General features: G+C 69.2%; 825 protein-coding genes, 7 tRNA genes, 1 other RNA gene, 8 pseudogenes and 2 riboswitches (1 of these 843 only partly in view). Of the genes and pseudogenes, 526 read left to right on the top strand and 315 right to left on the bottom strand.

Features of this window, described 5'->3' with window-relative positions; translation table 11 throughout:
• A protein-coding gene (locus RUR_RS32710) for a 2-oxoacid:acceptor oxidoreductase subunit alpha (protein WP_283139085.1) crosses the window boundary here: on the bottom strand, positions 1-343 show its beginning. Its footprint begins 1508 nt before the window's first position; 343 of the gene's 1851 nt are visible here — the first part of the coding sequence; the start codon lies at positions 341-343; the stop codon falls past the left edge of the window.
• Positions 344-695: 352 nt separating this feature from the next.
• The gene (locus tag RUR_RS32705) at positions 696-2144 is read right to left on the bottom strand and encodes a polysaccharide deacetylase family protein (protein ID WP_283139084.1); all 1449 of its coding nucleotides are present in this window, start codon (positions 2142-2144) and stop codon (positions 696-698) included.
• Between the two features lie 184 nt (positions 2145-2328).
• Between RUR_RS32705 and RUR_RS32700 the strand changes: the two genes are divergently transcribed.
• Genes RUR_RS32700 through nuoH form a run of 4 tightly spaced genes read left to right on the top strand, consistent with a single transcriptional unit; the run spans position 2329 to position 4849 of the window.
• Positions 2329-2700 (top strand): NADH-quinone oxidoreductase subunit A, encoded by a 372-nt coding sequence (locus RUR_RS32700; protein WP_283139083.1) that lies wholly within the window; start codon positions 2329-2331, stop codon positions 2698-2700.
• Between the two features lie 55 nt (positions 2701-2755).
• Positions 2756-3331 carry an NADH-quinone oxidoreductase subunit B gene (locus RUR_RS32695; RefSeq protein WP_428847039.1) on the top strand — a complete coding sequence of 192 codons (576 nt, stop codon included), beginning with the start codon at positions 2756-2758 and terminating at the stop codon, positions 3329-3331.
• Positions 3328-3912: an NADH-quinone oxidoreductase subunit C gene (locus tag RUR_RS32690; RefSeq protein WP_283139082.1), complete on the top strand. Its 585-nt coding sequence runs from the start codon at positions 3328-3330 to the stop codon at positions 3910-3912. Before RUR_RS32695 ends, RUR_RS32690 begins: the two co-directional genes overlap by 4 nt.
• Entirely contained in the window at positions 3902-4849 is a 948-nt protein-coding gene (nuoH, locus tag RUR_RS32685) for an NADH-quinone oxidoreductase subunit NuoH (RefSeq protein WP_283139081.1), read from the top strand. Before RUR_RS32690 ends, nuoH begins: the two co-directional genes overlap by 11 nt.
• 4 nt (positions 4850-4853) lie before the next feature.
• Here nuoH and RUR_RS32680 read toward each other — a convergent pair whose 3' ends face one another.
• Entirely contained in the window at positions 4854-5909 is a 1056-nt protein-coding gene (locus RUR_RS32680) for a helix-hairpin-helix domain-containing protein (RefSeq protein WP_283139080.1), read from the bottom strand.
• A 159-nt stretch (positions 5910-6068) separates the two neighbouring features.
• Between RUR_RS32680 and RUR_RS32675 the strand changes: the two genes are divergently transcribed.
• The 6 genes from RUR_RS32675 (at position 6069) to RUR_RS32650 (ending at position 12813) form a co-directional block, all read left to right on the top strand.
• Positions 6069-6710 (top strand): 4Fe-4S binding protein, encoded by a 642-nt coding sequence (locus tag RUR_RS32675; protein ID WP_283139079.1) that lies wholly within the window; start codon positions 6069-6071, stop codon positions 6708-6710.
• Complete coding sequence (locus RUR_RS32670; protein ID WP_283139078.1) at positions 6707-7249, top strand: NADH-quinone oxidoreductase subunit J family protein; 543 nt, start codon at positions 6707-6709, stop codon at positions 7247-7249. Before RUR_RS32675 ends, RUR_RS32670 begins: the two co-directional genes overlap by 4 nt.
• Positions 7250-7618 (top strand): NADH-quinone oxidoreductase subunit NuoK, encoded by a 369-nt coding sequence (nuoK, locus tag RUR_RS32665; protein ID WP_283139077.1) that lies wholly within the window; start codon positions 7250-7252, stop codon positions 7616-7618. It begins immediately after the preceding gene.
• Positions 7615-9426, top strand: coding sequence for an NADH-quinone oxidoreductase subunit 5 family protein (locus RUR_RS32660; RefSeq protein WP_283139076.1), 1812 nt, complete (start codon positions 7615-7617; stop codon positions 9424-9426). The genes nuoK and RUR_RS32660 overlap by 4 nt, the downstream gene beginning before the upstream one ends.
• A gap of 376 nt (positions 9427-9802) precedes the next feature.
• Complete coding sequence (locus RUR_RS32655) at positions 9803-11290, top strand: complex I subunit 4 family protein (protein WP_283139075.1); 1488 nt, start codon at positions 9803-9805, stop codon at positions 11288-11290.
• Entirely contained in the window at positions 11287-12813 is a 1527-nt protein-coding gene (locus RUR_RS32650) for an NADH-quinone oxidoreductase subunit N (protein ID WP_283139074.1), read from the top strand. The genes RUR_RS32655 and RUR_RS32650 overlap by 4 nt, the downstream gene beginning before the upstream one ends.
• Before the next feature lie 213 nt (positions 12814-13026).
• Here RUR_RS32650 and RUR_RS32645 read toward each other — a convergent pair whose 3' ends face one another.
• Both RUR_RS32645 and RUR_RS32640 read right to left on the bottom strand, forming a co-directional pair.
• Positions 13027-13611, bottom strand: coding sequence for a hypothetical protein (locus tag RUR_RS32645; RefSeq protein ID WP_283139073.1), 585 nt, complete (start codon positions 13609-13611; stop codon positions 13027-13029).
• Entirely contained in the window at positions 13608-13868 is a 261-nt protein-coding gene (locus tag RUR_RS32640; RefSeq protein ID WP_283139072.1) for a nitroreductase/quinone reductase family protein, read from the bottom strand. Before RUR_RS32640 ends, RUR_RS32645 begins: the two co-directional genes overlap by 4 nt.
• A 199-nt stretch (positions 13869-14067) precedes the next feature.
• Here RUR_RS32640 and htpX point away from each other — a divergent pair, with 199 nt between their 5' ends.
• Positions 14068-14925: a zinc metalloprotease HtpX gene (gene htpX / locus RUR_RS32635; protein ID WP_283139867.1), complete on the top strand. Its 858-nt coding sequence runs from the start codon at positions 14068-14070 to the stop codon at positions 14923-14925.
• A 1-nt stretch (position 14926) separates the two neighbouring features.
• Here htpX and RUR_RS32630 read toward each other — a convergent pair whose 3' ends face one another.
• From RUR_RS32630 to RUR_RS32620, 3 genes are all read right to left on the bottom strand, one after another.
• A complete protein-coding gene (locus RUR_RS32630) occupies positions 14927-15502 on the bottom strand; it encodes a pyridoxamine 5'-phosphate oxidase family protein (RefSeq protein ID WP_283139071.1) in 576 nt (191 codons plus the stop codon).
• A 12-nt stretch (positions 15503-15514) separates the two neighbouring features.
• Complete coding sequence (locus RUR_RS32625; protein ID WP_283139070.1) at positions 15515-15892, bottom strand: VOC family protein; 378 nt, start codon at positions 15890-15892, stop codon at positions 15515-15517.
• 368 nt (positions 15893-16260) lie between these two features.
• Positions 16261-16749, bottom strand: coding sequence for a YajQ family cyclic di-GMP-binding protein (locus RUR_RS32620; protein ID WP_283139069.1), 489 nt, complete (start codon positions 16747-16749; stop codon positions 16261-16263).
• 279 nt (positions 16750-17028) lie between these two features.
• Between RUR_RS32620 and RUR_RS32615 the strand changes: the two genes are divergently transcribed.
• Positions 17029-17113: transfer RNA gene (locus RUR_RS32615), tRNA-Tyr, on the top strand.
• A gap of 1389 nt (positions 17114-18502) precedes the next feature.
• Here the strand turns inward: RUR_RS32615 and RUR_RS32610 are convergent.
• Positions 18503-20041 carry a DUF7507 domain-containing protein gene (locus RUR_RS32610; protein WP_283139068.1) on the bottom strand — a complete coding sequence of 513 codons (1539 nt, stop codon included), beginning with the start codon at positions 20039-20041 and terminating at the stop codon, positions 18503-18505.
• 625 nt (positions 20042-20666) lie between these two features.
• Between RUR_RS32610 and RUR_RS32605 the strand changes: the two genes are divergently transcribed.
• Together RUR_RS32605 and RUR_RS32600 are read left to right on the top strand one after the other, a co-directional pair.
• Positions 20667-21764 carry a leucine-rich repeat domain-containing protein gene (locus RUR_RS32605; protein ID WP_283139067.1) on the top strand — a complete coding sequence of 366 codons (1098 nt, stop codon included), beginning with the start codon at positions 20667-20669 and terminating at the stop codon, positions 21762-21764.
• Positions 21765-22920: 1156 nt separating this feature from the next.
• Positions 22921-24567: a CBM96 family carbohydrate-binding protein gene (locus RUR_RS32600; RefSeq protein ID WP_283139066.1), complete on the top strand. Its 1647-nt coding sequence runs from the start codon at positions 22921-22923 to the stop codon at positions 24565-24567.
• Positions 24568-24762: 195 nt separating this feature from the next.
• Here RUR_RS32600 and RUR_RS32595 read toward each other — a convergent pair whose 3' ends face one another.
• Positions 24763-26151, bottom strand: coding sequence for a hypothetical protein (locus tag RUR_RS32595; protein WP_283139065.1), 1389 nt, complete (start codon positions 26149-26151; stop codon positions 24763-24765).
• Between the two features lie 675 nt (positions 26152-26826).
• On the opposite strand from RUR_RS32595, the gene RUR_RS32590 reads away from it, so the two are divergent.
• The 13 genes from RUR_RS32590 (at position 26827) to RUR_RS32530 (ending at position 34354) form a co-directional block, all read left to right on the top strand.
• Complete coding sequence (locus tag RUR_RS32590; protein WP_283139064.1) at positions 26827-27051, top strand: hypothetical protein; 225 nt, start codon at positions 26827-26829, stop codon at positions 27049-27051.
• A 56-nt stretch (positions 27052-27107) separates the two neighbouring features.
• Positions 27108-27314 carry a transposase gene (locus RUR_RS32585; protein ID WP_283139063.1) on the top strand — a complete coding sequence of 69 codons (207 nt, stop codon included), beginning with the start codon at positions 27108-27110 and terminating at the stop codon, positions 27312-27314.
• 107 nt (positions 27315-27421) lie between these two features.
• Positions 27422-27892: a hypothetical protein gene (locus RUR_RS32580; RefSeq protein WP_283139062.1), complete on the top strand. Its 471-nt coding sequence runs from the start codon at positions 27422-27424 to the stop codon at positions 27890-27892.
• 99 nt (positions 27893-27991) lie between these two features.
• On the top strand, positions 27992-28417 hold the full coding sequence (locus RUR_RS32575; protein ID WP_283139061.1) for a hypothetical protein: 426 nt from the start codon (positions 27992-27994) through the stop codon (positions 28415-28417).
• Complete coding sequence (gene cseB / locus RUR_RS32570) at positions 28417-29082, top strand: two-component system response regulator CseB (protein ID WP_283139060.1); 666 nt, start codon at positions 28417-28419, stop codon at positions 29080-29082. The genes RUR_RS32575 and cseB overlap by 1 nt, the downstream gene beginning before the upstream one ends.
• A complete protein-coding gene (locus tag RUR_RS32565; protein WP_283139059.1) occupies positions 29079-30281 on the top strand; it encodes a sensor histidine kinase in 1203 nt (400 codons plus the stop codon). Before cseB ends, RUR_RS32565 begins: the two co-directional genes overlap by 4 nt.
• A 557-nt stretch (positions 30282-30838) precedes the next feature.
• A tRNA-Thr gene (locus tag RUR_RS32560) sits at positions 30839-30911 on the top strand.
• Positions 30912-31071: 160 nt separating this feature from the next.
• Positions 31072-31145, top strand: a tRNA-Met gene (locus RUR_RS32555).
• A gap of 82 nt (positions 31146-31227) precedes the next feature.
• Positions 31228-31392, top strand: coding sequence for a 50S ribosomal protein L33 (gene rpmG / locus RUR_RS32550; RefSeq protein ID WP_101786011.1), 165 nt, complete (start codon positions 31228-31230; stop codon positions 31390-31392).
• 159 nt (positions 31393-31551) lie between these two features.
• Entirely contained in the window at positions 31552-31998 is a 447-nt protein-coding gene (locus RUR_RS32545) for a MaoC family dehydratase N-terminal domain-containing protein (RefSeq protein ID WP_283139058.1), read from the top strand.
• 1 nt (position 31999) lies between these two features.
• Positions 32000-32428, top strand: coding sequence for a MaoC family dehydratase (locus RUR_RS32540; RefSeq protein ID WP_283139057.1), 429 nt, complete (start codon positions 32000-32002; stop codon positions 32426-32428).
• Between the two features lie 28 nt (positions 32429-32456).
• On the top strand, positions 32457-33503 hold the full coding sequence (locus RUR_RS32535; protein WP_283139056.1) for a UDP-N-acetylmuramate dehydrogenase: 1047 nt from the start codon (positions 32457-32459) through the stop codon (positions 33501-33503).
• Between the two features lie 284 nt (positions 33504-33787).
• Positions 33788-34354 (top strand): TMEM165/GDT1 family protein, encoded by a 567-nt coding sequence (locus tag RUR_RS32530; protein WP_283139055.1) that lies wholly within the window; start codon positions 33788-33790, stop codon positions 34352-34354.
• Positions 34355-34729: 375 nt separating this feature from the next.
• On the opposite strand, the gene RUR_RS32525 is transcribed toward RUR_RS32530, so the two are convergent.
• Both RUR_RS32525 and RUR_RS32520 read right to left on the bottom strand, forming a co-directional pair.
• Complete coding sequence (locus tag RUR_RS32525; RefSeq protein WP_283139054.1) at positions 34730-37600, bottom strand: ATP-binding protein; 2871 nt, start codon at positions 37598-37600, stop codon at positions 34730-34732.
• A gap of 65 nt (positions 37601-37665) precedes the next feature.
• Positions 37666-37824, bottom strand: coding sequence for a hypothetical protein (locus RUR_RS32520; RefSeq protein WP_283139053.1), 159 nt, complete (start codon positions 37822-37824; stop codon positions 37666-37668).
• Between the two features lie 137 nt (positions 37825-37961).
• On the opposite strand from RUR_RS32520, the gene RUR_RS32515 reads away from it, so the two are divergent.
• The 5 genes from RUR_RS32515 to RUR_RS32495 all read left to right on the top strand — a co-directional run bounded on the left by RUR_RS32515 (position 37962) and on the right by RUR_RS32495 (position 43723).
• Positions 37962-39104, top strand: a complete 1143-nt coding sequence (locus RUR_RS32515) for a hypothetical protein (protein WP_283139052.1) — start codon at positions 37962-37964, stop codon at positions 39102-39104.
• An 85-nt stretch (positions 39105-39189) separates the two neighbouring features.
• Complete coding sequence (deoC, locus tag RUR_RS32510) at positions 39190-40134, top strand: deoxyribose-phosphate aldolase (protein WP_283139051.1); 945 nt, start codon at positions 39190-39192, stop codon at positions 40132-40134.
• A 9-nt stretch (positions 40135-40143) separates the two neighbouring features.
• The gene (locus RUR_RS32505; protein WP_283139050.1) at positions 40144-41586 is read left to right on the top strand and encodes an aldehyde dehydrogenase family protein; all 1443 of its coding nucleotides are present in this window, start codon (positions 40144-40146) and stop codon (positions 41584-41586) included.
• Positions 41587-41738: 152 nt separating this feature from the next.
• On the top strand, positions 41739-42614 hold the full coding sequence (locus tag RUR_RS32500; protein ID WP_283139049.1) for an aldehyde dehydrogenase family protein: 876 nt from the start codon (positions 41739-41741) through the stop codon (positions 42612-42614).
• 218 nt (positions 42615-42832) lie between these two features.
• A complete protein-coding gene (locus tag RUR_RS32495) occupies positions 42833-43723 on the top strand; it encodes an LLM class flavin-dependent oxidoreductase (RefSeq protein WP_283139048.1) in 891 nt (296 codons plus the stop codon).
• A gap of 267 nt (positions 43724-43990) precedes the next feature.
• Here the strand turns inward: RUR_RS32495 and RUR_RS32490 are convergent, their stop codons facing one another.
• The 5 genes from RUR_RS32490 to RUR_RS32470 form a co-directional block, all read right to left on the bottom strand.
• Positions 43991-45235, bottom strand: a complete 1245-nt coding sequence (locus RUR_RS32490) for a hypothetical protein (protein WP_283139047.1) — start codon at positions 45233-45235, stop codon at positions 43991-43993.
• A gap of 119 nt (positions 45236-45354) precedes the next feature.
• Positions 45355-47082, bottom strand: coding sequence for an arginine--tRNA ligase (gene argS / locus RUR_RS32485; RefSeq protein WP_283139046.1), 1728 nt, complete (start codon positions 47080-47082; stop codon positions 45355-45357).
• Positions 47083-47158: 76 nt separating this feature from the next.
• Positions 47159-48178: a phosphate acyltransferase PlsX gene (plsX, locus tag RUR_RS32480; RefSeq protein WP_283139045.1), complete on the bottom strand. Its 1020-nt coding sequence runs from the start codon at positions 48176-48178 to the stop codon at positions 47159-47161.
• A 4-nt stretch (positions 48179-48182) separates the two neighbouring features.
• On the bottom strand, positions 48183-48551 hold the full coding sequence (locus RUR_RS32475) for a hypothetical protein (protein WP_283139044.1): 369 nt from the start codon (positions 48549-48551) through the stop codon (positions 48183-48185).
• The gene (locus RUR_RS32470; protein ID WP_283139043.1) at positions 48548-50008 is read right to left on the bottom strand and encodes an alpha/beta fold hydrolase; all 1461 of its coding nucleotides are present in this window, start codon (positions 50006-50008) and stop codon (positions 48548-48550) included. Before RUR_RS32470 ends, RUR_RS32475 begins: the two co-directional genes overlap by 4 nt.
• Positions 50009-50326: 318 nt before the next feature.
• Between RUR_RS32470 and RUR_RS32465 the strand changes: the two genes are divergently transcribed.
• Together RUR_RS32465 and RUR_RS32460 are read left to right on the top strand one after the other, a co-directional pair.
• Complete coding sequence (locus RUR_RS32465; protein ID WP_283139042.1) at positions 50327-51646, top strand: KamA family radical SAM protein; 1320 nt, start codon at positions 50327-50329, stop codon at positions 51644-51646.
• 479 nt (positions 51647-52125) lie between these two features.
• On the top strand, positions 52126-53211 hold the full coding sequence (locus tag RUR_RS32460; RefSeq protein ID WP_283139041.1) for a hypothetical protein: 1086 nt from the start codon (positions 52126-52128) through the stop codon (positions 53209-53211).
• A gap of 65 nt (positions 53212-53276) precedes the next feature.
• Here RUR_RS32460 and RUR_RS32455 read toward each other — a convergent pair whose 3' ends face one another.
• From RUR_RS32455 to RUR_RS32435, 5 genes are all read right to left on the bottom strand, one after another.
• Positions 53277-53432, bottom strand: coding sequence for a hypothetical protein (locus RUR_RS32455; RefSeq protein ID WP_283139040.1), 156 nt, complete (start codon positions 53430-53432; stop codon positions 53277-53279).
• Positions 53433-53536: 104 nt separating this feature from the next.
• The gene (locus RUR_RS32450) at positions 53537-54916 is read right to left on the bottom strand and encodes an ABC transporter substrate-binding protein (RefSeq protein ID WP_283139039.1); all 1380 of its coding nucleotides are present in this window, start codon (positions 54914-54916) and stop codon (positions 53537-53539) included.
• 257 nt (positions 54917-55173) lie between these two features.
• Positions 55174-55695, bottom strand: a complete 522-nt coding sequence (locus RUR_RS32445) for a YbhB/YbcL family Raf kinase inhibitor-like protein (RefSeq protein WP_283139038.1) — start codon at positions 55693-55695, stop codon at positions 55174-55176.
• Positions 55696-55734: 39 nt separating this feature from the next.
• Positions 55735-56514 (bottom strand): ABC transporter ATP-binding protein, encoded by a 780-nt coding sequence (locus tag RUR_RS32440; protein WP_283139037.1) that lies wholly within the window; start codon positions 56512-56514, stop codon positions 55735-55737.
• A gap of 19 nt (positions 56515-56533) precedes the next feature.
• A complete protein-coding gene (locus RUR_RS32435; protein WP_283139036.1) occupies positions 56534-57472 on the bottom strand; it encodes an ABC transporter permease in 939 nt (312 codons plus the stop codon).
• Between the two features lie 526 nt (positions 57473-57998).
• Between RUR_RS32435 and RUR_RS32430 the strand changes: the two genes are divergently transcribed.
• The 5 genes from RUR_RS32430 to RUR_RS32410 all read left to right on the top strand — a co-directional run bounded on the left by RUR_RS32430 (position 57999) and on the right by RUR_RS32410 (position 63856).
• A complete protein-coding gene (locus RUR_RS32430) occupies positions 57999-59684 on the top strand; it encodes a peptide ABC transporter substrate-binding protein (RefSeq protein ID WP_283139035.1) in 1686 nt (561 codons plus the stop codon).
• 253 nt (positions 59685-59937) lie between these two features.
• The gene (locus tag RUR_RS32425) at positions 59938-60867 is read left to right on the top strand and encodes an ABC transporter permease (protein ID WP_283139034.1); all 930 of its coding nucleotides are present in this window, start codon (positions 59938-59940) and stop codon (positions 60865-60867) included.
• Positions 60860-61810 carry an ABC transporter permease gene (locus RUR_RS32420; protein ID WP_283139033.1) on the top strand — a complete coding sequence of 317 codons (951 nt, stop codon included), beginning with the start codon at positions 60860-60862 and terminating at the stop codon, positions 61808-61810. The genes RUR_RS32425 and RUR_RS32420 overlap by 8 nt, the downstream gene beginning before the upstream one ends.
• A gap of 8 nt (positions 61811-61818) precedes the next feature.
• On the top strand, positions 61819-62856 hold the full coding sequence (locus RUR_RS32415; RefSeq protein WP_283139032.1) for an ABC transporter ATP-binding protein: 1038 nt from the start codon (positions 61819-61821) through the stop codon (positions 62854-62856).
• The gene (locus RUR_RS32410; protein WP_283139031.1) at positions 62840-63856 is read left to right on the top strand and encodes an ABC transporter ATP-binding protein; all 1017 of its coding nucleotides are present in this window, start codon (positions 62840-62842) and stop codon (positions 63854-63856) included. The genes RUR_RS32415 and RUR_RS32410 overlap by 17 nt, the downstream gene beginning before the upstream one ends.
• 289 nt (positions 63857-64145) lie before the next feature.
• Here RUR_RS32410 and RUR_RS32405 read toward each other — a convergent pair whose 3' ends face one another.
• Complete coding sequence (locus tag RUR_RS32405) at positions 64146-65339, bottom strand: S8 family serine peptidase (protein WP_283139030.1); 1194 nt, start codon at positions 65337-65339, stop codon at positions 64146-64148.
• The gene (locus RUR_RS32400; RefSeq protein ID WP_283139029.1) at positions 65333-65959 is read right to left on the bottom strand and encodes a hypothetical protein; all 627 of its coding nucleotides are present in this window, start codon (positions 65957-65959) and stop codon (positions 65333-65335) included. The genes RUR_RS32405 and RUR_RS32400 overlap by 7 nt, the downstream gene beginning before the upstream one ends.
• Positions 65960-66304: 345 nt before the next feature.
• On the opposite strand from RUR_RS32400, the gene RUR_RS32395 reads away from it, so the two are divergent.
• Positions 66305-66610: a DUF3263 domain-containing protein gene (locus RUR_RS32395; protein ID WP_283139866.1), complete on the top strand. Its 306-nt coding sequence runs from the start codon at positions 66305-66307 to the stop codon at positions 66608-66610.
• Between the two features lie 405 nt (positions 66611-67015).
• On the opposite strand, the gene RUR_RS32385 is transcribed toward RUR_RS32395, so the two are convergent.
• From RUR_RS32385 to RUR_RS32375, 3 genes are read right to left on the bottom strand one after another with little or no spacing between them, the layout of a single operon-like run.
• Positions 67016-68479, bottom strand: a complete 1464-nt coding sequence (locus RUR_RS32385) for a serine/threonine-protein kinase (RefSeq protein ID WP_283139027.1) — start codon at positions 68477-68479, stop codon at positions 67016-67018.
• Between the two features lie 45 nt (positions 68480-68524).
• Positions 68525-69952 (bottom strand): alpha,alpha-trehalose-phosphate synthase (UDP-forming), encoded by a 1428-nt coding sequence (locus tag RUR_RS32380; protein ID WP_283139026.1) that lies wholly within the window; start codon positions 69950-69952, stop codon positions 68525-68527.
• 30 nt (positions 69953-69982) lie between these two features.
• On the bottom strand, positions 69983-71449 hold the full coding sequence (locus RUR_RS32375) for a serine/threonine-protein kinase (RefSeq protein ID WP_283139025.1): 1467 nt from the start codon (positions 71447-71449) through the stop codon (positions 69983-69985).
• A gap of 41 nt (positions 71450-71490) precedes the next feature.
• Between RUR_RS32375 and RUR_RS32370 the strand changes: the two genes are divergently transcribed.
• From RUR_RS32370 to groL (RUR_RS32350), 5 genes are all read left to right on the top strand, one after another.
• Entirely contained in the window at positions 71491-72051 is a 561-nt protein-coding gene (locus tag RUR_RS32370) for an RNA polymerase sigma factor (protein WP_283139024.1), read from the top strand.
• 103 nt (positions 72052-72154) lie between these two features.
• A riboswitch (SAM riboswitch) is annotated at positions 72155-72293 on the top strand.
• Positions 72294-72307: 14 nt separating this feature from the next.
• Entirely contained in the window at positions 72308-73600 is a 1293-nt protein-coding gene (thrC, locus tag RUR_RS32365; RefSeq protein ID WP_283139023.1) for a threonine synthase, read from the top strand.
• A gap of 39 nt (positions 73601-73639) precedes the next feature.
• Positions 73640-73915 carry a MoaD/ThiS family protein gene (locus RUR_RS32360; RefSeq protein WP_283139022.1) on the top strand — a complete coding sequence of 92 codons (276 nt, stop codon included), beginning with the start codon at positions 73640-73642 and terminating at the stop codon, positions 73913-73915.
• Between the two features lie 520 nt (positions 73916-74435).
• Positions 74436-74636 (top strand): cold-shock protein, encoded by a 201-nt coding sequence (locus RUR_RS32355; protein WP_283139021.1) that lies wholly within the window; start codon positions 74436-74438, stop codon positions 74634-74636.
• Between the two features lie 303 nt (positions 74637-74939).
• Positions 74940-76565: a chaperonin GroEL gene (gene groL / locus RUR_RS32350; protein ID WP_283139020.1), complete on the top strand. Its 1626-nt coding sequence runs from the start codon at positions 74940-74942 to the stop codon at positions 76563-76565.
• A 69-nt stretch (positions 76566-76634) separates the two neighbouring features.
• Here the strand turns inward: groL (RUR_RS32350) and RUR_RS32345 are convergent, their stop codons facing one another.
• From RUR_RS32345 to RUR_RS32330, 4 genes are all read right to left on the bottom strand, one after another.
• The gene (locus RUR_RS32345; RefSeq protein ID WP_283139019.1) at positions 76635-78755 is read right to left on the bottom strand and encodes a HelD family protein; all 2121 of its coding nucleotides are present in this window, start codon (positions 78753-78755) and stop codon (positions 76635-76637) included.
• 341 nt (positions 78756-79096) lie between these two features.
• Entirely contained in the window at positions 79097-80740 is a 1644-nt protein-coding gene (locus RUR_RS32340; RefSeq protein ID WP_283139018.1) for a DNA repair helicase XPB, read from the bottom strand.
• Positions 80733-83072, bottom strand: a complete 2340-nt coding sequence (locus RUR_RS32335; RefSeq protein ID WP_283139017.1) for a helicase-associated domain-containing protein — start codon at positions 83070-83072, stop codon at positions 80733-80735. The genes RUR_RS32340 and RUR_RS32335 overlap by 8 nt, the downstream gene beginning before the upstream one ends.
• Before the next feature lie 50 nt (positions 83073-83122).
• Positions 83123-83767: a TetR/AcrR family transcriptional regulator gene (locus tag RUR_RS32330; protein ID WP_283139016.1), complete on the bottom strand. Its 645-nt coding sequence runs from the start codon at positions 83765-83767 to the stop codon at positions 83123-83125.
• Between the two features lie 206 nt (positions 83768-83973).
• On the opposite strand from RUR_RS32330, the gene RUR_RS32325 reads away from it, so the two are divergent.
• Positions 83974-84372 (top strand): cold-shock protein, encoded by a 399-nt coding sequence (locus RUR_RS32325; protein WP_283139015.1) that lies wholly within the window; start codon positions 83974-83976, stop codon positions 84370-84372.
• A gap of 13 nt (positions 84373-84385) precedes the next feature.
• Here RUR_RS32325 and RUR_RS32320 read toward each other — a convergent pair whose 3' ends face one another.
• Positions 84386-85843, bottom strand: coding sequence for an MFS transporter (locus tag RUR_RS32320; RefSeq protein ID WP_283139014.1), 1458 nt, complete (start codon positions 85841-85843; stop codon positions 84386-84388).
• A gap of 205 nt (positions 85844-86048) precedes the next feature.
• Here RUR_RS32320 and RUR_RS32315 point away from each other — a divergent pair, with 205 nt between their 5' ends.
• Positions 86049-86858 carry a DUF3027 domain-containing protein gene (locus RUR_RS32315; protein WP_283139013.1) on the top strand — a complete coding sequence of 270 codons (810 nt, stop codon included), beginning with the start codon at positions 86049-86051 and terminating at the stop codon, positions 86856-86858.
• A gap of 31 nt (positions 86859-86889) precedes the next feature.
• Complete coding sequence (locus tag RUR_RS32310; RefSeq protein WP_346349088.1) at positions 86890-89715, top strand: sacsin N-terminal ATP-binding-like domain-containing protein; 2826 nt, start codon at positions 86890-86892, stop codon at positions 89713-89715.
• A 57-nt stretch (positions 89716-89772) separates the two neighbouring features.
• Here RUR_RS32310 and RUR_RS32305 read toward each other — a convergent pair whose 3' ends face one another.
• On the bottom strand, positions 89773-89997 hold the full coding sequence (locus tag RUR_RS32305) for a DUF2530 domain-containing protein (protein WP_283139011.1): 225 nt from the start codon (positions 89995-89997) through the stop codon (positions 89773-89775).
• A gap of 221 nt (positions 89998-90218) precedes the next feature.
• Here RUR_RS32305 and RUR_RS32300 point away from each other — a divergent pair, with 221 nt between their 5' ends.
• The 3 genes from RUR_RS32300 to RUR_RS32290 all read left to right on the top strand — a co-directional run bounded on the left by RUR_RS32300 (position 90219) and on the right by RUR_RS32290 (position 93431).
• Positions 90219-91640, top strand: coding sequence for an NCS2 family permease (locus RUR_RS32300; protein ID WP_283139865.1), 1422 nt, complete (start codon positions 90219-90221; stop codon positions 91638-91640).
• A 106-nt stretch (positions 91641-91746) separates the two neighbouring features.
• On the top strand, positions 91747-92190 hold the full coding sequence (locus RUR_RS32295) for a MarR family winged helix-turn-helix transcriptional regulator (RefSeq protein ID WP_428847038.1): 444 nt from the start codon (positions 91747-91749) through the stop codon (positions 92188-92190).
• Between the two features lie 2 nt (positions 92191-92192).
• On the top strand, positions 92193-93431 hold the full coding sequence (locus RUR_RS32290) for an MFS transporter (protein ID WP_283139864.1): 1239 nt from the start codon (positions 92193-92195) through the stop codon (positions 93429-93431).
• A 401-nt stretch (positions 93432-93832) separates the two neighbouring features.
• Here RUR_RS32290 and RUR_RS32285 read toward each other — a convergent pair whose 3' ends face one another.
• Together RUR_RS32285 and RUR_RS32280 are read right to left on the bottom strand one after the other, a co-directional pair.
• Positions 93833-94321 (bottom strand): SRPBCC family protein, encoded by a 489-nt coding sequence (locus RUR_RS32285; RefSeq protein ID WP_283139009.1) that lies wholly within the window; start codon positions 94319-94321, stop codon positions 93833-93835.
• 91 nt (positions 94322-94412) lie between these two features.
• Positions 94413-94913, bottom strand: a complete 501-nt coding sequence (locus tag RUR_RS32280; RefSeq protein WP_283139008.1) for an SRPBCC family protein — start codon at positions 94911-94913, stop codon at positions 94413-94415.
• A 1036-nt stretch (positions 94914-95949) separates the two neighbouring features.
• Here RUR_RS32280 and RUR_RS32275 point away from each other — a divergent pair.
• Entirely contained in the window at positions 95950-96588 is a 639-nt protein-coding gene (locus RUR_RS32275; RefSeq protein ID WP_283139007.1) for a DedA family protein, read from the top strand.
• 213 nt (positions 96589-96801) lie between these two features.
• Entirely contained in the window at positions 96802-97872 is a 1071-nt protein-coding gene (locus RUR_RS32270) for a hypothetical protein (RefSeq protein ID WP_283139006.1), read from the top strand.
• Between the two features lie 421 nt (positions 97873-98293).
• Here RUR_RS32270 and RUR_RS32265 read toward each other — a convergent pair whose 3' ends face one another.
• Positions 98294-99769 (bottom strand): FGGY-family carbohydrate kinase, encoded by a 1476-nt coding sequence (locus tag RUR_RS32265; RefSeq protein WP_283139005.1) that lies wholly within the window; start codon positions 99767-99769, stop codon positions 98294-98296.
• Positions 99770-99953: 184 nt separating this feature from the next.
• Here RUR_RS32265 and RUR_RS32260 point away from each other — a divergent pair, with 184 nt between their 5' ends.
• Positions 99954-100904 (top strand): DUF4352 domain-containing protein, encoded by a 951-nt coding sequence (locus tag RUR_RS32260; protein WP_346349086.1) that lies wholly within the window; start codon positions 99954-99956, stop codon positions 100902-100904.
• 216 nt (positions 100905-101120) lie between these two features.
• A complete protein-coding gene (lhgO, locus tag RUR_RS32255; protein WP_283139004.1) occupies positions 101121-102314 on the top strand; it encodes an L-2-hydroxyglutarate oxidase in 1194 nt (397 codons plus the stop codon).
• Positions 102315-102333: 19 nt separating this feature from the next.
• Here lhgO and RUR_RS32250 read toward each other — a convergent pair whose 3' ends face one another.
• Both RUR_RS32250 and RUR_RS32245 read right to left on the bottom strand, forming a co-directional pair.
• Complete coding sequence (locus RUR_RS32250) at positions 102334-103005, bottom strand: Crp/Fnr family transcriptional regulator (protein ID WP_283139003.1); 672 nt, start codon at positions 103003-103005, stop codon at positions 102334-102336.
• Complete coding sequence (locus tag RUR_RS32245; RefSeq protein WP_283139002.1) at positions 103002-105065, bottom strand: adenylate/guanylate cyclase domain-containing protein; 2064 nt, start codon at positions 105063-105065, stop codon at positions 103002-103004. The genes RUR_RS32250 and RUR_RS32245 overlap by 4 nt, the downstream gene beginning before the upstream one ends.
• A gap of 439 nt (positions 105066-105504) precedes the next feature.
• Here RUR_RS32245 and otsB point away from each other — a divergent pair, with 439 nt between their 5' ends.
• Positions 105505-106326 carry a trehalose-phosphatase gene (gene otsB / locus RUR_RS32240; RefSeq protein ID WP_283139001.1) on the top strand — a complete coding sequence of 274 codons (822 nt, stop codon included), beginning with the start codon at positions 105505-105507 and terminating at the stop codon, positions 106324-106326.
• A gap of 106 nt (positions 106327-106432) precedes the next feature.
• Here the strand turns inward: otsB and purL are convergent, their stop codons facing one another.
• The 4 genes from purL to purS all read right to left on the bottom strand — a co-directional run bounded on the left by purL (position 106433) and on the right by purS (position 110649).
• A complete protein-coding gene (gene purL, locus RUR_RS32235; RefSeq protein ID WP_283139862.1) occupies positions 106433-108670 on the bottom strand; it encodes a phosphoribosylformylglycinamidine synthase subunit PurL in 2238 nt (745 codons plus the stop codon).
• A 103-nt stretch (positions 108671-108773) separates the two neighbouring features.
• Positions 108774-109457 (bottom strand): phosphoribosylformylglycinamidine synthase subunit PurQ, encoded by a 684-nt coding sequence (gene purQ, locus RUR_RS32230; protein WP_283139000.1) that lies wholly within the window; start codon positions 109455-109457, stop codon positions 108774-108776.
• A 184-nt stretch (positions 109458-109641) separates the two neighbouring features.
• Positions 109642-110037, bottom strand: coding sequence for an ATP-binding protein (locus RUR_RS32225; protein ID WP_283139861.1), 396 nt, complete (start codon positions 110035-110037; stop codon positions 109642-109644).
• 369 nt (positions 110038-110406) lie between these two features.
• A complete protein-coding gene (gene purS, locus RUR_RS32220; protein ID WP_283138999.1) occupies positions 110407-110649 on the bottom strand; it encodes a phosphoribosylformylglycinamidine synthase subunit PurS in 243 nt (80 codons plus the stop codon).
• 465 nt (positions 110650-111114) lie between these two features.
• On the opposite strand from purS, the gene pdhA reads away from it, so the two are divergent.
• The 11 genes from pdhA (at position 111115) to RUR_RS32160 (ending at position 134170) form a co-directional block, all read left to right on the top strand.
• A complete protein-coding gene (gene pdhA, locus RUR_RS32215) occupies positions 111115-112215 on the top strand; it encodes a pyruvate dehydrogenase (acetyl-transferring) E1 component subunit alpha (protein WP_283138998.1) in 1101 nt (366 codons plus the stop codon).
• A complete protein-coding gene (locus tag RUR_RS32210) occupies positions 112212-113201 on the top strand; it encodes an alpha-ketoacid dehydrogenase subunit beta (RefSeq protein ID WP_283138997.1) in 990 nt (329 codons plus the stop codon). The genes pdhA and RUR_RS32210 overlap by 4 nt, the downstream gene beginning before the upstream one ends.
• Before the next feature lie 4 nt (positions 113202-113205).
• Positions 113206-114537, top strand: coding sequence for a dihydrolipoamide acetyltransferase family protein (locus RUR_RS32205; RefSeq protein WP_283138996.1), 1332 nt, complete (start codon positions 113206-113208; stop codon positions 114535-114537).
• Between the two features lie 297 nt (positions 114538-114834).
• Positions 114835-116418 carry a chymotrypsin family serine protease gene (locus RUR_RS32200; RefSeq protein WP_283138995.1) on the top strand — a complete coding sequence of 528 codons (1584 nt, stop codon included), beginning with the start codon at positions 114835-114837 and terminating at the stop codon, positions 116416-116418.
• Positions 116419-116431: 13 nt separating this feature from the next.
• Complete coding sequence (locus RUR_RS32195; protein ID WP_283138994.1) at positions 116432-117943, top strand: hypothetical protein; 1512 nt, start codon at positions 116432-116434, stop codon at positions 117941-117943.
• A 26-nt stretch (positions 117944-117969) separates the two neighbouring features.
• Positions 117970-121389, top strand: a complete 3420-nt coding sequence (locus RUR_RS32190; RefSeq protein ID WP_283138993.1) for a DUF6603 domain-containing protein — start codon at positions 117970-117972, stop codon at positions 121387-121389.
• Positions 121386-124568: a hypothetical protein gene (locus RUR_RS32185; protein ID WP_283138992.1), complete on the top strand. Its 3183-nt coding sequence runs from the start codon at positions 121386-121388 to the stop codon at positions 124566-124568. Before RUR_RS32190 ends, RUR_RS32185 begins: the two co-directional genes overlap by 4 nt.
• Before the next feature lie 425 nt (positions 124569-124993).
• Positions 124994-130180 carry a hypothetical protein gene (locus tag RUR_RS32175; RefSeq protein ID WP_283138991.1) on the top strand — a complete coding sequence of 1729 codons (5187 nt, stop codon included), beginning with the start codon at positions 124994-124996 and terminating at the stop codon, positions 130178-130180.
• Positions 130181-130296: 116 nt separating this feature from the next.
• Positions 130297-132114 carry a hypothetical protein gene (locus RUR_RS32170; protein ID WP_283138990.1) on the top strand — a complete coding sequence of 606 codons (1818 nt, stop codon included), beginning with the start codon at positions 130297-130299 and terminating at the stop codon, positions 132112-132114.
• Positions 132115-132149: 35 nt separating this feature from the next.
• A complete protein-coding gene (locus tag RUR_RS32165) occupies positions 132150-132461 on the top strand; it encodes a Dabb family protein (RefSeq protein ID WP_283138989.1) in 312 nt (103 codons plus the stop codon).
• A gap of 305 nt (positions 132462-132766) precedes the next feature.
• A complete protein-coding gene (locus RUR_RS32160; protein ID WP_283138988.1) occupies positions 132767-134170 on the top strand; it encodes an acyltransferase family protein in 1404 nt (467 codons plus the stop codon).
• A 259-nt stretch (positions 134171-134429) separates the two neighbouring features.
• On the opposite strand, the gene RUR_RS32155 is transcribed toward RUR_RS32160, so the two are convergent.
• From RUR_RS32155 to RUR_RS32145, 3 genes are all read right to left on the bottom strand, one after another.
• Complete coding sequence (locus RUR_RS32155; protein ID WP_283138987.1) at positions 134430-135182, bottom strand: DUF4097 family beta strand repeat-containing protein; 753 nt, start codon at positions 135180-135182, stop codon at positions 134430-134432.
• A 498-nt stretch (positions 135183-135680) separates the two neighbouring features.
• Positions 135681-136376, bottom strand: a complete 696-nt coding sequence (locus tag RUR_RS32150; protein WP_283138986.1) for a response regulator transcription factor — start codon at positions 136374-136376, stop codon at positions 135681-135683.
• On the bottom strand, positions 136346-137686 hold the full coding sequence (locus RUR_RS32145; protein ID WP_283138985.1) for a sensor histidine kinase: 1341 nt from the start codon (positions 137684-137686) through the stop codon (positions 136346-136348). The genes RUR_RS32150 and RUR_RS32145 overlap by 31 nt, the downstream gene beginning before the upstream one ends.
• A 339-nt stretch (positions 137687-138025) precedes the next feature.
• Between RUR_RS32145 and RUR_RS32140 the strand changes: the two genes are divergently transcribed.
• Together RUR_RS32140 and RUR_RS32135 are read left to right on the top strand one after the other, a co-directional pair.
• Entirely contained in the window at positions 138026-138403 is a 378-nt protein-coding gene (locus RUR_RS32140) for a hypothetical protein (protein WP_283138984.1), read from the top strand.
• An 84-nt stretch (positions 138404-138487) separates the two neighbouring features.
• Positions 138488-138832: a hypothetical protein gene (locus tag RUR_RS32135; protein WP_283138983.1), complete on the top strand. Its 345-nt coding sequence runs from the start codon at positions 138488-138490 to the stop codon at positions 138830-138832.
• 188 nt (positions 138833-139020) lie between these two features.
• On the opposite strand, the gene RUR_RS32130 is transcribed toward RUR_RS32135, so the two are convergent.
• A complete protein-coding gene (locus tag RUR_RS32130; RefSeq protein ID WP_283138982.1) occupies positions 139021-140136 on the bottom strand; it encodes a serine hydrolase domain-containing protein in 1116 nt (371 codons plus the stop codon).
• Positions 140137-140339: 203 nt separating this feature from the next.
• On the opposite strand from RUR_RS32130, the gene RUR_RS32125 reads away from it, so the two are divergent.
• Positions 140340-141050 carry a GbsR/MarR family transcriptional regulator gene (locus tag RUR_RS32125; RefSeq protein WP_283138981.1) on the top strand — a complete coding sequence of 237 codons (711 nt, stop codon included), beginning with the start codon at positions 140340-140342 and terminating at the stop codon, positions 141048-141050.
• Positions 141051-141192: 142 nt separating this feature from the next.
• Here the strand turns inward: RUR_RS32125 and RUR_RS32120 are convergent, their stop codons facing one another.
• Positions 141193-143022, bottom strand: a complete 1830-nt coding sequence (locus RUR_RS32120; protein WP_283138980.1) for an acyl-CoA dehydrogenase — start codon at positions 143020-143022, stop codon at positions 141193-141195.
• 144 nt (positions 143023-143166) lie between these two features.
• Here RUR_RS32120 and RUR_RS32115 point away from each other — a divergent pair, with 144 nt between their 5' ends.
• From RUR_RS32115 to RUR_RS32105, 3 genes are all read left to right on the top strand, one after another.
• Positions 143167-143949 (top strand): class I SAM-dependent methyltransferase, encoded by a 783-nt coding sequence (locus RUR_RS32115; protein ID WP_283138979.1) that lies wholly within the window; start codon positions 143167-143169, stop codon positions 143947-143949.
• A gap of 4 nt (positions 143950-143953) precedes the next feature.
• Positions 143954-144020: riboswitch (guanidine-III (ykkC-III) riboswitch) on the top strand.
• A 48-nt stretch (positions 144021-144068) separates the two neighbouring features.
• Positions 144069-144392 (top strand): DMT family transporter, encoded by a 324-nt coding sequence (locus RUR_RS32110; protein ID WP_283138978.1) that lies wholly within the window; start codon positions 144069-144071, stop codon positions 144390-144392.
• A gap of 65 nt (positions 144393-144457) precedes the next feature.
• Entirely contained in the window at positions 144458-144838 is a 381-nt protein-coding gene (locus tag RUR_RS32105) for a VOC family protein (RefSeq protein ID WP_283138977.1), read from the top strand.
• A 66-nt stretch (positions 144839-144904) separates the two neighbouring features.
• On the opposite strand, the gene RUR_RS32100 is transcribed toward RUR_RS32105, so the two are convergent.
• The gene (locus tag RUR_RS32100; protein WP_283138976.1) at positions 144905-145357 is read right to left on the bottom strand and encodes a hypothetical protein; all 453 of its coding nucleotides are present in this window, start codon (positions 145355-145357) and stop codon (positions 144905-144907) included.
• A gap of 74 nt (positions 145358-145431) precedes the next feature.
• Between RUR_RS32100 and RUR_RS32095 the strand changes: the two genes are divergently transcribed.
• Positions 145432-145884 carry a GNAT family N-acetyltransferase gene (locus RUR_RS32095; RefSeq protein WP_283138975.1) on the top strand — a complete coding sequence of 151 codons (453 nt, stop codon included), beginning with the start codon at positions 145432-145434 and terminating at the stop codon, positions 145882-145884.
• 72 nt (positions 145885-145956) lie between these two features.
• On the opposite strand, the gene RUR_RS32090 is transcribed toward RUR_RS32095, so the two are convergent.
• Together RUR_RS32090 and RUR_RS32085 are read right to left on the bottom strand one after the other, a co-directional pair.
• The gene (locus RUR_RS32090; protein ID WP_283138974.1) at positions 145957-147981 is read right to left on the bottom strand and encodes a molybdopterin-containing oxidoreductase family protein; all 2025 of its coding nucleotides are present in this window, start codon (positions 147979-147981) and stop codon (positions 145957-145959) included.
• Positions 147982-148104: 123 nt separating this feature from the next.
• Positions 148105-149649 carry a M28 family metallopeptidase gene (locus RUR_RS32085; protein WP_283138973.1) on the bottom strand — a complete coding sequence of 515 codons (1545 nt, stop codon included), beginning with the start codon at positions 149647-149649 and terminating at the stop codon, positions 148105-148107.
• Positions 149650-150017: 368 nt separating this feature from the next.
• Between RUR_RS32085 and RUR_RS32080 the strand changes: the two genes are divergently transcribed.
• The 3 genes from RUR_RS32080 to RUR_RS32070 all read left to right on the top strand — a co-directional run bounded on the left by RUR_RS32080 (position 150018) and on the right by RUR_RS32070 (position 153830).
• On the top strand, positions 150018-150869 hold the full coding sequence (locus RUR_RS32080) for an SPFH domain-containing protein (RefSeq protein ID WP_283138972.1): 852 nt from the start codon (positions 150018-150020) through the stop codon (positions 150867-150869).
• Positions 150862-151041, top strand: coding sequence for a type II toxin-antitoxin system antitoxin (locus tag RUR_RS32075; protein ID WP_283138971.1), 180 nt, complete (start codon positions 150862-150864; stop codon positions 151039-151041). Before RUR_RS32080 ends, RUR_RS32075 begins: the two co-directional genes overlap by 8 nt.
• Before the next feature lie 389 nt (positions 151042-151430).
• Positions 151431-153830: a lysylphosphatidylglycerol synthase transmembrane domain-containing protein gene (locus RUR_RS32070; protein ID WP_283138970.1), complete on the top strand. Its 2400-nt coding sequence runs from the start codon at positions 151431-151433 to the stop codon at positions 153828-153830.
• Positions 153831-153836: 6 nt separating this feature from the next.
• Here the strand turns inward: RUR_RS32070 and RUR_RS32065 are convergent, their stop codons facing one another.
• Both RUR_RS32065 and RUR_RS32060 read right to left on the bottom strand, forming a co-directional pair.
• Positions 153837-154355 (bottom strand): GNAT family N-acetyltransferase, encoded by a 519-nt coding sequence (locus RUR_RS32065; protein WP_283138969.1) that lies wholly within the window; start codon positions 154353-154355, stop codon positions 153837-153839.
• Positions 154348-155550, bottom strand: coding sequence for a L,D-transpeptidase (locus tag RUR_RS32060; RefSeq protein WP_283138968.1), 1203 nt, complete (start codon positions 155548-155550; stop codon positions 154348-154350). The genes RUR_RS32065 and RUR_RS32060 overlap by 8 nt, the downstream gene beginning before the upstream one ends.
• Positions 155551-155813: 263 nt before the next feature.
• On the opposite strand from RUR_RS32060, the gene lepB reads away from it, so the two are divergent.
• The gene (gene lepB / locus RUR_RS32055) at positions 155814-156566 is read left to right on the top strand and encodes a signal peptidase I (RefSeq protein ID WP_346349085.1); all 753 of its coding nucleotides are present in this window, start codon (positions 155814-155816) and stop codon (positions 156564-156566) included.
• Positions 156567-156571: 5 nt separating this feature from the next.
• On the opposite strand, the gene RUR_RS32050 is transcribed toward lepB, so the two are convergent.
• Positions 156572-158029: a hypothetical protein gene (locus RUR_RS32050; RefSeq protein ID WP_283138967.1), complete on the bottom strand. Its 1458-nt coding sequence runs from the start codon at positions 158027-158029 to the stop codon at positions 156572-156574.
• Positions 158030-158137: 108 nt separating this feature from the next.
• Here RUR_RS32050 and RUR_RS32045 point away from each other — a divergent pair, with 108 nt between their 5' ends.
• Positions 158138-159490: an MFS transporter gene (locus RUR_RS32045; protein ID WP_283138966.1), complete on the top strand. Its 1353-nt coding sequence runs from the start codon at positions 158138-158140 to the stop codon at positions 159488-159490.
• Here RUR_RS32045 and RUR_RS32040 read toward each other — a convergent pair.
• The 6 genes from RUR_RS32040 to RUR_RS32015 all read right to left on the bottom strand — a co-directional run bounded on the left by RUR_RS32040 (position 159398) and on the right by RUR_RS32015 (position 162376).
• Positions 159398-159919: a hypothetical protein gene (locus RUR_RS32040; RefSeq protein WP_283138965.1), complete on the bottom strand. Its 522-nt coding sequence runs from the start codon at positions 159917-159919 to the stop codon at positions 159398-159400. The two genes, RUR_RS32045 and RUR_RS32040, sit on opposite strands and share 93 nt — an antisense overlap.
• 164 nt (positions 159920-160083) lie before the next feature.
• The gene (locus RUR_RS32035) at positions 160084-160584 is read right to left on the bottom strand and encodes a hypothetical protein (RefSeq protein ID WP_283138964.1); all 501 of its coding nucleotides are present in this window, start codon (positions 160582-160584) and stop codon (positions 160084-160086) included.
• Positions 160581-160994 carry a hypothetical protein gene (locus tag RUR_RS32030; protein WP_283138963.1) on the bottom strand — a complete coding sequence of 138 codons (414 nt, stop codon included), beginning with the start codon at positions 160992-160994 and terminating at the stop codon, positions 160581-160583. The genes RUR_RS32035 and RUR_RS32030 overlap by 4 nt, the downstream gene beginning before the upstream one ends.
• Complete coding sequence (locus tag RUR_RS32025; protein WP_283138962.1) at positions 160991-161479, bottom strand: MauE/DoxX family redox-associated membrane protein; 489 nt, start codon at positions 161477-161479, stop codon at positions 160991-160993. Before RUR_RS32025 ends, RUR_RS32030 begins: the two co-directional genes overlap by 4 nt.
• The gene (locus RUR_RS32020) at positions 161479-162162 is read right to left on the bottom strand and encodes a hypothetical protein (protein WP_283138961.1); all 684 of its coding nucleotides are present in this window, start codon (positions 162160-162162) and stop codon (positions 161479-161481) included. Before RUR_RS32020 ends, RUR_RS32025 begins: the two co-directional genes overlap by 1 nt.
• Before the next feature lie 64 nt (positions 162163-162226).
• On the bottom strand, positions 162227-162376 hold the full coding sequence (locus tag RUR_RS32015) for a GPGG-motif small membrane protein (protein ID WP_283138960.1): 150 nt from the start codon (positions 162374-162376) through the stop codon (positions 162227-162229).
• 74 nt (positions 162377-162450) lie between these two features.
• On the opposite strand from RUR_RS32015, the gene RUR_RS32010 reads away from it, so the two are divergent.
• Together RUR_RS32010 and lipB are read left to right on the top strand one after the other, a co-directional pair.
• Entirely contained in the window at positions 162451-163062 is a 612-nt protein-coding gene (locus RUR_RS32010) for a DUF1707 SHOCT-like domain-containing protein (protein ID WP_283138959.1), read from the top strand.
• Positions 163063-163129: 67 nt separating this feature from the next.
• Positions 163130-163789, top strand: a complete 660-nt coding sequence (gene lipB / locus RUR_RS32005; protein WP_283138958.1) for a lipoyl(octanoyl) transferase LipB — start codon at positions 163130-163132, stop codon at positions 163787-163789.
• On the opposite strand, the gene RUR_RS32000 is transcribed toward lipB, so the two are convergent.
• From RUR_RS32000 to lysA, 10 genes are all read right to left on the bottom strand, one after another.
• Positions 163786-165306: a PucR family transcriptional regulator gene (locus RUR_RS32000; protein ID WP_283138957.1), complete on the bottom strand. Its 1521-nt coding sequence runs from the start codon at positions 165304-165306 to the stop codon at positions 163786-163788. The two genes, lipB and RUR_RS32000, sit on opposite strands and share 4 nt — an antisense overlap.
• Entirely contained in the window at positions 165303-166343 is a 1041-nt protein-coding gene (locus RUR_RS31995) for an S-methyl thiohydantoin desulfurase family protein (RefSeq protein ID WP_283138956.1), read from the bottom strand. The genes RUR_RS32000 and RUR_RS31995 overlap by 4 nt, the downstream gene beginning before the upstream one ends.
• 41 nt (positions 166344-166384) lie before the next feature.
• Entirely contained in the window at positions 166385-167470 is a 1086-nt protein-coding gene (locus RUR_RS31990) for an S-methyl thiohydantoin desulfurase family protein (RefSeq protein WP_283138955.1), read from the bottom strand.
• A 184-nt stretch (positions 167471-167654) separates the two neighbouring features.
• The gene (locus RUR_RS31985) at positions 167655-169217 is read right to left on the bottom strand and encodes a hydantoinase/oxoprolinase N-terminal domain-containing protein (RefSeq protein WP_283138954.1); all 1563 of its coding nucleotides are present in this window, start codon (positions 169215-169217) and stop codon (positions 167655-167657) included.
• A complete protein-coding gene (locus RUR_RS31980) occupies positions 169214-169444 on the bottom strand; it encodes a hypothetical protein (protein ID WP_283138953.1) in 231 nt (76 codons plus the stop codon). Before RUR_RS31980 ends, RUR_RS31985 begins: the two co-directional genes overlap by 4 nt.
• Complete coding sequence (locus RUR_RS31975) at positions 169441-170775, bottom strand: purine-cytosine permease family protein (RefSeq protein WP_283138952.1); 1335 nt, start codon at positions 170773-170775, stop codon at positions 169441-169443. Before RUR_RS31975 ends, RUR_RS31980 begins: the two co-directional genes overlap by 4 nt.
• Positions 170776-170826: 51 nt before the next feature.
• A complete protein-coding gene (locus tag RUR_RS31970; protein WP_283138951.1) occupies positions 170827-171246 on the bottom strand; it encodes a hypothetical protein in 420 nt (139 codons plus the stop codon).
• Positions 171247-171251: 5 nt separating this feature from the next.
• Entirely contained in the window at positions 171252-171500 is a 249-nt protein-coding gene (locus tag RUR_RS31965) for a hypothetical protein (RefSeq protein ID WP_283138950.1), read from the bottom strand.
• Between the two features lie 170 nt (positions 171501-171670).
• Positions 171671-173956 (bottom strand): FdhF/YdeP family oxidoreductase, encoded by a 2286-nt coding sequence (locus tag RUR_RS31960; protein WP_283138949.1) that lies wholly within the window; start codon positions 173954-173956, stop codon positions 171671-171673.
• A 27-nt stretch (positions 173957-173983) separates the two neighbouring features.
• A complete protein-coding gene (gene lysA / locus RUR_RS31955) occupies positions 173984-175249 on the bottom strand; it encodes a diaminopimelate decarboxylase (RefSeq protein ID WP_283138948.1) in 1266 nt (421 codons plus the stop codon).
• 155 nt (positions 175250-175404) lie between these two features.
• On the opposite strand from lysA, the gene RUR_RS31950 reads away from it, so the two are divergent.
• Genes RUR_RS31950 through RUR_RS31930 form a run of 5 tightly spaced genes read left to right on the top strand, consistent with a single transcriptional unit; the run spans position 175405 to position 180344 of the window.
• Positions 175405-176286, top strand: coding sequence for an ABC transporter substrate-binding protein (locus RUR_RS31950; protein ID WP_283138947.1), 882 nt, complete (start codon positions 175405-175407; stop codon positions 176284-176286).
• Entirely contained in the window at positions 176283-177185 is a 903-nt protein-coding gene (locus tag RUR_RS31945; RefSeq protein ID WP_283138946.1) for an amino acid ABC transporter permease, read from the top strand. Before RUR_RS31950 ends, RUR_RS31945 begins: the two co-directional genes overlap by 4 nt.
• Complete coding sequence (locus RUR_RS31940; RefSeq protein WP_283138945.1) at positions 177182-177964, top strand: amino acid ABC transporter ATP-binding protein; 783 nt, start codon at positions 177182-177184, stop codon at positions 177962-177964. The genes RUR_RS31945 and RUR_RS31940 overlap by 4 nt, the downstream gene beginning before the upstream one ends.
• Positions 177964-179556 carry an N-acyl-D-amino-acid deacylase family protein gene (locus RUR_RS31935; protein ID WP_283138944.1) on the top strand — a complete coding sequence of 531 codons (1593 nt, stop codon included), beginning with the start codon at positions 177964-177966 and terminating at the stop codon, positions 179554-179556. Before RUR_RS31940 ends, RUR_RS31935 begins: the two co-directional genes overlap by 1 nt.
• On the top strand, positions 179553-180344 hold the full coding sequence (locus RUR_RS31930) for a serine hydrolase (RefSeq protein ID WP_283138943.1): 792 nt from the start codon (positions 179553-179555) through the stop codon (positions 180342-180344). Before RUR_RS31935 ends, RUR_RS31930 begins: the two co-directional genes overlap by 4 nt.
• 98 nt (positions 180345-180442) lie before the next feature.
• Here RUR_RS31930 and RUR_RS31925 read toward each other — a convergent pair whose 3' ends face one another.
• Positions 180443-181366 (bottom strand): LysR family transcriptional regulator, encoded by a 924-nt coding sequence (locus RUR_RS31925; RefSeq protein WP_283138942.1) that lies wholly within the window; start codon positions 181364-181366, stop codon positions 180443-180445.
• A gap of 204 nt (positions 181367-181570) precedes the next feature.
• On the opposite strand from RUR_RS31925, the gene RUR_RS31920 reads away from it, so the two are divergent.
• Positions 181571-182464 carry a serine hydrolase gene (locus tag RUR_RS31920; RefSeq protein ID WP_283138941.1) on the top strand — a complete coding sequence of 298 codons (894 nt, stop codon included), beginning with the start codon at positions 181571-181573 and terminating at the stop codon, positions 182462-182464.
• Positions 182465-182473: 9 nt separating this feature from the next.
• Here the strand turns inward: RUR_RS31920 and RUR_RS31915 are convergent, their stop codons facing one another.
• Entirely contained in the window at positions 182474-183289 is an 816-nt protein-coding gene (locus RUR_RS31915) for a phosphatase PAP2 family protein (protein ID WP_283138940.1), read from the bottom strand.
• A gap of 346 nt (positions 183290-183635) precedes the next feature.
• Here RUR_RS31915 and RUR_RS31910 point away from each other — a divergent pair, with 346 nt between their 5' ends.
• The 11 genes from RUR_RS31910 (at position 183636) to RUR_RS31855 (ending at position 193305) form a co-directional block, all read left to right on the top strand.
• Entirely contained in the window at positions 183636-185963 is a 2328-nt protein-coding gene (locus RUR_RS31910; protein ID WP_283138939.1) for a Tex family protein, read from the top strand.
• Between the two features lie 170 nt (positions 185964-186133).
• Positions 186134-186634: a type II toxin-antitoxin system PemK/MazF family toxin gene (locus RUR_RS31905; RefSeq protein ID WP_283138938.1), complete on the top strand. Its 501-nt coding sequence runs from the start codon at positions 186134-186136 to the stop codon at positions 186632-186634.
• Positions 186635-186748: 114 nt separating this feature from the next.
• Positions 186749-186997, top strand: coding sequence for a hypothetical protein (locus RUR_RS31900; RefSeq protein WP_283138937.1), 249 nt, complete (start codon positions 186749-186751; stop codon positions 186995-186997).
• Between the two features lie 224 nt (positions 186998-187221).
• Positions 187222-187689, top strand: coding sequence for a fascin domain-containing protein (locus RUR_RS31895; protein WP_283138936.1), 468 nt, complete (start codon positions 187222-187224; stop codon positions 187687-187689).
• A gap of 197 nt (positions 187690-187886) precedes the next feature.
• Positions 187887-188420 carry a fascin domain-containing protein gene (locus RUR_RS31890; protein WP_283138935.1) on the top strand — a complete coding sequence of 178 codons (534 nt, stop codon included), beginning with the start codon at positions 187887-187889 and terminating at the stop codon, positions 188418-188420.
• A gap of 145 nt (positions 188421-188565) precedes the next feature.
• Positions 188566-189150, top strand: a complete 585-nt coding sequence (locus RUR_RS31885) for a fascin domain-containing protein (protein WP_283138934.1) — start codon at positions 188566-188568, stop codon at positions 189148-189150.
• A gap of 180 nt (positions 189151-189330) precedes the next feature.
• Positions 189331-189714: a toxin-antitoxin system YwqK family antitoxin gene (locus RUR_RS31880; RefSeq protein ID WP_283138933.1), complete on the top strand. Its 384-nt coding sequence runs from the start codon at positions 189331-189333 to the stop codon at positions 189712-189714.
• Between the two features lie 78 nt (positions 189715-189792).
• The gene (locus RUR_RS31875) at positions 189793-190233 is read left to right on the top strand and encodes a hypothetical protein (protein ID WP_283138932.1); all 441 of its coding nucleotides are present in this window, start codon (positions 189793-189795) and stop codon (positions 190231-190233) included.
• Positions 190234-190259: 26 nt separating this feature from the next.
• Positions 190260-190895 (top strand): DedA family protein, encoded by a 636-nt coding sequence (locus RUR_RS31870; RefSeq protein ID WP_283138931.1) that lies wholly within the window; start codon positions 190260-190262, stop codon positions 190893-190895.
• 254 nt (positions 190896-191149) lie between these two features.
• Positions 191150-192016 (top strand): GNAT family N-acetyltransferase, encoded by an 867-nt coding sequence (locus tag RUR_RS36740; RefSeq protein ID WP_346349084.1) that lies wholly within the window; start codon positions 191150-191152, stop codon positions 192014-192016.
• Positions 192017-192366: 350 nt separating this feature from the next.
• On the top strand, positions 192367-193305 hold the full coding sequence (locus RUR_RS31855) for a phosphotransferase (RefSeq protein ID WP_283138930.1): 939 nt from the start codon (positions 192367-192369) through the stop codon (positions 193303-193305).
• 97 nt (positions 193306-193402) lie between these two features.
• On the opposite strand, the gene RUR_RS31850 is transcribed toward RUR_RS31855, so the two are convergent.
• Together RUR_RS31850 and RUR_RS31845 are read right to left on the bottom strand one after the other, a co-directional pair.
• Complete coding sequence (locus RUR_RS31850; protein WP_283138929.1) at positions 193403-193948, bottom strand: flavoprotein; 546 nt, start codon at positions 193946-193948, stop codon at positions 193403-193405.
• Positions 193949-194311: 363 nt separating this feature from the next.
• Positions 194312-194887 carry a TetR/AcrR family transcriptional regulator gene (locus tag RUR_RS31845; RefSeq protein WP_283138928.1) on the bottom strand — a complete coding sequence of 192 codons (576 nt, stop codon included), beginning with the start codon at positions 194885-194887 and terminating at the stop codon, positions 194312-194314.
• Positions 194888-194981: 94 nt separating this feature from the next.
• Between RUR_RS31845 and RUR_RS31840 the strand changes: the two genes are divergently transcribed.
• Together RUR_RS31840 and RUR_RS31835 are read left to right on the top strand one after the other, a co-directional pair.
• Positions 194982-196163: a cytochrome P450 gene (locus RUR_RS31840; protein WP_283138927.1), complete on the top strand. Its 1182-nt coding sequence runs from the start codon at positions 194982-194984 to the stop codon at positions 196161-196163.
• 327 nt (positions 196164-196490) lie between these two features.
• Complete coding sequence (locus RUR_RS31835) at positions 196491-197573, top strand: pyridoxal-phosphate dependent enzyme (protein WP_283139859.1); 1083 nt, start codon at positions 196491-196493, stop codon at positions 197571-197573.
• Positions 197574-197651: 78 nt separating this feature from the next.
• Here RUR_RS31835 and RUR_RS31830 read toward each other — a convergent pair whose 3' ends face one another.
• Together RUR_RS31830 and RUR_RS31825 are read right to left on the bottom strand one after the other, a co-directional pair.
• Positions 197652-198143 (bottom strand): YfbM family protein, encoded by a 492-nt coding sequence (locus RUR_RS31830; RefSeq protein WP_283139858.1) that lies wholly within the window; start codon positions 198141-198143, stop codon positions 197652-197654.
• Between the two features lie 316 nt (positions 198144-198459).
• Complete coding sequence (locus RUR_RS31825) at positions 198460-200160, bottom strand: HNH endonuclease signature motif containing protein (RefSeq protein WP_283138926.1); 1701 nt, start codon at positions 200158-200160, stop codon at positions 198460-198462.
• 1401 nt (positions 200161-201561) lie between these two features.
• On the opposite strand from RUR_RS31825, the gene RUR_RS31820 reads away from it, so the two are divergent.
• The gene (locus RUR_RS31820) at positions 201562-201861 is read left to right on the top strand and encodes a 4a-hydroxytetrahydrobiopterin dehydratase (RefSeq protein ID WP_283138925.1); all 300 of its coding nucleotides are present in this window, start codon (positions 201562-201564) and stop codon (positions 201859-201861) included.
• Positions 201862-202209: 348 nt separating this feature from the next.
• Positions 202210-205098 carry an AfsR/SARP family transcriptional regulator gene (locus RUR_RS31815; protein WP_283138924.1) on the top strand — a complete coding sequence of 963 codons (2889 nt, stop codon included), beginning with the start codon at positions 202210-202212 and terminating at the stop codon, positions 205096-205098.
• Between the two features lie 29 nt (positions 205099-205127).
• Here the strand turns inward: RUR_RS31815 and RUR_RS31810 are convergent, their stop codons facing one another.
• The 6 genes from RUR_RS31810 to RUR_RS31785 all read right to left on the bottom strand — a co-directional run bounded on the left by RUR_RS31810 (position 205128) and on the right by RUR_RS31785 (position 211514).
• On the bottom strand, positions 205128-206513 hold the full coding sequence (locus RUR_RS31810; protein ID WP_283138923.1) for an alpha/beta hydrolase: 1386 nt from the start codon (positions 206511-206513) through the stop codon (positions 205128-205130).
• Between the two features lie 357 nt (positions 206514-206870).
• Positions 206871-208571, bottom strand: coding sequence for a sodium:solute symporter family protein (locus tag RUR_RS31805; RefSeq protein ID WP_283138922.1), 1701 nt, complete (start codon positions 208569-208571; stop codon positions 206871-206873).
• 8 nt (positions 208572-208579) lie between these two features.
• Positions 208580-208825 carry a DUF3311 domain-containing protein gene (locus RUR_RS31800; protein WP_283138921.1) on the bottom strand — a complete coding sequence of 82 codons (246 nt, stop codon included), beginning with the start codon at positions 208823-208825 and terminating at the stop codon, positions 208580-208582.
• A 71-nt stretch (positions 208826-208896) separates the two neighbouring features.
• The gene (locus tag RUR_RS31795; RefSeq protein ID WP_283138920.1) at positions 208897-209082 is read right to left on the bottom strand and encodes a YbdD/YjiX family protein; all 186 of its coding nucleotides are present in this window, start codon (positions 209080-209082) and stop codon (positions 208897-208899) included.
• Entirely contained in the window at positions 209079-211187 is a 2109-nt protein-coding gene (locus tag RUR_RS31790) for a carbon starvation CstA family protein (protein ID WP_283138919.1), read from the bottom strand. Before RUR_RS31790 ends, RUR_RS31795 begins: the two co-directional genes overlap by 4 nt.
• A gap of 120 nt (positions 211188-211307) precedes the next feature.
• Positions 211308-211514, bottom strand: coding sequence for a DUF3311 domain-containing protein (locus RUR_RS31785; protein WP_283138918.1), 207 nt, complete (start codon positions 211512-211514; stop codon positions 211308-211310).
• Positions 211515-211660: 146 nt separating this feature from the next.
• Here RUR_RS31785 and RUR_RS31780 point away from each other — a divergent pair, with 146 nt between their 5' ends.
• Genes RUR_RS31780 through RUR_RS31770 form a run of 3 tightly spaced genes read left to right on the top strand, consistent with a single transcriptional unit; the run spans position 211661 to position 214106 of the window.
• Positions 211661-213196 carry a sodium:solute symporter family protein gene (locus RUR_RS31780; RefSeq protein ID WP_283138917.1) on the top strand — a complete coding sequence of 512 codons (1536 nt, stop codon included), beginning with the start codon at positions 211661-211663 and terminating at the stop codon, positions 213194-213196.
• A complete protein-coding gene (locus RUR_RS31775; RefSeq protein ID WP_283138916.1) occupies positions 213196-213825 on the top strand; it encodes a SigE family RNA polymerase sigma factor in 630 nt (209 codons plus the stop codon). Before RUR_RS31780 ends, RUR_RS31775 begins: the two co-directional genes overlap by 1 nt.
• Entirely contained in the window at positions 213822-214106 is a 285-nt protein-coding gene (locus tag RUR_RS31770) for a hypothetical protein (protein ID WP_283138915.1), read from the top strand. The genes RUR_RS31775 and RUR_RS31770 overlap by 4 nt, the downstream gene beginning before the upstream one ends.
• A 142-nt stretch (positions 214107-214248) precedes the next feature.
• On the opposite strand, the gene RUR_RS31765 is transcribed toward RUR_RS31770, so the two are convergent.
• Entirely contained in the window at positions 214249-216357 is a 2109-nt protein-coding gene (locus RUR_RS31765; protein WP_283138914.1) for an FG-GAP-like repeat-containing protein, read from the bottom strand.
• A gap of 399 nt (positions 216358-216756) precedes the next feature.
• On the opposite strand from RUR_RS31765, the gene RUR_RS31760 reads away from it, so the two are divergent.
• Complete coding sequence (locus RUR_RS31760; protein WP_283138913.1) at positions 216757-217626, top strand: universal stress protein; 870 nt, start codon at positions 216757-216759, stop codon at positions 217624-217626.
• Positions 217627-217713: 87 nt separating this feature from the next.
• Here RUR_RS31760 and RUR_RS31755 read toward each other — a convergent pair whose 3' ends face one another.
• The 4 genes from RUR_RS31755 to paaI all read right to left on the bottom strand — a co-directional run bounded on the left by RUR_RS31755 (position 217714) and on the right by paaI (position 220467).
• Positions 217714-218016, bottom strand: coding sequence for a hypothetical protein (locus tag RUR_RS31755; RefSeq protein ID WP_283138912.1), 303 nt, complete (start codon positions 218014-218016; stop codon positions 217714-217716).
• Between the two features lie 108 nt (positions 218017-218124).
• Positions 218125-218742 carry a TetR/AcrR family transcriptional regulator gene (locus RUR_RS31750; protein WP_283138911.1) on the bottom strand — a complete coding sequence of 206 codons (618 nt, stop codon included), beginning with the start codon at positions 218740-218742 and terminating at the stop codon, positions 218125-218127.
• 25 nt (positions 218743-218767) lie between these two features.
• Positions 218768-220054, bottom strand: a complete 1287-nt coding sequence (gene paaK, locus RUR_RS31745; protein WP_283138910.1) for a phenylacetate--CoA ligase PaaK — start codon at positions 220052-220054, stop codon at positions 218768-218770.
• Positions 220051-220467 carry a hydroxyphenylacetyl-CoA thioesterase PaaI gene (gene paaI, locus RUR_RS31740; protein WP_283138909.1) on the bottom strand — a complete coding sequence of 139 codons (417 nt, stop codon included), beginning with the start codon at positions 220465-220467 and terminating at the stop codon, positions 220051-220053. The genes paaK and paaI overlap by 4 nt, the downstream gene beginning before the upstream one ends.
• A 102-nt stretch (positions 220468-220569) precedes the next feature.
• Here paaI and paaN point away from each other — a divergent pair, with 102 nt between their 5' ends.
• The 8 genes from paaN (at position 220570) to paaE (ending at position 228064) form a co-directional block, all read left to right on the top strand.
• Entirely contained in the window at positions 220570-222267 is a 1698-nt protein-coding gene (gene paaN, locus RUR_RS31735; protein WP_283138908.1) for a phenylacetic acid degradation protein PaaN, read from the top strand.
• On the top strand, positions 222260-223450 hold the full coding sequence (locus tag RUR_RS31730; RefSeq protein WP_283138907.1) for a thiolase family protein: 1191 nt from the start codon (positions 222260-222262) through the stop codon (positions 223448-223450). Before paaN ends, RUR_RS31730 begins: the two co-directional genes overlap by 8 nt.
• Positions 223451-223458: 8 nt before the next feature.
• A complete protein-coding gene (locus RUR_RS31725; protein WP_283139857.1) occupies positions 223459-224313 on the top strand; it encodes a 3-hydroxyacyl-CoA dehydrogenase family protein in 855 nt (284 codons plus the stop codon).
• Positions 224314-224391: 78 nt separating this feature from the next.
• Entirely contained in the window at positions 224392-225351 is a 960-nt protein-coding gene (paaA, locus tag RUR_RS31720; protein WP_283138906.1) for a 1,2-phenylacetyl-CoA epoxidase subunit PaaA, read from the top strand.
• Entirely contained in the window at positions 225348-225632 is a 285-nt protein-coding gene (gene paaB / locus RUR_RS31715) for a 1,2-phenylacetyl-CoA epoxidase subunit PaaB (RefSeq protein ID WP_283138905.1), read from the top strand. The genes paaA and paaB overlap by 4 nt, the downstream gene beginning before the upstream one ends.
• A gap of 7 nt (positions 225633-225639) precedes the next feature.
• On the top strand, positions 225640-226494 hold the full coding sequence (paaC, locus tag RUR_RS31710; RefSeq protein WP_283138904.1) for a 1,2-phenylacetyl-CoA epoxidase subunit PaaC: 855 nt from the start codon (positions 225640-225642) through the stop codon (positions 226492-226494).
• Complete coding sequence (gene paaD, locus RUR_RS31705) at positions 226488-226991, top strand: 1,2-phenylacetyl-CoA epoxidase subunit PaaD (RefSeq protein WP_283138903.1); 504 nt, start codon at positions 226488-226490, stop codon at positions 226989-226991. The genes paaC and paaD overlap by 7 nt, the downstream gene beginning before the upstream one ends.
• Complete coding sequence (gene paaE / locus RUR_RS31700; protein WP_283138902.1) at positions 226991-228064, top strand: 1,2-phenylacetyl-CoA epoxidase subunit PaaE; 1074 nt, start codon at positions 226991-226993, stop codon at positions 228062-228064. Before paaD ends, paaE begins: the two co-directional genes overlap by 1 nt.
• A gap of 188 nt (positions 228065-228252) precedes the next feature.
• On the opposite strand, the gene RUR_RS31695 is transcribed toward paaE, so the two are convergent.
• From RUR_RS31695 to RUR_RS31675, 5 genes are read right to left on the bottom strand one after another with little or no spacing between them, the layout of a single operon-like run.
• Positions 228253-229278 carry an N-acetylglucosamine kinase gene (locus RUR_RS31695; RefSeq protein ID WP_283138901.1) on the bottom strand — a complete coding sequence of 342 codons (1026 nt, stop codon included), beginning with the start codon at positions 229276-229278 and terminating at the stop codon, positions 228253-228255.
• Complete coding sequence (locus RUR_RS31690) at positions 229275-230342, bottom strand: carbohydrate ABC transporter permease (RefSeq protein WP_283138900.1); 1068 nt, start codon at positions 230340-230342, stop codon at positions 229275-229277. Before RUR_RS31690 ends, RUR_RS31695 begins: the two co-directional genes overlap by 4 nt.
• A 4-nt stretch (positions 230343-230346) precedes the next feature.
• A complete protein-coding gene (locus RUR_RS31685; RefSeq protein ID WP_283138899.1) occupies positions 230347-231276 on the bottom strand; it encodes a carbohydrate ABC transporter permease in 930 nt (309 codons plus the stop codon).
• A 44-nt stretch (positions 231277-231320) separates the two neighbouring features.
• Complete coding sequence (locus RUR_RS31680) at positions 231321-232721, bottom strand: ABC transporter substrate-binding protein (RefSeq protein ID WP_283138898.1); 1401 nt, start codon at positions 232719-232721, stop codon at positions 231321-231323.
• A gap of 33 nt (positions 232722-232754) precedes the next feature.
• The gene (locus tag RUR_RS31675; RefSeq protein ID WP_283138897.1) at positions 232755-233498 is read right to left on the bottom strand and encodes a GntR family transcriptional regulator; all 744 of its coding nucleotides are present in this window, start codon (positions 233496-233498) and stop codon (positions 232755-232757) included.
• Positions 233499-233639: 141 nt separating this feature from the next.
• Here RUR_RS31675 and RUR_RS31670 point away from each other — a divergent pair, with 141 nt between their 5' ends.
• The 4 genes from RUR_RS31670 (at position 233640) to RUR_RS31655 (ending at position 237653) form a co-directional block, all read left to right on the top strand.
• Entirely contained in the window at positions 233640-234290 is a 651-nt protein-coding gene (locus RUR_RS31670; RefSeq protein ID WP_283138896.1) for a polysaccharide deacetylase family protein, read from the top strand.
• Complete coding sequence (locus tag RUR_RS31665; RefSeq protein ID WP_283138895.1) at positions 234287-235294, top strand: Gfo/Idh/MocA family protein; 1008 nt, start codon at positions 234287-234289, stop codon at positions 235292-235294. Before RUR_RS31670 ends, RUR_RS31665 begins: the two co-directional genes overlap by 4 nt.
• A complete protein-coding gene (locus RUR_RS31660) occupies positions 235291-236310 on the top strand; it encodes a zinc-dependent alcohol dehydrogenase (RefSeq protein ID WP_283138894.1) in 1020 nt (339 codons plus the stop codon). The genes RUR_RS31665 and RUR_RS31660 overlap by 4 nt, the downstream gene beginning before the upstream one ends.
• 65 nt (positions 236311-236375) lie before the next feature.
• Complete coding sequence (locus tag RUR_RS31655; protein ID WP_283138893.1) at positions 236376-237653, top strand: 6-phospho-beta-glucosidase; 1278 nt, start codon at positions 236376-236378, stop codon at positions 237651-237653.
• Between the two features lie 47 nt (positions 237654-237700).
• On the opposite strand, the gene RUR_RS31650 is transcribed toward RUR_RS31655, so the two are convergent.
• Positions 237701-238393, bottom strand: a complete 693-nt coding sequence (locus RUR_RS31650) for a DJ-1/PfpI family protein (protein WP_283138892.1) — start codon at positions 238391-238393, stop codon at positions 237701-237703.
• Positions 238394-238492: 99 nt separating this feature from the next.
• Here RUR_RS31650 and RUR_RS31645 point away from each other — a divergent pair, with 99 nt between their 5' ends.
• From RUR_RS31645 to RUR_RS31630, 4 genes are read left to right on the top strand one after another with little or no spacing between them, the layout of a single operon-like run.
• Complete coding sequence (locus RUR_RS31645; protein ID WP_283138891.1) at positions 238493-239452, top strand: GlxA family transcriptional regulator; 960 nt, start codon at positions 238493-238495, stop codon at positions 239450-239452.
• 47 nt (positions 239453-239499) lie between these two features.
• Entirely contained in the window at positions 239500-240093 is a 594-nt protein-coding gene (locus tag RUR_RS31640; protein WP_283138890.1) for a cadmium resistance transporter, read from the top strand.
• Between the two features lie 42 nt (positions 240094-240135).
• A complete protein-coding gene (locus RUR_RS31635) occupies positions 240136-240795 on the top strand; it encodes a hypothetical protein (RefSeq protein WP_283138889.1) in 660 nt (219 codons plus the stop codon).
• Positions 240796-240847: 52 nt separating this feature from the next.
• Complete coding sequence (locus RUR_RS31630; RefSeq protein ID WP_283138888.1) at positions 240848-241180, top strand: SCO4225 family membrane protein; 333 nt, start codon at positions 240848-240850, stop codon at positions 241178-241180.
• A 2-nt stretch (positions 241181-241182) separates the two neighbouring features.
• On the opposite strand, the gene RUR_RS31625 is transcribed toward RUR_RS31630, so the two are convergent.
• Entirely contained in the window at positions 241183-242559 is a 1377-nt protein-coding gene (locus RUR_RS31625; RefSeq protein WP_283138887.1) for a DHA2 family efflux MFS transporter permease subunit, read from the bottom strand.
• Between the two features lie 56 nt (positions 242560-242615).
• Here RUR_RS31625 and RUR_RS31620 point away from each other — a divergent pair, with 56 nt between their 5' ends.
• Positions 242616-243251, top strand: coding sequence for a TetR/AcrR family transcriptional regulator (locus RUR_RS31620; protein WP_283138886.1), 636 nt, complete (start codon positions 242616-242618; stop codon positions 243249-243251).
• 54 nt (positions 243252-243305) lie between these two features.
• Here RUR_RS31620 and RUR_RS31615 read toward each other — a convergent pair whose 3' ends face one another.
• Complete coding sequence (locus tag RUR_RS31615; RefSeq protein WP_283138885.1) at positions 243306-243614, bottom strand: DUF4326 domain-containing protein; 309 nt, start codon at positions 243612-243614, stop codon at positions 243306-243308.
• A gap of 135 nt (positions 243615-243749) precedes the next feature.
• On the bottom strand, positions 243750-245852 hold the full coding sequence (locus tag RUR_RS31610; protein ID WP_283138884.1) for a glycoside hydrolase family 6 protein: 2103 nt from the start codon (positions 245850-245852) through the stop codon (positions 243750-243752).
• A gap of 267 nt (positions 245853-246119) precedes the next feature.
• Here RUR_RS31610 and RUR_RS31605 point away from each other — a divergent pair, with 267 nt between their 5' ends.
• The 5 genes from RUR_RS31605 to RUR_RS31585 all read left to right on the top strand — a co-directional run bounded on the left by RUR_RS31605 (position 246120) and on the right by RUR_RS31585 (position 250142).
• Positions 246120-246623: a SigE family RNA polymerase sigma factor gene (locus RUR_RS31605; protein WP_283138883.1), complete on the top strand. Its 504-nt coding sequence runs from the start codon at positions 246120-246122 to the stop codon at positions 246621-246623.
• Positions 246624-246625: 2 nt separating this feature from the next.
• Positions 246626-247696, top strand: coding sequence for a hypothetical protein (locus RUR_RS31600; RefSeq protein WP_283138882.1), 1071 nt, complete (start codon positions 246626-246628; stop codon positions 247694-247696).
• A 243-nt stretch (positions 247697-247939) separates the two neighbouring features.
• Positions 247940-248206 (top strand): putative quinol monooxygenase, encoded by a 267-nt coding sequence (locus RUR_RS31595; protein ID WP_283138881.1) that lies wholly within the window; start codon positions 247940-247942, stop codon positions 248204-248206.
• 344 nt (positions 248207-248550) lie between these two features.
• Positions 248551-249054 (top strand): SigE family RNA polymerase sigma factor, encoded by a 504-nt coding sequence (locus RUR_RS31590; protein ID WP_283138880.1) that lies wholly within the window; start codon positions 248551-248553, stop codon positions 249052-249054.
• Positions 249055-249056: 2 nt separating this feature from the next.
• Positions 249057-250142 (top strand): hypothetical protein, encoded by a 1086-nt coding sequence (locus RUR_RS31585; protein ID WP_283138879.1) that lies wholly within the window; start codon positions 249057-249059, stop codon positions 250140-250142.
• Between the two features lie 154 nt (positions 250143-250296).
• On the opposite strand, the gene RUR_RS31580 is transcribed toward RUR_RS31585, so the two are convergent.
• On the bottom strand, positions 250297-250896 hold the full coding sequence (locus RUR_RS31580) for a TetR/AcrR family transcriptional regulator (protein WP_283138878.1): 600 nt from the start codon (positions 250894-250896) through the stop codon (positions 250297-250299).
• Between the two features lie 88 nt (positions 250897-250984).
• Here RUR_RS31580 and RUR_RS31575 point away from each other — a divergent pair, with 88 nt between their 5' ends.
• From RUR_RS31575 to RUR_RS31565, 3 genes are all read left to right on the top strand, one after another.
• Complete coding sequence (locus tag RUR_RS31575) at positions 250985-252160, top strand: DUF418 domain-containing protein (protein ID WP_283138877.1); 1176 nt, start codon at positions 250985-250987, stop codon at positions 252158-252160.
• A gap of 427 nt (positions 252161-252587) precedes the next feature.
• Positions 252588-253712, top strand: a complete 1125-nt coding sequence (locus RUR_RS31570; RefSeq protein ID WP_283138876.1) for a sensor histidine kinase — start codon at positions 252588-252590, stop codon at positions 253710-253712.
• Positions 253709-254365, top strand: a complete 657-nt coding sequence (locus RUR_RS31565) for a response regulator (protein WP_283138875.1) — start codon at positions 253709-253711, stop codon at positions 254363-254365. Before RUR_RS31570 ends, RUR_RS31565 begins: the two co-directional genes overlap by 4 nt.
• Here the strand turns inward: RUR_RS31565 and RUR_RS31560 are convergent.
• A complete protein-coding gene (locus tag RUR_RS31560; protein WP_283138874.1) occupies positions 254338-254958 on the bottom strand; it encodes a DUF2306 domain-containing protein in 621 nt (206 codons plus the stop codon). The two genes, RUR_RS31565 and RUR_RS31560, sit on opposite strands and share 28 nt — an antisense overlap.
• A gap of 162 nt (positions 254959-255120) precedes the next feature.
• Here RUR_RS31560 and RUR_RS31555 point away from each other — a divergent pair, with 162 nt between their 5' ends.
• Entirely contained in the window at positions 255121-256107 is a 987-nt protein-coding gene (locus tag RUR_RS31555; RefSeq protein ID WP_283138873.1) for an NAD(P)-dependent alcohol dehydrogenase, read from the top strand.
• Positions 256108-256175: 68 nt separating this feature from the next.
• Positions 256176-256946, top strand: a complete 771-nt coding sequence (locus tag RUR_RS31550) for an alpha/beta fold hydrolase (protein WP_283138872.1) — start codon at positions 256176-256178, stop codon at positions 256944-256946.
• A gap of 105 nt (positions 256947-257051) precedes the next feature.
• On the opposite strand, the gene RUR_RS31545 is transcribed toward RUR_RS31550, so the two are convergent.
• The 7 genes from RUR_RS31545 to RUR_RS31515 form a co-directional block, all read right to left on the bottom strand.
• Positions 257052-260288 (bottom strand): NACHT domain-containing protein, encoded by a 3237-nt coding sequence (locus RUR_RS31545; RefSeq protein WP_283138871.1) that lies wholly within the window; start codon positions 260286-260288, stop codon positions 257052-257054.
• 130 nt (positions 260289-260418) lie between these two features.
• Complete coding sequence (locus tag RUR_RS31540) at positions 260419-260649, bottom strand: hypothetical protein (protein WP_283138870.1); 231 nt, start codon at positions 260647-260649, stop codon at positions 260419-260421.
• A 466-nt stretch (positions 260650-261115) separates the two neighbouring features.
• Positions 261116-262048: a uracil-DNA glycosylase family protein gene (locus RUR_RS31535; protein ID WP_283138869.1), complete on the bottom strand. Its 933-nt coding sequence runs from the start codon at positions 262046-262048 to the stop codon at positions 261116-261118.
• Positions 262049-262488: 440 nt separating this feature from the next.
• Complete coding sequence (locus RUR_RS31530; protein WP_283138868.1) at positions 262489-263163, bottom strand: alpha/beta hydrolase; 675 nt, start codon at positions 263161-263163, stop codon at positions 262489-262491.
• A 327-nt stretch (positions 263164-263490) separates the two neighbouring features.
• Positions 263491-264162: a hypothetical protein gene (locus tag RUR_RS31525; RefSeq protein WP_283138867.1), complete on the bottom strand. Its 672-nt coding sequence runs from the start codon at positions 264160-264162 to the stop codon at positions 263491-263493.
• Between the two features lie 569 nt (positions 264163-264731).
• Positions 264732-266633, bottom strand: a complete 1902-nt coding sequence (locus RUR_RS31520; RefSeq protein ID WP_283138866.1) for a multicopper oxidase family protein — start codon at positions 266631-266633, stop codon at positions 264732-264734.
• Between the two features lie 264 nt (positions 266634-266897).
• On the bottom strand, positions 266898-267146 hold the full coding sequence (locus RUR_RS31515; RefSeq protein ID WP_283138865.1) for an aldo/keto reductase: 249 nt from the start codon (positions 267144-267146) through the stop codon (positions 266898-266900).
• 104 nt (positions 267147-267250) lie between these two features.
• Here RUR_RS31515 and RUR_RS31510 point away from each other — a divergent pair, with 104 nt between their 5' ends.
• Positions 267251-267892, top strand: a complete 642-nt coding sequence (locus tag RUR_RS31510; RefSeq protein ID WP_283138864.1) for a TetR/AcrR family transcriptional regulator — start codon at positions 267251-267253, stop codon at positions 267890-267892.
• A 121-nt stretch (positions 267893-268013) separates the two neighbouring features.
• Here the strand turns inward: RUR_RS31510 and RUR_RS31505 are convergent, their stop codons facing one another.
• Positions 268014-269459 carry an FAD-dependent monooxygenase gene (locus RUR_RS31505; RefSeq protein ID WP_283138863.1) on the bottom strand — a complete coding sequence of 482 codons (1446 nt, stop codon included), beginning with the start codon at positions 269457-269459 and terminating at the stop codon, positions 268014-268016.
• 51 nt (positions 269460-269510) lie between these two features.
• Between RUR_RS31505 and RUR_RS31500 the strand changes: the two genes are divergently transcribed.
• The 4 genes and pseudogenes from RUR_RS31500 (at position 269511) to RUR_RS31485 (ending at position 271564) form a co-directional block, all read left to right on the top strand.
• Complete coding sequence (locus tag RUR_RS31500; protein WP_283138862.1) at positions 269511-269714, top strand: helix-turn-helix domain-containing protein; 204 nt, start codon at positions 269511-269513, stop codon at positions 269712-269714.
• Between the two features lie 8 nt (positions 269715-269722).
• Positions 269723-270208 (top strand): Clp protease N-terminal domain-containing protein, encoded by a 486-nt coding sequence (locus tag RUR_RS31495; protein ID WP_283138861.1) that lies wholly within the window; start codon positions 269723-269725, stop codon positions 270206-270208.
• Positions 270209-270433: 225 nt separating this feature from the next.
• Positions 270434-270652 (top strand): annotated as a pseudogene (locus tag RUR_RS31490) (response regulator transcription factor); the annotation flags it as partial.
• 207 nt (positions 270653-270859) lie between these two features.
• Positions 270860-271564 (top strand): GNAT family N-acetyltransferase, encoded by a 705-nt coding sequence (locus RUR_RS31485; RefSeq protein WP_283138860.1) that lies wholly within the window; start codon positions 270860-270862, stop codon positions 271562-271564.
• Positions 271565-271607: 43 nt separating this feature from the next.
• Here RUR_RS31485 and RUR_RS31480 read toward each other — a convergent pair whose 3' ends face one another.
• The gene (locus RUR_RS31480; RefSeq protein ID WP_283138859.1) at positions 271608-272774 is read right to left on the bottom strand and encodes a sensor histidine kinase; all 1167 of its coding nucleotides are present in this window, start codon (positions 272772-272774) and stop codon (positions 271608-271610) included.
• A gap of 62 nt (positions 272775-272836) precedes the next feature.
• A pseudogene (locus RUR_RS31475) lies at positions 272837-273487 on the bottom strand (response regulator transcription factor); the annotation flags it as partial.
• Between the two features lie 200 nt (positions 273488-273687).
• Between RUR_RS31475 and RUR_RS31470 the strand changes: the two are divergent.
• Genes RUR_RS31470 through RUR_RS31455 form a run of 4 tightly spaced genes read left to right on the top strand, consistent with a single transcriptional unit; the run spans position 273688 to position 277203 of the window.
• Positions 273688-274209 carry a hypothetical protein gene (locus tag RUR_RS31470; RefSeq protein WP_283138857.1) on the top strand — a complete coding sequence of 174 codons (522 nt, stop codon included), beginning with the start codon at positions 273688-273690 and terminating at the stop codon, positions 274207-274209.
• Positions 274206-275273 carry a peptidoglycan-binding protein gene (locus tag RUR_RS31465; RefSeq protein WP_283138856.1) on the top strand — a complete coding sequence of 356 codons (1068 nt, stop codon included), beginning with the start codon at positions 274206-274208 and terminating at the stop codon, positions 275271-275273. The genes RUR_RS31470 and RUR_RS31465 overlap by 4 nt, the downstream gene beginning before the upstream one ends.
• Complete coding sequence (locus RUR_RS31460) at positions 275270-276001, top strand: ABC transporter ATP-binding protein (protein WP_283138855.1); 732 nt, start codon at positions 275270-275272, stop codon at positions 275999-276001. Before RUR_RS31465 ends, RUR_RS31460 begins: the two co-directional genes overlap by 4 nt.
• Positions 275998-277203, top strand: a complete 1206-nt coding sequence (locus tag RUR_RS31455; protein WP_283138854.1) for an ABC transporter permease — start codon at positions 275998-276000, stop codon at positions 277201-277203. The genes RUR_RS31460 and RUR_RS31455 overlap by 4 nt, the downstream gene beginning before the upstream one ends.
• 392 nt (positions 277204-277595) lie before the next feature.
• On the opposite strand, the gene RUR_RS31450 is transcribed toward RUR_RS31455, so the two are convergent.
• Entirely contained in the window at positions 277596-278273 is a 678-nt protein-coding gene (locus RUR_RS31450) for a macro domain-containing protein (protein ID WP_283138853.1), read from the bottom strand.
• A 296-nt stretch (positions 278274-278569) separates the two neighbouring features.
• On the opposite strand from RUR_RS31450, the gene RUR_RS31445 reads away from it, so the two are divergent.
• Entirely contained in the window at positions 278570-280174 is a 1605-nt protein-coding gene (locus RUR_RS31445; RefSeq protein ID WP_283138852.1) for an ADP-ribosyltransferase domain-containing protein, read from the top strand.
• Positions 280175-280269: 95 nt separating this feature from the next.
• On the opposite strand, the gene RUR_RS31440 is transcribed toward RUR_RS31445, so the two are convergent.
• A complete protein-coding gene (locus RUR_RS31440; RefSeq protein WP_283138851.1) occupies positions 280270-280647 on the bottom strand; it encodes a VOC family protein in 378 nt (125 codons plus the stop codon).
• A 106-nt stretch (positions 280648-280753) separates the two neighbouring features.
• Here RUR_RS31440 and RUR_RS31435 point away from each other — a divergent pair, with 106 nt between their 5' ends.
• The 4 genes from RUR_RS31435 (at position 280754) to RUR_RS31420 (ending at position 286232) form a co-directional block, all read left to right on the top strand.
• A complete protein-coding gene (locus tag RUR_RS31435; RefSeq protein WP_283138850.1) occupies positions 280754-281146 on the top strand; it encodes a hypothetical protein in 393 nt (130 codons plus the stop codon).
• A gap of 1 nt (position 281147) precedes the next feature.
• Complete coding sequence (locus RUR_RS31430) at positions 281148-283634, top strand: DUF4132 domain-containing protein (RefSeq protein WP_283138849.1); 2487 nt, start codon at positions 281148-281150, stop codon at positions 283632-283634.
• 200 nt (positions 283635-283834) lie between these two features.
• The gene (locus RUR_RS31425; RefSeq protein WP_283138848.1) at positions 283835-283960 is read left to right on the top strand and encodes a hypothetical protein; all 126 of its coding nucleotides are present in this window, start codon (positions 283835-283837) and stop codon (positions 283958-283960) included.
• A gap of 619 nt (positions 283961-284579) precedes the next feature.
• The gene (locus RUR_RS31420) at positions 284580-286232 is read left to right on the top strand and encodes a carbohydrate-binding protein (RefSeq protein ID WP_283138847.1); all 1653 of its coding nucleotides are present in this window, start codon (positions 284580-284582) and stop codon (positions 286230-286232) included.
• A 311-nt stretch (positions 286233-286543) separates the two neighbouring features.
• Here RUR_RS31420 and RUR_RS31415 read toward each other — a convergent pair whose 3' ends face one another.
• The 9 genes and pseudogenes from RUR_RS31415 to RUR_RS31380 form a co-directional block, all read right to left on the bottom strand.
• A complete protein-coding gene (locus RUR_RS31415; protein WP_283138846.1) occupies positions 286544-287467 on the bottom strand; it encodes a hypothetical protein in 924 nt (307 codons plus the stop codon).
• 708 nt (positions 287468-288175) lie between these two features.
• Positions 288176-288922, bottom strand: a complete 747-nt coding sequence (locus tag RUR_RS31410; RefSeq protein ID WP_283138845.1) for a DUF2071 domain-containing protein — start codon at positions 288920-288922, stop codon at positions 288176-288178.
• Between the two features lie 156 nt (positions 288923-289078).
• Positions 289079-289753 carry an AAA family ATPase gene (locus tag RUR_RS31405; RefSeq protein ID WP_283138844.1) on the bottom strand — a complete coding sequence of 225 codons (675 nt, stop codon included), beginning with the start codon at positions 289751-289753 and terminating at the stop codon, positions 289079-289081.
• Positions 289750-290256 (bottom strand): hypothetical protein, encoded by a 507-nt coding sequence (locus RUR_RS31400; protein ID WP_283138843.1) that lies wholly within the window; start codon positions 290254-290256, stop codon positions 289750-289752. The genes RUR_RS31405 and RUR_RS31400 overlap by 4 nt, the downstream gene beginning before the upstream one ends.
• A 1078-nt stretch (positions 290257-291334) precedes the next feature.
• The gene (locus RUR_RS31395; RefSeq protein WP_283138842.1) at positions 291335-291958 is read right to left on the bottom strand and encodes a LysR family substrate-binding domain-containing protein; all 624 of its coding nucleotides are present in this window, start codon (positions 291956-291958) and stop codon (positions 291335-291337) included.
• A 90-nt stretch (positions 291959-292048) separates the two neighbouring features.
• Positions 292049-292282, bottom strand: a pseudogene (locus RUR_RS36895) (LysR family transcriptional regulator); the annotation flags it as partial.
• Positions 292283-292631: 349 nt separating this feature from the next.
• On the bottom strand, positions 292632-292886 hold the full coding sequence (locus RUR_RS31390; RefSeq protein ID WP_283138841.1) for a Txe/YoeB family addiction module toxin: 255 nt from the start codon (positions 292884-292886) through the stop codon (positions 292632-292634).
• Positions 292883-293143: a type II toxin-antitoxin system Phd/YefM family antitoxin gene (locus tag RUR_RS31385; protein WP_283138840.1), complete on the bottom strand. Its 261-nt coding sequence runs from the start codon at positions 293141-293143 to the stop codon at positions 292883-292885. Before RUR_RS31385 ends, RUR_RS31390 begins: the two co-directional genes overlap by 4 nt.
• 197 nt (positions 293144-293340) lie before the next feature.
• Positions 293341-294072: an AfsR/SARP family transcriptional regulator gene (locus RUR_RS31380; protein WP_283138839.1), complete on the bottom strand. Its 732-nt coding sequence runs from the start codon at positions 294070-294072 to the stop codon at positions 293341-293343.
• 425 nt (positions 294073-294497) lie between these two features.
• On the opposite strand from RUR_RS31380, the gene RUR_RS31375 reads away from it, so the two are divergent.
• The 6 genes from RUR_RS31375 (at position 294498) to RUR_RS31350 (ending at position 297966) form a co-directional block, all read left to right on the top strand.
• Positions 294498-295268 carry a hypothetical protein gene (locus RUR_RS31375; RefSeq protein ID WP_283138838.1) on the top strand — a complete coding sequence of 257 codons (771 nt, stop codon included), beginning with the start codon at positions 294498-294500 and terminating at the stop codon, positions 295266-295268.
• An 8-nt stretch (positions 295269-295276) separates the two neighbouring features.
• On the top strand, positions 295277-295951 hold the full coding sequence (locus tag RUR_RS31370; protein ID WP_283138837.1) for a hypothetical protein: 675 nt from the start codon (positions 295277-295279) through the stop codon (positions 295949-295951).
• 105 nt (positions 295952-296056) lie between these two features.
• Complete coding sequence (locus RUR_RS31365) at positions 296057-296443, top strand: hypothetical protein (RefSeq protein ID WP_283138836.1); 387 nt, start codon at positions 296057-296059, stop codon at positions 296441-296443.
• 150 nt (positions 296444-296593) lie between these two features.
• Positions 296594-296791, top strand: a complete 198-nt coding sequence (locus RUR_RS31360) for an antitoxin (RefSeq protein ID WP_283138835.1) — start codon at positions 296594-296596, stop codon at positions 296789-296791.
• A gap of 469 nt (positions 296792-297260) precedes the next feature.
• A complete protein-coding gene (locus tag RUR_RS31355; RefSeq protein ID WP_283138834.1) occupies positions 297261-297731 on the top strand; it encodes a hypothetical protein in 471 nt (156 codons plus the stop codon).
• A 109-nt stretch (positions 297732-297840) separates the two neighbouring features.
• A complete protein-coding gene (locus RUR_RS31350; protein ID WP_283138833.1) occupies positions 297841-297966 on the top strand; it encodes a hypothetical protein in 126 nt (41 codons plus the stop codon).
• Here the strand turns inward: RUR_RS31350 and RUR_RS31345 are convergent.
• Positions 297956-298168 carry an ArsR/SmtB family transcription factor gene (locus RUR_RS31345; RefSeq protein WP_428847055.1) on the bottom strand — a complete coding sequence of 71 codons (213 nt, stop codon included), beginning with the start codon at positions 298166-298168 and terminating at the stop codon, positions 297956-297958. The two genes, RUR_RS31350 and RUR_RS31345, sit on opposite strands and share 11 nt — an antisense overlap.
• Before the next feature lie 74 nt (positions 298169-298242).
• Positions 298243-299400 carry a hypothetical protein gene (locus RUR_RS31340; RefSeq protein ID WP_283138832.1) on the bottom strand — a complete coding sequence of 386 codons (1158 nt, stop codon included), beginning with the start codon at positions 299398-299400 and terminating at the stop codon, positions 298243-298245.
• 621 nt (positions 299401-300021) lie between these two features.
• Here RUR_RS31340 and RUR_RS31335 point away from each other — a divergent pair.
• Together RUR_RS31335 and RUR_RS31330 are read left to right on the top strand one after the other, a co-directional pair.
• Entirely contained in the window at positions 300022-301068 is a 1047-nt protein-coding gene (locus RUR_RS31335; protein ID WP_283138831.1) for a hypothetical protein, read from the top strand.
• A gap of 36 nt (positions 301069-301104) precedes the next feature.
• Positions 301105-301299, top strand: a complete 195-nt coding sequence (locus tag RUR_RS31330) for a hypothetical protein (RefSeq protein ID WP_283138830.1) — start codon at positions 301105-301107, stop codon at positions 301297-301299.
• A 204-nt stretch (positions 301300-301503) separates the two neighbouring features.
• Here RUR_RS31330 and RUR_RS31325 read toward each other — a convergent pair whose 3' ends face one another.
• On the bottom strand, positions 301504-302808 hold the full coding sequence (locus tag RUR_RS31325; protein ID WP_283138829.1) for an alpha/beta hydrolase family protein: 1305 nt from the start codon (positions 302806-302808) through the stop codon (positions 301504-301506).
• A gap of 525 nt (positions 302809-303333) precedes the next feature.
• Between RUR_RS31325 and RUR_RS31320 the strand changes: the two genes are divergently transcribed.
• Both RUR_RS31320 and RUR_RS31315 read left to right on the top strand, forming a co-directional pair.
• On the top strand, positions 303334-304485 hold the full coding sequence (locus RUR_RS31320) for a sensor histidine kinase (RefSeq protein WP_283138828.1): 1152 nt from the start codon (positions 303334-303336) through the stop codon (positions 304483-304485).
• Positions 304482-305162, top strand: a complete 681-nt coding sequence (locus RUR_RS31315; protein WP_283138827.1) for a response regulator — start codon at positions 304482-304484, stop codon at positions 305160-305162. Before RUR_RS31320 ends, RUR_RS31315 begins: the two co-directional genes overlap by 4 nt.
• A 438-nt stretch (positions 305163-305600) precedes the next feature.
• Here RUR_RS31315 and RUR_RS31310 read toward each other — a convergent pair whose 3' ends face one another.
• Complete coding sequence (locus RUR_RS31310) at positions 305601-306164, bottom strand: hypothetical protein (protein ID WP_283138826.1); 564 nt, start codon at positions 306162-306164, stop codon at positions 305601-305603.
• A 1079-nt stretch (positions 306165-307243) separates the two neighbouring features.
• Here RUR_RS31310 and RUR_RS31305 point away from each other — a divergent pair.
• Both RUR_RS31305 and RUR_RS31300 read left to right on the top strand, forming a co-directional pair.
• Positions 307244-307552, top strand: coding sequence for a hypothetical protein (locus RUR_RS31305; protein WP_283138825.1), 309 nt, complete (start codon positions 307244-307246; stop codon positions 307550-307552).
• 375 nt (positions 307553-307927) lie between these two features.
• Positions 307928-311638 carry an NB-ARC domain-containing protein gene (locus RUR_RS31300; protein WP_283138824.1) on the top strand — a complete coding sequence of 1237 codons (3711 nt, stop codon included), beginning with the start codon at positions 307928-307930 and terminating at the stop codon, positions 311636-311638.
• A gap of 310 nt (positions 311639-311948) precedes the next feature.
• Here RUR_RS31300 and RUR_RS31295 read toward each other — a convergent pair whose 3' ends face one another.
• The gene (locus tag RUR_RS31295; RefSeq protein ID WP_283138823.1) at positions 311949-312419 is read right to left on the bottom strand and encodes an NUDIX domain-containing protein; all 471 of its coding nucleotides are present in this window, start codon (positions 312417-312419) and stop codon (positions 311949-311951) included.
• Positions 312420-312462: 43 nt separating this feature from the next.
• Positions 312463-313677, bottom strand: a complete 1215-nt coding sequence (locus tag RUR_RS31290; protein ID WP_283138822.1) for a helix-turn-helix domain-containing protein — start codon at positions 313675-313677, stop codon at positions 312463-312465.
• A 302-nt stretch (positions 313678-313979) separates the two neighbouring features.
• On the opposite strand from RUR_RS31290, the gene RUR_RS31285 reads away from it, so the two are divergent.
• The 8 genes from RUR_RS31285 (at position 313980) to RUR_RS31250 (ending at position 320859) form a co-directional block, all read left to right on the top strand.
• Entirely contained in the window at positions 313980-314267 is a 288-nt protein-coding gene (locus RUR_RS31285; protein WP_283138821.1) for a hypothetical protein, read from the top strand.
• 161 nt (positions 314268-314428) lie between these two features.
• A complete protein-coding gene (locus RUR_RS31280; protein ID WP_346349083.1) occupies positions 314429-315217 on the top strand; it encodes a GntR family transcriptional regulator in 789 nt (262 codons plus the stop codon).
• Positions 315218-315414: 197 nt separating this feature from the next.
• Positions 315415-315780, top strand: coding sequence for a plasmid replication, integration and excision activator (locus RUR_RS31275; RefSeq protein WP_283138819.1), 366 nt, complete (start codon positions 315415-315417; stop codon positions 315778-315780).
• On the top strand, positions 315777-316094 hold the full coding sequence (locus RUR_RS31270; RefSeq protein WP_283138818.1) for a hypothetical protein: 318 nt from the start codon (positions 315777-315779) through the stop codon (positions 316092-316094). The genes RUR_RS31275 and RUR_RS31270 overlap by 4 nt, the downstream gene beginning before the upstream one ends.
• A 95-nt stretch (positions 316095-316189) precedes the next feature.
• Positions 316190-317620 (top strand): FtsK/SpoIIIE domain-containing protein, encoded by a 1431-nt coding sequence (locus RUR_RS31265; RefSeq protein WP_283138817.1) that lies wholly within the window; start codon positions 316190-316192, stop codon positions 317618-317620.
• Positions 317607-319283: a replication initiator gene (locus tag RUR_RS31260; protein ID WP_283138816.1), complete on the top strand. Its 1677-nt coding sequence runs from the start codon at positions 317607-317609 to the stop codon at positions 319281-319283. Before RUR_RS31265 ends, RUR_RS31260 begins: the two co-directional genes overlap by 14 nt.
• Positions 319280-319519 (top strand): excisionase family DNA-binding protein, encoded by a 240-nt coding sequence (locus RUR_RS31255; RefSeq protein ID WP_283138815.1) that lies wholly within the window; start codon positions 319280-319282, stop codon positions 319517-319519. Before RUR_RS31260 ends, RUR_RS31255 begins: the two co-directional genes overlap by 4 nt.
• Complete coding sequence (locus tag RUR_RS31250; protein ID WP_283138814.1) at positions 319519-320859, top strand: tyrosine-type recombinase/integrase; 1341 nt, start codon at positions 319519-319521, stop codon at positions 320857-320859. The genes RUR_RS31255 and RUR_RS31250 overlap by 1 nt, the downstream gene beginning before the upstream one ends.
• A 90-nt stretch (positions 320860-320949) precedes the next feature.
• On the opposite strand, the gene RUR_RS31245 is transcribed toward RUR_RS31250, so the two are convergent.
• Positions 320950-321023, bottom strand: a tRNA-Gly gene (locus RUR_RS31245).
• A gap of 113 nt (positions 321024-321136) precedes the next feature.
• On the opposite strand from RUR_RS31245, the gene dcd reads away from it, so the two are divergent.
• A complete protein-coding gene (dcd, locus tag RUR_RS31240) occupies positions 321137-321712 on the top strand; it encodes a dCTP deaminase (protein WP_283138813.1) in 576 nt (191 codons plus the stop codon).
• 21 nt (positions 321713-321733) lie between these two features.
• On the opposite strand, the gene RUR_RS31235 is transcribed toward dcd, so the two are convergent.
• The 3 genes from RUR_RS31235 to RUR_RS31225 form a co-directional block, all read right to left on the bottom strand.
• Entirely contained in the window at positions 321734-322516 is a 783-nt protein-coding gene (locus tag RUR_RS31235) for a hypothetical protein (RefSeq protein ID WP_283138812.1), read from the bottom strand.
• Positions 322517-322817: 301 nt separating this feature from the next.
• Entirely contained in the window at positions 322818-323651 is an 834-nt protein-coding gene (locus RUR_RS31230; protein WP_283138811.1) for a hypothetical protein, read from the bottom strand.
• A gap of 240 nt (positions 323652-323891) precedes the next feature.
• Entirely contained in the window at positions 323892-324725 is an 834-nt protein-coding gene (locus tag RUR_RS31225; protein ID WP_283138810.1) for a hypothetical protein, read from the bottom strand.
• A 443-nt stretch (positions 324726-325168) separates the two neighbouring features.
• Here RUR_RS31225 and RUR_RS31220 point away from each other — a divergent pair, with 443 nt between their 5' ends.
• The 3 genes from RUR_RS31220 to RUR_RS31210 all read left to right on the top strand — a co-directional run bounded on the left by RUR_RS31220 (position 325169) and on the right by RUR_RS31210 (position 327815).
• Positions 325169-325786: a DUF47 domain-containing protein gene (locus tag RUR_RS31220; RefSeq protein WP_283138809.1), complete on the top strand. Its 618-nt coding sequence runs from the start codon at positions 325169-325171 to the stop codon at positions 325784-325786.
• Position 325787: 1 nt separating this feature from the next.
• Positions 325788-326792, top strand: coding sequence for an inorganic phosphate transporter (locus RUR_RS31215; RefSeq protein ID WP_283138808.1), 1005 nt, complete (start codon positions 325788-325790; stop codon positions 326790-326792).
• A 339-nt stretch (positions 326793-327131) separates the two neighbouring features.
• On the top strand, positions 327132-327815 hold the full coding sequence (locus RUR_RS31210; protein ID WP_283138807.1) for a lysophospholipid acyltransferase family protein: 684 nt from the start codon (positions 327132-327134) through the stop codon (positions 327813-327815).
• A gap of 3 nt (positions 327816-327818) precedes the next feature.
• On the opposite strand, the gene mshD is transcribed toward RUR_RS31210, so the two are convergent.
• Positions 327819-328724, bottom strand: a complete 906-nt coding sequence (mshD, locus tag RUR_RS31205; RefSeq protein ID WP_283138806.1) for a mycothiol synthase — start codon at positions 328722-328724, stop codon at positions 327819-327821.
• 135 nt (positions 328725-328859) lie between these two features.
• Between mshD and RUR_RS31200 the strand changes: the two genes are divergently transcribed.
• The 6 genes from RUR_RS31200 to RUR_RS31175 all read left to right on the top strand — a co-directional run bounded on the left by RUR_RS31200 (position 328860) and on the right by RUR_RS31175 (position 343420).
• On the top strand, positions 328860-330596 hold the full coding sequence (locus tag RUR_RS31200; protein ID WP_283138805.1) for a bifunctional metallophosphatase/5'-nucleotidase: 1737 nt from the start codon (positions 328860-328862) through the stop codon (positions 330594-330596).
• A 660-nt stretch (positions 330597-331256) separates the two neighbouring features.
• Positions 331257-332129 (top strand): DUF4132 domain-containing protein, encoded by an 873-nt coding sequence (locus RUR_RS31195; RefSeq protein ID WP_283138804.1) that lies wholly within the window; start codon positions 331257-331259, stop codon positions 332127-332129.
• On the top strand, positions 332126-336949 hold the full coding sequence (locus RUR_RS31190) for a DNA-binding protein (RefSeq protein ID WP_283138803.1): 4824 nt from the start codon (positions 332126-332128) through the stop codon (positions 336947-336949). Before RUR_RS31195 ends, RUR_RS31190 begins: the two co-directional genes overlap by 4 nt.
• A 68-nt stretch (positions 336950-337017) precedes the next feature.
• Complete coding sequence (locus tag RUR_RS31185) at positions 337018-338163, top strand: ATP-binding protein (protein ID WP_283138802.1); 1146 nt, start codon at positions 337018-337020, stop codon at positions 338161-338163.
• Positions 338160-341615 (top strand): vWA domain-containing protein, encoded by a 3456-nt coding sequence (locus RUR_RS31180; RefSeq protein WP_283138801.1) that lies wholly within the window; start codon positions 338160-338162, stop codon positions 341613-341615. The genes RUR_RS31185 and RUR_RS31180 overlap by 4 nt, the downstream gene beginning before the upstream one ends.
• Positions 341612-343420: an SWIM zinc finger family protein gene (locus tag RUR_RS31175; RefSeq protein ID WP_283138800.1), complete on the top strand. Its 1809-nt coding sequence runs from the start codon at positions 341612-341614 to the stop codon at positions 343418-343420. The genes RUR_RS31180 and RUR_RS31175 overlap by 4 nt, the downstream gene beginning before the upstream one ends.
• Before the next feature lie 80 nt (positions 343421-343500).
• Here the strand turns inward: RUR_RS31175 and RUR_RS31170 are convergent, their stop codons facing one another.
• Positions 343501-344214 carry a winged helix-turn-helix transcriptional regulator gene (locus RUR_RS31170; RefSeq protein ID WP_283138799.1) on the bottom strand — a complete coding sequence of 238 codons (714 nt, stop codon included), beginning with the start codon at positions 344212-344214 and terminating at the stop codon, positions 343501-343503.
• Positions 344215-344375: 161 nt separating this feature from the next.
• On the opposite strand from RUR_RS31170, the gene RUR_RS31165 reads away from it, so the two are divergent.
• The 10 genes from RUR_RS31165 (at position 344376) to RUR_RS31125 (ending at position 350157) form a co-directional block, all read left to right on the top strand.
• A complete protein-coding gene (locus tag RUR_RS31165; RefSeq protein WP_283138798.1) occupies positions 344376-344636 on the top strand; it encodes a MoaD/ThiS family protein in 261 nt (86 codons plus the stop codon).
• 46 nt (positions 344637-344682) lie between these two features.
• Entirely contained in the window at positions 344683-345363 is a 681-nt protein-coding gene (locus tag RUR_RS31160; RefSeq protein ID WP_283138797.1) for an LmeA family phospholipid-binding protein, read from the top strand.
• Between the two features lie 47 nt (positions 345364-345410).
• Positions 345411-345926: a sigma-70 family RNA polymerase sigma factor gene (locus RUR_RS31155; protein WP_283138796.1), complete on the top strand. Its 516-nt coding sequence runs from the start codon at positions 345411-345413 to the stop codon at positions 345924-345926.
• Complete coding sequence (locus RUR_RS31150) at positions 345923-346675, top strand: anti-sigma factor family protein (protein ID WP_283138795.1); 753 nt, start codon at positions 345923-345925, stop codon at positions 346673-346675. The genes RUR_RS31155 and RUR_RS31150 overlap by 4 nt, the downstream gene beginning before the upstream one ends.
• A 10-nt stretch (positions 346676-346685) precedes the next feature.
• On the top strand, positions 346686-347093 hold the full coding sequence (locus tag RUR_RS31145) for a TlpA family protein disulfide reductase (RefSeq protein WP_283138794.1): 408 nt from the start codon (positions 346686-346688) through the stop codon (positions 347091-347093).
• A gap of 42 nt (positions 347094-347135) precedes the next feature.
• The gene (locus RUR_RS36890; RefSeq protein WP_428847054.1) at positions 347136-347225 is read left to right on the top strand and encodes an Ms5788A family Cys-rich leader peptide; all 90 of its coding nucleotides are present in this window, start codon (positions 347136-347138) and stop codon (positions 347223-347225) included.
• A 53-nt stretch (positions 347226-347278) separates the two neighbouring features.
• The gene (locus RUR_RS31140; protein WP_283138793.1) at positions 347279-347701 is read left to right on the top strand and encodes a DUF4395 domain-containing protein; all 423 of its coding nucleotides are present in this window, start codon (positions 347279-347281) and stop codon (positions 347699-347701) included.
• Positions 347702-347715: 14 nt separating this feature from the next.
• A complete protein-coding gene (locus RUR_RS31135) occupies positions 347716-348555 on the top strand; it encodes a sulfurtransferase (RefSeq protein WP_283138792.1) in 840 nt (279 codons plus the stop codon).
• Positions 348552-348857, top strand: coding sequence for a DUF1416 domain-containing protein (locus RUR_RS31130; RefSeq protein ID WP_283138791.1), 306 nt, complete (start codon positions 348552-348554; stop codon positions 348855-348857). The genes RUR_RS31135 and RUR_RS31130 overlap by 4 nt, the downstream gene beginning before the upstream one ends.
• A 178-nt stretch (positions 348858-349035) precedes the next feature.
• Positions 349036-350157 (top strand): hypothetical protein, encoded by a 1122-nt coding sequence (locus RUR_RS31125; RefSeq protein WP_283138790.1) that lies wholly within the window; start codon positions 349036-349038, stop codon positions 350155-350157.
• On the opposite strand, the gene RUR_RS31120 is transcribed toward RUR_RS31125, so the two are convergent.
• The 3 genes from RUR_RS31120 to RUR_RS31110 are packed head-to-tail and all read right to left on the bottom strand — an operon-like array spanning position 350110 to position 352156.
• A complete protein-coding gene (locus RUR_RS31120; protein WP_283138789.1) occupies positions 350110-350982 on the bottom strand; it encodes a hypothetical protein in 873 nt (290 codons plus the stop codon). The genes RUR_RS31125 and RUR_RS31120 overlap by 48 nt on opposite strands.
• Complete coding sequence (locus RUR_RS31115) at positions 350979-351563, bottom strand: hypothetical protein (RefSeq protein WP_283138788.1); 585 nt, start codon at positions 351561-351563, stop codon at positions 350979-350981. The genes RUR_RS31120 and RUR_RS31115 overlap by 4 nt, the downstream gene beginning before the upstream one ends.
• Positions 351560-352156 carry a hypothetical protein gene (locus RUR_RS31110; RefSeq protein WP_283138787.1) on the bottom strand — a complete coding sequence of 199 codons (597 nt, stop codon included), beginning with the start codon at positions 352154-352156 and terminating at the stop codon, positions 351560-351562. Before RUR_RS31110 ends, RUR_RS31115 begins: the two co-directional genes overlap by 4 nt.
• A gap of 211 nt (positions 352157-352367) precedes the next feature.
• On the opposite strand from RUR_RS31110, the gene RUR_RS31105 reads away from it, so the two are divergent.
• The 4 genes from RUR_RS31105 to RUR_RS31090 all read left to right on the top strand — a co-directional run bounded on the left by RUR_RS31105 (position 352368) and on the right by RUR_RS31090 (position 359784).
• On the top strand, positions 352368-354395 hold the full coding sequence (locus RUR_RS31105) for a hypothetical protein (protein ID WP_283138786.1): 2028 nt from the start codon (positions 352368-352370) through the stop codon (positions 354393-354395).
• 115 nt (positions 354396-354510) lie between these two features.
• Positions 354511-357597: an ATP-binding protein gene (locus RUR_RS31100; protein ID WP_283138785.1), complete on the top strand. Its 3087-nt coding sequence runs from the start codon at positions 354511-354513 to the stop codon at positions 357595-357597.
• A gap of 230 nt (positions 357598-357827) precedes the next feature.
• Complete coding sequence (locus RUR_RS31095) at positions 357828-359075, top strand: MurT ligase domain-containing protein (RefSeq protein ID WP_283138784.1); 1248 nt, start codon at positions 357828-357830, stop codon at positions 359073-359075.
• A complete protein-coding gene (locus RUR_RS31090) occupies positions 359065-359784 on the top strand; it encodes a type 1 glutamine amidotransferase (RefSeq protein ID WP_283138783.1) in 720 nt (239 codons plus the stop codon). Before RUR_RS31095 ends, RUR_RS31090 begins: the two co-directional genes overlap by 11 nt.
• On the opposite strand, the gene RUR_RS31085 is transcribed toward RUR_RS31090, so the two are convergent.
• On the bottom strand, positions 359778-360140 hold the full coding sequence (locus tag RUR_RS31085) for a DsrE family protein (RefSeq protein WP_283138782.1): 363 nt from the start codon (positions 360138-360140) through the stop codon (positions 359778-359780). The genes RUR_RS31090 and RUR_RS31085 overlap by 7 nt on opposite strands.
• Positions 360141-360334: 194 nt before the next feature.
• On the opposite strand from RUR_RS31085, the gene RUR_RS31080 reads away from it, so the two are divergent.
• The 5 genes and pseudogenes from RUR_RS31080 to RUR_RS31060 all read left to right on the top strand — a co-directional run.
• Positions 360335-360826 (top strand): heme-binding beta-barrel domain-containing protein, encoded by a 492-nt coding sequence (locus RUR_RS31080; protein WP_283138781.1) that lies wholly within the window; start codon positions 360335-360337, stop codon positions 360824-360826.
• 5 nt (positions 360827-360831) lie between these two features.
• On the top strand, positions 360832-361143 hold the full coding sequence (locus RUR_RS31075) for a DUF2470 domain-containing protein (protein ID WP_283138780.1): 312 nt from the start codon (positions 360832-360834) through the stop codon (positions 361141-361143).
• A 348-nt stretch (positions 361144-361491) separates the two neighbouring features.
• Complete coding sequence (locus RUR_RS31070; RefSeq protein WP_283138779.1) at positions 361492-361923, top strand: Fur family transcriptional regulator; 432 nt, start codon at positions 361492-361494, stop codon at positions 361921-361923.
• 9 nt (positions 361924-361932) lie between these two features.
• Entirely contained in the window at positions 361933-362934 is a 1002-nt protein-coding gene (ygfZ, locus tag RUR_RS31065) for a CAF17-like 4Fe-4S cluster assembly/insertion protein YgfZ (protein ID WP_283138778.1), read from the top strand.
• Positions 362935-363051: 117 nt separating this feature from the next.
• Positions 363052-363195, top strand: a pseudogene (locus RUR_RS31060) (ferredoxin); the annotation flags it as partial.
• A 52-nt stretch (positions 363196-363247) separates the two neighbouring features.
• Here the strand turns inward: RUR_RS31060 and dtd are convergent.
• Positions 363248-363673: a D-aminoacyl-tRNA deacylase gene (gene dtd, locus RUR_RS31055; RefSeq protein WP_283138776.1), complete on the bottom strand. Its 426-nt coding sequence runs from the start codon at positions 363671-363673 to the stop codon at positions 363248-363250.
• A 133-nt stretch (positions 363674-363806) separates the two neighbouring features.
• Between dtd and RUR_RS31050 the strand changes: the two genes are divergently transcribed.
• Together RUR_RS31050 and RUR_RS31045 are read left to right on the top strand one after the other, a co-directional pair.
• Positions 363807-364703 carry an asparaginase gene (locus tag RUR_RS31050; RefSeq protein ID WP_283138775.1) on the top strand — a complete coding sequence of 299 codons (897 nt, stop codon included), beginning with the start codon at positions 363807-363809 and terminating at the stop codon, positions 364701-364703.
• 41 nt (positions 364704-364744) lie between these two features.
• Positions 364745-365434, top strand: coding sequence for an SGNH/GDSL hydrolase family protein (locus RUR_RS31045; RefSeq protein WP_283138774.1), 690 nt, complete (start codon positions 364745-364747; stop codon positions 365432-365434).
• Here RUR_RS31045 and RUR_RS31040 read toward each other — a convergent pair.
• The 7 genes from RUR_RS31040 to RUR_RS31010 all read right to left on the bottom strand — a co-directional run bounded on the left by RUR_RS31040 (position 365421) and on the right by RUR_RS31010 (position 369531).
• Positions 365421-365726, bottom strand: coding sequence for a DUF2516 family protein (locus RUR_RS31040; RefSeq protein WP_283138773.1), 306 nt, complete (start codon positions 365724-365726; stop codon positions 365421-365423). The genes RUR_RS31045 and RUR_RS31040 overlap by 14 nt on opposite strands.
• 82 nt (positions 365727-365808) lie before the next feature.
• The gene (locus tag RUR_RS31035) at positions 365809-366180 is read right to left on the bottom strand and encodes a hypothetical protein (protein ID WP_283138772.1); all 372 of its coding nucleotides are present in this window, start codon (positions 366178-366180) and stop codon (positions 365809-365811) included.
• Positions 366146-366601, bottom strand: a complete 456-nt coding sequence (locus RUR_RS31030) for a helix-turn-helix domain-containing protein (RefSeq protein ID WP_283138771.1) — start codon at positions 366599-366601, stop codon at positions 366146-366148. The genes RUR_RS31035 and RUR_RS31030 overlap by 35 nt, the downstream gene beginning before the upstream one ends.
• A gap of 81 nt (positions 366602-366682) precedes the next feature.
• The gene (locus RUR_RS31025) at positions 366683-367591 is read right to left on the bottom strand and encodes a M56 family metallopeptidase (RefSeq protein ID WP_283138770.1); all 909 of its coding nucleotides are present in this window, start codon (positions 367589-367591) and stop codon (positions 366683-366685) included.
• Positions 367588-367947, bottom strand: a complete 360-nt coding sequence (locus tag RUR_RS31020; RefSeq protein ID WP_283138769.1) for a BlaI/MecI/CopY family transcriptional regulator — start codon at positions 367945-367947, stop codon at positions 367588-367590. Before RUR_RS31020 ends, RUR_RS31025 begins: the two co-directional genes overlap by 4 nt.
• A gap of 40 nt (positions 367948-367987) precedes the next feature.
• On the bottom strand, positions 367988-368755 hold the full coding sequence (locus tag RUR_RS31015) for a class I SAM-dependent methyltransferase (RefSeq protein ID WP_283138768.1): 768 nt from the start codon (positions 368753-368755) through the stop codon (positions 367988-367990).
• A gap of 20 nt (positions 368756-368775) precedes the next feature.
• Positions 368776-369531, bottom strand: a complete 756-nt coding sequence (locus tag RUR_RS31010; RefSeq protein WP_283138767.1) for an SDR family oxidoreductase — start codon at positions 369529-369531, stop codon at positions 368776-368778.
• 94 nt (positions 369532-369625) lie between these two features.
• Between RUR_RS31010 and mshA the strand changes: the two genes are divergently transcribed.
• From mshA to RUR_RS30995, 3 genes are read left to right on the top strand one after another with little or no spacing between them, the layout of a single operon-like run.
• Positions 369626-370909 (top strand): D-inositol-3-phosphate glycosyltransferase, encoded by a 1284-nt coding sequence (gene mshA / locus RUR_RS31005; protein ID WP_428847037.1) that lies wholly within the window; start codon positions 369626-369628, stop codon positions 370907-370909.
• Positions 370906-371394, top strand: a complete 489-nt coding sequence (locus RUR_RS31000) for a type III secretion system chaperone family protein (protein ID WP_283138766.1) — start codon at positions 370906-370908, stop codon at positions 371392-371394. Before mshA ends, RUR_RS31000 begins: the two co-directional genes overlap by 4 nt.
• Before the next feature lie 43 nt (positions 371395-371437).
• Positions 371438-372181 (top strand): phosphoglyceromutase, encoded by a 744-nt coding sequence (locus RUR_RS30995; protein ID WP_283138765.1) that lies wholly within the window; start codon positions 371438-371440, stop codon positions 372179-372181.
• On the opposite strand, the gene phoU is transcribed toward RUR_RS30995, so the two are convergent.
• Entirely contained in the window at positions 372162-372833 is a 672-nt protein-coding gene (phoU, locus tag RUR_RS30990; protein WP_283138764.1) for a phosphate signaling complex protein PhoU, read from the bottom strand. The genes RUR_RS30995 and phoU overlap by 20 nt on opposite strands.
• A gap of 112 nt (positions 372834-372945) precedes the next feature.
• On the opposite strand from phoU, the gene RUR_RS30985 reads away from it, so the two are divergent.
• Genes RUR_RS30985 through RUR_RS30975 form a run of 3 tightly spaced genes read left to right on the top strand, consistent with a single transcriptional unit; the run spans position 372946 to position 375641 of the window.
• Entirely contained in the window at positions 372946-374115 is a 1170-nt protein-coding gene (locus tag RUR_RS30985) for a sensor histidine kinase (protein WP_283138763.1), read from the top strand.
• The gene (locus RUR_RS30980) at positions 374112-374801 is read left to right on the top strand and encodes a response regulator transcription factor (protein ID WP_283138762.1); all 690 of its coding nucleotides are present in this window, start codon (positions 374112-374114) and stop codon (positions 374799-374801) included. Before RUR_RS30985 ends, RUR_RS30980 begins: the two co-directional genes overlap by 4 nt.
• Before the next feature lie 12 nt (positions 374802-374813).
• Positions 374814-375641: a putative RNA methyltransferase gene (locus tag RUR_RS30975; RefSeq protein WP_283138761.1), complete on the top strand. Its 828-nt coding sequence runs from the start codon at positions 374814-374816 to the stop codon at positions 375639-375641.
• A gap of 561 nt (positions 375642-376202) precedes the next feature.
• Here RUR_RS30975 and RUR_RS30970 read toward each other — a convergent pair.
• Positions 376203-376790 carry a copper chaperone PCu(A)C gene (locus RUR_RS30970; protein ID WP_283138760.1) on the bottom strand — a complete coding sequence of 196 codons (588 nt, stop codon included), beginning with the start codon at positions 376788-376790 and terminating at the stop codon, positions 376203-376205.
• 105 nt (positions 376791-376895) lie between these two features.
• Positions 376896-377564 (bottom strand): hypothetical protein, encoded by a 669-nt coding sequence (locus RUR_RS30965; RefSeq protein WP_283138759.1) that lies wholly within the window; start codon positions 377562-377564, stop codon positions 376896-376898.
• A 258-nt stretch (positions 377565-377822) separates the two neighbouring features.
• Between RUR_RS30965 and RUR_RS30960 the strand changes: the two genes are divergently transcribed.
• Positions 377823-378308: a CarD family transcriptional regulator gene (locus tag RUR_RS30960; RefSeq protein WP_283138758.1), complete on the top strand. Its 486-nt coding sequence runs from the start codon at positions 377823-377825 to the stop codon at positions 378306-378308.
• A 2-nt stretch (positions 378309-378310) separates the two neighbouring features.
• A complete protein-coding gene (gene ispF, locus RUR_RS30955; protein ID WP_283139855.1) occupies positions 378311-378793 on the top strand; it encodes a 2-C-methyl-D-erythritol 2,4-cyclodiphosphate synthase in 483 nt (160 codons plus the stop codon).
• 267 nt (positions 378794-379060) lie between these two features.
• On the opposite strand, the gene RUR_RS30950 is transcribed toward ispF, so the two are convergent.
• Positions 379061-380047 (bottom strand): DUF2637 domain-containing protein, encoded by a 987-nt coding sequence (locus RUR_RS30950; RefSeq protein WP_283138757.1) that lies wholly within the window; start codon positions 380045-380047, stop codon positions 379061-379063.
• Positions 380048-380230: 183 nt separating this feature from the next.
• Here RUR_RS30950 and RUR_RS30945 point away from each other — a divergent pair, with 183 nt between their 5' ends.
• From RUR_RS30945 to RUR_RS30925, 5 genes are all read left to right on the top strand, one after another.
• Positions 380231-380620 (top strand): PPOX class F420-dependent oxidoreductase, encoded by a 390-nt coding sequence (locus RUR_RS30945; RefSeq protein WP_283138756.1) that lies wholly within the window; start codon positions 380231-380233, stop codon positions 380618-380620.
• Positions 380621-380680: 60 nt separating this feature from the next.
• The gene (gene cysS / locus RUR_RS30940; protein ID WP_283138755.1) at positions 380681-382072 is read left to right on the top strand and encodes a cysteine--tRNA ligase; all 1392 of its coding nucleotides are present in this window, start codon (positions 380681-380683) and stop codon (positions 382070-382072) included.
• 10 nt (positions 382073-382082) lie between these two features.
• Positions 382083-383081 (top strand): 23S rRNA (guanosine(2251)-2'-O)-methyltransferase RlmB, encoded by a 999-nt coding sequence (gene rlmB / locus RUR_RS30935; protein WP_283138754.1) that lies wholly within the window; start codon positions 382083-382085, stop codon positions 383079-383081.
• Positions 383082-383107: 26 nt separating this feature from the next.
• Positions 383108-383180 (top strand) — tRNA-Thr (locus RUR_RS30930).
• Positions 383181-383556: 376 nt separating this feature from the next.
• A complete protein-coding gene (locus tag RUR_RS30925; RefSeq protein WP_283138753.1) occupies positions 383557-384426 on the top strand; it encodes a hypothetical protein in 870 nt (289 codons plus the stop codon).
• 420 nt (positions 384427-384846) lie between these two features.
• Here the strand turns inward: RUR_RS30925 and RUR_RS30920 are convergent, their stop codons facing one another.
• Positions 384847-385515: a hypothetical protein gene (locus RUR_RS30920; protein ID WP_283138752.1), complete on the bottom strand. Its 669-nt coding sequence runs from the start codon at positions 385513-385515 to the stop codon at positions 384847-384849.
• Between the two features lie 229 nt (positions 385516-385744).
• Between RUR_RS30920 and RUR_RS30915 the strand changes: the two genes are divergently transcribed.
• From RUR_RS30915 to RUR_RS30905, 3 genes are all read left to right on the top strand, one after another.
• On the top strand, positions 385745-387760 hold the full coding sequence (locus RUR_RS30915) for a sensor histidine kinase (protein WP_283138751.1): 2016 nt from the start codon (positions 385745-385747) through the stop codon (positions 387758-387760).
• Between the two features lie 13 nt (positions 387761-387773).
• Positions 387774-388406, top strand: coding sequence for a response regulator transcription factor (locus RUR_RS30910; RefSeq protein ID WP_346349082.1), 633 nt, complete (start codon positions 387774-387776; stop codon positions 388404-388406).
• 237 nt (positions 388407-388643) lie between these two features.
• Positions 388644-389480 carry an alpha/beta fold hydrolase gene (locus tag RUR_RS30905; RefSeq protein WP_283138749.1) on the top strand — a complete coding sequence of 279 codons (837 nt, stop codon included), beginning with the start codon at positions 388644-388646 and terminating at the stop codon, positions 389478-389480.
• A gap of 25 nt (positions 389481-389505) precedes the next feature.
• Here RUR_RS30905 and RUR_RS30900 read toward each other — a convergent pair whose 3' ends face one another.
• A complete protein-coding gene (locus RUR_RS30900) occupies positions 389506-389793 on the bottom strand; it encodes a hypothetical protein (RefSeq protein ID WP_283138748.1) in 288 nt (95 codons plus the stop codon).
• A 474-nt stretch (positions 389794-390267) separates the two neighbouring features.
• Between RUR_RS30900 and RUR_RS30895 the strand changes: the two genes are divergently transcribed.
• From RUR_RS30895 to RUR_RS30880, 4 genes are all read left to right on the top strand, one after another.
• Positions 390268-391800: a glycosyltransferase family 2 protein gene (locus RUR_RS30895; protein WP_283138747.1), complete on the top strand. Its 1533-nt coding sequence runs from the start codon at positions 390268-390270 to the stop codon at positions 391798-391800.
• 79 nt (positions 391801-391879) lie between these two features.
• Positions 391880-392926 (top strand): energy-coupling factor ABC transporter permease, encoded by a 1047-nt coding sequence (locus RUR_RS30890; protein WP_283138746.1) that lies wholly within the window; start codon positions 391880-391882, stop codon positions 392924-392926.
• Positions 392863-393693, top strand: coding sequence for a cobalt ECF transporter T component CbiQ (gene cbiQ, locus RUR_RS30885; protein ID WP_346349081.1), 831 nt, complete (start codon positions 392863-392865; stop codon positions 393691-393693). The genes RUR_RS30890 and cbiQ overlap by 64 nt, the downstream gene beginning before the upstream one ends.
• A complete protein-coding gene (locus RUR_RS30880) occupies positions 393690-394427 on the top strand; it encodes an energy-coupling factor ABC transporter ATP-binding protein (protein ID WP_283138744.1) in 738 nt (245 codons plus the stop codon). The genes cbiQ and RUR_RS30880 overlap by 4 nt, the downstream gene beginning before the upstream one ends.
• Here RUR_RS30880 and RUR_RS30875 read toward each other — a convergent pair.
• A complete protein-coding gene (locus RUR_RS30875; RefSeq protein WP_283138743.1) occupies positions 394421-395449 on the bottom strand; it encodes a potassium channel family protein in 1029 nt (342 codons plus the stop codon). The genes RUR_RS30880 and RUR_RS30875 overlap by 7 nt on opposite strands.
• Positions 395450-395537: 88 nt before the next feature.
• On the opposite strand from RUR_RS30875, the gene RUR_RS30870 reads away from it, so the two are divergent.
• From RUR_RS30870 to RUR_RS30860, 3 genes are read left to right on the top strand one after another with little or no spacing between them, the layout of a single operon-like run.
• Entirely contained in the window at positions 395538-395882 is a 345-nt protein-coding gene (locus RUR_RS30870) for an STAS domain-containing protein (protein ID WP_283138742.1), read from the top strand.
• A gap of 54 nt (positions 395883-395936) precedes the next feature.
• Entirely contained in the window at positions 395937-396710 is a 774-nt protein-coding gene (locus tag RUR_RS30865) for an SDR family NAD(P)-dependent oxidoreductase (protein ID WP_283138741.1), read from the top strand.
• Between the two features lie 50 nt (positions 396711-396760).
• A complete protein-coding gene (locus RUR_RS30860; protein ID WP_283138740.1) occupies positions 396761-397390 on the top strand; it encodes a rhomboid family intramembrane serine protease in 630 nt (209 codons plus the stop codon).
• A gap of 63 nt (positions 397391-397453) precedes the next feature.
• Here RUR_RS30860 and serC read toward each other — a convergent pair whose 3' ends face one another.
• Together serC and RUR_RS30850 are read right to left on the bottom strand one after the other, a co-directional pair.
• Positions 397454-398563 carry a phosphoserine transaminase gene (gene serC, locus RUR_RS30855; protein WP_283138739.1) on the bottom strand — a complete coding sequence of 370 codons (1110 nt, stop codon included), beginning with the start codon at positions 398561-398563 and terminating at the stop codon, positions 397454-397456.
• A 644-nt stretch (positions 398564-399207) separates the two neighbouring features.
• Complete coding sequence (locus tag RUR_RS30850; RefSeq protein WP_283138738.1) at positions 399208-400314, bottom strand: citrate synthase 2; 1107 nt, start codon at positions 400312-400314, stop codon at positions 399208-399210.
• A 151-nt stretch (positions 400315-400465) separates the two neighbouring features.
• On the opposite strand from RUR_RS30850, the gene pdxH reads away from it, so the two are divergent.
• The 4 genes from pdxH to RUR_RS30830 all read left to right on the top strand — a co-directional run bounded on the left by pdxH (position 400466) and on the right by RUR_RS30830 (position 405615).
• Complete coding sequence (pdxH, locus tag RUR_RS30845; protein ID WP_283138737.1) at positions 400466-401131, top strand: pyridoxamine 5'-phosphate oxidase; 666 nt, start codon at positions 400466-400468, stop codon at positions 401129-401131.
• Complete coding sequence (locus RUR_RS30840) at positions 401121-402374, top strand: MFS transporter (protein ID WP_283138736.1); 1254 nt, start codon at positions 401121-401123, stop codon at positions 402372-402374. The genes pdxH and RUR_RS30840 overlap by 11 nt, the downstream gene beginning before the upstream one ends.
• 277 nt (positions 402375-402651) lie before the next feature.
• A complete protein-coding gene (locus RUR_RS30835) occupies positions 402652-403353 on the top strand; it encodes an iron-dependent transcriptional repressor DtxR (protein WP_283138735.1) in 702 nt (233 codons plus the stop codon).
• 45 nt (positions 403354-403398) lie between these two features.
• The gene (locus tag RUR_RS30830) at positions 403399-405615 is read left to right on the top strand and encodes an ATP-binding SpoIIE family protein phosphatase (RefSeq protein ID WP_283138734.1); all 2217 of its coding nucleotides are present in this window, start codon (positions 403399-403401) and stop codon (positions 405613-405615) included.
• A gap of 4 nt (positions 405616-405619) precedes the next feature.
• Here RUR_RS30830 and RUR_RS30825 read toward each other — a convergent pair whose 3' ends face one another.
• Positions 405620-405784 (bottom strand): hypothetical protein, encoded by a 165-nt coding sequence (locus tag RUR_RS30825; RefSeq protein ID WP_283138733.1) that lies wholly within the window; start codon positions 405782-405784, stop codon positions 405620-405622.
• A gap of 372 nt (positions 405785-406156) precedes the next feature.
• Positions 406157-406636 carry a MerR family transcriptional regulator gene (locus RUR_RS30820; RefSeq protein ID WP_283138732.1) on the bottom strand — a complete coding sequence of 160 codons (480 nt, stop codon included), beginning with the start codon at positions 406634-406636 and terminating at the stop codon, positions 406157-406159.
• Between the two features lie 181 nt (positions 406637-406817).
• Between RUR_RS30820 and RUR_RS30815 the strand changes: the two genes are divergently transcribed.
• The 3 genes from RUR_RS30815 (at position 406818) to RUR_RS30805 (ending at position 410823) form a co-directional block, all read left to right on the top strand.
• The gene (locus RUR_RS30815) at positions 406818-408611 is read left to right on the top strand and encodes a hypothetical protein (RefSeq protein ID WP_283138731.1); all 1794 of its coding nucleotides are present in this window, start codon (positions 406818-406820) and stop codon (positions 408609-408611) included.
• Positions 408612-408623: 12 nt separating this feature from the next.
• Positions 408624-409607, top strand: coding sequence for a class F sortase (locus RUR_RS30810; RefSeq protein WP_283138730.1), 984 nt, complete (start codon positions 408624-408626; stop codon positions 409605-409607).
• Positions 409608-409677: 70 nt separating this feature from the next.
• Positions 409678-410823, top strand: a complete 1146-nt coding sequence (locus RUR_RS30805) for an acetyl-CoA C-acetyltransferase (RefSeq protein WP_283138729.1) — start codon at positions 409678-409680, stop codon at positions 410821-410823.
• A 102-nt stretch (positions 410824-410925) separates the two neighbouring features.
• Here RUR_RS30805 and RUR_RS30800 read toward each other — a convergent pair whose 3' ends face one another.
• Both RUR_RS30800 and RUR_RS30795 read right to left on the bottom strand, forming a co-directional pair.
• Positions 410926-411165, bottom strand: a complete 240-nt coding sequence (locus tag RUR_RS30800; RefSeq protein WP_283138728.1) for a hypothetical protein — start codon at positions 411163-411165, stop codon at positions 410926-410928.
• Positions 411166-411501: 336 nt separating this feature from the next.
• The gene (locus tag RUR_RS30795; protein ID WP_283138727.1) at positions 411502-412032 is read right to left on the bottom strand and encodes a TlpA family protein disulfide reductase; all 531 of its coding nucleotides are present in this window, start codon (positions 412030-412032) and stop codon (positions 411502-411504) included.
• A 148-nt stretch (positions 412033-412180) separates the two neighbouring features.
• On the opposite strand from RUR_RS30795, the gene RUR_RS30790 reads away from it, so the two are divergent.
• From RUR_RS30790 to RUR_RS30775, 4 genes are all read left to right on the top strand, one after another.
• Complete coding sequence (locus RUR_RS30790; protein WP_283138726.1) at positions 412181-412936, top strand: IclR family transcriptional regulator; 756 nt, start codon at positions 412181-412183, stop codon at positions 412934-412936.
• Positions 412937-413000: 64 nt separating this feature from the next.
• Positions 413001-413720, top strand: a complete 720-nt coding sequence (locus RUR_RS30785; RefSeq protein ID WP_283138725.1) for a lipoate--protein ligase family protein — start codon at positions 413001-413003, stop codon at positions 413718-413720.
• Positions 413721-413949: 229 nt separating this feature from the next.
• Positions 413950-414576 (top strand): class I SAM-dependent methyltransferase, encoded by a 627-nt coding sequence (locus tag RUR_RS30780; protein ID WP_283138724.1) that lies wholly within the window; start codon positions 413950-413952, stop codon positions 414574-414576.
• Between the two features lie 154 nt (positions 414577-414730).
• The gene (locus RUR_RS30775; protein WP_283138723.1) at positions 414731-416806 is read left to right on the top strand and encodes an ATP-binding protein; all 2076 of its coding nucleotides are present in this window, start codon (positions 414731-414733) and stop codon (positions 416804-416806) included.
• Positions 416807-416935: 129 nt separating this feature from the next.
• Here RUR_RS30775 and RUR_RS30770 read toward each other — a convergent pair whose 3' ends face one another.
• Both RUR_RS30770 and RUR_RS30765 read right to left on the bottom strand, forming a co-directional pair.
• Entirely contained in the window at positions 416936-417955 is a 1020-nt protein-coding gene (locus RUR_RS30770) for an adenosine deaminase (RefSeq protein ID WP_283138722.1), read from the bottom strand.
• A 145-nt stretch (positions 417956-418100) separates the two neighbouring features.
• The gene (locus RUR_RS30765; protein ID WP_283138721.1) at positions 418101-419333 is read right to left on the bottom strand and encodes a pyridoxal phosphate-dependent aminotransferase; all 1233 of its coding nucleotides are present in this window, start codon (positions 419331-419333) and stop codon (positions 418101-418103) included.
• 178 nt (positions 419334-419511) lie between these two features.
• Here RUR_RS30765 and RUR_RS30760 point away from each other — a divergent pair.
• The 49 genes from RUR_RS30760 to truA all read left to right on the top strand — a co-directional run bounded on the left by RUR_RS30760 (position 419512) and on the right by truA (position 460441).
• Positions 419512-419584 (top strand) — tRNA-Trp (locus RUR_RS30760).
• Between the two features lie 138 nt (positions 419585-419722).
• Positions 419723-419968, top strand: coding sequence for a preprotein translocase subunit SecE (secE, locus tag RUR_RS30755; protein WP_283138720.1), 246 nt, complete (start codon positions 419723-419725; stop codon positions 419966-419968).
• A gap of 60 nt (positions 419969-420028) precedes the next feature.
• On the top strand, positions 420029-420748 hold the full coding sequence (gene nusG, locus RUR_RS30750) for a transcription termination/antitermination protein NusG (RefSeq protein ID WP_283138719.1): 720 nt from the start codon (positions 420029-420031) through the stop codon (positions 420746-420748).
• Between the two features lie 115 nt (positions 420749-420863).
• Positions 420864-421295 carry a 50S ribosomal protein L11 gene (rplK, locus tag RUR_RS30745; protein WP_283138718.1) on the top strand — a complete coding sequence of 144 codons (432 nt, stop codon included), beginning with the start codon at positions 420864-420866 and terminating at the stop codon, positions 421293-421295.
• Between the two features lie 145 nt (positions 421296-421440).
• The gene (gene rplA, locus RUR_RS30740) at positions 421441-422163 is read left to right on the top strand and encodes a 50S ribosomal protein L1 (RefSeq protein ID WP_283138717.1); all 723 of its coding nucleotides are present in this window, start codon (positions 421441-421443) and stop codon (positions 422161-422163) included.
• A gap of 201 nt (positions 422164-422364) precedes the next feature.
• Positions 422365-423189 carry an SCO4651 family lipoprotein gene (locus RUR_RS30735; protein WP_283138716.1) on the top strand — a complete coding sequence of 275 codons (825 nt, stop codon included), beginning with the start codon at positions 422365-422367 and terminating at the stop codon, positions 423187-423189.
• Between the two features lie 290 nt (positions 423190-423479).
• A complete protein-coding gene (rplJ, locus tag RUR_RS30730) occupies positions 423480-424055 on the top strand; it encodes a 50S ribosomal protein L10 (RefSeq protein ID WP_283138715.1) in 576 nt (191 codons plus the stop codon).
• Between the two features lie 94 nt (positions 424056-424149).
• Positions 424150-424536: a 50S ribosomal protein L7/L12 gene (gene rplL, locus RUR_RS30725; protein ID WP_283138714.1), complete on the top strand. Its 387-nt coding sequence runs from the start codon at positions 424150-424152 to the stop codon at positions 424534-424536.
• Between the two features lie 1043 nt (positions 424537-425579).
• Positions 425580-426035 (top strand): hypothetical protein, encoded by a 456-nt coding sequence (locus RUR_RS30720; RefSeq protein WP_283138713.1) that lies wholly within the window; start codon positions 425580-425582, stop codon positions 426033-426035.
• The gene (locus RUR_RS30715) at positions 426029-426586 is read left to right on the top strand and encodes a hypothetical protein (protein WP_283138712.1); all 558 of its coding nucleotides are present in this window, start codon (positions 426029-426031) and stop codon (positions 426584-426586) included. The genes RUR_RS30720 and RUR_RS30715 overlap by 7 nt, the downstream gene beginning before the upstream one ends.
• 537 nt (positions 426587-427123) lie before the next feature.
• Positions 427124-430591 carry a DNA-directed RNA polymerase subunit beta gene (rpoB, locus tag RUR_RS30710; RefSeq protein ID WP_283138711.1) on the top strand — a complete coding sequence of 1156 codons (3468 nt, stop codon included), beginning with the start codon at positions 427124-427126 and terminating at the stop codon, positions 430589-430591.
• Positions 430592-430613: 22 nt separating this feature from the next.
• Positions 430614-434486, top strand: coding sequence for a DNA-directed RNA polymerase subunit beta' (locus RUR_RS30705; RefSeq protein ID WP_283138710.1), 3873 nt, complete (start codon positions 430614-430616; stop codon positions 434484-434486).
• Between the two features lie 2860 nt (positions 434487-437346).
• The gene (gene rpsL / locus RUR_RS30700) at positions 437347-437721 is read left to right on the top strand and encodes a 30S ribosomal protein S12 (RefSeq protein ID WP_283138709.1); all 375 of its coding nucleotides are present in this window, start codon (positions 437347-437349) and stop codon (positions 437719-437721) included.
• 1 nt (position 437722) lies between these two features.
• A complete protein-coding gene (gene rpsG, locus RUR_RS30695; protein WP_283138708.1) occupies positions 437723-438193 on the top strand; it encodes a 30S ribosomal protein S7 in 471 nt (156 codons plus the stop codon).
• A 48-nt stretch (positions 438194-438241) separates the two neighbouring features.
• Positions 438242-440332: an elongation factor G gene (fusA, locus tag RUR_RS30690; RefSeq protein WP_428847036.1), complete on the top strand. Its 2091-nt coding sequence runs from the start codon at positions 438242-438244 to the stop codon at positions 440330-440332.
• Between the two features lie 165 nt (positions 440333-440497).
• The gene (gene tuf, locus RUR_RS30685; protein ID WP_283138706.1) at positions 440498-441691 is read left to right on the top strand and encodes an elongation factor Tu; all 1194 of its coding nucleotides are present in this window, start codon (positions 440498-440500) and stop codon (positions 441689-441691) included.
• Between the two features lie 262 nt (positions 441692-441953).
• Positions 441954-442262 (top strand): 30S ribosomal protein S10, encoded by a 309-nt coding sequence (rpsJ, locus tag RUR_RS30680; protein WP_283138705.1) that lies wholly within the window; start codon positions 441954-441956, stop codon positions 442260-442262.
• Between the two features lie 15 nt (positions 442263-442277).
• Complete coding sequence (gene rplC, locus RUR_RS30675; RefSeq protein WP_283138704.1) at positions 442278-442931, top strand: 50S ribosomal protein L3; 654 nt, start codon at positions 442278-442280, stop codon at positions 442929-442931.
• A complete protein-coding gene (gene rplD, locus RUR_RS30670; RefSeq protein WP_283138703.1) occupies positions 442928-443578 on the top strand; it encodes a 50S ribosomal protein L4 in 651 nt (216 codons plus the stop codon). Before rplC ends, rplD begins: the two co-directional genes overlap by 4 nt.
• Entirely contained in the window at positions 443575-443877 is a 303-nt protein-coding gene (gene rplW, locus RUR_RS30665) for a 50S ribosomal protein L23 (protein WP_283138702.1), read from the top strand. Before rplD ends, rplW begins: the two co-directional genes overlap by 4 nt.
• Before the next feature lie 75 nt (positions 443878-443952).
• On the top strand, positions 443953-444789 hold the full coding sequence (gene rplB / locus RUR_RS30660) for a 50S ribosomal protein L2 (protein WP_283138701.1): 837 nt from the start codon (positions 443953-443955) through the stop codon (positions 444787-444789).
• A gap of 12 nt (positions 444790-444801) precedes the next feature.
• Positions 444802-445080, top strand: a complete 279-nt coding sequence (gene rpsS, locus RUR_RS30655; RefSeq protein ID WP_012887835.1) for a 30S ribosomal protein S19 — start codon at positions 444802-444804, stop codon at positions 445078-445080.
• A 71-nt stretch (positions 445081-445151) separates the two neighbouring features.
• Positions 445152-445520, top strand: a complete 369-nt coding sequence (rplV, locus tag RUR_RS30650; RefSeq protein ID WP_283139854.1) for a 50S ribosomal protein L22 — start codon at positions 445152-445154, stop codon at positions 445518-445520.
• Positions 445520-446362, top strand: a complete 843-nt coding sequence (gene rpsC, locus RUR_RS30645) for a 30S ribosomal protein S3 (RefSeq protein ID WP_283138700.1) — start codon at positions 445520-445522, stop codon at positions 446360-446362. The genes rplV and rpsC overlap by 1 nt, the downstream gene beginning before the upstream one ends.
• 5 nt (positions 446363-446367) lie before the next feature.
• A complete protein-coding gene (gene rplP / locus RUR_RS30640) occupies positions 446368-446787 on the top strand; it encodes a 50S ribosomal protein L16 (RefSeq protein WP_283138699.1) in 420 nt (139 codons plus the stop codon).
• Positions 446787-447023, top strand: a complete 237-nt coding sequence (rpmC, locus tag RUR_RS30635) for a 50S ribosomal protein L29 (RefSeq protein ID WP_283138698.1) — start codon at positions 446787-446789, stop codon at positions 447021-447023. Before rplP ends, rpmC begins: the two co-directional genes overlap by 1 nt.
• The gene (gene rpsQ, locus RUR_RS30630; protein WP_283138697.1) at positions 447016-447294 is read left to right on the top strand and encodes a 30S ribosomal protein S17; all 279 of its coding nucleotides are present in this window, start codon (positions 447016-447018) and stop codon (positions 447292-447294) included. Before rpmC ends, rpsQ begins: the two co-directional genes overlap by 8 nt.
• 76 nt (positions 447295-447370) lie before the next feature.
• Positions 447371-447739, top strand: coding sequence for a 50S ribosomal protein L14 (gene rplN / locus RUR_RS30625; protein ID WP_283138696.1), 369 nt, complete (start codon positions 447371-447373; stop codon positions 447737-447739).
• Positions 447740-447750: 11 nt separating this feature from the next.
• Positions 447751-448017 (top strand): 50S ribosomal protein L24, encoded by a 267-nt coding sequence (gene rplX, locus RUR_RS30620; RefSeq protein ID WP_283139853.1) that lies wholly within the window; start codon positions 447751-447753, stop codon positions 448015-448017.
• Positions 448017-448586 (top strand): 50S ribosomal protein L5, encoded by a 570-nt coding sequence (rplE, locus tag RUR_RS30615; RefSeq protein WP_283138695.1) that lies wholly within the window; start codon positions 448017-448019, stop codon positions 448584-448586. The genes rplX and rplE overlap by 1 nt, the downstream gene beginning before the upstream one ends.
• Positions 448587-448630: 44 nt before the next feature.
• Positions 448631-448816, top strand: a complete 186-nt coding sequence (locus RUR_RS30610; RefSeq protein WP_283138694.1) for a type Z 30S ribosomal protein S14 — start codon at positions 448631-448633, stop codon at positions 448814-448816.
• Between the two features lie 118 nt (positions 448817-448934).
• Entirely contained in the window at positions 448935-449333 is a 399-nt protein-coding gene (rpsH, locus tag RUR_RS30605; protein ID WP_283138693.1) for a 30S ribosomal protein S8, read from the top strand.
• 19 nt (positions 449334-449352) lie between these two features.
• The gene (gene rplF, locus RUR_RS30600) at positions 449353-449913 is read left to right on the top strand and encodes a 50S ribosomal protein L6 (RefSeq protein ID WP_283138692.1); all 561 of its coding nucleotides are present in this window, start codon (positions 449353-449355) and stop codon (positions 449911-449913) included.
• Positions 449914-449915: 2 nt separating this feature from the next.
• The gene (gene rplR / locus RUR_RS30595) at positions 449916-450296 is read left to right on the top strand and encodes a 50S ribosomal protein L18 (RefSeq protein ID WP_283138691.1); all 381 of its coding nucleotides are present in this window, start codon (positions 449916-449918) and stop codon (positions 450294-450296) included.
• 37 nt (positions 450297-450333) lie between these two features.
• On the top strand, positions 450334-450966 hold the full coding sequence (gene rpsE / locus RUR_RS30590; protein WP_283139852.1) for a 30S ribosomal protein S5: 633 nt from the start codon (positions 450334-450336) through the stop codon (positions 450964-450966).
• A 2-nt stretch (positions 450967-450968) separates the two neighbouring features.
• Positions 450969-451151: a 50S ribosomal protein L30 gene (gene rpmD / locus RUR_RS30585; protein WP_283138690.1), complete on the top strand. Its 183-nt coding sequence runs from the start codon at positions 450969-450971 to the stop codon at positions 451149-451151.
• 2 nt (positions 451152-451153) lie between these two features.
• Positions 451154-451609 (top strand): 50S ribosomal protein L15, encoded by a 456-nt coding sequence (gene rplO, locus RUR_RS30580; protein ID WP_283138689.1) that lies wholly within the window; start codon positions 451154-451156, stop codon positions 451607-451609.
• Positions 451610-451739: 130 nt separating this feature from the next.
• Positions 451740-453050: a preprotein translocase subunit SecY gene (gene secY / locus RUR_RS30575; RefSeq protein WP_283138688.1), complete on the top strand. Its 1311-nt coding sequence runs from the start codon at positions 451740-451742 to the stop codon at positions 453048-453050.
• Positions 453050-453703: an adenylate kinase gene (locus RUR_RS30570; RefSeq protein ID WP_283138687.1), complete on the top strand. Its 654-nt coding sequence runs from the start codon at positions 453050-453052 to the stop codon at positions 453701-453703. Before secY ends, RUR_RS30570 begins: the two co-directional genes overlap by 1 nt.
• A 117-nt stretch (positions 453704-453820) precedes the next feature.
• The gene (map, locus tag RUR_RS30565) at positions 453821-454693 is read left to right on the top strand and encodes a type I methionyl aminopeptidase (RefSeq protein WP_283138686.1); all 873 of its coding nucleotides are present in this window, start codon (positions 453821-453823) and stop codon (positions 454691-454693) included.
• The gene (locus RUR_RS30560; protein ID WP_283138685.1) at positions 454656-455084 is read left to right on the top strand and encodes a DUF1707 SHOCT-like domain-containing protein; all 429 of its coding nucleotides are present in this window, start codon (positions 454656-454658) and stop codon (positions 455082-455084) included. Before map ends, RUR_RS30560 begins: the two co-directional genes overlap by 38 nt.
• A gap of 528 nt (positions 455085-455612) precedes the next feature.
• Entirely contained in the window at positions 455613-455834 is a 222-nt protein-coding gene (infA, locus tag RUR_RS30555; RefSeq protein ID WP_093171747.1) for a translation initiation factor IF-1, read from the top strand.
• Positions 455835-455887: 53 nt separating this feature from the next.
• Entirely contained in the window at positions 455888-456001 is a 114-nt protein-coding gene (rpmJ, locus tag RUR_RS30550) for a 50S ribosomal protein L36 (protein WP_003956441.1), read from the top strand.
• A 179-nt stretch (positions 456002-456180) separates the two neighbouring features.
• Positions 456181-456561, top strand: a complete 381-nt coding sequence (gene rpsM, locus RUR_RS30545) for a 30S ribosomal protein S13 (protein ID WP_283138684.1) — start codon at positions 456181-456183, stop codon at positions 456559-456561.
• A 45-nt stretch (positions 456562-456606) separates the two neighbouring features.
• Positions 456607-457011, top strand: coding sequence for a 30S ribosomal protein S11 (rpsK, locus tag RUR_RS30540; RefSeq protein ID WP_283138683.1), 405 nt, complete (start codon positions 456607-456609; stop codon positions 457009-457011).
• Positions 457012-457025: 14 nt separating this feature from the next.
• The gene (gene rpsD / locus RUR_RS30535; protein WP_283138682.1) at positions 457026-457652 is read left to right on the top strand and encodes a 30S ribosomal protein S4; all 627 of its coding nucleotides are present in this window, start codon (positions 457026-457028) and stop codon (positions 457650-457652) included.
• A gap of 138 nt (positions 457653-457790) precedes the next feature.
• Positions 457791-458807 carry a DNA-directed RNA polymerase subunit alpha gene (locus RUR_RS30530; RefSeq protein WP_283138681.1) on the top strand — a complete coding sequence of 339 codons (1017 nt, stop codon included), beginning with the start codon at positions 457791-457793 and terminating at the stop codon, positions 458805-458807.
• Positions 458808-458915: 108 nt separating this feature from the next.
• Positions 458916-459497, top strand: coding sequence for a 50S ribosomal protein L17 (gene rplQ / locus RUR_RS30525; RefSeq protein ID WP_283138680.1), 582 nt, complete (start codon positions 458916-458918; stop codon positions 459495-459497).
• A gap of 95 nt (positions 459498-459592) precedes the next feature.
• On the top strand, positions 459593-460441 hold the full coding sequence (gene truA / locus RUR_RS30520) for a tRNA pseudouridine(38-40) synthase TruA (RefSeq protein WP_283138679.1): 849 nt from the start codon (positions 459593-459595) through the stop codon (positions 460439-460441).
• 63 nt (positions 460442-460504) lie between these two features.
• On the opposite strand, the gene RUR_RS30515 is transcribed toward truA, so the two are convergent.
• The 3 genes from RUR_RS30515 to RUR_RS30505 all read right to left on the bottom strand — a co-directional run bounded on the left by RUR_RS30515 (position 460505) and on the right by RUR_RS30505 (position 463873).
• A complete protein-coding gene (locus tag RUR_RS30515) occupies positions 460505-462187 on the bottom strand; it encodes a hypothetical protein (protein WP_283138678.1) in 1683 nt (560 codons plus the stop codon).
• Between the two features lie 67 nt (positions 462188-462254).
• On the bottom strand, positions 462255-463058 hold the full coding sequence (locus tag RUR_RS30510; protein WP_283138677.1) for a hypothetical protein: 804 nt from the start codon (positions 463056-463058) through the stop codon (positions 462255-462257).
• Positions 463059-463102: 44 nt separating this feature from the next.
• Positions 463103-463873 carry a CAP domain-containing protein gene (locus RUR_RS30505; protein ID WP_283138676.1) on the bottom strand — a complete coding sequence of 257 codons (771 nt, stop codon included), beginning with the start codon at positions 463871-463873 and terminating at the stop codon, positions 463103-463105.
• 379 nt (positions 463874-464252) lie between these two features.
• Between RUR_RS30505 and rplM the strand changes: the two genes are divergently transcribed.
• The 3 genes from rplM (at position 464253) to glmM (ending at position 466628) form a co-directional block, all read left to right on the top strand.
• The gene (rplM, locus tag RUR_RS30500) at positions 464253-464696 is read left to right on the top strand and encodes a 50S ribosomal protein L13 (protein ID WP_283138675.1); all 444 of its coding nucleotides are present in this window, start codon (positions 464253-464255) and stop codon (positions 464694-464696) included.
• 67 nt (positions 464697-464763) lie between these two features.
• Positions 464764-465291, top strand: a complete 528-nt coding sequence (rpsI, locus tag RUR_RS30495) for a 30S ribosomal protein S9 (RefSeq protein WP_283138674.1) — start codon at positions 464764-464766, stop codon at positions 465289-465291.
• Positions 465291-466628: a phosphoglucosamine mutase gene (glmM, locus tag RUR_RS30490; protein ID WP_283138673.1), complete on the top strand. Its 1338-nt coding sequence runs from the start codon at positions 465291-465293 to the stop codon at positions 466626-466628. Before rpsI ends, glmM begins: the two co-directional genes overlap by 1 nt.
• Positions 466629-466679: 51 nt before the next feature.
• Here glmM and RUR_RS30485 read toward each other — a convergent pair whose 3' ends face one another.
• From RUR_RS30485 to coaA, 6 genes are read right to left on the bottom strand one after another with little or no spacing between them, the layout of a single operon-like run.
• The gene (locus RUR_RS30485) at positions 466680-467396 is read right to left on the bottom strand and encodes an ABC transporter permease subunit (protein WP_283138672.1); all 717 of its coding nucleotides are present in this window, start codon (positions 467394-467396) and stop codon (positions 466680-466682) included.
• 25 nt (positions 467397-467421) lie between these two features.
• A complete protein-coding gene (locus RUR_RS30480) occupies positions 467422-468360 on the bottom strand; it encodes an ABC transporter ATP-binding protein (RefSeq protein WP_283138671.1) in 939 nt (312 codons plus the stop codon).
• Positions 468357-469232, bottom strand: a complete 876-nt coding sequence (locus RUR_RS30475) for an ABC transporter permease (RefSeq protein ID WP_283138670.1) — start codon at positions 469230-469232, stop codon at positions 468357-468359. Before RUR_RS30475 ends, RUR_RS30480 begins: the two co-directional genes overlap by 4 nt.
• Entirely contained in the window at positions 469225-470151 is a 927-nt protein-coding gene (locus tag RUR_RS30470) for an ABC transporter ATP-binding protein (RefSeq protein ID WP_283138669.1), read from the bottom strand. Before RUR_RS30470 ends, RUR_RS30475 begins: the two co-directional genes overlap by 8 nt.
• A 54-nt stretch (positions 470152-470205) precedes the next feature.
• A complete protein-coding gene (locus RUR_RS30465; RefSeq protein WP_283138668.1) occupies positions 470206-471192 on the bottom strand; it encodes a DUF389 domain-containing protein in 987 nt (328 codons plus the stop codon).
• 18 nt (positions 471193-471210) lie between these two features.
• Entirely contained in the window at positions 471211-472149 is a 939-nt protein-coding gene (gene coaA / locus RUR_RS30460; protein ID WP_283138667.1) for a type I pantothenate kinase, read from the bottom strand.
• A gap of 78 nt (positions 472150-472227) precedes the next feature.
• Between coaA and glmS the strand changes: the two genes are divergently transcribed.
• The 14 genes from glmS (at position 472228) to RUR_RS30390 (ending at position 485782) form a co-directional block, all read left to right on the top strand.
• On the top strand, positions 472228-474069 hold the full coding sequence (gene glmS / locus RUR_RS30455; RefSeq protein ID WP_283138666.1) for a glutamine--fructose-6-phosphate transaminase (isomerizing): 1842 nt from the start codon (positions 472228-472230) through the stop codon (positions 474067-474069).
• 104 nt (positions 474070-474173) lie between these two features.
• Positions 474174-475598: a PhoX family protein gene (locus tag RUR_RS30450; protein WP_283138665.1), complete on the top strand. Its 1425-nt coding sequence runs from the start codon at positions 474174-474176 to the stop codon at positions 475596-475598.
• A gap of 39 nt (positions 475599-475637) precedes the next feature.
• Positions 475638-475988 (top strand): holo-ACP synthase, encoded by a 351-nt coding sequence (locus RUR_RS30445; RefSeq protein ID WP_283138664.1) that lies wholly within the window; start codon positions 475638-475640, stop codon positions 475986-475988.
• Positions 475985-477472, top strand: coding sequence for an NAD(P)H-hydrate dehydratase (locus tag RUR_RS30440; RefSeq protein ID WP_283138663.1), 1488 nt, complete (start codon positions 475985-475987; stop codon positions 477470-477472). Before RUR_RS30445 ends, RUR_RS30440 begins: the two co-directional genes overlap by 4 nt.
• Before the next feature lie 12 nt (positions 477473-477484).
• Positions 477485-478624 (top strand): alanine racemase, encoded by a 1140-nt coding sequence (alr, locus tag RUR_RS30435; protein ID WP_283138662.1) that lies wholly within the window; start codon positions 477485-477487, stop codon positions 478622-478624.
• A 10-nt stretch (positions 478625-478634) separates the two neighbouring features.
• A complete protein-coding gene (locus RUR_RS30430) occupies positions 478635-479690 on the top strand; it encodes an alpha/beta fold hydrolase (RefSeq protein ID WP_283138661.1) in 1056 nt (351 codons plus the stop codon).
• Positions 479690-480160 carry a tRNA (adenosine(37)-N6)-threonylcarbamoyltransferase complex ATPase subunit type 1 TsaE gene (gene tsaE / locus RUR_RS30425; protein WP_283138660.1) on the top strand — a complete coding sequence of 157 codons (471 nt, stop codon included), beginning with the start codon at positions 479690-479692 and terminating at the stop codon, positions 480158-480160. The genes RUR_RS30430 and tsaE overlap by 1 nt, the downstream gene beginning before the upstream one ends.
• 124 nt (positions 480161-480284) lie before the next feature.
• On the top strand, positions 480285-480824 hold the full coding sequence (locus RUR_RS30420) for a hypothetical protein (protein WP_283138659.1): 540 nt from the start codon (positions 480285-480287) through the stop codon (positions 480822-480824).
• Between the two features lie 12 nt (positions 480825-480836).
• The gene (locus RUR_RS30415) at positions 480837-481397 is read left to right on the top strand and encodes a class F sortase (RefSeq protein ID WP_283138658.1); all 561 of its coding nucleotides are present in this window, start codon (positions 480837-480839) and stop codon (positions 481395-481397) included.
• A 4-nt stretch (positions 481398-481401) separates the two neighbouring features.
• Positions 481402-482070: a tRNA (adenosine(37)-N6)-threonylcarbamoyltransferase complex dimerization subunit type 1 TsaB gene (tsaB, locus tag RUR_RS30410; RefSeq protein WP_283138657.1), complete on the top strand. Its 669-nt coding sequence runs from the start codon at positions 481402-481404 to the stop codon at positions 482068-482070.
• Positions 482071-482096: 26 nt separating this feature from the next.
• On the top strand, positions 482097-482528 hold the full coding sequence (gene rimI, locus RUR_RS30405) for a ribosomal protein S18-alanine N-acetyltransferase (RefSeq protein WP_283139851.1): 432 nt from the start codon (positions 482097-482099) through the stop codon (positions 482526-482528).
• Between the two features lie 202 nt (positions 482529-482730).
• Positions 482731-483783, top strand: a complete 1053-nt coding sequence (gene tsaD / locus RUR_RS30400; RefSeq protein WP_283138656.1) for a tRNA (adenosine(37)-N6)-threonylcarbamoyltransferase complex transferase subunit TsaD — start codon at positions 482731-482733, stop codon at positions 483781-483783.
• A 74-nt stretch (positions 483784-483857) separates the two neighbouring features.
• Complete coding sequence (locus RUR_RS30395) at positions 483858-485084, top strand: sensor histidine kinase (RefSeq protein WP_283138655.1); 1227 nt, start codon at positions 483858-483860, stop codon at positions 485082-485084.
• Positions 485085-485125: 41 nt separating this feature from the next.
• Positions 485126-485782: a response regulator gene (locus RUR_RS30390; RefSeq protein WP_283138654.1), complete on the top strand. Its 657-nt coding sequence runs from the start codon at positions 485126-485128 to the stop codon at positions 485780-485782.
• Here the strand turns inward: RUR_RS30390 and RUR_RS30385 are convergent, their stop codons facing one another.
• The 4 genes from RUR_RS30385 to RUR_RS30370 form a co-directional block, all read right to left on the bottom strand.
• Positions 485783-486574: a GNAT family N-acetyltransferase gene (locus RUR_RS30385; RefSeq protein ID WP_283138653.1), complete on the bottom strand. Its 792-nt coding sequence runs from the start codon at positions 486572-486574 to the stop codon at positions 485783-485785. It abuts the gene before it with no gap.
• A 66-nt stretch (positions 486575-486640) separates the two neighbouring features.
• Positions 486641-487657, bottom strand: coding sequence for a hypothetical protein (locus RUR_RS30380; RefSeq protein ID WP_283138652.1), 1017 nt, complete (start codon positions 487655-487657; stop codon positions 486641-486643).
• 160 nt (positions 487658-487817) lie between these two features.
• Entirely contained in the window at positions 487818-489008 is a 1191-nt protein-coding gene (locus tag RUR_RS30375) for a class I SAM-dependent methyltransferase (RefSeq protein WP_283138651.1), read from the bottom strand.
• Between the two features lie 19 nt (positions 489009-489027).
• On the bottom strand, positions 489028-489528 hold the full coding sequence (locus RUR_RS30370) for a MarR family winged helix-turn-helix transcriptional regulator (RefSeq protein WP_283138650.1): 501 nt from the start codon (positions 489526-489528) through the stop codon (positions 489028-489030).
• A gap of 261 nt (positions 489529-489789) precedes the next feature.
• Here RUR_RS30370 and groES point away from each other — a divergent pair, with 261 nt between their 5' ends.
• From groES to RUR_RS30350, 4 genes are all read left to right on the top strand, one after another.
• Entirely contained in the window at positions 489790-490101 is a 312-nt protein-coding gene (gene groES / locus RUR_RS30365) for a co-chaperone GroES (protein WP_283138649.1), read from the top strand.
• Between the two features lie 108 nt (positions 490102-490209).
• Complete coding sequence (gene groL, locus RUR_RS30360; RefSeq protein ID WP_283138648.1) at positions 490210-491832, top strand: chaperonin GroEL; 1623 nt, start codon at positions 490210-490212, stop codon at positions 491830-491832.
• Positions 491833-492178: 346 nt separating this feature from the next.
• On the top strand, positions 492179-492820 hold the full coding sequence (locus RUR_RS30355; protein ID WP_428847053.1) for a sigma-70 family RNA polymerase sigma factor: 642 nt from the start codon (positions 492179-492181) through the stop codon (positions 492818-492820).
• Between the two features lie 32 nt (positions 492821-492852).
• Positions 492853-492978, top strand: coding sequence for a hypothetical protein (locus RUR_RS30350; RefSeq protein WP_283138646.1), 126 nt, complete (start codon positions 492853-492855; stop codon positions 492976-492978).
• On the opposite strand, the gene RUR_RS30345 is transcribed toward RUR_RS30350, so the two are convergent.
• The gene (locus tag RUR_RS30345; RefSeq protein WP_346349080.1) at positions 492953-493339 is read right to left on the bottom strand and encodes a DUF5319 domain-containing protein; all 387 of its coding nucleotides are present in this window, start codon (positions 493337-493339) and stop codon (positions 492953-492955) included. The two genes, RUR_RS30350 and RUR_RS30345, sit on opposite strands and share 26 nt — an antisense overlap.
• A gap of 43 nt (positions 493340-493382) precedes the next feature.
• Complete coding sequence (locus tag RUR_RS30340) at positions 493383-494393, bottom strand: helix-turn-helix transcriptional regulator (RefSeq protein WP_283138645.1); 1011 nt, start codon at positions 494391-494393, stop codon at positions 493383-493385.
• A gap of 438 nt (positions 494394-494831) precedes the next feature.
• Here RUR_RS30340 and guaB point away from each other — a divergent pair, with 438 nt between their 5' ends.
• The 4 genes from guaB to RUR_RS30320 all read left to right on the top strand — a co-directional run bounded on the left by guaB (position 494832) and on the right by RUR_RS30320 (position 500741).
• The gene (gene guaB / locus RUR_RS30335; protein WP_283138644.1) at positions 494832-496310 is read left to right on the top strand and encodes an IMP dehydrogenase; all 1479 of its coding nucleotides are present in this window, start codon (positions 494832-494834) and stop codon (positions 496308-496310) included.
• A 65-nt stretch (positions 496311-496375) separates the two neighbouring features.
• A complete protein-coding gene (locus RUR_RS30330) occupies positions 496376-497494 on the top strand; it encodes a GuaB3 family IMP dehydrogenase-related protein (RefSeq protein WP_283138643.1) in 1119 nt (372 codons plus the stop codon).
• A 270-nt stretch (positions 497495-497764) separates the two neighbouring features.
• Complete coding sequence (gene nagA, locus RUR_RS30325; RefSeq protein ID WP_283138642.1) at positions 497765-498901, top strand: N-acetylglucosamine-6-phosphate deacetylase; 1137 nt, start codon at positions 497765-497767, stop codon at positions 498899-498901.
• A 109-nt stretch (positions 498902-499010) separates the two neighbouring features.
• Positions 499011-500741 (top strand): glycerol-3-phosphate dehydrogenase/oxidase, encoded by a 1731-nt coding sequence (locus RUR_RS30320; protein WP_283138641.1) that lies wholly within the window; start codon positions 499011-499013, stop codon positions 500739-500741.
• Positions 500742-500755: 14 nt separating this feature from the next.
• Here the strand turns inward: RUR_RS30320 and RUR_RS30315 are convergent, their stop codons facing one another.
• The gene (locus tag RUR_RS30315) at positions 500756-501430 is read right to left on the bottom strand and encodes a response regulator transcription factor (RefSeq protein WP_283138640.1); all 675 of its coding nucleotides are present in this window, start codon (positions 501428-501430) and stop codon (positions 500756-500758) included.
• The gene (locus RUR_RS30310) at positions 501427-502599 is read right to left on the bottom strand and encodes a sensor histidine kinase (protein ID WP_283138639.1); all 1173 of its coding nucleotides are present in this window, start codon (positions 502597-502599) and stop codon (positions 501427-501429) included. Before RUR_RS30310 ends, RUR_RS30315 begins: the two co-directional genes overlap by 4 nt.
• Positions 502600-502720: 121 nt before the next feature.
• Between RUR_RS30310 and RUR_RS30305 the strand changes: the two genes are divergently transcribed.
• Positions 502721-503713: a DUF418 domain-containing protein gene (locus tag RUR_RS30305; RefSeq protein ID WP_283138638.1), complete on the top strand. Its 993-nt coding sequence runs from the start codon at positions 502721-502723 to the stop codon at positions 503711-503713.
• 84 nt (positions 503714-503797) lie between these two features.
• On the opposite strand, the gene RUR_RS30300 is transcribed toward RUR_RS30305, so the two are convergent.
• Entirely contained in the window at positions 503798-506719 is a 2922-nt protein-coding gene (locus RUR_RS30300; RefSeq protein ID WP_283138637.1) for a M36 family metallopeptidase, read from the bottom strand.
• Positions 506720-507212: 493 nt separating this feature from the next.
• Between RUR_RS30300 and RUR_RS30295 the strand changes: the two genes are divergently transcribed.
• Complete coding sequence (locus tag RUR_RS30295) at positions 507213-509735, top strand: NB-ARC domain-containing protein (protein WP_283138636.1); 2523 nt, start codon at positions 507213-507215, stop codon at positions 509733-509735.
• A 45-nt stretch (positions 509736-509780) separates the two neighbouring features.
• Here RUR_RS30295 and RUR_RS30290 read toward each other — a convergent pair whose 3' ends face one another.
• From RUR_RS30290 to RUR_RS30280, 3 genes are read right to left on the bottom strand one after another with little or no spacing between them, the layout of a single operon-like run.
• Entirely contained in the window at positions 509781-510401 is a 621-nt protein-coding gene (locus RUR_RS30290) for a response regulator (protein WP_283138635.1), read from the bottom strand.
• Positions 510398-511627 carry a sensor histidine kinase gene (locus RUR_RS30285; RefSeq protein ID WP_283138634.1) on the bottom strand — a complete coding sequence of 410 codons (1230 nt, stop codon included), beginning with the start codon at positions 511625-511627 and terminating at the stop codon, positions 510398-510400. Before RUR_RS30285 ends, RUR_RS30290 begins: the two co-directional genes overlap by 4 nt.
• Before the next feature lie 14 nt (positions 511628-511641).
• The gene (locus RUR_RS30280; RefSeq protein WP_283138633.1) at positions 511642-512784 is read right to left on the bottom strand and encodes a DUF418 domain-containing protein; all 1143 of its coding nucleotides are present in this window, start codon (positions 512782-512784) and stop codon (positions 511642-511644) included.
• Between the two features lie 195 nt (positions 512785-512979).
• Between RUR_RS30280 and RUR_RS30275 the strand changes: the two genes are divergently transcribed.
• Complete coding sequence (locus RUR_RS30275) at positions 512980-513420, top strand: NUDIX domain-containing protein (protein WP_283138632.1); 441 nt, start codon at positions 512980-512982, stop codon at positions 513418-513420.
• A 37-nt stretch (positions 513421-513457) separates the two neighbouring features.
• Here RUR_RS30275 and RUR_RS36885 read toward each other — a convergent pair whose 3' ends face one another.
• The gene (locus tag RUR_RS36885) at positions 513458-513595 is read right to left on the bottom strand and encodes a phosphatase PAP2 family protein (protein ID WP_428847052.1); all 138 of its coding nucleotides are present in this window, start codon (positions 513593-513595) and stop codon (positions 513458-513460) included.
• A gap of 232 nt (positions 513596-513827) precedes the next feature.
• Between RUR_RS36885 and RUR_RS30265 the strand changes: the two genes are divergently transcribed.
• Positions 513828-517037, top strand: a complete 3210-nt coding sequence (locus tag RUR_RS30265) for an NB-ARC domain-containing protein (RefSeq protein WP_283138630.1) — start codon at positions 513828-513830, stop codon at positions 517035-517037.
• 170 nt (positions 517038-517207) lie between these two features.
• Here the strand turns inward: RUR_RS30265 and RUR_RS30260 are convergent, their stop codons facing one another.
• The 3 genes from RUR_RS30260 to RUR_RS30250 form a co-directional block, all read right to left on the bottom strand.
• Positions 517208-517936 carry a hypothetical protein gene (locus RUR_RS30260; RefSeq protein WP_283138629.1) on the bottom strand — a complete coding sequence of 243 codons (729 nt, stop codon included), beginning with the start codon at positions 517934-517936 and terminating at the stop codon, positions 517208-517210.
• A gap of 14 nt (positions 517937-517950) precedes the next feature.
• The gene (locus RUR_RS30255) at positions 517951-518697 is read right to left on the bottom strand and encodes a hypothetical protein (protein WP_283138628.1); all 747 of its coding nucleotides are present in this window, start codon (positions 518695-518697) and stop codon (positions 517951-517953) included.
• Positions 518698-519156: 459 nt separating this feature from the next.
• Positions 519157-521322, bottom strand: a complete 2166-nt coding sequence (locus RUR_RS30250) for a beta-propeller domain-containing protein (RefSeq protein WP_283138627.1) — start codon at positions 521320-521322, stop codon at positions 519157-519159.
• Between the two features lie 115 nt (positions 521323-521437).
• On the opposite strand from RUR_RS30250, the gene RUR_RS30245 reads away from it, so the two are divergent.
• From RUR_RS30245 to RUR_RS30235, 3 genes are all read left to right on the top strand, one after another.
• Positions 521438-522997, top strand: coding sequence for a succinic semialdehyde dehydrogenase (locus tag RUR_RS30245; protein ID WP_283138626.1), 1560 nt, complete (start codon positions 521438-521440; stop codon positions 522995-522997).
• 84 nt (positions 522998-523081) lie between these two features.
• Positions 523082-524635: a glutamine-hydrolyzing GMP synthase gene (guaA, locus tag RUR_RS30240; protein ID WP_283138625.1), complete on the top strand. Its 1554-nt coding sequence runs from the start codon at positions 523082-523084 to the stop codon at positions 524633-524635.
• A gap of 62 nt (positions 524636-524697) precedes the next feature.
• Positions 524698-525255, top strand: coding sequence for a hypothetical protein (locus tag RUR_RS30235; RefSeq protein ID WP_283138624.1), 558 nt, complete (start codon positions 524698-524700; stop codon positions 525253-525255).
• Between the two features lie 4 nt (positions 525256-525259).
• Here the strand turns inward: RUR_RS30235 and RUR_RS30230 are convergent, their stop codons facing one another.
• On the bottom strand, positions 525260-526024 hold the full coding sequence (locus RUR_RS30230) for a polysaccharide deacetylase family protein (RefSeq protein ID WP_283138623.1): 765 nt from the start codon (positions 526022-526024) through the stop codon (positions 525260-525262).
• Between the two features lie 328 nt (positions 526025-526352).
• Between RUR_RS30230 and RUR_RS30225 the strand changes: the two genes are divergently transcribed.
• Genes RUR_RS30225 through RUR_RS30215 form a run of 3 tightly spaced genes read left to right on the top strand, consistent with a single transcriptional unit; the run spans position 526353 to position 534070 of the window.
• On the top strand, positions 526353-529880 hold the full coding sequence (locus tag RUR_RS30225; protein WP_283138622.1) for a bifunctional glycosyltransferase/CDP-glycerol:glycerophosphate glycerophosphotransferase: 3528 nt from the start codon (positions 526353-526355) through the stop codon (positions 529878-529880).
• An 11-nt stretch (positions 529881-529891) separates the two neighbouring features.
• Positions 529892-530620 (top strand): class I SAM-dependent methyltransferase, encoded by a 729-nt coding sequence (locus RUR_RS30220; protein ID WP_283138621.1) that lies wholly within the window; start codon positions 529892-529894, stop codon positions 530618-530620.
• Between the two features lie 21 nt (positions 530621-530641).
• A complete protein-coding gene (locus RUR_RS30215) occupies positions 530642-534070 on the top strand; it encodes a bifunctional glycosyltransferase/CDP-glycerol:glycerophosphate glycerophosphotransferase (RefSeq protein ID WP_283138620.1) in 3429 nt (1142 codons plus the stop codon).
• On the opposite strand, the gene RUR_RS30210 is transcribed toward RUR_RS30215, so the two are convergent.
• Positions 534065-535525: a stealth family protein gene (locus RUR_RS30210; protein ID WP_283138619.1), complete on the bottom strand. Its 1461-nt coding sequence runs from the start codon at positions 535523-535525 to the stop codon at positions 534065-534067. The genes RUR_RS30215 and RUR_RS30210 overlap by 6 nt on opposite strands.
• Positions 535526-536021: 496 nt before the next feature.
• Between RUR_RS30210 and RUR_RS30205 the strand changes: the two genes are divergently transcribed.
• Positions 536022-536822 (top strand): CDP-alcohol phosphatidyltransferase family protein, encoded by an 801-nt coding sequence (locus RUR_RS30205; RefSeq protein ID WP_283138618.1) that lies wholly within the window; start codon positions 536022-536024, stop codon positions 536820-536822.
• A gap of 111 nt (positions 536823-536933) precedes the next feature.
• Positions 536934-537914: a sulfotransferase family protein gene (locus tag RUR_RS30200; protein ID WP_428847035.1), complete on the top strand. Its 981-nt coding sequence runs from the start codon at positions 536934-536936 to the stop codon at positions 537912-537914.
• Here RUR_RS30200 and RUR_RS30195 read toward each other — a convergent pair.
• The 10 genes from RUR_RS30195 to RUR_RS30155 form a co-directional block, all read right to left on the bottom strand.
• On the bottom strand, positions 537911-539053 hold the full coding sequence (locus RUR_RS30195; RefSeq protein WP_283138616.1) for a glycosyltransferase: 1143 nt from the start codon (positions 539051-539053) through the stop codon (positions 537911-537913). The genes RUR_RS30200 and RUR_RS30195 overlap by 4 nt on opposite strands.
• Positions 539050-541803 (bottom strand): bifunctional glycosyltransferase/CDP-glycerol:glycerophosphate glycerophosphotransferase, encoded by a 2754-nt coding sequence (locus tag RUR_RS30190; protein WP_283138615.1) that lies wholly within the window; start codon positions 541801-541803, stop codon positions 539050-539052. The genes RUR_RS30195 and RUR_RS30190 overlap by 4 nt, the downstream gene beginning before the upstream one ends.
• Before the next feature lie 185 nt (positions 541804-541988).
• Complete coding sequence (locus RUR_RS36880) at positions 541989-542252, bottom strand: HepT-like ribonuclease domain-containing protein (RefSeq protein ID WP_428847051.1); 264 nt, start codon at positions 542250-542252, stop codon at positions 541989-541991.
• A 108-nt stretch (positions 542253-542360) separates the two neighbouring features.
• Positions 542361-542657 (bottom strand): nucleotidyltransferase family protein, encoded by a 297-nt coding sequence (locus RUR_RS30185; RefSeq protein WP_283138614.1) that lies wholly within the window; start codon positions 542655-542657, stop codon positions 542361-542363.
• 94 nt (positions 542658-542751) lie between these two features.
• Complete coding sequence (locus tag RUR_RS30180) at positions 542752-543633, bottom strand: SRPBCC family protein (protein ID WP_283138613.1); 882 nt, start codon at positions 543631-543633, stop codon at positions 542752-542754.
• Positions 543634-543702: 69 nt separating this feature from the next.
• On the bottom strand, positions 543703-544566 hold the full coding sequence (locus RUR_RS30175; RefSeq protein WP_283138612.1) for an FAD binding domain-containing protein: 864 nt from the start codon (positions 544564-544566) through the stop codon (positions 543703-543705).
• Entirely contained in the window at positions 544563-546914 is a 2352-nt protein-coding gene (locus RUR_RS30170) for a xanthine dehydrogenase family protein molybdopterin-binding subunit (protein ID WP_283138611.1), read from the bottom strand. Before RUR_RS30170 ends, RUR_RS30175 begins: the two co-directional genes overlap by 4 nt.
• A complete protein-coding gene (locus tag RUR_RS30165) occupies positions 546911-547402 on the bottom strand; it encodes a (2Fe-2S)-binding protein (protein ID WP_283138610.1) in 492 nt (163 codons plus the stop codon). The genes RUR_RS30170 and RUR_RS30165 overlap by 4 nt, the downstream gene beginning before the upstream one ends.
• A 251-nt stretch (positions 547403-547653) precedes the next feature.
• Positions 547654-547833 carry a hypothetical protein gene (locus RUR_RS30160; RefSeq protein WP_283138609.1) on the bottom strand — a complete coding sequence of 60 codons (180 nt, stop codon included), beginning with the start codon at positions 547831-547833 and terminating at the stop codon, positions 547654-547656.
• Positions 547820-549190 (bottom strand): PspC domain-containing protein, encoded by a 1371-nt coding sequence (locus RUR_RS30155; RefSeq protein WP_283138608.1) that lies wholly within the window; start codon positions 549188-549190, stop codon positions 547820-547822. Before RUR_RS30155 ends, RUR_RS30160 begins: the two co-directional genes overlap by 14 nt.
• Before the next feature lie 142 nt (positions 549191-549332).
• Between RUR_RS30155 and RUR_RS30150 the strand changes: the two genes are divergently transcribed.
• The 3 genes from RUR_RS30150 to RUR_RS30140 are packed head-to-tail and all read left to right on the top strand — an operon-like array spanning position 549333 to position 551892.
• Positions 549333-550514, top strand: coding sequence for an ATP-binding protein (locus RUR_RS30150; protein WP_346349079.1), 1182 nt, complete (start codon positions 549333-549335; stop codon positions 550512-550514).
• The gene (locus RUR_RS30145) at positions 550511-551149 is read left to right on the top strand and encodes a response regulator (RefSeq protein ID WP_283138607.1); all 639 of its coding nucleotides are present in this window, start codon (positions 550511-550513) and stop codon (positions 551147-551149) included. The genes RUR_RS30150 and RUR_RS30145 overlap by 4 nt, the downstream gene beginning before the upstream one ends.
• 32 nt (positions 551150-551181) lie before the next feature.
• The gene (locus tag RUR_RS30140) at positions 551182-551892 is read left to right on the top strand and encodes a CPBP family intramembrane glutamic endopeptidase (protein ID WP_283138606.1); all 711 of its coding nucleotides are present in this window, start codon (positions 551182-551184) and stop codon (positions 551890-551892) included.
• A 364-nt stretch (positions 551893-552256) separates the two neighbouring features.
• On the opposite strand, the gene RUR_RS30135 is transcribed toward RUR_RS30140, so the two are convergent.
• Complete coding sequence (locus RUR_RS30135) at positions 552257-552976, bottom strand: PIG-L deacetylase family protein (protein ID WP_283138605.1); 720 nt, start codon at positions 552974-552976, stop codon at positions 552257-552259.
• Between the two features lie 117 nt (positions 552977-553093).
• On the opposite strand from RUR_RS30135, the gene pcrA reads away from it, so the two are divergent.
• The 5 genes from pcrA to RUR_RS30110 all read left to right on the top strand — a co-directional run bounded on the left by pcrA (position 553094) and on the right by RUR_RS30110 (position 559683).
• Positions 553094-555298 (top strand): DNA helicase PcrA, encoded by a 2205-nt coding sequence (gene pcrA, locus RUR_RS30130; RefSeq protein WP_283138604.1) that lies wholly within the window; start codon positions 553094-553096, stop codon positions 555296-555298.
• A gap of 143 nt (positions 555299-555441) precedes the next feature.
• Complete coding sequence (icmB, locus tag RUR_RS30125; protein WP_283138603.1) at positions 555442-555849, top strand: coenzyme B12-dependent isobutyryl CoA mutase small subunit; 408 nt, start codon at positions 555442-555444, stop codon at positions 555847-555849.
• A gap of 174 nt (positions 555850-556023) precedes the next feature.
• Complete coding sequence (gene sucC, locus RUR_RS30120; RefSeq protein ID WP_283138602.1) at positions 556024-557202, top strand: ADP-forming succinate--CoA ligase subunit beta; 1179 nt, start codon at positions 556024-556026, stop codon at positions 557200-557202.
• Entirely contained in the window at positions 557202-558077 is an 876-nt protein-coding gene (sucD, locus tag RUR_RS30115; protein ID WP_283138601.1) for a succinate--CoA ligase subunit alpha, read from the top strand. The genes sucC and sucD overlap by 1 nt, the downstream gene beginning before the upstream one ends.
• 112 nt (positions 558078-558189) lie before the next feature.
• Complete coding sequence (locus RUR_RS30110; protein ID WP_283138600.1) at positions 558190-559683, top strand: cell division protein PerM; 1494 nt, start codon at positions 558190-558192, stop codon at positions 559681-559683.
• Between the two features lie 3 nt (positions 559684-559686).
• On the opposite strand, the gene RUR_RS30105 is transcribed toward RUR_RS30110, so the two are convergent.
• The gene (locus tag RUR_RS30105) at positions 559687-560109 is read right to left on the bottom strand and encodes a hypothetical protein (RefSeq protein ID WP_283138599.1); all 423 of its coding nucleotides are present in this window, start codon (positions 560107-560109) and stop codon (positions 559687-559689) included.
• Between the two features lie 100 nt (positions 560110-560209).
• Between RUR_RS30105 and purN the strand changes: the two genes are divergently transcribed.
• Together purN and purH are read left to right on the top strand one after the other, a co-directional pair.
• Positions 560210-560806, top strand: coding sequence for a phosphoribosylglycinamide formyltransferase (gene purN / locus RUR_RS30100; RefSeq protein WP_283139848.1), 597 nt, complete (start codon positions 560210-560212; stop codon positions 560804-560806).
• A 2-nt stretch (positions 560807-560808) separates the two neighbouring features.
• Positions 560809-562380: a bifunctional phosphoribosylaminoimidazolecarboxamide formyltransferase/IMP cyclohydrolase gene (purH, locus tag RUR_RS30095; protein WP_283138598.1), complete on the top strand. Its 1572-nt coding sequence runs from the start codon at positions 560809-560811 to the stop codon at positions 562378-562380.
• 497 nt (positions 562381-562877) lie between these two features.
• Here the strand turns inward: purH and RUR_RS30090 are convergent, their stop codons facing one another.
• A complete protein-coding gene (locus tag RUR_RS30090) occupies positions 562878-564407 on the bottom strand; it encodes an MFS transporter (RefSeq protein WP_283138597.1) in 1530 nt (509 codons plus the stop codon).
• A gap of 30 nt (positions 564408-564437) precedes the next feature.
• Positions 564438-564998, bottom strand: a complete 561-nt coding sequence (locus RUR_RS30085) for a TetR/AcrR family transcriptional regulator (RefSeq protein ID WP_283138596.1) — start codon at positions 564996-564998, stop codon at positions 564438-564440.
• A gap of 167 nt (positions 564999-565165) precedes the next feature.
• Between RUR_RS30085 and RUR_RS30080 the strand changes: the two genes are divergently transcribed.
• Together RUR_RS30080 and RUR_RS30075 are read left to right on the top strand one after the other, a co-directional pair.
• The gene (locus tag RUR_RS30080; RefSeq protein ID WP_283138595.1) at positions 565166-565333 is read left to right on the top strand and encodes a hypothetical protein; all 168 of its coding nucleotides are present in this window, start codon (positions 565166-565168) and stop codon (positions 565331-565333) included.
• Positions 565330-566175: a bifunctional methylenetetrahydrofolate dehydrogenase/methenyltetrahydrofolate cyclohydrolase gene (locus RUR_RS30075; protein ID WP_283138594.1), complete on the top strand. Its 846-nt coding sequence runs from the start codon at positions 565330-565332 to the stop codon at positions 566173-566175. The genes RUR_RS30080 and RUR_RS30075 overlap by 4 nt, the downstream gene beginning before the upstream one ends.
• Before the next feature lie 57 nt (positions 566176-566232).
• Here the strand turns inward: RUR_RS30075 and RUR_RS30070 are convergent, their stop codons facing one another.
• Positions 566233-566844: an FHA domain-containing protein gene (locus RUR_RS30070; RefSeq protein WP_283138593.1), complete on the bottom strand. Its 612-nt coding sequence runs from the start codon at positions 566842-566844 to the stop codon at positions 566233-566235.
• Positions 566845-567015: 171 nt separating this feature from the next.
• Between RUR_RS30070 and RUR_RS30065 the strand changes: the two genes are divergently transcribed.
• The 5 genes from RUR_RS30065 (at position 567016) to RUR_RS30045 (ending at position 573319) form a co-directional block, all read left to right on the top strand.
• Entirely contained in the window at positions 567016-568137 is a 1122-nt protein-coding gene (locus RUR_RS30065) for a citrate/2-methylcitrate synthase (protein ID WP_283138592.1), read from the top strand.
• Positions 568138-568222: 85 nt separating this feature from the next.
• Positions 568223-568498 (top strand): DUF3017 domain-containing protein, encoded by a 276-nt coding sequence (locus tag RUR_RS30060; protein ID WP_283138591.1) that lies wholly within the window; start codon positions 568223-568225, stop codon positions 568496-568498.
• A gap of 139 nt (positions 568499-568637) precedes the next feature.
• The gene (locus RUR_RS30055) at positions 568638-569855 is read left to right on the top strand and encodes an NADP-dependent isocitrate dehydrogenase (RefSeq protein WP_283138590.1); all 1218 of its coding nucleotides are present in this window, start codon (positions 568638-568640) and stop codon (positions 569853-569855) included.
• Positions 569856-570408: 553 nt separating this feature from the next.
• The gene (locus tag RUR_RS30050) at positions 570409-572238 is read left to right on the top strand and encodes a serine/threonine-protein kinase (protein ID WP_283138589.1); all 1830 of its coding nucleotides are present in this window, start codon (positions 570409-570411) and stop codon (positions 572236-572238) included.
• 136 nt (positions 572239-572374) lie between these two features.
• Positions 572375-573319 carry a hypothetical protein gene (locus RUR_RS30045; RefSeq protein ID WP_283138588.1) on the top strand — a complete coding sequence of 315 codons (945 nt, stop codon included), beginning with the start codon at positions 572375-572377 and terminating at the stop codon, positions 573317-573319.
• Here the strand turns inward: RUR_RS30045 and RUR_RS30040 are convergent.
• Together RUR_RS30040 and galE are read right to left on the bottom strand one after the other, a co-directional pair.
• Complete coding sequence (locus RUR_RS30040; RefSeq protein ID WP_283138587.1) at positions 573231-574166, bottom strand: hypothetical protein; 936 nt, start codon at positions 574164-574166, stop codon at positions 573231-573233. The two genes, RUR_RS30045 and RUR_RS30040, sit on opposite strands and share 89 nt — an antisense overlap.
• A 69-nt stretch (positions 574167-574235) precedes the next feature.
• A complete protein-coding gene (gene galE, locus RUR_RS30035) occupies positions 574236-575210 on the bottom strand; it encodes a UDP-glucose 4-epimerase GalE (RefSeq protein WP_283138586.1) in 975 nt (324 codons plus the stop codon).
• Positions 575211-575278: 68 nt separating this feature from the next.
• Here galE and RUR_RS30030 point away from each other — a divergent pair, with 68 nt between their 5' ends.
• From RUR_RS30030 to RUR_RS30020, 3 genes are read left to right on the top strand one after another with little or no spacing between them, the layout of a single operon-like run.
• A complete protein-coding gene (locus RUR_RS30030) occupies positions 575279-576568 on the top strand; it encodes a hemolysin family protein (protein ID WP_283138585.1) in 1290 nt (429 codons plus the stop codon).
• 59 nt (positions 576569-576627) lie between these two features.
• Positions 576628-577635 (top strand): tryptophan--tRNA ligase, encoded by a 1008-nt coding sequence (gene trpS / locus RUR_RS30025; protein WP_283138584.1) that lies wholly within the window; start codon positions 576628-576630, stop codon positions 577633-577635.
• A 24-nt stretch (positions 577636-577659) separates the two neighbouring features.
• A complete protein-coding gene (locus RUR_RS30020) occupies positions 577660-578613 on the top strand; it encodes a YihY/virulence factor BrkB family protein (protein ID WP_283138583.1) in 954 nt (317 codons plus the stop codon).
• A gap of 102 nt (positions 578614-578715) precedes the next feature.
• Here the strand turns inward: RUR_RS30020 and RUR_RS30015 are convergent, their stop codons facing one another.
• Positions 578716-579930 carry a D-alanyl-D-alanine carboxypeptidase family protein gene (locus tag RUR_RS30015; RefSeq protein WP_283138582.1) on the bottom strand — a complete coding sequence of 405 codons (1215 nt, stop codon included), beginning with the start codon at positions 579928-579930 and terminating at the stop codon, positions 578716-578718.
• Between the two features lie 195 nt (positions 579931-580125).
• On the opposite strand from RUR_RS30015, the gene RUR_RS30010 reads away from it, so the two are divergent.
• The 3 genes from RUR_RS30010 (at position 580126) to RUR_RS30000 (ending at position 584448) form a co-directional block, all read left to right on the top strand.
• The gene (locus RUR_RS30010; RefSeq protein WP_283138581.1) at positions 580126-581703 is read left to right on the top strand and encodes an acyl-CoA mutase large subunit family protein; all 1578 of its coding nucleotides are present in this window, start codon (positions 580126-580128) and stop codon (positions 581701-581703) included.
• Between the two features lie 329 nt (positions 581704-582032).
• Positions 582033-583214 (top strand): glutamate--cysteine ligase, encoded by a 1182-nt coding sequence (locus RUR_RS30005; protein ID WP_283138580.1) that lies wholly within the window; start codon positions 582033-582035, stop codon positions 583212-583214.
• Positions 583201-584448, top strand: coding sequence for a M20 family metallopeptidase (locus RUR_RS30000; protein WP_283138579.1), 1248 nt, complete (start codon positions 583201-583203; stop codon positions 584446-584448). Before RUR_RS30005 ends, RUR_RS30000 begins: the two co-directional genes overlap by 14 nt.
• A gap of 80 nt (positions 584449-584528) precedes the next feature.
• Here the strand turns inward: RUR_RS30000 and RUR_RS29995 are convergent, their stop codons facing one another.
• Positions 584529-586454, bottom strand: a complete 1926-nt coding sequence (locus RUR_RS29995) for a Xaa-Pro dipeptidyl-peptidase (RefSeq protein ID WP_283138578.1) — start codon at positions 586452-586454, stop codon at positions 584529-584531.
• 381 nt (positions 586455-586835) lie between these two features.
• On the opposite strand from RUR_RS29995, the gene RUR_RS29990 reads away from it, so the two are divergent.
• The 5 genes from RUR_RS29990 (at position 586836) to RUR_RS29970 (ending at position 592243) form a co-directional block, all read left to right on the top strand.
• Entirely contained in the window at positions 586836-587846 is a 1011-nt protein-coding gene (locus tag RUR_RS29990) for a BMP family lipoprotein (RefSeq protein ID WP_283138577.1), read from the top strand.
• A gap of 84 nt (positions 587847-587930) precedes the next feature.
• Positions 587931-589457 carry an ABC transporter ATP-binding protein gene (locus tag RUR_RS29985; RefSeq protein ID WP_283138576.1) on the top strand — a complete coding sequence of 509 codons (1527 nt, stop codon included), beginning with the start codon at positions 587931-587933 and terminating at the stop codon, positions 589455-589457.
• Positions 589454-590563 carry an ABC transporter permease gene (locus tag RUR_RS29980; RefSeq protein WP_283138575.1) on the top strand — a complete coding sequence of 370 codons (1110 nt, stop codon included), beginning with the start codon at positions 589454-589456 and terminating at the stop codon, positions 590561-590563. The genes RUR_RS29985 and RUR_RS29980 overlap by 4 nt, the downstream gene beginning before the upstream one ends.
• Positions 590564-590570: 7 nt before the next feature.
• A complete protein-coding gene (locus RUR_RS29975; RefSeq protein WP_283138574.1) occupies positions 590571-591842 on the top strand; it encodes an ABC transporter permease in 1272 nt (423 codons plus the stop codon).
• Positions 591839-592243 (top strand): cytidine deaminase, encoded by a 405-nt coding sequence (locus RUR_RS29970; RefSeq protein ID WP_283138573.1) that lies wholly within the window; start codon positions 591839-591841, stop codon positions 592241-592243. The genes RUR_RS29975 and RUR_RS29970 overlap by 4 nt, the downstream gene beginning before the upstream one ends.
• On the opposite strand, the gene RUR_RS29965 is transcribed toward RUR_RS29970, so the two are convergent.
• Positions 592192-592611, bottom strand: a complete 420-nt coding sequence (locus tag RUR_RS29965; RefSeq protein ID WP_283138572.1) for a MarR family transcriptional regulator — start codon at positions 592609-592611, stop codon at positions 592192-592194. The two genes, RUR_RS29970 and RUR_RS29965, sit on opposite strands and share 52 nt — an antisense overlap.
• A gap of 87 nt (positions 592612-592698) precedes the next feature.
• Between RUR_RS29965 and RUR_RS29960 the strand changes: the two genes are divergently transcribed.
• The 6 genes from RUR_RS29960 to RUR_RS29935 all read left to right on the top strand — a co-directional run bounded on the left by RUR_RS29960 (position 592699) and on the right by RUR_RS29935 (position 598235).
• Positions 592699-594126 (top strand): MFS transporter, encoded by a 1428-nt coding sequence (locus tag RUR_RS29960; protein WP_283138571.1) that lies wholly within the window; start codon positions 592699-592701, stop codon positions 594124-594126.
• A gap of 29 nt (positions 594127-594155) precedes the next feature.
• The gene (locus RUR_RS29955; protein ID WP_283138570.1) at positions 594156-595442 is read left to right on the top strand and encodes a thymidine phosphorylase; all 1287 of its coding nucleotides are present in this window, start codon (positions 594156-594158) and stop codon (positions 595440-595442) included.
• 68 nt (positions 595443-595510) lie between these two features.
• Complete coding sequence (locus RUR_RS29950) at positions 595511-596143, top strand: AMIN-like domain-containing (lipo)protein (RefSeq protein ID WP_283138569.1); 633 nt, start codon at positions 595511-595513, stop codon at positions 596141-596143.
• 17 nt (positions 596144-596160) lie between these two features.
• Positions 596161-596517, top strand: a complete 357-nt coding sequence (locus tag RUR_RS29945) for a cupin domain-containing protein (RefSeq protein ID WP_283138568.1) — start codon at positions 596161-596163, stop codon at positions 596515-596517.
• A gap of 54 nt (positions 596518-596571) precedes the next feature.
• On the top strand, positions 596572-597654 hold the full coding sequence (locus RUR_RS29940; protein ID WP_283138567.1) for an adenosine deaminase: 1083 nt from the start codon (positions 596572-596574) through the stop codon (positions 597652-597654).
• On the top strand, positions 597651-598235 hold the full coding sequence (locus RUR_RS29935; protein ID WP_283138566.1) for a PH domain-containing protein: 585 nt from the start codon (positions 597651-597653) through the stop codon (positions 598233-598235). Before RUR_RS29940 ends, RUR_RS29935 begins: the two co-directional genes overlap by 4 nt.
• Here the strand turns inward: RUR_RS29935 and hisS are convergent.
• From hisS to RUR_RS29915, 4 genes are all read right to left on the bottom strand, one after another.
• The gene (gene hisS, locus RUR_RS29930) at positions 598191-599582 is read right to left on the bottom strand and encodes a histidine--tRNA ligase (protein WP_283138565.1); all 1392 of its coding nucleotides are present in this window, start codon (positions 599580-599582) and stop codon (positions 598191-598193) included. The genes RUR_RS29935 and hisS overlap by 45 nt on opposite strands.
• A gap of 67 nt (positions 599583-599649) precedes the next feature.
• Positions 599650-601272 (bottom strand): phospho-sugar mutase, encoded by a 1623-nt coding sequence (locus RUR_RS29925; RefSeq protein WP_283138564.1) that lies wholly within the window; start codon positions 601270-601272, stop codon positions 599650-599652.
• Positions 601273-601279: 7 nt separating this feature from the next.
• Complete coding sequence (locus tag RUR_RS29920; protein WP_428847034.1) at positions 601280-602077, bottom strand: purine-nucleoside phosphorylase; 798 nt, start codon at positions 602075-602077, stop codon at positions 601280-601282.
• A 29-nt stretch (positions 602078-602106) separates the two neighbouring features.
• Positions 602107-602559 (bottom strand): gamma-glutamylcyclotransferase family protein, encoded by a 453-nt coding sequence (locus RUR_RS29915; RefSeq protein ID WP_283138563.1) that lies wholly within the window; start codon positions 602557-602559, stop codon positions 602107-602109.
• A 61-nt stretch (positions 602560-602620) separates the two neighbouring features.
• On the opposite strand from RUR_RS29915, the gene RUR_RS29910 reads away from it, so the two are divergent.
• On the top strand, positions 602621-604009 hold the full coding sequence (locus RUR_RS29910) for an NAD(P)H-quinone dehydrogenase (protein ID WP_283138562.1): 1389 nt from the start codon (positions 602621-602623) through the stop codon (positions 604007-604009).
• Here the strand turns inward: RUR_RS29910 and RUR_RS29905 are convergent.
• From RUR_RS29905 to RUR_RS29890, 4 genes are all read right to left on the bottom strand, one after another.
• Entirely contained in the window at positions 603996-605084 is a 1089-nt protein-coding gene (locus RUR_RS29905; protein ID WP_283138561.1) for a pentapeptide repeat-containing protein, read from the bottom strand. The two genes, RUR_RS29910 and RUR_RS29905, sit on opposite strands and share 14 nt — an antisense overlap.
• A 99-nt stretch (positions 605085-605183) precedes the next feature.
• Positions 605184-605999, bottom strand: coding sequence for a hypothetical protein (locus RUR_RS29900; RefSeq protein ID WP_283138560.1), 816 nt, complete (start codon positions 605997-605999; stop codon positions 605184-605186).
• Positions 606000-606155: 156 nt separating this feature from the next.
• Positions 606156-607496: a hypothetical protein gene (locus tag RUR_RS29895; RefSeq protein ID WP_283138559.1), complete on the bottom strand. Its 1341-nt coding sequence runs from the start codon at positions 607494-607496 to the stop codon at positions 606156-606158.
• Between the two features lie 187 nt (positions 607497-607683).
• Complete coding sequence (locus RUR_RS29890) at positions 607684-609438, bottom strand: acetyl/propionyl/methylcrotonyl-CoA carboxylase subunit alpha (protein ID WP_283138558.1); 1755 nt, start codon at positions 609436-609438, stop codon at positions 607684-607686.
• 440 nt (positions 609439-609878) lie between these two features.
• On the opposite strand from RUR_RS29890, the gene RUR_RS29885 reads away from it, so the two are divergent.
• Complete coding sequence (locus tag RUR_RS29885; protein WP_283138557.1) at positions 609879-610151, top strand: WXG100 family type VII secretion target; 273 nt, start codon at positions 609879-609881, stop codon at positions 610149-610151.
• A gap of 52 nt (positions 610152-610203) precedes the next feature.
• On the opposite strand, the gene RUR_RS29880 is transcribed toward RUR_RS29885, so the two are convergent.
• Positions 610204-614610, bottom strand: a complete 4407-nt coding sequence (locus tag RUR_RS29880; RefSeq protein WP_283138556.1) for a type VII secretion EssC family protein — start codon at positions 614608-614610, stop codon at positions 610204-610206.
• Positions 614611-614954: 344 nt separating this feature from the next.
• Here RUR_RS29880 and RUR_RS29875 point away from each other — a divergent pair, with 344 nt between their 5' ends.
• The 9 genes from RUR_RS29875 to RUR_RS29835 are packed head-to-tail and all read left to right on the top strand — an operon-like array spanning position 614955 to position 621047.
• Positions 614955-615647: a hypothetical protein gene (locus tag RUR_RS29875; protein WP_283138555.1), complete on the top strand. Its 693-nt coding sequence runs from the start codon at positions 614955-614957 to the stop codon at positions 615645-615647.
• 1 nt (position 615648) lies between these two features.
• Entirely contained in the window at positions 615649-616428 is a 780-nt protein-coding gene (locus RUR_RS29870; RefSeq protein ID WP_283138554.1) for a hypothetical protein, read from the top strand.
• A complete protein-coding gene (locus RUR_RS29865; RefSeq protein ID WP_283138553.1) occupies positions 616425-617714 on the top strand; it encodes a TadA family conjugal transfer-associated ATPase in 1290 nt (429 codons plus the stop codon). The genes RUR_RS29870 and RUR_RS29865 overlap by 4 nt, the downstream gene beginning before the upstream one ends.
• Positions 617702-618604, top strand: a complete 903-nt coding sequence (locus tag RUR_RS29860) for a type II secretion system F family protein (RefSeq protein ID WP_283138552.1) — start codon at positions 617702-617704, stop codon at positions 618602-618604. Before RUR_RS29865 ends, RUR_RS29860 begins: the two co-directional genes overlap by 13 nt.
• On the top strand, positions 618601-619500 hold the full coding sequence (locus tag RUR_RS29855; protein WP_283138551.1) for a type II secretion system F family protein: 900 nt from the start codon (positions 618601-618603) through the stop codon (positions 619498-619500). Before RUR_RS29860 ends, RUR_RS29855 begins: the two co-directional genes overlap by 4 nt.
• A gap of 23 nt (positions 619501-619523) precedes the next feature.
• On the top strand, positions 619524-619733 hold the full coding sequence (locus RUR_RS29850; protein WP_283138550.1) for a hypothetical protein: 210 nt from the start codon (positions 619524-619526) through the stop codon (positions 619731-619733).
• Positions 619730-620212 (top strand): TadE/TadG family type IV pilus assembly protein, encoded by a 483-nt coding sequence (locus RUR_RS29845; protein ID WP_283138549.1) that lies wholly within the window; start codon positions 619730-619732, stop codon positions 620210-620212. The genes RUR_RS29850 and RUR_RS29845 overlap by 4 nt, the downstream gene beginning before the upstream one ends.
• On the top strand, positions 620203-620625 hold the full coding sequence (locus RUR_RS29840) for a TadE/TadG family type IV pilus assembly protein (RefSeq protein WP_283138548.1): 423 nt from the start codon (positions 620203-620205) through the stop codon (positions 620623-620625). The genes RUR_RS29845 and RUR_RS29840 overlap by 10 nt, the downstream gene beginning before the upstream one ends.
• A complete protein-coding gene (locus tag RUR_RS29835) occupies positions 620622-621047 on the top strand; it encodes a pilus assembly protein TadG-related protein (protein WP_283138547.1) in 426 nt (141 codons plus the stop codon). Before RUR_RS29840 ends, RUR_RS29835 begins: the two co-directional genes overlap by 4 nt.
• A gap of 3 nt (positions 621048-621050) precedes the next feature.
• On the opposite strand, the gene RUR_RS29830 is transcribed toward RUR_RS29835, so the two are convergent.
• Complete coding sequence (locus RUR_RS29830) at positions 621051-622460, bottom strand: FAD-binding oxidoreductase (RefSeq protein ID WP_283138546.1); 1410 nt, start codon at positions 622458-622460, stop codon at positions 621051-621053.
• Between the two features lie 185 nt (positions 622461-622645).
• Between RUR_RS29830 and RUR_RS29825 the strand changes: the two genes are divergently transcribed.
• The 3 genes from RUR_RS29825 to RUR_RS29815 all read left to right on the top strand — a co-directional run bounded on the left by RUR_RS29825 (position 622646) and on the right by RUR_RS29815 (position 627092).
• Complete coding sequence (locus tag RUR_RS29825; protein WP_283138545.1) at positions 622646-625423, top strand: AfsR/SARP family transcriptional regulator; 2778 nt, start codon at positions 622646-622648, stop codon at positions 625421-625423.
• 80 nt (positions 625424-625503) lie between these two features.
• Entirely contained in the window at positions 625504-626133 is a 630-nt protein-coding gene (locus RUR_RS29820) for a hypothetical protein (RefSeq protein ID WP_283138544.1), read from the top strand.
• Positions 626133-627092 (top strand): hypothetical protein, encoded by a 960-nt coding sequence (locus tag RUR_RS29815; RefSeq protein ID WP_283138543.1) that lies wholly within the window; start codon positions 626133-626135, stop codon positions 627090-627092. Before RUR_RS29820 ends, RUR_RS29815 begins: the two co-directional genes overlap by 1 nt.
• Positions 627093-627294: 202 nt before the next feature.
• On the opposite strand, the gene RUR_RS29810 is transcribed toward RUR_RS29815, so the two are convergent.
• The 5 genes from RUR_RS29810 to RUR_RS29790 all read right to left on the bottom strand — a co-directional run bounded on the left by RUR_RS29810 (position 627295) and on the right by RUR_RS29790 (position 632304).
• Positions 627295-627792 carry a methylated-DNA--[protein]-cysteine S-methyltransferase gene (locus tag RUR_RS29810; protein WP_283138542.1) on the bottom strand — a complete coding sequence of 166 codons (498 nt, stop codon included), beginning with the start codon at positions 627790-627792 and terminating at the stop codon, positions 627295-627297.
• Between the two features lie 29 nt (positions 627793-627821).
• Entirely contained in the window at positions 627822-629255 is a 1434-nt protein-coding gene (locus RUR_RS29805) for an AlkA N-terminal domain-containing protein (protein WP_283139846.1), read from the bottom strand.
• Between the two features lie 60 nt (positions 629256-629315).
• Positions 629316-630269, bottom strand: a complete 954-nt coding sequence (locus RUR_RS29800; RefSeq protein ID WP_283138541.1) for an NYN domain-containing protein — start codon at positions 630267-630269, stop codon at positions 629316-629318.
• A gap of 91 nt (positions 630270-630360) precedes the next feature.
• A complete protein-coding gene (locus RUR_RS29795; protein WP_283138540.1) occupies positions 630361-630612 on the bottom strand; it encodes an acyl-CoA carboxylase subunit epsilon in 252 nt (83 codons plus the stop codon).
• 93 nt (positions 630613-630705) lie between these two features.
• Positions 630706-632304, bottom strand: a complete 1599-nt coding sequence (locus tag RUR_RS29790; protein WP_283138539.1) for an acyl-CoA carboxylase subunit beta — start codon at positions 632302-632304, stop codon at positions 630706-630708.
• 162 nt (positions 632305-632466) lie between these two features.
• Between RUR_RS29790 and RUR_RS29785 the strand changes: the two genes are divergently transcribed.
• The 3 genes from RUR_RS29785 (at position 632467) to RUR_RS29775 (ending at position 637623) form a co-directional block, all read left to right on the top strand.
• Positions 632467-633243 carry an ABC transporter ATP-binding protein gene (locus tag RUR_RS29785; RefSeq protein WP_283138538.1) on the top strand — a complete coding sequence of 259 codons (777 nt, stop codon included), beginning with the start codon at positions 632467-632469 and terminating at the stop codon, positions 633241-633243.
• On the top strand, positions 633219-634766 hold the full coding sequence (locus RUR_RS29780) for a hypothetical protein (protein WP_283138537.1): 1548 nt from the start codon (positions 633219-633221) through the stop codon (positions 634764-634766). The genes RUR_RS29785 and RUR_RS29780 overlap by 25 nt, the downstream gene beginning before the upstream one ends.
• Before the next feature lie 166 nt (positions 634767-634932).
• Positions 634933-637623, top strand: coding sequence for a phosphoenolpyruvate carboxylase (locus tag RUR_RS29775; RefSeq protein WP_283138536.1), 2691 nt, complete (start codon positions 634933-634935; stop codon positions 637621-637623).
• Positions 637624-638799: 1176 nt separating this feature from the next.
• On the opposite strand, the gene fdhD is transcribed toward RUR_RS29775, so the two are convergent.
• A complete protein-coding gene (fdhD, locus tag RUR_RS29770; RefSeq protein ID WP_283139845.1) occupies positions 638800-639654 on the bottom strand; it encodes a formate dehydrogenase accessory sulfurtransferase FdhD in 855 nt (284 codons plus the stop codon).
• Positions 639655-640072: 418 nt separating this feature from the next.
• Between fdhD and RUR_RS29765 the strand changes: the two genes are divergently transcribed.
• From RUR_RS29765 to RUR_RS29730, 8 genes are all read left to right on the top strand, one after another.
• Positions 640073-640900, top strand: a complete 828-nt coding sequence (locus RUR_RS29765; RefSeq protein WP_346349076.1) for a biotin--[acetyl-CoA-carboxylase] ligase — start codon at positions 640073-640075, stop codon at positions 640898-640900.
• A 43-nt stretch (positions 640901-640943) separates the two neighbouring features.
• Complete coding sequence (locus tag RUR_RS29760) at positions 640944-641459, top strand: PH domain-containing protein (RefSeq protein WP_283138535.1); 516 nt, start codon at positions 640944-640946, stop codon at positions 641457-641459.
• Positions 641460-641551: 92 nt separating this feature from the next.
• On the top strand, positions 641552-642637 hold the full coding sequence (locus RUR_RS29755) for an S-(hydroxymethyl)mycothiol dehydrogenase (RefSeq protein ID WP_283138534.1): 1086 nt from the start codon (positions 641552-641554) through the stop codon (positions 642635-642637).
• Positions 642637-643272: an MBL fold metallo-hydrolase gene (locus tag RUR_RS29750; RefSeq protein WP_283138533.1), complete on the top strand. Its 636-nt coding sequence runs from the start codon at positions 642637-642639 to the stop codon at positions 643270-643272. The genes RUR_RS29755 and RUR_RS29750 overlap by 1 nt, the downstream gene beginning before the upstream one ends.
• A 100-nt stretch (positions 643273-643372) precedes the next feature.
• On the top strand, positions 643373-643552 hold the full coding sequence (locus tag RUR_RS29745; protein WP_283138532.1) for a (2Fe-2S)-binding protein: 180 nt from the start codon (positions 643373-643375) through the stop codon (positions 643550-643552).
• Positions 643553-643567: 15 nt separating this feature from the next.
• Entirely contained in the window at positions 643568-644050 is a 483-nt protein-coding gene (gene bfr / locus RUR_RS29740; RefSeq protein WP_283138531.1) for a bacterioferritin, read from the top strand.
• A gap of 215 nt (positions 644051-644265) precedes the next feature.
• Positions 644266-644934 carry a response regulator transcription factor gene (locus RUR_RS29735; RefSeq protein ID WP_283138530.1) on the top strand — a complete coding sequence of 223 codons (669 nt, stop codon included), beginning with the start codon at positions 644266-644268 and terminating at the stop codon, positions 644932-644934.
• Complete coding sequence (locus RUR_RS29730; protein ID WP_283138529.1) at positions 644935-646203, top strand: ATP-binding protein; 1269 nt, start codon at positions 644935-644937, stop codon at positions 646201-646203.
• A 4-nt stretch (positions 646204-646207) separates the two neighbouring features.
• Here the strand turns inward: RUR_RS29730 and RUR_RS29725 are convergent, their stop codons facing one another.
• The gene (locus RUR_RS29725) at positions 646208-646813 is read right to left on the bottom strand and encodes a GtrA family protein (RefSeq protein ID WP_283138528.1); all 606 of its coding nucleotides are present in this window, start codon (positions 646811-646813) and stop codon (positions 646208-646210) included.
• A gap of 234 nt (positions 646814-647047) precedes the next feature.
• Between RUR_RS29725 and RUR_RS29720 the strand changes: the two genes are divergently transcribed.
• Both RUR_RS29720 and purE read left to right on the top strand, forming a co-directional pair.
• The gene (locus tag RUR_RS29720; RefSeq protein ID WP_283138527.1) at positions 647048-648205 is read left to right on the top strand and encodes a 5-(carboxyamino)imidazole ribonucleotide synthase; all 1158 of its coding nucleotides are present in this window, start codon (positions 647048-647050) and stop codon (positions 648203-648205) included.
• 47 nt (positions 648206-648252) lie between these two features.
• Positions 648253-648729, top strand: a complete 477-nt coding sequence (gene purE / locus RUR_RS29715) for a 5-(carboxyamino)imidazole ribonucleotide mutase (RefSeq protein WP_283139843.1) — start codon at positions 648253-648255, stop codon at positions 648727-648729.
• Positions 648730-649135: 406 nt separating this feature from the next.
• Here the strand turns inward: purE and RUR_RS29710 are convergent, their stop codons facing one another.
• Positions 649136-650494: a UDP-glucose dehydrogenase family protein gene (locus RUR_RS29710; RefSeq protein WP_283138526.1), complete on the bottom strand. Its 1359-nt coding sequence runs from the start codon at positions 650492-650494 to the stop codon at positions 649136-649138.
• A 63-nt stretch (positions 650495-650557) separates the two neighbouring features.
• Here RUR_RS29710 and RUR_RS29705 point away from each other — a divergent pair, with 63 nt between their 5' ends.
• Complete coding sequence (locus tag RUR_RS29705; RefSeq protein WP_283138525.1) at positions 650558-651721, top strand: acyl-CoA dehydrogenase; 1164 nt, start codon at positions 650558-650560, stop codon at positions 651719-651721.
• Positions 651722-652463: 742 nt separating this feature from the next.
• On the opposite strand, the gene RUR_RS29700 is transcribed toward RUR_RS29705, so the two are convergent.
• Positions 652464-653498, bottom strand: a complete 1035-nt coding sequence (locus RUR_RS29700; protein WP_283138524.1) for a ParA family protein — start codon at positions 653496-653498, stop codon at positions 652464-652466.
• Positions 653495-654670 carry an ATP-binding protein gene (locus RUR_RS29695; protein WP_283138523.1) on the bottom strand — a complete coding sequence of 392 codons (1176 nt, stop codon included), beginning with the start codon at positions 654668-654670 and terminating at the stop codon, positions 653495-653497. Before RUR_RS29695 ends, RUR_RS29700 begins: the two co-directional genes overlap by 4 nt.
• 319 nt (positions 654671-654989) lie before the next feature.
• On the opposite strand from RUR_RS29695, the gene RUR_RS29690 reads away from it, so the two are divergent.
• Positions 654990-655793, top strand: coding sequence for a PIG-L deacetylase family protein (locus RUR_RS29690; RefSeq protein ID WP_283138522.1), 804 nt, complete (start codon positions 654990-654992; stop codon positions 655791-655793).
• Between the two features lie 83 nt (positions 655794-655876).
• On the opposite strand, the gene RUR_RS29685 is transcribed toward RUR_RS29690, so the two are convergent.
• Positions 655877-656356: an HAD domain-containing protein gene (locus RUR_RS29685; protein ID WP_283138521.1), complete on the bottom strand. Its 480-nt coding sequence runs from the start codon at positions 656354-656356 to the stop codon at positions 655877-655879.
• A gap of 185 nt (positions 656357-656541) precedes the next feature.
• Here RUR_RS29685 and RUR_RS29680 point away from each other — a divergent pair, with 185 nt between their 5' ends.
• Both RUR_RS29680 and RUR_RS29675 read left to right on the top strand, forming a co-directional pair.
• Positions 656542-656832, top strand: a complete 291-nt coding sequence (locus tag RUR_RS29680) for a DUF6247 family protein (protein ID WP_283138520.1) — start codon at positions 656542-656544, stop codon at positions 656830-656832.
• Entirely contained in the window at positions 656814-657074 is a 261-nt protein-coding gene (locus tag RUR_RS29675; RefSeq protein WP_283138519.1) for a hypothetical protein, read from the top strand. The genes RUR_RS29680 and RUR_RS29675 overlap by 19 nt, the downstream gene beginning before the upstream one ends.
• On the opposite strand, the gene RUR_RS29670 is transcribed toward RUR_RS29675, so the two are convergent.
• The 3 genes from RUR_RS29670 to RUR_RS29660 all read right to left on the bottom strand — a co-directional run bounded on the left by RUR_RS29670 (position 657052) and on the right by RUR_RS29660 (position 659042).
• On the bottom strand, positions 657052-657420 hold the full coding sequence (locus RUR_RS29670; protein WP_283138518.1) for a hypothetical protein: 369 nt from the start codon (positions 657418-657420) through the stop codon (positions 657052-657054). The two genes, RUR_RS29675 and RUR_RS29670, sit on opposite strands and share 23 nt — an antisense overlap.
• 38 nt (positions 657421-657458) lie before the next feature.
• Positions 657459-657998 carry a hypothetical protein gene (locus RUR_RS29665; protein WP_283138517.1) on the bottom strand — a complete coding sequence of 180 codons (540 nt, stop codon included), beginning with the start codon at positions 657996-657998 and terminating at the stop codon, positions 657459-657461.
• An 825-nt stretch (positions 657999-658823) separates the two neighbouring features.
• Positions 658824-659042: a hypothetical protein gene (locus tag RUR_RS29660; protein WP_283138516.1), complete on the bottom strand. Its 219-nt coding sequence runs from the start codon at positions 659040-659042 to the stop codon at positions 658824-658826.
• A 375-nt stretch (positions 659043-659417) separates the two neighbouring features.
• Here RUR_RS29660 and RUR_RS29655 point away from each other — a divergent pair, with 375 nt between their 5' ends.
• The 3 genes from RUR_RS29655 to RUR_RS29645 all read left to right on the top strand — a co-directional run bounded on the left by RUR_RS29655 (position 659418) and on the right by RUR_RS29645 (position 662452).
• The gene (locus tag RUR_RS29655; protein ID WP_283139842.1) at positions 659418-660044 is read left to right on the top strand and encodes a thermonuclease family protein; all 627 of its coding nucleotides are present in this window, start codon (positions 659418-659420) and stop codon (positions 660042-660044) included.
• A 105-nt stretch (positions 660045-660149) separates the two neighbouring features.
• On the top strand, positions 660150-661640 hold the full coding sequence (locus tag RUR_RS29650) for an AAA family ATPase (RefSeq protein ID WP_283138515.1): 1491 nt from the start codon (positions 660150-660152) through the stop codon (positions 661638-661640).
• 167 nt (positions 661641-661807) lie between these two features.
• Positions 661808-662452: a class I SAM-dependent DNA methyltransferase gene (locus RUR_RS29645; protein WP_283138514.1), complete on the top strand. Its 645-nt coding sequence runs from the start codon at positions 661808-661810 to the stop codon at positions 662450-662452.
• A 9-nt stretch (positions 662453-662461) separates the two neighbouring features.
• Here RUR_RS29645 and RUR_RS29640 read toward each other — a convergent pair whose 3' ends face one another.
• Positions 662462-663991 carry an LCP family protein gene (locus RUR_RS29640; RefSeq protein WP_283138513.1) on the bottom strand — a complete coding sequence of 510 codons (1530 nt, stop codon included), beginning with the start codon at positions 663989-663991 and terminating at the stop codon, positions 662462-662464.
• 101 nt (positions 663992-664092) lie between these two features.
• Between RUR_RS29640 and RUR_RS29635 the strand changes: the two genes are divergently transcribed.
• A complete protein-coding gene (locus tag RUR_RS29635; protein ID WP_428847033.1) occupies positions 664093-665124 on the top strand; it encodes a glycosyltransferase family 2 protein in 1032 nt (343 codons plus the stop codon).
• A 356-nt stretch (positions 665125-665480) separates the two neighbouring features.
• Here the strand turns inward: RUR_RS29635 and RUR_RS29630 are convergent, their stop codons facing one another.
• Positions 665481-667538 (bottom strand): hypothetical protein, encoded by a 2058-nt coding sequence (locus tag RUR_RS29630; RefSeq protein ID WP_283138512.1) that lies wholly within the window; start codon positions 667536-667538, stop codon positions 665481-665483.
• Positions 667535-669022 (bottom strand): bifunctional cytidylyltransferase/SDR family oxidoreductase, encoded by a 1488-nt coding sequence (locus RUR_RS29625; RefSeq protein ID WP_283138511.1) that lies wholly within the window; start codon positions 669020-669022, stop codon positions 667535-667537. Before RUR_RS29625 ends, RUR_RS29630 begins: the two co-directional genes overlap by 4 nt.
• 239 nt (positions 669023-669261) lie before the next feature.
• Between RUR_RS29625 and RUR_RS29620 the strand changes: the two genes are divergently transcribed.
• The 6 genes from RUR_RS29620 to RUR_RS29595 all read left to right on the top strand — a co-directional run bounded on the left by RUR_RS29620 (position 669262) and on the right by RUR_RS29595 (position 675157).
• Positions 669262-670779 carry a CDP-alcohol phosphatidyltransferase family protein gene (locus RUR_RS29620; protein WP_283138510.1) on the top strand — a complete coding sequence of 506 codons (1518 nt, stop codon included), beginning with the start codon at positions 669262-669264 and terminating at the stop codon, positions 670777-670779.
• A 106-nt stretch (positions 670780-670885) separates the two neighbouring features.
• Positions 670886-671500, top strand: coding sequence for a DUF5941 domain-containing protein (locus RUR_RS29615; RefSeq protein WP_283139840.1), 615 nt, complete (start codon positions 670886-670888; stop codon positions 671498-671500).
• Positions 671501-671537: 37 nt separating this feature from the next.
• Complete coding sequence (locus RUR_RS29610) at positions 671538-672272, top strand: phosphocholine cytidylyltransferase family protein (protein WP_283138509.1); 735 nt, start codon at positions 671538-671540, stop codon at positions 672270-672272.
• Positions 672273-672277: 5 nt separating this feature from the next.
• The gene (locus RUR_RS29605) at positions 672278-673321 is read left to right on the top strand and encodes an iron-containing alcohol dehydrogenase family protein (RefSeq protein WP_283139839.1); all 1044 of its coding nucleotides are present in this window, start codon (positions 672278-672280) and stop codon (positions 673319-673321) included.
• Positions 673299-674069: a CDP-alcohol phosphatidyltransferase family protein gene (locus RUR_RS29600; protein WP_283138508.1), complete on the top strand. Its 771-nt coding sequence runs from the start codon at positions 673299-673301 to the stop codon at positions 674067-674069. The genes RUR_RS29605 and RUR_RS29600 overlap by 23 nt, the downstream gene beginning before the upstream one ends.
• 200 nt (positions 674070-674269) lie before the next feature.
• Complete coding sequence (locus RUR_RS29595) at positions 674270-675157, top strand: glycosyltransferase family 2 protein (protein ID WP_283138507.1); 888 nt, start codon at positions 674270-674272, stop codon at positions 675155-675157.
• A gap of 6 nt (positions 675158-675163) precedes the next feature.
• Here RUR_RS29595 and RUR_RS29590 read toward each other — a convergent pair whose 3' ends face one another.
• From RUR_RS29590 to RUR_RS29575, 4 genes are all read right to left on the bottom strand, one after another.
• Positions 675164-675925 carry an acetoacetate decarboxylase family protein gene (locus RUR_RS29590; protein WP_283138506.1) on the bottom strand — a complete coding sequence of 254 codons (762 nt, stop codon included), beginning with the start codon at positions 675923-675925 and terminating at the stop codon, positions 675164-675166.
• 60 nt (positions 675926-675985) lie between these two features.
• A complete protein-coding gene (locus RUR_RS29585) occupies positions 675986-678040 on the bottom strand; it encodes an acyltransferase family protein (RefSeq protein WP_283138505.1) in 2055 nt (684 codons plus the stop codon).
• Positions 678041-678061: 21 nt separating this feature from the next.
• A complete protein-coding gene (locus RUR_RS29580) occupies positions 678062-679642 on the bottom strand; it encodes an LCP family protein (protein ID WP_283138504.1) in 1581 nt (526 codons plus the stop codon).
• A gap of 112 nt (positions 679643-679754) precedes the next feature.
• Positions 679755-681203 carry a phospholipid carrier-dependent glycosyltransferase gene (locus RUR_RS29575; protein ID WP_283138503.1) on the bottom strand — a complete coding sequence of 483 codons (1449 nt, stop codon included), beginning with the start codon at positions 681201-681203 and terminating at the stop codon, positions 679755-679757.
• Positions 681204-681240: 37 nt separating this feature from the next.
• Here RUR_RS29575 and RUR_RS29570 point away from each other — a divergent pair, with 37 nt between their 5' ends.
• The 4 genes from RUR_RS29570 to RUR_RS29555 all read left to right on the top strand — a co-directional run bounded on the left by RUR_RS29570 (position 681241) and on the right by RUR_RS29555 (position 686515).
• Positions 681241-683244: a hypothetical protein gene (locus RUR_RS29570; protein ID WP_283139838.1), complete on the top strand. Its 2004-nt coding sequence runs from the start codon at positions 681241-681243 to the stop codon at positions 683242-683244.
• A gap of 80 nt (positions 683245-683324) precedes the next feature.
• Positions 683325-684227 carry a hypothetical protein gene (locus RUR_RS29565; RefSeq protein ID WP_283138502.1) on the top strand — a complete coding sequence of 301 codons (903 nt, stop codon included), beginning with the start codon at positions 683325-683327 and terminating at the stop codon, positions 684225-684227.
• 27 nt (positions 684228-684254) lie between these two features.
• The gene (locus RUR_RS29560; RefSeq protein ID WP_283139837.1) at positions 684255-685157 is read left to right on the top strand and encodes a glycosyltransferase family 2 protein; all 903 of its coding nucleotides are present in this window, start codon (positions 684255-684257) and stop codon (positions 685155-685157) included.
• A gap of 194 nt (positions 685158-685351) precedes the next feature.
• The gene (locus RUR_RS29555) at positions 685352-686515 is read left to right on the top strand and encodes a glycosyltransferase family 4 protein (RefSeq protein ID WP_283138501.1); all 1164 of its coding nucleotides are present in this window, start codon (positions 685352-685354) and stop codon (positions 686513-686515) included.
• 309 nt (positions 686516-686824) lie between these two features.
• On the opposite strand, the gene RUR_RS29550 is transcribed toward RUR_RS29555, so the two are convergent.
• On the bottom strand, positions 686825-687778 hold the full coding sequence (locus RUR_RS29550; RefSeq protein WP_283138500.1) for a lysylphosphatidylglycerol synthase transmembrane domain-containing protein: 954 nt from the start codon (positions 687776-687778) through the stop codon (positions 686825-686827).
• 520 nt (positions 687779-688298) lie between these two features.
• On the opposite strand from RUR_RS29550, the gene RUR_RS29545 reads away from it, so the two are divergent.
• From RUR_RS29545 to RUR_RS29510, 8 genes and pseudogenes are all read left to right on the top strand, one after another.
• Positions 688299-688985 carry a Tox-REase-5 domain-containing protein gene (locus RUR_RS29545; protein ID WP_283138499.1) on the top strand — a complete coding sequence of 229 codons (687 nt, stop codon included), beginning with the start codon at positions 688299-688301 and terminating at the stop codon, positions 688983-688985.
• Positions 688986-688999: 14 nt separating this feature from the next.
• A complete protein-coding gene (locus RUR_RS29540) occupies positions 689000-689728 on the top strand; it encodes a hypothetical protein (RefSeq protein WP_283138498.1) in 729 nt (242 codons plus the stop codon).
• A 267-nt stretch (positions 689729-689995) separates the two neighbouring features.
• Positions 689996-690715 (top strand): annotated as a pseudogene (gene rhuM / locus RUR_RS29535) (RhuM family protein); the annotation flags it as partial.
• Between the two features lie 73 nt (positions 690716-690788).
• Positions 690789-691076: a hypothetical protein gene (locus RUR_RS29530; RefSeq protein ID WP_283139897.1), complete on the top strand. Its 288-nt coding sequence runs from the start codon at positions 690789-690791 to the stop codon at positions 691074-691076.
• Between the two features lie 121 nt (positions 691077-691197).
• Positions 691198-692010, top strand: coding sequence for a class I SAM-dependent methyltransferase (locus tag RUR_RS29525; RefSeq protein WP_283138497.1), 813 nt, complete (start codon positions 691198-691200; stop codon positions 692008-692010).
• Entirely contained in the window at positions 692007-692978 is a 972-nt protein-coding gene (locus RUR_RS29520; RefSeq protein WP_283138496.1) for a lysylphosphatidylglycerol synthase domain-containing protein, read from the top strand. Before RUR_RS29525 ends, RUR_RS29520 begins: the two co-directional genes overlap by 4 nt.
• A gap of 25 nt (positions 692979-693003) precedes the next feature.
• Positions 693004-694131, top strand: coding sequence for a glycosyltransferase family 4 protein (locus RUR_RS29515; RefSeq protein WP_283138495.1), 1128 nt, complete (start codon positions 693004-693006; stop codon positions 694129-694131).
• A 22-nt stretch (positions 694132-694153) separates the two neighbouring features.
• Positions 694154-695095, top strand: coding sequence for a DNA-3-methyladenine glycosylase family protein (locus RUR_RS29510; RefSeq protein ID WP_283138494.1), 942 nt, complete (start codon positions 694154-694156; stop codon positions 695093-695095).
• Between the two features lie 15 nt (positions 695096-695110).
• Here RUR_RS29510 and RUR_RS29505 read toward each other — a convergent pair whose 3' ends face one another.
• Positions 695111-695311 carry a hypothetical protein gene (locus RUR_RS29505; protein WP_283138493.1) on the bottom strand — a complete coding sequence of 67 codons (201 nt, stop codon included), beginning with the start codon at positions 695309-695311 and terminating at the stop codon, positions 695111-695113.
• Between the two features lie 212 nt (positions 695312-695523).
• On the opposite strand from RUR_RS29505, the gene RUR_RS29500 reads away from it, so the two are divergent.
• Complete coding sequence (locus tag RUR_RS29500) at positions 695524-698124, top strand: bifunctional FO biosynthesis protein CofGH (protein WP_283138492.1); 2601 nt, start codon at positions 695524-695526, stop codon at positions 698122-698124.
• Positions 698125-698920: 796 nt separating this feature from the next.
• Here the strand turns inward: RUR_RS29500 and RUR_RS29495 are convergent.
• Positions 698921-700243 carry a coenzyme F420-0:L-glutamate ligase gene (locus RUR_RS29495; RefSeq protein ID WP_283138491.1) on the bottom strand — a complete coding sequence of 441 codons (1323 nt, stop codon included), beginning with the start codon at positions 700241-700243 and terminating at the stop codon, positions 698921-698923.
• Positions 700240-701187 (bottom strand): 2-phospho-L-lactate transferase, encoded by a 948-nt coding sequence (cofD, locus tag RUR_RS29490; RefSeq protein ID WP_283138490.1) that lies wholly within the window; start codon positions 701185-701187, stop codon positions 700240-700242. The genes RUR_RS29495 and cofD overlap by 4 nt, the downstream gene beginning before the upstream one ends.
• Positions 701188-701411: 224 nt before the next feature.
• Between cofD and RUR_RS29485 the strand changes: the two genes are divergently transcribed.
• From RUR_RS29485 to RUR_RS29440, 10 genes are all read left to right on the top strand, one after another.
• Positions 701412-703070, top strand: coding sequence for a hypothetical protein (locus RUR_RS29485; RefSeq protein WP_283138489.1), 1659 nt, complete (start codon positions 701412-701414; stop codon positions 703068-703070).
• A 247-nt stretch (positions 703071-703317) separates the two neighbouring features.
• A complete protein-coding gene (locus RUR_RS29480) occupies positions 703318-703560 on the top strand; it encodes a WhiB family transcriptional regulator (protein ID WP_283139836.1) in 243 nt (80 codons plus the stop codon).
• A gap of 171 nt (positions 703561-703731) precedes the next feature.
• On the top strand, positions 703732-706815 hold the full coding sequence (locus RUR_RS29475; protein WP_283138488.1) for a glycosyltransferase family 2 protein: 3084 nt from the start codon (positions 703732-703734) through the stop codon (positions 706813-706815).
• Complete coding sequence (locus RUR_RS29470) at positions 706812-708269, top strand: DUF5719 family protein (protein WP_283138487.1); 1458 nt, start codon at positions 706812-706814, stop codon at positions 708267-708269. Before RUR_RS29475 ends, RUR_RS29470 begins: the two co-directional genes overlap by 4 nt.
• An 89-nt stretch (positions 708270-708358) precedes the next feature.
• Positions 708359-708745, top strand: coding sequence for a metallopeptidase family protein (locus RUR_RS29465; protein WP_283138486.1), 387 nt, complete (start codon positions 708359-708361; stop codon positions 708743-708745).
• A 121-nt stretch (positions 708746-708866) separates the two neighbouring features.
• Positions 708867-709241, top strand: coding sequence for a DUF3499 domain-containing protein (locus tag RUR_RS29460; protein ID WP_283138485.1), 375 nt, complete (start codon positions 708867-708869; stop codon positions 709239-709241).
• A 64-nt stretch (positions 709242-709305) separates the two neighbouring features.
• On the top strand, positions 709306-710664 hold the full coding sequence (locus RUR_RS29455; protein WP_283138484.1) for a phosphomannomutase/phosphoglucomutase: 1359 nt from the start codon (positions 709306-709308) through the stop codon (positions 710662-710664).
• 5 nt (positions 710665-710669) lie between these two features.
• Complete coding sequence (locus RUR_RS29450; RefSeq protein ID WP_283138483.1) at positions 710670-710843, top strand: Trm112 family protein; 174 nt, start codon at positions 710670-710672, stop codon at positions 710841-710843.
• A complete protein-coding gene (locus RUR_RS29445; protein ID WP_283138482.1) occupies positions 710840-711967 on the top strand; it encodes a bifunctional phosphoglucose/phosphomannose isomerase in 1128 nt (375 codons plus the stop codon). Before RUR_RS29450 ends, RUR_RS29445 begins: the two co-directional genes overlap by 4 nt.
• Before the next feature lie 35 nt (positions 711968-712002).
• Positions 712003-712932, top strand: a complete 930-nt coding sequence (locus tag RUR_RS29440) for a cation diffusion facilitator family transporter (RefSeq protein ID WP_283138481.1) — start codon at positions 712003-712005, stop codon at positions 712930-712932.
• Positions 712933-712988: 56 nt separating this feature from the next.
• On the opposite strand, the gene RUR_RS29435 is transcribed toward RUR_RS29440, so the two are convergent.
• On the bottom strand, positions 712989-714473 hold the full coding sequence (locus RUR_RS29435) for a Fic family protein (RefSeq protein ID WP_283138480.1): 1485 nt from the start codon (positions 714471-714473) through the stop codon (positions 712989-712991).
• Between the two features lie 94 nt (positions 714474-714567).
• A complete protein-coding gene (locus RUR_RS29430; protein WP_283138479.1) occupies positions 714568-714939 on the bottom strand; it encodes a MerR family transcriptional regulator in 372 nt (123 codons plus the stop codon).
• Positions 714940-715046: 107 nt separating this feature from the next.
• Here RUR_RS29430 and ahcY point away from each other — a divergent pair, with 107 nt between their 5' ends.
• Both ahcY and RUR_RS29420 read left to right on the top strand, forming a co-directional pair.
• Positions 715047-716477 carry an adenosylhomocysteinase gene (gene ahcY, locus RUR_RS29425; protein ID WP_283138478.1) on the top strand — a complete coding sequence of 477 codons (1431 nt, stop codon included), beginning with the start codon at positions 715047-715049 and terminating at the stop codon, positions 716475-716477.
• A gap of 74 nt (positions 716478-716551) precedes the next feature.
• Positions 716552-717802, top strand: coding sequence for an adenosylhomocysteinase (locus RUR_RS29420; protein WP_283139835.1), 1251 nt, complete (start codon positions 716552-716554; stop codon positions 717800-717802).
• 121 nt (positions 717803-717923) lie between these two features.
• Here the strand turns inward: RUR_RS29420 and RUR_RS29415 are convergent, their stop codons facing one another.
• Entirely contained in the window at positions 717924-718562 is a 639-nt protein-coding gene (locus RUR_RS29415; protein WP_283138477.1) for a DUF305 domain-containing protein, read from the bottom strand.
• 184 nt (positions 718563-718746) lie between these two features.
• On the opposite strand from RUR_RS29415, the gene RUR_RS29410 reads away from it, so the two are divergent.
• Positions 718747-720216: an LVIVD repeat-containing protein gene (locus RUR_RS29410; protein ID WP_283138476.1), complete on the top strand. Its 1470-nt coding sequence runs from the start codon at positions 718747-718749 to the stop codon at positions 720214-720216.
• A 615-nt stretch (positions 720217-720831) separates the two neighbouring features.
• Here RUR_RS29410 and RUR_RS29405 read toward each other — a convergent pair.
• Positions 720832-721677, bottom strand: a complete 846-nt coding sequence (locus tag RUR_RS29405; RefSeq protein WP_283138475.1) for an RDD family protein — start codon at positions 721675-721677, stop codon at positions 720832-720834.
• Between the two features lie 45 nt (positions 721678-721722).
• Between RUR_RS29405 and RUR_RS29400 the strand changes: the two genes are divergently transcribed.
• Positions 721723-722718, top strand: coding sequence for a stage II sporulation protein M (locus tag RUR_RS29400; protein WP_283138474.1), 996 nt, complete (start codon positions 721723-721725; stop codon positions 722716-722718).
• Between the two features lie 7 nt (positions 722719-722725).
• Here the strand turns inward: RUR_RS29400 and RUR_RS29395 are convergent, their stop codons facing one another.
• From RUR_RS29395 to RUR_RS29375, 5 genes are read right to left on the bottom strand one after another with little or no spacing between them, the layout of a single operon-like run.
• Positions 722726-724021: a DUF58 domain-containing protein gene (locus RUR_RS29395; protein ID WP_283138473.1), complete on the bottom strand. Its 1296-nt coding sequence runs from the start codon at positions 724019-724021 to the stop codon at positions 722726-722728.
• A 19-nt stretch (positions 724022-724040) separates the two neighbouring features.
• Positions 724041-724994, bottom strand: a complete 954-nt coding sequence (locus RUR_RS29390) for an AAA family ATPase (RefSeq protein ID WP_283138472.1) — start codon at positions 724992-724994, stop codon at positions 724041-724043.
• The gene (locus tag RUR_RS29385; protein ID WP_283138471.1) at positions 724991-726139 is read right to left on the bottom strand and encodes a DUF4350 domain-containing protein; all 1149 of its coding nucleotides are present in this window, start codon (positions 726137-726139) and stop codon (positions 724991-724993) included. The genes RUR_RS29390 and RUR_RS29385 overlap by 4 nt, the downstream gene beginning before the upstream one ends.
• Positions 726136-726741: a DUF4129 domain-containing protein gene (locus RUR_RS29380; RefSeq protein WP_283138470.1), complete on the bottom strand. Its 606-nt coding sequence runs from the start codon at positions 726739-726741 to the stop codon at positions 726136-726138. Before RUR_RS29380 ends, RUR_RS29385 begins: the two co-directional genes overlap by 4 nt.
• Entirely contained in the window at positions 726738-727916 is a 1179-nt protein-coding gene (locus RUR_RS29375; protein ID WP_283138469.1) for a hypothetical protein, read from the bottom strand. The genes RUR_RS29380 and RUR_RS29375 overlap by 4 nt, the downstream gene beginning before the upstream one ends.
• 340 nt (positions 727917-728256) lie before the next feature.
• Here RUR_RS29375 and mtrA point away from each other — a divergent pair, with 340 nt between their 5' ends.
• The 6 genes from mtrA to RUR_RS29345 all read left to right on the top strand — a co-directional run bounded on the left by mtrA (position 728257) and on the right by RUR_RS29345 (position 735133).
• On the top strand, positions 728257-728934 hold the full coding sequence (gene mtrA, locus RUR_RS29370; RefSeq protein WP_283138468.1) for an MtrAB system response regulator MtrA: 678 nt from the start codon (positions 728257-728259) through the stop codon (positions 728932-728934).
• Positions 728935-728957: 23 nt separating this feature from the next.
• Positions 728958-730598 carry an MtrAB system histidine kinase MtrB gene (gene mtrB, locus RUR_RS29365; protein ID WP_283138467.1) on the top strand — a complete coding sequence of 547 codons (1641 nt, stop codon included), beginning with the start codon at positions 728958-728960 and terminating at the stop codon, positions 730596-730598.
• Entirely contained in the window at positions 730595-732367 is a 1773-nt protein-coding gene (locus RUR_RS29360; protein ID WP_283138466.1) for an LpqB family beta-propeller domain-containing protein, read from the top strand. Before mtrB ends, RUR_RS29360 begins: the two co-directional genes overlap by 4 nt.
• Before the next feature lie 4 nt (positions 732368-732371).
• Positions 732372-733043 carry a ComF family protein gene (locus RUR_RS29355; RefSeq protein WP_283138465.1) on the top strand — a complete coding sequence of 224 codons (672 nt, stop codon included), beginning with the start codon at positions 732372-732374 and terminating at the stop codon, positions 733041-733043.
• Between the two features lie 620 nt (positions 733044-733663).
• A complete protein-coding gene (hpf, locus tag RUR_RS29350; RefSeq protein ID WP_283138464.1) occupies positions 733664-734338 on the top strand; it encodes a ribosome hibernation-promoting factor, HPF/YfiA family in 675 nt (224 codons plus the stop codon).
• Between the two features lie 102 nt (positions 734339-734440).
• On the top strand, positions 734441-735133 hold the full coding sequence (locus RUR_RS29345; protein WP_283138463.1) for a response regulator: 693 nt from the start codon (positions 734441-734443) through the stop codon (positions 735131-735133).
• A gap of 19 nt (positions 735134-735152) precedes the next feature.
• On the opposite strand, the gene RUR_RS29340 is transcribed toward RUR_RS29345, so the two are convergent.
• Positions 735153-736316, bottom strand: a complete 1164-nt coding sequence (locus RUR_RS29340) for a winged helix-turn-helix domain-containing protein (RefSeq protein ID WP_283138462.1) — start codon at positions 736314-736316, stop codon at positions 735153-735155.
• Between the two features lie 45 nt (positions 736317-736361).
• A complete protein-coding gene (locus RUR_RS29335; protein WP_283138461.1) occupies positions 736362-736613 on the bottom strand; it encodes a hypothetical protein in 252 nt (83 codons plus the stop codon).
• A 171-nt stretch (positions 736614-736784) separates the two neighbouring features.
• Between RUR_RS29335 and secA the strand changes: the two genes are divergently transcribed.
• Positions 736785-739592, top strand: a complete 2808-nt coding sequence (gene secA / locus RUR_RS29330) for a preprotein translocase subunit SecA (protein ID WP_283138460.1) — start codon at positions 736785-736787, stop codon at positions 739590-739592.
• 56 nt (positions 739593-739648) lie between these two features.
• Here secA and RUR_RS29325 read toward each other — a convergent pair whose 3' ends face one another.
• On the bottom strand, positions 739649-740254 hold the full coding sequence (locus tag RUR_RS29325; RefSeq protein ID WP_283138459.1) for an Rv3235 family protein: 606 nt from the start codon (positions 740252-740254) through the stop codon (positions 739649-739651).
• 146 nt (positions 740255-740400) lie between these two features.
• Here RUR_RS29325 and RUR_RS29320 point away from each other — a divergent pair, with 146 nt between their 5' ends.
• Positions 740401-742011 (top strand): dolichyl-phosphate-mannose--protein mannosyltransferase, encoded by a 1611-nt coding sequence (locus tag RUR_RS29320; RefSeq protein ID WP_283138458.1) that lies wholly within the window; start codon positions 740401-740403, stop codon positions 742009-742011.
• A gap of 1 nt (position 742012) precedes the next feature.
• Here RUR_RS29320 and RUR_RS29315 read toward each other — a convergent pair whose 3' ends face one another.
• Both RUR_RS29315 and RUR_RS29310 read right to left on the bottom strand, forming a co-directional pair.
• Positions 742013-743404 carry a PTS transporter subunit EIIC gene (locus tag RUR_RS29315; RefSeq protein ID WP_283138457.1) on the bottom strand — a complete coding sequence of 464 codons (1392 nt, stop codon included), beginning with the start codon at positions 743402-743404 and terminating at the stop codon, positions 742013-742015.
• A gap of 41 nt (positions 743405-743445) precedes the next feature.
• Positions 743446-744195, bottom strand: coding sequence for a GntR family transcriptional regulator (locus RUR_RS29310; RefSeq protein ID WP_283138456.1), 750 nt, complete (start codon positions 744193-744195; stop codon positions 743446-743448).
• 160 nt (positions 744196-744355) lie between these two features.
• Here RUR_RS29310 and RUR_RS29305 point away from each other — a divergent pair, with 160 nt between their 5' ends.
• The 7 genes from RUR_RS29305 to nagZ all read left to right on the top strand — a co-directional run bounded on the left by RUR_RS29305 (position 744356) and on the right by nagZ (position 750546).
• The gene (locus RUR_RS29305; protein ID WP_283138455.1) at positions 744356-745390 is read left to right on the top strand and encodes an SIS domain-containing protein; all 1035 of its coding nucleotides are present in this window, start codon (positions 744356-744358) and stop codon (positions 745388-745390) included.
• 16 nt (positions 745391-745406) lie between these two features.
• Positions 745407-745643, top strand: a complete 237-nt coding sequence (locus RUR_RS29300) for a PTS sugar transporter subunit IIB (protein WP_283138454.1) — start codon at positions 745407-745409, stop codon at positions 745641-745643.
• Positions 745644-745647: 4 nt separating this feature from the next.
• Positions 745648-746097 (top strand): PTS sugar transporter subunit IIA, encoded by a 450-nt coding sequence (locus RUR_RS29295; RefSeq protein WP_283138453.1) that lies wholly within the window; start codon positions 745648-745650, stop codon positions 746095-746097.
• Between the two features lie 8 nt (positions 746098-746105).
• Positions 746106-746735, top strand: a complete 630-nt coding sequence (locus RUR_RS29290) for an HAD family hydrolase (RefSeq protein ID WP_283138452.1) — start codon at positions 746106-746108, stop codon at positions 746733-746735.
• Positions 746736-746811: 76 nt separating this feature from the next.
• A complete protein-coding gene (locus tag RUR_RS29285; protein WP_283138451.1) occupies positions 746812-747069 on the top strand; it encodes an HPr family phosphocarrier protein in 258 nt (85 codons plus the stop codon).
• 26 nt (positions 747070-747095) lie between these two features.
• Positions 747096-748766, top strand: coding sequence for a phosphoenolpyruvate--protein phosphotransferase (gene ptsP / locus RUR_RS29280; RefSeq protein ID WP_283138450.1), 1671 nt, complete (start codon positions 747096-747098; stop codon positions 748764-748766).
• 49 nt (positions 748767-748815) lie between these two features.
• Entirely contained in the window at positions 748816-750546 is a 1731-nt protein-coding gene (nagZ, locus tag RUR_RS29275; protein ID WP_283138449.1) for a beta-N-acetylhexosaminidase, read from the top strand.
• An 86-nt stretch (positions 750547-750632) separates the two neighbouring features.
• Here the strand turns inward: nagZ and RUR_RS29270 are convergent, their stop codons facing one another.
• Positions 750633-751832, bottom strand: coding sequence for an acyl-CoA dehydrogenase family protein (locus RUR_RS29270; protein WP_283138448.1), 1200 nt, complete (start codon positions 751830-751832; stop codon positions 750633-750635).
• A gap of 34 nt (positions 751833-751866) precedes the next feature.
• Between RUR_RS29270 and RUR_RS29265 the strand changes: the two genes are divergently transcribed.
• The 4 genes from RUR_RS29265 to pruA all read left to right on the top strand — a co-directional run bounded on the left by RUR_RS29265 (position 751867) and on the right by pruA (position 755462).
• Positions 751867-752499, top strand: a complete 633-nt coding sequence (locus tag RUR_RS29265; RefSeq protein ID WP_283138447.1) for an HAD family hydrolase — start codon at positions 751867-751869, stop codon at positions 752497-752499.
• Positions 752500-752582: 83 nt separating this feature from the next.
• Positions 752583-753089: a DUF6912 family protein gene (locus tag RUR_RS29260; RefSeq protein ID WP_283138446.1), complete on the top strand. Its 507-nt coding sequence runs from the start codon at positions 752583-752585 to the stop codon at positions 753087-753089.
• A gap of 44 nt (positions 753090-753133) precedes the next feature.
• A complete protein-coding gene (locus tag RUR_RS29255; protein ID WP_283138445.1) occupies positions 753134-753766 on the top strand; it encodes an HAD family hydrolase in 633 nt (210 codons plus the stop codon).
• 67 nt (positions 753767-753833) lie between these two features.
• Positions 753834-755462: an L-glutamate gamma-semialdehyde dehydrogenase gene (gene pruA / locus RUR_RS29250; protein ID WP_283138444.1), complete on the top strand. Its 1629-nt coding sequence runs from the start codon at positions 753834-753836 to the stop codon at positions 755460-755462.
• A gap of 74 nt (positions 755463-755536) precedes the next feature.
• Here pruA and RUR_RS29245 read toward each other — a convergent pair whose 3' ends face one another.
• The 10 genes from RUR_RS29245 to RUR_RS29200 all read right to left on the bottom strand — a co-directional run bounded on the left by RUR_RS29245 (position 755537) and on the right by RUR_RS29200 (position 766026).
• Positions 755537-756136, bottom strand: a complete 600-nt coding sequence (locus RUR_RS29245) for a PIN domain-containing protein (RefSeq protein ID WP_283138443.1) — start codon at positions 756134-756136, stop codon at positions 755537-755539.
• A 31-nt stretch (positions 756137-756167) separates the two neighbouring features.
• Entirely contained in the window at positions 756168-756623 is a 456-nt protein-coding gene (locus tag RUR_RS29240; protein WP_283138442.1) for a helix-turn-helix domain-containing protein, read from the bottom strand.
• Positions 756624-756752: 129 nt separating this feature from the next.
• Entirely contained in the window at positions 756753-757418 is a 666-nt protein-coding gene (locus RUR_RS29235; RefSeq protein ID WP_283138441.1) for a hypothetical protein, read from the bottom strand.
• Positions 757419-757433: 15 nt separating this feature from the next.
• Positions 757434-759047 carry an FAD-dependent oxidoreductase gene (locus RUR_RS29230; protein WP_283138440.1) on the bottom strand — a complete coding sequence of 538 codons (1614 nt, stop codon included), beginning with the start codon at positions 759045-759047 and terminating at the stop codon, positions 757434-757436.
• Positions 759044-760120 carry a LacI family DNA-binding transcriptional regulator gene (locus RUR_RS29225; RefSeq protein ID WP_283138439.1) on the bottom strand — a complete coding sequence of 359 codons (1077 nt, stop codon included), beginning with the start codon at positions 760118-760120 and terminating at the stop codon, positions 759044-759046. The genes RUR_RS29230 and RUR_RS29225 overlap by 4 nt, the downstream gene beginning before the upstream one ends.
• Before the next feature lie 34 nt (positions 760121-760154).
• The gene (locus RUR_RS29220; RefSeq protein WP_283138438.1) at positions 760155-761579 is read right to left on the bottom strand and encodes a DUF4127 family protein; all 1425 of its coding nucleotides are present in this window, start codon (positions 761577-761579) and stop codon (positions 760155-760157) included.
• Positions 761576-762433: a carbohydrate ABC transporter permease gene (locus RUR_RS29215; RefSeq protein ID WP_283138437.1), complete on the bottom strand. Its 858-nt coding sequence runs from the start codon at positions 762431-762433 to the stop codon at positions 761576-761578. Before RUR_RS29215 ends, RUR_RS29220 begins: the two co-directional genes overlap by 4 nt.
• Entirely contained in the window at positions 762430-763344 is a 915-nt protein-coding gene (locus RUR_RS29210) for a carbohydrate ABC transporter permease (RefSeq protein ID WP_283138436.1), read from the bottom strand. Before RUR_RS29210 ends, RUR_RS29215 begins: the two co-directional genes overlap by 4 nt.
• A 4-nt stretch (positions 763345-763348) precedes the next feature.
• The gene (locus RUR_RS29205) at positions 763349-764650 is read right to left on the bottom strand and encodes an extracellular solute-binding protein (protein WP_283138435.1); all 1302 of its coding nucleotides are present in this window, start codon (positions 764648-764650) and stop codon (positions 763349-763351) included.
• A gap of 11 nt (positions 764651-764661) precedes the next feature.
• A complete protein-coding gene (locus RUR_RS29200; protein WP_283138434.1) occupies positions 764662-766026 on the bottom strand; it encodes a hypothetical protein in 1365 nt (454 codons plus the stop codon).
• Positions 766027-766207: 181 nt separating this feature from the next.
• Here RUR_RS29200 and RUR_RS29195 point away from each other — a divergent pair, with 181 nt between their 5' ends.
• From RUR_RS29195 to RUR_RS29170, 6 genes are all read left to right on the top strand, one after another.
• Entirely contained in the window at positions 766208-767746 is a 1539-nt protein-coding gene (locus tag RUR_RS29195) for a hypothetical protein (RefSeq protein ID WP_283138433.1), read from the top strand.
• 52 nt (positions 767747-767798) lie between these two features.
• Positions 767799-768767 carry an acetylxylan esterase gene (locus tag RUR_RS29190; RefSeq protein ID WP_283138432.1) on the top strand — a complete coding sequence of 323 codons (969 nt, stop codon included), beginning with the start codon at positions 767799-767801 and terminating at the stop codon, positions 768765-768767.
• Positions 768768-769079: 312 nt separating this feature from the next.
• Complete coding sequence (locus tag RUR_RS29185) at positions 769080-769799, top strand: HAD family hydrolase (protein ID WP_283139834.1); 720 nt, start codon at positions 769080-769082, stop codon at positions 769797-769799.
• A 48-nt stretch (positions 769800-769847) separates the two neighbouring features.
• A complete protein-coding gene (locus RUR_RS29180; RefSeq protein WP_283138431.1) occupies positions 769848-771773 on the top strand; it encodes an acetoacetate--CoA ligase in 1926 nt (641 codons plus the stop codon).
• A 173-nt stretch (positions 771774-771946) separates the two neighbouring features.
• The gene (locus RUR_RS29175; protein WP_283138430.1) at positions 771947-773452 is read left to right on the top strand and encodes an AAA family ATPase; all 1506 of its coding nucleotides are present in this window, start codon (positions 771947-771949) and stop codon (positions 773450-773452) included.
• Between the two features lie 392 nt (positions 773453-773844).
• Positions 773845-778833 (top strand): NAD-glutamate dehydrogenase, encoded by a 4989-nt coding sequence (locus RUR_RS29170; RefSeq protein ID WP_283138429.1) that lies wholly within the window; start codon positions 773845-773847, stop codon positions 778831-778833.
• Between the two features lie 46 nt (positions 778834-778879).
• Here the strand turns inward: RUR_RS29170 and RUR_RS29165 are convergent, their stop codons facing one another.
• Positions 778880-779887: a DUF8094 domain-containing protein gene (locus tag RUR_RS29165; protein WP_283138428.1), complete on the bottom strand. Its 1008-nt coding sequence runs from the start codon at positions 779885-779887 to the stop codon at positions 778880-778882.
• 95 nt (positions 779888-779982) lie between these two features.
• On the opposite strand from RUR_RS29165, the gene prfB reads away from it, so the two are divergent.
• The 11 genes from prfB to RUR_RS29110 all read left to right on the top strand — a co-directional run bounded on the left by prfB (position 779983) and on the right by RUR_RS29110 (position 791242).
• Complete coding sequence (prfB, locus tag RUR_RS29160; protein WP_283138427.1) at positions 779983-781098, top strand: peptide chain release factor 2; 1116 nt, start codon at positions 779983-779985, stop codon at positions 781096-781098.
• Between the two features lie 389 nt (positions 781099-781487).
• Positions 781488-782177 (top strand): cell division ATP-binding protein FtsE, encoded by a 690-nt coding sequence (gene ftsE / locus RUR_RS29155; protein WP_283138426.1) that lies wholly within the window; start codon positions 781488-781490, stop codon positions 782175-782177.
• A 24-nt stretch (positions 782178-782201) separates the two neighbouring features.
• Positions 782202-783107, top strand: coding sequence for a permease-like cell division protein FtsX (ftsX, locus tag RUR_RS29150; RefSeq protein ID WP_283138425.1), 906 nt, complete (start codon positions 782202-782204; stop codon positions 783105-783107).
• A 91-nt stretch (positions 783108-783198) separates the two neighbouring features.
• Positions 783199-783666: an SsrA-binding protein SmpB gene (smpB, locus tag RUR_RS29145; RefSeq protein ID WP_283138424.1), complete on the top strand. Its 468-nt coding sequence runs from the start codon at positions 783199-783201 to the stop codon at positions 783664-783666.
• On the top strand, positions 783667-785535 hold the full coding sequence (locus RUR_RS29140; RefSeq protein WP_283138423.1) for a penicillin-binding transpeptidase domain-containing protein: 1869 nt from the start codon (positions 783667-783669) through the stop codon (positions 785533-785535). It abuts the gene before it with no gap.
• 785 nt (positions 785536-786320) lie between these two features.
• Positions 786321-786706: a transfer-messenger RNA gene (ssrA, locus tag RUR_RS29135) on the top strand.
• Between the two features lie 263 nt (positions 786707-786969).
• On the top strand, positions 786970-787221 hold the full coding sequence (locus tag RUR_RS29130; protein ID WP_283138422.1) for a LuxR C-terminal-related transcriptional regulator: 252 nt from the start codon (positions 786970-786972) through the stop codon (positions 787219-787221).
• A gap of 229 nt (positions 787222-787450) precedes the next feature.
• Positions 787451-787828, top strand: a complete 378-nt coding sequence (locus RUR_RS29125; RefSeq protein ID WP_283138421.1) for a type II toxin-antitoxin system RelE/ParE family toxin — start codon at positions 787451-787453, stop codon at positions 787826-787828.
• The gene (locus RUR_RS29120; RefSeq protein ID WP_283138420.1) at positions 787825-788145 is read left to right on the top strand and encodes a helix-turn-helix domain-containing protein; all 321 of its coding nucleotides are present in this window, start codon (positions 787825-787827) and stop codon (positions 788143-788145) included. The genes RUR_RS29125 and RUR_RS29120 overlap by 4 nt, the downstream gene beginning before the upstream one ends.
• A 907-nt stretch (positions 788146-789052) precedes the next feature.
• Complete coding sequence (locus tag RUR_RS29115; RefSeq protein ID WP_283138419.1) at positions 789053-789763, top strand: lytic polysaccharide monooxygenase; 711 nt, start codon at positions 789053-789055, stop codon at positions 789761-789763.
• Between the two features lie 252 nt (positions 789764-790015).
• Positions 790016-791242 carry an extracellular catalytic domain type 1 short-chain-length polyhydroxyalkanoate depolymerase gene (locus RUR_RS29110; RefSeq protein ID WP_283138418.1) on the top strand — a complete coding sequence of 409 codons (1227 nt, stop codon included), beginning with the start codon at positions 790016-790018 and terminating at the stop codon, positions 791240-791242.
• A gap of 178 nt (positions 791243-791420) precedes the next feature.
• Here RUR_RS29110 and RUR_RS29105 read toward each other — a convergent pair whose 3' ends face one another.
• The 3 genes from RUR_RS29105 to RUR_RS29095 all read right to left on the bottom strand — a co-directional run bounded on the left by RUR_RS29105 (position 791421) and on the right by RUR_RS29095 (position 793011).
• Positions 791421-791609: a hypothetical protein gene (locus RUR_RS29105; RefSeq protein WP_283138417.1), complete on the bottom strand. Its 189-nt coding sequence runs from the start codon at positions 791607-791609 to the stop codon at positions 791421-791423.
• Between the two features lie 29 nt (positions 791610-791638).
• Positions 791639-791821, bottom strand: coding sequence for a hypothetical protein (locus tag RUR_RS29100; RefSeq protein ID WP_283138416.1), 183 nt, complete (start codon positions 791819-791821; stop codon positions 791639-791641).
• A 125-nt stretch (positions 791822-791946) separates the two neighbouring features.
• Positions 791947-793011, bottom strand: a complete 1065-nt coding sequence (locus RUR_RS29095) for a S1C family serine protease (RefSeq protein WP_283138415.1) — start codon at positions 793009-793011, stop codon at positions 791947-791949.
• 226 nt (positions 793012-793237) lie between these two features.
• Here RUR_RS29095 and RUR_RS29090 point away from each other — a divergent pair, with 226 nt between their 5' ends.
• The 7 genes and pseudogenes from RUR_RS29090 to pgfA (RUR_RS29060) all read left to right on the top strand — a co-directional run.
• Positions 793238-794098, top strand: a complete 861-nt coding sequence (locus RUR_RS29090) for a hypothetical protein (protein WP_283138414.1) — start codon at positions 793238-793240, stop codon at positions 794096-794098.
• 70 nt (positions 794099-794168) lie between these two features.
• Positions 794169-796373: an acyl-CoA dehydrogenase family protein gene (locus RUR_RS29085; RefSeq protein ID WP_283138413.1), complete on the top strand. Its 2205-nt coding sequence runs from the start codon at positions 794169-794171 to the stop codon at positions 796371-796373.
• Positions 796374-796793: 420 nt separating this feature from the next.
• Positions 796794-798389, top strand: coding sequence for an MmpA family trehalose lipid delivery protein (locus tag RUR_RS29080; protein ID WP_283138412.1), 1596 nt, complete (start codon positions 796794-796796; stop codon positions 798387-798389).
• Between the two features lie 111 nt (positions 798390-798500).
• Positions 798501-798632, top strand: coding sequence for a hypothetical protein (locus RUR_RS29075; protein WP_283138411.1), 132 nt, complete (start codon positions 798501-798503; stop codon positions 798630-798632).
• Positions 798633-798775: 143 nt separating this feature from the next.
• Positions 798776-799969 carry a glycosyltransferase family 4 protein gene (locus RUR_RS29070; RefSeq protein ID WP_283139833.1) on the top strand — a complete coding sequence of 398 codons (1194 nt, stop codon included), beginning with the start codon at positions 798776-798778 and terminating at the stop codon, positions 799967-799969.
• A 1-nt stretch (position 799970) separates the two neighbouring features.
• Positions 799971-803957 (top strand): alpha-(1->3)-arabinofuranosyltransferase domain-containing protein, encoded by a 3987-nt coding sequence (locus RUR_RS29065; RefSeq protein WP_283138410.1) that lies wholly within the window; start codon positions 799971-799973, stop codon positions 803955-803957.
• Positions 803954-804802 (top strand): annotated as a pseudogene (gene pgfA, locus RUR_RS29060) (cell envelope lipid trafficking protein PgfA); the annotation flags it as partial. The gene RUR_RS29065 and the pseudogene pgfA (RUR_RS29060), both read left to right, overlap by 4 nt.
• A gap of 30 nt (positions 804803-804832) precedes the next feature.
• Here pgfA (RUR_RS29060) and RUR_RS29055 read toward each other — a convergent pair.
• Together RUR_RS29055 and RUR_RS29050 are read right to left on the bottom strand one after the other, a co-directional pair.
• Positions 804833-805585: a class I SAM-dependent methyltransferase gene (locus RUR_RS29055; protein WP_283138409.1), complete on the bottom strand. Its 753-nt coding sequence runs from the start codon at positions 805583-805585 to the stop codon at positions 804833-804835.
• Positions 805582-806808: an acyltransferase family protein gene (locus RUR_RS29050; protein ID WP_283138408.1), complete on the bottom strand. Its 1227-nt coding sequence runs from the start codon at positions 806806-806808 to the stop codon at positions 805582-805584. The genes RUR_RS29055 and RUR_RS29050 overlap by 4 nt, the downstream gene beginning before the upstream one ends.
• A 140-nt stretch (positions 806809-806948) precedes the next feature.
• Here RUR_RS29050 and pgfA (RUR_RS29045) point away from each other — a divergent pair, with 140 nt between their 5' ends.
• Genes pgfA (RUR_RS29045) through dprE2 form a run of 4 tightly spaced genes read left to right on the top strand, consistent with a single transcriptional unit; the run spans position 806949 to position 810866 of the window.
• Positions 806949-807890 carry a cell envelope lipid trafficking protein PgfA gene (pgfA, locus tag RUR_RS29045; RefSeq protein WP_283138407.1) on the top strand — a complete coding sequence of 314 codons (942 nt, stop codon included), beginning with the start codon at positions 806949-806951 and terminating at the stop codon, positions 807888-807890.
• Entirely contained in the window at positions 807887-808798 is a 912-nt protein-coding gene (locus RUR_RS29040; protein WP_346349075.1) for a decaprenyl-phosphate phosphoribosyltransferase, read from the top strand. Before pgfA (RUR_RS29045) ends, RUR_RS29040 begins: the two co-directional genes overlap by 4 nt.
• Positions 808795-810123, top strand: coding sequence for a decaprenylphosphoryl-beta-D-ribose oxidase (gene dprE1, locus RUR_RS29035; RefSeq protein ID WP_283138406.1), 1329 nt, complete (start codon positions 808795-808797; stop codon positions 810121-810123). The genes RUR_RS29040 and dprE1 overlap by 4 nt, the downstream gene beginning before the upstream one ends.
• Positions 810120-810866, top strand: coding sequence for a decaprenylphospho-beta-D-erythro-pentofuranosid-2-ulose 2-reductase (dprE2, locus tag RUR_RS29030; RefSeq protein WP_283138405.1), 747 nt, complete (start codon positions 810120-810122; stop codon positions 810864-810866). The genes dprE1 and dprE2 overlap by 4 nt, the downstream gene beginning before the upstream one ends.
• A gap of 5 nt (positions 810867-810871) precedes the next feature.
• On the opposite strand, the gene RUR_RS29025 is transcribed toward dprE2, so the two are convergent.
• Positions 810872-811567: a TetR/AcrR family transcriptional regulator gene (locus RUR_RS29025; RefSeq protein WP_283138404.1), complete on the bottom strand. Its 696-nt coding sequence runs from the start codon at positions 811565-811567 to the stop codon at positions 810872-810874.
• A gap of 77 nt (positions 811568-811644) precedes the next feature.
• Here RUR_RS29025 and RUR_RS29020 point away from each other — a divergent pair, with 77 nt between their 5' ends.
• On the top strand, positions 811645-812679 hold the full coding sequence (locus RUR_RS29020) for a hypothetical protein (protein WP_283138403.1): 1035 nt from the start codon (positions 811645-811647) through the stop codon (positions 812677-812679).
• A gap of 183 nt (positions 812680-812862) precedes the next feature.
• Here the strand turns inward: RUR_RS29020 and RUR_RS29015 are convergent, their stop codons facing one another.
• Both RUR_RS29015 and RUR_RS29010 read right to left on the bottom strand, forming a co-directional pair.
• The gene (locus RUR_RS29015) at positions 812863-814458 is read right to left on the bottom strand and encodes a lysylphosphatidylglycerol synthase domain-containing protein (RefSeq protein ID WP_283138402.1); all 1596 of its coding nucleotides are present in this window, start codon (positions 814456-814458) and stop codon (positions 812863-812865) included.
• Positions 814459-814477: 19 nt separating this feature from the next.
• Positions 814478-815398, bottom strand: coding sequence for a LysR family transcriptional regulator (locus RUR_RS29010; RefSeq protein ID WP_283138401.1), 921 nt, complete (start codon positions 815396-815398; stop codon positions 814478-814480).
• 75 nt (positions 815399-815473) lie between these two features.
• On the opposite strand from RUR_RS29010, the gene RUR_RS29005 reads away from it, so the two are divergent.
• On the top strand, positions 815474-816001 hold the full coding sequence (locus tag RUR_RS29005; protein WP_283138400.1) for a cysteine dioxygenase family protein: 528 nt from the start codon (positions 815474-815476) through the stop codon (positions 815999-816001).
• A gap of 604 nt (positions 816002-816605) precedes the next feature.
• Here the strand turns inward: RUR_RS29005 and RUR_RS29000 are convergent.
• Positions 816606-817955 (bottom strand): M20/M25/M40 family metallo-hydrolase, encoded by a 1350-nt coding sequence (locus tag RUR_RS29000; RefSeq protein WP_283138399.1) that lies wholly within the window; start codon positions 817953-817955, stop codon positions 816606-816608.
• A gap of 216 nt (positions 817956-818171) precedes the next feature.
• On the opposite strand from RUR_RS29000, the gene RUR_RS28995 reads away from it, so the two are divergent.
• Together RUR_RS28995 and ald are read left to right on the top strand one after the other, a co-directional pair.
• Positions 818172-819557, top strand: a complete 1386-nt coding sequence (locus RUR_RS28995) for an aspartate aminotransferase family protein (RefSeq protein WP_283138398.1) — start codon at positions 818172-818174, stop codon at positions 819555-819557.
• Positions 819558-819662: 105 nt separating this feature from the next.
• Positions 819663-820781 carry an alanine dehydrogenase gene (gene ald / locus RUR_RS28990; protein ID WP_283138397.1) on the top strand — a complete coding sequence of 373 codons (1119 nt, stop codon included), beginning with the start codon at positions 819663-819665 and terminating at the stop codon, positions 820779-820781.
• 213 nt (positions 820782-820994) lie between these two features.
• On the opposite strand, the gene RUR_RS28985 is transcribed toward ald, so the two are convergent.
• The 3 genes from RUR_RS28985 to RUR_RS28975 form a co-directional block, all read right to left on the bottom strand.
• Positions 820995-821198, bottom strand: coding sequence for a hypothetical protein (locus tag RUR_RS28985; RefSeq protein ID WP_283138396.1), 204 nt, complete (start codon positions 821196-821198; stop codon positions 820995-820997).
• Between the two features lie 97 nt (positions 821199-821295).
• Positions 821296-821958 (bottom strand): response regulator transcription factor, encoded by a 663-nt coding sequence (locus RUR_RS28980; protein ID WP_283138395.1) that lies wholly within the window; start codon positions 821956-821958, stop codon positions 821296-821298.
• The gene (locus tag RUR_RS28975; RefSeq protein WP_283138394.1) at positions 821955-823061 is read right to left on the bottom strand and encodes a sensor histidine kinase; all 1107 of its coding nucleotides are present in this window, start codon (positions 823059-823061) and stop codon (positions 821955-821957) included. The genes RUR_RS28980 and RUR_RS28975 overlap by 4 nt, the downstream gene beginning before the upstream one ends.
• Positions 823062-823209: 148 nt before the next feature.
• Here RUR_RS28975 and ggt point away from each other — a divergent pair, with 148 nt between their 5' ends.
• Together ggt and RUR_RS28965 are read left to right on the top strand one after the other, a co-directional pair.
• Positions 823210-824997 (top strand): gamma-glutamyltransferase, encoded by a 1788-nt coding sequence (gene ggt / locus RUR_RS28970; RefSeq protein ID WP_283138393.1) that lies wholly within the window; start codon positions 823210-823212, stop codon positions 824995-824997.
• A gap of 210 nt (positions 824998-825207) precedes the next feature.
• Complete coding sequence (locus RUR_RS28965) at positions 825208-826593, top strand: polymorphic toxin-type HINT domain-containing protein (RefSeq protein WP_283138392.1); 1386 nt, start codon at positions 825208-825210, stop codon at positions 826591-826593.
• 415 nt (positions 826594-827008) lie between these two features.
• On the opposite strand, the gene RUR_RS28960 is transcribed toward RUR_RS28965, so the two are convergent.
• From RUR_RS28960 to RUR_RS28945, 4 genes are all read right to left on the bottom strand, one after another.
• Complete coding sequence (locus RUR_RS28960; protein ID WP_283138391.1) at positions 827009-827689, bottom strand: permease-like cell division protein FtsX; 681 nt, start codon at positions 827687-827689, stop codon at positions 827009-827011.
• A gap of 12 nt (positions 827690-827701) precedes the next feature.
• Entirely contained in the window at positions 827702-828067 is a 366-nt protein-coding gene (locus RUR_RS28955; protein ID WP_283138390.1) for a hypothetical protein, read from the bottom strand.
• 352 nt (positions 828068-828419) lie between these two features.
• Positions 828420-829907, bottom strand: coding sequence for a flavin-containing monooxygenase (locus RUR_RS28950; protein ID WP_283138389.1), 1488 nt, complete (start codon positions 829905-829907; stop codon positions 828420-828422).
• Between the two features lie 155 nt (positions 829908-830062).
• Positions 830063-830230, bottom strand: coding sequence for a hypothetical protein (locus RUR_RS28945; protein ID WP_283138388.1), 168 nt, complete (start codon positions 830228-830230; stop codon positions 830063-830065).
• A 115-nt stretch (positions 830231-830345) separates the two neighbouring features.
• Here RUR_RS28945 and RUR_RS28940 point away from each other — a divergent pair, with 115 nt between their 5' ends.
• A complete protein-coding gene (locus RUR_RS28940) occupies positions 830346-831086 on the top strand; it encodes an SURF1 family protein (protein WP_283138387.1) in 741 nt (246 codons plus the stop codon).
• Positions 831087-831134: 48 nt separating this feature from the next.
• Positions 831135-831446, top strand: a complete 312-nt coding sequence (locus RUR_RS28935; protein ID WP_283138386.1) for a DUF3817 domain-containing protein — start codon at positions 831135-831137, stop codon at positions 831444-831446.
• Here the strand turns inward: RUR_RS28935 and RUR_RS28930 are convergent.
• The 5 genes from RUR_RS28930 to RUR_RS28910 form a co-directional block, all read right to left on the bottom strand.
• Positions 831443-831634, bottom strand: a complete 192-nt coding sequence (locus RUR_RS28930; RefSeq protein ID WP_283138385.1) for a hypothetical protein — start codon at positions 831632-831634, stop codon at positions 831443-831445. The two genes, RUR_RS28935 and RUR_RS28930, sit on opposite strands and share 4 nt — an antisense overlap.
• 170 nt (positions 831635-831804) lie before the next feature.
• On the bottom strand, positions 831805-832653 hold the full coding sequence (gene pstB, locus RUR_RS28925; protein ID WP_283138384.1) for a phosphate ABC transporter ATP-binding protein PstB: 849 nt from the start codon (positions 832651-832653) through the stop codon (positions 831805-831807).
• A 5-nt stretch (positions 832654-832658) separates the two neighbouring features.
• Positions 832659-833549, bottom strand: coding sequence for a phosphate ABC transporter permease PstA (pstA, locus tag RUR_RS28920; protein ID WP_283138383.1), 891 nt, complete (start codon positions 833547-833549; stop codon positions 832659-832661).
• Positions 833550-833577: 28 nt separating this feature from the next.
• A complete protein-coding gene (gene pstC / locus RUR_RS28915; protein ID WP_283138382.1) occupies positions 833578-834510 on the bottom strand; it encodes a phosphate ABC transporter permease subunit PstC in 933 nt (310 codons plus the stop codon).
• A 5-nt stretch (positions 834511-834515) separates the two neighbouring features.
• Positions 834516-835505, bottom strand: coding sequence for a PstS family phosphate ABC transporter substrate-binding protein (locus tag RUR_RS28910; RefSeq protein ID WP_283138381.1), 990 nt, complete (start codon positions 835503-835505; stop codon positions 834516-834518).
• Between the two features lie 197 nt (positions 835506-835702).
• On the opposite strand from RUR_RS28910, the gene RUR_RS28905 reads away from it, so the two are divergent.
• On the top strand, positions 835703-836224 hold the full coding sequence (locus RUR_RS28905; protein ID WP_283138380.1) for a low molecular weight protein-tyrosine-phosphatase: 522 nt from the start codon (positions 835703-835705) through the stop codon (positions 836222-836224).
• Here the strand turns inward: RUR_RS28905 and hisN are convergent.
• The 3 genes from hisN to aroA are packed head-to-tail and all read right to left on the bottom strand — an operon-like array spanning position 836210 to position 839296.
• Positions 836210-837013, bottom strand: a complete 804-nt coding sequence (gene hisN / locus RUR_RS28900) for a histidinol-phosphatase (protein ID WP_283138379.1) — start codon at positions 837011-837013, stop codon at positions 836210-836212. The two genes, RUR_RS28905 and hisN, sit on opposite strands and share 15 nt — an antisense overlap.
• 34 nt (positions 837014-837047) lie before the next feature.
• Positions 837048-838055 carry a ribosome small subunit-dependent GTPase A gene (gene rsgA / locus RUR_RS28895; RefSeq protein ID WP_283138378.1) on the bottom strand — a complete coding sequence of 336 codons (1008 nt, stop codon included), beginning with the start codon at positions 838053-838055 and terminating at the stop codon, positions 837048-837050.
• Entirely contained in the window at positions 838025-839296 is a 1272-nt protein-coding gene (gene aroA / locus RUR_RS28890; RefSeq protein WP_283138377.1) for a 3-phosphoshikimate 1-carboxyvinyltransferase, read from the bottom strand. The genes rsgA and aroA overlap by 31 nt, the downstream gene beginning before the upstream one ends.
• 114 nt (positions 839297-839410) lie before the next feature.
• Here aroA and RUR_RS28885 point away from each other — a divergent pair, with 114 nt between their 5' ends.
• Both RUR_RS28885 and RUR_RS28880 read left to right on the top strand, forming a co-directional pair.
• On the top strand, positions 839411-840181 hold the full coding sequence (locus tag RUR_RS28885; protein ID WP_283138376.1) for an SOS response-associated peptidase: 771 nt from the start codon (positions 839411-839413) through the stop codon (positions 840179-840181).
• A 45-nt stretch (positions 840182-840226) separates the two neighbouring features.
• Positions 840227-840562, top strand: coding sequence for a TraR/DksA family transcriptional regulator (locus RUR_RS28880; RefSeq protein ID WP_283138375.1), 336 nt, complete (start codon positions 840227-840229; stop codon positions 840560-840562).
• Between the two features lie 10 nt (positions 840563-840572).
• Here RUR_RS28880 and RUR_RS28875 read toward each other — a convergent pair whose 3' ends face one another.
• Entirely contained in the window at positions 840573-841334 is a 762-nt protein-coding gene (locus RUR_RS28875) for a methyltransferase domain-containing protein (RefSeq protein ID WP_283138374.1), read from the bottom strand.
• A gap of 264 nt (positions 841335-841598) precedes the next feature.
• Here RUR_RS28875 and RUR_RS28870 point away from each other — a divergent pair, with 264 nt between their 5' ends.
• The 6 genes from RUR_RS28870 to RUR_RS28845 all read left to right on the top strand — a co-directional run bounded on the left by RUR_RS28870 (position 841599) and on the right by RUR_RS28845 (position 846777).
• Positions 841599-842210 carry a sigma-70 family RNA polymerase sigma factor gene (locus RUR_RS28870; protein WP_283138373.1) on the top strand — a complete coding sequence of 204 codons (612 nt, stop codon included), beginning with the start codon at positions 841599-841601 and terminating at the stop codon, positions 842208-842210.
• Positions 842207-842479, top strand: coding sequence for a mycothiol system anti-sigma-R factor (gene rsrA / locus RUR_RS28865; protein ID WP_283138372.1), 273 nt, complete (start codon positions 842207-842209; stop codon positions 842477-842479). Before RUR_RS28870 ends, rsrA begins: the two co-directional genes overlap by 4 nt.
• 43 nt (positions 842480-842522) lie before the next feature.
• Positions 842523-843455: an NAD-dependent epimerase/dehydratase family protein gene (locus RUR_RS28860; protein ID WP_283138371.1), complete on the top strand. Its 933-nt coding sequence runs from the start codon at positions 842523-842525 to the stop codon at positions 843453-843455.
• 346 nt (positions 843456-843801) lie between these two features.
• Positions 843802-845133 carry an HD-GYP domain-containing protein gene (locus RUR_RS28855; protein WP_283138370.1) on the top strand — a complete coding sequence of 444 codons (1332 nt, stop codon included), beginning with the start codon at positions 843802-843804 and terminating at the stop codon, positions 845131-845133.
• A 50-nt stretch (positions 845134-845183) separates the two neighbouring features.
• Complete coding sequence (locus RUR_RS28850; protein WP_283138369.1) at positions 845184-846461, top strand: HD-GYP domain-containing protein; 1278 nt, start codon at positions 845184-845186, stop codon at positions 846459-846461.
• Positions 846462-846558: 97 nt separating this feature from the next.
• Positions 846559-846777: a biotin/lipoyl-binding carrier protein gene (locus RUR_RS28845; RefSeq protein WP_283138368.1), complete on the top strand. Its 219-nt coding sequence runs from the start codon at positions 846559-846561 to the stop codon at positions 846775-846777.
• On the opposite strand, the gene RUR_RS28840 is transcribed toward RUR_RS28845, so the two are convergent.
• The 3 genes from RUR_RS28840 to RUR_RS28830 are packed head-to-tail and all read right to left on the bottom strand — an operon-like array spanning position 846774 to position 849683.
• A complete protein-coding gene (locus RUR_RS28840; RefSeq protein WP_283138367.1) occupies positions 846774-847154 on the bottom strand; it encodes a thioesterase family protein in 381 nt (126 codons plus the stop codon). The two genes, RUR_RS28845 and RUR_RS28840, sit on opposite strands and share 4 nt — an antisense overlap.
• Positions 847151-848164, bottom strand: coding sequence for an LLM class F420-dependent oxidoreductase (locus RUR_RS28835; protein WP_283138366.1), 1014 nt, complete (start codon positions 848162-848164; stop codon positions 847151-847153). The genes RUR_RS28840 and RUR_RS28835 overlap by 4 nt, the downstream gene beginning before the upstream one ends.
• 37 nt (positions 848165-848201) lie before the next feature.
• Positions 848202-849683, bottom strand: coding sequence for a carotenoid oxygenase family protein (locus RUR_RS28830; protein ID WP_283138365.1), 1482 nt, complete (start codon positions 849681-849683; stop codon positions 848202-848204).
• A gap of 199 nt (positions 849684-849882) precedes the next feature.
• On the opposite strand from RUR_RS28830, the gene RUR_RS28825 reads away from it, so the two are divergent.
• Positions 849883-850848 carry a winged helix-turn-helix transcriptional regulator gene (locus RUR_RS28825; protein ID WP_283138364.1) on the top strand — a complete coding sequence of 322 codons (966 nt, stop codon included), beginning with the start codon at positions 849883-849885 and terminating at the stop codon, positions 850846-850848.
• Between the two features lie 105 nt (positions 850849-850953).
• Positions 850954-852648, top strand: coding sequence for a class I adenylate-forming enzyme family protein (locus tag RUR_RS28820; RefSeq protein ID WP_283138363.1), 1695 nt, complete (start codon positions 850954-850956; stop codon positions 852646-852648).
• A 46-nt stretch (positions 852649-852694) separates the two neighbouring features.
• On the opposite strand, the gene RUR_RS28815 is transcribed toward RUR_RS28820, so the two are convergent.
• The 4 genes from RUR_RS28815 to RUR_RS28800 are packed head-to-tail and all read right to left on the bottom strand — an operon-like array spanning position 852695 to position 859179.
• Positions 852695-854083 carry a serine/threonine-protein kinase gene (locus RUR_RS28815; RefSeq protein WP_283138362.1) on the bottom strand — a complete coding sequence of 463 codons (1389 nt, stop codon included), beginning with the start codon at positions 854081-854083 and terminating at the stop codon, positions 852695-852697.
• The gene (locus tag RUR_RS28810) at positions 854080-855600 is read right to left on the bottom strand and encodes a serine/threonine-protein kinase (RefSeq protein ID WP_283138361.1); all 1521 of its coding nucleotides are present in this window, start codon (positions 855598-855600) and stop codon (positions 854080-854082) included. The genes RUR_RS28815 and RUR_RS28810 overlap by 4 nt, the downstream gene beginning before the upstream one ends.
• The gene (locus tag RUR_RS28805) at positions 855593-857542 is read right to left on the bottom strand and encodes a protein kinase family protein (protein WP_283138360.1); all 1950 of its coding nucleotides are present in this window, start codon (positions 857540-857542) and stop codon (positions 855593-855595) included. Before RUR_RS28805 ends, RUR_RS28810 begins: the two co-directional genes overlap by 8 nt.
• A complete protein-coding gene (locus tag RUR_RS28800; RefSeq protein WP_283138359.1) occupies positions 857539-859179 on the bottom strand; it encodes a serine/threonine-protein kinase in 1641 nt (546 codons plus the stop codon). The genes RUR_RS28805 and RUR_RS28800 overlap by 4 nt, the downstream gene beginning before the upstream one ends.
• Positions 859180-859523: 344 nt before the next feature.
• Between RUR_RS28800 and RUR_RS28795 the strand changes: the two genes are divergently transcribed.
• The 5 genes from RUR_RS28795 to RUR_RS28775 all read left to right on the top strand — a co-directional run bounded on the left by RUR_RS28795 (position 859524) and on the right by RUR_RS28775 (position 866430).
• Entirely contained in the window at positions 859524-860210 is a 687-nt protein-coding gene (locus RUR_RS28795; protein ID WP_283138358.1) for a response regulator, read from the top strand.
• Positions 860191-863379 (top strand): DUF4153 domain-containing protein, encoded by a 3189-nt coding sequence (locus RUR_RS28790; protein WP_283138357.1) that lies wholly within the window; start codon positions 860191-860193, stop codon positions 863377-863379. Before RUR_RS28795 ends, RUR_RS28790 begins: the two co-directional genes overlap by 20 nt.
• Before the next feature lie 110 nt (positions 863380-863489).
• Positions 863490-864485, top strand: coding sequence for a 3-oxoacyl-ACP synthase III family protein (locus RUR_RS28785; RefSeq protein ID WP_283138356.1), 996 nt, complete (start codon positions 863490-863492; stop codon positions 864483-864485).
• Positions 864486-864490: 5 nt separating this feature from the next.
• The gene (locus tag RUR_RS28780) at positions 864491-865237 is read left to right on the top strand and encodes a glycosyltransferase family 2 protein (protein ID WP_283138355.1); all 747 of its coding nucleotides are present in this window, start codon (positions 864491-864493) and stop codon (positions 865235-865237) included.
• Positions 865234-866430 carry a cytochrome P450 gene (locus RUR_RS28775; protein WP_283138354.1) on the top strand — a complete coding sequence of 399 codons (1197 nt, stop codon included), beginning with the start codon at positions 865234-865236 and terminating at the stop codon, positions 866428-866430. The genes RUR_RS28780 and RUR_RS28775 overlap by 4 nt, the downstream gene beginning before the upstream one ends.
• Here the strand turns inward: RUR_RS28775 and RUR_RS28770 are convergent.
• Positions 866399-867919, bottom strand: a complete 1521-nt coding sequence (locus RUR_RS28770; protein WP_283138353.1) for a class I adenylate-forming enzyme family protein — start codon at positions 867917-867919, stop codon at positions 866399-866401. The genes RUR_RS28775 and RUR_RS28770 overlap by 32 nt on opposite strands.
• A 174-nt stretch (positions 867920-868093) precedes the next feature.
• On the opposite strand from RUR_RS28770, the gene RUR_RS28765 reads away from it, so the two are divergent.
• From RUR_RS28765 to RUR_RS28740, 6 genes are all read left to right on the top strand, one after another.
• Positions 868094-869035, top strand: coding sequence for an NAD-dependent epimerase/dehydratase family protein (locus tag RUR_RS28765; RefSeq protein ID WP_283138352.1), 942 nt, complete (start codon positions 868094-868096; stop codon positions 869033-869035).
• A 110-nt stretch (positions 869036-869145) separates the two neighbouring features.
• Positions 869146-870711: an N-acyl-D-amino-acid deacylase family protein gene (locus RUR_RS28760; RefSeq protein WP_283138351.1), complete on the top strand. Its 1566-nt coding sequence runs from the start codon at positions 869146-869148 to the stop codon at positions 870709-870711.
• 167 nt (positions 870712-870878) lie between these two features.
• Complete coding sequence (locus RUR_RS28755) at positions 870879-872075, top strand: alanine racemase (RefSeq protein WP_283138350.1); 1197 nt, start codon at positions 870879-870881, stop codon at positions 872073-872075.
• 115 nt (positions 872076-872190) lie between these two features.
• On the top strand, positions 872191-873402 hold the full coding sequence (locus tag RUR_RS28750) for a hypothetical protein (RefSeq protein ID WP_283138349.1): 1212 nt from the start codon (positions 872191-872193) through the stop codon (positions 873400-873402).
• Between the two features lie 155 nt (positions 873403-873557).
• Positions 873558-875144, top strand: coding sequence for a murein biosynthesis integral membrane protein MurJ (gene murJ, locus RUR_RS28745; RefSeq protein WP_283138348.1), 1587 nt, complete (start codon positions 873558-873560; stop codon positions 875142-875144).
• Positions 875145-875277: 133 nt separating this feature from the next.
• Entirely contained in the window at positions 875278-876360 is a 1083-nt protein-coding gene (locus tag RUR_RS28740; protein WP_283138347.1) for a DegT/DnrJ/EryC1/StrS family aminotransferase, read from the top strand.
• 7 nt (positions 876361-876367) lie between these two features.
• Here RUR_RS28740 and RUR_RS28735 read toward each other — a convergent pair whose 3' ends face one another.
• The 4 genes from RUR_RS28735 to RUR_RS28720 all read right to left on the bottom strand — a co-directional run bounded on the left by RUR_RS28735 (position 876368) and on the right by RUR_RS28720 (position 880052).
• Positions 876368-877729, bottom strand: a complete 1362-nt coding sequence (locus tag RUR_RS28735) for a tetratricopeptide repeat protein (protein WP_283138346.1) — start codon at positions 877727-877729, stop codon at positions 876368-876370.
• Between the two features lie 444 nt (positions 877730-878173).
• Positions 878174-878584: a YybH family protein gene (locus RUR_RS28730; RefSeq protein ID WP_283138345.1), complete on the bottom strand. Its 411-nt coding sequence runs from the start codon at positions 878582-878584 to the stop codon at positions 878174-878176.
• Entirely contained in the window at positions 878581-879477 is an 897-nt protein-coding gene (locus RUR_RS28725) for an SRPBCC family protein (protein WP_283138344.1), read from the bottom strand. Before RUR_RS28725 ends, RUR_RS28730 begins: the two co-directional genes overlap by 4 nt.
• Entirely contained in the window at positions 879474-880052 is a 579-nt protein-coding gene (locus RUR_RS28720; RefSeq protein WP_283138343.1) for an ArsR/SmtB family transcription factor, read from the bottom strand. The genes RUR_RS28725 and RUR_RS28720 overlap by 4 nt, the downstream gene beginning before the upstream one ends.
• Positions 880053-880199: 147 nt before the next feature.
• On the opposite strand from RUR_RS28720, the gene RUR_RS28715 reads away from it, so the two are divergent.
• Positions 880200-881753: an MFS transporter gene (locus RUR_RS28715; protein WP_283138342.1), complete on the top strand. Its 1554-nt coding sequence runs from the start codon at positions 880200-880202 to the stop codon at positions 881751-881753.
• Between the two features lie 64 nt (positions 881754-881817).
• On the opposite strand, the gene RUR_RS28710 is transcribed toward RUR_RS28715, so the two are convergent.
• Positions 881818-882195, bottom strand: a complete 378-nt coding sequence (locus RUR_RS28710) for a response regulator transcription factor (RefSeq protein WP_283139831.1) — start codon at positions 882193-882195, stop codon at positions 881818-881820.
• Between the two features lie 171 nt (positions 882196-882366).
• Here RUR_RS28710 and RUR_RS28705 point away from each other — a divergent pair.
• Positions 882367-882438, top strand: a tRNA-Arg gene (locus RUR_RS28705).
• Positions 882439-882883: 445 nt separating this feature from the next.
• Complete coding sequence (locus RUR_RS28700) at positions 882884-883792, top strand: phosphotransferase family protein (RefSeq protein WP_283138341.1); 909 nt, start codon at positions 882884-882886, stop codon at positions 883790-883792.
• Positions 883793-884006: 214 nt separating this feature from the next.
• Here the strand turns inward: RUR_RS28700 and RUR_RS28695 are convergent, their stop codons facing one another.
• Positions 884007-884846, bottom strand: coding sequence for an alpha/beta hydrolase (locus RUR_RS28695; RefSeq protein ID WP_283138340.1), 840 nt, complete (start codon positions 884844-884846; stop codon positions 884007-884009).
• A gap of 286 nt (positions 884847-885132) precedes the next feature.
• Here RUR_RS28695 and RUR_RS28690 point away from each other — a divergent pair, with 286 nt between their 5' ends.
• The 6 genes from RUR_RS28690 (at position 885133) to RUR_RS28665 (ending at position 890672) form a co-directional block, all read left to right on the top strand.
• Positions 885133-886404, top strand: a complete 1272-nt coding sequence (locus RUR_RS28690; protein WP_283138339.1) for an AAA family ATPase — start codon at positions 885133-885135, stop codon at positions 886402-886404.
• Entirely contained in the window at positions 886401-887012 is a 612-nt protein-coding gene (locus RUR_RS28685) for a DUF4276 family protein (RefSeq protein ID WP_283138338.1), read from the top strand. Before RUR_RS28690 ends, RUR_RS28685 begins: the two co-directional genes overlap by 4 nt.
• A gap of 479 nt (positions 887013-887491) precedes the next feature.
• Positions 887492-888325 carry a fumarylacetoacetate hydrolase family protein gene (locus tag RUR_RS28680; RefSeq protein ID WP_283138337.1) on the top strand — a complete coding sequence of 278 codons (834 nt, stop codon included), beginning with the start codon at positions 887492-887494 and terminating at the stop codon, positions 888323-888325.
• Between the two features lie 34 nt (positions 888326-888359).
• Entirely contained in the window at positions 888360-889523 is a 1164-nt protein-coding gene (locus tag RUR_RS28675; RefSeq protein ID WP_283138336.1) for an amidohydrolase family protein, read from the top strand.
• The gene (locus RUR_RS28670; protein ID WP_283138335.1) at positions 889520-890305 is read left to right on the top strand and encodes an HpcH/HpaI aldolase family protein; all 786 of its coding nucleotides are present in this window, start codon (positions 889520-889522) and stop codon (positions 890303-890305) included. The genes RUR_RS28675 and RUR_RS28670 overlap by 4 nt, the downstream gene beginning before the upstream one ends.
• Positions 890292-890672, top strand: coding sequence for a cupin domain-containing protein (locus tag RUR_RS28665; RefSeq protein ID WP_283138334.1), 381 nt, complete (start codon positions 890292-890294; stop codon positions 890670-890672). Before RUR_RS28670 ends, RUR_RS28665 begins: the two co-directional genes overlap by 14 nt.
• A 15-nt stretch (positions 890673-890687) precedes the next feature.
• Here the strand turns inward: RUR_RS28665 and RUR_RS28660 are convergent, their stop codons facing one another.
• The 3 genes from RUR_RS28660 to fdxA form a co-directional block, all read right to left on the bottom strand.
• Positions 890688-891530 (bottom strand): IclR family transcriptional regulator, encoded by an 843-nt coding sequence (locus tag RUR_RS28660; RefSeq protein WP_283138333.1) that lies wholly within the window; start codon positions 891528-891530, stop codon positions 890688-890690.
• 195 nt (positions 891531-891725) lie between these two features.
• A complete protein-coding gene (locus RUR_RS28655) occupies positions 891726-892697 on the bottom strand; it encodes an NAD(P)/FAD-dependent oxidoreductase (RefSeq protein ID WP_283138332.1) in 972 nt (323 codons plus the stop codon).
• On the bottom strand, positions 892694-893008 hold the full coding sequence (fdxA, locus tag RUR_RS28650) for a ferredoxin (protein ID WP_283138331.1): 315 nt from the start codon (positions 893006-893008) through the stop codon (positions 892694-892696). The genes RUR_RS28655 and fdxA overlap by 4 nt, the downstream gene beginning before the upstream one ends.
• A 215-nt stretch (positions 893009-893223) precedes the next feature.
• Between fdxA and RUR_RS28645 the strand changes: the two genes are divergently transcribed.
• The 5 genes from RUR_RS28645 to RUR_RS28625 are packed head-to-tail and all read left to right on the top strand — an operon-like array spanning position 893224 to position 897669.
• A complete protein-coding gene (locus tag RUR_RS28645) occupies positions 893224-894564 on the top strand; it encodes an aromatic ring-hydroxylating oxygenase subunit alpha (RefSeq protein WP_283138330.1) in 1341 nt (446 codons plus the stop codon).
• Positions 894561-895088, top strand: coding sequence for an aromatic-ring-hydroxylating dioxygenase subunit beta (locus RUR_RS28640; protein ID WP_283138329.1), 528 nt, complete (start codon positions 894561-894563; stop codon positions 895086-895088). Before RUR_RS28645 ends, RUR_RS28640 begins: the two co-directional genes overlap by 4 nt.
• Before the next feature lie 13 nt (positions 895089-895101).
• Positions 895102-896319: a Dabb family protein gene (locus RUR_RS28635; RefSeq protein ID WP_283138328.1), complete on the top strand. Its 1218-nt coding sequence runs from the start codon at positions 895102-895104 to the stop codon at positions 896317-896319.
• Positions 896283-897464: a zinc-binding metallopeptidase family protein gene (locus RUR_RS28630; RefSeq protein ID WP_283138327.1), complete on the top strand. Its 1182-nt coding sequence runs from the start codon at positions 896283-896285 to the stop codon at positions 897462-897464. The genes RUR_RS28635 and RUR_RS28630 overlap by 37 nt, the downstream gene beginning before the upstream one ends.
• 28 nt (positions 897465-897492) lie before the next feature.
• A complete protein-coding gene (locus RUR_RS28625) occupies positions 897493-897669 on the top strand; it encodes a hypothetical protein (protein ID WP_283138326.1) in 177 nt (58 codons plus the stop codon).
• On the opposite strand, the gene RUR_RS28620 is transcribed toward RUR_RS28625, so the two are convergent.
• Entirely contained in the window at positions 897645-898424 is a 780-nt protein-coding gene (locus RUR_RS28620) for an IclR family transcriptional regulator (RefSeq protein WP_283138325.1), read from the bottom strand. The genes RUR_RS28625 and RUR_RS28620 overlap by 25 nt on opposite strands.
• Positions 898425-898963: 539 nt before the next feature.
• On the opposite strand from RUR_RS28620, the gene RUR_RS28615 reads away from it, so the two are divergent.
• The 14 genes from RUR_RS28615 to add all read left to right on the top strand — a co-directional run bounded on the left by RUR_RS28615 (position 898964) and on the right by add (position 913816).
• Positions 898964-899731, top strand: a complete 768-nt coding sequence (locus tag RUR_RS28615) for an ABC transporter permease (protein WP_283138324.1) — start codon at positions 898964-898966, stop codon at positions 899729-899731.
• A gap of 61 nt (positions 899732-899792) precedes the next feature.
• Positions 899793-900590 carry an ABC transporter permease gene (locus RUR_RS28610; protein ID WP_283138323.1) on the top strand — a complete coding sequence of 266 codons (798 nt, stop codon included), beginning with the start codon at positions 899793-899795 and terminating at the stop codon, positions 900588-900590.
• A 27-nt stretch (positions 900591-900617) separates the two neighbouring features.
• Entirely contained in the window at positions 900618-901400 is a 783-nt protein-coding gene (locus RUR_RS28605; protein WP_283138322.1) for an ABC transporter ATP-binding protein, read from the top strand.
• Between the two features lie 120 nt (positions 901401-901520).
• The gene (locus RUR_RS28600) at positions 901521-902555 is read left to right on the top strand and encodes an ABC transporter substrate-binding protein (RefSeq protein WP_283138321.1); all 1035 of its coding nucleotides are present in this window, start codon (positions 901521-901523) and stop codon (positions 902553-902555) included.
• Positions 902556-902592: 37 nt separating this feature from the next.
• On the top strand, positions 902593-903993 hold the full coding sequence (locus RUR_RS28595; protein ID WP_283138320.1) for a dihydroorotase: 1401 nt from the start codon (positions 902593-902595) through the stop codon (positions 903991-903993).
• A complete protein-coding gene (locus RUR_RS28590; protein ID WP_283138319.1) occupies positions 903983-904618 on the top strand; it encodes a cysteine hydrolase family protein in 636 nt (211 codons plus the stop codon). Before RUR_RS28595 ends, RUR_RS28590 begins: the two co-directional genes overlap by 11 nt.
• Position 904619: 1 nt before the next feature.
• Complete coding sequence (locus RUR_RS28585) at positions 904620-905087, top strand: (2Fe-2S)-binding protein (RefSeq protein ID WP_283138318.1); 468 nt, start codon at positions 904620-904622, stop codon at positions 905085-905087.
• Positions 905072-908455 (top strand): molybdopterin cofactor-binding domain-containing protein, encoded by a 3384-nt coding sequence (locus RUR_RS28580; protein ID WP_283138317.1) that lies wholly within the window; start codon positions 905072-905074, stop codon positions 908453-908455. The genes RUR_RS28585 and RUR_RS28580 overlap by 16 nt, the downstream gene beginning before the upstream one ends.
• Entirely contained in the window at positions 908448-908657 is a 210-nt protein-coding gene (locus RUR_RS28575) for a hypothetical protein (protein ID WP_283138316.1), read from the top strand. The genes RUR_RS28580 and RUR_RS28575 overlap by 8 nt, the downstream gene beginning before the upstream one ends.
• Positions 908650-909162: a thiamine pyrophosphate-binding protein gene (locus tag RUR_RS28570; protein ID WP_283138315.1), complete on the top strand. Its 513-nt coding sequence runs from the start codon at positions 908650-908652 to the stop codon at positions 909160-909162. Before RUR_RS28575 ends, RUR_RS28570 begins: the two co-directional genes overlap by 8 nt.
• Entirely contained in the window at positions 909159-909752 is a 594-nt protein-coding gene (locus RUR_RS28565) for a thiamine pyrophosphate-dependent enzyme (RefSeq protein ID WP_283138314.1), read from the top strand. Before RUR_RS28570 ends, RUR_RS28565 begins: the two co-directional genes overlap by 4 nt.
• Entirely contained in the window at positions 909749-911209 is a 1461-nt protein-coding gene (locus RUR_RS28560) for an amidohydrolase family protein (RefSeq protein WP_283138313.1), read from the top strand. The genes RUR_RS28565 and RUR_RS28560 overlap by 4 nt, the downstream gene beginning before the upstream one ends.
• 222 nt (positions 911210-911431) lie before the next feature.
• On the top strand, positions 911432-912583 hold the full coding sequence (locus RUR_RS28555; protein ID WP_283138312.1) for an exonuclease domain-containing protein: 1152 nt from the start codon (positions 911432-911434) through the stop codon (positions 912581-912583).
• Positions 912584-912796: 213 nt separating this feature from the next.
• Positions 912797-913816 (top strand): adenosine deaminase, encoded by a 1020-nt coding sequence (gene add / locus RUR_RS28550; RefSeq protein ID WP_283138311.1) that lies wholly within the window; start codon positions 912797-912799, stop codon positions 913814-913816.
• A gap of 54 nt (positions 913817-913870) precedes the next feature.
• Here add and RUR_RS28545 read toward each other — a convergent pair whose 3' ends face one another.
• The 5 genes from RUR_RS28545 to RUR_RS28525 form a co-directional block, all read right to left on the bottom strand.
• On the bottom strand, positions 913871-915313 hold the full coding sequence (locus tag RUR_RS28545) for a VCBS repeat domain-containing M23 family metallopeptidase (RefSeq protein ID WP_283138310.1): 1443 nt from the start codon (positions 915311-915313) through the stop codon (positions 913871-913873).
• A gap of 96 nt (positions 915314-915409) precedes the next feature.
• On the bottom strand, positions 915410-916240 hold the full coding sequence (locus tag RUR_RS28540; RefSeq protein WP_283138309.1) for a helix-turn-helix transcriptional regulator: 831 nt from the start codon (positions 916238-916240) through the stop codon (positions 915410-915412).
• 240 nt (positions 916241-916480) lie between these two features.
• On the bottom strand, positions 916481-917311 hold the full coding sequence (locus RUR_RS28535; RefSeq protein WP_283138308.1) for a helix-turn-helix transcriptional regulator: 831 nt from the start codon (positions 917309-917311) through the stop codon (positions 916481-916483).
• A gap of 192 nt (positions 917312-917503) precedes the next feature.
• Entirely contained in the window at positions 917504-917758 is a 255-nt protein-coding gene (locus RUR_RS28530; protein WP_283138307.1) for a hypothetical protein, read from the bottom strand.
• A 394-nt stretch (positions 917759-918152) separates the two neighbouring features.
• Positions 918153-920459 (bottom strand): FG-GAP-like repeat-containing protein, encoded by a 2307-nt coding sequence (locus RUR_RS28525; protein ID WP_283138306.1) that lies wholly within the window; start codon positions 920457-920459, stop codon positions 918153-918155.
• A gap of 337 nt (positions 920460-920796) precedes the next feature.
• Between RUR_RS28525 and RUR_RS28520 the strand changes: the two genes are divergently transcribed.
• Complete coding sequence (locus tag RUR_RS28520; RefSeq protein WP_283138305.1) at positions 920797-921402, top strand: DUF6461 domain-containing protein; 606 nt, start codon at positions 920797-920799, stop codon at positions 921400-921402.
• Positions 921403-921760: 358 nt separating this feature from the next.
• Here RUR_RS28520 and RUR_RS36875 read toward each other — a convergent pair.
• Positions 921761-922311, bottom strand: a pseudogene (locus tag RUR_RS36875) (protein-L-isoaspartate O-methyltransferase family protein).
• Positions 922286-922746: pseudogene (locus tag RUR_RS28515) on the bottom strand (hypothetical protein); the annotation flags it as partial. The pseudogenes RUR_RS28515 and RUR_RS36875, both read right to left, overlap by 26 nt.

Here is a 922746-nt window from a genome sequence, read left to right as displayed (position 1 = left end):
TCCGCTTGGTGAACTCGTCGGTGTTCGCGATGATGTCCGCTCCGCGCGGCACGTCGGCGAGGTTGGCCTTGAGGGCCGCGGGGTTCATCGCGACGAGGACGTTCGGCGCGTCACCCGGCGTCAGGATGTCGTGGTCGGCGAAGTGGAGCTGAAAACTCGACACCCCGGGGAGGGTTCCGGCGGGGGCCCGGATCTCGGCGGGGAAGTTGGGGAGGGTTGAGAGGTCGTTGCCGAACTCCGCGGTCTCCGCGGTGAAGCGATCACCGGTCAGCTGCATGCCGTCGCCGGAGTCACCGGCGAACCGAATGATCACGCGATCGAGTTGCTGGACCTGTTTCGTCACAGAACAGTCCTCCTCGACGCGCCAGGGCGCCCGTTGTCGTGCCCAGTGTGGAAGGCGCGGTCGCTCTTCCTGATTCTCATGGTAGATCCCTGAGGGCCACGCGGGTTGTCGCGTACCGCCATTGAATGAGTCACTTGACTTCGTTCTATCTCGCGAGCTACCCAAGATCCTTTGGGCGGCGACGGTTTATGGGCGTAAGGCCCATTCGGGACTCCGGGGCACACCGATGACAACGACGGTCATAGGTGTGGAGTCAGCGACACAGCATCGCTGCTTGTCGACATAGGTCAACATGCAGCCGAGAAAACAGGACGATTCTGGTCACGGGTTCACTATATGTCGTGCCTGATGATCACTCGTCGACGGGGATGTTGCGATCACGCGGTGCGGGCGGGACATTTGAGCGATATGTCTGACCTGGGAGAAGATCGCGGGAGCCGTACAACTCGGGCACGGTCACGAGACGATAGTCCTGCCGGGTGAGGAGCCGCAGGATGTGCGGGACGGCGTCGACCGTGGTGCGGTGGATGTCGTGCATCAAGACGATCGAGCCGGGCTGCGCGTGCGTCACCGCCTTGCGGGCGATCGGGCCGGGGCTCGGATTCTCCCAATCCCGCGTGTCCACGTCCCACAGCACGAGCGAGAGCCCGAGGCGCGCCGCGGCCCCGGCGACCCGGTCGTCGTAGGCGCCGTACGGCGGGCGCAGCATCGTCGAGCCGTGGCCCGTCACCCGGGCGAGCGCGTCCTCGGTCCGCGCCAGCTCCCGGTCGGCCTGCTCGTCGGAGATCTCGGTCAGCCTGGGATGGGACCAGGTGTGGTTGGCCACCGCATGACCCTCGTCCAGCATCCGGCGGATCACCTCGGGGCGCTTCTCGGCGTTCTTGCCGAGCACGAAGAAGGTGGCCCGGGCGTTCCACTCGGCGAGCGTGTCGAGCAGCCGCTCGGTATGGGGTCCGGGCCCGTCGTCGAAGGTGAGCGCCACACACCGCGCTCCCGCGCAGTCGGTGTCCCCGGTTCGATCGGCGGGGTTCGGCACGACCTGCGGCGGGGAACCCGCGGCGGCGTCGCGGGCGCTCCGGCCGAGCGGGGACAGCAGCGGATCGGCGTCTTCCCGCGGCACGGCCACCATGAGTCTTCTCTCCGTCCCGGATACCGATGGGTCGTTGTCGAACTCCACGATCACGTTACCCTGACGGCTGAACGCGAGGGAGTCCATCGCCGGTGAATCCGGCCCGAGCCCGCGCAGCGCGAGGTCCCGCTGCCGGCTCGGGAGCTTCTCGCGCAGCGCCCGTTCCACCAGCTCGGTGAGACGGTCGAGCCCGTCGGGCCCGGCCAGGAGTTCGCCGGTGCCGATGGTCCGGTCGGCCGCCCGGTCGTACCAGACGGTTCTGGCGGCGGAACGACGTCCCTCTTCCCGCACCTCGCGGGTGCGCAGCCGGACCCCGATGGTCCGCTCGGAGTACGCGGTCAGTTTCCAGGCGACGAGGAGCTCGGCGGGGGTGGTGCGATCGCCCGTACGGAACCTCCCCACGTGATCGTGGACCCGCCGGGTGAGTTCGCGGGTGAGCTCGGGGTCGTCGCCGAAGGCGGGGTAGGCGGCGTGGACCCGCCGGGTGGAGGACCGGTCGTCGACCGTGCGGACGGCCAGGTCGTCGACCGCGGCCGGGTCGACGGTGTTGATCATCGTGGGCTCGGGCGGCACCGAGGTCCCCGCCTGCCCGGAATCCGAGGACGCCGCGCTTCCGCAACCGGAGGCGAGGAATGCGGAGAGCACGCCGGCGAGGACGCGGAATCGGGGCATGCGTGAAGGTTAGACGTGGGATGTCCCTATTTATGGTTATTTACGGTTCCTTGGGAGTCTAAGATCTAATTTTTTGAATTCTCTAGGTTTAAGATCGATTACTCTCTGTATTCTGTGGTGGATGGTGGATATCCCACTTCGGGGTGCTGGGTTACCCTCGGGACGGGACGACATGGAGGCGCCCATGGACGGATATTTCGGTTCTTACGCAGTTGTCGCCGTCTTGATCGTCATCGGCGTGGTGATCTACGTGGGCGCGCTGACGATCAACCGGCTGCTGAGCCCGATCCGCCCGAGCGCCGAGAAGCTGCTCACCTACGAGTGCGGCGTCGACCCGGTGGGCGAGGGCTGGGCCCAGACGCAGGTCCGGTACTACGTCTTCACCTACCTCTACGTGGTGTTCGCGGTGGACGCGGTCTTCCTCTTCCCCTGGGCGACGGTCTTCGCCGACCCCGGGTTCGGGCTCACGACCCTGGTGGAGATGTTCGTCTTCCTCGGCTTCATCGCCCTGGGCATTCTGTACGCCTGGCGCAAGGGAGTGCTGTCCTGGACCTAAGGCCCAGGTCAGGGGTGGGATGGATTGCATGCCTAGGAAGAGCGAGAATGCGGGTATGGCGCCGACCGATCTCCCGATGCCCAGCATGGGCCCACTCTCCCGGGTGGCCCCCAAACCCATGCGCTTCATCCTCAACTGGGGCAGACGCTATTCGCTCTGGGTGTTCAACTTCGGCCTCGCGTGCTGCGCGATCGAGTTCATCGCGACCTCGATGAGCAGGCACGACTTCATCAGATTCGGGGTCATCCCCTTCGCCAACGGGCCTCGGCAGGCCGACCTCATGGTCGTCTCCGGCACGGTCTCCGACAAGATGGCGCCCGCCGTACGGCGCCTGTACGAGCAGATGCCCGAACCCAAGTACGTCATCTCCTTCGGCGCCTGCTCCAACTCCGGCGGGCCCTACTGGGACTCCTACTGCGTCACCAAGGGCGTCGACCAGATCGTCCCCGTCGACGTCTACGTCCCCGGCTGCCCGCCTCGCCCCGAGGCACTGCTGAACGGGATCATCCGGCTCCAGGAGAAGATCGCCGCGGAGTCGCTGCCCGAGCGCTACACCTGGGCCCGCAGCCACTCCCCGTCGGGGGAGACCCTGCTCCGGCCACCGCTGAACCCTCCGGAGGCACCGGTATGAGAGACGCCCTCACCGAACGCTTCGGCGACGACGTCACGATCACCGAGTCGCTCGGCCAGGTCTGCGCCGACGTCGGGCCCGAGCGCTGGGCCGAGGCCGTGGGCCTGGCCAGGGAGCTCGGCTTCGCCTTCTTCGACTGGCTCACCGGGGTCGACGAGGACGACGACTTCGGCGTGGTCGCGCACGTGTACGACCCGACGGCCCACGAGCACCTCCTGCTCCGGACCAGGGTGCCCAAGGCCGACCCCCGGCTCGACTCGGTCACCGAGATCTATCGGGGCGCGAACTGGCACGAGCGGGAGACCCACGAGATGTTCGGCGTGATCTTCGAAGGCCATCCGGACCTGGCGCCGCTCCTGCTCCCCGACGGGTTCGAGGGTCACCCGCTCCGCAAGGACTTCGTCCTCGCCGCCCGGGTCGCCAAGGCCTGGCCGGGGGCGAAAGAACCGGGCGAGTCCGGGCACGGCGCCCCGAGCCGACGCAGGATGACGCCACCCGGGGTGCCCGCCGACTGGGGCCGGAGCACTCCCGCCGAACCCACGGAGCGAGCGGCACGGCCCAGGAGGGGCGATGACTCTTGACCTCGTTCTCCGGATAGCACTGATCGTCGGCGCGTTCCTCCTCCTGCCGCTGATCGTCGGGCAGACCGAGCACAAGGTCATGGCGCACATGCAGGCCAGACTGGGCCCGATGTACGCGGGCCGCTTCCACGGCTGGGCCCAGCTGATCGCCGACGGCGTGAAGTTCATGCAGAAGGAGGACGTGGTCCCGGCCGCCGCGGACCGGCGGGTCTTCACCCTCGCCCCCGCCGTCGCCCTCGTGCCGTACCTGGTCGTCCTGGTGGTGATCCCGGTCGGTCCCGGGCTGGTCGGCCGGGACCTGGACGCCGGGCTCTTCTTCGTCCTGGCGGTGATGGGCGTCGGGGTGCTCGGCGCGGTGATGGCCGGCTGGTCGTCGGGCAACAAGTACTCGGTGCTCGGCGGGATGCGGGCCGCGGCCCAGCTCACCTCCTACGAGCTGCCGCTGGTCCTGGCGGCCTCCAGCGTGGCGATGGCCGCGGGGACGCTCTCCCTGCCGGGGATCGTCTCGGCCTGGCAGTGGTGGTGGCTGCCCTGGCAGGCCATCGGCATGGTCGTCTTCTTCATCGCGGGCCTGGCCGAGCTGCGCCGGCCGCCCTTCGACATGCCGATCGCCGAGTCCGAGCTCATCATGGGGCCGTTCACCGAGTACACCGGGATCAGGTTCGCCCTGTTCATGCTCTCGGAGTACGCCGGGATCGTCGTTCTCTCCGCCCTGACCACGGTGCTGTTCCTGGGCGGCTGGCACGGGCCGCTGCTCCCCGGGGTGGTCTGGACCCTAGTGAAGATCTTTATTTTGGCATTTATCGTGATCTGGGTGCGGGTGTCGTATCCACGGCTCCGCGAGGACCAGCTCCAGCGGCTCGCCTGGGCATGGCTGGTGCCGCTGGCCCTGCTCCAGCTGGCGCTGACCGGCGTGGTGAAGGTCGCCTTCCTGTAGCCGGTCAGGGCAGGTAGATCGTGTACTCCTCCAGCTCGGCCGTGAGGTTGGGCGGGAGGGCGGCGGTGACGGAGAGCTCGTCCGCGGAGATGAACGGGCCCACCGACTCCCGGAGCGACACGATCTTCTCGGCGATCTCCGGGGTGATGCTGGGCAGGCTGGTGAGCGCTTCGGCGGAGGCGTGGTTGATGTCGATCAGCCCGCCGTCGTCGTAGCTGCGCGGCAGATCGGGGCGGCCGATCCGCAACTCCCGGGCGAGCGCGCCGTCCTCGGCGACCAGCCGCCGCGCCTCGGCCCGGAGCTCCCGCCGGTACTGCGCCAGCGCCAGCGCCCGCTCGTTCGGCGAGTGACCCTTCTTCGGCTTCTTGATCCCGAACACCTCGCGGCGGACCCCCAGGGCGTGCGTGGTCCCCAAAGCCACGATCGCCAAACTGAGAACGGGGGCGACTTCGTCGTACCGGCTGTCGGCGATCGCGAACCAGATCACCATGATCAGGCTGTAGCCGAGGGTCACGGCCGCGTTGAGCCACGATTTGTTCTTGATCGCCGCGAACAGGAAGGTGAACGGGGTACCGAAACCACAGGTCATCAGCGGGGAGAACGACCAGAGGAGGCTGAGCGCCTTCTTGCCCCACTCGTCGTCCGGCGGCGGGACGTACGGCAGGTTCGGCGGATACTGCTGCGGACCCCGCTGGCCGGGATGACCGGTGAACGGCCGCTGCGGCGGGCCCTGATAGGGGCCGCGGTGCGGTGTTCCCGCAGGTCCTTTGGGGTGTCGTTGCTGAGGGTCCTGGTAAGGTACAGGCCTCGGCCCACCCGCCCCGTCCAGGCCGAACGCCCGGGTGCCCGGGTCGTGGGGGAAGCCGGTGGTGCGGTGGTCCGGTCCCGGCGCGTACGGACGCTGGCCGGGCCGGCTGTCCCTGGCCGGTCCCGCCCCCGCCCGCCCGGCCGGTCCTTGGCCGGGCATGCCGTGGCCGTGGCGTCGCTGATCGTACGCAGAGTCCTCGTCGTACCGGTCGCGTTCGTCCATGGCGCCGGGCTCTTCGTCCGATTCGCTCATAGGGGGCATGGAATGAAGAATACGAACTTCGGCGCGATAGCGCGCGTGATCCCGCGTGCGGGTTATTCCCCGATCGCCAACCGTACGTCATGATGTTGAACCGTGGCGCGCATACCTGGATCGGGACTCGCCAAGGGACTGGCCGTTACGCTGAAGCACTTGACCAGGCGGTCGGTGACTCGGCAGTACCCGGAAGTCCAACCGGAGCTACCGGCGCGGAGCCGGGGCGTCATCGCGCTGGTGGAGGAGAACTGCACCTCCTGCATGCTGTGCGCGCGTGAATGCCCCGACTGGTGCATCTACATCGACTCGCACAAGGAGACCCTGCCCTCCCCGGAAGGGGGCCGGGCCAGGACCCGCAACGTCCTCGACCGTTTCGCCATCGACTTCTCCCTCTGCATGTACTGCGGGATCTGTATCGAGGTGTGTCCCTTCGACGCGCTCTTCTGGTCCCCCGAGTTCGCCTACTCCGAATACGACATCCGCGACCTGCTCCACGAGAAGGACCGGCTCGGCGGCTGGCTGGAGAGTGTCCCGCCGCCCCCGGCCCACGATGAGAAGGCGGAGCCGGCCAAGGAGCTCCAGGTCGCGGCCCGGCCACCCCGGCCCGCCCGCGACGCGGGAGCACCGGCGGCGGCACCGGCCAGGGAGCGTCCGGTACGGGAGCCGCGGGCTGCCGCCGTACGCGCCATCAAACCGCCGGGCAGCCTGCCGAAACGACCGGATCCGGATCCGGATCCGGAGGGCAACGGCAGCGGCCCCCGGCCCACCCGGGGTGAGCCACCGGAGAACGTGACATGAACCTGGACGCCGTGCCCTCCTACCTCACCCCCACCGGACAGGAGATCGTCTTCCTCCTGCTCGGCGCGGTCGCGGTCGGCTCGGCGCTCCTGGTCGTCACCACCCGCCAGCTCGTGCACGCCGCGCTCTGGCTGGTGGTGACCTTCGGCGCCCTGGCGGGCTGCTATCTGGTGCTCACGGCCGAGTTCGTGGCCTGGGTGCAGGTGCTGATCTACGTGGGCGCGGTGGTGGTGCTGCTGCTCTTCGGCATCATGCTCACCCGGGCGCCGATCGGCCGCTCGCCCGATCTGGACTCGGGGAACCGGGTGCTCGCCGCCGTGGTGGCCCTGGCCACCGCGGTGCTCCTGGTGACCGTGGTGATCGACGGATTCCGTACGGCGTACGCGCCGCTCACGGAGGTCGACGGAGCGGCCAAGACCATCGGCTCCAGCATCTTCCGGACCTGGGTCCTGCCGTTCGAGGCGCTCTCGGTGCTGCTGCTGGCGGCGCTGATCGGCGCGATCGTGCTGTCCCGCACCGACATCCGGGGGAGGGACTGAGTGCACATCGTCTACCCGCTGGTGGTCTCCGCGCTGCTGTTCTCCATCGGGATCTACGGCGTACTCGCCCGACGTAACGCCATATTGGTGCTGATGTCGGTTGAGCTGATGCTCAACGCCGTCAACCTCAACCTGGTCGCCTTCGACGTGTGGTTCGCCGACCGGCTCCACTCGGGACAGGTGTTCACCCTCTTCATCATCGTGATCGCCGCCGCCGAACTCGGCGTCGGGCTCGCGATCGTCCTCGCGGTGTTCCGGAACCGGCGCAGCGTCGAGATCGACCGGCTTCAGGACCTCGCCGAGCCCCCCGGCCCCGGCGAGGAGCCCGAACCGGACGCCGCGCAGGAGCTTGAGGAGACCCGGTCATGACCGCGGCGCCGGCGGCGATCGTCGGCCTGCCGTTCCTCGCCGCCCTCACCGGCCTGCTCCTCGGCAGGAAGATCTCCCCGATCCCGGTGGCCGTGATCCCCACCGCGATCGCCTGTGCCTTGGCGATCTGGGTCGCCGCCGTCGGCGCGTCCGGCGCGGGAACCCTCACCCTCATCCGGACCGGCGGGATCCCCATCGAGGTCGGCCTGGAGGTCGGCCCGCTCTCCGCCCTGATCGGGGTCCTGGTCACCGTCGTCGCGCTCGCCGTGCAGATCTACTCGATCGGCTACCTCAAGGGCGACCCCCGCTACTCCTCCTACGCCGCGTTCATCAGCCTGTTCACCAGCGCGATGCTGCTCGTGGTGTACGCGGCCGACCTCCTGGTCCTCTACGTGGGCTGGGAGATCATGGGCTTCTGCTCGTACGCCCTGGTCGGCCACTGGTGGGAGGACCGGGCCAACTCCCGGGCCGCCGTCAAGGCGTTCCTGGTCACCCGCCTCGGCGACGTCGGCTTCCTGTTCGGAATCTTCGTCCTGGGGTTCGCGGCGGACTCGTTCCGCATCGCCGACATCCTCGCCCAGGTGCCGCAGATGTCCGCGGTCACCCTCACCGTCGGCGCCCTGCTGCTGCTCGCCGGGGTCGCGGGCAAGAGCGCCCAGGTCCCGCTGCACACCTGGCTCCCCGACGCGATGGCCGGCCCCACCCCGATCAGCGCCCTCATCCACGCCGCCACCATGGTCGCCGCGGGCGTCTTCATCGTGGCCCGGCTGCACCCGGTGTTCCTGGCCGCGCCGATCGTCTTGGGCACCCTCGCGGTCATGGCCGTGCTCGGCATGCTCGGCGCCGCGCTGGCCGCCCTCGCCGCCGACGATCTGAAACGGGTTCTCGCCTACTCCACGGTCAGCCAGCTCGCGGTGATGGCGGCGGGGCTGGCGGTGGCGGACTCGATCCGGCCCGCCGTGTTCCACCTGATCTCGCACGGCGCGTTCAAGGCGCTGCTCTTCCTCTGCGCCGGGGCGGTCATCCACACCGTCGGCTCCAACCTCATGTCCGACATGGGGGGACTCGCCCGTGCGCTGACGGTCACCTTCCCGGCGATGACCATCGGCTTCATGGCGCTCGCCGGACTCCCGATCGCCAGCGGGTTCTTCAGCAAGGACGCGATCCTGGCCACCGCCGAGCACACCGCGCTCGGCGACGGCGGCGCCCCCGTCGCCCCGGCGATCGCCTGGCTCGTCTTCGCCGCCCTCCTGACCACCGCCGCACTCACCGCCGCGTACGCCGGCCGGGCCTGGCTCAGGACCTTCTTCGGCGAACGCCGTACCGAACACGCGGTCCACGAGGCGCCCCCCACCATGCGGTGGCCGATCGTCGTCCTGGCCGTCCCCGCGCTCCTGCTCGGCTTCGCGGGCCTGGCCGTCCCGGAGCTCCGCCCCGAACTCCTCTCCTCGGTGCTCGGCGTCGCCGCGGCCGGCCTCGGCCTCGGGGTGATCTACCTGGTCTGGCGCGGCGACCGGGCGCTCGACCCGGCCCGGCTGCTCGGGCCGCTCCGCCCCGCCTGCGAACGCGCCTTCTACGTGGACGAACTGTACGCGGCGCTCTTCGTCCGCCCCGTGCTCGCCGCCGCCCGGCTCACCGTCGCCGCCGACCACACGGTGGTGGACGGGGCGGTTCGCGGGAGCGGCCGGGCCGCCGTCTCCCTCGCCGGCCTCCTCAGGCTCCTCCAGCGCGGCAACGTGCAGACCTACGTCACCGGGGTCTTCGCCGGAGTCCTCCTGATCGTCGTCGGTGTGGTGATGCTCGGATGAACCACCCATTCGACACGGGCTTCGCCGCCCATCACGTCACCCCACGACTCGGGCCCGGCGGGTGGGGCGCCGCGGTGCGGGGGTTCGCGCGCCCGCGCCGTACCGGTGGAGGCGCCGAAGCCGTTCCGTGCGGTGCGGGTGAAGCCGGTGTTCCCCCCGCCGCTTCAGCCGACTGCGGCCCCGGTCGGCTCGGGTGGTTCATCGGGTCCGCCTGCTCACTCACCCGCCCGGTTGCCCCCTGCCTCAGGCTTGACGGGCCGGGGGCCGCGGTGCGGGAGTTCGCGTGCTCCCGCCGTACCGGCAAATCGTCCGGTACGGGCTGCGCCCCCCGCTCACTCGGCGGGGTTCCGGCCGCTGTGACGAAGGTGGTGGCGGGATGACCTGGTTGCCGATCGCGCTGCTCGCCGTACCCTTGGCCGGTGCGGTGTTCCTGACCCCGCGGCAGACGACGCGGTTCGCCCGCCTCGCCGGGCTCGTCTTCTCCGGGGTGACGCTCGCGCTCGCGCTGATCCTCGCCGCGGTGTTCGACTACGGCGCCGCGGCTCGGGCCCAGTTCCAGGTCGACCTGGCCTGGGTGCCGGGGCTCGACCTCCGGTTCCACCTCGGGGTGGACGGGATCTCGCTGCCGCTGATCGTGCTGACCAGCCTGCTGACCTTCCTCTGTTTCATCGTGCCCCTCGCCGGGAAGCAGGGGTCGCCGCGGGCGTTCGCCGCGCTGATCCTCCTCCTGGAAGTCGGGATGATCGGCACGTTCCTCGCGCTCGATCTGCTGCTGTTCTTCGTGTTCTTCGAAGTCGTGCTGATCCCGATGTACTTCGTGATCGCGCGCTGGGGCGGCCCCGGGCGCCGGCGGGCCGCGACGAAGTTCATCCTCTACACGCTCCTCGGCTCCGCGGTGCTCCTCCTCGGCCTCCTGGTGATCTGGTCGTTCACCGGATCCTTGGACATCGTCGCCCTGGCCTCCGCAGGCGGTGCGGGGATGTCGCCGGTTGTCCAGATCCTGGCGTTCGTCGCGGTCGGGCTGGGACTCGCCGTCAAAGTCCCCATGTGGCCGCTGCACACCTGGCTGCCCGACGCGCACACCGAGGCACCCACCGTGGGCTCGGTGCTGCTCGCCGGGGTGCTCCTCAAGATGGGCACGTACGGCTTCGCCCGGATCGCCATCCCGATCCTGCCCGACGGCGCCGCCGCCGTGGCGCCCTGGCTCGGCGCCCTCGCCGTGGTGGGCATCGTCTACGGTGCCCTCGCCTGTCTGGCCCAGCGCGACCTCAAACGGATGATCGCGTTCTCCTCGGTGGGCCACATGGGGTTCGTCCTCCTCGGTCTCGCCTCCCTGACCCCCGTCGGCATCAACGCCGCCCTGTTCGGGAACATCGCCCACGGGCTCATCACCGGACTCCTCTTCTTCGTGGTGGGCGGGATCAAGGATCGGTACGGCACCTCCGACATCACCGCGCTCGGCGGCGGCATGCTCGCCCGGGCTCCCCACCTGGGGTCGGTGCTCACCTTCGCCTGCGTCGCCTCACTCGGCCTGCCCGGGCTCGCCGGGTTCTGGGGGGAGATGCTCGCCCTCCAGGGCGCGTTCGACCCGGCCGAGGGGCTCTCCCGGCCGCTCTTCCTGGTCTTCATGGCGATCGGGGGGATCGGGACGTTCCTGACGGCCGCCTACTTCCTGGTCATGCTTTCCCGGGTGACCCACGGCCGGGCGTCCACCGCCGCCCAGGGCCCGTTCGGCGACGTGGCCCGGCACGAGTGGCTCGCCTGGACCCCGCTGGTCGCCCTCACCCTGGTCTTCGGGCTCTGGCCGTCCGCACTCCTCACCGTCACCGACCCCGTCGTCCGCACCTTCCTGGGGGCGCCGTGATCCAGTCCATCGACTACGCGGCGATCGCGCCTCCGCTGATTCTCGCGATCACCGCCGGGCTCGTGCTGCTGGTGGATCTGCTGCTGCCGAAGTCCGCCGGGATTTCCCGCCGTACCGCGGTCTCGGTGCCGGCGCTCGCGGGAGTGATCGCAGCCCTGGTCGCCGTCGTGCTGCTCGCCTTGGGCGAGGACCGGAGCACCTTCTGCGTCCCCGAAGGGCTTCGCGTCGAGGGGTTGGCGTCCTGCTCCTACGTGGCCGACAACCTCTCCCTGGTGTTCGCCGGGGTGGTGCTCGCCGCGGCGGTCGTGGTCATCCTCCTTTCCATGGGGGAACGCGGGGTTCCGCAGGGGGAGTGGTACTTCCTGCTGCTCTGCGCGCTCACCGGAGCCGTCACACTCCCCGCCTCCCGCGACCTGATCACGCTCGTGGTGGCGCTGGAACTGCTGTCGCTGCCGGTCTTCGCCCTCACCGCGCTGAAACGCCACGACGGGAAGGCGGGGGAGGCCGCGCTCAAGCTCTTCCTCGTCTCGGTGGTCTCCACCGCGATCACCCTCTTCGGCATCTCGCTGATCTACGGGGTCACCGGCGGGGTGCACCTGGACTGGATCGCCGCGGCACTGCCCACCGACCGGAACGTGGTCGTCTTCGCGGGCGGTTCCCCGGAGGCCGCGGCCATCGCCGAGCGGATCCTCGGCGTGGTCGACCTCGGCCTGGTGATGGTCCTCGCCGGCTTCATCTTCAAGATCGCGGTGGTTCCCTTCCACTTCTGGGCGCCGGATGTCTACCAGGGCGCGCCGATCCCGGTGGCGGCGCTGCTCTCGGTCATCTCCAAGGCCGCGGGGTTCGCCGCGGTCTTCCTCGTGCTGACCAAGGCGTTCGCCGGGCTCGCCCACCTCTGGGCTCCTCTGGTGGCGGTGCTCGCCGCGCTCACCATGACCGTCGGGAACCTGCTGGCGCTCCGGCAGCGGCACGCCGTACGGCTGCTCGCGTGGTCGTCGGTGGCGCAGTCGGGCTACATCCTCGCCCCGCTCGGGGTCGCCGGGGAGCGTGAACTGTCGACGGTGGTCGCCGCCTCCACCGCCTACATCCTGATATATGCGGCTATGAACATCGGGGCTTTCTCGATTGTGACGCTGGTGGCCCGAGCCCGGCCCCGCGACCACCTCGACGACTACCGCGGGCTGTACGGCACCAACCCGGTGGCAGCCCTGGCCATGGCGTTTTTCCTGGTGTGCCTGGCCGGGCTGCCGCCGGGGCTGGCGGGCCTGTTCGCCAAGGTCGTCGTCTTCCGAGAGGTCGTGGTGGGCGATCTCGGCTGGCTCGCCGTGGTCATGGCCGTGAACACGGTGATCGGTCTCTACTACTACATGGCCTGGGCGGCCAGGCTGTTCGCACCTGCGGAACCCGGCGTCAGCCGTACCAGACTGGTCTCCGCACCAGTCGGCGTGGCCGTCGCCGTCGCCGTTGTGATCACCGGGGTCTTCTCCTTCGCCCCCCAGCTCGCGTTGTCCGTCCTGAACTGAAGCGGAGTGGTTTGAGCGGTTCAGGATGGAGCATCATCTCGGCCGGGAGTCCGACCGGCTCGCGACATTCCCCATCGGCGGCCCATCGGCTGGGTAGGCGTAGCCTGCGGCCGGTCGGTGTGCCTGGCCGCCGCGGCGTGACAGGTGCGTTGTCACCTGGCACAGCCCGGCTCTGTCAAGCGCCCCGGAATGGTGCCGGGCACATTGGCCGGCTCAGAGCAGCCGGATTCCCTTGACGATCTTGTCGAGTTCGGGAACGAGCGACGGGCTGGCCATCACGGTGATCACGACTCCCTTTCGCGCGACCCAGCCGACGTACCGTCCGCGGCCGAGCGCGCCGTCACCTTCCTTGGTGAGCACCTTGCGACCGCCGATCTTCGCGGTCTTCGTATGGGTGAACGTGCCAAGGATGATCGGGGCGTCCTTCAGCCGTGAGAGCTTGTCGGCGTCTTTCCAGCAGACCACTCGCACCCACAGATTTCTGTTCTTTGGATCCGCATCCTTACGGTCGTTGTTCCAGACATAGCTGTAGTCGCTGATGCCGTCGCCTTTGTTGATGAGGGTCGATCCGTGGGAGAAACCCTTTGGAATGTGGTTGACGCGGACTCCGGCGATGGCGGTGGCACCCCTCGGCGGCCGGTCGACCGTGCCGTCATGGGACCGCTTGACCTCTGCCTTGGTGGGGGTAGGGCAGCCCGCGGGTTTGGTCGCGGCCGCGTGGGCGGGCGAGACAATCAGCGTCCCGGCCGAAACGAGGGACAGCACTGCTAGAGCGAGTGCTTCCTGAGTTCTTCTCATGGTCGGTTGGATGCGCCTGCGACGGCAAAAGTTCGCGCTCTCCGGCGATCGAGATCGCGGGTGTCGAACCGGTCCGCGAGATCGATGTTCCGTCGATGCGCGTCGGCAGCCCTCGGTGCCGTCCCGGCCGGTGCGTCCGCGCCGACCGGTACCGGTATACGGCGGTCGGTTCCGCGCTGGTAGTCGGCATGATCCGGGTGTACGTCCACCGCCTCGCGCCACCAGAGGGCCTTCTCCCCCGAACGCCCCGGCCCCACCGTCGGTGCGAGTCGTCGACCAAGTGATCTGCGTTGCGGGAACTCCCCGTGGCGCGATCTACAACCGCCTCAACCAACCGTTTCGGGAACGTCCGACCTGGGCTCATACGTTGTGCCTAAGCAGAGTCTCTGCGAGCGGCCCGTCGGGACGCCTCCGATCGACCACCGGATCGATCCTGAGTTCGGAGAGGAGGAGGCGATGCACCACCACAGCGGGTTGCGGACAGCGATTCTTCTGGGGGTGATGTCCGCGCTGGTCATCGCGGTGGGTGCCTGGCTCGGCGGCGGGTTCGGGCTGCAGATCGCGCTCGTCCTCGCCTTGGCGATGAACGCCGTCGCCTATTTCTTCGCCGACCGGATCGCGCTGACCGCGATGCGTGCCCGGCCGGTCAGCGAGGTGGAGCAGCCCGTGCTCTACCGCATCGTCCGCGAGCTCTCCGTTTCGGCACGGCAGCCCATGCCGCGACTCTATGTGTCGCCCACGATGCAGCCGAACGCCTTCGCCACCGGGCGTAGCCCGAGAAAAGCCGCGATCTGTGTGACGGTGGGCCTGGTGACCCTGCTCGACGAACGTGAGCTGCGCGGCGTCGTCGGACACGAGCTCGCTCACGTCTACAACCGTGACATCCTCCTCTCCTCGGTCGCCGGCGCCCTCGCCACCATGATCACGTGGTCGAGCTATGTCGCGGTGTTCTTCGGCGGCTCCGACGACGAGGAGGGCCCCGGGTTCCTCGGCGCCCTCCTGCTGATGATCCTCGGGCCGGTGGCCGCCGGCATGATCCAGATGGCGATCTCGCGCTCCCGGGAGTTTCAGGCCGACGAGTCGGGCGCCCGGCTCACCGGGGATCCGCTGGCGCTGGCCTCCGCGCTACGCAAGATCGAAATGGGTGCTCGGGCCCGGCCGTTTCCCTCGGGCAACGCCCGGCTCGCGTCCGCGAGTCACCTCATGATCGCCAACCCCTTCCACGGGCACGGGATCGCCCGCCTCTTCTCCACCCATCCGGCGACGGCCGAGCGGGTCTCGCGGTTGGAGCGGATGGCCGGTTACCGGCGCTGAATCACGAGCGCTGGTTCACCGGATCGGTTTCCGCGGCGGAGAGCGCGGGGATGCCGTCGATGCTCTCCCGGTTGTTCTTGGCGCGATATGCCCGCTTCTCCTGCGTCTCCTTCCGCTCCGACCAGCGGTCGAGCAGATCGCGATCGCTTTCATAGGTCATGAGCGGCACGGAGAACCCGCAGGAGTCCGTGATGAGGTGGACGTCGACCACGATGATCGATCGGACCCCGGGGTGCGGGCCGAAGAGCCCGAGCAGGTCGGTCCACCCCTCGCACGTGGGGGTGACCGTGCGCCCTCGGCCGTACAGTCTTAGGATCTTCGGCGGTCCGGAGAAGGCACAGAACATGACCGTGATGCGGCCGTTCTGGCGGAGGTGGGCGATGGTCTCGACGCCGCTGCCATCAAGATCGAGGTAGGCGATCGTGCGGTCGTCGATGACCCGGAAGGTGTCCGCGTAGCCCTTGGGCGAGACGTTGACGTGGCCGCCATCGGTGGGGGCGGTCGCCACGAAGTACATCGGCTGCTCGCGGATGAACTCGCGCAGCCGCTCGTCGAGTGCGGGGTAGGTTTTTCCCATACGTTCCCCTTCTTAATGATCAGGGGTATTTGAGTAGTCTTCCCAATACGCTTCCACCACATATCCATCGGGATCAAGGCATTTGAAGCTGGCGAATCCTGGCTCGTCGCAGTGCTCTATCACCATGACGCCGTCGCCGGTGACCCGTTGGAACAGGGCGTTCACCTCGGAGGCATCCGCACACGTAAAGCCAAAATGGGCAAATCCCGACATGGGGGCAGGTCCGTGGTGCTCATTGATGGCAAGATCGAACCCGTCGGCATCACGAATGATCACTGTGCCGTCGTCGTACTCGGTGGCCGGACCGTCACCGAATCCGAAATAGGTCTCATAGAACCGGCGTGAACGCCGCCGGTCACGTACGGCGAGTGCCAAGTGCTTGAGTCTCATGTTGGTAACGCTAACCCTGTCCACTTTGAGGCGTCTATGCATTATTCGCCGGTGCGGATGGGTGGTTGCCTCAACGTCACCAGACGTGGTGCCTGCGCACCTGGCCTGGGGTTTCGGCTGTTTCGGGTGGGGCTGGTGGGGCGCATGTTCCGGAATATCTGAAATATCGGTTATGGGGTGGGAGTCGGGCTTGCCCATGCTTGATTGCGTACCTGCGGTAGCCGGACGGCGTCGGTCAGGTAGTTCGGTTCAGGCTCGCCCGGTCGACGAGGTGCTCGCGGGTCAGGTGGGGGGAGGGGCCCGAGGCTCGGGACGGACCTGGCTCGCCTGCGGCACAGGTCATGGTCGGAGCCTCGGGACGCCCCTCGTCACCGGTAGTTGACAAACTGCAGGGCGACGTCGAGGTCCTTGCCCTTGAGCAGGGTGATCACATCCTGCAGGTCGTCCTTCTTCTTGGAGCTCACCCGCAGCTCCTCGCCCTGAATCTGGGCCTTGATCCCCTTGGCTCCCTCGTCCCGGATGATCTTCGCGATCTTCTTGGCGTTCTCCTGGTCGATGCCCTCCTTGAGGCCGATCGTCAGCCGGTACTCCTTGCCGGAGAGCTTCGGTTCCCCCGCATCCAAGATCTTCAGCGATAGGTTCCGCTTAATGATCTTCTCTTGGAGGACGTCCAGGACCGCCTTGGCGCGCTCCTCGGAGTTCGCCTTGACCTCGATGTCCTTGCCCGACCACGCGATGGAGGCCCCGGTGCCTTTGAAGTCGAACCGGTGGCCGATCTCCTTGACCGTCTGGTTCAGGGCGTTGTCGACCTCCTGCCGATCGATCTTCGAAACGATGTCAAAAGATGAGTCCGCCAAAGTACAAACCCCTCTGAACTGCTAAGGCGCCTGCCCACGGGGCAGGCGGCATCCTGCGTCACCTGTTCCTCTGGCCTTCGCACCGACTTTAGCGGGAGTCAAAGGCCCCGCGTATCAGCAACCCATCGGCCAAAGGCCGACCCCGCCACCGGTCCGTCAGGCACCTGACCTGGGACAAGACCCTGGAGACCGAGCAGAGCGGGCTACGGCCAAACTGAGTTCACGCAAGGTCCGGAAGTCCGCTATCCTTCTACCTGCCACCGCGAAAGCGGACAGCACGGCAGGTTGCCCGAGTGGCCAAAGGGAGCGGTCTGTAAAACCGTCGGCTCAGCCTACGCAAGTTCGAACCTTGCACCTGCCACCAGGCAAGTTGGAGCCCCTGACCAGTGGAAACGCTGGCAGGGGCTCTTTGCTGTGTGGCCGACTATCGCCAGCCGTAACCGGCTGTCTACGGTTGGTTGTGTCGTATTTGTGTCGGCGTCCAGGTGGCGCCCTGGAGGAAATCGGCGATGCGCCGCCGGTTGATATCGTCACGGTCAGTGACGACCTTGGCATGCAAGGGGAGTAGGACGGCAAAGCAGTGTCCCGCCCACTCCGCAGCCTGCTGCGGGTCGGCTCTGGCATCGAGTTATGTGCTCACACACGTGCCGGGCGCGGTGATTCACCGACCGCAGCCGAGGATTCGTGTGGGATGGTCTTCGATCGACGAGGGCTCGCCGGTCGTGTGGGAAATCGGCCTTGACAGCGCTGAAGGCGCGTTTACTATTTTTTTAGGAAACTTTCTTAATAGTGTGCACCATCCTCGGGGGAATTCCGTAGCACGCCCAATCTGCTGGAGGCGAGCACAGATGCACATGAGAAAGCACGCGGCAGTCCTTTCCGCCGCAACCCTCGTCGCTACCGCCGCGCTCTTCGGGGCGTCTTCTCCCGCCCAGGCCACCACCTCCCCCGGCTGTACAGCCGGGCAGTATCCCGGGACCCAGATCTACTGGGGCCACTGCACCAACGCTGCCAGCCGATACCGAGTCGTGGTCAGGTTGACGTACCCCTATCCCTCGGGTGGCTCGTACGAAACGTGGGGTCCCTGCGTGTACAACGGACAGTACTCTGAGGTCACAGTCCCCCTCAGTCCCCCCGTCACAGGGGTATGGATCAACGGCTGCCCTTGACGCCGCCTCCCTCCACCGTGCCCGGCAACATCTTCGGTGCCCTGGGCGCCTTTGCAGCCCCGCTCCTTGTCGCTCATGCCGCTGAGCGACAAGGAGCGGGTGACCGAGATGTTCCGTGGAGAGGGACGCCGGACGACAAGACCCTCGTCCGCGTCAACGAGTAGAGGGCGTCCTACGCAGGGCGGTTGGTTCCGGCGAGGCGGGCTTGGAGGGCTGACTTGACGGCGGGCCATTCGGCTGCGACCACCGAGAACATGGCCGAGTCACGCACCAACCCCGCTTCGCCGGGCGCCCATGAGGGCGACCAAAGGCACCGCAGGCGGCACGTCCGCCCAGCTCAAGAAGGCGGCTGCCTATCTGCCCAAGCACGTCGACAAGTAGAGGATGCCGGAAGGTCGTGATCGATAAGCCCGCTGGGCCCGTACCGTGACGCTTGTGAGCGTAAGCTCGGCTGGCCCACGACGCCCTTCTGGAGTTGTCGACTCACCCCATCGGCCGTACAAAGCTCGCTCGGCGCGTCGCGGCTCCGTTGGACGGCCGTCCCGCCGTGAGCGGCTCACGGCGGGGCAGCCGATCTCAACAGGTCAGTTCTTCTGTGCCTTCACTGGTGCGCAGTACGGGCAGGCAGGGGCGGGGTCGACGCAGACCTTGACGCTGTCGCCGTTGTTGGACGGGTCGAGGTCGAGCTCGTTGCCGTCGGCGGTCGCGGTGTTGACGGTTTCGGCGACCGCGGTGGCCTTGGCCCTGATCGTCAGCGTTGCCGTGGCTCCGGCGGCGAGGTTGCCCACCGTCCAGGTTCCGCCGGCGTAGGAGCCGGTGGAGGGCGTCGCCGACAGGAGGGTGAGTCCGGCGGGCAGGGCGTCCTCGACGACGACTCCGGTCGCGTCGTTCGGTCCGCCGTTGCGGACGGCCACGTGGTAGGTGACCAGGCCGCCGACGGTGACCCGGGTCTGCTCCGCGGACTTGACCACGCTCAGGTCCACGGCCGGGTTCACCTCGGTGACGGCCTCGTCGCTGGTGGAGGTCAGCGGCTCGGGCTCGGGGCCGAGCCGGTTCTCGTAGTCGACGGTCCCTTGGTTGGTGACGGTACGGCCTGCGGCGGCCCGGCCGACCTTGACCTGGAACTGCACGGTGGAGCCCCCGGGGAGGACGTCGCTGTTGGGCAGTTCGCCTCCGGCCGTGGCGGTGGCCCCGTTACCGAGGGTGAAGCCGACCTTCCCGGTGGCGGGGTCGAACCAGGCCTGGTCGTCACCGCTCTGGTCGGTCTTGGCGCCGGCGTTCGGGCCGTTGACGACCTGGAGCGAGCCGGGCACGAACGTGGTCCCCGCCGGGACGGCGTCGGTCAGCCGGACGTTCCCCGCCGTGTCTCCGCCGTCGTTGACGGCGGTGAGCCGGTAGGTGATCACATCTCCGACGTTCACCGGCCCCTGCGGACTCGCGGTCTTGGTCACGATGACACAGGGCGCGGTGCCGAAGAAGACGTCGTCGAGGAAGTTGCCGATGGCGGCATTCCCGCCCGCCGCGGAGATGGAGCGGAAGGCGAATCGGGTCGTCGTCTGCCCGGCGGGCACGGTGTAGGTGCCCGAGTAGGTGCCCCACCTTGTGTTGCCGTCGGACATGACGGCCTGCTGCACGGGGCTTCCCGGAGCCCCGATGTCGAGGGCCATCCTGTCGGTGCCGAGGCGGCCGCGGTGGGACAGCCGCCAATACAGTTTCTGCCCCGGCGTGGTGGAGCGATCCTGGTAGAGGGTGGCGACCTGGGTGGCGTTCAGCTCGGCGAACTGGTCGCCCTCGATGGGCGGGACGCCCATCCGCCTGCTCCAGAGCTCGATCAGATGATCGGTGGAGGTCGTCCGCCAGCCCGGCACCGAGTTCGGGCCGCCCTGTGAGGCATCCGGGAACGAGGCCCACGGCACACCGGTGACGACAGGTGCCTCGAAACCGCCGTTGATCAACGCCACCCGATCCGGACAGTCGGCCGGGTTCGGCGCGGCCTGCGCGACCACACGTGCCGCATCCGCCGGGAGCGTGGCGCCGGCCAGCGCCACATCGGACAGGGTCAGCGGCAGGGCCACCGTCGCAAGAACGGTGACCGGATAACACATCCGAAGGATGCGTCTCATGAAGGAGTTCCTCTCGTCGGGTGGAAACAGGCGCCGTCCGCGGCGCCGCACGGAGTCTCGCCCGACGAGATCGTCTGGACCGGGGTGACACGGCTCGCCCGGCCAACAATTGGCAGGAGCTTGCGCTCTACGGAACCTCGACGGCAAGGCGCCGTGCCCTAATCGACCTCCCAGACGGCGGTGGGCCACCGAGATCACCGGGTGGCGGGAGCCAACCTGGGCAAGGTCGAGGAGGCCCGGGCGGGGTACGACGCGGACGGTCGACGCCCCGCCCTGCGTGATCGCGTACGGGACTTGCGTCCCCCGTGACAATGATTCGCAAGTCGATCGCCAGTGAGGGCTCGTAGCCTCGTTCTCGGTTCCCGCCTTTGGCGTAAGGAGACCCCGGGGGCGGGAACCGAGGAAACACGGGCAGGGCCGCGGGTTCACGCACGCAATCGGGTCTTTGGCCGGTGGCCATCCCCTCGAAAGGTGGCTTGAGCCTGCCTTGCCGTGCCGATCGCATGCTTCCAGTGGTCGGCAAGCTGTTCCCCAGTGCCGGTCCTTAGCCTCGTTCCGGAGCACGCCCGGCGCGATGCGATGCGGGCGGACCCGCCGGATGGGGACGACGAGGAGAAAGATCTTGATGGAGTCCGGGAGCGGCCAGACGATCGCCAACGAGAGGGCCAACGCGTGCCTGCGCGACGGTTCGACGACACTCGACCTGTCCCGGCTCGGCTTGGCGGCGGTCCCCGAGGCGCTCGTCGACCTCACTCACCTGACCGCGCTCAACCTGGGACACAATCAGCTGGTCGATGTGCCCTCGTGGCTGGGCAACCTGACCAAGCTCACCGAGCTCCACCTGGACTTCAACCGGCTGGCCGCCGTACCGGAGGGGCTGCGAAACCTCGTCAACCTCACCGTGCTCAACTTGCAGGCCAATCAACTGGTCACCGTGCCCGAATGGCTAGGTGGGCTCACCTGGCTTCACTTGGGCCACAACGAGTTGGTCGACCTGCCGGAGTCGCCGGGGGACCTCACCGGTCTCACCTCGCTCTACCTGAGCCACAATCGGCTGGCCGCTGTGCCGGAGTGGCTGGGGAACCTTTCCAACCTCAAGCTGCTCGGCCTGCAGGCCAATCAGCTGGTCGCTGTGCCCGGCTTCTTGGGGAACCTCACCGCGCTTACCGGGCTCTACTTGAGGAACAACGAGTTAATCGATCTACCGGAGGCGCTGGGGAATCTCACCGCCCTCACCGCGCTCGATTTGCGGGGTAACCGGCTGGTCGCCATGCCGGAGTGGCTGGGAAACCTCACCGAACTCGACTGGCTCGACCTGCGGGAGAACCGGTTGGTCGCCTTGCCCGAGTCGTTGGGGAACCTCACCAAGCTCTACCGACTCCATCTGGACCACAACCGGCTGACCCGCCTGCCTGAGTCGTTGGGGAACCTCACCGAGCTCAACCGACTCGACCTGAGCCACAACGAGCTGGCGGCCTTGCCCGAGTCCCTGGGAACGCTCACCCAGCTCAGGAGACTCGACCTGGATCACAACGGGCTGACCGCTCTGCCTGAGTCCTTGGGAAACCTCACCGCCCTCGACTGGCTCCATCTGGACCACAACCGGCTGACCGCTCTTCCGGACTCGTTGGGGAGCCTCATCGACACCGCTCTCACCGTGGGCTACAACCGGTTCGTCGCCTTGCCTGAGTCGCTGGGCCATCTCTCCGTACTGGATCGGTGATCGGCGGTCCGTCTTCCGAGTCCGGTACGGCCCAAAGCCAGGCGCGTGCTCTGTCGCCGGTCAGCGGGGGAACCGAAGCCGCCACGCGTCACATGATGGAGTGTCTCCCCGGCTGCCAACCCAGCCTTCCCCTGCCGCCTCATCGACAGTTATCACTATTAGCCGGTCCGACAAAAATGTCGAGGCTACTGGCTCCTTACTGGATCACAGAAAATCGCCCATCTTCAAGACCAGCCATGCGTGCTCGTGGCACCGCGCCAGCGACTCTTGTCCGGGGGCTGCCCACGACCCCCGCGCCCAGTACCCACTGCCGCTGTTTTCCTCGCAGTAGGCACCTGCTCGGGCGTACCTAGTGCGACATGAAGCCCATGCCTTGCCGCCTTGCGTTCCTCGCGGGTCTGACCAAACCCTGCAATCGTTCTGTATTGCCTGCGCGGCAGCAGGGGCAGGTGTGGTGAGCACCATTCCTCCGATTGCCATGAAAACCGCCGAGGTCAGGGCTGCAAGCTTTCTACCTGTATGGATTGTGATACTCGATGCGCGCATGAGCGTCCTCCCTATGTAGCGGTGTCCAGGTGCTGACTGCGAGCAAAATCCCTTGCAGCGAATACCCTTATCCTATTTCGGGAGAGGCCGCTGGCTTTGAATTCTTATACTAGGAGTTTGAGCTCCAACCGAACGAGCGATCTATGGAGCACAGGGGTGACGTCCCCCTCCACGGTCAGGCAGCCGGCGTCCGTGTGGCGATCGGCGTGCTTAGGAATCAGGCCGGAGACATCACCATCGACCTTTGGGGTCGAGCCAGGGTGCGTGGGCGGCGACGCTCGGCGCGACCCGTCGACCCTTTCCGGCGTTCGTCGCGCTACCAATGAGTTTTCCCTGAGAACACCAGTCGGCTAGGCCATGCCCGGGTGGTGAAGATCCTTACAAGTCCGATTCTCTAGTAGCGGATCCGGTCGCGGGACCGTTCCCGGGGTGGCACTTCGGGGCCTGGGCTGCTCAAAACTAGAATATATGATGTGAAGAACCACCTAGCGAGATGATTTATATCCCAACGTGATTATCAACCGGATATTTCACCGCTTGGTAAGTGTGCGGCTCCCTGGTGGGTCATGCTTGGCACCACTCGAAGTCGGCTCAAAATCGTGGAGTGAGGATGACAGGTGCCATAAGGGCCCGAAGAACTCATCTGATCGCGGGTACCGCTGTAATCGCACTCGCCGGTGTGGTGGTGCTCCCGGTCGCAGACGGTGAGGCCAGGGCTCAGCAGGCCGAGGCTGTCGTCAAGGCGGAAGTGACGCAGGATACCTATGTTTCCTCGTACGACCCGGCCAAGGGCAAAGGCGCCGACCAGGTGATCAAGTCCGGACCGTCGCCGGAGAACCGCCTGGGCTTGGTGAAGTTCAACGTGTCCGGCTGGCCGAAAGGCGACGGCTGCGAAGTCGCCGCCAAGCTGCGGCTCTGGCCGGGAAGGCTGCTGAAGTCGAAGGCTCCGGCGCAGACGCTCGCCGGGACCACCTCGGTCCACAAGGTTGGCGGAACCTGGACGGAGAGCACAACCTGGAACCCGGCGGCGAGCCGGCCCAAGCTCGGCCAGGAGATCGGCACCGCCACCGGGCTCGCGGCCGGAACGCCGGTGACCTTCGACGTCGCCGCGGTCGTGCAGGGCGACGGCGAGGTGTCTTTCGCGATCGTGCACCAAGGAACCGCGGAGGAGATCGAGTTCGCCTCCGGCGAGGCCGCCCAGGCCGACCGGCGTCCACAGCTGAAGATCACCTATCAGACCTCTCCGACCTGCGGGGGCGGGGACGACGGCGGTGGAGGCGGCGATGCGGTGATGTGGGGCCTCTACCGGTCGGGCAACGCCGACATCGGCAAATACGAAGGCACCGCGATCAAGAACACCGGCGACCGGGAGCAGTGGACGGTCTCCCGCAAGTTCGACGCGTTCCGTCGCTACTACAGCTTCTCGCAGGTCACCGGGACTTCACCCAAGCAGACGCTCAACTGGTTGAAGCCCCGCGACATCGAACTCGCCCGCGAACGCACCCTGTTCATGGCGATGGAGAACGCCTGCTACGGCGAATGCCCCACCACCTTCAACGGCGTCCGCCTGCCGGCCCCCGTGTCGTTCACCGGCTCGAACGTCCCCACCGACTTCCAGGGCAAGTGGTGGCATCCCAAGGATGTGGCCTCCGGTGGCCTAGACCCCCTGCTGAAGGCCGCCGCCCAGAAGGTCAAGTCCTTCCCCGGCCGGGTCATGCTCGACATCTCCGGCGAGATCGACAGCCAGACCGAGTGGATGGGCGACACCGCGCAGCGCCGGGAATGGCTCGCCGGCTACAAGGCGATGTGGCAGCACATCCACCGCCTTTTCGCCCGGGAAGGCGTGACGAACGTCACGTGGAACCTCGTCGTCGGTGGATTCGCGCGGGACAACAAGATTTACACCGAGTCCTACCCGGGTGACGCGTACGTCGACTGGATCTCCTGGGACCCGTACGACAACAGCTGCCGGAAGGGCTCCGCCTTCGGGACCTTCAACACCTTCTACGCCAAGCTGGAGAACGGGCTCCTTCCCGGGGGAAGCAACAACAAGTACGGGATCATGGAGTACGGCTTCGGCGCCGCCTGCCAGGAGACGTATCTGAAGAACATGGCCGCCGACCTCAAGCGGCTGCCCAAGATCAGGGCCGTCCTCTACTTCGACCGCGGCAACATGCCGTACACCCTCAGCGCCGCAGGCTGGAAGGCTTTCGGCCAGTCCGGCACCGACGCCTACTTCAAGGCCGCGAGCCGGTAACAGGCGCCTACTCCGTCTCCACAGCCCACGAGGGATCGGATCCTTCAAGGCCCAAGAGGGATCGGAAGGCGCGCTAGCAGACCGGGCACCTACGACCTTTCGCCCAATCGGCCCTTGACCGGCGACGATGCGGTCAAGGGCCGATTCCATGCTCCGGTACGGCTACCGCGGCCTTCCCTATCGGCCAATCCGTGATCAGCTTCGGGTGAGCACCCGGGTGATGCTGGCGATCACCGCGGTGGCGAACAGCCACCCCAGCACGATCATGGTCGCGGCCACCCACTGCGCCAGGCCCTGATGCTTGAAGGCGCTCTCCTGCCCGAGATTGATGATCGGCAACAGCACATCGGCCGCGTACAGGACCGGCTGGTAGTGCGGGTGCTCGCCCGCCTTGATCGGCATCGGCCGGTTCATCGCGAAGTACACGCTGCCCAGCAGCCACAGTGCCAGCATCCACAATGCGCCCCGCCCAGGCCGGTATCCGTACCCGACCAGCCCGTCGAGCGCATACCCCCAGAATCGTGCATACAGCGGCCGCGACCGACGATGATGCCGCTGCTTCGCAAGCAGCACCCGCCGAGCCTCCTCGTCATGCCCCTGCCGCCGGTAGTAGGCCGCCAACTGCTCGTACGGCTGCGCCAGGTACTCATCCCCACCCCGCCGCAACCACCGCAACCGCTTCTTGGCAGGCAGATCCGGTTCAAGATCGTCATACACGAGTTCATTCAAATAGAGCTCGGTCGGCCAGGAAGCGGGGCTGTCGAACAGGGTCCCGACCCGCATGCTGTTGAGGTCGACGCTCCCCTTGGTGGCAAAGCCCTCTGTCAGCCACAACGATCCGGCTTCAGCCTCACCACAGCGCAGAGCGGATCCGCCGGGGTTGGTCAGGTGCGCGCTGCTGAAGCCGAGTTGGCCGGTGATGCGGGCGCCCAGGAGACCGATTTCGCCTTCCGCTCTGAACCCCTCTTGACAGTACATGTCGCCTTCGACGGTGAGTCCGTCGGCGTTGAGGGCCGACCCGCCGGGGTTGGTCAGGTGGGCGCTGCTGAGGTCGAGTTGGCTGGTGATGCGGGCGCCCGGCAGACGGATTTCACCTGCGGCCTTGAACCCTTCCCGGCAGTACATGTCGCCTTCGACGGTGAGTCCGTCGGCGTTGAGGGCCGACCCGCCGGGGTTGGTCAGGTGGGCGCTGCTGAGGTCGAGTTGGCCGGTGATGCGGGCGCCCAGGAGACCGATTTCGCCTTCCGCTCTGAACCCCTCTTGACAGTACATGTCGCCTTCGACGGTGAGTCCGTCGGCGTTGAGGGCCGACCCGCCGGGGTTGGTCAGGTGGGCGCTGCTGAGGCCGAGTTGGCCGGTGATGCGGGCACGGGCTAGGTCGATGTTTTGTGCCCGGCAGCCGTGCAGCCCGAGATGACCTTCGATCCTCGCGTCGTTTGCTTCAAGTCCGGGAAAAGTGCTTTCGCGGAGGTTCACTGTGCGAGTGGCTGACCAATCCAGGACTATCGGATGCTCAAACCAGCAATTGACCAGCCAGCAGGGATATTTCACGGTTGCTTGGGCGAGATTGAGTTCGTCGGTCACCCCGGCGCCTACCAGATGTAGCCCAGCCACTCGTCCGGGAGTCGGCTGTACATCGGATAGCAGGAGAGCCATGATGACCTCGGCTCTGACTCGTCGTTTGGCTCTCCAATCGCCACCTCGTTGCGGATCGTCCTGTTCCGGATCCCCGGTCCGCAGATCGACCACTTCGCCCCGGGGGAACGCCTCGCACACTCGGCGTTCTGTTTGTGACAGTTTTCCGATTTCCCAGCCAGGGATGAACGACGAACCATCCGACATGACGTCATTCTCAGTGAATCGACGAAAAAGAATTAGATCGACTTGATTACGGTTATGTTCGAGGCGTCAACGGTGTCCGCTGGGGATGTCTCCGGCTGGGCTCGCAAGCCATGGGTCGGCTGGGCTGACGCCAGGTGAGAGGTAATCCCGGCTGTGCCCGTACAGGACTCTTTATCCAGGTCAGGGCCGCCGATCGAATCGGGACGGCTAATCGATCGGGTCCTCTGCGGGCCGTGCCGTCATCGCCGGAGATCGTTCCGGTGTCGACGGCGACGATGCCGTACCCGGTGGTCGGCTCTTGGGCAGGAGACGGTTCCCGATAGGTGATCTTCTGTGCCCGGGCCGGTGCGCGGATCGCCATGCCGGGTGGTTGAGGCGGAGCCCGGGGTGGGGGGCAGATGTGCCAGCATCGGGGCTGTGGGTACTGATCCGGAGCGGGCGCGGGAAGCGATCATTGAAGAGATCATGGACGCGCTGGCGTTCGGGGTCCTCGGGCAGCAGGCTGAGACGTATGTCATCGAGCGGCGTCCGGACGGGTCGATGGTGGCCGGCTTCCAGATGGCGGGGCAGGACTACGAGATCTCGATATCGAGCCGGGCGGCCCGACAGGAAGACGGCAAACCAACCGATGAGGTGAAATAGCGACACTCGGCGTGCCTAACCAGGAAAAATCCGATCAACGGTTAGCCTGGCACACCATGTGGGTTGGGCCGGACGGTATAGAGATCAAACCGGTGGCGGGCCGTGCCGCGCTCCGGGTGCTCCGGTACGGCAGGGTCCTGGCCGACTGTACGAATGTGGACCAGATCCGCACCTTCGTCGATCTGGCAGACCTCTGTGAGGTCGTCTCGCTGAGCGAGTGGCGGGCGCGGCGGGAGTCCCGCCTGCGGGAGTTCTCCTCCTAAACATGTTCAAACCGCGCTGACCTCGATGGGCGGCTGTTACAAAGCCGCCGGACCATCGAGGGGAAGGCGGTTTAGTTTTCCTCGTGGAGCAAACACGGGGAGGAACAATGAAGAAGCACACAGTGATCGGCGTTCTCGCGCTCGCCGTTTTCAGCGCCACGGGCTGCCAGGTTGAGGCGACGTCGGCGACGCCCCGGAACGAGACGCCCGCCGCGGAGCCGGCCCGGACTCCGGCCCTTCAGGCGATGCGGGCCGGCCAGGTCTATGTCTTCAACTTCTGGAAGAACGAGCGGGGGGCGACGCATACGCAGCCGAAGGGCTTGGTCGTCTCCGAGTTCACGACGCTCAACGATGTGGTCTGGAGCGAGTGGGGTTCGGATCGGGCGGTGGCGAAGGGCCTGGTGAGTGGCGTCTGGTGTCTGCCCGGCTGCTTGGACGACCCGTATTCGGCCACGGTGACCCTGTCGCAGCCGGTTTCGGTGAAAGGCCGCTTCTACTACAGCCGGTACAAGATCGACACCCGGCTCCCGGCCGGCGTCACCACCAACGATCTCGAAGGGCCGCTGCAGACACCGTGATGAGGTCGGCGTGGCCCCACGTGGGGGCTGGGGCCACGCTGACCGGACCACTCATGGCCGGATGGTTGTATGAGGTGACAAAGCGTGACGAGGAGGGTCGTGAAGCGTGCTGTGATCGCGCTCGCCGGATTGCTGCTGGCCGGATGCGGTGATGCGAGCGGGATTCGGGTCGAGGGCCCCGCCCCCAGTCCGCCGAAGCAGATCGGCCCGGTCTACGTCAACGCCTATCTGGGTCATCCGCTGCAGCGGCCCAAGGGTTTCGCGCTCACCGAATTCACCTCGATCGGCAAATTGCGGTGGAACTCGTGGGGAGGGGAGACGGCAGTAGGGGTAGGACAAATCAGTGGGAGCTGGTGCATTCCAGGCTGTCAGGAACGCGGTATTCCGGCCACGATCACGTTGAGCCAGATCACCTGGCGTGAGCGGGTCGGGTACTACAGCCGATTCACGCTTGACGCACCGAGCCTTCCCAAAGACGCCGACCCCGATCTGCAGAACTCTGCGCTTTTCGTTCCGGAGAGCTGATGACCCGCATACTCCTGGTCGAGGACGACCCGGTGATCCGTGAGGCGACCCAGATGGCCTTGGAGCGGTACGGCCTGCGGGTGCGGACCGCAGCCGACGGCCTCGATGGGCTCGAGGCTTTTCGCGAGGAAAGACCGGATGTGGCGGTCCTCGATGTGATGCTTCCCCATCTGGATGGGGTCAGCCTGACCCGGAGGCTTCGCGAGGAGAGCCAGCTCCCGATTCTCCTGATCTCCGCCCGCTCCGACCCGATCGACGTGGTCAACGGGCTGGAGGCGGGCGCCGACGACTACGTCACCAAGCCCTTCGACACCTCGGTCCTCCTCGCGCGCATCCGCGCGGTCGTCCGCCGGGCCACGCCCGTACCGGCCGACGAGCACTCCGTACTCGCCTTCGGGGACCTGAGGGTGGACACCGGCGCGATGGAGGTACGGCTCGCGGGCGCCACGCTCGCGCTCACCCCCACCGAGCTGAAACTGCTTCTGGAGTTCGCCTCGGCGCCGGGGATCGTCCTGACCCGGGAGAGCCTGCTGCACCGGGTGTGGGACTACGCGTTCGACGGGGACACCCGGGTGGTGGACGTCCACGTGCAGCGGCTCCGCGCCAAGGTCGGGAAGGAACGGATCAAGACCGTCCGCGGCTTCGGCTACAAGCTGAGGCGGTGAGATCCGTGGGGTTGCGGGCGCGGATCGCGCTCTCCATGGTCGGCCTTGCACTGCTCGGGGTGACCGTGCTCGGCCTGCTCGTCCACACCCGGGTGGCCGGGGCGCAGCTGCACGAGGCCAGGGCCGCCCTGGACCGGCGGTTGGTCGAGACGGTTCACGCCGATCTGCAGGGCCAGGCCACGGAGCTGTCCGACGCCGGACTGCCGGCACCGCTGCGGGCCGAGGTGGTCAAGGGAGGCAGCAGGCTGACCTATCTGGACGGGTCCACACTCTGGGCGGCGACCAAGGTCGGGGACCGGGTGGTGGCGCTCTCCCGCCCGTACGCGCCGGAGCGGGCGGCGCTCGCCGATCTCGACCAGGCGCTGATCTGGTCCGGCGTCGTCGCGGCGGCGCTCGCGTCGCTGGCCGGGTTCGCGATCGCGACCGGCCTCAGTCGCAGGATCCGGCGGGCGGCGGGTACGGCGACCCGCGTGGCGGCCGGTGACCTCGCGGCCCGGGTGGGTCGTTCCGGACGTGACGAGGTCGCCCTGCTGGGCCGTGCCCTGGACCGGATGGCCGACTCCCTGCAGGCGCGGCTGGAGGCCGAGCGCAGGGTGACCGCGGACATCGCCCACGAGCTGCGTACCCCGGTGACCGGTCTGGTGACGGCGGCGGAGCTGCTGCCCCCGGGCAGGCCGTCGGAGCTGGTCCGGGACCGGGTCGCGGTGCTGCGGCGCCTGGTGGAGGACGTGATCGAGGTGGCCCGGCTGGACACCGCGACCGAATCCGCGGACGTCTCCGAGTTCCGGCTCGGGGTGCTGGCCCGGCGCGTGGCCGGTGACGGTCCCGGCGAGGTCAGGGTGATCGAGGATGCGGTGGTGGCCACCGATCGGCGCAGGGTCGAGCGCGTCCTGGGCAATCTCCTCGCCAACGCGCGACGCCACGGAGCCGAGCCGGTCGAGGTGGTGGTGGAGGGGGCGCGGGTCACGGTCCGGGACCACGGCCGGGGCTTCTCCCCGGAGCTGCTGGCCGACGGCCCGCAGCGGTTCCGTACGGGTGCCCGCGAGCGGGGCAGTGGCACCGGTCTCGGCCTCACGATCGCGCTGGGTCAGGCCCGGGTGCTCGGCGCGACCCTGTCCCTTTCGAACGCCGAGGACGGCGGAGCCCTGGCGACTTTGGATCTCTCCGCGTCCGCCGTGTCGGCCGACGAACTCCAGTGATTTCCGACTTGTCGGGTCATCCGTTCGGCGAGGGTCCCACCCACCTGGACGAAGTGCAGTGTGTCGTACGGGCTGAGCCCGTCCCTTCGGCTGGTCTGTGGTGATCGCAAGGTCGGCCCGTAAGCCCGGCTTTCGGGTGATCGCCGGGATCGGCCCGGCCCTGTGCCCCGGCATCGGGTGATCGTTGCGCTGTCCGCACCCGCCGGGGTGCACACACCGCAACGATCATCTGTATCCCGTGTCGGTCACCGCGCCCCGGGTCGGGGGTGGTCGCCGGGATCGGCCCGGCCCTGTGCCCCGGCATCGGGTGATCGTTGCGCTGTCCGCACCCGCCGGGGTGCACACACCGCAACGATCACCCCGAACCTCGCGCCGATCACCGCCACCGCCGGCGGGGGTACGGGCCGGCGGATGCGTTTTGCCGGACCGGAGTGGGCCGTATTCGGCGATGACCTGCGGCGATGTTCCGGCTCGGCGGGGATCGGGGGGCGGGGTACGATTGATTTCGTCAAGAGCGTCAGATCCGTGTATGCTCGCGGTGCGCGCTGATGAAGCCCGCCCCCTTAGCTCAGTCGGCAGAGCGTCTCCATGGTAAGGAGAAGGTCTACGGTTCGATTCCGTAAGGGGGCTCGCCCATAGATCCCGGTTCACACCTTGTGACCGGGATTCGTTGGTTGTTAGAGGTTGCCCGTTGGGCATACTTGTGGCGTGACCGGTCCGGGAAAACCTGGTGCGTGGCACCTCCCCGGGTCCGGTATCCTTGCGTGGCCGGTTGTTTATGGCCGTGCATGGCGGAGTAGCTCAGTCAGGCAGAGCAAGCGGCTCATAATCGCTGTGTCGCCGGTTCAAGTCCGGCCTCCGCTACCGCCCTAACCGGGTCGCCCAGATCATCTGGGTGACCGGTCTGGGTTTGTCCACTGTCCCAAACGTAGAAAGGCACTCCCACGTGGCTGCCACCGACGTTAGGCCGAAGATCACGCTGGCCTGCCAGGAGTGCAAGCACCGCAACTACATCACGCGGAAGAACCGGCGCAACGACCCGGACCGGCTTGAGCTGAAGAAGTACTGCCCGAACTGCCGGACGCACCGGGCGCACCGCGAGACCCGCTAAGCGAGCACGAGCTCGCCGCACGCGCTCCCCGCTGCGGGGAAGCCGTTCGGCGAGCTGCGGCCTGGGGTCCGCGTCGCCGAGGTGATGAGCGTCGGCCACTTCCCGTTCTGTTACCGTCGGCTCGTCACCTCTGTGATTCGCAAAGGAGCACGGGCATCGATGGCACTCAACCGTGAGTTCGTGGGGCGGTCGTCTCCCCCGTCCGACCCCTACGAGGTCAGCCGGGTCAAGATCAGGGAGTTCGCCACCGCGATCGGCGACCCCAACCCGATCTATGTCGACCGGAAGGCCGCCGAGGCCGCCGGCCACCCCGATGTCGTCGCGCCTCCCACGTTTCCCATCGTCTTCGGCATGGTGGGCGGATCCGACTTCCTGGCGAACCCCGAGCTCGGGCTGAACTACGCCATGGTGGTCCACGGCGAGCAGCGGTTCGAGTACAACCGCCCGATCTACGCCGGTGACGTCCTCACCTTCGTCACGACCATCACCGGGATCCGCAGCCTCGGCAAGAACGAGCTGCTCACCGTCGAGACCGAGGTCAAGGCCCTGGACGGCGAACACGTCTGCACGTCGTACAACACGCTCGTCGAGCGCGGGGGAGCCTGAGATGGCGGCAACGATCAAGTACGACGAGGTCCAGGTCGGCCAGGAGATCCCCCCGGTCGAGTACCCGGTCCGCCGGGTCGACCTGGTGAGGTACGCCGGCGCCTCCGGGGATTTCAACGTCATCCACTGGAACGAGCGCGTCGCCAAGTCGGTGGGTCTTCCCGACGTGATCGCGCACGGCATGTTCACCATGGCGCAGGCCGGCCGTTTCGTCACCGACTGGGCCGGTGACCCCGGCGCCGTCGTCTCGTACGGCGTGCGCTTCTCCTCGATGGTGGTCGTCCCCGACGACGACAAGGGCGCTGTGATCACGGTGAGCGGCAAGGTCGAGTCCAAACTCGACGACAACCAGGTGGTCGTCGCTCTGACGGCGACGGCGGGGGAGTCCCGGGTGCTTTCCCGGGCCCGCGCCACGGTCAGGCTGGCGTAGCCGCCGCACGGCGGCTCGGGGGAGCGAGATGGTTGTCGGTTCTGAGGGCGTACGGCTGGCGCCGTACACCACGCTGCGGCTTGGCGGTCCGGCCGGTCGGTTCGTCGAGGTCGCCGCGGAGGCCGAGCTCGTCGCGGCGGTCGCCCACGCCGACCGGGAGGGCGAGCCGGTGCTCGTGCTCGGCGGCGGGAGCAACGTCGTCGTCTCCGACGCGGGGTTCCCCGGCACCGTGGTCCGGGTCGCGAGCCGTGGGGTCGAGTTCGGCCGGGACGGCGATCGGGTGCTCGTCACCGCCCAGGCGGGGGAGGATTGGGACGCGCTGGTGTCCCGCTGCGTCGAAGAGGGGCTCTCCGGTCTGGAGTGCCTTTCCGGTATCCCCGGTCTGGTCGGCGCGACCCCGGTGCAGAACGTCGGCGCGTACGGGCAGGAGATCGCCCAGACGGTCGCCTCCGTCCGGGTGTTCGACCGGCGTTCCGGGGAGATCATCATCATGTCCGGGACGGAGTGCGGATTCTCCTACCGCCACAGCATCTTTAAAGCGGATAAAGACCGATATGTCGTGTTGGCGGTGGGCTACTCCTTGACCCGTTCCGCGGAGTCGGGTCCCCTCCGCTACCAGGAGCTGGCCACCCTGCTCGGGGTAGCGGCCGACGACCGGGTGCCGCTCGGCGCCGCGCGCTCCGCCGTACTCTCCCTCCGTCGGGGCAAAGGGATGGTCCTGGACGAAACCGACCCCGACACCCGGAGCGTCGGCTCGTTCTTCACCAACCCCGTCCTCACCCCGCCCCAGGCCGCCGAGCTGGAGCTGCGAGCCCCGGGCTTCCCCCGCTGGCCCGCCGGGGAAGGCGTCAAGGTGCCCGCCGCCTGGTTGATCGAGCAGGCGGGCTACCCCAAGGGGTACAGCCGTGGGCGGGCCCGCATCTCCGGCAAACATCCCCTGGCGCTGACCAATCCCCACGGTGAGGCGACGGCGGCTGAGCTGCTGGAGCTGGCGCGTGAGGTCCGCGACGGGGTGGCGGAGAAGTTCGGGGTCCGCCTGATCAACGAGCCGGTGCTCATCGGCATGGAACTGTGATCGGGGCAAAAGCAACCGGGGCGTCCATACCCCATCGGCATGGCCGGTGGATGTCCGGCTCCGAATCGGCAGGGTAGAGTGAAGTCACCCGAGGGGGAGTAGTCCCAATCGTGTGATCGACATGCTGGCGCGTTTCGCGCCCGGTCACGCGGGCCCGTGTCACACGGGCGGACGAGACCTTCGGCCTGGTAGGCATTGACATATGCTGCCGGGCCGAAGCGTTGAGTCCGGCAAGGACGTCGCTCCAGGTCCGTCAGCTTGGACGAAAGAGCTGGTGCACCCACGTGGAAGCCTTCCTCCTCAGTCTCGGCGTCATCTTCGTGGCCGAGCTGGGCGACAAGAGCCAGCTGATGGCTCTCACCTTCGCCACCCGATTCCGGACCGTCACGGTCCTCGCCGGAATCACCATCGCCACCTTGGTGGTCCACGCGTTCAGTGTGCTCGCCGGCGGGCTGCTCGGTGCGGCGATCCCCGCCGAGCCGGTCTCGATCCTCGCCGGCCTGGCGTTTCTCGGCTTCGCCGCCTGGACGTTGCGCGGTGACACGCTCGACAGCGACGAGCAGAGCAAGGCGGCGCGGGCCACCGGTTCGGCCCTGGTCGCGGTGACGGTCGCGTTCTTCCTCGCCGAACTCGGCGACAAGACCATGCTGGCCACGGTCACCTTGGCGACCAAGGAGGAGTGGTTCGGCACCTGGCTGGGGTCCACGGTGGGCATGGTCGCCGCGGACGCGCTCGCGATCGTCGTCGGACGTCAGCTGGGCAAGCGCCTGCCGGAGCGGATCGTCAAGTACGGCGCCGCGGCCAGTTTCGTGATCTTCGGTGTGATCCTCATCCTCCAGGGCGTGCTCTAGAGCGTGCGGTACGGGCTGCGCCCGTCCGGCCGAGAGGGCTTTCGGCGCCGGCCCGGCCACCCGTTGCCAGGTGATCGCTGTGTTGTGTGCACCTTCCGGGGGTCACGTATCACATGGATCATCCGGCGTGAGGTATGGGCGGTGTACTTCCGGGGTCTTACCGGGCGCGCCCCCTCAGTGATCGTTTTGCCCGGACGCCCGGTATCAGGTCATCGGTGCGGACCTCGTGGCGGGTGGGCACCGCAACGATCATCCCGAGCGCGTGGGGCCGTGGCCGCCCGAATCCCGATACAAGGTTCAGGTCTTGCGCGCGAAATGTCGTAAGGCGGGTTGCGCCGGAGTCGGCGCGAGATCAGGCGCAGCCCGTACCCGGCGCTACGGGAGGCTGGGGAGGCCGATACGGTGGGCGGCGGCCGCGGCTTCGCCGCGGGTGGAGACGTTGAGCTTGGCGAGGATGTTGGAGACGTGCACGCTCGCGGTCTTGGCGGAGATGAACAGCTCGCCCGCGATCTCCTTGTTGCTCCGGCCTTCGGCGACCAGCCGGAGGACTTCCAGTTCCCTGGGGGTCAGCGGGTATCGCTCGACCGGCTGTGCGGCGCCGTTGAGCGAGACGCCGACGCGGCGGGCCAGCTCGGCGGCCTCCTGCGCCAGCGGGCGGGCACCGAGCCTGCTCGCGATCTCGTGCGCGGTGCGCAACCGCACGTCGAGCCCGTCGCGGGCTCCCGCGCTCGCGGCCTGAGCTGCGGCTTGGACGAGTGCCTGGGCCTGGTCGAACGGACGGTTGATCTTCGCCCAGGCCGCGGCCGCCTGGTCGAACCTCTCTCGGTACACCAGGTTGTAGGCCTGGTCGACCGGTCCCTTGGCAGGGGTCAGCGCGGCGACCTCGTCGGCTTGGCGTCGTACGGCACGCGCCTGGTCCGTCTGGGGGCCCGCCAGGTCACAGGCGGCCTTGATCTGAATGAGGAGCCGCCAGCCCAGTCTGATCGCGCGGAGACCGCCCCCGTGGGTGAGAATCCGCTCCGCGACGTCGAGTGCCTCGGTGTACTCACGCCGGATCACGTGGAGGGCGATGAGCAGCCTCGCCTGATGCCGGTTGGAGGGGGAATGGGTGTCTGGGGAGATCAACCCGTCGGCGACTATTCGTTCCGCCGTCTCGATGTCTCCCCGGCTAACCGCGATGTCCCCTCGGATCTCCAGCAGGTAGCCGCGATGTTGCCGTACCGGGGCGGAATCCAGCGCCGCCTCGATGACCGCGACGGCCTCGTCCCAGAGGCCCAGCGCCTCCAGTGCTTCGGCGTGGTTGGCGGCGATGAAGGTCCCGTGGACGCGGTGCCGCCCGTATTTCTTCGCCAGGGACATGCCCTCTTCGGCGATCTTTATCGCCTCTTTGGCCCGGCCCAGCTGGATCAGCGAGTCGGCGGAGTTTCCGATCGCCCGAAGGATCATCCGGCCTGAGCCGACGCGTTCGGCGGTGACCTGGGACTGCAGGGTCACCGCGAGCGACGCCTCGTGGTCGCCTTGGACCGTCAGCACAAGCGCCCGATTGCTCAGCAGGTCGTTCTCCAGTTCGACGTCGCCAAGCTCCCGGGCGATTGCCAACGCCTCCTCGTTGAGCGCCTGCCCTTCCTCGATGTCACCCCGAATGATGAGGAACGCGGTGAGATGACTGAGGACGACGGCCCGGGTCTCCCCCGGATGAGGGACGAGCTGTTCCGCCCGGCGCAGGTCGGCGAGCTCTTCGGCCTTTTTCCCCCGGTGGCTTTTTAGGTTGGCCCGGCGTACCAGCAGGAGGGCGACCCGCTCGGGTTCGACGGTCTCGTCCAGCTCACCGAGCGCGCCTTTGATGAAGGCCAGCCCGCGGTCCACTTCGCCGCTCGTGTGCGCGGCGACGGAGGCCATCTCCAGGACCCTCGTATGCCCGACGCCGGTGCGTTCGGCGGCGTCGGGCACCCTTTCCCAGAGTTCAAGCACCCGTTGGAGCAGTTTCATCTGCTCGGTGTGGGCGAGCGCTTTGGCGGCTTTCCCGGCGGCTTGCCAGGCGGCGGTGAGGGCACGGGGGCAGTCGTGCGCGGCGTGCCAGTGGTGGGCGATGTCGATGGCCGCCCGGCCGACCTGGACGAGGGAGCGGTCTTTCTCGATCTCCTCGGCGAACCGGCTGTGGATCCGGACGTGCTCCCCGGGGAGGAGGTCGCCGTGGAGCGCCTCCCGCATCAGGGCGTGGCGGAACGCGTACCCGTCGGCGTCGACGACCAGGACGTTGGCGGTGACCGCGGGGCGGAGCGCCTCTTCGAGGTCGCCGTCGGCGAGGCCGGTCACGGCGGCGAGCAGGGCGTGGCTGAGCCGTCCGCTCGCGGTGGAGACGACCCGGAGCACCCGCTGGGTCTCGTCGGGGAACTTCTCCATCGAGTCGATGATGAGGTCGTGGAGGGAGGCCGGCAGGGTGTGGTCACCGCCGTCTTCCACCAGGGCCTCGACGAAGAGGGGGATGCCCTCGCTCCGGCCGTAGATCGTTTCGGTCAGGCGGGACTCGGGCGGGTGACCGAGGATGCCGGCGATCTGAGCGCCGACCTCGCTCTGGGTGAGCCGCGGCAGGTCCAGGCGGCGTACGGAGCCGAGGCGGGCGAGCTCGGCGAGGACGGGCCGCAGAGGGTGGGTGCGGTGCAGCTCGTCGGAGCGGAAGGTCACCGCGATCAAGGTCCGGGTCGAGCCGAGGTTGCGGGCGAGGAAGGCGATGAGGTCCCGGCTGGACCGGTCGGCCCAGTGCGCGTCCTCCAGGACGAGCAGGAGCGGCCGCTGCTCGGCGAGGCGTTCCAGCAGCATCAGCAGGTGCTCGAAGAGCCGGGAACGCACGGCGTCGGGGTCGCTGTCCTGGGCGGGCTTCCCGAACTCGGGGAGGAGCCGGGCCAGGTCGCGGTCGGCGCCCTCGGGAAGGAGCGCGGCCACCTCGGCGGCTCCGGTCTCCCGGACCAGCTGGCGGAGCGCGGCGGTGAAGGGGGCGTAGGCCAGGCCTTCGGTGGACAGCTCCACACAGCCGCCGATGAGGACTCGGGCGCCGGACGCCCCCGCCTGTTCGGCGAATCTTGTGATCAACCGGGTCTTACCGGCTCCCGCCTCACCCCCGATGAGAACGGTCGCGGCGGTCTTCTGTTCGAATGCTTGGTGGCCGGCGTCCGCAAGTGCGGTGAGCTCCGTCTCCCGTCCGACGAAGACGGGGCTCACCATACGTCCCATCATGTCGTCCAGCATGTCACGCCTTTCCCCCGGTTCTCGCCCCTATTTCTCCGCGGAGTAAAAGGTTGGCGAGGATGGATTTAGGCGAGATGTGTACGACGGAGGGTGCTCCACAGCCGGCTGTGCGGCTTCTTGGCGTCCTGGTTCACGGAGTCGCGGGCCAGGCGGTACTCCTCGGCCTCACGGATCAGGCTGCTCAGTCGGTCCTGTTGGATCCGGTAGTGCATTTCCGGTGTCATTTTCGGTCCCCTTCAGGTGTTCTTGACTACCTAAAGCTTCGTTCTAAGGACATCGATCACACATCGGGCAGATGCCTTATCTGTGCGGGTAGGTTGGGCTAATACCGCGTCTAAGCAGGGATAAGAGGGGGCTAGGTATGTCGCGGCTCCGGGGCTTCGCCCTCCTTGCAGTGGCCGCCGTAATCACCGGATGCGGTGAGGTCCGTACCGCCGACCGGTCACCCGCCGACACGCGAGCGGGCTCGGTCACCTCGGTGACGGCACCGGTGAGCCCACCGGGGTGGCACCTCGTCCACCGGGAACCGATCGAAGGCGGCGGAGAGATGATCGACGTCGTCGCCGGGGGCCGGCACAACGCGTGGATCACCACCGCCAACGGCCGGCCGCTGCGCCGGGACGGTACGGCGTGGCGCCCCGGTCCGCTCCCGCCCGGCCAGGTGGTCGCACCCGACCTCCTCCGCTACACACCGGGCGGCGACCTCTGGGGATTCTCCTCCGCGGGTGCCTGGCGGTGGCACCGCGATCGGTGGACGGCGCACGACTACAAGCCGGACCGGGAGGAGTACGTGGTCGACGCCGCCGTACTCGGCACCCGCGACGTCTGGCTGACCACCACCAAGGCGCTCCGGCACTGGGACGGGCGCCGCTGGCGGACCGTGGCCGCGCCCGCCCCGGTAAACCTGTTCGCCGGGACGGCGGGCGACGACCTCTGGGCCGTGAGCGGACCGGGCTACCACGGCTCGGGCGACCAGAGGTCGACGCAGCCGACCATGTGGCACTGGAACGGGAAGACGTGGACGCGGGTGCCGTCGCCCGCCGTACCGCTCGCGGAATCCGCCGGGAACCGGCGGGTGGTGGCCGAGGTGAACGACGTCGTGGCGCTGGCCGAGGACGACGTGTGGGCCGTCGGCGCGGTCACCGAGAACGTCTGCTGCGACGAGTGGAAGTCCCATCGGGCGATCGTGCTGCACTGGGACGGGAAGTCCTGGCGGCTCGTGGAGACCGGCGCCGGTCCGGTGGAGCTGCGCAAGGTGGCCCCGGACGGCTCCGGCGGGATCTGGATCACCGCGCAGCCGGCCGGCCGCTCCGCGTTCCTCCTCCATCACGCCAAGGGGCGGTGGACCCGGCACGGGATGCCCATGCGGCCGGGGGAGCCGGAGATCGAGCTCAAAGGGATCGCGAACGTCCCGGGCACCAAGCGGATGTGGGCGGTCGCCGAGACCGTCCCGCCCGGCGCCGGGGCGTATCAGGGTCTGATCTTCGGCTACCGCACGCCCTGAGTTGGCGTTAGTTGACGAAACGGCGGGGGTCGGCTCGGCCGGTGCTGGTTTGGTAAGAGCACTCCTGGTCGGCGATGCTGTGAGGGTGTCAACGACCACTTCGCTCGTGGACGTCGCCTCATCGGAGGCCGCGTTGCGCGCTTTCCTGCACGGACTGCCCGGAGTCGACCAGGTCGGCGCCGACCAGCGTGCCGCCATGCTCGCGACCCGATCCATCAAGACCACGGCGAAGCGCCAGGCGATCGACCTCGCCGTCTCCATGGTCGACTTGACCACGCTGGAGGGTGCCGACACCCCGGGCAAGGTCCGGGCGCTCTGCGTCAAGGCCCGCCACCCGGACGTCGCCCAGCCGGACGTCCCCCGGGTGGCGGCGGTCTGCGTCTATCCCGATCTGGTGGCGGAGGCGGTCACGGCGCTGCGGGGGAGCGGGGTGAAGGTCGCCTCGGTGGCGACCGCCTTCCCCAGCGGGCGTGCCACGCTCGACGTCAAGGTGGCCGACACCGTCCACGCGGTCGCCGAAGGCGCGGACGAGATCGACATGGTGATCGATCGCGGAGCCTTCCTGTCCGGCCGGTACGGCAAGGTCCACGACGAGATCGTCGCGGTGAAGGCCGCCTGCGGCGACGCGCATCTGAAGGTCATCTTGGAGACCGGGGAGCTCGCGACCTACGACAACGTACGGCGGGCCTCCTGGCTCTCGATGCTGGCGGGGGCCGACTTCATCAAGACCTCCACGGGCAAGGTCTCGCCCGCGTCGACCCTCCCGGTGACGTTGATCATGCTGGAGGCGGTACGGGACTTCGCCGCGGCGACGGGCCGCAAGGTCGGGGTCAAGTCCGCGGGCGGGATCCGCACCGCGAAGGACGCGATCAAATACCTGGTCCTGGTCAACGAGACGGCCGGTCCGGACTGGCTCGACCCCGGGCTCTACCGGCTGGGCGCGTCCAGCCTCCTCAACGACCTGCTGATGCAGCGGCAGAAGATGGCCACCGGTCATTACGCCGGGCCCGACTATTTCACCCTCGACTAGGAGCGTGCGATGACAGACGCCTTGTTTGAGTACGCTCCGGCGCCGGAGTCCCGCGACCTCGTCGACATCAGATCCTCCTACGGGCTCTTCATCGGCGGCGAGTGGGTGGATTCGCTCGGTGACGAACGGGGCAAGTCAATCAACCCGGCCACCGAGGAGGTCCTCGCCGAGATCGCCTACGCCGGTCAGCCCGACGTGGACCGGGCGGTGGACGCGGCGCGGAAGGCCTACGACTCGGTCTGGTCGCGGATGCCGGGGAGCGAACGGGCGAAGTACCTCTTCCGTATCGCCCGCGTCATCCAGGAGCGGGCCCGCGAGCTCGCCGTGCTGGAGTCGATCGACAACGGCAAACCGATCCGCGAGTCCCGCGACATCGATCTCCCGCTCGTCGCGGCGCACTTCTTCTACTACGCGGGCTGGGCCGACAAGCTGGGTTACGCCGGGTTCGGCCCGGAGCCGCGGCCGCTCGGGGTCGCCGCCCAGGTCATCCCGTGGAACTTTCCGCTGCTCATGCTGGCGTGGAAGATCGCACCGGCGCTCGCCTGCGGCAACACGGTCGTGCTCAAGCCCGCGGAGACGACCCCGCTGACGGCGCTGCTCTTCGCCGAGATCTGCCGGCAGGCCGATCTGCCGCCCGGCGTGGTCAACATCGTGACGGGCGCCGGGGGGACGGGCCAGGCGCTGGTGACCCATCCCGGGGTCGACAAGGTCGCCTTCACCGGCTCCACCGAGGTGGGCCGCCTGATCGCCCGCGGTGTCGCCGGCACCCGCAAGCGCCTCACCCTGGAGCTGGGCGGGAAGGCCGCCAACATCGTCTTCGAGGACGCCCCGATCGACCAGGCCGTGGAAGGCATCGTCAACGGGATCTTCTTCAACCAGGGCCACGTGTGCTGCGCGGGTTCCCGGCTGCTGGTGCAGGAGTCGGTCGAGGCGGAGCTGCTGGCGGCGCTGAAGCGCCGGTTGGGCACGCTGCGCCTGGGCGACCCGCTGGACAAGAACACCGACATCGGGGCGATCAACTCGTCGGCTCAGCTGGAGAAGATCAGGTCGCTCTCCGCCGAGGGCGAGGCCGAGGGCGCGGCCCGGTGGTCTCCGCCCTGCGTCCTGCCGGACCGGGGTTTCTGGTTCCCGCCCACGCTTTTCACCGGGGTTTCGCAGTCGCATCGGATCGCCCGAGAGGAGATCTTCGGCCCGGTGCTCTCCGTGCTCACCTTCCGGACCCCCGCGGAGGCGGTGGAGAAGGCGAACAACACGCCGTACGGGCTTTCCGCCGGGGTTTGGACGGAGAAGGGGTCTCGCATCCTCTGGATGGCGGCCAGGCTCCGCGCCGGGGTCGTCTGGGCGAACACCTTCAACCGGTTCGATCCGGCCTCGCCGTTCGGCGGATACAAGGAGTCCGGGTACGGCCGGGAGGGCGGCCGGCACGGCTTGGAGGCCTATCTTGAGGTCTGACCGCCGGTGTGGGCGCCGGAGCATTTCCTGGGCGAACTGCTGGGTTCCGGAAAAGCGCCCGATCCGCGTAGCCCGTACCCGATTGCCGGGGGTGGCCCGCTGCCGCATACGACGCATGTCGCAGATTGTGATTATTCGGAAGGGTACGGGCGATGAGTGAGCGTCTGGCGGTGCGCAAGACATACAAACTGTTCATCGGCGGGGCTTTCCCCCGTTCCGAGAGTGGAAGGTCCTATGTCGTGACCTCCGCGAAGGGCGACTTCATCGCCAACGCCGCCAGGGCCTCCCGCAAGGACGCCCGGGACGCGGTGGTCGCGGCCCGTAAGGCGTTCGGCCGCTGGTCCGGCGCCACGCCGTACAACCGGGGCCAGATCCTGTATCGGATCGCCGAGATGCTGGAGGGCCGCCGGTCCGAGTTCGCCGACGAGTTCGAAGGGACGGTACGGCGGACTCGCGGCAAAGACGGCAAGGACGCGGCGAAGCGGGCGAGCGACGAGGTGGACGCCGCGATCGACCGGCTCGTCTGGTACGCGGGCTGGTCCGACAAGATCGCCGCGGTGCACGGTTCGGCCAATCCGATCGCGGGCCCGTACTTCAACTTCTCCCAGCCCGAACCGGCCGGTGTGGTCGCCGTGCTCGGCCCCACCTCACTGCTCGGCCTGATTTCGACCGTCGCCCCGGTCGTGGTGACCGGCAACACCTGCGTGGTCGTCTGCGAGCGGGCTCCCCTGGCGGCGATCACGCTCGCCGAGGTGCTCGCGGTCTCCGACCTGCCCGGCGGGGTGGTGAACATCCTCACCGGCCACCTGGCCGAGCTGGCGCCCTGGCTCGCCTCGCACATGGATGTGAACGGGATCGACCTCACCGGCGCCGACGAGCGGCTCGCCGCCGAGTGCGAGGTCGCCGCGGCCGGGAACCTCAAGCGGGTGCTGCGGCCGGGACAGGACGACTGGTCGGCCGATCCGGGCGTCGGCCGGATGACCGCGTTCCTGGAGACCAAGACCGTCTGGCACCCGATCGGCGTCTGACCCGGCACGAGGTGGCCGCGGATCGGGCTGGGACGGCTGGGTCCGCGGCTACCCCTGGCGCCGGGAATCGGGTCGGGGTATAACCCGCTGTGGGGTTCTGCCGGATGATCGCGCCGGGCCGTCCGGGCCCGCGCGGTCGGCGTGGCCGACCACGACGTGAGTGACCGCCGAACACTTCGATCGGGAAGAAGGTTGCTATGGGGAATGTTGCCTCGGGTATGAATGACTCTGGTCGTCCGGTTGAATTCGGATATTTCCTCGTCCCGAACGCGGCGGATCCGCTGCTCGACACGGCCCGGACGGCAGACCGTCTCGGCCTTGACCTGATCGGCGTTCAAGACCACCCCTACCAGCGGCGCCATATCGACACCTGGACGCTGCTCAGTATGATCGCCGCGACCACGGAGCGGATCCGGGTCTTCCCCGACGTGGCGAACCTGCCGCTGCGCAGCCCGGCCGTCCTCGCCAAGTCCGCGGCGACCCTGGACCTGCTCAGCGGGGGCCGGGTGGAGCTGGGACTCGGCGCCGGGGCGTTCTGGGATGCGATCGAGGCGTACGGCGGACCACGGCGCGCACCGGGCGAGGCGGTGTCGGCGCTGGAGGAGGCCATCGCCGTCATCCGCCTGATCTGGAGCGGCGAACGCAACCTCAAGTTCGACGGCGACCACTACCGGCTGGCCGGAGCGCAAGGCGGGCCCGAACCCGCCCATCCCATCGGGATCTGGCTCGGAGCCGTGGGTCCGCGGATGCTCAAGGTCACCGGCGCCCTCGCCGACGGCTGGGTTCCCTCGTCGTCGTGGGCGACCCCCGACCGGCTGCCCGTGTTTCACGCGGCCATCGACGAGGCGGCGGAGGCGGCCGGTCGCTCCCCGGCCGACATCCGGAGGATCTACAACGTCAACGGCACCGTCACCGACGGGGCGAGCGAGGGCTTCCTGCACGGACCCGCGGATCAGTGGGCCGACGAGCTGACCGACCTGGCGGTCGGGTACGGCATGGACACCTTCGTGTTCTGGGGGGAGGGCGACCCGGACGTCCAGCTCCGACGCTTCGCCGAGGAGGTGGTCCCGCTGACCCGGGAACGCATCGCCGCCGAGCGGGCTTCCTGACGGTTCCGTACGGCCTGTCGCCGGTGATCGTTGTGCTATGCGCACCCGGAAAGGCGCGCACACCACAACGATCACGGGTTCAGACGGCTCGGGGCCCCCGCTTGAGGAGGAGCTTGATCGCCGCGAGGTCTTCCTCGGCCTGCCCGCGATGGAGCCTGGAATCCATCGCCGCCGAGCGGGCTTCCTGACGGTTCCGTACGGCCTGTCGCCGGTGATCGTTGTGCTGTGCGCACCCGGAAAGGCGCGCACACCACAACGATCACGGGTTCAGACGGCTCGGGGCCCCCGCTTGAGGAGGAGCTTGATCGCCGCGAGGTCTTCCTCGGCCTGCCCGCGATGGAGTCCGGACTCCACGAGATGGGCACGGAAGTGCTCGGCGGCCTCGGTCGCCCGCTTGCCCAGGCGCAGGACTCGCCGAGCGGCCCGCTCGGTCGCCTCCCGGTGCCGGACACCGTGGTGCCAGAGGAAGAACGAGCTCACCGCGGCCAACGCGAGCCCGCCGCCGACGAGCAGCCACTCCTGGAACGGGAGCGCGATCAAGGCGCAGATCAGCCCGAGCGTGATGTAGATCCAGTCGAGGCGGCGGGCCCCCACCACCGCGGACCGGGGTACGTCGAGGAGGATCCTGCGCTCCGCCTCCGCCAGGGTGCCGGCGACCGGGCCGTCCTGACGCAGACCGATCCGGTGTCCGTCGACTCGGACGGCGATCTCCTCAGGCGGCGGCGCACCCGCGATCTGGGCGAGACGCTCGGCCCCGCTGCGCAGCGCGGGCGCGGCGACGTGCAGCGCCACCACGGCGAGCCGGGGATCGGCGCCCGGCCTGAGGTCGTCGGCGAGCAGGGTGTGCAGCGTCCCCACCGAGATTTCGGGTTCGTCGTCGATCAACGCCTGCAGCGGGTCGGCTCCGGGGCGGCCCGGAGGCTCGCCCCCCACATCGGTGATCTCTTCGCATCTCTTCCGCAGCGCGGCGAGGCGTTTCGCGGCGGTGCCCGGTTCGGCGAGGGCGGGGACGTCGGTCAGCGCCGGGGGCAGCGGGACGGTTTCCACCGGCGGGATCAGGGCGTCCAGCCACGGCTCGGAGTCGGACGGGGAGACCGCCCCGAGCCGGCGAAGCACGAAGATCTGCCCGGCGGGACCGTAGGCGCCCTGGGCCGCGCTGATCCAGATGGCGCGCTGCTCACGGGTGACCGCCGGGTCGGCGGGGAGCCCGCCGAAGGCCGTACCGAGCCAGGAGGCGTGTACCCGGTCCCCTTTGCCGCAGGCCGCGAGCACCAGGCAGAGGAAGAGAGCGGTTCTGCGCTCGTCCCGGCGACCGGCTACGGCCAGGGGCGCAGCCGGGTCCTCACCGCGGACCACCGAGACGACCGCCTCCACCGCAGGCCCGAGCCAGTGGCCCGGGATGTCCGGCAGATCGACGGGCTGGGCACTGCTCGGATTCGCGATGAGCGAGGCGAGTACGGCCGAGACGCGGAGGCGTAACTCCGCGATGTCGTCTGAAGTGGTCAGTTTCATGCGCGGATCGGGCCGCTCCTTCCAAAGGCTGCGCTTAGCCTATCCAGGCTTAACCGCTCCACTTCCGAAATGACGCGCGTTCACTCCCACACGTGTCGGTGTGGGAGTGAACGGTGGTTCTACATGCGTTCCGGGATCGGTACCCCGAGCAGCCCGAGGCCGGTCTCCAGGACGCCGAGCGTGAGCGCCGTGAGCGCCAGGCGGGAGGAGAGCACCGGCTCCGGTGTGTTCAGGACCTGACATTTCTCGTAGAAGGCGGTGTACGCGCTGGCCGTCTCGTACAGGTAGGCGCAGAGCCGGTGCGGTTCGGAGGTCTCGCCCACCTGCCGTACGGTCGCGCCGAAGCCGAGCAGCTGGAGCGCGAGCGCCCGCTCGGTCGGGTCGCCGATCTCAATGGTCCCGCGCGCCTGCTCGGGGTCGAGCCCGCCCTTGCGGAAGATGGACCTGATCCGGGTTGTGGCGTACTGCAGGTACGGGCCGGTGTCGCCGGTGAGCGCGAGCATCCGGTCGAAGTCGAAGACGTACTCGCTGTCGTGGCTGACCGAGAGGTCGGCGTACTTGACGGCGCCCATGCCGACGGTCCGCGCGATCTTCTCCCGGTCGGCTTCGCCGAAGTCCCGATCGGCGATGACCGCCGAGGCGCGTTCGACCGCCTCGTCCAGCAGCGCGCTCAGCTGCACGCTCTCACCGGAGCGGGTGCGGAACTTGCGCCCGTCCGCGCCGAGCACCATGCCGATCTTGATGTGTTCGGCGGAGGCCGCGTCGGTGAGCCAACCGGCCTGCCTCGCCGCAGCGAAAATCATCTGGAAGTGGAGTGCCTGGTCGGCCCCGACCACGTAGAGCATTCGGTCGGCCTTGAGGTCGCGGACCCGGTAACGCACGGCCGTCATGTCCGTCGTCGCGTAGCCGTACCCGCCGTCGCTCTTGCGGATGATCAGGGGCAGCGGCTGGTCGTCCCGGCCGGTGAAGCCCGGCGGGAAGACGCAGAGGGCGCCCTCGCTCATCGTCGCCACCCCGAGGCGTTCCAGCTCGGCGCAGGTCTCGTCCAGCATCGCGTTGTACATGCTCTCGCCGGCGAGGTCGGCGTCGGTGAGGGTGACGCCGAGCTGCCCGTAGACCCGGTTGAAGTACTTGACGGTCTCGTCGATGAACTTCTGCCAGAGCCGCAGGCTCTCCGGATCCCCGCCCTGGAGCAGCGGAACCCGGCGGCGGGAGCGCTCGGCGAAGACCGGGTCGGCGTCGAACTTGGCCCGGGCCTCCTGGTAGAAGGCGTTGCCCTCACCCGCGGCCAGGCGGGCGAGCGTGCTCTTCTCGCCGAGGTCGAGGAGGTGCTCGATGAGCATGCCGAACTGGGTGCCCCAGTCCCCGATGTGGTTCTGCCTGATCACCCGGTCGCCCAGGCGTTCGTGCACCCGGGCCAGGCAGTCGCCGACGATCGTGGTGCGCAGGTGGCCGACGTGCATCTCCTTGGCCGCGTTGGGCGCGGAGTAGTCGACGACCACGGTCTCGGCCGGGGTGTTCGGCTCGATCCCCAGCTCGGGGTCGGTCAGCTGCCGCAGCGCGTGCGCGGCGATCCAGTCGTCGCGCAGCGTGAGATTGACGAACCCCGGTCCGCTGATCTCGATGCTCGCGCAGACGTCCTCGGCCTTGATCGCGTCCACCAGCGCCTGCGCCACGTCCCGCGGGCTTCGTCGCACCCGCTTGGCCAGGCTCAGCGCCACGTTCGACTGGTAGTCGGCGAACTGCGACGGCCGGATCAGCGGGTCTGCGTCGGCGTACTCGGATCCGAACGCGGAGCCCAGCGCCTGCTGGACACGCTCGGCGAGCACAAGCTGCGGATCGAACATAAGCCAAGCGTACCGGCACATCCTATGGTGATCATGCAGTAACCGATCATTTACGTGATGAGCGCGCGACGCCGCGCTACCAGAGGCGGTGATGAGCCCGAGGGGTGGCCGTGATCCGCTCCAGGATCCGCTCGTCGACGAGGGCCTGGGCGAGCAGGCAGGCGGAGGCGATCCCCTTGGCCCGGGAGCGGCCGTGCGCGATCACCACGGTGCCGTTCAGCCCGAGCAGTACGGCGCCGCCGTGCGTCTCCGGGTCCATCCGCTGATAGAGCTCCCTCAGCCGTCTGCGCTGCAGCGCCGCGCCGAACCGGGCCAGGGCGCTCTCGTCGATCGACTCCCGGAGCTCGGCGAGGGCGTAGCGGACGGCGCCCTCGATCGTCTTCAGGACCACGTTGCCGGTGAAGCCGTCGGTCACGATCACGTCGACCTTGCCGGAGAGCACGTCGTCGCCCTCCACGTTGCCGGTGAAGTCGATCGGGGCGGCGGCCAGCAGCTCGTGCGCCCGCCGTACCAGCTTGTTCCCCTTCACCGCCTCCTCCCCGATGGTGAGCAGCCCCACCCGGGGCCGTTCCACCGCGAACGCGGCCTGGGCGTAGGCCACCCCGAGATGGGCGAACTGCACGAGCATCTCCGGTTTGGCGTCCGCGTTCGCCCCGGCGTCCAGCAGGACGGTACGCCCAGGCCGGGTCGGGAGCACGACGGCGATCGCCGGTCTGAGCACCCCGTGCAGGCCGCGCAGGCGCAGCCGCCCGGTCGCCACCACCCCGCCGGTGGAACCGGCGGAGACCACCGCCCCGGCGTCGCCCCGGCGTACCAGATGGCAGGCGACCGCGATGCTCGACCGGGGCCGGCGCAGGCTGGCCAGGGCGCCCTCGTCCATCGCGAGCACCTCCTCGGAGCGGACGATCGGGATCTCCCCGGTGGCGTCGTGCCGGGCCAGCAGCGGGTGGATCCGATTCGGCGTCCCGACGAGCACCACGGAGAGACCGTGGTCGCGTACGGCCGAGACGGCGCCGGCCACGACCTCGTCGGGGGCGTGGTCCCCACCCATGGCGTCCACGGCGATGGGCAGCCGTCGTGACGTGGGCTCAGGCAACGGTTCACCTCGACGGGGACGCGGGAATGACGGTCGGGCAGCCGTGGCCCAGACAGTTCTTGCTGATGACGGTCTTCCCGTCGAGGCGGACGACGAACTCCTGGCGGGGGTCGCGGGTGTCCGCCCGGGTGGCCGTTCCCCGGACTTCGACCCGGCCGCGCCGGTCCGCGCACGTGACGTGGACGGTCGCCTCGGTGCTCGCGGCGTCGAGCCGGCAGGTGAGACCGTCCGGCGTGTGCCCGAGCGCCCGCAGCTCCTCGACGACGCCGTCGGTGACGGCGGTGCGGAAGGAAACCTCCGAGGCGAGCCGCGACGGGTCCGCGCACCCGGTGGCCGACGCGAGCAGAGCCAGGATCGCCGCCGCCTTTCTCATGATCCGGCCATCTCCCTCACCGCGGCGGCGACGAGGTCGGGGCGCTCGACGTGGACCATGTGACCGGCCTCGGCCACGATCCGCTGCCGGCCCGCCGGGACCAGCTTGGCCAGTTCGGCGTGGCAGCGTCGCCACGAGATCTTTGAGCCCGCTGTGATCACGGTCAGCTCGACCGACGGCATCTCATGATTTTTCCGGAGTTCATGCAGGTCTTGTGCCATCTGCGCGTATGCAGCGAATTCTCGGCCAATGGAGTTGACGGCCGCACGTGAGCCGTACGCGCGTTCGACCTCCGCGATCGGGGTCGTCGTGATCAGGCGCCGCACCGGCGGCGCCAGGAGCTGCGGCAGCCCGGTCACGGCGAGCGCCCCGGTGAGTGCGCGGGTGAACCCCGCGACCAGCGGGTGCACCGGGGGCGGTGTGGATTCGCAGCTGGGGTCGACCAGAACAAGACCTCTCACTAGATCCGGAAATATCCGGGTAAACGCTTCGGCTGGGAAGGCTCCCATGGAGTGGGCCACGACGATCACCGGCGCGCCTGCCGTACGGGCCAGCGCCGCGAGCCGCTCGGTCTCGGACCGCAGGCTCGGCGGCTCGGCCGGCAGATCGCTTCCGCCGATTCCCGGGCGATCGAACATGATCACCTTGTGTTCGGCGGTCAGGAGATCGGCGACCCCCCGCCAATCCGCGCAGACACCGGCGACCCCGCTGGTCAGAATCACCGGAGGCGTGCCCGCGCCCTCCCGTCGTACGTCGAGCGTCACATCTCCGACAAGTTCCTGAGGGTACGGCTTACGCCGGTCGGCGCGCAGCGCGATCGCGATGAGAAGCAGCCAGAAAGCGAAGATTCCCACCTGAACCCGCTGGAAGGCGCCGATCCAGCCACCGGTGAAGATCAATACGAAGACGATCGCCGACACCGCCGCCTGGATCAGGCACAGGGCGGGCCCGAAACGCCGGACGACCGGCCACCACCCGTACCTGATGGCGGCCAGGGTGAGGGCGAACATGCAGACGAGCCCCCCGGCGGTCGCCAGGCTGCTCGTCACCGCGTGGGCCTGGTGGCCGAGCGACAGCCGGCCGGCCCGTTCGAGCAGCGCGCAGTGGGTGCTCAGGCTCACGGCGCAGTCCATCGAGGCGAACGTGGCGTCGACCGCGGTCATCGTCCCGAACAGCGTGAGTCCGGCCCACCCCGCGGTGGCGGCGGGCCTGCGGCGGAGCCGGCGGAGCGCCATGACGGCCACGACGGCGGCGAGGGTGCCGGCGAGCAGGTCGGCCGTGGCGAAGAAGGAGGAGTACGGTTGGTCGTTCGCGAAGAGTTCGCTCACATAGGAGCGCGCCGAATTCAGCCGGGCGTTCAGCGCCTCCTCGGCCACCCAGGAGCTGTAGGCGATGGCGGCGAGCACGGCCAGTGTCGGCACCGCGTACGGGACCACCCCCGGTGACCTGCCATCCATCCCGTATCCCCCTGAACGTCCGGTTCAACAGTAGTGCGGGTGCTTGACCTGCCGTCACCGGTGTGCCGATCGCCGGAGCCCGGTCGTGCGGGACGCGTCGTACGCCCTACGGCCAAGGTATGTCGCGATCCATGATGACCCTAGTCAGGAAGATTCGGACAAAGCATGCGAAACCACTCATGCTCACTGTGCTTCGTAGTGTAGAAAGGAATAGGACGCGCTAAAGCCTCACTCGGTTTACGACCAATACATAACAGGATCATCACTAATTGTGGCTGTGGCTGGCCGTAACCCCTTCAGGCCACTGAGGAGACGCTGGTGACCTTGCTCTTCGACGCCGCGCAGCGGGAAACCCCGACTACCCCCCGATTCCGTGCCTACACCTCGAAGCATCTCGACGAACTCCTGGTTCGCGCGGGCTTCGACCTTGAGGCCCGGCTGGCGTTACGCGCGGTGGCGACGGTGTTACCCTTCCGTACCAACGCCTATGTGATCGAGCGGCTCATCGACTGGACGGCCGTTCCCGACGATCCGATCTACCGGCTGGTCTTCCCCCAGCAGGACATGCTCCCCGCCGACGACGTCGCCCACATCGCCGGCCTGCTCCGGAACCAGGCGTCGCGGGCCGAGGTCGAATCGGCCGCCCACCGGGTGCGCGCCAAGCTCAACCCGCACCCGGCGGGGCAGCTTCAGCTCAACGTCCCAAAGCTCGCCGACGAGCCGCTGCCCGGGGTACAGCACAAGTACCCGGAGACCGCCCTCTTCTTCCCCAAGCAGGGACAGACCTGCCACGCGTACTGCACCTACTGTTTCCGGTGGGCCCAGTTCGTCGGCGAGCCCGATCTGAAGATGGCCTCGGACGACGTCGAGCGCTTCGTCGCGTACCTGCGCGCGCACCCGGAGATCACCAGCGTCCTCATCACCGGGGGAGACGCGATGATCATGACGGAGTCGGTGCTCGCCCGGTACGTCGAGCCGTTGATCGAAGTCGAGCAGCTGGAGTCGATCCGGATCGGGACCAAGTCGCTGTCCTACTGGCCGCAGCGTTTCGTCACGGACTCCGACGCGGACGACACGTTGCGGCTCTTCGAGCGGGTCGTGGCGGCCGGCAAGAACCTCGCCTTCCAGGCGCACTTCACCCACCCTCGGGAGATGGAGCCGGACCTGGTGGAGACGGCGGTCCGGCGCATCCTCGACTCGGGCGCGGTCATCCGCACCCAGGCCCCGCTGATCCGCTCCATCAACGACGACGCCCAGACCTGGGCGACGATGTGGCGGCGGCAGCATGCGATGGGCATGGTGCCGTACTACATGTTCGTCGAACGGGACACCGGACCACAGGACTACTTCGCGGTTCCGCTCGCCCGGGCGTACGAGATCTACCGGGAGGCGCTCGCCTCCGTTTCCGGGCTCTGCCGCACCGTGCGCGGACCGTCCATGTCGGCCACTCCGGGCAAGGTCTGCGTGGACGGCGTCGCGGAGATCGCGGGCCGGAAGGTCTTCGTTCTCCACTTCATCCAGGCCCGTGATCCCGCATTGGTCGGCAGGCCATTCTTCGCGGAGTACGACCCTGCGGCCACATGGCTCTCCGACCTGCGTCCGGCGTTCGCGGATCGATTTCCGCACGAGAGTTCCTGACATTCGCGTTCTTGCCTGAGGCGTTCGCTTGGCCACGGCTGTGTGCACCCGGTAAAGCGAGCGCCTTCGGAGCCAAAAATCTCGATTCCCGACCCTGCGGGAATCGCTGGATCCTCGGAGCCGCCGGGAGAGATCGTTGTGGTGACTACGCAGGCCTATCTGTGTAAGACCAGGACGAACCCCAGCAATCAGCTGGGTCGTGATCTCCCGGGGTTTCGTAGGTAATGCACCCTATGTGGGTTATGCAGGACTGGCTGAATTCCCGGATGGTAAAGGGATTCACATGTCCTTCAGGGAATGCCTTCCCTCCCTTGATCGGGCCGTCGATGGTGATACAAACGTTGACGTAGCTGAGTTCGGCGGCGCGCCGTATTGGATTTCCTGAGCGGTGCTCGCCGGCACACGGGGCTCTTAGATCCGCGATTCACGCCGACTTTGCCAAAAGGCGAACAGCGGCCGAGCGGACCAGGAAGGCAATCATGAATCGAGTTGTTCAATCGGCGATTGCCGTGGCGACCTTCAGCGCCTCGGTTGCCATCGCCGTACCGGCCGGGGCCGCGACCGCCCCGGCGTCCCATGCCGACGCCCGTATCGCCACGGTGAGCCAGGCACTCGCGACGAACAACGGCGACGACCCGATCCGCAGCCTGCTCGGCGGTCTGCTGGGTGGGGGTGCCGGCGATCCGGTCAGTCAGCTCCTCGGGGGCGCCGGATCACCGCTCTCCGGCGTCACCGGCACTCTCGGTGGGGTACCGGGATCGGTTCCGGGCGGCGACCTGACCGGTGGTCTCGGCGGGGTCACCGGCGGCCTGGGCGGTGTCACAGGTGGTCTGGGTGGTGTCACGGGTGGCCTGCCTGTTTCGGGGTTGCGGGTGGCCGGCGGGGACGACGGTTCGCTCGACGCGCTGATCAGGGAGATCAGGAAACTTCTCAACGGTCTCCTGGACGGGATCACAGCGGACAACCTGCCCACGGGTGACCTGACCGGCCAGCTCGGCGGGGTCACGGGGGGCCTGGGTGGTCTCACGGGTGGCCTGCCTGTTTCGGGGTTGCGGGTGGCCGGCGGGGACGACGGTTCGCTCGACGCGCTGATCAGGGAGATCAGGAAACTTCTCAACGGCCTGCTGGACGGGATCACAGCGGACAACCTGCCCACGGGTGACCTGACCGGCAAGCTCGGCGGTCTCACCGGTCAGCTTGGCGGCGTGACCGGAGCCGCCGGTGCGGTCACGGGGTCGTTGCCGACGGGCAATGTGGCCAGTCTCGCCACGGTGACGGGCGGCCTGCCCGCCGGTGACCTCACCGGCGTTCTCGGCGGCCTCGCCCGTACCGCCGTCCCGATGGTCGAGGGCGGGCCCCGGCCCACCGCCCCGGCCGACAGCAAGATCGTCCAGGTCCCGCCGGTCGTGCCGCAGCCGGAGCTGCCCAAGGCACCGCTGACGGTGACCGAACCGAAGGTCGTACCTCCTTCCGCTGAGTCGCTCGCCCCGGCTCAGGATGCGGGCGTGTCCGCCGCCGACCAGGTTTCGGGTCCGGCGGAGGGCGCCGTGACGGCCGGCGAGTAGCCGGTACGGCGGTACGCCCGATGTTCCGGTGGTCGGTGCCTTGCCAGGGCACCGACCACCTGTCGTCAGGGCTGCCGTACACAGGTCCTTCTGGCGATCTGAGCTTGAAGTCGCGCCATCTGCCAGTGCAGCTCGATAAGCTGTTCGATGAGGACATGGTGGGGAAGTATGGACGGGTCCTCGGCAGCCAGGCGATCGATCGCGTCGGATAGCTCGAGCATCGCACACCTCTGGAAGAGCATCTCCATCGAACTTATGTTCGAAGCATAGGGTATGCCGGGCCTTCTCGGGTGCGGTTTGCGATAACAGCCGGTCGCCGGGCGTGTCAACCGCCGACCAGGCCCCGGCTGCGCCAGCTCTCAAAGATCTTTCTCATCTGCCGGTCGGTGTCCAGGACGGCCACCTTGGCTGTCTCCTGGCCCCGGGCCACCCGGGCCATCATCTTCGGGAGCAGGTGAAGGCTGAAGACCTCGCCGATCGCCGGGTTCGCGGGCCCGGGATGGCCGAGGTTGACGGTCCAGTCGGAGGCGCTCTTCAGCAGGGCGAGTTTGCCCGCCGGTTTGGCGCCGAACGGATCCCGGTCCAGCCATTCCGCGAGCCGGGGAACCAGCGACGGCCAGGCGGGCAGGTCGCAGAGCTCGGAGTTGTAGACGGCCGCCGGGGAGTTGGCGGTGTGGTGCAGCAGGAACTCCTTGGCCGTGTCCACGGCCTGAGAGTACTTGGGAACGATCCAGCTGTAGACCAGGTGCGGTGCGGCGAACGCCTTTTGCGGTCCACGCAGAGCGGGGAGGAAGAAGACGTCCTTCGCCACCTCGGGATTGACGCTCTGCGCGGTACGCCAGGCGGTGATCGAGTTCATGATGTAGGAGAGGTCCCCGCCGGTCAGACCGCGGTTGTTGGAGGTCGCGTTCCAGGTGAAGACCTCGTCGGTCATGGTCCGGCGATACAGGGTGGCCATGAACTCGACCGCGTCCACGGCCGCGTCGCCGTAGAGGGTCACCCGTTCCTCCTCGTCCTGCTCGGCGGCGCCGTACGACCAGAGCAGCGCCCGGGCCGCCATGCCGGAGTCGATCTCGGGCGCGAGGCCCAGTCCGAGGCGGACGCCCGCGCTCTGCTTGATCCTGGCCCCGCCTTCGAGGAGCTCGTCCCAGGTGGTCGGACCTCCGGTCAGGCCGACTGCGGACCAATGGGAGGAGCGGTGGTTTCCCGGATCGGGTGACCAGCCGGGACAGAACGCGTAGTGTCTTCCGCTGCGCGGGTTGAAGCCGGACTTGCGGCACAGCTCCCGCTGGGCTCCCCATCGCCGGTTCGCCTCCTGGACGACGTCCTTGAGGTCGTGCACGACGGGTTCGTACTGGGAGAGCGGGCCGATGCCCTGGATGAGGTCGTGGCCCCGGCCGGCCTGCAGCTGAGCGGCGATCCTTCCCGGCAGCTCGTCCGCGGAGACCTGCTCCACCCGGACGGTGACGCCGACCCGCCGACCCCAGTCCTGAGCGAACCTCGCGAACCACTCGTTGTGCCGGTTGATCAGGTGGGACCACATGAGGATGGTGAGGGAGCCGGAGAGCTTGGTCCGCGGTTCGGTGAAGACGAGCTGCGGGCCCGAGTCGGCCAGGCCGACGGCGCCGCAGGAACCAAGGGCGAGGCCACCGCCGGCGAGTCCCGCCGCTCGGAGGAACCTTCGCCGGTTCATGGAACTGGTCATGACAGATTCCATGAAAATATGTTAAGACGCATTGTGAAGTTAAATGTTGTGGGTTTGTTGCACCTCGATGATTTTTGCAGGAAGTTGTCTAGAGAAGAGATCACACCTTGAGGTTACGTAGCGTGCCGAGATTGTCTAGATCTGTTACGCGACGATAACGGAAGGGTTTGGATCCCTCGGGGCCGATCAACGAAGAAGAGGCCCGGACCGGCACCCCGACGTGGGATTTCGCGGTCCGAGCCCCTTCCGGTGACGGCTCAGTGCCCCCAGACCGGGACGAGGTAGCCCCGGGCGAGGGTGTTGGCTGTGATGGTGAAGCCCACCACGGCCGCAGAGGTGTCCGAGTCCAGACCGAGTTTGTCGCATCCGAGCGCGTGTACGGCGAACACGTAGCGGTGCGGCGGCCCCGGCGGGGGTGCGGCACCGCCGTACTCCATGGTGCCGAAGTCGTTCCGGGCGTGGGCCGCGCCCGCGGGCAGGCCGACCCCGCCCCCCGCGCCGGTGGGGAGCTCGGTGACGTCGGCGGGCAGGTCGAACAGCAGCCAGTGCCAGAATCCGCTGCCCGTGGGGGCGTCGGGGTCGAAGCAGGTCACCGCGAAGCTCTTGGTCTCCGCGGGGAACCCAGACCAGCGTAGATGCGGGGACAGGTTCTCGCCCGGCATGCCCCACCCGTTGAAAAGATGCCGTGACCCGAGTCGCTCCCCGTCGGCGATGTCGTCGCTTTCAACGGTGAGCGAGGGAACCGGAGGCAGATATTCATAGGGGATCGGGGGACGCATGGAACCTCCGTTTGTCCGAGAAATCCGAGAAGAAAGACATCAAGCCTTGTTGTAGGCCTCGAGCACGGCCTTGGGGTCGCCGTCCATCAAGATCTTGCCGCTGTCCAGCCAGATCACCCGGTTGCAGGTCTCCTCGATGACGTCCAGGTTGTGGGCGACCAGAAAGACCGTACCGGCTTCCTTGCGCATTTGCTTGATGCGTTCCTGGCTCTTCTTCTTGAATTGCCGGTCACCGGTGGCCAAAGCTTCGTCGATCAGCAGAACGTCGTGACTTTTGGCCGAGGCGATGGCGAAGCGCAGGCGGGCGCCCATACCCGAGGAATAGGTCCGCATGGGCAGCTCGATGAAGTCCCCGACGCCGGAGAACTTCACGATCTCGTCGTACTTGCTCTTGACCTGGGCGGGTGTCATGCCCATCGCGTAGCAGCCGAGAATCACGTTGCGCTGGCCGGTCAGGTCGCTCATCAACGCCGCGTTGACCCCGAGCAGCGAGGGCTGACCGTCGGTGTAGACCGCTCCCTCGTGCGGGGGGAGGAGGCCGGCGATCGCCCGGAGCAGGGTCGACTTGCCGGATCCGTTGCGTCCCACGATGCCGATGGCGTCACCGTGGTAGGCCACGAACGAGATGCCCTTGATGGCGTGGACCTCGCGCATCTGGGGCCGGCCCTGACGCTTGAGGATGCGCATGAACGCGCTCGCCGCGTTGCCCTTCTCCCGCTCGGTCGCCGCACCGTAGACGCGGTAGACGATGTGGAGATCGTCGACGATCACGGTGGGCGCACGGTTGGCCGCGTTCGCGTCCTGCGGAGTTTCGGTCATGGGGGCCACCTTGGTCAGCTCAGCCACGGCCGTACCTCTCTTCGGCCCGCCAGAAGTACCAGAAACCTACAACAAGCGCGAAGACTGCCCAGAAAAGCGCGAACAACCAAATGCGTGTCATGTCCGGTGGCGGACCATATCCGGGTTTTGGCACCCGGTAGCTGGTGATCAGCAGACCTCTCATTAAGTCGATGAAGACCGTCGCCGGGTTGAACTCCAGGATCCAGGAGACCCACTCCGGCGCGTGGGCCTGTTTGAGCCGGGACGGGATGCTGAAGAAGACCCCCGAGGCGTACAGCCAGGTACGCATGATGAACGGGAGCAGCTGGCTGACGTCGCGCAGCGTCGCGCCGACCCTCGCCATGGCGAGCCCCGCGCCCATGTTGAAGAGGGTCTGCAGGGCCAGCGCCACCGGAACGAGCAGCCAGTAGAACGTGGGCGTTTCCCCGGTGATCGGGATGATCACCATGAGCACCGCCATCGAGACGATCAGCTGCTGGAACTCCTGCAGCGTGTACGCGAGCGGCAGCGCGGCCCGCGGGAAGTGCAGCGCCCTGATCAATGACAGGTTGCTCGCGATCGCCCGTGAGCCACCCATGACGGATCGCTGGGTGTAGGTGAAGACGAACATCCCGGTGATCAGAAAGGCTGCGAAGTTGTCCACGTCACCCTGGGTGCCGAGGATGATGCCGAACATCACAAAGTAGATCGCGGCGTTGAGGAGGGGGGTGAGTACCTGCCACAACTGGCCGAGCATCGAGTCGCTGTACTTGGAGATGTTTCGCGACGTGGCGTAGGTCCGAATGAAGTGCCGGCGCTCCCACAGTTGATGCAGGTAGGGACCGATGGCAGGTCGCGCGATCGCGCGTTTCAGTCCGTGGTGCTCGGCGAGTTGGGCCAGCGACCCCTCCGGTAGCGGAGTGGAGCCGCCCGCCACCGCGGTATCCGACTGGCTCATGGCATGGACTCTATTGGATGTCGGCGCATGAGATGCCGCGGAAGGTGGTGGTCGTCGGCTGGAACTCCAGGTGGGGCGCGCGACGGCGACCTCCGTGGAGTCCTCAGGTCAACGGTATCCCATTTCCAGGCGTGTCGACGCGCGAAAGTGGATCTTTAGTGGGCTGGATCGTCATCACAGCAGGTCACCGCCCGCACACATAATACTCAGGGGGTAGCAAGTGTTGCACAGTCTGCAATATTGGACATACGGCTTATCTGGTTGTTTATGCCTTGATAAGACAAATCGGGGGAATGGCCGTCATGCCTATGACGTCGGGCCCGCAGGTGTGTGACCGAACTGCAATGCGCCGGAGACGTTGGTGTGAGACGTAGTGGGGGATAGTCGCGGTCGACTGGCAGGCGTCAGCTGGTTCGACCGCTTATGCGAACTTTCGAGACCGGCCGATCGGAGGTCTCGGCGGTTCAGGTATCGGGCGATGTACGGCAGAACGCCAACGCTCACCTGAGAGGGAGGAAAAACCCGGATGCGTGTACGTAAAGGCGTACAACTTGTCGCCGGCGCGGCGCTTCTGTCAATGGTCGCCGCCGCCTGTGGTGGGGGCGATGTCGGGGCGACCAAAACAGAAGGCCCAGCGGCCGGTACCGGCGCGCGTGCGGACGGCACGGTCTTCATTCGCGGCTGTGAGCCGCAGAACCCGATTGTGCCCGGAAACATCAACGAGACCTGTGGTGGCAAGGTCGCCGACGCGCTGTTCACCGGTCTGCGGGAGTACAACCCCGACACCGCGCAGCCCGAAGACGCGATGGCCGAGTCCATTCAGACGACGGACAACAAGACCTTCACCATCAAGATCAAGCAGGGCTGGAAGTTCCACGACGGCACCGAGGTGAAGGCGAAGAACTTCGTCGACGCCTGGAACTTCACCGCGTACTCCCCCAACGCCCAGCTCGGTTCCTACTGGTTCGCCGACGTCAAGGGCTACGACAAGGTGAGCACGACCGACCCCGACGGCGAGGAGGGCCCGAAGAAGGCTCCGACGCCCGCGACCGACAAGCTGGAGGGTCTGAAGGTCGTCGACGACTACACCTTCACCGTCGAGCTCAAGGCGCCGCAGGCGATCTGGCCGTTCAAGGTCGGATACACCACCTTCTCGCCGCTGCCCGACGCGTTCTTCAGCAGCACCCCGGCCGAGTTCGGCAAGAAGCCGGTCGGGAACGGCCCGTTCAAGTTCGAGAGCTGGCAGAACAACGTCCAGATCACGGTCGCCACGAACGCCGACTACCCCGGTGAGCGCAAGAGCAAGGTCAAGAAGATCGTCTACAAGATGTACCAGGACGACAACGCGGCCTACGCCGACCTGATCTCCAACAACCTGGACTTCCTGGAGGTCGTCCCGCCGTCCGCGCTTACGGGCGACAAGTGGAAGACCGACCTCGGCGACCGCGCGATCTCGGGCGAGCAGGGCGTCATCCAGACGCTCACGTTCCCGCTGTACAACAAGGAGTTCGGCGGTAACGCGGACTTCCGCAAGGCGATCTCGCTGTCGATCGACCGGGTGACGATCACCGACAAGATCTTCAACAAGGGCCGCGTGCCGGTCGACGGCTGGTCCATCCCGCTGGTGAACGGATACAAGGCGGGCGCCTGCGCCGGCTTCTGCACCTTCGACCCGGCCAAGGCCAAGGAGCACCTGGCCAAGTCCAAGGCGGCCGGCTACAACCCGCCGGCGGAGTACCCGCTCTGGTACAACGGCGACTCGGCGCACAAGGAGTGGACCGAGGCCGCCTGCAACAGCATCAACCAGGCGCTCGAAGTCAAGTGGTGTGTCGCCCGGCCCATGCCGACCTTCGACGAGCTCCGTGACGCCGTCACCAGCCGCAAGATCAAGGGTATGTTCCGCACCGGCTGGCAGATGGACTACCCGCACCTGGAGAACTTCCTGACCCCGCTCTACGAGACCGGCGCCTCCTCCAACGACGGTGAGTACAGCAACAAGGAGTTCGACGCCAAGCTCGACCAGGCCGACCAGACCACCGACCCGACCGCGGCCACCACGCTCTACCAGGAGGCCGAGGCGCTGCTGGCCGAGGACCTTCCGGCGATTCCGCTCTGGTACTACGGTCTCCAGGCGGGTTACTCGACCCACGTGAAGAACGTCAAGGTCACGCCGTTCGGTGAGCTCGACCCCACCTCCATCGAGATCAAGTAACCCTTCCGGGGGTTTTCCTGGCCAAACAGGCTGAATAAGGAGCGAGGCTGGTCCCCGGAAAGGGACCGGCCTCGCCGCCTGCTTGTTTACCGCCTTTTGGCTGCCAGTAACCACAGACACCGTACGACTTCTCGTCTACGGTGATGTCAGCTCCCGGAATCGAGAGGCTCCTCGATATTCGTGGCGGCGATCCCGCCGCTATTGACGTGGAGTCTTCTCGTACGACGTCTCGTCGTCAGACTGGAGGGTGCAAATGGGTCGCTACACGATTAGGCGCCTACTGCAACTCATACCGGTGCTATTAGGCACCACGTTTCTCATCAACTTCATGGTTTGGCAATTGCCGGGCGGCAACCCCTTCGCCAACCGATGCGGGGATCGTCCGTGCCCCGAGGCGTTTGTCGCGGCCATGACCGAGCAGTTCGGGCTCAACGACCCGTTCTGGCTCCAGTACCTGAAGTACTTGACCAATGTCCTTCAGGGCAACCTCGGGGTGAACTTCAACCAGGTCCCGGTCATCGACCTGATCAAGCTCGCTTACCCCACGACCATCAAGCTCGCACTGCTGGCCGTCGCCATTGAGGCCGTCGTGGGCATCGGTCTGGGAGTGATCAGTGGGCTTAAGAAAGGTGGCTTCTTCGACAGTTCAATCACAATATTCACTTTGTTCCTGCTTTCGCTACCGGTTTTCGTCACGGGCTTCACGCTCCAGTGGATCCTCGGCATCCAGCTCGGGATCATCAACCCCACGGTGTCCGCGGGGGCGCCCTGGAGCGAGCTGATCGTGCCGGCCATCGTGCTCGCCAGCCTGAACATGGCGTTCACCACCCGGCTCACCCGGACCAGCATCGTGGAGAACTTCCGGGCCGACTACGTGCGGACGGCGGTGGCCAAGGGATTGCCGCGCCGCAGGGTGGTGGGCATCCACCTGTTGCGCAACTCCGCGATCCCCGTCGTCACCTTCCTCGGCACCGAGATCGGTGCGCTGATGGGCGGGGCGATCGTGACCGAGGGCATCTTCAACATCACCGGTATCGGCGGCCTCCTCTTCGGGAGCATCGGCCGACGGGACTACACGGTGGTGGTTCCGGTCGCGACACTGCTCGTCGTGGTGTATCTCCTGGCCAACCTGCTCGTCGATCTTCTGTACGGCGTGCTCGACCCGAGGATCCGCTATGAGTGACCCGGTAACCATCCAGACGGCCGGCGTGGCGGCGGGCGGCGAGGTCCAGGAGACCACGGCGCCGGGGAGCGGCAAGCCGCGGAGCCTGTGGCAGGACGCGTGGGCGGAGCTGCGCAAGCAGCCGCTCTTCTGGATCTCGCTCGCCCTGCTCGCCGTGTTCATCGTCATGGCGATCTTCCCGCAGCTCTTCACCGGGAAGGACCCCGCCTTCGCGGAGCTGAGGAGAAGCCTGGAGCCGCCGAGCGCGGCGGCCTGGTTCGGCTACGACCTGCAGGGGCGCGACGTCTACGCGAGGACCATCTACGGAGCCCGCGCCTCGGTGGTCGTAGGGGTGCTCACCACGGTGCTGGCGGTACTCGTCGGTGTGATCATGGGGGTTATCGGCGGGTTCGCCGGGGGCTGGGTGGATTCGCTCACCTCCCGGATCGGAGAGATCTTCATCGGAGTGCCCTACCTGCTCGGCGCCATCCTCATCCTCTCGACCGTCGCGCCCGCCCAGGAGAACCCGGGAGCCGTCTTGATCACGGCGGTGGTCATCATCGTGCTTTCCGTGCTGAGCTGGCCGATCGTCGCCCGAATAGCCAGATCCTCGCTGCTCAGCGTCAAGCATGCGGACTACGTGCTGGCGGCGCGTGCCCTTGGGGCCAGTCCCGGGCGCATCATCTTCCGGCACCTGCTCCCGAACTCGCTGGCGCCGATCATCGTGGTGGCCACGATCAGCATGGGCAGCTACATCAGTGCGGAGGCGACGCTCTCCTTCCTCGGCGTGGGGCTGCGGGCACCGGTCATCTCCTGGGGTATCGCCATCGCCGACCACACGGACTATCTCCGTACGGCCCTGCACGCCATGCTCTTCCCGTCGATCTTCCTCAGCGTCTGCGTGCTGGCGTTCGTCATGCTGGGGGACGCCGTCCGGTCGGCTCTCGATCCCAAGTTGCGGTAGGGGTACCCATGACGAAAGCAGTCACCGAGCCGGTCTCCTCCGGCGATCGGCCATACTCCGGATCGCTCCTTGAAGTGGAAGACCTCCAGGTGGAGTTCCGGACCCAGGCGGGTGTCGCGAAGGCGGTGAACGGCGTCACCTACAGTGTCGACGCCGGCGAGACCCTCGCGGTGCTGGGGGAGTCGGGCTCGGGCAAGAGCGTGACCGCCCAGACCATCATGGGCATCCTGGACATGCCTCCGGGCGTGGTGCGGGGCGGGCGGATCCGGTTCCGCGGGGTCGACCTCCTGACGATGCCGGAGGCCGAACGCCGCAAGATCCGCGGCGAGGGCATTTCGATGATCTTCCAGGACGCCCTGTCGGCGTTGAACCCGCTTTTCCCGGTGGGCTGGCAGATCGGGGAGATGTTCCGCGTGCACCGCGGGCTCTCCAAGAAGCAGGCCTACGCCAAGGCCGTGGAGCTGATGGACCGGGTCCGGATCCCGGCCGCCAAACAGCGGCTCAGGGACTTCCCGCACCAGTTCTCGGGCGGTATGCGGCAGCGCATCATGATCGCGATGGCGATCGCGCTGGATCCCGAGGTGCTGATCGCGGACGAGCCCACCACGGCGCTCGACGTGACCGTGCAGGCCCAGATCATGGACCTGCTCGCGGAGCTGCAGCGGGAGAGCAACATGGCGCTCATCCTGATCACGCACGACCTCGGGGTCGTGGCGGACGTGGCACACAAGATCGCTGTGATGTACGGCGGGCGGATCGTCGAACAGGCATCGGTGTTCGACCTCTACGCCAAGCCCGCACATCCCTACACCAAGGGTCTGCTGGACTCGATCCCCCGGGTGGATCAGAAGGGCCAGGACCTCTTCGCGATCAAGGGAATCCCCCCGAATCTCCTCCACATGCCGTCGGGCTGCGCGTTTCACCCACGCTGCGTCTTCAAGCGGGACAACTGCACAACCGATGTGCCGGCTCTTCTGACGGTGGAGGGGCCACGGCGGAGCGCTTGTCACTACTCCAGGGAGGTCCTCGATGGCGTCGCAGGATGATGTGATTCTTGAAGTGCGCGACCTGGTCAAGCACTTCCCGCTGACCCAGGGGATCGTTCTCAAGCGGAGCATCGGGGCGATCAAAGCGGTGGACGGGGTCGATTTCGACCTGCGCCGCGGCGAGACGCTGGGTGTGGTGGGCGAATCCGGCTGCGGTAAGTCCACCCTGGCCAAACTGCTGATGGCGTTGGAGCGTCCGACCTCGGGCTCGGTACGCGTCCACGGGGAGGACATCGCGTCCGCCCGGGGTGCGGCGTTGAAGCGGATGCGACGCAACATCCAGATGGTGTTCCAGGACCCCTACACGTCCTTGGACCCCCGGATGACGGTCGGCGACATCGTCGGGGAGCCCTTCGAGATCCATTCCGAGGTGGCGCCCAAGGGCGATCGGCGGCGGCGGGTACAGGAACTGCTGGAAGTGGTCGGGCTCGACCCCGAGCACATCAACCGGTACCCCCACCAGTTCTCCGGCGGTCAGCGGCAGCGGATCGGCATCGCCCGGGGGCTCGCCCTCCAGCCGGAGATCATCGTGTGCGACGAGCCGGTCTCGGCGTTGGACGTCTCCATTCAGGCACAGGTGATGAACCTGCTGGACCGGCTGCAGAAGGAGTTCAACCTGGCCTACATCTTCATCGCCCACGACCTTTCCGTGGTCCGTCACATCTCCGACCGGGTGGCGGTCATGTACCTCGGAAAGATCGTGGAGCTGGGGGCCGACGCCGAGATCTACGACCATCCGACGCACCCCTACACCCAGGCGCTGCTGTCGGCGGTCCCGGTACCCGACCCCCGCGGGCGGGAGAACCGGGAGCGCATCATCCTCACCGGCGACGTGCCGTCACCGGCCAACCCGCCGTCGGGGTGCCGATTCCGGACCCGGTGCTGGAAGGCCCAGGAGATCTGCTCCGTCGAGGAGCCGCTGCTCCAGGTGCGTGAAGGAAGCGGGCATCCCAGTGCCTGTCACTTCGCCGAGGTCCACGACGTGGTCCACGTAGCCTGACAAAGACCTGCGAAAGCCCCGCCTCGCGCGGGGCTTTCGTATGCGTTCCCCTGGAGCCGGGTCCATCGGTAGGAGCTTCCCGGAATCCTTGACGCCGACCGCTACAGGGTGCCTCGGAGCCCCGTGTCGGCGATCGGAGGGTTGAGCGGGATCAGGGATTCGGAACCCATCCCGGGTGCCGGGGCCTGCTCGGGACCCGGAAGACGGCCGAACGGCGACCCCCGTCCGCGGGCTCCCGCACGACGGTGACGATCGTCCCGGGCGGCCCCGCGACCTCGGTCGCCTCCGGTCAGCGACGGTGGGCGTAGTGGCGTTCGGTCAGGACGGCGCCGGCGGCGAGCAGGGCCGCGAGCAGGACCAGGGTGAGGCCGAGGACGCGGCGGGAGATCGGAGCGCTCCGGGTGGGGCCTCCGCCGAAGTACTCGGTGTGTTCGGACGCGGTGATCACCGTGGTGCCCGAGTCGTCCCAGCCCGTTGCACTTCGTTCGGCCATCAGCCCGGCCGTGTCGACCGCCCGTTCGGCGTTGACCAGGCCATGGCCGTACTCCGCGTCGTGTCCTCCCTTGGGGCGCCTGACGGTGCTGCGCTCGATGGCCCGCCGGACCTCCAGGGGGGTCAGTTCGGGAAAGCGTCCGCGGATCAGGGCCGCGACCCCGGCGACGTGGGCCGCGGCCGCGCTCGTGCCGTCGCCGACGACGTAGGAGTCGGCGCCGTCGGCGCTGACGATCTGGGTGCCGGGGGCGACCACGGAGAGGTAGCCCTGACGGTTGGAGAACGGCGCCCGGCGCAGGTTCCGGTCGACCGCTCCGACGGCGATGACCCCGGGATAGGCCGCGGGGAAGTTCTTTCTGTTGGCGTCGGCACCGTCGTTTCCGGATGAGGCGACGAGGACCGCGCCTTTGGCGAGGGCGTACTGGACGGCCTCCTCCTCGTCGGCGCTGCCGTCGTAGACGCCGCGGCCGCCTCCGAGGGACATGCTGATGACGTCCGCGCCTTGATCGGCCGCGTAGCGTATCCCGGCGGCCACCGCGTTCTCGCTCTGCCGGCGGGCCTGCTTGGTCTGCCGGAGCGGGTCGCCGTTCTCCAGGGTCACCCGAATGGAGAGGATCTTGGCGGCGGGCGCGATGCCGATGACGCCGCGGGCCCGGCCGGGTCCGTGGCCGCGGCCGGCGATCAGGCTCGCCATCGCCGTGCCGTGATGGCCCCAGTACCGTCCGGCGCGCCGCGCGCCGCCCACCAGGTCGGGTCCGGGGATGACCGCGCCGAGCAGGTCGGGGTGGCGTTCGTCCACCCCGGTGTCGAGGACGGCGACCACCACGTTCTCCCCTCGGGCGTGTTTCCACGCGGCCGGGACGCGGAGTTCGGCGAGGGGCCACTGCCGGAGGCGGACCGCGCTCGCCACGTCGTCGGCCGCGGCCGCGCACGCGGGCGCCAGGAGCGCCACGGCGGTCAGCGCGATGCCCGCGACGGCTCGGGTCAGCATGGTGCGGTGATCCGCCGGTAGAGCGCTGTGGCGAGTGTGTCGGCCACGTCGGACAGTCGCAGGTCGGCCCGGTCCGCGGGGGAGTAGAGCCGGCTGTCGGCGTAGCCCGCCGCGGTGAGCACGAGGTACCGCTGGCTTCCTCCGGCGACTCCGCCGGTGACGTAGTGCTTCTCGGTGAACTCGTCGGCGGGGCCGCCGCGGAAGGCCACCGGCCGTACGGTCGACGGCCGGTCGCCGGGACGCTGCCGGCGCGGCAGGGGGACGTTCGTGCCTTCGGCGAGTACGACGATGCCGGTGGTGACGACGTAGGTCTGGGTGCTGTCGGCGTAGGTGGCACGGAGCACGCTCACGCAGCCGAGCCGGCCGAGGAGCCTGGCCACCGGCGGCTGGAGCGCCGTCCGGCAGGGCGCCTCGGCGGCGATCCCCGCGCGCAGGTAGGTGGCGGTCGCACCCGATCGGGTTACCCCGGGGATGGCCTCGGGGAAGATCCGGTCCACCGGCCAGGAGCGCCATCGCTCCCGGATGGCCGGGCCGGTCGGCGCCGTGCCGACCATCAGCGCGCTGAGGCAGATCACGATTGAGAGCACCGGCAGACGGGTCAGCGCCGTCGTCAGGGTCACGACACCGACCTCCTCAGCCGGCTCGGGGGGTGCCAACGGTCATTGTGGCACTTGTCCGCAGTCCGGCTAAGACGTTTCAGTAAACGGGTCGTTACGTCCGGTGATGACATGGCCTCCGGGGATCCGGACCGGGCTCCGGGAGACGCCGTGATCGCCGGATCGCGGCGCGCCGCATCCGGAAGACCGGTCATGCGATCACACGAACCGCCGTGAACACCCCCTTATTGGCGACTACCATTGCGTCGGGCCGACCGGTGCGACTTGACCGACAGGCCGCTATATGAGGAGGAGAGCGTGGACACTGCATCGGTACGTGGTGACAGTGCCGGCCTGAAGAATGCCCCCCTGGCGGAGCCTCCCTCGGATGATCTTTCTGATCAGGAGGACTCCCCCGAGTTCGGTGGATTGTCGGAGCGTGAGCGGGAACTGCTCGCCTTCGAGGGGCAGTGGTGGCAGTACGCGGGCGCGAAAGAGCAGGCGATTCGTGAGTCGTTCGACATCTCGGCGACTCGCTACTACCAGCTGCTGGGGGAGTTGATCGAGCGCCAGGACGCACTTGAGTACGACCCGATGCTGGTCAAGAGGCTGCGCAGGACACGCGCGGCTCGGCAGCGGCAGCGGGCCGCCCGCCGGTTCGGGATCCAGACCTGACCCGAGCGGGGTCGTCGGCGGCGCGAGACACGGCAGGTCTCCGAAGAGTTCCACGGCAGGGTGACATGATTCCGCCAGCCTGGGTATATAGCGGAGAGTCGCATAGGTGAGGAGAGAGCGAATCTCTGACCTCTGCGTCCTGCCCTGACCCGCGTTGATCGCTCACGCACTGTGGTGAGGATCGTGTCGCGTCAAGGCGAGACGGCCTGACCCTCCGGAGGAGCGGTGCTGACCTTCGATCCAGAAGGCTTGTCGCGGGCCCAGCGCGCGGGCCGGGCATGCGCGGTGTGCCGCAAGCGATGGCCTCGGCCGAGGGTCGAAGTCGGCTTCCTTCCGGACGGCCGGCCGGTTTACGTCTGCGAGGACTGCGCGAACGCGATCATCCTCGACCTGGAGGAGATCACTCTAGGCCTGTACCACGACGATCGAATCCAGGATGCGCGTCGTGAGGTCGGCCCCCCGAGGTTGCCTGATCCACACGTACACGGCCAGACCCCGGCTTGAGTCCCGCCACACCACCTCGCTGATCAGCACGTTCCCCGGGCAGCCGAAGCGTGCGACGACCCCGGCGAAGTCCTGCCTGCGGTGTTCCCGTACCGGCTCGGCCCGGCAGGCCCGGTAGTCCTGGCGGTTGAAGGGCGCGGTCCCCCCGACGTCACGGGAGACTCCGGCGTGGAGAGCGGGGAGGGTGCCCGCCGGGTCGTCGAGGGAGCCGAGTGCCGGTGACACGGCCACGGCGGGTCTGCCCGTGCCGTCCGTAAGCCCGATGGAGCCGGGGTTCCAGCCGGCGCCACTGCGCTGACCGGCCCATTCGGCGGGGACCTCGACCCTCAGCAGGCCGTCGTCGCTCATCACGGTCTCGAAGCCGGGCGCCGCCGGGTCGAGGATGAAGAACGCGGCGGCGGTGAGGGCGGCCGCCGCGACGGCGCCCACGAGCCCGGTGACGAGCCGCCGCCGTTTCCCCGAGAGCCGGGGACGGTCCTGCGGGTGCGGAAGCGTGTAGGCCGCCGAGCGCTGCCGGGTCTCCCCGACGTCGGCGGGGGTACCAGGCGGGGCGGGGAGGCCGGTGGCGACCGTGGCGTCGACGATCTCGGCCAGCGCGTCCGCGAAGGCCCCGGCCGAGGGCCATCGATCCTGCGGCTCGGGTTCCAGCGCCCGCATGACGGCCTCGTCCACGCCTTCGGGGAGCCCGGGAACGATCGCGCCGGGAGGGCGCCGTACGGCGGCGCTGAGGGGCGCCGTTCCGGTCAGCAGCTGGTAGACGACGGCGCCCACTCCGTGTACGTCGGCGCGGCCGTCCAGGTTCGCGCTGGGCCGGCCTTGCTCGGGGGCCATGTACCGCGGGGTTCCGGCCGAGATCGTGTGCCCGGAGACGTCGGTGGTGGCTTTGGCGATGCCGAGGTCGGCGAGCATGAGACGTTCGCCCTGGGGCACCGAGGAGAACAGGATGTTGGAGGGCTTGATGTCCCGGTGGACGACCCCGAGATCGTGGAGGACCTCGGCGGCCCGGGCGATCTCGATGCCGAGCCGCAGGGCCTCCTGCGGGGGGTGGGGCCCGTCGGCCATCCGGTCCTTCAGGGTCCCCCGATCCGCATAGGTCATGACGAAGTACGGTCGTCCCGACGTCTCCCCGATGTCGTAGACCTGGACCAGCCGGGTCGACTCCGCCCGTCGCAGGAATCGGGCCTCGCGGAGGAAACGATCCCGGATGTCGACGTCGTCGACCCACTCCTCGGCGAGGATCTTGATCGCGACAGCCGATTCGAGGGCGTCGTCGTAGCCAAGCCAGACGGTGGCGAATCCCCCGGATCCCAGCGGGCGGGAGACGGTGTAGCGCCCGACGCGGTCAGGACTTTCGGGGGAATCCACCACTGAATCATGACGTACTCGAAAAATGACTGGGAAGGGATTCGGTCACCCCAGCGCGGCGAGTTGGTCCGCGAACCACCGCTGCGGCGACATGGCGGCACCGGCGGCGGCCAGCCGGCGGCACCGCTCGATCCGCTCCGGCTCCGGCATCGTCAGCCCGGCGTGCAGTGCGGCCGCCGTCTCCGAGACGTCGTAGGGGTTGACCAGCAGCGCGTCCGCGCCGAGCTCGGCCGAGGCGCCCGCCTCGTGGGAGAGGACCAGGGCGCATCCCCGGTCGGAGAGGATCGGCCCTTCCTTGGCCACGAGGTTCATCCCGTCCCGGATCGGGTTGACCAGCAGGACGTCGGCGAGGCGGCAGGCGGCGAGGGATCGGGGGTAGTCGTCGAAGACGTTGAGGATCAACGGGTTCCAGTCCTCGGTGGCGAACTCGTCCTCGATCTCCTTGGCGAGACGCTGGACCGAGGCCATGTACTCCCGGTACTCCGGTAGGTCGTGGCGGGAGGGGTAGGCGAGCGCGAGGTGGACGACCCTGCCGTGCCACTCCGGGTGGGTCGCCAGGAACTCGCGGTAGGCGGCGAGGCCGCGCACGATGTTCTTGGACAGCTCGGTGCGGTCGACCCGGACGATCAGGCTGCGGTCGCCCACCTGGTCGCGGAGGGATTCCACCCGGGCCTCGACGTCGGCCTCCCGCGCGCGTTCGATCAGGGCGGGGCCGTCGACCCCGAGCGCGTGGACGCCGATGTCGGTGGTCCTTCCCTCCCAGGTGACGGTACGGCGTTCGCGGTCGACCTCGGCTCCCAGCAGGACCTCACAGCAGCTCATGAAGGCGTCGGCCCAGCGCCGGGTGAGGAAGCCCGCGTGATCCGCGCCCAGCACACCGGTGAGGACGGCCCTGCCGACGTCGGCGGGGAGCAGCGCGAAGTACTCCGGCGGGGCCCAGGGGGTGTGGGAGAAGTGCGCGATCCGCAGATCGGGCCGAATCTCGCGCAAAAGGACCGGCGCCAAGGTCAGGTGATAATCCTGAATCATCACCCTGGCGCCCGGGTCGGCATTGGCCGCGAGTGCCGAGGCGAAAGCCGAATTGTATTCCTCGTAGGATGCCCAGTCGCGCCGGAATTGGCTGTCGAAGTGCGGGGAATTCGGGGTGTCGTAGAGAAGGTGATTGACGAACCACAGCGTGGAGTTCGCGATCGCATTGTAAGCCCGATGAAATGTCACCGGGGGGATGTCCAGCATCAGAACCGGGCCGGTTTCATAGCCGGCCGTGTCCAACCGGCCGTTGAGCGAACGCCGTACCGCGCTCCTGTCCCCGTCGGAGAGGGCGGCGCAGACCCAGAGTACGTCCGTGTCCTTCGCCACGGAGGCGAGCCCGGAGACCATTCCACCGCCGCCTCGACGCATGTTCAGCGAGCCGTCTTCCGCCAGGGAGAAGGAGACCGGTCCGCGATTCGCGGCGACCAGGATGGCACTCATGGACTCGCTCCATTCATCAAGAGATCTTTATTAAGGATCGAACTCGATACTGCTCAAGATTTCCTTGATCTGGTCTGTCGCATTCAATGGTGCCTTGATCTGAACGTAGACATTGGCTCCCTCTTTACGGAGCCCCGCCTCGCTGAACACCCTGTCGGCGCAGGTGAAACGTATTTCGACGACATTCCACGACAGGGCCTTGTACTTACTTTCCTCCCGCTCGCAACCGGCGTGCTCGATGTTACGCGGCGGCAGTTTCGTGTCGGACGTCGCACCCACGAAAACGAAGGGCTCGTCCGGCCCGGTGTCGGGGAGGTCGCCGATCGCGGTGCCGACCAGGAAGGCCGGCCGCTTGGACGCCTTGTCGTTCAAGCCGCTCTCGGCGGGCCGCCATCCGGTGTTCTTGATCTCCGCCGCCCACGAGGTGGGGACCGTGGCCCGCAGCCGCCCGGTCGTATCGGAGACCGTGACATCGGGTCTCTGGCCGGGGAGCAGGAAGCTGTTGATCATGACGAACGTGAATGCGAGGGCGGCCGGGATCGCCAGGGCGGCGAGGACGAATCCGCGCCTGCTCCGCCCCCGGGTTGTCTTCCGTACGGTGGCCGTCCGCCCGGGCGGGGCGGACGGATGCGGATCGGCGGTGGCGGGCGGTTCGGCGGCCGGCTTCGCCGGGTGGGCGGGTGCCGGCCGGTCGAACGGCGGGGTCAGCCCGGATTGGAGCCGCGCCAGCTCGTCGGCGAAGTCCGCCGCGCTCGCCCAGCGGGAGTCACGGTCGGGGGCGAGGGCCCGCATGATCGCCGAGCTCACCGGCTCCGGGACCCCCGGCTGGAGCTGGCCGGGGGTGGGCCGCTGGCCGTGGGGGGCGGGAACCCGTCCGGTGACCAGGTGATAGGTGACGGCGCCGAGCGCGTGGATGTCGGCACGGGGGTCGATTCCCCCATAGGGCACGCCCTGCTCCGGGGCCATGTATCCTGCGGTGCCCGCGGCGACGGTGAACCCCGAGGCCCCGGCCATGGCCTTGGCGATGCCCAGGTCGGCGAGGAGTATCCGTTCCCCGCCCTCGGGGGTGGAGGCGAACAGGACGTTCGACGGCTTGATGTCCCGGTGGACGATGTCGAGTCCGTGCAGGACCGAGGCGGCCCGGCCGATGAGCTCGCTCAACTGGAGCGCCGAGGCCAGCGGCAGACCGGTGGGGGGAATCCGCTCCTGCAGCGTGCCGCGATCCGCGTACGTCATGACGAAGTAGGGGCGGCCGTCGGGGAGTTCACCGATGTCGTAGACCCGGACGAGTCTTCCGGAGTCGGCACGCCGGAGGATCCGGGCCTCTTCGATGAACCGCTCGCGCACGTTCAGCTCGTGGGACCAGTTGTCGGCGAGGACCTTGATTGCGACCGGGGATTGGAGAACTTCGTCGTATCCAAGCCACACTGAGGCGAAACCGCCGGTTCCTAACCGGCGATCTACCCGATATCGGCCAATCGTCCTAGGGGTGGTCACCCCCGTATGATGTCCTAGTCGGACGGCCGGTGGGATGCGGGATGCTATACGACAACGAGGTCGAGAACCTGGCGCGGGAGGCCGCCCAGGGTGATCAGCGAGCCCTCGGCGAGCTGCTGCGCCGGATCGAACCCGGTGTCATCCGGCACTGCGCACGCCTGCTGCCGTACCGCATGGACGCGGAGGAAGCCGCCCAGGACACCCTTTTCGCGGTCGCCAGGAACATCGGCCGGTTCGAGGGGCGGGCCCGCTTCAGCACCTGGCTGCACATCGTGACCGCGAACTGCGCGCGCTCGACCTACCGCGGCCTCAAGCGCAGACATTCCGAGCAGGCGGAGGAGCTGCCGGAGAACCGGCCCGACCCCCGCCGGGTGAGCGTGATCGCCGGGTCGCGCCTCGATCTGCTGGACGCGATCGAGGCGCTGGAGGCGGACAAACCGGAGCTGGCCCAGGCCCTGATCCTCCGGGACATCGGGCAGCTTGAGTACAACGAGGTGGCGGAGCACCTGGGGGTGCCGCTCGGCACCGTGAAGTCGCGGATCCACCTCGCCCGCAAGTTCATCCAGAACGCCTTGGGGGAGGCCTACGGCACGCCGCTTTAAGACGGGTCGTCTTAAAGAGCGAGACGGGGTAAGCGTGACTCCGAGGATGAGAGGTACAGTTCTAGGGACTTGTACGGCATCCGTACGGTGACAACTTCATATGTGCTCATCCAGAGGGGTGGAGGGACCGGCCCTGCGAAGCCCCGGCAACCCTTCCGGCGCGCGCTCGCACAAGCGAGGTCCGCCCGGGACAGGTGCCAATTCCGGCCTGTGGCCAAGGTGGTCGCGGGCGAAGATGGGGGAAAGGCCTCGCTTCATGGCTGTCGCCAGGGTAGAAAACCGCACCAAGACCTTCGGTCCCGCCGTCGACCTCTCCTGTCGGGAATGCGGGCAGACCTACGACCTCGGGCCGAGCTTCGCCTGTATCGAGTGCTTCGGTCCCCTCGAAGTGAAATATCAGTGGGACGACTCCGCGGACGCTCCGCCGGTGAGCCCGGTGACGCGGGAGCAGATCGAGGCGGGTCCGCCGAACATCTGGCGGTACCGCGGGCTCCTCCCCGTCCCCGACGACGTCCTGGACAAGGTCAACCTCGCGCCCGGCTGGACCAAGCTGGTCCGGGCCCGCAACCTCGGCCGTGAGCTCGGCATGCGCGAGCTGTACGTGAAGGACGACTCGGGGAACCCGACCCACTCGTTCAAGGACCGCGTGGTCGCGATCGCGGTCGAGGCCGCGCGGAACTTCGGCTTCCACACGCTCTCCTGCTCCTCCACGGGCAACCTCGCCGGCGCCGTCACGGCCGCCGCGGCGCGGGCCGGGCTCGACGCCTGCGTCTTCATCCCGGCCGACCTCGAAGAGGCCAAGGTGGTCACGGCGGCGGCGTACGGCGGCCGCCTGGTCGGGATCGAGGGAACCTACGACGATGTGAACCGGTTCTGCTCCGAGCTCATCGGAGACGAGGCCGGCGAGGGCTGGGGTTTCGTCAACGTGAACCTGCGGCCCTATTACGCGGAGGGTTCCAAGACCCTCGCCTACGAGATCGCCGAGCAGCTCGGCTGGCGGATCCCCGATCAGCTCGTCGTCCCGGTGGCCTCGGGCTCCCAGCTCACCAAGATCGACAAGGGGCTGCGTGAGCTGATCAAGCTGGGGCTGGTCCCGGCGAAGCCGTACAAGATCTTCGGGGCGCAGGCGACCGGATGCTCTCCGGTCTCGGCCGCCTACAAGGCCGGTCACGACGTGGTCCGCCCGGTCAAGCCCGACACGATCGCCAAGTCGCTGGCGATCGGCAACCCGGCGGACGGGCCGTACGTGCTCGACATCGCCCGCCGCACCGGGGGCGCGGTGGAGGACGTCGACGACTCCGTGGTCGTCGACTCCATCAGGCTGCTCGCCCGGACCGAGGGCATCTTCGCGGAGACCGCGGGCGGGGTGACCGTGGGCGTGCTCCGCAAGCTGCTGGAGTCCGGCCGCCTCGACCCCGACGCCGACACCGTGGTCCTGAACACCGGTGACGGTCTGAAGACCCTCGACGCGGTCACCTCCTGGGCGCGTCCCGCCGCTGTGATCCGGCCGTCGCTCGAAGCCTTTCGCGGGGCGGTCGCCGGCGCCTGATCCCGCGCGCTAAAGAGTGATTTTCGAAAGGTTATTAAAATGAGTGTTTCTGTCAGAATCCCCACGATTTTGCGGACTTATACCGCTGGTGCGGCTGAAGTCAGCTCCGAAGGGGCGACCCTCCGTGAGGTACTCCAGAAGCTCGAAGCCGATTATCCCGGCATTGGGGCGAGGATCCTCGATGACAAGGGCGCGATCCGGCGATTCGTCAACGTATACGTGGGCGATGAAGACGTCCGTTTCAGCGACGGGCTCGAGACCGCCACTCCCGACGGGTCACAGGTATCGGTGATCCCGGCCGTCGCCGGCGGCTGAGCGCCGAACTCGCACATCGCCATACGGGCCACCCGACGATTGTTCGGGTGGCCCGTTGTCGTTTCCCGGGCACATTCCGTGTCGGCTCGGACCTGGGCCCGGCGGGAGGTGGAGAGCGGGTGGCGAAGCGGGTTGTCCCCGTCCGGCGCCGGGGGCAGACTGTCGTCATGGAGGCGGATCTCGGCCACGGGCACACAATGCAGGGCTATTGCCGGTAGATTCCGTTGTTGTTCCCGCAGCTTGCGGGCATTTATGAGTAAGGCTCGGGAATGCCGGGGGCAAGTACGCATCGGCAAACATCACTCGCGCGGAATATTGCCCCCCTGCTGTTTCTCAACCAGATCAAGTAGGAGTTTTGTAAATCACTCTGTTGCCCCATGGTGTGCCACGGGTATGGTCAATGACGGTCGCCGTCGCTGAGCCCGCGCACTGAATTGTCCGTGCATGTCTCCGGCGCGACGGCCACGGGTCCCGCGAGGGCATGGGCGGGGTTCGGAGCCCAGTAAGAGGAGTTCGAAAAGTGGCGCAGGGCACCGTCAAGTGGTTCAACGCGGACAAGGGCTATGGCTTTATCGCGGTCGACGGTGGTAAAGACGTGTTCGTCCACTACTCCGCGATCCTGGCGGACGGCTACCGATCGCTGGAACAGGGTCAACGAGTCGAGTTCGAGATCACGCAGGGTCAGAAGGGACCGCAGGCGGAAGCGGTGCGCACCGTCTGAGGTCGATCCCGACGAGCGAGAGGAACCCGGTCCCGATGTCTCGGGGCCGGGTTCCTCGTGTCCGGTACCTGTACATAAAGGGAATATGGGCCGTTCAGGAGGCGTCGTGCTTGCACTCGACAGGGTAGAGTGCTAAACAGTTCGTTGGCACTCTCCTGGTGAGAGTGACAAACGTGGATCGGGGCGATGGGGCCTTGGCGGAGCTTCGGCGTATGGTGCCGGCGCGACCGCAGGACCCACATGCCGTCGCGGGCGTCGACTCGGTCCAACGCAAGCCACCCTGTAACTGGGAGGTCTGTCCGTATGGCAGCCAAGATGATCGCGTTCAACGAGGAAGCGCGGCGCGGTCTCGAGCGCGGTATGAACCAGCTCGCCGACGCCGTAAAGGTGACCTTGGGTCCCAAGGGCCGGAACGTCGTGCTGGAGAAGAAGTGGGGCGCCCCCACGATCACCAACGACGGTGTCTCGATCGCCAAGGAGATTGAGCTCGAGGACCCGTGGGAGAAGATCGGCGCCGAGCTGGTCAAGGAAGTCGCCAAGAAGACCGACGACGTCGCGGGTGACGGTACGACCACGGCCACCGTGCTCGCCCAGGCTCTTGTGCGTGAGGGTCTCCGCAACGTCGCCGCCGGCGCCAACCCGATGTCCCTGAAGAAGGGCATCGAGGCCGCCGTCGAGCGGGTCAGCGAGGAGCTCAGCAAGATCGCCAAGGACGTGGAGACGAAGGAGCAGATCGCCTCCACCGCCTCCATCTCCGCCGGCGACACGCAGATCGGCGAGATGATCGCCGAGGCGATGGACAAGGTCGGCAAGGAAGGCGTCATCACCGTCGAGGAGAGCAACACCTTCGGGCTGGAGCTTGAGCTCACCGAGGGCATGCGCTTCGACAAGGGATACATCTCCCACTACTTCGTCACCGACCCGGAGCGGATGGAGACGGTCCTCGAGGACCCGTACCTCCTGATCGTCAACTCCAAGATCTCGGCCAACAAGGACCTGCTGCCGCTGCTCGACAAGGTCGTGCAGTCCGGCAAGCCGCTCGTCCTCATCGCCGAGGACGTGGAGGGCGAGGCCCTGGCCACCCTGGTCGTCAACAAGATCCGTGGCCTCTTCCGCTCCGTCGCGGTCAAGGCTCCGGGCTTCGGCGACCGCCGCAAGGCCATGCTGGGTGACATCGCCACCCTCACCGGCGGCCAGGTCATCAGCGAGGAGGTCGGCCTCAAGCTGGAGAGCACCACCCTCGACCAGCTCGGCCGTGCGCGTCAGGTGATCGTCACCAAGGACGAGACCACCATCGTGGACGGTGCCGGCGACGCCGAGCAGATCGCCGGCCGGGTGAACCAGATCCGCGCCGAGATCGACAACACCGACTCCGACTACGACCGCGAGAAGCTGCAGGAGCGCCTCGCCAAGCTCGCCGGCGGCGTGGCCGTCATCAAGGCGGGCGCGGCCACCGAGGTCGAGCTCAAGGAGCGCAAGCACCGCATCGAGGACGCCGTCCGCAACGCGAAGGCGGCCGTCGAGGAGGGCATCGTCCCCGGCGGTGGCGTGGCCCTGATCCAGGCCGGCGTGAAGGCGTTCGACAAGCTGGAGCTCGCCGGCGACGAGGCCACCGGTGCCGCCATCGTGAAGAAGGCGCTGGAGGAGCCGCTCAAGCAGATCGCGGTGAACGCGGGCCTTGAGGGTGGCGTCGTGGTCGAGCGCGTCCGCAACCTGGAGGCCGGCAAGGGCCTCAACGCGGCGTCCGGTGAGTACGTCAACATGTTCGACGCGGGCATCATCGACCCGGCCAAGGTGACGCGTTCCGCTCTGCAGAACGCGGCGTCCATCGCGGCGCTGTTCCTCACCACCGAGGCCGTCATCGCCGAGAAGCCGGAGAAGGAGAAGGCTCCCGCGATGCCCGGTGGCGGCGGAGACATGGACTTCTAAGTCCGGTCGTCCGACTCGCAACACCTTTTAAGAGGGTGGCTCCGAACCCGGAGCCACCCTTTTGATCTTTCAGCGGAGCCGAGCGGGGAGTTCCTCGGCGTGCACGACGGTGAGCGAGGTCACCGCCCGGGTGAGGACGACGTACAGGCGGGCGAGCCCGGCCCGCGCGGTCTCGGTCCCCTCCCCGGTGAGCGCACGCTCCGCGTCGACGATCCGGGCGGGCTCGGCCACGACCACATGGTCGTACTCCAGGCCCTTGGCCAGGGTCGCCGGCACGAGCGCCAGGCGGTGGTCCCCGCCGTCGGCGTCGATCACAAGATGCTCCAGCCCGGCGTCGGTCAGCGCCGCGGACAGCTCCGGGATCGCGGGGTCGGCGGCGATCAGCCCGACGGACCCGGGCAGGCGGATCCGGTCCCGTACCGCCGCGAGCACCTCCTCGACGAGGACGGGCGTCCGCCGTACCCGCAGCGAACCCGCCCCGGGCCGCAGGGATCGGGGCGGGGCCAGGGTCGGGGCGATGGCGGGAAGAAGCCGGGTGGCGAAATCGAGCACCTCGCGCGGCACCCGGAAACCGAGGACGAGCTCGGTGACCGCGCCGTCCCGGCCCAGGTGCCGCAGCACGTCGGTCCAGGACCGCGCCGACCAGGGGGTGGTGCCCTGGGCGAGGTCGCCGAGAACGGTCGCCGACCCGTTCGCGCAGCGCCGCCCTAGTGCCCTGAGCTGCATCGCGGAGAGGTCCTGCGCCTCGTCCACGATGAGGTGACCGAGGGAGGCGGGCCGGTCCATCAGGCCGGCGAGTTCGTCCAGGAGCGCGGCGTCGGCCGCACTCCACCGGGCGGCGCGAAAGGAGCGGTACCGCGGCACGCCGGGCTTCCGTTCCGGCCAGACCAGGGTGTTCTGTTCCTCCGCGTCCAAGACGCCCTTGGCGGCCCGGGCGAGGAACTCCCGGTCGCCGAGCACGCGGAAGAGCACCTGTCCCGGGGTGAGTTTGGGCCAGACCCGGTCGATGAGCGCCTTCACCGGCTTGGACCTGGCCACGGCGTCCTGAACCCGGTCGTCGGGGGCTTCGCCGCGCTGTTCCATCCGGACGAGTACGGCGTGCGCGAGCCGCTGGGCGAGGCTGGTCCGGCCCGGGTTGTACCGGGTCGTGCCGCGGAGCGAGGTGACGATCTCCCGTACCTCGTGGTCGGCGACCCGGTAGCGGGCGGCGCCCTTGACGATCGTCAGTCCTTCCTCGGGTTTGGCCAGGTGCAGCCAGAGCGCCGTGCGGAGCACCTCGGCCATGCGGGCGTCGCCTTTGAGCGCCGCGACGGCGGGTTCCTCGGCGGTGGTGTGCGCGCCGAGCAGGCCGTCAAGGGTGGTCTGGTCCACGCGGATCTCGCCGAGTGCGGGCAGGACCGAGGAGATGTACGAGAGGAAGGCCTGGTTGGGGCCGACCACGAGCACGCCGGAGCGGCTCAGCCGCTCGCGGTGGGTGAAGAGCAGGTACGCGGCGCGGTGCAGCCCGACCGCGGTCTTGCCGGTGCCCGGCGCGCCTTGGACGCAGACGGTCTGGGCGAGGTCGGCGCGGACGATCTCGTCCTGGTCGGGCTGGATGGTCGCGACGATGTCGCGCATGGGGCCGGTGCGCGGGCGCTCGACCTCCTCGGTGAGGATCTTCGACGGCCCGAGGGAGCCGCCTCGGTCGAGTGGTTCGTCCTCGAAGGAGGTGAGTTCGCCGCCCCGGTAGCCGAATCGGCGGCGGCGTTCCAGCCCCATCGGATCGGCCGGGCTCGCCCGGTAGAAGCCCTGGGAGATCGGGGCGCGCCAGTCGATCACCAGCGGCCTGCTGTCGTGATCGTGGACGTGCCGCCGCCCGACGTGGACGGTCTTGGGAAGGTCGGCCGGGTCGCCGGCGTGGTCGAGGCGGCCGAAGAACAGGGGTGTGTCGGGGTGGTCGGCGAGAGCCGCGACCCGCTGGTCGAGCAGTGATTGGAGGACCTGCCGGGTGACCCAGTCGGCGGCGGCGTCGGCGGACAGGGCTTGGGCGTGCTCCCGCATCGTGCGCAGGGCGGCCCGCGAGGCGGTGAGATGCCGCTGTTCCGCCTGGAGGATGTCGGAGTTGTATCGCTCAGTGGGATCGGTATCCGTCAGAGGAGAAGATTCTCTAGAATTTCCGGATATGTCAGGGGCGAGACGTTGCGAGGACATGCGACAGTGACTCCTGATCTAAGACAGCGAAACCGCCAAGCCTACTCGCGTGCGGACGGTCGTGTACGGCTGCCGCTCGCGCCTTCTCGCGTGTACGGGGGGCGTCCCGGACACTCAGGAAGCGAACGATGCAGAAAAAGACTTCAAATTCTGCATACCTCGTGAAAAATCACGATCTTAGGGGTACATCAGCAACCGAGGGGGTGGGTGTAGTGATGCACTATTCAGATCGCGCCGCAGGCATCTCCTGGACCTAATCCGCGCCGATCTTTCGGGATTCGCGGCACCGGTCCGGTGAGATCCGACCCGGTTCTCCGGCACCGTCGTCGGGAGGAGACGAGTCAGGAGTCCAACACCGCGTCAGCGTCGATGATCTTGTAGGCATACCCCTGCTCGGCCAGGAACCGCTGCCGATGCGCGGCGAACTCCTGGTCGACCGTGTCCCGGGCCACCACGGCGTAGAAACGGGCACCTCGTCCGTCGGATTTGGGCCGGAGCACCCGGCCCAGCCGCTGGGCCTCCTCCTGGCGTGAGCCGAACGTGCCCGACACCTGAATGGCGACGGCGGCCTCGGGGAGGTCGATGGAGAAGTTCGCGACCTTGGAGACGACGAGGACGCCGATCTCGCCGGAGCGGAATCGGTCGAAGAGCGCCTCACGTTCGCGCACCCGGGTCTCCCCTTTGACCACCGGGGCGTCCAGCTGGGCGCCGATCTCGTCGAGCTGGTCGATGTACTGCCCGATCACCAGCACCTGCTCGCCCGCGTGCCGCCGTACCAGCGCCTCGGCCACCCGGGTCTTGGACGGGGTGGTCGCGCAGAACCGGTAGCGCTCCTCGGTTTCGGCCATCGCGTAGGCCAGCCGCTCGTCGTCGCCGAGGGTGACCCGCACCTCGACGCAGTCGGCCGGGGCGATCCAGCCCTGGTTCTCCATCTCCTTCCACGGCACGTCAAACCGTTTCGGCCCGATGAGGGAGAAGACGTCGCCTTCGCGGCCGTCCTCCCGGACCAGGGTCGCGGTCAGCCCGAGCCGGCGGCGGGCCTGGAGGTTCGCGGTCATCCGGAAGATCGGCGCGGGGAGCAGGTGCACCTCGTCGTAGAGCACCAGCCCCCAGTCCCGCGCGTCGAACAGCTCCAAGTGGCGATACTGGCCCTGCCGCTTGGTCGTCATCACCTGATAGGTGGCGATGGTGACCGGCTTGATCTCCTTCTTCGTCCCGGTGTACTCGCCGATCTCGCTCTCGGTGAGGGAGGTCCGCTTGAGCAGCTCGGTCTTCCACTGGTGCGCGGAGACGGTGTTGGTGACGAGGATGAGCGTGGTCGCCGAGGCGTGCGCCATGGCCGCCGCCCCCACGATCGTCTTGCCGGCCCCGCAGGGGAGCACGACCACCCCGGAGCCGCCGTGCCAGAACGCGCTGGCGGCGTCCCGCTGGTAGGGCCGCAGCTCCCAGTCGTCGAAGGAGAGGGAGATCGCGTGGGCCTCGCCGTCCACGTACCCGGCGAGGTCTTCGGCGGGCCAGCCCAGCTTGAGCAGCGCCTGCTTGAGCGGGCCGCGCTCGGCGGCGTGCACGACCACCGAGTCGTCGTCGATCCGCCGTCCGAGCATGGGCTGGATCTTCTTGGCCCGCAGCACCTCCTCCAGCACCGCGCGGTCGGTCGAGGTCAGCACGAGCCCGTGCACGGGGTGCTTCTCCAGCCGGAGCCGACCGTATCTGGCCATGTTGTCGGCGACGTCGACCAGGAGCGCGTGCGGTACCGGGTAGCGGCTGAACGTCAGAAGCGCGTCGACGACCTGCTCGGCGTCGTGTCCGGCGGCACGCGCGTTCCAGAGCGCGAGCGGGGTCACCCGGTAGGTGTGCACGTGCTCGGGCGCGCGCTCCAGCTCGGCGAAGGGCGCGATCGCCTTGCGGCACGCGTCCGCGTCCGGGTGGTCGACCTCAAGGAGCAGTGTCTTGTCCGATTGGACGATCAGCGGCCCGTCAGTCACGTGGTTCTCCCTCGTCCACCTCGGCCACCCCGGTGATCCGGTGGAGGGCGAAGCGGTGTACGGCGGCGCGGGTGGCATCGTAGGCGGTCAGGAAGCCGCCCTCAAGCCTGGCAGGCTCCAGGATCCGGCTCGTGGCCTGCCCTTGGGCATCCAAGTAGCCTATCCACACGCGTAGTCCCGACGAAATCGCCGCCTGAAGGGCCGCGAGCGCCTCGGCCGCGGCGGAGCGGGGGAGCCCTCCCGTCGGCGCGGGGATGGGGCGGCGTATCGCGTGCTCGGCCTCGTCCCCGGCCCGCAGGGCCCGTACGGCCGCCGCGACGAGTTCGGGACCGGGCGGGGCCGGTCGGGTCGCCCCGGGCGGGGGGACGGGCTCGCCGCGGCGGGACTCCAGCCGGCTGACGAGCAGGTCCCCGTCGAGGGATTCGGCGACCGGGGCGTAGCCCATGGAGCGCAGGGCGTCCACCAGGACGTCGCGGGAGGACCGGGAGGCGATCACGGTGGGCGCCAGGCGGCGGAGCCGGAGCACCGGCGACCTGCGGTCCGCGATCAGCTGGTCCAGGATGACCGGGTCGTCGCAGCGGATGTAGGCGGAGGCGCCGCCCACCCGGACCTGCCCGTGTCTGCGGGAGACGTCCTCGACCAGGTAGCGAAGCGGCTGCGGCACGGGGGTGCTCGAGTGCTTCTCCAGCATGCTCAGCAGGTCGGAGGCGCTCTGCCCGGCGTCCAGCGCACGCCGTACGGACTCCTCCCCGAACCGGTAGACGGTGGCGCCGCCGGTCGACTCGACGTCGGCGGCGAGGGCGAGCGCCCGCCCCAGCTCGGTGGTGAGCGGACCGGGGGCGACCGCGGTGAGGTCGGCCTGGAGGAGCACGTGCTCGACGGGCTCGGGGAGGAGGGGGGCGAGGACGGCGGCCGCGTCCGATTCGGCGAGCAGGGCACGGCCGTGCCCGGAGAGCCCGCCCAGCCCGGTCACCCCCAGCTGCTCGGCTTCGCGCAGGGTGAACTCGATCATCTGGTCGCGGCGGGGGTCCCGATGGCGGGGATGCTCCCAGGAGATGCGCTCGTGGAGCGACTCGGCGGTGGGGACGACCCCGTGATCCGCGGCGGCGAGCGCGCGGAGGGCGACGGCCCTGGTGGCCGGGGCGACCGTCCGCTGAAGCGCGGGGTGGAGGGCGTACACGGGCCGGTCGCGGTCGTCCCGCTCCCCGATCAGCGCGGGGACCCGTTCGGTCGTCAGCCAGGTGGCGGCGAGGACGGCCCAGCGCTCCGCGACGGTCCGGACGGACCAGGAGTCGTAGCCGGGGGTGGGCAGCCACTCCCCGTCGACGGTTCCGCTCGCGGCGATCAGCCCGGCGGCGTAGGCGAGCTCGATCCACAGGCCGGCGGCCCAGTCGGGCACGTCCAGGAGGACCGCGGTCCTGCGCAGGTCGCGGACGCCGAGCCCCCCGGTTCTGAGCACGCCGGGCGGGTCGGCTCCCCAGAGCTCGCAGAGCTCTTCGACCGCGCGGACGGCGGTGAACGCCTGTCCCGCCGCGGTCCGGTCGATCAGCTCCGCCTCGCGCCGGCGGCCGTCCACGGCCGGAGGCCGGGCGGGGAGCGTCCGGTGGATCCGGCCGCCGCGGAGCCAGAGCCCGACCTCGCGGGGGAGCACCACGGTGTCGTCGTCGACGGCGGCGATCAGCCCGCGGGCGAGGAGCGCCTCGATCGGGGAGGAGGCGGTGGCGATCCGGACCGGGCGCATGGCGTTGCGGATCGTGCCGAGCGGCGGACCCCAGGCCAGGTTGTCCAGCGCCTCGCGGGCGGCGGGGCCGACGTCGGCCACCAGGCGGGCGACGCCGAGCGGGTCCTGCAGCATGCCGACGAGGTCGTCGTGGCCGACGTCGGCGAGGATCGTCTCCCGCCGCTCCCGCGGATAGTGGGCGAACGCCTCCTCGGCCGGCGGGCCGAGCCCGGCCGGGCGGGGGAGCGCCTGGTGGAGCCCGGGGGCGGGGCGGAGGGCGTCGTCCTCGCTGTAGACCAGGGCCCAGGTCCCGAGCCGTCCCAGGGCGGCGTCGAGGGCGTCGCCGACGGGTTCGCCGCCGGTGCGCAGCGAGGCGGCCAGGTCGGTACGGGAGAGCGGGGAGGGCAGGACGAGCAGGGCTTCGAGCACGGCGATGGAGAACGCGTCCAGCCGGTCCAGGGCGCGGTCGAGGGCGGACCGGGAGGCGGCGCGGGCGGCGAGGGCGTTCAGATGGGTGGGGACCGGAGTGATGAGTTCCGGACGTGCGGCGACGAGGGCGCACAGGTCGTCGTCGGTGCGTCCTCGCAACCAGGTGGCGAAGTCCGTTTCCATCTCCGCAAGCCTAAGCGGGCTTATCACACGCCACTGTCGCCCATGATGACTTATTCACCTACGGTCCCTACCTCGACGGCGGTCTCCACCCCGGCGGCGCGCGCCTGGCCGAGCAGTCCCAGGGCCAGGCTCACCCAGGCGGCGACGAAGCGCTCGGCCTCCACCCGGCCGGGGGGTTCGGTCACCGTCTCCTGGAACATCCAGTAGTGCACCACCGACCCGCCGAGCACCGCGCTGATCGCCTGCCAGTCCGCCTCGACCTCGGAGTACTCCGGCTGGGCCTTGAACCAGGCCGCCATCGCATCGTACATCGGCTGGAGCATGCCCTCCCTGATGATCTCGACCAGCTCGGGGAACCGGCCGAGATCGCGGAAGAGGACTTGGTTGATCTTGCGGTGCCGCACCATCGCGGCGAGGCCGTCCTCGCAGATACGGCGGAGCCGGGACTCCAGGGTGCCGTCCGATTCACCCCTTGCCGCGCAGACGGCGTGCAGGCCTTCTGCATGGGCCGTATGGGCGTCTATCACCGCGACGAGCACTTCGTATTTCGAACGAAAGTGGCGATAGAGCCCGCCCGCGCCCGGGGAAAGGCCGGAGGCGGCTTCGATGTCGGCCACCGAAGTCACCCAGTAGCCCCGCTCGGCAAAGAGCCGGAGCGCCTCCGTGAGGATCCGCTCAGGCGACGATTTGGTCATATGTTCGTACTCTAATCAGGAGGGTGTCCCACTTGTGGTGGTGAGGAATAGGTGGTCGGGTAGGCGCCGGACAGCCACATCAGGACGTAAACTGTATTCCCCTTGCTATTACGGGTACTTTTGGTGCTGAGCTGTGGTCGCTGGACACTCTGTGGGGAATTAACCTTGCTTCCAACATTCACGACGGTCTGAACGAGGTCACCCCTGTGCCGAGTGGCAAGGTCAAGTGGTATGACGCCGACAAGGGTTTCGGCTTCCTCACCCGCGATGACGGCGGTGAGGTCTTCGTGCATTCCTCCGCACTGCCGAGCGGCGTGGAGTCCCTCAAACCCGGGCAGCGGGTTGAGTTCGGCGTGGCCGAGGGGCGCCGTGGGCAGCAGGCCCTCTCGCTGCGCGTCCTGGAGCAACCCCCGACGCTGGCCAAGGCGCCCAAGGCCAAGGTCAAGCGGAAGAGCACCGACGAGATGGTCGTCATCGTCGAAGATCTGATCAAACTCCTGGACGGCATCTCCAACGCCTACCAGCGGGGCAAACACCCCGATCCCAAGGACGCCAAGAAGGTCGCCGCGGTGCTTCGCGCCGTCGCCGACGACCTCGACGCCTGAGCCGGTCCGCCGATCACTCGTTCCCCGCCCAGGTGGGATTGGGGAGCGGCCGGGTGTGCCCGTCACGGGAGGGGTCCGGGGCGACCGGACCGGGTTCGGTGACCGCGTCCGGTGACACCGGGTGCCGCCGAGGCTCCCGTCCCGTCGGCTTCTCCCGTTCCGGTACGGCCTGCGGCGGCTCGGGCACCACGTCGGGTACGGCCACGGCCTGGCCGCGGCGCGGCTCGCGTTCGCCGGCCCGGGTACGGCGCACGCGCCGGACGAGCAGCAGGACCAGGGTCCCGCCGAGCCCCACGGCCATGGTCAGCAGCCCGGGGGTCCCGTCGGGCAGGAGGGAGAGCCCGAGCCCGAGCAGCCCGCCGAACACCCAGGCGATCTGGAGCAGCGCCTCGGAGACCCCGAAGGTCGACGAGCGGACCTCTTCCATGATCTCTCGTTGCACGATCGCGTCGAGCGCGACCTTGGCCAGCGACTGGGCGACGGCTCCGGCGAGGGCGACGATGAGCGCGGCCACCAGGCCGAACGTGAGCCCGGTGACGGTCGCGACGACGGTCGCGGCGCCCAGCGTGGTCAGCACGATCACATGGGGGGCGTGGGAGCGGAACCAGGAGCCGACCGCGGTGCCGAAGACGGCGCCGAGTCCCGCCGCCGCGGCGAGCAGGGCCAGCGTGATCTTGGGATCCAGCCCCGGGAGGTGACCCTCCTGAACAAGAAAGAGCATGAATAGCAGCAAAAATCCGGAAAAGACGCGGAGTGCGGCGTTGGCCCGCATGGCTTCGCCGACGACCGGCCCGAGGTTGAGCATCGTCCGCCACCGCCCGCGTCCGTCCGGGGCCGGGGGCTCGGCGTCGGGGGCGTCCACATGGCGCGGCAGCCGTACCGCGAACACGCCCGCGGCGATGAAGACCGCCATCGCGATCCGCAGCACCCAGTCCGGCCCGATCAGGGCCGAGAGCCCGATGGAGAGCGGCGCCGCGACCCCCGCGGCGACCAGGGCCGCCAGTCCCACCCGGGAGTTGGCGGTGACCAGCGGGATCTCGGCGGGCAGCACGCTCGGCATGATCGCGGCCCGGGAGACGTTGAACGCCTTGGACAGGACGAGTACGGCGAACGCCGCGGGGAACAGCGCCACCACGTCGTTGTGCTGGACGGCGGCGGCCATCCCCCAGCAGAGCAGACCCCGGGCGATCAGGGTGCCCGCCATGACGAACCGGCGACCGGACCTGAGCCGGTCGAGCGCCGGACCGACGAACGGTGCGACGAACGCGAACGGCGCCATGGTGATCAGCAGGTAGAGCGCCACCTGCCCCCTGGCCTCGTCCACGGGCAGCCCGAACAGGAGCGTTCCCGCGAGTGCCAGGGTGACCAGGGCGTCACCCGCGCTGTGCACCGCGGTCAGCTCGATCAGCCGCCCCAGCCCGGTGCGGCCCGCGCCGCCGGCATGGGTGACTCGCCGCGTGGCCCGTCCCACCTTGACGGTGGCGCCGACGGTCGTCTTCCCCGCGGAGCGGCTGGCGTTAGCAGTGGATCTGCCAATTCTTGTTATGATTTGGATCGTGGAGACGGCCCCCGCTCTCACCCGATCCCACGCACTCATGCCTCCTAGTCTTACCTCCAGGGCCGAACAGTTTGCGCCTTGGGTGCGCGCAGCGGTTGGGATAGGTGAGAATTAACAGGTGAGCCGCACTCGTACCCGCACAATCCCCATCGATCAGGCGTGCGCGTCCGCCGTCGACCTCGCGCGCGCCTCGGCCGAGGAACTGGCCTGGCCGAACGAGGTCGGGGAACACCTGGGCCTGGACGGTGAGGGCGATCGCGTGGTCACCCACTACTTCGCCTGTACCGATCGCGCGTACCGGGGCTGGCGGTGGGCCGTCACCGTGACCCGCGCCGCCCGGGCGAAGAACGTGACGGTGAGCGAGAGCGTGCTCCTTCCGGGCGGCGGGTCGCTGCTGGCTCCGGCGTGGGTGCCGTGGAGCGAGCGGCTGCTCCCCGGCGACCTGGGCGTCGGCGATCTCCTGCCCACCTCGGCCGACGACGATCGGCTGGCGCCGGGGTTCACCGACACCGCCGAAGACGGCGATCAGCAGATGTTCTTCGAGTACGGCCTCGGCCGGGCCCGGGTGCTCTCGGCCATCGGCCGGGATCGCGCGGTGCGGCGCTGGCACGCCGGGGAGGCGGGCCCGCACACCCCGATCGCGCGGACGGCTCCGGCGCAGTGCTCGACCTGCGGCTTCTACTGGCCCCTCGCCGGATCCCTGCGGCTGGGTTTCGGCGTGTGCGCCAACGAGTACGCCCCGGACGACGGCCGGGTGGTCTCGGCCGACCACGGCTGCGGCGCGCACTCCGAGGCGGTGGTGATCATGCCGACCCCGGAACACACGACCCCCATTCTCGATGACCACGACCTCGGCTACGACCTGGTCAGCCAGGACGCCGGCGGTTCGGTCGATGGCGCTGGATTTGAGCCTCTTGGACATTCCTGACCCTTTTGCCACTTCTAACCTTCGGGAGCGGGTGCTCACCTCGTGGGCGGCCTCTCCCGCCCGTTTCCGGGAGGACGCGAACGCCGAGGAGGACTACGCGCTGGGTGGCTACCGCCACCGCCTCGTCGTCGAGCTCGCGCAGAACGCCGCGGATGCGGCCCGCCGGGCCGGTGTGCCCGGCCACATCAGATTCACCCTCACGGGCGGCGTGCTTGAAGCCGTCAACACCGGGGCCAAGCTGGACGCGGCCGGAGTCGAGGCGCTCTCCACCCTGAGGGCCTCCGACAAGCGGGACGAGGCGTCGGTCGGTCGATTCGGCGTCGGATTCGCCGCCGTGGTCGCGGTGAGCGACGAACCGTCCATCGCCTCCGCCGACGGGGTTCGCTGGTCCCGGAGCGAGGCGGCCGAACTGGTCGCGGCCCGGCCGGAACTCGCCGTGGAGCTGGCCCGCAGGGAGGGCCACATCCCGCTCCTGCGGCTGCCGTTCCCCGCCTCCGTCGCGGTCCCCGAGGGGTTCGACACGATCGTCCGGCTTCCGCTGCGGGACGAGGCCGCCGAGGCCGCGGTACGCGGCATGCTCGCCGAGGTCGGCCCCGGCCTGCTGCTCGCCCTCCCCGACCTGGCGCACGTCGAGATCGAGGTGGACGGCGAGCGCCGCGTCGTCGAGCGCGGGCGCTGGCAGATCTTCACGGCCTCGGGGGAGATCTCCGCGGACCTGCTCGCCGACCGCCCCACCGAGGAGCGGGCGCGGCGGAGCTGGCAGATCCGCTGGGCGATCCCGGTGGACGAGGCCGGCGACCCGACGGCCCTGCCGTCCGCCGTGCCGCCCGTCGTGCACGCCCCGACCCCGAGCGGCGAGCCCCTCGGCCTCCCGGCGTTGCTGATCGCCTCGCTGCCGCTCGCCCCCGACCGCCGGCAGGTCGCCCCGGGCCCGCTCACCGACTTCCTGATCGAACAGGCGGCGGTGCTCTACGTCGACGCGCTGACCGCGCTCCCGTCCACCCCCCGGCTGCTGAAGCTGGTCCCGGGACACCTGGGCGCCGGTGAGATCGACGCGGCGCTCCGCCGGGAGATCCTCACCAGGCTGCCGCAGGCCCGGCTGCTCCCCGGCGACCTCGCCGGGCGCGACGCGGTCGTGGTGGACGGCACGCCCGAGCTGATCGGCCTCGTCCGCGAGGTCGTCCCCGGGCTGCTGCCGTGGGGCTGGCCGTTCCGCGACCCGGCACTCGGCCGGCTCGGCGTCAGCCGTACCGAACTCTCCGAGGTCATCGACCTGATCGCCGGACTGCGGCGGCCCGCGTCGTGGTGGCGGTCCCTGTACGACGCCCTCGCGGGCGCGGACCCCGAGGCGGTCGCCGCGGTACCCGTGCCGCTCACCGACGGCCGGGTCGTCCGCGGGCCGCGCGGTGCCCTCATCCTCTCCGCCGAGTCCGGCGGGGTGGACCCGGAGGCCCTGGCCCCGCTCGGCCTGCGCATCGTCGACCCCGAGGCGGCGCATCCGCTGCTGGAACGGCTGGGCGCGGCCCAGGCCACGCCGAGGACCGTCCTCGTCAACCCGATCACCCGGGCCCAGGTGGAGGGCTCCCTGGACTCCGGGGACCCGGTCGCCGAGGCGGTGCTTCCCCTGGTGGCCGCGGCCGGGCTCCGCCCCGGCGAGGAGCCCTGGCTGGCCGACCTGGCCCTGCCCGACGCCGACGGGGAGCCCACGGCCGCCGGCGAGCTGCTGCTGCCCGGCGGCGAACTCGACGGGCTGCTCGACCGGGACGCCCCGTTCGGGCTCGTCGACGCCTCCTACGTCGAGCGGTACGGCGTGGACGCGCTCGTCGCGGTCGGGGTGCTCGACGGCTTCGCGGTCGTCCGCGACGAGGACGTCCTGCTCGATCCGCACGACTGCGACCACGATCTCGACCTGGAAGAGGAGTGGCTGGAGACCATCACCCTCAAGGAGGACGACCCGCCGCTCTGCCGTGACTTTCTCGCCGTCCGCGACCTGGAGTACGTGGCGGACTGGCCGGCCGCGCTGGAGCTCCTCGCCAAGCCGCCGCTGCGGGCCGCGCTCACCCCGGTCCAGCCCGACGTGCCCTCCTACACCGCGTGGTGGCTCCGCAACCACCCGGTGCTGGACGGCCGACGCCCCGACTCCCTCCGCCTGCCGTCCGGTGACCCGCTCCTCGCGGGACTGTACGGCGAGGCGACGGGGATACCGGAGTGGTTCGCCGGCCTGATCGGGGTGCGCACCTCCCTCGCCGACCTGCTGGCCGAGGTGGACGGCCCGGCCGAACTGCTGGACCGCCTCGGCGACGACTCCCTGGTCGTGACCCGGGATCAGCTCCGGGCGATCTGGACGGCGCTGGCCGCGATCGACCCGGCCCGGATCTCCCCGCCCACTCTGGTCCGCTGCGTCCACGACGGCCAGGTGATCGTCGCCCCGGCCACCGACGCGGTGGTGGTGGAGGCGCCCGACCTGCTCCCGCTGCTCGACGCCTACGGACTGGTGCTCGCCTCGTTCGACCACGCGGAGACCCTGTCGGAGATGCTGGACCTCCCGCTCGCCGGGGAGGCGGTGGCCGCGGAGATCTCCTCCTCCGGTGTCACCCGGCCCGTCCCGGAGGTCGTACGGCTCCTGCTGCCCGAGGCTCCCGCGGAGTACGTCGAGCACTCGCCCCTGCTCGTGGACGACGTGTCCGTGCCGTGGCGGTTCGCGGAGGGTGTGGTGCACGCCTGCGGGGACGAGGGTTTGGCCAGGGGGCTGGCCTGGGCGTGCGGGCGCTGGAACATGCGCCTGCCCGTCGCGGCGCTCCTGCGCGACCCGGCCGGTGCCTCCGCGCTGCTGGCCGAGGCCGACCTGGACCACTGACGCCGCGGCTCCGGCGGGGCGGGCTCGCAGGGCTCAGCCTCGCCGGGGGCGTTCACTCTAGGCTTTCGGGGTTTTCCGATCGCGGCGTCTGACGTACAGGAGTCCGAAGAAGCCGAGGGCGATGCCGGTGGCGCAGGTCCAGATCCACCAGCGGTGGGTGTGGTCGAGGTCCGCGGCGAGGAGGACGAGGAGGGCGACCGACCAGAGGGCGATCCCCACGGTGATCGCGCGCACGTCGTTGGTCTTCAGTGGCGGTGGATCGGGTAGACGTGGCTGTTTCACGCTTCTCAGCGTAGTGACGGCAAGCCGGGGCCGTGTGCCGACCAAGGGGTCTCATCGGACTTGCCCCCCAAACCCAACAATCCGGACATATCGTGTAAAATCTGACAGTCAACTGGATGTCGGGTTCATAACGACTTCTTTCCTTCGCCAAACTTCTCTTGGAATCTGTGCTGGTGAGTGACACCAAGACCCCTCCACGCTCCGGCCTAGACCGGTTCTTCATGATCTCCCAGCGGAGATCGACAGTGGCCCAAGAGGTACGGGGCGGAATCGCCACGTTCTTCACGATGGCCTACATCGTCGTCCTCAACCCCATCATCATCGGCACGGTCGCCGACAAGACCGGGCAGTACCTCGGCGACGGCGCCGTACCGAACCTGCCGCTGGTGGCGGCGGCCACCGCGTTCGTCGCGGGAGTCATGACGATCGCCATGGGTTTGGTGGGACGAGTCCCCTTCGGCATGGCCGCCGGACTCGGTCTCAACGCCTTCGTCGCCTTCGGCATCGCGAGCCAGATGTCCTGGGAAGACGCGATGGGCCTGGTCGTCCTTGAGGGCATCGTCATCGGAATCCTGGTGATCACCGGATTCCGGGTCGCCGTCTTCAACGCGATCCCGCCTCAGCTGAAGACGGCGATCAGCGTGGGGATCGGGTTGTTCATCACGTTGATCGGCTTCGTCCAGGCCGGGTTCGTCCGGCCGAGCGCCGCCGGTCCGCCGCTCAAGCTGGGTGAGCTCGGCAACGGGTCGCTCACCGGCTGGCCCACCCTCGTCTTCGTCCTCGGCCTGCTCGCCACGGTCTTCATGATCGCCCGCAAGGTCAAGGGCGGCATCCTGATCGGCATCGTCGGCACCACGATCCTCGCGGTGGTCGTCGAAGCGATCGCCAAGCTGGGGGTGAAGACCCCGGACGGCAAGAACCCGGACAGCTGGGGGCTGAACGCGCCCAAGCTTCCGGAGAGCGTGATCGACTCGCCCGACCTCTCGCTGCTGGGACAGTTCAGTCTGTTCGGGGCCTTCGACGCGGGCAAGGTCGGCGTGGTCGCCGCCCTGCTCCTGGTGTTCACCCTGATGCTCGCCGACTTCTTCGACACGATGGGCACCATCGTGGGGGTGGGCTCGCAGGCCGGCCTGGTGAAGAAGGACGGCACGATGGACCGGACGCGGGAGATCCTGCTCGTGGACTCGGTCGCGGCCGCGGCGGGCGGCGCCGGGTCGGTCTCCTCGAACACGACCTACGTCGAGTCCGCCTCAGGCGTCGGAGAGGGCGCTCGGACCGGTCTGGCCAGCGTGGTCACCGGTGTGCTCTTCCTCCTCGCGATGTTCTTCGCGCCGCTCACCGAAATGGTGCCCTCGGAGGCCGCGGCGCCCGCTCTGGTGGTCGTGGGCTTCCTGATGATGAGCCAGATCCGTGAGATCGACTTCTCCGACTACGAGGCGGCGATCCCGGCGTTCCTCACGATCGTGCTCATGCCCTTCACCTACTCGATCACCGCGGGAATCGGCGCGGGCTTCGTCTCCTATGTGGTGATCAAGGCGCTGCGCGGCAAAGCCCGTACCGTCCATCCGCTGTTGTGGCTGGTCGCGGCGTTGTTCGTGATCTATTTCACCCTCGAACCGTTCAAGGGGCTGCTGGGTCTCTAGGCGGTCGGCAAAGGCCCGGGCACCCCGCCCGGGCCTTTGTCGTTTGATTTTCATCGAGAACGGGAATAGACCCCCGCCAGCAGATAGTTAGCCTAGGTAATGAGTCATGCAAACGATGCCCACGAACCCCCGCTCCGACGCCGAACTGGCCTCCGCCCTGCGCATGTCCCTAGCCCGGCTAACCCGCCGGTTGCGGAAACAGACCGCGGTCGGAGCGCTCACCCCCACCCAGCTCGCGACCCTCGCCACCGTCGACCGTCACTCCGGTATCACCCCTGGAGAACTGGCCGAACAGGAGAAGGTGCAACCGCCCTCGATGACCCGCGTGATCGTGGCACTCGAGGAGCTCGGCCTGCTCCAGCGCGGCCCGCACCCCCGGGACCGGCGGCAGGTGAGCCTCACGCTGACCGATCAGGGCAAGGAGCTGCTGAAGGCGGAGCGGCGGGGCCGGGAGGCGTGGCTGGCGCAACGCCTGAAGGAGCTGACCCGCGAGGAGCGGGCGATTCTCCGGCAGGCGGCGCCGATCCTGGAGCGGCTCAGCAAAATGTAGGGATCTTCCGGTCGCTGCGGAACCGGAACTACCGGCTCTTCGCCTCCGGTCAGGTCGTCTCCAACGCCGGAACCTGGATGCAGCGGGTCGGCCAGGACTGGCTCGTCCTGGAACTCAGCGGCGGCAGCGGTGTGGCGCTCGGTCTCACCACCGCGCTCCAGTTCACCCCGATGCTGCTCTTCGGCCTCTGGGGCGGCGTGCTTGCCGACCGGTACCCCAAACGGCGGCTGATGTTCATCACCCAGTCGGTGATGGGCACCCTCGCCCTGATCCTCGCGGTGCTCACCCTCACCGGTGTGGCACAGGTGTGGCACGTGTGCGTGCTCGCCCTCGCGCTCGGGCTCGCCTCCGTCGTCGACATCCCCGCCCGGCAGACCTTCGTGGTGGAGATGGTCGGCAGGCGGGACCTCCCCAACGCCATCGCCCTCAACAGCTCGATCTTCAACCTGGCCCGGGTCGTGGGCCCCGCGCTCGCCGGGATGCTGATCTACTGGCTGGGCGGGACGGGACCGGTCTTCCTCCTCAACGCCGGGTCGTTCGCCGCGGTGCTGCTCAGCCTCTGGCTGATCCGCCCCGCCGAGCTGCGCACCCCGGATCCGGTCCCGCGGTCCAAGGGGCAGCTGCGCGCGGGCCTGCGCTACGTGCGGGACCGGCCGGACTTGCTCATGCCGATCCTGCTCGTCGCCTTCGTCGCGACCTTCGGGATGAACTTCTCGATGACCACGGCGCTGATGGCCAAGGAGGTCTTCGGCTCCGGCGCCGACACCTTCGGGATCGCCTCCAGCGCCTTCGCGGTCGGCGCGCTCGCCGGGTCGCTGCTCGCCGCTCGCCGGGTACGGCCCAGTCCGCGGATGCTCATCGTGGCCGCGACCGCGTTCGGCGTCCTGGAGATCGTCACCGGTTTCGCGCCCACCTTCTGGTCCTTCCTGCTGTTGCTGATCCCCACCGGTATGGCGCTGCTCACGGTCAACACCGCGGCCAACGCCATCGTCCAGCTGGGCAGCGCGCCGGAGATGCGCGGCCGGGTGATGGGGCTGTACGTCCTGGTCTTCACCGGCGGCACCCCGCTCGGCTCCCCACTCGTCGGCTGGGTGTCCGAGCTGTTCGGCGCCCGCGCCGGTGTGATCCTCGGCGGCGCCGCCTCCCTCCTCGGCGTCGGCATCGCCCTGCTGCTCACCCGGATGATCTCCAAGCGTTCAGCGCGCCTCCCCGGGCAGGAGCCCGCCCCGCGCACCGCGTGACTCCTGGGCGGTTCCCCCTGAGGGGAGCCGACTCGGTCCGGTGACCGACGGTTTCGCCGTGATACGCCCTAGACACCCTGGGACCGCTGGTTCCGCGGTATCGGCTCCCGTGCGCCGGAGCGGACCTTGGGTCGTACCGGACGCACCGCGCCACCGGTGCGGCTTGCTGTCGCCGACGGGCTTGATCCCCGCAAAGCGTCGCGGCGGCTCCCCATGTCGTCGACGGTTTCGTTGTCGTTGACCTAGGCCGTGCGCGGACCCGGGGCAGGCCGCCCCGACGGCCGTCGCCACGACCGTCGTGCGGTTGCCCCGGGGCCGGGTGGCTGGGATCGGTCGGCGATCCTCTCCGCATCGACGTGGAAGATGCGCCGCGGCACCGGATGGGACGCGAGGTGCGGGGGTCAGGCGATCAGCGCCGCGTCCATCCCTTTGAGCACCATTTCCCAGGCGTGGACTGTTCCGTAGACGTTGATGAAATCGTCCATGTGCTGCCGGTTGTAGAAGATCGAGCGCACCTCCATGCGGGTGCCGCCACCACGCGCGGTGAGCTGCACGGCGATGGTGGCGGTCGGAAAGCCGTCGAGCCGCGAGCCGTCCGCGTTGGCCAGGCCGTCGATGTAGGAGAGGGACGTGGGGGCGGTGGCGTGGATGACACGCAGCAGCGCGAGCCCGGACTGCCCGCCCGGGGCGGTCATGGAGTAAACGATGTCGCCGGCGGTGGTCAACTCATGCCGCTGCACGCTTCCCGTGAAGGGCGCCGGAATCAACCAACGTGCCAGTTTGCGTGGGTCCGCCCATAGCTGCCAGGCCTGCTCGGGGGTGGCGTTGAGGTCGACGGTCAGGGTGAGGAGGAGGCGAGCGGGGTCGACCTGGGTGCTTGTCAGGCTCATCGGTGGGGTCCTTTCGTCAGACTGGGCTTATGTGGGCCGGACTCCTGTCGCGAGGGGCACGCGTGGGAGGTGATGACGACAGGCACGCGGCTCAGCCGTAGACGAGGACACTGACCATCTGCTCGCCGAGCTTTCTCAGGTTCTCGTAGTAGTTCGTGTCCAGGGCCTTCTGCATCTGCGCCGCGGAGTCGAAGACCGCATGCACGGTCACTCTGCTCTGGGGGTACGAGGCCGAGGTGGAGATGACCACGAGGTCCAGGTAGTACGTGACGGTCGGGAGGCTGGTGTCCAGCGTGCCCTCCGCGTTGGCGTGGCCGTCGATGTAGACGAGCGACTTCTGGTGGACGGCCGAGACGACCCGCCACGCGCCTCGTCGCACTTTCCCGTCCGGAGTGTGCACGGTGTAGGCGACGTTGCCGCCGGGGGTGAGGTCGTGGCGTTCCACGACCACCCCGTTGTTCGGCACCCACCAGCGCTCAAGCTTGCGCGGATTGGCCCATAGGTTCCAGATTCTGTCGGCCTCATGCCAAAGATGGGAGCCAAAGCTGGCGGTGAGGCGCTGGGAGTTTTTATCGGTGTAGACAGCGCTCAACGGTTATGCCCTTTCGTCCGGTGTTCCGTAGGTGACCGAATTCCGCCGCGGGGCAGGATTAATCCACTCCGCGACGGTGGATCTCACGTACATCGAGCACGCGCAGCACGACATCGGGGACAGTACGCATAATTCGCCCCGGTCGGCGGCGCTCACGGGCAGTCGGTTCGCCGCTGTGACATCGCGGCGACGCGCATCGGGCCGACCTCTCCCGGCCGCAGCGTCGAAGTCCCGCAAGGGGGGCGGGCTCAGCGAAGGCCGGCGTCGGCCGGCATGCGGAACAGTTGGTCAGCGGTCTTATCAACCAGTTCATCCCTGCGCTTATTTTGTAACGCGTCAGTTGCCCACTGTAAAGACGTAAATCCAATGAGAGGGCGACAAAGTTAGAGATAGGCGGGCAAGGCAAATCTGGCACCTCCTACCCCCAAATGCTCATCGAATAATTAGTCACCTCAATAGGCATTTAAACCCCCGCAAGTGCCCGAATTGGGGCATGAGCCCGCCGACATGCCCGGCGCGACGAATCACGCCGGGAGTGACCTTTCGGACATCCACCCCACCGGTTCCGCAGCGCACGGCTCAGGGCCGTTGCCCGACCGGCCGGTGCGCACCGTCGAATCGGCCCCCGAGGGCCTTCCCGTTCCGGTACGGCCTACGGCCCCGAGCCGTGCGCGCCCCGCGATGATCGCCGATCGGTACGGCCCGGGGCGGCTCCCTCCGAAAGGGGAGCCGGACGCTCCATCCGCGGCGGACGGTCCATGCGGTGACCAGGGGCTTCGCCGAGATGCGCCGCGGACGTCCTGGGACCGTCGGCCATTTCCCTGGCTCTCAGGTATCGGACTGGGTGCGACAAAAGTATGAGCCTGGTCTGGACGATGGGACGATGTGGCGCCCGTGTCCCGATTCCTAAGCTCTGCACGGTAAGCCCTGGGAGACCCCAGGGGATGACGCGCCGATCCGCCGGTGAACACGACACCGGCGGATCGGCGGTCACCGACATGGGGAAACGTGGTTCCCCGCATTCTGGGGGGCATCCGTGACGCAGGCCATTCTGGACATCCTTCAGGATGTGATGTCCTCACCCTGGATCTACCTGGGGATCTTCCTGGTGTCGGTGCTCGACGGGTTCTTCCCCGTGGTGCCCGCGGAGACGTCAGTCATCACCGCCGGGGTGTTCGCCGCCTCCACCGGGTCGCCGAACCTGGCGCTCGTCATCGTGGTGGCCGCGCTCGGCGCCTTCGCCGGCGACCACATCTCCTACACGCTCGGCCGTACCTCCAACAACCGGCTCCGCAACGGGAAACGCACCGGGAAGGTGTTCGCCTGGGCGGAGCAGGCGCTCGCCGAGCGTGGTGGGCTGGTGCTGGTCGTGGCGCGCTACATTCCGGGCGGCCGGACCGCCTGCACCCTCACCATGGGCGCGGTCGCCTATCCGCGGCACCGGTTCGCCCTTTTCGACGCCCTCGCCTGCGCCTCCTGGGCGGTCTACTCGGGCCTGATCGGCTACGTGGGCGGCGCGGCCTTCGAGCACGACCCGATCAAGGGTCTGCTGCTCGGGCTCGGCATCGCCCTGTCGATCACCGCGGTGGTCGAGGTGGTGCGGTACATCCGGCGCCGGCGCGCCCAGGCCGACGGGCGGGATGAGGAGAAGGTCCTGGTCGGTCCGCGTGACTGATGCCACCTGCGTACACGACACAAGTGAGTCGTCCACAGCGGATAGGCTCGTGTTGTGGATCGCCCCCGTCGCTGGCTCCTCCCCACCGTGCTGGCGTTGCTCGTACTCATCGTGGTGTTCGGCACCCTCGTCTCCGGCTGACCGGAGCGTGCCGGACGCCTGCCCGCGGGCGTCGTCGGCGTACCCGCTGGGACATGAGGGCATGATGTTCGCATGAGATACCGATCGGGGGTCGTGGGGCCGGCTCTGGTCCTGCTCGGTGTCATCGGGCTCGGTGTCGCCGGATCGCCGGGGGTCGCGCTGGCCGACAAGCCACGCGCCGAACGGGACCGGCTCCTGTTCACCTTCAAGGATCCACGGATCACCGAATCGAGCGGCCTCGCCGTCTCGAACCGCCACCCGGGCATCGTCTACACCCACAACGACAGCTCGGCGTCGGCGCGGTTCTTCGCGGTCGGGCCCGACGGGCGGACCCGGGCGAGCTACACCGTGGCCGGGGCGACGGCACGTGACTGGGAGGCGATGGCGGCTTCCAAGGATCCGCGGACAGGACGGTCGTACCTCTGGTTCGGCGACATCGGCGACAACCTGAAGACCTGGCAGAACATCTCCGTCTACCGGGTGGAGGAGCCGGCCGCGCTGCGCGGCGGGGTCGTCCGGGCGGTCCGTTTCCGCTTCCGTTTCCAGGACGGGCCGCGCGACGCCGAGGGGATCATGGTCCATCCGGTCACAGGTCGCCTCTACGTGGTGAGCAAGGAGTGGAACGGCGGCGTCTACGCCGCCCCGTCCCAGCTCCGCACCGACCGGGTGAACGTGCTGCGCCGGGTCGGCTCGGCGCCGCTCATGGCCACGGACGCCGCCTACGCCCGCGACGGGCGGACCTTCGTCATCCGGACCTACTTCTCCGCGTCGGTCTACAGCGCCCCGGACAAGCAGGTCGCCAAGGTGTCGATGCCGAGTCTCAAACAGTCGGAGTCGATCGCCTACTCGGCCGACGGGCGTGCGCTACTGGTCGGATCCGAGGGCGTGAACAGCCCGCTCTGGCGGGTTCCGCTCCCGGCCGAGGCGCTGCCGAAGCCCCTCGCCGGATCGCGTGAGTCCTCGGTCACGCCGTCCGACACCCCGTCCCGCAGGGCCGACGCCACTCGGCGGAGCTCCTCGGGTGAGGCGTCCGGGCCCGCGGCGTCGACCGGCGGCCTCTCCGCCGTACCCGTGGTGCTCTGGGTCTTGGTCGCCGCCTTCTCGATCGGCGTGATCGGCCTCCTCGCCCGCCGAGCCAGATGATCTTTAGGTACCGCGGACCGCCGGGATCGGCCCGGCGCAGCCCCACTTGCCCGGCGCCGGGTGATCGTTGTGCCGTCCGCACCTCCGGGGGTGCACACATGGCAAGGATCACGTGAACGGCGTACGCGGCTTCATCAGGTACCGGACTTCTCGACTGCCCTTGAAGTCCGGCCCGCTCCGGATGATCGTTGCGGTGTGCGTCTTCGGTGGGGTGCGGACGGCGCAACGATCACGTGAGCGGGGTACGGCTGTGCCGGGTCGATCCCGGCGGTGTGCCCGAGGCCCGGCCTCTGCCGCCCCTTCGGGGCCGGGGTGATCGTTGCGCTGTACGTCCCGGGTGGGGTGCGGACGGCGCAACGATCACCGGGTGGCGGGAGAGGGCTGCGCGGGGCCTTTGCCCGTCGGGTGTGGTCGGCCGGTTTCAGCAGGGGCGGCGGGCGAGGGTGTGGGCTATGTCGGCGGTGGCTTCGTGGAGGCGGCGGTAGAGGCGGTAGTTCTCCTCGTGGAGTTCGGCGGCGTCCGGGTCCGGGGTGATCTGCTCCTCGTAGGTGTTCCAGACGGTCTCGGGGGAGGCGATGCCGACGGCCCGGGCGGCGAGCAGCGCGTCGCCGTACGCCGCTCCGATCGTGTGCCGGGGGAGCAGCTGGGGGAGCCCGGCGACGTCGGAGACGATCTGCGGCCAGAGCCCGCCCCGGGTGCCGCCGCCGACGGCGACGAGCCTGCGTTCGCGCTCCCCGGCCGCCCGCATCGTCTCCAGGTTGTGGCGGAGGCCGTACCCGGTCGCCTCCAGGGTGGCCCGGTACAGGTGGGCGCGGCCGTGCCGGAGGGTGAGGCCGATCAGGGTGCCGCGGGCGTCGGGGTCGAAGAGCGGGGTGCGTTCCCCGGCGAAGTACGGAAGCATCAGCAGGCCTTCCGCGCCACGGGGGACGCCCCGGGCCTCCTCGATCAGCGTGGCGTGGCCGGTCCCGGTGAGTTCGCTCAGCCAGTCGGTGATCGCGCCCGAGGTGGCCATGCCGGCGCCGAAGTTGTAGGTGCCGGGTTCGACGCCGACGGTGCCCCACAGGTGCGGGGAGGTACGGCGGCGGCTCAGCATCTGCAGCAGGAACATCGTCGAGGCGTACATGACCATGACGTCGCCGGGTTCCCGGACGCCCACGCTCACCGACTCCGCCCAGGCGTCGATGGTCCCCGGGGTCACCGGCGTTCCTGCGGGCAGCCCGGTCTCCGCAGCCGCACGAGTCGTGATAAATCCGGCTATCTCGGTGGGCCAGAGGAGGCGGGGAAGCTCGATCCCCGGCGCGATCTCCTCGGCCCACGCGGAGATCCAGCTGTGGTCCAGGGTGTCGTAGAGCGGGGTGCACTGGCTGGCCGAATGGTGGTCGAGTACATACTCACCGGTCAGCCTGTGCACGAGAAACGATCCCGCCATCAGAAACCGCCGCGTCCGGTGCCACACCTCCGGCTCGTGTCCCCGCACCCAGGCGAGCTTGGGGCCCGCGGCCTGCGAGGTCAGCGGCGAGCCGCAGCGGCGCAGGATCTCGTCGGACCCGTACCGCCGGACGATCTCGGCGATCTCCCGGCCCGCCCGGGTGTCGACGCCGTAGAGGATCGCGGGCCGGAGCGGCACCCCGTCCGCGGTGACCGGGAGTACGCACGGTCCGAGCCCGCTCACCGCGACCGAGACCACCCGGCTCCCCGGCACCTCGCGCAGCAGCTCGGCGGCGACGGCGCGGAAGCCGTCCCACCAGACCGCCTCGGCGTCCTGCTCGGCCCAGCCCGGCTGCGGCCGGCTGACCCCGTGCGGGTGCCGGACGAGGGCGAGGATGTCGCCGTCGACCGTGGTGAGAACCCCCTTCGCCCCGGAGGTCCCGATGTCGATCCCGAGCAGCGTGTCCACACTTGATCCTCTCAGCCCGCCGGCTCGTTCCGTCAGTCGACGGAGGAGGCACCGACGATCCCTTCCCTCTGGAATCAGCCGGATGTTCTTGGGCTCAACCCAGGTTGTCCACACGGGTGAAATGTGACGTCCGATCGGTCAACCAGAAGATCACGCGGGGCGTCAGTGCATCGTCGGGGACGTCATGTTCGGTCAGTCAGAGACGAGAGAGCCAGTGGGCCAGCCTCCGTACGACGGGCACGACCCGTACCAGCAGCCGCAGTATCCGGCTGGGTACGGCTATTCACATCCTCAGCAGTACCCGGACCAGTATCCGGGCCCATATGGCTATCAGCCGCCACCACCGCCACCGCCTCGATATGTGCCGGGGACCGCGTTCTGGCTGCTTGCCGTGGCACTCCCGCTGGGTCTGCTGATGAGCTGCGCGGCGTTTTTCACCGCGGTGGGCTTCGGTGATCAGGAGGTGGTGACGAGTCCGGATCTGGCGGCGCCGGCCGCCCCCGCGCTTCCTGCGCCCATCCCTCCGGCTCCGGTCGTATCGACCTCCGATCCTGCGCCGGTCGCTCCGGCTCCGGTCGTTTCGACTTCCGATCCCGTACCCGCAGCTCCGGTTCCGGTTCTTTCCACCGCCACCACCGTGAACCCGCCTCCGCCGCCGGCAGCCCAGCCTTCCCCGCAGCCTTCGACCCGGCCGTCAACCCAGCCTCGGCAGCCTCAGCCCGCCAGAGTCGGTGCCGCTCTCACCCTCAGAGGTCGTGACCCGAATCTCCGGGTTTCGGTGACTCTTACACGCGTGATCCAGCGCGCCACCACCGACAACCAGTTCATGGCGGCAAAGGCCGGCTTTCGGCTTGTCGCGGTGGAGTTGGTTCTGCACAACATCAGCCAGGTTGTCTTGTCGGACTTGCCCCGTTTGGGGGCCGATCTGATTGATGAGCGTGGTCAGCAGTACCAGCCGACCTATGCCGATGTCACCGAGGGACAGTCCTTGCCGTCGATCACGGTCAGCCCGGGTGACAGTAGACGGGGTCTGATCGTCTTTGAGTTTCCGGAGAACGCGAAGCCAACGAAGTTCCAGTTCGAGCTGAACGGTGGTTTCGCCTCTCAGACAGGTGAGTGGGTGATCGATCCCTGACCGCTTAGGTCGTGCCCGGCGGTTGCGGGGGGAGGCGCCGAACGTAAGGCAGCGGAAAGGAGTTAGTTGGCGGGCTCGCTTTGTCAGCGGTTGCGGAGGGCGCTAATTTCGTGGAATGCGTGAATTCGTGACCCGAGGCTGCGGGTTCGCCGGGCCATCGGGTCCCCCCTCGGGGCGAGGTCCGTCGCGGCGCCGTACCGGGAAAGCCGGACCGGCATGACCACGCGCCGGATCGGGGTCATCGGGGCGGGCATCCTGGGCCTGGCGGTCGCCAGGGAGCTCACCCTGGTCCACGGCGCCGAGGTGACCGTGCTGGAGAAGGAAGGCGACATCGCCGCCCACCAGACCGGCCACAACAGCGGGGTCGTGCACGCGGGCATCTACTACGAGCCCGGCTCCCTCAAGGCCCGGCTGTGCCGCGAGGGCGTCGGGATGCTGCGCGAATACTGCGCCGAGCACGCGCTGCCGTACGACGAGGTGGGCAAGCTGGTGATCGCCTCGCGCTCCGCCGAGCGCGGCGGGCTGCGCCGCATCGCCGAGCGGGCCCGCGCCAACGGCGTCCCCGGCATCGTCGAACTCGACGCGGTCAGCCTGCGGGACGTCGAGCCGCACGCGATCGGGGTGGCGGCCGTCCACTCGCCCCACACCGCGATCACCGACTTCGCCGCCGTCGCCCGGAGCTTCGCCGAGGAGGTGGTGGCCGGGGGCGGCCGGGTGCTGCTGGGCCATCCGGTACGGGCGATGCGGGAGACCGTCTCCGGCGCCGAGTTGATCGCCGGGACGCGCCGGTTCGCCTTCGACGGGGTGATCTCCTGCGCCGGGCTCGGCAGCGACGAGGTGGCCCGGCTCACCGGACGTCAGGGAGAGCTGAGGATCATCCCGTTCCGCGGGGAGTACTACCGGCTGACCGAGTTCGCGAAGGACTACGTCAAGGGCCTGATCTACCCGGTCCCCGACCCGAGGTACCCGTTCCTCGGCGTTCACCTCACCCGCAGGATCGACGACGAGGTCCTCGTGGGGCCCAACGCGGTGATGGCGCTCGCCCGGGAGGGGTACCGCTGGGGGGTCATCCGGCCCGGTGACCTCCGGGAGATCCTCGGTTTCCCCGGTACCTGGCGCCTGGCGCGACAGCACTGGAAGACCGGGATCCACGAGGTGTACGGGTCGCTGATGAAGCGCGCCTTCCTGGCCGCCGCCCGCCGCTACGTCCCCGCGCTCCAATCCGCCGACCTGGTCCGGACCACCGGCGGGGTACGGGCACAGGCCGTCGACCGCGGTGGACGTCTCCTCGACGACTTCGCCATCGACGTACACGGGAAGATCACGCTGATCCGCAACGCCCCCTCACCCGGCGCCACCTCCAGCATGGCCATCGCCCGGCACATCGTGAACACCATCCCCAAGCTCTGATCGCGGATGCGCGCACGGTTCAGCGGGCGCGGGAACGCAACCTGTCCAGGTCGCGGATGATCACGCGTCTGCGGCCGGTTTCGATCAGGCCGCGGTCGCGAAGGGATCGGAGCGCCTTGCTCACCGCTTCCCGGGAGGCGCCGACCCAGCCCGCCAGCTCGTCCTGGGAGATCGGCAAGGAGATCCGCAATCCGGCGGGCACGCGTTCGCCGAACCGTTCCGCCAGCTCCACCAATCGGGTGGCGACCCGGCCGGTCGCGTCGGTGGCGCCGAACTCGATCCTCTTGCGGTCGGCGTCGCGCATCCGGGCCACCACGAGCCGCAGGAGCAGCAGGGTGACCCGGCCGCGGTTCTGCAGGTAGCCGGCGAAGGCGGCGACGGGAACGACGAGGCCGGAGGCGGGCTCCAGCGCGGCGACGTCCGCCGACCTCGGCTCACCGTCGATCGCGGAGAACTCGCCGAGCAGCGAGCCCGGTCCGCGGATCGCCAGGATCACCTCGACGCCGCTCTCGGTGAGGGAGCAGACCTTCACCCGGCCTTCCGTGAGGATCAGCACCGAATCCGCGGCGTCGCCCTCCCGGATGAGGGTCTCGCCGCGCTCCCAGCGCCGCCGACGTCCAAGCCGGTGCAGGTCGGCGAGCTCGTCGGGGGTGAGCTGGGCGAGGAAGCCCTCCGGTTCGGGAACGGTCATGGCAGTGCCTCCAGGACGTAGGCGTGGACCGGATGTTCCTTGCCTTTCAGGGTGAGCCGTCCCAGTGGGGTGACCGATGCCGCGCCCAGTCCCGCGTAGGTGGACGCGCCGATGACGACGGTGCCCGGCTCGGCCAAGGCCTGCAGGCGCGCCGCCACGTTGACCGCGTCACCCATGGCGTTGAAACCGCGGAGCTCGGGGCTGCCGATGTTGCCGACGAGGGCGGGGCCGGTGTTGACGCCGATGCGGAAGCGGGGGTAGTCGGGCCGCTCGGCGGCGATCTCCGCGGTGGCCCGCTGCATCGCCAGACCGGCGCGGGCGGCCCGCAGCGCGTGCCCGTGCTGTCTGGCCGGGGCGTTGAAGAGGGCGAGGAGGGCGTCCCCGACGAACTGCACGATCGTTCCGCCGTTGCCGAGGATGCAGGGGACGGCGGCGGTGTGGTAGCGGTTGAGCATCTCCACGATCTCGGCGGGGGAGACCCGTTCGGAGAAGGTGGTGAAGCCGCGCAGGTCGGCGAAGAGCGCCGTCACCTCCACCAGCCCGCCGCCGAGCGCCGCCTGTTCGGGGTCGGCGAGGAGGGCGGCGGCCACGTCGGGGGACATGTACCGGCGGAAGAGCGTGGTGAGCTCCTGGTAGAGCCGGGCGTTCTCCAAGGCGATGGAGAGCTGCCCGGCGAGCAGCACGGCGAGGGCCTGGTCCTGCCGGGTGCCGCCCACCGGGACTTCGAGGACCCCGGCCGGCTCGCCTTTGACGGTGAGGGGGTGGAGTTCGACGCCGCCGCGCACCTGGACACCGGAGAGCTCGCTCAGGCCGTACGTCCCGTTCGTCGTCTTCACCCTCCCCTGGTGCACCAGAGAGACCCGGACGTCCCCGTACGCCTGCCGTGTCCTGGTCACCGCCTCGGCGAGGAACTCCTCGGGGCTGAGCCCGACCCTGGCCCGCCAGCCGACCTCGACCAGCGCGGAGAGGCGCTCGGAGAGCTCGCGTTCGGCGGCGAGGGCCTCGCCGGCGCGGTCGAGGACCGCGGCCTGGCCTTCGGTGAGGCCGAAGCGACCGGCCAGCCGGGGGGCGACGGGCGGCCCCGGTTCCGGGCGGCGCCGCAGGTGGTCCACGACCTCCTCCAGCGCGGCGGCGTACTCCTGCCGGATCCGGCGGTGGGTGGCGGACAGGGTCACCGCGTCGAAGATCCCGGCTCCCGAGCCCTCCCGGCGGAACTGGATGAAGGCGCTGTACCCCACGAAACCGAAGGCGAACAGCAGCAGCAGGTGCCATTCCCACCAGGACAGATGCCAGTTCCGGGCGAGAACCCCGGCGATCATGGTTTCGGCGAGGAGGGCATAGGCGGTGATCAGGCTGATCAGCATCGCCGCGGGGCGTCGCCGGTGCACCAGCAGGAGCCGGAAGGCGGCCACGGCGTAGAGCGGCACGGTGAGCAGGCCGAGCCAGGTGAGCGGGGCGTCTCCGGCGGTGCCCAGCGGGGAGATCCCGGGGAGGGCGGCGATCCCCCAGCCGACCAGGAGGAGGCCGCAGGTCCGGCGGATCCAGACGAGTTTGGCGAAGTCCACCCGGCCCAGGCGGAGCGAGGAGGCGACGGCGAGGACTGCGGCCACGGCGAGCCCGACCGGCTGGGCGAGGTCGAACCCCAGGTTGGGGGTGGAGATAAGGATGCCCGGGGTGGCCAGCCCGTGCAGCAGGAAGAAGCCGGAGCTGACCAGGAAGGTGAGGGAGACCAGGAAGAGACGGGCGTCCCGGCGCCGCCGGGCCGCCTCGCCGACGGCGTAGCCGAGCACGACGTTGAGCAGGGCGACCGCGTTGATCAACCAGAAGTGGCTCGGCGGGTGCAGCCACCGGGCGTCCAGCTCCGGCCGGGAGATCAGCAGCCAGAGTCCGAGCAGCGGCAGCGACAGGTGCAGGAGCCAGACGATCGCCCGGATCGGGGTCGTCGTCGAGGGCGGGTACGGCTCACGCGGGGCCGTCCCCGCCACGTGGAGGTCGTCGGGCTCCGGCCTTCGGATGGGTCTGGTGTTCCCTCCCGCATCGGCGATGTCCGGGTTGGCCACACTGACCTCCGGGTTTCGGCTTGTGGCGCAGAGGTTCCCTTCGAGTATCGCGTTCCACGGGTGCCCAGACCAGCGATTATCGCCCTGCCGGGTGTCCGTTCCGACCTGTGTTGTGCATGTCCCAGTGGAAGGGTCCGTTCTGCTAGGAGCGGAGTCCCCAGCCCGATACCGAGTGATCGTTGCGCTGTCCGCACCCTGTTGGGGGTCCACACCACAACGATCATCTGGGGATGTACGGGTTGCGCCTATGGCTGTGGTCGGTGTCTGGTGATCGTTGTGGTGTCTGCGCCCTGGAGGGTGCGTAGAGCGCAACGATCACGGGGCGGCGTACGGGCTGTGGCTGCCGGTTCTTTCGCCTTCGACGACCCGGGATGTACGGCAAGGAACGGGCAGGAGCCCCAGAAGCGGTGGGCGGCACGCCTCGGGGTACGGTGCCGACATGAGTCCTGTGGAACCGCGGCGTCCGGGGCGAGCCCGGCTGAGCCGCGAGGAGGCCCTTCGGATCGCCGCCTCGCGGGGGGCCGAGAGTGGCTTCTTCTTCGACTTCGACGGGGTGCTCTCCCCGATCCAGAACGATCCGGCCACCTCGCAGCCGGTCCCGGGTGTCCTGAACGCGCTGGCGCAGCTGGCCGAACGCAGCCCGCGGGTGGGCATCGTCTCCGCCCGGCAGGTGGAGTTCCTGCTCACCAGGGTCGGCGAGGTGCCGGGGCTGGCGCTGTACGGCCTGTACGGCCTGGAACACGCCGTGGTCGGCGGCGAGATCACCATGAACGCCGAGGCGGTCTCCTGGATCCCGGCGATGGAGGAGCTCGTCCGGGACGCGCTGGCCGAGCTCCCCGACACGGTCAAGGTGGAGGACAAGCGACTCTCGGTGGCGCTGCACTATCGCACCGCCCCCGAGCTGCGGGGGACGGTGGAGCGCTGGGCGCGGCAGAAGGCGTCGAGCCTGGGGCTCGGCAGCCAGACCGGGCGGATGGTGGTCGAGCTCAAGCCGCCGGTCGACCGGCATAAGGGGACCGTTCTCCGGGAGGAGGTCTCCGGTCTCGCCGCGGCGTGGTTTTTCGGGGACGACGTCGCCGATATTCTCGCTTTCCGGACCCTGATGGAGATGGAGGCGGAGAATCCGGAATTCATCGGGGTCCGGGTGGCGGTGGCGAACGAGGAGACCGGTGCGGCGGTTGCGGAGGCGGCCGACTTCACGATCGACTCCCCTCGGGATCTCGTCTCGTTTATCGAGGAAATCGTCGCGCGATTAAATTAGCTGGATAAATCTGTTTATTGCTGGAAATTTGATCAGGCTCACTGCCTGAATACCATAAAGGACAGGCGCCGACCACACGCCTGTCCTTTATGGCAATTCCTGTCCTTTAGGCGAAGATTGCCGGAAGGGTTCCTTCGTAGGTGGTACGGAGCTCCGTCAGCGGGATCTCCAGCACCTCCTCCACCACCAGGCTCTCGCCACCCGTCTCGCCCAGCGCGCAGGCCGGAACACCGCGCTTGGCGCAGAGCTCGGCGAAACGGTCCCAGGAGCCAGGGCGCACCGCAACCAGGGCTCTGGCGGTGGACTCGCTGAACAACTCGGTGAACGCGTCCGCCGTCCCCGGCAGGATCACGCGGCAGCCGTACCCGCCGATCAGGCACGCTTCGGCGAGGGCGACCCCGAGTCCCCCGTCGGAGAGGTCGTGCGACCCGCTGAGCAGGCCGGAGGCGGCGGCCTCCACCAAGACCTCGGCGAGCAGGCGCTCGGACTCCAGGCGCACCGCCGGCGGGAGGCCGCCGAGGTGCCCGTGCGCGACGTGCGCCCACTCCGAGCCGCCGAACTCCGCGTCGGTCTCCCCGAGCAGGACCACCCGGGCCCCCGGCTCGGTGAACCCCGGCCGGACCCGATGCGACACGTCGTCGATCACGCCGAGCACCCCCACCACCGGGGTCGGGTTGATCGCGGTCGAGCCGGTCTGGTTGTAGAAGCTCACGTTCCCGCCGGTGACCGGGACCCCGAGCGTCTTGCACGCGTCGGCCAGGCCGCGGACCGCTTCGGCGAACTGCCACATGACCTCGGGGTCCTCGGGGGAGCCGAAGTTGAGGCAGTTGGTGACCGCGAGCGGCCGGGCGCCGCCCGTCGCGACGTTGCGGTAGGCCTCGGCCAGGGCGAGCTGCGCCCCGGCGTACGGGTCGAGCCGGGCGTACCTGCCGTTCCCGTCGGTGGCCAGCGCGATGCCGCGGGTCGTCACCCCGTCCGGGCCCGGCCCGTCTCCCGGGAGCCCCGGGACCACGTCCGCAATGCGGATCATGCCGGAATCCGCAGGGGTGGCGAGCACGGTGTTGCCCCGGACATACCTGTCGTACTGGGAGGTCACCCATTCCTTGGAGGCGATGTTCGGCGCCCCCAGCAGCTGCAGCAGGGCGGCGCGCAGGTCCGTCGGCCGGGCCAGCCGGTCCGGGGCGTCCTCGTTGAGCGCGGCCTGGGTGAGCGGCTCGCTGAACGGGCGGTCGTAGACCGGGCCCTCGTCGGCGGCGGTGCGCGGCGGCAGGTCCACGATGGTCTCGCCGTGCCAGGTCATGATCAGGCGCCCACCCCGGGCGGCCTCCTCGGGCGTGACGTCGGTGACCTCGCCGATCACGGTCGCCGGGACGTCCCACTTCCGGCAGATCTCCATGAACGCCGCGACGTTGGCCGGGGTGACCACCGCCATCATGCGCTCCTGGGACTCGCTCATGAGGATTTCCTCGGGACGCAGCGTCTCGTCCCGGAGCGGGACCGCGTCCAGCCGTACCGTCATCCCGCCGGTGCCCTTGGCGGCCAGCTCCGTGGTGGCGCAGGAGACGCCGGCCGCGCCCAGGTCCTGGATGCCGACGACCACGTCGGCGGCGAACAGCTCCAGGCAGCACTCGATCAGCAGCTTCTCCATGAAGGGGTCGCCGACCTGGACGCTGGGGCGCTTGGCCGCCGACTCCTCGTCGAAGGTCGCCGAGGCGAGCACCGAGGCCCCGCCGATGCCGTCGGGGCCGGTCCTGGCGCCGAACAGGATCACCTGGTTGCCCGGCCCGGGGGCGGTGGCGAGCTTGATCTGGTCCTTGCGCAGGACCCCGACGCAGAGGGCGTTGACCAGGGGGTTTCCGATGTAGCAGTCGTCGAAGACGACCTCGCCGCCGATGTTGGGCAGGCCCAGGCAGTTGCCGTAGAAACCGATCCCGCCCACCACGCCGGGGAGCACCCGCCGGGTGTCGGGCGCATCCGCCGGGCCGAACCGCAGGGTGTCCATGACGGCGACCGGCCGGGCGCCCATCGACATGATGTCGCGCACGATCCCGCCGACGCCGGTGGCCGCACCCTGGTGCGGCTCCACGTAGGAGGGGTGGTTGTGGGATTCGATCTTGAAGGTGACCGCCCACCCGTCGCCCACCTCGACCACGCCGGCGTTCTCCCCCATGCCGACCAGGAGCGCGTCGGAGGCGGGGGCCTTCGCCGCGAACTGCCTCAGGTGGACCTTGGAGGACTTGTACGAGCAGTGCTCGCTCCACATCACGCTGTAGATGGCGAGCTCGCTGCTGGTCGGGCGGCGCCCCAGGATCTCGCGGACGCGCAGGTACTCGTCCTGCTTCATACCGAGCTCGGCGTACGGCTGAGGCTCGTCAGGGGTCTGTTCGGCGCGCTTGACGGAGTCCGTGCTCACGATCGCGTTCCTTCTGTCCTTCCCGGGCGGGCGTTCATGCGTTGACGAGTTTTTTCAGAATCGAGGTGAAGAAACCGAGTCCGTCCGTACCGGGAGCGCCGATCAGTTCCTCGACCGCGTGTTCCGGATGGGGCATCAAACCGACGATGTTCCCGGCTTCGTTGGAGATTCCGGCGATGTCGTTCATCGCGCCGTTCGGATTCTCGCCGAGGTATCGGGCGACCACGAGTCCACCGCGTTCCAAGGCGTCCAGCGTCGCCGCGTCCGCCACGTAGCGACCCTCCCCGTGCTTGATGGGGATGACGACTTCCTGGTCTTTGGCGTAATCGCTCGTCCACGCCGTGGAGTTGTTCTCAATTCGCATGCGCTGGTCCCGGCAGACGAAGTGCAGGGTGCCGTTTCGCGGCAGGGCGCCGGGCAGCAGGTGGGCTTCGCACAGAATTTGAAAGCCGTTGCAGATGCCGAGCACGGGAAGCCCGGCCCGGGCCGCGGGGATCAACTCCGTCATCACCGGGGCGAACCGGGCGATGGCGCCGCCGCGGAGGTAGTCGCCGTAGGAGAAGCCTCCCGGCAGGACTACCGCGTCGACGGCCTTGAGATCGTGGTCGTCGTGCCAGAGCGGCACGGGAACCGCCCCGGCGAGCCCCACGGCCCGTGCGGCGTCTCGATCGTCAAGGGAGCCGGGAAAGGTGATGACGCCCACCCGGGCAGAACTCATGTGTGTCCCTCCACGCGCCTGCGCCGCGCCCCGTCTCACGTGCGGAGCGGGAGTCTGCGGCGGGTCGTCCCAGGTTATCGGGTGGCGGGTGGTGCGGGGGTCCGGGGCCGCGGAACCGGTGTGCGCACGGTGCGGACCAGGGCGATTCAGGCGCCGGATCGGGTCGCCGGGTCGGGTCGCCGGGTCAGCGGGAGGCGCCGGCGAGCTCGCGCTCCAGCAGCGGCAGCGGGGCGTCGTCCTGCCAGTCGAGTTGTTTCTTCAGCCAGACGGTGGTGCCGACCCCGGGGGTGGAGTCGAAGGTCACCTCGTCCACGACGGCCTTCATGATCTGAATGCCCCGGCCGTTCTCGGCCTCGGGCGGCGGGTAGTGGTCGGGGATTTCGGGCAGGCCCTGCCCGTGGTCGGCGACGGCCAGGACGCAGCGCCCCATGCCGACGTTGGCGATGACCTGGTAACGCAGCGTCGGACCCCCGTGCCGGACGACGTTGGCGCAGGCTTCGGACGCGGCGAGGAGGATATCGGACACGCATCCCTCGGTCACGCCCAGTGACCGCAGGGCGTCCCCCAGAACCCTGCGCACCACCGGAATTCCGATTGCCTCCCGTGGCAGCGCCAACGAGAACTCAATATCCACCGGCCCCTCCCGGCGTAGAACGGTCACGTATGGAAGGTTTCCCCGTAAGAATCGGCCTAACCGCTAAATCACGCGGTTGTTATTTACTGTTATGCAAGTTGTGGTAATGATGTTTGCTCAACGTTACATTGTGGACATTTTCTGGCGGGCTGAAGACGGCGCACGGTATTAAGATCGGCGCAGGTCACAGCGATTTCCGCGAGAGAAGGCCGGGGAATGCGTCGACGGCCTTCGGCCGGGCATCGGCCCGAAGAGTGAGCAAAATCATAGTGCGGTTTCCCCGCCCGTGGCGGCGGGGAACGCGGCCCGGGCGGCTTACTCCACGTGGAGGGTGAAGTCCTCGATGACCGGGTTCGCAAGCAGGGTCTCGGCGATCTTGCGGACCTCGGCGAGCGCGGCCTCGTCGGCGGGGCCCTCCAGCTCGACCTCGAAACGCTTGCCCTGCCGGACGCCGGTGACGCCGTCGAATCCGAGCCGGGGCAGCGCCCTGGCGATCGCCTGGCCCTGCGGGTCCAGGATCTCCGGCTTGAGCATGACGTCGACGATGACGCGCGCCACGGGTTCCTCCAGGTACGGCGAGACGGGTTCGGCAGGTAAGCGTATCGGCCTCGCGCCGCCGACCCGGCACCACACGCGGGTTCGTCCGGCCGGGGGCACGTCCGGCCCGGATTCGCCCGGGTCGCCCGGCGCGGGAGACTGGAAGGGTGAGACAGCGACCAACGGCGATTGCGGACGCAACCTGGTGTGCGGCCGGGGTGAACGGGAAGTTGAAGAGGATGACGACGGTGATCGACTCGGCGGGGGCGGGGGCCCCGTACGGGTCCGGTCCGAAGCCGCCGGGCGGGAACTCGACCGAAGGTCCGTACCATGCCGCTGCAAATCGGGCATACCCATATAGAGCTGATTTCTGCCAACATGACGGCAGACGCCGCCGTCGCTCCACCCAGAGCGGGGTCGGCGTGGAAGTCGGCCGGAACCGACGGAGACCCCGTTAGCGACGGCCCCGACGCACAGGAGCGGCACGTGACCATCGACGCCTCTCGTGGTGCTGACGCACCCCCTGAGCTTGTCCAACTGCTCACCCCAGAGGGGGAGCGGCTGGACCATCCCGACTACCACATAGAACTCACCGACGACGAGGTCAGAGGTCTCTATCGGGACCTTGTCCTGGTCCGCCGGGTGGATTTGGAGGCCGTCGCGCTGCAACGGCAGGGCGAACTCGGCATCTGGGCCTCGCTGTTGGGGCAGGAGGCGGCCCAGATCGGCTCCGGACGGGCGCTGACCGACCGGGACATGGCCTTCCCCACCTACCGGGAGCACGGTGTGGCCTGGTGCCGGAACGTCGACCCCGTCAAGCTGCTGGGACTCTTCCGCGGCGTCAACCACGGCGGCTGGGACCCCACCGAGCACAACTTCCACCTGTACACGATCGTCATCGGCAGTCAGACCCTGCACGCCACCGGTTACGCGATGGGGGTGCAGCGGGACGGGGCGGACGCCGCCGTGATCGCGTACTTCGGGGACGGGGCCACCTCGCAGGGCGACGTGAACGAGTCCTTCATCTGGGCCTCGGTGAACAACGCGCCGATCGTCTTCTTCTGCCAGAACAACCAGTGGGCGATCTCCGAGCCGCTGGAGCGGCAGACCAGGATCCCGCTCTACCGGCGGGCCTCGGGCTTCGGCTTCCCCGGCCTGCGGGTGGACGGGAACGACGTCTTCGCCTGCCTGGCCGTGACCAGGAAGGCGCTGGAGGACGCGCGGTCCGGGCAGGGGCCGACCCTGATCGAGGCGTTCACCTACCGGATGGGGGCGCACACCACCTCCGACGACCCGACCCGGTACCGGCTCGCCAGCGAGCTGGAGGCGTGGAAGCTCAAGGACCCGATCGAGCGGGTCAAGGCGTACCTCTTCAAGAACCAGATCGCCGGCCAGGACTTCTTCGACGCCGTGGACGAGGAGGCCAAGGCGCTCGGCAGGGACGTGCGGAGGCGCTGCCTGGAGATGCCGGACCCGAATCCGCTGGCGATCTTCGACCACGTCTACGCGGAGCCGCACGCGCTGATCGACGAGGAGCGGGCGCAGTACGCCGCCTACCTCTCCTCGTTCGAGGGGGAGGGTCGATGAAGACCGCGACGCTGACCATGGCGAGGTCGATCAACGAGGGGCTGCGCCGGGCCATGGAGGAGGATCCCAAGGTCCTCATCATGGGCGAGGACGTGGGCAAGCTCGGCGGGGTCTTCCGGGTCACCGACGGGCTGCAGAAGGACTTCGGCGAGGACCGGGTGATCGACACCCCGCTGGCGGAGTCCGGCATCATCGGCACCGCGATCGGCATGGCCATCCGCGGCTACCGCCCGGTCTGCGAGATCCAGTTCGACGGCTTCGTCTTCCCGGCCGCGAATCAGATCATCACCCAGCTCGCCAAGATGCCCATGCGCTCGCTCGGCGCGCTCCGGCTCCCGGTCGTGGTCCGCGTCCCCTGCGGGGGCGGCATCGGCGCGGTCGAGCACCACAGCGAGTCCCCCGAGTCGTACTTCACCCACACCGCCGGGCTGCGGGTGATGGCCTGTGCCAACCCACTCGACGCCTACACCATGATCCAGCAGGCCATCCGGCTCGACGATCCGGTGATCTTCTTCGAGCCCAAGCGCCGGTACTGGGAGAAGGCCGAGATCGACCTCGGCATGGACCTGCGCGAGGCGTGGCCGGTCGACCGGGCCAAGGTGGTCCGCGAGGGGACCGACGTGACCGTGCTCGCCTACGGTCCGATGGTCAAGACCGTGCTGGACGCGGCCGCCGCGGCCGAAGGCGAGGGCAGGTCCCTGGAGGTGGTCGACCTCCGCTCCCTCAACCCGCTGGACACCGAGACCGTCTTCCGGTCGGTGCGCAAGACCGGCCGGTGCGTCGTCGCGCACGAGGCCCCCACCTACAGCGGATTCGGTGCCGAGCTCGCGGCCCGCATCACCGAGCACTGCTTCTACTCCCTGGAGGCCCCGGTGCTGCGGGCGTGCGGTTTCTCCACCCCCTACCCGCCTTCGCGGCTGGAGGAGCACTACCTGCCCGACCTGGACAGGGTGCTGGACGCCGTCGACCGAAGCTTCGGGTGGTGAGCCGATGATCAAGGAGTTCAAGCTCCCCGACGTAGGCGAGGGCCTGACCGAGGCCGAGATCGTCAAATGGCATGTGCGCACGGGTGACACGGTCGAGATCAACCAGACGATCGTCGAGATCGAGACGGCGAAGGCGATCGTCGAGCTGCCCAGCCCGTACGAGGGTGTGGTGACCGCGCTGCACGTCGCCGAGGGGCAGACGGTCGACGTGGGCACGCCGATCATCGCCGTGGACGTCTCGGGGGGCGAGTCCGCCCCGCCGCCCGCCGCGGACACGGTCCCCGCTCCCCGGGACCGGACGCCCCCCGCCAAGGAGGAGCGGCAGCCGGTCCTCGTCGGTTACGGCGTGAAGGCCGGAGCCACCACCAGGCGTCCCCGCAAACCGGCCCCGGGGGCGCCGGCCGAGCCGGTACGGCCGATGGAGCCCGTGGCCGTCACGCCGCCGTCCGCGGTGGCACGGCCGGAACCCACCGCCGTCCAGGCGGCCGTACTCGCCAAGCCGCCGGTCCGCAAGCTCGCCAAGGACCTCGGCGTCGATCTCCGGGCGGTCGTCGGCACCGGGCCGCAGGGCAGCATCACCCGGGACGACGTCCGCGGGGCGGTGGGTCCGGCCGCCGTGCCCGCCTTCCGGCCGGGTGCCGGCCGGGAGGAGCGCATCCCGATCAAGGGCGTGCGCAGGCACACCGCGGCGGCCATGGTGGCCTCGGCGTTCACCGCCCCGCACGTCACCGAGTTCCTGCAGGTCGACGTCACCGAGACCATGGAGGCGGTACGGCGACTGCGCGGCCTCGCCGAGTTCGAGGACGTCAAGGTCTCGCCGTTGCTCCTGGTGGCGAACGCCCTGCTGGTCGCGGTAAAGCGGTACCCGATGGTCAACTCGTCCTGGGACGGGGACGACATCGTGGTCAAGCACTACGTGAACCTCGGCATCGCCGCCGCCGTGGACCGGGGCCTGGTGGTGCCCAACATCAAGGACGCGCACACCCTCTCCCTCCCCGAGCTGGCCCGCGCCCTCAACCTGCTCACCGAGACCGCGCGCGCCGGCCGTACCCAGCCCGCCGAGATGTCCGGCGGCACGATCACGATCACCAACGTCGGGGTGTTCGGGGTGGACGCCGGGACCCCGATCATCAACCCGGGGGAGGCGGCGATCCTGGCCGTCGGCCAGATCAGGAAACTGCCGTGGGTGGTGGACGACGAGATCAAACCCCGCCAGGTGTGCACCCTCGCCCTCTCCTTCGACCACCGGGTCGTGGACGGGCAGCTGGGCTCGTACGTCCTGCGGGACGTGGGGGCGATGCTGGAGGACCCGCTCCGCATGCTGGTGTGGGGCTGAACGCCTGTGCGGGGCCGAATGCTCGTGCGGGGCTGACGCCGCCCGCGTGACGTGGGCGCCGAACGCCGGTGGAACGGGCCGGGAGAGATCTTCTCCCGGCCCGTTTCTACGTTATTCATCCGGTTTTGTCCGGATGGATGCTCAGCACGCTCCGCGAAAACCTGGTGACAACCTGCTGACAGACGCCGGACGGCGATGTCTAATCGGAGAAGCTTGAGCGAGACGGGGCGGCGCCGCAACGCCGTGATCGACCGGCTGGACCGGTGGTGGCTTTGACGGCGAGTAGGGGGCCGCGCAATGCCCGACGATGCCCGACTAATCGAGATCAAGGACCGCGCGGCCTCGCGGTTTCTCGCCCTCCCCGGGGTGACCGCCGTCGGCATAGGCGGCCGGGAGCGCGCCGGACGGCCCACCGGTGAGCTGGTCATCAAAGTCTTCGTGCAGCGAAAGCGCCCTGCCGCCGAGCTCGCCGCCGGGGAGCTGATCCCGGCGTCGTTCGAGGGCGTCGGCACGGACCTGGTCGAGATGGGGGAGCAGGACCTGCTCGGCAACCCGCCGCCGCCTCCCGGCAAGCCGGAGGTGCCCGACATGGACACCGACACGGCCCGCCGGCGTCCCCTGCTCGGGGGCTGCGCGGTCATGGCCGATCTGACCTGGGTGGGCGACGGCACGCTTGCCTGTCTGCTGAAGCACCGCACCGATCCGAGCAAGGTGTACGCGCTGACCAACTGGCACATCATCGGGGACGGCGACGGCGGCGCCAGGTCCGTGGTCGGGGCGACCAAGGTCGGCCAGCCCACCAATCAGGACTCCGTCACCAAGTGCTGCTCCTCGATCGTGGGCAGGTACGCCGGGGGTGCGCTCGACACCACGCGTGACGCGGCGCTGATCCAGCTGAACCCGGGCACCGAGTGGCAGGCGGACATCCTGGACATCGGCGCGGTCCGCGGGATACACAAGATCACCCAGGCGGAGGCGGCGACCCAGACCTACCCGGTGCGCAAGCGCGGTATCCGCTCCCGGCTCACCGGGGGGACCGTCCAGGCGATCAACGCCACCACCAATGTGGCCGGGGTCAGCGTCACCAACACGATCCTGGTCAAGCCCCACCCCAACGACGGCGTTCCGGGCGGGACGCAGATCTTCTTTGCTCAGCACGGCGACTCGGGCAGCGCCCTGGTGAACGCCGCGGCCGAGGTGGTCGGGCTGGTCTTCTCCGCGGTGCTGAGGCCGGGGCAGCCGGGGCGGGGCAACGCGACGGCGGTCGCCATCGACGTGGTGATCAGCCGGTTCCAGGCGGTGGAGGGCATCCCCGTGGAGGTGGCCACCGCCGCCGTTCCCGGAATCGTCAACACCGTGCCCGGCGCCGCCGCGGTGGCGGTGCCCGCCGAGCTGGCTCAGGCCCTCGCCGGCCACCGGGCCGCCGAAGCCGTGTCGGCGCCCGCCGAAACAGCGCAGGCGCCCGCCGCCGCCCGATGGCCGCCGGGTGTTGACCCCCCGCCGCCCGCGCTCTTCGCCGGGCTCCAGCGGGACCTGGATCGCTCCACCGCCGGGCGGCACCTGATCAGGCTCTGGCTGAGTCACCAGCGTGAGCTGCTCGACCTGGTGAACCGCAACCGCCGGGTCACCGTCGCCTGGCACCGGGGTGGCGGCCCGGCGCTGTTCCAGATGTTGATCCGGATGCTGAGCCGGCCCGAGCTCGCGCTCCCGCACACCCTGGACGGCGAACCGCTGCCCGAGCGGCTGGACCGGCTGCATCAGGTGTTCGCCCGGTTCGCCAGTCCCGCGCTCCGGAGGGACCTGGATCAGGCCCGCAGGCTTCTGCCCGACCCGTCCGGGCGCACCTATCCACAGATCATCGACGCGCTCGGCGCAAGCTGATCAGGAGGCCGACGTGCCAAGCGACGAAGACATCGACGCGATCAAGAGGCGGGCCACCCCTGCGCTCCTCGCCCTTCCCGGGGTGGTCGCCGTCGGGCTCGGCAGCAAGGAGGTGGGCGGGGAGCCCACCGGCGAGCTTGTGATCAAGGTGTACGTCCGGGAGAAGCTTCCGGCCGCCCTGGTGTCGGCCGGTGAGCTCATCCCCGAACGGATCGAGGGCGTGCCCACCGATGTGATCGAATCCGGGGACATCGTGCTGCTCGCCGCCCCGACGGGTGTGATCCATCCTGAGCTGCTGGAGTACGACGACACACGTTTCCGGCCGCTGATCGGCGGGTCGCAGCTGGCGGTGGAGTCCAGCGGATACGTCGGCACCCTCGGCTGTGTGCTCCGGCACACCGCCGACACCGCCAAGCACTACGCGCTGACCAACTACCACGTGATCGCGGCACCCGACGTTCCCGCACCGGCCGTCGGCGTCACCAAGGTGGGACAGCCGGTCGGGAGCGACAGCTGCACCAAGTGCTGCAGCGACATCATCGGCCGGTACGCGGGCGGCGGGATGACGGGGGACCGGGACGAGGCCCTGGTCCAGCTGGCCCCGGGCACGGAGTGGCTCGCGGAGATCACCGAGATCGGTGTGATCAAGGGCAAGTACACGATCACACCCGCCGACGCGCAGCCGGGCACCTATCCGGTCCGCAAGCGCGGAGCCCGCACCAAGCTGACCGGAGGGAAGATCAGCTCACTGCGGGCCTCGACCACCACCGCCGACAACGTACTGATGATCACCCCCAATCCGCCGGTCCCGGCCCCCGCGCCGGGAACGATCGTCTTCTTCGCCTACGAAGGGGACTCCGGCTCCGCGCTCGTCAACGACGACGACAAGGTGGTGGGGCTGGTCTACGCCCGGACCACCCTCGGACTCGGCCTCGCCCATCCGATCGCCGGGGTGCTCGCTAGATTCGGCGCGATCGAACACCTGCCCGTGGACGTCGCCACCGCCACCGCCCCCGGCCAGGTCCAGACCGTGCCGGGAGCCGCCCTGGTCGCCGTACCGCCCGAGGCCGTGGCGGCGCTCACCGGGGCGGCGGCCGTCGGCCCGGTCTACGCCCCGGCCGCCCAGCCCTGGTTCACCGGTCCGGCCCCGCCGGGGTTCTCCTCCCTCCAGGGCGATCTGGACCGCTCGGCGACCGGGCGGTTCTTCATCACCTTCTGGCTGGAGCACCAGGAGGAGCTGCTCCGGCTGGTCAACCGCAACCGGCGGGTCACCATCGCCTGGCACCGCGGCGGTGGCGCGGCCCTCTTCCAGCTGGCCACCCGGATGATCTCGTATCCCGATCTGGCGCTTCCGCACACGCTGAACGGACAGCCGCTGGCCGAGTGCCTGGACCGGCTGCAGGAGGTGTTCACCAGGTTCGCCGGGACCCGGCTCGCGGCCGACCTGGCCAGAGCACGGGCACTCCTGCCCGATCTGCCCGGCCGCACCTATCCACAGATCATTTCGGCGCTCGAAGCCGGGTGACCCCCGACACCGTGTGAGGAGATGCCGTGGCCGAGCAAGCCGGTTCCCTGGAGCGGCTCGCCCTGGAGTTCGCCCATGTGCTGCGCCGGATCGCCGGACGGCTCAGCGACGAGAAAGCCCTGGATACCTTTGAGGAGCTGGGTGTCCGCTTCCCCGACGAGTTCCTCACCGAACCGGCCATCAGGGCCGCCCGGACCACGATCATCACGGTCACCGCCGAGCTGGACACTTTGATCGTCCGGCTGGGCGACGCGATCGAGGGTGGGGACGCCGCGGCCATGGCCGCGGCCGGACTCGCCCTGCTCACCCAGTGCGGGCGGGTCGGCGCCGCCTTCCCCGAGCTGGCCGGGGCGATCCAGAGCCGGGGACCCACCCTGCCCGGGATCACCCCTGCGCAGATCGCCGAGCTGGTCGACGGGCTGCCCGGCAAACTGACGGACCTGCTCGTCGCCGACCTGCTGGAGCTCTCCTCCGCCGCAGCGGCGGTGCTGGCGGTCTTCGGCGTGCTGGAACGGACCTTCCAGCCGGGCACCTCCCCGAGCCGCCCGCCGCATGAGCGGCTCGCCGTCCACCTGGACCGGCTCCTCCCGGCGATCACCGACCCGGCCGGGCATCTACGGGAACTGTACGGCTGGGGTACGGCGGGCTTCGACGCGCTCCGCTTCCTCACCGTGCTGGAAGGGGCGCTCGGCCGGCTTGGGCTGCCGGTGCTGCTCATCCCACCCGGGCCGGGCACCCCGCCCAGGCTGCAGATGTTCGCCCTCGACCTCACCCCCACCCCGGACGGCACCGGGCTCGCGGTGGAGGTGGTGCTTCCCGGCTCGCTCGACACCGAGTTCGAGTTCCCGGTCTCACCGCCGACCTGGACCGCGCGGATCGCCGTACACGGCGCCCTCGCCGCGGCCACCCAGGGCTCCATCCGGCCGCCCTTCCACATCGAGCTGACCCCGCCCTCCGGGCGGCTCGACGCGACCTTCACCGTCGGGCTCCGGGCGGCGCCGGACAGCCCGTTCCTGGTGCTCGGCCAGGCCGGCGGGAGTCGTCTGGAGTTCGGCGCGTTCAGCCTGGACGCCGGGGTCGCCCTCGGGTTCGACACGGCCACCGGCCGGGCCGTCGGCGGGCCGGCGCTCAAGGGCGAGGTCACCGGGGGGCGGCTCGTCATCGACGTGGGCTCCGGAGACGGGTTCATCGCCACCGTGCTCGGGGGCGCCCGGATCGAGTCCGCGTTCGACGTGGGCTTCGCCTTCGACCCCGTCACCGGCCTGCGGTTCGACGGCAGCGGCGCGCTGGAGGTCTCCCTCCCGGTCCACATCGAGCTCGGCCCGGTCGAGGTTCAGGCGATCCACCTGCTGGCCAAGATCGCGGGGCGTACGGTGCCGCTGGAGTTGTCGGCCGGTCTGTCGATCTCCCTCGGGCCGATCAAGGGCAGTGTCGACCGGCTCGGCGTCCTGGTGGAGCTCGGGTTTCCCGAAGGGGGCGGCAACCTCGGCCCCGCCGACCTGGGCTTCGCGTTCAAGCCGCCGAACGGGGTGGGTCTCTCCATCGACGTCGGGATACTCACCGGCGGCGGTTACCTGAACATCGATCCGGAGCGGGGGGAGTACTCGGGGACGCTCGAACTGGAGCTCGCCGGCTTCTTGGCGATCAAGGCGCTCGGATTGATCACCACCCGGATGCCGGACGGCTCCAAGGGGTTCTCCCTGCTCCTCGTGCTGACCGCCGAGTTCGCCGGGGGCGGGCTGCAGCTCGGGTACGGCTTCCGCCTGCTCGCGGTGGGCGGGCTCGTCGGGCTCAACCGGACCATGCGGCTGGACGCGCTGGCCGAGGGGGTGCGCAGCGGGGCGATCGAGTCGGTCATGTTCCCCACCGACGTCGTGGCCAACGCGCCCCGCATCCTCAGCGACCTGCGCGCCTTCTTCCCCCCGCAGGAGGGCCGGTTCCTGATCGGCCCGATGCTCAAGATCGGCTGGGGTACCCCCACGCTGATCAGCGTCTCGGTCGGCGTGATCATCGAGATCCCCGGCAGCATCGCGATCGTGGGCGTGCTCAAGGTCGCGCTCCCGGTGGAGGAAGCCCCGATCATCGTCCTCCAGGTGAACTTCCTCGGCGCCGTCGAGCCCGACAAGCAGCGGCTCTGGTTCTTCGCCTCGCTGTTTGAGTCCCGGGTGCTGACCATCACGATCGACGGGGAGATGGGGATCCTCATCGCCTGGGGCGACAACCCCAACCTGGTGCTCACCGTAGGCGGCTTCCACCCGTCGTACACCCCGCCGCCGCTGCCCTTCCCGGCCCCGCGCAGAGTCTCCTTCGACCTGCTCAACAGCGGCATCGGCCGGATCACCGTCTCCGGCTACTTCGCGGTGACCAGCAACACCGCGCAGTTCGGCGCACGGGCCGAGATGTACTTCGGATTCAGCGCGATCAGCCTCAAGGGCCACATCGCGTTCGACGCGCTGTTCCGGTTCTCCCCGTTCTCCTTCCTCATCCAGATCTCCGCCTCGGTCTCCCTGCGCGTGTTCGGCGTCGGCGTCTTCAGCATCAGGCTCGCCTTCAGCCTGGAGGGGCCCACCCCGTGGCGGGCCCGCGGCAGGGGTTCCATCTCGTTCTTCTTCTTCGACGTCTCCGCCGACTTCGACATCACCTGGGGAGAGGAGCGCGACACCGCCCTGCCCGCGGTGGACGTGCTGCCCATCCTCGCCGCGGAGTTCGCCAAACTCGAAGGCTGGCGGACCTTCACCCCCGGCGGCGCGGGCGCGCTGGTCAGCCTGCGGCAGCTCCCCGACAGCGAGGACGACCTGATCCTGCACCCCCTGGGAACCCTCTTCGTCCGGCAGCGCGCGGTCCCGCTCGACCTGCGGCTGGACAAGATCGGCTCACAGCGTCCGCGGGACGTGGGCCAGGTGAGCGTGACGGTCGCCGGCAGCGGGCTGATCAAACGGGCGGACGTGGACGAGCAGTTCGCGCTCGCCCAGTTCCAGGAGATGGACGACGCGGCCAAGCTCTCCCGGCGGCCGTACGAGCCCCAGCACGGGGGTGTGGAGCTGGCGGCGGACGGCGGTGCGATCGCCTCCAGCCGGGCCCTGCGGCGCAGCGCCCGCTACGAGCAGATCATCGTCGACACCGTGCCGAGCCCGGCGCCCGAGCGGTTCGTCAACTATCCGGCGGGGTTGTTCACCCACCTGCTGAACGGCAACAGCGTCAGCCGCTCGGTACTCGCCAAGAGCCAGGCCGACCGGCGTCAGCCGTTCCAGGACACGATCCGGATGTCCGGAGAACGGTTCTCGGTCGCCTCCGTCCGCGACAACATCGCCCTGGGCGAGTCGTTCGGCAGCGAGACGGCCGCCCGCGACGACCTCGCCGCCCGCGTCGCCGCCAACCCGCGGCTCGCCGGAACCCTGCACGTCATCCCCAGCGTGGAACAGAGAGTCGTGGTGAGTCCGGAATGAGCGCCTACTCGTTTCTGCCCTGGCTTCGACGTGGCATCGCCACCCGGATCACCGCCGACCCCGGCACCTCGGCCAGAGCCGGGGTGTCCGTCACACTCCGGCTCACCGGCACCCCTGTCTCCGGCGGTGCCCCGCTCACCCGCGATGTGACGCAGACGGTCCAGCTCTACGGCCCCGGCGACGTCGTGGGCGTCGACCCCAGGGCGGTCGTCCGTATCGAGCCCCGGCATCAGATCACCGACTTCGAGCCCGACTACCTCGCGCACATCGAGTTCTACGACGAGGACTTCCCGTGGCGGTACAGCCCGGCCCCGCCCGATGCGACCACCAAGCGGCTCCGCCCCTGGCTGGCCTTGATCGTCCTCCGCGAGGACGAGTTCACCGACGGCTCCGCGCCGGATCGCCCGCTTCCTTTCGTCACCCTCACCGACCTGGCCCTGCTTCCCCCGGCCGATCAGCTCGGGGCCTGGGCCCACGTCCACGTCAACCGGTCCGTCACCGGCGGTGACACCGAGGCTCCGGACGTCGCCGCCGCGCTCACCAGGCTCCAGGCGGTGCTCACCGAGAACCCCGACCTCGCCTCGTCCCGGATCGTCTGCCCGCGCCGCCTCGAATCCGACACCGTCTACCACGCGTTCCTTGTGCCCGCGTTCGAAACCGGGCGGCTCGCCGGGCTCGGACTCGACCCGGCCCGCTCACCCGGCGCGCTGCACGGGAGCTGGGTTCCCTACCAGAACCGGCCGGAGTCGCTCCGGCTCTGCCACTACCACCGCTGGCGGTTCCGGACCGGGGGCGCGGGCGACTTCGAGTCGCTGGTACGGCTGCTCAAGCCGCGGACCCTGGGCGCCCGGGTGGGCAACCGGGACATCGACGTACTTCGGCCCGGGGCCAATCTGCCCGCGATCGACGACCACGAGCTGGGCGGAGTGCTCCGGCTCGGCGGCGCGCTCAAGGTCCCCGACACCGCGCTCAGCCCGGAGGAACTCGCCGAGGCGCAGAAGTACGAGAATTGGGACCAGCCCTATCCCCACCCGTTCCAGCGGGCGCTCGCCGCGTTGATCAACCTCGCCGACGACTACGCGACGGAGACGGCTCTCACCGCCAACCAGGGTTTCCACGCGCTCGTCGCCGCGGAGCCGGGCGCGGACGTGCCGCCCGGCGGGGACCCCGATCCGCTGATCACCCCGCCGCTGTACGGCCGCTGGCACGCGCTCACCTCGCGGCTCCTGCTCGACCGGCAGGGCGCCCCCGTGGAGAACGACGACAACTGGGTCCACGAACTCAACCTCGACCCGCGCTTCCGGGTCGCCGCCGGGCTCGGCACCAAGGTGGTCCAGGCGCGGCAGGAGGAGTTCATGGCCGCCGCCTGGGCCCAGCTCGGCGAGGTACTGGAGGCGAACCGGCGGATCCGGGCCGCCCAGCTCTCCCGCGAGGTGGCCTTCGTCCTGCACTCGGCGCACCTGAGGCCGCTCGCCGAGGTCGCCCCCGGCCGGGCCCTCGCCGTCACCGCCCTCGCCCACTCCCGGCTGAACGACAGCGAGCTCACCGTGTCGTCCCGGGTGGCCGAGAGCACCGTGGCCGGCGCCCCGCTCTCCGCCGCGATGCGCCGTACCACTCGTCCCGGATCCCGGCTCATCCGCGGCCTCCCGTTCGGCGAGGAACCCCCGGAGCTGCTGCTGAGCAAGATGAACGCCGGACAGGTCCAGGCCGCCCCGCCCAAGACGGCCCCACCCGGCGTGGTCACCGTGGAGCGGCTGGACCGGGAGCTCAACCCGCCCCCACCGCCCCCGCCGCGCCTGCAGCGGCTGGTCCGGCGGTTCGCCGGGCCGTCCTCCACCGCGGACACCCCCACGGATCCGGTGGACCTGCTGCCGAAGAGCCCGGACTTCGTCGTCTCCCTCCCGGGCGAAGGGGTGACCCCGACCGCCGGCGCCCACGACAGCCCCGAGGCGATCCGGTTCAAGAACGGGCTTCGCGAGATCTACCGCGGCCTGCGGGAGGCGGCCGAGGCGGGGGCGGTCCCCGCCCGTACCGCGCTCAACCTCACCGAACTCGGCGAGCTGACCGACACCGGGCTCGACCCGGATCTGACCATCCCCCGCCGGGTGGCCGGCGGCATCTTCCTCCCCTCCCGGTTCCGGCCGTCCCCGGGGCTCGGGCTGCTCGCGGGCGGGTCCGAGCCGCTCACCGAGGTGATGGCCTACCCGGTGTTCGACGTGCCGATGTACCGGCCGCTGCTCGACCTGTCCGCCGAGTTCTTCCTGCCGAACATCAACCTCGTCCCGCAGAACAGCATCACCCTGGTCGAGACCAACCAGCGGTTCATCGAGTCCTACCTGGTCGGCCTCAACCACGAGATGGCGCGGGAACTGCTCTGGCGGGAGTACCCGACCGACCAGCGCGGCACGCCGTTCCGGCAGTTCTGGGATGTGAGCACGGTGCTGCCGAGGCCGGGGGAGCATCCCGCGCTGCGCCGGGAGCGGCTCCGCGACATCCCGCCGCTGGACCGCTGGGAACCCGACTCGGCGCTCGGCGACCACGACCACCGCGAGGCCGGGGGAGCCCCCGAGGACGAGCTGGTGCTGGTCATCCGGGGCGAGCTGCTGAAGCGGTATCCCACCGCGGTGATCTACGCGCATCGCGCCGCCTGGCGGATGACCGGAAACGTGATCGATCCGACCAAACCCCGGTTCCTGGCGCCGCTCACCCCCGCTGAGGAGGCCGATCCGCCGCCGACCAAGGTGCTGATGCCGCTGTACGAGGCCAAGGCCGACCCCGACATCACCTTCCTCGGCTTCGACCTCACCGAGGAGGAGGCCCGCGGCGGCACCGGCCAGAACCCGGCCGACGACCCCGGCTGGTTCTTCGTGATCAAGGAGCGGCCCGGCGAACCCCGCTTCGGCCTCGACGCGGCGAGCTCCGGCCCACTCCAGGTGTGGAACGACCTGGCCTGGCCGGACGTGCTGCCCGCCGGGGCGAGTCACATCACACTCGACCCGGGCACCACCCCCCGCACCCTCACCGACCCGGGGGTCGGCCATATCAAGAAAGAACAGTACGACGAGGACAGGAAGCTCACCTGGCACAAGGACATCAGCGCCTCCGACGTCGCCTACATCCTCTACCAGGCGCCCGTGCTCATCGCCGTCCACGCCAGGGAGATGCTCAGCCATGAGTGAGTTCGGGGAGCGGTGTACGGCGGCTCGCCGGGAAACCGGCTTCCGCTGCCAGGCACCTCGCTCCACACCCGGTCACCCCCGGCGAAAACCCGCGTATGCCGGGACCGGAACAGCCGCGGTACGGACGACTCGGCGCACCTCCACGCGGTGGCCGGGGTTGCCCGGTGAGCGGGCCGTGGTCGGATCGCCGCGGTTCGGGATTGCGGCCTGGCCGTGCCCGGGGATGTCTCGGTCGTCGGGTTCGACGACTCACCGCTGGTCGCCTTCGTCGACCCCCGCTCACCACGGTCCGCAAGCGGAACCGGTTCCGGCCGCCGGAGGCGGTGCCGGGTCCGTGGACACGCGGGCTCGACGCTCATGGATACAGCGTGCCGGGAACCGGGTTTCCTCAGTCGTCGCCGTCCACGCCAGGGAGATGCTCAGTCATGGGTGAGTTTGAGGAGAGGCGTACGGCGGTCCGCCGGGCTGTGGACGTCGCGGCCCGGGCCAAGGAGGAGGCGGCGCTGGCCGCCGAGCGTGTCGCCCGGGTCACCGCGGTGCGGGACAGGTACATGCGGTTCGCCGAAGGGGACGGTGCCCGTGACTTCGAGGGCGACCTCGACGTCGAGCTGCGCCGGGCACAGGACGACGCCCGGGCCACGGCGGAGCGTTCCGCCCGGCTCACGGCCGAGGAGTCCGACGCGCTCACCGCCTTCACCGCCCTGGCCGACCCCAGGCAGGAGGCGGAGCAGATGAGCGACGCCTTCCCGGTGCTGCTCGGCCCGGTCCGGGTGGAGACCCGCTTCACCGCGACCGAACTGCTCATCCGGATCTTCCCCGACGACTGGGCCGTCGACGCCCACGAACCCCGGCCGTCGGAGTCCGAGCTCGGCGCCGTCAACCGCTATCGGCGCGTCTGCCATCGGGCCGACCCGATCACCCGGCTCGCCGCCTGGCGCGACCTGACCGACCGGATCGGCCCCGGCCGGGCCGCCTGGCTCCTCGCCGAACAGGGCACCCGCGACCTCGCCGACCCCGAAACCACCCCGCCCGGCGAGGTCGAGCCCGCACCCGCCTCCTGGACCCGGGCGGCCAGGGCGAAGCTGCTGCCGGACCGGTTCGTCGTCGTCGGATTCGCCGGCGGCGCACAGGTCGTCTCCCAGGTGGGCGCGGCCGTCCCGGACAACCTCGTGGTCAGCCCGGACCCGTCCGCCGCCGACCAGCTCCGCCCGGTCGACGGCGGACTGCACATCCCCCAGGATCTGCGCTGGCTGACCGACTTCACCCGCGCGGTCGAGGTCGGCATGGGCTTTCGGGTCCCGCTCACCGAGCAGATCCGCGGCGGTCTGGACCGGCTGCTCGTCCTCGGACTCCGCCTCAAATCGGATCCGCAGGAAGCCAAGGCCGAGCTGGAGACGCACCTTTCCCACCTGCTGCGCAGCCCCGCCGGGCTGAGTCTGATCCCGCAGGGCACCCCCACCAACAACACCGAGCAGGCTTCGGCGGGGACCGATCCCGGTCAGGAGAGCGAGGCGCTCTTCCTCCGTCGGCTCGCCCCCGCGGACTCCGCGGGGGCCGTCGGCGACTGGACCGCGACGACCGACGGGCAGCGGTTCGCCGAACTCCTCGGCATCGATCCCGCCGTGCTCGACGACGTCCCCGGCGCGGACGGCACCGACCAACGGGAGGCGAGGGCCGCCGCCGTCGCGTTGTGGCCGGCCACCTGGGGCAACCATCTCAAGACGCCGGCGCATCCGGCGCTCTCCCCGGAGACGGTCGAGAAGACCAGGGAGTTCTTCACCGGCCAGGTGAGCGGACGCGGCCCGGTACCGGCGGTGCGGATCGGGCGTCAGCCGTACGGGATCCTCCCGACTACCGCGTTCTCCCGGCTCGTCTACCCGGAGACGGCGACCCATCGGCGGGGGTTGCAGACCCTGCTGGCCGCGGCGGCGGCCGACTGGGCCGAGCTCGCCGAGGACGTCCCGCACCTGGGCGCGGAGGGGGACGGACACCGGCTGCTCCTCGGCATCCTCGGTCTCCACCCGACCTCGGCGGAATTCCACCACCGGTACGCGCAGAGCGTCGAGGACCTTTTCAACCGGTACAACCTCAACGGGAGCGGAGGCCGGGTCCTCACCGCGCTCACCCGGTTGGAGATGCCGGCCAAGATCCGTTCTGTGCTCACCCGGCTCGGCTATCCCGCGGCCGGACCCGACCCCGCGCTCAGCCGGAGACTCTTCACCGGGGTGCAGTATCCGCTGCATGGGCCGCTCGTGGACGACCTGCCGCTCTCGGAGAGCACCCCGATCCGGGCGTACACCGCAGACGGGAAGAACTATCTCGCCTGGCTCGCCGAGTACGGGCGGACCGCGCTGGACACCGTGCGCAACGAGACCGGTTTCGCCGACGACCGGCCCCCTGCGGCCCTGCTCTACCTGCTGCTGCGACACGCCGTACTCCTCGGCTGGGCGGACACCGCCCGGCTGCTCGCCGCGGCGGCCGGTGGGCTTACCCCGGCCGAGCTGGCGCTCAGCTACGCCGATCCGCTCTTCATCCACGTGAGCGAGCGCACCGAGATCAGCGAGAGCGGGTACCGCCGGCTCTACTCGCCCGACCCGGCCGTGACCGGCGCCCCCGACCGGATCGTGGCCGACTTCATCCCCGGCGTCCTCGGGACGCACCCGGCCACCCGCGGGCTCGCCGACCAGCTCACCGCGATCGAGCTGCTGCGCGACGTCCCCACCGCCAGGCTGGAGCGGGTCCTCGTCGAGCACCTGGACTGCTGCGCCTACCGGCTCGACGCCTGGCGGCTCGGACTGGCGAACGAACGGCTGGCCGAACTCCGGTACACCGGGCAGGCCGCACCGGTCCGCGGGCTGTACCTCGGCATGTACGGCTGGCTGGAGGACGTCCGGCCGCGTACCGTCCAGCCGACCCCGGTCACCCTCACCGGTGAACTCGCCCAGATCTTCACCCCGCCCGGCGCCGGCCCGCTCGTGCACGACCCGGCGGGCGGCGGGCACATCCACGCGCTCTCGCTCAACCACGCGGCCACCGCGGCGATCCTGCGTGCCGGATACCTCGCCGACGCCTCCTCGGCCAACCCGGGCACGCTCTCGGTCAACCTCAGCTCCGAACGGGTCCGGATCGCGCTCTCCTTCCTGGAGGGAATCCGCGGCGGGCAGCCGCTCGGCGCGCTCCTCGGGTACCAGTTCGAGCGGGGCCTGCACGACCGGCACGACCTCGCCGAGGTGGACGTGTTCATCTCCGCGCTGCGGCGTGAGTTCCCCCTGGTGTCGGGGAAGCTGGGCACCCAGCCGCCCCCGCCGGGCACCCCGATCGAGTCGATCGAGGCCCGCAACGTCGTGGACGGGCTCGCCCTGGTTCAAGAGGTGACCAGGTCGGGAGAGACCGAGTATCCGTTCGGCCGGTCGGGGCTGCCCCCCGCGGACGGCACCCAGAAGCTCGCGATCAACGCGGAGGTGGCACGGCTCCTCGACATCGAGGACGCCCTCGCCGACCTCGCCCTCGCCGAGAGCGTCCACCAGGCGGCGCTCGGCAACTCCGAACGGGCCGCCGCCACCCTGGACGCCTACGCCAAGGCGGGGTTCCCGCCCGACCCCGCGGTGGTGGAGACCCCACGGAGCGGGGTGTCCCTCACCCACCGGCTCAGCCTCCACCTCAGGCACGACGCCGACCCGGGCCACGGGTTCCGCTCCCCGCGGGGGAAAGGCGAACCGGCCGTCGACGACTGGCTGGACGATCTGCTCCCCTCCGACCACGACGTCGCCGTCCGGGTCACCTGGACCGACCCGGTCAGCGGGGCGCCGCGGAGCGAGACCGTCACCCAGGACGACCTCGACCTGGGCTCCGTCGATCTGCTCGCGCTGGTCCGGCCGACCGACGAGACGGCGATGACCGACCTCGACGACCGGATCGTCGGCGAGGTGGTCACCCGGCGAAATCCCCGGCCGGACGCCGTACTCGCCATCGAGCACACCCGCCGGGTCGACGGCAGGATCACGTTCTTCGAGCTCTCGCCGCTGATCGCGGCGGCGCGCACCCTGCTCTCCACCTCCAGGGCCCTGCGGCCGAGCGACCTGTCCCGTCCCGCGAGCGGCGAACTCGTCCAGCCCGGGCTCGACGACGCGGTGAGCCTCGACCGGGATCGGCCGGTCGAGGTCCGCAGGGAGCTCCGCGACCTCCGGGACGAGCTCGCCGATTACATCGCCGACCTCGCGCCCCTCGTCGCCGACCCGGCCGGCCGCCGCGCCCAGCTGCTGGCCGGGGTGGACGTCTTTCTGACCCGGCTGGCCAAACTCCTCACCACCTGTGGAAACTTCGGCCTGGTCCGCAGCGGCTGGGGGGAGCTGACCGCGTGGCGGCGGACCGGATACCTTGACGTGCTCGCCGCCGTGGACGAGGCCGCGGACCGGATGGCCGCCTCGCTCGCCGCCGCCGAAGCGATCCTGGAGGTCTACGACGACCTGCCGTCCGCCACCCCGGCGGCCGAACGCTTCCGCCTCCTCCAGCAGGCCGAACGCCTCCTGACCACGACCCCCACCAGCCCGCGCCCGAACAGCCCGTCCCAGTTGCGCACCATCGTGCGAAACCGGCGCAACGCCTTCGACAACCGGCTGGACCGGCTGCGGGACATCGCCTCAAGCTCCCGCACCACGATCAGCGGGCTCCTGGCGGATGTACGCGAACTCCTGCCCATAGGCGCGTTCGACGCCGTCGGGCTGGACCTCGCCCCGCACGAGGACAGGGTGATCGCCTTCTGCGCGGATCTGCTCGGCCGGGCGCGAGCCGTACACGCCGAGATCCTCACCAGGCTCGCCGCCGCCGACGCGGCGATCACCGCTTACGACGCGGCCGGCACCGGGCCGGAGCGGGTGGCCGCCGCCACCGAGGCGCTCAAGGCCATGCTCGGCGCGGACGCCCTGGTCTTCCCCTCCTGCAGTCCACCGGGCCCGGTGATCACGGAGTGGCGCAAGGCGCTTCAGGAGACCGAGTCCGGGCGGCCCACCCGGCATCTGAGCCGGGACTTCCCCGTGGACGACTGGCTGCACGGAGTGGCGAGGGTACGGGACAAGGCGCGGCTCTGGGAGCGGATCACCCTGCTCGCCGCCGCGTTCGGCCGGGACGAGCCCGAGCTCACCCCCGTACAGTTCCCCTTCACCCGGGACTACCCCTGGCTTGGTCTGGAACTGCCCGAAGGGCACACCGTCGACGACGACCGGTTGCTGTACACCGCGCACTACACCGAGCAGATCAGCAGCGGTCATCCGGTGTGCGGGGTGCTGCTCGACGAGTGGACCGAGGTGATCCCGGCGGCCGAGGAGACGACCGGGATCGCGTTCCACTACGACCGGCCGGGATCGGAACCGCCGCAGGCGTTCTTGCTGGTCGTCCCACCTCGCCGGACCGGGAAATGGGCGTGGGAGGACTTGGTGGCCGCGCTCGGGGAGACCCTCGACCTGGCCAAAGCACGGGCCGTGGAGCCCACTCAGCTGGACGACTCGGCGTACGGGCAGCTGCTCCCCGCCACCGTGCTGACCGCCACCAGGCAGCCCATCACGATCTCCACCGACCTGGTCCGGAACAACCTCGCCGAGGACGACGATGGGTGAGCCGTCCACGACGGCCCTGTGCCGACGAAGACGCGATGGGAGGGGGCATGGGATGGAGCCGGCTCCGCCCGTACCGGATGTGTTCAGGGTTCGTGGAGGCTTGACCGGAGGCGACGATGAGTGAGCCGATTCGTATCACCGACATCCGGGCGGCGATGGCCGAGCGGACCTTCCCGACCGTCACCGTGTGGAACCGGGTGGAGGGGCGGCCGAGGACCACCGAGTTCGGGCGGGCGTTGCGGGCCGAGGTCCGGGACGCGTTGTGGCAGCTCACCAGGCAGTGGCAGTTCGGCGAGTTCCGCGGCGAGGACGCGGGATCGCCGGTCACCGCCCAGTACCACCTCAACACCACCCGGCCGACCCGCTTCCGGGCCGGAGACGCGCCTCCGGCGGACCTCCCCGGCGATCCGCTGGAGGCGGTCGTGGAGCGGCGGCCGGTGCCGTTCACCGTCGGCGCCGACCCGGTGAGCCTCGACCTTCGGCTGATCCTCGGCCGCCGCTGGCTGAAGATGATCCATCGATCGCTCCGGGACGAGTTCACGGAGCACTATGCGATCAAGCCGCCCGACCCGGCGGCCGCGGCCGACACCGCGATCGTCTCCGACCCGCAGACCTGGGCCGGAGTGGCCGCGGTGGCCGGGCGGGCGATGGACGGTTACCTGCTCTACCGGCACCTCAAAGCGGGCGGACGCCCGTACGACGGCATGCACGTCCCGCACGGGCACAAGGACGAGCTGGACGAGGCGGCGCCGCTCTTCGTCGCCTGGTTCGAAGGTCTGATCACGCAGCCCGGCGGCCCGGCCGCCTGGGATCCGCAGCGGCTTGAACACAGGTTCGCCCTCGGTGCGCCGACCGCCGACGGGGAGCGGGTGCTCACCGCGGAGGAATACCCCGGGGGCCGGCTCGACTGGCACGCGTTCTCCATCGACACGGACGCGCCGCCGCTCGGCGCGGCCGACCCGTCGGTGCGCGCCTCGGTGACCCGGACGGTCCTGCCCGGACCGGTGGGGTACTCCGGCATGCCGCACCCCAGGTTCTGGGCGTTCGAGGACGGGCGGACCAACTTCGGCGCGATCACGCCCGACACCACCGACCTGGCCCGGCTGCTGTTCTGCGAGTTCGCCCTGGTGTTCAGCAACGACTGGTTCCTGCTCCCCTGCGACCTGCCGGCGGGGACGCTCGCGGCGCTGAAGGGGCTCGCGGTGACCGACGTGTTCGGGCAGCGTTTCTGGATCACCCCGGCCGGGTCCGGGGCGGACGACGACTGGCAGCGCTGGTCGATGTTCAACCTGACGATCGCCGGCACCGCCCCGGTGACCGCGGACACCGGTGTCTTCCTCCCCGCGAGCGTGCCCAAGACGGCCGAGGGACCGCCGCTGGAAGAGGTGGTGCTCATCCGCGACGAGAACGCCAACATGGTCTGGGGGGTCGAGCGGACCGTCCCGATCGTGCTTGGGGAGGGGCGCCGGGGCGCCGAGACCGCGGCGGAGACCCTCGCCCACCGGCGTCGGCTGCTGCCCCCGGTCACCCCGCCCGAGCCCGCGGCGGTGATCGCGTATGAGGCGATGAACACGGTGCCGGAGAACTGGATCCCGTTCATCCCGGTTCACCTGCCCGGGGACAACCGGGAGATCCAACTCCAGCGGGCCGCGCTGCCCCGTGTTCTGCCCGGCGGACCCGTCCCGCCCGAGAAGGTACGGCCGCGGACCAGCCTGCTCCGGGACGGGCTCGACGTCACTCCGCAGCACGCCTACTTCGTCCACGAGGAGGAGGTGCCGAGGGCCGGGACCAGGGTCGTCCTCGCCTTCAACCGCACGCGGGGGCAGGACGGCCGGCCCGTGGTGTGGCTGAGCGCCCACCGCACCACCGGCCGTGGGGAAGGATCGAGCGGACTCGCCTTCGACCGGATCGCCGACACCCCGCCCGCCCCGTAGCCCGGCCCGGGATACCATCGCCGGGGCAGCGGCTCATGAGCGAGGGAGATGCGATGATCCGGCACGTGGTGTTGTTCACCTGGGCCGATGAGGCCACTAACGAGCAGCGGAAGACGGTCGCCGCGGAGTTGTCCAAGCTCCCGGGGATCATCGAGCAGATCCGGGACTACCGGCTCGGCGACGACCTCGGGATCAGCCCCGGAAACCAGCAGTTCGCCCTCGTCGCCGACTTCGACGACGTCGAGTCCTTTCTGGTCTACCGGGACCACCCCGCGCATCAAGCGGTCATCCGTGACCACATCAAGCCGATCCTGGCGTCCCGGGCGGCGGTCCAGTACGAGCTTTAGGACCTGCTCTCGGCGTTCCGAGACCCGGCTTGGTCCGAACGGTGATCACGCCTCCTGCCACCGCGGGCACCTCGCCCGCCTACGCAGGAGCCCAGCGGTATGGACCTGAACCGCCCTTTGCGGCCTGCTTGAGCTGTGTGCGGCGACGAGTTGCAGGCACGGGGAGCATCCGGCCAGTAGGTCTGGAATGAGCTCACGCCAAGCCGGCCCCACCCGCGCTGCTCCATCAGCTCCGACACCGCGCCCAACGTCGCAGGGCTTTCATCCGCCGGTGACCTCTACGTCTGCTGGGGAACATCCAGGACATGGGCAGGACGTTTCGAGAGATCCGGCGGCTCGCGGAGCAGACGCCGCCATCGAGGGAACGGTTCATCGACCTGCTGCGAGCCGTGTCGATCGTCGCGGTGGTCCTCGGGCACTGGCTGGTGACGGTGATCGGCTACGACGAGAACGGCGAGTTGATCGGCCGTTCGGCGCTGCCGGACCTGCCGTGGGCGCAGCCGCTCACCTGGTTGGTCCAGGTGATGCCCGTGTTCTTCTTCGTCGGCGGATACGCCAACGCCGTCTCCCTGGCCGCGGAACGACGCCGTGGAGGGAAGGCCACCGAGTGGCTTATCGCGCGGAGCGGTCGGCTGGTCCCGCCGACCACGGCCCTGGTGCTGGTGATGGGAGGCGGCGCGTTGGTGGCTCGCCTCTTCGACGCCGATCCCGCCAGGGTCCGCATGATCGTCTGGCTCGCCTCGATCCCGTTGTGGTTCCTCGTGGTCTACCTGATCGTGGTCGCGCTGACCCCGCCTATGTACGCCCTCCACCGCCGGTACGGACTCGCCGTCCCGCCGGTGCTGGTGGGGCTCGTCGCCGCGGGCGATGTGGCACGCCTCCTCGGCCATGACTTCTGGGGTAACGGCAACTTCCTGTTCGGCTGGCTGGCCATCCACCAGATGGGTTTCGTCTGGCGGGACGGGCTGCTGCCGGCCCGCCCTCGTGTCGCCGTACCGCTGCTGCTCGCCGGGATCGGCGTGCTGCTCCTCCTTACCCTCGTCGGCCCCTATCCGATCAGCATGATCAATGTGCCCGGCGAGCGACTGCACAACATGTCCCCACCGAGTCTGGCTCTGCTCGCGGTCGCCACCGCCCAGCTCGGCGTGGCGCTGCTGTTGCGGGATCGGACCGAGCGATGGTTGCGGCGCACCAGCCGGTGGAAGGCAGTGGTCGCCGTCAACTCGGTGATTATGACGATCTTTCTCTGGCACATCTCCGCCGTGATCCTGCTTGTCGCCGCGCTGCACGTGGCGGGCCTGCTCCCGACCCCCGAGGCCGGATCGGCCGCGTGGCTGGCCTGGCGGATCCCGTTGCTGGTCATGCTCAGCGCCGTCCTGGCGCTGCTCATCGCGATCTTCGGCCCGGTCGAGGTGCGCGGTGCAGAGCGGTCCCGCCGCCGCTCGCTCCCCACACCGGCCGGCCTGGCCCGCATGGTGTCCTGTCAGGCTGTCCGGCTACCGCTGACCATCGCGGGATTCGCAGGAGTCGCCTTCGCCCTGCTCTCCAACAGCCTGTGGCCGAGCACCGCTCCAACCGCTTCGGGGATGCCGTGGGCCGCGCTGATCACCTACCTCGCCTGCGCGGCGGTCCTGCGTCTGCTGCGCTCGACACCTCCCGCCGCGGAGACCGAACGCTCCACTCCCCATCCTCCACCCCGCCTGGTCTGACCACTCGAACACGCGACCTGCATGAGGTCCAGTCCGGTGTTCTCCACGATCCGGCGTTCGGCCGCGATGCGGGGGAGCCGGGATGCGCGTGGGCAGAACTCGGCGGAGCGGACGTCGGTGAAGACACACAGGCCGCTCCAGTCGCCGTTGACCTCGATGGTGCTTTCCGTCACGCGACCCCAGGGCGTAGGGACCCGCATGGCCGATGGTGTGAGAGGAGGGCGAGGCGACCTCACCTTCTTCCTCGATATCGCTGTGGTCAACAGGGGAACAAGGTCGCGTCACCCTCGGCGGAGTGCAGTTTCACCACGTTGCGGCTCCGACTGTCGTGGGGCACCCGCGACCCGCCTTGGCCCGTGCCGCTGTCGATCGAGACCTGGTACCGCTGTCCGGTGGTCGGAACCTTGACCGTGATGTCCCCGGCGTTGGACGTGATGTCGACGAGTTGCGGCGCCGCCGTGAAGTCGACATCCACGTTTCCGAGGTCCGACGACGCCCGCAGGGTGCGGGATCGGACGTTCGAAACCGTGATCTCGCCCTCCTGAGTGGTGATGCTGAGATCCCCGGTCATCGCGTCGGCGCGGACGGGTCCGCTGCCGCCTTCGACGACGACGGAGCCCGAGAGGCCGGAGAGGTGATACTCGCCGTCCCCGGAACGCACGACCAACGACAGATCGCCCGGCACACTCACCTGATGTCTGCCACCGCAGTCGAGGACCAGCCCGGAGCAGTTCACGCTGAGCTTCAGCGTGTCACCGTCGAGCGTCCACGACGAGTTGCCCGGTTCGGCCGCCGTCCCGCTGAGCCACCGCTGGACATGGATGCCGGAGCCGTCGCCCGGCAAGACCTTGAGTTCGACCGAGCGGGCGTCTATGACCAGTCGATTCCCGCGGAGGTTGAAGGACTTCTCCTCGGAGGCGGTGTCGCCGGAGCCCTTGCCGGCGCAGGCGCTCAGGGCTATCAGGGTCACGGTCGCCGCCGTGGTGTAGGCGAATGCTCGGCGGATGTCCATGAGTCGCTCTCCTTGGCTCACGATGATCCACCGGGCGGGGTGGCGGGCATAAGCGGTGCGACGGGCGGGGGGCACCCACGGAGTTCCGCGTAAACGTGTCGGCCCGCCTGCCCGGGGACTTTGCTTCCTTCAAGGCAATCACGGAGCCGGCACATCATCACTATGCCCAGCTATCGGAATACAGGTAGGTCTAGGCATACCCCGATTGCCGCTTGCACTTCAGAATTCGCGGCAATCGCTCTGTTTCGCATTCCGGCGAGTCGCCGGGGCCGCCTTGACACGGTGTGTGCGTACTAACTCCCTGACGTTCACAGCGCCCTTCGGTCTTAGGTCTACTGCCAACGGCTCCAGTTAATCGCCGTGCTCATTTACGTCGATCGGCACAACGGGATTCGACCGGATTATCAAGTTCTTCCAGCCCGAAGCACAGTGATGAATTCGATGGGTCGGCCTGCAAAACGTGCTCAGCCAGACAAGAAGCCGACATCGGGCAACATTTCATATGCCGGTGCCCGGCGCTTCACCATCCGTTGTCGCTTTGAAGTAGGCGAGCACGGCCAGTACGCGCCGGTTGGTGTTGTCGGTCTGTGGCAGGCCGAGCTTGTCGAAGATGTTGCCGATGTGTTTGCCGACGCCCGCCTCGGAGACGACCAGCCGCCGGGCGATCTCGGCGTTGGAGTGGCCCTCGGCGATGAGGGCGAGGACCGCACGTTCGCGCGCGGACAAGGAGGCGAGAGGGCTGCTGCGGTGACGCACCCACTGGCTGATCACCTGGGGATCGACGACGGTCTCGCCGGCGGCAACCCGGCGCAACGCGGCCACGAACTCCTCGACGTCGACCACCCGGTCCTTGAGCAGGTAGCCCAGGCCCCGGCCGTCCCCGGAGTCCAGTAGGTCGGAGATGTAGCTGTACCGAACGTACTGGCTGAGCACGACCACAGCCAGCCCGGGGTGTGCGTGCCGGAGCTCCACGGCGGCTCGCAGCCCCTCGTCGGTGAACCCCGGGGGCATCCTGATGTCGGTGACCACCAGATCGGGTGAGTGCTCGGCGACCGCGGCCTTGAGCGCCGCGGCGTCACCCACCGCCCCGACCGTCTCGAACCCGAACCTTTCAAACAGGCCGGCGAGCCCCTCCCGCAGCAGGACCCCGTCCTCGGCCAGGACTACCCGGATGACAGCTGTTTCTGAGGGCATGGAATCTCCACGTGCAGGAGTGTCGGTCCGCCGGCCGGGCTGCACAACGACATCCGGCCGTCGATCACGGCGACCCGATCGGCCAGGCCGGTCAATCCGGTGCCGCGGTCCGGGTCGGCCCCGCCGCGGCCGTCGTCGCGGATTTCGACGCCGAGCACACCGCGGCGATGGCCCACGGTCACGGTCGCGCCGGTCGCGCCGCTGTGCTTGGCGATGTTGGTGAGGGCCTCGGCCACCACGAAGTAGGCCGTGTTCTCGATCTGGGCGGGTGGTCTGCCCGGCAGGCTCGCCCGGACGGTCACCGGGATGGGGGACCGGTCGGCGAGCTCGCCCAGTGCGGCGGGGAGCCCGAGGTCGGTCAGGATCTGCGGCTGGATCCCGTGAACAAGCTCGCGTAGCTCGGCCATCAACCGCTTGGCCTGGTCATGCGCAGCGGTGATCGTCTCAGCCGCGGGCGAGCCGGGCGGCAGGTCGAGCCGGGCCAGCCCGATCTGCAGGGTGAGACTGACCAGCCGCTGCTGGGCGCCGTCGTGCAGGTCGCGTTCGATCCGCCGGCGCTCGGCCTCGAAGGCGTCCGCCAGGCGGGCGCGGGAACGTGACACCTCGACCAGCTTCGCGCGCAACCGGTCACCTGTCTCGCACAGGAGCGTTCGCGCCACCGTGGCATGCCCGCCCGCCAGCAGCGTATGCATGTACGGAACCAGAGCGAGCAGCAGGACTCCGATCACGACGTACGGCAGAGTCTGCTCCACGGTCGCGGCCTCGCCGAACGCCAGGGCCACGGAGCCACCGCCCGGCCGTTGCGCCAGGATCAGCAGCGGACTGGCGACAAAGGTCCCGGCCACCAGCACGGCGCCCAGCGCGGTGACGGACAGGACGGGTGCCACGGTGGCCAGCAGGCAGGCGTAGCCGACCTCGCGCCACGTCGCCGGTGAGGCGTAGTGAGCCCGCAGCCGCCGCACCGGTCCGCCGGACGGCACGCTGTGGCTGCGGGCACCGATCGGGCGGTCGTCCACCATACGCAGCCGCCTGCGCTCCAGCGCGGCCACCGGCGTTGCGATCAACGGTCCGAGCGTGACGATCAACAAGCCCCCGAGGAGGATCAGCAGCACGATCGCGTCGAGCCGGTGGTCGCCGGCCGCCAGCCGTATCGCCAGCACCATCCAGGGGACCGCCAGCACGGCGGCAGGGAGCATCGCCACCGGTATCGTCGTGATCAAATAGCCCGCCGCCCGCCACGGCCACCTGCTGATCAGCAGCCTGCGCCAGGTCACCGCCTCCAGCAGTGCCTGCGGCTTTCCTGTGCGCACGTAAATCACCCTAACCCGATTTTCCCGGTCGGGTGGCGACGAGACGGGCTCTTGTCGCCGAGTTGCAAAACTTGCCCGGGCGGGGCGTAGGGCTAGGCATACCTCAATTCCGGTGCCTGCCTGTAGTGCCGGAACATATGCGGCGTGATTTCCTAATGCCGCGGCCGCCGTGCCGACGAGCGACGCGGAACCGCGGACGGTCCCAGGCCGTCGCGCGGCGCATGCCCCGGCAGTCCGGCGGCCGATCCCGCAGTCTGCACGATTAGTGGGGGGACCTCACTCGATATGGAGTCGACATCACCGCAATTTCACGATTACGGCAGATTCGGAAGCGCTGACGTGACCGGTTCGCTTTCTCGTGAGCAGATCCGCGCAGCCGCGGAAACCTACCGTGATCTCGGTCCCGCCTACCGGGATGCGGTGATCGACTCGTTTCTCGACCGGGTTGGCCGGGAGATCGACGCGCGGCTGGCGTCCATACAGGCCGATCAACCGCCCGCTCGGTCCAAGCGGAGGCTGGCCGGGTCGCCCAGGTCGCTGGCGATCTGGTCCCTGATCCTGGGGACCCCGATCAGCGCGATCGCCGTCGGAGCCGGGGAGCGGCCGGCCGGGGTACTCGGGCTGACCGTGGTCTGGATCGCCATCTCGGCCATCAACATCGCCTACGCTGTGGGCGACACGACGAGATCCCGCCAATCCCAGAGCCGCCGGCGGTGAGACGGGGGCATCGCACGATGCTGCTGGAGTATCCAGAACGGCCTGGAGACCTTGCTCGGCTCATACCCTCGGACGTTCCAGGCGGTGGGCGCCGAATGGGCGACCGGTGTCGCCGTCACGGCGCTGTCCGGAGTGGGGCCTCTGGTACGGATGGCCGTCTCGGCCGACGTCCCCGGCATGGCGGCCTGGGCGGGCGGCGCGCTGTTCATCCCGTCGTTCGCGCTCGTGCTCGGCACGCTCAGCCGTACCCACCGCATGTTCCGAGCCGTCTACGCCGCGCTCAACCGGGTGGCCTTCGTGGACTACATGGGCGTCGTCCTTCGGAACGGCCTCCCGGCGGGGCAGTCGCCGCTGCTCACAGCCGGACTTGCGCTCGCTCTACCGGCGCTCACGTTCGCTGTCCGCGCGGTGCGGCACGCCACGCGTTGATCCCGTACCCACATGGCGGGGTCCAGCTCACCGGCATGTGACCGGGTGGACGTGGACGGGTCGATGATCCGAGCCCGTCCGGCCGGCTCCAGGGCGAAGTCCTGCCGCATCTTCGCGTGGTGACGGGAAAGTCGGAGGACGACGGCACCGGATAACGCCGGATGGCTCGTATCAGATGAGGGGTGGGCCTATCGGGATGTGCGCGGGCAGAACTCGGCGGAGAGGACGTCGGTGAAGACGCCGAGGCCGCTCCAGTCGCCGTTGACCTCGGTGGCGAGCAGGTGCTTGCCGTCTCGCGCGCCCATGGCGTAGGTCCACGAGCCGTAGGTGGCCCCGCCGTTGCCCCAGACCCAGACGCCGCACGGGAGCTTCTGGGTGAAGACCCCCAGGCCGTAGCGGGTGTCGGGGATCCACGGGGGCCCGCCCGTGGTTTCGACGGTGGTGAACATCTCCTTCTGCTGTGCGGCGGGGAGCAGCCGTCCGCCCAGCAGCGCGCCCATGAATCGGTTGAGGTCGCCGAGGGTCGAGACCATGCCGCCCGCGGACCAGGTCGCGGATTGGTTCATGGCGGTCGCGTCGTGGATCGTGGGATCGGGCTCTTGGGAGAAGAGCGTGGAGTAGTGCACGGGGTGCGGTCCCCGGATCTTCGCCTCGGTTCCGGGCAGGTAGGTCCCGGTGAGCTTCAGCGGCCGGATGATTCGCCGGGTGACCTCCGTGCCGAAGCCACGGCCCGTCGCCTTCTCGACGATCATCGCGGCCAGGATGTAGTTGGTGTTGGAGTAGGCGAAGCCCGTACCCGGCGGGAGGTGACGCGGGTTGCGCATCGCGATCCGCACGAGTTGCTTCGGGGTGTAGGTGTCGTAGCGGTGCTCCAGCCAGGCCGTACCCTGCGCCTTGGCGAAAAGCTCCGGGTCGTTGACGTAGTTGAAGATCCCGCTGGTGTGGTTGAGCAGCTGCCGGACGGTGATCTGGGTGCCGTCGTGGCCGTTGCCCCGCACGAGCCCGGGGAGCCAGCGCTCCACCCGGTCGTCCAGGCTCAGCTTGCCCTCGCCGGCCAGTTGCAGGACCACGGTGGCCGTGAACGACTTGGTGGCGCTGCCGATCCTGAAGCGCTCGTCGGCCCGCCTCTCGCGACCCGTCTCGGTGTCGGAGAATCCCGCCGAGCCGAACCATCGCTCGCGCCCGTCGCGCACCTCGGCGGCGATCCCGGGGGCGCCGTACCGGGTCAGGGCCTGATCGAGTGCGGCCTGGACGTGGGTGGGGTCCGTCGCCAGCACCGTGGCGAGGAGAAGGGATTTGATCACGCCGAATCCTCTGGTAGACGAGATATTACGTGTTCGCTCGATCGCAAAAGCTACTTTGCTTTCAGTTATTCGTCAACATAGATCGTCGTGTTTATAAAGGTTATTGCAATGATGATGTAGGCAAATGCAAAATGGACTTGCAATGAGATGTCAGCGAACGCAATACTGGTGATCCGACGGGAAAGGCGGGAGGCAGATCACCGATGCCGGGTGGCAGGCTGACTCAGCGGGAACGCGAGGACATCGCCGGGGGGCTGGCCGATGGCCTCACCTACACCGAGATCGCCAGGCGCCTGGACCGGCCGATCTCCACAATCACCCGCGAGGTGATCCGCAACGGCGGGGCGGGGGGCTACCACGCCGGCCGGGCCCACCAGGCGACCGTGCTCCGAGCCCGCCGGGGCAAGGCGGCCACACCCCGTCCGGCGCCCGCGGTCACCGCCGAGCACGGCCGGGACCCGGAGACGATCCGCAGGCTGGAGGAGCGCTTCACCGCCATGCTCGTCGACACCGGCTTGCCGCGTACGACCGGCCGGGTGCTCGCCTGCCTGTACCTGACCGACGACGGCAGCCTCACCGCCGCCGAACTCGTCCGCCGCCTCCAGGTCAGCCCGGCGTCCGTCTCCAAGGCCGTCGGCCAGCTCGAACAGCAGAACCTGATCCGGCGCGAGCGCGATCCCCGGCGGCGGCGCGACCGGTATGTCATCGACGGAGATATCTGGTACCAGTCCTGGCTGGCCAGCGCCCGGAAGAACGCCATGCTCGCCGACGTCGCCCACGGCGGCGCCGAAGCCCTCGGCCCCGCCACCCCCGCCGGAGCCCGGCTCCGGGACATGGGTCGGCTCCTCCGGCACCTCAGCGAAGACATGATCCGCGCAGCCGAGCACCGGCACGGCACCGGGGAAGTCCGTTAGCGGACTCCGCCGCACAGGCGGGGTACGGCGGTGCCGGATGAGCTGTGGAGTCCATACCCGCCTGAACGCGGAGCCCGTACCAGGTGAGGGGCAGGCGAATGCCCGCCCCGGGAGAATTGGGGCGGGCATCGCTCAGGTGGATTCAGAACGCTTCTTCTGGAAGGTCCATGAGATCCAGCCGGGTGTTCTCCAGGATCCGGCGTTCAGCCGCGATACGGGGGAGCACGGTGGTGGCGAAGAACGACGCCGCCCCGACCTTGCCGGTGTAGAAGGCGCGGTCGGCGGCGGAGACCTCACCGCCGAGGGCGGTCAGGGCGATCTCGGCCTGGCGGAGCAGGAGCCAGGCGATGATCAGGTCGCCGAGCGCGAGCAGCAGCCGGGTGCTGTTGAGGCCGACCCGGTAGATCTCCTTCGGTGCCTCCAGCGAGCCGAACGACCAGGTGGTCAGGGTGTCGATCATCGCCTTCAGGTGTCCGGCGGCCTCGGCGAGGAGGGCGCGCTCCTGCTTGAGCCGGCCGTTCCCGGCCTCGGAGTCGGCGAACTCGACGATCCGGCGGTGGAGGGAGCCGAACGCGGCCCCGTTGTCCCGCAGGATCTTCCGGAAGAACAGGTCCAGGCCCTGGATGGCGGTGGTGCCCTCGTAGAGCGAGTCGATCTTTGCGTCCCGGATGTACTGCTCGATGGGGTAGTCCTGCAGGTAGCCGGATCCGCCGAGGGTCTGCAGGGAGCGGGAGAGCAGTTCGTAGGAGCGCTCCGAGCCGACCCCCTTGACGATCGGGAGCAGCAGGTCGTTGATGAGCTCGGCTTCGCGGTCGACGCGGCCCTCCGCGGCGGCCAGCTGGACCGCGTCCTGGAAGGTCGCGGTGAACAGGACGAGCGCCCGCATGCCTTCGGCGTAGGACTTCTGCAGCATCAGCTCGCGCCGTACGTCGGGGTGGTGGGTGATCGTCACCCGCGGGGCGGTCTTGTCGGTCATCTGGGTGAGGTCGGCCCCCTGCACCCGGGTCTTGGCGAACTCCAGCGCGTTGAGGTAGCCGGTGGACAGGGTGGCGATCGCCTTGGTCCCGACCATCATCCGGGCGTGCTCGATGATCATGAACATCTGCTTGATGCCCTCGTGCACGTCGCCGATGAGCGTGCCGACGGCGGGGTGCTTGTTGCCGAAGGTGAGTTCGCAGGTGGTGGAGACCTTCAGGCCCATCTTCTTCTCGACGCCGGTCACGTAGACGCCGTTGCGCCCGGTGGTTTCGCCCGTCTCCAGGTCGACGAGGTATTTGGGGACGAGGAACATCGACAGGCCCTTGGTCCCCGGGCCGTGCCCCTCGGGGCGGGCGAGGACGAGGTGGAAGATGTTCTCCGCCATGTCGTGCTCGGCGCTGGTGATGAATCGCTTCACGCCTTCGATGTGCCAGGTTCCGTCAGGCTGCGGTACGGCCGTGGCCAGGCCCGCGCCGACGTCGGATCCGGCGTCGGGCTCGGTCAGCACCATGGTGGCGCCCCACTCCCGTTCGATCGCGAGTTCGGCGAACCGCTTCTGGTCCGGGGTGCCGATCTTGTGGAGGACCAGGGAGAACGCGGGGCCGCAGGAGTACATCCAGACCGCCGGGTTGGCGCCGAGCACGAGTTCGGCGAGCGCCCAGGCCACGCTGCGGGGGAATCCGGGGCCGCCGAGCTCTTCGGGGAGGTCGACGTTGGCCCATCCGGCGTCGACGAACGCGGCGAAGGACCGTTTGAACCCGTCAGGCATGATGACCGAGGCGGTCGCCGGGTCGAAGACCGGAGGGTGCCTGTCGCCTTCTTCGAACGAATCGGCGAGTACCCCGGTGGCGAGCCGGTTCACTTCGTCGATGATGCCCCGGACGCTTTCCTCGTCGAGATCGGCGAACGGTCCGCTGCCGAGGACGTCGCGTCGGCCGAAGACCTCGAAAAGGTTGAATTCGAGGTCGCGCACGTTGCTTTTGTAGTGGCCCATCAGGGTGCTCCTTGGCCCGGTCTGCCGTTCGTACTGACGAGTAACCTAACTCCTATGCTACTCGCCGGTAACCCTTCTTGCCACCTCTGATGGGCTATGGGCTTTTAGGCTGTTTCCATGGAGATTGATGGACCTTCTGGTCGGTTGGGCGCTCGTTGGCAGGCCGAACTGGCGGGCTGGGGGATCCCCCAGGCGATCGTCGACGCCGCCCCCCGATCGCCCTGGGGACACCGGCCGGACAACTTCATCCGCCGTACCGAGGGCTTGGTCGAGGCGCCGTCCGGGCCGCTCTACGAACGGGCCCGCGAGGCGCTGCCCCCAGGCGGGAGCGTGCTCGACGTCGGGGCCGGTACGGGCGCCGCCTGCCTGCCGCTGGCGAAGGAGGCCGCGGAGATCGTCGCGGTCGACGTCTCGGCCGTCATGCTCGGGGAACTCGCCGCGAGGGTGCCCCCGGGCGTCGGACTGGTCGCGGTCGAGGGAAGCTGGCCCGAGGTGGCCGACCGCACCCCGGCGGCCGATGTGGCGGTGTGCTCGCACGTCGTCTACAACGTGCCCGATCTGGTGGGATTTCTCACCGCACTCACCGGGCACGCCCGGCGGCGGGTCGTGCTGGAACTGAGCGAACGCCATCCGATGACCTGGCTCAACCCGCTCTGGGAGCACTTCCACGGGCTGGACCGGCCCGACAGCCCGACCGCCGAGGACGTGGCGGAAATCGCTCGATCCCTGGGATACCGGGTCCGATCGGCCGTCTCGGCCGCCTCCGACGACCACTATCACTCGCTGGAGGAACTGGCCGACCGCGTCTGCGTCCGGCTGTGCCTGCCCGCCGATCGCGCGCCCGAGGTGGCGCGGGTCGCACGGGAGCTCGGGATCTGGCCCGCACCGCGGGCGCGCTGGGTGACGCTCTGGTGGGATGTGCTATAGCTAGAGCAGGTACCCGATCGGTGCCCCGGACGAGGAGTGAGCGCCGTACCCGGAAGGAAAGACGACGCTCGGGACACGTGGGTGAAAGTCACCCGCGTTCAGACGCGAACGGGGCGGTCATGGCCTGGGTGCTTCTTATCATCGCCGGACTCTTCGAGATCGCCATGGCGATGTCGCTGAAACTCAGCGACGGCTTCTCCAAGCTGCTGCCCTCCGTCGGGTTCTTCGTCTTCGCCGCGCTCAGCTTCGGACTGCTGAGCGTGGCGTTGAAGCAGCTGGAGGTCGGTACGGCCTACGCGGTGTGGACCGGGATCGGCGCGGCGGGCACCGCCGTCGTGGGGATCCTGGTCATGGGCGACAACGCCTCGGCGCTCAAGCTGATCTCGCTGGCGCTGATCGTCTTCGGGGTGATCGGTCTGAACCTCGCGGGGGCGGCGCACTGAGCCCGGGCACGGTCGTCGCGAAACCTGCTTGACGTGATTGGTGGTGTCGATGTTGGCTGTGGGCCATGATGGGGATTCATGCGGTCACCTTCGACTGCGCGCAGCCGTACCGACTGGCGGCCTTCTGGCAGGCGGCCACCGACTGGACGCTTGATCCGGAATCCGAGCCCGGCGACGACGAGATCCGGCTCATCCCGCCCGGCGGGCCGCAGGTGCTGTTCATCCGGGTGCCCGAAGGAAAGACGGCCAAGAACCGCTTCCACCTCGACGTGATGCCGACGGACGGCAGAACTCGGGACGAAGCGGTCGAGCACCTGCTCGCCTTGGGCGCCACTCAACTCCAGGACCACCGGAGGGCGGACGGCACCGGCTGGGTCACCCTGCTCGACCCGGAAGGCAACGAGTTCTGCGTCTGCCGGAGCCAGGCCGAGCGCGACGGCGCGTGAGCCGGGCGCCGCCCTTCTCCGGGAGGACGACGGCGCCCGGATCACGCGCCGGGCCGCCACAGGTCCTCACGAGTTCCGGGCGCGTCCCTTCACGGCGACGCCGAGGAGACCGACGACGAGGTAGACGAGCGCACCGCCCCACAGCGCGTCGAACAGGCTGCCGAAGATGCCTTCGCCGTCCAGGATCAGCTGGATGGGGTAGGTCACGGCCGCCGTCGCCGCGGCCGGCAGGAGCGCGAACCGCCACGGATGTTTGAGCGACCAGGCCCGGGCGTTCCTGGTGACGCGGTCGATCCCGGACGCGCCCGGGTTGAACAGCGCACCCGCCGCCGCCACGATGAAGAAGAGACCGGCGCCGAGGCTGAGCGCGCCCCCCGGATCGGCGCCGGAGAAGACCAGCCCGATCAGCATGTTCACCGCGGCCACACCGCCACCGGTGAACGCGGCGAGCTTCCACGGCGCGCCACGCAGCGCGGCCCCGGCCAGTGACATTTCATCGCTTCTCGATAGTTCTGTCATGACTTCATGCTGCCTCGCGCGGCGGCGTGAGCACATAGGGGAAGTCCCTGATCGACCCCCGATATGGTTCCCCCATGTCTGTGGTGTTCCGCGAGGCCAAACGTGAGGACGTTCCCAGGATCGTCGCCCTGCTCGTCGCCGACCGGCTGGGCGCGGAACGGGAGACGGAGGCCGATCTCGGCGTCTACCTGGACGCCTTCGACGCGATCGCCGCCGACCCCCGCAACGAGCTCATCGTGGCCGAGGTCGGCGGCGCCGTCGTCGGGACGATGCAGCTCACCTACATCCCCGGGCTCTCCCGGAGGGGATCCGAGCGGCTGCTGATCGAGGCGGTCAGGATCGACTCCATCCTGCGCGGCCAGGGCCACGGCCGCGCCATGATCGACTGGGCGGTGGGGCGGGCCCGCGCTCGTGGTTGCCGGTTGGTCCAGTTGACCAGTGACAAGACCCGGGGTGCGGCCTTGCGCTTCTACACCTCACTCGGCTTCACCGCCTCCCATGAGGGGTTCAAGCTCGCCCTCGACTAGCACCCATCCGACGTGCAGCAGGTTCCGGTGGCCGCCGTACGGCCGTACTCGATCATCGGTTGCCGGGCTCGGTCAGAGTGGGGCGATCTCCACGCGGTTGTCGTGGTAGACGGCACCGCCCAGATCGGCGGTCCGTTCGTCGACGGTGGCGTTGACGTTCGTGCCGCCGGGGCTGAACTTGGGCCAGTGGCCCTTGGGGGAGGCCGCCACCCCGGGCCGTACCCGATCACTGATCTCCACCTCGGCCTCGAACGATCCTCGGTCGTTGAACACCCGCACCCGCTGCCCGGGGGTGAGACCCCGGGCGGAGGCGTCGTCCGGGTGGACCATGACGTACGGCCCCTTGGCCCGGCGGCGCAGCTCGGGGTTGTTGCCGAACGTGGTGTTGAGGAAGGTGTGCGAGGCGGCGGAGATCAGCGTCAGCGGGTAGTCCGGCGGGTCCGCCGGGGGGACGAAGTCCGGCATCCGGTCCGGGCCGTCGCCGGTGACGAACTCCATCCGGCCCGAGGCGGTCGGGAACCCTTCGGCGTACGGGAGGAAGGGCCGGGGCAGCGCCATGCGCACCCAGCCCTCTTTGCGGAGCCGATCGAGGGTGATCCCCTCCAGCGCGGGGTGGCCGGAGCCGAGGGCCTGCTCGGCGAGGGTGAGGTCGTCGTCGAAGAGCGCCGGCTCGGTGAGCCCCAGCCGGCGGGCGAGCCTGCGGAAGGTCTCGGCGGTGGGGAGGCACTCGCCGGGCGGCGCGACCGCCGGTTCGTTCCAGGTCAGGTAGAGGTGTCCGTACCCGTCGTGCAGGTCCCGGTGCTCGATCTGCGTCGTGGCGGGCAGGACGATGTCGGCGTAGTCGACGGTGTCCGTCGGGAACTGCTCCACCACCACGGTGAAGAGGTCCTCGCGGAGCAGCCCTCGACGGATCTTGTTTTGGTGGGAGGTGCTGCCCATCGGATTGGCGGCGGTGACCCAGAGCACCTTGACGGGCGGGTCGTCCAGGTCCAGCAGCCCCTCGCCGAGCCGGGTCATCCGCAGGGTCCGGACCGGCTTTTCCAGCAGATCGTCCCGGTACAGCGCCGTCCGGTCGAGGGGGCTGTGCCCGCTGGTCGAGTAGACGACGCCCCCGCCCGGGTACCGCCAGTCCCCGGTGACCCCCGCGATGGCGGCGATCGTCCGCAGCGCGGCGCCCCCGCCCGCGTGCCGCTGCAGGCCCATCGTGGCCCGGATCGCGGTGGGCCTGGTACGGGCGAGCCGGAGCCCGAGGCCGACGATCCGGTCCACCGGGAGATCGGTGATCCCGGCGACGCGAGCGGGCGGGAACTCCATGATCCGCTTTCGGAACTCCGTCCAGCCGTGGGTGTGCGCCTGGATGAACTCCCGGTCCTCGGCCCCTTCGGACACGACCACGTGCAGCAGGCCCAGGGCGAGCGCGGCGTCGGTGCCGGGGAGCGGCGCCAGGTGCTCGTCGGCCTGGTCGGCGGTGCGGGTGCGGATCGGGTCGATCGCCACCACGTGGGCTCCGGCGTGCCGGCCGTCCTGGATGAACTTCCACAGGTGGTGGCCGGTCGTCAGGGTGTTCGTCCCCCAGAGCAGGATGAGCTTGGATTCGGCGAAGAGTTCGGGATCCATGCCACCGGGTGAGCCCTGGACTCGGCGGAGCCCCTCGTTGCCCGCCTGGGAGCAGATGTCGGCGTCGTGGTGGGAGGCGCCGAGCACGTTCCACAGGCGGCGCCCGGCCATACCCTCCAGGCCCTGCAGGTAGCCGAGGGTTCCCGTGCCGGAGTACGGCCAGACGGCCTCGCCGCCGAACTCCTCGATCACGCCGGTCAGCCGCTCGGCGATCTCGTCGAGCGCCTCGTCCCAGCTGATCCGTTCGAACGTGCCCGAACCCTTGGGCCCGGTCCGGCGCAGCGGATGGAGAATCCGATCCGGCGCCTGGGTGTGTTCGAGATAGCGGTTGACCTTCACGCAGAGCGCGCCCCGGGTGTACGGATGCTCGGGGTTGCCGCGGAGCCGTACCGCGCGCCCGTCCTGGACGGTGACGACCCAGGCGCAGCCGTCCGGGCAGTCGAGCGGGCAGGCGCCGAGGACCTTCAACTCCGAGCTCATGCCAGTGACGGTAGCTCATGCCCGATTTATCCGGTAACCACCTGTGCTGGGGTGTTGTCCCTGATCGGGACGGACGGGAACGGCCGCCCGCCGGCTGCGGGCGGCCGTCGTGGCGATCCGGGGTTACGAGGTCAGGCCGCCGTGGTCGTCGTGACCGGCCTCGGCCGAGCGGAGGCCGGCCGCCGGGCGGGCCGCGCCCTGGCCGGGGAGGTTGTAGGTGTAGGCGAACACCACGGCCGCGGTGGCGATCGCACCGGTGTTCACGGCGAGCGCCTTGTCGCTGATGTTGGCGATGGTGTCGCAGGCCTGGTGGTAGCAGAGGTCGTAGGCGTCGCCCACGGTCCCGCCGAACAGGGCCACCTCGGCCGCGGTCTTGGCGCCGTCGGCACCGGTGAACAGGCCGCCTGACGGGATGCCGACGGCGATGAACGGGCCGTAGTCCGAGCGCCCGGTGAAGTCGGTGCCGATCCGGGGCTGGCGGATCGTGTCGAAGTACTTCTCGTAGACCTTCTCGATCTGGTCGGATCCGGGCGGACCGGCCGGGGAGCCGACGTTGTCGGAGTTGTCACCGTCGTAGATGCCGAAGATGTAGTTGGTCGAGCCGACCATGTCGTAGTTGAGGTAGAGCGCGATCTTGGCCTGTTCGGCGGGGGAGAGCGCGCCGACGTAGTGCTCGGAGCCGACCAGCCCGACCTCTTCGGCACCCCACCAGGCGAACCGCATCCGGTTCAGGGTCGGGAGCCGGCCGCCCAGCTTCAGGGCGACCTCCAGCAGGGCCGCGCTCCCCGAGCCGTTGTCGTTGATGCCGGGCCCGGCGATCACGCTGTCGAGGTGGGCGCCGGCCATGACGACCTTGTCGGCGCGCCCGTACCTGCTCTCGGCGATGACGTTGTTCGTGATCCGCGGCTCGCTCTCGGTCGTCGTCTGGAGCCGGATCGTGGCGCCGGCGAGGCCGGCGAGCTCGTTGCCGACGGCGAAGCTGGCGCCGATCACCGGGACCGGGTGCGGCGATCCGCCGTTGCCGCCGAAGGCGGCCGTACGGCCCGGCTGCCCCTCGTTGAAGATGATCACGGCGCTGGCGCCCGCGGCGACGGCGTTCTGCGCCTTCGCCTCGAAGGTGCAGGTACCCCGCTGGATCAGGGCGACGTTGCCCGGGGTGAACCCGGCGAAGTCACTCGCCTCACAGCCGCTCGTGGAGCCCGGGGTGGGCGGCGGCGGGAGGATGACGTCGACCGCCTGGACGGTTCCGGTCACATTGCCCGAGCCCGAATAGTCCAGGGTGGTGAAATCCCCGGCGGGGTTCCCGCCGGTGTGTGTGTAAGTCCGGGCGGTGGGGGTGAGCCGCTGGAATGTCGGGGTGGCCAACTCGCGGTAGAAGTTGAATTCAAACGGCTGGAGGGTCACGTTGTACCCGGCCGCACGGAGTTTTCCGGCCACATAGTCAACGGATGCGTCGTAGCCGGGGGTGCCTGAGGCACGGGTGCCCCCGTTGGCGTCGGCGATGGCCTGGAACGCCTGGAGGTGGCGCTTGACCTGTGATGCTTTGATGCCCTGGCTGAAGGAGCGAGGATCGGGGGCCGCGTTTGCGGGGACGGCCGATCCCACACTGAGCATGAGGGCGGTGACCGCGGTGGCGGTGGCGAACAAGCCCTTTTTGGGCAGGCGCATTTACACTCCTCTAACAGGTCCGAATCCCACATGTATCCGCAGTATTCGTGCTGGGTGGAACGTAACCGGAACAGTCTTGATGAGGAAGACCTTGAGCATATTCCGTTAAAAACAGGGATTTGCGAATCATGTTCCGGTGGTTTGTCCCCCGGCTCACTGCATAAGTCCGAATTGGGAAATAGTTGGTAGATATCACCCAAACGTCGACCCTTTGGTGGCTGAGAGTGATGATATGGCAACAAGCTGTTGTTGGTTGGGTGTTGTGGGTTTTCGGGGGTGTAGGTGACCTACACCACCTTCGGCGCCCCTTCCCATGACCCTTGCCAGGGGCTATCTTGGTGATATCACTTCGATAGCTAGGAGAACTCATGGAGACCCGCGCGTTCCGGTTGCCCGGTTTCGTGTTCGTGGCGTTGTTGCTGGTGGTCGCCGGCGCGGCGTGGGGCGTTGCCTTTCCGTTCGGGCCGGAGGCGCTCGCGGTGGCGGGCGGGGTGGTCGTCGTGATCATCGCCGTCGTGGCCAGCGGCTTCATCGTGGTCAATCCCAACGAGGCAAGCGTGGTGCAGTTCTTCGGGCGCTACGTCGGGACCGTGAGCGACGCGGGCTTCTACTGGGTCGTGCCCTTCTCGGCCCGGCAGAAGGTGAGCCTGCGGGTGCGGAACTTCGAGACCGCCAAGCTCAAGGTGAACGACGCGGACGGCAACCCCGTGGACATCGCCGCCGTCGTCGTCTACCGGGTGGTGGACACCGCGCAGGCCTCCTTCGGCGTCGACAACTACGAGGAGTACGTCGCGATCCAGTCCGAGGCCGCGGTGCGGCACCTGGCCACCAGCTACCCCTACGACGCCCACGAGGAGGAGCGGGCCAGCCTGCGGGACGGCGCCCACGTCGCCGAGGAGCTCACCGCCGAGCTTCGCGAGCGGATCAGCCTGGCCGGCGTCGAGGTCCTGGAGACCAGGATCACCCATCTCGCGTACGCTCCGGAGATCGCCCAGGCGATGCTCGTCCGCCAGCAGGCGACCGCGGTGGTCGCGGCACGGTCGAGAATCGTGGAAGGCGCGGTCGGGATGGTCCAGCTGGCGCTGGGCCGACTCAGGGATGAGGGTGTGGTCGAACTGGATGAGGAGCGGAAGGCCGCCATGGTCTCCAACCTGCTGGTCGTGCTCTGCGGTGACCGAGCCGTGCAGCCGGTGGTGAACACCGGCAGCCTCTATGCCTGAGCGTAAGAAGCTGCTTCTCCGCCTCGACCAGGCGATATACGACGCCGTGGCGAAGTGGGCCGCCGACGACCTGCGTAGCGTCAACGCACAGATCGAATTCGCACTGCGACTGGCGCTGCGGCAGGTCGGCCGGGAGGTGACCAAGCGGGAGGAGCCGGAGCCCGAGGAGTGAAAGCCGCTCCCGAGATCGCCGAGACCCCGCTCACGATTCGGTGCGATGCGGGGTTTCGGCGTGTCCGTCACCGGGTTTTGGCGTTATACCCCAGGGAAGTTCGCGATTTCTCTCGACAAGGTGGGTGAGATCCCCACCAACGGGGTACCGGCGCAAAAAGATCAACTTACACAACGTATTGGGGTGGATGTCGTGTCCCCATTCACCGGGAATTTGACGCAGGATGGGGAGCACCTGCCGGAGGCGTCTCGGTGGGACGGGTGTTGTGGGAGGAAGGATGGCGAAGGCGGGGTGCCGTGGTGACACCTGGTGCCCGGGGAAGGACTAGACGGGGGGTGACACCCAAGAGCGCACTGGCGGTGAGGGAGATACGGACACGTGAGGAAACGGTGACCTCCGGCGTTCCCGAACAGGGGACGGTCGTCGTCGTCGAACCCGTCCTGCCCCGGCGTATCCGGCGACCGTCCGACGCGCTGCGGTTCCTCATCACCGTGGTGGCGCTGGCGATCGCCCTCTTCCTGCCCGTGGTGGCGCCGGGGACGTTCAGCGGCCTGGAGAGCGACGTCGCCGAGGGCACCCGTCAGGCTCCGAGCGTGCTGGTGTCGCTGGGCGGTTTCCTCGGCGGCATCGTGGTCCTGATGGTCCCGGTGGCGTTCGCCGTCGACCGGGTGCTGCGCCGGGACGGCCTGCGGGTGGTCGGCGGCCTGATCGCCGCCACCCTCGCCTTGCTGGTGTCCCTGGTCATCGACTGGTGGCTGCTTTCCCTCAACCCCGAGGTGCCCCTGGTGAACGCGCTGACCCGGGAGCCGCAGGGCGGGGGTCAGCTGACCGAGCCGGTACACACCATGATCGCTTCGGTGATCGCCTACGTCACCACCGTACGCGTCGGCCGCTGGCCGCGCTGGCAGGCCGTGATGTGGACGGCGATCGCCCTGGACATGGTCGCGATCCTCGCCGCGGGCCGGACCACCCCCCTCGCCCTCATCGTCACCTTCCTGATCGCCCGCGCGGTCGGATACACGACCCTGTACCTGGTCGGCAGCCCGAACACCCGGCCGCCGGGGGGCGCGGTGGTCGCGGCGCTGCGGCGGCTCGCCCTGCCCCCGGTGAGCGCCCGGCGGATCGAGGACGACGCCGAAGGCAGCCGCCGCTACGCCGTACGGATCGCCGACGGCCGGCAGCTCGACGTGACCGTGCTCGACCGGGACCAGCAGGTCGCGGGGATGCTCTACCGGATCTGGCGGTGGATCAGGCTCAACTCGGCGGCCCGGCGCCGCCCCGTCCGCCCGCTCCGGCGGGAGCTGGAGCGGGAGGCGCTCATGGCCTACGCCGCCGCGGCCGCGGGGGCGCACACCAAGCGGCTGGTGGCGACGAGCGATCTGGGCGCGGACACCGCCATGCTCGCCTACGAGCACGTGGACGGGGAGATCCTCGACAACCTCCCCGACGAGCGCCTCACCGACGAACTGCTCCGCCAGATCTGGCACGAGGTGCGGGTCCTGCATGCGGCGCGGCTCGCCCACCGGCGGCTGGTGGGCGACAGCATCCTGGTCGACGACACCGGGCAGGTGCGCCTGCTCGACGTCCGCTCCGGCGAGATCGCCGCCGGCGACATCGTGCTCCGGATGGACGTGGCCCAGCTGCTCACCTTCCTCGCGATGCGGGTCGGGCCCGAGCGGTCGGTACGGCTCGCCGCCGACGTGCTCGGCGCGGACACCCTCGCGGGGGCGGTTCCGCTCCTGCAGTCCGTGGTGCTGGTCCGGAGCACCAGATCGGCGCTGCGCAAGGAGAAGGACCTGCTGTCGCGGATCCGCGAGCAGGTGCTGGCGCTCGTCCCCCAGGTCGCCGTCGAACCGGTCAAACTCGAACGGTTCCGGCCGCGTACCGTGGTGAGCATCATCGCGCTGGCCCTCGGCGCGTACTTCCTGCTCTCCCAGCTCAGCCAGGTCGACCTCCGCGCGACCGTCACCACCGCCCAGTGGGGCTGGGGGCTGGTCGCCGCGGTCGCCGCCGCGGTGAGCTACCTCGCCGCCGCGTTCATGCTCCGCGGATTCGTCCCGGAGCGGCTGCCCCTGTTCAAGACCGTCCTCGCCCAGCTCGCCGGGTCCTTCGTCAAGCTCGTCGCGCCCGCGGCGGTGAGCGGGGTCGCGATCAACACGCGCTTCCTCACCCGGATGGGGGTGCCCTCGGGCCAGGCGGTCGCCAGCGTCGGCGCCTCCCAGCTGACCGGTCTCGTCTTCCACATCGCGCTGCTGTTCACCTTCGCCTACATCACGGGGCAGGAGAGCACGCCCTCCCTCGCCCCCTCCCGCGGGGTGATCATCGGGATCCTTGCCGTGGCGATCCTGGTCGTGGTGGGGCTCGCCATCCCCCGGCTGCGCCGTTTCACCGCCGCCAAGGGCCGCGCGCTCTTCGCCGGGGTCATCCCGCGGCTCCTGGACGTCCTGCAGTCACCGCGGAAGATCCTTGAGGGGTTCGGCGGGACGCTGCTGCTCACCATCGCCTTCGTGGTGTGCCTGGACGCGTCCATCCGGGCTTTCGGGGGGTCGATGAGCTTCGCCTCGGTGGCCGTCGTCTTCCTCGCCGGCAACGCGATCGGCTCGGCGGCGCCCACCCCCGGCGGACTCGGCGCGGTCGAGGGGGCCCTGGTCCTCGGACTCACCCTGGCCGGGCTGCCCGGGCCGACCGCCACCTCGGCCGTGCTCCTCTTCCGGCTGCTCACCTTCTGGTTTCCGGTCCTTCCCGGCTGGGCGTCCTTCGCCTATCTCCAGCGGCACCACGCGATCTGATCGGGCTCACCAGCGCTGGGCGAGCACCATCCCATGCCAGTTGTCCACGGCGAACGGCGCTTCGCGGACGAAGCCGGCGCTTTCGTAGTACCCGACGAGTCTCTCCTGCGCCCCGGCCCAGCAGTCCACCCGGAGCAGGCGTACCCCGAGGTCCTCGGCCTCCCGCCTGGCCCGATCCAGGAGCGCCCGACCCACCCCCAGCCCGGCCCGGCGCCGGTCGGTGACGAGCGCCTGGACGTAGAGTTCCGGCTCGGCCGCCGGGGGCGCGTACGGCACCGGGGGCCCCACGACCATCGCGCCCGCGGGAACCCCGGCGACCTCGGCGATGCGGAGTCCGCCGCTTTCGGCCCACCGGTGGGCGGCGGCGACCCGCTCGGGGCGCCGCGAGAACGGGACCTCACCCCATTGCCCGGTCTGTCCCCGGGAGACCAGCCAGGCCACGGCACGGTCGAACATGGCCAGGACCAGGTCGGCGTCCCCGCCGTCGCCGTTCCGGATGGTCAGGTCGTCGCGTCGGTCAGGCATTCAGCGCGCTTCCTTTCAGCCACTCGCTCCATGGTTTCTCCCAGTACATCCAGCCGTTCTCCCACTCCTGCGCCAGGGGGCGGTCGGTGCCCTTGACGTCGACGATGTCGCCGGGCTGGGACATCTCGTAGAACCATTTGGCGTCCGTCGGGTGGGCGTTGACGCAGCCGTGGCTGACGTTGGCCCGGCCCTGGGACCGGATCGACCAGGGGGCGGCGTGCACGTACTCGCCGCGGCTGGAGATCCGCACCGCCCAGCCCACCTGCCTGTCGTACCACCCGTTGTCGCCCTTTTTACGGCCGGGGGCCCGCATCCGGGTGGGGTTGCCCTTCTCCATGGTGAGGTGGACGCCGGCGGCGGTGGTGTACTCGCGGGTGGTGCCGTTGCCCAGGCTCACCTTCATGGTGCGGACCTTCCGGCCGTCCCGCCGGACGACCATGGTGTGGGTACGGGCGTCCGCGACGCTCCGCTGATCTGCGCCGATCTTGAAGGTCCAGGTCAGGTCCTCGGTCCCGTAGACCTCTTTGGCGGCTCGGACCCCGGTCATGTGGGCGATCAGCCTGACGGTCTGGTGGGCGGGCCAGTACCGCTTGGTCCGGTACACGACCCGCCTGCGATCCATCCAGTACCACGAGCCCTCGACCGGCTTCTCGGCGATCACCTCAAGGGCCCGCTCCACCTCGGCCTGGTTGTAGACCTCGCGGGAGAAGTGCAGGACGATCGGCAGGCCGACGCCGTACGTCTTGCCCTCGTTGGCGGCGAGCACCCAGTCGAGCGAGGCCGCGATGGTCTGGCTCGGTTGCTGGGTACGGAATGCGCTGGTCACGGTGACGGGGGTTCCCGCGGTGTTCGTCGCCCGGGCCGATACCGTGTACTGGGCGCCGGGGGCGAGCGTCCAGGTGGACCGCCATGTGGTGCGGTCCGCGCTGTAGCTTCCCTCGACCGCCTTCCCGCCGGTGCTCACCGTGACGTCGACGAGGGTGCCTCCGGTCGCGCTCACCGTCACCCCGCGGTCGGGCCGGGCCGCCGCGGTGCCGTCCGCCGGGACCACCGCGATCCGGGTGTCCGGCTTGGCGGGCTGCGGCGCCGCCGTCGGGGCGGGGTCCGGGCCGGAGTCGGACTGGCACCCGGAGGCGAGCAGCGTGACCAGTGCGATGATGACCGCCGTCACGGTACGGAGACCACGAAACGTCATCGGATCACGGCGTGACGGTGAGCGGCGGTTCATGGGCGCCTCCGAGGGGGATGGGGTGGGAGCGGGGATGATTGTTACCGGTTACCTGCACCGTAGGACGCTGTCCTGGCAGGAAAAGTTGGGTACTCGGTGGATTTATGCTGTTGCGGCGCTCGCGGTTGCCGGTCCTGTTGGGCATCGTGAGAATGGGGACGCCGCGGAGCTATCCGCCGGTCTCGAACGTTGAGGTGGTTGTGACCGCGGAAGGTAGGCAGGCCGACGACATGCGTGAAGCCATCGACGACAGGAATGAGCAAGAGGTCGACGAGGAAAAGGGGAAGAAGAAGCGAAAAAAGGAGAAGAAGGGATCTTTCCTCAGGGAGCTCCTGATTCTCGTGCCCGTTTCGCTCGGCCTCGCCTTGTTGATCAAGACTTTCGTGATCCAGGCGTTCTGGATTCCCTCGCCGTCGATGGAGAACACCCTGCTTGAGCAGGACCGGGTCCTGGTCAACAAGCTGGTGTACCTGACCCGGGACATCGAGCGGGGGGACATCGTGGTGTTCTCCGGTGAGGGTTCGTGGGATCGGAATCCGGACGTGGCCTCGGTCGACTCGGGCAATCCCGTTTCGGCCGCCCTGAACTGGGTCGGCGTGCTGTTCGGGCTGGTGCCGGGGGAGAAGGACTACATCAAGCGGGTCATCGGGGTCGGCGGGGACGTCGTCAAGTGCTGTGACGCGCAGAATCGCATCACGGTCAACGGTGTACCCCTCGACGAGGGGGAGTACCTCTTCCCGGGGAACGTGCCGTCGGAGAAGTTCTTCGAGGTGAAGGTGCCCGAGGGGCGGCTCTGGGTGATGGGCGACCACCGGGACCTCTCCCAGGACGCGCGCTACCACCAGGAGGTGGGCGACCCGGGGGCCGGGACGATCCCCGAGGACGCGGTGATCGGCCGGGCCTTCGTCCGGATGTGGCCGTTTGCCCGCTGGGGGGTGCTGGACATCCCCAAGACGTTCGGCCAGCCCGGCCTGAAGAAGTAGCCGGGTCAGCCGCGCCGGAGCACCCGGGCCGCCCCGGTGATCAGGGCGGTGGCCAGGATCCAGCCTGACGCGATCAAGGCGTAGGCGAGCCAGGGCGTCCAGCCCACCGGGTCGAAGGCGCCGCGCTGCCCGAACGCGTTGATCGGGATGAGCAGGTCCAGGGTGTAGGCGAAGGCGTTGAACCGCGGGGACTCGGCGGGCTTGATGGGCCGGGGCTCGACGAGGGTGAACGTGACGGTGCCGGCGGTGAGCAGCAGCGCGAACCACACGCAGGCGAGCCACGGGCGGTAGCCGTACCCGACCGTCACGTCGAGGACCCGGCCCCAGAACCGGCCGCCCGGGCGCAGCGTCGCCCGCCTGGCCCGCAGCTTGGCCAGCTGGGTCCGGCGGGCCAGCTCCTCGTTGCCGTCCCTGATGTACCAGGCGGCGAGTTGCTCGTAGGGCTGCGGCCGAAACCCTTGGGGGTCGCGGGCCACCCAGCGGACGCGGTCCTCGATCCCGTTTCCGCGCAACGCCTCGTAGACGGCCCCGTTGAGGCGGAGTCGTTCGGGCCAGACGGCGGGGTCGTCGAAGATGATCCCGATCTTGGAGTAGACGAGGTTGACCGTGCCCTCGATCGGCGTGGCAAAGTGCAGGACAAGCTCCCTGGCCTCCAGGAAGGCGCACCTCAGGTCGCCCTGGAGCTCACCGTCCCGGAAGGAGAGAGTCCCGTTCACCCGGGCGCCGCGGAGCCCGATCGCGCCTTCGGCGGTGAACCCCTCGGTGCACTCCATCACGTCCTCGACGATCAGGTTGTCCGCGAGGAGGGCGTCGCCGCCGGGGTTGCGCAGGGTGGTGCCCCGGAGGAACAGGCCTCCGTTCATCCGCGCGCCCACCAGCCGGACTCCGCCAGATATGTCGGCATTATCAAGGAAGGCCCCTGCCTCCACGACGAGTGAGCCGGAGAAGATCGCCCATTCGCCGAGGTTGCGCACCGTGGTGCCGAGCATGCGCAGGCCGCCGTTGATCTGGGCTCGCGGCAGCCGTACCTCACCGGAGATCTCCGAACCGGAGAGGCTGAGATGTCCGTCCATCCGGACGCCGCCCCCGCAGAAGCCGGGCATGCGGGAGTTCACAATCCGGATGGTCTTCGTTGTGGACTCGGTGAAGTCCGGTCGTCCCTCCAGTTCGCAGCGATCCAGACTGAGTTCGCAGCCGATGGATCCTCCCAGGATGGTCAGGGTTCCGGTGACGCGGGCGCCGCGCAGCCGTACGGCGGGCACCTGGCCGGGCGCGGCGTCCCGGACCCCCAGCAGGAGCGAGGCGATCAGTTCGGCGCGGACGGGTTCGCCGTCGAGTTCGACCCAGGCTCCGGTCGGGTAGGCGTCCCAGACCTTGCGTTCGGCCGGGCTGAGGGAGTCGCCGGGGGAGTCCCTCCGGAACGTGGGGAGCAGTCGCCCAAGTATGCGCGGTATGTCTGCCACCTCTGGATCATTGCGCTTTTCCAGGGAGGCCGGGAGATATCGACTTGTCGGGTTCTGTTAGGTTTATTTATGGTTTATCCGTAATTCGCGACATGGCGCTGTCTCGCCGTGCTCGCTGGGGGAGCGGGTTTCGGGGGGTTCGTGGAGACGGCGGCCGGTGTGACCACGGCGACGCCCGCGCTGTGGTCGCGGAACTTCTCTCTGTACTTCGGCGCCCGGACCGTCGCTCTGGCCGGCGACTCGATGATGCCGGTCGTGATCTCGATCGGCCTGCTGGGCGCGGGGTACGGCGCCGGCGGCGTCGGGGCCGCGCTCGGCGCATGGATGGCGGCGTCGATCCTGTTCATGCTCTTCGGCGGGGTGCTCGCCGACCGGTTCAGCCCGCGCAGGATGATGGTCCTCGCCGACCTGGTCCGCGTGGTCACCCATGGGATCATGGCCTTCGCCTTCATCTCCGGCAAGCCCGTGCTCTGGCAGATCATCTGCCTTGAGATCGTCAGCGGGGTCGCCTCCGCCATGTTCCAGCCGGGCACCGCCAGCCTCATTCCCCAGGTCGCCCGGGACGTCCAGGGCGCCAACGGGGTGCTCCGGATGTCCGACGCGCTCTCCCACATGACCGGTCCGGCCCTCGCCGGCGTCCTGGTGGTCCTGTTCGGCGGGGCCGGGTGGGTGATCGGGATCACCTCGGTCACCTTCCTGCTCAGCGCGCTCCTGCTGCTGGCCCTGCGGGTGAGGCCGCCTTCGGCACCCCTCGTCCGCACCTCGATGCTGCGCGACCTCGCCGAGGGGTGGCAGGAGTTCTCCTCGCGGACGTGGCTCTGGGGGGTCATCGTGATCTGGACGGTGCACGGCCTGATCGTCTTCGGGCCGAGCCTGCCACTCATCTCCGCGATCACGGTGCCCCGGCTCGGCGAGTCCGTCTACGGTCTGGTGATGGGCGCGTTCGGCGCGGGAAGCCTGGTCGGCGGGCTGCTCGCCATGCGGCTTCGGCCGTCGCGGCCGCTGGCCGCCGGGGCGGTCGCCATGTTCGCCTTCGCCCTCTACCCGCTCGGTCCCGCGCTGGGGTTCCCGGCGCCCGCGTTGGCGGCGTCCTTCTTCGCCGCGGGGATCGGCGCGGCGTTCTGGGGCGTGATGTGGGCGACCAGCGTGCAGACCCAGATCCCCGCACCGGTGCTGAACCGGGTGCACGCCTACGAGGTGACCGGCTCCAACGCGGCGATTCCCCTCGGCCAGGTGCTGGCCGGACCGGTTGCGCTGGTCGCGGGTGTGGAGGAGTTGCTCCTGGTCGGGGCGGGGGTCGCCCTTGCCGTACCGATGCTGCTGCTTTCGGTACCCGCGATCAGGAACCTGCGCCGGATCGAGTTCGGCTCAGCCGAGCAGGAGAAGCGTGAGCGAGACGAGCGTGACGACCGTGATCGCGACGGTGATCGCCCGGAGCCGGTCGACCGGGCCGCGCAGTGAGCCGAGCAGCGCGGTCAGCGCCCGTCCGGCGCCGAAGCAGGCCCCGATGAGCAGGGCCGCGGGCAGGTCCGGCCGGGCGAAGAGCAGCCCGGCGGCGAGCACGTAGGGCGCGGTGGAGGAGACGTAGGTGCGGACTCCGGTGCCCAGCTCGAAGCCGAACCGGAGCGCCCCGCGCCGCACGTCCCGCTGCAGCACCGCCTGCGGGATCTGCCGGGCGTTCTGGGGCAGGGCGATCCGGAGAACCCCCGCTTCGCGGAGGACGCCGAGGGCGGCGGCGAGCACGGGCGGCCAGGCCCGCCAGGGGCCGGGGAGCGGTTCGGTGAGCCCGGACAGCGCCCACAGGGCCGTACCGCTCACGGCACCGCCGACCAGGAGCCCTCCGCTGAAGAGGGCGAGCACCGAACCCCGCCAACCTGACGAGAACAACACGTAGTTGCTGTTAAGCGTTCAAACCGAGCCGGATAGGGCGTAGCCTGCGAGGGCCGCCAGCACCGCCCAGCACAGGAGCGGGCTTTTTTGGGCCGAGGCGGCCAGGGCGACACCCCCCAGCAGCGCCAGGGGGGCGAAGGAGAAGAGGCTCCGCAGCCGGGTGGCTAAAATACCGGCCTCCTGCAGCGGACGGTCGCCCGGCAGATCGTCCGGGACCACCAGTGGCCGACCCGCCGGTACCCGTCGTGGCACCGGTAGGTGACCCCGCCGCGGCATCGCCCGCAGGGCCCCGAGTAGGCCCAGAGCCAGCCGTCGTAGACCCCGGAGGCGCACTGGTTCGGCCGCAGCCGGAAGTCGCCCCGCCGGCGATGCCAGCCGTCGATGTCGCAGCAGTCCAGGCAGACCCGGCTCGGCCCGCATCCGGGGCTGCAGTTGTGGTCCGTCGCGTACGAGGGGCACGGGTAGGGCAGGATCCGGTACCCCGCGGCGAAGGCGGTCCTGGCCGCGGGGAAGACCGTCAACGCGACCAGCCCGAGGCTGGTGGCTCCGGCCAGCGCCACCCGGAAGATCGAACGCCGGCTCACCGGGGCGGGGAACCGGACCCTCCGGTGCGCCTTGACGGCCCCCTCCGGCCAGGCTCCCCGCAGCGGCATGATCCCCGTCACGGCACCGGCTCCAAGGCCTTGCCGACGAGTTCGTGTACGGCGTCCGCGGACCCGAGCGGTCCGGCGGCGCGGACCCGTCCCGCCGCGTCGAGGACGACGCCGAAGGGCGCGACCGGGATCGAGTGCCGGTCGAACAGGCCGGGATCCTCGTGGGCGAACAGGGCCCGGACCGGCAATGCCCGTACTTTTGCGGATTCGGCGAGGACTTCGGAGCAGACCGGGCATCCCTCATCCAGGAAGAGCAGGAGCGCCGGGCCGGTGAACCCCGGGAACGCGGTGCCCGGGGCCGGCCCCAGCGCGCTCGGCGCGCCCGTCAAGGCGTGCACCTGGCGGATCAGCCCGGACACCACCAGGCCGAGGAGGAGGATGGCCACCCAGGTCAGCAGGACGGCGGTTGTCGTGAAGCTCACGGTGCACGGACCTCCATGGCCGAGGGCAGATGCCACAACAGGGTCGCGAAGGCCAGCCCGGCGATCAGGGTGATCGCGAGCTCGGAGGCCGTCCGCGCGGGCAGGAGCGGGCCGGAGAGGGCGAGCACCGCCAAGGCGCCGGCGCGCCACGCGGTCCAGCGGCTCACCGGGTGCCGGTCGGCGGAGCAGCCGCAGGGGACGGCGCCGCCCGTACGCAACGTGAGCAGGGTGTAGAGGGTGAACGCCGCCATCAGCGCGGCGGCGGCCACCGTGATCGGGTGGAGCCACAGGGAGCCGGAGAGCAGCGCGTGCACCCCGCCGAGGCCGATCGCGGCTTCGGCGAGCATCGTCGCGACGGCGGCGGGGACGGCCAGGGCGGCGGGGATCACGGCGTGCGCCCGGATGGCGGCGGTCAGGGCGGCCGGTCGACGCAGGTGGCCGAGGGCCGACCCCAGGCAGACCACGCAGACCGCGGCGGCGAGCACTAGAACCCCGCCGTCACGGTGAGGCGGTCCGCCAGCTGCCGCATCCGGGGCACGGCGTGGGCGTGCGGCAGGACCGTGACGCAGGTGGTCTCGTTGACCAGGACGAAGTAGGGGTCACCGCTGGTGAGGGTGTCCTGGAAGAGCTCGAAGGCCCGGGTCGCCGTGCCCTTCCAGGTGGGGAGCCGCTTGGCCGTCCGCCCGTTGAGGGTGGCGATCTCCAGGAGGCCGATCTCGGGCACCTCCTTGAGCAGCTCGGCCGACTCGGCGAAGGTGCCCGTTCTGGGCAGGATGGAGAGGCCGTCCTCGTGCTCTCTGATGGTGAGGCAGGAGAAGAGCCGGACGGCGTCGGCCGTCCCGGCGTGGTAGAGGTGGGTGCCCAGGCTGTGGCGCTTGCCTTCCCAGACCGCGGCGAGGATCCGTTCGCTCAGGCCGCGGTCGCCGACCTGGGTGTATCCGATGCGCAGCCGTCCGCCCTGGGTGGTGAAGCCCTCGCTGAAGGCGAGGACCCCCATGTCCCGGGCCCAGGCCCGGCCGAACGCCAGATCCCCCGAGGTGAACTCGTGGAGCCGGTCGCCGAGGGAGACCTGTACGACGGACGTGGCGGGCGACCCCAGATCGAGGGGGCCCCGCACGTCGAACCGGTGCCCATCAAGGGCTCGATGCGCCGCACTGTTGACCACCATGCCTCATGTCTACCCCTTTGACCTGGGATTTCATGGGAACGACGCGCCCGGTGGACGGTACGGACTAGACGTCGAAGATGCTGATGCCCCCGGGACCGACCAGGAAGCCGAGGACGATGAGGACGATGCCCCAGAGGAACTCCCGCTTGGCCAGGATCGAGTAGATCCCGGAGATGACGAGGATGACGGCGATGATCCAAAGCAGTGTAGCCATGGGTCTCGTCTGCCCTGGTTTTTCGATAGCTAACGGATACCGCAGAATTGGATGTACCCCGCTATCGTGCAGATATGGAGAATTCGCCGCAACGCCGTGAGGCGTGGCTGGAAATGCGGGCCTCCGACGCCGATCGGGATCGCACGATTCAGATACTCGGTGAGGCGCTCGCCATGGGACGGCTCACCGTCTACGAGCACTCCGAGCGTCTGGACGCCGTCTACCTGGCGAAGACCATCGGCGAGCTTGAGCCGATCACCCGGGACCTGCCGCAGGTCGCCGGGGAGCGGAAGACCCCGGTCGCTCCGGCGGTGGACCCCGACGGCTCCGCCGACGGGACCGACACGATGATCGCGGTGTTCGGCGGGACGCGGCGTACGGGCCGCTGGCGGGTGCGGCGCCGGAGCAAGGTCGTCACGGTCTTCGGCGGGGTGGATCTGGACATGACCTCGGCCGTGTTCGACGCACCGGTCGTCGAGATCAAGATGACCGCGGTCTTCGGCGGGATCAACATCACGCTTCCCGAGGGGGTCGAGGTCCGGAACGAGGCGATCGGGATCTTCGGCGGGATCGACGCCCAGCAGGACGACGATCCGCCGCTCGGCGCCCCGGTTTTGGTGATCAAGGGGTTCGCCCTCTTCGGTGGGGCGAGTATCGCGCCTAAGCGGAAGAGCAAGAAGACCTAAGAGACATTTGACTGTTTTGTCCGTCGTAAGCTCTGGGTGGAACCTGTCAACGGGGAAGGAGCCCGGCATGCGGGAGCGGCGGCTTTCTCTGCTCGACGACGACCTGGTGGAGTACGAGCAGGCCATGGCGCGCATGGCCGAGCTGGTGAAGCGCCGGCAAGAGGACGCGATCCCCGACACCCTCTGGCTGCTCAGCCACCACCCGGTCTTCACCGCCGGGGCCCGGACCCTCGGGCAGCACCTGCCCGCACCCGAACACGGGATCCCGGTCATCGCCACCGGCAGGGGCGGGCAGCTCACCTACCACGGCCCCGGCCAGCTCGTCGGCTACCTCATCGTCAAGCTCCGCCGGGACGAGGGCGTCGTCGACTACGTCCGCGAGGTCGAGAACCGCCTCGTCCTGGCGTGCGACAAGCTCGGCGTGGCGGCCGAACGCCGGGAGACTCCCCCCGGGGAGCAACTGCTCACCGGGGTGTGGACCCGGCGTACCGGCCGGAAGATCGCCTCGATCGGGATGCGGGCAAGCCGGGGCGTCACCAGCCACGGGTTCGCCATCAACCACGACGGCGACCTCACCCCCTGGGACTGGGCGGTCGCCTGCGGCATGCCCGCGACCGACACCACCTCCATCGCCCGGGAGCTCATCGAGGAGGGACGGGAGGTGCCCGGCGCCGCAGACCTGCGCCTGGCCATCCGCGACGCCTTCGACGTGGTGCCCCAGCCCTAGCCCACCCTGATCGCCCGGCAGGCCAGCTGCAGCGCGAGTCTGTCGTCCGGGGTGGCGAGCGCCGTGCCGAGCAGCGACTCGGCCCGCCTGACCCGCTGGCTCACCGTGTTCCGGTGCAGGCCGAGCCGCTGCGCCGCCTCCGAGGGGGAGCACCCGCAGTCCAGATAGACCTCGATCGTGCGCAGCAGTCCGGGCTCCCCCAGCAGCGGATCGAGGATTTGCCGGGCGTAGTCCCGGAAGGCCGCGGAGCCGTACCACCCGAGCAGCAGCCGTTTCGCGCCGAGCTCGTCCACATGCTTCACCGTCCCGGGCTCGCCCGACGACGCCGACACCACCGCCGCCTGCCTCGCCTCGGCGAGCGTCGAGGAGATCCCCCGGGGCCCCTGCGCGGGCTGTCCGATCCCGGCGACCAGCACCGGCCGGTTTCCCCCTCGACGGAAGGAGGCGAGCGCCGACCGGACCGCCGCGGGCAGCTCCCGGCCCCAGGCCGGCGAGGGGCTGGTCACCCAGGTCGACCAGCCTCCGGCCAGCTCGGCCACCGGTCCGGCCACCCCGTGCGCGGCGAGCTCGCCGGTGAGCCGCTCGGTCACCGTCGGCGGATGCCCGGCCTCCCCGACGACCGCGATGTGGATCCCGCTGTGCCAGCCCTCCAGCCGCCAGCCGAGCTTGGCCGCCTGCTCGTTGAGGTAAATCGGGACCTCGCCCTCCACATGGAGGAGCTCGGCGAGGACCTGGCTCCGGCGCCGCGCGTCCCGTTCCGCCGCGAGCCGTTCGCCGGCCAGCCACGCGGTCACGTACGCGCTCGCCGGACGGAGTACGGCCAAGGCGGCGTCCCGCCAGAGCGGCCCGCCCGCGGCCGCCTCGCAGACCACCCAGAGGTCACCGGCCGGGCAGGCCGCCACGTTCAGCGAGCCGGCGCGCTCGGCGAACTCGGCCGACGCCTCCGCGAGCAGATGCCCGCACTCGGGGGCGGGGCCCGCGATCGCCGATCCGCCCGAGGTCACCAGGGCGGTACGGCCGCGCAGGCTCACGTCCACGGCGGCGAGGATCCGGGTCAGGTCTCCGGCGGCGGCGTGCAGCCTGCGGGTCGCCAGGTTGAGCGTACGGGCCAGCGTGATCTCCGGTCGGCGTACCAGGGCGAGCAGCCGGCAGGCGAGGACGGGCGGGCTCAAGCCCTCCGCCACGGTCAGCACCGGAAGCCCGAGCCGGTCGGCGAGCCGGCCGGTCGACATGGCGGCGTGCGCCCGTCCCCCGGCGACCACGAGGAGCCGGCCCGAGCGTCCCCGGAGTCGGCGGCACACCAGCTCCACCAGGTGCTCGGTATGGGTGAGCCCCCCGGCGCCGGTCAGGTCGAGCACCGCGGCCGCGCCCGGAGGCGCGCTGTCCAGCTCCCGCCCGCCGGTGACAAGGATCACCTCGCGTACGGCCGAATCCAGCCCGGAGGCCCCGCCGAGCAGCTCCCCGGCCCGCAGGGAGTCGTCGGCGAGCAGGTCGCGGACGGTGACGGTCGTGCTCACATCCCCTCCGGGAGGTAGAGGCCGAACGCGGCCGGGCCCGCCAGCGCCCGCCCCGCCGGTTCGTGCCAGCGCGCGGGCGCCGGGAGCCGGAGGACGTCCACGTGCCGGCCGGGGGTCAGCCGGTCGGCGGAGACCGGCTGCCAGCTGCGGGTGTCGACCAGACTGATCAGATCGGGGACACAGCCGACGATCGACCCGTCGTCCAGGGCGAGCAGGAACTCGTCGGCCAATTCGATGCGCAGCGTCCGCTCCCGGTCGCGGGTGTGCTCCAGGGTGGCGACGCCGAGCCCGTACGGCGTGCGCTGCCGCACTTGAAGGACGGCACCGGAGAAAAGGATCTCACCGCCCTCGGCGGACAGCCCCGCCCTGGCCCGGGTCCGCTGCGCCGTGCGCAGCATCCGGCCCAGGCGGATGGCCCGGCTGAACGAGCCGGTCAGGGCGGCCCGCTCGACCTGCCCGGCCCGCATCGGGTAGAGGGCGCTGGCCGCCCAGGCGCCGAGCGCGGGCAGGGCGGCCCGGGCCAGCCGCTCCACCGCGGCGTTGTCACCCGAGCCGATGATCACCGTGTCGCCCGAGGGGTCGACCAGGACGGCGGGCGCCGCAGGCACCTCGGACAGGGTGAACACGGTCTGGTCGAGCCGGGGGAACGCGCGGCCCATCCCGTCGGCGTCGACCAGCGGGAGGTCGAGCCAGGCCGCCACCGCGACCGGGATCAACGCGTTGAAACCGGCCGCCTCCATGCCTTGGACGGCGGACGCCCGTACCCCCAGCCACCGCTCCAGGGTCCGCACCGCCGTGACGAACTCGTCGCCGCCGGGGAGCCGCTCCAGCATCACGGTGATCGCCCCGATGGCGGCCACCGTGATCACCCAGTCGTCCGGGTCCAGCTCGGACGGGGCGACCAGCCGGACCGGCCCGTACCGCTCCAGAACCCGGCGGACCAGGATCGCGGCGGAGACGGTGTCGCCTCCGCCACCCGAGCCGAGCAGGGTGGCTCCGGCCGCCAGATCCGCCAGGTCGGCTGAGGCGATCTCCACGGGGTTCAGCCTAGAGCCGCCCGGCGGATCGGCCCACCCGGTTACCCGAGGGTCTCCACGGGGACGTAGGGGTCGGTGAGCCCGAAGGCGGACGGGCCGAAGACCGCCAGCGCCGCCGGGGAGCGCATGATCGGCGGAGTGGAGATCGTGTACACGGTGATGCGCTGGCCGTAGCGGAGCGACTCGGTGGTGACGGGCTCGGCGGTCTCGGAGTCCAGGGTGCAGATGAGGTCCGGCACGATCGCGCGGACCTGTCCGTCCAGCCGGGCGACGAGATGCTCGTTCTGGAACGTGATCACCAGCGTGCCGCCCCCGTCGAACCCCTCCAAGGTCACCTGGCCGCGGGCGAAACCCTCGATCGTCCGTCGCTCAACGTCCACCACCTTGCCGCGGAACAGCACCGCCCCATAGGTGTAGATGGTGTCGGCGAGGGTCGCGGTCAGCGCGGCGAACGGGTCCTCGTGCCGCTCCCGCGCCTCGCGGAGCGCACGGCCGATCGTCCGGCAGAGGCTGAGCGTGCCCGGGATCGCGGTACGCCGTACCGTCGCCGCGTCCATCGGATAGTCGCAGATGTAGGCGGCGCCGCCCATCCGGATCGTCAGGCCGCGGGCCAGCCACTCCATCCGGACGTTGTCGTCGGTCTCGATGATCGCGGTGTCCCCGTGGTCCCCGGCGATGGACATCGGCGTCCCCGGTACCCCGTACACGTTGAACGTCTCCATCTGCAGCTCGGGGAAGGCCCGCCCCATCCCGTCGGCGTCCACGATCGGCAGGCCGAGCTGCGCCCCGAGCAGCAGCGGCATCATCGAGTTGATCCCGCCGCACTCGATCGGCATCGTCGCCGAGGCCCGCCGGCCGAGCCGCCGCTCCAGTGCGGTCAGCGCGGCGCGGCCGCCCTCCCCGCTCGGCAGCTTCTCCACGAAGACCGTGGGGGCGCCCATCATCGCCGACGGCAGCACCAGGGCCTCGTCGGGCAGCTCGTCCACCCCGATGATCTCGACGCGGTGACCCGCCTTCAGCTCCTGCTCCACCAGGAGCCTGCCGATGTACGGGTCGCCGCCACCGCCCGTACCCAGAACCGCGGCTCCGCGGGCGGTGTCCCGCAGGCCTTCCAGCGTCAGCTCCATCGCAGTCCCTCCCCGTCGCGATCTTCCGCGGACCGGTGCCCCGCGGCGGCGACGGGGGACGGAGGCCCCGGTCGCGGCCACGGGGCTCCGGGTTCCCCGGATCTCACCGACCGTGCGCCCGAGACGCTCCATGAGACCCGGCGTCCGGCGGGGCCGGCCGGCCCGCCGGAGGAATTCGGCTGAATCACGCGCGTGCCACCTCAAGCTCCCCGACGGCCTTGACCCTGATGCGGACCGCGTTGCCGGGCAGGTAGGCGATCGGCACCTCGTCCACCTCCACGATCTGCGCGCTCTCCGGCCGCGCGCCCGCGGCGACGGCCTTGTCCAGCGCCTCCGCCTTGGCGTGCTCCAGGACTTCCTCCCGGGTCAGCACGCCGATCGCGAAGATCCGGTCCACTTCCCCGCCGACCTGCGCGATGGCCGCCCCGATGGCGTTCGCCACCGCGAAGTGGTCGGGCCGGCGGACGTCGGGGAAGCCGGGCAGCTCGTCGGGGAGCAGGATCGACCCGCCGCCGACGACCACCACCGGCAGCGGAGCCGCCGAGGTCCGCATCCGGTCCACGATCTCGGCCACGTCCCGGGCGATCCGCGCCAGGGTCGCCCGGACCGCGCTCCGATCCAGGTGCGCCACCAGACCCGGGTCCCCGATCTCGGCGAGCCCGCCGGCCACCGCCAGGTCCGTCGCGGTCAGCGTGTCTCCCCCGAAGACCAGCGCGCGCCGCGTCAGCTCGTACCCCACGCTGTCCGGCCCCACGGCCGTCCCCCGGACCCTGCTCCCGCCGCCGATGCCCACCGAGAGCACGTCCGGCATCCGGAAGTTGCTGCGGACCCCGCCGAGGTCGACCTCGGTCGCCGACTCCCGGGGGAAGCCGCGTGCCAGCACGCCCACGTCCGTGGTCGTGCCGCCGATGTCCACCACCGCGCAGTCGGCGAGGCCGGACAGGAAGGCGGCGCCGCGCATCGAGTTGGTGGGGCCCGAGGCGAACGTCGCCACCGGATAGCGCCGGGTGTACTCGACGTCCATCAGCGTGCCGTCGTTCTGGGAGAGGAACAGGGGTGCGTCGATCCCCACCGTCTGGAGCGCCGTGCCGAAGGCGTCCACGATCCCGTCGGCCAGGTCCCGCAGGCAGGCGTTGATGATCGTGGCGTTCTCCCGCTCCAGCAGGCCGATCCGGCCGATCTCGTGCGAGAGGCTGATGTGCACCTCGGGCAGCTCGGCGCGGAGCACGTCCGCTGCGAGCTGCTCGAACTCCGCGCTTACCGGGGAGAACACCGAGGAGATCGCGACGGATCGGACCCCCTTGGCGTGCAGGTCGGCCGCGACCTTCTTGATCTCCTCCGGATCGATCGGCGCGATCACCCGGCCGTCGAACTCGTGTCCACCGTGGCAGAGGTAGCCGTGGTCGCCGATCGCCAGGCGGAGCCGGTCCGGCCAGTCGACCATCGGCGGGAGCGCCCGGGTCGCCGGGAGCGCCAGCCGGATCACCGCGGTCTCGGTCAGCCGGCTCGCCTCCACGATCGCGTTGGTGAAGTGCGTGGTTCCGATCATGACCGCTTGGATCTGCCCCGGGGCGAACTCCCGCGCGCTCGCCAGGCCGCGCAGCGCGGCCACGATCCCGGAGGTGACGTCGTCCGTGGTGGACGTCTTCACCTCGGCCAGGACCGCGGTCCCGTCCATCAGCACGGCGTCGGTGTTGGTGCCGCCGACGTCGATCCCGATGCGCAGCGTCCGCTCGATGCGCGTCACGGCGCCTCCTCTCTCCGGTCGACCCCTTCCAATCGTTCTCCGGTACGGCCTGCGGCCGGGTTCCCGCCGGCTCCGGGGGTCGGCCGGGTACGGTTCGCGGCGGGGTGGGTGCCGCGGGGGCCGTACCCGGCCGGGCTCTTGGGGTTCCCGGCAGATCGCCCGGTACGGCCTGCGGCGCCCGGGCCGCGTGCGCCGTACCGGATCGGCCGGGGGAGGCGGGCGCTCACGCGGCGGACACCGCCAGGACGCGGGGTTCGCCGATGCCCCGGATCAGTCCGAGGCGGCCCAGTGCGGCGTAGGCGACGAAGGCGAAGACCAGGGCGTTGAGGGCGGGGATGCCCCACTCCACGTAGTAGCCGATGAGGAACGCGGCGAGCCAGACCGCCAGGGTGGCCGGCACCCAGGTGGGGGCGTGCTCGGGGAGGCGCCCCGACTCCCGGGAGGCGGCGAGGATCGGCCGCCACCGTCGCACCACGAAGTACTCGGCCACCATGATGGCGGCGACCGGGGTCACCGCGACGCTCAGCAGGACCAGGAAGTCGATGAAGCGGCTGAGGATCCCCACCGCGGACAGGACCGTGCCGACGGCCCCGAAGACGACGGTGACCAGCACCCGGTTGACCCGGACGCCCAGCACCGAGTCGATCATCGTGACGATGCCGAGCGAGGAGGAGTAGAGGTTCCAGTCGTTCACCTTCAACGTGGAGGCGATCAGGATGAGGGTGCCGATCGCGCCGCTGGTGGTGCTGACGATCTGGGTCACATCGCCGGTCCGGAGCGCGTGGGCGAGGAGCACCCCGATCAGGGCGATGACGTACTCGCCGAGGGTGATGCCGACCAGGGTCTGCTTGACCACGTCGCCGACGCTCCGGTTGAACCTGGTCATGTCGGGCGTGATGACCGCCCCGACGATGAAGCCCCCCGCGACGAGCGTGGTGGCCGCCGGGATGGTCAGAATCACCCCGGCCGGGTCGGAGGCGACCAGGTCGCCGAGGGGGTGCCGGGAGAGCTCCACGGAGATCGACCAGCCCGCGAGGGCCAGGAACGCGGGGACGGTGATGTAGGCGGTCCACGCCATGGACGCGAAGCCGTACACCACGATGACGATCACGGCCAGCCCGGCCACGATCGCCCACACCCAGACCGGCGGACCGCCGAGCAGGGATTTCAGGCCGTCGGCGAAGACCGCGTTCTGCACCCCGAACCAGCCGATGAGGGCGATGGCGAGCACCAGGCCGATCAGGCCCGACCCCATCCGGCCGAAACCGGTCCACCGGGCGAGCACCGAGGTGGACATCCCCTCCCGCATCCCGGCGATGCCGACGAAGATCGCGACCACCTCAAGGATGATCGCGCCGAGGGTGATGGCGAGGACGGCGTCCCAGAAGGTCATGCCGAGGCCGAGGGTCGCGCCGAGCAGGAACTGGGAGAGGGCCGAGAGCTGTCCGAACCGCTGGACGGCGACGGTCATCCAGGAGTAGCGGGCACCGGCGGGGACGCGCTCCAGCGCGTAGTCGTCGTGGCCGATCGGGGTGCCGCTGGTCGTGGGGTGAGGCATCGGGTCCTCCACGTGCCGTGCCGGATGCCCGCACGGTAGACCAGCGGAAGGTCATCCAGATATGGGCGATTCGCACAGGCTTGTGTGGGTGGATGTGCGATCTGCCCTGCGGCCGGGGGCGTCGGGGGCGAGCGGCTCCGGATCGGGTGCCGGGTGCTCCCGGGCGTCGAGTTCGGCGGTGGTGCGTGACACCTCCGCGACGTCGAAGGGGATCCGCACCATCGGGCCGGGCTGCCGGAGCGAGGGATCGCCGGCCAGCCGTTCCGCGAGCGTGGCCCGCGCCGCCATTTCCCCTGCGGACTTCTCGATTTCCCCGTGTACCAAATTAATCGCGCTTAAGCTGATATGTCCGCCGTGTCCGTTAATAAGGTTTTCTATCCGGGGAAGGCATCGGTCAAGAACCTCGGAGAGCTGGGCGAGTTCGATCGCCAGATGCCGGACATTGTGGGGATCCACGCCGATAAAGGTCATCGTGGTCACTCCTTGCGATGGATGTGGCTCGCTCGGAGCAGCACCTCGTCGACCTCCGCGGACACCGGGCCGTCGAGGAAACCGGCGAGCGCCGCGCGTCGCTCGGCGAACTCCTCTTCCCACTGCCGGGTCGGTGAGCCGACCCAGGTCTGCGTGCCGAGCCACGCCTCGACCCGGTGCACCGCCACGTTGATCTCGTCGACGAGCTGCTGGATCACCGCGACCGCGGCCTGAACCGCCTCTGGATCCGCCATCGTCCCCCCACCCCGAGAAACGGTGAATCATCGCTTACCCGGTAACGTACGTCATTCCCCCGCCGAGGAAACATCTCTTCACAGATTAGCGGAGGATGGAAAATCAATTGTTCGATTTATATGTACGAATGTACATAAATCCTCGTGAATAATTTATACTGGCTGGCCCGCTATTCGGCTTCCTGTTCGATTCCGTGCGCCGGCACCAGCCGTACCACTACAGATTTCGAGGTCGGCGTGTTACTGACCTCGGCCGTGCTGTCCAGCGGGACCAGGACGTTGGTCTCGGGGAAGTAGGCGGCGGCGCACCCCTTGGCCGTCGGGTAGGCGACGATCCGGAAATCGGGGGCCCGCCGCGGGGCGTCGTCCGCGTGTTCACCGATCAGATCCACCCGCTGCCCGTCGGCGAGTCCCAGCTCCACCAGGTCGGCGGGGTTGACGAAGACCACCCGGCGTCCCTGCCGGATACCCCGGTACCGGTCGTCCAAGCCGTAGATCGTGGTGTTGTACTGGTCGTGCGACCGGACGGTCTGCAGCAGCAGCCTGCCCTCGGGGACGCGCAGGACGGTGAGTTCGTTGACCGTGAAGTTGGCCTTGCCGGTGGCGGTGGGGAAGGTACGGCTGTCGCGCGGCCCGTGCGGCAGCACGAACCCGCCGGGACGCCGTACCCGCGCGTTGAAGTCCGTGAAGCCGGGCACGACCCGGGCGATCCGCTCCCGGATCAGGTCGTAGTCCCCCTCGAATTCCCGCCAGGGCACCGAGTCGCCGACCACCCGCTCGGCGAGGCGGCAGACGATCGCGACCTCGCTGAGCAGGTGCGGTGAGGCCGGTTCCAGCGTGCCCGAGGAGGCGTGCACCGCGCTCATGGAGTCCTCGACCGTGACGAACTGGGGGCCGCCCGCCTGATGGTCGGTTTCGGTACGGCCGAGGCACGGCAGGATCAGCGCCCGCTCCCCGGTGACCGCGTGCGAGCGGTTGAGCTTGGTGGAGACGTGCACGGTGAGCCGGCACCGGCGCATCGCCGCCTCGGTGACCTCGCTGTCGGGGGTGGCGCGGATGAAGTTGCCGCCGACCGCGAAGAAGACCTTGACCTTGCCGTCGCGCATCGCCCGGATGCTCTCCACCACGTCGTAGCCGTGGTGCGGGGGCGGGGTGAAGCCGAACTCGGCGCCGAGCGCGTCCAGGAAGGGGCGCGGGGGCTTCTCGTTGATGCCCATGGTCCGGTCGCCCTGCACGTTGCTGTGCCCACGGACCGGGCACACCCCGGCGCCCGGCTTGCCGACGTTCCCGCGGAGCAGGAGGAAGTTGACGATCTCCCGGATGGTGGGCACCGAGTTGCGGTGCTGGGTCAGGCCCATCGCCCAGCAGACCACGATCCGGTCGGCGGCCAGGACCAGCTCCAGCGTCTGTTCGATCTCGGCCCGGCTCAGCCCGGTGGCTTCGAGCACGGTGTCCCAGCCCGTGGTGGTCACGTCGGCGGCGAACGCGTCGAAGCCGTGGGTGTGCTCCGCGACGAATCCGGCGTCGACGGCGTCGCGCTCCAGCAGGAGCCGGTTGAGGGCGCGGAAGAGCGCGAGGTCCCCGTTCAGCCGGATCTGCAGGAACAGGTCGGAGAGCCCGGTGCCCTTCCCGAGCACCCCGGAGGGCCGCTGCGGGTTCTTGAACCGGATCAGCCCGGCCTCCGGCAGCGGGTTCACGCTGATGATCTTCGTTCCGCCGCGCTTGGCCCGCTCCAGGCAGGTGAGCATCCGGGGATGGTTGGTGCCGGGGTTCTGCCCCACCACGAAGACGAGGTCGGCCCGCTCCAAATCCTCCAGGGACACGCTGCCCTTGCCCACGCCGAGTGTCTCGGTGAGCGCGGATCCGCTGGACTCGTGGCACATGTTCGAGCAGTCCGGCAGGTTGTTGGTGCCGTACATGCGGACGAGGAGCTGGTAGAGGAAGGCGGCCTCGTTGCCGGTGCGCCCCGAGGTGTAGAACGCGGCCTCGTCGGGCTCGATCGCCGCGAGCTCCTCGGCGACCAGGTCGAACGCGGCGTCCCAGCCGATCGGGGTGTAGTGGGTGGCGCCGGGGGCGAGGTACATCGGCTCGGTCAGCCGTCCCTGCTGCCCCAGCCAGTGGTCGGTCCGCTCGGCGAGCTCGGCGACCGGGTGCTCGGCGAAGAACTCCGGCCCGACCCGGCGCAGGGTGGCCTCCTCGGCGACGGCTTTGGCGCCGTTCTCGCAGAACTCCGCCGTGGCGCGGTGCTCGCCCTCCGGCCAGGCGCACCCGGGGCAGTCGAAGCCGTCCTTCTGGTTCACCTTCAGCAGGGTGCGCACGCTGCGCCGTACCCCCATCTGCGCCTGGGCGTGGCGCAGCGACACCAGCACGGCGGGGACTCCGGCGGCTTGCCGTTTGGGTGGTGTGACGCGGAGACCTTCATCGGAGAAGTCGTCCTTAGGGGCTTTCCTGCTCATAGACGCATCATCCCCCCATTAGGGCGTTCATGGGTACAGGCGGAGCAGGTCCTCCTCGGTCTCCCGGCGGACGACCACCCGGGCGGCGCCGTCCCGCACGGCGATCACCGGCGGGCGGGCGACATGGTTGTAGTTGCTCGCCATGGAGCGCTGGTACGCCCCCGACGCGGGGACGGCGAGCAGGTCGCCGGGACGCAGGTCGCCGGGGAGCGGGATGTTGCGCACCAGGACGTCACCGCTCTCGCAGTGCTTGCCCACCACGGTCACGACGGACTCGGCGGCGTCGGACTCCCGCGAGGCGAGCACCGCCGTGTACGGGGCGCCGTACATCGCCGGGCGGGGATTGTCGCTCATACCTCCGTCGACACTGACATATCGGCCTTTGACCGTGCCGACCTCGTACAGCGCGACCGTGGACGGACCGGCGATCGACCGGCCGGGCTCGACCGCGAGCCGGACGTCGCCCGGCAGCGCCTCCCGCAGCGCCGCCACCAGCTCGGCCGGACTCGGCGGGCGCGGGTCCTCCGGCCGGTAGGCGATGCCGAGCCCGCCCCCGAGGTCGAGGGTGGGCAGGCGCACGCCGTACTCCCGCTCCACCTCGGCCAGCAGACCCGCCATCCGCCGGGCCGCCGCGGCGAACGAGGTCGTGTCCAGGATCTGGGAGCCGATGTGGGAGTGCAGGCCGACGAGCTCCAGCGCCGGTTCGGCCAGCACCCGGCCCGCGGCCCGGAGGGCCAGGCCCGCGCTGAGCGAGAAGCCGAACTTGGAGTCCTCCCCGCCGGTGGCGATCGAGGCGTGGGTGGCGGCGTCCACCCCGGGCGTGACCCTGACCATCACGCGCTGCCGGACGCCGAGCCCGGCGGCGAGCGCGGCCAGCCGGTCGATCTCGGTGAACGAGTCGGCCACCACGCAGCCGACCCCCGTCTCGACCGCCCGGCGCAGCTCGGCCGGCGACTTGTTGTTCCCGTGGAAGGTGATCCGCTCGGGGGGCATCCCGCCCGCCAGGCCCACGGCGAGCTCCCCGCCGGTGCACACGTCCAGGCGGAGGCCGAGCTCGACGAGCCAGCGCACCAGCTCGGGACAGACGAACGCCTTGCCGCCGTAGTGCACGTCCCCGTCCGGGAGCGCGTCGAGCCACTCCCGGCAGCGGGCGCGGAAATCGGCCTCGTCGAGGAGGTAGGCGGGCGTCCCGTACTCGGCCGCGAGCGCCCGCACGCCGATCCCGCCGATGCGGAGTTCGCCGTCCACGCGCTCCGCCGTGTACGGCCATGCGTGCTCAAGGACCTGGGTCATGGGGTGACGGTACGGGCTGCGCCGGGCCGGGCCGGGCGAGCATCGAAAACTTGCTCGCTGAGGCTCACAAGCGGTCACGACGGTTGGGCGGGTGACCGAGCGTTGTCACCATATGGCCCATTGTCGCGAAATATGCCGCGAAAGTGGGAGAATCCATGCGAAAGAACCTGGTCACCGCGATTGGCGCGGCACTCGCCCTGTCCGTGGTCGTCAGCGGGTGCGGACGTTCGTCGTCCAGCGAGACGAAGACGGGCGACACCCCCGCCGCGGCGGCGAAGACCGCTCGCGACCTGGTGCCCGACAAGATCCGCCAGTCCGGTGAGCTCCGCGTGGCCACCTCCGAGGGGTACCCGCCCATGGAGATGTACAAGGAGGGCACCCGCGAGCTGACCGGCGTCGACCCCGACCTCGGCAAGGCCATCGCCGACAAGCTCGGGCTCAAGTTCACCATCACCAACGCCGCCTTCGACGGGCTCATCCCCGGGCTGCAGGGCGGACGCTGGGACATCGTGCTCTCCTCGCTCAGCGACACCGAGCAGCGCCGGGCCGCCGTCGAATTCGTCGACTACTTCAACGCCGGTGGCGCGATCATGGTGAAGAAGGGCAACCCCGAGGGCATCAAGACCATCACCGACCTCTGCGGCAAGAAGGTCGTCCTGGCCAAGGGCAGCTCCAACCTTGCCATCGGCCAGCGCGCCAACGAGAAGTGCGCCGAGAAGATGGAGATCCTGCAGAGCGAGGACGCGCCGACCGGCCTGCTCAGCGTGGAGTCCGGCCGGACCGTGGCCACGATCGTGGACTCGCCGGTGGCGGCGATGTACGCCAAGCAGAGCGGCAAGTACGAGGTCCTGCCCGAGCAGTACGACGCCGGGCCGTGGGGCATCGCCATCGACAAGCGCAACACCGGCCTGCGGGACGCGGTCGCCAAGGCGATGCAGGAGCTGCTGGCGAGCGGGGAGTACACCAAGATCCTCGAAAGCTACGGCGTCGGCGCCAACGCGGTCCCCGCGATCACGGTGAACACCAAGGCATGGTGACCAAGACGCCGGACGCGGAGACCATCCGCGCGGTGCGCCCGCCCCGTCCCGGCCGCTGGGTGGCGGCCGGGGCGGCGGTCCTCGCCCTGGTCTGGCTCGCCTACACGATCATCGTCAACGAGAACCTGCACTGGGACGTCATCGGCGGCTACCTGACCGACGACCGGATCCTCGGCGGGCTCTGGGTGACGATCCAGCTCACCGTGCTCTCCATGGCCATCGGCCTGGCGCTCGGCGTCCTCACCGCGGTGTTCCAGCTCTCCGACAGCCCGGTGCTCCGGGGGGCCGCGGCCCTGTACACCTGGTTCTTCCGCGGCACCCCGCTGCTGGTCCAGCTGATCTTCTGGTTCAACATCGGCCTGGTCTTTCCCGAGATCAGCTTCGGGATCCCGTTCGACGGGCCCAAACTGATCGAGTTCCAGGCCAACGAGCTGATCACCCCGTTCACCGCCGCGCTCCTCGGGCTGGCGATCAACGAGGGCGCCTACATGGCGGAGATCGTCCGGGCCGGCATCCGGGCCGTGGACCCCGGCCAGCGGGAGGCGGCCGAGGCGCTCGGCATGAGCCACACCCAGGTGCTGCGCCGCGTCGTGCTGCCGCAGGCGATGCGCGTGATCATCCCGCCGACCGGCAACCAGTTCATCTCGATGCTGAAGACGACCTCCATGGTCTCGGTGATCGCCGGTGCCGAACTGCTCACCGTGGCCCAGCGGATCTACCTGGAGAACTTCGAGGTCATCGCCCTGCTCATCGTGGCCTCGATCTGGTACCTCGTGCTCACCACGATCGCCAGCGTCGGCCAGCACTTCATCGAGCGGCGGTTCAACCGCGGCTACGACGGGCTCACCCGGCGGGTACGCAAGAACCTCAACCCCTTCGGCTTCAGGAGCACCGCATGACCGAGGCGATGGTGCGGATCTCGCAGGTCCGCAAGAGTTTCGGCTCGCACGAGGTGCTCCGGGGCATCAGCCTGGACGTCCCCGAGCGCGGGGTGGTCTGCGTGGTCGGCCCCTCCGGGTCCGGCAAGTCGACCCTGCTTCGCTGCGTCAACCGGCTGGAGACGATCACCGCGGGCCGGATCTGGGTCGACGGGGAGCTCATCGGCTACCGGGAGCTCGACGGGCGCGGTTCCCGGCGCCGTGGCCTGTGCCTGCTCAAACCGGCCGAGTTGTGCAAGCAGCGGGAGAGCATCGGGATGGTGTTCCAGCGCTTCCACCTCTTCCCGCACCGCACCGCGCTGGAGAACGTGATGGAGGGGCCGGTCACCGTCCAGCGGGTCAACCGGGTGGACGCCGAACGGCTGGCCCGCCGGCTCCTCGACCGGGTCGGCCTCGCCGACCGGGCCGACTACTACCCGGCCCAGCTCTCCGGCGGCCAGCAGCAGCGGGTCGCGATCGCGCGCAGTCTCGCCATGAGCCCCAAGCTCATGCTGTTCGACGAGCCGACCAGCGCGCTCGACCCGGAGCTGGTCCAAGAGGTGCTCACGGTCATGCGCGACCTCGCCGCGGACGGGATGACCATGATGGTCGTCACGCACGAGATGGGCTTCGCCCGGGAGGTCGCCGATCACCTGGTCTTCATCGACGGCGGCGTGATCGTCGAACAGGGGCCGCCCCGGGAGGTCCTCGGCAACCCCCGGCACGAGCGCACCCGGGCCTTCCTCGGTCAGGTGGTCTGATGCGCCTGGACCTGCTGGTGCGCGGCGGGACGGTGGCGGACGGGACGGGCGGGCCGCTCCGCCGCGCCGACGTCGGGGTGGTGGACGGACGGATCGTCCTCCTTCCCGGCGACTCACCCGTCGTCGAGGTCGAGCGGACCGTGGACGCCACCGGGGCGATCGTGGCCCCCGGCTTCATCGACGTGCACACCCACTCCGACGCGGTCACCCTGCTGGGTGCGGCCGGCCACGAGCTGTCGCGGGCTTCGGTACGGCAGGGCGTGACCGTCGAGATCTGCGGAAACTGCGGGATCAGCCTGTTTCCCGCGCTGCCGGAGCGGATGGCTCCGATGCGCCGGCAGAGCGAGGCCCAATTCGGCGAACAGATCGGGATATTTCAGAGTTTTGAGGATTTTGTACGGGCGCAGCGCGCCGTACCCCGGGCCAACCACCTCGTCTCCCTGGTCGGGCACGGAACCCTGCGCGCCGGGGTGATCGGGTACGCCGACCGGCCGGGTAGCCCCGACGAGCTCGCCCTCATGTGCGACCTGCTCGACCGGGCACTCACCGCCGGGGCGGCCGGGCTCTCCACCGGGCTCATCTACACCCCCGGCACCTACGCCGACACGAGCGAGGTCGTCGCCCTCGCCACGGTGGCGGCCCGGCACGCGAAGCCGTACGTCACGCATCTGCGCGATGAGATGTCCCGCGTCGAGGAGGCACTGGAGGAGGCGATCGCGATCGCCCGCCTCAGCGGCGCGGCGCTGCACGTCTCCCACCATAAGACCGCCGGCAAGCACGCCTGGGGCCGTACCGCCCGCACGATGCCGAGGCTCGCCGGGCTGCGGGCCGCCGGGATGGACGTCACCTGCGACGTCTACCCCTACACCGCGGCCAGCACCTCGCTGTCGGCGATGCTCCCGCCGTGGGCGAACGACGGGGGAATCGACGCGCTGATCACCCGGCTGCGCAGCCCGGAGCAGCGGGAGCGGATGCGCCAGGCGATCCGCGAGGGCGTCGCGGGCTGGGAGAACACCGTGGGGAACGGCGGCTGGGACCGGATCTCCGTCGCCTGCGCGCCCCGGCATCGCGCCGCCGAAGGCCGTACCGTCGCCGAGATCGCCGTCGAGCGCGGATCCGACCCGCTCGACGTGGCGGCCGAGCTGCTGATCGCGGAGCGGGGCGAGGTCACGATCATCAGTCATTCGATGCGGGAGGACGACGTCCAGCGGGTCCTGACCGGATCCTTCTCGATGATCGGCTCGGACGGCGTTCCCAAACCAGGTCATCCGCATCCGCGCTGGGCCGGAACCTTCGCCCGGGTGCTCGGGCGATACGTCCGGGACCTCGGGCTGCTGACGATCGAGAGCGCGGTCCACAAGATGACCGGGATGGCGGCGGAACGCTTCGGTCTCGCCGGGCGGGGTGTGATCCGGGACGGCGCCCACGCCGACCTCGTCGTCTTCGACCCCGGCCTCGTCGCCGACGGCGCCACCTACACCGATCCGCTGCTGCCCCCCGGCGGGGTGAGAACCGTCGTCGTCGCCGGTGAGATCGTGGTCGCCGACGGCGCCGACACCGGACGACACCCGGGAAAGGTGCTGAGCACGTGATCGATCTGGCACAGGTCGCGGAGAACTGCCCGGGCACGCTCGCCGTCGCGGTCCACGGCCGCCGCGGGGTCAACGACGACCTGGAGCTCCCGCTCGCCAGCGTCGGCAAACTCCTGCTGCTCGCCGAGACCGCGATGGAGATCGACGCGGGCATCCTGGATCCCGAGGAGGAGGTCGTCCTCCGGGACGAGGACTACTGCGGCGGCTCCGGCCTGCTGACGGCGCTCTCCGCGCGACGCTGGTCCATCGGGGACCTCGCGCTGCTCACCGCCGCCGTCAGCGACAACACCGCCACCAACGCGCTGCTCCGGCACGTCGGGCTCAACCAGGTGAACGCCGGGGCGGCGGCCCTCGGGCTCTCCCGGACCCGGCTGCTCGACCGGATCCGGGACCACCGGGGTCCGGGGGACGCGGTGACGTTCGCCCTGGGCACGGCGGGGGAACTCGCCCGCCTCGCGGTCATCGTCGGCGGCGAGGACCCGTGGGCGCGGATGCTGCTGGGCTGGATGGGGGCCAACACCGACCACGGCCTCGTCCCCGCGCTGCTCCCGCACGACCAGGAGGCGAAGGTCCGCCCCTCGCCGGTTCCGCCGGGGACCGTGTGGGTCGCGAACAAGACCGGGACCGACACCGGGACCCGTGCCGATGTGGGGGTCATGGCCGGGCCCGCCGGGCAGGTGGGCTACGCCGTACTCGCCCACGGGGAGCCGGGGAGTGAGTACGGGCTGGTCGCCGCGGTACGGCAGGCCGGTCTGGCGATCGCCGAGAACGTGGGGCACACCTTCTGATCGTTACGGGCTGGGCCGGCTTTTGCGGGCCGTTCGCCGTTCGACGCGGGGCCGCGGGTGCCGTATCCGACGGTCCCGGGTCGGCGCCCGGCCGCGGGTCAGCGCAGGTGGGGGCTGAGCGAGTGCTTGATCTGGGCGGAGGCGTTGCGCATGTAGGCGACGAACGGGCGCAACGCCGGATTGGGGTTGGTCGGCCGCAGGGCGACGCCGATCCGGCGGAACAGCTTGGGCGCGTCGAGTCGGCAGACCTGGATCCCGGTGGCGCCGTGGACGCCGAGGCTCGGGACGAGCGCGACGCCCAGCCCCGCCCGAACCAGGCCCAGGGTCACCTCGTAGTGGTCGCTGCGGCAGCGGATCAACGGGGTGAACCCCTCCAGGGCGCTCGCGCGTTCCAGAATCGAGGTCGGGGTGCTGGTGCCGAACGTCGTGATCCACGGCTCGGCGGCGAGGTCGGCCAGCCGGACCCGGGCGCGGAGCCCCGCCGCGTGCCCGGCGGGCACCACCAGGAGCTGCGGCTCATCGAACATGTAGGCCACCTCCACGCCCTCCGGTGGTCGCCACGGGTCGAGCGCGTGCTCGAAAACCACGAGAACGTCCAGGTCGCCGCGTTCCAGATCGGGCATGAGCTCGTGGGGTTGTCCCTCGGCGAGGTCGAGCTGGATGCCGGGGTGCCGGGCGGCGAAGCGGGAGAGGGCGAGGGGGATCAGCCGGTAGCCGGCCGAGGCGAAGAACCCGATGCGCAGCTGTCCCGCGTCGGCGCGGGCCTGGGTGAGGAGGTCTTTCTCCGCCGACTCGATGATGTCGAGGACCTCCTGGGCGCGGACCGCCAGGCGCCGCCCGGCGGCGGTCAGCCGGAGGCTCTGCGCGCCCCGTTCCACCAGTCCGACTCCGGCCTCGTCCTCCAGCTTGGCGAGCTGGTGGGAGACGGCGGACGGTGAGAGCTGCAGGTTGCGCGCCGCCCCGGCGATACTTCCGGTGCGGAAGACCTCCAGGAGGACACGCAGTCGGTGGCTGCTCAGCACCTTTCACATCCTAGTGAGGCTTTTAGCAGCAATTATCCCTTGGAGTGATCAAATGGCTACATTTACCTGCTTGTCCGGGTATGTGATGTATGGCATTTTATCGGGCACCGCACCGGAAATCCCGGTGTGTCATCCGTACGGCTACCAGCGACTCGGGTGACGCACCGGTCCTCGTTCGCGAGATCTGGTAGGGATTGTCGGGTGATGTCATACGCATTGAAGATCACCCTTGTGGCGGTGCTCGCCACCGGAGGCGTTGTGGCGAACCCAGCGGCCGCCGCGGCGAAACCGGTGATTCCTCCCGGTGTCAAAGCTGGATATGTCGTCTTTGATCGGTCGACGGGGCGGGTCGCGGTCCAGCACGACGCCCGCGCGACGTTCCGCTCGGCCTCGGTGGTCAAACTCCTCATCGCCCTGGACCGGCTGGACCGCATCCGGCCGGACGCCACGGTGTCCGCCGCCGACCACGCGCTGCTCAAGGCGATGCTCCGGTCCAGCGGCGACGGCGCGGCGACCGCTCTCTGGACCAAGGGCGGGAAACGGGCGATCGTCCAGCGGATGCGGGCCAAACTGGGCCTGAAGGACACCCAGCCCCCACCCGCCGCCAAGCCGGGGTTCTGGGGATACACCGCGATCAGCGCGGCGGACGTCGTGACGACCTACCGGTACCTGATGGAGCGGACCCACCCGCGGAACCGCGAGATCATCCTCGGCCATCTGCGCAAGGCCACCCGCTGCGGTCTCGACCACTTCGACCAGTACTTCGGCATTCCCGGTGCGTTGCCCCGGCCTTGGGCGATCAAGCAGGGCTGGTCGGGCTTCGGGTCCGTACCTCCGGTGCGTTGCCCGCAGAGCCGTACCGCCACCAAGACCGCTTTCACCTTCGGTGCTTCCCCGGTCTCCACGGTCACGGCCGCCGCGGCGCCCGACCTCGGCCTCGGCCGACCGGTCCTGCACACCACCGGCCTGGTGGGCAAGGGCGACCGGTGGATCGTCGTCGTGCTCAGCCTTCATCCGGCCGGCGGCTCCTGGAGCGGTGCCGTTCGCAGGCTCACCACGCTGACCGGGCAGGTGTACGGCGCCCGCGGGGGAGTCTGAGCCCGCCGGTCAGCGCCACTCCCGCGGCGGCCGATCCGTGTTCTGCGACTGGGCCGAGGGTTCCAACGACCCTCCTCTCCGGCGTTTCCCGCCACCGCCGCCCGCGGAGAGCAGCGGGGCGAGCAGCGGGACGGGCCGCAGCCGTTCCACGAGCCGGGTGGCCCGTACCTCGAACATCAGGATGACGGCCGACACGACCACGCAGCCGATCAGGAAGCCGACGATGACGTCGTGGGGGTAGTGCACCCCGATGAAGACACGGGAGAAAGCGGTCGAGACCGCGATGAAGAAGGCGGGAACGCTCATCGCCCGCCAGAAGAAGAAGATCCCCATGGCTGCGGCGCCCGCGACGGTCGCGTGATTGCTGGGGAACGTCCAGTCCTCCATCGGAGGACACTCGGCCACGGTGACGATGCTGCGAAACGTCCGGCACGGCCGGTTCGTCGCGAGGAAGGTCTTGATCGTCTCACTCACCAGGTACGCGGCGCCCGCCCCCACCGGTGCGAGCAGGGAGAGCGCCACCTGGTGCGCGTCCTTGCGCCGGGCCAGCCACCACCCCACGATCATGATCACGGCAAGCAGCACCACCGCCCCGCTGGTGAAGAACGCGGTGAACGACTGCAACCACTTCGGGGTGAGCGAGGCGAAAGTGACCACGTCGAGATACCAGTCGACGCTGAAGCCCGGAACGTTCTCCACCGGGCCTGGCTCCGGCGAAAGCCCGGTGGCCGACGCGGGGGCCGCCACGGCCACCCCGCCAAGCGTGATCACGCCCACCGTGGCCGCGGTGACCAGTGCCGCGCGCCGCGGTTCCATCGTCCTCATCCGTCAACCCCTGGTATATCCGTCGCTACGTCCTGCACAGTCGAAGTGACCAGCTTAGAGACCTGCCACGCACCCCCACACGGCACTTTCGGCCATCATCACCCCTGAATTCGGCCTGGCTGGGGACCTGGGCGCCCCCGGTGCGCGTCGCAGCAGCCGATCAACAGCCCGGTCGGCCACGTGGCCGCATTCACGTTACCTCGCCGGTGTTTCACCGTGGGCCGGTGTTTCCCGGCGGCGGTCCTGAAGCCCAAGGGGCGGTCTTGTCGGTGGTCGGGGGGACAATGGGTGGCGGGCTCCGGGAGAATCGATCCCCCCACTCGCAGGGAGAAGACGGACCAGAACTGTGACGATGTCTATTCATCGGCGGATCGCCGACGAGCTTGGCGTGCGCGAGCACCAGGTGGACGCCGCGGTCGAACTGCTCGACGGCGGGGCCACCGTGCCATTTATCGCCCGTTATCGGAAGGAAGTGACAGGGACCCTCGACGACGCGCAGCTGCGTACGCTTGAGGAACGGCTACGTTATCTGCGCGAGCTGGAGGAGCGCCGGGCGGCGATCCTGGAGTCGATCCGATCCCAGGGCAAGCTCGACGACGCGCTTGAGGCCCGGATCATGGAAGCCGATTCGAAGGCTCGGCTGGAGGACATCTACCTGCCGTACAAGCCCAAACGGCGTACCAAGGCACAGATCGCCCGGGAGGCGGGGCTGGAGCCGCTCGCCGACGGGCTCCTCGCCGACCCCTCGGTCGACCCGCTCGCGGCGGCCGCGGCCTTCGTGGACCCCGACAAGGGGGTGGCCGACGCCGGTGCGGCGCTGGACGGCGCCCGGGCGATCCTGGTCGAGCGGTTCGCCGAGGACGCCGACCTCATCGGGGCGCTGCGCGAGCAGATGTGGTCCCGCGGGCGCCTGGTGTCCAAGGTCCGTGAGGGCAAGGAGGAGGCCGGGGCGAAGTTCGCCGACTACTTCGACTTCAGCGAGCCGTTCGGCAAGCTCCCCTCGCATCGGATTCTGGCGATGTTCCGCGGCGAGAAGGAGGAGGCCCTCAGCCTCGTCCTGGAGCCCTCGGACGAGACGCCGGACGGCCCGAGCGACTACGAGCTCCGGATCGCCCGCCGCTTCTCGATCTCCGACCGTGGCCGACCGGCCGACCGCTGGCTGACGGACACGGTCCGCTGGGCCTGGCGTACCCGCGTCCTGGTCCACCTCGGCATCGACCTGCGGATGCGCCTGTGGCAGGCCGCGGAGGAGGAGGCGGTGCGGGTCTTCGCCACCAACCTGCGCGACCTCCTGCTCGCCGCCCCCGCCGGAGCCCGGCCCACGATGGGTCTCGACCCGGGGCTGCGAACCGGGGTGAAAGTCGCGGTGACCGATACGACGGGCAAGGTCGTGGCTACCGAGACGATCTACCCGCACGAGCCGCGGCGCCGGTGGGACGAGTCCCTCGCGGTCCTCGGCAGGCTGGCCGAGCTCCACCGGGTCGAGCTGATCGCGATCGGCAACGGTACGGCCTCGCGGGAGACCGACAAGCTCGCCGCCGATCTGATCAAGCTCCGTCCCGAGCTCAAGCTCACCAAGATCGTCGTTTCCGAGGCCGGTGCCTCCGTCTACTCGGCCTCCGCGTACGCCTCGCAGGAGCTGCCCGGCCTCGACGTCTCGCTGCGCGGCGCCGTGTCCATCGCCCGCCGGCTCCAGGACCCGCTCGCCGAGCTGGTCAAGATCGATCCCAAGTCGATCGGCGTCGGGCAGTACCAGCACGACCTCTCCGAGGTGAAGCTCTCCCGCTCCCTCGACGCCGTGGTCGAGGACTGTGTGAACGCGGTCGGGGTCGACGTCAACACCGCCTCGGCGCCGCTGCTCACCCGGGTCTCGGGCATCGGCTCGACCCTCGCCGACAACATCGTGGCCCACCGTGAGACCAACGGCCCGTTCCGCTCCCGCAAGGCGCTCAAGGACGTGGCCCGGCTCGGCCCCAAGGCGTTCGAGCAGTGCGCCGGCTTCCTCCGCATCCCCGCGGGGGACGACCCCCTCGACTCCTCCAGCGTGCACCCCGAGGCGTACCCGGTTGTCCGTCGGATCCTGCAGACCACCGGCCACGAGATCGGCACCTTGATCGGCAACGGTACGGCGCTGCGCGCGATCAGGCCGGGCGACTTCACGGACGACACCTTCGGTCTGCCCACCGTCACCGACATCCTCAAGGAGCTGGAGAAGCCGGGACGGGACCCGCGTCCGGCGTTCAAGACCGCCACCTTCAAGGAGGGCGTGGAGAAGATCGCCGACCTGAAGCCCGGCATGATCCTTGAAGGCGTCGTCACCAACGTCGCGGCCTTCGGCGCCTTCGTCGACATCGGGGTGCACCAGGACGGACTCGTCCACGTCTCCGCGATGTCCCACAATTTCGTGAAAGACCCGCGCGACGTGGTGAAGTCGGGTGACATCGTCCGGGTGAAGGTGCTGGAGGTGGACATTCCACGCAAGCGCATCTCGCTCACCCTGCGACTGGAAGACCAGGCCACCTCAGGCCGAACCGAACAGCAGCGAGGGTCCGGCGGTGGACGCCGGGACAACCAGCGGCGCGGATTCCAGCCCAAGCAGCAGGACCGCGGCGGATCCCCCGGCGGCGCGTTCGCCGAGGCGTTCCGCAAGGCCGGCCTCGACCCGAAACGCTGAAACGGGTGCGGCGCCCAGGTCCGGGCGCCGCACGCCGTACCGTCTCAGATCCGGGCCTCTCCCCGGATCGAAGACCTGGCTGTTTGACCGGCCTCCGAAAGCTCGGGAGTCTCATGTCCTAGGGGCCCGCGGTTCGCGGGTCCCCGGACCTGAAGGTGAGGTGCCTGTCGATGGAGGCCGGGGTTCTCCCGCTGCTGGTGGCTGCGATCGCGCTGACCGCCCTGGGAATTCTGGTCTTCTTTCTCCGGCGTGTGTCGGCCGGATTCCGCCCTCGTCTTCACGCACAGCCCCCGTCCGATTGGCGGGGTCGCCCCGCGCCCGGTCAGATCTGGTTCGCCGAAGTCCCGTTTGAGGAAGGCGGCGGAGCCAAAGATCGGCCGTGCCTGGTGCTGCGGACCCACGCGCGGAGCGCCGAGGTCCTCAAAATCACAAGTCGCAATCAGAATTCCGCGCACAGCCACAAGCTCATCCCCATATCCTCGACCGGCTGGAACAGCCGTTCCCATGGCGGTACGAGCTGGGTCGATGTTTCCCGGTCCTATCATCTGCCGGCAACGGCCTTCAGAAGGCTCGCCGCGCGTGAATGCGATCCGAAGACCTGGGCCCAGGTCAGGCGCAGGCATCCTGTCGGCTGGGTTTACCGGCACGGCTCCGGATTCCAGGCGGATTAGCGTACGTCGGCGAATTAAGTCGCCCGGGAATTCTTTCGGGAACTCCATTAATTTGCCCCACTGTTTGTTGCCGCAATCTCATCGGGCTCATCTTTTTGAATTCTCCATAGATTCTTGCAGCTCAAGGTCTATTCGTACGCCAGGCTGTCGCAGAATTTTGAAGATGAGATTGAATCGGTTGATCGACATGGCGTGCCGGATCCCGGCGGGCTTTCCGCAATCGGACTATTGACAAAATTGGCGACAGGAGGGATTGTCTCTCTAGTTAATGCGGCGCCAACTCTCCGGCAAGGACTGAGATTGACGCAAGAGATTTCCGCAGTCCGTGCACCGGGAGAGGTTTGGCTGTTCGCGGCAGGTTGAGCAGTCCATATCTGCAAACGAAAAGCGGTGCCACCGGAGACGCCTACTTGCGATCCATACCGGCCCGGAGTCGTTTTCGGAAATTCCGACCGAGAGGAGTGAAGGTGAAGCGCGTACACCTTCCGAGTAGGGCACGTCGCCTATTCCACGGAGCGGTGGCGGCGGTTTCGGCTGCGCTGGTGCTCGGTATGCCGGCACCCGCCGGGGCTTCGGGAGCTTCGCAGGTGATCCCGATCTCCCAGCTGGTCGGTTCAGGAGTCCAGTCGGCGTCGTCCTGCACGTCGAATGTCTCCATCAAGTCGCTCGCCAACGGGAAGTACGTCACGGCGGAGCTGGGGAACTCCGGCGCGTGGTACGGGATGCTGGCCGCCCGGGCCACCGCCGTCGGAGGCTGGGAGCTCTACACCGTCTGCGTCGGGTCCTACACCACCATTCAGTCCCAGGCCAACGGCCTGTACGTCGCCGCGGAGCTGGGGTTTCCCAACGCGTTCAACGGGACACTGCGGGCCCGTTCGTCCGCGGTCGGACCGTGGGAGCAGTTCCGGTTCGAGAGCTGTGGGACCGGGTGCGTGGCACTCAAGTCACTTGCAAACGGTCTCTACGTCGCGGCAGAGCTCGGAAACGCCCACGGATGGCACGCGATGCTCCGGGCTCGCGCCGGGGGTATCGGCGCTTGGGAACAGTTCCAGTGACATGCGGCGTCCCCGGCTTCGATTCGTCGTCGGGTGGGTCCGATCGGGGTCGGACAACGGCGACACGGTAATCGCCGGGTTGTGAACCGTGACGGCGTGGTGCCGTTACAAGTCTTCCTTTGGATAGCAGACACCAGGAGTGAAGGTTGAAGCACGCACGGCTTCGGCGTGAGGTACGTCGAGTTTTTCAGGGAGCAGTGGCGGCGGTGGCCGTGCTTGCGTTCGGCGTACCCGCGCAGGCCGCGACGTCGTCCGTGCCGGCGGGAATCTCCATCTCCCAGATTCTCGCCTCCGGAGTCCGGCAGTCGGCCTGTATGCAGAATGTCACTTTCACCTCCCAGGCCAACGGCCGGTTGGTTTCGGCGGAGCTGGGGAACGGCGGCGAACTTCACGCGATGTTGCGGGCTCGCGCCACGGCTATCGGAGAGTGGGAGCTCTACACCGTCTGCATCGACGGGGCGAACTCCTTTCTCTATTCCCAGGCCAATGGGGCGTACGTTTCGGCGGAGCTGGGGAACGGCGGTGGATTGAACGGGATGTTGCGCGCCCGCGCGTCCGAGCTCGGTGCATGGGAGCGGTTCTCGCTGGAGAGCTGCGGAACCGGGTGCGTGGCGATTCGATCCAGTGCCAATGGGCTGTATGTCTCCGCGGAGCTGGGGAACGGCGGTGGGCTGCATGGGATGCTGCGCGCCCGCGCGTCCACGGTCGGTGCATGGGAGCGATTTCAATGACCGGTGAAGTCTTCGGATTCCGCCGTGGTCGGCAGCTCGGCCGCCGGATCGCATAACCGCGTCGAGGTAATCGCTGGGCTGTGAACCATGACGGCGCAGGAGTCCGTTGTGGAGGCCTTCTTCAGGTACCCGAAAGGAGCACAACATGAAGCACGTCGGTTTGTCGCGCGGCATGCGAAAGCTCTTCCAGGTGGCGGTGGTGATGTCGGTGGCGCTCGGTCTCGGGACATCGGCCGCGGCCGCGACGTCGGCGACCGTACAGACGATTCCCATCTCCCAGCTTGTCAACTCCGGCCCGCTGCCCCCGTCGCCCTGCACCTCGAACGTCACCATCAAGTCGCTGGGCAGCGGCTACTACGTCAGGACGGATGTCGGGGGCGCCGGTTACTTCCACGCGATGCTGCATGCCGTCGCCTCCGCCGTCGGCAACCAGGACCTCTACACCGTCTGCCAGGGGCTGTACACCACCATCCAGTCTCAGGCGAACGGCATGTACGTGGCCGTGGAGCCGACCTACCCCCGGATCTACACCTCGATGTTGCGGGCCCGCTCGTCGGCGGTCGGAGCGGCGGAGAAGTTCGCGCTCCACAGCTGTGGGACCGGGTGTGTGGCCATTAGGTCGTACCTCAATGACACATATGTTGCGAATGAGTTCTGGTACAGCGGTACCTCGCACGCGATACTGCGGGCGCGCTCCGGGGGTATCGGGCAGTTCGAGAAGTTCCAGTGACCTGCGGCGTCCACGGCGGCAGCCGGTGACGAGAGCCGGATGTCCGGTGGATCCGATGGAGGCCACCGGACATGAGGGTTAGATGTTACTTATATAAGCGATCCCTGATATTCTCGGGTTCGGAGAGGGCCGACGGGCGCTGTACCTCGGGCCACGGACCTAGTCAGGGGGAGCGGGACAATGGCGACCGAGAAGCCGGACGGAGAGGCCCCCGTGTCCGGGCTGGTGGAAGAGCGCTTCAAGGACGGGAAGCTGTCCGGGGTCGGCCACTACCTGGACGGCGAGAAGTCAGGCGAGTGGAAGTACTACTACCGCAACGGGCGGCTGAAGGCCGCGGGGAAGTACTCCCACGGCAAACTCGACGGAAGCTGGGTGTGGCACCGCGAGAACGGCAACCCGCTGCAGGCCGGTGACTTCGACGACGGCGAGCAGGTCGGACTGTGGCGTCGCCACCACCCCAACGGACAACTGCTCGACGTCGGGGAGTACGTCACGGGTAAGAAGACCGGCGAATGGCGGCACTTCGATGCGGACGGCAACCTTCTTCGCACCAGGCGGCACTGAGGAGCCCGTACCCGGCGGGGAACGTCGAGCGGGGACGTAGGCTGTCGGCCGGGGATCGGTGCGACGGATGAGGTTGGCATGCTCGATGACAAGACGCAGGAGACGCTCCGGCGTCTCCTTGATCTCGCCGAGCATCCGGCCACGCCCGCGACCGAGCGGAGTCTGGCCCTGGCCCGGATCCGGGCCATGGTGCTCTCCCCCAAGGTCGACGGCCGTCCGGTGAACGGGATCGAAGCGCAGATCCTGCAGAAGATCAGACCGCTCACCCGATGGGTCGACGAGGAACTCGTATCGGAAGTCCACGGCGATCTCTACACACTCAGTGCCCGGCATATGGTGATCAGAGAGGCGGCGGAGGAGATGGCGGAGCTGCTCACCCGCTGGACGAGCGTGGCCCCGCAGAAGCGGCACCGGTACGGCGACGCGGTCCGGGCGGCGGCGTCACGGCTCGTCTACCTCCTGGAGCGCGGTGATCTTCTCCGGACGCAGTCCTGGCGGAACCGCCGGGCCGCCAAGTAGCCGGGTCGCCCATTGGGGGAACGCGAATGGTTGCCATGGTCGAGGCACTGCTGGGCTTTCCCTATGCGCTGATCCTGCTGGGCATAGGACTGATCGCGTTCGCCGGCTCGATTGTCGGGTTGAACGTGCTGCTCCCGAACGGGACGGCGGTGGTGATCCTCGCGACCACGGCGACCGATCCGCTGCGGTTTGCGATCATGCTCGCCGTCGTCGCGGTCGCGGTGTCCGGCGGGGATCATGTGGACTACTGGCTGGGGCGCAGGTACGGCGGGCGGGTGCGGGAGACCCGCCTGGTCGGCTGGATCGGCAGGAGTCACTGGGATCGCGTGCTGGGCTTGCTGGAACGGTACGGCCCCGCGGCTCTGCTGGTCACCCGGCTGATTCCGGTGGTCCGCACCGTGACTCCGGTGGCGGTGGGCGCCTCGCGAGTGCGATATCTCCGATTTCTCCCTGTATCTCTACTCGGGGGGCTGATGTGGGGAAGCCTGTATGTCGGTATCGGGGTGTTCGCCGGGGCGTCCGCGCAGTATGTCGAGCGGCAGGTGGGGCGGGTCGGCGGCATCGTCCTGCTGATCATCGTGATCGCCGCGGTGCTCGCCTGGAGCCGATATCGCCGCCACCGCGTCCGGGTCGCCCGCGAATCAGGCGAGGGATCGCCGTAGGTGACGAATGAACAGTGGCGCGTGAGCATCGCCGCGGCCTGCGGCCGCCGTTCTCAATATGCCGAAATATCCGCTCTTACGGGATATCGCTGGTAGATACGGTCTAATACCTCATTGTGGATGGGCAGTGACTTGTCGGCTTGACGGCTGATACGAGGGAATGCCCCGATAGTTCTCGTGCGCTTGGTACTCTGCGTGACTGATCGGCAAACTGATGAACCGGTGCGGCGACTCGGACGGGGTGGATGCGCGGTATGGACGGTATGACGCAGCGGACGGTGGACGACCACGCTCAGACCTCCGGCCCCGAACTGCTGTTCCGCCCGGCGACCTCGGCTGATGTGCCGGCGCTGGTCGACCTGGTGAACTTCGCGTATCGGGGTGACGGCGGACGACAGGGGTGGACCACCGAGTCGGATCTCCTGGCGGGACCACGTTGCGACCCCGAGGGCTTGGCGGAGGTCATGGCGAAGCCGTACACCATGGTCCAGGTCGCGGAGCGGGCCGGAGAGCTGATCGGCTGCTTCGAGCTGGAGCGGGTCAACGCGGATGACGCCTATTTCGGGATGTTCGCCATCAGCCCGGCGGCGCAGGGCGCCCAGGTGGGTACCCGTGTCCTGCGGGAGGCCGAGCGGATCACGGTGGAGTGGGGGTGCCGCCGGATGGTGCTGAAGACCCTCGTGCAGCGTGAGGATCTCGGTGATTGGTACGAGCGCCGCGGCTACCGCCGCAATGGAGAACTGACCCCGTTTCCGTACGGCGAGGAGAGGTTCGGCGTTCCGACGCGGCCCGACCTGCAGTTTGAGGAGCTGGAGAAGGTCTTTCCGGTGACGAGGACGCCCGCGTCCCTCGCCGAGGTCCGTGATCGCATCGACGCGATCGACGCCGAGTTGATCGGGTTTCTCGCCCGCCGCCAGGATCTGGTCCGGGCCGCCGCGGGATTCAAGCGCGACGAACAGGGCGTACGGGATCCGGAGCGGGTGGAGCGGGTCGTGGCCGGAGCCAGGTCGAAGGCGGAGGCCGTAGGGTTGGCCCCGGAGGTCGCCGAGGCCGTCTGGCGTTCCATGATCTCCGCGTTCATCGAGCTGGAGCTGGCCGAACATCGAAGCACGGCCGGCTGACAGGCGCTTCCCCGGCACATCGGCGGTCTCCGGCGGGGCGGTACAGCCCGGCGGTTGTGTCGTCTTGTGTGATCGGCGGCTACCGGGAGCCATGAATCGAGATGAGGCAGAGACGATCTTCGATTCGCGGGTTCTGTCGTAGGCCTATGCCGGGATCCTGAAGCAGGATCGGGTGCGCACACGATTGTCCTCATCCACGACTTCACCCCCGTTCGGGACCCGGTGGTCGCGTTTTGGAGCGGGGAAGTGTTTCATGGCGATTTCGCGATGGATCGGGATCGCTATGCCGACGGGCTTGGGGCGAAAATCGATTGCGCCGGCAGGAGGGCCCGGCGATAGCGTCATGTGCTGTGTCCGTCGAAACCGAGAGCCGGCATCCGCCTGCGTCCGGTGTCCGGATCTCGTGGGATGACGTGCATCCGCCTGTTCGCAGCGGAGTCGAGAGGTTCCTCGGCGGCAAGGTGATCGAGGCGGCCACTCAGCACGGGGGCTTCTCGCCGGGTGCGGCCGTACGGCTTCGGGTGGACACCGGGCGACGTGCGTTCGTCAAAGCGGTCAGTCCGGCACAGAACGACGTGGCGGTCCGTCTCTACCGGGCCGAGGCCAGGGCCACGGCCGCCTTGCCGGAGGCGGCGCCCGCACCCAGGCTTTTGGACACCTTCGAGCTTGACGACTGGGTCACCCTGATATTCGAGGACATCGACGGGCGTCATCCGATGAACCCGTGGCGCCGCGACGAACTCGACCGGGTGTTCGCCGAGTCGGAGCGCATGCCGGTGATGTCGGCTTCGTCGGGGTGCGCGTTTCCGATGATCGCCGAGGAGTTCGACTCGGCGTTCCGCGGTTGGCGCAGTCTGATCGACTCGGACGTCTCCGGCCTTGATCCATGGGCGTCCCGGCATTTGGACGGGCTGGTCGAGCTGGAAACCGGCTGGGCGGCGGCTGCGGCGGGCGACTCGCTGGTCCACGGTGACCTGCGTGCCGACAACATCCTGCTGACCCCCGATCGCGTCTACTTCGTCGACTGGGCTTATCCGTGCGTGGGTGCGCCCTGGTTCGATCGGCTGGCCATGGCACCATCGATCGCGATGCAGGGCGGTCCGCCTCCCAGGGAGCTGATCGCCGATCCCGACCCGGCCATCACCCGGGTGGTCGCGGCTTTCGCCGGCTTTCTGGTGTGGCAGAGTCGCCTCCCCGATCCGCCTGGGCTGCCCACCGTGCGGTCGTTCCAGCGGGCTCAGGGCCTTATCGCGCTGGACTGGCTGCGTGAACGGACCGGCTGGGACTGATCGGGCCGGATAGTCTTCGTCGGCTTAAGCCGGTATGACGATTGTCTGGCAGACCAGGAACGTCACCCTAGGCAGGTGCGTAGCCGTACAGAACTGATCATTTATGGGGCTTTGCCGAAAGGCGGGCGAGCTCCGTGAGCGTGAGGTGCCAGGGCGGAGGGGCGGCCTCGCCGTTTGGCGGGTGCGGCTCGAACGCGCCCGGTCCGAGCAGGATGGACACGCCCTCCTCGCGTAGCCGGTCCACACTCTGCCGGAAGGGGAGCCGTCCCGCGAGCGCGCTGTTCACGAACGGGAGTACCACGACGGGGATGCCCAGGCCGACTGCTTCGGCGAGCACCCCGAGGGCGTAGGTGTCCGCGATGCCCTGCGCGAACTTGTTGATCGTGTTGAAGGTCGCGGGGGCGACGATGACGGCGTCCGCCCGGGGCGGTTTCGGCTCATCGGGGGAGCGGTATCGGCTCCGGATCGGACGCCCGGTGAGCCGCTCCAACTCGGGCACGTCGATGAAAGCGAGTGCAGCCGGAGTCGCGACCACCTGGGGAATCCAGCCGTGCTGCCGGGCAAGTCCGACTAGCGTCCCGATCTCGCCGGCGGGCCCGGCCCCGCAAACGACGAGATAGAGCACCTTTCCGGCAGAGGTCATGCGGCTACTCCTGGGGACGAAAGTGGCTGTGGGTACTCTTCGTGGATCTGAGACACCTCTTCATCGGATACCGACGCAAAGATCCTAGGTAACGGTCGACCCTTTCACCGATACACCAGGACGTGCTCGGCCAGGTGTCCGTGGTCGAGAGGCTGAGGGCGGCCCGAAGAAGGCGCGAGCGCCGGAAAGCGGTTTCTACGTTGACCGTACGATTCCCGTACCCGGCATTGCATCTGGTCTCCGTAAGCCTGGCCTTGAACCCAGGCCCGTGCCAACGGCCGCTGCCCGCCGCGGATGGTGCTCGCTTGAACCCCACAGGCCGTACCGCTTTCTCCTGCCACCTTCTTCGGCCGTCGGCAGACGTCAGGTTTGGGCGGCTTGGATGACGCCTTGGATGGCGAGGTTGATGCGGTCGGCCGCCGTCGGCAGGTCGGGTTGACCGGCGTCGAGCCAGGCGATGACGGCTTCGATGGTGAACGCGGGGATGACGGCCGACGCCCAGTCCAGCCAGGGACCGGCGGGGACGCGCCGGGCGAGGCTCCGCCGGGTGAGTTCGGTGGAGAGCCTGGTGATGTTGTCGGTGAACTCGCGGAACTCGGGTTCGCGGGCGGCGTGCCGGAACAGGAGCCGGAACCCGCCCGGGTCAGTGGCGGCCGCGTCAAGCAGCGCGACAAGGGAACCCTCGTCGTACTCCTCGCCTCGCACCTCCTCCAGGACGCGGAGACAGGCACGGTCGAGGACGGCCCGGTAAAGATCGGCCTTGGAGTCGAAGTGCCGGTACAGCAGGACGCGGGTGATCGCCGCCTCGGTGGCGATGTCGTCCAGGCTGGTGGCGCTGTATCCGGTCCGGGCGAAGGCTTGGGTGGCCGCGTCCAGGATCTGCTCACGTCGTTCGGCTCGCGGCAGACGGCGGATCGGTGCCTGCCCGGTGGTGCTCATCACGCTTAGTCACGCCTCTTGTTTACTTAAAGATGTACATGTAGCTTTGTTAACTGCCAAGTATATAAACGGGGAATGTCGGGAGTAGATGGGTATGTCACTACCTATTCAGCTGCCTTTCGAGCAAGCGCACCCCCTTGAACTTCCGCCGAGGCTGCGGACCCTCCGGGAGCAGGGACCGGTGCACCGGGTCCGCACTTCAGTCGGTCATGAGGCATGGCTGGTCACCGGCTATCAGGAGGTCCGGTCCCTGCTCGCCGACGACCGGTTCGGCCGCTCCCACCCCGAGCCGGACAAAGCGGCACGGATGGGTGAGTCACTGCTGTTCGGCGGCCCCATGGGGAACCACGAGACCGAGAAAGCCGATCACGCCCGGATGCGCTCGCTGCTCCAGCCCCACTTCTCACCAGGGCGGATGCGCAGGCTACGGTCGCGCGTCGCGACGCTCACCACCGAACTCCTGGACGAGCTCGCCAAGAACGGATCGCCCGCCGACCTGCACCAAGCGATCGCGCTACCGCTGCCCATTCTGGTGATCTGCGAGCTGCTCGGCGTTCCCTATGAGGATCGAGCCGAATTCCGTACCTGGTCGGAGGCCGCAGGAGACGTCACCGACAGGGAGCGCTCCTCCTGGGGGCTCAACGAGCTGTACGCGTACGGTTCGCAGCTGGTTGTCCGTAAACGCGCGGAACCTGGAGACGACGTCATCTCCCGGATGTGTCTCGCCGGAGAGATGGCGGACGATGAGATCGCCATGATGTCCATGGGGGTCCTGTTCGCAGGACATGAGACCACGGTGGTGCAGATCGGGCTGGGGACCCTTCTGCTGCTGACCAACCCGATTCAGCGTCAGGCCGTGCTGGACGATCCCTCCATGATCGGCGCAATGATCGAGGAGATGCTCAGGTCGCCCACCAAGAGCGGAAACGGCGGTGGCATCCCGCGCTACGCCCATGCCGACGTCGAAGTCGGCGATGTGCTCATCCGTTCCGGCGAACTGGTCATCCTGGACACCAGCGGCGCGAACCACGACCCGGCGGAGTTCACCGACCCGACTCTGTTCGACATCCACCGGTACGGCGCCGCCCATCTGACCTTCGGCCACGGCCCGCACTACTGCATCGGCGCGCCGCTGGCCAGAATCGAACTCCAGGAAGTGTTCTCGCAGCTCATCCCGCGATTCCCCACCCTGCGCCTGGCGGTGCCGATCGAAGACCTCCGGATGAGGCACGACACCTTGACCGGCGGCCTGGTCGAGCTCCCGGTCGCCTGGTGACCCATCGCCGGGTACGGCCTGCGGCAGCCGCTCTTCCCGTCGACCCGGTGGCGGTCCTGCTGACCTGAAGGCACCTGGACCGTCCGGGCAGACAGGCGTTCGCGTTCTCCGGTTTTCCGGAGGACGTCTTCCGGGGACGTTTTCTTAAGAGGTGTCCCGCGATGGGTCGGCACCGGCGACATATGACCTGGCCTGCTCCGAGCGGGCTCGGAACAAGAGGCTCCGGAGTCGGCCGGGTGAGTGCCGTACAGCACGTGAACTTGTGTTTCCCTGGTAGGCGCTTTGGTCGACACCGGACGCGGCTGCGTTCCCAGTACTGTCCGGCACATGAGTGCGGTTCATCCCCACGTATGGGCGGCTGACGCGATCAGGCGCGTACGGGCAGACGGGCCAGGTCTCACGCCCACACCGCTTCGGCCGCTTCGCATGCCTGCGCTTGAAGGCATCGAGATCTACCTCAAGGACGAATCGACGCTCCCCACGGGCAGCATGAAATACCGCCTGGTTCGTGCCATGTTCTGTCAGGCGGTCGCCGACGGGGCGATCAGAGCAGGCACGCCCGTTTTCGCGGCTACAGGCGGGGCGGTCGCGGTCGCCGGAGCCCTGTTCGCCAAGCTGCTGGACGTGCCGTTCACCGCGGTCGTGCCGGCGAAGACTCCGGCGGAAGTCCTGGACCGAATCGAGCGCGAGGGTGGGCAGTGGCAGGTGGCAGAGCAGCCACCCGCGGCGATTCAGGAGGAGACCCGTGCTTTGGCCGCGCGCTACGGCGGCTACTTTCTGGACCACTTCACCGACGCTGAACGGGCGGTAGCCGGTTGGGACGGCCCGACGATCGCCGACGAGATCTTCGGTCAGCTGGAAGGCGAGCCGAATCCTGTCCCGGAGTGGATCACGACCGGTGCGGGAACCGGTGCCACATCGGCGGCGATCGGGCGTCACCTGCGGCGACACGGCCACCTGACCCGGCTGGCCGTGGTGGACCCGGAGAACTCCGCCTACTTCCCGGCGTGGGCCAGCGGATGCGACGACTACACCACGGGGATGCCGTCGCGTATCCCGGGCATCGGCCGACCGCGCATCGAGCCCGGCTTTCTGCCGACGGTGATCGATCTGGTGATTCCCGTACCGGACGCCGCTTCGATCGCGGCGATGCGGTGGCTGCGCAGTACGGTCGGCATAGAGGCTGGACCGTCGACCGGCACTAATCTGTGGGGTTTATGCCATCTGGTGTCGCGAATGCGCGCCGCCGGGGGACAGGGCAGTGTCGTCGCGCTCATCGGGGACGGTGCCGAGTTCTACCGGTTGACGCATCTGAGTGCGGAGTGGGTTCGCGCGCGTGGTCTTGATCCCGCACCCTACGAGGCCGAGCTCGAGTGCTTCGCCCGTACCGGGGAGTGGTCGGCTGGGTGATCCCATGCTGGGTACACAGTGATCTGTGCCGATCGGAGTCTCTTGGGGTGGTGATCGGGGTTTCTGAAAGGCGCCGTTTCAATCGATCCACACGATTATGGCCTCGCCGTATCGAGCGGCAGCCTTGAAAAAGGGCACAATCGGCTGAAACCAGCTTTGTACCCATACGAGCGCATCGGGCTCGTCCCACATCTGCGGGTAGATCTCAGCTCGGGTCAGGTCAGCCGGATCGGTATCTTCAACAAGATCGTTGAAGGAGATCTTGGCTAGCGCATCGGCAGCGAGCTGAACCTGCTCAGCGTCCAAATACTTCGGTGGTTCATACCCCCAGTCCTCATCGGTGAAGGTCTGCTCCCCATAGACGATGTCCACCGGAAAGCCGACCTGCTCAAGGAGGAAGCCGATCGCATGCCACGCTTTGTGGGTCGTGAGATAACGGGCATCGAACGGTCGTCGCTGTACGTCGTCCTCCGCATCCATGACCGCCTCGGCGAAACCCACGGCCCATTCCGGGTCCCCGATCGCCTGAGCCAGTTGGGCGGTCGTTACCCGTAGATAGTTCCCATTCATGCTCACCGGCTCAGGGTAGGGAGGTCTCCTGACAGTTCACTTCGTAGGTGAGGGATAGCGGCTCGATCCCACATGCGGATCAGGTCTTGGCAGTCCCCAGGACATCAGCCAGTCCGGCTCATCCCACAGGGGGCGTGAAGGGCAAGCTTGTTCAGGACCGTTGGTCCTCCACGAAGCCGTTCCACCCTCACCGTTCCACCCTCACAGACGTGGAGAACGGGGCCCGAGTGAGGGTACGCCGCCGTGTACCCACGTACGGGCCCATAGGTCTCGCCGGCCGCGATCCCGTCGGATGGGGCCGGTCGCCGGGGCCGGTTCAGGCGGCGTGTTTTCGCATCCAGGGTGGCCGGAGGATCCGGTACACCACCGTCCCGTCCGCCTTGCGGACGATCTCATAGGCACCGGGATGGTCGGCCTTGTGCCGGTTGTGGAACCCGCACACGCAGGCCAGATTGGTGATGTCGGTCGGGCCGCCGAACTCCCACCCCTCGACGTGGTCCACCTCGCACGCCCGGGACGGGACGTCGCACTCGTCCACCGCGCAGGAGGCGTAGCGGACCGCCAGCACCCTGCGCTGGGCATCGGAGGCGAACCGGATTCTGTGTCCCAGGTAGAGCGGCCTGCCGTCACCGGCGAGCAGCAGCACCGAAACCCCGTGGTTGAGGGCGATCCGCCTGGCCTGGGCCGCGCTGAGCGGCGTGCCGTCTGCCAGGCGGGCGTCGACGATCTCCCATCGGCCCGTGCCAGCGGGACCGGTGACCGCACCAGCACCGGCGCCGGGGGCGACCCGGAGGCCGGGCGGGGTCCGGGGATCGGCGGCGTTCCCGGTGTCGGCTTCCGATCCGGGTTCCCGGGCGGGCCCGCCGCCATCTTCCCGGGCTGGCCCGTCGGCCTTTCCGCTCTCACCGGTGAGAGGCCGCGCCGCCTTGGAACGCGGGGCACATCCCGGCGACGGCCCGGTTCCGGCCGCCTCCCCGGTCCCGGCCGCGGTGCCCCGCCCAGCCGCCTCCGGGGAACCGGGGGCGAACACGGGGGCGCGGCCGGACCGCCGGGCAAGGGGAACCACGTCACCGGACAGGGAACCGGTCACGGCTCCCTGCGGGCTTTCGCCCGCACCTGCGGCGGCCGTGCCAGACGAGGACGCGGCACCGTCGCACGACCTCCCCGCCCCACCCGGCGGTGCCGGGCCGTCCGAAGGCGGCGCGACACCACCGGATTCGACCCCGGCCCCGGTGCCCGCCAACGTGATCACGACGACGGCTTCCTGGCCCCGCCCGTCCCGGGTCAAGAAGGTGCGCAGGGCGGCGGCGTTGCGCCTGCCCCGCGTCCCCGCACCGGCGGAGGCCGTCCGGGAGGTCAGCGGGTCCAGCTTGGACTGCAGAAGCTGCTTCAGCTCGGGGTCCAGCCACCCGTTCACCCACGCCCCGCCGTCCGGGGAGTCGTTCACCTCAAGCCAGGAATCGGCGTACCCCCTGCGGGTGTCGCCGTCGGGGGAGTCGCCCCGCACAGTCTCGACGATGCGCTCCCCCGCCTTGCGGACCTGCTCCACCGTCCCCCCGGCCTCGGCCAGTCTCAGCAGGATCCCCTCCGCCGCCGCGGTGTCCGCGTCGTCCAGGTGCCTGACCGCACGGCAGATCGCCGCCGCGTACCCCGCAGGAAGCCGATGCCCCTCAAACCGCTCGGCCACCTCCGGCAGCCGGCGCAGGGTCCGGGCCAGGGCCAGCCGGTCGGCGGCCACCGCCGTACGGGTCCCAAGCCCGGTGGCCAGCCACGCCCCCGTCCCGGCGAAGCCGTGTGCCTTGGCCTGCCCGCAGGAGTCGATGCGCTCCACCAGCGGGGCCAGCGCCACCTCCACCGCGTCGGCCACGTCCCCCAGCAGCGCCGCCCGCTCCATGCAGGCCGCACCCGAGCCGGGGACGGGAAGCCGGGCGCACGCGGCGGCCAGCCGGAGTGTCGCCTCCAGCACCTGCTGTGGCGTGGCCGTGGCCGGGTCCACGCTCACCGTCTCCGATTCCATACGGACAGTGTCGCATCGGCCACCGACAGTTTCCGAAGGGTTCGCCTGGAGGAGAACCGGCCCTCACTGTGAACCCGCAGCCGCCTCGGCCGGACCGGGCTCCCGATGCCGGATCGACCGCTACGCAGCTGCCGGACCCACCCAGGCAAACGAGGAAACCACCGGCAAACCATCCTGGACCGGGGCGACGGTACGCTCGCCAGGCCACCTGCTCACACCGGTCCGTGCCGGGGCGGCCGGGGCCGTACCCGCTCATCCCTCAGCCGTGCAGCCGCAAAAGGGCAGGCATTACTCCACCCGGATACGACCGGCGCCCAGGCCACCCGGCGGGTTCGCAGCCGTCACGGTTCCCCGAGCCGGAAGTCGGGACGCAGCAACCGGCGCCAACCGAGGGGCCAGTCTGCCGGACACCTGCCCCGGGCAAAGCCCGCCTCTCTTGGCACCGACGTCCCCACCCCGCATGGCCTCACCGGCGTACCTGGAACCGGACCGCGCGGTCGGCACCACCGTCGCAGGGCCGGAGAACAGGTTTCCGCAGTTGGCGACCGGATCGGCGCGGGTGTCGGCGGATTCCGTCCACCCCGGGCCGGCAAGCCGGCTGGCTCCCGCCGGGCGCTGTTTACGGGTACCCGCCCCGTTCGCGTGGCGGGCTACATTTGTCCGAGCACACTTGAATTCGCCGGAAAGAACGGACCGATCCTGGCTATGTCGGAAATGTCCAAATCTTCGAAAGTAAGGAGAAACCGCTCCCACCCGCGGTAAACGCCCAGGTCATTCAGTCTGCTCCCCGCGCACGCGGGGATGGTCCCTCTCCTGGTCGGTCCCGGCCGACGCACCCGCTCTGCTCCCCGCGCACGCGGGGATGGTCCCAAAACACTCGGACCCGGGTCACTCACCGTGGCCTGCTCCCCGCGCACGCGGGGATGGTCCCTCCTCGGGATCCTCCAGCTCGTCCAGGGCCTTCTGCTCCCCACGCACGTGGGGATGGTCCCCCGGTGGGTGCGCTACAAGGTCTGCTTACCACTCACAGCGATGGCCGGCTCCGCTAGGTCATCCCTACGCCACTGCGGCAAGTTCTGCTGCTTGCCGGGTGGCTATGGCGGCGATAGGCGAGGGTTCACGATGGGGGTGTTTCCCGGCGTGTGAGCCGGGGCTGGCGTCGGTGATCGCGGACTAAGACGGTGATCATCGCGATGAGAAGGGAGACGGCGCCGACCAGAACAACGAGGAGGAGCAGGGCGAAGGGTACGTGGATCATGGGGCTCCTCTCAGCCGGCCCGATCGTATGAGGCTAGCCGGTGGCGGTCGGTGATTTCGGGCGGGGGAGGGGGAACGATGGGGGCGAGCACTGTGATGTACTCGCGTTTTGGTCGTCTGTTAGCTGAACCGGGGAGGCTCGCCATGGTCGAGCGATTGGCTGAGAGTGACATCAACGAGCGTCTCGCGGACATCCCGGAGTGGAGCCGGATCGGGAATGAGATCAGCCGGACGGTCAAGGCGCCGACCTTCCTCGAAGGTATCGCGATTGTGGACGAGGTGGCGGTGGCGGCGGAGAAGGCCAAGCACCACCCGGATATCGATATTCGCTGGCGGGACATCACTTTCCGGCTGACCACCCATGATGCGGGTAACGTCTTGACCGAGCTGGATTTCAGGTTGGCCGAGACCATCGACACGATCGCGACCAGGCGGGGCGCGTAGCGCAGGACGCCTGCTCGGAGTCTGTGTACACGGGTCGGGGCTTCCATCCGGGCTTGTGGCAGTCGTACGGGCTTGGCGGCCGACGCCTCAGTGGTCGAGTGATACGACAAACCACCCATCTCTCATACTGATCAATTCAGCCGATGCCGTGTAGTATCCCGACTTAACATGCCGAGTCGGGGCCTACGGACATGTCCACGAAGCTTATCCCGGAGATGATATTCCCTCCCTCAAATATCAAATCAATGCACTAATTGAATTCTTGTCCCTTATGGGAGCCTATGTTACCTATGGACGGCTTTTGGGTTGTTTGGTGGTATTGATGAGGCTCTTCGTAAGGGGGCCGTCATGCACTTCGCGGTACTAGGACAGGTAGAGGTCAGCGTCGACGGGGTCGCGCTCCCGTTGCGAGGTCCGAAGCAGCGAGCGATGCTGGCCGTGCTGTTGTGCAATGCGAACCGGCCGGTCACCTCCGACATGCTCACCGAGGCGCTCTGGGGCGAGTCGCCCCCGCGGAGCGCCGTCGACAATCTCCGGCTCTACGCGAGCCAGCTGCGCCGCATGCTCGGCTCGGATCGGCTCGTGCACCGGCATGGCGCCTACGTGCTCACGGTTGAGCCGGAGGAACTGGACGCCCACGTTTTCCAGGAGCTCGCTGAGCAGGGGGCCGAGGCGCTTCGCCGCGGCGAGCGGCGGCTCGCCGCCGACTTGCTGGATCGGGCGCTGAGGCTGTGGCGTGGCCCGGCCTACGCTGAGCTGGAAACCACCGATGAAGCGCAACGGCTTGAGGAGCTGCGGCTGGTGGCTCTGGAGAACCGGATCGACGCCGACATCGCGTTGGGGCGGAACGCCGAGCTCATCCCGGAGCTTGTCGGGCACATCGCGGCGCATCCGCTGCGGGAGCGTCCGCGTGGACAGCTGATGTTCACCCTCGCCCAGAGCGGTCGGCGGGCCGAGGCGCTCACCCTTTACGCGGGCACCCGGAGTCTGTTCGCCGACGAGCTGGGGGTCGAGCCGGGGGCTGAGCTGCAGGAGCTGCACCTGACGATTCTGCGTGGGGAGGATCGGGCGCCCGCACAGCTGCCGCTCAACATCGCCGACTTCACCGGCAGGGACGCGCAGGTCGCGGAGTTGACGGGTTACGTCTCCGCCGACGGGCAGGCACCGGTGATGGTGATCTCAGGCATGGGCGGTGTCGGCAAGTCGGCGCTCGCGGTCCATGTGGCTCACCGGCTGCTCGGTTCCTTCCCGGACGGTCAGCTCTACGCGGACCTGCACAACGCCTCGCCCGCTTCGGTGCTGAGCGGTTTTCTGGCCGCGCTCGGGGTGGCCGGGTGGAGTGTGCCGGAGGACTTGTCGGCGCGGGCCGCACTGTTCCGCAGCCACCTGTCCCGGCGCAAGGTGCTGATTCTCCTCGACAACGCCACCAGCGAGCAGCAGGTCCGCTGGCTGCTGCCGGGTAGCCCGAGTTGTGTGGTTCTGGTCACCAGCAGGGCCAGGCTCTCCGGCCTGGAGGGGGCGTGCCTGGTCGAACTCGATGTGCTTCCATCCGCTGACGCCATGGCGCTTTTCACCCGAGTGGTCGGGCGAAAACGGGTGGAGGAGGAATCCTCGGCTCTCGCCGAGATCGCCGAACTGTGCGGACATATGCCGCTTGCCGTGCGTATCGCCGGGGCTCGGCTCGTCGCCCGGCCGCTGCGGACCCTGGACTGGCTCGTCCGGCGGCTTCGGGACGAGCACAGCCGGCTCGACCAGCTCGTGGCCGGCGATCAGGCGGTACGGGCGAGCATCTCCCTCAGCTACGTCGGGCTGTCGGAGCGGGCGCGCCGCCTTTTTCGGCTGCTCGGTCTGCTCGACGCGCCGGACTTCGCCGCGTGGGTCGCGTCCGCGTTGCTGGCGTGTTCTTTCGAAGAGGGCGAGGCGCTCCTCGACGAGCTGGTGGAGGCGCAACTCCTGAGCGCGTTCGGCGTCGACGCCATGGGGAATCCCCGATACCGGTTTCACGATCTCGTACGGCTGTTCGCCCGCGAAGGCGTCTCCGACGACCCCGAGGCGGTGGCCCGGGCTCTCGGCGCCTGGCTCGGCCTGGCCGAACGGGCGATGGAGGACGTCCCCGGCCCCTGCTACGCGATCATCCATGGGTCGGCCGCCAGGTGGGACCTGCCGCAGCACGTCGTCGAGGAGTATCTCGGGGACGCGATGGCCTGGTTCGAGGATGAGAGGCCGGCGCTGCTCGCGGCCGTACGGCAGGCGTGCGCGCGCTCGCTCGACGAGTACGCCTGGGATCTGGCGGGCTCGATGGAGCGCTATTTCGACGTCCGGGGGTTCTACGACGACTGCTGGAGCGTCAACGGGATGGCGCTGGAGTTGTGCCGGAAGAACGGCAACAGACTGGGTGAAGCGGTCATGCTCCGCGGACTGCTCGACATCACCACCTGGACGGGCGCACGGCACGAGGGTCCCGCCATGGTCGCGCTCAATACCAACGCCGAGCAGCTCGCGGACATGTTCCGCGAGATCGACGAGCCGCGGGGGCTGTCCGACGCGCACGCCATGCGGGCCTGGGGGCTGGTGGCGACCGGGTTGGCCGGCGAGGGTCTGGCGGAGGCCCGTACGGCGTTGCGCCTGGCGGAGGAGAGCCGTCACCTGGGCGGGGAGGCGCGGGCACACCTCGCGCTGGCGGTGGCCTACGGGAAGTCGGAGGTCGACAAGGCGATCAAGCATCTGCTCAACGCCCTCCGCCTCGCGGAGGAGATGGGCAACCAGCGATTCGAGGCGACCGCGCTGCAGTTCCTCGGGCTCGCCTACACCGAGGCCCGGCGGTTCGAGGACGGTCACGCCTGCCTGAGCCGGTCCATGGAGATCTGCCACAGATCCCCCGACCCCTCGTCCGAGACCTGGACGCTCGTCTCCCTGGCCAAGCTCTACGCGCGGCAGGGGGATATCCGGGCCAGGCGGGTGGCGGAGGCGGCCGAGTCGATGAGCAGGGAGTACACCCTGACCCATCACCTGGCCGATTCGCTTTTCATCCTGGGAGCGCTCGATTTGGCGGCCGGTGCGGTCGATTCGGCGATCGGGCGCCTGGAGGAGTCGGTGGCGTTCTGGCGTACCCGGGGATGGTCGGAGTTCCACGCCCAGACCCTCCTGGTGCTCGCCGAAGCCTACGCCGCACGGGGGGATGAGGCTGCGGCGGAGACCTGCCGCGAGAAGGCGCGGGCTCTCACCGATCGGCCGTGAACCGGGCCTCACCGCTTCGCCTGGACCCTTCATGTGGCCGAGTGGTGGAACGCCGCCAGACGTGACAGGTGGATCGGCGAACCCGCGTGGCTCGTGACCACCGAGACCGGGGGGTCCCACTGGGTCAGGTCGCCGCAGGCGGGGTTTCGGTGGCAGGTCTTGTACCGGTAGAGGTACCCGTTGAGCAGGGTGAGGAAGGCGTTGTGCTCGATACCCGGGGTGCCGGACGGCTGGGGCTTCGGATATCGGATCTTGTGTGGCGCCGTCATGTTCACCCCGCTGATCGCGCTGATGGACTCGTCGTCGTCCGCGCTCATCAGCGTCCAGTCCGTGCGCTGATCCCCCTGCGGGTCGTCGTCCAGCCATACCAGGAACGCGGAGTCCGGGGTCATGTCCCGGCACTGGGCCCAGAGGGGGCCGCACGCCCGAGCCAGGTTGCTGCCGCCGTGCGGGGTGGCCATGGTGATCGCGTCTTCGATGTAGAGGTACGGGGGCCAGCCCGAGAGCTTCTGCTGGGAGCCGGTGAGCGCCGCCCGCAGGATGAGCCCGCCCATGGAGTGGCCGACGACGTCCACGGAGATCCCCCGGCTGGAGTAGCGATTGTAGATCTCCCAGGCCAGCCTGTTCCCGAGATGCCGGAGTCCGGTGTTCCGGTTGCCGTGTTCGATCATGATGTCGCAGGCGGAGTCGCCCGCGTAGTAGCCGACGGTGTGGAACGTGCCGGTGGCCTTGGGGGAGTCGCCGTTGCGATAGTCGTCGAGCGCGGTTCCCCAGTAGGACTGGCAGTTGTGGGCGGGGCTGGTGCCGGAGGGGTCGTAGCCGTGCACGAAGTAGATCGGCTTGTCGAGGGAGTCGTCCCGGTGCCGCTGGTTCGCCCGGAACCTCTCCCAGGAGCCGATCCCGGTGGCCCGGGCTCTGAGCATGCCGTGGTCGGCTCCGGCGTAGGAGACCTCCGCCGAGACGTATCGGCCGTTGGCCTCGGACCGCAGCGACCAGGTTCCGTCGGAGTGCACCTCCACGAGGAACCGCTCCCACGATTCGATGGCCGTGTGGCGGGCCCGGAGCATGCCGTGGTCGTCCCCGGCGTAGTCGAGTTCGGCGGAGACGTAGAGGCCGTTGGCCTCGGACCGGATCCCGAAGGCACCGCCGCCGGCGTTGATCAGCCGGAAGATCTGCCACTCACCCACCACGTCGGAGCGGGAGCGGAGCATGCCCCTGTCCATGCCGGGGTACGGGAGCTCGGCCGTGATGAACCGCCCGTTCGCCGCCGAGCTCAACGTGAACACCATGGTGTCGTACGGGGTCGGCGAGGTCGAGGCCGCGGTGGCCGGGCCGTTGGCCGTGACCAGGCAGGTCGCGAGCAGGCAGGCGGTGAGAGCCATTGAGGCGATGAGCAGCCGGGGGGCGCTGTGCATCGAGGTGACTCCTTGAGGTGGACGATCCCGTCGGGGCCATTAAGGGACAGCCGTGCATAGCCTCCGTATGGACGACACGCGTTCTGCTGTTACCGGGTGGTTCCGCGCTGCCGAACGGTCGAAGGGGGGTCCAAGGCGAGGCGGCACCGTCGCGGCCGGTGTCGTTCCCGCGTGGTGGCCTCTCGATCACGATCCCCCGATGATCGAGCCGTACCGCCCCGCCTGGACCGGGATGCCTGGCACTAGGGCGTTAAGCACCAGGCAGACCCCCTTCAAATGAGCTCTGACGCCACCTATTAAGCAGGCAGCCTGTATAAGGTCCGTATATTTTGGTGCGCGAGCCGCCTTCGTTGCAGGTCAGCCCGGGGTATGCAGGTGCTTGACCGGGTATCCGACTTCATGGTGAAGGTCGGCGGACAAGGGTGGGCGAACGTTCGGCCCGGCGGTGTGGACGTCTGCGAGGTAGTCCTCGGGGGAGGTCTGGTCGGGGTCGGCGCCCCGGCCGGTCGCGCGAAGCACCACGGTCACGGCGACGCCGACGGCGATGTTCAACGCGCACGCGGTCAGGGCGACGTAGCCCAGCCGGCCGTCGCCGAGGAGCGGGATCTCCGCGAGCGCTCCGCCGAAGTTCCTGCCGGTCCCGGGGTTGACGATCCCGTACGCGGTGAACGTGCCGTACGCCATCCCGGTGACCCACCCGGCCAGGAGTGCGCCGGGCCGGAACCAGCGGGTGTACAGCCCGAACACGATGGCGGGAAACGTCTGCAGGATCCAGATCCCGCCGAGGAGCTGGAAGTCCAGGGCGAACCGCTTGTCCAGGAAGAGGACGAAGGCCAGCGCGCCGAACTTCACCAGGATGGACGCCCACTTGGAGACGGACAGCTCCTTGCGCGGGCCGGCCTGCGGGTTGACGAGGTCGCGATAGACGTTCCGGCTGACGAGGTTGGCGGCCGCGATGGACATCACCGCGGCGGGGACGATGGCGCTGATCACGATCGTGGCCATCGCGATGCCGGTGAACCAGCTCGGGAACAGGTCCGCGAACAGCTGGGGGACGACGAGCTGCGGGTTCGGCCGGCCGTCCACGCCGATCGGCCGTACATCGGTGGCGATCGCGAGGAAGCCGAGGAGCGCGAAGAGCCCGAGCACCAGGGTGAAGGCGGGGAGCAGGCCGGCGTTCCGCCGTACCGTGTTCCGGCTTTTGGCGGCGAGCACGGCGGTGACGGTGTGCGGATAGACGAGCAGCGCCATCGCCGACCCCAGGGCCAGGGTGGCGTACGGCCAGTAGCCGGCGGGCCCGGGGATGAAGACACCGCCGGGCTGCCCGGTCCGCGGGTCGGGCGTGGTCATCTTCTGCTCGGCGGCGTGGGAGATCGTGCTCAGCCCGCCCGGCCAGGTGAGCACGATGATCACAATCGCCAGCACCGCCAGGAAGAGCAGGACGCCTTTGAGGACGGCGATGAGCGCCGGGGCCTTGAGCCCGTTGACGTAGGTGAAGACGGTCAGGACTGTGAAGGCGACGGCGAGCGGGAGATCGTTGATGAGCGGGTCGGTGCTGCCGAGCCCGAGGACCTCGAACACGGCTTGGACCCCCACGAGCTGCAGGGCGATGTACGGCAGGGTGGCGAGGAGGCCGGTCACGGCCACGGCCAGGGTCAGCCCTCTGCTCCGGTAGCGGCCGTGCACGAAGTCGGCCGTGGTCACGTAGCCGTGTCGCCGGGACACCGACCACAGGCGCGGCATGAGGACGAAGAACAGCGGATAGACGATGATCGTGTAGGGGACCGCGAAGAAGCCGCCCACCGCCCCCGAGGTGTACATCGCGGCCGGTATCGCGATGAAGGTGTACGCGGTGTAGATGGTCCCGCCGAGCAGGAACCACGCGGAGACGGTGCCGAAGCCCCGGTCACCCAGCCCCCACTCGTCCAGCGCGTTCGCCGGGCCGCTGATGTGCCGCCCTCGCCGCCCCTGGACCGCGGTGAAGCCCAGGACGGTCACGAGCACGAAGGCGAGGGCGAGGATGGCCAGGGCGGTTGTGTCGACGTTCTGCCAGTTCATCGGGTTCCTCAGCCCTTGTGGCGGGTCGTGTGGAGGTAGGCGCACCACGTCAGGCCGGAGGAGATGACCACCCAGGCGAGCTGGTACCAGTAGAACGCGGGAAGGCCGAGCAGCCGCGGATCCGACTCCGCGTAGCCGCCGACCCAGAGCAGCGCGGGGAAGGGGAGCCAGATGGTGACCAGGCTCACCTTCGCCCAGAGGCCGGGTGGTTTCGGCCTGCCCGGTCGAGCCGGGGACGGCGGGGGGACGGCCACGTCGCCTCCTTCGGGATGGCCCCCGTCCGCCTGCCGCGGGCGGACGGGGGTGTGGGGGGTCGGCGGTTCCGTCAGCAGCACCGGCTGCCGGGGTCGGCGTCCTGCCGGTCGATGCGCAGCCGCTCGTACTCCCGCCGGGACAGCAGCGGCCCGTGCGGATCGGCGCGGTGCCGGTCGAGGTATCGGTCGTACTCGTTCACACCGGTGAGTTCGCGCAGGTACCAGCGGGTGAACCGCACCATGTCCCGCAGGCTCACGGCGTTTCGTCCTCGGTACGGCCCACGCCCGCGTGGGCGAGTTCCCGCCGCTCGTCCGCCGTGGGGAACAGGCCCGCGGGGGCGACGATCCGGGATTCGACGTAGGGCGCCTCGGTCAGCGGGAGCGGGGCGCGAGCCCGTATCGCCCGGAAGCAGACGAGCGCGGCGTTGGCGATGACGACGACGACCAGCAGCGCGAACAGCGCCGCCAGCACCCCGTCGACGGTGGAGTTGACCACGACCGCGTGCATGTCGTCCAGACTCTTGGCCGGGGCGAGCACCTTTCCTTCGGCGAGCGCGTCGGCGTACCGCTCACGCTGGGCGAAGAAGCCGATCCTCGGGTCGGAGTGGAAGACCTTCTGCCAGCTCGCGGTGAGGGTGACCGCCACGTCCCAGGCGAGTGGGATACCGGTCACCCACGCCCACTTGAGTTTGCCCGCCTTGATGAGCAGCGTGGTGGCGAGGGTGAGGGCGATCGCGGCCAGCAGCTGGTTGGCGATGCCGAACAGCGGGAACAGCTGGTTGATTCCGCCGAGCGGGTTGGTGACACCGGTGTAGAGGAAGTAGCCCCAGGCGAGTACCACCACCGCGCTCGTGCCCCACAGGCCCGGCTTCCAGCTGACCCGGCCGATCGGCTTCCAGACGTTGCCGAGGGTGTCCTGCAGCATGAACCGGCCGACCCGGGTGCCGGCGTCCACGGTGGTGAGGATGAACAGCGCCTCGAACATGATCGCGAAGTGGTACCAGAAGGCCTTGAACGCGGCGCCGCCGAAGACGGCGGAGAGGATGTCGGCGATTCCGACGGCCAGTGTCGGGGCTCCGCCCGTACGCGCGATGATGCTGCCTTCCTCGACCGCGGCGGCGGCCTCCCGCAGCGCGTCGGGGGTGATGGTGAAGCCGAAGCCCGCGACCGCCGCGGAGGCGCTCTCCGCGGTGGTGCCGAGGACGCCGACGGGGATGTTCATCGCGTAGTAGAGGCCGGGGTCGAGGATCGAGGCGGCGATCAGAGCCATGATGGCGACGAACGATTCCATCAGCATCGCGCCGTACCCGACCAGGCGGATCTGCGACTCCTTCTGGATCATTTTGGGGGTGGTGCCGGAGGCGATGAGGGAGTGGAAGCCGGAGAGCGCACCGCAGGCGATGGTGATGAAGACGAACGGGAACAGGGAGCCGGAGAAGACCGGCCCGAGGCCGGTGAGGGCGAAGTCGGTGACGGCCTCGTTCTGCAGCTGGGGTGCCACGATGATCACGCCGATCGCGAGCAGGCCGATCACGCCGATCTTCATGAACGTGGAGAGGTAGTCACGGGGTGCCAGCAGCATCCAGACCGGCAGGACCGAGGCGAAGAAGCCGTAGATCACCAGGCAGATCACCAGGGTCTGCGGGCTGAGCGTGAACGCCTCCGCCCAGGAGGAGTTCTGCACCCAGCCGCCGCCCACGATGGCCAGGAAGAGGAGGACGACGCCGATCACGGATGTCTCGATCACCCGCCCTGGTCGTAGGATCCGCAGGTAGAGGCCCATGAACAGGGCGATGGGGATGGTCATCGCGATGGAGAAGGTACCCCAGGGGGATTGGGCGAGGGCGTTCACCACGACCAGGGCGAGCACCGCGAGCAGGATGATCATGATGGCGAAGACCGCGATGAGCGCGGCGGCGCCGCCGACCGGGCCGATCTCGTCCCGGACCATCTGGCCCAGGCTCTTGCCGTTCCTGCGCATGGAGAAGAACAGGGTGACCATGTCCTGGACCGCACCCGCGAAGATCACTCCGACGATGATCCAGATGGTCCCCGGCAGGTAGCCCATCTGGGCGGCGAGGACCGGCCCCACCAGCGGCCCGGCCCCGGCGATGGCGGCGAAGTGGTGCCCGAGCACCACCCGGCGGTCGGTCGGGTGGAAGTCGACCCCGTTGTCCAGCCGTTCGGCCGGGGTCGCCCGGGTGTCGTCGGCCCCCAGGACCCGCTTGACGATGAACCGCGAGTAGAACCGGTATGCGATCGCGTACGAGCCGAGGGCCGCGGCCACCAGCCAGATCGCGGAGATCTTCTCGCCGCGGGACAGGGCGATCACTCCCCAGGCGATCGCGCCTACCAGAGCCACTCCTGTCCAGATGAGTATGGATTTAAGAGATTTAGGACTTTTTTGGAGCATGGCAAGATCTCCTCGGATCAGGGCATGGCAAAGCAGAGCGGGATTGCAAGAATCCAGATTTAGGGCGTTTTACGGGCGATCTCGGTCACGCCGTAACACGTAGGCGATGGCCATGAACACCACACTCCCGGGTATCCAGGCGAGCTGATACCAAAAGAAAAACCGCATTCCGCCCAGCTGAGGGGCGTCGACGGGAAACCACGGAACCCAGATCAGCGCCAACACCGGCACCAGCAGACAGACGTCGGCGATGATGCGCCGTACGGGCTTCGCCATCGTGGCCTCCAAGGTTTCCCGGTCTCGCTCAAGGGTTGCGGGTACGGGCGATCTGGTTTACAGCAGATTTCCGGGGAGTTTCCTGTCAACCAAACACACGGGCGGGGCAACGTAGGGGTAATACGCGGTGCTTTGGGCGGTGGCCGATGCTTGAACCGATCAGTGCGACGACCTTCTTGGCCGTGCTGGGAGGCACCTCACTGCTCGCGATCGCCGCACGCCGGTTCCGCGCCCCCGCGGCCCTGCCCACCTTGGAGAGCTGGGCCTTGGCGGACCGCCGGTTCGGGACCACGGTGACCTGGTTCCTGCTCGGCGGCTCCATCTACACCGCCTACACCTTCGCCGCCGTCCCCGGATTCGTGTACGGCGTCGGCGCGCTCGGCTTCTTCGCCGTGCCGTACACCGTGATCGTCTATCCGCTCGCGTTCGTCCTGCTTCCACGGCTCTGGTCCATGGCCAGGCGGCACGGCTACATCACCGTGGCCGACTTCGTGCGCGGCCGGTACGGCTCGCCGGCCCTCGCCCTGGTCATCGCGATCACCGGGGTGCTGGCCACCATGCCCTACATCGCGCTCCAGCTGATCGGCATCCGCTCCGTGCTCACGGCCGGCGGGCTCTACCCGCGCGGGATCCTCGGCGACCTCACCCTGGTCGCCGTGTTCGCGGTGCTCGCGGTGGCCACCTACCGGCACGGCCTGCGCGCGCCCGCGGTCATCTCGCTGATGAAGGGTGCGGCGATCTTCGGTTCGATCCTCGCCGTCACCCTCCTGGTCCTGGACCGGCTCGGGGGCCCCGGGCCGATGTTCGCCCGCGCCGAGCAGGCTCTCGCCGGGATGACCTCGGCGCAGGCCTCGCTCACCCTCGACTCCAGTCAGTTCCTCGTCTACGCCACCCTGGCCCTCGGATCGGCCATGGCGCTCCTGCTCTACCCGCACATCCTGACCGTCACCTTCGCCGCCTCCAGCGCGGACACCCTGCGCCGGGCCACCGTGATCCTGCCCTCCTGGACGGGGGTGCTCGCGTTGTTCGCCACGCTCGGGGTGGCCGCCCTGGCCGTCGGCGTGCAGGCGCCGCCGGGCAACGGCGAAGCCGCCGTACCCCTGTTGATCAAGGAATTGATGCCCGCGGCCCTGTCCGGGGCGGTCTTCGGCGCGCTCACGGTGGGCGCGCTGGTCCCGGCCGCGGTCATGTCGGTCGCGGTGGCGACTCTGTTCGTCCGCAACATCTACGTCGAGTGCTTCCACCCGACGGCCACCCCGAAGCACCAGACCCGGATCGCGCAGATGGTCTCGCTCACCGCCAAGCTCGGCGCGGTGGTCTTCGTCTTCGGTCTTCGCGACCAGGACGCCATCAACCTGCAGTTACTCGGCGGAGTGTGGATTTTGCAGACCTTTCCCGCCGTCGCCATCGGCGCGTTCACCAGACGTCTCCATCCGCAGGCCCTGCTGGCAGGCTGGGCGGTCGGCATGGTCGCCGGCACCCTCGCGGTGGTTTACAGCGGTTTCTCGTCCCTGGTCCCGGTCGGTCTGGGCGGTGAAGGCTTCCAGCTCTATCCGGCGGTCCTCGCCCTTGTCCTGAATTTGGTGGTCGTCATCGGACTCACTCCGATATGTGATCGTTTATCGGTGCGACATCCGGAGCGGCCGACCCCGGTGCCCCCAGAAGCGGGGACGGTGGTGTGATGGCCATCCAGCCGGACGTCCGGCCACACGCGCTTTACCCCGTGCCGGATGTCGGTGGGCCGGTCGAGACGGGCCGGCCGGTCAAGCAGCCGCCTTTCGCCGCCCCGGACATCGGCGAGCCGGTCGAGGCCGACCAGCCGGTCACGGGCCGCGAAGCCGTACTCACCCAGCTTTTCGCCACGCACTACACGAGCCTCCTCCGGCTCGCCGTACTCCTCGGCGCCGACGACGCCGAGGACATCGTCGCCGAGGCCTTCTGCCAGCTGCATCGGAGATGGAACCGGTTGCGTACGGCGGACGCCGCGCTGCCGTACCTGCGCTCGGTGGTCTGCAACCTCACGCGGATGCGCCTGCGCCACCTCCAAGTGGTCCGCAAACACGCGGATCAGTCAAACGACCTGGAACACTCGGCCGAAAGCGTCGCCCTGCTCCGCGACGATCAGAAAGCGCTCATCGACGCCCTCCAGCAGCTCTCGGTCCGCCAGCGGGAGGCGCTCGTCCTGCGCTACTGGCTCGGCCTCCGGGAGAGCGATATCGCCACGGCGATGGGGATCTCCTGCGGTGCGGTCAAGGCGCACACCAGCCGGGGCATGGCGACCCTCACCAAGATCCTGCAGGAGCGGCGATGACCGGCCCGGCCAGCACCGAAGATCAGCTTCGGGAAGCCCTGGAGCAGCTCGCCAGCGGAGTCCGGGCCCATCCCGACGCCTACCGCCGCGTCCAGCGGGAATGGCGGCGGCGCGAACGCAAGCGCCGGATCATCCTCGCCGTCGTGGTGACCCTCGTCTTCGCCCTCGCCGACGCCGTGGGTCTCTGGGCGCTCAACCAGTCGTCCCAGAACTCCCCCCAGGTCGTCTTCAACGACCCCGCACCACCCCAGCCTTCCCCGCCTCAGCGCATTCCACGGTGAAACCGGCTCCGGTCAGCGGCGTTCGTGCTCGTCGCCCGTCACCGAGACGCCTACGCCGCATGGGGGATGGGGCCGCGGCGGAGAGCTGACCCATGGGGCGCAGGCCCTCATGGGTCAGCCGTGAACCGGGCGTGCGTTCCTGTCAGTCGGTTGAGTGGTGGAACGCCGCCTTGCGCGACAGATAGACCGGTGATCCCATAGTGCTCGTGATCACCGAGACCGGGGGCGTCCACTGACTCAGATCAGCACAAGCAGGGGTGTATTCGCAAACTTTGTACCTGTAGCTGTGTCCGTTGAGCAGAGTCATGAACGCGTTGTGCTCGATCCCCGGAGTGCCGGGGGGCTGGGGCTTCGGGTATCGGATCTTGTGCGGCGCAGGCATGTTCACTCCGCTGATCGCTTTGACGCTGTCGTCGTCGTCCGCGCTCATCAGCGTCCAGTCCGTGCGCTGATCCCCCTGCGGGTTGTCGTCCAGCCACACCAGGAACGCGGAACCCGGGGTCATGTCCCGGCACTGCGCCGTGGTGCAGGCCAGGGCCCAGTCACTGCCGCCGTGCGGGGTGCTCAGGGTGATCGCGTCCTCGATGTAGAGGTACGGGGGCCAGTTCCCGAGTTTCTGCTGGGCGCCGGTGAGCGCCGCCCGCAGGATGAGCCCGCCCATGGAGTGGGCGACGACGTCGACGGAGATGCCACGGCTGGAGTAGCGGTTGTAGATCTCCCAGGCGAGCTTGTTCCCGAGGTGCTGAAGGCCGGTGCCCCGGCCACCTCTCTCGATCATGATGTCGCAGGAGGTGTTGGCCCCGTAGTAGCCGATGGTGTGAATGGGGCCGGTCGCATTGGGGGCGTCGCCGTAGCGGTAGTCGTTGATGGTGGTGTTCCAGTAGGACCGGCAGTCATGGGTGGGTTCGAGGCCGTCGGGGTCGTAACCGTGCACCAAATAGATTGGCTTGTCGAGGGAGTCGTCCCGGTGCCGCTGGTTCACCCGGAATTTCTCCCACGTGCCGATCCCGGTGGCCCGAGCCCGGAGCATGCCCTTGTCGTCGCCGGTGTAGTCGAGTTCGGTGGAGACGTAGCGCCCGTTGGCCGCGGACCGCAGCGACCAGCTCCCGTCGGAGTGGACTTCCACGGAGAACCGCTCCCACGACTCGATGGCCGTGTGGCGGGCCCGGAGCATGCCGTGGTCCGCTCCGGCGTAGTCCATTTCGGCGGAGACGTAGAGCCCGTTGGCCTCGGATCGGATGCCGTACGTCCCGTCCCCGGCGCTGATCAGCCGGAAGATCTGCCACTCACCCACCACATCGGAGCGGGTACGGAGCATCCCCTTGTCGGCTCCGGGATAGGGGAGCTCGGCTGTGACGAATCGTCCGTTCGCCACCGAGGTCAACGTGAGGACCATGTTGTGCCGAGGGTCGGTAGGCGGAGTGCCGGGCGGGTTTCCGGGAGGCGTTGATCCCCCCGACGCCGACGGGGTGAGCACCAGGTTGTCGTAGTTTTCCCAGCCGCTGCCGATGTTGCCTGCGTAGGTGAATCCGCCGGTGCCGGTTCCGTTGAAGCGTGCGAGGTTGCCGTCGGATTTGCGGATGGCGAGCAGATCGCGTTTACCGTCGCCGTTGAGGTCTGAGCCGGCGGCGAGCTGGTCGTAGTTTTCCCAGCCGCTGCCGATGTTGCCTGCGTAGGTGAATCCGCCGGTGCCGGTTCCGTTGAAGCGTGCGAGATTGCCGTCGGATTTGCGGATGGCGACTAGGTCTGCTTTGCCGTCGCCGTTGAGGTCGCCGGTCGCGGTGAGGTTGTTGTAGTTTTCCCAGCCGCTGCCGATGTTGCCTGCGTAGGTGAATCCGCCGGTGCCGGTTCCGTTGAAGCGTGCGAGATTGCCGTCGGATTTGCGGATGGCGAGCAGGTCTGCCTTGCCGTCGCCGTTGAGGTCGCCGGTCGCGGTGAGGTTGTTGTAGTTTTCCCAGCCGCTGCCGATGTTGCCTGCGTAGGTGAATCCGCCGGTGCCGGTTCCGTTGAAGCGTGCGAGATTGCCGTCGGATTTGCGGATGGCGAGCAGGTCTGCCTTGCCGTCGCCGTTCAGGTCGGGGCTGGCGGCGAGCTGGTCGTAGTTTTCCCAGCCGCTGCCGATGTTGCCTGCGTAGGTGAATCCGCCGGTGCCGGTTCCGTTGAAGCGTGCCAGGTTGCCGTCGGATTTGCGGATGGCGAGCAGGTCTGCCTTGCCGTCGCCGTTGATGTCCGCAGAAGCAGGAGAGGTCATGGACAGAAGGGAATAGGCGGCGAGTGTCGTAATTGCCGCAAACCCGGAAACAAGGCGACGACGCCGCAGCCGGGGCGAGTTGTTGTACATCGAGGTCGACTCCCTGAGGATCAACGATGCCATAGGGATATTAAGGAGCAGCTATGTATAGCGTCCGTATAAAGCAGGTGCAACGACACCGTTGAGGCGCCTGATGAGTCATTCGGTGATCACGGCGTCGCCGCGCCCGCATGACGATCGTCCCGGAATTCGTGTGCCGTGCTCCGTCCCCGAAGACCCCCGCCGGGTAGAGACGAAAGTCCCTGCTCCGCCACAAGCTTTCCGGGACCTCCGGCCCTGTCGGCGGATATCACGCCGCGGATTGGATAGGCGACAGGAAGGACAATCGCTGGAGGAAGCATGTCGAAGCCGGTCATCGTCGGGGCGGACGGGTCGGAGGCCGCCACCGCGGCGATCGAATGGGCCGCCGACGACGCGGCTCGCGCCGGGCTGCCGCTGCGGATCGTCACCGCCGTGTACCGCAGCCCGCACGACGCCCCCAAGTTCCCCGGGCCCCGCTGGGCGGACAAGGTGACCAGGACCGCGGACGAGGTCCTCGCCGACGCGGAGACGACCGCCAAGACCAGGCAGCCGGGGATCGAGGTGACGCGGTCCCTGGTGGAAGGCGGAGCGGCCGACGTCCTCCGCGACCAGGCGGAGGAGGCGGCCGAGCTCGTCGTCGGCAGCCGGGGGCTGGGCGGTTTCGCCGGGGCCGTCCTCGGTTCGGTGAGCCTGCACGTGGTCGGGCACGTGCCCGCGCCGGTGGTGGTGGTCCGGGAGACGCCGGAACACGTGTACGGCGAGATCGTGGTGGGTGTCGACGACTCCGACGCCTGCGAACCGGCCCTCGCCTACGCGTTCGAGCAGGCCAGGCTGCGCGGCGCCGGGCTCCGGGCGATCCATGCCTGGCACTTGCCTGTCCAGGTGTTCGCCCCGGGGATGGCCCCCCAGGTCCCCTATGACTACGACATGGAGGATCTCCGCATTGCGGAGCACAACATCGCCACAGCCAAGCTGGCGCTCTGGGAGGTGAAATACCCGGAGGTGACCGTGACGGTGCAGGCGCCCTGCGCCCATCCGGTCGAGGCGCTCACCGAAGCCTCCGGGACCGCCGATCTGCTCGTCGTCGGCTCCCACGGCCGCGGCGGATTCGCCTCCGCGATCCTCGGCTCGGTCAGCCGCGGCGTCCTGCATCACGCGAGGTCCGCCGTCGCGATCGTAAGGGCTTAGCCGGATCAGCCGTTGGCGACTACCGGCCTTGCCCGGTGGCGGTATGCATACGGGCGGGTCCTCAACGTGGACCCAGCCGGTGCGGCTCTACAGCATGGTCATGAGGGCCAGTACCGCGACGGCGGCCATGAGTAGGCCGTAGACGACGACGCCGCGCTTGTTGCGCCACAGTAGGGCGGCGAGCAGGCCGATCACCGGCCCGCCGAGACCCAGTATCAGGGCGCCGGTCCCGAGCGCTCTGGCGAGCTGGAGGTTTTTCGCCTCGGCACCCGCCAAGGCGAAGCCGAACTCCAAGGTCAGCATCAGGAGAACGAGTGAGCCCGCCAGCCAGACGACGCCGATCATGACAAGCCCCGCGCGGCCTCGGCGGTCGGTGCCGTTGGGCTTCATGATCCGCAGTGTAGGCCCGGACGTCGGTCCCAGCGGCACATAAGGCTTGATATTCGGCTTATCGGGGAGCGGCCTTGGGTTGCCGAGGGGCCGTACGGAGCGTTCTCCTCATCGAGAACGGCTGCGGAGCCCGTCGAAGAGCAGGGTGGCGAGGGCGTCGGCGACAGTGGGGACGGGCAGGGCGCCGGTCGGCTGGTACCACTCGACGAGGGAGTTGACGGTGCCGAAGAGGAGCCTGCTGATCAGCCCGGGGTCGATGTCGGCGCGGACGCCTCCTTCGGCCGCGGCTTCGGCCACCAGTTTGGCGACGCGGTGGTCGAATTGGCGCCGCCGGGCCAGGGCCCGCTGTTCCACGGCGCTGTTGCCGCGGACCCGGAGCAGCAGGGTGACGTAGGGGAGTTCGCCCGCCAGGACTTCGACGCTGCGCCGTACCGTCTGCTCCAGTCGGGCGGTGGCGTCGGCCTGCCGTTCACGCTCTTCGTCGAGTACGGCGAACAGCGCGTCCAGGGCCCGGTTGACGGCGAGTTCCAGCAGTTCGTCCTTGCCGGACACGTGGTGGTAGATGGCGGATTTGCTGATGCCGAGCCGCCGGGCCAGCTCCTCCATGCCGGTGCCGTCGTAGCCGCGTTCGTTGAAGACGCCGACCGCCACCTCCAGCAGGGAGTCGCGGTCGTAGCCCGGCCGGCCGCGACGGGCGCCGGTACCTGAAGAGGACATGGAACTCATGCGGGCATTGTGGCAAACATGCCGATCACTGCCCGCGGAGGTCGTGGACACGGCGGAGTTTGCCCACGGACCGTTCGAGGGTGTCGACGTCGACGATGGTGACCTCCACGCTCACCCCGATGCCGTCTTTGACCTCCTTGGCGATGGACGCCGCGGCGGCGGACCGCTGCACGGGGTCGCTGTCCGGCCGGGCTTCGGCCCGTACGACCATGTGGTCCATCCGGCCTCGGCGGGCCAGTTCCAGCTGGAAGTGCGGTGACACGCCGGGGGTGCGCAGCACGATCTCCTCGATCTGGCTGGGGAAGACGTTCACCCCACGGAGGATGATCATGTCGTCGGAGCGTCCGGTGACCTTCTCCATCCGCCGGAATCCGGGCCGGGCGGTGCCGGGGAGCAGGCGGGTCAGGTCCCGGGTGCGGTACCGGATGATCGGGAGGGCTTCCTTGGTGAGCGAGGTGAACACCAGTTCGCCCTTGTCCCCGTCGGCCAGTGTCTCATCGGTGAACGGGTCGACGACCTCGGGGTAGAAGTGGTCCTCCCAGATGTGGAGGCCGTCCTTGGTCTCCACGCATTCCTGGGCGACGCCCGGCCCGATCACTTCGGAGAGGCCGTAGATGTCGACGGCGTGCAGGCCGGCCCGTTCCTCGATCTCGCGGCGCATCTCCTCGGTCCACGGCTCCGCCCCGAAGATGCCGATCTTCAAGGAGGAGGTCGCCGGGTCGACGCCTTGCCGCTCGAACTCGTCGATGAGGGCGAGCATGTAGGAGGGGGTGACCATGATGATCTCGGGCTTGAAGTCCTGGATGAGCTGGACCTGGCGGGCCGTCATGCCCCCCGAGGCGGGGATCACCGTGCAGCCGAGGCGTTCGGCCCCGTAGTGGGCGCCGAGTCCGCCGGTGAACAGCCCGTAGCCGTAGGAGACGTGGATCTTATGCCCCGGACGGCCTCCGGCGGCCCGGATGGACCTGGCCATGACGTCGGACCACATCGCCAGGTCGCCCTCGGTGTAGCCGACGACGATCGGTTTGCCGGTGGTCCCGCTGGAGGCGTGCAGCCGCCGGACCCGCTCCATCGGGACGGCGAACATCCCGAACGGGTAGGTGTCCCGCAGGTCCGCTTTGGTGGTGAAGGGGAACCGGGCCAGGTCGCCGAGCGTCCGGCAGTCCTCGGGCCCTACCCCGGCCTCGTCGAATTTGCGCCGGTAGAGCTCGACGTTGTCGTAGGCGTGCCGGAGCGTGTCCCGGAGTTTGCGCAGCTGATGGTCGCGGAGCTCCTCGCGGGTCATCCGCTCGCCCGGGTCAAGGGGGTTCATGGGGATTTCCTCTCCACGCTGTTGAGGGTACGGCTACGCCCGCGGAAGTGCGCCACCGGTTCGTCGCCGCGCCTGACCGTCACGTCGTAGAGGCCGCTCCGGCCGAAGCGGGTAAGCTCCCGCGCTTCGGCCAGCAGGACGTCCCCCTTGCGGACAGGCGTGATGAAGGCGATGTCGGCGCCCGCCGCGACGGTCACCGGTCCGTGGCTGTTGCACGCGCAGGCGAACGCGGTATCCGCCAGCAGGAAGATGTATCCCCCGTGGGCGATGCCGTGGCCGTTCACCATCGTCGAGGTCACCGTCATCTGGAGCAGCGCCGTGCCCTCGCCGGCTTCGAGCAGCTCGATCCCCAGAGCCTGGGACGCCACGTCCATGGCGAACATCCGCTGGGCCGGGCCCTGGGTAGTCGTCATGAAACCTTCGCCATCCTTGTTAACTGACCGACCATTCGGTTAGGTTTGTTGGGGAATCCAGTAATCCAGGACTCAGAACCTTCTGTCAAGAGGTGCAGCCACATGTCGCAACGGACCGACTTCTTCACTCGCCATCAGGAGCTGCTGGACAGAGCAGTCGAAGCGACCCGCAGTCGCGATCACTGGTCGCCCTATCCGGAGTCGCCGAGCAAGTCGGTGTACGGCGAGGACGCGCCGGAGCGGGGCGAGCAGGCGTTCAAGGCTCAGCTCGGCAACCCCTTCACGCTGGAGGGACATCCCGGTGACGGCTGGGTGCCGGCGACGGAATCCTCCCCGTACGGCTTCGAGCTGGGCGTCACCTACCCGCGGGTCACCCCCGACGAGGCGGTGGCCGCGGCCAAGGCGGCCACTCCCGCCTGGCGGAACGCGGGGCCCGACACGCGGGCGGGCGTCGCCGCAGAGATCCTCTCCCGGATCAACGCCGCCGGCTTCGAGATCGCGCAGGCCGTTCAGCACACCACCGGCCAGGCTTTCGTGATGGCCTTCCAGGCGGGCGGCACCCACGCCCAGGACCGCGGCCTCGAGGCCGTCGCCTACGCCTGGGCCGAGCAGAAGTACCACGCCGGCTCGGTGCGGTGGAGCAAGCCGCAGCGCAAGGGCGGCCCGCTGGAGCTGGACAAGCGGTTCACCGCGGTCGGGCGCGGGGTGTCCCTGCTGATCGCCTGCAACACCTTCCCGACCTGGAACGGCTACCCGGGTCTCTTCGCCAGCCTGGTCACCGGCAACCCCGTGATCGTCAAGCCGCACCCCCGCGCGGTCCTGCCGCTCGCGGTCACCGTGCGGATCGCCCGCGAGGTGCTCGCCGAGGCCGGGTTCGACCCCAACCTGGTGCTGCTGGCCGCCGAGGGCCAAGACGAGCGGACCGCCGCGACCCTGGCCACCCACCCGGACGTGCGCATCGTGGACTTCACCGGGTCGACCGCCTTCGGGGACTGGCTGGAGGAGCACGCACGTCAGGCCGTTGTGTACACGGAGAAAGCCGGGCTCAACACGGTCGTCCTGGACTCGACCGACGACTACCGGGGGCTCCTCGGCAACCTCGCCTTCTCCCTGGCCCTGTACAGCGGCCAGATGTGCACGACCCCGCAGAACCTGCTGGTTCCCCGGGACGGCTTCGCCACGGACCAGGGGGTCAAGACCCCCGACGAGTTCGCCGCCGACCTCGGCACCGCTCTGGACAAGCTGCTCGGCGACCCGCAGCGCGCCGCCGGGGTGCTCGGCGCCATCGTCAACGACGGGGTGCTGCGGCGTCTGGACGAGGCCGGGGCCGCGGGCCGTACGGTGCGTCCGTCCGCCGCGGTCGACCACCCGGACCACCCGGGCGCGACCGTCCGCACCCCGCTGCTGGCCCGGCTCGGCGCCGACGACACCGAGGTGTACACCTCCGAGTGGTTCGGCCCCGTCACCTTCGTGATCGACACGGCTTCCACCGAGGAGAGCCTGAACATCTTCCGCGAGACGGTCCGGCGGCACGGCGCGCTGACCGCCGCGGTCCACTCGACCAGCGAGGACGTGCTGGCGGCGGCCGAGGAGGCCGCACTGGACGCCGGCGTCCACCTGTCGGAGAACCTCACCGGCGGGATCTTCGTCAACCAGTCCGCGGCCTTCAGCGACTTCCACGGCAGCGTGGCCAACCCGGCCGCCGGGGCCACCCTGTCGGACCCGGCCTTCGTGACCGGCCGGTTCACCACCCTGCAGTCCCGCCGCCCGGTTGTCGTCGCGGGGGGCGTCGATGTCTGAGGTGTTCCTGGTCGACGGGGCGCGGACGCCGGTGGGCCGGTACGGCGGCGCGCTGGCCGCCGTACGCCCCGACGATCTGGCCGCCCTGGTGGTGGGGGAGTCGGTACGGCGCGCGGGCGTGCCCGCGGAGGCGATCGACGAGGTCGTGCTCGGTGCGGCCAACCAGGCGGGCGAGGACAACCGGGACGTGGCGCGGATGGCGGTGCTGCTCGCGGGCCTGCCGCACACCGTGCCCGGCTACACGGTGAACCGGCTGTGCGCCTCCGGGCTCACCGCGGTGGCCTCCGCCGCCCAGGCGATCCGCTCCGGTGAGGCGGAGCTCGCCGTGGCGGGCGGGGTGGAGTCCATGACCCGCGCGCCCTGGGTGATGGCCAAGCCGGGGACGCCGTGGGCCAAACCCGGCGAGATCGCCGACACTTCGCTCGGCTGGCGGTTCACCAACCCGCGCTTCGCCGACGTCGACGGCGGGAAGGCCACCCTGTCCATGGGGGAGACCGCCGAGGAGGTGGCCGCGCTCGACGGCATCACCCGGGACGAGTCAGACGCCTTCGCCCTCCGCAGCCATCGGCGGGCCCTCGCGGCTCAGGAGGCCGGACGGTTCACCGCCGAGATCGTGCCGGTCCCGGTGCGCGACGGCGAGGTAACCCGCGACGAAGGCCCCCGGGCCGACACGAGCCTGGAGAGACTCGGGCGGCTGCGGACCATCTTCCGGTCCGGCGGCGTGGTCACCGCGGGCTCCTCCTCCCCGCTCTCCGACGGTGCCGCCGCCCTGGTGCTGGCGAGCGAGGACGCCGTACGCCGGTACGGGCTCACGCCCCGGGCCAGGATCGTCACCTCGGCCTCGGCCGGGGTGGAGCCGCACATCATGGGTCTCGGGCCGGTCCCCGCCGCCGAGAAGGCGCTGGCCCGGGCGGGCCTGAGCGTGGACGATCTGGGCGCCGTGGAGCTGAACGAGGCGTTCGCCGTACAGGCCCTCGCGGTCATCCGGCGTCTCAAGCTGGACGACGCCCTGGTCAACGCCGACGGAGGCGCCATCGCGCTGGGGCATCCCCTCGGCTGCTCCGGCGCCCGCATCCTGCTCACCCTGCTGGGCAGGTTGGAGCGGGAGGGCGCCCGGCACGGCCTGGCCACCCTCTGCGTCGGCGTCGGCCAGGGTGTCGCGATGATCGTGGAAAGGGTGTGAGCGCCCCGATGACGGGTGTGCCGAAAAGCGTCGGTGTGATCGGCGGCGGGCGGATGGGCGCGGGTATCGCCCAGGTGTTCGCGGTCGCCGGTGCCGAGGTGACGGTGATCGAGAGCGACGAGAAGGCCGCCGCGGCGGCACGGGACCGGGTCGCGCTCGGCCTGCGGCGCGCGGCGGAGCGCGGTGCCCTCGCCGAGGGGGTCGAGCCGGTCCTGGAGCGGGTCCGTACGGCCTGCGGGGTGGAGTCACTGCCTCAGTCGGCCGACCTGGTCGTGGAGGCGGTGCCCGAGGACGCCGCGCTGAAGACCCGGATGCTCACCGCGGCCGAGGCCGCGGTGGGCGCGGACACCGTCCTGGCCACCAACACCAGCTCGCTCTCGGTCACCGCGCTCGCCGCCGTACTGGAGCGTCCGGGTCGATTCCTCGGGATGCATTTCTTCAACCCGGTGCCGGCGTCCGAGCTGGTCGAGCTGGTCGTGGCCCCGGAGACTGCCGAGGAGACCCTGGGCCTGGCGCGGGATTGGACCCGCCTGCTGGGCAAGAAGGACGTGGTCGTCCGGGATTCGCCGGGGTTCGCCAGCAGCCGGTTGGGGGTGCTGCTCGGCCTGGAGGCGATCCGGATGGTCGAGGAGGGGGTCGCCGAGCCGGAGGCGATCGACGACGCGATGCGGCTCGGGTATCGCCACCCGATGGGCCCGCTCAAGCTGACCGACCTGGTGGGCTTGGACGTCCGCCTGGCGATCGCCGAGTACCTGCACAGCACTCTGGGCGACCGCTTCGAGCCGCCCCGGCTGCTGCGCGAGAAGGTGGCCCGGGGCGAGCTGGGCCGCAAATCCGGACAGGGTTTCTACGCATGGTCGTGACCCACCCCCTTGTCAGAGGGGACAAAGTGCGCAAAACTGAATTACTGAACGAATGGTCGGTAAGAAAATGGGGGAGTGATGACTGAGCACGCCGCCGACGGCCTCCAGGGACACTTCGAGGAGACGATCCGCCGCGATCAGCGGATCGAGCCCCGCGACTGGATGCCCGACGGCTACCGGGACACCTTGATCCGGCAGGTCGCCCAGCACGCCCACTCGGAGATCATCGGCATGCAGCCGGAGGGGGAGTGGATCACCCGCGCCCCTTCGCTCCGCCGCAAGGCGATCCTGTTCGCCAAGGTGCAGGACGAGGCCGGCCACGGGCTCTACCTGTACTCGGCGGCCGAGACGCTCGGCGCCGACCGCGACGACCTCACCGAACGGCTGATCAGCGGGCGGCAGAAGTACTCCTCCATCTTCAACTACCCCACGCTGAGCTTCGCCGACGTGGGCGTGATCGGCTGGCTGGTGGACGGGGCGGCGATCTGCAACCAGGTGCCGCTCTGCCGCAGCTCCTACGGGCCGTACGCGCGGGCCATGGTCAGGGTCTGCAAGGAGGAGTCCTTCCACCAGCGCCAGGGCTACGAGCTGCTGATGACCATGATGCGCGGCACCGAGGGGCAGCGGGCCATGGTGCAGGACGCGGTGGACCGCTGGTGGTGGCCGTCGCTGATGATGTTCGGCCCGCCGGACGGTGACTCGCCCAACTCGGCCAGGTCCATGGCCTGGAAGATCAAGCGGCACACCAACGACGAACTGCGGCAGCGGTTCGTCGACATGACGGTCCCGCAGGCCGAGAAGCTCGGCGTGACCCTGCCCGACCCCGAGCTGCGCTGGAACGCCGAGCGCGGCCACCACGACTTCGGCACCCCCGACTGGGACGAGCTCAAGCGGGTCATCCGCGGCGACGGCCCGTGCAACGCCGAGCGGATGGAGCGGCGGCGGACCGCGCACGAGGACGGAGCCTGGGTGCGCGAGGCGGCCACCGCCTACGCGGCCAAACGAGCGGCAAAGGGCCGGGAAGGACGGGCGGCGTGAGCAAGGACTGGCCGCTGTTTGAGATCTTCATCCGCGGTAGGCGGGGACTCAACCACGTGCACGTGGGGTCGCTCCGGGCGCCCGACGAGCAGATGGCGCTCATGCACGCCCGGGACCTCTACACCCGGCGCAACGAAGGCGTGAGCATCTGGGCGGTGCGGTCGGACGCCATCGCCGCCTCCACCCCGGACGAGAAGGATCCGTACTTCGCGCCCAGCGGTGACAAGGTCTACCGGCACCCGACCTTTTACCAGATCCCCGACGACGTGCCGCACATCTGAGGCCTCCATGAACGACGATCACGTATATCTCTCCCTCACCGAGGGCGACGCCGGCGGCGACGCCCGGTGGGCGTTCGGCACGGGTTTCGAGGACCCGCTGCACGGCGTGGACACCACCGTCCCGGACGGCGTCGACCGGGACGCCCTCGCGGCCTACTGCCTGGCCCTCGGCGACGACGCGCTGATCAGCTCGCAGCGGCTGGCCGAATGGTGCACCCGCGCCCCCGAGCTGGAGGAGGAGGTCGCCCTCGCCAACATCGGCCTCGACCTGCTCGGCCAGGCCAGGCTGTTGCTGTCCCGCGCGGGACAGGCGGAGGGGGCCGGCCGGGACGAGGACGCCCTCGCCTACTTCCGCGACCCGGCGGACTTCCGCAACGTCCGCCTCGCCGAGCTGCCGAACGGCGACTTCGCGTTCTCGATCACCCGGCTGCTGGTCCTGTCCAGCTGGCGGCTGGCGCTGTTCGCCCGGCTCACCTCGGCCGCCGACCCCGTTCTGGCCGCCGTCGCCGCCAAGGCCGTGAAGGAGCTCGCCTACCACCGCGAGTACGCCGCCCAGTGGGCGCTGCGGCTCGGCGACGGGACCGAGGAGTCCAGGGCCAGGATGGTACGGGCCTTCGCCGAGATCGCCCCCTGGCTGGCCGAGCTGTCCGCCGCGGAGGCCGGGTTCGGCGTCGAGCCGGGGGCCACCGCGCAGGACGTGGCCGCGGTGCTCGCCTCCGTCGCCGCCGAGACCGGCCTGACCGTGCCCGAGGCGACCCCGGTGCCCGGGTCGGGGCGGGACGGCGAGCACACCGAGCACCTCGCGCCGCTCCTGGCCGAGCTGCAGAGCGTGGCCCGGGCCCACCCGGAGGCGACATGGTGACCGCCCCGGGGCTGCTCCGCGCCCGCGAGGTCGCGGCGGAGGTCGTCGACCCCGAACTCCCCATGCTGACCCTCGCCGACCTCGGCGTGCTCCGCGACGTGGCGGTGGACCCCGACGGCGCGGTCACGGTGAGCCTCACCCCGACCTACTCCGGCTGCCCCGCGATGGCGGAGATGCGGGCCGCGGTGACGGCCAGGCTCCAGGCGGCGGGGTTCGCCGACGTCCGCCTGCGGACCGTGCTCAACCCGCCGTGGACCACCGACTGGATCACCCCGGCCGGTCGGCGCAAACTCGCCGAACACGGTATCGCCCCACCCGGCCGGGCCCCCGGGCCCGTCCCGGTGGCGCTCACCCTCACCCGGAGAGCCGCGGTGCCGTGCCCCCGCTGCGGCTCCGCCGACACGACGGAGACGTCCCGGTTCGGTGCCACCTCGTGCAAGGCCCTCCGGCGCTGCCGGAGCTGCCTGGAACCCTTCGAACACCTGAAGGAGATCTGATGGGCGTGCGTTCACGTCCGGTCTTCCACCCGCTTCGGGTGGCCGCCGTCGAACGGCTCTGCGACGACGCGGTGGCCGTCACCTTCGACGTCCCCGCCGGACTCGCCGAAGCGTACGCCTTCGCCCCCGGTCAGTCGCTCACCCTCCGCCGCGAGGTGGACGGGCGGGACGAGCGGCGGTCCTACTCGATCTGCGCCCCGGCCGGCGCCCCACCCCGGATCGGCGTGCGCGCGGTCCCCGGCGGCCTCTTCTCCGACTGGCTGGTCCACGAGGTACGGCCGGGCGACGTGCTCCAGGTGCTGCCGCCCACCGGGCGGTTCACCCCCACGCTGGACACACCCGGGCACCACGTGCTGCTCGCCGCGGGCTCCGGCATCACCCCGATGCTCTCCATCGCCGCCTCGGTCCTCGCCGCGGACACCGAGTCCACGGTGACCCTGCTCTACGGCAACCGCCGTACGGACACCGTCATGTTCGCCGACGAACTCGCCGACCTGAAGGACCGCCACCCGGGACGGCTGCAGCTGGCCCACGTCCTCTCCCGGGAATCCCGGGAGGCCGAGGTGCTCTCCGGCCGTCTCGACGCCGAGCGGCTGACCCTGCTCGTCGACGCCCTCCTTCCCGCGGGCGCCGTCGACCACTGGTGGCTCTGCGGGCCGTACGGGATGGTGCGGGACGCCCGGGACGTGCTGGAAGGACTCGGCGTGCCGGAGGAGCGGATCCACCAGGAGCTCTTCTACGCCGACGACGTGCCGCCCGAGCCGATCCGGCACGCCGACGAGGCACCCGCCGGGTCGGTCGTCCAGGCCGTCGTGGTGCTCGACGGCCGTACCACCACGTGCGCCCTTCCCAGGGACCGCACCGTGCTGGAGGGCGCCCAGCGGGTCCGGCCCGACCTGCCCTTCGCCTGCAAGGGCGGCGTCTGCGGGACCTGCCGGGCCCTGGTCACAGACGGCGAGGTGCACATGCGCCGCAACTTCGCCCTCGACCGCGCCGAGATCGACGCCGGGTACGTCCTCACCTGCCAGTCCATCCCTCTCTCCGACACCCTCACCGTCGACTACGACCGGTAGGGCGTCCGGCCTGGGGATTCTCGGCCGGAACCGGGGTCGGATCGGCGGGGTCGGAGACGTGGCCGGACCGGCGCGGGCCGTCAAGTCCCGGCCCGCGCCGATCACGGGTTCCCGACGGCGCGGGCATGGGGTTGCGCCGCCGGGGGTCTAGACCGCACGTGGCGGTGGTCAGGCAACGTTCTGGCAGGTCACGTCCCCGTACCGGCGAACGAGGCAGCCGAGGGGATCTCCGTCGTCCCGGTGATCGAGGCCGTGATCCCGAGGCGGTCCAGGCCAAGCAGGCCGGCGCCGAGGACGGGCGGGACGGTCAGCCGGGCGATCCGGGCGGCGGGGACGGTCCGATGGACTCCGGCCTGGAGCAGATCGAACAGCGGGGTGTAGCCGGTGCGGAAGACGCCGCCGCTGAGCACGACGTCCACCTCGAGATCCACCAGGTCGAGCCTGCGGGCGAGGGCGCCGGCCATCGCGGTGAGCTCGTCTGCGAGCCTGGCGACGATCGCATGTGCCACGTCGTCGCCGCCGTACGCCGCCTCGAACACGATCGGCGCGAGCTCGCCGAGCCGGTCGGCCGAGATCCGGTCCGCGTAGAGCTCCGCGACGAGGGCGGCGGGCGACGGGCAGCCGAAGTGCCGGGGGACCAAAGTCTCCAGGGTCGTCGGGGCGCCCCGGCCGTCCTCGGCGCGGACGGCCGCGATATGACCGGTCATGCCGATGCCGTAGCCGCCGCCCCAATCACCGGAGATCTCCCCCAGCGCGGGGAATCCGGAGCTCCGCCCGTCCGGGGCGACGCCGACGGCGTTGACCCCCTCGCCGCAGATGAGGGCGATGCCCCAGCCCCGCGGGGCGCCGGCGCGCAGGGCGGCCAGGCAGTCGTTGACGACCACCGTCCGCTCGGTCGCGCCGAGCCCGCCGATGGCCGCTTCGAGCCGGCGGACGTCGTCGGGGTAGTCGGCCCCGGCCAGTGCGTACACGCCGATCGGCGCCACCGGGCCGCGCTCGGCGTCCTGCCCGGCCTCCCGGGCCACCTGCCGGAGGAGCTCGTCCAACCTGCGCATCCCCTCCTCCATTCCGACGGCCTGATGGGAGACGGTCGGGCCGCGGACGGAGGAGAGGAGCCGGCCGTCCGCGGCGATGAGGCAGACGTCGGCCTTGGAGTTACCGCCGTCGACCGCGAGCACGGCCGGTGCGGTGGGGTGAAGGGCGGGTGTGGTCACTTCTCGACTCCGGTGGCCATGATGCCGCGGACGAAGGTGCGCTGGAAGAAGACGAACAGGACCACGGGAACCGCGATCGTCATCATCGTGCCGGCCTGGATGTAGGCGGGGTTGGTGTAGAACAGGCCGTTGAAGGCGGCCAGCCCCACCTGGAGCGGCTGCAGGTCCGGCTGGCCGGACAGGTAGATCAGCGGGGTGAAGTAGTCGTTCCAGGTGTAGACGAAGTTGAACAGGGTGACCGCGGTGATCGCCGGCCAGGCCTGCGGCACGATCACCGAGACCAGGGTGCGCAGCGGTCCCGCCCCGTCGATCGAGGCCGCTTCGTCCATCGCCCGCGGGATGGTCATGAAGTACTGGCGGAGCAGGAAGACGTTGTAGGCGTTGCCGAAGAACGTCGGGACGAGCAGCGGAAGCCAGGTGCCCACCCAGCCGATCTGCGCGTACACGGTGTACGTCGGGATGAGCGTGACCGCGGTGGGCAGGAAGACGGTGGCGATGAGCAGGGTGAACAGCGGCCCCCGGCCGGGGAACCGGAACCGTGCGAAGCCGTACGCGACCAGGGTGCACGAGATCACGGTGCCGATCGTGCTGATCACCGCCAGGGCGACGGTGTTGAACAGCAGCCTCGGGTAGTCGATCAGCCCCCACACCTCCGCGTAGTTGGACCACTTGGGGGCGAGCGTCCAGCTCGGTTCGAGGTTCCGCCAGGAGCCCTGCCAGGTGATCGGTCCACGTCCGGGGTTGTCGGGGTCGATGAACTCGCTCTCGGTACGGCCCTTCTTCACCAGGGCCAGTTCGCGCTCCTCGCCGTCGATCGGGACCCGGTAGACGTCGTAGGTCTCGCCGTCGTGGGCATAGGTCCTGGGGTCGGACGGCAGGACCGGGGAGTACGCCTGAGAGATCTGCTCCTTGCTCTTCACCGACGACAGGGCCATCTGCGCCAGCGGCGACAGGATCGCCGCCACGACGGCGAACATCGCGATCGTCATCAAGGCGACCCGGATCTTCCGGGCCACGTCCGCCCGTTCCATGACGCGGCGGGCCCGCAGGCTCTGTGAGGTCACCGGATCACCTTTCGCCCGCGTAGTGGACCCAGTGCCGCGACACCCGGAACAGCAGGAGGGTCACGACGAGGGTGATGACGAAGAGCAGCCAGGCGAGCGTCGAGCCATAGGACATCTCCTGGTAGGTGAAGAAGGTCTGGTACAGGTAGAGATTGAAGAACCGGGTCGCGCCGGCCGGGTCACCGGTGCCGTTGAAGAGCACCAGGGGGACGAGGAAGTACTGCATGACCTCCACCACGGCGAGGATCATCGTGTAGAAGAGCACCGGCGACATCATCGGGATGGTCACGTGGCGGAGCTGCCGCCACCAGCCCGCCCCGTCCAGGCGGGCCGCGTCGTACAGCTCGGTGGGGATCCCGCGCAACCCGGCCAGGTTGATGATGATTCCGGCGCCCAATCCCCAGAACCCCATCATCACCAGGCCGGGGATGACCCAGGTGGGGTCGTTCAGCCAGCTCGGCGGGGAGATGCCGATCCAGCCGAGCGCGCGGTTCACCCAGCCGTTGTCGACGAGCATGTTCTGCCAGATCAGCGCGCTGGCCACGAACGGCACGACGTACGGCATGAACAGCAGGACCCGCATCAGGGAGCTGCCGCGGATGCTCTTGCTGTTGACGGCCAGCGCGAGCAGGAACGGGACGACGATCACGACCGGCAGCCAGAGCAGTGCGAAGCGGAAGGTCACTCCGAGGGAGGACCACGCCTGCTCGTCGCCGAGGAGCCGCCGGTAGTTGTCGAGGCCGACGAAGGCGATCGGCTCCTGCTGGTTCAGCGAGATGTTGAGAAACGTGAAGACGAAGGTGGCGGCCATCGGGATCGCGGTGAAGGCGAGGAAGCCGATGATCCAGGGGAGAATGAACAGGTATCCGTGCCGGGCTTCCCGACGGGCCATCAGTGTCATCGGGATCCGCCTGCGGGTGCGGATGGCGGTCATCGGGAAGCCTTTCGGGAGGAGACGACCTTCAGGGGGAGTCGGGGCTAGCCGTTCCAGACGGTCTGGATCTCTTTCTGCAGCTTGGCGAGCTCGTCGTCCATGTTCAGCCCAGGCTGGGTCATCCATCGGCTCCGGTATGTCCCCAGAATGGTGATCGTCTGGTTGTACTTGGTGGTATGCGACTCGGAGTGCGGATTGTCAGCGAACTGTACGCTGTCCTTCGTCACCTGCCAGTCGACGGTGTTGGTGAACTGGGTGGCCAGTGTGGTGAAGAAGGCGTCCTGGTCGGCGGTGCGGGCGGGCATCGCCCCGTACGCGGTGAGCAGCTCTTTCGAGGCCTTGCCCACCAGGTAGCTCAGGAACTCGAACGCCTCTTTGGGGTGCTTGCTCTTGGCCAGGATCCGGAAGGTGTCCGCGCTCGTGGGTGAGGTGGTCTTCCCCTTGTGCGAGGGCATCGCGGCGAGGTTCCAGTCCTTGCCCGCCCCCGCGACGCCGTACGTCGTCCAGAGGAAGTTCGCACTCATCGCGACATGCCCGGAGAAGAAGGCGGCGCCTTCGCCGTTGAACTGGTCGGTCTCGAAGACCGGCCCGGTCATGATGAACTTGTCCTTCCACATGCCGTCGTAGAAGTAGCGCCAGGCATCGGCGTACGAGTCCGGGATCTTCACGGTCTTGCCGTCACCCGAGTCCAGCGTTCCCGCGCCGAACGCGGCACCCTGGTAGCGCAGGTCGTCGCGGGACGGCTCGAAGCCGTACTGCACGATGTTCTTTGGGTCGAAACCGGCTTCGGTGGCGTCCTTGCCGTTCTTGTCGACGGTGAGTTTGAGCGCCAGCTCCTTGAGGGTTTCGTAGTTCCACTCCGACTCGCGGCCGTCCGGCCACTTGTATTTCTCGCCGTACTTGTGCGGCGGCTCGTTGAGTCCCGCCTCCTCGAACATGTCGGCCTTGTAGAACATCATCGAGGGGTAGATCGCGAACGGGATGCCCTCCTGCACCTCACCGATCTTGTACAGGTCCACCGACCCGGCGGCGAACGGACTGAGGTCGAAACCGCTCTCCTTGATGAGGGGTCCGAGGTCGAGCCACTGGCCGTGGAAGGCGGCGGCCCCGCCGATGCCGACCGGGCCGGCGATGTCGGGGCCGTTCCCGGAGGCGATCTGGGTGGACAGGGTGTCTCGGGCGTTGTTGTAGCTGACGACCTCCAGACTCACCTTGATTTTGCGCTGGCTCGCGTTGAAGTCGTTGACGACCTTCTGCTGCGCTTTCACCTGTTCGGCTTGCTCGCCGGTGCCGAGGCAGCAGAACCAGCGGATCTCCACCGGGGCGGTGTTCGAGTCGGCGCTCTTGCCCGCACCCGTGCCCGTGCCCGGGTCGGATGAGCAGGCGGTGAGGGCGAGTACGGTCGCGGCCAGGGCGGGGAGGAGCCGCGATCGGATCCTGTTCATGGGACTCCTTCAGGGGTGGGTGTCACCGGGGGGTCAGGGGCGAAGGATGTTTCTTTCAAAGGACAGCCGGGCTCGGTCGCCCCGGACGTAGCTCCGGGTCAACTCGACCGGCTGGTCGTCGGAGTCGAACGCGACCCCCTCCACCAGGAGCGCCGGACGGGAGGAGGGCTGGTTGAGCAGGCGCGCTTCGTGGGATCGGAGCGTCACGGGTTCGATGACCTCGCGGGAGCGGACGATCTGGGTCCCGTATCGTTCGGCGAGCAGCGCGTACAGGGAATTGCGTTCCAGGTCGAGTTCGAGCAGGCCGGCGAACCGCTCACCCGGCAGGTAGACCTGTTCCAGGATCAACGGCTCTCCGTTGGCGATGCGGAGTCGTTCCAGGTAGATGGTCGGCGCCTCCAGGGTGAGGCCGAGCGCGGCGCCCACCACCTCGCCCGCCGGTTCCGTCCGGGACTCCACCAGAGCGGTGGCCGGGTCCATGCCGTGCATGTGCATGAGGTCGGCGAAGCTCTCGCTCCGGCCGAGGTCGACCTCGAGGCGGGGGTGCAGGACGAATGTGCCGCGTCCCCGGGTGCGTTCGAGGCGGCCCTCCCGGGCCAGCTCGTCCAGCGCCCGCCGTACGGGGATGAGGCTGCACCCGTACCGGCGCGCCAGTTCCCGCTCGGGTGGCAGTCGGTCGCCGGCCTGCCATTCCCCCTCGTCGAGCGCGGTGCTGAGGTCGAGGTAGACCTGGTGGTGCAGGGGGGTGGGACCGGCCTCAAGTCGATAACGGGCCATGTCGGGCGTGGTTCCTTCCGGGGGCCAGAGGACGCAACCCTCTTGCCAAGCGGTTGCTTGATGATAATGTTGTTAGCAATATTCGTCCCGGCCATCACCCCTGTCAAGGACGACTTCTTCGAAAACGGAGGTACCGCAGACGTGGCGGAGTCCCCCGAGCCCCCCGAGTCTCCCGAGCCCACAACGGCCCGACCGTCACCCTGGCGGGTCGCGCTGACCTTCGACGTGGAGCACGCGGATCGCCCCAACCACCCGGACGGGACCGAGGCCGTCCTCGACACGCTCGCCGAGCGCGACGTGACGGCGACCCACTTCGTCCAGGGCCGCTGGGCGCAGGCACACCCGGTGCTCGCCAAGCGTTTGGCCGCCGACGGCCACCTCATCGGCAACCACTCCCACCACCACGCCCGGATGACCTGGCTCTCCCCCGAAGGCCTGGCCCGTGACGTACGCGCCGCGGAGCAGGCCATCCGCCGCATCGTCGGGCACGACCCCCGGCCCTGGTTCCGCTGCCCCTTCGGCGACGGCACCGACGACCCGGACGTCCTGGCCGGTCTGGACAGGCTCGGCTACCGGGAGTGGAGCTGGCACGTGGACTCCCTCGACTGGCAGGTGAAATCCACCGGCCCGGCGGTCGCCCGTACCGTCGTCGAAGAGGCGACGGCGCACGGCGACGGCGCGGTCGTGCTCTTCCACCCCTGGACCAACGCGACCCGGCGGGCGTTGCCACAGGTCATCGACGGCCTGCGCGCGGCCGGTGCCCGCTTCGTCCGGATGGACGAGCTCGCGTGACCCGCCCGCGCCTCGCCATCGCCGGAACCGGATACATCGCCGACTACCACGCCCGGGCGGTCGCCACCGCCGGTGGCGAGCTGGTCGCCGCCGTCAACCACCGCGCGCAATCCCTGGACGCGCTGGGGGAGCGGTACGGCTTCCGCCGCCGATACCTCGACCTCGACCACCTCATCGCGGACGGCGAGGTGGACGCCCTGATCGTCGCCACCCCGAACGCGCTGCACGCCGAGCAGACGGTGCGGGCCCTGGAGGCGGGTCTGCCGGTGCTGCTGGAGAAGCCGATGGCCATGACGGTGGCCGAATCCCGGGCGATCGCCGCCGCGGAGCGCCCGGACGCCAAGGTCATGCTCGCCCACTGCCTCCGCTTCGACCCGCAGGTCCGCTGGATACGCGACCTCGTGCGGGACGGGACACTCGGCCGGCCGGTGCACACCACGGCGCATGCGATCCACGCCGGGTTCGGGCCGGAGGGCTGGTTCGCCGACCCCGCGCTGGCCGGCGGCGGGGCGATGATGGATCTCGCCGTGCACGCCATCGACCTCAGCCGCTTCCTGCTCGGCGACCCGCAGCCGGTCAGCGTCACGGCGCGCTGCGGCACCCACTACCGCGATCTGCCCGTGGACGACACGGCGATCCTCATGATCGTCTGGGACAACGGGGTGACCTCCGGGGTGGAGGCCGGCTGGTGGCACCCGCATGCGCCCGGGCCGACGGGCAGCATCCGCGTCAGCGGCACCGACGCCTACGCGCAGACCTTCCCCGGCATGCTGGTACGGCCCGAGGCCGAGCCCGAGCGGGTGGCGGCGTTCCCGGCCGAGCTCACCGAACCGGCGCTTCAGCACCGGTACGACGAGCAGATGCGCGCATTCCTGGAAACCGTCGCCGGTCAGGACGAACCGGCCCCGGACTCGGCGGACGGCATCACCTCAATGGAGATCATCGAAGCCGCCTACGCGAGTTCGGCGAGCGGCGAGACCGTCCACTTCGGGAGGGGTCAATGAAGTCCTGGTATGTCGAGTTCCCCGCCCCGCACACCGTGCACGTGGCGCGGGAGGACGTCGCGCCGCCCGGCGAGGGGGAGGTCCTCTGCCGCTCGACGCTCTCGCTGATCAGCCCCGGGACGGAGCTGGCCTGCCTGCGCGGCGAGTTCGACCCGGGCTCCAACTGGGAGGAATGGGTGCAGTACCCGTTCCGTCCCGGATACAGCATGGCCGGAGTCGTGGAACAGGTCGGCCGGGGCGTCACGGGGTTGCGGCCCGGCGATCGGATCCAGAGCTACGCGCCGCACCAGGAACTCGTCACGCTTCCGGCGGGTGAGGTACGCCGCATCCCCGACGAGGTCTCCGACGAGGAGGCGGTGTGGGTGCCGCTGGTGGTCACCGCCGCCGCCGGAGCCGCCCGAGCCGCGATCACCATGGGGGAGACCGTCGCGGTCCTGGGGCTCGGCCCGGTCGGGCAGCTCGTCGTCCAGTACGCCGTCGCCCACGGGGCGTCCCGCGTCGTGGCGATCGACGTCGACGCCCGGCGGCTCGACATGGCGTCGGCCCACGGCGCCACGGACACGTTGGCCATGACCGCAGCCGACGCTCTGGAGGCCGTCGGCGAGCTCACCGGGGGCCGCCTCATCGACGTCGTCTTCGAGGTCACCGGCAGCAACGCGGTGCTCTCCCAGGCGGTACGGCTGGCGCGGCCCCTCGGCCGGATCGTGCTGCTCGGCGACACCCCCACCCCGTCCCGGCAGACGCTCGGGGCAGGCGTGGTGAGCAACTCGCTGACGATCCTCGGGGCACACGCCGCCCTCGTCTCCGACGACCCGGCCGCCGGTCCGCTCAACCGCGACGCGGTGACCGGGTTGTACTTCCGGCGCCTGGCCTCCGGCGCCTTCAACACCGCCGACATGATCGCCGGGCGTGCGTCGCCCCTGGACGCGGAGGGCACGTATCAACGCCTCCGCGACGGGTCGGCCCCGGTCGGCGCGATCTGCTTCGACTGGTCGGCGATCCCGATCGGCGACTGACCCCGACGAACAACGCGTGGCCGGGACCCCTGTCCCGGCCAGGCCACGGCAAGACTGGAGGAACGTTGACCGTCAAGATCGTTGTCATCGGCGGCGGCAGCACGTACACCCCGGAACTGATCGAAGGGTTCGCCACCCGCGGGGACCGCCTGCCGGTCGGCGAGCTCGTCCTGCACGACACCGACCCCGTACGGCTTGAGATCATCGGCGGGCTGGCCCGGCGCATGCTCGACCGGCTCGAATGGCGGGGGCGGCTCACCCTCACCGGCAACCTGGACGCCGCCCTCGACGGTGCCGACTTCGTCCTGGTGCAGCTGCGGGTCGGCGGACAGGCGGCCCGGCACCTCGACGAGACGATCCCCCCCAAATGGGGCACCATCGGGCAGGAGACCACCGGAGCCGGTGGCCTGGCCAAAGCCCTGCGGACCGTGCCCGTCGTCCTCGACATCGCCGAACGCGCCGACCGCCTCGCCGCGCCCGGCCACTGGCTCGTCGACTTCACCAACCCGGTCGGCATCGTCACCCAGGCGCTGCTCGACGCCGGCCACCGGGCGATCGGGCTGTGCAACGTCGCCATCGCCTACCAGCGGCAGTTCGCCGAGTACTTCGGGGTCGACCCGGAGCGCGTGGAGCTCGAACACGTCGGGCTGAACCACCTGACCTGGGAACGGGCGGTCCGGGTGGACGGCGTCGACCGGCTGCCCGAGCTGCTCGCCAACCGGGCCGAGACCATCTCCGCCGAGATCGACATCCCGGCGGAGCTGATCCGGGCCGTCGGCGCCATCCCGTCCGGGTACCTGCGGTACTACTACATGTTCTCCACCGTCCTCGCCGAACAGCGCGGCGGTGCGAACAACCGGGCCCAGGAGGTCAGCGACATCGAGCGCCGCCTGCTGGAGATGTACCGCGACCCCGGCATGACCCAGAAACCGACACTCCTCGCCAACCGGGGCGGCGCCTTCTACAGCGAAGCCGCCGCACAGCTCGTCGCGTCCCTGTACGACGGCCGCGGCGACATCCAGGTCGTCAACGTCCGCAACAACGGCGCGCTCCCCGACCTGCCCGCCCACGCGGTGGTGGAGGTGCCCGCGCGGATCACCAAGGCCGGCGCGCTGGCCCTCCCGACGGCACCCCTCGCCCCCGGTCTGCGCGGTGTCGTTCAGCAGGCCAAGGCGTACGAGGAACTCGCCATCCGGGCGGCGCTCAGCGGCGAGCGCGGCGACGCCTTGGCCGCCCTGATGGCCAACCCGCTCGTGCACGGGTGGGACACCGCCGTCCCGCTCCTCGACGAGATCCTCAACGCGAACACCTCCCACCTGCCCCGCTTCGCGCACGCCCACTGAGTCGCGGCGGCGCTCCCAAGGTCGTGTGCGGGTACGGCCTTGGGGGCTCAAGCCGTCAGGCGGGCCAGGATCTCCGGGTGGTCGGCCAGGGCCGATTCCACTAGGGCCTGCATGAGGGGTTTGAAGGACTCCAGGTCTACCCGGGACCAGTCGATGCCGCCCAGAGGTGGCTCCGGGTCGTACTCGATGAAAAGCTGAATGTCGCGGGCGGTCTGCTCTCCTGCAAGGCGTTCCACCAGGTGAAGGGCCATGTCGATCCCGGCGGACACCCCGGCGGCGGTGAGCGTCGGCCCGTCCTCCACCCAGCGTTCGGTGACCGGGGTGGCGCCGAACTTGGGCAGCAGGTCGCGCATGCCCCAATGGGTGGTGGCCTTGCGGCCGTCGAGCAGACCGGCGGCGCCCAGCAGCAGGGAGCCGGTGCACACGGAGGCGACGACCTCGGCCGTCCGCGCCGCCTCCCGGATCCAGGTCAGCAGCGACTCGTCGGCGAGGGCGGCGATGGTGGGCGTGGTCCCGCCGGGCACGATCACCACGTAGGGATCGGTGACCTCGTCGAACAGGTGGCTGGGTGCCAGCTTCACCGGGGTGTCGGTGCCTACGGGGGTCAGCTCCGCGCCGACCACGACCACCTCGAACGACGGGTCGATCTCGGGCAGCGTCGACATCACCTGCAACGGCCCCACCAGATCGAGCGGGGTGATACCGGGGTAGAGCACGAAAGCGATCGTCTTCTTCGTCATGCTCTCACCATCGGCTCCCAGGCTTGGCTAAGGCACTCAAGAATGCCGACATAGTCCGAAATCTTGGGATCCAAGTCACTCCGACGTAGGGTGGGGCTCGTGGAAGCTCGACGCGTGGTCGTCGTGGGGTACCAGGCGGCCGAGCTGCTGGACATCGCCTGCGTGACGACCAGCCTGACCGTGGCCAACGGACTCGGCGCCCGCCCGGCGTACGCCGTAGGCGTGGCCACGCCCGGCGGCCGTACCATCACCTGCTCCTCAGGTCTGGCCCTGCGGAGCGGGCACTCCCTGGAACGACTCCGCGGGCCACTCGACACCCTGGTCGTCTCCGGCGGGTCCGGGCACAAGGCCGCGGCGGAGAACCCGCGGATCGTCGCGCACGTCCGCCGCCTCGCCAGGGAGAGCCGCCGGACGGCCTCGGTGTGCACCGGGGCGACCGTGCTGGCCGCCGCCGGTCTGCTCGACGGCAAGCGTGTCACCACACACTGGTGGTACGCGGCGGAACTCGCCGGGGCCTACCCCCAAATCGAGGTGGACCCCACGCCGATCTACATCCGCGACGGAAGCGTCACCACCGCGGCCGGGGTCACCAGCGCCCTGGACCTCACCCTCTCCTTCATCGAGGAGGACCACGGCGCCGAGCTGGCCCGAGCGGTCGCCCGTGGCCTGGTCACCTACCTGCACCGGCCCGGCAACCAAGCCCAGATGAGCATGTTCACCACCGCCTCGGCCACCACGAACAGCCTGGTCAGACGGACCGTCGACCACATCGCCGCCCACCTGGACGGGGACCTGGGCACCGCAACCCTGGCAGCGGGCGCGGGAGTGAGCGAACGGCACCTGACCCGCCTGTTCGTCGAACACCTGGGGGAAACCCCGGGACGTTTCGTACGGAACGCCCGTACCGAAGCGGCGGCCCGTCTTCTGACCGGCACCTCGTCACCCCTGGCGAGCGTGGCCGCCCGCTGCGGCTTCGGGTCCGCCGAGACGCTCCGTCAGGCGTTCACCGCCCGGTACGGGACATCCCCGTCCCGCTATCGGGCGACCCTGCGGGCGTGAGGTCTCTGGGTGGGCACTTCGCTGTTCACGCCATACCCTGATCGATCGTGACAGAGTTCGCCGGCACCGTCCTGGCCGCGGCCGGTGTCTTCGCCGGGACCAACGTGGACGACCTCATCGTGCTGACGGTCCTGTTCCTCGCGGCACGCGCCGGTGGTCGACCGCGCCCCTGGCAGATCTGGGCCGGTCAGTACACCGGCATCGGCGCTTTGATCGCGATCTCGGCCATCGCGGCACTCGGCTTGACGATCGTGCCCGACCGATGGGTGGGACTGCTCGGCCTCATCCCGATCGCCCTCGGCGTCCGCGGTCTCGTCGGGGCGAGCCGCGCCCGGGCGGACGGCGACGAACCGTCCGCCGTCGTGGCCACCGGGCTGCTTTCCGTGGCCGGGGTCACGATCGCGAACGGCGCGGACAACATCTCCGTCTACACCCCGATGTTCCGTACCATCGGCCTGACCGACAGCCTGATCACCGTCGCGGTGTTCGCCCTTTTGGTCGCCGCCTGGTGCCTGGCCGGCTCCTGGCTGGGCTCCCACCGCAAGATCATCAAAGCCGTGGAACGGTACGGCCACTGGCTGGTACCCGCCGTCTTCATCCTCATCGGCACCACCATCCTCCTCGACTCCACCCTGACCTAACCCCCATCCGATACGGGCTCCGCCTGCGAAAGACCGTGCGCGATGGGCGTGGACTCGGGCGACATTCATTCGGTTGACGGTTGGAGGTTGTTCTCAGTGGATAACGGTCGTGCGGTGTCTCCTCGGCAGGAAGATCTACTGCTTGATCCCGAGTACCAGGCCCGTGCAGCTAGTGGGAAAGCGGCGCCGGTGGAGGGTGGGCCCTGGGAGGCGGGGTCCGAATTGGTCGAAGGCTATCTCCGCAGGGTGGTCGCCGATTTGCATCGAGGTCCTGAGCTCCTCGTTCACCACGCCGAATTCGATAATTACGGCTCCGGCTATGCGTCCTACGTCGATGTGCTTTTGACCCGGCGCGACGGCACCGCCCGCCGGGTCGGACCGGGCGGGGGGATCGAGGTTCAAGGGATCACACTCCTGCTGTGCCGCCTCGCCCCCGTCGCTTGCGTGATGACCGGTGAGCGCACGGATGATTCCAGCGGTGGAATGCGCTCCATGCCGACGGCCGAGCGTGCGGCCCGGATGCCGCTGCGGGGCTGGGATCGGGGTTGTGAGCAGGTCACCAGGGTATTGGAGCGCCACGGGATCACATGCGCCGATCCTGAGCTGCTGCGTCGACGGGCTTTGCCGGATCTTAGGGTCGACGGCGTTCTCGGGGATCCGCCGTACCTTGTTTACGACGTCTGGTTCCATTGGGCAGACTGATCATGCGAATGAGTTTTCGGATGTCACATTGGATGCCAAGGGGGCAGCACCGATGCGTAACAGGACTCGCACTGATCGGCGCGGACGGTTCGCGGCGCTTGTCGCAGGTGGCTATGGCGTGGTGGTGCTGGCGCTTGGTCTCTATTCGGCGGTGATCCTGCTCACCGTGCAGGATCCGATTCTGCTGTCCGGTGTCGCTCTCATCGCGGTGACCGTGCCTTTGGGGTGGCTCATCGCATGGCTCTGGGATCTACTGCTCATCGACGTCGCCGATCCGCTTCTCCTCATGGCGCTGCTGACCCTCGCGGGGCTGTTCCAAGCGTGGCTGCTCTGGTACCTCCTCCGACGCTTCCGCTCGGTGAGGGTCGGCCCCGATCAGCGGTGACGTCAGGCCGACAGGGGGCGCCGTGCCGGGAGGAGGAGCGCGGGAATCAGCGTGAGGACGGTGAAGCCGAGGATCCACTGGAACGTGTCCGCGTAGGCGGCGGCCGGCAGGCCGGGGTACCGGGTGGTCTGCTCCAGCAGGATCGCGGTCAGTACGGCTGCGCCGACCGAGGCGCCGACCGTCTGGACGACCGTGACGGCGCTGGTCGCACCGGGGATCAGAGCAGGGGGCAGGCCGTGGTAGGCGGCGGTGGACACCGGGACGGCGACGGCGGCGATTCCGATGCCCCAGATGAGGAGCGAGACGGCCAGGATCAGGTCGGGGGTGTTCGCCGTCACCTGGGTGAAGGCGAAGATGCCAAGGGCGGTGACGGCGATTCCGGACAGCACGACCGGCCGGGCGCCGATGCGGTCGGTGAGTTTTCCGATGAAGGGCAGGGCGAGCATGGTGCCGAGACCTTGGGGGGCCAGGAGCAGCCCGGCGGCGAGGGCGCTGTGGCCGCGGACCTCCTGGTGGTACAGGGGCATGAGGATCAACGCCCCGAAGATCGACAACCGGGACAGGAAGCTGAGCACCGAGGCGGTCGCCAATCCGCGGTACGTGAACAGCCGCAGGTCGAGCAGAGGGGTGGGGGCGCGAAGCGCGTACAGGACCGAGGCCGCCAACAGTGTCGCGCCGGCGACCAGCGGGAGGGTCCAGCCGTCGGCCGTACCGGTCAGGGACAGGCTGTAGACGATCAGCGCGATGGCGGGGGAGAGCAGCGCGAGCCCCGGCAGATCCAGGCGGCGCCGCTCCCGTCGGCCGTCGTCGGGAATACCGCGACGGGAGAGCAGGAGCGCAGCGAGGCAGATGGGCACGTTGACGTAGAAGATCCATTGCCAGCCGACACTCTCGACGATCAAGCCCCCGAGCAGGGGCCCCACGATGGGGGCGACCTGTGCGGGCACGGTGGCGACGGCCATCACCCGACCCCGGCGCTCCGGCCCGGCGGCCTGCATGAGGATCATCATGCTCAGCGGCACGATCATGCCGCCGCCGATCCCCTGTACGACACGGAACACGACCAGGCTCTCCGACGACCAAGCGGTTCCGCAGAGCGCTGAGCCGGCCAGGAACACGGTGATCGCGAACAGCCACATCGCCCGGCTGCCGAATCGCTCGGCCAGCCGGCCGGTCAGCGGGAGAACCATTGCGATGGACAGCAGGTATGCGGTGTTGACCCACTGAACCGTGGTGACGGAGACGCCGAAGGCACGGGTCAGATCCGCCAGCGCGACCGTGACCATCGTCATATCCAGCATGGCGGTGATGGAGCCGAGGACGACAACGGCGCTGAGCTGCAGTATGGCCCTATCGAGCCGGGTGGAGGCTTCACTCATGGACATAAACTACACCGTGCAGTGTAGTTGACTACACTGCACGGTACAGTAAGTTCATGATGGACAGCTCGCCCCCGCTCCGTCAGGGGTCACCGGCCAAGCGGGCCGCAATCGTCGGCGCCGCACTCCAGGTCTTCCTACGGGAGGGATACGCGCGCACGAGCGTCGACGCGATCGCCGCAAGCGCCGGAGTCTCCAAGCGCACGATTTACGACTACTACGGAGACAAGGAACAGTTGTTCCTCTCAACCCTGAAAGACACTCAAAGTGCACAGACGGCGGCGTTTCAGCGGCTGCTGGAACGCACACTCGGCCATGTCGACGACATCGAAGCCGCACTGACCGCCTTCGGCCGGGAGTTCGCCACCGAGATCGCGCGATCGGCGGAGCGGGCAGCCGTCATGCGCCTAATGATCGCGGAAGCGTCGCACTTCCCAGCGCTGCTGGAGCCGACCCCGGAGAACCACTCCGTTCAGCACGCACTCGCCGACCGGCTGGCCGAGCTGGACAAGCAGGGGCTGCTCGACACCCCGGATCCGATGGAGGCCGCCGAGTTTCTGGGCTTGCTGGTCACCGGCCGGGTGAACCACCGCACCTGGTACGGAGCCGTACCCCTCGGCGACGCGGAGATAGCCCGGCTGGTCGAAGGCGGTATACGTATCTTTCTACGTGCGTACCGGGCGGATGCCTGACCAGCCCGGCTGCGATCGGTGTATTGGAGGGGCGGCAGCCGTATCCGCTTCGGTTCAGGGGTCCTCGCCGGCGGCTACGGCGAGCAGGACGTCTCCATGGCACGGATGATCAAGGGAACACCAGCAGGCGAGATCGTGTCCGGCGAGTTCGGTACGGGCACGGGCGACGAGTTCGGGGTCGTTTGCGAGGTATTGCCGGTACATCTCCACGGCTTCCGCGCGGTCCTTGGCCTCCTTGCCGGGGCGGAACACATTGTGGAACGGGCTCGCCTTCAGCCCTGGGGCGGCGCGGCCCACATAGATCGCACCCTCCGGCACGCGGCCGTGGTACAGATCCCCCTCGACTTGGACTCGCCGGGGCATGGCATCCTCCTCTCTCCGCTGTTCGCCCCCGAAGATCTCACGGACGATGCCGGAAGGCCCGCCACGACTCGGCCGATTGGCGCAAGGTTTGGCGGACTCGCGCCGCATGCGCCGTACCGGAACCCGGGGCGGAGACTAGCGCAGCGGCGGCACGGCGTCCTTGGCCCGTTGCAGGGCCAGCCGGGCCCACCAGTTACCGGCGTGGGGGGCGATCACGCCGTAGAGCGGGTCCCGCTCACGGCCGGTGCCGCGTGGGCAGCGACCGCTGGACAGGCCGGGCGGGCGGATCCACAGGTAGGCGTCGGCCAGCCCGTGCGGGGTGCGGGTGGTGGGGCGGAGCCCGACACCTCGTCCTGGCGGGTTGCACCACACTTCAGGGTCCTGATACCTGCCTGACGGCGGCGTCCACTCCCCCTTGCCGTTTCTGGCGGTGTCGATCACGAAACGGGACAGTCCGGGAGCGGCGTCGGGAACAGCGGCGATCTCGAGGTCCGTGCAGCCGCGACCCCCGTTCGACGCCATGGCATGGAGGCATTTGGAGAGTTTCACGCCGTATGCCAGGAGCAGGGTGGTCGGCTGGTGGTTGTACACGTTGAGGGCGAAGCCGTCGGCCTTGCTAACCCCCGCCCTGATCAGCCGAGCCGCCATGAGCTCGCGAGTGGGCCAGCCGTCCATGCTTCCGTCCAGGTAGACCGAGGTGTGCGGCAGCTTTCCGAGCCGCTCGACGGCGCCGTTCAGTTCTCGGTACCTCGCCGCCTCCGCATCCGCGTCGCCCAGGGGGCAGTTCTCCGAACGCGGAGGCAGGGCCAGGCTGTTGGGCTCCAGGATGACGACGGCCCTGCGGTCGCCGATGGCTTTGGCGACGGCGTCGATCCAGACACGGTACTCGGCCGAGTCCGCGGCGCCGCCCTCGGCGCAGCTCCGCAGCGGGATACGATCGGTGACCAGGATCGGTACGGCGTTCCGCCGCTCCGCCGCGCGCACGATGGCCGCGACCTGGCGGCCCACCTGCGCCGCGGTCGAGCGCTCCAGCCAGAGCGCCAGCGGGACCTCGGCTAGGGCCCGCATGAGTGCGGCGTCGCCCGACCGCCCGGCACGCTGCCAGGCCTCTGCCTGGCGCGCGGCGTCTCCGTTCGGGCTTGTATAGAGCCGTACCGCGGTGTCGTGCAGCGGATTGCCGGTATCGGCGGTGTCGGCGATCGTGGTTTGCGAGGAGTTTCCGCCGGTGCTTTCGGATATGGCGCTCGGTGTCGGCGATGTGCTTGGTCCTGACTGCGGGACTTGGACGGCGAGCATAGTGCCTGTGACGGCGAGTACGGCTGCCGCGGCGAGGCCGCCGAGCAGCCGGACCCGGCGGGTCGTGCCGGTGCGGGAGGCCGGGAGACGCTGGACCGTCCCCGGCTGCTCGGCGCGCGGCTGGACAGGCTGCCCGGTGAGGGCGTCGAGCAGCTCCTGAGCACTGGGCCGACTTGCCGGATCCTTGTTCAGGGCCAGGGCGACGAGCTTGCGCAGGGCGGGTTCGACCCCGGAAATGGCGGGCTCGTCGTGGGCGAGCCGGTACAGGATCGCGGGGATGGAGTCCTCGCCGAACGGAGGGCGTCCGGTGGCGGCATAGGCGACCAGGGATCCCCAGGAGAACACGTCGGAGGCCGGGGTCAGCAGCTCGCCCTTGGCCTGTTCGGGTGCCATGAAGGCGGGCGTCCCGAGGATGATGCTGCTTAGGTGGGCATCGGGTTCGGCCAGTTGGGCGATGCCGAAGTCGATCACCTTCGGTCCCACCGGCGACATCAGGACATTTCCGGGTTTGAGGTCGCGGTGGATCACGCCGGCGCCGTGGATCGCCCGCAGCGCGACGGCCACACTGACTGCGACGGCCTCCAGGTTGGCTCCGGAGAGCGGACCCTGACCGTCGACGACCTCTCGGAGGGTCGGACCGGGAACATACTCGGTGACCAGGTAGACGATGTCCCCCGTCACATCGGCCGCCAGGACTGCGGCGGTGCAGAAGCGGGCCACCCGGCGCGCCGCGGCGACCTCACGGGCGAAGCGCCGGCGGAAGTCGGTGTCGGCGGCGAGTTTCCGGTGCAGCAGTTTGACGGCGACCTCACGACCATCCGGATCACGGGCAAGGTAGACGGCGCCCATGCCGCCCTCGCCCAGCCGGCGGACCAGGGTGTAGTCGCCTACCTGCCGGGGATCGTCGTCACCCAGCCGGTGATCCTCGCCGTCCCCTGCCATGGCTCCCCACCGATCAGCCACCGGTTCGTTCTCTAAGTCTGACATTCCCGATACCGTCGAGTCAGGAGAAGTTCGCGCGAGATTGATGCGTGCATCCCGGCAAGTCGCGTGACCTGTCGGCGGCCCCGCGTTCGGTACGGCTTCGCGGGCGCAGCCCGTACAAGACCTCACAAGCCCACGGCGGCAGACCTGCGCCGGGGTGGGGGCAACCTTCTTCGGGGCTGTCGGCGTAGTAGGGGCGACAGTCAACCCGAAGGAGGACCGCGAATGGCGGATCGATCGGAGTACGACTCCTTCGTCGCCACGGCATGGCATCGGTTGCTCCGTACCGCCTACCTGCTCACGATGGACTGGCCGGCGGCCGAGGATCTTGTTCAGACGGCGCTGATGAAGGCCTGGCAGGTCTGGCCGCGCATCGGCGACCAGCCCGAGGCGTACGTGCGCAAGATCATCGTCAATGTGCATGTGTCGTGGTGGCGACGGCGGTGGCGCAAGGCGGAGATCACGACGGGGGCGCCACCGGATCGCCCGCAGTCGTCCGATCACATGGAGCAGGCGGATGAGCGCGAGCTCGTCTGGCGGGCGCTGGGCCGGCTGCCCGCCCGGCAGCGGGCCGTGGTGGTCCTGCGGTTCTTCGAAGACATGACCGAGGCGCAGACGGCGGACACGCTTGGCTGCGGCATCGGGACCGTCAAGAGCCAGACCAGCAGGGCGCTGGCCAGGTTGCGGGTCGACGAGTCGGTCACATCCACACTGGTGAGAAGGGGGTAGGCATGCCCATCGGTCAGCGAGATCTGCGTGAACTCCTGGAGGCACGCAGCCGTCCCGCGCTTGATCGCCCGATTCCGTGGGCGGCGCTGTGCGTCAAGGAGAGTGCCGTACGGCGCCGCCGATTCACCGCCTTCGGCGCAGCCGTCGCCGTGGCCGGTGTCACCGCCGTGGCGGTGGCGGCATCGGGAACCCTGGCGGGTTCCGACAAGGCCCGTCTCGGTACGTCGGACGCCTCCCTCTCCGGCACGGCGACTGTCGCCGACGGCCTTCCGGCTGAGTACACGGAGGAGGACGGGACGGTTTACCGAAGGGTGGCCACCGCGACGCTCGACGGCCCGCGCGAGAAGTCGGTGAAGGTCCATGTGGCGGTGAGTGGCAAGCCGCTGGCCATCCTGTCGGACTGTCCGCGGGACCATCACTCCAATCTGGTGCGAATCGAGGCAAGGGCGGAAGGTGCCTCCAAGCCGCTCTCACGTTCACCCGATGTGGCACTCGGATGCGATACCGAAAGAGCGGTCGACGTGGGGCCGATCCCGGCCGGAGTGCGCAGGGTGTCGCTCAGCTTCGGCGCCACCCTGCAGAGGGATAGTGGGCAACACGCGAAGGTGGAACGATGGCGATTCGGCGTATACGAGTGGACACCGCCGGCAACGATGAAAGCCCCGCCTCCAGTACTCGAGCCACCCGCTGTCCGCAAGAACAAACGGGGCGAGACGGAAATGACCTTGATCGGGAAGAAGAGCGTCACGTGGCCGAGTAGCCGTGAAGTGACGATCACTGTTCCGAACACGGGCAAGCGAATACTCGTCGTGGTCAACTGCCGAGGTGACATCGTCAACCGGCTTACCGTCGAGAGCAGGGTGAACAGACGTCCTCTCTATGACCTCGGCAACTGCCGCGACGGGTTCCCTACTAGCATCGGGGGAACGATCCCGGAAAAGGTGCCGAGCAGCGAGAAGACGGTGACCTTCCAGATCCGGCTGGCGCCCGGTGTCCCCGAGTATCTGCGGCGCCCGGGGACGATTACCCTGGCCCTCTTCGAGATGAATGAGGATGCGAGGTTCGAGAGATAGCCGCCGGACCGAACTTCACCGGTGCCGACCTCAGGCAAACGCCCCCAGGGCTTTTTGCGCAGGGTTTCGGCACCTCTGGACAAGGGGCACGTCAGTGACGTGCCCCTTGTCCGCTTAGTGGGTGCCGTCGGCGGCTGATCTCCCGAGAAGGTCTGACCAAACGGGTGGCTGGACGGCGATGACTTTTCACCGGGGCCAAGGTCGGAACAGATGACCGAGACTCCGCCTGAGTGAGGAATCAGCATGATCATTGTTTCCGGAAAGCTGTACGTCGACGATCGTGACGCCTACCTGGCCGGGTGCCGCCGGGTGGTCGAGCAGGCGCGAACCGCGCCCGGCTGTCTCGATTTCGCCCTCTCGGCCGACCTGATCGAGGCAGGCCGAATCAACGTGTACGAGTGCTGGCGGTCGGCGGAGGACGTGGAGCGTTTCCGCGGCACAGGTCCGGAGCCTGAGCAGGCGGCGCAGATCCGCGACGCCGAGGTACACACCTACCAGGTCACCGGGTGACGTCACCGCCGTCCGAGCAGTCGTCGGCGAACCTGTACAAGCGTCCGACCCAGGCCCGTTGCCGATCAGGGTCGACGTCGAGCTCATAGGTCCCGAGCGCTCCCACAGCCCACCCGGTACGAAGTAGCGGGCGGCGTGGTCGGTCCCCGGCGTCCCCACCAGTCCGTTCTCGACCTCTGGTTCCACTGGGCGCACTGATCGCGCGGCCGTAGGCCGTACCGGACAGCTGCGGGCATCATGGCGGTACGGCTGCAACTTGAAAGGCCGGGATCGCGGCCTTAGGCAACCTTCTTCGGTGCTGTCGGCGTAGTAGGGGCGACAGTCAACCCGAGGGAGGACCGTGAATGGCGGATCGGTCGGAGTACGACTCCTTCGTCGCCACGGCATGGCATCGGTTGCTCCGTACCGCGTACCTGCTCACGATGGACTGGCCGGCGGCCGAGGATCTCGTGCAGACGGCGCTGATGAAAGCCTGGCTGGCCTGGCCGCGCATCGGCGACGAGCGCGAGGCGTACGTGCGCAAGATCATGGTCAATGTGCATGTGTCGTGGTGGCGAAGGCGGTGGCGCAAGGCGGAGATCACGACGGGGGCGCCGCCGGATCGCCCGCAGCCGGTCGATGACATGGGGCAGGCGGATGAGCGCGAGCTCGTCTGGCGGGCGCTGGGCCGGCTGCCGGCCCGGCAGCGGGCCGTGGCGGTCCTGCGGTTCTTCGAGGACATGACCGAGGCGCAGGCGGCGGACACGCTTGGCTGCGGCGTCGGGACGGTCAAGAGCCAGACCAGCAGGGCGCTGGCCAGGTTGCGGGTCGACGAGTCGGTCACATCCACATTGGTGAGAAGGGGGTAGACATGCCCAATGATCAACGAGATCTCCGTGATCTGCGTGGTCTCCTGGAGGCAGGCAGCCGTCCCGCGCTCGACCGCCCGATTTCGTGGGCGGCGCTGTGTGTCAAGGAGGGTGCGGTACGGCGGCGCAGGTTCAGCGCTTTCGGCGCAGCCGTCGCCGTGGCCGGGGTCACCGCCGTCGCCGTGGCGGCGTCGGGAACCCTGGCGGGTTCCGACAAGATCCACCTGAGTACGTCGGGCGTCTCCCTCTCCGGTACATCGGCCGCCGTCGACGACGGGTTCCCGGATCAGTACACGGAGGAGGACGGCACGGTTTACCGAAGGGTGGCCACGGCAACGCTTGACGGCCCGAGCGAGACATCGACGGAGGTCGATGTGGAGGTGCGGGGCAAGCCGCTGGCCGTGCTGCTGGACTGCCCGTCGAGCAACGCGGGGCCGGCGGTGACGGTCTCGGCACAGGTGGATGGCTCCACACGGTTCAGGGTGCCCAGGCCTTTGCTGTACACCGGATGCGAGACCAAGCGAGCGGTCGACGTGGGGTGGATCCCAGCAGAGGCGCAGAAGGTGTCACTCAAAATCGACGCTCTCATGCTCAAAGGGGAAGCCGACCGGGATCAGCTGAAACAATGGCGATTCGGCGTGTACGAGTGGACGCCTCCGGCCACGTTGAAAGCCGCGCCCAAAGCGGTTGAGCCGCCCGCTGTCCGCAAGTACCCTGGTCAGGCCAGTTCAACCTTGATCGCGAAGAAGAGCATCACTTGGCCGGACAGCCGTGAAGTGACGCTCACGGTTCCGAAACCAAATCAGTCGATTCTTGTCGATGTCAACTGCCAAGGCAGCATCGCCCACCGAATCAAAGATGAGCTCCGGGTGAACGGTCGTCTGATCAATCTCTTTAGCTGGTGCTCGTATTCCCGTGCGAGGCTAGGAGGGGGATTTGTACTGTACAAGGACCAGCTGGGCAACAAGAAGACCGTGACCATCAAGATTCGGCTGGTGACCGATATCCCTGATTACCGGAAGCGCTCGGGAACGGTGACTCTGGCCGTCTACGACTACCCTCGTAGTTCTCCGCCGACCGCAAAGTAGCCTTCGGACCGAATTTGCCGGCGTCGACCCTAGGCAAACGCACGCAGGCCTTTGACGCAGGGTTCGGCTCACACCTCTGGATGAGGGGCACGTCGTCGACGTGTCCCTCATCTGCGTCTCGGGGTCGTCTCCGAGAGCCGGTTCTGAGCGGGGACTAGCAGCCGGGCTTCAGGCCGATGGCGGGGAGGATGGCCTGGTCGACGATGGCGGCCAGGTCGTCGTCGCCGGGGGGCGTTCCGGTGTCGAGCAGTCGCTTGATGACCAGGGCTTCGCCGATGTCGGCCACGATCGGGGTGAGCAGGTGGGCGGGGAATCGGCCGTGGTCGGCGTAGTGCCGTAGCACCGTGCTGGTGAAGGTGCCGCCCCGATGGGAGAAGACCTTCTCGAACAGCTCCTGGGATATCTGCGGGGTGCGCTGCGGGTCGGTGAGGATGGCCGAGACCGCACGGCCCGCCGGGCTGACCGCCCAGGTGGCCATGAGCTGAAGTGATCGGATCAGGTCGCCGCGCAGGTCGTCGGCTCCCAGGGTCGGTTCTTCGACCGGGTGCAGGTGGTAAAGCGCGTCCATGAGCACGTCCACCGGATCGGACCAGCGGCGGTACAGCGTGGTCCGGGCGGCTCCGGCGCGTTTGCCGATCCCGTCCATGGTCAGCCGGCCGACGCCGTACTCGGCCACTTCTTCGAGCACCGCGGTGTAGATCGCGTTCAGCAGTTCCTCGCCGCGCCGCCGGGTTCGGCCACCCGGATCACTCAATTGCCATCCCCTTGCTTAGGTACACGGCTGTAGCTTAGCCTAAATCCTGCAAGCTACAGTCGTGTACCTTATTTTCCGGGGGATACCCATGTCCGTCGCCCCATCGGCCACGCTTCGGCGGGCCGTACCGCTTGCGCAGCGATCCCTGGCCCCTGATCTGGCCCGAGGCCTGATGCTGCTGCTCATCGCGCTGGCCCACGCGCACATGTACCTGTCCGGCCACCAGGCGGGCTTCCGCGGGTACGCCCTGGACGGCAGCCCGCTCGACCGGCTGGTGGCCGGTGTCCAGATCCTGCTGGTGGACGGCCGGGCGCTCCCCATGTTCGCCGCGCTGTTCGGGTACGGGCTGGTCCAGCTCGCGAGCCGCCAAGCCGCCGCGGGCCGAAGCCGGGCCCAGATACGCCGGGTGCTGCGGGCCCGGAGCCTTTGGCTCCTGGTCTTCGGGTTCTGCCACGCCACCTTGCTGTTCTTCGGCGACATCCTCGGCGCGTACGGACTCGTCGGGCTGGTGCTCGCCGGATTCGTCTGGCGCCGTGACCGGGCGCTCCTCTGGGCGGCCGGGGTCGGTCTTGTCCTGCACGTCGTCGTCCTCGCCGTGTTCGGGATGTTCACCGTGTCCGCCGAGAAGGGCGACACGCCCGCCGCGATCGCCGACCCGATCGAGGCCGCCGTCACGCGGCTGATCGGCTGGTCCGCGTTGACGCCCACCTTCTTCACCGTGAGCGTCGTCTCCGCCTTCCTCTTCGGCATCTGGGCCGCTCGCCGCCGTCTGCTGGACGAACCCGGTTCGCACCGCGCGTTGCTGTCCAGGGTGGCGGCGATCGGCCTGGGCATCGCCATCGTCGGCGGGTTCCCGCTGACCCTCGTCGACACCCGGCTCTGGGTACCGTCCGCCACCGTCTCGGTGGCCGCGTACGCGGTGCACAGCCTCACCGGCATCGCCGGAGGCCTCGGCTACGCGGCGCTGATCGGGCTTCTCGCGGACCGCATTCAGCGCCGGACCCCGGGACGGGTGGTCTCGGCCCTCGTCGCGTGCGGCCAGTGGTCGCTCACCTGCTACCTGCTGCAGTCGGTCGTGTTCGTCGCGGTCTTCGCCCCGTACGCGGGCGGTCTCAGCACCCGGGTCGGCGACGCGGCCGCCTCCGGCATCGCCGTGCTCACCTGGCTGGCCACCGTGATCCTCGCCGCCCGCCTGGCTCCCCGCGGACGGAGAGGACCGGCCGAGAACCTGCTGCGACGACTGACGTACGGTCCCGCGCGGTAATCACGAAGGATGTAGCCGGGGAGACTCACGGTTTCCAGGAGCCGGGCCAGAACTACCTCCATCGGTGCTCAATGAGTGGGGAGACGCCTACGAACCGCTGGGTGGGTGACCCGGCCGTTGCCGACGGGGGCTTCGGCCTCGAACTCCTCCTCGACTCCATTGCCACCCGAATCCCCGCACCCACCCGTTAGGCGGTCTCACCCCCATAGATCCGGTACGGGCTGCGCCGGCTTCAGCCCGTACCGCATCGTTGTCGGTCACGCCGTGGACCGCGCGAGCTACGCCGACTCGCTCGGAAGACGGGGCATCCTCGGCGGAATCGGCGGCCACATGGCGCCGAATGCCACCGTGGGACCCTGACCTTGCACAGATTTGGGCAGATGCGGTCGAGATCGTACGGAGGGGCGGGTGGGCGTACGATGGGCGAGTGCACGGTCTTGCCCGCTCCGTGTGGTACGAGCCCGCTCCCCCCAACCCGCCGAAGCGGGTGTGGCGCGACTGGGCGCTCGTGGCCGTGCTTGTCCCGGCCGCGCTGCTTGAAGGGTTGCTCCGGCCCGACCTGCGCTGGCCGGCCCTCTCGGTGGCGATCACGATCGCGCTGGTGCCCACGCTGCTGTGGCGCCGGACCCGCCCGCTGCTCGCGGTGGTGGTGCCGTTCGCCGTCACGGCCGTCGTCTCTGTGTTCACGGTCGGCGAGCAGATCGAGACGTGGACCATGGCGTTCCTGCTCATCATGGTGTACGCGCTGTTCAGATGGGGATCCGGGCGTGAGACGGCGATCGGTCTGGCCGTCATGGTCGGCTCGGTCCTGCTCTCGCTCGGGCTCGATCGGATCGCGCCGGCCGACGTGGTGGCCGCGTTCGTCGTGATGTCCGTGGCCATTGCGCTGGGTGCGGCGTTCCGCTACCGAGCCCGGGCGCGACTGCGCGAGCTCGACCAGGTCAAGCTGCTCGAACGCGAACAATTGGCCCGCGACCTGCACGACACGGTGGCCCACCACGTCTCGGCCATGGCGATCCGGGCACAGGCCGGCCTGGCCATGTCGCAGACGCCCGGGGCCGCAGACGAGGCGCTGCGGGTGATCGAGGCCGAGGCGTCGCGAGCGCTCGCCGAGATGCGCGCCATGGTGCACCTGCTGCGCCACGACGGACCGGCCGAGCTGACGCCCGGTAGACCCCTCGCCGACCTGTGGGAACTAGCCGATCATCACAATTCCGGTCCGGCGGTCGACGTGGAGGTCACCGGTGACCTCGACGGGCTGCCCGCGTCGGTGGAGGCCGCGATTTACCGCATCGCCCAGGAATCCGTCACCAACGCCCGGCGGCACGCCCGCAACGCCACCCGCATCGAGGTGCGAGCCGAGGCCGACGTTACGGCGGTCCGCCTGCGGGTGAGCGACGACGGCGAGCACGTCCCCCGTACCCCGTCCTCCGGGTTCGGCATCGTCGGAATGGCCGAACGGGCGGGCCTGCTGGGCGGCACCTGCCAAGCCGGTCCCGACCCCGGCGGCGGCTGGACCGTCACCGCCGAGCTGCCGCGGGCGGCGTCATGAGCATCAGGGTCGTCGTCGCCGACGACCAGGAGATCGCCCGCACCGGACTGCGGATGATCCTCGACGCCCAGCCCGGTATCGAGGTGGTCGGCGAGGCCGCCGACGGGTGGCGGGCCGTCGAGCTGGCCCGCCGGCTACGCCCCGAGGTGTGCCTGTTCGACATTCGCATGCCGCGCCTCGACGGCATCGAAGCCACCCGCATCCTGGCCGGCCCCGGCGTTCCCGACCCCGTCGCCGTGGTCGTCATCACCACGTTCGACCTCGACGAGTACGTCTACGCCGCGCTGCGGGCCGGGGCCCGGGGGTTCCTGCTCAAGGACGCCGGCACCGACATGCTCACCCAGGCGGTTCGCGCGGCCGCCACGGGAGATGCCCTCATCGCGCCGAGCGTCACCGCCCGGCTGCTGCGCGCCTTCGCCGGCAGCGGTCGCTCCGTACCTCCCTCGCAGCCGATCGACCCGCTCACCGAGCGCGAGGAGGAGGTGCTGGTCACCGTGGCGCGCGGCCTGACCAACACCGAGATCGCCGAAGAGCTGCACATCTCGCCCAGCACGGTGAAGAGCCACATCGCGAGTCTCATCGCCAAACTGGGTGTGCGGAACCGGGTGGAGATCGCCATGTGGGCCTACGAGACCGGCCGCGTCAGGCGCTGACGCCGTACCCCCCATTCGGCCACGGCCAGGTTGATCACCCAGGCGGATCCCGTCAACAGCGTTGTGGGGAACGGGTCGGGAGGGCCGGCGATCGCGCTCGCCGACGCCAACAGGATCAGCTGGGTGCCGGCGCCGAGGCCGAGCGCGAACCCGCGAGCCATCCAGGCGCGGTGCCGGGCGACGTCCCGGCGCCGGATCGCGGCGTACGCCAGCACGATCGAGCCGGCCATCAGCGAACCGGCCGCCAGCCGGAACCCGGTGAGCAGCGGCCCGTCCTCCCGCGCGTGCGCGACGGCCAGCCAGAGTCCGGTGAGCGCCACGGCCAGCCCGCACACCACGAGCAGCCGCCCCGCCGCACGGTGCCATCCGGGTCTGCGGGCGCGCAGCCCCGGCGCGAACTGCAAGCCTCCCAGCAGCGTGTACGGCGCGGCCGCGAGGGCGTGCAGCAGCACCGGCAGCGGAGGCGCCGACCCCGTGTCCGCGGCGGACACGGAGAGGGCGGCCGCTCCGGCGGCCAGGGGAGCCGCGCCCAGCAGGATCAGCCCGGCGGGCACGAGCCGGCCCGCCGGACGCCTGGTCGTCATATGAGTCATGGCCCGATGGTGACTGCGGGAAGACGCCGGCTCATCGGCGTGACGGCCGGACCGGTATCCGCCGATCGGCGGGCTTGGCCGTCGTACTTTCGGCCGTTCCGCCGCCTTGGCGACCGGGGCGACACTGACGGTCCCGAAGCCACAGCGGATGAGGAGACTGCGATGAAAGCGTTCGTTCTGCGCTCGTTCGGCACGCCGGAGACACTCGCCCTGGAGGATATCGAAATCCCGACGCCCGGAGCCGGTGAGGTACTGGTCAAGGTGCGGGCCACCTCCGTCCAGCCCTACGACTGGCACATGATGCGGGGCGAGCCGTACGTCGCCCGGCTGATGGGCGACGGGCCGGGCCGGCGCCGACCGAAGATCACCATCCTGGGTGCCGACGTGGCCGGGCAGGTCGAGGCGGTGGGACCGGGTGTGGAGGGGCTGCGGCCTGGCGACGAGGTGTACGGGATGCCGAAGCAGGGGGGATTCGCCGAGTACGCGTGCGTCGCCGTGAGCGATCTGGCGCCCAAGCCGGCCGGCCTGTCGTTCGAACAGGCGGCGGCTGTTCCGCTGGCCGCCCTCACCGCCCTGCTGGCGCTCCGCGACGACGGCCGGATCGAAGCCGGGCAGCGGGTCCTGGTCAACGGCGCGTCAGGGGGCGTGGGCACGTTCGCCGTACAACTCGCCAAGGCGTTCGGTGCCGAGGTGACGGCCGTGTGCGGCCCCCGCAACACCGGCCTGGTCCGCTCACTGGGCGCCGACGAGGTCATCGACCGCACCAAGGAGGACTTCACCCGCGGCGGCCGGCGCTTCGACCTGCTCGTGGACACCGCCGGCGGCCGTCCCGTCTCGGCCTGTCGGCGGACACTGGTCCGCGGCGGCGCGTATGTCATAGTCGGCGGGCCAGGTGGGCGGTGGTTCAGCCCGATCGGCCACTATGTCAGCGCGCTCGCCACCGATCCCTTCGTATCCCAGCGGACCGCCATAACGAACGTGATCCGCTCCACCGAAACCCGGAACAACCTGCTGACCCTTACCGGGCTCATCGAGGAGGGCCGAGTCCGCCCGGTCATCGACAGCTGCCACCCCTTCCACGAGATCCCATCGGCCCTCGCCTACCAGGAACGAGGCCACGCCGCCGGCAAAGTCGTCATCACCGTGTGAGCCGGCCGGTGTCGCGGGATTGTCGGTGGTGCCGGGTAACGTCGGTGGTCGGCGGACGGAGGGTTGCCATGGCGACGGTGACGTCACGTGACGGGACGAGGATCGGATTCGAGCGGGTCGGGGCGGGACCGACGCTCATCCTGGTCGACGCGGCATCCGGGTTCCGCGGGTTCGGGCCGATGGCCGTGCTCGCCGGGTACCTCGCCGACGGTTTCACGGTGGTCACCTACGATCGGCGGGGTCGCGGCGAGAGCGGCGACACCCTGCCGTACGCGGTGGAACGGGAAGTGGAGGACCTCGGGGCGTTGATCGAGGCGAACGGCGGGTCGGCGTTCGTGCACGGCTTCTCCTCAGGCGCTTCCCTGGCCCTGCTCGGAGCGGCGGCCGGACTGCCGATCGAGAGACTCACCCTCCTCGAACCACCGATCGTCCTCGACCAGCCGCCGCAGGAGGACGACCTCGCCGCCGAGATCGACGAACTGATCGCCGCCGGTCGCCGGGCCGACGCGGTCGTCCACTTCAACACCTGCATCGGCGTCCCCGCCGAGATGATCGAGGGAATGCGGGAGGCCCCCTACTTTCCGCTGCTGGAAGGCATCGCCCACACCCTCGCCTACGATTGCCGGATCACCCCCGCCGTCACCCGCTCAGTCCTGGAGTCCGTCACCGTCCCCGCCCTGGTCGTCAACAGCGAATCCAGCGACGACCGCCTCCGCACCTGGGCCGCGCAAGCAGCCGCCGCCCTGCCCCAAGGCCGCCACCTGACCCTAAAAGGCGAATGGCACGGCGTCCCCAACGAAACCCTGGCCCCCGCCCTGATCGACTTCTTGAATGGGTGAAGATGGCTTTGCGTTCGCTGGATAATCGTGGAGCGGCTACTTTGGATCTTGAGCCCAGGAATTCTCCTGGATTCGCGGTGGATTTCCAAATATTCTGATCACTGCTCAGTGAATCAGTTTCTTGGGCCGCTTGTTAAGTAAGTGGCTATTTCGCACTTCCTGGCCGGATTTGATATAGACTCTCAAGTTTTCATTCTTGGCCAGTGGGGCAAGGTCGAGATTCGGTGTAGAGTTGTTTATCCATAGTTGGCGTAGGTTGCTCAGATCGGCCAATGGTGAGAGATCTCGAATCTCGCGGCAGTTGCTGAGGCCAACGGCTCTCAACTTCTTAAGGGCGGTGAGGGGGCTAAGGTTCCCCACACGCGTTCCGCCGAGATCCAGTGAGGTGAGTGTGGTGCATCCCGAAATGGGGGAGATGTCGTGGAGACTTTTCGTACCCCAGAGATCGAGTTGTAGTAGATTTAGTTTAGAGAGTACGGCCAGATTGGACAGATGCTCGTAGTGCCGTAGATGCAAGGCTTTGAGCAGGGGGATTCTCTGGGTTAACTCGTGGAGAGAGTCTATTGCCAGTGGCACGCGTGAGAGACTAAACGAAACCAAGCGGTTGAGTGCCGGCAGCATTTCCCAATCGGTCAGCAGGCCGGCATTCACGATAGTGAGATGTTTTAGATTTTCTAAGCTGTTTAGTGGGGTCAGGTCGGTCAATTTGTGTGCCTGATAAAGGTGTACGTTCATCAGTTGGTCGAGCTTTGAAAGAAATCCGATCTCATCCATGCCTCCTGTGCTTATGCTAGTCAGATTGCTCAGGTGGCGGACAATCTGCAGGGCCTCCTTGGAGGCAGGGAGTATGAAGAGGACTTTAAGTGACTCTTGATGGGATAATAATGGGGTCAGGTCTTCTGTGTGGGGTAGATAAATGCTTATCGCGTTCTGTGGGGCGATATAAGGAAGCGCCTCAAGCTGTCTGGTGGTATGAATCGGCAGGGAATTGGATTGTGCCTTGATGGAAGAGAGCACGCGCTTGGCATAGAGCTCGGGATCGAAGTATCGCCAGCCCGTGATCAACTCATCTTCGACTTCCGGCCTTCCATCGGAAGCGTAGCGAGCCAGCAGATCGAGGGCATGGGGTCCATTGATCAACCAGGCTGTTCTGACCGAGGCACGGGCGGAGGCCGATGAGAGCCGACTGAGATCTCTGGGTAACCGGTCAAGCACCACCTGGCCAGCGAGCGCCAGCGACCGTGCTGAAGCCGTGTCACGTGGCGGAATTAGGGCTTGCAAGCACTCGTCCACTCTTCCGCGCAATCGGTCGGGCACTGACGGCAGAGTCTCCAGACATGCGCAAACCAGCACCTTAAGTCGTCTGGCTTGTCTAGGCTCATTCGCTATACGGGAGAGCAGGCCGCTGAGAAGCGCTTCCCTAATTGGCCCGTTTGCGTGCCCAGCCGCCATCACCACGACCTCGCGCCACTGATCGCGGTTAGCGTAAAGCACCAATGGCTCGATGTCGCCGTCCTCGGCCGCGGCCCGCGCGGTCAGGTACTCCTGTACGGTCCGGTGGACGAAGTCGATACGTCCGTCCACCGGCTCTCGGATCACTCCGCTGCGGTCGATCAGGTAATCCAGGACCTGGGCACCGGTGGCCTGGACGCGCGGCATGGCTGCCACGACCTTTTCCACCCGGGCCAGCGCCGCCGACTTGGCGAGCTCAACCCGGTTGGTCACGGAGAGCTGCCAGGCCAGCTCCTGCAGAACCTGGATCTTCTGGGCACGGTCCAGGTGTACGTCCCCATAGCTGGGAATGGTCCGTTCCGCATCGCGCCGTTCCAGTAGCATCTCCAACGCCGCCGCGTACAGACTCATTCGGTCGGGTGGCAGCTGCGACGAGCGGTCGAGGTTGAGCGCGCACAACATGGAGGCGAGCAGTGGTGTCGCCCCCAGCGCCCGAAGGTGGGGGGCGTTGTCGAGGTGTGAGAGAAGCCTGGCTTGGACGACGGGTAGCTGTTCGGCCGAACACGGCAGATCTGATCTGGTTCTGATCGCTTCATGCCAATGCTCGATCAGCGCCCGGGTATCCGAAGGAGTCATCCGCTCCATGAACGCGGGTGAGAACCCCTCCTCGTCCAGCCACGCCGAGGCGGCGGCTGACGGGCGACTCGTGATCACCACCCGGATGCCGGGGAACTGGGTCAGCAGTCCGTGCAGCCATGGGCGGATCGCCTTACGCTGGTTGCCGGTGAGCTCGTCCACACCGTCGATCAGCAGCAAGGCACGCCCCGACGCCAGTTGCCGGTGTGTCCAGCCGGCCGGCATGAGCCCGGCCAGCGCCCCGGCCGTGAGATCGAGGAACTGCTCGGGCCTGGGCAGCTCGCGGTCGGCGTAGCTGCGGAGCTTGATCAGGTAGGGTACGCAGCCATTCCATTCGGCCAGCTCCCCGGCGAACCCGCCCCGGGCGGCTGTGATCGACAGCCAGCGCAGCAGCGTGCTCTTGCCACCCCCGGCTTCTCCCCGGAGCAGCATTCTGCGTCCTTGCCCGAGGGCGCTCTCCACTCGCATGGTCGCTGGCTCGTTTGCTGCCTCGTGCCAGGACCCGGGGTTCACCCTGCTGCGCATGGCCGAGACGGTCAGGCTTATGTAAGCCACGCTCAGGGAGGTGCGTGGCAGAAACCGCTCAACCCGGATGCCCAGCAATTCAAGGGTGTCCAGGGTTTGTGAGACGTGTTCGAGGTAGCGGCGGCGGAATTCGGCGTCGTGGTCCGTACCGTCGGGAGCGTCAAGTGTCCGGACCGGCAGTCGTTCGAGTACCGCGGCGATCTGTTCCCCCACGCCGGACAGCCGCGCGAGCATTTCCGCTGCCGCGCGCGGCTGAAACTCGGGTAGCTGGCGAACGATTCGGACCAGGCAGTCACAGCATTCGTCCAGGACCACCTCGTAGAGCCGGGATGCCGCCTCACCGAGGTCTTTGGGGATGGGCAGACTCTCGCGAACGGCCTGCGCGAGCCGTACATGATCGGCGTCGGCGGCGAGTAGGGCGTGGTCGGAGAGGTCCGCTTGCTGGAGGGTTTCGGTCACCTCGGCAACCACAGCCTGACGATCGTTGTCGCCGAGACCGGGGAACTCATGCGCGCAGACCTTCAGCACGCGCGCGGTAACCGCATCCGCGATGTCCTCGATCTGGCGTTGAGCCTTGCGGCGTACCAACTGGTCGGGGAAGCGGGAGCGCATCAGATCGACGAGATCCCTGTTACGGTTCTCGGCACTCGATCGGGAGGTGAGCCAGGTGCGCAGAGCCTGCTCTCCCACCGCCTTACCCAACCCCAGGACAGCTGCTTCTACGGCCACCACGACATTGTCGCTGGATATCCCCAGAATTTCTGGTGCACTTGGAATATCCGAAATATTGCAATGAAAACCGCTTTATGGTGAGTCCATATTGGTCAGGCTTCGGTCGTTAACCACAGTGGTGACGCTGTCAGCACGCGATGGATACGGCGTCCACGGTGACGGTGTGCGAGCCGGGACCGGTGTCGACGAGCCGGACGGTCAGGTCGGTCGCGTCGGCCACCGCGACCGTGTGGGTCACCCATGAACCGCGGTGAGTGAACTGATCGATGACCAGGTCGACGATGCTGTCCCCGACGGCGTTGTCCGTCTCGAACAGCCGGTAGACGGCAGGACCTCCCGCGTGTGGAGAGTCCGGCACATGGACGGCGACGGAACACCGGGTGGGTCCCGCCACACCCGGTCGGACCTGCCACAGATAGGACTCCCGCCAGCGCAGCGGGAAGGTGAAGCCGTCACTCCGGGCGGTGACCTTGGTGTAGTAGATCCGGCCGACGCATCCTGCCAGGCGAGAGTAATCACAACCGGGCCGACCATCAGGCCGATCACCTCCAAGCCCGTCGCGCGGGCCCTGCCGGTTTTCGGGGGTGTACGGTCCTCCGGCGGGGACATGGATGAACCGGCCCGTCGGCCCGACTGCCTGGACCTGAGGTGATCGGATCGGGGTCCGGCCGATATTGTGGATCCGTCAGCACCTGGACCGTGGTGCTGCACCATTCCCCGTGTTCGCGAATCACCTGGAGAAGAAGCCCCGGTTCGGCTAGTACGAACCCGAACTCGTCGAATCTACTCAACTCGACCAGACAGGTGGTGAATCCAATGCTTGATCAGAAAGTTCGCGCCCATGTACGGACTCGTTGAGTCATCTGATCGCGCATCGCATTGTACTGGCGCGCCCTATGCCCGTTAGCACCGGAAGGATGCGGAAAACCGTACAGAATCCGGTCAGGTAAGACAGTCGTGAGCTCCACAGCCTCGCGCGCGCCCTTGCCCAACGGGATCACCAGAGCGTCGGGAACCATCTCCAAGTTCTTGTTGAGGACCTGACGGGCGAATGCTTCGAGCACAGGATGCCGATCGACTTGCGGAGAACCGGAGTAGTTTGCGCCTTTGATGAAGACCGCGTGGCAAATGGCCGACGTGCTTGCGAGAAGATCGGTCCGGTCGTCGAATAGCTGTGCTGTGCTGTTGAGTCCAAGCACCCCGTCAAGTCCGATCCCGTCCAGCATGGAGATCATGTTGGTGCGCATCGAACCGGCGAAACTTCCTACTTCGTCTGCTTCCTTGAGCGCCTCATTGAGGGTTTTGCCGCTCTGTAGTGCGCGGGCAGTAGTCTTGAGGGCTAGATGCATCTGATGGCGGCCCGGCGTGAGGCCGACAAGCATCACTCGAGCGCTGACATTCACCCAGTCGAAAGGAACGAAGTAGATCTCCAGCTTGTGGTCTTCGTAGAGAAGCAGCTCGGGGGTGGTGATCTGTTTCTCGGTGATATCCGGTGAAATCTTCCGAAGCTTATCTTCAAACGTCAAGCTGCACCATGCCGGGCTGATGCGGCCCCCGGCCGAAGCTGCGATGTAGCAGATGTGCTCAGACTTGAGAGATGCGTTGGCACGAGTTTCGTGGTGGTCCGAAGGCTTTGAATGACACACATGTCCTACTATGCCGCAGTTATGCGGTGATGCTTGCCGAACGATGGTGGGGATCGCTCTGACCTGCAGAAGGATTGCCTGGGTCTTGATCGCTGGGTGGGTGGTACGCATATGCCAAAGGGTGAAGCACCCACTCCAGCGGGAACCGCTGGCACGACGGCGACCTGCCCGGCACGACGGCGATATTCGTCCGTACTTCGGGTCAGATCCGGTGGGCCGTGCTGGTTAACTCACGCAACGACGGCAACCTCGACGGGATGCGTACCGACATCGACCAGCTCAGGCGAACGGTCACCGGACGCATCACCGACTGGCCGGCAACCGACCTGTTCTGATGAGTGGCCTGCATTGGGTCAGTCGCTGCGCACCCTTTCGGAACGCACTGCCTCAAGCGGTAGGTACCCGCAGGTCCGGGCAGCTTCAGGGCTTGCGCCTTTTCTGGCCCGTACCAGAGTCTGGCGTCCATCAGGGGATGGCACCCCACCACTTGGCCTTCTGGAGCCGGCTAGCTCGCCAATGACCGCAGGAATCCTGGGAGGGGGACCGCGATGTTAGTGGGCGCCGAGTAGTCCTTGCTCGGCGGCGTACGCCTCCAGGCGGTCCACCAGCTCGTGTGGGCGGCTTAGCGCGGGGGCGTGCCCACCGTCGATCTCGTCGGGGGTGATGCCCAGGCGCTCCCGGGCGACGCGGCGGAGGAAGCCGACGGGGAACATACGGTCGTCACGGCAGATCAAGACCCGCGTGGGGACGTCGGGCCAGGCCTTGAGCGGCGATGGTTCCCTCATCCGGGCCCCAGACTGGGCGGGCGCCCGCTTCAGCGCCTCGGCGGCCAGATCCGGCGGGACATCCTGGTAGAAGAGGGCGATGTCATCGTCGTAGCCGTCCTGCACCTCCTGGTCGTATCCCGTATGGGCCGAGTAGTCGGCGGGCGCCTCTCCCGGTGCGGGGATCATGGGCGCGACCAGGACGAGCAGTCGCACCGCCACCCGGTCGCAGACGAGCGGGGCCGTGAAACCGCCGAGCGAATGCCCGACGACGATCAGATCGGTCCGGTCGACGATCGCCTTGGTCACGGTGTCCGTGTACTCGGGCAGGCCGGCCGAGTCGTCGTCGCAGGGAAGGTCTGGCGAGACGGTGTCGTGGCCTCGTGCATGCAGTTCGGCCTCCACCAGATGCCAGTACCAGCCGACATCGCCGGCACCGTGAATCAAGACGAAAGTGGCCATCTTGCCTTCTTCCGCTGCTCAGATCCCGAGCCGTCACCTGCCGTCTGGCTCCGGATGAATCGACGGGCGGGCCGCAGTTCCTGCTTCGCGGGTGAGCTTAGACGGCGGTACCGACATTTTCTGCCGGGTTCGGCCAAGGCCTGAGGCGATGTGTGGCCGAAGCCGATGGGGCTGGAGCAGCGAGCGACGTAGGTCGTGAGTTGGCGGAGCCGGGTCGGTGTCAACGGAGCGGTTGACGGTCGGCTTCATCGCGGGGACACGTGCCCCTGAGGATGCCGTGGAACTGTGCTTCGACCTGTGCACGGGATGGTGCCTGCCGGTGAGGCATCACCAGAACAGGTCATAGGTTCGGCGATCCCGTAAATCATCGTAAATGGCACGTAGCCACGGCTGACGTACTTCCGGCAGCCGTTCCAGCGTGCCGAGGAACACGTACCGGTCATGATGGAACAGCCTGCTCGGCAGCAGGGGTAGAGGGTCATCGCGGTAGACGCCCTCGGGCAGCCTTCGCATGGCGGGTAGAAGCCGCCGACTGTCGTTGAAGGCCAAGTACATCCACACATCGGCGGCTAGCGGCACCACTGCCTCCGCGTCGGATGCCCATATCTCACCGGTCTGCGGGTGAAGCGGGACCAGTTCGATGTCTGCCACTGTGGAAGATAAGCCCGGTCCAGCGAGAGCCAGACTCTTCGCCGGCGGTTCCGGAGGAAGCAGGGTGTCGAGCGCTCGGCGGAACACGTCGGCCAGGAGTCCATCGGGGACGGTCACCCGCACTCCCTCCGACACCGCCAACAGATGGGCCAGGGCCACTGCAGTTGCCGCTTCCCAGACCGGGCTCCACCACCCTTGGGATTCGAGTGGTGGTCTTTCCGGCAGCACCTTCTGTAGTTCCTCCCAGCCGAGTACCGGACGGGGCGCGTCGACGACAATTGGGCGTACGGCCTGCGGCTCCAGCCACACCACCTGCCAAAGCGCGCAGTCGTCCACTCGAGTGGCCACAGCGCGCCCGCACTGTGCACATGCCAGGTTCGGGCCGTCCCGGCCGTCGAGGCCTATGCAATAGCCGTCGCATTGGTCGGGAATCCAAACGGTGCCGCGGATATCGCCCGGAGCTACGCTGACGGTTCCCGTCGGTCCATATGACAGGGAGTGCACCGGCGCATACACACCGCGGGAGGCTGCTTCCTCTTCCCCGACTTCCTCCCATGACCGGAACGGCGGCCCGGAGGGCCATGGGTTCAGCGCGTAAGTCCCGGACTCCATGAGCACGGGGAGCAACTCATGGAAGACGGACTGATAGGTGTGGGCGGGGAGCGCAATCTGCGACAGCGGCGCCGTCAACTCTGCACCACAGTCCGCGCACGTGAAAACAACCAGATGTCCTCCCACGCTGCTCTGCTGTTTCTAGATCATCCTGCCCTAAGCTCAATTCTGGCGCGTGGCAATGGGGACTTATGAAGCGAACGGGCCGCTGTCCGTGGATCCCTCCACGGTGTCACCGGCGGCGGGTTGGGATCCCGCCCCGAGCGATTTTCCGCGTATTCGCCGTACAGGGTGATCTGCCGGGGTCAGGGGCTGATGCGGTACGGGCGCATCATCTCGTTGTCCTCGTGTTCCAGTAGGTGGCAGTGCCAGACGAACAGGCCTGGCCGGTCGAATAGGGCGACGATTCGCGTGGTCTCGTTGGGATAGGCGATGACGGTGTCCTTCGACCCGGTCTCCCAGCGTTCCGGGGGACGTGGGGCTCCGCCGAACGGCTGGCGGTCGGCGACTCTGAACTCCACCTCGTGGACGTGGATCGGATGCGCGTCCGTGGTGAAGTTGTGGAACTCCCAGGTCTCCACCGCGCCCACCCGGGGGTTCTCGGTCACCGGGTCGGACCACATCTGCGCTTTGACGGCCCCCTCGGCCGTACCGAGGAACAGCGCGGAGGATCCACCGCCGGGAATGGCCGACGACATGCGCTCGATCAGCGCGAGTTTCCGTGTTCGGGTGGGTGTGCCTATCGGCCGTACAGGCGGCAGGTCGAGCCGGTCGGGGGGAACGGTCGTGTCCTGTCCGGTCAGTCGGCCCACGGTGAACTTCATGACCTGGCCTGTGGTGGCGGGGTCGGCGTACCCGGCGGTGGAGCTGAACGCCCCGTCGGGAGCCTCGTTGATCAGGTAGAGCGGGGTGCCTTCCCGTACGCCGGTGAAGTCGACGATCACATCGGCTCGCTCGGCCGGCGCCAGCAGGAGGGTGTCGAGCTCCACCGGGGCCGTCAGGAAGCCGCCGTCCGAGCCGATCTGCCAGAACGGCAGCGCCGCGGGCACCGGGCGTTTCCCGTGCGGGTTCGTCACCAGCTTGAGTGTGAGGAAGCGGGAGTTGCAGCCGTTGAGGAACCGTAGCCGGAAGCGGCGGGGTTCCACGGTGAGGACCGGCCAGGTGCGGCCGTTCACCATCATGGCGGTGCCGAAGAACTCGGGGTTCCAGATGGGCGGCACGTCGCTGCGTGGGATGTACGGCCCGGCGAAGCGGTCGAAGGCCATGCGGCTGTCCGGGTAGGCGAGCGAGCCGTCCGCGGCGAACGACCGATCCTGGATGACGACGGGTATTTCGTAGTATTTCGTGCCTTGCGGGTCGCCGAACGCCGGTGTCGGCCCGGGCAACACGCCGGCAGGGAGGTCGTCGGCGCCGCCGCGCAGCAGGTAGAAGCCGGCCAGCCCCGCATACACGTTGAGCCTGGTGATCCCCAGGGTGTGATCGTGGTACCACATGGTGGTGGCGCGCTGGTTGTTCTCGTAGCGGAACACCGCGGCGCCCAGCCTCCAGGAGACGCCGTACTGGGTTGTGAACATCTCCGCGAAATCTGAGTATTTCGACCCTTTTGTCGCATAGCCCACAGGGATGTCGCGCGCGGCAGGCAGGTACCAGGCCTCGGGGAAGCCGTCGCTGTGCTCCGCGCTCCGCCCGCCGTGCAGGTGGGTGACGATCGGGACCGGCCCGCGATAGCTGCCCGGGGTGGTGGGGAACGAGGGGCGTGAGTCCCGTTTGGCGCGTCCCCCGCCGGGGTTGGCCCAGTGCAGCGTCGGATCCACGGGAAGCAGGTGGGGCAGGGCGTCACCGTTCTTGTCGAGGAGTTCGTTTACCCAGGTGACCTGGACGGGGCGGCCGAATCTCGCCTCCAGGGTGGGGCCGGGCGTCCCGAAGATCCCCTTGGATCCGTAGCCCCAGACCGTGGTCGGCGGGTTGCCGGGCGGCAGGATCTGCTGCCGGAACCGCCGGATGCCGACGACGTAGCGGTCCACCGCTTCGCCCGCCGAGGAGGAGGCGGGCATCACCGGTGGAACCGCCAGCGGTGTGACGTATTTGTCGATGGACGCCGGATTCAGCATGCCGCCGGGCACTTCTCCAGACCGCGATGCCGCGGCGCCGCCAAGGAGCAGCACCCCGCCCGCACTGGCCTTCAGAAGATTCCGTCTCGTGATCACGCAACCCCCGATGGTGACCATATGGACCTGGTTACCCTGCTTCTACCCATCCCCGCAGGTCAATCCGGTTCCTTCGGTGAGATCTATGCGGCAGGGGGTGCTGAGAGTTCGCCGATCGGTGGGTTGAGCCGGGCAAAGCCCTCTTGACGCTGGTAGGGGAAGTACGGGTAGGGGGCCGTCTTTCTGCTTGCCGTATCGAGTTTCGCCATCTGCTCAGAGGTGAGGGTCCAGCCGACGGCGCCGAGGTTCTGGCGGAGTTGCTCCTCATTGCGGGCGCCGGCGGCCCTTGATCGCTGAGCCCAGTACCTCTTCGGAAGCGCCGTTGGAGTAGACGTCGGCCGTGTCGAACATCGTGACCCCGGCGTCGAGGCAGATGTCCACGAGGTGGCGCGCTTCCCGTGCTTGGGTGTTTCCCCAGGCGCCAAAGAGCGGTCCTTGGCCGCCGAAGGTGCCGGCGCCAAAGCTCAGCGCGGGAACCATGAGTCCGGAAGCGCCCAATCGCCGGTATTCCATGGTGGATCCCCCTTCACCCGCGGGGCGGGTTAACGGTTCTAGAGTTTCATTAACATGGATGAGCATAATGGATGCAGGCAGGTTAACGGAACAGGAGTCCCATTATGGAGCTGAGTCCCGGGACCATCCGCCCTGGAGGTCGTACGGCACGGGTGCGGGCAGCCGTACTCCAGGCGGCTGGGGACGCTTTGGCGGAGGCCGGCTTCGCCCAGCTGGACCTTGCCGACGTCGCCCGCCGCGCCGACGTGGGGAAGACGACCGTCTACCGGCGGTGGGGTACGGTGACCGGGCTTGTGGCCGACCTGCTGACGGACATGGCCGAGCAGTCGCTGCCCCGCACCGAGACGGGCTCGCTCCTCGGCGACCTCAAGGCCAATGCCCGGCTCGTGCAGCGGACCTTGGCCGACCCGCGGCAGGGGGCGCTGTTCAAAGCGTTGATCGCAGCCGCCACCTGTGACGCGAAGACGGCCGAGGCCCTCCGCCGCTTCTACGCGATCCGGATCCGGGAGTGGGCGCCGTGCGTGCGGCAGGCCGTCGATCGGGGCGAGGCACCGGCGGGCACCGACCCGCACGAGGTGATCCGTGCCGTCTCCGCCCCTCTCTACTATCGCCTGCTGGCCGATGGCGGACTCCTCGACAAGGCCGCCGCGGATCGGGCCGCCGAGGCCGCTGTGGCCGCGGTACGTGCGGGAGCGTTCCTGCGGGACGGGCGAGATCCCGGCTCCGCCCGTTCCGGCGCGGTGTGACCTCGCTGTTCCGGGCCGGTCGGTGCGCCACTGCCGACCGGGCGGGGTCAGGTGTACGGCTGGTGCGGCAGGCGACCGGGATGCCCCAGGCCGTACGCCGACACCTGATCTCTTCAGCCGGTCATCGGCGGGCCGGGGGCGTGAACCATGCGTTGACTGCTGCCGATAGGCCCTCGGCGCCGGCCCAGGCCACATAGCCGTCCGGGCGGATCAGCAGGGTGTCGGCAGGCGGGTTGTCACACTCCGCTCTGACGAGGTCGATCCAGTCGCCGGCGTCGTCGTCGAGTACGGCGCCGCCCCCGAGATCGAGGAGTACGGGGCGGGCCCGGTGCATGAGCTCGGCCACGCGCTGCTCGCCGTTCTCCGTGGTCAGCGTGAGGTTAGGGACCAGGCGGCCGACCAGGGGATGGTCCGCTTCGCCGTACCGGCCGGGGCTGCGTAGCAGCTCGGCGAGGTGGCGGAGCGGCTGCTCGTAGGCGAAGATCTCGGCGAGGAGCGTGCGCAGGGCCTCGCCGTCCTCGCCGGATAGACGGTCGAGCAACGCTTGGGCGCGGGTCTGCATGAGGGTGCGTTCGGCCAGGGGCCGCCGTTCCTCCTCGTAGCTGTCCAGTAGGCTCTCGCTTCCTCGGCCGCCGAGGCACGCGGACAGTTTCCAGCCGAGGTTGATCGCGTCCGTCATGCCGACGTTGAGCGCCGAGCCGCCTGCCGGGAACAGGTGGGCGGCGTCGCCGGCCAGGAACACCCGGCCCGCACGGTACCGTTCGGCCAGCCGGGCTTGGGTCACCGTGCTCGACAGCCAGATCGGCTCACCCAGCGGCAGGTCCCGGCCGAGTACCCGGCGGACGGCCGTCTGGAAGTCGGCGAGCGTGACCGGCTCTGCGGGAGGGGTTCTCTCTTCGCGTACCCCGACGACCTGGACACCCGGTTGGAGCGAGGTCAGGAGCAGGCGCCCGGTGCGGGTGTGGTTCCAGCCCGGTTGCAGCCCGGCCATGTCGGGATGGTCGAAGACCCCGGTCGTCCGGGCGGTGGTGAAGTGGCCCAGCCACATCATCTCCTTGTCGGTCGTGCCGGGGAAGCCGATGCCGGCCAGTTCCCGGACCAGGCTGTGACCGCCGTCGCAGCCCACCGCGTAGCGGGCGCCGAGCCGGAAATCCGCCCCCTCAAGGAGCACTCGGGTCTCGTCCTGGGTGAGTGAAGTCAGCTCATGGCCCCACCGGATCTCCACGCCGAGCTCGGCGGCGCGCTCGCCCAGCAGCCGTTCCAGCCGGGGCTGCTGGATCAGCAGCATGCGGAGTTCGATGTCGTCCACTCCGGCGAAGCGCAGCGGGACCGGGCCGAAGGGGAATCCCGGCGGGGTACCGCAGAACGGACTGCCCGCGCTCAAGCGGTCGAGCAGCCCGCGGTACTCCAGCAGCTCGACGATGTGGCCGCCCAGCCCGTTGGCTCTGGGCAGTTCGCCGGGTTCGGTTCTCTTGTCCAGCACGATCGGACGGGCGCCGGTCAGGCTCAGTTCGCAGGCCAGCATGAGACCGACGGGCCCCGCTCCAATGATCACGATCTCTTCCATGGTTGTCAGGCTAGATTGACAAACGAAGCGCTGTCAATCTAGCCTGACACTGTGGAGCTGGAAGAACTGTCCGAACGCATCAGATCCAATGACCCCGCTCTGGGGCTTCGTGCCGTAGGGGCACTGCACCGGCTGGCCGAGCAGGTGGAGGCCGTCTCGGTCACGCTGGCCAGAGAGCAGGGGTGGACCTGGGAACAGATCGGTGACGCGCTCGGTGTGTCACGGCAGTCCGTGCACGCCAAGTATGGGAAGTGAGGAGCGCCATGTTCGGTGCGGAAAAGAGCCCGTTCGCGGTAGCGATCAAGGCGGCCGCCGAGGAGGCCAGGCAGCGCGGCGACCGCCGTATCGGGACCGAGCATCTCCTGCTCGGGCTGCTGCGCAACCCCGATTCCACCGGTGCCCGCGCGCTCGGCGTGGACTTGGCCGCCGCGCAGACCGCCCTTGCCGAGCTGGACAAGGCGGCACTGCGCGCGCTCGGGTTGAACGTCGGCGCGGTACCGCAGGCCAGACCGCGCAAGCACCCCGCGGTGTCGGCCACCACGCTCACCACCAGCGCCCGGGCCGCCATCACTCAGGCGATCAAGGTCACCAAACGGAAGGACAGAGACACCCAGGCGCCCGTTCAGGTCCTGCTGGCGCTGCTCGCCCAGCGGCGACCGGACCCGGTGGCGGACCTGCTCGATCACCTGGGCGTGGATCGCACCGCCGTACGGACGGAGATCGAGTCAGGCGGCGGCCACGCACGATGACGGGTACGCCGAAGGCCACGTGATCGCCACTGATCATCCGGACTTGGGGAGCGGCTTCGGAGGCGGGTCACGAGGGGGAGCGGCCGGTTGGTGTACGGCCCTGGGCCGCCCGAGCCGACGGGGTCGGCCCCACCCGGGACGGACGCCTGACCTCTGGGCGGATGAAAGTACACCGTGGGGAGCAGCTCTGCACCGTTTGGCAAGAGCTCCGGGCCGATCGCCGGGGATCACGCCCTGGAGGTGCTGACCGACCGCGAGCGCGAGGTGGTCGGGCTGGTCGCGCGGGGGCCGTCCAACGAGCAGATCGCCGAACGGCTGGTGATCAGCCCGCTCACCGCCAAGACCCACATCACCCGATCGCTTGCCAAACTGAACGTTCGCGACCGCGTCCAGCTCGTCATCCACGCCTACGAGACCGGTTTGGTCCGTACAGGCCGCGAGTGATCACCGTTGGCCGTACCATCCGTCTGCCGACCCACGGTCGGGATCGGTGGTTCCGGTTCCCGACCTCGATGGGCCGGGCCCGATGGCCGTAGATCGCCTCGAGAAGGGACCGTCGCTGTGTCATCCCGCGCAGATGCTCTGGAGTCCAAGGATCAACTCATCACCGTCTGGACCGCTCTGGTGCAAGACCGAGGCGGGGAGGTCAGCATGGACGACGGTGTCAGCCGCATGTGGGCCGACAGCGCCTTCGGGTTCTGGAACACCGTGACCCTGACCGGTGCGGACATCGCGTCGGAAGCCCTCGGCGACCAGCTCCGGCGGGCCGCGTCCTTCATGAGGTCCAAGTCGCGGCCCGGATACCTATGGATCTTCGAGGAGCTGCTGAGCCCCCAGGCGAGAGAGGGCCTGTTCCGTCATGCCGCCACGGCCGGGCTGGAACTGGCGTTCTCAGGCCGCGGTATGGCCGGCGACTTGTCCATCCCCGAGCCGTTTCATCCGGAACTGGAGTTCCGGCGTGTGGAGACCGACGAGCAGCTCACGGTCTACGGCGACATCAACGCGCGTGCCTACGGCATGCCGCCCGAGGCGGGCAGGGACGCCCTGGCCGGCTCCGGACTCTGGCGCAGCGATATCCACGCCTACCTCGGATATCGCGACGGGCGGCCGGTGACCTGCGCGGCCACCATCGCCGGCCCTGATTCGATCTTCCTGGCACTCGTCGCCACCCTGCCCGAGGAAATGCGCAGAGGGTACGGCGAAGCCGTCACCCGCAAGGCGATTCACGAAGGCGCCAAGCGGTCCGGGCACCGGCGTCTGGTCCTGCACGCCACGCAGGCCGGGCAGCCCGTGTACGAACGCATCGGCTGCCACGCCAACACACCTATCCACTTCCTCCAGCTCGCCCAGGCCTGACCGGAGCACATCGGCCGCACCGGGCCGGTTAGGGCGATGCTCGTCAGGGAAAGCGAACGCGCACGGTGAGGCCGCCCCCGGGGTTGGCCTCGGCGGTGACGGCGGCGCCGTGGGCTCGGGCGATGGAGGCGACGATGGACAGGCCGAGCCCGGAGCCCTCGCCCGCCGTGTGCCGGCGTTCATGGAGGCGGCGGAACGGCTCGAAGAGCAGTGGGGCCTGGTCGGCGGGCACGGGCGACCCGGTGTTGACGATGGTGAGCATACGGTCCGGGGCGGTGAGGGTCATCCGTACGGTGCCGCCCCGCTCGTTGTAGTGCAGGGCGTTGCCGAGCAGGTTGCGGACGAGGTGGGCGAGCAGCACCGGGTCGCCCTCGACGGTCGTCGGCGCGGCCGTGATCTCGACCGAGACGCCGCGTTCTTTCGCCTCGTCGGCAAGTTCGGCGGCCACGTTCGTCGCGGTCCGGTCCAGCGCGACCGGTTCGGGTCGCTCCAGTCCCTCGTCGGTGGCGGCGAGCAGCAGCAGCGACTCGATGAGGTGCCGGCTGTGGTCGGCGACCTCGATGAGCTTGCCGCGGATCCACCGCACCTGTTCGGGGTCCGGGTCGAGCAGGCCGATGTCGGCCGCCGCCCGCTGGACGGCGAGCGGGGTCCGCAGTTCGTGTGCGGCGTTGGCGGCGAACCTTCGCTGGGCGGTGACCAGTTGCTCGATCCGGTCCAGCATCTGGTCGAAGGTGTCGGCCAGTTCCTTCAGCTCGCCGGGCGGGCTCTTCAGGCCGATGCGCTGGTGGAGGTTCTCGCCGGAGAGCTTTCTGGCGGTGGCGGTGATCACGCCGACCGGGCGCAGCACGCGGCCCGCCATCCACCAGGCCAGCAGCACTGAGAATGCGGCGAAGACGGCGAGTGCGATGCCGGAGACGGTGAGCAGGCGGCTGAGCGTGGCGTCTGCGGCGGCCCAGACCATCATGGTCTGGGCGTACTTTCCGGCCTGGTCCAAGGGGATCAGGTTGCCGGGGCGGGGTTCGGTCGTGAGCGGGACGAACCGGATGTCCGAGTGCACGCCCGAGAAGGCGCTGCCGATGCGGTTGTCGAGCCCGTCCTGGACGAAGGAGTAGATGACCGCGACGAGCACGAACGCCGCGCCGAGCAGCAGGCTGCCGTACAGGACGGTGAGGCGGGCACGCTCGGTGGCGGGGCGCAGCCGGCGGATCATTCGCCTGCCTCCGGATCGGCCGGGGGTCGCTCGCCGTCCTCCGGCTCGGCCGGGGTGGCGGCGATGCGGTAGCCGGCGCCGGAGACGGTCTCCACGACCGGCGGGTCGCCGAGTTTGGCCCGCAACCGGCTGAGTGCGACCCGTACCGGATTGGTGTTGTAACCCGCGTACTCCTCCCACACCTGCTCGATGAGGTCCTCGCCGCTGACCACCGCGCCGTCGGCCCGCATCAGGGTCTCCAGGACGGCGAACTCCTTGCGGGTGAGCGTGAGCCTGCGGCCGTGCCGTTCGGCTTGGCGGCGTGCGGTGTCGAGGACGATTCCGGCCCGCTCGATGACCGGGGGGAGCGCCGGTCTGGCACGCCGGCCGAGCGCGAGGACCCTGGCCAGGAGCTCGTCGTACGCGAACGGCTTGGTGAGGTAGTCGTCGGCACCGAGGCCCAGGCCCGCGACCCGGTCGGGGACGGTGGTGGCGGCGGTGAGCATCAGGACGCGGGTGAGCAGGCCGTCGGCTACCAGTCGGCGGAGGACTTCGTCGCCGTGCAGGCCCGGTAGATCGCGGTCGAGCACGAGAACGTCGTAATCACCGAGCTGCGCCTTGCGCAGCCCACTGAGGCCGTCGAGGGCGATGTCCACTGTGATCGCGTCACGGCGCAGACCCATGGCGATCATCGTGGCCAGGAACTCCTCGTCTTCCACCACCAGTACGCGCATGTCATATGTCTACCTGAAGCGGACATTTCGCCGTTGTTACGCAGGCATGCGCGCCTGGGCCGACAGCGGCCCGCACCAGGGCTCGGACCGGCTGTAAGAGAAACGAAACAGCCCCCTCTGCGACTCTCTCACCAGCTGCGATCACGCGGTGCCGACACTGCGCCCGCCGTCGTGCACCCCTGTCCGTGAGGAGAAACACAATGAGGAACCACAGGCTCCCCCTGATCCTGGCGTCCGGTCTCGCCGCCCTGGCCATGTTCATCACCGGCTGCGCCCAATCGTCTGGATCGGACGGAGGGGCGAAGGGGACGGTCACGACGGACGGTAACGGAGCGGGCGACAGTGAGGCCATCGACAGTGCGGCTGTCGACAAGGCGCAGGCACGGCGTTCCTGCCTGCGAAGCAAGGGTATGGACGTGCCCGACCCGAAGCCGGGCACGAATCCGAACGCCGAACTGCTCATGCCGCCCGCAGACGCCTCTCCGGAAAAGTGGCAGAAGGCGCTCAATGAGTGCAGCGGCGCAGGCAGCGGGGGTCAGAGCGACCCAAGCGGCCAGCAGTCGCTGGACCAGCAGGTCAAGATCGCGGAGTGTGTGCGCGCGAAGGGCTTCGACATGCCCGACCCCGAGCCGGGACCGGCGGGGATGACCGGCCAGTTCATGATCCCGCAGGGGGCCGACCCGGAGAAGTTCATGAAGGCGCTGAACGAGTGCGCCGCATGAGGGGCCGCACCATAGCCGTCACCGTGGCGGCGGTCGCGGCCGTGGCGGGTGGCGGCTTCGCCGTCACGAGCCTGGCCGACCGGTCGGACGCCATGGACTCCGGGCAGCGGCAGACCGGGCTGCCATCGGCCACCGCGCCGATCGTTGACGGCGATCTGGTCAGCAGCGCCAGCGTGGACGGCACCCTCGGCTACAACAAGCAGAGCAAGGTCAACTCGGGTGCGGCGGGCACGGTGACCTGGATCAGTGTCGCCGGTGCCAAGATCAGGCGAAACGGCCGGCTCTACGCCGTCGACGGCAGGAGCGTACGGCTGATGTATGGAACCGAGCCCATGTACCGGTCGCTCAGAAACGGGAACTCGGGCAACGACGTCCGGCAGCTGAAGCGGAACCTGCGGGCGCTCGGGTACGGCGGCGGCCTCGTCGCCGACAACAAGTTCACGCCCGGCACGGCCGACGCGGTCAAGCGGTGGCAGCGGGCGCACGGGCTGAAGGCGACCGGCGAGACCGGTCCCGACCAGATCGCGTTCGCGCCCGGTGCGGTGCGGGTGCAGAGCGCGGACGCGGCCGTCGGCGACCGGACCGCGCCCGGGCAGCGGTTGCTCACCACCACCGGCTCGGCCCGGGTCGTACGGTTGCAGGTGAAGGTGGCGCAGGCGGTGCTGGCCAAGGTCGGCGTGAAAGTGCGGGTGCAGCTGCCGGACGGAACCGCGACCGGCGGCACCGTCTCCTCGGTCGGGTCCACCGCGAAGGCCGGTAGCGACCCCAACGACAGGACTCCCCGGATCGCCGTCGTGGTCACGTTCGATGACCCCGGCAAGGTCAAGGGCTTCGACAAGTCGCCCGCCACGGTGCGGCTCAAGGGTGAGACCCGCAAGAACGTACTGAGTGTGCCGGTCGGGGCGCTGCTCGCGCTGGACGACGGTTCGTTCGGGGTGCAGGTCGTCGAGAACGGCAAGGCCCGCGAGGTGAAGGTGAAGCTCGGCATGTTCGCGCAGGGCCGGGTGGAGATCTCCGGCGACGGGCTGCGGGGCGGCATGCGGGTCGGGGTGCCGTCGGTATGAGCACCGTCATCCGAATCGCGCCGCCGGTGGTCGAACTCGCCGGTGTCACCAAGGAGTACCCCGGCGGCGTCGCCGCGCTGCGCGGGGTGGACCTGACCGTCGAGCGGGGTGAACTCCTCGCGATCGTCGGGCCTTCGGGGTCGGGCAAGTCCACGCTGCTCCACATCGTCGGCACCCTCGACCTGCCGACGGCGGGGTCCGTGCGGATCGCGGGGTACGACGCTGCTGCGCTCGGCGACCGCAAGCTCTCCGCGCTGCGGGCCCAGCACATCGGGTTCGTCTTCCAGGCGTTCCACCTGGTGCCCGGCATGAGTGCCCAGGACAACGTGGCCGAGGGGCTGCTGTACTCCGGGCTGCCGCGCGCCGAACGCCGCAGGAGGGCGGGTGACGCACTCGAACGGGTGGGGCTCGGCGAGCGGTTGAAGCACCGGCCGCACGAGCTGTCCGGCGGGCAGAAACAGCGGGTCGCCATCGCGAGGGCGGTTGTCGGCGAGCCCGATCTGCTGCTCGCGGACGAGCCGACGGGTGCGCTCGACTCGGCGTCCGGCGAGGCCGTGATGGAGCTGCTCCATGAACTCAACAAAGAGGGCGCCACCATCGCCGTCATCACCCACGACACGGAGATCTCCGAGATGCTGCCCCGCCAGGTCAGGATCCGCGACGGCCTGGTCGTCGAGGACGTCGGCAACCCCGTGGCGGCTTCCCTCTCGATGGGGGACGCCCGGTGAGCGGGCGGCGGCCGGCCCTGAAGCCGGCCCGGCTGACTCCCCGGGACGTGCTGCACACCGGCTCGGCCGGGATGCGAAACCGCCCGATGCGAGTGGTGCTGTCCGCCCTGGGCATCGCGATCGGCATCGCCACGATGATCGCGGTGGTGGGCATCTCCGCGTCCAGCAAAGAGCAGCTCCTTCAGGAACTCGACAGGCTGGGTACCAACATGCTCGTCATCACCGCGGGCGAGGACCTCCTGACGGGGAAGAAGGTGCCGCTGGCCAAGGACGCGGCGGGCCGGGTGGCGCGGATCGACGGCGTGGAACACGTCGGCGCCACCGGCCTGCTCCCCTTTTCGGTACGGCGTTCGGACAAGATCTCCGACGACATCACCGGCGGCATCGCCGTCCAGGCCGCGAGCGAGGACCTCCTCACCACCCTGCGGGCCCGCATGATGAGCGGCACCTGGCTGAACGGCGCCACCGGCAAGTACCCGTCCGTCGTCCTGGGCGATGTGGCCGCCAAGCGTCTAGGCATCACCGCGGCGGGCCAGCAGGTCTACATCAATGGGCAGTACTTCACCGTGCTCGGCATCATCGGCCCGTTGCCGCTGGCCCCCGACATCGCCCGCTCCGCGCTGGTCGGCTGGGACGTGGCCCGCTCCCAGCTCGGCTTCGACGGCCGCCCCACGACCGTCTACGAGCGCTCCGCCGACGCGCGGGTCGACGCCGTCCACGCCCTGATTCCGCGCTCGGTCGACCCGCAGACCCCGCGCAACGTCAACGTCAGCGACCCCTCGTCCGGGCTCCAGGCCAAGGCCGCCGTGGAGGGGGCCTTCAGCAACCTGCTGCTCGGTCTTGGGGGAGTGGCTCTTCTGGTGGGCGGCGTGGGTGTCGCCAACACCATGATCATCTCGGTTCTCGAGCGTCGTTACGAGATCGGGCTCAGGCGCTCGATCGGCGCCACCCGTGGCCAGATAAGGATCCAGTTCATCACCGAGTCGCTGCTGCTGTCCGGGCTCGGCGGCGCCGCCGGCATCGTCCTGGGCGCCGTCGCCACCGGCGTCTACGCGGCGAGCAGCGGCATCCCCTGGGTGATCCCGCTGTGGGCGGTCGGCGGGGGCTTGGCCGCCACGCTCGTCATCGGCACGGTGGCCGGCCTCTATCCCGCGGTCCGCGCTTCCCGCCTCTCCCCAACCCTGGCGCTGCACGCGAGCTGACCGGCCGCGCCCCGAGGCGTCCGCGCGTATTTCCTCCAAAGCCCGCATACGCGCGGCCCCTCCGGGCCAACGGAGTCCCTGCCCCCGAGCTTGCCCGCAAAGCTGGCCATCACCTCGGGCAAGAACCAGAGTAGGTGGCCCTCTTGCCGTAACAGCAGGGAAACAGGGGCGGCGGGTGCATTGTCCTCGCCCGGCTGGGCGCAATCCTAGGGGCGCCGAAGACCCTGGGAAGAAGGCTCACCCTTGTGAGCAGAGACGAACCAGGTCCAGCTCGTCAGCCTCGCCTACGAGAGCGGCCTGATCCGTCCAGGCCGCGAGTGGCCGCCTGCGGCCGTACCTTCCGGTTATGCCGTGGTGTAGGTGTGTGTACGGCCGTACGGTGTGACGCCTCGTCAGCTGCGGGAGCGCGGAGAGGTGGGCGGCTTGATCCGGACCCGCTCCTCCTCGGGGCGGCTCTCGATGTCGCCCAGCTGCTCGCGGAGCGTCTGCCGCAGGTCGTCGTAGTCCTCGAAGTAGTAGTCGTTGAAGAGGGTGTAGCCGGTCCACATCAGGTTCGCGCACACGCGTGCCGGTACTCTGCCCGTCGCCGCGCCCATGCCGACCAGCGCCACCGACCCGATGCTGTCCGCCTCCAGCGCGTTCTGCATGTGGATGGCCTGGAAAGCGGCGGCGCACGCCAGAGCCACGTTCAGCGTTTGGCTCACGTTCTCCGCCGACTCCACCATGGTCGGGGTCGAGATCAGGAACTTCGGGTTGGTCGCCCCGGACGGCACGCACACGGCACTTCCCACCGGCATCGATCCCCCGAACCGAGCGCCGATCGCCTGCTTGACGCGCAGCTGGATTCCGGCTCCCAAATGGCGCTTGACGACCGCGTCGACGCCGCCGTTCATGTCTCCACCGGAGTTGGTCGGGCTGACCCAGGCGTCGACGTGCTGGTCGAGGATCGACCCCTTGAGGATCTCAATCTCGGGGGTGTCGGCGAACGCCGCCCGCCAGGCCTGCACCACCCGCGCGTTGACGTCCACCAGTACTACCTTGCGCAGCGGCTTCACACGCTTGATGGCCATGGCTCACTCCAGTCGAGGGGAAGGGCGTTTTCGACAGTCCCGAAGGTAGCGGACGGCGCCGACAAACAGATCTTGGCGTGAGATCTATCGGCGATCTTGGCGGTTGCGCACATACCAACCCAGGGCTAGCCTGCCGTGAGTCTTCCGCGGATCAGATCTTGAAGTAGCCGATGCCTGCGGAAGGAGAGCCCACCTTTGCCGCCGGCCACGTCCGGCGTCGCATTCGTGCGGCATATTCCCGCCCCTGATCACCCGTGCCGTCGCCGGCACGGAGTACCCCCACCCGGGAGCCCCCGATGAGCGACACCAGCACCCCCACCCCGCCCGACCCGAACGACCCGCTGGCCTTGGCCGAACTGTTCAAGGGCGGCGGGGAGCCGTGGCTGCCGCTGCTGAAGCCGGTCATCGAGGCGCAGCCGGACGCGGCCACCTTCATCGGCCCGGGCCGCAGCCCGCAGGTCGTACCCGTCCGGGAACTCACCTTCCAGGCGCTCAAGCCCAACCCGCCGCACAAGTGGAAAGTGGTCGTTTTCGGCCAGAACCCCTACCCCAGGGCCGAGAGCGCCACCGGCATCGCCATGTTCGACAACACCTTCCACGACTGGAAGGACAGCCAGTTCGGCCGGGTCGTCTCCATCCGCTGCATCATCAAGGCGGCGGCGATGTGGAAGCACGGCATCCCCAAGAAGACCCCGATCGCCGACATCCGCAAACTGCTGAAAGAGCACGAAACCGTACAGCCGCCGGAGTGGTTCCAGGCGATGCTCACCCAGGGTGTGCTGCTGCTCAACGCGGCGCTCACCGCCAGTGGCGACGGGGCGATGGCCACCGACCGGCACACCGCGTTCTGGCGGCCGGTCGTCGAGGCGCTCATCGAGGAGATCCTGAGTGCCAAGCAGAACGCCGACGTGGAAGACCGGGGTGTGGTCTTCGCCTGGTGGGGGGCACACGCCCGGAGCCTGAAGTCGCTGGTGCTCCGGCTTCAGAAGAAGTACCCCGACGTGGAGGTCCGGCACATCGACCACCCCAACCCGGCGGCGCAGGGCGACATCTTCTGCGACGGGAACCACTTCGCCGACGTGAACATGGCGCTCAACGCGCTGGGAGCCGACGAGATCGACTGGCTGCCGAGCAAGGGGTGGGACGAGCTCGCGGCGCAAGCCGACGGGGCGGACTCGGGCACGGCCGAGCGGATGCGGGCGTTCATCGCCTCGACGATGGAGTTGCACCAGCTCTACCTCGAACGACTTGCCAGCGTCAAGGACGAGGGGCTGGTCCTTCCCGCGATCAGCGGCGTGTTCGACACCCCGTTCATGGACTTCCGCGAGGCCGTCGCCCCGGTGGCCAAGCTGCTGTCGGGCCTCGACTGGTACGTGGAGAAGTCCCACGTGTTCGGCAACAAGCAGGCGGGCAACCTGTCCGCCGACGAGGTCGCGGCTCTCTACCTCTACACCTGTGAGTCGGCGTTCTATCGGCAGATCAACGCCACCCTCCGCGACCCGGACCGCACCAAGATCGTCCCCTACTTCGCCTATTTGCGACTCCTGTTCTCGGCCGTGTCGCGGCTGCCGGTCCGCACGGAGCCGCTGTGGCGCGGGGTGCCGCTGGACATGCGGGCGCAGTACCCCCTCGGCCGTACCGTGACCTGGTGGGGCGTGTCCTCGTGTACGTCGGAGCTCGGCGTGGCCAAGGCGTTCCTCGGCAGCCGCGGCAAGCGGACGCTCTTCGAGGTGCTGCCCAAGCGGGCCGTGGGCATCCGGAGCTTCTCCGCCTTCACCGGCGAGGAGGAGTTCATCCTCGCCCCCGGCACCCAGCTCAAGGTGACCGACGTGAAGACCGAGCGCGGCGGCCTGTGCACCGTCCAGCTCACCGAACTGGACGAGCAGTACCTGGTGGCGTGACGTCCTTTACGGCGTGCGCCTGTCGGCGCACGTGACATCCGTCCTGGGAACAAGGCCCGGGTCCGGCTCCAACTTCCGGACCTGGGCCTAAGCGGCTACGGCGTCCACAGGCAGAACGGGTGTCCGGCGGGGTCGAGGTAGACCCGTACGTCGTCTTGGGGCTGGTACTCGGCGAGCGTCGCCCCAGCCGCGAGCGCGTGGGCTCCGGCGGTGTCGAGGTCGCCCACCTCGATGTCCAGGTGCATCATCATCTGCTGGTCCCCGGGGCCGGCGGGCCAGGTCGGCCTGACGTAGGCCGGGTCGGTCTGAAACGACAGCCCGGCTCCTCCGCCGGGCGCGCGGAGCGCCACCCAGTCGGGTTCGTCCATCCTTCTCGCCCAGCCGAGCAGCCGCTGGTAGAAAGCCGCCAGCTCACAGGCGTCGGGTGCGCTGAGCACCGTCGCCGTCAGCGTCATCTGCGGTGCTTCGGCCATGCTCTCTCCCCAGCTGGGCTGAACCTGGTGTTACCGGTCGGCTGTTTGTCGGTTCCCCCTGATATCGATGATCTTCACACATTCCCGATGATTGCGGAGCCGCGTGATGGCAACGGTCACCTTCAGGGACGAGACGGCGGTGGGGAAGCCGATCGAGGAGTTCACCGTGCCCGATCTGCCGGAGAGTATTTCGGCACGGGAGCTGGTACGGCTGCGCGTCCGCGAGGAGGTGGCCCGCTACAACGCCGATCCCACGGCCCGGTTCACCGGCCTGGTCCGTCCCGTGGACGCCGAGGTGGAGTTGAACGGCTACCGGATTGGCGACCGGCGGCGCATCGACTGGGAGAAACAGACGGACGCCGCCGAGCGGGCCTTCCGGCGCAACGGGTTTATGCTGCTCGTGGGCGAGCGCCAGATCGAGGATCTGTCCGAGACGATCGATCTGACCGCCGACCCTGTCGTGTCGTTCATCAAGCTCGTCCCGCTGGTCGGCGGCTGACATGAAAGAGATCGACGAGGAAGGCAGCGCCTACGCTCACCTGCTGCACCAGGGAGATGACAGGGAGGCGTACCGCCGCCTTGACGTGCTCTTCGAACGAGGGCTGCCACCCGGGCCGGACACCGACTGGCGGTTGTACGGGCACTGGGCGCAGCTGAAGCTGAGCCTGGGGAAGGAAGGCGGGCATGAGCACGATGAGCGAATCCTGCGACTGATCCGCTCGGTGGCCGAACTCGACATCGACTGGGCACGCGAGGACGTGAGTGATCTCGTGTGGCGGGCGCAGGCACTGGTCCTATGCGGCCACACCCGCTATGAGGAGGTCTTCCGGCTCCCGCTCGCGGCGGCGCGCCGCTTGGGCTTCCAGGAGCGCCGCGAGGTCCTCGAATGGCTGAAGGAGAAGCCGCTGAATCCCCACTTCCGGATGCCGGCGTGGGATGCGCGGGCCGGCCAGGTGCGGGAGGCGCTGGCCGGGCAGCTGGACGAGCTGTTCACGGAACCGGCCGAGCACGGCCCGGCCGGTGCGGTGCGGAGCGTGATCTGGGAGTGCGACCCCTTCGCGCGGATGCTGGCCGAGGAGTACGGCCCGCGCCTGGCCGCACCCGAGGTTCTGCCGTTGCTGCGTCACTGGAACACCGCCCGGTCCACCAAGCCGAGCGGAAAATGGCTCCGGACCGCCGGCACGCTGCTCACGCCTGACGTGGTTGCTCTGGTCCGGGAGATCCTCACCCGGCTGAAGGCCTACCGGGAGCGGAAGATCAGCCGGCGCGACAACCACGGTCACGAGTGGACGGAAACCGTCTTCCTACACGCGCGCACCATCATTCCGGTACGCGGCATGATCTGGACGTGTGAGGTGATCGAAGATCGGTGGGTGCCCTCGCTCCTCGGCGATGTCGCGTTGACCTGCGGCACGGGAAGCAATGGGATGGGCTCGACGTGCCGCAGCGAGACGGTCACCAATGCCGCCGTCGGAGTCCTGGCCCGCCGTGGCGGGCTGGAGGCGATCGTGCCGCTGGCCCGGGTCCAGGCAAAGGTCCGCGCGAGGTCCGTGCTGGCCAACGTGGCACGCACGTTGGACGCGGTGGCCACCGAGGCCGGGCTGACCCGCGATCAGCTGCTGGACCGGACTGTGCCGGCTTTCGGTTTGGGCCCCGACGGGGTGCGTGAGGAGAAGATCGGCGATTATCGGGTACGGCTGAGCGCCGACGGTCCTGCACTGCGGTTTCTCAACACGTCGGGCAAGGCCGTCAAGTCGGCTCCACAGGCGATCCGCAAGGACCCGGCGCTGGCCGAGCTCAAGATCACGCTGAAGGAGCTCAGACAGACACTCGCGGCCGAGCGGTTCCGGCTGGAGCAGGCGTTGATCAAAGAGCGCACCTGGAGCTGGCAGGAGGTGACCGAGTACTTCCTCGACCACCCGGTCACCGGCCTGTACGCCCGTGCCCTGGTCTGGCAGGTTTCGCCGGGCCCGGCCGGGCTGCCGTTCAGGACCGAGTCGGGCTGGGAGCTCGCCGACCCGCAGGGCCAGCGCACCCGGCCTGACCCTGACGCCCGGGTCGGGTTCTGGCACCCGATCCACGCGAGCGCGGACGAGGTGCGGGACTGGCGCGACCATCTGCTGGAACACGGCGTACGCCAGCCGTACAAGCAGGTCTTCCGCGAGGTCTACCTGCTGACCCCCGCCGAGGAGCGGACCCGCACTTTCTCCAGCCGGTTCACCGGGCATGTGATGCGCTACGGACAGGCCAAGACACTACTGAACCAGCGCGGCTGGACGGGTCTGGCGATCGGCCACTGGGACTACGAGTGCGGCGGAGATCGAGGGGAGGCGCTCAGGGAGCTGTCCGGCTGGCGGGCACGATGGGGGATGCATGTCGCTTCGGACCCGGAGGCCGACGGCTGGGACACCGCCTCGCTCTGCGCCGGTGAACAGATCACCTTCTACCGGAACGGGCCGCAGGAGGTCTCCGGCCACGACATGGCGGGCAACCGGATCGCCCTGGAGGGCGTGCCCCTGACGGAGGTGCCGCCGCTGGTGCTGTCGGAGGTGCTGCGCGACGCCGACCTGGCCGTCGGCGTCGCCTCGGTCGGCCTCGACGCGCAGGCCGTCGGCGGGCACGAAGACTACTGGCACTCCTACGGGTTCGGCGAGCTGTCCGAGACCGCCCGGATGCGGCACGACGTGCTGGTCAGGCTCCTGCCCCGGTTGAAGATCGCCGATCGGGTGGAGCTGACCGACCGGTTCCTGCGCGTACGCGGGAACCTGCGGACCTACCGGATCCATCTGGGCTCCGGGAACATCCTGATGGAGCCCAACGACGCCTACCTGTGCATCGTGCCCGGCAACGATCGCGACGCCACGTCGGTCTTCCTGCCCTTCGAGGAGGACGGCGGCATACTGTCGATCATCCTGTCCAAGGCGTTCCTGCTCGTCGCCGACACGACGATCACCGACCCGTCGATCACCCGCCAGCTCGTCATGTGAACGGCCACCTGGACACCAGGTTGAGCACGTCGCAGGTCGGCGGATGAGCTTTGGTACGGCGGGGGCTGGCATCCCGCGAGGGGCAGGGGTGGCCCTTCCGGTGACGATCCTGTCGCCACAAGTCGATCACAAGTCGAACGCAAAGGTCCGCCGCGATGCTTGGTGACAGGAAGCGAGCCGTGTCGTAGGAGGCAATCGCGTTGAGATTCGTTTCACCACGATCTCGGGAGCGCGGACGCGACCAGGTCATGGCCGACCACTCACACCACGGGGACGAGAACGGCAAGGCGCGGTACCGGTACTCCACCGTGTCGTTCGCCGGCTGATCTCACCCGTCTCCGACTTGATCGCCGGCCGGTGCGGCGGCCGGCGATCAAGCTATCCGGCGCCACGGCCGTACCACGACAGGCTCCACCAGGAGCCGTTCTTCCTCGCGGTGAAGCCGCGACTTCCCTGATGCACCGGCGCGGGTCACCAGGCGGGAACCACACGGATCCTTCTTAAGGACCGGGGTCCCGAAGGTGCTCGCGGAGACCGGATCGGCGTACGGCCTTGGGCCCGTACCGCATCCCGTCGCCCGGGACGAAAGCGATTGTACGGTGCGATCCGGCTTGGTGACCTGGGGGTTTGCTGAAGGATTCGGGTGAACTGTCGGTGTGGGAGGGGTCGGTTCAGGCTCTTGCAGGCCCCTATTGTCAGGGCTACAATCAACTATTAGTAAAGTTTCCTAATGATAAAAGTGCCTGTTTCTTCGCATTCGGCGAGGCCGCCCCTGAACGCGTCGGCGGCCTTATCCGTCCATATGCCGGCCAAGCGGTGCCGACCTGATGTCGGCACGATCGGGCCCGGCGGATATACGCACCACTGGCTGCGGCCGATTCCGTCCGTGTAGGGCGGCCGCAGGCGTGCACGACCCCCCAACCCCCCACCCCCCGGAAGTGTGACGTGAGATTTCGTGTCCTCATCCTCGCGCTGATCGCCGTCCTCGCGACGGGCATGGGCGCCCCGGCGCCGGTCTACGCCGGTGCGCCGCAAGCGAGCGTCCAAGCGCTCGCGCCGGCCTGGGCCCCCTACACCGCCTACACCGCGGGCACCGTGGTCACCCACAACGGCGTCGATTACCAGTGCCTGCAGAGCCACACCTCCCTGCCCGGCTGGGAGCCCGACCGGGTCCCGGCCCTGTGGCGGGTCGCCGGGCCCGGTGACAACGTGGCACCCACGGTCCCGACCAACCTGCGCACCACCGGTACCACCTCCAGCAGCATCTCGCTGGCCTGGAACCCCTCCACCGACAACGTCGGTGTGACCGGCTACGAGGTGTACCGCGGCACGACCCTGGTGACCACCGCCACCGGCACCACCTACACCGACACGGGCCTGGCACCCTTGACCACCTACACCTACACCGTGCGCGCCCGCGACGCCGCCGGCAACCGTTCGGCCGCCAGCGCCTCGGCCTCCGGGACCACGCTGGGAGGCTCCGGTGTGCCCGGCCAGCCCGGTACGGCCTCGGCGACCACGACCACCAGCAGCATCAGCCTGACCTGGGGCCCGTCCAGCGGCACCGTGACCGGCTACCGCGTCTACGAGGGCACCGCGCAGCGCGCGCAGGTCACCGGGACCAGTGCCGTGATCTCCGGCCTCGGCGCCTGCGAGACGCACAACTACACGATCAAGGCCTACAACGCCTCCGGTGAGTCGGCGGGCCGTGACGTGAGCGCCACCACCGGCGGCAACTGTCCCAACCCGACCAAGCTGCCCGGCGCCCCGTACCTGTACATGGGCTGGGGCAACCCGCCCAACCCGGGCACGGTGATGGACGCGACCGGCATCAGGTCGTTCACGATGGCCTTCATCCTGGCCCAGGGCGGCTGCACCCCGGCCTGGGACGGCCAGCGTCCGCTGGGCGGCGGCACCGACGCCTCGGCGATCAACACGATCAAGTCCAAGGGCGGCAGCGTCGAGATCTCCTTCGGCGGCTGGAGCGGCAACAAGCTCGGTACGGCCTGCACCACCCCGCAGGCCTTCGCCCAGGCGGTCCAGCAGGTGATCAACGCGCACGGCCCGGCCGTGGTCGACTTCGACATCGAGAACTGGGACGAGCTGGAGAACTTCACCGTCCAGGACCGGATCCTCAACGCTTTGAAGATCGTCCGGCAGAACAACCCGAGCGTGAAGATCGTCGTCACCATCCCGACGTTCAAGACGGGCCTGAGCGCCTCGGGCGTCCGGCTGGTCACCCAGGCCAGGGCGCTGGCCGTCCCGATCGACAACTTCACGATCATGCCGTTCAACTTCGGCGGCACCAACATGTACCAGGACACGGTCAACGCCTCCGAGGGGCTGAAGAACACCCTGAAGAGCGTGTACGGCTGGACCGACGCCCAGGCCTACGCGCACATGGGCATCTCCGGCATGAACGGCCTGTCCGACCAGGGAGAGCCCACCACCCCGGCCACCTGGACCCAGATCCGTGACTGGGCCAAGGCCAGGGGCCTGACCAGGCTCGCCTTCTGGTCGACCAACCGTGACCGGGTCAACGGCGGCGGCGTCCCGCAGGCCGAATGGGAGTTCACCAGAATCACCGCGGGCTTCTGACAGCCGCGAACGGAGGGGGCGGGTCAAACCCCGTCCCCTCCGTCTTCCTGCCCCGATGCCGTTCTCCCCGAGAACGGAGTCGGTGTACGGCCTCAGGCCCGTACCGCATTCGTGGTAACCGCCACGGGATCAATCTTCCTCTTCCGGCGTCCGGCGGATCGGGGGTTCTGCGCGCCCGGAGAGACCTGCGCCTCGATACCGGATCGATGGCAGGCCCCTTGCTCCCTTTCGATGGTCGGCCGGGACACCAAGGGCCGGTACTTGGAACCGGCTTGTCAGGTGTTGGGGTGGCCCGGTGTATGCGTGGGTCGCTACAACCTTCGCCCCGCCGCGATGGCCAGCTCCACGAGAGTCTCTGCGGAGATCGGCCGGATCGTCTCCGCGGCTGCCAGAAGGGTGGTCTCATCGGCGCCACCGCTTCGGAGCGTCAGCAAGGCACCGTTCCTGCGTACGAATACGACGATCCACCGCTGCGACCCGTCGCCGTCCAATGTGTGGCGGACCCATCGATCCCGTGAGGCTGCACGGCAGGGCTCACCCCTGAGTTTCCGCTCGTGCGTCATCTTGCACGCCCGCGCGGCGGATGCGACCGAGCCCCGGATCATGCCCACCGAGATGCCCAGATGGCTCCAGCCCACCTTCTCCGCACCGGGGGGCAGGTAGTACAGCGAGATCGTCGGCTCGTCCACGTGACGCAATCCCGGCACATGGGCCGAGGCGAGCTTGTACCCCGGGATATCCGGCGCGACCAGGGGCAGTCCGGACAGTTCGATGCCGCGTGCCAGGTGCCGGCGCAAGACGGCCTTCTCCAAGGGAATCGCCAGCGCCCAGACGGCGATGAGCACGACGAGCGCCACGAGCCTGGACCACCACCGTCTCGTGGCGGCCAGTGCCCAAGCGGCGACGGCGAACCCGGCCACCGCCGCCGACAGGTGCACCCAGCCGAGCACGGAGCGGTGCAAGCCGTAGACGGTGGGATCGGGCACGATTCTCCACAGGGCCTGGCCCAGGGCGAGCGTGGCGATCCCGCCGACGAGCGCGACGAGGGGCCAGCGGCGGAATCCGGCCAGGGCCACCATGGCCGGGCCGGTCAGGACCACCGCCGGCACCAACGAATAGGGCCCGCGCCCGCCCGCATGCTCGTCCCATTGATCGGTCCTCGCCCATACGACAGCCTGCACGATACCGACCACAAGCCCGACAAGTACCCCCTTGGCCAGTTCCCGCTCCCTCATGCGGCAATGGTCCCGAGCCCGTCTCCCGTTTCACCCGACTTTCCAGCAACTCCGCACACTTTTACAACCAGGCCCTGGTGCGGATGTCTTGTCGGCGACGTCGACGAGGATGCGTTCGCCGCCGTCAATGGGGCGGAACGCGGTTCCGATGTCGTCAGGGGGTCGGTTCTCATATGTCGTCGACGACACGGCGGAGCATGCTTGGCTATGCCTCTGTTCCGGGATCCGCTTCGGCTCGAAGATATCGGCTCCAGATCTGGGCCTTGCGGTAAGGCCCGCACCCGTTGGTTTCGTACTGAGGAGCGTCGAAGGTGACCCAGTGACAATTCCCCAGGGGACGCGTGAGGATGTTGAACGGGCTCAGGCGCGCCCATGGCGTCGATCGTCCCCAGAAACTCGCTCTGCCACGGCCCGTCCAGGATCGGGTCTCGCAGCACCATGACCCGGCTTCCCGGGGCCAGGGCATTCGTCGGCCATGACCGATTCAGCGGACGGCCGAGGAGGTGTTCGACGGCTTCCCGGTCTCGCGTGCTCGCCGGTTCGTCAGCGGCGGGGGTGGAAGTCACATGCTCATCTTCCTGTACGACCGTCATGGTCCGGATGAGCGGCTTGCACCCGTTGCTCCACATAATCGTCCGATTGTCACAGTTCCGTGCAGGATCAACGAGGATGAGGACCCATACGGCGCCTGCCATGCTCGCCCATGCCTCAAGCGGACGGGTGGAAGCGCCGGGGCGGGGTGTGGATGTCGAAGTGGAGCCGAGGCTGGATCAGGACCGAGTGCGGTGGCGTCTCCGAGGTGATCAAGCCGAGGCGTTCGAAGACCGGAAACCTTGCGGAGACGGCCGCGAAGTATCGCGGGCGCATCGGCGGATGCCAAATGCTGTAGGTGCCCACCCGCTGGTTTCGGCGCCGGTACCAGCCTTGAGTGGGATGGGTGAGCAGTTCCATCCAGTGCGATTCGCCGGTGAACCCGTCCAGCCGTTCGGGTGGCTCGGGGAGTTCGGCCGCCTCGCAGGCGGTGTCCCCGGCGTTCAGTCGCCAGCGCGCCGGGGCGCGGTTCCACTCGGCCTCGATGCGAATGCGCTCGCGCTTCCAGGGCATGCCCCATACATGCTGGGGGATCGCGACCACGGGGTGGTCCAGGCTGGTGCCGAAAAACCACACACCCGGCTCGCCGTTCGCGGTGACGTAGGCGCGGTAGTTGATCTGTCCACAGGTGATGGCCGCCGGTGGGAAGAACCGGAAGTGAAAGTCCCGGTCCCGGAACGCGACGGCGGAGACAAGGGCGCCGCGGCCGTCGTCGAAGGCCAATTCCGTTGGGGTGAATCCGGTGGGAAGGTGCCGGGCGAGCGCGTCGGCGGGCACCCGGTAGCTGACGATCGCGAAGTCGTCCAGCTCGGTCCGCGCGTGATACCAGCGTGGACGCGGCCGGGGCGTGCCGCGAAAGCTCATGCCCGGAAGGGTACAGCGCCTGGTCCTGGACCGGCAGCTGTGTTTGCGGGCCTTCACGCTGTGCGCGGGTGACGGGGATTTGGCTTGGGGGCTTCCTCGAATCGACTACCTGACGGGAGCGTACGGACCAGGTTCGAGAAGGTCAGGTCGGTGGTTTCAGGAGACCGGCTGCTCGGTGGACCAGGAACGGATGTGGTTCTCGATCGTTGTCGTGCGATGCTCGACGTCGCCAGGCGGGATGTCGATCAGCTCATAACCGTGCGCACGGTAGACCTGTTCGTGCACGCGGGCGAAGTCCAGCGAATCCTTGAAGGAGATCCTGCGCGCCGCGGTCGCCGCCACGAAACCGATCGGGCGCACCAGGAAGACCCGCCGATCGTAGATGTTCTCGCTCACAATGCGTTCGACCTCTGCCGCGAGCGTCGGAGAGATCGGATGTCGCAGATAGTGGGCCAGGGCCAGGGTGCAGATCGGAGAGCGATCGTAGATCTGGATCGCCGCTCTCGCCGCCTCCTGCCGCTGCCTCTGCACGTCAACGATCACGTTGAGAAAATCGATGTCTTTCCACGGCTCGTCATGGCCTTTCGCCTGTCGCTCGGAGATGACGTCGGTGGCCGCTTCGTCGATCACCGTGTGCCCGCGCTCTCTCAGTTCGTCGACGATCGTGGTCTTGCCCGCACCTGGAGCACCCGTAAGGACGTACCGGCCGGGTCGGGGCGAATGCGGTAGCCCGGCCCTGCTGACAGTGGCGCTCGTCATCCGCCCATGTGCCGGACATCGGGAAGCCGGATGGGCAAGATCGTCGTGCATCCTCATGCTGCCTGCGTTCATCGGACAATCCTCCTGAACGATTGAGTGGTGGTTCCGTCGGGCCGGTACTCAAGCCGGTGACGGAACTCAGTGGGAGGCAGCGGGAACACCGCTTGATGAGCACCGGCGACCGGCGGCCCGAGACCCCGGGGCAGGACGCCGAAGTAGTCGACCAGGACCATCCGGTCGCAGGGGAGGGCAAGTAAATCCACGATGAGGAAGCCGATCGTCTCTCCGTGCGGGTCGGCCATCGACTGGAATATCTCCCTAGCCGATCGGCCCGCCCGGATCTGTTCGGGCGCAGCGCCGAAGAGGCGCGGATGCGGGTGCTCCCGCTGCGTGCTTCGAGTCACCCAACCGTGTTCCGCTCGGTCACCATTGTAGATCAGGACGTTGTGTCGGCGGGCCAGAGCCTCAGTCAATGTGCTCTTGCTGGTTCCTGTTCCGCCGACGATCCAACGCACGTGAGCCAGAAGCTCAATGAACGCCCTATCGCCGCCTGCGGCAGCAAGGGGAAACGTCATGCAAACGAGTGTCGAGCTACATTCCCCACGATTACAGGCTTGTACTTAGTGCGCCATTCCCGGAGCCTGAAAGAGAAAAGGCGTCACGATTCGTTTGCACCCGAGGTACGGGTGGCTTGCGAAGCTGATCCTTACCGCGCCAAGTCCGGTCGTTTAGGGAGCTCGGCGGCAGGGATTTGATTAGCTTTGGATATGGATGGTCATTCGCGGGCAGTTGTCGAGCCGGCCGTAGTAGCCCACGGGCGAATACAGTCCAGGGATAATCAGCGCGCTTACCTTGCCGGATCCGCGACCGACGACATGACCATTTTGCTTGTCCACGACCTTCCACCTGATCTCGCCTTCACCGCAGATGGGGTTATTGAACGGCCACGGTGATTCCCAGGTATTGACCTTCACGTAGTGGTCTCTCGGGTTGGGCGGGATAGTTCCTGTGGAGCAGGTGGTCCAGCCGAAGGGAACGGTGCACTCGGCAGCAGCCGCGAAGGCTGGGGTCGCTGGGCCCGCAACCAGGAGTACTGCGGCGCTCGCGGTCGCGAGGCCTGTCGCGCAGAGCCTTCTTACGGTGTTCATCGGTCTCCCATAGAGGTTCGTTCTCATACTCTTTTGCGGACCTTTCTCGCTTTTATTCGTTTCCCGTCCTCCGATACGCAAGTGTGGTGGGAGACGTGATAGTGGAATTGGCGAGTCTTCTGAGCAGGCTCATCTTTCCGTGACCTAATCCCATCAAAACGCCGCCGGATCCCCTGTCGGAACAATCTCACACCCTAGCCACAAGGTGCCAGGGCTTCGGCTATAAGTAAGATGTCGGGATCGATTGACTATTGGTTATTGATGTAATTGGCGGCACGAGAGTTGGGAGAAGACGGTCCTGTCGAAAGATCAACTTCATACGGCCACGACCTTTGGTGGTCGGGCAAGCTCAAGCACCACCGAGGCATAGAAAGTCGCACCCTCAACTTCATTGAACATATGGGGCAGGTAGCTCTGCCTGCAGATCATCCAAGACGACCCAGGGCGGCGCCCGACATCTTTTCGTCAGGCGCCCTCTTGGTCATATGTTTCACTGCGAGTTCTTTCAGTTGCGCTGTAGTACGGCGCGTGCCGCTTGAAGCAGAGCGGCAACAGGGGGATGGTCCTGGTCGGTGAGCCAGGCCAGGGACGACGTGGAGAGGGGTAGGTCCGTAACATCGACGTACGCGACGCCACGGCGGGTGTAGTCGTGGCGAGCTTCGGCGGGCAGGAAGGCGATGGCCTGGCCACGGGCGACAGCCGACAGGAGCGCCTCCATGTCCCCGGCCGCGGGGCCGTAGCGTACGGGCCTGCCGTCGGGGCGGGGGTTGACCGTCCAGTAGTCCCACCACTCCCGCAGCTCCGGGATCGGGACATCGACCACCACGCGGTCGGACAACTGGGCCAAGGTCAGCGGCGCCTGAGCGACCAGTGGGTCGTCGGCGGGCAGACAGGCGACGCGGGGCCCCGTCGCCAGGTGCAGGCTTCGCAGGCCGGGCGGGAGAGGCGGCCGGAGGAACGCGGCGTCGACCTCTCTGCGGTGCAGGACGTAGGTTTGCTCGACGAAGTTTATGGAGCGGATCTCCACGGTGATATCGGGGTGCTGGGCGGAGAGTTCGGCGAGGATGGCGGTCACGTAGGGCATGAAGGCTTCGCCGCCGATGGCTCCGATCCTCAGGCAGCCTCGCACTTGCCGAGCATGGGTGGCGGCGATCCCTCGAAAGCGGTCCATAGCCGCCACGACGTCACGCGCTTCGGATACCAGAGCCCGGCCGGCGGCTGTGAGATCCACGCGACGGGAGGAACGCTGCACCAGGTTGACATCCAGTCGGTCCTCCAGCGTCTGGATCTGTTGGCTTAGCGCCGGCTGTGTCAGGAACAGCCGCTGGGCCGCGCGGCCGAAATGGAGTTCTTCGGCCAGCACCAAGAATAGCCGCAGTTGGTGAAGGCTGGGCTCGCGGGAGGGGGTCCCGTCTAGAGAGCGCCGCCCCTCGCTATCGCCACCGCGATCCATAAAGCGAAGTGTAAATACTAATCTACGGATTTCGTGGTGAATTGATTCACTTAATCGTTTACGTAGGAAAGGTACTACTCTACGTTGCCGACACTCTGGACAGTCTGTTTGAGAACATACATTTCGCTCTCTCCCGGAGCCATCGGCCACTCTCACGAACGGATGGATGAGTGAATCTACGCGATGTAGATGGCCTTTCCGGTCAATCAAGATCGGAGATACAACCAGGCTTGATCGGCAGAGCGGGTACTCCGCCACGAAGGCCCTGGCAGGCCCCTTGCATGGCGGACTTCCTGCGCCTGCCAGGAGTTTCGGTCCGAGAAGCGTGAAACGTCCGTCGGTGCTGCACTCAGTAGTGATAACGGGCCTGAAGAATGATCAGCTCGTCGTCACGTGGGAGGTAGACAAGCCGGTGTTCTTCGGTGATCCTTCGGGACCAGGCTCCCTGGAGGGCGTGTTTGAGCGGCTCGGGTTTGCCGATGCCTGCATACGGATCGCGCAGGGCGTCTTCGATGAGCCGATTGATCCGTTTCAGGACCTGTCGGTCGGTGGAGAGCCAGGAGGTGTAGTCCTCCCAGGCTTCGGGAGTGAAGGAGAGCTTCATGCTTGGTCGTCGACGTCAATGAGCTCGCGGATTTCGTGACGGCCTTCGAGGGCGTGCTGGTAGGAGGCGATGAGCCTGCGCATGTTGGCCGGTGAGCGCAGGAGGTGCGCCGTCTCCTTCAGCGCTTCGTACTCGGCGGCGGGCACGAGGTAGGCGCGATTGTGCTTGGCGACGATCTCCACGGCCATGCTGTCTTCGTTCACCTCGTCGATGAGAGGGAAGAGTCGGCGCCGGGCTTCGCTTGCGGTGATCGACATCGGAGACCTCCACCTAATCTGGTACCAGATATTGTACCATTCTGATGGTAGATGGAAACGCTGTGCTCACTGTACGCAGTTCGCTTCGGCCACCCGCAGGTGCGTCAGTTCTGATTCGAGAAGCACCGGCTGTACGGGTACGGCCTGAGTCACGGATGGCCTCGCTGCAGCAGGAAGGGCTTAACACCTGACGGCCCTCAAACCGCTTTCACTCGGCCGGTGCCGAAGGGGTACAGCTGCTGGATCGCCGCGACGATGTCCGGTGCCGGAGGTACTCCGAGCTCCCGGAGCAGAATTCGGCTGAACTTTTCATACTGGCGCAGCGCGCTGCCGGGGTCGCCGCGGCGGGCGTGGATCTCCAGGAGAATGCGGTTCGCGCTCTCCGACCACGGCTCGGTCTGCACCGCGGCCAGGCCGTACGGCAGAGCCTCGGCCGGTCGGCCAAGGGAGAGCAACCGGGCGGCGGCGCTCTGCAGCGCCTGGGCGGTGAGCATGCGCAGTCGCTCACGGCTGTCGACGACCCAGTCATCGGACCAGCCGGCCAGCAGCGGGCGGTCGACGTCGGCGGGCGGGCCGGTCAGCTCCCCGGCGGAGGAGCCCAAGCCGTAGATGGTGTCGTTGATCCAGCGCGTCAGCATCTCGACGTCCACCCCCGTGCCTTCGGAAAGGCTGAGGACGTCACCGTCGCACTCCACGACATCACGCGTTTTCCTGGACAATCTGGACAGGGTTGTGCGGAGGTTGGACAATGCCTGTTGCTCGGTCCGGTCGGGCCAGAGCAGCCCGGCCGCCTGCGAGCGGGACATCGCCCCCGTGATCGCCAGTGCCGCGACCAGTCTGGCCACCCCATAGGACAGTTGCAGCGCAGAGCCCCCGCGGAGCAGCCGGAACGGCCCCATGAGTCGAAGTTCGTGGACTGTCTCAGCCACTCTCGCCTCCTTCTCACGGCTCCTTCCCGCTTGAGCGTATCCAGGCCTATGTGGAACGGCGGGCAGAAGTCGCGGCCACGTTTATGTGCCGCGTCCGAAGTGCGATAGGGGCTTACGAGTGGCGGTTCGATACGTCAATGCCAGCCGCAGGTGACGTGTCGGTGCCCTATCCGAGACCGTCCTGTCGCGCCGACTGGCCGCGAATGCCCGGTCTCCGGGCGGCGAGGCGCCCTCTGCGCGTGTGGTGGAGGCGGCATCGTTGCGCGGCTGTCCCACGTCGGTGCCGATGCGTCACACCCCGGCTACGTGACTGTCATGCCCGCACGCTTCCGCGTGCCGCGGACGACAGGGTTCGTCGGCGGTACGGAAACGGGTGGCCGAGTTCACTGGCGGTGATCAGTCCACTCAGATCCGCAGGGGGAACGATGAGCACCCAGTCCACTTCCGACCCGTCCACGTTCGTCGACGCACTGAAGCTGCCGCCGATGCCGCCGAAGCTTCAGGCCGCAGCGGCGGCCACGGAAACGGCACCGCAGACCACCGGCGAGAGCGCCTCGGTCGTCGGCAATTCGATGGTGGCGTTCACCGCCGACGTCTCCCCCCAGCACAAGGACGACCTGCTGAACTCATTCGGCCTGGCGCAGCTCTCAGCCGTCGCGCAGGGGGCCAATCCGGAGGCCGACCCACTCGGCTATTACCGCAAGGTCGTCACCGTGCTGACCAACATCGGCTATACAGGTCAGTCGATCAACTTCGCGAACTACTCCACCCAAACCGCCACCGTCAAGATCGACCAGGTCGTGCTTGAGATCATGGCCGCGTTGGTCACCGCGCCCGAGCTGGAGCTCGTCAAGGCGGCCCTGACATCGCTGAAGGCCTCGGCCGACGCCAACGGAGCGCCGTGGCAGCTGTACAACAGCCAGTCCACGTCCGACAACAACGGGAGCTTCTCGATCGGTCTGGCCAACGAGACCAACAACAACGTCGCCGTCAAGTTGTCCGCCTTCCACTTCGCCGGCAGCCAGACCGCGACCAAGTTCCTCTGGATGTCCTACTCGGCGTCGTCGGTGAACATCCAGGACGGCCAGACCACACTGGTCCTCAACGACTCGGTCTACAAAGGGGTCCGGAACAGTGTGCTGCAGAAGATGAGCAGCCATGCGAGCAGCTACATCGACAACCTTCCTTCTCTCTAGGCAAGCCGATGGACACCACGACCGCGCTGCTCGTGGACGGCGCCTTCCTGCTGGTCGACGGCGCGCTGACGCCGCAGCAGGACCAGGACGTCGTCAACTCGGTACTGCTGGCCAGGCTCGTCGCGGCGCAAGCCGCGGCGGCCGACGGCGGCAGCTATGCCAATGCGTTTCAGCGGGTACTCGGCAACGTCGGCTGGACCAGCACCGGCATCGCCAAACGCAGCACGCAACTGGACTGCGCCAAGGGCTCCAGGGGCCCCAAGAGCGGCAAAGGCGTGGGGCCGGCGCCCCTGACGATCATCGCGCAAGGGATGACCGAGCACCTGTCCGACGATCTCGTCAGTCGGCTGGTGACCGAGGTCTCCGGCCTGGAACAGGCGGGTCCGGCGGTCCGCCAGGCATGGGTGACCGCGGCGAATCAGGCGCAGACCCAGGCGTGCCTGCTGATCGTCGCCGTAGCGGTCAACGACGTTCCCACGCTTGTGTACGACTACAGCGAACTCACGCCGGTGAAGCAGGCCACGGGATATCCGTGGTCCCCGGTGACGGAGCCCGGCACGCTGACCGAGTTCAGCGGTACCGCCGCGATGAACCGGACGGTGCTCACCGCCGACTTCAGCGCCGCCCTGGCGGCCAAGGTGGCACAGGCACGCCCAGCCGCGGTCATCCCACTGCAGCCGTGACCCGGGGACCGCTCACCGGAACGGTACACATCACTCCGATCCGCAGGTAAGGGGGCTCATCGCGATACGGCACGACGCAGAAAGTGGCACAGAAGGGAGAGAGCAATGCAGCTTACCCAGCAGTCAACACCCGCAGCCGCCCAGGATCTGCCCGCAGCGGACAACACGGTCGTAACCGGTCCTATGGGTGACTGTGTTTCCGTGATCGTGCTCTGGAATCCGAACGGCGCCGGTCAATACCAGAACGTCCGCGGCTACCACGGGTCCGGCGGATTCCAGGCCATCAATCTGCCCTCGCTGTTCGCCGGGGTGCCCAACGCCGTGGGTACCCGCATCGTCGGCTGCTTCACCGCTCAGTCGCTGTCGTCGAGAGACCTCCAGCGATTCCAGGAGTACTGCGCGGCGCACTACGCCAACGCCGGGTCCGCCGTCGCGCAGGGAGGCGGCAACTATCGCGTGGACAGAACCGGCGCGTGGGCCGTCCAGCAGTGATCTCGGCGTCTCCCGGATGTTCTCCGACAGGACCTCCGTCATAGCTCTGCCGCTTCCGCGGACCGGGGCGGAGATGGAGGCGGCCCCTTTCGGTCACGCCGCCTGGACAGATCACGACATCGACCACGTCTAGCAACGAGGAGACGGTTCATGGGAGTCGAAGACTGGCTGAAGAAGGCCGAGAACGTAGCCAAGGAGCACACCACCGAGGCTGACGAAGTCCTGAAGGACGCCGAGGAGTTCGTCGAAGACCGTACGGCGCACAAGTACGACAAGCAGATCGAGGAAGGGGTGGAGGCAGTCGAGCACACCTTCAGCGACGACGAAGGGAAACCCGAGCAGACGTAGAGCCAGAGGTCCTCGGGCTCACCGGCGGCGATCGGAACGGCCGACGAGGCAACTGCAGCCCAGGGTGCCGCCCGAGCACGCCTCTCGATATCAGCTCCGGCGCCGGCAGGTTACTCACCTGCCGGCGCCGGGCCGGTCGAGTAGATCGATCAATAGACCGAAGTCCGCCGCTACATGCGTTTCGTGCCTCGGCCAATCGCACACGTGCTGCACAGCAGCAGCGCCGGTGGTTCTCTGGACAGCGAGTCGGGAAGGGTGGTCACGTGCGCTCCAAGCGAGATCCCAGAGATCAACAAGTGGGGACGACTAGGTTCTCGCCATGAGAAAGCGATCTTCTCTCCTCATCGTCCCGGCTGCAGTCGTCGTACTCGTGGCTCTTCCTGCAGCCTCGGCCACGTCGGGACTTTCAGTGGCAGAGGCTTCTCCGGGTCTGTCGGCTTCTCAGGCCGAGGTCTTGTCCTTCCGGGGTATGAACCTGAAGCTTCCCGTCGGCTGGAATGCGCACCGTGACGGGGACCGCGTCGTAGTGGCGACCGGAAAGTGCAGGAATCCGAAGCCATTCGCCCCGAACTGTCAGGGATTCTGGGTGTTCGGCCCGAAGGCGATCACCAACGTTCCGGTCGGGGGCGGTTCCATCACCTACACGGGCAAGGAGCAGTTCCATCCCTTCAGCGGCGTGGTTTCCTGCCCGTTCAACGCCAAGGCCGGCTGGTACCCCGGCGAAGGGAAGGCCACCTCGACAGGTCTGCGCCAGGTCGGACACGGCCACAAAGCGAAGTACGCCACCTGGCCCAACCAGTGCGTGACGAACAACAGTGGTCGGCGGACGGCGAGCTTCACCCAGCGAGAGTGGTTCCTGCCCACATCGAAGATCCTGGTGGTGGACGTCTGGAACACCCCGGGGCTGTCGGATGTGCTCAAGCGCGCGACCTGGAGCTGACCCCGCCGCATGCCCGGTCGACAGATGGGCGTGGGGCCAGTTGACCCTATGATCACGCCCTGCTCGCCTCCCGAGTGCAGGCCATCATGGCGGCGGCATTCGCGGCGAGTTGCAGGCCGACATCATTCGGAGACAGCCGGGCGGCGGCGATCCCGATCCGATCACCACGCTGACCGGCGCGCCGGTGCCGATGAACTCGGCCGGCGCGCGGCGGGCCAGGGAACTCACCGGCTGATCGATCCGGGTTTGAACAGCTTTCCCAACCGCTCCGGCGTGCAGGGGATCACCCAGTGGTACACCCAGGTCCCGCGTCGTTCGGAGCCGATCAGCCCGGCCTCTCGCAGCACTTTGAGGTGATGGGAGATGGTCGGCGCGGACAGGTCGAACTGCGGGGTCGGCTCGCACACGCACGCCTCCCCGCCCTCATGCGCGCCGATCAGGGACAGCAGGCGGGAACACCGGGAGTACGGACGCGCGGGCCCGAACGCCGGGCCCGCGCTTCACAACTTGTTCATTGCGCGTCGATATGGGCCGTCACGCTCCCGATCCTGTTCCGCCCACTGGGCGAGTACACGGTTATCCCTTGACTGTGGAGGTTTATGCACCCGCTGTCGTCCCTGTCCGTCGCGTAGACGTTCTCGGTGTACACGACGCCTTGCTGGGCGATGTTCGTACCGCCTCGGGATACTTGAATGCCAAAGTGAGGGAAGCTGATCCATCCGTCGTCGGTGCTTCTGCCCTGCACCCATCTGGTGTTCACGCCGTTGACGTCGGCCCTGTCGGCCGTCATGGTCCCCTGCCCGCCGGCGCCGTTGGAGACCGCCACCCCTTCACCGGTGAAGGTGATACGCCCGCCGGCCACGCTCGCCGTTCCCTGGACCCATGGCGTGAAGATTCCGGTGCTGACGGTGAGCGTGTCCAGGTTCAGGACGGGATTGCGCACCTGAACGGTTGTGGTGAGGAAGTGCTGCTGCAGTGGAGTGGTACGGGAGGTGGCGACGAGAATGTAGGTGGTGGCCCGCACCGGGGCGTCGGCCGGTGACCAGGAGTACGCGCCCCGGGTGACGACCGCCTGCCCGGCCGGGGACAGGATCGTGTAGTCGAAGTCGTCGGATCCCTCCCAGCTCAGCACGATGTTCGTCCCGGCGTTCACCATGGTGTCGTTCGGGCGGAAGTTTCGCGGTGCCGGGATCTCCTTCGGAGCGGTCTTCACCAGCGCCACCGCCGCGAAGCTGTTGCTCAGCTGCCCCGTCTTGGTCCTGCTGGTCTTCTCGGTCACCTTCAGTACGGCCAGTCCGGTGGCGGGGGCGACGACGACGTTCCCCAGCGTCAGCACCAGGTGATCGCCGGGGGCGAAAGCGGCTCTGCCGCCGGAGGCGGTGGCCTCGAAGAGGTTGGAGCCCTGCGGTCCCGGCCGGACGTTCACCGGCGACCGGGTGCCCGACCGCGTGCCGTACTCGCCCGTGGGATTGATCTTATTGAAGTCCGAGGTGAGGTCGCCGGCGCCGCTGCCGACGGGCACCTCCACTTTGATCGAGGACCAGTATGCAGTCTGCTGTCCGGTGTTGGTGGCGACCAAGTAGACCGTTGCCGTGGACGGGGACCGCCCGGGTGCCGACGCCTCCAGGGGCGCAGGGTCGGTGATGAGGGTGTAGGTCAGCATGGTCATGGGTCACGACTCCTTCTCTTGGAGGACGGCGCAGGCCGATGAACTGCTCACTACGAGAGGCCCGGGCCGAGCAGGACAGAGCGCGATACAGGTGACACCTTCGAAACCCGCTGTTTGTAACGCTCCACAGCAGATCACTCCTTGATCCAAACGCCGCCGGGAGAGCGCGACAAGGGTCCACAAGGAGGCCATAACAGGAGCTTTTCCGCGATGTTCTTAGCGTCTTGACAAGCACGTGGTACCGGTGCCGCACCGGACGCTCCGCGAATGCCTGTCACCCGTCAGGACCAATGCTCGGAGGATCACGTCGCCCACGGAGCTCACCCGTTCGATCCGCAAGGCGTAATCCCCCGGCGCCTGGGTGACGAAGGTCGCCGGCCGTATCTGTCTCGACCTGCTCGGTTCGGTACGGGACCGGCGGGGCCGGAGTTCCCTCTCGCCTGCGGGGTCGCGTCAGGGTCAACCCCGGCTTGACTGCCGGGGTTAACCCCCGGTCGTGTCCAGGGACGTACCGGATGGCGATGGAATGCGCATTTGCCTAGGTTGGTGGACCAATCGGCATTGGCCAAGGTGGGCTCGTCCAGATGACTACGACCCCCTGATCCTCGTCTGGAGTGCCCGTTGACCATCCTTGCAACATGTCTGAGCGCGATGCGCGGCTGGCACCGCCCGCTGGTGGCGAACGCCACGCTCTTGTTCGCCGTGACGTTGGTCTCCGCGGTCGGTCTGCTCGTCGACGATCGCCTGCTCATGGGCGAATCGGTCTGGGTGAAGCCGATGAAGTTCGGCTTCGCCATGGGGGTGTACGGCCTGACGCTGGCGTGGCTGCTTAGCCGGCTGAGCAAGGGCAGACGATTCGGCTGGTGGCTCGGCACCGTTTTCGCGGTCGCCGGTCTGCTGGACGTCGGTGCCGTTGTGTATGCCGCCGCGCACGGCACCTTCAGCCATTTCAACACCAACGCCGAGCCTGTCGCTCAGACTGTGCGGACGGTGTTCTCCATCGGCGTCATGCCGCTCCTGCTGATCACTTTGATCATCGCGGTCCTGGTTCTGATCCAACGCACCGGTGACCGTGCCATGACCCGTGCCCTGCGCGCCGGGCTCGGGCTTGCCGTCGCCAGCATGGTCGTGGCCCTCTGGCTCAGCAACTCCGCAGGCCGAGCACCCCGCACGGTGACCGACGCCAACGGCAACCAGGTGTCCATGCTGGGCGGCCACGGCATCGGCGACCCCGACGGCAACGGAATGTTCCTCACCAACTGGAGTACGACCGGCGGCGACCTTCGCGTACCGCACTTCGTCGGCTTGCACGCCATCCAGGTGCTGCTGCTCATCACCGCGATTCTGGGTGTACTCGCGGCCAGTCATGGCTGGCTCCGAGACGAGCGGGTCCGGGCCCGGCTGGTCGGCGTCGCCGGCCTCGGCTACACCGGTGTGTTCGCAGTGCTCACCTGGCAGGCGAAGCGCGGCATACCGGTGACCCGTCTCGATGGGCAGACACTGATCGCCTTCGCGGGGGTAGCGGTGTTCACACTCGTGGCGGCCGCCGCAGTGGTCGTCGCCGCGCGTCGGCGGTCTGCATCGCCTGCCGACGCGATGCCCGCCCGGATCTCCTCGGCCGCATCTGCGGATGCCTCGCCGTCGCCCCCGGCCAGATCCCGCTCGTAACGCTGAAATCCGATAGAGGTCGTGACAGGTAGGAAGATGGGTGCGTTGCCCTGCTCGTCACGTGACGAGCAGGAACGTACGGTCAACGGCCGGCCCGGCCTGGTGGTTCAGCACGAAGGCGTCACCGTGACGGTGATGGCCTTCGACGTCGCAGGCGACAGGATCAAGCACATCTGGGCCGTACGCAACCCCGAGAAGCTCCGGCCGTGGGCGGTACGGGCACAGCACTGACCAGGTATTGCAGATCACGCTGGGTGGCGATCTTGGAGTTGCCGCTTTTTCCCCGCCCGACCGACCTGCGGATCGACCAAGAGCAGGCCCGTACAGATCCAGTCGGAACCCACATCACCCAGGCCGCATGCCGCTGTACGGGAGCCGGCTGAGCCCGTAAGAGAGAATCAAGATCAACCGCATGGGTACGCGACAGACAGCGTCCTACTGGCAGGTTCTCGTCTCGACCGAGCAGTGCTTGACCTCGGGGTAGCGGGTCGAAGGCTTGTCCAGCAGGGGTTGGGGCCGCCTACGCAGGTGCAGGTCGAAGAAGGCCGCGACGTACCCGCGGGTGATGTCCACGGCGCGGATACCGGAGATGTCGGCGCCGACGTCGATACCGACCTGGTCGAGCAGCACGCCGAAGTCGGTGAAGGACGTATGCTCGGCCCCGGTCACCAGGAGCCAGCGCTTCCAGCCGTTCAGCTGCTTCCAGTCACGTTCCCAGGTGGCGGCCGCCTCTCCCTGACCCGGGGTGTAAGTGGCGGGCTTGCCCAGGAACAGGAACGGCCGCGACAGTCCGCCGTCCGGGATCCGGACCTCCGTGGTGCCGTCCATGTTGACGCCGGCACGTACCCGGGAGTCTTTGAGCATGGTCGCGATGGCGCTCGCCCCTCCGACGGAGTGACCGGCCATCGCGATACGCGACGGGTCGATCAGCCGGGCTCCCTTCCATTTCGTGTTCGACCCGATCAACTGGTCGAGCACGAAGGAGACGTCGGACGCCCGGCCTTGCGCCAGTTTCTCCCACCACGCCGGGGTCTTGTCGATCTCGCACGTGACGCAGGTGGTGACCCGTCCGTCGGGGAAGGTCGTGGCGACGTTCTCGTAGGTGTGGTCGATCGTGGCCACCACGTAGCCGCGGCTCGCCAGATCCTCGCCCAGCGCCGTGAGTTCGGTCCGGGGCTTGCTGTGGCCGGGGGAGAGCACGATGAGGGGGAGACCGCGCTTGCGGCCTGCCGGGCCGGCGTCGGTGAAGGCGTTGGTCCGCGTCTTGCTCAGCGCGTCGGGCGGCACGCTGGTGATTCCTCCGCTTTTCAGAAGGAGTTCGGACTCCTTGGGAGTCATGTACGGGGCCCGCTTGCGGCCCGGCGACTTGGCCGGGTACCACAGGGAAACCATGAGCTCCCGGGCTTTCACCGAAGGGACCCAGGGGTCGGAACGGGAGGTGTCCTTCAGGTACAGGGACGTGGTGCCGACCGGATGCGAACCCGTCGGCTTGGGCAGGTAGAGCGTGCTGCCCAATGCCGGCTCGGACGAGGCAGGCGCGGACTGCGCGGACGCGGTCGATGTGGTGGCCATGAAGGCAAGCAACCCTGCGGCGACCACACTGCTGCGCAGGATCCGGCTCCTTCTGCCCCGGGAGGTGCTTCGCCCTGCGGCGGACGCCTCTCTCCCGGCGGTGTACGACGGCGCGCCCGCGCCGCCGTACCGCATGCCCGTATCCACCGGCCCTGTCACATGACCCATGAACGTGTCCGTCCTTCCGATTGAGACAGCCGCTTTGACGGGGAAGTCCCGCGTCGGCCTGATGGCAGGGACGAGGCTAGAGGCGGTCGATATCCACGCGCGTCGGCCGTTGTACCTGTATTGGAGGCTTCCGCAGAACGACCCGCCCGCGGCCTCATCCCTGCGATGTACTCCCAACGGCCACCGCCGTGGTCACTGACGACGATGTGCGGTAGGTCATGCGAACGTGACAATGTGCTGGTGGCAGCAGACGAACGACGGCTTTGGCGACAATACGTGCGGGACATATTGCGGCCGGAACCGCGAATCGCCCGTCCGTCTTACCGGGCTCTCGCCGCCGACGCGCTGCTCGCGATCATCTTGACCGTTGCCGCACTGATGGCGGCGGAGGGCCTCCCGGGCCCGGCCTATCGCGTCGACGTGCAGTCGCACCCTCTGATCGAGTCGTTGCAACTAAGGCCTGCTCCGGTGGTTCCGTCTCCTCCGGCGGTGCCCTCTCCTCCAGCAGTTCCGTCTCCTCCGGCGGTGCCCTCTCCTCCAGCAGTTCCGTCTCCTCCGGCGCTACCGCACACGAGCATCGACGTCCGGTCGCCTGCCCCGGCGCAGATCCACCCGCCGACCGGTGCCGCCTCCAATGAGTACGGGCCGCCCGCGCTCCTGGTGGCGCTGACCGCCTTACCGCTGGCGGCCCGGCGCAGATATCCGCTCGCCACCTTCTGGGCGGTGGTGTTCGCAGTGCTGGCCACGAACGGCGGCGAGACGTGGATCACCGTGCTGACCTGCGCGATCGCCGGCTACAGTGCCGTCGCCCACAGCCGCAACCGAGTGCCCGCAGTGGCCGGCCTCCTGCTCGCGGCCGTGCTCGCCGGCGTCGTGGACCGAGACGTCGTGGCCGGCCTCCCCGGTCTCCCCGGTTGGCTGGGGCCCTACGTCGTCCTGCTGAGCGCCGGGGTCTGCGCGAGCGTCATCCGGTTCTTGCGCCGGAGCCGGGATCGGCTCACCGAGCTCCGGCAGGCCCAGGAGGACGCCATGCGGAAGGCGGTCGAGGCCGAACGTTCCCGGATCGCCGCCGAACTCCACGATGTGGTGACCCACAATGTGAGCGTGATGGTGATCCAGGCGGGCGCGGCGCGCAAAGTGATGGACGCCGAGCCGGAACTGTCCAAACAGGCGCTGCTCGCCATCGAAAGCAGCGGTCGAGCCGCCATGGCCGAACTGCGCAACGTCATGGGCCTGCTCGCCGGGGCGGAAGGCGGGCGCACGGACAGCCGGGACGACGGGCTTGAACCGCAACCCGGACTCGACCAACTCGGCGGCCTCATCGAGCGGGTACGCGCCACGGGGATGTCGGTGGACGTCGCACTCTCCCCGCCGGACTCCCTGCCCGACGGGGTCGGCCTCACCGTCTACCGCGTCGTGCAGGAGGCTCTGACCAACACGATGAAGCACGCGGCCGGAGCGGCGGCGTCCGTCGCGATCGGCCACAGCGGCGACTGGCTGGAGATCGAGGTCACCGATACCGGTGGCGTTCCGGGCCCCCAGCCGCGGGCCGGCAACGGCCGCGGGCTGATCGGGCTGCGTGAACGGCTGGCCGTCTACGGCGGAACCCTGGTCGCCGGGGCCGGCACCGGAGGCGGATATCGGGTCACGGCCCGCATTCCATGGACCGCCGTATGAGCGGGCCGCTGCGCGTGGTCATCGCCGACGACCAGACGCTGGTCCGCACCGGGTTTCGGATGATCCTCGCCGCCGACGGCATCAAGGTGACGGCGGAGGCGGCCGACGGAGCCGAAGCGGTCGCCGCCGTGCGGAGCACCCGGCCGGACGTCGTGCTCATGGACATCCGGATGCCGCGGATGGACGGCATCGAAGCCACCCGTCAGATCATGCGTGGTGAGGTGAACGAGACCCGCGTCGTAATCCTGACCACTTACGATCTCGACCACTACGTCTACGCCGCTCTCACCGCCGGCGCCAGCGGCTTCCTGCTCAAAGACGTCAGCCCCGAGCACCTGGTGGCCGCGGTACGTCTGGTGCGCACCGGCGACGCCTTGCTCGCGCCGACCATCACCCGCCGCCTAATCGAGCGTTTCGCGCCCCGTGACGAGGTGAAGGCCGACCTCCACCGCGATCTGTCCGAGTTGACGCCTCGAGAACTGGAGGTGCTACGCCTGCTCGCCACCGGCCTCAGCAACGCCGAACTGGCCGATCGGCTGACTCTCAGCGCGGCGACGGTGAAAACCCACATCGCCCGCATCCTGTCCAAACTCGGCCTCCGCGACCGTGTCCAGGCCGTCGTGCTGGCCTACGAAACCGGACTGATCTCCCCAGGCGGCCCATCGGCCGCCGGCTGACCGACCCTGACGATCAACCGCACGGGCATGCAACGGGCACGAAGGACAAAGAACCAATCTAGGATTGATCGTTCCCGACCCCGACCCGGGCAAGGGGGAGCGCGAGGGGGACGGAGTCCCCTCTCGCCTGCGGGGGTCTGGGGGTCGTCCCTCAGATAAACGCAAAAGCCCTGCGAAGGTGGCCGGAGGTCACCGAGCAAGGCTAACCGCGAGCGGGTGACGGGAATCGAACCCGCACTGTCAGCTTGGGGAGTCTCCAACGCGCCTGGACACTGACCTGGCGAAACGCTGACCTGCGGGGGAGCGGGGAGAGTGACTATGATTCCCCGTGAGTCCCCTTGTTCCCTCTGCTGCCGGGCACGCAACGGGCACGACATCCGGACTCGGAGTGCTCCGTGGTAGACCGACCCTGCCTCTCCTATGACTTACGACTGCCGGTCAGCTCCCCTGCTGAAGGGTCGGCCGCCAGAACTGGAACTTGTAGATCTCGGCTCGGTAGATGTCACGAGGAAAGTCGCTCTCCCGATCATTCTCCAATGTCTTGTGCTGTGCCCGAATGAGCCAGGTGGCATCCCGGTGACCCAGGTCAAGAACCTCGTGCACACCCCACTCCGTGTTGTAGAACTCCCTGAGCTGGATCTTTCCCGACCGAAAGAAGATCTCGCCGGTCCATGAGTGATCCCAAGCCGACTCAGGTGCGGGAGGTTGACCACTCCAAAGTTCAAGCCGGACATGTGGTGTGATGTCCTGGGGAGTAATGCAGACCAGGGCGTTGGGGCCGATCTCGATCCAGTCCTCTTGCCGCCCCATCCATTCCTGCTCCCACGGGGCCGTCTCCTGGTAGTTGATGACCGCACCGTCGACGACCATCCAGCGGTCGTCATGGGCCTCCTCCAACAGGTAGGTGATGAGTTCTCCCAGCGATCTCAGCCTCTTCTCGGTTTGATGCGCGTGGATCGATCGGTATGTCTCGAAGTGGAGTGAAGCAGGCGAGTACGACAATTTCTGATCATCGATACGAGAGCCTGTACCGCCAGAGGATGAGGTATCCGGTGCGCCGGGGCTAAGGAACAAAGTCCCGGACCATCGATCGGCAAATTCGCCGAGATCGCGAAAACGACCAAGATCATCCGTACGGGCACGTGACGGGCACGGCGTGGACAGGAACCATTCCTGGAGCGACCCTGACCAAAGCACGGAGTGAGTCCCCCAGGGGAGCGCGAGGGAACGGAGTCCCTCTCGCCTGCGGGGGTCTGGGGGTCGTCCCCCAGATAAATACAAAGACCCTGCGAAGGTGACCGAAGGTCGCCGAGCAGGGCCTACCGCGAGCGGGTGACGGGAATCGAACCCGCACTGTCAGCTTGGGAATTGCAACGATCATGCCTCGTAGGGGTGCTGATCTGCGGCTGGGCGCGGTCGTGGGTGACCGTGGTTGCCCCTTCGTTCTCCTGTCTAATCGCACGCTAATCGCATGGCGATCATGTGTCCCTGTCCTGGTCCGGGCTCCTGCCCGCACGTTTCCCTGTCTGATCATCCCGTCTGCCGTCGACCCGCCTGAAGGGCGAGCGGGCCAGGGCCACGGGGTCAAGGTGGAGCGCCCTGCCGGACGAACGACCTTGGCCCCGTGGCCCTGGTCTGCTGGGCTTGTCCGGGTCGATGGCGGGCGGGACGATCAGGCCCACCTCAGCCACTGACCAGCCAGCGGCCACGCACCCGGGTTGGCGATCATCCCGGAGTCTGAGCGCCCCCGCCGGAGGCATGCCCTTCTTCGCCGCGCCACACGGGTCGATCGAGTTTGCCAGCAATGTCGGGGCCGAGTCGCAGGAGACGCATCCGCTTCTGACCGGTGTCGGTCATGTCGTACGGCCTGGGCACGGTCGCACGTGGGAACGGCGCCCAAACCGCATTAGCAGCTCTGAACTCCTCACCCGTCCAGATCAGTTCCACCTGGGCCAACAGGGCGCGGCGGTCCAGATGGAACGGGACCAGACGGTGCTGGATTGCAACTAGAACTGCAACCAAGGACTGGAGCCTTGTCATCGGGTGATCATGTTTGGGCGCGGAGGTGACAGGTTGTACCGATGGAGTCTTCCGAGTTCCGGGCGGCGAAGCAGCGTCTGATGAGTGAGGCGTTCCCCAGCAGTGGAGGCTACCTCGACGGTATGTCGATGGATCTTGATGCCTATCTGTGGCTCTCACCTGTGGTCAGGGAAGTAAAGGTCCGCCATACCAGTGACACGAACAGCCTGATCGTGGCCACCTGCGTACCCATCCGCAGACGCTCGGAGGCGGAGATCGGGGCCAGTCTCGAACAAGTCTGGTTGCAGGATCTCAGTTACCGGTACTTCGAGGCCCATGGTCACCTTGGCGGAGGGGCGAGTACAGCTTGACGTGATAACGCAGATCGCTCTGAACGGCTTCTATGTCTTGGCCACCATTGTGGCCGAGACGTCGAGGTCACACGCTGCTCGGTGAGCTGGGGCTGAGGAACGAAGTCCCGGACCGTCGATTGCCCCCGACTACCGACGGTGATCGACCATCCTGAGGCGATCGTCGGGGCAGTACTGGTCTGCTGCCCCCTGTCCTGATCGAAGGATCTCCGCCTTGCCGTTGGCGGGGTGACGGCCTGGACCAAGGTTGACGGCCGATATCGATTTACGGTGCCTGTCTGGCTATGCCCTGCGCAAGGTCGGGCCACTGGGTACGTTGAGACTCGATAATCGGGATGTTGGTCGGTCGGAGGCCGCCATTGTCGAGGTGGGGATATGACTCGTCGTAAGCGTGCCGCGCATGCAACCGCCGGGGTGCTGGTCGTGCTCACCATCGCAGTCGGTTTGCCAATTAATGTGGTCAGTGACTATTTTCCTTCGACGGTCACCGATCACCAGATGGTGTGGATCACCGGTCTAGTCGCGGTGACTGCGATAGCGGTGTACTTGACGTGGTTGGCACGCCGGATCGCCGAACGACGCATGCGAGGAAAACTGTTCCAAGTGCAACCCATGCCAAAGGGATGGGTTCCCCGTAATGAGCTAGATGCGGTGGTGCGAGCTTTAACAGGCCCGGGCAGCAGAACTGTGGGAGTCACAACCGCACTGTGGGGGGCTGGCGGGTTTGGCAAGACGTCGCTAGCGGTGGCGGCTTGTCACGATCGCCGAGTGCGCCGGTTTTTCTCCGGCGGAATCGTGTGGGCCACGATCGGTCAGGACCGCACCGATACTGAAAACGCGGACGTGATCCGTGGCATCTGCGAAACGCTGTCGGCCGAGGTACCGCAGATGACAGATCTGAAGCAGTTGTCGCATCATCTGGCCGAGCTGATGGCCGAGCGAGGCCGGATGCTACTAGTCGTTGACGATGTCTGGACCGGTGTCCAGCTAGAGCCGTTTTTAGCGGTGTCGCAACAATCACGACTGTTAGTGACAACCCGTCGGCCGCGAACACTTCCCGATGGGGCGACCAAAGTTAACGTAGACGCGATGACGCCTACGGTGGCGGCTCGACTGCTGGGCCGCAACCTGCCGGTCATCCAGACGGACCTACGGCGGCAGCTGTTGGAAGTGACGGGAGGATGGCCGCTGCTGCTGGCGTTAGCCAATGCTCGGCTGGTCGAGGACGTTAACCAGGGCGCGCAGGTGAACGCTGCCTCCAAACAGGCTATTGCTCGATTGCGCCAGGCGGGGCCGACAGCGCTGGACATCACCGACAGCGGGCAGCGGGAGACCACGGTCAAGGCGACCATCGACTACAGCTTGGAGGCATTGCACACGGAGAAACGGGAGCGATTCCTGGAGTTGGGGATCTTCGCTGAAGACGTCGATGTCCCGCTCGATGTGGTGGCGCTGTTGTGGCAAGGGACGGCGAGCCTAACCTCGGAACAGTCCCAGCGGTTGTGTGAGGAGCTGGCGGGGCTATCACTGGTGTCGTTGCGGTGGGAGGAAGGCCGACAGCGAGTGGTGGCATTGCATGACGTGGTGCGGGACTTTATCCGTTCTAAGGACGGTCTGGGGCCAGAGCAGATGACTCAGGCCAACCGGGCGTTGATCAACAAAGCAGCTGAGCTAGTGGCCGCTGACGAAGGAAGAATCGGCGATTGGTGGCGGCTACCGGATGGACATTTCCTATGGGATCAACTTGTCTATCATTTGGCCGAAGGGGGCCTTGAAGCGGCATTGAATGTGCTAATCACCGATGTGCGCTGGGTACTCGCTAGGCTGGCTAAATCAGGAGCCCTCGCTTTAGAAGCTGATCTTACTTTCTCACAGGATCCCGGAGCGGTTAAGACTCGTCGACTGGTCGCACAGGTAGGCCATCTACTGAGCGACCTGGAATCTGGCGAACTTTCCGAAGGGAATCGATTAACCCATTTGATTGTCCTGCCGAATTTTCAGAAGCAGATATCCGAATTGCGCGAGAAGTATGGGCCGTTTCTGCTGCCAGCTTGGCCGCTTCCAGAAAGTAGGAACTCTGCCGTAATTCGAACTTTGAATGGTCATTTCGACACGGTAGCTACAGTGAAGATTGCCGTGGACGGGAAGTGGCTGGCCAGCGCTGGCGACGACCGGGTAGTGCGATTGTGGAATGTCGATGGCAGTTTACGCACAGTCTTAGAGGGGCACACCAGCTTAGTAACTGAGGTGGCGATTGCTGCCGACGGTTCCTGGCTGGCCAGCGCCTCTGGTGACAGAACCGTACGGTTGTGGAATGCCGACGGCACCCAACGTGCGGTTCTAAAGGGCCACACCAGTTGGGTGAATTCGGTGGCGATTGCTGCCGACGGCTCGTGGCTGGCAAGTGGTTCCCATGATGGGACAGTACGGTTGTGGAATGCCGACGGTACCCAACGTGCGGTTCTGGAAGGCCACACCAACGAGGTGCATGCGGTGGCGATTGCTGCCGACGGTTCCTGGCTGGCCAGCGGCTCATATGACCATACGATTCGGTTGTGGAATGCCGACGGTACCCAACGTGCGGTTCTGGAAGGCCACACGAACGAGGTGAATTCGGTGGCGATTGCTGCCGACGGCTCGTGGCTGGCAAGTGGTTCCCATGATGGGACAGTACGGTTGTGGAATGCCGACGGTACCCAACGTGCGGTTCTGGAAGGCCACACCAACGAGGTGCATGCGGTGGCGATTGCTGCCGACGGTTCCTGGCTGGCCAGCGGCTCATATGACCATACGATTCGGTTGTGGAATGCCGACGGTACCCAACGTGCGGTTCTGGAAGGCCATACCGGACCGATAGTTGCGGTGGCGATTTCTGTGGATGGGGCGTGGCTAGCAAGCGGCTCCGCCGATGAGACGGTTCGGTTGTGGGAGGCCAATAGCCATGTACCTGCGGCCGCGGAGGGCCACACTGATTGGGTGAATTCGGTGGCGATTGCTGCCGACGGCTCGTGGCTGGCAAGTGGTTCCCATGATGGGACAGTACGGTTGTGGAATGCCGACGGTACCCAACGTGCGGTTCTAAAGGGCCACACCAGTTGGGTGAATTCGGTGGCGATTGCTGCCGACGGCTCGTGGCTGGCAAGTGGTTCCCATGATGGGACAGTACGGTTGTGGAATGCCGACGGTACCCAACGTGCGGTTCTGGAAGGCCACACTGGACCGGCGAATGAGGAGATGATTTCTACGAATGACGGTCAGTATTTAGTCTTGGATAGGCAAGCTGACGCAGTGAATTCGGTGGCGATTGCTGCCGACGGCTCGTGGCTGGCAAGTGGTTCCCATGATGGGACAGTACGGTTGTGGAATGCCGACGGTACCCAACGTGCGGTTCTGGAAGGCCACACTGGACCGGCGAATGAGGAGATGATTTCTACGAATGACGGTCAGTATTTAGTCTTGGATAGGCAAGCTGACGCAGTGAATTCGGTGGCGATTGCTGCGGATGGTTCGTGGCTGGCAAGTGGTTCCCATGATGGGACAGTACGGTTGTGGAATGCCGACGGCACCCAACGTGCGGTTCTGGAAGGCCACACCAACTGGGTGCATGCGGTGGCGATTGCTGCCGATGGCTCCTGGCTGGCCAGCGCCTCTGCTGACGAAACAGTACGGTTGTGGAATGCCGACGGCACCCAACGTGCGGTTCTGGAAGGCCACACCAATGGGGTGCATGCGGTGGCGATTGCTGCCGATGGCTCCTGGCTGGCCAGTGCCTCTGCTGACGAAACAGTACGGTTGTGGAATGCCGACGGCACCCAACGTGCGGTTCTGGAAGGCCACACCAACTGGGTGCGCGGAGTGGCGATTGCTGCCGATAGCTCCTGGCTGGCCAGCGCCTCTGACGACGGGACAGTGCGTTTATGGAAAGCTGATGACGCAAACAGATGCATTACAGTAGTGCGTCTCATACCTAGCATATGGGGGGCGGCAATTTTTGATCCGGATATTGTGGTTGCTTGCGGATTCTCGGGTGTATATAAATTCTCCATCTCAACCCCAAAGAATAAGAGTGATTACAGACATCGCTAATATGTAGTGTGCAGATCAGCAACAAACCATAATGCTTGGGTGGACGCTCATATCTTTCGCGACCTGAGACGCTGGCGGCTGGGACCGGCCCCCAGGCCGCATGCCCGGCCGCCGAGCGGGCGCAGGGCCGCGAGGCGGCGCGGAGCGTCGCCCTTGATCCCTACAAGAACAATTCGGCAGTCTGCCGCGATGCAGGTCACGGGACTTCCGGCTTAGAGCAGACGGAAACCGTCGTGGTGGCGGACGGCGGTCATCTGATCGTCACGCATGGCGTCGATGACCCGGACAGCGAAGGCTTCGGACGCGGAGATCATTCCGGCAGTTGCTCGCCGTGTTCCAGGTAGAGGGTGCGGCCCAGTCTGCGGGCGGTGACGGCGGCAGTGACCCGGTGGGCGAGGCGTTCAATGAGTAGCTGGGCGAGTTCCTCGACGGGGTGGAAGCCGAATCCGGTGAGTTCGGCCTCAAGGGTGATGCGGTCGACGACGGCGGGGGTGAGTGTCCCGCCGTCGAACACGAACAGGACCTTGTCCCCTTCGGCGGGATGGGGTGCCCAGTCGACCACCAGCAGGTCTCCGATGGGCGGCTGGATGCCGAGTTCCTCGTGAACCTCGCGTACGCAGGCTTGAAACGGTGTCTCCCCCGGCTCCACATACCCACCTGGGATGTCCAGGTGTTCCTTGTAGGCGGGCTGGAGCAGGAGGACACGGCCGCGGTCGTCGAAGAAGAGCGCTCCGGCTGCGGCTCTGGCGTGGGCCATGGGCGGGGTCTGCGCGTCGCTCATGATCTCGACTCTAGGGGAATCCCCCGGCGGAGAGGGGCTTGGCTCAGATGATGCGGAGCCGGCGGCCGAGATCGGCCATGCGGTGGCTGGGGCGGCCTTTCTGCCTGCGGATCCAGGTGGTGACGAGCTGGCGGCTGATGTAGTGGTGCCGTATCTGCTCGGGTGCGATGTGCTCGGCTTCAAGGAGCGCGTCAAGGGCTTCGTCCACCCGGTTGCGCAGACTGTAGGCCTGGGCGACCGCGATACCGTGCCGGGCACGCCGTTCGATCGGCAATCCCGTGGTGTCGAGCCCGGGGCCGATGTCCAGAGCGATTTGGACGTCTCCCAGTTCGATGGCCGTGGCGACCCGGTGGATGGCGACGTTGGTCGGCCCGAACGCGGTGAAGGCGTGGTTGGCGTCATGGCCGAGACGTCGCGCCGACTCGTCGGCTTGGGCGAGGAAGTCCCGGGTTATCGCCCGGTCTTCGGCTCTGGCGGCTGCCATCGATCCGGCGAGGAACAGGGTTCCGTGGACCGAGAGCAACGCCGGTGAGGCCTGGCCGAGATCACCGTCCAGGAGAGCGGCGGCGTCGGCGGTGAGCTGGGTGGCGGCTTCGTAGCGGCCGTTTGCCAGCAAGGCGTGGGTGACCGATCGGAGCAGGGAAGCGGTGACGATCTGATCGCCGGATTCCCGTGCGGCGTGCAGCCCGCGTTCGGCGGCAACCCACGCAAGATCACTTTCACCGATCTTGACCAGGATGGTCGCGGCCGAATGGTAGGCCTGGCCGAGCAGGCTCAAGGCTTTGAGCCGCGTGTCACCGCTACACGCGTGCACGGCGGCCTGTGCCTCGGCGAGTACCGGGGGCAGACGGCGTACGACAAGCCCGTATCTGGAGGCCTGGTATGCGTGCCACAGATCGGCGATCTCGCGTCGGATCTCGTGCAGGTCCGGCGGCTCCCCGGTGTCGATCACAGCCGCCAGGGGTGCGAGCTGGCGATAGTCGGTGATGGCGGCGCGTAGCGCGGGGACGGTCTGCCGGCCGCTGTCCGCGGTCCACTCCAGCAACCCCGGCTCGGCCAGAAGATCGGCAAGGGAGACGTCGAGCGTCGTGGCCAACGACTTGATCACCGAGAGGCGATCGAGGTCTATCCGGTTGTTCTCCACCTTGCTCAACCAGTCGGCGGTACGGCCGACAAGCCCGGCGAGTACCTCCTGTGAAATCCCCCGGCGCTGCCGGTACCAGGCGATCCGTTCGCCGATGGTGAGGTGATCCGTCATTCCCCGCATGGTGGAAAGCCTCGCTTGTTTTGTGGGGGAACCCCGGAATTCTTTTCCGGGGTGGCATCGCCGACGGGTTCTAGTGTCACCACAGATCGAGGTTCCGTCTATCGCGTAGAGGGTGCAGTGGACTCAGCCCGTAATGAGAACACCGACACACGACCCTGCCCCGGATGCCGGGGTCGCGGGTGGCGCTATGCCCATGTCGGCGGAACTCACGGCAAGCGGGTCCTTGACGGGCGGCCTGAACCGGCGGCACGGGTCGACTGCTTCGACTGCGCAGGAGAGAAAGGGGTGATCAAGTGAGCTGGGTGTTTCCCGGAACCGGTGGGGTTGCTCCCGCGGCAATCCCCCTGGACCAGCTTCGGGCGCGTCTTGTCGGTCACGAGCGGGTACACGCCGAACTCCGGCCGGATCTGGACGCACTCTTGGTGCATGGTCCCTTCCCCGCGCTCCCGCTGCTGGTCTTCGTCGGGTACGGCGGTGCGAGCTTTTCATGGCAGAGCGGGGAGAAACGCCACCCTCTCGGCGACGTCACCGGGGCTGCGGCCGAGATAGCCAGATACATCAACCGGAACGCCTCCAGGTGAGGGACTAGGCGGGCGCGGCGGCGAGGTGAAGTCCTGGTGCGGGGATCGGAGAGTCCGATTTAGGATGCTCCCCCGCCGTCGCGCCTAAAACTCCGGCGGTGCATCCCGGCACACCATCCGTCATGGCAGAGCGAGGGTAGGCGGGCTCCGGAAGTCGCCTGATGTTACCCTCGGGCTTGTCAGGTCATATGGACGCAGGTTGGATGGTTGTCATGGCAACGCGAGACGTGGACACCTTGAAGTACGAGAGAGTCTTGCATGTCCTGCGTTCCCGTATCCAGGACGGAACCTATCCCGCCGGCGGGATACTGCCTTCCCAGCATCGGCTTGTGGCCGAGTTCGACGTGTCCCGGCCCACTGTGATCGAGGCCCTGCGGCTGCTTCGTCAGGAAGGCTTGATAGAGACGCAGACCGGGCGCGGATCGTTCGTCCGGGGCAAGGCGCCTGTGCTGGCCGCTCAGTCTGCCAATCCTGGGCGCCGACTTCTCGACGTTTCCGAAGTCGATTCCTCCGCTGATCTTCTCCAGGCGGGCCTTGTCGTCGCTCCTACGCGAGTCGCCGTCTTGCTCGAACTCCCTCCGGGAACCAAGGTCTTTCTGCGGCAATACCTGATCCGTGACGAAGACGGACCGGTGGAGCTGGTTTCAGCCTGGTTCCCCCTGGAGTTGGTGACGGGGACCAAGCTTGCATCCCCTGAACCGTTGGACGAGGGGATACGGCGGCACCTGTACGGCCGGAAGCGGCTCCGGCTTGACTACGCCGTCGAGCGGACGTTGTCACGATCGGCCGTGCTCGATGAAGCGTCGTCATTGGGGATCGATCCGGGTGCCCCGGTGCTGAATGTCGTTGTCACAGGTCACGATGCGCAGGGGAAGGCATGGCAGTTGGTTGACGCCGTACTTCCTGGTGATCGGCATGAACTGAGGAACGTATATCCCCTCACGCAGTAGATCCTAACAAGTAGGACTTCTAGCCAAACTTGACAGGACAGGTTCTCTTGGGTACTTTCATGGCAGAGCCTGATAGGTCAGGTTCTGAACAAGATGATTCCTGGCAGGTTAGGGGTAGATGGCGTATGGCTCTTCAGGGTCCGATTCCGGTGAGTTTCGAGATGGTGTTCCCATACGGCTGCTACCTCGTGGGGGAGGTGGAGCAGGTCAAGGACTTCGATGCCAGTAAGAACGGGCGGACGGTGTTCGCGAAGGACAAGGTGACCGGTGAGCCGGTGTGGCAGGTTCCGGTGATGGATGCCGACCCGGCGGTTAAGGCCGGTGCCAAGACGGTATCGGTCAAGATCGTCTCTGCGGTTCAGCCGGTCCCCCCGGCTTCGCTGCCGGGGCTGCCGTTCACGCCGGTGGAGTTCGCCGAGATGACGGTGACTGCGTACGTGAACCAGAGCTCGGGGCGGCTGGCCTGGTCGATCCGGGCGCGGGAGATGCGCGCTCCCCGTACCGCCTCGGCTCCGGCGTCGGCGCCGGTGAAGGGTTCGGCCGGTAAGGACGTGGCGGCGTGAGCGGGCGCGATCCCTACACCTACGTGACGGCCTCCCTCAAGAAGAAAGAAATGCATCTCGAAGTGAGCTTCTACACCCCGGATCTGGTGGCCAACGCATGGGTGATCGAGGACCGGCGGCCGTACCTGAGCTTGCGCAGCGATGAGGCGGCGGTCTCGGTCTCCTCGGCCGGCGGCGGGCCGGTCAGCGCGCGAGACGTGACCCTGGCGCGGGAGATCTACAACGCGGCTGCTCGGTACCTGGCCGACTGTGAGCGGCTGTACGCAGAGCAGGGATCCGGGGCGCCTGTCGCGGTGGAGCCGGACGCGGCCTGATCTCGGGTGGGGCCACGGGAAGCGCCAACTTCCCCTGGCCCCCGATCACTTCTCTCTCCCAAGACATCCCGATCTTTGAAAGAGGTGTTCAGTTTATGCTGCGCAAGCTTCCCGGGGACTACACCAAGGATCTGGTGTCGACCACTCCGACGTCGGTCGTGTTTCAGCCGACCGTGGTCAAGACCCCCCGCTGGCTGACGGTGCTGTCCCTGCTGTGGCGGGCCTGCTCGGGCCTGGTCGGCTCGATGCTGGCTCACCCGATCGTGTGGGGGCTGGCCGTCGTGCTGGCCGTGCTGGTCTGGTACACGGGCTGGCTGGTGTCCCTGCTCGTGGTGGTCACAGTGGTTGCCGGGCTGCTGGTGTGGCGGCGCCTGGACCGTGTCCGGTTCGATCGGTGGATCGGGTGGCGCTTGCTGGGGTTCTGGCGGTGGCTGTGGGTCTATCGCCGTCACTGGCAACCGGTCATGGTCGTCTCGGGGCTTGCCGCCCGTGTCGGCGGACGCGAGTACCTCCCGACCCTGGTCAAGGTGCGCTGTACCCCAGTGGCCGACGTGGTGATGGTCAAGATGCTGCACGGACAGCCGCTGTCGGACTGGGAGAACCGCAGCGAGCATCTGGCGCACGGGTTCGGCGCCCGGTACTGCCGGGTCCGTTCCCTCAAGCCGGGTACGGCGCTGCTGACGCTGCCGCATACCGATCTGCTGGCGCCGGTGGTTCCCGCGCTCCCCATCCCGGACTCGGTTGATTTGGAGGCGGTGCCGGTGGGGCGGCGTGACGACGGCCAGACGCTGAAGCTGAAGGTCCACGGAACCCATGTGCTGATCGTCGGTGCCACGGGCGCGGGCAAGGGGTCGTGGCTGTGGTCGACGGTGCGGGGGATGCTGCCTGCGATCCGGGACGGCTTGGTGCAGGTGTGGGCGCTGGATCCCAAGCTGATGGAGCTGTCCTACGGAATGGGCTTGTTTCATCGGTACGCCTCCTCGCCTGACGACTGCGCCGAGCTGCTGGAAGACGCGGTGGAGGTGATGCAGAAGCGGGCGGCGGAGATGGCGGGAAAGGTGCGTGATCACACGCCTTCGCCGGAGTCGCCGTTTCTGCTGGTGATCGTGGATGAGGTGGCGTTCCTGACCGCCTACCAGCAGGACAAGGGTCTCAAGGCGCGGGTGAACGCGGCTCTGGCGACGTTGACCACGCAGGGCCGTGCGGTCGGGGTGGGGGTGATGGCGGCTCTTCAGGACCCGCGTAAAGACGTGATCAGCATCCGGAACCTGTTCCCGGACAAGATCGCATTGCGGTTGGACGAGTCGGAACAGGTCGACATGGTCTTGGGGGACGGGGCGCGGGATCGGGGGGCGCTGGCTGACCGGATCTCACCTCGGCCGCAGATCGGGGCGGGTGTCGGGTACCTGCGGCTGGAAACCGATCCCGAACCGGTGCGGGCACGCGCGGCCTACGTCACCGATGCCGATATCCGGCAGATGGAGGCCGAGTACGGGACTCGGGGGATGCCTGATGACGATCTCTAACCCGGCCTCGGCGACCCTTGGACCGATCACCACAGCGGGCGCGTCGGCTCAGCGGCTTCCCCGGGCGGTGCGGGCGGCGATGCCGGTGGCCCTGGACGTCGTCGTGGAAGCCGCCAAACAGAACGGGGTGTGCACCCGTCCGCTGGAGTTCGAACGCCTCGACCTTCACGGCGGCCGGACCGAACGGGTGCTGATCCCCTGCGGCGCCAGGCTGGCAAGCGTCTGCGAACCCTGCGCCAGACGGGCCGCGACCCTGCGGCGGGCACAGTGCCGGGAAGGCTGGCACCTGGAGGCCGAACCGGTCGCAGACCGCGACGTCCCCACCGACCGTCAAGTGTTCCTGGCAACGGAGCGTGCCGACGCGCAACAGCTCCTCGACCGTGCACACCAGGACGGCGGCGACACGGCGACCTACCAAGAGGTCGTCGAGCTGCTGGACGGCGACCTCAACGCCGCTGGGGTACGGGGACGGCTGGCCCTGGAGGCTCCGGCTCGGAGGGCTCGGTCGACCCGGCGTCGCCAGGATGCCCCCGATCTGCCTCGGCGGCGGGTCGAACCCCGCACGGTCGGCCGGACCTACACCGGTGCGGACGGGCGCGGGTACCGGCCGAGCCTGTTCATCACCCTCACCTGCGACACCTACGGCAAGGTCCGATCGGACGGGACACCGGTCGACCCGGACACCTACGACTATGTGAGAGCGGCAAGGGACGCGATCCACTTCCCCAAGTTGATCGACCGGTTCGTGCAGAACCTGCGGCGGGTCGCCGGTTTCGACGTCCAGTACTTCGCCACTGTCGAACCGCAACGGCGGCTTGCTCCCCACCTGCACCTGGCGATGCGGGGGACCATGCCCCGGGCCGACGTGAAGGCGGTGGCTGCGGCGACCTACCACCAGGTGTGGTGGCCATCTGCGGACGTGGTCCGCTTCGCGGGGGATCGCCTGCCGGTCTGGGCGGACGGTGCCGGCTACCTCGACCCGGACACCGGTGAGGTCCTGCCCACCTGGGATGAGGCTCTTGACGACCTCGACGACGACCCTGATGCGGTACCGTTCCACGTCGTCAAGCTCGGGCCTCAGGTCGACGTCAAAGGGGTGCTTGCCGGGTCACCGAATGCGGGCCGGTGTCTCTCCTACCTGTCCAAGTACCTGACCAAGTCGGTGGCCGATTGCCACGAACCGGGCACCGACGCTCAACGGCGTCACGTGGAACGGCTCATGGACGTGCTGCGGTATGAGCCGTGCTCGCCCTCCTGCCCCAACTGGCTGCGCTACGGGGTGCAGCCCAAAGACCCTAAGCCGGGGATGGCTCCGGGCCGGTGCCGCGGTAAGGCGCACAAGCCCGCGCACCTGGGCTATGCAGGGCGGCGGGTGCTGGTGTCCCGTAAGTGGTCCGGCAAGACGTTGGCAGAGCACAAGGCCGACCGTCGCGCCTGGGTCCTGGAACAGCTCGGCCTTGCCGCCGCACCGGACCACGACCCGGACCGGTTCCTGTGGCGGCCGGTCGAACCGGGAAGCCCGAAAGCCTCCCCGTTGGCGGCTCGACTGCTGCGCGCTCTGGCGGATCGACAACGATGGCGCGCTCAACTCCAGGCCGCACAAGCAAGAGCAGATGGCCAACCCCCAAGCGATGTTTCCGGGGCTCGAATGGAGGCGGCATGACCGTGAGGGATCTTCCGGCCGACTCATCAGATGATCCACTTCTGACAGTCGATCAGGTAGCGCAACGGCTCAACACGTCGACTCGGTTTCCTCGGCGGCTGATTCAACAGCGACGGATTGAGTTCGTCAAGGTCGGACGGCACGTCCGTATTCGTACCTCGGTGCTGGACGCCTACATCACGGAACACAGCGTCGAGCCCCTTACCTATGACAACGTGATGAGGAAGGCAGCCTGATGGCCAATAGGAAAGGGCACCGACGCTTCGGCAGCATCCGCAAGCTACCTTCCGGCCGCTACCAGGCCAGTTACATCGGTCCGAACGGTCAGCGTTACAACGCGCCGGAGACATACGAACACCAGGGCGATGCTGAACGCGCGCTGTCGCTGATCGAGGCACGAATCATCACGGGGGAGTGGACTGATCCTGAGCGCGGGAAGATCAAACTCGGGACCTACGCGGAGACGTGGATTGCTCAACGTCCAGGTCTTCGACCACGAACCGTTGACCTCTACACATGGCTGCTCCGCAAGCACATCGCGCCGTACCTCGGGCCTGTCGCGCTCGGCAAGCTGTCGACTTCAATGATCCGGCAATGGCGGTCCGATCTCCTCGACAGGGGAGTGTCGGTAAGCATGGCGGCGAAGGCATATCGGCTGCTGCGGGCTGTGCTGATGACGGCGACGGATGACGACAGAATCCTGACCCGCAATCCGTGCCGGTTACGGGGCGCCGGCGATGAACGGGCGGCGGAACGTCCGGTTCTCTCGGTTGCTCAGGTTTTCGAGCTGGCCGAATGCGTGGGGCGGCGTCCTGTCGGCAGTATCAGGGGCGAGAAGGGAGGCGACGGATTTCGGGTCCGTTTCCAGCGGTATGGCCAGATGAGGACTCATCCTGAGATCTTTGCGACGAAGGCTGATGCTGAACAGGCACGCTGGAAACTGATCGATACAGGGAGCGCGGATTTCACGCATGATCGCCGTTTCCGGGCGCTGATCCTGCTCGCGACCTTCGCAAGCCTGCGGTGGGGCGAAATCACTGCACTGACACGTAGCGACATTGACTTGGACGCATGCACGGTTCGAATCCGGGTGGCGTTCACCGAGCGGTCTACCGGACAGATGGTGCTCGGTCCTCCTAAGTCCGAGGCAGGGCGGCGGGTCGTCGGTATCCCGCAAGCGATCATTCCGGCGCTCAGAGAACATATGAGTATCTACGTCAAGGCGGATCCGGACGCTCTTGTCTTCCCGGGCGTCAAGGGCGGTCCGATGCGACGTAGCGGCTTCAACAAGCTGTCCGGCTGGATGCACATCGTCCGGGCGATGGGCCTGGAGGGTCTGCACTTTCATGACCTTCGGCACACGGGCAACATGCTTGCGGCGGAGAGCAAGGTCGGGCTGAAGGACCTGATGGCTCGGATGGGGCACGACAACGTACGGGCGGCGATGATCTATCTGCATGCCGTACGCGGGGCGGACTCCACAATCACGAACGCGATCAACGACAGACTTAACGATCACCAGGCGGACGATGATGATGAGGACGGTGCGGCCGGTCTGCTTGTTCCGGCGGGCTAATCGCACGCTAATCGCACGGAAGATCATCTAGTCCGGTAAAAAGATCAAGGCCCGGGTCGGGACTCAACCCCTGACCTGGGCCTTTGTGGGTGGAGCGGGTGACGGGAATCGAACCCGCACTGTCAGCTTGGGAAGCTGATGTTCTGCCACTGAACTACACCCGCGTGCGCCGTACTGAAGGAAACGGCTGCGGGTAACACTCTAGCGGACTCTGCGGATGTGTGCGCCCCATGAGATGTGCTGAGGGCACCCGTCTGGCGTTGGTAGGTTGCTGAGCGTGCTGCTCTCCGACCGTGATATCCGTGCCGAGCTGGAGGCGGGGAGGGTCAAGCTGGATCCGTTGGATCTCGGCATGATCCAGCCGTCCAGCGTCGACGTCCGTCTTGACCGTTACTTCCGGGTATTCGAGAACCATCGGTACCCGCATATCGACCCTGCGATCGAGCAGCCCGATCTGACTCGGCTGGTGGAGTCGATGGACGATGAACCGTTCATCCTGCATCCGGGGGAGTTCGTGCTGGCGAGCACCTATGAGCTGGTGACGCTGCCGGACGATGTCGCGGGGCGGTTGGAGGGGAAGAGTTCGCTGGGCCGGCTGGGGCTGCTCACCCACTCGACCGCTGGGTGGATAGATCCCGGTTTTTCGGGACACGTAACGCTGGAGTTGTCCAACGTCGCCACCCTGCCGATCAAGCTCTGGTCGGGCATGAAGATCGGGCAGCTCTGCCTCTTCCGGCTGAGTTCACCGGTGGAGCATCCGTACGGCTCCGCGGCGTACGGTTCGCACTACCAGGACCAGCGTGGGCCGACTCCGTCCCGGTCCTACCTGAACTTTCATCGGACCAAGATCTGAACCGGCCCGCCGTCGAAGCGGTCAGCCGGCGCGTAGCCTGTTCACGGTCTCCTGGATGGATTGAGACAGGCTCCCACCGAGTTCGTCGCTGGGAGTGACGAGGTGGGCCGGAGGAGCGGTGATGTCGGCCGGAGTGCCCCAGTTTCGGAAGCGGATGTCATTGGTGACAACAATCTGGAATTTCGAGACCGGGCCATACGAGGTATGGAAGCGCTTGGGCAGGTTGTCCTTTCCAAGCCAGAGAGTCCAGTTAATCTGATCCGTTGAGATTTCCGGGGAACGCTTGGTACCGCGGTAGCTGTTCGTCTTCCTGTCGAACGTCGCCTTGGCGAGGAGGTTTTTGAGCGTTCCTGGGGCAAGGATGTCAAAATGGATGGCGGACCAGGAATCCTTCGCACTCTCCTCCACCGGGCTGCTCACCCATTCGACATCTGGGCGGATAAGGGAGTTAAGGCCGCTGTCTCGAACATAGACGGTGCCGTCGACCACGATGGTCCGGGTGGGTCTTCTCTCTATCCTGTCGGAAATCTGGGTCTTGTCGAAGGAAGAAATCCCTGTCCTGGACAGCTTGATTACGCCGCTCGATTCATGTATCGATGCACTAAGGGTTTTCTCCATAAAGACCGTCGCATACGTTTCTGTCTCGTTGAACCGTACCCCGGCTCCCTTGGCGAATTCCGCGTTGAGCGCTGCGATGACCGCGCCGGGGGTGGGGATCGGGTTAGATGGGCCCGAAGATGCGTGAGCGGTGCCCGCAATCGGCACCAGCACGGCTACTGCCGTGAACATGATCCAACGCCTCATGAATCATCATGCTGCTTGCCCAATGTTACCAACGAGGACATAAAAAGATCTCGTTCTGTGCAACCAGGAGATTGAGCATAGAAATACAAGCTCGACACGGAGTAATCAGGGCATGGCATAAGGTATATCCCTGATCACTGGAAGATCGGAAATCCCCACTGCCTCCGGTGGCACATCCGTACGATTCCGCATCGAGGGCCGACACCGTCGCAGTCCTCCCTGAACTTTCATCGGACCAAGACCTGACACCGCCTGCCGTCGGAAACGACCGCGAACGGCAGGCGAAGCGGGAAGTGGTATGTCAGGGCCGGCTGAAGGGGATGGACAGTCGGGGAAGACCCTCCCTTTCGTTTCCGGGGACAACCAGGTGGGCCGGCGGCTTGGTGATGTCGATCGAGGTGCCCCAGCTTTGGAACCGGGTGTCGCCATGGGTGATCAGGCGGCCGGTACCGTCGATCAGGGTCGTCGAGGTTGTCAGGCGCTTGGGCAGGTTGTCCTTCCCAAGCCAGAGTTTCCAGTTGACCTTGGCCTTCAAGTCTCGAGGCTTGACCTTGATCGCGGATCCCGGTGCCAGCACGGTTCCGAGTGCGATGGTGCCGGAGAAACTGTTCGACTCCTTGTCGAACTTGGCTTTCGCGAGCAGGGTTTTCAGCATTTCCGGCCTGAAGAGGACAACCGGGCCCTGGGACCAGTAATCGGGTGGGATGAGCCTGGTGGGAAGGCTTATCCATTCCGCGTCCCCGATGTAGAGCTCGTTGAGTGCGCTGCCCCCGAAGTACGCGGTGCCGCCGACCAGGACGGTCCGGATCGTCACCGCGTCGTTCTTGGTGAAGTAGGACGCCAGGGTCACGTCGGCGGAGGAGACCCCGGTCCTGCCGAGATTGACCACGCCACTCATCTTCAAGGTCGAGGCCGATGCGGCACCACGCTTGGGTTTCGCGGTGGTTGTCACGGTTTCGCGGAACCGGACCCCGGCGCCTTGGGCAAATCGCTCCTGGAGCGCGATGAGGGGGGCGATCGAGGGCGCGGTGACTGCCGGCTCCGGGCCAGGTGGGCCGGTGGGGGGCGATGCGTAGGCGGCATTGCCGAGGGGCATCAGCACAGCCGCCGCCATGATCGCAATCCAATGCTTCATATCTTGATCTTGCCTGGCAGGCGGACCTCTTGACATTACGGATTCATGTCATTCAGGAAGAAAATCACAATGAAGCCGATAGTCGGCCTAAGCCTTATACGTGTCATACAAGGCATATATCTCACCGATCTGGTGGAGTGTCGACCGGTATGTACTCCGCGGTATCGCAGGGGACCCGCGGGCTCGCCGACCGGGAACCGCCTGCCGTCGACGCTGCACAACGGCAGGCGGAGCGGTACGTCAGAGCCTGTCGAGCGGGCCTGGGGGAAGCGGGAGCTCCGCCAGGTCGTCGATGGAGGAGACCAGGTGCGCGGGGGGAGCGGTGATGCTGACCGGGGTGCCCCAGCCCCGGAAGTGGATGTCGCTGGTGTTCACCAGGTTGCCGAGCTTCTTATCGACGATCAGCGTCATCGAGGTCTTCAGACGCTTGGGCAGGTGGTCCTTCCCAACCCAGAGCTTCCAGTCGATTTTCGTCGTGGAGAGGACCGATTTGGTGAGGGGGAGGTTGGCCTGCGGAGACAGGGCCTTGCCGAGCGGGATGGTGCCGCTGTAGCTGCTCGTCTTCTTGTCGAACTTGGCCTTGGCGAGCAGGCTCTTGAGCGTCCCCGGAGCGAGAAGGTCAACCGCGCTGTTGCTCCAGAGGTTTACCGAGAGTCCCTCGACGGGCGTGCTCACCCATTCCACATTCGTGGGGAGCAGTTCGGCGAAGAGGCTGCCCCGCAGGTACGCGGTGCCGTCGACCAGGATGGTCCGGAAGGTGGTCTTGCCACTCCCCGGAATGTCGAACGCCAGGGTCGAGTCGGAGGCGGAGACCCCCGTCTTGGTCAGCCCGACCACGCCGCTCGCTTTGTAGACCGCCTGCGACTTGAGGCCCCGCTTCGTGGCGAAGCCCGAGGTCACGGTCTCGCTGAATCGTACTCCGGCGCTCTTGGCGAACTGCGCGTCAAGCGCCGCCACCGGGGCGGGGGTCGCGGTGACCGAGGCCGCGGGTTTCGGTGCGGGCGGCGCCGCGTAGGCGGTGCCGCCGAGGGGGACCAGCACGGCCGCCGCCGTGATCGTAATCCAACGCTTCATACATATTGATCTTTCCGAACTATCAGACCCGTTGATGTCACGAATCCATCTCATTCAGTGAAATTGTGGTCGGCGAATGGCCGTGACGGGCTCGACGGGTGATCACCTAAGAACGTGATATATGCCACATGGCGCATATATCACATCAAATGACTGCCGGTCCCTTGGCTGCGGGCAGTCAAGGTGGGAGAACCGCCGGCGGTCGCCCGGCCAGCGACGAGGCTCCGGAACACCCCGGCGGCTCTGGACTCGCGTGTTGAGTTTGTCAAGATCATGTTAAGTCCTCGGCAAGTCAGCCGACTCTCAGGTATCTCCGTGGAAAAACGGGGCATGCGTGTGGTGAGCAGTAGGCGACACGCAGGGGTGTAGGTACCGAAGTTCGCATTTCTGCTGGTTACCCGTAGCATCCTCTGCGGACAGTCCCCGCACATCTGGAGATCGACGTGCGTCTGCGTCTCACCCCACGTGAGGACAGCTACTACGAGTTGTTCGCCGAGACCGGCAACAACCTCGTGACCGCCGCTCGGCTGCTGGTGGAGATCATCAGCGACGGTGCGGACCGCGAAGGCCTGGCGGAGAAGATGCGCGCCTGCGAACACGCCGGCGATGAACGCACCCATGCGATCATGCATCGTCTCAATGAGAGCTTCGTCACGCCGTTTGACCGTGAGGATATCTACCGACTGGCCTCCAACCTCGATGACGTCATGGACTTCATGGAGGAGGCGGCCGACCTGATCGTGCTCTACCAGGTCGACCAGCTTCCCAAGGAAGTGGTGCGTCAGGTGGAGGTCCTTGAGCGTGCCGCCGAACTGACCGCGGCGGCCATGCCCCGTCTGCGGTCCATGAAGAATCTCAAGGAGTACTGGGTCGAGATCAACCGTCTGGAGAACCAAGCCGACCAGGTCTACCGGCGGCTGCTCGCACGGCTCTTCAGCGGAGAGTACGACGCGCTCATGGTGCTCAAGATGAAAGAGGTCATCGACGCGCTGGAGCACGCCGCGGACGCCTTTGAGCACGTGGCGAACACCATCGAGTCGATAGCGGTCAAGGAAAGCTAACTTGGAGCTTGCCATCTTGATCGGCGTCGTCGTCGTGGCGCTGATCTTTGACTACACCAACGGCTTTCACGACGCGGCGAACGCGATCGCGACCTCGGTGTCGACGCGTGCCCTTACCCCTCAGATCGCGCTGCTGATGGCGGCGGTGATGAACTTCCTCGGCGCCCATCTGGGCACCCAGGTGGCGCAGACGGTGGGGAAGGGCATCATCGACACTCCGGCGGGCGTCCACGGTCTCATCGTGGTTTCCGCGGGTCTGGTCGGCGCGATCACCTGGAACATGATCACTTGGTACTACGGGCTCCCCTCGTCCAGCTCCCACGCCTTGATCGGGGGACTGGTCGGCGCGGCCATCGCCTCGGCGGGGGTCGACGCGGTCAAGTGGGTCGGCGTCTTCGAGAAGGTCGTCATCCCGATGATCCTCTCGCCGCTCGTCGGGTTCCTCCTGGCCGGAGCCATCATGGTGGCTATTTACTGGATCTTCCGTCGGGCCAATCCCGGTAAGGCCAACCGCGGCTTCCGCTACGCGCAGACCGCATCAGCGGCCGCGATGGCGCTGGGCCACGGCCTCCAGGACGCCCAGAAGACCATGGGGGTTATCTTTCTCGCACTTTTCACCACGGGGTATGTAAAAGCAGATGATCCCATTCCGCAGTGGGTCATCCTCGCCGCCGCCGGTGCGATCTCCTTGGGGACGTACGCCGGAGGCTGGCGCATCATGCGAACACTCGGGCGCAGGATCATCCACCTGGACCCACCTCAGGGATTCGCGGCGGAAACGGCGGCTTCCACCGTTCTGTACGGGGCCGCGATCGGCCTCGGCGCTCCCATCTCCACCACTCACACGATCACCAGCGCGATCATGGGCGTCGGCGCCACCAAGCGCCTCTCCGCCGTTCGCTGGGGCGTGGCCGGCAACATCGTGACAGCCTGGATCTTCACCATCCCCGCCGCGGCGCTGGTGGCCGCCGTCACCTACTACATCCTCAGCTGGATCCTCGAGTAACCATCGAACCCCTGGTGGATCGTCTCTGCACGGGAGGTCCACCAGGCGCGGTGCTCCCAAGTCACTACATTTCCCTTCTGTACGGCCGCTACGGCGCCGATCGCGGCCCCTTTGGCATCCCAGCCGTACGGGGCCAAGCCCCGGCCGCCCAGGGCCGTAGGACGCCCATGCGGCGCCGCGGCACCGCGTCGAGCTCGAGCGCTCCACGGCCGTACGGTGAACAGGCTCCACGGCCGTACGGAGAACAGGCGGTGTCCCGGCCGGATGAACGTCGCGGTGACGCCGGGTTCGCAGGAGTAGGTCATAGGATGAACCGGGCGTGATCCGAGGGGAAATCCAATGGTCTATTGGTTGCTCAAATATGTTTTCATCGGGCCCGTCGCCCGGCTTGTCTTCCGGCCGAAGGCGGAAGGCCTGCACCATATCCCCGAGGAGGGTCCGGCCATCCTCGCCGGAAACCACCTTTCCGTCTACGACCCGGTATTCCTCTCGCTTGTCGTCAAGCGGCGGATCTATTATCTCGCCAAGCTTGAGTACTTCACCGGAAAGGGCGTGCTGGGTTTTCTTTTCGGCAGGGTCGTGGGGGAGGCGGGCGCGATCCCGGTGGACCGTTCCGGCGGAAAAGCGGCGACGACCTCGCTGGACATCGCCGGGCGGGTAATCGAGAAAGGCCGGTTGTTCTGCCTCTACCCGGAGGGCACCCGGTCACCGGACGGGCGTCTGCACCGGGGGAAGACCGGGGTGGTCCGGCTCGCGCTGCGGACGGGTGCCCCGGTGATTCCCGTGGCGATGTTGAACACGCATGAGATCCAGCCGCCCGGCAGAATCCTGCCGAAGATCAGGCGCGCCCGGGTGCGGATCGGGGAGCCTTTGGACTTCTCCGCCCACCGGGGGCAGGCCGGGGATCCGGCGACGGAACGGCGGCTCACCGATGAGGTGATGAACGCCCTGCAGAAAATCTCCGGCCAGGAATACGTCGATGTCTACGCCAAGCGCAAGCCGGGCGGATCCGCGACCTCGTGACGTCTAACGGCGGTACATGACGTCGGTGTCCCACACGGCGAACCCCAGCGACTCGTAGAGCCGGACGGCCGCCCCGTTCTCCTCGTCGACGTAGAGCAGCACCTGCCCGAGCCCGCGGGAACGCAGGTGGGCCAGGCCGGCGAGGGTGAGGGCGCGACCGAGCCCGCCGCCTTGCTCGTCCGGGTCCACGCCGACGACGTAGACCTCGCCGATCGGCTCGTGCCCATGCTCGCCCTCCGCCCCGTGGATCTTGGTCCAGTGGAAGCCGACGAGTCGTCCGTCCCGCTCGGCGAGGAAGAACCCGGCCGGGTCGAACCAGGGCTCCCCCTCCCGTCTCCCCAGGTCGGCCGAGGTCCAGGCGCCCTGCTCGGGGTGGGTGGCGAAGGCCTTGGCGTTGAGCCGGAGCCAGGGCTCCTCGTCGGCCCCGGGCCGGAAGACACGCAGCCGTACCCCGTCCGGGAACACCGGCTCGGGCAGGTCGGCGAAGAGCGAGCGCCGCATCTGGTGCAGGGTCCGGATCTTGGCGAAGCCCAGTCCGGCGGCGAGGCGTTCCGCGCCGTCGTGCCGGCCGTGGGCCCAGAGCCGGAGTCGTCCCCCGGTGAGCTCCAGGACGGCCCCGGCGAGCCCGCGGCCGTACCCCTTCCTCCGGTGGGCCGGATGGACGACCAGTTCGCCGCTGGGACCCTCCACCGGGTCGGTGGGGTCGACGTGGGCGTACCCCACGACGGCGCCGGTCTCCTCGTCGACGGCGAGTACGGCGTACGCCTGGGGGTCGCCGCCGTACCTCAGGTGGAGCATGACGTGTTCGTTGAGGGGCCGGACCCCGTCGGCGGCGGTCGCCGCGTCGACGAGGGCGAGGACTTCGGCGGTCTCGGCCGGGTTCAGGCGTTCTCTGGTCACTGTTCGCACAGGACTAGTTAAGTCTCCCAGGGTTCTCGATCATGACAAGGGGGCAACTTAGGCAAAGAACGCCAGTTCCATCACCAATTAATCGTTGTCTATATGACATTTCACACCTGAACCTGCCGTCTAGGGTCGTAGGTCATGACGTCTCGATCCCTCACTCGGGTGGTCCTCGCCACCGCGTTGGCCGCCTCTGGGCTCGCGCTCGCGACCGTCCCCGCCACCGCGGCGGGCCCCGACGCCGCGACAAGCGGTCACTCGACACCCCAGACGGTGCCGGTACGGCTGCTCGCACTCAACGACTTCCACGGCAACCTGGAACCGCCCACCGGATCATCCGGCCGCATCGTGAACGAGGCCGGCGCGACCGTCGAGGCAGGTGGCGCGGCCTACATCGCCGCACACCTGAAGGCGCTGCGCGACGAGAACACCCTCACCGTGGCGCAGGGGGACATGATCGGCGGAACGCCGCTGATCTCGGCCGCCTACCACGACGAACCGAGCGTCGAGTTCCTCGACAAGATCGGCGTCACCGCGTCCGCGGTCGGCAACCACGAGTTCGACGAGGGCTACCGGGAGCTGCTCCGCATCATGAAGGGCGGCTGCCACCCGGTCGACGGCTGTTCGCCCGCCGGGCCCTGGAAGGGGGCCGGGTTCGACTACGTCGGCGCGAACGTGCTGCTGAAGAAGTACAACCTCCCGGCGATCCCCCCGTTCACGGTCCGCAAGGTCAACGGCGTCAACGTCGCGTTCATCGGCGCGGTCACCAAGACCACCCCGACGATCGTCACCTCCGACGGCATCAAGGACATCAAGTTCATCGACGAGGTGGAGGCGGTCAACAAGGCCTCCAAGGTGCTGCGTCTGCTCGGGGTGAAGGCCCAGGTCGTCCTCGTGCACGAGGGTGACCAGGTCCACGCGGGACAGAGCCCGGACGCCTGCTCGGCCCAGCCGAGCGCCGGCTACCGGATCGCCACCCAGTCCGACGCCGAGATCGACCTCGTGCTTGAGGGCCACTCCCACCAGGCCTACATCTGCACGGTCAAGGACCCCAAGGGCAACGACCGGATCTACAGCCAGGGCTCCTCGTTCGGCCGGGTCATCACCCAGGTGGATCTGCTGGTCGACAAGCGGACCCGGGACGTGGTCCGATCCTCGGTCCGCGCCGACAACCACGTGGTGACCCGAACCATCACCCCAGATGCCGAAATTTCGGCGTTTGTGCAGACCTGGAAGGACCGGGTGGCCCCGGTGGCCAACCGTCCGATCGGTAACATCACCGCGGACATCCGCCGCAGCCAGGCGCCCTCCGGCGAGTCGGCGCTCGGCAACCTGATCGCGGACGCCCAGCTCGCCTCGACCAGGACCGGCGGCAACGCGGTCATCGCGCTGATGAACCCCGGCGGGGTACGGTCCGACCTGAACCACGCGCAGAGCGGAAGCGAGGGCGACGGGGTCGTGACGTACGGCGAGGCGTTCACCGTCCAGCCGTTCAACAACCTCATGGGCGTGGTCACCATGACCGGTGCCCAGCTCGACGCACTGCTCGAACAGCAGTTCCAGCCGCAGCCCACCGGGACGATCCTGGAGCGCATCCTGTCGCCGTCGTCCTCCCTCCGCTACACGATCAACCGTTCCCAGCCGGTCGGCTCCCGGGTCTCCGACATCAAGATCGACGGGGTGCCGGTCGCCGACACCACCTCCTACCGGGTGGCCGCCAACAACTTCCTCCTCGGCGGCGGAGACGCGTTCAGCGTGTTCACCCAGGGCACCGACCTGTGGAACGGCCCGCTGGACATCGACGCCCTCGCCGCGTACCTCACCGCGAACTCCCCGATCTCCCCGCCCGCGACCGACCGCATCACCGTGGCGGGCTGACGACGCACTTCCCGGAGGGGCGAACCACACCAGGTTCGCCCCTTTTGGCGTCTCACCCCGGTCCGGTACGGCCTGCGGTGGCTCGCGGGGATACGGATTAGGCTGCCGACGGCCAGGCGAAGCCCGTATGTCCGGTAAGGACGGCGTGCTCGTGACTTCGGCCGTCGAGCGTTCCGGCGAAGCCCGTACCGGATGGGTTGCGTGGAGGGCGGGCCGGAGTTAAGGCAGGTCCGGTACGGCCTCCGGCGGGCTCGCGGGGATGCGGATGAGCTGAGCTCGCCTGCCGGGGGCCAGGCGAAGCCCGTACGTCCACCGATGTCCGGGGAGGGAGGTGTTCGGGTTTTCGGCCGTCGAGCGTTCCGGCGAAGCCCGTACCGGATCGGTCTTCTGGAGAGCGGGCGGGTCCGGTACGGCCTCCGGCGGGCTCGCGGGTCGCCGGCGCCTTGGCCAGGTGGCTGGGCTCCGGAGCCCGGCGTGACGTTCCCGCAGGTGTCAGCGGGGCGCGATGGCGCCCGGATTCTGGCGAAACAGTTGGGCGATCGCCGATGGTTCGTCCGCATATGGGTTTTGTCGGAAGACGGCGCTACGGTTCCCCGCATCACTCCACCGGCGGATGCCGTGGGCGGAGTGGATCCTCACGACATGAAGGGCTGAGCAACGTTGGGATGGCTGGCAGCGGGCGACGGTTATGAGATCGCTCTGATCGACGGCAAGGTGGCGGCGCGCCCCACCGGCGGCCGTTCAGCGGGGAAATTGCTGAAAAGCATGCCGAAGGCGCTCCGTGACCATGCCGAAGTGGATCGACTCCGCCGCCTCGCCGAATGGCTGGATCGCCACGCGCAGGACTGCGTGGCCCAGGTCGACGCCTGGATGGTCTCCTCACTACCGATTCCGGTCGAGGTCCTCACCTCGGTGTGGCCGGACGAGGCCTGGCGGCTCGCCCTGCGGGACACGGTGGTGGTCGGCGCCGGCCCCGATGACGTCGGGCTGCTGCGCGGCGTCACCGGCGCCGGTGAACTTCAGCTCGTGAACCTGGACGGGGAGACCGTCCGAATCGCGCCCGCGACCGTCACGATTCCCCACCCGGTCCTGCTGGAGGACCTGGAGGACCTGCGGGAATTCGCCGCCGAGCTGAACGTGACCCAGAAGGTCGAGCAGATCCACCGCGCCACCTGGCGTAAACCCGGCGAGCCGCTCGCCGGAAAGCACCAGGTGGAGACGTTCATCGGTGGCACGTACTCCTCCAGGTTCGGCCTGGCGGCACGTGCGGTGAACAGCGGTTACCGGGTGAGCGGAGGGTACGCCACCTGCCGCGTCCGGGACGGGGAGCACGTGGTGGAGGCCGCCGTGTGGATCGGCGAGCCGTACTACTACGACGACGAGGCGGAGACGGGTGCGCTCGCCTGGCACGGTCCGGACGGCAGGCGGCTGGATTTGGCCGACGTCGGCCCCGTCGCCTGGTCGGAGGGAATGCGCATGGCGGCATGGCTGTACGCGGGGCGCAGGGTCGAGGAAGAGGAGAGCCGGGCATGAGCGGATCTGTGGTGAAGGCCGGTGGCATTCTTCCGCCGGGGGCCGAGGCGGAGGCGCGGGCGGCCGACGCGGTGCCGATGACGGCGCGCTCCTATCGCCATGCGGGACTCGACGACCGCGTGGTGGTCAGGCTGGCCGCGGCGGAACTGGGCCCCGCCGAGGACGCGGCCACCGCGTTCCTGGGTTTCGAGGCCGCCGCGGAGCCGGTCGCGGTCGGGTTCGGGCACCGCAAGGCGCTGGGGTTCCCCGAGTGGATCCTCGTCCACCATCCGCAGGACGGCAACGGCGCGCTGGCCGTCGTGCCCGAGCTGGACCGGGCGGCGCGGCAGGCTCGGACGAAGCCGAAGGCGGCACTGGATTCCTACCTGGCGATCGCGAAACGTCTCGCCGCATCGGTTCCGCATTTCCTGCCCACCTTCTACGAGCAGGCCGGGCGGGTTTTCCTCTCGGCGGAGAACGCGCGCTATGCCGCGCAGTTGTTCGGGCTGGCCCGCCGCGCGGAGAGGGAACACGGTCTGCCCGTCGACGAGGAGCGCCTCGACTCGGTCTTCCTGGAGTTCGCCCTGGCGGGTGCGCTGCCGGTCAAGGTCCTGGCCGACTATGCCAAGGAGTTGACGGCGAGGGTCCCATCCGAGGAGGCGTTGCGGCGCTTCGCCGATCTCTGTACGCAGCGGACGGCGGGTGGTCTGCCGCCGTCCCCGCAGATCTCCAAGGAGCTTCGGCGGATAGCGGTCGCGGCCGGTCCGGCCGGGGTCGCGGCAGAGGAGGAGTTCCTGCGTGTGCTCCTCTTCCAGCCGGGGACACTGCGGGCGTCCGCCGGTTGGTGGAGGTCGCAGCAGAAGGAGATCATCGCGCTTGCCCGCAAGGACGAGGCGGTGCGGATCCATCTGCTGGGGATCATGCCGGCTGAGTCCGACGATGAGCTTGTCGGCATCTGGCTGGACATGCTCGAACAGGGCGGTGCGACCGCCGCGCTCGTGGATGCCGAGGCTCCGGGCCGGCCGAAGGACGGGACGGCCGGCTGGCTGAACCGGTTCCTCGCCTTCCGCATGCGCGGCCGGCGTCACGTGAGCGCTCTTCCGCTCCTGTCCGACCTGGTGCGGCGGGCCGCCGATGTGCTCCGCGCCGAACTGCGCGGTGGAGGTATCCAAGCGCCGGGCGACATCGATCTGCTTGACCTGATGCTGGAGTTGGAGATACCGGTCGTCGTGTCGGACCACGGCTATCAGGCGGCCATCGAACCGTGGGCGACATCGGAGGGGCGCCGGGATCTGACCCTGCTGGCGGCCGACCCCCGTTTCATCAAGGGTTTTCATCAGGCGCTGAGCAGTCTGCAGTACGACGCCAGAATGGAGAACCACCTGCGGTTGCTCGCCGGCAGTCCCGGAGGCGCCACGCTGGTGGCCTCCTGGGTTCGCGAAGTCGCGGATGCCGCCACGGAGGGGGGCCTGCCCTCGCTGCCCGAGCAGCTGGAGGAGCTGTCGTGGATCCCCGGTGCGGCGCTCGGCCTGGCCGAGGCCGAGGTGCGGAGGGTGCTCGACGCCGATGTCGCGCAGGCGCTGGCCCGCACCCTGCGCACCGGGCTCATGGACGAGTTCACCTGGCCCGCGTGGGAGGAGGCGTTGGCCGACCTGGTCCCCGCCGACAACCCGGCGGCCCTGCTCGTCGCCGACGCGTGGCCGGGCCCGATCGTGGCCGGTGGACGTGAGGTCCGGGTGCTCGGCCGCGACGGTCCTCTGCTCACCCACCAGCTGCGTGTCACCGGCATAAGCCGTAGGGGCGAACCGGGCTTCCACCTCGTGGACGGGCAGCTGCTCGTCTTCTGGGAGGACGAGGGCGACGAACGGATCAAGGGCTACTGGCATGAAGACCCGGGCAGGGTGCTCAACCTCGACACCAAGGGGGTGAAGCCGCAGACCGCCGTCAGTATGTACTGGTTCCGGGACAACCTGCCGCCGGCCTATCCCGCTCCCGGCGGCGGGCGGGTGACCACGGCCGGAATTCTGCGGGCCGGCGACGCCTCGGCGGGCTCGGGCCTGCACCTGATGGGCGACGGGGTTTCCTTCTGGATCTGGCAGGGCGAACGCCCCGATTGGACCCTGCACGAGTACGACCCGGCGACCGGGAACGTCGGCCGGGCGAGCCTGCCGGCTTTCCTGGCCGACGCCGACGCCGCCGCGCCGGAGGGCGCACAGCGTGTGTCGGGCTTCACGGTGCCCATGTCGGCCGACTCCCCCGATTTCGCCGATTCCCCGGTGGGCCGGCCCACCGGCGGGGTTTACGCGCTGCACGTCGCCCGGCTCGCGGACGGCACGCTGAAGGCACAGGACGCGGCGGGGCGGACCGTCGCCGTTCCCGGGAGCGACGAGCGGATCCTGAGGCTGGTGATGTTCCCCGGATCGGACCGGCCGCGGGTTCTGATGTCGAGAGGGACCTGGCACCTGTCACTCCTCGACGAGGAAGGGGTGTGCACGGCGACGTTCAAGCGGGACGGTGTTCCCGGCCTCTACGCGGACGCCACCCGCCTGCTGCCGCCGCCCCGCTACTGGCACCACCTGCGGCCGTGCGACCCGCAGGGGTCGGCGGCACTGCGCCGCGTCGACGCCGAGACGGCACGCGGGCTGCTGGCCGCGGTGCCCGTCGTTCGGAGCGGGCCCGACGACGTGGCGTGGGTCGCCTCCGTACTGCCTGAAGTGACCTCGGCCAAGTTGCTTGCCGGTATCGCGGCGGTGGTGCGCCTCGCCGCCGAGCAGGTCCGGAACCGGGCCGAGGTCGTCAAGAGGATCGAAGCGTCGCTCACACCGGGGAACGCACCGCGGTTGGTCGCCGGCCCCGGCGACGACGCGATCGCCGCCGCCCTCGCCGGGCTGGTCGACGTGAACGGGTACTACGCCAAACCGGAGGCGTACGGGCTGACGCAGATCGCCGCGCTGGCGGATGCCGCCCGGGAGGGAGGCGCGACCGATTGGCCGTGGGGTGAACAGGTGTTTCCGTTCTCCGCGGCCCCCGCCCCTGAACTGCCGCGGACGGGGTTTCGGTGGTGGCGTGCCCTGGAGGTGCTCCCGGCCGTCGTCTACCGGGCGGTTTCCCCGGCCGTCGCCGCCGAGCACTCCGAGGCCGCCGAAGCCCTCATTTCGGCCTTGGCGGGGCTCGGCGGTGTGGAGGGGCGGTGGCGGCTGCTCACTCTCGGCCTCACCGCGCAGGCCGCCGAGGCGGGTCAGGATTTCCGGTGGCGGCCCGGGCTGATCCCGTCCGGCGGACCGGCGCTGTTCGCGCTGCTGGAGCATGGGAGAGATCGCGGCGCCGATGTTTTCACGGTCCTGGTCCACGACCCGGAGGGCGGGGCCGAGCCGCCCGCCCCGTTCGTCGTCAGGGACGACCGGCCCGCCTTCCCCGGGCTTGGCGCGGAGGTGCTCGCTGCGTTCGTACGGGTACGGGCGGACGGCCCCATCCCGTGGCGGCCCGAGGCAGCCGAGGAGTTCGCCCGTCTTACCGGGGTCACCCAGACCGTCGCAAAGCTGATCATCGCCGGTGCCCCCGACGGGCTCACCGCCGAGGCGCGGGCCGTTCTCGGGGTGAAGGCGGCCGACGCCCGCTTCGCCGAGGGGGAACTGGGGCGTTGCGAGGAGAGGTTCCTCGCCCAGGTCCTCTCCGCCCTGGTGCCGGAGGACCCGGCCGAGCTCCGGACCGCCGGGCCGCGGGTGGCCGAGGCGGCGGAGATCTGGAACGGAAAGTTCGGCAGGCGGCTGCCCGTACCGGAAGAGCTGCTGTACGCAGTCCCCAAGTCCCTGAGCCGGCCGCTTCTGCGGGACGTTCTGGAGCCGGAGCGTTCGCGTGGGCTGACCCGCGATCTGCAGTGGAGGATCGAAGGGGATCGCGCCAGGTCCGACGGCGACGACGGGTTCACCCCCGCGACGCTGAGCCATGCCGTGCCGATGCTCGCCTGGCTCGCTCACCGGCTTCCGGTGGGCGACCCGCTGCGGGACCGGCTGCCCGCGGGCCTCGCCGCGGTGCGGGCGAGGCTGTCGGCCCCCGGGATCCTCCTCTCGCTGGACAACTATGTCGATCTCGAGCGTTTTCGTGAGGTCGCAGGCACCCCCTGTGAGACGACGCCGCTCTACGAGCGCTACGGCCCCGTCATCCTCGCCTTGGCCGACCTGATGCCGCTCCCGGCACTCGATTACGCCCGCTTCACCGAAGAAGGACTCGACGATCCGCACGTGCGGTTGCTCCTGTCCATGCTCCAGGAGTCACATCCCTTCCCGGTGGTGCTGGACGCCGTGCGGCTCGCCCACGACGACGCCTTCGCCTCCCTGCTGGAGAACCCGGGCGACCCCGCGGCGGGACAGCGGGACGAAGCGGGTGTGTGGTGGCCGCAGGACCCTTCCCGCTCCGTTCCCGACGTCGTCGTGGAAGCGGCCAAGACGTACGGCGTGAGTGAGGACGCCGCCACCCTCTACCTGATGCTGCTGGCCATGCCCGACCCGGCTGACCGGAACACCCGGCGCTGGACCGGGTGGAAGCCCGCCCGGTTGAAGGCCGCCCAAGCCGAATTGGCGGGCGGCGACCTGATCGTGGACGGCACCCGGCGAGGGGCGGGCCGCTCCATGTTCCTCCCGGGCGCGTGGAACGACGCGGTCGGCATGGAGCAGTGGAAGACCCCGCTGTTCGCGTCGGTCGGCGGGGAACGCGCGCATCTGGGGACCACCGTGCCCACCGAGCCGATGGCCGACCTGTACCGGAAGGCGTGGCAGCGGGTCCAGGACGGGGACACCCCCCGCTTCGGGACCCTCGACACCCGGCCGAACCGCCGCCGCTGACCTGGCCATGCCATGCGGGGTCGCCCACCGCGGCGGCCCCGCCCCACTTCACATCCAGAAGGACATCGATGACAGCGATTGCCGAAGAGCGGGCACCGACCGCCCGCCAGATCGTTCCCGCCGAGGAGCGCCACGCCGACGAGCTGGCCTTTCTCGCCGCCGCAGACGGCGGCCCCCGCCCGCCCGGCTGGGCGCTCACCCCACGCGCCGTGGTCACCTTCATCTGCGGCAGCGGCGGGGAGAGCGTCGGCGCCCCCGGGGTGCCGTCCCGCGTCATCCCCGTCAAGTTCGTCGGTGAGCGTTCCCTCGTCGAGCGGTGCGTCGTCACCCTGGCCGGGGAGCGGGGCCTGCTGCTCACCGGCGAGCCCGGCACGGCCAAGTCGATGCTGTCGGAGCTATTGTCGGCCGCGGTCAGCGGCACCGGCGCCCTCACCGTGCAGGGCACCGCAGGGACCACCGAGGACGCCTTCCGCTACGGCTGGAACTACGCCATGCTGCTGGCCCACGGCCCCAGCTCCGACGCCCTGGTCGCCTCGCCGGTGCTGACCGCGATGCGGACCGGCCGGATCGCCCGGATCGAGGAGATCACCCGGTGCCTGCCGGAGGTGCAGGACGCGCTCGTGTCGATCCTGTCGGATCGGCGGCTCAGCGTGCCCGAGCTTTCCGGCACCGATCACGCCACCGTCTCGGCGGCGCCCGGCTTCACCGTCATCGCCACCGCCAACCTCCGCGACCGCGGCGTGTCGGAGATGTCGGCCGCGCTGAAGCGCCGCTTCAACTTCGAGACCGTCGACCCCATCGCCGACGCCGACGCCGAAACCGCGCTCATCCGCGGCCAGGCCACGGCCGTCGTGGAACGGGCGGGAGCGGCGTTCTCCGTCGACGACGCCGTGCTGGACGCGCTCGTCACCGTCTTCCGCGACCTGCGTACCGGCCGCTCCGGCGAAGGCTGGGACGTCGAACGGCCCGGCACCGTCATGTCCACCGCCGAAGCCGTCCAGGTCGCCGCCTCGATCGGTGTCGCCGCCGCCTATCTGCCCGCCGGGGACCCGCTCGACCTGCTTCCCGGCCACCTGCTCGGCGTGGTCCGCAAGGACGACCCGGCCGACCACGGCCGCCTCCTCGGCTACTGGGACGGACCGGTCCGCCGCCGGGCCGAGGACGGCGCCGCCCTGTGGCGCCGTCTCTGGGACGCGAGGAAGCACCTTCAGTGACGACTCTTCGCCTGGATCCCGCCGCCGAGCTGGAAGGACTGGCCGCCGGGACCAAACCCCACCTCATCGGGGTACGCCACCACAGCCCCGCCCTGGCCTCGGTCATGCCGGCCATGCTGGCGGAGGCGGCCCCCGATGTGATCTGCGTCGAGCTCCCCGCCGACTTCGACCGGTGGCTGCCCCATCTCGCCGACCCGGGCACCCGCGCCCCCGTCGCGTTGGCGGGGGCCTATCCCGACGGCGGCCTCGCGTTCTACCCCTTCGCCGATTTCTCCCCCGAGCTCGCCGCCGTTCGCTGGGCCTACGCCCACGGGGTGCGGGTCCGCTGCTGCGACCTGCCCCTCACCGCCACGGCGGACGGCGCCGCGGACCAGGCGGTGCAGGGGCCGCAGATCACCTTCGCCGCGGCCCTCGCGGCCAGGAGCACCGGTCGCGACGGCGACGACATGTGGGACCGCGCGGTGGAGGTCCTCGCACCGGGATGCGCCCCCGAAGCCGTACGCCGTGCCGGACTCGGTGTCGGATGGGCGTTACGCCGCGATGCGGAGGCCGCGGGCGGCGTACCGACGCGTGATCTCGTCCGCGAGGCGTACATGCGGAAGGTGGTCGCCGAGGCGGCGGCCGACGGCTCCCGCGTCACCGCTGTCATCGGGGCCTTCCACGCACCCGCCCTGACCGCTTTCCCAGGTGATGAGGTACCGCCTGAGGCGCGCGGGGAGGTGGTGACGTCCCTGGTGGCGTACTCCTTCGACCTGCTCGACTCCCGCTCCGGCTATCCGGCGGGCATCCGCGACCCGAGGTGGCAGCAGCAGGTGTACGCCGCGGGCGGCGACCCGGCCAAGATCGAGGAGGCGGCGGCCCACGTTGTCACCGCCGTCTGCCGAGCCCTGCGGGACGCCGGGCACACCGCCGGCACCGGCGAGGCCGCGGAAGCCTTGCGCGTCGCCGGCGATCTGGCCCGGCTCCGCGGCCTGCCCGCCCCGGGCCGCGGGGAGATCGTCGAGGCGATCACCACGGTGCTGGGCCAGGGGGAGCGGCTCGGTCGCGGCCGGGCCCTCGCCCGCGCGATGGAAGGCGTCCTCGTCGGCACCGAGCGCGGCCGTACCGCCCCCGGAACCCCTCGATCCGGCCTCGGGCCCGCGGTCGAAGCCGACCTGGAGGCCCTCCGGCTGCCCCGCCCCGACGAGCCCGGTCCCAAAGAGGTCAGGCTCAATCCGCTGGGATCCGCCCTGGACACACGCAGAGAACTGCTGCTGCACCGGCTCGCCGCATGCTCCGCCGGATACGGGGAGCAGCTGGAGGTGGCCGGTACCGGCGACGGCACCGCCCTCACCACCAAATGGCGGCTGGCCTGGACCGTCGCCGTCCCGGCCCGCCTCGACCTGGCGGGGGTCCGCGGCGTCACCGCGGCGCAGGCCGCCGAAGGCGCGTTGCGGGCGGCGTACCGCAGGGAAGGGGCGGACGGCGTCACCTGCGGGCTGCTGCTCCGGCAGTTGGAGGCCGCCGCCCGTTGCGACCTGCCCGGGCTGCTCGCCGACCTCGTCGCGGAAGCCGAGACCCTGCTGCCCTCCGCGGCCACCCTCGCCGAACTCGTCGTCGCCCTCGACCTGCTGGAAGCGGTCGGACGCGGCCACATCCCCGGGCTCACCGCCGACGAGCGCGTCGGCCGCCGGGTCCGGGCACTCGGCGACCTGCTCGTCGAGACCGCCGTGGCGGGCATCCCCGGGCTGGCGGGCAGTGACCGCCCCGAGGACGCCGTGGCGCTGGCCGGTCTCGCCGGGCGGGCCGCGGAGGACCGGCTCGGCCTGCGACTCGACGAAAGCCTCGCGGAACTGTGCCGCACCGGCTCGCCGCTGATGCAGGGGGCCGCGACCGCGGCCCGGGTCATGCTGGGCCTCGACGACTCGGCCGTCATGGGGGGACGGGTCGCTGGCTGGGTCGACGTCGCCACCCGGCCCGAGACCCGCCGGGCTCTCACCGGACGGCTCACCGGTCTCCTCGCCGCCGCCGGGCCCTTGCTCCATGCCGCCCCGTCGGCGCTGCGGCCTCTGATGGAGCGGGTGGAGAACCTGTCCGACGAGGGTTTCCTGGCCCGGCTGCCCGCGCTCCGGGGCGGCTTCGACATCCTCGGGCCCGCCGCCCGCGACCGCGTCCTCGCCGAGGTGCAGGACCGGCTCGGCACCCGCCCCGATCTCACCCTCACCGCGTCGCCCGGCATGCTGGCGACGTGGCATGGGGCCGATGCGGCGGGGCGGGCCGTTCTGGCGGCCCTGAATCTGCCGCTCCCGGTGGCGGAGGCGGCGGAGCCGACGCCTTCCCCGGCGCCGACGAGGGCGCCGGCCGTACCGCGCCGCATCGCCGCCGTCGATCGGTGGCGGTTGCTACTGGGGCGGGAACGGGGCGGCCTGCCCGCGTCCTGCCGCGGGTACGGGCGAGCCCTCGACGAACTGTACGGGGCGGGGAGCGGCGAAGGCTCCCAGGATCTGGGTGCGGGGACGGAGGCGTCGTTTCCGTCCGCCCGCGACTGGTCGGAGGAACTGCAGGCCCTGTTCGGCGCCGACGTCAGGGAGGAGGTCCTGGCCGACGCGGCCGCCGCGGGCCGTCTGGACGTCCTGGCCGAGCTCGACCCGGCTGCGGCGCGGCCTTCGGTCGAGCTGCTGACGGCGGTCCTCACCCTGGCCGGCGGGCTACCCGAGCAGCGGCTCGCCGCGTTGCGGCCACTCGTCCGCCGTATCGTCGAGGAACTGGCCCGGGAGCTGGCGACCACGCTGCGGCCCGCGCTGAGCGGCCTCGCCACCCCCCGCCCGACCCGCCGCTCCGGCGGGCCGCTGGACCTGCCGCGCACGCTCCGCGCCAACCTCGCCCACGCCCGCCGTACGGCCGACGGGCGGACGGTCGTCGTGCCCGAGCGGCCGGTGTTCAAGACGCGCGCCCGGCAGCAGGCCGACTGGCGGATGATCCTCGTGGTCGACGTCTCCGGCTCCATGGAGGCCTCGGTCATCTGGTCGGCGCTCACCGCGTCGATCCTCGCCGGAGTGCCCACCCTCTCCACGCATTTCCTGGCGTTCTCCACTCAGGTCATCGATTTCACCGACCACGTCAAAGATCCGCTCTCCCTCCTGCTCGATGTGAAGGTGGGCGGCGGCACCCACATCGCCGCAGGGCTCGCCCACGCCCGCTCACTGGTCACCGTGCCCAGCCGGACCCTCGTCGCCGTGGTCAGCGACTTCGAGGAAGGGGCACCCCCTGAAGGCATGCTGGGCGAGGTGCGGGCCCTGGCCCAGTCAGGGGTGCACCTGCTCGGATGCGCCGCCCTGGACGACCGGGGAGCCCCCCGCTACTCGGTGCCGACCGCCCGCAGGCTCGCCGCCGCGGGCATGCCGGTGGCCGCGCTCAGCCCCCTCGCCCTCGCCCGCTGGGTGGGCGACCGTCTCCGTGGAGAACGCGCGTGACCCCACTGATCCCCGCCGCCCCGCAGGTGGTCGCAGACGCGGTCGAGAGCCTCACCGGGCGGCTGAAGAAGAAACTCGACGGCGCGGTCGAGCAGGTCGCCGCCCTGCCCCGGCGGCAGGACGGCGGCACCGTCCACATCGGCTGGGGAGAGGACGCCGTCGTCACCCTCGACCCCGCCGGCGGCGCCGCGATCACCACGGGTGAACAGGCCACCTGCTCATGCCTGCTGGCCCCCCGCTGCCTGCACCGGGCGGCCGTCCTCAGCGCCTGCCCCATCGCCGACGACATCCGCACGGACGTGGCTCCCGACCTCGCGCAGCAGACGGCCGCGCCGTCATCGGCGGAGGAAACCTCCGCCGATGACGCGGAGAAGACCCCGGAGCTCACCGCCAAGCAGCGGGAGGCCGCGGCGGCGCTCTGGGAGGTCGCCTCCGCCCTGCCCGACGCGGGACTCCCCGGGGCCGGAGCCGTCCTCCAGGCGGAACTGCTCCGCGCCGCACACGGCGCCCGGCGCGCCGGATTGCCCCGGGCCGAAGCCCTCACCCTCACCCTGGTCACCGGCATCCGCAACATGCGGGACCGCCGCACCGGGCACCGTCTCGCCGACCTCACCACCACTCTCTGCGATCTGCTCCTGCTCACCCACCGCCTCGCCGCCGGGGAGAACCGGCCCGACCTGGTGGGCACGGTCCGCCGCCCCTACCGGGAGAGCGACGGCGGCCTGCGCGTCCACGGGCTGTGCTCGGAGCCCGTGGCCACCGCGTCCGGCTACGGGGGAGTCGTCACCCACCTCATCGCCGAGGACGGGCGCCGGTACACGATCGCCGACGTGCGGCCCGGCATGGCTTCCCGGGCCCGCGGCGCCCGTACCTCCACGGTGGCCCTGGGCAGCGCCGTGATCAGCCACGCCGAGCTCAGCCGAGGAGGGCTCCTCATCGCCGGAGCCACCGTCTCCGCCGACGGCAGGCTCGGCGCCGGGCAGGGCGTGCGGGCCACCCCGCTGGCCTGCCTCCCGTGGACGGAAGGGGCGGCGGCCGGGCTCTTCGCCAAACCGCCGGCCCGGGCCGCCGCCGAAATCCTCGACGACGAAGGCCCGGGACTCCTCGGCTGCGACGTGGAGATCCTCGGCGCCGAGGGCGACCGGCTCGTCACGCGTCTCCTCGGCGGCACCGGAGAACCCGACGGCCCGATCGTTCACCTCGTGGCCGCCAACCCCAACCCCGCCCTCGCCCACCAGGGAAACCTGCGGATGCTGGCCGGAGCCGCCGGAACCCGGATCCGCGTTCTCGGCACGCTCGACCCGGCCCGCTCCGCCACCCTGCTGCCGCTCGCCGTCGCCCCGGTCCCCGGCGCGGAGAACACGCTCACCCTGCCCGCCGACTGGAAGGGGCACGCCGACCTCGGCTACGACCTGATCCAGATGGCGCACCTGCCGCCGGGGACCCACGGGGTGCCGCAAGCGGTGGAAACCGGTCCGGACCCGCTTGCCGAAGCACCCCTGTGGCGGGTGAGGCGCCTCGTGGAGCTGGGGGTCTCCGCAGGCCGCCGGGGTGTCGCCGAAGCCGGGCGGGGAGTGGACGCACGCTCCCACGACGCGCCGCTGCGCCGGGCCGGGTTCGCCACCGGCGCCGAGCTCGGCCGGGCCCTCACCGCCGAGGCCGCCCGGCGGACCCGCGACGTGTTCGGGCGTTCGACCGGCGGCGATCGGGGGGAGTACGCGCGCACCTGGCTGGCCGCCGCCCTCTATGTCAGGGAGGTGGAGCGGGACCTGGTCAGAGCGTCCTGGGGGGAAGGCTCGCCTTGAGAGCCGTCCGGTCGGCGCCGTTCTCGCCCCGGCCCGCGGACGGGTGACCGTCTTACCCGTGCGGCCGGCGCATGCCGTGGTCAGGCGTGGGTGTCGACGGCCGGTTCGGGGTGCTCGCCGCCGCGGTCGGGGACGAAGCGGTAGCCGACGTTGCGGACCGTGCCGATCAGGGATTCGTACTCGGCGCCCAGCTTGGCCCGCAGCCGCCGTACGTGCACGTCGACGGTCCGGGTGCCGCCGAAGTAGTCGTAGCCCCAGACCTCCTGCAGCAGCTGGGCGCGGGTGTAGACCCGGCCGGGGTGCTGGGCGAGGTACTTGAGGAGCTCGAACTCCTTGAAGGTGAGGTCGAGGATGCGGCCCCGCACCCGGGCGCTGTAGGTGGCCTCGTCGATGGTGAGGTCGCCGCTGCGGATCTCGTCGGGGCCCGCTTCGGCGGTGAGCTGGGCGAGCCGTCCGATCGCCAGGCGGAGCCGCGCCTCGACCTCGGCGGGGCCCGCAGTGTCGAGCAGCACGTCGTTGACGCCCCATTCGGCGGTGAGGGCGGCCAGACCGCCCTCGGTGACGACCACCAGGAGGGGGCAGGTCATCCCGGTGGTGCGCAGGAGGCGGCACAGGCTGCGCGCCTGGGCGAGTTCGCGGCGGGCGTCGACGATGACGGCGTCGGCGGGTTCGACGTCGATCAGGGCGGAGGCCTCCGCGGGGGCGACGCGGACGGAGTGCAGCAGGAGCCCCAGCGCCGGCAGCACCTGTGCCGACGGCTCCAGCGCGTTGGTCAGCAACAACAGGTTGCTCACAGCGCCTCCTCAGCCTGAGCGTGCGGACCTGGTGTCGCGTGCGCACAACGCCGTACAAACGCAACAAGGACCCGGGGGCGGCTTTGCCCAGGTCCCTCAGTAGGTCAGGATATCCGAGAGGGCTGACGCAGCCACGTGACGTCCACATGGTGGGAGGGTTCATGCGACGAGGGACGATCCGCTACTGGGCCGCGGCCAAGGACGCGGCGGGTGTGGCGGAGGAGCCGTTCGCCGCGGACACCCTTGCCGAGGTGCTGGCGGAGGCGGTACGGCGACACGCCGATTCGCCGGAGTTCTCCAGGGTGCTCCGCCGCAGCTCGATCCTGATCGACGGCGATCCGGTGGGTCTGCGGGCACCTGCGGACATCATGGTGAAAGACGGGGCGACAGTTGAGGTTCTGCCCCCCTTCGCGGGCGGGTAGCACGGGTAATGTCGGATCGAATGATCTTCTCGCCCGAGGGAGACAGATGCGTAAGCTGATCGTTGTCTTCATCCTCTTCGTGGGTGTGCTGGCCGTGGTCGACCGGCTCTTGGTGGACGCCATCGAGAAGGACATCTCCCGTGAGATCGCCGCGAGGTTCAATCTGAGCGAGCAGCCCGAGGTCGTGATCGAGGGCATCCCCTTCATCACCCAGGCGGTGGCCGGCCGCTACGACGAGATCACCGTGACCATCGGGCCGGTGGCCCGGGACGGCATGCGGCTGCAACGGGTCGAGGGGAAGCTGTACGGCGTCACCGCCCCGCTGTTCCGTCTGATCACGAACGCGGCCGAGGTCGACGTCCGGGCGGAGCGGGCGACGGGGACCGTGCTCGTCTCCAAGGACGTGCTCGCGGCGAGGGCGCCCCGGGGGGTCACGCTGGAGAGCTCCGACGGGGAGCTGACGGCCGCCGGGCAGGTCACGGTCGTCGGGCGCCCCGTCCAGGTCAAGGCGGCCCTCAAACTCGACGTGGTCGCGGGCGGGATCCGGGTCACCCCGGTCAACGTGCAGTTCGCGAACGGGATCCCGGTTCCGGGGGTGGATCGGCGCCTCGCCTTCACGATCCCGGTGCGCAACCTCCCCCTGGGGTTGAAGCTGACCGAGGTGCGGAGCACGGCCAAGGGCTTGGAGATCAAGGGCGAGGCGACGAATCTTCCGCTCCGCGGATAACCGGGCCGATCGGTGAACCGCCGGGCCCGCCCGCACGTGTTTACGATGTGGGTCAGGCCGGAACCGCCGACGAGAGTCTGATGCGGGCGCTCTTCGATGATCATGCCGGGCCGCTGTTCGGATACGTCCTGCGTCTGACGGGGGACCGTCAGCGGGCCGAGGACGTGGTGCAGGAGACGCTGCTGCGCGCGTGGCGCAACCCCCGGGCGCTCTCCGGCCGTCCGATCCGCCCGTGGCTCTTCACCGTGGCCCGTAACATCGTCCTCGACCTGCATCGGGCCCGCCAGGCGCGTCCTCCGGAGACCGGGGACGACGCGCTCGCCGTACTCCCCGCACCGGAGGACGATCTGAACAGGGCGCTGGATTCGTGGGCGGTCGCCGACGCGCTCGGCGCGCTCCGGCGGGAGCACCGCGCGGTACTCGTGGAGGTCTACTACCGGGGGCGCTCGGTCGCCGAGGCGGCGGCGGAGCTGGGCATCCCTGCGGGGACGGTGAAATCCCGGACCTACTACGCGCTCCGGGCGTTGAAACTGGCGCTGGAGGAGCGGGGGCTCGCGCCGTGAGAAAAGCCTGTGACGATGTGAGGCTGCTGCTCGGCGGCTATGTGCTGGACGCCGTCGGGGCGGGCGACCGCGCGATCGTCGAGGCGCATACCCGGATTTGTGAGTCATGTCGGGCGGAATTGGCCGAGCTGGCGGCGCTCCCCGCCTTCTTGGGCATGGTCACCGAGCGAGAGCTGGAGCAGGCGGTGAGCCCGCCGCCGGAGCTGCTGGAGCGCGTCGTCGGCCTGGCCTCCCGGGAGCGGGGCCGCCGTCGGTTTCGTTCCCTGGTCGCGGTGGCGGCGGCCACGGTCGTGGCGGCGTCGCTCGGCGCGGTCTGGGCGATCTCGGGCGAACACCGGGAGACGATCCGGGCCGTTCCCGCCGTGTCCCCGAGCGTGCGGACGCCCGTGCCCACCCGCACCCCGGAACCCTCGGTGACGATCGACGCCCGAGACCAGGCGACCAACGTCTCGGCCCGGCTGCGTATCAGTCCCACCCCGGGCGGGACCGCGGTCGAGATCCGGCTCACCGGGGTCCCGGTGGGCACCCGGTGCAGCCTGATCGCCATCAGCAAGGACGGCGGCCGGGAGCGGGCGGCGAGCTGGCGGTTCGGCAAGGGCGACTATCGGGAGAACGGAACGTTCGTCGGCCGGACCGGGTTCGCCGGTGATCAGCTCGCCGCTTTCGAGGTGCTCTCCACGAAGGGGACCAGAATCCTCTGGATTCCGGTGGGGTCACGCTGGAATGGCGGCGGCGGCTCCGGGGGTTGACAATGGTGGCATGTCCGGATGGGTGGCGTTGGCAATCACGGTGGTGCTCGGATCATTGATTGGTATTGTCCGGCTGCGCCGTGACGGAAGGCTGAAAGTGATCGACGCGGAGTGCTTCACCGCAGACGACGGAGTGGTACTTGGGGAGCGAGCCACCCTTATCCAGTTTTCTAGTGCTTTTTGTCAGCCTTGTCGGGCTACGCGGAGAATTCTGAAGGATGTTGCCGATTCTGTGGCGGGTGTGACACATGTGGAGATCGACGCGGAGTCGCACCTCGACCTGGTCCGGCGGTTCAACGTGCTGCGCACTCCGACGGTTTTCATCCTGGACGCGGGGGGCCGGGTTGTCCGCAGAGCCTCGGGCCAGCCGAGGAAGGCGGATGTTATCGCGGCGCTCGGCGCGGCGATCGTCTCGTGATGCGGTTGGGATGTGACAGATGCTCAGTCGGCGGGTAATGTCATGGCCATGCATCCCATGACAGAGCTTCTCACCAAGAGGCGCGCGGTTGATTTCTGCCGCGTCGCCGGCATGCTCTGTCGCACGGCCTGAGGGTGATCTAAACCCGGTCCGGAAAGCACTGCGTCCCTCTCTAGGAGCGTGCGATGCAAGTCGACCCCCGTGCAATGCGATTCACAGCGGCCGTGACGACCGCGGTTCTCGCGGTTGTTCTCGTCACCGGATCCGGCTGGTTGCTGGTGGCCCAAGCCGCGGTGTTCGCGATTGCGGTGGTCTTCGGAATGCGCGCTTCGCCGTATGGCTTTCTCTTCAGGAAATTCCTGCGACCCCGTTTGACGCCACCGAGTGAGATGGAGGCGGAGGCGCCCCCACGATTCGCTCAGGGCGTAGGGCTGCTCTTCGCGGTCGCCGGGATTCTCGGGTACTTCACAGAGATCACATCACTGGCCGTCGTCGCCACCTCCGTGGCGTTGCTGGCCGCCTTCCTCAACGCGGCTTTCGGCTTCTGCCTAGGCTGCGAGACATATTTGATCATTAGACGATTCCTGCCTGCTGGCAAAACCGCGTAAAACGGAGGTTTCCCATGAGCCGTTCCGCCGTACTGGTGGACGCCGACTGGGTCGAGGCCCACTTGGACGACTCTGGCATTGTGCTTGTCGAGGTCGACGAGGACACAAGCGCCTATGACAAGGGTCACATTCGTGGCGCCGTCAAGGTCGACTGGAGGAAGGACCTGCAGGACCCGGTCCGCCGCGACTTCGTGGACAAGACCGGCTTCGAGGCCCTGCTCTCCGCTCGGGGGATCGGCAACGACGACCTCGTCGTGCTGTACGGGGGCAACAACAACTGGTTCGCGGCCTACGCGTACTGGTACTTCAAGCTTTACGGCCACCAGAACGTCCGTCTGCTCGACGGTGGCCGCAAGAAGTGGGAACTGGACTCCCGCGAGCTCGTGAAGGACGTTCCCGAGCGTCCCGCGACCCAGTACGTCGCCCAGGACCAGGACCTCTCGCTCCGCGCCTTCCGCGACGAGGTGATCGCGGCCATCGGCAAGCAGAACCTGGTGGACGTCCGGTCCCCCGACGAGTTCACCGGCAAGCTGCTCGCCCCCGCCCACCTGCCCCAGGAGCAGGCGCAGCGCGGTGGCCACATCCCCACGGCCCGCAGCATCCCCTGGTCCAAGGCGGCCAACGACGACGGCACGTTCCGCGCCGACGACGAGCTCCGCGACCTCTACGCGGGTGAGGGCGTCGATTTCAGCAAGGACACCATCGCCTACTGCCGCATCGGCGAGCGTTCGGCCCACAGCTGGTTCGTGCTGCACGAGCTGCTCGACCTGCCGAACGTGAAGAACTACGACGGATCATGGACGGAATACGGTTCGCTGGTGGGCGTGCCGATCGAGCTGGGAGAGGCGCGATGAGTACGGCTGTAGGATGCGGAGCACCGGAGCAGAGTGTGACCCTCCCGATCGGAGTGGATCTGTCGTCGCAGTCCGTCATCCAGGGACGGGTGACGGGGAGCGGTGGGACGGCCTACGCCCGTCTCCTCGACTCCACCGGTGAGTTCACCGGCGAGGTCGTCGTCTCCGACGAGGGCGTGTTCCGCTTCTTCGCGGCGCCCGGGTCGTGGGTCGTCCGGATCATCGCCGCCGGTGGCCGTACCGCGGACGTCGTGGTCGAGGCCAGGCTGGGCGAGGTCTCGCAGGTCGAGATCGAGGTGTGATCCGGCGCCGTCCGGATCGATGAGCTAAGCGTGTGGGAGCGTTCTGGCGCGGAGTGCTCCCGGACGCGCAGGCGCGGAGAGGTCGGTCGTCCCCGGTCGGGGCGCCGGCCTCTTGGCGTGTTCAGGCCCTAGTCAAGATCGACGATCAGAGGCGGAGGGGACCGATAGCATGCGGCCGGTGTCCGGATCGTCGCCGTGGTCGGTACCTCTCCGCGCCCTGCTCCTCTCGGGTCGTTTCGTCCTCCCGCTGACCATCTGGTTCAGCGCCGGGTACGTCGGCCGTACCTGGCTGGCCATGGGCGGGGCCCGGTTGGAGGCCGTCCCCGCGGCCAGGCTCCGGCTGGTCGCGCTGACCTTGCTGTTCTGCCTGCTCGCCATGGCCTGTCTCATGGTCACGGTCGGCATGTTGCGGAGCATGCACCTGCCGGTGAACGGGGATTACCCGCAGAGCCTGGACCGGGCGGTCGTCCCGTTCACGGTCATCGCCCTGGTGTGGGGGCTCCCGGCGGCCGACGCCCGGGCCTACCATGCCCGGCAGGAGGAGGCCGGTGTGTTCACGGGCCTCGCCGGGCTGAGCCTGTGGTTCGCCGTCGCCGTCGTGTCCTCGGCGGTCGCCCTCTGCATCGTCCTCACCCAGTGGTATCGGCTGCGCGGCAACCGGGTCGCCGCCACCGGCGCGGTCTTCTGCAAACTGACGATCACCGTCTTCGGGCTGATCGCCCTCGGTCATCTGCTCGCCGGCCCGTTGACGTGGCTCGGCGACCGGGTCGTGGTGGCCGGCGCGGGGGAGATCCTCGGCCTGCTCGGGCTGGACGCGCCGCGGAACCCGTGGGCGCAGGTCCCGCCTTACGTCCGGGACGGGCTGCTGCTGCCGCTGATCTGGCTGACCACCGCGATCCTGGTGTACGGGGCTCCGCCCGGCTCGGGGCGCAGGCACGGGTCCCGGGGCCGGCACGGCGCCGGGGCGGCCTCCCGCGGCGCGGGTGTCCTCGCCGGTCTCCGGCTGCTTCCGCGGATCGGCGTCGCCCTGCTCGGGTTGTTCGTCCTGTGCTACGTGGCGGTCAAGGTCGGCGCGGATTACGCCGAGCGCGGGGTGATGCATCTCATCGGGAACGAGCATCCCCAGCTGTTCTGGAACGTGATCGACATCCCGCTCTCCTTCGCCAAGGATCTGATCGTGACCGTGCTGACGCTGGGTCTGCTCGGCGCCGTCTGCGAGTCGGCCGTATGGCGGCATGTCCCCCGGGGGAGGTCAGCGGGCGAAGCGGAGCCCCGTCGGGTCGTGCGGGTAGGCCCGTGACCGGATGACGAGCTCCACGTCGCGGGCGACTTTGGCGGGGACGGCGGAGACGAGCTCGAACCGCCCGGCCCGGCCGGTGCGCAGGGCGAGCGGCCGTCGGACGATCTCGGCGGTCCACGCCTTCCCGGTGGAGTCCCGCACCTCCAGATCCCTGGGCATCGTCGCGGCGGTGACCCCGCTCCGGTCGAGGGGGACCACGTCCAGCTTTATCAGCAGCCAGGTCCGCGCGGGGCCGGGTGGGCTGGCCGGGGGGTTGGGCAGCGGGCCGACCGAGGCGCGCCACCGGGCGCCGTCGAGGAGACCTTGGCCGCCCGTGGCCACGGTGTGCAGGGCCTCGGCCGGGAGCGCCGCCCGGTAGGAGGTGAGCGTCGTCCACCAGTTGAACCCGACGCCTCCGGCGATGAGCGCCGCCACGGCGAGCAGCTGGAGGCCGAACCGGAGTGGTCTGCCGCCGCGACGCGCGGCGCGCCTGAGGCGACGCGCACCGGGTTGCGGGCGCGGGGGGCGTGCGACCCGCACCTGAGTCTTGGCCCGCGCCCGGGACGCGGTCCGAGCCGGGGGTGTGGTGTACACCGGGGGCGGCGTGTGCTCCCGGTGGAGTGGCGGCGTGGTGGCGGGCGGCGGAAGGAGGGCGACGGGCGCGGCGAGGGGTACGGGTCCGTCGACGGGGACCGCGGCCAGGGGCTGGGTCTGCGGGTCCTCGGGGGGCGGCCACACCCGCTGATCCGGTCGCGGGGTCCGTTCGGTCTCCGGGTGGGCGGCGTGTCGTGGCCGGGGCGGGGTGAACCAGGCGGAGGCGCGGGGTTTCGGGCGCGGGCGGATCATCCGATCACCACGGTGTTCTCCCGGGCTTCGGCCGCCATCCGGGTAGCCCCGGCCTCGTCCAGGCCGAGGTCGAGCTCGGCCTGGGGCAGGAGCCGCTCACCGAGCGGGTTGACCGCCGCCTCCATCACGATGATCTTCGCGCCGCGGAGCGCCGAGGCGGGCACCTCGAAGACGTAGAACCCCGACCGCCACCAGCTGGGCTGGAGCGACTTGGCGCTGAGCGTTCTGGCCGGGGAGACCTTGTCGGTGTGGTCGTAGCGCAGGCCCGACGCGGTGCGCAGATAGGCGGTACGCAGCGTGGTGACGCGCTTGAGGGAGGTGGCCCCCACCATCGCGATCAGGAAGAGGTGCTCGGTCTCCACGGTGACGGACCGGCCGTCGAGGTTTCGGTAGGTGACGGATCCGGCGCTCTCCAGGCGTTCCAGCCGTACCGCGAAGTTTTCGGTCCGGATCACTTCGCGGAAGCCGCCGGTGACGCCGAGGGGCGCGGTCCGCTCGGCGGGGCTCAGCGCGTGCGTCTGCGCGAACACGGCTCCCCCGATCAACGCCAACCCGATCACCAGGCCCAGGAGCCGCTTCATGTCGCCCTCGGGGTGAGCAGGACCTGCGCGATCACTTTCCTCGCCGGACGCCAGCGCCGCGCGGCGTCCACGCTCCGGCCGCGGTCTTCGTAGGTTCCCACGTCCACCCGCAGCCGGGTGGGCGGGGTGGCGCCGGAACGCAGCTCGTAGGCGAGGACCACCCGCGCCATCAGGTTCGGGTGCAGCTGGGTGGAGAGCCCGTTCCTGCCGCGTACGGCGACACGCGGGGTCTGGGCCATGGCGCCGGCCTTGAGAACGTCGTTCAATGTCTGTACCGGCACCGTGCGGTCGGAGAGATTGGTGACCTTCAGGTGAACCGTCAGCACTCGACGGAGGGGATCGGAGATGCCGGGTTGACCCTGACCTACGGTCGCGGCGACGAACTCGGTCCTGAATCGCCCCTGGTCGACGATCGCCCCGCGTTTCAGCTGGAGCGGTGGGCGCGGCTCGGACCGTTCGAACCCCCCGGACACGACGACGGCGCCAAGCGTGATCGCCGCGGCGGCGAGGACCACGGGGAGGAAGACCCTCCGGCGTCGGCGCCGCCGTACCCCTCTCCGTGAGCGTGCGCCGGTGCTGGGGGATGACGTCATGGCATGGCATGCTAACGGGCGCTCAACGCCTGACTCGTGGTATTCATCCCCTTGGTAGAGGTATCCATCCCTATTGGTAGCGGAAACGCGGTCGACCTAAGGAGCGGGAGCGAGCGTGGTGCGTCCTCTTTGCCAGAACCCTGCCCGATTGAGCGTTCCAACTCATACGCTGTCCCGAGGGCAAGGCTGAAGTCTGTACGGAGGTCTCGAGGTGGCCGAGGTGCAACCCGAAGACCGCGCGCAGCATAGCCGGCTCCAGGCCGACCGGATCTACCTGGGCTGGCAGTATTCGCTGCTGTACGCGGACCCGGGCCCGCCCCCACGACGTCCCACGCCCGGCCGGACCCCTGAGGCGCCGAGCCGGTGGGGGCCGCGGGAACGCCGAGCCGAGGATCTGCTCAACCGGCCGGTCAAGATGTTCCGGGGCCTCATGGCGGCGCTGGGCCTGCTCTTCGTCGTGCTCTTCCTCACCGACATGCTGTTCTGGCCGTTCGCCCTGCTCGGGTTGCTGGCGACCCTGGGGGTCGGGGGCATCCTGACCTTCATGGTGGGGCAGGGGGAGCGCGCGGTGCGGTCGCAGATCGCCGACGAGGAGGCCAAGCTCGAACGGCGCCGCCGGGACCGCGACCGGGAGCTCCACGTCGCCCAGGAGGAACACGCGCGGCGGTATCGCGAGTGGGAGGTCCGCCGGGACGCCTTCGACACCCAGCACAGCTGGTACGCGGTCGCCGTACCCGACGAGATCGACCGGGTCGACGTGGTGGGCGGCACGCTCAACGGGTGGTCGGCGCTGGTCACCCTGCTCGGCGCGACCCGGCTCTACTCCGGCGGGCACCTCACCGTCCTGGACCTCTCCGAGGGGTCCGTCGCGGGCGACCTCATCGAGCTGGCCCGGCGGGGCGGGGACGAGCCGCTCGTCTGGGTGCTCCCCGTCGACCTGCCCCGGCTCGACCTCGGCGCGACCCTGGAGCCCGCGGCCTTCGCCGACGTCCTCGCCCAGGTGGTGAGTGTGAGCGAGGACGCGACCAGGGACCTCTCGTTCGACAACGCGATCCTGGAGCGGGTCCTGGAGGTCCTCGGCGAGCACGCCACGATCAACCAGGTCACCGCCGCGCTCCGGGCGCTCGCCCAGGTCGGCGACCCGCGGGACGACCTGCGCAGCGGCCTGCTCACCGTCGCGCAGCTGGAGCGGATCGGCACCCTGTTCGGGCGGGGCGCCGTCGACCGGGTGGTGATCGAACGGGCGTGGGCGATGGAGGCCCAGCTCCGCAAGCTGGAGACGCTCGGCGCCCAGGCGGTCCGCCTGCCCCCGGCGCGGCTCCGGGTGGTCTCCACCGACCGGCAGTCGGGGATCTTCGGCAACCGGGTGCTCGGCACCTATGTGGCGACGGCCCTCACCCACATTCTCCGCCAGTCGCCTCCGGTGGACCGCCCGTGGCAGCACACGATCATCGTCGCGGGGGCGGACAAGCTCCGCGGCGACGTCCTGGACCGGCTGATGGACGCCTGCGAGTCCTCGGGTTCCGGCCTGGTCCTGACCTACCGCTCGTTCACCCCGGCGGTCCGGGAACGGCTCGGGCGGGGCCACGCGGCCGTGGCCTTCATGCGGCTCGGCAACGCCGACGACGCCAGGGTCGCGGCCGAGCACATCGGCACCGAGCACCGGCTGGAGATCGCACAGCTCACCGAGGCCTGTCCGGTCGGCGACCACGTGGCCGAGCCGTACGTCTCCACGGTCTCCGGCGAAGCCCGTACCACCGGCGGGGACGGCCCCTGGCTCGGGCTCGGGCGGCTCGGCAACGGACGGGACACCCTGCCCGAGGACATCACCTCCTCGGGGTGGGGCCGGCAGGGCGCCGAGGAGCTCTCCCAGACGATGCAGCGGAGCCGGGAGTTCATCGTCGAGCCGCACGAGCTCCAGCAGCTGCCCACCACCTCGGTGATCGTCACGCACGCCACCGCCACCGGGCGCCGGGTGCTCCTCGCCGACTCCAACCCCGCGATCCTGACCTTCCCCGGGACCACGCTGAGCGAGTTCGAGGAGACCAGGAGGGCCGCGCTGCCCGGCCCGCGGCCCGGGACCGAGCCGAAGGACGGACCCCGGCGCAGGCACGCCCGAGACGAGGCCGGCGACCCCGGCCTCACGGAGATCCCGGAGGTGCCGGAGGACCCGGATGAGCGCCCGCCGCCCAACCTCGGGCCGCCGCCGCGCCGACTGGACTGGCGCCGGGGCCGCTGACGCATACCCCAGACGTCCTTGATCGTCGGTACTTGTGCGGTAAGCGCATCGCAAACCCTTGTGGCATAAGGCTTTGCGACTTGATATGCAGACAACCGTGTCTTCAGCTTCTCGTATGCCGAACCCCTTGTGCGGACCGTGGTATCGCATCCAGGCCATCACGGCCCCCTCCCGGAGCGCCTCCGCGGAGTGGGACTTCGTCACGGTGCTGCCCGCCGTCCTGTCCGCGGCCCAGCGGAGCCGCCCGTTCGTCATCGGCTGGCTCTCACGCGGGGCCGGTGCTCCCCTGGAGCTGATCACGAACGCGGGCCCGCTCACCCCGCCCCGGCCGCCGCGGCGGGCCCGGATGGTCAACGCCGAGCCGGACCCGGGGCCGAACTCCGAAGGGGTCCGGGGGACGAGCCGGCCGCTGCTCTTCCCCGGTGGGGCGCGGGGCATCCTCATCGGCGACGACTGGCTCGACGACCTCGCCGACCTGGTGTGGACCCCCTGTCCGGGCCGTCAGGCGCCGCCGCTGCAGAGCCGCAGGGAGCCCGAGGGCGACGAGGTCAAGCGCCCCACGCTGTTCGAGTCGACGCTCACCACCTTGATGAGCAGGCCGTTCGGCTGGGTGGTGGTGGCCGAGCCGACCGATCTGCTGGACAGCGAGGTGAGTCATCTCCGCACCCAGCTCAACGTCTCCCGGCAGTTCGCCGAGGCGTCGGAGCGCTACCGCTTCGACACGGAGCGGGCGGAGCGGCGGATGCAGGAGCTGGACGCGTTCCGGGAGGCGGGGCTCTGGCACGTCCGGGTGCTCGCGGGCGCCGCCAACCCCGACGAACTCCGGCAGATCGCCCCGGTCCTGGTGGGTTCGGTGGAGATGAGCCATCACCCGTACCGGCTGCGCAGCGCGCTCTCCGGCCCGTCCCGCACCCAGCTGGCCGAGCCGGTCTACACCTTCGCCGAGGCGCTGCACGTGGGCGTCCGGGACCCGGCCGACGAGGCGGTGTCGCCGTTCGCGGCGACCGCGGGCGCCCTGGTCGCCCTCGCCGGGCTGCCCAGGCGCGAGGTTCCCGGGCTCCGGGTGCTGGACAGCGGCTTCTTCGACGTGACGAGCGAGTCGGAGGGGCGCGACCCGGAGGACCGCCTGATCGACCTGGGGGAGATCCTCGACGGGCAGGACCGGGCGGTCGGGGTGTTCGGGGTCCCGCTCTCCACCCTCAACCGGCACGCCTTCGTCACCGGGGCGACCGGCAGCGGTAAGTCGCAGACCGTACGGCATCTGCTGGAACAGCTCACCCGGGCCGGTATCCCCTGGCTCGCCATCGAGCCGGCCAAATCCGAGTACGCCGCGATGGCGGGGCGGCTCGACTCGGTCGCCACGGTGACGGTGATCAACCCCTCGGCGCCGGACGCCGTGCCGCTCAGCGTCAACCCGCTCGCGCCGGAGCCGGGCTACCCCGTACAGGCACACATCGACATGGTCCGGGCGCTCTTCCAGGCGGCCTTCGACGCCGAGGAGCCGTTCCCGCAGATCATGTCGCTGGCGCTGCAGCGCGTCTACGAGGCCAACGGCTGGGACGTGGTGACCGGAGGGGGGATCCCGGGCGCGGCCGTCCAGCCCGCCGTGCCCACCCTGGAGCAGCTGCAGACGCAGGCGCTGGAGGTCATCCAGGAGATCGGGTACGGCAAGGAGGTCCAAGCCGACGTCGAAGGGTTCATCTCGCTCCGGCTGAGATCGCTGCGCGTCGGCTCGGCGGGCCGGTTCTTCGAGGGTGGTCACCCGGCCGACATCGGCGGGCTCCTCCAGCGCAACGTGGTGCTGGCGATCGAGGACGTCGCCAACGACGAGGACAAGGCGTTCCTCATGGGGACCTTGATCATCCGTATCGTGGAGCACCTGCGGATGCGGGCCCGGCAGGAGCGGGCCGGCGGGCTGCGTCACGTCATCGTGATCGAGGAGGCGCACCGGCTGCTCCGCCAGCGAGGGTCTCAGCGGGCCTCCTCGCACGCCGTGGAGCTCTTCGCCGGGCTGCTCGCCGAGATCAGGGCGTACGGCGAGGGCATCGTCGTCGCCGAGCAGATCCCCACCAAACTCGTGCCGGACGTGGTGAAGAACACCGCGCTCAAGGTGGTCCACCGGCTGCCCGCGGCCGACGACCGGGAGCTGGTCGGCGCGGCGATGAACCTCGGCGAGGGACAGTCCCGCCAGGTGGTCTCCCTGGAGCCGGGGGTCGCCGCGGTGTTCGCCGACGGGATGGACCGTCCGCTCCGGGTCCGGGTCCCGTTGGGGGAGGGCCGGGAGCGGAACCTGCCGGGGCCGGTGCCGCCGATCTGCGGCCGGCGGAGCGCCGCCTGCGGGCAGCAGTGCCGGGACGGCCGGGCCTGCTCGCTGTACGAGCTCCGGGAGGCCGATCTGCTGGCGAGCGCCCCGGAGTGGGCCTGGCTCCGCGTCTGGACCGACGCGGTCGTCCTGGCGTTCTGCGCCAACCGCCCGCTGCCCGGGGTCCCCCGGGTCCTCGCCGACATCTGGGCGGAGCTGCCCGACCGCCGGCGGGAGTGCCTGCTCGCCACCGTGATCGAACGGGCGGTCGCGCGCCGCGCCTGGTCCCTGCGGACCTGCTTCGACCCCGGGCTGCTCACCGAGCAGGTCTGCCGGACCGCCACGCTGCTGCTCACGGGGGACGACGGGACCGACCGGCGCCCCGCGGGCGAGCGGCAGGGGGCGGCGTGGGTCATCCCGCAGATCCGCTGGCTGCACGAGGTCGACCGGCTCTTCCCGTACGGCCATCCGGCGCCCGACCTGCGCAGCCCGGCGCCGCCGATGGAGTACCCGCTGTTCGGCCTGGACCCGGCGGGCCGGCCGTACACCGGGGAGGGGAACGGGCGGCGCTCCGACGGATCGGCGTCCTCCCGGCCGCAGCCCCGGGCCGAGCTGCTCGGGCATCGGGCCAAGGCGCTCCGGCACCACCCGCTCTCCATGGAGGTCGACCGGAATCGCGCCCTCGCCTGGCGGGCGATCCTCGGGGACGACGAACACGAGAGCATCCAGGCCGACGTCGCCGCGGTGGCGATCGGGGTGGAGCCCCGGGACCGGGTCCGCCACGTGGCGCAGACCATGGGCGCGGCCTGGCTGGAGACCGTGCTGTCGTGGCCGCACCGGTTCGTGCTCCCCTTCGAGGACTCCGGCGACGCCACCGAGCTCTCCTTCTCCGACGGGTAAGGCCGGGCCTCTCAACGGTGGTCGGCGCCCGTGCTCCTGTGATCCTTGTGCTGTGCGCACCCTCCGGGGTCGCAGATCACGACGATCGTCCGGGGCCTGTGGCTTGGGTCCGGCCACGCGTGATCGTTGCGGTGTGTGTGCCCTCTGGGGGGCGCAAACCACAACGATCATGTGGCGGCGGTCGGCGTCCGGCGCGACGCGGGACGCAGAGAGGCGGCTAGGATCGCGACATGACTCAGCTTCCGTTGCGGGCTCAGCTCGCGGCTGCCCTCGGCCGTACCGCAGCGGCTCTGTCACGGGCCACAGGGCGCGGTGACGGCTCCGTTATCGGGGGACGTATCGGCCTGGTTTTCGAACCCGACCTCCTCCGCCAGCTGGCGGCGGACCGCAAGCTGGTGTTGGTCAGCGCGACGAACGGCAAGACCACCACGACCCGTCTCATCACCTCGGCCCTGGCCGAGCTGGGCGGCGTCGCCACCAACGCCTTCGGGGCCAACATGCCGGCGGGTCACGTCTCCGCCCTGGCCGAGGACGCCGAGGCGCCGTACGCGGTGCTGGAGGTCGACGAGAAGTACCTCCCCGAGGTGCTGAACACCACGGGGGCGAGCGTCGTCTGCCTGCTCAACCTGAGCCGGGACCAGATGGACCGGGCGGCCGAGATCTGGCTGCTCGCCCAGAAGTGGCGCAACGCCTTCGCCGAGGTGCGCACCCATGTGATCGCGAACGCCGACGACCCGCTGGTGACCTGGGCCGCGTCCACCGCCTCCAGCGTGACCTGGGTGGCGGCCGGGCAGCGGTGGCGGGACGACTCCTGGTGCTGCCCGGTCTGCGGCGGACCGCTGGACCGCAGGGACGACGACGCCGACTGGGCCTGCCGGGAGTGCACCTTCCGGCGCCCCGAGCCGACCTGGGTCCTGATGGAGGACCACGATCTGGTCGTCGACCCGCGGGGGGCGCGCTGGGCGCTGGAGCTCCGGCTGCCCGGCCGGGCCAACCAGGCCAACGGCGCGATCGCGCTGGCGACGGCGGAGGCGTTCGGGCTGCCCCCGGCCAGGGTGCTCGGGCGGCTGCGGGACGTGCGCTCGGTGGCCGGGCGCTACACCAGCGTCGAACGGGACAACCGGGAGATCCGGCTGCTGCTCGCCAAGAACCCGGCGGGCTGGCTGGAGGCGTTCGGCGTCCTCGATCCGCCGCCGGTCCCGGTGATCCTCGCGGTCAACGCGCAGGGCCCGGACGGGCGGGACACCTCCTGGCTGTGGGACGTCGACTATCGGGTGCTCCGGGGGCGTCCGGTCCGGGTCACCGGGGAGCGCCGTCTGGACCTGGCCCTCCGGCTCGACATCGCGGGCGTGCCGTTCGAGCTCGCCCGGGACGTCGACGACGCCGCGGCCACGCTGCCCGTGGGGGGCAAGGTCGATGTGATCGCCAACTACACCGCGTTTCAGCAGATTCGAGCGGAGTTCGGCCGTGCAGTCTGACAAGTTACGACTGATCTGGATCTATCCGGACCTGTTGAGCACGTATGGGGATCAGGGCAACGTGCTCGTCCTCGAACAGCGGGCCCGCCGCCGGAACATCCCGGTCGAGACCGTCTACGTCCGATCCGCCGACCCCATCCCGGAGCAGGGGGACGTCTACCTGCTCGGCGGGGGCGAGGACCGGCCGCAGATCCTGGCCGCGGCGCGGCTCCGGCGGGACGGCGGCCTGGGCCGGGCGGTCGAGCGCGGCGCCTCGGTGTTCGCCGTCTGCGCCGGGTACCAGCTCATCGGCACGGTCTTCGGCGGCGAGGAGGGCCAGCCGGTGGAGGGGGTCGGGCTCATCGACATCGGCAGCCGCCGCGGTGAGCGCCGGGCGGTCGGCGAGATCGTCGCCGAGGTCGACCCCGAACTCGGCGTGCCGACCTTGACCGGTTTTGAGAACCATATGGGCGTGACCGACCTCGGTCCCTCGGTCCGGCCGCTCTCCCGGACGGTCGTGGGGACGGGCAACGGGGACGGCACCGAGGGGTGTTACAGCGGGCGCGTCCTCGGTACCTACCTGCACGGGCCGGCCCTCGCCCGTAACCCCGGCCTCGCGGACCTGCTCCTGAGCTGGGCCATGGGTGTCGAAACCCTGCCGCCGATCGACGACACCTGGCACGAGCGCCTGCGCGACGAGCGCCTCGGCACCGTCCTCGGCCGTCAGTAGACCAGCGCCTGGGCACCCTCGGCGATGCACTCCTCGACGAAGGTCGGGGCGCCCGCGATGCGCACCCCGGCGATCACGTCCTCGGGGCCGATCTCCCGCCTGGCGGCGCATTGGGTGCACAGGGTCACCTGGCCGGCCGCCAGGACCGCGTCGAGCAGGTCGGCGAGGGGCACCGCGTGCGGGAGGGCGAGCTCCTTGGCCCGCCCGGGCAGCGCGAACCACGAGGACTCCCCGCTGAGCCAGAGGGATACCGGGACGCCGCTCGCCAGGGCGGCCGCCGCCACCGTGAACGCCTGATTGCACCGCTCCGGGTCGTCGGCCCCCGCGGTCACCTTGATTACCAGTGATCGTGCCATATGGGCACCCTAACGGCTGTGGATGAGGGGACGTATGTCCCTTGAGGTCTGTCGGGGCCATCATCTCAGCTAAGCGACCATTTCTTGAAATGTCGCCTTTGTTGGGACTAGCTGGATCGGTGACGACGCGATCGGCCCCGGGGAACGGGGTCATACCGCGCGCCGGGTGCCGGATCCCTCTAGGCTCACGTGCCATGCACGAACCCGAGCCCCATCCCGACCTCGAACACCTCGCCTTCCTCCTCGGCCGCTGGGAAGGCGCGGGGGTCGGGGGGTACCCCACGATCGAGAGCTTCAACTTCGGCCAAGAGATCGTTTTCGGCCACAACGGGAAACCGTTTCTCAGCTACCTGAGCCGGACCTGGCTCCTCAACGAAGCGGGAGACCGGGTGCGCCCGCTCGCCACCGAGTCGGGTTTCTGGCGCCCGCGACCCGACCGCCAGGTCGAGGTGTGCCTGGCCCACCCCACCGGGATCGTCGAGATCTATCTGGGCGAGGTGGTCTTCCACAAGATCGAGCTCCGTACGGACGTCGTCGCGCGGTCGGCGTCGGCCAAGGAGTACAGCGCCGGGCACCGGCTGTACGGCCTGGTCAAGGGTGACCTCATGTACGCGTACGACATGGCCGCGGCCGGGAAGCCCCTCCAGTCCCACATCTCCGCGCATCTGAAGCGGGTGGGAGACTGAGCGGTATGGAGACGCTGTTCACCCCCGACGTGGTCGACGCCGTCAGACGGCACATGAACGACGACCACCGTGACGACGCGCTGCTGATCTGCCGATCCCTGGGCGGGCGGCCCGACGCGACGAGCGCGGAGACGACGGGGGTGGACGCGGCCGGCATCGAGTTCGCCGCCGCGGTTCCGGAGGGCACGGTGACCTTGCGCGTGCCGTGGAGTGAGCCGGTGACCGAGCGCCGCCAGGTGCGCCTGGAGGTCGTCCGGATGTACCGGCAGGCCTGCGCCGCCCTCGGCGTCACCCCGCGGGCCGCCGCAGAGCACTGAGCTCGGCGTGAGGGCCGGCGAAACCGCCTCGGGTTCCCATCGCAGGCGATAGGAGACCCCTGGGCGTGCTCCTCCCGTACGGGAGGGCCGGTCGGACCAAAGGTGCGTGCACTCACCTTCCGGCAGCCCAGGGGCCGGTGGCGTCTTGGATTCGCCGGACGTCGCCTTGACGTCTGTGGGTCCAGAGTCAGCGCGTCCTAGCGGACCGCCACCTCGCAAGTCCAATAACTGTCAACCATGTTTTCGGACCACCTCCTTTCGGCGTACCTAAAACCTATGCGGCGGCGTTTCGCCCGGCAAGTGATTTCCCGGGCACCCGTTCTCCGCCCGTCGCCATAGACTCTTGGCATGGCCGAGACTGCCCACGAGTCGTGGCATGAGGAGCTGCGGGCGCGCGGCTACCGCGTCACCCCCCAGCGCCAGCTTGTGCTGGAGGCGGTCGCCGAGCTGGTGCACGGCACCCCCGAGGAGATCTGCTCCCGCGTTCAGCAGACCGCCCGCGGGGTGAACATCTCCACCGTCTACCGGACCCTCGAACTCCTCGAGAAGGTCGGGATGGTCACGCACACCCACCTCGGGCACGGTGCCCCCACCTACCATCTGGCGACCGAAGCGGACCACAGCCATCTGGTCTGCCGGGGCTGCGGCGAGGTCACCGAGGTCCAGCCCGAGTCGGTGGCGAGTCTGGTCGATCGGCTCCGGGCCGACCTGGGGTTCGAAACCGACGTCCGGCATCTCACGGTCTTCGGCCGCTGCCGGGCGTGTCAGACCCCGGGATAGGCTGAAGGGGTGGACAGCCCAGACAGCCCTCTGCTCACCCTTCCGGGCGCGGTGCGCGCGGAGTCGCCGAACGATCACGTCGCCGCACACTACGGCGATCCGTACGGCGAGCAACGCGCCCTCGTCCGCGGTGAGGCGTGGGTGGATCGCAGTGATCACGGCGTGGTGCGGATCTCCGGCGCGGACAGGCTGAGCTGGCTCAACAGCCTGAGTTCGCAGAAGGTGGACCGGCTCTCGCCCGGCGAGCGCGCCGAGACGCTCATCCTCGACCTGCAGGGCCGGGTCGAGCATCACCTCACCCTGGTGGACGACGGTGAGGCACTCTGGATCCACGTCGAGCCCGGTACGACCGAGGCCCTCGTCGCCTACCTGGACTCCATGCGGTTCATGCTCCGGGTCGAGGTGGCCGACCTCACCGCCGAGTACGCGCTGGTGAGCGGGTCGCCCGCGACCTTGGCACCGATCCCGGGCGCCCCCGAGGGGATCGCGATCGGGGCCGACACGCTGGTTCCCCGGGCGGAGCTGCCCGAACTGGCGGGCCGGTTGCGCTGGGCCGGTCTGTGGGCCTACGAGGCGCTGCGGATCGAGGCGCATCAGCCTCGGCTCGGCCGGGAGACCGACCACAAGGCGATCCCGCACGAACTCGGCTGGATCGGCCGTGCCGTCCACCTCTCCAAGGGCTGCTACCGGGGCCAGGAGACGGTGGCCCGCGTCCACAACCTCGGTCATCCGCCGCGCCGCCTGGTCTTCCTCCACCTGGACGGCAGCGTCGACACCCTGCCCGAGCACGGCGCACCGGTCGAGTCGGACGGCGTCCAGGTGGGGTTCGTCGGCTCGGCGGCCCGGCACCACGAGCTGGGGCCGATCGCGCTTGCCTTGGTGAAGCGGACCGTCCCGGTGGACGCGACCCTGATGGCGGGGGGCGTGCCCGCGAACCAGGAGGTCATCGTCCCGCCGGACGCGGGACGCAATGTCCAGATCGACCCGGCTCTTCGCCGCAGCATCCGCTGACGGGCTCCCGGCCCGGGAGTGGCGGGTGGACTTCGCCGGGTACGGCCTCAGGCGGCCCGGGGCAGCCGACCGGGCCGTACGGTCGTCTCCGCAGGTCGCCCGTGATGCGTCGGGGCCGGATTGTGCGTGCTCACCGCGCCGAACATCTTCGATCAAGACGAGGGCGACGGCAGGGTGGTGCTGCTTATCACCTCTACCAAGCCGAAAGACATCGCGGCCGTGACGCAGGCGGCCCGGCTGTGCTGCCGCACGGCGACTTGACGACCGGGTCCGGCGCAGCCCGTACCGAGTCGGGTGTGCCCGGGGTGATGGGTCAGACGTCGACGACCAGGGTGATGGGGCCGTCGTTGACGAGGGAGACCGCCATGTCGGCGCCGAAGACCCCGGTTTCCACCCGGGCGCCGAGGGCGGTGAGCTCTTTGACGACCGCATCGACGAGCGGTTCGGCCTGCTCCCCGGGGGCGGCGGCCTGCCAGGTGGGGCGGCGGCCTTTGCGCGTGTCGCCGTACAGCGTGAACTGACTGATCACCAGGAGGGGCGCGCCGAGGTCGGCGCAGGACTTCTCCCCGGCGAGGACGCGCAGCCCCCAGAGTTTGGCCGCGAGGCGCCGGGCTTCGCCCAGGCCGTCGGTGTGGGTGACCCCGACCAGGACGAGGAGGCCGGGGCCGTCGACGGATCCGACGACGGTCCCGCCGACCGAGACCGAGGCCGAGCTGACTCGTTGAACGACTGCGCGCATGGGGAGGGATTCTCCCAGGTGCCGGTGGGCTACCGTGACGCGACGCCCGAAACGGGGGCGAACAAGCACTTTCGCCTATCATCCTCGGGGAGCCGATCCGGGACCGGACGCTCCCGCGCGAGAAGAGGGACAGATGATCGTCGAAGTGATTCGGTCGGGGTTCGTGGAGTCCGTCCACCACGCCCGGATGATCGGGTTTGACGCCGCCGGAACGGTGGCGCTGCTCCGCGGGGACGCGGAGCGGCTCGTCTCCCCGAGGTCGGCGATGAAGCCGCTGCAGGCCGTCGCGATGGTCCGGCACGGGCTGGGGCTGCGCGGGGAGCTGCTGGCGCTGGCCGCGGCGAGCCACTCGGGCGAACCGTTTCACGTGACCGGGGTCCGGCGGATCCTGGCCGAGGCGGGCCTGGACGACGGCATGCTGCGCTGCCCGCCGGCGCTTCCGTTCGATCCCGAGGCGGCGGACGACGTGATCCGCGGGGGCGGGGCCGCGAGTCCGGTCTATATGAACTGCTCGGGTAAGCACGCCGCGATGCTCGCCACCTGTGTTCGCAACGACTGGTCGCCGGAGGGGTACCTCGCCCCCACGCACCCGTTGCAGCGGGCGATCCGGGCGACGGTCGAGGAGTACACCGGGGAGCTGGTCGCCGCCACCGGGGTGGACGGCTGCGGTGCGCCGCTGTTCTTCGTCTCGCTCGCCGGGGTGGCGCGGGCCTACCGGATGCTGGTCCGCCTGGGCGAGGGGGAGGTCGCCGACGCCATGCGCGCGCACCCGGAGTGGACGTCGGGGACGGAACGCGATGAGAACCGCCTGATGCGGGCGGTCCCCGGGCTGCTGGTGAAGTCGGGCGCCGAGGGGGTGGTCGCCTTCGCCCACGACGACGGGCGGTGCGGGGTGGTCAAGGTGGAGGACGGCGCCAAGCGCGCGCAGACCCCGTTCTCCGTGGCGGCGCTGCGGGAGCTGGGGTTCACGGTGCCCGATCTGCACCCGAATGAGATCAGAGTTCGGCCCGAGGCGGCCCCGGCTGGGTAGAATTCCACCTCTGATCTTGAGGGCCGGGAGGCGTGAACGCGGTGAGGGTTGTTCCGCTCCTGGTCACGGCTTGCCTGCTCACCATGGTGATCGGCTGCGGCGCCACGCCTGAGCGGTCCGGTGCCGGGCCGGAGCGGTCCCGGCCGCAGGTGGTCATGTTCATCGGCGACAGCTTCGCGAGCGGCTGGGGGAGCGTCCCGCCGGAGCGGAGCTATGCGACGGAGACGGCGCGCCGGCTGCGCTGGCAGATCATCGTGGCGGCGGCGCCGGGTACCGGTCTGGTCGCCCGGGGCAGGGTCGGCAAGGACTTCAGCCAGATCTTCGAGCGGGAGCTCGCCTGGCGGCCCCGGCCCGATCTGCTGGTCGTCTCGGGTGGGCACAACGATCGGCGGCATCCCCCGGAGAAGGTGGCCGCGGGGACGACCCGGCTGCTGGAGCGGATCCGGCACCGCTGGCCTCGGGTGCCGGTCGTGCTGGTCGGCCCGATCTGGATCGGGGACGCCCCGGCGGCGGGGAGGCGGGTGCGGGACGCCATCGCGGGGGTCGCCGTCCGGGCGGGGGTGCCGTTCATCGATCCGATCGGCGAAGAATGGATCAAGGGTGATCCGCGGGCGGGGACCGGGGAGGCGGCGCAGCTCGCGCTCAAGGACGGGGTCCACCCGACCGCCGAGGGGCATATGCGCCTCGCGGAGTGGCTCTCCGCCGGGGTACGGCGGGTCACCAGGAGCTAGAGCCGCCCTTGCCGATCTGCTTCACCGCGGGCCAGACGTCCACCCGGTAGATCGTGGTCGCGATCACCGCGGCGATGGTGAAGATGCTCAGCGCGCTGATGTACTGCACGGCGGCGGCGAGCCCGAAGAGCGTGGCGAAGCCGAGGATGATCAGCCAGATCTGCTTGGTCTGCTTGCCGGCGTACGCGAACGCCTGAGCCGGTCTGCGGGCCGCGTCGATGAGCGCCCAGACCGCGAACCCGAACACGGCGATCGCCAGGAACCAGAAGATCAAGTCCAAAACATCGTGCATCATGGCTCCATTTCACTCGGCGGTTTCAGAGTACCCAAAAGGACCCGCCCCCGGCGACGAGGACGGGTCCGGTGATCGGGCGTCAGCGCTCGGTCTTGCGGGTGCCGGAGCCGACCTTCTCGTTGGTCTTCTTGGCCGGGCCGATGGTCCTGGGCTCGGCGGTACCGCGGCCGGATTCGCGGAGCTTCTTGACCGTGGGGTGCTCACCCATCCGGTCGACGACCTTCTTGCCGCGGTGGGCGAGCTCGTCGTAGAGCTTGGTGGCCTTCTCACCGATGGTGTGCGCGTAGTCGCGGGCCATCCCGGGCAACTCCTTGGTCCCGCGGCGGCTCTGGAGCCTGTGCAGATGGCCGGGGATCTCGCGGATCTTCTCATAGGCGAGGTCGCCCGCGCCGGCGACGGCGTGGAAAGCCTTGGTCTCAGTGATCTTCTTGACTTCGGTGGCGATGGTCATGGTGCTGTCCCTCCGTGGTTTCGCTCTCCTGCTCGCGCAAGGGGTCGGCGTCGTCCCCGTCTTCAGACCCCCCGGACTTCGCGTCGTTCTCCTTGCGGAACGATTCGTAGATGTCGATCAACACCTGGCGCTGGCGCTCGGTGATGGTTCCGTCCGCCCGGAGCGCGGTCAACACGTCGCTGTCGGGCTCGCGGTTCTCCAGGAACCCGGCCTGGACGTACAGTGCCTCGGCTGAGATGCGCAGTCCTTTGGCGATCTGCTGCAGGATCTCGGCGCTCGGCTTGCGAAGGCCCCGCTCGATCTGACTCAGGTAGGGGTTGGACACGCCTGCCTGAGCGGCGAGCTGACGGAGGGAAATCCTCGCCTGCGTCCGCTGCTCACGGATGTACTCCCCGATTGAGCCGACCTTGGGTAGTTCCATACCCTCAGTCTGCGTCACTATGCTTGCAATTGCAAACTAAATTGCTAGCTAGAGCAAGCACAAGGCTGTGAGAATCGTCACTCAGGTCGGGATCAGCCAGAGGATGGGCGCGGAGATCGTCAAGGCGAAGGAGACGATGAGGATCGCCAGCCGGAGGGACCTCGGCAGCGCGGGTGCCGGGACGAGCAGGCGGTTCACCCGGGTGATGACGGCGTGGTTCTCGGCGCCCATGCCCAGCGCCCCCTGCGGGACCGGAGCACCCCCGGCGGCGCCGAACCGCAGCAGCGCGGTGGCGAGCAGCCGCGGCGACGAGGTACGTCTCGCCCAGTCGTCCGCGCACATCTCGATCAGCAGGTCGACGGAGGACTGCGCCTCCCGAACCAGGTCCGACCAGGGGAGGGCGCGCCGGAGCGCGGCAAACGGCAGGGCCACCAGGTCGTGCCGCTCCCGGCCGTGGGCCATCTCGTGTGCCAGCACCGCGGTGAGCTCGGCGGGTTCCAGCAGCCGGAGCGTGCCGGCGCTGATCACGACCTGTGAGCGCAGGCCGGGGACGCAGTAGGCGGCGGCGCTCGGATGGTCGAGCACCAGGACGCCGGGCACCCCCGGATCGCCCCGGCCGACCAGGGAGAGCAGCAGGCGATGGCGGCGCCGGGCCCGGATGACCTGGACGGTGGCGACGATCATGACTGCGATGAGGAGCGACAGCAGCGTCAGCCCCGCGCTGAGCGCGACCCCTTGGGACGGGTACGGCTCGAAGGGGAGCCGTCCGGTGACGATCAGCACCAGCCCGGACGCCACGCTCTCGCCGTACGGGGCGAGCCCGTACCCCAGCAGGGCACCCGTGGTGGCCAGACCCCAGGTGAGCCCGACCGACTGCCACAGAATGATCGCCGGCCGCGGATCCTGCCACGGCCAGCGCGCCCGTACCAGAGCCTCGGCCACCAGCCCGCAGACGATCGCGAGCACGGTGAGCGCCAGCGCAGTGATCATGGCTCGCTGTGCAGGCCGGAGAGGGCTCGGCGGAGCGCCTCGGCCTCGGGGCCGGAAACCGATCGAACGAAGTGCGCCAATGCGGCGTTTCGGTCTCCGGTGAGGTCGAGGGCGCCGAGCATGAGCTCGGCGACGTAGGCGTCCCGGCTCTCGGCGGGGTGGTACCGCCAGGCGCGGCCGTCCCGCTCCCGGCGCAGGAACCCCTTGCGCGTCAGCCGGTCGAGGACCGTCATGACCGTCGTGGGCGCGAGGTCCCGGTCGGCCATGGCCTTACCGACCTCACGCGCGGTGAGCGCCTCGCTGTGCGCCCAGAGCACGTCCATGATGTGTCGTTCGAGCTCACCCAGACCTTTCACGTGGTCAGTCTAACCTGCGTAGTACGACCCCCTGTAGAGCTCATCCCCCCACCGCCGACCAGGCAAAGGTGATCTCACCCAGCCGCCACCTCCGCCGCCCGCCCAGCGGAGGCCGTACGGCCACCGGCCTGGTCCCGGCCAGCAGTTCGGCGGTGGCGATCCAGCGGGCCCTGACGCCGTGGGACCGGAACGGCGCGCAGACCGCCCATGCGTGGTCGAAGGCGGTGAGCAGCTCGTGGATCGGCTCACCGGGGACATTGCGGTGGATCAGCACCTTGGGCAGGCGCTCGGCAAGCTCCGACGGGCGGTCCAGATCGGCCAGGCGGGCCGCGAAGGTGATCGTCTGCGGGCCGTCGGCGTCCACCGTCAACCAGGAACAGCGACGTCCGAGCTCGTCACAGGTGCCCTCCACCAGCACGCCGCCCGGGGCGAGGCGGTCGCGCAGGCCGTACAGGGCACGCCACGCCTCCTCCTCCCCGTACTGGCGGAGCACGTTGAACGCGCGGATCAGCGTCGGCGGCCGGGCCACCGGCAGCTCGAAGCCGCCGTGGACGAAGGTCAGCCCAGGGCGCTCGGCCGGCTTGGCCGCGGCGACCCGCTCGGGATCGATCTCCACCCCGACCACCTCGACCGCCGGGCAGACCGCCCGCAGCCGGTCGAACAACTCCACGGTGGTCGTCGGGGCGGAGCCGTACCCCAGATCCACCACGAGGGGGCGGTCGGCGGAGCGCAGCAGCCCCCCGTGGACGGCGGTCAGCCAGCGATCGGAGCGGCGCAGCCGGTTGTACCCGGTCGTCCCCCGCGTCACGGCTCCGATCGGCCGCATCCTCAGTCGCCGGCCCCGACCCGGTGCACCTTGTGCTGGGCGGCCTGGGCCCGCGGCCGGAGCACCAGCCGGTCCACGTTGACGTGGGAGGGCCTGGTCACACACCAGGCGATCGCGTCCGCGACGTCGTCGGCCACGAGAGGCTCCGCCACCCCCTGGTACGGCAGCGCGGCCGTCTCCGCGTCACCCCGCGCCCGGTTGAGGGAGAACTCCTCGGTCCGCACCATCCCCGGGCAGATCTCCACGACCCGGACCGGCTCCCCGCACAGCTCCAGCCGGAGCGTCTCGGTCACGGCCGTCTGCGCGTGCTTGGCCGCGCAGTACCCGCCGCCGGTCTCATAGGTGATCAAGCCGGCCGTCGACGTCACCATGACCAGCACCCCGTCCCCCGAGGCGATCAGCTTGGGGAGCAGCGCCTTGGTGATCCGGAGCGTGCCGAGGACGTTCACCTCGTACATCCACCGCCAGTCCGCGGGTGAGGACTCGGCCACCGTCTCCACCCCGAGCCCGCCCCCCGCGTTGTTGACCAGCACGTCGCAGGTGGCGACGGACTCGGCGAAGGCGCGCACGGAGTCCTCGTCGGTGACGTCCAGCGTGACCGGGCGGACCCCCGGCACCTCCTCGGCGAGCTGCTCCAGCCGGTCGCGGCGCCGGGCCGCGGCCACGACGTCGTACCCCTCACGGGCGAGCCGCCGCGCGGTCGCCTCGCCGATTCCGCTGCTCGCCCCGGTCACCACCGCGGTCGGTTTCCTCGTCACACCCCGCAATCCTGCCAGAGCCGCCGCCTGCGCCGGGGAATCCAACCGGACCCACCGTGGTTGTACCTCCCTTGGAGCCGTGGAGGTGGTATTGGTGCCGAGACTGGCGCCCCTGGTCAAGAGGGTCGCGACGATTAGTTTGCACACTTCCCCCCTAGACCAGCCGGGGACCGGTGACGCGGGAGGCATGAACGTCTACATCGTCGAGGTGGCCAAGCGCCTCGCCGGACTCGGCGTAGAAGTCGAAATCTTCACCCGTCAGACAGCCCGTGACCTGCCGGCCACCGTCGAGCTCGCCCCCGGCGTCCTGGTCCGCCACGTGACCGCGGGGCCGTACGAAGAGCTGAGCAAGGAGTCCCTCCCCGGCCAGCTCTGCGCGTTCCTCTCCGGGGTACTGCGGACCGAGGCGATGTACGAACCGGGCCGCTACGACGTCATCCACTCCCACTACTGGCTCTCCGGCCAGGTCGGCTGGCTCGCCAAGCAGCGGTGGGGGGTGCCCCTCGTCCACACCATGCACACGATGGCCAAGGTGAAGAACCTGCTGCTCGCGGAGGACGACCGGCCCGAACCCGCGGTACGGGTCCTCGGCGAGGACCAGGTCGTGGACGTCGCCGACCGGCTCGTCGCCAACACCCAGGCCGAGGCCGAGGAGCTCATCCACCTGTACGGCGCGACCCCCGAACGGGTCTCCGTCGTCAACCCCGGGGTGAACCTGTCGGTGTTCCGGCCGGGGTCCGCGGCCGAGGCCCGTGACCGGCTCGACCTCCCCCGGGACGCGATCGTCCTGCTCTTCGTCGGCCGGATCCAGCCGCTCAAAGCCCCCGACCTGCTGCTGCGCGCCGTCGCCCGGCTGATCTCGGCGGACCCCGCCCTCCGCTCACGCCTGGTCGTCGCCTGCGTCGGCGGACCCAGCGGCAACGGACTCGCCCGGCCCACCCACCTCACCGAACTCGCCGAAACGCTCGGCATCGCGGATCTGGTACGGCTGGCGCCGCCCTGTCCGCAGCACGAACTCGCCGACTGGTACCTCGCCGCGGACCTGACGGCCGTCCCCTCGCACAACGAGTCCTTCGGCCTGGTCGCCCTGGAGTCGCAGGCCTGCGGCACCCCGGTGGTGGCGGCCGCGGTCGGCGGGCTCCGCACCGCCGTACGGCACGGGGTGTCCGGCGTCCTCGTCGACGGACACGACCCCAGGGAATGGGCCCGCGTCCTGCGCAGGCTCATCGACCGGCCCGAATGGCGCGGGTCGCTGTCCCGCGGCGCGGTGGCCCACGCGGCGGCCTTCGGCTGGTCGGCGACCGCGGCGCGGCTGTCGGAGGTGTATACCCGTGCCATGACGGCGACGCATCGACTGCCCACGGCGGTCAACCGGTGAACACCGAAGAGATCATCGAAGCGGCCCTTTCGGACGCCGAGCTGTCCTACGAGCATCCGCGGCCGGGAGCGTTCCTGGTCAAACTGCCCGGCAGTCACCGCCTCACCACCATGACCTGGCTGATCGTCGGCGAGCAGGCCCTGCACATCGAGGCGTTCTTCTGCCGGCGGCCCGATGAGAACCACGCCGAGTTCTACCGCTGGCTGCTCACCAAGAACGGCTCCATGTACGGGGTGCACTTCGCGCTCGACCCGGTCGGCGACGTCCACCTGGTCGGCCGGGTCCCCCTCGGCTCGGTGAACGCCGACGAGATCGACCGCATCCTCGGATGCGTCCTCACCTACTCCGACGAGTCCTTCGACCGGGCCCTGGAACTCGGATTCGCCTCGGCGATCCGGCGGGAGTGGGCCTGGCGGCGGGAACGGGGGGAGTCCCTCGCCAACCTCCAGGCCTTCGCCTCGCTCATCGAGCGTCCCGAGGGCTGACCGCGGGGAAGTCCCGCCCCGCCGGGTCGCTAGGCTGGTCGGCATGGCGACTTTGGTGCTGCTACGGCACGGCGAAAGCGTGTGGAACGCCGAGGGACTGTTCACCGGCTGGGTGGACGTCGGGCTGAACGACAAGGGTGAGGGCGAGGCCGCGCGGGGCGGCAGGCTCCTGGTCGACGCGGGGGTCCACCCCGACGTCGTGCACACCTCCCTGCTCAACCGCGCGATCCAGACCGCCGACATCGCGCTCGGCGCGGCGGACCTGCTCTGGCTCCCGGTCCGCCGGTCCTGGCGGCTCAACGAGCGGCACTACGGCGCGCTCCAGGGCAAGAACAAGGCCCAGACCCGCGCCGAGTTCGGCGACGAGCAGTTCATGCTCTGGCGGCGTTCCTACGACACGCCTCCGCCGCCGCTCGCGGACGACGACGAGTTCTCCCAGGTGCACGAGGCCCGTTACCGGAGCCTGCCGAACGAGCTGATCCCGCGGACCGAATGCCTGGCCGACGTCGTCGACCGGATGCTCCCGTACTGGTACGACGCGATCGTCCCGGACCTCGCCGCAGGCCGTACCGTCCTGGTGGTCGCGCACGGGAACTCGCTGCGCGCTCTGGTCAAGCACCTGGACGGGATCGGCGACGAGGAGATCGCCGGGCTGAACATCCCCACCGGGATCCCGCTCCGGTACGACCTCGACGAGAACTACCGGCCGCTCAAGCCCGGCGGCGAATACCTGGACCCGGAGGCCGCCCGGGCGGCGATCGAGGCCGTCAAAAACCAGGGGAAGTGACCGCCGCGTCCGCGGCGTGCGAGCCGGTGACCAGGTAGACCACGCTCTGGGCGATCCGGACCGCGTGGTCGGCGTACCGCTCGTAGTACCGCCCGGTCAGGGTGACGTCGACGGCGGGCTCCACCCCGTGTGGCCAGTCCTTGGCCAGCAGCCGGGTGAGGAGCTCGCGGTGGAGTCCGTCCATGGCGTCGTCGTCGGTCTCCAGCTCCAGCGCGGTCGCCACGTCCCGGGTCCGGACGACGCTGCCGGCCTTGGCGACGAGACCCTCGGCGATCCGGCCCATCTCCCGGATCGCCGGGTGGAGCTCGGGGGGGACGGCCGAGTCCGGGTACCGCAGGCGGGCGATCTTGGCGACGTGCTCGGCCATGTCGCCCATCCGTTCGAGGTCCGTCGCCATCCGCAGGGCGGTGATCACCATGCGGAGGTCGCGGGCCACCGGCTGCTGGCGGGCCATCAGCTCCAGAATCGATGCCTCGATCTCGGTGAAGAGCCTGTTCACCTCCGTGTCCCCGGAGATCACCGCCTCCGCGGTACGCAGGTCCGCGTCGAGGAGCGCGGTTGTCGCGTCGGCCATCGCGGAGCGGACCAGGGCGGCCATCTCCACCAGCCGGTGGGTGAGAGCGTCAAGCTCGTCGTGGTAGGTGTCACGCATGCCGTCAACGTAAGCCGGACCGGGTGAACGAGGCCCGACCCTGAGATGAACTCTCCGGGAATGCAAAGGTCAGAGGCTAATCGGCCCTTTTTCAGCACCTACCATCGAGGATGTGAGCGCTGAGCTTTTCGCCGGGCTGGCCGCGTTGACCGGATTCGCGATCGGGGTCGTCGCGGTGCTCGCCGTCCGCCAGACCGAAGGCGTCCCGCAGGACCTCCCCGGTGACGAGGAGGCCGCGATACTCCCGCACGGGATCGCCTCCGTCCTGTCCGTCCTCCCCTCCTCGGCCGTCGTGCTCGACCGCCACGACCGGGTACTCCGCTCCAGTTCGGCCGCACGCGCGTTCGGGCTGGTCCGCGGTGACCACCTCATGGCCGCCGAACTGGTGGCCCTGGCCCGGCACGTCCGCAGGGACGGCGAGATCCGGGAGAGCGAGATCGAGGTGCCCGGGCAGCGGTTCGGAAAGGAGCCCACGACCTTCGCGGTCCGGGTGGCGCCGCTCGGCTCGCACGGACAGGTGCTGGTGCTCGCCGAGGACCAGACCGAACGGCGCCGCGTCGAAGCCGTCCGGCGGGACTTCGTGGCCAACGTGAGCCACGAACTCAAGACGCCCGTGGGGGCGCTCAGCCTGCTCGCCGAGACCGTGCAGGGCGCCGCCGACGACCCGGAGGCCGTACGGCGCTTCTCCGGCCGGATGCGGTACGAGGCGGCGAGGCTGACGTACCTCATCCAGGACATCATCACCCTCTCCCGCATTCAGGGCGGCGAGCCCATCCCCGTCCCCGGGGCGGTCGGGGTGGACGGCGTCATCCACGATGCGATCGACCGGTGCGTCACCCGGGCGGCGGCCAAGCAGATCACCCTGGTCGCCGCGGGGACCGACGGGCTCCGCGTCTGGGGCGACGAGGACCTGCTCGTCACCGCGCTGCGCAACCTCATCGACAACGCCGTCGCCTACAGCCCCGAGCTGACCCGGGTCGTGGTGAGCGCCCGGCGGATCGGCGACCACATCGAGATCAGCGTCAGCGATCAGGGCATCGGCATCCCCGAGAGCGCCCAGCAACGGATCTTCGAGCGCTTCTTCCGGGTGGACGCCGCCAGGTCGCGCGCCACCGGCGGCACCGGACTCGGTCTCGCCATCGTCAAACACGTGGCCGTGGCGCACGCGGGTGAGGTGACGGTCTGGAGCAAGGAGGGCTCCGGGTCGACGTTCACCCTCCGCATCCCCGCCTACGGCACATCGGACCTGCCTGAACACATCCCGTTGGAGGCTGTGACGTGACCCGCGTACTCGTCGTGGAGGACGAGGAGTCGTTCTCCGACGCCCTCTCCTACATGCTGCGCAAGGAGGGCTTCGAGGTGGCGGTCGCCGCGACCGGCCCGGACGCGCTGGAGACCTTCGACCGGTCCGGCGCCGATCTCATCCTGCTCGACCTGATGCTTCCCGGGCTGCCCGGGACCGAGGTGTGCCGGGCGCTGCGGATGAAGTCCAAAGTCCCGGTGATCATGCTCACCGCGAAGGACAGCGAGATCGACAAGGTGGTCGGGCTGGAGCTCGGCGCCGACGACTACGTGACCAAGCCGTTCTCCTCGCGGGAGCTCGTCGCGCGGATCCGGGCGGTCCTGCGGCGCCGGGGCGACGAACAGGAGAGCGGGCTCGGCGTGCTCGCCGCCGGTCCGGTCCGGATGGACGTCGACCGGCACACCGTCGCCGTCTCCGGCAGGCCGATCCAGCTGCCGCTGAAGGAGTTCGAGCTGCTCGAAGTGCTCCTGCGCAACGCCGGGCGGGTACTCACCCGAGGCCAGCTGATCGACCGGGTCTGGGGCGCCGACTACGTGGGGGACACCAAGACCCTCGACGTGCACGTCAAACGGCTCCGCGCCAAGATCGAATCCGACCCCTCCAGCCCCCGGCACATCCTCACCGTCCGCGGACTCGGCTACAAGTTCGATCCCGCCGAGGGCTGACATCATGGACGTATGCTGCGCGACGTCATCCCGTACCTGATCTGCCCGGTCTGCGGATCCGAGACGACCCTCGCCGGCGAATCGGTCCGCTGCGCGGGCGGGCACGTCTTCGACGTCGCCCGGCAGGGGTACGTCAACCTGCGCGGCCCCGAGCGTGGAGCCGGAACCGGCGACACCGCCCCCATGGTGGCCGCGCGGGAGGGCTTCCTCAACGCGGGCCACTACGCGCCCCTCGCCGAAGCGCTCACCGCCGGGCTCCCCGAACACGGGCTGATCGTCGACGCGGGGGCCGGCACCGGCTACTACCTGAGCGCCGTCCTCCGGGACCGTCCCGGACGGATCGGTCTCGCCGTCGACAGCTCCAAGTACGCCCTCCGGCGCGCCGCCCGGGCCCACGAGCGCATCGGGGCCGTCGTCGCCGACGTCTGGCGACCACTCCCCGTCCGTACGGCGTCCGCGGCGGCCGTGCTGAACGTCTTCGCCCCACGCAACGGCGCCGAGTTCCACCGGGTGCTCCAGCCCTCCGGCGTCCTCGTCGTGGTCACCCCCACCCCGAGGCACCTGCGGGGACTCGTCGAGACGCTGGGCCTGCTCACCGTCGACGAACACAAGGAGACCAGGGTCGGCGACACCCTGGCCGGACACTTCACCTCCGCCGGCGCGAAGACCCTGGAGGTCCCGCTCAAGCTCGGCCGGGAGGAGGTCACCGCGATCGTCGCCATGGGGCCGAGCGCCTGGCACACCGACCCCGCCGTGCTAGCCGAGCGGATCAAGGCCCTCCCCGGCACCGTCGAGGAGACCGCCTCCTTCCAGATCACCTGTTTCCACCCGATTCCCTGACCGGCTCGCCTGGTGTGGCGACATGTCGGTTGATGGGGTTGTACGGCCATGCGTGGGTGCCTGAGCGGATTTGAGAGGACTGTACGGCCGACACGGCGTCAGCCGTACCCGGAGAAGACGCGTTGTCCGGAAGGGGCAGGCGTGCGCCACCTCGGCCGTACGGAACCGCACATCCCCTCAAACCGGGACGCCACCAAGGCCGGCCCGGTCAGCGACTCTTCCGCCGTACGGAATCGAGCGCCCCTCCCTCAAGCTCGGTTCGGCGCAACCCGTATCCCCGGGTGATCGTTGCGGTGTGCGCGCCGCGCAGGGGTCGCAGAGCGCGACGATCATGCGAACGGTGTACGGGTGGGGTCGCTTGGGCCGGGGATGTCGCCGGGATCGGTCCGGCGCGGCCCGTACCCCGGTGATCGTTGCGGTGTATGCACCGCGGAGGGAGCGCAGAGCGCAACGATCACCTGTACGAGGTGAGGGTTGACTGTGACCGGCCCGCTGTGTCGGCCGTACACATGGAAAAGGACGCCGTCCACTGGAGAGACGGCGTCCTTGACGGGCAAAGCCTTAGTGCGCGGCTTCGGTGGCCTCGGCGGTGGGGGTGGCCGACGGCGTCGGGCTCGGTACGGGCGAGGGCGCGCCGGGCAGTGGCGGGAAGGTGGCGAACTCGCGGCTCCGCGGGATCACCGGAACGTGCAGGGTGATCTGCCCTGCCTTCTCGAAGTTCAGGGTGAGCTGCGAGGACTCACCGCCACGGTGGGCGGGCGCACCGGCGAGGAAGACCTCGAAACTCTGCGCGCCGACGCTCACCGGCTTCTCCACGGGCGCGGTGATGGGGGCGCTCGGCGAGCCGGTCTTCTCGGCGCCGGCCACGGTGAACCGGTCGTCGGCACCGCTCTTGTTGATCACGGTCAGGTAGACCGGGATGGGTGATCCGGCGGTGTGCGTCTGTCCGGGGGTGGGGCCGAGAATGAAGGCGTTGAGCACGCTGATCCCGCGCTCCACCTTGTTGGCACCTTCCGTCGGGTGGTACGGCTTCAGGGTTTGGGCGTCGAACCCCGCGCCGCAACCGGCCAGCGCCGGAGCGACTACGAGGGCTGCGGCGATGGCGATGGCGCCACGACGGCTACCGGTGCGTCGGCTGGGGCGGAACACGGCTGGATTTCTCCTCGCTGAGGGTAGGGGAACACCATCAGACAAGATAGCCGTGCTGGGGGGATGGTCTGTGACCGGGCCGTGCGATTCGGCATGCGCGTCGGGTCAGCTCGGCGTGACCGCGGTCATGACGGGGGCCCACGGCAGGCGCAGACGCCGCAGCTGTCCGCTGAGGGATCGTTTCGTGTGGAGATTGTGGAGAATGGCGCCGACCACCCCGTCACTGTGGATGAAGACCGCCGTGGGCCCGGTGCGCGGGTAGGCGGTGACGATCCGCCCGGACGGGTCGCTGATCACCGTGGTGCCGGGGCGGCTCAACGGGTGCCGGGTGACGAGGTAGAACGGGATCCCCTCGGCGTGGGCCTGCGTCCGCAGGTCGTCGATGACGGGGTCGCATCGACAGTCCGGCGGGACCAGGAAGAGCACGGCGGGCCGCAGGTGACGCACCCAGACGTTTGAGGCGCCCATGCGGAGCTGGAGATCGGGCGGTTTCTGGCCGGTCCGGGTGGTGGTCACCGGGTTGCCCTGCTTGGGGGTGAAGGTGATCAACATCGTCGCGGAGATCGCGATCAGAAGGGCCACCGTGGCGACGATCGGCCCGATCGGTCCCTTGACGCCGATGCGCTCACGGAGGTGCCGCAGCCGGTCGGCCCGCCGGCGATGGCGGAGCTCCCGCTGGTAGGCGCGGACCTCGGGTTCGAGCTCGCGCGCGTCATCTGGGATTTCGATATGAATGGGAGGTAGACCTGAGTCATCATGATGTGGACCGTTCACGATAGTTACCTCCCAGGTCAGGTTAATGACGGCGGGATCTTTTAAGTATGAACAGCACGTGTCGGACAGCACACAGCGGGTTGGTCGGCCAGCCGTTTCGATCTCGATTCGATGACGGTTTGAGTGGGGCGACAGCATCAAGTCGGGCACCTGTCAAGTGATAAGTTGCCGTCTTGACCTGCACTTATGTCCTTTTCGCTGTTTCGAGGGGCGAGAAGGGCGTGGTACCCTTGAACCAGCGGAAGGGGTACTTGTCACATGACTTTCCAGGTCGGCGACACCGTCGTCTACCCCCACCATGGGGCTGCTCGGATCGAAGCCATCGAGACTCGCACCATCAAGGGTGAGGACAAGATCTACCTGGTCTTGAAGGTCGACAAGGGCGACCTTACCGTTCGAGTGCCTTCGGACAACGCCGAACTCGTCGGTGTACGTGATGTCGTAGGTCAAGAGGGGCTTGAGAAGGTGTTCGACGTGCTTCGCGCGCCGCACACCGAAGAGCCCACCAACTGGTCTCGTCGCTACAAGGCGAATCTCGAAAAGCTTGCCTCCGGCGACGTCAACAAGGTCGCGGAAGTAGTCCGCGATCTCTGGCGTCGCGACAAGGAGCGCGGCCTGTCCGCCGGTGAAAAGCGGATGCTGGCCAAGGCTCGCCAGATACTCGTCAGTGAACTGGCGCTGGCGGAGAAGACGAACGAAGACAAGGCGGAAGCCCTGCTCGACGAGGTGCTCGCCTCCTCTTGAGCATGTCGATGCCACAGGTGGGCGTCGGAGTCGACGTTCACCCGTTTCAATCGGGACGTTCACTCTATTTGGCCGGTCTGCACTGGCCTGGAGAGGACGGGCTCGCAGGCCACTCGGACGGAGACGCGGCCGCTCACGCCGCGTGCGACGCCCTGCTTTCAGCCAGCGGCCTAGGTGACCTCGGCGGACTGTTCGGCACGGCCGATCCCCGTTGGAAGGGTGCCTCGGGCACGATACTGCTGGCGGAGGCCTCCCGTAAAGTGCGGGAGGCCGGATTCGCAATCGGGAACATCGCGATACAGGTGATCGGCAATCGGCCGAGGCTCGCTCCTCGGAGGACCGAGGCCGAGCAGGCCCTCTCCGAGGCGGTGGGGGCGCCGGTCACCGTCGCGGGCACCACCACGGACGGTCTCGGTCTGACCGGTCGCGGCGAAGGTGTGGCCGCCATCGCGACGGCGCTCGTCATGCGCACGATTTCCCGCTGATTTCGCGCAACCTTTTACCTATTTGCAGCGTCACTTATGGTGAATCTGCATTCCCACACCCTTCGCCGTGTATGCCCGGTAGTGGGATGTAGTCAGACTCGGGAAGGGCACACCCCTTCACCTGAGAAGGGCGGCGACTCATCCGGCGCGGACTGAGTCGCCGCCCACACCGTTTTGAGCCCGTCCCTTCAGCCTCGTCGGCTGTTTCCCGCCCCTGCCCTCGAGACAGGAGCGGGCCGCTTGGAAGCCGTACAGACGCTTGTGTGGTCAGTCCAGGGGAGGGACGGGGGAGCTTCGGACCCGCTCCAGCGGGGGTTTGCCCGGGGCGTCCGGCGTGTGGCGCCGTACCGGCTCCTCCACATCCGGTTCGACGGGCTCCGGGGTCGGCGCGGGGAGCAGGTTCACCGGGGAGGTCGCCGCCTCGTCCCCGGGTGGACTCGGTGGCTCGTCGGCCTGCTCCACAGCCGGCTCCCGGGCGGATTCATCCGGGTAAGGGATGAGATCGGGGTTCTGCGAGGTCGGTTCCGCGGCCTCGTGCAGCGCCGGTAGCGGCTCCCCGGCCCAGACGATCGGGTCCTTCTCCTCATGCGGCTCCGACGGCTCCTCGGGGTACGGGGCGACTTTGACATCCGGCCAGACATGGGCGAAGTAGACGTTTGGCGGATCTTCGGGTTTCGACGGCGGACGGTCCCAGATCGGCGAAGGAAGAGGGGATTTATCCACTTCAAGCGTCGGTACGGGCACCGCGGGAAGATCGGGTGCCGTGACCGGGATCGGGACGGGCTCGGGGTCGAAGGGCACGATGTCCTCGATGCCGGTCGAGGCGGAACGCACCGGTCGAACGTGGCGGAACATGAGGAGCCACAGCCAGAGGCCGACCGCGAGCAGCACCCAGGGGAGGACCGCGACGACGACCGGCCCCGGCGGTGCGCTCGCCACGCCGCCGAGTGAGCTGTAGACGCTCGCGGAGACCGCGGTGGCGAACATCAGGATGAGGACGAACCACGCCTGGATGCGGATCGGCAGCGAACCGGTCCGGACGACCACGACCGTGATCAGGGCGACGCCGAGAAGCGCGTCGAAGGCGGCGGGATAGAGGAAGGCCAGGTCGGGGCGGGCTTCGCCGGCGAGGGCGAGGGCACGGAGGCTGTCGAACGAGACAATGCAGGCGGCCACGGCCAGTGCGCTCACTCCGAGACCGACGAGGGCGAGAGCCAGGCGCTGAATCGTGGACGAAGGGGGATTCGCGTCCATAACGCCTGCGAGCCTACTCACGCTTCCACCAGGGGCCGGGCAACCGAGACCTTTTGGCTATGCGTGTCGCGATATCTCAATCTGTATCGAGTTTGTTGCAGAGGGAAGTGGAAATGACCTGACTCGGGCGTGTGACCTGCGGTGATGGCAGGCGTGCCCTTCGGGGATCACTAGGGGGAGACCATGACCGAGCTCAGCCCAAACGCGCGGGCGCTCTTCGACGCGAAGAACTTCGTCACGCTCTCGACCCTCAACGAGGACGGGTCACCGCAGACCTCGGTGATCTGGGCGAAAACGGACGGGGACGACCTGCTCTTCTCCACGGTGAAGGGCCGCCGCAAGTACGGCAACCTCGCCCGCGACCCCCGGCTGAGCGCACTGGTGATCGACCCGGCGAACCCGTACAAGTACATCGAGGTGCGCGGGCGGGCCTCCCTGGCCGACGACCCGCAGGGGGAATTGATCCAGGAACTGTCACAGAAGTACATGGGACAGGCCTATCGGTTCGACACCCCGGAAATGGAACGGGTCATTGTCCGTGTTTCGCCGGAGAAAGTGATTGTTCACGGCTGACGCCACGCGATCATCCCGAGTACGCATTACAGCAGGGGTCTGAGGCACTAGCCTGGGTATGTGAGCTTGCACCTCTACGACACCATCACGCGGACCACCCGGGAATTCGTCCCGCTGCAGCAGGGCAAGGTGGGAATCTACCTGTGTGGTGCCACCCCCCAGGCGGCCCCGCACATCGGACACCTGCGATCCGGTGTCAACTATGACGTTCTGCGTCGATGGCTGATCCGTTTGGGGTACGAGGTGGCGTTCTGCCGCAACGTCACCGACATCGATGACAAGATCCTCCGGCGGGCGGAGGAGACCGGTACGCCGTGGTTCGCCGTGGCCGACCACAACATGCGCGCCTTCACCTGGGCCTACGACACCCTCGGCTGCCTGCCGCCGACCGTGGAGCCCCGCGCCACCGGGCACGTCACCGAGATGATCGAGCTCATGCAGCGCCTGATCGACCGCGGTCACGCCTACGCGGCGGGAGGCGACGTCTACTTCGACGTGCGCTCCTGGGTCGAGCGGTACGGCGTCCTCTCCAACCAGCGACTCGACCACATGCGCGCGGCCGGTGACACCGACACCGACGGTCTCAAGCACGACGTCCGCGACTTCGCCCTCTGGAAGGGTGCCAAACCGGGCGAGCCGACCTGGCCGACCCCGTGGGGCGCCGGCCGCCCCGGCTGGCACCTGGAGTGCTCGGCGATGGCCACCAAGTACCTCGGCTCCGCCTTCGACATCCACGGCGGCGGCATGGACCTGATCTTCCCGCACCACGAGAACGAGATCGCCCAGTCCAACGCGGCCGGCGACCCGTTCGCCCGCTACTGGGTGCACAACGGGCTGCTCACCGTACGCGGCGAGAAGATGAGCAAATCCGTCGGAAACGTCTACTCGATGCCCGACCTGCTCGCCAAGGTGCGCCCCGTCGAGCTCCGCTACTACCTGGCCACCCCGCACTACCGCTCGGTCATCGACTTCTCCGACGAGGCGCTCACCGAAGCCGCCGCCGGCTACCGCCGCATCGAAGGCTTCGTCACCCGGGCCACCGAGGTCGTCCACGACGTGAGCCCCGCCTTGGAGCTTCCCGAGGCGTTCGTCACCGCGATGAACGACGACCTCGCCGTCCCGCAGGCCGTCGCCGCCGTCCACGACGTCGTCCGCGAGGGCAACGTCGCGCTCGCCTCCGGCGACAAGGATCAGGTCGCCCGGCACCTCGCCGAAACCCGAGCCATGATGGACGTGCTCGGTCTCGACCCGGGCTCACCCCAGTGGCGCTCCGCCACCCACGACCTGCGCGGCACCGTCGACGCCCTCGTCTCCGTCGCCCTGGAGCAGCGCCAGGCCGCCCGGGCCCGCCGGGACTACGCGGCCGCCGACGCCATCCGCGACCAGCTGACCGCCGCCGGAATTGTGGTGGAAGACACCCCACAGGGTCCGCGCTGGGAAATTCACCGATAGGCTCGTACGTATGCGAGCAGGGGGTCCACGGCGGCCGTCCAAGAAGAAGGGACCTTCGAAAGGCACAGGCGGACACGTCCGCCGCGGCCTGGAAGGCAAAGGCGCGACTCCGAAAGCCTCAGACCGGCACTGGTTCGAGGACAAGCAGCGCGCCAACCGTAAGGCGACCGCCGAACACCGCGAGGGCCGCGGCATGTCGCCACGAGACGGCGCCACCGAAGGCGGCCGTACGGCGCCACGCGGCGCAAGCCGTACACGATCCGGCGAAGCCCCCGAAATGGTCGCCGGCCGCAACCCCGTCGTCGAAGCCCTCCGCGCCAAAGTCCCCGCCACCGCGCTCTACATCGCCCAGCGGATCGACAACGACGACCGGATCCGGGAAGCCATCAAACTCGCCGCCGACCGGGGAATCGCCCTCCTGGAATCCGCCCGGTCCGTGCTCGACCGGCTCACCGACGGCACACACCACCAAGGCATCGCGCTCCAGATCCCGCCCTACGAGTACGCTCACCCCGACGATCTCGTCACCTTCGCCCGGGACGCCGCCGAACCGCCCCTGATCGTCGCCCTCGACAGCGTCACCGACCCACGCAACCTCGGCGCCATCGCCAGATCCGCCACCGCGTTCGGCGCCCACGGCCTGCTCATCCCCTCCCGCCGCTCAGCCGGAGTCACCGCAGGAGCCTGGAAAACCTCCGCAGGCACCCTCGCGAGCATGCCCGTCGCCCGAGCCGTCAACCTCACCCGGGCCCTCGAGGCATACCGCGAAGCCGGACTCTTCGTCATCGGCCTCGACGGCGACGGCGAGGTCGAAGCCGCAGACCTGCAACTCGCCGACGGTCCCCTCGTCGTCGTGGTCGGCTCAGAAGGCCGAGGCCTGTCCCGCCTCGTCCGCAACTCCTGCGACCAGCTCGTCAGCATCCCCATGCGCGCCGCCGCCGAATCCCTCAACGCCGGAGTGGCCACCGGAATCGCACTTTACGAGATCGCCAGGCGACGACGCCGCTGAGTAGCCGCTAGAATCGACGTAAACACGCCGGCGTAGCTCAATCGGCAGAGCATCTGTCTTGTAAACAGAAGGTCAGGAGTTCGATTCTCCTCGCCGGCTCGTGCGGCTCACCGTGCTCAAAAGCCCCGCTTTGGCGGGGCTTTTTTCGCTGTGGCTCGTAGTGCCTTTCCGGGGGGACGACCCCCCGGAGCCCCCCGGTGTGGCGGCTTCGCCGCCACCTTGTGGATGTGGTTACTGTGCTCGACGCCCTGACGGGCGTCGACGCTCTTGGTGTGAGCCCCGCCTTGGCGGGGCTTTTCGCTGTGGCTCGTCGTGTTTTTCCGGGAGGGTGACCCCCCGGAGCCCCCGGTGTGGCGGATTGGCTGCGACTTTGGCTGTGGTTGGGGCGGCAGGCTTCGAAATGGCGCCGTGGAGTGTCAATGGCGGCCGATACCTTGTGTCGACCCACGCGACACGACATGAAGGAGTGCTCATCGTGACGTCCGAGACGGACCCGGCGACCGACCTCAGCGGGTGGGATGCCGCGCTGGCCGGTGCCTTCGAGATACTGCTCGGTGGAAGTCCGGCCGCCCACCCCGCCGCCAGGTACGGGGTGTACTACGCCTCGGACCCCCTAGACGAGTTCCTGTTCCCGAATCCCTGGGCCACCTCTGACGCGCTGTCAGGTCGGGAGCCGAGGCACCTTCCGGATCCGGACGGTGAGTACCCCTTCTCCCCTTGGGCATGGCGGTTCGACCTGAGTGAGTCGTTGTTCTGCTTCGACGCCGACCTCCTGGCAGGAACGGGACCGTGGGGTGACGGCGGGCACAAGGGTCCCCGGCCGTTCGACGACGTCTTCGTCGCCGACCTGCGGACCGTTTCCTCGGTCGATGAAGCCGGTGAAGTGCTGGTGCACGGTGCGGAGTTGGGACCGCTCCTGGGGCGCCATGGGGTCGACCTGACCAGCAAGAAGTCCAAGAAACTGAACGGCTGGCTCACCGTGCTGCTGCGCGTCGCCACCGATGGCACTCTCACCGATGCGATGCGGGCCGCCACGTTTTCCGAGCGTGGCCCAGAACACCTGGTGTCGATTCACGACATGACGTACGTCCGCTCCGCCGACGAGCCTTGGGAAAAAAGGCTGGCCGCGGTTGCGCACCCCGCACTCCGCGACCATCTCCGCATGCTCTGCCTCACCGAGTTCGACGCGCGCAGCGAGGGCGGCTTCTACTGCGGCACCGACCACTGGCCGTGGATCGATGTCCTGGAAGCGGTCGGCTGTTCACTTGTTGCGGGCTGGGGGTTCGGCGAGTCACAGGCCGGTACCGCCGTCGTGCGATTGCCGGACAAGCCAGGCGTGCGCTGAGCACGCCGCTTCATCATCTCTGGTTTCCGGCATCAGGTCTCTCGATACCGGGGGCGGCTTACTGTGCTAGAAAGCCCCGCCTTGGCGGGGCTTTTCGCTGTGGTTCGTAGTGTTCTCCCGGGAGGGCGACCCCCCCCGGAGCCCCCGGTGTGGTGGCTTCGCCGCCACCTTGTGGATGTGGTTGTTGTGTCGGACGCCCTGGCGGGCGTCGGCGCGTTTGGTGTGGGCCCGTCAGTGGCGGGGCCTTTGTGGCTTGCAGTGCCTATTCAGGGGACGATTCCTAGGACGTCCCCTGAAGCCCCCGATGCGGCGGTTTCGTTGCCGTCTGTGTTGTAGCTGGATTGGGGCTCGCCGCCTTGGTGGGTGGCTTTGCCAGAGGTGGGGTTGGCGCGGTTCTTCGTTAGAGGGCGGGTTCCTCTGTCAGCGACGTAGCTGCCGGGGGACGGTCAGCTCCGGACGCAATGCGAGCAGGACCCCCAGCATGCCGTACCCGACGATCAAGTAGCCGGCGCCGACCCATCGGCCGACGGGTTCGCCGAGCGCGAAGAGCGACGGGATGGACACGAACGCCCAGCTCTCCGCGACCAGAACCCACCACCGCACGATTCCACTCCACCGGCCCTCGAACACGATCTTCATGCTGATCACGAACATGCCCACCATCGACAGCGGCCAGAAGAGGTCGATCACCGCCAGCCATGTCGCATCGCGCATGTCGAGGGGCAGGATTCCGTGCAGCAGTGACCACAGGCAGGCCGGGATCAGCAGTCCAAGCTCGACTTTGAGCATGATCATGGAGACGCGTGATGTCCCGGTCGCCCGGGTTCGCATCTGCACCGTGACCAGCGCGATCAGGCCGAACTGGAAGATCAGCGCGGTGAGGTTGTTGATTCGCGAGCCCAGCCCGTCACCGTTGGGGCCGACCACGAAGTTGACCGCCGCCCAGGGCACCGTGCAGGCCGTCAGCGTAAGCCCGAGGCGGCGGATCGTCCGGGCCGTGATCGGGACATGGCGGTCGGTGGGTAGGGTGTCGGCGGCCCCGACATCTGTTCGTGCCCTGGCGGGTGTGTTGGTGATATGTGCGTCCATCGTCGGTTGGTTCCTTTCCACGGGGACGCCGGTGCGCCGCCCGGGTCCCACCATCCGCGTCCTCGGCCCCGGCTACGCAGGGTCGGCGGTCCCGAGCTCGGTCCTCGATGTTTCCCGATCCGGTCGGGACGGTAGTCTCGGGACAATCGGGACACTCCTGGCGAGAATGCAACTTGTGGAGAACGTGACACCGCGCGGTCCGACGGCAACGCGCCACCTGGCAGGCACGTTGGCTGTCGCCGCCGTCGCACTGGCCATCGGCACGATCCTTCTGGACATCCGCAACCGCGGGGTGGAAGTGCCGAGCGGTGCTGGGTTCGAGTCGGGCTGGACGCTGGCACTGACCGGTCTCGCGCAGGTGCTGCCAGGCGTTCTTCTCCTCCGGCGGCTGCCACGGCACTCGGTCGCCTGGGTCCTGACCATCTCCGGCCTGGCCTGGGTCCTGGACGGTTTCGCCGTCGGCTGGGCCACGTACGCGATCTACGTGGCGCCGGGCACGCCGGGTGCCTCGGCCGCCTACTGGTTCTATGCGCGGTTCGGCGCGACGCTGCTGCTCGGGCTGCCGCTGCTGATCCTGATGTTCCCCGGCGGGCGCCTGCCGACGGCCAGACTGTGGCGCGGGCTTTCCGTGATCAGTCTCGCGCTGACCGCGCTGCTGCCGGCGGTGATGATGGTGGTGCCGCAGTCGGTGTTGGCGCGCTACCTCGCCACGCCGCTGCCTCCCGAGATCGCGCGGCTCGCGTTCGACCCGTTCGGCATCGAACTGCCGTACGGCTTCTGGCTGCCGATCCTGAAGATCGCGTACACCGGGGTGGTGGTGAGCCTGGTGGTGCCGTTCGCGGTCATGGTCCACCGCTACCGTTCCGCCGACCCCGACCGGCGGGCACAGATCCGCTGGCTGATGTGGGCCGCGCTCGTGGACATGTTCGTGCTGCTGGTGGGGTACGTGCTGCCGCCGGAGCTCTCCTCCGGGGCCACGCTCGGTCTGGCGATCGCGCTCACCTCCTCCGCCGTGGTGGTCGCGGTGACCAAGTACCGGTTGTACGACATCGACAGGTTGCTCCCGGCGACAGCCCTGTACGGCATACTCGCCGTATTGGTGATCTTGGTGGATGTAGCCGTGTTCACCGCCGTCGGCACCGTGCTCGACGAGCGAAACTCCGCGCTCGCCGCGCTCGCGATCGTCGCGGCGGTCTACCTGCCGCTGCGAACCTGGCTGGTGCGGGTGATCCGCCGACTGGTGCGCGGATCGCGGGAGGATCCGTACGCGACGGTGTCGACGCTGGCCAAGCGGCTCGAACTGGCCACCGACCCGGATGCGCAGCTCGTCGCGGTGGCACGAACGCTTGCCGACGCGTTCCGGCTGTCCTACGTCCGGGTGGAGATCGAGCGCCCGGGAGGAAAGCGCTCGGTGGTGGAGTACGGCTCACCGCGAGGCCCGTCGGTGTCGCTGCCGGTCGCGTACCGTGCCGAACAGGTCGGGAGACTGGTGTTGTGCCGGACCGACCTGACCGAACGGGACCAGCAGCTTCTAGGCGATTTGGTACGCCAGGCGGCCGCGGCGGCACGCGCTTCGGAACTCAGCGCCGACCTGCAACGTATCCGCGCCCGGCTCGTGGTCACCCGTGAGGAGGAACGTCGCAGGCTGCGGCGGGACCTGCACGACGGGCTGGGCCCGAGCCTGGGTGCGGTGGCGTTGCGGATCGAGACCGCCCGGAACCTGACCCGCACGTCACCCGCCGAGGCCGACCGGATGCTCGACCAGACGGCCACCGAGGTCGCCACCGTCATGGCGGATATCCGGCAGATCGTGCACGACCTGCGTCCACCCGCACTCGATGAACTTGGTTTGCTGCGGGCGGTCCGGCAGCAGGCGGACCGTTTCCGATCGAGCGGCCTTGAGGTCGTCGTCACCGGCGACGAGTCGCTCGACGCGCTGCCGGCCGCGGTGGAGGTGGCGGCGTACCGGATCGTGTCGGAGGCGTTGACGAACGTCGTCCGGCATGCGAATGCCTCGCGCTGCGACATCACCCTGAGGGTGAACGCGGGAGTGCTCGACGTCCTGGTACGCGATGATGGTGTGGGAATCGGAGCGGATGTCATAGCCGGTGTAGGGATGTTCTCGCTCCGGGAGCGGGCGGCCGAGCTCGGCGGTGACTGTGAGATCACCTGCCCGGCCGAGGGCGGAACACTGGTCCATGCGACCGTTCCGCTGGAACAGGTATCGGAGGTGGTAGATGTCTGATGAGCCGATCCGGGTGTTCCTCGCCGATGACCACCCGGTGTACCGGGACGGCCTGGCGACGCTGCTGAGCTCGATGTCCGGCATCGAGGTGGTGGGTACGGCCGGTACCGGGCTGGAAGCGGTCGAGCTGGCCACGGAAGTACAGCCGGACGTGGTGGTGATGGACATCCGGATGCCTGGGCTGGACGGGATCGAGGCGACCCGGCGGATCGCCGCGCACAGCCCGCACATCGGGGTGGTCATGCTGACGATGTCCGAGGAGGATGCCACCCTGTTCGCCGCGATGCGGGCCGGGGCACGCGGCTACCTGTTGAAGGGCGCGAATCAGGCCGAGATCGGGCGGGCGATCACCGCGGTCGCCAACGGCGAGGCAATCTTCGGCCCCACGGTCGCGCGCCGCGTGGCGGAGTTCCTGACCAATGGGCCGGCGGCCTCCAAAGATCACGTGTTCCCGCAGCTCACCCCACGTGAGCGTGAAATCCTGTCCCTGATCGCGGCCGGAAGGTCGAACGCGCAGATCGCATCGTCACTGTTCCTGTCGCAGAAAACCGTGCGCAACAACGTCTCGAACATCTTCGCCAAGCTGCACGTCGCCGACCGCGCCGAGGCCATCATCCAAGCCCGCGACGCCGGCCTCGGCCGCTGATTCTTCCGGTGCGTATGTCTGGGTGTCGGCGGTCGATGGCGACCGATCCTGGTTGAGCGCCAAGACTACGAAGCCCCAGTCCGAGCCTTGATCGTTTTGTACGGCCGATGGCGGCGGCGTGGCTCACCAGGCAAGCCGGGTGGGCCGGTGTAAGAAATCTTGCTTGGGAGCGACGATTCCGGCTCACGGCTGCAGTCTCCTCTTTGAAACACCACAGCGCTGGTCCAGGAGGCTGCGATGAACCACTCGACGAACGTCACCACCGGGTCGCTCAAGGTCCCCGATGGGACTCTGTACTACGAGGTACGGGGCCAGGGCCCCCTCGTGGCGCTGGTGGGGGCGCCGATGGACGCCAGGGCGTTCGCGCCGCTGGCCGATCTGCTCGCCGCAGAACACACGGTGCTCACCACCGATCCGCGGGGCATCAACCGCAGCACCCTCAACGATCCTGAGCAGGACTCGACCCCGGAGCTACGGGCCGACGACCTCTCCCGGCTGCTGACCCATCTGAACGCCGGCGAGGCCGCGGTCTTCGGGTCCAGTGGGGGTGCGGTCACCGCGCTCGCCTTCGCCATCGCTCATCCCGGGCAGGCGCATACGGTGATCGCGCACGAACCTCCGCTGGACGAACTACTGGCGGATCGTGCGCAGCTGCATGCCCAGACCGAGGACTTCATCGCCACCTATCTTGCCGGTGACGTGATCGGTGCATGGGCGAAGTTCATGGTCACGGCCAACATCCAACTCCCCGAGGGTGCGTTGGAGATGATGTACGGCGGGGAGCGCGACCCTCAGCAGGTCGCCGATGAGCGCCGCTGGTTCGCCCACGAGATCCGGGGGACCACCCACTGGCGGCCCGACTTGGACGCGCTGCGGTCGGTGAGAACCAGGATCGTGATCGGAATCGGGGAGGACTCGACCGGCGAGCTCTGCGACCGTACGTCAACCGCACTCGCCGCGGAACTGGGCATCGATCCGGCAATCTTCCCCGGCGGCCACATCGCCTTCGCCGACGACCCCAAGGCTTTCGTCCCTCGACTGCGTGAAGTTCTTCGCGCCCTACCGCGCGACTGAGCCGGCACGGCTTTACGGGGGCGGCTCAGCTCTGGGGTGGATGTGATGGGGGAAGAGAGTCCCCGTTGATGTCAAGGGCCCGCCGGACGGCTTGGGTGGTGGCGTGTTTGACGTCGCCGGGGGCGGTGTCCACGGGGGAGTCTTTGATTCGGGTGACTGCGATGCGTAGAGCGGGAGCGTTGGCGGGAAGCCGTTTCAGGGCGTCTTGGGCGCCTTCGACGGCTTCCTGGGCCAGGTGGGCGTCGTAGGAGCCGCCGTACCGGGCATTGGGGCCGTGTACGTCCATGCGCCAGGCGAACGCCTGGTCGGTCACCGGTGCCACCTCGTGTTCGGAGGCCGGGGTCACCTCGACGGTGACTTCGGCCCAGTGGGCGGTGGCGTGGGCCTGATGGGCTAACCGGAATGTGGCTCTTATGGGGGCGTCGGATACCCAAAGTGGGTCGGTGGCCATCTCTCCAGGGCCGATTGAATGATGGGCTATTGCTTCATTGACCTGGGCGAACGTCCATTCTTTCGGCATCCGTGCTCTGTCGGTTACGGGTCCGGGAGCAGGCGGCCATGCGGGACGCGGTGAATGTGCATAAAGCCTGGAAGATAGGTTAATGCGCGGTATGTAGGACCTCGGCGGCAGTCGGGTGGTCGCTGAAACGGGGCACAAGGTTGTGTTAAGGGCGCTAGTGTGGCCACCACACCGGTGGACGGGCACCCGCGAGGGGCACCGGTTTCCAACGATCATCGATGCTCCCACGGCGGGAGGCGCCTTCGTGCGCCTGGAGGAGGGATCCGGGTGGCCGCACCCTCGGTCTCGGTAATTGTCGCTGTTTACAATGTGGAGGATTTCCTCGGCGAATGCCTCGACTCGGTGCTTGGGCAGAGTATCGGGCGGGGGAACCTTGAGCTCATCGCCGTCAACGACGGCTCAACTGACGGCTCCGCCGCCATCCTCGATGACTATGCCACGAAAAATCCAGAAGTAACGGTCATCCATCAGCCGAACTCCGGGGGGCCGGGGGCGCCGCGGAACGTCGCGCTGGATCGGGCCAGGGGAGACTACGTCTTCTTCCTCGATTCCGACGACTATCTCGGCTCGGAGGCGCTGGAGCGCATGGTCGCGATGGCCGAGCGGAACGGGTCCGACGTCGTCCTGGGGAAGATGGTCGGCACGGGCGGACGTCAGGTGCCGGAGTCGATGTTCCGTCAGAGTCGCGACAAGGCCGACCTTTACCGGCACAACGTGTACAACACCTTGTCTCCCACCAAGCTCTACCGCCGGGCGTTGATCGAGCGGCTCGGGCTTCGTTTCCCCGAGGGCCTCCGTACCGGTGAGGATCAGCCTTTCACCGCGCTCGTCTACTTCAACGCCGAAGCGATCTCGGTGGTCGCCGACTACGACTGCTACTACGCGACCCGCCGGCCCGGACATGTCAGCCTGACCCAGGCAGGCAGCGATCACCTGGAGCGTCTCCCGCAGGTCGCCGAGATGATGGAACTGGTCGCCAAGCACGTCGAGCCGGGGGAAAACCGGAATCGCCTTTTGTTGCGACATATCCGGCAAGAGATCGTCAGCCGCTTCCAGGCCCGCTGGCTCGCGATGGAGGAGCCGGACAAGGAGCGGGTCTTCCAGGAGAGCAGGCGTCTGCTGGACCGCTGGCACAACGAGTGGATTCAGGACCAGCTCGCGCCCTGGGACGCCCTGCGGGCCCACTGCGTGGCGAACGGGCTGCGCAAAGAGCTCGAGGACATCGCCCACTGCTCGGCCGAGGAGGCGGAGTCGTCGGCGATCGTGGACGACAAGCAGGTCTTCGCGAACTACCCGCATTTCCGGAAGTCCGCGATCCCCGATGAAATGTACGAGCTGACCAAGCGGATCAAGACACGCTGCTCGCTGGAGCACGCCAAGGTCGACGGCTCGGTCGTGGTTCTCCGCGGGACCGCATATCTCACCGTTATCGGCGCGTATGACACCACCGTCGACATCGTCGTACAGTCCCGGGACAAGCAGAAGAAACGTCGGGTTTCCGCCGTGATGGAGCCGACACCGGACCTCACGGAAGGTTCCTACGCCTACCCGGCCGCGGCGTTCACCGCCCGGATCGCGGACTGGCCGCTCGGCACCTGGGATCTGTTCGCGGTCGTCGGGTCGCAGGGGCTGGAGCGCCGGGTGCGGCTGGCCACGCCCGAGGACGAACCGGAGAACGGCCGGGGCACGATCCGGCTTTTCACCACGGGACACGGCAATCTCAGCGTACGGGTGACCCCGAAGGTGTCCTTCCTGCGGAAGGTCGTCCGAAAGCTCCGGAAGATGCTCTCCCGGCGTTAGATCGATCTGTTGCGAGTTATTTGCAGGTGCCAGCACGTGTTCTAAAGTTGCCGGTGGATCACACTCCACGGAGGCTGCCGTGCACGTGCCCGATGGATTCTTCACCGTTCCCGTCTCCGTCTCGGCCGCCGCGGTGGCGGTGGCCGGCGTCACCGTCTGTCTGCGGGGCGCGCGGAAAGAGCTCGACGACCGGACCGCGCCGATGGCCGGTCTGGTGGCCGCATTCGTGTTCGCCGTACAGATGCTGAATTTTCCCGTCGCCGTGGGGACGAGCGGCCATCTGCTCGGGGGTGCGCTCGCCGCGATACTCGTCGGCCCTTACACCGGGGTCTTATGTATCGCGGTGGTGCTGCTCGTCCAGGCGCTCTTCTTCGCCGACGGCGGGCTCACCGCGCTCGGCGTCAACATCGGATTGTTGGGGATCGTCACGGTTCTGGTGGGGTACGGCGTATTCCGGCTGGTCACCCGGTTCGCCCCGAGAAGCCGGGCCGCGATCGGCATCGGCTCCTTCACCGCCGCGTTGATCTCGGTCCCGGTGTCCGCGCTCGTCTTCACCCTGCTCTACGCGGTGGGCGGCACGTCCTCGATCGAGATCGGTACGGTCGCCACGGCGATGGTCGGCGTGCACACCCTGATCGGGATCGGCGAGGGCTTGATCACCATGGTCGCGGTGTCGACCGTGCTCGCCGTCCGCCCCGATCTCGTGTACGGCGCACGCGCGCTCGCCCGGCCGCTTCTGCTCCGTCGGGCCGACGGCTCGCCGATACCCGCGGACGCGGAGCGGGCCGAGCCGCGGCGCCGTACCAGGCCCGTCCTGATCGGCGGGGTCGTGATTACGCTGCTGCTCGCGGGTGTGGTCGGCTTCTACGCGTCGAGCTCACCGGACGGGCTGGAGCGGGTGGCGGCCGACACCGGCTTCGACACGCAGGCGAAACCACATGATCTCGCCGATTCCCCACTTGGGGACTACGGCGTCAAGGGCGTGGAGAACGAGCGGATCTCGGTGGGCCTGGCCGGTGTGATCGGGGTGACGATCACGCTCCTGGCAGGCGGCGGTGTCGCGTGGGCCGCGCGTCGCCGTACCGAACATCGGCGGCGGGCGGGCAGGTCGGCCGCGGACGCCTGATCGCGATGGGGGCGGGGCACGCACACGGGCGGCTCTATCGGGCCGGGGACTCGATCGTGCACCGGCTGCCCCCGCAGTGCAAGCTGGTCGCGGTGGTCGCGTTCACCTTGGTGGTGGTGGCCACCGACCGGGAGAGGTTTCCGGCGTTCGCCGGGTATGCCGCCCTGTTGATCGTGGTGGCGGCGGTCGCGGGGATCCGGCCGCCGTTCATCCTCCGGCGGATGACGGTCGAACTGCCGTTCGTCCTGTTCGCGGTGGCGCTCCCGTTCCTGTCGCCGGGGCCGCGGGTCGAGGTGCTCGGCGTCTGGCTGAGCGTCGACGGCCTGCTGGCCGGCTGGAACATTCTGGCGAAAGCGACACTGGGGGTGGTCGCCTCGATTCTGCTCGCCGCGACCACCGAGCCGCGGATACTGCTGCTGGGTGCCGCGAGGCTTCGGCTGCCCCAGCTCATGGTGCAGATAGCCATGTTCATGCTGAGATATGCGGATGTGATCGTTGAAGAGATGCGGCGGATGAAGGTGGCCCGGGAGTCCCGCGCCTTCGCCGCCCGGAACCTCAAGCAGGTTCCGGTGATCGCACGGTCGGCGGGGGCGCTCTTCATCCGTTCCTATGAGCGCGGGGAGAGGGTGCATCTGGCGATGCTCAGTCGCGGCTACACCGGGACCTTTCCCGTTATAGACGATATTTCCGCATCAAGGTGGCAATGGGGGATAGCGGGGACGCTGCCGCTCACCGCGCTGGCGATCCTGGCCGGGAGCCTGCTGTGAACGCCTTGCGCGTCTCCGGGCTCGCCTACGCCTACCCGGACGGAACCCAGGCCCTCTTCGGCGTCGACCTCTCCCTCGAACGCGGCGAGCGGGTCGCCCTGCTCGGGCCGAACGGCGCGGGCAAGACCACCCTGGTGCTGCACCTCAACGGCATTCTCACCCCCGGCGCCGGGCAGGTCCACGTCGGCGGGCTTGAGGTCGGGCCCGCCCGGTTGCGTGAGATCCGGCGGCGGGTGGGGCTGGTCTTCCAGGATCCCGACGATCAGCTTTTCATGCCGACCGTACGGGAGGACGTGGCGTTCGGCCCGGCCAACCTGGGTCTACGCGGGTCCGAGCTTGAGCGGCGGGTGAAGGTCGCGCTCGCCAAGGTCGGCATGGCGCATGCGGCCGATCGGCCGCCGCACCACCTCTCCTTCGGACAGCGGCGCCGGGTCGCCGTGGCGACGGTGCTCGCGATGGAGCCGGAGATCCTGGTCCTGGACGAACCGTCCTCGAACCTCGACCCGGCGTCACGCCGCGAACTCTCCGAGATCTTGAAAAATCTGGATGTGACGGTGTTGATGGTCACGCACGACCTGCCGTACGCCCTGGAGATCTGCGAAAGATCCCTCATTCTTTCCGGCGGGGTCGTCGTCGCCGACGGCCCGACGCCCGAGATCCTCGCCGACGGCGAACTTCTCACCCGCCACCGCCTCGAACTCCCGTACGGCTTCGCGGTCCCAGGCGCTCAGTAGACGGAGTCGACGACGACGAGACGGTCGCCGGGGAGCAGACGGGCGGCGCGGAGGTCGTCGTAGTGCATGATCTCCCCGTCCCGCACCACCGCCAGCACGATCTGCGAACACTTGCTCGGTGGCTCCCCGACCTCCCCGGGCAGGATTTCGCGTTCGTGGAGGTCGAGTCCTTTGCCGGTGACCAGGAGGTCCTCGATCACCGAGATCACGGCGGGGCTCTCGGTCGCGACGCCCATCATCCGGCCGGCGGCCTCGGACGAGGTGATGACCTCGTTCGCCCCGCTCTGCCGGAGCAGCGGGTCGTTCTCGGCTTCGCGGACCGCGGCGACGATGGTGGCGGTGGGGTTGAGCTGGCGGGCGGTGAGGGTGGCGAGCGCGGCGGTGTCGTCCCGCTGCACCGCGATGATGATCTGCTTGGCCCGGGGTACCTCGGCTTGCTTGAGCACTTCGCTCCGGGTGGCGTCACCCACCACTCCGGTCAGGCCCTCGGTGTTCGCCAGGGAGATCACGGTGGCTCGCGGGTCGATGACGACCAGGGATTCGTGGGTACGGCCTGCGGCCAGGAGCGCGCGCACGGCGCTGCGTCCCTTGGTGCCGTATCCGATGATCACGGTGTGGTCGTGCACGCGGGACCTCCAGCGGGTGATTCTGATCTGTTCCTGGGTACGTCTGGTGAGGACCTCAAGGGTGGTCCCGACCAGGATGACCAGAAAGACGACACGGAGCGGGGTGATGGCGACGATGTTCACCAACCTGGCCATGTCGCTCACCGGGGTGATGTCGCCGTAACCGGTGGTCGAAACGGTTACGGTGGCGTAGTAGAGGGCGTCGAGTAGGGAGACCTTGTTGTCGGCGTTGTCTCGGTACCCATCGAGATCAAGCGCAACCAGGAGGAACACGGTACCGAGGACGATTCCCGCGTAGAACAGGCGTCGCAGCACCGCACGAAGCGGCCCCATCTTGATCTGCGGCAGCCGTACCCCCTGCGGGGCGGTCCCCTCGGCCTCAGCCTCTTCGTTCACACCGTGAGCTTAGGGGTACGGGAGATATGGACGGATGAATGGTAAGGATTGCATGCCGGAAGTGCCGCGAACCGCAGAGGAGAGACCGTTGAGACTGCGGTTGGCCAGGCGCGTCGACGACGGGGTGGTCGTGCTGACCGTCGCGGGGGAACTCGACCTGTTCACCGCCCCGATCCTCCGCCAGGAGGCCAAGGAAGCCATCAAACAGAACGGCGCGCACCTCGTCTTCGACCTGGAGGGGCTGGAGTTCATGGACTCAAGCGGCCTCTCCGCGCTTATCGAGACCTGGCGTCAGGCCGTGGCCGCAGGCGGCGGGTTGTGCCTGGCCGCCCCCCGGCACGCTGTGGCCAAGCTGCTGCAGACCACGGGCCTCGATCGCAGGTTCAAGATCTATCCCGACGCCGAGGCCGCCGTCGCGGCCCGGCAGGCCTGAGTTTTCGCCGGGCCGCCGCCGAGTCCCGTTCGGTCTCCGGGTTATGGTCCGGTCATGAACCTGAACGGAACAGCAGCAGTCGTCTCCGGTGGAGCCAGCGGCCTGGGTGAGGCCACGGTACGCGACCTCGCGGCCCACGGCGCGACCGTCGTCGTCGCCGACCTGAACGAGGAACGGGGCAAAGCGCTCGCCGACGAGGTGGGCGGAGTCTTCGTACGGACCGACGTCGTCGACGAGAACCAGGTGGCGGCGGCGGTGGACGCCGCGGTGGCCACGGGTAAGCCGCTCCGTGTCATCGTCAACAGCGCGGGCATCGCCGTCGCGGCGCGGACGGTCGGGCGGGACGGATCCCCGCACAGCCTGGCGGAGTACCGCAGGGTGATCGAGATCAATCTGATCGGCACCTTCAACCTGATGCGGATCGGCGCCGCGGCGATCGCCAAGACGGAGCCGGTGGACGCGGACGGGCAGCGCGGTGTCGTGATCAACACGGCGTCGGTCGCCGGGATCGAGGGACAGACCGGCCAGGTCGCCTACTCGGCCTCCAAGGGCGGGATCATCGGCATGACGCTGCCCGCCGCGCGCGACCTCGCCGCGGTCGGCGTCCGGGTGCTCACCATCTGCCCGGGGATCATCGAAACCCCGATCTACGGCAGCGGTCCCGAGGCGGAGGCGTTCAAGGCCAAGCTCGCCGCCCCGATCCCGTTCCCCAAGCGGATGGGGCGGGCCGACGAGTTCGCGCAGCTGGTCCGCTCGCTCGTGGAGAACGACTACATGAACGGCGAGGTGATCCGTTTCGACGGGGCGATCCGGTTCCAGCCCAAGTGAGTCCGCTCAGCGGTGTCGCGCGATCGGTCCCCGCTGCGTACCGTGAAGTCATGGGTCTTCCTCCGAACCACCGTTCCGACCTGGCGACAGGGTTTGTGGGCGCCGTGCGTGTCGCGGTCCTCGTGGCTCTCCTGGTCGCGGGGTTGTGGGCACTTGAGATCTTCGATTACGCCACCGGCTCCAGCCTGGACGGCTTCGGCATCAGGCCGCGCTCGTTGGACGGATTGCCGGGGATCGTACTGGCACCCTTCCTCCACTTCGGCTTCGACCATCTGATCGCCAACTCGCTCCCGCTGCTCGTTCTGGGGTTCTTCGCGGCGATGCGAGGGATCGGCAGGTTCCTGCTGGCGAGCGTGGTGATCATGCTGGTCAGCGGCGCCGGGGTCTGGCTGATCAGCCCGAGCGACAGCGTGACGATCGGCGCGAGCGGCATGGTGTTCGGGTACTTCGGCTACCTGGTCGCCCGGGGTGTGTTCGACCGGCGGACGGTCGACATCGCGCTCGCCGTCGTGTCGGTGGTGCTGTACGGCTCGCTGATCTGGGGCGTTCTCCCGTCCCAGCAGGGCGTGTCCTGGCAGGGCCACCTGTTCGGGCTGGTCGGCGGGGTGCTCGCGGCGTGGGTCATGCGCCGGCAGGCCGTCCGGCCTGTGCCGGGGACCGGCTCTCCCTACCTGGGGTGAGACCGGTATCGGCCGAGACGGTCGTCTCGGCCGATACCCGGTTCCGCAGCTGCGTGATTACGGTCAGAGGTTCTCGATCACGTGGTCGATGCACCGGGTGAGCGCCTCGACGTCGTCGGGGTCGACCGCCGGGTACATTCCGATCCGCAGCTGGTTGCGGCCCAGCTTGCGGTAGGGCTCGGTGTCGACGATGCCGTTGGCCCGCAGCGCCTTGGCGATCTGCGCGGCGTCGATTTCGTCGCTGAAGTCGATCGTGCCCACGACGTTGGAGCGCTGGGCCGGGTCCTGCACGAAGGGCGTGGCCACGGCGGAGGCGTCGGCCCAGGAGTAGAGCCGCCGGGCGGATTCCGCGGAGCGGGCGACGGACCCCTTGAGCCCGCCGAGGTTCAGCATCCAGTCGAGCTGGTCGGCGAGCAGGTAGATGGTCGCCAGCGCGGGCGTGTTGTACGTCTGGTCCTTGACCGAGTTGTCGATCGCCGTCGGCAGGCTGAAGAAGTCGGGGACGTACCGCCCGGTGGAGGCGATCTCGGTCACCCGCTCCAGCGCCGCGGGCGACATGAGGGCGATCCACAGGCCGCCGTCGGAGGCGAAGCACTTCTGCGGCGCGAAGTAGTAGCAGTCGTACTCGCTCGCCTCGACCGGCAGGCCGCCCGCGCCGGAGGTGGCGTCGACGAGGACGAGGCCGTCGGCGGCGGGGCGGACGATGGGCATCGCCACACCGGTGGAGGTCTCGTTGTGGGTCAGGGCGTAGACGTCGACGCCCTCCTCGGCCTGGGCGACCGGGTGCGATCCCGCCTCGGACTTGATCACGGTCGGGTCGTCCAGCCACGGGGCCTTGCGGACGGCCGAGGCGAACTTGGACGAGAACTCGCCGAACTGAAGGTGCTGGGACTTGCTCCGGATGAGACCGAACGCGGCGATGTCCCAGAAGGCGGTCGCGCCGCCGTTCCCCAGGACGACCTCGTAGCCGTCGGGGAGGTCGAAGAGGTCGCGGAGCCCGGTGCGGACCCGGCCCACGAGTGATTTGACCGGTTTCTGGCGGTGCGATGTGCCCATGAGCTTCGCGCCCTCTGCGGCGAGGGAGGCGAGTTGCTCGGGGCGTACCTTGGACGGCCCGCAGCCGAAACGGCCGTCGGCGGGCTTGAGCTCTTGCGGAATCACGATGTCAGCCACTCGCCCAAGCCTATCGACCTGCCTAGATGGTTCGTCCCGGGGTCCGGATTCTGAGATCTGACGTTCCATGATGATTATGTACTTAGTATGAAAAATCCGGATTAATCGCTCGGTGGGGATGCCGGATTACGGCCTTCGGTATTTCCCCGGGAACGGGAATCAGGTGCCGTCTAAACCGTGGACGGACCTGCCTGTCCGACCTTTCGGCACGAGCGTCCACAATGGTGAAGCACCCTGTGGAAAACCCTTTGCAACGGTCGACGGCCGCACTGCGGATGCCGTACGACCTGGAAGAAGATCGTACGCGCATCCACGTGGCGCGGGCCGGTCCGCGAGCGGACGCCGGACCCGCGTGGCGCCTTACCGGGCCGGCGGCGGACGGGGAAGGAACGACCTGATCTGATTTCAGTGATCAGGTGATCGGGTCGGCGCCGCGTGCCCGGGAATTTCAGAGACGCTGATTTAAAAAGACTATTCAAAGCGAGCTGTGAATTACATCACGCGAACATCACGGACGATCCGCGTAATGGTCGGAAGGGGATTTCACCTATGACTCTGAGTCGGTGACCCTGGGTCACTTTGGCGACTCAGAGTCATAGTCTGAAATCTCGTCGATCCCGTATCCGGTCCGGGGGACGGAAGGCCTAGAACCTGTCGACGACCTCGTCGGCGCCGGGCACCTCGCGCACGGAGCGCAGCGGTGGGCCCACATAGGTGGCGCTGGGGCGGACGAGCCTGCCCGTACGCTTCTGTTCGAGGATGTGCGCGGCCCAGCCGGCCGTTCGCGCGCAGGTGAACATCGACGTGAACATGTGCGAGGGGACTTCGGCGAAGTCCAGAATGATCGCCGCCCAGAACTCCACATTGGTGGCGAGCACCCGGTCGGGCTTGCGGGCGTGCAGCTCGGCGAGGGCCGCGTTCTCCAGCGCGACCGCGACCTCGTAACGCGGCGCGTTCAGCTCCTGGGCGGTACGGCGCAGCACGCGGGCCCGGGGGTCCTCGGCCCGGTAGACCCGGTGGCCGAAGCCCATGAGCCGCTCGCCGCCGTCGAGGGCCTGCTTGACGTAGACCTCGGCGTCGCCGATCCGCTCAACCTCTTCGATCATGTGCAGGACGCGGGCGGGGGCGCCGCCGTGCAGCGGGCCGGACATGGCGCCCACGGCACCGCTCATCGCGGCGGCGACGTCGGCACCGGTGGAGGCGATCACCCGCGCGGTGAAGGTCGAGGCGTTCATGCCGTGTTCGGCGGCGGAAGTCCAGTAGGCGTCGATCGCCTTCACATGCGCGGGATCGGGTTCGCCGCGCCATCGGACCATGAAGCGCTCGACGATGGTCCTGGCCTCGTCGACCCGCCGCTGGGGCACCATCGGCAGGCCGAGCCCGCGGGCGGACTGGGCGACGAAGCTCAGCGCGGTGACGCTGGCGCGCGCCAGGTCGTCCCGGGCCTGATTCTCGTCGATGTCGAGCAGCGGGCGCATGCCGTACGCGGGCGCGAGCATGGCCAGCGCACTCTGCACATCCACCCGGATGTCCCCGGAATGGACGGGGATGGGGTACGGCTCCGCCGGGGGCAGACCCGGCTGGAACTTGTTGTCCACGAGCAGACCCCAGACGTGTCCATAGGAGACACGACCGACGAGTTCCTCGATGTCAACGCCCCTGTAACGAAGGGCACCTCCTTCTTTGTCCGGTTCCGCGATCTCAGTCTCGAAAGCTACGACGCCTTCGAGACCGGGTTTGAAGTCGGACATACCCGGCCGCCTCCTCTGCTAGAAGCCTTGATGTCAAGATACCGGCGGCTCATATTCAACCCCCTGCCTTGTCGTCTCTGTTGGCCGGACCCCCGAAACGCGCCGGGGGCACTGCGGATCGCCTCGGCCGAACCGGGAAGAATACGGTCCCGTGGAGAGTCTCGACGACGTGGAAGTGCCGAATCTGACGGCACTTCGCCGTACTTACGAAGGAACGCCGCTCAACGAGGCCGATCTGGCCGCGGATCCGGTGACGCAATTCACAGCCTGGTTTTCCGAGGCGCTCGCCGCGGGGCTGACCGAACCGAACGCGATGGTCGTGGCGACCGCCACGCCGGACGGCCGCCCGAGCGCCCGTACCGTGCTGCTCAAGGGTTTCTCCGCCAAAGGGTTCGTCTTCTACACGAACTACGAGTCCCGCAAGGGCCGGGAGCTGGCCGCCAACCCCCGGGCGTGTCTCCTCTTCCCCTGGCACCCGCTCAAGCGCCAGGTGCTCGTCGAGGGCGAGGTGACCCGGCTCTCGCCGGAGGAGACCGCCGTCTACTTCCATTCCCGCCCGTACGGCTCGCGCCTGGGCGCCTGGGCTTCGCCCCAGTCCACCGTGGTCTCCTCCCGCGAGGAGCTCGACGCCCGCTACGCCGAGCTGGCCGCGCGCTGGCCGACCGAGGAGGCGGTGCCCGTACCGGACTTCTGGGGTGGGCTGCTGGTGGCCCCGGACACGTTCGAGTTCTGGCAGGGACAGATCAACCGGTTGCACGACCGGTTCCGATATCGACGATCGGCGGACGTCTGGACGGTGGAGCGCCTTGCTCCTTAACCTCATCCGGCGGCAGGCGGTCGACGTACGGCCGCTCCGGCACCCGGCGTTCCGCCGGCTCTGGTTCGGACAGAGCGTCTCGTTCATCGGTTTTCAACTCACCTCGACCGCCATGGCCGCCGAGATCTACGCGATCACCGACTCGTCGTTCTGGGTCGGGATGCTCGGCCCGGCCAATCTGATCCCCCTCATGGTCTTCGGGCTCTGGGGCGGGGCCGTCGCCGACGCGGTGGACCGCCGCAAACTCCTCATCGTCGGCGCGGTCGTCGCCTGGGCCGCGACCCTGGGCCTCCTCCTCCAGGCGGTGCTGGAGCTCCGCCAGGTCGGCCTGCTGCTCCTGCTGGCCGCGCTGCACTCCGCCGGTTTCGCGATCACGGCGCCGACGCGCGGGGCCATGGTCCCCAGGCTGGTGCCGCTGGAGGCGGTTCCCGCGGCCAACACCCTGAACTTCCTCGCCGGGAGCCTGGGCACGGTGCTCGGGCCGCTGCTCGGTGGGGTGGTGCTGGCCGGCGGCGGTTTCGCCCTCGCGTACGGGATCGACGCGGTGCTCTTCCTGGGCGGGCTGTACGCGGCCTGGCGGCTGCCCCCGATCCCTCCGCTCGGTGAGACGACCCGCCCCGGGATGCGGTCGGTGATCGAGGGGCTCCGCTTCCTGACGAAGCAGCCCGTGGTGCTGATGTCGTTCGTCGTGGACATCATCGCGATGGCCTTCGCCCTGCCCAAGGCGCTCTTCCCCGAGATCACGGAGCAGCGTTTCGGCGGGTCGGAGATCGCCTTCGGTTGGCTCAACGCCTCCATCGCGCTCGGCTCGGTCATCGGCGGCCTCGCCTCGGGCTGGGTCGGACGGGTACGGCGCCAGGGGATCGCCCTCACGCTCGTCATCGCGTTCTGGGGCCTGTCGGTGGCCGCCGCGGGACTCGCCCACGAGCTCTGGCTGATGGTGGCCCTGCTGGCCTGTGGCGGCGCGGCGGACATCGTTTCGGCCGTGTGGCGGCAGACGATCCTGCAGACGCACGCCCCGGACGAGATGCGGGGGCGGATGCAGGGCGTGTTCACCGTCGTGGTGGCCGGCGGCCCGCGACTCGGCGATCTTCGCGCCGGAACGACCGCCGTGGCCTGGGGGGCCGGGCCGGCGTGGGTGGGCGGCGGGCTGGTGTGCGCGGTACTGGTGTTGATCGTGGGACTGGCCGTGCCCGCCTTCCGTCACTACGATGCGGGCAAGCGCACGGAACCACCGGGGTGATCTTCCGGTCGTCGGACCGTTCACCGCAGGGTACGGGCCGGACGTCATCCGTATCCGGGTAAGACTCGCGCGAGCCGCCGTACCCTGGCATGCTCGTGGGACACGTCGAAGACGATCACTGTCGGCCCGTCCGGAATGATTCGGGTAGTCGGGCGGTTGTCCGTGGTCATAACCGTAGTTCTGCTGGATGATTGAGACCCGGTGAAGGTTGCCCGGGTAAGTCGTTCTCAGTCGGGAGGTTCTCCGACGTAGCATCGAGACAGGACGGGAGGAGCCGTTGACCGCACATGGCCTGATCGACACTACGGAGATGTACCTCCGTACGATCTACGAGCTGGAAGAAGAGGGGATCACGCCCCTGCGCGCCCGCATCGCGGAGCGACTCCAGCAGAGTGGCCCCACCGTCAGCCAGACCGTCGCCCGGATGGAGCGGGACGGGCTCGTCAAAGTGGAGGGCGACCGGCATCTCGCGATGACCGATCTCGGTCGTGTCCTCGCCACCCGGGTGATGCGCAAGCACCGGCTCGCCGAGTGCCTCCTCACCCAGGTGATCGGCATGCCGTGGGAGGACGTCCACATCGAGGCCTGCCGCTGGGAGCACGTCATGTCGGAGGCCGTGGAGTCCAGACTCGTCACCCTCCTGGACAATCCGACGGTCTGCCCGCACGGCAACCCCATCCCGGGTCTGGCCGAGCTGGGGGTGGAGGAGCACGCGGTAAAGGAATCGCTGGTCAGCACGATGACGGATGTCGCGGGGACCGAAGGGGTTCGCGTAATAGTCCGCCGGATTAGTGAACAAGTGCAAAGTGATCCTGCTGTGATGCTTAAACTCAAGCAAGTTGGGATACAACCCGGACGCGAGGTGACGCTCGTGGCGGGCGACAACGGTGTGCGGGTGATAGGTGACGACGAGGCCAGTAGCACCTCCGTGGATTTGCCGCGGGACGTCGCTGTGCATGTGTTTGTCGCCAAGCGTTAGACCGTTTCGCCCGATGGCATTCGGTCACGGCAAGGCGGCAACTGAATGAAGCGTTGGGGGGATGTGTCCCACGACACGGCGGACCAGCTCTCGGCTATGGCGGTGCTGGACCAGACGGATATGGCCGTGGTGGTGACGGATCGTTTCAGTAACGTTCTGTACTGGAACCCTTTCGCAGAGCGGCTTTTCGGGCGGGTTGACGACGACTCCTCGTCCCCCGCCCTGGCCCTCGGTATCGCGGAGAAGGATCAGCCGCTCGCCGTGGAGCTCGCCACCCACGTCCTGCGGGGCGGGGTGTGGGAGGGCACGTTCGACGTCGTCCGCGGCGACGGTTCGGTGATCTATGTACGGGCCCAGGCCGTACCGCTCCGGCACCCGGAGGGCGCCGTCACCGGCATCGTGATCATGGCCCGGGAGGCGATGCGCAGCAACGAGCGGGAAAAGGACCGCTTCGGGCTGCTTGAGCGGATCGGCGAACGCCTGGCCAGCTCCCTCTACCTGGAGGAGACGCTCAAACGCGTCGCCGAGATCCTGGTCCCCCAGTTCGCCGACCACTGCTTCATCGAGCTCAAGGAGGGGGAGCGGTTCGTCCGCCGCGTCTCCACCCACGTGCCCGGCTGGTCGCCGCCCCCGGGCACCTGGCGGCCGATCGGCGCCCACATCGAGTATCCGCCGGGACACTACGCCGACACCGCGGTCCGCCGGCAGGAGACCATCCTCGTCGAGGACTTCGCCAAGACCGTCCACGGCTACGAGACCACCGACGAGAGCGCCCGGCTGTGCGGTGAGATCGGGATGACCTCGGCCATCGTCGCCCCGCTCTGCGCCCGCGGCGAGGTGCTGGGGCTGATGTACCTCGGGCTCTCCAACCTCACCCGGCGCAGCTCCCCGCACTACGACACCTTCGACCGCGACTTCGCCGGCGCCATCGCCACCCGGGTCGCGCTCGCCGTGGACAACGCGCTCCTGTTCGAGGAGGAACGGCGTACCGCCGAGTCCTTCCAGCGGCACCTGCTTCCCCGGGAGCTGCCCCCCCTGGACGGCCTGGAGATCGCCGTCCGCTACTGCCCGGCCTCGCCGCTCGTCAGTCACGGCCAGGGCATCCAGACCCAGGTGGGCGGGGACTGGTACGACGTCATCGAGCTCAGCGCGGGCCGGGTCGGCATCGTCATCGGCGACGTCGAAGGCCGGGGGGCGCGGGCCGCGGCCGTCATGGGCCAGCTCCGTGCGGCGCTCCGGGCCTTCGCCCAGGACGACAAGTCCCCGGCGGACATCCTGGCCAGGCTGGACGAGTGGACCCGGACCATCGCCAACCCCGAGCGGGACCTGTACGGCGCCGACGTCAGCAACCCGCCGATCGTGACCTGCCAGTACCTGATCTACGACGCCTGGTCGCGGGAGCTCTCCTTCGCCAACGCCGGGCACGCGCCACCGCTGCTCCTGGTCGACGGCGAGGTCGACGAGCTGGAGATCGGCGAGGTGGGCCAGCCGCTCGGGGTGCGGCTCAACGCCATCCACGCCGACCTCGTCTACAAGGAGGAGACCCGTCTCCTTCCGCCCGGTTCCACCCTGCTGCTCTACACCGACGGCCTGATCGACCGGCGTCCGATCCGCGACGCCGAGGTCAAGGTCTACAGCGACGAGGAGTCGCTCGGCCTGCTGAAGAAGGCGCTGGTCCGGATCGGCGACTCCCCGGTGGAGGACATCGCCGACACGATCACCCTCGCGGTGCCCGGCGAGATCGACGACGACATGGCGATCCTGGTCGTCCGGTCGGTCGCCCAGGAACTCGACGTCGCCGAGCGCACCTTCCCCGCCGAACCGATCATGGTGGGTGAGGCGCGGCACATGGCGGCCCAGGCGTTCACCGACTGGATGGTCCCCGAGGAGCGCGCCGAACTCGCCTGCCTGCTCGTCTCCGAAGTGGTGACCAACGTGGTCCTGCACGCGGCCGGGGCACCCGCCCCCTCCAGGGGGTTCGGCTTCGACGCGGCGATGGACGAACCGTGGGACGACGAGGAGCAGGAGGAGGCGCCCTACCCCGGTAAGGAGTTCACCCTCCGGCTCCGGCGCGGCGCCGAGTCGGTCTGGGTGGAGGTCTTCGACCAGGACCTGCGGCTGCCGCGGATCCGCTCCGCGGGCGAGAACGACGAAGGCGGGCGCGGACTCTACCTCGTCGACCAGCTCGCCAACCGGTGGGGCTCCCGACCGACCCGGGAAGGCAAAGCCGTCTGGTTCGAAATCCCCACCAAGCTCCGCTGAGGCGCTACCGGTCGAACGTCTGGCCCCACAGGGCCAGCATGACCAGCACGAACACGATGATGATGCCCGCGTAGCCGACCTTGGGGAGCCGGAAGAACCTGGCGACCTTGTTGACCAGCCAGCAGGCGAGCAGCGCCAGGAAGATCAGAAGGATGATTCCGCCGTCCACCGCAGGCCTCCCGGGCAACTCGACTCCCTGACGCCAGTATGTGCCCTGCCCCGCCCGGATGGGGCGGGAAAACCCCGCGGGCACGCCGGTACGGCCGTCAGGCGGCTTCTTCTGCCGCCCCGATCCCGGCGGTTGCCTCCAAACCACGGCGTCTCCAGGATGAGTACGGCCTGAAGGCGCATGATCTGTCGTGCAGGGTGCTCCCGGCAGGCTCGGTGGAGTCCTTCAGGTCGGGTACGGCCTGAAGGCGGCCGGTCCGTCACGCAGGGGTCTCCCACCCCGCCTCGGCGTCTTCGCGGTGGGTACGGCCTCAAGGCGGTGATCCACCGCCGAGTACGGCCGCCAGGCGGGTTCCGGCAGATCGGTCGAGCCTCAGGCGGATTCGGCGTTCTGCGGGTTCGGCACGGAGACCGGCGGAGACTGGGCCGGTACGGTGTGCGCGGACGCTTCCCCGCGCAGGGTGTCGCGGATCCGCCGTAGCGTCGCGACCTTCTCCTCCAAGGCCCGCATCTTCTCCGTGACGACCTCGACGGCCTCGTGGTACTGCCGGCCCGTCATTCCCTGACCGCCGGTCAGCCCCTTGAGCAGCTTGATCTCCTCCAGGCTGAAGCCCAGCTCCTTCAGCGAGAGCGCCGTCTCCAAGTACGCGCGATAGTTCGACGGATATTTTCGCGTACCCCCCGGAGACCTCTTCGGTTCGGGGAGGATACCCAGCTCCTCGTAGTAGCGGATCGTCCGGCAACTCACCCCGGCCGAACGGGCGAGCTCCCCGATACTCACCAGATCCTGGCTGGTCAGCTCGTTGCCACCGCCGGATTCCCAGCCCTGTTCAGCGGTCCCGTGCTCCTTCATGCAGCCTCCCCCAGAGCGGTCCCCACCCAGTCGAGCCTAGGTCTCAGCGGCAACGAAGGTGCGACTTGTTCCCACGCGCAACATCATGAAAACGTAAGATGTCCACCAAATTGTGACCATGAACTGCCATCGTTGTTCGCCGGGTGTAGGGACTCCTAGGCTGCGGGAAACGGAGAGCACAGTGTTCAAGTCGAGAGCGTGGCGCGGCATCGTCGCGACGGCATCCGCGCTGAGCACGGCCGGACTGACCACCGCAGTAGCCGTTTTCACCTTGGGCGCCACCCCGGCGGTAGCCGTCGCGGCGGCGGAAGTGACATACAACTGTGTCTCCACTGGGCTGAGCGATCCTGTGCCTGTAGCTCAGACAGTCAAGTTGAACGTCGAACTCATTCCCCCTGCGGCGGGAACAGTCCGCAAGGATTCGCCTTCCACGGTGACGTGGAAGGCGACCTACGTTGCGGGCGATGAGCTGGTGGCTCCAGTCGACCTTGCGGCGAACGCAGCCAAGGTTGACGCGTCCATTGACTTTGCATCGACAAGTGACGGCACCACACAGCCGAAGGTCGGTGACTCCAACGGAACCGCCTTGCCAAAGGGCACGATCATTCCGCTCCCCAGTGAACTGGTAATTCCGTTCACCCCGTTGAAGACCGGGAACATAGTCATTTCACCAGGGAAGTTTCGCGTCCATGTGACCGCCGGAGGTGAAACCCCGCTGGCCGGAATCGTCACCTGTGAGGACACGACCGCTCCGCCTACCACGACGATCACTGTGGAACCTGCTCAAAGTGATCCAGGACGCTATTCGTGTGAGCGAAACAGATCGCTTGGAACAGGGCAGACCAGCCATGACTTCACCATCACCCTTACCCCGAAGGCGACATCGGTGCGGAAGGGTGCGAACGTAGAGATCGATTGGCAGGCGACCGGCTCCCAGCTGACCACTCCGATAGACCTTGGGACGGGTGCGGCAAGGCTGAAGGTGAAGATGGGTACGGCGACGTCGGGCAATCCGACTCCGAGTACCGTCTACGACACTCTGCTCACCGGCACATCCGACGCGGGTGACAACCTGCCGTTGGGCACCAAGCACACCCTCAAGATTCCGACCACGAACGCGACCGTCGGCACCCTCGTGGTCACGGCAGGTGAGTTCACCATCGAGACGGTCGCGGCGTCAGGGGGCACACCGGCGGGCAGTATCGTGTGTACCCGGACAGGCACGGGTACGTGGCCGAGCGCCTCGGTCCAGATCACCAACTCGGGTTCCCAGACCGGGAACCTGACATACACCTGTACGCCTTCCTCCGGGTGGGGTGTCTCCGATGACTACGACGTGGACGTCACGCTGACCGCCACGAACACGTCGGTGGCCGCGGGAAGCAACGCCGTGGTTCGATGGGCCGCGGAGGCCGATCTGCTGACGGCGCCGGTGCAGTTCCCGGCCGGCAGCACAAAGGTCGTCGCCGATCTCAACCTGACCGGTGCCGAGGGGACCAAGACGGTGAACTCCGAAGGAGCCGCGAACACGAGCGCCATCGCGGAGGACGCGGAGATTCCGCTCGTCAGCAGGGACACCAATGTCGCGTTGACGAAGAGCGGGACGACGGTCATCACGGCAGGCAAGTTCGTCGTGCAGGTCTCCGGGAGTGGTGTGAGCGGAAGCATCTCCTGCACGATCAAGTCGGGTACCGCACCGAACGTCTCGATCACGGTGACGGGTGCCCCGACGGTTACGGTGTCGCCGACCAGCACGGTGACGGTTACGCCGTCCCCGGCTACGGCGACCGCGACGGTGACGAAGGGTGCGCAGGTCCGGCGGACGCCGAAGGACGGTGTGGCGACCGGTGGCGGTGGCGAGTCGATGCCGTCCGGCACGCTCCTGGTCACGATCGGGGCGGCGCTGGCCCTCGCGGGTACGCTGGGCGGCCTGGAGGTGCGGCGTCGTCGGATCCAGCGGGCGAGCGGGCGCTGATCGGGGTAGCTCATGAGTGATCAGCCGAGCGGTCAGACCCCGGGAGCCGAGGGGGTTCAGGGGCAGCCGCTAACGCCGGAGCAGGCCCAGGCCGTATTCGCCTATCAGCAGGCGGTCGCCGCGCAGTACGCGCAGCAGGGCCGGCCGCTCACCCCCGAGCAGGTCATGGCCGTGATGCAGATGGTGATGGCCGGGCAGGCGCAGCAACAGCAGCAGATGCTCGCCCGGCAGCGGATCTCCGGTGGCCGGGTGGACGGTGGCCGGGTGATGCAGTGGGCGCTGGGCCTGGCCGCGGTGGCGGGTGTGGCGATCGTGATGGTCGGTTTGATTTTCACGCTGTCGCCGACGGTCCAGGAGGTGGTGGGGTCCGGTATCCCCGGTCCGGGCCCTGGGCCGGCGAGTCAGGGACCGGTGCCGGAGCCGCTGAATCTGGCTCCGACGGTGGGGCCGGGCGGTGAAGGGGTTCCGTTGACCCAGGCGGAGCTGACGGCGCCGCCGCCGGTGGCGGTGGCGCCGCCGATCAAGCCGATCGGCCCGGCGGCCCCGGCCCGGCTGGTGATCTCGAAGATCGGGGTGAACGCGCCGATCGACACGATGGGATTGACCGCCAGGGGCGAGATCCAGACACCTTCGCTGAACCGGCCGAACCTGGTCGGCTGGTACAAGTACGGGCCTCAGCCGGGCGAACGGGGGCCGTCGGTGGTTCTGGGCCACAAGGACACCCGAACCAAGAGCGCGGTGTTCAGCAAGCTGGGTTTGATCCGGCGGGGTGACACCATCAAGGTCATCCGTGCCGACGGGGTGACGGCCACTTTCACCGTGGACGGCGTCGAACAGGCGAGTAAGAGGATTTTCCCCACCTCGCGGGTGTACTCCAATCGGAAGAACGCCGAGCTCCGGCTGATCACCTGCGGTGGCGTGTACAACCCCAGAACCCACAGCTACACCGACAACATCATCGTCTACGCCACCCTCACCGACGCCAAGCGCGCCTGATCCCGCGATTTGGGGCGGGTGTAGCCTGACCGAATAGCGTTCGGTTTTCCTCCCAGGCTCTGGAGGCGTGGTGGCAGAGGCGTACATCGTCGGAGCGGTTCGAAGCCCGGTCGGCAGGAAGAAGGGCGGGCTTTCCGCGGTCCACCCCACCGATCTCGCCGCCCACGTGCTGCGGGCGTTGATCGATCGGACCGGGGTCGATCCCGCCGCGGTGGACGATGTGATCATGGGTTGTGTCATGCAGTTCGGCCCGCAAAGCATGGACATCGCCAGGAACGCCTGGCTTTCCGCGGGGTTGCCGGAGAGCGTGGCCGGGGTGACGATCGACCGCCAATGCGGCTCATCCCAGCAGGCCGTACATTTCGCAGCTCAAGGGGTGTTGTCCGGCACCCAGGACCTGGTGGTCGCCTCCGGGGTCGAGTCGATGAGCATCGTGCCGCTCGCTTCGGCGGTCACCGTGGCGCTGGAGAAGGGGATGCCCTTCCCCTTGGGCGAGAAATGGGTCGAGCGGTACGGCACCCAGGAGATCTCCCAGTTCCGCGGGGCCGAGCTCATGTGCGAGAAGTGGGGCTTCAGCCGGGCCGAGCTGGAGGAGTACGCCTACGAGAGCCACCGGCGGGCCGCACGGGCGATCGCCGAAGGCCGTTTCGCCGACCAGATCGAACCGCTGGCGGGCGTCGTCCACGACGAAGGCCCCCGACCGGAGACGACCCCGGCGAAGATGGCCGAGCTGAAGACCCTCCGCGAGGAAGGGAAGATCACGGCGGCGACCGCCTCCCAGATCTCCGACGGCGCGGGCGCCCTGCTCATCGCCTCCGAGGCCGCGGTGGCCGAGCACGGCCTCACCCCGCGGGCGAGGATCGTCACGCTCAGCCTGGTCGGCGACGACCCGGTGTACATGCTGACCGCGCCGATCCCGGCGACCCGCAAGGCGCTGCGCAAGGCGGGGCTGAGCATCGACGACATCGACGTCGTCGAGATCAACGAGGCGTTCTCCCCGGTGCCGATGGCCTGGCTCCGGGAGCTCGGCGCCGATCCGGCCAAGGTCAACCCCAACGGCGGCGCACTCGCCCTCGGCCATCCGCTCGGCGCCACCGGCGCGATCCTGATGACCAAGCTCCTGCACGAACTGGAGCGCACCGGCGGACGCTACGGCCTGCAGACCATGTGCGAAGGCGGCGGCCAGGCCAACGTCACCGTCATCGAACGCCTCTGACCCCGGATCCGGTACGGCGTTCGCGGCGTGATCTTCTCGCCGGAGCCCGTACCGCACGCCGTGGCCCGCCCCGTGGGAGCGGAGCGGGCCCACGGCCCCGGGTCACTTGGGACGGTGCTGCCGGCGGGTCATCTGACGGGGTGGGACCGGGGGCGGCTGGAAGCGTCGCTGGTCCTGGCCTCGGTTTCTGAGGTGCTGGGGGAGTTGGGCCCGCATCTTGGGGCGTTCGGGACGCTGCTCCACCTCGGGGGCGGGAGCGTCGTCGTCGGCCTGGGGAAGCTCAAGATGCTCGGGCAGAGAGATATCACCCGTGTGGTCTTCGGGCTCGGAAACGGGAAACAAAACGGACTCCTTACGCAAACGTTGTGCGGCTTGGCATGAGTTGCGATCACCATGCATGCCAGACGAATCACTCAGCAGCCGCAGTGGACGGGCGGACTACGGGCGGCGTCGCCTCGTGGAACACGAGACTGGGCGGCCGGGACGGCTGAGGTGGGCGGATCGGGCTGAACCGATCAACGCCGACTTAGTTACGCATGCGCATGGACTGACACTAACCCGTCGAGGCGCCGGGAGCAAAGCCCGATTCCCGGAGGCAGGCCCGGAAGGCGATGCTCCGCCGCCCCGGCCCGGCCGGGTGCGGCCGGGCCGGGGCGGCGGTTGCGCTGCGGCAGCAGATCACTGTTTGAGCAGCTTGTCGACGTGTGCCGCGAGCGTGGTGATGACGAGTGGCCCGGACACCCGGGTGAGGCTCCCGTCGGGTTTCACGAAGACAAAGGTCGAGTCCCCTGCCACGCCGAGCCGCTGCCGGACCTCGCCCTGTTCGTCGGCGATGTGCGTCACGTCTGCGGTGTCGGTGCGCTTGACGAAGCCCGCCATCGACTCCCTGTCGTCGCGTCCGCCGACGCCGACGAACGTGACGCCCCGCGGGGCGTACCGGGCGATCGCGGAGCGGACCGCCGGGGCTTCGGCCGCGCAGGAGGCGCAGTAGGGGGACCAGAACCAGAAGACCACGTGCTTGCCGGCCAGGCTCTCCCCGTCGAAGTCCTCCCCGGCGACGGTCTCGGCGGTGAACCGCAAGGCCGCGGCGGCGGCCGGGGCGGCGCCCGGCGGTCGCTCGGCGACGGCGCGTGTGGTGCTCGCCCCGCTGCACGCCGTGGCCATCAGGCCAAATGAGACGATCAGGCCGACGCCTAGTTTTGTGAACATGCATCCCCCCGAATGCGCTGAATCCTTGTGATCAGGCTAGACGGCCGGGCCGCACATGGGGCTTGACACACGGTCGGCGACCCGCCGGTGTGAGCAATTGCGCGATTCCGCTTGACCGTGGAACGTTCGACGCGGTGCACTGATCGTGATGGAGGGGGAGTCCAAGCCGACCCTGATCTCCTCGGTGCAGCGTGCGTTGCGCTTGCTGGAGGCGGTGGCCGGCCATGAGAGCGGCGCGCCCGCGAAACTGCTCGCGCGTCAGGCCGGCTTGCCGCTGGCCACCACGTACCACCTTCTCCGCACGCTTCTGCATGAGGGATATCTCCGGAAAACCGATGAAGGATGCTACGTAATCGGTGAGCGGGTCGACACGCTGCACGGGCAGAGCCGGACCCAGGCCCTGCTCTCGCGGGTTCATCCGGTGCTGAGCGGGCTCCGGGACGAACTCGGCATGGCCGTCTACCTCTCGCTCTACCTCGACGGTGAGATCCGGGTCGTCGACGTCGCCGACGGACCTCGCGCCCCGCGGGTCGACCTGTGGGTCGGGGTCGAGGACTCCGGGCACGCCACGGCCCTGGGCAAGTGCGTGCTCCGCCAGCTCGGTACGGACGAACGTCGTGACTACCTTTTCCGGCACCCGCTCTTCGATCTCACCCCGAACACGATCACCGAGGTGCGTGACCTGCTCCGGCGTCTGGACGACGGTCCCGGGACCGTCGTCTACGACAACGAGGAGTACGCCCTCGGGACCGCGTGCGCGGCCGTGCCGGTCGGCGACGGGAAGGTCGTCGGGGCTCTCGCGGTCTCCACCAAACCGAGTCGGCTGGGCCGGGCCGAATCGCTCCCGCGGCGGCTGCAGGTCGCCGCGGAGCGGCTAAGCCGGACGATTCATATCACCATGTGAAAAGGCTGCACTTGCAGCCCTATGCAATGCACCCCATCCTGCGAATCCAGGAGGGCTACGCCGCATGATCGATGTACTGGTGGACAACACCCTGGATCCGGTTCGCAATCTCGCGCTGGATGAGGCGCTCGCGCGCTCGGCCTCGTCCACGCCGGTGATCCGGATCTGGCAGAGCTCCCCCTGCCTGATGGTGGGCAGGTTCCACCGCCTCACCCGGGCCGTCGACCTGGTCGCCTGCGCCCGGGACGGCCTGCCCGTGGTCCGCCGGGCGGGCGGCGGAGAACCGTACTACAGCGGTCCGGGCAGTCTGCACGTCAGCCTGACGACGCCGCGCGGCCGCACCGGGTTCCCCTCCTTGGCGCCGATGCTCGCCGACGCGGTGGCGTGGCTCGGGGCCGTCATCACCAGCGACCTGCTCATCGACGGGCACAGGTTCGCGTCGACCTCGGCGATCCGGACCCGCGGGGCGGTGCTTGAGCACGCCACGGTGCAGGTGACCACCCCGTCGTGGCTGCTCGGACGGTATCTCTCCCCGCTGGTGGACCGTGATCCCCTGACGTCGGTGGCCCGGCCGGGGCTGTCGGTGGACGCCGACGTGATTCGCGAATCACTCATGACCGTGGTGCACGCGCACTACGGCGGGGCGTACCCCCGGCACCCCGACGACGCCGAACACAACTGGCAGGAGCGGTTGATCAGGGTAAAGTACGGTGACCCGCTCTGGCACGTCACGGGTCGTGGATGGCGCAGGCGTACCGGCGCTCCACGCCACTCCCGGTCGTGAACCGGCGCGTCGGTCGGCCGCGTTGATTAGAATCTCCGCGGTCAAGATGCCCTGCGCATAATCGGGTGAGCAGGGTAGGAGAGGCGGCGATGTGTCGCTCTAATCAACCGTCTGGGCAGAATGCATGTCAGGTTATGACCGCGTAGTGCAACCGGCCGCCGGTGACGGCGCCCTTGAGAACCACCTCGGCGGGGATGAGGCCAAGAACTACAGGCAATACGAATTCGACATGGTCGCACCGCACGTCGGGCGATCGTTGCTGGAGATCGGTTCGGGGCTCGGCCACTTCGCCGAGCAGTTCCTGCCCCGGCTGGACCGGCTGGTGGTCAGCGACTTCGACCCGTACTGCGTGGAGCAGCTCCGGTCCCGTTTCGCCGACCGGGACGACGTCGACGTGCTGCAGTTCGGCCTGCCGACCGACATTCCGCTCCACGACCCGGTGGACACCGTGGTCATGATGAATGTGCTCGAACACATCGAGGACGATGTGGCGGCGTTGAAATCGCTCGCCGCGGTGACCAAGCCCGGCGGCCGTATCGTCATCTGGGTTCCCGGCTATATGCAGCTTTATGGGGATTTCGACCGAAAAGTCGGTCATGTTACGCGGTACACGCCGAAGACGCTGCGGGCCACCGTGGTGGGCGCCGGCCTCCGCCCGCAGATCCTCAAGCCGATCAACTTCCTCGGCGGCATCGCCTGGTGGCTCGCGGTGCGCAAGGGCGGCGTCGGCTACCCGGACCCGCGTCTGGTCAAGATCTACGACCGTACGGTCGTACCGACCACGCGTTTCCTCGAAAAGCTGTTCCGTCCCCCGTTCGGGCAGACCGTATTCTGTGTCGCCCGCGTGCCCAAATAGCGGGAAATTTCTGACTAGTCGGAAATGACGTTAGACAAGCCCCGGTTCCGGCCTGATCCATTCGCTCCGTACGGCATTTCGCCCACGTATAACATGCGTAAAGAGAGCCTCACGGAGAGATAGCGGTCAGGCCGATCCAGGGGGGAGCACGCTCGTGGGCGGAGCCGACGGCAACCTGCCGGTTCAGCGAACCGGTTTCGTCGGGCGAGGACGAGAGCTCAAGGCGATCGCGCAGCTGCTGGAGGTCTCCCGCCTGGTGACGGTGACCGGCATCGGCGGCGCCGGGAAGTCCCGGGTCGCCGTCGAGGCCGCCGACCGGCTGCGGGAGCGGTTCCCGGACGGGATCTGGCATGTGGACGCCTCCCGGCTCCGGCATGAGGACCTGCTCGTGCACATGGTGGCCGCGGCCCTCAAGATGCGGGACCAGTCGGCGCGCTCCGAGATGACCAGCCTCGTCGAGTTCCTTGAGGGCAGGACGCTCCTCATCGTCCTGGACAGCTGCGAGGTCATGTCCGACGCCTGCGCCGAGCTCGTCGACGAGCTGCTGCGGAGCACCTCCGGGGTGAGTGTGCTGGCCACCGGACGCAGGCTCCTGGACGTCCCCGGCGAACTCTCCTACCTGCTCCCGCCGCTCTCGCTTCCCCCGGCGGAGGATCCGTCGGCAGAGCAGGTGCTCCGCTCGGAGGCGGGGGAACTCTTCGAGCAGCGGGCCCGGGTCGCCGCCCGCGACTTCACCGTGAACGAGGAGACCGCTCCCCTCGTCGCCGACCTGTGCCATCGGCTGGACGGGATCCCGCTCGCCATCGAACTCGCCGCCGTCCAGCTGCGGACGCTCTCGCTGCGGGAGATCCTCGCCCGCATCGGGGAGGACCGGCTCGACCTGCTCACGGGCAGCCGGCGCGGCACGGACCGGCATCGGACGCTGCGCGCCGCGATCGGCTCCAGCCATGAACTGTGCGAACCGCAGGAGAAGCTGCTCTGGGCGCGGATGTCGGTCTTCTCGGGGGATTGCGGTCTCGCCGCCCTTGAGCAGATCTGCTCGGACGACCGGCTCCCGGGCGATCAGATCCTCCCCGCCGTCCAGGGCCTGGTGGAGAAGTCCATCCTCATCCCGGTGCAGGGCCCGCTCGGGATCCGATACCGGCTCCTGGAGACGGTCCGCGTCTACGGCGCCGAGTGGCTGAAGCGGCTGGAGGAGACCGAGACGCTGCAGCGGCGCCACCGCGACTACTACCTCCGCCTCGCCGTGCGCGGAGACCAGGCGTGGTCGGGGCGCGGCCAGCTGTACTGGTATGTCCGGATCCAGCAGGAACACGCCAATATCCAGACCGCGCTGGAGTACTGCCTCGACAACCCGGGTGAGGTGCTGGTCGGGCTGGACCTGGTCTCCTCGCTCTGGTTCCTCTGGGTGGGATGCGGATGGTCCCGGGTCGGGCGCCGGTATCTGGAACGGGCGCTTGAAGCCTCGCCCGAGCCGAGCGTGCCGCGCTGCCGCGCGCTCTGGGTCTACTCCTACGTCGTCAGCGGCCAGGGCGACATCGAGACCGCGCTGCGGATCGCCCAGGAGTGCAGCCGCACCGCGGGCCGGATCGGCGACTTCCGGTCGGTGCTGTTCGCCCGGAAGATGATGGGGACCGCGGCGTTCCTCAACGGCGAGCTGTACGACGCGCTGAGCAACCTCGGCGCCACGATCGCCTCCAGCAGCGTCGACCAGGATCTCAACCCGTGCCTGCTCCCGGCCACCGTGGAGCTCGCGCTCACCCTGACCGCCCTCGGCGAGGCCGAGCAGGCCATGTCCGTGCTGGAGGACTGCATCCTCACCTGCGAGCAGCGCGGCGAGCTCTGGCTCAGGTCGTATGCCTACTACGCCAGGGCCCGAGCCCAGCGCGCCACCCGGAGCCTGGTCGACGCGGCGGAGAGCACCCGGGCCTCGCTCCGCATCAAACAGCGCTTCCACGACGTTCTCGGCGTCTGCCTCAACCTCGAACTTCTCGCCTTGATCGCTTGCGACCAGCTGGACGTACGGCGTGCCGCCACGCTGCTCGGCGCGGCCCAGGCGAACTGGCGGAGCTTCGGCCTGCCCCTGATGGGCTCCGCCTCCTTCGGCGCCGAGCACGAGCAGTGCGTGAAGGAATGCCTGGCGATCATGGGGGAGGAGCGCTACCAGGACTGCTTCGAGGAGGGCCAGGCGATGAACCTGGACGAGGCCATCACGTTCGCGATCGAGTGAACCTCCCTCCCCGGTCGCACGTCCGCCGACGGGGCGGGGTGACGGTGGCCGGTACGGCCTGGGGCGTGGTTCTGCGCCGCGGCAGCCGTAACGGATCCCGGTCTTGACCGCCGGATGAGGCGGTACGGCCTAGGCGCCGCCGGTCAGCCAGGCGTCGACCCCGGCCAGCAGCTCCCGCCGCAGCTCGGTCGGCGCGGCCGAGGCGCGGATCGACATCCTGGCGAGTTCGGCGAGTTCGGCGTCGCTGAAGCCGTACACGTTCCGGGCCAGCTCGTACTGGTCCAGCAGCCGCGAGCCGAACAGGAGCGGGTCGTCGGCGCCGAGCGCGACGGGGACGCCGGCGTCGAAGAGCATGCGGAGCGGGACGTCCTCGGGCCGCTCGAACACGCCGAGCGCGACGTTGGACAGCGGGCACACCTCGCAGGTGATCTCCCGATCGGCCAGCCGCCGCATCAGCCGGGCGGACTCGTGCACGCGGACCCCGTGCCCGATCCGGTCCGCATGGAGGTCGTCGAGGCACTCCTCGATGCTGTACGGGCCCGCCAGCTCGCCCCCGTGCGGCGCGGTGAGCAGCCCGGCCCGGTGGGCGATGCGGAAGGCGCCGTCGAAGTCGCGGGCGCGGCCCCGGCGCTCGTCGTTGGAGAGGCCGAACCCGACCACCCCGTGGTCGAGGTACTGGACGGCGAGCCGGGCGAGCGTCTTCGCCTCCAGGGGGTGTTTGGTGCGGTTCGCCCCCACGATGAGGCCGATCCCGATCCCGGTCTGCTCGGCGGCGAGCCTCGCCGCGTCCAGAAAGAGCTCAAGGGTGGCCGTGAGACCGCCGAATCGGTGGGCGTAACCCGACGGGTCGACCTGGATCTCCAGCCAGCCCGATCCCTCCGCCACCTCGTCCTCTGCGGCCTCCCGCAGCAGTCTGCGCACGTGGCCGGAGGTACGCAGGGCCGATCGCCCGATGTCGTACAGGCGTTGGAATCGGAACCAGCCCTTGGCGTCGGTCGCCCGCAGCCGTGGCGGCCAGTCCTCCGCGAGCGCGTCGGGGAGATGGAGCCCTTGGTCCTTGGCGAGCTCGATCAACGTCGAGTGGCGCATGGAGCCGGTGAAGTGCAGGTGCAGGTGGGCCTTGGGCAGATCGCGGAGCGGGCGTGACATGACCTAAGCCTGCCGTAAAACGGTCAGGCGAGGCGGGTGGTTTGGGGTCTTCCGGGACCGGTGCGACCTCGGTCCCGGAGCCGGCTCCGGGACCGAGGGGCGGAAGGAGCACTCCCGCCGAAACGGATCTCGCATGGGTACGGCGTCAGCGGGCCTCGGACAGCAGCTTGGCCGCGCGGCTCACACCCTCGACGAGGTCGTCGTCGCCCAGGGCGTAGGAGAAGCGGAAGTATCCCGGCGTGCCGAAGGCCTCACCGGGGACCACCGCCACCTCGGCCTCCTCCAGCGTCAGCTCGGCCAGCTCGGCGGAGGTCTGCGGACGCTTGCCGCGGATCTCCTTGCCCAGCAGCTCCTTGACGGACGGGTAGACGTAGAACGCGCCCTGCGGCTCGGGGCAGACCACGCCGGGGATCTCGTTGAGCATGCGGACCATGGTCTGCCGGCGCCGGTCGAAGGCGGTGCGCATCTCGGCCACCGCCGACAGGTCGCCGCTCACCGCGGCCAGCGCCGCCATCTGGGCGACGTTGGAGACGTTGGAGGTGGCGTGGGACTGCAGGTTGGTCGCCGCCTTGATCACGTCGGTGGCGCCGATCATCCAGCCCACCCGCCAGCCGGTCATCGCGTAGGTCTTGGCGACGCCGTTCAGCACGACGACCTTGTCACCCAGCTCGGGGGCGGCGACGGCGATCGAGGCGAACTCGGCGCCGCCGTAGACGAGGTGCTCGTAGATCTCGTCGGTGACGACCCAGAGGTCGTTCGCGGCGGCCCAGCGGCCGATCTCGGCCACCTGGGCCGGGGAGTAGACCGCACCGGTCGGGTTGGACGGCGACACGAAGAGCAAGATCTTGGTCCGCGGCGTCCTGGCCGCCTCCAGCTGGTCGACCGTGGCGAGGTAGCCGGTGGACTCGTCGGTGACCACGTCCACCTGGACGCCCCCGGCCAGCTTGATCGCCTCCGGGTAGGTCGTCCAGTACGGCGCCACCACGATGACCTCGTCGCCCGGGTCGAGCAGGGTCGCGAAGACCTCGTAGACGGCCTGCTTGCCGCCGTTGGTGACGAGCACCTGGGCGGGGTCGACCCGCCAGCCGGAGTCCCGCAGGGTCTTCTCGGCGATGGCCTGCTTCAGCTCGGGCAGCCCGCCGGCCGGGGTGTACTTGTGAAAGCGCGGGGTGCGGCAGGCCTGGACGGCCGCCTCGACGATGTAGTCCGGCGTGGCGAAGTCCGGCTCGCCGGCGCCGAATCCGATGACGGGCCGCCCGGCCGCCTTCATCGCCTTGGCCTTGGCGTCCACGGCGAGGGTGGCTGACTCGGAGATCGCTGAAATACGCGCTGAAATGCGGGGACGTGCTACCGCCTGCCCGTCGGGTGAGTGCTCCATGGCTCTATCGTTTCAGACGGCCGTGGCGGACTCAGCGCCATATCCAGGATCCGGACGAGGCCGAGTTTCGCCGATGTCGCGTTCCTGGTTCGACGTGACGCGTTTCTGCCCGTACACTTCAGCATCTAGTGGTTCACTTGCGGCTCTCGCCTGTCCGGGAGTTTGTGGATCACGGCTTAGGGCAATGGCGCAATTGGTAGCGCACCGGTCTCCAAAACCGGCGGTTGGGGGTTCGAGTCCCTCTTGCCCTGCGAGATGCGGTCCGCGCACCGACGACAGCGCGCCGACAGTGTTGACTTGGACTGTGTCGCGCGGCGTCCGCGCCGATGGTGAACCCAGGAACAGGCGCGCCGGCACATGCGACGGATACGACTGGATCAGGTGAGGACATGGCGACCGACACGCGCGACGTGACCGCAGACAAGCCCGACAAGCCGAGTACGGGTAGCAAGCGGACGTCTCCGGCGCTCTTCTATCGGCAGGTCGTCGCGGAGCTGCGCAAGGTCATCTGGCCTACGCGCAAGGAGTTGGTTACTTACACCGTCGTGGCCCTGATCTTCGTCTTGATCATGGTCGGCATCGTGTCCGGGCTAGACTTGGTGTTCAGTACAGGTGTGCTGGAGATTTTCTCCTAAACCGGCACCGCAATCCCGATCACAGAGCAAGAGCAATCGACGGAAAGAGAAACAGTCACCGTGTCTGAGTCCCCACAACCGGCCGACGACTCCCGCGAAGCGTGGGAAGAGGAGTCGGAAGAAGCGGTCGTAGCGGGCGCCGACGAGGGTGCGCAAGGCGAGGCCGACACGGCGGACGAGGCTGAGCCCGCCCCCGTCGTCGACCCGATCGCGGAGTTCGCACGCGAGCTGCGCGCGCAGCCCGGTGAGTGGTATGTCATTCACTCCTACGCCGGCTACGAGAACCGGGTGAAGTCCAACATCGAGAGCCGCACGCAGTCGCTCAACATGGAGGACTACATCTTCCAGGTCGAGGTTCCCACCCACCAGGTCACCGAGATCAAGGGCGGGAAGCGTCAGCAGGTCAAGGAGCGCGTCCTTCCCGGCTATGTACTGGTCCGCCTGGACCTGACGGACGAATCGTGGGCCGCCGTGCGCAACACGCCGGGGGTCACCGGGTTCGTCGGTCTCTCCAACCGGCCCAGTCCGCTCAGCCTGGAAGAGGTCGCCAAGCTACTCGCGCCCGAGCCGGAGGAGCAGAAGGCCACGGCGGCGGCTCCCCGCTCGACCGTCGACTTCGAGGTCGGCGAGTCCGTGACCGTCATGGACGGTCCGTTCACGACCCTGCCCGCCACGGTCAGCGAGATCAACACCGAGGCGCAGAAGCTGAAGGTCCTGGTCTCGATCTTCGGTCGAGAGACCCCGGTCGAGCTGTCGTTCAACCAGGTCACCAAGATCTGACGCCTAGACTCGATAAGCGTCCCACACCAGTGGGGTAGGCCGGCCGCCGCTTCGGCGGGCGGGTCGGCCTTTCACATGCGCGGAAAGGCCCGCGCAGAAGGACCCGGAGAGAACCATGCCTCCAAGAAAGAAAATAGCCGCGATCGTCAAGGTCCAGCTTCCGGCCGGCCAGGCGACGCCCGCTCCCCCCGTCGGTACCGCGCTCGGTCCGCACGGTGTCAACATCATGGACTTCGTGAAGCAGTACAACGCTGCCACCGAGGCCCAGCGGGGAAACATCATCCCCGTTGAGATCACCATCATGGAGGACCGCAGCTTCACCTTCATCACGAAGACGCCGCCGGCGCCTGAGTTGATCAAGAAGGCCGCGGGCGTGGACAAGGGTAGCGCCGTCCCGCACAAGACCAAGATCGGCTCGATCACCAAGGCTCAGCTCCGCGAGATCGCCGAGTTCAAGCTGAAGGACCTCAACGCCAACGACGTCGAGGCCGCCGAGAAGATCATCGCCGGTACCGCGCGCTCCATGGGCGTCACCGTCGTCGACTAGTACTTTCCGGCCGAGCCCGCGGCAGCCGTACCTCACCCGGTAAGGAAGACCGCGTCGTCGGCCAGGGGCGCGTACCCGCGTCTCACCCGGCACAACGTGGCAGGGCCGGCGCTGGCCCACACCACAGACTCCCTGAGGAGGAGTAGTGAAGCGCAGCAAGAGCTACCGCAAGAGCGCGGAGCAGGTGGACAGGACCAACCTGTACAGCCCACTCGAGGGCGTACGGCTGGCGCAGAAGACTTCCGTCACCAAGTTCGACGCCACCGTGGAAGTGGCGCTCCGGCTCGGTGTCGACCCCCGTAAGGCCGACCAGATGGTCCGTGGGACCGTCATCCTCCCGCACGGCACCGGCAAGACCGCCCGGGTCCTGGTCTTCGCGACCGGTGACCGTGCCGAGGAGGCCCGCGCCGCGGGCGCCGACATCGTCGGAGCCGACGAGCTCATCGACGAGGTCGCCAAGGGTCGTCTCGACTTCGACGCGGTCGTGGCCACCCCCGACCTCATGGGCAAGGTCGGCCGGCTGGGCCGGGTCCTCGGTCCCCGTGGCCTCATGCCCAACCCCAAGACCGGTACGGTCACCCCGGCCGTCGCCAAGGCCGTCACCGACATCAAGGGCGGTAAGATCGAGTTCCGGGTGGACCGGCACGCGAACCTGCACTTCGTCATCGGCAAGGTCTCCTTCGGGGAGCGCCTGCTGCTGGAGAACTACGCGGCCGCCCTCGACGAGGTGATCCGGATCAAGCCGTCGGCGGCCAAGGGCCGTTACCTGAAGAAGGTGACGTTCACCACGTCGATGGGCCCCGGAATCCCGGTCGACCCCAATGTCACCCGCGCCATGACCGCCGAGCTGGACGAGGTCGCGAGCTGACCTCCCGCCGCTGAGCGACAAGAGGCACACCCCGAGCGGGGGTGTGCCTCTTTTGGGATCCGGGGACCCGGCGGTACACCGACGGCGGTAGGAGCCCGTACAACGATCTAGTCCTTTCGGCCATTTGAGATCCCTTCCTATGGATGATGCCGGGCCGGTCGCGATCCGGTGTCATAGAGGTAACTCTGGAAGGACGGTTCAATGCGCAGACGCACTCTCGCGCTCGTGGTCGCCGGTGCCGCCACGATGGTCACGCTCACAGCCTGCGGCTCCACCACGACAAGCCTGGGTGAGATCACGCTCTCGGCGTCCGAACAGCTGGTGGACAGCTCCAACAAGGTCCAGCAGGTCGGTTCCTACAAGACCGACGTCGTCGCCGACCTCACCCACCCGAGGGAGGGCTCCGGCACGCTGACGGGCAGCGTCGTCTATCAGCAGAAGCCCGACCTGAAGGTGGACCTGAAGGTCGACTCCGCCTCCTTCGGCGGGCAGAAGCTCCCCGGCGGCGTTCGCCTGATCGTGCTCGGGGACACCGCCTATGCCGACATCGAGGCGCTGCGGCAGGTCACGGGCCTGACCAAGGGCAAGCCCTGGATCAAGGTGCCGCTGAATGGCGACGCCGGTCCCGCCAAGGAGGTGCTCGACCGGCTGCAGCAGATCGACCTGCTCACCGTGACCAAGATGATCACCTCGTCCCGGGACGCCAAGGTCGTCGGGGAGGAGACCGTCGGCGGGGTGGCCACCCGGCACTACAGCGGGACCTTCCCGGTCGACGAGGCGCTGAAGCTGGTCGCGCCCGAGCGCCGGGAGGCGACCGGGCTGAAGGGCCTGGAGAACGTGACCTTCGACATGTACGTCGACGGTGAGGGCCTGCCGCGCAAGCTGGTGCTCAAGGGGGCGCACGCCGACGCCAAGCTCGACCTGACCCTGCTGTTCAGCGGGTTCAACGAGCCGGTCGAGATCGCCGCGCCCCCCGCGAACGAGGTCGGCGACGCCAAGGATCTGGTTCCGGGGCCCTCCAGCTAGGAATCCGGTCAGTCCTAGAGCGATGATTTCCCCCGCCCCGGTGAGCGATTGGAGTTCTTGCGCTCACCGGGGTACTCTTGCTACAGCCAAAGACCGCCGGTCGTCGCCGGGCGAACTCGCTCGGTGGCCGAAGGTTCTCATGGAGAACGGCCTGCGTAGGTGTGATGAGAGCTTCAAACGTGAGTGTTGTGCGTTCAGCCGTACAGCATCTCTCTGCCGTGAGCCCCGCGCGCCTGCGCTCCGGGGCTTTTTTCATGGGTCTTCACCGGTGGCACATCGGAAGGAGGCCCATGGCGAGGGCGGACAAGGTGACCGCGGTCGCCGAGCTCAAGACAGCGTTCGAGAGCTCGCAGGGCGCCGTGCTGACCGAGTACCGCGGGCTCACCGTGGCGCAGCTCAAGCAGCTGCGCACATCTCTCGGTGACAATGCGAATTTCGCCGTGGTGAAGAACACGCTGACCAAGATCGCGGCCAACGAGGCCGGGGTCACGGAGCTGGACAACCTGCTCCAGGGCCCGTCTGCGATCGCGTTCGTCAAGGGCGACGTGGTCGAGGCCGCGAAGGGTCTGCGGGACTTCGCCAAGGCCAATCCCCTGTTGGTGATCAAGGGTGGCGTCATCGACGGCAAGTCGATGAGCTCCGAAGAGATCGCCAAGCTTGCCGACCTTGAGTCCCGCGAGGTGCTCCTCGCGAAGCTGGCCGGCGCGATGAAGGCGAAGATGGCGCACGCCGCCGCCGTGTTCAACGCGCTGCCCGTCAACATGGCTCAGCTCGCCGAGGCCCTGCGCGTCAAGCGCGCCGAGGCCGAGGGCGGCTCGGCTCCCGCCGACGAGGCGGGCGCGGGGGAGAGCGCATCGGAAGGCTGACCCTTGAGGCCGCGCACCCATGTGCGCGATCGACGGGCGAGGCCACGCGGTCCCAATAACTTTAGGCATTACCTGTAACGGAGGAACCACCACCATGGCGAAGCTCAGCACCGACGAGCTGCTCGACACCTTCAAGGAGATGACCCTCCTTGAGCTCTCCGAGTTCGTGAAGCTGTTCGAGGAGACCTTCGACGTCAAGGCCGCCGCTCCCGTGGCCGTCGCCGCCGCCCCCGCGGGTGGCGGTGCCGCCGCCGTCGAGGAGGAGGAGCAGGACGAGTTCGACGTCATCCTCGAGGCCGCCGGCGAGAAGAAGATCCAGGTCATCAAGGAGGTTCGTACCCTGACGAGCCTCGGCCTCAAGGAGGCCAAGGACCTGGTCGACGGCGCGCCGAAGCCGCTGCTGGAGAAGGTCAACAAGGAGGCCGCGGCCAAGGCCAAGGCCGCCCTTGAGGCCGCCGGCGCCACCGTCACCGTCAAGTGACGCGTCGCACCCACTGATTCATGTCGCCCGGCCGGGCGGCGGGATTCGACGACGGGTGGTCCCCTGCACGGGGGGCCACCCGTCGTCGTTGTCCGGGGCCCGCACAGGGGCCGGTGCGGGGGACACGCCCCAAGAGGGCCTCAGGCCCGTACATCGCCCTGTACGGGAGTCCGCCGACCCGGATGGGAGTGGGGGGCGGCGGGACGGGCCCAGGGGGCCGGTGCTTGGCCATGGGGCCCGCGCCAGGGTGGCGCCGTCCGTGCGGGTGCTCCGCCGGTGGGGGAGTCCGTCGTTCGGCCGGGATCGGCTTCTCCGTACGCGATGACGTTCGAATTTCCAGGTGTCGGGTGATTCCCCGAACAGTGCAATACCACCTGATGAAGTCACCCGGAGGCGGGGGCGAACTCGCTTCGGGGAAGTGGATTCGCACCGCACAGATCCCACCCGGCTTTTCCGACGGCCTGCGGCGGCGCTGAATCGGGACGACTCCGGTGATGGCCATTGCGCGGCCCCACGTGTGTGGGCTTCGCGGCCGGACCGTTCGGTCGCGCCGGTGAAACACCGTCGCCCGCCCGCGTGCCCAGGTCGGTCACCGGCCGTGACGGACGAGGGGTTCTCGCAGCTTGTCACGGCTCTCACCGGGCTTGTCCCGGGCTCGCCGATGCTCGGGCCCCGTCCGCCCGGGCGACCCGGGTGTCGCCGGGCCCGGGGTCCGTCGAATCGGTTCGGACGGTCGGCGCTTTTCCCGGATTTCGATATTCGCATCCAGCGGATTTCGATCCGGATGGCCGGGCCGATGTCACGAGGATTGTCATTCGAGGCGGGTCGCGCCGAGCAATTCATCGTGTATGCGGAATCGGTGTACGGTTCAGCCTTCCGCGTCTGGAAAACAGCGTGGGTTCTCTGGCACCGTTCTAGATGGCGGCCTGCGTGGCGGTGTTACGCCGACGACCGCCATCGGACGCGATGGGAGAGAGCGCAGGGAAATGAATCCTTATGAGCCCGTTCATCCTTTAAGGAATCCACGCGCGATCGTCTTGATCGTGCTCGGTTCCCTCCTCGCGGTGCTGACGGCGGCCGTCGTCTTGGTCGGGTTGGCGCTGAACCGGGCCAAGGCCACCGAGACCGAGCGCGCCTTGGTCGTCCAGGCCGCGGGACGGCACGCGGTCGACCTGCTGAGCATCGACTATCGGACGGTGGATCGGGACATCGAGCGGATACTTCGGTCGTCCACCGGCGGTGCCCGGCAGGAGTACGGCGACAAGGCCTTCAAGGAGACCATCCTCAAGAACAAGGCCATCGAAACCGGGCTCCTTCGCGCCTCCGGTCTCGTCTCGTTCGACGGCGACGCCGCGGAGGTGCTGGTCGTCGCGGACGCCACGATCCGCTGGCAGGGTCAGAAGGTGAAATCGGAGGACCGGCTCTACCGCTGGCGCATGCAGGTCGTCAAAGTCGGGGACCGCTGGCTGGTCGCGAAGTCGGTGGACGTCGGGTGGTGATCGGGGTGTGGCTCTGGGCGGCCGTCCGCCGCACGCTGACCTTCAGGCGCGCCCTCGCCCTGATGGTCGCGGCCATTGTGGGCCTGGCGGCCTGGGCCGTGCTCATGTACCGGGATCTCCAGTGGATTCAGAGCGGACGCGTCGCCGGTGAGGCGGCACTCGACGCGGCCCGTTCCTACGTCCCGGACCTGCTCTCCTACCGCTACACCTCCATCGAGGCCGACCTGGCCCGGGCCAGGGGGCACACCACCGGCGACCTCGCGGTCGAGCACCGCAAGCTGCAGTCGGTGCTCGTTCCGGAGGCGAAGAAGACCAAGGCGAGCGTGCGGGTCACGGTGGCGGGCGCCGCCGTCGAGCGGGCCGGGCCCGAGCTGGTCGACGTGCTCGTCTTCATCAACCAGCAGACCGAGAAGATCATGGAAGGGGACACGCGGCCGACGTGGCAGCGGACCTTGAACCGGGTACGGGTCACCATGGTCAAGGTCGGGGATCGCTGGCTCGCCGCCAACATGGACGCCCTCCTCGGCGGCGGCCCGGTGTCCAGCCAGTGAGCCAAGCGCTTGCTGGAACCAATCGGCGAGCCGAGCGGCGAAGGGCCCGCTGAGCAGCAAAAAGGGGCGTGTTATTAAATTGTTAGCAAAGACTAGGGTTACGGATGTCCCCCTTGGGGGAACTTCCTGACTCGTCAGCGTCGATCGTCGGCAAGGGTTTCTCCTGTTTTTGTAGTGGCGTGTGAGTCGGACCGGGTCGTAGGCAGCGGCGACCCCCGGCGCGCCGCGAAGCGGCAACAGAAGAAAAACCCAGCTTGTCGGCCATCGGTTAGTCGAAATGTCGGCCCTCGGGCTTGACGTTTCCGCCAGGACGAGCGATGCTGCGGGCAATGTGGAGCGCATAGTGGGGACTGACTTGAGAGTAGTGGGCCATTCGGCTACACTGCCCCTTTGCGCTGCCCTTTGACGACCCATGATCGTGTACGTGTGCTCCGCTGGTCGAAACCGTCGTGTTTTCACTGGTTGGGTATCCCGTGTGTTCCGGGTCGTCTGGCGTGCGTGTAGTCAGTCCGCCGCGAGCCCTCGGAAGGACATCTGTTGGCAGCCTCGCGCAACGCCTCCGCCGTACCCGCCGGTCCCCGTCGTGTCTCTTTCGCACGCATCACGGAGCCGCTCGAAGTTCCTGATCTTCTTGCCCTGCAGACCCAATCGTTCGACTGGTTGCTGGGAAACGAGAAGTGGAAGGGACGGGTTGACGCGGCTCGTCAGGCCGGGCGCAAGGACGTCCCGGCCCAATCCGGCCTCGAGGAGATCTTCGAGGAGATCAGTCCCATCGAGGACTTCTCCGGGACGATGTCGCTGTCGTTCCGCGACCACCGGTTCGAGCCGCCCAAGTACTCCGTCGAGGAGTGCAAAGACAAGGACATGACCTTCTCCGCCCCGATGTTCGTCACGGCGGAGTTCATCAATAACACCACGGGTGAGATCAAGAGCCAGACGGTGTTCATGGGCGACTTCCCGCTCATGACCCCGAAGGGCACCTTCATCATCAACGGCACCGAGCGTGTCGTGGTCTCGCAGCTCGTTCGTTCCCCCGGCGTCTACTTCGACCGGTCGATCGACAAGACCTCCGACAAGGATCTCTTCAACTGCAAGGTGATCCCGTCGCGGGGCGCCTGGCTTGAGTTCGAGATCGACAAGCGCGACAGCGTAGGTGTCCGCATCGACCGCAAGCGCAAGCAGGGCGTGACCGTCCTCCTCAAGGCGCTCGGCTGGGACGACGCGAGGATTCTGGAGCGGTTCGGCCAGTACGAGTCCATGCGGGCCACGCTGGAGAAGGACCACACCTCCGGCCAGGACGACGCGCTGCTCGACATCTACCGCAAGCTCCGCCCGGGCGAGCCGCCGACCAGGGAGTCGGCGCAGACCCTGCTGGAGAACCTCTACTTCAACCCCAAGCGGTACGACCTGGCCAAGGTCGGTCGTTACAAGATCAACAAAAAGCTCGGGGTCGACGCAGACATCAACCAGGGCACGCTCACCGAGGACGACGTCGTCGCCACGATCGAGTACATCGTCCGGCTGCACGCCGGCGAGTATGAGATGCCGGGTGCCAACGGGCCGGTCGTCGTCGAGACCGACGACATCGACCACTTCGGCAACCGTCGTCTGCGCACGGTCGGCGAGCTGATCCAGAACCAGGTCCGCCTGGGCCTGGCCCGGATGGAGCGGGTGGTCCGCGAGCGGATGACCACGCAGGACGTCGAGGCGATCACGCCGCAGACCCTGATCAACATCCGGCCGGTCGTCGCCTCCATCCGCGAGTTCTTCGGCACCTCCCAGCTCTCGCAGTTCATGGACCAGACCAACCCGCTGGCCGGCCTGACGCACAAGCGGCGTCTGTCCGCGCTCGGCCCCGGTGGTCTGTCCCGTGAGCGGGCGGGCTTCGAGGTCCGTGACGTGCACCCGTCCCACTACGGCCGGATGTGCCCGATCGAGACGCCGGAAGGGCCGAACATCGGTCTGATCGGTTCGCTCTCCTCCTACGGCCGGGTCAACTCCTTCGGGTTCGTCGAGACGCCGTACCGCAAGGTGGTCAACGGCATCGTGAGCGACCAGATCGACTACCTGACCGCCGACGAGGAAGACCGTCACGTCATCGCGCAGGCGAACACGCCGCTGGCGACCGACGGTTCCTTCGCCGAGTCGCGGGTCCTGGTCCGCCGTAAGGGCGGCGAGATGGAGCTCATCCGTCCCGACGAGGTCGACTACATGGACGTGTCGCCGCGCCAGATGGTGTCGGTGGCCACGGCCATGATCCCCTTCCTGGAGCACGACGACGCCAACCGCGCGCTCATGGGCTCGAACATGCAGCGGCAGTCCGTGCCTCTGCTCAAGAGCGACTCCCCGCTCGTCGGGACCGGCATGGAGTACCGTGCCGCGACCGACGCCGGAGACGTCATCAACGCGGAGAAGGCCGGTGTGGTCGAGGAGGTCTCGGCCGACTACATCACCGTGATGAACGACGACGGCACCCGCACCACCTATCGTGTCGCCAAGTTCAAACGATCCAACCAGGGCACCTGCTTCAACCAGAAGCCGATCGTCGCCGAGGGCGACCGGATCGAGGTCGGCCAGGTCATCGCCGACGGCCCGTGCACCGACCAGGGCGAGATGGCCCTCGGCAAGAACCTCCTGGTGGCGTTCATGCCGTGGGAGGGCCACAACTACGAGGACGCGATCATCCTGTCCCAGCGGCTGGTCCAGGACGACGTCCTCTCCTCGATCCACATCGAGGAGCACGAGGTCGACGCCCGCGACACCAAGCTGGGCCCCGAGGAGATCACCCGCGACATCCCGAACGTCTCCGAGGAGGTCCTGGCGGACCTGGACGAGCGCGGGATCATCCGGATCGGCGCCGAGGTCGTCCCCGGGGACATCCTGGTCGGCAAGGTCACCCCCAAGGGCGAGACCGAGCTGACGCCGGAGGAGCGGCTGCTGCGCGCGATCTTCGGGGAGAAGGCCCGCGAAGTCCGCGACACCTCCCTGAAGGTGCCGCACGGTGAGATGGGCAAGGTCATCGGGGTCCGCGTGTTCAGCCGGGACGAGGGCGACGAGCTCCCGCCGGGTGTGAACGAGCTGGTCCGGGTGTACGTGGCCCAGAAGCGGAAGATCACTGACGGCGACAAGCTGGCCGGTCGGCACGGCAACAAGGGCGTCATCTCCAAGATCCTCCCGGTCGAGGACATGCCGTTCCTGGAGGACGGCACCCCGGTCGACATCATCCTCAACCCCCTCGGTGTGCCCGGCCGGATGAACGTCGGCCAGGTGCTGGAGACCCACCTCGGGTGGGTGGCCGCACGAGGGTGGGACGTCTCGGGGATCGAGGAAGCCTGGGCACAGCGCCTGGTGGAGGTGGGGGCCGAGCGGGCCGACGCGTTCACCAACGTGGCGACCCCGGTGTTCGACGGCGCCCGCGAGGAGGAGATCACCGGTCTGCTCGGGAGCACCCTGCCCAACCAGGACGGTGACCGTCTGGTCGGCGTCAACGGAAAGGCCAAGCTGTTCGACGGACGCTCGGGCGAACCGTTCAAGGACCCGATCTCGGTCGGCTACATCTACATTCTCAAGCTGCTTCACCTCGTCGACGACAAGATCCACGCGCGGTCGACGGGTCCGTACTCCATGATCACTCAGCAGCCGCTTGGCGGTAAGGCGCAGTTCGGTGGTCAGCGCTTCGGTGAGATGGAGGTGTGGGCCCTTGAGGCGTACGGCGCCGCCTACGCACTTCAGGAGCTCCTCACCATCAAGTCTGACGACGTGCTGGGCCGAGTGAAGGTCTACGAAGCCATCGTCAAGGGCGAGAACATCCCCGAGCCGGGCATCCCTGAATCCTTCAAGGTGCTCATCAAGGAGATGCAGTCGCTCTGCCTCAACGTCGAGGTGCTCTCCAGCGACGGCATGTCCATCGAGATGCGTGACACCGACGAGGACGTGTTTCGCGCGGCGGAAGAGCTCGGCATCGACCTGTCCCGGCGTGAGCCGAGCAGTGTCGAAGAGGTCTGATTCTTTAGCGAGGGGATAACAAGTGCTCGACGTCAACTTCTTCGACGAGCTTCGGATCGGCCTCGCGACCGCCGACGACATCCGTCAGTGGTCCCATGGCGAGGTGAAGAAGCCGGAGACGATCAACTATCGGACCCTGAAGCCGGAAAAGGACGGGCTCTTCTGCGAGAAGATCTTCGGTCCCACCCGGGACTGGGAGTGCTACTGCGGTAAGTACAAGCGCGTCCGCTTCAAGGGCATCATATGTGAGCGCTGTGGCGTCGAGGTGACTCGCGCCAAGGTGCGTCGTGAGCGGATGGGGCACATCGAGCTGGCCGCTCCGGTCACCCACATCTGGTACTTCAAGGGCGTTCCGTCGCGCTTGGGCTACCTCCTCGACCTGGCCCCGAAGGACCTGGAGAAGGTCATCTACTTCGCGGCCTACATGATCACGTATGTCGACGCCGAGACGCGTGACCGGGACCTGCCGTCCCTGGAGGCCAAGATCTCCGTGGAGCGGCAGCACATCGAGCAGCGCCGCGACGCCGACATCGAGGTCCGCCAGAAGAAGCTCGAGTCCGACCTGGGCGAGCTGGAGCAGCAGGGGGCCAAGGGCGACCAGCGCCGCAAGGTCCGTGAGGGCGCCGAGCGGGAGATGCGTCAGCTGCGCGACCGCGCCCAGCGGGAGCTCGACCGGCTCGAAGAGGTGTGGAGCCGCTTCAAGAACCTGAAGGTCCAGGACCTGGAGGGCGACGAGCTGCTCTACCGCGAGATGCGGGACCGGTTCGGCCGCTACTTCCGCGGTGGCATGGGTGCCCAGGCCATCCAGGAGCGGCTGGTCTCCTTCGACCTCGCCGCCGAGTCGGAGAACCTGCGGGAGACCATCCGCAGCGGCAAGGGGCAGAAGAAGGCCCGTGCTCTCAAGCGGCTCAAGGTCGTGTCCGCGTTCCTCAACACCCGGAACTCGCCCAACGGCATGGTTCTCGACTGCATCCCGGTGATCCCGCCGGACCTGCGGCCGATGGTCCAGCTGGACGGTGGCCGGTTCGCCACGAGTGACCTGAACGACCTCTACCGGCGTGTGATCAACCGGAACAACCGCCTCAAGCGGCTGCTCGACCTCGGCGCGCCCGAGATCATCGTCAACAACGAGAAGCGGATGCTCCAGGAGGCCGTCGACGCGCTGTTCGACAACGGCCGTCGTGGTCGTCCGGTCACCGGTCCGGGCAACCGTCCGCTCAAGTCGCTGTCGGACATGCTCAAAGGTAAGCAGGGCCGGTTCCGCCAGAACCTGCTCGGCAAGCGTGTGGACTACTCCGGGCGATCGGTCATCGTGGTGGGCCCGCAGCTCAAGCTCCACCAGTGCGGCCTTCCGAAGCAGATGGCGCTGGAGCTGTTCAAGCCGTTCGTCATGAAGCGGCTGGTCGACCTGAACCACGCGCAGAACATCAAGAGCGCCAAGCGGATGGTCGAGCGGGCCCGTGCGGTCGTGTGGGACGTCCTCGAAGAGGTCATCACCGAGCACCCGGTGCTGCTCAACCGTGCGCCGACCCTGCACCGCCTGGGTATCCAGGCGTTCGAGCCGCAGCTGGTCGAGGGCAAGGCCATCCAGATCCACCCGCTCGTCTGCACCGCGTTCAACGCGGACTTCGACGGTGACCAGATGGCCGTCCACCTGCCGCTCTCGGCGGAGGCCCAGGCCGAGTCGCGCATCCTGATGCTGTCGACCAACAACATCTTGAAGCCGGCGGACGGCAAGCCGGTGACGATGCCCACGCAGGACATGGTCATCGGGCTGTACTGGCTGACCACGTTGAAGGAGGGCGTGACCGGTGAGGGCCGGGTCTTCGGATCCATCCCCGAGGCGATCATGGCCTTCGACCGTCGTGAGCTCGACCCGCAGGCCAAGATCGAGGTACGGCTGAAGGACTCGCCGCCGCCCCGGGGCTGGATCGCGCCGGACGGCTACGAGCCCGGGGACAGCTACCGGCTGGAGACCACCCTCGGTCGCTGCCTGTTCAACGAGACGCTCCCCGCCGACTACCCGTTCGTCAACTACGCGGTGAGCAAGAAGCAGCTCTCGCTGATCGTGAACGAGCTGGCGGAGACCTACCCGAAGGTCCAGGTGGCCACGGCCCTCGACGCGCTCAAGGACGCGGGCTTCCACTGGGCGACCCGGGCCGGTGTCACGATCTCGATCGAGGACGTCGTCGCGCCGCCGAACAAGGCGGAGATCCTGGCGGCCTACGAGAAGCGGGCCGACAAGGTCCAGCGCGAGTACGAGCGTGGTCTGATCACCGACGACGAGCGCCGTCAGGAGCTCATCGAGATCTGGACCCACGCGACCGCCGACGTCGCCAGGGACATGGAGGAGGCGTTCCCCGCGACCAACTCCGTCTGGATGATGGTCAACTCGGGTGCGCGTGGTAACCCCATGCAGGTCCGCCAGATCGCGGGTATGCGTGGTCTGGTGTCCAACACCAAGGGCGAGACCATCCCCCGTCCGATCAAGTCCTCGTTCCGCGAGGGTCTGTCGGTGCTGGAGTACTTCATCTCCACGCACGGTCAGCGGAAGGGTCTGGCCGACACCGCCCTGCGGACCGCCGACTCGGGTTACCTGACCCGTCGTCTGGTGGACGTCGCCCAGGACGTCATCGTCCGGGAGATCGACTGTCAGACGGACCGGACGGTCACCCTGCACGTGGGCGAGATCGACCACGAGGGCAAGCTGGTCAAGGCGCAGAACGCCGAGAGCAATGTGCACGGCCGCATCGTGGCCGAGGACATCGAGGTGGACGGCAAGGTCGTCGTCACCCGGGGCACCGACATCACCGACCAGGTGGTGACGACCCTGGTGGACCTGGGGATCTCCGACGTCCGGACCCGCAGCACCCTGGTGTGCGAGGCCAAGATCGGCGTCTGCGCCACCTGCTACGGCCGTTCGCTCGCGACCGGCAAGCTGGTCGACGTCGGTGAGGCGGTCGGCATCATCGCCGCCCAGTCGATCGGTGAGCCGGGGACCCAGCTGACGATGCGGACCTTCCACACCGGTGGTGTGGCGGGTACCGACATCACCCACGGTCTGCCCCGTGTCCAGGAGCTGTTCGAGGCGCGTGTGCCCAAGGGCGTCGCCCCGATCAGCGAGGTCGAGGGCCGGGTCCGGGTGGACGAGACCGACAAGTCCCGGAAGATCATCATCACTCCGGACGACGGTTCGGAGGAGGTCGCCTACCCGGTTTCCATGCGGTCGCGCCTGAAGATCGGCGACGGGGACCGCGTGGTGGTCGGCCAGCAGCTGATCGCCGGTGCCGTCAACCCGAACGAGGTGCTCCGCATCCTCGGTCCGCGGGCGGTTCAGCTCCACCTCGTCGCCGAGGTTCAGGAGGTCTACCGCTCTCAGGGTGTGTCGATCCACGACAAGCACATTGAGATCATCGTCCGGCAGATGCTCAAGCGCGTGAACGTTCTGGAGTCGGGCGACACCAGCCTGCTCCCGGGCGAGCTCGTCGAGCGTCCGCGGTTCGAGAACGTCAACCGTGCCTGTGTCGCCGAGGGTGGCAGCCCTGCGGCCGGTCGTCCGGTCCTCATGGGTATCACCAAGGCGTCGCTGGCCACCGAGTCCTGGCTCTCCGCGGCCTCCTTCCAGGAGACGACGCGAGTCCTGACAGACGCGGCGATTCACGCCAAGTCGGACCCGCTGCTCGGCCTGAAGGAGAACGTGATCATCGGAAAGCTCATCCCGGCCGGTACCGGTATGCCGCAGTACCGCAACATCCGGGTGGAGCCCACCGAGGAGGCGCGGGCGGCCATGTACACGGTCGGCGGCTACGACGGGACGACCGACTACACCTTCGGCACCGGTACGGGCGAAGCCGTGCCGCTGGAGGAGTACGACTTCGGGCAGTACGGCCGCTGACGCTCCGCCGGATTCGCACCCCCGGGTGAGTCGCCCGGAGGCCGCCGGTCGGCCGCGAGGTTCGCGGAAGGGCGCTTGGACCTGACCTCAGGTCCAAGCGCCCTTCACCTTTTATGCAGCGAATTCGGGATGCTTACATGTACGGGTATTGCGATAACAATTACGGATTGCGAATCACTCGGAGCACGGTCGGCTGATTGGACATTGCACGAAGTAGGGTAGATCTCATCAAGAAAGGCGCAATATCCCGACAAGTCGAGGGTATGAGCGGCGTAGGCGCGTGTTGTCGAGGTTGCCGAGGACCTATTGGATACGCGCAAGGAGATTGAATGACTACACAGAGTGGTGGAGGCGAAGCGTTCCCCGAGTCACCGAAGCGGGGGACCGATCCCACTGACTCCCCGGACAGCCGCCGAAGTACCCCGCAGGACGCCGTTGCGACATGGAGCCGGGTACGGGCGGAGCCGGCCTCGCCTGACGAGCCGGAATCGGAGGAGATGGACAACCTCGGCATATCGCGCTGGCCGACCCAGTCCTTCGCCACGCAACCCGGAGTCCAGGCCGCCGGAGTCGACGACGGCGAACTGACGATCTCCCTCGGCAGCCTCCCCGCCGGCATCGACCGGGAAGGCCGCATCCTCCACGACGTGCCGGTCGCCGGACCGTCGCTGAAATCCGGCGATTCGGAGTCTGCGGCGGGGCTGGCGGGCCAGGCACCGTCTGGACCGGTCCCGACGGGTTCCCCGCCCGCGCCTCCGACGCCGATGGCGCCGCCTGGGGCTCCGGCGACGGCACCCCCGAACCCCGCTCCGCCGGGTTCCGGGTCGTGGCCGGCGCAGCCCGTAACGGCTCCGTCGGGGTCGACGCCCCCCGGTTCGGCGGGCGGCCACGGGCATCCCGGAGCTGCGGAAACCGGTGGAGCGGGTCGGCCGATGGGGTCGTGGCCCGGTCAGCCTGCCGTTCCCGGGGGGACGTACGTTCCGCAGGGTCCGGCGGGGCCGGTTCCGCCCGGCCCCGGGATGGCTGCGCCGGAGCCTTCTGCCGCAGGTCAGGGATGGCCTGCTCCCCCTTCCGCGGGGTCGTGGCCGGGTCAGCCTGTGGTGGTTCCGGGGGGGACTCAGGGTCCGGCGGGGCCGGTTCCGTCCGGCCCCGGGATGGCTGCGCCGGAGCCTCCTGCCGCAGGTCAGGGATGGCCCGCTCCCCCTTCCGCGGGTTCGTGGCCCGCCCGGCCGGTGGCGCCTCCCCCCGGCCCCGTGCCTCCCGGTTACGCAGGTGGGCACATCTGGTCAGGATCTGAGGGAACCGGTTCGTCCGCGGGTTCGTGGCCCGCGCACCCGGTGTCGGCGCCCGCGCCCGGGTCCGTTCCGCACGGTGGCGGGTCGTGGCCCGCGCACCCCGTGTCAGCGGCGGCGCCTGAGTCGGTTCCGCCGGGTTCGGGGTCGTGGCCCGCCCATCCGGTGGCGGCTTCCCCGAGCCTGGGTTCGTGGCCCGCGCAGCCCGTACCGATGCCTCCACCAGGGGCTGCTCCCCATCCCGGGGATTCGGGGGCGGGGCGGGTACGGCCGGTTTGGGAGAACTCCCCGGAGGGGACGTCGTCTTCGCCCGGTGCCTATCCACGGCCCGCAAGCCACCCCGCCGGAGTCGACCCGGATCTGAGTCAGACCGTCGACTTGCGGGATCACGGGTACGGTGAGGACGGTTGGGCCATTCTGCCCGTGGCTGAGGCTCCGCCGGAGGATCAGACGTCGTGGACTCCCGGTCCGGTCGCCGACGGGCGGCCGCCTGCGCCGGGTGGAATTGCGGCGGGGCAGGCGTGGGGGCCGGGTTCCAATGGGTTTGTCCAGGGGCCGGCGTCCTATCCGGCTCCGGCGATGCCTTATCCGGGGGCCGCACAGCCGGGTTGGGCCGCCACTCCGACGGGTTTGCCCGGCGGGTGGGGCACTCCGGGGCAGGAGCTGGAAGCCCGTGGCCGGAAGGCGTTGATCTGGAGCATCGCCGGGTTCGCCCTGCTACCTGCATTCTTGGTGGGGTTCGTCCTAGCCGTAGTCGGTGTTATCAAGGCGCATCACGTGAACGCGGAGTCGCCGGTGCCGGTGGGAAGCGCCAAGGCCGCATCGGTCATCGGCTACGCGGCGATGCTGCTGGCCCCGATCGCCGTCATCGTGACCGTCGTCCTGCTGATCGTCTGACCGTTCGGTTCCGGTGCGATCGTTGTGGAGCATGGGCTGCGGGAGCGCAACGGTCGCCGGAACGCGGCTTTGGTTATGCCGCGGCCATCGCCTTGTGAAGCTTTCGCCAATATCCGGCGGAGTGGTGGACCGGCGGGTCGATCACGACGGGGAAGGGTGGGAGCCCGCAGGGCCGCCGACGCACCGCGAATCTAAGATCGGGTAGAGTTGATCACGAGGGATCTGTCCACATAAGCCCGATAAGCGGGCGAGCCGGCGGCGGGAAAGTTGCCGTTTCATGCTCGGTTGAGTGGTGATCCGGCTGTACACTCGTCGCAGAGCCTGATAACAGGACTATGGTGCGAGTTGCGATCGCCCATTGTGGCGGTTGCCATTCTGCCACTTTGACGTGGCGCAATGGGGTAGGTAGTCTATCCCTTCGTGCCTGTGAGTTCACGGGCTCGCTTGCGTGCGCTCTGAAGCCGACTGTGGGTACGTCGGCGGGGGGCGTGGCGCTCTCTCCCACTGGGTCTCCGGGTCTGGACCGGGTTGCTCGCGGCTGGTGTTGAAACCGGGTGCGACACGCCCGACCACGGGGGTCGGCCGAGAGGGAAAACAGGCAGGTCAGACACCGGCGGACCTGCCGAAAGCACCACCTCATCGATAACCGGCTATGCAAGACAGGAGACGCGGTGCCCACGATCCAACAGCTCGTCCGCAAGGGCCGCCAGGAGAAGGTCAGCAAGACCAAGACTCCGGCGCTCAAGGGGAACCCGCAGCGCCGCGGGGTTTGCACACGCGTCTACACGACAACCCCGAAGAAGCCGAACTCCGCGCTCCGTAAGGTCGCCCGTGTGCGCCTCACCAACGGAATCGAGATCACGGCTTACATCCCCGGGGTGGGGCACAACCTCCAGGAGCACTCGATGGTGCTCGTGCGTGGCGGTCGTGTGAAGGACCTGCCCGGCGTGCGGTACAAGATCATTCGCGGCTCGCTCGACACCCAGGGCGTCCGCAACCGCAAGCAGGCCCGCAGCCGCTACGGCGCGAAGAAGGAGAAGAGCTGAAATGCCGCGTAAGGGCTCGCCCGGTCGCCGCCAGCTGATCACCGACCCGGTGTACGGCTCGCCGCTGGTGACCGCGCTCATCAACAAGGTCCTGCTGAGCGGCAAGCGCTCGCTTGCCCAGTCGATCGTGTACAACGCGCTCGAAGGCTGCAAGGAGAAGACCGGCAACGACCCGGTCGTCACCCTCAAGCGGGCGCTCGACAACGTGAAGCCGACCCTTGAGGTGCGCAGCCGCCGTGTCGGTGGCGCCACCTATCAGGTGCCGGTGGAGGTGCGCGCCTCGCGCAGCACCACCCTCGCGCTCCGCTGGCTCGTGCAGTACTCCCGGGCCCGGCGCGAGAAGACCATGACCGAGCGGCTCATGAACGAGCTGCTCGACGCGAGCAACGGACTCGGGGCCAGCGTCAAGCGGCGCGAGGACACCCACAAGATGGCCGAGTCCAACAAGGCCTTCGCCCACTACCGCTGGTAACCCCGGCGAAGACGACGAGACGACGAGGACGCGAGAGAAGTGGCCACCATGACCGCTCTTGACCTGGCCAAGGTCCGAAACATCGGGATCATGGCTCATATCGACGCGGGCAAGACCACGACGACTGAGCGCATCCTGTTCTACACCGGGATCAACTACAAGATCGGTGAGGTCCACGAGGGCGCTGCCACGATGGACTGGATGGAGCAGGAGCAGGAGCGCGGCATCACCATCACCTCCGCCGCGACCACCTGCAGCTGGCTTGATCACACGATCAACATCATCGACACGCCCGGCCACGTTGACTTCACCGTCGAGGTGGAGCGTTCGCTCCGCGTCCTCGACGGCGCCGTGGCCGTGTTCGACGCCGTCGCCGGTGTCGAGCCGCAGTCGGAGACCGTGTGGCGCCAGGCTGACCGGTACGACGTGCCGCGCATCTGCTTCGTGAACAAGATGGACCGTGTCGGTGCGGAGTTCCACCGCTGCGTCGACATGATCGTGTCGCGCCTGGGCGCGACGCCCCTGGTCATTCAGCTCCCGTGGGGTGTGGAGTCCGACTTCAAAGGCGTCATCGACCTGGTCAAGATGAAGGGCCTGCTCTGGAGCGCCGAGGCGGCCAAGGGCGAGATGTACGACATCGTCGACATCCCGGCCGACCACGCCGAGGCCGCCCGTGAGTGGCGCGACAAGCTGATCGAGGGCATCTCCGAGAACGACGAGCAGATGATGGAGCTGTTCCTGGAGGGGCAGGAGCCCACCGAGGAGCAGCTCATCGCGGCGATCCGCCGGGCGACGCTCTCCAGCGCGGTCAACCCCGTGCTGTGCGGCACCGCCTTCAAGAACAAGGGCGTTCAGCCCCTGCTCGACGCGATCGTCGCCTACCTCCCCGCTCCGACCGACATCCCGGCCTTCAAGGGCCACGCGGTCGGCAACGAGGAGGAGGTCATCGAGCGGCACGCGGACCCGAACGAGCCCTTCTCGGCGCTGGCGTTCAAGATCATGAGCGACAAGCACCTGGGCAAGCTCACCTACATCCGGATCTACTCCGGCTCGCTCGACACCGGTACCGGTGTCATCAACTCCACCAAGGGGAAGAAGGAGCGGATCGGCAAGATCTACCAGATGCACGCGAACAAGCGCGAGGAGCGGTCGAACGCCGTGGCCGGCGCGATTGTCGCGGTGATGGGGCTCAAGGACACCACCACCGGTGACACCCTGAGCGACCCCGGCCATCAGGTGATCCTGGAGTCCATGAACTTCCCGGCACCGGTCATCCAGGTGGCGATCGAGCCCAAGACCAAGGCCGACCAGGAGAAGCTGGGCGTCGCGATCCAGCGGCTCGCCGAGGAGGACCCGTCCTTCCAGGTGCGCCGGGACGACGAGACCGCCCAGACCGTCATCTCCGGAATGGGGGAGCTCCACCTGGAGATCCTCGTGGACCGGATGCGCCGCGAGTTCAACGTCGAGGCGAACGTCGGTCGTCCCCAGGTCGCCTACCGCGAGACCATCCGCCGCAAGGTGGAGAAGGTCGAGTACACGCACAAGAAGCAGACCGGTGGTTCCGGTCAGTTCGCGCGCGTGATCATCGACCTGGAGCCGCTCGGCGAGGGCAACGACGGGTACGAGTTCGTCAACAAGGTCTCCGGCGGCCGTATCCCGAGGGAGTACATCCCCTCCGTGGACGCCGGTTCCCAGGAGGCCGCGGAGTTCGGCGTGCTCGCCGGCTACCCGATGGTCGGTGTGAAGGTCACTCTTCGGGACGGGGCCTTCCACGAGGTCGACTCCTCCGAGATGGCCTTCAAGATCGCTGGCTCGATGGCCTTCAAGGAGGCCGCGCGCAAAGCCGACGCCGTGATCCTCGAACCGATGATGGCCGTCGAGGTCATCACGCCCGAGGACTACATGGGAGACGTCATCGGTGACCTCAACAGTCGCCGCGGGCAGATCCAGCGAATGGATGACCGCTCCGGCGCCAAGGTCATCAACTCCCTTGTTCCTCTGTCGGAGATGTTCGGCTACGTCAACGAGCTGCGCAGCAAGACACAGGGCAGGGCCGTTTACACAATGCAGTTCGACTCCTACGCGGAGGTGCCCCCGGGCATCGCCAAGGAGATCGTCGCGAAGGTGCGAGGCGAATAGTCTTCGAGTCCCTGTCCCGGGCGCCATGGTGATCGTCGCCCGGGACACCACGGGGGCCACGAAGGCGAGGAGCCTCGGAAAGGATCCCCGGCCGGTGAGGCCGGGGAACCGGTGCCCGAGTGAATAGACGAAAGTCCAGTCAGAAATCTCTAAGGAGAGAGAGCAGTGGGTAAGGCCAAGTTCGAGCGGATCAAGCCGCACATGAACATCGGCACCATTGGGCACATCGACCACGGCAAGACCACTCTGACCGCGGCGATCACCAAGGTGCTTCACGACCGTCACCCTGACCTCAACAAGGCGACCCCGTTCGACCAGATCGACAAGGCGCCCGAGGAGAAGGCCCGTGGCATAACCATCTCCATCGCGCACGTCGAGTACCAGACCGAGAAGCGTCACTACGCTCATGTCGACTGCCCCGGCCACGCCGACTACGTCAAGAACATGATCACCGGTGCCGCTCAGATGGACGGTGCGATCCTGGTCGTCGCCGCCACCGACGGTCCGATGCCGCAGACCAAGGAGCACGTGCTCCTGGCCCGTCAGGTCGGCGTGCCGTACATCGTGGTCGCTCTGAACAAGGCCGACATGGTGGACGACGAGGAGATCCTGGAGCTCGTCGAGCTCGAGGTTCGCGAGCTGCTCTCCGCTCAGGAGTTCCCCGGCGACGACCTGCCGGTCGTCCGGGTCTCCGCGCTCAAGGCCCTTGAGGGCGACGCCAAGTGGGCGGACTCCATCATCGAGCTGATGAACGCGGTCGACGAGAACATCCCCGAGCCTCCGCGTGACACCGAGCGGCCGTTCCTCATGCCGATCGAGGACGTCTTCTCCATCACCGGTCGCGGAACGGTCGTCACCGGCCGGATCGAGCGCGGGATCGTGAAGATCAACGAGACCGTCGACATCATCGGCATCAAGACCGAGAAGACCACCACCACCGTCACCAGCATCGAGATGTTCAACAAGATGCTGGACGAGGGGCACGCCGGCGACAACGCGGCGCTGCTCCTGCGTGGTATCAAGCGTGACCAGGTCGAGCGTGGCCAGTGTGTCATCAAGCCGGGCACCACGACCCCGCACACCGAGTTCCTGGCCCAGGTCTACATCCTGGCCAAGGACGAGGGCGGCCGCCACACGCCGTTCTTCAACAACTACCGGCCGCAGTTCTACTTCCGGACCACGGACGTGACCGGCGTTGTGACGCTGCCCGAGGGCACCGAGATGGTCATGCCCGGTGACAACACCGAGATGTCCGTCTCCCTGATCCAGCCGATCGCGATGGAGGACGGCCTCAAGTTCGCGATCCGCGAGGGTGGCCGCACCGTCGGCGCCGGCCGGGTCATCAAGATTGTGAAGTAGCGCGTATTCTCGGCGGCCGGACCGCCGAACCGGGCCCGTGAGACGGGCTCGGTCCACGGGCCGGCCGCCGTGACGCGCGACAGCTGTTGAGGGTGTACGGCTATCGCGAGCCGCTCCGGTGCGTACCGGGCGGCTGGCGCAAGCCGTACGACAATCTCAATAGAGCACGCGGTCGCCGACCGCATGGGGTTTGACAGGACAGGGAGTGTCCGGTGGGAGCCGGAGAACCCCCTACAGAGCAGCGAAGGACACCGAGGCCACCATGGCGGGACAGAAAATCCGCATCCGGCTCAAGGCCTATGACCACGAGGTCATCGACAGCTCGGCACGGAAGATCGTCGAGACCGTGACGCGTACCGGCGCCAAGGTCGCGGGCCCGGTGCCGCTGCCGACCGAGAAGAACGTGTACTGCGTCATCCGCTCGCCGCACAAGTACAAGGACAGCCGCGAGCACTTCGAGATGCGTACGCACAAGCGGTTGATTGACATCATCGATCCGACGCCGAAGACGGTCGACTCGCTCATGCGACTCGACCTGCCCGCCGGCGTTGACATTTCGATCAAGCTTTAAAGGGAACGCACTGACATGGCTAAGCAGATCAAGGGTGTTCTGGGCGAGAAGCTCGGCATGACCCAGGTCTTCGACCAGGACAACCGGATGGTGCCGGTCACGGTCGTCAAGGCCGGTCCGTGCGTGGTGACCCGGGTCCGGACCCCCGAGCGTGACGGTTACTCCGCCATCCAGCTGGGCTTCGGACAGGTCGACCCGCGCAAGGTCAACAAACCGCTCGGCGACTACCTGCGCAAGCACGGGATCACCCCGCGCCGCTACTTCGTCGAACTGCGCACCGATGACGCCTCCGAGTACACCATCGGCCAGGAGATCTCCGCCGATGTCTTCGAGGCCGGTCAGCACGTCGACGTGACGGGCAAGAGCAAGGGCAAGGGCACCGCGGGTGTCATGAAGCGCCACGGCTTCCGTGGCCTCGGCGCCTCGCACGGTACGCAGCGCAAGCACCGTTCCCCCGGCTCCATCGGTGGCTGCGCCACCCCCGGCCGCGTCTTCAAGGGCCTGCGCATGGCGGGACGGATGGGCAACGTCCGTACCACCGTGCAGAGTCTCAAGGTTCACGCCGTGGACGCCGAGAAGGGTCTCATCCTGATCAAGGGTGCGATCCCCGGTGCCGCCGGCAGCCTTGTCATGATCCGTAGCGCTGTCAAGAAGGGGGCGACGAAGTGAGCACCGTTATCGACGTGCTCGACGGCGCCGGTGCGAAGGCCGGCTCGGTTGAGCTGCCGGAGGACGTCTTCCAGGCCAAGGTCAACATTCCGTTGATCCACCAGGTCGTGGTGGCCCAGCAGGCGGCGAAGCGTCAGGGCACGCACAAGACCAAGACCCGTGGCGAAGTCCGCGGTGGCGGTAAGAAGCCGTACCGGCAGAAGGGCACCGGCCGGGCCCGTCAGGGTTCGACCCGTGCGCCGCAGTTCGCCGGCGGTGGCGTCGTGCACGGTCCCGTACCGCGGGACTACGAGCAGCGGACGCCCCGCAAGATGAAGGCCGCCGCCCTGCGCGGCGCCCTGTCGGACCGCGCCGGGCACGGTCGCGTGCACATCGTGACCGCCCTCGTCGAGGGTGAGACGCCCAAGACCAAGGCCGCGCTTGAGGCGCTGCGCCGGATCACCCAGGCCAGGCGGGTGCTGCTTGTCGTCGACGCCGACGACGAGCTCACCTGGCTGAGCCTGCGGAACGCAGCCGAGGTGCACCTGCTCGACGCCGGGCAGCTCAACACCTACGACGTGCTGTGCAGCGACGACGTCGTCTTCACGCAGGCGGCGTACGACCAGGTCGTGGCGCGGCTCTCCGCTAGCAAGGAGGAGGACGCGTGAGCAGGATCCCCGACCCGCGTGACGTCATCATCAAGCCGGTGGTCTCCGAGAAGAGCTACGGGCTGATCGACGAGCACAACAAGTACACCTTCCTGGTGCGCAAGGACGCCAACAAGACCCAGGTCAAGATCGCCATCGAGCAGATCTTCGGCGTCAAGGTCCTGTCGGTGAACACCATCAACCGGCAGGGCAAGCGCAAGCGCACCCGGGCCGGCTACGGCCAGCGCCCCAGCACCAAGCGCGCCATCGTGAGCCTCGGCGCCGACGACAGAATCGACATCTTCGGCCCGGTCGGCTGAGGAACGATTACCGCGGCGCGCTGAGCCGATCCGGCCAACGCGAATATCAGCACTGATAAGGGATGAACGAAAAAGATGGGCATCCGAAAGTACAAGCCGACGACCCCGGGTCGTCGCGGCGCGAGCGTCTCGGACTTCTCCGAGATCACGCGCAGCACTCCGGAGAAGTCGCTGCTTGCCCCCCTGCACAGCAAGGGCGGTCGTAACGTCCACGGCCGGGTGACCGCAAGGCACCAGGGCGGTGGCCACAAGCGGGCGTACCGGATCATCGACTTCCGGCGCCACGACAAGGACGGGATCCCGGCCAAGGTCGCTCACATCGAGTACGACCCCAACCGGACCTCCCGTATCGCGCTGCTGCACTACGCCGACGGGGAGAAGCGGTACATCATCGCCCCCGTCGGGTTGAAGCAGGGGGATCGCGTTGAGAACGGGCCGGGCTCGGACATCAAGCCGGGTAACTGCCTGCCGCTCCGCAACATTCCGACCGGTACCTTCATCCACGCGGTGGAGCTCCGTCCGGGCGGTGGCGCGAAGCTGGGCCGGTCCGCCGGGGCGCAGATCCAGCTGCTGGCCAAGGAAGGTCAGCTCGCCACGCTCCGCATGCCCTCCGGGGAGATGCGCCAGGTCGACGTGCGCTGCCGTGCGTCGGTCGGCCAGGTCGGCAACACCGAGCAGGGCAACATCAACATCGGTAAGGCGGGGCGTAACCGGTGGAAGGGCAAGCGCCCGACCGTCCGTGGTGTCGCCATGAACCCGATCGACCACCCGCACGGTGGTGGTGAGGGTAAGACCTCCGGTGGTCGCCACCCGGTCAACCCCAAGGGCAAGCCCGAGGGCCGTACCCGTAAGGCACACAAGCCCAGCGACCGGCTCATCATCCGACGTCGGAGCAAGAGGAAGAAGCGGTAGGAGCTCGCAGAAATGCCACGTAGCCTAAAGAAGGGCCCGTTCGTCGACGACCACCTGCAGAAGAAGGTGGACGTCCAGAACGAAAAGGGCACGAAGAACGTCATCAAGACGTGGTCGCGGCGCTCCATGATCGTGCCCGACATGCTCGGTCACACGATCGCCGTCCACGACGGCCGCAAGCACGTCCCGGTGTTCGTCACCGAGTCGATGATCGGCCACAAGCTCGGCGAGTTCGCTCCGACGCGGACGTTCCGCAGCCACGTCAAGGAAGACCGGCGCAGCCGGCGCTAGCAAACCCGAAGCATTTGGCGGGGAGGCCTTCCACGGAGGAGGCAGACCCAACCATGAAAGAGGAGAAAGCGATGGAAGCCAGGGCCCAGGCGCGGTTCGCCCGCGTCACGCCCCGGAAGGCCCGCCGTGTGGTGGACCTTATTCGCGGGCTGCCCGCTTCGGAGGCGCAGGCCGTGCTGAAGTTCGCTCCCCAGGCGGCGAGCGACCCGGTGGGCAAGGTGCTGGCGAGTGCCATCGCCAACGCCGAACACAACAACAAGCTTGACCGAGGCACGCTCGTCGTGAGCGGTGCCTGGGTCGACGAGGGGCCGACACTCAAGCGGTTCCGGCCGCGTGGTTTTGGTCGCGCGTACCGGATCAACAAGCGGACCAGCCACATCACGGTCGTTGTCGAGTCCCGGACCGAGCAGGCAGGTAAGCCCAAGGGAAGGACCCGATAGTGGGGCAGAAGGTTAACCCGCACGGGTTCCGGCTCGGCATCACCACGGACTTCAAGAGCCGTTGGTATGCCGACAAGCTGTACAAGTCTTACGTCGCCGAGGACGTGGCCATCCGCCGCATGCTGCAGAAGGGCATGGAGCGGGCCGGCATCTCCAAGGTGGAGATCGAGCGGACGACCGACCGTGTGCAGGTCGACATCCACACCGCCCGGCCGGGCATCGTCATCGGCCGCCGCGGTGCCGAGGCCGACCGTATCCGGGGTGATCTCGAGAAGCTGACCAAGAAGCAGGTTCAGCTCAACATCCTCGAGGTCAAGAACCCTGAGGTCGACGCCCAGCTCGTGGCTCAGGGCGTGGCCGAGCAGCTGTCGAGCCGGGTCTCGTTCCGCCGTGCCATGCGCAAGGCGATGCAGTCCGCGATGAAGAGCGGTGCCAAGGGAATCCGGGTGCAGTGCTCGGGCCGCCTCGGCGGTGCGGAGATGTCGCGTTCGGAGTTCTACCGCGAGGGCCGCGTGCCGCTGCACACGCTCCGTGCCGACATCGACTACGGCTTCTACGAGGCCCGTACGACCTTCGGCCGCATCGGCGTGAAGGTGTGGATCTACAAGGGCGACGCGGCCACCAGCCGGGCCGAGCGTGAGGCGGCGGGTGCCGCCGCTCGTGCGAGCCAGCGCCGTGACCGGACCGAGCGCCCGCAGCGTGGACGCGGCGGCGCCGGCGCGGGCCGGGGTGGCGCGAGGGGCGGCCGCGGGGCCGCCAAGTCCGAGAATGTTTCGTCGGCTGCGACCGCAGTCGGCACCGAGTCGGGCCCGGCCGAGCAGCCGGGTGCTGAAGGGAGCTGAACCCCATGCTCATCCCGCGTAGGGTCAAGCACCGCAAGCAGCACCGGCCCGACCGCAGCGGCGCCGCCAAGGGCGGCACCAGGGTCGTCTTCGGTGAGTACGGCATCCAGGCGCTTGAGCACTCCTATGTGACCAACCGCCAGATCGAGGCCGCACGTATCGCCATGACCCGGCACATCCGCCGTGGCGGAAAGGTGTGGATCAACATCTTCCCGGACCGGCCGCTCACCAAGAAGCCCGCCGAGACCCGGATGGGTTCCGGTAAGGGTTCGCCGGAGTGGTGGATCGCCAACGTTAAGCCGGGTCGAGTCATGTTCGAGCTCTCCGGTGTGGCTGAGCCCGTGGCCCGCGAGGCGCTGCGGCGTGCGATTCACAAGCTGCCGATGAAGTGCCGTTTTGTTAAGCGTGAAGTGGGTGAGGCGTGATGGCGAAGGTCCTGACCGCCGGTGAGCTGCGGGTCCAGACCGAAGAGGAGCTGGTCGCCAAGCTGAAGGAGGCGAAGGAGGAGCTGTTCAACCTCCGCTTCCAGGCGGCTACCGGCCAGCTGGAGAGTCACGGGCGGCTGCGCGCCGTTCGCCGCGAGATCGCTCGCATCTACACCGTGATGCGGGAGCGGGAGCTCGGCATCGTGACCATTGCGGAGGAGCCGAGCGATGGCTGACGTGACGGGCGCAGAGTCGTCCAGGAACTACCGGAAGACCCGAGAGGGTCTGGTCGTCGGTGACAAGATGGACAAGACCGTCGTCGTCGCCGTCGAGGACCGCGTGAAGCACCCGCTGTACGGCAAGGTCATCCGCCGTACCACGAAGTACAAGGCCCATGACGAGGCCAACGCCTGTGGCGTCGGCGACCGCGTTCTCCTGATGGAGACCCGGCCGCTCTCGGCCACCAAGCGCTGGCGCGTCGTGGAGATCCTCGAGAAGGCTAAGTAGGCAGCCGCGGCCTCGCGGCTGAGGATCGCAACCACCAGGCTCGGAAGAGAACCGGTGTGACACACAGGAGTTTGACGTGATTCAGCAGGAGTCGCGACTCAAAGTCGCCGACAACACGGGTGCAAAGGAGATCCTTTGCATCCGGGTGCTCGGTGGCTCGGGTCGGCGCTACGCCGGGATCGGCGACGTCATCGTTGCGACGGTGAAGGACGCCCTTCCCGCTGCGGGTGTGAAGAAGGGTGACGTCGTCAAGGCCGTCGTGGTGCGCACCCGTAAGGAGCGCCGCCGCCCCGACGGCTCCTACATCCGCTTCGACGAGAACGCCGCTGTCCTGATCAAGGACAGCGGTGACCCTCGGGGCACGCGTATCTTCGGCCCGGTAGGCCGCGAGCTGCGCGAGAAGAAGTTCATGCGCATCATCTCGCTCGCCCCGGAGGTGCTGTGATGGCGAAGACGTTGCATGTGAAGAAGGGCGACCTGGTTCAGGTCATCGCCGGCAAGGACAAGGGCGCCAAGGGCCGTATCATCCGGGCGCTGCCGAGTGAGGACCGCGTGGTCGTCGAGGGCGTCAACCTCATCAAGAAGCACAGCAAGGTGACCCACCAGGGCCCCCGCGGTGCCAAGCAGGGTGGCGTCGTGACGCAAGAGGCTCCCATTCACGTGAGTAACGTGAAGAAGTTGAAGGACGAGAAAGAGCCCGCGAAGAGCGGTGAGGACAGCTGATGACCGCCACGGTTGAAGAGCGCACGATCCCGCGCCTCAAGCAGCGCTACCGCGATGAGATCATCGCGAAGCTGCGTGAGCAGTTCGGTATCGAGAACATCATGCAGGTGCCCACGCTGACCAAGATCAAGGTCAACATGGGTGTCGGCGAGGCGGCACGTGACGCCAAGCTCATCGAGGGCGCCGTCCGTGACCTCACGGCCATCACCGGTCAGAAGCCGGCCGTCGCCCGGGCGAAGAAGTCCATCGCGCAGTTCAAGCTGCGGGAGGGCATGCCCATCGGTGCGCACGTGACGTTGCGCGGGGACCGCATGTGGGAGTTCCTGGACCGGCTGCTCTCGACGGCGCTTCCTCGTATCCGGGACTTCCGGGGCCTGTCGCCGAAGCAGTTCGACGGACAGGGCAACTACACCTTCGGACTGACCGAGCAGGTCATGTTCCACGAGGTGGACCCCGACAAGGTGGATCGCCAGCGCGGTATGGACATCACCGTTGTCACCACCGCCAACAACGACGACCAGGGCCGGGCGCTGCTGAAGCTCCTAGGCTTCCCGTTCAAGGAAGCGTGAGCAGCCGTTCCCGCGGCTGTTGATCGCATCAAGGAGACCTGATCATGGCGAAGAAGTCACTGATCGCGAAGGCAGCGCGCAAGCCGAAGTTCAGCGTCCGGGCGTACACTCGTTGCTCGCGCTGCGGTCGGCCGCGCGCCGTCTACCGCAAGTTCGGGCTTTGCCGGGTGTGCTTCCGTGAGATGGCGCACCGCGGCGAACTGCCCGGCATCACCAAGTCGAGCTGGTAAGCCCGCCGTCGCGGGCTCCGGCGTTGAGAGAACCTAACAATCCGGACGCTCATCCGAGCATCCACGACCACACCGTAGGTCCCTTGCGGGGAAACCGCGGTGAGGAGGGCCACCGGCCATGACGATGACCGACCCGATCGCAGACATGCTGACGCGTCTGCGAAACGCGAACTCGGCGTATCACGACACCGTCGCGATGCCGTACTCGAAGATCAAGGCGCATATCGCCGAGATCCTCCAGCAGGAGGGCTACATCCAAGCCTGGCACGTCGAGGACGCCAAGGTCGGGAAGAACCTCGTGGTGGAGCTGAAGTTCGGGCCGACTCGCGAGCGGTCTCTGGCGGGCCTGCGCCGGGTTTCCAAGCCCGGACTGCGGGTCTACGCGAAGAAGGACAATCTGCCCCGAGTTCTCGGTGGCCTCGGCGTCGCGATCCTGTCGACGTCCGCGGGCCTGATGACCGACAGGCAGGCCGGCAAGCGTGGTGTGGGCGGGGAAGTCCTCGCCTACGTCTGGTAACGAGGGGAGGAAATCCAGCATGTCGAGAATTGGACGGCTGCCCATCCCCGTGCCGGGCGGTGTCGATGTCAACATCGATGGCCAGAATGTCACGGTCAAGGGGTCTAAGGGCACGCTTACGCACAACGTCGTGGAGCCGATCGAGGTCACTCGCGCGGAAGACGGCAGCATCACGGTCACCCGGCCCAACGACGAGAACAAGGTCCGTGGGCTCCACGGGCTGTCTCGCACGCTGATCGCCAACATGGTGACCGGTGTGTCGCAGGGCTACACCAAGACCCTGGAGATTCAGGGCGTCGGTTACACCGTTCAGGCCCAGGGCCCGACGAAGCTTGAGTTCAAGCTCGGCTACAGCCACCCGGTGCCGTTCGAGGCGCCGGAGGGCATCAGCTTCCGCGTTGAGATCGTCCGCCGTGACAAGGTCAACGCCCTGGTGTACGTGGACGGGATCGACAAGCAGTTGGTCGGCGAGGTTGCCGCGAGGATTCGCAAGCTGCGCAAGCCCGACTCCTACAAGGGCAAGGGCGTGCGCTACCAGGGTGAAGTCGTGCGTCTCAAGCAGGGGAAGACTGGGAAGTAGTCATGGCCTTCACTAAGACTGGAAAGCACACGGCCGCCCGGGTTCTGGGGCGATCGCGTCGGCATCGGCGCGTCCGCAAGAAAGTCGTCGGTACGCTCTCGCGTCCGCGCCTGGTCGTGAACCGCTCCGCCAAGCACCTGTTCGTGCAGATCGTGGACGACACCGCGGGCCACACGCTCGCGTACGCCTCCACCTTCGAGGCCGACATGCGCGGTGTGGAGGGTACCAAGACCGAGAAAGCCAAGAAGGTCGGTGAGCTGCTCGCTCAGCGGGCGAAGGACGCCGGCATCACCGCGGTCGTGTTCGACCGCGGAGGCAACCGTTATCAGGGCCGGCTCGCCGCACTGGCGGACAGCGCCCGAGAGAGCGGGCTGGAGTTCTGATGGTCCGTCGATCGAAAAACACTGAGATGGGAACCCGCTGATGGCAGCACCACGCAGGGGCGGCGGCCAGGGCGGCGAGCGGCGTGACCGTCGCGACGATCGCCGCGGTGGCGCCGCCGAGAAGGGCGTCTCGTACATCGAGCGCGTCGTAAAGATCAACCGAGTAGCCAAGGTCGTCAAGGGTGGCCGGCGCTTCAGCTTCACCGCCCTGGTCGTCGTCGGTGACGGCAACGGCCTGGTAGGCGTCGGATACGGAAAGGCCAAGGAGGTGCCCGCGGCGATCGCCAAGGGCGTCGAGGAGGCCAAGAAGCACTTCTTCAAGGTGCCGCGGATCCAGGGCACGATCCCGCACACGGTGCAGGGGGAGGAGGCGGCGGGCGTGGTCCTGCTCCGCCCGGCCTCCGCCGGTACCGGTGTCATCGCGGGTGGCCCGGTCCGCGCGGTCCTGGAGTGCGCCGGCATCCACGACGTTCTGTCCAAGTCGCTCGGCTCGGACAATCCGATCAACATCGTGCACGCGACCGTCGCGGCGCTCAAGGGGCTCAACCGCCCCGAGGAGATCGCCGCCCGTCGCAGCCTGCCGATCGAGGACGTCGCTCCCAAGGCGATGCTCAAGGCGCGCGCTGAGGGCCTGGCCGAGGCGGCGGCTGCCGCGAAGGTTGGGAGCTGACGATGGCCCGTCTGAAGATCACACAGGTCCGCTCGAAGATCGGTGGCAAGCAGAACCAGCGTGACTCGCTGCGTTCGCTTGGGCTGAAGCGAATTGGCGATGTCGTCGTCAAGGAGGACCGCCCGGAGATCCGGGGCATGGTTTCCGTGGTGACGCACCTCGTCGTGGTTGAAGAGGTCGAGTAACCATGGCTGAAAATTCTCCACTCAAGCTGCATCACCTGCGGCCGGCCCCCGGCGCGCACAAGTCGAAGGTCCGCAAGGGCCGTGGCGAGGCGTCCAAGGGTAAGACCGCGGGTCGTGGTACGAAGGGTACGAAGGCTCGGACTTCGGTTCCCGGTGGCTTCGAGGGCGGTCAGATGCCCCTCATTCGCCGGGTGCCGAAGCTCAAGGGCTTTTCGAACGCTCTGTTCAAGGTGACCTACCAGGTCGTCAACCTTGACAAGCTGGCTGAGCTTTACCCCGCCGGTGGCGAGGTGACCGTTGAGTCGCTGGTCGCGAATGGGGCAGTCCGAAAGAACCAATTGGTGAAGGTTCTTGGAACCGGTGAGATCTCAGTCGCGTTGAACGTGACAGCGCACGCCTTCTCGGCGAGTGCCAAAGAGAAGATCACTGCTGCCGGGGGCGCTGTCACCGAGCTGTAAGTGTTGCGTAAGCGTAGGGGCTCCGAGACGAGCCCCTACGCTCGCAGTGCGTTAGAGTTCGCTTGGTTTCGCGAGCTCGCTGACCTTTCAACTCAGACAGATATCGCCGAACAGGCGCGCAGGAGGGACCGTGCTTACCGCGATCACCCGGGCATTCCGAACGCCGGACCTGCGTAACAAGATGCTGTTTACACTCGGCATCATCGCGTTGTTCCGTCTCGGGTCGTTCTTGCCGACGCCAGGCGTGCACGTCTCCAACATCCAAAAATGTCTCGCCCAGGGACTCAGCAGTGACGCCGCAGGGGTTTACGGCCTTATCAACCTGTTTAGTGGTGGCGCGCTGTTGCAACTCTCGGTGTTCGCGTTGGGCATCATGCCCTACATCACCGCGAGCATCATTCTTCAGCTTCTTACGGTGGTGATTCCACGCCTGGAGGCCCTGAAGAAGGAAGGCCAGGCGGGCACCGCCAAGATTACGCAGTACACACGTTACCTGACCATCGGGCTGGCGGTCCTCCAGTCGACCGCATTCATCGCGCTCGCGCGGAGCGGGCAGATGTTCCCGCAGTGCCAGGAGGAGGTCCTCCTCAGCCAGGACATCTTCCCGTTGATCGTGATGGTCCTGACCATGACGGCCGGCACCTCGGTCATCATGTGGCTGGGTGAACTGATCACCGACCGCGGCATCGGCAACGGTATGTCGATTCTGATCTTCACGCAGGTCGTCGCGGTCTTCCCGCAGGAGCTGGCCCGGATCTTCCGGTCGAACACGTTCGGCTTCGCCGTCGTCATGGTGGTCGGTGTGGCCATCATCGCCGCGGTCGTCTTCGTGGAGCAGGCGCAGCGCCGTATCCCGGTCCAGTACGCCAAGCGGATGGTCGGCCGGCGGATGTACGGCGGAACCTCCACCTACATCCCGCTCAAGGTGAACCAGGCGGGCATCATCCCCGTCATCTTCGCCTCCTCGCTGCTGTACCTCCCGCAGCTCGCGGCGACGTTGTTCGGCAACACCACGAACCCCAACGAAGTGATCAGGTTCATCCAGACCTACTTCGCGAACAACATCGGCAACGCGTACTACATGACGACGTACTTCCTGCTGATCGTCTTCTTCACGTACTTCTACGTGTCGATTACCTTCAACCCCGTTGAAGTGGCCGACAACATGAAGAAGTACGGTGGGTTCATCCCGGGCATCCGTCCGGGACGGCCGACCGCCGAGTACCTGAGCTACGTACTCACGCGGCTGACCGCGCCGGGCTCGCTGTACCTGGGTCTTCTCTCCCTGGTGCCGATCGTGGCCCTGACGCTGGTCGATGCGAGCCAGAACTTCCCGTTCGGAGGGACGAGCATCCTGATTATCGTCGGTGTCGGATTGGACACGGTCAAACAGATCGAAGCCCAGCTCCAGCAGCGTAACTACGAGGGTTTCCTCCGATAGTGCGTCTCGTTCTGGTCGGGCCCCCCGGAGCGGGCAAGGGGACACAGGCCCAGTTCATCGCTTCGCACCTGTCGATCCCGAAGATATCGACAGGTGACATCTTCCGTGCGAATGTCTCAGGCGGGACCGAGCTCGGGAAACTCGCCAAGCAGTACATGGACCGGGGTGACCTCGTCCCCGACGAGGTCACCATCGCGATGGTCCGGGACCGGTTGTCGGAGGACGACGCGCAGGAGGGTTTCCTGCTCGACGGGTTCCCCAGGAACGTCCCGCAGGCCGAGATCTTGAAGAAGATGCTCAGCGAGTGGGACACCAAGCTGGACATCGTCCTGGAGCTGGTCGTCGACAACGACGAGGTGGTCCGTCGGCTGGCCGGTCGCCGGACCTGCCGCTCGTGCGGGAAGGTGTGGCACCTGGTGTTCGACCCTCCCGCCAAGGAAGGGGTCTGCGACGCCTGCGGCGGTGAGCTGTTCCAGCGGGACGACGATCGTGAGGAGACCGTCCGGCACCGGCTGCAGGTCTACGAGCGGGATACCTCCCCTTTGGTGTCGTTCTATGCTGATGAGGGAATTCTTGTCGGAATCGATGCGACCGGACCGGTGGAGGAGATCACGGAGCGCGCCATGGCCGTCCTCCGGCCGTTAGCGGACTAGTGACTCCACGGTGCTCCGCACGCGTTGATACACCGCCACACTCTCCCGGGGTGTGGCGGTTGTGTTTGGGGAGTTCCCGACCGGCGTTCTGCGTTCATCAACTCCGAGGGGGTCACAGTGTTCAAGAGGGATAAGGTCGCGATTCAGATCAAGACGCCCGAGCAGCTGGAGAAGATGCGTGCCGCGGGTCTGGTGGTGGCCCGCACGCTGGAGCTGGTGCGGAAGGCGGTCGAGCCGGGGCTGACCCCGCTGGATCTGGACGCGATCGCGGAGAAGGCGATCCGGGCGGAGGGCGCCATCCCCTCGTTCAAGGGCTACCAGGGCTTCCCCGCCACGATCTGCGCCTCGGTGAACCACGAGGTCGTCCACGGCATCCCCACCGCCAAGCGCAAGCTGGTGGAGGGCGACGTCATCTCCGTCGACTGCGGGGCGATCCTGGACGGCTGGCACGGCGACGCGGCCGTCACCGTCGCGGTGGGCGAGGTGAAGCCGGAGCTGACCAAGCTGCTGGAGGTCACCGAGGAGGCTCTGTGGCGCGGAATAGCCGCTCTGCGGCCCGGAGCGCGACTGTCCGACATCGGGCACGCGATCGAGTCCTACGTCCGCGGTAAGGGCTCCTACGGCATTCCTCCGGAGTACGGCGGCCACGGCATCGGCACCGAGATGCACATGGACCCGTGGATCGCGAACTACGGCAAGCCAGGGAAGGGCCCGCGCGTCGAGGTGGGGATGTGCTTCGCGGTCGAGCCGATGCTCAACCTGGGCAGCCCGCGGACCCGGGTGCTCGCCGACGAGTGGACCGTGGTGACGACCGACGGAAAGGCCTCCGCGCACTTCGAACACAGCGTCGCCGTGACACATAATGGACCTTGGGTGCTCACCGCGCTCGACGGTGGCGAGGCGCGGCTGACGGCACTCCGCACGCGTGACGTGAAGACGGGAGCGGGACAGGATGGCGCCATCCCCGGAGATGCGGGCGTCCGACAGTGATCGTGAGCGGGTCGCGACGTCGCTGAGGGAGCACTACGCCCAAGGGCGTATCGACGTAGACGAGTTCAACGAGCGGGTCGAGGAGCTCTACCGGTCGAAGACCTTGGGCGAGCTGGCGAAGCTCACCTCGGATCTCCCCGATGTGGACCTGCACGTGCTGGTCAAACCGGAACCGGCCCCGGCGCCGGCGGTGAAGGAGGCCGACGACGGCAACAGCCTGCGTGTGTCCTGGAGCATCTGGGCCATGGCGAGTGCCATCAACTGGGCCATCTGGTTCGTCGTCGGAGTGACGAGCTCCGACTTTCCCTATCCGTGGCCGCTGTGGGTCATGCTCCCGTGGGGTGCGGTGATGCTGGTGAGCACGTTCTTCCGGCAAGACGGGAAGAAGTAGGCGGTTCGGGGGCCGGGTCCTTGGCCGTTGGCTGGGACGAGCTTGGGCGAGTTCTTGCCGGGGTCCGAACGTTATCAGCGTCGGAACGGGTACGACCGGCCTAGATACCTCATTCGGCCTCTTGGCGGAAATGATGGACTACGTCGGTCGGGCTCGTGTGGACGAGCACGGCGCGATCGGCCTTCGAGCAGCCGTACCCGTCTGATTCGAGGCTTTCGGCGGAAGCACCGGTTGGGCGGGTGCGGCGTTCGCAGGGAATGACCCGTCATGTCGGCTTGGCGAGGGGGCCGCGTACCGAGGCGTCGTGGAGTATGCTAGGCGCAGGAGGACATGCGGTCCCGTCGCTGTGGCGATGGCCCGTTTCGCTTTATGGTGCCGCGTGTCGTACACTCCGTTGTCGGTCCACTATGACCATGCGTGCCTCTCTTTGACGTGGCTTCTGTGTGGTCGCGGCTGCGTAGTGAGCCGATCAGGTTAGCGACCCGCTAACAACTGCCTCAGATGACCGATCAGTGAAGCGCGGAGGACATGCCCAAAAAAGACGGCGCCATCGAGATCGAAGGCACTGTGGTTGAGTCGCTCCCGAACGCCATGTTCCGGGTGCAGCTGGACAACGGGCACAAGGTCCTGGCCCACATCAGCGGAAGAATGCGGATGCACTATATCCGGATTCTCCCCGACGACAGGGTGGTCGTCGAACTGAGCCCGTACGACTTGAGCCGCGGGCGGATCGTCTACCGATACAAGTAGCGGCCCTTACCCCGTCACCGGGGTCATGGGACGTCTGGGGAATGACAAGGACTATGAAGGTCAAGCCGAGCGTCAAGAAGATCTGCGACAAGTGCAAGGTTATTCGCCGTCACGGTCGCGTGATGGTGATCTGCGATAACCTCCGCCACAAGCAGCGCCAGGGCTGAGCAGCCCAGAGTAAACACGCATCGCACTCGCACAGGCGGCGGCGGACTCCGCTCCCGAACCGTGCGAGAGACCCCCGGTCGGAGGCCGGGGCCCTCACCCGGGCAGGCGACGCCGCAAGGCGGAGCCGAAGTGGAGGGGCGCGGCGCGTAGGACCTCCGAAAAACGAAGGAGTATGCAGATGGCACGCCTCGTCGGCGTAGATCTGCCCCGGGACAAGCGACTTGAGATCGCTCTCACCTACGTGTACGGCATTGGCCGTACCCGCGCGCTCGAGACCCTGAGGGCCACCGGCATCAGCGGGGACCTGCGCGTGCACGAGCTCACCGATGAGCAGCTCGTGCCGCTCCGTGACTGGATCGAGGCGAACTACAAGATCGAGGGTGACCTCCGCCGTGAGGTCCAGGCCGATATTCGCCGCAAGATCGAGATCGGCTGCTACCAGGGAATCCGGCACCGTCGTGGACTTCCCGTGCACGGTCAGCGCACGCAGACCAACGCACGTACCCGTAAGGGCAAGAAGAAGACCGTCGCCGGTAAGAAGAAGCCGGGCAAGAAGTAGTCCGCACACGCAGCAGGACCGATGACCTCCAGGAGTTACTAGGCAATGCCTCCGAAGAGCCGCCAGGGCGCGCCGAAGAAGGTGCGTCGCAAGGAGAAAAAGAACGTCGCCCACGGGCACGCTCACATCAAGAGCACGTTCAACAACACAATCGTTTCGATCACCGACCCCGTCGGCAACGTGATCGCGTGGGCCAGCGCCGGCCACGTGGGGTTCAAGGGCTCCCGCAAGTCCACCCCGTTCGCCGCTCAGATGGCCGCGGAGAACGCCGCGCGCCGTGCCATGGAGCACGGCATGCGCAAGGTCGACGTCTTCGTCAAGGGCCCCGGTTCCGGCCGGGAGACCGCGATCCGGTCGCTGCAGGCGACCGGCCTTGAGGTCGGGTCCATCCAGGACGTCACGCCTGTTCCGCACAACGGCTGCCGTCCGCCGAAGCGGCGCAGGGTCTGAGGGGTAACAGAACAATGGCTCGTTATACGGGTGCGGACTGCAAGCTTTGCCGCCGCGAGAAGATGAAGCTGTTCCTCAAGGGCAGCAAGTGCGAGTCCGCCAAGTGCGCCATCGAGATCCGGCCCTACCCGCCGGGTGAGCACGGTCGCGGCCGCCCGAAGGACACCGAGTACCTGCTTCAGCTTCGCGAGAAGCAGAAGACCCGCCGGGTGTACGGCGTCCTCGAGAAGCAGTTCCGCAACTACTACGAGGAAGCCAACAAGAAGGCCGGGAAGACGGGTGAGAACCTCCTCCAGATCCTGGAGAGCCGTCTCGACAACGTCGTCTACCGGGCCGGCTTCGCCCAGTCGCGTGACGCGGCTCGCCAGCAGGTGCGCCACGGCCACGTCCTGGTGAACGGCAAGAAGGTCGACATCCCCTCGTACCGGGTGCGGGAGCACGACATCGTGGAGATCCGCGAGAAGTCGCGCAACCTGCTGCCGTACGAGGTGGCCCGGGCGCAGTTCGGTGACAAGCAGGTCCCGGCGTGGCTCGGCGTCGTCCCGGACAAGATGCGCATTCTCATCCACCAGCTCCCGGTCCGGCAGCAGATCGACACGCAGGTCCAGGAGCAGCTGATCGTTGAGCTCTACTCCAAGTAGCGGCTCCGCGGGGTTGTACGGCGATTTCGCCGTACAACCCCGAACGCGTTGTCGGCGGCCCCGCCGACGACATTGCAAAACGCATAGTTCGGTCGTGGCGTCATATAGCGGGCGTCACGGAATCAGGGGAGAACCCACATGCTTATCGCCCAGCGTCCCACGCTGCTTGAAGAGCAGCTGGAGGAGAACCGCTCCAAGTTCGTCATCGAACCCCTGGAGCCCGGCTTCGGTTACACGATCGGCAACGCGCTCCGCCGTACCCTGCTCTCGTCCATCCCGGGGGCGGCGGTCACCAGCATCCGCATCGAGGGTGTGCTGCACGAGTTCTCGACGGTGCCGGGGGTCAAGGAGGATGTCACCGACATCATCCTGAACCTGAAGGCCCTGGTGGTCTCGTCCGAGCACGACGAGCCCGTGGTCATGTACCTCCGGAAGCAGGGACCGGGCGAGGTCACCGCGGCCGACATCTCGCCCCCGGCCGGGGTCGAGGTGCACAACCCCGAGCTGCACATCGCCACGCTGAACGGCAAGGCGAAGCTGGAGATGGAGCTGACCGTCGAGCGCGGCCGCGGCTACGTCTCCGCAGCGCAGAACAAGCAGCCCGGGCAGGACATCGGCCGGATTCCGATCGACTCGATCTACTCCCCGGTGCTCAAGGTCACCTTCAAGGTCGAGGCGACCCGTGTCGAGCAGCGCACCGACTTCGACCGGCTCATCCTGGACGTGGTGGCCAAGCCGTGCATGAAGCCGCGGGACGCGGTCGCCTCCGCCGGTAAGACCCTGGTCGAGCTGTTCGGCCTGGCGCGCGAGCTCAACGTCGAGGCCGAGGGCATCGACATCGGCCCGTCGCCGACGGACGCGGCGCTCGCCGCCGACCTGGCGCTGCCGATCGAGGAGCTGACCCTCACGGTCCGTTCCTACAACTGCCTCAAGCGCGAGGGCATCCACACCGTGGGTGAGCTCGTCGCACGGAGCGAGCAGGACCTTCTGGACATTCGTAACTTCGGTGCGAAGTCCATCGAGGAGGTCAAGCAGAAGCTGCACGAGATGTCGCTGTCGCTCAAGGACTCCCCGCCCGGGTTCGACCCGACCGCGGTGGCGGACAACTACTCGGACGACGACGACAGCCGGTACGCCGAGACCGAGCAGTACTAGATCGTCGTCACACCCAGGGAAAGGCCGGGGCCGCGGGTCCCGGCCGTCCTCCCGCCCGACTCCGGTGCCTGGCACGGCCGGAGCGGTTGATCTCATAAGGAGAACACCATGCCTCAGCCCGCCAAGGGCGCCCGCCTGGGTGGTAGCCCCTCCCACGAGCGGCACATCCTGTCGAACCTCGCGACCTCGCTGTTCGAGCACGGCCGGATCACCACCACCCACGCGAAGGCTCGCCGGCTCCGCCCGTTCGCCGAGCGTCTGATCACCAAGGCCAAGAAGGGCGACATGCACAACCGTCGCCAGGTCTTGACCGTCGTCCGGGACAAGAGCATCGTGCACCGGCTCTTCACCGAGATCGGCCCGCAGTTCGCCGAGCGTCCCGGCGGTTACACCCGGATCACCAAGATCGGTAACCGTAAGGGCGACAACGCGCCGATGGCCGTGATCGAACTCGTCACCGGCGCCGTCGCGGCGTCCACCTCCTCGCGCCGGGCCGCCCGCCGGACCGCACGCGCCGAGGCGATCGAGGCTGCGAACGCGGCCGCCGCCGAGGAGACCGCAGCACACTCCCACGACGAGGAGGCCGCGGAGGAGGCCAAGGAGACCACGGCCGAGGTCGAGGAGACCACGGAGGCGGTCACCACCGAGGCCACCGAAGACGGCAAGCCCGAGACTGGCGACAAGGCCTGATTTTCCGGCTTCACCAGGAGCTCGGTGTCCCAGCCTGGGGCACCGGGCTCTCCGTGTTTACGCCGGTGCTCCGGCACCGGGAGGGAGTGAACGGCGTGGAGGACACCCCGTCGGTACGGCTGCGCCTGGATCTCGCCTACGACGGCACCGACTTCTCCGGGTGGGCGCGGCAACCGGACCGCCGGACGGTTCAAGGCGTCGTCGAAGCGGCGCTCGGCCGGATCCTGCGCCTTGAGGCGCCCCAGCTGACCGTCGCCGGCCGAACCGACGCCGGCGTACACGCCCGCGGGCAGGTGGCCCACGTCGACGTGCCGGCCGAGGCTCCCGTGGAGGGATTGGTACGGCGGCTCGCCGGGGTCCTCCCCTCCGATGTCCGCGTGCACAGGGTCGGGCTCGCCCCGGAGGGCTTCGACGCCCGGTTCTCGGCCCTGTCCCGGCGGTACTGCTACCGGGTCTGCGACCGGCCGGGCGGGGTGGATCCGCTCCGCCGGCACGAGGTGCTCTGGCACCCCCGCCCCCTCGACCTGGACCTGATGAACGCGGCGGCCGGACGGCTGCTCGGGGAACACGATTTCGCGGCCTACTGCAAGCCCAAGGAGGGCGCCACCACGATCCGGGAGCTCCAGCATCTGCGCTGGTCCTGGGAGTCGCCGGGGATCGCCGGGATGACGGTGGTGGCCGACGCGTTCTGCCGTTCCATGGTCCGGGCGCTGACCGGTGCGATGCTGGCGGTGGGCGACGGCAGAAGGCCGGCGGGGTGGCCCGCCGAGGTCCTCGCCGCCTGCGTCCGGGACTCCGCCGTCAACGTCGCCCCCGCGCACGGGCTGACCCTGGAGGAGGTCCGCTACCCGGGCGAAGCGGAGCTGGCCCGGCGCGCCGAGGAGACCCGGGGGATCCGCACGCTCACCGTCGGCCGGCGTCCGCCCCGGGAACCCGGCGCCTGACGACCCGGCGACCCCCGGATCCGGTACGGCCTGCGGGCGGCCCCGGGGAGGCCGCCCGGCGTGTCAGCCGGTGATGCGTTTCTCGATGGGGGTCGCGGTGTAGTCGCGGAACGCGCTGCTCACCGGGCCGAGGTCCTGTTCGGTGGGCGAGGGCGTGTGGCCGTCGCTGTAGGTCGCGTAGGCGAAGACGATGTAGCGCCCCCAGACCATGCCGGCCGCGTAGCCTCCGGCGATGTTCACCCGGGTGGCGGCGGGGTCGTCGGGGTTCGGCAGTCCCCGGAACCAGAGGTTGCTCTTGAGGTTCTTCGCCCGGTCCGCGCGGATCGCGGCTTCCTTGGTGGGCAGGACGGCGATGCCGGTGGTCACCGCGTAGCGCTGTCGCTTGTCGACGTAGGTGGCCCGGACGACCCTGCGGCACTTCTGCTGGGTGAGGGCCTTGGCGAAGGGCCCCATCGCGGCTTTGCCGCAGTCTTCGTCGACCTGGGTCTGGACCCGGGTGAACGCGCGGCCCGCGATGGTGATCTGCTTCTCGGGGAAGACCTCGGTGAGCGCCAGGGACTTCGCATCGGTTCGTTCGGAGTCGACCCGGTCGGTGGGGATGGGGGAGGGCTCGACCGGGGCGGGGCTCGGCGGCTCGGTGGTCGGCAGCGGCGGGACGGCGTCCAGGGTGGGCCTCGGCTGCGCCCGGGGCGGGGTGTTCTCCTGGGTCGCCCGGACGGCGAAGATGACCGAGGCCGCGGCGATCATCACGACCCCTGCGGTTCCGGCCCACACCACGAGCTTCTTCCGGGAGCTCGCGGCCCGCCGCGTCTCGCCCGACGGGGGCTCCGGGAGCGCGGGCACCGCGGTCGTGCGGCTGAACGCGTCGAACGGCTGGGTGGGGGGCGGCCCGGGCTGCTGGGGCCGGGGCTCGGTGGGCGTGGGCGGCACCGGGCTCGTGAAGGCGATCGGTGCCGCCGGCTCCGGGGCCGGCGGCGTCGGCTCCACCGGGTCGGGCGGGGTCTGCGGGCCCGGAACCTGGTGGGAGGCGTCGGCGTTCGGCAGGCCGGGGGCACCGGGCTCCGTGCCGGAGGGGGGCGGGGGCATGGTGAAGTGCTCGGCCACGGGCCCGGATTGGGGCGGGCCGGGGATGACCGGCTCCGGCCCGGTGGGGCCGGGACTCTGGGGCCGGCCGGATCCGGAGACGGGCGGGTGCGGTGCGGGCGCCGGGGCGTCCGGGGGCGGCGGACCGGGGTCCGGTGCGGCGGGCGGCCCCGCGATGATCGGGCTGTGCGCGGTCGGCTCCATCGGGGCCGGGACGGGTGGCGGCTCCGGCGGGAGGGCGGGCGCGGGTGACGGCTGGTGCACGTACGGCTGCAACGCCGGGTCGGTGGGCGGGCCCTGCTCGGGTTCGCCGTCGGCCCGCGGCGGCCAGACCGGCGTGCCGAGCTCACCGGGCCGGGGACGGTTGGAGCGCGGCGGCTCCTCGTCCGGCGGCAGGGATTCGAACCAGTCGTAGACGTCGCCGTGACCCTCCGGCGGGGTCCAGTCCGACGGGGCGGGGGAGCCGGCGGGCGGGCCTGCCGGGGACGGCTCGTGACCGGGCCTCGGCGGCCCGGCGGGCTCACCGGCCCGGTGCGACGGTTCGGATGCAACGGACTCTGTCGGGGGCCCGGGATAAGGGGGATGACCAAAGCTCGGTGGCGGAGTGGCCGGTCCCTCCCCACCCTGATTGTCGTGTCCGGACCCCGGCTCCTGGGCACGCATAGACGCCAAGCGTATCGGCTGACGTGAATCGTCACGCGACTATCCGGATTTCCGAATCCGGTGGGGTTCAGCGGGAGCGCGCTCCGGTGAGGGAACGGGAGTCCAGCGCCGGGAAGACGGTGCCTTCCGCGATGTCGGCGGCGGCCTGGTTGAGCTTCTTGCGTTCGGCGGCGGTCGGCCGGTGGCCGTCCTGGTAGCCGAACCAGACGAAGACCGCGTAATGCCCGTGCTTCCAGATTCCGGCATAGGCCTCGCCGGAGCCGAGCACGCTCGTGGCTTTCTTTCCGGGCAGCGGTTTGAGGTAGTCGGTGCCTCCTTGGGTCTTCTGAACCCGGAGGGTGGCCTTGAGGTCCTTGAGGTTGGCGACGCCGAGTGTGCCGATGATCTTGCCGGTGGAGTCCTGGAAGCTCGCCCGGAGGACCTGGGTGCAGCCGGCACCCTTGATCGCTTTGAGGAGGCGCGTCCCCTGCATCACGCCGGCGCAGGACTTGTCCAGACGCCGGACGGTCATGAGGTAGGTCCGCCCGCCCTTGGTGATCTTCTTGTTCCGGAAGACCTCGTCGAGGGCGAGCGGGAGGGGGTCGGTCAGCCGCGACTGGGCGAAGCCGTACTCGCCCGTGACGCCCGCCCCGGCCGCCAGGGGGCTCTTGGTCGGGGTGGGCGAGGTGGTCGGGGCGGTCGCGGCGGCCGGGGCCTGCTCGTCGCCGCTGAGCGCGACGAGCACGCCCGCCGCGATGGCGAGGGCGACGGACGCCACCCCCGCGATGATCATTGGTAGCTTGCTGCGGCGTCTGCGCCGGGAGGGGGCACGCCAGTCTTCCTGATGGCGGTGCGATCGGCCGCGTGCGCCCTCCTCGCCCGGATAACCCATGGGATGAGACTAGTCGTTCCCCCAGCCGGAAAAGCTCGCCTCCTTTAGCTGTAGCCGAAGTCCTGGGTCCACCAGGGTCCGCCCGGTCCGAGGTGGACTCCCACCCCGATGGCGCGCAGCCGGCAGTTGAGGATGTTCTTCCGGTGTACGGCGCTCGCCATCCAACTGCGTACCGCCTCGTCCGCGGTCTGGTATCCGCGGCCGATGTTCTCCGCGCCCCCGTTGCGGTAGCCCGCGCGCTCCATCCGCTGCCACGGCGTGAGCCCCTCGGGGGAGGTGTGCGAGAAGTACCCCTTCTCCGCCATGTCCGCCGAGTGCAGGCGGGCGGAGTACGCGAGTCGCTGGTTCACTCGCAGGGGGCGGCAGCCCGCGCGGACCCGGGCGTTGTTGGAGAGACGGACCACCCTCGCCTCCAGGGAGGCGAGTTCCTCCGCGGCGGGGTCGCCCGCCGGGTCGACGAACGGGGATGAGGGATCGCCGCCTTGGCCGCCGTCCGCGAGGGAGCGGCCGTCGAGGACGACCCGGGGGTCTTCGGGTTGGTCGGCGGGTGTTCGGTCGGGACCGGTGGCGGGCGCCTCGGCCGTACGGGGCCGTACCACTCTGGTGAGCGGGGAAAGCTCTCGCTTGGGTGGTGCGGTCGACGGTTTGGGCCCCGCCTTGTGAAACTGCAGGGTCGCTGTCTGCCGGGGAGCCTGGGCCTGCTGGTAGAGCCCGTAGCAGACCGCGAGAACGGCTCCCAGGGATATGACCACGACGAAGTGGACCAGGCGGTGTGATCTATGCCCGGTTTTCCGGAAGCGCTTCGTCTGCCACATAGCGGACTTAAATATAGAGATGTGCCGTGATATATAGGCAATGAAGTCGCCGAATTTCTCTGTGTTGTTAGCTTGCGGCGGGGCTCGGATGAGCCCCAGGACGGTCTCCCACCGGTACACTGACCGGGGAGACCGGTCTCGGAAGCCATCAGGCGACCACTCGTTTTGACCCATGTCTGCGAGTGCCGGTATCCTGCTAGTTCGTTGTGTGCGGGTTGGTCCTTAGCGACCGATGCGCGGCGCGCGTCCGGCGTCTTCTCCGATCAACGGAGACGGAAGGTCCGAGGTGACGTGTGTCCCGGACCGACCACGACGCCGATCGAAAAAGAGCTGTCACATTCCGTCAGCCCGAAGACGCGAGCAAAGAAGGCCAACTACCGTGCGCACGTTTACCCCAAAGCCCGGCGACATCGAGCGTCAGTGGCACGTCATCGACGCCGCGGATGTCGTGCTCGGCCGGCTGGCCAGTCAAGCTGCCACGCTGCTGCGCGGTAAGCACAAGCCGATCTTCGCACCCCACGTCGACACCGGTGACTTCGTCATCATCGTCAACGCCGACAAGGTTGTGCTGACCGGCAACAAGCTTGAGCAGAAGCGGGCGTACCGCCACTCGGGTTACCCCGGTGGTCTGCGCTCCGTGCCCTACAGCGAGCTGCTCGCCAAGCGCCCCGACCGCGCGGTCGAGAAGGCCATCAAGGGCATGCTCCCCAAGAACTCCCTCGGCCGGAAGATGGCCAGGAAGCTGAAGGTCTACGCAGGCTCAGACCACCCGCACCAGGCCCAGAAGCCGGTGCCGTTTGAGATCAGCCAGATCGCCCAATAACGCGGCCGCTGTCGCAATCGCAGTGTTAGCCAGCGGCTGACGCCGCCAGGAAGCAAAGAGGAGAACCGTGGCTGAGCCCACCGGCGTCGAGACACCCCTAGAGGGCGACCTGGAGCTGGAGGAGTTCCCCGAAGGGGAGTTCCCGTCTGAGTACACCAGCGAGTCCGCCCCCGTGGAGGAGACGCCCACCCTGAAGTCGATCGTCGTCGGTTCCTCCTACGGGACCGGACGGCGCAAGGAGGCGATCGCCCGGGTGCGCATCGTCCCCGGCACCGGCCAGTGGAGGATCAACGGCCGTTCGCTGGACGTCTACTTCCCGAACAAGGTGCACCAGCAGGTGGTGAACGAGCCGTTCGTCACGCTCGGCGCCGAGGGTCAGTTCGACGTGATCGCCCGGATCGACGGCGGCGGCGTGACCGGCCAGGCCGGTGCGCTGCGGATGGGCCTCGCCCGTGCGCTCACCGCGCTGGACACCGAGACCAACCGGCCCCCGCTGAAGAAGGCCGGGTTCCTGACCCGGGACGCCCGCGCCAAAGAGCGTAAGAAGTACGGCCTTAAGAAGGCCCGTAAGGCTCCGCAGTACAGCAAGCGCTAGTGGGCCGCCTGTTCGGTACCGACGGGGTCCGTGGGGTCGCCGGGCGCGACCTCACCGCCGAACTGGCTCTGGACCTCTCCGTCGCAGCCGCCCACGCCCTCGGGGTCACCGGAGGGCATGGGCGGCCTGTGGCCGTTGTCGGTCGTGACCCCCGCGCCTCGGGGGAGTTTCTGGAGGCGGCGGTCGTCGCCGGGCTCGCCTCCTCCGGGGTCGACGTACTCCGGCTCGGTGTGCTGCCGACGCCCGCGGTCGCCTACCTCACCGAGGCGCTCCACGCCGATGTCGGCGTGATGCTCTCCGCGTCGCACAACCCCGCACCGGACAACGGGATCAAGTTCTTCGCCCGGGGCGGGCTCAAACTGCCCGACGCGGTCGAGGACGAGATCGAGCGCCGGCTGGGCGAGTCCTGGGACCGTCCCGTCGGGGCCTCGGTCGGCCGGGTGCGGGACGCCTACGGCGAGGCCAACCGGTACGTCTCCCACCTGCTCACCACGATGCCCGGCGGGCTGGACGGCCTGCGGGTGGTCGCCGACTGCGCGAACGGGGCCGCTCACACGGTCGCTCCCGAGGCGCTGCTGCGCGCGGGGGCCATCGTGGAGACGATCGGCGCCTCCCCCGACGGCCTCAACATCAACGAGGGCTGTGGCTCGACGCACCTGGACCGGCTCCGGGACGCGGTGCTGGCGAGCGGCGCCGACGTGGGTGTCGCCTACGACGGGGACGCGGACCGCTGCCTGGCGGTGGACGCCACCGGTGAGGTCGTGGACGGCGATCAGATCCTGGCGATCCTCGCGGTCGCGATGAAGGAGAGCGGCCGCCTGGCCAAGGACACCGTGGTCGCCACGGTCATGTCCAACCTCGGCTTCAAGATTGCCATGCGGACGGCCGGGGTCGAGGTCGTGGAGACGGCGGTCGGCGACCGGTACGTGCTGGAGGCCATGAAGCACAACGGCTTCTCGCTCGGCGGGGAGCAGTCCGGCCACCTCATCATGCTCGACCACGCCACCACCGGCGACGGCCTGCTCACCTCGCTGCACCTGCTCGCGGAGGTGGTACGGCAGAAGCGGCCGCTCGCCGAGCTCGCGTCGGTCATGACCCGCCTCCCGCAGGTGTTGATCAACGTACGCGGCGTCGACAAGAGCCGGGCGGCCACCTCACCCGAACTCGCCGCGGCGGTCGCCCACGCCGAAGGGGTGCTGGGGCGGTCCGGGCGGGTCCTGATCCGTCCGAGCGGGACCGAGCCGATGGTCCGCGTCATGGTCGAAGCCGAGTCCGAGGACCAGGCCCACGCCGTGGCCAGCGACCTCGCCGACGTCGTCCGTACCTCCCTGGTGTGAACTGCCCGCTTCTCGCCCCCGCGGTGAGAAGCGGGCAGATGGTTTTCCGGGTTATTCGCTTCCGCTGAGGGTGAGGGAGCGGAGGCGGCGGCCGGCCAGGATCGTGGCGAGCAGGGTGGTGACGATCAGTGCCGGTATCGCGAAGCCCGGCGCGACCTGGCTCTTGAGGAAGGCCGACGAGGACACGGCGTCGGCGATGGAGAGCGTCCACTGCTGGATCGACAGGTCCCGTGCGCCGGGGGCGACGGTGCCGACCACTCCTTCCCAGATCAGCGCGTAGATGATCCCCACGGTGACGGCGAACCGGGTGACGATGGAGATCAGCAGGAAGACCGCGGCGTAGGCGACTCCGCCGGCGAGCGCGCCGACGGCGAAGCCAAGGGCGACGTCGGCCTCCCAGCCCATCATCGCGAAGGCGGAGATGAAGATCGGGAGCGCGCCGAACAGCGCCATCAGCGAGGCCGCGACGATCAGTTTCGTGACGGAGACGACCTCCCGCCGGATCGGCTTGGCGAGCAGGTGCATGATGACACCGTCCTCGATCTCCCTGCCGATCACCCCGGTTCCGACGATCAGGCCGAGCAGCGGAAGCATCATGGCGACCCCGAACCGCTCCATCAGCAGGATCGTCACCCGTTCCGGCGAGCTCGCCAGAGCGTAGAGGACCCCGGTGAGGGCGAGCAGGAGCACGGGCAGCCCGAGGAGCAGGAACACCCGGCGGCTGCCGAGCATGCCCCGGTAGGTGATCTGGGCGATGGTCGTGTTCACGGACGTGCCCCTTGGAGTGCGGCGGTCATTGTCTGCCCCCGGAGATCAGGTAGGAGAACACCGACTCCAGGTCCTCGTCGGACGGGCTGACCTGGAGCAGGCGCACGTCGGCTTTCCGCGCCGCCTGGGGGAGCAGCCGGGTGAAGGCGCGGAAGTCGATCGCCCGCACCTCGAGCCCGTCCTCGCCGAGCCGGACTCCGCCGGTGGAGCCGTCGGCGATCAGCGCGGAGGCGAGTTTGCGGTCGTCGCTGGATCGGATGGTGAACAGGTGGGGCCGATTGGTCATCCGGCGCCGGATTTCCCGGTGGTCGCCGGAGGCGGCGTGCCGGCCGGAGACGAGTACTTCGATCTGCTGGGCGACCCGCTCGACCTCTTCGAGGATGTGCGAGCTGAACAGGATGGTCCGTCCGTCCGCGCCCATCCTGGTGATGAGCTCCATGAGGTGGAGCCGCTGCCGCGGGTCCATCCCGTTGAACGGCTCGTCGAGCAGGAGCACCGGGGGGTCGTGGACGAGCGCGGCGGCCACCTTGACCCGCTGGCGCATCCCCTTGGAGTAGGTGTCGATCCGCCGGTTGCCAGCGTCGAGCATCTCGACGAGGTTGAGGGCTTTGGTGGCGGCTTCGACGGGGTTGGCGAGTTTGTGCAGTTTGGCGCTGGAGAGGACGAACTGCCATCCGGTCAGGAAGCCGTAGAGCGCTTCCCGTTCCGGGACGATCCCCACGGACTTGTACACCTTGGAGTTCTGCCAGATGCGGTCCCGGCCGAGGGTGACCGAGCCGGAGGAGGGGGCGAGGAAGCCCGCCATCATGTGCAGCAGGGTGGATTTGCCCGCGCCGTTGGGTCCGAGCAGGCCGGTGACGCCCGGGCCGATCCGCATGGTCACGTTGTTGACCGCGACGACGTTGCCGTACCACCGGGAGACCTCGTCGAGGTGGATCGTGGTCGGAGCGGAGTGGTCGGTCATGACGACGCCGCCTTTCTGTACCGGTTCACCAGGATGGCGAGGGCGGCGCCGATGAGGAGGAGTACGGCGAGGAGCGCGACCGGGCCGCCCGCGCCGCTCGGGTAGTCGATCCCCAGGGCCGGTCGGCTGCCGAAGATCCAGACCTGGATCGCGTCGACGAGCATGAACGGGTTGATCAGCAGGGTCCATCTGGACGCCGTGTCGTGGCTGAGGGATTCGAGCACCCCGGACAGCACGGTGGAGGTGGCGAGGGTGATCAGATAGAAGGCGATCACCGAGGCGACGCCGAGGCCGCGCCGAGGGGTGAGGGAGGCGAGGGCGATGCCGACCGTACCGAGGAAGATCGCGAATAGGAACGCCCCGCCGACGCCCCGGAGGTAGTCCCCGGTGTGCAGGGGCCCCGGCGGGTTGACGAAGATCTCGCCGACGAACATCAGCGTGATCGGCAGGACCATGATGATCATCATCGCGCCGACGATCGCGGCGACCTTGGCGACGATGTAGTCCGTCGGGGTGCCCGGCCGGGAGAACAGCAGCGGGAGGACTCGGTACCGCTGGTCCGGGCCGACCAGGTACGGGGCCTGCGTGGCCAGGAAGATCGCGACGACGGCCTGCATGGTGACCGCGTAGCCGGTGTAGGAGAGCGGTCCCTCGCGCAACAGGGCCATCACCGCGATCGAGACGGTCGCGGGGAGGAGCATGATGACCCCGAGGAGCATCGGCATGATCTTGGATTTGGCTGGCCGGCCCAGGCCGAACGCGCCGCGCAGGCTGTTGGTGAACAGCGCGGTACGGGCGTATGCCCGGCCGTGCCGCGGTCCGTCGTAGTGGCGGTACCCGATGTCGTGGATGACGCCGGAGGGTTCAGACACGCTCGGCACCCCCCTGCGCGTGGTCCCGCTCGCGGAAGACGTCCTCGATGCGTCCCCGTCGCTGCTCCAGCCGGATCAGCCCGAGGTCCAGGTCGGACGCGATGTCACGGACCGCGTCGTAGGTCGAGTCGTCGACGACTTTGATCACAAGCAGCCTTCCGTCCGCCTCGACCCGCTGGCCCGCCCGGGTCAGCGCTTCGGCGAACTCGGCCTGCCCCTCCTCGACCTCGACCGAGACGGTGTGGGTTCCCTGGGTGAAGTCGTCGATGCCGGAGGAGCGGAGCAGCCTTCCGGCATCGATCACGATCACGTGGTCGCAGGTGCGCTCCAGTTCCCCCAGCAGATGGGAGGTGACGAGCACGCTGATCCCGAACTCGGTGCCGATCCGCCGGATCAGGCGGAGCATGTCGTCCCGGCCGGCCGGGTCGAGTCCGTTGGTGGGTTCGTCGAGGAAGACCAGTCGCGGGTCGTGGACGAGCGCCTGGGCGAGTTTGACCCGCTGCCGCATTCCGGTGGAGTATCCGCCGATCGGACGGTAGCGCTCCTCGTGCAGGCCGACGTGCCGGAGGGTGTCGGCGGCGCGCTCCCGGGCGGCGGTTCTCGGCAGCCCGGACAGTCTCGCCAGGTGGACGACGAGCTCGGTGGCACTGACATCGGGGGGAAGGCAGTCGTGTTCCGGCATGTAGCCGACGACGCGCCGGATCTCCTCCCCCTGGGAGGCGATGTCGAGGCCGAGCACGGTCGCCCGTCCGCTCGTCGGCCGCAGCAGGCCGAGGAGAATCTTGATCAGCGTGGACTTACCGGCTCCGTTGGCTCCGACCAGACCGGTGACTCCCGGTCCGATGTTCACCGTGAGCTGGTCCAGAGCGGTCACCCGTGGAAAGCGCTTCGACAGTCCCTCGGTGGCGAGGATAGACATGATCGCACTGTATCGACCCGAGTACGGCCGGGAGATCTACCCTGGGACCGAGTTTCATCTACGACCTGGGGATGAGTCGGGGGCGGCCTCATCGGGCAAACGGCCGACCGGCGGTCGTAGGCGGGAAGTACGACGCCAGATCGCGCGCTGCACCAGCAGGGTGAGGATGCCCGCGATCACCATGCCCAGGACGTTGATCGAGAGCTGGATCAGCGACCCGGCGACGTTGCCCCAGGAGGCGAGGGCGAGGGCCACGGCCACGTTGCCGGCGGCCGGCACCGTGGTCACCGAGATGAAGACCCCGACCAGTGCGGTGGACTTGCCCGCGGTGATGGAGAGGACACCCGCCACACCAGCCAACAATGCAACGATAAATGCCCATTTGTCGGGCTTGACGATGAATGCGGTCTGCCGGTCCTCCGCCGCCAGCATCTCCGGCTCGATCCAGCCCAGCCCGTAGGCGACCAGCGCGCAGCTGAAGGTGAGGAGAATCGCCACCGTGAATCCGGCCACCAGGGTCCGGGTCGCGACGGCGACCAGCCTGCCGTCCCGCTGGATGAGGCCGAAGCAGATGGCGGCGACCGCCGCGAACTCCGGCCCCAGGACCATCGCGCCCACGATCAGGATCGGGGAGTCGGTGAGCACCGCGATCCCGGCGAGCTGGGTGGCCAGGGTGAGGAACACCAGGAAGGCCCAGGTGAGCCGGGACTCCTCCCGGGTGCGCTGGGCGAACTCCTCCCAGACGACGGCGTCCTCGCTGTCCCCCGGCGCCTCCTCCTTGGCTTCCTCGGCCGCCTCGGAGAGCGACACGTCCACCCGCTCCACGGCGATCGACCCGTCGACGTCCAGACCCAGCGCGCACAGCTGTTCGAGGAGGTCGTTGGCGGCCTCCCGCGCCACGTCGCAGAGGATCACGTCCCCCACGGGCTCCCTGGCGGCGCCGGGCAGCACGATCACATTGGTGATCCCCAGGTCCGAGGTGAGGATCCGGACGACCTGCTCGGTCCGATCCCCGGGGGAGATCACGCGGACATGTAGCACAGCACGACTCTAGAGCCCTCAGGTCCGGCGCAGCCGAACTCTGCGCACCGAATGGTCGGGCCCCTTCTGCAGCACGAGGTCGGCGCGGCCCCGGGTGGGGGCGATGTTCTCCACGAGGTTGCGCTCGTTGATCTCCCGCCACACGTTCCGGGCGAACTCGACGGCCTCCCGGTCGGAGAGCTCGGCGATGTGCCGGAAGTAGGACTTGGGGTCGGCGAACGCGGTCCGCCGGAGCTTGTTGAAACGCTCCACATACCAGTCCCGGACGTCCTCCACCTTGGCGTCCACATAGATGGAGAAGTCGAAGAAGTCGCAGACCGCCAGGGCGTGCGCCGGGGCCGGCTGCAGGACGTTCAACCCTTCGACAATAAGGATGTCCGGATTTTTTATGGTCTGGATGACATTTGGCACGATGTCGTACTCAAGATGGCTATAGACCGGTGCGCTGACCTCGGGCGCGCCCGCCTTGACCGCGGCGACGAACCGGACGAGCGCCCGGCGGTCGTAGCTGGCCGGGAACCCCTTGCGGTGCATGAGCCCGCGCTCCTCCAGGATCCGGTTGGGGTGGAGGAAGCTGTCCGTGGTGATCAGCTCGACGTGCGGGTGCTCCGGCCAGCGGGCCAGCAGGGTGTGCAGCAGCCGCGCGGTGGTCGACTTGCCGACGGCGACGCTGCCCGCGATCCCGATCACGTACGGCGGGGGCGGCCCCTGCTCGCCGAGGAAGGCCGAGACCGCGCCCCCGCGTTCCCGGGAGCCGGTGAAGTGCAGGTTGAGCAGCCTGGTGAGGGGCAGGTAGATGTCGGTGACCTCGGTGAGATCGATGGGGTCCTCGACGCCGCGCAGTTCCTCCAGTTCGTCCTCGGTCAGGGTGAGCGGCGTGTTCCGGCGCAACGCCTGCCACTGGCCCCGGCTGAGTTCCACATACGGATTCGAACCGTTCGTCCAGCCGTTGCTCATGGGGGAACTGTACTGACACGGTTCCGTACGGCCTGCGCCTGGGCGCCCGGAAGACGTCCACCCGATAACCTGGCCCGCATGTGCGGAATCGTGGGTTACGTCGGTGATCAGCAGGCCTTGGACGTCGTGGTGGCGGGTCTTGCCCGGCTGGAGTACCGGGGATACGACTCGGCCGGGGTCGCGGTGGTCGCCGACGGAGAGATCGTCATGGAGAAGCGCGCGGGCAAGTTGATCAACCTCCGCGACGCCCTGGCCGGTCTGCCCCAGCCGCCCGCGACCGTGGGCATCGGGCACACCCGCTGGGCCACCCACGGCGCGCCGACGGACCGCAACGCCCATCCGCACGGGGACTGCAAAGGGCAGATCGCGGTCATCCACAACGGCATCATCGAGAACTTCGCCGCGCTCCGGGCCGAACTGGAGGAGCGCGGGCACGAGCTTCGCTCCGACACCGACACCGAGGTCGTCGCGCACCTGCTGGAGGAGGAGACGGCGGGGGTCACCCTGGGCGAGGCGATGCGCAACGTCTGCCGTCGCCTGGAGGGGGCGTTCACGCTTCTGGCGGTGCACACGGCCGACCCGGGCCTGGTCGTCGGCGCCCGGCGCAACTCGCCGCTCGTGGTGGGCCGGGGTGTGGGGGAGAACTTCCTCGGCAGCGACGTCTCCGCCTTCATCGCGCACACCCGGGAGGCGATCGAGCTCGGCCAGGACCAGGTGGTGGAGCTGCGCCGGGACTCGATCACCATCACCGACTTCGACGGCAGGCCCGCCAAGACCCGGGACTACCACGTCGACTGGGACGCCTCGGCCGCCGAGAAGGACGGCTACGAGTACTTCATGCTCAAGGAGATCGCCGAGCAGCCGCGGGCGGTGGCCGACACCCTGCTCGGCCGGGTGGGCGCCGACGGCCGCCTCGTGCTGGACGAGATGCGCCTGTCGGACCAGGATCTGCGGGACTGCGACAAGATCGTGATCGTCGCGTGCGGCACCGCCTTCCACTCGGGGCTCATCGCCAAGTACGCGATCGAACACTGGACCCGCATCCCCTGCGAGGTGGAGCTGGCCTCCGAGTTCCGCTACCGGGACCCCATCCTGACCCGGGACACCCTGGTCATCGCGATCTCCCAGTCGGGCGAGACGATGGACACGCTCATGGCCGTACGGTACGCGCGTGAGCAGCGGGCCAAGGTGCTGGCGATCTGCAACGTGAACGGCTCCACGATCCCCCGGGAGAGCGACGGTGTCCTCTACACCCACGCCGGGCCCGAGGTCGCGGTGGCCTCCACCAAGGCGTTCCTCACCCAGCTGGTCGCCTGCTACCTGGTCGCCCTCTACCTCGGGCAGGTCCGGGGGGTGCTCTTCGGCGACGAGATCGAGGACGTCATCGAGCAGCTGGAGACGATGCCCTCCAAGATTCAGGAGGTCCTCACCACGATCGGTCCGGTCCGCGACCTGGCCCGGTCGCTCGCGGCCGAGCGCTGCGTGCTGTTCCTCGGCCGCCACGTCGGCTTCCCGGTCGCCATGGAGGGCGCCCTGAAGCTGAAGGAGCTCGCGTACATGCACGCGGAGGGTTTCGCGGCGGGTGAGCTCAAGCACGGTCCGATCGCGCTGGTCGAGCCGGGGCTCCCGGTGGTGGTGGTCGTCCCCGGGCACGGGCGGAAGGTGATCCACGACAAGATCGTTTCCAACATCCAGGAGATCCGGGCCCGCGGGGCCAAGACGATCGTCATCGCCGAGGAGGGCGACGACAGCGTGACCGCCTACGCGGACACCCTGATCCGCATCCCCGCGGTCCCGACGCTCCTTCAGCCGCTGGTCTCCACCGTCCCGCTCCAGGTCTTCGCGTGCGAGCTGGCGAGCGCCAAGGGACACGACGTGGACCAACCCCGCAATCTCGCCAAGTCCGTCACGGTGGAGTAGGGGAGATCTTGTAGTGATGTGCCATATGTCGGAATGTCGGCAAGGGTTAGTGTGGCGCGACTCGGGGATCGGGTAGTCCGGCCAGGTTAGGAGTGCAAAGCCGCATGGATCGTCGCCGCTTCCTCGCACGGAGTACGGTAGTCGCCGCAGGAGCCACACTGGCCGGAGGGCCGTTCTCCGGCGTCGCCGCGGCAGCCGCACAAGGCGCCACACGACCGGCCGCCGGCTACGGCCCGCTCCAGGCGGTCCCCGACGAACGGGACGGTGTGGTCCGGCTCCACCTTCCGGAAGGGTTCCGCTACCGCTCGTTCAACCCGGCCGGCGAGGCGTTCACCGACGGCAGCCCGACCCCGGGCCGCCACGACGGGATGGCGGCCTTCAGAGGCCCGCGCGGCACCGCGATCCTGGTCCGCAACCACGAGGTGAACGGGCCGGTCGGGGCGTTCGGCGACCCGGCCAAGGCCTACGATCCGGCCACGGGCGGCGGTACCGCGACGCTCACGGTGACCCGGGACGGCCGGGTCGTCTCCAGCGGGCCGAGCCTGACCGGCACCCAGATGAACTGCTCCGGCGGGGCGATGCCCTGGGGCAGCTGGGTCACCTGCGAGGAGACGGTCAACGGCCCCGACGTGGGCAACGACTTCACCGGCCAGGACAACTCCAAGCTCACCCAGAAGCACGGCTACATCTTCGAGGTGCCGGCGACCGGTACGGCCACGGCGCGGCCGATCCGCGCCGCCGGCCGGTTCGCCCACGAAGCCGCGGTCTGCGATCCGAGGAAGGGGGCGATCTACCTCACCGAGGACAACTTCGCCTTCCCCTCCGGCTTCTACCGCTACCTGCCGCCGCGGCATCCGGTGGCCGCCCGGCGGATCCTGGACGGGGGCCGCCTGCAGATGCTCGCCGTCCGCGACCAGCCGGGCAAGGACCTTTCCCTGGCCCAGCCGGCCGGGGTCGCCTACGACGTGGAGTGGGTGGACATCGACGACCCGGACCCCACGTTCACCGGGACGCCGAGCAACGACACCGCGCTGCAGGCCGTCGGCGGCCAGGGCCGGGCCGAGGGTGCCGCGCTCTTCTCCCGGCTGGAGGGCGCGGTCCACCACCACGGCACGGTGTACTTCGTCTCCACCCAGGGCGGGGCCACCGCCCCCGGCGACACCCCGCCCTCGGGGTTCGGGAAGGGTCGCGGCCAGATCTGGGCGTACGAGACCTGGAGCAGTCGGCTCCGCCTGCTGTACGAGTCGCCCGGCTCGATGACGCTCGACCTGCCGGACAACATCACCACCAGTCCGCGGGGCACGCTGGTGCTCTGCGAGGACGGCGGCGGCGACAACTACCTGCGCGGGCTTACCCGCCGGGGTGAGATCTTCGACTTCTCCCGGCTGGCGCCGGTCCCCGGGGACGGCGGGGCGGAGTTCGCGGGATCCACGTTCGGCCCCGGCGGTCACACCCTCTATGTGAACATCCAGTCGAGCCGGGGCCTGTCCTTCGCGATCTGGGGCCCCTGGCACCGCGGCGGCTTCTAGCCTCGCGCGGCCGGGCACCCGTCGGCGTACCGTGGACGGGTGATCCTTGGGATAGGCGTCGACATCGTCGACATCGGGCGGTTCGCCGCCACGCTGGAACGGACCCCGAGCCTGCGTAAGCGCCTGTTCACCGAGGGTGAACAGGCGCTCGCCATCCGCTCCCTGGCGGCCAGATTCGCGGCGAAGGAGGCGGTGGCCAAGGCCCTGGGCGCCCCGCCGGGTCTCCGCCACATCGACGCCGAGATCCAGGTCGGCGAACACGGGAAGCCCGAGTTGCGGGTCGCCGGGACCGTCGCGTCCGCCGCCGACGAGCGCGGCGTCACCCGGTGGCACGTCTCTCTGAGCCACGATGGGGGGATGGCTATCGCAATGGTGGTGGCGGAGGGATGAAAGCCGCCTACTCCGTCGAGGAGATCCGCAGAGCCGAGCACGCCCTGATGGCGCGGGTGCCGGAGGGCACCCTCATGCGCCGGGCGGCGGGCGGGCTCGCGGCGGCCTGCGTCCACCTGCTCACCGAGGTGTACGGCTCCCGCGTGGTCCTGCTGATCGGCGGTGGCGCCAACGGCGGGGACGCCCTCTACGCCGGGGCCGTCCTCGCCCGGCGCGGCGCCCGGGTCGACGCGATCCTGGCCGGCGCCAAGACCCATCCGGGCGGCCTCGCCGCGCTCCGCGCCGCCGGGGGGCGGATCCACGACGCCGTCGGCGAGGACAGCCGGATCATGGAGAGGGCCGACCTGATCGTGGACGGACTCGTCGGCATCGGCGGGGTGGGCGCGCTGCGTCAGCCGCAGGCCACCCTGGCCGCGCTGGCGGCGCGGGCCCGGGCCCGGGTCGTGGCGGTGGATGTGCCGAGCGGGGTCGACGCGAGCTCCGGCGTGGTGGCGGGGGCGGCGGTCCGGGCGGATCTGACGGTGACCTTCGGCGGGTACAAGACGGGCCTGCTCGTCGACCCCGGGGCGAGCCACACCGGGACCGTCGAACTGGTGGACATCGGCCTCGGGCCGTACCTGCGCGATCCCGACCTCACCGCGCTGGAGGCGTCCGACGTCGCCGAACTGCTGCCCACCCCGGCCGCCGAGTCGGACAAGTACCGCAGGGGCGTGCTCGGCGTCGCGGCGGGCAGCGCGCAGTACTCCGGGGCGGCGGTGCTGGCGGTCGGCGGGGCGCTCCGGGGCGGGGCCGGGCTGGTCCGGTTCGACTCGACGGACGAGCCGGTACGGCAGGTGCGGGCCCACTGGCCCGAGGCCGTGATCGGGCCGGGCCGGGTCCAGGCCTGGGTGATCGGCCCGGGGTTCGGGACCGGCCGGCAGAGCCTGGAGCGGCTCCGGGCCGTCCTCGACTCCGACGTCCCGGTCCTGGTCGACGCCGACGCCCTCACCCTCTGCGCGGCGGATCCCACCCTGCTGGACCGGCCCGCGCCGACTCTGATCACCCCGCACGCCGGCGAGCTCGCCCGCCTGCTCGGTGAGTCGCGCGAGTTCATCGAGGGCAACCGGCTCGAAGCGGCGGGCCGGGCCGCCGCGGAGCTCGGCGCGACCGTGCTGGTGAAGGGGTCCACGACCCTGATCGCCCAGGAAGGGCACGCGGTCCGGGTCAACCTCACCGGCACCCCCTGGCTCGCCGCCGGCGGGACCGGCGACGTGCTCTCCGGGCTCGCCGGGGCGTTGCTGGCGGGGGGACTGTCCGCCTACGACGCGGCCTCGGCCGCGGCGTACCTGCACGGTCTGGCCGGGCGGATCGCCGCGTCCGGGGACGGGAAGTCGTCGGCTCCGATCACCGCGGGCGACGTCCTGGCGGCCCTTCCGGCCGCGATCCGCTCGGTCCGCGACGCCTCGACTTTCGGGGCACCGGCCCGCCGACCTGCGCAGACCTGACAAACTGGGGGGATGGGTTTCCTCACATCGGCGTCCCCCGCAGAGGCGAGGGTGGATCTTTCCGCGATACGGCACAACGTCTCGTCGCTCGGTGGGCGCGCACCGGGTGCCGAGGTGATGATGGTGGTCAAGGCGGACGGGTACGGCCACGGCGCGGTCGCGTGCGCCCGTGCGGCGCTGGAGGCGGGGGCGACCTGCCTCGGCACGGCGTTCATCCAGGAGGCGCTGGAGTTGCGCGCGGCGGGGATCACCGCGCCGGTGCTCGCGTGGATCCTTCCCCCGGGCGCGGAGCTGGACCGGGCGCTGACGGAGGGGATCGAGCTCTCCGCGGGCGTGGGGTGGCTTCTGGACGAGATCGCCGGGGCCGCTCGCCGTACCGGACGTCCGGCCAGGATCCATCTGAAGGTCGACACCGGGATCACCCGGGGCGGCGCCACCCCGGCCGAGTGGGCCGCGCTGGTCGAGCACGGGTTGGCGCTCCAGGCCGAGGGGCTGGTGCGGATCGTCGGCCTCTGGTCGCATTTCGCCTGCGCCGACGAGCCGGGGCATCCGTCGATCGCCGACCAGCTGGAGCTGTTCGATGATGCTGTGAATTATGCGGAAAAAGTGGGTGTTAGTGGGGCAAAGCGTCATATAGCTAACTCAGCGGCGACGCTCACCGTGCCCGAGGCCCACTACGACCTCGTCCGCCTCGGCATCGCCGCGTACGGGCTGAACCCGATCCCTCGGCTCGGCGACTTCGGCCTGCGCCCGGCGATGACGCTGGCCGCGCGGATCGCCCTGGCCAAGCGGGTTCCCTCCGGGTCCGGGGTCTCCTACGGGCACAGCTACGTCACCGAACGCAGGACCACCGTAGGGCTGGTCCCGATCGGCTACGCGGACGGGATCCCCCGCCACGGATCCAACACGTGCCAGGTGCTGGTGGGCGGTGTCCGGCGTACGATCGCCGGACGGGTCTGCATGGATCAGTTTCTCGTGGACGTGGGGGACGACGAGCTCGCCGCGGGAGACGAGGTGATCCTCTTCGGGCCCGGCGACCACGGCGAACCGACCGCACAGGAGTGGGCCGATTGCCTGAACACCATCACGTACGAGATCGTGACCGGGATCGGACCGCGTGTTTCACGCGTTTACCCGGTAGAACGTCCTTAGGGGGTCATGGATGACGACACGGCGCAGGGTCGGGATCGCCGGGGCCATCGTCGGTGCCGCGTCCGCGGGCGTCGCCGCGGCGGCGCTGGCCAAGCGGTACGCCGTCGGGCGGATCAGGCTGGGCCCCGACCCCGAGGCGAACGAGCCGCTGGGCGAGCTCCGCGGCCGCCCCACCCCGGTCACCACCTCCGACGGGCTCGAACTCTACGCCGAGGTGGACGGGCCCGAGGACGCCCCCCTCACCGTGGTCTTCTGCCACGGGTACACGCTCAACCTCGACTCCTGGCACTACCAGCGCCGCGACCTGAAGGAAACCGACCGGCTGGTGCTGTGGGACCAGCGCTGCCACGGCAGGTCGCCGCGGTGCGCCAAGGAGCACTGCACCGTGGACCGCCTCGGTGAAGACCTCTACGACGTCCTGCAGCAGCTCGCGCCCGGGCCGGTGGTGCTGGTCGGGCACTCCATGGGCGGCATGACGATCATGGCGCTGGCGGACCGGCACCCCGAACTCTTCGGCGAGCGGATCCGCGGCGTCGCCCTCGTCTCCACCTCGGCGGGCAAGCTCGCCGAGGTCACGCTCGGGCTTCCCGCGCTGCTCGCCAAGATGGTGCACCGTACCGTCCGGCCCACCGTGGCGGTGCTCGGGCGCGGTTCGGCACTGGTGGAGCGGGGCCGTCAGGTCGGCACCGACGTGGCCTTCCTCTCCCTGCGGCACCTGGGGTTCGGCGATCCCAGGAACGTGAGCCCCACCCTGGTGGACTTCGTCGAGGTGATGATCCGGTCGACCCCGATGGATGTGATCGCCGACTTCTACCCGCTGCTGATGTCCCACGACAAACTCGCGGCGCTCGACGTCCTGGACGGGGTGCCGACCACCATCCTGGTGGGCGAGAAGGACTGGCTCACGCCACCGGACCACAGCAAGGCCATGGCCGAGGCCGTCGCCGGATCGACGCTGGTGACCGTGCCCGGCTCCTCGCACCTGGTGCAATTGGAACACCCCGGTATCGTCAACGAGGCGCTCCGCGAGCTGATTCGGCGGGCCGCGCGGCAGGGAGCGGCCTGATGGCAATGATGATCTCAACGGCGGCGATGATGCGTGAGTTCGGGGTCCGGCTCGCCGGGGCTCTGCGCCCCGGTGACCTCGTGATCCTCACCGGATCGCTCGGTGCCGGGAAGACCACCCTGGTCCAGGGGATCGCCGAGGGGCTCGGTGTCCGCGGGCCGATCACCTCGCCCACCTTCGTGATCTCCAGGGTTCACCCCTCGCTGTGCGGCGGGCCCCCGCTCGTCCACGTGGACGCCTACCGGCTCGGCGGGCTGCTTGAGGTGGACGAGCTCGACCTGGACGCCTCGCTCGCGGAGTCCGTCACCGTCGTGGAGTGGGGTGAGGGGCTCGTCGAGGGGCTGACCGAGGACCGGCTGGAGGTCGAGATCATACGGGACGAGACCGGCGAGGAGCGGAGCCTGGCCCTCACCGGGGTCGGCCCCCGCTGGGCGGTCATCCCGGTCGAGCTCGGGGTCGGCGCGGAATGAGCCCGACGGCAAAGTAACGCGCTCGGATATCCCCGCTGGAGCTAAAGATCTTTTACTATGGCTCTGTCTGCTTTGTAGGCGTCCAAGTAGTTGATCACCGGCGAGGTGCAGAGGAGCGCTGCGGGTGAAGAGGGCCAGGCAAAGGTTCGCCACAGGGTTGGTCGTCGGATTGATCGCCGGAGTCTCGCTCCTCGGGCTCGCGGCCCCGGCCGCCGCCGGGAGCCAGGAGATCAAAGTCACGCTGACCCCCGCCAAGACGCTCAGCGGGGCCGGGCAGGACATCAAGATCACGGCTGAGTGCCCGAAGACCGGGGACACCCAGGTTCGGGCGCTCGCCACGTCCAGCCTCGCCTTCGAGCCGGTCAACCTGGAGCCCGACGCGGAGAATCCGCTCGTGGTCTCCGGGGTGGCCGAGCTCAGCAAGAACCTGGTCCCCGGGACCTACACGGTCAACGTGACCTGCGAGTCCAACCACACCGGCGAGGCGGAGCTGGAGATCCTCGGCACCGTGCCCACCAAGGCCCCCAAGGCGGGTGGCGGCGGCACCGCGGCGGGTGTGGCCGACAATGACGACGAGGGCGCGCCCACCTTGGGTGTCGTGCTCGTCGCCGGGCTGCTCGTCGGCGCCGCCGTCTTCCTCCTTCGCCGCCGCGGCCTGCGGTAGCCCCATCGCGACGTGGCAAAACGGGAGTGGACGCGGATCGCCGCCGCGGGCCTGGTGACCGCCGCCGTTCTCTACGCGATCGGGAGCGGGCGGGGCGAGCCCGAACCCCCGGCCGTGACCCCCACGGCGATCGACATCCCGGCGTTGGAGATCAAGGCTCCGCTCATCCGGCTCGGTCTCGTCGGCGACGGCGAGGTCGAGCTGCCGCCGTACTCCAAACCGAAGGTTGCCGGGTGGTTCGAACTCAGCGCCGTCCCCGGTGACGGGGGAGCCTCCGTGGTGATCGGTCACGTGGACACCAAAACCGCCCCCGCCGTCTTCTACCGGCTCAAAGACCTTCGCAAAGGCGCCGTCATCCGGGTCAGCCGCAGCGACGGCAAGACCGTTGCGTACCGTGTCGACTCCGTGGAACGGGTGCACAAAGACAGGTTCCCGGCGAAGAAGGTGTACGGCGGCGAAGGGCTCCGCCTCGTCACCTGCGGCGGAGCCTTCGATCAGGCGAAAGGCGAGTACGAGGAGAACCTCATCGTCTACGCGGCGGCCACGGCACCGCGGAAACGGACTACGCTCTGAGTTCGTGCTGGTCTTGGCCTTTGATACCGCTACCCCCGCCGTCACCGTGGCCCTCCACGACGGCAGGCGCACCCTCGCCGAGTCGACCGTGATCGACGCCCGGCGCCATGGAGAGCTGCTCATGCCCGGCGTCTCCGCCGTACTCGGCGACGCCGGGGTCGCCCGTGAGGAGATCACCCACATCGCCGTGGGCACCGGCCCCGGCCCGTACACCGGGCTGCGCGTGGGGCTGATGACCGCCCAGGCGCTCGCCACCGCGCTCGGCGTCTCCTCCTACGGGGTGTGCACCCTCGACGTGCTGGCCTACGAGTCGGGCCTGACCGGCCCGTTCCTCGTCGCCACCGACGCGCGGCGCAAGGAGGTCTTCTGGGCGGAGTACGCCGGACAAAGGACCCGGGTCCGCGGCCCCGCGGTGGACCGTCCCGGCGACGTCCCCGGCGACCTGCCGATACTCGGGTACGGAGCCAAGCTCTACCCCGAGGCCGTCGGCGCCGCCAGAATCGTGGCGGGCGCGCCGGAACACCCCTCCGCGGCGGCGCTCGCCGCGCTCGCCGCCGAGGAGATCGCCGCCGGGCGGACCGCCGGCGCCGTGCTGACCGACCCGCGGCCCATCTACCTCCGCCGTCCCGACGCCAAGATCCCCGGGCCGCCCAAGAAGGTGACCGTGCTGTGAGCCGGGCCCCGGCGACCCTGCGCGCGATGACCGAAGCCGACCTCGGCCCGGTGCTCGCCCTGGAGCAGGCGATGTTCCCCCTCGACGCGTGGAGCGAGAGCACCATGCGGGGAGAACTCGACGATCGGTCGCGGACCCGCCACTACGTCGTCGCCGAACTCGACGGTGAGATCGTGGGCTACGCGGGGCTCGCCGCCGTCGCCGACCAGGCCGACGTGCAGACCATCGCGGTCCGCACCGACCGCCAGGGCATGGGGATCGGCCGCGCGCTCTTCGGCGAGCTGCTCGACGAGGCGGCCCGCCGCGGGGTCAAGGAGGTGTTCCTGGAGGTCCGGGCCGACAATGCCCGGGCCCGCGACCTGTACACCCGATTCGGCTTCGAGAAGATCGGCCTGCGCCGCCGCTACTATGACGACGGCGTGGACGCCATCGTCATGAGACGCGACACGGGTCCCTGACCCGTTCCCGTGTTCGCCGAGCGCCCGGTACGGGCTTTCGCCGCCGCCGGCCGTACCGCGTGGTCTCCCGTGCGGGTCGCCGCTGTGACCGTGCCTGCCGTGGGCGGCCGCCGTTTCGGGTGTCCGGGCCGCGCTTGGCCAAAGAGCACCGGGTGGTACGGCGTGCCGGTAGATTCCAGGTACGGCCGCGCAGCCAGGCCTGATGACACGAGGGGATGACATGGGCACGCCGGTGAAGACGGAGCCGCTGGTCCTGGGCATTGAGACGTCCTGTGACGAGACGGGGATCGGCATCGTGCGCGGGCACACACTGCTGGTCGACGCGGTGGCTTCGAGCGTCGAGGAGCACGCCCGGTACGGCGGTGTGGTGCCGGAGGTGGCGTCCCGGGCGCACCTTGAGGCGATGATGCCCACGGTCGACCGCGCGCTGCGGGAAGCCGGGGTGAAGCTCGCGGATCTGGACGCGATCGCGGTCACGGCGGGGCCGGGGCTCGCGGGCGCACTGCTGGTGGGGGTCGCCGCGGCGAAGGCGTTCGCGTACGGCCTGGGCAAGCCGCTCTACGGGGTGAACCATCTGGCCGCCCATGTCGCGGTGGACCAGCTCCAGCACGGACCGCTGCCCAAGCCGTGTATCGCGATGCTGGTCTCCGGGGGTCACTCCTCGCTGCTGCTCGTCCCGGACGTGGCCCACGGGGTGACCTCGCTCGGGTCGACGGTCGACGACGCGGCGGGTGAGGCGTTCGACAAGGTGGCCCGGGTCCTGGGGCTGCCGTTCCCGGGTGGGCCGCACATCGACCGGGTCGCGAGGGAGGGGTCGGGGTCGGCCATCCCCTTCCCCCGGGGCAAGGCCGACGACGGAACGCTGGACTTCTCGTTCTCCGGGCTGAAGACGGCGGTGGCCCGGTATGTGGAGAAGAACGGCGGCTCGATGAACATCGCGGACGTGGCGGCGTCGTTCCAGGAGGCGGTGGTGGACGTCCTCACCCGCAAGGCGCTTGCGGCGTGCCGTCTGCACGGTGTCGACCACCTGTTGATCGGCGGCGGTGTGGCGGCCAACTCCCGGCTGCGGGCGCTGGCGCAGGAGCGCTGCGAGCAGGTGGGGGTACGGCTGCGCGTGCCCCGGCCGGGGCTCTGCACCGACAACGGCGCGATGGTGGCGGCGCTCGGGTCCGAACTGGTTTCCTCGGGGGTCTCGCCGTCCGAGCTCACGATCCCGGCGGACTCCTCCATGCCCATCACGATGGTCACCGCCTGACACCGGAGAGCTAGCCGGGACTTGGTCCCGGCGAGGGACGGCGGGGTACCAGGCGGTCACGTACGCTCGCCGGTGTGTATCAACTGGTACGGAACGTCGTCGACGCGGTCTGGCAGGCGCCCGGTGTGCCCGACCGGACGCCGATCCCGCGTCGGCTCCGCCGCAAGCTGTGGATCGCCTGGGCCGCGGGGCTGGTGATCACGGGGTTCACCTTCGGGATGTTCTCCGCGACCTATTTCCCGTTGTCGGAGGAGAACCACATCGAGGCCGCCGCCGGGCTTCCGGTCTCGCTCCTGCAGACCCTGCCGCTGCTCTGGGCGGCCCGGGCACCGCTCGTCGCCTGGCGGGTGATGCTCGTCGGCATGGCCGTCGCGGTTTTCGTCCCGGTGTCGTCGGGGTGGCCGTGGGCTCCGGGGGCGTGTATCGCCTTCGCCCTGGTGCTGTTCTACCTCTCCTATGTCCATGAACGGCGGCTCGTGGTCGGCGCCACCGCCGTGTCGGTGGGGGTGATCTGGCTCCCGGGTGCGCTGGTGTCCCAGATGGACCCCGTCATCGCGCTGCTCGCCCTGGCGGTGTTCACGGTGCCCCCGGTGCTCGGCGACTCCATCCGAGCGCGTCGCACGGCCGAACTCAGCCTGGCGGTGAGCGAGGAGGAACGGCGTGGTGAGACGATGCGCAGGGCGGTGCTGGAGGAACGGTCCCGGATCGCCCGGGAGTTGCACGACATCGTCGCCCATCACATGTCGGTGATCGCCGTTCAGGCCGAGGCGGCCCCGTATCGGATGCCGGACCTGCCTGAGCAGGCCGTACAAACCTTCGGCACGATCCGCGTGGCGGCGAAGGAGGCGCTGACGGAGACCCGGCGGGTGGTGGGGCTGCTGCGTTCCACCGACGCGGCGGCCGAACGCGCCCCCCAGCCGCATCTGGCCAGGATCGAGGAGCTGATCGGCGAGGCGCGCGGCGCGGGGATGGCGGTGGGGTTCCGGGTCGACGGTTCGCCGGCCCCGGTTCCCGCCGGGGTGGGGTTGTCGGCGTTCAGGATCGTGCAGGAGTCGTTGAGCAACGCCCGCAGGCATGCGCCGGGTGCGTGGGTGCAGGTCCACGTCGGTTACGACGAGTCGGAAATATCACTCCTTATCAAGAATGGTTCGAGTCGGTCGCCGGTGGAGCGGGAGGAGGGGCGCGAGCCCGGCCACGGGCTGCTCGGGATGCGGGAGCGGGTGACCCTGCTGGGCGGGAGCCTGTCCGCCGAGCCCGATGCCGACGGTGGGTTCACGGTTCGGGCGGTGCTCCCGCTGTAGGTCCGGTGCGGTTCCCGGGCCGGGGACCCTATCCTCAACTCATGACTATCCGGGTGGTACTCGCCGACGATCAGGCTCTGATCCGCGACGGCATCGCGGCCCTCCTGCAGAGCGACCCGGACATCGAGGTCGTGGGCCAGGCCGAGGACGGGAAGCAGGCGGTCACCCTGGCCGGTTCGCTCACCCCGGACGTGGTAGTCATGGACATCCGCATGCCGATCATGGACGGCCTGCAGGCGACCGCGCAGATCGTGAGCAGAGGCATACCCGCCCGGGTGCTCGTGCTCACCACCTTCGACGAGGACGAGTACGTCTACGAGGCGCTGGCGGTGGGGGCCAGCGGGTTCCTCCTGAAGGACGCCTCGGCGGGGGAGCTGATCCACGCGGTCCGGGTGGTGGCCTCCGGGGACGCGCTGCTCGCCCCGTCGGTGACCCGGCGCCTGATCTCGGAGTTCACCCGCCGCCGCCCGGTCGGCCTGACCACGGTCCCCCGCCTGGCCGCGCTGACCGCCCGGGAGCGGGAGGTGCTCTCCCTGATCGCGCGGGGGCTGTCCAACGCCGAGATCGCGACGGAGCTCGTGGTGGCGGAGCAGACGGTGAAGACCCATGTGGGGAGGATCTTCACCAAGCTGGCGATCAGGGATCGCGCCCAGGCCGTGGTCGTGGCCTACGAGTCGGGCCTCGTCCGCCCCACCTGATCAGGCGATCAAGGCCGCCCGGTCCGGCATCCGCCACCGCCACCAGCGCGCGGACCCCACCGGCTTGAAGCCGAGCGACTCATACAGCGGAAGACCCGACTCGGTGGCGGTCAGGACGGCGGGCAGCCCCGGGGCCTCGGCGCGGAGCACCGTCAGCAGCAAGGTCCTGGCGAGGCCGCGGCCTCGCCACTCGGGCAGGGTGGCCACCCAGTACAGCCCGACGCTCGTCCCGGTCGTCATGGCCACCGCGGCGGCCGCGGTGACGTGCTTCACCTTGACGGTCCAGACGGTGAACCCCGGTGCGCCGAGCAGGGCGACGGGCAGCAGCGTGCCGTGCCGGATCGGCCGGAGGTCCGGGAGGGGGAAACCCTCGATGATCGTACGTTCCGCCTCGGCCAGAGCCTCCTCGTCGCGCACCCGTGCCACCACGACCTGCCGGTCGGGTGCGGGCAGGGGAGAGACACCCCTGATCATGGCGGAGAACCGCCAGACCAGGCTGAAGCCGTACCTCTCCAGTTCCGCCTGGCCGAACGGGTCCTCCAGGATCAGCCCGGATTCCTCCGGGTTCGTGCCGTAGAACTCCCGCAGCTCGGCGATGAGCCGGTTTCCGTCCTTGACCGGGGAGGTGAGGATGATCCGGGAACGCTTGCCGCGGGCGCCGCCGTCGACCGCGATGAACCCTTCGCCCTGGATGCTGCGGAGTTCCAGGGCGCGGGCCAGAGAGAGCTGAAACTCGGCCGCGTTGGCGGGTATCTCCGGAGCCACGAGTCGGTTCTCAGGTTCAGTTGTCATGCCTAAACATCATTGCGGATCCGCTCGGCCAAGGCGGAATCCACGAGGAATTCCGTGCGTCCGGGGCTAATCTTTCCCGCTTCGCGCCGGGCGGAGGAGGGCCTCGGCGAGGGCGAGCAGGGTCTCCTCCAGGCCGGCCAGACGGTCGGCCACGTCGCTGTGGACCGCCTCGGCGGCCGTGTTGAGGAGTGCCGCGAACTGTTCGTGATCGGGCCGGGTCTCGACGAGGTCGATCAGCCGCTGCCGGAGATCGGCGAGGTCGAGCGCGGAGGGGAGCCGGGCGATCCGCGCACCGGTCGAGGCGAGCTGGTCGTCGACGGCCTCCAGGCGCCCGTCCAGGCCCCGGAGACGCTCGCCCAGGGCCGCCTCCAGCTCGCCCACCCTGTGGTCCACCGCGTCCATGCGCAGGGTGAGCTCCTGCCGGAGTTCGGCGCAGCTCAGCTCGACCCGCTCCTCGACCCGGGACCCGAGCGCGGTGAGCTCGGCCGACGTGCTCCGCCGGAGGTCGTCGATCCGTTCGCCGATCCGTTCGAGCCCCTCGGCCATGCGTTCGACGGCCAGCCTGACGTCCGTACCGGCGGCCGGTACGGCGCTCTCCAGGCCGTCCGCCCGCCTCAGGAGGTCGGCGAGGGACCCGTCGACCGCGCCCAGCCGCTCGGCGGTGATCCGGGATTCGTCCAGCACCGACTGCAGGCGGCCGAGGACGTCGTCCACGCTCTCGCCGAGGGCGCCCACGTCCGTACCGAGCAGGGAGAGGTCGCCGAGGAGTTCGACCCGGCCGCGGATCGCGTCCAGGTGGGCGGTGAGCCCTTCGGCCCAGCCGGGTGCCCGGAGGTTCATCCGGTCGAGCTGCTCGCCGATCGCGGCCAGGGTGCTGCTCAGCCCGCCGAGTTCACGTTCGCGCACCTCGCGCAGGAGCCACTCGGTGCCCTCCATCCGCTGCCGGATCTCGTCGAGCACCGCGCCCTGGGTCCGCTGCTCGTAAACGTGGTCCTGGGCGGCCTGGGCGAGGAGCTCCCGCATCCGGTCGGAGACGGCGGTCTGGCTTCCGGCCCGCAGGAGAGTGTGATTGGAGTGATCCATCCTTCGGGCTCCTTGCGCTCGGGCGCCGGACGGCTCGCGCGATTGAGCGGCTGGTAATCGGCGGGGAAAATTTCAGGTGTTTACTGTAGCCGTTTGCCGATGTACTTCCACGCGGCTTGGAAAAGGTCATGATTTTCCCGGGGAACGCCGGTTTCCGTGCTCACCGGAGGTGGTTACAGAGGATTGCGTATGGTTTTATGCCGATTCGGGTGAGTACCACGACTGCGCTGCGATCGCCGTCGAGCTTGAGATCCTTGCGTAGTTTCTCCACGTCAACCGCTGATCCGCGTTTCTTGACGGTGACCGTGCCGACGCCTCGATGCCGGAGTACCGCGCGCAGCTTTTTCAGGGAAAAGGGCAGCACCTCCTCAATTTCATAGGCGGTGGCGAAAGGTGTGCCGATTAATTCATTTGAGGTGATATATGCCACGCGTGGGTCGAGAAGCCATCCGTTTACGGCGGCGGCCACTTCGGCCACCAGATGCGCGCGGATCACCGCGCCGTCCGGCTCGTAGAGGTATTTCCCGGGTGGCCCGTCGGGTGGCGGCCCCAGGGACGGATCCGGGGTGAGCGTCTCTCCCGAGGGGAGCAGGGTGGCCCTCCGGGCCGCCCCCGAGGTGAACTCGCCGAACCAGAGCGCGGCCTCCTTCACCTCGCCCCGGTGCGAAACCCACTCCGCCTCGGCACGGGCGGGGATCAGCTCGTGCGGAATTCCGGGGGCGACCTTGACGCATCCGGCCCGGGCGCCCGAGACCAGGCGCAGGACGGTGGACCAGGAGGGGGAGTACGCGTGCGGGTCGAAGATCCGCTCACCGCCGCTCCGCCGCCGGGCGGGGTCGGCGAACACGGCGTCGTGGCCCGCGACGCCGGATTCCGCGGCGTCGGCCACCGTGACCTTGGCCAGATCCTGGAGGCCGAGCGCGGCGACGTTGGCCCGGGCGACCGCCACGGTGAGCGGGTCGAGGTCGACGCCCTCGACCGTCAATCCCCGGCGGGCGAGCGCGACGAGATCCCCGCCGATGCCGCAGCAAACGTCGATCACGTTGTCCACAGCCTGTGGATAACTTGAGAAACGCTCTGCCCGCAATGTGGCGACGATTGTGCGTGTTGCCTGTTCAAGACCGTGTGGTGTGAAGTACATGAGTTTCGCGTCGGCCCCGAACTTGTCCACAGCCCGCTCGCGGAGCCGGGCCTGGGTGAGGGCGCTCGCGGTCAGCTCCGCACTGTGCGATCGCCGCATCGCCGCGGTCGCGGCCACCCGGTCGGCACCCGAGGCGAGGAGCTCCTCGGCGTGGGACAGGGCTCGCCGGCCGTCGGGCGTGAGCAGTGCGTGAAAGGCGTCGGTCTCCACGGCTCCGCACGTTAGCGTCTCATCGGGTGGGGACGTCCCCGCGGGCGAGAAGGAGCTTGCGCAGGAGCGCGGCGAGCTGGTCCCGCTCCCTGGCGGTGAGGCCGGCCAGGAGCCGCCGCTCGTCGGCGAGGCGGCCCTCGATCGCCCCCTCGACCCGGGTCCGCCCTTCGGCCGTCAAGGTGATGAGCACGCTCCGCCGGTTGGCCGGGTCGGCCTTCCTCGTGACGAGCCCCTTCTCGACCAGCCGGTCGGCCCGGTTGGTCAGCGCGGCGGAGCTGATCATCACCCAGGAGGAGAGCTCACCCGCGGTCATGGTGTGGCCGGGGCCGGAGCGGAGCAGCGCGGCGAGGATCTCGAACTCCCGGGCGTCGAGGCCGTGTGTGACGAAGAACTCCTTCAAGCCCCCTTCGAGGAGCCGGGAGGCGCGGGCGATCCTGCCGGCGACGCCGACCGAGCCGTGGTCCAGGTCGGGCCGGACGCCACGCCACTGCTGGAGGATCGTGTCGACGGCGTCACCCATCTGTCCACTCCAAACTTTTCGATGTCGAACGGTTCGCCATGATAGTGGGGCTCGGTGCGGGGTGCGGGGAGTCCGCTGAGGGGTGAACGCCGAGTGTTCGTGTTGACTGTCTGGGCACGTCCGCATACTGTTTCGTCCGTTGGCACTCTCCCAGGGAGAGTGCCAATAGCAACGAGCCAGGTCTGACACCCGCGACGGCAGGCCAATGGTCGTTCCTGCGAGAGGTTTACACTTCACGACTTCCGAAGGGGGAGGTCCGACATGACGACCGCCACCAAGGTCGCCATCAAGCCGCTGGGCGATCGCATTGTGGTCCAGCCGCTTGAGGCCGAGCAGACCACGGCATCAGGTCTCGTTATCCCGGACACGGCGAAGGAGAAGCCCCAGGAGGGCCGAGTCCTCGCCGTAGGCCCGGGCAACTGGAACGAGGACGGCGACGAGCGGGTTCCGCTCGACGTCAAGGAGGGCGACGTCGTCCTCTACAGCAAGTACGGCGGTACCGAGGTCAAGTACGGCGGTGAGGAGTACCTCGTGCTCTCCGCTCGTGACGTGCTCGCCATCATCGAGAAGTAAAACACCCCGATGATGTCACCGAAGCCCCGGGCGTCCTGCCTGGGGCTTCGCCGTCGTGACTGGGGCGAGCCTGTAGATCAAGTGGTTTCGAGAGGACGATAACCCGAAATGCCGAAGACCCTGGAGTTCGAGGAGGACGCACGCCGAGCGCTCGAGCGCGGTGTGAACGCCCTCGCGAACGCCGTCAAGGTGACGCTCGGCCCGCGTGGCCGCAATGTCGTCATCGACAAGAAGTTCGGTGCGCCGACCATCACCAACGACGGCGTGACGATCGCCCGTGAGGTCGAGCTGGACAGGCCGTACGAGAACCTCGGCGCCCAGCTCGCCAAGGAGGTGGCCACCAAGACCAACGACGTCGCCGGTGACGGCACCACCACGGCGACGGTCCTGGCCCAGGCCATGGTCCGCGAAGGCCTGCGCAACGTCGCCGCCGGCGCCCAGCCGCTCTCCCTGAAGCGGGGCATCGACCGGGCCGCGGCGATCGTGTCCGAGCGGCTGCTCGCCTCGGCCCGTGAGGTCGAGGAGCAGTCCGAGATCGCCAATGTGGCGACCATCTCCGCTCAGGACCCCAAGATCGGCGGGCTGATCGCCGAGGCGTTCGCCAAGGTGGGCAAAGACGGTGTCATCACCGTCGAAGAGTCCAACGCGATGGGCCTGGAGCTTGAGTTCACCGAGGGCATGCAGTTCGACAAGGGCTACCTGTCGCACTACATGGTGACCGACCCCGAGCGCATGGAGGCCGTCCTGGAGGACGCCTACGTGCTCCTCCACCAGGGCAAGATCTCCTCGATCGCCGACTTCCTGCCGCTGCTGGAGAAGGTCGCCCAGACCAAGAAGCAGCTGTTCGTGGTGGCCGAGGACGTCGAGGGCGAGGCGCTCGCCGTCCTGGTGACGAACAAGATCCGCGGCACCTTCGTCTCGGTCGCCGTGAAGGCGCCCGGGTTCGGCGACCGCCGCAAGGCGATGCTGCAGGACATGGCGATCCTCACCGGCGGCCAGGTCGTCAGCGAAGAGGTCGGCCTCAAGCTGGAGCACGTCGGCCTCGAGGTGCTGGGCACCGCCCGCCGCATCGTCGTCACCAAGGACACCTCCACCGTCGTGGACGGCGCCGGTGACCCGGCGGCGATCGAGGACCGGGTCCGTGAGATCAAGCTCGCCATCGAGCAGAGCGACTCGGACTGGGACCGCGAGAAGCTGCAGGAGCGGCTGGCCAAGCTGGCCGGCGGCGTGTGCGTCCTGCGCGTCGGCGCCGCGACCGAGGTGGAGCTCAAGGAGAAGAAGCACCGCCTTGAGGACGCCATCTCCGCGACCCGTGCCGCGATCGAGGAGGGCATCGTCTCCGGCGGTGGCTCCGCGCTCGTGCACGTGGCCTCCGCGCTCGACGACCTGGAGCTCACCGGCGACGAGGCCACGGGTGTGGCGGTCGTCCGCAAGGCGCTCGTGGAGCCCGCCCGCTGGATCGCCGAGAACGCCGGTCTCGAGGGCTACGTCGTCGTCCACAAGATCAGCGAGCTGCCCGCCGGTTCCGGCCTGAACGCGGCCACCGGCGAGTACGGCGACCTGATCGCCCAGGGCGTCATCGACCCGGTCAAGGTCACCCGCTCGGCGGTGCAGAACGCCGCCTCCATCGCAGGCATGCTGCTCACCACCGAGGTGCTCGTGGTGGAGAAGCCCGAGGAGGAGACCCCCGCCGCGGCCGGTCACGGCCACGGTCACGGTCACGGCCACTGAGCTCTCCCGGCGCGGTCTTCCGTGCCGGGCCCATGCGGTACGGCGCCTGCCCGGATCACCGGGCGGGCGCCGCTGTCGTTTGGCGGGGCCGGGCAATCAGGCGGCGAATATCTCGCCGCGGCCACTTATTACGCGATAGTAGCTTCCGCCGATTCCGGAAAATGGTTCCGGATACCGAGCCCATCCTTTTGGCAGAATTGCACGACTTCTTGGGAAAGGCGCCCCTAAGATGCACTACTCTGCGCATTCATTCAATTACAAGTAGCTATATTGGCGAGTTTGACGCATCAATGTGACCAATCCGTAGCCGTTCGCTATGAGGACAGGTTCAATCATGGCGGGCATCATGCCTAACGTGACCGAGGGATGCGTCGCCGACGCCACGACCGGGGTAGGGCTTGCGACGAGGTCGGAGGACCATGTCTTCCAGGACGATCTCAAGGAGTTGACCGGCCTCGCCGTACAGGGCGACCGATCGGCGATCGAATCGCTGATCGGTCGGGTACGCCCGATGGTGGTTCGTTATTGCCGAGGGCGGCTTGGGCGGGTGGCCGGCCACTATCACATTGCCGATGATGTCGCGCAGGAGGTATGCATCGCGGTGTTGGCGGCGTTGCCGCGATACCGCGACATGGGGCGGCCGTTCGCTTCCTTCGTTTTCGGTATCGCTTCTCACAAAGTCGCGGACGCTTTGCGGAGTTCTATTCGCGCCGCCGTACCCACTCAAGATCTTCCCGACGGGCCGGACGACCGTCCCGGGCCCGAGGAGACGGTGGTCCGCTACACCGAGGCGGCGCGCGCCCGCGCGCTGCTGTCCAGGCTCCCGGACAACCAGCGCGAACTCCTGACGCTGAGGGTCGTCGTCGGCCTCTCCGCCGAGGAGACGGGTAATGTACTGGGTATGTCACCAGGTGCGGTTCGAGTTGCCCAGCACCGGGCGCTGGCCCGGCTTCGTGCGATGGCGGGTCCGTCGGAGCCGATTGCGTGACCGACGGTCACGATGACGAGGAACACACCGACATGCTGTTAGAGGCCCTGAGGCGCCGTACGGCGGTCGGGGACGAGGATCCCGTCATCGCGCTGCTGCACGCGTTCGTGCTCGACGTGGACGGGCGTTCGCTCAGTGATTCTCTTCCGCGTCTATGACCCCGTCGACGTAGCCGCGCGCGTACTCCCAGCTCACATAGTCGGTCGGATTGGGCTGGTAGGCCGGTTCGTGGACCTGGGGACGCCCGTCGTCGATCATCTGTCTGAGGTTGCTGCGGAGGAGCTCCCAGTCGAAGTAGTGGGCCTCCTGGCACTCCGGGCAGTCCAGGACGAGCCCGAGGACGCCCTGGGGTTCCAGGAGGGCGCGGAAGACTTCGACGTCGCTCAGGTCCGTGATGGCCTCGTTGCGCTCGTCGGGCGTCAGCGGTTCGGCGTCCTCGGGTGCGCCCAAGGCCGCCGCCGGGTCTTCAGGGTCGTCCGCGAAAGGGTCGCGGGGGACGTCGTCCAGCACGTATCCCACGCTATCGTCGCTCCGCGGTTCAAGGGGGCCAAGTCGGGTGTGACTACGCGAGCCACCCGCGTCGGGCCGCCTCGGCACCCGCCTGAAATCGCGATTGAGCCCCCAAATCCGCGAGAGCGTCGGCGAACCTAGCCCTAACCGTACGAACCGAGACACCGAGGTGGCGGGAGATGTGCTCGTCGCAGAGGCCCTGCGCGGCCAGCCGTATGACCTGAAGGACGTTTCCGGTCTCCGTCGGGGTCCGGAAGGGCAGGGCCCGCGACCACAGTTCGTTGAAGAGTTCCCGGAGTGCGGAGACGACGATCGGCGACCGGACAAGATAGAAGTTGTAGCCATGTTCTGGGAGGTTCCCTCCCCATTCAACGGGCAGCGCCGCCGCGTCCTCGCCGATCGCGACGAACCAGCTGGGCACCTTGCGCAGCGTCCGGACCTGCCCGCCCGCCGAGGTCAGCCGGGTGAGCTCGCCCTCCACCCCGGGCAGCGGGACGGTCTCGACCGGGACGATGACCCGCAGCCGGAGCAGGCCGTCGCGCTGGGCCTCGATCCACTGCCCGGCGTAGCCGCCGACGACCTCGGTCATCGTCCGCGCGTCGGGGACCGCGGCGATCAACGTGAGCGGAGGCGACTGCACGGCGTAGCCCAGGACGCTCTCCAGCAGGTGGTCGACGCCGCGGGCGATCTCGACCACGAGGTTTCCCGAACGGTAGTCGCGGCCCGCGTCGTAGTGGCGGGTGAGCCGGTCGATCGAATTGAGCAGGTCGTCGATCTGGCGGCTCTCGGCCGCGATCTGGTCGAGGCGGTCCGCGACGAGGCGGCCCAGCGCGGAGGCCGGGTGCCGGGCGACGTAGCCTCCCGAGCTCTCGTCGATGACGCCCAGGGCCAGGAGGGGTTTCAGCTCGTCGGCGATCTCCGTCACCGGGTTGTCCATCGCGTCCGCGAGTTCCTGGGGGGTGGCTCGCTGGAGACGGAGCGCCGCGGTGTACAGCCTCAGCTGGCCCGGGCTCAGCCCGAGACTCGTCAAGGTGTCCTCGGTCGTTCGGTACTCGGGGGGCATCGACGGCTGTCTCCTCGAAGGGAACAAGAGGTTCAGCGAGGATAACTCGCCCTGATGCGGGTTGTCCGGCTCCTTCAGGGTTTGCTGAGCCTGGGCTTGTTGCAGGTCATTGACGGTGGTGAAGGGGGCTGGGGTAGACCTGGGTGCATCTTGGTGCAATTGCAGATTCTCGCGTTGCGGAGACGGCGGGCGGTGACCGACGCTTGAGCCGCGTCGACGCCGTCGTGCGAGCCCGTCGTCACGGACACGGAGGGGGTTCCGTGGCCCGGATCCCACGGCGGCGCCGACGGCGGGGGGATGCACGCGTCACCGTGCGTCCCCCCGCTTCCTCCCTACGCGTTTGAGCAGGCCGATACGATGGAAGGAGAGTGCCGCACACGGAAGGACCTTCCGGGAGGCGGCTGGGATTTCTCGGTCTGCGGGCCTAGAGGGGCAGGGATGGCGAAGTTCACGGAACCCGGGTTCACATTCGACGACGTATTGCTGGTGCCCGCGTACTCCGATCTCGCACCCGGTGAGGCCGACACGACGAGCCGGCTGTCACGGTCGATCATGCTGCGCGTGCCGCTGATCTCGGCGGCGATGGACACCGTGACCGAGGCGCGCATGGCGGTCGCCATGGCCCGGCAGGGCGGCGTGGGCATCCTGCACCGGAACCTGTCGGTGGAGGAGCAGGCCCAGCAGGTCGACCTGGTGAAGCGCTCCGAGGCGGGCATGGTGACGAATCCGGTGACCTGCTCGCCGGAGGAGACCCTCGCCGAGGTGGAGCGGCTCTGCGCCTACTACCGGATCTCCGGGGTTCCTGTGACGGATCAATCCGGAATCCTCCTCGGCATCGTGACAAATCGTGACATGCGCTTCGAGGCCGACCAGTCCCGGCGGGTCCGCGACGTCATGACCCCCATGCCGCTGATCACCGCCCCGGTCGGCGTCTCCCGTGAGGACGCGTTCGCCCTGCTCCGGCAGAACAAGGTGGAGAAACTCCCGCTCGTCGACGCGGACGGCAGGCTCCGCGGCCTGATCACCGTCAAGGACTTCACCAAGAGCGAGCAGTTCCCCGACGCCACCAAGGACGGTGACGGCCGCCTCGTGGTGGGGGCCGCCGTCGGCATCGGCGGGGAGGCCGAGCTGCGGGCGAAGGCGCTGATCGAGGCGGGCGTCGACGTGCTCGTGGTGGACGTCGCCCACGGACACTCCCGCGGCATGCTGGAGATGGTCGCCAAGGTGAAGGCGAACAGCGGGATCGACGTCGTCGCGGGCAACATCGCCACCCGCGCCGGGGCGCAGGCCCTCATCGACGCGGGCGCCGACGCGGTCAAGGTCGGGGTGGGCCCGGGGTCCATCTGCACCACGCGGGTGGTCGCCGGGGTCGGCGCGCCCCAGCTCACCGCGGTCTACGAGGCCTCCCTCGCCGCCCGGCCCGCGGGCATCCCGGTCATCGCCGACGGAGGCCTGCAGTACTCCGGGGACATCGCCAAGGCGCTCGCCGCGGGCGCGGACACCGCCATGCTCGGGTCGCTGCTGGCCGGGTGCGAGGAGTCGCCGGGCGAGCTCATCTTCATCAACGGCAAGCAGTTCAAGTCCTACCGGGGCATGGGGTCGCTCGGCGCGGTGCGCAACCGCGAGCGCGGCCAGTCCTACAGCAAAGACCGCTACTCCCAGGAGGAGGTCTCCAGCGAGGACAAGTTCATCCCCGAGGGGATCGAGGGCCAGGTCCCGTACCGGGGCCCGGTCGCGGCGGTCGCCCACCAGCTCGTCGGCGGTCTGCGGCAGGCCATGTGGTACACGGGGTCGCGCACGATCGCCGATCTCCACGAGAACGCCACCCTCATGCCGATCACCTCGGCCGGTCTCAAGGAGAGCCACCCCCACGACATTCAGATGACCGTTGAGGCGCCGAACTACCATCGCCGCTGAGCCTCGCGCGGACGGGTGAGCCCGCCGGACGGCGGGCTCCATCAACATGAGACAAGGGAACAGACGTGTCACAGGTGGAGATCGGCCGCGGCAAGAGCGGACGACGGGCATACGCGCTGGATGAGATCGGGATCGTCCCGTCGCGGCGGACCCGCGACCCGGAGGAGGTGTCGATCGCCTGGCAGATCGACGCGTATCGCTTCGAGTCCCCGGTCATCGTCAGCCCGATGGACAGTGTGGTGTCCCCGCGGACCGCGATCGAGATCGGGCGGCTGGGCGGACTCGCCGTACTCGACCTCGAAGGGCTCTGGACCCGGTACGAGGACCCGTCCCCGCTCCTTGAGGAGGTGGCCTCCCTGGACGGGGAGGCGGCCACCCGGCGCCTCCAGGAGATCTACACCGCTCCGATCCAGGACGATCTGATCGGCCGGCGGATCGAGGAGGTCCGTGGGGCGGGGGTGACGACGGCGGTGCGGCTCTCGCCGCAGCGCACGGTCCAGCACCACAAGGCGGTCATCGACGCCGGGGTGGACATCTTCGTGATCCGCGGGACGACGGTCTCCGCCGAGCACGTCTCCGGCCGGGCCGAGCCGCTCAACCTCAAGCAGTTCATCTACGAGCTCGACGTCCCGGTCATCGTGGGCGGCTGCGCCACCCACACGGCGGCGCTCCACCTGATGCGGACCGGGGCCGCGGGGGTGCTGGTGGGCTTCGGCGGCGGCGCCGGGCACACCACCCGGACGGTGCTGGGGGTGGCGGTGCCGATGGCCACCGCGATCGCCGATGTGGCCGCGGCGCGCCGCGACTACCTGGACGAGTCCGGCGGGCGCTATGTCCATGTGATCGCCGACGGTGGGATGGGGAGTTCGGGGGACATCGCCAAGGCGATCGCCTGCGGCGCCGACGCGGTGATGGTCGGTTCGCCGCTGGCCAGGGCGACCGAGGCGCCGGGACGCGGGTTCCACTGGGGCTCGGAGGCCCATCACGGGGACCTGCCGCGCGGGCGCCGGGTGGAGTTCGGGACGATCGGCACGCTGGAGCAGATTCTGCACGGTCCGTCGTCGGTCGCCGACGGTTCGATGAACCTGATGGGTGCGCTCAAGCGGACGATGGCGACCGCCGGATACTCCGACCTCAAGGAGTTTCAGCGCGTGCAAGTCGTGGTAGCCCCACAGCAGACCTAATTGTCACAGAAGGGGCTGAAGTGTCACGTTGCCATCCCGCGACCGAGATCGACGCTCAGCCCCGTTCACAACTCCGGCGCCTTGCCCTTTCCGTGTTCGCGAGGCGCTGTGCCGGTGAACCCGTGCAGTGACCTCACATCAGCCTTCTCCGGCGGCGGTACCCCGTCGGCCGGAGATCCGGCACAGGGACCTACCATCGCCGTGCGGCGGCACGCCGCGCCTTCTCCCCGAGGTCGACGCTTCCGGGGGCTCCACGGTCTAGGAGAGTTGATGAGAGTTCTGGGTGACGCGAGGATCATCACCCCCGGCGGGGTGCGGCACGGCTGGATCGGGGTGGCGGACGGGAGGATCGCCCGGATCGCCGATGGGGTGGCACCCGAGGAGGGGTACGGCCTGCGGGGGCGTTGGGTGGTACCGGGTTTTGTGGATCTGCACACCCATGGCGGGGCCGGGGGCTCCTACCCGTCGGGTGACCTTGAGCAGGCCCGGCGGGCGTTCGCCTTTCACCTCGCCCACGGCACGACCACCGCGTTGGCCAGCCTGGTGACGGGTCCGCTGGACGATCTCGTGGACGCGACGGGGGCACTCGCCGAACTCTGTGACGAGGGGTTGTTCGCCGGGATCCACTGGGAGGGTCCGTATCTGTCCGCGGCCCGCTGCGGGGCGCAGGACCCGCGGAGCCTGCGCAGGCCGGATTCGGCGGAGTTCGCCCGGTTGGTGAAGGCGGCCCGGGGCCACGGCCGCATGATCACGATCGCCCCCGAGCTTCCCGGGGCGATCGATCTGATCGCGGAGAGCGTCGCCGAGGGGGTGATCGCGGCGCTCGGCCACACCGACTGCTCCTACGAGGAGTTCGTCGCGGGGGCCGACGCGGGCGGTACGGTCGCCACGCATCTGTTCAACGGCATGCGCCCGCTGCACCACCGCGATCCGGGTCCGATCGGGGCCGCACTCAACGACGAGCGGATCACCGTGGAGCTGATCAACGACGGTGTCCATCTCCACCCCGGGATCGTCCGGATGGCGTTGAAGGCGGTGGGCGCCGGGCGGGCCGCTCTGATCACCGATGCCATGGCGGCGGCGGGGCTGGGCGACGGGTCCTACCGGCTCGGCGCGATGACCGTGGACGTCGACGGAGGGGTGGCCCGGCTCGCCGAGGGCGGCGCGCTCGCGGGCAGCACGCTCACCATGGATGTGGCGTTCAAGCGGGCGGTCCGGCTGGCCGGGCTGTCCATGGCGGACGCGGTGGCGGTGACCTCGTCGACTCCGGCCAGGGTGCTCGGGCTCGATCACCGGATCGGCTCGCTGGAGGAGGGGAAGGACGCCGACCTGGTGGTGCTCTCCGAGGAGCTGACCGTCGTCGGGGTGATGCGACGTGGCGAATGGATAATCGATCCACCCAAATGAGCGATCCATCCTGATAACCACGTCACCCTAGTGACATGGGGGATTTCGGGGGGTCTACCGCCGGGTAGGAACCCAGGGGGTTCGTATTCGACCGGAACAGGGGGCGCGCATGGGCAGGTTGGGGCCGGCTGAGCGGTCTGCGGCGCTTGCCTATCTGGGTGGGCACGAGGTCGACGTCGTGGTGGTCGGCGGAGGGATCGTCGGAGCCGGTACGGCGCTGGACGCGGCGACCCGGGGTCTGTCCGTCGGTATCGTCGAGGCGCGCGACTTCGCCTCGGGCACCTCCTCACGCTCGTCCAAGCTGATCCACGGCGGTCTGCGCTACCTGGAGCAGCTCAACTTCTCGCTGGTCCAGGAGGCGTTGCAGGAGCGTTCGCTGTTGCTGCAGCGGATCGCCCCGCATCTGGTGAGGCCTGTCCCGTTCCTGTATCCCCTGACCCATCACGGGTGGGAACGTCCCTACGTGGGGGCGGGGGTCGCCCTCTACGACGTGCTGGGTGCCACGCGGGGGCTGATGCGCGGGGTGCCCCGGCACCGGCACCTGTCGCGAGCCCGGGCACTGCGGCTCGCCCCGGCGTTGAAGCGGTCCGCCTTCGTGGGGGCCGTGGCCTACTGGGACGCCCAGGTAGACGATGCCCGATATGTCATGACAGTACTGAGGACCGCCGCCTCCTACGGCGCGCACATCGCGTCCCGGACCCAGGTGATCGGCTTCCTCCGGGAAGGCGAGCGGGTGACCGGGGTTCGCGTCTGCGACCTGGAGACCGGGACCACCCTCAACGTCCGGGCCCAGCAGGTGGTGAACGCCACCGGGGTCTGGTCCGACGACATCCAGGAGCTGGTCGGCGGGCGCGGCCAGATTTACGTCCGCGCGTCCAAAGGCATCCACCTGGTGGTCCCCCGCGATCGGATCCACTCCAGGACCGGGATCATCCTCCGTACCGAGAAGTCGGTTCTCTTCGTGATCCCGTGGGGACGGCACTGGATCATCGGGACCACCGACACCGACTGGTCGCTGGACCGGGCGCACCCGGCCGCGTCCCGGTCCGACATCGACTACGTGCTCGACCACGTCAACTCGGTCCTCGCCGTCCCACTCACCCACGACGACGTGGAAGGCGTGTACGCCGGGCTCCGCCCGCTGCTCGCCGGGGAGTCCGAGGAGACCTCCAAGCTCTCCCGCGAGCACGTCGTCACCCACCCGGTGCCCGGCCTGGTCATGGTGGCCGGGGGGAAGTACACCACCTACCGGGTCATGGCCAAGGACGCGGTGGACGCGGTGGCGCACGGGCTCGACGGGCGGGTGCCCCCCTCGTGCACCGACCGGATTCCGCTGGTCGGCGCCGAGGGCTACCCGGCGCTGTGGAACTCCCGCTACCGGCTCGCGCACACCTCGGGGTTGCACGTGGCGCGGATCGAGCACCTGCTCCAGCGTTACGGCTCGATGATCGACGAGGTGCTGGGGCTGATCGCCGAGGATCCCTCGCTCGGGCATCCGCTCACCGGGGCCGACGACTACCTCCGGGCCGAAATGGTGTACGCGGCCACCCATGAGGGCGCGCGCCACCTGAACGACGTGCTCACCCGGCGTACCCACATCTCCATCGAGACCTTTCACCGAGGACTGGCCGTGGCCGAGGAGGTGGCCACGCTGCTCGCCGGACCGCTCGGCTGGGACGACGACAAGATCAAACGCGAGGTGGAGTACTACACCAAGCGGGTCGAAGCCGAGCGGGCCTCCCAGGAGCAGGACACCGACCAGGAGGCCGACGCGATCAGGCTCGGCGCCCCCGAGATCGTCCCCGTCGCCCGCCCGGTCACCGAGCCCCGCCGCCGCTGACCGTTTCGAGGGCCTTAGGGCCGGCCCGGGGGAGGCCGTGTGCTCATCAGGCCGCTTGCCCAAGCCCACGAGGCGATCTGGACGCGGTTGCGCACACCGAGTTTGCCCTGGATGGCGGAGATGTGGGTCTTGACCGTGGTGAGGGCGATGAACAGTTCGGCGGCGATCTCCTGGTTGGTACGGCCCCGGGCGACGGCCAGGGCGACCTCGATCTCCCGCGCCGACAACGGCGGCGCGGGCGTCCGGGCGGACGCCGTCCCGTCGTCCATGACATGGCGGATCAGCCGCAGGGTGATCGCCGGTGAGATCAACGTCTCTCCGGAGTTCGCCGCGCGCACCGCCTCCACCAGCAGGGCGGGCCCCGCGTCCTTGAGCACGAAGCCCGCGGCGCCGCCGCACAGTGCGCCGTAGACGTACTCGTCCAGGTCGAAGGTGGTGACCACCACCACCCGGAGCGGGACGGCCACGCCGGGACCGGCCAGGGCGCGGGTGACCTCGACGCCGTCCAGGCGGGGCATCCGGACGTCGACCAGGCAGACGTCCGGGCGCAGCCTCCTGGCCAGGGCGACCGCCTCGACGCCGTCCGCCGCCTCGCCGACCACCTCGATGTCGGGTTCGTCCTCCAGGAGGACCCGCAGGCTGGCGCGGACCGACGCCTGGTCGTCGGCGAGCAGGACACCGATGGTCATCGCCGGCTCCGCGCGGGCAGCGGCAAGGTGGCGAGCACGGACCAGCCGCCTCCCCCGCCCGGCCCGGAACGCAGTGTGCCGCCCAGCGCCCGCACCCGTTCCTCCATGCCGATCAGGCCGTAGCCGGTCCGGCGGCGGGTGGGGATCGGGGAGCCGTCGTCGGTCACCTCGACCGTGACGGCGCCGGACTCGCAGGCCACGGTGACCTGGACGGTGCGGGCGTGCCGGGCATGGCGGGAGACGTTCGTCAGCGACTCCTGAACGACCCGGTAGACGGTGCCGGTCACCTCGGGTGGCCAAGCCGACTCGTCCATGCCGTCGGGCAGGCGCAGACGCACCTCGGGGCCGGAGAAACGGCCGATCAGGTCACCGAGGTGCTCCTGGCCGAGCATGGCCGGCACCGATTCGCCGGCCTGGCGCAGCAGGCCGACCAGGCTCCGCATCGCGGTCAGCGCGGAGGAGCCCGCGTCCTGGATGTCGGACAGCGAGCCGTGCAGCCGGTCCGGTTGCCTGCGGGCGAGGACCTGGGCGGCCTGGGCCTGCAGCACCATGTCGGTGACGTGGTGGGCGACGACGTCGTGCAGCTCCCTGGCGAGCTGGAGCCGCTCGTGGCGGCGTACGGCGTCCGCCAGGTTCCGGCGGCGGGCGGCGAGCGTCCGCGTTCCCACGCCGACGGCGAGCCCGGCCAGCCACCCGCCGATGTTCAGCATCGTCACGGGGGGAATCAGGGGGTCGGTCGTGTTCGCGGTGAACAGGCTGCCGACGGCCACCGCGAGCCCGCCCGTCGCGACGGCGCAGGCCGCCGGGACCGGCAGCGCGCGCACCGCGGAGCCGACCAGCACGGACAGACCGAGGACCGTCGCCGGGCCGGGCTCGGCCGGGAGATCGGTGAGCCAGGAGGCCGCCACGACCGTGGCCGCGACGACGAGCCCCGCCGTCGCCGCCCACCCGCGGCCGTACCGCCGCAGGAGGGCCAATCCGCACACCACGGCGCCGACGGCGGCGCCGAACCACCAGTGGCCGCCGCCCCAGGAATCGGCGATCAGATACGCCCAGAAGACGACCAGCCCTGCGGACGCGGCGCCGAGTCCCACGTCGGCCGCGATGCGGAGACCTCCGGACGCCGCCGGGTCACCGGCGGGCCGGGCCGTTCGATCCGGGATGTGCACGCGTTCAGCCTAGGAGGCCGGGTCGTTCCTGGTGAACCGGTCAAAAGTACAGTCTTCTCCGCCGCGAACCCTGCTTTCGACCCGTGCAGCAGCCCCGGCCGGCTCCGCAGGATGGGGCGGCATGGCACACGAACATGTTTCCCCTCGGGACGCTCCCCCCGCCCGCTCCCGCATCAGTGCACTCGACGTGGTTCGCGGGTTCGCGCTGTGCGGGATCCTGCTCGCCAACGTCGTGCCGATCGCCCAGACGGGCGACGCGTTCGCGGCCGCGGCGCCGGACTCCGGCGGCGACTGGCTCGGGGTACTCGTCCATCAACGCTTCTTCCCCATCTTCTCGCTGCTGTTCGGTGTCGGCTTCTCGCTGCTGCTGGAGTCCGCCGCGGAGCGCGTCGACCGGCCCCGGCTGCTCCTGCTCCGCCGGCTCCTGGTGCTGCTCGCCATCGGCCTGGCGCACATGTTCCTGCTGTGGCGGGGCGACATCCTGACCGTCTACGCCGTCGTCGGCCTGGTGGTGCTGCTGCCTTCGACGTGGCTGCCACGCTGGGCCGTGGCGGGTTCGGCCGTGGCGCTCATCGCCGTGTCGCTGATCATCCAGGGTGGCCACTTCTCGATGGTCCCCGGGTTGTTCCTGCTGGGTTCCGCACTGACCAGGTACGGGGTGATCGGCCGGGTCGAAGGCTCGACACGGGTGCCGGCCGCGCTGTGCCTGATCTTCGCGGTGTCGGCCGTGTTCTTGCACCGGCTGCCGGGCACAGGAGATGTCTTCACGTTCACCGTGACCGGGCTGCTGCAGGCCGGCGCGTACACATGCGCCGTCCTGGTTCTGCTCAGAACCCCGGCACGGCGGGTGCTGCAGGCCGTCTTCACACCGCTCGGCCGGATGGCGCTGACCAACTACCTGACCGCTACGGTCCTGGTGTTGCTGATCGCCCGGCTCGTCGGCGATGCGCCGGCCACCTGGTCCTCGGCGACCGTGACGTCGATCGCCGGTGGCGTTCTCCTGGTCCAGTGGCTGTGGTCCGCGCTCTGGCTGCGGAGGTTCCGCCAAGGACCGCTCGAATGGCTGTGGCGCCGGGCGACCTGGGGGCACCGCCCGTCCGCGCGCTCATCCTGAGCCCGTTTCGGGAGGCCCGCGGGCCCGTACGGAACGCCGAAGGCCCGGCTCCGGGCGGTTCCGGGGCCGGGCCTGGGGGAGTTCCTAGCGGCTGAAGGCCTGGAACTCGGCGGCGCGGACCTGGCCCGCGAGCGGGCTGGCGGTCGCGCAGTCGGTGGCCGCACGCGGGTCGTTGTCCTGCTCACCGGCGTACCGCGGGTTGCCGGTGCACTGGGTGGTCAGCACCCGCAGCCGCAGGTGGGTGGCGTTCGCGTCCCGGACGTCGAAGGACTTGATGATCATGTCGGCGCCGCGGGGCCGCGGGAACCGTCCGTCGAACGCGTTGTCGGCGCTCGTGTAGATCACCGAGTATCCGGCGTCGCTCGCGCAATCCTGGCCGCCGGTGGCGTCACATGCCAGGACCTGGAACTTGCGGAGCGCCGAGTAGCGGTTCTGGCCGCCGGGGTCGGCCGGGTCGTTGATGTTGGGGCGGAGCATCGAGCTCACCTGCACCCGGCGGACCTTCACCGCTCCGTCGCCCGCGAGGTCCACGGTGACGGTACGGCCTGCGGCCGGGCCGGTCAGGGAAGCCCAGTTGGTGGTCTCGGTCTCGTCGATCAGCCGGGCCTGGTTGACGCCGTCGCCGGTGGCGACGGCACCGCCCGCGGCGGAGGCGTGGTTCCGGTACAGCCGCACCGACAGGGTGCGGTCCACCCCGGAGCGGGAGTGCCACTCCAGGCGCTTGTGACCGAATCCGGCGCCCACCACGAGCAGCTTGTAGTGGCCTTCGGCGAGCTCGACGGTGTCGCCGAGCGGCGTCGCCGGGTCGGTGTCGGCCACCGGGACGACGCGTCCCTCGTAGTCGCCGATGTAGAGGCGGACCGCGGCGCCCTCGGCGTCACCGGTCGGCTTGAGGGTGAGCCTGCCGTTCAGGTCCACCTGGTTGACGAACGACGGCTTGGGGTCGGGGTCGTTCGGCCCGTTGGAGGAGGCCCCGGCGCCCAGGCCCCGCCTGGCGAACGTCTGCCAGATCAGGTCCCGGTTGGCGCCCGCGAAGCGGATCGTGTCGGCGGCGAGCAGCGCGTCCCGGTGGTCGACGTAGCTGACCGCGCCCGAGGCCATCAGCAGCAGCGCGTCGAAGGAGAGCTGCACCCAGCGCCGGTTGCCCGGGCACTTGGTGAGCGGGAGCCGCCCGTCGGCGCACTTGCGCTGCACGGTCTTGGAGCCTTGGCCGTACCGCTTGACGAACGCCTGCCGCAGGTCGAACTGGGTCGCCGTCCAGATCTCGCCGTCGGCGTGGACCTGCTGGCCGACCACGTCGTAGGCGATGTCGCTGTAGTTGAGCGGGCTCTTGCTCATGTCGTAGTTGCGGATGCCGGCGACCTTGTCCCCGGTGACGTACCCACCGGTCACGTACGGCGAATCGCCGCGCGGGCGGTAGCCGTACTCCCACAGGTACTCCATCGCGAACAGGTCGGAGGTGCTCTCGTTCATGGCACCCGCCTGGGAGCCGCTCCAGCCGCTGTTCGGACCGGCGATCATACGGCCGGAGATGGCGTGGGTGTACTCGTGTCCGATCACGCTCATGTCGTAGTCGCCGTCGACGCAGGGCACGTAGAACGAGCCGGCGGTCGGCTGCCACAGATACATGTTGGTGATCGGCGCGATGCCGTCGGGGTAGGTGATCTGGTTGGCGTTGTTGCGGATCGTCGCGTCCCGGGCGCCGGCCTGGGCGTTGCCCAGTTCGGGGTCGTTGCCGAGCCCGCCCCGGGTGCCGTTGTCCGACTGCATGTTCCACGCGGTCTCGGTGAAGCCGAGCCGGTAGGACCAGTCGTGCATCCGGTTGTGCATGGCGTGCAGGTTGGAGATCGCCGCCTCCAGGTCGGCCTCGCCGGGGGCGTCGAGCGTGGCCGGGTCGCACTTGGCGTTGTACCAGGCGTTGGTCCAGGGGAAGTCGTGGTCCCGGTCGCCGACCGGGGCGCCGGAGCGGGTGCCGACCGCGAACGGGTCGGGGCTGGACCGCTTCTCGTACGTCCGGGCGGCGTTGCCGACGCTGGTGCCGGTCGGGGTGCCGGTGAGATGGTCGACGTCCCAGGCCTTGCCGGTCGCCGGGTCGCCGCCGATCACCGCGTCACAGTCCGGGCCCGGCTTGAAGCACCAGGTCACCCGGTTGTCGGTGGAGGAGAAGTCGTCCGGCGGGTCGGCCGGGAAGACCTTCCAGCGGGCCTGCTCCGGGTCGTCGGCGTGGTCGACCAGGTTCTCCCGGAGGATCACCGCACCGGTCACGGCGTCGACGTGCGTGGTGACCGCGACCGGTTCGCCGGAGCGGACGCCTTCGGCGAGCACCACCTGGTACGCGCTGAGCACCCCGCTCGGGCTCGGCACCGCGACCGGCTTGGCCAGCTTGACGGTCGCCTTGGCGAGGTCGATCCCGGCGTCGGTCGCCGCCGCCTGCAGGGCCTGCTGCTCGGTGAGCCGGGCGGCCGGGGGTGCCGAGGTGTCACGGGACAGGGTCGAGGTGACGAAGTGCACCTTGCCCTGGTTGACCCCGACGGCGACGAGTCCGTCCGCGCCCGCCGGAAGGTCGCCGAACCGCTGCCGGAGCAGTACGGCGGCGCCGTCGCCGAGCGGGTTGACCGCGACGCGCTCCAGGGCCTGGACGGCTTCGGCGGTGAGGCCGAAGAGGCTTTCGTTCTGGGTGAGGTACTCCCGGGCCGCCTGCTCGGGGTCGGCGTTCAGGCCGGACGCGAGCGGTTCGGCGGCGTTGACGATCGCGGGGGTGCCGAGGGAGTTCCACCGGATCTCCTGGCCCGCGTTCCGCGTCTTCAACCCGGTGGGCGGGGGTACCTGGCCCGTCCGGTTGTCCACGTCGGGCAAGGTGTGGTGCTCACCCTGGAAGTTGTGGATCTCCGATGGGTCGGGGGTGGGCGCGGTCGTCTGGTTCTGGGCCACTGCCGCGGGTGCGACGACGAGGGCTGCCCCGGCGAGGGCTAGCGCGACCGAGTGGATGAGGGGTCTTCGTGACACCGGACCTCCTGCGGGGGGCATCAGTGATAGATCACATGACTCGGCCCACAGACAATCACTCCGGATATCTTCCGACAAGATCTAGAAAAGCCTGTAAATGTGGGTTAGTGGGGGCTGAGTGGTCGGTGGTTTTCCGCCGGGCAGCCGGACGGAGTCGCCATTCCGTCCGACGCCATGGCACGACCAGGACCTTTGCCCCGGGTACCTGCATCTCCGGCGGACCGCAAGCGGCCTTCACCGGTGATCAGGCAACCTAGCCTGACTCCTATTTCCTTAAATATCGATATTTCTATAGAAATGGGATTGGTTACCCGGAGTCTGGCGGGTGGTCACGGACTGCGAGGGCCTGGCGTGGCCTGGTGCACGGATAGCGGGCTGGGGAGATCGGCAGATTCGGATTGTTTTATTCAACTTGCATGAGGTTGGTGCTGGCTAGCCTGGATTGTAGGCAATTAGAAGGTTCATGGGGCAAAGCCGACATTCGGGGTGGGGAATGGCGCGTCGGGGAACGGTTGTCAAAGGTGGCCTGCTGACGACGGTTACGGGCTGGCTCGGCCGCTCGGGTACGGCCGGCGGCCCGTTGCTCCGGGTGCCGCCCGCGGATCCCGGCTGGGTGCACCGCGACGAACTGGACCACGTGGTGCGGACACTGGCAAGCGGGTCGAACGGGACGGTCGGCCTGGTCAGCGCCGTACGGAAAGCCGAGGGGTTCGGCACGACCTCCCTGGCGGTCGCGGCCTGCCACCACGAGCGGGTCCGGCGGTATTTCTCCGGGGGTGTCGTCTGGTTGTCGGTCGGACCGCACCGGACCGATGCCGAGACGATCGCGTCCGTCGGTCGGCTCGCCGTCGAGCTGGGTGATGAACGTCCGCAGGTATGCGACCCGGAGGCGGTCACCGCTCGATTGGCGGAGGTTCTGGCGAAGTCGAGCGGACGGGTGCTCCTCGTGGTCGACGGCGTCTGGGACGCCGATCAGCTGGATCCGTTCCGGCCGGTCGCCGAGAAGTCCCGGCTCCTGGTGACCACGCGGCAGGCCCGGGCCCTGCCCGGTCACTCGGTCGTGATTCAGGTGGACCGGATGACCCGGCAGGCCGCCACCCGGTTGGTCACCCTGGGCCTGCCGTCGGCGCGCACCGGCCAGCTGAGCCGGCTGCTGGAGTCGGCCGGTGACTGGCCGCCGGTGTTGACCTGGGTGAACAGGCGGCTCGCCGTCGAGGTGGCCCGGGGCGTCGAGGTGAACGCGGCGATGGAGCGGGTGATCGGGCGGCTGCGGGGTGTCGGGTCGGCCGAACCGGACATGGCTCTCCCTCAGCAGCGGGAAGCGGCGATTCGGACGGTCGTCGAACTCGGGATGGAATCCCTGAGCGTCGGCGACCGGGATCTGTGCCTGGAGTTGGGGGTGTTCCCGGAGGAAACCGATATCCCGCTCAGTGTGGTCGCATTGCTGTGGCAGGGCTCCGGGCTGGACGCCGGGGGGTCCGAGCGGCTCTGCGCGCGGCTGGCCGAGGCGATTCCGGTCACCCTGCGCCGGGAGGAAGGGTCGGAGCCGGTTCTCCGGCTGCCCGACCCGCTCTGCGCCTACGCGTGTTCCGGCGCCGGGCTGGGGCAGGACGGGATCGTCGCGGTCCACCGGAAACTGATCGATCAAGCCAGGACGCTGCTCCCCGCAACCGACGCGGGTTGGTGGAACCTGCCGCCCGACGCACACTACCTGTGGCACAACCTCACCTATCACCTGTTTGACGCCGAACGCGGGCAGGAACTCACCGAACTCGTCGGCGACGTGCGCTGGATCCTCGCCAAGCTGCACCGAGCGGGCCCTCAGGCGTTCGTGGCGGACCTGGCGCTGTGCGAGACGCCGCAGACGGCGGAGCTCGACCTGCTCCTCACCGCCAAGGGCGACCTGCTTGGCGATCTCGAATCCGAGGGACTGTCCCTCGGAAACCGGCTCACCCAGCTGAGCGCATCACCGGAACTCGCCGCCGGGATTCGCCGTCATCTCGGCACGGTTCCCCATCTGTCGCCGCTGTGGCCCGAGTCGCCGCATCCCTGGGGTCCGGCGGACGTGCTGGCGGTCGCTCCGGACGGATCGTGGCTGGTGAGCGGGGGACAGGACGGGACGGTACGGCTGTGGGGTGCCAAAGGCCAGGAGCGGGCCGTCGTCGCGGGTCACACCGGCTCGGTGTGGCGGGTGCTGATCGCTCCGGATGGGTCGTGGTTCGTGACCGCCGGAGAGGACGGCCGGGTACGGCTGTGGGGGCCCGACGGGGCGGAACGCGCGACGCGCGACGGACACGGGGGCCCGGTGTGGGCGGCGGTGATGGCCCCGGACGGGTCGTGGTTCGCGACCGGCGGTGATGACGGGACGGTTCGCCTGTGGGATGCGGACGGCCGGGAGCACGCGGTGCTGGGCGGGCACGTCGGTCCGGTGTCGGCACTGGCCGTCGCCCCGGACGGGTCGTGGTTCGCGAGCGGTGACGACAAAGCCGTCCGGCTGTGGAACGTCGGTGGCGCCAAGCGCGCGACGCTGGGTGGCCATGTCGACCTGGTGAATGGGCTGGTGATCGCCCCCGACGGATCGTGGCTGGTCAGCGCCAGTTTCGATGGCTCATTGCGGCTGTGGGGCGCCGACGGGGCCGCCCGCGGCATTCTGAAGGGTCACACCGGCGAGGTGCTGGAGGTGGCCGTCGCTCCGGACGGATCGTGGCTGGCGAGCGCGGGGGACGACGGGACGGTTCGGCTGTGGAACGCCGACGGTACGAGGCGGGCTGTGCTGACCGGCCACACCCGTCCGGTGCTCCGCCTGGTGGCCGCACCGGGCGGGGGGTGGCTGGCCAGCGCGAGCGCCGACCGTACCGTGCGTGTGTGGAGTACGGCCGAAGGCGGCTCGTGCGTCGCGGCGATGAGGACCGATAGCGGTGTTTCCACCGTCGAGTGGCTGCCCGGGGACAAAGGTCTGGCCGTCGGTCTTCCCGAAGGCGTCCGGTGCTTCGCCTTGCGGATGCCGTCGTCTTAGCGGGGTCGGCCGCCGGAGGCCGTACCCGGTCCGGTACGGAAACCGTCAGGACAGCAGGCCCCGGCTGTAGGCGGTGGCCACGGCCGAGGCCCGGTCCGAGACGCCGAGCTTGGCGTAGATGTGCGCCAGATGGGTCTTCACCGTCGTCTCGCTGATGAACAGCGCCGCGGCCGCCTCCTTGTTGGTGGAGCCCCGCGCGACCAGGGCGAGCACGGTCTTCTCGCGTTCGCTCAACTCGGCGGGGGCGGGCCTGCGAACCCGGTTCAGCACCCGGGCCGCCACAGCGGGGGACAGCACCGTCTCGCCCACGGCCGCCGCCCGTACGGCGCGGAAGACCTCCTCACGCGGGGAGTCCTTGAGCAGGTAGCCGACCGCGCCCGCGGTCAGCGCCGGCAGCACGTCCTCGTCCCCGTCGTAGGTGGTCAGCACCAGCACCCGGGCCGAGGGCACCCGCTGCGCCAGCAGCCCGATGAACGCCGCTCCCCCGCCGGGCATCCGCAGGTCGGTCAGCACCACGTCGGGACGTTCCCGGACGGCCACGGCCAGCCCGCGCTCCCCGTCCTCCGCCTCACCCACGACCTCCAGGTCGGCCTGCTCCACGAACATGCCCCGCAGGCCGTCCCGCACGACGGGATGGTCGTCCACGATCACCAGCCGGATGCTCACCGCGCCTCCCGCTCGGCTTCGGCGGGGATCGCGGGGACCGTCACGCTGACCGCGGTGCCCTGACCGGGCGCGGACTCCACCTCGACGTTCCCGGCGAGCCGGACGACCCGCTGCCGCATGGCGGTGAGCCCGAAGCCGGCCCCGCCCACCGCGGAGGGGTCGAATCCCGCACCGTCGTCCCGGATATCGGCCACCACCACATCCTCCATGTACGAAAGGGTGACGCCGGTCTTCCCGGCTTCGGCGTGTCTGGCCACGTTGGCCAGCGCCTCCTGAACCGCCCGGTACACGGTCACCTCGACCTCGGGATGCAGCAGCCGGGCGGTCCCGGTGACGGTCAGCGTGGCGGGCGTCTCGTGCGTGGCGCCCCAGCCGGAGACCAGCGCCGCCAGCGCCTCGGGCAGCCTGGTCTCCGCCAGCGGCCCCGGACGCAGGTCGTCCAGGGAGCGGCGGACCTCGGCCAGGCTCTCCCTGGCCAGGTTCCGGGCCACGGCCAGCCGCCGCCGTACCGCGTCGGCGTCGTTCGCGGCCTCCTCGGCGGCCTCAAGCTGCATGACGATGCCCGTCAGGCCCTGCGCGACGGTGTCGTGGATCTCCCTCGCCAGCCGCCCGCGCTCCCCGGCGACGCCGGTCTGGCGAGCCGCGGCCAGCAGCCTGCCCTGCAGCTCGGCGTTCTCCTCGCCGAGCTGGGCCAAACGGAGGTTGGCGCTCTCCAGCGCCAAGTTCGACGCGCACCGGAGCTCGACCTCCTTCTCCAGAGCCCTGATGCTCCAGCCGATGAACGCCGCCAGGACCGTTCCGGCGAGCGCCGGAACGCTCGGCCAGGGGATCTCGGCGCTGAGGAGGGCGGACGCGTCGCCTACGGCGAGGAGCGACGTGGCGGCCACTCCGACGTAGGCGTACCGTCCGGGAAGCGTCGCGAACGCCGTCGGGAAACAGGCGAGCACCACAAGCCCGTACGCCGGATGGCGCGAGGACAGCACCCACACCAGCGCAAGCAGTACGGTGAAGTAGACGGCCATCGGCGCGAGCGTCCGTTCCGGCCAGTCCGGGTGCGCCAGCACCATCCACCAGTGCCACACCGCCAGGGTGGCGGCCAGCACCAGCGTGACGGCCCGATCGCGTACCGGCGCCGACGGGTCGACCGTCGAGATCAGGGCGGCCGCTCCGAGGAAACCCAGGAGCAGGGCCCGCCAAGCCGTCTCCCAGAATCGGACTCGCAGCATCGCCGCCCTCGCTCTCACCTACGTGGATAGGTCAGGCGCCGCAGCAGCGACTCGGCGGGTCCCCGTACTCCGGCCCTGCGCATGAACTCGGCCGCCACCACCGTCGCGGCCCATGTGCCGATCGCCAGCAGGGCCGTGGCGGCGGACCCCAGCCGTCCCCCGAGTCCGAGCGTATAAGGCGAAAGCAACGCCACGAACACCACCGATTGCAGAAGGTAGCACGTCAGCGAGCGCTGTCCGCAGGCCGACAGCGCGGTCGTCAGGGGGCCATGCCTCGTCCCGATCCACTGCGCGACCAGGGCGATCAGTGCCGCGTACCCCAGTCCGCCGGCGATGCCCGACACGATGTGGAGGGCGTTGAGCCCCATCACCACGCCGGGTTCGGCCCGGTCGAGGAACCCGCCGCCGAGCAACCCCAGGGGAAGCCCGCCGAGCGCTCCGGTGAGCGGCCCCCACACCGCGGCCCGCCGTACCAGGCGATCCGGTACGGACAGCAGCTCCCGCCGCCCCGCCCAGACCCCCACGAGCGCGGCGGTGAACACGCCCGTCATCCCGATGGGGGTCGTCACCCACTCGATCGGGCGCAGCGCCAGCGCCGTCAGCGGGTTCTCGGCGGCGAACGACCAGAAGTACGTGCGCTCCGCGGTGCCGTACGGCGTGCTGTAGACCACCGCCGACAGTAGGGCGACGGGGACGAGCCAGACCGAGGCGATGATCAGCAACGTCCGGTCGCGCACCCGCAGCAACCGGCATATCGCCAGCCCGAGCAGCCCGTAGACTCCGAGCACGTCCCCGGAGAACAGCAGCACGGCGTGGACCGCCCCGAAGGCGATCAGCCACCGGCTGCGCCGCCTCAGGACCCGCCGCCCTTCGTCGTCGTTTCGCCGACGGTTCCAGATCTGCACCATGCCGTAACCGAACAGCGCGGCGAACATCGGGTAGGCCCGCGCGTCCACGAGTGTCATGTTCAGCGTCGCCGTCACCCGGTCCGGCAGGTCGTGCTCGATGATGTGCTGCCGGATGCCGTACGGACGGCCGTACAGGTAGACGGCGGAGTTGGCCACGGCGATCAGCGCCAGCATGACGCCTCTGGCGAGGTCGGGGGCGAGCCGGCGCTCGCTCTCCCCGACGGGTCGCAACCCCAGGGTGGCAACCACGTTTCCTCCTCGGTTCGATGGGTTCCCGTCGAGTGTGCGAGAGAGGCCCCGGCCTTCGAATCGTGCGACCGTGCCGAAGTCACCGGCGGACGGACGATGCTCGCCATCCCCCGTTTGGAGGATGGCGGCGCCCGCGGTCACGGCGATACGGCGGATCGGTGGTTGTGTACCGGCTTCCGGCGGTAGCGTCCTGATGTGCCGATTGTGAGGGTCACCGGCGTGGTCGTCGAGGGCGACGCGATCCTGCTGCTGAACCAGGACACCGGCACCGGCCGGTCGTGGTCGCTGCCCGGCGGGAAGGTCGAGCCCGGTGAGACCCTCGCCGAGGCCCTGGTCCGGGAACTGCGCGAGGAGACCGGGGTGGAGGTACGGCCCGGCCGCCTGCTGTACGTGTGCGATCACCTTCCCGTCGGCGGAACCCATGTCGTGCACATCACCTTTGCGGCGAGCCGGGTCGGCGGTGTCGTCGGGGATGTCGCGGTGGGCCTGGACAGCCGCCCGATCCGGGGCGTGGAGTTCGTGCCGCTGGCGAACCTGACCGCACTGGGCTTCGGCGAGACTTTCGCCCGGCTGGCCCGCGACGGCTTCCCCGGCGCGGGCTCCTACATGGGGCCGAAGTCCGCCATCGGGCTGTGAGTCCCGGCCGGTCCGCGGTCCGCCGTACATTCATCGGCTAGTGGTTCCCCGTGATGAGCACGACCGCCATCATGCCCAGCGGAAAGATCCACGCCAGCGGCGCCGATCTCGGATGGGATGCCCGCAGCGCGCACCAAACGGCGTACGCGCACCACAGCGACCACCCCATGTGCATGCTGGGCATCGCCGAATACGTACTCGACATCGCCGGAAGCGTCGCGCTGCTGGTCGCCGCCGTGGCCGCTGTATAGGTGTGGGGCCGCCTCGCCGAGGCCGGCGTTCTCGTGCCCGTGATTCAGCGCCTGCGGATCGCGGGTCCGGCACGAGCTCGAGTCGTATCCGTACAAGCGGATAGGCGTCGGGGCCGTTACTTTGGGATCGGGTGCGCAGCCGACGGTGGGGGGCTCATGGTACGTCGGCAGTGGTGGTTCCGGAGCGGCCCGGCGGGTGCCCTGTACCGGGTGCCGCCGCGGGATCCCGCCTGGGTGCGCCGGGACGAGCTGGATCAGGTCACCGGAGTATTGCTGAAGCGCGGGGCCACGGGAGTGCCCGTCGCGTTGCTGGGAGAAGGAGGATCCGGGAAGACGGCGCTCGCGATCGACGTCTGCAATCTCGATCGTGTACGGCGGTACTTCTCCGGAGGGGTCTTCTGGGTGACGATCGGGCGGGACGGGACCGCCGCCGACGAGGCCGCGGCCGTCCGCGAGCTGATCGGAGAGATCGGGGATGAGAGGCCCGCACCGCCCGGCACCGAGTGGATGGCCCGCCGTCTCGGCGAGGTCCTGGGCGGTAGGCCCGGCCGGAAACTCATCGTCGTCGACGGGGTCCGGGACCGGTTGACGCTGTTCGACTTCGCCGCGGACAAGTCCCGGCTGCTGCTGATCACACGGGAGCCGGCGGCGCCGCCCATCGGCTCGGTCCGGATACCGGTGGGCCGGATGGCGCAACCGGTGGCCGCCGAGGTTCTCACCCGGGGGTTGCCGTCGGTGCGGGAGGAGCACGTGGCCCGGCTGGTGGCGCTGACCGGAGGCAGGGCGCTTTCACTGGCCCTGCTGAACAGGCGGCTCGCCGACGATGTGGCCCGGGGTACCGCGGTGGACACCGCGGCCGGGCGTGCGGTGGCACGGCTAGGCCGTGCGGGGGCGCCGGACATCCGGGAGATCGCCGTAGGGGAAGTCGTGGAGTACAGCCTGGAGGTGCTCGGGGTTCGGGACCGGTTTCTGGAACTGGGGGTCTTTCCCGAGGACGTCGAGGTGCCGACGAGCGTGATCGCCCTGCTCTGGCGGGGCTCGGGGCTGACCGCCGAACAGTCCGGGGAGCTGTGCGATCGGCTTGGCGGGTTGTCCCTCATCGGCAGAGGCCGGTTCGGCGAGCCGATGCTGCACGCGGTGGTCCAGGACTACGCCCGGTCCGAGGACGGACTCGGGCCCGCAGGGACGGCGGCGGCCCATCGCAGGTTGATCGATCAGCTCAGGGGTTCGCCGCCCGTCGCGGGCGGGCCGGACACCGCCTGGTGGGATCTGCCGCCTGATGAGGGTTACCTGCGGAACCACCTCGCGTACCATCTGCACGGCGGTGGACGTTCGCAGGAGTTCACCGCACTCGCCCGTGATCTGCGCTGGATCGACGCACGGCTCCACCGGGACGGACCGCTGGCCCTGGCGTCGGATCTCAGGCTGTGCGACGCACCCGGTACGGCCGGATTGGCGCGGCTGATGGCCCGGAGCGGCCACCTGCTGGGGGATCTCGGGGCGGAGTCGCTGTCCTCGGGGAACCGGCTCACCCACCTCGGCGAGTTGCCGGAGTTCGCCGATCGGCTCCAGGAAAGCGGAATCCCGTTCCTGAGTCCCGTCTGGCCGTTGCCCGAGATTCCACACCCTGTTGGGTACCGGCGGACGGGCCATTTCGGGATATCCGCGGTTGCCGTGTCCCCGGATGGATCATGGCTGGCCGGTGCCGGCCGGGACGGGCGGGTGCGGTTGTGGGGAGTCGACGGCGATCAACGGGTCATGTCGGCGGAACATGACGGCGAGGTGTCCGCGGTGGCGGTGGCCCCGGACGGTTCGTGGCTGGTCAGCGGGGGAGAGGACGCGACGCTGCGGCTCTGGGGGACCGACGGGGACGAACGGGGGGTGCTGCGACATGACTCCGGCATCTCCGCGGTGGCGGTGTCCCCGGACGGTTCGTGGCTGGTCGGCGGCGACCGGGGTGGGACGGTGCGGTTGTGGGGAACCGATGGGGACGAGCGTGGGGTACTGGTGGGGCATGAGGGTGGGGTTCACGCGGTGGCGGTGGCTCCGGACGGCTCGTGGCTGGTCAGCGGAGGCCGGGACGGGACGCTGCGGCTCTGGGGGGCCGACGGCGGTGAACGGGGGGTGCTGACCGGGCATGACGGTCCGGTATGCGCGGTCGCGGTGGCTCCGGACGGCACATGGCTGGTCAGCGGAGGCTGGGACGGGACGCTGCGGCTGTGGGGAGCCGACGGCAGCGCACAGGGGGTCGTGACCGGCCATCGGCGCATGGTGTCCGCGGTGGCGGTGTCCCCGGACGGTTCGTGGCTGGTCAGCGGCGGCTGGGACGGGACGGTGCGGCTGTGGGGGGCCGACGGCGGCGCGCGGGAAGTGCTGGCCGGGCATGGGGACGCGGTGGAGGCCGTTGCGGTGGCTCCGGACGGGTCATGGCTGGTCAGCGCCGGCTACGACGGGATGGTCCGGCTGTGGGGGGCCGACGGGAGCGAACGGAGGGTGCTGAAGGGCTATTCCGATGGAGTGCATGCGGTGGCGGTGTCCCCGGACGGCTCGTGGTTTGCCGTCGGAGGTGCGGTCGGGACGGTGCGGCTCTGGGGCGTCGCTGGTTGTGCGTCTCCGGTGCTGCACGGTCATCCGGCATTGGTAAGCGCGGTTGCGGTGGCTCCGGACGGCTCATGGCTGGTCAGCGCCGGCTGGAGCAAGACGCCGCAGCTGTGGTGGGCCGACGGAACCAAGCGCGGGGTGCTGGCCGGACATGCCTCTTTCGCGGGGTCGGTTGCGGTGTCCCCGGACGGCTCGTGGCTGGTCAGCGCCGGCGGGGACGGGACGGTGCGGTTGTGGGGGGCCGATGGGGACGAGCGCGGGGTGTTGACGGGTCACCAGGGCATGGTGAATGCGGTTGCGGTGTCCCCGGACGGTTCGTGGCTGGTCAGCGGAGGCCGGGACGGGATGGTGCGGCTGTGGCATGCCGACGGTGGCGAACGGGCGGAGCTGATCGGCCATTCCGGTCCGGTGCGTGCGGTGGCGGTGTCCCCGGACGGCTCGTGGTTTGCCAGCGGAGGCGATGACGGTTCGGTGCGACTGTGGGACGCCGACGGGGAACCGCGCGGGGTGCTGACCGGGCATAGGCATACGGTTCTGGCGGTTGCGGTGTCCACGGACGGCTTGCGGCTGGCCAGCGCCGGCTCCGACGCGACGGTCCGTGTGTGGGACGTGGCCGCGGGAGGAAACTGCGTCGCCGCCGTACAGACCGGGTCCATGCTGCACGGCGTCGCCTGGCTGCCCGGGAGCGGAGAGCTGCTGGCCGGCGGAGTCAGCGGCCTCCACCGCTTCCGGCTCCGGCTGCCCGACGAGGCGCCGGCACGCTGACCGGAGTCGCGGTTGATCTGCGTGAACCTTCCTCGGCATCGGGGAGACTGGGGAGCCGAAGAACCTCACGGCTGATTCACCCGGCTGAGCCCGTACAGGACGATCATCGGCGTAGGGCAGCGTTCCCGGGAGGTGCACGTCGCCGGGTGTCCTCGTCGAGGGACTGGAGATCAGGGAGTACGGGCGCGTAGCCGGTCGTCCAAGAGGAGAAGGTCGTCCACGAGGCGCTCGGGGGCGTTCGCGGCCAGCTCCAGGTCGGCGACCACCACACTGCCCCCGGCCGGGGCGGGACAGGGATACACCGTCAGCGTGTCCGGCAGCCCGGCGGCGTCCACCTCCGGCGGCACGTAGGTAACCGTTGAAGCCTGAACTGCGTCGCGGACGTCGATGAGTTCGTCGAGGAGCCGATTGTTGGTGATGCGCACCGTTGCGGCGTCGGAGGCTTCAACGACACCACCAACCAGGGAGATCAGCCAGGACACTGAGTGCTCCCGCAGGACGCGGGCACCACCCTGATCGGTTGGATAGCGGGTGTAGAACCCGAACGTAGCGGTGAAGGGCCATTCGTCCAGTGCGCCGGCTGTCCAGAATGAGTTGATCATGTTCTTGGGTCTATCCGACAAGCGGCCCTGGACAACGCTGCTGGTCCCCACAAAATCCAGCATGTTCCCGAAGTCGTCGAGACGGCGGCTGGCGACCATCTCGGCGGCGATGGCGTTCAGATCGGCCCACTGATCAGATGTCACGTCCTCCGAATGCCAGACGAGTGGAACACCGTAGGCCTCGGACACATGATTCGCGACTACGTCCAGAAGATCACGCAGCCGCCGGGCTTCCCCGTGCCAGCGCTCCATCGGGACATGAGAACCCGTCGAGATCGTCCATTCGTCGATTCGCACGGAGCCATCCTTTCTCATTCCGGCGGCATCGGCCGATGCACCGCACGAATCCGGCCTGCAAGCCGATTGTCCAGTGCGAATATCCCATTGAGTAGGCGGGCTACGTTGCGCTCGGCGCACCACCACTCCACTGGTCGCCCCGCACCCACCTGTACTTGATCCAGCGCCCGCTCCTTCAGCTTGGGCAGCCCACTGCGTCTGGATTCAGCCCACCATGAGTGGAACTCGCCGGTTGCCTTGTCGATGAATTGGGCGTATCGGCCTTTGGCATCGATAAGTACCTCAACTGGTATGCCATCCCGCTGTTCGGTTCTGGCCGCGTCGAACAGGACCTTCTCGTCGCCACGAACGACAAGGTACTCGCGACCTGGCGGTCCGCCGCATTCACGTCTCACCCAGTCTTCGTAGTCGGCGTTGAACGGGGCGCCGTGGTATCGCGGGGGTGCGACGACCCAGCCATGGCCGAGAATCGTCGCCGCGTAAAGAATGATCAGGTCATGGCACCTCGGCATATGGCCGCGGGCGTTCTCAACATGGTTCAACGCACCGCTGAAGTGCGCCAGCGCGTGCTCAGGTAGCGGAGAGGAACCACCGTCGGCCACCGGTGTGAGGGTGTGGATCGCGGTTTCCAGGCTCTCCCGGCCGGATTCCAAGGCTTCCATGGGAAGGGCGTCCGCGATGGCGCGCAACCGTGCCGCAAGCTCGGTGATCAGGGACACCGTAACCGCCGATCGTGCCGGGGGAATGATCAGGGCGTACATCGCCGCAGCGGCCACATGACGGTCGCCCGTCCTCAATACGACGTCGAGCCCGCCGAGCTACCCGGCAACTCTGGAAATCACTGTGAATTCCTATTCCATGGTTACATAAGGCGACCCTGTGCTACCACAACGTGAAATAGATGAAGTGTCTAAGCAAAACACCCAGTGCAGGCCTATGAGCTGTGCCCCGCCAAGGCGAGCCCGTACCCGGTGGGTTGCCTGGCCGGCTGAGGGAGAGCCGCGTACCGAGCGGCAGCGATTCGCCGAGCCGGAAGGCCGCGCAGCCCGTACCGGAACACGGGAAAGGGCCGCGCAGCCCGTACCGAGTGGCCGGTTTCCGGCGTTCGAGGGGAGAACCGTCCCGAGCGGAAGCAACTTGTCGGGTCCGTAGCCGCAGAGCCCGTACCGGGCGCGGAGAAAAGCGCCGCGGAGCCCGTACGAGCTCCGCGGCTTTGCGTCTTACTGGGTGGAGAGGGGGATCCAGGCTTTGTCGGTGAGGGTTTGGGTTTCGGTGACTTCGAAGCCGGAGGGGGAGAGGGTCCAGAGGGAGTCGCCGATGAGGATGGTGCGGAGGAGGGCGGTGCGGCCGTCGTAGGCGTTCCGGCCGTTCTTCTCGGGGTGCTTGAGCAGGCCCTGCTTGGTGATCTTGCCGTCACGGACGGTCAGGACGAGGGCACCGCCGGGTTTGCCGTCGTTGCGGCCGATGGGGATGACGGTGAGGCCGGTGTCGGGGCGGTAGAGGAACGCGTGCGGGTTGTGCTCGGCCTCGGAGAAGGTGTTCTTCTCGTGGTACTGGTCGAGGCGGTTCGGGTTGGCGGGGTCGGCCACGTTGAACAGGGAGACCTGGGTGCCGAGGATGCGGCCCTTGGCGTCGGCTTCCTGGCCGACGCCGATGAGCCTGCCGTCGCCGGCGGGGTGCAGGTAGGACGAGAAGCCGGTGATCTTCAGTTCGCCGGTGACCTTGGGGGCGGCGGGGTCGCGCAGGTCGAGCGAGTACAGCGGGTCGGTCTGCCGGAAGGTGACGACGTAGCCGATGGGCCCCATGAAGCGGACCGAGTAGATCCGCTCGTTCTTGCCGAGACCGGTGACTTCGCCGACCTGCTGGAGGGTGTCGGTTATGAGGACGTGCACCCCGTTTGAGGTCGGCGCCTGCGGCTGGGGCTCGTCGGCCGGTCCGGGCGCGAGGGGAACCTGGTCGGTGGTCGTGGTGGCGACCCGGAGGTGGCCTTCATGCTCGGAGAGGGAGTACTGGTTGAGCAGACGGCCGGGGATCTTGCCGGAGGCGACGTAGCGCGGGCTGCCGGGCTGGCTCAGGTCGAACCGGTGGATCTGCGTCTCCTCCTTCGGCGGGGGAGGCGGCTGGACGGTGGCGGCCGACGGCTTGACGGGTGGGGGTTCGGTGGCGGCGTCCGCCGGTAGAGGTGACTTGACGGGGGTGGGGCCGCCCGTGGGGGTGGCCTGCAGCCGGGTTTCCGGGATCTCGGTCTGTACGGGATCGGCCGGGGTCCGGGTCTCGGCGGGTGCCGGGGCGGGGGTCACACCGGGGGGTGGAGCGGGGACCGCGGTCGCGCCGGAGGCCGGTGTGGGCGCCGGGACCGGCGGGGGCAGCGGCTCGGGCATGAACGGCACTCCCCACCAGTAGGGGTTGCTCGCCACATACAGGTTGGTGGCCGAGCTGTACACGGTGTCCCCGTCGGCGACGACGCCGATGGAGACGGGCTGGAGGCCGGTGTTCAGGTCGACGGTGTGCACGGTCACCAGTGAGGTGCCGGTGTACTCGTCGGGGTGGCTGATCTGCTCGCAGGGGACGGTCTTCTTCTCACCGTCGATCTCGTACTGGGGGAGCCACGCCTCCAGCGGTGCTTTGCCGATGGTTTCGCGCAGAAGCTCCAGATAGTCCTTGGTGCTGGAACCCTGGTTCGCGCTGGGGAGCGTGATGTCAGGTCTGTTGCGAACCACCAGGCGGGCGGTCGAGCCGACCATCCGTCCGTCGACGTACTCGCCTTCGGCGGTCATCGAGTTGAGGAGTTTGGGTTCGGTCGCGGACAGGTCGACGAGAAGGAACTTCGACCCGTACGGCACGGCGTAGCCGGGCTTGATCTTCGTCGTCGCCGACGCCAGGGGGACGCCTTGGACCAGGACGAGCGCGCGGTCGCCGCTGACCAGGAGTTTGGTCGGGCTGTAGCTCTGCTCTTTGTCCAGGATGCGCAGTGAGCCGGTGACCTTGCGGGTGGCGACGTCGATGACCCGGAGTACCCCGTCGGTGACGTTGACGATTCGCTTCCCGTCGGTCTTGACGATGTCCGGCTCGTCGACCCCGGCTTCCTGCACGTTTGTGGTGGAGTACGACCCGGAGGAGCCCGCCAGGCGGAAACCGCCGGAGTCCTGGGCGGCCGTCTTGCTGTTGGGCGCTGCGGGCGCGGCTTCGGAGTAGGCGATGCCGGGGTGGAATCCGAGCCGGGAGAGGTTCTTGCTCGCGGCCTCGCGCAGCCCCTGCAGCAGGTCGTCGCAGCTGGAGTAGTTGACCAGCTGGATCTCACCGAGGTTTACCGCTTTGTTCGGGGCGGGGTCCGGGCTACTCGCGCCGGATGTACATCCCGCGGCCAGGAGCCCCGTGATTATCACGGCCGCGGCGATTGTACAAGTCCTGTTCATGGCTGTTTGACGCCTACCTGTCCGTCAAGGTTCCAGGGTTACCGGGCGGTAGTCGTACGGAGGATGCGCGAATAGGATTCAAACCATGGCGCCGATCACCGTGGACCGTGAGCTCAACGTCGACATGCTGGCCCGTCTCACCCGGCGGGTCGTCTCCGGGGGCGAAACCCGGCCGGTGATCGCCCCCTTCACCGGGGAGCCCTTCGCCGAGCTTCCGGTCTCCACCGCCGCCGACGTCGCCACGGCTTTCGAACGGGCGCGCGAGGCGCAGCGGACCTGGGCGGCCACCCCGCTCAAGGAGCGGCTGGCGCCGTTCGAGCGCCTGTACGACGCGATCTTCGATCGGCGGATGGAGATCCTCGACATCGTGCAGTGGGAGACCGGCAAGGCCCGCTGGCACGCGGTCGAAGAGGTGGTGGACGTCGCCGGGTGCACCCTGTACTACGTACGGCGTGCGCCGAGCCTGCTGAAGCCGCGGCGCCGCAAGGGGATCTTCCCGGTGGCCACCAAGGCGTACGAGCTGCGCCACCCCAAAGGCGTGGTCGCGGTCATCTCCCCGTGGAACTACCCGCTCTCGCTCGGGGTGACCGACGTCGTCCCGGCCCTGATCGCGGGAAACGCGGTCGTGCACAAGCCGGACTCCCAGACCGCGCTTTCCACCCTGTGGACGATCGACCTCCTGGTCGAGCTGGGTATGCCGGCCGAGATCTGGCAGGTGGTGACCGGGGAGCCGGGTGAGGTCGGCGGTCCGCTGTTCGAGGAGGCCGACTACGTCTCGTTCACCGGCTCCACCGCCGCGGGCCGTAAGATCGCCGAGGCGGCGGCGGAGCGGCTGATCGGCTGCTCGCTGGAGCTCGGCGGGAAGAACGCGATGCTCGTGCTGGACGACGCCGACCTGGACCTGGCCGCGCACGGTGCCCTGCAGGCCTGTTTCGCCAACGCGGGACAGCTCTGCGTCTCCGCGGAGCGGATCTACGTCCACGAGTCGGTCTACGCCGACTTCGCCGAGCGGTTCGTCCGGCAGGTGAAGAACATGCGGCTCGGTTCCGGGCTGGACTGGTCGGTGGACATGGGGTCGCTCACCTCCCTGCGCCAGCTGGAGGCGGTCTCGGCCCATGTGGCGGACGCGGTGGTCAGGGGGGCGACGGTGCTCGCCGGGGGTAAGGCCCGGCCAGACCTGGGGCCGTACTTCTACGAGCCCACGGTGCTCGCCGGTGTCACCGAGGAGATGAAGCTCTGCCGGAGCGAGACCTTCGGCCCGGTCGTCTCCCTCTATCGCGTTAAATCCGATAAAGAGGCGATATTTCGGGCTAACGATTCCGACTACGGGTTGAACGCCTCGATCTGGACGCGGAACCCGCAGCGAGGGTGGCACCTGGCCGCCCAGCTCAAGACGGGCAGCGTCAACATCAACGAGGGCTACCGGGCGGCGTTCGCCTCCTACGACGCCCCGATGGGCGGGATGAAGTCCTCCGGGCTCGGCCGCCGCCACGGGGCCGAAGGCCTGCTCAAATACACCGAGGTGCAGACGATCGCCGCGCAGAGCCTGATCGGATTCGACCCGGTGCTGGGGATGTCCTACGAGAAATACGCCGACACCCTCACCGGACTCCTCAAGGCCATGCGGCGCCTTCGCCTGAAGTAGCCCGCTATCCGGCTCTTTCCGCCGACGGGTCAAGCGGGCCGGATAGACTGAGGACTCCGCAGCTCACTGGGGGTCCTGAACCACGTGTCTGACTTCGACACCGTCCTCGTCGTCGACTTTGGCGCGCAGTACGCGCAGCTCATCGCCAGGCGTGTCCGCGAATGCTCCGTCTACTCGGAGATCGTCCCCTCGACCATGCCGGTCGAGGAGATGCTCAAGCGGAACCCGAAGGCGATCATCCTCTCCGGCGGGCCGTCCTCGGTCTACGCCGAAGGGGCCCCGGCCGTCCCGGCCGGCCTCTTCGAGACCGGCCTGCCGACCTTCGGTATCTGCTACGGCTTCCAGGCGATGGCGCTGGCCCTCGGCGGCGAGGTGAAAAGGACCGACATCGCCGAGTACGGCGGCACGCCGCTCGCGGTGGTCGACGAAGGGGTGCTCTTCGCCGGGCTTCCGGCCGCGCTGTCGGTCTGGATGTCGCACGGCGACTCGGTCGCCGCGGCGCCCGAGGGGTTCGCCGTCACCGCCGCCACCGAGGTCACCCCGGTCGCCGCCATGGAGGACACCGAGCGCGGGCTGTACGGCGTGCAGTTCCACCCCGAGGTGCTCCACTCCGAGCACGGGCAGGACGTGCTGCGCCGCTTCCTCTACGAGGCCGCGGGCTGCCGTCCCTCCTGGACGATGCTGAACATCGTGGAGGACGCCGTCACCGCGGTGGCCGAGCAGATCGGGCCGACCGGCCGCGCCATCTGCGGGCTGTCCGGCGGGGTCGACTCCGCGGTGGCCGCCGCGATCGTGCAGCGGGCCATCGGCGACCGGCTCACCTGCGTCTTCGTCGACCACGGGCTGCTCCGCAAGGGTGAGGCCGAGCAGGTGGAGAAGGACTTCGTCGCCGCCACCGGGGTGCAGCTGCACGTGGTGGACGCCGCCGACCGGTTCCTCACCGCGCTCGTCGGGGTGGTCGACCCGGAGGAGAAGCGGAAGATCATCGGCAGGGAGTTCATCCGGGTCTTCGAGGCCGCGGCGCGGGAGATCTCCGCGCACGAGCAGGTGGACTTCCTGGTCCAGGGCACCCTCTACCCCGACGTCGTCGAATCCGGCGGGGGTACGGGCACCGCGAACATCAAGTCCCACCACAACGTGGGCGGCCTCCCCGACGACCTGCGGTTCACGCTGGTCGAGCCGCTGCGCTGGCTGTTCAAGGACGAGGTACGGCGTGCCGGGCTGGAGCTCGGCCTTCCGGCCGCGATCGTCGGGCGGCAGCCGTTCCCCGGGCCGGGTCTGGGCATCCGGATCATCGGCGAGGTCACCCGCGACCGCCTGGACATCCTCCGGGAAGCCGACGCGATCGCCCGGGAGGAGCTCTCCCGGGCCGACCTTGACGGGCACATCTGGCAGTGTCCGGTGGTGCTCCTCGCCGACGTCCGCTCCGTGGGGGTTCAGGGCGACGGGCGGACCTACGGACATCCCGTCGTGCTCCGCCCCGTGACCTCCGAGGACGCGATGACCGCGGACTGGGCACGGGTGCCGTACGACGTGCTCGCCCGGATCTCCACCCGGATCACCAACGAGGTGCGCGAGATCAACCGGGTCACCCTCGACGTCACCAGCAAGCCGCCGGGCACCATCGAATGGGAGTGATCCCCGGTAAACCGGGTCGCGATTCCGCTTGAATCCGGGGCGTCCGCTGTCAGCATCGAGACATGGGCACGCGCAGAAGGCGGGGCACCACCGGGCGCGACCTCGTCGCGTTCTGGCACACGGCGGCACAGGTCGGCTTCATCCCGGAGAACACCGCGCTCTCCCTGCGCTCGGCCTGCGCCCGGGTGCTCGCGGTCTACCCGGATTGGCGGACCCTCGACGTCACCCGCCTGGATGTGGAGCAGACGCTCGGCGATTTCACCCGGCTCCATGAACACCGGCTGAGCGGGAGCACCCTGCAGGCGTACCGGTCCCGGTTCCGCCGGGCGGTGGCCGACTTCCTCCGGGACGCGCGGGGCCCGGGTACCCGTCGGCCGGTGGAGCCGGAGGATGAGGCCGAGCCGGAGGCGGCGGACTTCGATCCTCGGCCCGCCGCAGGCCGTACCGGACATCCGGCACTCCGGGAGCGGTTCGACGAGATCGTCAAGTACGATCTCGCGCTCGCCGGGGGGCGGGTGGCCCGGCTGGTCCTGCCGATCGACCTCACCCACGCCGACGTGGCCAGGCTCCTCGGGTTCCTCCGCACGATCCCGCTGGACCAGGAGGACGCGGCGGGCTGAGCGCCTATCGGTGCGGCGAGGCCTGGAGGCGGAGCCGGTCGGACTCCTCCGGGGGGATGAACTCGAACGACGGCGGATAGATCTCGCCGGGCCGGAGTCCCCGTCCGAGTAGGTGGGAGACGGTGACCAGGTGGTACCCCCGCTGTTTGAGGGTGCGCAGGATGGTCGGCAGCGCGAACACCGTGGCCGGGACGGTGTCGTGCATGAGGACGACGCCGTCCGGCCGGGCGTGCTTGAGCGTGCGGTCGATGATCGCCTGCCGGGATCGGGTCTTCCAGTCCTTGGACGTGGCGTTCCAGATGACCTGGGCGAGGCCGAGATCGGCGCTGATCAGGGAGACCCGGTGATCCGTGGCGCCGTACGGCGGCCGCATGATCCGGGGTTTGCGGCCGGTCGCCTGCTCGATGACGTGCTGGGTGTCGGCGAGTTCGTCGCGGATGGCGCTGTCGGGCAGGGAGGTGAGCCGGGCGTGGCTGAAGCTGTGGTTGCCGATCTCGTGCCCGGCGGCGGCGATCCGCCGGACGGTCTCCGGCTGGAGGACCACTTTGCGGCCGACGACGAAGAAGGTCGCCTCGGCGTCGTGCCGCTTGAGGGTGTCCAGGAGGCTGTCGGTGAGCGGTCCGGGGCCGTCGTCGAAGGTGAGGGCGATGCAGGCGACCAGCCGGCAGTCGGGGCGGGCCACGGCGCGAGCGGTGTGAGCGGCGGTGGTGGGGGTGGCGACGACGAGCGGGACGATCAGTCCGATCGCCGCGGCGATCAACCTCTTCATGGGGGGCCGGTGCTCCTTGCGCTCGTGCACATGGGAAAGGCGCCGACCCCCGGTGTGACCAAAGGGGTCATTGGGGCTCTTGGGGAGGTGGCACCGGCAACGTAGCGTAGCGGACCACCGGTGGCCGCGAGTGGTGTTCGGATCAGTGCGCCCTCGCTGATCCGCCGGTCAATGCCGTCAGCCATAAGTCAAGAACTCGCCATGAAGCGGCCACAGAGTGGCTTGCCGTAAAACCCGGCGCGCGACGGCTCACCATGCTGGCTAAGGAGATTCAGGGGATCCCTGAAGTCGCCGACCCCCGAACCCGAGCTGTCGAGGAGTTTTCGCAATGACGCCACTGTTGAGCGTCGTCATCCCTTTCTACAACGTCGAGCTCTATTTCGAAGAGTGTCTATCATCTCTTGCAAATCAGACATTAAATGATATTGAGTTTATTCTGGTTGATGACGGTTCGTTGGATGGCAGTGCGGTAATCGCGAAGAACCATGCCGTACGGGACACACGATTTCGCCTCGTGGTCCAGGAGAATCAAGGCCTGGGCCGAGCCCGTAACAACGGGGCGAGAGCGGCCAAGGGGAAGTACCTCGCGTTCGCCGACAGCGACGACGTTCTCCCGCGATACGCCTACGAACTCCTGGTCGGATCACTGGAGGAGACCGGCTCGGATATCGCCTGCGGCGGGGTACGGCGCCTCAGCGCGGCCGGGGTGACCAAATCCTGGCTCCACGTCGAGCCGTTCCGTCGATCACGGCGAAAGACCCATGTCCGGGAATTCATTCCCCTCATTCAAGACCGGACGATATGGAACAAGGTCTACCGCCGCTCGTTCTGGGACCGGCACGGATTCGAGTTTCCCAGCGGGCTCTACGAGGACTCCCCGGTCACCGTGCCCGCGCACGTCCACGCCTCCTCGGTCGACGTGCTCCGCAACATCGTCTACTACTGGCGGATGCGCGAGGGGGGCGGGCTCTCCATCACCCAGCGATCCGCCGAACTGCCCAACATCGCCGACCGGCTCGCCGCGGTCGAGCGGGTGGGCGCCTTCATCATGGAGCACGCCCCCGAGATCAAGCCCGGATTCGACAAGTCCGTCCTCGACGTCGACTTCCACCTCGCGGTCAACGCCATGGCCCTGGTCGGCGAAGACGAGCGGGAACCCCTCCTCGAATTGATCAACCCCTATCTGGAGCACGTCGAGCCCGCCGTGTTCGAGAGCCTCACCGCGATCCGCCGGCTCAAGTTCCACCTCGCGCTCCGGCGGATGGTCCCCGAACTGCTGGAGGTCATCGCCCACGAACAGCAGGGGTCCGTATCCCGGCGGCCGGTGCGCAAGGGGCGCTTTCGCGCGAAGTGGTACGCCGACTACCCCTACTTCCGGGACCGGCGGCGCGGCGTTCCGGACACCGTCTACGACATCGGGCGGGAGCTCACCCTACGCGCCCGGGTGGATCAGATGGGCTGGAGCGCCGGAAAGCTCCGGCTGACCGGCCGCGCCTACGTCCCCGGGGTCGAGTTCGCCACCCGGGGCCGGCACCGGATCCGCGTCTGGCTGCGGGAGAGCGAGACGGGCGCCGTACTCAACCTGCCCGTCGAGCAGGTCCACCGCCCCGAGATCACCGCGGACTCCGACCAGTCCGCGGTCTGCTTGGACTGGGCGGGCTTCACCGCGGAGCTGGATCCGACCTGGCTCAAGGAGAACGGCAAGTGGCGGCAGTGGACCTGGGAACTGCACGCCTCGCTCACCGGCCCCGGGATCCGCCGGACCTCACCCGTAGCCGGCCCGTGGAACGTGCACGCCCGGACGCCCCGGCGGCACGCGGTGACCACCGGGGTGCTGGTGCAGTCCTCGGTCGACGACGAGAACCACCTGGTCGTCGACGTCAGGATTCCCCGGGCGCTCGTCACCTCGTGCCAGCTCACCGACGGCCATCTGGAGCTGGAAGGCTGGTCCAAGGGGGACGCCGCGCAGGGCCTCAAGGTCGTCGCGGTGAGCCGGCTCACCGGCGCCGTCGTCGAAGCCGCCGCCGAGGTCACCCCCGCCTCCTCGGGGCCCACCGGGTTCCGCACCCTGTTTCCCCTCGCCGATCTGGTGGTACGGGCGAAGCCGCCCGCCGCCGACCTCACCGGGGACACCTCGCTCGGGGCCGCCGTCGGCGACGGGATCGACTGGGACTTCTCCGTGCTGGCCGGGGGGAAACGGATCCGGCTGGGGGTCGCCGAGTACCTGTCCCTCCCCCGTCACCTCGCCGGTGAGCGGGAGGTCGTGCTGGTCACCACCCGCCGGGGCAACTTCAGCGCCGTGGAGCGGGCGACCCGGCCGTTGATCGACCGGGTGGAGTGGAGCGGGCAGGGGCGCCTCATCCTCGGCGGCGACCTGCCCGGCTGGGCGGACCGCCCGGAGCACCTGATCGCCCGGCGCCGCCGCAGCGGGCACGCGCACCGCCTGCCCGTCCGCTGGCAGGGGGATCGGTTCAGCGTCGAGCTCACCCCGGATCGCATGCCGGGCCTCGGGGGCCCGCTTCCGCTCGCCTCGGGGAGCTGGGACGTCTTCGCGGCGATGCCGCAGGGCGAGGTCCCGGTCGCCCTGGACCGGCGGCACCTCGGCGCGCTCCCCGGTCCACGGACGCTGGGCGTGCACGAGTTCACGGTGCACGTGCATCAGACCGACGCGCTGCACCTGTGGGTCCGCACCGCCCTCGCCGAGGACGAGCGGGGAAGCTACCTGCAGACGCGCCTGCGCGACCGGCGCTACCCGGCCGCCCGGAAGGAGTCGCTCCGGGACGTGGTGGTCTTCGAGAGCTACGAGGGCGCCCAGTACTCCTGCAGCCCGCGGGCCGTCTTCGAGGAGATCCGGTCGCGGGGGGAGGGGCTGGAGTCGGTCTGGGTGACCAAGGACGGGCAGTTCGCCCCGCCGGACGGGGCCCGGACGGTGCTGATGGGCACGCGGGAGTACTACGAGACCTTGGCGCACGCCCGCTACGTCGTCGGCAATTACGGGCAGCAGCCGTGGTTCGTCAAGCGCGAGGGCCAGATGTACGTGCAGACCTGGCACGGCACCCCGCTGAAGCGGCTCGGCTTCGACCTGCGCGAGATGCCGTACAAGCGGACCGAGAAGCTGGACTGGATGGAGCGCGAGGTACCCCGGTGGGACCTGCTCGTCTCGCCCAACCCCTTCACGACGCCGATCATGCGGAGCGCCTTCCGGTACGAGGGCGAGATCGTGGAGTACGGCTATCCGCGCAACGACGTCTTCTTCCACCCCTCACGCGAGGAGCGGGAGCGGAGTGTACGGCGCAGGCTGGGGATCCCCGAGGGCAAGCGGGTGATCCTCTACGCCCCGACCTGGCGGGACGACGCGCACATCGCGGTGGGGAAGCGGCTGTTCAATCTGGAACTCGACGTGGAGCGGGTCCAGGCGGCGCTCGGGCGGGACCATGTGCTCCTGCTCCGCACGCATTATTTGATCACCGATCGCCGCTACGAGGAATATCCAGACTTTGTAATCGATGTCGGGCTTTATCCGGATATTGCGGATTTGTACTTGGTAGCCGATGTACTGGTGACCGACTACTCCTCGGCCATGTTCGACTATGCGAACACCGGCCGCCCGATCGTCTACTTCGCCTACGACCTCGAGCGTTATCGCGACGAGGTCCGCGGGTTCTATTTCGACCTCGAAGCCGCGGCGCCCGGGCCGATTCTCCGTACCACCGACGACGTCGTCACGGCGTTGCGCGAGGTCGACTCCTGGGAGAAGGCGTACGCGGAGCCGTATTCGGCGTTCGTCGCGAAATTCTGCCCGTTTGACGACGGGAAAGCCTCGGCACGCATTGTCAACCGCATGCTCAACAGCTGAAAGGACACACGATGACGGTCGTCGCGACAGCGGGCCCGAAAACGCTAGACCAGGTCACCGGCTGGTTTCCGCACGCGGACCAGCTGCTCTTCGAATGGTTCCTGAACTACCAGGCCATCCGTGACATCCGGGGTGACCTTCTGGAGCTCGGGGTGTACTTCGGTAAGAGTGCGATCTTCACCGGCCGGTTTCTGCGCGAGGGGGAGACCTTCACGGTCTGCGACCTCTTCGAATCCGAGGCACCCGACGCCGCGAACCGCTCGGAGATGAGCGACTCGTATTCCACGCTGCAGCGGGAGGCGTTCGAGGCCAACTACCGCGCCTTCCACCCGGCCCTGCCGCGCGTGGTGCAGGGGCCGAGCTCCACCATCCTCAACCATGTGCGGCCGGGCACCTGCCGGTTCGTGCACATCGACGCCTCCCACCTGTACGAGCATGTCAAAGGGGACATCGTCGCCGCCCGCACCGTGCTGGACAGCGGCGGGATCGTGGTGCTGGACGACTACCGCACCGAGCACACGCCCGGGGTGGCCGCCGCGGTCTGGGAGGCCGTCTTCGTGGCGGGACTCCGGCCGATCTGCCTGAGCGGTCAGAAGTTCTACGGCACCTGGGGCGATCCCGCGCCCTGGCAGCACGCCCTGCTCGGCTGGGCGGTGTACCAGCCGCAGCTGCGGATGAGCAGGCAGCGGATCGCGGGGGCCAGGGTACTCCGGGCGGCCTATCGCGCGATCCAGAAATAGTCGGGACCCTCGGGAGAGTGGATGAACATGCCCCCGCTGCTCAGTGTCGTAGTGCCCTTTTACAACGTCGAAAACTATTTTGCGGAATGCCTGGCATCCCTGGCGGCACAGACACTGGAGGACGTCGAGTTCATTCTGGTCGACGACGGATCGCCGGACGGCAGCGGAGTCATCGCAAAGTCCTACGTCGAACGCGATTCGCGATTCCGTCTCGTCGAACAGGAGAACCGCGGGCTCGGTCCGGCCCGTAACACGGGTGCCGCCCACGCGGCCGGAAAGTATCTGGCTTTCGCCGACAGCGACGACGTATTACCCCGTCACGCGTACGAACTGCTCGTCGGTTCGCTGGAGGAAAGTGGATCCGATCTCGCCTGCGGCGGGGTGCGCCGGCTCGGATCGGGGGGGACGAGCCATTCGGCCGCCCATATCGATTCGTTCGTGAAGACGGTGAAGAAAACCCACGTCTCGGAATTGCCGACACTTTTCCAGGATCGGACCGCGTGGAACAAGGTGTTTCGGCGGAGTTTTTGGGACACCCATGCCTTTCGATTTCCATCGGGCATGTACGAGGACCATCCGGTAACCGTTCGCGCCCATGTGCTGGCGTCCGCGGTGGACGTGCTCAAGGACGTCGTCTACTACTGGCGGGTCCGTGCGGCGGGGGAGCGGTCGATCACGCAGCGTCGCCGGGAACTCGCCAACATCTGCGATCGGCTCGTCTCGGTGCGGGACGTCTCGGCCTTCCTGGCCGAGTCCGCCCCCCAGCTGAAACGCCACTACGACGAGGTGATCGCGAGCTCCGACCTGCCCGCGCTCGCCGAGGCGCTGGACGCGGTCGCCGAAGCCGACGAGGCGGAGCTGGTCAGGCTCGCCGTGGACTGCGTGAACGACCTCGATCCGGCCGCGCTCGCCAAGCTCCCCGTGATCAAGCGGCTCAAGGCGCACCTGATGCGGCGGGGTCTGGTCGCCGAGCTGCGCGAGGTGCTCCGCTTCGAAGGGGGGGAGATCAGGGACGCCGAGGTGGTCCGGCGCGGCCTGTTCCGGCACCGCTGGTACGCCCGCTACCCCTACTTCGGCGACGCCAGGACGGGCGTCCCCGACGAGGTCTTCGAGCTGGGGGACGAGCTCGCGCTCCGGGCGAAGGTCGACGAGGCCCGCTGGCACGACGGGCGGCTGCGGATCGCGGGGCACGCCCTGATCAAACATCTGGACGTGGCCTCCCCGGCGCAGAGCGAGATCCGGATGTGGCTGGTGCACGCCAAGAACGGCACCCGGATCCCGCTGACGGTGCGCCGGGTGCAGCGGATCGACGTGACCGCGGACTCGGGGCGGTCGTCGGCGTGCTACGACTGGACCGGGTTCGCCGTCGAGGTCGACCCGGCGGTGCTCGGGACGCAGCGGGCGGTCTGGGAGCTGCACGTCACGGTGGCAAGCCACGGGGTGCGGCGGAGCGGGCGGGTGGCCGGGCTCGGCACCGCGTCCGGGCGGGAGATCGCCGAGGGGGTGCTCGCCCATCCGATCGACGACGGCGGCTTCGCGATCAAGGTCTCGGTGCCCCCCGCCGTCGTCACCGAGTGCGCGGTGCTCGGCGGCGAGCTGCTGCTGCGCGGGAGGGCGGGCGAGGAGGTCGGGGCGTTGACCGCCACCCGGCGGCAGGGTGTGACCCGGGTGGTGGGCTCGGCGTCGTCGGAGCGGGAGGGACGTTTCCTGGCCCGGCTCCCGCTGGAGGAGCTGATCGCCGGTCCGGACCCCGGCGACCTGGCCGCCGCCCAGATCAAGGACGGGGTCGACTGGGACCTGTCGATCGAGGCGCCGGAGGCCACGTTCCGACTCTCGGTCCTCGGCGACCTTCCCTCGGTGCGCTACGTCAAGGACGGCCGGGAGGTGGCCGTGGTCCGTACCCGGCACGGCAACCTGGCCGCGATCGAGCGGGTTTCCCGGCCGCTGGTGGACCGGATCGACTGGTTCGAGGGGGATCGGCTGGTGCTGACCGGCGAGTACGGCGGGCGCCCGGATTCGCTGACCCTGCGCCACCGCCGCTCCGTCGAGGAGCACACGTTCCCGGTCACCTGGGAGGGGGACCGGTTCACCGTGGTGCTGACCCCGGCCGCGGTCGGGGATCCGCTGGGCGACCTGCCGCTGCGCAGCGGGACCTGGGACCTGCTGGTGCGCGGGGATTCGGGGGAGACGGCCGTCTCGGTGGCCCGTTCCGCGGTGGAGCGGCTGCCGAGGCCGCATGTCACCGGGGTGCACGAGGTGAGCGTCCGGGCGCAGCAGGGGGACACCCTGGGGCTGCGGGTGCGTCCCGCGCTCCGGCCGGACGAGCGGGGACGCTACGCGGAGGTACGGCTGCGCTCGACCGCCCGGCACCACCGTTCGCCCCGGGCCGAGCTCGCCGTCTTCGACGGTTACGGCGGCCGGCAGTACGCCTGCAACCCGCGGGCGATCTCGGAGGAGCTGGCCCGGCGGGGTGGGGTGGAGTGCGTCTGGGTGACCGCCGACGGGCAGTTCCGGGTCCCCGACGGCGTCCGTACCGTGCTGCAGGGCAGCCGCGAGCACGAGCAGGCGCTGGGGGTGGCGCGGTTTGTGGTGGGCAACCGTACGGCGCCCCGCTGGTACACCAAACGGCCTGGGCAGATGTATCTGCAGACCTGGCACGGCACTCCGCTCAAGCGCCTGGGCCGCGATCTGGCGCGGATGCCGTACCGCCGGGTGGAGCTGCTGGACTGGCTGGAGTACGACGTGCCGAAGTGGGATCTGCTGATCTCGCCCAGCCCGTTCGCCACCCCGATCTTCCGGCGGGCGTTCGGCTACGAGGGGGAGATCCTGGAGTCGGGGTATCCGAGGAACGACGCGCTGCTCGCGCCTCGGGCGGACGCCGTCGCGGCGGCGGTCCGGCGCAGGCTCGGCATCCCCGAGGGGAAGCGGGTGATCCTCTACGCGCCGACCTGGCGGGACGACCATCAGGTCAACCACGGGACGCGCCTGTTCACCCTGGAGCTGGATCTGGAGCGGGCGCACGCCGCGCTCGGGGAGGACCACGTGATCCTCCTGCGCACCCACTACCTGGTGACGGATCGGTCCGCGCTCGCGCGGTACGCGATCGACGTCGCCGGCTACCCGGACATCGCCGACCTGTACCTGATCGCGGATGTGCTGGTCACCGACTACTCCTCGGCGATGTTCGACTTCGCGGTCACCGGCCGCCCCATGGTGTTCTTCACCTACGACCTGGCCCGCTACCGGGACGAGGTCCGCGGGTTCTGCCTCGACCTGGAGTCCGAGGCACCCGGGCCGCTGCTCACCACCTCCGATGAGGTCATCGCGGCCCTGCGCTCCCTCGACCCCGCCGCCTACGCCGGCCGGTACGCCCGCTTCACCGGGAAGTACTGCCCCTTCGACGACGGGAAGGCCTCCGCCCGGGTCGTCGACCGGCTGCTGGAGTCATGACCGCTCGAACGGGCTCGGCTCCGGCAGATACCGCTCCAGGAACCTGCGGAACCGGGCGTCCTGCTCGGGCGTGGTCGCGTCGGTGTCGTTGAGGCAGAACGCGTCGTACTCCCGGCAGGCCAGGATGCGCCGGAGCTTGGCGGGCGTGCGGGCCACGGAGAGATCCACATAGGTGTACTCGATCGATCCGTGCACCGCGCGCCCGCTCAGGTAGGCGTAGTACGGATGGAGGGAGGAGGCCATCGACACGTCCGTGCTTGAGCGGAACCGCCGGTGCGCGGTGGCCCGTACCTCGGCGGCGAAACGCCGTTCGATCTCGGCGAGCAGGCTGCGGCGCAGGGCGTAGGGGGCGTGCTTCATCTTGTTCATGATCGAGCGGCTGTAGGCCTGGTGGAGCAGCCGCCGGTTGTTCTTGGCCGCGGAGTGGACCGGCGACTCCTCCGGCAGGGGAGGCCCGAGCGGCACCTGGGCCCGGGAGGTGAAGAACTGGGGGATCCCGTTGGGGTGGAAGAACATCTGCGGGGAAACCGGGCGGCCGAGGAAGAAGTCGTCGTTGAGGTAGAGGAAGTGCTCGGACAGGCCGTCGATGTGGTGCAGCTGCGTCTCGATGGCGTGTGAGTTGAACGTCGGGAGGGCGTCGGGCTCCTGGAAGATCTCCTTGTGGTCCACGATGCTGATCTTCGGGTGGTCGACGTCCAGCCAGGCGGGCACCTGGCCGTCGGTGACGATCCAGATGTGGCGGATCCACGGGGCGAAGGCCGCCAGGGAGCGCAGGGAGAACCGGAGTTCGTCCCGGCTCGTGTAGCGGGCCTCGGTCGTCGAGTGCTCGTTCGGGGGCAGGTCGGCGCAGCCGGCCAGGACGGCGTCCCGGCGCGCCCGCCAGGCCGGGTCGTCGCCGTCCACCCAGGTGTAGACCGCGTCGACCGGGAACCCGATGTCGTCGACGAGCGGCACGACGAACTCCGTGCGGGTGGGGGCCGGACTGTCCTCGTCGTCGGTGAGCCAGGTGAAGAGGGTCTCGTCCGCCTGGACGAGCTCGCCCGCGACCGGGATGGCCTCGGTGACGAGGTTCGGCTGCGGGGCGCGCAGTTCGCCGCCGCGCTCCTCCCAGAACTCCACCGTGCAGCCGTACTCCGGCCCGAGGACCCAGCCGCCGGTGGGGGGCGCGAAGTACAGCGCGACGTGCAGTATCGGGACCTCGGCCAGGCCGCGCCAACTGCCGCGGGCGGCGCCGAGCCGCGGGCTTCCCGGGTCGGTCCCGGACGAGATGTAGAGGGGCCGGCACGCGGCGGTGGCGGCGAGCGCCGCGAGCGCGGCGCTGCGGTGCCTGGTGGAGACGGCCACGGTCGAGGTGAGCGCCGAGGAGTTGCGGACCAGGAAGTACGGGAGCCGGGCGGCCTGGAGTGCGGTGCGGACCAGTTCGAGGGTGTCCCGCCGGGCCTGGACCGGGGCCACGCCACGGCATCGGCGGACGAGCCGGAGCCGGTTGCCGGCCTTCAGCAGGACGAGGTCGGGGTCGGCGAAGAGGTCCGGGCAACCACGGCGAAAACGCAGCTCGGCAATCCGGCGAATTGCCTTATTTAATAGCGTTTTCGCAGGACTTTCCGCGCTCCGGCGCCCCGTTTTCCGGCGCCCCGGATCCCCACCCACGGCGGTCGGGGTCCCCGACCTCGGCGCCCGGGGCTTAACGGCGTTATCGTGCATGAATCCTCCCAAGGGCGAGGAATGATGAATCGGCGCTAACCTCTGGTCAAGAAGCGGTAATGAGATTGCCCGTCGGTTACCAGTCGCCTCAGTTTCCCAGCGGGCGGTAGTCATCCTGGCATGTATGCCGATGTTCTCACTGGATGATGTGCGCAGCACATGCAAAGCTCGCGACGCTTGGTGGACCGTATTTCTCGTTGATCCGCTGGCATGCAGGCTTGTCCTGTTCACGGCAAATCACACATCGGTGACCCCAAATCAGCTCACAAGTGCGTCGCTTCTTCTCGGCACTGCCGCGGCCGGGGTCTTCGCCCTCGGCGGCTGGCACTGGCTGGTACTCGGCGCGGTGCTGTTCCATTTCAGCTTCGTCTTCGACTGCATGGACGGGAAGATCGCCCGGCTCAAGGGGACCGGGACGATGTTCGGCCTCTGGCTCGACTACGTGGTCGACCGGGTCCGGGTGGCGCTCTGCTCCTTCGGACTCGCCTTCGGGCAGTACCAGATGACCGGAGACGTCGCGTATCTGCTGCTCGGTGCGGGGATCACGGTTCTCGACCTCTTCCGGTACATCAACGGGATGCGGGTCTTCCGAGTCAACGAGGCGATCAAGAACAGGACCGCGGAGGCCATGGGCAAGGACCGCAGCGCCGGTCCGGTCTTCGTCACCGACATCCTGCGGGAATCACCCGAGGCCGATCCGCGCAAGATAGCCGCGGAGACCTCGATGATTGATTTGCAGCGTGGATTCCATGCGCGCTTTCCATGGTTCAACCGATTTCGTATCGCACTCGTGCGGCGCCGTGTCCGCAGCCATGTCATCAGCGGAATCGAGTTTCACATGGCGGTGTTCATCGTCGCCCCGATCCTCGGGCCGTCGGCGCTCATTCCCATCGCCGGAACCATCGGCGCGATTCTGATGACCTTTGAATTCGTCATCGTCTACCGGCTGTGGCTGGCCGCACGGGAGTGCGAGCGAGTGATCGCGAAGACGCGGTCCCGAGAGCTTTTGGCGGTACCCGAGCAGCGTGCTGCGGCGGGGGTCAGGTAGCTCGTTCCGCCGTTATTGTCACCGAAGAATCTGGGGGTTCCTCAAATGCCGTCCGACAGGCCAATCTTTGTCATCGGATGTCCACGTTCGGGCACCACGATGCTGCAGCTGATGCTGCACTCCCACCCGCGTATCGCGGTGCCGCCGGAGACGAGATTCCTCGTTCCGGCCTACTACAAGCGCCGTCAGTACGGCGACCTGCGCGTGCCGGAGAACCGCTACCGGCTCGCCAAATGGATCACCTCCGGCAAGGACACCAAGTTCCGCGAGCTCCGGCTCGACGCCGACGAGATCATCGACGAGATCATGGCCGGCCCCCCCTCGCTCGGCTCGGCCATCGGCATCGTCTTCCGCTCCTACGCGGAGCGCTTCGGCAAGCCCCGCTGGGGGGACAAGCGGCCCAGCTACTTCCACCACGTCGGCATGCTGCAGCGGCTCTTCCCCGACGCGCAGTTCGTGAACATCGTCCGGGACGGGCGGGACTGCGTCGCCTCGCTGAAGGAGATGCCCTGGTACCGCAAGAGCGTCTACCACGCGGCCGCCAACTGGGCCGAGGCCGTCGACTACGCCGAGCGGCACGCCCGTCGGCTTCCCGCGGACACCTTCTACCAGCTGCGGTACGAGAACCTCACCGCCGACCCGGAGGCAGAACTCCGCGGCCTCTGCGAGTTCCTCGGCGAGGAGTACGACCCGGTGATGTGCGAGCCGCGGCACATCGCCGGGGAGGCCGTCCCCAAGCACAAGGTGTGGCACAAGAACACCCACGGGGACGTCACCCAGGCCAGGGTCGGGAGCTGGCAGGACCGGCTGGAGCCCTGGGAGGTGGCGCTGTGCGAGGCGGTCCTCGGGGATCGGCTGCTCACCAACGGCTACCAGCTCTCCGGCGCGCCCCGGCCGGCCGCGGGACGGCTCGCCAAATACGAGAAGATCGCGGCCAAGCGCCGGTTCGGCAAGTGGAAGAAGCTCTCCCGCGACCGGATCGGCCGGCTGCGTGAGCCGAGCCCGGTCGGGGCGTTGCTCACCTCGGGTCAGCGGCTCGCCGCCGGGGTCCCGCTGGAGCCGGCGCCGCAGTACGCACAGATCGGGGCCTAACGCTCGATCTCCGCGAAAAGCAGTTCCCAGTGGTCGAGTATCCGGTCGAGCCGGAGACGCGCCACATCGGTACGGGCGGCGGCCCCGAGCCGCCGCCGCCCGGACGGGTCGGCCATGAGGCCGGCGAGGACGGCGCCGAACGCGCCGACGTCGCCCGGGGGCACCAGCACCCCGGTCACCCCGTCCCGGATCAGCGCACGGACCCCGCCGGAGACGTCGAACGCCACCGCGGGCACACCGTGCGCGGCCGCCTCCCCGAGCACCAGCGGGAACCCCTCGTGCTCGCTGGTCAGGCCGAGCAGCGAGGAGCCGAGGTACTCCCGCTCCAGCTCGGCCGCGGGGACCCGGCCGCGGAAGACGACCCGGTCGCCGACGCCGCGGGCCGCCGCGTGCGCCCGGAGCCGCCCCTTCTCCGCACCCTCCCCGATCAAATGGAGCTCCCAGCGTTCGGCGACGGTACGGGCGGCCGCGGCGAAGGCGTCGATGAGCCGGTCGAACCGTTTGACCCCCTCCAGCCTGCCGACCCCGAGCAGCCGCGGTACGGCGAGCGCGGAGACCCGCCCCGGCCAGTGCGGAAGGGGGTTGGCCAGATGGGCGGCGTTGGGCAGCAGGGCGTGGGCGGCGAAGGCGCCGGCGTCCTCCTCGCTGAGGAAGACGGCCTTGTCCAGCTCCGGGTAGTGCCTGGTGATCCCGCCGAGGTGCCAGCAGGCCCGGGCGTGCTCGAAGGACCCGTGGTACTGGCCGATCCCCCGCATCGTGGCGGGCAACAGCCCGTCCAGCCAGGCGGCGACACCCGGGGAGGTCATCACCACGTAGCCCGTCACCCCGCCGAACAGCGCCCGCAGCCGCCCGCGGGCCAGGCGCCGCTCCCACGCCCGTTCCCGGCCGAGCACGCTCCGCTGGAGCACCCGGTGGACGTAGGCCGGTTCCGCCACGTAGCCGACGGGGGCGGCGGCGCGGTGCAAGCCGATCACCGTGACCCGGTGGCCGCGCAGGCCGAGTCCGTGCGCGACCGTGTGGGTGACCCGTTGCATCCCGCCGAGGGTGTCCGCGTCCATGCAGACGAAGAAGACCGGGCGCCTCCCGGTGCGGCCCGCGGCGCCGTACACCGTCTCCTCCGCGACGTCGTCCACGATCACCGGTCGGCCACCTCGCGGAAGAACTCCTCCACCACCCGCTCGGCGGCGTGCCCGGTCTCCTCGGCACACCACACCCGGGTGAAGGCCGCGTACCGCTCGGCGTAGGCCGCCGTCACCCGATCCAGGTCCCGCAGCGCCTCGATCAGCTCCGCGGTCGTGGTGAGCGGCGGGCCCGGGGCGATCTCGTACAGGTCGTGGGTCACGCCCCGCTCACCCCGGCGGTACTCCTCCCAGTCGTCCACGAAAAAGAGCATCGGCCGCCCGGTGTTGGCGTAGTCGCACATGAGGGAGGAGTAGTCGGTGAGGAGGGCGTCGGAGGCGAGCATCAGATCGTTCACCTCGGGGTGGCCGCTCGCGTCCCGGACGAAGTGCCTGAGGTGTTCGGGCACCGTGAACCGATCGGCCGGATGGGTTCGCAGCACCAGGACCCACTCCCCGGCGAGCTCCTCGGCCATCAGGGCGAGGTCGGCGCGGACCGACCGACCGCTGTGTTTGGCGGTGTCCCGGTAGGTCGGCGCGTACAGGAGCACCCGGCGGCCGCCGTCGATCTCCAGCTCCCGGCGGGTGCGCGCCGCCCGCATCCGCTGCCGCGGCTCGGCGTGCCGCACCAGGACGTCGTTGCGCGGATAGCCGTACCGCAGGATCCGTCCCGTGTACCCGTTGGCGGGGACGAAGGTCCGTTCGAACTCGGCGCTGGGGGAGACCAGCGCGTCCCACCGCCCGACCCCGTGCCGCCACAGCCGGCGCGGCGCGGCGAAGTCCGACCGCAGGTCGGGCGCGTCGAAGCCGATGGTCTTGATGCCCTGGCCGTGCCAGGTCTGCAGATAGCGGGTACGGCGCGGCTTGGGGAAGCGCAGCGGCAGGTTGTGGCTGTCCACCCAGTAGCCGGCCCGGGCCATGGTCCAGACGTATCGCCAGCTCATCCGACGTACCAGGCACGCGTCGGCGGGGAAGTGCGCCCGGGGTCCGGCCACCGACCAGACGACCCGGAGCGGGAGCCGCCGGCGCCGGATCTCCTCGTAGAGGTAGCGGGGGTTACAGGTGTACCCCTTGCCGACGGTGGACTCAAAGAGCGCGAGATCCCGCCGGGGCGGCAGCACCGCGATCAGCGCCCGGTAGACGGTGAGCTTGACGTCCTCCCGGCCGAGGCGGCCGATCAGCGCCCGTACCGCCCTGGCCACCGTGGGCAGGCACCGCCGTACCCCGCGGCGCTCCCAGGTGAGCCGGAGAAACGCGGCGGTGCCCATCGGGTGCGCCGTCACGGTCTGGCCGGGTGCCCGTACGGTGACCGGTTCGGTCCGCGGGTCGATCAGGACCCGGTCCCGCGTGGTCCGTCCGGCGACCGTGAACGCCACCACGGGGTCGTGGCCACCGCGTACGCCCAAGATCTCCCTGGGGAGCCGGGCGAAGTCGATCACAATGGGGGAGAGGAGGGTGCCGTCGGCCTGCCGCACCGGATTGATCCCGATTTTTCGGGATTTGCCGCGGAGGTGGAGCTCCGCGGTGAACTCCACGTCGTCCAGCACGCCGTACGGATCATAGGTCCGGAGCGTCAAAGTGAGGGCCGGCCCGGACCGGGTGAGCCCCGACGCCTCGTGCCGCAGCCGGGACGAGCCGAACGGCAGCTCCGCCTGATGCAGCGCGGTGAGATCCAGGTTGGCGCGGGCGGTCCCCTCGTCCGGGACCGGACTCCCCCAGTAGACCCGCCCGCCGGCCCGGGTCACCCGCCGCGGCGGGGCGTGCGGCGGGCCGAGCGAGCGCGCCGCGACCACCAGGTCGTCCAGCCGCCCGTCCCGCAGCAGCTGACAGCAGACCCGGATCGTCGGATCCACCCGCCCCGCGGCCCCCGGCTCCATCTCCGCCAGGTACGGCCGGAGCGCGGCGGCGAACTCGGACAGCCAGGCCGGGTCGGCCGTGGGCACCGCCCCCGCCAGATAGACCCGCAGATCCTGGCGGAGAAAGCGGTACTGCCGCTCGGCCACCAGGTCGGCGAAGCCGCTCCGGCGCAGGTACTCGTCGCTCAGCCCTGCGGCGTGCACCCGGTTCCGCACGTTGGCGATCTCCTCGATGCCGAGCGAGATCGAGGTCCGGTGATCGCCGTGCTCGTCGGCCCGGTGCCAGTGGTAGACGGTCCACGGCACCACCGCGAAGCCGCGGGCCCGGCAGAAGGCGGCGGTGGAGAAGACGTGATCCTCGTAGAGGATGTCCTCCCGGAACCGGATCCCGTGCCCGGTGAGGAAATCCCGGCGATACAGCTTGTTCGTGGAGAATCCATCCAGGAACATCTCCGGGTCGTCCCGGATGCCCGCGACCACCCGGCGCCGGGCGTACAGGTGCGGGAAATATCGCTGGGTCTTCCCGGTCCGCTCGAACACCCGGGCGAGCTGGCCGGTGACGAAGTCGGTCCCGGTCCGTTCCAGCTCCAGCAGCAGGCTCTTGCAAGCGTGCCGGGGAAGCCGGTCGTCGGAGTCGAGGAACATGACGTGCGGGGCCCGCGCGGCGTCCAGCCCGTCGTTGCGCGGAGCGCCGCAGCCGCCGCTGTTGCCGTCCCGCCGCAGGTAGCGGACTCGGGGATCGGCGGCCGTCAGCTCGGCGGCGACGCGGGCGGTCTCGTCGGTGGACCCGTCGTCGACCACGACCACCTCAAGGCCGCGCAGCGTCTGGTCGAGTACGGAGTGCACGGCCCGGGGCAGCCGCAGCGCGTCGTTGTAGGCGATGACGACGACGCTGCACTCAGGCCGGATCGCCATGCGGTCCTCCCCCCGAGCCGCGGCATGGCACTGTCGGGGTTCTTCCCACAAAAACCGCCCAGATGCCCTTCAATCATCTCTTGAGCGGATTTTGGCCACTAGCTGGCCGACACCAAGATCCAGTACGGCTGAGCGGCGGCGCAGGATGCCCGGTTCCCGGGATAACGCGGCAGCGGAAACGCCGCTTAGGCGATGCCCAGCCTTTCCTGCCGCAGACGTTCGAAGAGGTCTGGATGTGTACGTTGAAGTAGAGCGGATAATACCTGCCGCTCCAATTCAGGAACGTTCACCCGTGCGGCACTGTGCACGATTCGATCGATATCGAAGTATCGGTGAACGACGTTGTTGCGCAGTCCCCGAATCAACCTCCACGGGATTTCCGGGGTAGATGCTTTGGTCTCATCCGAGATCCCGCCGACCGCTTCCCCGATGATGGAGATCTGCCAGATGACCCATCGCGGCGCATCTCATCCTTTGCCCACATCTCCGGAGTGACATCTTCCAGGTACGAAGCGATCTTCCTGGCAGCCTCCACGATGTCGACCAAGTAGAGCGCTTCACGCTGCATAGAGCACCTGGGCGTCGTCGAGGACCTCATCGCGGATGACCCAGTGGAGACCCTCTTTGGACACCACGTCGACCTTTCGGCCGAACAGGTCTTCCAGTTCCTCGTGGAACCCGAAGAACTCGATGCCGATGTCGCTGTTCGGTTTCAGCACGTAGAGGAAGTCGATGTCGCTCCCGGCTTCGTCCTCACCACGAGCGACCGAGCCGAAGACAGCCAGTTCGATGACTCCGTACTTCTTGCACAGCTCGACCAATCGTGGATGGACCGTCCTGAAGTCGACGCTCATGACACCTCCCAAGCTCACACTGCCATCTCAGCCCCACACCGCACGGTGCCTTTACGTCGAGATGAGCTCGGTCGGCTCAAAATGCAGGAGGGCCTCAGGTCTTGGGGCGGCGGGCGCGGCGGACCAGCCAGATCACCAGAAGCAGGGCGGCGAGCAGGCCTGCGGCGGGGGCGAGGCGCTTGAGGATCGGTACGCCGGCGACGTCGAGGAGGTCGAGGGCCTCGTCCTCCGCGGAGCGGGTCGTGCCGGTGGCGGCGAGGCGGCGGTCGGCGAGCGGGGTGACCGGAGCGGCCGAGGCGGCGGTCGGGGTGGGTACGGCGCTGAGCCGCCGGGCGCCGTTGGGACGTTCGTGGTCCCCGGCGGGGTCCTCCACCACGTACGCCAGGTGCGACTCGTCGTCCTCGGCGGCGGTGTCCCGGATCCGCTCGGGCTCGGCGTGGCCGGGGAGCGGGATCACCGGGGCGATGCTCTCGACGGTCGCGGGCACGGGCGCGGTCTCCGGCGCGGCCGCGGTCTCCGGCTGCTCGGGTTCGACGAGCCGTTGGGCGAGGTTGGCGGCGAAGCGGTCGATGAGCCGGCCGCCGACCTCGGCCAGCACGCCCCGGCCGACCTGGGCCGGGCGCCCGGTCACGGTGAACGAGGTCACCACGGTGACCCGGGTGGTCTCCCCGTCGGGGTGGAGCCGGGCGCGGACGGTCGCCGAGGCGGTCCCGGTGCCCCGCGCCTCCTTGCCGGCGCCTTTGATGGTGAGGCTGTGCTCCTCTTCGTCGATGTCGGCGAAGGTCGCGTCTCCCCGGTAGGTCACGGTGATCGGGCCGACCTTGACCTTCATCCGCCCGGTGAACTCGTTTCCGTCGATCCGGTCCAGGGTCGCGCCGGGCAGGCACGGGACGACGCGTTCCACGTCGAGCAGGACCGCCCAGGCCTGTTCCACCGGCACGGGGACCGTGAACTCATGCTCGAGCTGCATCGCCATGCTGACTCCCTCGCATCACCTCCTTCCACAGTAGCCCCGATCATGCGCACCGGCCACCGGAGGCCGTGATCAGCCGGACGTCGCCGCGATCACCGCCCGCCTGGTGAGCACCTTGGCCAGATGCCGCCGGTAGTCGGCTCCGGCATCGGCGTCAGACGGGGGATTCGTCCCCTCGTCCGCGCGGAGCGCCGCCTCCCGCACCCCGGCGCCGGAGCCGTTGAGGGGGACCCCGGCCAGGGCGGATTCGACGGCGTGCGCCCGTACCGGCGTCGCGCCCATGTTCGTGAGGGCGATCCGCGCCTCGACGACGGCGCCGCCGGAGTGCCGTACGGCCGCGGCGACGCCGACGATCGCCCACGCCTGCGCGGTCCGGTGGAACTTCTCGTAGTGGCATCCCCAATCCGGGCCGAGCTTGGGCACGCTCACCCCGGTCAGGATCTCGTCGGGCTCCAGCGCGGTGGTCAGGTAGTCGGCGAAGAAGTCCGCCGCGGGCACCGTCCGCTCGCCCGCGGCCGAAGCGAGCCGGAACTCCGCGTCCAGCGCGAGCGCGACCGAGGGCAGGTCCCCGGCGGGGTCGGCGTGGGACAGGGAGCCGCCGAAGGTGCCGCGGTGCCGGATCGCCGGGTCGGCCACCGTGGCGGTCGCCCGCGCCAGCAACGGGCAGTGCTCGTTCACCAGCGGTGAGTTCACCACCTCGTCGTGGGTGGTCATGGCGCCGATGTGCAGCCGGTCGCCGCGGTCCTCGATCCCGCGGAGCTCGGCGACCCGGCCCAGGTCGACCAGGACCGACGGGTAGGCCAGCCGGAGGCGCAGCAGCGGGAGGAGGGACTGCCCGCCCGCCAGCACCTTGGCGTCCTCGCCCGCTTCGGCGAGCGCGGCGGCCGCCTCGCCGAGGGTGGACGGCCGGACGTAGTCGAAGGTCGCGGGGATCATCGGCTTTCCTCCAAAGCTCGCCAGACGCGCTCCGGTGTGCAGGGCATGCGCACGTCGTGGACGCCGTACGGCCGGAGGGCGTCCACGATCGCGTTGACCACCGCCGGGGTCGAGGCGATCGTGCCCGCCTCGCCGACCCCTTTGACCCCCAGCGGGTTGGAGGTGGCCGGGGTTTGCGTCCGTTCGGTGACGAAGTCCGGCAGGTCGGCGGCGGACGGGATGAGGTAGTCGGCGAGGGTGGAGGTGAGCAGGTTGCCCTCCTCGTCGTACCGGGCCTCCTCGAAGAGGGCCTGGCCGATGCCCTGGGCGATGCCGCCGTGCACCTGCCCCTCCACGATCAGCGGGTTGACCACGTTGCCCACGTCGTCGACGGCGACGTAGGACCTGATCCTGCTCATCCCGGTCTCGGTGTCGACCTCGACGGCGCACAGGTGGGTGCCGTGCGGGAAGGAGAAGTTCTCCGGGTCGAAGGTGGCGTCGGCGTCGAGCCGGGGTTCGAAGCCGTCCGGCAGGTTGTGCGCCGTGAACACGGCGAGCGCGATCTCCTGGATGGAGCGGACGGCGTCCGTCCCCCGCACCCGGAAGAGGCCGTTCTCGAAGTCGACGTCGCCGGGGTCGGCCTCCAGCAGGTGGGCGGCGACGGATTTGGCCTTCTCCCTGACCCGCCCGCAGGCTTGCAGCAGGGCTATGCCGCCCACGGTCAGGGAGCGCGAGCCGTAGGTGTCCAGGCCCCGGGGTGAGATCGCGGTGTCCCCGTGCAGGACCGTGACGTCCTCGAACGGCACGCCGAGGGTGTCGGCGACGATCTGGCTCCACGCCGTCTCGTGGCCCTGTCCGTGCGGGGAGGAGCCGGTGACCACCTCGACCTTGCCGGTGGGGAGCATCCGGACCGAGGCGTGCTCCCAGCCGCCGGCGCCGTAGGCGAGCGAGCCGAGCACCCGCGACGGGGCCAGTCCGCACATTTCGGTGTACGTCGAGATGCCGATGCCGAGCTGGACCGGGTCCCGGCGCGCCCGCCGCTCGGCCTGCTCCGCCCGGAGCGCGGCGTACCCCAGCAGCTCCGTCGCCCGATCCGTGGCCGCGCCGTAGTCACCGGAGTCGTAGACCAGACCCGCGACCGAGGTGTACGGGAACTCCTCCCGCTCGATCCAGTTCCGCCGCCGCACCTCCAGCGGGTCGATCCCCAGTTCGTGCGCGAGCTCGTCCATCACCCGCTCGATCGCGAACGTGGCCTCCGGCCGCCCCGCGCCCCGGTAGGCGTCCGTCGGCATCTTCGTGGTGAACACGCCGGTGCAGCGGAAGTCGTAGGCGGCCATCTTGTAGATGCCCGGGAACATGAACGCGCCCAGCAGCGGGACGCCCGGCGTCACCAGCATGAGATAGGCGCCCATGTCCGCCAGCAGGTCCACCTTCAGCCCGCGGATCCGGCCGTCCGACTCGGCCGCCAGCGAGATCCGCTGCAGCTGGTCCCGGCCGTGGTGCACCGTGAGGTTCCCCTCGGACCGGCTCTCGGTCCACTTCACCGGCCGGTTCAGCCGCTTGGCGAGCAGGAGGCAGACCACCTCCTCGGCGGTCACCTGCAGCTTGGACCCGAAACCGCCGCCCACGTCCGGCGCGATCACCCGCAGCCGGTGCTCGGGGATTCCGGTGGTGAGCGCCAGCATCACCCGGAGGATGTGCGGGATCTGCGTCGCCGAGTGGAGCGTGTAGTCCTCGCCCAGCCGGTCGCAGACCACCGCCCGAGGCTCCATCGCCGAGGGGATCAGGCGCTGCTGCACATAGGTCCGCTCGATCAGCACCGGGGCGCCCGCGAAGGCCGCGTCCACCTCCCCCTGGGAGAAGACCCAGGTGAAGGCCTTGTTGGACTGGCCCGCGCGCACACCCGGGCTGCCGGGCGCGAGCGCCGCCTCCATGTCCAGCACCGGGTCCAGGGGCTCGTAGTCGACCTCGATCGCCTCCAGGGCGTCGGCGGCCCGGTACCGGTCCGTCGCGACCACGCAGGCGACGGCCTCGCCCACGTAGCGGACCTCCTCGACCGCGACCGGCGGATGCGCGGGGATGACCACGTCCTCGCTCACCGGCCAGGCGCACGGCAGGCTCCCCTGCTCCGGCCCCAGATCCGCGCCGGTGAACGCGGCCACCACCCCGGGCAGCTCCCGGGCGGCCGAGACGTCCACCCGCAGGATCCGCGCGTGGGCCATCGGGCTGCGCAGGAACGCGACGTGCAGCATGCCGGGGAGCTGGATGTTGTCGGTCCACCTGGTCCGGCCGGTGACCAGCCGGGCGTCCTCCCGGCGGCGTCGCGCCTTGCCGATCTCCGGTGCGGGGCGTTCGATCAGCTCGGTCACGCGCCGCTCACCTCCCGCGACTCGGCGGCGGCACGCCGTACCGCCCGGACGATGTTGGCGTACCCGGTGCACCGGCAGAGGTTGCCCTCCAGGCCCTCGCGGATCTCGGTGTCGTCGGGGTCCGGGTTCACCTGGAGCAGGTCGAGCGAAGCCATGATCATGCCCGGTGTGCAGTAGCCGCACTGCAGGGCGTGCTCCTCGTGGAACGCGCGCTGGAGCGGATGCCACTCGTCGCCCGAAGCCAGCCCCTCGACGGTGAGGATCTCGCTGCCGTCGGCCTGGACCGCCAGTACCGAGCAGCTTTTGGCGCTCCTGCCGTCCAGCATCACCGTGCAGGCGCCGCAGTTGCCGGTGTCGCAGCCGATCGGGGTGCCGGTCTTGCCGAGCCGGTCGCGGAGCAGGTGGACGAGGAGGAGGCGCGGTTCGACCTCTTCCTCGTATCGGACACCGTCCACGGTGACGGTGACGGTCATCTTGCGCTGGGCCATACGTCCTCCTTGGGTGGGTCGTGTTACCTGGACGCGGCACCCAAGGCGGATCCCGCCCGCGCCGGAGGAGGCGCCCGGTGAGCGGACCCCGGCGCGGGCGGACGGACGGACGACACTGCGACTGTGGCATGGCGGGCACACCGAAGTTGACCGAGAGCTACCTAAGCAACGTATGCCGGTGAGCATCCTTCGCCTAGACCGACATGCCGCCCTGCTCCGGATCGGTATCGGGCCCGCCGATGGGTCGGGCCCTACCTCTTGCGGCCGTAGCGGGTGAGGATGCCGATGAATCCGGCGAAGCCCAGGCAGACCACGAAGACCGGGAGGACCTTGAAGGGGTCCGGCTCGGGGCCGAGGAGGTAGCGCAGGCCGACGGCGATGAGGAGCAGGCCGGCCAGGAGCGCGAACCAGTCGGTTCTACGCCGCGGCACGGCGGACCTCCAGGTCGCCGATGCCCGCGTTGAGGTGCAGCTCGATCACCGGCGCGTTCGGGCCCTCCGCCTCGATCACCCGGTTGAGGCGGACGTCCGCCCCGCTGCGCAGCGTGCTGTCCACGGCGATCTCCCCGAACCTGGACCGGCCGTGCACCTCCACCCGGGCCGTGCGCGGCACGGTCACGACGATCTCGCCGAAGGTGATGGAGGTGCGGACGGTGGTGCGGGCGCCGGGGGTGAGCTTGAGGGAGCTCAGGTCGAGGTGGGCCTCGCCGATGCCGACCCGGTAGTCGTCACTGATCTGCACGGTGTCGACGGGCTGCCAGTCAAAGGATCCGAAGAGTCGCTTCATGGGGATTCCGCTCAGGGTCGGCCCTGCGATGAGGGTCAGGGAGATCAGTGTGCCCACGGCGATGAGGCCGCCGCGCCCGCCGGTCCGGGAGGTGAGGAGGAGGCCGGCGCCGATGATCAACAACATCGTCGCGACGGCCGGTGTGACGTCCGGCTCCCCGGTCTCCTGCCGGATCCCGAAGACGACCCCGCCGGCGATCAGGGCGAGGGCTAAGACGAGCACTCCGAGGAAGCGGCGCCGCCGGGGTGGCTTGGCCGGGGGCTCCTCGGCCGGCGTGCCGATCGGCGGCGCGTCGCCGCCGTCGTCGCCGGGCCCGGTGGGGTCGGCGCCTTGGTGCGGGAACGTCCCCGGGTGATCGGTGGTTTCGGGACGGTGTCCGTACGGCCCGCGGGGCGTGGACGCGTGGCCCGCGTGGTGGCCGGGGCCCGTGGGGCCGCGCCCGTACGGCCCGTGCGGCGCGAACGGCGCGCCCAGGTCGATCCGGACCGCGGTGGGGGACGGCGGCTTGATCGGGGGGACGGGGGGGACCCGGCTCCCGCCGATCCGTTCCGGGAGCGATCGGGCCAGGGCGACCAGGTCGACACCCCGGCCGTGTGCGGTGAGCAGGGCGATCGCCAGGATGACGGAGATGCCGAGGGTGCCGGGACGGAAGCCCCCGGTGGCCACGCCGACCGCGAGGGCGAAGGCCACGGCGCCGGTCAGCACCGCGAGCACCGTCTCGGCGTCGAAACGGCGGGAGGTCCAGTGCTCCACCCGGGACGGCTGGCCGGTCGGGTCGCGCAGGAGCAGCCAGGCGGCCACGTACAGCAGGACGCCGATCGGGGAGCCCAAGATGATCACGGTGAATCCGACGCGGAAGAGCACCGGGTCGACCCCGGTGTGCCGGCCGAGCCCGCCGCAGACCCCGGTGAGGATGCGGCTCTCGCCGGAACGGCACAACCCGCCGTCCCGCTCGGGGGCGGTCGCCACAGGGGTGCCGCGGTGCTCCGGCGTCTCGTCCATGTCCGTATCATCGCGGATTTCCCCTGGTCCGGCCTATCGGGGAGTCCCCTGAGTCAACCCGGAGACCTAGGGGTCGGGTGGGGGAGAGCCCTGATGCGCCCGGCCGCCGATCCATGTGACGCTTCTCCGTGAGGGAGGTAGCGTGCAGCTGAGACAGATGGAACCCACGACGAGCGCCCCCGCCGCACGCCTGACCCGGCCGTTGGAAGGCCGGCTTGTCATGGGCGTGTGCCAGGGCGTGGCCCGCCATCTCGGGCAGGAGCCGGTGGTGCTCCGACTCGCCTTCCTGCTGCTGACGTTCGCCCACGGGCTTGGGTTGATCATCTACGCGGTGCTGTGGGTGTTCGTCCCGCAGGAGGAGAGCGAAGGGGGTCGGCGCCCGGTCCGGGACACCGCTCAGCTCATCGCCTACACGGCCCTCGGGCTCGGCCTCTTCACCGTGACGGTGCTGTTCGGCGGGCTGGAGACCCGCGACACGACGTGGCCGCTCGCGCTCGGCGGACTCGGCGCCCTCATCCTGTGGCAGCAGGCCGACCCCGGCCGGCGGCAGGGCTGGGCGTCCCAGGTCCGGCAGGGCTGGATCCGGATGCTGCTCGGCCTCGCCCTGGTGGTGACCGGGGGGATCGGGGTCCTGGTGGCGGAGGGCGACCTCAAGCAGGCGAGCTCGGGGATCCTGTTCACCCTCGTGGTCCTGGGCGGGGTGTCGGTCATCGTCGCCCCCTGGCTCGTCGGCCTCGTCCGGGAACTGCGCAGGGAACGGCGGGAGCGGATCCGCCAGGAGGAGCGCGCCGAGGTCGCCGCGCACGTCCACGACTCGGTGCTGCACACCCTCACGCTGATCCAGCTCAACGCGGACAACTCCCGCGAGGTGGCCCGGCTGGCCCGCGCGCAGGAGCGGGAGCTGCGGAACTGGCTCTACCAGCCGAAGGGGGACGCCGACGCGACGCTGGCGGCGGCGGTACGGCGGCACGCGGCGGAGGTCGAGGACGACCACGGGGTGCCGATCGAGGTGGTCTGCGTCGGGGACCGGGAACTGGACGACCGGTTGCAGGCGATGCTCCAGGCGATGCGCGAAGCCGCGGTCAATGCCGCCAAACACGCGGAAACCCACGTAATCTCTGTGTACGCGGAGGTCGAGCCGGAGCAGGTCATGATCTTCGTGCGGGACCGAGGAAAAGGTTTTGAGATGACGGGAGTGCCGGGAGACAGGATGGGCGTGCGACAGTCGATCATCGGCAGGATGGAGCGGCACGGCGGGACCGCCCGGGTCCGGACCGCGCCCGGCGAAGGCACCGAGGTCATGCTCACCATGGGGCTGACATGAGCAGGGTACGCGTCGTGATCGTCGACGACCATCGGCTCTTCCGCTCCGGGGTCCGCACCGAACTCGGCGACGCCGTCGAGGTGGTCGGCGAGGCCGAGGACGTCGACTCCGCGATCTCGGCGATCTCCTCGCTCAAGCCCGACGTCGTCCTGCTCGACGTGCACATGCCCGGCGGAGGCGGCCAGGAGGTGCTCCGCCGCGTGCTCGGCTCCGGCTCGACGGTGCGTTTCCTCGCCCTCTCCGTCTCCGACGCGGCCGAGGACGTGATCGGCGTGATCCGCGGCGGCGCCCGGGGCTACGTCACCAAGACGATCTCCGGCACCGAGCTGACCGACGCCGTCGTCCGGGTCGCCGACGGGGACGCCGTGTTCTCCCCCCGGCTCGCCGGGTTCGTGCTCGACGCGTTCGCCTCCAGCGAGGCGCCGCCCATCGACCCCGAACTCGACTCGCTCACCCAGCGGGAACGCGAGGTACTCCGGCTCATCGCCCGGGGCTACGCCTACAAGGAGATCGCCCGGGAGCTGTACATCTCGGTGAAAACCGTCGAGACGCACGTCTCCTCGGTGCTCCGCAAACTCCAGCTCTCCAACCGGCACGAACTCTCCCGCTGGGCGAACGCCCGCCGTCTCGTCTGACGGTTCCCGGGACCGTCGACAAGAATGGCGGTATGCCCTCCTCCGGAGTCGTACCCGGCGTCGCCGTCCTCACCGCCGCCAACCTGCTGAACAACCGGTACGCCCGGCGCTGGTCGGTGCCGACCTCCGTCGCCGCGACCGTCCTGCTCGTCGGGATCGCCCGGCGCTCCGGCGCCTCCTGGGCGGACCTCGGCCTTGACCGGCACGGCCGCGGGCTGCGCGCCGGCGGGGCCCTGGCCGCAGGGGTCGCCGCCGTCTACGCCGCGGGCGCCGCCCTCCCCGCCACCCGGGTCTTCTTCGAGGACGAACGCGCCGCCGCCCTCGACCGGTCCGCGCTCCTCAGGCACATGCTGGTCGACGTCCCCCTCGGGACCGTCCTGCTGGAGGAGGTCGGCTTCCGCGGCGTGCTGTACGGCCTGCTGCGCCGCTCCCACGGCACCGCCGTCGCCACCGGGGTGTCCTCCCTGCTGTTCGGCCTCTGGCACGTGCTCCCCGCCCAGGACCTGGCGAAGGCGAACCCCGCCCTCGCCACCGCCACCTCGGCCGGCGAGACCGACGGGGTACGGCTGACGCTGGGCGCCGTGGCGAGCACCGGGCTCGCCGGAGTCCTCTTCTGCGAACTCAACCGGAGGAGCCGCAGCATCCTCGCCCCGGTGGGCCTCCACCTCGCCACCAACTCCCTCGGCTACCTGGCCGCCTGGCTCGTCTCGCGGCGCGGCCGCAGGGGTGGCGACGACAAGTGAGGCCCGGGCGGCACGTGCGATACCCCTTGCCTGCTTGAACGGCGCCTTGGCGCACGCCGATCCCACCCTCCGGCCTCGAAGACCCCGCCGGGGCCGGCCAGGCATGGCCCGTACCCTCGGCGCTTGGTGATCGCCCAGCTGTCCGCACCTCCGAGGGGGCATACAGCGCAATGATCACCCGGATGGTGTACGGCCTGTGGCTTCTTGGACGCGGGGGTGCCGCCGGGGTCTGGCGTGGCCCAGGCGCTTGGTGATCGCCCAGCTGTCCGCACCTGTGAGGGGGCATACAAAGCAATGACCACCCCGGCGGTGCTTGCCGATCGTGGACGGCTTGGGCGGGCGGCGGCCGTACAGGATCTTGGGGTCAGACGGTGGGGACCACCTGGAAGGCCTCGGCCAGGCGGCCCTCGGGGAGGCCGCCGGCCTGGGCGTTGGCCCCGAGCCAGCCGCGGACCATGTCCTCCAGGTCCTCCCGGTGGGCGGTCTGGCTCACGTGGGCCCGCAGCGCGGCGATCTTGCGGTCGACGGTGTCCGTGACGTCGTTGTAGTGGTTGACGGCGGGACCGCCCATCAACCACACCTCGCGTACCGTCCAGGCGGGCAGGTCGGCGAGCTCGGGGAAGGCGTAGGGGTTGCGCGCGTCGGGGTAGACGGCGTCGAGCGCGGCGGCACCGACCGCGCGGTGATCGGGGTGGCTCGGGTAGATGCGCTGGTAGTTGCGCTCCGGGCTGTGTGTGATCACGCGGTCCGGGCGGACTTCCCGGATCACCCGGCTGAGGTCGCGCCGCAGCGCGAGGGTGGGCTCCACGGCGCCGTCTCGGTAGCCGAGGAAGCGCAGATCGGTCACGCCCACGCACTTGGCCGCGGCGGTCTGCTCGGCGCGGCGCAGGGCTCCCATCCCTTCGCCGTCCACGGTCCGGTCGAAACCGCCCGCGTCACCGTCGGTCACCAGGCAGTAGACCACCTCGACGCCGCGGTCGGTCCAGCCGGCGATCGTCCCGGCGGAGCTGAAGTCCACATCGTCGGGGTGCGCCGCCACAGCCAGGACACGGCGGACATCGGCCTCGTTCAACACATCAACCATGATTTCGTGGTCTCCCCAGGGGTTCGCGAGTTTCCAGGGGGGAGAGCGCGTACGCTCCGGCCGGTATTCCGATTCGACCGGGTCCGAATCCCCTGCGCGCGGGCCTAGTCTAGGTACGTGTCCAGCCACCCCCTTCTTGACGGTCTCAACCAGCAGCAGCGCGACGCCGTGACCCATGAGGGCAGCCCGCTGCTCATCGTCGCGGGCGCGGGATCGGGCAAGACCCGAGTGCTCACCCACCGCATCGCCCACCTGTTGGCCGAACGGGGGGCGCACCCGTCGGAGATTCTGGCGATCACCTTCACCAACAAGGCCGCCAAGGAGATGAAGGACCGGATCGACCGGCTCATCGGGTCGCGCTCCCGGGCCATGTGGGCGCTCACCTTCCACTCGGCGTGCGTCCGCATCCTGCGGCGGGAGGCCAAGCGGCTCGGGTTCGCCACGAGTTTCTCCATCTACGACCAGGCGGACTCGCAGCGACTCATGGCGCTGGTCTGCCGGGAGCTCGACCTGGACCCCAAGCGCTATCCGCCGCGTGGTTTCTCCGCCCAGGTCAGCAACCTCAAGAACGAGCTGATCGACTACGAGTCGTACGCGGACTCGGCGAGCACGCACATGGAGAAGACGCTCTCCCAGGCGTACACGATGTATCAGCGCCGCCTGCACGAGGCGGGCGCGATGGACTTCGACGACCTGATCATGCTCACGGTCAACCTGCTCCAGGTGTTCCCGGACGTCGCCGAGTACTACCGGCGGCGGTTCCGGCACATCCTGGTGGACGAGTACCAGGACACCAACCATGCGCAGTACATCCTCATCCGGGAGCTCGTCGGGTACGGCGAGCAGGAGCCTGCGCCGGCCGAGCTCTGCGTGGTCGGCGACGCGGACCAGTCGATCTACGCGTTCCGCGGCGCGACCATCCGCAACATCCTGGAGTTCGAGCGGGACTATCCGAACGCGCGGACGATCCTGCTGGAGCAGAACTACCGCTCCACCCAGACGATTCTCTCCGCGGCCAACGCGGTCATCGCCCGGAACGAGAGCCGCAAGCCCAAGAACCTCTGGTCCGACCAGGGTGCCGGTCCCAAGATCGTGGGATACGTGGCGGACAACGAGCACGACGAGGCGATGTTCGTCGCCCAGGAGGTCGACCGGCTCTCCGACGAGGAGTCGACGGCGCACGGCCAGGTCGCCGTGTTCTACCGGACCAACGCGGCCTCCCGGGTCTTCGAGGAGATCTTCATTCGCTGCGGACTGCCGTACAAGGTCGTCGGCGGGGTCCGGTTCTACGAGCGCAAGGAGGTCCGCGACCTGCTCGCCTACCTCCGGGTGCTCGCCAACCCGGCGGACACGGTCTCGTTGCGCCGCATCCTCAACGTGCCCAAGCGCGGGATCGGCGATCGGGCCGAGGCGTGCCTGGAGGTGTTCGCGGCCCGGGAGCGGATCTCGTTCTGGGAGGCGGTGCGCCGGGCCGACGAGGCGCCGGGGGTCGCCACCCGGTCGCTCAACGCGATCAAGGACTTCGTCGCGCTCCTGGACGTGCTGCGGGCTTCGCAGGCGTCGCTCGCCGACCTGGCCGAGCAGGTGCTGACGGACACCGGTTACCTCGCCGAGCTGCAGGCCTCCGAGGACCCCCAGGACCAGAGCCGGATCGAGAACCTGCAGGAGCTCGTGGCGGTGGCCCGGGAGTTCGGCGACGCCAACCCCGAGGGCGGCCTCGTCGACTTCCTGGAGCAGGTCTCCCTGGTGGCCGACGCGGACCAGATTCCCGACGGGGAGGATCACCAGGGGCTGGTCACCCTGATGACCCTGCACACGGCGAAGGGGCTGGAGTTCCCGGTGGTCTTCCTCACCGGCATGGAGGACGGCGCCTTCCCGCACATGCGCTCGCTCGGCGAACCCAAGGAGCTGGAGGAGGAGCGCCGGCTCGCCTACGTCGGCATCACCCGGGCCCAGCAGCGGCTCTACCTGTCACGGGCCGCGGTCCGCAGTTCCTGGGGCGCGCCCTCGTTCAACCCGGCTTCCCGTTTCCTCGCCGAGGTCCCGGCCGAGCTGATCGAGTGGCGTACCGATCCGCGGAAGGACGCCAAGGTCGCCGCGGTGGAGCGCCGTCCGGCCTTCGGCGCGCGGTCGGCGCCCAAGGGGGGCAGGCCGATCCCCTCGCTCGCCCCGGGGGACAAGGTCACCCACGACTCCTTCGGCCTCGGCACGGTGATCTCCGTCGAGGGCTCCGACGCCAAGACCCGAGCGAAGATCGACTTTGGTGGCTCCGAGGGGGAGCGGACGTTGATGCTGGCCTACGCCCCGATCGAGAAGCTGTAGCGGGCGCGGATTTTGCGAAAATTTTTCCGTGACGGCGTCTCCCGGTTCCCCGGGTGGACGTCACGATCGGGAACCCTCACGATGAGTTTGTAGGAAGTCCAGCTAATCTGCGCTTGAGTCGGTTAGCAAGCGCGGGAGGCGTTATGGATGCCGGAGCAAGGATTCGCGTGGTCATCGCCAAGCCAGGTCTCGACGGTCACGATCGTGGAGCGAAGGTCGTGGCGAGGGCGCTGCGGGACGCGGGTATGGAGGTGATCTACACCGGTCTCCACCAGACCCCTGAGCAGATCGCCGACACCGCGATCCAGGAGGACGCCGACGCGATCGGGATGTCGATCCTCTCCGGTGCGCACATGACCCTCTTCGCCCGGCTGATGGAGCTGCTCAGAGAGCGGGACGCCGAAGACATCGTGGTTTTCGGGGGCGGCATCATCCCCGCGGCCGATCTGGTCGAACTGGAGCGTCTCGGGGTGGCGAGGATCTTCACCCCGGGGGCGACGACCCAGGAGATCGTCGAGTGGGTGCGCGCCAAAGTGCCCGCCGCCGCCTGAGGTTTCCCGCTAAAGCCGACCGGTTGGCAAACCCGGAGTCCGGGGGCGGCTAGGCTGCACGGCGGAGAACCGCGCCAGGGCTGAAACCAGACTGGCCGCCGAGAACTACGGCACATCGCTGAGGTCATCGGCAATCCAGACAATTCAAAGCCGGAGAAACAAGGACGGACCTTCGTGGACCTGTTCGAACATCAGGCGAAGGAGCTCTTCGCGGAGTACGGCATCCCGGTGCCGACAGGAAAGATCGCATACACACCGGAGGAGGCGCGGACGATCGCCGCGGAGTTCCCCGGTCGTGTCGTGGTCAAGGCCCAGGTGAAGACGGGTGGCCGGGGCAAGGCCGGCGGCGTGAAGGTCGCGGACGACGCGTCCGACGCGTTCGGCAGGGCCACCGGCATCCTGGGCATGGACATCAAGGGCCACACGGTTCACAAGGTCTTGATCGAAGAGGCGAGCGCGATCGCGGAGGAGTACTACTTCTCCTTCCTCCTCGACCGGGCCAACCGGACCTTCCTCGCCATCTGCTCGGCCGCGGGCGGTGTCGACATCGAGGAGGTCGCGGCGACCACGCCGGAGAAGGTGGCCAAGGTCGCCATCGACCCGCTGGCCGGGGTGGACCGCTCCCGGGCCCGTGAGATCGCCGAGCAGGGCGGTCTCCCCGCGGCCGCGCTGGACGGCGCGGCCGATCTGATCGAGAAGCTCTGGGCCGTCTTCGTGGACGAGGACGCGACCCTGGTCGAGGTGAACCCCCTCATCCTCACCCAGGACGGACGGGTGATCGCGCTCGACGGCAAGGTGACCCTCGACGAGAACGCGGCCTTCCGCCAGGTGGAGCACGAGGCGTACCAGGACAAGGCCGCCGAGGACCCCCTGGAGGCCCGGGCCAAGGAGAAGGACCTCAACTACGTCAAGCTGGACGGCAGCGTCGGCATCATCGGGAACGGCGCCGGGCTGGTCATGTCCACGCTGGACGTGGTGGCCTACGCGGGTGAGTCGTTCGGCGGCGTACGGCCGGCCAACTTCCTGGACATCGGCGGCGGCGCCTCGGCCGAGGTCATGGCGAACGGCTTGGAGATCGTTCTCTCCGACGAGTCCGTCAAGTCGGTCTTCGTGAACGTCTTCGGCGGCATCACGTCCTGCGACGCGGTGGCGAACGGTATCGTCTCGGCTTTCCGGCTCCTCGCCGAGCGCGGCGAGCAGGTGACCCGCCCGCTCGTCGTCCGTCTGGACGGCAACAACGCCACCCTCGGGCGGCAGATTTTGGCCGACGCGGGCTTGTCCGGCGTCGAGCAGGTGGACACGATGGACGATGCGGCACGCCGTGCCGCCGAACTCGCCGCGGTAGGTGCATGATGGCGATCTGGCTGACGGAACAGAGCAAGGTCATCGTCCAGGGCATGACCGGCTCCGAGGGCACCAAGCACACCCGGCGCATGCTCGCCGCCGGGACCAAGATCGTCGGCGGTGTCAACGCCCGTAAGGCGGGGACCGTGCACGAGGGTCTCCCGGTCTTCGGGACGGTCGCCGAGGCGATCGCCGAGACCGGCGCCGACGTGTCGGTGGTCTTCGTTCCCCCGGCGCACACCAAGAGCGCCGTGGTCGAGGCGATCGACGCGGAGATCCCGCTCTGCGTGGTGATCACTGAGGGGGTGCCGATCCACGACACCGCCGAGTTCTGGGCCCGCGCGGTCGCGGGTGGCGGCAAGACCCGGATCATCGGCCCGAACTGCCCCGGCATCGCCTCGCCGGGCCGGTCGAACGCCGGCATCATCCCCGCCGACATCACCTCCCCCGGCCGGATCGGCCTGGTCTCCAAGTCCGGGACGCTCACCTACCAGCTCATGTACGAGCTGCGGGACGTCGGTTTCTCCACCGCGGTGGGGATCGGCGGCGACCCGGTCATCGGGACCACCCACATCGACTGCCTCGCGGCGTTCCAGGAGGACCCGGAGACCGAGGCGATCGTGATGATCGGTGAGATCGGCGGAGACGCCGAGGAGCGCGCCGCCGCCTACATCGAGCGGCACGTGACCAAGCCCGTCGTCGCCTACGTGGCCGGGTTCACCGCCCCCGAGGGCAAGACCATGGGGCACGCGGGCGCGATCGTGTCCGGCTCCTCGGGTACCGCCCAGGCGAAGAAGGAAGCGCTGGAGAAGGTCGGCGTCCGGGTCGGCAAGACCCCCAGCGAGACCGCGCTGCTCATGCGCGAGGTCATGCGGGGGCGCTGATCCCCGTCCCCTGCCGTGGTCACGTGCGATCGCGTGACCACGGCAGGGGGCCGCGACACGCAGAGCGGGCTAAGCCGCGCAATGCCCGGCCGGCCTGAGACCATCGTGTACTGTGACGGCCATTCTTGAGCAGATCTGGCGCCGTGTCCCCCGTCGCACGGATGCCCGGGACGACGACCCTCGGCGTCCCCTCCCCCTGTCCGGCCTGCTCGCGGCGCTCTGGACGATGGCCGTGGGGATGGCGGTCCTGACGACGCTCACCCTCGCCGGATGGATCGCGGCCCCCCGCGGATCGTTCGGCTCGGGCCTGCCGGACGTGTTCCGGGCCGCCGCGCAGATCTGGCTCGTCGCCCACCACGCGGGGTTCTCCATCGACGGCGGCTGGGTGGGGCTCCTGCCGCTCGGGCTGATCGTGCTCCCCGGATTCCTGCTCTACCGCGCCGCGGTCTGGATGGCCAGGGACGCCGACCTCACCGTGCGCCGGCCGATCCGCCGGGCCGACATCGCCGATCCCCGGCACCGGCTCGCCCAGCTCACCCTGGTGGGCCAGGGCGGGGTCTCGCTCGCGGCGCCGTACGCGCTGCTCGCCGGGTTGCTCACCCTGATCGCGCAGAACGACGTCACCGACCCTTCGGCGGTGCAGGCCCTCCTGGCCCATCTGCTGCTCGGCTTCGCGGCCGGCGCCGCGGCGACGGCCCGTACCCTCGGCCCGTGGCGTTCGATGTCCCGGCTCCTCCCGGAGCGGGCCAGGTCCCTGGTGCTGGGCGCCGGGGCCGCGCTGCTGATCCTTTTGGCCGCGGGCGCGCTGCTCACGCTGATCGCCCTCGTGGTGAACTTCGGCAACGTCGTCGAGCTGACCGAGGTGCTGGCGCCGGGGGTCGTCGGTGGGACCCTGCTCGTCCTGCTCCAGCTGCTCTTCCTCCCCAACGCGGTCATCTGGGCGATGTCGTACGCGGCGGGTCCCGGGTTCGCCGTGGGCACCGGGACCCTGGTGGCGCCGACCGGGGTGCAGCTGGGCGACGTGCCCGCGCTCCCGGTGCTCGGCGCGCTCCCCGGCCCCGGAGCGGGCTCGGCGCTGCTCCTGACGGTGCTGGCCGTGCCGTTCGTGGCCGGGGCGGTGGGCGGGCTGGTGATGATGCGTACCACGCCGACGCCCAACCTGGAGGCGGCCCCGCTCTGGGGGTTCGGCTGCGGCCTGGTCACCGGGGTGACCGGCGGGCTGCTCGCCGGGCTCTCCGGCGGCTCCCTGGGGGGCGGCCGGCTGGCGGCGGTGGGTCCGTCCGCGTGGGAGGTCGGGCTGAGCCTGATCCTGGAGGTGGGGGTGGCCGCCGGTATCTCGGCGGGGCTCGGCAACTGGTGGCTGATGCGCCGGGGACGTACGGCGACCGCGGCGCCGATCCGCGGTCTGCGGAAGAAGGCCAGGCCGGGGACGCCGGCTCCGGCGGCGCACTGGCTCGACGCCACCGAGGCGGAGACTCAGCCCATCCCGGTCGTGACGGCGGACGGGCCGGCGGTACCCGATCCCAGGCCCGGCATCGTGGACGAATCCGACGACAAGGGCGGTCACATCATCTATGTGGACCCGTACGCCTGGGATCGGGACTGAGCCCTAGGGCGCGATGGGGAAGCGGAGCTCGCCGGGCTTGAGGAACGGGAGCTTGCGCTCCATCCCCCGCTCCAGCGTGCCGACGCAGTCCTGCTCGGCGGCGATGGTCGCCGCGCCCAGCTTGCAGTCGGCGTAGGTCTCCAGCTCGGGGCGGAAGTAGAGGTAGGTCGCGACGATGCCCGAGCCGATGACGAGCCCCACGATGGAGATCGCCGTCGCCGCCCTGGCCGTACCGAGCTTCTTGCCCTCCTGCTTGGCCCGGCGCGAGGCCCGGATCGAGGCCACCAGGGCGATCACGTTCAGGCCGATGCCGATCACGAACAGCAGGAATGTCAACGCCAGCCCCACGACGGCGAGGATCAGCGACCGCCGACCCTCGTGTTCCACGGGCCGCCGCTCGTTCGGCGTCTTCACCGGTGTCGCCACCTGACCTCCACTTTGGTGCTCGTGACCTGCGGACCGATATCGTTGCCCTGCATGTCCGCGCCAGCCGTACATTTCAGTGTGCCTGTTTGAAGGAGTTCCTCTGACCGCCCGGCTTGTCGTCCTTGTCTCCGGATCGGGGACCAACCTCCAGGCCTTGCTCGACGCCGCCGACCAGGCGTACGGCGCTCGGATCGTTGCCGTCGGCGCGGACCGTACCGGAATCGAAGGACTCGCTCGCGCGGCGCGGGCCGGGGTCGACACCTTCGTCGTGCAGCTCTCCGATCATCCCACGCGGGCCGAGTGGGATCGCGCGTTGGCGCAGGTCATTGCCGATCATGAACCCGACCTGGTGGTGTCCGCCGGCTTCATGAGGATACTCGGGCCGCAGGTGCTGAGCCGATTCACGGTGATCAACACCCATCCGGCTCTGCTGCCGTCGTTCCCGGGGGCGCACGCGGTACGGGACGCGCTCGCGTACGGCGTGCGGGTCACCGGCTGCACCGTCCACCTCGTCGACGAGGGCGTCGACACCGGGCCGGTCATCGCCCAGCGGGCGGTCCTCGTCCGGGACGACGACGACGAGGACACCCTGCACGAGCGCATCAAGGTCGTCGAGCGCGAGATGCTCGTCGACGTCGTCGGCCGCATGGCCCGCGAAGGCTGGTCGGTCAAAGAACGAAAAGTGAGGATCGGGTGACCATGGAGCACGGTCGTATCGCCATCCGGCGTGCGCTGATCGCCGTTTACGACAAGGCCGGGCTGGAGGAACTCGCCCGCGGCCTGCACGAGGCGGGGGTCGAGATCGTGTCGACCGGTGGCACCGCCGCCCGGATCGCCTCCCTCGGCCTCCCCGTCACCCCGGTCGACTCCGTCACCGGGTTCCCCGAGACCCTCGACGGCCGGGTGAAGACCCTCCACCCGGCGGTGCACGCCGGGCTGCTGGCGGACTCCCGGCGTCCGGAGCATGTACGGCAGCTGGCGGAGCTCGGCATCGAGGCGTTCCAGCTGGTCGTGGTCAACCTCTACCCGTTCCGGGAGACCGTCGCCTCCGGCGCAGACCCCGCCGAGTGCGTCGAGCAGATCGACATCGGCGGTCCGGCGATGATCCGGGCGGCGGCCAAGAACCACGGCACCGTCGCGGTCGTCGTCGACCCCGCGCGGTACGGCCGGCTGCTCGCCGCGATCGCCGAGGGCGGGTTCGAGCCCGCCGAGCGGGCCCGGCTCGCCGGTGAGGCGTACGCGCACACCGCCGCCTACGACGTGGCCGTGGCCTCCTGGTTCGCCTCCGCGTACGCGCCGGAGGAGGAGACCGTCGCCTCCGGCTGGCCGGGCTTCCTCGGCGCGGTCTGGAACCGGGCCGGTTCCCTGCGGTACGGGGAGAACCCGCACCAGCGGGCTGCGCTCTACACCGCGACGGACGGCGCCCCCGGCCTGGCCCAGGCGGAGCTCGTCCACGGCAAGCCGATGTCGTACAACAACTACGTCGACGCCGACGCGGCCCGGCGGGCCGCCTACGACTTCGACGAGCCCTGTGTGGCGATCATCAAGCACGCCAACCCGTGCGGGATCGCGGTCGGCGCCGACGTCGCCGAGGCGCACCGCAAGGCGCACGCCACCGACCCGCTGTCGGCCTTCGGCGGGGTGATCGCGGTGAACCGCCCGGTCTCGGGGGCGATGGCGCGGCAGGTCGCCGAGGTCTTCACCGAGGTCCTGGTCGCGCCGGGGTTCGACGAGGAGGCGCTCGCCGTCCTCACCGAGAAGAAGAACCTGCGCCTGCTGGTCTGCGAGCCGCTGAGCCGGAGCCCGCGCCCGGAGTGGCGTCCGATCAGCGGCGGCGTGCTGCTGCAGCAGGCCGACCTGGTCGACGCGGACGGCGACGACCCGGCCACCTGGAGCCTGCAGGCGGGGCCCGCCGCCTCCGCCGAAACCCTCGCCGACCTCGCCTTCGCCTGGCGGGCGTGCCGGTCGGTGAAGTCGAACGCCATCCTGCTCGCCTCGGGCGGGGCCACCGTCGGGGTGGGCATGGGCCAGGTCAACCGGGTGGACTCGGCCAAGCTGGCCGTCGCCCGCGCGGCCGACCGGGTGACCGGCTCCGTGGCGGCCTCCGACGCCTTCTTCCCCTTCCCCGACGGCCTGGAGGTCCTGACCAAGGCGGGCGTACGGGCGATCGTGGAGCCCGGCGGCTCCATCCGCGACGACGCCGTCATCGCCGCCGCCGAAGCCGCCGGAGTCACCCTCTACTTCACCGGCACCCGCCACTTCTTCCACTGACCACCGGACTACAAGACCGGCTCTCACCTGCCGGTCACTATGCCCCAGCCGGCAAGCACCACCTCAGGGGCCGGTCAAGCCGCATCCGCACTTCTCGCGCCCCTCTTTGCGGTGCGAGAAGCGCGCGCCGATCCATGCGGTTCTTATCCGGCGCGGCCCGTCCGGGATCGATGTCGGAGGGCCCCGGCTTGTAAGTACTGCTGGGTCTTAGAGCTGGTCAAGCTACGTCCGCACTTCTCGCGTCGAGTTCTTTGCGACGCGAGAATGCGCGCGGCGGTTCGCGCCGGATGTTCTTTGTCCGGCGTGAACCGTCCGCGGTCAGTGTTGAAAAATACTGTTCTTGTAAGGGTGATCGTGCTTAAGGCGGTCCGCACGTCCGTGGTTGTCACCCGAATCGTGCCTACCCGTCATCTCACCTCCGAGGCGCGAGTACGCCTGGATCTCCGGGTCGGGCACGCTACATCCGGACTTCTCGCGCCGTGGTCAATGGTGAAAACTCAGTGGTGGATCTCGGCGAGGTCCAGGTCGCGGGGAGTGAGGGCCCAGACCGCGACGGCGGCCACCAAGGTGAGGATCCCGCCGGCGAGTCCGGTCGCCTCCAGCGAGGAGGTGAACGCGGCCTGCGCCTGGGCGGCCAAGGCGGCTCCGGCGGAGCCCACCCCGGCCGCCACTTCCAGTGCTCCTGCGAGGGATTCCTGTACGGCCTGCGCTGCGGGGCCGGTGAGCCCCTCCACCGAGACCTGGTCACGGTAGAGGGCTGCGGCAATGCTGCCCAGGACGGCCACCCCGAGGGCGGCGCCCAGCTCGTAGCTGGTCTCCTCGATCGCCGCCGCGCTGCCGGACTGGGCGGGGGTCGCACTCGACATGATCACGGCGGAGGCGATGGCGAGGGACGCGGCCCCGGCGCCGATCAGCGCGAGCGCCACGGCGATCCACGGGTAGGTCGCGGGGGCGAAGTAGACCGTCAGGAAACCGAGAGAGGTGACGGCGAGCCCGCCCGCGAGCACGGTTCGGGGGCCTACGACCTCGGCTATCTTCGGCGCGAGCGGGGACAGGACGGCGGCGCCGATCGCGGTGGGCAGCAGGCGCAGGCCCGACTCCAGGGCGCTGTAGCCCTCGACGAGCTGCATCCACTGGGCGATGAGCAGCAGGATGGCGGCCATGGCGACACTGGAGACAAGCGCCGCGATGACCCCTGCGCTGAACACGGGCTTTTTGAACAGGCGCAGCTCCAGGAGCGGATTCGGGCTGTGCAGGGAGCGCCGGACGAACCAGACGAGGGCGGCGACGGCGACCGCCAGGCAGGCCAGGGCGACGGGCTCGGTGACGCCGTACTTGCCCAGGCGTTTGATCCCGAAGATGAGCGCGGTCATCCCGATGATCGAGAGCACGGTGCCGAGGGCGTCCCAGCGGCCGGGCAGCGGGTTGCGGGACTCCGGGAGCAGCCAGATCCCGGCGGCGACTCCGATCACCATGACCGGGACGTTCACCAGGAAGGCGGCCTGCCAGCTGAAGTACTCCAGCAGCAGGCCTCCCACGATCGGCCCGAGGGCCACGCCGACGGCGGCCATCGCCGACCAGACGCCCAGCGCGGTGGCCCGCTCCTTCGGGTCGGTGAACAGCGCTCGGATCAACGAGAGGGTGGACGGCATGATCATCGCTCCGCCGACGCCGAGGAGGACGCGGGCGGCGATCAACTGAGCCGGGTCCCGCACCAGCAGGACCGCGAGGGACGCGATGCCGAAGAGGACGAATCCGCTGAGCAGCACCCGTTTCCGGCCGAGGCGATCACCCATGGCGCTCGCGGTGACGAGCAGCCCGGCGACGACGAGCGCGTACGCGTCGACGATCCACAGCAGTTGCACCGAGTCCGGGCGGAGCTTCGTGGCGATCTCGGGGAGCGCCACGTTGAGGATCGTCATGTCCATGACGACCAGGAGCAGGCTGACGCTGAGCACGGCGAGGCCGGCCCAGCGCCGCGGGTTCAGCGTGGGTGGTTCTTGAACGGTTATCTCGTTGATCGACACCGGGTTCCCCGTTGTTCTGGTGTGAAGTGGCTATTTCGCTATGGAGCCGTGCAGGAACGTCTCCAGCAGGAGGCGGTCGATCTCCCGCCTGCCGATGTCGCCTCGGCGCAGGCAGGCGCAGGCCGCGACGAGCAGGCCGTAGACGACGCCGGCGATCCAGCGGGCCGGGAGGTCGGAGCGGAGTACGCCGCACCGCTGCGCGGCGCGGTAGAAGTCGACCTCCCGGTTCTCCAGCTCCGCCGACCGCGCGACGAAGTCCGGGAATCTGAGCATCAGATGCTCGGTGAGCACGAATTCGTGCTCCTCGGCGTCCCGGACGATCAAGTCGATCAGCGTCCGCATGGTCGCGACGATCCGCTCCGGGTCCTCGGACTCGGTCGCCGACTCGATCCCGGCCAGGTCCAGGGCACGCTCCCAGCCGTCCAGCGCCCGCTGGCCGAGCACCTCCATCAGCGCGTCCCGGCTGGGGAAGTGGCGGTGGAGCGTCGCCCGGCTGACCCCCGCGGCCTCGCCGATCTCGGCCATCGAGGCCGTGGGATCGGCGTTGAGGTGGCGGATGGCCGAGGAGATGATCTGATCTCTGGTCACCATGATGCGACAGCTCCGTTGCATGCTTGACGAGTCTGTTTTAGATGATACATAACTGTCTCATGATGTGGTGAGAATAGTCACTCTGTCCGCGTCTATCGGTAGGGGTAGTGAGATCGACCGATTACCCTCGCGGACGACTCTCCCCGACCCTTCCCCGGAGCCTCCGCATGCTCGACGCGTTCCTCTACGTCTTCGCCACGGTCAACTCGGCCGCGGAAAGCCCCGTCACCGCCGTCCTGGTGCTGCTCGCGGGCATCCCGCTCGGCGGGATCCTGCTCGACAACCTCCCGCGGCGCGGCGTGGCGAAGGGCACATGGCAAGATGGCGAGTCGTGACCGCGCAAATCCTCGACGGCAAAGCGTATGCCGCAAAAATCAAGGCTGACCTCAGAGATCGAGTGACCAAGCTGGCCGCCCGAGGCGTGCGGCCGGGGCTCGGCACCGTGCTGGTGGGCGACGACCCCGGGAGCCACTCCTATGTGGGAGGCAAGCACCGGGACTGCGCCGAGGTGGGGATCGAATCCATCCGCCGCGACCTCCCCGCGACCGCGACCCAGGCCGAGGTCGAGGCCGTGATCGACGAGCTCAACGCCGATCCGGCCTGCACCGGCTACATCGTCCAGCTGCCCCTCCCGAAAGGCCTGGACACCCAGGCCGTCCTGGAGCGGATCGACCCCGCCAAGGACGCCGACGGCCTCCACCCGGTCAACCTGGGGCGGCTCGTCCTCATGCACGACGCCTCCCTGCCGTGCACGCCCCGCGGGATCGTCGCGCTCCTCACCGAGTACGGCGTGACCGTCCGCGGCGCCGAGGTCGTGGTGATCGGCCGGGGCGTCACCGTGGGCCGTCCGCTGGGCCTGCTGCTCACCCGGCGCTCCGAGAACGCCACCGTCACCCTCTGCCACACCGGCACCGCCGACCTCGCCTCGCACGTCCGCCGTGCCGACATCGTGGTGGCCGCCGCCGGTGTCCCCGGACTGATCACCGCGGACATGGTGAAGCCGGGCGCCGCCGTGGTCGACGTGGGCATCACCCGCACCGAGCGGGGCCTCGTCGGCGACATCGCCCCCGAGGTGCGCGAGGTCGCCGGCTACCTCGCCCCGGTCCCGGGCGGCGTCGGCCCGATCACCCGCGCGATGCTCCTCACCAACGTCGTCGAAGCCGCCGAGCGCGCCTGACGGTGTCCGCCCGCGCTTTTCGGCGCCGCGTTCGCGGCGCCGAAAAGGCGCGTTCCATCACGATGCCCGGCGATCTCGCTGGGACGGCACGATGGGGGTCGGCCGGACCAGCCCGAGCGCCACAACCTCGTTGGCCAGCCGGGTGCGCCGGTTGGTGCCTTCGGGGATGCGGAACTTCTGGTAGAGCCGGAGCAGGTGCTGTTTCACCGCGGCCTCGGTGACCACGAGGTTCTCGGCGATCTCCCGCGCGGTGGCGGGGGCGACGAAGGCCTCGTCGGAGAGGGCGGGGCGGCACAGCGAGGTGAGGACGTCGACCTCGCGCCGGGTCAGCTCGGGTGCGGCCGCGCGACGGAGCTCGACATCGGGTGCCACGTCCTCCTTGGGGACACCGCCGACTCTGCATCGGGCGGCGCCGAAGGAAACGACGTCGCCGTCCTCCAAGACCCGCCTGGCTATGGGTCTTCCGTTGACACGTGTCCCGTTGCGGGACAGCCCGAGGTCCACCACGTACAGGTAGGGTCCCCTGCGGACGAACTCGGCGTGCAACCGTGAGACCGTCGGGTCCGCCAGGCGGATGTCGACGCCTCGTCCTCGTCCGACCGTAGTGATCTCGGGGCGTAGCGGGGACACCTCGCTGGTGTCCTCGATACGGATAAACGGCCCCTCCACGGCAAGACCTCCTAAAGGCTAGCCTGCCGTTACTGTTTCTACACGTTCGGCTTACCCCGCCGTGGGGTAACGGAACCGTGTCAGGACCGGGAAAATTGGTCTGGACCACATTGGGCGGACTTTGTGCCTCGCAGGTAGACTTCGGGCGATCAGTACCGGAGGAATCGCACAATGGCAGACAAAGCCAACAAAGGCCTCGCCGATGTCGTCGCCGCGTCAACCGCACTGAGTGACATCGACGGCCGGAACGGTCGGCTCTTCTACCGTGGATACGACATCCATGATCTTGCCGGCCGGACGACCATGGAAGAGATCGCCCATCTTCTGCAGCGCGGTGCGCTTCCCAATAGAGATCAACTCGCCGCCTACCAAGCCGATCTTGTATCCGGCCGGGAGCTCGGCCCGCTGGTTGAGACGAACATCACAGAGATCGCGCTGAGTCATGGTCCGATGGAGGCGTTGCGGACTTTTGTCAGCCTGGCGAGTGCCAATGATCCTGATAAGTCGGACAACAGTGCCGAGGCGAATCTCCGTAAAGCCGCACGGCTAACCGCGCAGCAGGCAATTCTCGTCGCCCGCTACCACGCCGCGCGAACGGGCACCGACATTCCGGCGCCGGATCCCGGGCAGGGGATCGCCGCCAACTTCCTGCTGCAGGTCACCGGCCGTCGGCCCGACCCGCGCGCCGCCGAGATCCTCGACACCTGCCTGGTTCTGCACGCCGACCACACGATGAACGCCTCCACATTCGCCGCGCGCGTCTGCGCCGCGACATTGTCCGACATGCATTCGGCGGTCGTCGCCGCGCTGGGCACGCTCAAGGGGCCGCTGCACGGCGGCGCGAACGAGCAAGTCATGCGAACCCTTGAGTCCTTGGATAAGGACGGCGTGGCCCGAGCCGTGCGCGAGAAGCTCGCCGCCGGTGAAAAAATCATGGGTTTCGGACATCGCGTATATAAGACCGAGGACCCTCGGGCGACCCATCTCCGGAAGATGTCGCGGGAGCTTGCGGAATCGAGCGGGAACGACATTTACTATCGAATGTCGCAGGAGATGGAAGAAGTGGTCCTCGCCGAGAAGAACCTCTACCCGAACGTTGATTTTTACGCGGCGACGGTCTACCACTATCTTGGTATTCCCACGGATCTATTCACTCCGGTGTTCTCAATCAGCCGGATGGCCGGATGGACCGCGCACGTGATCGAGCAACATGCGGACAACCGCTTGATTCGCCCCGACAGCGAGTACATCGGGGCGAAAGATCAAAGATGGGTGGCCATCGACGAAAGATGACCCATTCGCTTTCCGGTGAATCCGGAATCGGCGCCGGAGGCGTGGCGGATGGGACTCGCGGAGAGGGTGAGGGGGCGAGCGGAGGATGAACCCGGGCGGAGGCGTGGGGGCGTGGTGGCCGTACCTGGTGGTGCTGGCCGGCATCGCGATCGGCTTGACCGTAATCGCCGTGTACGACCCCATGACCGGCGCGTACGTCATCGCGGCGACGCTGATGCTCGCGGCCGTCTTCCGCCTGGTGCTGCCCAGGGACCAGGTGGCCCGCCTCGCCGTCCGGAACAGAGCCGTCGATGTCGTGATGATGGCGGTTTTTGGCCTGGCCATTGCTCTGGTCGTCGTGGCGTTGAAACAGATCCAATAGCCTCGGTCACGGGTGGGCCACAGACGAGTCAGGCGCGTCCGATAGCCTCACGCTCGTGAGCCTCTCCAGACGTCAGTCGTGGCCCGGGGGAGACCCCCGCACCGGGAACTGGCCGGTTGATTGAAAGGGAACCTCAAGAATGCCCAAAATCAAGGTAGTGGGGCCCGTCGTCGAGCTTGACGGCGACGAAATGACCAGGATCATCTGGCAGTTCATCAAGGACCAGCTGATCCTGCCCTACCTCGATGTCGACTTGAAGTACTACGACCTCGGCATCGAGCACCGCGACGCCACCGACGACCAGGTGACGATCGACGCGGCGCACGCCATCAAGAAGTACGGCGTCGGGGTGAAATGCGCCACCATCACCCCCGACGAGGCTCGGGTCGAGGAGTTCGGCCTCAAGTCCATGTGGAAGTCGCCCAACGGCACGATCCGCAACATCCTCGGCGGCGTGATCTTCCGTGAGCCGATCATCATGTCGAACGTGCCGCGGCTCGTCCCCGGGTGGACCCAGCCGATCGTGGTCGGTCGTCACGCCTTCGGCGACCAGTACCGCGCCACCGACCTCAAGGTGCCCGGCGAGGGTCGGCTGACGCTCACCTTCACCCCGAAGGACGGCTCCGCCCCCATGGAGCTGGACGTCTACGACTTCCCCGGCGGCGGCGTGGCCATGGCCATGTACAACCTGGACGAGTCGATCCGCGACTTCGCCCGCGCCTCGATGCGGTACGGCCTGGCGCGGAACTACCCGGTCTACCTGTCGACGAAGAACACCATCCTCAAGGCGTACGACGGGCGCTTCAAGGACATCTTCGCCGAGGTCTACGAGACCGAGTTCAAGGCGGACTTCGAGGCGGCCGGAATCTCCTACGAGCACCGGCTGATCGACGACATGGTCGCCGCCGCGCTCAAGTGGGAGGGGGGCTACGTCTGGGCGTGCAAGAACTACGACGGTGACGTCCAGTCGGACACGGTCGCCCAGGGCTTCGGCTCGCTCGGCCTGATGACCTCGGTGCTGATGACGCCGGACGGCAAGACGGTGGAGGCCGAGGCCGCGCACGGCACGGTCACCCGGCACTACCGGCAGCACCAGCAGGGCAAGCCGACCTCGACCAACCCGATCGCCTCCATCTTCGCGTGGACCCGGGGTCTGCAGCACCGCGGCAAGCTCGACAACACCCCCGAGGTCACGGCCTTCGCCGACGCGCTTGAGCAGGTCTGCGTGGAGACCGTCGAGGGCGGTCAGATGACCAAGGACCTCGCGCTGCTGGTGGGTGCGGACGCCCAGTGGCTGACCACCCAGGACTTCCTCGCCGCGCTCGACGAGAACCTGCAGCGGAAGATGTCCGCCTGACAAATCTGGGCGATCTCTTTCAAAGGCGCACACGGCCAGGGCCGCTCTCCGTTCCGGAGGGCGGCCCTCGTCGTGCGCCGACATCGTGCGAGACACCAGGTTGATCGTTGCGGTCTGCTCGCCCCGGGGGGCGCGCACAGCGTAACGATCATGCGGTACGGGCTGCGCCGGGCTTGTCGCGGTCGCGGCCCAGGTCCGGCCGGCCGCAGGCCGTACATCGTCTCGGTGATCGTTGCGGTCTGCTCGCCCTGGGGGGCGCGCACAGCGTAACGATCACGCGGTACGAGCTGCGCCGGGTTTGCCGCAACCGCAGCCCGGGCCCGGTCGGCCGTAGGCCGTACATCGTCTCGATGATCGTTGTGGTGTGTGCGCCTCGGGGGGTGTGCAGAGCGCAACGATCACGCGGTATCCGCGGTGCGATCTGTGCCGGGCCGAACCGGTGGGGCCGCAGCCGTACGGGGATCGTGATCGGGGACCGTAGGCGGCGGGCACCGGTCCCGAGTAGCCTTGACCGATTCATTACCTTTCTTTGGCACGGGGATAGGGAACGGGGATGCCGGAGACGACTCCGCTGCGTTCGGGGGATCCCAGACAGATCGGCGGATTCCAGCTCACGGGGCGACTGGGTGAGGGCGGTCAGGGGGTCGTGTACCTGGGTCACGGCGCGACGGGCGAGCCCGTGGCGATCAAGGTGCTCCACGTCAGGTTCACCGGTAACGCCGCCGCCCGGTCCCGGTTCGGCCGGGAGGCCGCGGCGGCCACCCGGGTGGCCTCGTTCTGCACGGCGAGCGTGCTCAAGGCCGACCTCGACGGCGACACGCCGTACATCGTCAGCGAGTACATCGAGGCGTCCTCGCTGCGGGCCGTGGTGGAGGAGGAGGGCCCGATCGGCGGCGCCCGGCTGCAGCGCATCGCGGTCGGCACCGCCACGGCGCTGACGGCGATCCATCACGCCGGGATCGTGCATCGCGACTTCAAACCGGACAACGTCCTGCTCGCCACGGACGGGCCGCGCGTCGTCGACTTCGGGATCGCCAGGATCCTGGACAGCACCGGGACCATCACCAGCGTGGCGCTCGGCACCCCCGCGTACATGGCCCCCGAGCAGATCGCCAACCAGGAGATCGGGCCGAAGACCGACGTGTTCGCCTGGGGCGCCACGATCGTCTACGCGGCCACCGGGGCCGTCCCCTTCGCCGGGCCGTCCATCGCGGTGGTGCTCAACCGGATCCTCAACGAGGATCCGGACTTCGGCGAGCTGCCCGATCCACTCCGCGACCTGGTGGCCGCCTGCCTGAGCAAGTCGCCGGGAGACCGGCCCACCTCGGATGAGGTCCTGCTGCGCCTGCTCGGCGGAAAGCCCGCCCCCGCCCCCACGCGGACCGAGGTCGTCGGGGCGGACGACAGGCTCACCGAGGTGGAGGGGGTTCCCACGCAGACCGTCCGGCGGCGCGGCCGGGCTCGGCTCGCCGGGATCGCCCTCGCCGCCGTGGTGGCGGTGCCGCTCGCCGTGTACGGCGTCACGCGGCTCGCTCCGGGCGAGGCGGGGACGGCCGGGCCGACCCCGTCGGTCTCTCCGCCGGTCTCTCCGCCCGTGACTCCCTCGGCCGGACCCTACGAGTCGATCGTCGACAAGGCCCGGGAGACGGGCAGGCTCGTCATCGGCATCAAGAGCGACCTGCCCGGGGTGGCGCTTTACCGCAACCAGCCCGGTGAAGTGCCCGAAGGGTATGAGGTGGAGGTCGCGAAGTACATCGCCGGGAAGCTGGGGGTGTCACCCGACAAAATCACATTCAGACGGGTGAGCGCCCTGAACCGCCTCGCCCTGCTGGTTTCCGGGAAGGTGGACATGGTGCTCGCCACCCACACCATCCCCAACGGACCGAGTCCCAAGGCGCTCTTCGCCGGCCCGTACTATCTCGCCCACCGCCGGATCCTGGTCCGGCAGAGCTCGCCCGTCCGGAGCATGAACGATCTCACCGGCAAGAAGCTGTGCGCGCCGCAGGGCGCGGTGTCCGTCGCCGAGGTGCGGGACCGGGTGAGCATGGAGGTCGTCCCGGTGACGGACACCGCGATCTGCATGGACAAGCTCGGCAGCGGGGAGGTCGACGCGGTGCCAGGGGACGATCTCATCCTCGCCGGGTTCGCGGCGAGGGGGCCCGGCCGGTATCGCATTCTGGAGGCGAAGCTGTCCGACGAGCCGTACGGCGTCGCGGTGCCCCTCGGGGACGTCCGCGCCTGCCGGGCGGTCAACGAGGCGATCCGCGTGATGTACGCGGAAAAGGTGACGGACAAGCTGCTCCGGGACTGGTTCTCACCGGTGGAGTTCACGCCGGAGCGAAATCGGCTCGCTCCGGAGGACTGCACTTCGTCGGCCGGGTAAAGCGCCTGCGGCGTGTCGTCACGACGCGGTCCCCGAAGGGGCATTGAATGATCACTGAAACTTCGGGGGTCGGGTGTTCTCTCTACATGCCTCGGCGATGGCATTCGCCGGTTTTCTGCTGATTTCCACATACGGGATGGTTCCGGGGAACGCCGATTCCGGGCCGGGCCGGATCCCGGTCGCGCGGGCGAGCGAAGCCGAACCCGGGATGCCGGCGGGTTCGGCCGATCTCCGGGTGCGGATCAGCGCGACACCGCATCGGGCGCAGCCGGGTCAGCTGATCACCTACCAGGTCCGGGTGCACAACGCCGGACCCGGGGCCGCGGTCCTTCCCGTCCTGGTCGTCCGGATTCCCCCGCAGGTGGACATCGTCCGGACCGATGTGGCGGAATGCCGTCCGGGGGACCGGCCGGGCGAGGTGCTCTGCCCCTCGACCTCGGACGCCGAGGCCGGGCACGACGGCGGAGTCCAGATCATCGGGCTGGTCCGGGCCGGCGCCCGGGGGACGCTGCACGCGGCGGCCGGGCTCGACTCGCAGATCGTCGACGCCAATCCGGGCGACAACCACGCGGAGCTCCGCACCGCGGTCGACCCCGGGGCCGATCTGCGGGTGCAGCTCTCCGCCGAGGGCCGGCACGTCCACGCGGGACGGCGGTTCACCGTCGACGCCGTGGTGGTGAACCGGGGCCCTCAGCCGGTCAGGAACGGTTTCGTCATGCTCCAGCCCAAGGGGGCGCGCTTCGTCGGGTCGGCGGACAAGGCCTGCCGGGCCCGTGGCCGGCACGTCGGCTGCGGCCTGCGGCGCGTGGCGGCGGACGGGAAGGTACGGCTGAGCCTGGTCTTCCGGACGGCGGCACGCCGGGACGGCCGGTTCGCCGGGAACGCGATGGTGTTCTCCCCGCGGATCGGAGACCGCCGGCCGGACAACAACACCGATCGGCTCTCCCTGCGGATCAGGAGGCCGGAGCCCCAGGTCCCGGCACCGCCGCCGGTCATCGGCGCGACAGTGAGCCGCCCGGTCCTGGCCGGGGCGGTCGCGGTGACCCTCGGTCCCGGCATGAGCCTGCTGGTGTATCCCTGATCAGCCGCCTCGGCGACAGCGGGGACACCTGGGGCGCCTCGCAGTAGACGGCGGCCTCGCGCCCGCCGCCCCCGGCGCCCAGGACGAACGGCCGGGAGCCGTCCCGAACCGGAACGATCACCCTGCGGCCGTCCAGGTCCAGGGTGACCAGGAGCTCCCATTCGTACAGACCGCGGGCGGCGCCCACGCTCAGCGTGAGGCGCAGGGGCTCCCCGGGGCTCAGCCGGTGGATCGTCGGGCCGCCGTACACCTCGGGGGCGACCGTCTTGGTGGAGTTCGCCCCGTCGAGGGTGACGTGTGGGCGGGTGGGCCGGTCCACACCTTTGGTTGCGACGCACCGGACCCGCGGGCGGGCGTCGGCCTGGCGCCGCGCGACACGCCGTACCGAGATCTCTTCGACGGCGACGGCGACGGCCTGCCGACCGGCGCGTACCGTGAGCTCCACCCAGGTCCGGCCGTGGTCGAGCCCACCTCGGTCGCGCAGGATCGCGGCGTGGTCGGTGCAGCCGAAGCCCGGGGGCACCCGGAGGGAGCTCCCGGGCACGGTCATGGTCCACCCGTGGTAGCGCGGCGGTGAGACCGGTGTGCCGATCAGGCTCACCGGGAGCCCCTCGGACGGGTGGCCTCGGGTGGGCAGCGGTGGCTTGGAGGTCTTCGCCGGTCGAGGCGGCGGAGGAGCCCCCACGGTCCCCGCGGCGAGGGTGGCGCCCGGTCCGGGTTGTGCCTTGGGTGCCGAGCCCGTGGCGAACAGCACCCCTCCGGCGACGATCGCACTCGCAGCGACGATCAGTACAACCTGTGCGGCTCGCTGCGGAAACGCGGAAACCTCTTCAGACCCACTCGCCATACGATGTCACACCCCGAATCCGGTGATTTGCGGATTGTAATGGACCGGATCCGTGTTGCGGAGCAAAATCTATGAGATGTGCTGCCTGCGGAGCTCACGGGCGAACCGCCACGCGTCGCCCACGATCTCCGTCAGGTCGGCCCGCTCCGGCCGCCACCCCAGCTCGGCCTGGATCTTGGCCGAGGAGGCGACCAGGGTCGCCGGGTCGCCGGGGCGCCGGGAGGCGGTCTTCACCGGGATCTCGTGACCGGTCACCGCGCGGCAGACCTCGATCACCTCGTTGACCGAGAAGCCGGTTCCGCTCCCCAGGTTGTAGATCTCGTGTGTACCGGGTCGGCACGCCCGCAGCGCGAGGAGGTGGGCGCGGGCCAGGTCGGCCACGTGGATGTAGTCACGGATGCATGTCCCGTCCGGTGTTGGGTAATCCATCCCGAAAAGGTGGACGAACTCGCGCTCGCCCAGCGCGACGGCGAGCACATTGGGGATCAGGTGGGTTTCGACCGCGTGGCGTTCGCCGTACCCGCCGAACGCCCCGGCCACGTTGAAGTAGCGCAGGCTGATCGCGGCGAGGCCGTGCAGCCCGGCCCAGGCGGTGAGCGCGGTGTCCACGGCGAGCTTGGAGGCCCCGTAGGGATTGGTGGGCCGGGTCGGGTCGGTCTCCAGGATGGGGGTGTGCTCCGGCTCGCCGTACGTCGCGGCGGTCGAGGAGAAGACGATGCGGCCGACTTCGGTCCGCCGCATCGCCTCGAGCAGGGCGAGGGCGCCGCCGAGGTTGTGCCGCCAGTACAGGGACGGCTTCGCCACGGATTCACCGACCAGCGACTTGGCGGCGAAGTGCAGCACGCCGTGGAACCCGCCTTCGGCGAGCACCCGCTCCGCGTCCCGCTCCACGGTGCCGTGGATCAGCTGCGCCTGCGGCGGGACCGCGTCCGCGTGACCGGTGGAGAGATCGTCCAAGACGACCGTCTCATGCCCTTCGGCCACGAGCTGAGCCGCGACAACGCTCCCGATGTAGCCCGCACCCCCGGTGACGAGCAACTTCATTGTCTCCATGGAACAGGTACGCTGACAGATTAATTGAGGCGTTGTCGACCGAACACAGGACTCCTCTCGTGAACCATGTCGCGGTCAACATCGCGCTTGTCATGCTTTTCATCGTCATCGGAGGGTTCTTCGCCGGAGCGGAGATGGCGCTGGTCTCACTGCGGGAGAGCCAGATCCGCAAGCTGAGCAAGATCGGCAAACGCGGGGCGCGCGTGGCCAAACTCGCCCAGGACCCCAACCGGTTTCTCTCCGCGGTCCAGATCGGCGTGACGCTCGCCGGATTCCTCTCGGCCGCGTTCGGCGCCTCCACCCTGGCCGGGGTGTTCGCCCCGGTCCTGGTCGGCTGGGGCCTGCACGCCGAGGTGGCGGAGGCGACGGCGCTCATCCTGATCACCTTGGTGATCGCGTTCGTCTCACTGGTGCTGGGGGAGCTCGCCCCCAAACGCCTGGCGATGCAGCGGGCCGAAGGGCTCTCGCTGCTCGTGGCGCCGCTTCTCGATCGGCTCGCCTCGCTCTCCCGCCCGGTGATCTGGGCGCTCTCCAAGTGCACGGACGGTGTGGTCCGGCTCTTCGGCGGCGACCCCACCGCGGACAAGGAGTCCATCACCACCGAGGAGCTCCGCGACCTGGTCATCGGGCACGAAGAGCTCACCGCGGACGAACGGGCGGTCATCGCCGAGGTCTTCGCCGCGGGCAAACGGCAGCTCCGCGAGGTGCTCCTGCCCCGTACCGAGGTGGAGTTCATGGACGCGGAGACGCCGCTCGCGGAGGCCGCGGCCCAGGCCGCCGGGTCGCCGCACTCCCGGTTCCCGGTCTTCCGGGGCTCCTACGATGACATCGTCGGGTTCGTCCATGTCCGGGATCTGCTCGACCCGCTCGCGGTCGACCGGACCGCCCCCGTCGGTGAAATCGTCCGGCCGGTCAAGCTCGCCCCCGCGAGCAAGCGGGTGCTCGCGATGATGACCGAGATGCGGCACGAGGGACACCATCTGGCCATCGTGGTGGACGAGTACGGCGGCACCGCGGGGATCGTGACCCTCGAAGACCTGGTCGAGGAGGTCATCGGGGACATCCGTGACGAGTACGACGTCACCGACGATCAGTCCGTCCGGCTCGGCGGCGGTGACATGGAGGTGGACGGGCTGCTCAACCTGGACGCCTTCGCCGACGAGACCGGAATCGCCCTGGCGCCGGGGCCGTACGAGACCGTCGCCGGGTACATCATGGCGGTCCTCGGTCACCTGCCGGACCACGGGGACACCGTCGACGTGGGGCGGTTCCGGTGCACCGTCATCGAGATGGACGGCCGCCGGGTCGCCCGGGTCCGGGTGAGCAAGATCCCGGCGGATTCCGGATAGCCGACGGGCCGACGGCGTACCGAGTCGCGAGCGGGCGGGTGTTCCTGCGAGAATCGAGTATGGACCGACGACCACGCGTACTCTCCGGCATCCAGCCGACGGCTGCCTCTTTCCACCTTGGCAACTACCTCGGCGCCGTCCGGCAGTGGGTCGAGATGCAGGACGCCTACGACGCCTTCTACTGCGTGGTCGACCTGCACGCCATCACCGTGGAGTACTCTCCGGCCGAGCTGCGCCGCCGCACCCGGCGGGCCGCCGCCCAGCTCCTCGCCGCGGGCCTCGACCCCGAGCGGTGCACCGTGTTCGTCCAGAGCCACGTGCCCCAGCACACCGAGCTGACCTGGATGCTCCAATGCCTCACCGGGATGGGCGAGGCGTCCCGGATGACCCAGTTCAAGGACAAGTCGCAGCGGTACGGCGAGAGCGCGGCCTCGGTGGGCCTGCTCACCTACCCGATCCTGCAGGCCGCCGACATCCTCCTCTACCACGCCGACTACGTGCCGGTCGGGGTCGACCAGAAGCAGCACCTGGAGCTGACCAGGGACCTGGCCCAGCGGTTCAACCACCGCTTCGGTGAGACGCTCACCCTGCCCAATCCCTACATCATGCAGGCCGTCCAGAAGATCACCGATCTTCAAGAGCCGACCGCCAAGATGTCCAAGTCCTCCTCCAGCCCGGGCGGCATCCTCGACGTGCTGGAAGAGCCGTCCTCCCTCCGCAAGAAGATCATGCGTGCGGTCACCGACACCGGCACCGAGATCAAGGCCGACGAGGAGAACAAGCCCGGGGTCACCAACCTGCTGCAGATCCTCTCCGCGCTCTCCGGGACCTCCGTCCCGGACCTGGAGAAGCGGTACGAAGGCCAGGGGTACGGCACCTTCAAGAAGGACGTCGCCGAGGCGGTCGTGGAGGCCTTCGCCCCGATCAGGGAGCGGACCGAGAAGCTGCTCGCGGACGAGGCCGAGCTCGACCGCCTGCTCGTCGAAGGGGCGGTCCGGGCCCGTGCGGTCGCCGCGGAGACCGTCGCCGTCGTCAAGGACCGGATGGGCTTCCTCCCCCAAGGCTGACCCGGCCGGGACAAGGGAGGCGTGATGGCCGGCCCGCTGACCTGGGGGCGGAACAAGGCCCAGGACCTGCGATCACGTGCCACCGCCCTGCTCAGGTACGGGCGGAGGCACAGCCGCGTTCTCGACCACCTGATCCGGGCGGTCGTCCGCTACCAGGACCGCAGCGCGGGCATGCTCGCCGGGGCGGTCACCTACTTCCTTTTCCTGTCCTTCTTCCCGCTGGTCGCGCTCGCCTTCGCCGTGGTCGGCTACGTGGTCGCGATCTACCCGGGCGCGGCGGCCGACCTCCAGGCGGCGATCGACGCCCAGCTCCCCGGGATCGGCGGCCGGCTCCCCATCCGGCAGATCGCCGACGCCCGGGCCGGGGCGAGCGTCTTCGGGCTGCTGGGGCTGCTCTACGCCGGCACCGGGGCGGTCGACGCGCTCCGGGACGCGCTCCGGATCATCTGGATGCACGCCCGTCGCGCGCCGAACTTCTTCCTGACGAAGGCGACCGACGTGCTCGCCCTGGTCACCCTGGGCGGCACCATGCTCGCCTCCACCGCGATCACGGGCCTGGCGACCTCGGCGACGACGACGGTGCTGGGCTGGGTGGGCCTCACCGAATCCGGCTTCGCCGAGGTCGCGCTCCGGATCGCCGGAGTCCTCGTCGGCATGGCAGCGGACACCCTGATCTTCATGATCGTCTTCAGCCGGCTCTCCGGAGCGGTCGAACCGTTCTCCGCCTTCCTGCGGGGCGCCGTCCTCGGCGCCGCGGGGTTCGCCGTACTCAAGCTGATCGGGGCCTGGCTCATCGGCCTCACCACCGGAAACCCGGTCTACGGCGCCTTCGCCGTCCTGGTCGGGCTCCTGGTCTGGATCAACATCACGATGAGGTACGTGCTGTTCGCCGCCGCCTGGACGGCCACCTCCACCACCGGCCCCGCCCCCGACCCGACACCCGCGCCGCTGCCCTTCGGCCCCGGACGCGGCGACTGATCCGGGAGCTCGTCGCAGCCGAGCATCGCCGGCCCCGGTCGGGGGTGCCGGGCCGCGCCGGTGCGGCGGCCTGCGGCCGTACCCCAGACCGTGGCGGGATCGCTACAGGGACGGCTCGGACCTGCGGGCGCGGCGGCGACGGTAAAGCGTGAAGGCGACGGCTCCGACGACTCCGCCGGCCCCCACCGCGGCCAGCAGGGGAATCGGCAGCGAGTCTCCGGACCCCTGCAGCGCCGTCTGCGCGCCCGCGACCGGGGCCGTGGGCAGGGGCGCGGCGGGGGCGGCCTTGGCTTTTTCAGCGGCCGGGTCGACCGGGTCGACCAGCTGCCCGACCGGGGCGACCTTGCCCCGAGCGGCGAAGCCCCAGTCCAGCATCTCCTTGGCGTCCTCCCAGAACGGCGCGTCCGAGCGCATGAGCGTCACGATGATCGTGTGACCGTTGCGCTTGGCGGCGCCGACGAAGCTGGCCCGGGCCTTGGAGGTGTATCCGTTCTTGACGCCGAGTCCGCCTTTGTACTGCCAGAGCAGGCGGTTGTGGTTGGCGATCTGGTAGGTCTTCCCCTTGGGCGCCGGGAAGTCGGCCACCTTGGTCGCGATGTAGCCCCGGAAGGTCGGATTTTTCAGGCCGTCGCGGGCTAAGAGGGCCAGGTCGTAGGCCGAGCTGACCTGTCCGGGTTTGTCCAGACCGTTGGGGGTCTTCGCCACCGTGTTGTACGCCTGCAGCCGCTTGGCCTCCGCGTTCATCGCGGCCAGCGTGGGCTTCAGCCCGCCGTTCGCCTCGGCGAGCGCCACCGCCGCGTCGTTCCCCGACACCACCATCAGCGCCCGCAGCAGATCGTCCACCGAGTAGGAGACCGTGGGCACCAGGCCCACCGCGCTGCCCTCGGTGTTGCACGCCTCATGGCTCGGCTTGATCTTCTTGGCCTTGTCCAGCTTGGGGATGAGGGTGAGCGCGGTGAGGATCTTGAGCGTGCTCGCCGGGAGGAACCGGCCGTGCGCGTTCCTGGCCGCCAGGACCTGGCCGGTCTCGGCGTCGGCGATCAGGAACGAGGAGGCCGCGACCTTGGGGAGTCTGGGCGCGTCCCGGTGCACCGCGATGCCGCGGGTCGTGAGCAGCGCACCGCCGACCTGCGGGTTCCGTACGGCCCCCGGCTCGGCGTCCGCTCCTTCCGCGTCCACGGGACCCGGATTCTCCCGTACGGCGTCCGCGGCGCCGCTCGTCGGCCGTACCGTCTCCGCGTAGGCGGGCACGGAGGCGGGGGCCAGGGCGAATACGGCGACCGCGGAGGTGCCTGCGAACAGACGGTGATGTCTCATAGTGGTAACACCCTAGATCCTCCACTATGGATCTTTGCTGAACCGAGCTCGGATGGCTGGTGGGCGTTTCGCAGGTCATGACACGATCGACGTGATCAGTGACACATATGCCGAATCGCGAGGGCGCAATACGATGCGGAGGGTAAGACAGGCCCAGGAGCGCCCGCGTGGCGCCCGGGAGCCGGGGAGGGTCGTATGAGCGAGCGCAGGTCCGAGTCGGGACTGCCCATCCAGCCGGTTTATCCGCCGAATCGGGACTTCGACGCGGAACACAGGCTCGGTGAACCCGGGAAGTACCCGTTCACCCGCGGGGTGTACCCCACGATGTACACCAAGCGGCCGTGGACGATGCGGCAGTACGCCGGGTTCGGCACCGCGGCCGAGTCCAACAAGCGCTACCACCAGCTGATCGACGCGGGCACCATGGGGCTCTCGGTCGCCTTCGACCTCCCCACCCAGATGGGGCACGATTCGGACGCCCCCATCGCGCACGGGGAGGTCGGCAAGGTCGGGGTGGCGATCGACTCGGTCGACGACATGCGGCTGCTCTTCGACGGGATCCCGCTGGACAAGGTCTCCACGTCGATGACGATCAACGCGCCCGCGGCCGTACTCCTCCTGCTCTACCAGCTCGTCGGTGAGGAGCAGGGCGTCCCCGGGGACGCGCTCAACGGGACGATCCAAAACGACGTGCTCAAGGAGTACATCGCCCGGGGGACCTACATCTTCCCCCCCAAGCCGTCACTCCGGCTGATCTCGGACACGTTCGCCTACTGCCAGGACGAGATCCCCAGGTGGAACACGATTTCGATCTCCGGTTACCACATGGCCGAGGCCGGGGCCACCCCGGTCCAGGAGATCGCCTTCACCCTGGCGGACGGGGTCGAGTACGTGCGGGCGGCCATCGCCTCGGGTCTGGACGTCGACGACTTCGCCCCGCGGCTCTCCTTCTTCTTCGTGGCGCGCACCACCCTGCTCGAAGAGGTCGCCAAGTTCCGGGCGGCCCGCCGGATCTGGGCGAAGATCATGCGGGACTGGTTCGGGGCGAAGAACCCCAAGTCGCTCATGCTCCGGTTCCACACCCAGACCGCCGGGGTCCAACTCACCGCGCAGCAGCCCGAGGTCAACCTGGTCCGGGTGGCCGTGCAGGCGCTCGGCGCGGTGCTGGGCGGTACCCAGTCGCTGCACACCAACTCCTACGACGAGGCCATCGCGCTGCCCACCGAGAAGGCGGCGCGGCTGGCCCTGCGGACCCAGCAGGTCATCGCGTATGAATCCGACCTGACCGCCACCGTCGACCCGTTCGCCGGCTCGTACGCCGTCGAGGCGATGACCGACGAGGTCGAGGCCGCGGCGTGGGAGCTGATCGACAAGGTCGAGGAGTTCGGCGGGGCCGTCAACGCCATCGAGCGGGGTTTCCAGAAAGAGGAGATCGAACGCTCCGCCTACCGGATCGCCCTCGAAATCGATCAAGGTGAGCGGGTCGTGGTCGGCGTGAACAGGTTCCGGCTGGACGAGGAGGAGCCCTACGAGCCGCTCCGGGTGGATCCGGCCATCGAGGTCGGCCAGCGCGAGCGCCTCGCGGCCCTTCGCGCCACCCGGGACGAGGAGGCCGTACGGCAGGCGCTGGAGACCCTCAAGAAGACCGCCGAAGGCACCGGGAACATCCTCTACCCCATGAAAGAGGCCCTGAGGCTCCGGGCCACCGTGGGCGAGGTCTGCAACGCCCTGAGGGAGGTCTGGGGCACCTACGTCCCCGCCGACGTCTTCTGAGCACCGGTGAACAGCACCAGGTCATAACCTCGATCGTGCTCAATGGGGGTTGCACTTCCAGGTTTCGACTCCGAGATCACGCCTGTTCGTCCGTCCCACAGGTCCGGTCCGGGGTGAGGCCGCAGCCGCGAAGGTTCGCCTGCCGGGGCATGGGCATACACGACCCGGTAGATAAAGCCATCTTTGCGAAAGACAACGCGGTTCGTGGGCTAAACCCTGGTTTTCGGGCACGGTGGGCGATACGGGCGTGTCATACGAGGCGTACGGGCTAGCCGATTTTGCCGCGAGCTCCACCGCAAACCTGGAAAGATTGATGATGGAGGTTCGACGTGGCCATCGAGTTCAACCCGTCGCGTGGCGCGACCCTCGGCGTAGAGTGGGAACTCCAGCTCATCGATGTGCAGAGCAGAGAGCTTCGCCAAGACGCACGAGAGGTGCTGGCAGCCCTGCCCGAGTTGAGCGAATCCCCTCGGCCCAAGCTCATGCATGAGTTGATGCAGTCGCAGATCGAGATCGTCACCGACATCTGCCACACGGCTGCCGAGGCCGTCGCCGACCTCCGGGACACCATCTCCCGTATCCAGAGCGTAGTCGGACCCAGGGGCACGGCGCTGGCCTGCACCGGCACCCATCCGATCAGTGATTGGCGGGACGCCGTTATGGCGCCCATGCAGCGGTATAACGAGCTCGTCGAAGAGATGCAGTGGCTGGCATGGCGGATTCAAACATTTGGTGTACATGTCCACGTGGGCGTACGGGATAGGGATAAAGTTATTCCCATAGTCAACGCTCTCGCGGCCTACCTGCCGCACTTTTTGGCGTTGACTGCGTCGAGCCCTTACTGGGGCGGTCAAGACACCGGATTGGCTTCCAGCAGGGCGATTGTTTTTGGAGCGCTGCCCACCGCGGGGATACCACACCTGCTCGCTGACTGGGCGGAGTTCGAGGAGTACATGGAAACCTTGATGCGTGCCGGAACGATCAAGAGCATCAAGGAGGTGTGGTGGGACGTTCGGCCACATCCGGATTTCGGCACGATTGAAGTACGTATGTTCGATGGAATTCCGACCCTCCGGGAGGTCGGCATGGTGACCGCGTTGTCGCAGTGCCTTGTGCAGCAGTTCGACCAGCAGCTGGATCGCGGCTACAAGCTGCCGCGGCCCACCGCGTGGGTCGTGCGCGACAACAAATGGCGTGCCACGCGTTACGGCATGGACGCCGTGGTGATCACCGATGACAGAGGCACGACCGCGCCCCTGCGCGACACGCTCTACGAGCTCGTCCGCGAGCTTGAGCCTGTGGCCGAGAGACTTGGCTGCTCGGAAGAGTTGTCCACGATCTCCGAGGTCTTGGAACACGGCGCTCCCTATGAGAGGCAGCGTGCGATCCTGGCCGATGGGGGCACGCTTGAAGACGTCGTCGACGCGGTGATCACCGAGTTTGCGGAAGACCGTTTTGTCACTCGGAGGTTCGCCACATCAGACGGGACGGTGAGTCATGCGGGGACGTGACCTGCAGGGGCAACTGGACGCGTTCCTTGTTGACCACGCGGAGCAGCTGATCGCGTTCCGGCGGGATATGCACATGCACCCCGAGCTCGGTTTCGCCGAGCATCGCGCCACACAGCGGATCGTCGGCCTGCTGGAGAAGGCCGGCCTCGATCCGCGGGTTCTCCCCAGTGGCACCGGGGTGATCTGCGACGTCGGAGGCGACGGCCCGACGGTGGCCCTGCGCGCGGATCTGGACGCGCTACCTTTGCAAGACGAGAAGAACACCCCGTACCGCTCCACGGTCCCCGGTGTCTGTCATGCCTGCGGTCATGACGTGCACACAACCGTGCTGGTCGGTACGTCCTTGTTCCTGGCCCAGCAGGCGGAGGCCGGACTCCTCCCCGGGCGGGTCCGGCTGATCTTCCAGCCGTCGGAGGAGATCCTGCCCGGCGGCGCACTCAAGGTGCTGCAGGCCGGCGGCCTCAAGGGGGTCGACCGGATCTTCGGACTGCACTGCGACCCCCGCGTGGACGTCGGCCAGGTGGGGCTGCGGCTCGGTCCCATCACCTCGGCCTGCGACAAGATCGCGATCCGGGTGAGCGGTCCGGGCGGTCACACCGCCAGGCCGCACCTCACGGCGGACCTGGTCTTCGCGCTCGCGAAGATCCTGACCGAGCTGCCGGCGGCGCTCTCCCGCCGGGTCGACCCCAGGTCCTCGCTCTCCCTGGTCTGGGGCCGGGTGGACGCCGGCTCGGTGGCGAACGCCATCCCGGACGGGGGGATCGCCGAGGGGACGGTTCGCTGCCTGGACGACGAGGCCTGGCACGCCGCCCCCGACCTGATCAAGTCGCTGCTTGAGTCGGTCGCCGCGGCCTACGGGGTCGTGGCGGAGCTGGACTACGTCCGGGGCGTTCCGCCGGTGGTCAACGACGAGATCAGTCTGCAGATGCTGACCGAGGCCGCGCAGAGCGTCCTCGGGGAGTCCGCCGTGGTGCCCACGCCGCAGTCCCTGGGCGGTGAGGATTTCGGCTGGTATCTGGAGTCGATCCCCGGAGGTTTCGCGCGCCTGGGAGTTCGCACGCCGAATACCCCGACAATCGCCGATATTCATCAGCCGACATTTGATGTCGACGAGCGTGCGATCGCCGCGGGTGTACGGCTGATGGCGGCGACCGCGCTTACCGCGCTTTGGGAGGGGCAGCGCCCGAGCGCGGCGGTGAATGAGACGGTCTCCAGCTCGACCTCCTCCATTTGAATTTCTACTGAATAACCACGGCAATCCCCTCCCGTCGAATTCACGGAATCGGCGGGAGGGGATTGCCGTGGTGTGGTTTCCTACGGGCGCAGGCCGTCGCGGCCGAACACGATGGGTAGCCGCAGCTTGCTCAGGCCGGGCTGCACGGTGATCTCGGTACCCGGCGGGTATCGCAGGGTGTAGTCGTAGTCGGTGGAGAGCAGGACGAGCCCGAGCCGGTGCCCGGCCTTGAAGACGTAGTCCTGCGGCTGGAAGCTCCAGGTGAAGGTGTAGGCCTTACCGGGCCGGAGCTCCTCGGTGCGGGAGTCGGAGTGCCGGTTGCGCACGTCCAGCCAGCCCCGGCTGACAATCTTGTACGAAGCCTCCCGGGTGGTGTGCGTGCGCAGAACGGTGCAGCCGGTGTCGCCGGGGACCCCCTGGCCGTAGCAGACCTGCTGGCCGGTGGACCGGGTGCCGCCGGTGGCCCGTACGTCGGTGCCGTAGTCCACGAGCAGGGCGGTGAGGAACGGCGAGCGCCCGTTCTTCAGCGAAGCCCGTACCGTGACCGACGGGGTTCCGGAGATCCGCACGTCGCGGGTGAGCTCCGGGGTCACGTAGGCGAGCCGGTTCGGGTCGGCGGTCTGCCAGGCCTCGGTGAGCTGCTCGGCGGTCCGGGTGCGCTGGTCGACGAACGACTGCTTGGCCGCGGGGTGCCCGGGGAGCAGGCCGAGCGTGCCGGGCTCGCCCGCGCCGAGGTGGAGCGGGACGCTCGCGGTGCCGGGGAGCGGCCAGGAGCGGTGGGTGGCCCACTGCTCGGGCGCGTACTCCACGTCGGCCTGCGGCTCGTCCATGATGTCGTTGTCGATGTCGTGGAGCCAGTGGTCCATCCAGCGGTGGAGCTGGCGGAGCCACTCGGCGTGGCGCAGGGTGAACGGGTTGGAGTGGCCGGCCTGGTGGAGCCAGATCTTGCGGGGCACGTTCCGCTTGGCGAGGGCGTCCCACCACTGGACGGCGTTCTTGGTCTTGACGTTCCAGTCGTTCAGGCCGTGGACGAGGAAGACGCTGGCCTTCACCTTGCGGACGTCCTTGACGTAGTTCCGCTCGTCCCAGAAGCGGCTGTAGTCCCCGGTGACCCGATCTTGATCGCGCTCCAGTGCCGCTATGACATCCGCGCATTTTTCGGGGTTTGCTCGGGTTAGCACGTACTTCGCGAGGACGTCGGTGTCCTCACCCTGGTAGCCGCCGGGGGCGACGACGCCGCCGTTCGCCCGGTAGTAGTCGTACCAGGAGGAGATCGCCGCGATCGGGACGATCGTCTCCAGCCCTTCGACGCCGGTCGTCGCGACCGCGTTGGGCAGCGTCCCGTTGTAGGAGATGCCGATCATGCCGACCTTGCCGGTGGTCCAGGTCGCGCCGACCGGCTCGCCGGAGGCGGTGAAGGCGCGGGCCCGGCCGTTCAGCCAGTCGATCGCGGCCTTCACGCCCAGGGTCTCGTTCCGGCCGCCCGAGGTGGGGCATCCGGTGGCGGCGCCGCTGCCCAGGCTCTCCACCAGCGCGACCGCGTAGCCGCGCGGCACGAAGTAGTTGTCGTAGTAGCCGGTGAACGGGCCCGCGTTGACCGCGCCGGAGGCCTGGAGTTCCGCGATCTTGTTCCGCAGCGCCTCCTGCCGGGCGATCCCGGGGTCGGGGTCGATGTCGACGTTGTGGTTGGCCACGTCGTTGCCGCCCGCGTAGTACGGGCTCGCTTCCATGATGACGGGGACCTTCAGGCCCTGTTCGGTCTCCTTGGGGCGGATGATGCTGACCGGGACGCGGTCGGCCTGACCGTCGTTGTCGCTGTCGACCCCGGCGACCTCGACGAAGACGTTCTCCAGGATGGCGTCGGCCCTGGAGAAGATCGGCTGCGTTTCGCCGTTCTCAATCTTGATCTTTACGGGGCCGGGGGGAGGGGTTGCCAGCGCGGGTGCCGCGAGCGTGGTGACAAGCGCGGCGGCCAGCGGGACGACGATGGTCTTCCAGCGGCGCATGAGGGAGTTCTCCCATGGCTAGGGGGTTCGTGGGCTCTCCACGAAGCCATGCTTCATCTCATGACATATCTGATCTTTACGACAAGCCCTTACAGGCAGGCGATTTCCGCACCGGAAGATCCATCCGGCCCCGGCCGGGGTTTTCGGACGCCGGTGGCCGAGCCGGGGGTACTCCGGTCACGGACGCACCGGTAATGCGATAACGGAGCGGTTGCGGACCTGTGCGAAGGTTTGGTAACTCCGTGGTGTCCAACTACCCTCCGAGGGGGGTTACCGTGCATTTCCGCACGTGAACGGTTGTCAGATGGTGGAGAACGGAAGGAGTCACCTTTGCGCCGTGACCAGTTTTTGAGGCTTGCAGCGGTTGTGTTGGCTGGGGCCTTGGCGACCAGCGCGTGTGGGGGCGCAGAGAACACGGACTCCGCCAAGGGCGACCCGTCTCAGCCTGCCAAGCCGCAGGGAGCCAAGATCGGCCTGGCCTACGACATCGGCGGCCGGGGAGACCAGTCGTTCAACGACGCCGCGGCCCGTGGCCTGGACCAGGCCAAGACCGAGTTCGGCGCCACCGCGAACGAGCTTGAGGCGAGTCCCGGTGAGACCGAGGCGCAGAAGGAGGAGCGGCTCAGGCTGCTCGCCACGGGTGGCTTCAACCCGGTCATCGCCGTCGGTTTCGCCTACTCCAAGCCCGTGGCCAAGGTCGCGCAGGAGTTCCCCAACGTCAAGTTCGCCCTCGTCGACGACGAGGCCGCCAAGGGCCCGAACATCTCGAACCTGCTCTTCGCCGAGCATGAGGGTTCGTTCCTGGTCGGTGCGGCCGCGGCGCTCAAGTCCAAGAAGAACAGCATCGGCTTCGTGGGCGGTGTGCAGGTCCCGCTGATCGCCAAGTTCGAGGCGGGCTTCGCGGCGGGCGCCAAGCACATCAAGCCGGACATCAAGATTCAGACCAAGTACCTCACCCAGCCGCCGGACTTCTCCGGGTTCAACGACCCGGCCAAGGGCAAGACCGCGGCCGAGGGCATGTTCGACGGCGGCGCCGACGTGGTCTACCAGGCTGCGGGCGGCTCCGGCGGCGGTGTCTTCACGGCGGCCAAGGCCGCGAACGCCTTCGCCATCGGCGTCGACTCCGACCAGGCGCTCACCGCCGACGCGAGCGTCAAGGACGTGATCATCACCTCGATGCTCAAGAAGGTCGACGTGGCGGTCTACACCTTCCTCAAGGGCTTCGCGAGCAACTCGGTCACGGCGGGCTCCACGATCTACGACCTCAAGGTGGGCGGCGTCGACTACTCCGTCACCGGCGGCAAGGTCGACGACATCAAGGCCCAGCTCGACGAGCTGAAGCAGAAGATCATCAGCGGCGAGATCAAGGTTCCGGACAAGACCACGGGTTGACCTGGCGTTCTTGGCGATCACGTGGAAGTCCCCCACACGTAACCGTGTGGGGGACTTCTGCAAGGTCTCGGGAAGGGGATGTGGATGACTGCCACGCCGGAGCCGGCAGTGGAGCTGAAGGGGATCGTCAAGCGCTTCCCCGGAGTGGTCGCCAACCGCGACGTCTGCCTGAAGGTCCAGCGTGGCCACGTCCACGCGGTCGTCGGGGAAAACGGGGCCGGCAAGTCGACCCTGATGAAGATTCTGTACGGCATGCAGCGGCCGGACGAAGGGGAGATCCGGATCAACGGAGCCCCGGTGACCTTCCGCTCGCCTTCGGACGCCATCGCCGCGGGTATCGGCATGGTCCATCAGCACTTCATGCTCGCCGACAACTTCACCGTGCTGGAGAACGTGATCCTCGGCAGCGAGCCACGCCAGGCCGGTACGGTCATCGACTTCTCCGCGGCCAGGAAGCGGATCCGCGAGATCTCCGACGCCTACGGCCTGGGCGTGAACCCCGACTCGCTGGTGGAGAGCCTCGGGGTCGGCGACCGGCAGCGGGTCGAGATCCTCAAGGTGCTCTACCGCGGAGCCAAGATCCTGATCCTGGACGAGCCGACGGCCGTACTCGTCCCGCAGGAGGTCGAGGAGCTCTTCGCCAGCCTGCGCGGGCTGGTCCGCGAAGGGCACACCGTCCTGTTCATCTCGCACAAGCTCGACGAGGTGCTCTCCGTCGCGGACGAGATCACCGTGATCCGCCGCGGCACCACCGTGGAGACCGTGAACCCCGGCCAGACGACGGCCCGGCGGCTCGCCGAGCTCATGGTCGGCAGCGAACTGCCCGTACCGGAGCTCCGGGAGTCCACGGTCACCGACGTCGTCGCGCTCGCGGTCGAGGGCCTGACCGTGCGTACGCCCGAGGGTCGGCCGATCGTCGACGACGTCTCCTTCGAGATCCGCAAGGGCGAGGTGCTCGGGATCGCCGGGGTCGAGGGCAACGGCCAGGCCGAGCTCGTCGAAGCGATCATGGGGATTCGCCCGGCCGCCGGGACGATCCGGCTGAGCGACACCGACATCACCGGCTGGACCACCCGGCGGCGCCGGGTGAGCGGCGTCGGTCACATCCCCGAGGACCGGCACCGGCACGGACTCCTGCTGGAGGCCCCGCTCTGGGAGAACCGGATCCTCGGCCACCAGACCGAGAAACCCAACGCCAAGGGGCCCTGGATCGACCGATCGGGCGCCCGCAAGGACACCGCGAGAATCGTCGACGAGTACGACGTCCGCACCCCGGGCATCGACGTGCACGCGTCCGCCCTCTCCGGCGGGAACCAGCAGAAGCTGATCGTCGGCCGGGAGATGAGCGGCGATCCGGTGGTGCTGATCGCCTCGCATCCCACCCGCGGGGTCGACGTCGGCGCCCAAGCCGCGATCTGGGACCACCTCCGGGCGGCGCGCGCCCGCGGACTCGCCGTACTCCTCATCTCCGCCGATCTCGACGAACTCATCGGTATGTCCGACACCCTCAAGGTGATCTGCGGCGGAAGGATCGTCAGAGCGGTGGACCCCCACAACGTCACCCCCGAGGAGCTGGGTTCGGCCATGACCGGAGCCGGGGGAGAGGCATGATCTCCCGTTTCAACGTCCGTTCGGCGGCCTTGACCCTGGTCGCCCCCGTGCTCGCGATCGTGCTCGCGGTCGGCATCACCACGGTGGTGCTGCTCGTCTCCGGCGACGAACCGCTGGAGACCTTCGGCTACATGGTCGATTACGGTTTCCAGCCGCGGACCATGGTGCTCACCCTCAACCTGGCGACCACCTACTACTTCTCGGCGCTCGCGGTCGCCATCGGGTTCAGAATGAACCTGTTCAACATCGGGGTGGACGGCCAGTACCGGCTGGCCGCGCTGATCGCCGCGGCGGTCGGCGGTGCCGTCACCCTCCCGGCGCCGCTGCACGTGACCCTCACCGTCCTGGTCGCCGTCCTGGTGGGCGCCTGCTGGGCCGGCCTCGCCGGCCTGCTCAAGGCGACCCGGGGGGTGAGCGAGGTCATCTCCACGATCATGCTGAACGTCATCGCGACGGGTCTGGGCGCCTGGCTCCTGCACACCGACCGGCTGGCCGTCGCGGTGTCGGGCAGCAACAACATCGGGACCAAGCCGATCGGGCCCTCCGGCCAGGTGCCGGGGCTGCATCTGATCGCCGGGACCGAGGTGAAGGTCTACGGGTTCGTCGTCGTCGCGGCACTGGCGGGCATCGGCTTCCACTTCATGCTGAACAGCACCCGGTTCGGCTTCGACCTGCGGGCGACCGGGCGTTCGGAGAGCGCGGCGGTGGCCAGCGGCGTCAACGTCAAGAAGATGATCGTGGGAACCATGGTGCTCTCCGGCGCGGTCGCCGGGCTGGTCGGCATGCCGCAGCTGCTCGGCGCGTCCTACTCCTACAGCCTGGACTTTCCCACCGGACTCGGCTTCACCGGTATCGCGATCGCCCTGCTGGGGCGGAACAACCCCCTCGGCATCGCCTTCGGCGCGCTGCTGTGGAGCTTCCTGACCAACTCCGCGAGCATCCTCGACGTCCACCAGATCTCCAAGGAGATCGTGATCATCATGCAGGGCGTGATCGTGCTCTCCGTGGTCGTCGCCTACGAGCTGGTCCGCAGGTACCGCAAGTCAGCCGAGCAGCGCCGGGTCGGCCAGGAGCTGGCCGCCACCGCGGAACCGGTCAAGGGGTGAGGGAGCGATGAGCGTCACAGGAGTCACCGCGAGTGTTCCGCTGCAGACACCCCCGGCCCGCCGGACCAGGCTGACCTGGCCGTGGATCCTGATCGGCCTGGCCGGGCTGATCGTTTTGCTCGCCGTGGTACGGGTGGCGACCGGGGCGGACGACCTCACCTCCGAGGGCGCGGTCAACGCGGCGGTCCGCGCGGCCGTCCCCATCGGGCTCGCCGGCCTCGGCGGCCTCTGGGCGGAGCGGGCGGGCATCGTCAACATCGGCCTCGAAGGCATGATGATCCTCGGCACCTGGTTCGGCGCCTGGGCCGGGGTGGCCTTCGGGAACCCCTGGGCGGGGGTGGTCGCGGGCGCCCTGGGCGGCGCGATCGGCGGTCTGCTCCACGCGCTCGCCACGGTCACCTTCGGAGTCGACCACATCATCTCCGGTGTGGCGATCAACATCGTCGCGTTCGGCGTGGTGAAATACCTGTCCAGAGTGATCTTCACGGAGATGCAGGGCGGCGGGGAGACCCAGTCCCCGCAGATTCCGCAGATCGACCCGGTGAGCCTGCCGTGGATCGGAACGCCGTTGCGGGCGCTGGGGGAGAAGGAGTGGTTCCTCATCTCCGACTTCGCCAACGTCCTGCTGGGGCTCACCCAGAACGTCTCACCCTTCACGCTGCTGGCGATCCTGCTGGTGCCGCTGACCTTCTGGATCCTGTGGCGTACGGCCTTCGGTCTCCGGCTCCGCTCCTGCGGCGAACGGCCGGTCGCGGCGGAGTCGCTCGGCGTCAACGTCTACTCCTACAAGTACATCGCCGTCGTGGTCTCCGGGGCGTTCGCCGGACTCGGCGGGGCGTTCCTGGCGATCGTCGCGGCGGGGATCTACCGGGAGGACCAGACCGGCGGCCGCGGCTACATCGGCCTCGCCGCCATGATCTTCGGAAACTGGCGGCCGGGCGGTCTCGCCGCCGGCTCCACCCTCTTCGGGTACACCGACGCGCTCCAGCTGCGGCAGGGCGGCACGTCGGTGCACGCCCTGCTGCTGCTCGTCTCGATTCTGCTCGTCGGCATCGCGATCTATCAGCTGGTCCGGCAGAGCCGGATCCGGGCTGCGGTCGTCACCGCCGTCGGCGCCGCGCTCGTCTTCGTCGTCTACGCGGTCACCGACACCGTGCCGGAGCAGTTCACCCAGTTCACCCCGCACCTGGTGACGCTGCTCGTGCTCGCCTTCGCCTCGCAGCGGCTGCGCATGCCCGCGTCGGTCGGCTTGCCCTACCGGCGAGGTGAATCCACGTGATCGACTGGACGGGGTTGCGGGCGCAGGCCCGTACCGCGATGCTGCGCGCGTACGCGCCGTACTCCCGCTTCCCCGTCGGCGCCGCCGCCCTGGTGGACGACGGCCGGGTGGTGGTCGGGTGCAACGTGGAGAACGCCTCGTACGGCCTCGGCCTGTGCGCCGAGTGCGGGCTGGTCTCGGCGCTGCACTCCTCGGGGGGCGGTCGGCTGACCGCGTTCACCTGCGTGGACGGGAACGGGGAGCTGCTCGCCCCCTGCGGCCGATGCCGTCAGTTGCTCTTCGAACACGGCGGCCCCGAGCTTCTGGTCGACACGCCGCAGGGGCCGGTGCGGATGGCGGAGTTGCTGCCCTACGCCTTCGGTCCCGCCGACTTGGACAGGCTCGGCGGCACGACCCACTGATCGGTGAGCATCTCGCCGAGGACCGCCAGGTGCGTGGAGCGGGCCTCGGCGTGCCGGCTTCGGCCTTCGCCGGTCATCTCCACGAAGATTCCGCGGCGGTCCATGTCGCACATCGCCCGGACGACCAGCCCTGCGCTCTCCAACCGGGCGATCAGGCGGGACAGCGCGCTCTGGCTGAGGCAGACCGCGTCGGCGAGCTCCTGAACCCGGAGCTTGCCGTGCGTCGCTTCGGCGAGCCGATCGAGCACCTCGTACTCGCTCGCGCCGACGTTGTGCCGGTCCTGGAGCGTGCGCTCCAGCGAAGCCCAGATCATCGCGTGTCTGCAGTGCATCGAACGCCACGTTCTCACGAGGTCTTCTTCGGTCACAGGGCGGATTATAGCCATGGCGGGGATTTAATGCATCTGCATTAAATTGCTATGCATCTAATGCATGTGCATGTAATCTTGGCGCACATGACTTCTACAGCGGATACCGAGCGCTGGAACGGACGGCTCTGGGCCACCCTCCTGGTCGTCTGCGCCGTGGTGTTCCTCGACGCCCTCGACGTCTCGATGGTGGGTGTCGCGCTGCCCTCCATCCGGGACGAGCTCGGCCTGACGACCTCGGAACTGCAATGGGTCGTCAGCGGCTACGTGCTCGGGTACGGCGGCCTGCTGCTACTCGGGGGCCGGGCCGCCGACCTGCTCGGGCGCAGGCGGGTCCTCATCGTCGCCCTCGCCGTCTTCTCCGGCGCCTCCCTCCTCGGCGGGCTGGTGAGCGACGGCGGGCTGCTCATCGCGGCGCGTTTCGTCAAAGGGGTGAGCGCCGCCTTCACCGCACCCGCCGCCCTGTCCATCCTCACCACGACCTTCGCCGAAGGCCCGGCGCGCAACCGGGCCATGTCGATCTTCGCCGCCACCGCGGCCAGCGGATTCTCCCTTGGCCTGGTGCTGTCCGGACTCCTCACCGAGGTCGGCTGGCGGTGGACCTTCCTGATGCCCGGCCCGGCGGCCCTCCTGGTGCTCCTGGCGGCGATCAAGTTCGTTCCGCGTACGCCGCAGGAGCGCGGGCGGCAGGGATACGACCTGGCCGGCGCCGTCACCGGGACCGGGGCCATGCTTCTGCTCGTCTTCGGCGTCGTGGAGGCCCCCGAAGCCGGCTGGACGTCCCCGCGGACCGTCCTCGTCCTCCTCGCCGCGGTGCTGCTGCTCGCCGCCTTCCTGCGGATCGAGACGCGTAAGCCGTACCCGCTGGTCAGATTGGGGATTCTCCGCTCGGGCCCGGTCGCTCGGGCCAACATCGGGGTGTTCGTGCTGTTCGGCTCCTATGTGAGTTTCCAGTTCGTCGTGATGCAGTATCTGCAGATCGGCCTCGGCTGGTCGGCGCTCGAAACCGCTCTCGCCTTCCTGCCCTCAGGCGTCATCGTCGCGCTCACCTCCACCAAGATGGGCGCGGTGGTGGACCGGTACGGGACCTCTCGCCTGGTCGCCGTCGGCGCCGTCGCCCTGCTCACCGGGTATCTGCTGTTCCTGCGCATGGACTCGGCGGGGCACATCCTCTGGGTGATCCTGCCCGGCATGGTGCTGCTGGGGGCCGCGTTCGCGCTCAGCTTCACCTCGTTGAACGTCCAGGCCACCGCGGGCGTCGACGACGAGGAGCAGGGCCTGGCCGCGGGGTTGGTGAACACCTCGATCCAGCTCGGCGGCGCGGTGATCCTCGCCGTCATCACGGTGGTGCTGACCGCGAACGGGCAGACCTTCGACCCGGACGCGCTCCGGCCCGCCTTGCTGGTGGTGACGGGATTCGGGGTCGTCGCCCTCGTCGTGTCGCTCTTCGGCCTCCGGGCCAGGAGGCAGGCTCCGGGGCAGCCTGAACCGAAGGAGACCCTGGAAACCGTATGACTCTGGACATTGTTGGTTAGATGGCTGGCATGAGCTTCGATGCGATCGACGTCATCGTCACCAAGCGGGACGGCGGCGAGCTGTCCCGCGCCCAGATCGACTGGGTGATCGACGCCTACACCCGGGGCGTCGTCGCCGAGGAACAGATGTCCTCCCTCGCCATGGCGATCCTCCTCAACGGGATGACCCGCCGCGAGATCGGCGAGTGGACGGAGGCGATGATCGCGTCCGGTGAGCGGATGGACTGGTCCGCCCTGGATCGGCAGACCGCGGACAAGCACTCCACCGGCGGCGTGGGCGACAAGATCACTCTTCCGCTCACGCCGCTGGTCGCCGCCTGCGGGGTGGCCGTGCCGCAGCTCTCCGGCCGAGGGCTCGGTCACACCGGCGGAACCCTGGACAAACTCGAGTCCATCCCCGGCTGGCGGGCCGCGCTGAGCAACCGGGAGATGTTCGGCGTCCTGGACTCCGTCGGTGCGGTGATCTGCGCGGCGGGCTCCGGGCTCGCCCCCGCGGACCGGCGGCTCTACGCGCTCCGCGACGTCACCGGGACCGTGGAGTCGATCCCGCTCATCGCGTCGTCGATCATGTCGAAGAAGATCGCCGAGGGGACCGGATCGCTCGTCCTCGACGTCAAGGTGGGGTCGGGCGCCTTCATGAAGACGATCGGCCGGGCCCGGGAACTCGCCGAGACCATGGTGGCGATCGGCGTCGACCACGGGGTGCGCACCGTCGCGCTGCTCACCGCCATGGACCGCCCCCTCGGCCGGGCGGTCGGCAACGCGCTGGAGGTGACCGAGGCCGTCGAGGTGCTCGCCGGCGGCGGCCCCCGCGACGTCGTCGAACTGACCGTGCGGCTGGCACGGGAGATGCTGGAGCTGGCCGGGACGGACGGCAAGGACCCCGCCGACGCGCTGGCCGACGGATCGGCGATGGACGTCTGGCGCCGCATGATCGGCGCCCAAGGCGGGGATCCGGACGCCCCGCTGCCCCGGGCGGCCGAGAGCATGACGCTCACCGTGCCGGGCTCCGGGGTGGTGACCAAGCTGGACGCGCTCGCCGTCGGGGTGGCGGCGTGGCGGCTCGGCGCCGGGCGGGCCAGGAAGGAGGACCCGGTCTCCTTCGGCGCCGGGATCACCCTGCACGTCACGGTCGGCGACGTCGTCCGCAAAGGCCAGCCGCTCATGACCCTGCACACCGACGAGACGGCCAGGTTCGACCGGGCCCTGCGCACGCTCGAGGGTGCCTGCGAAGTGGGCCCGTCGAGCAGTCCCGACCAGCTGCCCCTGGTGATCGACCGCATCACGGCGGGGTGAACCGGACGGCCGATCCGGGCATCTAACCGGATGACCTTCCAACTGAACAACCGAAGAAAGGGCGCGCCATGCGACGTGTGCCAGTGATGGCGATCGCCGGTCTGTTCCTGCTCACCGCCTGCGGAGCGGCGGGCCCGGCACAGGTGCGGGGGGCGCCGTCGCCGGTCCGGGACGCCTCGGTCTCCACCGCTCCGGCGGTCACCGCCACCACCCCGGCCCCGGCGGAGTCCACCCCGCCCCCGACCACCGAGCCGCCCGCCTCCCTCGCCCCGCCGACCGGTGTCAAAGCGGTGGAGGTCAAGCGCTCCCCCGCCGAGGCCCCCTTGGTGAAGGGGGTGCGCACGGCGCGTCATCCGAAGTTCACCCGCGTCGTGCTGGACCTGGACGGCGTCCTGCCCGGCTATCGCGTCTCCTACGTCGACCGTCTGGTCCGGGACGGCTCCGGCGAGCCCGTGAAGCTGAAGGGCGGCGCGTACCTGCAGATCGCCATGTTCCCGGCGAACGCCCACCGTCCGGACGGCACCTCCACCTGGACCGGGCCGGACACCGTGAACGTGGGGCAGAAGGGGTTGCGCAACGTCGTGCTCATCGGGGATTTCGAGGCCGTGGTCACCGTGGGGCTGGTCCTGGAACGCAAGTCGGGGTTCCGGGTGCTGGAGCTCAAGGAGCCGAGCAGGCTCGTGGTCGACGTGGCACACTGACGTGGCACACTGTGTGGATGGTCAGGCATATCACAGCGGCGGCACAGATCCCGGTCCCCGGCGGGAAGATCATCAATGAGTACGCCGGGCGGGTGAACACCGGAGACGAGCGCGCCTCGGTGGCGCACATGACGGCACCCCCGGGGTGGTCGGAACCCGCTCAGACGCCGAAGTTCGCCGAGTACACCTTGGTACTGCGCGGCTCGTTGACCGTCGAGCACGACGGGGGCTCCGTCCAGGTGGACGCCGGTCAGGCGGTGGTCACCGAGCCGGGTGAGCGCGTCAGGTACTCCGTGGGCCCCGACGGCGCCGAGTACGTCGCCATCTGCCTGCCCGCCTTCGCCGTGGACCTCGCCGCCCGGGACGAGGAGTGACCACGGGAACCACCGGGGTGTGTTCACCGTGCCGCGGCCGGTAACGTGGCGACCGTGAGCCATCTGCCGACGATTGACGAGATCCGCCAAGCGCCCAAGGTCCTGCTGCACGACCATCTCGACGGGGGAGTGCGCCCGGAGACCATCATCGACCTCGCGCGGGCGAGCGGGTACACCCGCCTGCCCACGACCGACCCCGGTGAACTCCGGCGGTGGTTCCGGGACGCGGCGGACTCCGGTTCACTCGAGCGCTACCTGGAGACCTTCGCGCACACGGTCGGCGTGATGCGGACGAAGGAGGCGCTGACCCGGGTCGCCCGGGAGTGCGCCGAAGACCTCGCCGCCGACGGGGTGGTCTACGCGGAGATCCGCTACGCCCCCGAGCAGCACATCGGCAAGGGACTCACCCTGGACGAGGTGGTCGAGGCGGTCCTGGAGGGGTTCCGGCAGGGACCCCCGAAGATCAGGGTCGGCACGCTGCTCACGGCCATGCGGCACGCGGCGCGGTCCCATGAGATCGCCGAACTCGCCGTCCGCTACCGGGACGTGGGGGTCGTCGGCTTCGACATCGCGGGCGCGGAGGCGGGGTACCCTCCCACCCGGCATCTGGACGCCTTCGAATACCTGCAGCGGGAGAACGCCCACTTCACGATCCACGCCGGCGAGGCGTTCGGGCTGCCCTCGATCTGGCAGGCGATCCAGTGGTGCGGCGCGGACCGGCTCGGCCACGGCGTCCGCATCATCGACGACATCTCGATCTCGGGCGACGGGACGGCGAAGCTGGGCAGGCTCGCCGCCTACGTCAGGGACAAGCGGATTCCGCTGGAGATGTGCCCGACCTCCAACCTGCAGACGGGCGCCGCCACCTCGATCGCCGAGCACCCGATCGGCCTTCTGCGCCGCCTGAACTTCCGGGTGACGGTCAACACCGACAACCGGTTGATGAGCCAGACCTCGGTCTCCGAGGAGTTCGCCAAACTCGTCACCGCGTTCGGCTACGGCTGGGACGATCTCCAGTGGTTCACCGTCAACGCGATGAAGTCGGCGTTCATCCCCTTCGACGAGCGGCTGGCACTGATCAACGGAGTGATCAAGCCGGGGTTCGCGCAGTTGAAATGGGCGGTCGGCCGACCGTGAAGCCGACGGTCTTCCGCTCCAAGTTCGCGCTCGTCGTCGCCTACGTCTGGTTCGCGTTCGCCTTCGTGAACGCCGTCGACCTGGTGCTCCGCGGCCGGGACGCCTACGCGCTGCTCGGTGGCGCCATCCTGCTCGCCTTCACCGTCGCGATCTACCTCACCTGCTTCCGTCCGCGCATCGTCGCCGGGGACGAAGGGGTACAGGTCCACAACCCGTTCCGGGACGCGTTCATCCCGTGGAGCGCGGTCGACGACATCACGGTCTCGCACTCGATCCGGATCAGCGCCGGGGAGACCGTCGTCCGGTCGTGGACCCCGCAGACCTCCTCCAAGGAGAGGCGCCAGGCGCTGCGCAAGGGTGTGGCGACCAAGCCCGGTCTGAAGGAGAGGGACGCCGAGTCGTTCCGGGGGGTGACCCACGCGGACTGGGTGGCCCGGCAGCTCTCCGAGTTCGCGGTCAGCCGCCGGCCGAAGAAGGGCGATACGGCCGCGGCCAAGGTCGCCTGGTCTCCGGTCGCGGTCGGTCTCTCCCTCGCCTCACTGGCCCTGCTGGCCGTCTCGATCGTCGCCGTCCTCGTCTGACGGTACGGGCGGCCCGCCGGGCCGGGGGCCGGTGCCCGGCCGGTCCGCGAGGTAGGCGATGACCTCGCCGATCGGGACGGTGGTCTGGCAGGCGGTGTCCATGTCGCGGACGGTCACGCGGCGTTCGGCCTTCTCCGCCGGGCCCTGAATGAGGGTGTGGCGGGCCCCGCGGTCCGACGCCCACTTTAGCTGCTTGGCGAGTTTGCCGCTGGAGCCGAGGTAAACACCGGTGCGAAGCCCCGCGCGCCGCAGACGGGCCGCCAAAGCCAGGAGCCCGGGGGCGTCGTCCTCGTCCAGGATGGTGACCGCGACGTCAAGCCGGTCGGACTCGCCGTCTGAGTCGGGGAGGAGGGCGAGGATCCGTTCGATCCCGAGGGATCCGCCGACCGCGGGCAGGTCGGGCCCGCCGAGCGAGGCGACCAGGCGGTCGTAGCGCCCCCCGGACGCGATGGAGCCGGGCATGCCCGGGGCGACCACCTCCCAGATGGCCCCCGTGTAGTAGTCGAGCCCTCGGACGAGGCGAGGGGTGAACGTGACCCGGCCCGCCGGTACCACCCCGCCCACCAGCTCCAGCAGCCGGCCCACCTCCGCCAGGCCCGCCTGCCCGCACGCGTTCCCGGTGAGGGCGGAGCGCACCCGCTGCACCGAGTCCTCGGCGACCAGGTCTTCCACGAGCGGTTTGGCCGCCGCGGCGGACAGCCCCCGCTCCTCCAGCTCACGGACGACCTCGTCGGGGGAGAGTTTGTCCAGCTTGTCCAGGGTGATCAGCACCCGCCCGCCGATCTCGGCGGGGACTTCGTAGCAGTCGAGCAGACCGGTGAGCACCTTGCGCGAGTTGATCAGAAAACGGAAGCCCGGCACCCCCAGCGCCGTGAGCGCGGCGTCGACCGCGCAGAGCACCTCGGCGTCGGCCGGGAGCGCGCCGGAGCCGACGATGTCCACGTCGCACTGGACGAACTCCCGGAACCGTCCCCGGCCCGGCCGGTCCGCCCGCCACACCGGCCCGATCGCGTACCGCTTGTACGGCATGGGCAGTCGCCCGCCGTACCCGCCCATGACCCGGGCCAGCGGCACCGTCAGGTCGTAGCGAAGGGCCAGGTCGGCCTCTCCCGTGGCCTCGTGTTCCCCCCGGCGCAGGATCTTGAAGATGAGTTTGTCGCCCTCATCCCCGTACTTCCCGGTCAGAACCTCCAGGCGCTCAAAGGCCGGTGTCTGCAACGGGTCGAACCCATAGCTGTCGAAGACACCCCGGACCACCGCGAAGGCCGACTCCCGCCGCCGGTGCTCGGCGGCCAGGAAGTCACGGGTACCCGACGGCGGCTCCAAGGATTGCCCAGACCAGGACATTCTCGCCTCCCCGAATGATCAGCAATGTGACCTAGTGTAATCACATGGTCACCCGTGATCGGGTTCGTTAGAGGTTGAGCAGGAGCCTGAGATCGGTGCGGAGGGCTTCCAGGTCGGTGGCGGCTTCCGCCCGGGCGGCTTGGACGGTGGTGGTGACGGGGACGACGACTTCCAGGTAGGCCTTGAGTTTGGGTTCGGTGCCTGAGGGGCGTACGACGACGCGGGCGCCGCCGCTCAGGTGGTAGCGAAGGCCTTCGGTGGGGGCGAGGCCGGCCACTCCCGCGGTGAGGTCGTCGACGGATTCGACGGTGCGGTTCCCCAGCCGGGCCGGGGGACGCGCGCGGAGCCGGGCCATCGCCTCGGTGATGAGGCCGAGGTCGGCGACGCGGACGGACAGGGGCGCGGTGGCGTGGAGTCCGTACCGTTCGGCCTGGTCGTCGAGGAGGTCGAGGAGGGTCTTCCCGTGGGCTTTGGCTTCGGCGGCGAGGGCGGCGACGGTGAGCGCGGCGCCGATGCCGTCTTTGTCGTGGACGGGCAGCCCGGTGTCGGAGCCGACGCTGTAGCCGAGGGCTTCCTCGTATCCGAAGACGAGCCGGGTGTTCCCGGGCGCCGACTTCATGATCCATTTAAAGCCGGTGAGCGAGAGGGCGTGGCGGACGCCGTACGACTCGGCGATCTTGGCGAGGAGGGTGGAGGAGACGATCGTGGTGGCCACGGATCGGCCGTCTCCGCAGGTGTTCGCGAGGACGTATTCGGCGATGAGCCCGCCGACCTCGTCCCCGGTGAGCATCCTGGATCCCACCGCGACGGCGCAGCGGTCCGCGTCGGGGTCGTTGGCGATCACCAGGTCGGCGCCGGTCCGCCGGCCTAGGGCGAGCGCGAGGTCCATCGCGCCGGGTTCCTCGGGGTTGGGGAACGACACGGTGGGAAAGTCCGGGTCGGGCAGGGCTTGGGCGGGTACGACCTCAGGCTCGGCGAATCCCGCTCGGACCAGCGCGGAGACCAGGGTGGCACCTCCCACGCCGTGCAGCGGCGTGTAGGCGATCCGGAGCGCGCGGGCCGAACCGGTCGGCAGCGTGGCGAGGGCGGCGAGGTAGGCTTCGGCGATCTCGTCGCCGAGCACGGTCCACCCCTCGCCGCGGGGCAGCGCGTCCACGGCGCCGACGGCGTCGATGGCGGCGGAGATCTCGGCGTCGATCGGTGGGACGATCTGCGCCCCGTCCCGCCAGTACACCTTGTAGCCGTTGTCCTGCGGCGGGTTGTGGGAGGCGGTCACCATGACGCCCGCGTCGGCGCGCAGGTGCCGTACGGCGAACGCGAGGACCGGCGTGGGCAGCGGGCCCGGCAGGACGGAGGCGCGCAGGCCCGCCCCGGTGAGGATCGCCGCGGTGTCGTGGGCGAAGACGTCGGAGTTGTGCCGGGCGTCGTACCCGATGACGACGTGCGCGCCGGGTCCGAGGACCGCGCTGAGCCCGGAGGCCGCGCGCATGACGGTGACCCGGTTCATCCGGTTCGGCCCCGGGCCGAGTTCGCCGCGCAGTCCCGCCGTACCGAATTCCAGTTTGGCGCCGAACCGGTCGGCGAGGGCGGCCTCGTCGTCCAGGAGGGCGGCCAGTTCGGCGCGGGTAGCCGGGTCGGGGTCCTGGGCGATCCACTTCCGCGCGGCCGCCGCCAGGTTCGCCGAGGTCATCGTTTCCTCAGATCCGGTCGATCACCTTGGCGAGCAGATGGCCCATCCGCTCGGCGGTGGCGGCGCCCACGGCGAGGACCTCCTCGTGGTTGAGCGGCTCGCCGGCCAGCCCCGCACCGTAGTTGGTCACCATGGAGAGCCCGAGGATCTCGGCTCCGGCCTCCCGGGCGGCGATCGCCTCCAGCACGGTGGACATGCCGACCAGATCCGCACCGATCGTACGGAACATCCGGATCTCGGCGGGGGTCTCGTAGGTCGGGCCGCGCAGTGCCAGGTAGACGCCCTCGGTCAGGCCGGGGTCGACCTCCAGGGCCAGTTTCCGCAGGCGGGGTGTGTAGACGTCGGTGAGGTCGATGAACGTGGCCCCGACGATCGGCGTCTGCCCGGTCATGTTGATGTGATCGCTGATCAGGATCGGCTCGCCCACCCGCTGCGTCTCCGGGCGGAGTCCCCCGGCGGCGTTGGTCAGCACGACGGTGCGCACACCGGCCGCGGCGGCGGTGCGGACGTTGTGCACGACGGGGTCGACACCCCGGCCCTCGTACAGGTGGGTGCGCCCCAGGAAGATTAAAACGTTCTTGCCCGAGGCGGTGACCGTCGCACGGACCCGCCCGGCGTGCCCGGCGACCGCGGGCGGCGCGAATCCGGGCAGTTCGGTGACCGCCATCTCCGCGGCGACCTCGCCGATCGCGTCGGCGGCGGGTAGCCAGCCCGACCCCATGACCAGGGCGACGTCGAAGGAGTCGACGCCGGCGCGCTCTCTCAATGAGTTCGCCGCAGCCCCGGCGAGTTCGTATGCGTTCACGATAGGGGAGCGTACCCGGGAGCGGCGGATCAGTCGCCGATGGACTTACACGGACGACTCCGCAGATCCTTCACGTAGTCGTCGGGCGCGCCCGCCCGCTCGGCCGCGTCGGCGAGGATCCCGAGGTAGCGCGCCGAGGGCAGCCCGCCCTCGTAGGCGTCGACCACGTACATCCAGGCGAGGACCTCGCCGTCCAGGGTCTGCACGCGCAGCCGTACCTTGTGGTAGATCCCCAGGTGGGCGCCTTCCCATTGATCCAGGGACGACTCATCCCATTCGGGGACGTCGTAGAGCACCACAAACACATGTTCGAGTGCGTCTTCGACGATCGTGGCGAGCGCGCCGTCCCAGCCGACGTCCTCCCCGGCGAAGGTCAGACGCCAGCCCGGCAACCAGCCCGAGCCGCGCATGGGCGAGTGAGGGGCCCGCTGAGCCATTTGCTTGGGGTCCATGTTGCTGCCGTAAGCGGCGTAGACAGGCACGACACACAAGGGTAGACCAGTGAGGACCAGAAGGGTGCCGCGGTGCGGGAGAATAGAGTATGTGACGAGTATTGTGATCGTTGGCGGCGGACCAGGCGGCTATGAAGCGGCGCTGGTAGCCGCCCAATTGGGAGCACAAGTCACGGTTGTCGAGCAAGACGGTCCCGGTGGAGCGTGTGTGCTCACCGACTGCGTGCCGTCCAAGACAATGATCGCGACCAGTGTGCGCAAGCAGGCCCTGATGGACGCCGCCTCGCTCGGTGTGCGCTTCGACGGCGGCGCCGACGGTGAGGTCGGCGGGGTCCACGTCGACCTTCCCCTGGTCAATCAGCGGGTCAAGGAGCTCGCCCAGGCGCAGTCCGCCGACATCGCGGCGCGGCTGGTGGCCGAGGGCGTCGAGGTGGTGCGGGGGACCGGCAGGCTTCGCGACCACCGGACGGTGGAGGTCGGGGATCGGGTCGTCGAGGCGGACACCGTGATCCTGGCCACCGGCGCCACACCGCGGATCCTGCCCGGCGCGGAGCCCGACGGGGAGCGCATTCTCACCTGGCGTCAGCTCTACGACCTGGACGAGCTGCCGGAACGGCTGATCGTGGTCGGGTCGGGGGTGACCGGCGCGGAGTTCGCGGGCGCCTACCAGTCCTGCGGTTCGCAGGTCACCCTGGTCTCCTCGCGGGACCGGATGATGCCCAACGAGGACGCCGACGCCGCGGAGGTGCTGGAGGAGGTCTACCGGCGCCGTGGGATGGACGTCATGGGACGTTCCCGTGCGCAGTACGTCAAACGCACCGGCGACGGCGTGGTGGTGACCCTGGAGGACGGGCGGACCGCCGAGGGCACCCACTGCCTGATGACCGTCGGGATGATCCCCAACACGCGGGGGATCGGCCTGGAGGAGGCCGGGGTCCGGCTGGACCGGAACGGCTTCATCGAGGTGGACAAGGTGTCCAGGACGTCGGCCCCCGGGGTCTACGCGGCCGGGGACTGCACCGGGATTCTCATGCTCGCCTCGGTCGCCGCCATGCAGGGCCGGATCGCCGTCTGGCACACGCTCGGCGAGGCGGTGCAGCCCCTCCGGCTGGGCACGGTGGCCTCGGCGATCTTCACCGACCCCGAGATCGCGACGGTGGGGGTCAGCCACCGCCAGATCGAGTCCGGCGAGGTCGAGGCGAACGTGGTGAAACTGCCGCTCGGCACCAACGCGCGGGCCAAGATGCAGGCGTTCGACGACGGGTTCATCAAGCTGTTCTGCCGTCCGCACACCGGGATCATCCTGGGCGGGGTCGTGGTCGCGCCGCGGGCCTCGGAGCTGATCCTCGGCGTCTCGGTCGCGGTGCAGCAGCGGCTCACCGTGGATCAGATCGCGCACACGTTCGCGGTCTACCCGTCGCTCTCCGGTTCGATCACCGAGGCGGCGCGCCGGCTCATGCAGCCGATCACGACGATTTGAACCGCACCCTTTCCAGCGCGTACCGGGCGTGCTGTACGGCTTCCGCGGCCACGGCGAGGTCCCCTGAGTCCATGGCGCTCCTGGCGGCGGTGTAGGCGTCCACGGCGTACCGGTAGTCCTCGTCGTCACCGAACCGGAACCGCACGTCGAAATCGAGGGTGTCGATCTCTTCGCCCAGCTGGACGAGGTCGGCCGCGACCAGCTGCCGTTTGCGGTCGGCGACCGAGCGCCGGCGCCGGTACCCCGCCCAGGTGAGCAGGACCACCCCGAGTACGGCCGCCGCCACGATCACCAGCAGGACCCCGGTCGGCCGCTCCTTGCGCCCCACCGCGGACTCTTCGGCCGCGACCGGCTTTCCGGTGTCCTCCGGGTCAGGCTCGGGCTCGTCGGGGACGGGCGGCTCCTCCCCGTCCACTCCCTTGCTCCCGGTGAAGTCGGCGTCCTGGGCCTGGATGAGGCTCGCCCCGGTGAGGTCGGCGCCGGTGAACCCCGCCCCCTTCAGCTTCGCCTGGGTGAGGTCGGCCCCGGTCAGGTTCGCATCGGTGAAGACGGCGTTGAGCAGGGTGCCCTGGCTCAGATCGGTCCGGGTGAGGGTCGCCCGGGTGAAGTCGGCCCGGCGGGCGTCGACCTGGCCGAGTTCGGCGTCGTGCAGGGTGGCGCCGACCAGCTTGGCGTCGTCGAGTTCGGCCTGGGTGACCGTGGCGCGGGTCAGGTCGGCCCCGCTCAGGTCGGCGTGCTCCAGCTTGGCTTGGAGGAGGTCGGCGTCACTGAGGTCGGCACCCCGGAAGTCGGCGTAGTTGAGCTGGGCCTGACCCATCTCGACCTCTTTGAGCGAGGCGTCCTTGAACACGGCCCGCTCCAGGCGGTACTGGCTGAGGTCGACCCCGTCGAGTTTCGCTCCCGTGAAGTTCGCGCAGCTCAGGTCCCGTGGGAGGTTCTCCACCCGGGTGAGGTTGCGGCCACGGTAGTCGGGTCCGCTGCCGGATTTGCACGCCGCCTGGGCGGGGGCGAGCCAGAGGGGGATCGCCGAGATCGCGGTGACGATGCTCAGCATGAGGGCCGACCGGAGACGCATGACTGAATCTTCTCGGTTGCCACCTGGGCGCACGCAAGGGTTTTCGGGGAATGACCGGCTTGGGGTGAGAAGTCTCACCGATCCCACCCCACCCGTCCGTCACTCGTCGTCGGAGCCCGCGGTCGCGGTGAGCGCGTAGCGGGCGGGTGCGCCGTACGGGGGGCGTCCGCCGGGGGCGACCCGGAGCTGCGCGGGCGCCGGTCCGACGCGGGGCGCGGCGTCGTCCGGATCGAGGTCGGGGATGATCCCGTCGGTCAGCAGCCGTGCCACCATCTCGGAGAGGGTGCCGGTGGCCCCGTCCCGGCGCATCAGGTCGATCAGGGAGTCCCGGACCGAGCAGAGTCGCCGGGTCGCCTCGGCGTGCATCTCGGTGAGCTGCTCCAGGCGCCTGGTCGCGTCGTCATTGATCACTTTCGCACGGTGCTCGGCCTCCGCGAGGATCCGGTCGGCGATTCCCCGAGCGCTGGTCAGAATCTGTTCCGCCTGCTCCCGTGAGACGGAGTTGACCTGCTCGGATTCCAGCCGCGCTCGCTCAACCACCTCCTCCGCCTGCTCCTGGGCGGCGCTGAGCATGTGGTCGGACTGCTTGCGGGCGCCGGCCAGCAGCCGCTCCACCTCCTCGGCCGTGTCGGCCTTGCGCTGCCTGGCCTCCTCCTCGGCGAGGTTCCAGATTTCCGACAAGCGCTTGCTGAGCTGCTCGTGGGGGGATCTGCCGGCGGTGCGGGCCGCGTTCAGCCGGTTCTGCATCGCCTCGGTGGCCTGGAGCGCCGTGGAGAGCCGCTCTTTCAGCGTGCATATCTCCCGCGTCGTCCGGATGATGTACTCGTCGACCTGTGGGCGGCTGTAGCCGCGGAGCTGGACTTCGAAGGCCGGGGCATCGCTCTCCGGCGTCAGGGGCGGTTCTGGTTCGGCCATGTCCGGCAACCTAACGGCGCCGGGGACGGGCCTCGGTCGGCAATACCCAGACGGAACGGCTTCTTGGCGGTTTGATGGGGTGTCGATCCCGGGCCGGAAACGGGTACGGCCCTCAGGCGCGAAACCGCCTGAGGGCCGTACGGCGCTTGTCGTGACTTAGAAGTCGCCGCCGAAGTCGAAGCCTCCGCCGAAGTCCCCTCCGCCGAAGTCGCCGCCTCCGCCGCCGAGGTCTCCTCCGCCACCGGCGTCACCGCCGCCGTAGCCTCCGTAGCCCCAGCCGCCCGACATGGCGCTGCCGAGGAGCGTGCCGACGAGCATCATGCTCATGAGGTCGCCGGCGCCGCCGTAGTAGCCGTAGGCGTAGGGCTGGTAGGCCGGACCGGCGTTCCAGTACGGCACCCGCTTGCCGTCGACCATGACCTCGCGCATCTGCGGGTCGTAGCCCTGCTCGATGGCGACCGAGTCGGCCGCACAGGCGGGCACGTCGCGCGGGGTGCCGCCGGGCGGGGCCCAGCGGACGTCGCGCACGGACGGGCCGTGCTGCGGGTTGAAGAAGCAGGGGACCCGCCGCTCGGGCAGCGGCTCCCGGTTGACGCGGGCCTTCACGCAGGCGAGGGCGTATCGGCCCTCCTCCAGCGCGCCGGTGACGCCGCGGAACTCGTCGGGGCGCTTGACCTTGACGAGCTCGGACTTGGCCCGCTCGTAGGAGTCGAGCGCCTTCTGCCAGTCGTCCAGGGTCTCGTGCCGGTTCTCCAGCATCTTCACGTCGAGGTCGAGGGCGGTGATCTCCTCGCCCAGCTTGGTGACGTCCTCGTCGACCGTCTGCTTCACCGCGGCGAGTTCCCGGGCCTCGCGCCGCTCGGTGTCCTTGCGCTTCTTGCGGGAGTAGGCGAAGAAGCCGAGCCCGCCGACGAGTCCGATGACCAGCAGGCTGACCAGGGCGCCGACTCCGGAGCCGGAGGAGGACGAGCCGGTCCCGGTGCTGACCCGGCCGCCTTCGGCGCGGACGTTCACCATGTCGACGAAGTCCTTCATCCCGGCGACCACGTCGGAGTTGGCGCTGGTGGCCTGGCGGGCCAGGCGGCCGGCCTCACCGGGGCGCAGGCTGCTGGAGCTGGCGAACAGGGTGTTGCCGTCCAGTACGGCGACCGCGAACTTGGTCTTTCCCTGGTCGCGCATCCCCAGGCCGAGCGTGCGGAGGAAATTCTCCGCGTTCGCGCCGGTCACCGTGTTGTCGGGGAGCGCGGCGACGTAGATCGGGTACTTGGAGTCCCGCAGGGAGCTTCGGATTTCGTTCGCCTGGGACGAGCTCAGCGCGGAGCCGGACTCGACGTAGAGCGGGTCGCTCTTCCAGGCCGAAAGGATCGTCTCGGGGTTGGGTACCGCGGCGTGGGCGGCGGGCGCCACCATGAGCGCCATCAGGAACACGGCGACGAGTCCGGTGGAAAGGGCGGCGATCCGCCCGGTGACGCGTCGGACACGGCGGATTTCACTCACGTCAAAAGCCTCCTTCGCCCTTGGAGACGAACGGCGTTACGGAAACGTTCCCGTCACAGGGAAAGTATTCCCTGGTCATCCACCGGTCTTCCCCCTCCGGCACCGGGCTCGCGCTCGCGGGCCCGCCCTTAGGAGCCTATGCGCCCCGCCGGTGTGGCGCTCGTCACGACGGGGCTTGACCGTGTCCTCAGACGTCCTTGATCTCGCAGATGGCGGTCCCACCGGAGACGATCTGCCCGACCTGGACGGTCAGGTTGCGGACGGTGCCGGCTTTGTGGGCGGCGAGCCGCTGCTCCATCTTCATGGCTTCCAGGACGACGACCGTGTCGCCGGGCGCGACCGTCGTCCCGTCCTCCGCGACGACCTTGACGATGGTGCCCTGCATCGGGGTGACCAGGGCGTCTCCGCCCAGGGCACTCGCCTGGTCCTTCTTCGCACCCCGCTTGGGCGCGGCGGCGGCGACTCCGCCCCGGCCGGCCCCCGCGGTCCCCAGCCCGGCGGGGAGCACGACCTCCAGCCGCTTCCCGCCGACCTCGACGACGACCCGCTCCCGCTCGGCCGGCGGGGCCGTTTCGGCGGCGACACCGGCGAAGGGGGGAATCCGGTTGTCGAACTCGGTCTCGATCCACCGGGTGTGGACGGTGAACGGCTCGCCGGTGAACGCGGGGTCCTCCAGCACCGCCCGGTGGAACGGAATCACCGTCGGCATGCCTTCGACCTCGAACTCGGCGAGGGCCCGGCGCGCCCGGCGCAGCGCCTCGTCCCGGGTGCGCCCGGTGACGATCAGTTTGGCGATCAGGGAGTCGAACGACTGGGGCACGGTCATGCCCGTCTCGTAACCCGAGTCCAGCCGCACCCCCGGCCCCGACGGCGGCCGCCAGGCCGAGAGCGTCCCCGGGGCGGGCATGAAGTCGAGCCCCGGGTCCTCGGCGTTGATCCGGAACTCGACGGAGTGGCCGCGCAGCGGCGGGTCGTCGTAGCCCAGCGGCTCGCCCTCGGCGATGCGGAACATCTCCCGTACCAGGTCGATGCCGGAGACCTCCTCGGTGACCGGGTGCTCCACCTGGAGCCGGGTGTTGACCTCCAGGAAGGAGATCACCCCGTCCTGGCCGACCAGGAACTCGCAGGTCCCGGCGCCCACGTACCCGGCCTCCCGCAGGATCGCCTTGGAACTGGAGGTGAGCAGGGCGAGCTGCTCGCCGGTGAGGAACGGCGCCGGGGCCTCCTCCACCAGCTTCTGGTGCCGGCGCTGCAGCGAGCAGTCCCGGGTGCTGACCACCACGACGTTGCCGTGGGTGTCGGCCAGGCATTGGGTCTCCACGTGGCGCGGACGGTCGAGGTAGCGCTCGACGAAGCACTCACCCCGGCCGAAGGCCGCCACCGCCTCGCGCACCGCCGACTCGTACAGGTCGGGGATCTCGGCCAGGTCGCGGGCGACCTTCATACCGCGCCCGCCGCCGCCGTACGCCGCCTTGATCGCGATGGGCAGGCCGTGCTCCCGGGCGAAGGCCACGACCTCCGCCACGCCCGAGACGGGGTCGGGGGTGCCGGGGACGAGCGGCGCGCCGACCCGCTGGGCGATGTGCCGTGCCTGGACCTTGTCCCCCAGCGCGTCGATCGCCTCGGGGGGAGGACCGATCCAGATCAGGCCCGCGTCCAGGACCGCGCGGGCGAAGTCCGCGTTCTCCGCCAGGAAGCCGTACCCGGGGTGCACCGCGTCGGCCCCGCTCGTCTGCGCGATCTTCAGCAGTTTGTCGACGTCGAGATAGGTTTCCGCCGGCGTCTGCCCGACCAGCGCGTACGCCTCGTCGGCGACACGGACGTGGAGGGCGTCGAGGTCTTGATCCGCGTAGACGGCGACACCGAGCAGGCCGGCGTCCCGACAGGCGCGGGCGATCCGTACGGCGATCTCACCACGGTTGGCGATCAGGACCTTCTGCACGAGTACCTCATCCTCCCTGGTGCCGTCGACCGCGGTGGTTGCCCGACGCGGTCTGTGAGGAGTTTAGGCCGCCCCCTTCGGCGGAACTTGGGCGCCCTCCGATTCCCGGGGCCGCCCGTCCGGCGTGCCCGGACCACGGTTTCCGGCCGGGCGCACGCCGGTCCGCCGGTGTTTTCGGCCGGCGAAATACGATCACGGATCGGATCCCCTTCGGTACTCGACGCCTGACGCGCCGGGACCGGCCGATTGGCGGATTGCGGGGATTGACCGCGTCTCATGACCGCACTTTATCCGCCGGATATGGCGCTTGAAATCTTCTGCAGAGCTCGAATGAATTTCACGGTTAATGCAGGCGATGGTTATGGATTCCTGTTTGCCTGCGTGGATTCACGTTATGGTGTGGGCCGAGTGCCCATCGAGACCGAGAGAAGGAGACCGCCATGGCGGATGGTTTTGTCGGCGGCGACCTCGCGGAGATGCAAAACATGTCCGCGCAGTTCAAGCAGCAGGCGGACCAGATCAGGCAGGTGATGGCCGCTCTCGACCGTGAGGCGGCGAAGATCGGTGTCGCGTGGAAGGGGGATCGCGCGAACCGCTTCAGAGACTCCTGGCAGAACTACCGCACCGCGTTCCAGCGGATGTCGGAGGAGATCGACGAGGCGGCGCGGTTCGTGAGCGCTTCCCGGGGGGACATCGACGCGTCCACGCGATAGCAGGCGTGACGGGCCGGGCGACACAAGCCGTGTCGTCCGGCCTTGCCGTGTCTCACGACTCCGGGAGCGCGGCCTGGACCGGGGTGACGGCGCCGACCCGGACGAGCAGGCCGCGTCCGGTGGGGCCTCCGGTGGCGCCCCGCGGCAGGCGGACGTTGAACAGGTCCCCGTCGGCCGGGTTCTGCACCGACAGGATCAACCCGGTCCGCGACTTGCGGGCCTGGGCGACGAACCCCCGGTACGCCTGCCCCAGGTCCCCCGTGGTCCCCGCGAGGATCAGGCCGTGCGGGGCGTCCCGGCCGGAGGCGAGCACGCCCTCCAGGGCGGCGCCGAGCGGGGAGTCCGCCGAGATCAGTTCGGCGTCGTCGACCAGCACCACGTAGCGGTCGAGCCCGGCGAGGAGGTCGGTCAGCCGGGCCGCCGGCGCGTCGCCGTCCAGGACTCCGAGGATCCCGGGCAGGTCGCGGAGCGGGGTACGGCGGGGCGCAACCACCGCGACCGGGGTGCCCTGGGAGAGCAGGGACCGCGCGGCGGTGAGCAGCGTCGAGGACCGGCCCGACCTGGGCGGGCCCGCGACGACGGCGCCGGGGCCCTGGGTGAGCAGGTCGACCCCGCACGGCGTGAGCTCGTCACCGCCCGCGCCGAGCAGCGCCCACAGATACGACGGGGGCTTGAACCCCGGGGCGAGCGCGAGGGCTTCGGGCGCGGTCAGCCGCAGCGGCAGCGCGTCGACCCGGAGCGGGCGCACCGCCGTGGGGAACCGCCGCGCGGACTCCCGGGCGAGCCTCTGGAGCGCGGAGACCTGGGCGGGGCCGGAGGAGTCGGGGTCGAGCAGGGCGATCTGGCATTCGGAGCCGCCGGGGATGAGCGCCCGTCCGGGGTTCCAGGGACTCGGCAGGCTGGAGCTCGGGATCCCGGCGAGCCCGGCGTCGACCGGGTCGGCGAGCCGGAGGATGAGCCGGTCGTCGAAGACGGTGGAGATCTGGCCGAGCAGCCCGGACCGGTCGGCGGTGACGGCGGCGCGCAGGCCGACGGCGGCGCCCTCCCGCAGCAGTTGGAGCATCGCTTCGATCAGGCGTCCGTAGTCGTAGTTCTCGAATGCGGCGACGAACCCCTCCCACCGGTCGAGCATGAGGACGAGCCACGGGAGGCGAAGCCCGGCCCGCCGGGCCTCGGCGAGTGAGGCGTACCCGTGCTCGGCGAGGAGCTGCTGGCGTCTGCCCACCTCGTCCCGGAGCCGGGTGAGCAGGCGTTCCACCCGGTCGACCTGGTCGCGGGTGACGACGGCGCCGCAGTGCGGGAGCGCCAGGAGGGGGAGCATGGCCCCCGAGCCGCAGTCGATCACGTGGATGTGGACGTCGTCGGGGGACGCGTTCGCCGCGATCGATCCGGCCAGGGTCCGCAGCGCGGTGGTCCGCCCGCTGCGGGCGGCCCCGGCGATCATCGTGTGCCCGCCGTGCACCGGGTCCAGGACGAGGGGGCTGCGGGTCTGGGCGGCGGGGAGGTCGATGAGCCCGTACGGCAACGGGGGCACCTCTCCCTCGCGGGGCTCCGCGGCGGGCAGGTCGATCCGCTCGGCCAGCGGCGGCAGCCACGGGCTGGGCTGTTCGCCGATTCCCAGCAGTGCGGCGGCTTCGCGGACGGCGTCCACCAGGACGGACAGGTCGGTCTCGGCCATCTCCTCCTCGGGCGCCGTGGCGGCGGGGAGCGGGCGGCCGAGCTCGGACCAGCCGACGGGGACGACCCGGGGCCCGGCGACGGGCCGGTCCGCGGAGGGCCTGCGCCCGCCGATCCGAGCGGTCTGTACGGCCACAGGCGCGTTCATCCCGGTCCGTACGTAGCAGCGCCCCGGCGTGGACCGGGGGATGTGCGCGGCGTCCGGCCGGTCGATGACGTCGGAGGACTCCGTGTTGTCGGTGACCCGGAGCGCGATCCGCAGCGAGGTGTTGGCCTGGATGTCGGCCGTGACCACCCCGGCCGGCCGCTGGGTGGCCAGGATGAGGTGGACGCCGAGGGAGCGCCCGCGCCTGGCGATGTCGACGAGCCCGGTGACGAAGTCGGGCAGCTCGCTCACGAGCGCCGCGAACTCGTCGATGATGAGGATCAGCCGGGGGAGGGGCCGCCCTCGGCGTCTGCGGGGATGGGAGCGGTGGTAGTCCTCGATGTCCTTGGCGTCGGCCTCCAGCAGGAGGCGTTCCCGCCGGCGCAGTTCGGCGGCGAGCGATTCCAGCGCCCGCTCGGTGAGCCGGCCGTCGAGGTCGCTCACCATGCCCACGGTGTGCGGGAGCCGCGCGCAGTCCTTGAACGCGGACCCGCCCTTGTAGTCGATCAGCACGAAGGTCATCTCGTCGGGGCGGTTGGCGACCGCGAGCGAGGAGACGAGCGTCTGCAGCAGCTCCGACTTGCCCGCGCCCGTGGTGCCGGCGATCAGGGCGTGCGGGCCGTCCAGCCGCAGGTCCACCGAGTACGGGCCTTCGGCGGACACCCCGATCGGCGCCCGGGTCGTCCGGCCGCCGTCGCGCCACAGCTCGCCGACGGCGCGTCCGGTGGGGACGGGCAACTCGATCAGCTCCAGCAGCCGGGCCGCGTCGGGGAGGAGCGCGTCGGCGTCGTCCCGGCTCACGTCCCTGATCGGGGCGAGCGCCCGGGCCGTCCGGTCGCACCACGCCACGCTCACCTGGTCGGCGAGGATCTCTCCGACCAGGTCCATCTCGCCGCCGAGGAGCCGTACGGTCCCCGACGGGTCCATCCTGGCGACGCACCCGCACTCCTCGGGCAGCAGCCGCTGCTCGTCGTCGATCGCGATCGTGTGGATCCCGGCGGGCGGCCCCTGGCGGAGCACCTGCGGCATGCCGGGCAGGGCGCGCAGGGCCTGCGCCCCGTCCAGCACGACCAGGACGTGGTGGAGCTTCTCGTCGTAGGAGGCGAACCCGTTCCCCGGTTCGCCGGAGCCGAAGCGGGGGAAGACCGGCGGGGTGTCGTCGTCGGTCTCGTTGATTCTCGCGATGAGCTCGGTGACCCGCTTGGCCGCGGACTCGGAGTCGGAACCGATCAAGGCGACGCACTCCTGGCCGTCGCGCGGCGCGGTGTGCGGCAGCCAGCGGGTCCAGCCCCACTGCTCGGCGGCGTCCGGGTGGGCGGAGATCACCACGATCGACAGGTCGCGCGGGCTGTGCAGGGCGGCGGCCTGCCCGACGAGCCAGCGGGCCAGCCCCCGGGCGAGGGGCCGCGGCCCGGTGAGGCCGACGACCCCGAGGCGCCGCAGGGGCAGCGTCACCGGCACGGCGTAGGACATCGGCGGATCGGGGAGCGGCGAGTCCCCGGGCGCGCCCCGCTCGGCGATCAGATCCAGTTCGGCGGGGAGGTCGGCGAGCCCGACGCGGAGCTCCAGGGCGTCGCCGTCGTGGCCTCGGCGCTCCCAGAGCCGCCGCCGCGGCCCGGTGGCGGTGAGCAGGATCTCGGCGGCGTCGGGGGCGGCCGCGCGCCGCTCGGCCTGGTCGGCGACCCGGGCGCGCTCCAGTTCCTCGGTGAAGCGCGCCTTGCGCCTGCGGTACTCCTTCATCGCCTGCCGATGCTGTTTGCGCCCGTGCCGGCGGTCGCTCCACCACTGGCCGATCATGATGACCGGCGTCATGAGGGCGAAGAGCAGGAAGTACCAGGTCTGCAGGGCCACGGCGAGGCCGACGCCGAGGAGCGCGGGGAGGAACGCGGCGAGCAGCTGCAGCCGCATGCCCTCGGTCCGTCTGGGCTCGATCGGGACGTCCAGCCGGCGCCGCCGTTCGGCGGGGCGGAGCCGGGGCGGCCGGTTGTAGGCGAGCCCGCCGCCCGCGAGCCGGTTCAGGAACGCGTCCGGCTGTTCGTGGGGTCGCAGGGTGAACACCGAGGTGCCGGCGGTGAGCACCCCGCCCTCCGGCCAGGGGACCGATCCGTGCACCGGTTGCCCGTCGAGGGCGGCGAGCCCGGCGGATTCGATCACGACGCCGTCGGGCCGGACCCGGACGACGGCGGTCTCGTCGGGGAGCATCGGGTCGGGTACCCGTACGGCGCATCGCCCGGCGGAGCCGAGGGTGTGGGCGCCGAAGCCGATCCGGTGGACGGCGCCCGCGGCGGGGCCGCCGATCAGGCGGATCTCCATGATCCCGCTCGGCTCCGCCCGGAGGGTGGCCGGGGCCCGGTCCTCGTCCAGGCCGACCACGTCGCCGTCGTGCAGGACGTCCAGGACGTGGACGGCCGGGCTGAGCACGGCGCCCTCGTACCAGAGCCGGGGCGGCGGTTCGGCCCGGTCCCGCCCCAGGCCGTACGGCGCGCGGGTGCGGGGGAGCCGGACCACGTTGGCGGGCCGTTCCTCGGCGACGCCCCCGAGGGCCGTGGCGAGGTCGGCCACCGTGGTCGCGTCGTCGCCCTCGACCAGCACTTCGCGCGAGCCCTCGGTGGTGAGCACGGTGAGCCCGATCCGCATGGCGATTCCTTTGTCCGCTCCTCATCCGGCCTTGGCCGAGGTGTCGATCCAGGGTAGGCCGCAGATCGCGTTTCCAGCGCGAAATCCGCGGCCCTGACTTCACTCGTCGACCAGGACGGGGAATTGGCCACGGGCCCGCGTGGGATTGGGGAGGATGGCGCAGGGTATCCGTATGGTAAGCATCGGCTTGGTTTACGTTGACGGATGTCCGTCGGGCGCACCAGCATGGTTCCCCGTCCCCTGTTCAGCACAGAGCGCCATATAACCCACACAATTCGGTAAATCTGCCAAATCGACCATATTGCACCCCCTGAAATAGCCCCCGACCTGGAAGTCGCCACTGTATGAGGACCAGCGAGCAGTCCGTCCGCGACGGCCGTACTGACGCGAAGGCCACCAGATCCGGGCTTTCCGGTCCGGCCTCGCGAAAGCTGCCCGTAGCCCCGCGGGAGCGCAAACCCGCCCTCGCCGCCCTCGCCGTACTCCTCATCCTGGGCGGCGCCCTCGCCACCACCCTCCTGGTGCTGCGGAGCGGAGACCGGGTCTCCGCCATCAAGATCGTCTCTGACGTCGGCGCGGGACAGCCCGTCACCGCCGAGGCGATGGCCGAGGTCCAGGTGGCCGACACCGGTCTGGACTACGTCGCCTGGCGGTACCGCGACCAGGTCACCGGCTACTACGCCGCGGTGCCCCTGCTCGCCGGCACCCTGCTCACCGAGGCGATGGTGACCAAGTCCAGCGAGCTCGGCCCCGGCAAGGCCGTCGTCGGGCTCGCGCTCAAGGCGGGGCAGGCGCCCGCCGGGATCCGCAGCGGCGACCGGGTCCAGGTGGTGCACGTGCCCGGCACCGGCAAGGGCGAACCCCGGGTGCTCGCCCCGAACGCGCTGGTCCACTGGGCGGGGGAGAACCGCCGGGGGGCCACCGGCGGCGGGACCGTGCACATCTCGGTCGTCGTCCCGGCCACGATCTCCCCGGCGCTCGCCGCGTACGCGGCCGGCGGGGAGATCGCCGTCGCCGAGCTTCCCGCGGGGTCCTGAGATGGCGTTGATCGCCATCGCGGCGGACAAGGGCGCCCCCGGGGTGACCACCGCGGCCACCGCCCTCGGCGCGGTCTGGCCCCGTACCGTCCTGCTCGCCGAGTGCGACCCCTCCGGCGGCGACCTCGCCTACCGGCTGCCGAACCTGAACGGCGGCGTGCTCAACCCCGCCAAGGGGCTGCTCAGCCTGGGTGCGGTCGCCCGCAAAGGTCTCAACCCAGGCCAGATCGCCGAACACACCCAGAAACTCGTCGGCGGCCTCGACGTCCTGGCCGGCCTCTCCCACGGGGAGCAGGCCGCCGGGCTGACCTGGCTCTGGGGGCCGCTCGGCCGGGCCTTCGCCGCGATGCCCGGCGCGGATGTGATCGCCGACTGCGGGCGGCTGGGCACCTGTCCCCAGATGAACGACCTGCTCGCCGAGGCGGCCATGGTGGTCCTGCTGGTCCGGCCCAGCCTGGACCAGGTGGCCCACCTCAGGGAGCGGCTCAGCCTGATCAAACACGGCCGGATCGGGGTGGTCGTCGTCGCCGACCCCCGCCACTACCGCGCCTCGATCGACGAGGTACGGCGGATCGTCGGCACCTCCGCCGAGGAGGTCGCCGTGCTCGGCGGGCTCGCCTACGACCCCAAGGGCGCCGAGCTGCTCAGCGGCGGCTGGGGCGGCAGGCTCGACCGCTCCCTGCTCATCAGGACCGCCCGTGAGCTGGCCGGTCGCCTGGTGACCAGGATCGCCGAACCGGCACCCCGTCCCGTCCGGCGCGGCGTCGGCGGCCGGACGTGAGCACCGACCACCTGCTCGTGAAGCGCTTCCGCCAGGACGTCGGGGACCGCCTGGCGCAGCAGCGCCGCCTCGATCAGGCGAGCGGCCTGCCTCCGATGACCGGCGAGGACGAACGGCAGTACGCCCGGGCCCTGATCTCGCGGGTGCTGGAGGAGCACGCCCGGGGGGAGATCGGCGCGGGCCGTACCCCACCCGACGCCAGGGAGGAGGAGGCGCTCGCCGCGGGCATTCACGCCGCGCTGTTCGGCGTCGGGCGGCTCCAGCCGCTCCTCGACGACGCCGACGTCGAGAACATCGACATCAACGGGGCGGATCGGGTGTTCGTCTCCTATGCCGACGGCCGGGAGGTCATGGAGGAGCCGGTCGCCGACTCCGACGAGGAGCTGGTCGAGCTCATCCAGATCCTGGCCGCCTACAGCGGCCTGTCCAGCCGCCCGTTCGACACCGCCAACCCCCAGCTCGACCTGCGGCTCCCCGACGGGTCTCGGCTGTCGGCGGTGATGGACGTGTGTGTACGGCCCAGCGTCTCCATCCGGCGCTCCCGTCTGGGCAAGGTGTTCGTCTCCGACCTGGTGGGCAACGGCACCCTCACCCCGGACCTGGCCCGGTTCCTCGCCGCGGCGGTGGCCGCCCGGAAGAACATCATGATCGCCGGATCCACCAACGCGGGCAAGACGACGCTGCTGCGGGCCCTGGCCAACGAGATCCCGCCGGTGGAACGCCTGATCACGGTGGAGCGGGCCCTGGAGCTCGGCCTCGACGCGTTCGCCGAACTCCACCCGAACGTGGTCGCGTTCGAGCAGCGCCTGCCCAACTCCGAGGGGCAGGGCGAGATCTCCATGGCGGAGCTGGTCCGGCGGAGCCTGCGGATGAACCCGTCCCGGGTCATCGTCGGCGAGGTGCTCGGCGACGAGATCGTCACGATGCTCAACGCGATGACCCAGGGCAACGACGGGTCGCTCTCCACGATCCACGCCAACTCCAGCATGGAGGTCTTCAACCGCATCGCCACCTACGCCCTGCAGTCCGAGGAGCGGCTGCCGATCGAGGCGACGCACATGCTCATCGCCGGTGCCATCGATTTCGTGGTCTTCGTGGAGAAGCACAACGACTACGCCCGCGGCGGACGGCTCCGGCGGTTCGTCTCCAGCGTGCGCGAGGTGAACGGCTGCGACGGGCGGGTCCTCTCCTCGGAGGTGTTCGCCCCCGGACCCGACGGGGTCGCCGCCCCCTACGCCCCGGTCGCCTGCGCCGAGGAACTCGCCCGATACGGGTGGTGGATGTGAACCCGCTCGCCACGCTCGCCGGGGCCGCCGTCGGCGGCGGGATCTTCCTGCTGGCCATGGCGATCCGCGGGCTTCCGGTACGGCCGGACGCGGCGGGCCGGGCGGCGCGGCGGCGGGCCCTGCTCCGCGCGCTGACCACCCGGTCCGCGCTCGCCGCCATCATCGGCTCCGCCGTGCTGGTCGTCACCCGCTGGCCGGTCGCCGCGGGCGGGGCGGTCCTGCTGGTCGTGGCCTGGCACGGGCTGGTCGGCGGCGCGGCCTCCGAGCGGGTGGCGATGCGCCGCCTGGAGGGGCTGGCCGCCTGGACCGAATCGCTGCGCGACACGATCGCCGGCGCGGCCGGGCTGGAGCAGGCCATTCCGGCGTCCATCCGGGCGGCGGCGCCCTCCCTCCAGCCGCATCTGCGCGTCCTGGTCGACCGCCTGCACACCCGGATGCCGATGCCCGACGCGCTGCGGCGCTTCGCCGACGACCTGGACGACCCTTCGGCCGACCTGGTGGTGGCGGCGCTGGTGCTCAACTCCCGGCTCCGCGGCCCCGGTCTGCGCGACGTGCTCTCCGCGCTCGCCGTCTCGGCCCGCGAGGAGCTCGACATGCGGCGCCGGGTGGAGGCCGAGCGGCGCTCCACCCGGCGGAGCGTGCAGATCGTGGTGGGGACCGCCCTGGCCTTCGCCGCTCTCCTGGTGCTCTTCAACCGGGATTACGTCGAGGTCTACGACTCCCCGCTCGGCCAGGCCGTCCTGGTCGTGGTGGCGGCCCTGTTCGGAGCGGGTTTCGCCTGGATGCGCAGGCTCGCCAGATTCGACAAGCCCGCCCGGCTGCTCGGCGGAGCCCCGGAAGGCGCCGACCAGCCCGCCTCGGCCGCCCCGGGCGAGGGGAGGCGGTTGTGACGCCGGAGCTGCTGGCGGGGGCCGTACTGGGCCTGGGGCTCTTCGTCCTGACCAGGTATCTGTTTCCGGCCCGTCCGGGACTGGCGGCGCGGCTGTCGGCCTTGGACGTGGTACGGCAGGAGCAGGACGATCCGCTGACCTCGGTGGACGACACCGGCCCCGTGCAGCGGTGGATCGGGGAGCGGCTCGCCCGCCTGTACGCGGCCAGGGGGTGGGAGGTCCGGTCGACCAGGGCCGACCTCGCGCTGATCGGCAAGTCCTTCGAGGGGTTCCTGGCCACCAAGGTCCTGCTCGCCGCCTCCGGGTTTCTCGCGTTCCCCCTGCTGGCCGGCTGGCTGGCGTTGATGGAGTGGGGTGTCTCGCTCCAGGTCCCGCTCTGGGCGGCGCTGGCCACGATGATCGTCTTCTTCTTCCTGCCCGACGTGCAGGTACGGCGGGACGCGGCGGTGAAGCGCCGCGACTTCCGGCACACGGTGGGCGCGTTCCTGGACCTGGTTTCGATGAACCTGGCCGGGGGGCGCGGGGTGCCCGAGGCGTTGATGATGGCGGGCTCGGTCGGCGACGGCTGGGCGGTGGCCCGGATCCGCGAGGCGCTGCGGAACGCCCGCATCATCGGGATCACCCCGTGGCAGGCGCTCGGGCGGCTCGGCGACGAGATCAACGTGGACGAGCTGCGCGATCTGTCGGCGGCGCTCGGGCTGGTGGCCGACGACGGGGCGAAGGTCCGGGCGTCCCTGTCCGCACGGTCGGCGACGATGCGCCGGCGTGAACTCGCCGAGGTGGAGGGGAAGGCGGGGGAGCGTTCGCAGTCGATGCTCGTGGCTCAGCTGCTGCTCTGCGCCGGCTTCGTGATCTTTCTCAGTTTTCCGGCAGCGATGAAGATGTTGGGGTCATAATGTCTGGATTTATCCCGCCATGGTTGGATTATCTGCTGACGGCGCTGCAGGTCCGGCTGGTCCGGGCCCGTGAGGCACCCACCCGGGGCGCCTCCGCCGTCGAATGGGTCATCATCACCGCGATCATCGCGGCGGTCGCCCTCGGTCTCGCCACCTTGATCAGGAACCTGGTCGAGGACCGGGCGCAGGAGATCGAGAACACCTTCGGCGAAAGCGGCGGCGGACAGCAGTGACCCCCCTCCGCGCGCGGCGGGGGCCGAAGGCCGTACCGGACCTTCGTGAACCCCGGTCCCGGGCTCGGGGGGACGACCGGGGTGTCACCGCGGTCGAACTCGCCATGCTCATGCCCGTCGTGCTCGCCGTGATCCTCCTCATCGTGCAGGTCACCCTCTGGTTCCACGGGCGGCAGGTGGCGGACGCGGCGGCGCGGGAGGGGGCGCGGATCGCCCGGAGCGCGGGCGTCGAAGCCGAGGGGTGGCAGGAGGGCGCGGTGGCGCGGGCCGAGCGGATCATTCAGGCGGTCGGGCCGGAGCTCCTGCGGAACGCCGAGATCCGGACCTGGGAGAACGGCGACCAGCGGGGAGTGGAGATCACCGGTTCGGCGGTCCAGGTCATCCCCCTGCTGCCCGAACTCACCTTCACGATCAGTTCGCGCTTCGGTGGGCCCGTCGAGTGCTTCCGCCCCGACGACGGGACGGACGAGTGCGGCTGACCCCCGGGCGGGACGGGCGGGAACGCGGGTCGATGACCGCGGAGATGGTGCTGTTCGCGCCGATCCTCCTCTTCTTTCTCATCCTTCTGGTCGGGGCGGGCCGGTTGGTCCAGGCCCAAGGCGAGGTGCACGGGGCCGCCAGGGACGCGGCTCGGGCCGCCTCGGTGCAGCGCACCCTGGAGGACGCCGAGGACGCGGCGGAGCAGGCCGCACGGGCCGCCCTCGACGGTGCCTGCGAGGGTGGGCCGAAACTCGACTTCACCGGCACCGAGTGGGCGGAGGGCGGCTCGGTGCGCGCGGTCGTCACCTGCGAGATCTCCCTGGACCCGGTGGCCTTCCTGGGGTTCTCGGCCTCGCGGGAGATGGCCGGGGTGGCGGTGGCGCCGCTGGAGCGGTTCCGGAGGATCGAATGAAGGCTCTCCGCGAAGACCGCGGCTCCATGTCCGTGTTTATCGTGATCTTTTCGGTTGCGGTGTTCCTGCTCGCCGGGCTGCTGGTCGACGGCGGAGCCGCGATCAACGCGCGGCTCAGAGCCGCCGACCTCGCCGAGCAGGCGGCCCGCGCCGCCGCCGACCAGATCGACGTCGAACACCTGCGCGCCACCGGGACCGCCCGGATCCTGCAGGACGAGGAGACCGTCTGCGGCCGGGCCGAAGAGCTGGTCGCAGCGCACGCCGACGACGCGGTCACCCTGTCCGACTGCGAGATCGGCGCCGACGGGGCCGAGGTGACGGTCGTCGTCCAGGCCCGCTGGGAGGCGATCTTCCTCGCGGCGCTCGGCTTCGCCGGCTCCGAGGCGGAGGGCGAGGCGACCGCCGGTCCCGTCACCGAATAGGACTCACCCGCCCACCCCCTGGGGGAGCTTGAAGAACCCGCCCGGGTCGTAGGCCCCCTTCACCCGCTTCAGCCGCGCGTAGTTCGCCCCGTAGTACGCCTGCTGCCAGTCGGCCAGCTCCGGGTCGATGTAGTTCACATACGCCTGCGGCCCGATGTACGGCCCCATGGCGGCGTGGACACCGCGCAGCCAGGGCTTGGCGTTCAGCTCCGAGATGTACTGAAGGGTGAAGAGTCCCCCGCGGTGCGGGAAGGCGGTGTCGCCGGGCTTCACCCGTCCCACGGCGCCCTTCAGCGCGTCGATGATCACCGTGGCGCCCCGCTCGCGGGAGACGTGGTTCAGCAGCGCCTGAATCGCGGGGCCGGGCAGCGGCCGCAGCGCGACGTGGGACTTGGCCGCATAGCCGTCCCGGGGGATCCGGCCGCCCGCCCGCCGGCCGGGCAGGCTTCCCTCGCGGTGGCACTGCTCCACGGAGAGGGAGGAACAGCCGCCCATGAGCTTCATCGCGTCGAGGTAGGCGTGACGGCCGACCCGGCGGCTCAGCGGCTCCTGGCCGACCATCGCGGCCAGCTGCTTCAACAGCGACTCGCAGGCCTGCTGAGAGCCGAGATAGACCCCGTTGACCTGGAGGGAGTCGGGGCCGATCAGGACGACGTTGGACCACAGCTCGTCCGGGGCGTAGGGGGCCCAGTTCTGCCAGGAGGTCAGCACCGCCGAGCCGGAGGCGAACGGCCAGCGGAGGAAGAACACCACGACCTCCCCGGCCGCGTGGGTGCGGAAGGTGAAGGAGACCGCGACTCCGAAGTTCCCGCCTCCGCCGCCCCGGCAGGCCCAGAACAGGTCGGGGTTCTGCTTGGCCGAGCAGGTCAGCACCCGCCCGTCCGCCGTCACGATCCGCACCGACTCCATGACGTCGCAGGTGAGCCCGTACTTGCGGCACACCACGCCGAGCCCGCCGCCGAGGACGAGGCCCCCGATGCCCACGGTGGGGCACGACCCCGCGGGGATGCTCCGGCCGTGCGCGGCCAGGTCGGCGTAGACGTCGATGAGGCGGGCGCCCGAACCGATCACGGCCCGGCCGGTACGGGCGTCGTAACGGGTCCGGTTGAGCCGGGAGACGTCCAGGACCAGACCCGGTCCGGTGGACCAGCCCGCGTAGCTGTGCCCGCCGGAACGGACGGCGAGGGGGACCCGGTGGCGCCGGGCGAAGTTCACGCAGGCGGCCACCTGCGCCGGATCGCCCGGGTAGGCGACCGCGGCCGGCCGGATGTGGTCGTAGGCGGGGTTGAAGAGCTGCCGTGCGTCGGCGTAGGCGGACTCCTTCGGGAGTACGAGCCGACCGGCGAGTGTCACATCGAGGGCGTTCCAGTCCGGACCGGGACGTCGGGGCAGGGGAATTCCGGCAGTGGCCATCAAACCCAGAAAACCACGACGATCAGAGAGGTTCACGATCAATCAGACGTCGTCGCCGGTGGATCAGTTCAGTTCGCTAGCCAAGACGTGCCCGAACATGGAGGCTTGGATCGTCACCTCGGCAGGAGCCCTGCCGGAGGCCGACGCGGAGGCCGGGGACCCGACAGCGGGCTGAGGGGAGCGTTATGCCGACACGCATCGAGCAGCGGCGGAGTCCCGCCGACGTACTCGTGGGCCTCGGCGCGACGGCGGCCATCGCCGCCCTGGTCTTCGGCGTGCCCTATGCGCTGCTCCGGTTCTTCGGCTCCCCGATCTCCCCGGAGCTCTTCGACACCGACCTGCTCACCGGCCAGGTCGGCCTCAGCACCGTCGTCGCCGTTCTGGTGATCTTCGTCTGGCTCGCCTGGCTGCAGCTCGTCGTCTGCGTGATCGTCGAGATCTACGCCGGGATCCGCCGGGTCGGCATGCCGGTCGCCGTCCCGCTCTCCGGCGGCAGCCAGGCCCTCGCCCGGCGCCTGGTCTCCGCGGCGCTCATCCTCTTCTCGGTCTCCACGGTGAGCGTGCCGGTGCTGGCGCAGCCGGTCGCCCAGCCGGCGGTGACCGCCACCGTGGCCCGGGTGGCCGAGCCCGAGCCCCTGCGGGTCACCCAGACCAAGAAGGTGTACGTGGTCCAGCCACCCCACGGGCGGCACCACGAGAGCCTCTGGGAGATCGCGGAGAAGTGCCTCGGCGACGGCCGCCGGTACGGGGAGATCTACCGGCTCAACAAGCACAAGGAGCAGCCGGACGGGAGCCGCCTGCGGATCGCCGACCTGATCCGGCCCGGCTGGGTGCTGAACATGCCCGACGACGCGGTCAACGTGCACATCGTCCCCGCCAAGCAGAGCCGCCCGGCCGTCCTCGCCGACCATCCGGGCAAACCCGCGGAAGCCGACGGCAAGACCCAGGTGACCAGGGGGCCGATCACCGCGGACTCGACGGTGATCATCCAGGTGCCCCGGGCCGAGGTCCGGGCACCCGCCGCCGTACCCGCCCCCGCTCCCGCCCCTGAGGTCGTGCCCGAGGCGCCCGTCGAGCAGGTGGTGCCCGAGCAGGTTCCGGAGGCCGCCGCCGAGGAGTCGTCCGCGCCGGACCTGCTCGGCTACCTCGCCGCCTCCTCGCTCGCCGCGGCCGGGCTGCTGCTCGTGCTCGGGCGCAGACGCCGTGAACAGCTCTGGCGGCGCGTGTTCGGGCGGCGCGTCCCCCGTCCCGTCGGCGACGCGGCCCGGGCCGAGCAGGCCCTCCGGATCGGCGCCGACGCACCCGGAAGCCGGATGCTCGACATCGGGCTCCGGCACCTGGCCGCCTCGCTCGCGGCAGGCGGACGGACCCCGCCGACCGTCTACGGGGTCCACCTGTCCGCCGCCACCCTCGACCTCTGGGTGCATCCGCCGGACTCGGCGGCCCCGGCGCCCTGGGAGGCCTACGACGAGGGCCGGGTCTGGCGCCTGCCCGCCCCCGAAGGACGCAGGCTCGACGACCACAGGGACACCCCCGCCCCCTACCCCGGCCTGGTGTCGATCGGCTCGGACGGAAGCGGCCGGGTGCTGATCGACCTGGAGGCGGCGCACGGGCTGATCAGCCTCCGCGCTCCGGGCCACCTGGCCCGCTCCGTGCTCGCCTCCCTCGCGGTGGAACTCGCCACCAACCTCTGGTCCGACCAGATGCAGATCACCCTGGTCGGGGTGGGCGAGGAGCTCACCCTCATCGCCCCGGACCGGATCCGGGCCGTCCGCACCCTCGCCGAAGCCCTGCCCGAGCTGGAACGCCAGGCCGAGGAGGTCCGCCGGGCGCTCGACGAGACCGGTGCCCCCGACGTCCTCACCGGTCGGGTCCGCGGCGCCCACTGCGCCCCGCACTACCTGCTCTCCGCCGTCGCCCCCGACGCCGGCGAACTGGAGCGGCTCCTGACCCTCAGCCGGGCCGGCACCAGGACCGCCGCGGGCTTCGTCGTCGCGGGCGACATCCCCGAGGCGACCTGGGTCGTCGAGGTGGACGGCGACCGGCGCACCCGGGTGGACGCGCTCGGGTTCGAGGTCGAGGCGCAGCTGCTGCCCCCACGCGAGTACGGTGCCGTGGTCGAGCTGTTCCGCACCGCCTCCCGGCAGGAAGGGGATCGGCTGGCCGTCCCCACGGGGCCGATCACCTCGCTGGAGACCGACCCGTCGGTCGAGGTACGGGTCCTCGGCTCCCTGGAGGTCGTCGCCCCCGGACGGTCGGAGGACGCCCGCCTGCCGCTGCTCACCGAGATCGTGGTCTACCTGGCGACCCACCCCGGCGGGGTGCACCCGGGCGTGCTCGGCGGGGTGATCTGGCCGCGCGGGGTCCAGGCCTCGGTGCGGGACGCCTGCATCGCCCGGGTGCGGGACTGGCTCGGCCGGGACGAGGACGGCTCGCCCAACCTGGTGATCGACCAGGCCGGGCGGATCGGACTGGGACCGCAGGTCCGGACCGACTGGCAGGTCTTCCGGGAGCTGGTCCGGCGGGCCGGCCGCAACCCCCGATCCGAGGCCGCCCTGCTGGAACAGGCGCTCTCCCTGGTCCGCGGCCCCCTGCTCACCGGGCGCCCGCAGGGCCGCTACGCCTGGCTCGCCATGGACGAACTCGAGTTCGACGTCGTGGCCCTCGTCGCCGACGCCGCGCACCGGCTGCACGAGATACGGCTGGCGCAGGGCGACCCCGACGCCGCCGTGGCGGCCGTACGGGCCGGTCTGCTCCTCGCCGCCGACGACGAGAACCTCTGGCGGGACCTGCTCCGGGCCACCCACGAGACCGGCGACGCCGCCCGGCTGCGCGCCGTCGCCGACGCGCTCTCCCGGCGGTCCGCCTCCCACCCCTACGGGGGCGGGATGGCGCCGGAGACCGAGGCCCTCATCGACGACCTGCTGCCCTCCTGGCGACTGCAGGCGGTCGCCGATCCGTGATGCCGATCCGCGCGGGAGGCTGGCCGGGGCGGACGACGGTGGTTACCCTTGACGACGGTCGATGACAGAGGGGCATGTCGATGCGCCTGCGCGCCGCTGTGGTCGTGGTACCGGTCCTCGCGCTGCTGACCGCGTGCGGGGAACCCGCCGTCCGCCCGTTCAACCCCGGGGGGACGGCCGAACGACGGGCCGACACCCTGGTCCCCTCCTCGGCGCCCACCTCGGGGGAGACCGTCGAGGTCGCGACCGGGCTGAGCGTGGTCTTCGAGGACGCGCTCCCCGCCGATCCGCAGCAGGCCGGGGCGATTCAGGCGTTCCGCCGGAACTTCGTCGACTCCTGGAAGGCCATCGTCAGCCAAGGCCGGGACGAGACCTACCTCAAGAGCGTGTACGGCGAGGCAAGCCGCGCGGCGTACGAATCCGTGCAGAGCTACGTCTCCCGCGGGCGTTCCATCACCGGCGTCGGCCGGATCTACCACCTGCGCATCACCTCCACGACCGGGCGGAGCATGCAGCTCGACGCCTGCGTGGACGAGACCAAGGTCCGGATCGTCGACGCGCGCACCGGACAGCCCGCCGCGACCCAGCCCAAATGGGCGCGGCGGCCGTACTTCCAAGTCGCGGTGGTACGCCTCGGCGACGACGAGACCTATCGGGTGGGGGCGTTCCGGCACGCCGTCTACCCCGACGAGCGGGCAAAGGAGTGCTGATGAGACGTCTGTCGCTGGGAGCCGCCCTGGTCGCGGTCGCCGTGTCCGTCACCACGCCGCCCGCCGTCGCCGAAGTCGACCCCGGCCAGCCGTCCGGGCCCAAGGGGACCGCCTTCCAGCAGGGGCGCCGGGTCGGGGTGGAGTTGCAGCACTCGCAGATCGTCCTCACCGGGAACGGCCTCGGCGCCGCCGGCGGCGACGGTTACCGGATACCCAGGCCCTGCTGGTACGAGCCGGGCCGCTCCGCCAAGGACATGCTCGACGCCCAAGACGGCGTCGGCGACCAGTGGCGGCGGTTCAACCCCGGGTCCACCGAGGAGGACCACAAGGAGTTCCTCAAACAGTTCGAGGACAAGGTCGGCAAGAAGGGCCGGTACTGGGCGCCCGCCTACAACGCCGCCGATCCGGGCGGCCTCTCCTGCTGGAACGAACTGGAACCCTTCCTCTGGGTTCCCGAAGGCCAGACCCCACCCGGCGGCATCACCCTCACCGAACTCACCCAGATCGCCCGAGCGGCCCTCACCGTCCCCGAACCCGTGATCAACCTGAATCCCGACGCCAAGAGCTACGTCAACCTGCCCACCTGGGTCTGGCTCAGCGGCGTCGGCGCCACCACCCGCTCGGTCACCGCCACCATCCCCGGCGTGATGAGCGCCACCGTCACCGCCACCCTCCAGGGCCTCACCATCAACCCCGGGACGAGCGGCGACCGCGCCGAAGTCCGTTCCCGGTGCGGGACCGTCGGCCGCCGCTACGTCAAAGGCGGGAACTTCACCTGCGGCGTCCGCTACATCCGCTCCTCCGCCGACCAGCCCGGCGAGAACTACCGCCTCACCGTCACCGCCGTCTGGCCCGTCGTCTCCGGCCCCGGCGCCCCCCTCGCCTTCACCCCCATCCAGGTCACCGCCACCCGCGACATCGCCGTCCACGAAGTCCAAAGCACCGTCCGCCGCGACTGACCCATATCGGCATCCAGTCCTCCCCAAGTCCGGTACGGCGCCGCGGCCTGCTCCCTGCGCCTGACCAAGCTGTGCTCAGGATGCCGGGGGCCTGTTTCCGGAGATCCGCGGCTGAGGGGGCGGTCATGCGAGGGATCCTAATCACCTGGAGCGGTCGCCGCCTGGGTTCGGGGATTAGCGGCCGGAGGTCGTACCGAAACGGCTAGCGGGACCGTTCGTGGGTGAGGAGCCACTCCTTCACGGGGGTGCCGTAGTAGTAGCCGCCGAAGCCGCCGGTGCTGGGGAGGACGCGGTGGCAGGGGACGATGGGGGCGATCAGGTTCTGGGCGCAGGCGCCGCCGGCGGCGCGGGCCGCGGTACGGGGCATGCCCGCGGCTTCGGCGAGTTCGGCGTAGCTGACGGTGGTGCCCGCGGGGACGGCCCGGAGGGCGGCGAGGAGGCGCCGGCGGCGCTCGGAGCCGGGCTGGACGGCGGGGACGGCGTCGAGGGCGTCGAGTTCGCCGTCGAAGTAGGCCTGGACGGCTTCGCTGAGCTTGCCGAGGTCCTTTTCCGGGATGAGCCGGAGCGCGCGGAGGTCCGGCGAGAGCCGCACGAACATCTCCATGGGGTCGGCGGTGAATCCGCCGGCGACGAGTTCGTCGCCGTGGGCGAGGAGGGAGAGCGGGCCGGCCGGGGTCGCGAGGACGGTTGAGCGGATCACGGTGTTCTCCTTGAGACGGTGACGGGGTTTCATCCGGCGGCGGCCGACGCGGTGGTGTCCGGTACGGCCGTGGCGTCGAGGTTCCAGAGGTGGAGGGCCGCGTACGCCCGCCACGGGCGCCAGCGGCCGGGGTCGGCGGGTGCGGGCAGCCGTTCGACGGCGCGGCGCAGGCCGAGGTCGCCGTCGGGCCAGGCGTCGGGGTCGCGGAGGGCGCGCAGGGCGATGTAGGAGGCGGTCCAGGGGCCGATTCCGGGGAGCCGGAGCAGCGCGTCGATCACGTGTGCGGGTTCGGCGCCGCCGCCGAGGTCCAGGTCGCCGTCGGCGACCGAGACGGCGAGGGCGTGCAGGGTGGCGACCCGGCGGCCGGTGAGCCCGAGCCCGGTGAGGTCGGTTCCGGCGAGTTCCTCGGCGGTGGGGAAGCGGGTGGTCAGGCCGTCGCGGGGTTCGGCGAGCGGGGTTCCGGCCGTGGCGGCTATCCGGCCGAGCAGGGTACGGGCGCCCTTCACCGAGATCTGCTGGCCGACGACGGCGCGGACGGCGAGTTCGAAGCCGTCGTAGGCGCCGGGGACCCGCAGGCCGGGCCGGGCGTCGACGAGGGGGGCGAGGGCGGGGTCCGCGCCGAGCACCCCGTTGATCGATTCGGGGTCGGCGTCGAGGTCGAGGAGGCGTCGGCAGCGGGCGACGATTCTGGGCAGCTGCCGGGCGTCGTCGGTGTCCACGGTGAGCCGGACGTGCCCGTCGGCGGGGCGCAGCCGGATCGTGCCGCCGGGGACGGTACGGGCGTAGCCGGTGGTGTCGGCGACCTCGACGCCGGGGATGGCCCGGGCGGTGAGGAATCCGAACAGGGTCTCGTGGTCGTAGGGCGGGCGGTAGTCCAGCCGGAGCGTGAGCGCAGGCCGGGCCGCGGGCCGGGCGGTCCGCAGATCACGCGGCGCAAAGCCGTACATTTCCTGAAAAGTCGCGTTGAACTGGCGGACGCTTCCGAATCCGCTGGCAAAAGCGACATCGGTGATGGGCATGGCGGTCTCGGTGAGGAGCTGCTTGGCGAGCAGCAGCCTGCGGGTCCGGGCCACCGCGAGCGGTCCGGCGCCGAGCTCGGTGGTGAACAGCCGGTGCAGGTGGCGTTCGGTGACGTGCAGGCGTCCGGCGAGGCCGGCGACCCCGCGTTCGTCCGCCACACCTTCGTCGATCAGCCGGAGCGCCCGTCCGATCAGATCGCCACGGTGGTCCCAGCCGGGCTCCCCGGGGCTCAGCTCGGGGCGGCATCGGCGGCACGGGCGGAACCCCGCGGCCTCCGCGGAGGCCGCGTGCCGGAAGAACCGCACGTTCTTCCTCGCAGGGGTACGAGCCGGGCAGATCGGGCGGCAGTAGATCCCGGTCGAGGTCACGGCGGTGTAGAAGCGACCGTCGAAACGGGCGTCCCGTGCCGACACCGCCCGGTAGCAGGAGTCGAAGTCCGGTATCACTCAACTAACGATAGTCGCAGCTCACAGGCTTTTTATGGCGGAAATCGGACCTCGTCGTCACTTGGGGGAGACGCCCACGCCGATGTCGAACTCGCGATAGACCCGGGCCCAGAATCCGTCCCGCAGCCACACCCTGGCCTCGGGGTAGGGGCGCAGGGAGGTGCCGAGCTCCTTCTCCGCCTCGATCAGGAGCTCGGTGTCGATGACCGTCGGCAGGATCGGGCCGGGCAGCAGGTCGCGGATGTTGTCCCGGCCCCGGGTGAGGATCCACTTCTGCGCCACGTGCTCGCCGACCTCCTCGACCCGGGGGCGGCTCGGGCCGAGCTTGGGCAGGCCTCCCGGCGGTGCGGGCCGGGCGGCGGGTTTGGCGGCGCCCACGGAGGTCCGTCCGGCGAAGACCTGGGCGGGGGAGGGGGTGGTGGAGACCGGCGGGACGACCTGGGGCACCCGGCTGAAGTACGGCTTGAGGAAATCCGCGCTCAGCACCTCGACCGTGTCGGCCTCCCAGACCAGGCGCTCGGCCTGGTTTGTGCCGTACGGCGGCTCAACGCCCCACAGATGCACCCGTACACCGTACGCCTGCGCCGCCTCGACGGCCGGCACCATGTCCTCGTCCCCGGCGAGCAGGACGGTGTCGCTCACCGCGTGGTGGCGGGCGAGGGCCTCCAGGTCGCTGCGGATCTGCGCGTCGACGCCTTTCTGCTGGCCGCGGGTGTTGAGGTTGCCCAGTCGCACCTTGACCCAGGGGAGCTGGGCGATGACCCGCTGGTCGACGGTGGGGACCCGGTCCCTGGCCGCGTCGTACCAGTACACGCGGAGGAGCTCGCCGGGGATGCGGTCCTCCGCGTGCTTCTGCAGCGCCTGGATGAGCTCGTCGGCGGCGACGCGGTACTCCCTGCGCTCCTTCACCTGGAGGAGGACCTCCCCGGCCGCCGCGTAGAGATAACCGACATCGACGAGAATGGAGTACTTTGCCGCAATCGGATGGGGTCCGAGGTCCGGGACAGCCATGTTCTCCTCCAGACCTCGACAACGAGCGATCAAATAACTCTATTGCCCGATTTCCTCGATGTCATAGAGACCGGCCGTATTGCTTGATTATTTAGCGTGGCAGTGCGCTCGCCCGCCAGGCGCCCGAGCCGGGGAAAAGCGGCTCTCGCATAAGCGCCGAGCGATCGGTCCAGGCCGAAAGCGGTTCGGAAACCGGTGCTGATACCGAGGGTACGCCCTGCGGCGGACCGGTCCGACCGGCCAGGACCGCGACCAGCGCGGCGATCTCCTCAGGTGAGGGGTCGCCCCGGACCACGCGCAGCGTGATTCCACTCTCCTCCACCGATTGGACCCCCAATTTCATGATCGTTGATTGGCCGGGGTGTCTTAAGAAAACAGATCATGATCGATTAAGGGTTTTCCAAGGTCGGAAAGTGCCTTTCATGATCGGTACGGCTCAGAGCGGGATGTTTCCGTGCTTGCGCCGGGGTGGGGCCTGCCGCTTGGTCCGCAGCGACCGGAGCGCCCTGACGATGTGGATCCGCGTCTCCGACGGCTTGATCACCCCGTCGACGTACCCCCGGCCCGCGGCGACGTAGGGGTTGGCCAGGGTTTTCTCGTAGTCGTCGATCAGCTCGGCCCGGAGCGACTCGGGGTCCTCCGCCTCGGCCAGTTCCCGCCGGTGCAGGATGTTCACCGCGCCCTGGGCGCCCATGACCGCGATCTGCGCGGTCGGCCAGGCCAGGTTGACGTCGCCGCCGAGGTGTTTGGAGCCCATCACGTCGTAGGCGCCGCCGTACGCCTTCCGGGTGATGACCGTGACTTTCGGGACGGTCGCCTCGGCGTAGGCGTAGATGAGTTTCGCCCCGCGTCGGATGATCCCATCCCACTCCTGACCTGTCCCGGGCAGGAAACCTGGCACGTCAACAAATGTTAAAACAGGAATATTGAAAGCGTCACATGTCCTGACAAATCGTGCGGCCTTTTCTGAGGCGGCAATATCCAGGCAGCCCGCTAAATGCAGGGGTTGATTGGCGACGACGCCGACGCTGCGCCCCTCGATCCGGCCGAAGCCGACGATGATGTTCGGCGCGAAAGCCGAGTGGATCTCCAGGAACTCCCCGTCGTCCAGAATGTGCTCCATCACCCGGTGCATGTCGTACGGCAGGTTCGGCGAGTCCGGGATCAGGGTGTCGAGCTCGGGGATCGGGTTGAGGCCCGGTTCGGCGGCGAAGGCGAGCGGCTCCTCCAGGTTGTTGGAGGGCAGGTAGGAGAGCAGGGCTCGGGCGAAGTCGAGGCAGTCCCGCTCGTCGGCCGCCTGATAGTGGGCGACGCCCGACTTGGAGTTGTGCGTGTGCGCCCCGCCGAGTTCCTCGAAGGAGACCTGCTCCCCGGTCACCGTCTTGATCACGTCGGGTCCGGTGATGAACATGTGCGAGGTCTCGTTCACCATGAGGGTGAAGTCGGTGATGGCCGGCGAGTACACCGCGCCGCCCGCGCACGGTCCCATGATCAGCGAGAGCTGCGGGATCACGCCGGAGGCCTGCACGTTCCGGTAGAAGATCTCCCCGTAGAGCCCCAGGCTGACCACGCCCTCCTGGATGCGGGCGCCGCCGGAGTCGTTGATGCCGATCACGGGGCAGCCGGTCTTCAGCGCGTGGTCCATGACCTTGACGATCTTCTGGCCGAAGACCTCGCCGAGTGAGCCGCCGAAGACCGTGAAGTCCTGGCTGAAGACGCAGACGGGACGGCCGTCGACCGTGCCGTACCCGGTGACCACGCCGTCGCCGTACGGCCGATGGGCGTCCATGCCGAAGGTGGTGGAGCGATGCCGGGCGAACTCGTCGAACTCCACGAAGGAGTCCTTGTCGAGGAGGGCGTGGATGCGCTCTCTGGCGGTCATCTTGCCTTTGGCGTGCTGCTTCTCCACGGCTCTGGCCGATCCGGCGTGGATCGCTTCGTCGAGCCGGCGCTCCAGATCCGCGATCTTGCCTGCGGTGGTGCGCAGGTCGATCGACTGAGGGCTTCCCGCGTCTTTGGGGGCTCTTTCTGCCATGTCCGAAGCGTAACCGGGGGTGTCTGGCCGATAGGTGCCGGGCATGTCGGTCGTTGTCATACCGTGGATGGCCTGTGCAGTTACCAGGTGGTATGGCTTGTGGTGGTATGGCCTGATCATGAGGATGGTCGGTCAGGGCGTCTGAATAGGGGGGTTGATCTGGTGGAGGCCGACAGGACCGCCGCGGTCCGTACCGATGGCCTGGTCAAGCGGTTCGGGGCGCAGGTCGCCGTGGCGGGGATCGACCTGTACGTCCCCGCGGGGAGTTTCGCCGGACTGGTGGGGCCGAACGGGGCGGGGAAGACCACGACCCTGTCGATGGTCACGGGCCTGCTCCGCCCGGACGGGGGGACGGCCTACGTGAACGGGGCCGACGTCTGGCGCGACCCGGTCTCGGTGAAGGCCGCCATCGGCGTCCTCCCCGAGGGCCTGCGGCTCTTCGAACGGCTGTCCGGCCGGGAGCTCCTCGCCTACAACGGCCGGATCCGCGGCCTGCCCGGGGCCCAGGTGGACGCCAGGGCCGAAGAGCTGCTCGCCGTCATGGACCTCGCGGAGGCGGCGGACAAACTGGTCGTGGACTATTCCACCGGAATGCGCAAGAAGATCGGCCTGGCCGCCGCGCTCCTGCACAACCCGGCGGTCCTCTTCCTCGACGAACCGTTCGAGGGCGTCGACCCGGTCTCGGCGAACACCATCCGCGAAGTCCTCCTCCGCTACACGCGGTCCGGGTCGACCGTGATCTTCTCCAGCCACACGATGGAGCTGGTGGAACGGCTCTGCGACTGGGTTTCGGTGATGAGCCGCGGACAGGTGGTGGCCCAGGGCACCCTCGACCAGGTCCGCGGCGAGCAGAGTCTCTACGACGCCTTCCTCGGGCTCGTCGGCGCCGCCTCGAACGGTGAGGAGGGTCTGTCGTGGCTTGGCTCTTCGTCCGGCTGAAGCTCCGGCTGATCGCGGGCGGCACCCGAGGCGGGATCGACAAGAAGGTCGGCCTGGTCCTCACCGTCCTCGCAGGGATCTTCGTCGCCCTGCTGGGTTTCGCCCTGCTGGCGCTGCTCCGGCTCGCCCCCGCGGACGTCGCGGCCGACGTTCTGGTCATTGTCTTCGCGGTGTTCGCCCTGATCTGGCTGATCATGCCGCTCTTCGCGTTCGGGCTGGACGAGACGCTCGACCCCTCCCGGCTCGCCCTCTTTCCCCTGACGACCCGGCAGCTGGCGGCCGGGCTGTTCGCCGCCTCGGTCACCGGGGTCTGGCCGATCGCGTCGCTGGTGGTGCTGCTCGGCGGGGTCGCCGCGGTGGCCCGGGGCCCGATCTCGGTGCTGGTCGGCCTGGTGGCCGTCCTGCTGACGCTCGCCTTCTGCGTGGTCGCCGCCCGCGCGCTCACCACCGGGCTGTCCAAGGCGTTGCGGAGCAGGCGCGGCCGTGACGCGATCGCGCTCGCCGGGCTCGGCTTCCTGGTGGTCGTCCAGCTCCCCAATCTGCTGGTCAACAACCGGCTCGGCCCCGAGCTGTTCACCCGGGAGACGCTCGGCGCCGTCGCCGGGGCGTTCCGCTGGACACCGCCAGGGATGGCCGCGCACGCCATGGCGAGCGACGACGTCGTGACGGTCGTGCCGGGGCTCGCCGCCGTCGCACTCTGCGTGGGCGCCCTGGGGTGGCTCTGGGTGGTTTTGCTCCGCCGGGTGCTCGTCACCGTCGACACCACGACGCAGACGAGTGCGGTCCGCCGGACCAAGGGCGGCCGCCACCTGGGTGAGGGCCGGGTCGGGGCGGTGGCCGGCAAGGAGCTCAAGTACATGTGGCGGGATCCCCGCTACCGGGTCGGCTGGTTCTCTGCGGTCGTGGTGGCAGTGATCTTCACCTTGTCCGTCGGCGACGAGCTCGGGGTGCTGTTCCCCATCACCCTGGCCGCGATTCTCCTCGGCCTGCAGGCCGCGAACGTCTTCGGGACCGACGGACGGGCGTTCTGGATCAATCTTCTGACGTTTGCCCGGGAGGCCGACGTCCGAGGCGACCTCACCGGCCGGCAGCTCGCCCACGCGCTGGTCGCCGTACCCACGCTCACCGTGATGGCGGTCGTGGCGGGGGCGGTGACCGGGGATGTCTCCGGGGCGGTCTTCGCCTGGCTCGCCGCGTGCGGGGTGCTGGGCGTCACCCTCGGGGCGGGGGTGCTCGCCGCCACGATGGCCCCCTACTCGGTCCCCGAGCGGGTCAACGCCTTCGGCAACACCGCCGTACCCGGCCAGGGCTGGCTTCCCTTCGCCAACGCGTTCGGCGTGATGTTCGTCGCGGGGGCGCTGGTGACGCCGGTCGTGCTGCCCGCGGCCTTCGGCTTGGCCTGGGTGGCCCCGATCTCCGTGCTGTACGGCCTCGCGGTCGCCTGGGGCGGACGCAGACTCGCCGCCATGGTGGCGATCGACCGGCTGCCGCAGATCCTCTCCTCGGTCTCCAGGGTCGGCTGACCGGTCCCCTCCGCGAAGCGTCGATCGGGGCGCTGGCACAATGGTCTAGACCTTTGTGCCAGCGCATGATCACGACCTGGGGTGTGACCACATGCATGATCGACGACGTGTCCTGGCGGCCGGGACCGGTATCCCGGCGAAAATTCGATCTCGATACTCTCTTCCCATGTCAGACGGTTCCGAGCAAGCAGAGCGCGCGGTCGCGCGGCAGGAGATGCCCGACGAACTCCGAGCCGACGTACGCCTTCTCGGCGAACTGCTCGGCCAGGTGATCGCGGAACACGGTGGTCAGGACCTCCTCGACGACGTCGAACTGCTCCGGCACGCGGTGATCGCGGCCCGTCGCGGGCGGCTGACCGTGGAAGAGGTCGCCACCCTGGTGGAGCAGTGGCCGCTCGACCGGGCCGTGCAGATCGCCCGCGCCTTCACCTGCTACTTCCACCTCGCCAACCTCGCGGAGGAGCACTACCGCATCCGCATCCTCCGGGAACGCGACGTCGATGCGGACCGGCCGCTGCCCGGCTCCCTCGCGGACGCCGTACAGCACCTCAAGGACGAACTCGGGCAGGACCGGCTGGCCTCCCTCACCGAAGGGCTGGAGCTCCACCCGGTCCTGACCGCCCACCCCACCGAGGCCCGGCGGCGCGCGGTCGTCACCGCGATCCAGCGGATCAGCGGCAGGCTCGTCGAGTACAGCCGGCCGCTGCACGGCGTGCACGAGCGGATGGAGGCCAAGCGCAGGCTCCTGGAGGAGATCGACCTGCTCTGGCGGTCCGCGCAGCTCCGCAGCACCAAGCTCGACCCGCTCGACGAGGTCCGTACGGCCATGGCGGTGTTCGACGAGACGCTCTTCCGGCTGGTCCCCGCCGTCTACCGGTCCTTCGACGCCGCACTCGCCCCCGGCTCCGGCAACCGGGCGCCGCTCGCCCCGGCCTTCATCCGGTTCGGCAGCTGGATCGGCGGAGACCGGGACGGAAACCCCAATGTGGTGGCCTCGGTGACCCGGGAGGCGATCCTTATCCAGGCCGAGCACATCCTGCGCGCGCTGGAGGCCGCGTGCCTGCGGATCGCCCGTACCCTCACCGCGGCCTCCTCGATGACCCCGCCCTCCCACGCGCTGCGCACCGCGATCGACGAGGCCGCCGACGCCCACCCCACGCTGGTGTCGGAGATGGCGACCCGCTCGCCGCAGGAGCCGCACCGCCAATGGCTGCTCTTCGTCGCCGCCAGGATCAGGGCGACCCGCCGCCGCGACATGGACCTCGCCTACCGTTCCCCGGCCGGGCTCCTCACCGACCTCGCCCTGGCCCAGGACTCCCTCACCGAGGCCGGGGCCGCCCGGCAGGCGTTCGGGGAGCTCCAGCACCTCATCTGGCAGGTCGAGACGTTTGGTTTCCACCTGGCGGAGCTGGAGGTCCGCCAGCACTCCACCGTCCACGCCGAAGCGCTCGCCGAGGTACGGGCCGGCGGCCCCCTCTCCGAACGGACCGAGGAGGTCCTCGCCACGTTCCGGGTCGTCTCCTGGATCCAGGAACGCTTCGGGGTGGAGGCGTGCTCCCGGTACGTGGTGTCGTTCACCAGGTCCGCGGGCGACGTCGAGGCCGTGTACGAGCTCGCCGCCTACGCGTGCACCCGGCCCCCCGTCCTCGACGTCGTCCCCCTGTTCGAGTCCGGGAACGACCTGGACAACTCGGTCTCGGTTCTCGAAGGCATGCTCGCCCTCCCCCCGGTCCAGGCCCGCCTCGCCAAGAACGGGCGCCGGATGGAGGTCATGCTCGGCTACTCCGACTCGGCCAAGGAGCTCGGACCCGCCGCCGCCACCCTCCGGCTGTACGACGCCCAGGCCGCGCTCACCGCCTTCGCGGCGCAGCACGACATCCGGCTCACCCTCTTCCACGGTCGGGGCGGCGCCCTCGGCCGGGGCGGCGGGCCCGCCAACCGCGCCGTGCTGGCGCAGGCCCCCGGCTCGGTGGCCGGACGGTTCAAGGTGACCGAGCAAGGTGAGGTGATCTTCGCCCGGTACGGCCACGCGGCCATCGCCCGGCGCCACATGGAGCAGGTCGTCTCGGCTGTGCTCAGCGCCTCCACCCCGTCGGTCGAAGCCCGTACGGCCAGCGCGGCCCTGCTCTTCCGCGGCATCGCCGCTCAGGTCGCGGAGGCCTCCGAGGCCACCTACCGCAAGCTCGTGCAGGCCCCCGGATTCGCCGAGTGGTTCGCCAAGGTGTCGCCCCTCGGGGAGATCGGCACACTCCGGCTGGGTTCGCGCCCGGCCCGGCGCGGTCTCGGGGCGCCCACGTCGCTGGACGACCTCCGGGCCATCCCCTGGGTGTTCGCCTGGGCGCAGACCCGGGTCAACCTTCCCGGATGGTACGGCCTCGGCAGCGGGCTCGCCGCGGTCGCCCTGAACGGCACCGGGGACACGCCGGTGGAGGGCGACTCGGGCGACATGCCGGGTCTCGCCCAGCTTCAGGCCGCCTACCAGGAGTGGCCGCTCTTCGCCTCACTCCTGGACAACGTGGAGATGTCCCTGGCCAAGACCGACCGCGCCATCGCCGCCCGGTACCTCGCCCTCGGAAACCAGGAGGGGTTCACCGAGCAGGTGCTGGGCGAGTATGACCTGACCAAGCGTTTGGTGTTGGCGGTGACGGGTCACGAACGGCTCCTGCAGAACCGCCGTGTCCTCTCCCGTGCCGTCCAGCTCCGCGACCCCTACGTCGACGCCCTCTCCCACCTCCAGCTCCGCGCGCTGGCCGCCCTCCGCACCGGCACCACCGACCCCGACGAATCCGACCGCCTCTCCACCCTGCTGCTCCTCACCGTCAACGGCGTCGCCGCAGGCCTCCAGAACACCGGCTGACAGTCCCCCACGGCCCATCCCGGGATTGTTTACGGGGTTTCCGGGTTGAGGGCTGATTACGGTTGGATGCCGACTGCCCGAGGCACTACGTCCGCACTTCTCGCGTCACGCACTTCGCGGCGCGAGAATGCGGGCGGTGGCCCGTGCCATTTTCCGGCGTAGACCGGCCTGGAGCGATGTCGGGGGTGTGCTCGAAACATGGCAGCTTTCGGACCGAAGTATTTCCCACGTCACGTCAGTGCCGTAAGAAACGGACGGAAACGCTACTTCACCAGCGTTTCTAGTCGGACCGAGCGAAGGTTCAACCCAAAAAGTACAGGCGATCTTAAGCTTAACCCCACTTGACATGGTTGGCGCATTCAGGTTGTCGCCCTGACCGTACATGCGACTAGGATCTGGTGGCCCTGTAAAAGACTTCGGAGCCAATGTGGTTCGTGTGCCGGGGTTGTCCCCTCTCGACCGCACCTACCCGGCTCGTACCAAAGCCAGGACCAGCTAACCCGGGATGACACCGGGCCTACCGGCTGCGGCGGATGGTTCCCACCGGGGTTGGCACCTCTGGTTTGCCCTGGTCTTAGGGGGGCGATCGGGAGGGAGTCGTTGGGGTGGAAACCACGGACGTGCGATACCCCGTCAGGCGCGATCACGCTCACAAGAACAGTATTTTCAACATTGCGCGCGGCGGTTCGTGCCGCGCAAAAAGCACGCGGCACGAACCGCCGCGCGCATTCTCGCGCCGCAAAGGGCGCGGCGCGAGAAGTGCGGATGTAGCGCGACCGACCCTAAGATCCAGCCATACTTACAAGCCGGTGTGCTCGCCCGGGTGGAACGATACGGGTTGGGGGTAGTCTCAACTGCGTGTACCGGGCGGACCTATTCAATCTTTGAACAGGCCGAGACAGCCTTCGAAATTCGGGGTAGATTGTCCGGCACAAGCTGGCGACTTGACACCTGAACATCAGCAAGTGCAACACTCTGACCTGGGTGTCTTAATTTCCGCGGGGTGGCTGTGCGGACCGGTTCGCCCGGCACGTCCAGTGCCCGGGTGACCTGCGGATTTGTACGTGGCGGTCAGTCATCAACCCTGGTGGGATAGCAGCTTGTCAAGCGGGGAGTCGCCGACGGCGACCGTCGTCGATCGTTCATCAACCCTTGTGGACGGGTTTCGCGCCGTGGTCAGTTCTGTGCCACGACGACTCGGTCGGGTTCGGTGTAGATGTTGAAGCGGGTTTCCCGGAGGAAGCCGACGAGGGTGACGCGGAACTCGCGGGCCAGGTCGACGGCGAGGGACGAAGGGGCGGAGACCGCGCAGACGACGGGGATGCCGGCGGTGACGGCTTTCTGCATGATGTCGTAGCTTGCCCGTCCGCTGACCATGAGGATGTGGTCGTGGAGGGGGAGGTGGCCGGCGAGCACGGCCGCGCCGATGAGTTTGTCGACGGCGTTGTGCCGGCCGACGTCTTCGCGGACGGCGGTGAGGGTGCCGTCGCGGGTGAAGAGCCCGGCGGCGTGCAGTCCGCCGGTCTTGCCGAAGATGCCTTGTCTGGCGCGGAGCAGTTCGGGAAGTCGGAGCAGCGTTTCGGCGGGGATCGTCAGGTCGGTCTGGGGGCTGTGCGGGAGTCGTCGCCGTAGCGCGTCCAGACTTCCGGTCCCACACACCCCACAAGCACTTGTAGTCACAAAATTTCGCGACAATGATGGCAATTCGGGCAGGTGGGAGCCGTGTAGCCGTACGGTCACGGTGTTGTGACGGGCCTCGGGCGGGACGTCCTCGTCGGTACAGTAGGCGATGCTCGCGATCTCACCCGGCTTGATCACCCCCTCGCCGTGGAGGAATCCCGCGGCGAGTTCGAAGTCATGGGTCGGCGTGCGCATCGTGATCGCGACGGTGCGGCTCACGCCGCCGGCGGCGAGCCTGATCTCCATGGGCTCCTCGGTGGCGAGGTCGTCCCGTCGGTCGTGCACTCCGGAGCCGGAGACCACACGGATTCTGGCCCGGGACGTCGGTCCCGGGCGTGGGGCGGTGTCGATGGGGTCCAACGGTTCCTCTCCCTCGGGGTCCGGCCAGTGCCTACAAGATCCGAAATATCACTCTTAGTGTTGACATGAGGGGTGAGGCGTATTCAGTTTCCCAGCCCGGGGGCGTATCTTGCAGGGGGTGCAAGCCGTCCGTCGCCGGTCGCGTACGGTGGCGGTCCCACGGCGCGGCCACCGGATCCGGTCCGGGAGAGTACGGTGCGAGAACCGGTGATGCTGCGACATCCGTGCACGATCTCTAGAATGCACGTTATAACACGTTACTCCCACATTCTTGCTGGTTACCGCGCTGAACAGCGGCCGGCGCCTTCCCGCGGCGACGGCTGAACCGGCGCACGAACAAGCACAAACAATAAGCTGCTTCCTGATTGGTAGGGCATTTCACCGCGATCAGGATCTGCTCGGAGGGAAGATGGGCAACGTGCTCGACTCGCCTTACATCCATCTTGATCGCCCCCCGTTGTCGGAGGCGGCGCTATCCCGCGCGTTGATCCGGCCGGGGTCGTTGTGGCGGCGGATCAGTGTGGTGGAGCGCACGGGTTCGACCAACGCCGACCTCGGTGTGGCGGTGCGGCAGTGCGCCCCCGAGGGCACCGTGCTCATCGCGGAGGCCCAGTTCGCCGGACGCGGACGCCTCGGCCGGATGTGGGCCGCCCCCTCCCGATCGGGGCTGACCTTCTCCTTCGTGCTCCGGCCCGAGGTCGCGCCGATCAAGTTCGGCTGGCTCTCCCTCCTCGCCGGGCTCGCCGCCGCGTCGGCCGTGGGGCGGCTCGCCGAGGTGGACGTCCGCCTCAAGTGGCCCAACGACCTGCTCATCGGGGAGCGCAAGCTCGCCGGGGTGCTCGCCGAACGGGTCGACAACGCCGTGATCATCGGAATCGGGCTCAACGTCTCCGTGCGACGGGAGGAGCTGCCGGTCGACCGCGCGACCTCCTTGATCATCGAGAACGCCGCCTGCCTCGACCGGAACGAGCTGCTGCAGGCCGTACTCGGCGAGATCGAGCGCCGGTACCGCGACTGGGTCGCCTGCCAGGGCGACGCCGACGAAGGCGGGCTGCGGGCGGCCTACCTGGCCTCCTGCGCGACCATCGGCCAGGAGATCAGGGTGGAGCTGCCCGGCGAGCGGCTGCTCACCGGGATCGCCACCGGGGTGGACGAAGCCGGACATCTGCTGGTGCGGACGGAAGACGGGAGACATGTGCTGAGCGCCGGGGAAGTCGTGCACGTAAGGCGCCGCTGAACGGTGGCAGACGCGGACGGGGCACGCGTGCCACGATCTGAGCATGGTTCTGCCCGAGCATCAACGCGCGGACGGTGAGACGAAGGTTCTCAGCTTTCATCCGCACTGGCTCCGTCTGGTGGGGCCGGCGCTTACCCTTGTCGCCACCGCGGTGGCCGCCGGCGCCGTGCTCTACTTCCTGCCGTCCGGCTTCGAGCATGTGACGATCGTCCGGATCGCGGTCGGCGTGATCGCGCTTCTCACCATGTTCGGCTGGTCGTTCCTGCCCTACCTGCGGTGGAAGACCACGTCGTACACGCTCACCACCCACCGATTCACGATCAACTCCGGGATCCTCAGCAAGTCGATCAATGAGATTCCGCTCGCCAAGGTTCAGACGGTGAGATCGGGGCAGTCGCTCATCGAGCGGATCTTCGGAGACGGAACCCTCATCGTCGAGTCGGCGGGGGAGAACGGCCGGCTGGAGCTGACGGACATCCCCAAGGTGCAACTGGTCCGGTCCGAGCTCTTCCGGCTGGTCGACGAGCACGCGGAGGGGCACCCGGAAGACCGCCACTGAGCCCGGCGGCTCCCGGTCGGAGACGACTAGGGGTACCTAAGTGGTCAGACGGACACGAACATAGACTCGCAGCTGTCCAAAGGAGGGCATGTATGGCGTACGAAGTCCGTGGGGTCGTCTCCCCAGGAAAGGGCGAGCCGGTATCCGTTCAGACGATCCTCGTCCCCGACCCGGGCCCCGGTGAGGCGTTGGTCGCCGTGCAGGCGTGTGGGGTGTGCCACACCGACCTGCACTACCGAGAAGGGGGAATCAACGACGATTTCCCGTTCCTGCTCGGCCACGAGGCCGCCGGGATCGTGGAGGCGGTCGGGGAGGGCGTCTCCGAGGTCGCACCCGGCGACTTTGTGATCCTCAACTGGCGGGCGGTCTGCGGGGCCTGCAGATCGTGCCTGCGCGGCCGTCCGCAGTACTGCTTCAACACCCACAACGCCGCCCAGAAGATGACGCTGGCGGACGGGACGCCGCTCGCCCCGGCGCTGGGCATCGGGGCGTTCGCCGAGAAGACGCTGGTCGCCGCGGGGCAGTGCACCAAGGTGAACCCCGCCGCCTCCCCGGTCGTGGCCGGTCTGCTGGGCTGCGGGGTGATGGCCGGGGTCGGCGCCGCGATCAACACCGGTGGGGTGACCCGCGGTGACTCGGTCGCCGTGATCGGCTGCGGAGGGGTCGGCGACGGCGCGATCCTCGGCGCCTCGCTAGCGGGGGCACGCAAGATCATTGCGGTGGACGTCGACGACCGCAAGCTGGAGTGGGCGCGGGGCTTCGGCGCGACGGATGTGATCAACTCGGCGCGGGACGACGCGGTCGAGGGCATCCGGGCACTCACCGAGGGGAACGGCGCCGACGTCGTCGTGGAGGCCGTCGGCCGCCCGGAGACCTACCGGCAGGCGTTCTACGCCCGGGATCTCGCCGGGACCGTGGTGCTCGTCGGGGTGCCGACCCCGGAGATGACCCTGGAGCTTCCGCTGCTGGACGTCTTCGGGCGCGGCGGCTCGCTGAAGTCCTCCTGGTACGGCGACTGCCTGCCCTCCCGGGACTTCCCCATGCTGATCGACCTCCATCTTCAAGGTCGCCTGAACCTGGACGGGTTCGTCTCGGAGACGATCGGGCTCTCCGACGTGGAGGACGCGTTCGCCAAGATGCACCGCGGTGAGGTGCTCAGATCGGTGGTGGTGCTGTGATGGCGCAACGTGAGGCGATCTCCTCGGTGGTGACCTCCGGACAGTTCACCCTGGACGGCGGGACCTGGGACGTCGACAACAACGTCTGGCTGGTCGGCTCGGACGACGAGGTGGTCGTCATCGACGCCGCGCACGACGCCCTGGCGATCGTGGAGGCGATCGGCGACCGCCGTACCCAGGCCATCATCTGCACGCACGCGCACAACGACCACATCAACGCGGCGTCCGCGGTGGCCGACGCGACGGGTGCGCCGATCCTGCTCCACCCGGCCGACGAGGTCCTGTGGAAGATGGTGTACGGCTCGCGCCCGCCGGACGGCTCGCTCGCCGACGGGGACATGCTCACGGTGGGCGGCGTGGATCTGCGGATCCTGCACACTCCGGGGCACGCCCCGGGGGCGGTCTGCGTGTACGCCCCCGAGCTCGGCGCGCTCTTCTCCGGGGACACCCTGTTCGCCGGGGGACCGGGGGCGACCGGCCGCTCCTACTCCTCGTTCGACACGATCATCGCCTCGATCAGGGATCGGCTGCTCACCCTTCCTCCGGAGACCGAGGTCCACCCGGGCCATGGGGCATCGACGACCATTGGTGCGGAAGCGCCGCATCTGACGGAATGGATCTCAAGAGGGCACTGAGCTGCGCATTGTGGGTCAGCTCACCTTTTCACATGGAGCGAGGTGAGGTAACTTAGGTGTGCCTAACCTTATCGGCGCACCTGAGAGGCCCCCTCGCTCTATGTATGTCTGCATTTGCCTGGCCGTCACCGAGAACGACGTCCACGACTGCATCAACTCGGGGGCCAAAAGCGCACGTCAGGTGCGCGACACCATCGGTGCGGGCGGAGACTGCGGCTCATGCGTCCGGAAGATCTGTGCGATGCTTAGGCAGGCTGAAGCACTCACTCCGACCGCATGAACCGAGGTGCCCGCCATGCAGGGCGACAAAGACATCATTGCCTTGCTCAATGAGCAGTTGACCGCGGAGCTCACCGCGATCAACCAGTACTTCCTGCACGCCAAGATGCAGGAGAACTGGGGATACACCAAGCTGGCTTCGTACACGCGGGCCGAGTCCTTCGATGAGATGAAGCACGCGGAGAAGCTGACCGACCGCATCCTCTTCCTTGAGGGGCTTCCCAACTACCAGAAGCTGAACACCCTTCACATCGGCCAGACCGTGGCGGAGCAGCTCCGCGCCGACCTCGACCTAGAGCTTTCCGTGGTGAAGCGCTTGAAGCCGGCGATCGCCCTGATGCGGGAGCGGGGCGACATCACCTCCGCCCGCCTCTTCGAGGAGATTCTGGACGACGAGGAGCACCACATCGACTACCTGGAGACCGAGCTCGGCTTGATCGACAGCCTGGGCGAGCAGCTCTACCTCGCCAGGTTCGCGGAGCCTCCGTCGGCCTCGTAGTCCACCGGCCCGTGCCACGCCCGTCTGCCCTTCGCAGGCGGGCGTCGTCGTTTACCGGAGAGGATCGGGGGCGCGCGTGTCGGCCCCTGGGGCGGGGTGGTGCGACCCCTATGGACCGTATTCAGGTGTTTGCACAGGTCAATGATGTGTCAACGGCTCGTCAAACCGCGCGCTGTACGGGGGAAACGATCGCCTAAGGTCCTACGATCGATCCCATGACCTGCGTACTTCTCGCCGAGGACGACACCTCGATCTCCGAGCCGCTCGCGCGTGCCCTGCGTCGCGAGGGCTATCAGGTGGAGGTGAGCCCTGACGGCCCGCAGGCCCTGGAACGGGCTCTGTCGGGAGGCGTCGATCTGATCGTGCTCGACTTGGGCCTGCCCGAGATGGACGGTCTCGAAGTCTGCCGGCGGATCAGGTCCGAGGGGCACGGCACGCCCGTGCTCGTCCTCACCGCCCGCGTCGACGAGGTCGACACCGTCGTGGGCCTCGACGCCGGCGCCGATGACTATGTGACCAAGCCGTTCCGGCTCGCCGAGCTCCTGGCCCGGGTACGGGCCCTGCTGCGGCGCGGGACCTCGGAGACCCCGGTGGTGCAGGGTGTCCGAATCGACGCCGACTCCCGCCGCGCGTGGATGGGTGAGAAGGAGCTGCATCTGACGACCAAGGAGTTCGATCTGCTGCGGGTGCTCGTGCGCGACGCGGGCAAGGTGGTAACCCGCGAGCAGATCATGCGTGAGGTGTGGGACACCAACTGGTGGGGCTCGACCAAGACCCTTGACATGCATATCTCCTGGCTGCGCAGAAAGCTGGGGGACGACGCCGCCAAACCGCGGTACATCACGACGGTCAGGGGAGTCGGGTTCCGGTTCGAGCGCGAGTAGATGCGCCGTCGTCTGCTCTTCTCCACTCTCGCGGTCGCCGTTGTCGCGGTCTTTCTCCTCGGCGTCCCCCTGAGCGCCGTGGTGAACCGTCTTGTACGGGACGAGGCCCGACAAGGGTTGCAGGCCGAGTCGAGGCAGCTCGTGGTACAGGTCGAGGGCGCCTCCGTGCTGGAGGCGCCGCTCGACCGGGAACAGATCTCCCGTGCCCATCCTGACCGATATATCGAGATAACCGCCCCGGAGTATGGACATGTCACCGTAGGCAAGCCCCCGCCGCCGGACGAGATGATCCGGGAAAGCGCCCATTCGGTCAACGGGGTCCGGGTGAGCGTGGCGATGGACTCGCGGCAGGTCGACGAGGAGTCCCGCGGGGCGATGGTGCTCATCGCCGCAGTCGGCTCGGTGGCGATCGCCGTGGCGGTGGGGCTGGCCATCGTCCAGTCGCGCCGTCTCACCCTGCCGCTGGAGGACCTCGCCAAGATCGCCGATCGTCTCGGTTCGGGAGACGCGCGGCCGAGCAGGCACCGGTACGGGATCGTCGAGCTCGACCGGGTGGCCGAGGTGCTCGACCGCAGCGCGGTCCGTATCTCCGATCTCCTGGCGGTCGAACGGGAGTTCGCCACCGATGCCTCGCATCAACTCCGCACCCCGCTCACCGGCCTCACCATGCGCCTGGAGGAGATCGTCGCCGCAGCCGACCACCCCGAGGTGGTCCGCGAGGAGGGCGAGGCCGCCATCGTGCAGGTCGAACGGCTCACCGCCGTGATCAACGAACTCCTCGCCACCGCCCGCCGCCAGCGTCAGGCCAGGGCGGGGCCCATCGACGTCGACACGGTCCTGGAGCAGCAGCTCAAGGAGTGGGAGACGGCCTTCCGGCACGCGGGACGCGGTCTCAAACTGGTGGGTACCCGAGGGCTGACCGCGCTCGCCACCCCGGGGGGACTCGGCCAGGTGATCTCCACGCTCCTGGAGAACTCGCTCAGGCACGGCGGCGGCCAGGCGACCATCACCACGAGCAGCGGCGAACGCTCCGTGGTGATCGAGGTGGAGGACGAAGGCCAGGGCGTACCCGAGGAGATGGTCTCCCGGGTGTTCGAACGCGGGGTGAGCGGCGGCGGTGGCACCGGGCTGGGCTTGGTGCTCGCCCGGGCGCTGGTCGCCGCGGACGGCGGCCGTCTGGAGCTGGTACGGCCGAGGCCGGCGGCGTTCGCGGTCTTTCTCCGGCCCGACGGCGAGACCCGTAACCGGGTGGTGAGCGGCCCGGCCTGAGCCGCTAGGAGTCCTGCGGCTCCCCGAACCGGATGACGCGGTGGCCGTTGGCGGAGGTGATCGGGATGGGTTTGCCCGGCTCGGGAACCTCCAGCGGGGAGATGTGGGTTTGTGTTGTGGTCGTCCACCGCGCCCCGGAGTCGGGCCCGGCCTCGGCGGCGATCTCCTCGGCAGGGACCGCCGTCGGGAGGAAGACCCACTTCTTGTAGGACCAGAAGCGGAACATCGTCCCCAGGACCAGCGCGATCATCTGAGCGATGTTGTAGCTCACCGGGTCGGTGAGGTCCAGCGTGTAGCTCACGAAACCGATGATCAACATGGAGATGAGCAGGCCGACGGCGTTGAGCACGAAGAAGATCATGTACTCGCGGGCGAGTCCGCTCTGCTCACGATGCCGGAAGGTCCAGAACCGGTTGCCCAGATAGGCGAAGGTCGCCGCGAAGACGGTCGCGACCACCTTGGAGGTGAGCGGACCCCAGTCCAGCCCGAAGCGGAACAGGTTGGTGAGCCCGAAGTCGATGACGAAGGCGATGGCACCGACGGTGCCGAACTTGGCCAGCTCGTGCACGAGGTAGGCGAACTTCTCGTAGACGCGCTTGAGAACACTCACGAGGGTCTGCACGGTCCTTTCGGGTAGGCAGGAGACCGTCAGGGCCTCCCGGCGGGAGGTGCCGACCCTCCGACAGACCAGTTCATCGCCATAGCCTACCGGGATCGCCCGGAGGGCATGATTGGCGCTCCGAAACCCTTAAGTGGAATTTGTTCGCTGACACCGTCGGCGGGCGGACCGAACGTGCCGACGCAGGCGAGGCCCGGTTCCGCGATGCGGGTAGGCTCAAGCGTCGTGAGTAAGCCCATGACCAGCGGTATGCCCGTCGTCACCGTCATCGGGGGCGGCCAGCTCGCCCGGATGACCCAGCAGGCCGCCATCGCGCTCGGCGTGGAGCTGCGCCTGCTCGCGGGCTCCCGCGACGAGAGCGCGGCCCGTGTCATCGTCGACACCCACCTCGGCGACCACCGCAGCCTGCCGGATCTGCGGGACGTCGCGAAAGGCTGCGACGTCCTCACCTTCGACCACGAGCATGTGCCGACCGAGCACATCGCCGCACTCACCGCGGACGGGGTGGTGGTCCGACCCGGAGCCGAGGCCCTGCTGCACGCTCAGGACAAAGCGGTCATGCGTAAGCGGCTCACCGCATTGGGGGTGCCCTGCCCGGCCTGGCGCGGGGTCTCCACCGCGGACGAGGTCGCCGAGTTCGCCGCGGAGCACGGCTGGCCGGTGGTCCTGAAGAGCGTCCGCGGGGGCTACGACGGACGCGGGGTCTGGGTCTGCGCCGACCTGGCCGCCGCGGCGGAGCCGCTGGGCGCGGGGATTCCGCTGCTCGCCGAGGCGTTCGTGCCGTACACCAGGGAACTCGCCGTCCTCGTGGCCAGATCGCCGCACGGACAGGGGGTCTCCTATCCCGTGGTGGAGACCGTGCAGCGGGACGGGATCTGCGTCGAGGTGATCGCCCCGGCGCCGGACCTCGATCCGGAGGACTCGGCCGAGGCCCAGCGGATCGCGCTGCGGATCGCCCGGGAGCTGGGGGTGACCGGGCTGCTCGCGGTGGAGATGTTCGCCCTGCCCGGCGGGGGCGTCCTCGTCAACGAGCTGGCGATGCGCCCGCACAACAGCGGCCACTGGACGATCGAGGGGGCGCGCACCTCCCAGTTCGAGCAGCACCTGAGGGCCGTACTGGACCTGCCGCTGGGCTCGCCGGCGCCGACCGCGCCCCATGTGGTCATGGCGAACGTCCTCGGCGGCGCCGACCCCGCGATCTTCGAGCGGTACATTCACGTGATGGCGCACGACCCGGGGATCAAAGTCCACTTCTACGGCAAAGAGGTCCGCCCAGGACGCAAGATCGGGCACGTGACCGCCCTCGCCAAGGAAGGTGAGACCGTGGCCGAGACGCGGGAGCGCGCCCGGCACGCCGCGGATTACCTCCGTTCCGGCTCATGATCGAAAGTAGGGGATTCGACGTGGACACGCCGTTGGTCGGCATCGTGATGGGCAGCGATTCGGACTGGCCGGTCATGCGGGCCGCCTCCGAGGCGCTCGAGGAGTTCGGCATCCCGCACGAGGTCGACGTCGTCTCGGCGCACCGCATGCCGCAAGAGATGATCGCGTACGGCGAGGAGGCCGCCCGCCGCGGGCTCCGCGTGATCATCGCGGGTGCCGGCGGGGCCGCGCACCTGCCGGGCATGCTCGCGTCCGTCACCCCGCTTCCGGTGATCGGCGTCCCGGTGCCGCTCAAGTACCTCGACGGGATGGACTCCCTCCTGTCGATCGTGCAGATGCCCGCCGGGGTCCCGGTGGCCGCCGTGGCGGTGGGCGGGGCACGGAACGCGGGCCTGCTGGCCGTACGGATCCTCGGCGCGGCCGATGAGCCGCTCCGGGACCGGATGACCGAGTTCCAGGGGGCGTTGAAAGCGCAGGCCCAGGCCAAGGGCGCCGCCCTTCGCAAATCCCTGCACAGCTCCTGACCCGGCTCTTGGACGTCTTCGGCCCCGTCGGATGGATGTCCGGGCGTCCTGCCTAATCCGGCGGGTAGGCCGCACTGGCTTTGTCGAGTCCGGCCGTGCGAGTGGATCGCTGGGGTCCGTACGGGCAGGAGATGCGTCCGGTACGGCTGCCGCGAGGCCAGGCGTGAGCCGTACCGGGGTGATCGGTCTGGCTTCCGCCCGTACCGCAGGCTTGCCCGGGATCGGTGTGGTCTGTGATGGTTTGCCGGGTAGGTGATGGTTAGTGTCCGGTACGGCTGCCGCTGGGCCGGGTGCGGGCCGTACCGGGGTGATCGGTCTGGCTTCCGCCCGTACAGAATGTTTCGCGTGCCCGGGATCGGGGTGATGGTCGGCCCCGGGCGCTTGGCGACGTTGCGGCGGGTACGGGCTACGGGCGGCCGAGGGCGCGGTACTGCCAGCCGGCGGCGCGCCAGGTTTCGGCGTCGAGGGCGTTGCGGCCGTCCACCATGTTGCGGGTGCTCACCACGGCGCCCAGCTCCTCGGGGTCGAGGTCGCAGAATTCCTGCCATTCGGTGAGCAGCAGGACGACGTGGGCGTCGCGGGCGGCGTGCAGGGCCGAGGTGCCGAAGGAGAGCTCAGGATGCGCCTTACGGGCGTTCTCCAGGGCTTTCGGGTCGTAGACGGTGACAGCTCCGCCTTGCTGGCGGATCGTCACGGCGACGTCGAGGGCCGGGGAGTCGCGGATGTCGTCGGAGAGCGGTTTGAACGCGGCCCCGAGCACGGCCACCGTGCAGCCCTCGAAGGAGCCGCCCACCATCTCCCGGGCCAGGTCCACCATCCGGGCCCGGCGCCGCATGTTGATGGCGTCGACCTCTTGCAGAAAGGAGAGGGCCTGGTCGACCCCCAGTTCGTCGGCTCTGGCCATGAACGCCCGGATGTCCTTGGGGAGGCAGCCGCCGCCGAACCCCAGGCCCGGATTGAGGAACCGGCCGCCGATCCGCTCGTCGAACGAGAGTGCGAGGGAGAGCTGTTTGACGTCGGCGTGGGAGGCCTCGCAGACCTCGGCCATCGCGTTGATGAAGGAGATCTTCGTGGCGAGGAAGGCGTTCGCGGCGCTCTTGACCAGCTCGGAGGTGGGGTAGTCGGTGACGACCACCGGGCAACCGTTGTCGATCATCACCTCGTAGACCTCGCGCATGATCTTCTCGGCGAACTCCGAGCGGACCCCGAGTACGATCCGGTCCGGTCGCATCGTGTCCTGCACCGCGAAACCCTCACGGAGAAACTCCGGATTCCAGACCAGTTCGGCGTCCTGACCCGCGGGCGCGAGCCGTACCAGCTTCTCGGAGAGCCGCTCCGCGGTGCCCACCGGAACGGTCGACTTGCCGACCACCAGGGCCCGCCGGGTCAGCAGGGGGGCGAGGGAGTCGATGCAGGCGTCCAGGTAGGAGACGTCCGCGGCGTTCTCACCGGGTTTCTGGGGGGTGCCGACACAGACGAAATGAACGTCGCCGAACTCGGCGACCTCTTCATAGGAGGTGGTGAAGCGGAGCCGGCCGGAGTGGATCCCCTCCTGGAGGAGTTCTTCCAAGCCGGGTTCGTGAAAAGGGAGCTCTCCCGCCGACAGCCGGGCGACACGTTCCTCGTCGACGTCGAGTCCGAGCACCTCAAAGCCCATATCGGCCATGCATGCGGCATGGGTGGTGCCGAGGTATCCCGTGCCCAGCACAGTCAAGCGGTATGGCACGAGATGCTCCTTTCGTAGCGACGGAGGTTGCCGACGCATGTTACAGCCCGAGACGGCCGACGCGCTTGACCGGATGTTTCTAGGACGTCCTACTATTCTGGTATGAGCTACCCTCTCTATGCCCCGACCGAGGAGCACGAGATGCTCCGCGAGACCGTACGGGCGCTTGCCGACGACAAGATCGCTCCGAGGGCCGCCGAGGTCGACGAGACCGGCGAGTTCCCATGGGACGTCTACAAAGCTCTGGTCGATGCGGATATGCACGCCGTGCACATCCCCGAGGAGTACGGCGGCGCAGGAGCCGACGCGCTCGCCACCGTGATCGTCATCGAAGAGGTGGCCAGGGCGTGCGCCTCCTCCTCACTGATCCCCGCCGTGAACAAGCTCGGCACGGTCCCGCTCCTCCTCGTCGGTTCGGAGGAGCTCAAACGGCACTACCTGGAGCCGACCGCGCGCGGGGAGGGCATGTTCTCGTACGGGCTCTCCGAGCCGGACGCCGGCTCCGACGCGGCCGCCATGCGGACCACCGCGGTCCGAGACGGGGATCACTATGTGCTGAACGGCACGAAGCGCTGGATCACCAACGCGGGGGTATCGGAGTACTACACCGTCATGGCCGTGACCGACCCCGCGGCCGGGGCGCGTGGGATCTCCGCGTTCGTCGTGGAGAAAGGAGACGAAGGCTTCTCAGTCGGGGCGAAGGAGAAGAAACTCGGCATCAAGGGATCGCCGACCCGGGAGCTCTACTTCGACAACTGCCGCATCCCCGCCTGGCGGATGATCGGCGACGAGGGGACCGGCTTCAAAACCGCGCTCGCCACCCTCGACCACACCCGGATCACCATCGCCGCCCAAGCCCTCGGCATCGCCCAAGGCGCCCTCGACTACGCGCTCGGCTACGTCAAGGAGCGCAAGCAGTTCGGCAAGCCCGTCGCCGACTTCCAAGGAGTCCAGTTCATGCTCGCCGACATGGCGATGAAACTGGAAGCCGCCCGCCAGCTCACCTACGCCGCCGCCGGAAAATCCGAACGCGCCATGCACGGTGAACGGGTCGACGACCTCACCTTCTTCTCCAGCGCCTGCAAATGCGCCGCCTCCGACGCCGCCATGGACATCACCGTGGACGCCGTCCAGCTCCTCGGCGGCTACGGCTACACCTCGGACTTCCCCGTCGAACGCATGATGCGCGACGCCAAAATCACCCAGATCTACGAAGGCACCAACCAAATCCAGCGCGTCGTGATGGCCCGGCAACTACTCAAGTAGCTCCGAACCCGGCCTCCCGCTGTTGGGAGGTCGGGCCTGTTTCTGCTGGTTGCAGCCCAAATAGTTGCTGTAGCTGCCTGCTATCGGATAAGGGGTATGTCAGTAGATATAGGACAGGGGGTCGGAAAGGGTGGCTGCGTATGGTCTTACCTGTCCCTGATGTGACCTGGGGTGAAGGGTGAACTACGAGTCCGCAGGTGAGACCCCCCAGTAGCTTCCTTGGGAGAGTCTGGGAGACACGTATGTCTCGGCAACTCTTTCGAAGTTCGAGTGCCTTACGGGCTGTCAGGTGGCTTCCGTGTCTTCTCGGCAGAGTCTGACCATGTGCGTACCACTGCGCTGCCCCCGATCCAAAGACCGGCGAAGCCTCCAGCGGCTGCCGCGCCACCCATGATGGCCTCGGTGACCGAGCTCCCGCTGCCGACGGCAAGCAAGCCGCCGATAACGCCGATCAACAGAGAGATGCTCCTAGGATGACCTGCCACATAGCGCCGTTCTACCACTACTTGGAGAGTTTGGTCCAGCCCATTGTTTTAGGGTTACCGGTAGTTTCTGTGCATATCAATAAAATAGCCCGCAGGAATCAGGGCGCCTTTAGCGGTTGGACGTTTACGCTTCAGACCGGCGCGCCTATATGAGTCCATTCAGTCCCTTGCAGTCCTGGTTAGGAATCTGGGTATGACGCTCATGGTTACCGAGATATGCGAATGGCTATGAATAAGCGATATGGCCGGGCCGAGCTTTATGCTCCCATTTCGACAAGCCGTTGCAGCACGTTCTCGGCCAGCTGTTGAAACTCGGCACGGCACTTGAGCACGTAGGTCTGAGTGCTTCCCAATGCGCCGTCAGCAGCCTTTAGGTCAAACATCGGCTTACGTGCGTCGTGTGCAAGCGGCATGAGGCTCTGATAGTTCCTCAAGGTGCCGATTTCATAGGACCGCAGGACGGAATCCTCGTTCAGCACCGACTCCGCGAAGACGTGGGGGATACGCTCCAACCACCGCAGATACGCTTTAACCGGTCGGTCCAGCCGCATGGTGGGCTGCATGATCACATAACCGAGGGGGCGCATTTCGCCGGTCGGTGCGGGGATAGCTGGGGGCACCTTGGGCAGTACAAGGCTCTGCCATGTCGTCCTCCAGTCACGGAGTGCGGGACCGAGGTTGCGCAAGCCTCGGAGTGAGAAGAGATCCGCGGCAAGAGGCATCAGAACCGTGTCGGCGGCCAGCAGGGCGGCACGGTTGATCGCCCCCAGGTTGGGCCCTACGTCTATCAAGACGATGTCGGCGTCGATCTGGCGCGCAGCGTCGTCGATGATGCGGTAGAACGCAGTGGTAGTTCGCTGCGCGTCGGGTGCGCCCACAACACAACGCGGCCAAGCTTCCGATAGTTTGTCCTCGAAGGCGCTCAGGTCCAGGTCGCCCGGTACCAGCCATAGTCCGTCCACAATTCGGGTCGGTGCGTAGAACCGGACGTCGCCCAGGCCCTCCATGATCGGCTTGACAGACGCCGCCACTGTCCCGGCTTGTCCAGTGATGCGCCGAGCGATCGGCCCGAACAGCTTGGGATTGACAGCGCCCCACGCCGGGCTCTCCGGCTCGGCCCAGAGGATGGCCAGGTCGTCTTCGTCGAGAAACGCGGAGGTGAGGTTCGCCTGCGGGTCAAGATCGACTGCAAGGACTCGGCGCCCGATCCGCTGGAACATGTGGGCCAGGTGATAGGTCAACGTCGTCTTCCCCACACCGCCCTTGTTGTTGAAGAACGCGATGGAGATCATGACGCTTGCCTCAGGGTGACCGACCATGACGAGGCATCAACATTGAACTCCGCCTGAGGGTTACCGTTCACCCCAAGCTCGGCTTGTATCCGGGAAATGCCTCGGCCGAAGCGATTAACGTATCCGAGAGACTTCATGGCAGCAGCCAAGGATGGGTTGCGATAGTCGTTAACCCGGTCGAAGTTATCTTCACGTACTTGCCCATAAGGCCCGCCGGGATTGGAAACCTCGATCCGGTCAGCGAACCATAGGATGCGGATCGGTGCGTTAGAGGTCTCATAGTTACGGTGCATCACCGCGTTCATACAGACCTCGCGCAGTGCGCTAATGGGGTAATCGGGCTGTGGGCGTTCGCGGAAACCCGACTGTTCCACCACCCGGGTATGGAGATGACCCTTCATCAGGGCTACCAATCGCTCAGTGAGGTCAACCACGTTGACCCGCAACTCTTGCTCGTCAATGATGCCGGCGGCCATATCGCCTCCGTCGAATCTGACGAACTGCAGATAAGCGCCGGGGATGAAGGCGCTCGGGTCGTAGCCAAGCACCAGCAGACCGAGCACCGTAGGTATGCCGGTCGCATCGGCCAGACGAAGGCTGTTGAGCTGGAGGAGTTCCGGACGCCCGTTCTCTTCGATCACCTCCGGGGCGACCTCAGAAGGAAGATAGGTGGACTGGAAGAGCCGTAGATCAAGATCGGCCAGTGTGCTTCCCGGAACGGGCCTTCCCTCGAAGGGGCCGTCGGCGGCCCGTCGGCGCTCGGCCAGGATCCGCTCATCCTCGGTGTGAGCCTTACGGGTTGTCGGCCCCGGCCGTACCCAAACCACACCGTCGTAACGGACCGGCGGCGTCGTTGATGCCTCGACCTGAACCCGAATGATCGTCTGCCCTTTGAACGTGGCCTTCTCCACGGTCATCGAAGGTCGGGGCAGGATCTTGCCGCTATCGCGGTGCTCGGTTACCTTGAGTAGATCGCTGTCAAAAGTCCGCACCTCGGTCAGCGGTCGCCCGTGCCTGTCCACACCGATGAGCAGGTCTCCGCCGCCTCGACCACACAAGTCGTTGGCCAGGGCGCAGATCGCCTGCCCGATCTTCTTGCCGTCGTTGGCGGACTCTTTGAACTCCACCACCATGCTTTCCTGGTCGCCGAGGACGTCCGCGAGGTCAGTCATGCCCGTCATTGTTCCACTGCTGCCTGGTCAGCCCGGGCGTGCCGTCCTCCATCTCCAGAAGAGTTTCGTCTTGTGCTGATTCCTCCACGTCTGGCGTGGCCCGTGCAACACGGTTGGTAACAATCAGCTGGAATGAGCACGTGAACCACGCCAGTTCATGGTGTGCCTTCCATCCCCGAATTTGCGGCATCTGCCGACGACTCCGATCGGCAGGTCGGGCCAGGCACCTTGGCAGTGGCAATGATCACGTCCCGCATAGGGATTCGTGATCACATGGATTCACCTCAGAAGCGTTTCCTATCTGGGAGCATGGGTCGGCATGGCTACGATCCTCGCATTTCACGCACATCCTGATGATGAAGCTCTCCTGACCGGGGGGACGCTGGCGAGGCTGGCCGCCGAGGGGCATCGGGTGATCGTCGCGGTGGCCTGCGACGGGGTTATGGGCGAGGCGACCGGTGCCGACGGGCAGGCACGGCTGGATGAACTGAGGGCCGCCGCCGCGGTGCTGGGGGTCGGCCGGGTGGTGCATCTCGGCTATGCCGACAGCGGGCACGGGCCCATACTCTTCCCCGATCCGCCCGACCGCCCGCGATTCGCCCGAGTACCCGATGACGAAGCCGCGGAACGGCTCGCCGAACTGCTCCGGGAAGAGCACGCCGATCTGTTGCTGAGCTACGACGCTCAGGGCGGGTATGGTCACCGAGACCATGTGAAGGTGCATCGCATCGGTGCGCTCGCCGCCGAGCTGACCGGCATCCGGGTTCTGGAGGCGACGCTTCCGCGAGACCCGATCGTGCGCCTGCTCACGATCATGCGCAAGCTGCGGATCCTGGTCCGCTACGACCCGCAGGTCATCCGTACGGCGTACAGCTCTCGAGCCGAGATCACGCACCGGGTCGACGTCCGCCGCTTCTCCGCCCGGAAACGCGCGGCCCTCGCCGCCCACCGATCGCAGGTGTACGGGAAAGGTCGAGCCGCGCTCGCCTTCAGACTCCTGATCCGGCTGCCTCTCCCTGTTTTCGGCCTCTTACTCGGGCGAGAATGGTTCATCGACCCCGCCGCTTCCCCGACCACCACCCTGTACGACGACGTCCTCCGCACACCCGCCACCCAAACGTAGAACCACCGGTCGGCCAGGTCAGTCTTGATCCCGGTCCGTGTCCGCAGGGAATGAAAGGAGCGTGCGACCGGCGGATCGATCGATCACAGCTGGGACAGCCAGCCGGCGATTTCGGCGAAGTCCGCACGGGCGAGGCCACGGCGAGGATCGACGCGATGGAGGAAGGACAGCCCGTTGTGATGCGCCGCCACCCAGATGCGATCGGCATCGGTGATCTCGTCGTCGACCCAGACGAATGAGCGGCCGGCCGCCCAGTCGACCAGACCACGCGTCTTCCAGTGCAGCGGGCCCTCCTCCGTCTCGTCCGGCCAGTCCACCACCGGCAACTCGGGCAAGCCGAGAATCGGTCCGATCACGTCGTTCGCGTCGGCCATCCATGTCGTCGCCCACACCAGATCGCACGGCAGTGCGGACAGCCACAATCCGTGCCGGGGATCGATCCTGGACAGGAGCGGGTTCGAACCCGCGGGAAGCGACGCTGCCTGGTCGCCTGAGTGCCCACTGCGATACGGCTGTGGGGACCCGAATGGAATGAGCGGCCCGTCGACGTCAAGGAACAGCACTGGTCGGTCCCTAGCATCCAGCATGGCCGCAGACTAGCGGTCCTAGGTTCACCCGATTACAGGCTTCCCGCCTGTGAACCTGCGCGAGACCGAATCGCCGGAGCCCATCACCAGCGATCTATCTTCCGCGCTACGGCGAACCGGGTTTCGCCACCGATGTCTGGATCACGGGTTAACCTGGGGTCATGTCTGCTGAGCCGCTTCATGAGACTGGATACGATCCAGCGGAGATTCTGCGCATCCTGCCGGAAAGATGGCATGAGCAGTTCCTCGGCGAATACCACAGTGCCTTGGACGCAGCCCATGAGGTGTGGCGCTTCAAGCAGCTCCGTGAGCTCCTGCATGTCTGGCGATTGCACGCGATTGCAGTGTCCAACCCCGATTTCGATCGGGCCGAACGAGCGGTTCGTGAAGGACGGACTGAGGAGTTCGTATCGATGGACGAGGCGTTCCCAGGATGGGCCAGGCGTCGGTGAACTACCGCGTGGAGCTTCACGTGGCGGCATTGGCGCAGATGAAAGGCTTCCCAGAGGAAGCTCTTGATGCCCTGCTCGCCTCGACTGTTGACCTGATTGAGAAGCCGTGGGACGCGCGAGTCCTCTACGCGGATGAGCCTGAGTATCGGCAGGCCATCTTTGGTGGGTCGGGCATCCTCTACTTCAAGGTTGATGAGGTCAACGAGCTGATCACGATCTTCAATGTGACCTGGATAGGCTGATCAGGCGGTAGCCGGACGTATCGTCGGCAGCCTGTCTTCGGGTCAGGGTGAGTGAGAACGCAGGACCCACGTGGGCGGGGACCCAGCCCTCGTCCAGTGCCCATCTGACGTAGGCCGCCACGAGATTCGGCCGGATTCCGACGGACGGCAGGCCAAGCCAGTTGTCCGGCCGGGCGCAGGGAAAGGTGACCATGAGTACGGCGCCCGGGGAGGTGGCGTGCTCAACGGCGAAGGTCAGCGGGACCCAGCCGTTGCCCTGGCTATAGGTGGGCTTATGGCGAACGCGCCACCGGAACACGACCTCGTCCACCATGATGAGCCGAGATCCCTTCCTGGGCATCGCCATAAGCCAATCCTTGTCGTGGTTCTTCGGTGCCGCCCGAATCAGTGGTGGGCGGCCTGACGTTCGGCCAGGCGGCGGAAGGTCAGGAGCTGCTTGCGCATCATGAGCAGGTCGCCCCAGGCCAAAGCCTTGCTGCGGGCCTGGCTCAGCGGTCCCTTGGCGTTGCCGAGCAGGAGCTTGACGACCAGCCGGGTGGTGCGGCCGTTCTCCGATCGGACGTCGTAGGTGAGGGCGAGGTCCCCGAACACCCGGTACCCCTTGCCTGGGCGTATCCGGAGGGTCAGGTCCCGTCCGGGGGTGAAGGAGACCAGGGTGAAGATGCTCATGACGGGCTGTCCGGCCGTCAGGTTCTCCGCGCCCGGGGTGAGGGTGCGCGGGCTTCTGCGGCCGAGATTGTCCAGCAGGTCGTAGCTGTAGGGGGCGACCCGCATCTGGCAGAGCCAGCGGTAGACGATCTCAGGTGGGGCGAAGACGGACACTCCGCGGAACCAGGTTGCCCCGGGGTCGGGGATGAGCTCGTCGCAGGGATAGGGGCGTACCGTCTCCGACGGGTGGACGCCCCAGTGGGTGGGTGTGCGCATCAGCCGAAGGCCCGTTTGAGGAGGGACAGGACCGTCGCCCGGTATCCGTCCGGGTCGGCCTTGAGGCCTTGGAGGTGTTGCGCGTCGGAAATCACGTGGTTCTCCGCGTGGGGTAGTGGTGGGCAAGGACGTGGATGCGCTCTGCGGGGACGATGCGGTCCGCCTCCCCGGCCGGGGAAACGGCGGGGTGCCGGCGTATCGCTCGGCGTGCGGCAGACGTGCGGAGCGCACCATGGTGGCGCCGGGACCGGCGAGAGCCGGCTCGGCGACGAATCCGGCAGGTTGGGCGGGAAACGGCGCGGGGAACGGCACCGGTGCGCCTCGTGCCAGAACTTCATATGCGGGGAGGCCGGCGGACCTGCTCTGACCGATCCCGTGGCCAGCGATCACCACCCGCTGCGGATCGCCTTCGCACACCCGGAGGTGGCGGGAGTGGAGGCGATCCGGGGACGAGCGGGTGAGTTCGACGGCAGGGAGGTCGAAGTCCGCGGGGGTGCGGTGGTGCCTGTGCCAAGGCGGACGGAAGGTCCGGTAGGCGGGGTGCGCACCGAAGAGCGGAGCGGCCGGGGTGATCGGCGCCGACACAGCAGTCATCGCCGGCCCCTGTTCCCTGGCCATCTCATCCCCCTAGTGAAAAGCCAGACTCCCGGGGGATCAGCGTACCAACTTCAAGATCCAACTACTGCACAGTAGCTCTCGGGGGTGCTTCCCGCGGATCGGGTACGGACACAGGCTGCGCCCTCTCTGGGCGACTTCACCGGCGGGTCGTGCGCCGGCGGGCAACCGGTGTCGTCGCCCGTGGCGGCGAAGCGGGGAGGTCAAGCGTCAGAGGTTGGCCAGAACGACGAGGCAGAGGCCCACGGACAGCACGGTGAAGAGAGCATGGAGCCATTTCATCACCATGAGCCGGAAAGCATGGGCACCCGCGGTGATTCCCCCGAAAACCACGAACAGCAGGAGCGCGGTGACGCTGACGTTGTTTCGATACTGGAGGAGCCGGTCCCCTTCGAGAGCATGGGTTGGCGCAAGTACGAAGATTAGCATAATTGAGACATGAAATAGGATAAATAGTGAAACTAGAGTACAGATGGTATCGATCACCACGACTCTATCGTTTCTGGGTGCCCACCTGGATGACCTGCTCACCGGACGCATGGGGTGAATCTAGCGGCTTCCCAAGGTTCTAAAAGGGCAGATTTTTCTTGATCGTTTAGATGGGTCGCCTGGGTGGCGATAAGGGCTATGACTGGCCGTGATTTTCGGTTGATCGATATTCGTCATGATCAAGATTCCGGCCAGGCGGCTCATTGATATCGGATTGATCACTATATGTAGTGAAATCAAGGATTATTGCTACTTTAGCGGCTCTTCCAATACGTGCGAAGAAGGTCGCTAGTGCGTAACATGCTCCGCTTGTCTGTGCTGTCCGCCGCCGCCACGATCACGATTCCGCTTGCCGTAGCCGCTCCCGCCACGGCCTCGGCACCGCCCGCGAACGTGCCCAAGGGTGCCGTCCAGGTGAAGGTGACGAAGATAGTCGCCGGTGACCTCGTCGAGGTCGTCCCCACCAGAGGCGCGACCTTCCGGGTCCGCCTGCTCTCGATCGCCACCCCCAAGCGGGGCCAGTGCTTCAGCAACCCCGCGTTCGCCCGTACCAAGGCGCTGCTCCCCATCGGCAAGATCGCCTACCTTCTCCGGGACAGGACTCCCAAGGACTCCGCAGGCAACCGCCTCGCCTATGTGTGGGGCGGCACCGGTGTGTTCGTCAACCAGAACCTGGTCCGGGGCGGCTGGGCCAGGGTGGTGAACCACGCGCCGAACGTCAAGTACCGTGACCTGCTCCGCTCCGAGCAGGCCAAGGCCCAGCGCGCCAAGCTCGGCGTCTGGTCGGTTCAGTGTGCGCCGAAGCCCCAGGTCGATCCGCGTTTCCGCACCTGCAAGGACGCCAACGCCAAGGGCTACGGCCCCTACCGGCGAGGCGTCGACCCCGAGTACGCCTGGTACCAGGACCGAGACGGCGACGGCATCGTCTGCGAACCGCGCTGATCACCGGCTTGGCGGACGCCGTACCGTCGGGTTGCGAGAATACAGAACTATACTTCCCGGAAGTATAGTTCTGTATTTTTCGGCTCGGCGTGGTTGGGGGAGCCAATGGTCGCTAAGCCCGATCGGATCTTCGCCAGGGAGTGGGAGTGGGAGGGGCTCACCGATTTCGCGTCAGGTGGGCGCCTGCGAGGAGCCCAGCCCGGTGCGACTCTCGGCGTGGTCAGCGGTCGGCGTCGCCAAGGCAAGAGCTTCCTGCTGCAGGCGCTCGCCGAGGCCACCGGTGGCATGTACTTCGCCGCCACCGAGGCGACGGAGGCTGAGTCGCTTCGGTTGTTCGACGAGGCTCTGACGAGGTATACGCGGGAAGTCGCGGAGTTCCCTTTCCGGGATTGGAACGACGGGATCGCCGCCATGTTCCGGCGTTTCCGGGACCGTCCCGTCCCCGTGATCATCGACGAGTTCCCCTTCCTGTCCAGGACGTCCCCGGCGTTGCCTTCGATCATTCAGCGGGAACTCGGGCCTGGGGGGAGCGGCAGGGAGAGCCAGGCGCGGCTCATACTCTGCGGGTCGGCGATGTCCGTCATGGGAGGGTTGCTGGCGGGCCAGGCGCCGCTGCGGGGCCGGGCCGGGCTGGAAATGGTGATCCACCCGTTCCGATACCGGGACGCGGCCGAGTTCTGGGGGATCGAGGATCCGCGGCTGGCGATTCTGGTGCATGCGGTCGTCGGGGGTACTCCCGCGTATCGCTACGAGTTCACCCAAGGGGACACACCGGCGGATCTCGCCGACTTCGACGCGTGGGTCGTCAGGACCATGCTCAACCCGCGGAACGCCCTCTTCCGGGAGGCGCGCTATCTGCTCGCGGAGGAGTCGGAGATCCGCGACCCAGGCCTCTACCATTCCGTGCTGGCCGCCATCGCGAGTGGGAGCACCACAAATGGAACTATCGCTCGATATGTCGGGCGCAAGTCTGATCTGATCACCCATCCACTCAACATGCTGGAGGACTGCGCCCTGATCACACGGGAGCCGGATCTGTTCCGATCGGGACGTTCTCGCTACCGGATCGTCGAGCCGTTGATCACCTTCTACGAGGCGATCATGCGGCGGCGCTGGCCCGAACTGGAGATCCGCCGCGCGGCGAGTGTGTGGGAATCGACTCGGGCGACATTTCTGGCCCAGGTGGTGGGACCGCATTTCGAGGCCCTGTGCCGGGATTTCGCGCTGGATGCCGGGGAAGCCCGGTTCAGGGGTTTCCCGGCTGAGGTGGGCTCCGGGGTGGTGGCAGATCCGGCGAACCGCACGCAGATCGAGATCGATGTAGCGGTTCTGGCGGCTCAGGACTCCGGACAACCCCGCCGAATTCTCTCCCTCGGCGAGGCCAAATGGGGTGAGACGATGGGCGTCCACCATCTGCGGCGACTGGCGCGGGCACGCGATCTGCTCGCCGGCAAGGGCTATGACACCCGGGAGACCGTCCTGGCCTGCTACGGCGGATCGGGTTTTACGGAAGAGCTGCGAACGGTCGGTGATGAGGACACGAACGTTCTCCTGGTCGGCCTCCACGACCTCTACCGGCCGACGGATTCACCCTGACCACGTGCTGGGGTACGGCCGATGGCGGCACAGGTCATCGACGGCTTCGGCATCGTGACGGCTACACGGTGAACGGTGTCGTACGGCCTTGGGCCGGGTCGCCGGGCGGTGCCGCGAGCGGAATCTCAGTAACCGGGTAGGCGCGGACGGCGTTACTCTGCTCGCTTATGACCGAGCCTGATGATGTTCGCACCACCCGGAAGGCGTACGACCTCATCGCCGCCGAGTACGCCGAGATGGTTCGTGATGAGATACGGGACAATCCGTTTGAGCGCGCCATGCTGGGGACGTTTGCGGAATTGATCCAGGCCGCCGGTGGTGGTCCGGTCGCCGAGGTCGGGTGTGGTCCCGGCCGGGTCACGGACCACCTGAACTCCCTGGGGCTGGACGTCTTCGGCGTCGATCTGTCGCCGGCCATGGTCGACCTGGCCCGCAAGCTGTACCCGGACCTGCGGTTCGACGTGGGTTCGATGACCGATCTGGATGTTTCCGACGGCACTCTGACCGGCCTCGTCGCCTGGTACTCGATCATTCATCCGCTCCCCCAGCGGCTCCCCGCGGTCTTCGCGGAGTTCCACCGGGTGCTGGCTCCGGGAGGCCATCTCCTCGTCGCCTTCCAGGTGGGCGACGAGCCACTCCACATCGCCGAAGCCTTCGGCCACAAGATCTCGCTCGACTTCCATCGGCTCAACCCGGACCGGATCGCCGAACAGCTGACCCGGACCGGCTTCACGATCCAAGCCCGCCTCGTCCGAGAACCCCGGCGAACCGAAAAGGTCCCCCAGGCCTACCTGCTGGCCCAGAAACCTTGAAAATGCGTGCTAGCGGCAGATGTTCTGGGTGGCGGTTTTGGGGGTGACGGCCGCGGTGGGTGTCGGGGTGGGGGTGGGTGCGGCGGCAGGCGCGGTGATTTTGACGGGTTTGGCGACGGGGTGGTTTCTGCCGACGACGACGTCGATACGGTCGGAGCGCTCCTCGGTGAGCCGGAGCTTGGCGCCGGGGAGGGCCGCGGCGACGGTCTTGGCGGCCTCCGCCTGATTCCGGCCGTACCGGATGACCGTGTCGACGTAGTCGGTCCTGGTGGTGTTGCCCGGCGCACTGGGGATCTTGAAGCCGAGGCGGACCAGTTCGGCCTTGGATCTGGCGCCTTTGCCGTCGACGCCGGTGCCGTTGAGCACGTGCAGGGTGATCCGCTCCGGCGGCACCCGGAGCGCGCCCGCGGCGGGGGTCGGGCTGGGCTTGGGGGAGGGGGCGGCCGACGCCGAGGGGGAGGCGGTGGGGCCGACCAGCGGCTGGTCCTTGGCGATCCGGGCGAACAGGTCCTTGGCCTCCTTCTCCTTCCACAGGACGGCGGATTCGCGGGTGGGCGTGGTGAAGTTCGCGTCGGCGATCGGCACGGTGGCGAAGACGACGTTGTCGGTGGAGACCGATTTGAGCTGGTCGACCAGGCCGAGCATGTCGCCGGCGAGTTGCTTGTTCACGGTGAGGGTCTTGAGGGTGGTGTTGATGAAGCCGGTGAGTTTGACCGGGTTCGTCAGGGTGCCACCGCTGAGTGCCTGGTGGAGCAGGGCCGACATGACCTGCTGCTGGCGGTCGATCCGGTCGAAGTCGGAGCGCGCGGTGGCCCGGGTGCGGGCGAAGGAGAGGGCCTTGACCCCGTCGAGGCGGTGGGTTCCGGGGGCCAGCACGATGCCGTGCTTCGCGTCGTCGATCGGAACGTTGGTGCAGACGTCGATGCCGCCCAGCGAGTCGACGACGTCGATGAACCCCAGGACGTTGACCTCGATGTAGTGGTTGATCTTGAGTCCGGTGACCTGCTGCACGGTCTTCACGGCGAGCGCGGCCCCACCCCGCTGGTAGGCGCCGTTGATCTTGCCGTTGCCGTGGCCCGGAATCGACACCCAGGAGTCGCGGGGGATGCTGACCACGGTCGCCTTGGTACGGTCCTCCGACAGGTGGATCACCATCATCGTGTCGGATCTCTGTCCGAGCTCCCGGCCGAGTCTGAGGCGCTGCTGAACCCTGCGGGAGAGGTTGTCCCGCCGGTCGACGCCCATCAGCAGGATGTTCAGCGCGCCCTTGGGCGCCTCCGGCTCGGTGATCCCCGCATCCACCTGGGTGACCGTGCTCGCCGCGTAGTTGGGGAGCGCCCACAGCCCGCCGGAGACCAGCAGCACCCCGCTGGAGAGCACACCGGAGGCGACGACCATGCGCCGCTTGGAGCGGGCGCGCTGCAGGGAGAGACGACCGCGGCGGCCCCGCCGACCTGCCGGCGTGAGGGTCACCTCGCCGTATGCGTCGCCCCCGATGCGGACCCCTGAAACGTCATCGGAGTCCTCTTTGTCGTGCATGGCGTCTCCCCTCGCCGCACTGTCCCGAAGTCGTATGCGACGTCCAAAGCAGCCTTTCGGTTGCCGTCCACACCCGCTCGTACAGTAGCGTGTGCGCGACTATGAAGCAGTTTCCCGACGCCCCCGCGCGCCTTTCCGGAGATGGCTCGATGAGCTGGCCCCCGATCTCTGTGATCATGCCCGTGCTCAATGAGGAGAAGTACCTCCGCGACGCCGTACGGCAGATCCTCGAACAGGACTATCCCGGAGAGATCGAGGTAGTCCTGGCGATCGGGCCGTCCCAGGACCGTACCGACGAAGTCGCCAAGGCGATCGCGGCGGAGGATCCGCGGGTCAAGGTGGTCCCCAACCCCACCGGCCGCACGCCGAACGCGCTGAACGCCGCGATCGGCGCGTCCGTCAACGAGATCGTCGCCCGGGTGGACGGCCACGCCATGTTGCCCTCGGACTACCTCAAGATCGCGGTGGCGACGCTGCGGGAGACCGGGGCGGACAACGTCGGCGGCATCATGGCCGCCGAAGGGCACACGCCCTTCGAGCAGGCGGTGGCCCGCGCCATGACCTCCAAGATCGGAGTGGGCAACGCCCGGTTCCACACCGGGGGTACGGCGGGGCCCGCCGACACGGTCTATCTGGGGGTCTTCCGCCGCTCGGCGCTGGAGCGGGTCGGCGGGTACGACGAGGCGTTCCTCCGCGCCCAGGACTGGGAGATGAACCACCGCATCCGGTCCACGGGCGGGCAGGTCTGGTTCCAGCCGCGGATGCGGGTCTCCTACCGCCCTCGCCCGAGCCTGAAGGCGTTGGCCCGGCAGTACTACCACTACGGCCGCTGGCGGCACGTCGTCGCCCGCACCCACCGCGGCACGATCAACCTCCGCTACCTGGCGCCGCCCGTCGCCGTGGTGGCCATGGCCCTCGGCCTGGTCGTCTCCCCGTTCTTCTGGCCGGCGATCCTGATCCCGGGCGCCTACCTCGCCGCCATCCTGGCCGGCTCGGTGCTGACCGGCCGGGGCCTGCCCGCCGGAGCCCTGGTACGGCTGCCGCTGGTCTACGCGACGATGCACGTCAGCTGGGGCTACGGCTACCTCACCAGCCCCAAGGACCTGGGCCGCGGCGGCGCGACCCGCCTTTAGCCGACCTGGTACGGCCTCAGGTCGCAACCTTCGGCGCGAAGGCGGCTGGGTTGCCCCAGCCGTCCGTTGCCGGCACCCGGACGGCCGGTTCCCGCCTGGCCTCTCGTCAAACCGGGGACCTCACCCTCAGGGGGTGATCGGGGATCCCAAGGCAACGTGAATCAGCTTCGGGAGCTCACGATCCGATCCCTCAAGGGTGATCAGGCCCCACTGATGATCGGGTACCACCTGCCGTGCCAGTCGCCATCCCTCCGGGGATGATGATCGGGCTGTTCGCCCGCCTTCGGCCCTCCGCGTGATCGTTGTGGTGTGCGTTCCCCTGAGGGTGCCCACACCACAACGATCACGCGGGATCGCTAGTCCTCTTCGGCGTGGTCTCGGGCCATTTCCAGGCCGAGGTCCTTTTCGGCCGGCGACACCCAGGTGGCGGCGCTGCGCCGTACCAGGTCGTTGACGGCGTCGTTGAAGCGGGTCATGGCGTCGGGTTCGTCGGGGCCGAGCAGATGGGTTTTGAGGGATTTCCGCTGGTCGGCAAGGGAGTCGCCGCCTTCCTTCTCCATCGCTTGCAGGATGGTGTTCAGGTCGGCGAGGTCGGGGGTGAGCAGGTAGGCCGCGTCGGCGGTGGGGTACTTGTAGCGGAAGTCGGCGTCGGGAAGTTTCGCCATGTTGGTCACCGAGTACGGCTTTCCGCTGGCGATGTAGTCGGCGACGACGCTGGAGATGTCGCTGACGAGCAGGTCGGATTCGTTGAAGCAGTCGTACAGGTGCGGCATCGGGCCGGTGATCACCCGGTGCCGTGAGGAGTCTTCGGACTGCCAGTAGGCCTGCTTGCGCTCGGCCTCGACCTGCTGGTACTCGAGGTCTTGGCCGCGGTGCGGGCGGCCGGTGTCGCGGGCGCGCTGGGCGTCGTCCCCGGTTCCGGCGGTGATCTGGCTGAGGTTGGCCATCTTCCGGGCGAGTTTGGGCAGGTTGGCGGCGGCGGTGGCCCGTTTGTTCGCCTCGCCCGCGGGCATTCCGGCCGGTTCGCCGCTCTGCGCCCGGTTGGCCGAGTTGATCAACGCGACGATCTTCTCGTGGGCCTCCATCGCCTTGCGGTCGCGGGTGCCGGTGAGCGGGTGCGGCTTGTAGAGGACCCGGATCTTGGGGGAGTGCTCAAGCAGCCGCTTGATCAGCTTCGGGCCCATGTCGGTGATCGAGGTGTGGTAGAGGTCCTCGGTCCAGCCTTCCCAGGTGGGCGCGTACAGCACGCTCCGCCGGGGGATGTCCGGGCCACTCCGGACGATCTCGGCGAGCTGGGGGCGCCCGACCTCGACGATGCTCTCGTCGCGGACCCCGACCTGGGCGCGCCGGTAGCGCTCCCGCCCGGCTGCCCCGGCGACCCACACTTCGTCGTACACCTTGGTGAACGGGTTGAAGGACGCCTCTTTGTCGCTGTCGCCGTGTCCGATGAAGACGTGCTTCATCCCGACAGTGCGCAGCATATGGATGTTCTTCCCGACGTTGGAGGCGTAGAGGGCCACCCGGACCTTCGACAGCGGCCCGAAGTTCATCAGGTCCGTGGCACCCGGGAAACACAGAACCGGGAGTGAGGTACGGCCAAGCTGGCGCAGGATGCCGCGCTCCCGCAGGATGATCACGGCCTTGTGGTCCAGCCGCTCCAGGGTGGAGATCCACATGTTGACCTGGTAGGCGGAGTCCGAGGAGCCGGAGAAGTAGAGCGCCACCTCGGGGTTGTACGCGTTGATCTGGTCCTCGACCACCTTGAGGACCCGCTCCCGGTTCCCCAGCGGAGCGGCGGCCCGGGAGTGCGGGAGCAGGCCGAGCACCGCCGACAGGCCGACCGCCAGGCCCGCGAGGGCCCCCAGCGGGCCGAAGATCGCGGCGCCGCTGATCGCTCCGAGCACGGCGCCGAAGACCGGGAAGGCGTCCAGGTAGAGGAAGTAGGTGACGTGCGCCTCGGCGAGTACCCGGGGCGGCGCGTCCGCGATCTTCAGGGCGGACAGGTCCACGTTCCGGGTGACCACCGGCATCGCCCGGCGCCGGTTCATGAACACGGCGAGGCCGGTGTGGGCCGCCCGCAGGCCGTACAGGAGGAAGGTCCCCGCGGCCAGCAGGGCGAACTCGAAGCTCTCCTTGGCCCCGATGGTCCGGGCGAAGAGCAGGAGCACCGCGGCGTCCCGCATGAGGAATCGCGGCGTGATGCCGAGATGTAGCTTGCTGAGCAGTTCAAGCAGTGGCTGGGCGACCCGGACCGCGTAGATCTCGGCCAGATAGCCGGTGATCGCGACGACCAGGAACATCCACGGGCTGGCGAGCAGCGCTGCGACGAACAGCAGGGGGTAGCTGAGCAACAGCCCGGCGACGACGGCCACGGCGGACATGTCGGCCGTCAGTCGCTTGATGATCCGCTTCACTCCGCGCTCTCCTGCTCCGCCTGCTCCAGCAGCGCGGCAATGATCTCTACGTCGTCTTCGGTACGGCCGTCGGGGTCGAGCCTGCGCACGTCGATCACATGCCCTGTCAGGTTGGAGACGATTACGTCGAGGGAGGTCAGCGCGACGACCTTGGAGGAGAGGAGGCTCTCGGCGGGCTCCTCGCCGAACGCGCGGGTGCGCATCGGGGTCTGGGTGCGCTCGGGGTTCACGCAGTTCACCCGGACGCCGTCCTCGGCCCACTCGTCGGCGAGCGCCTGGGTGAGGTTGACGACCGCGGCCTTGGTGGATGAGTAGAGGCTGTAGTCGGCGCGGCCGCGCGTGTAGGAGCTGGAGGTGTAGAGGAGCAGGCAGCCCTGGGTCTCCCGCAGGTAGCCGATGGCCGACCGGGCGACGTTGACCGGGCCGAGGTAGTTGACCGCGACGGTCTCCTCCACGGTGGCGTCGTCGGTCTCGCCGAGCTTGCCCATGTGCAGCACGCCGGCGGTGTTGACGACGAAGTCGATCCGGCCGGTCTCCTCGTAGACCTGGCGCAGCGCCTCGGCGACCGCGGCGGCGTCCTCCACCTTCGTCCCGTTCTGGGAGCGGGAGAAGGAGTAGACGGCCGCGCCGAAGCCGCGGGCCAGCTCCACGATGTCGCCGCCGATGCCGTAGCTCCCGCCGAACACCACCATGGTCTTGCCGGCCAGCGCCTCCTTGTAGGCGTCGGGTCCGGCCGGGACGGGGGCGTTGTGTGAGGCGAGCTGGAAGAGCTTGTCGGCGATGAAGACGTCGACGGGGTGGGTCACCTTCATGTTGTGCTCGCTCCCCGGCACGATGGCGATCGGCACGTCGGGGAGGTAGCGGAGCAGGACGCTGCAGTCGTCGGTGGCCGGCTGCCGTTCGAAGTCGGGGTCGGCGAGCGCCAGCTCGTACGCCTCGCGGATCGTGGACAGCCGGAAACACTGGGGTGTCTGGCCGCGACGCAGGCGGGATCGGTCGGGGATGTCCCGGAGGATCTCCCCGCGCTGCCCGCGGGCGGCCACGACGATCGTGTCCGAGCTGGGGATGCAGACGTCGACGGCTTTGTAGGTTTGGAGTGCGGCGACGCACTCGGTGATGATGCGATGTTCCAGGAGCGGGCGGACGGCGTCGTGGAGCAGCACGTTGCAGTCGGTGTCTCCGAGGGCTTGCAGGGCTCGCCAGGTCGTCTCGGTGCGGCTGGAACCGCCTTCGAGGACCTGGGTCACCTTTGAATAGCCACCTTTGCGGGCGATCGCCGAGATCTCGTCGGTGAACCCCGGCGTCATCAGCACGATGATCTCGTCGATCTCGGGTGCGGAATCGAAGGCGGCGATCGTATGCTCGATGATGGACTTACCGGCTATCTTCAGCAACTGCTTGGGGATCTTCAATCCCACGCGCTGTCCTACGCCGCCCGCCAGAATGACGCCTACATTGCGCAGCTGTGGGTCGGGTGAGGTCATACCTTGCGTTCCTTCGGCGGACTAGGGCAGGAGGGCGAGGGCCAACCCGCGTCGTGTCGCGGTCGGCGGACGTACACCGCGAGTAGATGTACACCGCGACTTTACCGGCGAGTGGCCCTGCGTAAGCACGCCGTCTACGGATCACTTTGGTGCCTTCGCCGGTAGGCTTGGGCGACCTCGGGCGCGTAGCCTTTGGTTTCGCCGTGCTCACCGGACCAATGCCCATGTGAAGGAGCCCGTTGACCGCCTCAGCGCCTCCCACCGCGGAGCGTCCCGCGACCGTCGCCGTGGTGCTGGCCACCGCGCCCGCGACGGGGCTCAGGCCGGGGCATCCCGCGGACGGGTCCGACTCAGTCTTCGAACGGCTCGCCCGGCAGCTGGCCGCGGCCGGTCGCGAGCTCCGCGCCGTCACCCGCTCCGCGCGCACCCCGGAGGATCCGGCGGCCTCGCGGCACCTCACGGCGAGCGGCAATCTCGCCGACGACCTGCGGGCGATCGCGGCCCTAGCCCGTACGGTGGACGGTCCGCTGGTCGTGGTCCCGGGGGATGTGGTCGCGCACGACGAGGCGCTCGCCTTGCTGATCTCCCATCCGGCGCGGGCCACCGGGGCGCTCGTCTCCTACGAGACCCCCGACACGCTGCACACCCCGGTCCGGGTGGAGTACGGCCGGATCGTGGCGGCGGGCACCTCGTTCCACCGGGTCGTCGAGGCCAACGCGGGTTTCCGCGGGGTGCTTCAGGTGAGCAAGGCGGATTTAGAGGTCTTCGCGGACTCCGCGGAGACACTCGCGCTTTTGCTGGATTCGGGGCGTTTGGGAGAGCTTGGTAGCTCCGAGGCGACCTCGCTGCTTCTGGTGGGCCTGGTCCGCTCGGGGGTGCGGGTCAACGCGGTCGACATCCGGGTCCTGCACTGCGACCGGGTGGCCGACCAGGAGGGGATGGACCACGCGATCTCCCGGCTCGCCCGGGTGGACGAGGAGAAGGTCCGCCTGGATTCGGCGGTCAAGGGCGACGACGGCTTCTTCACCACGTACTTCGTCAGCTCCTGGTCGCGCCATCTGGTGCGGTTCTGCGCACGGCTGGGCCTCACCCCGAACGCGGTCACCGGGATCTCCGTCGGCTTCGCCGCGCTCGCCGCGCTGTGGTTCGCCGAGGGCACCCGGACCGGCCTGGTGGTCGGCGCGTTCCTGCTCTACTTCTCGTTCGTGCTGGACTGCGTCGACGGGCAACTGGCACGGTACACCCGGCGGTTCTCGCCGCTCGGCGCCTGGCTGGACGCGACCTTCGACCGGGTCAAGGAGTACATGGCGTACTTCGGGCTCGCCGTGGGGTACGCGGAGGGCGACATCTGGCGCCTCGCCGTCGCCGCGCTGGTCCTGCAGAGCGTCCGGCACATGGTGGACTTCTCCTACGCGGGCGCGCAGCCGGCCACCGCGCAGTCCGTGCCGCCCAGACCGTTCGACCTGCCGGAGGATCCGCTGCAGACCCCGGTCGCGACGGCGGACGGTACGGCGTCCGCGACCTCCGCCGCGCGCGGCGGCTCGGTGGTCACGATCTCGCGACGGTTCGATCGCAACTCGGCCCTGCGCTGGTTCAAGAAGATCGTCGTGCTCCCGATCGGGGAGCGGATGGCCCTGATCTGCCTGGCCGCGGCGCTCTTCGACGCCCGCGTCACCTTCCTTGCCCTGATCGTCTGGGGCGGTCTCGCGGCCTGCTACATGCTGGCCGGCCGAATCCTGAGGTCGCTCAAGCGATGACGACACATCAGCCCGATTTCCGGGCGGCGTCCCGCCCGGCGGTGCCCCGCGCCCCCTTCGGGTCTCGCGCGGCCCGGTGGAGAGGGGGAGCCCGCCCGTGGCGTCGATGCTCATGACTCCGGTACCCGTGAGCGCGGTCGTCGCCTACCGCGACGACGGCGCCTGCGCGCGCGGGCTCGGCCGGCTGACCTCGGGTCAGCTGCCGCCGCTGCTGCCCGCGCTGGTCGGCGGGGTGGTCACCGGGGTGCTGCTCTTCCTGGGGATCGCGCACGAGCGTGGTTTCGCGGTTTTCGCCCCGGCGGTGGTGCTGCTGCTCACCGGGCCCGCCTCCTCCAGCCGCCACGACGGCCGGCTGGACTGGCTGGTGCCGCCGATCCTGCGGCTGACCGAGTACGGATTCGTCGCGGCGGTCGGCTTCGCCAGCGGCGTCTCCCACGGGCTGATCTTCATTCTGCTCGGCGCGCTCGTCTTCCACCACTACGACGTGGTCTACCGGGTCCGTCAGCGGATCTATCCGCCGCCGTGGCTGGGTCTCTACGGGCTGGGCTGGGACGGGCGCATGCTCGTCATCGCGCTCGGCGCGCTGCTCGACCTGGTTCCGCTCACCTATTTCCTCCTCGCGGTCTGGCTCTGGGGCCTGTTCATCTGGGAGAGCGTGACGAGCTGGCTCGCCGCACCGCGCTCGGGTGTGGACGCGGCCGACCTCGGCGCGGACGACTGACCCCCCGAATCCGACGGAGTTTACGAAAGGTAATCAGTTGCTTGGAATGGTGCTGGCCGCCGGCGCCGGACGTCGCCTGCGGCCGTACACCGACACGCTCCCCAAGGCGCTCGTGCCGGTCGACGGCGAGACCACGATCCTGGACATCGCGCTCCGCAACTTCGCGGCGACGGACCTCCGCGACGTCGTGGTGATCGTGGGCTACGCGGCGTCCGCCGTACGGGATCGGCAGGCCGATCTGGAACGGCGGCACGGGGTACGGCTGACGCTGGTGCACAACGACCGGGCGGAGGAGTGGAACAACGCGTACTCCCTGTGGTGTGCCCGTGAATATTTCGAACAAGGCGCACTTTTGGTCAACGGCGACACGGTACATCCGGTGAGTGTTGAGCAAACCCTGCTCACGTCCACCGTGCCTTCTGACATCCTCCTTGCGGTGGACGACGTCAAGACGCTCGCCGATGAGGAAATGAAGGTCACGCTCTCCGACGACGGATATCTGGCCCGGATCACGAAGCTCATGGATCCGGCTCAGGCGTACGGGGAGTACATCGGCGCCACCTTGATCCGTCCCGCTGCCTCGGCCCACCTGGCCGATGCCCTGGAGGCCACCTGGCGTCGTGACCCCTCGCTGTACTACGAGGACGGTTACGCCGAACTCGTCGTTCGTGGCCACTCCATCGGTGTCGCGCCCATCGGCAAGATCGACTGGGTCGAGGTCGACAACCATGACGACTTGGCCAAGGCACGGGGGATCGCATGCCACTACTAGCCCGGATGCTGACCGCACCGCTCACGGTGACCGTACGCAGAGGGGCGGTGGCCCAGCTCGGTTCGCTCTTGTCGGACAGCCGGGTCGCCACCTCAGGACACGTCGCCGTGGCGGTCGGTCCCGGGCAGGGGGACCAGGTGTCCTCCTTGATCGCCTCGTCGATCGTCGGCGCCTCGATGTTCCGGGTGGACGGCGGGACCGTCGACGCGGCGGTCTCCTTGGGAGCCGATCTGCGCAAGGGCGCCTACGAGGCGGTCGTCGGGATCGGCGGGGGCAAGACCATCGACACCACCAAGTACGCTGCCTCGCTGGCGGGGATCCCCATGGTGGCGGTGGCGACGAACCTCTCGCACGACGGCATCTGCTCGCCGGTCTCCTCCCTGGAGTACGACGGCGGCAAGGGGTCGTTCGGCGTGCCGATGCCGCTCGCCATCGTGGTGGACCTGGATTTCGTCCGGGCCGCGCCGGTCCGGCTGGTCCGCGCGGGCATCGGGGATGTGATCAGCAATCTCAGCGCGATCGAGGACTGGCTGCTTGCCGCCTCGTGTGAGCCGGTGGACGGCTTGGCGGTCTCGATGGCGCGGACCGCGGCCTACGCCGTTCTGGATCGACAGGATTCTGTGGATTCGGACTCGTTTTTAACGACATTGGCGGAATCTCTGATTTTGTCAGGGATGGCAATGGTTGTTGCGGGGTCATCCCGGCCCTGTAGCGGTGCGGACCATGAGATCCTGCACGCTGTGGATCAGCTCTTCCCCGGTACCTCCAACCACGGCGAGCTCGCTGGCCTGGGCGCCGCGTTCGGCTTCTTCCTCCGGGAGGACGACGAGTCGAGGGCGAAGCTCGCCGCCGTGGTGCGGTGCCTCAGACGGCACTCGCTGCCGGTGGTGCCGGGAGAGGTGGGGCTGTCCCTCGATCAATTCGCCGAAGCGGTCTGTTTCGCCCCGGAGACCAGGCCGGGCCGGTACACGATTCTGGAGCACCTGGCGCTGACGCCGCAGCAGGTACGGGAACGAGTGGGAGAGTATGTCCGGTCCGTCGATCATTGAGCTTCGCGAGGTCGCCCAGCCGGCGTCCACGATGGACCGCCGGAGCGGGGAGCATTGGGCGGGTCTGCTGTACATGCGGCGGCTGTCCATCTACGGCACCTGGCTGCTGGTCCGTACGCCCCTGTCACCCAACCAGGTGACGGGGCTGATGATCCTTTGTGGCGTTTTATCCGGATTTATCCTGGCAATGCCGGGTCTCTGGTCCGCGATCGTCGCCGCACTCCTGATCCAGCTGTACCTGCTCCTCGACTGCTCGGACGGGGAGCTGGCCCGATGGACCAGGCGCACCTCCATCGCGGGGGTGTACCTGGACCGGGTCGGGCACTACTTCAGCGAGGCCGCGCTCCTGATCGGCCTGGGCTTCCGGGCCTCGGGGTCGCTGACCCAGCCGGACTGGTACGTCGTCCTCGGGTTCGCCGCCGCGCTCGGGGCGATTCTGATCAAGGCGGAGACCGACCTGGTGGACGTGGCCCGGGCCCGCTCCGGGTTGATCGCCGCGACCGAGTCCTCGGCCGAGCTCCGCTCCTCGCGGCTCGGCACCCTCCGCAAGATCGCTTCCGCGATAGGATTCCACCGGCTCATCCAAGCGATCGAGCTCTCGCTGATCGTGCTGGCCGCGGCCGTCCTCGACTTCTTCATGGGCGGGCTGACCGCGACCCGGGTGCTTCTGGTGGCCTGCGCGGTGGTCGCCGGGTTGCAGATGATCCTGCATCTGGTGAGCATTCTCGCCTCACGACGGCTCACCTGAAACACGGGGGAACCATCCATAGTGGATTAAGCGTCTTATCCCGCGAGTCATCTCCGGTTTGGTAGGGGTTCACTCACTGTTCCGATACGCTTTGGTCCTATATCCATTGTGGCCATTTACCGCCACGCTCACAACGGCAGACTCGGTGATCATGCTTAGATGTCAGTCACGTGTCCTTGACGCGTCGAGGTGCTGACGCGTTGAAGATTTCGTGCGTCATCCTGACGATGGGGAACCGGGTCGCCGAATTGAACCGGGCGGTGCAGTCCGTTCTGGATCAAGCGGACGTGGACCTTGAGATCGTGATCGTCGGCAACGGAGCGGACGTTCCCGACCTGTCGGTCACCTTCCCGCCGGGCACCTCGGCGGAGAGCACCGTGAAGATCGTCCGCCTCTTCTCCAACGCGGGCATCCCCGCGGGACGCAACCGGGGCGTCGAGGCGTGCTCGGGCGATCTCGTGCTCTTCCTCGACGACGACGGCTGGTACGCGTCCCCTTCGCTGGCGGCCAAGGTGCGGGACCGGTTCGTCGCCGAGCGGGATCTGGCCGTGCTGTCGTTCCGGGTGGTCGACCCGGAGGGCGGACCGGGCCAGCGGCGGCACGTCCCCCGGCTGCGGGCCGGGGACCCGGAGCGGTCCTCGCAGGTGACGACCTTCCTCGGGGGCGCCTGCGCCATCCGGCGCTCGGCCTTCATGCGGGTCGGCGGACTCCCCGAGCGCTTCTTCTACGCCCACGAGGAGACCGACCTGGCCTGGCGGCTGCTCGGCGAGGGTTTCCGCCTGGAGTACGACGCCTCCGCGGTGATGTACCACCCGCAGGTCCCGCCGACCAGGCACGCCGACTTCTACCGGCTCAACGCCAGGAACCGGGTCTGGCTGGCCCGCCGCAACCTGCCCTGGCCGCTCGCCGCCCTCTACCTGCTCGACTGGATGGTCCTCACGGTGCTGCGCGAGCGGTCCTCCGGGGCGCTGAAGGCGTGGTTCGCGGGCTTTCGCGAGGGGATGCGGGAACCGGCGGGCGAGCGGCGTCCCATGGCCTGGCGGACGGCCTGGCGGATGCTCCGGCTGGGCCGTCCCCCGATCGTCTGACCGCCCTCACCCGGCCTCCTCGGCCCCGTGGAAGGTCATCTGCAGGTGCCGGACCGAGCCGGTCATCAGGGCGCGGCAGGGCAGACCCAGCTCGCTCAGCTCCTTGGCGATCGGGTGGTTGCCGAGCCGGATCAGCGCCCCGCCCGGCCGGGCCCGTACCCCTTCGGCCCGGCAGACCCAGGGGACCCGCCGGGTCACCTGGTCGCGGTGGGTGTACGCGTCGACGGCCAGGCCGCGCCGGCCGGTCCAGGGGCCTGCGACGCCGCCGGGGACCGGCACGCCCGGCTTGATCAGCAGGTCGAGGACGAGGCGGCCGTCCTTGCGCAGGACACAGCGTTTGTACGGCGTCCGCATCCGGATGTCCACGTCGGCGAGCTCCTTCGGGAACCCCCAGATGGACTGGCCGGCCTCCATCGTGAACGCCTGGGTGACCGGGAGCCAGTGCACGAACGCGCCGGCCCCCGGGTGGAAGACCTCGGCGACGCGCGGCACGAGCCGGTCCCGCCGGACGGGCCGGTCGCCCGGGCCCGCGACGAGGAAGGTGACCGCGAACTCGCGGTAGGGGCCGAGGTCCCCGTCGAGGTACTCGATGAAGGCGAGGGCGCACACCGCCTTGCCCGGGAGGGGTTCGACCACGTCCAGGCCGGAGTACGCGATGATCGCACGGGCGGCGTCGGCCCGGACGAGGTACGTCGCCATCCCCGCCGTGGCTTCCCTGACCTCGACGGGCATGGTGACCGTCCGGCCCTGAATGAGATGGTGCACCATGTCCTAAGTAGACCAATCCTCCCCCCGGCAGTCACGGACCGGGGAGCGAGCTTGCCGTATTCAGCCCGGCTTCGACCCTTGCGGTTTGCGGAAGGCCCAGTTGAGGCGGGGTTCGAGGAGCCAGCGGGCGCCGACGCGCACCTGCGGCAGGCTGAGCACGATCGCCACCGCGACACTCCCGCAGACGACCGACGCCACGCCGAGCGGGTGCTGGAACACCTTCAGGTCCAGGACGCCGAGGTCGCGCAGGACTAGCACCGGGATGCCGTGCAGCACGTACACGTAGAGGGTGCGGGTGCCGAGGTCGGAGAACCAGGTGGCGCGGCGGGGGACGACGGCGAGCACCGCGAAGGCGAGCGCCGCCCCGGCGGTGAGGACGACCAGCTTCATCGCGACCCCGATGAACGGCCCTCTGCCGAGGTCGGCGTAGCTCTCCCGGAAGTAGATCGGGCCAAGGCTGATCTTGGGCCGGAGCGCGACCAGGACGACCGCGGCGATGAATCCGGCGGCGAGCAGGGCCGCGCCCGCGATCCGCGCCCGCTTTTGGTGGAGCAGCTCGAAGTGGTGCGGGCGCAGGATGAGGCCGAGGACGAAGAAGGGGAGCAGTCCGAAGAACCGGTCGATGCTCAGCGTGCCCGGGAGTTCGGCGAGACCGGCGACCACACAGCAGATGAGGGCGGCGGCCATCGGGTACCGAAGCCGCTGCCAGACCGGGGAGGAGAGCCGCCAGAACAGCAGGGCGAGCAGGTACCAGTTGAGCCACGCCGGGTCGGCGATGGACAGGCTCCACTTGCCGTCGAGGGCGAGCCGGAGCAGTCCGTAACCCGCTTCGACCACCACGTACGGGATGACCAGCGTGTCGAACAGCCGATTCGTCTTAGCCGACGAAGTCCAGAAATTTCGGGACAAATAGCCACTGATGATGACAAAGAGTGGCATGTGAAAGGTGTAGATGAACAGGTACGTCGCCCGGCCGGCCACCCCGTTCGTGGTGTCCCACAGGGCGTGCCCCGCCACCACCAAGGCGATCGCGACAAACTTGACGTTGTCCAGGTACGGCTCACGCACCCGCTTGGCCGGCGTCGCCGGACTGGCGACGGCGGCCTCCGGCTCCGCCGGGACGGCGAGCCCGCCCCGCGCCCGGCGCGGCGGAAGCGTCTCCTGCGCCGCCGGCCGCAGGCCCCGGAGGTCGAACCGATGGCCCGGCGGCAGCGTGTGCTGGACGGGGGGAACGGCGGCCAGCAACCCGGTCTCCGGGAGCGGCCCGCCGGGGTCGCCCTCCGGCGCAACGGCGTCCCCCGGGCGCGGTACGGGCGGAGCCTGGCTCGGCCCGTATCCGGCTCCAAGGGGATCGGGGCGTTCGTCCGAATCCGCCGGTGCGGTCGGCGGTGCGGGGGGAATTGCGGCCCATATCCCGGTCTGGGGGAGCGGCCTTCCGGGGTCGCTCCCAGGCGTCGTGGGCTCGGCCGGCCCCGGCGGCGTCGCATGAGGTACGGGCGCGGGCGCGCTCTGCCTGTATCCGCTTTCGGGGGTTGCGGGGTTGTCGGGGAGGTCGCGGGTGGTCGGGGCTTGAAGGATTGCTCCGGTTTGGGGTGCGGTGGACCGGCCCGGCGGCGGTACGGGTGTGGCCGGGCTCTGCCCGTACCCGCTCCCGGAGGTTCCAGTGATGTCGGGGAGGTCGCGGGTGGTCGGGGCTTGAAGGATTGCTCCGGTTTGGGGTGCGGTGGACCGGCCCGGCGGTACGGGCGCGGCCGGGCTCTGCCCGTACCCGCTCCCGGGGGTGTCGGGGATGTCGCGGGTGGCCGGGGTCTGGAGGATTGCTCCGGTTTGGGGTGCGGTGGACCGGCCCGGCGGTACGGGTGTGGCCGGGCTCTGCCCGTACCCGCTTCCGGGGTCAGGCGTCTCCTGGACGGTCGGCGTCCGCACGGGCGGCCCGGAGGCGGCCGGCTCCGGAGGGAGCGTGTACAGGCCGGGCGGCATGGCCGGCTGAGCCGCCGCGACGCGGTCCTCGCCCTGGGCCGTCCGGGCCGCGGGGACGGGTGCGGAGCCCTGGCCAGGCGGTGGTTCGTGCTTCTGCCCGAGCGGAGGGGCCGGGGCGTGGCTGCGTGGCTGCATTGCACTCACAGGGATGAGGGCTTATTGAACCTTGCACGGATTGACGTTGCCGGTGACCCTCTGGACTGACGAGGGGAGCTTTGTGTGCACCTTGGCACCCTGCCAGTCGGCTCCGATGATGAGCTGGACGACCGGGCCGACCGCGGCCACCGGGGTGCCGTTCGGCGTTGTCCGCACGGTGGTGTTCTTGCCCTTGATCTTCCCTTGGGTGGGGGCGACGGGGCTCTTCAGCCGGTCTCCGACCGGCTTGGCGTACCCCTCGGCGCCCGGGGGGAACAGGACCTGGGTCTTGGGCTGGTTGGTGCCGTCGGGCTTCCTGGCGTCGCCGACGAGGGTGACCTTGAACCCATGGGTCTCCAGGGTCTTGGCGGCGATGGCGGCCTCACCGCCCTTGTTGGTGCCGTTGTAGACCTCGATTGTGACCTGCCCGGGCTTGATCGCCGGCGTTGCGGGGCCGGCCGACCCGGACGGGGTGGGAGTCGGGGTCGGGGCGACCTTGTCCTCCCGTATCGCCTCGAAGAGCAGGGCGGCGTCCTCGGTCCACTCGATGCGGTTCGGATCCGGGGCGTAAGCCCGCCACGGCACCGTGATGAACTGCAGCTTGCCGCCGCTGATGCCCTTGGTGGACTCGGCGATGGTGAGCATCGTATTGATCGTCAGTGCGTCGTCGACGGTGACCGACTTGAGCGCGGCGGTGATGAAGCTGGTCAGGCGCGCGGGGTTGGTGAGCAGGTCGCCGCTGGTGGCCTTCTTCACCACCTGGGAGAGAAACGCCTGCTGGCGCTTGATCCGGGAGGTGTCGCTGCCGTCGCCGATGTCTCGGATCCGGACGTAACCCAACGCCTGGAGCCCGGTGACCGTCTGGGGGCCGGCCGGGAGTTTGATCTTGGCCTTGCTGCTGTCGATCGCCTTGGGGAGGCAGATCTCCACCCCGCCGAGGGCGTCCACGATGGCGCGGAACCCGGCGAAGTCCACCTTGACGAAGTGGTCGATGCGGATGTCGGTGAGTTCTTCCAGCGTGTCGATCGTGCAGTTGATCCCGCCGTTGTTGAACGAGGCGTTGATCTGGTCCTTCTGGGCCGGGATCATGGTGCCGTTGGGCGCCTGGCAGGCGGGCATCTCGACCATCGAGTCCCGGGGGAAGCTGATCAGCGTGGCCTTCCCGCCGCCCGGGGAGATGTGCAGCAGGATGATGGTGTCGGTGCGCTCGCCCACGACGTGCCGACCGCCGAACTTGGAGTTGGCCCCGCTCCGCACGTCGGAGCCGACGATGAGGATGTTGAGGGCGTTGTTCAGCCGCTTCGGCCGATCACCCACGACCGTGATCTTCTCGCGTTTGAGGTTGCCTGTCAGACTGCGGTAGAAGCCGTAGGCGGTGAGGATGCCGACCACGGTGACGGCGGCCGTGGCCACGGAGAGCCACTGATAGAGGCGGGAGCGGTCCCCGCGGCGGGGCGGCCTGCCGGGGTCGGCGGCCCGGCGGGAGCCGAACCGCGGGGCGGCCTGCGCCTCCTTGGCGGCACGGCGGGACTGCACCCGGGAGCCTGGGCGGCGTCCTTCGGGGTCGCGGTCCTGATGGCCCTCAGGGCTGTTCTCGCTCACTAGGAACCAGAGGTTAGGTCACGACGGGTCGGTGCGGGGGCAAGATCGGGGGATTTCATACGTGACCACGGTCGCTCCCTTGCCGGTGATGAGGCGGAACAGTATAGCGATATTAGGACATATCGCGAGACGCATTGGGACGGAAGCATAACGCCCAGGCGAGGCAGGCGAGGGGAACCGCGGGCAGGACGTAGCGGTAGTCGAATTCCGCGATCATGGGTGGGAGCGCCACCAGGACGACCGCGCAGGCCCAGGGGATGAGAGCGGGCGCAACGGTGCGCAAGGCCGCGAGCCGCGGGCGCCGTACCCGCTCCGGATCCCGGGGACGGCCGCCCCGGACGAACAGCAGCAGCCCCGCGCCGACCGGGGTGAGCAGGACGGCCAGCAGGACCGGGCCGGGGAGCCGCACGTGGTCCTGGATCGCGCGAAGCCACCCCGCGTACGGCTCGACGACCCGCGTGGCGATCTCCCCCCGCTCGTAGATCCGGGCGAACCGTGCCCCGACCACCTGCGGGGTCCGGGTGGGCGGCGGCGGGGTGACGACGGGGAACTCGTAGGCGTCGTAGATCGACTGATCGGGGTAGACGGGCCGATCCCAGCGGAACGTCCGCCACAGGTCCGCCAGCCCCGTCGCCAGGTAGTCGCCCGGCTGGGCGAGGATGGCGCGGACCGCGAACTCCTGGGCGAGCGCGTTGTTGGCGGCGCCGAACTTATGGCCGGGCAGGCGGGAGAGCGGGGAGTCGGCGCTCCAGATGTAGTCCTGGGAGGGCGGCCGGTCGCCTGCCGGGGTGGGATCGCAGAGTACGGCGAGTCGCGGCGGCGGGCGCATCACCGCGCAATCCGCGAAGGCCATGGTCCGCGCATAGAGAAATGCACCGTTGGCTCCGGAAATAGCGAATCTTCCATGCTCTACGGCAAACCAGCCCATATATCCGACAATAGGGATAATTGCGGCAATAAATGCCACGAAGGCGGTTTTGAGCTTCGGCCGGAACGGCCGTCCCCCGGCGATGAGCAGCCCGGCCACCAGCACCGCGATCAGCGGGAGCGCGACGGTCCGGGTGAGCGTCGCCAGCCCCATCGCCAGACCCGCCGCGGCGGCCGTACCCCACCGTGGGCCCCAGGTCGGCCTGGACGAGGACACCCACAGGGCGAGCACCGCCCCCGCCGTCACCAGGAACATGAACAGCGACTCCGACAGCAGCAGATGCTCCAGCTCCACCTGGTAGGGGTCGAGCAGCACCGGGACCGGGGCGAGGGTCGCCGCCCAGCCGGGCGCCCGCAGCGCCCGGGCCGCGACGTAGACCAGGACCGCGGTGGCCAGCCCGAGCAGATGCTGGACCACGGCGACCGCGGCCAGGCTGTGCAGCGGCTCCAGCAACCAGAGGAGCCCCGAGTACCCGCCGGGCCGGATCAGGTCGGGCCGGGGATGCATCGCGGAGACGAGGTAGGCGTAGGAGTCGGGGAACCAGAGCGCGGGCCGGTAGCCGACGACCGTGAGTAGCCTGAGCAGGCAGCCCACGGAGAAGAAGATCAGAAACCACAGGTGGCGGCGGGCCACTGTCCCCCCTCCCTCCCGCTACGCTCCCCAGTTGACGATGAACGCTACCCGGTCCACCCCGATGCCCGTCGCCGCCCGCGTGCTCGCGACGGCCACCGCCCTGCCCGCCTGCGCGGTGGCCGGCTGGCTCCTGGCCGGGCTGCCGCTCCTGCTCGGCGGGGTGTTCCGTCCGCTGCCCGCCTTCCTGCTCGGCCTGCCCGTCATCGCCTTCCTGCTCTGGCGGTCCCGGCCCACCGTGCCGGAGACCGGCTGGTGGGGGACGGCGGGGGTGCTCGCCGTCGCGGCCGGCTACGCCGTCTTCAACGGTCTCATGCGCGGTGAGCAGATCGTCGTCCGGCGCGACCCGGCCACCTACGCCCAGTACGCCACCTGGATCGCCGAACACGGCTCACTCCCGATTCCGTTCCAGCAGGCCGCGTTCGGCGGGGCGGATCCCGCGCTGGTGTTCGGCAGCCCCGGTTTCTACGAGTCCGGCGGCGTGGTCGTCCCGCAGTTCATGCCCGGCCCGCCGATGCTGCTCGCCGCCGGGCGGTGGCTCGGCGGAGTCGACGGCCTGCTGCTCGTCCCCCCGATCCTCGGGGCGCTGGCGATCCTCGCCTTCGCCGGGGTCGTCGCCCGGCTGGCCGGACCCCGCTGGGCGCCGCCCGCCGCGCTCACCCTCGCGGTGAGCCTCCCGATCATGTACACGGGCCGGTCGCCCTTCAGCGAGCTTCCCGCACTCATCCTGCTCTTCGGCGCCCTGTCGCTGCTGCTCGACCGGCGGCTGGGGACAGCCGGGCTGGTGTTCGGCCTCGCCATCGTGGTCCGGATCGACGGGCTCCGCGACGTGCTGCCGGTGCTCGCCTTCGCCGGGGTGCTCATCGCGCTCCGCGCCAAGGGCGGGGTGTCGTTCCTGGCCGGGCTCCTGGCCGGCACGGGCCTCGGGCTGGGGTCGGCCTGGCTGCTGTCCAAGCCGTACCTCACCCATCTGGGCGCCTCCATCAGGCCGCTCGCATTGATCGCCGCCGCCGTCGTGGTCCTCACCCTGATCGGCACGGTGGCCGCCCGCCGAGGGGTACGGCTGCCCCGCCCGGCCTGGCTGCCCGCGGCGGGAGCGGTCGCGGTGGTCCTGGTCATGGCCGGTTTCGCGCTCCGCCCGGCGCTGCAGACCGTCACCCGGATCCCCACGAACCCCGACGACGCCCTCAACTCCGCCTTCATCCGCGTGACGCAGATCGCGAACGGGCTCGCGCCCGAGCCGTACCGGCTCTACTACGAGGACAGCCTGCACTGGGTGTTCTGGTACATCGGCGCCCCCGCGGTCGTCCTGGCCACGCTCGCCGCGGCCGTACTCACCCTGCGGTTGCTCCGCGGCGACGGGCAGTCCCCGGACCTCCCGGAGCAGGGACCGCTCCGCGGTCTGGCCGGGGCCTGGCTCCTCCCGCTGGCGATGATCGGGTGGACCACGGTGACCACGCTGTGGCTCCCCTCGATCACCCCCGACCACCCGTGGGCCTCGCGGCGGCTCGTGCCGCTGGTCGTCCCGGGCCTGATCCTGCTCGGCACCTGGGGACTGGCCTGGGTGTATGCGCGGCACCCCCGCCGGTGGGTCGCGGCGGCCGGGTCGCTGCTCCTGGTCGTCCCGGGTGCCGTCACCTCGATCGGCACCGCGTTCACCCCGGTCGAGCGGGGAGAGGTCGCCGCGGTCCGCGGTCTGTGCACCGCGATCGGGAAGAACGCCACGGTCCTCATCGCGGAGCGGGTGACCGCCGATCGCTTCACCCAGGTGGTGCGCGGCATGTGCGGCGTGCCCACGGCCCGGGTGCGGACGAACTCCACGGACTTCCCGCCCAGCACCGACGTCAGGCGCCTCGCCGAGAAGATCAAGGCCGCAGGCCGGCAGCCGATTCTGCTCGGGGCGAGAGAGAGCGACATCAGCCTCTACGGCACCCCCGTACACGTCGTCAAGCTGCGGGATCTCCAGGACGAGCGGTCGCTCACGACTCCGCCCGACGGCGCGTGGCGGCTCGCCATAGACGTCTGGCTGGTCAAATATTCTTGACGGAGATTTGGCAAAAAGGCGATGATGAGGCGGTGCTACAGCGGATGGGTGCGATCAAGACCGCGCCGTTGGCTGTCGCGATGACCCTGCTCTTGGGGGCGTGTACGGGTGGGAGCGACCAGCAGACGCCTCCGACCGGTGCGCCGACCACGAACGCGGGGGGATCGTCGACGCCGGGCGTGTCTCCCGAGGCGTACCGCGACGCCCTGATCGACGCGGTCGACCCGGTCAAGGACTCCCTGTCCGAGGTGGGGAAATCCCGGGCGTACAAGGCGCTGCTCGACCGCCTGGGCAAGGCGGAGACCGCGGCCGAGGAGGCCGCCGAGGCGCTCCAGCGGGTCACCCCGCCCGCGGACGTCTCCGCCGAGCACACCGAGCTGGTGCGTTCGCTGGAGCTCCTCGGCAGCGACCTCGGGGTGATCCGCGAGGAGACCGAGAACCGGGAGATCTGCGGGACCCCGTCCGCGGGCGCGCGGCTCGGCGGTTCCGACGGGATCAGCGCCATCCGTGAGGCCGCGGACGCGCTCGTGGCCAAGAGCGATGACTACGACCTGAACATCCCGAAGTTCGACCTCAAGGAACAGTCCCGCCGGCTCCGCAACGGGCAGTACGTGAAGACGTTCTCCGCCCGGGGCCGCGGCCCGCTGACGATCAGGAACCGCGGTTCCGCCGACGCGGTGATCAGCCTGGCCCAGGGGAAGCGGCAGCTCTTCTCGGTCTACGTCCGCAAGGGCTCGACCTACAAGGTCAACGGGATCGCCGACGGCACCTACCGGCTCTACTACACCACCGGGGTCGACTGGGACGGCCGGTCCCGATCGTTCACCCGGGACTGCAACTTCTCCAGGTTCGACAGCTCGTTCAAATTCCGGACGACGTACGGCGGCGGCCGGGTCCAATGGACCACCTGGACCATCACCCTGGGCGGCGGCGGGGGCAACGCGCCGACCTCCAAGGTGGATCCCGGCGACTTCCCGGTGTAGAGCGGGGTATCCTCGCGCGTCGTGAGCATGTCCTCTGAAGGCGCCGAGCCGTACGCGACGATCGTCCTGCCCTGCTACAACGAGCAGGACCACGTCATCGACGAGGTCGAGCGGATCTGCAAGGCCATGGACGCCAGCGGGTACCCGTACGAGCTCCTGGCCGTCGACGACTTCTCGACCGACGCCACGCTCGCCCGCCTGGAGGAGGCCGCGCCCCGGTTCCCGAACATGCGGGTGGTGGCGTTCCACCGGAACGGCGGATCGGGTACGGTCCGCCGGATCGGGACGCAGCGGGCCCGCGGCGAGATCGTGGTGTGGACCGACGCCGACCTGACCTACCCGAACGAACGGATCCCCGAGCTCATCGCGATCTTGGAGAAGGATCAGGGCGTCGACCAGGTGGTGGGGGCGCGCACCTCCGAGCAGGGTTCGCATAAGTTCCTCCGAGTTCCGGCGAAGTGGTTCATCCGCAAGATCGCCGAGGTGCTGGCCGGTACGGCCATCCCCGACCTCAACTCGGGCCTGCGGGCCTTCCGCAAGTCGGTCGCGCAGCCGTACCTGCGGCTGCTGCCCCCCGGCTTCTCCTGCGTGACCACGATCACGCTGGCCTTCCTGTCGAACCAGCACGTCGTGCGCTATGTGCCGATCGAGTACGCGCAGCGGGCCGGCCGGTCGAAGTTCCACTTCGTCTCCGACGCGTACCGGTACATCCTGCAGGTCCTGCGGATGGTGATGTACTTCAACCCGCTCAAGGTGCTCATGCCGCCCGCCCTCGGACTGGTCGGGATCGCCGTGGTGAAAGGGGTGTGGGACATGATCCGGCACCCGTTCTACTTCCCCGCGAGCACCGTCATGGTCTTCCTCACCGGGCTGATCATCGGCTCGATGGCCCTCCTCGCGGACCTGATCGTCCGTTCCCGGGACGGCTGACCCATGCCCGGTACGGCCGCCGCGGGGCGGAGCGGTTCGGGGCGGCTGACCCGGGAACGGGCGGGCGCGAACCGTGGCGTACGGCTCGATTCGGCGCCCGGTCCGATGGGGCCGGGGGGCGCCTCCGCGTTCGTTGATCCGGTCCCCGCCGGGCCGGGACGGTGTCCGGTACGGCCGACGTGGAGAGGGCACGGATGAGGATCGCGATCGTGGGCCCGACCTTTCCGTACAAAGGGGGAGGTGCCCAGCACACCACGGAGCTCGCCTTCCGGCTGCAAGCCGCCGGGCACGAGGTGCTCCTGGAGTCGTGGAAGGCCCAGTACCCGGCGTTCCTCTACCCCGGGAAGCAGACCATCGAGGCGCCGGAGGGACAGGTGTTCCCCCGGACCCGCCGGGCGCTCTCCTGGCGGGACCCGATCGGCTGGATCCGGGCGGGGCGGCGGATGACGCGCGAGGCCGACCTTGTCGTCCTGGTGGTGCTCAGCCCCGTCCAGGTCCCCGCCTACCTCGGCATCCGGTACGGGCTGCGCGGCCCGCGCGTGGTTGCGCTCTGCCACAACGTCCTGCCGCACGAGCGCAAGCCGTACGACCGGCCCCTCATGCGGGCCCTGCTCCGCCGGGTCGACGCCGTCCTCGCCCACTCAGCGCAGCAGGGCGAACTCGCCCGGGGACTGACCGGGAAACCCGTCGGCACCGCGCCACTCCCACCGCACCTGCCCACCGCGCCGGACCGGACGGTCCAGGCCGCCGCATTCCAGGACCCTTCTCCGGAGCAAGCCGGCTCCGACGGCGCCGGGCACCACTCCGCGAACGCCGATGCCCGGAATGAGCCGCGTCAGCCGTACCGGACGCTGTTGTTCTTCGGGATCGTCCGGCCGTACAAGGGACTCGACGTGCTGCTCCACGCACTCGCAGGGGCGGAGAGCAGGCCGAGCCTGATCGTCGCGGGCGAGTTCTGGGGCGGTGTCGACCAGACCCGGAACATGATCGCCGAGCTTGGCCTGACCGATCGGGTGGAGCTCCGGCCCGGCTACGTCGCGGCCGACGACATCCCCGGCCTTTTCGGACTGGCCGACGCCCTGGTGCTGCCCTATCGGTCGGCGACCGCCAGCCAGAACGTCTGGCTCGCCCACGAACACGGTCTGCCCGTCGTCGCGACCAGGGTCGGCGCCCTCCCCGACCACATCCGCGACGGGGTGGACGGCCTGCTGGTGGAGCCCGGCGACGTCGGTGCGCTGACCAAGGCGATCGAACGCCTCTACGAGCCCGGCGGGGTGGCGCGGCTGCGGGCCGGGGTACGGCCGGTCGACGCGGAGCCGTACTGGACCCGCTACACCACACAGCTCCTGGGGCTCTAGCCAAAACCGACAAGCCACGCGCGGCCCGTACTGCGGCCTCAGGTGATCGTTGTGCTGTCTGCGCGTTCGGGGGCGCGTACAGCGCAACGATCATCTTGGCGGGGTAAGGGCTGCCGCGGGGCGGCGCGCGGTCCGTACCGCGGCATCTGGTGATCGTTGTGTTGTCCGCACCCGTGGGGGTGCGCAGACCACAACGATCACTCTCTCGGTTTGGTGGAGGCGGGGACCGTGTCTCCGTACCGGCGACGATGTTTGTCCTGGTCACTGAGGGATGGGCGCGGAGCCGCACCGGACCTGACCGGGGCGGGCTTAGCGGGGCTCCAGGACGCGGTCGCGCGGTTCGGGGGTGGCCGGGTCGGGGGTGCGGGCGAGGAGGGAGCCGATTCCGGCCCAGACCAGGTCGGCGAGGGTGACCACCAGCCGGGAGACGATCGCCACGACTAGTCCCTGAGCCCAGGGGAGCACCGGGAGCAGCACCGTGGCCATGGCCACCTCGCGGATCCCGGCCCCTGCGGGTACGACCACGGCGAGGATGCCGATCGACCAGGCGAGCGCGTAGGCGCCGGTCGCCAGGGCGAGCAGGTTCAGCCCGGACTCGCCGGAAATATCGGATAGCGGGAGGTAGAGGTGGACGCCGTAGAGGACGAGCGCGGCGAGGTTCCAGCCGGCTGCCTTCACCACGGCCGCCAGGGTCAGGCTACGTTCGATGGGTTCGCGGCGGGCCACCCGCAATGCGAGGTTGAGGCCGAAGGTGAGCACCTTCGGATGGAGCCCCACGAGGATCACCGGGATCAGCGCGAACACCCACAGATATGCGGACGCGGCGTCCCCCGAGGTGAGCGGGAGGGTGACGGCCGCCAGGCCCAGCCCGCAGCCCAGCGTCGAAGCCAGCGAGATCATCGTCGCGGTGAACGTGCGCCCCGGTGGGCAGTCGTGGCGGCGGCCCAGCTCGGCCATCGCGGCGAAGGCCCAAACAGAGCCGGGAATGTACTTTCCGAGCTGGCCGACGAACATCACCCGAATCGCCACGGTGACCGGCAGCCGTGAGCCGAGCCCCGCGAGGATCTCCCGCCAGGCGAGCATCGCGCACCCGAGCCCGATGAGGAACGCGACCGCCGACCCGGCCAGGGACCACCAGGAGAGCTGCGCGATCGCCGCCCGCGTCTCGCCCCAGTGCCGCGCCAGCCCGTACCCGACGAAGCCCAGCGCGATCAGGACGAGCACCGCTCGAAGCACCCGGCTGTGACGAAGTCTGTTCAACACGCCCGTAAGGCTAGCCGCGCCCGCTCCACTCCTGCTCCAACTCCGCTCGAGAAGCCCTGTCGTCCGACGCCGGTGAGCGGCACTCCTTCTCCCCTGACGAAAACGATTCTGCCGGAGACAAATCTTCCACGCAGTGGACGTCAATTGTGCCGGGAAGTCATTTCCTCGGCGGAAACGGCTTGAACGGTGGAAAGCCGGATCTGGATTTCGGGTGAAGATCGGATGGCAGGGCTGCGCGGATTCCCGGATCGCAAGGCCAGGCCTCACGCTGACGCGGGCGCTCTGAGCTGCGCAAATATCAGGACATAGCGCCCGAATCACCATTCTTGGACTTGGGGAGGAAGGTTCTGTTTAGCTGTGCCGCTACATCATGCGGATTTATAGTGGTTCTCACGGCTTTCGTCGTATTGATCACTGCAAAACAAATCGATCTCGTTCGGCACCACGGCGGTTCCCGCAACCCTCCGATTTCTCTCCCCATCGGACATGATCGGCGGTCCAGGTGTCTCTGATCACCGACTTGGCGGCACGGATACGCTCCATCGCCGACGTGCTTCCCCTTGAGACGATGGAATCCGGTCGGGAACACCTGGAAACCGCGGTCCACACCCTCTTCCCGGTCGCCGACGGCACCTCCTCACCGCTTCCCGTCGAGGCCCTCGAACATTTCGCCGAAGCGTCGGCCCGCCTGGCGGAGGCCCACAACCTGCTCCGCAAGGGCCACGACCTCGTCCTGCTCTACGCGGCGACACTCCTCGGCCACGGCTGGGTCGCCGCGCCGCCACGGCATCACGGCGCACCCTTCAACGCCGATTACGAGGAGTGGGTGAGACGCGAATGCGGCGGTCCGCCGGGTCGCGAATACCTGATCATGCGCACAGGCGAGAAGGTTCTGTTCGACGCGATGAGAATCGAGCAACGGAACGGAGTACCGGTGGAGGTGCTCGTCGACGCCAAAGGGCGGTACGCCCAGTTCATCGACAAGACAACGGGGACGTTCCATAAGTGGTGGGCCCGCTCGAAGAACAGTGGACTGCCCGAGATGCTGGAACGTGCGCTTAAGCAGATTAAGGCTGGTGGGGGCCGTCGGGTGGAGTGGTGGTGTGCCGAACCGGAGGTCGCACGCCTGTTCAACGACGAGTTTGAGGACGACGATCGACTCGAAGGCCGGATCCGTGCCGTGTACCGGCCCATGCCACCCGGATGAGAAAGGATGACCCTATGCGAATCGACGAGTGGGTGCTCTCGACGGGTTCACATCAGCAGGCCGATCGTTGGCATGGGGAGGCTCGGCGGCTGCGTGATTTGCTGGATGTGGTCGCAAACCATGTGGCCGAGGTCTACGGCACGCTGTTCGTCTGGCATTCCGAGGACATGACGGCGGAGCAGTGGGGCGATCTGGATGCCATCGCCGCCGAGATGGCATCCAGTTGCCGGGTGGATGACTTCGGCAACCCGTTTGACTCGATCGGCAGCGGTGGCGTCCTTCTGGGCAGTCTGGCCGGTGCGCCTGAGGAGATGATCCTCTCGCGGTGGAACGCCGGCGCGCTGGACGAGTGGCCGTTCACCGCGTCGTTCAGGTTCTACACACGGACTCCACTTGAGAAGGGCGGTGCCCGTCCCCTGCAAGACCACCCTGCGGCTTGGTTGGTCTCCCTGACCGGAGGGGTGGTTCAAGCGGTCGACGCGGCAACGGTGCGAGTCGGCAACCGGCGACTCCGGGACGAGCTGGGGGAGGTCCGTGACGCGGTCAAGGCCTGGACGGTCACGTACGTCCCGCAGGGAGTGGACGTCACCGGGTTGCCGGACACGCTCTCCGTGTACCCCTGTCCGGCCCCTGCCGGGGGGAGCGTGGTGGTGGCCGATCTGGAGATGGCCGCGAACGCCCCGGAGAGGCTCGTGGGGGACCTGCTCCTCCTCGACGATCGGCTGCGCGCCCGTACGGCTTGATCCTCCGGCCGTCGTTCGGACTACGGTTCGCAAGAGTCGGCCAACGCCGTGGGGGAGTTCCTTGGAATGTCCATTCTCCTGTGATCAAGATTTCAGACTCCGAGAGGTCATAAACTCTCCTCCGTAGGTCAAGGAAGCTTGAACAAGCGGTTGTCTATATTAAAGTCAGATGAAATCGCTTGGTCTGTTGGGGGATACTTCGTTGCCTAATCCCATTTTGGGGAAATTTGGGCGGGATGAATAGGGAAAGTGGTGGGAGGAGGCGATATGGTCAGTAATGGTGGGGAGCTGATCCTCTACCGGACCGAGGATGGGCGGTCGCAGATCCAGTTGCGTGCAGTCGGCGGAACGGTCTGGCTGACCCAGGCGCAGATGGCCGAGCTCTTCGACACCACCGTGCAGAACATCAGCCAGCGTATCCAGGCGATCCTGGAGGACGGTGAACTCACAAAGGCAACAATCAACTCTGAGTTGATTGTTCGTCAGGAAGGGGCACGGCAGATTCAGCGAGAATTCCAGGTGTACAACCTGGACATGGTTCTCGCGGTCGGTTACCGGGTGCGTTCTCCGCGAGGAATCCAATTTCGGCAATGGGCTAGTACGATTCTCCGCGAATATCTCGCCAAAGGGTTCGTCCTCGACGACGCACGGCTCAAGGAGCCTGGCGGATTCGACTACTTCGACGAACTGCTTGAACGAATTCGGGAGATCCGTGCCTCGGAGAAGCGGTTCTACCAGAAGGTGCGAGACACGTTCGCCGCGACCAGCGTCGACTACGACAAGTCCTCGGACCTGGCTAGGACGTTCTTCGCGGGCATTCAGAACAGGCTGGTCTTCGCGGTCACCGGTCACACCGCCGCCGAGCTGAGCGTCAAGCGGGCGGATCCGGCCAAACCCAACATGGGACTCACCGCGTGGAAGGGCGGTCATGTCCGCAAGGGTGACGTCACGGTCTCGAAGAACTATCTGTCCTCCGATGAGATCACCACTTTGAACATGCTGACCACCCAGTTCCTGGACTTCGCCGAGCTGCGGGCCCCGGCGCAGACAGCAGATCACCATGGCGGAGTGGGTGGAGGCGACGGACCGCTTCGTCGCGATGAACGACATGGAGGTCCTCTTCGGTCCGGGGCAGGTGGCCAGCGAGGATGCCATCGCCATCGCCCACGATCGGTTCACCGATTTCGACACCCAGCGGCGGGCGCTGGAGACGGCCCGCGCCGACGAAGAGGCCGAACAGGAGTTTCGCGAACTCCTGGCCGATGCCGATGCGGGTCTGCTCGACGAACTCGAAAAGGCCGAGAACGAGGTGGAAAGGCGGCATCACCGCTTCACCGACGACGATTGAGGCCGACACCCGGTTGGAGGGGGCGAACAAACCGGCGCCGCCGCTCCCGGACGACCGGCTGCGCGCCCGTACGGCTTGATCCTCCGGCCGGGTTTGGCGGCGGCGGGTACTGTTGCGTGGCATGGGTGACAGGCGCGGGGCGCAGCTGGAGTACTCCGAGCTGCAGTCGGCGATGCTGGACGAGGCGAAGCGCCGCCGGAAAGCGCAGAAGATAATCGCGATTTTGCGGCATTTTCTCGGGCGTGAGGACCTGTCCGGGCTGACCGTGGCGGATGTCGGTTGTTCGGCGGGGTTCATCGCGGACGAGCTGGCGAAGGCGGGCGCGAGCCGTACCGTCGGGTTCGACATCGACGTGCCGGGGCTGCGGAAGGCGCACGAGCGGTTCGGCGGCGCGGTGGAGTTCGTCTGCGCCGACGGAACATCCCTCCCGATTCCCGATAAATCCCTAGACGTCGTGGTCTTCAACCACATCTACGAGCACGTCGTGAACCCGGATGCGGTGTTAAAGGAGATCCACCGGGTGCTCGCCGACGACGGGGTGCTCTACCTCGGGCTCGGCAACCGGCTCGGGATCATGGAACCGCACTACAAGCTCCCGTTCCTTTCCTATCTTCCGCCGGGGCTCGCCGACCGGTACGTCCGGCTCACCGGCCGGGCCGACCACTACTACGAGCGGTTCCGCACCCGGCCGGGATTGCGGCGGATGCTCCGGGGCTTCAGGGTGTGGGACTACTCCCTCCCGGCGATCGTCGAGCCCACGCGTTTCGCCGCCACCGACACACCCGCCGCCGCGCTGCTCTCCCGCGTTCCCTCGGCGGTCCTGCGCAGCCTGATCCCGATCATGCCGACCTATCTCTGGGTGGCGACCAAGAACCCGGGCAGACCCCGAGGCCCCCGGCTCAGCCGGCCGCCGGAGCCCGTCCGAACCCGATGACCAAGCCGACCCGGCGTACGGCCCTGCGGGCCGCCTTCGTCGTCGTGGCGCTCGGCCTCGGCGGCTACGCGGTGGCCGACCAGTGGCCCCAGGTGCGCGAGGGGCTCGCCCGGCTCTCCGTGCCGCTCCTGGTCGGCTCGCTGGCCGCCGTGCTGGTCGCGCTCGCCGCGAGCATGCTGGTCTGGCGGGCGCTCCTGGCCGACCTGGGCTCGCCCCTGCCGGTCCGCCCCGCGGCGCGGGTGTTCTTCCTCGGCCAGCTCGGCAAGTACCTCCCCGGCTCGCTGTGGCCGCTTCTCGCCCAGATGGAACTGGGCCGGGATCTCGGGGTGCCCCGGCCGCGGAGCGCCGCCGCGTTCGTGCTGGGGATGCTGGTGTTCCTCGGGTCGGGGATCGCGGTCGGCGTGATCGCCGCGGGCACGGCGCTCACCCACCATCCCTGGCTCCTGGCGCTCCTCCCACCGCTTCTGCTCGCCCTGCACCCCCGGGTGGTCGACGCCGTCGTCGGGGCGGCGCTGCGGCGGCTCGGCAAGGCGCCGCTGGAGCGTCCGCTCACCTGGGGCGGCGTCCTGCGCGCGGCGGGGTGGGCCGGGGTGGCGTGGCTGGCGTACGGGACGCACCTCGCGCTGCTGGCGTGGGGGCTCGGCGCGCGGGGGCCGGGTGTGCTGGTCCTGGCGACGGGGGCGTTCGCGCTGGCGTGGGCGGCGGGCCTGATCGTGGTCGTCGCCCCGGCGGGGCTGGGGGTTCGTGAGGTGGTGCTCGTCGCCGCGCTCGCCCCGGTTCTGGAGGAGGGGTCGACGCTTATCGCCGCTTTGTGCTCCCGTTTGATCGTCACGGTCGGTGATTTGCTCTGTGCCCTTCTCGCGGTCACAGCCTCGAAACGGCGGCGTGATTTCGGCCACTTTTCCGGTGGCTCTGGCAATAGGGTGGACGGTGAGGGGGAAGGCGGACACGCTTCCCCGAAGGCGTAGTGGATCTTGAGGGGAGCGATCCAGAGTGGCGCCTCGAGTGCTTGTGGACGCCGCTGCGGTGCCCGCCGATCGCGGGGCATTGATCAGGTATGTCGACGGACTCGTCGGCGGCCTCGACCGCGCGGGTGCCGACTTCGCCGTAGCCTGCCAGCGTGCCGACGCCGAGCGGTACGGGCGCCTGGCGCCGTCCGCCAGGATCGTGACCGGCCCGCCCGCCATCACCCACCGGGCCGTCCGGCTCGCCTGGGAGCAGACCGGCCTGCCGGTGCTCGCCCGTCGGATCGGCGCCGAGGTCATCCACGCCCCGTTCTACTCGATTCCGATCCGCTCGGGCCTGCCCACCGTCGTCACGGTGCACGACGTCACCGCCTTCACCGAGTCCGCGCAGCACAGCGCCGTGAAGGCCTCGTTCTTCCGCTCGGCCACCAAGGCGTCCGTCCGGCACGCGGCCCGGGTGATCACTCCCTCCAAGGCGACCCGGGACGAGCTGCTCCGGGTGCTCTCGGCGGACGCCACCCGGATCGACGTCGCCTATCACGGGGTGGACCCGGACCTGTTCCACGTGCCCTCCGCGGCGGAGATCGGCCACCTCGCCGAGCGGCTCGGGTTGCACGGCCACGCCTATGTCGCGTTCCTCGGCATGCCGTCCCCGCGTAAGAACGTTCCCAATCTCATCCGGGGCTTCGCCCGGGCCGTGGCCGGGCTGCCGGATCCGCCCGCGCTCGTCCTCGGCGGCGGAGGCGGCTGGGACGACGACGTGGCCGCCGTCCTCGGCGACCTGCCGTGCGGTGTACGGATCGTCCGGCCCGGCTATCTGCCCTTCGCCGACCTCGCCGGGTTCTTCGGGGGTGCCACGGTCGTGGCGTTCCCCTCGCTGAGCGAAGGCTTCGGCATGCCGGTCCTGGAGGCGATGGCGTGCGGAGCTCCGGTGCTCACCACGGCCCGCGCCTCGCTGCCCGAGGTGGGGGGCGACGCGGTCGCCTACACCGAGCCGGACGCGGCCGCCATCGGAGAGGCGCTGCGGTCGCTGCTGACCGATCCGGCACGCCGTAAGCTGCTGAGTGAAGCTGGCTCCGCCAGATCCCGGGAGTTCACCTGGGACGCGTCGGCGGAGGCCCACCTGATCAGTTACGAGCGCGCCACGGAGAGGTGAGGCCCGGTTTTTCCGGGTGGCCATGAAGGAGCGGAGCTGGCGGGAGCGGGGCCCGCTCGACATCCCGCTGACCTTGAGCCCGCACTCGCACGGCGGCGGGGACCCGGTCTGGCGGCGTACGGCCGACGGCGACTTCTGGCGGGTGTGCCGCACGCCGGACGGCCCGGGCACACTGCGGATCCGTCCCCGTCCCGCGGAAGGCGCGGTGCACGGCGAGGCGTACGGCCCCGGCGCCGACTGGCTGCTGGAGACGATGCCGGCGCTCCTCGGCGCCGAGGACGATGTCACGGAATTTCACGACATGCTCAAGCGGGTCGTCGCCGTGGGCGGGTCGGGTGGCCCACGTCACGGCTTGATCAGGGAGGCCGCCGCGCGACACGCCGGGCTTCGCATCGGCCGTACCGGACGTCTGTTCGAGGCGCTCGCACCCGCGATCCTTGAGCAGAAGGTCGTCGGGCAGGAGGCGTGGCGTGCCTGGCGCCATCTGCTGCGCCGGTACGGCGAGGTGGCACCCGGACCCGCCCCCGAGGGGATGCGGGTGCCCCCCGCGCCTGAGGTGTGGCGAACGATCCCGTCGTGGGAATGGCATCGAGCGGGCGCCGAGGCCGTACGGGGACGGACGATCATCACTGCGGCCAGGGTGGCGGCGAAGCTGGAGGCGGCGGGGAACCGGGATGCGGATCGGCTGCTGCGGGCCCTTCCCGGCATCGGCGTGTGGACGTCGGCGGAGACCCGCCAGCGCGCGCACGGGGATCCGGACGCGGTCTCGGTGGGCGACTACCACCTGTCGTCGCTGGTCGGATGGGTGCTGATCGGGCGCAAAGTCGACGACGACGGGATGCTTGAGCTGCTCGAACCGTTTCGCGGGCAGCGGTACCGGGTCACCCGTCTGATCGAGCTGACCGGGTTGCGGCCCCCGGCTCGGGGGCCGCGGATGGCGCCCAGGGACTACCGGTCGATCTGAACCCCGGGGTCTGCGTCAGTGGCACGGCTGCGCGATCGCGGCCGCCGCACGCGTCTTGCGGGCCGGGCGCGGCTTGCGGCGCAGGGCCCGTACGGCGCTGAATCGCGGGGCGTGGAACGCGTCGGGCTGCCAGTCGCGGCTGTCGCGCGAGTCGGCGCCCAGCAGGGGGACGATCACGGCGAGGAGGACGAACAGGGTGATGAGTAGCCAGGTCATGGTCTCTCTCCAAGGGGCTTGCCGAGGCCTCCGCCGCCGAGGTGGGCGGGGTGTCTCCGGCGTCTAAGTAAATTGTGCGCCCGTCAACCATTTACGTCTATCGAGACTTTCTGCACATGACTCATTAGCGTTGCTGAACTTTCGGGATACCGGCCCCGGTATGGGTGGCCCCGCTGAAAGGCGGTCTTTTCCAGCGTCGTAGTGTGCAGTTCATGAGCATTCCAGGGGGAACCCCGACTGAGGCGGCGCTCCGTCGGGCGCTTGCACGAGCCCGTGACGGCAAGACGCTGGACGTCACCGAGGCGACGGTGCTGTTGCACGCGCGCGGTGAACACCTGGAGACCCTGTTGGGCTACGCCTCACGTCTGCGCGACGCGGGTCTGGCGCACGTGGGGAGGGAAGGGATCATCACCTACAGCCGGAAGGTGTTCATCCCCCTGACCCGACTTTGTCGCGATAAATGCGGATATTGCACGTTCGCTGTGGCGCCGGCGAAGGTGCCCTCGGCCTTCCTCCCCCCCGACGAGGTGCTGGAGATCGCCCGGCAGGGCGCGGCCCTGGGATGCAAGGAGGCGCTGTTCACGCTGGGGGACCGGCCGGAGGACCGCTGGCACCAGGCCCGTGACTGGCTCGACGCGCACGGGTACGACGACACGCTGTCCTACGTACGCGCCATGGCGATCCGCGTGCTTGAGGAGACCGGGCTGCTCCCGCACCTGAACCCGGGGGTTCTCACCTGGCGCGACTTCCAGCGGCTCAAGCCCGTCTCGCCCTCCATGGGCATGATGCTGGAGACGACCTCCGAGGAGCTGTTCACCCGGAAGGGCGCACCGCACCACGGTTCGCCGGACAAGGACCCCAAAGTGCGGCTGCGCGTCCTGGAGGACGCCGGACGGTCCAACGTCCCCTTCACCACCGGCATCCTCATCGGCATCGGGGAGACGATGGCCGATCGGGCGGAATCGATCTTCGCGCTCCGGCGGATCGCCCGGGAGTACCACGGCATCCAAGAGATCATCGTCCAGAACTTCCGGGCCAAGCCCGACACCGCCATGCGGGGGATGCCGGACGCCGAGCTGGCCGAACTCGCCGCGACCATCGCTGTGACCCGGCTCGTGCTCGGCGCCAGGATGCGGGTCCAGGCCCCGCCGAACCTGGTGGACTCCGAATACGAGCTCATGATCAGGGCGGGCATCGACGACTGGGGCGGCGTCTCCCCGCTCACCCCGGACCACGTCAACCCCGAGCGCCCCTGGCCGCAGATCGAGGAGCTGGCGCGTCGTACGGCCGAGGCGGGCTTCCTGCTCAAGGAGCGCCTGACCATCTATCCCGAGTACCTGAAGGCCGGCGAGCCGTGGCTCGACCCGCGGCTGGTCGAGCACGTCGGCGCGCTCGCCGACCCCGCCACCGGGCTCGCCCGCGAGGACGCGGTGCCGCAGGGGCGGCCCTGGCAGGAGCCGGACGGGGGGTTCGAATCCGCCGGGCGGGTCGACCTCCACGTCGGGGTGGACACCGAGGGCCGCAGCGCCGACCGCAGGGACGACTTCGACTCCGTCTACGGGGACTGGGACGAGCTCCGTACCAGGCTCCCCAAGGAATCGGCGGAGGCCCCACGCCGGGGAGTCGCCGATCCGGAGGTCGCCGCGGCGCTCCGCCAGGCCGAAGCGGACCCGGCCGGGCTCACCGACGCCCAGGCGCTCACGCTGATCACCGCGGACGGCGACGCGCTCGAGGCCGTGGTCACCCTCGCCGACGGGCTGCGCAGGGACGCCGTCGGGGACGACGTCACCTACGTCGTCAACCGGAACATCAACTTCACCAACGTCTGCTACACCGGCTGCCGGTTCTGCGCGTTCGCGCAGCGCCGGACCGACGCCGACGCCTACACCCTCTCCCTGGACCAGGTCGCCGACCGGGCCGAGGAAGGCTGGCTGGCCGGGGCGACCGAGGTCTGCATGCAAGGCGGTATCCACCCGGACCTGCCGGGCACCGCCTACTTCGACATCGCCAGGGCGGTCAAGGCGCGCTGCCCCGAGATGCACGTCCACGCCTTCTCCCCGATGGAAGTGATCAACGGCGCGAGCCGGACGAACCTCTCCATCGCGGACTGGCTGACCGCGGCCCGTGAAGCCGGGGTCGACTCACTCCCCGGCACCGCCGCCGAGATCCTCGACGACGACGTCCGCTGGGTGCTCACCAAGGGCAAGCTGCCCACCAGGGAGTGGATCGAGGTGATCACGACCGCGCACCGGATCGGACTCCCCACCACCGCCACGATGATGTACGGACACGTCGACACCCCCGCCCACTGGGTGGCCCACCTGCGGCTCATCCGCGACCTCCAGCGGCAGACCGGCGGGTTCACCGAGTTCGTGCTCCTGCCGTTCGTCCACCACAGCGCGCCCATCTACCTCGCAGGCATCGCCAGGCCCGGGCCGACCCCCCGCGACAACCGGGCCGTGCACGCCCTCGCCAGGATCATGCTCCACGGATCGATCAAGAACATCCAGTGCTCCTGGGTGAAACTCCAGGACGAGCTCTGCCGTTCCGTCCTGGTCGGCGGGGTCAACGACCTCGGCGGCACCCTCATGGAGGAGACGATCAGCCGGATGGCCGGATCCGAGAACGGCTCCTACAAGACCATCGGTGAGATAGCCGCGATGGTCGAGCCCACCGGCCGGCCGCTCCGCCAGCGACTCACCACCTACGGCGAGGTCCCGGCCGAACGCCGGGCCGCGGCCGCCGCCAGCGACGGCGTCTGCCAAAGCGTCCGCCGCAAACCGCTCATCCCCCTCACCGACCGCGCCGTCTAGCCACCCGTGGACGTGCGGTACCCCGTTAGGCACGATCGGGCTTACAAGAACAGTATTTTTTGATATTGACCGCGGCGGTTCGCGCCGGACAAAGAGCGTCCGACGCGAACCGCCGCGCGCATTCGCCCGTCGCAGAGAGCGCGACGTGCGAAGTGCGGACGTAGCGCCTCGGGCACCTAAGATCCAGCCGTGCTTACCACCCGAACCCGGGAACCCCGTAAGAAATTGCCCGGGTCGTTCCTACCGGCTTGGGCACGTGCGCGCTCGAAACGCCCCCGCGTCTGGACTGAGGAAGGCGTCGTCGCGCCAGCGGCGGCGCCTGACGAGGGAAGACGCGGGTTACTGGCGTTTCGAGCCGGCCGAGCGGAGGCTCGGCCAGATAATACTGGTCTTTACGGCGACTTCTCTTAACACGGTTAGGACGTTCCGGTTGTAACCCCGGCCACTCTTACAACCCGGATCGGGAAAGCTCGTAAGAGAACCATAGGCTTGTCGGCTTTGGCCTTGATTGGCTTGTGCTTACGGCTTGGGCACGTGCGCGCTCGAAACGCCCCCGCGTCTGGACTGAGTGTTTTTGGGTCGCGCCAGCGGCCCAAAAACAGGAGGGAAGACGCGGGTTACCGGCGTTTCGAGCCGGCCGAGCGGAGGCTCGGCCAGATAATACTGGTCCTTAACCTCGACTTCTCTTAACACGGTCAGCACGTTCCGGTTGTAACCCCGGCCACACTTACAACCCAGGCCGGGAAAGCCCGTAAGAAACCTCAGGACTATCGGCTTTCGCCTTGCCGGCTCATGCCTACCGGACCTCGATGTAGGCGTCGGCGGGGCGGGGCGGGCGGTGGCGGGGCGGGGCGGCGGCGTGGCCGACGGCGACGGCGCCCATGGGTTCCCAGTGGGCGGGGAGGTCGAGGACTTCGCGGACCGCGGGCCGGCAGAACATGGTCGAGGAGACCCAGGCGGAGGCGAGCCCTTCGACGGCGAGGTGGACGAGGAAGTTCTGGACGCCCGCTCCGGTGGCGACGACGAACATCTCGCGCTCGGCGCTGAGCCGCCGGGGGTCGGGGTAGTTGTGCGAGCCGTCGAGCACCATGCAGGGGACGGCCAGGTAGGGGGCGTTGCGCAGGACCTCGCCGCGCCGTACCCGCTTGGTGATCGATTCTTCGCTGAAGCCGTCGGCGCGCAGGTCGGCGATCCAGGCGGCGAGCATGGCGTCGAGCAGGCTCTTGCGGGCCCCGGCCGACTCCAGCAGGACGAACCGCCAGGGGGTGGTGTGGTGGGGGGCGGGCGCGGTGAGGGCGGCGGCGACGGCCCGCCTGACCGCGGCCCCGTCCACGGGGGCGGTGGAGAACTCGCGGATGGTACGGCGGGCGCCGAGGACGTCGGCGGACCCGTACCGGAACAGGTCCTCGTCGGCGGGCCGGATCATGGGTCGTACGCCTTCGCCGTCTTCCTCGGTGGCGTAGGAGGCGAGGCCGCGGACGACCGCGACGGGGACGCCGTCGAGCTTGCCCTTCACCAGTTCGCCCGCGGCGGCGATCTCGTCGGCGACGGCGACGATGGTGGCGACCAGGGGGTTGCCGTGTCCGTCGGAGGTTCCGCGCAGGTCGACGAGGCCGGTGACCCCGGCGGAGCCGATGGCGACGTCGGTGAGGCCGACGCGCCAGGGGCGTCCCATCGTGTCGGAGACGATCACGCCGACGTCGACGCCGAGCCGGTCGGCGAGTCCGGCGCGGATCCGGCGGGCCGAGTGGTCGGAGTCTTCGGGGAGGAGCAGGACGGTGCCGGGTTCGGTGTTGGAGGCGTCGACGCCGGCGGCGGCCATGACGAAGCCGTGGCGGGTCTGCGCGATCACGGTCTCGCCGCGTCTGGCGACGACCCGGTCGGTCTCGGAGTCGATGATGTCGGCCCGGCTGCCTTGGCGGATCCGGCCTTCGGCCTTGCTGACCACCTTCGAGGTGATCACGAGGATGTCCCCGTCGGCCAGGGTCGGTTCGGCGGCTGCGATCAGCTCGGCGAGGTCGTCGCCGGGACGTACCTCGGGGATGCCGGTGATTCCCCAGATCGTCAGGGTCGAGGCCCGGTCCGGCGCGGGCGCGGGGTCGGCGATCGTCTCGCTCATCTGAGTTCCTCCGCGAGTTCGAGGGCGGCCCGAGCGATCTCGGCGGCCGATTCCACGTCGTGCATGATCAATGGGCGGGGCCGGGTGGCGATTCCCGCCACGTTCGTCTCGTCGCCTTCCGCGATCAGCCAGCCGTCGAGCAGGCTTGGGCCGTACAGCTCGGCGACGGCCTGCGCGGTGGTCTCCACCCCGATCGCGGTGAGGCAGGCGTCGGCCATCCCCCGGACCGGGGCGCCGCCGACGATGGGGGAGACCCCGATCACGGTCTTCTCCTCCAGGGCGGATCGGATGCCGGGGATCTGGAGGATCGTCCCGATGCTGACCACGGGGTTGGAGGGCGGTAGCAGCACCACGTCGGCCTGCGCGATCGCGTCGAGCACCCCGGGGGCCGGTTTGGCGTCGTCGGCGCCGACCAGGATGATCGCCTGCGCGGGTACGGACGCCCGGAGCCGTACCCACCACTCCTGGAAGTGGATCGCCTTGCGGCGCGGCGGGGAGCCGTCCGCGGATTCGTCGATCACCACATGGGTCTCGGCCCGGTCGTCGGTCATCGGCAGCAGGGTGACGCCGGGCCGCCAGCGGTCGCAGAGCGCCCGGGTGACGGCCGACAGGGGGTAGCCGGCGCCGAGCATCTGCGTGCGCACGATGTGGGTGGCGAAGTCGCGGTCGCCGAGCCCGAACCATTGGGGCTCCACCCCGTAGGCGGCGAGTTCCTCCTTGACGGCGAACGTCTCGCCGGTCCGGCCCCAGCCCTGCTCCTCGTGGATGCCGCCGCCGAGGGTGTACATGACGGTGTCGAGGTCGGGGCAGATCCGCAGGCCGTACAGGTTGATGTCGTCGCCGGTGTTGCCGATGACGGTGATCTCCGCGTCGGGTGCGGCCGCCTTGAGACCGCGCAGAAAGCGGGCTCCGCCGATCCCGCCGGCCAGGGACACAATGTGCATGCGCCAAGTGTCCCAGCAGCCGATCGGCGGCGTCGTTCCGGGGGTTTACCAGACGAAAGTGCACATGAGCGCTTCGTGATCTTCGAGGTTGCCCAACGTTTAAGTGACTGATGTGCCAAACTTCCCAAGTGCCGGGGTTACCTGGTAAAGACGGACCCTTGGGGGATCTTGTGCGAACCATGGAGCCCGACAAGCTGCGTGAACCGGCGGTTTGGGCGCTACTTGTGACAGCGTCTGCGAGCATTCTCGTCAGCCTCGGACGGCTGTTCTTCGGAGAGACCAGCCTCATCGGCGATGAGGTCATTCCTTTCGGAACCCGAGCAAGCGGGGCACTCCACACCCTGCTCGGGCCGGTCACCGCAGCCCTCCTCCTCGGATCCGTGCTCCTCGCGACCCGCATCGGGGAGCCGATCCCCCGGGCGCGCCTGGTCGTCTACGGCGCACTCGGGGCACTCGGCCTCTCCACGCTCTTCGGCGCGATCTCCCTGCTCGGTGTGTTGTTCTCCGGTGAGGTCTCCGGCCGGAACAAGTTCGAGACCTTCCTCGTCGGCGTGCCGCAGCTGGCCCTGGTCGTCTTCGCCGCGCTGTTCACCCTCGGCCTCGCCGGTGGCGTCGCGGGCGCGGCCGCGGTACGGCCGCCGGGGCGCAGGCGCTCCGGCGAGCAGATGCCGGGCGCCTTCCCACCCGCCGGGTACCCGCAGGCCGGCTACCCCGCCCCCGGGTACCAGCAGGACGGCTACCCGCAGCCGCCGCAGGCCCCGGCCCAGCCGGTTCCCCCGCCGCAGGCGCAGCCGTGGGCCTCGGGGTACCCCCAGCCCGCCGCCCCGCCCCAGCCGCAGCCCGCACCCATGCAGCCGCCGGCACCGGCCGCCCACCAGCCGCCCCCGCCGGCCGCCCACCAGCCGCCGCCTCCCGCGCCGCAGCCCGCCCAGCCCGCCCTGCCCCCGCCGCCGGAGGCCACGGTCGTGGTGGACCTCGGTCCGGAGCAGCCCCAGCAGCAGGACGACTTCGACTACCTCTTCCGCGGCAAGGACGACCAGTACGAGGAGCCCGTGCCCGCGGCCGAGCACCCGATGGCCGAGCAGATCCGGCACGAGCAGATGGCCCAGGCCTACCACCAGGCCCAGGGCTACCAGAACATCGGTGCCCCCGCCCCCCAGTACGGGGGCGCCTACCCGCCGCCCGCGCCGGAGGCTCCGCCGTCGCCGTACGGGCACCAGGACCCCTACCAGCAGCCGCAGGCGTACGGCTCGGGTACGGGCCCGGCCGCCCAGGGCACGGAGCACATGTACACCACCGGCCAGGTCGCGCCGGGGTTCGCCCAGCCGGGTTACGGCCAGCCCCCGCCGCCCCAGCCCGCCCCGGGCTTCGGCGAGGTCCACCCTCCGCCGGCCCCCGATCCGCTGCAGCAGCCCTGGTCGGAGCAGGCGCGGGCCCAATCCGCCGGCGTGCCCATGGGCGACTCCACGATCTCGCTGGACCCGGCCACCGCACACCGCTACGTCGCCGAGGCGCAGGAGGCGGCGAGGTCCGCCTACGGTCAGGGCGATCCGTACGGCGACGCCGGCCAGGCGCCGTACCCCTCCCCGGAGCAGGCCGCACAGCCGAACCCGGCCGCGTACACGCAGGCGTATCCGGTGATGGGCGAGCACGCTCAGTACGCGCAGCCGTACCCCCAGGGCTATCCGCAGACCGGGCAGGGCTATTCGCCGCAGGGGCACGTCCCGGCCGGCCACGGCGGTTCCCCGCAGTCGGACACGCTCACCCCGACGGCCATCCACCGCCCGGGGCAGGACCCGTTGAACACCCATGCCGCCGACCCCGCCGACGGCTCCCAGGAGTGGTACGGCGCCGATCGCCAGGACGGGCGCCAGGGGCGCTGAATCGGCCGGACTTTCCGGTAAAACCTCGTCCTGACCTCAGTCAACCGAAGGTGATCCACGGGTCTGGAACCTAGATGGGCCGGGGGAAGCGCGTCTTTCCCCGGATACCACCGTGCCGCTTGACGCGCACAGTGACACGCGCGTGTAATTACAGCTGTGTTGTTTGGCCTCCCGAGGGTGGGTACGAGGGAGGCGTGAAGGGGGCTCCATAACGGGCGGCAGGAGGTGGGCTGTGACCGACCAGGTCATGGGACAGACGCCCGGTGCTGAGGATCTAGGTTGGCAGGAGCGTGCCCTGTGCGCGCAAACCGACCCGGAGGCGTTCTTCCCGGAGAAGGGCGGCTCCACCCGAGAGGCGAAAAAGGTGTGCCGTTCGTGTGAAGTGCGAGCGGAGTGCCTTGAATACGCGCTCGAACACGACGAGCGATTCGGAATCTGGGGTGGGCTGTCCGAGCGGGAGCGCCGCAGGATCAAGCGCCAGGCGAGTTGATATATGGATGAGGTCCGGCCGCCGCGTACGCAGGCGGCCGGACTCATCACATAATGAACACTCCACGCCTAGCCGGGTCCCCGGTGCCGTATCGTTGTCGGGCGCGCCCTCCAGGCGCGACCGTGGTCCGGCCCACACCGCCACGGGAAACTCACCATCCCCCGGAACCTCGTGTCTGCGTATTCAACACGTCACGTCGTCACCGCGGTCGTGGTCTCACACGACGGCGCCCGATGGCTGCCGGAGACTCTGGATGGGTTGCTGCGCCAGACGCGGCCCGTCGACCGCGTCATCGCCGTGGACAACGGCAGTCGCGACCGCAGCCTGGAGATCTACACCGAGGGATTCGCCGGTCAGGTGGTCCCGCACGCGGTCCTCAGCCTGCCCCGTTCCACGGGCTTCGGCGAAGGGGTGCGCCAGGCACTCGAACATCCGCTGGCCAGGCCCCATCCCTCCGGTGAGTGGATCTGGCTGCTCCACGACGACTGCACCCCGGACGAGGGCGCGCTGGAGTTCCTGCTCCGCGCGGCCGAGCTGGATCCGCGGGCGAGCGTGCTCGGCCCCAAGCTCTGCGACTGGATGGACCGCCGGGTACTGATCGAGGTCGGCGTCACGATCGACAAGGCGGGCCGGCGGGAGACCGGCCTGGAGTGGCGTGAGTTCGACCAGGGGCAGCACGACGGCGTCCGCGAGGTGCTCTCCGTCTCCACCGCCGGCATGCTCATCCGGCGCGAGGTCTGGGAGGAGCTGGGCGGGCTCGACCCCGATCTTCCGCTCTTCCGCGACGACCTGGACCTGTGCTGGCGGGCCCAGGCCGCCGGGCACAAGGTGCTCGTCGTCACCGACGCGGTCGCCTGGCACGCCGAGGCCTCCGCGCGCCGCCGGCGGCGGATCACCTTCACCGCCGACCACCCCCGGCGGCTCGACCGCCGCAACGCCATGTACGTCCTCGCGGCCAACCTGCCGCTCCGCAACCTCATCTGGGCGCTGCTGCGCAACGTCTTCGGCTCGCTGCTGCGCACGCTGGTGTACCTGTTCGCCAAGCAGCCGGCGAACGCGCTCGACGAGGCGCTCGCCGTCGGCTCCCTCGTGTTCAAGCCGTGGCGGCTGCTCCGGGCCAGGAGCCGGCGATCGAAGGTCCGCGCCCACGGCTACACCGCGATCAAGCCGTTCCTGCCGCCACCGGGGGAGGCCTTCCGGCGGCTCGGGGACATGGTCCGCGGCTTCTTCGCCGGCTCCGGCCCGGTGGATTCGGCGGGCCGCCACCACGCGGTCGTGGCCTCGCCCGACGAGGACGACGGGGCGGCCTTCCTCGCCGACTCCGGGGTACTGCGGCGGATCTTCACCAGCCCCGGCGTCCTGCTCTGCCTGGGCCTGCTGACGGTCACGTTGGTCGCGGAGAGATCCCTGATCTTCGGGGGCACGCTCGGCGGCGGCGCCCTGGTGCCCGTCATCGGCGGTGCCTCCGACCTGTGGAACCTCTACACCTCCACCTTCCACGAGGTCAGCATCGGCTCCGCCGAGGTCGCCCCGCCGTACGTCGGGGTGCTCGCGCTGCTGAGCACGCTGTTCCTCGGCAAGACCTGGCTCGTGGTCAGCGTCCTGCTCCTCGGCTGCGTACCGCTGGCCGGGCTCACCGCCTACCTCGCCACCAAGCGGATGATCCCGTATCTGCCGGCCCAGATCTGGCTCGCCGCGTCGTACGCGCTGCTGCCCGTGGCCACCGGCGCCGTCGCGGCCGGACGGCTCGGGACCGCCGTGGTGCTGGTCCTCCTCCCCGTCTACGCCCTGCTGGCGCAGCTCCTCCTCACCGGCTCGCGCCGGGCGGCCTGGGGCCTTGGCCTCCTTCTCGCCGTGGGCACCGCCTTCGCGCCGCTGGTCTGGCTCCTCGCCGCGGTGCTGGGATTCCTCGCGCTCCTCGCGTTCGGCGGACTGCGCAAGGGGGTCGCCACCTCGCTGCTGATCGCGGTGACCACCCCCGTCGTGCTGCTGCTCCCCTGGATCCTCCGGCTGTTCGCAGAACCCCTCCAGTTCCTGCTCGAAGCCGGGCTGCACAGCGAGGAGCTCGTCGACCCCCGGCTCTCGGCCGAGGCGCTGCTGCTGCTGAGCCCGGGCGGGCCCGGCATGCCGCCCACCTGGACGACCGCCGGTCTGATCGCCGTCGCGCTGATGGCCCTGCTCATGCGGAGCCAGCGGCTGGTCAGCGCGAGCGGCTGGGGCCTGGCGGTCTTCGGGGTGCTGGTGGCGCTGCTCACCAGCCGGCAGCCGGTGACGCCGCTCGCCGGAGGGCCCGAGGCGACGGCCTGGCCGGGCGTGGCGCTCGGGTTCGCCGCCCTGGGGGTGCTCGTCGCCGCCGCGGTCACCGCGCACCGGATCTCCGAGCTGCGGGCGGAAGGGGGGATCCGCAAGATCATCGCCACCGCGGTCGCGGTGATCGCCTGCGCGGCCCCGCTGCTCGCGGCCGGAACCTGGGTCACGATCGGGGTCTCCGGCCCGTTGAACCGGGACAACGCCGAGGTCGTGCCCGCGATCGTGGCGGCCAAGTCCACCGCGGGCGAGCGGACGCTGGTGCTGCGGGCCGGCGACGAGGGCACCCTGTTCTACACGGTGCTGCGCGGCCGGGATCCGATCATCGGCGAGACGGAGATCCCGGTGCCCGCCGCGGCCCGGCAGCGGATCAGCGCCGCCGTCGGGGGGCTGGTGTCGGGGCGGGGCGGCGAGGACGTGCGGGTCCTGGCCTCGTTCGGCGTCCAGTACGTCGTGGTCTCCGGCCCCGGGACCGCGCAGTCGCTGAAGCGGACGCTGGACTCCCAGCCCACGCTGACCCGCAAGAGCATCACCGAGACGACAGGGCTCTGGCAGCTCACCGAGACCGCCTCCCGGCTCAGCCTGGTCGACGGGGACGGCCGCCGCCTCGCCACCCTGCCCCCGCACGGGCCGGTCACGGTCGAGCCCGGGGAGGGCACGCGGACGGTGGTCCTCGCCGAACCCGCGGACGACGCCTGGCGGGCGACGCTCGACGGCAGGCCGCTCCCGGGGAAGACGGTCGACACCTGGGCGCAGGGGTTCGAGGTGCCGTCCACCGGGGGCAAGCTGGAGATCGTCAGGGATGATTTCTGGCGCGGCGTCTGGCTGTGGGGGCAGGGGCTCCTCGCGTTCGTCGTGCTGGTGCTCGCGCTTCCCGGCGGGCGTAGCTCGGACGCGGCGCTCGAACAGGACGAGAAGGAGCGGCAGGCCTTGGAGCTGGTCGGATGAGCAGGCAGCGCAAGACCGGTCTGGTCGGCAACCGTTTCGGGCTGTTCGGGCTGGTCGTGGTCGCCATGATCGCGCTGTACGGCGCGGCGCGGATCTCCCAGCCGGAGGTGCCGGAATGGACGCCTCCGCCGGTCCTGACCAAAGTCGCCGTGGAGTCGGTGCGGACGGTGTGTCCTGATCTGTTTCAGGGCAGGACGGCGGTGCTCACCCCCGCCGGCGCCGGCACGGGGAACGGGCGCGCAGAGATCCGCGGGATCGGGCAGAAGACCCCGCTCGCCGTGGTCGAGAGTCCGGGGCGGATGTGGGTCAAGGACCTCAAGGGGCTCGTGCCCGCACTCACCGTCAGCGCCACCGGGGTGATGGCCTCGGGCCTTGAGGTCGGCCAGCTCAGCCGGGTCGTCACGGGCGTGGAACGGGGTCTGGCGGGCCTGCGGTGCATCGAGCCGGGTACGAGCACCTGGTTCGTCGGCCCGGGCCCCTCCGCGGCCGATGTGACGCTCCATCTGACCAACGCCGACACGGTGCCCGCGATGGTCGGATTCGCGGTCTACTCGGGGGAGGGACCGGTCCTCACCGAGAGCACCCAGGGAATGACCGTCGAGCCGGGCAAGAGCCGGATCGTCCGACTGCGCGACCTCGCCCCGAGCGCGGACGCCGCGGCGGTCCAGGTGAGCACCACCAGCGGGCGGATCGCCGCCGCGGCACGCGTCGCCTACCCCGGCGACAAGGGCGTCGACTGGATCCCCCCGGCGGTGGAGCCGAACACGACCGTGATCGTGCCCGCGGTGCCCAAGGGGGGCGGCCTGCGGCGGCTCTACGTCACCGCGCCCGGGGACAAGGACACGGTCGTGCGGATCAAGGTCGTCACCTCGGACTCCATGTACACCCCCAAGGGCCATGAGCGGATCGACGTGCCCGCCGGCTCCACGGTCGTGACCGACCTCACCACCGCCCTCGCCGGACAGGCGGGCGCGCTCCAGCTCAGCGCCGACGTGCCGATCGTGGCGGGGATGATGAGCACGGGGACCGGCGCCAAGCAGGACGTCGCCTTCAGCGCCGCCTCCCCCTCGATCGACCTGGGCAGCGTGACGCTGGGCAACCGGGGGCCGTCGCGGCTCGTCCTCTCGGCCCCGCTCACCAACGCCAAGGTGTCGGTCCAGGTGATCCCGGCCCGGGGTGCCCCGCTCCCGGCCAAGGAGGTCGAGGTGCCGGTCCATCGGACCGTACAGGTCGACATCCCGGCGCCGCGGGGCAGCGAGGGGGCGTACGCCATCGTGGTGAACCCGGTGCGGGACTCGGGCCCGGTGTACGGCGGTCGCGTGCTTGAGGAGCGGACCCCCGAGGGACAGCTCATCACGATTCAGCCGCTTGCCATGGCCCGCACGTGGGCACTTGTCCCTCAAGTGGTGGATACGATGATCGCTGCGATTCCGCCTGCGCAGATCGGGCGCTGAGCGGTCGTGGACCGGTGTACGAGGAGCGTGGGCTGCCCGGGATGAGCGCGTCGAAACGTCCGAGAAGACGTGATCGCCACGGCCGGGGGATGCGGGGTCCCCTCGGTCCCTCCCATGTGCCGATCAGCAGGACCCGGGGCCAGCGCTTCGACGATCTCGTCCTGGACGCGGTGGACCGGCTCAAGCCCCGCTGGGGGAGTCAGCTGGCGGCCGTGGAGTTCGCGGTGGAGGAGGTGCCCCCGGTCGCGGAGCTCACCGACATCCCGGAGCGGTCGGCCGTCCCGCTGAGCCGGCTCCAGCCCGCCGTCGACTCCGACCCGAACATCATCGTGGTGTACCGCCGTCCGATCGAGGCACGGGCGGGCGATCGCGACCAGCTCGGCGCACTCGTCCACGATGTCGTGGTGGAGGAGGTCGCCAACCTTCTCGGTCTCAGTCCGGAGACGATCGACCCCGGTTGGGATGAGCGGCATTAACCCTTCTGTCGGTAAAGCTCTAGTAGATCACGGGAGTAGTCGGGTCCGGAATGTGGCGACACGCTCGATATAAGTGGGCCGGGTGGTGGAAACTCAGTCCAGGACCGTATACGGTCCCTCCGTGAGCCCCGTCCGCAGCTGTTCCCGTACCGCCTGCAGGCAGCAAGCAGTCTTCACGCTCACGTACGTGTACGCCGATTCGACCGCAGTCCTTGGCCCCCTGGCGACGTACGTCGAGCCACATTGCTATGACCTGTGCGCGGAGCACGCCGAGCGGCTCACCGCTCCCCGTGGCTGGGAGGTCGTCCGGCTGCCCTCGGAAGCCGGGCAGCCCAGCAGCGACGATCTGGAAGCCCTCGCCAACGCCGTCCGGGAGGCGGCCAGGCCCGCCCAGTCACCCGGTTCCGAGCCCGTCGGCCAAGGGGTCGAAGTGGGCCGTAGAGGCCACCTGCGCGTCCTGCGCTCGGCCCCCAAGCCTCCTCGCCGTGAGCGCTGAGCCAAGCCGGTCCGGGTAGGCTCATCGTCACCGAGGACGGACGACATCATGAGGGCGGAGCGGAGTGGGCGACCTCGCCAAGATCTTCAAGGCTTATGACATTCGAGGCGTCGTGCCGACCGAGCTCGACGAGGAGATCGCGGAAGCGGTGGGCGCGGCCTTCACCGACGTGACGGGCGCCTCGGCGGTGGTGATCGCCCACGACATGCGCGCCTCGTCCGCGCCGCTCGCCGCGGCCTTCGCCCGGGGCGTGACCGCCCGCGGGGCCGACGTGGTGCACGCCGGGCTCGGCTCGACCGACATGCTCTACTACGCGAGCGGCACGCTGGGCCTGCCCGGGGTGATGCTCACGGCCAGCCACAACCCCGCCGAATACAACGGCATGAAGCTGTGCCGGGGCGGCGCCGTGCCGATCGGCCGGGACACCGGTCTCACCGAGATCCGCGACCGGACGGCCGAGATCCTCGCCTCCGGGGCCGGGCCCGCGGCCGCCGTCCTCGGTACGGTGACCGTCCGGGACGTGCTCGCCGGTTACGCCGCCCACCTGAAGACGCTCGTCGAGCTGACCGGCATCCGGCCGCTCAAGGTCGTGGTCGACGCGGGCAACGGCATGGGCGGCCACACCGTCCCCGCGGTCTTCGCCGGATTGCCGATCGACCTCGTCCCCCTCTACTTCGAGCTCGACGGCACGTTCCCCAACCACGAGGCGAACCCGCTGGAGCCGGCGAACATCCTGGATCTGCGCGAGGCGGTGGTCGAGCACGGGGCCGACCTCGGCATCGCCTTCGACGGGGACGCCGACCGATGCTGGGTGGTCGACGAGCGGGGTGAGTCGGTCTCCCCGTCGACGGTCACCGCGCTCGTCGCCGTACGGGAACTCGCCCGCCACCCCGGATCGACGATCATCCACAATCTGATCACCTCGGCCGCGGTACCGGAGATCGTCAAAGAGCACGGCGGGATCCCGGCGCGCACCCGGGTCGGCCACTCGTTCATCAAGGCGGAGATGGCCGGGCACGGGGCGGTGTTCGGCGGGGAGCACTCGGCGCACTACTACTTCCGCGACTTCTGGTACGCGGACTCGGGCATGCTCGCCGCGTTGCACGTGCTCGCCGCGCTCGGCGAGCAGGATCGGCCGCTGTCGGAGCTGCTCGCCCGGTACACGCGCTACGCGGCCTCCGGTGAGATCAACAGCCGGGTCGCCGACGCCTCCGCCGCCCTCGACGCGGTCCGCGGATCCTACGCCGATCGACCCGGGACGACCTTCGACGAACTGGACGGGCTTACCGTTTTCGGACCGGGCTGGTGGTTCAACCTGCGGCCCTCCAACACCGAGCCCCTGCTTCGTCTCAACGCGGAGGCCGCCGACACCCGCAAGATGGCGGAGATCCGCGACGAAGTCCTCGCCATCGTAAGGAGTTGACGACTGTGAAAATAGATTCGTGGCTGCTGGACATCCTCGCCTGCCCCGAGTGCAAGTCACCGCTGCGCGCGGAGGAGAAGAGCGACGAGCTGGTCTGCACCTCGCCGACCTGTGGGCTGATCTATCCGGTGCGTGACGACATCCCGGTGCTCCTGGTCGACGAGGCCCGCCGTCCGTGATCGGTTTCGAAGAGACCTCCCGCTTCGACACGGCCCGATTCGACGACGACGCGAGCCGGTCCGCCGGTGACCCGTCGGGCATGCTGCGCGCGGTCGCCTCCTCGGCGGCACAGGTCAGGGAGTCGTATCGGAACGCGATGGAGGCGGGGGTCGGGTCCCTCGCCGAGATGGGCCGTCCCCGGTCCATCGTCGTCGCCGGGATGGGCGGCTCGGCCATCTCCGGTGACGTGCTCGCCGCGGTCTGCGGCACCGGGTGCCCGATCCCGATCGTCCCGGTGCGCTCCTACCGCCTGCCCGGCTGGGTGGGCGCCGCCGACCTGGTGATGGCCGTCTCGTGCTCGGGGCGGACCGAGGAGACCCTGATCACGGCACGGGAGGCGGTACGGCGGGGGTCCCGCCTCATGGCGGTGGGCCGGGCCGGCTCGCCGCTGGCTCAGATCGCCGCCCAGGCGCGGGGCCTGTTCGTGCCGGTGACCGCGGCTGCGGGACAGCCGAGGGCGACGTTCTGGGGGCTCACCGTCCCCCTGATCGCCGCGGCCCGGCGGCTGGGTCTGGCGCAGGTGGACGAGGACGTCTACGAGACGACCGCGAAACAGCTGGAGGCGATCGCCCACCGGTGCCGGCCGGGCAGCGACGGCTTCATCAACCCCGGTAAGACCTTGGCCGCCCGGATCGCCGGGTCCATCCCGATGGTCTGGGGGACATCGCCGCTCGCCGCCGCGGCGGCCTACCGGTTCTCCTGCCAGCTCAACGAGAACGCCAAGTACCCGGCCATCTGGGGGGAGATCCCGGAGGCGCAGCACAATCAGATCGTCGCCTTCGACGGACCGCTGGTCGGCCGGGACTTCGGTCCGCAGGAGTCGGTACGGCTCAGCCTCGTGCTCCTGCGCGACACCGACGAGCACCCCCAGGTGGTCAAGCGGCGGGAGGCGTTGACGGAGCTGGCCCGCGATCGCGGTGTGCCGGTGCACGAGATCGTGGCCGAAGGCACCCACCCGCTGGAGCGTCTCGCGAGCCTGGTCTGTCTGGGAGACTTCGCCAGTGTCTATCTAGGAATCGGCTACGGTATCGATCCGACCCCGGTCGAGGCGATCGAGGAGATCAAGTCGAGGATCACGCGGTAGAACCGTGTGGACGATGTGAAGGTGGACGGTGAGATATGAGCGCCAGCGGTGGTACCAAGGCGATCGTCGCCGCGTTGCTGGCCAACGGGGCCATCGCGGTGGCGAAGTTCGTGGCCTATGTTTTCACGGGGTCCTCTTCGATGCTCGCCGAGGCCGTCCACTCGGTCGCGGACGCCGGTAACCAGGCGCTGCTGCTGGTCGGCGGGCGGCGGGCGGCCAGGGACCGGACGCCGCAGCACCCCTTCGGGTACGGCCGGGAGCGCTACTTCTACGCGTTCGTCGTCGCGGTGGTCCTCTTCACCATCGGTGCGATCTTCTCCCTCTACGAGGGCTGGCACAAGATCAGCGACCCGCACCCGGTGGAGTCCCCCCAGTGGGCCTTCGGCGTCCTCATCTTCGCGATCATCGCGGAGATCTTCTCCTTCCGCACCGCGATCCGCGAGTCCAACCTGGTCCGGGGGAACCAGTCCTGGATCTCCTTCATCCGCAGGTCCAAGGCCCCCGAGCTCCCCGTCGTCCTCCTGGAGGACCTCGGCGCCCTGCTCGGACTGATCTTCGCCCTCTTCGGCGTCTCGATGGCCGTGATCACCGGCGACGGCGTCTGGGACGGCGTCGGGACCTTGATGATCGGTGTGCTCCTCGCGGTGATCGCCGTGGTCCTCGCCCTGGAGACCAAGTCCCTGCTGATCGGCGAAGGAGCCTCACCGGAGTCCGAGCAGCGCATCGTCGCGGCCCTGGAGGGCAGCCCGGAGGTCTCCCGCCTCATCCACCTGCGCACCCTGCACCTCGGCCCCGAGGAACTCCTCGTCGCCGCCAAGATCGCGGTCAGGCACGACGACACGGCCGCCGCCATCGCCGCGGGCATCGACGCCGCCGAACGCCGCATCCGCGAGGCCGAGCCCATGGCCCGCGTCATCTACCTCGAACCCGACATCTACCAATCCTCACCGGCCGAATCTCGATAACCCGCGTGCACCGAGATCGCCCGGCGGTCCGTGTGGTCCGGGCCGCCGTATTCGGCTCAGCCAAGCTGCCGCCCGAATCGGTCGACGGAGGCGGCGAGAGTCCGGTCGATCACCTCGACGATTTCCGGCCAACGCTCGTCCACCCGGTCGCTGAAGACCAACGTCACACTGTCGTGCGGCGTCGGCTCAAAGCAGCGCGTCGGCGACGTTGGTTCCTCCTCATCGGCTACCGGCCGAATGAGGACCTCGGCGTAGGTCGTGAGCACCAGGACCCCGGTCTCGCCGTGTCCGGACTTCTGTACGGCCGCCAGGTACCGCAGCGTGTGATCTAGGACCCGGATGTTCAACCGTACCCACCAGCTACCGCTGGTGAGGTTGGTGTAGAAGTCCACCCTGTTTGCGGTGTAGATGAGTTGATTACGCCAGTATCCGGCCCGGTCACTCGGGGGTGAGGCATGGTCGGTGGTGGCCCTGGCCGTCGGGTCCACGGCGGCAAAGGCCGTCCGTATCCCTTCGCCTAGGCCACCGAGGTAGTCGATCACCCGCTCATGCACGCTGTCAGCGAGGGAGACCAGGGTTCTTATCCGGTCCGCGTCCTGGCGTCGGCGCAAGTCATTGAGTCGTGCGGCGTAAGCCTTGGCGACACCCACGGCTCCGGTGATCGCAGGTGTGGTGAGCACGGGTTGCTCCAGTTCGGAGCGGAGGGCCACGATCTCCAGCCGGGCGAACAGCCGGATCAGTGGGCCCAGGTCACCGTCGTTGGCGGCGTCCAGGGCCTCGATGTAGGACGCACGCTGTGACCTGTCCACGACAAGCGGTGCGTAGCCGGCACGGAGGAGTACGAGCAGAGTGAGCGCTCGGGCCACCCGCCCGTTCCCATCTTCAAACGGATGGATCCGGATGAATCGATGATGGATCCATGCGGCCCTGACCACGGGGTGCGCGTCCTCGGTCTCCCCATGGAACTCCAGAAGAGACTCCATCTGGGACTGAACATGCTCGGGAGGGGTGTATTCGAGACGACTTCCGTCGGCCCGGTCGACATGATTGGCCTGCTGCTTCCAGGCGCCGTGGTTGAGTTTGGCGTGGAAGGCCCGTCCGAATTGGTCGCGGGCTTCATAGGTGGCCTGGTGGCTGGTGATCGCCTCGTGCAGCTGCCGGATGAAGTGGAGGGATAGGTCTCGTTTGCCGCGCGCCTCGGCGGCAAGAAACTCCAGGGCGTTGTATTGCGAGCGGATGATTTCCAGGGTGTTGTCGCTGATGCCCCCATCCCGGGACGCGGCGTCCAGGGTGAGACCCTCGGCGACGAGGGCGACCGTCACTCCCCAGTCGACGTCGTAGAGTCGCTCGATGATCCCGGTCTCGATCGCGTGGCGCCGCAGGCTGCGTTGCCGGGCCGCCAGAAACTCCTCCTGGGAGGTGCCCTTGAGCCAGTCCTCCCAAGCTCCCCGGAGTGCGTCGACGGAGGCAAGGATCGAACCGACGTCGCCGTTGACCGGCGGCATGGGGTCGACCTCGCACCACGAGAGATCCTTCACCATGTCTTCAGGTTATGGGGTGGCAGGGCACCGTGCCGCCGTGTGCCGGATTCCGGCGGTGCTCCGCGAGCTTTGGCGGGGCGGGGTGGATGCGCGGTCATAACCTGGGGGTGGTGGGGTGGCCCGGTGAGGGAGGGCGTTGTCCCAGGAGCCGCAGCGCCTTCTCCTTCTCGAAGTCGAGGGCGCGCTGCTGAGGGGAGGCGATTCTGCCGATGCGGAGGCCGAGTTCGCGTACGGCCGCCGCTACGCCCGGCTCGCTCAGGGCGCGGAGGGCGAAGGCGAGTTCGGCGGGGGAGACGTCGAAGCGACGCTCCAGCTCGACCGCCTGGGTCACGGCGCTGAGTTCGGCGGGGCCGAATCGGCGGTGGCTTCCGCTCTGCCGGGTCGGCGGGAGGAGGCCGAGTGATTCGCGATAGCGCAGCATGCGGGGGGACATGCCCAGTCTTTTCGCCGCTTCAGTGATCCGCATAGAGGTAATCTTACAAAATTCTGTTAGATTCGCACCACTCAAGGTGCGCGCCCCGAGTAGGCGACCTAGACTCACGGAGTAATCCCAGGGTGTCAAAGGAGAACTACATGGACTTCAAGGTCGCCGACCTGTCCCTAGCGGCCTTTGGCCGCAAGGAGATCAAGCTCGCGGAGCACGAGATGCCGGGCCTGATGGCCGTCCGCCGTGAGTACGCCGAGACCAAGCCGCTCGCCGGCGCCCGGATCATGGGCTCTCTCCACATGACGATCCAGACGGCCGTGCTGATCGAGACCCTGGTCGAGCTCGGCGCCGACGTCCGCTGGGTGAGCTGCAACATCTTCTCCACGCAGGACCATGCCTCGGCCGCCGTCGTGGTCGGCCCGAACGGGACCGTCGAGGCCCCGGCCGGAGTTCCGGTCTTCGCCTGGAAGGGCGAGACCCTGGAGGAGTACTGGTGGTGCACCGAGCAGGCCCTGGCGTGGCCCGACGGTGCCGGCCCCAACATGATTCTGGACGACGGCGGCGACGCGACCCTCCTCGTGCACAAGGGTGCCGAGTACGAGAAGGCCGGTGCCGTGCCGAGCGCCGGTGAGGACGACGTCGAGGAGTGGCGGATCATCCTCGACACGCTGCGCCGTACCATTGAGGCGAAGCCGGGCCGCTGGACCGCGGTGGCCGAGGCGATCAAGGGCGTCACCGAGGAGACCACCACCGGTGTGCACCGTCTCTACGAGATGCACAAGGCCGGCACCCTCCTCTTCCCGGCGATCAACGTCAACGACTCGGTGACCAAGTCCAAGTTCGACAACAAGTACGGCTGCCGCCACTCGGTCATCGACGGCCTGAACCGGGCCACCGACGTGCTGATCGGCGGCAAGGTCGTGGTCGTCTGCGGCTACGGGGACGTCGGCAAGGGCTGCGCCGACGCGCTGCGCGGCCAGGGCGGCCGCGTCATCGTCACCGAGATCGACCCCATCTGCGCGCTGCAGGCCGCGATGGACGGCTTCCAGGTCACCGTGCTGGAGGACGTCGTCGGCATCGCCGACATCTTCGTCACGACCACCGGGAACTTCGACATCATCACCGCCGAGCACATGGCGCGGATGAAGCACCAGGCGATCGTCTCCAACATCGGGCACTTCGACAACGAGATCGACATGGCCGGCCTCGCCCGTACCCCGGGGATCGTCAAGAACACCATCAAGCCGCAGGTCGACGAGTGGATCTTCCCGGACGGGCACTCCATCATCGTGCTGGCCGAGGGCCGGCTGATGAACCTGGGCTGCGCCACCGGCCACCCCTCGTTCGTGATGTCCAACTCGTTCACCAACCAGGTGATCGCCCAGATCGAGCTGTTCACCAAGTCCGAGGAGTACCCCCTCGGCGTCTACGTGCTGCCCAAGCACCTGGACGAGCGGGTCGCCCGGCTCCACCTGGACGCGCTCGGCGTCAAGCTCACCACGCTCACCAAGGCGCAGGCGGAGTACATCGGCGTCGACGTCGAGGGCCCCTACAAGCCCGACCACTACCGCTACTGACCGGCTTTGCGGCCTCCCGTCGCGCGGTGCGCGACGGGAGGCCGTTCCACAGTGTGATCAAAACGGGGGGACGGGTGTACGACATCGCGGACTCGGGTCTGGCCGAGGCCGGGTCGCGGCGGATCGAGTGGGCGGCCCGGGCGATGCCGGTGCTCCATTCGATCAGGGAGCGCTTCGCGGTGACGCGGCCCTTGGCGGACGTGCGGATCGCGGCCTGCCTCCATGTCACGCCGGAGACGGCCAATCTCCTGGTCACCCTGGCCGCGGCGGGGGCGAAGGTGGCGATCGCCGCCTCCAACCCGCTCTCCACCCAGGACGACGTCGCCGCCGCGCTGGTCGGGTCGCACGACCTCGCCGTGTACGCCCGTTCCGGGATCGACCGGGACGGGTACCACACGCACATTCATCGGGTGCTGGACATCGAGCCCGACCTGGTCCTGGACGACGGATGCGATCTCGTCGACATCCTGCACACCGAGCGGGTGGAGCTGCTGGACCGGGTCCGCGGGGGCTGTGAGGAGACGACCACCGGGGTCATCCGGCTTCGGCGGATGATGGCCGAGAACGCGCTGCGCTTCCCGATGGTGGCGGTCAACGACACCTTGACCAAGCGCATGTTCGACAATCGTTACGGCACGGGGCAGTCGACCCTGGACGGGATCACCCGGGCCACCAACCTCCTGCTCGCGGGGAAGACCGTCGTCGTGGCCGGGTTCGGGTACTGCGGGCGCGGCGTCGCCGAGCGGGCCAAAGGCTTCGGCGCCCAGGTGATCGTCACGGAGATCGACCCGGTCAAGGCGCTCGACGCGACCTTGCAGGGCTATCGGGTACGGCCGATGGCCGAGGCCGCCGCCGAGGGCGACGTCTTCGTCACCGTGACGGGAAACCGCGACGTCATCCGGGCCGAACACCTGGAGGTCATGAAGGACGGCGCCGTCCTGGCCAACGCGGGCCACTTCGACGTGGAGATCGACGTCAGAGCCCTGCACGACCTGGCCGTCGCGGTGAACCCGGGTATCCGTCCGCACACCGACGAGTACGTCCTCGCCGACGGGCGCCGCCTGCTGCTCCTGGCGGAGGGCCGGGTCGTCAACCTGATCGCGGCGGAGGGCCACCCCGCCGCGGTGATGGACATGGCCTTCGCCGCGCAGGCCCTCTCCGTGGCCTGGCTGGCGGGTCAGGAGCTGCGGCCGGGCGTGTACGACGTGCCGGAGGAGATCGACGCGGAGGTCGCCGGGCTCAAGCTGGACTCGATGGGGCTCGCCGTGGACACCTCGACGCCGGAGCAGCGGGAGTACATGAACTCCTGGCGTCAGGTCTGGTGAGCGAAGACGCGATCGTGTGCACGGCCCGCGCTCGATAGGGCGCTCACCCGCAAAGTCAATGCAGGCGGCGTACGGGCTGCCGCCGCCTCGGCCGGGGCTGCCGCCGGAGCCGGTTCGGCGGCTACAGCCGGGCCTGGATGGCGCGTAGCCGGTTGATCTCTCCGGTCTGGACGGAGACGACGTCCTTGGCCATCTCCTCGACCATGACGTGGGAGCCGTTGAGGAGCAGCTGCTCGGCCATGGTGACGGCGCCCTGATGGTGAACGATCATCAATTCCAGGTACGCCTTGTCGAAGGCGGGGCCCGTCGCGGCGCGCAGCGCGGTGAGCTGGTCGGGCGTCGCCATGCCCGGCATGTTGGGATGGGTCCCGCTATGGTGCTCCGGCACCTGCAGATCTTGGTTGGTCAGCCAGGCGGCCATCGCCTTGATCTCCGGCTCCTGCGAATCCTTGATTCTGGACGCTATCGCCTTGACCTGCTGATTCGCCGCCCTGGTGGGGGCGAGGTCTGACATGTCCAGGGCCTGGCGATGGTGAAGGATCATGTTTTCGACGTATTGCACGTCGGCGGCGTTGACCTTCTCCGACGGGACGGCGGTCGGGTACTCGCTGGGCTTCAGGGTCGCGGCCGGCTCGCCGGGCTTGCCGGGGGCGAGGACCGGCGCGGTGTGCACCGGTGGTGCGGCCACGTTCTCAGCCGGACTGCCGGTACAGCCAACGAGGAGGAACAACGAGATACCGGCGAGGACTGCGGCGCGCAAATGGTCTCCTTCACGAGCAGTCAGAGCAGCCTAGCACCTTCAAAAGCGACAAAACAGATTACATACCGTTAAAGTTTCTCACACCATATTTTGTCGCGTAGTTATTGCATGAAAGGTAAATTTCGGGCACTTTCCGTACCATCAACCCCCACTGGGTACGGAACTAGCAGGAGGCCAGTAGCGCATGGCGTTCAGTCTTCGACGCGGCTCACCCGGCCGTAAACTCTTAATGGCGGGGGCCGCGGTCGCCCTTGTGATGACCGCGCAACCCGCGAGCGCGGCGACCATCCCCGCAGTCGACGAGGTCGTCACCAGCCCGAATGTGGAACTCGTCGCAAACCTTCCCAAGCAGGCGCCGTTCGACAACCAAAATGCCTTCGGCACTGACCTGGCCTTTAAGGGCAAATACGCTTACGTCGGCAACTACGATGGCTTCACCATCTACGACATCAGCAAGCCGAAGAAGCCGGTCCTGGTGAGCCAGGTTGTCTGTCCCGGATCCCAGAACGACATCTCCATCACCGGGAACCTGCTGTTCCTGTCGACGGACTCGTCCCGGAGCGACAACTCCTGCAGCAGCGTCTCGCAGAGCGCCCGGGAGAAGTCGTCCTGGGAGGGCATCAAGATCTTCGATGTCAGCGACGTCCGGAACCCCAAGTACGTCGCGGCGGTGGAGACCCCCTGCGGTTCGCACACCCACACCCTCGTGCCCGAGAACAGCCGGCGCAAGAGCTCGGTCTACGTGTACGTCTCCTCCTACAGCCCCAACGCGGCCTTCCCCGACTGCCAGCCGCCGCATGACCTGATCTCCATCATCAAGGTCCCGCTGAACAACCCGGCCGCGGCCGCGCTGGTCGGCACGCCGAACCTGTTCCCGGACGGCGGCAACCCCGGCCTGCCCGCGCCGTACCCGAACGGCCGCTCGGCCACCTCCGGCTGCCACGACATCACCGTCTACGCCGAGAAGAACATCGCCGCGGGCGCGTGCATGGGCGACGGTGTCCTGATGGACATCTCCGATCGGGAGAATCCAAAGGTCATCGACAAGGTCCAGGACATGACGAACTTCGCGTTCTGGCACTCCGCCACGTTCAACGACCGGGGCGACAAGATCGTCTTCACCGACGAGCTCGGCGGTGGCAGCGGTGCCACCTGCAACGCGGAGATCGGTCCGCTGCGGGGCGCCAACGCCATCTACGACATCAAGCGTGGCAAGCTCGAGTTCAAGAGCTACTACAAGATCAGTCGTGAGCAGTCGACCCGCGAGAACTGCGTCGCCCACAACGGCTCCCTGATTCCGGTCAAGGGCCGCGACATCATGGTCCAGGCGTGGTACCAGGGTGGTATCTCGATCTGGGACTTCACCGACTCCGCCAACCCGCAGGAGATCGGCTGGTTCGACCGCGGTCCGCTCTCCGAGACGCAGTCGATCCTCGGCGGCTCGTGGTCGGCGTACTACTACAACGGCTACATCTTCTCCAGCGACATCCAGAAGGGTCTCGACGTCCTCAAGATCCGTGACCCCCGGACCAACCGGGCGAACGGCTTCCGCTACGACATCCTCAACACCCAGAGCCAGCAGTCGTTCTTCGACCACGACTGGGACGACGATGATGACGACGACGACGATGACGACGATGACGACGACGACTGATCTCCGGTCCGAGGTCTGACCTCCTCATCGGCCTGAGCGCCTGATCCGCGCCGGCTCCCGTCCCTGAGGGGATGTGGGCCGGCGCCGGGGACGGGTACGGCGAGCGGTCCACCCGCGCCCGCCGTACCCGTCCTGTCGTCTCAGGGCCGAGCCGCTCGCCGCAACCGGCGAGTCGGGGCACCTCGGGTTGACCCCGGTCTTAGGTGAGTGGGCCAGGCGGGAAAGAACCGACCGGGTCACACCCGTGAACGTGCGATACCCCGTTAGGCGCGGTTCTGCTTACAAGAACAGTATTTTCAACATCGACCGTGGCGGTTCGTGCCGCGCAAAGAGCGACGTGGCACGAACCGCCACGCGCATTCGCCCGTCGCAAAGGACGCGACGTGCGAAGTGCGGACGTAGTGCGACCGGCACCTAGGATCCAGCCGTACTCGCACCCCGGAGTCCGGGAACCGCATGAGAGTTCTCGGGCCTCGTGGGTACGGCCTGGCTGATCATGGTGATGTGTGCAGCCGGAGGGCGTAAGCACCACAAGGGTCACGTGAATGGCGGGACAGGTTCCGAACTTCAGAACAGGCCCTAACGGAATACCGCGCGTTCGGGGTTGCGTGGGGACTACGCCGGGGGTGCGAAGCCGCTCGCGGAGGTCGGAAGGTCGGTGCTCGGCTCCGGTCTGGGATGCGCCGGGCGGCCGGCGGGCCGGACGTTGCGGGCGAGCGCGGTACGGAGCCTGCGCTCGTGGCGGGTCCGGCGTTCGGCGAGGACGGCGGCGAGGAAGGTCTCCGGAGGCAGTCCGGGCGGCGGGGGCGGCGAGATGTACCCGATCACGGTGTTCGCGATCCGGGCGCCCATCTCCCGGTGGACGTCGGGGGCGAGCTCCCGGCCGCGGAGCAGGTACTGGCGCGCGGTGTTCGCGAGCTCCACGGGGAGCCGGGAGAGTTCCAGCGTGCCCGCCCAGGCGGCCAGTCCCGGGGGGATGGCCGGCGGCGGCACCGCCCGGTACGAGGCGCGCTCGCCGATCACGATGGTTCCGGCGAAGACGTCCCCGAGACGCTTGCCCCGCCGATTGGCCAGCGAGGTGATCACGGCCGCGGAGCCTGAGAACCCATAGAGCTCGATCACACCGGCGAGGCCGCGGACCAGAGCCTGCCGGAACCGCACGGGACCTCCGTCGTCGCCGACGACCCGGAGCCCCATGGCCAGTTTGCCCAGGCTGCGACCACGGCTCAGCGTTTCGAAGACGATCGGGTAGCCCGCGTAGATCAACACGGCGAAGCCGATGTAGATCGCGGTTGCCAAGGCGGGGTCCACCCTCGGTATCACGGCGCCGAGGAGGAAGACGAACCCGAGGTAGGCGACCGTCTGCGCGACGAAGTCGATCAGGAAGGCGACGCCGCGGCTGGGGAGCTGGGCGACCCGTACGTCGAGGACGACGGCGTCACCGGTCACAACGTCGGACATGGTTGCCCTCCTGCTAGGGTTCGCCGCTCACTCTAAGCTCTCCTCGTGGACATCGACGCCTTCATCGCCGTGCACGGGCGGAGCTGGGACCGGCTGGAGAGCCTGGTCCGCGACCGCCGCAGGCTCTCCGGGGAGGAGACCGACGAACTCGTCGACCTCTACCAGCGGGTCGCCACGCATCTGTCGATCGTCCGCTCGGCCGGGGGCGACGCGCTGCTGGTCGGCCGGCTCTCCTGGCTGGTGGCCCAGGGGCGCTCGGCCGTCACCGGTGCCCACGCGCCGGCCTGGCGGGAGGTGATCCGTTTCTTCACGGTGGGGTTTCCCCTGGTCGCCTACCGGGTGTGGCGGTGGTGGGCGGCGACGGCGTTCGCCTTCCTCGCCGTGGCGACGGTCTTCGGGGCCTGGGTGGCGGGCGATCCCGAGGTCCAGGCCGCGATCGCCACCCCGGAGCAGATCACCCAGCTGGTCGAGCACGAGTTCGCCGACTACTACTCCACCCATCCGGCGGCGTCGTTCGCCTCGCAGGTGTGGCTCAACAACCTCTGGATCTCGGCCCAGGTGGTCGCCTCCGCGATCCTGATGGGACTCCCCATCCCCTGGATCCTCCTGCAGAATGCGGCGAACGTGGGCCTGTCCGGCGGCCTGATGGTCGCCAGGGGCAAGGGTGACGTCTTCTTCGGGCTCATCACCCCGCACGGGCTGCTGGAGCTCACCGCGATCTTCCTCGCCGCGGCCGCGGGGCTGCGGGTGGGCTGGACGGTGGTCGACCCGGGGCCGCGGCGGCGGGGGGAGGCCTTGGCGGAGCAGGGCCGTGCGGTGATGAGCGTGGTGCTCGGCCTGGTCGTGGTGCTCGGCGTCGCCGGTCTGATCGAGGCGCTCGTCACCCCGTCCGGCCTGCCGACCTGGGCACGGGTGGGCATCGGGGTCCTCGCCGAGGCGGTCTTCCTCGGCTACGTGTTCCTCTTCGGCCGCAGGGCCGTGCGGGCGGGGGAGAGCGCGGACATCGAGCGGGCCCCCGATCTCGCGCCCTCCACCGGGTAGCGGTCGTTCACAGCCTTCCGGCGGCCTTCAGGGCCAGATACGCGTCGGCGAGCGCCGGGGCGATCGTCTCGGGCGGGGCGTCCACGACCTGGACTCCGCGGCGGGCCAGCGTGGCCGTGATCGCCTGCCGGTCCGCCAGGGCGCGCTCCGCCGAGGCGGCGTCGTACACGGCCTCGGCGCCGCCCCGCCCGGCGGCGAGTTCGGCGATCCGCGGGTCGGCGACGGCGGCCAGCAGCACCAGGTGCCTGGCGGTGAGCTCGGGGAGCACGGTGAGCAGCCCCTCCTCCAGCGCGGGGGGATTGAGGTCGGTGAGCAGGACGAGCAGGCATCGCCGTCTGGCGCGGGCCAGGATCGCCGCCGTCATGCCGGGCGCGTCGGCCTCCACCAGCGAGGCCTCGATGGGCGCCATCGCGTTGACCAGGGCCGGGAGCAGCGTGGTCCGGGATTCCCCGGAGACCTGGGTACGGACCTGGCGGTCGTAGGCGAGCAGGTCCACCCGGTCGCCGGCCCGCGCGGCCAGGGCGGCCAGGAGCAGGGCGGCGTCCATGGCGGAGTCCAGGCGCGGGATGTCGCCGACGCGGGCGGCCGAGGTCCGCCCGGTGTCCAGGACGATCAGCACGCGCCGGTCCCGCTCCGGACGCCAGGTACGGACGACGACGTCGGACCGCCGGGCGGTCGCCCGCCAGTCGATGGAGCGGATGTCGTCGCCGATCACGTACTCGCGCAGGGAGTCGAACTCGGTGCCCTGCCCGCGGATCAGCGCCGGATGCGAGCCTTGGAGTTCGCGCAGTTTGGCGAGCTTGGCCCCCAGGTGGCGGCGGCTGTGGAAGGGGGGCAGGACGCGGACGGTCCAGGGGACGGCGTGGGTGCCCTGGCGGGCCGCGAGCCCGAGCGGGCCCAGCGAGCGCACGGTCACCCGGACGGCCTCCCGGTCGCCCCGCCGGGAAGGAGTCAGGACCGTGCGCACCCGCCGGCGCTCCCCGGCGGGCAGGTCGACGGGGTGGAGCCGCGGCGCCGGGTGCGCGCTGGGCGGCCAGGCGTCGCGGAGCAGCCCGCGGACCCTTCGCCGGCCCGGGTTGGCGACGATCAGATCCACGGTGACGGAGTCGCCCAGCCGGACCAGGCGCTCGCCTTCCCGGGTGAACCGCAGCGCCCGTACGCTCCCCGCCAGGCAGAGATCCAGGACCACCGCGAGGAGCAGCAGGCCCTCGATCACGAGTACGGCGAGTCCCGGACGCGGCGCGAACAGCACCACGATCGTGCCGAGCAGCGCGAGCAGCCCCGTCCGCCCGGTCAGCGCCATGCCGACCGCCCCCGCGTGATCATCGGGGCACCGGGACGGAGGCGAGGATCCCGTCCAGCAGGCCGTCGGGGGTGGCGCCCTCCAGTTCCGCCTCCGGGCGCAGCTGGATCCGGTGGCGCAGCGTCGGCCGGGCGAGGGCCTTCACGTCGTCGGGGGTCACGTAGTCCCGCCCGGCGAGCCAGGCCCAGGCCCGCGCGGCGGCGAGCAGCGCCGTGCCGCCGCGGGGGGAGACCCCCAGGTGGAGCGAGGGCGACTGGCGGGTGGCGCGGGCGATGTCCACGATGTAGCCGGTGACCTCGGGGGCGACCCGTACCTGCTGGACGGCCTTGCGGCCAGCCGCCAGGTCCTCGGCGGTCGCCACCGGGCGCACCTGGGTGAGCTCCCGGGGGTCGAACCCCTGGGCGTGCCGCTCCAGAATCGTGATCTCCTGATCGCGCGGGGGGAGGGGGACGGTCAGCTTGACCAGGAAACGGTCGAGCTGCGCCTCGGGCAGGGTGTACGTGCCCTCGTACTCGATCGGGTTCTGGGTGGCGGCCACCACGAAGGGGTCGGGGAGGGGCCTGGCCGTGCCCTCCACCGAGACCTGCCGCTCCTCCATCGCCTCCAGCAGCGCGGCCTGGGTCTTGGGCGGGGTCCGGTTGATCTCGTCGGCGAGCAGGAGGTTGGTGAAGACCGGGCCTTGGCGGAACTCGAACTCCGCCGTGCGGGCGTCGTAGATCAGTGAGCCGGTCACGTCGCCGGGCATCAGGTCCGGGGTGAACTGCACGCGTTTGAAGTCCAGGGAGAGCGTGGCCGCGATCGTGCGCACCAGGAGTGTCTTGGCGACGCCGGGCACCCCCTCCAGGAGCACGTGACCGCGGCAGAGCAGGGCGATGACCAGGCCGCTCACCACCGCGTCCTGGCCGACCACCGCCTTGGCGACCTCGGCTCGGAGGGCGACGAGGGCTTCCCGTGCGGCGTCCGCGTCGTTCACGATCCGCGCACCTCTCTTTCCACAGTGTCCAATTGGTCGGCGAGGACGACGAGCTCCGCGTCGCCGGCGGGCGGCGGTCCGTGGAGCACCTCCGCCACCTGTACCGGGTCGCGTCCGGTCCGTACGGCTATCGCCTGGGTTATCGCATCGGGGTCGGCGTCGTGGTTCAGCCCGAGCCGACCAGTGATCCGGCCCAGCGCACCGGCCCGCAGCGCAGCAGCGGCCCGGTCGTGGGCGTGGCGCGACCGGTAGAGCCTGCCACGCCCCTCCACGGTCTCGGCGGCCCGGACCACCACGGGGAGGGCCTCGCTCACCACCGGCCCGAGGCGCCGTCCCCGCCACAGGGCGACGAACACCACGGCTATCACGAGTTGCAGCGTCGCCCAGAGTACTCCGGCGGGGATGAGGTCCTCGAAGCTCTCGCCGCCCTCACCGGGCGGGGGGCGGTCCAGGGGCGAGGGCATCAGCCAGATCAGGTTCGGCCGGGCGCCGAGCAGGTTGAGCGCGAGGGCCGCGTTCCCGTCCTCGGCGAGCCGGCGGTTGGTCATGAACTCGCCGTCGCCGAGGACGACGGTCCGCACGCCCTCCTCGGCGATGGACACCAGGGTGGGCTCGCCGTCGGCGTGGTAGCAGCCTTCCCCGTGCTCCGGCGCGGAGAAGGTGACCCCGCCGGTGAACACGGTCCCGGCCGCCGTCGCGGCGGGCAGGGAGCAGCCGGGCAGCCGGGAGGTCGGCCGGGCCCCGCTCTCCACGGTCACCCCGGGGACGAGCGTCGGAAGGTCCTGGGGGAACGGGTCGACGATCACCCGGTCGCCGGGGAGTTCGGCGAGCGTGGTGAGCTGCTCCAGGCCCACCCGCACGGACGAGGTGACGACGATGGTCGTGTCGTCGGTCGCCAGCTCCGCGGCCTCGGCCACCCGCTCCACCCGGTGCACGGTCACGCCTCGCTCGGCGAGGAGGACGGCGAGGGCTTTGGCTCCCTGGGCCGAGGTGTCCGCCGGGTCCAGGTGACGCCCCTGCCGTCGTTCGTCCGGCTGGATCAGGGTCGCGACCGTCGCCGCCACGACCATCAGGAGCAGGAGCGCCAAGGGAAGGCGGAGCGCGCGGGCGATACCCCGGATCGTGGGCGAGGTCGGTGTGCTCACACCGCGCTCCGGGTACGGGCGAGGCGGCCGTCGAGGTCGGCGAGGCGCCCGTACGCTTCCGCGGTGCCCGCGCGTCCGCCGTACACGACGTCGTCGAAGATCCGCGCGGCACCGGTGAGCTCCTCGGCGAGGCCGGGCAGCTCCCGCCCCGCCTCTGTGGCGAACTCGCCCGCGGTGCGGCTCGGCGACGGCGTGAGGATCGCGCGTTCCTCCAGGGCGCGGGCCATCGCCCGGAGGCGCTCGCCGATCGCCTCCGGCCAGCGTCCCTCGGCCGCCAGGCGCTCGGCCTCGGCCCGGTGTTCGGCGGAGGTCAGCGCGCGTTCGCCGTACAGGCCCTCCTCGGCGCGGCGGCGGGCGCGCACGGTCTTGCCGATCCGCCACCGGATGAGGGCGACGAGGCCGACCAGGACGAGCAGGAGCGCGACGAGGGCGAGCGTGGAGTCGAGCAGGGTCTCACCCTCGCCGGCCAGCAGGTCCTCGACGTACTGCCGGAACCGGCGCACCGTGTGGTCGAGCCAGGACTCCTCCTGGTACTCGAGCTTGGCGAGCTCACGCCGCGCGGCCTCGGCCGCCTCGTCCCGGCCGACGCCGATCGGGTTCACCGCTGCTTGACCCAGAGGTCGTCGACGGGTTCACGGATCAGGCCCTGCTGCGCGCGTTCCGCCGCGGCCGTCTGGAGCACCAGGTCGAATCCCTCGGCCCGCATCCGGCGGTCGGTGTACAGCAGGCCGGTGACGCCGGCGATGACCGGGTAGCCGAGCATGCCGTAGATGACGGAGCCGAGGCCGCTGAGCACCGCGGAGATCGTCACCCCGCCGGCGGCGACGGCGAAGCCGCCCGCCAGGGTGAAGGGGAGCGCGAACGCGGAGCCGACGACCGAGACCAGCAGGCTGGTGAGGATGAGGATGCCGAGCACCCGCCAGGAGTCGCCCGAGGTGAGCGTCCACGATCGGCGCATGGCCGGGATGATGCCGATCCGCTCCTGCATGATCGCCGGAGCGGTGAGGGAGAGCCGGGCCCAGATGAACAGATACCAGGCGAGGAAGACGAGCAGCGCGAGCAGCATGAGGGGCACCATGACCGCGGAGAACCCGGACACCTGTGCCCACAGGACGAAGCCGCCGATGAACAGCAGCAGCGGGGCGACGGAGATGGCGAGGCTCAGAAACGCGTAGCCGACCAGCCCCGCCATACGCCGTAGGGAGACCCGCCAGGCCTCCGCGATGCCGATCTTCTCCCCGAAGACGCTCCGGCCCAGGACGGTGATGAGCAGGCCGGTCAGCATCGTGGCCGCGACGGCCTGGACGAGAATGCTCACGGCGAGTCCGGCGAGCGCGACGACCAGGCTCGTCAGGGCCGCGTCCACGTCCGCGTCGGCGTCCACGGCCAGCGTGGTGTTGAGGGAGTTCTCCAGGTACGCCTGGGTGAGGACCAGGGGTACCGCGCCGACGGCGGCGACGACGGCGGAGAGGCCCAGGGTCGCCGCGGGGTTCGCGCGGATCGTCTTGATCGTGCCGTCGAGGATGTCGCCCAGCCCGAGCGGCCGGAGCGGGATGACCCCGGGGCGCGGCGCCTGGGGCGGGCCCTGATGCCGGTACGGAGGGCCGGGATGGCCGGGCGGGGGTCCCCACTGACTCGGCCCGCCGGGGTTCGGCGCGGTGTCGGCGGGGGCGGTGCCCGGAGCCGACCAGGGCGTGTCGTACGGCGGCGGTTGCCGGGCCGACCAGCCCGGGTTGCTGGGTGATTCGGGGGTGGTCGCCCCGGTTTCATCGGCCATGGGCTCCATCCTGGCATGGTGCAGGCACGGGGAGGCGTTCCGAGCCGGAGATGTGACTTGCGGCGACCGGTCGGCGTGGGACCGGAGGGTCAGGAGTCACTGCGGGGACCGGGTTGTTGGCGCGCACGCCTTGGGTAGGGGAACATGGAATGACCTGGTGGTTGCACGACGTTTTCCTGACGGGGTCATGACCGTATTCAGTCAGATCATCGCACTGGGGGGATGAAGCGCCTAGAATCCGGCTTTCGGTAGCACTCTGGACGACACTGGAGCGCTGTAACACTCAACCGCCAGGCGCGGGTAGCCTTCGACGGATGTCTTGAATCACGAATGAGGGGCCATGAAAGGACGCGTGCTGGTCGTCGACGACGACGCCGCTCTCGCGGAGATGCTGGGCATCGTCTTACGCGGGGAGGGCTTCGAACCCTCGTTCGTCGCGGACGGTGACAAGGCGCTGGACGCGTTCCGGGACACACGGCCGGATCTGGTGCTCCTCGACCTGATGCTGCCGGGTGCCGACGGGATCGACGTGTGCCGCAGGATCCGGGCCGAGTCCGGTGTTCCCATCGTCATGCTGACGGCCAAGAGCGACACCATAGACGTCGTGCTGGGTTTGGAGTCCGGCGCCGACGACTACATCGTGAAACCGTTCAAACCCAAGGAGCTCGTCGCCCGGGTCCGGGCGCGCCTGCGCCGTACCGACGAGCCGACCCCCGAGGTGCTGCAGATCGGGGACATCACGATCGACGTGGCCGGTCACTCGGTCAAGCGCGGCGAGGAGACCATCAACCTCACCCCGCTCGAGTTCGACCTGCTCGTCGCCCTGGCCCGCAAGCCGCGCCAGGTCTTCACCCGTGAGGTCCTGCTCGAACAGGTCTGGGGCTACCGCCACGCCGCCGACACCCGGTTGGTGAACGTGCACGTCCAGCGGCTCCGCGCCAAGATCGAGAAAGATCCCGAGCACCCGGAGATCGTGGTCACCGTCCGCGGCGTCGGATACAAGGCCGGACCGGCATAGGGATCGCGCCTGGCGGACATGTGATGGCCCCCCAGACCAAGGTCTCCTGGCGTAACCCCGCCCGCCGGCTCGTCCGCGGTGTCCGCAGGCGGGTACGGCGGTTCGCGGGCCGTGTCCTGCGGATCTGGCGCCGCTCGCTCCAGCTGCGCGTGGTGGTCAAGACGCTGGCGATCTCCGCGTCCGTCGTCGCGGTCCTCGGGATCTTCCTGATGGATCAGATCAGCACCGGGCTGGTCCAGTCCAAGCAGGCCTCGGCCTCCGCCGCGGCGCGGGCCGATCGGCAGGCCGCCGCGGTGCTGCTGAACGAGGAGCCGGTCGCCGGGGTCTCCCGCCTGGACAACGCGGCGCTGGCGCTCGCGGGCCGGGCCGGCCCGTCCCAGCGGTACGAAGTTGTGATCATCGCCCCGCCGGCCGAGGGGTTCGGCAGGTCGACGCTCGACTTCGACTCCGCCAGCGTCCCCGCCGACCTGCAGCACAAGGTCACCACGAGCGATGTGGCGCAGACGAAGTTCGCGCCCATGCGCTACGTCGGCTCCAAACCCGACCAGCCCGGCCTGGTGATCGGCGGCCGGGTCCCGGGCGGCTATCAGATCTACCATTTCTTCCCGCTGGCCGAGGAGTCCGCGGCGATCTCCCTCGTCCAGCGGATCCTGCTCTCCGTCGGGGTGGCCCTGGTGCTGCTGCTCGCGGCGATCGCCTCGCTGGTGACCCGGCAGGTGGTCACCCCGGTACGGCTGGCGCGGCAGGCGGCCGAGCGGCTCGCCTCGGGGCAGTTGGAGGAACGGCTCAAGGTCCGCGGCGAGGACGACCTGGCCAGGCTGGCGACGTCGTTCAACGACATGGCCAGGAACCTCGAGGTCAAGATCCATCAGTTGGAGGAGCTCTCCAAGGTCCAGCGGCAGTTCGTCTCGGACGTCTCCCACGAGCTGCGGACCCCGCTCACCACCGTCCGGATGGCCGCCGACCTGCTCTACGAGACGCGTGAGGACTTCGACCCGGCGTCCGCCCGCTCGGCCGAGCTCATGCAGAACCAGCTCAACCGGTTCGAGGCCATGCTCGCCGACCTGCTGGAGATCAGCAGGTACGACTCCCGCGCCGCCACCCTCGACGTGGACTCCGTCGACATGCGGGACATCGTGCTCCGCGCGGTCGGCGACTCCGAGGCCCTGGCGGAGCGCAACTCGATCAAGTTCGTGCTGCGGCTGCCCGGCGAGCCCTGCATGGCCGAGGTGGACAGCCGCAGGGTCGAGCGGATTCTGCGGAATCTGCTGTTCAACGCGATCGAGCACGGCGAGGGCAAGGACGTCGTGGTCCAGGTGGCGGTCGACCGGGACGCGGTCGCCGTGGCCGTACGCGACCACGGGGTCGGCCTGAAACCGGGGACGGAGAACCTGGTGTTCGACCGGTTCTGGCGGGCCGACCCCTCGCGGGCCCGCACGATCGGGGGGACCGGCCTGGGCCTGGCGATCTCCCGTGAGGACGCGCTGCTGCACGGGGGATGGCTCCAGGCCTGGGGACTGCCCGGGGAGGGGTCGCAGTTCCGGCTCTCGCTGCCCAGGGTGGCGGGGAGCGAGCTCAAGGGTTCGCCGCTCTCGCTGGCGCCGGCCGAGATCGAGCTGCGCCGGGTCTGGGGCAGCGGCCTGACACCGGGGGAGGACTGGTGAGAAGCAGGGTCGGATGCGCGATCGCCGTGACGGTCGCGCTGCTGGTGTCCGGCGGGTGCGCCGGGGTGCCCACCGGCGGGGTGGTGATGCCCGACGGCGACACCCGCAGCGAGGGGCCGGAGAGCGAGCCCTACATCCGGGTGATCGCGCCCACGCCCGGCCAGGGCTGGATCCCGACCCAGATCGTGGAGGGGTTCCTGGCCGCGTCGGCGAGCTTCGACGATCCGCAGCACTCGGTGGCCCGGCGGTACCTCACCGACAAGGCCAACCGCGCCTGGGCGCCGCAGAAGGAGGCCACGGTCTACGAATCCCCCGAGGGGATTCAGCTGGTGGGCAAGGAGCCGCTCCCCACGGACGCCGAGGTGCACGTCGCGCTCAGGGCAAAGGCCGTCGCCTCGATCACCAAGCAGGGGAGCTATCTCGCCCTGGAGCGTCAGGACGCGCCGCAGGACTTCCGGCTGGTCCGGGTCGGGCAGGAGTGGCGGATCGACGGCCTGCCCAAGGGGCTCTGGCTGACCCCGGCGGACCTGCGGCGCTCCTACCGCCCGATCGATCTGCATTTCTTCGACCACTACAAGTCCAGGCCCGTGGTCGACACGGTCTACGACCCGATCAGCCCGGACACCGATCTGGCCACCATGTGGGTGAAAAGGCTGCTTGAGGGCCCGACGAAGTCGCTGCGGGGCGCGGTCTGGACCGCCTTCCCCGAGGGCACCACGCTCCGCCGCGAGATCGGCCGGGGGGAGGGGAACACCTTCGTCGTCGACCTGGGCGGGGCTGCCAGGTCGGTGCGGTCCTCGTCGGAGACGCTCAAGCTGATGGCGGCGCAGCTGGTGTGGACCTTGCAGCGGTTGAAGGAGTGGGACCGGATCGAGCTGCAGATCGACGGCGTGCCGATGCGGGTCGGGAGCGACGGGGCCGTCGACCGGCAGGATTTCCGGAACGATCTCCCCAGCACGCCCCCGGACCTCTACTACGTGAACAAGGGCAAGGTGCACCGGACCCGGCCCGGGGATCAGGGCCGCCCGGTCGCCGGCGACCCCGTCTCCGGGGAGGCCGGGCACGGCAAGCGGGAGGTCTCCCACGTGACCGCGCACGGGAACCAGGTGGCCGCCCTGGCCGACGGGAAGGAGATCCTGGTCGCGGAGCTGGCCGACGGGGCCCGCTGGGAGCGGCGGATCAAGGGCACCCGCCTCACCGCGCCCTCCTGGGACGTCTACTCCAGCCTGTGGGTGGCCGACAACGTCGAGCCCTACAAGTCCCGGGTGCTTCGGTGGTACGGCGGTCCCGGGGGGCTGCGCGAGGTGGAGACCGTGGCCGCGCCCGAGCTGGGCGAGGGCGAGGTGGTCGCGCTCCGGATCTCCCGGGACGGCATGCGGGCGGCCGTCGTCCTGCGGACGGCGCGCAAGTACCGGGTGCTGGTGGGCACGGTCTTCCGGGACGGCTATCGCACCCGTCTCGGCGAGTTCCGCGAGCTCGGCGTGGCCGTGAACCTCCAGGAGGTGAGCGACATCGCCTGGCAGGACGACGCGAACGTGGTCGTGCTGGCCGCGACGAAGAGCGCCCTCCAGCTCTACCGTGTGCCGATCTTCGGCCCGGGGGTCACGGTTCTCACGCCGCCCACCGGCACCGAGACCATCGCGGTGTTCAACTCCGAGAGCCTCGCCGCCGGGTCCCGTGACGACCAGGTCAGGATCTGGAACAAGGACGAGGAGGACTGGGACGACCTCGAAATCCAGGGCGGGAGTCCCTCCTACCCCCTATCGTGACCGTGTGCTGGGGGCGCTCCTCGACCTGATCCTGCCGCCCCGCTGCGGCGGGTGTTCCGCACCGGGGGCTTTGGTCTGTACGGCGTGCGCCGGCCTCCTCCGGGCGGCTCCCCGGCGGCGCCTCCCGGTGCCCACGCCCCCGGGGATGCCGCAGGCGTGGTCCGCCGGGCTGTACGAGGGGGAGCTCCGCCGGATGATCCTCGCCTACAAGGAGCGCGGTCTCACCGCGCTCGCGGCCCCGCTCGGGCTCTGCCTGGCCCAGGTGGTCGCGGTCGCGCTCGGCGGCGCCGGAGCGGTCCGGCTGGTGCCCGTACCGTCCGCCCGGTCGTCGACCCGGCGGCGGGGGTACGATCCGGTGGCGCGCCTCGCCGCGCACGCCGCGCGGGGTCTGCGGCGTCAGGGGAGGCCGGCCGTGGTCTCGCCGGTGCTGGCGCATCGGCGGCGGGTGGCGGACCAGGCGGGGCTGAGCGCCGCCGGGCGGGCGGGGAACCTCTCGGGTGCCTTCCGGGTGGCCCCGGGGGAGCTGTCGGGCGCGGTGGTCGTGGTGGACGACGTCGTCACGACCGGGGCGACGCTTACCGAGGCTGCGGTGGCGCTGGAGCGTGCTGGGGCGCATGTCCGGATTGCCGTCACACTCGCCGCGACACGCCGAACGTGGGTAAAGCCACAAATGTAACAGACGGTAAATTTCCCATGGTGACTAAGCGGCCACATCTTTGTATCCGAAGTATCGATTGTCCTGTTCTCGACGGCGGTAGCGGCTCAGGCACAAGGGAAGTCGGTCATCGGAGCGCCATATCGGGCGATTCCGGAGAGTGACGGCGGGCCTTCGCCCCCGGTATCGACGGCTGACATTCGGGCTGGATGGGACTAGCGTTCTGGACATGGCACTCGCCTGGGTCCGTGGTTGCGCAGAGCCGGTAACTCTGGCTCCGCTAGCCGATGCCAGCCGCAGGCGAAACGGTCCACGTAAGGCGACTTTTTGTCGGCCGATCACGGTGCGGCTTAGAGGTAAGTCCTGCCCCCCCGGAGGTCCGGATGTCCTCCGTCAGGGGAGAAGGGGAGTAGTGGCGCGAGAGCTGCGAAACCCTCAGCAGGCGGATGTGGGGTCGAAGACCAGGTCGGCCGGGCGGGTGCCTTTCACACGCAAACGAATCCAAGGCGTCGAACAGCGCGGTCGGCACCGCGACGTGGTGGAGGGGCCTGCCCTCGCCGCGGTCGGGCCGGTCGCGAGGTGAGCGAGGAGCGGCGAGTGAGCAATTCAAGCGAAATGCGAGGCGAAGGGGGGTCTTTTGCGTGGACATCATCGTCAAGGGTCGGCACACAGGAGTGAGTGACAGGTTCCGCGACCACGTGGGGACCAAGCTGGCCAGGATCGAGCGCCTGGACAACAAGGTCATCCGGGTGGACGTGGAGGTGTCCCAGGAGCGCAACCCGCGCATGGCCGACAAGCGGGAGCGCGTCGAACTCACCATCCACTCCCGCGGCCCGGTGATCCGGGCCGAAGCCTCGGCGGACGACCGGTTCGCCGCCCTGGATCTCGCCATCGGCAAGCTTGAGGCCCGGCTGAGGCGGCTCAGCGACCGCCGTAAGATCCACCACGGCAACCACGCCCAGCCGTCCGTCGGCGATCTGACCGCGGTCCTGGGCGGGCCGTCCAACGGCAGGTCCGCGCAGCAGCAGCCCCCGGTCGCGGAGTCGTTCGAGCACGTGGACGTGTACGAGCCCCAGCCCGAGCCGGAGGACCTGCAGCCCGGCATCGTCCCCATCGAGATGGTGGGGGACGGGCCGCTGGTCGTCCGCGAGAAGGCCCACAAGGCCGACCCCATGACCATCGATCAGGCTCTGTTCGAGATGGAGCTGGTCGGCCACGCCTTCTACCTCTTCCGTGACAAGGAGAACGGCCAGCCGAGCGTCGTCTACCGGAGACGAGGCTACGACTACGGCATCATCCGCCTGGTCGAGTCCTGACACCCCGCCCTGTGAGGGCAGGCTCCCCCGCTTGTCCTCACAGGCCCGCGATGCATGCCATGATTGCGATTCTGCGGCTCTCTGGCCCCCCGAGGAGGAGGCGTGACGCATTCGGCCGAGGCTCGGCAAGGCGACCCCATCCGTGTCCTGATAGTCGACGATCATGCGTTGATCAGGCGGAGCCTTGAGCTCCTCCTGGCGGCCGAGGACGACATCCAGGTCGTCGGCGAGGCCGGTGACGGGTTCGAGGCGGTCGAGCGGGCGGGGGATCTCCTTCCCGACGTGGTCCTCATGGACATCCGGATGCCCCGGCGGAGCGGCATCGAGGCGTGCCGGAGCATCAAGTCGGCCGTGCCGAGCGCGCGGATCGTGATGCTCACGATCAGCGACGAGGAGGAGGACCTCTTCGAGGCGATCAAGGCGGGGGCCACCGGCTACCTGCTCAAGGACGTGGCGCTCGACGAGGTGCCCGACGCCGTGCGCGCGGTGCACGGCGGGCAGTCCCTCATCAACCCCGCCATGGCCGCCAAGCTGATCCACGAGTTCAAGGCGATGGCCAAGAAGGAGGACGAGCGTCCTCCCCAGGTTCCGGTGCCCCGGCTCACCGATCGCGAGATGGAGGTGCTCCGTCTCGTCGCCAAGGGCATGAACAACCGGGACATCGCCCGGGAGCTGTTCATCTCCGAGAACACGGTGAAGAACCACGTCCGGAACATCCTGGAGAAGCTCCAGCTCCACTCCCGGATGGAGGCCGTGGTCTACGCGGTCCGGGAACGCCTGCTCGAAATCACCTGAAGATCCCGGGCCGGGGCGGTCAGGTGAGCGCCTCGGCCAGCGGGGTCGCCAGGACGGCGGGCTCCACCCGCTCCACCTTGACCGAGTCGCACCCCACCCACGAGGCGGCCTGACGCAGCGCCGTCGCCATCGTGGCGACGTCGCCGGGCCGGTCGGCTTCGAAGGAGAGCTGCCGGGCGACCAGGACGGAGCCCTCCCGGGCCGGGTCGACCCGGCCGACGAGCTCGCCCCCCGCCAGGACGGGCATCGCGAAGTATCCGTGCACCCGTTTGGCCTTGGGCACGTACGCCTCCAGCCGATGGCTGAAACCGAAGATCCGCTCGGCGCGGGCGCGCTCCCAGATGAGCGAGTCGAACGGGGAGAGCAGCGTGGTCCGGTGTTCGGCCGGCGCGGGCCCGGCGAGGGCGGCGGGGTCGGCCCAGGCGGGCTTGGCCCATCCCGAGACCCGTACGGGCACCAGGCCGGCGCCTCCCCCGGCGAGGGCCTCGTCCAGGAGCGCCGCGTGCGGCCCGCGGAGCCGGAGGAAGTCGACGAGGTCGGCCCGGGTGGCGACGCCCAGGGCGCGTCCGGCCACCCCGGTCAGGTACCTGACGCACTCGGCGTCGTCGACGTCCCGCCCGAGCAGGTGATCGGGGATCGCGCCTTCCGCGAGCCGGTAGACGCGGCGCCATCCCTCGCGCCGGGTGCAGACCACCTCGCCGATGTCGAGGAGCCACTCGATGGCGATCTTGGTATCGGACCAGTCCCACCAGGGGCCGCCCTTCTTGGCCCCGCCGAGGTCGGCGGTGGTGATGGAGCCGCGCTGCCGTACCATCTCCCGCACCTCGTCCACGACGGGGGGCACCTCGTGCCATCGGAATCGCCGCTCTCGGAACTCCCGCCTGCGGAAGGCGTAGTACGGCCAGTGCTCCACGGGGAGGACGCAGGCGGCGTGGCACCAGTACTCGAACGCCTGGGCGGGTTCGGCCCAGTAGGCCTGCTCCACCGCGGGCCGGCCGAGCGCGCCGAGGCGGGAGTAGGCGATCAGCTCGTGGGATCGGGCGAGCACCGAGATCGTGTCAAGTTGTACGGCGCCGAGGCGGCGGAGCATGGCGGGCACGTCGGGATCGGCCGTGCCGGGTCCGGTGAAGCCTTGGGCGCGGAGGACGGCGTGTCGCGCGTCGTCGGGGGAGAGGTCGGTCACGACCGGTGATGGTACGCGGTGCCACCGACAAACGCGCCTGGCCGGTTACTTGGTCCGGCGGGCCCGCCGGGTGATGTGCGGCGACTCGGAGAGGACGTGATACGCGTCCAAGATGACATCGGAAAAAATGTCCACAGCGAATGCCAAGAGCCCGCCAAGCACCAGAAGGGCGACGGCGACCCAGAAGAGGACCCAGCTCCCGAAAACCAGGGCGAGCCCTCCGGCCAGGAAGCCCGCTGTGATCACGCCGACGGCGATCCAGGACCCGAAGCGCCCCCAATGACTTTGTTGTTCCATAGTTCTATTCATCCCCGGCAAACGGCAGGATAGACGTGGAGGAACCGTGGGCGGGAACCTCCGGGCACGCGTATTCGTCCCTCAGGGTGGCTGTGTCAAGGGGGCGGCTCGCCTACCATGGCATCGAGGAAATATGTCTCGCCCTCAGATCTGCGAGGAGCTTTACATCCAGTGCCAGCCATACTCGACAGAATTCTTCGCGCCGGCGAAGGCAAGATCCTGCGTAAGCTCAAGCGGATCGCGGAGCAGGTCAACTCCATTGAGGACGATTTCCGCGAGCTTTCCGACGCAGAGCTGCGAGCGCTGACCGCCGAATACCGGCAGCGCCACGCCGACGGCGAGTCGCTCGACGAGCTTCTTCCCGAGGCCTTCGCCACGGTGCGTGAGGCCGCCAGGCGCGTTCTCGGGCAGCGTCACTACGATGTTCAGATCATGGGCGGCGCGTCGCTGCACATGGGCAACATCTCCGAGATGCGGACCGGTGAGGGGAAGACCCTGACCTGTTCGCTGCCCGCCTACCTCAACGCCATCTCCGGCAAGGGCGTCCACGTCGTCACGGTCAACGACTACCTGGCCAAACGTGACGCCGAGTGGATGGGGCGCGTCCACCGCTTCCTCGGCCTGGAGGTCGGGGTGATCATCGCCAACCAGCCGCCCGAAGTACGGCGGAAGGCGTATCAGGCCGACATCACGTACGGCACGAACAACGAGTTCGGCTTCGACTACCTGCGTGACAACATGGCGTGGTCGCTGGACGAGTGCGTGCAGCGCGGCCACAACTACGCCATCGTCGACGAGGTCGACTCGATCCTCATCGACGAGGCCCGGACACCGCTGATCATCTCGGGCCCCGCGGACCAGAGCGCCAAGTGGTACGGCGAGTTCTCCAAGATCGTTCCCCGGCTGCGCAAGGGCGAGGCCGGCAAGGACGGCGCGCCCGACACCGGCGACTACGAGGTGGACGAGAAGAAGCGGACCGTCGGCATCCTGGAGTCGGGCGTCGAGAAGGTCGAGGACTGGCTCGGCATCGACAACCTGTACAAGCCGGAGAACACCCCGCTGGTCGGCTTCCTCAACAACGCCCTCAAGGCCAAGGAGCTGTACAAGAAGGACAAGGACTACATCGTCGTGGACGGCGAAGTCCTGATCGTCGACGAGTTCACCGGTCGTGTCCTGCACGGTCGCCGGTACAACGAGGGCATGCACCAGGCGATCGAGGCGAAGGAGGGGGTGGAGATCAAGGACGAGAACCAGACCCTCGCCACGATCACCCTCCAGAACTACTTCCGCCTGTACGGCAAGCTCGGCGGCATGACCGGTACCGCGATGACCGAGGCCAACGAGTTCCACCAGACCTACAAGCTCGGCGTCATTCCGATCCCGACCAACCGGCCGATGATCCGCAAGGACCAGTCGGACGTGGTCTACAAGACCGTGGACGCCAAGTTCGCCGCCTGCGTGCAGGACATCAAGGAGCGGTACGAGAAGGGCCAGCCGGTCCTGGTCGGCACCACCTCGGTGGCCAAGTCCGAGAAGCTCTCCAAGATGCTGACCCGGGCGGGCGTGGTGCACGAGGTGCTCAACGCCAAGCACCACGAGCGGGAGGCGACGATCATCGCCGAGGCCGGGCGCAAGTGCGCGGTCGTCGTGGCGACGAACATGGCCGGTCGAGGCACCGACATCATGCTCGGCGGGAACCCCGAGTTCCGGGCCGACCTGGAGCTGCACCAGCGCGGACTGTCGCCGCTGGAGACCCCCGAGGAGTACGAGGCCGCCTATCCGGAGGCGTTGGAGAAGGCCAAGAAGGCCGTCGCCGACGAGCACCAGGAGGTGACCGAGCTCGGCGGGCTCTACGTCCTCGGCACCGAGCGGCACGAGTCACGGCGGATCGACAACCAGCTCCGCGGCCGGTCGGGCCGTCAGGGCGACCCGGGCGAGTCCCGCTTCTACCTGTCGTTGGAAGACGACCTGATGCGGCTGTTCAACTCGGCGCGCGTCGAGATGATCATGAACCGCCTGAACATCCCCGAGGACGTGCCGATCGAGTCGGGCATCGTCTCCAAGGCGATCCAGTCGGCTCAGCACCAGGTCGAGCAGCAGAACTTCGAGATCCGCAAGAACGTCCTCAAGTACGACGAGGTGATGAACAGCCAGCGCAAGGTGATCTACGCCGAGCGCAGGCGGGTGCTGGAGGGCGCCGACATCTCCAGCCAGGTCGAGGAGTTCGTGGAGGAGGTCGTCGAGGGCTATGTGACCGGGGCGACCGCCGACGGCTTCGCCGAGGAGTGGGACCTGGACAAGCTCTGGAAGGCGTTCGGCGAGCTCTACCCGATCTCGGTGACCGCGGAGGACGTCCTCAAGGAGGTGGGCGGCGAGCAGGCCGGGCTTTCGGCCGAGCATCTCGCCGAAATCCTCAAGGGCGACGCCCGGCTGGCGTACCGGGGCCGTGAGGAGCAGCTCGGCACCGAGGCGACCCGGGAGCTTGAGCGCCGGGTGATCCTGTCGGTGCTGGACCGCAAGTGGCGTGAGCACCTGTACGAGATGGACTACCTCCAGGAGGGCATCGGACTGCGGGCGATGGCCCAGCGCGACCCGCTGATCGAGTATCAGCGTGAGGGCTACGAGATGTTCCGCGGCATGCTGGACGGGATCAAGGAGGAGTCCGTCGGGCTCCTGTTCAACCTCGACGTCCAGGTCCAGGAGAACCCGATCTCCTACGAGGAGCAGGCGGTCGAGGACGCCGCGGTCAGCGAGACCCGGTCGATCATCGCCGCGGGGCTGCGCGGCCCCTCGCGTCCCGCCCGGCTCCAGTACACCGCCCCGGCCGAGGGCGGGGGGGTCGAGCAGCACAGCGAGCAGGTCTCGACCCCGGCCGAGCGCGCCTCCTACGGCGACGTCTCCCGCAACGCGCCCTGCCCCTGCGGGTCGGGCAAGAAGTTCAAGCGCTGCCACGGCGATCCCAAGCACGCGAACGCCTGACAGGCGATCCGCCGAAGGGGCACCCGGTCTCGGGTGCCCCTTTCGGTTTCTCCCCCTCAGGCCGTCTCGAAGTCGGTGCACAGCCACTGGACGCCGTATCTGCGCAGCCGCAGCGCGAGCGCCCGGGCGCGCTCGCCGCAGCACACCAGGACGCACATCTCCACGACGTCCTCGCGCGGCTGGCAGAGGTGGGGCCGTCCGACCAGGGGAGCCCGCGGGGTTTCGATCATCACCCCCGCCCGCAGGAGCTCGGCGTAGGCCTGGTCGGTGAGGCGTGGGGCGAGGGTCTCCGGCGGGCGCCGCCCGGTGAGGACTTCGGCCATCGCCTGGGCGAGCCGGCGCAGGCGCCGCTCGTCGGGGGCGGCTCCGGGGGGTCCCCAGATGAGCGGGGAACCGTGCACCCCGGCGACCTGAGCCGCGGGGATCTCCGCCGGTTCGAAGACGAGCGCGAGCGTCCCCTGTACGGCGGGCGCCTCCGATCCGGGGTCCCGTTCGTCGTCGTACGGCGGGTCGGCGCGGGGTACGGGGCCCTGCCGGGGGAGCGCGACGGGGCGGGTACGGCCGGGGCTGGGTCGCTGGGGGGCGGGCATCGTGACTCCGGGGAGGTCGTCGGGTAACTCCTTGTCGTCGGTGAGAGTGTTCCCGGCGGCGCCGTGATACATCGGAGCGGGAGGTCATCCGGGGATTCGCCGGAACCAGAGGTGAATGCCGGAAATGTTCTCTCCACCCTGCGCCGTCCGGGCACTACCATGTCCGAGTGGCGGTGACCGAGTACGACAAGTCCCCTGTATCCGCACAGACACCTGATGTGTCATCAGGCGATACGTCGCTCCTGCGGCGCCTGCCCCCGATCCTGCGCAGCGGCACGCTCTGGGGGTGGGTGGGCCCGCTCATCGTCACGATCTTCGGGGCTTTCCTCCGATTCGAACGCCTGGGCAAGCCCGAGGCGATCGTCTTCGACGAGGCGCACTACGTCAAACAGGCGGTGAGCCTGCTCCGCTTCGGGATCGAGCGGGAGACGCTCCGGCTCAGCGACGACAACAACACCAACGACAAGATGATCGCCGAACGGCTGGTCTCCGGGGACGCCGACATTTTCGTCCAATGTGCCGGGGAGATGGCCGACCGCTGCGCCATGCAGGCGGTGCATCCCCCGCTCGGCAAGTGGATGATCGCGCTCGGCGAGTGGCTCTTCAGCCTGAACTCGTTCGGCTGGCGCTTCGGTGTGGCGCTCTTCGGCACCTTGTCCATCCTCATTCTGGCGCGCACCGCCCGGCGGATGACGGGGTCGACGCTGCTGGGATGCCTCGCCGGGTTCCTCCTCGCCCTCGACGGTCTGCACTACGTCCTCAGCAGATCGGCGCTGCTCGACGTCTTCCTCACCTTCTGGATCATCGCGGCCTTCGCCTGCCTGGTCGCCGACCGCGACGACCTGCGACGCCGGTTCGACGAGTGGGATCGGGCCCGTGCCGTGGCCCCGAACGGCGCCGAGTGGCTCAAGGGCCCGCGCCTCGGGGTCCGTCCCTGGCGGATCGGGATGGGGATCTGCCTGGGGCTGGCGCTCGCCGTCAAGTGGAACGCGATCTTCTTCATCGTCGCCTTCGTGGTGATCAGCCTGTTCTGGGACGCAGGGGTGCGCAAGGCCAAGCGGCTGCCCCGCCCCGTGCTGCAGACCCTGGGCCGTCAGCTCCCCGGCGCGGCGGGCACCCTGGCGGTGACCTCCGGGGTCTCCTACACCCTCACCTGGACCGGCTGGTTCGTCTCAGCCCACGGTTATGCCCGGAACTGGGCGGACGCCGTGGACGGCGGGCCGTTCCACTTCGTGGTCAGCACGCTGCGGTCGTGGGTGACCTACCACGTCGACGCGCTGCGTTTCCACTCCGGGCTCAGCACCCACCACAGCTACATGTCCGAGCCCTGGCAGTGGCCGATCCTGGCTCGACCGGTCCTCTTCCATCATCAGCGCGAGGGGGTGACCGGCTGCGGGACGACCGCGTGCGCCGAGACGATCCTCGGTGTGGGCACCCCGGCGATCTGGTGGGGCGGTCTGGTCGCCCTGGTGGTGATGATCGCCTGGTACGTCGCCACGCGGGACTGGCGGGCGGGGACCGTGCTGCTCATGTACGGCGTCGGCTGGTTCCCCTGGTTCTACTACGCCATCGCGCACAACCGCACGATGTATCAGTTCTACGCGCTGCCCATGCTTCCGTTCCTCATCCTGGCGCTGGTCTTCGCCCTGGGGCTGCTGATCGGCCCGGGCGGCTCCCCGACGTTCCGCCGGGCGGCGGGGGCGTCGATCGCCGGCACCTACACGCTGCTGGTGCTCATCAACTTCTGGTGGCTCTATCCGGTGCTCGGCTCGGTCGTCACCACCGTGGCCGACTGGTACGCCCGGATGTGGTTCTCCAGCTGGGTGTGAGTCAGGTCTTGGCGGGTCCCGGGCCGGGATACGGCCCGGGACCGTCCGTCAGGACGATCACCTCGCCCGATTCGGTGTCGCCGCCGGCGCCCCGGCCGGGGGTCATGATGTTCATCCGCTTGATCAGGAAGAGGAAGACGGCGTAGTAGACGGCCGCGTAGACCACCCCGACGAGCAGGATGCCGACGAGGTTCTGCGTGTTGCTCTTGAAGGCGTTGAGCGCCATGTCGATCAGACCGGCGGAGAAGCCGAAGCCGAGCTGGCCGCCGATCAGGTCGACGATCGCCATCGACACCCCGGTGAGCAGGGCGTGCACCAGGAACAGCAGCGGCGCGACGAAGACGAAGGCGAACTCGATGGGCTCGGTGATCCCGGTGACGAATGAGGCGAGTCCCGCGCTGAACATGATCCCCCCGACCGTCGCCCGGCGGTGCCGCGGGGCGGCCTGCCAGATGGCGAGGGCCGCGGCGGGGAGGCCGAACATCATGACGGGGAAGAAGCCCGCCATGAATCCCCCGGCGTTCGGGTCGCCGCCGAAGTAGCAGTTCCAGTCGCCGCCGAGCGTCCCCCCGGCGACCTGGCACTCGGGGAGGGTGAACCAGACGATGGAGTTGACGAAGTGGTGGAGTCCGAGGGGGATGAGCAGCCGGTTGATGAATCCGTAGATCCCGACCCCCGTGGCGCCCGCGGCGGAGAGCGCCTCGCCGGCGCTTTTCACCAGCTCGCCGAGGCTCGGCCAGAGCCAGCCGATGAGCACGCCGAGGACGAGCGCGACCAGCGCCGTCACGATCGGCACCAGCCGGCGCCCGCTGAAGAACGACAGCCAGGTGGGGAGCTTGGTCCGGTGGTAGCGCTGCCAGAGGACGGCCGTGACGAACCCCATGAGGATCCCGCCGAGTACCCGGGTCGGGTTCTGCAGGCCGATGTTGAGGATCTCGGTGAACCCGCCGGGGACCTCCGGGTCGTACCGCCGGAGTGTCACGGACTCGCTGATGGCCGACCCTTGGAACATCACCTTGCTGACCCGGTCGAAGACGAGGTAGCCGACGACCGCGGAGAGCGCGGTGGTGCCGTCGCTCTTACGGGCGCAGCCGATGGCGACCCCCACGGCGAAGAGCAGCGGGAGGTTGTCGAAGAGGGAGGCCCCGGCCGCGGCGAAGACCGTGCCGATCCGCTCGGTCCAGGCGAAGAGCTCCAGTTCGGCGAGCCCGCCGGGTTCGGCGCCGTTGCGGCCGAGCATGTCGGGCTGGCCGAAGCGCAGGAGCAGCGCCGCGACCGGGAGGGCGGCGAGGGGCAGCATCAGGGAGCGCCCGAGCCTGGACATGAAGGAGACGGCGGCCGTGCGGAACCGGCGCCCGACGGATCCGCTGACATCGGCGGACGTGGCACCCATCGTCGTCTCCTCCAAATCGGGGGGCGGAGGCATGAACTCGGTTACCTGGTCGCGGCGCCCTTCCTGGGCATCTCCAGCACGGTGCGCAACTGGTAGCGGTCCGCGCGATAGGTGGACACCACGAGCTCGATGCAGGTTCCCGAGGCGTAGGAGCGGCGCTGCAGCAGCAGGACGGCGCTTCCTCGGTTGAGCTTAAGCAAGTCGGCATCGCTCGGGTCTGCGATGCCGGCGTCTATGGTCTGCTCCCCGGCGTCGGGGGATATCCCGTACCGGGATCGCAGGATCCGGTAGAGGGAGCGTCCGGTGAGGTCGATGGAGGCGAGGTCGGGCGCGAGGGCGATCGGGATGTGGGACCGTTCGATGCAGAGCGGTTCGCCGTCGGCCGTACGGAGACGCTCGATGAAGTGGACCCGGTCGCCGGGTTCGATGCAGAGTTCCCGGGCGAGGTGGGCGCTGGCCCGGATGACGCGGCGGTCCAGGTCGCGGGAGCCGGGGTCTAGACCGCGGGCGCGCATGTCCTCGGAGAACGAGGTGAGGGCGAGCGCCATCTCCAGTTTGGGGCGGGCCACGAAGGTGCCCTTGCCGGCGATCCGGTTGAGCCGTCCCTCGGAGACCAGGTGGTCGACTGCTTGACGGACGGTCATCCGCGAGAGACTGTAACGCTGGCTCAGGTCACGCTCAGAAGGGATCGCGGCACCGATCGGCAGCTCGTCCGTCTCAATGAGCTCGAGGAGGATCTCTCGCAGCTGGAAGTACTTTGGAACGGGACTGTCCGGATCGATCTGACCCACCCGATCACCTCACTGTCACGGTGCCGGCTTATTTCAATCTCGCGTTGTGCTGTGCACTGAGCTAGGGTTCGTACTGGTCTAGGCCGGACTAGACCACACGCCGGATAAAGGTGTCAATGAACAGACCGATAACGGCGCGATCACAGGAGTGCGGGCAGGTATGACCACCAGGATGTTCAGCGAGATCGGCGAGCAGCCCCAGGCCCTGCGGGCCACCTTGGACGCCCTGCTCCCCAGGGTCGGCGAGGTCGAGGAGGTCGCGAAACAGACACGGCAGACCCTCTTCATCGCCCGGGGGACCTCCGACAACGCCGCCGTCTACGGTCGCTACCTGGCCGAGGTCCACGCGGGGCGCCTGTCCACCCTGGCCTCCCCGTCGATCGCCACCACCTACCGGCGCAAACTCGACCTCGACGGTGTGCTCGCGGTCGCCCTGTCGCAGTCCGGCCGTACCGAGGAGATCGTCGAGACGCTCGCCTGGGCCAAGGACTGCGGAGCCCGTACGGTGGCCATCACCAACGGCGGGGAGAACTCCCCCCTCGCCCAGGCCGCCGACCTCGCCCTGTGCACGCTGGCCGGGGAGGAGAAGGCCGTCCCGGCGACCAAGACCTACACCACCCAGCTCGCCGCGCTCGCCGTACTCGGCCTCGGGATGGGGGCCGACGTGGACGTGGCCGACCTGGTCAGGGTCCCGGAGGCCGTGGAGGCGCTGCTCGCCGACCCCGGGGATGTGGACGGCGTGGCCGAGGGGCTCGCCGGCGTCCCGGGCGCCGTGGTCTCGGGCCGCGGGATGGCCTTCTCGACCGCTCTTGAGCTCGCGCTCAAGCTCAAGGAGGCCTGCTACCTGCACGCCATGGGCCTGTCCTACGCCGACCTGCTGCACGGCCCCATCGCCGTCGTCGACGCCGACACCCCGGCGATCCTGGTGGCCGCGGGCGACGGCCCCACGCTCCCCGGCACGGTCGCGCTCGCCCAGCGGGTGACGGGAGCGGGTGCCGCGGCCTACGGTGTGGGTGGCGGCCAGGATCTCGCCGCGGCCTGCACCCTGAGCCTCAAGGGCCCGGATCTGCCGGAGTGGGTGGCTCCGCTCGGTCTCATCGTGCCCGGGCAGCTGCTCACCGAGGCGCTCGCCCGCAGGCTGGGCATCAACCCGGACGCTCCGCGTGGCCTGAACAAGGTGACGCAGACGGACTGAACAAGGGAGAACACCGATGGCGGCGGACGCCAAGGCGATCATCGCTGGACTCGGGGGCGCCGAGAACATCATCGAGATAGAGCCGTGCATCACACGGCTCCGTACGGAGGTCCACGACACGTCCAAGGTGGACAGGACGGCGTTGAAGGCCGCGGGCGCGCACGGCGTGGTGGCCGCGGGCACGGTGATTCAGGTGATCGTGGGGCCGGAGGCGGACGCGATCGCCGGCGACATCGAAGACCTCATCGGCTAGCACGGTGCTGGCTGTGCTCGCCCCGGTCTCGGGGGAGGTCATCGGGCTGGGCGCGGTGCCCGATCCGGCCTTCGCCGAGGGGGTGGTCGGACCGGGAACGGCGATCGACCCCACCCGCCTGCCGGGCGAGGCGGTCTCCCCGCTCGGGGGGCGGATCGCCAAGCTCCATCCGCACGCTTTCGTGGTGGTCGGGCCAGGTGGTCGAGGGGTCCTCGTCCACCTGGGGATCGACACCGTGGATCTGCGGGGGGAGGGCTTCCGGCTGCTGGCCGCCGAGGGAGACCGGGTGCGGGCGGGTCAGCCGATCGTGGCGTGGAACCCCGCCGCGGTGGTGGCGAGCGGGTTCTCCCCGGTCTGCCCGATCGTGGCCCTGGACGTCGGCCGGGACAGACTCACCCGTATGGTGGACTCCGGACGGGTCGACAAGGGGGATGAGATCTTTCAGTGGCGCTAGGACCGGCTGTGCTGTTCGACCTAGACGGAACCTTGATCAACTCTGAGCGCCGGAGCATGGCCATGTGGGCGATGCTGCTCCGGGCGCACGACGTCCGGCACGACGATGCGATCCTCCGCGGGTTCATGGGGCGGCGCGGCCGGGACGTGCTCCCGGAGTTCTTCCCCGGCGGGGACATCGAGGCGCTCTTCGACGAGGTGGTCTCGTACGGGGAGCATCCCGACCTGCCCGAGGTGGAGCTGGTGCCCGGCGCCTCCTCGTTCGTCCGTCAGGTGGTCGGCCACGGCTCGCCGGTCGCGCTGGTCACCTCGGCGACCCGCTGGTGGGCGGAGAGCGCCCTGGCGCAGCTGGACGTGGCCCATTTGATCTCCACTCGGATCACCGCGGAGGACGTGACCGAGGGTAAGCCCCATCCCGGGCCGTTCCTGCTGGCCGCGGCCGCGCTGGGCGTCGATCCCGTGGAGTGCGTGGTGTTCGAGGACTCGGCCGCCGGGATCGCGGCGGCCCGGGCCGCGGGCATGTCGTGCGTAGGGGTGGCGACCACACTCGACGGAGGTCAGCTCGGTGACGCCGACCTGGTGGTCGCGGACCTGACCGAGATCGAGTGGCCGGCCGGTCTAGACCGTATCCTCCGATGAGACGAGACGGCCCGCTGTTCAATGCGGTTATTCGCAGAACTGTTCGGGAATGTTGGGGATAACAGAAGGAGTCGGCGTGGCGGAACGGAAGGTGACCGTGGTCTCCGAGGTCGGGTTGCACGCCAGGCCCGCGGCGAACTTCGTCCGGGCCGCGGCGAAGGCGGAGATCCCCGTCACGGTCGGCAGGGTCGGGGAGGACGTCGTCAGCGCCAAGAGCATCCTCGCGGTCCTCGGGATCGACGTCCGTCAGGGCGACGAGATCGTTATCACCGCCGACGGAGAGGGCGCGGAGGACCTCTTGGACGAGCTGGCCGCCATCGCGTCGACCCCCTGACCCGTCGCGGGAAGGGAGGCGAAGCCATGGCCGAGGCGGAGTACCGCGGCCTCGGGGTGAGCCCGGGGATCGGTTTCGCCCCCGTGTACCGGCTGGCGGACGGGGCCCCCGAGCCGCCCGCGGACGCCGTACCGCACGGCGACGCCTCCGCCGAGTCGGCCCGCGCGCTCGACGCGCTGGAGCGGGTCGCCTCCTGGCTGGAGGGGCTGGGTGAGCGGACCGGCGGCGAAGCCGGGGACATCCTGCTGGCGCAGGCGTTGATGGCCCGGGATCCCGGGCTCGCCGACGAGGTGCGGCGCCGGGCCGCGGAGGGTATGGCCGCCGCCCGGGCCGTCTACGAAGCTTTCATGAAATATCGGGCTTTATTGGATCGGGCGGGGACCTACCTCGCGGCACGTGTCGCCGACCTCGACGACGTCCGGGACCGGGTGCTCGCCGACCTGTACGGGGTCCGCCGCCCCACCCCGCCCGCCGGCGGCGGGCCGTACGTCCTCATCGCCCGCGACCTCGCCCCCGCCGACACCGCGGCGCTCGACCGCGACCTCGTCGCCGCCTTCGTGACCGAGGAGGGCGGGCCCACCGGCCACACCGCGATCATCGCCCGGCTCCTCGGGATACCCGCCGTGGTGGCCTGCCCCGGCGCGACGTCCATCCCACCGGGGACCGCGGTGCTCGTGGACGGCTCAACCGGGGCGGTGACCCCGGCTCCGGCCCCCGAACGGGTGGGGGAGGCGCTGCGGAGCGCCGGGACGCGGGCCGCCGCCCTCGTGGCGGCCCGGGGACCGGGAACGACCGCCGACGGGTACCCGGTGCCGCTCCTGGCCAACATCGGGAGCCCGGAGGAGCTCGCCCTCGCGCTCGACCACGGGGCGGAGGGCGTGGGGCTCTTCCGGACCGAGTTCCTCTTCCTGGACCGGGCCGACCCCCCGTCCGAGGACGAGCAGATCGCCGCCTACCGCCCGGTCCTGCGCGCCTTCCCCCACGGGCGCGTCGTGGTGCGGGTGCTGGACGCGGGGGCCGACAAGCCGCTCGCCTTCCTGCCCGGGGGCAGGCAGGACAACCCCGCGCTGGGGGAACGCGGGCTCCGGCTGCTCCGCAGGCATCCACAAGTCCTCCAGACGCAGCTCAAGGCGCTCAGGCGGGCGGCCGAGGGGACCTTGGCCAGGCTGGACGTCATGGCGCCGATGGTCACCGACGCCGCGGACGCGGCGTGGTTCGCGGCGCGCTGCCGGGCCGCGGGGCTGGCGTCGGCGGGCGCCGTGGTCGAGGTCCCCGCCGCGGCGCTGCGGGCCCGGGACCTCGCCCCGCACCTGGACTTCGTCTCTGTCGGGACCAACGATCTGGCCCAGTACACCTTCGCCGCCGACCGCGGGCTGGGCGCCCTCGCCGGGTTCCAGGATCCCTGGCATCCGGCGCTGCTCGATCTCGTCGCGATGACGGTGGCCGCGGGAAAACCGTGCGGGGTCTGCGGGGAGGCCGCGGCCGACCCCGCGCTCGCCTGTGTGCTCGTCGGACTCGGGGTGAGCTCGCTGTCCCTGGGCTCCTCGGCGTTGCCGCTGGTCAGAGCCGCCTTGGCCAGGCACACCCAGCAGCAGTGCGCCGTGGCGGCGCTGCGGGCCCGGGCCGCCCCCACGGCGGGATCGGCCCGGGAGGCGGCCTGCGCCGAGCTCCCCGGCCTGGCGCGACTCGGCCTGTGAGCGGGCGTGGCCGACTGCACAACCGCCGCGGAGCGGCTAGCGTCGAGGTATGAAGCGGTCCACCCGCCTGTTCGGCGTGCTCGTGTCCATGGTGGTTTTGGCGTCCTGCTCCGCCGGGGAGGCGAGCCGCGCGGCTTCCGGGTCGCCGTCGGCCCCCGGCACGGGCGGCGCCCCGTCCGCCACACCGCTGCCGAGTTCGGCCGGGATCGAGGTGGGACCCATGCTGGCGAACATGAGCCTTGAGGACAAGGTGGGCCAGCTTTTCATGCCGGTGGTCTACGGCTCCAGGGCGGACACGGTATCCGGGGAGAACAACGCGCGGTACGGCGTCCCGACCTTCCGCAAGCTGATCGAGAAGTACCGCGTCGGCGGGGTGATCTACTTTCCCTGGGCCGGCAACGTCGAATCGCCCGAGCAGGTCGCCAGGCTCTCCAACGACCTGCAGCGGATCTCGAAGATCCCGCTCCTGATCGGCGCCGACCAGGAGAACGGGATCGTGTCGCGCCTGGAGGCGATCACGACCCGGATCCCCGGGGCCATGGCGATCGGCGCGTCGCGCAGCCCCGAGCTCGCCCGCGAGGTGGCCAGGGTGACGGGGGCCGAGCTCGCGGCCGTCGGCGTCAACCTCGACTTCGCCCCGGTGGCCGACGTCAACGTGGACCCGCGCAACCCGGTCATCGGTTCGCGCTCCTTCAGCTCCGATCCGAAGCTCGCGGCCCGGCTGACGGGTGCCTCGGTGGAGGGTTTCCACGAGGCGGGGATCGCCTCCTCGGCCAAGCACTTCCCCGGCCACGGGGACACCTACACCGACAGCCACACCGGGCTTCCGGTGATCACCCATTCCATGGCGGAGTGGGAGCGGATCGACGCACCGCCGTTCAAGGCCGCGATCGAGCGCGGGGTGGACGCCGTCATGTCGGCGCACATCGTCATGCCGAAGCTCGATTCGTCCGGGGAGCCCGCCACCCTCTCCCCGCGGATCCTCACCGGTCTGCTCCGGGAGAAGCTCGGGTTCAAGGGCGTGGTCATCACCGACGCCCTCAACATGGACGGGGTCCGGAAAAAGTACGACGACGCCGAGGTGGCCGTCCGGTCGGTGCTCGCCGGGGCCGACCTGCTGCTGATGTCGCCGAATCTGCCGGCCGCCTACGACGGGGTGCTCAAGGCGGTCAAGGCCGGGCGTATCTCGCGGGACCGGCTGGACTTGTCGGTGGAGCGGCTGCTCACCCTCAAGCGGGACCGGGGCCTCTTCGACACCGGGGAGACGGACGCGGGGCGGGCGGGCTCGATCCTGCGCTCCGCCGCGCACCGGGAGGTCGCCCAGCGCGCCGCGGACGCCTCGGTGACCGTGGTCAAGCGCGGCGGGCTTCCGGTGAAGCGGGGGGACCGGGTGCTCGTCGCCGGGGTCGTCACCGCCGACCTCGCCAAGGAGCTGACCGAGCTGGGGGCGAAGGTGACGGAGGTGCAGACCGGCGACTCGCCCTCCGGTTCGGTGATCGGTACGGCCGCCGCACGGGCCAAAGGGAGCGACGCGGTCGTGGTGACCACCCGCAACGCGAACCCGGCCCAGGTCGCCTTGGTCGGCAGGCTGGCGAAGTCCGGCGCGCCGGTGGTCGTCGTCTCGGTCGGGGAGCCCTACGACCTGGGCCGGCTCCGGGGCGCGGACACCACGATCGCGCTGTACTCCGACAGCCCACCGTCCCTGCGCGCCGCGGCCAAGGCGATCATGGGTCGCCTCAAGCCCACCGGGAAGCTCCCCGTGGCCGAGCCACGACGCTGAGCCCGTACCCCGCCGGGGCCGCGGATTCGAACGGAGAGGCCGTACGGACACATGTCCGGGGAACCGTCCGGGCCGGGTGGCGCGCCTCAGCGGTAGGGCTTGAGTTCACGGCGCGCCACCGCACGCAGGTGGACCTCGTCGGGGCCGTCGAGGATGCGGAGCGCGCGGGCCTTGGCGTACATCGCGGCCAAGGGGGTGTCGTCCGATACGCCGAGGGCGCCGTGGATCTGGATGGCCCGGTCGACGACCTCGCAGACGACCCGCGGCACGACGATCTTGATCGCGGAGATCTCGTTCCGCGCCTCCTTGGCGCCCACGTTGTCGATCATCCAGGCGGTCTTGAGGACCAGGAGCCGGGCCTGCTCGACCGCGATCCTGGACTCGGCGATCCACTGCCGGACGACTCCCTGGTCGGCGAGGGGCGCCCCGAAGGCGACCCGGCTCACGGCGCGCGCGCACATCAGCTCGATCGCGCGCTCGGCCATGCCGATCGCCCGCATGCACTGGTGGACCCGGCCGGGGCCGAGCCTCGCCTGCGCGATGGCGAAACCCTCGCCCTCGCCGCCGATCAGATTGGCCACGGGCACCCGTACCCCGGTGAAGTCGATCTCGCAGTGGCCCGGCCGGTCCTGGAAGCCGAAGAGCGGCAGGTTGCGGACGACGGTCACGCCCGGGGTGTCGATGGGGACGATGACCTGGGAATGTCGCCGGTGGGGAGGAGCGTCCGGATCCGTCCGGCCGACCACGATCAGGAAGCGGCACCTGGGGTCGGCGGCCCCGGTGATGAACCACTTACGGCCGTCGATCACATAGGAGGCGCCGTCGCGCACGATCGAGGTCGCGATGTTGACGGCGTCGCTGGAGGCGACATCCGGTTCCGACATCGCGTACGCCGACCGGATTTCACCCGCGAGGAGTGGTTTGAGCCAGGTCCGGCGCTGCTCCGGCGTGCCGAACAGGTGCAGCGTCTCCATGGTTCCGGTGTCCGGCACCGCGCAGTTCAGCGCCTCGGGCGCCAGATCGGGGGAGCGGCCGGTGAGTTCGGCGAGCGGCGCGTAGTCGAGCGCGGACAGGCCGGACTCGGCGGGCAGGAAAAGGTTCCACAGGCCGCGGGCCCGGGCCTGCTCCCGTAACTCCTTCATCATCGGAGGTGGCTCGTGGCTGTCGTGGGGCTGCTCATTGCGCCAGGCATGATAGATGGACTCGGCAGGATAAATATGGATCGCCATAAAGTCTTGAAGGTTCGTACGGTACTCCACTGCTTTGGGGCTGATCGCGAAGTCCATATGGTGCAGTCTGGCATGCGATGACGGAGGTGGCATGAAGGGCGTTTTGATCGACTGGGGTGGGGTGCTCACCACGAGCCTCAGCGATGCGATCAAGGGTTGGATCATCGGGGAACGCATCGACCCGGTGCACTACCGCGAGGTCATGACCGAGCTGATCATGGGGGCCTACCAGCTCGGAGCCGTCGACGGGAACCCCGTACACGCCCTGGAGCGCGGCGAGCTGCCCATCGCCGACTTCGAACGCGACCTGGCGGCCCGGCTCCGCACGCTGGACGGCCTCCCGCCGAGCCCGGACGGGCTGCTGGAGCGGATGTTCGCCGGGTTCCACCCGGTTCCGGCCATGTATGACATGCTCCGCACCGCCCGTGCCGCGGGGGTGCGGACCTGCCTGCTGTCCAACTCCTGGGCCGACCACTACGACCGGAGCGGCTGGGAGGAGTGCTTCGACGCGGTCGTCATCTCCGGCGAGGTCGGCATGCGCAAGCCCGAGGAGCGTATCTTCCGGTACGCCGTGGAGACGCTGGGTCTGGAACCCCCGGAGTGCGTGTTCATCGACGACATCCTGCCGAACGTCGAGGCGGCCCGCGCCGTGGGGATCGTGGGGCTGCACCATGTGGAGCCCGAGCAGACCCTGGCCGAGGTCCGGGCGCGGTTCGGCTTCTGAGGCGGGATCGGAGGGTCGGCCGTCCGGCACCGGGATGTCCTGGCACACTCAACTCGTCCGCACCGTCAAACGATGAGGAACCCATGCGTGTCTACCTGCCGTCCACGCTCGCCGCGCTCGCCCTGGTGGTGAGCAAGGGTGAGCTGGGTCCGGCCCCGCTCACCGGCCACGCGGTGACCCCCGCCCTGACCGAGTGGTACGCCTCCGGGGACAACGAGGAACTCGAGTACATCGCCATGATCGAGGCAGCCCGGGTCTCCCTGCGGATGCTCGCCGCCGACCGCGCGGACGGTTTCCCGATCTCGGCCCGCCGGGTCGTACTCGCCGCCGAGGTGCCGGACGCCGAGGTGTGGGCGGGGACGGATCTGGAGGAGCGGTCCCGGGTCCGGCTCGCCTCACCGATCCCCGTCGACCGGATCGCCGCCGTACACGTCGACGACCCTTCGGCCATGCCCGACATCGAGGCGGCGATGGACGCCCTCGCCGCCGCCGACGGGGGGGACGACGACGCGTCCTTCACCGTGGACGGGGCCGAGGCACACGAGCTGATGTGGTTCGCCACCCAGGAAGTACCCGATCTGCTCACCTGACGTTCACAGGCCGGACGAGCGGGCTGGGTACAGTAATGGGTGATATGAGACACATCATCTGGGACTGGAACGGCACGCTGTTCCACGACATCGACGCGGTGGTCGGGGCGACCAATGAGTTGTTTCGCTCCTACGAGATCGGACCGCTGACCCACGACGGCTTCCGGGCCTGCTACACCCGGCCCATCTGGGTGCTCTACGAGCGCCTGCTCCGGCGTTCGCTGGACGAGGGGGAGTTCGACCGGCTGGACCGGGAGTTCCACGAGCACTATCACCGGCTCATGCTCGCCTGCGACCTGAGCGAGGGGGCGCGTACGGCGCTGCAGGGGTGGCAGGAGGCCGGCGGCGGCCAGTCGCTGCTGTCGATGTGGGAGCACGGCAGGCTGGTGCCCAAGGTCGAGGAGTTCGGGATCCACCGGCACTTCAGCAGGGTGGACGGGCTGCGCAGCGAGGCGGGCGGGCACAAGGCGGAGCACATGGTGGCGCACATCGAGGCGCTCGGGCTGGACGCCAAGCGCATCCTGGTGATCGGCGACAGCGTCGACGACGCCACCGCGGCGGCCCATGTGGGCGCGGAGGCGATCCTGTTCACCGGGGGGATGACCTCGCGGGCGGATCTGGAGCGGACGGGGGTTCCGGTGGTCGACTCCCTTGCGGAGGCCCTGGCCCGTGCCTGATTTGTCACTTCGTCTTACGATGTGGAGGTAAGCGACAAGGAAGTCGTAGTTCAGGGGAGTTAGCCATATGGATTCCGTTACCCGAGTGCCGGTACCGGAGAATGAGCCGATTAAGGCCTACGCGCCGAACAGCCCCGAGAGGACGGCACTTGAGGCCAAAATCTCCGAGCTCGGCCGGGAGCGGCCGTCCCTGACGATGACCATCGGCGGCGAGCAGCGGCCGGGTGGCGGCGCGGCGATCGACGTGGTCTCGCCGCACAACCACAAGCACGTCCTCGGCGTCACGCACAACGCGGTGAACGCCGACGTCAGAGCGGCGATAGACGCGGCCAAGCAGGCGGCCCCCGCCTGGCGCGCGCTCTCCTACGACGATCGTTCCGCGATCTTCCTGAAGGCGGCCGAGCTCCTCGCCGGGCCGTGGCGGCAGGTCCTGAACGCCGCGACGATGCTGGGGCAGTCCAAGTCGGTCCTGCAGGCCGAGATCGACTCGGCGTGCGAGTTCATCGACTTCCTTCGCTTCAACGTGGCCTACGGGCGTCAGCTCCTGGCCGAGCAGCCGATCTCCTCGCCCGGGGTGTGGAACCGGATGGAGTACCGGCCGCTGGAGGGCTTCGTCCTGGCGATCACGCCGTTCAATTTCACCGCCATCGCCGGAAACCTGCCGGCCTCCGCGGCGTTGATGGGGAACGTCGTCCTGTGGAAGCCGTCGCCCACCCAGCAGTTCGCCGCCCACTACACCATGCGGCTGCTCGAGGCCGCCGGGCTGCCCCCCGGCGTGATCAACATGGTGACCGGGGACGGCTCCGCGGTCTCGGCCGAGGCGATGACCGACCCCGACCTGGCCGGCATCCACTTCACCGGCTCCACCGGGACCTTCCAGCACCTGTGGCGGACCGTCGGCGAGAACATCGCCGGATACCGCTCCTACCCGCGCCTGGTGGGGGAGACCGGCGGCAAGGACTTCGTGCTCGCCCACCCCTCGGCCGACCCCGCCGTGCTCGCCACCGCGCTGGTCCGGGGCGCCTTCGAGTACCAGGGGCAGAAGTGCTCGGCGGCCTCGCGCGCCTACGTCCCCCGGTCGGTCTGGCAGCGGATCCGGGCGGACGTGCTCGGCACGGTCGAGTCGCTGACCATGGGGGACGTCACCGCGGACCTGTCCACGTTCATGGGCGCCGTGATCGACGACCGCGCCTTCGCCAAGCACAGCGCGGCGCTCGCCCGGGCCCGGGAAGCCGGTCACATCGACGTCCTGGTGGGCGGGAAGGCCGACGACGGCGAAGGATACTTTGTACAGCCGACGATCTTGGAGTCGGCGGACCCGACCGACGAGATCTTCACCAAGGAGTACTTCGGCCCGATCCTCGCGCTCCACGTCTACGACGACGCGGCCTACGACTCCGTGCTCGACCAGATGGAGAGCGCCACACCGTACGCCCTCACCGGCTCGATCATGGCCCAGGACCGGCACGCCGTGGCCGACGCCGTCGAGCGGCTCCGCTTCGCGGCCGGCAACTTCTACATCAACGACAAGCCCACCGGCGCGGTCGTCGGCCAGCAGCCCTTCGGCGGCGCCCGCTCCTCCGGCACCAACGACAAGGCCGGCTCCATCTTCAACCTGATCCGCTGGGTCAACGCCAGGACCATCAAGGAAACCCTGGTCCCGCCCACCGACCACCGCTACCCCCACATGGGCTAGCTCCCCGCCTTCGTGTACGGGCTCCGCCGGCTCCGGCGGAGCCCGTACCTGTCACGGCGTGCTTCGCGCGTCGATCAGGCGTCAGGCCGGTATGGACCGTGATCGCCTGATGTAGCGGCGAGATGAGTGCGGCATCGCCGAGCGAAGACGGGTACGCCGGCTCGGTCCAGCGCGTCGACTATCTCCGATGCATTCATAGGCGGCCGTCGTTTGCCGGCCGCCATTCGAAAGAGGACGTCGACCACCTCACGTGGGCACTGCGTCAACAATGAACACAAGTAGGAGTCGGGGTCGGTGACGGTCAACCCGTACTCGCTGAGGAGTCCGGTGGGAAAGTCGCCGAGGTTCCATGTCACCAAGGTCAGGGCATGCCCGGCGATGGCAGCGGCCATGTGGTGGTGGTCGTCGAGATCAGGACCTTCCATCCGGTCGATCAAGTGCTTGTAGTCGTCTTCGGGAACACGGGTATCGGCAAAGAACTCCCGGATTGTCCGGCTGATCCTCGATGCAGCTTCTGCGGAGCGGTGATGTTCACGAACGATCACCCGCTCCCACTCGTCCAAAAGGTGGTCGCTCCAGACCACGGTGTGGATCGCGTCCTCCGACAGCCCGAGCATCAGGTCCATGACGGAGAAGGGAAACAGCACGTTTGTGTCGATGAAGACTCGTGCCATCGCTTGGCGCTCTCCGGAGGGTCAGGAGGAATCAGTAGGGAAGGTCTGCCTCTTCGGCGGCTTCGATTATTCTGCGGCGGCCCTCGGCTCGCCGCTCGCGACGCGCCTGAAAGTCCAAGACATCCTGGAGGCGGACCAGGCGATGACGGCTATCGGGAAGACGCTGGGAGGGGATCTCGCCCTCGTCCAGCAGCCGGGCGACGAAGGGTCGTGAGAGCCCCAGGAGCTGGGCGACCTCATTCGGGGTCAGACGGGTCTCGACCGGGATGGCGAGTACCGCGTTGCCTTTCGCGAGGTCGTGGGCTGCGGCGAACACGAGGGCGACAAGCGATTGGGGCAGCACGATGTCGTGCCCGTCGGGCAGCTGGAGAACCAATTTGGTGTGACGAAAGGCGTCGGCGCCGCCTTCCAGATGGGCGAGCAGTCGACGCTCAGCCGTGTCCGCCTCTACCCGGGTGGCACCGGCCAGTGCGCCTGTGCGGGGCATAGTCACCTCCGGCCTCGGATCTTATCTGAAATAAGTGTAACCCACGAGGTCGCTCGTTCCTAAGGGCGCCGCTTCAGGGTGCCGAGGCGCGGCTGTTCCCTGGCCACGCCTCGGCTGGATTTGCCGGGATCAGCCTGGGAGGGCGCGGCGGTAGGTGGTGACGGCTTCGGCGATTTGCGCGGCGGTGGTGCCGGTGACGACGGCGCCCAGCAGGATCGCGTCGGCGCCCGCTTCGGCCAACCGGGGGAGGTCGGCGGGGGTGAGGCGGTGCTGGCTGGGCACGATCAGCGGGACGTCGACGGCGGCCCGGACCGCGGCGAGGCGGGCAAGGGTGCCGAGGGCCAGCTCCGTGCCGTACCGGGCCGGGTCGAGGGTGGACATCTCCAGGGCCCGTACCCCGGCGGCGACCAGCGCGGCGGCGGTCGCGGTGTCGTCGGACGGGCCGAGCGCCACCATCGGGGTGACCGGGCCGCAGGCGGCCACGTAGTCCGCCGGAGCGTGGGTGGCGTAGACGTCGAAGTAGTCGAAGCCCATGGTCGCGGCCCGGCGCATCTCCGCCGTGGATACGGTGTCGGCGCCGACGACCAAGCCGGTGGGCAGACCGGCGGCGAGGATCTCGCGGAGCCGGTCGGCCTCCCGGTCCAGGTCGCCGAAGACCGTGCCGGACGCCCGGTGGGCGATGTTGATGTGCACCTTGAGGCCGTCGGCACCGGCCTCGGCGGCGGCCCGGGCCAGCTCGGGGTCGTTGCCGGGCAGGCTGACGAGGATCGCCGTCCGGTCGGAGGGCAGACGCATGATAAGGGTTTCCTTCTAGTAGGGCTGGATCTGCGGCCAGCCGACCTCGACGCCGTCGGCGGTCAGCTTCGCCCGGAAGTCGGCGAGTCGCCGTTCGTCGGCGGTGACCTGGTGGGGTTCGGTCCCGGCGGTCAGGCAGTGCGCGGCGAGCGCCCCGGCGGCCTCGCCGATCGCCCACTCCACCGGGTGCAGCCGGTAGCTGCCGTTGGTGATGTGGGTGGTGCCGATGTTCTTGCCGGCGGCGAGCAGGTTCCGGACCCGCCGCGGGACCAGGGCGCGCAGCGGGATTTCGAACGGCCAGGCGGCGACGTCGATGTAGTTGTCCCCGCCGGTGGAGGGGTGCAGGTCGATGCGGTACGAGCCGACGCCGATCGAGTCGGGGTAGCGCACGGCGCCGTGCTCACCCCGGACGGAGACGGCGAGGTCCTGCTCGACCACCCGGTACTGGGCGAGGATCCGGCGGGACTCCCGGATGTAGGGGGCCATGGCCAGGCCGTCCGCGGTGCCCATCACATCGGGGCGCAGCCGCAGGCCGGGCCAGCCGGTGCCGCCGTCGGGGCGGGGCGCCTCGGTCTGCATCCAGTAGAGCATGGCCAGGCTCTGCCGCCGTGCCGCGTCGGCGTGCCCGGCGGCCTCCGCCTCGGGCACCTCGAACACCGGTCCGCCCAGGTAGTCGATCTGCGGCCAGTTGACCAGCGTGATGTCGCTGCCGAAGACTCCCGGCCGGAAGTGGTTGCGGGCGAGGATCCGGCGGAACGTCCACAGCTCGTCCGAGCCGGGGTCCTTGCTCTGGTCGGCCACGATCGCCCCCGGCTCGTCGTCCGGGTTCGGGGCGAAGGCGTAGGTGCGCGGGGCGAGGGTGTGCGGGTGCGGCGCCGTCCAGCCGAGCTGCGGCCCGGGCCAGAACTCGGGGCGCAGATCACGCCAGTACGGGTAGTCGTCCGGCTTGTCGATGGTGTGGTCCTCGCCGGCCCGGTGCTCGAGGGCGAAGCACACCGAGACGGCCTGCATGTTCAGCGGCTGGGCCTTCGCGGGGGCGCTGGGTTCGCCGGTGTCCTCGCGGGACTCGAAACCGGTGACGTACTCGGTGCCGGTAAGCGGCAGCAGGTCCCCGATCTCGGTGGCGTCGAGCACGTAGTCCGCCTCCACGACGACCTCGGTCCCGGTCTCCCCGTCGAGCAGGGTGACCGAGCGCACCCGGTCGCCGTCGACGGACGCGGCCACCGGGGTGTGCCGCCGGAGCACGGTGAGCCGGCCCGCCGCCTGCCAGGGTGCGGTCATCGCGTCCAGGACGGCGACAGCGGCGCGCGGCTCCACGCAGAGCCGGCTGACCCGGCCCGCCCCCGGGTTGAGGTAGGGGTCGGCGGCGGAGTCCGCGCGGAGCGGATACCAGCGGCGGTAGTGGTCGCGGATGCCCGCGCGGAGTGCGCGGTAGCTCACGCTCGCCCCGAACCGCTCCACCCACGGGTGGTCGTCCGGCGGTACGGCCTGCGAGGTCAGCTGGCCGCCGAGCCAGGCGGTCGACTCGGTGAGCACGACGTGGGCGCCGCCGCGCAGGGCGGCCAAGGCGGCGGCGACTCCGCCGAGCCCGCCTCCCACGACGAGGACGTCGACCTTTGTGCCGGTCATCGGGCTGTGCTTCCTCTCTGTACGGGTCCGGGCGCCGGTCCGCTGGACTGCCCGGGAATGAACGTGCATGGCAGGGTGACGGATCGGGGATCCGCCTCCGGACCTCGCTCCAGCCGTTCCATCAGCAGGTTGACGGCCTCGGTGCCCATCTCCCGCCGCGGGATGCGGAAGCAGGTCAGCTCCAGCGAGGTCGGGGTGTCGTCGGGCGGGTCGTTGAGCGCGGCGAGCGAGCAGTCCTGCGGCACCCGCACCCCGAGCCCGGTGAGGATGTCCTGGACGCGGAGCGCCTCGACCGCGTCGTGCACCACGAACGCGGTGGCGCCGTCCTCCCGGAGCCGCCTGACCTCCTCGACGGTGAGGCCGCCGGGTGGGGCGGGGTGGATCAGGCCGTCGACGTCGAGGGCGTGCCGCCGTACCGAACTCCAGAAACCGGTGTCCCGGTCGGCCGTGTACTCCCCGGGGGTGGCCGTGCCGACGTAGGCGATCCGGCGGTGCCCGAGCCCGGCGAGGTGGTCCACGACGCGGGCGGTCGCCGAGGCGTAGTCGGCGGCGGAGTAGCTGATCGCGCCGCCGGGGATCTCCCGTCGCCCGACGTAGGTGAACGGGAAGCCGTCGTCGCGGAGCCGGGCGAGTTCGCCGCGGTCGGCGTGCTTGCCGAGCAGCACGCACCCGTCGGTGATGGCGAGCCGGTTGACGCCTTCGCGGTAGATCGAGCGGCGCCCGTCGGAGCCGGTGGCGCTGGTGAACATCACCAGGTCGTAGCCGTACGCCTCGGCCGCCGCCTCGATGCCGACCAGGAACGGATGGTAGAAGTCGTGGTGGTCCAGCGGGAACACCGACTCGAAGGTGTAGACGCCGATGAGCTTGGTCGAGCCGCCGGCGAGGTTGCGGGCGACCGGGTTGAGGACGTAGCCCAGTCTTCGAGCCGCCTCCAGCACCCGGGCCCGGGTGGTCTCGGGGATGTTCGGGCCGTCGGTCCGGCCGCTGATGACGTAGGAGACCGTCGCCTGGGAGACGCCCGCCTCCTTGGCGATGTCGGCCTGGCGCGGCCTGCGCCAGCCCCGCTCGCTCATCGGGGCGTCCCGGCGCTGGTGTGGCTGTGGCTGGTCACCGTGGGATGTCCTCCAGTGTGAAGTCCACCTCGAAGGGGCGACCCCACGGTAGGCGGACGCTGCCGGGCCGCACCCGGTAAATGTCGGCGAACTCCGGGAAATCGGCGAGCCGGTCGGCGAGTCCGGCGGGGTCGCCCCCGTCGATTACGGCGTACCGCACGCCCGACTGGTAGCCGAGGTCTTCCAGGAACCGGTGGGCCAGGACCTTCCGGGTCGAGCCGGGGCCACCGGTCAGCGCGGCGCAGCCTTGGGCGACGGCGCTCCCGATGGAGTTGCCCGCCGTGTTCCAGCCCGCGTACCCGGCGAGGGCGTCCAGCCGGATCCGGCTCCGGAGCGCGGCGACCAGCTCCGGGTCGGAGCCGTTCGCGTCGGCCACGTCGGCCACCACCACGCGGCGCCCCGCGCGCACCAGGCCGCTGACCCGTTCGGCGAGGTGTTCCGCGGCCCCGCGCCGCGCGGTGGAGGCCGGGATCTCCCGGTCGGAGTAGCGATCGCCCATCGCCTCCGCGGGAGGATGTACGGCCACCACCAGGTCGGCGGTGGCCACGTCGGCGGTTTCACGCAGCCCCGCGGCGCGCAGCTGCCCGGAGACGGTCTCCCGTACGGGGACGTCCTCGAACACCGCGACGGCGTCCAGTCCGCCGGGTACCTCGCAGACCACCGCGGCGGTCAGGTCCCGTCCGGCGGTCAGCGCCCGGCCGAACAGGACGGCCCCGACCTCGTCGGCGCCCGGGTAGAGCAGCACCTTCCCGCCGAGGTCGAAGCGGTCCGTCCAGGTCTGTAGCCATTCCCGTTCCCCGGTGGAGACACTGTCCACCGTGGTGTCCTCGGCGACCACCGCGAGCAGGTCCAGGACGCCTTCGGCGGCGAGCTCGATCCCGGCCAGGTGCAGCTGGTGGTGGGCGAGCCTGCGGTGCAACCAGTCGTGCACGTCGGCGGCGGGGAGCGCGGCGCGGGCGCCGGCCACGTCGGCGGGGAAGCCGTGCTCGGCACCGTACAGGGCCTTCGAGAACCGGAAGAAGCCCCGGCCGTGTTCGGCCCAGTACGGCGGTTCGGTTCCGGCGTCGTCCTGGTTCTTGGTGCGCGTGAGTACGGCGAACGCGGCCGTCGGCACGCTTCGCGGCAGCCGTTTCAGCACCTCGAGCCGGGGCAGCCAGTCGGCGATCGACTCGGTCGTACGGCGGGAGGGGACGTATCCGCCGTGCACCAGTTGGTTGAGGCTGACCACGACGGCGTCCGCGTCCCGGGCGGCCCGCTCCAGCCACGCCCCCACGGCGGCCGGGTCGCTCGCCGCACCGCGGGCGCCGAGCATCCCCGGCGGCGGCAGGGTCAGCCTGACCCCGGCGGCGTCGGCGAGGTCGGCGACCTGCCCGGTGTTGACCGGGCGGTCGTCGAGTGGAAGCAGTACGACGTGGGTCATCCCTTCACCCCTCCTGAGGCCAGACCGGCGACGAAGTGCCGCTGCGCGGCGAGGAACACGGCGATGACGGGGACCGTGGCGATCACGGTGGCGGCCATCAGGGGCCCGTACTGCACCACACCGCTGGCGGCGTAGGTGCTCAGGGCGAGCGGGAGCGTCTGCATGTCGGGGGAGGAGACCACCACCAGCGGCCAGAGGAAGTCCTCCCAGGCCCCGGTGAACGACAGCACCGCGATGGTGGCGACCACCGGGCGGGCGATCGGCAGGTAGACGCTCCAGAAGATCCGCAGCTCGGAGGCGCCGTCCAGCCGGGCGGCCTCGGCCATCTCCTCGGGCAGGTCCAGGAAGAACTGGCGGGCGAGGAAGACGTTGAGCGGCTGCACCAGCAGCGGGAGCAGCAGGCCGCCGTAGCTGTTGAGCAGGCCGCTGCCGCCCTCGCCGAACAGGTCGTTCCCCCCGCTGAGCGGCCATTTCTGGGCGATCAGGAAGAGCGGGATGAGCTGGACGACCGCGGGGACCATCGCGGCCCCGAGCGTGGCGACGAACAGCGGCCGGTTGCCGGTGAAGCGGAGCCGGGCGAAGGCGTAGCCGGCCATGGTGGCGGTGAGCACGTTGCTCAGCATGGTGAGCACGCCGACGATCGCGCTGTTGGTGAGCGCCACGGGCAGGTTCGTGGTTTCCCACACGTAGGCGAAGTTCTCGAAGGTGAAGTTCTCCGGCCACAGTTTCGGCGGATAGCTGAACACCTCGGTGGCCGGTTTGAAAGCGAGCGAGAGCAGCCACCAGAACGGAAGCATCACGATCGCGGTCACCACGCCCACCACGGCGGTCCGCAGCCAGCGGCGGCCGGTCACTTCTTCCCCCTGGACAGAAAACGCACGTTGGCGTACGCCAATGCGAAGATCATGCAGAACAGCACGAACGCCATCGAGCTCGCCTCGCCGAGCTTGAAGTTCTCGAACGCCTCCTTGTAGACCAGCATGTTCACCACCGTGGTGGAGCCGAGCGGGCCACCCGAGGTGAGAATGTAGATCTCGGAGAAGGACTGGGCGAGGTAGATCAGGTCGACCACCACCACATAGGTCGTGATGGGCATGAGCAGCGGCAGGGTCACGTGCCGGAAGGTGCGGAACCGGCCCGCGCCGTCCACGGCCGCGCTCTGGATCAGTTCCTTCGGGATGGTCTGCAGCCCGGCCAGGAAGATGATCATACTGCCGCCGAGCGCCTTCCAGGCCCGCATGACGATCAGGGACGGCAGCGCGGTGGCCTCGTCGGTGAGGAACTCCACCGGGCCCAGGCCCACCAGGTCGAGCAGGTGGTTGAAGTAGCCCTCGCGGGAGTACAGCCACAGCCAGATCATGCTCACCGCGACCAGGGAGACGACCCGTGGGAGGTACATCGCCCCGCGGAAGAGCGCGACGCCGGGGAACTTCCCGTTCACCAGAAGCGCCAGGCCGAGGGCCGCGGGCACGGTCAGCGCCAGCGTGCCGAAGGCGTACAGCACGGTCACCCGGAGGGCGTCCCAGAACTCACCCGAGGTGAGCACCTGGAGGTAGCCCGTGAGCCCGTGGAACTTCGGGCCCGTCGTCTCCACCGGGTTGTACGAGGTCAGGCTCAGGTAGAAGCCGTACCCGATCGGGACGGCCACCACGACGAGCAGGACCAGGATCGACGGCAGGACCAGCGTCCAGCCCGCCACCCCCTGGCCGCGCCGCGACGGCGAGACCCGTCGCGGCGCGGTTGTCACGGTGCCTTTCAGGGACACGGGATCAGCCCTTGAGGATCTGCTCGCCCGCCGCGGCGGCGTCGTCCAGAGCCTTCTTCGGCGGGGTGGTCCCGCGCAGGGCCTTTTCGATCTCCTTGGAGAGCGCGTCGCGGAGCTGGGTCCAGGTGGCCACGTTGGGGTTCCCCTTGAACTGCGATGCGGCCGCCATGAACGGCTGCAGATAGGCCAGCTTGGCCAGCTCGGGGTCCCCCGCGACCGTGGCGCGGGCGGGGATGCCGCCGACCGTGACGGTGTACTCCTTGACGTTCTCCGGCTTCAGCATGAAGGAGATGAAGTCCCACGCCTCGGTCTTCAGCTTGGTCTTGGCGCTGATGAACAGGCCGTTGCCGGCGCCGCCGAAGGAGGCGGCGGCCGTCTTCTGCGCCGGGGGCAGGACGCCGATCTTCGCGGCGGCCCCGGGGTCCGCCTCGTGGATGGTCTTGAGCGTGGCGTCGTCCACCAGCGCCATCGCCGCCCGGCCGGTGACCAGCGGGTGCTGGGCCCCGGTGCTCGCGCTCTTCTCCCCGAGGCCGGTCGCCACGGCCTTGTCCCCCTGGTAGAGGCCGGTCAGGTATTCGAGCGCGGACACGCCCTCCGGCGAGTTCCAGGCGACGGCCTTGCCGTCGGGGGAGAGGAAGGAGCCGCCCGCCTGGTAGAGCAGGGTGGCGAACGCCTGCGACATGCTGGTGGGGTTGTCCCCCGGCATGTGCAGCCCGGACACGGTCACCTTCCCGCCCTCGCGCTTGGTCAGCTTCTCGGCGGCGGCGCGGAGTTCGTCCCAGGTGGCCGGGGACTTGGCGGGGTCGAGGCCCGACCCCTCGATGAGATCCTTGCGGTAGGCGGTCAGGTAGCCGAAGCCGCGCAGCGGCATGATGTACTGCTTGCCGCCCACCTTGCCGTCGTTCAGGAAGGTGAGGTCGCTCCGGTCGGTCTCCGGCAGCTTGGCCACGTAGTCGTCGAGCGGCTCGACCCGCCCGGCCTCGGCGAAGCCCGCGGCCGCCGCGTTGCCGTGGCCGAACACGTCGGGGGCGGTGTTGCCCGCGAAGGCGGTGGACAGGCGGGTGGACAGGTTCGCCCAGTCCACGAACTCCACCTGCACGTCCACGCCCGGGTACCGCTGCTCGAAGGCGGGGACGAGCTTGTCGTTCACCCAGGCGATCTCGTTGCTGAGGTTGCCGGGAAACCAGACGCGCAGCTGCTTGTCCCCGCCGCTTGCGGTGGTTCCCCCGCCGCCCGAGCCGCAGGCGGTCAGCGCGAGACCGGCGGCGAGGATCACGGCCGGCAGGCGCATCGAATGTAGTTTCATGAAGCGGTCCTTCAGGGTCCGGCCGGGTAGGTCAGGTGAATGCGGATGTTGGTCCAGCGGTCGACCGGGGAGTTCGGGGGCTCGTGCACGCCGGTCAGGTTGGGCGACTCCTGCCAGGTGGAGCCGTAGTCCTCGGAGACCTGGAAGCGCACGTGGGTGCGGACGTAGAGCCCGAACACCGGGGCGACGGCCTCCCAGCCCGGGTCGATCGCGAGCTTGCCGTCGATGAGGTAGCGGCGGTCCTGCAGCAGCTCGGCCTTGGCGCCGACCGGGCCCACGATGATCCACTGGTTCTTGCCGATGAACGAGTTCTGGCCCAGGTCGTAGCTGAGGAACTTGGCGTGGTTGGCGGGCACGATCTGCAGGCCGCCGCGCACGTTCGGGTCCCAGCTGAAGCCGGTGCGGGGCGAGGTGGACAGCGTCAGCGCGCCGGGGTGGTTGGTGTCGACCTGGCCGATCTCGGCGAACTCGGTGCCGCCGAACCTGCCGGTGCCGCGCACCCGCTGCATGACGTCGGCCACATGGCGGACCTTGCCGTGGGGGTAGCCGACGAGGATGCGGCCGTTGCGTTCGTGGGCGCGGCCCGCGACGGTGTCGCCGGCGGCCCAGTTCTCGAACTCCAGGTAGGCCGGCGAGCCGTACCTGGTCAGCGGCTTGTAGACCGAGTAGCGCAGGTGGCGGGGGACGGTGCGGGCCGGGTCGCCTTCGAAGTGCCGGTGGATCGGCTCCCACCTGCCCGTGGCCTCGTCGCGGTAGGTCATGGGCGAGCCGACCTGCGGGGAGGCCCCGCCGCCGAAGATGCTCGTGCCGCCCTCGATGTCGGTGTACATCGTGTCGGCGAGCCATTTGCCGTGGTCGGCGCCGTGGAAGCGGTCGGGCCGGATGTTGACCAGGCTGGTGGTCCACGCCCGCAGGTTGTGCGGGTCGTACTTGTCACCGGGGCCGACCTTGTTGCGCAGGACGTAGACGGACGCGGCCAGCACGTGGCCGGGGGTGCCGTCGAGGGCCTTGGAGTATTTCGAGGCCCAGAAGCCGTCGTTGGCCAGGACCGGGGTGGTGGCGGGCCGCTGGACCGTGCCGAGCCTGGTACGCGTCCCGTCGAGTGCCACGTGGGTGATCTCGCCGCCGACGGAGTTGTCGAACTCGACGTCGAACTGGCGCACCAGCAGGGGGCGGTTCTCCACCCGGGCTTCCCAGGGGATCGCCACCCCCGCCACGTTGTTCACCCCACGGCCGGGCCGGTGGAAACCGGCTCCTGGCGGCACCTCGCCGGGTGTCGCGGCGGCCGAAGCCGACCGGCCCCCGCCGATGACTGCGACGGCGGGCACGACCGCCGCGGCTGCGAGCAGTCGCCGACGCGACAGCATTGCGCTCATCGAACCTCCTAGTGATGCGCATAACTCGCCAATGTGATCCCCCGAGGTGATGCGCATAACCAACCCTGGGGCAGATTCGGGCGAATTGTCAACAACCAGGTTTTAGGTCTTGACATAAGTGATCTCGCGCTCCTTGAATGAGCGCACTTCCCCTTGGTTATACGCATCACTAGGAGAGTTCATGCGTTTTGGTGCGCGTCTCCTCCGTTCACGTCGCCTGCAGACGACCTTCGCCACCTCGGCCGTCGTCATGCTGGTGACCGGGGCGGGTTCGCTCGGTGCTCCGGCCGTGAACCCGAGTCCGGCCATCCCCGTCGTCGACCGGACGAACGGGGTAAGCAACCACCACCAGGTCGTCTACCCCGCCTCGGTCGCCGCGGAGAACCAGCCGCGGCTCACGGTCGGCCACCACGTCGAGTTCGCCAACGTGGACGGCGGGGCGATCGAGCGGATCGACCCCGACGGGACGCGAACGCGCCTGGGCACGGTCCGCCGGGCGGCCCGGCACGTCCTCGACGCCGACGCCGGCTTCTGGGCGGCCAAGTACGTCACGGGCGTGGACGGAGGCCGTTCCACCGTGGTCGCGGCCTCGAACTACGCCTGGCGGATCAAGGCCGGGCCGCACCGCTTCTGGAACGGACCGGCCGACCAGTACGCCACCTACAAGCCCACCTTCCCGGCGAGCTGGTCCCCCAAGATGTTCAGCATCGAAACCGTGGAGAACTACGACATCGCGGCCAGGTCCCGCTTCGCCGAGGACGTCGTCTACACCGACGTCTCCGGCGGTGAGGGCATCTTCGGCGGGCCGTCGATGACCGCCGTCGGCTCCACCGTCAAGTACTTCGACCAGGCCCGCTCCACCTGGCGGCCGCTGTGGGAGCACTTCGAGACCGGTGGGAACGGCGTCGTGAAGGACTCCGACTACTACAAGCCCATGCCCACCAGGCTGCTGGTCACCACCTACAAACCGGTGACCGACGCCGGGACGCCCGACTACATCGAGTTCGAGAACTGGGCGGCGGGCGACCGGGTCAACGGTCCGAAGAAGCAGAAGGACAACGGCAAGGTCTACATCCACTACCCGGGCCAGGCGCCCAAGCCCGTGGCCGAGGTGCTCCAGCGGGTCCGCGGTTCCGGGCGGTTCGGCGGGACCGAGGCCACCCCGGTGGGCGGCGTCACCACCAACCACCCCGGCGCGCTCACCCTGTCGACCTCCCCGCGCAACCCGCGGATGGTCGCCGACGGAGGGGACCCCACCTTCAGCGGGGCCTGGCAGCGCGGTGGCATCCAGATCGGCCCGGTCAACCACCATCGGGTCGAGTCGCTCTGGATCCAGCCGGACAACTCCACCCTGGGCAGCAACGTTCTCATGATCGTCGGACCGCTCGGGTCGAGCCGGGACGCCCTGAACGACCCCTCCTACACCGTGAACGGCAAACTCCGCTACGACCCCGCCTGGGAAGCCGTCGCCCCGGTCTTCGGGATGTACATCAGGCCCAAGTGGGGGGCGACCCCCGCGGAGCGCACCTGGTTCGAGGTGTCGGAGGACTTCGGCGTCACCTGGACCGCCCCGCAGCAGATGAGCGGGGTGACCTGTCCCTCGGACACGCCGCCGGACGCCCGGGCCGGCTGCCGGGTGGACGCGGACGAGAACCCGGATCACGCGCTCAACTCCCCGGTGGAGCGCTGGACCAACATCCGCATCCACCTCTCCTACTGACCGACCGCTCGAACTGGGGCAGAATCCTCATATCCCACCAATGGAGTGATAAATGCCCCTGTTCGACCTCCCCCTGGAGCAGCTTCGCGCGTACCTGCCGGAGCGTGACGAGCCCGCGGACTTCGACGCGTTCTGGTCGCGGACCCTGGCCGAGGCGGGGGCGTACGGTCTCGACGCCGAGTTCCGGCGCCACGACATCCCGCTGACCTCGGTCGAGGTCTACGAGACCGGGTTCGCCGGGTGGGGCGGGCATCGCATCGGCGCCTGGCTGCTGCTCCCGGCCGGCGCGAGCGGGCCGCTCCCGGGGGTGGTGCAGTACATCGGATACAACGCCGGGCGCGGCTACCCGCACGACCATCTGCTCTGGCCCTCGGCCGGGTACGCCACCCTGGTCGTCGACACCCGGGGGCAGGGCGGGCACAGCCACGGCAGCCCCGGGGCCACCGCCGATCCGGACGGGGGCACCTTCGCCCAGGCTCCCGGGATGATGACGCGCGGCATCCTCGATCCCGAGCACTACTACTACCGCCGCGTGTTCACCGACGCGGTCCGCGCGGTGGAGGTGCTGGCCGGGCATCCGGCCGTGGACCCCGAACGGATCGCGGTGGTCGGGGGCAGCCAGGGCGGGGGGATCGCCCAGGCGGTCGCCGCACTGCGGCCGGGCCTTGCGGCGGCGCTGATCGACGTGCCGTTCCTGTGCCACTTCCGCAGGGCGGTGGAGATCACCGGGCAGGATCCGTACCACGAGATCGTCCGTTTCCTCTCCGCCCAGCGCGGCGCGGCCGGGCAGGTGTTCCACACCCTGTCCTACTTCGACGGGATGAACTTCGCGGCACGCGGCCGGATCCCCGCCCGCTACTCGGTCGCGCTGATGGACGACGTCTGCCCGCCCTCCACGGTCTTCGCGGCCTTCAACCACTGGGCGGGGCCAAAGGAGATCACGGTGTGGCCGTGGAACAACCACGAGGGCGGCGGCGGTGCCCAGCGGGAGGAACAGCTCCGTTACCTGGCCGGGTTGTGACGATCGGCGGCCGCGGTGGCCGGGGTGATCGTTGTGGTGTGTGTTCCCGGTGGGGTGCGGACAGCGCAACGATCATCTGGTGGGGGTACGGGCTGCGCCGGATCGGTCTCTCTCCGCCCGGGGTGCTGCGGTGGCCGGGGTGATCGTTGTGGTGTGTGTTCCCGGTGGGGCGCGGACAGCGCAACGATCATCTGGTGGGAGCCGCCCGCGCGTTCTCCGCGCCTGGTGGCCTCGTCGGTTGTTGGGCGTACTCTAAGCACGGCTTCGCCGACAGCCGCACGCACCTTCTATGCTCGCCCCCGGAGGCCCGCCATCAACCGCCTCGTTCTGTGGAACGTCGACCTCACGCTTGTCGACGTCGCGATCGTGACCCGAGACGCCTACGCGGAGGCCTTTCGGCGGGTGACGGGGCGTCCGCTGGTGAAGCTGGCGCCGGCGAAGGGGCGTCCGGAGTCCGAACTCATCTTCGAGACGCTGGCCATCAACGGCATCCAGCCTGACGACGGGCACCTGCCCGCCTTCATCGAGGCGCTCGGCGAGGCCTTCGCCGACCGGCGCAAGCGGCTCAAAGCAGAGGGCCGGGTGCTCCCGGGGGCGAAGGAGGCACTCGCCGCGGTCGGCAGGCTCGACGGGGTCGTGCAGTCACTGCTGACGGGAACGATCCGGGTGAACGCCGTCCACAAGCTGAAGGCCTTCGGGCTCGACAAGCACGTCGACTTCGAGGTGGGCGGGTACGGCGAGGAGGTCTATCCGAAGGCGACGTTGCTGCAGGTGGCGCAGGGGAGGACCAAGGATCGGTACGGCTTCGCCTGCGACAAGTCGGTGACCGTGCTGATCGGCGACTCGACGCGGGACGTCCAGGCGGCGCAGATCGGCGGAGCCGCGATGATCGGGGTCGCCTCCGGTAGGTCCCTGGCGGGTGAACTCCGCGAAGCAGGGGCAGATATCGTTCTTCCGGACCTTTCGGACACTCGTGCGGTCGTCTCGGCGGTGTCGCGCCTCACCTCGCCAGGGGGCCGCGACCTCGGCTGATTCGGCGCGGACGGGGCCGAGAGCGGCTTACGCGAAGGGAGCACGGCAATGGCGCCGACCGGCGAGGTTCACGAGGGCACCCTGCTCTGGGAGCCGACCGAGGAGATCATCGCGACCGCCAAGGTAACCCGGTACATGTCGTGGCTCGGGCGATCCTTCGCCGGATACGACGACCTGTGGACCTGGTCGACCGACGAGCCGGCCGAGTTCTGGCAGAGCATCTGGGACTACTTCGACGTCGTCGGCGAGCGCGGGACCGGCCCGGTGCTCAGCGGGACCATGCCCGGCGCCGTCTGGTTCGAGGGTGCCACCCTCAACTACAGCGCCAACGCCCTCCGCCGGGCGGCGACCACGCCGGAGAAGACCGCCGTGATCTTCCGCGACGAGTCCGGGAACCGGCGCACCCTCACCTACGGCGAGCTCGCCGAGGAGGTCGCCCGGGTTCGCACCGGCCTGATCGGGCTGGGCGTCGCCTCCGGGGACCGGGTCGCCGCCTACCTGCCCAACATCCCGGAAGCCCTCATCGCCTTCCTCGCCACGGCCTCGCTGGGCGCGATCTGGTCCTCCTGCTCGCCCGACTTCGGGGCGCCCAGCGTGATCGACCGGTTCACCCAGATCGCACCGAAGGTGCTCTTCACCGTGGACGGCTACCGCTACAACGGCAGGGACTTTGACCGGTCCGCGACCGTGGACGAGATCGCCGCCAAGCTGCCGAGCCTGGCGGCCACGGTCGTGATCGGCTCGGCGCGCCCGGGACGTCTGGCGTGGGAGGAGCTCCGCGCCTCGGCAGGACCGCTGGAGTTCGAGCCGGTGCCGTTCGACCACCCGCTCTGGGTCGTCTACTCCTCGGGGACGACCGGCCTGCCCAAGCCGATCGTGCACGGCCACGGCGGGATCGTGCTCGAACACGTCAAGACGCTCTCCTTCCACCAGGACCTGGGCGAGTCCGACGTGTTCTTCTGGTACACCACCACCGGCTGGATGATGTGGAACTACCTCGCCGGCGGCCTGCTCGTCGGAGCCACCGTGGTGCTGTACGACGGTTCGGCCGCGCACCCGGCGACGGACGCGCTCTGGCGGGTCGTGGCGGAGGAGAAGGTCACCTATTTCGGGACCGGAGCCCCCTACCTCGTCGCGTCCATGCGCGCGGGCGTCCGTCCCGAGGGGATCGAGGCGCTGCGCGGGATCGGCTCCACCGGATCGCCGCTGCCCCCCGAGGGATTCGGCTGGGTGTACGACGTGGCGCCGAACATCCAGCTCGGCTCGTTCTCCGGCGGGACCGACGTCTGTACCGGCTTCGTGGGCCCGGTGCCGCTGCTCCCGATCCGCGCCGGGGTGATCCCGTGCCGCTGCCTGGGTGCGCGGGTGGAGTCCTACGACCCCGCGGGCGCCGCCCGGATCGGCGAGGTGGGTGAGCTGGTGGTCACCCAGCCCATGCCCTCCATGCCGGTCATGTTCTGGAACGACCCGGACGGGACGCGCTACCGGGAAAGCTACTTCGAGGACTATCCGGGGATCTGGCGGCACGGCGACTGGATCAAGATCCTGCCCGACGGCGGCTGCGTCATCTACGGCCGGTCCGACTCCACCCTCAACCGGGGCGGCGTCCGCATGGGCACCAGCGAGTTCTACCGGGTGGTGGAGCGCTTCCCGGAGATCGCCGACAGCCTGGTGATCGACACCGGTCAGCTGGGCCAGGAGGGCCGCCTCCTGCTCTATGTGACCGTCGCCGAGGGCGCGGAGCTCACCGACGAGCTGATCATGCGCCTCCGCCGGACCCTGCGCACCGAACTCTCCCCCCGGCACGTCCCCGACCGCATCACCGCGGTGCCCGGCGTGCCCCGTACCCTCTCCGGCAAGAAACTGGAGGTTCCGGTCCGCAAGATCCTCCTCGGCGTCCCGATCGAGCGCGCCGCCAACCTGGACTCCATGGCCAACCCCGAAGTCCTCACCCACTTCCTCCCCGACGCCTGACTCCTTCTCAGGATCCTGTACGGCCTCAGCCGGGATCGACCTGCAAGCCTGCTCGACGTCTTCGTCGTGATCCGGGTGGGTCGATCCCGTCCTGTTTTCTGGGAGTCCCGAACTGGGAGAACATGCTGGACTACAGTTCAGTAGAACGTAGTCCAGTAATGAGGTGATCCCGTATGGTGATCAAGCCGGCGGAGATCTTCGACCGCCATGAAGAATGGGACGCGCTGGTCAGGTTCGCCACGGGGACTCAGTCCACAGTGGCGTTTGGGGTTGTCAGCGGACGTCGGCGCCAAGGGAAGACCTTTCTGCTCAAGGCGCTTACCGAGTCGCTGGGAGGCTTCTACTTCGAGGCCGGCGAGGGTACGGAGATCGAACTGCTCCGCCATTTCGGGATGGCCCTGGCACAGCACACGGGATCTCCGGTCGGCTACCCGTTCGCGGACTGGCGGGATGCCCTGATCTACTTCTTCTCATTGGCAAAGGACCGTCCGACGCCGCTGGTCATCGATGAGTTCCCCAACCTGATGAAAGCGAATTCCGCGGTCCCCTCGATCCTCAAGCAGGAGATCGATCTTCGAGGGGCCAGCCATCAGGGCAGCAGTTTGGCCCGGGTCCTCATTTGCGGATCTGCGATGTCGGTGATGGGAAAGCTGCTCGCCGGTCAGGCTCCGCTGCGTGGGCGTGCACGTCTGGAGTTGGTTGTGCAGTCGCTTGGCTACCGGGACGCCGCCGAGTTCTGGGGGGTCACCGATCCAAAGCTCGCAGCCATGCTTCACGCGGTGGTCGGCGGGACGCCGGCGTATCGGGACGAGTTCGCCGAAGGTGATCTGCCGAAATCTCCGGAGGACTTCGACGCCTGGATTGTTCGGACGGTCCTGAATCGCAGGACCGCTCTGTTCCGGGAAGCGAGATACCTCCTCTCCGAGGAGCCTGACATCCGGGATCCCGCCCTCTATAACTCCGTCCTCGCAGCGATCGCCAACGGGAACTGCACCTGGGGCGGTATCGCCGGATACATCGGCTACAAGTCATCGGACGTCGCCCATCCGCTCAATGTGCTTGAAGACTGCGGTCTGGTGCGGAAGGAACCGGACGCGTTTCGCTCCGGGAGATCGAACTATCGGATCGCCGAACCGCTGATCTCCTTCTACCAAGCGGTGATGCGTCCCGTCTGGGCGGAGCTAAGCCGGGGAGGCGCGGCCCGAGTCTGGGCGAGATCAAGACAGAGGTTTCTCACCAAGGCCATGGGGCCGCACTTCGAAGCGCTCTGTAGAGAATTCGTCGAGCTGTACGGCTATGACGCTTTCGACGCGGAGGAAGCCGGGATCGAGGTGGTCGCCGGGGGGACGGTGGCCGATCCGGCCAACAAGAGTCAGATTCAGATAGATGTCGCCGCGCTCAGTCCCGGCTATCCCGACGAGCCGCGTTCCGTGATCTCGCTGGGCGAGGCGAAGTGGGACAAGGTCATGGGGTTGCGGCATCTGGAGCGGTTGCGGCGGGCTCGGGATCTGCTTGCGGGCAAGGGGTATGTGACGGAGAAGACCGTACTGGCGTGCTATAGCGGGGCCGGGTTCGAGGCGGAGCTGGTGGCCGAGGCGAAGCGGGACGGGCGGGTGCTGCTCGTGGATTTGGACATCTTGTACGGGCTGCGCGAGGCCCGCGACACGGTGTCACGTTGACGCGGCCCGGCTTTTCGGGTGGTATCAGGTACGGCGGTGAGTTCGCACGGTCAATGGGGACCGTGGGAGGGGGGACCGCCGGAGGTGTGCTGTGGCGGCGCGAGCTGCCGTACCGGCCGAATTGGGTACCGGTACCGGGCGGGCGCGGGCTGTGTTCGCCGGTCGCGTAGGCGACGACGGCGATTTCGGGCTTGCCGGACCCGGTCGGAAGCTGGAGGAGCCCCCTCTGCGGGCTGGGCCCGCCGCTTACTCCAGGGTGAAGTTCATGTTGGCTCTCAGATGAATCCCGATGTCTGGAGCGAACATCGCATCACTATTGCCCAATGTAGTGGGAAATATGAACTTATTAGTGGGGTGAGGCCCCACGTCCCTCACGAAGGAGTGAGAGCGACATGCCGCTCGACGAGGCGAAGGATGATCTCCTCAGGAGGGCCGCCGAGATGTGTGCGCACACACCCGGCAGTCACCCGGGGGTGGAGGAGTCACTTGCCTATCTGAGGCTCTACTACCGGCATGTGGCGCCGGAGGACCTGCTCGACCGTGATCCGGTGAACGTCTTCGGACCGGCGACGGCCCAGCGTCAGCTCGCCGACATGCGTCCGCAGGGGCGGGCGCTCGTCCGCGCCTACACGCCGACGCTGGAGGAGCACGGCTGGGACCCGGGCCGTTCCGTGGTGCAGATCGTGACCGACGACATGCCGTTCCTGGTGGATTCCGTCACGATGGAGCTGGACCGGCTCGGTATCGGCACCCACCTGATCGTGCATCCGCTGATGCGGATCCGCCGGGACATGACCGGCCGCAACCTGCCGGAAGGCCAGGCCGCGGACGGCACCGGGCAGCTCTTTCCCGAATCCTGGATGTACATCGAGATCGACCGCCAGGCCGACGTCCCGGTGCTCCGGGAGATCGAGTCGAGTCTGCTCGCGGTGCTGGAGGACGTGCGGGACTCGGTCGAGGACTCCGACAAGATGCGCGCGATCGCCTTGGAGACGGCCGACGCGGCGGAGAAGTCCTCGATCCCGGTGAGCGAGGCCGAGCTGGAGGACGGCGTCGAGCTGCTGCGCTGGCTCGCGGACGGGAACTTCACCTTCCTCGGCTACCGCGAGTACCGCCTGGAACGGACCGACGAGGGGGACGGCCTCCGGGCGATCCCCGGGACCGGTCTCGGCATTCTTCGCGCCGACAAGATCGCCTCGGCGAGCTTCGCCGCCCTCCCCGCCGAGGTCCGGGCCAGGGCGCGCGAGAAGCGTCTCGTGATCATCTCCAAGGCGAACACGAAGGCGACCGTCCACCGCCCCGCGTACCTGGACTACATCGGGGTCAAGGTGTTCGACGAGGCCGGAGAGGTCGTGGGGGAGCGCCGGTTCCTCGGGCTCTTCAGCCACGGGGCGTACATCGAGTCGATTTCGCGGGTGCCGATCGTCCGCCGCAAGCTGCGGGAGGTGCTGGAGCACACCGGGCTGCCCCCGGAGAGCCACGACGGCAAGGACCTCATCGAGATCCTGGAGACCTTCCCCCGCGGGGAGCTCTTCCAGACCCCGGTGGACGAGCTCGTCCCGGTCGTCCTCGGTGTGCTGCGCCTCCGGGAGCGCAGGCAGGTCAAGCTCTTCCTGCGCCGGGACGACTACGGCCGGTACATCTCCTGCCTGATCTATCTGCCCCGGGACCGTTACACCACCAAGGTTCGGCTCCGCATCCAGGAGATCCTCACCCACGCGCTCGGCGGCGCCTCGGTGGACTACAGCGCCATGATCGGTGAGTCGGCGCTCGCCCGGCTGCACGTGGTCGTCCGCGGGGAGCGCGGGCAGGTCCTGCCGATCAACGTCCAGGTCGACGAGCTGGAGGCGAGGGTCGCCGCGGCCGTCCGCTCCTGGGAGGACGACCTCGTCGACGCGATCAACGAGCTCTGCTCGGAGGAGGAGGCGCCCACCCTGATCCGGCGGTACTCGGGTGCCTTCCCCGAGGGGTACAAGGCGGACTTCCCCGCGCGTACGGCGGTCGCGGACCTGCGGCGGCTTGAGCACCTGATCGACGCGGGGGCCAACCAGATCGGGATCAACCTCTACGAGCCCTACGACGCGCTCGAAGGCGAGCGGCGGCTCAAGATCTACCGGCTGAACCAGCCGATCTCCCTCTCCCACGTGCTCCCCATGCTGCATCACCTCGGGGTGGAGGTCGTCGACGAACGTCCGTACGAGGTGGACCGGGACAACGACCCGGCCACCAAGAACGCCTGGATCTACGACTTCGGCCTGCGGTACACCCCGACGGCCGCGGTGCCCAAGGAGAACCTGAAGGCGCTCTTCCAGGAGGCCTTCGCCGCGCTGTGGCGCGGTGACGCCGAGAGCGACGGCTTCAACGCGCTCGTGCTGGCGGCCGGGCTGACCTGGCGGCAGGCCGAGATCCTGCGGGCGTACGCCAAGTACCTCCGCCAGGCCGGTACGACCTTCAGCCAGGAGTACATCGAACGGGCGCTGCTGGGAAACCTGCGGCTCGCCAGGCTCATCGTCAGCCTGTTCGAGGCCCGGCACGCTCCGGCGCACGAGGCCGCCCGCGACGATCTCTCCGCGGCGCTCAACGAAGAGATCCTCGCGGCGCTCGACGAGGTCGCGTCGCTGGACGAGGACCGGATCCTGCGGGCCTATCTGGAGATGGTGAACGCCACGCTCCGCACCAACTACTTCCAGGCCAGGGGCGTGGGTGGCGCACCCCTGCCCAGAGCCGGTACGGGCAGGGCCAGGGACAGGGCCCGTACGGCCGCCGCGGCGCGGGGCCGGGTGGCCAGGACCGCCGAGTCGGGCAGGCTCGCCGACGAGGAGCGCAAGCCGTACATCTCCCTGAAGTTCAACTCCCATGCGATCAGCGTCCTCCCGCTGCCGCGGCCCAAGTTCGAGGTGTTTGTGTACTCGCCTCGGGTGGAGGGCGTGCACCTCAGGTTCGGCAAGGTGGCCCGGGGCGGTCTGCGGTGGTCGGACCGGATGGAGGACTTCCGGACCGAGATCCTCGGCCTGGTCAAAGCGCAGATGGTGAAAAACACCGTCATCGTGCCCACGGGATCCAAGGGTGGATTTGTCGTCAAACGTCCACCGGTGGGCGGCGGCCGGGAGGAGATGCTCGCCGAGGGCATCGCCTGCTACCGGCAGTTCATCTCCGGCCTGCTCGACATCACCGACAACCTGGTGGACAACCAGGTCGTCCCGCCGGCCGACGTGGTCCGGCACGACGGGGACGACAGCTACCTGGTGGTCGCGGCGGACAAGGGGACCGCGGCCTTCTCCGACATCGCCAACGAGGTGGCCAAGGAGTACGGGTACTGGCTCGGCGACGCCTTCGCCTCCGGCGGCTCCATCGGCTACGACCACAAGGCGATGGGCATCACCGCGCGGGGGGCCTGGGAGTCGGTCAAGTACCACTTCCAGTCGTTCGGGCACGACGTCCAGTCCATGGACACCACCGTGGTCGGCATCGGCGACATGTCCGGTGACGTGTTCGGCAACGGCATGCTGCTCTCCAAGCACATCAAGCTGATCGCCGCCTTCGACCATCGGCACGTCTTCGTCGACCCCGACCCCGACCCGGGGGTCAGCTGGACGGAGCGCCACCGGCTCTTCGAACTGCCCAGAAGCTCCTGGGCGGACTACGACCCGGCGCTGATCTCCCCCGGGGGCGGCGTCTGGTCCAAGGCGGCCAAGTCGATTCCGATCTCCCCCCAGGTGCGGCACGCGCTCGGCATCCAGGAGAACGTCACCGCGATGGCGCCGTTCGAGCTCATCCGGCACATTCTCCGCGCCCCCGTCGACCTGCTCTGGAACGGCGGAATCGGCACCTACGTCAAGGCGATCTCCGAGAGCAACGCCGAGGTGGGGGACAAAGCCAACGACGCGGTCCGGATCAACGGCTCGGAGCTGCGCTGCCAGGTGGTCGGCGAAGGCGGCAACCTCGGGCTGACCCAGCTCGGCCGGATCGAGTTCGCCCTTTCCGGCGGGCTGATCAACACCGACTTCATCGACAACTCGGCCGGCGTGGACACCTCCGACCACGAGGTGAACATCAAGATCCTGCTGGACCGGGTGGTCCGCGACGGCGAGATGACCGACAAGCAGCGCAACCAGCTCTTCCTCGACATGACCGACGAGGTGGCCACGCTGGTGCTCCGCGACAACCACGCGCAGAACGTCGTGCTCGCCGCGGCCCGGGCCCAGGCCCCGGACATGCTGCACATCCACGCGCGCTACCTGCGGCGGCTCGAACAGGCCGGGCTGCTCGACCGCGGGCTGGAGTTCCTCCCCTCCGACAAGCAGCTCGCCGAACGCCGGCAGGCCGGGCTCGGGCTGACCGCGCCCGAGTTCAGCATCCTGCTCGCCTACACCAAGCTCGGCGTCGACGCCGAGGTGCTCGCCTCGGACCTGCCCGACGACCCCTACCTCGCCTCGTGGCTGGTCCAGTACTTCCCCTCGGCGCTGCGGGACCGCCTCAGGCCGTACATGGACTCCCACCCGCTGCGGCGGGAGATCATCGCCACCTGCGTCGTCAACGACATGGTGAACAGCAGCGGCACCACGTTCGCCTTCCGGTTCGGTGAGGAGACCGGGGCGTCCACCCCCGACGTCGTCCGGGCCTACCTGGTCTCCCGGGACGTGTTCGACATGCCGGCCATCTGGCGGGCGATCGAGGCGCTGGACACCAAGGTCGACACCGCGACCCAGCTCGCGATGCTCCTGGAAGGCCGCAAACTCACCGAACGGGGCGCACGCTGGCTGCTGGGCAACCGCCGTCCGCCGCTCGACCTCGCCTCCACGGTGTCGTTCTTCGTCAAGGGCTGCAACGGCTTGATCCCCAACCTGCCCAAGTTCCTGGCCGGCCGGGATCTGGCCACCTACGAGGACCGGCGGGACGGCTTCGTCGCCCGGGGCGTGCCGCGGGAGCTCGCCGAGCGGGTCGCCGCGATGGTGCCCGCGTACTCCACCTTCGACCTGGTGAGCATCTCCTCCTCCTCGGGACGCGCGGTGGAGGAGGTCGCCGAGGTCTACTTCGACCTCGCCGACCGGCTGCAGCTCTCCAGGCTCAGGGAGCGGGTCATCGCGCTGCCCCGGGACAGCCGGTGGAACTCGATGGCGCGGGCGGCGCTGCGGGACGACCTCTACGCCGCGCACGCCTCCCTGACCAGGGACGTCCTGGTCGCGGGAACGTCGGGGCTCTCCCCCGAGGAGCGGCTTGAGGCGTGGACCGAGGCGAACACCGCCGCGGTGACCAGGGCCCGGCAGACGCTGTCGGAGATCTGGGAGAGCGACCACTTCGACATCGCCACCCTCTCGGTCGCACTGCGCGCGATCCGTACCCTCGTCGCGACCAGCAACCTGCCGCACGGCGCGAGCTGACGAGGCGGGCTCGGGCCGGGCTCCCGCCTCCGGGCGGGGGACCGGCCTACTTGCCGGAGGTCCGGGTGACCGCCCCGTCGTAGCCGATCACCCGGACGGGCCCGCCGCCCTTGGCGGGCACCTCGGCGACGTAGTTGTGGATCTCCTCCACCACCAGGCGGGTCCGGTAGACCGGGTCGACGGTGACCGGGAGCGCGTTCGGCGGCACGTCGATCCGGACGACGTTGTACGTCTGCGCCTCCCACTTGGTCGTGCGGTTGAGCGCGTACAGGACCAGCGCGCCGCCCCCCTCCGTGCGCAGCGCGAAGATCGGGTAGTTGGCCGCCCCGAAGATCGAGTCGTAGTGCATCCCGGCCCGCTGGTAGCGCTGCTCGTCCCGCTGGATGTCGGCGTGGTACCGGGTGGTGTGGTGGCCGGGGGCCACCAGGTCGGCCGCCGCGCCCGAGGAGCCCTCCTCCGCCAGCGTCGCGTGCAGCGGCCCGACCAGCCGGGGGCTGACCGCCAGGCTCTCGTCGAAGGTCGCCAGGGGGACGGCGTACCCCTCCGCGTCCAGGGCGGCCTTCGGCAGGGTGACACCGCGGTCCAGGACGGAGTGCACGGCCACCCGCCACCTGCCGTCCTCCCGGAGCTCCAGGTCCTTCTCGACCCGCATGAAGACCAGGAGCACGGTCTCGCGGGCCTGCCCGGAGCGGCGCTCGGCGACGGCCGCGAACCAGTGGGGGAAGCGGTCCAGCCGCGGCACCAGCAGGGTGGGCTCACCCCACTCGTACCTCGCCGGCCGCTCACCCTTGACGAGCGACTGCTCGAACTGGGCCATCACGATCCTGGTCCGGCCGTCCCGGGAGAGGTCCTGCGCGAGCCGTACGTCGCCCGACCCCCGGGCCACCGCGTCGGTGGCCACATAGGTGCGAAACGCCCTGGCCGCCTCGTCCAGGGTCACCTTGGGGGGGACACGGACCGGTGCCGAGGCCGCCACCGGCCGTACCGGCTCGGCGTCGCCGGTGCACGCCGTGGCCGTGACCATGACGAGCGCGACGGCGGCGATCCTGCGCAAAGCCCTCCCCCTTCCGCCTACCCTGCGGAGCTTGCACACACCTTGTCCGATGCATGGTAACCGTGGCTGAGAAGAGTCGCGTACCCTTGTGAGACGTGGCAGCCATCGATCCTTCAGAAGAAATCGCCGAGCTTACAGCGACCATGAACGGCATCGCTTCAGTGCTCGATCTGGACGCTATGCGCAAGGACATCGCGAACCTCGGTGAGCAGGCGGCGGCCCCGGATCTGTGGGACGACCAGGCCCGCGCGCAGAAGGTCACAAGCAAGCTCTCCGCGCTCCAGTCCGAGCTGGACCGGGTCGAGGGGCTGCTCCGGCGGCTGGAAGACGTGTCGGTGCTGTACGAGCTCGCCGCCGAGGAGGAGGACGACGGGACCCGCCAGGAGGCCGACCGGGAGCTGGACTCGCTCCGCCGGGACGTCGGCTCCATGGAGGTCCGCACGCTGCTCTCCGGCGAGTACGACGCCCGCGAGGCGCTCGTCACGATCAACTCCCAGGCCGGCGGGGTGGACGCCGCGGACTGGGCGCAGATGCTGCTCCGGATGTACCTGCGCTGGGCCGAGCGGCGCGGCTACGCCACCGAGGTGTACGACACCTCCTACGCGGAGGAGGCGGGCATCAAGTCGGCGACCTTCACCGTGAAGGCGCCCTACGCGTACGGCACCCTGCGGGGCGAGCACGGCACGCATCGGCTGGTGCGGATCAGCCCGTTCGACAACCAGGGCAGACGGCAGACCTCGTTCGCGGGTGTGGACGTCGTCCCGGTCGTGGAGCAGGCCGACCACATCGAGATCGCCGACGATGACATCAGGGTCGACGTCTACCGGGCGTCCGGTCCGGGCGGACAGGGGGTCAACACCACGGACTCGGCGGTCCGGATCACCCACCTGGCGTCGAACATCGTGGTCTCCTGCCAGAACGAGCGGTCGCAGCTGCAGAACAAGGCCACGGCGATGGCCGTCCTCCAGGCCAAGCTGCTGGAGCGCAAGCGCCAGGAGGAGGCTCAGGCGATGTCTGAGCTGCGTGGTGAGGCCACCAGCTCATGGGGCACGCAGATTCGAAACTACGTTCTGCATCCGTACCAGATCGTGAAAGACCTGCGCACGTCCGTCGAGGCGGGCAACCCCAGCGCCGTCCTCGACGGCGACATCGACGCCTTCATCGAGGCGGAGATCCGCTGGGCCCGCAAGCGGGAGACGGATCAGAACTGAGCGTGCATCGCCAGGGCGAACATCAGCAGTAGCAGCAGTGCCGCGGCGAGGAGCAGCGGGGACAGGCCGGCGAGACCCCCGCTGTGGTGCATTCGGTCCCGGATTGCCCGGCACTGCGGGCACCGGCCCTCCTCGACTGGTCCCGCGCACCGCGCACAGACCAGGTGGTCGCAACTCATGTCATCCTCATCTCAACCCGTAAAACGATCGGCCGAATCGTTTTGTTTCCGTTATGGACGTTCCATGTCAGTGTTACCCCTAGACTGTCCCGCAGCCAACCGCAACGTCGAGGTAACGACAAGATCGGTCAGCCCGGTCGCTCGTGACAGGAGCCAGAGAATGCCCCCGTCGCCGTTCCAGCCCCTAGACTGGCATGCCGTGAGGCTCCCGTGATCCATCTAGACAACGTCACCAAGGTTTATCCGAACCAGAACCGGCCCGCCCTCGACCATGTCAGCGTCGATGTGGACAAGGGCGAGTTCGTCTTCCTGGTCGGACCCTCCGGGTCGGGGAAGTCCACCTTTCTTCGGTTGATCCTGAAGGAGGAGCGGCCGAACAGCGGTCAGATCCACGTCGCCGGCAAGGATCTCGCGCGTCTCTCCAACTTCAAGATCCCTCACCTGCGTCGGCGGATCGGCTGCGTCTTCCAGGACTTCCGGCTGCTGCCCAACAAGAACGTGTACGAGAACGTGGCGTTCGCGCTGGAAGTGATCGGCAAGCCGCGGAAGTTCATTCGCAAGGTCGTTCCCGAGGTCGTCGAGCTGGTCGGGCTGGACGGCAAGGCGTTCCGCATGCCGGACGAACTCTCCGGTGGTGAGCAGCAGCGGGTCGCGATGGCCCGCGCGTTCGTCAACCGCCCGATGATCCTGCTGGCGGACGAGCCGACCGGAAACATCGACCCCGCGACCAGCATCGGCATCATGAAGGTGCTTGATCGCATCAACCGGACCGGCACCACCGTCGTCATGGCGACTCACGACGCGGCCATCGTCGACTCCATGCGCAAGCGTGTGGTGGAGTTGGAGGACGGCAAGATCGTTCGCGACCAGAGCCGCGGCGTCTACGGCCAGGCATACTGATCGTTTAGGGAGACAGCCACTGCCATGCGGGCAAACTTCATCTTTTCTGAGGTCTGGATCGGCCTTCGCCGTAACCTCACGATGACCATCGCCGTCATCGTCACGGTCGCCATCGGGATGGCGATGTTCGGTGTCGGCCTGATGATCAACACCCAGGTCTCGGCGATGAAGGGCTTCTGGGACGACAAGGTCTCGATCTCGGTCTACCTCTGTTCGAAGAACAGCGCCTTCGAGAACTGCCGGGAGAGCGGTGCGATCACGCAGGCGCAGAAGGACGAGATCAGGAACGAGCTCCAGAGCCTCCCCCAGGTGGCGGGGATCGAGTACGAGGACCAGAAGCAGGCCTTCGAGAAGTTCAAGAACGAGCAGGCCGGGAACATTCTCGCCACGGTGACCAAGGCGGAGGACCTGCCCGAGTCCTTCCGGGTCAGGCTCAAGGACTCCTCGCAGTACGCCGCGGTCGTCGGCCTCGTGAAAGGCCGCCCCGGCGTCGCCAACGTGATCAACCAGAAGGACATCCTGGAGCGCTTCTACGGCCTGCTGGAGACCTTCCTGTGGATCTCGGTCGTGCTCGCCAGCGTCCTGGTGTTCGCCGCGATCCTGCTCATCGCCAACACGATGCGGCTCGCCGCCTACAACCGGCGCCGGGAAACCGGGATCATGCGTCTGGTCGGGGCGTCCAACCTCTACATCCAGATGCCCTTCCTGCTGGAGGGGATGATCGCCGGACTGATCGGCGGTCTCATCTCGGCGTCCATGCTGATCATGGCGAAGGTGTTCGTCTTCGACCGGGTCCACGACTACATCGCGCTCACCGCCCGGCTCACCTGGGCCGACGTCATCCAGGTGGTCGTCGTGGCGCTCGTCGCCGGTGTGATCATCTGTGCCGTCGCCGCGTTCATGACGCTCCGCAGGTACCTGCGCGTCTGAGATCCGGCCGCCTTGGCCGACAAGCCAAGGCCGCCGTCTCGTGGCGGTAATCTCGTACCCACCGGACCGACCATCGAGCGAAGGCTGAACCGTGTCACGTGAGAAGGGGCGCAAACTCATCGCCCAGAACAAGCGCGCCCGCCACGATTACCACGTGGACGCCACTTACGAGGCGGGGCTTGTTCTCACGGGTACCGAGGTCAAGTCCCTGCGGGCCGGCCGGGCCTCGCTCATCGACGGTTACGCCCAGATCCGGGACGGGGAGGTGTGGCTGATGAACATCCACATCCCCGAGTACACCCAGGGCACCTGGACCAACCACGAACCCCGCCGGCCCCGCAAGATGCTCCTCCACCGCCTGGAGATCGACCGGCTGATCAGCAAGATCCAGGAGCAGGGTCTCACCCTCGTCCCGCTCGCCCTGTACTTCAAGGACGGCCGGGCCAAGGTGGAGATCGGCCTGGCCAGGGGAAAGAAGACCTACGACAAGCGCCACGACCTCGCGGCCCGCCAGGCCAAGAGGGACGTGGAGCGGGCCCTTCGGGGGCGGGGGGACTAGATGGTACGGGCTTCGCGCCGGGGCTCACCGGCGCCCCGGCGGCGACGTCTCCTCGCCGCGACCCTCGCCTGCACGGTCACCGGCACGACGCTCACCGGCTGCTTCGCCGAACCCTCACCGCAGGACGCGGTCAAGCAGTTCCTGGTGGGCTGGCAGAACGGCGCGTACGACGAAGCCGCGCGCCGGACCGACGCCGACCCCAAAGTGGTCGCCAAAGCCCTGGAACAGGCGAGCTTCCAGCTGGACGTGGCCTCGTTCCGGTTCTCCCTGCTCTCCCTGAACTTCGACGGCGAGAACGCCGAAGCCCGGTTCGAATCCCGGGTCGACCTCGGTGAGAACGGACCACCCTGGACCTACCAGGGCAAACTGCCGCTCCGGCTCATCGACGGGGCCTGGAAGGTGCGCTGGAGCCCGGAGATCATCCACCCGCAGCTGAAGCCGGGGCAGCGGCTCGCCGTGATCGAGACACCCGCGTACCGGCAAGCCGTCGAAGACCGTACCGGCAAGTCGTTGCAGGAGAACGCCACGATCTACGTGGCCGGGGTGTATCCGGCCAAGCTCAAGAATCCCGCGACCACGGCGACGCAGCTCGCCAAAGTGACCGGCTTCGCCCAGGATCGGCTGCTCGGCAAGATCAGATCGGCTCCGCCGAACGACTTCGTGGCGCTGGCGACGTTCGACCGCGCCCGCTACGGCAAACTCAGCTCCGGGCTCGGCTCCATCCCCGGCCTGACGATCGCGGAAGACAGGGCGCCGGTCGCCCCCACCCACCCCGTCCACATCGTCGGCACCGTCGGCGCGGTCACCCCCCAGCAGCTCGGCGGCCCGCACCAGGCGGGCGACACCGTGGGCAAGACCGGGCTGCAGCGACGGTACGAAGACCGGCTCGCCGGATCCACCAGCGTCAAAGTCGTCACCCTCGACGGGCAGGGCCGGGAAGTGGCGACCCTCGCCTCCTGGGAGGCGAAGAAGAACGCCCCGGTCAAAACCACCATCGACAGCGCGGTGGAGGCCGCGGCCCAGCAGTCGATCCTCGGCCAGTTCCCCACCGCCTTGGTCGCCGTGGAGGCGTCCACCGGGAGAATCCTTGCCATCGGGTCCAACGGGGACCTCCACCAGGAGCGCGACGTGCTCGCCGGCCGCTACCCCCCGGGCACCGCCTTCTCGATCATCACGATGGAGGCCCTGCTCAAAGCGGGGGTGAAGCTCAACCAGCCCATCCCCTGCCCGCCGAATCGAACCGTCGGCGGTGAGCGGTTCAGCTACACCGGTCCGGTCAACGGCACCACCCCGACCCTGCGGGACAACTTCCGCCTCGGCTGCGGTACGGCGTTCGCCGGTCTGTCCCGGCGGGTCTCCGGCGCCGCGCTCAACCAGGCCGCGGCGAAATTCGGGATGGCCACCGACTGGAACCTCCCCCTCAAATCGTTCTCCGGAGCGCTGCCCGCCGCGAACGGCGAAGCCGCCGAAGCCGGGATCATGACCGGGCAGACCGTCCGGGTCAGCCCACTCGCCATGGCGCTCGTCGCCGGAGCCGTCGCAACCGGTCGCTGGCGTCCGCCCCAGCTCGTCACCCAGCCCGCACCCGACGGACCCAAAGCCAACGAGATCCCCCTCGACCCGGTGGCCACCCGCGCACTGCAGGTCATGATGGGGGCCACCATGCCCGGACCGGCCGCCGGAATCACCTCCAGCGTGACCTACACCGAACGGGGCGAACGGGCGAAACAGCTCTCCTGGTTCGTCGGCTGGCAAGGCGACATCGCGATCTCCGTCCTCGTCGGCACCGGGCCGAGCAGCGCCGCGCAGGCCATCGCGAACCGGTTCTTCACCGCCGTGGAAAATTCTCCCTCCGCCGAGCAACCATAGACCCCGAAAACGGCGTCTTCCCCAATGACTGAGTACCGCTCGGGGGGTTGCGGGCTCAGTCACCGTGATGGTTCCAGGGCTTCATCTCGGGGGAAGCCCTGCCGTCCAGACCGGCCCGACCCTGCCGGTCGGCTCCCGGGGAGATGCGCGCAAGGCCGTCTCCCCGGGAGTTTCGCCACCCGGTACGGCCTACGGCGTTCACCACAGCCCTTTCTGGACTCCGGCTACTCGGTCCGGCACCGGCGTCGCCACGTGATCGTTGTGCTGTCCGCACCTCACAGAGCGCACAGAGCACAGGGATCACCCGGACGTTGTGTCGGCCAAGCCTGGGAACGCCACCAAGACCAGCCTGGGGCAAGCTCCGCATCCGGAATCGGATGATCATTGCGCTGTCGGCACCCTTGGGGCTGCGCGCAGCGCAATGATCACTGGGGCACTGTACGGGCTGCGGCCGTACGGGCCGGGGCCCGTCAGGTTCGGCCCGGCGCGGTCCGTACCTTCGACGCCGCATGATCGTTATGCTGTCCGCACCGCACAGGGTGCACACACCGCAATGATCACCTGGGCGCCGTGCGGCCGCAGCGGTCTGGGCCGGGTGAGGTCGCAGGAGTCCGGTTCCGGATCACGTCGGGGACATCCCGGCCGCTCCATCACCCGTCAGCCAGGCCCCACCTGCCACTCCAGCCAAAGGCACCCGCCCGGCCTGCCACACCACCGGCCCCGCATCGTCAGGAATGATCGGTAGGCGGAAGCGGTTATACTGAGCGAGCTAAACAACTGAACAGGGGGGTGATCGGTTTCGACTTTGGTATGTCGAGGCATGGGGAAGCGGGTCGAGGGCTGCGATGGCGACCTCGTAAATCCGCGATCGTAAACAATAAGTGCCAATGAAACGCGCACTCCGGTCAGCCAGGCTCGCCTGGCTCTCGCTGCCTAAGCGAGAGAATTGACCTGTTAGCCCGGGAGCGCCTCCGGCCCGGGGTCTAGCATCGCTAGGAGGCTCAACCGTTCAGCCCGGTCACGGGGGTGAAGGGGAAACCAAACAGTGACTGAGCCCGTCGGCGACTCGCCTGCGTGATCGCCGGGGCTGAGAAAAACACAGCAGGCTGCACCCGGAGAAGCCCTGTCTTGGTACCGAAGGACGCGGGTTCGATTCCCGCCACCTCCACTTACTGTGCTCATAGCCCCGTTTCGGGGGCTATTTCGCTATCTCCTTGTATTTTTCCAGGGGATGACCCCTGGAACCCCACTTGTGGAGGCTTCGCCTCCACGCTCCGCCCCCGAGCTTTGGGGCTTCGCCCCTTGCCCCCTGTGGGTGGGCTTGGTTGTCTGCTGTTTGGGGCTTTGCCCCTTGCCCCCCTTTGGGGGGTTGTTGGGGTGGGGTGGTTGGGGGGCTTGCGCTTCGTGATGGGGTCAGGGGGTTTGGTGCTTCCTTTGGCGGGACGCAAGTTCGCGTTTCTCGCCGCTCTTGAAACCCTCGCGGAGGGCGGCGAAGTGATCGACCCGCACGTCGTACGCCGACTCCTGGGACGGCGCGACCGCATCGAGCAGCTCACGCCCCGCGAAACCGAAGTGCTGGCACTCACGGCCGAAGGCCGGACGAACATCGCGACCGCCGCGGAACTCGTCATCAGCGACGCCGCAGTGGCCAAGCACATCAACCGCGTGTTCGCGCAGCCGGCCTGAGCGACAACGACCTAGTACACAAGCGGCGTGCAGGCCGTCCTGACCTACCTCCGCCGATGACGGCGAGCCTTTGCCTGAGTCACTTGTTCCTCCCGAGCTATGGGTGGAACGGTTTGCCGACGCAGCTCAGCCGTGTCTGGGACAGGCTGGCCGACATGGCGGAATCCTCTCCTTGGCTCACACGGATAAGTTTAGGATATCCTTAAGTATCGGCGACAAAGGAGTCGCAGTGGACGAGTGGGAGATCTTCTTTACCGATGAGGTTGGGGAGTTCCTGGAGGAGCTATACGAGATCGATCGGCAGACGCACAAGCTCGTGAACCAGGCGATTCTGGTGCTGGAGCGCAACGGTCCGTCTGAGGGTCGCCCGCTGGTGGACACCGTCGCCGGTTCGAAGATCCCGAATTTGAAGGAGTTGCGTCCCGGATCGATCGGGCGTAGCGAGATCCGGATTCTGTTTGTCTTCGATCCGTGGCGCGCTGCGATCCTGCTGGTTGCCGGGGACAAGGCCGGTAACTGGGAACGGTGGTATCGCGAGGCGATACCACGAGCCGAGCGGCTTTATGAGTTCTACCTGGTAGATCGGCAAAAGGAGATGGATAGATGAGCAGCTATCGCAGGTGGCGCGACAGCGGGCATCTGGAGCGCGCGGTGGAGACCGCGGGGGGCGCCGAGGAGTTCGAAGACGAGGTTCGTCAGCTGCGTGAAGAGGCTCAGGGCTGGCGGCTGGCCGAGATGCGGCAGCGTCGAGGGCTCACCCAGGCACAGGTTGCTGATCGCATGAACGTATCTGTCGCTCGTATCTCCCAGATCGAGAAGGGCGATGTATCCACGCGTGAGGTACTGGACCGCTATGTCGCCGCGCTGGGGGGCACCCTCAAACTTGTCGCCGATTTCGGAGACGAGCAGCTCAAAGTCAGCTGACACAGTCTGCAAGGCGACTGTGAGGTGGTTGCGGTGTCGGCGAAGCCCGGTCAGGTTCAAAGCTCCATCGCCGGGCTTGAGGCTTCACCGTATCGAGCGACTCACGTTACGCGAAACCAACGTGCTCGCACACGGCGATCGCCGCAGTGGCCAAGCACATCAACCGCGTGTTCGCGCAGCCGGCCTGAGCGACAACGACCTTGTACACAAGCGGCGTGCAGGCCGTCCTGACCTACCTCCGCCGATGACGGCGCAGCCGTTCGCTTGGTCAAACATGCCCAATGACCCGCAGAGCGCAACCCTCCGACCAGGCCGACGGGTTCAGACTCGGCTGCGCCACAGGTCACCGTCCACGCCGTCGTTGCCCAAGCGCTAGGCGGGGGGCTCATCCAGGGTTGCCGATGAGGTCCTCGACGTCGTACAGGTCTGTGGTCCTGCTGCGCAGCAGCGCCACAAGCGAGTGCAACTCCCCGGCGTCCATCGGTCATCTATATCCCCGACCACGCCGAAGCGAGCTCACGGCCGTGTTCGGGTGCACCGCGGGTGCATGTCGATTGGGCGGTCGGCGTGGATATGGAGCGAGTGTTCGTGGGCTGAGATCGGCGCCGTGTTTGCGGGACAAGGCATGGAGGTCGCCTGCTGGGGGCGGTGCTCGGCCGATGTCCAGTCGGCCTTGAGCTGGTCAACGCGGGAAACGTCTGTCTGCGGGTTGTGCAGGGGTGCGGTTTTCCGCCGGGTGCGCCAGGCCATTGGGCCGGAATCGGAAGGTTTCTTGCCGGTGGGTGGGGGTGTGGCGGGGAATGGAACGATGCAGGCTGGGAGAGGGCTGGGAATCAGGTCAAGCGGTATTTACTGATAGGAAACTTTCCTTTAAATTTAGGCCACCCCCCAGCAAAAGGAGTACGACATGCGAAGAACGATCACCCTGCTGGCGGCGGGGATACTCGCCGTCGGCGCCACGGTGTTCATCGCTTCGCCGGCCCAGGCACACGGTTACATCTCGTCTCCGCCCAGTCGGCAGGCGATGTGCGCCCAGGGTCGCGTCGCCAACTGCGGCCCGATCATCTACGAACCCCAGAGTGTGGAAGGGCCGAAGGGCCAGCGGAACTGTCACGGTGGCCTCTCCCAGTTCGCTCAGCTGAACGACGACAGCAGGGCGTGGCCCGCCACGAGCGTCGGGAACTCGGTCAGCTTCAACTGGCGGCTGACCGCTCGCCACGCCACCAGCACGTGGGAGTACTACGTCGGCGGAAGCCGAATCGCGGTGTTCGACGACGGCGGACGTCAGCCGAACGCCACGGTCACGCACAACGTCAGCCTGGGCGGTAGAAGCGGCCGGATCAAGCTTCTCGCGATCTGGAACATCGCCGACACCCCCATGGCCTTCTACTCGTGCGTTGACCTCCAGGTCGGCGGCGGGAACCCCGACCCGGACCCGACTCCCACCTCATCTCCCACCAATCCGCCCAACCCCGGTGGTACCTGGGCGGCGGGAACCGCGTACTCCATCGGTTCCCAAGTCACCTACGGCGGCCTCACCTACCGGTGCGTCATGGCGCACACCGCGCTGACCGGTTGGGAGCCGCCCAACGTTCCGGCTCTCTGGCAGAGAGCCTGATAATCCGGCGGACCCACCGTTCCTTGGACGTGGGTCCGCCGTCCACGCGGCCGGGTTCGGCGAGTGGGGCGACGCCATGGGTGAGGGATGGAGTTCGCTGAGTCCCACTCGATGAAAAACCGGCTGCTCAGGGGTGCCTTCGGACACCCCTGTCTGTTTTCCCAACCCGTCCTCCACGTGGCGTGGCCGGACGGGCGGCATGCGGGCCTCTCCCCCTGATCTCTGACAACCCCCCAGATCAAGGAGCCAGATGTGGTGAAAGCTGTCCTTCGAGCTGTGCTCGGCAGCGTTCTCGTCCTCATCTCGTCCATGACGTTGCTCGCCGCTCCGGCGAAAGCGGCGTCGCTCGTTCAGGTGACCGACTTCGGCCCGAATCCCAGCAACCTTGAGATGCATGTGTACGTGCCGGACACGGTGACGGCCAAGCCGGCGGTCGTCATGTTCCTGCACTACTGCACCGGTTCCGGGCCGACGCTTTTCGCGGGCACCGAACTCGCCTCGTATGCCGACCGCCACGGTTTCGTCGCCATCTATCCCTCGGCCACCAGGACGGGGAACTGTTTCGACTCCTCCTCGCCGGAGTCGCTGCGCCGGGGTGGCGGCAGTGACCCGGTGGGTCTTGCATCCATGATCGACTACGCCAAGCGGACCTACGACGCCGACCCGAACCGGATCTTCGCCGTCGGGTCCTCGTCCGGCTCGATGATGGTGAACGTCCTGCTCGCCAACTACCCGGACGTCTTCAAGGCCGGGGCGTCGTTCATGGGTGTCCCGTTCGGCTGCTTCGCCAGCCCGTGGGGGTGGAACGTCGAGTGCGCCACCGGGCAGTCGATCAAGACCGCCCAGGAGTGGGGTGACCTGGTGCGGGCGTCGTACCCGGGCTACCGTGGCCCCCGGCCGCGGATGCAGATCTGGCACGGCACCGAGGACGGCGCGGTCCACCACAACAACCTGCAGGAGCAGGTGAAGCAGTGGACCGACGTGCACCGGCTGAGCCAGACCCCCGCCTACTCCGACCAGCCGCAGCCGAACTGGAACCGGACGCGGTACGGCGGTTCCAAGGCGAACGCCAAGGTCGAGGCGATCAGCCTTCAGGGTGTGGCCCACAGCCTTCCGCACTGGGGCATGATGCCGAGTGTCCTTGAGTTCTTCGGGTTGAGCGTCCCCTGCCGGGTCACCTACCGGACGAACGCGTGGAACACCGGCCTGGTCGCGGACATCACCGTCACCAACACCGGGAGTTTCGGGATCAACGGCTGGAAACTCGCGTTCACCCTGCCGAACGGCCAGAGCATCGGCAACGGCTGGAACGCCGACTACACCGGGACCAGCGGCCAGGTGACCGCGGCGAACAAGGCCTACAACGGGACGATCGCGCCGAACACGTCCCGTCGGATCGGCTTCCTCGCCACCCACACCGGGGATTCCGGACGGCCGGCGGGCTTCACGCTCAACGGGACCGCCTGCGTGGTCGACTGAGCGTCGCCGTGACGTCGGCGGGGTCGTGTTCTCGCGGCCCCGCCGACCGGTGGTCTTCCTCCGGTGCCGCCGGACGTCGGCCGGTACGGCCTGCGGCGGCACCGGCTCCGAGCCGTACCGGTGTCCTCGGCCGCGCGGTTGTACCGAGAAGCGGGCCCGTACCGGAAGACGTGAACCGTCAGCCGCGCTTTCGGTCGATCGTCCGTTCGACGACCCACTTGGCGGCTTCCCCCGCCACCTCTCCCACGGTCTCCCCCAGCGTGGGGTGGCCGACGGACGATCCCGCGGCCTTGCAGGCCGCCTTCACCGTGGCCTTGGTGACCTTGCCCGCGACGCGGGCGGTCAAGCTCGGCTCATTCTTGGCCATGGACCCCCCTCCTGAATCCGATCGCCGGTTCAGCGGCCGTCGACGATGTCCTCGACGAGCCTTTTGGCCCCTTCGCCCGCCAGTTCACCGGCGAGCGCCCCGGCGTACGGGTGGCCGATGGCCGTCCCGCCGGCCGTGTAGGCGAATTTGACGGTGACCTTGGCGACGGTGCCGAGCAGCTCGGCGGCCTCGCTCCGTTCGTTCTGGGCCATGGGACCCTCCGTTCCCTGGTCACGCGGATCTCCCGATGGAGACGCTGTGTTCAGCAGAACAGCAACAAAGGCCGCCGACTCTCTCAAAAGATGTGGTTCGCCAAGGTCATCCGCAGGGATCGGGGTCAGGTGCCGGGCAGCTGGCCGAGCGTCACGTTGAGGATGGCCTCGGTTCCATCGGTGTGCACGACCTCGACCTTGGCCTGTTCCCCCGGCTTCAGGCCGGCGAGGACCTCGGAGAGGATCACCGTGGTGGGGGTCGCCGTCCCGTTGACCGACACGATCAGGTCGCCGGGCTTGATGCCGGCCTTGGCCGAACCGCTCTTCGGGTCGACCCGGACGACGCCGACGCCGATCGGCTCCCCGTCGGGCCCGATCACCGTACGGACGCCGACGCCGAGGGCGGCTCTGCGGGTGTTCGTCACCTTGCCGGTCTTCACGATCTGATTGGCGATGTCCGTGGCGACGTTGCTGGGGATGGCGAAGCCGATCCCGGGGGCGGGGCTCCCGCCGAGCGCGGGGTCGACGGCGGCGAGCGTGGGTATCCCGATGACCTCGCCGGTCAGGTTGACGAGGGCGCCGCCGCTGTTGCCCGGGTTGATCGCGGCCGAGGTCTGGATGGCGTCGCCGATGGTCGCCCCGGGTGAGTTGGGGCCCTGCGGTTCGGTGATGGTACGGCCGAGGGCGGAGATGATGCCTTCGGTCACGCTTCCGACCAGCCCCAGCGGGTTCCCCATGGCGAGCACCATCTGGCCGACCCTGACCCTGCTGGAGTCCCCGAAGCGCGCGGGTCTGAGACCTTCGACGTTCTCGACGCGGATCACGGCGAGGTCCCCGGCGGGGAAGGCGGCGACGAGTCGGCCCCTGCGGGGTTTGCCGCCGGTGGCGAGGGTCACCTCGAACTGGGTCGCCTTGCCGACCACATGCGCGTTGGTGACGACGTTGCCCGCGGTGTCCAGGACGACCCCGGACCCGACGTTGCCCCCGGTGGTGATCTGCACGATCGAGGGGAGGACACGGGCTATCGCCTGCTCGTACCGGGTCTCCACCACGGTGTCGGCGGTCCCGGACGCCTGTGGCGCGGAGGTCGGCGCGGACGGGGTCTCCCGGGTGCCGAATATCGTGGGGTTTCCGCACCCCAGGAGGGCGCCGAGCATTGCGGTCACCATGATCGGTGGAAGCTTTCGCATATTTTCTACATTTCAGGGAGCCGGGGGAGCACGCCTTGTTCCACGCCGGAACCGGGGAGAAACTTTGCCCGTGGCCGAAGCGTGATGCGTTCACCGGTCACGGGAACCCGACCTGTCGTAGCCTTCGCCCATGCCGGATTGGGCGGGGCGCCCTGACAAATCAGGGCACAACCAGAGTCAGTGGTCCGACGGAGCCGCGCTGCCGCCCCGCCGACCCCGTCGGCCGGTGCCACCCGATGTGAAGGTGGCCCCGCTGCACGAGCCGGTCCGCCCCGCGGCGGATCCGCCGCCCGCCGCCCCGGAGCGGCGCTCGCTCGGGGACCGGCTGAGCGACATCCCGGTGCGGATCGCCTACACGGTCGCCGCGGCCTTCCTCGCCGTCGTGCTGATCGTGGTCGCCTTCCTGGTGCTCGTCGGCTTCGGCGACGCCGATCCGTCGCCGTCGCGCGTCCGCCAGCTCGGGGTGGACGACGGGGCCGCTCCGGCCGCGACCCTCTCGCCGACGGCGCCGGCGGCCTCGCCGAGCCCGTCGGCCGTGCTCATCCCGCCGCCTCCGGCGCTGAAGCGGCTGCCCGTGCTCAAGGGGACGGGGACCCAGGTCATCGCCCCGGTGGTCGACGACGTCTCCGGGATCACCTACGGCAGGCTCGCGCGGCCGTGGCGGATGAGCCGGAAGGCGACGCAGGTGCTGACCGAGGAGGACGCGGCGGGTGTCCCGCCGCAGGCGCTGGTGAGGTCGAGACCGCTCCCTGCCTCACTCGGCGGCCTGCTCACCACCCCCGCCGCCTACCGGGCGGCCGCGGCGCGCGCGGTCCGGTGGACGCTGCGGTCCTACCCCGAGGGCGCCGCGGTGACCTGGCGCGGCTCGCAGCCGGTGGCCGCCACCGGCAGGAACGGGTGGACCCTGCTGTACGAGGTCGGATACTTCGTGGCGGGTGTCCGGCACTCCTCGCTCGCGGCGGTGGTGGTCGTGGAGACCGACCGGGAGCGACCCGCGCTGCTCACGGTCACGGTCCCGGACGGCGAGCGCGAGCTCTGGCCCGACGTCCTCACCCTGATCGGGAGCGTCCGGCCGGCCACCGCCTAGCGGCGGCGTCCGGGGCACTCCTAGAATCCGGAGGTATAACCGAACATTCTTCTGGTGGCGGAGGCCTGACATGGCGATCGGGTTGAGCGAAGAACACGAGGCACTGCGCGACTCCGTACGGGGCTGGGCCGAGCGGAACATCCCCGCGACGGCCGTCCGCGCCGCGGTCGACGCGGCCGACGCGGCCGAGGAGACCAGGCCCGCCTTCTGGCAGGGGCTCGCCGACCAGGGTCTGCTCGGCCTGCACCTCCCCGAGGAGTACGGCGGCCAGGGCTACGGGCTGCTGGAGCTGGCCGTCGCCGTGGAGCAGCTGGCCCGTGTGGCCGCCCCCGGCCCGTACCTGCCGACCGTCCTGGCGAGCGCGGTGCTCCTGGCCTCCGAATCCGGCTGCCGTGACAGCCTGCTGCCCGGGCTCGCCGACGGATCGGGTACGGCCGCCGTGGCGCTGACCTCCGACCTCGTCGGCGAACGGCGGGACGGCTCCCTCGTGATCGACGGTGTCGCCTCCCCCGTGCTCGGCGGCGCCCTCGCCGATCTGCTGATTCTGCCGGTGAACGTCGGCGAGACCGAGGTGTGGGTCGTCGTCGACGCGGCGGGCGCGGAGGTCACCCGGCTCGGCGGTCTCGACCTGACCCGGGGCGTCGCCTCGGTGACGGTACGGGCGCTGCCGGTGCCCGCGGATCGCCTTCTCACCGGGGTGAACTGGGACGAGGTGGGCGACCTGGCCGCGATCCTGTTCGGCGCCGAGGCCGCGGGGGTCGCGGGCTGGTGCGTCCGGGCCGCAGCCGACTACGCCAAGGTGCGGGAGCAGTTCGGCCGCCCGATCGGCCAGTTCCAAGGGGTGAAGCACAAGGCGGCCTCGATGCTGATCGAGCTGGAGCAGGCGCGGGCCGTGGTGTGGGACGCCGCCCGGGCGGCGGACGGCGCCGGCGCGCCCGAGGCGTCGTTCACCGCGGCGACGGCCGCCTTGGTCGCGGTGGACGCGGGGGTGCGGTGCGGGGCCGACGCGATCCAGATCTTCGGTGGCATCGGCTACACCTGGGAACACGACGCCCACCTGTACTATCGGCGGGCACTGAGCCTGCGCGCCCTGCTCGGCCAGTCGCAGGAGTGGGCCGCCGCGGTCGGCTCGATGGCCGTCTCCGGCGTCGTCCGCACCCTGACGGTGGATCTGCCGCCGGAGGCCGAGGCGATCCGGGACGGGATCCGGGCCGAGCTCGCCGAGATCGCGGCGCTCCCGACGCAGCGTCGCCCCGCGGCGCTGGGCGACGGCGGCTGGGGCATGCCGCACCTGCCCAAACCGTGGGGGAGGGGCGCCTCGCCGCTGGAGCAGGTGCTGATCGACACCGAGCTCCGGGCCGCCGGGCTGACCCCGCCCGCCCTGGTGATCGGCGCGTGGGTCGTCCCCTCGATCGTCGCCTTCGGCACCGCCGAACAGCAGGAGCGTTTCCTCCCCGCGACCCTGCGCGGCGAGCTCGCCTGGTGCCAGCTGTTCAGCGAGCCCGAGGCCGGGTCCGATCTGGCCGGGCTGAAGACGACCGCGACGAAGACGGCGGGCGGCTGGCGGCTCACCGGCCAGAAGATCTGGACTTCGGTCGCGCAGACCGCCGAGTGGGGTATCTGCCTGGCCCGTACCGACCCCGCCCGGCCCAAACACAAAGGCATCACGTACTTCCTCGTCGACATGCGCGCCCCGGGCGTCCGGGTCTCGCCGCTGACCGAGATCACCGGCGAGACCCTGTTCAACGAGGTCTTCCTGGACGACGTCTTCGTCCCCGACGACCTGGTGCTGGGCGCGGTCGACGACGGGTGGCGCGTGGCCAGGAACACCCTCTCCAACGAGCGGGTGCTGCTGTCGAGCGGGACCTCGACCGCCGGGGTGTCGCTTGCGGACCTGGTGGCGCTCGCCGCCGAACGGCCACTCACCCCGATCGAGCTGGTCGAGGTGGGACGGGTGGCGGCCGAGGGGCACGCGATCGCCGCGCTCGGCCTCCGCGTCACCCTGCGGCAGCTCTCCGGGGGCGAGCCGGGGGCCGACGGGAGCATCCGCAAGCTCCTCGGGATGTGGCACGCCCAGCGCGTCGCGGAGACCGGCTGGTCGTTGCTCGGCCCGGAGGCCGCGCTCGACCGGGCGGGCGGCCGGGCGGACCGCTGGTCGCGCGGCGTCCTCGCCTCACGGGCCATGACGATCTACGGAGGGACGACCGAGGTCCAGCTCAACATCGTCGGCGAGCGCCTGCTCGGCCTGCCAAGAGACCCCGAGCCCGGTCGCTGACCTTCGGTTCGTCACACCGGTGATGGGTCCGGCGCGGCCCGTGCCTGTGGTGGGGTGATCGTTGTGTTGTCTGCGCTCTCCGGGGGGCACACGGCACATGGATCATGCGGGCGGTGCGCGGGCTGGGGTCGGTCGGGCTGGGGGTGTCGCGGGGGTCGGTTTGGTGTGGCCCGTGCTTGTGGTGTGGGGTGATCGTTGTGTTGTCTGTGCCCTTCGGGGGGTGCACAGTACATGGATCATGCGGGCGGTGCGCGGGCCGGGGTCGACGACGTCGCGGTTCGCGTCGGGGGAGCCCCTCGGGTAAATCTGGTACGTCACGTGTCGTGCGACGACGCCCTGCGTGTACTCCCCGAAAGGCGATCAACCATCCGAGCTCCCCGGGTACCGGTCGGCCTCCCCGCGGCCTTGCGAGATCGCGGGGTGCTGTCGCGGTTCGCTCCGGCGCTGACCGGCTTGTTTCTCGGCGCGCTCGTGCTCGGACCGGCGCTCGGCCCCGGGTTCGTCCTCCGGTACGACATGGTGTTCGTGCCCGATCCTCCGCTTTGGACGGCGGGCTCGGGCCTGCCGCGCGCGGTGCCCAGCGACTTCGTCGTCGCGCTCCTCTCGCTGGTCGTCCCGCCGCAGGTCGTTCAGAAACTCGTGCTTCTCGCGATCTTCGTCCTGGCGGCCGCGGGTGCCGCCGCGCTGGTGCCGTCGCGGCGGACCGTTCCCCGGCTCGCCGCCGCCGTCTGCTATGTCTGGAGCGCCTACCTGGCTCAGCGGCTGCTGCTCGGGCACTGGGCTCTGCTGCTCGGGTACGCCGGACTCCCCTTTGTGGTGCTGGCTGCGCACCGGCTGGGCGAGGCCCGGGCGGGCGCCTTCCCCGGGCGGGTGGCGCGGCTGGCACTTGCGTTGGTCCCCGCGGCGGTCGGCGGCTTTCAGGCGATGCTGGTGTCCGCCTTGGTGCTGGTGGCCGTGACCCGGACCCGGCGTGGGCTGCTCGCCGCGGTGGCGGTGTCGGGGGCGCTCAGCCTGCCGTGGCTGATCCCGGCGCTCGCCGCCGACGCGGCCGCGGACCCGGCGGGGGTGGACGCGTTCGCCGCCCGCGCCGACGGGCCGTTCGGTACGGCGGGCAGCCTGCTCACCCTCGGCGGCGCATGGAACGCCGAGGCGGCCGTACCGGGACAGGGGCTGCTCTGGTCGGCGTCGGTGCGGCTGGTCGTGGCGGTGGTGGGGATCTGGGGTTTCCTGCGGGCGGCGCGTGGCCCGGCCAAGGTCTGGGGTCCGCGTCTGGCGGTCGCGGCGGCGGTGGGTTACGGGATCGCCCTGGCGGGGGCGACTCCGTTCGGCGCCGCGGTGCTCAAGGGGCTCGGCGTGTTCTGGACCGGGTTCGGGCCGCTGCGGGACGGGCAGGTGTACGTGGCCCCGCTGGCCCTGGTCGTGGCGGTGGGCTTCGCCGTCGTGGTCGGGGGTCTGGCCCGGCGGGACGCGGCGGGCCGGATCGCCGGGGCGGTGGGGATCCTCGCCCCGATTTTGGCGCTTCCGACGCTGGCTTGGGGCGCTTCCGGCTCCTTGCGGGCCGTGGACTACCCCGCCGACTGGCGTAGGGTTCAGGCGATCGTCGCCGCCGATCCCGCGCCGGGCCGGGTGCTGGTGCTGCCGTGGAACGCCTACCGGGCTTTCGGCTGGAACGGCGGGCGGGTCGTGCTCGACCCCGCGGTGAAGCTGTTCGGGCGTGAGGTCGTCTGGAACGACACCCTGGTGGTGGAGGCGGCCGGGGGTGAGATCGCCGTGGCGGCGGAGAATCCGCGGGTGCGGCGGCTCACGGAGGCCGTCACGGGCTCGGACGCCCCGCTGGAGGCGGTGTTCCGGGCGGAGGGGGTGCGGTACGTCCTGGTCGAGGTTGAGGCGGCGGATAGGGCGAAAGCGGACAACTGTACTCTTAATGGAAGCAGGTACCGCTGCCGATTCCCCGAGGCCGACATCGTCTACACCGGACCTGATCTGCTGCTGCTCCGGCTTGACCGGTCGGAGTGATCTCGTGGGGAATGTCACGGTTGGGGGAACCTTGCGGCTATTTACGGAATCACGTTCTACTGTCAGACCACGGACTCGATCCGGTCAGGATCAGGTGGAGGGAGAAGCCCGGTGTTGCGAGTGATCGCTGCGCTCACGGTCGGCGCCATCTTGGCCATGGGTGCCTCGGTGGCCATCGTCAATGTGGCGACGAGCACCCCGGAGCCCCCGGACAAGCCGCTGTACAACTACGGCGGACGGTAACCGGGAAAGCCGTCCGACCACGGCTCCCCGTCGTGGGTTTCAGTCGCCGGGACCGTTCGAGCGCCCCGCGGCCGGGGAGTCCTGCGCCCGTGCGGAGTCCGGGCGGCGAGGAGGCGTAAGGAGAAACGGTGGTCGCGCAGGGTGTGAACGTGGGCGGTGGAAACCTCCCGCAGGAACAGCGCGGTACCGGTACGTCGCCGCTGCACGGGGTCCGGGTCGCCGTCCTCAACTTCCGGGAACCCCAGCAGTTCGCGGCCGGGGGCGCCGAGGAGTACATCTGGCAGGTCAGCCGATATCTGATCCGGCAGGGCGCCCGGGTGGACCTCCTCACCGCGCGCGAGCCCGGCCAAGCCGCCCGGGAGCGGCGGGACGGCGTCTCCATCCGGCGCATGGGGACGAAGTTCACCGTCTACCTGCTGGTCCCGCTCTGGCTCCTGCTTCGCCGGCGCCGCTTCGACGCCGTCGTCGACTGCATGAACGGGATACCGTTCTTCGCCCCCGCCGTCGTGCCGCGCCGGACCCCCGTCGTCTGCCTCGTCCACCATGTGCACGACCGGCAGTTCCACGCCTTCCTCCCGAAGTGGCTCGCCCGCATCGGCTGCTTCATCGAGGGCCCGGTCGCCCGCAGGCTCTACCGGCGGAGCGTCACCGTCACGGTCTCGGAGTCCTCGCGCGCCTCGATCAGGGAGCGGCTGCGCTGGCTCGCCCCGATCGTCGTCGTCCCCAACGGCAGCCCGGAACCCCGGCCGGGGCCCGTACCGGCGCAGCCTTCCGCCGGTGACCCCGCCGTCGTCTACGTCGGCCGGCTGGTGGGGCACAAACGGGTCGACCGCCTGGTCCACGCGGTCCGCGGGCTCCGGCCCGCCTGGCCCGGGCTGCGGCTGCACATCGTGGGCCGAGGCCCGGAGTACCGTCCGCTCCGCGACCTGGTCCAGGCCGGCGGCCTGCGCGACCTCGTCCACATCCACGGGTTCCTCGGCGAGGACGACAAGCGGTCGATCGTCGCCGGGGCCACGCTGAACGTCACGGCCTCGGAGTTCGAGGGGTGGGGGCTGACCGTGATCGAGGCCGCGGCGCTCGGGATCCCCTCGGTCGCCTACGACGTCGAGGGACTGCGCGACTCGATCCGGCACGGGGAGACCGGCTGGCTGGTCCGCGAGGGCGAGGAACTCGCCGACGTGGTCGACCGGGCGCTGAAGGAACTGGCCGACCCGCTCCGCCGGGCCGAGGTCGGGCAGGCCTGCCGGAGCTGGGCGAGCCGGTTCACCTGGGAGCGGACCGGCGCGGCCGTCGGGGAGCTGCTCGTCGCCGAGCCGGGCCGGCGCGGCGGCCCGTGACGTGATCAACCGTACCGACCCGGGTATCGCGCACCGGCTCAAGCTGGTCGCCGCCTGCCTCCTGCTCACCGCGATCGCGGTCAACACCGAGCCAGACAAGATCATCCCCGACACCAAGCTCGACATGCCGTTCGATCCGCTGGGGTTCCTCACCAGGGCGCTGCACCTGTGGGACGGCACCTTCTTCGGGCACCTGCAGAACCAGGCGCACGGCTACCTCTTCCCCATGGGCCCCTTCTACGCCGTCGGGCTCGGGCTGGACATGCCCGCGTGGATCGTGCAACGGCTCTGGATGGCGGCCCTGCTCTGCGCGGCCTTCACCGGAACCGTCCGGGTCGCCGCGGCGCTGGGGATCGGCACCCCGAACACCCGGATCCTCGCGGGCCTCGCCTACGCGCTCGCCCCGCACGCCCTGGCCCTGGTCGGGTTCAACTCCTCCGAGCACCTGCCGAGCGCGATGCTCCCGTGGATCCTGCTGCCCCTGATCACGGTGGCGAGTCCGCGCCGGGCCGCCGCGCTCTCCGCGCTCGCCTTCCTGCTGTGCGGCGGGATCAACGCGGTCGCCGAGCTCGCCGTCCTGGTCGTCCCGGCGATCTACCTGCTGACCCGCCGGCGTTCGCCCCGGCGCGGGCGGCTCCTGCTGTGGTGGCCCACCGCGATCGCGGCGGTGTCGTTCTGGTGGCTGGTCCCGCTGCTGGTGATGGGACGCCACATCTACTCGTTCCTCCCCTTCATCGAGCAGGCGGAGGCCACCACGTCGGTGACCTCCCTGATCAACGCGCTCCGCGGTACCTCCGGCTGGCTCTCCTTCCTCCAGGTCGACGGGGGGCCGTGGGTTGCCGTGGCGTTCGAGCAGGCCACCGCCGCCTGGCTGATCGTCGCCACCGCAGGCGTGGCCGCGCTGGGGCTGGCCGGCCTGCGGCGGATCCGGGACCCCTTTCCGCTCCTGGCGCTGCTCGCCGGAACCCTGATCGTCACGCTGGGGCACGCCGGGCCGCTCGCGGAGCCGCTCCGGGACCTGCTGGACGGTCCGCTCGCCCCGTTCCGCAACCTGCACAAGTTCGACGCGCTGATCCGGCTGCCCCTCGTCCTCGGGCTCGCCGCGCTCCCGGCGTGGGGGAGGGTGTCGGCGTCGATCCGGCTGCCGGTCACCGCGATGAGCGTGGGCCTGGTGGCGTTGACGGTGGCACCGGTGGCGGTGGCGGGCGTCTCGCCCCGCGGGGCCTTCGCCGACGTGCCCGGTTACTGGCGGGAGGCGGCGGCGTGGCTGGACGAGCGGGCCGCGGGCGATCCCGCCGGGGCGATGGTCCTGGCGGTGCCCGGGTCGCGCCGGGGGGAGTACCTCTGGGGGCGCCCCTTGGACGAACCCCTCCAGGTGCTGCTGAAGAAGGCGCGCTGGGCCACCCACACGGTTGTGCCGTGGGGGTCGCCCGGAGTGGCCAGGCTGCTTCAGGCGGTCGACGAAAGGATCTCCGCGGGGGAGGGGTCGGCGGCGCTCGCCGCGACACTCCGCCGGATCGGGGTGCGCTACCTGCTGGTCCGCAACGACCTGGATCGCGCGACGATCGGCACCGCATGGCCCGGCCGGGTCCACGAGGCCCTCGCCGAGTCGCCGGGGCTGGACCGGGTGCGGGGGTTCGGGCCGAAGGTCGGCTTCCCGCAGTCGACCGCGGCCTCGGGCTGGCTGGATCAGCCGTACGATGCGCTGGAGGTCTACGAGGTGGCCGGGGCGGCGCCGATCGCCGAGACGGTCCCGGCCGACCGGCCGCTGCGGGTCCTCGGCGGGCCCGAGGCCGTGCTCACCCTGGCCGAGCAGGGGCTCCTGGAGGAGGACCGGCCGGTTCTGCTCGGGGACGACCCGGGCGTGTCGGGGGCGCCGGCCGAGTCCGTCGTCCTCACCGACACGCTGCGCCGGCGCGAGCTGGTCTACAGCGATCTTCGCCGGACGACCTCGGCCACCCTGACGGCGGGGGAGCCGCCGCGGACCGCCGACCTGATCGACGCGGCGTGGGGGCGCCACCAGGCGACTGCGCGCCTCACCGGCATCGCCGGGGTCTTCGCCTCCTCGTCGGCGTCCGACCGTACCGCGCCGTCCGGAACCCGGGATCCGGGGCGTCAGCCGTACGCCGCGCTCGACGGGGACCCGCGGACGAGCTGGCGGTCAGACGGCTGGTCGGGGCCGGTCGGCGAGTGGCTTGAGGTGGCGTTCACCGAGCCGGTGGCGGTGCCCGAGGTCTCGGTGGCGTTCGAACGCGGCGCGATGGGGTCCGGGGTCGCGGAGGTGTCGGTGGAGACCGACGCGGGGAGCCGTCGCGTCCCGGTGGCGCGGGGGGCCGGTCCGCGGACGCTGCCGGTGCCGCCCGGACCGACCAGGAGGCTCCGGATCCGGATCGAGAAGACCGAGTCCGGGCCGCGGGCGGCGCCGGGGGGGCCGGTCGGGATCACCGAGCTCACCGTCCCCGGGGTCGTTCCCCGCCGGACGATTCTCCTGCCCGCCGCGCCGGGTCCGGCGGGCGGGACGCCCACGGTCTCGCTGAGCCGGACCGGGGCGGTGCCCGCCTGCTTCCCCGGTCCGGAGCGGTCGGCGTGCCCTCCGGGCTCGGAGCTCCTCGGTGAGGACGGGTACGGCTTCGACCGGACCTTTGCCGCGCCGGGGGCCGGGGAGCGGCGCCTCACCGGCCGGGCGGTGCTGACCGACCCCGGCGCCGTGCGGGACATGACGACCTTTCCCCAGGTTTTTCCGCAGGTCACCGCGTCGTCCACTCTCAACGGCCATCCGGCGATCCTCGGCCGCGCGGCGCTCGACGGCGATCTTTCGACCGGGTGGTACGCCGATCCGCTCGACCCGCGGCCCCGGCTCCTGATCGATATGGGGCGACCCAGGAGACTCACCTCACTTAAAGTCATATTTCCGGATTCTGTGTTGGGGCCGCCGCCGGTGAAGATCACGGTGCGGACCGCGCAGGGGGTCCGGGAAGGCTGGCCGGGACCCGACGGGCGGTTCACCTTCGCCGCGATGACCGGGCGAAAGGTGGAGATCACCTTTGGCGCGGCCGCGTCCCGCGCCGTCGAGGTCCTCGACGTCGAGATCCCCGGCGTCGCCCCGCTCGGCCCGCTCACCGCCTTCCCGGTCCAGGCGTCCTGCGGTTTCGGGCCGGCGATCGAGGTGGACGGGGTCCGGGTCGCCACCCGGATCACCGGCGGCACCCTCGACGACATCGCCGCCGGACGGCCGCTGCCCTTCACCGCCTGCCGGCCGGTGTCCGTGGGAGACGGCCCGACCCGGGTGAGCGCGCCGGCCTCCGGCCCGTACCGGATCGACTCGGTCGTCCTGCGGCCGCAGGCCACGGCGGTTTCGGCGACCACGACCACCCCGGTGGAGGTCGAACGCTGGGGGCCGCAGGAACGCAGGATCCGGGTACGGCCCACGGCCGGCCCGTCCTATTTGGTGATCAACGAGAACCAGAACGGCGGCTGGAAGGCCTGGCTCGACGGGGTCCCGCTCACCCCGGCCCGGCTGGACGGCTGGCGGCAGGCATGGGAGCTGCCGTCGGGCGAGGCGGGCACCGTGACCTTGCGGTACACCCCGGACGAGCTCTACCGGGGGGCGCTGCTCGCCGGCGCGGTTCTGGTCCTGGCGGTGGTGACCCTCGCCGTCACACCGGCCCGGCCCCCGGGGCTGCTCCGGCGCCGCCCGATGAGCCCGGGGCGGCCCGACGGCCGATGGCTGTGGCCGGTCGCGCCCCTGCTGGGCCTGACGGGCGTCGGCTGGGCGGGGGTGCTCGCCGCCGCGGTGAGCCTGGCGGTGACCGTCCGATACCGGGAAACGCGGTGGCTCGCCGCGCCCTGGGCGCCCGCGGTCCCGGTCGGACTCGCGGGCCTGGCCACGGCCGCGGGCACCCCGGAGATCGTCCCCCAGCTGCTCTGCCTGATCGCGTTGGGGCAGCTCATCGCCTGGTGGCGGACCTCGGGGGGAGGGTCCCGATGAGAGTGCTGATCGGGCTGGGCTCCTTTCTGATCTGCCTCGCCGCGCTGCTGGCGGGGCCGGTCGCCCAGAGCGTGCTGCGCCATCCCCTGGACGTGGCCGAGACGATCCGGATGCGGGCCGAGCACGCCGAATACTTCGACACCGCCACCCTCACCGCCCGGACGGGGGTGCCGCTCACGGTCACCACGGTGCTGCGCGGCGACCCGGGCGCGGGGGACACCGGTCGCGCGGTCTGGACCGAGTTCACCTCGATCACGGCGTCCGACGGCGGGCGCGTCGGCTACCGCGAGCGCCGTACCGCCTTCGACCGGCGGTCCGGCGAGGCGCTGGTCTGCTGCGCGGACTACGTGGACGACGATCGGGCCGCCGGGCAGTCCGGGCTCGCCTTCCGCTGGCCGCTCGGCGCGGAGCCCGGAACCCACATGTACTACGACCCGCTGTTCAAGCGGGCCTTTCCCATCCGGTTCGAGGGGACGGAGCGGCTGCGCGGCGTCCCGGTGCGGCGATACGTCCAGCGAATCCCCCCGACGTTCGTGGAGCGGCTCCGCCACGGCCTGCCGGGCGAGCGGTCGACCCCCGCGTCGATGTACGCCGAGGTCACCCGGACGGTCTGGGTGGAGCCGGTGAGCGGCGTCCCGGTGCGGACCCGGGAGGAGCACCGCCGGACCCTGCGCACCCCGGACGGCGCCGAGCGGATCGTCCTGCTCCAGGCGGACCTGCGCACGCACCCCGAGGACGAGGAGACGCTCCTCGCCCGGACCCGGCGGCCGCGCGTCTGGTCCGCGCTCACCTCGACGGCCGGGCCGTGGGCAGCCGGCTCGGCGGGGGCCGTGGCACTTCTCACCGGACTGTACGGGCTGCGCCGGCGACGTCGCTCAGCGACGGCGGAGCACCAGCAGCAGGTTCCAGGTGACGATCTCGCGGAGCCCGGGGACGGCGACCACGGGGACGGCCCAGCGCGGGTGGTACCGGGGGAGCACGTCGAGCGTCTCGACCGCTGAGCAGCGCCTGGCCCAACGCCGCGCCTCCCCCACCGAGACGGGGAAGAGGCTCTCGCCGTACCGGTTCTTGGGCGGTCGCCCGTGCCTGCGGGCGTAGCGGGCGGCGGCCCGGCGCCCGCCGAGGTAGTGCCAGGGGGAGGTCTCGTGGCCGCCCCAGGGGGAGAGCCAGTTGGTGAAGGAGAGGTAGATCGTCCCGCCCGGCCTGGTCACCCGGACCATCTCGTCCGCCATCGCCCACGGGTCTGGAACGTGTTCCAGCACGTTGGAGGAGAAGCAGACGTCGACCGAGGCGTCCCGGAACGGGAGCGCCAGCGCGCTGCCCAGGACCGCGCCGTCGGGGATCACCCCGTCCCGCAACGCCATCTCCCCGGCGTCGCAGTCCACGCAGAGCGGCCGGGCGCCGGCGTCGCGGAGCGCCTCGGTGAAGTACCCCGGCCCCCCGCCCACGTCGAGCACGAGCCGGTCGGCGAGGTCGGTGTAGGTCCGGAGCTGGGCGACCGTGTCCCGCGCGAGCAGGCCGTAGAAACGGTCGGGGTCCGTCTGCTCCACCCGGAAGGCGCGGAACAGGCGCACCGAACGGGCCAGGTCGGCGCGGAAGGGGCGGACGTGCCCGCGGGCCGCGGTCATGCCCGGCTCCGCGAAGCCGACGGGCGCAGTCGCATGAACGGCACCTCCACCAGGTGATACGTGGCCGCGGCGAGCAGGGTGCTGAGCCCGGCGACGGCGATCAGGTCCACGGGCATGTCCCCGTTCCAGGTCTGCCGGTCGAGTGCCTCGAACCAGAGGTAGAGCACGATGAACTGCCAGAGGAACACACCATAGGAGATCTTGCCGAGGTAGCGGACCACCCGGTTGCCGAGGAGGGAGTGGGCCGGGGTGGGCGGACCGGCGGCCGTGGCGAGCGGGGCGACCAAGGCCACGGCGACGACCGTGTAGAGGATCAGCTCGAACAGGCCGGTCCACAGCCGGTCGGTGCCGAAGAAGCGGGGCCCGGTGATCGGGGTGACCGCGATCAGGTAGGCGAGTGCGGCGATCGCCCAGCAGGTGCCCCAGGAGGCGGTGACGGCCTCGGCGAGCCGGCGCCCGTACCCCTGGCGGCCCGCCCACACCGACACCACGGCGAGCGCCATCCCGGCGGCGAAGTAGACCAGGGAGCGGGGGAGCCAGACGTTCAGCACGGGCCGGTAGACCGGGTAGAAGGAGAGGACGGTCCAGGCGAACGAGATCGCGCCGAGGAAGGCCAGTCCGATGAGCAGGCGTCTGGCCACCACGTCCAGGTCGGCGGCGCCCTTGCGGCGGGCGAAGGCGTGCAGTCCCCGGGCGATGAGCGGCAGGCTGAGGTAGAACGCGATCTCCACGGAGAGGGACCACATCTGGGCCAGGCCCTTCGGCCCGGTGCCCGTCCACCACGGCTCGGGGTCGTACACGTGGGTGAGCGTGAGGATCTGAAGCCAGGAGCCGAGGTCGTCCAGCCGCTCCCCGGCCCAGAGGATCATCGCGACGGCCGCCACGGTCCAGTAGGCGGGGAGGATGCGCAGGGCGCGCTTGCGGAGGTAGCCGCCGATGCCGGGGGCCGGTTCGCCGAGGAGGGCCGCCGCGGCGAAGGGCCGGTAGAGCAGCAGACCGGAGAGGACGAAGAAGATGGGGACGCCGACGTCGCCTCTGGTGGGGAGGGTGGAGAGGAATCCCGGCCGCAGGCCGGCCCCGGTCTCGATGGCGACGTGGAAGGTGAGGACCGTGAAGGCGGCGAGTGCCCGCATGCCGTCGAGGGCGGGGAGGTGACCGAGGCGGGGGTGGGTGAGCGTACCCTTGGTCGAGGCCGATCCCGGTGTGGAACCTGATTCGGTCACTTTTCCGTATCTCTCGTGACGTATGTCACACGCAGCACTAACATAACGCAAAACAAGAACGTGTTTCAGGATATAGCGTCCTGTGCGGCGCTCGGTGTGATACGTACGGCGGATCGCCGGACGGAGACCAGGAGGAGCCGATGCGCCGGGTCAACGGAATCATCCTGATCGCCCTCGGCGCCTTCCTCGCCGTCCTGGCCCCGCTCGTCCGGTTCGACATCGCCGACAAGATCATCTCCGCGCCCGCCAACCAGTACGCGGTCATCGCCTTCGCCGCGGAGAAGGCCAAGTACTTCAGCGTGGGCGACCTCAAGGTCGTGGAGGGCCGGCTCGACATCACGGTCACCACCCGGGGCGACGTGGCGGCGTCCACCGGGGACCGGGTCGTCTGGGACGAGGTCACCGTGGTCAACGACGTGACCAACGACAAGCCGCTGATCTCCATGACCGAGCGGCGCACCGCGTTCAACCGGTTCACCGGAGCCGCGGTGAACTGCTGCGGAGCCCACGTCGGCAAGGAGAACGTCGCGATCGAGGGGCAGACCTACCTGTTCCCGTTCGGGACCGAGAAGCGGACCTATCCGGTCTTCAACTCCATCGCCGGGAAGGCGCTCGACGCCAAATTCGTCGGGGAGGAGAACCTCAAAGGGCTCGACACGTACAAGTTCGAGCAGGTGATCGACCCCACGGCCATCGCGCGGCCCTCCGTGCCCGCCGCGGTCTTCGGCCTGAAGACCCCCGGCGACATCAGCGCGGAACGGGTCTACGAAGGCGTCAACACCTACTGGGTCGAGCCGGTCAGCGGGGTCATCGTCCGGCAGGAGCACCGGCGGGACGAGGTCCTGGGTTCCACGGACGGCACTTACAAGGTCGTCGCGTTCGAGGCCGTCGTGGACACGGAGTCCAAGAGCGTCGACGAGCTCATCGACCGGGCGCAGGCCGCCAAGAGCCAGATTCAGCTGGTCCGGACCACGATCCCCCTGATCGCACTGATCCTCGGTATTCTGCTCCTCGTCGCGGGCGCGCTGACCTTGCGCGGCCGTACGCCCACCGAGCAGGCCGAGGTCGCAGAGGACGTGTGACGAAGAACCCCGCAGCCGTGCGCAGGTCGGCCGCGTCGGCCACCCCCGCCGGCCCCGGCCGGTACCGCGGCGTCCTGCGCGCCTGCCGCCCGCGCCAATGGCTGAAGAACGTCCTCGTCTTCGCGGCGCCCGCCGCCGCCGGTGTCCTGACCACACCCGCCGGGATCGGGCTCTCCCTGATCGCCTTCGTCTCCTTCTGCTTCGCCGCGAGCGGCACCTACCTGCTCAACGACGCCGCCGACGTCGAGGCGGACCGGCTGCACCCGCGCAAGAGGTTCCGGCCGATCGCGGCGGGAGTGGTGCCGGTACGGCTGGCGCGGGTGCTGGGCGTGGCGTTCATCCTGATCGCGCCCGCGGTGGCCGCGCTCTCCGGCGGCTGGCGGTTCCCCCTCGTGGTCGTGGGTTACCTGGTGCTCACCAGCGCGTACACGCTCCGGCTCAAGCACCTGGCCATTCTGGACCTGGTCGCCGTGGCCGGCTGCCACGTGATCCGGGCCTACGCGGGGGCCGTCGTGGTGGACGTCCCGGTCACCAGCTGGTTCCTGGTCGTGATCTCGTTCGGGTCGCTCCAGCTGGTCATCGGCAAGCGCGAGGCGGAGCTGCGCGGGCACGGGACGAGCGGGACCCGGGCCACCCTGGTCGTCTACTCGCTGAGCTACCTCACCAACCTGCGGGTCATGGTCTCCGCGGCCACCCTGGTCACCTACTGCCTGTGGGCCCTGGACGAGGTCAACCCGTTCCGGGCGCTGAGCATCGTGCCCTTCATCCTGCTCATGCTGAGGCTTAACCTGTTTGTCGACCGGGGTGTCGGGGAGGAGCCCGAGGAGCTCGTCCTGCGGGACAGGCAGCTCCAGATTTTCACCGGTCTGCTGATCGCACTGATCGCTGTGGGGGTCTACGCCCGATGACGTTTCTCACCGGATGGGGCCGCACCGCGCCCACCCCGGCCCAGGTGGTCCGGCCTCGGACCACCGAAGAGCTGGCCAAGCTCCTGGCGGACCGGCCCCGGCGCGGTCTGATCGCCCGCGGCCTCGGCCGCTCCTACGGGGACGCCGCGCAGAACGCCGGCGGGGTCGTGGTGGACTGTGCCGATTTGGACCTGGGCTGGAGCCTGGACCAGGAGAGCGGGACGGTCACCGCCTCGGCCGGGACCTCCCTGCACGACCTGATGAGCGCCCTGGTGCCGCGGGGCTGGTTCGTCCCGGTCACCCCGGGCACCCGTTACGTCACGGTCGGCGGGGCCGTGGCCGCCGACATCCACGGCAAGAACCACCATGTGGACTCCTCGTTCGGTGCGCACGTCACCTCGCTGACGTTGGCGACGGCCGACGGGTCGATCCGGGTGCTCACCCCCGGGGACCGGCTCTTCTGGGCGACCGTCGGCGGGATGGGCCTCACCGGGGTGATCCTCTCGGCGACCTTCACCTGCGTGCCCGTCGAGACCTCGCGGTTCAAGGTCGACGTCGAGCAGGCCCGGAACCTCGACCACGTGATCGAGTTGATGGCGGAGGGCGACCACCGCTACCGCTACACCGTCGCCTGGATCGACCTGCTCGCCACGGGCGCGCACACCGGACGCGCCGTGCTGACCCGGGGAAACCACGCCCTCCGCGAGGACGTCCGTTCCGCGGCCCCGCTCGCCTACGCGCCGAGGCCGCTGCTGACCACGCCCCCGTGGGTGCCGAACGGGCTGCTCAACCGGTGGACCCTGCGGGCCTTCAACGAGGCGTGGTACCACAAGTCGCCCCGGGTCAGGCGGGGGGTGATCCAGTCGCTCACCACGTTCTTCCATCCGCTGGACGGCGTCCGGGACTGGAACCGCCTGTACGGCTCACGCGGGCTGCTCCAGTACCAGTTCGCGGTCCCCGACGAGGGGCTGGAGACGCTCCGGCGCATCGTGGCCAGGCTCTCCGCCCACGGGGTGGCCTCGTTCCTCACCGTGCTGAAACGGTTCGGGCCGGGCACGCCGGGCCACCTGTCCTTCCCGATGCCCGGCTGGACGCTCGCCCTGGACATCCCCGCCGGGGTCCCCGGCCTCGACCGCCTGCTCACCCTCTTCGACGAATGGGTCGCGGCGGCGGGCGGCCGTCTCTATTTGGCCAAGGATTCGCGAATGTCGGCGGAGACCCTCCGGGCCACCTACCCTCGTCTGGGGGAATGGCGCGAGATCCGTTCCTCCGTGGATCCCGACGGGGTTTTCCGTTCCGACCTGGCAAGGAGACTGGGCCTGTGAAGAACGCACTGGGGGCCGTCGACTCGGTGCTCCTGCTCGGCGGGCGCAGCGAAATCGGTCTTGCCGTGGTCGAACTGCTGGTCAAGCGAGGCGCCCGCCGGATCGTGCTGGCGGTTCGCGGGGAGACCGACGCCCCCGACCTGAAGGCGCTCGGCGCCGAGGTGCACGTCGTCGACTTCGACGCGGCCCGGCCCGAGAGCCACGGCGACGTGGTCCGTACGGCGGTCGACCTGGTCGGCGACCTCGACGTGGTGATCTCCGCCTTCGGCGTCCTCGGCGATCAGGCGGTGTACGAGCGGGACCCGGTCTCCGCGGCCCACGCGGTCGCCGTCAACTTCGGCGGACAGGTCTCGGTCTGCCTGCACGTGGCCGAGCGGCTCCGGGAACAGCGGCACGGCACCCTGATCGTCCTCTCCTCGGTGGCCGGGGTCCGGGTGCGGAAGGCGAACTACGTCTACGGCTCGACCAAGGCCGGGCTGGACGGCTTCGCCCAGGGGCTCGGGGACGCCCTGCACGGCTCGGGCGCGAACGTCATGGTCGTCCGGCCGGGCTTCGTCCGCGGCCGGATGACGGCGGGGATGCCGCCGGCACCGATGGCCACCACCCCCGGTGAGGTGGCTGCGGCGGTGGTCGCGGGTTTGCGCGAGGGCAAGGAGACCGTCTGGGCGCCGGCGGTGCTCGCACCGGTCTTCGCCCTGATGCGCGTCCTGCCGCGCGCCGTCTGGCGCCGTATGCCCCGCTGACCCGGCTATCCCGGACCGGCCGTGAGGATTCGATCGAGGATCGCGTCCAGCTGGGCCTCGTAGAGCGCGGCGGGGTCGGGCGCCATCTGGGCGAGGTGACCGTGGAGCTCAAGGACGAGGAGTCCGTGGCAACCGGCCGCCAGCTGAACCGCGAGGAGAAAATCCTGATCCGCGTCGGGGGCCACCGGTTCCGCGACGGGTGCCGGAGGTGAGGGCTCCTGGCGCATGCGCACCGCGCGAACCAGGCCGGTGAACAGCTGCATGCTCCCGCGTGCCATCGGCCCGGTCTGCGGTGGGGCGTGGTACCCGGGGACGGGGCGCCCGTAGAGCAGGTCGAACAACTCCGGGTTGGCCAGCCCCCACCCCCGGTAGGCCCGTGCGCAACTCCGTAGGTGCTCCGCAGGGGGCTCACCGCGGTTCCGCGCGTCGGCGACCACGCCTTCGAGGGTGTGGTGGAGGTCGGCGTAGGCGTCGACGAGGAGCGCGGTGATGAGGGCGTCCCGGGATTCGAAGTAGCGGTAGAGCGAGGGTCCGCGCATCCCGAGCTCCCGCGCCACGGCGTTGAGGGAGAGCTGTCCCGCGCCGCCCAGCTCGGCGAGCTGCCGCCGGGCCACATCTTTGATCTCCCGTTTCAGCTGGTCCCGGTATCGCGCACGCGGTGAGCGCGGTTCGTGTTCCGGGTCTCGGGTGTCGGAGTGCATGAATCCATCTTGACACCTTGCCGCAATAGCTACATGCTCTAGCTATTGCACGGTGTTGTAGCTAAATAGGGGGATTCATGTCAGTCGAGAAGACGGCACCGGCATCGTCGCAGGGCGGGTTCTCAACACTCCTGCGAAGCCGCAGCGTGTGGATAACGGCGCTGCTCTGGGTCCTGGGCAGCCTCGCGGTCTTTCCCCTCGCCGGGGGCGAGCTCCCCTTCATCCGGGGGAGCGAACGGCTGCCCGTGGAGACCGAGGTGATCAACGGGCAGCTCAACCTGCTCGTCGCCGTCGTCCTCATCCTTATCGCCGTCGCGATAACCCGGCGTCGCCCGCGCGTCGACCTCGCCGCCAGGGCCCCCGAGCGGGCCACGGCGCGTACCGAGACCGCCGTCCTGATCGGATACGGGATCGCCGTGAGCCTCGGGGGGCTCGCGATCGGCCACCTCGCGGGGGAGCACGCCTACAGCCTGCACCTCCCCGGCACCATCCACGGTCTCCACAACCAGACGCTGGAGCTCGGCTGGGTGCTGGGCTGGGCGGCGTACAACTTCGTGTTCTTCGCCGTTCTGCCCTATCTCGCCTTCCGCCGCCTCGGTTACACCAACGTCCAGCTCAATCTGCGCTCGGCGGACCGCCGCGGCGACGCGATCCTCATCGCGGTGATCCTTGTCGTGGAGGGAGCTGCGGAGCTCGCCAGTGTGAGCGATGAGATCCTGCAGCTCACGCCGGCGCAGCTGCTGATGGGGGTGCCGCTCGCCTTCACCGTGAACCTCGTCGGCACGGTGCTGCCCATCATGATCTTCATCTACGCGATTCTGCTGCCTCGTCTCGCCCGCCTGACCGGCTCGGTCGTGACGACCGCGATCCTCGGCGGGGTCGCCTACGCCGTCATCCACGCCTTCGAGTCCTGGGCCGTCTACGACACGATGGCAGGGGGAGCCCTCACGGTGATCTTCCTGACCTTGCAGTACTTCGGCCCGGGGCTCATCAAGTCCGTCCTGACCCTGCGCACCGGCAACGCATGGGTGCACGTCTGGGCGTATCACGCCATCGCCCCCCATGTGACCTTGGACACCGCGAACCTGCTGGACAGCCTGCGGCTCAGATAGCCGGTCTTCAGGGGCCGTTCGGTTCGCGGTGTACGGCGGCGACGACCTTGCCGCGGTGGCGGCCGAGTCCGCAGAAGGACTCACCGCCCTCGCGGTAGCCCGTATCGGATCCGGGGCCGGTGTTTCGGCGCCGGGCTCCGGTTCGGGTGGACGGCGCCGGGGGTTGCGGGTTCCCCCGGCGCGTCAGGGGGAGTTGAGTTCGCGGTGGACGGCGGGGACGACCTTGCGCAGGTAGCGGCCGAGCTTGACGAAGGACTCACCGGACTCCCGGAACGCGTACCGGATGGGCACTTCGCGGTAGACGTACCCTTTGGCCAGCAGGTCCAGGGTGAGCACCTGGGCGTAGTTGTAGTCGTGGATCACCTCGGCGTCCCGGGCCGCCGCCGGGGAGAAGGCACGGTAGCCGCTCTGGCCGTCGGTGAGATCGCGCCGCCGGGTGAGCCAGCGGACCCAGCGGGTCAGCACCCGGTTGCCGAACCGCCGGTGCGGGAGCATCCGCCGGATCTCGCCGGAGAACCGTGAGCCCACCACGTAGTCGGCCTCGCCCGCGAGGATCGGCGCCGCCAGGCTTTCGGCGTCCTCGGGGAAGTACTCCCCGTCCGCGTCCAGGTAGATCACCGCGGCGGGCCCGAGGGCGGCCGCCTCGGCGAGCCCGCGGCGGACCGCGGCGCCGAGCCCGAGGTTGCGCGGCTGGGCGATCACCCGCGCCCCCGCGGCGGAGGCGGCCGCGGCGGAGCGGTCCGTCGACCCGTCGTCGACGGCGAGCACGACGAGCTCGCGTCCGCCGACGGTGGCGGGGAGCCGGCGGACCACCTGCCCGACCGTCTCCTCCTCGTTGAAGACCGGGATGAACGCGACGACCGGGGCGCCCGCGGGTACGGCCCGCGGCTCCGGTCGCGCCGGAAGGGCCCGCGGCAGCCGTACCCGGCCCCAGTAGGACGGTGCCGGGACCAGCAGCGCGACCGCCCCTGCGATCAAGGAGTAGCCGGTCTTCACGGCATGGGTGACGAGCGCCACCGCGAACCCGATCCCCGCCGGGATCCCCAGCGCGGCCAGGGCGGCGGTCGCCGCGGCCTCGTAGGAGCCGAAACCGCCCGGGGTGACCGCGACGGTCTGCGCGGCGATCGTGACCGCGGTCACCGCGACCGCGTCGTACGGCGAGATCGCGGCCCCGGCCAGGTGCGCGACCTGGTAGACCACGGCCGACTCCAGGACCCAGGCGAGCGCGGCCAGCACCAGGACCACCGGAAGCAGGTGGGCTTTGAGCTCGGTACGGCGGCGCAGCCAGACGAACCCGGCGACGCAGACCACGGCCATCGCCGCCGCAAGTATCCAGACCCAGCCACCGGCGAGCGCGGCGACCAGGGAGGGCGCGGCGACGGCGGCGAGCAGCAGGACCGCCAGCAGGTCGGCGGCGCGGAGGGTGACGGTGGACGCGGTGGCCGGTCCGAAGGTGATCTCGGTGCGCCGGAGCACGCTGGTGACCCGGAGCGCCTCACCCAGCCGGAACGGCAGGACGTGGTTGCCGAGCAGGGAGACGTGGAGCGCGGCCCAGCCCTGGCCCAAGGAGAGGCCGGGGAGGGTGAGCCGCCAGGAGACGGTGCGGAGCCAGAAGGCCGCGCCGTACAGGGCGAGGGCGGCAAGGAGCTCGACGGGGTCGGCGAGCACCGCGCGCACGGCACGGCCGAGTTCGGCGCCCGACACGGTCCCGGCCAGGTAGACGAGGGCGACGACGAGGACGGTGAAGCCGATGCAGATCCGCACGGTGCGTTTGTTCACGGCTGTCCTTGGCTGGGGGCTATGAGGACAGGCTAACCTCACTCGCGCCCGCGGCCGAGACCTCCCCGTCCTCGGTCGCGCGGGTCAGCGCCCGCAGGAGCACCGCGGTGGCCGGGGGGTCGGGCGGCGCCCCGTACGTGGCGGCGAGGACGTGCCGGGTCGATCCGGGGAGCTGCGTGGCGGCCACCCGGGGATGGCGGTGCGCGGCGAGGGCGAGCCCGGGGAGGACGGTCACCCCCAGTCCGGCGGCGACCAGGGCCTGGACCGCGACGAAGTCGTCGGTGGTGAAGACGATGTGCGGGGAGAAACCCCGGGTTTCGCAGGCGTCAAGCAGGTGGCTGCGGCATCGGTCGCACCCGGCGATCCACCGGGAGCCGGCGTGCGCGGAGAGGTCGGACGGGCGGGGATCGCCGGTGGGCAGGACCAGATAGCTCGGCTCGTCCAGGAGCGGAGTGGCCCGGATGCCCGGTTCCTCGGGGTCGGAGCCCTGGTAGCGGAAGACCACGGCGACGTCGACGTATCCGGCGCGGAGCATCCGCAGCGCCTCGGGCGGCTCGGCCTCGACGAGCTGGAGCTCCAGCGCCGGGTGCTCCTGGGCGAGCCGGAACGCGGCCTCCGGGACGAAGGTGCCCAGCGCGGACGGGAAGGCGGCCAGCCGGACCCGGCCCGACCTGAGCCCGACGTGCGCGGCGAGCTCGGCCTCGGCGGCGTCGATCCGGCCGAGGATCTCGGCGGCGCGTTCGGCGAGGAGTCGGCCGGCATCGGTGAGGCGGACCCCCCGGCCGACCCGCTGAATGAGCTTGGCGCCGGTCTCGGCCTCCAGCTTCGCCAGGTGGTGGCTGACCGAGGGCTGGGAGTAGTGCAGCGCCTGGGCCGCGGCGGTCACCGTGCCGTGGCGGGCGACCGCTGCGAGCACGCGTAGCCGTACGATATCCAGCATCTATTAACTATATCTATGGAAGTCCCACGATATACGCATTGGACTTAATAGACGGAGAACAGGCACCGTGGAGGCATGAGCACCACAGTTCTCCTCCGCCCAGGCCTCACCCGACTCGCCACAGGGATCCGGGCCGCCGTCGCCAGGCCCGGAACCGTCGAGGAAACCGCCCGGCGGGTCGCCGCGGCGCTCCAGGAGAACCTGCCCACCGCCGACATCCTCCTCCCCGAAGAGCGGGTCGGCAGCCCCGAGAACTACGTCCAGCACGTGCTGCACGTTGAACCCGGCTTCTCGATCGTGGCCCTCGTCTGGCAGCCCGGCCAGCGCACCGCCGTCCACGACCACATCTCCTGGTGCGCCTTCGGGGTGGTCCAAGGCACCGAATACGAGATCGTCTACCGGCTCGAAGACGGATACCTGGTCCCGATCGCCGCGGCCGCCAACCGGACCGGTGAGGTCAGCGGCTTCGCCCCGCCCGGCGACATCCACCAGGTACACAACTCCGGCGACACCACGGCGATCTCGATCCACGTCTACGGCGCCGACATCGCCAAACTGGGCTCCAGCGTCCGCCGCCGCTACGACCTCCCCGTACGAGCCTGAGCCGGGGCCGCATCTGTCCGCTTGGTCCGGTAAGCACGGTCAGGGTGACAACCCGGACGTGCTCACCGTGTTAAGAGCGGTCGCTGTTAAGGACCTGTACCTTTGGGCCGAGCTCCGCTCGGCCGGCTCGAAACGCCGGTAACCCGCGTCTTCCCTCGTCAGGATTCGCCGCCGGCGCGACGAATCCTTCCTCAGTCCAGACGCGGGGGCGTTTCGAGCGCGCACGTGCCCGACCCGTAGGAATGATCCGGGCAGGGCCGCAGCCGACAGGCCCGACGTTTCTTACGGGGTTCCCGGGTTCGGGTGGTAAGTACGGCTGGATCTTAGGTGCTGGTCGCGCTACGTCCGCACTTCGCACGTCGCGCTCTTTGCGACGGGCGAATGCGCACGGCGGTTCGCGCCGGACGGTCTTTGTCCGGCGTGAACCGACCGCGGTCGATGTCAGAAAATACAGGCTTGTAAGGGTGGCTTCTCTTAAGGCGGTTCGCACGTCCGTGGTTGTAACCGGGGCCACACCTACCCGCTCGGCCAGGTAAGCCCGACCGCACCTAACGGGGTATCGCACGTCCGTGGTTGTGACCCCGACGGCTCTTTCAGGCCACCGCTACAGGCCGAGGGGGTTGGCCAGGCTGTGCAGGAACAGGGCTTCCGTCAGGGCGGTTCGGTGGACTTCGCGGAGGTCGACCCGCTCGTTCGGGGCGTGGATGGACGCGTCGTCGTCTTCGGCGCCGAAGACGAAGATCTCCGCGGTGGGGAAGAGGTGGGAGAACTTGGACACCAGGGGGATCGAGCCGCCCGCGCCGATTTCCCGCGGCGCCTGACCGTACGCCCGCTCCAACGCCCGTTCCAGCGCGGCCCGGTGGGTTCCGCCGGATCCGGAGTGGAAGCCGGAGCCGAGGACGTGGTCGGTGAACTCCACCTGAACGTTCCACGGGGCGGTGCGCCGGAGGTGCTCGATCACGATGTCGAGGGTGGTCTTGGGGTCGCCGGCCGGGGGTACCCGGACGGTCACCCGGGCTCGGGCCCACGGCTGGAGGGCGTTGGCCGCTCCGGCGACGGACGGTGCGTCGATCCCGGTCACGGTGACCGCGTACGACGCCCACACCCGGTCCGCGATGGAGCCTCCGCCGACCAGGCTGACCTCGGGAAGGACGCCCGCGCTGGCGCGGAACTCCTCTTCCGAGGGGCTGGGGCCGAGCCAGACGCCGCGGGGCAGGCCGGGGATCGCGACTTCGCCGCTCTCGTCGTGGAGGGTGGCGAGCATCCGGATGAGCGCGGCGAGCGCGTCGGGTGCCGCGCCGCCGAACTGGCCGCTGTGCAGCGCGCCGCGGAGGGTGCGCACCTCGACGGTGAACGCCCCCATGCCGCGCAGGGAGGTCGTCAGCGCGGGTTCGCCGATCCGCGGGTTCCCGCTGTCGGCGACGATGATCGCGTCGGCGCGGAACAGTTCGGGGTTGGCTTCGGCGAAGGCCTCCAGGCGGTCTCCGGCGTACTCCTCCTGGCCTTCGACGATGACCTTCACGCCGACCGGGAACCGGCCGCCGAAGGCGCGCAACGCGGCCACGTGGGCGATGACGCCGGATTTGTCGTCCGCCGCGCCTCGGCCGTACAGCTTCCCGTCCCGCAGGGTCGGCTCGAACGGCGGGGTGTGCCACAGGGACGGCTCGCCGGGCGGCTGGACGTCGTAGTGCGCGTAGAGGAGCACGGTGGGTGCTCCCGGGGGTGCCGGGGCTTCGGCGTAGACCGCGGGGAAGCTGCCTTCGATCGGGATCTGCTGGACGAGCGGCAGCCCGGTGCTGCGCAGGAGCTCTTCGGTCACCGCGGCGGCGGCGTGCACGGGCTCGATCGGGTGGCCGGGGAAGGCCACGGATGGGATGGCGACGAGTCGCGCGAGGTCGTCCACGGCTTGCGGCATGCCGGCGGCGATCGCGGCTTCGATCTCCTCAGGAGTCACGATTACCCCCGTTGTTGGAACAAATGGTCGACAGCCATTCCACCACACGGCCCCGACACCGCCCGGAGGGGTGGCAAGAGCCTACGGAATCCGTTGTCAAATGCCATGTAAATGGCGGATTCCAGAGTATTGACTACAGTGGAGCATGGTTTCGCTTGTCAAAACCGGCTAAAGCTTGCACACTGGATTGCAGATAGCACATCAAGGGACGACGCCATGACACAGGCAGACACCGCCGCGGCACTCCGGGCCGCTCAGGACAACCTATGGATGCACTTCACCCGTCACTCCTCATACGCGGACGGCGAAGTGCCGATGATCGTGCGTGGGGACGGCGCCTATATCTATGACGCTCACGGCAAGCGCTATCTGGACGGCCTCGCCGGGCTCTTCGTCGTGCAGGTGGGTCACGGCCGGAGCGAGCTCGCCGAAGCCGCCGCCAAGCAGGCCCAGGAGCTGGCCTTCTTTCCCCTGTGGTCCTACGCCCACCCCAAGGCCGCCGAGCTGGCGGCCCGGCTGGCCGCGCTGACCCCGGGCGACCTCAACCGGGTCTTCTTCACCACCGGCGGAGGCGAGGCGGTCGAGTCCGCCTGGAAGCTGGCCAAACAGTACTTCAAGATCAAGGGCAAGCCGCTCAAGCACAAAGTGATCAGCCGGTCGATCGCTTACCACGGCACCCCGCAGGGGGCGCTCTCCATCACCGGGATCCCCGCGCTGAAGCAGGTCTTCGAGCCGCTCGTCCCGGGATCTCACCGGGCGCCCAACACCAACTACTACCGGGCCGACGAGATCACCGGGTTCCCCGGCCTGTCCGAGGAGGCCTTCGGCCGATGGGCCGCCGACCAGATCGGCAAGGCCATCGAGATGGAGGGCCCGGACACGGTCGCCGCCGTCTTCGTCGAGCCGGTGCAGAACGCGGGAGGTTGTTTCCCGCCGCCGCCCGGCTACTTCCAGCGGCTCCGGGAGATCTGCGACCAGCATGACGTGCTGCTCGTCTCCGACGAGGTCATCTGCGCCTTCGGGCGCCTCGGGACGATGTTCGGCGGGCAGAAGTTCGACTACCAGCCCGACATCATCACCTGCGCCAAGGGGATGACCTCCGGGTACGCCCCGATCGGCGCGATGATCGCCTCCGAGCGGCTCTTCGAGCCGTTCAAGGACGGCACCGAGATGTTCGCCCACGGGTACACCTTCGGCGGGCACCCGGTGGCGGCCGCGGTGGCCCTCGCCAACCTCGACCTCTTCGAGCGGGAAGACCTCCTGGGTCACGTGACCCGCAACGAGCCGGTGTTCCGGGCGACGCTGGAGAAGCTGCTCGACCTGCCGATCGTCGGGAACGTCCGGGGCTCCGGGTACTTCTACGGCATCGAGCTGGTCAAGGACAAGACGACCAAGGAGACCTTCAACGAGGAGGAGTCCGAGCGCCTGCTCCGCGGCTTCCTCTCCAAGGCGCTCTACGACGCGGGCCTGTACTGCCGGGCGGACGACCGCGGTGACCCCGTGGTCCAGCTCGCGCCTCCGCTGATCTGCGGACCCGCCGAGTTCGACGAGATCGAGTCGATCCTGCGCGGTGTCCTCACCGAGGCGTGGAACCGGCTCTGATCCCCGCACGCCCTCCGGCCCGACCGGCCGGAGGGCGTGTTCGCCAACCCTGACGCCACCGACCTGGCGGCGGCTGTGCTGTACCACCGGAAAGGGAGAATCCGCATGAAGATCGGCGTGCCGGCCGAGGTCAAGAATCACGAGTACCGGGTCGCGGTCACCCCCGCCGGGGTCCACGAACTCGTTCGCCACGGCCACGACGTGTACGTCCAGCGGGACGCCGGAAGCGGGTCGCACATCACCGACGAGGACTACCTCTTCGCCGGGGCGAAGATCCTCGACACCGCGGCCGAGGTCTGGGGCGAGGCCGACCTCATCCTGAAGGTCAAGGAGCCCATCGCCGAGGAGTACCCGCTCATGCGCGAAGGGCAGGTGCTCTTCACCTACCTGCACCTGGCCGCGTCACAGCCGTGCACCGACGCCCTCCTGAAGAACAAGGTCACCGCCGTCGCCTACGAGACCGTCCAGGTGGGGAACACGCTGCCGCTGCTCGCCCCCATGTCGGAGGTGGCCGGTCGGCTCGCGCCGCAGGTGGGCGCCTACAACCTGATGCGTTTCAACGGCGGCCGCGGCGTGCTCCCCGGCGGGGTCCCCGGTGTCGCCCCGGCGAAGGTGCTCGTCATCGGCGCGGGCGTCTCCGGCCTCAACGCCGCCCAGATCGCGGTCGGCATGGGCGCCGATGTCACGATCATGGACATCAACGTCGACCGGCTGCGTCAGATCGACGCGATCTACCAGGGCCGGCTCAAGACCGTCGTCTCCACCGCCTACGCGATCGAGCGGGAGGCCCTCGCCGCCGACCTGGTGATCGGCGCCGTACTGATCCCGGGCGCCAAGGCGCCGACCCTCATCTCCAACGAGCTGGTCTCCCGGATGAAGCCCGGCGCGGTCCTCGTCGACATCGCGATCGACCAGGGGGGGTGCTTCGAGGACTCCCGGCCGACCACCCACGCCGACCCGACCTACCGGGTGCACGAGACGGTGTTCTACTGCGTCGCCAACATGCCCGGCTCGGTGGCCAACACCAGCACCTACGCGCTGACCAACGCGACCCTGCCGTACGCAGTCAAGCTGGCGAACCTCGGCTGGCGGGAGGCCCTCCGCGCCGACCCGGCGCTCGCCCTCGGCCTCAACACCCACGGCGGCCGGCTCACCAACGAGCCCGTCGCGCTGGCGCACGGACTCCCCTTCGACCGGCCGGCCGACGTCCTGGCCGCCGCCTGACCTTCCGCGTCACGCCGTACCGGGCTTCAGGTTCCGGTACGGCGTGCCGGAGCGGGAGTCGGCTCCGGCGCGGGCCGGGCATGGTCCGCAGAGGCCGGTACGGGGACATCCCGGCTCCCGCGGGTCCGCCGCGCACGCGACCTCCGCGGAACCGCTCGGCCGCAGCCCCGATCGTGCGGCGTGCCGCCGTACCGGCTGCGGATCCGGTACGGGCTACGCGGAGGCCAGGTAGCTGTCGAGGGTGCCGGTTTTGGCCGCCTCGACGAGGGTGCCGAACTGGTCGAGGCTCATCTCCACCCGCTGTCCGAAGTCGTCGGTGATGATCAGCTGCCGGTCCTCGGGGGCGGTTCGATCGACGAACACCTCCGGGCATCCGCAGTCGCACTTGCCGCAGAGGCGGGCGATGGATTGTCGCATGGGTCCTCGCTCTCAGGGTTCGTCTCGTCATCGAACGTAACCCCGGCGGTTCCCGGCCCGCCAGCCACAATTCCTTTACCTTCCCGTGCGAACGAGTTCACCACCAGCCCGGTTTGACCAGCCCGGACTCGTAGGCGATCACCACCAGCTGGGCGCGATCCCGGGCGTGGAGCTTCATCATGGTCCGGCTGACGTGGGTTTTGGCGGTGGCGGGGCTCATGACCAGGGATTCGGCGATCTCGTCGTTGGTACGGCCCGCGGCCACCAGCGCCAGCACCTCGCGCTCCCGCCCGGTGAGGAGCCCGAGGTCGTGGGTGCGGTCCGGGTCCTTGGCCCGGGTCGCGTACTCCTCGATGAGCCGCCGGGTGATCCCGGGGGAGAGCAGGGCGTTCCCCGCCGCGACGACCCGGACCGCGTGGATGAGCTCGGCCGGTTCGGTGTCCTTGACCAGGAAGCCGCTGGCGCCTCCGCGCAGCGCCTCGAAGACGTACTCGTCGAGGTCGAAGGTGGTGAGGATGACCACCCGGACGTCGGCCAGCTTCGGATCCGCGGTGATCGTGCGGGTCGCCGCCAGACCGTCCGTCCCGGGCATCCGGATGTCCATCAGGATGACGGCGGGCCGGTGCTCGCGCGCCAGCCGTACCGCGGCGCCGCCCTCGGCCGCCTCGGCCACGACCCGGATGCCGTCCTGCGCGTCGAGCAGCGCGCGAAACCCGGCCCGGACCAGGGCCTGGTCGTCGGCGAGGAGCACATCGATCACGGGGTCCCTCCGAGGGGGAGCCGGGCCACCACGAGAAAGCCGCCCTGGGACGTCGGTTCGGCGCCGAGCGTGCCGCCGAGCGCGGTCGCCCGCTCGCGCATCCCCGGGATCCCGTTCCCGGTGCCCGGCGTGCGGGGGGCGGTGTCGCCCGGGCCGTTCTCGACCTCCACGCGGAGCTCTTGGTCACTGTAGCCGAGGGAGACCGCCACGTCGGCCGTACCGGCGTGCCGGCGGGCGTTGGTGAGGGCCTCCTGAATGATCCGGTACGCGGCGAGGTCGATCCCCGCGGGAACCGGGCGGACCGTACCGGTGACCGTCTTGGTGGCCCCGGTCGCCGCGAGCAGCTCGTCGAGCCGGTCCAGCCCCGAGGTGGGGGCCCGCGGCGCCCCCTCCCGCAGGACGCCGAGGACCGTGCGCATCTCGGTGAGCACGTCCCGGCTCGACTGTTTGATCACGGTGAGGGCGGTCCGTGCCTGCTCCGGGCGTTCGTCCATGAGGTGGAGCGCCGTGGACGCCTGCACGTTGATCAGGGAGATGTTGTGCGCCAGCACGTCGTGGAGCTCCCGGGCGATCCGGAGCCGCTCCTCCCCGGCCAGCCGTCTGGCCTCCTCCGCCGCGGCGCGCAGCTCGCCGGCCCGGCGCTCCCGGCGCATCCGGGCCACCTCGGCGATCGTGAGGACCACCAGGAACCAGGCGAGGAGACCGAGCGCGCGGCGGAGGCCGATGGGCTCGTCGCCGAAGGGCAGGTAGGAGAGGCCGACGAGGAGGGCGTACCCGCAGAGGGTGACGATCCAGGTCGCCAGGCGCCGCCCGTACCGGATGGCGGCGAAGACCGCGACCGCCGGACTGAGGAAGATCGAAGAACCCGGGTACCCGAGCCCCGAGTAGCACACCGCCGCGATCAAGGTCAGCGCGTCCACGTCCGTCGGATGGCGCCGCCGGGCGAGCAGGAGCAGCGGCCCCGCGACCAGGAGGCAGAGGGCGAGCCCGTCGATCGGGCGCACGTCGTAGAGCCGCCAGGGGTTGTGCTGGTCGACGAATGCGCCGCCGACCTGCAGGACCCCGACGACCAGGACCAGGACCAGATCGAGCACACGCTTCACGCCGACGAAACTACGTCACCTCGGGACGCCTCGGCATCGACCTGACGGGGGATGTATCCCTACACTCCGCGGAGTAGCACGAGGGGGTGGTGTCCGGATGTGGACAGCGGTGATCACAACCGGTCAAGGCTGAGTCATGCTGGGTGCCATGAGACTGCGCTATCTTGCCGGGCTCCTCCTCGTCCCGGGTCTGGTGCTGCCCGTTCCGGCTCTCGCCGAGACGCGAAAGCCATATGAGAAACAGCCGGTCGCCGAGGGGTACGGCGGTGCGGTCGCCACCGTCGACCTGGACGCGAGCCGTACCGCGATCGAGATCCTGCGGCGGGGCGGGAACGCGGTCGACGCGGCGGTCGCGGCCTCGGCGACCCTCGGGGTGACCGAGCCTTTCGTCGCGGCGCTCGGCGGGGGCGGGTTCTTCCTCTACTACGACGCGCGAACCGGGCGGGTGCACACGATCGACGGCCGGGAGACCGCTCCCGCCGCGATGCGGCAGGACTCGTTCATGGAGAACGGCGCGCCGATCCCCTTCGCCGAGGCGGTGACCAGTGGACTCTCCGTCGGGGCGCCGGGCACGGTCCGCCAGTGGGAGCTGGCGCTGCGCAAATGGGGCAAGATGTCGCTCCGGCAGGTGCTCCAGCCCGCGATCGAGGTGGCGCGGCGCGGATTCACCGTGGACGAGGAGTTCATCGCGCAGACCGCGGTGAACCTCGACCGGTTCAAGGACATCGTGCCCACCCGCGAGCTTTTCCTCCCCGGCGGCAACCTGCCGGTCCTCGGGTCGACGTTCCGCAACCCTGATCTGGCCAGGACCTACCGGGAGCTCGCCGCCGGCGGGCCGGACGCCTTCTACCGGGGTTCCCTCGCCGCCGAGATCGTGGACGCGGTCCGCAGGCCGCCGGTGGATCCCGCTTCGACCAGGAACGTCCGTCCGGGTCTGCTGACCGTGGACGACCTCCGCGGCTACCGGGCGGTCCTGCGCGAGCCGACCCGGGTCGGCTACCGCGGTCTGGACGTGTACGGCATGGCGCCGCCCTCCTCCGGGGGGTCGACCGTGGGGGAGGCGCTCAACATCATCTCCTCCCTGCCGAAGACCGGCGACCGGGTGGAGGCGCTCCACCGCTACCTGGAGGCGTCGCGGCTCTCCTACGCCGACCGCGGGCGCTATGTGGGGGATGTTCCGGATGTCCCGCTGAAGGAGCTGCTGTCCACGGGGTTCGCCCGGGAACGCGCCTGCCTGATCGGGGAGCGGGCCATGCCGCACCCCGCCACACCCGGTTCACCCGACGGAACGTACGGGGGATGCCCCGCGGCGGGCGGAACGCCCGATCCGCTCACCTATGAGGGGCCGCAGACCACCCACCTCACCGTCGCCGACAAATGGGGCAACGTCGTCGCCTACACCATCACCATCGAGCAGTTCGGCGGAAACGGGGTCGTCGTCCCCGGGCGGGGCTTCCTGCTCAACAACGAGCTCACCGACTTCTCCTTCATTCCCTCGGCAACCGACCCGAACCTACCCGGACCCGGCAAGCGCCCCCGCTCCTCCATGTCCCCGACGATCGTGCTGAAGGACGGGCGCCCGTTCCTCGCCGTCGGCACCCCCGGCGGCTCCACCATCATCACCACCGTGCTGCAGATCCTGCTCAACCGGGTCGACTTCGGGATGTCCCTGCCGGAGGCCCTCGCAGCCCCGCGAGCCACCCAGCGCAACACGCCGTCGACCTTCGCCGAGCAGGCGTTCATCGACGCCTACGGCCCGGCGCTGACCGCTCGGGGACACACGCTCGCACTTTTCCCCGGCCCACCGGCTGGCTTCATCGGCGCTGCCACCGGGATCGAGTTCACCGGCCACGGCCGAATCCAGGCGGTCGCCGAACCCACCAGACGGGGCGGCGGCAGCGCCTTGGTCGTCCGTCCCCTGGACGACGACGACTGAGTCCGTACAGACGGGGTCGGGAGCCAGGGCCGGAAACACCCGACTCAGGCTCCCGACCCCGCCGCCTTGAGTCTGAGAATCCACCAAGCCTCCGGCGACGAATCGACTAACCAGGGCAAAAACAAATTCGAGTCGTTGTGGATTTGTTATCTTAGTCATTTGTTTGATGTGGGCGCTGCCCCGACATGCAAATTCGACTTGAAATCATAAATGCGGTCATATGACCGTGGAGTTGTTTGGATCGTTCCAAATACGGTCTCGGCCCGCTACTACGATCCGGCCGCCGGACGCTTCATCAGCCCCGACCCCCTGCTGGACCTGCGCCGCCCGCAATGGGCCAATGCCTACTCCTACGCCGGCGGCAACCCGATCGGCCTGTCTGACCCCACCGGCCTCGGCATAGACCCCGACGACTGCAAACGCGGCGGCCGAGCCGACCACTGCCGGACTCAGCGGGACCGCGACAACTGCTACAAGCGGCACGGAAAGAAGGCCTGCGAGGACCTGTGGACCGCGCAGCACAACTACAGCAACGCCAAAACGGAGGAGGACCGGCAGTTCCAGGCGCTGCTGGACGCCCTGGCCGCGCTGGTTCAGATCGCCGCCAAGGAGCTGGGTATCGACGCCGGAATCGAATGCCTGACCACCGGCAATTTGGCGGCCTGCGGCGAGACTGTCGTCAACATCATCGGCACCTTTGCCGGGGGCATCGCCACCAAACTGGTGGCCAAATACGGCCTTCCCTGGAAGTGGAAGAAACTTGGCGAGCTCGCCGGCAGCATCGCCACTCAGGTCAATAAGGCCAAGGATGCGTTCACCGGCTGGATGGCCGCCAAGAAAAGCGTCCAAGCCGCCGGTAATGCCTTAAACGCGGCGAAGAGAAAAGGCTGCTTCAGCAGCTTCGTGCCCGGCACCCTCGTCCTGATGGCCGACGGCACCCGCAAACCCATCGAGCAAGTCAAGGTCGGCGACAAGGTCATCGCCACCGATCCGCGCACCGGGAAAACCGCGGCCAAGCCGGTCACCATCCTGATCGGCAGCCAGGGCGAAAAGCAGCTGGTCACCCTCACCGTCGGCACCTTCACCGGCCCGGGCACGGCCACCGTGACCGCCACCGCGGAACACCCGTTCTGGGCCGCCGACCACCGGCGCTGGCTCGACGCCGAGGACCTGCTACCCGGCATGACCCTGCGCTCACCCGACGGCCGCACCGTCACCCTCACCCGGGTGACCACCACCCAGGTACCGGAACAGCAGGTCCACAACCTCACCGTCGCCGACACCCACACCTACCATGTGGCTTTGGGCGACTCAGATATTCTGGTGCACAACAGTGAACCAGGCGGTTGTGCGTTTGGTGTTGGAGGCAGGGCATCCAATGCCCCAAGTAAAAGAAATATCGACGGGGGTGTCTTCGCTAGTCGTGACGAAGCAGTCGCCGCAGCAGATAAGAAGGTCAAAGAATTTCCCCGAGGGTGGGTGCGATTCAGGAGTGAATGCTCTCCAACTAGGTGTCATGTTCATGTTGATGTCTACAACAAGAAGGGGCAAATCATTGAAACCTGGCACTATGCTTATCACAAGCCGAAAGGATAGGAGATCTGATTGAAGGAAGATATCTATCTCGCTGTGGAACGCCTATGTCAAGCGATACGTGAGCATGCTGAGGTCTGTACGCGATCGCCAGATGAGTCGACCGTGGTAGTGCCTGCGGCGGGGCGAGTCGCAGATGCCGCCGCGGACTACGGTGATTTGGTCTATGCTTCCACTGGGTGGTCGAGTCCTTTTTGGCATATCGTGCCGGGAGGATTCTCGGGAACTCATGTCGAGGACTTGCCTCGTTCGGATGATGAAGAAGAGGAATAGGCCTTGCAGTATGGCTGTGTATCCGAGTCGCCGGTTTGCGCAGCTAGCAGGGCTTCCGTCGATCTTGTCGGCATAAATCCGGAAACAGAATAGATAAACGCCGAAAGCGTCAGTGATGTGGGGCGTGCACTGATGTCTCGCGTACTTACAGTCGGTGAGCGTCGCTGACGCCGGGCAGCCGGGTCACTCGGGAGATCAGGTGATCGGCTTCAGCTGCCGAGCGGGTCTTGACCCTGAACGACTCGAATACGTCATCGGCAGTGAGCTTGGAGAAGGAATCTCTGAGCTCGCTAAGCGTGTACTCGATGGAACGAAAGTAAATCTTCTCGACGCCGGGTGAGTTCAGCAGGTGCTGAAAGACGGTCTGTTTCTCAGATACCGTCCCACGCTCCCTGCCCCGGCACGATTCCGCCTCGTCTGTTCCGGGGCAGAGTGAGATCTGAACGTTTACCTTTCCTTCCCAGATGGTGTCACGACCCGCGACAACATCGAATACGCCGGGGATTGATCTTGCGAACTGCTCGAAGCCCTTCTCGCCGGTATCGACCCTTGATAGCCGTCCTTCCAGTATATTCAGCTGATCAGACCGGTCCTCGGTAAGGCTAAGGACCTCGGGACGGGCGCGGAGTTGCGCTCGAATCTCCGCCATCCGCGATGTGCTGATGCCGTCGGAAAGGTGTACGAGGAACGATCCGGTTGTGGGCGGGGGTCCGCTGGGCGGAGGGAGCGGGCTGTCGTAGAGGCCGAACGGAGAGGGCCCGCCGATCCCCAGAGCGCTCAGTATCAATCCCACCACAGCCAGAGATTTCAGCCATCTGGTTGCCATTGATACAGCTTGTCAATCTACTCTTGACCGATGCAAGCTGTTATTGGTTTCCACGGATACCAGGATGTCGACGGATTCAAGAATAATGCGGCTGTTGCCGGACACCGGAGCCGCGAGACACGGTGAGATTTCCTTGCGATCTTCAAGTGTGAGTAGTGTTCGCTTGGTCGGTGACCCTCCGCGACCACCTCTGTCATGAGAGCCGTACCTGCCACGCGTCGAGATCTTCATCAGGAAAGACCGATTCATGCGACCGGGCGTGATCAACTTCGGGAGCAAGCCGAGGTACGGCCGCAGGCCGTTGTCAACCGCTTCGCGTTCCTGGTCGTCCAGAACCCCGATCCACTGGGTGAGCTTGGTGACGTCGAGCATGAGCATCTGCTCCAGTAGGCACTTGCATCGCTCGATCTCAGCTTCGGGCCGACTAAGACTCGCGCGAGTCAATATCGGGAAGCGCGGTGGACGGGACCGGCTGCCGTTTCTGGACCGAGGATGCGGTGAGCTGTCGAACCGCGTATGGCCTGAATCGGGTGGCGGGCTTTTCGGCGGGGACGGTCTTGGGTCGGTCAGCGGAGAGTGGACCATTCACGGAGGGGCTTCGGCCCTTCGAGCACTGTGTCTTCGTAGTCGACGTCGGTGACGCGGATCTTCATGTACTGCGAACCGGAGAACACCCAGTAGTCATCCCGCTCGCCTGGCAAGTTGGGTACGGGCGGAACGCCGCGGATCGCTAACGGTGGAGGACGAAGTCGCGAGGGTTCACGCGGCGGGTGCGGGCCCAGTACTCGGCGGTGAACCCGGGCCAGATGGAGCGGTTCACCTCGTTCTTGTCCAGATACCAGCTCCGGCACCCACCGGTGTTCCACACCTTGTCGGCGAGGCGCCGCTGGATCCGGCGGTTGTACTCCCGTTCGGCCTCTGGCTTGACCTCGATGGCCCGGGACCTGGTGCGGGCGAGCAGGCGCAGGCACTCCAGGATGTAGTGCGTCTGTGCCTCGATCATGAAGATGATGGAGGTGTGGCCGAGCCCGGTGTTCGGGCCGAGCAGAAAGAACAGGTTCGGGAAGCCTGCGGTGAGCACGCCGAGATGGGCGTGGGGCCCGTTTTTCCACGCGTCCTGGATGCGCAGGCCGTCCCGGCCCACGATGTGCTGCTCGTCGATGGCGTCGACGACCTTGAATCCGGTGCCGTAGACGATCGCGTCCACCGGGTGCTCCCGGCCGGACCGTCCGACGATCGCGTGCGGGCGGATCTCGGCGATGTCCTCGGTGACGAGTTCGACGTTGTCCCTGGCGAGGGCGGGATAGTAGTCGTTGGAGAGCAGGACGCGCTTGCAGCCGATGGTGTAGTCAGGGGTGACCTTGGCGCGGAGCACCGGGTCCGGCACCTGCTTCCGGAGGTGGCGCCGGGCGGCGCGGTGCTGCCCGCGCAGGAAACGGGGATCGTGGACGAACCCCAGGGCACGGCTCTCCAGTAGCCAGTAGACCCAGTGCCTCGCCCCCCTGGCCGCTCCGGGAAAGCGGCGGAACACGCTTTTCAGTCCCTCGGGCAGCGCGAAATCGGGTTTGGGGTGGATCCACGGGGGTGTGCGCTGAAAGACGGACAGGTGGCCAGCCCGCTCGGCGATCTGCGGAATGAACTGTACGGCGGACGCGCCGGTGCCCACGACGGCGACACGTTTGCCGGTGAAGTCGTAGGAGTGGTCCCACGCGGCGGAGTGAAACGACCGCCCGGCGAAGGACTCGCGGCCGGGTAGCTCCGGAAACTTAGGGATGTGGAGTGCGCCGATTCCGGAGATCACCGCATGGGAGATGTGGGTGTCGCCGGACGAGACGCCGATCCGCCAGGTCTGGGTGGCGTCCTGGTACTCGATCCCCACAACTTCCGTCGAGAACCGGATGTGCCTTTCTAAGCCGTATTCAATAGCGCACTCGTTTAAATATGACCAGATCTCACTCTGCGGCGCGAAGACACGCGACCAGTCGGGCTTCAAGCGGAAGGAGTAGGAGTACAGCGGGGAGGGGACGTCACAGGCGCACCCGGGATAGGTGTTGTCCCGCCAGGTTCCCCCGATCCTGTGGGACTTCTCCAGAATGACGAAGTCATGAAATCCGGCCATCTTCAGCGTGATCGCCATACAGAGACCGGAGAAGCCCGCGCCGACAATGGTGATCGCCGGGTTCCGTGGGTCTGCGGCGTCCTCTCCTATGGCGGGCATCAAGATCTCTCCTGGGCGGGCGTGCCGGTTCGAACATGCACCCTGGCGGCCCATCCGGAGGTGTCGTTGTGAATCCGGTCACACGTAGTGCTGATCTGTATGGTAATGACTACCGGTGACGCTCCGGGTCGACGATCGTAACCCCCGGCCTTTCGTCAGAGTAGAAGGTAGATCACCACCACGACGGCCACGAGCACAGCTACCGCCGCCCCGCCGATGAGGAGCGGTGAGCGCTTGGCAGGCTCCGGTTCTTGATCGCCTTTTCGGACGAAGGCCCGGAATTCCTGGGTGTTTCGGGTGGGGTCGATCTCTGGATTAGACATGGCATGACTGTAGCGGGCTAAATGAAGCCTTTTCCATAAACACTCGGGTATGCCTGGGACACCAGGTGCCGGGGTCGCGGGATACCCCACCCCCGTCGGCCGATACCGTGGATACATGCTCCGCACCCTGTTCAGCCCCCGCCTGTTCGCGTTGCATGCGGTGACCATCGGGTTGCTCGTCGTCTTCGTCATGTTCGGCATCTGGCAGATGGGGGAGTTCGAGGAGTCCGGCCGTCCGCGGGCCGCGGCGGATCCGGCCCCCGTGGCGGTGGCGCGGCTGAGCGCACCGGGGGAGCCGCTGCACAGTGAGTCGATCGCCAGGCAGGTCACGGCCGAGGGGGAGTTCGAGGCGGCGCGGCAGCTGCTGGTGCCGGGCCGTTACGAGGACGGCAAGAAGGGGTTCTGGCTGCTCGCCCCGCTGCGGATGGATGACCGGACCACGATTCCGGTGGTGCGCGGATGGATCGCCACCGCGGACGACCCGGCGGTCGCCGTGCCCTCCGGGCGGGTCCAGGTGGTCGGCAGGCTGCGGGCCTCGGAGCCCACGGACGCCGTCCCGCGCCGCGACCAGATCCTCCCCGCCGGGCAGGTCGCCACGGTTTCCACCGGGGAGCTGGTGAACCTGTGGCCGGGCGTGCGGCTCCGTGAGGGGTATGTCGTCCAGACCTCCGGGAGCGCCGCGGTCCCGGTCACGGTGGCTCCGCCGACGATGCCCACCGAGTTCGACTGGCGGAACCTCGCCTACGCCGCCCAGTGGTGGATCTTCGGCGCCTTCGGGGTGTTCATGTGGTTCCACTTCGTCCGGGACGCCGTTCGGGGCGCCGCGAAGTCCGAGCGCGGCGCTGCCCCTGCCTGACGGCAGATATGGTTACATGTCCGAATCGCTGATAGAGGTGCTGATCAAGTGGAATCCGCGCTGAAGTTGTTCCGCGTCATGGCCTACATCGTGGGTGTCGCGCTGCTCGCCCTGGTGGTCGCCATGGTGATGAAGTACACCCCCATCGACCAGCCCGGCCTGGTCGGTGTGGTGGCCCCGGCGCACGGTTTTCTCTATGTCATCTATCTCATGGCAGCGCTCAACCTCAGCCTGAAGGCCCGCTGGAACTGGTGGTACTCCCTCGGTGTGCTCATCGCCGGGACGATCCCGTTCGTCTCCTTCTACGCCGAGCGCAAGGTCGTACAGCGGGTCCAGGCACTGCCCGCCGAAGCGGTCTAGCGTTCGAGGCGCTTCTGGCGGATCCGCTTGAGCCTGGCCCGCTGGGCCGGGTCAAGCATCAGGTAGCCCACCACGGGCACGGCCACCAGGGCGATGAGGGCGAGCCAGACCAGCCAGCCGGGCAGCAGCAGCCAGGCGAGGAACAGGCCGACCGCTCCGCCGATCACATACTTCGAAACCGATGACATTTTCGCGACCCTTTCGACTGCGGGGCTGACCACCCCGCACCTCCATCCTGCGCCACGGCGCCGTCGAGTGCGGCGGGGCCTTGCCTTCATTGTCAACGTTTAATCACGGATGGTAGTTCCGTGAGCTTCGTCGCCGACGCGGCCCCGCCGTGGCCGGCCGGGGGTTCCGGTCAGCCGAAGCGGCCGGTGATGTAGTCCTCGGTCCGCTTGTCGACCGGGTTGGTGAAGATCCTGCTGGTCTCGTCGAACTCCACCAGCCGCCCGTGCCGGACCCCGGTGTCGTCGACCTCGGCGGTGAAGAAGGCCGTGCGGTCCGAGACACGGGCGGCCTGCTGCATATTGTGGGTGACGATCAAGATCGTGTACTCGCGGGCGAGCTCCTGCATGAGGTCTTCGATCTTCGTGGTGGCGATCGGGTCCAGGGCCGAGCACGGTTCGTCCATAAGGATCACTTCCGGCTTGACGGCGATGGTCCTGGCGATGCAGAGGCGCTGCTGCTGCCCGCCGGAGAGGGAGAGCGCGCTCGCCTTCAGCTTGTCCTTCACCTCGTCCCAGAGGGCGGCCTTGACGAGCGCCTCCTCGACGACGGACCCCAGATCGCCTTTGACGCCGTTGACCCTGGGGCCGTACGCGACGTTGTCGAAGATCGACTTGGGGAACGGGTTCGGCTTCTGGAAGACCATGCCGATGCGGCGTCGCACCTCGATGGGGTCGACGTGGTCCCCGTACACGTCCTCGTCGTAGTAGAGGATCTTGCCGGAGACCCGGGCGCCCGCGATGAGGTCGTTCATCCGGTTGAAGCAGCGCAGGACCGTGCTCTTCCCGCAGCCGGACGGGCCGATCAAGGCGGTGATCTCGCGATGCCCGATGTTCAGGTCGACCCCGCGCACGGCTTCGTAGTCGCCGTAGAAGACGCTGAGGCCGGAGACGGTGAAGACCGGGTCGAGCGACGCGGGGTCGCGGGGGGCCTTCGGGCCGTCGAACGCCGTCTTGGGGGGACTGGACAAGCTGCCTGCCATTGTGTTCACCAACGCCTCTGGTAGCGGTTGCGCAGCCACACGGCCACGGAGTTCATGACGAGGAGGATCGCGAGCAGGACGACGATCGCGGCCGCGGCCAGGACGTGGAACTCCTCCCGCGACTGGGTGATCCAGAAGTAGATCTGGATGGGCAGGGCGCTGAACCGGTCGAACAGCCCTTCAGGGTTGAAGGGGACGAACGTCGCGGCGCCCAGCATGATGAGCGGCGCCGCCTCGCCGATCGCCCGGGAGAGCGCGAGGATCGAGCCGGTCGCGATGCCGGGGACGGCCGCCGGCAGCACCTGCCGGGAAACGGTCTGCCACTGGGTGGCGCCGAGCGCGAACGAGCCCTCGCGGATCGAGGTGGGGACCGCCCGGATCGCCTCCCGGGACGCGATGATCACAATCGGCAGGACGAGCAGGGAGAGCGTCATGGCCCCGGTGAGCACACCGAAGCCGAGGCCCAGCACCCGGGCGATGATGCCGAGGCCGAGGATCCCGTAGACGATGGACGGGATCGCCGCCAGGTTCTGGATGTTCAGCTCGATGACGCGGTTGTACCACCGGGTGCGATCGGCGTACTCCTCCAGGTAGACGGCCGCGAGCACCCCGGTGGGCAGGGCGATGAGGGCGGTGAGCCCGATCAGCCAGAGGGTTCCGACGATCGCCGACTGCGCGCCCGCGATCTCCGGTCGCCGGATGGAGGGCTGGTTCTCCCAGAGCCGGGCGTCGAGCCTGGGCCATCCCTTGGTGACCATGTAGACGATCAGGACGACCAGGAAGCCGAGCGCGATCGCCACGCTCACCACCAGGGCGGCCTTGAACAGGTGCTCGCGGAGCGGCCGGCCTTCGGAGGCGAGCCGTACGGCGGAGCGCGGCGTGGTCAGCAGCGCCATGCGGGCCCCCTGTCCGGGCGTGCGGAACTCATTCGTAGACCTCCCGGTAGCGACGGACCAGCCGGGCGCTGAACCAGTTCATCAGGAACGTGAGGACGAAGAGCAGCGAGCCCACGGCGAAGATGGTGTTGTAGGCGACGGTGCCGACCGGCGCGTCCCCCGAGCCGGCCTGGGCGATGAACGAGGCCATGGTGAGCATCTCGTCCGCCGGGTTTACGGTGAAGAGCGGGTTGGATCCGGCCGCGATGACGACGATCATCGTCTCCCCGGCGGCCCGGGAGACGGCGAGGATGATCGCGGCGACGACCCCGGAGAAGGCGGCGGGGAGGACGACCCGGAGCGCGACGGTCATCCGGGACGAGCCGAGGGCGTACGCGCCCTCCCGGAGCCCGTTCGGGACCGCCGCCATGGCGTCCTCGGAGAGGGAGGCGACGATCGGAATGATCATCACACCGACGACGAGGCCCGCGCTCAGCCCGTTCTTCAGGCTGATCTCGAACGGTGACCAGTCCCGCATCACCGGGGTGACCAGGGTGAGCGCGAAGAAGCCGAGGGCGACCGTGGGGATCCCCGCGAGCACCTCCAGGGTGGGCTTGATCACCCTGCGGATCCGCGCGGAGGCGTACTCGGACAGGTAGACCGCCGCGGCCAGGCCCAGCGGGACCGCGACCGCGATCGCGATCACCGTGGTGATCAGGGTGCCGGTCACCACCGGGATCACGCCGAACGACGGGGGCTTGAACAGCGGGCCCCAGTCGGTGGAGGTGAAGAACTCCACGATGCCGACGTGGGTGAAGAAGCCGACGGTCGGCTCCAGCAGCGCGGCCACGATCCCCACCGTGGTCGCGACGGAGAGGAGCGCGGCGGTCAGCAGGACCGCCTTCACCACGCTCTCCCCGTGACGGCGGCGGGACCGCCCCAGCGCCTGCGGGGCCGGGGCGATCTCCGATACGTCCGCCATGCCCATCAGGAGGTTTGGATGGAGTCGACGGCGCTCTTCAACGTGGCCTCCTGCTCGGCGTTGAGGGGGATGAACCGTGCCTCAGTCGCGATCTTGGAGATGTTGGCCGCGTAGTAGTCGACGAAGGCCTTCACCTCGGGCCGCTTGACCGATTCGTTCTTGATGTAGACGTAGAGCGGGCGGGAGAGCGGCGCGTACGACCCGTCCTGGGCGGTTTGCACGCTCGGCGCCACACAGCCCTTGCCGGAGTCGACCTCCAGCGCCTTGAGCTTCCCGGAGTTCTCCTCGAAGTAGGTGAACCCGAAGTAGCCGAGGCCGCCCTTGGCACCCGCGACCGCGGTCACGGTGTCGTTGTCGTTCTCCGAGGCGCTGTAGTCCTTGCGGCTCGCGCCCTCCTCACCGTTGATCGCGTCGGTGAAGTAGTCGAAGGTGCCCGAGTCGGTCCCCGGACCGGCCACCTTGAGCGGCTCGGCGGGGAACTTGGGATCGAGCTGGTTCCATGTGGTGATCTTGCCTTCGGCGGCCGGCTCCCAGGCCTTCTTGAGCTGCTCGACGGTGAGGCAGGTGGCCCAGGTGTTGTCCTTGCCGGTCACCACGGTGAGCGCGTCCGTCGCGACGATCAGCTCGGTGAAGGTGATGCCCTTCGCGGCGCAGGCGGCCTTCTCCTCGTCCTTGATCGGGCGGGAGGCGTTGGAGATGTCGGTCTCCCCGGCGCAGAACTTCTCGAACCCGCCCCCGGTGCCGGAGGTGCCGACGCTGATCCGCACCCGCGGACTCCCCTCGGCGAAGAGTTCGGCCGCCGCGGTCGTAAGCGGTCCGACGGTGCTGGAGCCGTCCGACTTGATCTCACCGGAGAGCCGGTCGGACTCCGCGGCGGGACGGGAGGCGTCGCCGGCAGCCGGAGCCGCACCCGAACCTCCGCCACAGGCCGCTGTGAGTGCTGCTACGAGCGTCGCGGTCGCTGCCAGTCCCAGGCGGCGCTGTCCAATGGTCACGTTCCCTCTGCCTTCCCAGGTCACCGCTGTTCCATGCGGTTCTCAACGTTGCGCTGAGTAAAGAAAAGAGCGGGAAGGTGAACGGTAATGAAACAGCCTGTGACCGTGACGGGAAGAGGTTGGCAGGGGTCTGTGAACCTTATGGGGCGATCTAGGACGGTGGCTCGGAGATCAGGCGGGATGCTAAAGATGGATATATGACCGCGCTAGCTCTGCCCCCTCCACGTGACCCCGCCCTGCCGTACACGATCTGCATGGTCTGTCTGGGCAACATCTGCCGCTCGCCCACCGCCGAGGTCGTCCTGCGGGCGGAGCTGGACCGGCGTGGGCTGGGCGATCTGGTCGTCGTGGACAGCGCCGGGACCGGAGGATGGCATGTCGGCGGGCCGATGGACGCCCGCTCCTCCCGGGCGCTCGCCGCCCGCGGTTACCCGACGGCGCACCGGGCCCGCCAGTTCACCGCGGACTGGATCGGCCGACGGGACCTGGTGCTGGCGATGGACGGGGAGAACCTCTCCCGGCTGCACCGGCTCGGCGGCACGCCGGACCGGGTGCGGCTGTTCCGCTCGTTCGATCCGTCCGCGCCGCCCTCCGCCGAGGTGCCGGACCCCTACTACGGGGGGCGGCAGGGGTTCGAGGGCGTGCTGGACATGTGTGAGCGCGCCGCCAAGGGGCTGGCGGACCTGCTGGCGAACGGGTCGGCCTCAGACGCGCAGTGAGAGCGGCCCGCCGCCGAGCTGCTTGAGCACCTCCGCGTGGAGGAGTCCGTTGGTGCAGATCAGACTGCTGCCGTCGGCGCTCGGCACTCCGGAGAGGTCGGTGAACATCCCGCCGGCCTCTTCGACGATGACGGTGAGCGCGGCGATGTCCCACATGGACAGCTCCGGTTCGGCGGAGATGTCCACCGAGCCCTCGGCCACCATCATGTGTGACCAGAAGTCACCGTAAGCCCTCGTCCGCCAGACATTTCGCGTCAAGTCGAGGAACTGGGGTAGGCGTCCTGATTCCTCCCACCCGCCGAGGCTGGAGAAGGAGAACGAGGCGTCCTCCAGCTTGCTCACTCCCGAGACCCGGCAGCGGGTCGCCCGGGTCACGTTTTTGCCGCTCCAGGCCCCGCCGCCCCGGGAGGCCCACCAGCGCCGGCCGAGCGCCGGGGCCGAGACGAGCCCGACCACGACCTCGTCCCGCTCCATCAGGGCGATCAACGTCGCCCAGACCGGGACGCCCCGGACGTAGTTCTTGGTCCCGTCGATCGGGTCGATGATCCAGTTGCGCGAGCCGTGGCCGGTCCGCCCGTACTCCTCGCCCACCACGGCGTCCCTGGGCCGGGCCCGCCGCAGCGTGCCCCGGATGGACTCCTCGACCGCCCGGTCGGCGTCGCTCACCGGGGTGAGGTCCGGCTTGGTGTCGATCCGGAGGTCGACGGCCTTGAACCGGCGCATGGTGATGTCGTCCGCGGCGTCCGCCAGGACGTGCGCGAGGCTCAGGTCATCGTGGTAACCGGTCATGAATGGCAACGTTATCGCGCTCCCGGTTCGGTCATCATTCCTCGCCCGCCCCCTCGCGGCTGCCGAGGAGGCGGCGCAGCGATTCCAGCCGGGCCGGTTCGGCGTGTCCGTCCGCGACCCAGGCGTCGAGCGCGCACCCGTCGCCGAGGTGGGTGCAGCCCTTGGGACACCCGGCAGCGCCCTCGGCCAGATCGGGGAAGGCGGCGAGCACCGAGTCGGTCGAGACGTGGGCGAGGCCGAAGCTCCGCACGCCCGGGGTGTCGATGATCCAGCCGCCCTCGGGCAGCGGGAGCGCGACGGCCGAGGAGGAGGTGTGGCGTCCGCGGCCGGTGACCGGGTTGACGTGCGAGACGGCGCGTGCCGCCGAGGGGACCAGGGCGTTCACCAGGGTGGACTTCCCGACCCCGGAGTGCCCGACGAGGACGCTGATCCGGTCGGCGAGCCTGCCCCGGATCTCCTCCAGCGGGCAGCCTCGCTCCACCACCACGTACGGAACCCCCAGCGGGGTGTAGGCGGCGAGCAGCCGGTCCGGCGAGGCCAGGTCGGCCTTGGTCAGGCAGAGCAGCGGGGTGAGGCCGGCGTCGAAGGCCGCGACCAGGCATCGGTCGATCATGCGGGGCCGCGGCTCGGGGTCGGCCAGGGCGGTGACGATCACCAGCTGGTCGGCGTTGGCGACGACGGGCCGCTCCACCGGGTCGGTGTCGTCCGCGGTACGGCGGAGCATCGAGGTCCGGGGCTCCGCCCCGACGATCCTGGCGAGCGCGTCGGGCCGTCCCGAGACGTCCCCGACGATACGGACCCGGTCGCCGACGACGATGCCCTTGCGGCCCAGCTCCTTGGCCTTCATCGCGGTGACCGTATCCGTGTCGACCAGGCAGGTGAACCGGCCGCGGTCCACGGCCGTCACCAGTCCGACGACCGCGTCGACGTGGCCGGGGCGCCGCCGGGTGCGCGGCCGGGAGCCACGTCCGGGCCGGATCCGGACGTCGTCCTCGTCGTACTCCCGCCGTCTCAGGCCGTCTCCCCCAGCATCCGGGTCCACATCGCGTCGAAGCCGGGGAGCGTCTTGGCCGTGGTCGCGATGTTCTCCACCCGGGTCCCGGTGACGGCGAGGCCGATGATCGCGCCCGCGGTGGCCATCCGGTGGTCGTCGTAGGTGTGGAAGGCGCCGCCGTGGAGCGGGCGGGGCCGGATCTCCAGGCCGTCCGCGGTCTCGGAGACGTCGCCGCCGAGGCCGTTGATCTCCTTGGTGAGCGCGGCGAGCCGGTCGGTCTCGTGCCCGCGCAGGTGGGCGATGCCTCGCAGCCGGGAGGGGGATCCGGCGAGCGCGGCGAGCGCGGCGACGGACGGGGTGAGCTCGCCGACGTCGCGCAGGTCCGCGTCGAGCCCGTCGATCCGCCCGGTACCGGTCACGGTGAGCCCTTCGGGCCCGAGCCGCACGTTGCCGCCCATGGCGGTGAGCAACCCCCGGAGCGCGTCGCCGGGCTGGGTCGTCTCGGCGGGCCAGCCGGGAACGGTGACCCGGCCCCCGGTCACCAGGGCGGCGGCCAGGAACGGGGCGGCGTTGGAGAGGTCGGGTTCGACGACGACCTCGCCGCCCTTGATCGGGCCGGGCTCGACCCGCCAGCGGTCGGGCACCGAGTCGTCGACGGTCACCCCGGCGGCGCGGAGCATGGCCAGGGTCATCTCGATATGGGGGAGCGAGGGGACCGGCGGACCCTGGTGGCGCACGGTGACGCCCTCGTCGAAGCGGGCGCCCGACAGGAGCAGCCCGGAGACGAGCTGCGAGGAGGCGGAGGCGTCGAGGGTCACCTCGCCGCCGCGGATCGAGCCGCGCCCGCGGACCGTGAACGGCAGCGCGTCCCCGTCGACGTCGGCGCCGAGGGCGCGCAGGGCGTCCAGCAGGGCCCGCATCGGACGCTTGCGCGCGTGCGGGTCGCCGTCGAAGCGGACCTCGCCGTCGGCGAGCACGGCGACCGGGGGGACGAACCGCATGACCGTGCCGGCCAGGCCGACGTAGACCGAGACGTCCCCGCGCAGCGCGCCGGGGGTGACCAGCCAGCCTTCCTCGGCCGTACCGGCGAAGCCCGCGCCCAGGGAACGCAGCGCGTCGACCATGAGGTCGGCGTCCCGGCTGCGCAGGGCACCCCGGACCACCCCGGGCGCGTCGGCGAGGGCGGCGAGCAGGAGCGCGCGGTTGGTGATGGACTTGGACCCGGGCAGCCGCACGGTCGCGTCAACCGGTGCGGACGCGGTCGGGGCAGGCCAGAGGAGCGCGGTCATGGCCTTGAGCCTATCGGTACGGTGAGGGCGTTCAAGGCCTTCGCCAGGGGCCGTTCCGGCCTCCGGCGGGGCCGGTTTCCCCGGATCGTCACCGCCGTCTGGCATGTTTGTTCTATGTGTGGTCGATACGTCTCCGCACGGCAGCGACACGAGCTGCTGGAGGAGTTTGAGGTTGAGCAGGACGCCACGCCCGAGGAGCTCCGCGAGGACTACAACGTGGCGCCGACCAAGCCCGTCTACGCGGTGCTGACCCGTTCGCCCCAAGGGGACGCCGACCTGCGCGGGGTACGGCAGCTGCGGGTCGTGCGCTGGGGGCTGGTGCCGTCGTGGGCCAAGGATCCCTCGATCGGGAGCAAGCTGATCAATGCCCGGGTGGAGACGGTGGCGGAGAAGCCGTCATACCGGAAGGCGTTCGCCGCGCGCCGCTGCCTGCTCCCGGCCGACGGCTTCTTCGAGTGGTACCCGGTGGAGCGAGAGGAGGGGAAGAAGCCGTACAAGCAGCCCTATTTCATCCATCCTGCCGACGGCGGGATCATGGCCATGGCCGGGCTGTACGAGTACTGGCGCGATCCCAGTCGGCCCAAGGAGGACCCGCAGGCCTGGCTCTGGACCGTAACGATCATCACGACCTCGGCCGAGGACGAGATCGGCCACATCCACGAGCGGATGCCGATGACGATCGAGCCGGAGCGCTGGGCGGACTGGCTGGATCCGCAGCTCACCGACGTCGAGGAGGTCAAGCACCTGCTTGTTCCGGCCGCGCCGCGACGGCTCACGGCGTATGCCGTGTCGCCTGCGGTCAACAAAGTGGGAAATAACGGTCCTGAGCTGTTAGATCCGATAGCCGATGAGGGTAATAAAGGCGAAGAAATAGCCCTGTTCTGACAGGGCCGATCTCTCCCCCCAGACCCCTCACGGAGGTGCGGAATCGTGGATCCCGCGGCCGCTCGCACACGCCTGGAGGCGATGCTCGTCGATCTGGACAGGTCCATCGGGGTGCTCTCCGGTGAACAGATCGGTCTGCCGGATCGATCCGCCGCCGACGCGGGCTCGGACCTGACCGAGAACGCGCGCACCGCGGCGATGCTCCAGGTCGCGGAGAGACAGCGGAAGGCGGTCCGGGAGGCGCTGCGCCGGATCGGGGAGGGGACGTACGGCGCCTGCGTGGACTGCCGCAAGGAGGTTCCGGAGGGCCGCCTGGAGGCCCGTCCGGAGGCCTCCAGGTGTGTGGTGTGCCAGAGCCGCCTGGAGCGCGCCCGGCGGTGACGCGGGCCGGTCAGGGGCGCCGGGCGCTGGCGACGAGGTGGATGCCGATGGCGTCGTCCTCGTCTTGGCGGGTGTCGAGTTCGGTGCGGACCAGGCGGTCCAGCGCGAGTTCGTCCACGGCCAGGACGTGGTCGACGACGGAAGGGGACAGCACCGTGCGCGGCCGGATCCATTCGACGATCAGCCCGGCCTCGGTGAGGAGTTCGCGGAGCTGTCCGGCGGAGAAGCAGCGGGTGATGCTCCCGTCCGGCCAGGGGACGAGCATGACTTCCTGGGTATGCCGCAGGTGGGCCCAGTAGTGCTGTTCGGCGAGGATCGCCATGCCGAGGACCAGGGAGTCCACGCAGGTGAACAGCCGGCCGCCGGGCCGCAGGATCCTGGCGATGTCCTCGACGGCGGACTCGGTCATGAGCTCCAGGGAGAGCGCCCGTTCCTCGGCGACCACCGCGTCCACGCACGCGTCGGGGAGGAAGGCGAGCGAGTCCGCGCGCACCCGCCGTACCACCCCTGAGGAGGTCTCCCGGAGTTGCTGGTAACCGGGGGAGGACGCGGTGCGGAAGTCGTGGACTTCGAGGACGCGGTGGCCTCCGGCGGCAGCCTGGGGGGACCAGCGTCCGCGGAGTTCGGCGAGGCCGCCGGAGACGTCGGCGATGACGGAGGGGCGGGTGGGCAGCCACTCGGTCAGCTGGGCCATGGCGACGGCCCGGTAGAAGGTCCAGTACGGCCCGAGGGTGCCGGTACCGTTCAGTTGTATAGCGGGAATGGGCAGCACAGCAGCTCCCGTGCAGACATGACCGATATGTAGCTTTTTCCCCACCTCGACGTGTTCGTCACCCCGCGTCGAGGTGGGAACAGATGGCGGACGGCGGGTGTTGCAGCGGGCGTACAACCGGATAACGCAAGATCTTCGTTTGGAGGTTCCCGCCCTATGCTCACGGTGTTGGAGCGGCCGCCGCGGTCCGGACCGGGACCTGCCGATCCGGCGAGGGGCGGCGTACGGATATCCTCGTCTACGTACGATGCCGTGCTAGAGGGGGTGGGTGAGGTCTCGGCGACCAACGCGGAGACTCTGGAGCAGCGCAGTGCCCGGTTCGAGAACGACGTGATGCCGTATCTCGACCAGCTGTACTCTGCCGCGCTCCGGATGACGCGTAACCCAGCGGATGCGGAGGATCTTCTTCAGGAGACCTTCGCCAAGGCATTTGCGTCCTTCCACCAGTTCACGCAGGGGACCAACCTCAAAGCGTGGCTGTATCGCATTCTGACCAACACCTTTATCAACGCATACCGGAAGAAGCAGCGCGAGCCAAAACAGGCCGGGACCGAGGAGGTCGAGGACTGGCAGCTCGCCCGGGCGGAGTCGCATACCTCCGCGGGTTTGAAATCCGCTGAGATCGAGGCGCTTGAGCATCTTCCGGACACCGACGTCAAGGAAGCGCTCGCCGCCCTTCCCGAGGAATTCAAGATCGCTGTTTACCTCGCCGACGTCGAGGGTTTCCCGTACAAGGAGATCGCTGACATCATGGGCACCCCGATCGGGACCGTGATGTCGCGTCTGCACCGGGGACGCCGGATGCTGCGTTCCTCACTTGAGGGATATGCGCGGGAGCGCGGTCTCGTGCGTTCCTCAGGGGAGGTGCGGGGATGATCGGCGACGAGCCCCACGAGACCGACTGCGGCGACGTGCTCGCGCGGGTCTACGCCTACATCGACGGCGAGCTCGAGGCCGGCCGTTGCGACGACATCCGGATCCACCTCGACGAGTGCGCTCCGTGTCTGCGAGAGTACGGTCTGGAGCAGGCCGTCAAGCAGCTCGTCGCCAAGCACTGCGGATCCGACCCCGTGCCCCAGGACCTGCGTACCAAGGTGCTGAGCCGGATCCGGCAGGTGCGGGCGGAGCTCGGCGAGAGCGAGTGAGCCCGCGGCCCCGCGGGCCCGCCCCGGGTGGCTGGAGGATGTCGTGCGTGTGCTGGTGACCGGTGCGGCCGGATTCATCGGATCGGCCCTCGCCGATCGGCTCCTGGACGACGGGCACGAGGTGCTCGGGGTGGACGACCTGTCCACGGGGAGCCTGGCCAACCTCCGGGAGGCCGGATCCAGACCGGCGTTCTCCTTCACCCGGCTCGACATCCGGGACCCCGCCCTCACGGGCGTCGCCGACGACTTCGGCCCCGACGTGGTGTGCCACCTGGCCGCCCAGATCAGCGTGCGCGAGAGCGTCGCCGACCCGGTGCGGGACGCCCGGCTCAACGTCGAGGGGACCGTGGCCGTGCTGGAGGCGGCGCGGCTGAGCGGGGCGCGCAAGGTCGTCCACACCTCCTCGGTGGCGGTGTACGGACGTCCGTCGGAGCTCCCGGTCGGGGCGGACTCCCCGTTCGAGCCGCGGTCGCCTTACGCGGCCTCCAAGCTCAGCGGGGAGGTCTACCTGCGGACTTATCAGGCGCTGTACGGCCTGGACTCCACCACGCTGGTCCTGGCCAACGTGTACGGCCCGCGCCAGTCGCCGAACGGTGAGGCGGGCGTCGTCGCGATCTTCACCGACTCCCTGCTCAAGGGGGCACCCACCGTGGTCTACGGCGACGGCTCCCAGACCAGGGACTACGTCCACGTGACCGACGTCGTGGACGCCTTCGCCCGGGCCTGCGGGAACGCGGGCACCGGCGGCCGGTTCAACATCGGCACCGGCCGGCAGACCACCGACCGCGAGCTGCACACCCTGGTCGCCTCGGCCGTGGGCGCCCCGGACGACCCCGGGTTCGCCGCCGCCCGCCTGGGCGACCTCCCCGCGATGGCGGTGGACCCCGCTCCGGCCCTGGACGGCCTGGGCTGGGAGCCGCGCACCGGGCTGGTCGACGGCCTGAAGGCCACCGTGGAGTGGGCGCGGTCGTCGTAGGCGGCGAATGGGTGAATAGCTGAGGGTGACGACTTGTTCACGCCTTGCTCACGATTCGCGCACGAAACGTAGAGAACCCACTACGGAGGGGCATCATCGTTGTAGCCTGATTTCCGATCCCCGCCTGCGCTGAACGCATCGGGTACCGGGGTAAAAGGATCTAATCTGGAGGCTGAGCATGTTTAAGGCAAAGGCCACCTGGGTGGGAGCGTTGCTGCTGCTCCTCTCGGTGGTTCTCTTCGTGACCGGGACATCCGGGCCCGAGGGCATCTCCTGGACCTGAGCGTGCTGTAAGAAACCTCGGCTGCCCCCGGAAACGGGGCCGAGACCTCGCGAGGGGGCCGCAATGCGTGGACTGCCGTGGCCCGCCCGGCTGTATCTCATCGTTCTCGTCGTGGCAGCAGGGCTGGTCATCGCCCGTGGTGGCATCGAGCCACAGGAGTGGCCCGCCCTGGTGGTGCTCGCGCTCCTCTTCCTGGTCTGCGAGTCCGTGCCGACCCTCCTCAACGTGCAGAACGCCGCCGTCTCGCTGAGTTTCTCCGCGGGCCTGGCCGCGGTGATCCTGCTCGGCGCGGAGGGTGCGGCGCTGGTCGGGGCGATCGCGCTGCTCAGTGTCCGGCCCGGTCTGCCGCTGGTGAAACGGCTCTACAACGGAGCCCAGTTCACGCTCTGCGGCTACGCCTCAGGATGGGTGTACGCCGAACTCGGCGGCGAGACCGGGGTCCCCGACGACCCCTCCCACTTCGCGGACCTGATCGGTCCGTTCGCCGCCGCGGCCGCGACCTACGTGCTGCTCAACGTCCTCATGATGGGGCTGCTGCTCCGGCTGACCGGCGACGTGCAGACCGGGCAGCTCCGCCGCTGGGGCCTGGCCCAGTTCTTCATCTCCTACCTGGGGTACGCCACGTTCGGCCTGCTGATCGCCGGACTCTGGGCGACGGTGCACTCCATCTCCGCCGCGTTGGTGCTGCTCCCCCTCTTCGTCGCCCGCTGGGCGTTCGGGCAGTACCACGCGCAGCAGCGCGCCTACGACGCCACGATCGCGGCGCTCTGCCAGGCGGTCGAGACCAAGGACTTCTACACGCGCGGGCACAGCGAACGGGTGTCCAAGGCGTCGGTGATGATCGCCCGGGAGATCGGCATGGGGCCGGAGCGGCTCAGCGCCATCCGGTACGCGGGCATGCTGCACGACGTCGGCAAACTCGGCGTCCCCACCAAGGTGCTGCAGAAGTCCGGGGATCTGACCGAGGAGGAGTTCGCCGCCATCCAGTTGCACCCCATGCGGGGGCTGGAGATCGTCAAGGGCATCGACTTCCTGGACGAGGCGTACGCCGGGATCATGCACCACCACGAGAAGATGGACGGCCGCGGCTATCCGATGGGGCTGGCCGGGCTGGAGATCCCCGAGTTCGCCCGGGTCATCGCGGTCGCCGACGCGTTCGACTCGATGACCTCGGACCGTTCCTACCGGGGCGCCCGTCCGGTGCCGGTGGCCATCGACGAGCTTCGCAAGGGCTCGGGCACCCAGTTCGACCCCGAGATGGTCGCCGCGTTCATCAAGGCGGTGACGCGTGAGGGGTGGCAGACCTCCAAGCCCGTCCCGCCGCCCGAGGACGATGTGGTGACCAAGGACCACGACGACCCGACCATGCCCATCCAGGTGGTCTCGGAGCGGTAGCCGCCGGTGCGCCCGCGCACCGGGCGAAGACTGTCAGGAGAACTCAAGCGATGAACCCCATGGTGGCGGAGAGACGGTCGGCGTGGCAGTCCCTGGACTCCGGCCAGCTGCTGTTGATCGCGGCGGCCGGCATGCTGGTGGTCGCGGCCATCGCGCACACGGCCGTGGTCGGCCTGGCGGACTCGCACGTGGCCGTCGGCTTCGGCGCCTTGATCGCGGTGGGGGAGCTCGCCCGGCTGACGATGCCCGGCAACCGGGAGGTCGCCCCGATCTCGACCGCGGCCGCGTTCGGCTACACGCTCCTGATCGACGTCGGCGGGATCCGGGTGGACCACTCGGCGCTTCAGGTCGTCGCGGTCATGTCGGTGGGGATGATCGCCGGAGCGCTGCCGCATCTGGCGGTGAACCGGCCGCCCCGGCTGGACGCGATGTCCCGGCGGCTGCTCTCCGGCGCCATGGTGGCCTTCGCCTACCGGCCGGTGGCGGACAACCTGGCCGGCATGATCGGCTCGCCCGGGGACTCGTGGTGGATCCCGCTCGGGATGATGTCGGCGCTGGTGGTCTTCGCCGTCCTGATCGACACCGGCATCGCCGCGCTGCTCCGGGCCGAGCAGGTTCGCACCTCTTTCGGGGTCGCGGCCCGGGACGAGCTGCGCAACGCCGCCCCGCTCGGCACCGCGGTGGGCGCGTCGGGGATTCTGCTGGCCCTCGGCTCGCACAGCATGGACATGGCCGCCCTGCTGGTGTTCGCGGCGCCGCTGCTCGTCTCGCAGGTGGCGTTCCGCAAGTACGCCCAGATCCGGTCGACCTATCTGCAGACGGTCCGGGCGCTCTCCCGGGTGACCGAGGTGGGCGGGTACGTCGAGCAGGGGCATTCGCTGCGGGTGAGCCGGCTGGCGGTCGCGGTCGGCCGGGAGCTGGGGCTGGCCGAGCCGGAGCTGCTGGACCTGGAGTACGCGGCGTTGATGCACGACATCGGCCAGCTCTCGCTCCGCGACCCGATCCCGGGCGGTGCGACGGTGCTCACGGATCGGGATCAGGCCCGCAGAATCGCCGAGCTGGGTGCCGAGGTCATCAGCAAGACCGGGGTCCTGGATCGGGTGGCGGAGATCGTCCGCAGGCAGTGCGACTCCCCGCACGAGGGGCCACCGCTGGCGAGCCGCGTCATCAAGGCCGCGAACGCCTACGACGACCTGGTCGGGGGTTCCACCGACCGGGACCGGGCGGCGGCCGCGCTGGATCGGATGCGGCTCGACTCCGGGAGCGAGTACGACGCCCGGGCCGTCGAGGCGATGACCCGGGTGGTCGACCGCGGATTCAGGGCCTAGCCGCGGGTTGCGGCCCGGGGCTCGTCTCCCGGGTGAGATTGTGATCGAATCTCGGTCCTACCGGCGGAGTGCCGGTCGCGCAGGAGGGGAGTCGGCGGTGGCGGAGGTCCATGCGGAGATGGTGGGCAGCGTCTTGGAGGTCGTCGTGGCGGAGGGGGACGTCGTCGGCGGCAACGACGTGCTGATCATCTTGGAGTCGATGAAGATGGAGATCCCGGTGGTCACCGAGGAACCCGGGGTCGTCTCCAAGATCGAGGTCGCCGAGGGCGACGTCGTCCAGGAGGGCGACCTGATCGCCGTCATCGACCACGTCTAGCGCGCGAGCCTGGCCAGGAAGCGGTCCCGGTCGACGACGAGGCGTTCGATCCGCCCCGTCCCGGCGACGGTGTCGCCGTCCAGGGCGGTCACGGTGAAGACGAGCCGCCGCCCGTCCACGTCGATCAGCTCGGCGGTGACGTCCACCGTGGCCCCGATCGGGCTCGCGGCGCGATGTTCCAGGGCGACGGAGGTGCCGACCGAGGTCGTCCCCGGCGGCAGCAGTCCTTCGACGGCGCGCACGGTGGCCTGCTCGGCGAGGGCGAGGAGGCGGGGTGTCCCGAGGACGGGGACGTCCCCGCTCCCCACCGCGATCGCGGTGTCGCTCGCCTCGACGGTGATCTGAACCTCGGCGCGCAGGCCGGGGGCGACTGTCATGATCGGCACTCTACGCCCTGCCGCGGACCCGCCGGTTTCCGCTCGACCGGGCCGGCCAGCGCGCGCAGGGTGCCCGCCCCGCCGGGGTCGGCGTCGGTGCAGACCGGGAGCAGGGCGATCTCGTCCACGCCCGCCGCGGCGTACTCGGCGATTCGGCGCCGGATCCGCTCCGCGTCGCCGAGGAGCGCGACGGACTCCACCAGCGCGGTGGGGATCGCGGCGAGGAGCTCCCGGGGGTGGGGACGGCCTCGGGCGTACGCCACCACGTCGGCGAAGCCCGCCTCGGCGAACGCCTCCGCGTATCCGGGCGCGGCGAGATAGCCGACGACGGCTCTGCGGACCCGTTCGACCGCCTCGGCGTCCGGGTCGACCGCGGCGCTCACCCAGACCGCGACCTTCGGGGCGGTACGGCCGGGGGGCGTCCGGTCCCGCATGAGCGCGACCAGCCGCGCGGCCGAGTCGGGGGTGACCAGGTTGAGCACCATCCGGTCGGCGAGTTCGGCGGCGACGGCGACGGCGGACGGCCCGAAGGCGGCGACGGTGATCGGGGACCGGGGTGCGGCGAGGCGCAGCCGGTAGCCGCGGGTTCGCAGGATCCGCCCGTCGACGGCGGCCTTCTCCCCGGCGAGCAGGGGGCGGAGCGCCTGGACCGACTCCCGGAGCGCCAGGTCGCCCCGGACCCGGGGCCGGCCGTGCCAGTCCTGGACGACGACCGGGCTGGAGGTCCCCACCGCGACGCCGACGGGCCTGCCGGTGAGGTCGGCGACCGAGGCGGCTCCCATCGCGATCATCATGGGGTCCCGTACGGCCACGGGGAGGGGGCCGACGGTGAGGGCGATCCGCCGGGTGCGGAGCCCGATCGAGGTGGCGAGGGCGAAGGCGTCGTAGGTCGCCATCTCCCCGATCCAGAGCTCGGGATAGCCCAGGTCGTCGGCGGCGGTCGCGGTGGTCAGCGCCTCGCCGGCCGGGCGGTCGCCCCACAGCCCCAGCGAAACGCCCACCGAGGTCACACGCGCTCCGAATCGCCGTACCGGACCGCTGACCCCGTCACGGGCGGCTCCCGGTCAGCTGGTCGCGGCGGATCCAGGTGGCGTGGAAGCCGAGCGGGACCCGGACCGGGAGGAGCACCCGTGCCACGGGACCGGCGGCGAGGTCGGCGGCGTGCAGGATCTGCACCTCGGATCTCCCTTCCCGTTCGTCGACGACGAAGGTGATCAGGTAGCCGTCGTCCTCCTCGGTCCCGCCGTCCCGCGGGGCGAACGGGGCCTCGCTTCCGTACCGGTGTTCGCCGAAGCGATGAGTCTGCACGGCGCCGGTGAGGTTGTCGAACCGGTGCAGGCCGTCGAAGAGATTGGTCGCGGACCGCTTGACGGCGACGTTGTAGGCGTAGCGGGTGGGGCGGCCGGTCCGGCGTGTGTCGATCGAGGGGAACTCGGTGTTGTGGTCGCCGTCCACGGGGCCTTCCGCGGTCCGGCCGGTGGCCAGGTTGAAGCGGTACCGGTACATCCGGGCGTCGAGCTTGAGGTAGGAGAGCATGCGGGAGAGGGGGTTCCCGGATCCGGAGGGGGCGGGCCGGGAGACCCGGCAGACGTCCATGACGATCTCGGTCTCCCCGGTGGGGCCGGGGGCCTCCCAGGCGTTGACGACGTGGTAGATGTAGCAGGGTTTGGCGTCGAACCACCGGATTTCGTGGGCCGCGCCTCGCCGGGGTATCACCCCGAACCGGGCGGGCAGTTCGCGGTTGAAGGTGAGTTTGTACCGCCCGTGCCGTGCCGCCTCGGGGTCCTGGTAGAGGGGGAGGTCCATGAGGACTGCGTGGTTCTCGGTGATCGCCATATCGTGCGGGAGGCGTGGGCCGGGCAGGTCCGGCTCGACGAGGTGCTCGACCGTACCGCCGGGCCCGACGACGCCGTAGCGCAGGTACGGCCGGCGGGCGCCGTAGTCGAACCAGAAGAGCTCTCCGGTGGTTTCGTCGGCCTTGGGGTGGGCGGAGAGGTCTCCGGTGAGGGTGCCGAGGAAGTCTTCGGCGCCGATGGTCTCCAGGGAGAGCGGATCGACGGCGTACGGCGTTCCGCACAGATACCAGGTGGCGAGGACCTTGCCCCGGTGGAAGACGACATCGGTGTTCGCGGTGTCTTTGAAGGGGAGCCCGCGGGAGTTGCCGGGAGGGTTGGCACGCGGGTTTTCCATGACCCCGGCCCAGAGGGCACGTCCGGCCGCCGATTCGGCCGTAACTGCCCTGGTCCGGACAAACCGGTTTTGATAACGGGCCCGGCCGTCCTCGAAATGCACGGCGTGGAGCATGCCGTCCCCGTCGAACCAGTGGTATCGGCCCCGCATCGGAAATCGGGCATTTGGTCCGTTGCGTAAATAAACCCCGTTAAGATCGCGGGGGATCTCGCCGACGGTCTCCAGATCTGAAGCGCTGATCTCGTCCTGGACGGGCGCGTAGACACCGAGCAGGTAGGGGTTGGGCTCGCCGGACTCGTCCATGACCTGGGCGATCGCCACCGGCCGCTCAGTCGTCATCCGATAACTCCTCTCAATATCATGAAAGCTACGATAAAAGAAGTCAGCGCGCAATGTCCGAGGCTATGCATGGGTTTGGCGGACCGCATAAAGAGAAGAATTCCCCTAATCTCAGTGTCGACGGCCGTCGTGGCCGTACATCTTCGTCGTTTGCCCGCCTAAGGGAGTCACGCGGATCGAAGAAAGGACAAATTCGGACATGAGGGCGGACTGCGGCGTGGACGTCGCGAAAGCCGGGGACCAGCGCGGCCTCAGCGCGCTCGGCCAGGCACTGCTCCTCCTGAACGATCGCTGGAATCTGCTCATCCTGCAGCGCGCCTTCCTCCTGCGTATCCGGACCTTCGCCGGATGGCGCGACGAACTCGGCATCTCCGAGTCGGTGCTCTCCAGCCGGCTCAAGGAGCTGGTGCGCAACGGCATCCTCACCACCGCCGCGTACCGCAACGGGCGGACCCGGTTCGAGTACCGGCTGACCGAGCGGGGCCTGGAGCTGTGGATCATCCTGGTGGCCATCTCCATCTGGGAGCGGGACTGGGCGGATCGCACGGGGCTCGGGCCGCTGCCGGTCCTGCACCACCGGATCTGCGGCGAGCCGACCCATCCGTACCTCGCCTGCGGCACCTGCCACCAGGCGGTCGTCGCCGACCGGGTGCGGATCGACCGCGGCCCGTTCGCCTCGTTCGCCGCGCTGGGCGCCCGTCGGCACCACCGGCGGACCGTCCCCACCGAGATCCGGACCGACCTGCTCGCGTACTGCCCGGACTCGATGGAGATCATCGGAAACCGGTGGAGCACCACCACGCTCGCCGCCGCCTTCCTGGGGGTCTGCCGGTTCACCGACTTCCTGGGGGAACTCGGGATCGCGCCGACCGTCCTGGCGGACCGGCTCCACCGGTTCTGCGAGCTCGGGGTGTTCGAGTCCGTCGACGACGCCGGATCCGGACGCGCGGTCTACCGCCTGACCGAGCGGGGTACGGCCTTCTTCGACGTCTTCGCGCTGCTGGTGGACTGGGCCCAGCGCTGGCTGCCCGCACCCGAGGGGTCGGGGCTGGAGATCGTGCACAAGGACTGCGGCACCGTGCTGGCCCCGGTGCTGCAGTGCTCGGTCTGCGCGGTGCCGATCGAGCGGCAAGAGGTGCACTTCATCATAGATCAAGAAATTTGACGAAATCATTGACCATCGACGACGCCGTTCATAGTGTCACTGCGAGCAAGTCCACCTCGACCGGCCGTAAGGCCACCGGACCGCCTCACCCCCTGGAGCCGCGCGATGACCCGCCCGCCGTCGCACCCCGCCGACCGTGTCGCCCGCTACATCGAGCAGGGGTGGTGGACCGGGGAGACCGTCGACGACCTGCTCCGCGCCCAGGTGGCCGCCCGCCCCGGCGCTCCTGCCGTCGTCGACCCGCTCAACAAGGCCGACCTGATGGGCGGCGAGGTCAAACGGCTGAGCTGGGCCGAACTCGACCGCGAGGTGGACCGGGTCGCGGGCGTCCTCCTCGAGCAGGGCGTCGGTCAGGGTGACCTGGTCGCGATCCAGCTGCCGAACAGCGTGGAGATCGCGGCGACCTTCCTGGCGGTCGTCCGGATCGGCGCGGTCGCCGTACCCTTCCCGGTGCAGTACCGGGAGTACGAGCTCACCCAGCTCGGCGCGCTCACCCCGATCAAGGCGTTCGTCACCGCGGTACGGATCGCCGACCGGGCGGGCGCCGAGTTCGTCCGAGACCTCCGGCCGCGGCTCCCGGCCCTGGAGACCGTCCTCGCCTGGGGGGTCGTGGACAAGGCCCCGGACGACGTCGTCGACCTGGGCCTTGTCGCACCCGACCCGGAGGTGCTCACGCGTCACCTCGCCGCGACGGAGCGGGATCCGGCCGACCTGGTCACGGTCTGCTGGACCTCCGGGACCGAGGCCACCCCCAAGGGGGTGCCGCGGTGCCACCACGACTGGCTCGCCGTGGAGTCGATCTGCACGGCGGCGCCCGGCCTCACCGAAGCCGACGTGGTGCTCAACCCGTTCCCCATGGTGAACATGGCGGGTATCGGCGGGGTGTTCCTGCCCTGGCTGCGCTCCGGGTGCGTCCTCGTGCAGCATCAGCCGTTCGACCTGACCGTCTATCTGACCCAGATCGCCAGGGAACGGGTGACCTACACCCTGGCCCCGCCGCCGCTGCTGATGCTCCTGCTGCACCGGGAGGAGATCCTCGCCAAGGCCGACATCTCCTCGCTCACCAGGATCGGCTCGGGTTCGGCGCCGCTTCCGGTCGCGATGGTCCGCGGCTGGCAGGAGCGGCACGGTATCGCGATCATCAACTTCTTCGGCTCCAACGAGGGCGTCGCGCTCCTGTCCGACCCGGTCCACATGCCGGACCCCGCGGATCGGGCCCGATACTTCCCCAGGCCCGACGCGGGGAAGGGCGACTGGCCGGGGAGCCTGGCCGCGATGCGCGTCAAGCTGGTCGATCCGGCGACCGGTGAGCGGATCGTCGAGCCGGGGATCCCCGGCGAACTGCACATCGACGGGCCGACGGTGTTCGCCGGGTACTATCCGGGGACCGCTGCCGCGGACCCCTTCGACGACGAGGGGTACCTCGTCACGGGGGACATCTTCGAGATCGCGGGCGCGGACGGCCGGTACCTGCGTTTCGTCGACCGCGCCGGGGACCTCATCATCCGCGGCGGCGTGAACATCGCCCCCGCCGAGCTGGAGGCGCTGATCTCCGGTCACCCCGCCGTGGCCGAGACGGCCTGTGTCGGATACCCGGACGAGGTGCTCGGGGAGCGGGTCTGCGCGTTCGTGGTCGCCAAGCCGGACACCCAGCTCAACGCCGAGATCGTGGTCGGGTTCCTCCGGGAGCGGGGGATCGCCTCCTACAAGCTGCCCGAGCGGGTGGAGGTGGTGGCGGCGCTCCCGAGGAACGCCGTCGGCAAGATCCTCAAGCGTGATCTCCGGGACTCCCTGACCTGACCGCGGCCCGCCGGGGAGCCACGCGGACGCCGTACCGGACCGGGGTTCAGCGCCGGGTCAGCGAGCCGACGATCCACTTCGCGGCGGTCTGCGCGTTCTCCGGGGTCTGTCCGACGGCGTTGGTGAACCGGCTGTACTCGATCTGCGCGACGAGGTTGCCGACCTGAGTCCAGACGGTCACCACGTAGTAGCGGTTCCCGGTGTCCAGGCTCCCCCGGTCGAGGATGAACGCCGCGTCGCCGACGCCGTCCGCGTTCCGGGGCGGCACCCAGGCGTAGACGGGGTTGGTCGCCGCCCGTTTCGCCCACACACCGCGGAGCTCTTCGAGCCGGCGTCGGGCCGTCGCGGCGGAATCGCGGACGTCGAGGGTGACCTCGAGCTGATACCGCTGGGTGGCCGGCAGGCCGTTCACGGACCCCCAGGAGCAGGTGGCCTTCTGCTTGGACGAACTGAACGGCCGGTCCAGCGTGAGCTCGGCCAGCTGATCCCGGGTGAGGAGCCCGCAGGGGTCGGGGAGGCGCGCCTTCGTGAAGGTCCGGCGGGGGGCGGCGGTGGGGGTGGGCGTGCCGGTGGAGGGCCCGCCGGGGGCGGCCGTGGCCCCGGGTTCCCCACTGGGGTTCAGCAGGAACACGGCGGCGCCGCCGAGCACGACGGCCACGGCCGCCACCGCGGCGACGACCTTGGGGGTCCGGTTCCTCCGGGGTGCCGCCTGCGGGGGCGGGGCCATCTCCTCGAAGGCGCGCAGCAGCACCGTCCGATCCGGCCGGGCGGCGGGCGGTGCGGTGAGCAGCGCGAGCAGCACCGGGCCGAGCGCACCGGCCCGCTCCGGTGGTGCGGGCGGGCGGGCCCAGGTCCCGTCGGGGTACGGCGGACGCCGCTCCGCCGCCGTGTAGAGGGTCGAGCCGAGCGACCACAGGTCGGCGGGCGGACCGCCGTCCGGGCCTTCGGGCGGGGTGCGCGCGGGGTCGGCGGCGCCGATCCCGAAGTCGGTGAGGATCACCCGTCCGTCGGCGGCGAAGAACACGTTCCCGGGGCCGATCCCCCGGTGGAGGACCCCCTGCTCGTGGGCGACGGCGAGCGCGGCGCAGATCCGGGTGCCGGTCGAGGCCAGGGCGTGCGGCGGCACCGAGTGGCCTTCCCGGATCAGGTCGGCGAGGGAGCGGCCGTCGACCAGCTCGCGGACGATCCACGTGCTCTCCCCGTTCCCGACGACGTCGTGGACGGTGGCGATCGACGGGTGCCGGAGCCGGGCGGCCGCGGCCAGGGAGTTCCTCAGCCGTCCGGCCGCGCCGGGGTCGGGCGGCAGCCGTACCTGCTTGACGGCGACGTCCCGGTGCAGAAGCTCGTCGCGGGCCCGCCAGACCGTGCTCATCCCGACGGGACCGAGCCGCTCCAGCAGCCGGTAGCGGTCGGCGAGGAGCCGCTCGGAGCTCATCCGCCCGACACCAGTTTCCGGGAGACCTGGCGGGCCGCCCGCAGCGCGCCCTGGACGACGGCAGGGGTCAGTGTCTCGCCGTCCAGGCTGTACTCCACCTTGACGATCAGATTTCGGTAGCGGAGGTGGACCGAGCTGTTCACGGAGACCTTCAGCGCCTTGACCTCGTAGGCGTAGGCCTCCTCGCCGAGGCCGGACACGTTCCGGGCTTTGCCCGTCGTCCCCAAGGGACTGGTGCCCGCGTCGTTGACGACCTTGGTCTTTTCGTGGGCGAAGAACGCCTTGGCCACCTCGGGGGCGCTCCGGCTCCCGATCGCCGGGAAGTGCTCGACCCGGATGCGCAGGTCGTGCCCGCCGCCGTTCCAGAGACACTCGTGTACGGCGGTCTGCCCCCGGGTCGACTCGGTGGGCGTCGGGGTCGTGGTCGGGACGAGGACTTTGACCAGCGCGGGCGTGGCCAGACCGCACGGATCGGGGGCCTCGGCGAAGACACGCGCCGCCGCCGGCGGGGCGGTGGTCGGCCGGGTCGCCGGGGGACCGGTCTCCTCCGCACCGGAGAGGAGCGGTACGGCCACGGCGGCCACGACACCCGCGGCCACCACCGCGGCCGCCGCGGCGATCAGCGTGGTCCGGCGCCGCCGGTTCACCGGGTCGGCCGGGGCTGGCGCGGACTCCGGCAACCAGGCCAGGGACGATTCGACGGGGAGGCTCGCGTGCGAGATCCGCCGCAGGGCCAGCCGGAGCTCCTGCTCGTCCGGCCGTTTCGCGGGGTCCTTGTCCAGCAGCGCGACGAGCAGCGGGCCGAGTGGGCCGGGGAAGGCCGGGGGCTCCGGGGACTGGGTGAGCACGGCGCCGAACATGGCGATCGGCGTGGCCCGGTGGAACGGGTTCCGGCCCTGGGCGGCGGTGAACATGGTCGCGCCCAGGGACCACAGGTCGGCCGAGACGTCGGGCGCCGCGCCGTGCAGGGTCTCCGGGGCGATGTACCCCGGGGAGCCGACGAGCGCGCTCGTGGTGGTCTGCGTGGTGCCGCCGTCCAGCGCCGCGATGCCGAAGTCGGTGAGGAGCACCTCCCCGGAGCCGGAGATCATGACGTTGGCCGGTTTGACGTCCCGGTGCAGGATCCCCCGGCGGTGCGCCGCGGCCAGCGCGTCCAGCATCCGCAGCCCGAGCGCCGCCACGGCCTCCGGCGACATCGGGCCGTCCTCGGCCACGGTGCGCTCCAGGGAGCGGCCCGAGATCAGGTCCATCACGATCCAGGGCCGGTCGTCGGCGGCCAGGACGTCGTGGACGGCGACGATCGACGGATGGCTCAGCCGCGCCGCCACCCTGGCCTCGCGCACCGTCCGCTCGCACGCGACCTCCCGCTGCTCCGGGGGCATCCCCTCGAAGAGCAGCACCTCCTTGATCGCGACCTCGCGCTGGAGCGTCTCGTCGCGGGCGTGCCACACCACGCCCATCCCCCCGCGGCCGAGCTGACCCAGCAGGCGGTAGCGTCCGGCCAGGAACTCAGTCACCGGAGTTCACACTGGCGGCGATCCACCGGGCGGCCTTCAGCGCACCCTGGGCGATCCGGCCGTCCTTGTCGTTGGTGGCCTGACCGCGCTCGTAGGTCACCTCGGCGACCAGGTTGCTGATCCGGAAGACCACCGTGACCTTGTAGGAGCCGCCGTAGAGGTTGATGCTGCTTCGGGTGTCGTAGGAGACGGCCTCTTCGCCCAGGCCGGGGAGGTCCTTCGGCTTGGTGTGCTTGCGGCTGGAGTTCGGCAGCCGGGCGAGGGACTCGGCGTCCTCCCGTTTCCCCTGGACGTAGTCGGCCGCGTCGCGCAGCTCCTGCCCGCCGGATTTGGGTTTCTGGGCGACGAGCCGGACCCGGAGGTCGTACTTGAAGTTGCCGGGGGCCTGGTAGTCCATGGTCAGCCAGTTGCACTCGCCGGGGGTGAACTGGGAAATGATCAGGTTCGGCACCAGCTCCCGGGCCTGGTCCTCGGTGAGGAGGCCGCAGGCACGGGGTGTCGTGGCGAACCGGCCCTTGGCGGCGGCCGTGGGGGTGGGGGTCGGCGTCGGTTCGGCCGCCGTCACCGGGGAGAAGGCGGGGACGAGCAGGAGGGTGAGGGCGGCCGCCATCCCCATGATGAGGGCGGTGACCGCCAGGAGGACCGCCTGGGGCACGAAGACGCCCGGGCGGCTCGCGGGTGGGGGCGGCGGCGGTACGGCCTGCGGGGACACCGGCATGGTCGGCGGGGCCTCCGGCGCGGCTTCGGCCGGTCGCTTGGGGAAGCGCAGCGACGGCTGGGTCGTGGAGACGGGAGGTGCCTGGGGGTGCGGGCCGGGGTGCGTCTGCTCTCCCCGCTGCACCGCCGGGACCGGGAGCGGGGGTGTGTCCGCGCGCGGATGCGGCCGTGGCGACCGATCGCCCGGTAAGGCCGGTACCTGTGCCGCGGTGGCGGCGGGACCCGGCGGCAGGGCGGGCGGCGGCGCGGCCGTGGCCGGCGGACGCGCAGTCGGCGGTACGGGCGGCGTCGCCGGATCGGGGCCGTCGGCCGGGCCGGAGACCCAGATCGGCCCCGGCGGCCCGGCCGGACCGGGCGTCGCGTGGGGTGCCGGAACCGCAGGCGGCGTCACCGGGGCGGCGGGGACGGTCCACATGCCGGTCTGGGCGGCGGGGTCCACGGGCACCGGGCGCGGGGGCACGGGAGACGGGGTCGACGCGGACTGCGGCGATGCCGGCTGGGGCGGGGCAGGCGATGTCGGCTGGGGTGGGGAAGCGGGACTCGCCTGCGGCGAGGCAGCGGCGGGGACGGTCCACATGCCGGTCTGGGCGGAGGCGGCGGTGTCCGGCTGCGGCTGGGGCGCCGGGGCGGCGGGCGGTACGGGTGGGGGCGCCGGTGCCGGCGGGGTGGCCGGACCGGGGGGAAGAACCCGCGGGGTCGCCCGGGTGGGGGCGGGCTCGGGGTGCGGGGGCGCGGTGGCCGCCGGGCCCGCCGTGGGATAGACCTGGCTCACCACGAGCGGGCTCTGCACGATCGTCTGAAGCTCGCCCCAGAGCGCCGCCGCGTTCGGGCGCCGGGCCGGGTCGGGGTCGAGCAGGGCGAGCAGGAGCGGGGTGAGCGGGCCCGCCTTGACCGGTGGCGCGGGTGGCCTGGCCGGGGGGAGGCCTTCGACCGCGGTGTACAGGATGGCGCCGAGGGACCACAGATCGGCGGTGGGACCGGCCTCGGCGCCTTCCGGCGCGGTGAAGGCGGTCGGCGCGACCCGGTCCCGCTCGTCGGGTCCGGCGAGGCTGATCTGCCCGTCCGCCCGGAATCGGATGGTGGCGGGCTGGAGTCCCCGGTGGGGCGTGCCGCGCTCGTGGACGCCGGCGAGGGAGTGGAGTATCCCCAGGCCGATCCCGGCCACATGCTGCGGCGGGAGGGGGCCTTTCAGCGAGATGATCTGTTCGAGGGTCTCCATGCTCATCCTGTGTGTTTGGTCAGTGATTCCGCGAACAGCTTCGCGGCGTTCAACGCGCCTTGGCGGATCGCCGGGTCGTCGGTGTCGGGCTGCAGATCGGTGTAGCCCACTTCGATGACGAGGTTGCTGACCCGCAGAACGACCGAGCTCATTTCCAACCCGCCCCCGCCGCGACCGTCGATCAGGTCGTAGGTGAAGGCTTCCTCGCCGATCCCGTCCAGGGGGTGGGTGATGCTGTAGCCGACGGGCTTGCCTTTCAGCCCGATCTCCGGCCAGGCCCAGAGCACCTCGCCGGTGCTGATCGAAGTCCTGGTGTTCGCGTTGATGAAGATTTCCCGGGCCTCCTGGGGGCTGAGGCCCCACTGTTCCTTGGTCCCGTAGGGGACGACGTTGAGCCCGACCCCGGATACGGTCCAGCTGCAGCCACCGGAGTTGTCCGGCTTGCCGGGCTTGGTGAGTTCGGGGAAGACCTGCCGGATCCGCTGGGGGTCGACGAGTTTGCACAGGTCCACCGGAACCCCGAACTTGCCGGGGCGCTCGCTCAGCGGCGAGGACGCGGGCTGGCTCACCGCCGTCTTCACCGCCGGACGGTATCCGGGGGCGAACTCCCGGATCGCGAGCATGGCGACGACCGCCACCAGGATCCCGGCGACCCCCGCCGAGGCCACCTTGATCGGGTTGAGCCCGGCGAGCCGGGAGAGCCGGTCGGGCCGCGGCTCCGGCTCGGATGTCCGTTCGGCCGTCGGCTCGTCCGGCGGCACCGGTGCGCGGACGGGTTCCGGTCCGGATACGGCGGGCGCGCGGCGCGGGGCGACCGGGAAGGAGGTCCGGTCCCGCACGATGTCGGCGAAGAGCCGCTCGGCCACGATGCCGGGGATCCGGGTCCCGGGCTGGCGGGCGAGCATGCGCATGAGCACGGGCCCGAGCGGTCCGGCCAGCTCGGGCTGCCGGGGCGGGCGGGTCAGCGCCGCGCTCAGCACCTCGGCGGCGTTGTCGCCGGGGTAGGGGGCGACGCCCTCCACGCCGAAGTAGAGGGTCGCGCCGAGGGACCACAGGTCGGCTTCCGGGCCGCCGCGTTCCCCCTCCAGCCGTTCCGGTGCGATGTACCCGGGTGAGCCGATCAGCATCCCGGTGGCGGTCAGCGTCTCGTAGCCCTCGATGGTGGCGATGCCGAAGTCGGTGAGGACGACCCGGCCCTGCCTGGTGAGGAAGACGTTGGCGGGTTTGACGTCCCGGTGCAGAACTTTGGCGTTGTGCGCGGTCCAGAGCGCGGAGAGCAGCTTCGCGCCGATCCGGGCGATCTGCCGCGGCGGCAGCGGCCCGCGCTCACGGACCATCTGCTCCAGGGATTGACCGCTCAGCAGTTCCATCACGATCCACGGGCGGTCGTCCTCGGAGACCACGTCGTGGACGGCGATGATGTTCGGGTGGTTGAGCTGCGCGCACGCCTGCGCCTCACGCATCGCCCTCGCGGTGGTCTCGGCGCGGGCTTCGGCGTCCAGGTGCGGAGGGAGGTGGATCTCCTTGACCGCCACCTCCCGGTCGAGTGTCTCGTCGGTGGCGAGCCAGACCGCGCCCTGACCACCCGACCCGAGGGGGTTGAGCAGTCGATACCGGTCGGCGAGAATGCGGGCGCCGATCATGGCATGCCTCCTGGCGACGCGCTCCGAGTGGGGGCCGGCCGGGACGGCCGGGTACGCTCGGGCGCTCGTGGTCGACCGAGTCGTGTGTCGTGCGCCGGAGCGGCCGTACCGAGATCGCCCTTCCCCCGGGCGGCGAGTGGTCGGTAGGCCCTGCCGGCGTCACCCCCGTTGGCATAGGCACGCACAGGACCCTAGCGATTTGCTCAAGACATAGCCACTGAAAGGTATGAGTTGTAGTTTGACCCGGTTCCACGTGTTTTCGGGATTGATCACCGCAAGATCTGCATTAAAGCTGCATATATCTGTAGGACGGATCTGCACAGCGCGCCTCTAGGCTGCCGCCCATGACGTCAGACAGACGGCGAATCCTGGTCGTCGAGGACGACGGGACGATCGCGAACGCCGTACAGTCCCGGCTCGCCGCCGAAGGCTTCGAGGTCCGGGTGGCCGGCGACGGGGAGACGGCGCTCCGGGAGTACGCGGCCCACCAGCCGGACCTGGTCGTCCTCGACCGGCTCCTGCCCGGCCTGGACGGCGTCGAGGTGTGCCGCCGGATACAGGCCGGACGGCCCGTTCCGGTCCTCATGCTCACCGCGCTCGGCGAGGAGACCGACCTGCTCGTAGGCCTCGGCGTCGGCGCCGACGACTACATGACCAAGCCGTTCAGCATGCGCGAACTGGTCGCCCGGGTGCGTGCGCTGCTCCGCCGGGTCGAGCGGGCGAGCCGGCTCGCCGCCGAGGACACCGTGATCCGCGTGGGGGAGGTGGAGATCGACACGGCGGAACGCCGGGTCTTCGTCCGCGGCGCGGAGGCACACCTCACCCGCACCGAGTACGACCTCCTCCGGCGGCTCGCCGAACGGCCCGGCCTGGTCTACGAGCGGGAACGTCTCCTCATCGACATCTGGGGCTTCTCCGGCGCCGCCGCGTACCGCACGGTCGACAGCCACATCCGGGCGCTGCGCCGCAAACTCGGACCCGACGTCGTCCGTACCGTGCACGGGGTGGGCTATGCGCTGGCCCGCGACTAACCCCCTGGACTTCCTCGGCCGGATCAAGGCCAAACTCGGGCTCGTCATCCTCCTCGCCGTCTTCACCGCGTTCGTCGTCAACGAGCTGGGGCTGATCCTCAACTACCTGCCGCACGTCCGGTTCATCGTCGCCGGCGGGCTGGCCCTGCTCATGGTGCACCTCCTCGCCCGGGGCATGATCAAGCCGCTGCGGGAGATGGCCGCCGGGGCCCAGACCATCGCGCGGGGCCAGTACGGCCTGCGGGTCCCGGCCACCTCCCGCGACGAGGTGGGCGAGCTCGCCCGGGCGTTCAACGCGATGGCGGCCGACCTTGGCGAGGTGGACCGGCAGCGGCGCGAGCTGATCGCGAACGTCTCGCACGAGCTCCGCACCCCGATCACCGCGCTCCGGGCGGTGCTGGAGAACATCGTGGACGGGGTCTCCGAGCCCGACCCGGTGACCCTGAGCACCGCGCTCGCCCAGACCGAACGGCTCGGCAGGCTCGTCGCCCAGCTGCTGGACCTGTCCCGGCTGGAGTCCGGCGCCACCAAGATCGAATGCGAGACGACGGTGCTCCGCGCCCTGCACGACCAGGCCATCCGGGAGGCCGAGCTCACCGGGGACGAGGTGGCGCTGCGCAGCTCGGTGCTTCCGCCCGGGTTGTCGGTGCGCGCCGACCCCGGGCTCCTCGCCCAGGTCCTGGCGAACCTGGTGGACAACGCGGTCCGGCACAGCCCGGCCGGAGGGACCGTGACCCTCGCCGCGCGACCGCGCGGATCCGGGGTACGGCTCAGCGTCACCGATCAGGGTCCCGGTATCCCCGCCGACGACCGTCAGCGGGTGTTCGAACGATTCTCCCGCCTCGACGCGGGCCGGGCCGTCGACGCCGGAGGATCCGGCCTGGGCCTGGCCATCACCCGCGAAATCGTCGAGCTGCACGGTGGCTCGATCAGAGTCGATGGAGACCACTCCGCCGGCTGCCGCATCCTTGTCGACCTCCCTGAAAGGACTACCGTGAACGAGGTATCAGGGACGACCCCCACCGAGCTCGGTCCGCCGCACGCCAAGCGGGGCGACGCCGGCCTCTCGCCGGAGGAGCCGGCCCCCGCGGATCCCGGACCCGTCGCCGAGTCCGTCGAAGCCGAGCCGGTCGGGCAGACGCCGTCCGGCTCCGATCCCGTCGCGCCGCCCGGGCCCGCGGCGGCCGCGGAGGATTCCCCGCCCGCGGATTCGGTACGGCCGGAGGCCGGGTCACCGGGCTCGGCGGAATCGGCCGCGGGGGAGCCCGCACCGCCTGCCGCCGGCTCGGGGGCCGGAGGCGAAGGGGCCGCACCGGCCGTACCCGATGCGGTCGGGTCAGGGGGTGCTTCGGCGGGAAGCGTGGGTGCGCGCACCGCCGCGGTGCGTGCGGCGGCGGCCCGGTCCGGCCCACCGAAGCCGAAGCCGCTGGGCGCGGAGGGAGGCCGGGCGGTGCTGGCCGCGATCGGCTCCGTGCTCGGGCTGGCCGTTGGAATCGGGGCCGGTGTCCTTCTCGCGCTGTTCGGCTCGATTTTCTTCGGCGAAGTCACCGTCTTGCTGATCGGGTTCGTCACCATGCTGGTGGGCGCCTTCATCGGGTCGTACATCGGCCTCGTGGTCACCGCGAACCCGCCGGGGGTCTTCGCGATCCCCATCCGGCCGGCGGACGCGCCAAAAGATGAGTTCGTCCCTGTTCTCCATCGTCAGTCCGAGTACACCCCGCCGTCGCTTTTGCCCAGGCCGGACCTGCCCGCGACGCCCAAGTGGCTACCGGTCTCGATGGCCTCGGCCGGGCTGGTCTCCGCCGTGGCCGCCCCGACCGATCGGCTCGGGCTCGGAATGGCGCTGATCGCGGTCGCGGTGGGCGCGGCGGCGCTCCCGGGGGCGTTGCACCGGCTCTCCGCCTGGACCGTGGCCTACGGGCTGACCGCCTACGCCCTGGTCGCCGTGGTGGTCGTCCGGGACGCGGACTGGATCACGGCGCCGGCGCTGTTCGCCGGCACGGCGCTGGCCGTGCTCGCGGTGACCGGGGCGGCGAGCGGCTGGCTCGGCATGCTCCGCTCTTGGGCGGCCATGGTCCGCGCGGCGCTCACCCTGCCCTGGTTCGTGGGTCCGGCGGTCCGGGCGATGAAGGGCCGCAAGCGGCTCGCCCCCACGGCGCTGACCGTCGTGGTCACGGTTGCCCTGGTGTTCTTCTTCGGCATGTTCTTCGCGTCGGCGGACGCGGTCTTCGCGGATCTGGTCGACCGGATCTTCACGGTGCCGGTCTGGGTCGACACGGTCCCGTACCGGATCCTGGTGGCCGTGCTCATCGCCGGCTTGGTGGGCACCTCGGTGCTGGCCGCCGTCTCGCGGCCGGTGGACGACTCCCCGGCCGTGTTGCGGCGGCTACCGGTCGGCCGGACTCAGTGGGTGGTTCCGCTGGCGGCGCTGAACCTGCTGTTCGCCCTGTTCGTCGCGGTACAGATCGCCGTGTTGTTCGGCGGGAACGAGCGGGTGCTGCGGACGGCGAACCTCACCTACGCCGAGTACGCCCGACAGGGGTTCTTCCAGCTGGTCGCGGTGGCCGCGTTCGTCCTGGGGATCGTGGCGCTCGCGGTGGCGCTGCTGCCCCGTCCGAAGCGGACGGACCGCTGGCTGCTCGCCGGTCTGCTGGGGGCGCTCTGCGGGCTGACCTTGGTGATCCTGGTCTCCGCCCTGCAGCGGCTGGGGCTGTACACCGATGTGTACGGGCTGACCCGGCTCCGGGCGTTCGTGGGGGCGGTGACCTGGTGGATCGGCGCGCTGTTCGTGCTGGTCCTGCTGGCCGGGGCGGTACGCCTGTTCGGCGGGCGGTCGGGGTGGCTGCCGCGGGCCGCGACCCTGGTGACGGCGCTCACCGTCCTGGTCTTCGTGTGGTGGAATCCGGATCTGCGCATCGCGGAGACCAACGTCAAGGCACGGGGTGTGGCCCAGCTCGACCGGTACTACCTCGACGGGCTGTCCGCGGACGCCGTACCGGCCCTGCACACGCTCCCGGAGCCGATGCGGAGCTGCGTCCTGCTGAACCTGGGGCGGGAGAACCGGCTCGGCCGTCCCATCCCCTGGTCGAGCTGGAACCTCTCCCGGGTCCGGGCGCAGGAACTGCTGCGGAGCGGGGTCGACGAGAACCTGCCCGCGGGGGTGTGCTGACATCCCGCTCGCCCGATCAATGCCACAAAATGGATGTAAGCGAGAATGTCTCGCTGAAACCCATGTCTGCCCACATATCGGATATTTCTGGCAGGCGAGAGAGCAGAGTGATGAAGGCGAGAATCGCGGGGGTCGCGGCGTACCTCCCGGAGGACATCCTCACCAGTGCGGAGGCCGAGCGGCGTATCGCCAGGGAGAGCGGCGGGTTCACCCCGCACACCGGCATCATCGAGCGGATCACCGGAATCCGCCGCAGGCACGTCGCCCGTGACGACCAGCAGGCCTCCGATCTCGCGGCGGAGGCCTGCCGGCGGGTGCTGGCGGGCCGGGGCCTCGGCCCCGCGGAGGTGGATCTGCTGATCTTCGCCTCCGCCTCGCAGGACATGGTGGAGCCGGCCACCGCGCACATCGTCGCCGCCAAACTCGGGCTGACCTGCCCGGTGTTCGACGTGAAGAACGCCTGCAACAGCTTCCTCAACGGCATGCAGGTCGCCGAAGGGCTGATCGGGCAGTATCCGCGGGTCCTGGTCTGCTCCGGCGAGATCCCCTCCCGGGCGGTGCGCTGGAGCGTGCGCGACCGGGAGACCTTCGTGCACTCCTTCGCCGGGTACACGCTCTCCGACGGCGGCGCCGCGATGGTCCTGGAGGCGGCGCGGACCGGCGGGATCTTCCACCGGGCCTTCACCGCCGACTCGACGGCCTGGGACGTCGGCACCCTCCCCGGCGGGGGCTCGGCCCACCCTCGGGATCCGGAGTACTCCTACTTCCGCGGGGACGGGCGGAAGCTGAAGGAGGCCCTCGAACTGGTCGGGCCCGACCTCTTCCTCGACGCGTTGAAGGAGACCGGCCTCACCTGGGAGGATTTCGCGGTCGTGGCCGTCCATCAGGTGGCCATGCCCTACCTCGGCGTGGTCACCCAGACCTTGGGCGTCCCCGGGGACCGGCTGGTGCTCACCCTTCCGGACAGCGGGAACTGCGCCTCGGTCACCCTTCCACTCCAGCTGGCCCGCGCGATCGACGCGGGCCGGCTCCGGCCCGGCGACCGGGTGGCGCTGCTCGGCTTGGCCGGAGGTGTCAGCCTGGGTGTACTGTTCGCGGAGCTATGAGTGGAATGCGACTTTGGGTGGTCATCCCGGCCTACAACGAGGCGGGTGGCATCCTTGAGACCCTGCGGGCGCTCGCCGGACAGGACGACCCCGGGTTCACCCTCCTCGTCGTCGACAACGCGAGCACCGACGGCACCGCGGCCGTGGTCGAGCGCTTCGCCGAAACCCGGCCCTGGGTCACACTGATCGCCGAGCCGGTGAAGGGGACCGGCGCGGCCGCGGACACCGGGATGCGGCACGCCATCGCGCAGGGGGCGACCCACCTGCTCCGCACCGACGCCGACTGCCTGCCGCGGGCCGACTGGGTCCGCCAGATGCGGCGGGCCTTCGAGGGCGGGCTCGAACTGGTCGCCGCCCGGCTGCTGCCCCGGGAGGACGAGTTCCCGCTCAAGCACTGGGAACGGAGCCTGCTGCCCGCGGTCGTCACGACCGCCGCATGGTTCGGGCGATTCCGCCCCGGCAACCGCGACAAAGCGTATTTAGGCCCGTATGTCATGACCCCTGGGTGCGCGATGGGGATCACCGCCTGGCTGTACCTGCGCTCCGGCGGCTTCCCCCGCACCGCCATCGAAGACGTCCACGAAGACCGGGCCCTGGTCAACCGGGTCCGGCGGGTCACCCGCGCCTACGGAACCCACCGGGCGGCCGTCGTCCACGGCTCCGTACGGCGCCTGCGCGCGTACGGCCTCATCGGCACCCTCGGCTGGTACGCCGACCACCGGCACCGGCCCGGCCACGTCGACATCCGATGAGCACCGCCCGGCGGCACGAACGAGGGCTCCATCTCGCGGCCCACCCGTTCGCCTACCCCCTCATGCGCGGGCTCGCCCGCCTCGGCCCCGTCGTCCGGGTCCCCGGCCTCGGCGTCGCCGTCAACGACCCCCACCTCGCGCGAGCCGTACTCCTGGACGGCGAGCACTTCCGCAAAGACGGCCCCGGCTCCTCCGGCGACCTGTGGACCCCCATCCTCGGGCCCTCGGTCCTGCTCAACATGGAGGGCGAGCCCCATCGCGAGCTCCGGCGGCGGCTGGCCTCCCTGTTCACCCCCGATTACACCCGGCGGCTCTGCGCCCAGGTCCTCGCCGAACCCCTCCACGACCTGTCCATGCGGCTGGCGCGGGGCGAGACCGTCGACCTCGTGGACCGGATGCGCATCCTCACCGGCGCCGCCATCTGCTCGGTCATCGGTCTGCGCGACGTGGACGAGCATCGGGCCAGAGAACTCTTCGAGGACGGCGAGCGAATCGTCTCGTCGGTCAAACTGACCACCCGGCAACTCACCGGACGCCGCCTGCGGACCGCTCGCGAGGTCCTCGACCGGATCGGCGAGATCGCGGCCACCGCCTACCGCGCCGGAGACGAGACCACCGTGATGGGGAGGATGCGGCGCCTCGGCCTCTCCGAACCCGAGGCGCGCGGCGCCGCCGCGGCCTTCTTCCTCACCGGAACCGAGACCGTCGCCACCTTCCTGCCCCGATTCATCGCCCTCCTGCACGACACCGGCACCCTCGCCCGGGTCGCCGCCGACCCCGCGCTCCTCGACCCCGCCATCGACGAAACCATGCGGATCACCACCCCCACCCCGGTCATGCTCCGCTCCGTCGCCGCACCCACCGCCATCGGCCCCGTCGCGGTACACCCCGGCGACCGCATCCTCATCGTCACGCACAACTGCGCCCGCGCCCACGGCCCCTTCGACCTCGACCTTCCCCACCCGCCCGTCCTGCACCGGCTCTGGTTCGGCGCCGGCCCCCACTTCTGCCTCGGCTATCCCCTCGCCATGGCCGAAATCCGCACCATCGCTCAAACACTGCTCGCCGCGGCCCCCCTCCAAGTGGTCCGCCGCCGCTACGCCCGGGGGGTCCTCATCCCGACGTACCGAACCCTGGAAATCGTCAGCGATTTGGCCGTACCTACTGGAGGGTCGCGCCTGCCGGGTCGGTGAGAAGCCGGCGGAGGGCGGGGCGGTCCAGTTTGGCGGCTCGGCCGGTGCGGGGGAAGTCGTCGAGGACGGCGATGCGGTCGGGGAGGGCCCCGGCGTCGACGACGCCGGGGAGCAGGGCACGGAGGCGGTCCAGGTCCAAGCCGGGGTCGGCGCGGAGGGCAAGGACGATTTCCTCGTCGCCGGTGGCCGGGTCGGGCAGGCCGATCAGGGCGGCCTCGCGGACGCCGGGAAGCGCGGCGACGGCGGGTTCGTAGAGACCGGGGTAGATGTTGAAGCCGTCGCGCAGGAGCATGTCCTTCTTGCGGCCGAGCATGATCAGGCGGCCTTGGTCGTCGATGCGCACCAGGTCGCCGGTGGCGATCCGGGTCAGCGGTTCCTCGCCCAGGTAGCCTCGGGCCGTGTGCGGCCCGGTGATCAGGAGTTCGCCTTCGTCGGTGAGGGTGGCGCCGACGCCGGGGAGCGGGGCGCCGAGCAGGTCGCCGCCGCCGGTGTGCGCGAGTTTCTCCTCCGCGGTGACGACGGCGACGGGGAGCGCCTCGGTCAGCGCGTACACCGACGCGACCTGCGCGTGCGGTGCCGCGGCGGCGATCCGGCGGAGCAGGTCGGGTGGGGCGGGCGCGGTGCCGAGCAGGATGTGGCGGAGGGTGGCCGGGAGCCGCGGTGTGGTTTCCACCAGGCGGGCCAGCCGGATGGGGACGCCGAAGGTGTGGGTGGCCCGGCGTTCGGCGAGTTCGGCGGCGAACCGTCCGGGGCGTCCGGGCAGGGACCAGGTCGCCCCGGCGATCAGCGCGGGCAAGCCGAGCATCAGCTGGTCGGTGTGGACGACGTCGCCGGGGTCCAGCGGGACCCGCTCCTGGAAGAGGGTGAGCCCGGCGGCGAGGGATCGCCTGGTGTGGACGACGGCACGTGGTCTGGCGGTGGTCCCCGAGGTGAAGATCACCACAGCGGGGTCGTCCGGGGGTCCTGCGGAGGACCGTTCGGCGGCGTCCCCGCGGAGCAGGCCGCGGAGCCGTACGGCGCCACGCGGAATCCCCGGCAGCCAGGGCCCCGTGTACAGGTGGCGGAGCTCGGCACGGGGAATCGGGTCGGCCAGTTTGGGCAGGAGCAGGCCGCGTCTCCGGGCGAACCGCGAGAGGGCCGGTGTTCCGCTGATCAGGTAGAGGAGGGATTCGGCCGTCACCCAGCGAGGCCGGATCGTGCGGAGCCGGGCGTCGAGGACTCCGGGGGCGAGTCCGGGGTCGGCGAAGACGAGCACTCCGCCGGCGGCGACGATCCCGAGGGCGAGGGCGACCGCGTCGGGACCGGGGCGTACCGCGAAGAGCACCCCGTCGGACCTGCGCAGGCCTTCGCGGATCAGCCCGTCGCGCACTGCGCGGACCCGCCGCCCCAGTTCACCGAAGGGGAGCGCGCGGCCTTTGCCGTCGATGAGCGCCGTGGCCTCCGGGGTCTTGTCGCAGGTGCGGAGGAGGTCGCCGACCAGGTCGCTCATCGGGCGGGCACCTCTCTGGTTAGGGCCGTCATTCTTACGTCTATTCGGCAGTTCCGTACTTTATGCCGGTTTGTCGATACAAAGTGTCCGGCCGGACCCGGGGAACGGCGCGCTAGCCTGCTCTGGTCGAGCGCCGGGACCCGGCGACAGGGCGCGAGGAAAGGCGGCCGGATCGTGGAGATCGCGGTAACCGGGGCTTCCGGATTCGTCGGCGGAGCCGTCTGCCGTGCGGCCGTCGCCCGAGGCTGGACCGTACGGGCCTACGGCCGCCGCCCCGCCGTACCGGCCGCGCACCTCGGCGGGGCCGAGTACCGCGCGTGGGACCTGGCCGGCGCGTATCCGGGGGTCCCGCCGGAGGTCGACGCCGTCGTGCACTGCGCGGGCGGCGTCGCCGACTGGGGGCCGCCCCGGGAGATCTGGGCCGGCAACCTCGACGGCACCCGCACCGCGCGGCAGACGTTCCCCCGGGCCCGGTTCGTCCACGTGAGCACCGCGAGCGTCTACGACCCGTTCCGGCCGACCGTGATGGCCCGCGAGGTGGAGGCGCCGGTCACCCGCTACCTCAACGCCTACGGGGCCTCCAAGGCGTCCGCGGAGAACCTGGTCCGCGGCGACGCGGTGATCCTCCGCCCGCACGCGATCTACGGGCCGGGGGACACCACGCTGCTGCCCAGGCTCCGGCGGTCGATCCGGGGCCGGCGGATGTACGCGGTGGGGGACGGCAGTCAGCCGATCAGCCTCACCCATATCGACAACCTGGTCGACGCCTGCCTGCTCGCCGCCGAATACGAGGGGATCGGGGTCTTCAACGTGACCGACGCCGAGCCCGTACTCCTCGACGACGCGCTCCGCGGGGTCCTCGCCGAACTCGGCAGCCCCGCCCGGCCGTACTACCTGCCGGCCCGGCCGGCCCTGTTGCTGGCCACCCTCGCCGAGGACGTGTTCCGGCTGGCCCGCCGCGCGGACGGGCCGCAACTGACCCGGTACGCGGTGAGCCACCTGGCGGTCGAGCGCACGCTGGACATCTCCGCGGGGCGCAAGATGCTCGGCCTGGAGCCGAAGGCCACCTCGTTCGCGGGGATCGCCGGGCCGGTGGCCGTACCGGGGAAGGGGTAGGAAGCAGCGGGGCGGGCCTTTGGCCGTACCGGAACCGGGGTATTGAGACGGGCCCGGCAAGCCTGACATCTTGACGGTGTGCGTGCCGAAAGCCGATGAGGGGTGTGTGGATGGGCGCGGTGCTGGATGTGATCTTCCGGGGCGGCGAGGTGCTCGACGGTACGGGCGCGCCGCCGTACCGTGCGGACGTCGGGGTCCGCGACGGCCGGATCGAGGCGGTGGGCGGGCTGTCCGGCGCCACGGCGGCGATGGAGGTCGACGCCGTGGGACGCTATGTGGCGCCCGGGTTCGTCGACTGTCATGTGCACGGCGACGCGCTCGTTCTGGACCCGCACGTTCAGCTGGCGGCCCTTAGGCAGGGGATCACCACGTTCGTGCTGGGCCAGGACGGGCTCTCCTACGCCCCGGCCTCGGCGCCCGCGACCCTGGACTATGTGACGCGGTACTTCGCGCCGGTCAACGGCAGCCTGCCGGGTGTCGGCGACGGGCTGAGCGTCGCGGAGCTGCTCGCGCGGTACGACCGGAAGGTTCCGCTCAACACCGCCTATCTGCTGCCGCACGGCACGATCCGCTACGACGTCATGGGGCCGGCGGAGTCGGCCGCCGACCCGGACGCGCTCGCCATGATGCGGCGGATCGTGGAAAAGGGCCTGGCCGAGGGCGCGATCGGGCTCTCCACCGGCCTGGAGTACGCGCCGGGCCGGTTCGCGGACGCCGCCGAGATCGCCGCGCTCTGCGCGCCGGTCGCCGCGGCCGGGCTGCCGTACGTCACCCACATGCGCGGCTACGAGGCCGACGCCCACATCGGCATGGCCGAGGTCGTCGAGATCCTGCGCCGATCGGGGGCCGCCGGGCACGTCTCGCACTACCACGGGCCCGCCGAGCACCTCCTCGGCCTCGTCCGGGACGCCCACGCGCAAGACCTGGACCTCACCTTCGACAGCTACCCCTACCTGCGGGGGAGCACGATCCTCGGCATGCTCACCCTCCCGCCCTGGCTGCCGCTGGCCTCCCTCGACCTCGTGGTCGAGCAGCTCGGCGACCCCGGGGTCCGGCTGCGCCTGGAGCGCGACTGGTGGCCCGGTCTGGCCGAGGTGTGGCCGAGGATCCGGCTTTCGCACGTACCGGGGCCGCTGCGGTGGGCCGAAGGCCTGACCCTGCCGGAGGCGGCCGTCCGGGCGGGGGTGTCGCCGGCCGAGTTCTGCCGTGAGCTGCTGGTCAGCAGCGGACTCGCCGCCGGTTGCGTGTTCGGGCAGCCGCCCACCGGGACCGAGGAGTCGGTCCGGGCGTTGCTGCGCCACCCCGCCCACACCGCCGGTTCCGACGGCATCTACCTGGGGAGCCATCCGCATCCGCGGGGGTACGGGGCGTTCGCCCGGTTCCTCGCCCGGTATGTGCGCGAGCTCGGCGACTGGACCTGGCAGCAGGCCGCCGTCCATCTGGCGGGGCGTCCGGCCGCCCGCTTCCGGCTCGCCGACCGGGGCACGGTCGAGCGGGGGAAGGTCGCCGACCTGATTGTGATCGACCCGGTCACGGTGGCGGATCGGGCCACCTACGACGAGCCGCGGGAGCTCGCCGTGGGCATCGACCACGTCCTGGTCGGCGGGGTTCCGGTGCTGGCCGGGGGAGCGCTCACCGGTGCCGTCCCGGGGCGCGCGCTCCGCCCGGCCGACTGAGGCCGTACCGGCTCGGCGGGGTTTGCGCAGGCGGCAGTCAGGAAGATCGGTAAGGGTTCGCAGGCCGTTGTCCAGGGAATTCCTCGCGCAGTGGGAACTGCGTGGTTTATGCCGCTACGCTCCCCGTGGAACTGGTCTATACCGGGTTCACGAGAGGGAGGTGCGGTATGGGGACGCTCGACTGGACGGCCAAGGGATTCTGGCTGCCCGGATCACCCGTCTCGACGGAGGAGTTCGCCGCTGCGAAGCACGGATTGTTCGACGGGCCGTTCGTCTGGCCCGTCATGGTCGCCCGTCAATCCGCGATCGATCACAACATCGCCACCCTCGCGGCGTTCGCCCGGGACCAGGGCGTCGCGTTCGCGCCGCACGGCAAGACCACGATGGCACCGAGCCTGTTCCACGCCCAGCTGGCGGCGGGCGCGTGGGGGCTGACCGCGGCGACCGCCTCCCAAGCGCTTGTCATGCGCAAGTCCGGGGTCAAGCGGATCATCCTCGCCAACGAGCTCCTCGACCGGACCGCGCTCCGGTGGTTCGCCGAGCAGCTTGACGAAGACCCCGGGTTCGAGTTCCTCTGTTACGTCGACTCCACGGCCGGCGTCCGGGCCCTCGCCGACCTTCCCGGCACCCGCCCGCTGCGGGTCCTCGTCGAACTCGGGCACGAGCGGGGCCGCACCGGCTGCCGTACCCTCGCCGGACTCGTCGAGACCGCCCGGGCCGTCGACGCCGAGCCGCGGCTGGAACTCGCCGGGGTCGCCGGATACGAAGGCGGGCTGAACGGGCGGGTCGACGTCCGCGTCTACCTCGCCCAGCTCACCGAGGCGGCCAGGATCGTCGCGCCGAAGACCCCCGGCCCGACCGTGATCACCGCTGGGGGCAGTGCCTGGTTCGACCTGGTGGCCGAGGCCTTCGCCGGGCTCGGACCCGACTACCTGCCGATCCTGCGCAGCGGCGCCTACATCTCCCACGACGACGGCTTCTACGAGGCCAAGACGCCGTTCAACCGGATCGAAGGGGAACTCCGTCCCGCCCTCGAGATCTGGGCCCAGGTGCTCTCCGTCCCCGAGACGGGCCTGGCCGTCGCCGGATTCGGCAAACGCGACGCGCCGTGCGACGAAGGACTGCCGGTCCCCCGGTCGGTCCGGGGGAGCGACGGCGAGATCAGACCCGCGGAAGGACTCAGCCTCACCAGATTCCAGGACCACCACGCCTACCTCACCGGTGAGCGTGGCGGGGGGTTGCTGCCGGGGGACCTCGTCTCCTTCGGCATCTCACATCCCTGCACCGCATTTGACAAGTGGAGATTCATCCCCGTGGTCGACGAGGACCACACCGTGGTCGACGTTCTCCACACCCTCTTCTAAAGGAGCGATGAGATGCGAGAGATCCGTACGGCGTTCGCCCCGGGCAGTGCCCACTCGCGGCGACTTGTGGTGGGCTTTCCGATGGAAACCGACTTTGTCGCGTACGAGGGCTGACATGGACAGCTCCGTCTACCTCTTCGTGGAGGACCTGCGGGGTGAGGGCACCGGGGAGGTGCTCGACCGGGTGCTCAACGGTTACGGAGCCCGCGGCGTGACGGTCGCCGCCGGCTACCACCGTGCCCGGGACGTCACACCGCACGGCTCCACCCGGGTGACCAAACGCCACGACGGTGTGCACTTCGTCCCGCCGGCCGACCTCTTCGGCGACCTCAGGCTCGCGCCGCCCGTACAGAAGGGCGCGGACCAGGAGCCGCTCGCCGAGCTCAGGCGGCACACCCGGGCCAGGGAGGCGCCACTCCACGGTTGGACGATCTTCCTGCACAACACCACGATCGGCCTGCGACACCCCGACGTCACCGTCGAGAACTGCTTCGGCGACCGCGGATCCCCGGCCGACCTCTGTCCCGCCCACCCCGACGTCCGGCTCTACGCCGTCGCCCTCGGCCGGGCCGTGGCCAGGCAGGGGGTCGACACCGTCGTCGCCGAAGCCCTGCACTTCAGCACCTTCGGCCACGGATACCACCATGAGCGGTCGTTCGTCGACCTCGGGCCGATGGACGGGTTCCTCCTCGGGCTCTGCTTCTGCTCCTACTGCATGAGCTGGGCGGAAAGCCTCGGCGTCGACGCGGAGACCGCCCGCAGGGAGTGCGCCAGGATCCTCGACGGGATCTTCAACGGCGACCCGCCCGCCGAAGGGCTCGTCACCAGATCCGCGCTCACCGCCTACGCCGGACCAGAGCTGGTCTCCTACGCACGCGCGCGATCCGAGACCGTCACCACGCTCGTCGCCGACGTGGCGGCCGGAGTCGCCGCCGAGGGCTCGCGGCTGGAGTTCCTCGACGCGATGGGCGCCTGCAAGGGGTACGCCGACGGCAGGCCCGCGGGCGGACCGGCCGCCCACGACTCCTGGCAGCTCGGCGTCGACCTGATGGCCCTGGGCGACATCGTCTCCTCGCTGGGGGTGCTCGCGTACGCGTGGGATCCGCAGCGGGTCGCCGACGACGTCGCCGCCTACCGCCGGTTCATCGGGCAGACACGGGAACTCCGCGTCGTGTTCCGGCCCGGCAGGCCCGACACCGACTCGGCCGAGCACCTGGCGGCCAAGGTGAAGGCGGCCCGGGCCGCGGGCGCCGACGCGGTCGACTTCTACGCCTACGGGCTCCTGCCCTACCCCGTCCTCGAACGCATTCCCCACGCCCTGCCCTAGATCGCCGCTGGGGCGCAGACCCACCCCCAGCCGATCCCTGCAGGTGAAGCCGCGGTGTCTCTGGGCCGAGAGACGCCGTCGGTGCGGGTGAACCGTACCCGGAACCGCATACCGCCCGGCGGCTCCACGTAATCGAGCGACTACACTCTGTGAGGGTGAGTGGGGCTCTCCAGGATGTGGCCGGTCGTTCCCTGGTCCGGCCCGCCGTCGTGATGGCGGTGGGCACGCTGCTGTCCCGCCTGACCGGTCTCGGGCGGATCGCCGCACTCGTGTACGCGCTGGGCGTGACCGAGTCCCGGCTGGCCGACGCCTACAACATCGCGGGCACCCTCCCGACGGTCGTCTACGAGCTGGTGCTCGGCGGGGTGCTGACCTCGGTCTTCATCCCGATCCTGATGGAGTGGCTCAAGACCCGTGAGCACGCGGAGGCGTGGCGGGCCGCCTCGGTGCTCGCCGGGAGCGCGATGGCCCTCCTGCTCGCGGTCTGCGTCCTCACCGCGGTGGCCGCGCCGTGGATCATCGCGATCTTCAGCGGCCGGGTGCCCGGCCTCGTCGCCCAGCAGGAGCAGCACGAGCTGGCGACCACCCTGTTACGGCTGCTCGCGCCGGGCGTGGCCCTGTACGGCTTCGCGGCGATCGCCGGGGGCCTGCTCAACGCGCACAGCCGGTTCGCCGTCCCCATGTTCGCCCCCATCGTGAACAACCTCGTGGTGATCGGCGTCCTGCTGCTCTTCGCCGCGGCGGTGGACGGCGCGCCCGTCCCGGGCGGCCTCGGCTCCGGCGAGGTGCTGCTGCTGGGCCTGGGCACCACCGCCGGGGTGGCGGCGATGGCGGCGGTCTACCTGCCCGCGCTGCGCGGGCTTCCCGGACGGCTCCGCCTGCGGGTCGACTTCCGCCACCCGGCCGTCCGCAGGCTCGGCCGGCTCTCGGCGTGGACGTTCGGCTACGTGGTGATCAACCAGATCGGGTGGGGCGTCTCGCTGTACCTGGTCAACGCGGTTCAGGGCGGGCCGACCGCGTACTACACCGCGTTCGCCTTCTTCCAGCTGCCGTACGGCATCATCGCGGTGTCCATCATGACCGCGCTGGTGCCCACGCTCGCGTCCTACTACGTCGACGGGGACGAAGCGGGGTATCGCGGGCGGCTGGCCGGCGGGCTGCGGCTCACCGTCGTCCTGCTGGTGCCGGTCACCGTCGCCTATGTCCTGCTCTCCCGGCCCCTGATCGAGACGCTGCTGGAGCGTGGGGTCATGGGCGGGCAGAGCAGCGCCCTGGTCGCCTCCACGCTGAACATGTTCGCCCTCGGGCTGCTGCCGTTCTCCCTGTTCGCCCTGCTCATGCGGGCCTTCTACACCCGGCAGGACTCCCGGACCCCGATGCTGATCAACGTGGTCGCCAACATCGCCACAATCGCGCTTGATTTCGCGCTTTTTCCGTTTATGTCAGTACAAGGTCTGGCGTTGGCGCACACCCTGGGCTACGTGGTGGGCGTCCTCGTCGCCGGGTACCTGCTCGCCCGCCGGACCGGGGGGCTCGGTCTCACCGGTGTTCTCGGCCCGCTGGCCAAGGTCGCCCTCGCCACCCTCCCGGCCGCCGCCGCCATCGTCGCGGTACTGGGCGCCGGCACCCAGGCCGTCCCGGTCCTCCGGCTCGCGACGGCGGGCCTGACCGGGGTCGCGGTCTTCGCCGCCGGAGCCTGGCTGCTGCGCATCGACGACCTCACGGGGGTGCTGAAGCGATGAGGGATCCCGCCCATCGGCCGGGCCAGGGGGAGCCCGGTCGCACACCGGCCCGCCCGGGCCTCGGGGATGCCGGTGGCTCGTCCGGCCGCCGCGGCGGTGGCGTCGACGCGGTTTCCGCGGGAGTGGGTTCCCGGTGATCGCGAGTGTGTATCCACCGCTGGCCCCGGGCGCCCTCCTTAGACGGCCGCCGCGGGTGTTTCCCTTCGACCGGCCCGGTCTGACCCTGACCCATCTGGGGCGGGGCGCGGTCTCCCTGGCCCTGCGCTCTCTTGGGCTCGGTCCGGGGAGCCGGATCGCGATGCCCGCGTTCCACTGCGGCTCGGAGGTCGAGGCGGCCCGGCTGCTCGGCGTCGACGTGGTCTTCTACCGGGTGGACGCATCGCTCCACGCCGACGAGGAAGACCTCGCGAGGGTGGCGAAACAGACCGACGTGACCTATCTCGTCTCCTACTTCGGATGGCCGCTTCCGCCCGTACCGGACGGCGTTCGAGTCATCGAGGATGTGGCGCACGGACTCTTCTCCGCTGACGGAGACGTCCCCCTCGGGTCGCGGGGCGAGGCGGCGGTCTTCTGCCCGCGCAAAAGCCTGGGCGTCCCCGACGGGGGAGCCGTGCTGGGCACTCCGGTGAGCCGGGCGCCGGGCCGGCCGCCGTGGCGCCGGGTGGCGCGGTCGACGGTGTCGCTGGCCGCGGGAAGGCTGGCCCTGGCCGGGCCGCGGGTCGTCCGGGCCCCCGCCGAGTCACTCCTGCGCAGGGGCAGCCGGGCCGAAGCCGCGGCCAAGGAGGGGCGCCTGACCGAAGTGGTGATCGGCGAATGGAACATTTCGCCCGAGGCCATGACGATCGCCGCGGGCGGCCCGTCGCGGCTGACCGCCTGGTCGGTGTACGGCGCCGACGCGCACGCCGTCCGTGCCGCGCGCCGCCGTAACTACGGGATGCTCGCCGCGCGCCTGCCTGAGCTGCGGCCACTCCGGCCGGGGGTCTGCCCGCTCCTCTTCCCGCTCCGGGTGACCGATCGGGAGCGGGTGCTCGCGGAGCTGCTCCGGTACGGCGTGCGCGCGATCGAGATCTGGCCGGTGGCGCACCCCCTCCTCGGCGAGGGTTTCGGGGAGCTCCGGCCGCTCCGGCGGGAGCTCATCGGCCTCCCCGTCCACCAGGGGCTTCGGCCGTGGCACATGGAGGCCGTGCTGGACGCGGTGGTCAGGACCCTCGGCTGACCGCCGATCAGGCGCGCTGTGAGGTCACCTTCTCCAGCGGGCGGATGATGACGACGGGCGTCTGCTCGTCCTCGTTGCCCGCGGGGTTGTCGGCGAGCGCCGTGACCAGCCAGTTCCGGTCGACCTCCCGCGACGCGCCGATGATCGTCGCGCCGGAGCGGTGGTTGGCGTCGACGACGGCGACCCCGCAGCGCAGGGCCGCCGCGAGCTGCTCGGAGAGCGCGTCGGCCTCCGACGGGCCGAAGATCAGATGGTGGTCGTGGGGCGGCATGCAGGCCGCCACGTCGTCGATCATCGCGGTGGCCGGCCCGGTGACCCGGTAGAACCAGCCGCGGCGGCCGAGGAGTCTTCCGACGGCCCCCGCCACCGCGCCCAAGGCGACCTTGGCCCGGCCCACCTCCATGATCGCGCCCTGCATGCCCGCCGGGCTGCTCAGCGGGCCGATCTTCCCGACGAACCGGCAGAGAACCGCCGCCATCAGGCTCGGATCCACCAGCTCAAGCGGGAGCATCCGCCCCTGACCGGCCGCCGCCGCGCTCTCGGAGAAGGCGATCACATCCCCGGGACGCCGTATCATCGCGGTCGCCGTGTCGACGACCTCCGTGATCCCGGTCCGGAAGCTGATCATCGGGGTTCGGACCGGGATGCGTTTCGCGCCGAGCCGCCGTTCGTCCACCCGGGCGATACGCGGTGCGATCGACGGACCCTGCTCCCCGAAATGCCGCATCAGCAGAGCGCGCAATTCCGAATTCCTGACGTAGACTTCGGCGCCCTTGTGCCAGGTGTCGCGTGCTTTATCAGGCTCGCCGGCCTCAATGTAGAGATGGCCGAGCACAATGTAGTCGGAAGCGTAGACGAGATAGTCGGGGGCCAGGGCGACAAGCGGTTCAAGGAAATATCGTGCGCGTTCGTGATCGCCCCGGTCCAGCGCGAGCTTCGACAATCTCTTCAGCGCGTGCCGGCGGAGCACCGGATCGGCCGCGGCCTCCTCCAGTACATCCTCGGCCGCGGTGATCCGGCCGGCCTCGACGAGGGTGTCGGCCAAGGTGAGCTCGTACCACCGGATCGCGGGAAACCGGTGCCGAGCCGCGCCGATCACTTCGATCGCCTCGTCGTACTCCCCCCGCCGGAGCAGCACCTCGGTGAGCGCCGCCGTGGCGAACCGTGAGTCCCCGACATGGCCGAGCGCGGTTCTGGCCAGGCTCTCCGCATGTTTCTCGTCCTGTTCGACGGTGAGGGTGAGCCAGGCGAGGAGGGAGAGGGACGGGACGTCGAGGGTGGGCTGCGCCGCCAGGATCGCCCTCGCCCGGGCCGGCCGCCGCAACCAGATGTCGGCCGCCCGCAGCGCACTCACGTTGAGGATTCTCATGTCTTCCCCAGCCCCCATGCCTTTCCTGCCCGCATCGCCGGTTCCACCGGCTTCCGGCTCTGGCAGTCCGTGTCACCGGCCTACGCGACATGGCCGCACTGTTTTCCGGTGCATGGGTAATTTACGTGCCGCTCGGTGCGCCGAGCTTGTTACCAGGTCCGCTTTTACATCCTGTCTACCAGTGGTTTACCGCGCCCTCGCAAATTTCGCAGGAGCTGAGTGGAAAACGGGTAGGCGGCGAATGTTCGGCTGGATTTTTCGGCATTTATCGGGATATTGAATTGGGGTGTATGGGGAGATGTCGGAGGCTGTGCGCGGGATGCCGCGCCGACGGAGCACGCAGCGGGACGGAACGTGCGACGCGGGGCTCCCGGTACACGGTTCCGGGAGCCGCCACATCGGCCGTACCGTGCTCCAAGCTTCCAGGCGGTCACCGCGGGAGGGTCAGGACTCGCCCGGGAAGGAATGGTGTTCGTGCGCGATCAGCCATCGTCCGCCCGACTTGCGCAAGCCGAGGGTGAGACGGCAGCGCAGGTCGACGATGGCGACGATCGCGTGGCAGAAGGCGACGGACCCGTCGGCGAAGACCTCCAGGTCGATCAGGTCGAAGCTCCCGTCGCCACCCGGGCTGTACTGAAAGAAGAGCTCCCACTGCGCGCGGTACCCCGCCGTCCCGCGCAGGCGCGTCGGCGGTATCACGTCGTACATCAGGATGTCGTCGGTGTGGTTCGCGAGCATCCCGTCCAGGTCCCCGGCGCGAATCGCCTGCGCCCAGTTCTCGACGACCGTCCGTACCTCGTCCGCGGGTGAATCGCCGGCCATGACGGGCGTCGCCCCCTTGCTGTGATCGCTCATCGGCCGGTCGGCTGTTCGGACGCCAGGACCAGCACATCCTCCGGCATGCCCGGGATGTCGCTTTGCAGCCAGATCGGTGTCCAGGACGTCTCGTGGAAACGCCGCAGGTCGGCGACGGCACTGAGCCAGCCGAGCCACCCCGCGTAGGGCGGGTTGTCCTCGTCGAATCCGCTCTGCACGAAGGTGAACCGGGTCCTGCCCTCCGAGCCCTCCAGCTCCCAGCTGGACACGAACGATCCCCAATCCAGGTCGAGCCTGCGGCCGGGCACCACATCCACGATCTTCGCGGTCGACTCCTCCCGGTCGAAGCCCCCCATGGCCCAGCGCCCGCCGGGACGGAGCTCGATCTCCAGAGGGGCGCCGAACCACTCCCTGACCTTCCCGGGATCGACCAGCGAGTCGAACACCTCGTGCGGCGGGGCGTCGACGACGACCTGCTCCGCCAGGCGCGGCGATGTGAAGTCGCATTTCGGGGTGAGTTCGCGGCCCAGGAGGAAGTCGATCAGGTTTGTGATCGCCAGCGGCCAGAAGGTGGCCAGCACACTCCGCAGGCCGACCTCCGCCACGACCTCCGACCAGTCGGGGACGTGTGACTGCGTGAGCGTCAGGATCGTGGTTTGCCGACCAGTCGGCGTCAGGCCGATCTCGACGGCGGTCTCCACGCCGTCGATCTCCCAGGAGAACCGCAGGGTACGGTCGTCGGCGTACAGCGGACGCTGGCGCGGGACGTCACCCTGCGGGGTGTACCGGCCCCAGAAGGCGAACGAGTGGGGGAGATCGGCCTCGGCGTGCTCGGCCAGCCAGACACGCAACGCCGCGGGATCGGTCAGCGCGTGGCGCACCTCCAGGATCGGCGCCGGCACCTGTGCCCGGATTCGCAGCAGCCCGCTCATACCGGCGTCTCCTTGGGAAAGGCCGGGTAGCACGCCACGGCGACCTTGAAGGCGTCACCGTCCGCACCGCCGTACCGGGTGAAGAGATCCTGCATCATGGTCCTGAGGTCGGCGACGAACTCCTGGCGGCGGTGCGGCGGCACCCGGATCTCGCCCGACACCGCGATGGACGGGAGATCGATCTCCACCTCCGTCCCGGCGGCCGCGGCGATCGACGCGACGTCGGACTGGACGTCCTGGAGCAGGTCGAGCAGGTAGCCGAGGCTCAGTTCGTCGCGGACGCCACGCGCGTCGATCCGGCCGAGCAGTTCGGGGGAGAGCCAGTAGGACCGCGCGTTCGCCTGGTAGACCCCCTCCTGGATGCCGCGCACCGGACGCTGTGACACCTGGGTCACCAGGCCCGCCTCCACCAGCCGTTTCACGTGGTAGTAGACCCACTGCGGGGTCTGGTCGAGCCGCTCCGCGACCTCGGTGCAGGACCGGGGCTCGCCCAGTTGCCGCAGCACCTCGACGCGTTGCGGTTTGAGCAGCGCCTCAGCCTGCTCGAACCGCTCCATCATCTGGACTTCCTTCATACAGGGAGTCTTGTACGTAAAGGAATCCCTTGTCAATCGTCGCGAGGCTTATTGACAAGTGATTCTTTTACATACAAGACTCCCTTTTCATTCCCGACCCGGACGCCGCGTGACCGGACTCGAGCGGCGCACACCCCTGGAGCACCCATGCAGACCTCTTCCCCCACGGGCTCGGCCGAACGAGCCGGGCGACGGGAAATGATCGGGCTGGCCGTGCTGAGCCTGCCCACGATCCTGGTGGCGCTGGACATGAGCGTGCTGTACATGGCGCTGCCCCACCTCGGTTCCGACCTCGGCGCCGACGGCGTCCAGCAGCTGTGGATCACCGACGTGTACGGTTTCATGATCGCCGGGCTTCTCATCACGATGGGGAACCTCGGCGACCGGATCGGCCGCAGGCGCCTGCTCCTCATCGGCGCGGCCGCGTTCTCCGTCGCCTCGGTGCTGGCCGCCTACTCCACCAGCCCGGAAATACTCATCGCCGCCCGAGCGCTCCTGGGGATCGCCGGCGCCACCTTGATGCCGTCAACCCTCACCCTGCTCACCACCATGTTCAAAGACCCCGCCCAGCAGGCCACCGCGATCGGCGTGTGGATGGGGTGCTTCCTCGGCGGGACGACCCTCGGGCCGATCGTCGGCGGCGCGATGCTGGAGTTCTTCTGGTGGGGTTCGGTGTTCCTCCTGGGGGTGCCGGTCATGGTGATACTGCTGATCACGGCGCCGAGGACGCTACCCGAGTACCGAGACCCCGAGGCGGGCCCGATCGATCTGCTCAGCGTGGTGCTCTCCCTGGCGGGCATCCTGCCGGTCACCTACGGGCTCAAGGAGATCTCGCAGCAGGGGCCCGAGGCGTTTCCGATCCTGGCCGTCGCCTTCGGTGCCGTCTTCGGCCTGCTCTTCCTGCGGCGGCAGCGCAGGGTGAGCAACCCGCTGCTCGACCCGAGCCTGTTCCGCAACCGCACGTTCAGCCCCGCGGTGGCGACGACGACCCTCGCCGGACTTCTGTCGGGAGCACAGCTCTTCGTCTACCTGTACCTCCAGCTGGTGGTGGAACTGCCTCCACTGCAGGCCGCGCTGTGGATGCTGCCGATGGGCCTGACGACCCTGGTCAGCATTCAAGTGGGTCCGTTCCTGGCGAAGCGGATGCGCCCCGGTCACGTGATGGCCGGCGGGCTGGTGGTCGTGGCCGCCGGTTACCTCATGATCACCCAGGTCGGTCCGGACGGCGGACTCGGCTTGCTGGTGGGCGGCCTGGTGGCGATCGCCGCCGGCATCGGTCCGACGGCGGGGCTGAGCGCGAGCCTGGCCATGGGTTCCGTACGGCCGGAGCAGGCGGGCGGCGCGGCGGCGGCGAACGAGACGGCCGCCGAGTTCGGCATCGCCATGGGGGTCGCGTTGATCGGCATGGTCGGCACGTCCGTCTACCGCCACGAGATCGACGGCGCCATGCCGCCCGGGCTCCCCGCGCAGGTGTCGGACGCCGCCCGGGAGAGCGCCGCCGGAGCCGCGGGCGCCGTACGGCAGCTTGACGGGCAAGCGGCCGTGGACCTGACGGACGCGGCGCACAACGCCCTGGCCACCGCGCTCAACGGCACCGCCTGGGCGAGCGTCGGGGTCGCCGTCGGCCTGGTACTCCTGACCGTCACCGCGTTGCGGCACGTACCACCTGTGGGCAAGGAGCCCGGACCGGAGCAGGTCTGATCGTCGGCCGGGTGCGGGACGGGCCTCGACTGCCGCCCGGGTCGCGCCGGTGCCCGTACGGCGTTCAGCGTGGTTCGGCGGCCTCCGCCAGATCACGCACAACCTGGATGAGCTCGGCTGGATCGAACGGCTTGGTCAGGTAGGCGTCGACACCGATGTCGAGCCCGCGCCGCTTGTCGTCGGCCTGCGCGCGAGCAGTGATCAAGACCACCTTGATATGACTCGTCTCCGGGGTGTCCCGCAGCCGCGTCGCCGTCATCCAGCCGTCCATCCGCGGCATCATGACATCCAGGGTGATCACGTCGGGATCGACGCTCTCCACCCGCTCCAGGCAGTCCTGACCGTCGACCGCGGTCGACACGTCGAACCCCTCCAGGGTGAGGTTGACCGCGATCAGATGCCGGATGACCTCGTCGTCGTCCACAACCAGTACGCGTCCCACGGCCCGCCCCTGTTGCTCCAGTACCTCCGCCACGGCCGCGAGGCTAGCCCGATTCCAGCCGTTCACGTGCGGGTTTCCCCACGGATGCGGGTAACGATTACGTTCTATCAGCCCGGTTCGGTCCGGTGGGCGCGAACGCTCCTCCGATCCTGGTAACCTTTTCTCCGTCGAGCCCCCTTAGCTCAGGGGATAGAGCACCGGCCTCCGGAGCCGGGTGCGCAAGTTCGAATCTTGCAGGGGGCACACAGGCTCGACCAGGCAAAACCCGGCAATGGCCAGCGGAAACGCTGGCCATTTTGCGGTCCGGGGCGTGCCACAAAATGCCAGGTCAATCGAACATGTGCCACTGATTACGTACCAGGGGCGTACCGATCCTCGCGGGCTTCAGCCGCTACCGGCCCCGGACGGTTCGGATCGCGTCGGCAGCGGTTCGGCGGGCCTCACACTCGTCCAAGCCCTGCGCGACTATGCCGGTGACCAGCTGGTCAAGGTCGGGATCCATGCCTCCGATGATCGGTGCCTCCGACCCCGCCCGTGATGCGCTCCCCTGCCTCTCTGGGGGCTATCCATGCTGGTCAGGGCTAGGGGAAGTAGTCAGGGAGTTATCCCTGCCTCCCTGCGTCGATCCCTGATCGTCCCTGGATCGTACCGACCGCCGCTCAACGATCCAGAGCCCTACAGTCGTGGCATGGGAAGCCGGAATCGCGGTTGGGCCGCAGGCGTCCGTGACGTGGTGGCCAAGCACCTGCCCGGCTATCGGATCGACTCGTTGGTGCTGCTCGGCGAAGGTGAGGACAACATCGCCTTCCAGGTCAACGACGAGTTGATCGTCCGTTTCAGCAAGGAGTCCGATCCGGCGGGCCGGGCCGCGCGCGTGAACGACGAGGCCCGCCTCCTTGCCGCCGTCGCGGACCTGTCACCGCTACCGGTTCCCGAGCCGAGCTTCATGGTCGCCGACCAGGGCTGCCTGGCCTACTTCATGCTCCCCGGCCTCCCACTGATCGACGTGGCCCTGCCGCAACGATCAACCCACGGCAACTCGATCGCTCTCACGCTCGGCGAGTTCCTCAGCGCGTTGCATGCCGTTCCGGTCAGCCGGATGGCCGACCTGGTGGAAACCGATGACCAGCCGCCGGCTCTATGGCTGGAGGAGGCCGCGCAAACCTACACCACGGTCGCCGGAACGGTGCCGACGGTGCACCGCCCCGCCGTGGAGGAGTTCCTTGGCACCCCACCGCCGGCCGACCGACATGATCTGGTGTTCTCCCACAACGACCTGGGGATCGAACACGTTCTCATCGACCCGGTCGCTTGGACGGTGACCGGGGTCATCGACTGGAGCGATGCCGCGATCGTCGACCCGGCCTATGACTTCGGCCTCCTTTACCGCGACCTGGGCCCCGCCGCTCTTGCCCTGGCTCTTCGCAGCTACCGAACCGACGTCCACGACGTCGGGGCGATCAGAGCGCGCGCAGCCTTCTACGCCAGGTGCGGCGTGCTGGAGGACATGGCCTATGGGCTCCAGACCGGGCACGAGAAATACCTCGACAAGAGCCTGGCCGCACTGACATGGCTCTATCCGGCCGATGCCTGGTAACTGCCCGATCGCCTTGTACGTGTCAGTTCTGCGCGTTGAACTGTACCCGCCCCCTCCAGCGGGACGGCTGGATCCTGAGCAACGCCATCGTGTGGCACAAGCCGAACGCGATGCCCGCAGTCCGTCCCGGACCGGCTCTCAACCCGCTACGAGATATCTTCCTGCTGGTCAAGAAACGCCGGTACCGGTTCGATCTGGACGCCATCCGCGAACCCTACGACGGCGACCGGACGCGACCGTCACGTAGCCATTCGGCGACCGTTTGGATTACCGACGCCTGCCACGCTTGGCTCTGGGGGTTGAGGTATTGCGGGTCGTCGTGGACGGCAAAAGTGTGCTGGGCTCCCTCGACCTCGACCAGGTCGCACGGGGCGGTGAACTGGGGCACTGCGGCGCGGGAAGACTCGATCGGCACAAGGGTGTCTTTGGTGCCGTGCAAGATGAGGGTCGGGGCCTTGATCAAGCCGAGGGCGGTGTGTGGCTGGAGCCAGAAGACCTCGTTGAGGAGCGGCCGGCCGTGCCGCAAGGTGGGGGTGAAGGTGATGGATCCCTGCTCGGTGAGTTTGCGGGCGACGTCTTCGTCCAGGTAGTCGTCATGCCAGTAAGGGCGGCTGTCGATGGTGCGCTTCTTGTAGTCGAGCTGGGGATTGAATAGCACTAGGCGAGACACTTCGTCGGGTCGGTGGGCGGCGTAGTAGCCGCAGATGCCGCCGCCGAAACTCGTGCCGAGCAAGCTGAGTCTGGCGGCTCCGGTGGCCTCGCGGAGCTGCTGGAGCGCGGTGCGGATGTCGTTGAGGATGGTCGACAGGGTCAGTTCTTCTTGTCTGCCTTCGCTCTCGCCATGGCCGCGCAGGTCGAAGCGCAGGGACGCCAAGCCGTAGTCGCTCAAATCGCAGGCCATCCGGGTGAAGAACCCGCTCTCGTGACGCGTCACTCCACCACCATGGACCAGGACGACCGCGTGATCTGAAGGTTCGGTCGGTGTGACGAGTGTTCCGGCAAGGTGGAGGCCGTCGAGCGTACGGAAGGTGATCTCATGCTCGATTGAAGTCACCTACAGCAGGATAGGCACGGCCCCGTATTCGCGGAAGCATCGGTGCGGGCAGAGGGCCGCCGCATGCGGTAGTCCATTCGCGGCCTAGACGCATGATCGTGAAGGGGTCTCCGGAGCCGGGTGCGCAAGTTCGAATCTTGCAGGGGGCACTCGAACACGGTCGCCGATTCGCCAGGGTGCGGGTCGGCGATTTCGTTTGTGCCGGAGAGCGCGTCGTGGGCATAGTCTCTTTCCTGATCAGATCCGGATGGGTACCTCGTGAGTGGCGAGTGGACGGGGAGTCAACGTGTCGACGAATGCGCAGAAGGCGGCGCGCCCATTCGTATCGCGCGTCCGGGTCCAGGGGTTCCGCTCCGTCGCCGAGTGCGATGTCCGGCTGGGGCCGCTCACCGTCTTGGCCGGATTCAACGCCGCGGGGAAATCGAACTTCCTGGACGCGATCAGATTCGTCCGGGACGCTCTCGCACTCTCTCCCACCCGGGCGATCGCGCAGCGGGGCGGACTGGACTCCATCCTCTGGCGAGGTCGTGAATCCGCAGGTGAGGGTGTTGACTCGTTCTCCATCACCCTTGAACTCTCCTTCGCGGGCGGGGACGCCACCTACCACGTGCGCGTAGGCCGGGCTCCGGGGCTCGGCTTTCCGCTCGCCGTTCTGGGCGAGACGCTCATACTCGCGGTAGGGGATGAACGGGCTGAGTACGCCGTCGGTCTCGTCGACGATCGGGAACGTCGGGTAGGCGACGTGGCTCCTGGCGTCAGGCTGGGTCCGGACGAACTCCTTCTGCCCCTACTCGGGCGCTATGCGCCCTACGACATCCTGCTCCAGGCGCTCCTGGGAATGCGGTTCCATGAGTTGGACACTCCCCAGCTCCGCGGACTCGACGACACCCGGGTCCGGCAGGTTCGGCTGGGTGAGCGGGGTGAACATCTCGGGCAGGTGCTCCGGGCGCTCTCCGATGGGTACCCGGAGGTCAAGGACTCGGTCGACGGGTGGATGCGCTGGCTGATCCCCTCCCTGCTGGGTGTGGACCACCGCATGCAGGGCGACTATGTGACCATCCAGGCGCGATTCTGGACCGGTGACCCGAACCTGCCGTTCTGGGAAGCGGTCAACGCCGGGAGGGTCAACGCCGGGGATCCACACGTGGAGGTGTTTGAGAGCGAGCAACTCTCCGAAGGAACAATCCGCGCCATCGGTGTGCTCGCGGCGTTGAACCAGCCGGACGCACTGGACGGCACGATTCCTTTGGTGGCTCTCGAAGAGCCTGAACTGGCCATACATCCCGCGAAGGTCTCGGGTGTCCTGTCCGCGATGGCCGAAGCGGCGAACCACACTCAGGTGATCGCGACAACCCAGAGCTCCGACCTGCTGAACGGCGAGGAAACCGAGTCCTCCACGCTACGGATCGTGGAGATGGACGCCGGGGTGAGCCGGATCGGATCACTTAGCGGACACATGCAGGATGTTCTACGGAAGAACCCGGATCAGCTCCCAGAGTTTCACCGGCAGGGCTGGCTCCGGCCTGTCGGCGACTCCGAAGGGGAGTCCGGGGCATGACAGGGAGCCGGCTGCGCATCGCCGCAATCGTCGAAGGTGACGGTGAGGTCCAGGCCGTACCTGTCCTGCTTCGCCGACTTGTCGCGGAGGTCACGCCCGGCTTGTGGGCCGATGTCGCCATGCCCTGGCGGATGAGCCGGGCCTCAATGGTCGCGCCAGGCGGAATCGAGTCGACTATCAGCCGCATGGCCTCGGATTCGAATGCGATCACAGCATTTCTGATCTTGCTCGACGCTGACGATGACTGCCCAGCCGACCTGGGTCCTCGGCTTTTGCGTCGGGCACAGGCTGCTCGACCGGATCTTCGAGTCGCTGTCGTACTAGCCAATCGCGAGTTCGAAGCCTGGTTCCTGGCCGCTGCGGACTCTCTGCGCGGCTGTGCAGGACTGTCCGTGGACCTGCAGGCACCGGCGGCTCCGGAGCAGCCACGAGGTTGCAAGGAGTGGCTGTCCAACCGTCGAATCGATGGCCGGCCGTACAGTCCGAAGAAGCATCAGACCAGTCTGGTGGCCCAAATGGACTTGCATTCGGCCCGGAAGAACTCACCGTCGTTCGACAAGCTCTGGCGAGACGTCGAGTACCTGATCACAGGGGAGCGGGCAGGGTGACACTTCCCCCGGTAACCGGGGGGTGGCGAGGTCGTGAACGTTTCCTTCACAGGGCCCAGCAGGCAGGCAGGGCCGATCGCGAAGGCGGCGCTGAAGGCGTTTGGGAAGGCGCTGAACGAGGAGTTCGGGCCGCAGGCGTGTGAGCCGGTGTTGATGTTGACCCCAGCGAGACTTCGAGGGTGTGTTCCCGCCCCTGTGCACGTTCGTCCCTTGCCTTGGTGGCGGTGAGGATAACCCGCAGGTCACAGGCCTCGGCGACATGCGCTCGCCCGGACTGCAACGCGGCCGGTCACGACGCCGGAACCTGCGGTGAAGGCGATGTGTCGTCCGTCGCACCGGGTGCTCGACGGGATTCCGGTTGTCGGGGCCGGGCGGAAGCGGCCGGGAAAAGTGGCTTGGCGGGGTCCGCGACGCGCGTCCAAGAGCCCTGAGCTTGCCGCGAGCGTATCGCTTGACAGAACGGCGTCTCGCATTGAAAGATGGCCGACGTGCAGCTGGTTACCACGAAACTCGGTATTGCCAGGCTTGAGGACGAGACGTTTGCCCTGCTTGACACGCCTTTTCCGCATATCGGAGCGGTGATCGAGCAGACCGGTTCGATCAAGACACTGGCGAGCTGCCGGGTGCGCGGGCGGACTCGGCCGGCCGACGCCGAGCTGCTGCCTCCGCTGGGCAGGCCGCGGGCGATCTGGGGGGTCGGACTCAACTACCTGTCCAAGGCGCGGCTCACCGGGCGGGCGGTGCCGACCGAGCCGATCCTCTATCTCGGCGCCCCGTCGGCGGTGGCCGGACCGGGAGCCGTGGTGACCGTTCCGGCACTCAGAACCCGCGAGCCGGACTACGAGGGTGAGATCGCGGTGGTCGTCGGCCGCCGGTTGTACCAGGCCGAGCCGGAGGCGGTCTGGCCCGCCGTCGCCGCGGTCACCGCCGCCAACGACATGACCGCGCGGGATGTCATGCGCGCCACCCAGGCGCCCACGCTGGCGAAGAGCTTCCCCGGCTTCAATCCGCTCGGTGCGTCCGTGTCGGATCCGGAGGACCTCCCCGACCGGGACCGGATCCGGGTGCGCACCTGGGTCAACGGCGAGCTGACCCAGGATGACACGAGCGATGGGATGATCTTCCCGATTCCGGAGCTGCTCGCGCGGTTGTCGTGGTTCGCCGCGCTCGAACCCGGCGACGTCGTGCTCACCGGGACACCGGCCGGCACCGGCCAGGACCGTGGCTCCTTTCTCGCCGACGGTGACGAGATCCGGGTGGAGATCGATTCCGTACTTCCGTTGACCACCGTCGTCGCGGCACCCGCCGGTTGACGCATCCACGACGCCGAAAGACCTGGGAGCCAGGATGTCCGAAACCAGCCAGACCACCTATGACCTCGTCCTCGCGGGCGGTACCGTCGTCGACCCCGCGTCGGGGACGGACGCCCGGCTCGACGTGGCCGTCGACGGCACCGTGATCGCGGCGATCGGACCCGACCTGCGCGGCCGTGCCGCCAAGGTCGTCGACTGCACCGGTTCGACGGTGCTGCCCGGCCTGGTCGAGGGGCACACGCACATTTTTCAGCATGTGTCGAAGGTCGGTGCCCCGGCGGAGGAGGCGCATCTGCGCCGTGGGGTGGTCGCGGCGGCCGACGCAGGGACGGCGGGCGCGTCGACCTTCGCCGCGTTCCGCAAGCTGGTCGTCGACGCCACGGACATGCGGATCGTGAACTTTCTCAACGTGTCGGTCCTCGGCCTCATCGACTTCCGGTTCGGCGAGCTGCTCAATCCCGGCACCCTGGTCGTGGAGGACGCGCTGGAGACGGCGCTGGCCAACCCCGACGTCGTACGCGGATTCAAGATCCGGCTTTCCGACGACGTCGTGGGCGACCAGTGGGAGCCGTTGCTCAAGAAGTCGATCGATCTGGCCGAGCAGGCGCGGCTGCCGCTCATGGTGCACATCGGGGAGACCGAGGAGCCGCTCCCGGTCGTACTCGGCCATCTGCGGCCCGGTGACGTCGTGGCGCACTGCTACACCGGCAAGCCGCACGGCATCCTGGACGGGGACACCGTGCTGCCGGAGGTGCTCGCGGCACGGGAGCGCGGGGTGCTCTTCGACTCGGCCCACGGCAAGAGCAATCTGAGTTTCGAGGTGGCGCGCAGGGCGATCGCCGAGGGCTTCCTGCCAGATGTGCTCAGCTCGGACACGAGCGCCCGCAACTGGCGTGGCCCGGTCTTCGACCTGCTGACCAGCGTCTCCAAGCTCGTCGCGCTGGGCGCGCCCCTGGCGGAGTGCGTCCGGCGCGCCACGGTGGCCCCGGCCGCGATGCTGGGCCTGGACACCGAGGGGTACGGCCGGCTCGAGGTCGGCGGCCCGGCGCACGTCACGGTGGTGACCGAGACCGACGAGGTGGTGCTGCCCGACGCCGCCGGGAACTCGATCACGGCGCCGCGGCTGGAACCGGTGTTCGTGCTGCATCACGGCGCCGAGGTGGACGTCGTCCCGTGGCGCGGCGGCACCGGGGCATGAGCACCGGCGTTCATCGGCTCCGGCGCGAACTTCGGGCCGCGCTGGCCGCCGGCGAGCGGGTGACGGGGACGTTCGTCAAACTGCCGGTGCCCGAGGGGGTGGAGCTCGCCGCCGAGGCCGGGTTCCGGTTCGTGGTCGTCGACCTGGAGCACTCGACCCTCGACGAGAGCGCGGCGATCACGCTGGTACGGCACGCCGACGCCTGCGGTGTGGCCGCGCTGGTCCGGGTGCCCCGGGTGGATCCGCCGATGATCGCACGCCTGCTGGAAAGCGGGGCGGTGGGCCTTCAGCTGTCCATGCTGTGTACGGCCGAGCAGGCTCGGGAGCTCCGCGCGGCCACCCGGTTCGCCCCGGAGGGGAGCCGTTCGATCAGCCTGGCCAACCGGGCCGCCGGTTTCGGCGCCGGTGGCCTGGCCGCCTTCCTACGCGCGGAGGCGGAGTCGCCGCCGCTGCTGGTCGGGCAGATCGAGACGGCGGTGACCGAGCCCTGGCCGGAGGTGGTCGGCGGGCTGGACGTCGTCTTCGTCGGCAGCACCGATCTGGCGGTCAGCCTTGGGTGCCTCCCGGGCGACGAGCGGCTGCGGGCGGCGGTGGACGCGGTCCGCGGTGCGGCGGATCGGGCCGGTACGGCGTTCGGCGGCTGGTCCCCGGGGCTCGCCGCGGCCGGTTCGCTGGGCCTGGCGACCGCGGGGTACCTCGTGGTCGGCTCCGATCTGCAGATTCTCGCGGACGGCCTGCGCGCCGCCGCCTCCCCGCAAGGAGAACCCGATGACATTCCGTAACGCCAAACTCTTCGGCACGGTCGTGAACTGGGACGACATCCCTCAGACCCAGCTGCGCCCGGGTGTCCGGCGCCGGGTGTACGCCACCGACGAGGTGTTGATCGCCCACCATGAGCTGGAGGTGGGCATGGCCTTGAACCCGCACCGGCACGACGACTTCGACCAGTTGGTGTTCATCGCCTCCGGTCTGTGCGACTACTACGTCGAGGGTGTCCCGCACCGCATGCGGGCCGGGTCGTTCCTGCTGGTGCCGCGGGGGGCGGAACATTACGTCGAGCCGATCGAGGCGCCGTGCGTGAACATCGACGTCTTCGTCCCGCCGCGCGCAGACTTCGCGTCGTCGCTGGAATGGATCGACGAGTTGTGACCTGGGACGCGCCGGTCAGCTTCCCGCCCGTCCGCGGGCTCCGGCGGCGGCGGGGAGGTCGGCCGCGGCCGGAGAGGTGTCCGGGTTGCCGAGGCGCCGGGAGAGGGCTCGCGCGGTCCTGAGCAGCGCCGACGCCATCGGGGACTTGATGTCGGTGGGGACGCTGACCGTGGTGCCGACGACGGCCATCGCCGCGATGATCGTGCCGCCTTCGAAGACCGGTGCGGCGATGGTGTGCACGCCGTTCACGGCGGGGGAGTTCACCGACAGCTCGTGCCGCCGGATGACCTCCAGCTCGTCGCGCAGCTCCGGCGTCTTGCGCAGGAGTTTCGGCAGGCCCGGAACCTGATCGCTGGGGAGGAACGCGCAGAACACCCGGCCCTGTGCCGAGGTGGTGAGGTTCAGCCGGGAGCCGGTGCGCACGCTGATCCGGATGATGTGGTCGGTGTTGTCGGCGGAGCGGACCACGGTCGCCGTTTCGCCGTCCCAGACGCTGAGGACGACGGTTTCGTCGACCTCCTTGACCAGCTGTTCCATGTACGGCTCGGCGGCGGTGACGATCGGCAGGCCCGCCCGGGCGGCGGCGGCCAGGGTGAGCACCTGGGGGCCGAGGGAGTACAGGGTGGTGCGCTCGTCGTAGCGGAGCAGGTTGGCCGCGCGCAGCGCCTTGGTGTAGCGGTGGGCGGTGGCCTTGCTGGTGCCGAGGAGGCGCGTGATCTCGTTCAGGTTGAGGTGCGGTTTGCGGACCGTGAACGAGTCCAAGATGAGCGCGGCCCGCTGCACGGTCTGGATGGTCGGCGCTGCGGTGCTTTCCGTGGGTTCGGCCACGTCTTGCGGGTGCGGTGTCTCGGTGTTCATGAGTCCTCGCTCTGCGTCCGACGGGTGCGGGAATGCGGCTGCGGTACGGCCGGCGGCGGTTGCGCCGAGCCTGGCCGTACCTCAGGCTTTGTATTGCATTATGATACGTGATCACGCTATCTGGGATGAAATCGATCGCATCGGCGGCCTGGGAGCGCGCTCCGGGTGGCGCCGGATCATCCGTAGACCGGCACCCTACAGGTCTGAGGAGTGCCCGGGAACGATCGAGAGCGACGGATCCACAAGTGGCGCGATGTGGTTGACCGCGAGGGCCGCCTCACCGAATCCGATCGAGATGAGCTTGACCTTCCCCGCGTAGTCGGCGATGTCGCCGGCGGCGAACACCCGGGGCAGGCTGGTCCGCATGGTCCGGTCGACCAGGATGTGCCGGCGCCGCAGCTCAAGTCCCCACCCCTCGATCGGGCCCAGGTCGGCGATGAAGCCCAGCGCGGCGACGACGGCCTGGGCCGGCAGCGTCTCCCGCTCGCCGCTTCGGGTCGAGACCACGACCGTGTCGAGCACCGGGTCGCCGCCGATCCCGTGCACCTCGTAGGGGGTGAGCACCCGTACGGCCGACGCGTGCAGCTCCTCGACGCTGCGCCGGTGCGCCCGGAACTGCGGCCGGCGGTGCACGAGGGTCACGCTGCGGGCGATCGGCTCCAGTCCGAGCGCCCAGTCGACGGCGGAGTCGCCGCCGCCCACCACCACGACGTCGAGTCCGGCGAGCTCGCTCGGCCGTGGGACGAAGTAACGCAGCCCGCGGCCGTGGTAGGCCGATCCGACAGGTAGTTCCCGGGGGGTGAAGTTGCCGATGCCGGCGGTGATGAGCAGTGCCTTGGCGCGCACGGTCGTCCCGTCGGAGGCCAGGACGTCGATCCCGTCGGGCCGCTCGGCCACCCCGACCGCGCTCTTGCCGAGCAGCATCACGGGCCCCCACTTCGCGGCCTGGGTGTGCAGGGCGTCGACCAGATCCTGGCCGCGTACGGCCGGGAACCCGGCGACGTCGTAGATCGCCTTCTCCGGGTAGAGCGCGGAGATCTGCCCGCCGACCTCGGGCAGCGCGTCGATGATCGCGACGCTCAGGCCGCGGAACCCGGCGTAGTAGGCGCCGTAGAGGCCGGTCGGCCCCGCTCCGACGATCAGCAGGTCGGTCTCGACGTCGCTCATGCGGGGTGCTCGGCGACGACGGCGGGGTGGTCCCGGCCGATCCGGCCGATCTTACGGGCGCCGCCGGGGGAGTCGATCGGGGCGAAGAATTCGGCGTTGATCTGCTCGTAGTGTCGCGCCGAGTCGGGAAGGTCTTGATGGTGGAAGATCGAGATCTCCGGGCAGACCGGCTCGCAGCGCCCGCACTCCACGCACTCGTCGGGCTGGATGTACATCATCCGGTCGCCCTCGTAAATGCAGTCGACCGGGCATTCCTCGACGCAGGACCTGTCCATCACGTCCACACAGGACGGAGTGATCACATAGGGCACGGGATGTGTTCCTCCGGTCTCGGTAGCGACAAAATGCAAGATGATGTCTTTCTATGCGAGACGCATCATCGCAAGCGCCGCTGGTGGCGTCAATGTCCGGTCGCCCTTCGGCGTCTATTGACAAGCCGCGGCGCACTGAGCCAGTCTTGGCGACATGCGAGACGGCGTCTCGCATGAATGGATAGTGTGCAGGAAGGCGGAGTTGCATGCCGCAGGTGAGCCGTGACGAGACCGCCGCACCGATGATCATTGAGGACTGGAACCGGCTGACCTTCCGGGTGAACCGCGCGGCCTACCGGTCCGATGAGGTCTTCGCCCGCGAGCGCGAGCTGATCTGGTTGCGGAACTGGCTCTATCTGGGCCACGAGACCGAGATCGCGAACCCGAACGACTTCAAGGTCCGGACCGTCGCCGGACGCCCGCTGATCTTTTGCCGGGACACCGCCGGCGAGGTCCGCGCGTTCCTGAACTCCTGCCCGCACCGCGGGACGGTGCTCTGCAGGGACACCGAGGGATCGTCCAAGCTCTTCCAGTGCTTCTACCACGCGTGGACGTTCCGCAACAACGGCGACGTGGCGGCCATCCCCGACGAGGCGGCGTACGAATCCGGCGAGAACCTTCGCGAGACGATGCGGCTGCGCACCGTCCCCCGGCTCGCGATCCACGAGGGATACGTCTTCATCTCGTTCGACCCGGACGTGCCACCGCTGCTCGACCACCTCGGCGACGCCGCGGACTACATGACGATGATCGAGCAGCAGCACGTCGGCGGCGTCCAGACCTTGCCCGGCGTGCAGCTGTACGGCGTGCGCGGCAACTGGAAACTCGCCGTCGAGAACGCGATGGACGGCTACCACTTCGCCCCGACCCACAACACGTTCGTCGGCTACCTGCGGGAGAACGGCTTCGCCGTCACCGACGACGACCAATACGCCTACAACCTGGGCAACGGGCACTCACTGCTGGTGCTCACCGGGCACGGCGGCCGGATCAGCATGATCTGGGAGCCGCGCTTCGGCGAGGACGAACGCGTGCGCACCGCCGAGCACCGGGCGGAGATGACCGAACGGCTCGGCGAGCGGCGGGCACACCACGTCGCCGACGAGAGCCACATCCTCTACGTCTTCCCCAACCTGCTGCTCTTCGACATCGAGGGGATGTCCATCCGACAGCTTGAGCCGCTCGGCCCCGGGCGGACCGACGTCCGCGCCTGGCAGCTGGTCCCCCGCCACGAGGATCCCGCCTCGCGGGCCCTGCGGATGAAGACCGTGGTCAGCTTCGTCGGACCCGGGGGCCTGGCGACCCCCGACGACATCGAGGCGTACGAGGCGGTGCAGCGCGGCATCGAGGCGACCGCGGCGGACCCGCGGCCGGGGCTCGACTACAGCGACATGTCCCGGGGGATGGCCGACGAGGTGAAGGGCGTCCGGGGCCGGTCGATCGACGAGGGGGCGATGCGCGGGTTCTGGCGGCATTGGGCAGCCGCGGTCGGCTTCGATCCGCAGGTGGCCGGCGACCGGCCCGCGAGTTTCCTGGAAGGACGTGACGTGCGATGACGGTCCGGTACGGCCACGGCGCGGTCCAGGTCGGCGCCCGTACGGTGGTCCGGTCCGAGGTAGAGGACTTTCTGTACGCCGAGGCCGACATCCTGGACTCCTGGCACTACGACGCCTGGCTCGCCCTCTTCGTGGAGGGCGCCCGGTACGAGATCCCGACGACCGACTACCGGGGCGGCTGGTCGCCGCACGAGTCGGGGTCGTTCGTCACCGACGACTGGGATCTGCTCCGGGCCCGGGTGAAGCGGTTGAAGTCCCGTAAGGCGCACGCCGAGAACCCGCCGTCGCGGACCCACCGGCTGGTGTCCAACGTGCGGCTGTTCCCGGGCGACGACGACGATTCGTTTCGGGTCACCGCGTCGTTCGTGGTGCACCGTGCGCGGGACGGCAGGTTCGACGTCTACGTCGGGCGCTACGAGCACATTCTGGCGGTGGAGGACGACGGCTTCCGGTTCCGGTTGCGCCGGTCGGTCCTTGGCCACGAGGCGCTGCCGGTCGGCGCGCGGTTGAGTTTCATTCTCTGAGCGGGTGGTGACGATGATCAGGCATACCTTGGCGTTCACATTCAAGGACGACGTCCCGGAGGAGGTCCGCGCGTCGGTGCTGGCCCGGCTGGCCACCTTCCCCTCGCGGTATCCCGCGATGCGCGACTGGTCGCTGGGCGAGAACGTCAGCACCCGCGACTCGACCTTCGCCCACTGCATGTCGGTCGACTTCGCGACCCACGACGACCTGCGCGCCTATCTCTCCAGCGACTCCCACGAGGGATTCGTCCGGGAGACCTGGCGTCCGTTGATCGCCCGGCAGGCGATCGTCTCCTACGAGTACCCCGACCGGTCTCCCGCCACCCCGCGGGGGACCGGCGAAACGGCGCGGAGTCCCCGCCCCCGCGGGCCGTACGGAATGGAGTACGCCCGCATCGAGGTCCCCGACCTGCGGGCCGCGATCGAGTTCCTGGAGTACCACGTCGGGCTGCAGCTGGAGGCGCACACCGAGGAGTACGCCTACCTGCGCGCGGACGTCGAACACCACTCGATCGAGTTGATCGGCGCGCCCGAGCGGGAGTACGGCCACACCACGGCCGTCGGCTACAGCGTCGAGAACGGCGACGTGCTCGAACAACTGCGCAAGCGGGTCGCCGACGCCGGGCACGAGGTGCTGGACCTGGCGGAGCGGCAGCGGCCGTTGTGCGACGAGGGGTTCGCGGTGTGCGATCCCAACGGGCTGATCGTCGAGCTGTTCACCGGGTTCCAGGAGTACGCCGAGCCGCCGCACATCGAGATCCGGCCCCTCGACCTGGTGCACCCGTTCATCGCGACGACGAAGTACCAGGAGTCGCTGGACTTCTATACGAATGTGCTGAACTTCCTGCCTTCAGACCAGATCGTCGGGTCGACCACGTTCCTGCGGTGCGAGGACCGCTATCACCACAGTCTGGCGCTGCAGGACAACAAGGAGTACTACGTCGCGCACCTGTGCTTCGCGATGAAGAGCCTCGACCACGTCATGCGGATGCGGGCGCGGGCGCTGTACAAGGGCGCGCCGATCGCCTCCGACATCGTCAACCACTCGGCGTCGACGTCGATCGCGTTCTACATGCACGACCGCAGGTTCGGCCCGCGGTTCGAGTTGTGCGACAGCCACCGCGTCTTCACGCCCGAGGAGCACGAGACCCACCGGGCCCGCAGGATGCCGGCCGACCCGCGCAACATCGACGTGTGGCGTCCGGCCTCCGACGACTGGGGCCGTTTCTGAGTACGATCCCGCGGATTCTCCGGGTCCTCGACGCCACGGCCGCGCCCCGCGGCGGCGAACGGGCGGCCGCCACGGCGCTGCGCGCCTGGTGCGCCGCCCGCTGGCCGGAGATCGACTGGATCGTACAGCCGTACGGGCGAAGCGGCGCGAACCTCGTCGCGACGCACGGCACGGGGCCGCTGCTCTACTCCCATCTGGACACCTCGCTGGACTCCGCCCCCGCCGACGCCGCCGTGACCGGCCGCGCCGACCCGGCCGGGCGCCTTCGGGTGTCCGGCGAACAGGCCGAGGGGTTCGGCTTGGGGGTGGCCAGGGCACCCGCAGCCGCCGCACTCGCCGCCTTCGCCGAGGCCGGGTCGGGAACACTCCTGCTGGCGGGCTCGGGGACCCATCGGCGTGGGTCCGCCGGGACCGGGCTGGAGGCCTACCTCGACGCCTATCCGCCGCCACCCGCGGCGATCGTCGCCAAATCGGGCCCCGCCACCGTGCTCTGGGAGGAGCCCGGCGCCCTCTACCTGCGGGTTCGGCTGACCGGCCGGTACGGCGCGGTGCTCGCCCGCCGTTCTGCGGTCCCCGAGGGCGGCGTGATCGCCCACATCGGCGTCGTGGTGGACGCGCTTGAGGCGTGGTGCCACGGCTACGCGCGGTCCCGGCCGGGCGTGGGACAGGTCGGGGCCACCGCCGGGATCGGGGCGATCCGAGCGGGGCGGCCGGACAAGCCGGACCTGTTTCCCGCGTCGCTGGAGCTCGACCTTTACGTGGTGACCGTGCCCGGCGAGAGTCCGGACGCCCTCGCCGAGGAGGTGGAGCGGCGCGTGCGGACGGTGTGCGCCGGGACGCCGCTGGGAGTCTGCGCCGTGTCGGTCGAGGTCGACGTCGTGCATGCCGCCGCGGCCACGCCGAGGGGCGCCGCGATCGTGACGGCCGCGTGGGCGGCCTGGACCGAGGAGTTCGGGGCCGAGCCGCCGCCGATCACCGGCTGGACCGGCTCGACCGACGGTGTGGTGCTGCGCGGGCGCGGGGTCGACACGGTTCGCCTCGGCCCGCAGGCCGTACCGTCCGAGGACGACCCGCGCCGGGATGTCGTGGATTTGGTACGGCTGGCCGCTTACTCCCGCCTTTACCGGAGGTTGATCGGCGTCTGAGTACGCCTGGGAGGACCGATCCGGACTTGTGGCCGGTGCTTTCGACGCGGTGTCCCCGGTGTTGTCGGGAATCCGGCGCGGAGTCGACACGGTTCGCCTCGGCCCGCAGGCCGTACCGTACGAAGACGACCCGCGCCGGGATGTCGTGGATTTGGTACGGCTGGCCGCCTACTCCCGCCTCTACCGGAGGTTGATCGGCTCGTGAGCGTCTCCCGCCGGGGATGAGCTGCCCAGGTGTTCGGACAGGGCGCGGGCGGCGGCGGCCAGCGCTTTGGCGATCGGTGACCCGGCGTCGTCGGGGACGTTGACGGTCGCGCCGATGACGGCCATCGCCGCGGTGACGGACCCGCTCTGGAAGACCGGTGCGGCGATGGAGCGGACGCCGTTGGTCGAGTTGACGGCCAATCCGGTGTCGCGGATCGCGGCGAGTTCGGCGCGCAGCGCGGGTGAACGGCGAAGGAGTCTGGCCATTCCCGGCACCTGCTCGGCGGGGAGGTACGCGCAGAACACCTTCCCCTGCGCCGTGGTGGTGAGGTCCAGCCGGGACCCGGTGCGCACACTGATGCCGATGGTCCGATCGGTGTTGTCGGCGCAGCGCAGTACCGTGGGCGCCTCGCCGTCCCACACGCTGAGCACGACCGTCTCATCGGTGTCCGCCAGGAGCCGGTTCATGAAGGGCTCCGCCGTCGCGACGATGGGGAGTCCGGCGCGGGCGGCCGCGGCGAGGGAGAGGATGCGCGGGCTGAGCGAGTAGAGCGCGGTCCGCTGGTCGTAGCGGAGCAGGTTCGCCGCGCACAGGGCTTTGGCGTAGCGGTGCGCGGTCGATCTGCTCACGCCGAGCCGGCCGACGGTCTCGGCCAGGGTGAGCCGGGGACTGCCCGTGGTGAAGGCGTCCAGGATCGCCGCGACGCGCTGGACGGTCTGGATGGCCGGGGCGGCGTCGGCGGAGTCTTTCGGCATGGATCCTCCGAACGTCGGCGGGGCGGGGAAGGGAGCCTGGCCGCGGTGAGTCCGGTCCGTCGTGAGCGTGCACTTGATGTGCGGGCTGCTCTCGACGACGGGGTGCCTTGACGCGTGCCACACCGGGCCCGCGGCGGCCCTCTGGCCGTACCCGAGCAGCGGTATGAGCTCTATGCGAGACGATATCTCGGAATGCAATACGTTGTCACGAGGGAAGGGTGATTCGGTCGGCCCTAGGGGTTCCTTCCGGTCTCTACGATGCCCTCCCCGGGTCCCTTCGAATCGGCTTTGAGCAGTCACGATGCCTGTGGGCTCAGGTTTCTCCGGGTGGTGACGCCTCCTGTTCGGGGATAGTGACCGATTTGCGATCAAGGATTGGTTTAGGCCCCCGATGTCCGGTGATTTGGGCGCTCGACAAGTCGGCTCGACAGATATCGCACCGTAATGTGAGATGGCATCCCGCATACTTGACAGTCCTGGAATGGCTCGCTTACATTGCGAACACCGGCAACTCAAGATCAATTTTTGAAGGGGGGCCGATGACCAGGGATGGCAAGCTTGGCGGCGCGATGCTCGCGCTCCTCGGGACCGCAAGCCTTTTGACCGCCTGGCAGCTGATCATTTCGTTCGGACTCGTCCCGGAGGCCTCCATACCGACGCCGTGGTCCGTCGCGCAGGCTTTGCCGGCCCTCCTCACCGATCGCGATTTCCTGAACGGCGCGCTCGACACCGTGACGAGCTGGGCGGTGACCGTCGCCATCGGATCGTCGGCCGCCGTCGTGATCGGGCTCGTCACGAGCAGCGTTCCGTTCCTCCGGCGCCCGACCGCCGTCGTCGTCGACACCTTCCGGTCGGTGCCCGCCACGGCGCTCATCCCGATCGGCGTCGTGTTCTTCGGGCTGGGGTCGCAGATGAAGATTTCGATCGCCCTCTACGCGATCTTCTGGCCGATTCTGATCAACACCGTCTACGGCGTCGCCTCGACCGAGCCGATGCGCCTGGACGCCGCTCGCTCGATGCGCTGGCCGTGGTGGCGGCGTCAGGTGTTCGTGATCCTGCCGAGCGCGATCCCGTCGATCCTCACCGGCATCCGGATCGCCACCGGGGTCAGCCTGATCGTCATCATCAGCACCGAGCTGCTGGGGGCCCGGAACGGGGTGGGCACCGTCCTGGTGCAGTACACCCAGGCGCTCCGGCCCGACGTCGTGTACGCCGGTGTGCTGCTGCTCGGCATGGCGGGCGCGCTGCTGTTCGGCCTGCTGGTGCAGGGCGAGCGCCGACTGGTCAGGTGGGCCTCCGTTGGCTAGCCGGTCAGTATCCGATGCGGCCGCGCCGGCGGCGACGTCCCACGGCGGGCGGATGGGCGGCGTGGGACGTGCGGCCGCGCGCGTGGCCGGGGCCGGCTGGCTGGTGGCCCTGCTGCTCGCCGCCTGGGAGGTCTACGCCCGGATCTGGCCGTCGGTGTTCTTTCCGCCGCTCAGCGAGGTGCTGGGCAACTTCTCCCGGATGTGGCTCTCCGCCGACGCCTCGTCGCTGTTCACCTCGGACCTGCTCCGCGAGCAGGCGGGCACCAGCCTCGGGCGGTTCGCGATGGGCTGGCTGCTCGCGGTCGTGGTGGGGGTGACGCTCGGCATGCTGCTCGGGCGCAGCCCGGTCGCCTCGCGGATGTACAACCCGACCGTCCGCTTCTTCACCGCGGTGCCGAACACCATGCTGCTGCCGATCGCGGTGCAGATCTTCGGGATCACCTCCAGGATGAACGTCTTCTTGATCTTCCTGGGCACCGTCTGGGTGATCATCATCAACACCGCCGACGGTGTCGCCGGGGTCGACGAGATGTGGCTGCGCAGCGCGCGCAGTCTGCGGCTCAGCCGGTGGACCCTCTATCGCAGCGTGGTGATCCCGGCCGCGATGCCGCGGATCATGACCGGCCTCCGGGTCAGCCTCGGCATCGGCCTGATCCTGATGATCATATCGGAGCTCTACGCGACGACGGTCGGGCTCGGATTCCAGATCGTCGTGGCGGAGAAGAGCTTCCTCTACGTCGACATGTGGTCGGCCTTCGTTTTGGTCGGCCTCATCGGCATCGTCCTGAACTCGATCTTCACCCTGGTCGAACGGCGGGTGCTGCGCTGGCAACGCCGTTCCAGTCTGTCGGACCTGTGACGTCGGCACCGCTACGAGAGGAATCCGATGGACTTAGTCGTTGACGACATCAGCAAGACCTACGGGCAGGGCGCCGCGGCACGCGTCGCGGTGACGTCGGCGTCGCTGACCGTCGGAGCGCAGCAGCTGGTGTCGATCGTGGGACCCTCCGGCTGCGGGAAATCCACCCTTCTAATGATCATGGCTGGGCTGCTGAAGCCCAGCTCGGGCCGGGTCGCCCTCGGCGAACGGCGGGTGGACGGGCCGCCCGTGGGGCTCTCGGTGGTGTTCCAGGACTACAGCCGATCCCTGTTCCCCTGGATGACCGTGCGCCGGAACCTGACGATGGCGGCGGCGGCCTACCGGCTCCCCAAAGCCGAACTGAAGAACCGGGTCGAGCAGGCCCTGACCTCCGTGGGCCTGCCGGCCTCGGGCGACCTCTACCCCTGGCAGATGTCCGGCGGCATGCAGCAACGCGTGGCCATCGCCCGCGCCCTGGTCGTCGAGCCCACCGTGATGCTGATGGACGAGCCGTTCGCGGCCGTGGACGCGCAGACCCGCGCCGACCTGGAGGATCTGGTGCTGCGGGTCCGCGACGAGTACAAGGTCACGATCGCGTTCGTGACCCACGACATCGACGAGGCGGTCTACCTCGCGGACCGGGTGGTCGTGATGGCGGCGGGCCCCGGCCGGATCCTGGAGGAGATCGCCATCGACCTGCCCAAGCCACGCGACCAGGTCGAGACCAAGCTGGACCCGAACTTCGCGGCCTTGCGCAGCGAGGTGTTCCGGCTGGTGATGCGGCCGGGCACCACCCAAAAGATCAGCTGATTCCGCCCGGTTCCCGGCGTCACGCCCGCCGAGCCCACGGATGCGGCGACCCCACCCCCCACCGCGTCACCGGCGAGGGGGTCATCAATCCATGGATTTCAGTGTGAGGAAGGAACCATCGTGAAGACAGACTCCACCCCCCGCCGCGTCCGGCGGGGCCGGACGCTCGGGGGGCTCGTCCTGGCCGGTGCGCTGCTGGTCGCCGGATGCGGGACGTCCGCCGACGACGCCGGGGGCGACTCGGCGCAGCCGGCCGGATCCGGGGGACCGCAGACCCTGAAGGTCACCACCCTGGGGCTGTGCAACGAGATCTCCGTCTACTGGGCCCAGGCCAAAGGGCTGTTCGCCAAGCACGGGGTGAACGTCCAGACGGTGAAGTCCACCGGTGGGGCGGCCGGGCTGTCCGCGCTGCAGAGCGGGGACATCGACCTCGCCTTCACCAACCCGTTCTCCACCATGATCGCGATTTCCCGGGGCATCCCGCTGCAGTGGATCGCGACCGCGTACGGCACCCCCACCGACGAATCCGCCGCGACGAACGCGATCGCCGTCGCCAAGGACTCGCCGATCAAGAGCGCCAAGGACCTCGAAGGCAAGACGATCGGGGTCAACGAGATCGGCGGGATCAACCAGATCATCACCACCGCGTGGCTCAAGGAGAAAGGCGCCAACCCCGCGGGCGTCAAGTTCGTGGCGCTGCCGTTCAACGAGCTGGCGTCGGCGGTCGCCACCGGGAAGATCGCGGCGTCCCAGACTCCGGCGCAGACCGTCGACCCCAAGCTCGGCCTGAAGACGCTCGGCGACCCCTACGTGGTGGCCGGCAAGGGCAAGTCGCTGGTGTTCGCCGGCTACGTCACCACGACCGAGAAGTCCAAGACGCTGCAGAAGGCCATGCAGGGCTACCAGGCGGCGCTCATCGAAGCCGACACCCAGATCAACGACCCCGCCAACAAGGAGGAGCACTTCACGCTGGCGGCCCAGAACTGCAAGCAGGACGTCAACGTGCTCAAGGCGATCAAGGAGAACCCCTACCTCGCCGAGGTCGACGCCGGTGCGCTGACGCAGATGGCCCAGATCCTCAAAGACCAGGGCGTCATCGCCGACCCGCCCGCGGTCGACTCGTTCGTCCCGGCGTATGTGGTGAAGACCGGCTGACGGCCCACCGCCGGAAATCGTGTGCAAGGAGTACGTCATGCAAGTGGACACGCTGATAAAGGGCGGCCGCCTGGTCACCCCGCACGGCATCGTCGACGCCGCGATAGCGGTGCGCGACGGGCGGATCACGGCGATCGGCGATGAGGATTCCCTGCCCGCCGCGGCGGAGGTGATCGACTGCGCCGGGAAGTACGTGCTGCCCGGCCTGGTCGACCCGCACGTCCACCTCGGGGGCGGGCGCCCGCTCACAGAGATCTTCGCCTCGGAGACGGCGTCCGCCGCGATCGGCGGGGTCACGACCGTCCTGCAGTACCGCCGGAGCGGCACCTCGTTCTTCGAGACCTTCCCCGCCGAACTGGAGGTCGCCCGCACCCGGATGCTCGTCGACACCCAGTTCCACTTCATCATCGCGACGATGGAGCAGGTCGAGGAGATCCCCAAGTACGCCGAGGAGTTCGGGGTCACCAGCTTCAAGTTCTACATGGGCGGCTACGAGCCCGGGAACCCCATCGGGCTGGTGACCGTCAACGACGCCCTGCTCTACGTGGCGATGGAGCGGATCCGCGAACTCGGCCCGTACGGCTGGTGCATGGTCCACTGCGAGGACGACTCCCTGGTCAGCCACCTGACCTCGTGCGTCAAGGCCCGCGGTGGCAACGACCTCGCCGCCTACACCGAGTCCCGGCCGGACTTCGTCGAGGAACAGGACCTGCTGCGCGCCATCTGGCTGGCCGATCTGCAGAACTGCCCGCTCTACGTCCCGCACACCACGGTCGGCATGGCCGTCGACGCCGCCGCCGAATCCCGTCGCAAAGGCCGTACCGTCGTCCTGGAGACCTGCCCGCACTATCTGGCGCTGACCGCCGACGACGAGCGGCTCGCCGCACAGGGCCCGGGGGTGGGCAAGGTGGCGCCCGCCCTGCGCGACACCGAACACCAGGCCGAGCTGTGGCGGGGGCTGCGCGAAGGCTGGATCTCGACGATCGGGTCGGACCACGTCCCGATCGCCAAGAACGGGCGCGGCTTCTGGGAGGAGGCGCCCGGGTTCGCCGGGCTCGCCACGATGCTCCCGGTCGTGCTCACCGAAGGCGTGCTGCGCGGCCGGATCACCCTGGAGAAGGTCGCCGAGACCATGTCCTACAACCCGGCCCGGCTCTTCGGGCTGTACCCGAGAAAGGGCGCTCTGCAGGTCGGCTCGGACGCCGACCTCGTCGTGATCGACCTGGACCGGGAGGCCGTGGTGGGGCCCGAGGTCACCCAGAGCGAGTTCCCGAGCGCGTTCGAGGGCATCCCGCTGCGCGGCTGGCCGGAGCTCACCATGCGCCGCGGCGAAGTGATCTACCGGGACGGCGAGGTCCTCGCGCAGCCGGGCAGCGGGCGGATCGTCGAGAAGGTCGCCCCGGACTCCACCAAGGGAAGGAACTGGCATGCCGCTTGACGTGCAGCTCGATCGGGCCGACGTCGGACTGCTCGTCGTCGACATGCAGAACGGCTTCTGCCACCCCGAGGGGACCCGCGGCAAAGCCTTCGGCGCCGACGCGGTCCGCCGCCCACAGGAGATCATCCCGAACGTGGTGGCGGCGATCGGCCTGGCGCACCGGCTCGACATCCCCGTCTGGTTCACCCGGCAGGTCCACTACGCCGACGACGCCACCCGGACCCGCCGCCGCATCCCCTCCCACCTGGAGCGGCGCGGGGTCAAGCTCGAACTCTGCCGCCGGGGCACCTGGGACGCCGAACTGCTGGACGAGATGAAGGAGGTCCGGCGCCCCGAGGACGAGACCGTCGTCAAACACCGGTCCAGCGCCTTCTACTCGACCACCCTGGAGTGCGAGCTGCGCATGCGCCGAGTGCAGGTGCTGGTGGTGACCGGCACCACGACCAGCTTCTGCGTGGACTCCACCATCCGCGACGCCTACGCCCGGGACTTCGACGTCGTCGTCCCCGCCGAATGCGTGGCCGACTCCGACGACGCGGCGCACGAGGCCACCCTGGCCTGCATCGACCGCTTCCACGGCGTGGTGACCAGCCTGCCGGAACTGACCCGGGCCCTGGGCGCCTGAGATGCGGATCCGCGTCGACGGCGACATCGTCGAGGACCCCCTCGCCGACCAGGGCGACTCACTCCTCGCCGTGCTCCGGCGGGGCGGCCGTACCGCGCCGAAGGCGGCCTGCGGCCAAGGCGAGTGCGGGGCGTGCACGGTCCTGCTCGGCGACCGCGCGGTCATGTCGTGCGTGGTGCTCGCGGCGGGCGTCGACGCCGAGGTGACCACCGCGGCCGGGCTCGGCGCCGACGACCTGCGGGAGGCGTTCGCCGACCACGTCGCCTTCCAGTGCGGGTTCTGCACCCCCGGGCAGATCGTCCGCGCCGAGGCCGTCCTGCGGGAAGGCGTCCACCGGACGCGCGAGGAGATCGTCCGGGCGATGGCCGGGAACGTGTGCCGCTGTACCGGATACGTCCAGATCGTCGACGCGATCGTCGCCACCATGGAGAAACGGCGAGCCGAGGAGCCCGAATGCGACCGAAGGTAGTCGGCACCCGGGTCCGGCCCCTCGACTGGGACGCCAAGACCGCCGGAACCGCGCGTTACGCGGCCGACGCGCGGCCCGAGGGCACGCTGGTCGGCAGGATCCTGCGTTCGCCGTACCCGCACGCCCGGATCGTCCGGCTCGACGTGGACCGGGCGTCGCGGGTCCCCGGGGTCCGGGCCGTGGTGACCCACCGCGACCTAGCCCCCGGGGTCGTCTACGAGCACAGCGGCGAGCCGTACTCCGACCGGCCGCCGCTCGCCGTCGACCGGGTCGCCTACGTCGGGCAGGAGGTCGCCGCGGTGGCCGCCGACACCGCGGAGGCCGCCGAGCGGGCGCTGCGGCTCATCGACGTCCGCTACCGGCGGCTCCGGCCGGTGCTGTCCACGGCCGCGGCGCTCGCCGCGCGGGCGACCCGGGTTCGGCGCCGGGAGGGCGGCGACAACGTGGCGCTAGCCGTGTCGGGCGTCTGGGGTTCGGCCGAGCTCGCCCGTTCCCGGTCGACCGTCACCGTGGGCGGCTCCTTCGACTACCCGCGGGTCACCCACGCCTGCATGGAGCCGAACACCACGCTGGCCTGGTGGCACGACGACCGGCTCGAACTGTGGACGTCGACCCAGGCCTCGCACTTCGTGGTGCACGAGCTCGCCCGGGTGCTCGGCCTCCGGCTCGACCAGGTGGTCTGCCGGGACGTCGCGGTCGGCGGCGGTTTCGGCTCGAAGTCCAAGGTGTCCGAGCACGAGGCGATCGCCGGGCTGCTGTCCATGCGGAGCGGCCGGCCTGTCCTCGTCGAACTGACCCGGGCCGAGGAGATCTCCGCGACCAAACCGCGGCACGCGTTCCGGACCACGATGCGCGCGCACGCCGACGACACCGGGCGGATCCGCTGGTTCGAGGCGGAGGTCGACGTCGACAACGGCGCGTTCAACCACTACGGCCCGTCCGTGATGCGCGCGGGGATCAAGCAGATCGGTTCGCTGTACCGCCCGGACGCGGTCAGCTGGAGCGGCCGGCTGATCGACACCAACCTCACCCCCGGCGGCCAGTTCCGCGGCTACGGCGCCCCGCAGACCGCGCTCGCGATCGAGTGCCTCGTCGACGAGCTGGCCGAACGCACCGGGATCGATCCGATCGAGTTCCGGATTCGCAACGCGAACGAGCCCGGGTCGGTCGCGCCGGCCGGGGCACGGATCGGGTCGGCGCGGCTCGTGGAGTGCCTGGAGTCGGTACGCGAGCTGATCGGCTGGGACGAGCACCGGCGCGATCGGCACCCTTCACGCGGCCTCGGCGTGGCGGTCGGCGTGCACGCCAGCGGGTCCTACGCCTACCCCGGCGGGAACGTCAGCGCCGCCGGGATCGACGTGACCTCGGCCGGTGAGGTCGTGGTGCGGTTCGGCGGGTCCGACGCCGGGACCGGGCAGCGCACGATCCTCGGGCAGATCGCCGCCGAGGTGCTGGACGTGCCGATCGGCCGAGTCCAGGTGATCATGAACGACTGGGACGAGGCACCGCCCGACATGGGGGCCTGGTCGTCCCGGGGCACCCACATGGGCGGGCACGCCGTCAAACGGGCCGCCGAGGCGATGGCCGAACGGCTGCGCGCCCTCGGCGCGGAGAAACTCGGCACGGAAGACGTCAGGCTGTGCGGCGGACGCGTCGAAGCCGCGGGGGCCGCCGTCGACATCGGGGAACTCGTCGCCCTGGCCCCCGAATCCGCCGACGGGCGGCTCCGGATCGACACCGACTACCTCGAAGAGCGGATGGAGCCGTACTGGACGGGCATCCCCAACCCGAACATCTCCCCCAGCTACACCTTCGCCGCGCACGCCGTACAGGTCGAGGTCGACGAGGACACCGGTGAGATCAGGATCCTCGACTACGTGGCCGCGCACGACATCGGCCGCGCCATCCACCCCGGCATGGTCGAAGGCCAGATCATCGGGGGCGTCGTGCAGGGCTTGGGCGCCGTCCTCGGCGAGAATCTGATCTACGAGGGCGGCCGGGTCGTCAACGCCTCCTACCTGCACTACCCGCTGCCGCGCTCGACGACCGCGCCGTCGATCCGCGCCGTGCTCATCGAGGGACCGGAGGAAGCCGGGCCGTACGACGCCAAGAGCGTGGGGGAGATGTCGATCGTCCCCCCGGCGCCCGCCGTGCTCAACGCCGTGTACGACGCCGTCGGCATCCGGTTCCACAGTCTGCCGCTCACCCCCGACGTCGTGCTGCGCGCGCTGGCGGAGAAGCGCGGGGCACCCCGCAGGCGCCACCACCTGTTCCGGCGCCCGGGGCGCTGGCAGATCGAACTGTTCCGCCGGCTGTACCCGCTCGGCATGCACGCGATCCTGCATCGATTCGGCACCTCGTTCGCCCGGCGCCGGCCGCCTCGGCCCGTACGCCGCGTCGTCACCCCGGCGAGTGTGCCCGAGCTGACGGCAGCGCTCGCCGGCGAACCACCCGGCGAGGTCGCGGTCGTCGGCGCGGGGACGGACCTCACCACGCAGCGCGCCCAAGGGCTGGCGAATCCGCACACCTTGGTGTCCGTCACCGCGGTCACCGCGCTGCGCCGGCTCCACGCCCGGGCGGGCGGCGTCGAGATCGGCGCCGCCGTGACCCTCACCGAGCTGGCCCGCTGGGCGCGCGACCGGATCCCGATGCTGGCCGACGCCGTCGAGACGATCGCCTCCGCGCAGATCCGCGACGTCGCCACCGTCGGCGGCAACCTCGCCCAGGCCAAACGGTGCTGGTTCTTCCGCAACGGGTTCGACTGCTACAAGCGGGGCGGCGCCACCTGCCCGTGCTACGCCGTCACCGGGGACCACCGGTTCCACCACGCGGCCGTCGACGCCCACCGCTGCCAGGCGGTCACCCCCTCGGACCTGGCCACGGTCTTCGCCGCGCTGGACGCAACTGTACGGGTGGGCGACCGCCACGTGCCGATCGGCGGGTTGTACCGCGGCCCCGGCGAGCTGCGGATCGGCCCCGGCGAGTTCATCGAGTCGGTGTCGCTGCCCGAACCGGGTCCGGAGCGCCGCGGCGTCTTCGAGAAACTGCGGCTCTGGGACGGCGACTTCGCGGTCGTCTCCCTCGCCCTGGACGTCGGGCTCGACGCCGAGGGCCGCTGGCATCGGCCGAGGATCGTGTACGGCGCCCTCGCCCCGGTGCCGTGGCGCCCGGCCGCGACGGAGCGGGCGCTCGACGGGCGACGCCCCACCGAGACCGAGCTGACCACGCTGATCGAGCGCGAGTTCGAGCGGCGGGCGCATCCGCTGTCCGGCACCGCGTGGAAGCTCGACGCCGCCGCCGGTCTGCTGCGCCGTGCCGCCAGGCGACTGAACGGCGACACGCCGGAAGGAGGAGACGACGATGCCTGAGAACAGCCCCGCCGCTCAGGCGAACGGGGCCGGGGTCGCCGCGTCGCTCCCCGACAGCCGGCTGAGCTCGCTGATCGACGCCGTCACCGGCACGCCGGAGATCACCCATGTCCGGGTGACCCGGGGTGGCTCCGGTCTGCTGCGGCGTGCCGCCGGGAGACGGTACGGCGGTACACCGACGGGAGGAGGCGACGATGTCTGACAAGGTCCGTGCCGCGCAGATTACGGCCCGGCTGCGCGCGGGAGGAGCCGAGATCGCCGCGTCGCTCCCCGACAGCTGGCTCAGCGCGCTGATCGACGCCGTCACCGATACGCCGGAGATCACCCATGTCCGGGTGACCCGGGAGGACGACGGCGTCGCGGTCTGCGCCGGCGCGTCGTTGATGGGCCGCCGAGCCGTACTCGTCTGCCAGAACGCCGGCCTGCTGCTGTCGGCGAACGTGCTGGCCGGCTACGCGCACCACCACCGCATCCCCCTCGTGGTGATCGCCGCGGACCGGGGCGGGCCGGAAGACGGCTTCTATTACCAGGCGTACAAGGGCAGGGTCACCCCAGGTGTGCTGACCGCCTTGGAACTGCCCTGGCACCGGGTCGGCGACGCGCGGGACGACTGGCTGTTCGAGCGGGCCTTCGAGCAGGCCGCCATGCACCGAAGCCCCGTCGTCCTGCTCTGCTCCCGTGCCGCGCTGACCGGAGAGTCCCTGTGAAACGAAACGATGTGGCACAGGCGGTGGCCGCCGCGGCGCCGGACTACGTAGTGATCACGAGTCTGGGCAGCGCCGGACGGGCCTGGCGGGAGTGCGGCGGGACCAACCCGGTCTACCACTGCTCCGACCCGATGGGGGCCGCCCCCGCGTTCGCACTCGGCGCCGCCCTCGCCCGGCCCGACCTGGAGTTCCTCCTGCTGGAGGGGGACGGCGACCTGACGATGAACCTGGGCGCGCTGCTCACCGTGGCCGGCGCGGCACCGGGCAACCTGCGGGTCGTGGTCTTCGCCAACGGCCGGTACGAGACCGGAGGCGGCCAGCCGCTCGGTGCGGCGGACCGGGCCGACCTCGCCGGGCTCGCCGCAGCGGGCGGCTGGGCCTGGACGGGCACGGTACGGCGCGGCGCACCCGCCGCGGACCTGGCGGCGGCGGTCGGCGCCCTGCTGGCGGCGCCCGCCCCGGCGCTGCTCGTCGCATGCGTCGACGCCGAACCCGCACCCTACGGCGGTCCGGGGCCGCACTCCGGAGACGAGGCCCGAACACTCTTCCGGCACCGGCTCCGCGAATGGCTTGAGAAAGGAACCCGATGACCACCCTGATCCTTCGCCGGGCCCGGCTGCTCGATCTCGACCACGACGGGTCGATCGGCGACGTGGTCGTGGCCGGCGGACGCGTCGTGGCCGCAGGGCCCGACGCCGGTGCGGCGTACCCCTCCGCCGAAACCGTCGACCTCGGCGGCGACATCCTCATCCCCGGGCTGGTCAACGCGCACACCCACTCCAACCAGAGCATCGAGAAGGGCCTGTGCGACGCGCTGCCCCTCGACGCGTGGATGGTCGTCGCCAGCTACGGCGGTGCCGGTGCCCGGCTCAGCCCCCGCGACCTCTACGTCTCGGCGATGGTCGGCGGCCTGGAGATGATCCGCACCGGCACCACGTCCGTCCTGGACTGCGCGCGCGCCGACCTGGAGTGGATCGACGAGGGCATGGACGCGATCATGCAGGCGTACCTGGACCTGGGTATGCGCGCCTCGGTGGCCATCCAGTTCTCCGATCTGGACTTCTTCTCCTCCATCCCGGTGGAGCTGGTCCCCGGGGGGTCGGCCCTGGTCCGGCCGCCGCTCGCCCGGCCGGACCAGGTGCTCGCGAGCGCCGACCGCTTCCTGGACCGCTGGGAGAAACGATCCGAGCGGGTACGGCCGCTCCTCGGCCCGTCGTCCCTGCCGCGCTGCTCCACCGAGCTGTTCGGCGCGGCCGTCGACCTGGCGCGGTCCCGCGGTGCCCGGATGCAGACCCACCTGCTGTCCGCGCGCTCGCAGATCGACGTGGCGCGGACCCGGTTCGGCGGGTCGACCGTGGCGTTCCTGCGGGACATGGGGGCGCTGGAGGACTGGGCCTCCTTCGCGCACGCGATCTGGCTCGACGAACGCGAGCAGATGATGTTCGCCGAGTCCGAGGCCGTCGCCGTCCACAACCCCGCGAGCAACCTCAAGCTCGGCGCCGGCGTGGCGCCCGTACCGGGCCTGCTGCGCGCCGGCGCCCGGGTGGCCATCGGGTCCGACGGCGCGAGCAGCAACGACACCCAGAACATGTTCGAGACGCTGAAGCTCGCCACGCTCATCCACCGGGTCCAGGGTCCACCCGCCACCTGGCCGACCGCGGCCGACGGGCTGACCATGTGCTGGCGGGGCGGCGCTCGGGCACTCGGCGCCGACGTGGGCCGGATCGCGGCCGGTGCCCTCGCCGACTTCACGGTCCTCGACGCGGACCAGGTGTGGCCCGCGCCCGCGGCCCAGCTCAGGAACCAGATCGCCTACGGTGAACTCGGATCGGCGGTGCGAAGCGTGTACGTCGACGGCCTGCCGGTGCTCCTGGACCGCCGGGTGACCACGGTCGACGAGGCGGCGATCCGGGCGGAGGCACGGGAGCTCACGACGCGGATCTGGAGTTCGCTCCCGGACAGGCTGGCCAGGTTCGAGGAGCTGAGGCCGATGCTCGAACGGATCGAGGCCGCCGCCGGTCTGCGGTCCGACCCTTCCTGCGGCTAGCCGGGGACCACCTGCGGGATCCCGCCGGTTCGCGGCCGGAATGAGGTGACACTTGTTCTGGCGAAATCTCGAAATATCCGACAAAAAGGAAGTAATGCGCCGACGGGAGAAGTCTCTTCGGTCGTGGTCCATCACAGAATAGTTACGCGGCCGAATTTCGCCCTGTTCGTCCTTTCCCGCGATGCCACGCTTTTATCCCGGGCACGCGGAGAGGACGGGCAGATGGCCATCGGCTATGCGGTGATCGACCTCGAAACCACCGGACTCTGGACCGCCCGGCACGATCGTGTGATCGAGGTCGGTGTCGTCCACCTCGATCCGGCGGGGGAGACGACCGGGGAGTGGAGCACCCTGGTCAACCCGGAACGGGATCTCGGGGCGCAGCACATCCACGGGATCGGTGTCGCCGACATCCGCCACGCGCCGACGTTCGGTCAGATCGCGGGGGCCCTCGTGGACCGGCTGCGCGGACGCGTGCCGGTGGCGCACAACCTCGAGTTCGACCTGGGATTCCTGCGGAGCGAGTTCACCCGGCTCGGCGCGATGATCCCGGATTCGGGGATCTGCACGATGCTGGAGGCCGAGCGGTTCCTTCCGGGTACTCCGCGAACCCTCGCCGAGTGCTGTGCCGTGGCCGGCATCCCCCTCGACGGACATCATGACGCGCTCGTCGACGCCCGGGCCGCGGCTGGGCTGCTCCGCCACTATCTCGGCCTGGCCCGTCCCGTGCGCCCGTGGCGGACGGTCCATGCCAAGGCGGCCAAGGCGACGTGGCCTTTGATCGAGGACTCGGGTGCGGTCTGGGTACGGCGCGGCGTCTCAGCCGAGCGCGTGAGCCACTTTCTCGATCGTGTGCCGCAGACGACGACACGGCCCGGTGACGGAGCCGACTACCTTGCCCTGCTCGATCACGTGCTGCTGGACGAGCACATCTCCGTTACCGAGGCGGACGCCTTGGTCGACATGGCGGACAAGCTCGGGCTGTCCCGTACGGATCTGGATCGGCTGCATCGGGGTTACCTCGCGGCCGTCGCCGCCGACGGCCGTGACGTCGAGCCGTTCGCCGAACTCCTCCGGCTTCCGGTCACGGCCGTCGAAGAGGCTCTCGCCGCCTCCGGATCGGCGGTTCCGCTGCCCCGTTTCCAACTGCAGCCGGGTGACCTCGTCGTGTTCACCGGCGAGGTGGACGGCGGGCAGGACGTGTGGGAGAAACGTGCCCGCGAGGCCTCTTATGTGCCGCATCCCAATGTGACGAAGAAGGTCCGGCTCGTGGTGGCGGCCGACCCCGATTCCCTGTCCGGTAAGGCGAAGAAGGCCCGCGCCTACGGAATCCCCATCGTCACCCCGGAGGGATTCGCCCGCATGCTCGGGTGACCCGGCCGTTCGCCGTACCGGCCTCTCCCGACTGGGGAGGGCCGCCGTAAGGCGGCAAACGACCACAAGCCGTTGTGCCGCCGCCCGCTCATCGTCGGCTCACCCATGGTGGTGATCAACGCGGGCTGGATCAACAGCAAATCTGACATTCTGGCGTTAGATTAGCCCTCAATCTCTATGCCTGGGCGAGATGCCGCTCCTATCGTCGTTCGTATGACGATCGATGAGTTCATCAGGGCGCTGCCGAAGGTTGAGCTGCATGTGCATCTGGTCGGGTCGGCCTCGGTGCCAACCGTGCTGGAGCTGTCGCGCCGCCACCCCGGCAGCGGTGTGCCCACCACGGAGGAGGAACTACGCGCCTTCTACACTTTCCGCGACTTCCCGCATTTCGCCCAGGTGTACAAGGCGGTCAACGCGCTGGTCCGCGAGCCGGAGGATCTCCACATCCTGGTGACGGGTCTCGCCCGGGACCTGGGCGAGCAGGGCGCCCGCTACGTCGAACTGCAGGTCACGCCTTACAGTCACCGGGTCGTCGGCATGCCCGCGCGGGCCGTGACCGAGGCGCTCGACCTGGCGGCCCGGCGGTCGGCCGAGGAGTACGGCGTGCGCGTGGCCTACATCTTCGACGTCCCCGGCGAATGCGGTGCCGAGGCGGCCGAGATGACTCTGGAGCATGTCCACAAGGAACCTCCCGCCACATTGGTAGGTTTCGGGGTCGGAGGCATCGAGCAAGCACGGCCTGCCTACCGCGACGTCCTCCGGGACGTGTTCGCCGCGGCCCGTGCCATCGGACTCCACAGCGTGCCGCACGCCGGGGAGATGACCGGCCCGGAAACCATCTGGGAGGCCGTCGAAGGACTCGGCGCCGAGCGAATCGGCCACGGCGTCAACTGTCTCGCCGACCCGCGTCTCATCGCCCACCTGAGGGAGACCCAGCTCCCGCTGGAGGTCTGTCCCACCTCCAACGTCTGCACCGGCCAGGTCGCCCGGATCGAGGACCATCCGCTGCCCCGGTTGCTGGCAGAGGGGCTGTACGTCACGTTGAACAGCGACGACCCGCCGATGTTCGGTACCACGCTCAGCCGGGAGTACCAGGTCGCGGCGCACGTGTTCGGCCTCGGGAAGGCCGAGCTGGCCGGCCTGGCCCGCAACGCCGTCAACGCCTCCTACCTGGACGCGCCCACCAAGCGGCAGCTGCTGACGGAGATCGACACGCTGAGCGCAGCCTCCTGACGCCCGGGCAGGCTCCCGATCGGCGTGATCGGGAAGCCTGCCCAGGGGTTGCGGCTAGAGGGCCATCAGTTTGAAGCCGGCCTGGTCGATGTAGCGTGCGGACCAGAAGGTCCCGTCGCCCTTGCCGGGATACCAGTGCATACCGTTGCTTCCGTCGTAGACGGCGAGCAGGTCGCGTTTGCCGTCGCCGTTGAGGTCGGCGAGTTCCATGTGCCGGAAGCCGGCCTGGTCGATGTAGCGTGCGGACCAGAAGGTGCCGTCGCCTTTACCCGGGTACCAGTGCATGCCGCCGGTGGCGTCGTACACGGCGAGCAGGTCGGCCTTGCCGTCGCCGTTGAGGTCGCCGACCGCGACGTTCTTGAAGCCGGCCTGGTCGATGTAGCGTGCGGACCAGAAGGTGCCGTCGCCCTTGCCGGGATACCAGTGCATGCCGTTGCTCCCCTCGTAGATCGCGAGGAGGTCCAGGATGCGGTCCCCGTTGAGGTCGGCGAGCTCCATGTGCCGGAAGTTCGCGTGGTCGATGTAGCGTGCGGACCAGAAGGTGCCGTCACCCTTGCCCGGATACCAGTACAGGCCCCCGGTCGCCTCGTAGATCGCGAGCAGGTCCGCCTTGCCGTCCCCGTTCAGGTCGCCCTTGGCCATGAGCTTGAAGTGGGCCTGGTCGATGCGGCGGGCGGACCAGAAGGTGCCGTCACCCTTGCCGGGATACCAGTTCATGCTCTGGTCGCCGTCGTAGACGGCGAGCAGGTCGGTCTTGCCGTCGCCGTTGAGGTCCGCGTGGCCGGTGCCTGTTCCGGGCGGTCCGGGCGGAGGCAGCGGAGGCTCGCTGCCGCCACCACCGCAGTTGTTGCTGGTGCGGTACTGGTTGGGGGAGGGGCTCCCGCCGATGTAGAGGGGACCGGTGGTGGCGTCGCCGTCGGTGGTGATGCCGGAGGGGATGCCGTTGAAGTGGGCCTCGGTCTTGTCGCGGACGCCCCGGGTCCTGGTGGGGTCGAGGGTGTCGTCGAGTTGTTCGTAGTGCAGGTGCTCGACGCGGGTGGCACCGGTTTTGCCGACATTGCCCAGGTAGCGTCCCTGGGTAAGGGTCTGGCCGGTGGCGACGGCGGGCCAGGTGACCATGTGGCCGTAGACGGTGGTCCAGCCTCCGCCGTGGTCGATGATCACGTGGTAGCCGAGTCCCCAGCGGGTTCCGACGGTTCCCGGGGGCGCGTTGCTGCCGTCGGCCCATCTGCCGTCCCATCCGGCGCGCAGGACGCGGCCGCCGGCCGCGGCGACGATGGTACGGCCCGCGGTGGGCCCGCCGCTCGCGAAGAAGTCGATGTCGTAGTCGTCGTGGCCGCGATAGGTGGACAGCCGCCAGTTCTCCCCGCACAGGAAAGGCAGCTGGAACAGGGGCCGCAGCGTCGCGGCCGAAGCCGAAGCCGAGGCGGTTGCGGACACGGGTATCGCGGCGATCGCCGCCACGACGGCGAGTGCCGTCGTCAGGAGTCGGTTCACCGAGTGCTCCTCTCTCCGATGAAGCCGAACCGAGAGTGGCACCGGGTTGTATACGCGATGTATAAGCGACCGTGATCGGATATCGGGATCCGAAGGTCAGGGTGTGACCCGCAGGTCCCGGGACGTCCGCCGTCCCGTACTCAGCTGGCGGCGCAACGCCGAGGGCGTACGGCCCACCTTCTGGACGACGGTCCTGGTCAAGTGGGCGTGATCGGCGAACCCGTGCCGGGTCGCCAGGTCGGCCAGGTTGTCGGCGCCCTGGGCGAGGTCTTCGAGGACCGAACGCACGCGCAGCTCGTTCCGGTAGTCGGTGACCGATCGCCCGGTCATGGCGCTGAACACCCGGCTGACGTGGTGGGGTGAGTACCCGATGGCCTTGGCCAGGGAGTCGAGGCCGATCGTCGGGTCGTGGTTGAGCGCCTCCCGGACCGAGTCGGTCAGGGAGCGGTGCGCGACCAGGGTGCGTGGCCGCCGGCCCGGGCCGGGGCGCTCGGTCCGGGCCGGCAGGGCGGCGAGCAGCGCGTGGGTCCGTTCGGCCATCTCGAACCCGTCGGTGCCGCGTCCGGCGGCGGCGATGAGTTCCCGGTGCCGCAGGTCGAGAGCCGGGTTCGCGGCGAAGAACCACTCCCGGTTCCCGCGGTGCCCCTGGACCAGGGTGTCGTAGGCGTCGGGAGTGAGCTGGATCCAGGTCAGCCGGGCCTCCCGGCCGAAGACGCGCTCCTCGACCCCGATGCGCGCGATGTATCCGTAGGCGGCGTCCAGGAACTCGGTGCGTCCGACGGCGGCTCTGCGGAACCAGCCGGACCGTACGAGGCAGATGGCGTCCACGGTCTCCGGCAGGGATGGCGACCAGGTGAGGGCGGCCGGCTGGAAGTGGATGTCGGCGAGGACGACGCCGGTGACCTCAGCCAGTCGTTGAACGCGCAACACGGGTCCTCCACGAAGGCCGAACGAGTGGGCTGGGAGACGGCCGCCCATCTGAATTCTGCCGGTTCGGTGATGAGGATTCGGCGGATGCCGGGATGATTTCGGGTATTCCAAATTGCATGGTACGTGCCTGCGGCAGGTCGTGGGCGAGCGTCCGCAGGCCGTACCGGCAAGCGTGCCGTACGCCCTGCGGGGCCGCCACCCCACCTACCGGCGCGGATTCGCTCACCTGGCGGATGGCTAGGAAGCCGCCGCGGTTTCACAGCGCGTTCGTCGTTCCGCGTGCAGGAGGCGGCGCAGCTCCGACGGGTTGCGGCCGACCTTCCGGATGACGGTTCTGGTCAGGTGGGCGTGATCGGAGAATCCGTGTCTGGACGCGAGGTCGGCCAGGTTGTCGGCGCCGTCGGCGAGTTCTTCGAGAACGGCGCGTACCCGTAGCTCGTTCCGGTAGTCGGTGACGGACGTGCCGGTCACGGCGCGGAACACCCGGCTGAAGTGGTTGGGGGAGTAGCCGACGGCCTGGGCCAGGCGGCTCATCGTGATCGTCGGATTGTGGTTGAGCGCTTCCCGGGCCGAGTCGGCTATGGCTTGGTGGGTGACCCGGGTGTGGGGCCGCGTGCCCGGGCCGAGCCGCCGGCCCAGGGGCGGCAGCACGTCGAGCAGCGCGTAGGTCCGTTCGGCTATCTCGAACTCGTCGGTGCCGCACCTGGCGGCGGCGATGAGTTCCCGGTGCCGCAGGTCGAGGGCCGGGTTCACGGCGAAGAGCCAGTCCCGGTTCCGCCGCTGCCCGCGGTCCAGGGTGTCGTAGGCGTCGGGGGTGAGCTGGATCCAGGTCAGCCGGGCTTCCCGGCCGAAGACGCGCTTCTCCACCCCGCGGCGAGCGATGTATCCCTGGGTGGTGTCCAGGAACTCGGTTCGCCCGGCGGCGGCTCTGCGCAACCAGCCCGATCGCAGGAGGCAGACGGCGTCCATCGGCTCGGGTGCGGGCGTGGACCAGTCGAGTGCGCTCGGCCGGAAGTGGATATCGGCGAGGATGAAGTCGGCGAGTTCGACCAGTCGTTGAATGCGCAATATGGCCCCTCCTTGAAGGCCTGCAATCTGATTGAGCGGTCTTCGTCCGGCCCGGTGAGAACCGTCGGCAAGGCGCCCGAGGTTTAGGTACGGCGAACGCGTCATGACTCTGGGTGACCCGGCCTGGACAAGCCGGGCCGAGGCCGAACGTGGGATCGTCGACGGGTCCCGCGGGACCGTCGTGCCGGGAAATCAGCCAATCAATCGGTTGACGTCCACGGCCTGCACCCGCCAGACGTACGCGCTGCCGTGAATGAATGTTCCGTCGGGCACGTTCGGCGTGCCCGAGGGCGCGCCCTGGACGGTCCGCTCTCCGAACTTGGCGCCGTCCGCGCAGGCCGCCTTCGGGGCGGCGGTGGCCTGCGATCTCGCTATGGCTGCGGGTGCGGGCACCACGGTGCCCGTGGACAGCATCATGACCGCGAATGCGATCGATCGTTTCCTCATCGCTCCTGAACCTCCAAGCATCCTTTAGCAGGAGCGTGATCCCGGGCCGTATATCCGGCGTATATTTCGATCATGTCCCGGTCGATCGGGGATGCGTTCAGGGCGACGGAGATTCACCCGGGGCGCATGCCGTACGGGCTCCGCCACCGGTCGCCGTCTCCCCGGCGTCGCAGCTCAAGCCGTACGGGCTCCGCGGTGACCCGGCGGGCTACCGGCTGAGCGGCCGCAGGCCGTACCGGAATGGGAAGTCCCGGTCTCGGAAGCAAACGATCGACTCGTCTTGAGGCGGGATCCCTGCCGATGAGATTCTCCGGGACCCCGGCGGGTTGCCGGGCCGTACCGACAGGAGACGAGCCGGGCAGGCATGAGGAGCCTGCCCGGTCGATCGCCGTGGTCAGAGGGCCATCAGTTTGAAGTTGCCCTGGTCGAGGGGGCGCGCGGACCAGAAGGTGCCATCGCCCTTGCCGGGATACCAGTACATCGCGTTGCTTCCGTCGTAGACGGCGAGCAGGTCGCGCTTGCCGTCCCCGTTGAGGTCGGCGAGTTCCATGTGCCGGAAGTTGGCCTGGGAGATGTAGCGGGGTGACCAGAAGGTGCCGTCGCCCTTGCCGGGGTACCAGTGCATGCCGTTGCTTCCGTCGTAGACGGCGAGCAGGTCGGCCTTGCCGTCCCCGTTGAGGTCGCCGACCGCCAGGTTCTTGAAGTTGGCCTGGTCGAGGGGGCGTGCGGACCAGAAGGTGCCGTCGCCCTTGCCCGGGTACCAGTGCATGGCGTTGCCGGCCGTGTAGACGGCGAGCAGGTCCAGGTTGCCGTCGCCGTTGAGGTCGGCGAGTTCCATGTGCCGGAAGTTGGCCTCGGAGAGGTAGCGTGCGGACCAGAAGGTGCCGTCGCCCTTACCGGGGTACCAGTACATGGCGTTGCTCCCTTCGTAGACCGCGAGGAGGTCGGCTTTGGAGTCGCCGTTGAGGTCGCCCTTGGCCATCAGCTTGAATCCGGCATGGTCGATGAAGCGTGCGGACCAGAAGGAGCCGTCGCCCTTGCCCGGATACCAGTGCATCTCGTGGTTGCCGTAGACGGTGAGCAGGTCGCTCTTCCCGTCGCTGTTGAGATCCGTGTGGTTGGTACCGGCCGGTGGTGTCCCGGGGGGCCCGTTGTTGGGGGGCTCGTTCGCGCCGTCACCGAGACTGCGGTCCGCCTGATTCCAGGTGCCGTTGAACCAGATGTGCTTGATGCCTCCGCCGGCGTTCTTGCCGGTGATGTGGAACATGTCCTTGTACTTGAAAGCGCTGGGATTTCCGGACATTTGGCCGCCCGGGGCCTCCCGGTTCCATGAACCGTCTCCGTTCCGCCACCAGTGGTAAATCGTACTGTCGGTGCCACGGGCCACGACGTGCAGTGCGCCACGGTAGACGGCGGCTGCGGGCGCACCGGCGACGGACCGATTCTGGCCGATAAGGCTGGGAGAAGTCCAAATGTGCCAGTCAGGACGATGTGATGGGAAATCCCAGTACCAGATTTGGTTGTCGGTACCCCGGACGATCGCGTGCAGCGTGTACCCCCACGGGTCTCCGGACAAGTCCGGATCGTCGGCTCCGGCTCCCTCCAGTTGGAGCCGACGCCCGGAGGCGGAGAGACCCCCGCCGAACAGCCAGCTCCACATCTTGTTGTCCGCTGCCCTGGCGACGATGTAGAGGCCTTGGTGGAAGCCGGCTATCGCCGGCTTTCCGGTGATCTGCAGGCCCGGGTCGACGTTGACCGGGTTGGACCAGCCGGAAGGAGTGGTCCACCACCGGTACAGCAACCCGTTCGTGCCTCTGGCGGCGACGTGCAGATTGTTGTTGGGTCCGTAGAACGCGACGTCGGGGTCGGCCGAGACCTCGCCGGGCAGGACGTTGAATCGCCAGCCGCCGCCACGGGGGCTGAAGTACACGTCGATGAGTTTGTTGTCCGCTCTACGGGCGATGACATGGAGTTCGCCCTTGAACACGGTCACCGCCGGTTCGCCGACGATCCGGTGGCCCAGGGAGTTCAGGTGCCAGACGGCCGTCTTCGGGTCGTACCACCGTTGCATGAGCATGCTGTCGCCGGGCCGGGCGGCCAGGATCTGGAGCTGCTGGTCCAGGCCGAAGTCGTACTGGACGGCTGACTGCCGCCCACCGGCGGCGCAGCTGTTCGTGCTGGTGGCGTAGTGATCGCCCAGCTGGGCCATGTTGGTGACGCGGCCTTCCAGCACGGGGATCTGCCGCTCGTTGGTCGGATTCGAGAAGTCCCCGTTGTTGTCCCCGTTGAAGTCGTACGCCTGCTCATAATGGAGGTGGGGCGCCGGTGGGTATCCGATAACACCGATTTTGTCGACATAGCCGATGACCTGTCCCTGGCCGACATAATCGCCGAGCCGCACCGTGATGCCGCTCATGTGCATGTAGCTGGAGAACCAGCCGTTTCCGTGGTTGATCTCGACTTCGCCGTTGGGGGTGGGTTCGGGTGCCTGCGTGACGTGTCCTGCCGCTGAAGCGAGTACCGGTGAGTACTGGGTTGTGCTGTCGTCAACGGCGTAGAAGTCGATTTTCGCGTCCTGCGGATTGTGGTTGTCCCGGGATGTGAGGTTCCAGGTCTCGCCGCAGGGGAAGGGGAGCCGGAAATCCGGCCGGGGATTCATCGCCTGTACGGGCGAAGCCGCGATCACTGTGCCGTAGGCCATGTTGACTACTGAGAGGGCTATGGCAATCCAACGTTTTCTCACGGTGTGCCGTCTTTCGAGCTTGAGCCACTCATTCGATACGTCGCCCGGGCGCCGGACATCTCAGGATCCGATGCGCAGTGTGCCACCGCGGCTCAGCCGGGTGCTTGACCCCTCATGCTCGGCTCGCCGGCACCGCGACGCTGGACGAGCCGGATCCCTACGAGGTCGACTATCGACACTTCACGCTCGATACATGCCGCTCCAGGGCGGGGACGAAGCGGCCCAACGCAAGTAGTCAACCGCTGCCGCTCGGGCCGGAGGGCCGGGCGGCAGCCCCGCCAGAGAGGAACCAGACATGACAGGCGATCATCTCTTTCAACTGCTTCGTTCCTACGACCCCAGCGACGTGTCGATGCAGGAGTTCTATGCCCTGTGGCGCGAAGGCATTTCGGCTGAGGAGGCCGTGGCCGTGCTCGGCGGCGACACGGCGACGGGGACGCCAGACCGATTCGGCGAGTGGGGGTCGGGGTCGGACGGCAGTGGCGAACAGGCCGGCGGCCTCCTGGTCGGCGCATTCAGCGGCTGGACCGTGCTCATCGGTGATCATCGTTGCGTGGGCGACGAAGCAGCGATCAAACTCTCTCGCCAGAACAGGCGGGCTCTCGCGTTGGAGTGGGACTTTCATGGGGAGTGCCGGCTCAAGTACGCCCGATCAGGGGAGCTGATCACCATTCTGGACGTCCTGGACATCGACTATCGATCCGGCTCCGATCCCGATGCCCTTGACCCGTACCTGGAAGGCCTGCGCTTCAGCCTCGACGAGGAACCGGCGGTCGAACCCGCCGAGTCCTTCACCTCGGCACTCACCGCTATCGGCAGAGTGGTGGGCCGTCAGATTAACCGAGATTGGCTGGATTCACCCCACACCAGTTATGCCATCCCCGCCGATGACAGCATGTGAGATATCCGGCGTCGCTCGCGCCTGCGGCCGTGTTGGCAGACGCCGGCCCAGGTCTACCGCCGACCAAGTAAGTCATCTGATCCATCCGCGCCATTTGCCGCGCATGAGGCGAATGGCGCCGCTGGGGGTCACGCAGGCCGTGGCGCCTCGCAACGGCAGTTCCCCTTCGGTGACCCAGAGGTGCCGGATATCGTCGAGGATGTCCCAAAGGCGCCGGGTCCGCTCTGGTGAACGGTAGGCAACCCGTCAGCCGTGCCCGTGGCCCTGGCCCATGACCCGTCCGCGTGGACCATGCGGGCGGTGCGCCGGCCATCCTCGCCCTTCTCATAGCCGTGTCTGATCCCGGGGGAGACGACTTCTAGCATGGCCGGCAGATCCCAGTTCCAGTCCACCGGTAAAACCGGGTAGCGACCTTGTGAAACGTCGTCTCCTTCAAGGTCGCGCGTCTCGTCCAGCATTCGGCTGAGGTCGGGCGGATAGTCGGATTCCGACCGCGTCTCCATGAACATGGCGCGGTCCCACTCCACGCGGCCGATTGCCGCGAACGGCCGTCCTCCTCGGTCTTGTTCGCTGTGACGATCAAGCTGGTGTTGGCGATGGTGGTGACGAGCCGGCCGCCTGGTCGCAAGGCGGTGAGCCAGCTTGCCGGAATCGGCCGTACCGACACCATCGACACGATCCGGTCGTAGGTGGCCGGCAAAGGTCCGGTGGCGTCCAGGGGGAGCACCCTGGGGTGGAGATCGATCGCCTCCAGCCGCTCGGACGCGGCCTCGGTGAGGTAGCGGTCCACATCGACGCTGGTGACATGCGAGTCCCCAGGGACCTGGAGAGCAGCGCTGTGCTGTATCCGGAGCCGGTGGCGACATCGAGCACATCCGCCCCGTCATAGATGTCCGCGTACTGGAGCATCTGGACGACCAGGCTCGGAAGGGTCGACGAGGATGGACGAGGATGTGGGACGGCTCTCCTGGGACCGGTCGCCTGGTCGGCCGTGATCGGCATGGACACCGCCGACCCGGGCGACCAGGGTCTCGTTGCCGTAGGCCGCCGCGAGCCACCGATCGTGGTCGCTGGGCCCGTCGTTCAACTCCCAGTACCGGAACTCCCCCGGAGGTCTGCTCCACCAGCGCGGGACAAAGCCGTGCCGGGGCGTGTTCGCCACAGGCTCCCGCCATCGCGAGCCCCGGGGGACAGCGGTCGCGGCTAGTTTGGCGGCGTGGCCGGTCCAATCCATAGAGGTTGAGTCCCTAGCGGCGTTCCTGGTGAGCGGGCGCAGCCGGGTGGCGCGGCGGCGGGCGGGCCGGTCCAGGCCCCCGACGTCCACAGCGGCCCGGGTGCTGTCGG

This window comes from Rhizohabitans arisaemae, from assembly GCF_025996515.1.
GTDB lineage: Bacteria > Actinomycetota > Actinomycetes > Streptosporangiales > Streptosporangiaceae > Rhizohabitans > Rhizohabitans arisaemae.
Note: the sequence above shows the minus strand (reverse complement) of the source record. Positions and strands in the feature narration are given on the sequence as shown.

Bases quoted from the DNA above. Each gene is read 5' to 3' on its own strand.
- RUR_RS32705 (WP_283139084.1), bottom strand. From the start codon at position 2,144: ATGCCCCGATTCCGCGTCCTCGCCGGCGTGCTCTCCGCATTCCTCGCC.
- RUR_RS32700 (WP_283139083.1), top strand. From the start codon at position 2,329: ATGGACGGATATTTCGGTTCTTACGCAGTTGTCGCCGTCTTGATCGTC.
- RUR_RS32695 (WP_428847039.1), top strand. From the start codon at position 2,756: ATGGCGCCGACCGATCTCCCGATGCCCAGCATGGGCCCACTCTCCCGG.
- RUR_RS32690 (WP_283139082.1), top strand. From the start codon at position 3,328: ATGAGAGACGCCCTCACCGAACGCTTCGGCGACGACGTCACGATCACC.
- nuoH (WP_283139081.1), top strand. From the start codon at position 3,902: ATGACTCTTGACCTCGTTCTCCGGATAGCACTGATCGTCGGCGCGTTC.
- RUR_RS32680 (WP_283139080.1), bottom strand. From the start codon at position 5,909: ATGAGCGAATCGGACGAAGAGCCCGGCGCCATGGACGAACGCGACCGG.
- RUR_RS32670 (WP_283139078.1), top strand. From the start codon at position 6,707: ATGAACCTGGACGCCGTGCCCTCCTACCTCACCCCCACCGGACAGGAG.
- RUR_RS32660 (WP_283139076.1), top strand. From the start codon at position 7,615: ATGACCGCGGCGCCGGCGGCGATCGTCGGCCTGCCGTTCCTCGCCGCC.
- RUR_RS32655 (WP_283139075.1), top strand. From the start codon at position 9,803: ATGACCTGGTTGCCGATCGCGCTGCTCGCCGTACCCTTGGCCGGTGCG.
- RUR_RS32645 (WP_283139073.1), bottom strand. From the start codon at position 13,611: ATGAGAAGAACTCAGGAAGCACTCGCTCTAGCAGTGCTGTCCCTCGTT.
- htpX (WP_283139867.1), top strand. From the start codon at position 14,068: ATGCACCACCACAGCGGGTTGCGGACAGCGATTCTTCTGGGGGTGATG.
- RUR_RS32630 (WP_283139071.1), bottom strand. From the start codon at position 15,502: ATGGGAAAAACCTACCCCGCACTCGACGAGCGGCTGCGCGAGTTCATC.
- RUR_RS32625 (WP_283139070.1), bottom strand. From the start codon at position 15,892: ATGAGACTCAAGCACTTGGCACTCGCCGTACGTGACCGGCGGCGTTCA.
- RUR_RS32610 (WP_283139068.1), bottom strand. From the start codon at position 20,041: ATGAGACGCATCCTTCGGATGTGTTATCCGGTCACCGTTCTTGCGACG.
- RUR_RS32605 (WP_283139067.1), top strand. From the start codon at position 20,667: ATGGAGTCCGGGAGCGGCCAGACGATCGCCAACGAGAGGGCCAACGCG.
- RUR_RS32600 (WP_283139066.1), top strand. From the start codon at position 22,921: ATGACAGGTGCCATAAGGGCCCGAAGAACTCATCTGATCGCGGGTACC.
- RUR_RS32585 (WP_283139063.1), top strand. From the start codon at position 27,108: ATGTGGGTTGGGCCGGACGGTATAGAGATCAAACCGGTGGCGGGCCGT.
- RUR_RS32580 (WP_283139062.1), top strand. From the start codon at position 27,422: ATGAAGAAGCACACAGTGATCGGCGTTCTCGCGCTCGCCGTTTTCAGC.
- cseB (WP_283139060.1), top strand. From the start codon at position 28,417: ATGACCCGCATACTCCTGGTCGAGGACGACCCGGTGATCCGTGAGGCG.
- RUR_RS32545 (WP_283139058.1), top strand. From the start codon at position 31,552: ATGGCACTCAACCGTGAGTTCGTGGGGCGGTCGTCTCCCCCGTCCGAC.
- RUR_RS32540 (WP_283139057.1), top strand. From the start codon at position 32,000: ATGGCGGCAACGATCAAGTACGACGAGGTCCAGGTCGGCCAGGAGATC.
- RUR_RS32535 (WP_283139056.1), top strand. From the start codon at position 32,457: ATGGTTGTCGGTTCTGAGGGCGTACGGCTGGCGCCGTACACCACGCTG.
- RUR_RS32525 (WP_283139054.1), bottom strand. From the start codon at position 37,600: ATGCTGGACGACATGATGGGACGTATGGTGAGCCCCGTCTTCGTCGGA.
- RUR_RS32520 (WP_283139053.1), bottom strand. From the start codon at position 37,824: ATGACACCGGAAATGCACTACCGGATCCAACAGGACCGACTGAGCAGC.
- RUR_RS32515 (WP_283139052.1), top strand. From the start codon at position 37,962: ATGTCGCGGCTCCGGGGCTTCGCCCTCCTTGCAGTGGCCGCCGTAATC.
- RUR_RS32505 (WP_283139050.1), top strand. From the start codon at position 40,144: ATGACAGACGCCTTGTTTGAGTACGCTCCGGCGCCGGAGTCCCGCGAC.
- RUR_RS32500 (WP_283139049.1), top strand. From the start codon at position 41,739: ATGAGTGAGCGTCTGGCGGTGCGCAAGACATACAAACTGTTCATCGGC.
- RUR_RS32495 (WP_283139048.1), top strand. From the start codon at position 42,833: ATGAATGACTCTGGTCGTCCGGTTGAATTCGGATATTTCCTCGTCCCG.
- RUR_RS32490 (WP_283139047.1), bottom strand. From the start codon at position 45,235: ATGAAACTGACCACTTCAGACGACATCGCGGAGTTACGCCTCCGCGTC.
- argS (WP_283139046.1), bottom strand. From the start codon at position 47,082: ATGTTCGATCCGCAGCTTGTGCTCGCCGAGCGTGTCCAGCAGGCGCTG.
- RUR_RS32475 (WP_283139044.1), bottom strand. From the start codon at position 48,551: ATGAGAAAGGCGGCGGCGATCCTGGCTCTGCTCGCGTCGGCCACCGGG.
- RUR_RS32470 (WP_283139043.1), bottom strand. From the start codon at position 50,008: ATGGATGGCAGGTCACCGGGGGTGGTCCCGTACGCGGTGCCGACACTG.
- RUR_RS32460 (WP_283139041.1), top strand. From the start codon at position 52,126: ATGAATCGAGTTGTTCAATCGGCGATTGCCGTGGCGACCTTCAGCGCC.
- RUR_RS32455 (WP_283139040.1), bottom strand. From the start codon at position 53,432: ATGCTCGAGCTATCCGACGCGATCGATCGCCTGGCTGCCGAGGACCCG.
- RUR_RS32450 (WP_283139039.1), bottom strand. From the start codon at position 54,916: ATGACCAGTTCCATGAACCGGCGAAGGTTCCTCCGAGCGGCGGGACTC.
- RUR_RS32445 (WP_283139038.1), bottom strand. From the start codon at position 55,695: ATGCGTCCCCCGATCCCCTATGAATATCTGCCTCCGGTTCCCTCGCTC.
- RUR_RS32440 (WP_283139037.1), bottom strand. From the start codon at position 56,514: ATGACCGAAACTCCGCAGGACGCGAACGCGGCCAACCGTGCGCCCACC.
- RUR_RS32435 (WP_283139036.1), bottom strand. From the start codon at position 57,472: ATGAGCCAGTCGGATACCGCGGTGGCGGGCGGCTCCACTCCGCTACCG.
- RUR_RS32430 (WP_283139035.1), top strand. From the start codon at position 57,999: ATGCGTGTACGTAAAGGCGTACAACTTGTCGCCGGCGCGGCGCTTCTG.
- RUR_RS32425 (WP_283139034.1), top strand. From the start codon at position 59,938: ATGGGTCGCTACACGATTAGGCGCCTACTGCAACTCATACCGGTGCTA.
- RUR_RS32420 (WP_283139033.1), top strand. From the start codon at position 60,860: ATGAGTGACCCGGTAACCATCCAGACGGCCGGCGTGGCGGCGGGCGGC.
- RUR_RS32415 (WP_283139032.1), top strand. From the start codon at position 61,819: ATGACGAAAGCAGTCACCGAGCCGGTCTCCTCCGGCGATCGGCCATAC.
- RUR_RS32410 (WP_283139031.1), top strand. From the start codon at position 62,840: ATGGCGTCGCAGGATGATGTGATTCTTGAAGTGCGCGACCTGGTCAAG.
- RUR_RS32405 (WP_283139030.1), bottom strand. From the start codon at position 65,339: ATGCTGACCCGAGCCGTCGCGGGCATCGCGCTGACCGCCGTGGCGCTC.
- RUR_RS32380 (WP_283139026.1), bottom strand. From the start codon at position 69,952: ATGAGTGCCATCCTGGTCGCCGCGAATCGCGGACCGGTCTCCTTCTCC.
- RUR_RS32370 (WP_283139024.1), top strand. From the start codon at position 71,491: ATGCTATACGACAACGAGGTCGAGAACCTGGCGCGGGAGGCCGCCCAG.
- thrC (WP_283139023.1), top strand. From the start codon at position 72,308: ATGGCTGTCGCCAGGGTAGAAAACCGCACCAAGACCTTCGGTCCCGCC.
- RUR_RS32360 (WP_283139022.1), top strand. From the start codon at position 73,640: ATGAGTGTTTCTGTCAGAATCCCCACGATTTTGCGGACTTATACCGCT.
- groL (WP_283139020.1), top strand. From the start codon at position 74,940: ATGGCAGCCAAGATGATCGCGTTCAACGAGGAAGCGCGGCGCGGTCTC.
- RUR_RS32345 (WP_283139019.1), bottom strand. From the start codon at position 78,755: ATGTCCTCGCAACGTCTCGCCCCTGACATATCCGGAAATTCTAGAGAA.
- RUR_RS32335 (WP_283139017.1), bottom strand. From the start codon at position 83,072: ATGGAAACGGACTTCGCCACCTGGTTGCGAGGACGCACCGACGACGAC.
- RUR_RS32330 (WP_283139016.1), bottom strand. From the start codon at position 83,767: ATGACCAAATCGTCGCCTGAGCGGATCCTCACGGAGGCGCTCCGGCTC.
- RUR_RS32300 (WP_283139865.1), top strand. From the start codon at position 90,219: ATGATCTCCCAGCGGAGATCGACAGTGGCCCAAGAGGTACGGGGCGGA.
- RUR_RS32295 (WP_428847038.1), top strand. From the start codon at position 91,747: ATGCAAACGATGCCCACGAACCCCCGCTCCGACGCCGAACTGGCCTCC.
- RUR_RS32285 (WP_283139009.1), bottom strand. From the start codon at position 94,321: ATGAGCCTGACAAGCACCCAGGTCGACCCCGCTCGCCTCCTCCTCACC.
- RUR_RS32270 (WP_283139006.1), top strand. From the start codon at position 96,802: ATGAGATACCGATCGGGGGTCGTGGGGCCGGCTCTGGTCCTGCTCGGT.
- RUR_RS32260 (WP_346349086.1), top strand. From the start codon at position 99,954: ATGTTCGGTCAGTCAGAGACGAGAGAGCCAGTGGGCCAGCCTCCGTAC.
- lhgO (WP_283139004.1), top strand. From the start codon at position 101,121: ATGACCACGCGCCGGATCGGGGTCATCGGGGCGGGCATCCTGGGCCTG.
- RUR_RS32250 (WP_283139003.1), bottom strand. From the start codon at position 103,005: ATGACCGTTCCCGAACCGGAGGGCTTCCTCGCCCAGCTCACCCCCGAC.
- otsB (WP_283139001.1), top strand. From the start codon at position 105,505: ATGAGTCCTGTGGAACCGCGGCGTCCGGGGCGAGCCCGGCTGAGCCGC.
- purL (WP_283139862.1), bottom strand. From the start codon at position 108,670: ATGAAGCAGGACGAGTACCTGCGCGTCCGCGAGATCCTGGGGCGCCGC.
- purQ (WP_283139000.1), bottom strand. From the start codon at position 109,457: ATGAGTTCTGCCCGGGTGGGCGTCATCACCTTTCCCGGCTCCCTTGAC.
- RUR_RS32210 (WP_283138997.1), top strand. From the start codon at position 112,212: ATGAAGACCGCGACGCTGACCATGGCGAGGTCGATCAACGAGGGGCTG.
- RUR_RS32205 (WP_283138996.1), top strand. From the start codon at position 113,206: ATGATCAAGGAGTTCAAGCTCCCCGACGTAGGCGAGGGCCTGACCGAG.
- RUR_RS32200 (WP_283138995.1), top strand. From the start codon at position 114,835: ATGCCCGACGATGCCCGACTAATCGAGATCAAGGACCGCGCGGCCTCG.
- RUR_RS32185 (WP_283138992.1), top strand. From the start codon at position 121,386: ATGAGCGCCTACTCGTTTCTGCCCTGGCTTCGACGTGGCATCGCCACC.
- RUR_RS32175 (WP_283138991.1), top strand. From the start codon at position 124,994: ATGGGTGAGTTTGAGGAGAGGCGTACGGCGGTCCGCCGGGCTGTGGAC.
- RUR_RS32170 (WP_283138990.1), top strand. From the start codon at position 130,297: ATGAGTGAGCCGATTCGTATCACCGACATCCGGGCGGCGATGGCCGAG.
- RUR_RS32165 (WP_283138989.1), top strand. From the start codon at position 132,150: ATGAGCGAGGGAGATGCGATGATCCGGCACGTGGTGTTGTTCACCTGG.
- RUR_RS32160 (WP_283138988.1), top strand. From the start codon at position 132,767: ATGGGCAGGACGTTTCGAGAGATCCGGCGGCTCGCGGAGCAGACGCCG.
- RUR_RS32155 (WP_283138987.1), bottom strand. From the start codon at position 135,182: ATGGACATCCGCCGAGCATTCGCCTACACCACGGCGGCGACCGTGACC.
- RUR_RS32150 (WP_283138986.1), bottom strand. From the start codon at position 136,376: ATGCCCTCAGAAACAGCTGTCATCCGGGTAGTCCTGGCCGAGGACGGG.
- RUR_RS32125 (WP_283138981.1), top strand. From the start codon at position 140,340: ATGCCGGGTGGCAGGCTGACTCAGCGGGAACGCGAGGACATCGCCGGG.
- RUR_RS32120 (WP_283138980.1), bottom strand. From the start codon at position 143,022: ATGGGCCACTACAAAAGCAACGTGCGCGACCTCGAATTCAACCTTTTC.
- RUR_RS32110 (WP_283138978.1), top strand. From the start codon at position 144,069: ATGGCCTGGGTGCTTCTTATCATCGCCGGACTCTTCGAGATCGCCATG.
- RUR_RS32105 (WP_283138977.1), top strand. From the start codon at position 144,458: ATGATGGGGATTCATGCGGTCACCTTCGACTGCGCGCAGCCGTACCGA.
- RUR_RS32100 (WP_283138976.1), bottom strand. From the start codon at position 145,357: ATGACAGAACTATCGAGAAGCGATGAAATGTCACTGGCCGGGGCCGCG.
- RUR_RS32095 (WP_283138975.1), top strand. From the start codon at position 145,432: ATGTCTGTGGTGTTCCGCGAGGCCAAACGTGAGGACGTTCCCAGGATC.
- RUR_RS32090 (WP_283138974.1), bottom strand. From the start codon at position 147,981: ATGAGCTCGGAGTTGAAGGTCCTCGGCGCCTGCCCGCTCGACTGCCCG.
- RUR_RS32085 (WP_283138973.1), bottom strand. From the start codon at position 149,649: ATGCGCCTGCCCAAAAAGGGCTTGTTCGCCACCGCCACCGCGGTCACC.
- RUR_RS32080 (WP_283138972.1), top strand. From the start codon at position 150,018: ATGGAGACCCGCGCGTTCCGGTTGCCCGGTTTCGTGTTCGTGGCGTTG.
- RUR_RS32075 (WP_283138971.1), top strand. From the start codon at position 150,862: ATGCCTGAGCGTAAGAAGCTGCTTCTCCGCCTCGACCAGGCGATATAC.
- RUR_RS32065 (WP_283138969.1), bottom strand. From the start codon at position 154,355: ATGCCTGACCGACGCGACGACCTGACCATCCGGAACGGCGACGGCGGG.
- RUR_RS32060 (WP_283138968.1), bottom strand. From the start codon at position 155,550: ATGACGTTTCGTGGTCTCCGTACCGTGACGGCGGTCATCATCGCACTG.
- lepB (WP_346349085.1), top strand. From the start codon at position 155,814: ATGCGTGAAGCCATCGACGACAGGAATGAGCAAGAGGTCGACGAGGAA.
- RUR_RS32020 (WP_283138961.1), bottom strand. From the start codon at position 162,162: ATGGTGGTCAACAGTGCGGCGCATCGAGCCCTTGATGGGCACCGGTTC.
- RUR_RS32015 (WP_283138960.1), bottom strand. From the start codon at position 162,376: ATGGCTACACTGCTTTGGATCATCGCCGTCATCCTCGTCATCTCCGGG.
- RUR_RS32010 (WP_283138959.1), top strand. From the start codon at position 162,451: ATGGAGAATTCGCCGCAACGCCGTGAGGCGTGGCTGGAAATGCGGGCC.
- lipB (WP_283138958.1), top strand. From the start codon at position 163,130: ATGCGGGAGCGGCGGCTTTCTCTGCTCGACGACGACCTGGTGGAGTAC.
- RUR_RS31990 (WP_283138955.1), bottom strand. From the start codon at position 167,470: ATGGAGCTGACGCTGGAAGGCCTGCGGGACACCGCCCGCGGAGCCGCG.
- RUR_RS31975 (WP_283138952.1), bottom strand. From the start codon at position 170,775: ATGCCTCACCCCACGACCAGCGGCACCCCGATCGGCCACGACGACTAC.
- RUR_RS31970 (WP_283138951.1), bottom strand. From the start codon at position 171,246: ATGACCTTTATCGGCGTGGATCCCCACAATGTCCGGCATCTGGCGATC.
- RUR_RS31965 (WP_283138950.1), bottom strand. From the start codon at position 171,500: ATGGCGGATCCAGAGGCGGTTCAGGCCGCGGTCGCGGTGATCCAGCAG.
- RUR_RS31960 (WP_283138949.1), bottom strand. From the start codon at position 173,956: ATGAGCAGGAAAGCCCCTAAGGACGACTTCTCCGATGAAGGTCTCCGC.
- lysA (WP_283138948.1), bottom strand. From the start codon at position 175,249: ATGACCCAGGTCCTTGAGCACGCATGGCCGTACACGGCGGAGCGCGTG.
- RUR_RS31950 (WP_283138947.1), top strand. From the start codon at position 175,405: ATGCGAAAGAACCTGGTCACCGCGATTGGCGCGGCACTCGCCCTGTCC.
- RUR_RS31940 (WP_283138945.1), top strand. From the start codon at position 177,182: ATGACCGAGGCGATGGTGCGGATCTCGCAGGTCCGCAAGAGTTTCGGC.
- RUR_RS31935 (WP_283138944.1), top strand. From the start codon at position 177,964: ATGCGCCTGGACCTGCTGGTGCGCGGCGGGACGGTGGCGGACGGGACG.
- RUR_RS31920 (WP_283138941.1), top strand. From the start codon at position 181,571: ATGTCATACGCATTGAAGATCACCCTTGTGGCGGTGCTCGCCACCGGA.
- RUR_RS31915 (WP_283138940.1), bottom strand. From the start codon at position 183,289: ATGAGGACGATGGAACCGCGGCGCGCGGCACTGGTCACCGCGGCCACG.
- RUR_RS31905 (WP_283138938.1), top strand. From the start codon at position 186,134: ATGGAGGCCGGGGTTCTCCCGCTGCTGGTGGCTGCGATCGCGCTGACC.
- RUR_RS31885 (WP_283138934.1), top strand. From the start codon at position 188,566: ATGAAGCACGTCGGTTTGTCGCGCGGCATGCGAAAGCTCTTCCAGGTG.
- RUR_RS31880 (WP_283138933.1), top strand. From the start codon at position 189,331: ATGGCGACCGAGAAGCCGGACGGAGAGGCCCCCGTGTCCGGGCTGGTG.
- RUR_RS31875 (WP_283138932.1), top strand. From the start codon at position 189,793: ATGCTCGATGACAAGACGCAGGAGACGCTCCGGCGTCTCCTTGATCTC.
- RUR_RS31870 (WP_283138931.1), top strand. From the start codon at position 190,260: ATGGTTGCCATGGTCGAGGCACTGCTGGGCTTTCCCTATGCGCTGATC.
- RUR_RS36740 (WP_346349084.1), top strand. From the start codon at position 191,150: ATGGACGGTATGACGCAGCGGACGGTGGACGACCACGCTCAGACCTCC.
- RUR_RS31850 (WP_283138929.1), bottom strand. From the start codon at position 193,948: ATGACCTCTGCCGGAAAGGTGCTCTATCTCGTCGTTTGCGGGGCCGGG.
- RUR_RS31845 (WP_283138928.1), bottom strand. From the start codon at position 194,887: ATGAGCACCACCGGGCAGGCACCGATCCGCCGTCTGCCGCGAGCCGAA.
- RUR_RS31840 (WP_283138927.1), top strand. From the start codon at position 194,982: ATGTCACTACCTATTCAGCTGCCTTTCGAGCAAGCGCACCCCCTTGAA.
- RUR_RS31835 (WP_283139859.1), top strand. From the start codon at position 196,491: ATGAGTGCGGTTCATCCCCACGTATGGGCGGCTGACGCGATCAGGCGC.
- RUR_RS31830 (WP_283139858.1), bottom strand. From the start codon at position 198,143: ATGAATGGGAACTATCTACGGGTAACGACCGCCCAACTGGCTCAGGCG.
- RUR_RS31825 (WP_283138926.1), bottom strand. From the start codon at position 200,160: ATGGAATCGGAGACGGTGAGCGTGGACCCGGCCACGGCCACGCCACAG.
- RUR_RS31820 (WP_283138925.1), top strand. From the start codon at position 201,562: ATGGTCGAGCGATTGGCTGAGAGTGACATCAACGAGCGTCTCGCGGAC.
- RUR_RS31815 (WP_283138924.1), top strand. From the start codon at position 202,210: ATGCACTTCGCGGTACTAGGACAGGTAGAGGTCAGCGTCGACGGGGTC.
- RUR_RS31810 (WP_283138923.1), bottom strand. From the start codon at position 206,513: ATGCACAGCGCCCCCCGGCTGCTCATCGCCTCAATGGCTCTCACCGCC.
- RUR_RS31805 (WP_283138922.1), bottom strand. From the start codon at position 208,571: ATGAACTGGCAGAACGTCGACACAACCGCCCTGGCCATCCTCGCCCTC.
- RUR_RS31785 (WP_283138918.1), bottom strand. From the start codon at position 211,514: ATGGCGAAGCCCGTACGGCGCATCATCGCCGACGTCTGTCTGCTGGTG.
- RUR_RS31780 (WP_283138917.1), top strand. From the start codon at position 211,661: ATGCTTGAACCGATCAGTGCGACGACCTTCTTGGCCGTGCTGGGAGGC.
- RUR_RS31775 (WP_283138916.1), top strand. From the start codon at position 213,196: ATGGCCATCCAGCCGGACGTCCGGCCACACGCGCTTTACCCCGTGCCG.
- RUR_RS31770 (WP_283138915.1), top strand. From the start codon at position 213,822: ATGACCGGCCCGGCCAGCACCGAAGATCAGCTTCGGGAAGCCCTGGAG.
- RUR_RS31765 (WP_283138914.1), bottom strand. From the start codon at position 216,357: ATGACCTCTCCTGCTTCTGCGGACATCAACGGCGACGGCAAGGCAGAC.
- RUR_RS31760 (WP_283138913.1), top strand. From the start codon at position 216,757: ATGTCGAAGCCGGTCATCGTCGGGGCGGACGGGTCGGAGGCCGCCACC.
- RUR_RS31755 (WP_283138912.1), bottom strand. From the start codon at position 218,016: ATGAAGCCCAACGGCACCGACCGCCGAGGCCGCGCGGGGCTTGTCATG.
- RUR_RS31750 (WP_283138911.1), bottom strand. From the start codon at position 218,742: ATGAGTTCCATGTCCTCTTCAGGTACCGGCGCCCGTCGCGGCCGGCCG.
- paaK (WP_283138910.1), bottom strand. From the start codon at position 220,054: ATGAACCCCCTTGACCCGGGCGAGCGGATGACCCGCGAGGAGCTCCGC.
- paaI (WP_283138909.1), bottom strand. From the start codon at position 220,467: ATGACGACTACCCAGGGCCCGGCCCAGCGGATGTTCGCCATGGACGTG.
- paaN (WP_283138908.1), top strand. From the start codon at position 220,570: ATGTCGCAACGGACCGACTTCTTCACTCGCCATCAGGAGCTGCTGGAC.
- RUR_RS31730 (WP_283138907.1), top strand. From the start codon at position 222,260: ATGTCTGAGGTGTTCCTGGTCGACGGGGCGCGGACGCCGGTGGGCCGG.
- RUR_RS31725 (WP_283139857.1), top strand. From the start codon at position 223,459: ATGACGGGTGTGCCGAAAAGCGTCGGTGTGATCGGCGGCGGGCGGATG.
- paaA (WP_283138906.1), top strand. From the start codon at position 224,392: ATGACTGAGCACGCCGCCGACGGCCTCCAGGGACACTTCGAGGAGACG.
- paaC (WP_283138904.1), top strand. From the start codon at position 225,640: ATGAACGACGATCACGTATATCTCTCCCTCACCGAGGGCGACGCCGGC.
- paaD (WP_283138903.1), top strand. From the start codon at position 226,488: ATGGTGACCGCCCCGGGGCTGCTCCGCGCCCGCGAGGTCGCGGCGGAG.
- paaE (WP_283138902.1), top strand. From the start codon at position 226,991: ATGGGCGTGCGTTCACGTCCGGTCTTCCACCCGCTTCGGGTGGCCGCC.
- RUR_RS31685 (WP_283138899.1), bottom strand. From the start codon at position 231,276: ATGACCGCCATCCGCACCCGCAGGCGGATCCCGATGACACTGATGGCC.
- RUR_RS31680 (WP_283138898.1), bottom strand. From the start codon at position 232,721: ATGAACAGGATCCGATCGCGGCTCCTCCCCGCCCTGGCCGCGACCGTA.
- RUR_RS31675 (WP_283138897.1), bottom strand. From the start codon at position 233,498: ATGGCCCGTTATCGACTTGAGGCCGGTCCCACCCCCCTGCACCACCAG.
- RUR_RS31660 (WP_283138894.1), top strand. From the start codon at position 235,291: ATGAAGTCCTGGTATGTCGAGTTCCCCGCCCCGCACACCGTGCACGTG.
- RUR_RS31650 (WP_283138892.1), bottom strand. From the start codon at position 238,393: ATGACGAAGAAGACGATCGCTTTCGTGCTCTACCCCGGTATCACCCCG.
- RUR_RS31635 (WP_283138889.1), top strand. From the start codon at position 240,136: ATGGGCGTGGACTCGGGCGACATTCATTCGGTTGACGGTTGGAGGTTG.
- RUR_RS31630 (WP_283138888.1), top strand. From the start codon at position 240,848: ATGCGTAACAGGACTCGCACTGATCGGCGCGGACGGTTCGCGGCGCTT.
- RUR_RS31625 (WP_283138887.1), bottom strand. From the start codon at position 242,559: ATGAGTGAAGCCTCCACCCGGCTCGATAGGGCCATACTGCAGCTCAGC.
- RUR_RS31620 (WP_283138886.1), top strand. From the start codon at position 242,616: ATGATGGACAGCTCGCCCCCGCTCCGTCAGGGGTCACCGGCCAAGCGG.
- RUR_RS31615 (WP_283138885.1), bottom strand. From the start codon at position 243,614: ATGCCCCGGCGAGTCCAAGTCGAGGGGGATCTGTACCACGGCCGCGTG.
- RUR_RS31610 (WP_283138884.1), bottom strand. From the start codon at position 245,852: ATGGCAGGGGACGGCGAGGATCACCGGCTGGGTGACGACGATCCCCGG.
- RUR_RS31605 (WP_283138883.1), top strand. From the start codon at position 246,120: ATGGCGGATCGATCGGAGTACGACTCCTTCGTCGCCACGGCATGGCAT.
- RUR_RS31600 (WP_283138882.1), top strand. From the start codon at position 246,626: ATGCCCATCGGTCAGCGAGATCTGCGTGAACTCCTGGAGGCACGCAGC.
- RUR_RS31595 (WP_283138881.1), top strand. From the start codon at position 247,940: ATGATCATTGTTTCCGGAAAGCTGTACGTCGACGATCGTGACGCCTAC.
- RUR_RS31590 (WP_283138880.1), top strand. From the start codon at position 248,551: ATGGCGGATCGGTCGGAGTACGACTCCTTCGTCGCCACGGCATGGCAT.
- RUR_RS31585 (WP_283138879.1), top strand. From the start codon at position 249,057: ATGCCCAATGATCAACGAGATCTCCGTGATCTGCGTGGTCTCCTGGAG.
- RUR_RS31575 (WP_283138877.1), top strand. From the start codon at position 250,985: ATGTCCGTCGCCCCATCGGCCACGCTTCGGCGGGCCGTACCGCTTGCG.
- RUR_RS31565 (WP_283138875.1), top strand. From the start codon at position 253,709: ATGAGCATCAGGGTCGTCGTCGCCGACGACCAGGAGATCGCCCGCACC.
- RUR_RS31560 (WP_283138874.1), bottom strand. From the start codon at position 254,958: ATGACTCATATGACGACCAGGCGTCCGGCGGGCCGGCTCGTGCCCGCC.
- RUR_RS31555 (WP_283138873.1), top strand. From the start codon at position 255,121: ATGAAAGCGTTCGTTCTGCGCTCGTTCGGCACGCCGGAGACACTCGCC.
- RUR_RS31550 (WP_283138872.1), top strand. From the start codon at position 256,176: ATGGCGACGGTGACGTCACGTGACGGGACGAGGATCGGATTCGAGCGG.
- RUR_RS31535 (WP_283138869.1), bottom strand. From the start codon at position 262,048: ATGCGTACCACCCACCCAGCGATCAAGACCCAGGCAATCCTTCTGCAG.
- RUR_RS31530 (WP_283138868.1), bottom strand. From the start codon at position 263,163: ATGGCCACTTTCGTCTTGATTCACGGTGCCGGCGATGTCGGCTGGTAC.
- RUR_RS31515 (WP_283138865.1), bottom strand. From the start codon at position 267,146: ATGGAATACCGGCGATTGGGCGCTTCCGGACTCATGGTTCCCGCGCTG.
- RUR_RS31510 (WP_283138864.1), top strand. From the start codon at position 267,251: ATGGAGCTGAGTCCCGGGACCATCCGCCCTGGAGGTCGTACGGCACGG.
- RUR_RS31505 (WP_283138863.1), bottom strand. From the start codon at position 269,459: ATGGAAGAGATCGTGATCATTGGAGCGGGGCCCGTCGGTCTCATGCTG.
- RUR_RS31495 (WP_283138861.1), top strand. From the start codon at position 269,723: ATGTTCGGTGCGGAAAAGAGCCCGTTCGCGGTAGCGATCAAGGCGGCC.
- RUR_RS31485 (WP_283138860.1), top strand. From the start codon at position 270,860: ATGGACGACGGTGTCAGCCGCATGTGGGCCGACAGCGCCTTCGGGTTC.
- RUR_RS31480 (WP_283138859.1), bottom strand. From the start codon at position 272,774: ATGATCCGCCGGCTGCGCCCCGCCACCGAGCGTGCCCGCCTCACCGTC.
- RUR_RS31470 (WP_283138857.1), top strand. From the start codon at position 273,688: ATGAGGAACCACAGGCTCCCCCTGATCCTGGCGTCCGGTCTCGCCGCC.
- RUR_RS31465 (WP_283138856.1), top strand. From the start codon at position 274,206: ATGAGGGGCCGCACCATAGCCGTCACCGTGGCGGCGGTCGCGGCCGTG.
- RUR_RS31460 (WP_283138855.1), top strand. From the start codon at position 275,270: ATGAGCACCGTCATCCGAATCGCGCCGCCGGTGGTCGAACTCGCCGGT.
- RUR_RS31450 (WP_283138853.1), bottom strand. From the start codon at position 278,273: ATGGCCATCAAGCGTGTGAAGCCGCTGCGCAAGGTAGTACTGGTGGAC.
- RUR_RS31445 (WP_283138852.1), top strand. From the start codon at position 278,570: ATGAGCGACACCAGCACCCCCACCCCGCCCGACCCGAACGACCCGCTG.
- RUR_RS31440 (WP_283138851.1), bottom strand. From the start codon at position 280,647: ATGGCCGAAGCACCGCAGATGACGCTGACGGCGACGGTGCTCAGCGCA.
- RUR_RS31435 (WP_283138850.1), top strand. From the start codon at position 280,754: ATGGCAACGGTCACCTTCAGGGACGAGACGGCGGTGGGGAAGCCGATC.
- RUR_RS31430 (WP_283138849.1), top strand. From the start codon at position 281,148: ATGAAAGAGATCGACGAGGAAGGCAGCGCCTACGCTCACCTGCTGCAC.
- RUR_RS31415 (WP_283138846.1), bottom strand. From the start codon at position 287,467: ATGAGGGAGCGGGAACTGGCCAAGGGGGTACTTGTCGGGCTTGTGGTC.
- RUR_RS31410 (WP_283138845.1), bottom strand. From the start codon at position 288,922: ATGAGCTTTCGCGGCACGCCCCGGCCGCGTCCACGCTGGTATCACGCG.
- RUR_RS31405 (WP_283138844.1), bottom strand. From the start codon at position 289,753: ATGAACGCAGGCAGCATGAGGATGCACGACGATCTTGCCCATCCGGCT.
- RUR_RS31400 (WP_283138843.1), bottom strand. From the start codon at position 290,256: ATGACGTTTCCCCTTGCTGCCGCAGGCGGCGATAGGGCGTTCATTGAG.
- RUR_RS31390 (WP_283138841.1), bottom strand. From the start codon at position 292,886: ATGAAGCTCTCCTTCACTCCCGAAGCCTGGGAGGACTACACCTCCTGG.
- RUR_RS31385 (WP_283138840.1), bottom strand. From the start codon at position 293,143: ATGTCGATCACCGCAAGCGAAGCCCGGCGCCGACTCTTCCCTCTCATC.
- RUR_RS31375 (WP_283138838.1), top strand. From the start codon at position 294,498: ATGAGCACCCAGTCCACTTCCGACCCGTCCACGTTCGTCGACGCACTG.
- RUR_RS31370 (WP_283138837.1), top strand. From the start codon at position 295,277: ATGGACACCACGACCGCGCTGCTCGTGGACGGCGCCTTCCTGCTGGTC.
- RUR_RS31365 (WP_283138836.1), top strand. From the start codon at position 296,057: ATGCAGCTTACCCAGCAGTCAACACCCGCAGCCGCCCAGGATCTGCCC.
- RUR_RS31360 (WP_283138835.1), top strand. From the start codon at position 296,594: ATGGGAGTCGAAGACTGGCTGAAGAAGGCCGAGAACGTAGCCAAGGAG.
- RUR_RS31355 (WP_283138834.1), top strand. From the start codon at position 297,261: ATGAACCTGAAGCTTCCCGTCGGCTGGAATGCGCACCGTGACGGGGAC.
- RUR_RS31340 (WP_283138832.1), bottom strand. From the start codon at position 299,400: ATGACCATGCTGACCTACACCCTCATCACCGACCCTGCGCCCCTGGAG.
- RUR_RS31330 (WP_283138830.1), top strand. From the start codon at position 301,105: ATGGGTGCGTTGCCCTGCTCGTCACGTGACGAGCAGGAACGTACGGTC.
- RUR_RS31325 (WP_283138829.1), bottom strand. From the start codon at position 302,808: ATGGGTCATGTGACAGGGCCGGTGGATACGGGCATGCGGTACGGCGGC.
- RUR_RS31315 (WP_283138827.1), top strand. From the start codon at position 304,482: ATGAGCGGGCCGCTGCGCGTGGTCATCGCCGACGACCAGACGCTGGTC.
- RUR_RS31305 (WP_283138825.1), top strand. From the start codon at position 307,244: ATGGAGTCTTCCGAGTTCCGGGCGGCGAAGCAGCGTCTGATGAGTGAG.
- RUR_RS31300 (WP_283138824.1), top strand. From the start codon at position 307,928: ATGACTCGTCGTAAGCGTGCCGCGCATGCAACCGCCGGGGTGCTGGTC.
- RUR_RS31295 (WP_283138823.1), bottom strand. From the start codon at position 312,419: ATGAGCGACGCGCAGACCCCGCCCATGGCCCACGCCAGAGCCGCAGCC.
- RUR_RS31290 (WP_283138822.1), bottom strand. From the start codon at position 313,677: ATGACGGATCACCTCACCATCGGCGAACGGATCGCCTGGTACCGGCAG.
- RUR_RS31280 (WP_346349083.1), top strand. From the start codon at position 314,429: ATGTTACCCTCGGGCTTGTCAGGTCATATGGACGCAGGTTGGATGGTT.
- RUR_RS31265 (WP_283138817.1), top strand. From the start codon at position 316,190: ATGCTGCGCAAGCTTCCCGGGGACTACACCAAGGATCTGGTGTCGACC.
- RUR_RS31260 (WP_283138816.1), top strand. From the start codon at position 317,607: ATGACGATCTCTAACCCGGCCTCGGCGACCCTTGGACCGATCACCACA.
- RUR_RS31255 (WP_283138815.1), top strand. From the start codon at position 319,280: ATGACCGTGAGGGATCTTCCGGCCGACTCATCAGATGATCCACTTCTG.
- RUR_RS31250 (WP_283138814.1), top strand. From the start codon at position 319,519: ATGGCCAATAGGAAAGGGCACCGACGCTTCGGCAGCATCCGCAAGCTA.
- RUR_RS31235 (WP_283138812.1), bottom strand. From the start codon at position 322,516: ATGAGGCGTTGGATCATGTTCACGGCAGTAGCCGTGCTGGTGCCGATT.
- RUR_RS31230 (WP_283138811.1), bottom strand. From the start codon at position 323,651: ATGAAGCATTGGATTGCGATCATGGCGGCGGCTGTGCTGATGCCCCTC.
- RUR_RS31225 (WP_283138810.1), bottom strand. From the start codon at position 324,725: ATGAAGCGTTGGATTACGATCACGGCGGCGGCCGTGCTGGTCCCCCTC.
- RUR_RS31210 (WP_283138807.1), top strand. From the start codon at position 327,132: ATGGTCTATTGGTTGCTCAAATATGTTTTCATCGGGCCCGTCGCCCGG.
- RUR_RS31200 (WP_283138805.1), top strand. From the start codon at position 328,860: ATGACGTCTCGATCCCTCACTCGGGTGGTCCTCGCCACCGCGTTGGCC.
- RUR_RS31190 (WP_283138803.1), top strand. From the start codon at position 332,126: ATGAGCGGATCTGTGGTGAAGGCCGGTGGCATTCTTCCGCCGGGGGCC.
- RUR_RS31185 (WP_283138802.1), top strand. From the start codon at position 337,018: ATGACAGCGATTGCCGAAGAGCGGGCACCGACCGCCCGCCAGATCGTT.
- RUR_RS31165 (WP_283138798.1), top strand. From the start codon at position 344,376: ATGCGACGAGGGACGATCCGCTACTGGGCCGCGGCCAAGGACGCGGCG.
- RUR_RS31160 (WP_283138797.1), top strand. From the start codon at position 344,683: ATGCGTAAGCTGATCGTTGTCTTCATCCTCTTCGTGGGTGTGCTGGCC.
- RUR_RS31145 (WP_283138794.1), top strand. From the start codon at position 346,686: ATGTCCGGATGGGTGGCGTTGGCAATCACGGTGGTGCTCGGATCATTG.
- RUR_RS36890 (WP_428847054.1), top strand. From the start codon at position 347,136: ATGGCCATGCATCCCATGACAGAGCTTCTCACCAAGAGGCGCGCGGTT.
- RUR_RS31140 (WP_283138793.1), top strand. From the start codon at position 347,279: ATGCAAGTCGACCCCCGTGCAATGCGATTCACAGCGGCCGTGACGACC.
- RUR_RS31135 (WP_283138792.1), top strand. From the start codon at position 347,716: ATGAGCCGTTCCGCCGTACTGGTGGACGCCGACTGGGTCGAGGCCCAC.
- RUR_RS31130 (WP_283138791.1), top strand. From the start codon at position 348,552: ATGAGTACGGCTGTAGGATGCGGAGCACCGGAGCAGAGTGTGACCCTC.
- RUR_RS31120 (WP_283138789.1), bottom strand. From the start codon at position 350,982: ATGATCCGCCCGCGCCCGAAACCCCGCGCCTCCGCCTGGTTCACCCCG.
- RUR_RS31115 (WP_283138788.1), bottom strand. From the start codon at position 351,563: ATGAAGCGGCTCCTGGGCCTGGTGATCGGGTTGGCGTTGATCGGGGGA.
- RUR_RS31110 (WP_283138787.1), bottom strand. From the start codon at position 352,156: ATGACGTCATCCCCCAGCACCGGCGCACGCTCACGGAGAGGGGTACGG.
- RUR_RS31100 (WP_283138785.1), top strand. From the start codon at position 354,511: ATGCCGAACCCCTTGTGCGGACCGTGGTATCGCATCCAGGCCATCACG.
- RUR_RS31095 (WP_283138784.1), top strand. From the start codon at position 357,828: ATGACTCAGCTTCCGTTGCGGGCTCAGCTCGCGGCTGCCCTCGGCCGT.
- RUR_RS31085 (WP_283138782.1), bottom strand. From the start codon at position 360,140: ATGGCACGATCACTGGTAATCAAGGTGACCGCGGGGGCCGACGACCCG.
- RUR_RS31080 (WP_283138781.1), top strand. From the start codon at position 360,335: ATGCACGAACCCGAGCCCCATCCCGACCTCGAACACCTCGCCTTCCTC.
- RUR_RS31075 (WP_283138780.1), top strand. From the start codon at position 360,832: ATGGAGACGCTGTTCACCCCCGACGTGGTCGACGCCGTCAGACGGCAC.
- RUR_RS31070 (WP_283138779.1), top strand. From the start codon at position 361,492: ATGGCCGAGACTGCCCACGAGTCGTGGCATGAGGAGCTGCGGGCGCGC.
- dtd (WP_283138776.1), bottom strand. From the start codon at position 363,673: ATGCGCGCAGTCGTTCAACGAGTCAGCTCGGCCTCGGTCTCGGTCGGC.
- RUR_RS31050 (WP_283138775.1), top strand. From the start codon at position 363,807: ATGATCGTCGAAGTGATTCGGTCGGGGTTCGTGGAGTCCGTCCACCAC.
- RUR_RS31040 (WP_283138773.1), bottom strand. From the start codon at position 365,726: ATGCACGATGTTTTGGACTTGATCTTCTGGTTCCTGGCGATCGCCGTG.
- RUR_RS31035 (WP_283138772.1), bottom strand. From the start codon at position 366,180: ATGACCATCGCCACCGAAGTCAAGAAGATCACTGAGACCAAGGCTTTC.
- RUR_RS31030 (WP_283138771.1), bottom strand. From the start codon at position 366,601: ATGGAACTACCCAAGGTCGGCTCAATCGGGGAGTACATCCGTGAGCAG.
- RUR_RS31025 (WP_283138770.1), bottom strand. From the start codon at position 367,591: ATGATCACTGCGCTGGCGCTCACCGTGCTCGCGATCGTCTGCGGGCTG.
- RUR_RS30995 (WP_283138765.1), top strand. From the start codon at position 371,438: ATGGCGACTTTGGTGCTGCTACGGCACGGCGAAAGCGTGTGGAACGCC.
- phoU (WP_283138764.1), bottom strand. From the start codon at position 372,833: ATGCGTGACACCTACCACGACGAGCTTGACGCTCTCACCCACCGGCTG.
- RUR_RS30975 (WP_283138761.1), top strand. From the start codon at position 374,814: ATGCTGCGCGACGTCATCCCGTACCTGATCTGCCCGGTCTGCGGATCC.
- RUR_RS30960 (WP_283138758.1), top strand. From the start codon at position 377,823: ATGACTTTCCAGGTCGGCGACACCGTCGTCTACCCCCACCATGGGGCT.
- ispF (WP_283139855.1), top strand. From the start codon at position 378,311: ATGTCGATGCCACAGGTGGGCGTCGGAGTCGACGTTCACCCGTTTCAA.
- RUR_RS30950 (WP_283138757.1), bottom strand. From the start codon at position 380,047: ATGGACGCGAATCCCCCTTCGTCCACGATTCAGCGCCTGGCTCTCGCC.
- RUR_RS30945 (WP_283138756.1), top strand. From the start codon at position 380,231: ATGACCGAGCTCAGCCCAAACGCGCGGGCGCTCTTCGACGCGAAGAAC.
- rlmB (WP_283138754.1), top strand. From the start codon at position 382,083: ATGCGAGCAGGGGGTCCACGGCGGCCGTCCAAGAAGAAGGGACCTTCG.
- RUR_RS30920 (WP_283138752.1), bottom strand. From the start codon at position 385,515: ATGGACGCACATATCACCAACACACCCGCCAGGGCACGAACAGATGTC.
- RUR_RS30905 (WP_283138749.1), top strand. From the start codon at position 388,644: ATGAACCACTCGACGAACGTCACCACCGGGTCGCTCAAGGTCCCCGAT.
- RUR_RS30865 (WP_283138741.1), top strand. From the start codon at position 395,937: ATGAACCTGAACGGAACAGCAGCAGTCGTCTCCGGTGGAGCCAGCGGC.
- RUR_RS30860 (WP_283138740.1), top strand. From the start codon at position 396,761: ATGGGTCTTCCTCCGAACCACCGTTCCGACCTGGCGACAGGGTTTGTG.
- RUR_RS30850 (WP_283138738.1), bottom strand. From the start codon at position 400,314: ATGTCCGACTTCAAACCCGGTCTCGAAGGCGTCGTAGCTTTCGAGACT.
- RUR_RS30830 (WP_283138734.1), top strand. From the start codon at position 403,399: ATGAAGCGTTGGGGGGATGTGTCCCACGACACGGCGGACCAGCTCTCG.
- RUR_RS30820 (WP_283138732.1), bottom strand. From the start codon at position 406,636: ATGAAGGAGCACGGGACCGCTGAACAGGGCTGGGAATCCGGCGGTGGC.
- RUR_RS30810 (WP_283138730.1), top strand. From the start codon at position 408,624: ATGAGTGATCAGCCGAGCGGTCAGACCCCGGGAGCCGAGGGGGTTCAG.
- RUR_RS30795 (WP_283138727.1), bottom strand. From the start codon at position 412,032: ATGTTCACAAAACTAGGCGTCGGCCTGATCGTCTCATTTGGCCTGATG.
- RUR_RS30790 (WP_283138726.1), top strand. From the start codon at position 412,181: ATGGAGGGGGAGTCCAAGCCGACCCTGATCTCCTCGGTGCAGCGTGCG.
- RUR_RS30785 (WP_283138725.1), top strand. From the start codon at position 413,001: ATGATCGATGTACTGGTGGACAACACCCTGGATCCGGTTCGCAATCTC.
- RUR_RS30780 (WP_283138724.1), top strand. From the start codon at position 413,950: ATGGTCGCACCGCACGTCGGGCGATCGTTGCTGGAGATCGGTTCGGGG.
- RUR_RS30770 (WP_283138722.1), bottom strand. From the start codon at position 417,955: ATGTCACGCCCGCTCCGCGATCTGCCCAAGGCCCACCTGCACCTGCAC.
- RUR_RS30765 (WP_283138721.1), bottom strand. From the start codon at position 419,333: ATGGAGCACTCACCCGACGGGCAGGCGGTAGCACGTCCCCGCATTTCA.
- secE (WP_283138720.1), top strand. From the start codon at position 419,723: ATGGCGACCGACACGCGCGACGTGACCGCAGACAAGCCCGACAAGCCG.
- rplK (WP_283138718.1), top strand. From the start codon at position 420,864: ATGCCTCCAAGAAAGAAAATAGCCGCGATCGTCAAGGTCCAGCTTCCG.
- RUR_RS30735 (WP_283138716.1), top strand. From the start codon at position 422,365: ATGCGCAGACGCACTCTCGCGCTCGTGGTCGCCGGTGCCGCCACGATG.
- rplJ (WP_283138715.1), top strand. From the start codon at position 423,480: ATGGCGAGGGCGGACAAGGTGACCGCGGTCGCCGAGCTCAAGACAGCG.
- rplL (WP_283138714.1), top strand. From the start codon at position 424,150: ATGGCGAAGCTCAGCACCGACGAGCTGCTCGACACCTTCAAGGAGATG.
- rpsG (WP_283138708.1), top strand. From the start codon at position 437,723: ATGCCGCGTAAGGGCTCGCCCGGTCGCCGCCAGCTGATCACCGACCCG.
- fusA (WP_428847036.1), top strand. From the start codon at position 438,242: ATGACCGCTCTTGACCTGGCCAAGGTCCGAAACATCGGGATCATGGCT.
- rpsJ (WP_283138705.1), top strand. From the start codon at position 441,954: ATGGCGGGACAGAAAATCCGCATCCGGCTCAAGGCCTATGACCACGAG.
- rplC (WP_283138704.1), top strand. From the start codon at position 442,278: ATGGCTAAGCAGATCAAGGGTGTTCTGGGCGAGAAGCTCGGCATGACC.
- rplB (WP_283138701.1), top strand. From the start codon at position 443,953: ATGGGCATCCGAAAGTACAAGCCGACGACCCCGGGTCGTCGCGGCGCG.
- rpsS (WP_012887835.1), top strand. From the start codon at position 444,802: ATGCCACGTAGCCTAAAGAAGGGCCCGTTCGTCGACGACCACCTGCAG.
- rplV (WP_283139854.1), top strand. From the start codon at position 445,152: ATGGAAGCCAGGGCCCAGGCGCGGTTCGCCCGCGTCACGCCCCGGAAG.
- rplP (WP_283138699.1), top strand. From the start codon at position 446,368: ATGCTCATCCCGCGTAGGGTCAAGCACCGCAAGCAGCACCGGCCCGAC.
- rpmC (WP_283138698.1), top strand. From the start codon at position 446,787: ATGGCGAAGGTCCTGACCGCCGGTGAGCTGCGGGTCCAGACCGAAGAG.
- rpsQ (WP_283138697.1), top strand. From the start codon at position 447,016: ATGGCTGACGTGACGGGCGCAGAGTCGTCCAGGAACTACCGGAAGACC.
- rplE (WP_283138695.1), top strand. From the start codon at position 448,017: ATGACCGCCACGGTTGAAGAGCGCACGATCCCGCGCCTCAAGCAGCGC.
- RUR_RS30610 (WP_283138694.1), top strand. From the start codon at position 448,631: ATGGCGAAGAAGTCACTGATCGCGAAGGCAGCGCGCAAGCCGAAGTTC.
- rpsH (WP_283138693.1), top strand. From the start codon at position 448,935: ATGACGATGACCGACCCGATCGCAGACATGCTGACGCGTCTGCGAAAC.
- rplF (WP_283138692.1), top strand. From the start codon at position 449,353: ATGTCGAGAATTGGACGGCTGCCCATCCCCGTGCCGGGCGGTGTCGAT.
- rplR (WP_283138691.1), top strand. From the start codon at position 449,916: ATGGCCTTCACTAAGACTGGAAAGCACACGGCCGCCCGGGTTCTGGGG.
- rpmD (WP_283138690.1), top strand. From the start codon at position 450,969: ATGGCCCGTCTGAAGATCACACAGGTCCGCTCGAAGATCGGTGGCAAG.
- rplO (WP_283138689.1), top strand. From the start codon at position 451,154: ATGGCTGAAAATTCTCCACTCAAGCTGCATCACCTGCGGCCGGCCCCC.
- RUR_RS30560 (WP_283138685.1), top strand. From the start codon at position 454,656: ATGGCGCCATCCCCGGAGATGCGGGCGTCCGACAGTGATCGTGAGCGG.
- infA (WP_093171747.1), top strand. From the start codon at position 455,613: ATGCCCAAAAAAGACGGCGCCATCGAGATCGAAGGCACTGTGGTTGAG.
- rpmJ (WP_003956441.1), top strand. From the start codon at position 455,888: ATGAAGGTCAAGCCGAGCGTCAAGAAGATCTGCGACAAGTGCAAGGTT.
- rpsM (WP_283138684.1), top strand. From the start codon at position 456,181: ATGGCACGCCTCGTCGGCGTAGATCTGCCCCGGGACAAGCGACTTGAG.
- rpsK (WP_283138683.1), top strand. From the start codon at position 456,607: ATGCCTCCGAAGAGCCGCCAGGGCGCGCCGAAGAAGGTGCGTCGCAAG.
- rpsD (WP_283138682.1), top strand. From the start codon at position 457,026: ATGGCTCGTTATACGGGTGCGGACTGCAAGCTTTGCCGCCGCGAGAAG.
- RUR_RS30530 (WP_283138681.1), top strand. From the start codon at position 457,791: ATGCTTATCGCCCAGCGTCCCACGCTGCTTGAAGAGCAGCTGGAGGAG.
- rplQ (WP_283138680.1), top strand. From the start codon at position 458,916: ATGCCTCAGCCCGCCAAGGGCGCCCGCCTGGGTGGTAGCCCCTCCCAC.
- RUR_RS30515 (WP_283138678.1), bottom strand. From the start codon at position 462,187: ATGCGTGCCCAGGAGCCGGGGTCCGGACACGACAATCAGGGTGGGGAG.
- RUR_RS30510 (WP_283138677.1), bottom strand. From the start codon at position 463,058: ATGGGTTATCCGGGCGAGGAGGGCGCACGCGGCCGATCGCACCGCCAT.
- RUR_RS30505 (WP_283138676.1), bottom strand. From the start codon at position 463,873: ATGTGGCAGACGAAGCGCTTCCGGAAAACCGGGCATAGATCACACCGC.
- RUR_RS30480 (WP_283138671.1), bottom strand. From the start codon at position 468,360: ATGACCGACCACTCCGCTCCGACCACGATCCACCTCGACGAGGTCTCC.
- RUR_RS30470 (WP_283138669.1), bottom strand. From the start codon at position 470,151: ATGTCTATCCTCGCCACCGAGGGACTGTCGAAGCGCTTTCCACGGGTG.
- coaA (WP_283138667.1), bottom strand. From the start codon at position 472,149: ATGAGCAACGGCTGGACGAACGGTTCGAATCCGTATGTGGAACTCAGC.
- glmS (WP_283138666.1), top strand. From the start codon at position 472,228: ATGTGCGGAATCGTGGGTTACGTCGGTGATCAGCAGGCCTTGGACGTC.
- RUR_RS30450 (WP_283138665.1), top strand. From the start codon at position 474,174: ATGGATCGTCGCCGCTTCCTCGCACGGAGTACGGTAGTCGCCGCAGGA.
- RUR_RS30440 (WP_283138663.1), top strand. From the start codon at position 475,985: ATGAAAGCCGCCTACTCCGTCGAGGAGATCCGCAGAGCCGAGCACGCC.
- alr (WP_283138662.1), top strand. From the start codon at position 477,485: ATGGGTTTCCTCACATCGGCGTCCCCCGCAGAGGCGAGGGTGGATCTT.
- RUR_RS30430 (WP_283138661.1), top strand. From the start codon at position 478,635: ATGACGACACGGCGCAGGGTCGGGATCGCCGGGGCCATCGTCGGTGCC.
- tsaE (WP_283138660.1), top strand. From the start codon at position 479,690: ATGGCAATGATGATCTCAACGGCGGCGATGATGCGTGAGTTCGGGGTC.
- rimI (WP_283139851.1), top strand. From the start codon at position 482,097: ATGACCGAAGCCGACCTCGGCCCGGTGCTCGCCCTGGAGCAGGCGATG.
- tsaD (WP_283138656.1), top strand. From the start codon at position 482,731: ATGACACGAGGGGATGACATGGGCACGCCGGTGAAGACGGAGCCGCTG.
- RUR_RS30390 (WP_283138654.1), top strand. From the start codon at position 485,126: ATGACTATCCGGGTGGTACTCGCCGACGATCAGGCTCTGATCCGCGAC.
- RUR_RS30385 (WP_283138653.1), bottom strand. From the start codon at position 486,574: ATGACAACTGAACCTGAGAACCGACTCGTGGCTCCGGAGATACCCGCC.
- RUR_RS30380 (WP_283138652.1), bottom strand. From the start codon at position 487,657: ATGGATCACTCCAATCACACTCTCCTGCGGGCCGGAAGCCAGACCGCC.
- RUR_RS30370 (WP_283138650.1), bottom strand. From the start codon at position 489,528: ATGGGTGACGCCGTCGACACGATCCTCCAGCAGTGGCGTGGCGTCCGG.
- groES (WP_283138649.1), top strand. From the start codon at position 489,790: ATGACGACCGCCACCAAGGTCGCCATCAAGCCGCTGGGCGATCGCATT.
- groL (WP_283138648.1), top strand. From the start codon at position 490,210: ATGCCGAAGACCCTGGAGTTCGAGGAGGACGCACGCCGAGCGCTCGAG.
- RUR_RS30355 (WP_428847053.1), top strand. From the start codon at position 492,179: ATGCCTAACGTGACCGAGGGATGCGTCGCCGACGCCACGACCGGGGTA.
- RUR_RS30350 (WP_283138646.1), top strand. From the start codon at position 492,853: ATGCTGTTAGAGGCCCTGAGGCGCCGTACGGCGGTCGGGGACGAGGAT.
- RUR_RS30340 (WP_283138645.1), bottom strand. From the start codon at position 494,393: ATGCCCCCCGAGTACCGAACGACCGAGGACACCTTGACGAGTCTCGGG.
- guaB (WP_283138644.1), top strand. From the start codon at position 494,832: ATGGCGAAGTTCACGGAACCCGGGTTCACATTCGACGACGTATTGCTG.
- nagA (WP_283138642.1), top strand. From the start codon at position 497,765: ATGAGAGTTCTGGGTGACGCGAGGATCATCACCCCCGGCGGGGTGCGG.
- RUR_RS30320 (WP_283138641.1), top strand. From the start codon at position 499,011: ATGGGCAGGTTGGGGCCGGCTGAGCGGTCTGCGGCGCTTGCCTATCTG.
- RUR_RS30315 (WP_283138640.1), bottom strand. From the start codon at position 501,430: ATGACCATCGGTGTCCTGCTCGCCGACGACCAGGCGTCGGTCCGCGCC.
- RUR_RS30305 (WP_283138638.1), top strand. From the start codon at position 502,721: ATGGCACACGAACATGTTTCCCCTCGGGACGCTCCCCCCGCCCGCTCC.
- RUR_RS30295 (WP_283138636.1), top strand. From the start codon at position 507,213: ATGGCGCGTCGGGGAACGGTTGTCAAAGGTGGCCTGCTGACGACGGTT.
- RUR_RS30285 (WP_283138634.1), bottom strand. From the start codon at position 511,627: ATGCTGCGAGTCCGATTCTGGGAGACGGCTTGGCGGGCCCTGCTCCTG.
- RUR_RS36885 (WP_428847052.1), bottom strand. From the start codon at position 513,595: ATGCACATGGGGTGGTCGCTGTGGTGCGCGTACGCCGTTTGGTGCGCG.
- RUR_RS30265 (WP_283138630.1), top strand. From the start codon at position 513,828: ATGGTACGTCGGCAGTGGTGGTTCCGGAGCGGCCCGGCGGGTGCCCTG.
- RUR_RS30255 (WP_283138628.1), bottom strand. From the start codon at position 518,697: ATGTACGCCCTGATCATTCCCCCGGCACGATCGGCGGTTACGGTGTCC.
- RUR_RS30245 (WP_283138626.1), top strand. From the start codon at position 521,438: ATGGCGCCGATCACCGTGGACCGTGAGCTCAACGTCGACATGCTGGCC.
- RUR_RS30235 (WP_283138624.1), top strand. From the start codon at position 524,698: ATGGGCACGCGCAGAAGGCGGGGCACCACCGGGCGCGACCTCGTCGCG.
- RUR_RS30230 (WP_283138623.1), bottom strand. From the start codon at position 526,024: ATGAAGAGGTTGATCGCCGCGGCGATCGGACTGATCGTCCCGCTCGTC.
- RUR_RS30225 (WP_283138622.1), top strand. From the start codon at position 526,353: ATGACGCCACTGTTGAGCGTCGTCATCCCTTTCTACAACGTCGAGCTC.
- RUR_RS30220 (WP_283138621.1), top strand. From the start codon at position 529,892: ATGACGGTCGTCGCGACAGCGGGCCCGAAAACGCTAGACCAGGTCACC.
- RUR_RS30215 (WP_283138620.1), top strand. From the start codon at position 530,642: ATGAACATGCCCCCGCTGCTCAGTGTCGTAGTGCCCTTTTACAACGTC.
- RUR_RS30200 (WP_428847035.1), top strand. From the start codon at position 536,934: ATGCTGCACTCCCACCCGCGTATCGCGGTGCCGCCGGAGACGAGATTC.
- RUR_RS30190 (WP_283138615.1), bottom strand. From the start codon at position 541,803: ATGGCGATCCGGCCTGAGTGCAGCGTCGTCGTCATCGCCTACAACGAC.
- RUR_RS30185 (WP_283138614.1), bottom strand. From the start codon at position 542,657: ATGAGCGTCGACTTCAGGACGGTCCATCCACGATTGGTCGAGCTGTGC.
- RUR_RS30180 (WP_283138613.1), bottom strand. From the start codon at position 543,633: ATGGCGATGCAGCTCGAGCATGAGTTCACGGTCCCCGTGCCGGTGGAA.
- RUR_RS30175 (WP_283138612.1), bottom strand. From the start codon at position 544,566: ATGATCCCCGCGACCTTCGACTACGTCCGGCCGTCCACCCTCGGCGAG.
- RUR_RS30165 (WP_283138610.1), bottom strand. From the start codon at position 547,402: ATGGCCCAGCGCAAGATGACCGTCACCGTCACCGTGGACGGTGTCCGA.
- RUR_RS30155 (WP_283138608.1), bottom strand. From the start codon at position 549,190: ATGGACGAGACGCCGGAGCACCGCGGCACCCCTGTGGCGACCGCCCCC.
- RUR_RS30145 (WP_283138607.1), top strand. From the start codon at position 550,511: ATGAGCAGGGTACGCGTCGTGATCGTCGACGACCATCGGCTCTTCCGC.
- RUR_RS30140 (WP_283138606.1), top strand. From the start codon at position 551,182: ATGCCCTCCTCCGGAGTCGTACCCGGCGTCGCCGTCCTCACCGCCGCC.
- RUR_RS30135 (WP_283138605.1), bottom strand. From the start codon at position 552,976: ATGGTTGATGTGTTGAACGAGGCCGATGTCCGCCGTGTCCTGGCTGTG.
- icmB (WP_283138603.1), top strand. From the start codon at position 555,442: ATGGATGCCGGAGCAAGGATTCGCGTGGTCATCGCCAAGCCAGGTCTC.
- sucD (WP_283138601.1), top strand. From the start codon at position 557,202: ATGGCGATCTGGCTGACGGAACAGAGCAAGGTCATCGTCCAGGGCATG.
- purH (WP_283138598.1), top strand. From the start codon at position 560,809: ATGGAGCACGGTCGTATCGCCATCCGGCGTGCGCTGATCGCCGTTTAC.
- RUR_RS30085 (WP_283138596.1), bottom strand. From the start codon at position 564,998: ATGGTGACCAGAGATCAGATCATCTCCTCGGCCATCCGCCACCTCAAC.
- RUR_RS30080 (WP_283138595.1), top strand. From the start codon at position 565,166: ATGCTCGACGCGTTCCTCTACGTCTTCGCCACGGTCAACTCGGCCGCG.
- RUR_RS30065 (WP_283138592.1), top strand. From the start codon at position 567,016: ATGGCAGACAAAGCCAACAAAGGCCTCGCCGATGTCGTCGCCGCGTCA.
- RUR_RS30060 (WP_283138591.1), top strand. From the start codon at position 568,223: ATGAACCCGGGCGGAGGCGTGGGGGCGTGGTGGCCGTACCTGGTGGTG.
- RUR_RS30055 (WP_283138590.1), top strand. From the start codon at position 568,638: ATGCCCAAAATCAAGGTAGTGGGGCCCGTCGTCGAGCTTGACGGCGAC.
- RUR_RS30050 (WP_283138589.1), top strand. From the start codon at position 570,409: ATGCCGGAGACGACTCCGCTGCGTTCGGGGGATCCCAGACAGATCGGC.
- RUR_RS30045 (WP_283138588.1), top strand. From the start codon at position 572,375: ATGGTTCCGGGGAACGCCGATTCCGGGCCGGGCCGGATCCCGGTCGCG.
- RUR_RS30040 (WP_283138587.1), bottom strand. From the start codon at position 574,166: ATGGCGAGTGGGTCTGAAGAGGTTTCCGCGTTTCCGCAGCGAGCCGCA.
- galE (WP_283138586.1), bottom strand. From the start codon at position 575,210: ATGAAGTTGCTCGTCACCGGGGGTGCGGGCTACATCGGGAGCGTTGTC.
- trpS (WP_283138584.1), top strand. From the start codon at position 576,628: ATGGACCGACGACCACGCGTACTCTCCGGCATCCAGCCGACGGCTGCC.
- RUR_RS30020 (WP_283138583.1), top strand. From the start codon at position 577,660: ATGGCCGGCCCGCTGACCTGGGGGCGGAACAAGGCCCAGGACCTGCGA.
- RUR_RS30015 (WP_283138582.1), bottom strand. From the start codon at position 579,930: ATGAGACATCACCGTCTGTTCGCAGGCACCTCCGCGGTCGCCGTATTC.
- RUR_RS30010 (WP_283138581.1), top strand. From the start codon at position 580,126: ATGAGCGAGCGCAGGTCCGAGTCGGGACTGCCCATCCAGCCGGTTTAT.
- RUR_RS30000 (WP_283138579.1), top strand. From the start codon at position 583,201: ATGCGGGGACGTGACCTGCAGGGGCAACTGGACGCGTTCCTTGTTGAC.
- RUR_RS29995 (WP_283138578.1), bottom strand. From the start codon at position 586,454: ATGCGCCGCTGGAAGACCATCGTCGTCCCGCTGGCCGCCGCGCTTGTC.
- RUR_RS29985 (WP_283138576.1), top strand. From the start codon at position 587,931: ATGACTGCCACGCCGGAGCCGGCAGTGGAGCTGAAGGGGATCGTCAAG.
- RUR_RS29980 (WP_283138575.1), top strand. From the start codon at position 589,454: ATGATCTCCCGTTTCAACGTCCGTTCGGCGGCCTTGACCCTGGTCGCC.
- RUR_RS29975 (WP_283138574.1), top strand. From the start codon at position 590,571: ATGAGCGTCACAGGAGTCACCGCGAGTGTTCCGCTGCAGACACCCCCG.
- RUR_RS29960 (WP_283138571.1), top strand. From the start codon at position 592,699: ATGACTTCTACAGCGGATACCGAGCGCTGGAACGGACGGCTCTGGGCC.
- RUR_RS29955 (WP_283138570.1), top strand. From the start codon at position 594,156: ATGAGCTTCGATGCGATCGACGTCATCGTCACCAAGCGGGACGGCGGC.
- RUR_RS29950 (WP_283138569.1), top strand. From the start codon at position 595,511: ATGCGACGTGTGCCAGTGATGGCGATCGCCGGTCTGTTCCTGCTCACC.
- RUR_RS29945 (WP_283138568.1), top strand. From the start codon at position 596,161: ATGGTCAGGCATATCACAGCGGCGGCACAGATCCCGGTCCCCGGCGGG.
- hisS (WP_283138565.1), bottom strand. From the start codon at position 599,582: ATGTCCTGGTCTGGGCAATCCTTGGAGCCGCCGTCGGGTACCCGTGAC.
- RUR_RS29925 (WP_283138564.1), bottom strand. From the start codon at position 601,272: ATGACCTCGGCGAACCTGGCGGCGGCCGCGCGGAAGTGGATCGCCCAG.
- RUR_RS29905 (WP_283138561.1), bottom strand. From the start codon at position 605,084: ATGCGTCTCCGGTCGGCCCTCATGCTGAGCATCGTCACCGCGATCTCG.
- RUR_RS29900 (WP_283138560.1), bottom strand. From the start codon at position 605,999: ATGGCCGAACCAGAACCGCCCCTGACGCCGGAGAGCGATGCCCCGGCC.
- RUR_RS29885 (WP_283138557.1), top strand. From the start codon at position 609,879: ATGGCGGATGGTTTTGTCGGCGGCGACCTCGCGGAGATGCAAAACATG.
- RUR_RS29880 (WP_283138556.1), bottom strand. From the start codon at position 614,610: ATGCGGATCGGGCTCACCGTGCTCACCACCGAGGGCTCGCGCGAAGTG.
- RUR_RS29875 (WP_283138555.1), top strand. From the start codon at position 614,955: ATGAGGACCAGCGAGCAGTCCGTCCGCGACGGCCGTACTGACGCGAAG.
- RUR_RS29870 (WP_283138554.1), top strand. From the start codon at position 615,649: ATGGCGTTGATCGCCATCGCGGCGGACAAGGGCGCCCCCGGGGTGACC.
- RUR_RS29835 (WP_283138547.1), top strand. From the start codon at position 620,622: ATGAAGGCTCTCCGCGAAGACCGCGGCTCCATGTCCGTGTTTATCGTG.
- RUR_RS29830 (WP_283138546.1), bottom strand. From the start codon at position 622,460: ATGGCCACTGCCGGAATTCCCCTGCCCCGACGTCCCGGTCCGGACTGG.
- RUR_RS29825 (WP_283138545.1), top strand. From the start codon at position 622,646: ATGCCGACACGCATCGAGCAGCGGCGGAGTCCCGCCGACGTACTCGTG.
- RUR_RS29820 (WP_283138544.1), top strand. From the start codon at position 625,504: ATGCGCCTGCGCGCCGCTGTGGTCGTGGTACCGGTCCTCGCGCTGCTG.
- RUR_RS29815 (WP_283138543.1), top strand. From the start codon at position 626,133: ATGAGACGTCTGTCGCTGGGAGCCGCCCTGGTCGCGGTCGCCGTGTCC.
- RUR_RS29800 (WP_283138541.1), bottom strand. From the start codon at position 630,269: ATGGCTGTCCCGGACCTCGGACCCCATCCGATTGCGGCAAAGTACTCC.
- RUR_RS29795 (WP_283138540.1), bottom strand. From the start codon at position 630,612: ATGAAATTGGGGGTCCAATCGGTGGAGGAGAGTGGAATCACGCTGCGC.
- RUR_RS29790 (WP_283138539.1), bottom strand. From the start codon at position 632,304: ATGGCAGAAAGAGCCCCCAAAGACGCGGGAAGCCCTCAGTCGATCGAC.
- RUR_RS29775 (WP_283138536.1), top strand. From the start codon at position 634,933: ATGTCAGACGGTTCCGAGCAAGCAGAGCGCGCGGTCGCGCGGCAGGAG.
- RUR_RS29765 (WP_346349076.1), top strand. From the start codon at position 640,073: ATGGGCAACGTGCTCGACTCGCCTTACATCCATCTTGATCGCCCCCCG.
- RUR_RS29760 (WP_283138535.1), top strand. From the start codon at position 640,944: ATGGTTCTGCCCGAGCATCAACGCGCGGACGGTGAGACGAAGGTTCTC.
- RUR_RS29755 (WP_283138534.1), top strand. From the start codon at position 641,552: ATGGCGTACGAAGTCCGTGGGGTCGTCTCCCCAGGAAAGGGCGAGCCG.
- RUR_RS29750 (WP_283138533.1), top strand. From the start codon at position 642,637: ATGGCGCAACGTGAGGCGATCTCCTCGGTGGTGACCTCCGGACAGTTC.
- RUR_RS29745 (WP_283138532.1), top strand. From the start codon at position 643,373: ATGTATGTCTGCATTTGCCTGGCCGTCACCGAGAACGACGTCCACGAC.
- bfr (WP_283138531.1), top strand. From the start codon at position 643,568: ATGCAGGGCGACAAAGACATCATTGCCTTGCTCAATGAGCAGTTGACC.
- RUR_RS29735 (WP_283138530.1), top strand. From the start codon at position 644,266: ATGACCTGCGTACTTCTCGCCGAGGACGACACCTCGATCTCCGAGCCG.
- RUR_RS29730 (WP_283138529.1), top strand. From the start codon at position 644,935: ATGCGCCGTCGTCTGCTCTTCTCCACTCTCGCGGTCGCCGTTGTCGCG.
- purE (WP_283139843.1), top strand. From the start codon at position 648,253: ATGGGCAGCGATTCGGACTGGCCGGTCATGCGGGCCGCCTCCGAGGCG.
- RUR_RS29710 (WP_283138526.1), bottom strand. From the start codon at position 650,494: ATGCGTCGGCAACCTCCGTCGCTACGAAAGGAGCATCTCGTGCCATAC.
- RUR_RS29705 (WP_283138525.1), top strand. From the start codon at position 650,558: ATGAGCTACCCTCTCTATGCCCCGACCGAGGAGCACGAGATGCTCCGC.
- RUR_RS29700 (WP_283138524.1), bottom strand. From the start codon at position 653,498: ATGATCTCCATCGCGTTCTTCAACAACAAGGGCGGTGTGGGGAAGACG.
- RUR_RS29695 (WP_283138523.1), bottom strand. From the start codon at position 654,670: ATGACTGACCTCGCGGACGTCCTCGGCGACCAGGAAAGCATGGTGGTG.
- RUR_RS29690 (WP_283138522.1), top strand. From the start codon at position 654,990: ATGGCTACGATCCTCGCATTTCACGCACATCCTGATGATGAAGCTCTC.
- RUR_RS29680 (WP_283138520.1), top strand. From the start codon at position 656,542: ATGTCTGCTGAGCCGCTTCATGAGACTGGATACGATCCAGCGGAGATT.
- RUR_RS29675 (WP_283138519.1), top strand. From the start codon at position 656,814: ATGGGCCAGGCGTCGGTGAACTACCGCGTGGAGCTTCACGTGGCGGCA.
- RUR_RS29670 (WP_283138518.1), bottom strand. From the start codon at position 657,420: ATGGCGATGCCCAGGAAGGGATCTCGGCTCATCATGGTGGACGAGGTC.
- RUR_RS29665 (WP_283138517.1), bottom strand. From the start codon at position 657,998: ATGCGCACACCCACCCACTGGGGCGTCCACCCGTCGGAGACGGTACGC.
- RUR_RS29660 (WP_283138516.1), bottom strand. From the start codon at position 659,042: ATGCTAATCTTCGTACTTGCGCCAACCCATGCTCTCGAAGGGGACCGG.
- RUR_RS29650 (WP_283138515.1), top strand. From the start codon at position 660,150: ATGGTCGCTAAGCCCGATCGGATCTTCGCCAGGGAGTGGGAGTGGGAG.
- RUR_RS29645 (WP_283138514.1), top strand. From the start codon at position 661,808: ATGACCGAGCCTGATGATGTTCGCACCACCCGGAAGGCGTACGACCTC.
- RUR_RS29640 (WP_283138513.1), bottom strand. From the start codon at position 663,991: ATGCACGACAAAGAGGACTCCGATGACGTTTCAGGGGTCCGCATCGGG.
- RUR_RS29635 (WP_428847033.1), top strand. From the start codon at position 664,093: ATGAAGCAGTTTCCCGACGCCCCCGCGCGCCTTTCCGGAGATGGCTCG.
- RUR_RS29625 (WP_283138511.1), bottom strand. From the start codon at position 669,022: ATGACCTCACCCGACCCACAGCTGCGCAATGTAGGCGTCATTCTGGCG.
- RUR_RS29615 (WP_283139840.1), top strand. From the start codon at position 670,886: ATGCTCATGACTCCGGTACCCGTGAGCGCGGTCGTCGCCTACCGCGAC.
- RUR_RS29605 (WP_283139839.1), top strand. From the start codon at position 672,278: ATGCTGACCGCACCGCTCACGGTGACCGTACGCAGAGGGGCGGTGGCC.
- RUR_RS29600 (WP_283138508.1), top strand. From the start codon at position 673,299: ATGTCCGGTCCGTCGATCATTGAGCTTCGCGAGGTCGCCCAGCCGGCG.
- RUR_RS29590 (WP_283138506.1), bottom strand. From the start codon at position 675,925: ATGGTGCACCATCTCATTCAGGGCCGGACGGTCACCATGCCCGTCGAG.
- RUR_RS29585 (WP_283138505.1), bottom strand. From the start codon at position 678,040: ATGCAGCCACGCAGCCACGCCCCGGCCCCTCCGCTCGGGCAGAAGCAC.
- RUR_RS29570 (WP_283139838.1), top strand. From the start codon at position 681,241: ATGAACGCTACCCGGTCCACCCCGATGCCCGTCGCCGCCCGCGTGCTC.
- RUR_RS29565 (WP_283138502.1), top strand. From the start codon at position 683,325: ATGACCCTGCTCTTGGGGGCGTGTACGGGTGGGAGCGACCAGCAGACG.
- RUR_RS29560 (WP_283139837.1), top strand. From the start codon at position 684,255: ATGTCCTCTGAAGGCGCCGAGCCGTACGCGACGATCGTCCTGCCCTGC.
- RUR_RS29555 (WP_283138501.1), top strand. From the start codon at position 685,352: ATGAGGATCGCGATCGTGGGCCCGACCTTTCCGTACAAAGGGGGAGGT.
- RUR_RS29540 (WP_283138498.1), top strand. From the start codon at position 689,000: ATGCGAATCGACGAGTGGGTGCTCTCGACGGGTTCACATCAGCAGGCC.
- RUR_RS29530 (WP_283139897.1), top strand. From the start codon at position 690,789: ATGGCGGAGTGGGTGGAGGCGACGGACCGCTTCGTCGCGATGAACGAC.
- RUR_RS29525 (WP_283138497.1), top strand. From the start codon at position 691,198: ATGGGTGACAGGCGCGGGGCGCAGCTGGAGTACTCCGAGCTGCAGTCG.
- RUR_RS29520 (WP_283138496.1), top strand. From the start codon at position 692,007: ATGACCAAGCCGACCCGGCGTACGGCCCTGCGGGCCGCCTTCGTCGTC.
- RUR_RS29510 (WP_283138494.1), top strand. From the start codon at position 694,154: ATGAAGGAGCGGAGCTGGCGGGAGCGGGGCCCGCTCGACATCCCGCTG.
- RUR_RS29505 (WP_283138493.1), bottom strand. From the start codon at position 695,311: ATGACCTGGCTACTCATCACCCTGTTCGTCCTCCTCGCCGTGATCGTC.
- RUR_RS29500 (WP_283138492.1), top strand. From the start codon at position 695,524: ATGAGCATTCCAGGGGGAACCCCGACTGAGGCGGCGCTCCGTCGGGCG.
- RUR_RS29495 (WP_283138491.1), bottom strand. From the start codon at position 700,243: ATGAGCGAGACGATCGCCGACCCCGCGCCCGCGCCGGACCGGGCCTCG.
- cofD (WP_283138490.1), bottom strand. From the start codon at position 701,187: ATGCACATTGTGTCCCTGGCCGGCGGGATCGGCGGAGCCCGCTTTCTG.
- RUR_RS29480 (WP_283139836.1), top strand. From the start codon at position 703,318: ATGGGACAGACGCCCGGTGCTGAGGATCTAGGTTGGCAGGAGCGTGCC.
- RUR_RS29470 (WP_283138487.1), top strand. From the start codon at position 706,812: ATGAGCAGGCAGCGCAAGACCGGTCTGGTCGGCAACCGTTTCGGGCTG.
- RUR_RS29465 (WP_283138486.1), top strand. From the start codon at position 708,359: ATGCGGGGTCCCCTCGGTCCCTCCCATGTGCCGATCAGCAGGACCCGG.
- RUR_RS29440 (WP_283138481.1), top strand. From the start codon at position 712,003: ATGAGCGCCAGCGGTGGTACCAAGGCGATCGTCGCCGCGTTGCTGGCC.
- RUR_RS29435 (WP_283138480.1), bottom strand. From the start codon at position 714,473: ATGGTGAAGGATCTCTCGTGGTGCGAGGTCGACCCCATGCCGCCGGTC.
- RUR_RS29430 (WP_283138479.1), bottom strand. From the start codon at position 714,939: ATGCGGATCACTGAAGCGGCGAAAAGACTGGGCATGTCCCCCCGCATG.
- ahcY (WP_283138478.1), top strand. From the start codon at position 715,047: ATGGACTTCAAGGTCGCCGACCTGTCCCTAGCGGCCTTTGGCCGCAAG.
- RUR_RS29410 (WP_283138476.1), top strand. From the start codon at position 718,747: ATGGCGTTCAGTCTTCGACGCGGCTCACCCGGCCGTAAACTCTTAATG.
- RUR_RS29405 (WP_283138475.1), bottom strand. From the start codon at position 721,677: ATGTCCGACGTTGTGACCGGTGACGCCGTCGTCCTCGACGTACGGGTC.
- RUR_RS29395 (WP_283138473.1), bottom strand. From the start codon at position 724,021: ATGGCGCTGACCGGGCGGACGGGGCTGCTCGCGCTGCTCGGCACGATC.
- RUR_RS29375 (WP_283138469.1), bottom strand. From the start codon at position 727,916: ATGGCCGATGAAACCGGGGCGACCACCCCCGAATCACCCAGCAACCCG.
- mtrA (WP_283138468.1), top strand. From the start codon at position 728,257: ATGAAAGGACGCGTGCTGGTCGTCGACGACGACGCCGCTCTCGCGGAG.
- mtrB (WP_283138467.1), top strand. From the start codon at position 728,958: ATGGCCCCCCAGACCAAGGTCTCCTGGCGTAACCCCGCCCGCCGGCTC.
- RUR_RS29335 (WP_283138461.1), bottom strand. From the start codon at position 736,613: ATGGAACAACAAAGTCATTGGGGGCGCTTCGGGTCCTGGATCGCCGTC.
- RUR_RS29325 (WP_283138459.1), bottom strand. From the start codon at position 740,254: ATGTATCACGGCGCCGCCGGGAACACTCTCACCGACGACAAGGAGTTA.
- RUR_RS29315 (WP_283138457.1), bottom strand. From the start codon at position 743,404: ATGGGTGCCACGTCCGCCGATGTCAGCGGATCCGTCGGGCGCCGGTTC.
- RUR_RS29305 (WP_283138455.1), top strand. From the start codon at position 744,356: ATGACCACCAGGATGTTCAGCGAGATCGGCGAGCAGCCCCAGGCCCTG.
- RUR_RS29300 (WP_283138454.1), top strand. From the start codon at position 745,407: ATGGCGGCGGACGCCAAGGCGATCATCGCTGGACTCGGGGGCGCCGAG.
- ptsP (WP_283138450.1), top strand. From the start codon at position 747,096: ATGGCCGAGGCGGAGTACCGCGGCCTCGGGGTGAGCCCGGGGATCGGT.
- nagZ (WP_283138449.1), top strand. From the start codon at position 748,816: ATGAAGCGGTCCACCCGCCTGTTCGGCGTGCTCGTGTCCATGGTGGTT.
- RUR_RS29270 (WP_283138448.1), bottom strand. From the start codon at position 751,832: ATGGACTTCGCGATCAGCCCCAAAGCAGTGGAGTACCGTACGAACCTT.
- RUR_RS29265 (WP_283138447.1), top strand. From the start codon at position 751,867: ATGAAGGGCGTTTTGATCGACTGGGGTGGGGTGCTCACCACGAGCCTC.
- RUR_RS29260 (WP_283138446.1), top strand. From the start codon at position 752,583: ATGCGTGTCTACCTGCCGTCCACGCTCGCCGCGCTCGCCCTGGTGGTG.
- RUR_RS29255 (WP_283138445.1), top strand. From the start codon at position 753,134: ATGAGACACATCATCTGGGACTGGAACGGCACGCTGTTCCACGACATC.
- pruA (WP_283138444.1), top strand. From the start codon at position 753,834: ATGGATTCCGTTACCCGAGTGCCGGTACCGGAGAATGAGCCGATTAAG.
- RUR_RS29245 (WP_283138443.1), bottom strand. From the start codon at position 756,136: ATGGCACGAGTCTTCATCGACACAAACGTGCTGTTTCCCTTCTCCGTC.
- RUR_RS29240 (WP_283138442.1), bottom strand. From the start codon at position 756,623: ATGCCCCGCACAGGCGCACTGGCCGGTGCCACCCGGGTAGAGGCGGAC.
- RUR_RS29235 (WP_283138441.1), bottom strand. From the start codon at position 757,418: ATGCGTCTGCCCTCCGACCGGACGGCGATCCTCGTCAGCCTGCCCGGC.
- RUR_RS29230 (WP_283138440.1), bottom strand. From the start codon at position 759,047: ATGACCGGCACAAAGGTCGACGTCCTCGTCGTGGGAGGCGGGCTCGGC.
- RUR_RS29225 (WP_283138439.1), bottom strand. From the start codon at position 760,120: ATGAGCGAGCGGGGCTGGCGCAGGCCGCGCCAGGCCGACATCGCCAAG.
- RUR_RS29220 (WP_283138438.1), bottom strand. From the start codon at position 761,579: ATGACCCACGTCGTACTGCTTCCACTCGACGACCGCCCGGTCAACACC.
- RUR_RS29205 (WP_283138435.1), bottom strand. From the start codon at position 764,650: ATGAAACTACATTCGATGCGCCTGCCGGCCGTGATCCTCGCCGCCGGT.
- RUR_RS29200 (WP_283138434.1), bottom strand. From the start codon at position 766,026: ATGAGCGCAATGCTGTCGCGTCGGCGACTGCTCGCAGCCGCGGCGGTC.
- RUR_RS29195 (WP_283138433.1), top strand. From the start codon at position 766,208: ATGCGTTTTGGTGCGCGTCTCCTCCGTTCACGTCGCCTGCAGACGACC.
- RUR_RS29190 (WP_283138432.1), top strand. From the start codon at position 767,799: ATGCCCCTGTTCGACCTCCCCCTGGAGCAGCTTCGCGCGTACCTGCCG.
- RUR_RS29180 (WP_283138431.1), top strand. From the start codon at position 769,848: ATGGCGCCGACCGGCGAGGTTCACGAGGGCACCCTGCTCTGGGAGCCG.
- RUR_RS29175 (WP_283138430.1), top strand. From the start codon at position 771,947: ATGGTGATCAAGCCGGCGGAGATCTTCGACCGCCATGAAGAATGGGAC.
- RUR_RS29170 (WP_283138429.1), top strand. From the start codon at position 773,845: ATGCCGCTCGACGAGGCGAAGGATGATCTCCTCAGGAGGGCCGCCGAG.
- ftsX (WP_283138425.1), top strand. From the start codon at position 782,202: ATGCGGGCAAACTTCATCTTTTCTGAGGTCTGGATCGGCCTTCGCCGT.
- RUR_RS29140 (WP_283138423.1), top strand. From the start codon at position 783,667: ATGGTACGGGCTTCGCGCCGGGGCTCACCGGCGCCCCGGCGGCGACGT.
- RUR_RS29120 (WP_283138420.1), top strand. From the start codon at position 787,825: ATGAGCAGCTATCGCAGGTGGCGCGACAGCGGGCATCTGGAGCGCGCG.
- RUR_RS29115 (WP_283138419.1), top strand. From the start codon at position 789,053: ATGCGAAGAACGATCACCCTGCTGGCGGCGGGGATACTCGCCGTCGGC.
- RUR_RS29105 (WP_283138417.1), bottom strand. From the start codon at position 791,609: ATGGCCAAGAATGAGCCGAGCTTGACCGCCCGCGTCGCGGGCAAGGTC.
- RUR_RS29100 (WP_283138416.1), bottom strand. From the start codon at position 791,821: ATGGCCCAGAACGAACGGAGCGAGGCCGCCGAGCTGCTCGGCACCGTC.
- RUR_RS29095 (WP_283138415.1), bottom strand. From the start codon at position 793,011: ATGCGAAAGCTTCCACCGATCATGGTGACCGCAATGCTCGGCGCCCTC.
- RUR_RS29085 (WP_283138413.1), top strand. From the start codon at position 794,169: ATGGCGATCGGGTTGAGCGAAGAACACGAGGCACTGCGCGACTCCGTA.
- RUR_RS29055 (WP_283138409.1), bottom strand. From the start codon at position 805,585: ATGACCGCGGCCCGCGGGCACGTCCGCCCCTTCCGCGCCGACCTGGCC.
- pgfA (WP_283138407.1), top strand. From the start codon at position 806,949: ATGCGCCGGGTCAACGGAATCATCCTGATCGCCCTCGGCGCCTTCCTC.
- dprE1 (WP_283138406.1), top strand. From the start codon at position 808,795: ATGACGTTTCTCACCGGATGGGGCCGCACCGCGCCCACCCCGGCCCAG.
- RUR_RS29025 (WP_283138404.1), bottom strand. From the start codon at position 811,567: ATGCACTCCGACACCCGAGACCCGGAACACGAACCGCGCTCACCGCGT.
- RUR_RS29020 (WP_283138403.1), top strand. From the start codon at position 811,645: ATGTCAGTCGAGAAGACGGCACCGGCATCGTCGCAGGGCGGGTTCTCA.
- RUR_RS29010 (WP_283138401.1), bottom strand. From the start codon at position 815,398: ATGCTGGATATCGTACGGCTACGCGTGCTCGCAGCGGTCGCCCGCCAC.
- RUR_RS29005 (WP_283138400.1), top strand. From the start codon at position 815,474: ATGAGCACCACAGTTCTCCTCCGCCCAGGCCTCACCCGACTCGCCACA.
- RUR_RS28995 (WP_283138398.1), top strand. From the start codon at position 818,172: ATGACACAGGCAGACACCGCCGCGGCACTCCGGGCCGCTCAGGACAAC.
- ald (WP_283138397.1), top strand. From the start codon at position 819,663: ATGAAGATCGGCGTGCCGGCCGAGGTCAAGAATCACGAGTACCGGGTC.
- RUR_RS28985 (WP_283138396.1), bottom strand. From the start codon at position 821,198: ATGCGACAATCCATCGCCCGCCTCTGCGGCAAGTGCGACTGCGGATGC.
- ggt (WP_283138393.1), top strand. From the start codon at position 823,210: ATGAGACTGCGCTATCTTGCCGGGCTCCTCCTCGTCCCGGGTCTGGTG.
- RUR_RS28965 (WP_283138392.1), top strand. From the start codon at position 825,208: ATGCGGTCATATGACCGTGGAGTTGTTTGGATCGTTCCAAATACGGTC.
- RUR_RS28960 (WP_283138391.1), bottom strand. From the start codon at position 827,689: ATGGCAACCAGATGGCTGAAATCTCTGGCTGTGGTGGGATTGATACTG.
- RUR_RS28955 (WP_283138390.1), bottom strand. From the start codon at position 828,067: ATGCTCATGCTCGACGTCACCAAGCTCACCCAGTGGATCGGGGTTCTG.
- RUR_RS28950 (WP_283138389.1), bottom strand. From the start codon at position 829,907: ATGCCCGCCATAGGAGAGGACGCCGCAGACCCACGGAACCCGGCGATC.
- RUR_RS28945 (WP_283138388.1), bottom strand. From the start codon at position 830,230: ATGTCTAATCCAGAGATCGACCCCACCCGAAACACCCAGGAATTCCGG.
- RUR_RS28940 (WP_283138387.1), top strand. From the start codon at position 830,346: ATGCTCCGCACCCTGTTCAGCCCCCGCCTGTTCGCGTTGCATGCGGTG.
- RUR_RS28930 (WP_283138385.1), bottom strand. From the start codon at position 831,634: ATGTCATCGGTTTCGAAGTATGTGATCGGCGGAGCGGTCGGCCTGTTC.
- pstB (WP_283138384.1), bottom strand. From the start codon at position 832,653: ATGGCAGGCAGCTTGTCCAGTCCCCCCAAGACGGCGTTCGACGGCCCG.
- pstA (WP_283138383.1), bottom strand. From the start codon at position 833,549: ATGGCGCTGCTGACCACGCCGCGCTCCGCCGTACGGCTCGCCTCCGAA.
- pstC (WP_283138382.1), bottom strand. From the start codon at position 834,510: ATGGCGGACGTATCGGAGATCGCCCCGGCCCCGCAGGCGCTGGGGCGG.
- RUR_RS28905 (WP_283138380.1), top strand. From the start codon at position 835,703: ATGACCGCGCTAGCTCTGCCCCCTCCACGTGACCCCGCCCTGCCGTAC.
- hisN (WP_283138379.1), bottom strand. From the start codon at position 837,013: ATGACCGGTTACCACGATGACCTGAGCCTCGCGCACGTCCTGGCGGAC.
- aroA (WP_283138377.1), bottom strand. From the start codon at position 839,296: ATGACCGCGCTCCTCTGGCCTGCCCCGACCGCGTCCGCACCGGTTGAC.
- RUR_RS28885 (WP_283138376.1), top strand. From the start codon at position 839,411: ATGTGTGGTCGATACGTCTCCGCACGGCAGCGACACGAGCTGCTGGAG.
- rsrA (WP_283138372.1), top strand. From the start codon at position 842,207: ATGATCGGCGACGAGCCCCACGAGACCGACTGCGGCGACGTGCTCGCG.
- RUR_RS28855 (WP_283138370.1), top strand. From the start codon at position 843,802: ATGCGTGGACTGCCGTGGCCCGCCCGGCTGTATCTCATCGTTCTCGTC.
- RUR_RS28850 (WP_283138369.1), top strand. From the start codon at position 845,184: ATGAACCCCATGGTGGCGGAGAGACGGTCGGCGTGGCAGTCCCTGGAC.
- RUR_RS28840 (WP_283138367.1), bottom strand. From the start codon at position 847,154: ATGACAGTCGCCCCCGGCCTGCGCGCCGAGGTTCAGATCACCGTCGAG.
- RUR_RS28830 (WP_283138365.1), bottom strand. From the start codon at position 849,683: ATGACGACTGAGCGGCCGGTGGCGATCGCCCAGGTCATGGACGAGTCC.
- RUR_RS28825 (WP_283138364.1), top strand. From the start codon at position 849,883: ATGAGGGCGGACTGCGGCGTGGACGTCGCGAAAGCCGGGGACCAGCGC.
- RUR_RS28820 (WP_283138363.1), top strand. From the start codon at position 850,954: ATGACCCGCCCGCCGTCGCACCCCGCCGACCGTGTCGCCCGCTACATC.
- RUR_RS28815 (WP_283138362.1), bottom strand. From the start codon at position 854,083: ATGAGCTCCGAGCGGCTCCTCGCCGACCGCTACCGGCTGCTGGAGCGG.
- RUR_RS28805 (WP_283138360.1), bottom strand. From the start codon at position 857,542: ATGAGCATGGAGACCCTCGAACAGATCATCTCGCTGAAAGGCCCCCTC.
- RUR_RS28800 (WP_283138359.1), bottom strand. From the start codon at position 859,179: ATGATCGGCGCCCGCATTCTCGCCGACCGGTATCGACTGCTCAACCCC.
- RUR_RS28795 (WP_283138358.1), top strand. From the start codon at position 859,524: ATGACGTCAGACAGACGGCGAATCCTGGTCGTCGAGGACGACGGGACG.
- RUR_RS28790 (WP_283138357.1), top strand. From the start codon at position 860,191: ATGCGCTGGCCCGCGACTAACCCCCTGGACTTCCTCGGCCGGATCAAG.
- RUR_RS28785 (WP_283138356.1), top strand. From the start codon at position 863,490: ATGAAGGCGAGAATCGCGGGGGTCGCGGCGTACCTCCCGGAGGACATC.
- RUR_RS28780 (WP_283138355.1), top strand. From the start codon at position 864,491: ATGCGACTTTGGGTGGTCATCCCGGCCTACAACGAGGCGGGTGGCATC.
- RUR_RS28775 (WP_283138354.1), top strand. From the start codon at position 865,234: ATGAGCACCGCCCGGCGGCACGAACGAGGGCTCCATCTCGCGGCCCAC.
- RUR_RS28770 (WP_283138353.1), bottom strand. From the start codon at position 867,919: ATGAGCGACCTGGTCGGCGACCTCCTCCGCACCTGCGACAAGACCCCG.
- RUR_RS28760 (WP_283138351.1), top strand. From the start codon at position 869,146: ATGGGCGCGGTGCTGGATGTGATCTTCCGGGGCGGCGAGGTGCTCGAC.
- RUR_RS28755 (WP_283138350.1), top strand. From the start codon at position 870,879: ATGGGGACGCTCGACTGGACGGCCAAGGGATTCTGGCTGCCCGGATCA.
- RUR_RS28750 (WP_283138349.1), top strand. From the start codon at position 872,191: ATGGACAGCTCCGTCTACCTCTTCGTGGAGGACCTGCGGGGTGAGGGC.
- RUR_RS28735 (WP_283138346.1), bottom strand. From the start codon at position 877,729: ATGAGAATCCTCAACGTGAGTGCGCTGCGGGCGGCCGACATCTGGTTG.
- RUR_RS28730 (WP_283138345.1), bottom strand. From the start codon at position 878,584: ATGAGCGATCACAGCAAGGGGGCGACGCCCGTCATGGCCGGCGATTCA.
- RUR_RS28725 (WP_283138344.1), bottom strand. From the start codon at position 879,477: ATGAGCGGGCTGCTGCGAATCCGGGCACAGGTGCCGGCGCCGATCCTG.
- RUR_RS28720 (WP_283138343.1), bottom strand. From the start codon at position 880,052: ATGAAGGAAGTCCAGATGATGGAGCGGTTCGAGCAGGCTGAGGCGCTG.
- RUR_RS28715 (WP_283138342.1), top strand. From the start codon at position 880,200: ATGCAGACCTCTTCCCCCACGGGCTCGGCCGAACGAGCCGGGCGACGG.
- RUR_RS28700 (WP_283138341.1), top strand. From the start codon at position 882,884: ATGGGAAGCCGGAATCGCGGTTGGGCCGCAGGCGTCCGTGACGTGGTG.
- RUR_RS28685 (WP_283138338.1), top strand. From the start codon at position 886,401: ATGACAGGGAGCCGGCTGCGCATCGCCGCAATCGTCGAAGGTGACGGT.
- RUR_RS28680 (WP_283138337.1), top strand. From the start codon at position 887,492: ATGGCCGACGTGCAGCTGGTTACCACGAAACTCGGTATTGCCAGGCTT.
- RUR_RS28675 (WP_283138336.1), top strand. From the start codon at position 888,360: ATGTCCGAAACCAGCCAGACCACCTATGACCTCGTCCTCGCGGGCGGT.
- RUR_RS28670 (WP_283138335.1), top strand. From the start codon at position 889,520: ATGAGCACCGGCGTTCATCGGCTCCGGCGCGAACTTCGGGCCGCGCTG.
- RUR_RS28665 (WP_283138334.1), top strand. From the start codon at position 890,292: ATGACATTCCGTAACGCCAAACTCTTCGGCACGGTCGTGAACTGGGAC.
- RUR_RS28660 (WP_283138333.1), bottom strand. From the start codon at position 891,530: ATGAACACCGAGACACCGCACCCGCAAGACGTGGCCGAACCCACGGAA.
- RUR_RS28655 (WP_283138332.1), bottom strand. From the start codon at position 892,697: ATGAGCGACGTCGAGACCGACCTGCTGATCGTCGGAGCGGGGCCGACC.
- RUR_RS28640 (WP_283138329.1), top strand. From the start codon at position 894,561: ATGACGGTCCGGTACGGCCACGGCGCGGTCCAGGTCGGCGCCCGTACG.
- RUR_RS28635 (WP_283138328.1), top strand. From the start codon at position 895,102: ATGATCAGGCATACCTTGGCGTTCACATTCAAGGACGACGTCCCGGAG.
- RUR_RS28620 (WP_283138325.1), bottom strand. From the start codon at position 898,424: ATGCCGAAAGACTCCGCCGACGCCGCCCCGGCCATCCAGACCGTCCAG.
- RUR_RS28615 (WP_283138324.1), top strand. From the start codon at position 898,964: ATGACCAGGGATGGCAAGCTTGGCGGCGCGATGCTCGCGCTCCTCGGG.
- RUR_RS28605 (WP_283138322.1), top strand. From the start codon at position 900,618: ATGGACTTAGTCGTTGACGACATCAGCAAGACCTACGGGCAGGGCGCC.
- RUR_RS28595 (WP_283138320.1), top strand. From the start codon at position 902,593: ATGCAAGTGGACACGCTGATAAAGGGCGGCCGCCTGGTCACCCCGCAC.
- RUR_RS28590 (WP_283138319.1), top strand. From the start codon at position 903,983: ATGCCGCTTGACGTGCAGCTCGATCGGGCCGACGTCGGACTGCTCGTC.
- RUR_RS28585 (WP_283138318.1), top strand. From the start codon at position 904,620: ATGCGGATCCGCGTCGACGGCGACATCGTCGAGGACCCCCTCGCCGAC.
- RUR_RS28580 (WP_283138317.1), top strand. From the start codon at position 905,072: ATGCGACCGAAGGTAGTCGGCACCCGGGTCCGGCCCCTCGACTGGGAC.
- RUR_RS28575 (WP_283138316.1), top strand. From the start codon at position 908,448: ATGCCTGAGAACAGCCCCGCCGCTCAGGCGAACGGGGCCGGGGTCGCC.
- RUR_RS28570 (WP_283138315.1), top strand. From the start codon at position 908,650: ATGTCTGACAAGGTCCGTGCCGCGCAGATTACGGCCCGGCTGCGCGCG.
- RUR_RS28560 (WP_283138313.1), top strand. From the start codon at position 909,749: ATGACCACCCTGATCCTTCGCCGGGCCCGGCTGCTCGATCTCGACCAC.
- RUR_RS28555 (WP_283138312.1), top strand. From the start codon at position 911,432: ATGGCCATCGGCTATGCGGTGATCGACCTCGAAACCACCGGACTCTGG.
- add (WP_283138311.1), top strand. From the start codon at position 912,797: ATGACGATCGATGAGTTCATCAGGGCGCTGCCGAAGGTTGAGCTGCAT.
- RUR_RS28530 (WP_283138307.1), bottom strand. From the start codon at position 917,758: ATGAGGAAACGATCGATCGCATTCGCGGTCATGATGCTGTCCACGGGC.
- RUR_RS28525 (WP_283138306.1), bottom strand. From the start codon at position 920,459: ATGGCCTACGGCACAGTGATCGCGGCTTCGCCCGTACAGGCGATGAAT.
- RUR_RS28520 (WP_283138305.1), top strand. From the start codon at position 920,797: ATGACAGGCGATCATCTCTTTCAACTGCTTCGTTCCTACGACCCCAGC.